The sequence below is a fragment of the Luteibacter sp. TLI7-4A genome (assembly GCF_056754745.1).
The window spans coordinates 112,960-1,025,828 of the sequence record NZ_JBPGWO010000001.1 but is presented as its reverse complement, the minus strand read 5'-3'; the positions used below and the strand labels follow the sequence as shown (position 1 = coordinate 1,025,828).

The following is a 912,869-nucleotide window of genomic DNA, read 5'->3' as shown; positions in this document are numbered from 1 at the left end:
GCAACTCCACGCCGGGCGCGATGCCCGCCTTTCCAGCGGCACGGAATACCTGGGCGAAATGCAGCGCCTGGCGCTGGTCGACCACATACACCACGCGCGCGAGGCCGCTCATGGCGGCGCGCGCTTCCAGGGTCGCCAGGTCGGTGGTCGCATAAAGAGCGGCGCCATCGCTCTTGGCCAACAGCAACGGCGGCACGTCATGGCTATCGCCCGGTTCCGCGACATCGACCACCAGGGCACCGTCGCTTTGGCGTGCCACGCCCGACGCGAGCAGGCGCTCGACCAAGGGCGCGATGGCATCGCGCACGTCGCTTTCCCCGTCCAGCGCGTCGAACACGATGCCCAGCTCCCGAAAGTCGGCGACCTGGGCTTCCAGGCTCAATGCGCGCAAGGCGTGCCACAACGCAAGCAGGCCCGGATCGCCCGCTTGCAGCGCCGCGGTATCCGCGCGCGCCTCGGCCATCCGCTCCGGGTCCGCCCGGCATGCCGCCGCGGCTTCCGGGTAGAGCCGCTCCAGCTCCGGCAGCGTCACGGGAGGATTCGCGGGGTATGGCTGGCCCGCCGCCGGGTGGAAATAAGCCAGTTCCGGCGCGCGGTGGCGGATCGCGGCGCTCAGCATGCCCATCTGCAAGCCCCAGTCGCCCAGGTGCGCATCCGCGTGCGTACGCCAACCCAATGCCGCGTGGATGCGGCGCAGGCTCTCGCCGAGCACCAGTGAACGCAGGTGGCCCACGTGCAAGGGCTTCGCCACGTTCGGCCCGCCGAAGTCCAGGATGACGAGACGGCCCCGCCCCTCGTCGACGATGCCCAGGCGCTCGTCGGCGACCATGTCGGCGCCGCAGGTGGCGAGGAAATCCATGGACAAGCGCAGGTTGACGAAGCCGGGGCCGGCGACCTCGACGGAAGCGAAGGCCGGATCGCCGCGAAGGCATGAAGCGATGTCCTCGGCGACGAGCCGGGGCGCCCGTCGGAGCTCCCGCGCGCCGCCAAGCGCGCCATTGCATTGCAAGTCGCCCAGTTCGGGGCGATCGGACGGCTGCGCGCGAGCGAGGTGCGCGGGCAAGCCAAGGGATTGAAAGACGACGGCGAGCTTGGCGTCGATCCGCGACACCGGTGACAGGCACATGGAATCTTCTCCGGGGTAGCTTGTTTATATGGCACGGCAGGTCTTCGCAAGCAACCAACGATTTGGCCGCTATGCTGTGTGCAACCATCAGGAGACTCGCTCATGACCGCTTCCAAGCAACCGGGCGCGCATACCGTGGTCATCGTCGGCGGCGGTGCGGCGGGCATCGAACTCGCCACCCGGCTCGGCAAGCGGGGCGACCTCGACGTGGCCCTGGTCGACCGCGATCCCAGCCACTTCTGGAAACCTCGCCTTCACGAACTCGCCGCCGGCCTGCTCGGCGACGGAGAGGAAGCCGTGCCCTTCCTTGCCCACGCGCAATCCCACGGTTATCGATACGAACCCGGTGCCCTCAAGCGGGTGGATACGGAGGCACGCACGATCGACCTGGCGGAAGTACGCCTGCCGCAGACCGACGAATTGATCCTGCCGCCCCGCACGCTTTCCTACGATACCCTCGTGCTCGCCTTTGGCAGCCGCGTGAACGACTTCGGCACGCCGGGCGTGCTCGACTATTGCGACATGCTCGACAGCCCGGCACAGGCCGTCGCGCTGCGCCGGAAGATCCTCGCGCTGGCCCTACGCGGCGCGGGCGATCCCACCCGGCGCATCTCCATCGGCATCGTCGGCGCGGGTGCCACGGGCGTCGAGCTGGCCGCGGAACTGCACCATGCCTTCAACGACATGCACCGCTACGGCGGCCTCGATTCCGCCTCCAAGCTCGATATCACCCTCATGGACATGGCTACGCGCGTACTCCCCGCCGTGGACCCGCGCACGTCCGCGTCGGCGCAGCGGATACTCGAGCACATGGGCGTGGTGGTACGCGTGGGCGTAGGCGTGAAATCCGTGGAGCGCGGCGCGTTCCACTTGTCCGACGGCAGCACGGTCGACTGCGACATCCAGGTATGGGCCGCTGGCGTCACCGGCCACGACATGGTCGCGGGCCTCGGGCCCTTCCAGTTGTCCAGGGACCGCCGGATCGTGGTCGATGACAGATTGGCCGCACAAGGCGTCGACCACGTCTATGCCATCGGCGACTGCGCCTTCGCCCCCGCCACGCCTGGCGGTCCCAGCGTGCCGCCCACCGCACAGGCGGCGCACCAGCAGGCCAACTACCTGTCCCGGGCACTGCCGCGCGCGATCCTCGGCGAACCGGTATCGCCGTTCACCTATCACGCCAAGGGCACCCTGGTGTCCCTGGGCGAGCGCCAGGCCACCGGCGAACTGCCGTCGGGACCCCGCGGCAAGGCGCTGATCCCCATGCGCGGTTGGCTGGCGAAGATGCTTTATGTCTCCCTCCAGCATATGCATCGCGCCACCCTGCACGGATGGCCACGAGCCACCGCGCTATGGCTGGCGGACTGGCTGCGCAACACGACGCTGCCCCCGGTCAAGCTGCATTAGGCGGGTCCGCCATGGACTCCGATGGGCTCGTGACGCGCATCACTCCCCACGGCCGGGATAAGCGGTACCGTCCATTACCATCTTCCCTCACGGCCCGCGCCACACGGAGCCCGCCTGGACAGCACGCGCCAGCCCTTGTTCGAAAGCCTCCTGCGGGCCGCCTCGCTCGTGGCGGGCGAGCCGATGACGCTGGCGGACCTGGTCGCCGCCGGCTCCCGGGTTCACTTCGATGTCCGGCAGAAGACGATCCTCGCGGAATTGGCCAAGGTGGCCGAACAGGTGCTCGAACAGCGTAGCCTCGATGTCGAACGCAATGCGGAACTGGCCCGGGAGATCACCGCCGAGAGGGATCTCCGGCGTGGCGCGCAGGAATGGCAGGACATCCTGCGCAATGCGGTCGCATCGGTGGAAGCGAGCGAGCGGCGCTTTCGCCAGCTGTTCCAGTTCAGCCTCGGCCTGATCTGCACGCACGACCTGGACGGCATCCTGCTCTCGATCAATCCCGCCGCGGCGAGGTCGCTCGGCTACCCGATCAACCAGCTGATGGGGCGCCCCCTTTCCGACTTCATGCGGCCGGAGAAGATGCCACTGTTCCAGCAGTACCTTCAGCGGATCGCCACCACGGGAAGCGACTCGGGGCGCCTGGAACTGTGCGCGGCAAACGGCGAGTTGCGCATCTGGGCCTACCACAACGTGCTCGACGACGATGGCGAAGAGCGCTATGTGCTCGGCCACGCGCAGGACATCACGGAACAACACCGGCAGGAACGGCAATTGCGCGAATGGTCGCTGAGCGATCCGCTCACGCAGTGCTTCAATCGCCGTTACCTGGCCTATCTGGCGGAATCCTCCGTGGATGAACCGCTGGGCTGCATCGCCGTCGACCTCGACCGTTTCAAGGCGGTCAACGATACCTACGGGCACCAACGCGGCGACGACGTACTGGTCGGTGTGGCGCAGTTCCTGCGCAAGCACGTCCGCGACGGCGACGCCGTGATCCGCCTGGGTGGCGATGAGTTCCTGGTCGTCATGCGCGAGGCCGACAACGATCGCCTCGCGGGCCTCGTGGAGCAATTGCGCGCGAACGCGGCGGAGGCGCCGATCGCCTTCACCCTCGGCGCGGCCCTGAAACCTCGTGGAGCGATCCTGTCGGACACGCTCGCCATGGCGGACCGCAAGTTGTACGAGGCACGCGCGGAACGTGCGGACCAGCCGTCGTTCCACGCGCGCTAGGCACTCCTCGCCCCACCCCGGTCACTTCTTCACCGCGTGCTCCAGTGCTTCGTAATCCTCCTGCGAGAGCTGCAGCGAAGCGCCCTTGACGTTTTCCTCGAGATGACCGGGACTGCCGGTGCCGGGGATCGGCAACATCACCGGCGTGCGCTTCAGCAACCACGCCAGCGCCACCTGGCCATCGGTCGCCCCTAGCTTCCTGGCGATGCCGGACAACACCGAACCGTCCTTCGCGAGATCGCCGGCGGCCAGCGGGTACCAGGGAATGAAGCCGATGCCGTGCTTGTCCGCGTAATCCACCACGGCCTCGCTCTGGCGATTGCCGAGGTTGTACAGGTTCTGCACCGTCGCCACCTTGAAGAACTTCGAGGCGGCTTCGATTTCCTCGACGTTGACCTCGGACAGGCCCACGTGGCGGATGAGGCCTTCGTTCTGCATGTCGCGGATCACGCCGAACTGCTCGTCACGCGGCACCTTGGCGTCGATGCGATGCAGCTGCCAGAGGTCGATCCGGTCGACGCCGAGGCGGCGCAGGCTCATCAGCACGCACTGGCGCAGGTACTCCGGACGGCCCAGCGGCGCCCAGATATCCGGGCCGTGCCGGGTGAGGCCGCCTTTCGTCGCGATGACCATGCCCTTGTACGGATGCAGTACCTCGCGAATCAGGTCCTCGCTGACATAGGGGCCGTAGCTGTCGGCGGTATCGATGAGGTTCACGCCGAGCGCGGGCAGCTTCGCCAGCGTGTCGCGCGCGGCCTTGGGGTCGGCGGGATCACCCCAGATGCCCTTGCCGGTGATACGCATGGCGCCGAAGCCGAGACGGTTGACCTCGAGATCGCCGCCTATCCTGAACGTGCCGCTTGCGGATGCGTTGATGCTTGTCATGCTGGACTCCGTTACTTGGGGGAGAAGGAAACCAGCATGACATGGGGGACGATGACGGAAATTGAAAGAATCGTTACAACCTGTCCGCGATTTCCTGCAGCAAGGCGTCGATGTCGCCGCGCGGTACCGGACGTGCCTGGAGCAGCGCCTCCACGCGCTCCACGTCTTCCACCAGGGCCAGCGCACCGAATACCAGGGCGGCTCCCTTGAGCCTGTGCGCCACGTGCAAGGCCGACTCCGGATCGGCCTCTTCCATCGCCCCGCGGATGGCGGCGACGTCGCGCAGGCTCTCGTCGTGGAAGGTCCGCTCGGCCAGCGTCGTTCCCGGGGCACCCGCCAGGGCGTCCCTCAGGCCGTCGAGCGACAGGGGTTTGCCCAGCACCGTGTCGATGCCGCTTTCCTCGCAACGCCGGATGTGGGCCTCGCCATCGTTCGCGGAAATGGCGATGAAGCGGGTACTCGATACACCGGCGGAAGCCTCGCGCGCGCGCAATTCCGCGGCGATGTCGTAGCCCTGCATGTCCGGCAGTTCGCAATCCAGCAATACCCCGGCGAAGTGGCCGGGCACGAAGGCATCGATCGCCGCCTGGCCATGGTCCACGGCATGGGTCTCGTAACCCAGGAACTTCAACTGTGCCGCGATGATCTGCCGGTTGGCCGGGTGATCCTCGACGAGCAATACGACGCCACTCACCGCGGGGGCCGTTTCGCCGCCGGCCGTTTCCGGCCCGTCGGCCGGAGTCGTCACGGGAACGCGACTGGTCGGCAGCTCGATCCGGACGGCCGTACCGACACTGACATCGCTGCTCAGGTCGAGACGCCCACCGAGGTGACGCACGATTTCCGCGCAGATGCCCAGGCCCAGCCCGCTGCCTCCCATGCGTGCGGAATGCACGCCATGCGCCTGTGAGAAAGGCCTGAAGAGCTGGCGCTGCCTTTCCGGCGGCACGCCGATCCCGGTATCGAACACCTCGACGATGAAGTGGCGCACGTCGTCCACCGCCTCGCCGGCCGATTGCCACATCGCGATGCCGACGTGCCCGCGTTCGGTGAATTTCACCGCGTTGGACAGCAGGTTTTCCATCAACTGGCGCAGACGGGTCTCGTCGAGCAACAACCAGGGCAACGGGCCCATGGGCAGGTCGAGGCGCACCGCCAACCCCTTCTGCTCGATCGTTCCCCGCTGGCCTTCGATCACCTGTCGCGCCACGGCGACGGCATCGCAGGCGGCAAGGTCGGCGGTGAAACCGACGCTTTCCGAGCGGCTGTAGTCCAGCGCACTCTTGAGGAGATTCTGAAGATTCCGGCTACTCGACTGCGCGATGGCCATCAGGTCGCGTTGAGGCCCCTCCAGCGACGTGCGCGAGAGGAGATCGATCGACGAGACCACCGCGTTCACCGCGTTGCGCACCTCATGGCTCATGACCGCCAGGAGCATCGTCTTTTGCTTCTCGCCCCTGCGCGACGCCAGTTGCGCGCGTCGCAACTGCCATAGGGCGAAGAACAGCACCAGCACGAGCGCCAGGCCCAGGCCGATCTCGACGCGGTAGGCGGAAGCCACCTGGGATAGCGTGGGAGCGCGCAGGTAGGCGGTTTCCAGCCAGCGCTCGATCACCGCCTGGTTCTCGCCCGCGCTGACGCCGCGCAGGCTGTCGTCGAGGATGCCCAGCAGCTCCGGCGCGTCCTTGCGTACCGCCACGCGGATCGTGACCGGCATTTCGCTGACATTGCCGGCGATACGCAGGCTCAACGTGTAGTCGCGCCGGACGATGGGATGGTAGGCCACGTCCACGCCCACGGCGGCATCCGCGATGCCCGTCTCCACCGCCGCGAGCACCTGGTGGACATCGGCCAGCGGAAGGCGGGTGATCGAGGGATGCTCCCGGCGTAGCCAGGATTCGTAGACACCGCCACCCTTGAAAGCGACCGTGCGGCCCTCAAGCGCACCCATGTCGAGCGTCGCCGGCCCCACCGTACGGCTGATGATGACGGTGCGGCCGACGTAGAACGGCGCGGAAATCAGCGCCCGGTCGCCCACGTCCGCCATGAGCAGGCGGTCGCTGAGCGAGGGCAGCATGTCGATGCGTCCGTCGAGGAAGGCGCGAACCGATTCCTCCCACGAGCGAGTGCGCACCGTCGTCACGCGCAGCCCGGTATGCCGCGCCACCAGTTCCAGGTACTGGCTGACCAGCGGATTGGACTGGCCATTGCTTATCTCGGATCCCTGTTGCGGATCGATCGCTATCCGTAGCACGGGGTGCGCGGCGATCCAGCGCTTGCGCGCCTCGGCATCCGGCGCCTCGCCCGCCACGATGCTCGATACGACGAGCAACGAAAGGATGAACGCGAAGGCCCGCCTCACGTCGGGCCAGCGCCCAGCGCGAGGATGTAATCCCGCAGGAGATAGAGCTCGTTGTCGGACGTGACGCGCAGTTTGCGGAACGCGGCGGACTTCTGCGTGCTGATCGTTTTCAGGCTGCGGCCCGACCGTGCCGCGATCTGGCCGACGGTCAACCCCTCGAGCAACTGCCGGATCACCTCCCATTCGCGCGGCGAAAGCGCCACCACCCCGGTCGGTTCGGCGACGTCCTGGTCGCGCGGCGGCAGGTACTCCCTGCCGGTCATGACCGCGTCGATGGCGCGGATCACTTCGTCGGGGTCCTGGCTCTTGGCGACGAATCCATCGGCACCGGCCTGGCGCAGGCTGTGGATCACCAGGTCCTGGTCATGCGCGGATACCACCAGGATCTTCATCCTCGGGTAGCCCGCCCGCAGCAATTTGATCAGGGCGATGCCGTCGATGTCGTCCAACGCGAGCGAATAGTCGATCAGGGCGACGTCCACCGGCATGGTGGCCAGCATGGCGCGGAAGCTGCGACTGCTCGCGTGACTGCCGACGACGACGATCGTGGGAGATTTCTCAAGATGTGCGATCAATCCTTTCAGGACGAGCGCATGGTCGTCCAGCAAGGCCACGCGCACAGAGCCAAAGTAGGATCGCGCGGACATGAGTGGACCAGGAAGCCATTATGTAGTCGTATGCCCACATCCGTGGGCGATTCCGGACGAACCATATCTCGGTGGGAACGCCTTGTAAACGCCGCCGTCTTGCCGATATCGGCCATTCGACCACCTCCGTAAGCCATACAGGCAAGTCCGGCCTGCATTGCTACGCTTTCGTCGCCCCCGCCAGAGGGGGATTTCCGACGTCATCGAAGGGGTAGGACTCCGGCATGGATACAACAAGCCTCAGAGGGGCCACCGGCCACGCCGATGTGGCTGAATCCGTGACGACCGGGCGCCCATGGGCGGCGGCGGGCGGCTTCGTCCCCCGGCCACTGGATACGGTACGTATCGGCATCGTGGGCCTGGGTTACGTCGGCCTGCCGCTCGCGGTGGAGTTCGGCAAGCGCTACACGACCCTGGGCTTCGATATCCGCCACGAGCGGATCGAGGAGCTCCGTGGAGGCCATGACGCCACCCTGGAAGTCGATGCCGACGAGCTTGGCGCGGCGGATCGCCTCCGCTTCTCCTCCCATGTCGACGAACTGGCGGAGTGCGACGTCTACATCGTCACGGTGCCCACGCCCATCGACGATGCCCGCCGCCCGGACCTGGCGCCCCTGGTCCGCGCGAGCGAAACCCTGGGCAAAGTTCTCAAACGCGGCGACGTCGTCGTCTACGAGTCCACCGTGTACCCGGGTTGCACCGAAGAAGTCTGCGTACCGATCCTCGAACGCGTCTCCGGGTTGGTCTTCAACGAGGACTTCTTCGCGGGATACAGCCCGGAGCGCATCAATCCAGGCGACAAGGCGCATCGAGTGACCGGGATTCTCAAGGTCACCTCGGGCTCGACGCCCGCCGTCGCCGACTTCGTCGACGCCATTTATCGCTCGATCATCACCGCGGGAACGCATCGCGCCAGTTCCATGAAGGTGGCCGAGGCGGCAAAGGTCATCGAGAACACGCAGCGCGACCTCAATATCGCCCTGGTCAACGACCTGGCGATCCTGTTCAACAAGCTCGGCATCGACACGCTCGAAGTGTTGGAGGCGGCCGGCACGAAATGGAACTTCCTGCCGTTCCGGCCCGGGCTGGTCGGAGGCCATTGCATCAGCGTCGACCCGTACTACCTCACGCACAAGGCCCAGCAAGTGGGCCACCACCCGGATGTGATCCTCGCCGGCCGCCGCACGAACGACGGCATGGGCTCGTACATCGCGGGAGAACTGGTGCGGCTGATGGTGCGCAAGGGCATCAACCCGGTGGCCGCCCGCGTACTGGTACTGGGCCTGGCCTTCAAGGAAAACTGCCCGGACCTGCGCAATACGCGGGTGGTCGACATCCTCCACGCCCTGGAAGGTTATGGCGTCGCGGCCGACGTCCACGATCCCTGGGTCCGCGCCAGCGAGGCGATGCACGAATACGGTATCGAGCCGGTCGCGGAACCCACGCATGGAGGCTACGACGCCGTGGTGGTCGCGGTGGGCCATCGCGAGTTCGTCGCGCTTGGCGCGGACGGCATCCGCGCGTTCGGGAAGCCGTTGTCCGTGGTCTACGACGTGAAGTACGTGCTGCCCCGCGACGCGGTGGACGGCAGGCTCTGACGATGCGGGAGCCCGTATGAAAGTACTCGTCACGGGCACCGCCGGCTTCATCGGATACCACGTCGCGACGCGCCTGCTGGAGCGTGGCGACGAAGTGGTCGGGCTGGACAATCTGTCCGACTACTACGACGTGACCCTGAAGAAAGCGCGGCTGGCCCACTTCGAGGGCCAGCCCGGTTATACCCACGTGCATGCCGACCTCGCCGATCGCGACGCGATCGAGGCCGTTTTCGCCACGCACAAGCCTCGCCGGGTGATCAACCTGGCGGCGCAGGCGGGCGTGCGTTACGCGGCGACGAACCCCCATGTCTATGTGTCGAGCAATGTGACCGGCTTCCTCCACGTGCTGGAAGGATGCCGCAGGCACGAGGTGGAACACCTCGTCTTCGCCTCGACCAGTTCGGTGTATGGCGCGAATACGCGCATGCCGTTTTCCGAGCACCAGCCCACCGAGCACCCGTTGACGCTGTATGCGGCCAGCAAGAAGGCGAACGAGCAGATGGCGCACAGCTATGCCCACCTCTACGGCCTCCCCTGCACCGGCCTGCGCTTCTTCACGGTCTATGGGCCGTGGGGCCGGCCCGACATGGCGTTGTTCCTGTTCACCCGGGCCATCCTCGCCGGCGAGCCCGTCCGGGTCTTCAATCACGGCAGGCACAAGCGCAGCTTCACCTACGTCGACGACATCGTCGAGGGCGTGCTGCGCACGCTGGACCGGGTACCCGCCGCCGACGCGAACTGGTCCGGGGACCGCCCCGACCCGGGCACGAGCGGGGTCGCGCCCTATCGCATCTTCAACATCGGCAACGAGAAGCCGGTGGAATTGCTGCGCTATATCGAAGTGCTGGAGAAATGCCTGGGACGCACGGCGCGGCTGGACATGCTGCCACTGCAGCCCGGCGATGTCCCCGACACCGAAGCGAACGTTTCCGCGCTCGTCCAGGCCACCGGCTATGCGCCGAAGATCGACGTGGCCGAGGGCGTGGCGCGTTTCGTCGCCTGGTATCGCGAATTTTACGGTGCGTAGGATGCGCGCGATAAGAACGGGAGGCGCATCTTGATCGTCGACTACCTCGATGGGTCGGCACCCGCCGACCTCCAGGCCGACCTGTGCATCGTCGGTGCCGGGCCTGCCGGCATCGCCATCGCCCGAGCCTTCGCCGGCAGTTCCACCACGGTCTGCCTCATCGAAGGGGGCGGCCTCGCCGGCGAGGACCGCAGCCAGTCCTTGTACGAAGGCGACTCCACCGGCGACCTCCCCTTCGATGCCGGTACGTCGCGCATGCGCGTGTTCGGCGGCAGCTGCACGCTGTGGGGCGGTGGCTGCATTCCCTTCGCCGACAGCGACCTCGAACCGCGTGACTGGGTGCCCGACAGTGGCTGGCCCCTGCGTTTCGCCGACCTCGCCCCCTGGTACGAGCGCGCCCGCGAATTCTGTCGCATCGATGCCTCGCACGGCTTCGGGCCAGGCGAGTTCGACGGCCCGCCGCCACGCCGCCCTCTCGACCTCGACGCCGGGGAACTGGTGAACTTCATCTTCGCCAGGAGCCCGATCACGTTCGGCGAAGCCTACCGCGAGGAGCTGCACCAGGCACCGAACATCACCGTGCTGCTGCACGCGAACGTCATGGAACTCGAAGCCAACGCCGATGCGACCGTGGTCACCGGCGCCCGGATCGGCACGCTCGACGGTCGCCGCGGCCGCGTGCGTGCGCGGCATTACGTGTTGGCGGCGGGCGGTATCGAGAACGCGCGCATCCTCCTTCTTTCCGACAGCGTCGCGTCCAGCGGCCTCGGCAACGACCGCGACCTGGTCGGCCGTTATTTCATGGATCATCCCCGGGGCACGATCGGCACGATCCGCGCAGGCGAGCCCGACCGCGTCACCCGTCCGTACGAGCGCACGATCGGCAAGGTACGTGCGCCGCTCGCGCCGGAGATCGGCCTTTCCATCGAGGCGCAGCGACGCCATCGCAGCCTCAATGCGCGCGTGCATCCCTTTCCCGTGGAAGGCGAGGTGCCCCAGGGCATCCGTGCCCTGCGCGGCCTGCGCGCCACCCTGCGCCCCACTGTGCGGACGGAAGCGACCCTGCTTGAGGCACGGCTCTGCGCCGCCCTGCAGAACGGGCCCGGCGGCGACGTGGCCACCATCCACCATGGCCTCGCCATCAACGCGGTCCGGCTCGGCCTGAACATCGGCGACGTGATCCGCGCGGTGGCGCACAAGGTCGCGGACCGGCCCGTGGTACGCAGCGACCGCGTCGAGCTGGTCGGTTTCTTCGAACAGGCGCCCCACCGCGACAGCCGGGTCACGCTCGGCATGGATGTCGACGGGCTGGGCCTGCGCCGCGTGCGGGTGGACTGGCGCGTCAACGAACTCGACCGGCACACCTGGCGCACCATGACCCGCCTCGCCGGCGGCGGCCTTGCCAGGGCCTGCGACGGACACTTCGAACCCGCGCCATGGACGTACGGCGAAGGCCCGCCCTCGCTTCGAGGTACCGCGCACCACATCGGCACGACGCGCATGGCCGAGGACCCATCGCGGGGCGTGGTCGATCCACAGGGCAAGGTGCATGGCATGGACAACCTGCACGTCGCCGGCAGTTCGGTCTTCCCGACCGGCGGCTGGGCGTTCCCGACCTTCACCATCGTCGCACTCAGCCTGCGGCTGGCCGAGCAGTTGCGCACGCTGCTGTAACGGCGGCGATACACCTCGCGCCGCACGCGCGCATCGGGCGGCCATTCGGCCTAGCCGTGCGCCGGCCGGAAGTGCAATCGACAGGAGCATGGCCGCTCCATAGCCTTGAAGTACCGGCACGCAGTCCATGCGTGCATCGAGGGGAACATCCGATGATCCGCCTGTTCAGACAGCCGATCGTGCGCTGGCTCACCTTGCTGGGCACCTGCGAACTCCTCTTGCTCGCGGCCTCGCTCAACGTGGCCGTATGGATTCGCTTCGCGACCTCGCCGGAGGACCTCGCGGCGTCCACGCATTCGCTGACGGCGCGCGCGGCGATGTTCGCCGCGGTCATCTTCCTGTGCATGGCCGCGCTCGGCGAATATCGCGCGACGCTGCGGATGAGCTGGCGCGGCCAGGTCGCGCGGCACGCCATCGCCTTCGTCCTGGGTGGCCTGGCGCTGGTCGTCGGTTACTACGTGATCCCGCAAGCCTACGTGGGCCGCGGCGTGCTGGGCATGGCCCTGGTCATCGGCTTCGTGTCGACGGCGGCCTTCCGCGCGGTATTCATGCGCCTGGTCGAGATGGAGTCGCTGAAGCGACGCGTGATCGTCCTGGGCGCCGGACAGCGCGCCGCGCAGATCCACAACCGCATGCGGCGTCGCTCGGATCGCCGCGGCTTCTGCCTGTTGGGCTATGTGCGCGGAGCCAACGAGGCTGTCGCGATCCCCGAATCCCTCTTGATCGAACCGGCGGGCTCGCTCGCCGCAATGGCGCGGCGCGAGAAGCTGCACGAGATCGTGGTGGGCGTGGACGACCGCAGGGGCAGCCTGCCCATGGACGACCTGCTGGCCTGTCGCCAGCTGGGCGTGCAGATCACCGACCTGACCACCTTCGTCGAACGTGAAGCCGGCCGCGTGCAACTGACCATGCTGGACCCGTCCTGGCTGGTGTTTTCCGGCGGCTTCAATACCACGCCACTGGCCTCGTTCGCCAAGCGTGGCTTCGACCTGGCGGCGTCGCTGCTGATCGCCCTGCTGTGCTGGCCGGTCATGCTCGGCGTCGCCCTCGCGATTCGCATCGAATCCGGCCGTGGACAACCCATCCTCTATCGCCAGGAGCGCGTCGGCGAACACGGCCGCACCTTCTGGCTGTACAAGTTCCGCAGCATGCGCACGGACGCGGAAATGGACGGCGTCGCACGCTGGGCGTCCAGCAACGACGATCGCGTGACGCGGGTGGGACGCATCTGCCGAAAGCTGCGTTTCGACGAGCTGCCGCAATTGTGGAACGTGATCCGCGGCGACATGAGTATCGTCGGGCCGCGTCCGGAGCGGCCGCAGTTCGTTTCCGACCTGCAGAACAAGATCCGCTACTACAGCCTTCGCCACAGCATCAAGCCAGGCCTGGCCGGATGGGCGCAACTGAGCTATCCGTACGGCGCTTCGGAAGAAGACGCCGCCGAGAAGCTCAAGTACGACCTGTTCTACGTGAAGAACCACAACCTCTTCCTCGATGTGGTCATCCTGATCGAGACGGTGGAGGTCGTGCTGTTCGGACGTGGTGCAAGGTGAATCCGGGCGGGACGGACGCGACGGGCGAACTACGGCCGCGGGCGTGGCGATTCCGTGCGAAGGCGGCGCAACGGCGAGCTGTACCAGTCGACGACCACGCCCCGCTCGAAACGTATCCAGGAAGGACCGTATTCCCAGCGATCCCCGGCACGCCGCGTGGGCTCCCCTTCGATGCCGATCACCTCGTCCGGCATCATGCCGAGGCCGAGTGCCTGCGGCGCGGAGGGTGCGCTGGCGCCCGCGGATATCGCCGCATCCTCCGTGTCTTCCCCATCCAGTTCCCGGCTCGCCTGGCTGGCAGGCCAGGTCGACCATGCCACGCCACCGATGACCACCACGGCGAACGCAAGCCACCAGCGGGTCGCCACCGCGCGCTGCGTTCCGCGCGGCGGCGCGACGGTTCGCGGCGTGGCCCCGTGCACGGGAACCATCGTTTCAGGCACGACCGGCACCGCATCGACGGCACGCGCCGCCTGCGACGCGCCGGGGAGGCGTCCGTGCCTGCGATGGAAATCCATCGCGGCACCGTACTGCGCCGTCAGTCGTTGCAGCCGGGCCGCCGCCAGCTGGTCGGCGCGCGAGCCACGGCGCCGGTCGGGATGCCACATCGCCACATGACGGCGGTAAGCCTGCTTGAATTCGTCCAGCGAGCAGCCGGGAGCCAGGCGCAACTTCGCGTACAGGTCGAGGAAGTCGGTTTCGTCCGTCACGGTGGAGCCCCCTTGGGCGGCGCGCGTGACGTATCGTCAGGCATGCGGTCCGCATGCCGAGCGTCGCTCACAGCCGTCGCGCTGACAAGTACAACCTTTGGAGAAGCGACATGCACCGTCTTCGTACCGCCGTGGCCGCCGCGGCCCTGCTCTCGATAGCACCGCAGGTGGCGGCAGGCGATCCACCGCTTCCTTCCCTCGGTGCACACGTGTTCCTCGGCCAGGGCGAGGGCCTGGGTACCAGTCCCGCCGTGACGCGTCCGGTGGACACCCGGTCCAGGGGCAGCGTGTTCGTCGTGTTCAACGCGGGATACGCAAGCAACGATGCGTCGCCGCGCGACACCTACGGCAACCGCTGGGACGCCTTGGGCCGTGCGATGACCTATGCGAACTACGGCGATCGCTTCGACGTGAAAGCCTATGTCGCGCTGGACGGCAAGGGCGGGGCCAAACACTCCGTTTCCATCGTCAAGCGGGGAGAACCGCGTGGCGAGCTATCCCTGCCCTTCATCGAGGTACGCGACGCCAGCCGCGTGCAGGCGCTTGCCCAGTCGTACGCCGAACCGTCGCTGGTGGTCGCCAGCGGCGAGATCCATGTCGACGGCCCCGCCACGCTGCTCGCCTTCTGGTGGGGCGACGGTGGCGTCAAGCGCATGAGTGTCGTCCCTGGCGATGGTTTCCAGCTGATCGACGCCTTCATCGAACTGCCCGACGAGAGCGGCGTGCAGGGTGCCGTGGCATGGCGGCAGGTGACCGCCGCGGGCACCTACCGCGTGCATTGGACAGCCGCCCCCGTGCAGGGCGCGGCGCTCTGGCTCATCGCCATACGCTAGGGGCTTGTCCGGATCCGGACAGGGCGCCGGCGTGGCTGGCTTGGGGAAGCGCAGCCGTGCGGGGCGTGCGTACGATAACGGACACCCCCGCCACGAAAACCGGTGCGAAAGTGTCCGGAAACGGACGTCGGCGCCTACAACCATAGGGCTATTTTCCTCGGTTCTACAAGGAGATAGCTTTGATCCCCGACACCACGAGGCCGCGGCGGGACGAGCAGGACGCCACGGACGATGCAGGACGCACGGGTGCGCAAGGGATGCGCCAGGAAGCGAGGGAGGAGGACCTCGCCCGCGGCCCCGCGGTGTCGACCGTTCAGAACGTGACGCGGATGCCCACGTTGCCAGCCCACCCGCGCATGCCGTAGCTGCCGACGAAGTGCTGGTAGGTGCCTTCGCCGTAGACCTGCACGTGCTCACTCAGTTGGCTCACCACGCCTGCCGAGGCGCGATAGGAGTTGCCCACGCGACCGGAGCCGAAGCGCTCGCTGATGTCCCACTCGTCACTGGAGACGTCCGCCTTGGGATCGCCATTGCTCGTATGGGTGAGATCGAGACTGGCATACGGCATGAACACGGGATTGGCCGTTCGGGAGATGCGACCGCCGAGGCTCGCGCTCGTCTGCTTCGCGGTGCCCAGCTTGACCTCCAGGCCATCGCTGTCGACAAAGTCGCGGAAGTTCAGCGACTGGTGCTTCAACTGGAAGCGCGGCTCGACCGTCCACTCGTTGCCGACGGCGAACGGCAGGCCCGCCTCCACGGACATCGTCCAGCCATGCGCGCGTACGCGGCCGACGTCGGCGCCGCGCAGGTCCGTGCCCACGTCGCCGCGGTAGCGGGTGCTGCCCAGTACACCGTCCACCCAGAATCCATTGCCGTGCTGCCAGGTGATCCAGCCGGAGAAGCCGTTGGCGCGGTACTTCGCTGAACTGGCGCCATCCACGGCCTTCGGCGTGACGCGCGTGGTGCCGTGATCGGCGGCCCAGCCCGCGCGCAGCGTGCCGTTGTCGCCGTCCAGGGCGATCAGGCTGCCACCCAGCTGCAATGCGTTGACCTGCTGATCGAAGTCGTAGCCGTAACGCTGGAACGAAAGGTTCGAGGTGTATCCGGGCATCGCCGACTTCGACACCGTCACCCTGGTCTGGGACGGCACCGACGGTAACGGCACGCCCGTGCGCTATACCGCCGACCGTCAGGTCAGCGACATCACCCGGCCACCGATCTTCTCCGTGGCGCACGCCGAGGTGCTGAAGTTCCTCGACGGCACCGCCGAGGTCTATTACCAGGTCACGCCCTTCAGTCGCAGCGCACGCCCGCGTCTCGTGCGCACGCTGCTCGGTCGGGAATCCGCGCACGTGAGCCTGAAGATTCGCCACGCCGGCGCCGAGCAGCCGCTGCCCGCGCCCACGGTCGACGATGTCGCCGGCGGCGTCCTCGATCCGGCCACCGAAGAAGCGGTGATCCGCGCGGCTTATCCCACCATCGCCAACGGCGATCTGGTCACTTACCGTTGGCTGGGCACCGTCTCCAGCTTTACCCAGAAGGTCAAGGTCGGCAGCGCCCTCCTCGTCCCGCCCGCGTACGTCCCGCGGGAGTACATCGCCGACAATACCGGCGGCGAGGTTATCGTCACTTACAGCGTGCAGCGCGGTGGCATCGATCCGGCCCTGCCCTCCGAGCCGCTGGTCTTTCGTATCGCCGAGGCGATGCCCTTCTCTATCGACGGCTCGCTTGTCGAACTCGTGGGCATGGACGAGGAATACACGCGCAACGCCAGTGGAGGCGCCCCGCCGTATACCTACAGTTCGAATAATTCCAGCTGCGTGATCGTTCCCGACCCGAATCAGGGGCTCATCCGTAGCGTGGCGGAAGGCACGGCCACGATCACCGCGCGCGACACGGCAGGTAGCTCGGGCACATACCCCGTCCATGTATCGGCCAACGAAGGGCCGATTTTCACCGAAGATTTCAAGAATTATCCGGCACAGGCTATTCCTGTGGGGAGCACCGCCAGCTTCACGTACCTGACGATCACGACATTGGCAGGCCCCGGACCGGTCGATCTGGTACCTGGCACAGAATATGACTACATACGGCTAAGGGTCGGTGACCAAGACGGTGGCAGGTACGGGGCGACCATCCGAGTCAACATGCGTCAGCCATGCCGGTACGCATACTTTTCGTGCGGTGGCGCCGTCCAAGGCTCGCTTGCATCCTTCTACAACGGAACAACGCCAGTTGGTGAGCAAGTAACAGCTGGGGGTCCTATTCAATTTAGTGGGGCCACGTTCACTCACTTCACCTTCGCCGTTCCCTACGCCACGCAGATAGTCACCATGAAGTTCCGGCACTCCACTTGATCGCCGTCGTTGATAGATGAGTTCGACTTCGTGGTCATACCACACAAGCCCCGCGCAAGGCGGGGCTTTTTTTTGCTTTTTCGCGGATTTGCGGGTTCCGCGGGATCGCCGCTGAAGCGGCTCCCACAAGGGGCCGAAAAAGGGGGTGAGCGCACGCGTCCCTGTTCTGCTCGCAACACGGGGCACCATCATGTCCGGAGGGAGGCGTCGGGTGCCGTTCTCTGAGCGATGGAGCATCTTTTTCACCGCCTCCGCCCCGTCGACCTCGGCCATTTGCCCACCCCGGCTAGCACGCCAGTTGTATATGCCGTCCCGAACCCGGGAGCTATAAAAGATTCCACAGACGCGAAAGGGGCAACCGGCCCCTCGCGCGTGAAGGGGGATCGCATGAAAGCCGATGGCACGGCGTGGACGAGGGAAAGCAGGGGCAACGCGAAAAGCCGCGGCGAAGCGCTCAGCGCTTCGCACGGCCTCACTGTCGCCGCCTCGACCTTTTGGCCTATGCCCTCGCGCGCTCCCAACGGGTACGAGGTCGCATGATGAACGAAGTCCTTTCCAGCGTCCGGCAAGACACCGGCACCGTCCACGGTCGTTTCAGTGCGGTGGCGAAAGCCTGCCCGGGCCGCACCGCCCTGGCATCGGACGCGTTGAACCTCACCTATGCCGAACTGGACGCGCGCAGCGATCGCGTCGCGGCCAGCCTGGTGGCAACAGGCGTGGAACCGGGCAGCTATGTGGCGCTGCTGATGGAACGTTCGGTCGAGGCGGTCGTGGCGGTGTTCGGCGTGTTGAAGGCCGGTGCGGCTTATCTGCCGATCGATACGCGCTGGCCTGCCGAGCGCGTCGCCTTTGCGCTGCGCGATGCGGATGTGGCCGCGATCGTCGCGGATGGGGGATTGGATATCTCCAGCGAGGAGATTCCCCTGTTCAGTGTCGCTGAGCTGGAAATAGCCGGCGAGGCTTGGGCCGGAACCGGCGAGCACCCCTCACCGCTGAAGCGGCTCCCACAGGGGGGGAGTGGGGACGATCTTGCTTATGCCATGTATACATCGGGGTCGACGGGTACGCCCAAGGGCGTCGAGATTCGTCATACCTCGATCCTGCGACTCGTCCTGCGTTCGGACTATATCGACTTCGACGCGCCGAAGGTGTTGCATGCCGCGCCGCTCGGTTTCGATGCCTCCACGTTCGAGATCTTCGCGCCGCTGCTCAATGGCGGTACCTGCGTGGTCTATCGCGAGCGCGTTCCGACCGGTTGCGGTATCGCCCGGACCGTCGAGCGCCACGGCGCCGAGATCGCCTGGCTGACTGCGGCATTGTTCAACGCGATCGTCGACGACGATGCGAGCAACCTCTCGGGCCTGCGCGTGGTGCTCACCGGTGGCGAAGCGCTCTCGGTACCGCATGTACGCAAGGCCTACGCCGCGCTTCCGGCCACGCAGCTGATCAACGGTTACGGTCCGACGGAATGCACCACCTTCGCAACGACGTATCCGATCCCACGTGAACTCCCCGATGGGCTTCACGCGATTCCCATCGGCATGCCGATCGGCGAAACCACGCTTCATGTTCTCGACCCGGAAGGCAACGACGTCGCCCCTGGCGATACCGGCGAACTATTCATCGGTGGCAGCGGCGTCGCGCGCGGCTACCTCAACCGTCCCGAACTCACCGCGGAGCGCTTCGTCGCCGGTGGCACGCGTTACCGCACCGGCGACCTGGTGCACTGGCTACCCGATGGCAACCTTGCCTTCGTCGGCCGTGCCGACGGTCAGGTAAAGATTCGTGGCTACCGCATCGAGACAGGCGAGATCGACATCGCGCTGCGCGCCTTGCCCGGTGTCACCGCCGCGGCAGTGATCGCCCGCGAAGACGCGCCCGGCGAGAAGCGCCTGGTCGCCTATTACGTCGGCCACGACGAGACCGTGACCGCACGCGGGCTTCGCGACGCGCTCGCCCTCACGCTGCCGGAGTACATGCTTCCCGTGGCGTGGATGCGTCTGGACGCGCTACCGATCAACGACAACGGCAAGCTCGACCGTCGCGCCCTGCCCTCGCCCAGCAGCGCCCGTCCCGAGTTGGCAGCGCCTTTCGTGGCACCGCACGGTGACATCGAAACGCGGCTATGCGCCATCTTTGCCGAGACGCTCGGCCTGGACACGGTCGGTCGCGACGACAACTTCTTCGACCTCGGCGGCAGCTCCCTTCTTGCGACGCGCGCCATGACTCGCGTGCACGAAGAGCTGTCGCCGACCCCTTCACTGGTCGGCTTCTTCGCGCAGCCGACCCCGGTCGCCGTCGCGGCCACCATCGAGGGGCGCGCCACCCGGCAGGCGTTGGCAGGACGCTTGTCGGGCGGCGCGCCGGCGGCGGGGGAGCCGGTGGCGATCATCGCCATGGCCGGCCGCTTCCCCGGTGCACCCGACGTCGAGACCTTCTGGGACAACCTCTGCGCCGGACGCGAATCGATCCGCTACTTCACACCCGGCGAACTCGATCCCGCCGTCAGCCAGGCGGATCGGGACGATCCGGCTTACGTCGCTGCCCGCGGTGTCATCGACGATGTCGAGCAGTTCGACGCCAGCTTCTTCGGCATGTCGCCGCGCGAGGCCGAGCTCACCGATCCTCAGCAACGCCTGTTCCTGGAGCTGTGCTGGGAGTGCCTTGAGCGCGGCGGCTACGTGCCAGATGCGCAAGACACGCCGGTGGGTGTCTTCGGTGGCATGCATAACGCGACGTACTACCAGAAGCACATCAGCGGGCGGCCCGACCTCATCGACAAGCTTGGCGCCTTCCAGGTCATGCTTGGGAACGAGAAGGATTACCTGGCCACGCGCGTCGCCCACAAGCTCAACCTGACAGGCCCGGCGATCAGCCTCAATACGGCATGCTCCACCTCGCTTGTCGCCATCACGCAGGCCTTCGACGCCTTGCGCGCGGGTCGCTGCGGCATGGCGCTGGCCGGCGGCTCGTCGATTTCCTGCCCGCCGAACAGTGGCTACGTCGCGCAGGAAGGCTCCATGCTTTCGCCCGACGGCCATACACGGACCTTCGACGCCGATGCGCAGGGCACGGTGTTCAGCGACGGCGCGGCCGTGGTCCTGCTGAAGCGCCTTTCCGATGCGCTACGCGATGGCGATCCCATCTATGCAGTGATTCGCGGCGCCGCGGTCAACAACGATGGCGGTGTCAAGGCGAGCTTCACCGCGCCGAATGCCGCCGGCCAGGCCGCGGTGATCACGATGGCCCTGGACGATGCCGGTGTGTCGCCACGTGACATCTCCTATGTCGAGGCGCATGGCACGGCCACGCCACTCGGCGATCCGATCGAACTGGAAGGACTGACGCAAGCGTTCCGCCAGGCAACGACCGACAAGGGCTTCTGCGCCCTGGGCTCGCTCAAGAGCAACGTCGGCCACCTCGTGATGGCCGCCGGTGCGGCCAGCGTCATCAAGACGTCGCTGGCACTGTGCGAGCGTCGCCTGCCCCCTTCGCTGCATTACACCGCGGCCAATCCGCGCCTCAACCTCACCGACTCCCCGTTCGTCGTGAACGACACGCTGCGTCCGTGGCAGACTGCTGGCGGCCCCCTGCGTGCAGGCGTCAGCTCGTTCGGCGTCGGCGGCACCAATGCCCATGTGATTCTCGAGGAGGCGCCGGAGCGCACTCCTTCCGATGCGGCCAGCGGCGCCCAGCTTCTGCTGATTTCCGCGCGAACGCCCACGGCGCTCGGCAACGCCGCGGCGCAACTCGCCGATCATCTCGCCGCGCACCCGGATGGCAACCTCGCCGACACTGCGTGGACCCTCGCGCGCGGCCGCAAAGCCTTCGTCCAGCGCAGCCACGTCGTTGCCTCGTCCACCGAGGATGCGGTGACAAAGCTGCGCGATATCGCCGCCGCGGCGATGTGCCGTGCATGTGCGACGCCATCGCCCGGCATGGTCTTCCTCTTTCCGGGACAGGGGTCGCAGTACGCCGGCATGGGTCGCGAACTTCACGCCACGGAGCCGGTGTTCCGCGCCGCGCTCGATGAAGTCGCCGGCGCCCTGCGCGGTGAACTCGGCTTCGACCTGCGCGACCGCATGTTCGCCGCGGATGCCGATGCGCTGAAGGCGACCGAACTGACCCAGCCCGCGACCTTCGCGCTTGAATATGCGCTTGCCCGCCTGTGGATGAACCTGGGTGTCGAACCCGTCGCCATGATCGGCCACAGCGTCGGCGAATTTGCCGCCGCCGCACTCGCCGGCGTCATGTCGTTGGCCGATGCCGCCCGGCTCGTCGCGCGCCGGGGCCGCATGATGCAGGCCCTTCCCGCCGGGTCCATGCTTTCCGTTCGCCTGGGAGCCGCGGAGCTGCGCGCCCGGCTCCCGGACGCTCTTTCCCTCGCCGCTGAAAACGCGCCGAACGCCAGCGTCGTCTCCGGCGATACCGAGACCGTCGAGGCTTTCCGCACGACGCTCGAAGCCGAAGGCGTCGCCTGCCGCGTGCTGCACACCTCGCACGGCTTCCACTCCGCGATGATGGATCCCGTGCTGGATGCGTTCCGTGCCGAAGTGGCCGCGGTCTCGCTCTCCGCACCGCGGATCCGAATCGTCTCCACGCTGACCGGCCTGCCGCTGACGGACGAGGAAGCAACCTCGCCGGACTACTGGACCCGGCACATGCGCCACACGGTGCGCTTCTCGCCGGCATTGCTGCACGCGCTGGACGACGGCACGCATGCCTTCCTCGAAGTCGGTCCACGGCCAAGTCTAGCCTTGCTCGCACGGCAGCACTCGCAGAGCCGCGGCCGCACGATCGTCGCTTCGCTGGGAGATGGTCCCGCCGACGAGCGTGCCGCATGGCTTGGCGCCGCGGGCGCCTTGTGGTCCGCCGGGGTCGGCATCGACACCGGTGCGCTTGACCATCGCGCGAATCGGCGCCGCGTGCGACTGCCTACCTATCCTTTCGAACGCAAGCGGCACTGGATCGACGCGCGCCTTCCCGCGTCCGTCACGCCGATCGCCAATGCGGCGCCCCATCTGCCGCTCGCCACCGTTTCTCCCGTCGTACCGGAGCCTGTTCTCATGCCGATGCCTTCCGCACATTCCACCGCCCGTCCCCAGCGTCTTGTCGGCGAACTCGCCGCCCTGTTCGAGGATGTGTCCGGCACCGAGCTCGAAGGCGTCGACCCATCGGCCAATTTCGTCGAACTGGGACTCGACTCGCTGTCGCTGACCCAGGTCGCCTTGCAATTGCAGAAGACCTACGCGCTCAAGATCACTTTTCGCGAACTGATGGACGGGTGCTCGTCGTTCGAACGACTCGCCGCTCATATCGATCGCCTGTTGCCGGCTGAAGCCCAGTCGGCTGCGCCCGTGGCCGCGGCTATCGCCGCGCCTGTCACGGCGGTGGCACCGGTGGCCCTGGCCACCGGCGGCGGACTGGTCCAGGACGTGATCGCACAACAAATGCAGATCATGCGGGAACAGCTGGCGTTGCTGGCGGGAGCCACCGCTTCCGCGGGAGCCGCGGCCCCTGTGGGAGCCTCAGCCTTTGTGGGAGCCTCAGCCCCTGTGGGAGCCGCTTCAGCGGCGATGGGTGCTCGCGACGACCTGGCGGCCGCTCCCGCGGCCATCGCCGCTGAAGCGGCTCCCACACACAGCACGGGCCCCACACAGGGCACGGCTTCGGCACAGGGCACGGCTTCGGCACAGGGCCAGGGCGCGGCCGCCAACGACGAGGAAGCGGCGCTCGCGCATACCACCTACGATGTGAAGAAGGCCTTCGGCGCGATCGCCCGCATCCATTCCACGAACACCAACCTCTCCGCGAGGCAGCGCGCGCGCCTCGACGCGTTCATGCGCCGCTACATCGAGCGCAGCAAGGCGTCCAAGGCCTATACGGAAGAGCACCGCCCGCACCTCGCCGACCCGCGCGTGGTGAACGGCTTCCGTCCCTTGCTGAAGGAAATCGTCTACCAGATCGTGATCGAGCGTTCCAAGGGCTCCAAGGTCTGGGACCTCGACGGCAACATGTACGTCGATGCGCTGAACGGCTTCGGCATGAACCTGTTCGGCTGGCAGCCCGACTTCGTACTCGACACCGTGCGCAAGCAGCTCGATGCCGGGTACGAAATCGGTCCGCAGCATCCACTCGCTGGCGTCGTCGCGAAGCAGGTCTGCGAGTTGACCGGCTTCGACCGTGCGGCTCTCTGCAACACCGGCTCCGAAGCCGTCATGGGTTGCGTTCGCGTGGCGCGTACGGTCACCGGCCGCGACACCCTGGTGATCTTCACCGGTTCATACCACGGGATCTTCGACGAGGTGATCGTCCGCGGCACGAAGAAGCTGAAGTCGGTGCCGGCCGCGCCGGGTATTCTCAAGAACACTTCCGAGCACGTCCTCGTACTCGACTACGGCACGCCCGAATCCCTGGCGATCATCCGCGAGCGCGCCTCGTCCATCGCCGCCGTGCTGGTCGAGCCGGTGCAGAGCCGCCGTCCCGATTTCCAGCCGGTCGAGTTCCTCCAGGAACTGCGCGCGATCACCGAGGAATCCGGCTCCTTGCTGATCTTCGATGAAGTGGTCACGGGCTTCCGCTCGCATCCGCGCGGAGCCCAGGCCATGCTCGGCATCGATGCCGACATGGCGTCGTATGGCAAGGTCGTCGGTGGCGGCTTCCCGATCGGCGTCATCGCCGGCAAGCGCCGCTTCATGGACGCGCTCGATGGCGGCCACTGGCGGTTCGGCGACGATTCCACGCCGACGGTCGGCGTCACGTACTTTGCCGGTACCTTCGTGCGCCACCCGCTGGCCCTGGCCGCGGCGCACGCGGTGCTGAATCATCTCGTGCAAGAGGGTCCCGAGCTCCAGGCATCGCTCAACGCGAAGGTCACGGCGATGGCCGAGGAACTCAACGCCTTCTGCGTCAGTGTCGGCGCGCCGGTTCACATCGTGCACTTCTCGTCCGTGTGGAAGACGATCTTCGACGAAGACCATCCGCTGCAGGATCTGCTCTTCGCGATGATGCGCAGCCGCGGCATTCACATCCTGGACAACTTCCCCTGCTTCTTCACGACAGCGCACAGCGAGGCGGATTTCGCCGCGATCGCGAATGCCTTCCGTGAATCCATCCTTGAAATGCAGGAAGCGGAATTCCTGCCGCGCCGCCGCGAGACGGCCACCTTCGATGCCGAGCATCCGCCCGTACCCGGCGCGCGGCTCGGCAAGGACCCCGAAGGACGTCCCGCGTGGTTCGTTCCCAACCCGGATGCGCCGGGCAAGTACCTGAGGGTGACCGCATGACGCACAATGAGCTGGCCGCCGCCACGGCGGTCGACTACGATCCGTTCGCAGGCGCGCCGCTCACGCGGCTCGTCCCGACGACGGCACCGCAGCGCGAGGTGTGGCTGGCATCCCGGCTGGAGCCGGAGGCCTCGCTGGCTTATAACGAAGCGGTTTCGCTCGACCTCAAGGGCTTGCTCGACGTGCCGGCTCTCGAATGGGCACTGCAGGCGATCGTCGATCGCCACGAGGCCTTGCGCGCGACGTTCAGCGGCGATGGCGAAGGCCTCTTCGTCACCGGCCATGCCACGCTGCCGATCGCCTTCCACGATCTTTCCCTGCTGGCTCCGTTCGAGAGCGACGCACGGATCACGGCCGCGTTCTCGCGCATCGTCACGACGCCGTTCGACCTCGAGAACGGCCCCCTGGTCCGCGCCGAATTGTTCCGTCTCGGTGCCGACCGCCACCTGCTGACCATCGCCGCGCACCATATCGTTTGCGACGGCTGGTCGTTCGGCGTGATCGTGAGCGATCTCGCCGCCCTTTACGCGCAACGGACAGGCCAGGGCCCCGGCCCGGCACCCGCGGGCGCGTTCTCGAACTTCGCGTTGGCCGAGGCTGCGCACGCCGGCAGCGAGACGGCCCGGGAGGACGAACAGTACTGGCTCGACCGGTTCGCCGGCCCGGTCCCCGTGCTGGACCTCCCAACGGACCGCTCCCGCCCCCGCCGGCGGACGTTCACCTCACGGCGCGAAGACCGCATGCTGGACCCGACGGAAGTCGCCGCGATCAAGCGCCTGGGCGCCGCCCACGGCGCGAGTTTCTACGCGACCCTGCTCGCCGCGTTCGCTGTCCTGCTCCGCCGGCTGGCGGGGCAGGACGACGTGGTGATCGGCATTCCCACGGCCGGCCAGGCGGCCGAAGGCCAGCAGACGCTGGTCGGCCACTGCGTGAACGTGTTGCCCCTGCGTGCGCGCATCGACGACGAAGCGAGTTTCGCCACGGTGCTCGGCACCGTGCGCAACGACCTGCTCGACGCCTTCGACCACCAGCGCTACACGCTCGGCAGCCTGCTCGCCCGGCTCTCGCTGGCACGCGATCCCTCGCGCCTGCCGCTGGTGGCGGTGCTGTTCAACCTCGACGCGCAACTGGACGAGACCACGGTACGGTTCCCGGGCCTTCGCTTCGCCGTGGAAGCGGTGCCACGTGAGTTCGAGAACTTCGAGATGTTCGTCAACGCGGTGCAGGTGGACGGCGGATTGCGCCTCGAATGCCAGTACAACGCCGACCTTTTCGAGGGCGCCACGGTGCAAGGCTGGCTCGACGCGTATGCGACGCTGCTGCGCCACGCCGCGCTGGACCCGGCGGGAGCCGCCGTCGCGCTGCCGTTGGTATCCGACGCCGTGTACCGCGAACTGGCCGCGTTGCAGCCTGCGCCCACCCCGTTCCCGGAACTCCGCCTGGCCCATGAATTCTTCGAGCATCAAGTGGACCGCGCGCCCGAGCGCGCCGCCGTCCGCCACGCCGACCGCTCGCTCAGCTATGCGGCGCTGGAATCGCGTGCCAACCGCATCGGCAACGCGTTGCGCGCGCGCGGCATCGGCCACGGCGCCCTGGTCGGCCTGTCGTTGGCCCGCGGCTTGGACATGGTCGCGGCCGTGCTTGGCGTACTGAAATCCGGCGCCGGCTACGTCCCGCTGGACCCTGCCTTTCCCGCCGAACGGCTCGCCTTCATGGCCGAGGATGCGTCGCTCGCCGCGCTGGTGGTGGACGACGATACGCCGCTGGCGTTCGATTTCGATGCCGCGCGCGTGATCGCGCTGAACAGCGAGGAAGTCATCGATGCATCCTTCGAACGGCCCGAGCGCGACCGCCGCGCCGCCACGCCCGACTCCGTCGCCTATGTGATCTTCACCTCCGGCTCCACCGGCCGGCCCAAGGGCGTGCGCGTGCCGCACCGCGCGGCGGCGAACTTCCTCACCAGCATGCAGCGCGTGCCGGGCATCGCCCCGGACGACCGGCTGGTCGCGGTCACCACGCTGTCGTTCGACATCGCCTTCATGGAACTGATGCTGCCGCTGACCAGCGGCGCGGAGATCGTCGTCGCCGGCCGTGACGACGTGCGCGATGGCGGACAGCTGCGCAGGCTGATCGAAGACTGCGACGCCACCATGATGCAGGCCACGCCCGCCGGCTGGCGCCTGCTCGTCGACGCAGGCTGGCAAGGCCGGCCCGCCTTCCGCGCGGTGTCCGGCGGCGAACCGTTGGCCGTCGACCTTGCGGAAGCCCTGCTCGACCGTTGTGGCGAGGTGTGGAACGGCTATGGCCCCACCGAGACCACCGTGTATTCGACCTATTGGCGTGTATCCGACCCGCGCGGCGGCATCTACATCGGCCGTCCGATCGCCAACACCACCGTGCACATCCTCGATGAACGCGGCAACCATTGCCCGCTGGGCGTGCCCGGCGAAATCCACATCGGTGGCGCCGGCGTCACGCTCGGCTATCTCGACCGTCCCGAGCTCACGGCCGAGAAGTTCGTCGCCGACCCCTGGTCGGAAGCGCCCGATTCGCGCATGTACAGGACCGGCGATCGTGGCCGCTGGCTCAGCAACGGCTTGCTCGAACACATGGGCCGTCTCGATTTCCAGGTGAAGGTACGCGGCTACCGCATCGAGCCGGGCGAAATCGAGTGCGTGCTGGCCGATGCGCCGGATGTCGCCCGCGCCGTGGTGATGGCACGCGAGGATCGCCCCGGGGACGTGCGCCTGGTCGCCTATGTCGTGGGCCGCGAGGGTGCCGCCGCACTCGACGAGGACGATCTGCGTGCGCGCTTGCGCGCGCGCCTGCCCGACTACATGGTTCCGCAGCATATCCTCGTGCTCGAAGCCATTCCGCTGCTGCCCAACGGCAAGACCGACCGCAAGTCCCTGCCGCCGCCGATCGCCCATTCCGTCTCCACGTCGGGCGAGCGCATCGCGCCGCGCAACGAGGACGAGCGCCGCGTCGCCGCGGCGATGGAAAGCGTGCTCTGCCTGCCCGACCTCGACATCCGCGACGACTTCTTCGCCCTCGGCGGTCACTCGTTGCTGGCCGCGCAGCTCACCGCCCGCCTCAACCGCGAGTTCGGCGTCACCTTGTCGTTCCGCACGTTGTTCGACGCGCCCACGATCGAACGGCTCGCCTCCGCGATCGGCGCGCAGGTGGCCAGCGGGAGCGCTCCGGCCACCGCGCCCGTGGGCCATCGCCCCGCCGCGGAACAAGACCATGCCCCGCTGTCGCTGATGCAGCGCCGGTTGTGGGCCTTGGAGCGGATGCATCCCGGCCGCGTCACCTACAACGCACCGTCCGCGCACCGCCTGCGTGGCCAGCTCGACGAGCACGCCTTCGACATGGCCTTCCAGGCCCTGATCCAGCGGCAACCGATCATGCGCACCGCCTTCCGCGACCACGGCAACGACATCGCGCAGGTCGTGGTGCCCCGGCTGGAGTATCCCCTCTTCCCCGCGGAGGACCTGAGCCACCTGCCGCAGGAGGAACGCGAAGCCCGCCTGATGCAGCGCCTGCAGGAACTGACCGACACGCCATTCGATCTCGGCACCGCGCCGCTGTTCAGCGCGCGCATGTTCCGCCTGGCCGACGACGAGCACGCGCTCTTCTTCATGCCGCACCACATCATCTGGGATGGCTGGTCGTTCGACATCCTCTACAACGAGTTGTCCGCGCTGTATCGCGCTTTCGCCGCCGGACAACCCTCGCCGTTGGCGCCGCTGCCCGTGACCTATGGCGATTTCGCCGAGTGGCATGCGCAGTGGCTCGAATCGCCCGCGTTCCAGGCCCAGCTCGGCTATTGGCGCGAGCGTCTCGCGCAGATGGGTGACGTGCGCGCCCTGCCCACCGATCATCCGCGGCGTCCCGGCATGTCCGGCCTCGGCCGGACCGAATGGATACGTGTGTCGCGCGAGGACACCGACGCCATGCACGAGGTGGCCCGCCAGGCGGACGCCACGCTCAACATGACCTTGCTCGCCCTGTACTTCGCGATGCTTTCCAGTTCGGCCGGCCAGCACGACCTCGTCGTCGGCACGCCGGTGCGCGGGCGCAACCAGACCGAACTGGAATCGGTCATGGGCTACTTCAACAACCTGTTGCCGCTGCACGTGAGCGTCGATCCGGCGCTGTCGTTCCTGGAGTTCGTCCGTCACGTGAAACGCACCGCCATCGAGGCCTTCGGTCATCCCGACGTTCCGCTGGAATACCTGCAACGCGAACTGAAGGTCGGCCATGGCGCGGGTGCCACGCTCTACCAGGCGTTGTTCTCGTTCCAGGATGCCCGTCAGCGCGTGGTGGACTGGGGTGGTCTCGCCCATGAACAGATCCTGCTGTTCCAGAGCGGTGCCACGGAGGACCTCGGGCTCTGGTTCCTGGAAGGCCACGCGGGCATGGTCGGCGGCGTCACCTATAACGCGGACCTGCTGCAGGCGGATACGGCGCGGCTGATGCGTGAGCGTTACCTCGGCATGATGCGCAAGGTCGCCATCGATCCCGCGATCGCGGTGGGTACGCTCACCGCGGCCACCGCGGCCGAACGCGAACGCATGCGCGACTGGAACGCGACCGGTGCGGACGCGCGCCTGCCCGCCGACCTCTACGCCCTGGTCGCCCGGGGCGCCGCGATCTCGCCCGATGCCGTCGCCATCGCGCAGGGGAACCGCGAAACGACCTACGCGTCGCTGCTGCGCCGTGTCGACCGCATGGCGGTGCTCTTGCGCGAACGCGGCGCGAAGAACGGAAGTGTCGTCGGCCTCTGCGTCGACCCCGGCAGCGAACGCCTCGCCGCCCTCCTGGCCATCGCCAGGACCGGAAGCACCGCCCTCCTGCTCGACCGCGCCGACCCCGCGGCGCGGCTGCGCGACATCCTCGCCGATGCGCGGATGACCGTGCTGGTCGGCGACGCCGCGCTCGAAACGACGTTGGACTGGCCGCGCGCATGCGCCCTCTGGCTCGATGCGGACCACGCGGAACTCGATGCCGCCGTCGTTGGCGAGGACGATTTCGCCACGCGTCCCGATGCCGATGGCGCCGCCATCGCCTTTCACACCCTGGGCCCCGATGGCAAGGCGCGAGGCACGGCGCTTTCGCACCGGGCCGTCGCCGCGGCCGTGGAAGGGCTCGCCGACGCGCTCGCCTTCGACGCCGGGCAGCGTGTTTCCGGGGATGCCTTGCCCGTCGACCCGATGTCGGTCATCGCACCCCTGCTCGCGCTGGCCCATGGCGCCACCTGGCGGATCGTGGACGCCCACGCCCTCGCGCATGGCGACCTTTGCGATCTCGATACCTTCATCGCCAGTCCCGAGACCTGGCACGCGCTCGTCGACACGAACTGGCCGGGCGATCGCCGCCTGCGTGCGGTCGTCGCCGGCGGTACGCCCACGCCGGACATGGCGGTTCGCATCGCCGCTTCCACGGCGGAGCTATGGACCCTGTTCGGCGACGCCGCATCGGCTCCCGTCGCGACGTGCGGCCGTGTCGAACACATCGCCGACGCCTTGCACGAAGGCCGTCCGGCCACCCATGCGGAAATCTGGATACTCGACGACGACGGCGAGCCCTGCCCGATCGGCGCGACCGGTGAACTCGGCATCGCCGGGCGCGCGCTCGCCATGCCTTTCGGCCAGCGCGCCAACGCGGAACGGCAGCCGGGTGACGGCGGGCTGCTGCGCACCGGCTACCGCGGACGCTGGCTGGCCGACGGCCAGTTGCAGGTGATCGGGCGCGACGACCGGCGCATCCGCCGCCGCGGCCTGGACGTCGAGCCGGCGGCGATCGAAGCCCTGCTCGTCGCCCAGCCAGGCATCGTGCGCGCCATGGCGGTGCCACGGACGGACCATGCCGGCCTCGTCCTCCTCGATGCCTATGCGGTCGGCGCACCGGGTAATCCGCCGGACGTCGAAAACCTGCGCGCCGCGCTGGCCACGTCGCTACCGGCCTGGTCCATGCCCGCGCACCTCGTCGTGCTCGATGCCTTGCCGCTGCTGGCAACGGGCGAAGTGGACGTCGCGGCCTTGCCGCTTCCCGCGGAACCCCGTGCGGGCGCGTCGGTGGAAAGCACCGAGCCGCGCAGCGAAAGCGAGCGGCTGCTGGCGTCGGTATGGACCGAACTGCTCGGCATGTCGCGCATCCGTACCAGCGACAACTTCTTCGACGTGGGCGGTCATTCCCTGCTCGCGGTGGACATGGCCGTCCGCGTCCAGAAGCTCACGGGGGTGCAACTCAACCTGCTAGACATCGCCAATGGCACGCTCGGCACGCTGGCCGCGGAACTGGCGGTCGCCATCCCGGCCGCCACGGCGCCCGCCACGAAACGTGGCCTGCTAAGCCGCCTTCTTGGACGCGGCTGACCTGGCGCCCGGGGGGAACGCCGACATGACACATATCGCCTGGTTCGTCTGCTGGAGTTCGGCGGCGCTGCTACTGCACGTCTTCGTCGGCTACCCGCTGCTGGTGTGGATGCAGGCCCGCCTGCGTCCATTGCCGGTGGCGCGACGCGCGATCCTTCCCACGGTCAGCATCGTGATGGCCGTGCACGACGGCGAGCGTTTCATCCGCGCGAAACTGGCCAGCCTGAGGCAGCTGGACTATCCCGCCGAACTGATCGACATCGTCATCGCCTGCGACGGTTGCCACGACACGACGGTGACGACGGCACGGCGTTCGACCGATCCCCGGGTGACCGTGCTGGACTTTCCCAACCGGCGCGGCAAGGCGGCCTGCCTGAACGATGCCGTGGCACTGACACGTGGCGAGGTCCTGCTCTTCACCGACGTCCGCCAGAAGCTCTCCCCGGTGGCCTTGAAGGAACTCGTGGCCAATCTCGGCGACCCGACCGTGGGCGCGGTGGGCGGAGAGCTGCACATGGAGAACGTGCGCAGCGGCTTCGCCCAGGGCGTCGACTTCTACTGGCGCTACGAGAAAGGCATCCGTCATGCGGAAAGCCTGTCCGGCTCGACGATCGGCGTCAGCGGCGCCTTGTACGCGATACGCCGTTCGCTGTTCCAGCCGTTGCCCGCGGGGACCGTGCTGGACGACGTGCTCGTGCCCATGCGCGTGGCGGCGCAAGGCAAGCGCGTGGTCTTCGAGCCCAAGGCGATGGCGTGGGACCAGCCGTCGCAACTGCCCGAGGAAGAGCGGCGGCGCAAGATCCGCACGCTCGCCGGAAACTATCAGTTGATCCAGCTCGCGCCATGGTTGCTCGCGCCGTGGCGCAATCCCCTCTGGTTCCGCTTCGTCAGCCACAAGCTCCTGCGCCTGTTCGCGCCGTGGCTGATCCTGGCCCTCACGGCCAGCACCGGCCTGTTGTTCACCCGTCACCCCATGTACGCCCTGGCCTTCGGCGGACTGATCGGAGGACTGCTGCTGGTCGGTCTCGCACGCCTGCAACCGCCACTGGGACGCCTGTTGCCCCTGCGCATCGCGGTCGCCTTCTTCTACCTCAACCTCTTCGCGGCGCAGGCGCTCGTGGCCTTCGCACGCAATCGAAGGCTGCACCTATGGTGACCCCCATGCCCCCGCGCGGAGCGCCCGGTATTCGTGGCCGGCTCGGCGAGTTGTGCTATTCCAGCGGCCTGCTGCATTCGCTGCAACGCGTGCGCGCGTGGTGGCAACGCGACTTGCGCATCCTCGCCTACCACCGCGTGATGCCGCTGCCGGACCCCGACACGTTCGGCTTCGACCTCGAACTCATCAGCACGCCGCCCGCCGAGTTCCGCGAGCAGATGTTGCGGATCAGGAAATACTTCCGGCCCATGCGTCTGACCGACGTCGTGGCCGCCCTCGACGCCGGCGAGGCCTTGCCGCCGGATACCGTGGCGGTGACCTTCGACGACGGATACGACGACAACTACCGGATCGCCGCCCCGATCCTGGACGAGGTCGGCGTGCCGGCGACGTTCTTCGTCTCCACCGGGCACATCGACACGGGCCGTCCGTATGCGTACGACTGGCTCGTGCACATGATCCTGCTCACGACGGCGGCGCGGCTGGTCCTTCCTGAACTGTCGATCGACATCGCGCTTCCGTCGGACCGGCCGGCGCGTCGCCGCATCGCCGGCAACGTGCTGCTGCGCATGAAATGGCTCGACGCGTTCGGGCAAAGCGCGATGATCGAGCGGCTGGAGGTGGAATGGAACATGCCTTCGGCGGCCGCCCGTCCCGTCGACTGCCGCCCCATGACCTGGGACCAGGCACGCGAGATGGAGGCGGCCGGGTTCGAATTCGGATCGCACGGCGTGCACCACCGCATGCTCGCACGCCTTCCGCGCGACGAGATGGAACGCGAGATCCGCGAATCCAAGGCCACGTTGGACCGTGAACTGCGCAACCCCGCCGTGCTGATGTCCTATCCGGTCGGTGGCGACCGCGCCTACAACGACGACGTGATCTCGGCCACCCGCCACGCGGGATTCCAACTCGCCTGCAGCTACGTCTGCGGTACCAACGCCGAGCCCAGCGAGAACCGTTACTCGCTCTACCGGCTGCCGGTGGAAAGCAACATGGGCCCCGGCTGGTTCGCCGCGATGCTCGCGTTGCCGCAGCTGATGAGCTATCCCACGCCCGCGCACCAGGCGGCCGGACCGGGGGAAAAAGCATGTTCCCCCTGATCCTCCTCTACGTCGTACTCACCATCATCCGGCCCCAGGACTACGTACCCGGCCTGGAGACCGTGCCCATCCTCCCGGTGGTGCTGCTCCTGGCCTTCGCCATGTGGCTGGCGTCGCGTTCGAAGACCTTCGAAGCACCGCAGTTCGTTATCCTGCCCGCGTTCCTGCTGATCCTGATGATCTCGCAGATGAGCAACGGCTGGGCGGGCGGCGCGCTCGACGAGCTGGCCCGCTTCGGTCCGGTGGTGATCGCCTTCTTCGTCTTCGGCGCCGCGTGCGGCACGCAGAAACGGGTACGCATCGCCATGGGCGTGTTCGTGGCCAGTGCGACGGTGCTCGCGCTGCATGGCGTCGAGCAGGCGAGCACCGGCGTGGGCTGGACGGGCACGCCGTTGAGCGAAGGCGGGCGCATCCAGTACGTGGGCATCTTCAACGATCCGAACGACCTGGGCCTCCTGTTCGCGGCGACCCTGCCCATGGCGGTGTTCCTCGGCAGGCGCGGCGCCGGCGCGATGCGCCCGGTGTGGATCGTGGCAGCCCTGCTCCTGCTCTACGGCACCTATCTCACCAATTCGCGCGGCGCCATGCTGGCGGTGCTGGTCGTCGCCGGGTGTTATGTCTGGTACCGCAAGGGAGCCCTGGTCGCGGGCGCGATCGGCGTCGTCGGCCTCGCCGCGATGAAGCTGCTCTCCTCGCGGATGGAAGAACTCGACGCCGGCGAGGAATCGGCCGCGGGCCGCGTGGACGCCTGGTACTCGGGCCTGGAGATGTTCCGCGAGCACCCCGCGTTCGGCGTCGGTCCCGGCAATTTCACCGAGTACAACGACCTGACCGCGCACAACTCGTTCGTGCTCGTGCTGGCGGAAACCGGCTTCATCGGCTTCGTGCTCTGGCTCGCCTTCGTCGGCTACGGCTTCTGGATGATGCTGACGATCGTGCGCCACCACGGCCCGGCCGGTTCCGATCCCGCGATCCAGGCCGAATGGGCCGCGGAGCGCCAGATGGCACTGACCCTGCTGCTTTCCCTGTGCGGCCTGTTCGCGGCGGCATTCTTCCTCAGCCGCAGCTACATGGTGGTGCTTTACCTGATCGCCGCCATGGTCGCCGGCTACTACGTGGGCGCGCGCCGCCGCTGGCCGGTCCTGCCGATGTTCCGCCTCTCCCATGGAGGATGGCGTTGGCTGCCCGCGGGGGCATGCAGCGTCTTCGCCTTGTTCGTCCTCGTCGCCGTGCTCCTGCGAACCGTATGAAACTCTACGAGACCACCTTGCGGCACATCGTCTGGCCCGCGTACGAAGGCGGCCTGCGCCGTCGCGACACGCCCAAGTACATGCGCCGCTACGAGCGCGACCAGTGGCTGGCACCCGAGGAAGTGCTGGCCCTGCGGTTCCAGCGGCTGAAACGCCTGCTCGACTGGTGCTATCGCGAGGTGCCGTACTACAAGCGCCGCTGGGACGCGCTGGGCATCGTGCCGCAGGACATCCGCGACATGGACGACTACGCGAAGCTTCCCGTGTTGACCAAGGCGGATATCCGCGACAACGCCGACGAGATCAAGGCCACGTCGCTGAAGGCATCGCTGGGCTACAAGGCCACCGGCGGCTCCACGGGCGAGCCGCTGCGTTTCGGTTTCACCCGCGAAAGCAACGACCGCCGCGTGGCCGTGATGTGGCGCGGCTATGGCTGGGCCGGTTCGCGGATGGGACGCCGGACGCTGTTCCTCTGGGGCGGCGCCGTCGGCAATCCCAGCGCGATGCACCGCATGAAGGACCGCGTCTACAACGCCGTGTTCGCACGCAAGCTGCTCGACAGCTTCCACATGAACGAGTCGAACATGGCCGGTTACGCCGACGCCATCGACGCCTACCGTCCGGAGGTCGTCGTCGGTTACGTCGGGCCGCTGGTGCGGCTGGCCGAATGGCTGCTGGCGAACGATCGCCGGGTGGCGCGTCCGGTCTCCGTCATCGGTGCCGCCGAAGCCCTGCATCCGTTCCAGCGCGACCTCATCGAGAGGGCTTTCGGTGCGCCCGCTTACAACACCTACGGCTGTCGTGAATTCATGCTGGTCGCTTCCGAGTGCGAGCACCGCCAGGGCCTGCATGTGAACGCGGACCACCTCGTGGTCGAGACGCTCGACCACGAAGGCATGCCGGCCTTCGGCGGAAGCGGCGAGGTCGCCATCACCGACCTGTTCAACTACGGCATGCCGTTCATCCGTTATGTCAACGGCGACATGGCCACGTACGCCACCTCCCCATGCGCCTGCGGCCGCGGCCTGCCCATGCTCGCCTCGGTCGACGGCCGCAAGCTCGACGCCATCCGGACTCCCGCCGGCCACATCCTTCCGGGCGAATTCTTCCCGCACATGCTCAAGGACGTCCCGGGGCTCGCACGCTTCCAGCTCGTCCAGCGGCGACTCGACCGGCTCGACCTGTCGATCGTGCGAGGCCGTGGATTCGACGATGCCTCGCTCGACTACATTCGCCGCGAAGTGGGCAAGGTGCTGGGCGACAGCGCCGAACTGCATTGCCACTTCGTCGACGACATCCCGCTGACCCGCAGTGGAAAGCTGCGTGTCACCGTTTCGGAGCTGGCCTCGTGAACATCACCCACTTCGTCGAGAACCTCAACCGTGGCGGCCTCGAACGCATGGTCCTGGACCTGGTCAAGGAACAGCATCGGCAAGGCCACAAGGTGCAGGTGGTGTGCCTGTTCGAGCGCGGTTCGCTGGCAAGCGAGCTGGACCCGCTGGGCATTCCCGTCACCGCCTGCCACAAGCGCACCGGTTTCGACCTGCGCGCCCTTGGCCGCGCGCGCCAACTGCTGGCCTCCCACTACACCGAGGTGCTGCACACGCATAATGCCGTGGCCCATTACCAGGCGGTGCTCGCCAGCGCGGGCATGGGTATCCGCCAGGTGGTGAACACCCGCCATGGCATGGGTGCGCAAAGGAAACCCGGCCGCCGCGAATGGCTTTTCCGCCGCGCGCTCAAGGCCACCGATGCCGTCGTCGCCGTCTGCGAAGCCGCGCGCGCGGATGCGGTGCGGCGCGGCATCGCACCGGCGGCGAAGACCTGCGTCGTGCCGAACGGCATCGTGCTCGAAGGCTTCGACGTCGCCTCCGACATCATGCACGAACGCCTCACCCGCTTGATCCGGGTACCGCGCGGCACCCGCATCATCGGAAGCGTGGGCCGGCTGAACTGGGCCAAGGACCAGATGAGCCTGATCCGCGCCTTCCGCATCGTCCGCCATACCCGGCCGGATACCGCGCTGGTCCTGGTCGGCGACGGGGAGTTGCGCGAGACCTTGCGCGCCGCCGCCTTCGACGAAGGCGTGGCCGGCTGCGTGCACTTCCTGGGAGATCGCAACGACGTGCGCGACCTGCTCCAGGGTTTCGACCTGTTCGCGCTTTCCTCGGTGACCGAAGGCTATTCCATGGCCCTGCTGGAAGCCTGCGCCGCCGGCCTGCCCATCGTCGCGACCGACGTGGGCGGCAATGCGGAGATCGTGCACGACGGGACCACCGGGCACCTCGTGCCGCCATGCGATCCGCCGGCGCTGGCCTCGGCCATCCTCGACCTGCTTCATGCGACGCAGCGTGCCTCCACGCTGGGCCTAGCGGCGCGCGCCTGGGTGGAGGCGCACGGATCGATGGAAGCCATGGCCGCGCGCTATGGCCGGCTCTACTTCGGCGACATGGAGCATGCCTCATGAAGATCCTGGTGCTCACCAATCTCTTTCCCACGCCATGGGATCCCCGCCGCGGCACGTTCAACCGGCAGCAGTTCCAGCGCCTGGCGGAGCGCCACGAGGTGGACGTGCTCACGGCCGTCGACTTCCGCGAGCGCATGGGCGGAGTGAAGGGCACGGTGGACGTCCCCGGCATCCGGCGCGACCACTTCACGTTCTACCACCCGCCCGGCATCGGCCGTTTCCTCAACGCGTTCTGCTTCTTCGCTTGCGTGATGTGGCAGCGTGGCCGCGACCTGCGTCGTGCCCGCTACGACGTGATCCTGGCGAGCTGGGCGTATCCGGACGCGGCAGGCGGGGCCTGGGTGGCGCGCCTGCTCGGCATTCCCTACGTCGTCAAGGCGCACGGCAGCGACCTCAACGTACAGGCCGCCGCGCGCCTGCGCCGGCCGCAGATCAAGTCCGCCCTGCGTGGCGCGGGCGCCGTGATCGCGGTGAGCAAGGCACTCGCGCGCAAGGCGATCGAACTCGGCGCGCGTCCCGAAGGCGTGGAGACGATTTACAACGGCGTCGACACGCGCATCTTCCACCGCGGCGACAGGGCCGCCGCACGGCGGCGCCTGGGCCTGCCGGCCGAGGTGCCGATCGTGCTCTACGTGGGCAATCTCAAGGCGACCAAAGGCTGTCACGACCTGATCGAGGCGTTTCCCGCCCTCGTGAAACGGCAGCATGACGCGCGCCTGGTCTACGTGGGCGAAGGAGCGAGCCGTGCCAACCTGGAGGACCGCGCGGCTTCCCTGTGCTGCGCACCGGCCGTGCATTTCGAAGGCGCGGTGGATCACGCCGCGCTGGCGGACTGGTTCCAGGCCGCGAATGTGCTCTGCCTGCCCAGCCACAACGAAGGCGTGCCGAACGTGATCCTGGAGGCCATGGCATGCGGCACACCGGTCGTCGCGACCTCGGTAGGCGGCATTCCTGAAGTGCTGCCCCACCAGGCGGGCATCCTCGTGCCACCACACCAGCCTCGTGAACTCGGAACCGCGCTCGTGGAGGCATTCGAACGTCATTTCGATCCCGCCACCATCGCGGCGCATGCCGCGACTTTCCGCTGGGACGAGAATATCGACCGGCTCGAACGCATGCTCGGCCGTGTCGCCGCCGGAGCCCCGGCCCACCTTGGCGCCAACGCATGAACTGGAAACCCAAAAAGCACGACCTGCTCGGATTGCTGCCCGAGAACCTCGTCCTGACGCGCACGCGCGATTCGGCGCTGCGCTACCTCAGCTTCGACGATGGTCCCGAGCCCGGCTACACGCCTCGGCTTCTCGACACCCTGGCGAAGCATGGCGTGAAGGCCAGCTTCTTCCTGGTGGGCGAAAAGATCGAACGGCATCCGGATATCGTCCAGCGGATCGTCGATGAAGGGCACATGGTCGGCAACCACTCCTATAGCCATTGGTCCTTCCGTAACATGACCCTGGCCAGGCAACTCGACGAGGTGCATCGCACCGATGCGCTGCTGCGCCTGTTCGACGACCGTCCGCATCACCGCATGCGCCCGCCACATGGCTACGTGGGTGCGCCGTTGCTCGCGTACTTCGTCCGGCACAAGCGCAGCTTCGTCTATTGGTCGTACGACAGCCTCGACTACCAGGACCGGCCGATGGAAGCACTGATCGCGCGCCTGCGCGGCGATCCACCGGCCGCGGGCGACATCGTGCTCATGCACGACGACAGCGACAAGGCGGCCCAGGCACTGGACGTGCTCCTGCCGGAGTGGCTCGACCAGGGCATGCGCTTCGCCGCCTTGCCGGGGACCGCGTCGTGAGGATCCTCTACCATCACCGCACGCGTGGCCGCCATGTCGAAGGCGTGCACATCCGCGGCATCGTGGGCGCGTTGCGCGAGCTGGGCCATCACGTGGACGTGATGTCGTTTCCCGGGGCCGACCCGGAAAGGGAAACCGATACCGCGGCCTCGTCCGGTCGCGGGACGATCGCCGGCCTGGTGACACGGCTTCCCGGGATCGTCTTCGAGGCGTTCGAACTGCTCTACAACGCGGCCACCCTCCTGCGCATGGGCTGGGCATGGCGCGGCGCCGCACCGGAACTCATCTACGAACGCTATTCGCTGTTCCTCTTCGCCACCGTATGGCTGGCGCGCCAACGTGGTATTCCACTGGTGCTGGAGATCAACGATTCCGCCCTGGTCGACCGCGTGCGCCCGCTGACGATGAAAGCGCTTGCGCGCCGTATCGAGGGCTGGTGCCTGCGCAACGCCACCGGCCTCGTCTTCATTTCCAGCTACTTTCGCGATATCGCGGAGCAGGCGTATGGCGACATCGCTCCCTCCGTCGTGTCGCCCAACGCCGTGGACCTGCCCCGTTTCGATCCCGCCCGTTTCGATCGTGACCGCCTGCGTGCCGAGCGCGGACTCACCGGCCGCACCGTGTGCGGCCACATCGGCGCATTTGCCCACTGGCACGGCATGGACAGCTTCGTCGAGGCCATCGCCAATCGCCTCGATGGCGTACCCGATCTCGCCCTGGTCTTCGTCGGCGACGGCAAGACCTTGCCGGCGGTACGCGAACTGATCGCGGCACGGGGACTTTCCGATCGCGTGCTCCTTCCCGGCCGCGTGCCACACGAGGAGGTGGCCAGCTGGATCGCTTGCATGGACTATGCCGTGCTGCCGAATTCCAATCACTATGGCTCCCCCATGAAACTGTTCGAGTTCATGGGCATGGGCGTGGCGGTGGTCGCGCCGGACTACGCGCCGGTGGCGGAAGTGATCGTCGACGGCCATACCGGCTGGCTGTTCCCACGCGGCGACGCGACGGCTTGCGTCGAGCGCGTGCTCGAACTGGCCCAGCGCGCCGACGAGCGCAAACGCGTCGGCCATGCCGCGCGAGCCTACATCGCCAGCGAACGGCAGTGGCGCAACAATGCCGAACAGTTGCTCACCCTGGTCCCGGCCGGAGCATCCGCGTGATCGCCATCATCCTTCTCGCCTTCATCCTGTTCGCCGCCATCGCGGTGACCGTGGCGATCCGCGCGCGCAACATGCAGTACTGGCTGTGGGGATACCTGACCCGGCGCGCGCCACCGAAGGTCGAGGGCCCCGTGCACGTGCTGTTCTGCTTCGTCGACCATTTCGAGCCGAACTGGGGCCGCGTCGACATGGACACCCAGCGCCGCCGCGTCGACCGCTGGTGCGAGGAGTACCGGGCCATGGCGTCGCGCCACCGCGATGCCGAAGGACGCGTGCCGCAGCACAGCTTCTTCTACCCCGAAGAGGAATACGTCGAGGAGCACCTGGACAAGATCGCCGCGCTCTGTGCCGATGGCTACGGTGAAATCGAGATCCACCTGCACCACGACAACGACACGCCGGAAAACTTCGTCGCCACGATGGATCGCTTCAACCGCCTGCTACACGAGAAGCACGGCGCGCTGCCACGCGATCCGGTCACCGGCCAGCTCCGCTTCGCCTTCATCCACGGCAACTGGTGCCTGGACAATTCGCGCGCCGACGGCCGCTGGTGCGGCATCGACAACGAACTGATCCTCCTGCGCGAACTGGGCTGCTACGCCGACTTCACCCTGCCCTCCGCGCCCAGTGACACGCAGACGCGCATGTCGAACGCGATCTATTACGCCACCGACGATCCGCATGAGTGCAAGTCGCACGATACCGGCGTCCCCATGCGGGTGGGCGGCAAGCCGTCGGGCGACCTCCTGATCATCCAGGGCGTGCTCGGCCTCAACTGGAAGAACCGTCGCTTCGGCATCATTCCACGCATCGAGAATTCGGATATCCGTCGCGGCTGCCCGCCCACGCCATCCCGCGTGGACCAGTGGGTTCGTACCGGCGTCCATGTCGAGGGACGGCCGGAATGGGTCTTCATCAAGATCCACACGCACGGCACGCAGGAAGGCGACATGGACACGTTGCTGGGCAAGCCGGTCGACGACATGCACGCCTACCTCGAATCCGCCTACAACGATGGCAAGCGACACGTGCTGCACTACGTGACGGCACGCGAGATGTACAACATCGCGAAGGCCGCCGAAGCCGGCATGACCGGCAACCCCGGCGCATACCGCGATTTCGAGCTCGCGAAGCCGCATGGAACCCCGGTGGAATTGTCTAACACCGCCGCCGTCCTTTAGGATCGCGGCCATGCGCCGCCACACGCCACGCCTGTTCACCCATCTGCGCCGCCATCGCGGCGTGTGGATGCTCGCGCTCGCGGTGTTGCTGTTCAAGGTCGCGATGTCGACCTTCTGCGTGCTCGACGGCCCGCGTGTCGCGTTCTCCGGCGACGCCATGGGCGCCGCCGCTTCGACCGCGACGCTCGACGACGCCGACTTCTGCGTGCTCGACGAAGGCAAGGGTTGCCATTGCACCTGCGCCCACGCCGTAGCGCTGCCGGCAAGCACCGCCAGCGTGATCGTCCCCTCGCTGGTCTCCCGCGTAAGGTCCGCCCCGCCGGTCACGGCGACGCCGGCCTTCGCGCGTTCTCCCCTGCGTCCTCCGATCGCCTGACATCCGATCGCCCGACACCGGCCGCTTGAGCGGCCGCGTCGATTCGTGCCCGATTCCAGGAGATCCACCCATGTTTTCCCCGCGTACCACGCCCTATGGCGTCGTGTGCCTGTGGCTGGCCGCCTGCGCGTTCGCTCCCCACGCGCTCGCCTCATCGCCGACCGGTTTTTCCGCCCCACCCGCCGTGCGCGACGCGCTGCATCGCGTGTGGACGAACCATCCACGCCTCCAATCCGCCGATGCCGCGAGGCGTGCCGGACAGGCGCGGGCCCGTGCCGCCGACCAGCCGGTATACAACCCTTCGCTGACCCTCGAAGGCGAGAACGCCGATGTCGATCGGCGCACCGCCGGAGCCAGTCTCGCGCTCGACCTCGGTGGCAAGCGCCGGGCCCGGGCGGCGGAGGGCGATGCCGCCGCACGCGCGAGCGAGGCGGCCTATGCGCTCGAACGGCGCGAGGTGACCGCGCAATGGCTGAAGGGCTGGTGCGCCACGCTGCTGGCCGCACGGCAGAACGAACTGGGGCGCCAGCGCGTGGACCTGATGCGGCGTTTCGACCATCTGGCCGCGCAGCGACTGGCCGTCGGCGACATCGGCAGCCCCGAACGCGACCTCGCCGCGCTGGCGCTGGGGGAAGCCGAAATCCAGCAAGCCTCGCTCGCCGGACAGGAAGCGGCGGCGCATGCCGCGCTCGCGACCGTCGACCCGGATATCGCCTGGCCGTTGCCACCGTTGCCCCTGGCACTGCCGCCCGCACCGGAAACGGTCGTGCCCCTCGCGACCGGGCAGCGGCCGGAAGTGGTCCAGGCACGTGCCGAACAGGAACGTGCGGAGGCCGGCATCGTCGTCGCCGAACGTGCCCGTCGGCCCGACCCGACCGTGAGCCTCACCGGCGGACGCGTGCGCGACGGCGCTCGCAGCGATCGCGTCGTCGGACTGAGCGTGTCGATTCCGCTACCGGTACTGAACACGGGACGCGCCGAGATCGCCGCGGCGCAAGCCGATGCGGACGCCGCCAGCGCCAACCGCCGTGCGGTGCTGCTGCGCTCGGACGCCGGCGTGCGACAGCAGCAGGCCACGTACGCGGCCTTGCTCGTCGCCGTGCGGGCCTTCCGGGGAAGCCGGGCGAGCGCGCTCGACGAGCGTACCGCCTTGCTGGAACGCCTGTGGCAAGCCGGGGAGATCGGCACCTCCGACTACCTCGTGCAATTGAAGCAAAGCCTCGATACCGCGCTGTCCGGTCTCGCCCTCGAAAGCCAGGCCTGGCAGGCCTGGTTCGACTACCTCGCCGCCGCCGGCCGTCTCGACGACTGGATCGACGGCGCTCCGCTGGATATCGCCCGATGAACACCCATCTCCACCGACTCATCTTCATGCTCGCCCTCCTGGCGATCGCACCCAGTCACGCCCAGGCGCCCGCCGAGAAGCGCGACGATCCGCTCGCCCTCGACGAGGCCGCCATCAAGGAAGCCGGCATCGTCGTCGACACCCTGCGGCCCCGCGCGATGCACGACCTGATCGTCGCGCCCGGCGAAGTGAAGGCGGACGCCTATTCCACGCTGCTGGTTTCCCCGCGCATCGCGGCGCAAGTGGTCGCGCGCCGGGCGAAACTCGGCGACGTGGTGGCCGCCGGCACGCCGTTGGTCGAGCTCTCCGGCGTCGAGGTGGCCGAGACGCAGGGACAACTGCTCGTCGCCAGCCAGGACTGGCAGCGCGTCTCCGCGCTCGGTCCCCAGGCCGTATCCGCACGGCGCTACAACGAAGCACGGGTGGCACGCGACCAGGCCCGGGCGAAATTGCGGGCGTACGGCTTGTCGGAAGGACAGATCGCGCGCTTGATCGCGCGTGGTTCGTCCGCCGCCGACGGCCGCTTCGAATTGCTGGCCCCGCACGCCGGACGGATCACCACGGACGACTTCCTCGTCGGCCAGCGCGTGGAACCCGGGCAGGCCTTGTTCACCCTGGTGACGGAGGACTCCGTCTGGGTCGAGGCGCGACTGCCTCCCGCCGCGGCGAAAGGCGTGAAGCAAGGCGACACGGTGATCGTGGGCGCGCACGGCACGGAACTTCCGGGCACGGTGCTCCAGCGTTCGCACCAGACCGACGAGACGACGCGCACGGTGGCCGTACGCATCCGGGTCGACAACCGAGACGACCTCCTGCATCCCGGTGAACTCGTCGAAAGCCGTATCGCCATCGGCCTTCCCAACCAGCGCCTGGCGGTACCGGCGGAAGCCGTGCTGCTCCTGCAAGACCAGCCCACCGTCTTCGTGCGCCGCGGCGCGGCCGATCGTTTCGACGCCGTCGCCGTGGAAACGGACGCGACCGTCAATGGCTGGACCCCGATCCGGCAAGGACTGCGTGCCGGCGACGTCTATGTGAGCAAGGGCGCCTTCGCACTGAAGGCAAGGCTCCTGCGCTCGCAACTGGGGGAAGAATGATGCTGCAACGCCTCGTCGCACTCTCGCTGCGATACAAGCCACTGGTGCTGATCGCGTTCACCGTCGTGGCCCTGCTCGGCATCCGGGCCGCCGGCGGCTTGCCCATCGACGCGTTTCCCGACGTGACGCCGGTACAGGTCAATGTCTACACCGAGGCCGCCGGCCTCGCCGCCGAGGATGTGGAGCGGCTGCTCAGCACGCCCGTCGAATCCGCGCTCGCCGGACTGCCCGGCGTCGAGGACATCCGGTCGGTGAGCCTGTTCGGCCTGTCGTACGTCTCGGTGTACTTCGACGACGGCACGGACATCTACTTCGCACGCCAACTCGTGAACGAGCGCCTGCAACAGGTGGGTGACCGGCTTCCCGCGGGCTATGGCAAGCCCGAGATGGGACCGAACACCTCGGGGCTCGGTCAGGTGTTCTGGTACACCGTGGAGCGCAAGGACGAAGCGACAGCCAAGGCGCCCTCCGACATGGACCTGCGCAGCCTGCAGGACTGGACATTGCGCCTGGTGCTACGCACCGCGCCCGGCGTGGACGACGTCACGTCCTGGGGTGGGCAGGAGAAGCAGTACCAGGTGCGCGTCGATCCGATCCGGCTCTTCGCCCACGGCCTCGGCATCAAGGACGTCATGCAGGCGGTGGAAGCGAACAACGCCCAGGTCGGTGGCAACGTCGTCGACGTCGGTCGCGAACAATACCTCGTGCGCGGCCTCGGCCTGGTGCGGAATGCCGCCGATATCGGCGGCATCGTCCTTAAATCCACGGATGGCACCCCGGTCTACCTGCGCGACGTGGCGACCGTCATCGAAGCCGGCGCACCCCGGACCGGCGCGGTGACCCGCGATGGCAAGGAGGTGGTCATGGGACAGGCGCTGGCCCGCATCGACGAAAACGCGCGCAACGTGGTCGACGCCGTGAAGGCCAAGCTGGCGACGCTCACGCGGGCCCTGCCGGAGGGCGTCGTCGTCCGTCCGGTCTACGAGCGCAGTGACCTCGTCGACGCCGCCGTCGGCACCGCGACGCGCGCCCTGGTGGAAGGATCGATCCTCGTCGCCGTGGTGTTGTTCCTCTTCCTCGGCGAGCTGCGCAGCGCCCTGATCGTCGTCGCGACCTTGCCGCTGGCCCTGCTGATCGCCGTGATCTGCATGGCGCAGGCCGGGCTTTCCGCGAACCTGATGTCGCTCGCCGGACTGGCGATCGGTATCGGCATGATGGTGGACGGCGCCGTGGTGATGGTCGAGAACGCGTTCCGCCTCATGGCCGAGCGCAAGGCCCGCGGCGAACCGGAGGACCGCACGGCGGCCGTGCGCGACGCGGCGCGCGAGGTCGCCACGCCGATCGCCTTCGCCATCCTCATCATCATCGTGGTGTTCCTGCCGCTCTTCGGCCTGCAAGGGCTGGAAGGCAAGATGTTCAGGCCCATGGCCTTCAACATCGGCTTCGCCATGGCGGGGTCCCTGGTCCTCGCGCTGACGCTCATTCCCGTCCTGGCGGCCCTGCTGCTCAAGCCTGGCGAGGAAAAGGACACCCGCCTGGTCGCCTGGCTGAAACGCGGCTATGCGCGCGTGCTGCGCTGGTCGCTCGCGCACCGGCCGATCGTGGTCGGCCTCGCGGGGACCGCCCTTCTGGCCGCACTGGTCCTGTTCCCCTTCCTGGGCAAGGAATTCATGCCCAACCTGCGCGAGGGCGCGATCATGTGGCGGATCACCTCGATTCCGTCGGCCTCGCTGGAAGAATCGATCGGCATATCGAAGCGCGTCGCCGAGCGGATAAAGAACCGCTTCCCCGAAGTGGAAACCACGCTGGCGATGATCGGTCGCGCGGAGAAAGGCGAAACGGCGGACGTGAACTACATGGAAGTCTATACGCCGCTGAAACCCAAATCGCAGTGGCGCGCCGGGCAGACCCTGGAGTCGATCGAACAAGCCATGCAGGACGACCTCGGCGCGCTCCTGCCCACGGCGGTGGTGAGCTACACCCAGCCGATCCAGATGCGCGTGGAGGAGTTGATCTCCGGCGTGCGTGCCACGCTGGCGCTGAAGATCTACGGTGACGACCTGGGCGAACTCGACAGGCTGGCTTCGCGCATGAAGGACGTGCTGGCTCGCATACCCGGCGTGGCGGACCTCGCGCTGGAGGCCAACATGGGCAAGCCGCAACTGCGCATCGAGGTGGACCGCGACGCCCTGGCCCGGTACGGCCTCGACGCGGACGACGTGCTCACCGTGGTGCGCAACGGCATCGGCGGCGAAGCGGTGGGCAACCTGCTCGAGGGCGTGCGCCGCTACGACATCGCGATACGCCTGGACGATGCCAGCAGGGCGTCGCCTGTCGCGATCGGGCGGATTCCGATCCGGACGCCGTCCGGCGCCCTGGTCCAACTCGGCCAGGTGGCGAAGGTGACCACGGCGGAAGGCTATTCATTCATCCGCCGGGAGGCCTTGCAGCGTTACGCCGTCATCGCCATGGACGTACGCGGGCGCGACATCGACGGCTTCGTCCGCGAGGCGAACGAACGCATCGGCGCGTCGGTCACCCTTCCCACCGGCTACTACACCGCATGGGGCGGCGCCTTCGAGAACCAGCAGCGGGCGCTCAAGCGCCTAGCCCTGATCGTCCCGGCGACCATCTTCCTCATCTTCGTGTTGCTCTACACCGCCTTCAATTCATTGCGCCGCGCGAGCCTGATCCTCGCCAACGTGCCCTTCGCGATCATCGGCGGGATCTTCGGCCTGTTCATCACCGGCCAGTACATCTCGGTGCCCTCGGCGATCGGCTTCATCGCCGTCTTCGGCGTGGCGATGTTGAACGGCATCGTCCTCGTGAGCTTCCTCGATGCGCAGCGCGCCGCGGGACTCGACGTGCGCGACGCCGTGCTGCGTGGCACGTCCCTGCGCTTGCGGCCGGTGTTGATGACCGCGAGCGTCGCTATCCTCGGACTCGTGCCCATGCTGCTGTCCAGCGGCGTGGGGGCGGAGACGCAACGCCCCCTGGCGACCGTGGTCGTGGGTGGCCTCATCACCTCCACCCTGCTGACCCTGGTGCTGCTGCCGGTCGTCTACGACTGGATGGAACGGAAAGCGAAGCCGAAGTAGCGATCCAGCGAACGCTCCGGGTGAAACGGAATCATGCAGGACCGTTGCGGATTCTCCCAACGGTCCTGCAGTTCGTAACCGAGCGACGAGAGCCCGCCGAGGAATTCGCGCTCGGCGGTCACCCGGTAAGGGCAGCAGGCGGTGCCGATGTTCTGCACGGTGAAGTACGACTCACGCATGTGGACGGGCACGGAGTTGAGCAGCAGGAAGCGTGGCCGCCCCTCCATCGCCTGCAACGCCTCCACCAGCGAGTAACGCAGGTACTGCAACGAGCCCGCCGCGAAAAGCACGTCCACCCCGGATGCCTTCGCCACCTCGTCGGCGAAATGCAGGCGTCCGGCCGGGTCGTGCTCCTTCGCCCAGCGCTCGCCCGCGGCATTCACGGCCGGTACGTCCATCACCGTCCAGCGCAGGCCCGTCGGATAGGCAAGGTATTTCTGGTAAGCGTAATAGGCGATGCCGATGTGTCCGCCGATGTCGAACACGGTACGCGCGCCGTCGGCGAAGAAGCGGCCGAGCCAGTACATCATCGGATAGTCGTTGATGAAGACCCGCCGGGTCCGCTCGCGGTAGAGTTCGGCCGACTCGGTGTTGTCGTAGCCGCTGGTGTTGGCCGCGGGAATGCTGGCCTGGGCCTCGTCGAACGTGGGGAACACGCCACGATACAGATGGTGGGTCAACGCCCGGTGCGCGAAGAACGTCCGTGTGTATCGCGCTTCGAGAAAGGAACGGATCAACGGCAGCCTTGCCGTCGCCTCCTGGTACGGCCGGGAGTCGACTTGCGTGTTCATGAGCACCTCTGGACGGATCCTGCGACCCTAAGCCTGCGCCTCGAAACCCGTCCTGCCCATCGTCCAGAGGCCTAGTCCATCCGGCCAAGGAGGCCGGGAAGATCAGCCCTGGCGGCGGGACTGCATGTCAGAACGCACGCGCCGCAGGCCGCGGTACAGCCAGCGAAGCGGCGCATACATATGGAATCCAGCGGTGGCGCGGGTGGCCCGCACCACGTAGAGCGATCCGCACGGCTCCGCTCGCGTCGACAGCAGCCGTTTGTACTGGTTGTCGCCGTAGCCGAAGCTGATTCGTTCGCCGGGGAAGCGGTCGAGCAGCCCACGTACCGCCTGGAACACGGCCACCGAGCCGATGCCGATCTTCGCGACCTCCTCGTCGTAGCCGAGATCGTCGACGAGATAGGTGCCCGCGATGCGATAGCCGTGTACATACGCCAGCGGCCGGCCGTCACGGACCACCACATGACCGATCATCTGGCCCGCCTCGGCGAGACGCTGGAACAAGGCGACACGTTCGGGAGCCTCCCAGTCGATGGGCAGGTCGGCGTGATGCCATGTCCGCGCGTACAACACGTTCATGAGGCGGCAGTACTCGGCCATGTGTTCCCCACGATCGAACACGCGCAGCTCGGCGTCACCGCCCAGCTTGCGATAGGCGCGCCCGACCCGTTGCACGAGGTCGGCGCGTTTCTTCTTGTCCATGGCGGCAAGCCATGCCTCGGAGGACGGCTGCGGGTCGATCGACCAGTGCACCTGGTCGAGCAGGTGCGCCACCACGGTGCGGAAATCGCCGCCATGCGACAAGGAGGCGGCGAAGCGATTGGGCAGGTCCGCCTCCTGGATGCGGACGACGCGGATATCCGGGTCGTGGGCGATCTGCCGGGACACCAGCAGTTCCACGGCGGAACGCTCCCCTTCGTTGGCGACGACACCGGCACCGAGCATGCGCAGGGCCGCGCCCCGGTACAGCTGCAACCGCCGCCCCGCGAGGTCGAGCCGCGCCGTGTGATCGATGGCCAGCAGCGGCGCGTAGCCCGCCACCCGGCCTTCCGCATCGCGAACGACGATCACGTGCGGCACGGTGCCATCGTGACGGCTGACCACCTCGTACTCGATCCAGTCCGGGTGCTGCACGATGCCGCTGGCCGCTCCCGGCTGTTCCGCGACGCGCGCCAGTTCGTCGCGCAGGCCGCGAAGGGTGTCCAGGGTATGCAAGGTGGAACAGACGTAACTCATGGGCTGGCCTTCGCCGCGGAAGGTTGGACGAACCGTAGCCCCCGGATCAGCAACCGTCCGGGCGGTCCGAGGCGACGGCTGATACCCGTCATCAGGTTGAGGTCGTCACCGGTCCAGTAGCGAACGAGCATGCTGCCTGGCAGGTACAGGGCCATGAACACGGCCGCGCCAACGAGGAAGCCGAGTCGCGAAGGCGTGGCGGCGGTGGCTCCCCATGCGGCGAGCGTGGCGACGAAACCCACCGCGAACAGGCGCGACATGGCCGCCACCGGCAGGGCACCGCTGGTCGCCTTGCGCAGGTAGTGGATCGCCAGCGCCATCTCGACGACGCGCGTCGCCGCATAGGTGATGACGGCGCCGGCCAGGCCGAGCGGCGGGATCAACGCGGCGCCGAGCACGGCATTGGCGGCCAGCGCGACGACGGCGATGCGGATGCGGTCGTCCTGGCGGTCGACGACGGTCTGGAACGCGGCGATGCCGTTGCCGATGAGCAACAGGCCGCCCAGCACCAGGGTCGCCTCGATGGCGGGAATCGCATCGACATAACGGTTGCCATACATCAGCCGGACGATCTCGGGCGTGGTGACGAGTCCCAGCCCCGCGATGGCGATACCGACGGCCCAGTAGAAGCGCGTGGCTTCGGAAAGGAAACGTGCGGCACGCGCCGTTCCGCTCTCGCCATAGGTCTTGGCCATGTACGGCAGCAAGGTGGACGTGAGCCCCACCGAGAACAACTGCACGGCGCCGCGGGTAAGCGTCCCGGCGATCGCGAAATAACCCACCGCGACCGACCCGGCGAAAGCATTGAGCAGGAACACCTCGATCGTGCCGACGCGGAACGATCCCATCAGGACCAGGGCCGCCGTGAGGCGGAGGTGGCGATTCACCCGCCTGTTCACGTCGGGCGGGATCGGCCCGGGCGCATAGGGGCGACAACAGCGACGATAACCGATGCGGTTGATCAGGTTCAGCAGCAGGCACGCCACCGCGAACAGGGCCACGAAGGACACGAGGTCCGCGTGCACGATCATCGCCCCGAGCACGAGCAGCATGCCGACGATACCGGCGGCCACGGTGGCCACGGCTTCCGGCTCGAAGCGTTCCTGTCCCTTGCCGATGGCGACGAGCATGGCGTAGTTGGCTTTCGCGACCACGGCCACGATCACCAGGGCCATGATCGGCAACAGGGAGTCGTCCCATTCGGAGGGGCGGAACAACCAGCCGATCAGGACGAACAGGAGGATGACCGCCAGCGAGCTGTAGGTCTGGATACGTGAGAAACGCGCGGCCAGATGCGAGGCGAGCGATGCCTCGCCCATGCCGTCGGCCTCGGCGATGAACTTGGTCGACGAGGTGGTCAGCGCGTGGTTGGAGCAGACGATCAGCCAGCCGCACAGCCATACGGTGAAGGCGTAACGGCCGAAATCGGACGGGCCCAGCGAGCGGGCGATCCACACGCTCATCAGCAAGCCGAGCGCGTACTCGATATACGTGGACACCGTGACGATGCCGATGCTGCGCAAGACGGCGACGCGGCGGTTCATGGCGATACCGTCCGTTGCCGCGTGCCGGCGCCCGCGGGCTGCGCCATCATCCACTGCGCCACGCCGGCACCGCGATTGTTCCAGTTGAAGCGGCGCAAGGTATCCGATATCGCCGCGCAGGCGGGGCTGTACGACGCGGCGATCGCCTGGAAACGTTTCTTCAACGCGGCGGCTTGCTCAGGATCGGTCTCGAAATACCATGCGGCCGCCACCGGCAAGCCGAGTTCGACCGTGTGGCCATCGCTGTACCAGCCTTCGGTGTCCTGTATCTTCATCAGCGCGTCGGTCGTGGCCTGCGACGACGACCAGTACCAGGCGATCTGTCCACGCGGGCCGGAGCACTCGTTGCGCCAGTCATGCGGCGACACGAGCCGTTGCGGATCGATCCAGCCGTATCGCTCCAGGTAGCGGCCGAAACCGGTGAGCATGCCGGGGATGCGCGGGTCGGCCGTGACCAGCCACGCGTGCCACAGGCCATCCACGATGTTCTCGCTCATCCACGGCGAGGCGCCGCGTACGTCCCCACCGCCGTGCGGATCGTTTTCATGCACGTTCCAGCTGTTGCGCCAGGAGCCGTCGTCGCCGAGACCGTCCGGATTCGTCCGCTGGTGATCGTGCAGCCAGCCCACGCGCGCATCGATGCGCTGCCGGTAGCGTGTGTCGCCGGTGAGTTCATAGGCCGCCACTGTCTCGACCAGTCCGAGGCCGGCGAGGCGCTCGGTGAAATAGTCATCCGGATGCCGGTACGGCCCCGGTGCGCCGTTCCAGCCACCGCTGTCCCACAACCCGGCCATCTTCGCCACGGTCGCCGCGTCGTGCATGGAGTCGTCGCCCGTGAGCGCCACGGCGAGCAGCACCGACTCGATATACACGTATTTCACGTCGCACGGCTTGCCGTCGGGTAGCCAGCCCCCGCCACAGGACGGGCTCACCGGCATGCCGTCGCGCTTGATCCCGGCCATGTACCAGCGATAGCTCATCTCGGCCGCTTCGAGGTAGTCCGCCCTGCCCGTACGCACATAGGCCTTGAACAGGGTCGACGGCCGGTCGAACAACCATGCCGTCGTATCCTGCGTGGGCAGCGCGGACGCCCAGCGGAACTGGCCGTCGACATAGCGGGCGTAGGGCTCGTCGTTCGCAGCCACGGACTGTGGCCCCGCGATGAGGGAGGCGGTGAGCCATTCCGGCGTCAACGTCGCGATGGCGGCGAGCCGGCCGTCGACCAGGCCGCTTGCATACGGCCAGCCGCCGATGTCCGCCGTGCGCGGGGTGTCGAGGGTGAAGTGGTAGATGCCGGGTGCCGCGTGGAATTGCACGCGAACGGCACGCACGCTGCCGTCGCGGAAATGCCAGGCCAGGGTGGAAGCGACGGCGGCGGGAACCTCGCGGCCGTGGCCGTCGACGATACGAACCTGCGTCGGATCGCGCAGCAGGCCCGGCGGGAACGGAATTCCCATGGTCACCGGCAAATCGTCGCCACGTCCCGCCAGCCGGTGCACCTCGATCTTGCGAACGGCTTCCGTGGAAGCGCCTGCCGGCGCTTTTGTGTGAGTTCTTGTGGGAGCCGCTTCAGCGGCGACGGGTGCTTGCCCCGACCTGGCCCGTTGCCGCGGGATCGCCGCTGAAGCGGCTCCCACATGAAAGCTGGTGGCTGCCACAGTGGTTGCCACAGGATTGGTGGTTGCCACAGAAGAGCTGGCCGCCCTCGCCGGGAGAACGGCGGCGGCCAGTCCCAGGAACACGCCGAGTATCCAGAGCACATGGCGCGGCAGCGCCGATGACGGTGGCAGCGATACATCGAGGCGGCGCGACGCGTGCCTGCGCCCCCGCAGCGACACGTGACAACGGACGCTCATGCCACGAACGCGGTGGGCAAGGCGCTGCCAGCCAACCGGTATTCCCATGACAACGCGGTACGGACGATGACGTCGAGGTCGTCGTAGCAGGGTTCCCAACCGAGTTCGCGGCGCAACTTGTCGCTGCGCGCGATCAGCTGCGGGATATCGCCTGGACGGCGCGGCAATTCCAGCACGTTTAGGGGATGGCCCGCCGCGCGGGCCACGGCCTGAATGACTTCCCGCACGCTGTAGCCATGGCCGTAGCCGCAGTTGAGGGTGAGCGACGCGCCACCTTCGCGCAGGTGGTCCAGTGCGCGCAGGTGCGCCGCCGCCAGGTCTTCCACATGGATGAAATCGCGCACGCCCGTGCCATCGGGCGTGTCGTAGTCCGTGCCATAGATCGCCACGCACGGCCGCTTCCCGACCGCGTGCTCGCAGGCCACCTTGATCAACAGCGTGGCTTCCGGCGTCGAGTGGCCGATCCGGCCCTGGGGATCGCAACCGGCCACGTTGAAGTAGCGGAGGATCACATGGCGCATCGCCCCGGTGTCGCACCAGTCGCGCAGCATCGTCTCGGACATCAGCTTGGACCGGCCATAGGGATTGATCGGCTGGGTGGGCGTGTCCTCGTCGGCGATGCCCGCCTCGGTCGTTCCGTAGACGGCGGCCGTGGACGAGAAGATGAACTTGTCCACGCGCGCCTGTGCGCAGCATGCGAGCAGGTTCCGCGTGTTGCCGGTGTTGTTGGCGTAATACTTGAGGGGGTCGCTCATCGATTCGGGAACGACCGTATGCGCGGCGAAGTGCAACACGGCATCCACGCGGTGCACCTCCAGCACGCGTGCCACCAGGTCGCCGTCGCCGACGTTGCCCTCGACGAAGGAAGCGCCGCGGACCGCCTCGCGGAACCCGGTCGAGAGGTTGTCGATCACCACGACGCGATCGCCGCGTTCGACCAGCTGTTGCACCGTGTGGCTGCCGATGTAACCGGCGCCGCCCGTGACCAGGACCGAATTCATGCGTGCCTCCCGGCCGCGGCCGGCGGGAAATTCTGCGTGAGCCAGCCACCGATGCCATCGAGCAGACGGGCACGGTCGCCGGTGAGGATGTAGGTATGGTCGGACTCGGCGGAATACCGCGTGGTGACCGCCGGGTGGCTCATCACCTTGCCGAAGCATTCGCGGAATTGCCGCGCATGGTTGAAGTAGTTGCTGATGCCGCCCGAATAGACCAGGTACAACTTCATGCCACGGCCCACCATGCCGGTGAAATCGGCGATGACTTCCTCGCGCGGCGCGGGTGCCACCGCGAATACCGGTTCGGAGGCCGGCTTGCCGCCGATGCCGTTCGCGCCACCGCGTCGCCGCAGCAGGCGTGCCCAACGGCCGGGATCGACGATGCGCGGCAGGTAATGGCGCAGCTTGTAGCCGAGCGTCCGGTAGGCGTAACCGTCGAGGAACACCGCGCCGGATACGCGCGAATCGGTGGCGGCGACGATATGCGCGTTCTGGGCACCCGAACACAACCCCACCAGCACGAAACGCTCGCAGCCCGCGCGGGCCTTGAGCAGCTTCATCGCGTCGTCCAGGTCCGCGCACACCTGCTGGGTTCGTGTCTGGCCACCGCCGGTGGCGGTGCTGTCGCCCAGCGTGGACAGGTCGAAGCGCAGCGTGGGATAGCCACTGGCATTGAGCTGCCGGGTCAGTTCCACATGCAGGCGGAAGGGACCGATGCGATGGACCAGCCCCGCGTTCACCACGATGACGCCGGTTTCGCCGGTCGCCGCCACGGGTACGCCGGCGATGCCGACGAGGTGGTTTCCACGGCCGAACCGGTGGGCTTCCTCGCGCATCACGCGGTCTCCTTCAGACGGCCGCTGACGGCCTGGATCAGCGGCTGCGAGAGGATCGCGCTTTCCAGCCGGCGCAGGTCGTCCCATGGGGTGGCAGGAGTGATCGGAACGACCGCGCCACGCGGCGAGAGGATGCGCTGCCAGCGTGACGATGGCGCCGCGGGCAGCGAATCGAGCACCAGGGTGGGCACGTTCACGGCATGCAGGTGCAACGCGCATAGCTGCTGGCGCAGGCGGTCGCCAACGTCGAAGCCCAGCCACTGCTCGGCGATGTCCGCGTCGCTGCGCGGACGGGTGAAGCGCTCCATGTCGTCACGCAGCGCCACCTGCAAGGCATCGAGCGCGGAAACGTGATCGCCGCCATCCAGCACGGGGTCCCAGGCGATCACTTCGGCGAAACGCGCGCGATCCGAGGCGGCGAGCGCCACGCTGGCGCCCAGGCGCGCACCGAAGGCCACCACGCGATCGGTGCCCGCACGCGCGCGCAGTTCGCTGGCGGCGGCCGCCGCATCGGCGACGCAACGTTCCCAATCCACCTCGGCGCTCCCTCCCGCGGAGTCACCCGTGCCGTAGTAGTCGAAGCGCAATACGGCAAGCCCCTGCGCGGCGAGCGCCTGCGCCAGCTGCCGATAGAGACGATGGCAGCGGATCAGGTCCTGTCCCAGCGGCGGACACATCAGCAACGCGCGGCGCGCCGGCAAGGCCGGTGCGTGGTACATGCCGAAAAGATCGCCGGCGGGACCGAAGAAGAATGGGATCTCGGCATCGGTTCGCATGGTCACCTCCGGTAGACCACGCCGACGAAGAACCGGGTCTCGCGATAATCCTGGCCCGCGGCATCGCTGCTACGCCTCTCCCGGGATGCGGAAACATGCCAGCTCCAGTGCCGGTTCACCTGCTGGCCGAGATCGAGGCCCAGGCGCACCGTGGTGTCCTTGCGCGCGAGGCTGTCGTAGGTCAGGCGGCTTCCCGTGGCGTAGCCGGTCAGGGTCAACGTCGGACGGATCCGGTAGCCCACGCCCACGCTGATGCCCTTGTCTGTCTGGTCGAAGGTGGGATCGCCGATGTAGCGCAGCTTGTTGAAGGACGGGGACACGGTCAGCACGATGCGTTCCGAGCGCCAGTTCCAGGTGGCCTCCAGCCGCTTCTCCTTGTAGACCTGCGAGCCGATCACCGCGCTGCCCACGCCCACGCCCGTGCCGTTGCCACGACCCAGGCCACCCGTGGCGGCGAACGGGTCGAATGCCTCGACGCGGTCGGCGACCGTGGCGTCGTACACGCCGGGCGTGGCGATGAGGTCCTGCGCCGCGTCCGCGTATTGATAGGCACCGGTGACGGACACGGTATTGCGCACGCTGGGCCGCCAGCCGAGGCTGAGGCGGGCCAGCGGCGCCGACTTGCTGGAACCATCGTCGAATTCGAGGCGCGTGCCGCCCGCCAGCACGTCGACGTCGAAACGCGCCAGCGTGCTGGTATAGCGGACGAAGGCTTCCTTCCGGTCGTAGTTCGCCTCGCTGGGCTGGTTGGTGAAGTCCACGCGCTGGAACTCGACATTGCCCGACAACTGGTCGGTGGGGCTGAGGTCGCGGTAGACACGGAACGCGGCGAGGCCGCGCGAGGAATCGAAATCGTCCACCTTCGACGCGTAGCTGTTGATGTAGCGCAGCTCGAACTGGCCGCGGGCGGCATCCCCGAAACGCATGCGCAGGGTCGGCCCCAGCACCAGCACGTTGGTCTGCTGCTGGTTGTCCGGCGAATTGCTCGACAGCTGGTCGACCGGCTGCACGCCGGCATAGTCCTCCACCGAGAAATCCAGGCGGTCCGGCGATATCGTCCAGTTGCCCTGCCCGGCCAGCTGGGTCTGCGCCTGCGAATCGAAATCGTTGCCCAGGTACTTGCGATACTCGAAGGTGCCGGCCACGTTGGCCTGGAAGGTCGAGCCCATCTGGGTGAACTGGAAGGTGCCGCCCGGGGTCAGCACGTTCCCGCTAACCGGCCGGCTCGACGACAAGGCGATGTTGTTGCTGTGCTCCAATCCTGCATAGAGCGTGTAATCGAGCGTGCCGGCCAGCACCACGCCGGGTGCCGACACGAGCGCGAGCACGATGGCGCGGGCGAGCCTGGACGGTGCCGGCATATTCCCTCCCTTTACCCCTGTCGGCGCACGACGCCTGCCGGCCGCGTGCCAGGGTGCCGCGCTCACGGCGATTGGTTGAACACCACGCCGGCGAGTTTCGCCGGGTCGAAGTTGGCGACGGCCTGGTTGATCGTCGCCGGCGTATCGCGGCCGTAACCGGCGACGATCACGACGAAATCCGCCAGGTCCGAAAGGATCCGGGCATCCGGCGAACCCTTGACCGGGGGGCCATCGAGGAACAGGTACCGGTCCGAATAGCGGCAGCGCAGCGAATCGAGCACCGCACGCATGCGGAACGAGGAGAAGTACTCGCCGCTGTTCTCGCGCGACTTGCCGGCCGGGATGAGGCGCAGGCGCGGAACCCCGGTGTGGTACATGATCGACGCGATGCCGCGCGAGGGATGCTCCAGGAAATCGATCAGCCCTCCGGTACGCGGTTCCACGCCGAAGGCTTTGTGCTGATTGGGGTAACGAAGGTTGCAATCCACCAGGAGGCTGGTCTTGGATTCGTCGAAGGCGAAGGCGGCGGCCAGGTTCCTCGCGACAAAGCTGCCACCCGAACGCGGACTCACGGAGACCACCAGGGTCACGAAGTTGTGCTCGCCAGCCATCTCCAGCAGCCGCGTGCGGATGCCACGGAAGGCATCGGACTGCTGGCGGACCGACTCCTCGCGATGGATCAGGCGCTTGCGCTCGCAGTCGATCGGCGCCAGGGCACCACCCTCTTCGCGCATCCGCGCGATGGAATGCCCGGGCGTCGCGCGGGTTTCGTCGTCGTGGTCGGCGACCATGTCGCCCATCTCGATATTGTCAGCGGCCATCTTGTTCATCGTCAGCCCTTCATCCTCAGCCAGAACACCACGAGGTACACCGCGGCGACGCCGACGACGGTCAGGGCCAGCATCATGTTGTGCAGATGCTCGCGGCGACGATCGCGCGGGGTCGGGTAGAACGGAATCGCCGCCAGCACCGGGAAGCCCGTCGCGCGTTCAAGCTGGGCCACCGAACGGATGCGCGGATCGAACCGCGCCACCGCGAACAGCAGGCCGAGCGGGATCGCCAGCGACAGCGCCAGCCCTGCGAGGCCGAAGTGCATGAAGCGCAGGCCGGACGGCACCAGGGGCATCATCGCGGGGTTCTGCACCATGAAGGTCAGGCCGCGCTGTTCGGCATCGAGGTTCATCGAGACACGCGCATTCTCGCGGCGCTTCAGCAGGTCCTGGTAGACGTCGCGGTTGACCGTGTAGTCACGGGTAAGCTCGGCGGTCACGTTCTCGGAATTGGCGATGCGCTTGCTGCGTTCCAGTTCGGCCTGGAGCATCGCCTCGCTGGCGCCGACCCGTGCGGCACTGGCCGCCGCGTCGCCGCGAACGGCGGCGAGCTGCAGGCGCATCTGCTGGTAGACGGGATTCATCGTGACGGCGTGATCGAGCGGGATGGCGCCACCGGAGGCGCGCTGCGCGTCCGCGGCCTGCGCTTGCCGGCGCACGTCTTCGATCTGGTGACGCAGGCGGATCACGTCCGGGTAATCCTCGGTGTAGTTCAAGCGCAGCTTGTCCAGCTGCCCTTGCAAGTCGGCCAGTTGGGTCTGGTAGATGCCCCCCACCGTCTGCACGGCGTTGACCTCGGACTCTCCATTGAGTTGCGCGGACAGCACGGCCGCCTGCGACTGCCTCTGCATGTAATCCATGCGGTTGTTTTCGATCTGCGTGCGCAGCTGGCTGATCCGCGTGTTGGTGTCGGTCTCGCTGCCGGGGCGCGCGTCCGCATTGGCGTCCCGGTACGCCTTCAATTTGTCTTCCGCGTCGGTGAGCTTCATCCGGTACGCTTCGACCTGGCTATTGATGAACTCGTAGGCTTCACGGCTCTCGCGCTGCTTCGAGGCCAGGCTTTCGCTGATGAAGAGTTGGCCGAACGCGCGGGTGACTTCGAAGGCGCGCTTCGGATCGGAATCGAAATAGCTGATCGTGATCAGGTTGTCGCGATTGTTGACCAGCTTCGTGCGCGACTTGATGCCGTCGACGATCTTGTCCCGCTCCAGCGGCGAGGGGTTCGTGGCGAGCCAGCCACCGGCCTCCAGCACTTCGTCGAGCACCTTCCTGCTGAAGATCACGTCGCGGGCGATGCCGGCACGGTTCTTGTTGCCGGTCGCGGTCGCCGCGCCTTCCATCAGGGGCGTGATGATGCTCGCCTCCTGGGCGAGGATCGTGGTCGATGCCTCGTACTTCTTCGGCCAGACGGAGCCGATGCCGAGGGCCGCCAGCGCGATGACCGCGAAGGCGAAGCCCATGACGACACGCCGCCTGCGCGCTTCGCCGATCAGTGCGGGCAGCATGCCCGTGAAAGGAACGAGTTCCCCGCTCATATGTACCCCTTGCACCCGCCGCGGCGGGCCGGTCAGAAAGTGCGTTGCGGAACAGTGATCACGTCACCGGGCTGCACCGGATAGTTGTTCGCCAGGTCGCCTTGCTGGAGGATCTTCTCCAGCCGCACGGCATAGGACTGGGTCGAGCCACCCTCGTTGCGGCGGTAGAGTTCGGTGCGATCGGCCGCGGCGAACTCCGTCGTGCCGCCGGCGGCGAGCACGGCGTCCAGCACGGTCATGCCCTGCCGGTACGGGATCGAGATCGGGCTGCGCACCGCGCCGGTGACGCGGATACGCGAAAGGTATTCGTGGCTGCGCAGCGCGGTGAGGATCACCGCCACCTGCGGATCGCGGATGTACTGGCCCAGCTTCTGCTGGATTTCCGTGGCGACCTGGTCGGTGGTACGGCCACCTGCCGGAATGTCGCCGACCAGGGGAACGGTGACCTTGCCATCCGGCCGCACGGGCACGCTGACGCTGAGATCAGGGTTGTGCCAGACGGTGACCTGCAACTGGTCGTCCACGCCGATCAGGTAGGCGTCCACCGCCTGCGTGGCGGCGTCCGGCTTCGGCGGTGGCGATGTGTTTCCGCTCGTGGCGCAGGCGGTCGACAACACGACGGCGACGAGTACGATTGCACGGTTCCACTGTTTCATGACGTCCACCCACCCCTGTGACTTCCTCGGTGGCTATCGTCATTTCAATGTGGTCACGCGTCTATTCAACAGCCCGCCTATGCCATTCGGCAGAAGGTATATGGAAGCGTTTCGGGTGATGCTTGGGCCGTGGCCGAGCTCATGGACATCGCCCCGCGCCTGCTGCACCCCGCCTTGCAGGCCTTGCTGCTGGGTGTCGTTTCGGTGCTGCTGGTGCTCCTGCGCAAGCAGGTGCCCGCACTGGTGACGGCGCTGGTCGCCGTGGCATGGATATGGTTCGCTTCCACGCCGGCCGTGGCCCTCGCCTTGCACGGTGCGCTGGCGACGCCGGCACCCGGCGCGACGCCGCGCGCGGATGCCATCGTGGTGCTTGGCGGCGACACGCTGCCCGTGAACGACTGGTCGCGCGCGACGACGCGGGCGGGCAAGGGCCTTGCGCTGTGGCGGGCCGGCCTCGCGCCCGTGCTGCTGGTGTCGGGCAGCGACCAGGCGCGGGCGCTGGCACAGGGTTATGAGGTGTCCGGCGTACCGGCCCGCGACCTGCGGATCGAGGACACGAGCAGCAACACCCACGAGAACGCGCACAATTCGGCGTCGCTGCTGCGAGCCAGCGGCTTGTCGGAGATCCTGCTGGTGACCTCGCCCATCCACATGCGTCGCGCCGCGGCCGCGTTTCGGCATGAAGGACTCGCGGTATCCGCCGTGCCCACCGCCGACACGCATGCCATGCTGGAACGGGCGCCGTCGTGGTTGCCGCGACGCGATGCGCTCACGCTGACCGCGCGCTGTTTGCGCGAATACGTGGCCATGTGGATCTACCGCGAACGCGGCTGGATCTGACGTTATGGTTTTTGTTTGGTCGCTCGGGAAGGCTCTGGTGGAAACCGGCTTTTCCGCAAAAGCCAGCTTTTCGGTGGGAGCCGACCCTGTCGGCGATGGGTGCTTGCCGCGAGCTGGCCCGCTGCCGCGGGATCGCCGACAAGGTCGGCTCCCACATGGACTATCTCTCCCACATGGACTATCCCTCGTGGACCCCAGGACGCTGCTCTTGTGGGAGCCGCTTCAGCGGCGATGGGTGCTTGCCGCAAGCTGGCCCGCTGCCGCGGGATCGCCGACAAGGTCGGCTCCCACCAGGTGACGGCTCACACCGACTTTTTTACGGGTCGTCGGTTTCGATCTGCAAGGAGGTCTTGCCATCGCGGCGGATGAGACCGGGGCCGAACTGGACGACCTTGCCGTCCTTCAGCACGACGGTGTAATCCTTATGGGAGAACGAAAACCTGCCCGGCCGACGGTCGAACCAGTTGAGCACCTCGTATCCGACGATGCTGCGGTCCGAATCGGGGCGGCCGAGGCGTTCGATCACCTCGTCGCGTTGCGTGCCCACGTCGAGCCTGGCGATTTTCGCCGCCATGCCCTGACATCCGGCGATTCCGGCCGCGACGACGGCCACGGCGATCGCTCGTTTCATCCTCACCCCCGTGCGGTACGGCATCCGCCCGATGGTAGCGCACCGGCGCAAGAGCGTGCGAACGGGGCACCGTACCGTGTGAAGCCGGGGCCGCCCTGCTAGGCTCGCGGCTTTCGCCCGTGGAGACGCCCATGCTGTTCGCCCTTGCCCTCGCACTCGCCGCCGGTGACGGCTTCGAAGCACGTGTCCAGGCCGCCAAGGCGCTGGAACGGAAAGCGGACGGCAAGGCGTGGCAGTCGGCCATGTGGGACCGCATCGGCGACCCCGCGACCGATGCATTGAAAGACTGCATCGCCAGCAACGCCCCGGCCGACAAGCGCCCGTTCACCCTGGTGGCGGAGGTGGCCGCCGATGGCCGTTCCAGCCAGGTGGAGGTGCGTCCGGCCACGCCGGTCGCCCGCTGCTTTGCTGGCCAGTTCAATGCCTGGGCACTGCCGGCGCCACCGAAGACGCCGGCGCCCTACCCGGTCGAGATCGACGTGACGATGGATCCCTGACTCAGTTGAGCTGGTCCGGATGCGGGCCCATGCGGTTACCCGCTTCCAGTCCGTCGATGGCCTTCATGTCCCCGGCGGACAGTTCGAAATCGAAAACGTCGATGTTCGCCGCGATGCGCTCGGGTGTGACGGACTTCGGGATCACCATGTAGCCGAGTTGCACATGCCAGCGCAGGACGACCTGGGCCGGGGTCTTGCCGTGCTTCCTGCCGATCTCGACCAGCATGGGCTGTTTCAGCAGGTCACCGCCCTGGCCTAGCGGGCTCCACGATTCGGTGACGATCTTGTGCCGCTGGTTGGCGGCCACCACGTCGCGCTGGCCGAAATCCGGGTGCAGCTCGATCTGGTTCACCACCGGCACCACGCCGGTTTCCTCGACGATGCGGTCGAGGTGGGCGGGCTGGAAGTTCGATACGCCGATGGAGCGGACGCGGCCTTCCTCGCGCAAGCGGATGAAGGCCCTCCACGTATCCACGTAGCGATCGCGTTTCGGCGTCGGCCAATGGATGAGGTACATGTCGACGTAATCGGTGCCGAGCTTTTCCAGGCTGGCGTCGAACGCGCGCAGCGTTTCATCGAAGCCCTGCTCGGCGTTCCATAGCTTGGTGGTGAGGAAGATCTCGCCGCGCGGTACGCCGGAACGTTCGATGCCCTTTCGAACGCCGGCCTCGTTACCGTAGATGGCGGCCGTGTCGATCGAGCGGTAGCCGGCGGAAAGCGCGTGCGCGACGGCATCCGCCGTCTCCGCATCGGGAATCTGGAACACGCCGAAACCGATCTGGGGCGCGCTGTTGCCGTCGTTGAGGGCGAGGTTCGGGATCGTGTATGCCATGCCTGTCTCCTGCGGGTCGGACCGCCCGTCATCATGACGGACGGCCCCGCATGCGAGGCGTGACGATCAGTCGCCGCGCGCGGCGTAGTGGGTTTCGACGTAGTTGTCGAGGATCGCGACGAACTCGTCGGCGATGTTGTCGCCACGCAGGGTCATGGCCTTTTCGCCATCGATGAATACCGGCGCAGACGGCGCTTCGCCGTTGCCGGGGAGCGAGATGCCGATGTTGGCATGCTTGGATTCGCCCGGACCGTTCACCACGCAACCCATGACGGCGAGCGTCAGGTTTTCCACGCCGTCGTATTTCACGCGCCACAGGGGCATCTGCTCGCGCACGTGGCCCTGCACCGTCTTCGCCAGTTCCTGGAAGAATTCGCTGGTGGTGCGGCCACACCCCGGGCACGCCGTGACCAGGGGGGTGAACGCACGCAGGCCCATCGTCTGCAACAGCTCCTGCGCGACGATCACCTCGGCCGTGCGCGACTGGCCCGGCTCGGGCGTGAGCGAGATGCGGATGGTGTCGCCGATGCCCTCTTGCAGCAGCACGCCCAGCGCGGCGCTGGACGCGGTGATGCCCTTGGAGCCCATGCCCGCCTCGGTGAGGCCGAGGTGCAGCGCGTAATCGGCACGGCGCGCGAGATCGCGATAGACCGCGATCAGCTCCTGCACGCCGGATACCTTGCACGACAGGATGATGCGGTCGCGCGGCAAGCCGAGGTCTTCCGCGCGGGCCGCTGAATCCAGCGCCGAACGGATCAGCGCTTCGCGGGCCACGTGGCCCGCGTCCCACGGTTGCGCGCGCCTGGCGTTCTCGTCCATCAGGGCGGCGACCATCGACTGGTCGAGCGAACCCCAGTTGGCGCCGATGCGCACCGGCTTGCCGTAGCGGATGGCCATCTCGATGATCGAGGCGAACTGCGAATCCTTCTTCTTGCCGAAGCCGACGTTGCCCGGGTTGATGCGGTACTTGGCCAGCGCCTCGGCACAGGCCGGCTCGCCTTCGAGCAGCTGGTGGCCGTTGTAGTGGAAATCGCCGATCAACGGCACGGAGACGCCCATCATGTCGAGGCGTTCGCGGATACGCGGCACCGCTGCGGCGGCAGCCGGCGTATTCACCGTGATGCGGACCAGTTCGGAACCGGCACGGGCCAGTTCGGCCACCTGCTTCGCCGTGGATGCCGGGTCCTCGGTGTCGGTGTTGGTCATCGACTGGACGACGATCGGGGCCCCACCACCGACGTGGACACGGTCGATCAGGACTCCCGTACTGGGGCGGCGGGCGCCGGCTTCCGCGGGACGCGGGCGGCTGGTGAGGTCTTCGGTCATAGCTGCCCATTTTAGCGCATCGTCATGACCGCTCGCCGACCGCCGAAGCGGGTCGAGGTTTTGGTCGAGACTTTGGTTGTGGCAGCCGTCGTGGGAGCTGGTTATGGGAGCTGTTGTGGGAGCCGCTTCAGCGGCGATGGGAGCTTGCCGCACCCTGGCCCGCTGCCGCGGGATCGCCGACAAGGTCGGCTCCCACCAGACTGAGGCCAGCTTCCCCACCAGACTGGCCAGCTTCCCCACCAGGCTGAGGCCAGCTTTCCTACCAGACTGAGGCCGGCTTCCTACCAGACTGGGGCCAGCCTCCCACCCAGGCGCGGCAACCCGGTGGGAGCCGACCCTGTCGGCGATTCAGGCTTGCCGCGGTGTCCGGACGGGTGGTGGCCGCACCTGCCGCCGCAGGGCCGCCTGGACCAATCGTCGCTCCACTCGCTCCACGACCGAGCCAGGCCGTCCCAACCCCAGCCGCTCCAACGCCTCGCCTTCACCGTCCACCGGCCGGCCCGGCGCCAGCAACGCCCGCAGCAACGTCCCCTTCCCCGCGTCGCGCAGCCAGCCCAGCGCGGGCAACAGCCGCCGCTCCACATCGGTGAAATCGCTACCGAAGGGGAAAGGGTCGAGCAACCCGCGCCGCCGCATCGGCTCCAGCGCCGCCGCCAGGCCCTCGGGCGTATGCCCCCGCCAGGCCTCGGGCACGACGAAATCCGGCCGGAGCTTCCCGGCCCTCTTGGCCTGTTCCACCAGCCCGTCCACGAAGCGCGCGTCGGCGATCGACAACATCGCTTCCACGCATGCCTCGTCCGACAGGCCACGCAGGTCGGCCACGCCATATTCGGTGACATAGACATCGCGCAAATGGCGCGGGATGGTTGTATGCCCATAGTTGAAGCGAATGTTCGACGCCACCTTGCGCCCCTTGCCGCGCGTGGCACGCAGCAGCAGGATCGAGCGCCCGCCGGGAAGTTCATGCGCCATCGCCACGAAGTTGAACTGTCCACCGACGCCGCTCACGACACGGCCGTCCTCCAACCCATCCGAGACGGCGGCTCCGGTCAATGTCGCCATCATGCAGGTGTTGAAGAAACGGGCGCCGCGACGCTGCAAGGCGGCCAGCGGCTGGTGATCGCCGTATAGGTGATTGACGTTGGACACGCGGCACATGTCGATCGCGTCGGGATCGTCGATTTCCGAGCGGTGCATCCAGGCATACAGCTCGCGCGAACCGAGCAGGAACGCCCCGCGCAGGTAATGACCTCCTGCCGCGCCGACGTCTTCCCCCGCCGCCGCGCGACGCTCGCGCTCCATATCGTCATAGGCGCGCCGGCGCAGGACGCCTGCGCGCTGCAGGTGCATGAAGCCGTCCATCACCATTTCGCTCGCGCCGTACAGGCCTGTCGTGAAGGCGGAGCCTCCGCCCCAGCCATCCATGCATCGGCGCGTGCCCCCCGTGGTATCGAGGGCACCGAGGCCTTCGCGCCAGGCGCCGTTCTGTTCGTGCCGCAGGAGGAGCCCGCGCACCAGCGCGTCCGACAAGGCGCCGATACCGATCTGCAGCGTGCCGCCATCCATCACCAGCGCGCTCGCATGCATGCCGAGCGCGAACTCCGCCGGTTCGATCGGCGAACGCGGCAAGGCGAACAGCGGCGGCGAGACCTCGGGCTCGACGAGCAGGTCGAAGAGGCCGTCTTCCGCTTCCGCATGGCCACTGACGTAAGGCATGTCAGGATGGGCGACGGCGACGCAGAACGGTTTCGGCTTGCCCGCCCGCGCCAGGTCGTCGAGGAAGTCGAAGGTCAGGTCCGGGTTCGACGAGAGGCTGATCCGGCCGTCGCGCAACGCCACCAGCTGGACCAGCACGTCGATATCGCGCCCCACCAGGTCGCGAGCCACGTGCGTGTAGTTCTGGCTGATGTAGTCACGCTGCGCCGAGCCGGACCCGAGCAGCGCGCCGGATTGCATGTAGAACTCATGCACATGGATGTTTGCCGGCAGCGCATCACGGGCCTGTGCGATCGCATGGTCGAGGTCCATGTAGCCCTCGCCGAAATGGCGGGCGAGGAAGGGCGCGGCGAAGCGAGCGGCCAGCCCCTTTCCCGGTGATGGCCGGGTCAACGACAGCGCCGTGAAAATCGTCAGCGAGCGGTCGTCGCGTCCCTGCACCGCGCGGTAGAGGGCATTGAGCAAGGCATGCGGCTTGCCCAGGCCCAGGGGCGCCGCCACCCGGGGATGGCCACCCGTGCGCTGCAGGATCGCCTCGACGGCGGCTTCGGTGTCTCGGTCACGCGGTATCGATGCCATGGCGGCGATGATGCCAGATGCCGATACACTCGACGCCATGAACGTCCGTCACCGCAGCACAGGGTTTTCCAGCCGCCTGTTCGCCGAACAGGCATTGAGCCGCAGCGCGGGAGCACCGCTGATCGGTGGCAACGCGGTCGAGTTGTTGATCGATGCGCAAGCCCACTTCGACGCGTGGCTGGCGGCGATCGCAGCCGCGCGCCGCCACGTGTTCTTCGAGAACTACATCATCCGCGACGACCGCATCGGCAAGGCCTTCCGCGACGCGCTGGTGGAGCGAGCCAGGGCCGGCGTCTTCGTGGCGGTGATCGGTGACTGGATCGGTTGCCTGGGCCAGTCGCGATCCTCCTTCTGGACGCCGCTGCGCGAGGCCGGCGGACAGGTCCGCATCTACAACCCGCCCAGGCTGGGCAGCTCCTTCGGGTGGGTGAGCCGCGATCATCGCAAGGTGCTGGTGGTGGACGGTGAGGTCGGTTTTCTTTCGGGCGTGTGCCTCAGCGAGAAATGGCTGGGCGATCCGTCGCGTAACGTTCCGCCATGGCGCGATACCGGCGTGAGGCTGCGTGGTCCGGCGATCGCCGAGATCGAACATGCCTTCGCCGACAGCTGGCGCGAAGCCGGAGAACCGCTGCCGGAAGACGACCGCCTGCTTCCCGCGACCGGCATCGCCGCCGGCGATGTCTCATTGCGCGTGATCGCCACCCAACCCAGCACGGCCGGCATGTATCGCCTGGACCAGATGGTCGCGGCCATGGCGCGGCAAACACTGTGGCTTACCGACGCCTATTTCGTCGGCGTGGCGCCTTACGTCCAGGCGTTGTGCGCCGCGGCCCGCGATGGCGTCGACGTGCGCCTGCTGGTACCGGGAAGCAGCGATATCCCGGTGGTGGCCGGCATGTCGCGTTCGGGTTACCGGCCGTTGCTGAAGGCGGGCATCCGTGTGTTCGAATGGAACGGTTCCATGCTGCATGCGAAAACGGCCGTGGCCGACGGACGTTGGGCACGGGTGGGATCGTCCAACCTCAATATCGCGAGCTGGTTGGGCAACCGCGAAATCGATGTCGCGGTCGAGGATGCGGGCTTCGCCACGCAACTGGCGCACCAGTACGAAGCGGACCTGGAGAACGCCACGGAAATCCTGCTGCACCGGCCGCGCTATCGTGCCGGCAACGAACGCCTGCGCAGCCGTTCACCACGCCCGCCACGCCCCCGGCGAAGCGGCGGAAGTTCCGGACGTGCGGCCGCCGGCGCGTTGCGCATCGCCAACACCGTGGGTGCGGCGATCACCCAGCACCGGGTGTTGGGAGACACCGAAACCGGGCCGCTGCTCGCCGGCGCGGCGGCGGCCTTGCTGCTGACGGTGGTCGGAGTGCTCTGGCCCGCGGTGATCGCATGGCCGCTGGCCCTTATCGGCGCATGGTTCACCGTGAACCTGGCCGTGAGCTGGTGGAGCCTGCGCCAGCGCAGGAAACGCGGGCCGTCGCCAGTCGACCAGGCGCCGCCTTCGGACTGAAGGCTCATATCGCCGCTGAAGCGGCTCCCACAGAAATAGCTCGCGTCTTTGTGGGAGCCGCTTCAGCGGCGATACGCGCGGCCTGTACTCCGCCCCGCTTCCAGCCGCAACCTCAGTTCCGCGGCTTGAAATGCAGCGGCTGGGCCTCGGGCTTCGGCGCCACGGGCCCGCAGCTTCCGCACGAACCGCAGCCGTCACCGCAACTGCCGGTGGCTGCCGCGGGTTGCAGGCGCCGACCGAGGGAACGCACGACACCCGCGCGTCCTGGCCGGTTCAGGCTGGCCGACACCCGCGCCATGATGCGCGTCGAGGTCTTCGGCAAGAGCTTGCGGAACGCCACGTACGCGCTCGTCGCGACGACGAGCACGATGATCGCAGCCTGGACCAGTTCGAACGTGCTCATGTGAGCGCCCTCGCGATCTGATAGGTGGCCAGCGACGCGAGGTAGGCGAGCCCGAACAGGTAACCGGCCGCCACGGCGACGTTGCGCCAGGAATTGGTTTCGCGGCGGATCACCGCCAGCGTGGACATGCACTGCGGCGCGAAGACATACCACGCCAGCAGCGAAAGCGCGGTGGCCAGCGACCACTGGTGGGCGATGACCGGGCCGAGTTGCGAGGCCACGGCGTCGTCGCTGCCCGACATCGCGTAGACGGTGCCGAGCGCTGCGACGGCCACTTCGCGCGCGGCCAGGCCGGGCACCAGGGCGACGCAGATCTGCCAGTTGAACCCGATCGGCGAGAACACGTATTCGAGCATGCGGCCGAGGCGCCCGGCGATGCTGTAATCGATCGCGGGCTGCGTGGCGCCCGGCGGCGGCCCCGGGAAGCTCGACAGGAACCACAACAGCACGGTGAGCGCCAGGATGATGCCGCCCACGCGCTTGAGGAAGATCATGGCGCGCTCCCACAGACCGAGGCCGATGTCGCGCACGTTGGGCAGGCGGTACGACGGAAGCTCCATGATCAGCGTGTGTTCGCTCTTGTCCTTGCGCATGCGCTTGATCACGAAGGCCACCGCCAGCGCGCTGAAGATACCCGCGAAATACAGCGTGAAGAGCACGATGCCCTGGAGGTTGAAGACGCCCCACACGGCGTGGTTCGGGATGAACGCCGCTATCAGCAGCGTGTAGACCGGCAGGCGCGCGGAGCAGGTCATCAGCGGCGCGACGAGGATCGTCGTCAGGCGGTCGCGCGGGTCCTGGATGCTGCGCGTGGCCATGATGCCGGGAATGGCGCAGGCGAAGCTCGACAGCAGCGGGATGAACGCCCTGCCCGTCAGGCCGACGCGGAACATCATCTTGTCGAGCAGGAAGGCCGCGCGCGGCAGGTACCCGGATTCCTCCAGCACGAGGATGAACAGGAACAGGATCAGGATCTGCGGCAGGAACACGAGCACCGCGCCCAGGCCGGCGAACACGCCGTCGTTGAGCAGGCTGTGCAACGCGCTGTCCGCCGGGAGGAACCCGGTGACCCAGTTGCCCAGCGCGGCGATGCCCGCCTCGATCCCGTCCATCACCGGCTGCGCCCACGAGAACACGGCCTGGAAGATGAAGAACATCAGCGTGGCGAGGATCGCCAGGCCAAATACCGGATGCAGCGCCCAGCGGTCGATGGCATCGTCGAGGGCCACCGTGTCGCGCGGCAACGTCACCGTATCGGCAAGGATGGAGCGCACTTCCGCGTGCAGTTGCTCGACGCCGGCCTCGTCGATCGGAGCCGGCGTCACCTCGGGCACGCTGGCGTCGATACGCTCCATCAGCGCCTTCGCGCCACCGCGCTTCACCGCGATCGTTTCGACCACCGGAACGCCGAGACGACGCGACAAACCATCGACGTCGATCGCGATACCGCGCCGGCGGGCCGCGTCCATCATGTTGAGCGCGAGCACCACCGGACGGCCCAGGCGGCGCACTTCCAGCACGAAGCGCAGGTGCAGGCGCAGGTTGGTGGCGTCGGCGACGCAGACGATGAGGTCGGGAGCGGCCTCGCCCGGATAGCGTCCGTGGCAGACGTCACGGGTGATGGCCTCGTCGGGGCTCGTGGCATCGAAGCTGTATGCACCGGGCAGGTCGAGGATGTGCAGCGTCCGTCCGGAGGGCGCGACGAAACGTCCCTCCTTGCGCTCGACCGTGACGCCCGCGTAGTTGGCGACCTTCTGCCGACCGCCGGTGAGCTGGTTGAACAGCGCCGTCTTGCCGCAGTTCGGATTGCCCACGAGCGCGATGCGCATCGCGATGGCGCTCATGCCGCACCGCCCACGTACACTTCCACCCGCGCGGCTTCCGTCTTGCGCAAGGCGAAACGCGTCGAGCCGATCTGGATCAACAGCGGGTCGCCGCCGAGCGGCCCGCGCGCCACCAGGCGAACCGGTTCGCCGGCGACGAAGCCGAGATCGCGCAGGCGCTGGGCGATCGGATCGGACGGATGGGCATCGGTGACGGACTGGACCACGGCTTGGGCACCTTTCGGCGCGTCTGAGAGGCGCACTGGGCTTACTCAAATAAGAACTGTTCGCATTATATGCCTTTGCCGGCAGGGCTGCATCCAACGCAAGAACTTGTGGATCGGCGGCCTGCCGTGGGGGCATCGGATACTGGACCGGGAAAGGGCCACCCGCCTTTCAACCCATCGCGCCGTTATGATCGGCGGCTCGAAACAGGAGTTCCGCCATGTCAGCCGTCGAACTGGTCCGCCAGGGCAGCATCGCCCACCTGGTCATGAATCGCCCGGAAGTGCACAACGCCTTCGACGACGGCCTGATCGCGGAACTCACCGCGGTCATCGAGGCCGTGGACGCCGACGACACGGTGCGCGCGGTGGTATTGACCGGTGCCGGCGCCAGTTTCTCGGCGGGCGCCGATCTGCGCTGGATGCGTGGCATGGCCCAGGCCTCCGAAGCCGATAACCGCGAGGATTCGCTACGCCTCGCCACGCTGATGCGCCGCCTCCAGTTCCTGTCGAAGCCGACGATCGCCCGGGTGAACGGCGCGGCATTCGGCGGCGGCGTGGGATTGATCGCCTGCTGCGATATCGCCATCGGGGCGCATGGCGCGAAGTTCGCCCTTTCCGAGGTGAAACTCGGCCTCGTGCCGGCGGTGATCTCGCCCTACGTCATCGCCGCCATCGGCTTGCGCAGGGCCCGCCGGCTCTTCGTCACCGGCGAGGTATTCGATACGGCGGCCGCCCTGTCGATGGGCCTGCTCCACGAGGTAGTCCATGGCGAGGAACTGGATGCCGCGGTCGAACGTGTCCTGGGCTTCCTGGCCAAGGGCGGGCCGATGGCGCAGCGGGAGGCGAAGCGTCTTGCATTGGGCATGGCGGGGATGGAACCCGCGGCCATGGAGACGACGGACGCGGCCAACGCTGCGTCGATCGCCCGTCTTCGCGTTTCGGCCGAGGGGCAGGACGGACTCTCGGCCTTCCTCGACAAGGGCCAACCGTCTTGGCTGGGGTGATGGCTTCGGGTCGGGGCGATAGGCGACACCGCAGCCTCGCCTGCCTCACTGCCCTCCTGCTATCGCTGAGCACCGTCACACAAGCCGAAACCCTCGCCCAGCGCATCGACCAACACCTGGCCGAGCCCCGCTTCGCCGCCGCGTCATGGGGCATCTCGGTGGTCTCGCTGGATGACGGCCGCACGGTCTACGCCCATGACGACGGCCGCCTGCTCCTGCCCGCATCCACCGCCAAGCTCTATACCGCCGCCTTCGCCCTCGACCGCCTCGGCGCGGACTACCGCACGCATACCGACCTCATCGCCGCCGGCGAACTACGACGCGGCCGGCTGCGCGGACCGCTCGTCCTGCGCGGTCGCGGCGATCCGACACTGGCCGGCAACGCCTGGGCCGATACGCTCGCCACGATCCTTCGCGAACAAGGCATCCACCGCATCGACGGCGGCATCGTCGGCGACGACACGGCGTTTCGTGGTCCGCCCATCGGCAGTGGCTGGGAAGCAGGCGATTTGCAGGCGTATTACGGCGCGCAGGCCGGTGGCCTCGATATCGACGAAAACACGATGACCGCGAGCGTGTCGCCGAATGGGATCGACGTGACGCCCGAGGACGCGGCCACGACGATCGCCGTCCAACCGGCGAAGGGCCTCGAACTCTACCGCGCACCGGGTACCGCCACGCTGCATGTGCTCGGTGGCGTGGCCGAAGGCGGAACGCCGAGCCGCTCGCGCTTGTCGATCCCGGACCCCGCACTCACCGCCGCCCGGCGCCTGCAAGCCGCGCTGGAGCGGCAGGGCCTGCGCGTGGATGGCGAAGCGCGCAGCGTGCAATGGCCGGTGTCGCCGCCCGACGGGCCGACCGTCGCCTCGTTCCCTTCGCCCACGCTCGCGGACATCCTCCGCATCGGCCTGAAGCGCTCGCAGAACCTCTACCTGCAAAGCGTCTTCCTTCTCTCCGGCCTGGAGTCATCGGGCGCCAGCGATACGCGCGCCGAGGACAGCGCCGCCGCCGCGATCGCGGCATGGCTGGCGGCACGCGGCATCGGTCCCTCGTCGACGGCACTGGACGAAGGCACCGGTCTTTCGCGCCACGACCTGACGACGGCGGCGTCGCTGACCCGGCTGCTGACGCTGATGGATACCTCGCCGATCGCCCAGACCTGGCGTGGGCTGCTTCCGGTGGCGGGTGTCGACGGCACGCTCGCCGGCCGCATGCGCGGCACGGCCGCCGAAGGCAACGTGGTGGCGAAGACGGGCAGCATGAGTTTCGTGAACGCGTTGGCCGGCTACGTCACCACGCGGAGCGGCCAACGCCTCGCTTTCGCGATCCTGCTGAACAATTACCGGCCGCCGGCGAAGAGCGCGGAGCCGGTGCCTTCGGCCTCGGCGGACGTCGATGCGATCGCCGTCATGCTGGCCGAGGTGGCGCAGCGGCTGTAGGGCGTCGCCGCTGAAGCGGCTCCCACAAGAACAGCCGGTTCAGCGCATCGCCGCACCAGCGGCGAGGGATACCCTCAGCCGAGCACCTTCGGCAGGTCCTTGCCGATCTTCTCCGGCGTGTCGGTCGGGGCATAGCGTTCCACCACCTGTCCTTCCCGGTCGACCAGGAACTTGGTGAAGTTCCACTTGATGCCCTCGGTGCCCAGCACGCCTTTCTTCTCCGCCTTCAGCCAGCGATACAGCGGATGCGCGCCGTCGCCGTTGACCTCGATCTTCGAGAACATGGGAAAGCTCACGTCGTAGGTCAGCGAGCAGAAGTCGCGGATTTCCGCTTCGTTGCCCGGTTCCTGGTGGCCGAACTGGTCGCACGGAAACCCGAGCACCTCGAAGCCGCGCTCGTGCCAGGCCTTCTGCAACTCTTCCAGGCCCTTGTACTGCGGCGTGAAGCCACACTTGGAAGCCACATTGACCACCAGCAACGCCTTGCCGCGAAACTCGGCGAGCGAGCGCTCGTTGCCGTCGATATCGACGGCGGAGAAATCGTAGATGCTGGCCATGCGCGCTCCCTTCGTTGGTGGATACGCGCAGTCTACGCCCCGCGCGGCGCCCTTGCCCCGGGTTCGGATACCATGGACGTCTTTCCGGCCGGAGAGCCAAAGCCCGTGATCCGTTTCGCCGCCGCGTCCAAGTCCTACCGTGTGGACGGAGCGCTCGTGCCCGCCCTGCAACCCGTGGACCTCACCATCGAGGCGGGCGAGGTGTTCGGCATCATCGGCCACTCCGGTGCCGGCAAGTCCACCCTGCTCCGGCTGGTCAACCTGCTGGAGCGTCCCACCGCGGGAAAGGTGTTCATCGACGGCCGCGACGTCACCGCCGCCCAGGGTGCCGAGTTGCGCAAGCTGCGCTCGGGCATCGGCATGATCTTCCAGCACTTCAACCTGCTTTCCTCGCGAACGGTGGCCGACAACGTCGCTTTCCCGCTGCGTCTCCAGGGCGGCGTGGACGATGCGGCGATCGTCGCGCGCGTGGATGAACTGCTGGACCTGGTCGGGCTGACCGCGCACGCACGCAAGTACCCGGCGCAGCTGTCCGGCGGGCAGAAGCAACGCGTCGGCATCGCGCGGGCGCTGGCGTGCCGCCCGTCGATCCTGCTTTGCGACGAGGCCACCAGCGCCCTGGACCCGCAGACCACGGCATCGGTGCTGGAACTGCTGGCCGACATCAACCGCCGGCTCGGACTGACGATCGTGCTTATCACCCACGAGATGGACGTGATCCGTCGTGTCTGCGACCGGGTCGCCGTGCTCGACGGCGGCAACGTCGTCGAACTCGGACCGGTGGCCGACGTGTTCCTGCATCCGCAACATCCCACGACGCGCCGCTTCGTGGCCGAGGCGGATCACCGCGAGGGACGCGGCGCGGAGTTTCCCGGCGTGCCGGGCAGGCTGTTCCGGCTCTCCTTCCGTGGCGAGGCCACGTACTCGCCGCTGCTCTCGCGCGTGGTCCGCGATACCGGCGTGGAATACAACCTCCTTTCCGGCCGTGTCGACCGGATCAAGGACGTGCCCTACGGCCAGCTGACGCTCGCCATGCATGGCGAGCGCCTGGACGATGCGCTCGTGCAGATTCGCGACGCGGGCGTCGACATCGAGGAGGTGGCGCGATGAGCCCCATGCAGGCCCTGTTTCCCAACATCGACTGGCCCGAGATCGGCCAGGCATGCATCGATACCCTGCTGATGCTCGGCGGATCGCTGCTGTTCACCATCGTGCTCGGCTTGCCGCTGGGCGTATGGCTGTTCCTCACCGCCAAGGGCCAGCTGCACGCCAGGCCGAAGCTCTATGCCGTCCTTTCTCTCGTGGTGAACGTGCTGCGGTCGATTCCCTTCATCATCCTCATGATCCTGTTGATCCCTGTCACACAGGCCATCACGGGCGTGAGCATCGGCATTCGCGGCGCGATCGTCCCGCTGGTGATCGGCGCGGCCCCCTTCTTCGCGCGACTGGTGGAGACGGCGCTGCGCGAAGTGGATCGCGGTGTCATCGAAGCAAGCCAGGCCATGGGCGCGACGACGACGCAGATCGTCACCCGGGTGCTACTGCCGGAGGCCCGCGCCGGCCTGGTCGCCAGCACCACCGTCACCGCCGTGGCCCTGGTCGGCTACACGGCGATGGGAGGCATCGTCGGGGCCGGAGGCCTCGGCGCCCTCGCCTACCAGTACGGTTACAACGGATACAAGCCCGACTACATGCTCGTCACCGTCGCGCTGCTCGTGGTGCTGGTACAGGTCCTGCAGTCGCTCGGCGATCGACTGGTAAGCCGTTACAGCCGGCGCTGACCATGCCGGGGCCGGCTTTGCATCCGGCGGTATGGACGTCTATGCTGTCGCACCGCAACATTCGCGATGGACGCCCCCCATGAAGAAGTACCTGCTCCCGCTCGCCGCCGCCCTCACGTTCATGGTCGCCGGCTGTTCGGGCGGCAGCGGTGCCGACAAGGAGACAGGTCCGGGCGAGGCGACCCTCACCGTCGCCGCCACGCCGGTGCCGCATGCGGAGATCCTCAAGGAGATCAAGCCCCTGCTGGCCCGCGAGGGGGTGAACCTGGAGATCCGCGTGTTCACCGACTACGTGCAGCCGAACATGCAGGTCGCGCAGAAGCAGCTCGACGTGAACTTCTTCCAGACCGAGCCCTACCTCGACGCCTTCAACCGCGAGCGCGGCACGAACCTGGTGAAGGTCGTGGGCGTGCATATCGAGCCGTTCGGCGCGTACTCGCGCAAGTACACCTCGATCGACCAGCTCCCCGATGGCGCGGACGTCGTCATTCCCAACGATCCCAGCAACAACAGCCGGGCGCTGTTGCTGTTGGCGAAGCATGGCCTGATCACGCTGAAGAACCCGGGCGACCGGCTGGCGACGCTCAAGGACATCGCCACCAACCCGAAAAACCTCAAGTTCCGTGAGCTCGAGGCGGCGATGCTGCCGCGCGTGCTGGGCGAGGTCGACCTGGCCCTCATCAACACCAACTACGCGCTCGCCGCCAAGCTCAACCCGGTGAAGGATGCCTTGCTGCTGGAAGACAAGGATTCACCGTACGTGAACTTCCTCGTCTCGCGACAGGACAACAAGGACGATCCGCGCGTGCAGAAGCTGGCCAAGGCGCTGACCTCGCCGGAGGTGAAGGCCTTCATCGAGAAGAACTACGGCGGTGCGGTGTTGCCGGCGTTCTGAGCCGGCATCTCGAAGACCCGGCGCAGATACGCGGTGTAGTCCGGGTCTTCGGTTCCCATGCTCTTGCCCGGCGAATCGGAAAGCTTGGCCACCGGCTGGCCGTTGCAACGGGTCATCTTGATCACGATGTTGATCGGCTCCGGGCCCACGTCGTTTGTGAGGTTGGTACCCACGCCGAATGACAACAGGCAGCGCCCGGCGAAGTGCCGGTAGAGCTCCATCACGCGCGGGATGTCCAGGCTGTCGCTGAATACCAGCGTCTTCGTCCGCGGGTCGACGCGGTTCGCCTCGTAGTGCGCCAGCACGCGGTCTCCCCACACGATAGGGTCGCCCGAATCGTGGCGCGCTCCGTCGAACAGCTTGCAGAAATACATGTCGAAGTCGCGCAGGAAGGCGTCGAGGCCGTAGACATCCGACAACGCGATGCCCAGGTCGCCACGATACTCGCGCGCCCATGCCTCCAGCGCCGCCGTCTGCGAATCGCGCAGGCGCGGCCCCAGCGACTGGAAAGCCTGAAGGTACTCGTGCGCCATGCTGCCGATCGGGACCAGCCCGAGCCGCATGGCCAGCCAGACGTTGCTCGTGCCCGCCAACTGCGCACCCAGGTCGTGTTTCATGACCCCTAGCATTTCCTCGTGCCAGGCCTGCGAAAAGCGCCGGCGCGTGCCGTAATCGGCGATGCGGGCACCTTCGTAACCGCGAGTATCGCGGAGCAGTTCGATCTTTGATCGCAGCCTTGCCCTGCCCTCGTCGAGTGCCAGGCCGGGGTAGGTGGCCCGGTAGTACAGTTCGTTGACGATGGCCAGTAGCGGCACCTCGAACATGATGGTGTGCAACCACGGTCCGGCGATCACGATCTCGATCTCGCCGTTGCCCTTCGCCGATGGCTCCACGGTGACGTATTTCGCGTTGAGCTGGAACAGGCCGAGGAAGTCCACGAAGTCGCTGTCGATGAAACGCAGGCTGCCCAGATAGGCCAGTTCTTCCTCGGTGAAGCGCAACGAACACAATCCATGCAGTTCGTCGCGGATACGCCCCACGAGCGGAGCCAGGTCGACGCCGGGCGTGCGGCAACGGAAGCGGTATTCCACCTGTGCGGCCGGGTACTGATGCAGCACCACCTGCATCATGGTGAACTTGTAGAGGTCGGTATCGAGCAGCGACCGGATGATCATGCGCTGGCACCCGTGGCGGCGATCTGCCGGTTCACCGCATCCACGAACGGCTGGGTGCCGGGCCACGAGGTGATGCGGCCGAGTTTCCTGCCACGATGGAAAAGGAAGAAAGCCGGGATGCCGTGCAGGCCGAAACGAGTGCCCATGCTCGGATCGTCGTAGACGTTGTCGTGCAACCAGCGTACCTCTGGCCAGACGAAACGGTCCGGCGTGAGCAGTATCTGTCGTTTCGCGATATCGCAATTGGGGCAATCACGCCCCCACAGGAACAGGATGGCGATGCGGTTGTCATCGGCCGCGAGATCCTCATCCAGCGCCACGTCGACGATGCGTCGCATGGGGAAGCGCTGGAAGAAGTCGGGAACGCTGGTATCGGCCATGGGGAAATCCGTGAACGGGTCGAATGCACGAGATGGGGTCGCCGGAGCGATAATCCGAGGGTACCGCGACACCTCGCCCCCTCGCCAAAACGCCTCAAGGATTCCGTGTGCGCCTCGTCATCGGCCTGATGCTCCTCGTTTACGCCCATCTCACCCTCGCCGCCACGCTTACCGTCGACACCGGAACCGGGGCGCGCCGGCTGAGCACGGAACAACTGCTCGCGCGGCCGGACGCCCGGGACATCCAGGTCGTCGGGGATGTCTCGTATCACGCCGCCATGCGTTATCGCGCGATACCGTTGAAAGCCCTGCTCGATGGGGTCCCGGCCGGCGGCCACCTGCAATTCGTGGCGCTGGACGGATTCACCGCCGAGATGCCCGCCTCGCTCGTCCTGGGCGCCGGCGGTGCCGAGGCATGGCTCGCCATCGAGCCGGCAGACAAGCCATGGCCGAAGCTCGGCGAGGGAAAGCCCAGCGCGGGACCCTTCTACCTCGTCTGGCTGCATCCCGAGGCAGGCCACGTGGGGCCCGAGCAGTGGCCTTACCAGGTGGCGTCGATCAAGGTGCTGGCCGATCCCGCGGCACGTTTCCCGGCGATGCAGCCGGCCGCTGGGCTACCCGCCCATGCGCCGGAGCGGCGTGGTTTCGCGGTCTTTCAACGCAACTGCATCAGTTGCCACACGCTCAATGGCCAGGGCGACGCGAAGCTGGGACCGGACCTCAACATCCCTCACAGCCCGACCGAATACCTTCGCGGGGACATGCTGCGCACGCTGGTGCGAAACCCGCAGAACCTGCGCCGCTGGCCGCAGGCGAAGATGCCCGGGTTCGACCCGAAGGTATTGTCGGATGCGGACCTGGACGACCTGGTGGCGTATCTGAAGCATATGGCGGGGCGGAAGGTCTCGCCCTGAGCCATCGCCGCTGAAGCGGCTCCCACAGGAAACCTCCCACACAAGCCCCTAGCCGCCACCCGCTAGCCGCCAGCTTGTGTGGGAGCCGCTTCAGCGGCGATATCGGCCCCTCAGGCCCGCTCCCCCTCGACCACAAGGTCGCTCGACGCACGGTTGTAGACCTCCATGTCGAGAATCCCCCGCTCCCGCGCGACCAGCACCGGGACCACCATCTGGCCGGTGACATTGGTCATCGTGCGCATCATGTCGAGGATGCGGTCGATCGCGACGAGGTAGCCGATGCCTTCCAAGGGCAAGCCGGCGGAACTGAGCACGAGCGCGACCATCACCATGGCCGTGCCGGGCACGCCGGCGGTGCCGAAAGAGCCGAGCACGGAGGCCAGCAGGATCACGATGTACTGCGCCGGCTGCAGGTCGAGGTGGAAATACTGGGCGATGAACACGGCGGAGATGGCCGGGTAGATCGCGCCACAGCCGTCCATCTTGATGCTCGCGCCCAGCGGTACCGCGAATGCCGCGTACTCCTCCTTCACCCCCATGTTGCCCACCACGCTGCGCAGCGCGATCGGCATCGCCGCGAAGCTCGACGACGAGGTGAAGGCCACCTGCATGGCGGGGAACGCGGCGCGGAAAAACTTGAGCGGATTGAGGCCGTGCGTGAGCAACAGGCCGCCGTACACCACGACGATCTGCAAGGCGCAGGCGAGATAGAGCGCGCCGACGAAGGTGGCCAGCGGCAACAGTTTCTCGAAGCCGTACGCGCCCACCAGCGCGGCGATGAGGCCGAACGTGCCCAGCGGCGTCACCTCGAGCACGAAGCGCGTGACCTGGATCATCCCATCGTTCGCCTCGGTGGCCAGCGCACGCAGGCGCGCCGATTTCTCGCCGATCTTCACCAGGGCCAGGCCGAGCAACCCCGCGAAGAAAATCACCTGCAGGATCTTGCCCTCGCTGAGGGCGCGGAAGGGATTGGCCGGTACGATGTCCAGCAAGACCTTGACCGGCTCCGGCACGGCCTTCGGTTTCCAGCCCGCCGGCGTGGTGAGTCCTTCCACGCCCAGGCCGGGCTGGGTGACGTGTGCGACGAGCAATCCCACCAGCACGGCGAGCGTCGCCGTCGCCGCGAACCAGGCGAAGGTACGCCCACCCAGCGCGGCGACATCCTTCACCCCGTGCAGGCTCGATACGCTATGCAAGACCGCGAAGAACACCAGCGGCACCGCGATCATCTTGATGAGGGTGACGTAGAGTTCCCCGAGGGGGCCGAACCATGTCGCGGCCGCCGGGCCCAACAGCCAGCCGGCGAATGCGCCGAGCACGAAACCGGCCGCCACGCGCTTCCAGAAGCGGATACGTAACCAGGAGGATATAAGCGGCATGGATGGCACCTGTTCACATGACGGCCCACCTTACACCGCCGACTGGCCGTCTGGACGTCCATCATCGGACACTGTGTTTCCCCTGGTGAACGCCGGCCTGCCCCCAAGGAGCCCGTAAGAACTCCTGTGGGAGCCGCTTCAGCGGCGATCAGCGCCCCTCAACCTTTCCAGTTCACCCGTCCGCTCCACCGGAGCCAGCCTCGCCAGGCCATCCACCCGCGCGAAGAACGCCCGCCAATCCCCGCCCACCTCCGCGAACAACGCGGCGAACGAAGCCACCCACGTGTCGTAGAGGCCGAACGGCAACAGGGTCGCGTTGTTCAGCGGCCGCCTCATCCAGCGGTCGTAACGGTGGTCGCCGCCCGCCTCGTCATCGCGCCAGGCGAGGTAGCGTCCGCGAAAGTCCTCGAACTCCTCCGCCTTGGCCACCCGCTTCGCTTCGTCCGTCCATGGCTGTGCATAGATCGCCGCGAGGCGATCGCGCAAGGCCAGCACCTGCGTGGTGAACGACCGCTCCAGTACGTCGCCCTTCTCGTCCGGTGCCGGCTGCTTCCTCGCATCCCGCCACTCGCGCAGGCCTTCACGCTCCACGAAGCTGGCGAACGACTCGTTGAAGGAGGAGTCGTTCTTCACGTAGATCTTCTGATGGGCCAGTTCGTGGAAGATGGTGCCGGCCAGTTCGTCGTCGTCCCAGCGCAGCATGCTGCTGAGGATGGGGTCGGCGAACCAGCCGAGGGTGGAATAGGCAGGCACCTCGCCGATGGCCACGTCGTTGCCCAGGGACCGCTCACGTGCCGCTTCGCGGTCGGCCAGGTCCTTGCGGAAGTAGCCCCGGTAGGCGACACAGCCGGCGACCGGGAAACAATGCGTCACGGCGGAAACCGACAGCTCGGGCGTCGCGAACACGTTCCATGCCACCCACGGACGATCCAGCTGCACGTAGTAGGTGTAGCTGCGATTGTCCGGCAGGTCCAGCGCGGTGGAAGCGAAGCGGCGCGCCTCACGCGCCAGCGTGAGGCGGCGGCGCGTGGTATCCGGCGTCTTCGGATCGGCCACCACCTTGTCGATGGAACGGCGCTCGGCGAGCAGCGCGGCCTGCCCGTGCGTCACATGGGCGTAATACCCGAGCGAGCGGCATCCGGTGAGCAGGATCAGCGTGGCGGCAAGCACATGGCGCATCGGGCCATTGTGCCGCATGGCGGCGTTCGTCGAGACGGTCAGGCGGATCGCTTCCCCCCGGTCATCGACTGGAGCACTCCGTCACGACGGATCAACCCGTGCATCAACGCCGCGCCGATATGCGCGAGGAAGGTCAGGAAGAACAGCCAGGCGAGATAGCGATGCGCCTCGCGCAGCCAGGCGAAGAGCGCGGCGTCGGAGGGCAGGATCGGTGGCAGGCGCAGGCCCGCGCCCAGGGTCACCGGATAATTTCCCGCCGACAACATGCCCCAGCCGATCAGCGGCATCGCGATCATCAACCCGTACAGCAACCAGTGCGACGCGTGCGCCGCCAGTTTCTGCCATTCGGGCATATCCGCGGGAAGCGGCGGTGCCGGATGGGTCAGGCGGAAGCCGAGGCGGATCAACGCGAGCACGAAGATGGTGATGCCCAGCGGCTTGTGAATCGCCAACAGCCACGCGTGCCTGGCTTCGACCGAGGTCACCATGCCCGCGCCGACGAACAGCATGGAAAGAATGGCCAGCGCCATCAACCAGTGCAACACGCGGGCGAACGGATGGAAGGTGTCTGCGTGGCTCATGGGTGGTTCTCCTTCGGGCTGGCCGTTCCGGGCAGGTGGCCTTCCTCACTGGTGCGGCGCAGGTACGAATCCGCATACGCCGCAGATCGGGCCACGAGCAACGGATCGTTCGACACCTCGATGCCACGCGGCAGGATGGTGGGATCGTAATTGACGTCGCGGCAGGGTCCATCGGACTGTGCCTCCATGTGGTCGATCACGATCGTGCCCGCGTCCACCGTTTGCCGGTCTTCCGGCCACGCCTTGGTCGCGTCGTCGATCGGATCGCCGTCGGCGGCGAACACCATGCGCAGGTGCCAGCGCAGCGGACCTTCACCGAGGCGCTTCGCGAGGTCCGCGGCCAGATAGTCCGGATCACCCGCGGCCGGACCGCCGTCGCCGCCCGGCGGTTGCTCGGGTACGACCTTCCAGCGCACGGCGTGGCGCTGCCCCGCCGCATCGCGCAGATAGAACGCGTTGATGCTTTCGTACGTTTCGGTCACGTAGCTCGCCGAAGGCTTGGCCGTTTTCACCCAGGCGAGGAAAGCCGCCGCCTCCGGATGCGCGGCGAAGAACGCCTTCGGCTTGGCCGGGTCCGGCTTGCCCGTGGCGGGATCGGGATGCGTCGCCACTTGCAGGTCGTAGAAGGCCTGGGCCGTGGCCACGGGGAAGACCGGCATGGCGTTCATGCCGGTGCGCCACTGCTCCCCGTCCGCAAGGTCGAAGCGCAAGGCGAAGCTGCGAATGGGAACGGAACTGTCCGCCGCATAGGGATTCCCGCCCGGAATCGCGAGACGGCCTACGACGGGGGTGTCGCCGGGGGCGAACAGGGGTGCCGTGGAATAGGCGGCTAGGGCGCCGCTCGACTCGAAACGGCCGGCCACGCAGATGCCCTTGGCATGGTTGCGGCGGTAACCGGGGTATTCGCCCCCATTGGCCTGCAACGCATCGATGATCCGCTTCGGGGTCAGGCGCCCCGACTCCAGCCATCCCCCCACATAGCCGAAGGCGGCGGCGAAGCCGGCCACGACCAGTCCGATCAGTGCCCATCGCCAGGCGGCGTGTGTCGGGGGGCGCCGCGTCTCGGGTTCTTGCATTGTCATCTCTCCGGCCGGTGAGTTATTCGGGGTGGCATTGCAGGGTGGGACGTACGTCAGGCTCTTTTATTCCCGATAGGGGAATAATTCGTTCCAGTGGACGTCCCACGTCCAGTCACCCCCGGTATGGGACCCGCATGTCCGATCCAGGAATCGATGAAGCCCTGCGTACGATGCTGCCGCGCCTGCGGCGCTTCGCGTTGTGGCTCGCCCGCGATTCGAGCGCGGCGGACGACCTGGTCCAGTCCACGATCGAACGGGCGTTGACCCGATGGCACACCAGGCGTGACGACCAGAGCCTGCGCGCCTGGCTGTTCTCGATCTTGTACCGGCTGTTCCTCGATGGGAAGCGCCGCGCCGGCCGCTATGCCAGGCTGCTCGGTTCGCTGGCCCACGAGGAAGCCAGCTGGCCCTCCGCCGAACGCGTCGCCACGGCCCACTCCACCCTGGCCGCGTTTGCCGGGCTGCCGGCGGAACAACGCAGCCTCCTGATCTGGATCACCGTCGAGGGCATGAGTTACCAGGAGGTCGCCGACATCCTGCAAGTCCCCATCGGCACGGTGATGTCCCGTCTATCCCGCGCCCGCCGCACCTTGCGCCGGCTGGGCGAAGGCGAGGTACGGCCCCCTTCCCTGCGGCTCTTGAAATGAACACCACACCCCCGAGCGAACACGACATCCACGCCTACGTGGACGGGCACCTGGACGGGCCGCGTCGCGGCGAGGTCGAGCGTTACCTCGCCCGGCACCCCGACGAAGCCGACGAGGTCCTGGGCTGGCGGCAGGACGCCCAGCAGCTGCGCACCCTGCTCGCTGGCGACCTTTCGGAGGCTCCGGCCGAGTTGGACCCTGCCGAGATCCGTGCCCGGGCGCGGCACCGCCATGCGGTCCGCTGGGCCACCGCCGCGAGCCTGCTGCTCTGCCTGATCGTGGGTGGCCTGGGTGGTTGGGCCGCGCGCGGCATGGGTACCGGAAACGCGCCCATGGCCGACGCCATGCAGGCTTATCGCCTCCTCGCGCTCGACCACGGCGTGGGCATGGACATCACCACCGGCAACGAAGGCGACCTGCGGGCCTGGCTTTCAGGCCGCGTAGGCTCGAACGTCCGCTTGCCGGACCTGGCCGACGCGGGTTTCCGCCCGATGGGCGGGCGGCTCTTCGCCACCGACCAGGGGCCGGCGGCGATGGTGCTCTACGACGATGGAAACGGTCACACGGTGAGCTTCTACGTGCGCCCGCCCGGCCCGGCCCGGCACCTGCTGCCGCGTGGCAGCCGCGAGGACAACGGCCTGCTGGCGAACTACTGGTCCGACAGGGGCCACAACTATGCCGTCGTCGCCACGGCCGACGATGCGGGCCGCTCGGCGGCCGAGCGGGTGGTGGGCAGGTCGATCTAGCGCTCGTGCAACTCGCCCGAGTGCAACTCCAGCGTGCGGTCCATGCGGCCCGCCAGGCGCGAATCGTGGGTGACCAGCACGAAGCTGGTCCCTATCTCGCGGTTGAGTTCGATCATCAACTCGTAGACGTGGGCCGCGTTGGCCTCGTCGAGGTTACCCGTGGGTTCGTCGCCGAGCACGCAGGCCGGGCGCGTGACCAGCGCACGCGCGACCGCGCAACGCTGGCGCTCGCCGCCCGACATCTCGGCCGGGCGATGACGCAGGCGCGCCCCCAGCCCCACGCGTTCGAGCAACGCGGTGGCCTCCTTCTGCGCCTGCCCGATCGACACGCCGCGGATCAACAGCGGCATGCACACGTTTTCCAGCGCCGTGAACTCGGGCAAGAGGTGATGGAACTGGTAGATGAAGCCCAGCGAACGATTGCGCTCACGGCCGCGCTCGGCATCCGACAGTTCGGAGAGGACGCGGCCGTTCACCTCGACCTTGCCCGCGCTCAACGTGTCCAGGCCGCCAATGATGTGCAGCAGGGTCGACTTTCCCGACCCCGACGCACCCACGATGGACATGGTCTCGCCCCGGCGCAGGGCGAAGTTCACGTTGGACAGGACGCCCGTGCGCAGGTCGCCCTCCTCGTAGACCTTGGCGACGCCGATGGCGCGCAGGACGATGTCGTCGTTCGGCTTATTCATAACGGAGTGCCTGGGCGGGCTGCGTGCGCGAGGCGCGCCACGCCGGATACAAGGTGGCCAGCAGCGAGAAGGCGAATGTCACCAGCACCACCCAGCCCACGTCGGACCAGAGCAACTGGCTCGGCAACTCGCTGATGTAATAGACGTCCGGCGAGAGGAAGGTCTGCCCGGTCACATGCTCGATCCATTTCACCAGGCCAGGCAGGTTGAACGACAGCAGGGAGCCGAGCAGCACGCCGAGCCCGATGCCCACGATGCCCACCAGCAAGCCCTGCACCATGAACATGCCCATGATGCTGCGCGGTGTCGAACCCAGCGTGCGCAGGATGGCGATGTCGGCCTGCTTGTCCGTCACCAGCATCATCAACATGGAAATGAGATTGATCACGGCGACGAGGATGATCAGCGAAAGGATGACGAACATCACCGTCTTCTCCATGTCGATCGCACGGAAGAAGTTGGCGTGGGTATCCATCCATGTCTCGACGCGGTACGCCTGGCCGAGCTTGTTGACCAGGTCCTGCGCCACCGGGAAGGCCGCGCGCATGTCGTCGAGCTTGAGCCGGATGCCCGTCGGGCCATCGAGCCCGTTGAGGCGCTGCGCGTCCTGGATGTCGATCAGCGCGAGGTTCGCGTCGTATTCCTGCATGCCCAGCTCGAAGATGCCGCTGACCGTGAAGCTGCGCAGCTTCGGCACCGCACCCATCGGAGTGGCCGTGAACTGGGGCACCACGACGGTGAGCTTGTCGCCGACACTCACGCCCAAGGCCAGGGCCAGTTCGCGGCCCACGATGATCTTCCAGCCGCGATCGGTGAGATCGCTCATCTTGCCTTCGACCATGTGCTTGTCGATGTCGGAGACCTTCGGCTCCATCGACGGCAGGATGCCGCGGATGATGGCGCCGCTGGGCCGCTTGGCCTGCAGGAAGGCCTGGATCTCCACGTACGGCGCGGCGCCGCGCACGTGCTTGGTGGCTTCGGCGGTCTTCACCGCCCTCTGCCAGTCCTGCACGGTTTCGTCGATGCCGGACACGGTCACGTGGGACACGGCGCCGAGGATGCGGTTGCGCAATTCGCTGTCGAAACCGTTCATCACCGACATCACGGTGATGAGGGCGGTCACGCTGATCGCGATGCAGACGATCGAGACCGTGGAAATGAAGGAAATGAACTGGTTGCGGCGCTTCGCGCGGGTGTAGCGCAAACCAATGAAGAGCTCGAGGGGTCTGAACATACCGGTCGACGACAGCCTTTGATGAGTGGGCCGCCACGAAAGGCATGCACCGCGCGGCAGAGTGCCCGATGCGGACGGTCGGGGCAAGCCAGGGGCTCTCGCCCAGACAGCGAGCCTTTGGGTTTCAGGGGGTTTGCCGGGTCGAAAGATGGACCCGCAGAAGGCGAAGATCGTCGGCCGGCGTGTTGTCGGGAAGCAAGGCCACCCGCCCTTCGCCATCGCGCCAACGAAGGCGCAGGAAAACCGATGTGCCGAATATCCGTGCGTCCTTCAGGTCCGCTGGCCGCTCGTATCCACCGTGCAAGCGCACCGACCAGGCATCGTCGGGGGTCCAGCGCAAGGAGACGATGGACGGTCGCCGGAACGCCACGAGCCGCCGGCATCCGTGCCATGCGATGCCGGCGGCGAACAACCAGGCGATCGTCTGGGGCAATCCGGTGAACAAGGGGGCCATCGTGGCCAGCGCCACGATGGCCGCGCCGAGACGGCTCAACGTGGCCGACGGCCGTATGTCAAAGCCGGTACCTGGAGCGGATGTCATCGATGATGGCCTGCCAGTCGTCGCGGGGAGCGCGGGCATGGCCCATCACCCAATCCCAGAGATCGGGATCCTGCACGTCCAGCAGTTCGTCGAAAGCCCGCCTCGTGGCTTCGTCCACGTCGGCGAAGCGCTCGTCGAGCCAGCCGCCGAACAGTCGATCGAGTTCACGCGTACCCCGGCGGGTGCGCCAGCGAAGGCGTTTGAGGCGGGCTTCTTCCATTACAGGTCACCGAAATCACTGTGGGAGCCGCTTCATGTGGGAGCCGCTTCAGCGGCGATCGGGAGCTCGCCTTGCCGCATCCCATCGCCGCTGAAGCGGCTCCCACACAAGGCGCGACCCCACCCTGGTGGGAGCTTCCATCGAGCGGAGCTCCATCGGGCCGGGGTCAGGCCGAGCGGCGCTGCACGATCAGCTTCTTGATCTCCGCGATCGCCTTCGCCGGGTTGAGGCCCTTCGGGCAGGTGCGCGCGCAGTTCATGATCGTGTGGCAGCGGTAGAGCTTGAACGGATCTTCCAGGTCGTCCAGGCGGGCGCCGGTGTCCTCGTCACGGCTGTCGACGATCCAGCGGTATGCCTGAAGGAGGATCGCCGGGCCGAGGTAACGATCGCCGTTCCACCAGTAGCTCGGGCACGAGGTCGAGCAGCAGGCGCAGAGGATGCATTCGTAGAGGCCGTCGAGCTTCTTGCGGTCTTCCGGCGACTGCAGGCGCTCCTTGTCGGCCGGTGCCGGGCTCTGCGTGCGCATCCACGGCTTGATCGAGGCGAACTGCGCGTAGAAATGGGTGAGATCGGGAACGAGATCCTTCACCACCGGCATGTGTGGCAACGGATAGATGTTGACCGTGCCACCGCCGCAATCCTCGATGGCCTTGGTGCATGCCAGCGTGTTGGTGCCATCGATGTTCATCGCGCACGAACCGCAGATGCCTTCGCGGCACGAGCGGCGCAGCGAGAGCGTCGAGTCGATTTCGTTCTTGATCTTCAGCAGGGCGTCGAGAACCATCGGGCCGCACGCGTCGAGATCGACTTCGTACGTGTCGGTGCGCGGGTTCTGGCCGTCGTCCGGCGTCCAGCGATAGACCTTGAAGGTGCGCACGTTCTTCGCGCCCTTCGCCGGGAAATGCTTGCCGGCCTGGATCTTGGAATTCTTGGGTAGCGTGAACTCTGCCACGATTGCCTCTCCGGTCCGGTATCAGTAAACGCGCTTTTTCGGCGGCACGACGTCGACGTCGTCCGTCAGGGTGTACATGTGCACCGGGCGGAAGTCGAAGCTGGACTGGCCGGCCTCGTCGATCCACACCAGCGTGTGCTTCTGCCAGTCGTGGTCGTCGCGATCGGGGAAGTCCTCGCGTGCATGGGCGCCACGGCTTTCCGGACGCTGCTCCGCCGAGTGCATGGTGGCCACCGCCTGCGCGAGCAGGTTGGACAATTCCAGCGTCTCGATGAGGTCGGAATTCCAGACCATCGAGCGGTCGCTGACCTTGACGTCCTTGAACGAGTCGTAGACGGCGGAGATCTTCGCCTTGCCTTCCCTCAGGGTCTCGCCCGTACGGAACACCGCGGCGTCGGACTGCATGGTCTTCTGCATCTCGGCGCGAATCTGCGCGGTCGGCGTACCGCCATCGGCGTGGCGAAGCGCGTCGAAGCGGCCCAGGATCTTGTCCAGCGCATTGGCCGGGAGATCCTTGTGCGGCGTGTCCGGCTTGATCAGCTCGGCGCAGCGGTGGGCGACGGCGCGGCCGAATACCACCAGGTCGAGCAGCGAGTTCGAGCCCAGGCGATTGGCACCGTGCACCGACACGCAAGCGGCTTCACCGATCGCGAACAGGCCCGGCACGATCGAATCCGGATCGTCGTCGCGCTTGGTGACCACTTCGCCGTGGTAGTTGGTCGGGATGCCGCCCATGTTGTAGTGGACGGTCGGCAGGACCGGGATCGGCTCCTTGGTGACGTCGACGCCGGCGAAGATGCGCGCGGATTCCGCGATGCCCGGCAGGCGCTCGCCGATCACCTCGGGGCCCAGGTGCATCAGGTTGAGGTGGATGTGGTCCTTGTTCGGGCCCACGCCACGACCTTCGCGGATCTCGATGGTCATCGCGCGACTGACGACGTCGCGCGAGGCGAGATCCTTCGCGTTCGGCGCGTAGCGCTCCATGAAGCGCTCGCCCTCGGAGTTGGTGAGATACCCACCTTCGCCACGGACGCCCTCGGTGATCAGGCAGCCGGCGCCATAGATGCCGGTCGGGTGGAACTGCACGAATTCCATGTCCTGCAACGGCAGGCCGGCGCGCAGCACCATGCCACCACCGTCGCCCGTGCAGGTATGCGCCGAAGTGGCGCTGAAGTAGGCGCGGCCGTAGCCACCGGTAGCCATCACCACCGCGTGGCCGCGGAAGAGGTGCAACGTGCCTTCGTTCATGTCGAGCGCGAGCACGCCCACGCATTTGCCGTCCTCGAAGACGAGGTCGATGGCGAAGTACTCGATGAAGAACGTGGCGTCGTGCGCGAGCGCCTGCTGATAAAGCGTGTGCAGGATGGCGTGGCCGGTGCGGTCGGCCGCGGCGCAGGTGCGCTGCGCGGTGCCCTGGCCGTAGTGCGTGGTCATGCCGCCGAACGGACGCTGGTAGATCTTGCCTTCCTCGGTACGCGAGAACGGCACGCCGTAGTGTTCCAGCTCGATGATGGCCGGGATGGCCTCACGACACATGTATTCGATCGCGTCCTGGTCGCCGAGCCAGTCGGAGCCCTTGATCGTGTCGTAGAAATGGAAACGCCAATCGTCTTCGCCCATGTTGCCGAGCGCGGCCGAGATGCCGCCCTGCGCCGCCACGGTGTGCGAGCGGGTCGGGAAGACCTTGGTGATGCAGGCGGCCTTGAGGCCCTTCTCGGCGAGGCCGAAGGTGGCGCGCAGGCCGGCGCCACCGGCACCGACCACGATCACGTCGTACTTGTGTTGTTGAACCTTGTAGGATTCCATCGATCAGCTTCCGAGCGCGACGCGCAACACGGCCAGTACGCCCGTGAGCGTGGCGAGTACGGCGATGAACTTGATGAGGACCAGCGAGGCCACTTCGAGCCAGCGGGTATGGACGTAGTCTTCGATCACGACCTGCAGGCCGAGGACGGCGTGCCGGAACATCGTGATGATGAGCGCGATGAGCAGCACCGCGTTCCACGGCTTCGCCAGCGTGGCGCGGGCCGTGTCGAAATCGGCGTGCGCCAGGCTCACCACGGTGAAGACGAACCAGAGCGTGAGGAAGACCAGGCCGAGCGCGGTGACGCGCTGGAGCATCCAGTGGCTGACGCCCTCTTTCGCCGATCCCAGGCCACGGGCGCGAGCGAGCGGGTTGCGAAGATCCTTGCTCATGCCTGGGCTCCCAGCAGTACGTAGCCCCAGACCAGGGCGGTCAGCACGATGGCGCCGACGATGGAAAGCCAGCTGGAACGAATGAAGGTTTCGACGGCATAACCGGCGCCGGCGTCCTGCGCCAGATGCCGGATGCCGTTGCACAGGTGGTAGAAGAAGTTCAGGGTCCAGCCGATCATGAGGACCGTGCCGAACGGACTGCCTGCCAGGCTGGTGAACGTCCCGAAGGCCTCCGGACCGGCGGCGATGGAGGCGAGCCCCCAGACGATGATGAGGCTACCGACGGCATTGAGGATGCCGGTGGCGCGATGCAGGATGGAGGAAACCATCTGCACTTGCCACTTGTAGACCTGGAGATGCGGTGAAAGCGGTCGTCCCGTTTGTGCCATGGCGGCTATCCTGGATTGGAATCGCTAGATGCCCGACAGCCTTCCCTCGCCTTCCGATCGGTCAGAAGTCGATGCAGCGTCCGTTTTTTTCCCAATCGCCGTAACGCGTAGGGTCCAATGGCGCTTTCTCGACCCTTGGTCCGCCGTTCGTGGGGGCGATCGGCGTGACGAGCGGCTTCGCCGGAGCGGAATCGTTCGCGTCCTGGGGTTCGGAGGGGTTGTCGGACATGGTTATAAAGCCCTAAAAGCGTAATACCTGTGCAACGGCAGCACAACCTTGACGAAAGCCGCGAGGCTTGGTTTGGCCAAGGCCGGACCGTATATCTTACCCCTCCACCCTGCCTTGCGCCTCCCCCATGCCGAGCCGTACCACTCGAACCATCACCCTCGCCGGCCCCGATGCCGGCGCGTTCGCCAACGCCCAGTTCAGCAGCGATGTCCTGGCGCTCGCGACCGGACGCTGGCAATGGAGCGGCTGGCTCGACCCGAAAGGACGGGTGCGCGCGCTGCTGCAGATCGCCCGCGTCGCGGACGATCGCTACGTCGTCATGCCGCGAGGTGGCGATGCGTCGTCGCTGGCCGTCGACCTGAAGCGCTTCGTGTTTCGCTCGAAGGTGAGGATCGATGTATCCGCCGAACTGCACGTGTCCGACGGCACGGCCGTTGCCGATGGCGATGCGCGCGAGGAAGACGACACGCTGGTACTGGGCGAAGGCGACGCGTCGTTGCGCATCGGCGCGCACGAGGGTGACGACACGTGGATCGCGCGACATGTCGACAAGGGCTTTGCATGGCTTCCCGAACAAGCGCTCGGCATCTTGCTTCCGCCCGCGTTGTCGATGGAACGTCTCGATGCCGTGGCGTTCGACAAGGGTTGCTTCCCCGGCCAGGAAATCGCCGCGAGGCTGCATTTTCTCGGCGGACACAAACGCCACCTGCGTATCGTGCGCAGCGATGCTGCATTGCAAGAAGGACATTCACTGCGCATTGACGGACGTGACGCAGGCATCGTGTTGATGCAGAACATGTACTCGACTTCGCCTACATCACTAGTTGTACTGGACGACACGATGTCGCAGGCGGAGACTCTTGAATCGCAGGGCATACAACTACATGTCTTGTCGACGTTTGCCGAATGAATGTGCGATGACGTCGTAAAAAAATGTTCCTGCATATGTGTGAGTCAAAGCTGAACCGCGCCACTCGCGCACTTGCGCAAATCGACACGCACCACTAGTCTCCGCCGATCCATTTGCGTGGCCGTGCTGTCACCACACGGTTACACCCGCGACGATCCGTCGACGATGACGGTTCTGGCGCGACCCGGCCCCCGCCGGAGCACAACGTAACGCGCCTCCCCATGGCGCGTCGTGAGCCGAACCCATTCGGCGACACCCCATGCCGGGCGGCTCCGGACAGCCGCCCAGTTAAGTCACAGTGTGTGACGCCCGAGTCATCCGTGTTTCCTGCATGTATCGGATGTCGTCGGTTGGTCCAGGTAGTAACGGCCTGCCCGCCCGTCTACCGCTCATACGTCTCCCATGGCTCTTCCAAGGCCGCAAGTGACGGAAAAGCTCGTTGGAGGCAGATACACATGAAACTTTCCGCTTTGCTCTGGATGGCGTCCGTCCTTCCAAGCCACCTCGCCGACCAGACCTGCCTGGCGACGACGGTGTATCTCGAAGCACGCAGTGAACCGACCATCGGCCAGTATGCCGTGGCGGAAGTCGCTCTCCGTCGCCGCGATCGCGGCATGGGTGGCAACAATGTCTGTGAAGTCGTGAAGGCTCCGCGCCAGTTCGCGATCACCACCACGCCGAAGGATTTCGAGATCAACGATCTCGTCGCGTGGAACAAGGCATGGAAAATCGCCGGCGATTCCATGAACAACTGGAACCTGCCCAAGAGCGAACGCCTCGTTTACGTACCACAGGCCGATCATTTCGCCACCGTGGCGGTGGCGCCGAGCTGGTCGAGCAGTCGAGTCGTTCGCAAGATAGGCGACCACGCGTTCTACGCCGTCAACTGACGCAAGAACGCGCGGGGAAAAGAGATCCAGGCGGGCAGCTTGGGATCTCCGGGAAAAGGGGCCCTCGGATGAGGGTCTTTTTTTGCCCGCGGAAAAGTACCCGGCGGCACGAGTGCGAGCCGAGCTTGCGGGTGGAAGTCGACCTCGTGGGAGCCGACCTTGTGGGCGATCCCGCGCCAGCGGGCACGCCGAGTCAAGCACCCATCGCCGACAGGGTCGGCCCCCACGAATGGCTGCCTTCATTACATCAGTGGTGGCTTCTTCGCAGGTGATTCCAATAAAAAGCCCGCCATGAGGCGGGCTTTTTATGGACGTCTTTACGGCTGAACGATCAACGCCTGTAAACGCGATCCCCACGGACCTCCACATAATCGCCGCGCCGCAGCTGTGGGTCCTCACGCTGCGTCACCGTGGCCCAGCGGCCGTCGTCTAGGCGGATCCGCACGCGGAACGCCACGTCGTCGGAGCCGTTGCGCTTGCCGACCTGGTTGCCGACGAGGCCACCCACGACGGCGCCACCCACCGTGGCGGCGGAACGACCGTCGCCCTTGCCGATGGTGTTGCCCAGCACGCCACCGGCGACGGCACCGATCACGGCGCCAAGCGGCGAAGAGTCCTTCTGCACGTACACCTGCTCGATGTCGTCCACGACACCGCATTGCGCACACCCTCGCTGCGCACCGGAGTACACCACGCGATCCTCACGATACACGCGACGCGGCTCTTCGTAACACGCGGACAGCGACAGCGTGGCCAGGGCCACCGCGACGATACCGATCTTGCGGACGATGCTATGCATGGCTTACGCCCTCATGGATGGTTCGTGGATCAACGCGCGTCGGAGACGACCGAAACGCCTTCCTGCACTTCCACGCGATCGCCCGGATCGTGGTCCATGCGCACCGTGCGGGTCACGCCCTTGTATTCGTAGCGCACGTCGTAGGCCACGATCTTGTCGCTGCTACCCGCCGAGACGGTGCTGCACTTGCGGACCGTGCTGGTCACCGTATTGGTTTCCTGGCGGCGCTCCTGGATCTCGTGGCCCGCGTAGCCGCCACCGACCGCGCCAGCCACCGTGGCCAACGTACGGCCCTTGCCGCCACCGATCTGGTTGCCGAGCAGGCCACCGGCCACCGCACCGATGGCGGTACCGGCGATCTGGTGCTGGTCTTTCACCGGCGCGCGCCGGGTCACCACCTCGTCATGGCACTCCCGCTGGGGCGCCGACGCCTGTGCACGAACGGGGTCCACACTGACGACACGCCCGTACTTCGGGCCCGGGGGCTCGGGTGCGGGTGCCGGGGCGGCCTCCGGAGCCGGAGCCGGGGCATTCGCGATGTCGGCATTCGCATCGCGGTTGCAGGCGGAAAGGCTCAATACCAGGGCCGCACCCAAACCAGCGTTCAGGACGGAAATCTTCAACCTGCTCATAACCCTAATCTCCTAACAAAGGTCAGCGACCTCGATGGCGCCAGAGCCCCATCACCCGGAAGTCGCCTCGGGCACATTTGACAGTCGGTAAACTGAACGACGCCTTAGACTCCCTCCACCCTTCATCCCGGCATCACACCGACATGCTCGATCTCGTAGACAGCCACGCCCATCTCGACGACGCCTCGTTCGACGGCGACCGGGGCAGGATGTTCGACCGCTCCGCCGAAGCCGGCGTTCGGCGCTGGATCGTGCCTGCGATCGATCGCGGAAACTGGGAAGGGGTCGAGCGGCTGGCTTCGTCACGCCCCGGCGTCTTCCCCGCCTACGGGCTGCATCCATTGTTCCTCGAACACCACCGCGATATCCATCTCGACGAATTGCAGGACTGGCTGGAGGGTCACGGCGCGGTGGCCGTCGGCGAAATCGGGCTCGATTTCTACGTCGATGGCCTCGACCCCGCGCGCCAGCGCGACCTGTTCGTCCGCCAGTTGCATATCGCGAAGGAACACGACCTGCCCGTCATCGTCCACGCACGCCGCGCCTTCGAGGAAACCATCCACACGCTGCGCCGCATCGGTGGCCTGCGCGGTGTCGTGCACAGTTTCTCCGGCAGCGAGGAACAGGCACGGCAGCTGTTCGACCTCGGCTTCCACATCGGCATCGGCGGTCCGGTTACATACGACCGCGCCAACCGCATCCGCCGTGTCGTCAGCGATATGCCGCTGCAGTGGTTGCTACTGGAAACCGATGCACCCGACCAACCGTGCGCGAACCATCGCGGCGAGCGGAACGAGCCCGCCTACATGCTCGACGTACTGAAAACGATAGCCGGGTTGCGCGGCGAATCCGAAGTGGGTGTCGCGACAGCAACCACGGCGAACGCGACGAGTCTGTTTGCGCTGTAAGAAGCTTGCCAACCTCCCGGCTCTTTACTGGTTCTTCGCGCATGTCCGGGGTGCGGGCTCGGCTTCGCCCTCGCGTTGGGCTTGTGCGGCGAGGGGAGCTGCCGGGCGCCACCCTCGGCGCGACGGTAGTCGCCGTCCCTTGGGCAAGGATGCCGCTGCGCGGCCGTGTCCGATGGCTGCGCCCCTTCGGGCTCGGACGGTCGGGCGGGGGGGGTCCGATTCGCCCTCCTGGCTCAGCGGAAACGGCCGGCCATCCCTGGCCGGCCCCCTTCGGGCCTTCTCCGCCCGCCCGTCCTCGGCTCCTAATGTCGCGCCGAGGGTGGCGCCCGGCAGCTCTCTCGATCCTGGGGTGGATTGGTGGGAAAGAGCACCGCCCGCCGCATGTCGCGTGCCGCACCGGGGTGTTTCACCCGGAAACCCCGTTGGTGGGAGCCGACCTTGTCGGCGATCCCGCGGCAGCGGGCCAGATTGAGGCAAGCACCCATCACCGACAGGGTCGGCTCCCACAGGCATCCTTTCCCGAGCGACGGTGCAACCGGAGCGACGAGGATGGCGGCCGACGGCTCTGCCTGCCGCGCTTCCCGGACTTCCGTGAAGAACCTCTTTATTTCGCCCTGGGCGCAAGTGTCTGGTAGACGAGATCGCCATGGGGCTCCCTGCCGTTACGACTGGCGCGAATGACGAAGCTGGCACCGGGTGCCCCGTCGCCCACGCGAACCAGGTGGGTGAACGCGGCTATCCCCTCTGAATTGACAGCTTCGCCTATCCAGGCTGCCGGGTATCCCGCATAGGTCAGTTGCGAGTGGGTTCCGTTGGGGTCTTCGATATGAAACCGCACTGTACCGAACGTTATCGGCTTACCCACCTCGTCCACCAACTGCACGGTCGCTGCGATGACAACGGCAGTTCCCGCCGTGAAGGACTCGTTACCACCGCTCAAGACGTTGATGGCGGTGGGAGTCGCGTCGGAAACCCGTATCGTGAAATCGACATTGACGTCATCGCCCGCACTTTCGGGCGCCGTTACCCGAACGACAGCGGTTCCCGGAGTCTTGCCGGATAACAGCGTGTCCGTCGGCATGACAGCGCCAGAACCGTCCGTCAATCCATAACTATCCTCAACAGGGATTCCCGCCACGATGAAAGCCGTTCCCGTCGGGTTCGCCGAGTCCTTCACGGCAAAACGAACGGCGTGCCCCGCGGCCGGCCGGCCCTGCGCGTCAAATGCCATGACAAAAAGCGGGAAGACCACGCTGTCGCAATCCACCGTCCTGTCGAGCTCGCCAAATGCTTGCAATCGCGCGACGGGTTCCCGGCGCTTGCTCCTTTCCCGGCGCAGTTTCTTGATGAGAGCCTGCGGGATGACAACGGGTTCATTCATCTGAAGTGTCCTTATTCAGAAGGTGACGGATGTGCAGCGCGGAATCGAGGCAAGTCGCCATCGACCCGCGCGATCCATGCGAGTAGGTAAGTAAAGGTCAGAGGTACGAAAGGTCAAGCCCGATCGCCTGCGATCGATGGCAGGCGTCACGTCGCCGGGATGGCAAGTGTCCTGTAGGTGAGATCGTGGTATGGCGCCCTGCCGTCGCGGCTCATGCGAATGGCGAAACTCTTGCCCGGCGCGCCGTCACCCACGCTCACGATGCTGTAAAAGCCGACCTTTCCTTCGGAATCGACGGAGAAGGCCGTCCAAGCAATCGGATTCTCTGGAGACTCCAGCTGGGATTGGGTGCCATCCGGATCCTCGATGTGAAAGCGTACCGTGCCGTAGGGAATCGGCTTTCCCGCCGCATCCAGCAGCTGAACGATTGCTTCTACGAGAACCACGGTGCCCATCTGGAACGATTCGTCGCCGCCGCTCAGAATCTTGAATTGCGCCGGTGTCGCATCGGAAACCCGAATCGTGTAGTCCGCATGGATGCCCTCTCCACCACTCAGGGGTGCGGTCGCCCGAACGAATACCACTCCCGGCGACATGCCCGCCCGTAGCGACTCGGTCGGCATGGCGGTGCCAGCGCTATCGGTCACGCCATAGCTGGCGATGGCAGATACACCATCCGCGAGGAACGTCGTGCCCGTGGGATTCTCCGGATCGTCCTCCAGCACGGCGAAGCGAATGACCTGACCCGCCGCGGGCTCGCCCTGTGCCTCAAACGCCTCGACGAAGAGAGGATAAATATCGATGCCAGGATCGACTGTCCTGTCGGGCGCGGCCAACGCTTCCAACCGTGCCACGGGCATACGGCCTTCGTGCGTCCGCCGCCACTGCGCCTCAATGAGTTCCTTGGGAATGAGCCGTGCCTTTTTCATCTGACAGTCCTTGTTCAGTAGTTGATGGATCGGGAGCGCGTCGCCGACCGCATTCCGGCGCTTTGCATCACGAAAGGGATCGCCCCAAGCCTTGCGGAGGTTGCCCTTGACTCAAGACGGCACCACCGTGCACTGGAGATCACGGACGGGCGCCCTGCCGTCGCGGCTCACCCGCACGTAAAACACCGAGCCAGGTGCACCGTCACCCACCCAGAGGTCACAGGAAAGTCCTGCCACTCCCTCCCCATCGACCAGCATGGCGTTGTAAGCAACCACGTAGCCGTTGAAGAGGAAGACGGAGCCAGTGCCATTGGGATCTTCAATACGAAAGCGCACGGTACCGTAGGTGACGGGCTCGCCGTCCTCATCCTTCAGCTGGACCACCGCGAAGAAACTAACCATGGTGCCCGCTTTAAACGTTTGGTTGTCGCCCTCCCGGACAATCATCTCGTAGGGAACAACGGAGGAAACCCGTATCGTGAAGTCCGCATGGATATCATCGGACGCACCGTTCGGCGCCGTGGCGCGAACGACGGCCGTACCTGGCGCTTCGCCCGTGCGCAACGTGTCGAAAGGCATGCAGTATCCAGTCGAATCCGTGAGGCCGAAACTGTTGTCCAGCGGAAATTCGATGCCTTCCGCGTGGAAAGCCGTGCCGGTCTGGTCCTCATCGAGCACCTGAAAGTGAATGACTTCCTGTGCCACTGGCTGACCTTGTTCGTCGAGTGCCCGGGCGAGAAGAGGATAAACGACCGCGTTGCGATCGACGGTGACGTCACTGGCGCCATGCGCTTCCAGGCGCGCAACGGATTCGGGAGCAGTTCCACGCTGTTTGCGTGCATTCTGACGCGACTTCTCCAGCAGAGCGGGTGGGATGTTGGTCGGCTTCTTCATCTGAATCTCCTTTTCAGTGTTGGCCCGTTCATGAGCCAGGCCGGCATGGCACGTGGCCTGGCTCGACCGGCATGACCAAGTAAGTCGGGAATGGGGGATTGGTCAAGTGCCGTCTGCGATGGATCGTCGAATTCGTCGCACCGTTTCGGCATGCGTCCCGATACCTGCTGAACATCCAAGACAATCATCGGAACACAAGAGCGACCTTCGCGCCCGGCCATGACAGGGCATGACCAAGGCATATTGCGATCGTCGACACATCCTTGCTAACCTGATAGTTCACCAGCGAACTATTATCCAGCGAAATGTCCAGCCTCAAACCTTGTGTCGATGCGCTCTACGAGGGGGTCGGCCGCGTCGCCGACCGTATCCCGGAGCTGCCGAAGTCCGAGGTGATCCTCGTGCGCCTGCTGATGTTGACGGCCGGCGCCCTGCTGCGTGAGTTCGAGAGCAAGCTCAAGCCCCACGGCCTCAACGACAGCGATTTCCGCACGCTGATGATGCTGTACAGCAGCGAGGACGGCAGCGCCACGCCGGGCGAGCTTTGCGTGCTCGCCGAGCAGAAGCCCACCAACATGACGCGCATCGCCAACGTGCTGGCCAAGCGAGACCTCATCTCCCGCTCGCACGCCACGCATGATCGGCGCCAGGTGTTGCTGCGGATCACGCCAGCCGGCCGGCGTTTCGTCGCCAAGCTGCTGCCACCCATGTTCCCGGCCGTGGCGGAGTCGTTCGCCTGCTTCAGCGCCGCGGAACGGAAGACCTTCGAAAAGCTGCTCAAGAAACTCGCCCTGCACATCGACCGCACGGTCGACACGGACGCCAGCCCATGATTCGTACCTCGCTCCGCCCCACCCTGCTCGCAGGCGCCGTGGCCGTGTTGCTCGCCGCCTGCCACGTGCCGGCGAAGATCGATCGGCCGGCACTACGCGAGGAGGCGCCCCTGGCGGGCCTCTCCACCGGCACCCGTGCCGGCTGGCCCGCGGCCGACTGGTGGCGCGTCTACAACGACCCGCAGCTCGACACCCTGATGGACCTCGCGCTGCGCGGCGCGCCGGACCTCGCCCAGGCCAGGACGCGCGTGGAGTCCGCCGAGCAGAACATCCGCGTGGCCGCCGCGCAGGCCGGCCTGCGCGTCGACGGCAGCGGCCAGGTCGCGCGCCAGCGGATGAGCGAGCACGGCCTCATTCCTTCGCAATTCCTCGGGTTCACCTGGTACAACCAGGCCGACCTCGGCATCCAGGTCCGCTACGACTTCGACTGGTGGGGCAAGAAGCGTTACACGATCGAATCCGCGATCGACAGCGCACGCGCCGCCGAAGCGGAACGCTCGGCCGCTTCGCTCGACATCCAGGCGGTGGTCGCGGACACCTATTTCGGATGGCTCGCCGACGAGTCCCGTGTCGCCCTCGCCGATCGCCTCGTCGCCGCGCGGGAGCGTGCCTTGCGCATCGCCGAATTGCGGGTGAAACAGGGCGTGGACGAACCCGACACGGCGCAGCAGGCGCGGGCCGAACTGGCCGGCGCACGGCAGCAACGCGTCGCGCTGCAGGGTTCGGCGGATATCCGCCGCGCCTCGCTCGCCACCCTGGTCGGCGTGTCGCCCGCCGAGCTTCCCGCGTTGACGCCACGGCCCCTGCCGGCGGTGACGCCCGGGCTGCCGACGGACGCCGGTACCGATCTCATGGCACGCCGGCCCGATATCGCCGCCAGCCGCTGGCAGGTGGAAGCCGCGCTGCGCCAGACCGACGCGGCGCGCGCGCAATTCTTTCCCGACGTGAGCCTGAGCGCCATGGCAGGCCTGTCGAGCATCGACATGGACAAGGTCTTCTCGGCCGACAGCCGCGTCTTCTCCCTCACGCCGGCCATCCATCTGCCGATCTTCGAGGGCGGCGCACTGGAAGCCAATCACGGTGTCAGCCGCGCGCAACTCGGCGCGGCGGTCGCCCAGTACAACGCCGCCGTGGCGAGCGCCGCGCGCGACGTGGCGACGCAGGCGCTCGGCGCCCAGCAGATCGCCGCGCGGCGCGCGCAGCAGGACGCCCAGGTCGAGGCCGCCAACGCCTTGCTCGCCAGCGCCCGTGCCCGCGCCGCGCGCGGCGTTCGCGACGATCGCGAATCGCTGGCGACCGAAGCCGCGCTGATCCAGCAACAGGACATGGAGGCCGACCTCCATGGCCAGGCCCTGGCCACCGACATCGCCCTGATCAAGGCACTCGGCGGCGGATACCGCGCCGAAACCATCACATCCCCTTCCACGCCTCGCACGAACGGAGCCACGAGCCCATGAGCGCCAATTCCACCGACACGCCGCGCGCACAGGACGATGGCGGCAACGCGCCGAAGGACAAGCGCAAGCGCGCCCGCGCGCTATTGATCGCGCTGACCGTCTTCGTCCTCGCCGCGATCACGTGGGTCCTGCTCTGGCTGTTCGTTTTCTCCACCAGGGAGACCACCGACGATGCGTATGTCGGCGGCAACCAGGTGGGTATCTCGGCCCAGGTGCCGGGCATCGTCGTCGGCGTCTATGCCGACGACACGCAGCGGGTGAATGCCGGGCAGGTGCTCGTCCGGCTCGACCCCACCGATGCCGACGTCGCCCTGCGCAAGGCCAGCAGCGCGCTCGCCCAGGCGGTGCGCCAGGTACGCCAGCAGACGCAGTCGGCGGCGGGCGCGGACGCCTCGCTCGTCGCCCGGCGGCAGGACCTCAAGCGCGCGCAGGACGACCTCAAGCGTCGCCTGCCGTTGCTCGCTGAAAAGGCCGTGGCGCCCGAGGAAGTGCAACACGCACGGGACGCGGTCACCAGCGCGCAGTCCGCGCTCGACGCCGCGCAGCGCCAGGCCGACGCCGCCCGCGCCCTGGTCGACGGCAGCGACGTGCAGGGCAACCCCGCCGTGGAACAGGCCCGCGCCAATTTCCGCCAGGCCTGGGTCGCCGCGCAGCGCAACGCGATCGTCGCCCCGATCGATGGCTATGTGGCCCAGCGCAGCGTGCAGGTCGGCAACAGCGTGCAGCCCGGCCAGCAACTGATGACCGTGGTGCCGCTGCACGACCTGTGGGTGGACGCGAACTTCAAGGAAAGCCAGCTGCGCCATGTGCGCATCGGCCAGCCGGCGAAGATCGAGGCGGATATCTACGGTGGCGGCGTGGAATACCACGGCAAGGTGGTGGGCCTGGGTGCCGGTACCGGCAGCGCGTTCTCGCTGCTCCCCGCGCAGAACGCCACCGGCAACTGGATCAAGGTCGTGCAGCGCGTGCCCGTGCGCATCGCGCTCGACCCGCAGGACCTCGACAAGCATCCGCTGCGCATCGGGCTGTCCACCGCCGTGACGGTGGACATCACCGACGACAAGGGTGACGTGCTGGCGAAGCAGCCGTCCACGACGCCGGTCGCCCAGACCCGGGTCTACGACGAGGTCGCCGCGAAGGCCGATGCCGCCGCCGACGCCATCGTTCGTGACAATCTCGGAGCCGACGTGCCTTGAGCGACGCCGCCGCCCTTCCCGACGCCTCCCCCGCCAACGGCCCCAAGCCACTGCATGGCGGGCCACTGGTCCTGCTGACGATCGCCGTCGCGTTCTCCACCTTCATGGAGATCCTCGACATGACGATCGTGAACGTCGCCGTGCCGCATATCGCGGGCAGCCTCGGCGTGAGCCCGAGCGAGGGCACGTGGGCCATCAGTTCCTACGCCCTGGCCAGCGCGATCATGCAGCCCCTGACGGGCTGGCTGGCGAAACGCTTCGGTGAAGTGCGCACGTTCTGTGTATCGGTGGCCCTGTTCGTCGCGTTCTCCATGCTCTGCGGCCTGGCGACGAGCATGCCGATGCTGGTGATCTTCCGTCTCCTGCAAGGCGCGGGCTCGGGCCCGATGGTGGCCTTGTCGCTGTCGCTGCTGCTGGCGAGTTATCCAAAAACCAAGCAAGGCATCGCGCTGGCGATGTGGGCGATGACGGTGGTGGTGGCGCCGATCTTCGGCCCGATCCTTGGTGGCTACCTCACCGACAATTTCTCCTGGCCGTGGATCTTCTACATCAACGTGCCCGTGGGGGCGGCGGCCGGCGTGGTGACCTGGAGCATCCTTCGCCACCGCGAGACGAAGATCGTGCGCGCGCCCATCGACACCGTCGGCCTGGCCTTGCTGGTGATCGGCGTAGGCTCGCTGCAGTTCATGCTCGACAACGGCAACGACCACGACTGGTTCGCTTCGCCGATGATCCTCACGCTGGGACTCGTCGCGCTCGTGGCCCTGGTCTTCCTGGTGATATGGGAACTCACCGCGAAGCATCCCGTGGTGGATCTCTCGCTGTTCACGCGGCGCAACTTCGCCGTGGGCGTCACCGCGCTGTCGCTGGGCATGCTCGCCTTCTTCGGCATCAACGTGGTGTTCCCGCTGTGGTTGCAGACCACGCTGGGCTACACCGCGACGTGGGCCGGCCTCGCCACCGCGCCGGTGGGCATCCTCGCCTTCCTGGTGTCACCGTTCATCGGCAAGAACATCCAGCGGCTCGAATTGCGCGCCGTGGTGACCTTTGCCTTCATCGTGTTCGCTTTCACCGCGTTCTGGTTCTCGGAGTTCAACAGCAGCGCATCGTTCGCCACGCTGGTGCTGCCACGCTTCATCATGGGCATCGCCATCGCGTGCTTCTTCATTCCGCTCAACCAGATCTTCCTCTCCGGCCTCAATCCGGACCAGGTCGCGGGTGCATCGGGACTGGCGAACTTCTGCCGTACCCTGGCGTCGAGCGTGTCCACCGCGGTGACGGTCACCCTGTGGCAGCACCGTACCGAGTCGCACCATGCCTCGCTCACCGAGTACGTGACGCATGCATCGCCCGCGACCACGACCTTCACCCAGCAACTCACGTCGCTCGGCATTCCGGGCAAGCCGGGGCTGGCGGTGGTCGACCAACTGGTGACCCGGGAAGCGGCGACGCTGGCGGTGAACGACGTGTTCTGGGGCTGTGCGCTGCTTTTCCTCGCCCTGATCCCGATCCTCTGGCTGGCGAAACCGCCGTTCGGCAACGCGGGTGGCGCGGCGGCACATTAAAACAAAGTTAGCTAAATCGATCCAAACTGCGAATGTGAAATCCGTAAACGATTACGGCCAGCTGCCGCAACTGGTGCGGCGCAATACCTCGTGGTAGCTTTCGCCGCATGGCACAAACCCTACGCATCATTAAGAAGTATCCGAACCGTCGTCTCTACGATACGGAAATCTCGAGCTATATCACGCTGGAGGAAGTCCGCCAGCTGGTGCTCGACGGGGAAACTTTCGAGGTCCGCGACGCCAAGTCCGGTGAAGACCTGACCCGCTCCGTCTTGCTGCAGATCATCGCGGAGCACGAGGAGCACGGCCAGCCCATGCTGTCGCCGCAGCTGCTCTCGCACATCATCCGCTTCTACGGCGACTCCCTGCAGGGCTTCATGGGGCCGTACCTGGAACGCAGCCTGCAGGTCTTCCTCGACCAGCAGCAGCAGTTCCGCAACCAGCTCAACAGCCTGATGGGCCAGACGCCCTGGTCCATGCTGAACGAGATGACCGAGCGCAACCTCGACGTCTGGAAGTCGATGCAGCGCGGCTTCCTCGACGCCGCCACGGCCAAGCCGGCGGAACCCGTCCGGCCCGCTGCCCGTACGGGCAAGAAACCCAGCTAAGAAGCCCCGCCGTCGCGGGCTTGCCCCCGGCGGCGCTGCGGCGCACGATGCGCTGCCCCGCAATATCTCGCGCCCGGATGCAGGCCTCCATGCCCCGTAACGACATCGCCGTGGTCGGCGCCGGACTGGTCGGCGCCCTGGTCGCCACCCTGCTTACCCAGCGCGGTTTCCGCGTCACCGTCTACGAGAAGCGCTCCGATCCCCGCCAGGCGGGTTTCCAGGGCGGTCGCTCGATCAATCTCGCCCTGGCCGAACGCGGCCTGCATGCCTTGCGTGCCACCGGCCTTGCCGATCGCGTGCTCGAACAGGCGGTGATGATGCGCGGGCGCATGGTCCACGATCCCGCCGGCCATAGCGGCCTGCAACGCTATGGCGTGGACGATTCCGAAGTGATCTGGTCGGTGTCGCGCGGCGGCCTCAATACGCTGATGCTCGACGCCGCCGAGGCGGCCGGCGCCACGGTGCATTTCGACCAGGGCCTGGCGGGCGCGGACCTCGACGCGGGCACGCTCTCCTTGCGCGATGCCCATGGCGTGGAACGCACGGTCGAGGCGCCCATCGTCATCGGCGCGGACGGCGCCGGCTCCGCGCTGCGCGCGGCCATGCACCTGCACTCGCCGTTGGGCGAGCGCGTCGAGGAGCTGGGCCACGGCTACAAGGAACTGGAGATCCCGCCAGGAAGCGATCCCGCCACTCCGTTCGCGATCGAGCGCAACGCGCTGCACATCTGGCCACGCGGACATTACATGTGCATCGCGCTGCCCAACCGCGAAGGCAGTTTCACCGTCACCCTCTTCCTGCCCAACGACGGCGAGCATCCCAGCTTCCGCACGATCGCGGGCGCGGGCGCCGCGGAAGCGTTTTTCCGCGCCGATTTTCCCGATGCGCTGGCCCTCATGCCCGAGTTCGCGGCCGACTGGGCGGCGCATCCCGTCGGTACCCTCGGCACGCTCTACCTCGACCGCTGGCATGTCGGCGGGCGTGCCTTGCTGATCGGCGACGCCGCGCACGCGATCGTGCCTTTCCATGGGCAGGGCATGAATTGCGGCTTCGAAGACGCGGCGGAACTGGCGGACCTGTTCGCCGCGCAGCCAGGCGATGCCGCGGCCGTGTTCGCGGAGTTCGAGCGCCGGCGCAAGCCCAATGCCGATGCCATCGCGCAGATGGCGTTGGAAAACTACGTGGAAATGCGCGATTCGGTCGCCGATCCGCATTACCTGCGCAAGCGCGAGCTTGGCGCGCTGCTGGCCGAGCGCTCGCCCACGCATTACCTCCCGCGTTACCGCATGGTCACCTTCACCCATCTCCCGTATGCGTACGCGCTGGAGCGCGGGCGTGCGCAGGACGTGCTGGTGGAGCAGCTGCTGCGAGGGCATGAGGCGGTGGCTTCGGTGGACATGGATGCCGCCGTGCGCACGCTGGAGGCGACGCTGCCGCCGCTGCCTGGGCAGGCGTTCGAGCGGGGGTGAAGTTCAGCTCCGTGGGAATCGCCGACAGGGTCGGCTCCCGCCAGATCCGCCAGCTTGGTGGGAGCCGACCCTGTCGGCGATGGGCATGCCGAAACATGGACATCCGCGCGGCCGCCCGCAACAATCGCGGGATGACCGTCGCCACCGAACCCCCGATCCTGCTCGAAGCCCGCGCGCTCGGCTTCCTGCGCCAGGACGAGCCGGTGTTCGGACCGTTGGATTTCAAGCTGCACGCGGGCGAGATCGCCCTCGTCGAAGGCGACAACGGCAGCGGCAAGACCACCCTCATGCGCGTGCTCACGGGCATGCTGCGGACCGGCGAAGGCGAGGTCCGTGTCGACGGTGCCACCTTCTCGCTCGACACCATGGCAGGCATGGTCGTGTTCCTGGGCCATCACCTCGGTCTCAAGTTCGACCTTTCGCCACGCGAGAACCTCGCCGTGAGCGCCGGCCTTTACGGCCTGCGCGAGGGCATGGACGCGGGCGCCGCGCTGGCCGAGGTCGGCCTGGCCGGTTTCGAGGACGAGCCCGTGCGGCGGCTCTCGGCGGGCCAGAAGAAACGCGCCGCGCTGGCCCGGCTCCTGCTCGTGCCCGCACGCATCTGGCTGCTCGACGAGCCGTATGCGAACCTCGACCGCGAAGGCATCGCCCTGGTCAATCGCCTGCTCGAGCGCCATACCGCACGCGGCGGCGCGGCCCTGGTCACCAGCCACGGCGCGGTCAGCTTCGCCGGCGGCGAGCCTCGACGTATCCGGCTGCACGCGTGAGGCCCGGCAGCACGCCCACCGCCTGCGCCGCGCTGCTGCGACGCGACCTCACCCTGGCCTGGCGCCGCCGCGGCGATATCGCCCTGCCCGTGCTGTACGCCGTCATCGTGGCCACCCTGTTCCCCTTCGCGCTGGGCCCCGATCCGGCGCTGCTGTCGCGGATCGCCGGTGGCGTGGTGTTCGTCACCGTGCTGCTCGCCATCCTGCTCTCGCTCGACCAGCTCTTCCGCGCCGACATCGAGGACGGCTCGATGGAGCAGCTGATGCTCGCGCCGCAGCCGCTCGCCCTGCTGGTGGCCATGAAGATCCTCGCCCACTGGATCACGTCCGCGCTGCCCCTGATCGTGGTGGCGCCGCTGCTGGCGGGCATGCTCAGGCTGCCGCCGGGGGCCATGCCCGTGCTCATCGCCGCATTGTCGCTCGCCACGCCGCTGCTGAGCCTCATGGGCGCGGTGCTGGTCGCCCTGACGGCGGGAACGAGGCGCTCTGGTATGCTTCTGGCGCTCATGTTGCTGCCGTTGTGCGTGCCGGTCGTGATCTTCGCCGCCGGAGCCGTGGCCGCCGCGCAGGAAGGGCTGCCCTGGATCGCGCCGATCGCCTGGCTGGGAGCCGGGCTCGCCCTGGCGCTCGTCCTCGCACCGCTGGCCTGCGCCGCCGCACTACGCATCGCCATGGACACATGAACGCACGCAACCACACGGTCCCATCGGGGGACTCACGGTGCTTGAACGAACCTGCGACGAGGATCGATGGCTAACTGGGTTCCGCTCTGGCTTCACCGCCTCGGCTCGCCGCCGGTGTTCTACCGCTTCGCCGGTGCCGTGCGCCCGTGGGCGCTCGGCCTCGCGCTCGTGCTGGGCGCGGTCGCCCTGTACGGTGGCCTGTTCATCGCGCCGGCGGACTACCAGCAAGGCGACGCCTACCGCATCATCTTCATCCACGTGCCCAGCGCGTGGATGAGCCTGTTCATCTACGGGGCGATGGCCGTGGCCGCCTTCATCGGCCTGGTCTGGCGGATCAAGATCGCCGAAACCGTGGCGATGGAATCCGCTCCCATCGGTGCCGCCTTCACCTTCATCACCCTCGTCACCGGTTCGCTCTGGGGCAAGCCGATGTGGGGAACGTGGTGGACCTGGGATGCGCGCCTCACCTCCGAACTGGTGCTGCTCTTCATCTATCTCGGCGTGATCGGCCTGTACCACTCGTTCGAGGACCGTCGCCAGGGTGCCCGCGCGGCGTCGTTCCTCGTGCTGGTGGGCGCGGTCAACGTGCCCATCGTGCACTTCTCGGTGAACTGGTGGAACACGCTGCACCAGGGGTCGACGGTGCGCCTGCTCGGCCCGTCGCACATCGAGGCGAGCATGCTCTGGCCGCTGTTGACCATGATGGCCGCCACCAAGCTCTATTACATCGCCAGCCTGTTCGCCCGCGTGCGCGCCGACCTCGTCGCCTCCGAAGGTGGCAAGGGCTGGGTGCGCGACCTGCTGGCCGGCCGCGCGGGAAACGATCCCGCATGAGCCAGGCCTTCGCCATGGGCGACTACGGCTTCTATGTCTGGTCCGCCGTCGCCGTCTTCTTCATCGTCCTCTTGATCGACACGCTGGCCCCGTTGGCCCGGCGCCGCCGCAACCTGCGCGAACTCCGCGCACGGCTCGCGCGCCAGGAAAACCGCCGCCGGCCGGGAAACCCTCCAAGCAATGAACCCGACGCGTAAACGCCGCCTCGCCATCGTGATCTCGGTCGTCGCCGCCGCCGCCGTGGCGATAGGCCTGACCGTGTTCGCCCTGCAGCGGAACATGAACTACCTGTTCACTCCGAGCCAGGTGCAGGAAGGACAGGCCACGCAGTACGCCACCTTTCGCCTCGGCGGCATGGTGAAATCCGGCTCCATCCAGCGTGCCGCCGACACCTTGAAGGTGAGCTTCATCGTCGTCGACGACGGTGGCGCGATGCCCGTGGAATACACCGGCATCCTGCCGGACCTGTTCCGCGACAACCAGTCCGTGATCGCCACCGGGCGCATGGACAGCGGCCGCTTCATCGCCAGCGAAGTGCTCGCCAAGCACGACGAGAACTACATGCCGAAGGAACTCAAGGACGCCATGACCAAGGCGCACGAGAACCGCAAGATCGACGACAAGAAGGACATGCCGCGGTGATCCCCGAACTCGGCCAGTTCGCGCTCGCGCTCGCGCTGCTGCTCGCCCTCGTGCAGGGCGTGTTGCCGATCCTCGGCGCATGGCGCGGCAACGCCGCCCTGATCGCCGTGGCGCGTCCGGCTGCCGCCGGCCAGGGGGTCTTCGTATTCGCCGCCATGGCGATCCTCATCCACGCCTTCCTGCACTACGACTTCTCGGTGGCCTACGTCGCCGACAACTCGAACCTCGCCCTGCCCTGGTACTACCGCATCACCGCGGTATGGGGCGCGCACGAGGGGTCGATGTTGCTGTGGGTCTTCATCCTCAACATCTGGTCGGTCGCGCTGGCCGCTTTCAGCCGGCACCTGCCGCCGGCGTTCGTCGCGCGCGTGCTCGGCGTGCTGGGCCTGATCGGCGTCGGCTTCCTCGCCTTCATCCTGTTCACCTCCAATCCCTTCGTGCGCGAGCTGCCGATGCCCGCGGATGGCGGCGACCTGAATCCCGTCCTGCAGGACCCGGGCATGACCTTCCACCCGCCCGTGCTGTACATGGGCTACGTGGGCTTCTCGGTCGCCTTCGCCTTCTCGATCGCCGCCCTGCTCGGCGGTGGGATGGAACAGGCCTGGGTGCGCTGGGCGCGGCCGTGGACGAACGTCGCCTGGGCCTTCCTGACCCTCGGCATCGTCGCCGGCAGCTGGTGGGCCTATGCGGAACTGGGCTGGGGCGGCTGGTGGTTCTGGGATCCTGTGGAAAACGCGTCGTTCATGCCCTGGCTGGTCGGCGTCGCGTTGATCCATGCGCAGGCGGTGACGGAAAAACGAGGTTCGCTCCCGGCGTGGACGGTGCTGCTTTCCCTGTTCGCCTTCTCGCTGTCGTTGCTGGGCACCTTCCTCGTCCGTTCCGGCGTGCTCACCTCGGTGCACGCGTTCGCCTCCGATCCACGCCGCGGCCTGTACATCCTGGGTTTTCTTATCGTCGTGATCGGCGGATCGCTGCTGCTGTACGCGATCCGTGCGCCCAAGGTCGCCACGGGCAAGCCCTTCGCGCCGCTGTCGCGCGAAACCGGGGTCATGGTCGCCAACCTGTTGTTCACCACGGCGGCGGCGATGGTCTTGCTCGGCACGCTGTTCCCGTTGATCGGCGATGCCTTGAACCTCGGGCGCATCTCGGTCGGACCGCCGTACTTCGGCTTCCTGTTCGTGATGCTGATGGCGCCCGCGGTGCTCCTCCTGCCGTTCGGCCCGTATCTCCGCTGGGGACGCGCCGAAGGGCGGCAACTCACGGCGATGGCCTTGCGTGCCGGCGTCGCCGCGCTGATCTGCGCGGTCGCCGCCGCCTTCTTCGCGCAAGGCCATCTCCGCGCGATCGCCGGCGTGGCCGGTGCGGTGTGGGTCGGCGCGGGCACGCTGTCCTACATCGTCAAGCGTTGGCGCGAGATGCCGCGCGGCCGCCGCTATCCCGCCGAGATGGCCGGCATGCTGGTCGCGCATGCCGGCGTGGCGATCTTCGTGATCGGCGTGATGCTTTCCGAGTCGCTCAGCGTGGAGCGCGACGTGCGCCTCGCGCCCGGACAATCCGAGTCCATCGGTGGCTACGACTTCCGTTTCGACGGCGTCGAGGAAACCGAGGGTCCGAACTGGCGCGCGGACGAAGGCGTCGTCACGATCCTCCGCGACGGCGCCACCGTGGGCACGATGCATCCGCAGAAACGCACCTATTCGCGCGGCCAGGTGCAAACCGAATCGGCCATCGATGCCGGCCTGTTCCGCGACATCTACGTGGCCCTGGGTGAACCGATGGACGCGAACGACGTGCAAGGCGCATGGGCCTTGCGCCTGTATCACAAGCCCTTCGTCCGCTGGATATGGCTCGGCGGCCTGTTCATGATGGCGGGCGGTTTCCTCGCCGCGTGCGAACGCCGCTTCCGGGCGAAGAAGATCGCCGCCGAGGGCACGCTCGAACCGAAGGCGACGCCGGCATGAGCCGCCTGCTTCCCCTGATCGGCTTTCTGCTGCTGGTGGGCCTGTTCGGCTTCGGCATCTGGTGGAACACACAGCACGACCAGCGCGAGATCGCCTCGCCGCTGATCGACAAGCCCGCGCCCGCGTTCGCGCTGCCGGTGCTCGGCGAACCGTCGCGCACCGTGGACAAGGCGTCCCTGCTCGGCAAGCCCTATTTCCTCAACGTGTTCGCCAGCTGGTGCATCGAGTGCGTGCACGAACACCCGATGCTGATGACCGACATGAAGCGGCTCGGCCTGCCCATCGTCGGCTTCAACTACAAGGACGAACCGGAAGCCGCCACGGCGTGGCTCGCCGAGCATGGCAACCCCTTCGATGTGATCGTGGCCGACCGCGACGGACGCGCCGGCATCGACTTCGGCGTATACGCGGCGCCGGAAACCTTCCTGATCGATGCGAAGGGCGTGATCCGGTACAAGCGCATCGGCCCGATCACCCCCGAGGTGATCGAGAAGGAAATCCGCCCCGCCCTCGCCGCGCTGGCGAAGGAAGCGCCGTGATCCGCCGCGTCCTCCTCTGGCTGGCGCTGTGCCTGTCGCCCGCGATGGTTTGCGCGCAAGCCATCCAGCCCCTGCCGTTCCACGACCGCGCGGAAGAGGTGCGTTTCCAGAAACTGACCTCCGAGCTGCGCTGCCCGATGTGCCAGAACGAAACACTGGCCGACTCCAACGCGCCGATCGCGCACGACTTGCGCCGGCAAGTGTTCGAGATGATCCAGGCGGGCAAGAGCGACGACGAGATCAAGACCTACCTCGTCGACCGTTACTCGCAGTTCGTGCTGTACAAGCCGCCCGTCGAGCCGTCCACCTGGCTGCTCTGGTTCGGCCCGCTCGCCCTGCTCGCCGCCGGCGCCGCCGTCGTCGCGGTGCAGGTGCGCCGTCGCGCACGACAGAACCCCACCGTCGGCACGCCGGCCAACGACACCGAGGACGACTGGTGACACTCGCGTTCTATCTCGTCGCGGCGGCGATGCTCGCCCTCGCGCTCGCCCTGCTGCTCGTTCCGCTCGTTCGCCAGGGCCGCCTGCATGGCCGCCCGCGCGGCGTGTTCGCATGGGTGGTGGCGATCGCCGTGCTCCTGCCCCTGGGCAGCGCCGGCATCTACATGCTCGTCGGCACGCCGGCGACCCTCGGTGGCGTCGAGCCGCCGAAGGAAATGACCGTCGGCGAAGCCATCGACAGCCTGCTGGCACGCCTCAAGGAGCATCCCGACGATGCCCAGGGATGGGTTCTCCTCGGACAGACCTACAGCATGCTCAAGCAAGCGCCGGATGCGCGCGACGCCTACGACCGCGCCTTGAAAGCCGATCCGAAGAATGTCGCCGCGATGGTCGGCTGGGCCGAGGCCGACTCGCTGGTGAGGCCGGACCACCGCATCGAGGGCCGCGCCATGGACCTGCTCACCGGTGCGCTGGCCATCGAGCCGCAGAGCCAGCGGGCCTTGTGGCTGCTCGGCATCGCGCAATTCCAGCAAGAGCGCTACACCGACGCCGCGGCCACCTGGCGTAAGCTGCAACCGCTGCTCGACCCGGATTCCAACGTGGCCCATGCCGTGGCCCAGCAGATCGCCCTTGCGGACAAGCGCGCCGACGAAGGGCACACCCCGTGAAGGAACACCCCATGGGCGACGCCCGCCGCTACCACACGCTGTCCTCGCCATTCCGCATGAAGCGCGGCGGAGAGCTGCACGGCGCGCGCGTGGCGTTCGAGACCTGGGGCACGCTCGCGGCCGGGCGTGACAACGCCATCCTGATCCTCACCGGCCTGTCGCCCAGCGCGCACGCGGCGGCCAACGCCGAGGACCCCAGCCCCGGCTGGTGGGAAGACATGATCGGCCCGGGACGCGCGTTCGATACGGATCGCTATTTCGTCATCTGCGTGAATTCGCTCGGCAGCGACAAGGGTTCCACCTGTGCCGCTTCCATCGATCCGGCCACCGGCGAACCGTACTGGCTGACCTTCCCCGAGTTGTCGCTCGAAGATGTCGCCAACGCCGCGTACGAAGCGGTGACGGGGCTCGGTATCGCTCAACTGGCCTGCCTGGTGGGTTGTTCCATGGGCGGCATGAGCGCGCTGGCCTACATGCTGCTGCATCCGGGCGCCACTCGGACCCACATCAGCGTCGACACCGCGCCGCAGGCGCAGCCTTTCGCCATCGCCATCCGCTCCTTGCAGCGTGAAGCGATCCGTCTCGATCCGCACTGGAACGAAGGTCGCTATGGCGGGGACGAGTGGCCGGAACACGGCATGAGCATCGCGCGCAAGCTCGGTGTCATCACCTACCGCTCGGCCATGGAATGGAACGGCCGTTTCGCCCGCATCCGCCTCGACCCGGAGCAACGCGACGACAACGAGCCGTTCGGCTTCGAATTCCAGGTGGAGTCGTACCTGGAAGGCCATGCGCGGCGCTTCAACCGCCAGTTCGACCCGAACAGTTACCTCTATCTCTCGCGCGCCAGCGACTGGTTCGACGTGGCCGAGTACGGCGAGGGCGACGTGATGCGCGGACTGGCCCGGATCCACGTCGACCGCGCCCTGGTCATCGGGGTGAGCACGGACATCCTGTTTCCCCTGGAGCAGCAGGAAACCATCGCCAAGGGCCTGGAGGCCGCCGGGGCGCAGGTGGAGTTCGTGGCGCTGGACTCGCCACAGGGCCACGACGCCTTCCTGGTGGACATCGAGAACTACAGCCGGGCGATTGGGGGCTTCCTCCGCTCCCTGCTATGATCGGTGGCGACCGGCGTCCCCACGCCATCGCATCCAGAGGTTCCACCCCATGATCACGGTCGACTTCCCGGGCAGCCGCAAGCTCATCGAGGCCATCGACGCCTCGGTCGCCCAGCCGAGCACCCCGGCGATCACCGACACCCTGCGCAACGCGCTGTGCCGGCTGATCCGCTCGCAGGAGGTGCAGCTCCCCCCGTGCGTGTTCGAGACCGCCGGCGACCACTACGCGCGCCGCGAGCTCTACCGCAGCGAGGAACACGGCTACAGCGTGGTCGCCATGACCTGGGGGCCCGGCCAGGGCACCCTGATCCACGACCATAGCGGCATGTGGTGCGTGGAGGGCGTCTGGAACGGGGCGCTGGAGATCGTCCAGTACGAACTGCTCGACCACGACGCCCAGCGCTACCACTTCCGCCCCGTCGGCTCGATCCAGGCCGGCCCCGGCTCCGCCGGCAGCTTGATCCCCCCGCACGAGTACCACACCATCCGCAATCCCAGCGAGGATTCGGTGGCCGTCAGCCTGCACATCTACTCGGGCCGCATGACCCAGTGCGCCGTGTTCAACCCCCAGGGCGACGACTGGTACCTGCGCGACGAACGCCAGTTGGGCCTCGACCGCGTCCACTGATTCCCGCATAATCGCGCTCATGCCCGAGTGGTGGAATTGGTAGACGCAGAGGACTCAAAATCCTCCGCCGCAAGGCTTGTCGGTTCGAGTCCGACCTCGGGCACCACACATGGAAACCGTCCTCTCCGGGGGGCGGTTTTTTTGTTTTTGCGGCGCGTGGGCTCGGCTTCGCCCTCGCGCTCGCCGTGTGCGTGGCGAGGGGAGCTGCCGGGCGCCACCCTCGGCGCGACGGTAGTCGCCGTCCCTTGGGGAAGGATGCCGCTGGCGCGGCCGTGTTTGATGGCTGCGCCCCGGCGGGCTCGGACGGTCGGGCGGGGGTTTCCGATTCGCCCTCCTGGCTCAGCGGAAACGATCGGCCGTCCTGGCCGATCCCCTTCGGGCCTTTTCCGCCCGACCCTCCTCGGCTCCTAATGTCGCGCCGAGGGTGGCGCCCGGCAGCTCTCTGGACCCTGGGGTGGGTTGGAAGGAAAGAGCAACGCTCGCCACGTGTCGCATGCCTCACCGGGTGGGAAGCGGGCTTCCGTCAATGGCCCTTACCGTGCCCCTTGGTCAATCCCTTGCCGTTTGCTCTATCACGCGCGACATCGCGGACGTCCGTACCGACTTTGGCGCCATCCAGCCTGGCGTCCTTGGTCTCCGCCGAAACGGCATCGCCGTGCGCGTCGTGATCCGTCATGGAGTTCTTGTCATGACCACCACCGTGACCATGCGCCGATTGCGGCGCCGCGGCGGCCGCGAGGGAGAAAATAGAAGATACAACGGCCACCAGAATGAGCTTGCGCATGGTCATGACTCCGCTAAAGAAGAAGGATGCCGTACCGCAATGGGATAACGGCGGCGCAAGGATGACCTACCCGGAGTGGGGATGGACGCACCGCCTCGGCGAGGGGTTCGCATGCGTTCAAAAACCTGAATACGGGGCCCATTCGACGAAAGTTCCGTGCAAGGTTTCGTGTGCAAGTGTACTAAACCCCCTGTGGGAACCGACTTGTCGGCGATCCCGCGGCAGCGGGCCAGGGTGAGGCAAGCACCCATCGCCGACAAGGCTCCCACAGACTCGAAGCGAGCCCCGAGCCATCGACTGGAGTCAACGCTCGGCCGTGACCATCATGCGGTAAGCGCTCGGCGTCATCCCCACCGTCGCCTTGAACTGCCGCGCGAAGGCGCTCTGGTCGACGAAACCGCATGCCATGCCGATGGCCGCGACACTGTCCTCGCCGCCGAGCAGGCGCATCGCGCTTTCGATGCGCACCTTGGTCAGCACCTGTTGCGGCGTGAGCTGGAAAACCCGGCGGAAATGCCGTTCCAGCTGCGCGACCGACAGGCCCGCGAGCGTCGCCAGCGTATGCACGCGCACGTTGTCGGCATAGTGTTCCTGCATGTGCGCAAGCACGCGGCGCAGCCGGTCGTAGGTGGGATGCTTGCCGTCCGGCTGGCCCAGGTCGCGAGAAATACCGATGACGCCACGCACCTCGCCGCGCGAGATCAACGGCCGCTTGCACGTCAGGCACCAGCCTGGCGCGCGATTGTTGAAGATATGCACCTCGAGCTGGTTCTCGATCAGCTCGCCGGCCAGCACGCGACGATCCTGCGCCGCGTAGGAACCACCCATCGTGGTCGGGAACAGCTCGGTCACGTCCTTGCCGATGATGTCGCTGCGATGCTTCAGGCCCAGGCGGCGGACCAGGGTCAGGTTGGCATGCGTGTAGCGCCCCAGGGTGTCCTTGACGAAGAACACCACATCGGGAAGCGCATCGAAGAGCGGCTCGAGTTCATCGGCGGAAATCTTCACGGGCGCGGGGCTCCTCCGGGGCGAGCGGCGACGGCATGGGCAACGGGGTATTTCACTGCCGCACCGCATCATAAGGCCGATGGGCGGTGGGATGGCAAGTACGGCAGCGGCGCCACGGCGGCCGGGCCGCCTTCGATGGGTATGCTGAATTCCGCATCTGAATCCGGCAAAGGTTTCTATCCCGCCGAGGCGGTCCCCGGCGAGCATGAAGCCATGCACACCCTCGACTTCATCGATTCGCATACCGGCGGCGAACCCACACGCGTCGTCCTCTCCGGCTTCCCCGACCTGGGCAGCGGTTCCCTCGCCGAACGGCGGCGGCTCATGCGCGCGGAGCACGACCGCTGGCGCCAGGCGATCGCCTGCGAGCCGCGCGGCTCGGACACCATGGTGGGCGCCCTGCTCGTACCGCCGGCCGATCCCGAGGCCTGCGCCGGGGTGATCTTCTTCAACAACGTCGGCTACCTCGGCATGTGCGGCCACGGCACCATCGGCACGATCCGGACGTTGCAACACCTGGGGCGCATCGGTCCGGGCCGGCACCGCCTCGAAACGCCGGTGGGTACCGTCGGCATCGAATTGCTGGACGACGGCCGGGTGTCGATCGACAACGTGGAAAGCTATCGCCACCGCAAGGACGTTCGCCTGGACGTCCCCGGCTACGGCAGCGTCGTCGGCGACGTCGCCTGGGGCGGCAACTGGTTCTTCATCACGGCGGACACGCCGCTGCCGCTGACCCTCGAAAATCAACGCGCGCTGACCGTCTATACGGAGGCGATCCGCGCGGCGCTGGAACGCGAAGGCATCACCGGCGCGGACGGCGCGGAAATCGACCATATCGAATTGAACGCGGCACCCGGGCAACCCGACGCCGATGGCCGCAACTTCGTGCTCTGCCCCGGCATGGCTTACGACCGCTCGCCTTGCGGCACCGGCACCAGCGCCAAGGTGGCCTGCCTGGCCGCCGACGGAAAACTGTCCGCGGGTGCCGTCTGGCGGCAGGCGGGCATCCTCGGCAGCGTGTTCGAGGTCACCTTCCAGCCCGGCGCGTCGGGCGTCCTGCCCCGCATCACCGGTAGCGCGCACGTCACCATGAAGGGACAGATCCTGATCGACGAGGCCGATCCGCTGGCCTGGGGTATCGGCGCGGGGTGAGCGGCCACGACCTGATCATCGTCGGTGCCGGCATCGTGGGCGCGGCATGCGCCGACTACGCCACGGCGCAGGGCATGCGCATCGCCATCGTTGAACCGGGTGTCGTCGGAGGCGGCGCGACCGCCGCGGCGATGGGTCATCTCGTGGCCATGGACGACGACCCCGCCGAGCTCGCGCTGGCGCATTACTCGCTAGGCCTCTGGGAAGCGTTCGCGCACCTGCCACGCGCGGAATTCAGCCGCTGCGGAACCCTGTGGGTAGCCAGCAACGACGAAGAGTTCGCGCGTATCCCGGAAAAGATCGCGCGGCTTGCCGCCTCCGGCCTGGCTGCGGAAAGGATCGACGCGCGGGAACTCTACCGCCTCGAACCCGCGCTCGCGCCCGGCCTCGCCGGCGGCATGCGCGTGGCGAACGAAGCGGTGGTGTTTCCCCCGGCCGTAGCCCGCCATGGGATCGATCAGGCGATCGCGCGGGGAGCCGTTTACCATCACGATGCCGTATTCCGCCTCGAGGACCACGGCGTCCTCCTGCGCGGGGGGCGGCGGCTCAGTGGCCGCGTGCTGCTCGCCAATGGCGGTGCGTTGCCGTCCCTCTTGCCCGGCCTGCCGGTACGCCTGCGCAAGGGGCACCTGGTGATCACCGACCGCTATCCCGGCGTGATTCGCCATCAGCTGCTCGAACTCGGTTACGCGGACAGCGCGCACGGCGGCGATGCCTCCAGTGTGGCCTTCAATGTGCAGCCGCGCCCCACCGGACAGATCCTGATCGGTTCGTCGCGCGAATACGACGCCGTCGACGCCGATGTTTCGATGGCGATGATCCGGCGCATGCTGGAACGGAGCTTCCGCTTTCTTCCACGGCTGCGTGAACTGGACGCGATTCGCCTGTGGACGGGGTTTCGCCCGGTAAGCGTGGACGGCCTGCCCTATCTCGGCCGTGCCCCTGGCCGCGACGATGTCTGGGTGGCCGCCGCGCACGAAGGGCTGGGGGTAACGACCTCCCTGGGTAGCGCGCGCGTGGTCATCGACCAGATCCTCGGTCGCGCACCCGCCATCGATCCCACGCCCTACGATCCCGCGCGGGTACGCCCATGACCACGAGCACCGTGCGACTCACCGTCAACGGACGCCGAGTGCACGTGCCCGCGGGCGTATCCGTCGCGGCGGCGATCGCGCTCGTCGGCGAGCCATTCCGCCGTTCCGTGACAGGCGAGCCGCGCGCACCGCTGTGCGGCATGGGCGTGTGTTTCGAATGCCGCGTGCGCATCGACGGCGTGGCCCAGCAGCGCGCCTGCCAGCGCGTCGTCGATCCTGGCATGCGGGTGGAAACCGATGGTTGACGCCTGCGACATCGTCGTCGTCGGCGCCGGACCGGCGGGCCTCGCCGCCGCGGAAGCCGCCGCGAGCCAGGGCAAGCGGGTGGTGCTGATCGACAGCCAGCCACGCGCGGGCGGCCAGGTATGGCGGCACGACAGGCTGCACGGCCAGCCGCGTGTGGCGATGGATGCGATCCGCGCCATCGCCGGGAACGCCAACATCACGTGCCTCGAAGGAACGCAGGTCGTCGCCGTCGAACCGGAACGGCTGCTCTTGCAGGACGCGCATCGCGGCTTCCATCTCGCCTATGGCGCGCTGGTACTCGCCACGGGCGGACGCGAACTCCTCTTGCCCTTTCCCGGTTGGACCCTGCCCGGCGTCACCGGTGCCGGCGGTTTACAGGCCCTGGCCAAGCAAGGCTGGCCCTTGCGTGGCAAGCGCGTGCTCATCGCCGGCAGCGGGCCGCTGCTGTTGGCGGCCGCGGCAACCGCGCGACGGCACGGCGCGCACGTCGTGGGCATCCACGAGCAGGCCAGCGCATCCGCCGTGCATCGCTTCGCCGCCGGCCTCTGGCGTTGGCCGGGCAAGCTCGCTCAAGCGGCACGGCTGCGACTCGAACTCGCGCGTATCCCTTATCGGACCGGCAGCATCGTGACCGCCGCCGAGGGCGATCACGGCGTCGGCGGCGCGCATGTACGCGCCGGCCGAGGCGACGAACACATCGAATGCGACCTGTTGGCGGTGGGCTACGGCCTGCTGCCGCAGGTGGAACTGGCCCAATTGCTCGGGTGCGCGCTGGAGCCGGAAGGCGCGCATGCGCGTGTGCAGGTAGGACCGTGGCAGGCCACGAGCCAACCGCGCGTATTCGCCGCCGGCGAAGCCTGCGGTATCGGCGGACTCGACTGCGCCAGGGTGGAGGGCCGCATCGCGGGCCTGGCCGCCGCAGGCGCGGACGTGCCACCCGCGCTATTGCACCGGCGCGATCGCGCGCGAGCCTTCGCCGCCTCGCTACGCGAACACTTCTCGCTCCGCGACGACGTGCGCGGCCTCGCGAACGACGACACGACGATCTGCCGGTGCGAGGACGTCACCCTCGGCGCCGTGCGCCCCCACGCCGACGCCCGCGAAGCGAAGCTCGCCACGCGCTGCGGCATGGGCGCGTGCCAGGGCCGCATCTGCGGCGGCGCGCTCGCCGAACTCGGGCATGGCCCGCGCGGCGGCGTGCGGCCGCCCCTCTTTCCCGCTCGCCTGGCCACCCTGGGCGAACCCCTTCTTTCTTCCGTCAGCGATACCAGAGGCTACACATCATGAGCAAGGCAACTTTCTGGCGCGGTGTCCTGCCCGCCGTCACCACGCCCTTCACCGCCGATGGCAAGGTCGACCACGCCTTCCTCGCCAGCCATGCGTCGCAGATGATCGACGCCGGCTGCAAAGGCATCGTGCCCCTCGGCTCCCTCGGCGAAGCGGCTACGCTGAGCTACGAGGAGAAGACCGACATCCTGCGTACCCTGGTCAAGGCGCTCGACGGCCGTGCGCCGGTGATTCCCGGCGTCGCCTCGCTCTCGACCGATGAGGCCGTGCGCCTCGCGAAGGAAGCCAAGGCCATCGGCTGCGCCGGCTTGATGGTGCTGCCGCCGTACGTGTATTCCACCGACTGGCGCGAAATGAGCGCGCATGTAAAGGCCGTCATCGCGGCCACCGACCTGCCCTGCATGCTTTACAACAATCCGGTCGCCTACAAGACCGATTTCGCGCCCGCGCAGATCGCCGAACTCGCCGCGCAGTTCCCGAACCTGCAAGCGGTGAAGGAATCTTCCGGTGACGTGCGCCGTTTCGCCGCCATTCGCGTCCTGCTCGGCGATCGCCTCGACCTCCTTGTCGGCATGGACGATGCCCTCGTCGAAGGCGTGAGCATGGGAGCGGTGGGCTGGATCGCCGGCCTCGTCAACGCGTACCCGAAGGAGTCGGTGAAGCTGTTCGAACTCGCGCGCGATGGCGGCCCCCGCGCCGCGGAGTCGCTGTACGCATGGTTCCTGCCGCTGCTCCGCCTCGACACGGTGCCCACCTTCGTGCAGCTGATCAAGCTCGTGCAGGCCAAGACCGGCATGGGCAGCGAAACCGTACGTGCTCCACGCTTGACGGTCACGGGTGCCGAACGCGAGGCCGCGCTGGCCGTGATCGACCACGCCATCGCCACGAAACCGGAGCTCTGAATCATGCAGGCCGATGCGAAACTGCTGCTCGGCGGCCGCTGGTGCGCATCGCTCGGTGCGGCCGGCGCATTCCGTGCCGAAGACCCGACGCGGGCCGAGCCGATCGGCCCCGCGTTTCCCATCAGTGGCGCGGCCGACCTGGAAGCCGCGCTCGCCGCCGCTTCCTCGGCGGCGGCGGAACTGGCGGCGACATCGCCAGCGCGCATCGCCGATTTCCTCGACCGCTACGCACAGGCGATCGAGGAGGACGCGGACACGCTGGTCGCGCTGGCCGCGGAGGAAACCGCGCTGCCCGCCGAGCCACGCCTGCGCTCGGTGGAACTGCCGCGCACGAGCGGACAACTGCGGCAGGCGGCGCGCGCCGTCCGCGACTACGCGTGGACCGATCCGATCATCGACACCGCCACCGGCTTGCGTGCGCACCGCGCACCGCTGGGCAAGCCGGTACTGGTGTTCGGGCCCAATAATTTCCCGTTCGCCTTCAACGCCATCGCCGGCAGCGACTTCGCATCGGCCATCGCCGCGCGCAACCCGGTGATCGCCAAGGCGCATCCGTCGCATCCGGCGACCAGCCGCCGCCTCGCCGAACTCGCACACACGGCGCTGCTCGACACCGGCCTGCCGGCCGCGTCGGTGCAGATGCTCTACCACTTCGACGACGCGCTGGGCGTGGCCCTGGCCGGTGACGCGAGGCTGGGCGCCATCGGCTTCACGGGCAGCCGCGCGGGTGGCCTCGCCCTGAAGGCCGCCGCCGATGCGGCCGGCGTGCCGATGTACGCGGAACTTTCCAGCGTCAATCCGGTGTTCCTGTTGCCCGGTGCGTTGGCGGAACGCGCGGAACCGCTCGCGCAGGAGTTCTTCGCCTCGTGCACCATGGGCAGCGGCCAGTTCTGCACCAATCCCGGCATCGTCGTGGTCGCGCAGGGCGAGGCCGGCGATACCTTCGTCGCCGCCGCCACGAAACAGTTCGCGTCGGCGACGCCGCGCCCGCTGTTCTCCCGTGGCGTGCAGGAAAACCTCGCGCGCGCCGTGCGGGCCCTCGTCGAGGCCGGTGCCGGCGTGCTGGCCGGCGGAAGCGAGGGCGCCGGCCAGGGCTACCGCTTCGAACCCACCTTGCTCCATGTCGACGCCGCGACCTTCCTCGCCCATCGCGATGCCCTGCAGGCGGAAGCGTTCGGTCCCGTGAGCCTGCTCGTCAGCGGCGCGGACGAGACCGCGATGGCGGCGATCGCCGAAGCCTTCGAGGGCAACCTCACGGCGACGCTGTACCGCGCCGCCGACGGCAGCGACGACGCGCTCTGGCAAGCAGTCGCTCCACCCTTGCGCAAGCGCGTGGGCCGTCTCATCGCCAACCGCATGCCCACCGGCGTGGCGGTCAGCCCGGCGATGAATCATGGCGGCCCCTACCCCGCGACGGGCCATCCCGGCTTCACCGCGGTGGGCATGCCCACCGCGATCCACCGCTTCGCCGCCCTGCACAGCTACGACAACGTGCCCGAGACGTTGCTGCCGCCGGAACTGCGCGATCGCAACCCAGGGCCGATCCAACGGCGCATCGACGGCCGATGGACCGAAGCCGACGTGGGGGCCTCCCGATGAACCAGATCGGCCACCTTTCACCGGCGGACGCGCGTGCGGCCCTGGCGCCATGGAACGCCGTCGCCGCACCCATCGCCCGCGAGGAATACCTCGCGCGCATCGAGCACGCCCGGACACTCCTCCACGATATCGGCGCCGATGCGTTGCTGGTCGGCGCCGGCAACTCGCTTCGCTATTTCACCGGGATTCCCTGGGGCGCCACCGAACGCCTGGTGGCCTTGCTGCTGCCGCGCCGTGGCGAGCCCGTGCTGGTCTGTCCCGCGTTCGAGGAGGGATCGCTGCGCGCCGTGATGGCCCATCCGGTCGAACTGTCCATGTGGGAAGAGCACGAGGACCCGCAGGCCTTGGTGGCGAACCGTCTGACAGCTGCCGGCGGGCGCATCCTGGCGCTCGATCCGGCGGCGCCTTTCGGTGTCTTCGAGGCGCTGCGCCGCGTATTCCCGTACGGCGAGATCGTCGACGGCACGGCTATCATCGACGGTTGCCGCATGTCGAAGTCCGACGCCGAGCTGGCCCTGATGAAGCAGGCCACGGCCATGACGCTGCAGGTGCAACGGCTGGCCGCCGGCATGCTCCACGAAGGCATCGGCACCGGTGAGGTGAAACGCTTCATCGACGAAGCCCATCGCGCGCTGGGCGCCGACAACGGCTCGACGTTCTGCATCGTCCAGTTCGGGCATGCCACGGCATTCCCTCACGGCATCCCTGGCGAGCAATACCTGGAGCGCGGCGACCTGGTGCTGATCGATACCGGATGCAGCGTGCAGGGCTACCAGTCCGACATCACCCGGAGCTACGTCTTCGGCACGCCCGACGCCGACCAGGCACGCATCTGGAAACTGGAGCGCGCCGCGCAGCAGGCCGCGTTCGACGCCGTGCGCCCCGGCGTGGCTTGTGCCGAGATCGACGCGGCGGCGCGGCGGGTGCTCGAAACGGGTGGACTGGGCCCGGACTACCGGCTTCCCGGCCTGCCCCACCGCACCGGGCACGGCTGCGGACTGGCCATTCACGAGGCGCCGTATCTCGTCCGCGGCAATCGCACCCTGCTCGGACCCGGCATGTGCTGTAGCAACGAGCCGATGATCGTCGTGCCCGGTCGCTTCGGTATTCGCCTGGAGGATCATTTTTACGTGACCGGGGATGGCGGCGCGTGGTTCACCCAGCCCTCGCCAGCGATCGACCAGCCGTTCGCCGATTGAGGCCTGCGCACCCATTGTGCCCAATTCCGCATGGTCGTCGGGCAATCGCTTCTAGCGCCCGGCGGCCACACGGGTGAGCATCGAGGTGTCATATTCGTGAAGGGGTGTTCGATGAAGCTTCGCCCGATCGTCCGGGGACTCTGCCTGTGCGGCCTGCTTGCCGGGCCCTTCATCGCCGCCCACGGTGCAACGACGGGGGCCGCCGCGTTCGACGCCCTGGTGGCGCAACGATGGGAATACCAGCTGAAGGAAAGTCCGGAACTCGCCACCACGATCGGCGACTACCGCTACAACGACCGCTGGACCGACTATTCACCGGCCCATGTGGCTGACGACCGCAAGGCCACCGAAGCCTTCCTGAAGCGTTTCGACGCGGTGGACCCGGCAGGCCTGGACGAGCAACGCCGGCTCAGCCGCGACATGGCGATCCGCGAACTGCAAGACCGCCTGGAAGCGATCCGCCTGAAAAACTACGAGATGCCGCTCGACCAGATCGGCGGCGCCCATCTCGCCCTACCCGGTTTCGTCTCCACCATTCCCTTCGACAGCACGGCGCATTACGAGGATTACCTCAAGCGTCTTGAAGCCGTGCCCACAGCCATCGACCAGATGATCGCCGCCTCGCGCCTGGGCATGGCCGATGGATTGATGCAGCCGCGTTACCTCCTGGAAAAGGTGGTCAAGCAGGCCCGGGACATCGCCGCCGCGAAAGACGAGGACAACGTCTTCGGCCAGCCCGTGGCGCAGTTTCCAAAGGGTGTCCCCGCCGCCGACCAGGCACGGTTGCGCAAGGCGATCCTCGCCGCCGTCGACGACAAGGTGCGTCCGGCGTACCGCAAGCTGGCCGACTTCGTCGCGAGGGAATACGCGCCGCATGGCCGCAGCCAGGAAGGCATCTGGTCGCTGCCCGACGGCGATGCGCGCTACCGCTTCGCCATCCATACGCAGACGACCACCGAGCTTTCCCCGCAGCGCATCCACCAGATCGGCCTGGACGAGGTGAAACGCATCGAAGGCGAGATGACCGCCATCGCGCACAAGCTCGGTTATGCGGACCTGCCCGCGTTGCGCAAGGCCGTGGCCAGCGATCGCAAGCTATACGCGAGTTCGCGTGAGCAGATCCTCGACGACTACCGGAAGTACATCGCAGGCATGCAACCGGAGCTGCCCAAGCTGTTCGGCACGCTGCCGAAGACGGCGTTGCGGGTGCAGGCGGTGGAGCGCTATCGCGAGAAAGACGCCGCAGGCGCGGAATACCACCAGGGCACGCCCGACGGATCACGTCCCGGCATCGTCTTCGTCAACACCGGCGACTACGAGCAGCGTGGCCTGTACACGATCGAAGACACCGCCTATCACGAAGGCGTGCCCGGTCATCACCTGCAGATCTCCATCGCACAGACCCTGCCCCTGCCTCCGTTCCGCCAGCAAGCCGGATACAACGCGTATATCGAGGGCTGGGCGCTCTATGCCGAGCGGCTGGCCAAGGACGTGGGTTTCTACAAGGATGCCTACGAGGATTACGGCCGGTTGAGCGGCGAGCTGCTGCGCGCCGACCGCCTCGTGCTGGACACGGGGACGCACGCGCTGCATTGGAACCGGCAACAGATGATCGACTTCTTCCATGCCCATCCGGCCGAGGACGAACCGAGCATGCAGGCGGAGACCGACCGTTATATCGCGTGGCCAGGCCAGGCGCTCGGTTACAAGCTGGGCCAGCTGAAATTCCTCGAACTCCGCCGGCGCGCGCAGAAGGAACTCGGCGACCGCTTCGATATACGCGCCTTCCACGACCAGATGCTCTCCGGCGGCGCCATGCCGCTGGACATGCTGGACGCGCGCACCAACGCATGGATCGCTGCCGTGAAAGCCGGAAAGACCCACCAACCCTGAGCGGAGATCGCCGTGCCCCTGTCCGTTGCCCGCGTGGCCTGCCTGCTTGGACTCATCCTCGGCGCCCTGCCCATCGCCCACGCCACGGAGGATGCGAACCAGCGGTTCGAGGCGATCCATGAACGCGAATGGACCTGGCGCCAGCAGCAGTTCGCCGGGGCCGATGACGAGGACGGTCCTGGCCGTGACTCGTCGAACCTGCCCAAGGTGGACGCCGCCACGCAGGAGGCACGCGAACGGTACTGGGCCGACGTGCTGAAGCAATTGCATGCGATCGACCCGAAACAGCTGCGCGGGGAAGGCCCTGTCGACTACGCGGTCTACCGGCAGCAGGTCGAGGTCTTGCTCGCCGATCAGCGCGACAAGACCTGGCAGATGCCGTTCAACGCGGACTCGGCGTTCTGGAGCAACCTCGGTTTCAGTGCGCGCGGCAGCTTCCTGCGTGAGGACGATTACCGGCATTACCTGGGCAAGCTGCGTGACATCCCGCGTTACTTCGACGAGCAGATCGCCAACATGCGCCTGGGCATGGCGCGGGGATTCACCCAGCCGAAGCTCATCGTTGAAAGCCAGTACGACGGCATCCAGCAGACCGCCGGGACGAAGGGAGAAGCCAACCTCTTCTATACGCCGTTCCAGAAGATGCCGGCCAGCGTGCCTGCCGCCGAACAGGCCAGGCTTCGCGCGGAAGCGCTCGCCATCATCGATGCGCAGGTGATCCCGTCTTACGCGAAGCTGCTGCGTTTCCTGCGCGAGGAATACGCGCCGAAGGCACGCGACAGCCTCGCCGCCGTGGACCTGCCCGATGGCGAGGCGTTCTATCGGTCGCAGATCCTGGAATACACCACGCTCGACATGAGTCCCGATGCGATCCATGCGGTCGGCCTGAAGGAGATGGCCTCGATCCACCAGCAGATGCTCGACATCATCAAGGAGGTGGGATTCAAGGGCAGCTTCGCCGATTTCCTCCAGTTCCTGCGTAGCGATCCGCGCTTCTACGCGAAGACACCGGACGAACTGCTCAAGGACGCGGCATGGATAGCGAAGGAAGTGGATGGCGTGGTCGGCGACTACATCGGCCGCCTGCCGCGCCGGCGTTTCGCGATCAAGCCCGTCCCCGCCGATCTCGCCCCTATCTACACCGGCGGGCGCGGTGGGCCGGGCATCTACCTCGTCAACACGTACAACCTCCCCGCCCGTCCGCTCTACTCGCTGCCTGCGCTGACCTTGCACGAATCCTCGCCGGGCCACGCGCTGCAAATGCCCCTGGCCGCGGAGATGGACGGTCTTCCGGACTTCCGCCGCTATACGTATATCTCCGCCTATGGCGAAGGCTGGGCGTTGTACTGCGAGTATCTGGGACAGGAGATGGGCATCTACCATACGCCGTACGAACGCTTCGGTTACCTCAGCTACCAGGCATGGCGCGCCGCACGGCTCGTCGTCGACACCGGCATCCACCAGATGCACTGGACACGCGAGCAGGCCCGCCAGTACCTGCGCGACAACACGGCCCTGGCCGAACACGAGATCGATACGGAAGTGGATCGCTACATCGCGTGGCCTGCCCAGGCGCTCTCGTATTACCTCGGGGAGATGGCGATCCGCGACGGACGCGCGAAGGCGGAGAAAGCGCTCGGCAAGCGCTTCGACATCCGCGCCTTCCACGACACCGTGCTGTCGACGGGTTCGGTGCCGCTTCCCGTGCTGGCGGCACGGATCGACGCCTTCATCGCCGGCGGCGGGAAGTCCCCTTATGCAGGAAAGGATCACTGACCATGGCCGACGCGTCCGCGCCCCCGCAGGGCAGGTTTCATAAGCAACTCAGCCTGGTGGACCTCACCTTCATCGGCCTCGGCGCCATCTTCGGTTCGGGCTGGCTCTTCGCCGCCAGCCACGTCAGCGCACTGGCGGGGCCGGCGGGCATCCTCTCGTGGGTGATCGGCGGCGTGGCCGTATTGCTGCTCGGGCTGGTGTACTGCGAACTCGGCGCCGCGCTTCCCCGCGCCGGTGGGGCCGTGCGCTATCCGGAGTATTCGCACGGTCCGTTGCTTGGCTCGTTGATGGGCTTCATCACGCTGATCGCGTTCTCCAGCCTGATCGCTATCGAGGTGGTGGCCTGCCGGCAGTATGCGGCGGCCTGGATGCCGGCGTTGAACGTGCCCGGCAGTTCGCATGCCAGCCTTCTCGGATGGATCGTGCAGTTCGCCCTGCTCGCGGCGTTCTTCGTGCTGAATTACTTCAGCGTGAAGGCGTTCGCCAAGGCGAACAACATCGTCAGCATCTTCAAGTTCGTCGTGCCCCTGCTGGTCATCGTGCTGCTGTTGACGCACTTCCATCCGGGCAACCTGACCATCCACGGCATCGCCCCGAACGGTCTCTCGGGCGTGGAGGCGGCGATCTCCGCAGGCGGCATCATCTTCGCCTACCTCGGCCTGACGCCGATCGTGTCGGTCGCCAGCGAGGTGCGCGATCCACAACGCACGATCCCCATCGCCCTGATCCTTTCCGTGGTGCTCTCCACGGTGATCTACGTGCTGCTCCAGCTCGCCTTCCTCGGCGGCATTCCCACTGAATTGCTGGGCGGCGGATGGGCCGGCGTGGACAAGGCCTTCGCCCTGCCGTACCACGACATCGCCATGGCCCTCGGCCTGGGCTGGCTGGCCACGCTGGTCGTGTGCGACGCGGTGATCTCGCCCAGCGGCACCGGCAACATCTACATGAATGCCACGCCGCGCATCGTCTACGGATGGGCGCGCAGTGGCTCCTTCCTCCCGGTGCTCACGCGCATCGATCGCAAGTCCGGTATCCCACGCCCGGCGCTCTGGCTGACCTTCGCACTATCGGTGTTCTGGACCCTGCCATTTCCGTCGTGGGAAGCCTTGATCCAGGTGGTTTCCGCCGCCCTCGTGCTCAGCTACGCCGTCGCGCCGGTGACCGTCGCCGCGTTGCGCCGGAGCGCGCCGGACCTCGTCCGCCCGTTCCGGGTCAAGGCCTTCGGCCTGATCGGACCGCTGTCCTTCGCCGTGGCGGCGCTGATCGTCTACTGGTCCACATGGGCCACGGTCTCGTGGCTGCTGGGTTTGCAGATCGTGATGTTCGCCATCTACGTCGTCTACAAGCTGGTGACAGGGGGTGACTGGGAGCGGCTGATGCGTAACGTGCGCTCGTCGCTGTGGCTCATCGGCTTCTACGCGCTGACGATGATCGTCTCGTGGCTGGGCACCTTCGGTGGTGTCGGCGCCATCGCGCATCCGTGGGATTCGCTCACCGTGCTGGTCATGGCGATCGGCATCTACTACTGGGGTGAGCGTACCGGCTTGCCGGCCCACGAACTGGCCCTGGACGACGACGATGAGTGAGCGCGACGACACGGCCATGGACCGGCGCGACTTCCTCCGCGTGCTGGCGGCAACGGGCGCCGCCGCTGGCCTGGGTCCGCTGACGGCGGAAGCGTTCGCGCCGCCACCGGCCTCCACCGGCAAGACGGCGGTTCGCGCGGCCATCGCGCCCGCGCGCGTTCCGCTTGCCGACGTTCCGCGCGAGCACCTCGTCGGCCTGCCCGGTTTTCGCCTGCAAGGGCGCGACTGGAAGGCGGGCGAGGACCTGTCCCACCCCGACGGCCCGATCGTGCTCCACGATGGCACGCAGGCCTGCGTGATCGACAAGCGCACCGAAGCGACCTACGACGAAGCCGCGCAACCCTACTTCGGCATGACACTGGCCGATGTCGCGCTAGCCGGAGCGGATCTCCTCGCGGAGCACCTCCTTGCGCAGGGCGAGCCGGACGAGGCACAGGTGCGCCTGGCCGCTCCGCCCGCGGCATCGTCGCTGGACCCCGAGAACTACTACGGCCGCTTGCCCTGGACCACGTTCGTCGGCACCCGCCAATGCGCGGACACGATGCCCGTCTATACCTCCGGCAGCACGCGCACCTATCACGCCGACCAGGTCTTCGCCGACCTGCACGAGCCGAAGAAAGTCGCGCGCCGGCGCGAAGGCTTGCTCGGTGGGTGGCTGCCGGCGGTGCACAAGGTGGTGCCGCTGGACGACGGCCGCTGGTACGACGTGCTCGTGTTCGCCGACGTGGATGCGAACGACCGCTTCGTCGTGCAGACCTGGCACCGGACCGCGCTGGTCGAGCATGGCCGGTTCACCCGCGTGGTCTACGGACACAGCTACCCCGCCTATTCCCCGCGCCGCGAACCGCCGCAGGCCGACGCCTTCTACGCGGCTCTGCTGCGCTTCCACGACTACTGGCGTGCCCAGCTGGCCGACCTCGCGCCCGTGCGCATCCCCTCGGCGGGATGGTCCGACATGGTCGCCCACGCATTCGCCCGCGAGCTGGTGGTTCGTCCGGACGGCACCTACCCCAAGTACGGCGCCGTCGACCGCGACTACTACGGCAACGAATACGACGGTTTCCAGGACACCTTCACCAGTTCGCTCTACGCCAACCTGGAATGGGGCCGCTTCGAACAGGCCGCCGCGGTACTGGACGGCTATTTCCGTGACTTCGTCCAGGACGACGGCATGATCAACATGCGCGGCGCCGAGACGGGGCAATTCGGCCTGACTCTTTCGCTTCTGGCACGTTACTTTCACTACACGAACGACGCGTCCCTCTTGCGCAAGCACCGCAAGAAGATCGAGGTCACGGTCGCGACGCTGCTGGAGTTGCATGACGAGAGCCTGCGGCTGCCCTCCAGCGCTCCTGGATACGGCCTGATCCACGGCTGGAACGAGTCGGATGCCTGCCTCTTTCCCGACCCGGCACTCTGGTGGAAACCCTACTACGCCAACAGCGCACTCGCCGCCCGTGGCCTGCTCGACCTCGCCGCCATCTGGCCCGCTGTCGAGGTGTCCGCCGCCGCCTCGATGTGGAAGACGCGTGCCGAGGCATTGGTCCGGCGCGTGGAGGAAAGCGTGCGTGCCAACATCCGCCACGACCTGAAACCAGCCTATGTTCCGCCGTTGCCCGGCGTCACGCTCACCTTCCGCGAATCGCTCGCGCAGGAAAAGCCCAGCGAGCAACAGTGGCCACATCGGGCCTATGCCGAGCTACTGCAAGCGGACGTACTGCCCGATGACCTCGCCAACGTGGTGATCGATGGCATGCGCGGCCATGGTGCCACCACCCTCGGCGTGGTCGCGAACATCGGGCCCGTCGACCCGAAAAGCCGCGATATCCTCGGTTTCATCTCCTATGGCTATGCACAACAACTGTTGCGCCTGGACCGCATCGACGAATACCTGCTGTTCCTTTATGCGCATCGCCACCATGCGCACACGCCCGGCAGCTGGACCGCTGGCGAGGTCGCCGACATCACCGGCGGCATGCCGTTGTTCTGCATGCCCGCGCAGATGACGATCCCCTTGCTGCTTCGCTGGGCCTTCGTCTTCGACGACAGCGCGGGCGAGACGCTGTGGCTGGCCCGTGCGATTCCCCACGCGTGGCTCGATACCGGCGAGCCGGTGAGCCTGGACGCCGCTCCCACGCGCTGGGGGCGCTGCGGCATCACGCTGAGGAAGGAAGGGTCGCAGCTGTCCGCGGCGGTCACCATGCCGGCTGACTCGAGCCCAAAGGCCGTCTGGGTCAGACTGCGCGGCGCGGGGCCCCGCGTTCACGTCGACGGCGAAGCCGTCGACGAAGCCGACCGGCGCGGCGATGCCATCCGCGTGCGCGGAAAACCGGGGCAGATCGTGCACATCGCGTCGACTATGCGGGATTCCGCATCGAGCATCCGGAAATGACACAAGACAGCACGGTCATGTGACCGCACGATGAAAGCGTGCATCGGGGGATGTGCGTCATCACGTTGGGGAGAAGCATGCAAGGTGTCGATCGAAGAAGGCGTTTCCTGAAGGCGAGCGCGTCCACGCTCGCCGGCGCCCTGCTGGCGACTCCATTGCGCGCCTTCGACATCGCCGATCCGGCCGGCACCGCGACCGCCGCCGTGCGCGACAAGCCCGTCAACCGGATGCAGGCCTTCGCACTCGACCGCGTGACCCTGCTGGACAGCGACTTCCGCCGCGCCGCCGCGATCAACCTGGATTACCTGCACAGCCTGCCGGTGGACCGGCTCGCGCGGGCCTTCCTCGTGCAAGCCGGCAAGCCCACCAACGCCGTCCCGCTCGGCGGCTGGGAGAAACCCGATTGCGAACTGCGCGGCCACTTCAGCGGTGGCCATTACCTTTCCGCCGCCGCGTTGGCCTGGGCCGCCCAGGGCGATGCCGTCCTGAAAGCGCGTGGCGATGAACTGGTCGGCATCCTCGCTTCCTGCCAGCGATCCAACGGTTACCTCAGCGCGTTCCCGGAAAGTTTCTTCGATCGGCTGAGCCGCGGCGAAAAGGTCTGGGCGCCGTTCTACACCATCCACAAGATCCAGGCCGGCATGCTCGACATGTACCGGCTCGCCGGCAACCGCCAGGCACTGGATGTCGCCACCGGCATCGGCAACTGGACCGTGCGCTGGCTGAACGGATTTTCCGATACGGAAATCGCGCATATCCTGAAAACCGAATACGGCGGCATGAACGAGTCGATGTACGACCTTTATGCCATCACCGGCAACAGCCGTTACCTGGACGCCGCGCATCGTTTCGACCAGGCGTCGCTTTTCGAGCCGCTGGCCGCGCACCGCGACGAGTTGAAGGGCCTGCACAGCAACACGCAGATTCCCAAGGTGCTAGGCGCCGCGCGCCGCTACGAGCTGATGGGTGAACCCCGTTACCGCCGCATCGCCGAGTATTTCTGGGAAACGGTGACGCAGAACCGATGTTACGCGACCGGTGGTTCCAGCAACGACGAGTTCTGGAAGACCGGCCCTGGTGACCTGAAGGGCCAACTCGGCCTGTATGCCGCCGAGTGCTGCGTCGCCTACAACCTGTTGAAGCTGACCCGCCATGTCTACGCGTGGAATGGCGACCCGCGCGCTTTCGACTATTACGAGCGCACCCTCTACAACGCGCGCCTGGGTACCCAGGATGCGCAGGGCATGAAGCTCTACTACTACTCGCTGCAACCGGGTGGCGCGAAGTTCTACAACTCGCCGACCGATTCGTTCTGGTGCTGCACCGGGTCCGGTGCCGAGGAATTCGCGCGCTTCAACGACGCCATCTACGCGCATGACGACGACGAGCTGCACGTGAACCTCTACATCGCCTCGGAGCTGCGCTGGCCCGAACGTGGCTTGCGCCTGGTCCAGCGCACCGGATTCCCGAAGGAACCCTCCAGCGCGTTCGAGTTCACGCTCGACCAGCCCCGCGAACTGGCGGTGAACCTGCGCATTCCTTCCTGGATCGCGCCGGGCGCCAGCGTCGCGTTGAATGGCACGCCACTGGATGTCTTCGCTTCGCCCGGAAGCTACCTGACCCTCAAGCGCCAATGGCAGACGGGGGATCGCCTCACCATCACCCTGCCGATGCGCCTGCACGCCATGCCGTTGCCCGGCGACGACAGCCTCCAGGCCGTGCTTTATGGTCCGCTGGTACTCGCCGCGCGGCTCGGCAGCAAGGGGCTGACGCACGACCAGCAGTACGGCAGGTACGACGCGGGCCCGTCGCCCGAACCGAAAGCCCAAGCCGCACCCCGCATCGCCATGGACGGACCGGACCGACTCGACTGGCTGACGCCGGCCGACGAACCGCTGACGTTCCGCGCGAACACGCGCGACGGCATGCTGTCCGTGATCCCGCTGCACCAGATCCAGGGCGAACGCTACGCCGTCTATTGGCAGGCGGACATGCCTGCCGACGGCGCGAACTGAGCCCCTGCGATCGCGCGGCCGCGCGATCGCATTCCAACTCCCGAGGTCGCGGTCCTGCCGCGCCCCTGAGCGATCGGTCCCATGCCGAGCGCCGAGCGAACTCGCCCGTCTTCCGTACGCCCACCGCCAACGAGGGAAGCCATGCACCAGCGCCATAGCGATTCGCCCGACCACACGCCCCGCCACGTGCTGGGCCAAGCCGTACGTGCGGCCCTCCTCATCGGTCTCATCGGCGGTGCCGGATCACTGCATGCGCAGGACGCCGCTGGTGGCGAGGCCGCCGAAACCAGCAAGGCCAAGGACCTGGAAGGCATCACCGTCACCGGTTCGCGCATCCGCCGCGTCGACGTCGAGACGGCCAACCCGGTGGTCACCCTCGATCGCGCCGCCATCGAGGCCACCGGCAAGGCCACCCTCGGCGACCTCGTACAGGAACTGCCCTCCATCGCGGGTAACGCCACCAACCCGAACACCAACAACGGCGGCGGCACGGGCGCCTCCACCGTCTCGCTGCGTGGCCTCGGCGAGAAGCGCACCCTCGTGCTCGTCAACGGCATCCGCCTCGCTTACAACGACGTGAACGCCATTCCGGCGAACATGATCGATCGCATCGAGGTGCTCAGCGACGGTGCGTCCGCGATCTACGGTTCGGATGCGATCGGTGGCGTGGTCAATTTCATCCTGCGCGACCATTTCGACGGGGTGCAAGTCTCCAGCGACTTCGGCACCAGCAAGCGCAGTGACGGCAATCGCCGCAACTTCTCGCTGACCGCCGGCCATACCGGCAAGGACTACGGCGTGATCGCCGGCCTGTCCTACAGCGACATCGACGCCGTCTCGGCCGATGCGCGCAATTACTCAAAGGATGCCTTGTACCTGATCGACGGCGCCTCGGTGAAACAGGGTTCGTCGGCCACGCCGACCGGCTCGGTCAACTTCAACGACGGTTCGGCCGCCTCGAAGGCGTTGGCCAGCTCGAACGGCTGCTCGCGCGTGACCCTCAACCCCGGCGTGACCGGCGCGACGGGACCAGGCGATTTCCATTGCTACACCGGCTCGGACTCATACAACTACCAGCCATACAACCTGCTGCAAACGCCGCAGAAGCGTACCAACGCTTTCCTGCTCGGCCACTACAAGTTCAACGACTACGTGCAGGCCTACGTCAACAGCTACTTCAGCAAGACGAAATCCTCGTCGGTGATCGCGCCGATACCGATCTTCGCCAACGGCGACAATTTCCTCGCCTCGGCCAACAGCTACTACAACCCGTTCGGCGTGGACTTCGGCACCGACCGCGCCACGGGCACGTCCACGAACGACTTGAACACGCGCCTCACCGTGCTCGGCAACCGGCGCTATCAGTACAACACCTATAACCTCCAGGTGAATCCCGGCCTGCGTGGAAGTTTCGGCGACAGTTCATGGCAGTGGGACACCTCGATCAACTATGGCCGCGTGCGCCAGGATTCGATCAACTACGGCTTCCTCGATTACGCGAAGTTCAACCAGGCGGTCGGCCCATCCTTCATGGATACGGATGGCACGGTACGCTGCGGCACGGCCGGCAACGCGATCGCCGGCTGTACGCCGCTGAACATCTTCAACATCAACGATCCCTCCGGCCTGTCCAACCTGCAATCGATGGTGGTGAATCCCTCGGTGGGCAGCGTCTATACCGTGAAGCAGCTGGAGGCGAACGCCAACGGTGACCTGTTCGACTTGCCGGCCGGCACGGTGAGCCTCGCCACCGGGCTGTCGTATCGCAAGGAAAGCACGTCCACGAGCGCCGATCCCTTGTGGACCGCCGACGAGAACGGCCTCTGCGGCGTGATCGAGTATTGCGCATCCACCCTGGCCGGCCGCTTCAATGTGAAGGAGGCCTACGCCGAAACCCTGATTCCCCTGTTGGCCAACCTGCCCGGCATACGTTCCCTCAACCTCACCGTGGGCACGCGCTGGTCCGACTACAGCACCGTGGGCAGCAGCACGAACAGCAAGGTATCGCTGGAGTGGCGTCCCGTGGAGGACCTGCTCCTGCGCGGTACCGTGTCGGAGGTGTTCCGCGCACCGAACACCAGTGAACTCTATGCGGGTGTGGCCGGCGACGCCGCCACGGTGAACGATCCCTGCAACGGCTACACCGGCGGTCACGATGCCGCCTGTGCCAACGTGCCCACCGACGGCAGCTATCGCCAGGCGGATGGCCAGATATCGGGCAAGGCATCCGGTTCGGAAGTAGCCGGCTACCAGCTGAAACCGGAAACGGGGCGCTCGTACGACATCGGCCTGGTCTACGATCCACACTGGCTGGAAGGCCTGTCGTTCAGCGTAGACAGCTGGAAGATCAACCTGAAGGACACGATCTCCACGGTTTCCGCGCAGACCGTGCTCAACCAGTGTTATGCCAATCCCGCCAGCGCCTTCTGCGCGCTGATCCATCGCAACGGCAATGGCACGATCAACTACGTGGCCGAGCCCACCGTGAACCTGGGCAAGCTCTGGGCCGCCGGTACCGATTTCGCCGCGACCTATCGCCTGCCCGAGACCCGCTACGGACGCTTCACCGCCAGCCTCAACGGCACCTACATGAAGCGTTACGACATCAATCCCGACACCACCGATCCCAGCTCGGTCGTGATCCACAACGCGGGCATCTTCACCTACAGCTACGGCAACTTCCCCCGTTGGCGCGCCCTGGGCACGTTGAACTGGTCGCAGGGCGACTGGAGCGCATCCTGGCGCCTGCGCTACGTGGGCCGCAGCCAGATCGGCAACGCGGATCTCCGCCAGGGTCTCTCCGCCGACTACGACCAGGCCGGTGTCGAGCGCAAGATCGGCGCGTACGTCTACCACAACGTGCAGGTGGGTTATAACGTCGAACCCTGGCACACGAAGCTGGAGCTGGGCGTGGACAACCTCACCGACAAGCAACCGCCGTTGTACTACGCGAACAACACAACCAATGCAAATACCGACGTCGCCACCTACGACCTGCTGGGGCGCTTCTACTGGATGCGCGCGACGGTGTCGTTTTGAGGCGTTTGCTCTTCCTGGTAGCGATGCTCTGGCTGGCCATCGCCGCGTCGTCGGCAGCGCGCGCCACGTCCATGCCGCGTGTCGTCCACGAACAGGGCCGCCACGCCCTGCTCGTGGACGGCCGGCCCTACACGGTGCTGGCGGCACAGCTGCATAACTCCAGCGCCTGGCCCGACATGCTGCCGGGCGTATGGAACGACGTGCTGGCCCTGCATCCGAACACACTGGAAGCGCCGGTCTACTGGGAACAGTTCGAGCCGGCCAGGGGTCGGTTCGACACCCGCCATGTCGATGCGTTGGTCGAAGGCGCGCGAGCGCACGGACTGCGCCTGGTCATCCTGTGGTTCGGCAGCTGGAAGAACGGGCAGATGCATTACGTTCCGGAATGGATCAAGTCCGATCCCGTGCGCTACCCACGCGTGCTGGACGAGCACGGCCAGCCGGTCGACGACCTTTCGACCCTGGCCACCTCCAACCTGGAAGCCGACAAGGCCGCGTTCGCCGCGTTGATGGCGCATATCGAACGCATCGATGGCGACCGCCATACGGTGATCATGGTGCAGGTGGAGAACGAGCCGGGCGCCATCGGCACGGTTCGCGACCACTCACCCGCCGCCGAAGAGGCCTTCCGTGGCAACGTGCCCGCCGACCTGGCGAAGGCACTCGGCAAGCCGGCCGGCAAGACATGGACGGAGGTATTCGGCGCGGACGCCGACGAGCAGTTCAACGCCTATGGCATCGCGCGATACATCGATCAGGTGGCGTCGGCCGGCAAGGCCGTCTACCCGCTGCCGATGTACGTCAACACCTGGCTTCGCTACAAGGGCAAGCACCTCCCCGGCAACGACTATCCCAGCGGAGGCGCCACGTGGAACGTCCTGGACCTGTGGAAAGCCAGCGCACCGCACATCGACCTCATCGGCACCGATCTCTACAGCACCGACTACAACGAGTTCACCAAGGTGGTCGGCCAGTACACGCGCACCGACAACCCGCCATGGATCTCCGAGACCGGCTACGACGCCGGCAACGCGCCCTACCTGTTCCACGTGCTGGCGAACGGTGGCATCGGCTTCTCCGTCTTCGGCGTCGACAACGATCCGGACACGCCCGAGCGCCGCAAGGCCACCCAGGCACATGCGCGCAACTTCGCGCTCGTGGACGCGATCAATGAACAGGTCGCGGCCGCCGCCTACAGGGGTACGTTGCGTGCTTCCGTGGAACAACGCGGGCAGCCGAAGCGAACCGTCGCACTGGATAACCACTGGCACGCCGATGTCTCCTACGGCGCACCCCGCTGGGGCGATGCGCCCGCCGAACTGCCGGGCACGCCCGACGCGACCGGGCACGTGCTCTTCGTGCCGCTCGGCGCGGACGAGTACCTGGTGGCCGGCTTCGACGCACGCGTCGAGTTCAGCCGCGACGACGCGGACGGGCGTCACGGCCAGTTGCTGCGCGTGGAGGAAGGCAGCTATGTCGAGGGTCGGTGGAAATCGATCCGCTGGTGGAATGGCGACGAAACCGACTACGGGCTCAACTTCACAGACAAGCCCGTGCTCCTCAAGGTCCGGCTCGGCAGCTACTGAGCCGGACCGCCTGCCTCAACTCAGGAAGCCACCGTCGATGCTGAGGCTGGCACCGTTGATGTAACGCGCTTGCGGACCGGCGAGATAGGCGACGAGCGCGCCCACTTCCATCGGCTCGCCAAGACGACCCACCGGGAGCATCGGGATCAGCATGTCCTCATGGCCGGTCACCATGTCGGTGGCGATCGGTCCGGGCTGCACGTTGTTCACCGTGATGCCGCGCGGACCCAGGTCGCGGGCCAGCCCACGCGTCATCGCCTGGATGGCGCCCTTCGAGGCGCCGTAGATCGACGTTCCCGGCAGGCCGGCGCGATCGGCCACGACGCTGCCGACGTTGACGATGCTGCCTCCGCTGCGCAAATGCGCCGCCGCCGCCTTCGAGGCGATGAAGACCGCACGCACGTTGATCGCGAACAGTCGATCGAAGTCAGCCAGCGAGGTGTCGTCGAGCGTGGCATACACGAGCACGCCCGCGCTGTTCACCAGGATGTCGAGGCCACCGGTCGTCCTGGCGGCATCGTCGATCGCGCTGACCAGCGACGCTTCGTCGGCGCTATCGGCACGAACGGATTCGGCCTTCCCACCCGCCGCGCGCACCTCGTCCACCAACGCCTGGGCGGCGCCGGGCGAATTGGCATAAGTGAACGTCACATGGGCACCTGCCGCCGCTAGCGAGCGGACGATGCCCGCCCCGATGCCGCGGGAACCGCCCGTGACGAACGCCGACTTGCCCTCGAGAAACTGGATGGTCATGACATGCCTTGTTATGGAATGATTGGTCAATAAATAGAGGGAAAAGAAGGGGCTTTTGCCCCTTCCCGGTCGCGCGATACGTGCCTTGAGAGGCACGTGCCGCATAGTCTATCAAATACTTGACTTATCAGTCCACTATTTTAGCGAGGCGCCAGCGCGCCCAGTGCCACCCTGACGACGCCGCGCAGGATCCCTGCCGATGCGCCACCCCGTGCCGCCACCTTGAGGCCTGACAAGGTCGCGAGAAGGAAGTGCGCCGCTTCCGCGGGGTCCAGTGTCTTTGCCAGCTCTCCACGGGCGACGCCATCGCGAATCCTGCTTTCGAACGCGAGCAGCGTTCGCGCCTTCACATCCGCCGTCACCGCCGCCACGTCGGGAGCGGTGGTGCCGAACTCGGTCACCGCATGGATGCCAAGACAGGCCTGCCCGGTACCCGTTGCCGCCTCTTCGCCGAAACGAAGCAGCGCATGCTCGATGCCGTCGAGCACCGATTCGCTGGCGAACATCGCCGAAAGCGTGGCCCCGACGCTGTCTTCCGAGTAACGGCGCAACGCCTCGAGATACAGCCTCCGCTTATCGCCGAAGGTGTCGTAGAGACTTTGACGCCCGATCTTCATCGCCGACAGCAACATGGGCGTGGTCGTGCCTTCGAAACCGTGCATGGCGAAGGTTTCGATGGCCCGTTGCAGGGCCGTATCCCGGTCGAATTCACGCGGACGCGCCATGCGAGGGCCTTTATGGAACGAAGAGTCCACAAAGAATACCATCCCGCCCCGGCGCCGGCACGCCGGGCTCAGAGTTCGCGGACGATCCTGAAACCGACGCGGGCGTTGCGCAGGTCGGCCGATGCTCCCTGGCGATACGCGGAGCGGACCATGTCCGGGGCACTGCCCCAGGAACCGCCACGAATCACGCGGCGACTGCAACCGGGGTTGACCCACGCCTCGGCCGTGCGTGGCGCGCGGATGTAGTTGTCATGCCAGCAGTCCGCCACCCATTCCGAGACGTTGCCGCCCATGTCGTAGAGACCGAAGGGATTGGGCGTGAAGCTCATCACCGGCGCCGGTCCCCAATAACCATCCTTGTAACCCTGGAACGCGTTGCTCCAGCGCCGGCCCGACCCGGAGCGATCGTTGCCACCGGTGAGGTTTTCGATACGCGAGCCGGGATTTCCATCGCCCCACCAATAGCGGGTGGTGCTGCCGGCGCGCAGCGCATATTCGAATTCCGCCTCGCTCGGCAGGCGGTACTTCTTGCCCGTGCGCTGCGAGAGCCAGTCGGCGTACGCCTTGGCGTCGTTCCACGACACGTTGATCACGGGCAAGCGTTCCTGTCCCGGCTTGCCCGCGTAGTCGTCCTGCCAGGTGACCGACGGCTCGTCGCGGAGTCCACCGCTCTGTTCGTCGTACACGCTGCCGCCGCCCATGGACTGCGACTGTGGCACGTAGCCGGACGAGCGCACGAAATCGCGGAACTGGCCGATGGTGACGCTGCTGCGCGCCATGGCGAAACCCTTGTCGACCTGCACCTCGTGCACGGGCGCCTCGTCGGCGTCGTGCCCTGCCTCGCCGTCGGGCGAACCCATGAGGAACTTGCCGGTGGGAACCACGACCATCGCCGGCGCCTGTCCCGTGGAGTCGACGAAGCGATCCGCGAACACCTGGCCCGGCTTGTAGCTGGAATACAGCTTCGCGTTGGTCACCCGCTCGTTGAAGTCGTCGATCCCGGCCAGGTCGGGGCTCACCTGTTGCGCCTTGGCCGCCAGCTGCTGGGCGAGGTCGATATTGCCGGCGTCGAGGGCCGAACGGGCCTGCGCGAGCATCGCCGTGGCGCTCTGCCGGCGCATGCCCTCGATGCGGCCACGCGTGTCCTGCAACGCCTGCGATTCCGGCGCGATGGTGGCGGCCTCCGCCAGTGCCGCGTCGGCGGCGGCGAAATCGTTCTGCGCGACGGCCGCGAGCGCCTTGTCCAGCACGCTGCGCTGCACGGTCGTGATGCCCTGCTCGGCCACGGCGTTCTCCGGATCGAGTTCGAGCACGTCGCGGTAGGTATCCAGCGCACTGTCGCCACGCGGTTGGCTGGCCTTGCCTGCCTGCAACTGCGCGGCGGCCTTGCCGAGCAACGGGCGGACCTTGTCGAGCACGGCCAGCTTCTGTTGCAACGGCGCGGCGTCCTTGGCGCTGGACGGAAGCGACTTGAGCGCCGCCAGCGATTCGCGCGCGGCGTCGGCGTCACCCAGGGCGATGTCCTGCTCGATCTCCGCGGCGAGGCGCGCACGTACCTCGTTCATGCCCTCCAAGGCGCGCTGGCTATCCGCTTTTTCCTTGAGCGCGCTGGTGAAGAGCACGGCGGCACTGTCCTTGCCGCCCACCAGCCGATCGACCGCCAACGCCTTGTCGGCTCGATCGAGCAAGGCCGTGAGTTCCGGCGAATCCGGCGTCTTCTGCGCGGGCAGCTCGATCTCGTTGGTCTTCTCGCGGCGGCGCGCGGCGATCACCGAGGCCGGGGCGAGCATGATCGGTGGCCCGGCGTCGATCTCGGACACCACCGCCGGCGGCGCGGCTTGCGGACGCTGGTCGAAGCCCATCACGGTGGGCTGCCCGCGCAGCGGCGAACGCGAGGTGTTCTGCGTGGGCTGGACGTGCAGGGCCTGCGGGAAGAAATGGTAGAACAGCGCGAACGCGAGCACGGCAACGCCCAACGCGCCGCCAATGGCGCGCTGTCGGCGGACGGTCTCGTTATTCGGCATGGTGGGCGGTTCCGTGCAGGCCTGCTATCGTGCGCTGCCACCTTAGGGAATCGCGCGCGGCAGGGCAACACGAACGTCGGCGCGCTCCCGAGTTCAACAAGGACGCCTGCATGACATCGAGCGAACTCGCTCCCGACGCCCCCTGGATCGACCGCCGCGAGGCGCTGGACGCCTGGATCGCCCCCATCGGCCCCGCCGCGGTCGTCGGGCTCGACACGGAATTCATGCGGCGCAATACCTTCTATCCCCAGCTGGCATTGCTCCAGCTCGCCCACGAAGGGCGATACGCGTTGATCGATCCCCTCGCCGTGCCCCTGGCCGATGCGCTGGCGCCGACCTTCGCCGCGCAGCCCGTGGTCACCGTGATGCACAGCGCGGGCGAAGACCTGGAAGCGATGTCGCCTTGCCTGCCGGACGGCCCGCATACGTTGTTCGACACGCAGATCGCGGCGGCCTTCGTCGGCATGGGCCTGGGCATCAGTTACCGCGCGCTGGTGGCCGAGCTGGTCGGCGCCGAACTCGACAAGGGCGAAACGCGCAGCGACTGGCTGCAGCGTCCGCTCACCGAATCGCAAAAGCTCTACGCCACGCTGGATGTCGTCCATCTGCATCCCGTGCACGCCATCCTGGCCCAACGCCTGGACGAGCGCGGCCGCGCCGGCTGGCATGCCGAGGATTGCGCGCGCATGAAGCGCCGTGCCAGCCATCGTGAAGGCGATCCGCAACCGCAACGCGGGTTCAAGGCGGCCAGCGAATGGCCGGCGGAGAAGCAGGCCCTGCTCCGCCGCGTTCTGCGCTGGCGCGAAACCACGGCGCGCGAACTGGACAAGCCACGCTCGTGGCTCCTGGAGGATATCCAGGCGCTGGACCTCGCCGGTAACATCCCCGGCACGCAAGCCCACCTCGACGAACGCACCCGTGGCACGCGTGCCCTGCGATCCGCGCAGCGGCAGGAACTCTTCGAGCTGCTGCGACGCCCCGTGGATAGCGACGAGGTCGCGGCCACGGCCCCGGTCGTCGGTCATCCCATGGGCGAAGCGAAGCGGACCATCAACGAGATGCGCAGCGCCATCGACACCCTCGCCACCCAGCTCGACCTCCCGCCGGGCCTGCTTTGCGCCCGACGCTCGATGGAGGAATTCGTCATGACCGGCGCATGGCCCGAAGCACTGGAAGGCTGGCGGCGCGAGGTCCTCTTCGAGCGCTTGTCGGCGCTCCTGCCGTAACGAAAGAACCGCCGGCGCCCTTCTCGAGGCGCCCGGCGGCCTTCCCTGCTCCAACCGTTCTCAGCGCTGCTTCAACAGGTCCTGCACCATCAGCGCGCCACCGAATTGCTGTAGCAATCCACCGTCGGCGATCTTGCCCAGGACGATCGGGCTGAATCCCAGCGAGGCGACAAGCTCGGCCACGGTGTCGTTCGCCTCGGCATGATCCCCCGAGACGAAGATCACGCGGTTACCACCGTCTCGCCGGGGGTCCTCGGCGAGTACGGGTGCCGGCAAGGTATTGAACGCCTTGACCACGTGTGCGCCGGGGAACGAAGCCTGCACGATAGCCGTGGATGGACGGCCGCCGAGGTTGCGCGGCCGGAACGCCGGAAACTCGATGGCGTTGGTGGCGTCGACCACGATCTTTCCCGACCAGTCGGGGCGCAGCGCCGCGACATCGGCCACCGCGTCGAAGGGCACGGCAAGGATCACGATGCCGGCATCGACCGCACGATCGATATCGACCGGCGTGACCCGCGTGGTGAAGTCTTCGTGGAACGAATCCGGGCCGCGGCGGTTGGCGATGACGGCGGCTATACCGCTGCGGGCGAACTGGGTGGCGAGGGCGCCGCCGATGGCGCCCGACCCGATGATGGCGTAGTTCATGGCTGTGCCTCCTGGATTCGCTTAGGAAAGACGACGCGTGCGGGCGTCGAGGCTGAACCGGCCGGCGCCGTTGGCGGCAAGCAGGAGGAAGGCACCCGCGATGGAGACGTTCTTCATGAACATGATCGTCTGGATCTGATCGGCGAAGTCGTGATGGAAGACGATGCCGGTGAGAAGGGTGAACCCGGCCAGGAGGACGGCGACGATGCGGGTCTTCCAACCCAGCAGGATGGCGATTCCGCCGAGAACCTCGGTCGCGATCACCAGGGGCAGCACAGCGGACGGTACGCCCATCGCGGTCATGTAGCCGGCCGTCGCCGCATAGGCCGCGATCTTGCCGAACCCGGAGAGCAGGAACAGGCCGACGAGAAGGAGGCGTCCCACCAGTTCGGTGGTGCTCTTGAGTACAGGGGTTTCGACATTGCCGCTCATAAATATCCTCGGTGGATACGTGTGTAGGTGGTATGGGAGAGAGGTTAGACGGTGGCGAAGTATCCGAATAGCCTTTATATTTCGATGGAATCCATCTTATTTAACGATACATATGCTTGACGGCGTCACCCTCGACCAACTCCGGACCTTCATCGCCGCCGCCGAGGAAGGCAGCTTCTCCGCGGCGGGGCGCAAGTTGCGTCGCGCGCAATCGGTCGTTAGCCAGACGCTTCTGAACCTGGAGGCCCAATTGGGCGTCCCTTTGTTCGATCGCAGCCAGCGCTACCCGCGACTGACGGAAGCCGGACACGCCCTGCTCCGCGACGCACGCGGCGTCGCCGACGGCATGGACAGCTTCAAGGCACGCGCACGCTCGATGAAGGAAGGCCTGGAGCCCGAGCTGTCGGTGGCGATCGACGTGATGTATCCCATGCACGGTGTCACCCGTGCCGCCGGTTATTGCCGTGAATTCTTCCCACACACGCCGCTGCGGCTCTACGTGGAAGCGCTGGGCGGCGTCATCCAGCCAGTCGTCGACGGTACTTGCCGGGTCGGCATCGTCGGCTCGCTGCCATTGATACCCGAGGAGGTGCGCGCCGAACCGCTGCTGGACCTTCCCTTCACCACTGTCGCGTCGCCGATGCATCCGCTGGCCGCGATCAAGGGTGAGGTCGACAAGGACACGGCCGGAAAACACGTGCAACTGGTCCTCACCGACCGCACCGCGCTATCGGATGGCCGCAGCTTCGGCGTCGTCTCGCCGCTGATCTGGCGCCTGGCCGACATGGGCGCCAAGCACGCCTTCCTCGTCGCCGGGCTGGGCTGGGGTCACATGCCGCTGCACATGGTGCGCAAGGAGCTCGACGAGGGCACGCTCGTCACCCTGGAAGTGGAGGGCTACAACACCCGCAACATGACGCTGCCGATGCACGTGGTCTACCGCAAGGACAGCCTTCCCGGCCCCATGGCACGCGCCTTCATCTCGCAATTGCGCGCCTGAAACCCCTCTTGGCGACCGCCGGAAGCCCTGCTAACATGCCCCGCTCGTGTGGGGCGGTAGCTCAGCTGGGAGAGCGTCGCGTTCGCAATGCGAAGGTCGGGAGTTCGATCCTCCTCCGCTCCACCAAGAATCAATGCCCGACTGTCATCAGCCGGGCATTTTGATTTGGGCTTCCACCAGCCGCACCTCCCAAGCCGCCCTGCCCATGCCGTTGCCCCAAACGTTCAGCGAACGCGGCATCATGAAGGCACCCTAACCCTCCCAGGTGAAAACATGGCCGAGCCCCTCACGATCAGGTACGTGACCGACCGGGACTTCGATGCCTGGAAACCCCTGTGGGACGGCTACAACGCGTTCTACGGCCGGGAAGGAGCGACAGCGCTACCGGAACCCATCACGCTGGCGACCTGGGCACGCTTCCTCGATACCGCCGAACCCATGCACGCCCTGGTCGCCGAGCGCTCGGGCCAGCTGCTCGGCCTGGCGCACTTCCTGTTCCATCGCACCACCACCAGCACGAGCGACAACTGCTACATGCAGGACCTGTACACGACGGAGGCCTCGCGTGGCACGGGCATCGGCCGCGCCTTGATCGAACGTGTGTACACCGAGGCCGGAAAGGCGGGTGCGGGACGTGTCTACTGGCAGACCCACGAGACGAACACGCACGCCATGCAGCTCTACGACAAGGTGGCGGAAAAGTCCGGCTTCATCGTGTACCGCAAGCTGCTTTGACGCCTTCAGCCCAACGCCACGCGCGCCACGGCCGCCGCCACGCATAGCGCGACCACCGGCAAGGCCGACCAACGCGCGATGAGCAAGCCGAAAGCCGCGGCGGCGATGGCGGCGTCCGGCACATCGTGCACCGCGCTGATCCACACCGGATCGTAAAACGCGTACGCCAGCATGCCGACCACCACCGCGTTCACGCCGGCGAGCATGCGCGCCGCGTCGTTACGCATGGCCAGCGCGCGCCAGAACGGCAAGGCGCCAGCCACCAGCAGCAGGCCCGGCAGGAAGATCGACATCAATCCCACGAGCGCCCCGGCGAATCCGCCCTGCTCTCCTTGCAAGCGATAGCCAAGGAATGCGGACAGGGAAAACATCGGGCCGGGTACCGCCTGCGCCGCTCCATAGCCCGCGAGGAAGGTGTCGTTGCCTATCCAGCCGGGATCGACGACGGCCTGCTTCAACAGCGGCAGCACGACATGCCCGCCGCCGAACACGAGCGCACCGACGCGATAGAACGCGCCAGCCACCCGCCCCAGCGGCGACAGGCCCGGTGCGACGATCAAGGCGAACAGGAGCAACGACGCGAACACGCAAAGCAAGGCGAAACCCATGGACCGGCCATAGGCCAGCGGGAACGTCTCGCCTTGCCGCGCCTGCACGCCACGGCACAACCATGGCCCGAGCACGGCACCACACACCACAACACCCAGCTGCATCGCGGGACCCGTGCCGAACGCGATCGCGCCCGCGGCAGCTGCGGCCATCAGGAGGCGCGTGCGATCCGGGGTCAGCGTACGGCCCATGCCCAGCACCGCATGGGCGACGACCGCCACGGCGACCAGCTTCAATCCATGGATCGCACCTTGCCCCAGCGGCCCGGCCAGATACGCGCTCAACGTGGCGAAGGCGAGCAGCAGAAGGACGGAGGGCAAGGTAAAGGCGACGAAAGCGGCGATGGCGCCCGTCCATCCCGCGCGAAGCAAGCCGATCGAAAAACCGAGCTGACTGCTGGCCGGCCCCGGCAGGAACTGGCAGAGCGCGAGCAACTGGCTGAAATGCTCCTCGTCGAGCCAGCGCCGCCGTTCGACGAATTCGCGACGAAAGTAACCCAGGTGCGCGACCGGGCCGCCGAACGAGGTGAGGCCGAGCTTGAGGAAGGCCGCGCCCACTTCCCATGCGCCGCCCTCGGCGCTCATGAGGAAAGCGCCGCTTCGAGAACGGGCTTCGCCCATTCCGGCGTGCGCCGCAACGCATCGATGTCGGTGGGGCCGATCAAGCGGCCATCGGCGATCTCGGCGATGAACAGCGGATCGGGAATCGCTTCGCCACGCGCGACATCCACGCTGTTGTCGTACACCTGCAGCAAGGTGATCGCCGGCAGCAGCGCGATGAGGTTCTCCAGCGCCGCGACGTAGCGTTCGCGGATCTTCGCTTCCGGAATGTCATGCCCGCCGGCGGCGACGCGCGCGGCGACACGGGCGATATGCCGCTCGGGCGACGACAGTCCACAAAACCACATGAGTACATCGTGCGTCCGCGCGGCGGCGGCGATCTTCGCGGGAACCGTGTTACCGCCCAGCGTGGTCTCGAAAGCGTAAGTCGTGCCACGTGCCATCGCATCGTCGAAGCGGCGCATGCCTTCGCTCCATGCGACGGCGTTCGCTTCCACCTGCGCGCATCCGGTGTCGGCGACCAACTCGCGTGCGAAGGTGTCCGGGTTGAACCAGTCGAGTCCGGCCTCTCGCAGGCGGTAACCGCCGATGGAACTCTTGCCCGCGCCGTTCACTCCCGCCAACACGTAGAGGACGGGGCGTTCCTTCAATGCGTGTCCCCGGCCTTGACCTTGCCAACCAACGTCGTCCGGCCGCGCATGAGGGAACGCAGGCGGTCGCCGGCATCGTCGGCCTGTAGCGAGGCGAGGCGTTCATCGAAGCGGTGGCGAAGCGCGTCGAGCGCGGACTCGTGCCGCGACCCCGCATCGTTGAGCGCGCGCATGATGATCTCGTATTCCCCCGCGGAGAGGATCACCGCCTCGGGCTCGCTGTGGTTCGTCACCACCACTTTCCCCGCGCGGCCGATCGCCCGCATCACGCCGCGCCAGCCGAGCTTCTTCACGTCGGAAGCGGCGGTATGCGGAAGGTCTTCGATGGCGTCGAGCTTGAGGGTCATGGCCATGGCGGCACTCCGGAGGGGCTTGAGGGCCAATATACCCTAATTTCCCTTTTTGGGCCGCCTACACCGGTCCCAGACAAAGCTGGCCACATGCTTGGGGCCCCTTCCAAGGAGTCCGATCCATGACCCCGCTGGATAAACCGCTCAAACGCGAACTCGAGGTCGATGGCCAGGCCTATACCCTCACCATCGACCCCGACGGCCTGAAACTGGTAGCCAAGGGCAAGCGAAACGGCGTCTCGCTTGCCTGGAAGGACGTACTGAGCGGCGACGCCGGCCTGGCCGCCGCATTGCAGGCCTCGGTCAACCCCTGACGCGTCAGAACCGGTAGGCGTAGCCGACCCGGACCATCGTCGAGTTCGACCGGTCGACGATGGGGCTGTCACGAATCTCGCTTCCGTAGCGCGTGCCGCTCACGTCCAGGAACAAGGCATGGCGCTGGGCGAACGGGTACTCAGCACGAACGCCGGCCGAGACGTTCACCGTCGCATCCGCCTCATAGGCGGGACGACCGGGACGCGCCTCGGACGAGCGGACGCCGAAATACCAGGTGGCATAGGTCCGATCGACCCATCCGGCGGCGACGTAGGGCGTGATTCGCAGCGGACCGGCGTGGAGCGGCACCCCCAAGCTCAGGCTGGCTTTCTTTCCCTTGGCGCTGCCCAGGCCTGCCAGCCAGTCGAGCGACATCTCCACCGGACCGGGTCGCCAGACCACGGCGGCACCCGCCCGGAATCCACCCTTGCGGTCGGCCATCCCGCGCAGGAACGAGGAATCGCCGGCATCGTAGCCATCGCCGAAGTCGTAGCGAGCGCGCAGGCGGAAAGAGAACGCGCCGACCGGGGCGAACTTGAAGTCGGCGCCGGTGCCGAGGATGTTGAGCCGTTGGCTTTCATAACGAATGAAAGGGAACGCCACGGTGTCGTTATCCATGCCCTTGTACGGCCGGCGCACCACGCCGAAACCCGCACCGAGCGCCCACGAGGAACCGGCATCCTCGGCGGCCAGTGCGACGGCCGGCACGGCAAGCAAGCCACCCATCGCCACGGAGAAGAAGCGACGCGTCATCGTCCGCGCCTCCCCGCTTCGATGGAGCGCAACAACCGCACCAGTTCGCCGGCCTTGCCCGAAGCGATGGCGCGTTCCGCGGTCAGGCCGCGAAGTTCGTGGATGGGATCATGGTGGAACCAATCGTCGCGGAGCGTGGGATCGGGCTCGAGGCGCGAGGCGATCGCGATCGCCTCGATGGAAGGGTCGCGTGGACGGCCGCGCAGGCGGGAACGAACGAGGACGGGCAGACGCATCGTGGCACCTGATGGGAAGAGGTGTGACAAGCGTGCCCATGGACGTTTGCTTCGATTTGTCTGTTTTCCTGCGGTGGCGACATATTGTTTCGACCGTGAAATAAATGACTTGGCGCACTCCAGCGGCTATAACGACGGTATTTTCGCAACGAGACCGACGGGCTTGAGACGCATCCTGGTAGTGGACGACGACGAGGAAATCGGTGCCCTTCTCCGGCGCTTCCTCGAACGCAATGGCTTCGAAGTGGACGTGGCCTCGTCCGGCGTGGCCATGGACGAACGACTGGCCCGTGGCACGTACGACCTGATGACACTGGACCTCATGCTCCCCGGCGAGGACGGCCTGTCGCTATGCCGGCGCGTGCGCGCGAAGTCATCGCTGCCGATCATCATGGTGACCGCCACCAGCGCCACCTCCGAGCGCATCGTCGGCCTGGAAGTCGGCGCCGACGATTACCTGGCGAAGCCGTTCGATCCGCGCGAATTGCTGGCGCGCGTGCGTGCCATCCTGCGTCGCGCGGACGCCGCGTTGCCAGGCCCGGCCACGGGCACGCGCGTGGCCGTGCGCTTCGCCGGCTGGCAACTCGACGTCGCGCGTCGCGAGCTTCGCGCGGGCGACGGCACCCTCGTCCCGTTGTCCGGCGGTGAATTCGATCTCCTGCTGGCCTTCGTCGAGCATCCGCAGCGCGTGCTCACGCGCGAGCAACTGATCGACCTGGCGCGCGGCAACCGCCACGAAGCCTTCGATCGCAGCATCGACGTGCAGGTGAGCCGCCTGCGCCGCAAACTCGGCTATGACAGCGCGGCACCGGAACTGATCCGCACCATCCGCAACGCCGGCTACATGTTCGCCGTGCCGGTGGAGAGCACATGAGCGTCTTCAACTGGCGCTTGAACACGCTCGCCGGCTGGCTGATGGTGAACATCGTCTTCGCCATCCTCATGGTGGCGCTGCTCAATGTCGCCGTCATCGCCTTCGCCAGCGTCTGGGCCCGACCGGATATCGTCCGGAGCGGACTCTTGAAGCAGATGGGCATCATGTTGAAGGCCGTGGACGCCACTCCCGTGGCCGACCGGCCACGCATGGCCGCCGCGATCTCGGATCACGAGGAATACGGCGTGCACTGGTATGCATCGCGTGACCAGGTGCCGATGCCGGCTTCGGACCAGGATGCGACATCGTTCAAGGAGCCACTGGTGGAGATACTCGGGCACCGGCGAATGGAAGCCTTCGACCCGCATGACGACGATCCCGAGGGGCGCTCCGGACAGACCCACTACATGCTCGCCGTGCAAATGGACGACGGCAGCTGGCTGACTTTCGACACCGCCACGCGCATCTGGGGCGTCCACCCTTACACGCGCTACCTGGTGATCGGGCTGTTCGTGATGTTCTCCAGCGTGGTCGTGGCCGCGGTGGCCAGCCGCCACCTCTCCCGGCCCATGCGTCGGCTCGCCGCGGCCGCCGAACGTTTCGGCGCCGACGTGAAGGCGCCGCCGATACGTCCCGAGGGTCCGATGGAGCTGCGAGTGGCCATGCGGGCCTTCAACGAGATGCAGGGGCGCATCCAGCGGTTCGTCCGCGACCGCACGGATATGCTGGCGGCGATCTCCCACGACCTGCGCGCGCCGCTCACGCGTATCCGCCTGCGCGGCGAATACATCGACGAGCCCGAACAACAGCGCAAGCTGTTCGCCGACGTGGACGAAATGCGCTCCATGATCGACGCCGCCCTCGCCTTCTTCCGGGGCGACGGCGAGGAAGAGGCTCCCACCCGTTTCGACCTCGCCGAGCTGGTCCAGACCGTGATCGATGACGGCCGCGACGAAGGTGGCGAGGTGACCTACGCCGGCCCTGCCCGGTTGATCTATGAAGGTCGCCCGATCGCGCTGAAGCGAGCCATCGCGAACCTGCTGGGGAACGCCATGCGCTATGGCGGCCAGACCCACGTCGAACTCGACACGGACATCGAGCACGTGCGACTGCGCATCCTCGACAACGGGCCGGGCATTCCCGAGCCGCTTCAGGAGACCGTGTTCCGTCCCTTCTTCCGCGGCGAGAGCTCGCGAAACCGGAACACCGGCGGCGTCGGCCTCGGCCTGCCCACCGCGCGCAGCATCGTGCGCGGCCACGGCGGTGATGTCGTGCTGGGCAATACGGCGCATGGCTTGGCGGCGACCCTGCTGCTGCCCATCGAGTCCGCCCGGACCTGAGCGCGCCGCGGGCGCACACGCCACGTCGACAGACGATGATGGAGTTTGCGTCGAGGCTATGCCTTTCGGCCTAGCCGCGATGGCCGGCATGCCTTTTCGCGGTGCCGGCTACCCTCGGCATGGTGCTTGCAGCGAAAATACCGTTCTTCTTTTCACCCCGTGCCGGTAATGACCATCCGGAACGGCCGTTAGGGATCATGTTTACAGGATGGGACGGAATTCGATGACAGCTCCGCGCAACAGGCGTGTGGCAAGGGGACGACTGTGCCTGGCATTGCTGCTGGCACTGCACGGACCGTTGGCCGTGGCCGCCGACAAGCCCGCGGAGCGCGATGCGCTGATGGCCAGGCTGCACCAGGAGCGGGATGCGGGCCACCGCGTGGACGCCCTCGCCCTCTGCCAGGCGATCCTCGACCGCTGGCCCGCGGATGGTGAGGCGCAGGCGCTCAACGTCACGTTATTGACGGAATTGGGCGCAACGACGCGCGCCAAGGAATTGGCGGAAAAACTGCGGCCGGCTCCGGATGCCGCCGCGACGCACCGCCGCGACGCCGACCACGTCGCCCAGGAAATACGCTGGGCCGACGGCGAACCCGCCGATCCCACCCATCCCTACGCCGAAGCCGATCGCGCGGTCGCCGACGCACGCCGCCTGGCCGACGACCCTGCGCTGCCCGCCGGCTTGCGCCAACGCGCGGAACTCGACCTGCTCGTCGCGCTGGATCGCGCCGGCCTCGCCGACGAGGCCGTCTCGCGTTACGACGCCCTGCGCAAGCAAGGCGTCGAGTTGCCTCCTTATGTCCAACGCGCCGCGGCCGACGCCCTGCTGGTGAAACGCCGGCCGGCCGAAGCCGCCACCCTCTACGAAGCGAGCATCGCGAAGGACCCCGGCCCCTACGGCGCCAACGAAAGCGAACCGCGGATCGGCCTGATGTACGCCTACCTCGAGGCGGGCGAGACGGCGAAGGCGTTCAGGACGATCGACGACCTGGCCGCGAAGGAACCGGCGTGGGAGCGCGTGCCCGGCATCCGCCTGCCGATCCAGAATGCGCGCAAGGTCGACGCCGACCTCAACGCCGCGACATTGCGCGAGTACGTGAACATGCCGGCGGAAGCGTATGCCCGGCTGGAACCGCTCAGCCGCGAAGCCCCGGCCAATTCGCAGATCCGCCGCGAACTGGGCATGGTGGAACTCGCCCGTGGCTGGCCCCGCCGCGCGCAGGACGATTTCAACATCGCCGGCACGCTCGACCGCCGCGATGTCGGTGCGTATATCGGCGAGGCCGACGCAAGCCGGGCGCTGAACGACTACGAGGGCGTGGACGAGAACCTCGCCCTCGCGCAGACCCTGGCCGACCGCAACGGCCGCGTCGAGCGCGCGCTGCGCTCATGGGATCGCGAACGCGGGTGGCAGTTCGACCTGGGCACCGAACAGGGCAAGGGCTCCAGCCCCGACTTCGGCGATCGCGACGGCACCACCCAGGCGACCATCGCCAGCCCGCTCATCGACGACCACTGGCGCGTGATCGCGCTCGGCCGCTATTCGACCGCGGACCTGCCCGAGGGCGACGTGCGGCGCAGTCGCGTGGGCTTCGGCATCCGTGGCTACGCCCGTGGCCTCGAAGCGTACGTGCAGGCGCTGCCCGCGACCGACAGCTACGTGGACAAGACGGCGATCGAAGCCGGCTTCGACTGGTCGCTGAGCGATCATTGGTCGTGGGCCGCCGATTTCAGCACCGCCGGCGAAGATACCCCGCTGCGTGCGCAGTACTACGGCATCTCGGCGAAGACGCTGGATACCGCCGTGACCTGGCGTGCCAGCGAACTCACCCAGGCCCGGCTCGGCCTGTCGCGCGACGATTTCAGCGACGGCAACAAACGCAGCGGCTGGCTCGCCACGCTGACGCAGCGCCTGCACACGGCGCCGAACCTCACCCTCGATGGCGGCCTGGAACTCGGCGGCTCGATGAACACGCGAACCGACCGTCCCTACTTCAATCCGCGCCGCGATCACAGCTATGCGGTCACCGGCCGGCTGGAAAACCTGCTCGGCCAGTTCTACGAGCGAAGCGTGACCCAGCGCATCGACGTGGCCGTGGGCCAGTACGCCGAACAAGGTTTCGCCACCGACTGGATGGCCACCGTACGTTATGGCCAGACGATCCAGACCGGCCCCGGCGTGCATTTCGGCTGGGGCATCGGCTGGCACAACCAACCTTACGACGGCCGTCGCGAACACCGCGTCGTCCTCGACCTGACGATGCACTGGGGAGAATGAGTACGATGCGCCCGCTGTTGATCCTGCTTGCCCTGCTCGGGCTCGCGCTTCCTGCGTTCGCGCAGCCGGCCGCATCCGTGCAGCCGCGCCTCATCGTGCTCGCCTACCATGACGTCCGCGACGACGTCGGCCTGACCGCCGATCGCGATCCCGACGCCACCAGCACCGACCATCTCGTCGCCCACTTCGACTGGCTCAAGGCCAACGGTTACCACGTCGTCAGTCTCGACCAGGTCGTGCAAGCCAGCCATGGCGGTGCTCCGCTGCCCGCCAACGCCGTCCTGCTGACCTTCGACGACGGGTTGGAAAGCTTCTACACGCGCGTCTATCCCCTGTTGCGGGCCTATAACTACCCCGCGGTGCAGGCACTGGTGGGCTCCTGGATGGACATGGCACCGGGGCAACGCATGCCCTACAACGGCGCCGATTGCGACCGCTCGTGCTTTCTGACCTGGGAGCAGGTCGCGGAAATGCATGCTTCCCACCTGGTCGAGTTCGCTTCGCACTCCTGGCAGATGCACCAGGGCCTGAACGCGAATCCGCAGGGCAACCTGCTGCCCACGGCGGCGGCTCTGGCCTACGACACGGCGAAGCGGCGTTACGAAACCGCCGGCGAATATGCGGATCGCATCCGCACCGACCTTACACACAGCGCGGACGAGATCGAGAAGCACATCGGCGTGCGGCCGCGAGCGATCGCGTGGCCGTACGGCGCGTATACCCAGGTAGGCCGCGATATCGCGGGCGAACTGGGCATGACGGTGACCTTCAGCCTCGGCGACACCCTGCCCAACCTGGTCCCGGGGCGCACGATTCCGCGACTGCTGGTCAGCGGCAACGTCACCGCCAACCGCCTCGGCTGGCTGATGCGCCACCAGACGCGAGTCGACCCGATACGTGCCGTGCAGGTCGATCTCGACTACGTCTACGATCCCGATCCCGCCCAGCAGGATCGCAACCTGTCCCACCTGCTCGACCGGATCAAGCGCATGCATCCGAGCGTGGTGTGGTTGCAGGCCTATGCGGACCCCGACGGCGACGGCGTGGCCGATGCCGTGTATTTTCCGAACCGCCACCTGCCGGTGCGCGCCGATCTCTTCTCGCGCGTGTCGTGGCAGTTGCGTACCCGCGCCGGCGTTCGCGTGTATGCATGGATGCCGGTGTTGGCCTTCCGTTTCCCGAACGGCAAGGACCTGCCCTCGCTAGCGGGCGAACCCAAGCCCGGCGGCGATCACTACCGCCTGGCGCCGTACGACGCCACGGTGCGTGGCCTGATCGGCGACGTCTACGAAGACCTGGCGATGCACACCGACGAAGCCGGCGTGTTGTTCTCCGACGACGCCTACCTGCGCGATACCGATAACCTCGGCCCCTGGGCCAGGAACACGCCGGCGCAGAACACGCAGGCGTTGATCGATTTCACCCTGGAACTGGCCCAGCGCATGAAACGCTGGCGCCCGCAGTTACTCACCGCGCGCAACATCTACGCACGGCCGATCCTGCAACCGAAGGCCGAAGCCTGGTTCGCGCAGGCGCTGCCGGCCTTCAACAACGCCTACGACATGACCGCGATCATGGCCATGCCTCAGCTCGACCGGCAAGCCGACCGGTTGGGCTGGTACCGCAAGCTCGTCGCGCAGGTGAACGCCACGCCGGGGGCCATGGAGCGCACGCTGTTCGAGTTCGCCACGCGAGACTGGCGAACGCACCAGCCGATCGCCGATCGCGACCTCGCCGCGCGCATGCGCGCGGTGCAGGCCGCGGGTGCGCGCCACATCGGCTACTACCCGGACGACTTCGTCCACGACCATCCCGCCCTGGAAGCGATGCGTCCCTATATCTCGGCGGCCGATTATCCTTACCGGGAGCCCGCGCGATGAACAGCGGCATCCTGCACGCGCTACTCGAGTTCGCCTTCTACTATCCCTTGGTGATGTCGCTCATCTGGATGAGCGGCGGCATCATCTATTTCGTGCGCTGGGAGCGCCGCGAGCCGGCACGCGTGCAACCGCACGTGCTGCCCTCTTATCCGATGGTCACCCTCGTCGTGCCTTGCCACAACGAGGGCGACCAGGTACGCGAGACCATCGCGCACCTCGCCACGCAGCAATACCCGAACTTCGAGATCATCGCGATCAACGACGGTTCCACCGACGACACCGGCGCGCAACTCGACCAGCTGATGGAGCAGTACCCCGCCCTGCGCGTGATCCACATGTCGAGCAACCAGGGCAAGGCCATGGGCCTGCGCGCGGCGGCGCTCGCCGCCCGCTCGGACTTCCTTGTCTGCGTCGACGGCGACGCCCTGCTCGACGACTACGCCACGCACTGGATGATGATGCACATGCTCGAAAGCCCGCGCGTCGCCGCGGTCACGGGCAACCCGCGCATCCGCAACCGCTCCACCTTGCTGGGCAAGCTGCAGGTCGGCGAGTTCTCCTCGATCATCGGCCTGATCAAGCGTGCGCAGCGCGTGTATGGGCGCATCTTCACGGTATCCGGCGTGATCGCCTGTTTCCGCAAGAGCGCGCTGCACGACGTGGGTTACTGGAACACCGACATGGTCACCGAGGACATCGACGTGAGCTGGCGGTTGCAGATGCGCCATTGGGAAATCCGCTATGAGCCGAACGCGCTGTGCTGGATCCTCATGCCGGAAACGCTTCGCGGCCTGTGGAAGCAGCGCCTGCGCTGGGCCCAGGGAGGGTCCGAGGTCCTCCTGCGCTACACGACGAAACTTTTCAAGTGGCGCCAGCGGCGCATGTGGCCTGTAGCGTTCGAATACGTGATGAGCCTGCTCTGGTCGTACACCATGGCCATCATCATCGTGCTCTGGTTGCTCGGTCGCTTTATCGAGCTGCCGCCGTCGCTGTACATCGACACGCTGCTGCCGCAATGGCATGGCGTGGTGCTCGGCGCGATCTGCCTGCTCCAGTTCCTCATCAGCCTGCTGGTGGACCGTCGCTACGAGACGCGCATCGGCCGCAACTACTACTGGATGATCTGGTACCCGCTGGTGTACTGGCTGCTCAACACGGCGACCTCGATCGTCGCGATGCCCAAGGCCTTGCTGAAACGCAAGGGCACGCGCGCGGTCTGGGTCAGCCCGGACAGGGGACTGCGATGAAAGCCGAAGCCATCCTCATCCAGCGGCCCGAACGTCAATCGAAGGCGCAAAAGGCGGTGTTCACCACCGTCACCATCTTCGCCTGGCTGTTCTGGGTCTTCCTGTGGCTGCCCTTGCTCACCCTGGGCGCGTGGGCGTTCGGCGTGCGCAGCGCCTGGTTGCAGTTGCACGTGCTCGGTCCGATCGGCGACGGCGGCGATATCAACGTCATCCTCATCGTGGCCATCGCCTGTGCCGTCGTATTCACCAGCTGGTCGGGCTACAACCACGCCCGCTTCGCGGGAAAGCAGAAGCGTCGCGGCAACAAGCCGGTGGGCGTGGCCGAGACCGCTTCTGCGATCGGCGCCTCGGTGGACGACGCGGTGAAGATGCAGGGCCACCGGCGCTCGGTGGTCAGCGTTTCGGATGGGGGTTACATGAAGGTGATCGAGGTTCGGTGAGCGATCGCGCCCCAGGGCGCTTCCCACCCTGCAAGCAGCTGCCCACCCCCTGCAAGCAGCCTCCCACCCTGCAAGCGGCACACAGGGTGGGAAGCGGCCTCGGCCGCGATGCTCGTAGCCGGTGGAACGCGGCCGGACCGCGATCCCCTACGAAGCCGCCACCAGGGAAAACACCCCGAACGTCGGCGCCGCCGACACCCATTCCTTCTCGATCCGCCACCCACCCGCTTCCGCCAGTAATGCGAACGACGCCGGCGTGAACTTGTGCGAGTTCTCCGTGTGGATCGACTCGCCGGCGGCGAAGGCGAACGACTGACCGGCGACCGTCACGCGCTGCGCCTCGCGGCTCACCAGGTGCATCTCGATGCGTTCGAGTTCCGAGTTCCACACCGCGCGGTGTTCGAACGCCTCGGGATCGAAATCGCCGTCGAGTTCACGGTTGATGCGAACGAGCACGTTGCGGTTGAACGCGGCGGTCACGCCGGCGGCATCGTCATAGGCGGCGAGCAGCACGTCCACGTCCTTGACCTGATCCGCCCCCACGATGAAGCGCGCACCCGGCCCGAGCCGTTCCCGCACCGAACGCAGCAAGGCGATGGCCTCCGCTGGCGTGAAATTGCCGATCGTGGAACCAGGGAAGAACGCCACGACGGGACGTCCCGCCAAGGCCTTCGGAACCTCGATCGCGTGGGTGAAATCACCCACCACCGGATGCACCGCGAGCGACGGATACGCCTCACGCAAACGAGTCACCGCGCCATCCAGCGCGGCGGCGCTGATATCCACCGGAACGTAGGCGGAAATCCAGGGCGCGGCGTCGAGCAGCATCCGCGTCTTGTCGCTGGCCCCACTGCCCAATTCGAGCAGCACGGCGCCTTGCGAAATACCTGCGGCGAGCGCAGGAGCGATCTCATGAAGCAAGGCCGTCTCCGTGCGCGTCGGATAATACTCCGGCGTGACGCATATCGCCTCGAACAGGTCGGACCCCGCCCCGTCGTAGAAGTACTTCGGCGAGAAGGTCTTCGGTGACGAGGACAGCCCGGCCAGCGTGTCGCGCAGGAAGGCCAGGCGGTCGCCATCCGGCGTGAACGCGGGATCGCGCGCGAGGCGCACGCCGCTGAACATCCAGCGCTGCCCGGGCCGGTAGAAATTACGGTACGAGATCCGTGCGTGCCCTGACGGCGTGACGCTGGCGCCACCACGCAAGACCATCTGGCCGATCATGAACTTCCCGTTGTACTCACCGACCGCATCGTCCGCCGCGCGAAACCCCGGATACGGCGAGTACGAACTGGCCGTCCACTGCCAGGCGACATCGTCGACCTGCTCCAGGTCGTCGCGTGTACGCATGGCGTGCTCCCACTCCGCTTCCGTCGGCAGACGTGCACCGGCCCAGCGCGCGAAAGCCTCCGCTTCGTAGTAACTGACATGGGTCACCGGCGCGTCGGGATCGACCGGCCGCCAGCCGCCGGGAGTCATGTGCGACCAGGCTTCGCCGTCGTGCTGCCAGTAGAGCGGCGATTCCCATCCTTCCTCCTGGCGCTGAGCCCATCCGTCGGAAAGCCACAGGTCGGCGCGGCGATAGCCGCCGAGCGCCATGAAGGCCAGCCATTGGCCGTTGGTGACCAGGCGGTCGGCGATCTCGAACGGCTCCAGCCAAACCGTGTGCCTGGGACCTTCGTTGTCGAAGGCGAAGGATTCGTCGACGGCACCGATGCGCACCGGCCCACCGCCCACCGGGCGGAACCGGCCTGTCGGACCGGGTGCCGGCGCGGACCATGCCGGATCGAAGGCCGGTTTCAGCGGCGACTGCGCGAACAGGTGCTGCACATCCATCACCAGCAGTTCCTGGTGCTGTTCCTCATGGGCGAAGCCGAGCCGCAGCAGCGCTTCCAGCTCGGGGCCTATCGCGCCAGCGAGAAAGGTCCGCATATGCGTGTCCACGTGATGGCGATAGGCGATCACGCGATCGGTCGACGGCCGGGTCAGCAAGCCGCGCAACGGTCGCGGATGACGCGGGCCGACGGCTTCGTAGTAGGAATTGAAGAGATACCCGAATTCGGCATCGAAGACGTCGTAGCCGGGCACGTTCGGTCCGAGCAGGAAGGTCTCGAAGAACCATGTCGTGTGCGCCAGATGCCATTTGGCGGGGCTCGCATCGGGCATCGACTGGACGACCATGTCCTCCGGGCCGAGCGACGCGACGAGCCCCTCGGTACGCGCCCGCACGGCGTCGTAACGTTCGCGGAGCGAGAGGCCGGGCTGACATCGGGCGGCGGTCGCGCTCGTGCCGGCGCGGGTCGCGCTCGTGCCGGCGCGGTGGGAGGCGGCGCCTGGCGCCCAGGTGGTGTCGACGAAAGCTTGCATGGATGGGCTCCGTGGCGGGGCGGTCAGCCGGGCGTGTGCTCGATGCGCACGCGGTCGGGATAGAAAGCGAGGTGACCGCGGATCGACGAGACCGCCTCGTGCGGCTCCTCGTAGGTCCAGATCGCATTGATCGCCCTTTCCTCGTTGCCCGGGAGGCTGTAATACGAGGCTTCACCCTTGTAAGGACAATGCGTATGGTGCTCGGTCCGGCGCAACGAGGCCATGTCGGCATCGGCACGGGGGATGTAGAACACGGGCGGGTAGCTGGCTTCCTTGAGCACGAGCGCGTCGCGGGTGTCGGCGACGACCCGGTCGCCGTCACGCACCACCACCCTGCCACCCGCCGGCGCGATCGTGATGGGATGGTCGGGGCCGGGGATCTTCACGGGATGTGAGGACATGGCACGCTCCTTCGGTGACGAAATCAGGCTGACATCCTGCGACCCCTACGCAGGGAATCCAAGACGACGACCCGGAACAGGTGAGATTACCGATAGGCAAAGATTGGGGTCTTGGACCGGAAAACCGCCGCCCCGGTCCGTCAGTACCTTCACATCTTGGTCCGCCCCAGGCTTAACATCCGTTCATGGACCTCAACTTCCCGCCGTCCCCGCCGATATGACTATTGCGTTGCAGGCAGGGGGAGGCACGCCATGAAAGCAGTCATCGTCGCGGTGGCCATCGTCCTGGTCCACGTGATCGCACTGGCGAACATGCCTTCCGGGGGCATGGAAGTCTCCTATGTGTGCTTCTTTACCGTCGCGGCGCTGGCGCTCGGCAGCGTGGTATCGGCCTGGCGCCGCTCGGGGCCGCCGCGTGACCGGCGCTGGTGGTTGCTGTTCGCCAGCCTCGCCCTGTGGACCGTGGGCATGTCGCTGTCCGCCCGGCAGAACTACGTGTTGGAAAACTCCAACCCGGCGCCCGGCGACAGCATGTTCTTCTACATCCTGTACGTGCTGCCCGTGCTGGTGGCCGTCTCGTCGGCTCCCGTGCCGGCGCGCAAGAAATGGGCCGTCACGATCGACCTGATCCTGGCCGCCCTGCTCGGGGTACTGTTCTACGTGCGCACGTTCTCCATCGTGTCGGTGCAGGGCGCGATGGCGACGCAGCAGGCGATCGACATCGCCTACATGCTCGACTTCGAGAACGCCTGCCTCGCGCTGGCCGCGTCGCTGCGCTACCTGGCGACCGACCGCGCGGACGATCATTTTTTCTTTCGTGGCGTGACGGCGTTCTTCGTCACCTATGCGCTTTCCGGTTACTTCTACAACCACTATGTGGCGCTGGGTGGACATCCGGAATTCGGCACGTCGCCCTGGGACGCGTTGCTGGACCTGCCCTTCCTCGCACTCTTCGTCACGGCGACAATGCGCCAGCCGAGGCGGCACTGGCATCCGCCGGTCTACCTCGTGCGCTTCGTGCTGAGCGCGAGCCCGACCTTCCTGGCCATGAGCGTGCTGGGTTTCGGGCTCATGGTGATCCCGGGCTATCCCACGCTGGGCATCGTGGGGGCCATCGCCGCCGTGATCGGCATCGGCCTGCGCGGCACGCTGGCCCAGGTCGGCCTGGTCGAGGAGGAATACCGGTTATCGCGCAGCCGCGACGAGCTGCAAGGACTGGTCTTCGTCGACAGCCTCACCGGCCTGGCCAACCGACGGGCGCTCGACGAGCGCCTCCTGCGCGAATGGCATCGCCCGGGCCAACAGGAACCGATCTCCCTGTTGATGATCGACGTCGACTTCTTCAAGGAATACAACGACCGCTACGGCCACCTGGCGGGCGACGACTGCCTGCGTTCCCTCGTCGGCGGACTTATCGGACGCGGCGTCCGCGCGGGAGATTTCGTCGCCCGGTTCGGTGGCGAGGAATTCGCCGTCATCGCTCCCGGCACCCGCCTTACCGACGCCCTGGCCCTGGCCGAGGACCTGCGGGCACAGGTCGAGGCGCTGGCGATCATCCATCCTTCGAGTCCCTTCGGCGTGGTCACCATCAGCATCGGCGTGGCCCACGTGCAGGTGAGTGCGCATGGCGGCCCGCTGGACCTGCTCAATGCGGCCGACCGCGCGCTCTACCGGGCCAAGCAGACCGGCCGGAACCGGGTGAGCGCGGGCGAGGAACCGCGGGCGGATCCGACCCGGCTGAACGAATCGCGTCACACCGGTTAACCCCGATCCATCCCTCCCTGCGTTTCACCGTCATGTCACCCACGAGGCCATGCACGATGAATACGCTCCGCGTCACGCTTTCCCTCCTGTTCGCCGGGTTGGTCGCCACCGCCGGGGTGGCCGCCTCGGGCGATGCCTTCGCCGCGCGGCACGACACGTCACCGCCGCCGGCCGATGAGAACGGCTGCCAGCCTGGCCAAGGCATGCCGGTTCGGCGGATGCTCGCGCACGCGATGGCCGCTCCGGCCGCCGCACCCACACCGCCGGCCATGACGAAGGCCGCACCACAGGCGCTGGTCGAATCCGTGGCGCAAACCGGTTACGCCACCGCGATCGCGCCACCCTACCTGCCCGTCGACCGCGAGAACTACGCGCATCGCACGCCGAATTCCGTCCATCTCGCCGCCAGCGACCCGGTGTCGACCTTCAGCATCGACGTCGACACCGGCTCGTATACGAACGTGCGGCACATGCTCGACGAAGGCCGCCTGCCGCCCGTCGACGCCGTCCGTACCGAGGAATTCATCAACTACTTCGACTACGGCTATACGGTGCCGACGAGTCGCGCGAAGCCGTTCGGCGTCACGACGGAATTCGCGCCCGCGCCATGGAATCCCGAGCGCCAGCTGCTGCTCATCGGCATCCAGGGATACAGCGTGCCCGCCAGCGAGATTCCCCCGGCCAACCTCGTCTTCCTCGTGGATGTGTCCGGTTCCATGGACGAGCCGGACAAGCTGCCCCTGCTCAAGGCCTCGCTGAAGCAGATCGTGCCGAAGCTGCGCGCGGCCGATCGTATCTCGCTGGTGACCTATGCCGGCGCGACCTGCGTCGCCTTGCCTTCCACGCCGGGCGACGAACACGCGAAGATCGCCGCGGCCATCGACGCGCTCGGCGCGGGCGGGTCCACCAACGGCGCCGCCGGCATCGACCTCGCCTATGCGCAGGCGGCGAAGGGCTTCATCAAGGGCGGCGTGAACCGCGTCATCCTCGCCACCGACGGCGACTTCAACGTCGGCACCGTCGGCGTGCAGGCCCTGAAAGACCGCATCGCGGAAAAGCGCAAGAGCGGCATCGCGCTGACCACGCTGGGTTTCGGCGAAGGCAACTATAACGACGAAATGGCCGTGGAACTGGCCGACGCCGGTAACGGCAGCCACCACTACATCGACAACCTCGGCGAAGGGCGTCGCGTGCTGGTGGACGAGATGTCGGCGACGCTGATGACGATCGCCAAGGACGTGAAGATCCAGGTGGAGTTCAACCCGGGAGTCGTCGCCGAGTACCGCTTGATCGGCTACGAGAAGCGCGTCCTCGCACGCGAAGACTTCAACAACGACGCCGTCGATGCGGGCGAGATCGGCGCGGGTGCCCGCGTCACCGCGCTGTACGAGATCACGTTGAAAGGTTCCAAGGGCGCACGCGTCGATCCGCTGCGTTACGCCTCCGCGAAAGACACGCCCGCATCCGGTGAACTCGGTTTCCTCCGCCTGCGCTACAAGGCGCCGGATGGCGGCGCGAGCCGGCTTGTCGAGCAGCCCTTGTCCGCCGACATCGCAGGGCGAGCGAGCGAGCGCTTGCGTTTCGCCGCGGCGGTGGCGGCGTTCGCGGAGAACCTGCGCGGCGGCAAGTACGTGGACGGCTTCGGCTACGACAAGGTCGCCGAGTTGGCGCGTGACGCGCAGGGCAAGGACGAAGGCGGCTACCGCGCGGAGATGTCGAGGCTGGCGAGCATGGCCGGCGGGATGTCGACCGAGCCTGTCGCGGAATCCCCGCGGCGATAAGGTAACCTCCCCGTCCATGGATGCTCCCCTTACCGACGACGGCGGGCTGATGCTCGCCTGGGCGGGCGGGAACGCGGCCGCGTTCGGGGAGCTTTACGCGAAGCACAAGGGCCCGTTGTATCGGTTCCTGCTGAAGACGGTGAAAGACCGGGCGGTCGCCGACGAGTTGTTCCAGGAGACCTGGAGCCGAGTGATCGTCGCGCGCCAGCGTTATCGCGCCGAGGCGAAGTTCAGCACCTGGTTGCTCCAGATCGCGCACAACCTGGCCGTGGACAGCTTCCGGCGGCAGCGTCCACGGGCCGGTGCCGAAGAGGCCGAGGCGGTCTTCGCCGCACAGGCCGCTCCGGAACGCGAGCAACCCGATCACGCCCTTTCGGATTTCGAACTGCGCCGGCGCATGCAACGCGCGATCGAAAGCCTTCCCGACGAACAACGAACGGCCTTCGTGCTACGCATGGAGAACGAACTATCCCTGGAGGACATCGCCGCCGTGACCGGAGTGGGCAAGGAAACCGCGAAATCGCGGCTCCGCTACGCCATGGCACGGATACGAGAACTCGTTGCCGAATGACATGAACCCGAACACGCCACCACCCCACGACGATGACCTGCCCGACGAGCGCGAACTCGCGGCGCTGTACGCGCGCCTGCCAAGGACCGAGCCCGACCCCGCGCTGGACGCGGCGGTGCTCGCGCAGGCCGATCGTGCGGTACCGGCCCGCCGACGCCGGGCACGCTGGCCCATCGCGCTGGGATCGGCGGCGGTGCTGGTGCTGGCCGCCGGCCTGGCGTGGCAACTGCGCGACAGCCGCCCCGACGTGGCGGCGACGCTTCCCACTCCCCCTCCCACGGCGCAGCACATCGAGTCCACCGCATACGTGCCCGTGCAAGCGAGCGCTCCTGTCGTCCTGCAAGAGGCGGCACCTGCGACGCCCCCGGCGAGGATGGCGCGGCGTTCGGCACCGGCACCCAAGTCATCGGCCGTGTCCAAACCGGCCCCTCGGGCCTTCGGCGCCGTGTCCGATCACGCGATGAAAACGGAACTCGATCCGGACGACCGCGTCGGCGAGATCCGGCAGTTGCTCGGCCGGGGAGAGCGCGAGGAAGCCTTACGGCGCCTGCGCGAGCTGCGCGAGCGCTATCCTCGCTACGACCTGCCACAAGACCTGCGCGACCTGACCCCTTGAGTGCACCGCTGGAAACCCTCGCCTCGCCCTGGCGCCACGAAGAAGAGATCAAGAAGAGCCGCTTCCTCGCCCAGGCCATGCCCGTCGAATCGCCGGCCGACGCCCTGGCATGGTTCGATTCGGTGGGCGATCCGGGTGCCACGCACAACTGCTGGGCGTATCGCATCGGCGAGGCCTACCGCTTCAACGACGACGGCGAGCCCGGCGGCACCGCCGGCCGGCCCATCCTGCAGGCCATCGACGGCCAGGGCTGCGACCGCGTGGCCGTGCTGGTCACGCGCTGGTACGGCGGAATCAAGCTCGGCGCGGGCGGGCTCGCGCGCGCCTATGGGGGACGGCCGCGGAGTGCCTGCGCCTCGCGCCGCGACTGCCGATCGTCGCCACCGGATGCCTGCGGCTGCGCTGCGAATTCGGCGAACTGGCCCTGGTCTCGGCACGATTGCGCGAGATGGAGGCCACCATCGAACAGGAGACCTTCGTCGCCGACGGCGCGGAACTGAGCGTACGGGCGCCGGTGGACCGGCTGGACGCCATCGCCGCGCGGATCGTCGACCTGACCCGGGGCAAGGTGCATCCCCGCCGCGTCGATCCATGTTGAATACTGCACCGGATGGCCCCATTCGTTGGCGAATGAATCCGGAAGCGAAGCGAGCATGAGCGACGAACGCAGGGAGAAATCACGCAAGATCGGGGCACTGCGCAATCTCTGGCCGTTCCTGAAGCCGCACAAGGGCCTCGCCATCGGCTGGCTCGTGTTCCTGGGCATATCGTCCGGTGCCTCGTTGCTCCTGCCCGTGGCGGTGCGGCACATCATCGATCATGGCTTCCTCGCGTCGAGCATCGCCACGATCAACGGCACGTTCCTGGGCCTGTTCGGCGTGGCCGTGGTCCTGGCCATCGCCACGGCCGCCCGGTATTACTGCATCGCCCTGCTCGGCGAGCGCTCGCTCGCCTCGTTGCGCACCACCCTTTACCAGCACGTGATCGGGCTGGACGTGGGTTTCTATGAAAGCACCCGCGTCGGCGAACTCACCTCCCGCCTGGGCACGGACACCGAAGTGGTGCAGACCCTGGTCGGCTCCGGCATCTCGGTGGCGCTGCGCAGCGTGGTGATGCTGATCGGCGCCGCGGCGGCCATGGCCTGGACCAGCCCGCGCCTCGCCGGGCTCACCGCACTGGTCATCCCGGCGGTGATGCTGCCCATCCTCGTCTTCGGCCGCCGCGTGCAAAAGCTCTCGCGGCACAGCCAGGACCGCATCGCCGATGCCGCCGCCGTCGCCAACGAGACCCTGAACGCCGCGCAGGCGGTCAAGGCCTACGCGCGCGAACCGATCGAAAGCCGCCGCTACGCCCGCGCCATCGACCTCGCCCTGGCGACGGCGCGCCGCCGGATCGGCATGCGTTCGCTGCTGACCGCCGCCGTGATCGTGCTGATCTTCGGCGCGATCACCCTGGTGCTTTGGGCGGGTGCGCGCGACGTCATCGCCGGCGACCTCGCACCGGGCGTGCTGAGCCAGTTCGTGCTTTACGCGATCTTCGCCGCCGGCTCGGTGGCCGGCCTGTCCGAAGTATGGGGCGACGTGCTGCGTGCCGCCGGTGCCATGGAACGCATCGGCGAACTCTTCGCCGAACGGCCCGGCATCTTCACGCCCGAAGCGCCGGAGCCCCTGCCCCGGCCGGTCACCGGATCGTTGCGCTTCGAGCATGTGGAATTCCGCTACCCGTCGCGCCCGGACGTGGCCGCTCTCTCCGATTTCAACCTGGACATCGCACCGGGAGAAACCGTGGCGCTCGTCGGTCCGTCGGGCGCCGGCAAGAGCACGGTCTTCAGCTTGCTGCTCCGCTTCCACGATCCTCGTTCCGGCTCCATTCGCTTCGACGGCATCGACCTGCGCGCACTCGCCCTGCCCGAACTACGCGGGGCGATCGCGCTGGTACCGCAAGAGACCGTGATCTTCGGCGGCACCGCCGCGGACAACATCCGCTTCGGCCGCGCCGACGCCTCCGACGACGAGGTGCGCGAAGCCGCGCGCCTCGCCGAAGCGGACGGCTTCATCGCCGCCCTGCCCGATGGCTACGAAGCGGCGCTGGGCGAACGTGGCGTGCGCCTGTCCGGCGGGCAGAAGCAACGCATCGCCATCGCCCGGGCGATCCTGCGCGATGCCCCATTGCTGCTGCTGGACGAAGCGACCTCGGCGCTCGACGCGCAATCGGAAGCGGCCATCCAGCACGCGCTGGAACGCCTGGAGAAGGGCCGCACCACGCTGGTGATCGCGCATCGCCTGGCCACCGTGCAGCGCGCCGACCGCATCGTCGTGATGGACGGCGGCCGGATCGTGGCGCAGGGCACGCACGAGAGCCTGCTGGCCGAGGGCGGCCTCTACGCCGAGTTGGCACGTTTGCAGTTCGTGGCCTGATCCCACGTCGGCACCGCGGCGTTTTCGCGCTGTTGACGATCCGCCACCTACCTTCGGCCGCATGGATGGCGACCTGCTGCTACCGCGCCCCGAAGGCCTCTACTGCCCGGCGGGCGACTTCTTCATCGACCCGATGCAGCCGGTCGCCCGCGCGGTCGTCACGCACGCGCACGGCGACCACGCACGCGCAGGCAGCGCGCTCTACCATGTAGCGCGTGCCGGTGGCGGACTGATGCGCGAGCGCCTGGGCGCCTCGGCCACGATCCGCGAATACGACTGGAACGAAGCCTTCACCCTCGGCGAGACCCGCGTGTCCCTGCATCCGTCGGGACACATCCTCGGCGCGGCACAGGTCCGCATCGAAGGATGCGGAAAGGTCGCGGTGGTTTCCGGCGACTACAAGCGCGAACCCGACCCCACTTGCGATCCCTTCCAACCGGTGCCGTGCGATATCTTCGTCACCGAATCCACCTTCGCCCTGCCGATCTACCGATGGCCGCCCATGAGCCGGGTGGTGGACGAGATCCTCGACTGGCTCGACGAGTGCGCGGCACGCGGCGTGCCGGCGGTACTGTTCTGTTACGCCCTGGGCAAGGCGCAACGGTTGCTCGCCGAACTGGCCACGCGCACCGACCGCACGGTGCACCTGCATGGCGCGATGCCGCGCCTGGTCGAGGCATACCGCGAAGCGGGCGTGCACATGCTACCCACGCAGGCCGTCAGCGACTCCGCCCGCGGCAAGGATTTCGCGGGCGAACTGGTGATGGCGCCACCCTCGGCGGCGGGATCGCCGTGGATGCGCCGCTTCGCCAAGGCCTCCACCGGCTTCGCTTCCGGATGGATGCAGGTGCGTGGCGCGCGCCGTCGTCGCGGCTACGACCGCGGATTCGTCGTGTCCGACCATGCCGACTGGCCGGGCCTCATCCGCAGCGTGGAAGACTGCGGCGCGAAGCGCATCTACGTCACGCACGGCGACGGCGAGGCCTTGATCCGCCACCTGCGCGAGAACGGCCACGACGCGCTCCCGCTGAGCGCGCTCGGCGGACGCATGCCGGAATTCCGCCGCAGCGAGGAAGGCGACTGATGCGCCGATTCGCCGCCCTTTTCGAGGTACTCGATCGCACCTCGTCCACGGCCGCCAAGCGCGACGCGATGGCGGCCTACTTTGCCGAGGCTCCGCCGGAAGACGCGGCATGGGCCGTCTACGTCCTCGGCGGCGGCAAGCTCAAGCGAACCGCCACGTCGACCGAACTGCGCACCGCGCTCGCCGCGGAGGCGGGCTACGCCGACTGGCTCATCGACGAAAGCTACCAGCATGTCGGCGATCTCGCGGAGACGATCGCACTCATGTTGCCCAGCGGCGGCGACGAGCAGGAAGACACGCCACTGCATGTATGGATGGAAGCGCGCCTGCCCTCGCTCAACGCGCTCGAATCGTCCGAACGCATCGATCTCCTGCGCGAATGGTGGCGCCCCTTGCCACGCGATCAGGTGTTCCTGGTCAACAAGCTGCTGACGGGATCGCTGCGGGTGGGCGTGTCGCACCGGCTCGTCGTGCAGGCGCTCGCGCAATGGGCGAACCTGCCGACGGACCTGATCGCGCATCGGCTCAGTGGTGCCTGGGCGCCCAGCGCCACGGCCTTCCAGGCATTGGCCGACGCCGAGCGCGCCGACGAGCATGCGGGAGAAAGGCCTTACCCCTTTTTCCTGGCCTCGCCGCTGGAACAGGAGGCCGCCTCGCTGGGCGATGCCGGCGAATGGCTGGCCGAATGGAAGTGGGACGGCATCCGCGCGCAATTGATGCGCCGCGCCGGCGATGCGCTGCTCTGGTCGCGCGGGGAGGAACGCCTCGACGGGCGATTCCCCGAGATCGAGCAGGCCGCCCTCGATCTTCCCGATGGCTGCGTGATCGACGGCGAGATCCTGGCCTGGGCACTGGATGAAGACCATCCGTTGCCCTTCACCGCGTTGCAGAAGCGCATCGGCAAGCTCAAGCCCGGGCCGAAACTGCTGGCCGATACGCCCGTGCGCCTGATGGCCTACGACCTGCTCGAACTGCACGGCCAGGACATGCGCGAACGTCCCCTTTCCGAACGCCGCGCGATGCTCGCCAGCCTTGTCGAGGAGCGGCGCCCCACGCTGATGCTCTCGCCCGCGATCACGGCGCCGGACTGGCAGGCGTTGGCGGCGGTGCGCACCGAATCGCGCGAGCGCCGTACGGAAGGGCTGATGCTCAAGCGGCTCGATTCGCCGTACCGCGTGGGCCGCAAACGCGGTGACTGGTGGAAATGGAAGGTCGACCCGTACACGATCGATGCCGTGCTGATCTACGCGCAACCTGGCCACGGCCGGCGTTCCGGTCTCTTCACCGACTACACGTTCGGTGTCTGGGACGGCGAAGCGCTCGTGCCCGTGGCCAAGGCCTACTCGGGCCTCGACGACGACGAGATCGGCCGGCTCGACCGCTGGATACGGGCGCACACCATCGACCGCTTCGGGCCCGTGCGATCAGTCGAGCCGACGCACGTGTTCGAACTCGCCTTCGAGGCGATCCAGGCTTCGGGGCGCCACAAGGCCGGCGTGGCGGTGCGCTTTCCGCGCATCCTGCGCTGGCGCACCGACCTCGCCATCCGCGATGCCGACAGGCTCGACGACCTCCGCCGCCTGGCGGCGGGCTGAGGCATCAAGCGAGGGCGGCGACCAGCGCACGGACGGTGTCGACATCCGTGCGGATCTCGCCCGCGCCCATGCCTAGCGCGTCGCCGGGCGCGCGGCGCATCGCCGAGGGAAGGCGTTTCTTCGCCGACGCGTGGAACTCGCGGGCGCGCGTGGCTTCGCGAAGCGCCAGGACATTGCCCGGCTCGATGCCCGCTCCCGGCATCACCACGATCCGTCCCCCCGCCTGCGCCACGAGCCGCGCGATGGACGAGGCACCGGCCACCGCGCTCTGCATGCCGCCGGAGGTGAGCACACGCTCGAACCCGAGATCGATCACTGTTTCCAGCGCGGAGGACTGGTCCTCGACCAGGTCGAACGCGCGATGGAAGGTGAGCCCCATGCCTTCGGCCGCGCGTACGAACAGGGCGCAGACGTCCACATCCACTTCGCCTTCGGAAGTGAGCGCGCCGACGACCACGCCATCGCAACCGAGCGCCCGGCAATGCGCGATGTCGTCGAGCATCGCCTCGACCTCCGCATTCTCGTAGACGAAGTCGCCCGCGCGCGGGCGGATCAACACATAGAGCGGAATGTCCAGGCCTTCGCGCGCCAGCGCGATCGTGCCGTGCGAAGGAGTGACGCCCCCCTCCTCCAGGCAGGCGCACAGTTCGACGCGTCCCGCACCGCCTTCCTGCGCGGCGAACGCCGATGCCACCGAATTGGCCGCGATCTCGAGCAGCGCCATGGTCAATAGCTGCTCTTGCCGGGAATCAACGCGTCCTGCTTCGCCGCGTCGCAAACCGCGTACGAGAAACCCTTCTGGATCGCCCAGGCGCCGACGTTGCCCTTCTTGTCCATCGCGAGAAAGCCGACCTGGAGATCCTTCGCGTTCGGCTTCTTGCGCAGGATGCGCTCCACTGCCTCGCGGCATGCGTCTTCGGGCGAGCGGCCCTGGCGCATCAGTTCCACGACGAGGAAGCTGCCGACGTTGCGGATCACTTCCTCGCCCACGCCGGTCGATGTCGCGCCACCCACGTCATTGTCGACATACAGGCCCGCGCCGATGATGGGACTGTCGCCCACGCGACCGTGCAGCTTCCACGCCATGCCACTGGTGGTGCACGCACCGGACAGGTTGCCCTTGGCGTCGATCGCGAGCATGCCAATCGTGTCGTGGTTGCTGGCATCGCCCGGCGTTCCACCGGGGCCCGCGTTGTAGCTCTTGACCTCGCTATTGGCGACGGGCTTGTACTTCGCCGTCTTCAGCCATTCGTGCCAGGCCTTTTCCGACTCTGGGGTGAGCAGTTCCTCGCGGGGAAAGCCCTGTTCGATCGCGAACTGCAACGCGCCGTCACCCACCAGCAGCACATGGGGCGTGCGCTCCATGACCCGCCGCGCGACGGAGATCGGATGGGCGATGTGCTCGATCGCCGCCACCGCGCCGCAGTTGCCGTTCTCGTCCATGATGCTGGCGTCGAGCGTGACCTTGCCATCGCGATCCGGATACCCGGCACGGCCGACGCTATGGTTGCGCAGGTCGGCTTCCGGTACGCGGGCTCCCTGCTCCACCGCATCCAGCGCGCGCCCGCCGGAGGCGAGCACCTTCCAGGCGGCCTGGTTGGCGGCCACGCCGAAGTCCCAGGTGGAACACACGCGCGGAACCATCCCCGTCGCGGTCGTGGCGGGAGCCGCCTTAGCGATGCCCTTGGCGGCCAGTGCCACGCCGGAGGCGATCGTCGCCCCCTGGAGGAATCGTCTGCGATCCATGGGTTGCCTCATTCGACGACGCGCCGACCGCGCCATCGCCGATGGTCGCACGGGCGTCGCCACCGTCGCCACCATGAAGGACGCGCCCGTGCCGGGCGTCCCTCTCCGCCTGGTGGAACTCCTGTGCGGCCAGCATCCGCGACCGCGCGGAGCGCGACAACGAGGCCGCGAGGATCGCCATCATCGCGAGCACCACCAGCACCACGAGCAGGATCGCGCCACGCTCAGCGGACCGGCGCACAACCACCCCGGTCCGTCGTGCGGCTATAACGGCGCCCATCCACCGTCCATAGCACCACCTCGAGCGCCTTCGCCCTTTTTTCATGGATCGGGGCGAAGGGCACGTGGCGGGGCGTGCCACCGTCGTCCTGTAACAAGGCGACGAACTCGATGCCGACGATGCCGTCGAGATACCTCCCGCACTCCGATCCTTCGCATCGCCAGAGTCCCCCGTCGGCGAACCACTCGGCATGGTCGAGCACCAGTGCCGGCGTGCCGCCATGCACCGTCTGCATCGTGCAGCCGCGTGCCTCGACGCAGCCCTTCCACCGGGCCGACGCGCACAGGTCGCGGGCGATCGCCGCATGCGCCAGCCACACCGCGTCCTCCGTCCTTGTCGCCGCACGCTGGCGAACGATGGCAAGCCCCATGATCGACAAGCCGGTCATGGCCACCACGGCGACGATCGCGGCCACCACCAGCCCGACGAGCAGTTCGACCAGCGTCATGCCACGAGCCGTCACGGATCGAACGGCCATGACAGGACCTCGCGCGTCGCCCAGGCGATCCGGATGGCGCACGCCGCCGGCTCGCAGATCACGGAACCGGTGGCGGCCGTTCCCATTCGTTCGATGAGCGCGGCATGAAACACGTGCAGGTCGCTCTCGGAAACGGTGCCGCCGCCGGCGCGGATGCGTGCCTCCAGGCTGACCGCGATCGTGGTCGCCGCGACGAGCCGAGACGCCCTCGCATCGACGGCCATCGACTGCGCGACCCACGTCGCGGTCGACGCACTGCCGATCGCGAACACCGCCAGCGCGACGAGCGATTCGATGAGGGACGAGCCGGAGACCTGTCGCATCCCCACAGGGTCCGATGCCAGCCATGCATACGCTGCCGGAAAACGGCAAAGGCTATCGTCGGAAACCATGCCGCCTGGCGTGGGCATGCGTGGCGAGGCAAGCCTGGTGGGAGCCGGCCCTGTCGGCGATGGGTGCTTGCCTCAGCCTGGCCCGCTGCCGCGGGATCGCCGACAAGGTCGGCTCCCACCACTGCAAGATCCCACCATTACAAAGGTCCTACCACCGCCAAAAAAAACCCCGCGCATTCGCGCGGGGTTTTCATGGCACCGATGTCGTGGCGTTCACGCCGCGATTTCGACGCCGGACGCCTGGGCACCCTTCGGCCCATTGGTCACTTCGAACTTCACACGCTGGCCTTCCTGAAGGCTACGGAACCCCTTGGAGTTGATCGCAGAAAAGTGGACGAACACGTCCTCCCCACCGTCCTCGGGCGCGATGAAACCGAAACCCTTGGCATCGTTGAACCACTTGACCGTACCGAAACGCATTGCGGAAACCTCTGGACATGGACTGGAAGCACCCGGATGGCGAGGCGTTCCCCATGGATCCCCTTTGCCTGCCCCCGCGGCGCGCACAAAGTATCATCATGTTTTAGACCAAAGCGCAACTGGCACGCTTTCCCCTCAGGCATCCGCCAGCAAGCGTCCGAGGATCGGCGGTACGTTCGCGGTCGCCGCCGCGAGGTGGGCGAAGATCTCCTCGATGCTTATTTCCGCTTCGTCACCGGCGCCCGCCGCATAGTTGGCGACCAGGGCCAGGCAGGCGAACTCCAGGTCGAGTTCGCGTGCGAGCGCCGCTTCCGGCATGCCGGTCATGCCGACCAGGTCACAACCGTCGCGTTTCATGCGCGCGATCTCCGCCCGGGTTTCCAGCCGCGGCCCCTGGGTGACGCCATGCACGCCACCGTCGAGGATCGCCAGCCCTTCCGCACGCGCGGCGGCCAGGATCGCCTGGCGCAGGCTTTCCGTGTACGGCTCGCTGAAGTCGATGTGGCGCACTTCCGCCCCGTCGACATCGTTGAAGCTGGTGTAGCGGCCGTGGGTGTAGTCGATGATCTGGTCCGGCACCACGAGGGTGCGCGGGCCCATGTCGTCGCGGATGCCGCCCACCGCGTTCACGGCCACGACGCGGCGTGCGCCGAGCGAATGCAACGCCCACAGGTTCGCCCGGTAGTTCACCCGATGCGGCGGCAGCGTGTGGCTCTCGCCGTGGCGAGCGAGGAAGGCGAGGCGCTTGCCACGGAAGTCGCCCGTCACGACATCGCCGGAGGCCGGGCCGAAGGGCGTTTCGACTCGTTGGCGTTCGACATTCTCCAGGCCCTCGAAGGCGTACAGGCCGCTACCGCCGATGACGGCGAGATCGATACTCATCGGCGTCAGTCCTTCAGCGCGTAGATGGCCGGCAGGTTGCGCGCCTGCTCGTGGTAGTCCATGCCATAACCGAACACGTAGCGATCGGGAAGGTCGACGCCGTTGAAGTCGGCCTCGATGCCATGCGCACGGCGGCCATGCAGCTTCGTGCAGAGCACGGCCAGCAATACGCGCGATGCGCCCATGTCGAGACATGCGTCGCGCACCGCCTTCAACGTGTGGCCTTCGTCGAGGATGTCGTCCACCAGCAACACGGTACGGCCGTTCAACGGCACCTCGGGGCGCCGCAGCCAGTGCAGGTCGCTGCCACTGGTCTCGCCGCGGTAACGGGTGGCGTGGACGTAATCGAACTCGAGGTCGGTCTTGACCGATAACGCGAGCTGGCCGGCGAAGACCAGCGCGCCGTGCATCACGGTGAGGAAGACGGGACGCTCGCCGGCGAGGGCGATGTCGATCTCCTTGCCCATGCGGGCGATTTCGATATCGAGCTGTTCTCGGGTGAACAGGATGTCCGAACGCGCGAGCGCGTCGTCGAGCGAAGCGGCGGTCATGGTCAGGTCAGGGCTCCAGGGCGGTCACGCGCGCGATGAACCGGTCGCGTTGGGGGTTGTCGACGAGGCCTTCCCAGGTCGAACCGATCGCACCGCGCAAGGGGGCGATGCGCTCGGCCGGCGACGGGCGGCGGCCTTCGACCGCTGCGATCGCCTCGGGAACGACGTCGGGAAAGCAGGCGAGCACGATGTCGCAGCCCGCATCGAGGTTCGCGGCCACGCGTGCGGCGATGCCGCCGACGCCGCCGGCCGCGGCCATGCTGATGTCGTCGCCGAACACGCAACCGCGAAAACCGAGTTCGCCGCGCAGGATTTCCTCGATCCAAATGCGCGAATAGCCGGCAGGATGGTCGTCCACGGCGGGGTACCGGACGTGCGCGGCCATGACGGCTTCCGCGCGCGCTTCCATGCCGGCCACGAAGGGCAGCAGGTCGTCGCGCAGGATCTCGTCCTTGCCGCGCGGATCGACGGCGATGGATTCGTGCGTGTCTTCCTTGACCGACCCGTGGCCGGGGAAATGTTTCAGCACGGCCGCCATGCCGCCCAGGTGCATGCCGCGCACGTAGGCCTGCACGAGTTCCGCGGCGATGGCCGGATCGGCGTGGAAGGCACGGTTACCGATGGCCGCGCTGCCGCGTTCGAGATCGGCCACCGGCGCGAAGCTGAAGTCGACGCCGATGGCGCGCATTTCGCTGGCCATGATCCACGCATGTTCCTCGGCGCGATTCACCGCCTCGACGGGATCGCTCTCGTACAACGTGCCGATCGCGGCGAGCGGCGGCAGTCGCGTGAACCCGTCGCGAAAGCGCTGCACGCGTCCTCCTTCCTGGTCGACGCAGACGAGGAAATCGTCACCGGCGACCTCGCGGATGGAGTCGATCAAGGCCGTGACCTGCTCGCGCGAACGGAAGTTGCGCGAGAACAGGATCGTCCCGACCACTCCTGGCGCGGTGAGCCGGCCGTGTTCGTGCGCGGCCAGTTCGGTACCGGCGAGGCCGATGATCAGCATGCGGTGTCCTCCTTCCCTTCCCGCTCGGCGGCCGACCATGCCGCATAGGGCCGGCCGATCAGGTTGACGTTGTAATAGCGGGTCTGTTCGCTCACTTCGACGCCGAGCCAGTCCGGTCGCGGATAGGCGGCGTCGACCGAGGGAAGCTCCACTTCCGCGACGAACAGCCCGGCGTTATCGCCCAGGAACTCGTCGATTTCGAAGTGGGCACCATCGAGCATGACATGGTGACGAATCTTCTCGAGCACGCCATCGGACAGCTCGTGGAGCAGATGCTCCGCATCGGCGAGCGGAATGGCGTATTCGAACTCGTGCCGTTCGATGCCGAGCGTGGCCGACTTGATGTTGAGCCATGCCGTGTCACCGGCGATGCGCACGCGCACCGAACACTTCGCCTGCCCTGCGACGATGGCGGCGGCATTGACGAGGTAACCCTGCGCCATGCGTTCGCTGCGCTCCACGAGGGAACGCCAGCCGTCGTTCGCGAGGAGGAACTTGCGTTCGATTTCGACGCCCATGGGCCTCCGCTCCGTCAGCCGCGCTCGAACAGCGCGATGGATTCGACATGCGCGGTGTGCGGGAACATGTCCATGACACCGGCCGACACGAGCCTGAAGCCGTGCTTCTGCACAAGGATACCCGCGTCGCGCGCCAGCGAGCCGGGATGGCACGAGACGTAGACGACGCGTGAGGTGTCCTTGCGGGGAAGGTATTCCAGCACCTTGTCGGCCCCCGCACGCGGCGGGTCGAGCAGGATCTTGTCCCACGACTGCGTCGCCCACGGCGCCGCGCGCTGGTCTTCGAAAAGGTTGGCGACGCGGAACGAGGCGTTACCCAGGCCGTTACGGGCGGCGTTGGCCGCCGCGCGCTCGACCAGGCCATGCTCGCCTTCCACGCCGACCACTTCCGCGGCGTGCCGGGCGATCGGCAAGGTGAAATTGCCGAGGCCACAGAACAGGTCGAGCACCCGGTCCGCTGGCCGCAGGTCGAGCAGTTCCAGCGTGCGCGCGAGCATGCGCTGGTTCATGCCGGCATTGACCTGCACGAAGTCCAGCGGGAGGAACTCCAGTTCGATGTCGTCGGCCGGCACGGCGAAGGCCAGCCGTGGCGATTCGGGCCAGATCGGATGCACGCTGCTCTGGTTGCCCGGCTGCAGGTAGATCGCCAGGCCATGCTCCTTGCCGAACGCGACCAGGGCCGCCCGGTCCCGCTCCGACAGCGGCACCAGGTGACGGAACACCAGGGCCACGGTGTCGTCACCCGCGGCGAATTCCACCTGCGGGATATCGCGGGCCGCGTCGAGGCCGCCGATCAGCGCGGCGAGCAATCCCACCTTCGGCCCAAGCGCCGGATGGATGACCTCGCAGGTATCGATGTCCGCCACGAAACGCGGATTGGCTTCTTCGCGGAAGCCCACCAGCACGCGCTCCTTCTTCGCGACATGGCGAACCGAGAAGCGCCCCTTGCGCCGATAGCCCCAGGGTTGATCGGTGAGTGGCGGCAACCACGAGGCGGGACTCACCTTGCCGATTCGCTCGAAGTTCTCCGCCAGCACGCGTTGCTTGGCGGCGATCTGCGCGGCCGGGTCCATGTGTTGCAGCGAGCAACCACTGCACTGGCCGAAATGCCGGCACTTCGGCACCACGCGCACCGGCGATGCCTCGAGCACCTGGACGATCTCGGCGTCGTCGTAGTTGCGGTGGCGCTTGCGGTACTTCAGCAGTACGCGCTCGCCCGGCAACGCGCCGGAAACGAAGGTGGCCTTGTTGTCGATGCGGGCGACGCCCCGGCCATCGTGGCTGAGGTCGGTGATGGTGGCTTCGAATTCGGTCATGCGCTCAAAACGTAAAGCCCGGACCGCCGACGGCCCGGGCTGGCTGGGAGGACGCGCCGTGAGGCGTGCGATCCTGGCGGAATGCCTACTTGCGCTTCCAGGCGCCGGAGGCATCGCGATAATACCAGCCCGGCGGCGCACGCTGGACCCACCCCTCGGCGAAGGTCTTGCGGATCTGCGGCTCCCACTCGGGGTGACCGTTCGCCGCCGCGATGGCGCGATAGAGCGTGTCGCGGTCGTTGTTTTCCTGCTTGACGAGGCCGTCCGCCTGCGACCGCTGGTCCAGGGGCAAGGCACCCGCATCACGCACGGCCACCAGGCCATCGGCGGTGAAGCCCACGGCGCCGCTGTCGAACAAGGCCTTCAGCTGGCCACCGAAACGGGCCTTCATGCGTGCCCGGATCGCGTCGGTCTCGGGCGTGCGGACCTGGATGTCCGGCGTTTCCGCCGCCTGCGCGGCGGGAACGACAAGATCGAGCAGCGACGCCGACGGTTGCTTGCCCGGCGCCGGGCGTGCCGGCGCGTCCTTCGCGGGCGAAGGCTTGTCGACCCCGCTTTCGTCGAGGACGTTGCCGATGAACTGGTCCGCGGCTTTCTGTGCCGCCGCCTCGGGGAAGTAGACGTTGATGGTGACGCAGCCGACGAGGGCTACCGCCGCAGCCACAATGAGGCCAATCAGGGATTTACGCATGATTTCCACTCCACTTCCTATCATTGGCTTGCCGGCTTCCGGAGTTATCGCACGACGGGTCCGTCACCTTCCGTGGCGGCTTGCAGGCGGCGGACGAGGGTATGCCAGTCGACTTCCCGCTGGTGTCCCACCACCGTCAATCGGGGCAAACCGCTGCCCTCGACGATAGTGTAGCCATCCTTCGCCGGACCCAGGCCGCCCATGCTGCAGACATCGCCCTTCAGTGTGCACGACAGGCCGATGCGCTTGTAGCCGAAGGTCTTGAACAGCTTCAGCACGGTGCCCTGGAGTCCACCGGCGATACCGCCCCCGCCCACGGAGGTGAGGTTGTTGACCGCTTTCTGGCTGATCCTGCCCCCTTCATCGGCGACGAGGCTGGCCTTGAACGACGCCGGGCTCCAGGCAACCAGGCGGAGGTCGTCGATCGCCCCGTGCAGGCGGCCGGTGATGTCGCCGAAGTCGAACACCGAGGTCAACAGGCCGAGGTCGAGGCCGCGCAGGGCGATGTCTCCGGTCAGCACGGGCGCATCGCCGAACGGACGCGACAGGGTCATGCCGGTGATATCGACGAAGCCGTCGAAGACATTCAGGGACAAGCCGCCAGCCAGTTCCACGCGGTCGTCGACATAGCGCAGCGAGGGCACGGCCCCACCGAGCGTGCCCTTGAACTGTGGCCAGCCGAGCGCGCGACAGAAGGCCGCCATGTCGATCTGGGTAAGCGCCAGCGAGGTTTGCAGCCGCTCGCCGCTGGCGGCGGCCGGGCGCAGGGAGAGCCCGAGGACACGCAACTGGCCGTCGAGGACGGGAATCGCGAACGGCCTGTCCAGCTTCAACGTTCCGCCGGCACTGCGCAAGGATGCCTCCGCCGCGCCATTCGGGATGCGGTAGATCCTCAAGGCGCGCCAGCCGAGCTTCGTCACCGGCCGCTCGTCGGCGGCGCTCCAGTCGACGGAACCGCGCAAGCCATCGATGCCGAGGCGCCCGTCGGACAGTGCCAGGTCGAGACCGCCGGTCTGCATGGCGAAGGCCTTGAGCGCACCGCCTTCCATCGTCATGTGACCGGCCACTTCACCGCTGGCCTGCAAGCCATCGAGGCCGGCATCGCGCAGCAGGCCCTTGCCATAGCGGGTGTAGGCGGCTGGAAAGCGGGCCGTGAACCGGTCGAACCGTAGCCGCGACAAGTCACCCTTGGCGGAGAAGCCGAGTTCGCCTTCGAGCTGCAAGGCGTCGGGATCGGTCAGGCGCAGGCGGGGGATCGCGAGTTCGCCTCTATGGGTACGGATGCCCACCGCCAGCTGCACGGCATGCGCCGGCAAGTCGGCATACAAGGGGCCGAGCAGCAGGTCGCCACCACGCAAGGTGGCGTCGAGGTCGATCGACTGGCCATCGGCGTGACTGTCGACACCGAGGCGGCCGCCCCCGGACAGCGACTGCCCGGCGAGCTTCCCGCCCGGACTGTCGAAGCCGACACCGTCCAGCGCGAACTGGCCCGCCGCCTGGACGCCGTCTTCCAGGATGTCGAGCGCAAGGTCGGCATCGACCCGCCCCGCCGTGGCGCGACCGGACCAGACGGTGGAGAGCAGGCCCTGCAACCATCCCGCGGGGAGGTCCTTCAGGGTGATCTGCGCATGGGTGGGCTGGTCCATCGGCAAGGCCACCTGGGCCGAGGCCTTGTCCTGGCGCAACGATACCTCGAGCGTATTCGCGGCGGCGTCGGCGACGATCCGCACGGTGGCGTTGCCGAGGGCGCCGCCCGGGGCCCCTTTCAATCGGATCGATCCATCGAACACCCAACGGCCGAGTTCATCGCGATCGAGCACGCCGTCCAGGCCCAGGCCGAGCTTGCGCCAGCCCATGGCGGGCATGTCCGCGCGAGCGGCGGTCAACTTCACGTCCAGGCCCTTGCCGCTCGCCGCCGGGTCGATATCGGCCTGCATGCCGGACATCTCCAGTCCTGGCACCTGGAGCGTATCGGCTCCCACCGACAGGCCCGCCTGCGCACCGTTCGCCCACCCCAGGGCGATCGAGACGACGAGCAGCATGATGAACGGGCGGGTTGATACGGGGAGCATGGTCGGCCATTCTGCCAAATCCAGATGAACGACACGGAACGTTGCATGTCGCATGACGCCCCTTTTCTTCACGCCACTTCCGGCGAGCGCCGCTTGCTGGTCGCCGACGACGACCCCTCCACGCGGCAGTTCCTCGCCGGCGCGCTCGGCGGGCACGGTTACAGGGTGACCCTCGCATGTGACGGCGCGGAGGCATTGTCGCTAGGGCGCGCCGAATGGTTCGATGCCCTCATTCTCGATTGCCGCATGCCCCACGCAGGCGCCATCGACGTGCTGTCCACGCTGCGTGCCGATGCCGGCTCGGCCTCGCGGGAGGCGACCGCGCTGGCGACCAGCGCGGAAGTGCCCTCCAGCCTGCGTGCGGAATTACTCAAGGCGGGATTCGCGGGGATCATCGAGAAACCCTGCCGCATCGCCTCGGTGGTCGATGCCCTGGCGGCCACGCTGGGTATCGATGGGCAGCTTCGGGTGCTGGACGACCAGGCGGGCCTCACCGCCGCGGGCGACACGGCGACCATGCAGGCACTGCGCATGCTGCTTCGCGCCGAACTCGTGGAACTGGCGGTGGAGCTGGACACCGTGGCGGCCGATCCGGGCGCCCTCGTGGAGCGCATGCACCGGCTGCGTTCCGCATGCGGTTTCTGTGGCGCCACGCGACTGGGGACGCAGGCCAAGGTACTGCAGGCACATGTGCGGGAAACGCGCGCGGTGGTGCCGGATGCACTGGCGCGGTTCCGGGAGGAACTCGATGCGACGCTGGCCGCGTTGCCGGGCTGAACGCAAGCCCCTCAGCGAAGCACCCGCCACGCGCGCAGTTCGCCACCGCCGAGGTGGAAGCCGATCACCTGGCGCATCATGCGCCGCAGTGATGCGAGCCCGGCGGCGTCGGGCGGCTGGTCGGCGGCCAGCGCCAGCAGGTCGACACCGCGGATCGCCTGTGGATCGCCGACGCGCCCCGGCATGACGCCGGATTCCGGGTCGTAGAAGTACGTCGCCGTGGGTTCCAGCGGCTCGCCCTGGACCGCGTCCACATCCAGCTGCAGCGCATACCCCAGCGAGTCGAGCATGTCGCGCTCGAAGCGCCTCAGGGTCCAGGCCAGGGGTTCGCCCGCCGCCATGCGCCGCAACGTGCGTTCGTAGAAGGCGAACAGTTCCACGTTGGGATCTTGTCGCCCGGTGAGCCGGACCACCAGTTCGTTGAGGTACAGGCCCGCGAGTCCTGCGTCGCCTGTCAGCCTCATCACCGCGCCGGAAGGTTCGGCGCCGCGAAGCGTGGCCAGTTCGCCCTTCAGGAGCATGTCAAGCTGGATACGCTGGAACGGCTCGAGCTGGGCGCGTTGCAGGCGCGCCCGCTCCTTGCGTACTCCCCGCGCGACGACGCCGATGCGGCCGTAGTCGGGGGTCAGGCACTCGACCAGCAACGAGGTTTCCCGGTAGGGCCGGGCGTGCAGGACGAAGGCGGGTTGTTGCTCGATGCGCATCGCGGCCGGCGGCCGGCCCTTTTATTCGTAGCCGAAACGCTTGAGCAGGTTTTCGTCGTCGGCCCAGCCCTCGCGCACCTTGACCCACAGCTTGAGGAAGACCTTGCGTTCGAACAGGTTCTCCATCTGTTTGCGCGCCGACGTGCCGATGGCCTTCAGCTGCGCGCCGCCCTCGCCGATGACGATGGCCTTCTGCCCGTCGCGCTCGACCCAGATCACGGCGTGCACTTCGGCGATGCCGTCGGGACGGTCCTGGAAGGCTTCGATTTCCACCGTGGTGGCGTACGGCAGTTCCTGGTCCAGCCGCAGCATCAGCTGCTCGCGGACCATCTCCGCGGCGAGAAAGCGTTCGCTGCGATCGGTGATCTCGTCTTCGCCGTAGATCGCGGCCTGTTCCGGCAGCCGCTTCAGGATGCCCTTCTCCAGGCCGGAAAGGCCCTTGGACTTCAACGCGCTGACGTAATAGACGTCGTCGAACGGATGCTTCTGCATCAGGTCGGCGACGAAGGGCAACATGACCGTCTTGTCCTTCTGCAGGTCGACCTTGTTGATAGCCAGCAGCTTCGGCATGTCCTTTTGTTCGGCGAGCGCCGCGTACATCGTCGCGTCCTCGTCGGTCCAGCGGCCTGCCTCGATCACCTGCACGGCCAGGTCGACCTCGGTGATCGCCGCGCGCGCGGCGCGATTGAGGCTGCGGTTCATCGCCCGCTTGCCGCCACGGTGCAAGCCCGGGGTGTCCACGTAGAGGATCTGCCCCTGGGGTTTGCTGGCGATACCGAGGATGCGATGGCGCGTGGTCTGCGGACGGTGGCTGACGATGCTCAGGCGCACGCCGATCAGGGCGTTGAGCAGCGTCGACTTGCCGACGTTGGGGCGGCCGACGAGGGCCACGTAACCGCAGCGGAAGTCGTCGTCGACGACGGAGTCGTGTTCAGTGATGTCGATGTCATTCATATCTTGGTTTCCAGCAGACGGCGAAGCACCGCTTCAGCGGCGTCCTGCTCGGCGGCGCGCCGGCTGCCACCGTGTCCTTCGACGCGGATGGGCTCGGGTTCGTCGATGGAACAGCTGACATCGAAGATCTTGGCATGGTCTTCGCCGTAGCTGTCGGTGAGTTCGTAAACGGGCAGCGCCAGGCCCCTGCCCTGCAACCACTCCTGCAGGCGCGTCTTCGCGTCCTTGCTGGAACGTTTGATTTCCGCCACGCGGGGCATGAACAGCCTGCGTACGACCTGACGGCAGGCATCGTATCCATCGTCGAGGTAGACAGCCGCCACCAGGGCTTCGAAGGCGTCGGCCAGGATCGAATCCCGCCGGTAGCCGCCGCTCTTGAGCTCGCCCGGCCCCAGCTTGAGGATATCTCCCAGTTCGAGTTCACGCGCGATCACCGCCAGGGCCTGGCCGTTGACCAGCTGCGCGCGCAACCGCGAGAGTTCGCCTTCACTCGCGTTAGGGTGGGCCTCGAAGAGCAATTCGGCCACCGTGACGCCCAGCAGGGCGTCACCGAGGAATTCCAGGCGCTCGTTGTTCGGCCGGCCGGCGCTTCGATGGGTCAGCGCGAGGGCCGCGAGGTCGGGGTTACGGAAGGAATGGGGAAACTGCACGATCGCTCGTTACATGGACGGATTCCTCAACTGCACGGCGTTGTCGAAGTGCAGGAGGAAGTCGATGTTGTAGATGAAATGGATTTGCTTCTCGTAGTTCACGTTCAGCGTGGCGCCGTTGCCGCTACGGTCGAGCGTGATGTCCTTGGGCTGGATCGTCGCGTCGTCGACGTACTGGAAGCCCATCTTGAAGATCAGGTCGCGGCGGATGCTGTCGAGATCCTGCGTGTTGCCGCTCGTCGCCAGCTGGCTCATCGCCTTCTTCACGCCGAAGAACTCGATGTAGGCCGGCACGAGCTTCATGGCCATGAAGGCGAAGAAGCCCAGCACGAGCAGCACGATGACGAAGCCGATGAGAGTAATACCCGATTGCCTGGATTTCATGATCGTGTCCCGCCGCCGCGGCGGCTCCCCTGTTCAAGACGGTGAATGCGTGCGGGGCGCGATACGCGCCCCGCAGCGGAGATTACCTCGTCCGGCGCCATCCGCAACGCCCGCCGGCGTGACGGGGGCCTCCGTTCGGTCAATGGATGACCTTGCCCATCTTGGAAAAATCGATCCAACCGTTGCCCGGGCCGCGCCAGGCGAGCCAGACGAAGAACGCCTTGCCGACCAGGTTCTGCTCGGGCATGCAGCCCCACCAGCGGCTGTCGGTGCTGTTCATGCGGTTGTCGCCCATGACGATATAGCAGCCCTTGGGCACCTCGGACGGTACGGCGGCGTTGGGGATGTCCTGGGGCATGTTGAACGCCGGGGTCAGCGCGATCGTATGGTTGATGCTGCCCAGGTGCTCCGTGTAGAGCTTCGACCCGTAGGTCATCAGCAGGCGGTCCTCGGGACGGTTCATGCTGCCCTTGAACGGGCCGATCTCGTCCGCCCCCACGCGCTCGCCATTGATGTACAGCTCGCTGCCACGGGTTTCGATGCGGTCGCCCGGCAGGCCGATCACCCGCTTGATCCAGTTCTCGCTGGCCACCGGGGCATGCGGGTCCTGGCAGGAGATGTCGCCGCTACGGACGGTCTTGCCATTTTCGTCCTTGCACACGTAGCCGGGGAAGCGGAAGACCACGACGTCGCCACGGCGGGGTTCGCCGTTCTCGACCAGCTTGTTGTTGAAGGCCGGCATGCGCAGGCCATAGGCGAACTTGTTGACCAGGATGAAGTCGCCGACGTCGAGCGTCGGCATCATCGAGCCGGAAGGGATACGGAAGGGCTCGGCCACGAACGAACGCAGGATGAGCACCACCAGGATCACCGGGAACAACGAGCGGGCCCAGTCGACCGGCCAGGGTTCCGGTTGCTCCGTACCGGCGGCCTCCGCCCGGGCGCGACGCGCCTTCACAAGGAACAGGCGATCGAACAGCCAGATCACTCCGAAGAGGACCGTGAGGCCGAGTAGGATCGCCGAAAAATCGAATGCCGCCATGCCAACTCCATCAGTCGTGTCGAGGGGCCGTGAGGCCCATTCCGGCGCATCCGGCGCCGGGGTTCCATAGGTGAAAGGTCATGCCGCGACGGCGGCGCTCACTTGTCCACCTTGAGCACGGCCAGGAACGCTTCCTGTGGGATCTCCACGCTGCCGACCTGCTTCATGCGCTTCTTGCCTTCCTTTTGTTTCTCAAGCAGCTTCTTCTTGCGCGATACGTCGCCGCCATAGCACTTGGCGAGGACGTTCTTGCGCAGCGCCTTCACCGTGGACCGGGCGATGACGGCAGCGCCGATCGCCGCCTGGATGGCCACGTCGAACTGCTGGCGCGGGATCAGATCCTTCATCCGCTCCACAAGTTCCCGGCCACGGCGGTCGGCGTGCGAGCGATGCACGATCAGGCTCAGCGCATCCACGCGATCGCCATTGATCAGGATGTCCACCCGCACGAACGGGCCCGCGTCGAAGCGTTCCAGGTGATAGTCCATGGACGCATAACCGCGCGAAACGGATTTCAGGCGATCGAAGAAGTCGAGGACGACCTCGGCCAGGGGCAATTCATAGGTGACCTGCACCTGGGTGGCCAGGTACTGGATGGTCCGCTGCACGCCGCGCTTCTCTTCGCACAGCTTGATCACGTTGCCGACATAGTCGCCCGGCGTGAGGATGGTCGCGACGATGATCGGTTCGCGAATCTCGGTGATCTGCTGCGGTGGTGGAAGCTTCGCCGGGTTGTCCATGGCGAGCACGGTGCCGTCGGTCTTCAGCACCTCGTAGACCACGGTCGGCGCGGTGGTGATGAGATCGAGGTCGTACTCGCGCTCCAGGCGCTCCTGCACGATTTCCATGTGCAGCATGCCGAGGAAGCCGCAACGGAAACCGAAGCCCATCGCCTCGGAGCTTTCAGGCTCGAAGAACATGGCGGCGTCGTTGAGGCGCAGTTTGTCCAGCGCCTCGCGCAACGCGGGGTAATCGTCGGCCGACACCGGGAAGAGACCGGCGAACACGCGCGGCTTCATGGTCTGGAAGCCCGGCAGCGGAGCCGCCGCCGGCTTGCCCGCGTGGGTGAGCGTATCGCCCACCGGCGCGCCGTGGACGTCCTTGATCGAGGCGTTGATCCAGCCGACCTCGCCGGCCGCGAGCCGTTCGAGCTTTTTCCGCTTCGGGGTGAACACGCCGACATCGTCGACGAGATGCGTACGGCCGGTGGACATGACCAGGATCTTGTCACCGGGGCGGATCTCGCCCTGCATGACGCGGACCAGCGAGACGACGCCGAGGTAGTTGTCGAACCAGGAGTCGATGATCAGCGCCTGCAGCTTGTCCGTATCGCCCGGCTTCGGTGCGGGAATGCGCTGGATGATGGCTTCCAGCACCTCGACCACGTTCTGGCCGGTCTTCGCGCTGACGGGAATCGCGTCGCTCGCATCCAGGCCGATGACGGCCTCGATCTCGGCCTTGGCCTTCTCGATGTCCGCCGTGGGCAGGTCGATCTTGTTGAGGACCGGGATCACTTCCAGGCCCTGCTCGATCGCCGTGTAGCAGTTGGCGACGGACTGCGCCTCGACGCCTTGTGCGGCATCGACGACCAGCAGCGCGCCTTCGCACGCGGACAACGAGCGGCTGACCTCGTACGAGAAGTCGACGTGCCCCGGGGTGTCGATGAAGTTCAGCTGATAGGTCTTGCCGTCGCGCGCCTTGTACGGCAGCGACACCGACTGGGCCTTGATGGTGATGCCACGCTCGCGCTCGATCGGATTGTTGTCGAGCACCTGCGCTTCCATTTCGCGCTCGGACAACCCGCCGCACAACTGGATGATGCGGTCGGCCAGGGTCGACTTGCCGTGGTCGATGTGGGCAATGATGGAGAAGTTGCGGATGAGTTCCATGGAGCGCCGTGGTCACGTTCACCATCGCTCGCGGCGCGAACGACGCGCGCCGGCCTTTTGGCCAGCGCGAATCCCGCATTATCGCATGGAAGGCCGACCGCCGCCGAGCGGCGGCCGGCCGGGCCTCAGCGCTCGCTGGGGACGGTGACCCCGACGAAGCGGGTGGAATCGTCGCGACGGACCAGCAGCATGGCCGTATCGCCGGGCTTGATGCCCTTCACGGCATCGCGGAAGGCGGTGGCGCTGCCGACACGCTTCTGGTTGACCATGAGGACCACGTCCCCCGGCTGCAGGCCGGCACTCGCCGCGGCGCGCCCGGTGATCCGGCTGACCACGACGCCCTCGCCCGCCTTCAGGCCGAGTTCCGCGCGGGCCGAAGCATCGATGTCCTGCACCGACATGCCCAGGGCCGCGGCCGAACCGCCGGCCGATCCTTCGTCGCCACCGCCCGCGGCGGCCAGGGCGCTCTTGTCGCGCGGCAGCTCGCCGACCTTGACGTCGAGCACCTGCTTCTTGTGGTCGCGCAGGATCTCCACCTTCGCCATGGAACCCGGCTTGGTGATGCCGACCAGGGGCGGCAGGTCAGGCGACTGCGTGATCGGCGTGCCGTTGAACGAGAGGATGACGTCGCCCTGCTTGATACCGGCCTTGTCGGCGCCGCTTCCAGGGGTGACCTGCGCCACGAGGGCGCCGTTGGCGTCGGGAAGGTCGAGATTCTTCACGAACTGGTCGACCGGCTGCACGGTGACGCCGAGCATGCCCCTCGACACATAACCCTTCTCCTTGATCTGCTGCACGACGTTCATCGCGACATCGATCGGGATCGAGAACGAAAGGCCCTGGTAACCGCCCGACGTGGAGTAGATCTGCGAGTTCACGCCGATGACCTGGCCCTGGAGGTTGAACAGCGGCCCACCCGAATTGCCGCGATTGATCGGCACGTCCGTCTGGATGAAGGAGGTATACGGCTGGTCGCCGCTGCCGAGGTTGCGGCCGACGGCACTGATGATGCCGTGGGTCACGGTGGCGTCCAGGCCGAACGGCGAGCCGATGGCGAGGGCCCACTGGCCCCGCTTCACGCTGCGCGAATCGCCGATGGCGACCGTAGGCAACGCACCGCCGTCCACTTTCAACAAGGCGATGTCGTACTGGGGATCCTTGCCGACGACCTTCGCGGTGAAGGTGCGGCGATCCTGCAGGCGGACCTTCACCTCGTCGGCGTCGTCGACGACATGATCGTTGGTGAGGATGTAGCCATCCGCGGAAATGATGAAGCCCGAACCCAGCGAGGTCTGCTCACGCGGCGGCATGGGCATGCCCGGCATGCCGAAGAAGCGCCGCAGCAGTTCTTCCTGGTCGTCGGGAGCCGCGTCGGGCCCGCGTGCCTTGCGGGCCGCGCCCGTGGTCTTCGCCTCCACGTGAACCACGGCGGGCGCGTTCTTTTCGACGATGCCAGTGAAATCCGGTAACGATTGCGCCTGCGCGCCCGCCGTTACCAAGAGCAGTGCGCCACCGAGTAGCGCGCGTGCATGCCAGAGAGCCATCGATTTCCTCCTTTTTACCTAACCACGGCTGCCCGTGCGAGGAATGACCCCGCACGTATCGTTACTGGAACCTCAGAGAGTAAGCGCGCCTGGGGACGTCAGGCGCGCGTGGAACATGCGGCCGCGGCTCAACGAGCCTGCGGCACGGCGACCGGCTGCACATACCGGGTACCGTCGGGACGGACCATCAGCATATAGCCATTGCCTTCCGGGGCTGTGGCGGCCCGGGCGCGTTGAATCTGATAAGGCGTCGAACGCGGCAGATAGGCCGCGGCTCCGCCGTCTTCCGAACTGTCGAAGGCGGCCTTCTGGGTGAACTGGGATGCCATGCTGCCACCGCTGAGCCACTGCGGCGCGACCGGTGCCGCGGCAGGCGCGGGCGTGGCATCGGCCACCGGGGAATCTCCGACCGTGGGTGCGTGCTGGGCGATATCCGCCGTGCCCGGGCGGTTGCCGGCGGGCTGGGAGATCATCAACGCGGCGACCGCGACACTGGCGGCGATGGCGCCACCCGCCGACCACTGCAACCAGCGGCGGCGCGGGGCGGCCGCGGCGACGGACTCCGCCTCGATGGCCGCCATGACCCGGCTGGCGAAATCGCCGGAGACCAGCGGCGCGCCCTGCTTGCGCAGACCGTCACGCGCCACGTGGAAGCGCGCCCACGTGTCGGCGAGGACCGGATCGGCCTCGAGACGACGTAGCAGGAAGCGGATTTCCTCCCGTGACAGCTCTCCATCCATACCGGCGGAGAGAATTTCCCGATTGGCTTCGCTCATGGGTTGTGGTCCTCGCGGTCGGACAACAGCGGCCGCAGTTTCTGGTCGATGGCTTCACGAGCCCTGAAAATACGCGAACGGACGGTTCCGATGGGACAGTCCATGATGACGGCAATCTCCTCGTAGCTCTTGCCATCCACCTCGCGCAGGGTAATCGCGGCCCGAAGCTCTTCGGGCAAGGCTTGGACAGTGGAAAACACCGTTTGTTCCACCTGTTCGCGCATCATTTCGCGCTCGGGTGTGGCGCTTTCATGCATGCGGGTGGCCCCCGGCACGTAGACGGCGTCCTCGATGTCGATATCGCCGGTGGGCGGGCGGCGGCCCATGGCCACCAGGTGGTTCTTGGCCGTGTTCACGGCGATCTTGTACAGCCAGGTATAGAAAGCGCTCTCGCCGCGGAAGGACTTCAGCGCGCGCCACGCGCGCACGAAGGCCTCCTGGGCGATGTCCTCGCACTCGGTCCGGTCGTGCACGTAGCGCGAGATCAGCGCGATGACCTTGTGCTGGTACTTGCGGACCAGCAGGTCGAAGGCGCGGCGATCCCCTTGCTGCACCCGTTCGACAAGTGCTTGATCCAATTCGTTTTCGCCCATCCGGGCCGTCTCCTCAACTCTATCGGGGCCAGTCGCGGGCGCAGCTGAGACATGCGGGCGCCGTGCAAGTTCATTGTGGACGGTCCGGAGTCGTCCCCACGGGGAGACATGCGGGCCCGAACCGGGACCTCAAGCGGAGCCCCACTCCCACAGGGTATCAGGCCGGGATGGCCTGCCCTTCGCTCACCAGGCGTTCGCGCTCGGCCAGCAGCTTCTCGAAGCTGGGCACGGGCAGCGGCCGGCAGAACAGGTAACCCTGCAATTCGTCGCAGCCGTTCGCACGCAGGAACTGCAGGTGCTGCTCGATCTCGACGCCCTCGGCCACCACCCCGCGCTTGAGCCGGTGGGCCATGTCGATGGTGGCGCGGACGATGGCTTCGTCGTCGGGGTCCACGCCGATATTGCGGACGAAGCTCTGGTCGATCTTGATCCGGTCGGCCGGCAGCCGGCGCAGGTAGTCGAGCGAGGCCGCGCCGGTGCCGAAATCGTCGATGGCGATGCCGCAACCCATCGCATGCAGCGCGTCGAGTGTCTCGACCAGGTGCGGCACGGTCTTCACGCTGATGCTTTCCGTGACCTCGAGCTCGAGTTGCCGAGGATCCAGCCCCGTGTCCTGGAGCGCGGAGGCCACGACGGCCGCGAGGTTCTGCTGCATGAGTTGCACTGCCGACAGGTTCACGCCGATCCGCAAGCCCAGCCCGTATCGCGCCTCCCATGCCCGGGCCTGCGCGCAGGCCGTGCGCAGGACCCACTCGCCGATCGGCACGATCAAGCCACTCGCCTCGGCCAGCGGGATGAAGAACGCCGGGCTGATCATGCCCAGTTCGGGATGTTCCCAGCGGACCAGCGCCTCCATGCCAATGATGTCCTCGGTGACGGCATCGACCTGCGGCTGGTAGAACACGCGCAGTTCGTCGTTGCGTACCGCGTGGCGCAGGCGAACCTTCAACTCGGCCTGCTGTTGCTGCGCGGCATCCACGTTGGCGGCGTAGATCTGGTAGTTGTTGCGGCCCAGGCTCTTCGCGCCGTACATCGCCTCGTCGGCATGGCGCAGGAGCAGTTCGCCCTCGACGGCGTCATCGGGAAAGAACGAAATGCCAACGGAGATGGTCGCCTGGAGTTCGGAACCGTCCTCCAGCGACAACGGCACCTCCATGGCCTGCACGATTTTTTCGGCGATGCGCAGCACGTCGTCGCGCTTGATGATATGGCGCAGGATCAGGGTGAACTCGTCTCCCGCATAGCGCGCGACGGTGTCTGAGGCACGCACGCTGGCGCGCAGGCGCTTGGCCAGGGCGGTGAGCACCTGGTCGCCCACGCCGTGGCCCAGCGCCTCGTTGATGCCCTTGAAGCGGTCGAGGTCGACCAGCAGCGTGGCGAAGCATTCGCCCGTACGTTCCGCTTCGCGGATCGTGGTCTCGAGCCGGTCGTTGAAGAGCAGCCGGTTCGGCAGTCCCGTGAGCATGTCGATGAGCCCACGCACCCGGCCTTGCTCACGCGCACGGCGTAACTCGAGTGCGGAGGCGAAGCGGGCGGTGGCCGCACGCAACGCGGGCCCGAGGACACGTGCATCGCCCCCCGGCCGCCGACGGCCGGCGAGCAAGGCGCCGAGCACGCTGCGGCGCTCGTCCAGGAGGGGCAGCAATACGTAGGAACGCAGGCCCAGCGCGTCGATGAGGGGATCGGTCGCCGGTGCGTCCTCGCCGGTACCGAGCCGCGACAGCGTCTCGCCGCCCAGGCATACCTTGAGCAACGGCAGGTCGGAGGCGTCGGGCCACTCGACGGGACCAGGCCCGTTCCATATCCGCGCCAGCACCTCGGGGCCGTATTCACTTTCGGGAAGTGCCGCCCACACGGCCACGACATCGAGTTCGAGGGCATCGGCGAGCATCGCCGCGGCCTCGCCCATCCCTTCGTCGTCACTGGAACAGGCGTCCAGCACGGCGAGCAGGGACAGTGCGCGCTCCGCCATGTCCACCGCGCGCATGTCGCGGAAACCGACGGCGACGCGGTGTTCGCCACGGTCGAGGATATGGCGAACGTCGACCTCGCCCCCTATCTCGCCGCCGTCACGACGGCGCAGGGTGCAAGCCAGGCCGTCGCCGTCGGGCACCGGCCATGCCGTGCCGTCCGCCATCGTGAACATCTCCGCCAGCAGGCGCCCTTGCACGGGCCCGTCGCCGGCGAAGAGCCGGTCCATCGCCGCACCGCTCTCGACGACGCATCCGCCGGGCGTCGAGGCGATCACCCAGGCCGCGCCGGCATCGAAGGCGAAGCGCCAGTCCGGCGGTTCGGGGCCGGTCACGGGTGCCGGCCCACGAACGGCCGCGCGCACCCGTTGCGCCAGCTCGACACCGATGGCGCCTTCGCGCAGCCAGTCCACGACGCCATCCGGCGCCACGCCCGGATGGTCGTCGACGACATGGACGACCGGTACCGAGGCATATCTCGGCGAGGCGCGCAGGATGCGCAGGCCCTGGGCCATGTCCGCGCTGCCATCCGCGCCGAACACGGCCACGTGCAAGGGCGGTGCGTCGGCGAGCAGCGCTTCCAGCTGGGAGGCATCGCGCGCGCTCAGCAGCACGAAGTCGCCGTCCATGTCGAGCGCATCGAAGACCGCACGGCGGATATCCCGCCGCGGCGTGAAGATGAGCACGCCGATGGATTCCTTCATGCCAGCCATCCGCTCAGACCACCCAGCGGCCGTCGCGCAACCGGGGTGCCGCCGAGCGCGCGTGCCAGTCGGCTTCCACGCGCACCACGTCGTTCTCGAAGGTGGCGAGCAGGCTGGGGCTCGCGCCGAGCAGCACGACCCGGCGCACGTGCCCGGTCTGCGCGCGCGAAAGTTGCCGTAAAAGTGCACCGTCGGTGGCGCTGGGCACGCCGGCGGGCATGTCGAGGAGGTACACGCCGAAGTGAAGGCTCTGCGAGATGTAGCGCAGGGCGTCACCCAGGCGCAGGCAGCCCGGCACGCGCATCTGCGCGTCGCGCAGGCTCACCAGCCCCTCGGCATGGCGCCACAGGTAGACGGCCTGCCCGGTGCGCCGGGCGACCAGGCGGAATTGCTCGACCAGCAGGGCCGGGTCGTTCGTCTTCAGGGCGACCAGCGGTCCCGAGGCCGACAGAATGCGGTCGAAGACATCGTTTCCTACGTTGGCATCCACGGACATCGGCGGTCGATCGGCTTGAGTGGCGCGAAGTATCCGCCCATCCCCGGCCCCGCGCCAGCCGTCTTCCCGCCCCTCCCGGGGGCACACCATACGGCGGGGTATCTCGCATTCGTCCCGGCGGAAAGGTATGGTGATGCGCTCATTCGCCACCGTACGACCCGCCATGTTCGAAGGACTTCGATTCAAGCACTGGAAGACCAGCGTGGGCGATGACGGCATCGTCGTCCTCACCCTCGACCGCGAGGGCGCCAGCGCCAATGCGCTGTCGCGCGAGGTGCTCGACGAACTGGACACCCTCGTCGAGCGCCTGGCCATCGAAAACCCCAAGGGAGTCGTCGTCCATTCGGCGAAACCGATGGGTTTCGCGGTGGGCGCCGATATCCGGGAATTCGTGGAGTATGCGCAGACCGGCACCGTGCTCGACAACATCGAGCACGGCCAGCGCGTCTTCGAAAGCCTCGCCCGCTTGCCCTGCCCGACCGTCGCCGCGATCCACGGCGCCTGCATGGGCGGCGGTACCGAACTCGCGCTGGCCTGCCGACTGCGCATCGCCGCCGATGACGACGCCACGAAGATCGGCTTGCCCGAGGTCATGCTCGGCATCCATCCGGGTTGGGGCGGCAGCGCCCGGCTGCCGCGCCTGATCGGCGCGCCGGACGCGTTGCCGGCGATGCTCACCGGAAAACCGTTCAACGCACGCCGCGCGAAGGCCGTCGGCCTGGTCGATCGACTCGCCCGTCCCGACGAACTGCTGGCCGAGGCCCGCGACCTGGCGAGGCGTCCGCAGGTGCGGCCGTTCGCGCAGCGGGCCAAGGCATGGGCCACGAACACCTTGCCGGCGCGCGCCATCCTCGCGCCCATGGTGCGCAAGCAGACGGCCGCCAAGGTGCGTCGGGAGCATTACCCCGCCCCCTTCGCGTTGATCGATGTCTGGGCGCGTGGCGGCGGCAATATCCAGCAACGCCTCAAGCTGGAAGCGAAGTCGGTGGCGAAGCTCGCCACGACGTCGACCGCGCGTAACCTCATCCGCGTCTTCTTCCTGCAGGAACGCCTCAAGGGGCTCGGCGGCGGGACGGATCACGGCATCGAGCACGTGCACGTGGTGGGTGCCGGCACGATGGGTGGCGATATCGCCGCCTGGGCCGCGCTCAAGGGCTTCGACGTGACACTGCAAGACCGAGAACTACGTTTCGTCGAACCCGCGATCAAGCGTGCCCGCGCGTTGTTCGAGAAGAAACTGAGGGCGCCGGCCAAGGTCGATGCCGCCGTCGCACGCCTGCGCGCCGACGTGGAGGGCAAGGGCGTCGCCGATGCCGACCTCGCCATCGAGGCCATCTTCGAGAACCCCGAAGCCAAGCACGCGCTCTATGCGGCGATCGAGCCGCAATTCCAGGCCGACGAGATCCTCGCCAGCAACACGTCGTCCATTCCGCTGGACGAACTCCGCCGGGGCCTGAAGGCGCCGCAACGTTTCCTCGGCCTGCATTTCTTCAACCCGGTGGCGCAGATGCCACTGGTGGAAGTGGTGCGCCACGATGCCCTCGATCCCGCGATCGAGAAGCGTGCCCTCGCCTTCTGCAAGGCGATCGGCAAGCTGCCCGTGCCGGTGAAGGGAACGCCGGGCTTCCTGGTCAACCGCATCCTCATGCCCTACCTGATGGAAGCGATGCGCCTGTACAACGAAGGCGTACCGGGGCCGGTGCTCGACCGCGAAGCGAAGAAGTTCGGCATGCCCATGGGGCCGATCGAACTGGCCGACACCGTCGGGCTCGACGTCTGCGCCTCGGTGGGCAAGGAACTCGCGCCGTTCCTCGGCCTGGAGATTCCCCAAGGGCTGGAAGACCGGCTCGCCGCGAACAAGCGCGGCAAGAAGGATGGCGAAGGCCTGTACGTGTGGAAGGACGGCAAGCCGGACAAACCGGAAGTCGATCCGGACTACGTCGCGCCAGCGGACATCCAGGACCGCATGATCCTGCCCATGATCAACGAAGCCATCGCCTGCCTGGCCGAGAACGTCGTCGACGATGCCGACCTGCTCGACGCGGGCGTCATCTTCGGCACGGGCTTCGCGCCCTTCCGTGGCGGCCCCATCCAGTACGTGCGCAGCGAAGGCGTGGCCGCGGTACGCGAGCGCCTGGCGAAGCTGGAGCAGAAGCACGGCGCGCGCTTCGCCCGGAAGGAAGGCTGGGAGAATCCGGAGTTGGCCACTCCGGCGGCTTAGCTCGCCGCCTGGCTACTCAAGGCTCCGAGCCATCGCCGACAAGGTCGGCTCCCACCCAAGACCTGCGCAGGCCCTGCTGGACCCAAGACCTGCGCAGGCCCTGCTGGACCCAAGACCTGCGCAGGCCGTGGTGGACCAAGACCAGCGCGGGCCGTGGTGGGAGCCGACCCTGTCGGCGATGCTGTTGCCTGGGTGGGAAGCCGCTTCAGCGGCGATCCGCGCGACAGCGCGGACTCACCTCACTCACCACATCAAATCGTCAGGCACCCCATCGTCCGACTCGTCCATCGCGTTCGGGTCGACCATCAGCGCGATGAACTCCGGCGCGATGCCACGCAGTTCCTCGATCACCGCCTTGTCCACCACCAGGTAACGCCCACCCTGCTGCACGACGCCGAGTTCTCCGGCATTCAAGGCGACCAGCTGCGCGGCGTCGACGTACACGCGCCGAATCTTCTCTCCATACGGAAAATGACGCACCTGGTCGGCATCGGGCAGGTTGAGCGCCTTGCCTTTCAGCAGTTCCTCGACCTTGCGCTTCTTCTCCTTGCGCAACCGGGCCTGCTCGGCCGCCTCCGCCTCCACCCTGCGACGCTCGGCGGCTTCATTCTGCGCGCGGATCGCGTAGGCCTTGGCGAGGTCGATCTCGCCGTCCTTGCGCGGCGGCCGTTGCACGGGCGCGCCCGGCTTGCCCCCATGGCGCGGCGGACGGCCTGCCTGATTCGGACCGCCCTTCCGTGCGTTGCCGCCGCCGTGCGGCTTGCCGCCCTGCTTGGGGCGGTCGCCGGCATACGGCTGGCCGCTGGCGGACGTGTTGCCACCCTGCCGCGTCGGAGGCGCCGGCTTCCGTTTTTCCTCGCGAATTTCCTTCACGAGGCCACTCTTCAACAACTGGTCGCGCAGGGACTCTGCCATGATCGGTAAGACTCGTTCGAATGCTTCAGTAGTGCGGCGGCGGAGGCTCGTTGGCAGGATCGCTGCCCAACCCCGCACGCATGTTCACGAGATCCGAGCGCAGGTCGCGCACGGCTCGTTCCAGTAGGTCCAGCCGGCGGGCGATTTCCGCGTCGGCCGACGAAAGCGCGTTAACCGTGTCGTCGATGAAGGCGAGGCGCACCTCGAGTTCGACCACCCGTTCATCCAGGTCAGCCATGCTCGCGCCCTGCCAGGCTACGGCCACGACCGATGCCGTAGTACGCGATGCCGGCTTCCTCGACCACGGCCGGATCGTAAAGATTGCGGCCGTCGAAAATCACCGGGGACACGAGCAGCGATTTCACGCGCCCGAAATCGGGGCTGCGGAATGCCTTCCACTCGGTGACGATGACCAGCGCATCGGCGCCTTCGAGCGCGGCGTAGGGACGCTCGACCAGCGTGAGGTCGTCGCGATCGCCGTAGATGCGACGGGTTTCTTCCGCGGCTTCCGGGTCGAATGCGCGAACGCGGGCACCGGCTTCCCACAACTGCTCCATGAGGCGGCGGCTGGAGGCTTCGCGCATGTCGTCGGTGTTCGGCTTGAAGGCCAGGCCCCATACGGCGATGGTGAGGCCTTTCAGCTTGCCATCGAAATGCTTCGAAAGCAGGGCGAACAGCCGCGACTTCTGCGCATCGTTCACCGCCTCCACCGCGTCGAGCAGGCGCGCTTCGTAGCCCACCGAATGCGCGGTACGCGCCAGCGCCTGCACATCCTTCGGGAAGCAGGAGCCACCGTAGCCGGCGCCGGGATAGATGAAGTGATAACCGATGCGGGGGTCCGCACCGATACCCTGGCGCACCAGTTCCACGTCGGCGCCGACATGCTCGGCGATATTGGCGATCTCGTTCATGAAACTGATCTTGGTCGCCAGCATCGCGTTCGCGGCGTACTTGGTCAGTTCGGCCGAACGCTCGTCCATCACCACCATGCGGTCGTGGTTGCGATTGAACGCCGCGTACAGTTTGCGCAGCACGCGGATGGCCTTCTGGCTCGACGCACCGACGATGATGCGATCCGGACGCAGGCAATCCTCGACGGCATCGCCTTCCTTCAGGAATTCAGGATTGGAAACGACATCGAACGGCACATCGACGCCGCGCTTCTCCAATCGCGCGGCCACCGCGGCGCGTACGCGATCGGCGGTGCCCACGGGCACGGTCGACTTGTTCACCACCACGGTATAGCGATCGATGTGGTCGCCGATAGTCTTCGCCACGGCCAGCACGTACTGCAGGTCGGCGCTGCCATCCTCGTCGGGCGGCGTGCCGACCGCGATGAACACGATGTCGGCATGGGCGATGGCGGGTGCGGCATCCGTGGTGAAATCGAGGCGCCCGTCCGCATGGTTGCGGATGACCATGGGCTCCAGGCCCGGCTCGTAGATCGGAACGTCGCCCTGCTTCAGCCGTTCGACCTTGCCGGCATCGACATCCACGCAGACGACATGGTTGCCCATCTCGGCGAGGCAGGCCCCCGTGACGAGACCCACATAGCCGGTTCCAAAGATCGTGACTTTCATGAAGCTCCCGGAGCTTTCGACAGGCTCGTCGTAACGGGCAATTGTAGTCCGGCACGCGCGGCAAACAAACCAAGCCGGCCCGTGGTGGAGCCGGGCCATGCAAGCAATCCCGCCGGGAGCCAACCCTGGCAAGGCAAGTTCCGCTCTTGTGGGAGCCGCTTCAGCGGCGATGGGTGCTTGCCATAGTCTGGCCCGCTGCCGCGGGATCGCCGACAAGTCGGCTCCCACCAAGGAATCGCCCCCTCGGGAATAGGCTCCCACCAACGAAAAAGGGCGCGGATCGCTCCGCGCCCTTTCGATGTTGCCGGTAAGCCTTTAAGGCTTACTTGCCACCCTGCGGTGCGGCACCCGGAGCACCCGGGCCCTGGCCAGCCGGGGTCGGGCCGGTCTTGAGCAGTTCGACGTCGAAGATGATCGTCGCGTTCGGCGGGAAGCCGTTTTCCGGCTTGGCACCGTAAGCGATGTTCGACGGGATGAACAGCTTGTACTTGCCGCCGGTCTGCATCAGCTGCAGGCCCTCGCGGAAGCCCGGGATCACCGCGGCGAGCGGGATCTGGGCCGGACCGGCCGGCTGGTGGTCGGCCGAGGAGTCGAACTTCTCGCCGTTCACGAAGGTGCCGGTGTAGTTGATGGTGACGGTATCGTTCGGACCCGGACGCTGGCCGGTACCGGCCTGGACGACCTGGTACTGCAGGCCCGAGGAAGTGACCTTCACGCCGGCGGCCGACTTGTTCTTGGCCAGGAACGCATCGCCTTCCTGCTTGTTCTGGGCGGCGACCTTGTTGTACTCGGCCTCGGCCTTGACCTTCAGCTGGGCGACGAACGCTTCGCGAACCGACTTGGCCTCGGCCTCCGACATGGTCGGCTTCTGGCCAGACAGCGCAGCCTGCAGTGCCTTGGCGACCGTGGCGGCATCGACTTCCTTCGCGACGAGCGGCGGAAGCGAGCTGGCGAGGTCCCAACCCACGACATAGCTGGCCTTCTGTTTATCGACCGGTGCCGCGGAGGCAGCCGGCTTGGCGGCCTGGGCGGATGCGCCCGCGGCCGTACCCAGCGCAACCGCCAGGGCGACGGCCGTCATCGTGGGACGCAAAAAGTGCTTCATTCGGTACTCCCTCTCTAGAAAGATCGGCGACGCCGCCGGTACACCTCCTTGTGGAGGCGGAAACGCCATTGTGCGGTGGTTCGCGCCCTGCTTGCAATGACGGGGCGAGAGACAAGGTTTCACATGAAAAGTTCAGGAACCTTTCATCGAAATGAGGACTGCGTCACTCGTGGCGATCCTGCCCCGGTTTTTCGAGGGTGTCACGGATGGCGGCCTGGAGCCGGGCGTGGACCTGGACCAGCACCCGCCAGAGCAGCCAGGTGAGGCCTATCCCGATCAGGACCAGGACCAGCGCGACCTCCCGCGGCGGCAGGATGGTCGATGCCAGCGCCGCGACCAGCAGCCCTATCACCAGCATGGCCACCAGGGGGATGATCCGGGCCAGCACCGAGCGGATCGTGTAGGTGCGGGCGCCGAACCGGTCCGGAATGGACAATTCCGCCAGCAGCATGCCCAGGGCCCCGGCCTTGCGGTAGGTGGCCACGACCATCGGCAGGGAGAGCAGCGCCGCCATCGACCAGGCCAGGCTACGCTGCACCGTCGGCCGGTCGCTGAACATGTCCAGGTGCAGGAAACCCCGGCGATAGACGAAGGCCACGATGATGAACACGGCGACCACCAGCGCCGTGTTGATGATCACGTGCCAGACCAGCCGGCGGATCATCTTCATCACGACGGCGCCCTGCCCTTGCAGGCCGAGGTTACCCATCCATTCCGTGTAGGCGGCGAACACCCCGGTGAACCGCGAAGGCAAGGTCCGGCCCATGAATCGCGCGAGCGGGTCCGACGAACGGATGAGATAAGGCGTGAGGAAGGTGGTGATGGCCGACACCGCCACGGCCACCGGATAGAGGAAGTCGCTGGTCACCTTGAGCGTCAGGCCGAGCGAGGCGATGACGAACGAGAATTCGCCGATCTGCGCCAGGCCCATGCCTACGCGGAGCGACGTGCGCCCGTCGTTGCCGGCAACGAAACTGCCGAAACTGCAGGTGATGACCTTGCCCAGCACCACCGCGATCGTCACCACGGTGATAGGCCAGGCGTATTTCAGCAGGAGATCCGGATCGATGAGCATGCCGATGGCGACGAAGAAGATCGCGCTGAACATGTCGCGCACGGGCATCACGATGCGCTCGATCCGGCCCACGCTTTCCGATTCCGCGACGATCGCGCCGATCATGAAGGCACCCAGCGCGACGCTGTAGCCCATTTCCGTCACCAGCAGGCAGAAGCCGAAGCAGATGCCGAGCACCGCCACCAGCAGCACGTCGTTGCGGCTTACCCGCGCGATGTAGTCGACGACGCGCGGCACGAGCAGCAGCCCCACCACCAGCGACACCGCCATGAACAGGCCGAGCCGGCCGACCGCCGCCAGCGCCTGGCCCGCCTCGACACCACCGGTACCGGCGATACCGGTCAACAGGGCCATCAGCACGATCGCCAGCAGGTCCTCGACGATGAGGATGCCGAACATCAGCTGGGCGAAACGCTCGCGCTTCAGGCCCAGGTCCTCGAGCGCCTTCATGATGATGGTGGTGGAGGAAATCGAAAGCATGGCGCCGAGGAACAGCGAATCCATGGCCGACCAGCCGAAGAAACGGCCGATCTCGTACCCGATCCAGACCATCAACACGATTTCGGCGAAGGCGGCGACCAGCGCGGCGCCACCCACCGCCCGCAACTTCTTCAGGCTGAACTCCAGGCCCAGCGCGAACAGCAGGAGGATCATGCCCAGCTCGGACAGGGTGCGGATCGTTTCCTCGTCGTGGATGAAGATCACCGGCAACGTATGCGGACCGATGAGCACGCCGGCGATGATGTAGCCGAGCACCACGGGCTGCCTGAGGCGCTGGAAAAGCACCGTCGTGAGTCCGGCGACGAGCATCACCGTGGCCAGGTCCTGGATGAAAACGATGCCGTGCATGCCTGTCCCTGTAGGTATGGAAGGACAGGTTAACCGGTGTGCCACGGCCGAAGCACACGCGGTGGGGAAAGCGGTGGAACGCACGTCACCGCAAGTACGTGCCAGGTCTCGGCATTCCCCTTTTTCCGAAAATAAATTCAAAAAAAATGTAACGAATGCTTGACGAAGTCACGGGTCGGACGTAATCTTTGCGGCTTCCAGCAGGGGGCCATAGCTCAGCTGGGAGAGCGCCTGCATGGCATGCAGGAGGTCGCCGGTTCGATCCCGGCTGGCTCCACCAACTTCTAGTACGTCCCCATCGTCTAGAGGCCTAGGACATCACCCTTTCACGGTGGCGACCGGGGTTCGAATCCCCGTGGGGACGCCACTTTTCGGTTCGCCGAAGAGTGTAAAGGACGAAGGAAGTTGGGTTGTTGTTGGAAGTGGAACGTAGTGTGGAGCGGTAGTTCAGTCGGTTAGAATGCTGGCCTGTCACGCCGGAGGTCGCGGGTTCGAGTCCCGTCCGCTCCGCCATTACCTCCAAAGAGAATCCCGCCTTCCGGCGGGTTTTTTTTGCCCTGAATTCAAGGCCCGATGGCTTGGTGGGGCCCGATGGATTAGCAGGAGCCGAGCCCGATGGATTGTGGGAGCCGACCTTGTCGGCGATCCCGCGGCAGCGGGCCGGGTTACGGCAAGCACCCATCGTCGACAGGGTCGGCTCCCACCTCGGGTGGGCTCCCACTTCAGGTGGCTCCCACCATCAAGTCAGCTCACTCGCTGGTCGGCTCACTCGGCCGGGACGTCACCCACGCGCTCCAGCGTGCCGATCGAATGGCCCTGCTCCGCCAGGTATTCCAGCCAGCGGCTGAGGAAGCCGTTCATGCGCAGCCTGTGTTGCAATACCGTACGGGCGGGCGGAAACGGTCCCAACACCTGCCACAGCTTGCGGCCCGGATGGCAATGCATGGCCTCGGCCACGTGCGCATCGGTGTACATGCGCAGCTGCGCCGAAGGTGAAGGCTGGCCCGTCGCCTCATCGACGAAGTCGTAGGTGAGTTCGAGTTCGAGCGTGTACGGATGCTTCTCCTGCACGTCCAGGCGCACCTTCAGTCCATCGTCCACGTCCGAGATATACCGGCCCGGTGCCAGCCGCTGCGGTGCGAACAGCCGTGCCAGCCGGTGGTAGTTCTCCGCATAGAGTCCCATCAGGAACTCGAAGCGTCCCGGGATGAGGGCGATGGGGCGTTCGATGACGGCGGTCATGGGGGCGGCGATACTCCGTGAAACGTTCTCGTCTAATACATATGGCGTTCGATACCGAGGTATTCGAAGATCTTGCTCGAAATCTCCTCGATCGAGGTGTGCGTCGTGTTGAGGACCGGAATGTTCTCCCGCCGCATCAGCCTGTCGGCCTGTTCGAGTTCCCAGCGACACTGCTTCAGCGTGGCGTAGCGGCTGCCGGGACGGCGCTGCTCGCGGATCTGCGCCAGGCGGATCGGGTCGATGGTGAGACCGAACAACCGGCTGCGATAAGGGCGTAGACGCGTCGGCAACTCCAGCTTGTCGAGGTCGTCGTCCGTGAGCGGATAGTTGGCGGCGCAGACACCGTAATGCAAGGCCATGTAGAGGCAGGTGGGCGTCTTGCCCGAGCGGGAGACCCCGACCAGCACCACGTCCGCCTGGTTGTAGTCCACGTCCAGCCCGTCGTCGTGGGCCAGGGCGTAGTTGGTGGCCTCGATGCGGGCCTCGTAGCGCTCGAAATCGACCAGGCCATGGGAGCGGTTGACCGCGCCGGACTGTTTCGCCCCCAGTTCCGCCTCCAGCGGCTCGATGAAGGGGGCGAAGACGTCGAGCATCAGCGCCCCGCTGCCGGCCACGATGTCGCATAACGTCCGCGAGGTCATCGTATTGACCACGATGGGGCGCTGGCCGTCCTGGGCGTACTTGGTCTTGATCCGCAGGCAGGCCGCCTCGGCCTTGGCCGCGTTATCGATGAAGGGTAGCCGGTGGGTATCGAACTGCACCCCCTCGAACTGGGCCAGCATGCTGTTGCCGATGGTCTCGGCCGTGATGCCGGTGGAGTCGGAGATGAAGAACACGGTGCGACGCATCGGTCAATTCCCTGCGGTGGTCCATGGATCCACCTTAGCTCAAGACGCCGCGATAACAATCCACCCCGCATCATCGCTGAACGTTTGTGCATCGCGCCTTGTTTCGGCGCCGACCGTCCCCCGACAATGTGTGGATTTTCTAGCGCGGCCCGCCGCAAAACCGACGAACCGATTGTGAGGATTTTCCCTTGAGCGACCTGGTACTTTGGCTCGACGCGCTACGCATGACCGACCTGGGCAAGGTGGGCGGCAAGAACGCCTCCCTTGGCGAGATGATCGGCAACCTGGCGAAACTGGGTGTCTCCGTGCCTGGCGGTTTCGCCACCACGGCCGACGCCTTCCAGACCTACCTCGAGAAGAGCGGCCTCGCGAAGCGTATCCAGGAACGCCTGGCCACGCTGGACGTGGACGACGTGGACGAACTGACCCGGGGCGGCAAGGAGATCCGCGGCTGGATCGTCGATACCGCCCTGCCCGCTGACCTCGAGCAGGCCATCCGCGATGCCTACATCAAGCTGTGCAAGGACGCCGGCGCCACCGATATCGCGGTGGCCGTGCGTTCCTCCGCCACGGCCGAGGACCTTCCGGACGCCTCCTTCGCGGGCCAGCAGGAAACCTTCCTCAACGTCGTCGGCATCGACGATGTGCTGCACAAGGTGAAGGAGGTTTTCGCCTCGCTCTACAACGACCGGGCCATCGCCTATCGCGTACACCAGGGCTTCAAGCACGAGGACGTGTTCCTTTCCGCCGGCGTGCAGCTGATGGTCCGTTCCGACGTCGGCGCGTCCGGCGTGCTGTTCACCCTGGACACCGAATCCGGCTTCCGCGACGTGGTCTTCGTCACCGGCTCGTATGGCCTCGGTGAGATGGTCGTCCAGGGCGCCGTCAACCCGGACGAGTTCTACGTCTTCAAGCCCACGTTGCGCGAAGGCAAGCCGGCGGTGCTCCGCCGCAGCCTCGGCGCCAAGCAGCAGCGCATGGTCTATTCCGACCAGCCCGGCGAGCGCGTGCGCATCGAGGAGACACCGGTCGAGGATCGTCATCGCTTCTGCATCACGGACGCCGACGTGGAAGAACTCTCGCGCCAGGCGCTCGTCATCGAGAAACACTACGGCCGCCCGATGGACATCGAGTGGGCGAAGGACGGTCACACCGGCAAGCTCTACATCGTGCAGGCGCGCCCGGAGACGGTGAAATCGCGTGACCACGCGACCACGCTGGAGCGCTTCCAGCTCAACGAAAAGGGCAAGGTGCTCACCGAAGGCCGCGCCATCGGCCAGAAGATCGGCGCCGGCAAGGCCCGCGTCATCCGCTCGCTCGCCGACATGAACAAGGTCCAGCCCGGCGACGTGCTCGTGGCCGACATGACCGATCCCGACTGGGAGCCGGTGATGAAGCGTGCCGCGGCGATCGTGACCAATCGCGGCGGCCGTACCTGCCACGCGGCGATCATCGCCCGCGAACTGGGCGTGCCCGCCGTGGTCGGCTGCGGCAACGCGCTGGAGACGATTCCCGACGGCGCGGAAGTCACCGTCTCCTGCGCCGAAGGCGACACCGGCACCATCTACGAAGGCACGCTGAAGTTCGACCGCATCACCGCCGACCTGGGCGCGATGCCGGAAGCGCCACTGAAGATCATGATGAACGTGGCCAACCCCGAACGCGCCTTCGATTTCGGCATGCTGCCCAATGCCGGCATCGGCCTGGCACGCCTGGAAATGATCATCGCCAGCCACATCGGCGTGCATCCGAAGGCCCTGCTGGAATACGCCAAGCAGGACGCGGAAACCAAGGCGCGCATCGATGCCCGCATCCAGGGCTACAAGGACCCGGTCTCCTTCTACGTCGATCGTCTCGCCGAAGGCATCGCCACCATCGCCGCCTCGGTGTACCCGAAGCCGGTGATCGTGCGCCTGTCCGACTTCAAGTCGAACGAGTACGCGGGCCTGATCGGCGGTTCGCGTTACGAGCCCCACGAGGAAAACCCGATGATCGGCTACCGCGGCGCCAGCCGTTATGTCGATCCGGGTTTCGCCGCGTCGTTCGCGCTGGAGTGCAAGGCGGCCAAGTACGTGCGCGAGACCATGGGCCTCACCAATGTGTGGGTGATGATTCCCTTCGTGCGCACGCTCGACGAAGGCCGCAAGGTGATCGAGGTACTTCGCCAGAACGGCCTCGTCCAGGGCGAGCACGACCTGAAGGTGATCATGATGTGCGAGGTACCGTCCAACGCCCTGCTGGCGGACGAATTCCTCGACATCTTCGACGGCTTCTCCATCGGTTCGAACGACCTGACCCAGCTCACCCTGGGCCTGGATCGCGATTCGAGCATCGTGGCCCACCTGTTCGACGAACGCGACGCGGCGGTGAAGAAGCTGCTCGCCATGGCGATCAAGACGGCACGCGACAAGGGCAAGTACGTGGGCATCTGCGGCCAGGGCCCCTCCGATCATCCGGACCTGGCGGAGTGGCTGATGGAACAGGGCATCGAATCGATGTCGCTCAATCCGGACACCGTGGTCGACACCTGGCTGCGGTTGGCCAAGAAAAAGGCCGGCTGAGGCAAGCAGGATGAGAAGGCGGTGGGGCGGTCCCGAGGGACCGCCCCACCCCGCTTTTGTGGGAGCCGCTTCAGCGGCGATCGACGACCTACCTATGCACCATCACCCCCGCCGCACGATACCGCTCCACCACCGCCGCATCCGTATCCGCCGCCACCACCAGGTGCGCGATACCGGCGATCGGCGCCGTATGATGCGTCGCCGAGGCCACCAGCTTGTCCGGCGTGGCGATCGCCACCGTCTCACCGCTGGCCTCGATGATCGCCTGCTTGAACACGGTCTCTTCCTCGTCGTAGGTCCATAACCCACGCTCGGGATCGATGGCGCACACCCCTGGAAAACAGAGGTCCGCACGAATGTCCTGTGCCTGGCGAACCGTACGGGAACCGATCGCACCACCGATCGCCGGATCGAGCTTTCCTCCCAGCACGATCACGTCGAAACCGGGACGACCGAGCACCGCCAACGCCACGTCCGGCGCATTCGTCACCACGGTGAGGTCGCTGTTTTCCGGCAACATCTTCGCCAACACGGTATTGGTCGAACCGGCGTCGATGAACAGTATCTGCCCGCGCCCGACGAGACCGATCGCCGTCCGCGCGAGTTCGCGCTTGAGTTCCGCCCGCTCGCCGTGACGCTCGCCCAGCGGGGGGATATTCACCGCGAGCAAGGCACCGCCATAGACGCGGCGGCATAGCCCTTGCGCGGCGAGATCGCGCAAGTCGCGACGGATCGAATCCTCCGATACGCGGAACTCCTGTGCGAGGTCGGCGGCGACGACCTTGCCCTCGCGGCGCAAGCGCTCGAGGATCAACTGTTCGCGCTCGCGGGGCAGCGTCGTGTCGAGCGGCGCATTCATGCCGGGAGGAAACCCAGTTCGATCAGTTCCGCACGCAGTTGCCGGGGCGTATGGAAATGGATGCCATGGATGCCCAGCGCCTCGGCGGCATCCACGTTGACCTTGTTGTCGTCGATGAACACCGCGCGCGAGGGATCGATGTCGTAGCGTTCGAGCAGGGTCTGGTAGAGCTTCGGGTCCGGCTTGATCATGCCCTCCTCGCCCGAGACGACGATGCCGTCGAAAAGGGTGAGGAAATCGAAGCGTTCGCGGGCGAATGGAAAGGTCTCGTGCGACCAGTTGGTGAGGCCATAGAGAGGATGCCCGGCCTCCTTCAGTTCGCGCAGGATATGCAGGCTGTCGTCGATCGCGCCACCGAGTGTTTCCTCCCAGCGGTGCTGGTAGGCCGCGATGAGTTCGGCCTTGGTGGGATGCTCCGCGGTGAGCAGGCGCACCGCCTCGTCCCAGGAGCGGCCGGCGTCCTGCTGCAGGTTCCATTCCGGCGTGGTCACCTCGGCCAGGAAGGCTTCCATCGCCTGCTCGTCGTCGCCGAACAGCTTGCGGTAGAGGTAGCGTGGATTCCAGTCGATCAGGACACCGCCGAAATCGAAGATGACGACATCGCGTTTGGTATGCATGGAACGATCCTTAGCGGCGCGCGATGGACGCGCAGATTGATACGACCACGAGCAACACGGCCACCCCGCAAAGGGCCAGTGACAGGCTGCTCAGGTGGGCGGCGAAGCCGATGGCCGCCGGGCCGGCGAGCATGCCCGCGTAGCCCAGCGACGTGACCGTGGCGATGGCGATCCCGGGGGACGTGCCCGGCTGGCGCCCGGCCGCGCTGAACAGCACGGGGACGATATTCGACGCGCCGATGCCTACCAGGATGAAGCCCAGCATCGCGGCCGGCCCCCAGGGCAAGGCGGTGGCGAGGAAGAAGCCGAGCGCGGCCAGGAGGGCACCCACGCGCACGATCGTCACCGGCCCCACCGAGGCCGTGATGCGATCGCCGAGCAAGCGGCCGCAGGCCATCGCGATGGAGAACGCGGCATAGCCCAGGCCAGCCAGCGAAGGATCGAATCCGCGCGAGAAACGCAGGAACACCGCGCTCCAGTCCAGCATCGCGCCTTCGGCGAGGAATACCACCAGGCAGAGGAAACCCAGCAGGAATACCGATGCCGAGGGCATGCGGAAGATGGAATGCGACTGGTCGGAATCGTCGAGTCGAACCAGGAAGTGCCTCCATTGCGTCACGACGATGACGAGCAAGGCGGCCGACACGGCCAACGCGCTGCCGGTCAGCGGCGCACCCGCCTTCAACAGTGCCGCCATGCCTGCCGAACCGGCGAGGCCGCCTACACTGAAAAGGCCATGGAAGCCCGACATCATCGGTTTGCCCGCATGCTTTTCCACGTCCACCGCGTGGGCATTCATGGCCACGTCGACCACGCCCAGCGCGGCACCGAAGAACAACAGAGCGGCACCGAGCCAATAGGCATTGGGAGTGATCGTCAGCAGGGGCAAAGCCACGCAAACCAGCAATCCGCTACCACCGATGACGTCGCGGTTCCCGTAACGATGGGTCAGGAACCCCGCCAGGGGCATGGCGGCGACCGCCCCGCAGCCCATGCACAGGAGCACCAGGCCGAGCGTCGCATCGTCGAGCCCGAGCCTCGCCTTGGCATACGGCACCATCGGGGCCCAGCTGGCCATGCCGATGCCGGAAAGAAGAAAGATCAATCGAGTGGCGCGCGCTGGCTTCATGCGAACTTCCATGGATGACGAATGCGCATCAATGTATGAAAACGTGCATAAACGTGCAAGTCCTTTTGGGCAGTTTTCTCGCGAAAAGTGGGCGGTGCACGGCTCGGCTTCGCCCTCGCGTTCGTCGTGTGCGGCGAGGGGAGCTGCCGGGCGCCACCCTCGGCGCGACGGTAGTCGCCGTCCCTTGGGCAAGGATGCCGCTGCGCGGCCGTGTTTGATGGCTGCGCCCCGGCGGGCTCGGACGGTCGGGCGGGGGTTTCCGATTCGCCCTCCTGGCTCAGCGGAAACGATCGGCCGTCCTGGCCGATCCCCTTCGGGCCTTCTCCGCCCGCCCCTCCTCGGCTCCTAATGTCGCGCCGAGGGTGGCGCCCGGCAGCTCTCTGGACCCTGCGGTGGGCTGGTGGGAAAGAGCGACGCTCGCCACATGCCACATGCCGCACCCGGGTGGGAGGCCACACGGAGAGGGCATCCACCCCGGTCGCGGGCGTTGGCTTTTGCCGCACAACACCTCAGTGCTCGGAAGAGCCGTCGGCCGCCACCCTCGTCGCGACGTGTGGAACCGAGGAGCAACGGGCGAAAAGGCCCGCAGGGGGCCGGCCTGGACGGCCGGCCGTTTCCGCCGAGCCATGGAAGGCGAGTCGGAAACCCCGCCCGGCGCGACGGGCGCGACGGGGCGCCAGCCATAAGACATGGCCGCGCAGCGGCTTCCCTTCCCGAGCGACGGTGCAACCGGAGCGACGAGGGTGGCGGCCGACGGCTCTGCCCCGCACACCCCAACCGCGAGGGCGAAGCCGAGCCGTGCATGCAACCGGCCCGCCGCCGCGGGATCGCCGGCAGGGTCGGCTCCCCACCCAGAAGGCGCCATACGATTTTCCCCTTGCGCCGCTCCGTCGACATCTGTACAAATGTACGCATGTCGACACCTACCCTTACCGAGCGCCAGCAAAAGACCCTCGCCTTCCTGCAGGAATACCTGCAGGCGCAAGGCCTGCCGCCGACGCTGCGGGAGATCGCCGATGCCCTCGGCTTCTCCAGCCATAGCTCCGCCCAGGCATGCGTGGAGTCCCTCGTACGCAAGGGCGTGCTGGAGCGCTCGCCACAACATCGGGGGCTGCGCCTCCCGGCCGGCAACGCCGCGCTGATGCGCATGGCCGCCGCAAACGACCTGCCGCTGGTCGGCCGGGTCGCCGCCGGTTCGCCGATCCTCGCCGAGGAAAACATCGAGGCGCAACTGGAAGTCGACCCCGCGTTGTTCCGGCCACGCGCCGATTACCTCCTGCGCGTCGTCGGCATGAGCATGCGCGATGTCGGCATCCTCGATGGCGACCTCCTGGCCGTGCACAAGACGGCCACCGCCAGCGACGGCCAGATCGTCGTGGCCCGCCTCGACGACGAAGTCACCGTGAAGCGGTTGAAGCATGAACGCGACCGTCTCCTGTTATTGCCCGAAAACCCCGACTTCGCGCCGATCGAAGTCGACCCTCGTCGCCACGCGTTCGCCATCGAAGGGCGTTACGTCGGCATCATCCGCAGGACCTGACCATGAACGCCATCGCCACTCCGACCCTCGCCCAGGTGCTCGACCATCCCGGTATCTGGCGCCGATCCGCCGACCGCCAGCCGCGCGTGCGCGCCCTGTCCACGGGCTGGACCTCGCTGGATGCCAAGCTCCCGGGTGGGGGCTGGCCGCAAGGCGCGCTCAGCGAGATCCTGTTCGAACACGATGGCCTCGGTGAACTGGACCTGGTGATGCCTGCCCTGGCGGCACTCACCCAGGAACACCGCCGGGTGATCTTCGTCGCTCCGCCTTACCTGCCTTATGCACCCGCTCTCGCCGCCGCGGGCGTGGACCTGCGTTTCCTGCACGAGATCCAGGCCGGCAGCACCGAAGCCGCCTGGAGCATGGAACAGTGCCTGCGTTCGGGTTGCTGTGGCGCCGTGGTCGGCTGGTTGCCGGATATCGATTACCGCAGCCTGCGGCGCTTGCAGCTGGCCGCCGAAAGCGGCGACGCCTGCGCCATGATCTTCCGTCCCGCCGCACATGCCGCTCAGAACAGCCCGGCCGCGCTGCGGCTCAAGGTCAGCAACAGCGACGAGGCCACCTACGTCGACGTGCTCAAGTCGCGTGGCCTGCTGACCACCACCGCTCCACTGCTGCGCATGCGGGCCTGATGGTTTCCCTCATGACGCCGCGTTTTCCACGCCGTCATGACGGACGCGCCATCGTCCCCTTTCCTACGCAGTCATGCTTTGGGCCTGTCTCCGCTTTCCCGGCCTGGCGTTCTCCGCCGCCTTCGCCGCGACACCGGAGGCAGGCCCCTCTGCCTTGCTCGACCATCGGGCCCGCCAACGCCTGATCGCCGCGGCTAACGCCGAAGCCAGCGCCTTCGGTGTCCGCCGTGGACAGAGTCTCGCCGCAGCCCGTGCCTTGTGTCCTTCGCTGGAAGTACGCCCGCGCGATCCCGATGCGGAAAGCCGCCTGCTCGCCGAACTGGCCGCCTGGTGCTACCAGTTCAGTGGTCACGTAAGCCTGGTGCCACCGCACGCGATCCTGATGGAAGTCGGCGCCAGCCTGCGCCTGTTCGATGGCTGGCCCGTGCTGGCCGAACGCTTGCGCAGCGGGCTCGCCGCGCAAGGACACAGGCATACGCTGGCGGCGACGCCGTTCGCCGCCGCTTCCTGGGTGTTCGCCGCCCATGCCGACGGCATGGTGCTGCCGGAACGCGAAGGCGTGCGGCGCATGCTGGGTGCCTTGCCGTTGAACCAGAGCGGGCTGCCCGTCGCCACGGTGACATCGCTGCATGCCATGGGCTTTCGCCGCCTGGAGGAAGTTTTCCGCCTGCCACGCCCGGAACTCACCCGGCGCATCGGCCGCGATGGCGTGAACTGGCTCGATCGCATCCGCGGGGAAGCCGCCGACGCCCTGCCCGCCTGGCAGCCACCAGCCAACTTCCGCCAGAAGATCGAGTTCGACGGCGAACTGGATGGCAGCCAGCCATTGCTGTTTCCCCTGCGCCGCCTCACCCGCGCACTGGCGAACCTGCTGGCCGCCCGCGACGGAGGTGTACAGCGTTTCACCCTCACCCTCGACCATGCACGCGGCGAATCCACCCGTGTCGTGGTCGCCATGGCCGCGCCGCAACGCGATGCCGATCGCCTGTTCGAACTGGCCCGTACACGGTTGGAGCGCGCCACGTTGCCAGCCCCGGCGCGCGCGATCGGACTGGATGCCGAGGAATTGCCGGTGTTCCGGCCACCGCTGCGCGACCTGTTCGAGCCGGTTCGCGGCGACGGCCTCGACTGGCCCATGCTCGACGAACGCCTGCGTGCACGCCTTGGCGAGGCGGCACTGCGCCAGATCGCGCTGGTGGCCGACCATCGTCCCGAACGTGCCTCGCGTTACGGCACCCCCGGCGCCACGGTCTCGCTGCCGCGCCGGCACCGGCCGCTCTGGTTGCTGCCGCGGCCGATGCCGATGCGCCCCGACCCGGCGGCCGTCCTCGCCGGCCCCGAGCGCATCGAAAGCGGCTGGTGGGATGGCGACGACGCACGGCGCGATTACTACATCGTGCGCACCGTGCACGGGCAGCAAGCCTGGGCCTACCTGCCCCCCGGCACCCTCGATGGCTGGATGCTGCACGGCTGGTTCGCCTGACTCCTTCTTCGCCATGAAGATCGACACATCCCACCTGACACCCGCCAACGACGAGGACACCGCCGTCCCCGCCTATGCCGAACTGCACGCGCTCAGCGACTTCAGTTTCCAGCGTGGCGCATCCAGTGCGCGCGAGTTGTTCGAGCGAGCGAGGAGCATCGGCTATACGGCGCTCGCCATCACCGACGAGTGCTCGCTGTCCGGCATCGTGCGCGGCCTGGAAGCGTCGCTGGAAACCGGCGTCCCCCTCATCGTCGGCAGCGAGTTCCGCCTCGCCGACGGCACCGTGATCGTCCTGCTCGTGGAGAACCAGGCGGGCTACGCCGAATTGTGCCGGATCATCACGCTCGGCCGCCGCCGTGCGGCGAAGGGACACTACGAGTTGAACCGTGCCGACTTCGAATCCCTCGGGCCGGGCCTCGGCGTGCTCTGGGCACCCGGCCCCCTCGCCGCCAACACGGCGGCCACGCATGAAGATCGCGCGGCCTGGGTGTCGGCCCACTTCCATGGGCGTGCCTGGCTCGCCGTGGAACTGCACCGCGGCCAGCACGACGATGCCGAACTGGCGACCCTGCGCGAGATGGGCGAACGTCACGGCCTGCCCTGCGTCGCCGCGGGGGACGTCCACATGCACCGTCGCCGCCGGCGCGCGTTGCAGGACATCATGACCGCCATCAGGCTGAACAAACCCGTATCCGAAGCCGGGCACGACCTGTTTCCCAACGGCGAGCGCCACCTGCGCCGACGCGAGACGATCGCCCGCATCTACCCACGCGACATCATCGATGAAACCCTCGTCGTCGCCGCGCGCTGCAGCGGCTTCGACCTGCGTGACATCCACTATGTCTACCCGCGCGAGCTGGTTCCGGAAGGCTTCGATCCACCGGCCTACCTGCGCCGGCTCGCCTATGAAGGTGCCGCCACGCGCTGGCCCGAGGGTGTCGCGCCCTCGATCGCCGAGCGCATCGAGAAGGAACTCGAACTCATCGCCCGCATGAAATACGAGGCCTTCTTCCTCACCGTGCAGGACATCGTCCGCTTCGCGCGCTCGAAGAACATCCTCTGCCAGGGCCGTGGCTCGGCGGCCAATTCGGTGGTCTGCTTCTGCCTGGGCATCACCGAGGTGAATCCCGCGCAGATATCCACCCTGTTCGAGCGCTTCATTTCGATCGAGCGCGACGAGCCGCCCGACATCGACGTGGACTTCGAACACGAGCGACGCGAGGAAGTCCTGCAGTACGTGTTCAACAAGTATGGCCGTGACCGCGCCGCGCTCGCCGCCACGGTCATCAGCTACCGGCACAAGAGCGCCGCACGTGACGTGGGCCGGGCACTGGGCCTTTCCGAAGACCAGCTCGACCAGTTGAGCCGGGCCTATTCGCATGCGCATGGCGAGGTATCCATCGCCCGGCGCCTGAGCGAACGAGGCTTCGATGTCACCAGCCGTACCATCCGCCAGCTCATGGTGCTGGTGGAAGCACTCAACGGCATGCCCCGCCACCTGTCGCAGCACGTGGGCGGCTTCGTCATCTCCGACACACCGCTGCACCACCTCGTGCCGGTGGAGAACGCCGCGATGGACGATCGCACGATCATCCAGTGGGACAAGGACGACCTGGAAACCATGAAGTTGCTCAAGGTCGACTGCCTCGCCCTGGGCATGCTCACGTGCATGCGCAAGGCGATCGACCTGTTGCGCGAGCACGAAGGCATCGACTACCGCCGCATCGCCGACATTCCCATGGACGATGGCCCGACCTACACGATGATCCAGGAAGCGGACACGGTGGGCGTGTTCCAGATCGAATCGCGCGCGCAGATGTCGATGCTGCCGCGCCTGTTGCCGAGGACATACTACGACCTGGTGATCCAGGTCGCGATCGTTCGCCCGGGGCCCATCCAGGGCGGCATGGTCCATCCCTTCCTGCAACGACGAAAGCTGTCCAAGGAGGACATCGTCTACGAACCGGGCGTGCGTGACGTGCTCGAACGCACGCTCGGTGTACCGATCTTCCAGGAGCAGGTGATGGCGCTCCTGCAAGTGGTGGCGGATTTCAAGGCCGGCGAATCGGACGAGTTGCGCCGTTCCATGGCGGCGTGGAAGCGCCGTGGCGGCCTGGAAAAATTCGAGCCGAAAATTCGCCGCAACATGGCGAAGAACAACTACTCCCCCGAGTTCACCCAGCAGATCATCGACCAGATCCAGGGCTTCGGCAGCTACGGCTTTCCCGAATCGCATGCGGCCGGTTTCGCCCTGATCGCCTACGCCTCGTCGTACCTGAAGTGCCACCACCCGGAAATCTTCACCTGCGCGCTGCTCAACAGCCAGCCGATGGGTTTCTACGCGCCCGCGCAGCTCGTCGCCGACGCACGCCGGCACGGCGTGGAAGTACGCCCGCCCGATGTCACCGCCAGTGACTGGGACTGCACGCTCGAATCCATCGAAAGGAAACCGGGCAAGCTCGCCTTGCGACTCGGCCTGCGCCTGATCAACGGGTTGTCCGCCGGGCTCGGCACGCGCATCGCGGCCGCACGCGCGGAAGCGCCCCTGCGCGACCTGGCCGATCTTTCCCGCCGCGCCGGCCTGACCCGCTTCGAACGCGAACGCCTCGCCGATGCCGGCGCACTGCGCCTGCTCAGCGGACATCGCCACCGCGCGCGCTGGGAGAGTTCCGGCATCGAACGCAGCCTGCCCTTAATCGACACGGTGGCCGAGGCGCGCCCCACGCTGCGCCCACCCACGCTCGCGGAAAACGTTTTCGCCGACTACGCCACGCATGGCCTTTCACTCGCCGCGCATCCGTTGGGCCTCATTCGCAAGAACTTGCTGGCCCGGCGCGCGCGTCGGGCCTGCGACCTCGAGCGGGAGCGCCATGGCGCCTGGCTGCGCCACGCAGGCCTGGTGACCGTTCGCCAGCGGCCGCAGACCGCCAGCGGAATCACCTTCGTCACGCTCGAGGATGAAACCGGCCAGGTCAATGTGATCGTAAGGCCGAAGGTCGCCGAAGCGTGCCGGCAGGCCTTGCTCGATGCCGTGCTGCTGGCTGTCGACGGACAATGGCAATCGATCGACGGCGTGCACCATCTCGTGGCGGGCCGGCTGCACGATTTCAGCGATCTGCTGCCGGCCATGGCCTCCGTGTCGCGCGACTTCCACTAAGTGATTCAACGCTCACATGGCACGACCCTTGCCGTCACTTAACCGTAGCTAATTTTCTCCTGAACGGTTCCCAGCGAATTGCTGCTTTGCAAGAGCAACATTCATCGAAAAAGGAATAGCGTCAGCAAACCCCGCACGGGCCGGTCTTAAGGTCTTACCGGGAGCGATGCTTTTTCGCGCCATGCATCGCGATGTTCCCCAGGCGCCACAAGTTCCAGGAGATTTCGTCATGCGCAACACGAAACTGATCCTCGCCATGCTGGCTGGTTGTATGACCGTGAGCGGCGCAGCCCTCGCACAAAGCGCCTCGCAGACGCCCTCGCCCACGCCGGCGTCGACGGCCGCCACGCCTACGCAGACGACCCACGACTCGATGAAGAAGACCGGCGACTCCATGAGCCAGGATTCGATGAGCCACGACTCGATGAAATCCGGCGCCAGCGATTCCATGAAGTCGACCCACAAGAAACACAAGAAGAGCGGCACCTCGACCGAACCGGCGAAGTCCTCCACGTCGGGCATGTGACCGAAAGCGCATGAACGAAAAAACCCGGCGCCGCGAGGCGCCGGGTTTTTTCATGTCCTGCGAACGCAGGGGCTCAATCGATCTCGGGAAGCACGCTGATCTCGTGATCGCCGATCGTCACGACCTGGCCGGCGCGGACCTTGTAGGTCTTGCGCAGTTCGACCTTGCCGTCGACCGTCACCAGGCCGTCGGCGACCATGTGCTTTCCTTCGCCGCCACTGGCGGCGATGCCGGTCAGCTTCAGCAGGAGGTTGAGCTCGACGTAATCGCCTTCGAGGCGGAATTCATGGAACGACATGGGGAGGCGGCTATGCGGCGGGAGGGCCGCCATTAGAGCGCAATTCGGCCGCCGATGTTGAGCAACATGAATTCATCCGTTCCCATCCCCGCCTCCGCCAGCGCCTCGCCCAGCAGGCGCGGTGGCTCGTCCAGTTGATCGTCGGCCAACTCGAACGCGCCCCAGTGGATCGCGATCGAGCGCTTGCAGCCGATCTCCCGGTGCAGGCGCAACGCCTCCGCCGGATCGACATGCTGGCCACGCATGAACCAGCGTGGCGCATATGCGCCGATCGGAATCGCGGCGAGGTCGATCGGGCCGGCGCGGCGCCCGATCTCGGCCAGCTTGTCCGAATAACCGGTGTCGCCCGCGAACCAGAAGCGGAAACCTTCCTGCGCCATCACCCAACCACCCCAGAGCGAACGGTTGCGGTCCCATAGTGTCCGTGCGCTCCAATGCCGGGCCGGTACGAAGGTGAACGTCGCGCCGCGCACCTCCGTGCTCGCCCACCAGTCCAGTTCGCGCACGTTGCCGATGCGCCCGCGGTCGAACCATGCCTTCAAGCCCAGCGGCACGAGGAACACCGCCTCGGGAAACCGTCGGGAAAGCGCTCGCACCGTGGCGGCATCGAGGTGGTCGTAGTGATTGTGCGAAATCAGCACGACATCGACCGATGGCAGCCCGGCGACATCCACGGGCGCCGGCGTCCGCCGGGCCGGCCCCGCGAACGATACGGGAGACGCGCGGTGACCGAGCACCGGATCGGTGAGCACGGTCAACCCGTGGTGACGGACGAGCACGCTCGCATGCCCCAGCCACCAGGCGGCATCGTCGGTACCCGCCAGGTCCGCGCGTTGCCACCAGCGGCGGGCGAACGCGTCATAACCCTCGGTGGGCGGCCGCGGCAGGCCCTGCTCCTTGCGCTCCTTGCGCCAGCGCTGCAGGCCACCCGGTTCGCGGGTATCGGGCTCGAGGTTGCGGAAGCCTTCCGGCGAATGATGCGCCTTGGAGCGGTCGTAATACGGATTGATCCAGGCCATGCGCAACCTTCCGGGATAGACGGGTCGCAGCAGACCTGCGGCCCGCCTTCCGGCACTTCAAGGTGTCAGTCGACTTCCACCCGGCGCACCTGGGCCAGCCAGTCTTCCAGGTTGTAGTAGTTGCTGATCCGGCTGATGCGGCCCTGGGACACTTCGAAGAACGCGCCACCCGGAAGGACATAACTCTGGCCCTGGGCCAGCGGCAGGCCTTCGTCCGTGGCCTTGTACACGCCATGGACCACGTATTCCGCGGCGGCACGCGTACCGGTCTCGTTGGCCATCACCACGATGTTCTTCAACTGTTCGCTGTAGCTCATGTTCATGCGCTGCAGGAAGGCGGCGAAGCGGTCGCGGCCGGTCTCGCGTCCACCCTGGTTGATGTCGTGCACGACATGTTCGTCGAGCAGGGCCAGCATCGAGGCCCAGTCGCCGCGGTTGAAGGCGTCGTAATAGCGGCGGATCAGATCGATCGTTTCGTTCATCGAGGGACTCAATAGAGGATGACGGAGCGGATGGCCTTGCCCTCGTGCATGAGGTCGAAGGCGCGATTGATGTCTTCCAGTCCCATCGTATACGTGATCATCGGGTCGATCTTGATTTCGCCGTCCATGTAGCGATCCACGTAGCCGGGTAGCTGGCTGCGGCCCTTCACCCCACCGAAGGCCGAGCCACGCCACACGCGCCCGGTCACCAGCTGGAAGGGGCGCGTGCGGATCTCCTGGCCCGCGCCGGCGACGCCGATGATGATCGATTCGCCCCAGCCCTTGTGGCAGCACTCCAGCGCGGCACGCATCACGTCGACGTTGCCGATGCACTCGAACGAATAGTCGACGCCGCCGTCGGTAAGGTCGACGATCACCTGCTGGATCGGCGTGCCCGGGTAGTCGCGCGGATTGATGAAGTCCGTGGCGCCGAGCATCTTCGCCATCTCGAACTTCGACGGGTTCGTGTCCACCACCACGATGCGGCTGGCCTTGGCCATGACCGCGCCCTGTACGACGGACAGGCCGATGCCGCCCATGCCGAACACGGCTACGGTGGAGCCCGGCTCCACCGTAGCGGTGTTGAGAACCGCTCCGATGCCGGTGGTGATGCCGCAGCCGAGGAGGCAGACCTTCTCCAGCGGGGCATCCTTGTTGATCTTCGCCAGGGAGATTTCCGGCAGGACGGTGTATTCGCTGAAGGTACTGGTGCCCATGTAGTGCAGCAGCGGCTTGCCGCCCAGCGAAAAGCGCGAGGTGCCGTCGGGCATCACGCCCTTGCCCTGGGTCACGCGGATCTTCTGGCAGAGGTTGGTCTTGCCCGAGCGGCAGAACTTGCACTCGCCACACTCCGGCGTATAGAGCGGGATGACGTGGTCGCCCGGCTTGAGCGAGGTGACGCCTTCGCCTACCTCCTCGACGATGCCGCCCCCTTCGTGGCCCAGGATCACCGGGAACGCGCCTTCGGGATCGTCGCCGGAAAGTGTGTACGCGTCCGTATGGCACACGCCGGTGGCGACGATGCGCACCAGCACCTCACCCGCCTTCGGGCCCTGGACGTCGATTTCTTCGATGGACAGGGGCTTCCCTGCTTCCCAGGCAACCGCGGCGCGAGACTTCATGATGGGCCTTCCTCTTACGATGACTGAACCGGCTTGCGACGCCGGGTGGACCGTGGATTCTAGCCACCCCGGACCCGATCCCGAAGCGGCATCGGGGAACCGTTCAGCCCCACGGGTAGCGACGGGCGCCCCCTTGAGTTAAACTAGGGTTAACGGATACGTCCGGAACGGCGAACGAAAGGGCACGGTAAGGATTCCGATAGGCATGACTTATGGCCCCCATCGGAAATTTCTTTGAACCTTTTCCTTACACCGGATGTCCAAGGTTTTAATGCTTGGAAGGCCTTGTAAAGCCGCAAGCCGCCCATAGAAAGGGCCCGTAGGAAACTCGTTAGTTCAGAAATTCGAACCGCTGGGTGCGTGACGAAAGACTAACGAACCGATTGTTCACCAAACGAAACGGACCAATCGCCCGGCGCTTCTTCTTTGGATCGCCCCGGCAGCGTAAGGTCCACGCCACGCCAGAGACCGGCGGCGTCGGCGCCAGAGGATTGAAACATCCGGTCCTTAACGACTGGGAGACAAGACCATGAACGAACTGCGCAATGAATACGGCATCACGACCTTCGAATACGCTGCTGGCAACCGCGCCGCGGACGCCCACGGCGGTCTCGACCTCTTCGGTGGCGAGTTGGACGGTTACGACTGGCTGGGCGAAGTGGCCAGCCGCCTGAGTGGCGATTCGGTCTAACGCGATTCGCCCCGGCCGGGCCACGCTCCGTACTGCAAAACCATAGAGAAGGCCCGCCTCGTGGCGGGCCTTCGGCTGTCAGGACGCCTTGCGCGCCCTCGTTCGAGCGGCTTTCTTGGCCGCCGACTTCCTTCCCGCGGCACCCTTCGTATGCGCCGCCTTCTTGGCCGCCGCCGACCGGCTGGACGAGGTGCGCTTCGCGGCGCTCTTGCGGCCCTGGGCCGATAACGCACGCTTGGACGCGGCGGAATGCCCTTCACGCTTCAACGCCTTGGTCGTCGCACGCGAGCGCGTGGCCGATTTCTTCGCCGTCGCCTTCCTGGCCGTGGACTTCCGGGCCGACGTGCCTGCCGCGCGCTTGCGCGCCGTGGACTTCTTCGCCGCCGTGCCCGCGGAACGCTTCCGGGTGGCCGCACGCGAATCCTGCGCCGCCTTCTTCTTGGTGGCCTTGCTCGCCGTCTTCGACGGCTTGTTCTTCACGCCGGCCCGCCGCGCCTTGGACAAGCCGATGGCGATCGCCTGTTTGGCCGACCGGGCGCCGTGCTTGCCTTCGCGCACGTGCTCGATTTCCTCGTGCACGAATTCCCCGGCCTGGGTCGAGGGCGACTTTCCTTCGCGCTTGTCCTTCCGTGCCTTCGCGATAGTCTTTTTCTCAGGCATGACTTGGTCTCCTCCGGGGAGTGTGGGTCAGGGATCGAGAGGGGGCCGTCGGTGGCGTCGACAACCGAGACTGCGCGACTACACGTGATGCATACGTATGTCCCGCGTCACGCGAGTCCCGACACCTGGGCCACGAGCCACGCGTTCGCGGCGGAGATCACGACGAAGAGGAACCACGCCGTGCAGGACACAAGGCGCGTGTTGACGAAGCCGCCCATCAAGGCTCGATCGTCGGTGAAACGGATCAGCGGGTACATGGCGAAGGGCAGCTGGATGCTGAGCACGACCTGGCTCGCTACCAGCAAGGCACCGATGGCACGGTCTCCCATGGTCACCACGCCGATGAAGGCCGGGACGATCGCCAGCCCTCGCGTGACCAGCCGGCGCTGCCAGCAAGGAATCTTCAGTTGAAGGAAACCATCCATGATCACCTGCCCCGCGATGGTGCCGGTGAAGGTGGAACTCTGTCCCGAGGCGAACAGGCCGATGGCGAAAGCCACGGCGGCGACGGTGGTTCCCGCGATGGGAGCGAGCAGCTGGTAGGCGTCGCCGATGTCGGCGACGTCCGTGCGCCCGCTGGCATGGAACGCGGTCGCCGACACGATCAGGATCGCCGCGTTGATGAGCAAGGCCAGGCTCAACGAGCAGATGGTGTCCACGCGGGTCAGGCGTATCGCCGCGCGCTTGCCCTCCTCGCCTGAAACCGCCCGCGTCTGCACGATCGACGAATGCAGGTAGAGGTTGTGCGGCATGATCGTCGCGCCGAGGATGCCGATCGCCAGGTAGAGCGGCTCCTGCGCCGACACCGCATGCCACGAAGGCACGAATCCCGCCGCGACCTCGGCCCAGTTCGGCCCGAGCAGGAACAGTTGCACCACGAAGCAGATACCGATGGTGCCGACCAGCCCGAGGATGATCGACTCGATCCGGCGGAAGCCCCTGCCCTGCAAGCCGAGGACGATGAAGGTATCCAGCGCCGTCAAGGCGACGCCCACGGGCAACGAGACCCCGAACAGCAGCTTGAACGCCAGGGCGCTCCCGAGCACCTCGGCGAGGTCGCAGGAAACGATCGATATCTCCGCGAATACCCATTGGATGCGCCCGATGGCCTTCGGGTAGCGCTCGCTCGACAGCCGGGCGAGATCCTTCTGGGTGGCGATGCCCAGCCGCGCCGCCAGGCACTGCAACACGATGGCGGCGAGGCTGGAAAGCAGCACGACGAACAGCAGTCGATAGCCGAACCGCGACCCCGCCTCGATGTCGGTGGCCCAGTTGCCCGGGTCCATGTATCCGACGGAAACCAGTAGCCCGGGGCCGGCGAAGCGCGCGGCCTTTTTCCACCAGGGCAGGTCGAAGGGAACGATGATGGACCCGGCGACTTCCGACGGGCAGAACGGCGCGGTGGCCGTCTTGGGCAAGGGAAACATGGGCCGCATCGTAACGGGATTCGCGGATGAAAACCGCCGCACGCCGGCTTCACGCGGTGCTAATCACGAAACGGCGTAAACCGGTGCCGCTGCGGACGACGCAGTGCAAGCGAGGAAACCGACGTGGACAAGAACCGTACCGAGGGCATGAAACACGAGGTCAAGGGTTCCATGAAGGAAGCCGTCGGCAAGATCACCGGCAACCCTGCGAAGGAAGCCGCGGGCCATATCGAGAAGAATGCAGGCAAGGTCCAGCGGGAGGCCGGCAAGGCTATCGATCGCGCACGCGACAACAACCGCCACCATTGATCCTGCCCCGCGCGGGAGCCGCCGGCTCCCGCGCAACGCCTCACGCCGGTTCGATGACGACTTCCCTGGCCTTGCGTGGCCGGAAGCGCGAGCGTAGCCAGCGATTGGCCGGCTCCGAAAAGCCCCGGGCGACAAACCAGCCCAGTGCCCACGAACCCATCACCGCCGGCGCGTACCAGATCCAGCCGTCCACCGTGTCCGTACCCGTGGCGCGCGCGCATCCCACCAGCGCAAACACGACGAACATGTGGGTGAGATAGATTTCGTAGCTCACCCTTCCCATGGCGCGGAGCCAGCCGAAGCCCGGCCACGCCCGGCCGCCTTCCGGCGAGACGAGCACGAGGCAGGCCGACGCGCCGATCAGCACGAGCATGTAGCCCTCATGGATCGCCTTCCACAGCCAGCCGCCGGAAAACATGACCAGGGCGAGGCCCGCGAGGCCGGCCAGCGCGAGCACTGTCCGCCCCCGTGGACCCGCGACGGAGCGAGCAGGCCGCGCACCCACCGCCAGTGCGGCGAGGACCCCGGCGGCGATCGCTCCCATGCCCGGCAGGTAGGCTTTCTCCTGCCAGATCTCGTTATCGACGATGGCGGCGCGGGTGAACGGCACCGATAGCACCAGCAACACGAGGACAGGCACCAGCCAGCGGGTCCGGCCCAGCGACAGGCAGACCAACGGGAACGCGAGGTAGAACACTTCTTCGATGGATAACGACCACAGCACGTCCCAGCCGCCCGGCAACCATCCGGTACGTCCTTCGTAGACATTGAGGGTGAAGGTCAGCGCCGAAAGAGTGGCACCCAGCGGCGACTGGCCCGGGCGGTCGATGGTGTAGTTCGGCATCTGTAGCGCGTGGCAGGCCAGCAGGATCGCGACGATGCCCAGCAGGCAAGGCGCGATGCGCGAGACACGGCGCACGTAGAAGGCCCGCCAGTCGATCTCGCGCAATGCGCCATCGCGTTCCAGCGCGTGCCGCGTGATCAGGAAGCCGGAGATGACGAAGAAAATGAAGACGGCTTCGTAACCGTTGTGGATCAGGCCCTTCAGGAGCGGAACCGGCAACCAGTTCGCCGCGTCCGTCTTGTGCAAGGGAAGGCGAAGGCCGAGGTGGTGTATCACCACCAGCAGGATGCTGGCGCCCCGCAGCGTGTCGATGCCCGGGCTGCGCGGTAGGCTCGCTGACGACATGGGGGCTTCCGTGGCTGGTCGCGGAAGCATACGCGACGCGGCGCCCACGGCGCACGTGTCATCAAGACATCGTCTTCGCGCCTCGTGCATTATTCCATGACGGTCATCGCTCCGAAGGACATTCCCATGCTCCGGCTTCGCCCGAGATGAACCGGCACGCCGATCCTTTCGCGTTCCTCCCCGTCGACTCGCCGACGGCCGGGGAAATCCGCGCCTTCGACTGGAGCGGTACGCCGTTGGGTTCCGTCGACCGCTGGCCGAACGCCCTGCGATCGATGCTCGCCACGATATTCGACACGCCGCAACCGATGTTCGTCTCCGCCGAGCCCGGCAAGATGTTCTTCTTCAACGATCCCTACCGCCCCATGCTCGGTGGACGCCTGGCCGGTGCGATCGGCCGCTCGTTCGAGACCTTGTGGAAGGACGTCTGGGACGATGTGTCCCCACATGTGGAACGGGCATTGGCCGGCGAAGGATCGATGCATCGCGACCTGCCCCTGCGCATGACCCGGCATGGCTATGACGAGGAAACATGGTGGACCTTCTCGTACGCGCCGCTGCGTGACGAGAACGGCGCCGTCATCGGCATGTACGCCGTCACCAACGAGACCACGCGTGGCGTTCGCTCCGCCCTCGCCTTGCGTGAACTGAACGCATCGCTGGAGCGGGAAATCGACGAGCGCACCCGCGAGCGCGACCAGATATGGGGCATCTCGCGCGACCTCTACGTGGTCATGGGCCGTGACGGCCATTACCGCAACGTCAATCCCGCGTGGGGCGTCGAACTGGGCTACGAGGTCAGCGACCTGGTCGGCCTGGGCTTCGAGGAACTCGTCCATCCGGACGACCTGGAACGTTCGCGCGACGCCGTCTCGCAACTGTTCGATGGAGACGTGGTGGAGGACCTGGAGGTACGCATGCGTACGCAGGACGGCGAATACCGCTGGTTCGCCTGGACCTGCGTACCGGACGGCGACATGGTCTACGGCATGGGCCGCGACATCCAGCGCCGGCGCGACATGGAGGACCAGTTGCGCCACGCGCAGAAACTGGAAGCGCTCGGTCGCCTCACGGGCGGCATCGCGCACGACTTCAACAACATCCTGGGCGGTATCGGCGGTGCCATCGAGGTGCTCACCGAACGTCTGGAGAACGGCCGGGTCGACGGAGCGCGACGCCTGCTCGATGCCGCGGGTGGCGCGGTGAAGCGGGCCGCGGGGCTCACCCACCGGCTGCTCGCCTACTCGCGCCAACAAGCCCTGTCCTTGTCGGACGTGGACGCCAACGCCATCGTGCGCGGACTCGACCTGCTCTTGCGTCCCCTGCTGGGCGAGCAAGTGGCCCTGGACCTGCACATGGAAGCGGGTCTCTGGCGCACGCTGTCCGACGCCAGCCAACTGGAAAGCGCCATCCTCAACCTCGCCATCAACGCGCGCGACGCGATGCCCGGTGGCGGCACGCTGAGGATCGCGACACGCAACGTCGAGCGAGCGGACATCGGCCAGGGCCTCGCCGACTACGTCGTCATCGCCGTATCCGATACCGGCACCGGCATGTCCCGGTCCGTGGTGGAAAAAGCCTTCGATCCATTCTTCACCACCAAGGCGATCGGCCAGGGCACCGGATTGGGCCTGTCGATGGTGGATGGATTCGCCCGGCAGACCGGCGGTCGCGCGATCATCGAATCGCAGCCGGGCCGGGGCAGCACCGTCAGCCTCTGGCTGCCACGCCATGTCGGCGACGCGGCGGCCTCGCACGCGCATATCGAACGTGGCGCGCGTCGCGGCGACGGCAGGCGCGTGCTGCTGGTGGAGGACGAACACATACTGCGCGCCCTGTCGCGCGAGGTGCTCGAAGAAGCGGGGTATTCGGTGAGCGAGTGCGGCGAAGGCGACGAGGCGCTGCGTCAACTGCGCGCGGGCAATCCCATGGATATCCTCGTGACCGATGTCGGCCTGCCCGGCATGGACGGCAGGCAACTGGCGGTGTCGGCGCGCGAGTTGCTGCCGGACCTGCCTGTCCTGTTCATCACCGGCTATGCGTGGGAGGCCTTCGCCGACGCGCCACGGCTACCCGAACGCAGCGCCATCCTCGGCAAGCCGTTTTCCCTTCACGCGCTGGCCGAAGCCGTGGCCGACCTGCTCGACGACACACGCCCCTGACGGAGCCGGCGCGGCGTCAGGCCGGTTCGGTCTCGGCCACCACCGGGCGCGACACGTCGTGAATCGCCGCGGCGCGCTGCATGGCCATCAGGAAATCCGTGCCGTAGCGCATCACGAAGGGCGCCACGGTACCGGGCACGAAGCCATCGGGTAGGGCCGCCACGACGGCGCCGGCATCTTCGGTGATCGGATTGAAAGGTGTGAATCGACTTGCCATGGCCTTGACGGCCCCCTGTTGACATTCCCCCAGGATGCGTAACTAAAGCAAAAATCCGGCCACGTCAATGGGGCACAGGACACCCGAGGGTGCATGCGGCATAAGCGCACATCCGTCTGACGGCGAAGGGAGCCGGCCGGCCGCGATCCTAGAATGGCCTTGCACGCACCAGGCAGAGAGAGCGAGGTTCCTCATGTACCAGGCTTGCGCACAGATCCAGCACGCCGCCCTCCCGGCCGCAACCCGGGCGGCCGTGCATTGCAGCGCCTCCTGCCGTCACGCCGGCGCATGTGAAGCGACCCGCGGCGGCGATGACAACCTGCTGGAGATGCGTGGCGTGGTGGAACGTGTCGGACCCTTCTTCGAAGGCGACCGTCTCGTCCAGCCCGAAGCGCCGCATCGCGCGGCGTTCGCCGTGCTGTCAGGCCTGGCCATGAGCGTCGGTGGCGGCCGCGTGCTCGCCTTCCACCTGCCCGGCGAATTGTTCGCCCTCGACGTCGCGCGCAGTCAAACCCATGGCGCGTCCGTGGTGGCCGTCGGCAAGACATGGTTCTGTCGTTTCCCCCGGGCGGCGACCGAAGCGCTATGCGAACACAACGAGGACATCGCCCGGCACCTGCGCATGTTGCGCAGGCGCGAGCGCGGAAAGACGCCCCATGCCGCGGAGGGTTCCGCCATCGAGCGCGTGCGCGCTTTCCTTGCCGACCTGCTCGAACGCCGGCGGCGTATCGAAGGGCCCTCGCCTTTCGTCCCCTTGCCGATGTCACGCGATGACATCGGTTCCTACCTGGGGATGAGCCCGGCGACCGTGACGCGGATGCTGGCGAAACTACGTGCCGAAGGCGTGCTTGCCATCCGCGTCGACGGCGTCGACGTGCTCGACGAAGCGTCCCTGCTTCACTGACGAAGCCCTCATAGTTTCACCCGCACCCCCAGCGTGAAGAACCGGCCGATCACGCCGTTCTGCGCGTAGGTCGGGTTGTAGTTGAGCGCCGCGTAGTTCAGCGGATCGAACGGCGCCTTCTTGTCGAACACGTTCATGATCGAGCCGGTGATCGCCACCTTGTCGCTGATGTCGTAGCGCCCGGTCAGGTCGAAGTCCGTGAACGAGGACATGCGGCAATCGGCGGGAACGTTCGCACCCGTGTCCGTGTTGGTCGAGAAACATCCCGTGGTGATGTCGGGCGCGGTCAACTTGATCCCGCTCGTGTAGTACAGCGTGCCGGTGATGGTGGCCTTTCCGAACTGGACGCTGTTCGCCCAGGAACCCCGGTAGCGCGGCGTGCCCGCGCCGGATGACAACCCATAAGGACCGTGCGTGCCCACGAACTGCAACTTGCTCCCATCCTCGAGGGTCAACTGCCAGCTGATGATCCTGGTCAGGTTCAATTCGCTGGTGAAGCGCACGTTCTCGCTGAAGTCGTGTCCCGCCTTGAGGTTCAGGTCCAGGCCCTTGGTCTCGAGCGCGTTCTGGTTGACGTAAGGCGCGGCGACCACGAGTGGGCGCGGCAAGGCATCCGGCGCGGCGGGATCGGGCACATCCTGCACGATCGCCGACCCCGGCGGTAACGGCAGGCCCGCGTAATACGCATCCAGCACCGCGCTCGCGCTCTGCTGCGCGATCACGCCGGTTTTCTTGATCCGATAGTAGTCCAGCGACGCACTGAGGTCCGCCGTGGGCTGGTACAGGATGCCGAAGGTCCAGCTCTTCGAGCGCTCCGGCTTGATGTCCGGATTGGCCCGCGTGAGGAAGCCGAGGGCATAGGGCTGCACGTAACCGCTGTTGCCGTGCGCCGCCTGAAAATCCTCCGGTGGCGTATAGGTGGCGAATCCTTCCGCTTCGCTCGAACCGTTCTCGGCGAAACTCGGCGCGCGGAATCCCTTGGAGAAGGTGCCACGGAACGCCAGTTCCTCGATCGGCTTCCACTTGATGCCGATCTTTGGCGAAAAGTTGTTGCCGAAATCGGAATAGTGATCGTAGCGGCCCGACACGTCGACCTCCAGCGACTCGAGGAACGGCGCATCCAGTTCGGCATAGAGGCCCGAGACGGTGCGATCGCCTTTCACGTGGGCGATGCCCAGGCCTTGCGCGGCCAGGTTCGGGTTGAGGTCCGGATCGTCCTGTTCCTCGTGGCGCACATCGAGGCCCGCGGCGAGGCCCAGCGAACCGCCGGCCAGGTCCATCAGCGGACGCGTCACGCGAAAATCGAATGACTGCAAGTCGCTGGTCGAGGTCTTCTTCAGCGGCGGCGATAGTGCGCCGAGGAACTCGCGCGAGTTCGCGCCGGGATCGATGAAGTTATACGTACCGTTGGTCACCGCATCGATCAGTCTGTCGTAGTTGAGGAGGCCCGAGAGGCGCGTGTCCAGCGACGAATGGTTGAAGACCAGGGCGGTGTCGTAGCTCCAGTCGCCCCACGACCCGGTCAGGCCGCCGACGAGGCGCAGGTTGTGGTTGTCGTTCTCGCCGCTTGCCAGCGCGCTCGGGAACCCGTAGTTGATGAGCGCCGCCTTGCCTTCGGCGGCGAACGGGTTGTTCGGATTGAGCGAGCCGTCGGGTAGGGTCGCCGGCAAGGCGATCGAGTTCGTGTTGCGCGGCGTGCCCGCCTGGATCTGCGCGGGCACGCCAGGGAAGGAGGTCTTCACCTCGTAGTAGCTGGCGGCGAGATAAGCCTTGCTCGTGTCGGACAGCTTGATGGTGAATCGTCCGTACAGGCCGCGGCGGTCCATCGTCGGCTGGATGGCGGTATAGCGCGCGAAGTTCTGCGCGCAGTAACTCCCGGGATTCGCCGGATCATCGGTGACCAGCGTGCCCCGCGATCCGCAGGGAACCAGCGGCTGTGCCACCGCATCCGGGTCCGGGACGCCCGATGTGACATCGCCCGGACGCGACAGCGTGCCAGGCGTCACCGTGCCATAGATCGATCCGGAGTTCTGCGAAGGCTGTCCTCCGATGAGGTTGTTGCCGCCACTGCGCCGGGTGTCGGCCGTGTTGTAGGGATATCCGCGCTGGCGCGTGAGTATCTCGTCGTCGTGTTGGTACTCGGCGCTGAAATACGCGTTCCAGCCATCCTTGTTGAGATCGCCGCCACCGAACAGCACCGTGGCACGCCGGGTCGTGCCGCCACCGTGTTGCGAGGTACCGACATCGGCGGTGAACTCGGTGCCCTGGTAGCCCGGCCGGAGGATGATGTTGACCACGCCGGCGATGGCGTCCGCGCCATATAACGACGATGCGCCGTCCTTCAGCACCTCGATGCGCTCGATGGCATTGGACGGGATGGTGTTGAGATCGACGAAGGAGCGCTGGCCATCATCGGCCAGGGGATAGTTCGCCGCGCGGCGGCCGTCTATCAGCACGAGGGTGGAGTTGACGGTCAGGCCACGCAGCGCCACGCCCGACGAGCCGGCGGCGAAGCCAGCGGTGAACGAGGCCGGTATCGAGCCACTATTGTCCGCCGACACGGCGCGGACCACATCGGATACCGTGGTGAGGCCGCTTTTCTGGATCTGCTCGGCCGTGATCGTCGTCACCGGCGAAGGCGTCTCCACATCGATGCGGGGTAGCGCCGACCCGGTGACGGTGATGGCCTGAAGTTCCGTCGTCTGCTGTTCCTGCTGGTTCGCCGGGGGCGCGGGGGGCGTATCTTGCGTGGCCCGCGCGGGTGCGTCCTGCGCAGCCGTGGCGCCACAGGCGCATGCCAATGCGGTGGCGATGGACAAAGCGAGGCCGTGACGCCGAAGCGCCTTCTGGGATGTCGTTTTCATTGTGAGTCTCCGGAGCCTTAGGGGAGTGGGGCTGGGACTTGGCGGCTCCGGGAATGAGTTCGCAACGCGGCATTCACAGGGACGCAAGGAAAACTTACGCCGTGTAAACAAGGCGCACCATCGGCCATTCGGAATATGTTGCGATGGGCGAAAACGGCAAGCGGTGGCACGGGCTATGCACGCGCCACCATCGGTTCACTCGTCGCCGGGATCGAATCCCTCGCGTTCGCGCATGAGCTTGCGGGCGGCGGCGATGCCGAGTGTCAGGCCTTCCGCGCAGGCTTCTTCTTCGTGCTCATGCAAGGTCGTGCACAATTTCTCCTGCAACTCCTCACCGTCTTCGCTGATGACGTACTTGCCGCGCCAACGGCCCGGCTTGGCCACGTAGCACGTGCCTTCCACGTCGAAGTAACCGATCTTTCGATGCGTCATGAGTGGGATGATCCTCCTTATCGCCCCCCATCGTAAGGATCGTGGATCAACACGACGTGCAGCGCTATTGCAGCCTGTCGACCGGACGCTTCGCGTTGGATTCGAATTCCCGCCAGATGCCGTCGGCGCCTTCCACCGAAACCAGTACCTGCAAGCCGTTTTGCGTGCCCAACAGCTTCGACTGCTGCACCGCATAGGCGATGGCGGCGATACGGGTCTCGAAGTTCTCGGTGGGCACGCCGTTCATCTGCACGTGCCACAGGCCCGCCATATCCGGATGGAACGGGATGTCGTAGATCACCAGGGCCATGGAGTAATGGGTAACCTCGCTAGGCGGAAGGCCGGCGGCCCCACGGTCCATGGGTGTCACGGCTGCATCGTCAGGTGCGCAAGATTATCCGTTCCCACATGCCCCCACAACGGAAGACCGCGTATGCCGTTCCTTCACGCGAAGGTCACGCCGGACGGCTAACGCGGCGTATCGAAATCGCCAGGACTGGCATCCGTCGCTCGCCATTCGGGCTGGCGTTCGCGCACCGCCGCGAGCAGCGCCCGCTGCACGCCTTCCAGGTCGCGATCGGTCGTATACACGGGTGAACCTGGCTGCTGGCGCCATGAATCGGCGAGCGTACCGGCATCGACGCCGTCGAAGCCGAGTTCCTCCACCAGTTTCAGGACCTTCGCCTTCGCGTTCGCATCGTCACCCGCTACCGGCAAGGCGATACGTCCCTCCGCCGTCGCCGGCTTGCCCCGCTTCAGGAGATGATCGGCGTAGATATTGTTGAACGCCTTGATAACCGGTCGGCCGAGCCTGTCCGATACCCATTGGCTTTCCGGTACGCCTTCCTCGATAGGATCGATGCGCCCGTCACGCTGCCGCGGATAGTAGTTGCCCGTATCGATCACCACGGTGTCGTCGGGAACGCCCGCGAACAGATCCGCTGGCAAGTCCGGGATCTTCGATTCGGGAATGGTGACGACCACGACCTCGCCGGCACGCGCCGCCTCGCGCGCGGTGACGGCCACCGCGCCCGTTTCGTTTTCGAGGGCGGTCAGCGTATGCGGTCCCCGGGAATTGGCGATGAACACCTCGTGCCCGAGTTCGCGAAAACGCCTCGCGAGGGTGCCGCCGATGTTGCCGGCCCCGATGATGCCAATCTTCATGGCTGTCTCCGCTTCGGCGAAAAAGGTCGATTCTCGTCATTCCGCGTGAATGCCGGGCGAGCGTTCGGTGAGCATGGTGCGCTGGGGGAGGCCGGGGGAGCTGCCGGGCGCCACCCTCGGCGCGACGGTAGTCGCCGTCCCTTGGGCAAGGATGCCGCTGCGCGGCCGTGTTTGATGGCTGCGCCCCTTCGGGCTCGGACGGTCGGGCGGGGGTTTCCGATTCGCCCTCCTGGCTCAGCGGAAACGGCCGGCCATCCCTGGCCGGCCCCCTGCGGGCCTTCTCCGCCCGCCCGTCCTCGGCTCCTAATGTCGCGCCGAGGGTGGCGCCCGGCAGCTCTCTGGACCCTGGGGGTGGGTTGAAGGAAAGAGCACCGCTCGCCATCCCGCTAGTTGCGTGCCACTTGCCCCTTATCGCTTGCCGTTTGCCGCACCGGGTGGGAAGCGGGCTGGCCCGGGATTCGCCACCCCATTTCGAGCGAATGAGGCCATGCATCACAACCTGGCGAGCGGTGACAAGCCTCGCCCAATCATCGCAAGGCCTCCTTCGCCAGCGGAGAGATCGAGGACTCGCTGGCCAGCCCGCTTCCCACCCGGGTGAGGGTGTTTCACACGTAGACGGCATCCACCCCGGTTGCGGGCGTTGCTTTTGTCGCACGCTACCTCAGTGCTCGGAAGAGCCGTCGGCCGCCACCCTCGTCGCGACGTGTGGAACCGAGGAGCGCCGGGCGAAAAGGCCCGCTAGGGGGCCGGCCAGGGATGGCCGGCCGTTTCCGCCGAGCCATGGAAGGCGAGTCGGAAACCCCGCCCGGCGCGACGGGCGCGACGGGGCGCCAGCCATAAGACATGGCCGCGCAGCGGCTTCCCTTCCCAAGCGACGGTGCAACCGGAGCGACGAGGGTGGCGGCCGACGGCTCTGCCCCGCACACCCCAACCGCGAGGGCGAAGCCGAGCCGTGCATGCAACCGGCCCGCTGCCGCGGGAGCGCCGACAGGGTCGGCTCCCACCAGGGTGCGGAGGACTTCTCTCACCGGGGCGCGGAGGACTTCTCGTCGGGTGTGGAGGATTTTTATGCCTGCTTCCCGCTCTTCCGTGAAGAAACTAGAATTTCGCCGATGCGCCATTTCCCTGTTCGCCTCCTCGCGTTCCCCGCCCTGCTCTGCTCCGTGTGGCTGGCGACCTCGGCCCGGGCGCAGACGCCTCCGCCCGATGCCCCCGTGCCGACGCTCGAAGCCGTGACGGTCAGTGGCGAGCAGCCCGGTCCCGGCCTTTGGCGCGCCACGCGAGACGGGCACACGCTGCTGATCCTGGGTACCCTCACGCCGCTGCCGCGGAAGATGACCTGGAAGACCGACGAGATCGACGAGGCGCTCACGCATGCGGGCGCGCTGCTCATGCCGCCCCACGTGGAAATCAAGCCGAACACCGGCTTTTTCGGCCGCCTCGCCCTGCTCCCGTCGCTCATAGGCGTGCGCAACGCGCCGGACGGAGCGACGCTGAAAGACAGCGTGCCCGCCGATGTCTACGCGCGCTGGCTGGCGGTGAAGGCACGCTATATCGGCAGCGATCGCGGCGTGGAACGCTACCGCCCGATCTTCGCCGCCATCGAACTCTACAAGGACGCGGTGAAGAAGAGCGGCCTCGCACGATCGGGAGATATCACCCGCACGGTCGCGGCGCTCGCGAAGAAGCACGGCGTCGCGCAGGTCGAAGTGACATACACCTTGCTGGTGGACGATCCACGCGCGGCGATCAAGGCGTTCAAGCGCTCCACGCTGGACGATGTCTCCTGCTTCACCCAGAGCATCGACAACATCGATGCGCAACTCGCCGACATGGCCACGCGCGCGAATGCCTGGGCCACCGGCGATGTCGCCGCGCTGCGCGATGACCGGCGGGCGAAACAACGCCTCGCGTGCCTCAATGCCGTCACCGAAGGCGGCGTGGCGCAACGCATCGGCCTAGCCGACGTGCCCGAGGCCATGAGGGCGCGCTGGCTCGCCGCGGTCGACGCGGCGGTCGCGGCCAACACGCAGTCGGTGGCGATCGTGTCCATCGACGACTTGTTCGGCGCGCACGGCTACCTCGAGGCCCTGAAGGAACGAGGCTACGCCGTGGAGTCCCCCGACGGTGGCGAGTAAGCCGGCGGGATGCCGACGCGGATCGCCGCCGAGAAATCGTCCTGCGGCCGGGTCGCCCTCGCCCGCTCCGTAATCCTTCCCAACCGACGCCATTCGTCCACGCCGAAGCGGGCGTCGAGTGTCCCGTTGTCGGCAAGGTATTCGGGCAGGTAGCCGGTCAGCAGCAGGCGCAGGTCGAACGGCAAGGCGCCGTCGATACGTTTCGCCATGCGATAGACGATCGTGGTGCAATTGGATGTCACCGTGTTGTAGAAGCGCGGCGTCCTGGCCAGTTCGTTGGCGGCGCCCACGTAGGAAAGAAACAGTGAGCGCATGGCCTCGCGCGGCATCCGCAACGGAAAGAGATAGTCGTCCTCGCCACGCACGTTGCTGCGGACCCGGACGATGTCGCGTTCGTCGGCGGCGATCAGGATCAATTCGAACTGCCTGAAGAAGCCCCCGATCTCGGAGAAAGCCTCGCCGCGCTTGCGCCGTATCTCGACGGAAAACACGACGTGGCGGCCGTCGTCGAAACCGAACGAGAGCATCGCGTGGGCAATGGCCTCGCCGGACCAATAGGAAAGGATCGCATCCACGCCGGCGAGGCGGTCCAGGCGATATTCCCGGGTGTCCCAGCGCACGTCGTAGTCGTCGTCGCTGCGCCACTCGAAGTCGCGCACGTTGTGCAGCACGACACGCGGGCCGTCGACCTCGCCATGCAGGAGGCACGCGACATCGTCCGCCCAGACGCGGTCGTTGCGCGGCCGAATGGTCGCCCACCAGGCGAGCAGCGTGGCGAAGGAGGCCAACAGTCCGGGGAGCGCCCACCAGGCGCGCCAACCGAACCAGGCGGCCCAGAGCGCCAGGCAGCCGAGGGCCCATACGGAGGCGGCCACCAGGCGCACCGCGCGGATGCCCGGGAAACGGAAGGCCAGCGCGAAGGCTCCCCAGGCACCCGAGAGGAACAACGCGACGGCGGCCAGGACGCCCACGGCACCGTGGACAAGCATGCGCCGATCTTTCTTCATCGCCGAAGCGTGGCGTGTGCTGAACGCGAACGCAAACACTTGCACCGCCCCTTGGCCTCCGAGCTATGGCACCGTGCGACAAACCGCGCTATTTTCGGGGTGAACCGGGCACTCCGCCCGGAAAGGCGGTTCGGGAGGTGGCATGGTCCGTTTTCCCGCGACACCACAGGCGATCGTGTTCGACCTCGACGGCGTCCTCTTCGATACCGAGGCGCTGTACCGCGACGCCCTGCTGGCCGCCGCCGCCGAGGCAGGCATCCACATGCCGCTGTCGCTTTGCCAACGCATGGTCGGATTGCACGGGCACGCCGCACGCATGCTCCTGCACGAGCACGTGGGCGACGATACCGACCTGGATACCGTCTGGACCGGCACCTCCGAGCGTTACCACGCGATGCTCGATACCGACCTTCGCTTGAAGCCGGGCGTGATCGCGCTGCTCGACACCCTCGACGAACTCGGCCTGCCACGTGCGATCGCCACCTCGTCCTCGCACGCCACCGCGATCCACCACCTCGAAGCCTTCGGCCTGCGCGACCGCTTCGATGCCCTCGTGGCGTCGGGCGACTGTGAACGCTGCAAGCCGTATCCGGACCCGTACCTGCGGGCCGCGCGCATCCTCAACAAGCCCACCGGCAGCTGCCTCGCCCTGGAGGATTCCCAGGCAGGAGTACGCTCCGCGGTGGCCGCGGGCCTGCCGACGATCATGGTGCCCGACCTGCAACAGCCCTCCGCCGAGCTGAGGCGGTTGTGCGCCGGTGTCGTGGATGGCCTGGACGAGGTGAACGCCTGGTTGCGTGGTGCGTGGGGCTCCACCAGCGAGGCACGGGCGCACTAGCGCCTCAAGCGGCGCCGGGACGCTCGATCGCATCGTGGACCAGCACCGAAGCCACCTGCTTTCCCCGGGCGTCGCATACCGGATAGGCCGAACCCTGCAAGGTCTGCCGCGATCCGTCCGGCCGGCGCACGACCCAACGCGCGTGCCGCGTGGTCTCGCCCTGGCGCACGGCGCGGGTCAAGGGAAGATCGGCTGAGGGGTACGGCCTGCCCTCTTCGGTGAACAGGCTGTACATCCGGCTGTAATCGTCCGGACCGACCGCCAGGCGCACCCATCCATGCAGTTCGGCCGCACGTTCGTTCACGTGGACGATCTCGCCCGTCCCATCGGCGACGATGACGCCGAAAGCCGTATCCTTCAGGCTCCTCCACGGATGGCCGCCGAACGTCCACGGCTCGTCGAAACTGATTCGCGACATCTCCTCCCCCGCTACCCTGCGCGTTAACCACGGCGAACGCGGCATGTTCGACGAGCCGTCGCTGGATTGAACGATCCGGGCGTCAACAGGCGGGTTGCCCGCTCGCCTCGCGGATGGCCTGTTCGAGCTGGTGCGCGCTGTAGGGCTTGTGCACCAAGGGCGCGCGGTAACGGCCGGGGATGTCGATCGGCATGGCGCCGGTGGCGAGCACATAGGGAATACCGCGGCGCTGGAGTTCGTCGAGCGCCGGATAGGCCATCACGCCCTGCAGATCGAGATCGACGACCGCGACATCGCAACGCTCGACATGGGCGACGCGGATCGCTTCCTCGATGCAACCCGCGCAAGCGGCCACGTCGTAGCCAAGCCGCTCCTCGAGCAGGTCGGTAAGCGCCGAAGCAAGTCCGGAATGATCCTCGAACACGATGACGCGAGGCGAGGCGGTGATGCTCATACGTTACCCGCGTAAGAGTTGCCCGACTCCAACCTACTACCGAATGAACGCCACCGCTATATATCGCTTGACAGATTTTTCATCGAAATACGACATGCGTCTTCACGGATGGGGGGCATGCATTTTTGTCACGATTTAAGCGCACGATTTCGGCAGGTTTTTCCTCACCAGAGGTCGTGCTTGCGCAAGGCATCCACGAGCCGGCGCGAAGCCAGGGCAAGCAGCTTCCGGCGGGCATAGGTATGCCATGCCAGCCAGGTCAGCAGCTTGTCCTTCCACTTGTCGGTGGCGACGGCATAGAGCGCATCCATGCGCTTTCCTATCGCCGGCATGAGGGTCGCGGGATCGAACGCGCCCTTGGGCCAGTCCGGCAGGCAATCCTCGCGCCGGGCCGGATCGCACTCCGCGACCAGCGGAATGACCGGCGCATGGAGAACACCGTCGCGCGTCCGCAGGTAACCGGCCATGGCGGGATCGGCGGTCCAGGAGGCGACGATGGGATTCCCGGCGGGAACCAGGAAATGCTCGGCGAGGAAACGTTGCGCATTGCGCCGGCCCAGCAGGAAGTCGTGGCGGCGATAGGCCTCGGCGAAGAACCCGGAGAAGCCTCCCAGCGCTCCCGCCGCCACCGCGCGCCCACCCAGCCAGCGCACGGAGCCGTCCGCCGACGAACGGGTCGGCGCGATGAGGAAGCGGCTATACACGGCGTCGTCCATCGCGAGGGCGATCTCCCGGGGCTTGAACCGGGCCTGCTGCTTCCAGGATGCGAAGAGGGCGGCGAGCGCACCGACGACGTTGAGCGGTGCCGCGTATTCGGGGCCGAGATCGTCCGGTTCGGGGAACGGGTCCACCATCAGCACGATGCGGTTCACCTGGTCGCCCCTGCGCGGATTGCGGCCGAGCATGCCCGCCAGCTCGGTCCTGGCCAGTTCGAACGGCTCGTTGTCCATCGCGCCGCCATCGACACCCACGAAGCGATAGGTGGCGGAGCCCCGGTCGAGCACGTCCCGCTTCGGCTGGATGGCCACCACGCGCGACATCCCTCGCTCGTCGGGAATCACGACGCTGCGTTGAAGGTAGTCGCTCCAGCGCCGCTCCACCTCGCGGTGGCGCAAGCCGCCGGGAAATGCCGCGGATGCGAGCGCGGCGGTCATCAAGGCGTTCCAGCCCCGGTCGGGAAGATGCTTGGGATGCGTCACGTAGAGGTCGTCGGGATACTGCCAGGCCCGGTCGTAGATGCCCTGGCCCGTGTCGACGGAAAAACGGAGATAGTCCTCATGCGCCACCATGCCGTGGCCCGCCTGCGCGCCATTGCCGGCGAAAGGCACCGCATAAGGCACTCCACGCAGGTTGGTGACCGTGAAGACGAACTTCAGCGGATTCGCGATGTACCGTCGCGCCCGCGGCTCACCCTGGAAGCGCAGCGCGTTCGCGGCGATCTCGTCCAGGCAGCGCGTATCCAGCAGCGAGGCGATCGGCTGGTCCTTGTCCGCGAGATCGTTCGTGCCGAGGAAGTGGCGGATGTCCACCCGCTTCACCCAGGCGTCGTAGAAGGGATTGGCCACCGCCGCCTCGCCTTCCGAGGCATGCACATGAGGAAAAGCGTAGGGCAGCGCCACCGCCGAGATCACGCCATTGATGCTGCCCGCCGATGCCCCGGAAACCACGCGCAACAACACGTCATGGTCCGGCACGGGCAAGCCGGCATCCTTCGCCGCGTACCAGCGGTCCAGCGCCTCATACAGGAAGTCGAGCACCCCGGCGGCGTAGGCCCCACCGGAGACCGCCCCGGCAAGGGCGAGGCCGAGTTCGAACGTGCGCTCGCGCGGCGGTGGCGTGATGTCCGGGTGCGCGAGGGGAAGATCGGTGTCGGGCATGCCCGCTCCCGTCGATGGGTCCTGCGGGATTATCCGCGAACGCCCTCGCTCAAACCCCGATCGTCGCCACGTTTCCGCGTATCAGCGGGCGAGCCATTGCGCTGCCAGCGCGAGGGCGGCGGGCAAGGCCTGCACGTAGAGGATGCGCCGGCTGGCGGTCAGCCCGCCCCATACGCCGGCCACTACCACGCAACCCAGGCCGTAGAACAGGAAGGCCGTGGCGAAGGGTTCGCGCAGGCTCAAGCCCAGCAGCAGCGCCACCACCAGGAACCCGTTGTACAGGCCCTGGTTGGAGGCCAGCGCGGCGCTGTCACGGGCGAACTGCTCGGTGATCCCGAAGACCTTCGGCCCGCGACTGCGCCACAGGACCATTTCCAGGATCACGATGTACACGTGGATCAGGAGCACCAGCACGGTGAGCACGGTGGCGGCGAGGGTCATGCGCTGTCCTGCGTCGATAGGTATGCCGCGCAGGATAGCCGTTAATGCGGCTGTCGCGCTCCCTCGGACGTTTCGCGTATTCCTTGAGTAGGCCAGATGGCGGATTGCGGCCGGACACGGGATTCGTCCTTAATCGCCGGATGCGTTACGTCATGGCAGCCCAGGAGATATCTCTGGAGGCCCTCGGGCTGCTCCAGGCTCTGCTGCACCACGATTACGACGAAGCCCAGTTCCGCGCCAACCACGTGGCCCGCCATGCCTTGCAGCACGAGCACCTGAGCGTGGCCAACGCGGCCGAGCGCATCGAATCCCTGCTGGCCTGCGGCTGTCCGAACGCGGTGGAACTGCGGATCGCCCTTCGTTCCCTGGCCAGTTCGGTGGATCGTATGCAGCACACGGCGATGCGCAGGGCCGGCCAACTCTTCTGAACATTCGTGACGGCATGCGGGGACAAGCGGGCGACCTCGTCGCCGGGGTAGGATCGACGCGAAATCCGCGGAGCATGCCCCATGACGACAGAAAGTGACGGAATCGACCCGAAGGCGCGGCCCAGCGGTACCGGCTGCGTCGAATGCGAACAGGCCGGCAGCTGGTGGTTCCACCTGCGCCGCTGCGCCCAATGCGGACACATCGGTTGCTGCGACGACTCGCTCAACAAGCACGCCAGCAAGCATGCCCAGGAAACGGGCCACCCGATCATCCAGAGCTTCGAGCCGGGCGAGGATTGGTTCTACGACTACCGTAACGACGACATGTTCGAAGGCCCGGCACTGGCACCGCCGCATAGCCACCCGATCGACCAGCCGGTGCCCGGCCCCGAGGGACGCGTCCCTCCACGCTGGCAGCGCCTGCTCGTCTGACGAGGAACCCGCCGTCAGACGTGCGCGATCGGCCGTGGCGAGCGAAAATCCTGCCACGCGGCGGATACGACATGGATGCCGGTGCGCGCGAACAGAAGCGCGAGGGCACCGCCGAACAGCAGGTCCAGCCATGGCCAATGCGTCCAGGCGATGAGGCCCGTGGTGACCAGTACGCCTGCATTGCCGATCACATCGTTGCGCGAGCACAACCAGACCGAGCGCATGTTGATGTCGTGGGAACGAAACCTCGTCAGCAGTGCGAGGCATGCGCCGTTACCCAGGAGTGCCAGGCTCGCCGCCACCGCCATCACCTCCGGCAGAGGTGCCGGTCCGACCATTATCTTGTGGACGACCTCGGCCAGCACCAGCCCCGCGAACAGTAATTGCACGAAGCCCTTCATCAGCGCCGCGCCCGCTCGCGAACGCAACGAGCGCCCCACGACGACGAGGCTGACCGCGTAAACCAGGGCATCGCCCAGGCTGTCCAGGGAATCACCCTGGAGCGCCGTCGAATCCGCCCATACACCCGCACCGAACTCGCCAGCGAAGATCACGACGTTGATGCAGAGCACCGCCCACAACACGCGTCGCTGCGCCCTGGAACGAGCCAGCGATTCGCCGGTGGATTCGCAATCGCAGCAAGGCATGCGCGTGCCGTCAGTGGGAAGGGAATGCCTAGACTACAAGCCTTCGCTGGCGGGAAGTCAACCGACCGTATGCGCCGTCGATGCCGTATTCATGTCGTCCGGCCAGGGCAGTCTGACCAACAACACCAACGGCAACCACGAGGTCTATCGCGGCAGCAAGGCCGCGCTCAACATGTTCATGCGTAGCTTCGCCGCGCGGCACGCCGGCGATCCACGCACCTTGCTCCTCATGGCGCCGGGATGGGTGCGAACGGACATGGGCGGTCCCGATGCGCGCTTGAGCATCGAGGAAAGCATTCCGAACCTGCTCGATACGATGGAGGCCCATGAGGGACGCGGTGGACTCCACTATGTGGATTATCTGGGCCGGACCGTACCCTGGTAGCGACGCCGACCCGTCATCGGACCGTCCCACCCATCCACGTCGGCGGCACCATAGCTAGCAACATGGGTTTTGAAGCCCGGATGGGATGACCTGAAACGCAGACACAAAAAACCCCGCGATCAAGCGGGGTTTTTTGTGGTTCCGAGATCAGGTGAGATTCCCTGAAACCGTTGTTGGTGCCCAAGGGGGGACTCGCAAGTGGCTTGGAGCCTAGGCTTTTCTCTATCTTGCGTTCTAGATACCCCCAACTATACCCCCACCTTCCTCGCGCAGTACTGCCGGTATGATGCTGGCTGTTCTAGGCCAAGGGCGCTCTATGAGTCTCCGCGATCTCCACAACCCCCAGGCTGCTGCTCGCGTCTTCGACGAATTCCGTAAGCGATATCAGCAGCGAACATGCCTTGCACCATTCGCCGACCATGGGCGAGGGGTAGTGGCGGCTCACACTCTTGCCGTCGGCAATGTACTTCGGCCGATTTCGAAAGAGTCGCATGTGTATGCCTTGAATATGAGGAGATTCGCACCTGGTCAAAGGCCCTTCCAGATTCAGCGCATGGGTATCGGTGATGTCTCTAGCATTCACGCCTTCTGCGCAGACCACGATAAATCGCTCTTTGCTTGTATCGAAGATCAGCCTTTCCGTTTCACGCCAGAGCAGCGATTTAAGCTCGCATACCGAGCAGCAAGCCGAGAGTGCTACCTAAAGCGAAAGCAACTGGAGTCTTACCCAAAGTTGGAGGACCTAGCCGCTATCCATGGGATTTCGGGGCCGATCGCCTATACCGAAGACGCATTGATTTATCAGGCCGGCATGATGAAAGGCACCGAGGAGGCGGAAGCATTCAAAGCGTCGTTTGATAAGCACCTTCTAACCGGCAGCTGGGACCGAGTGGTAACGGCTGCGGTCATCTTCCCGAAGCGTCCATCTGTGGTGGCCGCGTTTGCGTTTGAGCCTTTCTTCGACTTAGATGGCCGTCAACTCCAGTCAATAGAAGACTTAGAATCGGACGCATCTCAGCTAGCGTTTTCGCTCATTCCATTGGAGCACGGGGGAGCAGCGATTTTTAGCTGGCTTGACACTGCAAATGGCGCGCCGCGGGCGTACTACGATTCCGTCCTTCGTTCGAAGAACTTAACGTCAACTATTCTGCACGTGGTCTTCGATAACGGCGAAAACTTTGCCATATCGCCGGAGTGGTTTGAAGGACTCTCACCGATGCAGAAGTCATATATCGATGCTCGCCTTCCAATCCAAGAGGCCGGGTTTGACTACGAAGTGCAAGGCCGGCCTGAGAAAAATGCACCCTTTTTAGACGATTGGGGCGTTCCCTCAACGACATTTTTCTAGGGCACATGCGCCGGTGATAGCTGTGTCTTCGCGTGTTCCAAATGTTCCAAGTGTTCCACGCATGTAACGTCATGTTTTTGCATGGCTTAAACGCAGAAGGCGGTGTTCCGGACACCGCCCACTCCTGTTCCACCGGTGTTCCAGCTTACTCGGCCGAATGGACCGCACCACCGTCGAACACGTACAGACGCGTGCGCTTTCCCAGCCCATCGACGCGAAGTGACTGAGCCGCCTTCCCGTCCGTCGCCGGCTTCAGCCATCCCGCCTTGATCAATACGTCCGTGGCCCACGTCCGATTGTGACCGGCAATAACCGTCTTGAATGCTTCCGTCATCACCAAGTACTGGATCGAATCGTTCACTGTGCCGCCGCGTCGAAAGCCCGCACGGTCCCGGATTGGGATGCGATCGTCCTGACGCCCCTCCGGCTCAAAACGGCTTTCGCCATGAGCTTCGAAGAACGCCCTAACCTGGGACAGCAGCGCTTCGGGCTCGCTGTTGCCATCCGTGCCGCGGGAGCTCCGCCAAGCGGCAAAACACGTCTCGGCTGCCGCACGAGCCTCGCCTTTGGCCCACCCCGTGATCCCGAACGACGTAGCAAGCTCGCCAGCCGCCGCAAGTAACGCAAATCGCTGCGCGACGCGTCGTACCTGACCGTCAGCGTCACGACCCACGATAATGTCGACGAACGCCTTCTGTTCGTTCCGAAGTGTCATCCGGCACCCTTCAGGGTCATTGGTTAGACACTTCAGCAACACGGGAAGTGCGTGACCAAAGTGCGAAGCAGCCCCAGCTTTGAGCTGGTCGGCGAACTCTCCAGGGCTCGCGCTGTTGGGAAGAGATTCGAACATACCCATGCCGGCGCCGGCATCCGCGGCCAGATCAATCACACGCACCTCCTGGCCCGCGCGACGAGTCCCGCCGGACTCTGTAACCAGGTCGCCTAAGCTCACCTCACCGGAAGACAGGAACATGAGCTGGAATTTTGCAATTGCGCGCGCAGTTCCGTCGCGCCCCGCTCGCCCTTTCCCTTGTCCGTTCGCCAGGAGGTAGGCGATAGCGCCCGCCTTGGACGGATCGAGCTGACCAATTTCGTCAAGCGGAAGCATCAGGTCCGAATGTAGCGACGCAGTGCCTTCGAGCGCGTTGTCTGTCTGCCGCCATGACCGCATGAACGCTGGCGGTCCATACACCGAAGCTGCAACCAGTACCGCAGTCGTTTTGCCTAAGCTGGAACCACCGCGAAGGTGTAGGCCACCGCCTTCGCTACCGATCAGCCCGAGACAGGGGCCCGCGAACGCGGCAGACAGGGCCAGTACGAGGCGCGAGTTACCCGCGGCAGGAATACTGACGCGCTGCCTCCAGCCATCGAACGTGCCGCCTTGGCCGAGCGCAACCGAATCAGGCGAGCTAGTCTGAAAGATTATCGGCTCCGCCGATGAGTCTCCGAAGGTTTCCTTAGGTAGAACGAATGAATTCCCGTGCCATCCGGTCCTAGTAACGCACCTGGCGGTCACCGGAGGGTTAGCCTGCTGGATGTAATCGATAAGCAGCTTGCGAGCCTTCGCGTTACTGGAGATGTCTAACCCCTGCCGCAAAAGCTCGGCGCGCAGGTCTGCCCCATCCGTTGCGAGCATCGCGCATGGCATCGCCCATTGGTGCCGACGGCTATCCCGGTCGTTGAAGACCAGGAGTCGCCCCCAGTCTGAGCCAGCTTCGTCTCGCGTCAGCGCATCAATCGAGAGTGCCGAGCAAATCCAGAGAGGCGCCTGGTCGGTTTCCACCCCCTCATCATCCGTCTTACTGTCGATCCAGAACACGCCGGCCCTGTTACCGCCACGGCGGATGACCACAAAGCGTGGGCCTTTTTCCTGCATCTGCTCAGCGCCGTCGATTAGAGCCATCACGCTCGCAGCGGTCTTCTTCGGTACGTCGCCGTTCGCATCGTCGAGTAGGAAACCAGGAAGCATATCCGTCAGCCCAAAGGCCGGCGGTCCATCATGTAAAGCTTTCACTCGGTAGAACCTCAATCGGGTTGTCTAGGCCGCCATTTGCGGCGATGAAGTCATTGAAATCTCCGATTTTTGGGGGAATGGCTAAATGCCCGGCGACGGCCATGGCGGCTGCGGTTGCGGCTTTGACTCCTGGGTTGCTGCCATCCGGCTTGGCATCGTTATCCGCGCAGACGGTAATCCTCACAAACGGATACTTCCGTCGCAGCTCAACAGCCACCGAATAGAGGTTCCCCGACGAAAAGGCCACTGCGACGGGCAAAGCCGTCACCGCGTGTAGCGACTTACCGGTAGCCCAACCTTCGCAAAGAAGGATGTGCTCACCGGCGGTTCCGATCGATGCATATAGACCACTGACGCGACCACCACGAAGGAATCGCTTTTGCCCATCGGCGCGAATCCTTTGCACGTTCAGGATTGAACCTTTCGAATCACGCATCGGTACGAGGATGGCCCCATGATAGTCACGGACTCCCTTAGCATCGACGCCCTTCCTAGCCAGATACGGGTGATCCGCGCTCGCCTCACCGGCCTGCGACCACATCCGGCCTGCATCTACCGCGGCGAACGCGTGGCGACGGCGGAGTTCATATGCTCGGGTCGCCTTCGACTGCTCTACGGCGATACGTTGACGTTCTCGCTCCGCCGGACTTAACCGGGTTCCGCCGCCGATGACGATGCTCTCGGAAATACCTCGCGACCAGTCCCCAAACGCAACAACCGGCCGCGGCCCATCGGCAAAAATCACCGCCCACCCGTCGCGTCGACGGCGATATTTGTCATGAGCGTTCGTGCTAAAGCGGCAGAGCACGCCGTCAGTACGTAGCTGATCAGGCTCGGCGACAATCACGCCTGCCTTCGACATTTCCGCCGCCACTACGGCCAAATCGAGACCACTCACTCACGGCCCTCCCCGAACATTTCGGCGATGTCGGACAAATAGGAGCGCGCAAGATCGATGACCACGGGAATAGCCCGAGCTTCGAATTCGGTGTTTCCTGCGTCGCGAGCGACGCATACCAAGGCTTTGGCTCGCTGAAGTAGCCCGCAGAGAAGGGCAATTTCGCCGTCTCCGGAGTCGTCGCGGTAGACAAACGTCAATGCCACTACCGCTTGCTCGATAGCATCGACCGCCACGGCAAACACAGGAATGTTCGTGCTCGGATGGCGCGCCAGGGCCAAGACGGCAAACGCCTCAGCGATCTTCTGCTTCACGTCGCGGTCGAAGTTAGCAGCCTGAGCGGTCGGAGAGAGGCGGACAGTGAGGTGATTCATTTGATTAGGTTCCTTTGCGATGTGGAACCGCCATCCCCTGGTCTCACACAGAGGGTGACGGACGTGCAGGGGTGAGAAACCGGACACAAAGGAACCCGGCCAGGCCGAAGCCTGCCCTGCACGCCCATCATAAAAACTCGGGCGTGACGCAATAAAAAAGCGCCATTGCGGCGCGTTGCGCCTTCGTGGATTCAGGTTCTCACGCCTGGCTGCCGAATTTGCGGCTGCGGGCGTAGGTTCGCTCATCTCCCAGGCCATAGTCAAGAGCGTTTCTCCGTGGCGTTGCGTTCAATAGACCTGAGGTCGTCCTCAATGTGACGGAGCGAGGCCCGCACCGCCGTCTTGACCGCTTCAATCCGAACATGGAATGCATCTGCGTCGGCTTGCGTTAGATGCTCAGTGCGCGAGCGGAGCAATTCCGCTCCATAGCTGGTCATCCGCTCAAGCTCCTCGGCTAGCGAGCGACACTGGTTAAGCGGGCACTTCCTGCGACCACGAGAGACAAACTCAGTAGTCATGCGGACGCACCTTTTCCGCTATTCGCCATCCACTCGCGAACTGCCGATACCTTCCATACCACTACCTTGTCACCGAGCTTCAGAGGAGCGGGGAACCGTCCCGCTTTGACCCACCGCCAAATGGTTACACGGCTTACAGGAAGGATCGCCGGGACAATCTGTGACAACCTGAGGTAGGCGTCGTTTGTTTCTTCAGTGTGCATCATTAATTCCAGACGCGTGCGGGCGTCGCTGATCGCCCGCACGCCACAGTCGGTTATTCGGTCGCTTCGTTGAGGACTTTCAGCCCGGCTTGCACGGCTATAGTGGCAGCGCTGGCAAGCGAGACCTTAAGGCTCGTCGTGCTTTCGAGGTGCCGCTGGAAGCGAACTAGCGCCTGATAAACATCGTCGGGCAAAGGTGCCGCCACCCGCTTGGTCTCTCCACTCACCATTCCTTAGCACTCCATCGCTTGCGGGGCGCACTATCAAATTGATCGAGTTCAAAGCGCATTACCCGATTCGCAACCACGCGATTTTTGAGAAAACGCTCGGCCGTAGTGATCTGTTCACCGCAAAGGCTGGGGAACATCGACGAAAGTTGTTCCTTGAGATTCGACTTCATGGTCAGGGAACGGCCATCACTGAGCACCACGACAGGCGGACGCTCGTCACCGCGCACATGGATCGACGCTGCTCCGATTGCCGCGTACACGTCGAACGGCAGGACGTCACTAGCTGTCGCGGCTGCCTTCGCGACACGCCTGGAGAAGATGTTTCGTAGGAGCTTCATCACTCGGCCGCCACTGTCCAAAAAGCAGACGGATCGGGAACGATGGCCTGAATGCTCGCGAAAACAGTGATGTTGAGGTCACCGTAGGCGTTAAGACGCTCGATGTGAACGACCACCTCCGGGTGGATAGCGACGGCCGCGCGATCGAATGCGCCTACAATGGTCGCTTCGCAACCCGGCGTCAGCTCTGCTTTAATGCCGGCCACCCTAAGCGAGCCAGTCGCATCAACGTACGCACCATTCCCGCGCGTTCCGGCAAACCCCGCCAGGTCGGCAAACCGAAGACCACGCGCCGCTGCTTGTGCGAGCGTGAACGTAGGACGGGCTGCCAGTTCAATTGCGTTTAGTACGGTCCGGTCCGCCTCCACTGCCAACCCGCGAACAATGGCACCAAGGACGTTCTCGACGAGTTCTGCGCCGCCGACGTCCTTCTGCTCGCGGCGTGAAAACGTGGTCCGAAACGCCGCACTCGGGGCAGCATCCCACGAGATACGTGCCTGGCTCCATGGGGCCGGCTGCCTATCGGCCGAACTACCGTCGGCGATCAAACGGAAGGGCGCCGGCTCGACGACCCGGAACAAACCAGCGTCCCGGTAAAACACGGGAACGACTCCATTTTGCGCAGCGTTCCGTTCCGCCGCAATGATTACGGACGTGCCCGCACCGGCTACCAGCGATGCAGCAATCACCGCTGCATCAACAGACATCGACTTCGGGCGGTGCTCGACGACAGGCACTTCGGCGTATATGGTGGCATGCGCCGTGGAAACGGCTGAAGCGAGAACGTGCATTTCACGCAAGTTGATGCAAGTCGCTTCAACTGCCGGTTTCGGCGTAATCCGCGGCTCCGATTCGCCTGAGCGTGCGTGCAGCGCGTATGCGGACGCGCGGCCGGCGGCTTCGATCGCCGCTGCGAGGTTGTGTTGGGCCGATTGACTCATGCTTTGCTGCACCGTGTTGAGGTGACGCATTGTTGTTCGGCCGAACACTGGGTTCCTCTATGGGAATTTCCGGTTTTGGACTGCGCCTCCATGCGCTCATGAACTCGTGTCTTCGAGCTTTTTTATTACTGAGACATCGCATCACCCCTTCAGAAACGACGTGCACGCACATGTACGTAAACAAAAAAGTCACTTTCGAAGCCCACCCACACATGAAATCTCGCGGTGTCACGGACGCCGCAGGGGGTGGGGGTCGAGGGAGGACCCATTCTTGAAGGGGGTCAGATAAGACCGTCGTAACGACTAAGGTCAGGTAGCTGCCGTTTGCGTCGGCCTGACGGTCGCTGTCGCGGCAATAGGGGCATTGCCGCAACTCGCCGCGCTTCGGCCTGCTTTCGGCCTTCATCACGGACGAACGCGATTAGCTCGCTGCGCAGGAGCACCGTGTGCTTTTGGTTCAGTCGAACAGCGGGAATCACACCATCATCGATCAGGCGTTTCATAGATTCCACGCCAAGCCTGAGAAACGCGGCAGCTTCTTCTAAGCCGAGAGTGACATCTGCGGACTCGATCACCATGCAGGACTCTCCCGAAATGGAACACGGGAACAAGATAGCGGGACGCGCGGAACACCGAACGATTCTTGCCTAGATGCCTTAAATTGAGAGGTATTCCAAAAAGTGGAACACTGGAACATTTGGAACACCTACGTAGCGCGCTCGTTATGCAGCCTGTTGCAAACGCAGCCCATCAAGATAGTCAGCCCACGCCGCCATCATCCGTTTGCGGTCATCGAGGTACTGAGCGGCATGCGTGTACGCCTCCCGGACTTTATTCGATTCCGCGTGCGCGAGCTGACGCTCGATGGCATCTGCATTCCACCCCATTTCGTTTAGACGGGTGGCCGCCGTGCTGCGGAATCCGTGTCCGGTCATCTCGTCCCCGGAGTACCCCATCCTCCGGAGGGCAGCGGTAATCGTGTTCTCGGACATCGGACGTGACCCCGTGCGAAGCCCCGGAAAGACATACCTGCCCGCGCCGGTAAGCGGCTTAAGCCCCCGCAGAATCTCGATTGCCTGTCGCGAAAGCGGCACCAGATGAGCGGCCTTCATCTTCATTTTCTCAGCCGGAATGCGCCAAACGGCGCCGTCCAGGTCCAGTTCCGCCCACTCGGCGTGCCGAAGCTCCCCCGGCCTGACGAATACCAGTGGCGCGAGCCGCAACGCCGCCTGTGTCACTGGCTGACCTACAAATCCATCAATAGCCCTGAGAAGTTCCCCGATTCGTACCGGATCAGTTACCGCGGCGTGGTGCTTTGCTTTCGGCGGCTTGAGAGCACCACGCAGGCTCGTCGAGGGATCGGAATCCACAAGTCCTTCGATGATTGCGTATCGGAAGACCTGACCGGCCTTAATCTTGGCCCTCTTAGCCGTTTCCAGCTTGCCCGCCTCCTCAATCTTACGGAGCACGGCCAGCAACTCGCGCGCGGTGATGTCCCGAATTGGACGATGGCCCAAATCGGGGTACAGGAAGGTATCGAAAATCCACTGGGTCTTCATGGCTGTGACCGGGGCGACCGCTTGGCGGTTTGCCCAGGCATCCGCCACAACCCGGAAGGTAGGTAAAGCGTCAGCATCCGGCGCGGCGTCGGCCATCTTTGCAGCCTTCCGCTCGGCGCCAGGGTCCGCTCCTGCGGCTAGGCGACGCTTAGCGTCAATCATGCCGTCGCGGGCCGCAGCCAAGGAGACGCCCGGATAGGCGCCAAGGGCGAGAAGCTTCTCCTTGCCACCAAAGCGGTACTTCAACCGCCACAGTTTGGACCCATTCGGGTTCAACTGTAGGTAGAGCCCTCCACCGTCCGAGACCTTCTGAGTCTTTTCGGCAGGTTTAAGCTTTTTGATTGCTAGATCGGTAAGGGGCATTGGGGGTATCGAGCCGTCACTGGCGTGGGGGTACGCCGTCCTACCCCCAGATATACCCCCATCCCTGATGTAATTTCAAGAAACACCATGCAACCATGGGAAACCTTCGGGCACAAAAAAACCCGCTAAGTAGCGGGTTTTTCTGCGGTTTTGCAACATCATGCAACGTTGCGAAACCTTCCTATGGTGCCCAAGGGGGGACTCGAACCCCCACAGCCTAAGCCGCTACCACCTCAAGGTAGTGCGTCTACCAATTCCGCCACCTGGGCATAACTTTTACAGCGTGTCGCGTGTGTCGCTGCCTTACTTCTTGGCCGGTTCGGCGGGAGCCTTGGTGGCGTCCTGCGTCGGGGCCGGAACATCGTTGTTCGCTGCCGGAGCCGGCGCCGTGGCGGCCGGGGTGTCACCATTGGCGGCGGCGGGTGCGCGGGGCACGTCCGACGCGGCCGGGGTCACCGGAGCGTTATTGGCGGGAGCGGCCGGCGTGGTAACGCCGGACATCACGCCAAGATCCGCGGCCGGCTGGGGATTGCCCGAGCGACCGAGGTAGATGCCCATGCCGAGGCTGAGCAAGAAAAACAGGGCTGCGAGGACGGCCGTGGCGCGGGTCATGAAGCTCGACGAGCCACGCGCACCGAACACCGTGGCGGAAGCACCGCCACCGAAGCCGGAACCTGCCTCCGCGCCAGCACCGCGCTGCATGAGAATCAGCACGATCATCGCCGCGGCGATCAGGATATAGAAAACGCTGAAGAGAATGAACATGTCTTCTTGGTTTGCCGTGTCGCGATTATCGCGCCGCGGCGCATATATCCAGGAAATCGGGAGCCACCAGGGCGGCGCCACCGATGAGTCCCCCGTCCACGTCCGGTTGGGCGAAAAGTTCGGCCGCATTGGCCGGCTTGACGCTTCCGCCGTAAAGCACCCGGGTCAGGAGCGAGATATTAGCATCCTTTTTTGCCAGTTGGCTACGGATGAAGGCATGAATTTTTTGCACCTTCGCCGGGGTCGCCGTCAGCCCCGTACCGATGGCCCAGACCGGTTCGTAGGCGATCACCGCCTCGCGGAACGCGCCGATGCCGTTGTGCTCCAGCACCGCGGCCAGCTGGCGGCCGATCACCTCCTCGGCCCTGCCCTCCTCGTGCTCCTCACGGGTTTCCCCCACGCAGAGGATCGGCGTGAGCCCGGCCTTGCATGCCGCCTCGAACTTCTTCGCCAGCAACGCGTCGCTTTCGTGCTGGTACTGGCGCCGCTCGGAATGGCCCACCAGGACCCACCGGGCACCCACGTCGCGCAACATGTCGCCCGCTATCTCGCCGGTATAGGCGCCCTGCACGTGGTGCTCCGAAAGGTCCTGCGCACCGAAGCCCAGGCCACGGTCGCCGTACTCGCGCGCCAGGCCGTCCAGGTACACATCGGGCGGGAAGACGACGACGTCCACGCCGTCCGGCCGGTTCTCGACGATCTCCCTGACCAGGGCGTCGGCCATGGCGCGGGAGCCATGCATCTTCCAGTTACCGGCGACCAGCTTCTTGCGCATGGGACATTCCAGGCGTGGAGAAAGGGGCGGCAGGATAACGGCGGCACCTTCCGCGGCAAAGCTGCATTGCCGCATGGAAGGCGCCGCACGCGCCGTTCACCGAGGGTAACGCATGCATCGGGCATTTGACCTGGTCGACAGCGGCTCCGATGATCCCTTCATGCATATCCTGAGAATCCTCTTCATCGCCCTCCTCCTCGCCGGCTCCGGCGGCGCGTTCGCGCAGACGGACGATTCCGGTCCCTCGCAGCAGATCGACGGCCTGCGCGGCCGCCTCGACCAGATCGAGAAGGGGATGAAGGACGACAAGATCACCGATTCGATCATCGACGACCTGCGCGGCAAGTCCGGCGACGTCGCGGGCGACGCGCAGAAACTATCCGCGTCCCTGCAGCAGAGCCGGGACGCGGCGAAGGCCCGGCTCGACCAGTTGGGGCCGCCGCCAGCCGCCGGCACCAAGGAGGACCCGGAACTCGCCGCCACGAGGAAGGACGCGCAGAAGGCGTTCGACACCGTGGATGCGCAGGTCAAACAGGCTGACGGCATCGCGCTCGAAGCCCAGCAGACGGCGAACCAGCTTTCCGACCTGCGCCGCATCCGCTTCCAGGAACTCATCTCGCAACGCACGAACTCGCCGTTGTCGCGGCCGTTCTGGTCGGAGCCGGCGGCGGCCTTTCCTCGCGACGCCGCCAACCTGCGCGACTTCGCCGGCGCGGTGAAGACCGACGTCGCCGCCAGCTGGAACGTCGGCAACCGCACGGCCCTGATCACCTGCGCGCTGCTCGGCCTGCTGCTCATGACCGGTGTCCGCTTCTACATCGAACACCGGGTGCGCCACCTGACCGCCAACCGCATGCCGCCCGGAAGGCTGCGACGCTCGGCGCTGATCCTCGGCATCGCCCTCACCTCCACGCTCACCACCGGCCTGGGCACGCAACTGCTTTACCTGGGCCTGAACTGGAACGACACCTTCAGCCAGGAGACCGACGAGATCGCGCGCACGATCGTGCAACTCGTCTTCTTCGGCGCCTTCATCGCCGGCCTCGGCAGGTCGCTGATCTCGGCGAAGCGGCCGTCATGGCGCCTGCCGGCCATTCCCGACCAGACCGCCATCGACCTGCGCCGCTTCCCGATGCTGATCTCGCTGGCGGTCGTGCTGTTCTACTTCCTCAAACAGTTGAACCACACGATCGGTACCAGCCTCGCCGCCACGGTGCTCACCAGCAGCCTGCAGGCGATCGTCTTCACCGCGCTCAGCGCGCTGGCGCTGCTGCGGCTGGGACGCACGCACCATCACGACGAAGACGGCACGCCGCCCGCGCCCCGGCCCATCTGGGCCAGCGTGCTCATCGCGGCGGCATGGATCGCCATCGTCGCGTCGTGGATCGCCTTGCTGACCGGCTTCATCTCGTTCGCCTCCTTCATGGCCGGCCAGGTGGTCTGGACGGCGATCGTGATCGCCGCGACGTATCTCGCCATGCGCCTGGTCGACGACCTGTTCGAAACGCTGCTTTCCGAAAAGGGTCCGATGAGCGCCCGCGCGCAGGCGATCTTCGGCACCCACCCCAGGCTGCTCGACCAGGCCGGCGTATTGCTTTCGGGTGTGGTCCGCCTGGGCCTTTTCCTGTTCGGCATCACCGCCGTCATGTCCGGTTTCGGCACCGGCGCGACCGACCTCCTCACGCTCGGCAGCAAGCTGCAGTCACTGAAGATCTACGACGTCGAACTGAAGCCCAGCCAGATCATCACCTCGATCGCACTGTTCTTCCTCGGCCTGCTGGCCGTGCGAGTGGTGAAGAACTGGATGTCCGAACAATACCTGCCCAGGACGAACCTCGACCCGGGCATGCGCAGTTCGCTCACCACCCTCCTCGGCTACGTCGGCATCGTCATCGTGGTGGCGATCGCCCTGCTGGCGATGGGCCTCTCCGTGCAGAACGTGACCTGGGTGGCTTCCGCGCTCTCGGTGGGCATCGGTTTCGGCCTGCAGGCGATCGTGCAGAACTTCATCTCCGGCCTGATCCTGCTCGCGGAGCGGCCGGTGAAGGTCGGCGACTGGGTGGTACTGGACGATGCGGAAGGCGATATCCGCCGCATCAACGTGCGCGCCACCGAGATCCAGGTGGCCGACCGCTCGACCATCATCGTGCCGAACTCGTCGTTCATCACCAAGCCCGTGCGCAACATGACGATGGCCAACCCGCAAGGCCGCGTGCTGATCAAGCTGCCCATGCCGCTCGACAGCGATCCGGTGGACGTACGCGAGCACATGCTGGAGGCCATGCATGCGCACGCGTCGGTACAGGAGACGCCCGCGGCCTCCGTCACGCTCGACAACATCGACCGTACGGCGATGACGTTCGTCGCCACGTGCTACGTGGGAAGCCCACGCGATGTGGGCGCCGTGAAGAGCGACCTCCTGTTCGATGTCATCGCGCGGCTGCGCGGCGCCGAGATCCCCCTGCTGCGGCCACAGGATCTCGTGCTGCGCTCGGGCGGCAACATGGGCGACCTGCTCGGCCCCACCGGCGAGGGCGCGCCGAAGGCATCGACCGATCCGGACCCGGCGAGCTGACGGACCTTACTTCGAAGCCTCGACGGGGGCCAGGCGCAGGTCCTGGAAATCGAAGCTGAAGTCGGTGAGGGGCGACACCGGCTCCATCCGCACCTCGCGCACCTTGCCGTCCGGATCGAGCGCGAAGTTCACGAAGGCGTCTCCGTTGAGCGATCGGTCATTCCAGCGGGCGATGAAGGTATCGTGCTGCCACGGCTCCAGCGTGCCGGTGAGTTGCGCCGTCTTGGTGAAGGTCATCACCAGCTTGCCACCCTGCTTCGCCACGGTGACATCGCCATACCAGGGATCGCGGTAGGTGCCGGCATAGCCCTCCAGCGGCAACGAGGGCTTCGAGCCTTTCGCACGCGCCGCTTCGTGCTTCTTCATGCTGTCGTCGGCGTCGCCTTCCATCTTCTTGACGCTGGCCGCGTACGCCGCGATCCAATCCGTCTTCGGCGCGTCCATGTATGCATCGAGCGCGCGCATCGTCACCGCCTGGAACGCGGCGCCGCTTTCCTGATTGGTCAGCACGACGATGCCGAGCTTGAGGTCGGGCACGAGGGTCAGGCGCGACACCATGCCGGGCCAGCCGCCGGTATGCCAGACGAGCTTGTGCCCGCGGTAGTCGGAGACGAACCAGCCTTCGCCGTAACCGTAGAAGTTGGGCTTCGCCGCCTTGAGCTCGGGAACATTGGGTTCGGAGATGGCGATGGGAGTGATCAACGACCACATCTCGGCCTGGCGCTTCTCGCTGAAGAGGCGTTGCTCCTTGCCGGAGGCATCGGTGTACTTGCCACCGGCCAGCTGCATGTTCATCCACTTGGACAGGTCGTGCACGCTGGTGTAGATGCCGCCCGCCGTGGGGTTGTTGCTCCACGACATCGCCGCCACCGGCTTCAGGTCCTTGAAGTCGAACTTCGCGTGGCCCGTGGCGATGTCGTCGTTCGGGCCGATGCTGTCGGGTGCGTGCGACTGCGATTCGGTCATGCCGAGCGGCACGAAGATGCGCTCGCGCACGAAGTCGGCCCATGGCTTGCCCGACACCTGCTCGATCACCAGCCCCGCCACGGCGAAGAGGATGTTGTCGTAGGCGTAGCCGGCACGGAAACTGTTGGCCAGCGGCACGTAGCGCAACCGCTGCACGACTTCCTTCGTGGAATACGAGGTGGCCGGCCAGTACAGCAGGTCGCCCGCGCCCAGGCTGAGTCCGCTGCGATGGGCGAGCAGGTCGCGCACGCGCATTTCGCGCGTCACGTACGGATCGGACATCTGGAACCACGGCAGGCGATCGATCACGCGGTCGCTCATGTCGAGCTTGTGCTCGTCGGCGAGGATCGCCAGCGAGGCGGCGGTGAAGGCCTTGGTGTTCGATGCGATCGCGAACTGCGTATGCGCGTCCACCCTGGCCGGTTCGCCGAGCTTGCGCACGCCCGAGCCCATCTCCAGCACCACCCTGCCGTCCTTGACGATCGCCACCGCGATACCCGGCACGTCGAACTGCTTGCGCGTGGCGTCCACGTAAGCATCGAAGTCGGCCAGGGCGGTCGGACGCGCGTCAGCGCTACCGGCGCTGGGTGTCGTCGCCGCGTCTTGCGCGTGCGCGGCCAGGGCGAAGACGAAACTGGTGACGCCGAAGGCGAGGAGGTGGCGAAGACGCGGCATGTCATGTCCGGTGGCGGATGAGGTGCCGGGACTATTCCACGTCGCGAGCCCCGGCGGAAGGGCTCGCCGATCGCCGACTCACGCCGAGCGCTTCTGGCTCAGGATCACGCTGCCAAGGATGATCGCGCCCGCCAGCGCCATGGTCGGCGTGAGCGCTTCACCGAGGAACATCCACGCCCAGCCCACGCCGAACAAGGGCACGAGGTAGGTCGACGTGGCGGCACGGGGTGCGCCGATACGCTGGATGAGGCGGAAGTAGAAGGCATAGGCGAGTCCCGTGCAGACCACGCCCAGCGCGATGACCGAGAGCCACGAGTTCGTCGGAATGGGCGCGTCAGGCCATGTAAGCAGGGCCAGCGGAGCCATCAGGATGGTCGCGCCCAGCAGGCAACCCGCCGCCACGGCGGTGGGCGCGATATCCGACAGGTACTTCTTGATGAGGTTGGCCGCCAGGCCATAACAGAACGACGCGGCGGCACCGGCGAGCGCCGCGGGCGCGACGTTTTCCCCCGCGGTGCGGCCACTGGCCAACACCACGACACCGACGAAGCCCGCCACGAGCGCGATCGCCTTGCGTGTGCCGATCTTTTCACCAAAACCGATAAAGGCCACCAGGGCGGCGAACAGGACCGTCATGCTATTGGCGATGGCGCCGATGCCTGCCGGTGCCCGCTCGGCACCCCAGGCGAACAAGGTGAAGGGGATGGCCGCGCTGAGCGCGCCCAACACCAGCATCTTCCACAGGTGGGCGGCACGGATCGTCTTGCGGGCGCGCAACAGCAAGGGCAACAGGATCACCGAGCCGAACAGCAAGCGCGTGGCCACCATGGGAAACGGCCCGAAATCCTTGGCCGCCACTCGCATGAAGAGGAACGAACCACCCCAGATGGCGCCGAGGGCGACAAGCTCCACCGGCGTGCGCCAGTCCCTCTCGGCAGCGGAAACGATGGATTCGATGGGGCTATCGGCGGCGGACATACGAACCTCGCTTGTGGCTGAGTCTTATTGTCGCTGGAACCGGAGGCCGCACAAGCGCATCCTTTGCAAGCCAGCCTCTCATTTGATTCATCCCTACGATGCGCTCCGCCCTGCTCCCCGCCCTCGCCGCCTTCGCCTCCGCCGCCCGGCACCAGAACTTCGCCCATGCGGCCGAGGAACTGCACCTCACCGCCAGCGCGGTGAGCCATCACGTGCGCAAGCTGGAGACAGCGCTCGGGGTGAGCCTGTTCCAGCGCCATGCGCGTGGGGTGGCCCTGACTCCTGAAGGACGCTTGCTGGCCGACGCCGCAGGCTCGGCCCTGGCCGAGGTCGAGTCGGTGCTCGACAGCCTGCGTCAGCATCGTCGTGACAACGGGCTGCGCCTGAGCGTCTTGCCCTCGCTGGCGGCCAACTGGCTCACGCCTCGTCTGCGCCGGTTCGTCGATGCGCATCCCACGGTGCGGTTGTCGATCGATACCGATCGCTCCCTCGTGCGCTTCGACGAGGGCGGCCCGGACCTCGGGCTCCGCTATGGCCTCGGCCAATGGCCCGGCCTGACCTCGCGCTTCCTCATGGACGACTCGTTGCAACCCCTGGCGTCGCCGGAACTGGCATCGCGGGTGCGGTCCGCCGAGGATGTCGCCGACCTGCCCCTTCTCACCGATATCGCGCCCGAGGGCTGGCGCGAGTGGTTCCGCGCCGCCGGTGTCCGCTATCCGCGTGGCGGCACGATGCATACGATCAGCGATTCGGCCGACGGCTTGAACGCCGCGGCGGCGGGACTGGGCGCGGTGCTCGCGCGCACGCGGCTCGCCGCCGCGCATCTTGCCCACGGCCGGCTGGTTCGCCTGCCGGGGCCGGAATTGCCGACGCGATATGCGTACTACCTGGTCCATTCCGCGCACCGCCCGCCGTCGGCGGCGGCGCTGGCGTTCATCGGCTGGATCGAGCGGGAGGCGCAGGAACCGCGGGGCTGAAGAGCATCGCCGACAGGATCGGCTCCCACGCTATCGCCGCTGAAGCGGCTCCCACAAAAGGGCTTCCGAAGGTCTGAAACCTTCCTGACGTCCGCTTGGGAATGAGACGAGGCAATGTGGGAGCCACTTCAGCGGCGACAGCGGCAGCCGATACCTACTCGACGCCGACGAAACCGCCGGTCTGGTGGGCCCACAACCGCGCATACAAGCCGCCGCGCGCGATCAACTCCGCATGCGTGCCGGTCTCCACGATCGCGCCATGCTCCATCACCACCAGCCGGTCCATCTTCGCGATGGTCGAGAGACGATGCGCGATGGCGATCACCGTCTTGCCGCGCATCAAGGTCTCCAGGCTTTCCTGGATGGCCGCCTCGGCCTCGGAATCCAGTGCCGAGGTGGCTTCATCGAGCACGAGGATCGGCGCGTCCTTCAACAACACACGCGCGATCGCGATCCGCTGGCGCTGGCCGCCGGACAACTTGACGCCCCGCTCGCCCGCATGGGCGTCGTAGCCGGTGCGCCCCTCGCCGTCGGACAGGCCCGGGATGAATTCGTCGGCGCGCGCCTGGCGCACCGCCTCGGCCATCTCGGCGTCGCTGGCATCCGGCCGTCCATACAGCAGGTTGTCGCGGATGGACCGGTGCAACAGCGACGTGTCCTGCGTGACCACGCCGATGCTGGAACGCAGCGACTCCTGCGTGACCCTGGCGATGTCCTGGCCATCGATGAAGATGTGGCCGTCCTCGAGGTCGTACAGGCGCAGCAACACGTTGACCAGGGTGGACTTGCCCGCACCGGAAGGACCGACCAGGCCGATCTTCTCGCCGGGACGGACGATAAGGTCCAGGCCACCGATGATGCCGCCGGCCTTGCCGTAGTGGAAATGGATGTTGTCGAAACGGACCTCCCCCTTCGTCACGCGAAGGGGAAGCGCGTCGTCGCGGTCCACCACGGTGCGCTCCTGGGCCAGGGTGGTGATGCCGTCCTGCACCGTGCCCACGTTGTCGAAGATGCCGTTGACCACCCACATGATCCAGCCGGACATGTTGTTGATGCGGATCACCAGGCCCACGGCGAGGGCCACCTGCCCCGTGGAGACGGTGCCGCGCGACCAGAGCCACAGCGCCAGCAGGCTCGTGCCCGCGATGAGCAGCCCGTTGAGCGAGGTGATGGAGACATCCATCGACGTGATCATGCGACTGGAGGAACGCACCTTGTCGGTCTGCTCCTGCATCGCTTCCTTCGCATACGCTTCTTCACGATGCGTGTGCGCGAAGAGCTTCAACGTCATCACGTTGCTGTAGCCGTCGACGATGCGGCCCATCAGCTTGGAACGCGCTTCGGAAGCTTTCCACGAGCGTTCCTTCACCCTGGGGACGAAGAACACCAGCATGCCGATGTATCCCGCGATCCACAGCACCAGCGGCAGGGCCAGCCAGACGTCGGCCTTGGCGAACAGATAGATCGAGGTGCCCGCATAGACGCTCACGTACCACAAGGCGTCGACCACCTGCACCGCGGACTCGCGCAGTGCCGGCGCCGTCTGCATGATGCGGTTGGCGATGCGGCCGGCGAAATCGTTCTGGAAGAACGACAGGCTTTGCTTGAGCACGTAGCGGTGGTGTTGCCAGCGGACCATGTTGGTCATGCCGGGACTGAGCGTCTGGTTCACCAGGAGGTCGTGCAGGCCCATCGTCAGCGGCCGCAAGATCACCACGACGAACCCCATCCAGGCCAGCGTGCGCCAGTGGGTCTGGAAGAACACCGCCGCGGGCGTCTTCTGCGCCATGTCGACCACCCGGCCGAGGAAGTCGAACAGCGCCACCTCGATCAAGGCCACGGCCAACCCCACGACCAGGGCGGCGGCGAATACCTTCCACACCTGGCGCAGGTAATAGGCGTAGAAGCGCACGACGCCCTTGGGCGGGGCGCGGTCGGGCGCCTCGCGGAAGATGTCGATGAGGGATTCGAACCAGCGGAAGATCATCCGCCGATTGTAGTCCGAGTCGACGCGCACGGCATGTGCAGGGGAATGGAGCCGCCCGGATCAGCCCGCGGCGCGCGGCACCGGCGTGTTGAGCAACTGCTGCTCCCAGAGGTAGGCGATGCCGCTACCGGCGACATGCTGCTTGAGCACCTCGGTCAACTCGGCGGCATGCTCGGTCCGGGCCCAGTCACGCTGCCATTCGGACGCCAGCGCCAGCCAGGTCATCATGTTCGCACCGGCCGCGATCATGCGCTGGATGGCGACCTCGTGCGCTTCGACCGAGGTGCCTCCGGACGCATCGGTGATGACCGTCACGTCCCAGCCCTCGCCAAGCGCCTGGATCACCGGCATCGCGACGCAAACCTCGGTCCAGAGGCCGGCGATGATCAGCTGCTTGCGACCCGTCGCCTTGACCGCATCCACCACCTTCCGGTCTTCCCAGGTGTTGATGAACGTCCGGTCGATCACTTCCTGGCCAGGGAACACATCGGTGATGTGCGGAAAGATGAGACCACCCCGCTCCGCGATCACACTCGTCAGGATGGTGGGAACGCCGAAGGCCTTGGCGACCTTCGCCAACGCGGCCGAGTTGTTGACCACGGCATGCGGATCATGGCTGTTCAGGTTCGCCAATTGATAGGGCTGGTGATCGATCAGAACGAGTACCGAGTCTTCGGGACGAAGAAGCGAAGCGAGGCCGTTACGAAACGTCATGGATACATCCTTTGCTACCGTTACGGGTGAGGTGGGTGTGCACGGGCAAACCTTGCCACTCCCATGGGGGATGCGGTAGCGCCATCCTGCGTCGAGCTGTGTCGCAAGATGGGGAACGCCGAATTGGATATCTTTATGTCACGCTGTGTCGCGACATCGGGAAGGTCACGTTGGACATCGAAGAGCTGCGCACATTCGTGGAAGTCGCCGACGCCGGGGGCGTCTCACCCGCCGCGCGCCGGCTTGGCGTCTCCAAGTCGATCGTCAGTCGGCGGCTCGGCCGTCTTGAAGCCGAACTCGGCGTCCAGTTGCTTGCGCGAACCACCCGCGGCGCCGCCCTCACCGAAGCCGGGGTCACGTTTCGAGACCATGCAGCCAGGGCCTGCGCCGAGATCGACCTGGCCAGGGAAACGATGTTTCCCGAAGGGGATCTTCGCGGCCGCTTGCGCATCGCCGCGCCGCTTTCTTTCGGCCCGACCCACTTCGCTTCCGTGCTCGCGGCAATGGCACGACGCCATCCGAAGCTCCACATCCATACCTCCTATAGCGATCACTTCGTCGATATCGTCGCGGAGGGATTTGATTGCGCGATCCGGGTCGGCTACCTCGAGGACTCCAGCTTGATCGCAAGATGCGTCGGGCCGCTTTATGGAAAGCTCGTCGCTAGCCCGGACTATGTCAAAGCGCACGGCTCGCCGGAGACCCCGGCGGAACTCGCCGACCATGAAGCCCTCATGCAGGGAACGGAAGCCTGGCAGTTCATGGATGGCGACGAGGTCGTCACGGTCCAGCCACGGGGGCGCTTCAAGGCCGACAACGGTCCGGCGCTCATTGCCGCCACCATCGCGGGACTCGGCATCGCCTGGCTTCCCGATGGCCTCACCCATGAGCATGTGGCCTCGGGCGCCCTCGTACCGGTCATGACACGTTATCCACCACCTCCGGCGGGTATTTATGTCGTTCGCCCGCCAAGTCAGCACCCCGCAAGGAAGGTACGGGTGCTCACCGAGTTGTTGATCGAGTGTTTCGAACAAGCCCGTTTCAGGTGAACCCGCATACGGTCAGGGCAGCCGTCCGTCGCCGCTGAAGCGGCTCCCGGGGAGGGTGCGATCGAGCGCGACGAAGGCCGTGCCCAGTACAAGGAAGACGGCACCGACCAGCAAGACGTTCACCAGCGCCATCGCGTAGCCGAGGCGATCCACGTCCAGGAAGGGATACGGGTATTCGTGGACGATCGCGCCGCGGACGAAGGTCCACAGGGCGAACGACAGCGGGAACCACAGCCAGCGCAGGGCGTCACGCCACACCAGCGTCCCGTGCGGGAGCAACGCGATCCACCACACGAGGTACAGCACCGGCACCACGTAGTGCAATGCCCTGTCCGCCACGAGTTGCGGGCCCAGCGGCTCCCATGTCGACTGCAGCACGGTCGCATAGACCAGGCAGGTGACCATGATCGACACCGCGGCAAGCCCGCGAACCCGTGGACGGCGCCAGAACGCCAGAGGCCCCCAATTGCCTCCCATCGCCGCAGACGCGGCCACCAGTCCCACCAGCACGTTGGAAAGGATGGTGAAGAAGCTGAAGAAGCGAAGCAGCGCCAGCCCCTCGAAGCCGGACCACATCATCAGCCAGTACTGCAAGACGAGCGCCGGCCACGCCACCGCGGCGACAACGATGGCGAAGAGATTGGAGAACGCCGTGACGCGTGGGGACACCGGCGCGCCTCCGTCAACGTGGCCAGGTATCGTTCGAACGGTCGCGATCGGGGATCGCGTGATCCGGATCGATCTGGGCGCGCACCACCTTGCCCCCGCCAGGCACGCTCACCTCGAAGCTCTTGTGCTGCTGCCAGGTCTCCACGGGCACGCGGATATCGCGTGTCGTCTTGTCGTCGAAGGTGACGCGAAGCGTTGCCGGCATGACGAGCTGGTCGCGATTTTCCACGGTGACGTTCGACCCGTCGATCTTGGTGACGGCCATGTCCAGCTGCCAGTTGTTTTCGAACCAGCCGCGCCAGAACCAGCCCAGGTCCTCGCCCGTCTCGCTCTCCATCAGGCGGAAGAAATCCGAGGGCGAGGGATGCTTGTACGCCCAGGTGGCGATGTACTTGCGGAAGGCCGGATCGAAGCGTTCCGGACCCACGATCTGTTCGCGCAGCAGGACAAGGCCGAGCGCCGCCTTGAAGTAGGTCGCCGGGTGGCGGTACTTCTCCTTGACCATGTCGGCGCCCATCAGCAGCGGCGGCGCGTCCGCGTCGGCCAGCAGGGGCAGGATCTCGTCGACGGGATTGCCGCCCTTCGGGGCGTACTCGCCATCGCGCTTGGGCGCGAATTCCCCATGGTTGAAGGCGTCGGCTTCATATACGTCGATGAACGTGTTGAACCCTTCGTCCATCCACGCGTTGCGACGCTCGTCGCTGCCGACGATCATCGGAAACCAGGTATGGCCGATCTCGTGCGCGGTGACCATGTGCAGCGCCTTGGCCGGCGCCTTCATCGGGTCGAAGACGATGCCCGGATACTCCATGCCGCTCGCCGCCGAACCCGCTTCGTTGATCGCCACCGGATACGGATACGGGTACCACTTGCTGGAAAAATGCTCCACGGACGCCTTCAGGTATTCGGTGGAACGCCCCCAACTCGCGTCACCGACGCTTTCCACCGGGTAGACCGACATGGCCAGCGCTTTCTTGCCTTCCGGCAGGTTGATCCGTGCCGCATCCCATACATAAGCGGTCGACGCGCCGAAGGCCACGTCGCGGGTGTTCCGCATGCGGAACTTCCAGGTGAGCGTGCCGCCCTTCTTCGGCCGGCTGGCGGGGTCGGTCACGTCGGCGGGCGTCCGGATCATTACCGTCTTGTCGCTTTCGCGCGCCTTGGCCAGGCGCTCGCGCTGCGTGGCGGTGAGCACATCCTCAGCGTTCACCAGTTCGCCCGATCCGGCGACGATCATGTCCGAAGGCACGGTGACGGCGTAGTTGAAATCGCCGTACTCCAGGTAGAACTCGCTGTTGAGGTAGGGCGCCGTGTCCCAGCCGCGCAGGTCGTCGTAGACGCACATGCGCGGATACCACTGCGCCATCTCGTAGATGTTGCCGTTCTTCGACGGCGCGAAGCCCGTGCGGCCGCCGAAGTCGCCAGGAAGGTCGTAGGAATATGCGATCGTCAACGAGACCTTGCCACCATGCGCCGGCACGGCCACCGGCAGCCTCACCTGCATGCGCGTATCGCTGACGACGTGGTTCACGGCGACCTCCCGGCCACCCTGCTCCACCGTCACCGAGGCGATGCGATAGCCGTCGGTATGGCGCTTCTCCGCCTTGCCCGAGGTGAAATTGCCGCGGGCATCGGCCGTGAAGCGATTTTCGTCCAGTTGCAGCCACAGCACGTCCAGCGCGTCCGGGCTGTTGTTCGTGTAATGGATGGTCGCCTTGCCCGTCATGGTGTTCTTGACCGGGTCGAGCGTGGCGGCGAGATCGTAGTCCGCACGGTTCTGCCAGAACAGGGGGCCGGGCACGCCGCTACCCGAACGGTATGCATTCACGGGTTGCGGATAAGTGAACGGAGCGAAGGTCTCGCGCGGATCGAAGGTGGCGGCCGTGGCGCCCAGCGCCCCCGCGAGGGCGACGGCGGCAAGCGACAGGCGGGCAACGTTTTTCATCGGGGACACCCAAGGGACGACCCCTGAGCGTAACCGGCAAACGAAGCCCGGCTCTACCCTGCCGAAAGTCAGGCCGGCGAAGGACGGACGCGGCCACCGCATGACGAAAGCGGTCGACTTACGCGGCGTCAAAACGCACTATTGGCGGAGCCATCCTTGGCTGGACCTCCACGCGGGCCGTGCCAGCGGGCCAGGAAACGCACACATCCGGACCCTTCCGCCCGCTTACATCCCTAGGTATACCTTGCATCCCGCGTGGACATCCGCATATTCCCCACGTTCCATACATCGAGGACCCCACGCATGAAAATCGGTTTGATCGGACTGGGCCGCATGGGCGGCAATATCGCCCGCCGCCTGATGAGGGACGGTCACCAGACCGTGGTGTACGACAACAATCCCGACGCCCGCGCGGCGCTCGCGAAGGACGGCGGTGAAGCCGTCGAGTCGTTGGAAGCCCTTGTAAAGGCGTTGCCCTCGCCCCGCGTCGTGTGGGTCATGCTGCCCGCGGGTGAGATCACCGAGACCACCATCGCCAAGATCAGCGACCTGATGGGCAAGGACGACATCGTCATCGACGGTGGCAACACCTTCTACAAGGACGACGCCCGCCGCGCCGAGACCCTGGCCGCCAAGGGCCAGCATTATGTCGACGTCGGCACCTCCGGCGGCGTGTGGGGCCTTGAGCGTGGCTACTGCATGATGATCGGCGGCGACAAGCAGACCGTCGACTACCTCGACCCCATCTTCAAGACCCTCGCACCGGGCGCCGGCGACATCCCGCGTACCGAAGGCCGCGAAGGCCGCGATCCCCGCGTCGAGAACGGCTACATGCATGCCGGCCCGGCGGGTGCGGGCCACTTCGTCAAGATGATCCACAACGGCATCGAGTACGGCATGATGCAATCGTTCGCGGAAGGCTTCGACATCCTGAAGAACCGCAACGCCGAATACCTGCCCGAGCGCGAGCGCTACTCGCTCGACATGGCCGACATCGCCGAAGTCTGGCGCCGTGGCAGCGTGGTGTCCTCCTGGCTGCTCGACCTCACCGCCAGCGCCCTGGCCAAGGGTCCGGAGCTGGACAACTACTCCGGCTACGTCGACGACTCCGGTGAAGGCCGCTGGACGATCAACGCCGCCATCGAGGAAGCCGTCCCCGCCGAGGTGCTCACCTCCGCGCTGTTCGCCCGCTTCCGCTCGCGGCAGGACCACACCTATGCGGAGCGCCTGCTGTCGGCGATGCGCATGGGCTTCGGTGGCCATATCGAAGGTCGCGGCAAGCCGCCGAAGGAAGGCGAACACTCCTGAGCGGGCGATCGCATGAGTGAATGATCCTGGTGGGAGCTCCTTGTTTGTGGGAGCTCCTTCTTTGTGGGAGCCGCTTTAGCGGCGATGGGTGCTTGCCTCACCCTGGCCCGCTGCCGCGGGATCGCCGACAAGGTCGGCTCCCACCAGGTCTATTCCTAACCCACCAGGTCTATTCCTGACTGGTCTACCCGACGCTGTTGTGGGAGCCGCTTCAGCGGCGATGGGTGACAGTCAGGATTCGCCGTCCAGTTCGCGCAGGCGCTCGCGCCAGCTTTCCGGCGTCTGCGGCTTGATGAACAACGCCACGATCGGCAGCTTCGCTTCCTTCGTCCGCGCCTCGATCGTCCGCACGCACTGCTCGATCTCCACCGTGGTCAGGCGGTCGTCGAAGGCGGCCGACAGCGCCACCAGCACATGGTCGGGTCCCACCTGCACGGTGAGCACGCCGTTGACCGCTTCCACGCCTTCCACTTTTCCGGCGATGCCACACACGTCGGCGAGCAGGTGCGGCTGCGCGGGCTCGCCAATGAGCAGGGCCTTGCTCTCCCGCGCCAGCATCGCCGAGGCCAGCGCCAGCACCACCGCGATACCGATGGAAGCCCAGCCGTCGATGCGCGGATCGTTCAGTGCATGCGACAGGTACACGCCGATCGCCGCGATGGCGAGGCCGATCAGCGCGGCACTGTCCTCGAACAGCACGGAGAACGTCGTCGGGTCCTTCGTGCTGCGGAAGGCCTCGAAGTAGCCGAGCTTGCCCTTCTTCCGCTGCACGCTCTTGAGCGACAGCCACCAGGACGCGCCTTCGAAGAGCACACCGACCGCGAGCACAATGTAGTTCAGCGTGGGGTCGCGCAGCGGTTCCGGGGAAAGAATGTGATTGACACCCTCGTACAGCGAAAAGCCCGCGCCGAGCGCCAGCACCAGCAAGGCGACGATGAAGCTCCAGAAATACAGCTCCCTCCCGAAACCCAGCGGATGCTGCCGGTCGGGCCGCCGCTGCGAGCGGCGAAGTCCATATAGCAGCAGGACCTCGTTGACGCTGTCGACCAGCGAATGCACGCCTTCGGAGAGCATGGCGGAGCTGCCGCTGACCGCCGCCGCGACGAACTTCGCGATGGCGATGCCGACGTTGGCCGCGAGCGCGGCATGGACGACGAGTCGTGAACTGTGGGCCATGAAGCGGATTCCTCGCCAACTTCGGAATGCACCTCGAAGGTAGCAGCCCTCCTGGCCAAACAAAAAGGCCGCGCCTCGCGGCGCGGCCTTTTTGTCGGTGGGAGCCGACCCTGTCGGCGATGAGCGCTTGCCTCGACCTGGCCCGCTGCCGCGGGATCGCCGACAAGGTCAGCTCCCACCGGCCGGCAAGGTCGGCTCTCACCGATCTTCGCCGGCCAGGTCGGCTTCCACCCTTCCAGCCGTCAGCTGAAGAGGTGCTGCACGCCGGCACGCTCTTCGCGGAGTTCCTTGTCGGTGGCGTCGATGCGCGCCTGGGAGAACTCGTTGATCTTCAGGCCCTGGACGATGGCGTACTTGCCATCCTTGACCGTCACCGGATAGCCGAAGATCACGCCCGGCTCGATGCCGTAGGAACCGTCGGACGGAATGCCCATGGAAACCCAGTCGCCTTCGGCCGTGCCGAGCGCCCAGTCGCGCATGTGGTCGATCGCGGCCGAGGCGGCCGAGGCGGCCGACGAGGCGCCGCGGGCCTTGATGATCGCCGCGCCACGCTGCTGCACGGTCGGGATGAAGGTGTCGGCGTACCAAGCCTGGTCGACCAGTTCGAGCGCCGCCTTACCCTTCACGGTGGTCTCGTGGAGGTCCGGGTACTGCGTGGAGCTGTGGTTGCCCCAGATGGTGACCTTCTTGATGTCGGTCGTGTGCGCACCGGTCTTCTCGGCCAGCTGCGACAGCGCGCGGTTGTGGTCGAGACGGACCATCGCCGTGAAGCACTTCGGATCGAGATCCGGGGCGTTCTGCTGGGCGATCAGCGCGTTGGTGTTGGCCGGATTGCCGACGACGAGCACGCGCACGTCGCGCTTGGCGTGATCGTTGAGCGCCTTGCCCTGCGGACCGAAGATGGCGCCGTTGGCTTCCAGCAGATCCTTGCGCTCCATGCCCGGGCCACGCGGACGCGCGCCGACGAGCAGCGCATAGTCGACGTCCTTGAAGGCGACGTTCACGTCGTCGGTGGCGACCACGCCGGCCAGCGTCGGGAACGCGCAGTCGTTGAGCTCCATCACCACGCCCTGCAGGGCCGGCAAGGCCGGGGTGATCTCGAGCAGGTGCAGGATCACCGGCTGGTCCGGACCCAGCATGTCGCCGGCGGCGATACGGAACAGCAAGGCATAACCGATCTGGCCGGCTGCGCCGGTGACGGCAACGCGAACGGGTGCTTTCATCTTTCGACTCCTCGGGGATATCGCTTGGGACTGACGATCAGTTCAGTTCGGCGAAGAACTCGACGATACGGGCCATGCCCTTGTCGAGTGCCTCGTCGGGACAGGAATAGGAAATACGCAGCGCGCGTGGCTCGCCGAACGCGGAGCCGGGCACGCAGGCCACGCCCTTGGCTTCCAGCAGCGCGGCGCAGAAGTCCACGTCGGATTCGATGGACACGCCATGGTGCTTCTTGCCGAAGGCCACGGAGATGTCCGGGAACGCGTAGAACGCGCCCTGCGGACGCGGGCAGACCACGCCAGGAATGGAAACCAGTGCGTTGTACACGCGGTCGCGCTTGGCCGCGAACTCCACGCACTTCGCCGCCGGAACGTCCTGCGGACCGGAAAGCGCGGCGACGGCCGCGGCACCGACCACTTCCGGAAGGCTGGTGATGTGATTGGAGTTGAGCGTGGTGACGGCGAGCGCCACGGCTTCCGGCGCGGCGATGAAGCCTACCCGCCAGCCCGGCATGCCGTAGGTCTTCGACAGCGAGTCGACGAAGATCACGCGGTCCTTCAGTTCCGGACGCACGTGCACGAAATTGTGGTAGCCGACACCGTCGAACACCATCGTGTTGTAGATGTCGTCGGTGATGATCCAGGTATCCGGATACTTCGCGATCACATCGGCCAGCGCGACGATTTCGTCACGCGTGTAGACCATGCCCGTGGGATTGGACGGGTTGTTGAACAGGAACACGCGCGGCTTGCGTGCCAGCGCGGTATCGAGCTGGGCCGGCGTGAGCTTGTAGTGCTGCTCCGGCGGGCACGGCAGGATGTTGATCTTCGCGCCGACGATCTCGGCGATGTCGAGGTAGCTGGTCCAGTACGGCGCCGGGAAGGCGATCTCGTCGCCTTCGTCGAGCAGGGCCTCGGCGAGGTTGTAGAGCACCTGCTTCGCGCCCACGCCGGTCGTCACGTTGGCGCGGGTGTAGCCGGTGAGGCCAAGGGCCTCGATGTGCGCCAGGAAGGCGTCGATGAGCGCGTCGGCGCCACGATTGCTGCCGTACTGGCCCGAGTCCTTCGCCAATGCCTCGCGGGCGGCGGCGTAGACGTGCTCACCGGGGAGGAAATTGGGCACGCCGATCGAGAAGCTGACGATGTCGCGCCCCTCGGCTTTCAGGCGCTTGGCCTTCTCGGCAATGACCATGATCGCACTGGGCTTGGCGCGACCCATACGCTTGGCGAGCTGCGGCATCGTTTCCTCGGCGGGGGATGGGCAAAGGCGGGCATTTTAACACGGGGTGCGGAGGTCTGGCCGCGCTGCCGCGCGGATCGCCGCTGAAGCGGCTCCCACGCAAGACCTGCCGCACCCGTGAGGCCTGCCGCACCCGTGGGCGAAGTCTCGCTGCCCGTGGGAGCCGCTTCAGCGGCGATACCCGGACACGAAAACGCCGCCCACGGGCGGCGTTTTCCCCTCGATGCACCCTCGCCCGCCTCAGCGCGCGTCGAGCACCTCGTTCCATTCCTTCACCTTGGCCGCCTGCTTTTCCAGCAGCGCGTCCACGTCACCCTCGACCGTCACCTTCTGGATGGTGTCGTCGCCGACGATCTTGTTGACCACGGCCTGGTCTTCCGGACCCACGACCTCGCCGAACACGCTGTGCTTGCCGTCGAGCCACGGGGTCGGGCCGTGCGTGATGAAGAACTGCGAACCATTGGTGCCCGGGCCGGCATTGGCCATCGAGAGGATGCCCGGCTTGTCGTGCTTGAGGCTGGCGTCGAATTCGTCGCCGAAGCGGTAGCCCGGGCCGCCACGGCCCGAACCTTCCGGACAGCCGCCCTGGATCATGAAATCGGGGATCACGCGATGAAACGACAGGCCGTCGTAATAGCCGCGCTTGGCGAGGTTGACGAAGTTGGCCACCGTCATCGGGGTCTTCTCGTCATGCAGGCGCAGGTGAATGTCGCCCTTGTTCGTCTTCATGGTGACGTTGATGGTCATCGCGATTCCTGTAACTCGTTGAAAGTCGGCCCGGTCGCTTCGCGCGGCCGGGCCGGGGGGCTGCAAAGGCTACCGAAGATGGCGTCCCATTCCCAAGAGTTCAAGCAAGAAGGCGTGACGAAGGCCTCAAGGCAAGGGCAAGCCCAGGTTTTCCGCGGTCAACGCACCGGGACCGCGGGGACGTGCCTCGCGCACGGCCGCGTCCTCGGGCAGCGGCCGGCCCTCGGCCACGTGGGCCCAGGCCCGGTCCAGCGCGGCGTATCCGAACGGCAGCAACGGTACGTGACGGTCGCCGAAATCCGGGAACGCCAGGAAGGCGTCGAAATGCTGGGCATACGGCACCTTCCAGAACACCGGCAGGCGTCCCGACGCACGCAGCCACGCCACGTAGGGCTCGGAACTGAACGCCACCGGGATTAACCCGTCCTGCGCGCCATGGACGACGAGGATCGGCAGGCCCGCACGCGGAAGCCGGGCCAGCGTGGCCTCGACGCCCTGGCGCAAGCCCTGCGCATCCGGGCCCTGCCCGGTCCACAGCTCGCGCAGGCACAGGTTGCCGGGCAGGGTCGGATCGAGCGAGAGGTCGGTGCCCCCCGCGAGCGCCACGCCCGCGCCAGGAGGCACGCCCGAGCCATCGGCCCACCAGGCGGCGCGGACGATCGCGCTGGCCGGGTCCGCCAGCCCACCGCCCGGATACTGTGCGTGGTACGAGAATCCACAAGGCATGCGGCCCACGGGTCGTCTCAGGTATGCCGACGCGTAGGCGGCGGTCACCGCGCGCCAGAGATCGAGCGAGGTCGACGAGGCACCCACCGCCAGCGCATCGTCTTGCCATCCGGATGCACGCAGCATGGCCAGGGCCTCGGAGGCCTGCGCACCCGGCGTCGCCGCGGTGAGCTTGCCGTGGGCCCGCAATGACGCGCAGCGCAGCGCCCAGGCCGGCGGTGCGGCCGTGGCCACGCGGGCGAAGGGCACGCCATCGAACGTCGACGCGGCGAGCGCGCACGGAAGCAGCAGCGCGGCCTCAGTGGCGTAGTCGTAAAAGGCCCGGCCATGGCCGGGCACATGGATGTTCGGTTCCATCGCGACGACCGCGGCGAGCATGTCGTCCTCGTCGTCGCCCGCCGCACGCAACACCGCGCCGCCACCGTTGGACAAGCCCGTGGCGATGATGCGCGTGTTGCGCGCCGTGAACGGCGCCTCGTCGGGAAAGGCGCGATCGAGCATGGCCAGGCCGAATCGCGCGGCCTGCAACACGTGGTTGCCCCAGTCGGCTTCGGGGTTGTCGCCCGAGTGCGCATGCTTCACGGCGATGCCGGCGTCCGGCGCCGCTCCCACGGGTTCGAATTCCAGCGGAGCCTCGCCTGCCTTCGCCCGCGTGCCGTCCAGCGCGACGCCGGTGCCGTCCGCCGTATCGAAATAGCCGGCGCCCGTGCCCTTGTCGGTGTATGCCACGGCGCAGCCTCGCGGCAGGCCCCAGCCGCCGGCCAGCGCGATGGCGCCGTAGATGCCGCGCGATCCCGACGACGCCGTGACGACGAGGCAACGTTTCGTGCGATCGAAACCATCCGGCACCTGGACCAGCACGCGATGCGGAACGCCCGCACCCGGCAAGGTCGCGAACGCGGTGAACTCGCGGCCGGGCACGCTCGGCACCTGCCCATAGAGCGTACCGAAGCCACCGAGCGGACCGAGATCCGCGATGCCCTTCCAACTGGCCTGGATGGCTCGGCGGCGAAGTTCCGCCGGGGTCGGCGCGGCGGGCCGGGCAAAGGCCGCGGGCGTACCGGCGAGTCCGCGCAAGCCGAGTCCCGCGCTCAACAGATCGTCGCCGTCGCGATGCGTGGTGACACGTACGTCGCCGAAGCGGTCAGGTGTGGACATGGCCTCTTTCCTCGTGGCGGGCACCGTCGCGCAGGAGAGGACACCGAACGAAGCGGCGGCGATGACGGCCAGGGAGAAGATGCGTGACATCGGCGCACGATAGCAAGCGGCCCGCCACGCGCCATCGTACGAAAGGGCAACACGCACTCGACGGAGCCGCGTTACACCGCTACCGTCGGCGACGATGAACCGTATCCTCGTCGCCGACGACCATCCCCTCTTCCGTGCCGCGCTCCGGCAAGCGGCCGCCGCGGCCGTGCCCGATGCCGACGTGTCCGACGCGGCGGACCTGGCGGGATTGCTCGCCGCGCTGGCCGCCGCGCCCGACACCGACCTCGTGCTGCTGGACCTGCGCATGCCGGGAAGCCGCGGCCTCTCGGGGCTGGCCGCGTTACGCGGACAATACCCGGGCGTCGCCGTGCTGGTGGTGTCGGCTCACGACGAGCCGTCCGTGGTGCGCCGTGTCCTCGCGCACGGCGCCGCGGGCTTCATTCCCAAGAGCGCCGATCCGGCGACCATCGCCGAAGCGGTGCGCAACGTGCTGGACCACGGCCACTGGTTGCCCGCCGAGTTGGCGCGCGCGGTCGCCGCGCTCCCCGTGGATGCCCACGACACCGCCCTCGCCGCCCGCCTGTCACGGCTCACGGAACAACAATTCCGCGTGCTTTCGATGCTCGCCGAAGGCCTGCTTAACAAGCAGATCGCCGACCGGCTGAGCGTGCAGGAGCGCACCGTGAAAGCACACGTCACGGCGATCTTCGAAAAGCTCGAGGTGCGCAACCGCACGCAGGCGGGCGTGTTGCTGCGCTCGCTGGACCTGGGCGGGACGGAACCCTGACGGACGACCGAAGCGGCTACGCCCGTGCGACCAGGCGTTGCATCGCTTGCCGCATCGCCAGCGGCTTCAGCGGTTTGTAGAGGACACTTCCTCCCGCTTCCTGGAGTCGTGCGCGCAGGTCCACATCGCGGTCGGCGGTAACGAACACCGTGGGCACGTCGCCGAAGCGCGCGCGCAACACACGCAAGGCATCGAGCCCCGTACGTCCCGCGTCGAGGTGGTAATCGAGCACGAGCAGGTCCGGTCCGGTCGCCTGCCCTTCGGGCGTGCGCAAGGCGTCGACCGTCCAGCCGAGGCCTCGCAGCAACGTCGCGGTGGCGGCGAGTGCCGCCGGATCGTTGTCCACGACGATCGCGTGGCCGGTGACCGCCGCCACGAGCGCGGGCTGCGGCGGTGCCTCGTTCGCGCCACACGGGGCACCGGGCGCGACGACGTCGAAGACGCTGCCGCGCCCTGGCCAGGCGCGCAACGCCAGCGGGTGGCCCAACAGGGCCGCCGTGCGCTCGGCGATGGCGAGTCCCAGACCCAGGCCTTGTCCTGCCGCCGCGTCGCCCCGGCGGAACGCCTCGAAGATCACTTCGCGGTCGCCGGGCGCGATGCCCGGCCCGGTATCCCACACCTCGATGCGCATTCCACCACCCGCCCGGCGGCAACCCAACAGCACGCGCCCGCCTTCGGCATAACGCAATGCGTTGGCGAGGAAGTTCTGCACGACCCTGCGCAGCAGCTGCGGGTCGGTACGCACCCATGCGCGGGTCGGCACGCAATCGAAGCGGATACCCCGTTCCGCCGCGAGCGCACGACTTTCCGCCGCGAGTGGCCCGATGACGTCGGCGAGCGCCACGTCGACGACACGCGGCTCCAGCCTGCCCCCTTCGAGACGCGCGATATCGAGCAAGCCGGCAAGCAGGTTCTCCGTGGCGGCCAGCGCACCATCGAGGTGCCGTGCCGTTTCATCGTCGCCGTGCCCCGAACGCAAGGCATGGGCGAAGAGTTGCGCGGCATGCAGCGGTTGCAGCAGGTCGTGGCTCACCGCCGTGAGGAAGTGTCCCTTGGCCTCGTTCGCCTGATGGGCGGCAGCCATCGCCTGCTGCAGCTCGACCGTGCGTTCGGCCACCCGCAACTCGAGGGTCTCGTTGGCGCGGATCAGTTCGTCCTCGGCCTCGCGGAACGAGGTGACGTCGGTGAAGGTGGCGACGTACCCTCCGCCCGGCATCGGATTGCCGCGGATTTCCACCACCGTTCCATCGGGGAAGCGGCGCTCGGCCAGGTGCGGGGAACCACGGCGCATATGCGCCATGCGGCGCTCCACGCGCGAGTCGATGTCACCGGGGCCGATCAAGCCATTGGCGACGTTATGGCGGACGAGGTCGGAGGCCGGACGGCCGACCCGCAACATGTCCGGTGGGTAACCGAAGAGTTCCGCATAGGGCCTGTTCCACGCCACCAGCCGCAAGTCCGCATCCACCACGCAGATGCCCTGGCTCATCGTTTCCAGGGCGGCTTCGAGCACGCGCTGGTTGAAGCGCAGGTCCTGGGTCGCTTCGCCGACGATCGCGGCGACGGTATCCAGTTCGTCCTGGCGTTGACGGTGGACCACCTGCAACAGCAGGCGGGCCGAACCGGCGCCGATCACCGCCGCCAATTCGTGCTCCACGAGCGCCGCGAGCGCCCCGCCCGCGGCGCCGTGCGCGGGTGCCTCGGCGAATAAGGCATGCACGCGTTCGACCGGCAGGAAACGTGCGGCCAGCGCGCGCAGGTCGCCGACATCGACACCACCGAGTTCCGCCGAAGGCAAGGCCGCACGGCCGTAGCGCGATGGCGCGACCAGGACGATCGTGGCGATATTCGCGCCCAGCCCCAGCACCACGGCGCGGCCGAGGCGGCTCCAGTCGTCGAGCCCGAGCAGGCGATCCGGTGCCAGCCAACCGATGCCGAACGGGCCCGCCGTCACCCACGTGGGGCCCGGCGCGACCAGGGCCGGCAGCACGACGTACAGCCACACCACGGTGCCGGCGACCAGACCGGCACCCACCGCACGTGCGCCCGTACGCGGCCGGTACACGGCGATCAGCAAGGCGGGTGCGAGACCGGCCAACGCGGAGAACGAGATGCCGCCGATATCCGCCAGCGCGTCGTTGCCCGCGAGCATGCGGCTATACGCCCAGGCGAGCAGGATCACCACGACGATGGCCACGCGGCGCTGCGTGATGACCTGTCCGCGCAGGTCGCCACGCTCGTCGCGGCCCCAGCCGCCAAGCACGCGCAACGGAGCGATGAAGTGGTTCACCACCATCAGGCTGAGCGCCAGCGTGGCGACGACGACCATGCTGGTCGCCGCGGACAAACCACCGAGGAAGGCGAACAAGGCCAACCCACCCTGATGGCGTGACAGCGGCAAGGCCAGCACATAGAGATCGGAGGGCACGCCGAGCGGCGCGAGGGTGGCGTCACCCAGCTTCGCCAGGGGCAGGATCGGCAGCGAGATCAGCAGCATGTAGGCCGGAAAGAGCCATCGCGCGGTGCGCACGTGACGCACGTCGCGGCACTCCACCATGCCCGCATGGAACTGGTGCGGAAGCGTGAACATCGCCAGCGCGCCGAGCAGGATCAGGGCGGGGAAACCGCTGGCGTCGTGCGGCATGGCGGCGGCGCGCGCGACCGCGGCCGGGTCGGGCGCCGCATCGATCAGCAAGGTCCCCAGCGCGAGCATCGCGGCCAGCTTGAACAGCGACTCGAAGGCCATGGCGAGGACGAGGCCACGGTTATGCGCCATGGCCGAGGCGCGGCGCGTACCGAACAACATCGCGAACGCGGCCATCAGCAAGGCGACGTAGAGGGCGCTGTCCTGCCACGCCGGTGCCTCGGCGTCACGCCCGCGAGCGAGCAGGCCGTAGCTCATCGCCACGGCTTTCAGTTGCAGGGCGATGTACGGGACGATGCCGATCAGCATCACCACGGTGACCAGCGCGGCGAGCCCGCGATGCCGGCCCAGGCGCGCGGAAACGAGATCGGCGACCGATCCCGCGTTGTAGTCGCGTGCCATGACGACGAGCCGGCGCAACACGCCCACGGCGAACAGGTACATCAGGATCGCGCCGACGAAGGTCGGCGGCAGCCACCAGCCGGAACGCGAGGCCTGGGTCACCGTGCCGTAGAAGGTCCACGAGGTGCAGTGGATCGCCAACGACAGCGCATAGACGATCGCCCAGCGGCGTTCGAGGAAGGCGGGCTTGCGCTCGCCGAAGAGCGCCACGGCGAAGAGCATGCACAACCAGAGCGCCGCGGCGGTGGTGACGATCCAGGGGCTCATGGGTGGGGATGGCGGAGAGCATCGCCGCTGAAGCGGCTCCCACAGGGGGCTGCCGCGGCCGGGCTTCCAGAGGAAATCCCCACGATGGGGCTTCCAGAGTAAACCCACGCGATGGGGCTTCCGGAAGAGACTCCCGCGATAAGGCGATCTCCTGTGGGAGCCGCTTCAGCGGCGATTCCCCTCATTTCACGGCCGGAAGCCCCAACCCACGCAGCGCATCCACCAGCCAGCGCAACTGCACGCCGGCGCGTGTGTCGTAGTTCTCCCCCGAATAACCCCACCAGTCCCAGCATGCCTGCGGATTCAATGGCGCGAACACCGCGCGGGTCTGAGGATACAGGACCGCCACGTCGTAGACGTCCGCCCAGCGGTTGAGCCCGGCATCCTCCACGAAGGCCTTCCCGACCAGGTCCGCGTTCTGCTTGCAGCCGTGCAAGGCGACCATCACGCCACAGGGCTTCCCGGCAAGGCAATCCGGCGGCAGGTACACGTAGCCCGTCGAGGCCAGGAAGGCATCCTTGCCATCCTTCCTGTACGCATCCTGGTCGAACGCGCGAACTTCGCCGCGTGCCGTCGAGGCGGCACGTGAAGGCTTCCCGTAGAGCTTCGCGAAGATCTCCCCGGCGGCATCGAAGCCGCAATGGCCGAGGAAGGGCGAGACGGATTTGCCGCAGTCGTCGCCCTTGGCCGCGATCGGCAGGTTATGGGCGAACGCACGGTCGCCATCGTCGATGACGCTCATGCCGGCCAGGGACGGATCGGCCTTCTTCAACGCATCGTAGAAGCCGGCCGAGGCGTGTCCCACCACCGGTGCCACCAGCGCGTCCTGCGCGCCATGCAACGCGTAGATCTTCGCCGAGGCGAGCTTCGCCAGCGGGCCGATCTCTCCCTTGGCGGCGCGCACCTGCGCCTGCGCCGCGAGGGCGGCGACATCCGGCACGGGCGTTCCCTTCATGCAACTGCCCAAGGCCACGTCGAGCTTCCCCTGGGCGCAGCCGTAGGGGCCGCCGGCGACCAACGCCGCACCGTGGAAGACATCCGGATAGGCGACCTGGGCCTGGGTCGCCATGTAGGCGCCCGAAGACAGGCCCGCCACCGTGACGCGGGCCGTGTCGATTTTCAACGCGGGCAACGTGGCGGGAGCGTCGGCGGCGGAAGCGCCACCGGCGAGCAAGGCGAGGGCAAGCAACAGACGGCGCATCGTGTTCCCCTTGTCAGAAGTTGTAGCGTACCGACGCGTAGTAATTGCGCGGCATGCCGTAGTACGCCGTGCGGATGTTACCGACGCTCGAGAACTCCTGGCCATCGGTCTTGTAGACCTTGTTCGTCGCGTTGCGGACGCCGGCGCGGAACTGCCAGTGGCCATCGCCGGAATCGAAGATGCCGAACGCGCCGACCAGCGTGTACGCCTTCTGGCTCAAGGCCGCGTAGTTGTCCACGCTGAGCCAGGTCTCGGTGCGGTAGGAGGCGTCGGCGCCGACGGTCAGTGCGCCGCCTGCGAGGTTGAAGGTCTGCGTGGCGGCGACGCGTGCCGTCCATTTCGGTGAGAACGGTACGTGGTCGTGGATGGTCGGGTTGTACTGCGGGTTCGACGGATCGAGCCGCGCGTCGTCGAAGCGGTCGTACTTCGCCTTCAGGTAACCGATCTGCGTGCTCAGGCGCGTGCCCTCCCCCACCAGCGCGACGCCTTCCGCCTCGAAGCCGTCCATCTTCAGCTTCGCGGCGTTGATCACCGGAAAGGCGAAGGTCGGCGTCAGCGAACCGGGATTCTGGATCTCGGACACGCGCGCCTGGAAATCCTTGTAGTTGCTGTGGAAAGCCGCGAGGTTGGCTTGCAGGCGGTTATCCGCGCTGCGCAGCTTCAGGCCCGTCTCGAAGGTCCAGACGTATTCCGGATCGAACTCGGCCGTCTTCGCCTCGGCGGCCGAGTTGGCTCGGCCGTTGAAACCGCCCGACTTGAAGCCGCGGCTGGCGGAGACATACCACATCGTCTGCGGGTCGAACTGTTTTTGCAGGCTCACCGTCGGCGTCCACGCCGTCCAGTCCTTGTTGCGCGCGAGCGGCACGGTTTCGTTCAAGGCGGCCAGCGGCGCGCCCCAGAACGTGCTGGTCGTGCGGTCGTAATCCTTGCTTTCCCTGCTGTAGCGAATGCCGGCGGCAAGCGTCCAGCTCGGCACGAATTCCCAGTTCACATGGGCGAAACCCGCCCAGCTCTTCGTGGTGAGGTCGTCGCCGATGGTGCGCAGGAACGGCACCGTCCGGCCCGCGATGGCGAACAGGTCGTCGGCGAACGCATACTGCGTGGACGGCACGTTTTCCCGCAGGAAATACGCCCCGAACACCGACTGGACGTTACTACCGTTATCGAAGGCCAGTTGCAATTCCTGGCTGGCCTGCTTCTGGTGGAAGCCGACGAAGACGTCGCCCAGTTCGAACTGCGAGGCATCGATGTCGATATAGGATTCGCTGTCGAGCTTGCGGTACGCGGTGATGCTCTTCAGGTTCCACTGATCGGACAACTTCCAGTTCATGTTCAGCGCCACGCCCTTGTGCGTGAGCTCCTGGCCGTCGTTCGACGGGAACGAGGTCCGCGTATGGAAATTGTATTTTTCGTCGAGGTTCGGCCGCAGCAAGGTTACCGTGCCGAGGACGAGGTCGGTGCGGGTCAGCGGCGACACCGGCTGGCCGAGCGTGAGCGCCGTGTCCATCTTCGTGTAGTCGAGGGTCAGCACGCCGTCGAAGGTGTCCGAGGGATGGAAATGCAGCTTGCCGCGGATCGACTTGGTGTCGTCGTTGTTGAAGTCGTGGCCGCTGTAGTCGTGGACATAACCGTCGTTGCGCGTGATCGCCCCGGCCAGCGAGGCCGACCAGGCGCCATCCTTGCCCAGCGGCGTCGAACCGTAGAACCTGCCTTCCCGGCGGCCATAGTTACCGAAGGTGGCCTCGACGGACCCTTCCGGCGTGCTGCCCGGATTCTTCGTGACGACCTTGACCGCGCCGCCGGTGGAGTTCTTTCCATACAGCGTGCCCTGAGGTCCACGCAGCACTTCCACGTGGTCGACGTCGAACAGGCTGATGAGGGCACCCTGGATGCGCGAGTAGTAGACATCGTCCACATACATGCCCACGCCCGGGTCGAAGGTCTGCAACGCATCCGGCTGGCCGATGCCGCGGATGAAGATGTTCACCGACGACGACGAACCGCGCCCCTGCACGATGTTCATGTTCGGCACCGCGCCTTGCAGGCCGTCGATGCTCGTCGCCTGGAGGTCCTTCATGTCCTCTTCGGAAAAGGCGCTCACCGCGACCGGCACCTTCTCCAGCGACTCCTCGCGGCGCCGCGCGCTCACGGTGACCTCGGTGAGTTGCGTGGCCTCCTGCTGCTTCTTCTTCGCCTCCGTCGTCGGCGCGTTCGCCTGGCCGGCGTCCTGCGCCATGGCGGGAAGCGTGGCGGCGAAACCGATTGCCAGACCGATCGCCAGCGTCAGCGGTGCGTGCTTCATGGACATCCCCCGGATACCTGTGCGCGACGCCCCCTCGGCGCCGAATGACACGAAGCATAGGAACAGGCCGTGATGGCCACACTTGTACCTTGGTACAGTGCCGCGCCATCCCCCGCCTGCGGATACTCGCCGTCCGACGGACGCATTAGACCGACCTGGGGACGGATGTTTCGATGGCATTGCTGATCGTGCTGGCCGCGCTGGCCTTCCTGATGCTGGTCGCCTACCGCGGCTACAGCGTCATCCTGTTCGCGCCGGTGGCGGCGCTGGGCGCGGTCTTGCTGACCGATCCCGGCCTCGTCGCGCCGATGTTCACCGGCCTGTTCATGGACAAGATGGTCGGCTTCCTCAAGCTGTACTTTCCCGTGTTCATGCTCGGCGCGGTGTTCGGCAAGCTGATCGAACTCTCGGGTTTCTCGCGCTCCATCGTCGCGGGCACCATCGGCCTGCTCGGCGAGAAGCGCGCCATCCTGTCGATCGTGCTGGTCTGTGCACTGCTCACCTATGGCGGCGTGTCGCTGTTCGTCGTCGTGTTCGCGGTCTATCCCTTCGCCGCGGAACTGTTCCGCCAGGCGCGGATACCGAAGCGGCTGATCCCCGGAACGATCGCGCTGGGGGCCTTCACCTTCACCATGGACTCGCTGCCGGGCACGCCGCAGATCCAGAACATCATCCCCACCGCGTTCTTCGGCACGGATACCTGGGCCGCGCCGTGGCTCGGCACGCTGGGCTCGGTCTTCATCCTCGCCGCCGGCCTGCTCTACCTGGAGCGCCGCCGGCGCGCGGCGGCGATCGCAGGCGAAGGCTATGGCGATGGCCTGGCCAACGAGCCGGTCGCGTTCTCCGGCGAGCGTTTGCCGCATCCGCTGATCGCCCTCCTTCCGCTGATCGTCGTGGGCGTGGCGAACAAGCTGCTCACCGTGGCGATACCCCGCGTCTACGGTAGTACCCAGTCCTTCGTTCCCACCGTCGTCGGCGGCGCGCCGCCGGTCGTGCAGGAGGTTTCCAAGGTGGCCGCGATATGGGCGGTCGAAGGTGCGCTGCTGCTCGGCATCGCCTGCGTGCTGGCGTTCGCCTGGCGCCCCGTCGCCACCCGCTTCGCCGAAGGCAGCAAGGCCGCCGTGGGCGGCGCGCTGCTCGCGTCGATGAACACGGCGTCCGAGTACGGTTTCGGCGCCGTGATCGCCGCCCTGCCCGGTTTCCGCACGGTCGCGGACGCCCTGCACGCGATACCGAACCCGCTCGTCAACGAGGCCGTCTCCGTGACCGTGCTCGCCGGCATCACGGGATCGGCGTCGGGCGGGCTGAGCATCGCGCTGGGCGCGATGAGCCAGTCCTTCATCGAGAACGCGCACGCCGCCGGCATCCCGATGGAAGTGCTCCATCGCATCGCCGCGATGGCGTCCGGCGGCATGGACACGCTGCCGCACAACGGTGCCGTGATCACCTTGCTGGCCGTGACCGGCCTCACCCATCGCCAGTCGTACCGCGACATCTTCGCGATCACCGTCATCAAGACCCTCGCGGTCTTCGTGGCGATCGTCGCCTACTACGCGCTCGGGGTGGTCTGACCGCGCGCATCACACCACGGAGGCAAAGCCATGCGTTTCACCATGTCGCTGTTCGCCCTGCTGTTGTTCGCCTGCGGTTCCGCCCACGCGGCCTGTGTCGATTCCGTCGTGCTCGTGCACGGCAACACCGGCAGCCCGTCCGATTTCCAGGCCACCCACGACCTGCTGCGCCAGCGTGGCTACACGGAATCGCAGATCCTGGCGCCGAGCTGGGGCAATGCGTTCTGCGCCGCCTGCAACGACCATAACGGCAGCGAGGAAACACCGGTGGAGAACGCCATCGTCGACGCGCTGGCCTCTTCCTGCACAGGCAAGATCGACGTCATCGGCCACTCGATGGGCGCCACCCTCGCCGCCCGCGTGATCGATCGCATCGGCGCCGCTGGTTCGGTCAACACCTTCATCGGCATCGCGGGGGCCTTCCGCGGCCTCTACTCGTGCGGCATGTACCCCTTCAACGTCGCCACGACGACCTGCGGGGCCTGGGGCCTGTCGATCGGCAGCCCCTTCCTCAACGGCATCGCGGGACACCGCTTCGGCGCGAAGATGTATTCGTTCAAGTCGTACGCCGACGAGATCAACTGCTACGGCGGCGTGTGCCTGGTCTATGGCGTGCACACGTCGCAGATCCAAGGGGAAACGGCCAGCTACACGTTCCCCTATGGGCATTACGGCCTGCTCTGGTATACCGCCGCGCAGCAGGCCGATCTGCTCTGAGGCGTCAGCTGTAGCGGACGCCGATGATCTCGTAGCTCTTCACGCCATTGGGCGCGGTGAAATCGAACTCGTCGCCTTCGCTCTTGCCGATGAGGGCACGGGCGATGGGCGACGACACCGCGATGAGGTTCTGCTTGATGTCGGCCTCGAGGTCGCCCACGATCTGATAGGTGACCCTGGTGTCGGTGTCGACATCGACCAGGTCGACGATCGCGCCGAAGACGATGCGCTTGCCGACGCCGAGGCGCTCGGTGTCGATGATCTCGGAGTTCGACAAGGCGGCTTCGAGTTCGCTGATGCGGCCCTCGTTGAAGCCATGCATCTCGCGCGCGGCGTGATACTCGGCGTTCTCCTTGAGATCGCCATGCGCGCGCGCCTCGGCCACCGCCGCGATGATTTCCTGGCGCTTCGGGCCTTTCAGGTACTCCAGCTCCGCGCGCAGGCGCTCGGCGCCCTTCTGGGTCATGGGAGGACGGGTGCTGCTCATGCGTTGAGCTCCTTGTGCAGGTCCTGCAGGCTGTTCACTTCGCCGTTGGCGTGGAAGTCGAGCGAGTGCACGAGGGCACGCGCGCCTGCGACGGTCGTGGAATAGGTGACGCGCTGCTGCAGCGCCTCGCGACGGATCGAGAACGAATCGGAGATGGCCTGCTTGCCTTCCGTCGTGTTGACGATATAGACGACTTCGCCGTTCTTGATCAGGTCGACGATGTGCGGACGGCCCTCAAGCACCTTGTTGATGCGCTCGCACTTCACGCCGTTGTGCTCCAGGAAGGCGGCCGTACCGGTCGTGGCGACGATCACGTAACCGCGCGCGGCGACGTCCTGGGCGATCGGCAGCAGGCGGTCCTTGTCGGCGTCACGCACCGACATGAAGACCTTGCCCTTCGGCGGCGCCTTGATACCGGCGGCCTCGTGCCCGCGTGCGAAGGCGGCGCCGAAGCTGCGGCCGACACCCATCACCTCGCCCGTGGAACGCATCTCGGGACCGAGGATCGGGTCGACGTTCTGGAACTTCAGGAACGGGAAGATCGCTTCCTTCACCGAGTAATACGACGGAATGATCTCCTTCGTCGCGCCCTGGTCGGCGAGCGTGCGGCCGGCCATGGCGCGCGCGGCGATCTTCGCCAGCGACATGCCCGTGGCCTTGCAGACGAAAGGCACCGTGCGCGAGGCGCGCGGGTTCACTTCGAGGATGAAGACGTCGTCACCCTGGATGGCGAACTGCGTGTTCATCAGGCCGATGACCTTCAGTTCGCGGGCCAGCTCGGTGACCTGGCGACGCATCTCGTCCTGCACTTCCTGCGAGAGCGAATACGGCGGCAGCGAGCACGAGGAATCGCCCGAGTGCACGCCGGCTTCCTCGATGTGTTCCATGATGCCGCCGATCAGGACGTTGCCCTCGGCGTCGGCGACGATGTCCACGTCCACTTCCACCGCGTGGTCGAGGAAGCGGTCGAGCAACACCGGCGAATCGTTGGATACCTGCACGGCGTCGCGGATGTAACGCGACAGGTCGGCGTCGGCGTAGACGATTTCCATGGCGCGGCCGCCGAGCACGTAGCTCGGGCGCACGACCAGCGGGTAGCCGATCTCGCGAGCCAGGGCCAGCGCCTCGTCGGCGTTACGCGCGGTGCGGTTCGGCGGCTGCTTGAGGTCGAGCTTGGTGATCAGCTGCTGGAAACGCTCACGGTCTTCCGCCAGGTCGATCGACTCGGCGGAGGTACCGATCACGGGCACGCCGGCGGCTTCGAGCGCACGCGCGAGTTTCAGCGGCGTCTGCCCGCCGTACTGCACGATCACGCCCTTGGGTTTTTCGAGGTCGACGATCTCCAGCACGTCTTCCAGCGTCAGCGGCTCGAAGTACAGGCGGTCGGACGTGTCGTAGTCGGTGGACACGGTCTCCGGGTTGCAGTTGACCATGATGGTCTCGAAACCATCCTCGCGCAGGGCGAGCGCCGCGTGCACGCAGCAGTAGTCGAACTCGATGCCCTGGCCGATGCGGTTCGGGCCGCCGCCGAGGACGATGATCTTGTCCTTGTCGGTCGGGTTCGCTTCGCACTCTTCCTCGTACGTGGAATACATGTACGCGGTGGTGGTGGCGAATTCGGCGGCGCAGGAGTCGACGCGCTTGTACACCGGGCGCACGCCCAGGGTGCGGCGCACGTGGCGCACGGCGGCCTCGTCGGTGCCGACCAGTTCGGCCAGGCGCGCATCGGAGAAACCCATGCGCTTGAGTTCGCGCATGCGCGGCTCGTCGAGCGCGGTGAGGCCCTGGCGCTGCACCTCGCCCTCGGTCATCACGATGTCCTCGAACGCGGCGAGGAACCAGGGATCGATGCGCGTGAGGTTGTGCACTTCTTCCAGCGAGAGGCCCGCGCGGAAGGCGTCGGCCACGTGGAAGACGCGGTCCGGACGCGGCTCGCGCAGTTCGCGCTTGAGGATCTGGAAGCCTTCCTCGCTGCCGATGTCCAGTCCCGTCGGGTTCAGTCCGGTCTTGCCGATTTCCAGGCCACGCAAGGCCTTCTGCATCGACTCGTGGAAGGTGCGGCCCATCGCCATCACCTCGCCCACCGACTTCATCTGGGTGGTGAGGCGTGCGTCGGCGGCCGGGAACTTCTCGAAGGCGAAGCGCGGGATCTTGGTGACGACGTAATCGATCGACGGCTCGAACGAAGCCGGCGTGAGACCGCCGGTGATGTCGTTCTTGAGTTCGTCGAGCGTATAGCCGACGGCGAGCTTCGCGGCGACCTTGGCGATCGGGAAACCGGTGGCCTTGGAGGCCAGCGCCGAGGAACGCGATACGCGCGGGTTCATCTCGATGACCACGACGCGGCCATCCTCGGCGTTGATGCCGAACTGCACGTTGGAACCGCCGGTATCGACGCCGATCTTGCGCAGCACCGCGATGGAGGCGTTGCGCAGGCGCTGGTATTCCTTGTCCGTGAGGGTCTGCGCGGGGGCCACGGTGATGGAATCGCCGGTGTGCACGCCCATCGGATCGAAGTTCTCGATCGAGCAGACGATGATGCAGTTGTCCGCCTTGTCGCGGACCACTTCCATCTCGAATTCCTTCCAGCCCAGCACCGATTCCTCGACCAGCACCTCGTGCACGGGCGAGAGTTCGAGGCCGCGGCCGACGATCTCGACGAATTCTTCCTTGTTATAGGCGATACCGCCGCCCGAACCGCCGAGTGTGAAGCTCGGGCGGATGATGGTCGGGAAGCCGACGGTGGTCTGGATTTCCAGCGCCTGTTCCATCGAGCGGGCGACTTCCGCCTTCGGGCATTCCAGGCCGATCTCGGCCATGGCCTTGCGGAAGAGGTCGCGGTCTTCCGCCATGCGGATGGCGTCGCGCGACGCGCCGATCAGCTCGACGTTGTACTTCTCCAGCACGCCGTTGTCGGCGAGGTCGAGCGCGCAGTTGAGGCCGGTCTGGCCACCCATCGTGGGCAGCACGGCGTCCGGGCGCTCCTTGGCGATGATGCGCTCGACGGTCTGCCAGTTGATCGGCTCGATGTAGACGGCGTGGGCCGTCTCCGGGTCGGTCATGATCGTCGCCGGATTCGAATTGACCAGGACGACGCGGTAACCCTCTTCCTTCAGCGCCTTGCATGCCTGCGCGCCGGAGTAGTCGAATTCGCAGGCCTGGCCGATGACGATCGGGCCGGCGCCGATGACGAGGATGGTCTTGATGTCTGAACGCTTGGGCATGGTTTCTCTCGCGAATCGAAGGCTGATGGTCTAGCGGGCGGCGGTACGGCGTCAGGACGCCTTGGTCGCCTTGCCCTGCTCCATCGAGGCGATGAACTGGTCGAACAGGTAGCCGACGTCCTCCGGGCCCGGGCTGGCTTCCGGGTGGCCCTGGAAGCAGAACGCCGGGCGGTCCGTCAGGGCGAAGCCCTGCAAGGAGCCGTCGAACAGCGAGGTATGGGTGATGCGCACGTTGGCCGGCAGGGTATCCGGGTCCACCGCGAAGCCGTGGTTCTGGGAACTGATCAGCACGCGGCCCGAATCGTGGTCCTTCACCGGGTGGTTCGCGCCGTGGTGGCCGAACTTCATCTTCGAGGTCTTCGCGCCGATCGCCAGCGCCAGGATCTGGTGGCCCAGGCAGATACCGAACAAGGGAATCTTCGTTTCGAGGATCTCGCGCGTGGCGGCGATCGCGTAGTCGCACGCGGCCGGGTCGCCCGGGCCATTGGCGAGGAAGATGCCGTCGGGGTTCATCGCCAGCACTTCCGCGGCCGGCGTCTGCGCGGGAACCACGGTGATGTCGCAGCCGCGGCCGGCGAGCAGGCGCAGGATGTTCTGCTTCACGCCGTAATCGAAGGCCACCACGCGGTACTTCTTCGGCGCGTTGTAGAAGGCCTGCTTGTCGAGGTCGTAGACGCCCTCGCTCCACTGGTAGGTCCTGGTGGTGCTGACCACCTTGGCCAGGTCCATGCCGTTGAGGCCCGGGAAGGCCTTGGCCTTGGCGACCGCAGCGTCCACGTCGATGCCTTCGCCGGCGACGATGCAGCCGTTGAGCGCGCCCTTCTCGCGAAGGATGCGGGTGAGCCGGCGCGTGTCGATGCCCGCGATCGCGACCACGCCGTGGCGGGCGAGGTAATGCGGCAGCGGTTCGGTGCTGCGCCAGTTGCTGGCCAGGCGCGGCACGTCGCGCACGATCATGCCGGCCGCGTGGACGCGGTCGGCCTCGACGTCGACGTCGTTCGTGCCGGTATTGCCGATATGGGGATAGGTGAGCGTGACGATCTGGCGGGAGTACGACGGGTCGGTCAGGATTTCCTGATAACCGGTCATGGCGGTGTTGAACACCACCTCGCCAACCGTCTCACCGCGGGCACCGACCGCGTGGCCGTGAAAAACGCTGCCGTCTTCGAGAGCAAGCAGAGCAGGAGTACGCATGGGATGGCCGCCTTCAGGTGCAGCAAAGCCCGCAAGCCAGCAAAAAGCGGCTCGTGGGCCTTGGGGATAAGGAATCGTAGGGCGGGTAAGAATGATAGGTGTGAAAGGCCTTTCTGTCCACCGGCAAACGATGAACGGGCACGTGGCCGAATATCGCAGGGACGGCGGTCCGACACGATACAATGCCCGTGAGGTACCTACCCGAGACCCGCCCGCATGCTGCTCGACCCCGCCCGCCTGGAACGTCCCGACACCGACATCAGGCACGAGCCGTTTTCGTTCATGATCGCCCACGGACAACTCCCGGACGACGCGCGCAACGACCTGGAGCGCGACTTCCCGCAGTACAGCAGCGCCGGGTTCTTCCCCTACGACGCCAGCGACTGCGGCCCCTCGGTGAACGAATTGGTGGAACAGATGACCTCGCGGGCGTTCTCCGCCGCCATCGGCCGTCACCTGGGCATCGAAGGCCTGGAGAACTACCCCACCCTGGTCACCCTTTGCCGCCTGCTCAACCGACGCCACGGCACGATCCACACCGACAGCAAGTCGAAGATCGCCACGGCCCTGATCTATCTCAATCCCATGTGGCCGGACACCAGCGACGGCTGCCTGCGTTTCCTTCGTTCGATCAATAACATAGACGATATGGTCGCGCCGGAGTTGAAGCCGCTGTATGGAGAGTTCGCCGTGTTCCGCCGGGCCGAGAACTCCTTCCACGGCCACCTGCCCTACGAGGGCGAGCGCCGGGTGATCCAGGTGGCGTGGCTCACCTCGGAAGAGGAAAAGACCCGCAAGACCAAGCGGGGCAAGTTCTCGCGGGCGTTCAAGAAGATCTTCGGCAAGCTCGACCGCAAGATGGGCGCCGACCGCGACCGCAGCGCGTCGCATCCGGACTGAGGCGGCCCCATCGCCGACAGGGTCGGCTCCCACCAGGCTTCGACTGCACACCGCAGGACGGTACTTGTGGGAGCCGCTTCAGCGGCGACGGGCCTCGTGAAGACATGCCCGCTGCCGCGGGATCGCCGGCACAGCCGGCTCCCACAAGAGCCGGGCCTGTCGGCGATTCGGGCGCCCTCAACGCACCCCGAAATACCACCCCACGAACAGCGCGAACACCCCATAAAGCGCCCCGATCGGCATCAGCCAGCGCGCCTCCACCGCTCCCCGGCGGAACATCGCCCACAAGGCCACCACCGCCACGGCCGTGATCACGCCCGCCACGATCAGCGGCGTGTCGAACAGCCACGGCGTCGCGAACAGCGCCAACGAACTGGGAATCGTCGCCTGGATCATCATCGCCCCGGAGATGTTCGCCAGCGCCAGCCGCTCCTTGCCCTGGCGCACCCAGATCAGCGCATTCACCGTCTCGGGCAATTCGGTGGCGACCGGACTCAACACCAGCGCGACCAGATGCGGCGACAGGTGGAAGAACGCGCCCAGCGCTTCCAGCTGCCACACGAACGTGCGCGAGGCGATGGCGATCACCACCAGGGCCAGCCCCGTCTGCAACATCACCCAGCTCATGCCGGGGTTAGCCTCGTGCGGCCGGAAGGTCAGCGGCTCCAGCTCCTCGTCGTCCGGCCCGCTGGTGTCGTCGCGCATTTCACGCCACACGTAGAACGCGTACGACAGCAGGAACAGCACGCCCAGCCACGGCTTCCAGCTGAAGGCGACGAGGCCCAGGCCCACCTTGACGACGAAGATCGCGAGGAACCACGACTGGTCGCGCGCCAGCCGCCGGTTATCCACCCGGACCCGCGTATCCGGCCTTTTCAGGCGTTTACGGCCTGCGTATAAAGCGAATCCGACCACCGCATAGGCGATGGTCGCCAACACCAGGGGGCCACCGAGCGCCGCCCCGACGCCGATGTCGCGCGCCTCCGGCGTCTTGCCGAAAACCACGGCGACGAAGGTCACGGCGCTTTCCGGCAAGGCGGTACCGAAGGCGGCCAGCACGGTACCGGTCGTGGTCGAACCGAGGTTGAGCTTGCGCCCGAACCATTCGACGCCGTTGACGAAGTACTCGCAGGCGAAATAGATGGCCCCGGCGGAAACCAGGAACAGGAAGCACGTCAGCAGCATGTTTCGCTTATAGGCCGGGCGAGCGCGAGAAAACCGATGGCGCAACGACACCGCTCGCCCGGCCGGGTGAGCATGTCGATGGCCAAAGGTCTCGCCGGGCGGGCGACGCACTCTCCATGCGTCGCTGCCGTTCGCGCCATGGGGTCGCAAGGACCGCCAAGTCTGTTGACGCGAACTCCTCAGGGGGAACGAGGATGGCTACTCCCCAATGACATCGGCGCGGATGTTAACACGGCTTCGAGATCTCAAGCCCTTTTGGAGGCGATCACGTCTTCGATCGACCAGGCGCCGGGCGCACGGCCGGCGATCCATGCGGCGGCCTCGAGGGCCCCGCGCGCGAAGATCGAACGATCGGTCGCGCGGTGGCCGAGCTCGATGCGCTCGCCCTGCCCCATCAACAAGGCCTGGTGCTCGCCGACGATGTCGCCGCCGCGAACGACGGCGAAGCCGATCGTGCCGGCCTTGCGCGCCCCCGGCCGGCCTTCGCGCGAATAGACGGCCAGTTCTTCGAGGGTGGCGCCACGCCCCGCGGCGGCGGCATGGCCGAGCGCCAGCGCGGTGCCGGAGGGGGCGTCTTCCTTGCGGTTGTGGTGGGCTTCGACGATGTCGAGGTCCCATCCGGGCAAGGCTGCCGCGGCTTCCCGCAGGAGGCGCGTGAGCACGGCCACGCCGAGGCTGAAATTGGCGGCGCGAAGGACGGCGATGCGATCGGCCGCCTTCGCCAGGCGATCTTCCAGCGCGTCGGAAAGCCCGGTCGTGCCGGTGACCAGCGCAGCGCCGCTTTCCTCGCAATGATCGAGCGCCGCCGCGAGGCCTTCCGGTCCGCTGAAGTCGACGACGACGTCGACACCGGCGGCGTCGGTCCAGTCGGTGAAGCGCAACGCGGAAAGGTCGCCATGGACGGCCTTGCCGAGTCGCGGCGAGCCGGCAGAGACGATGGCCCGGGCGAGCTCGAACCGTTCGTCCTCACGCACGAGCCCGAGCAGCGCGAGCCCCATGCGGCCGGAAGCGCCGCTGATGGCGAGACGGACGGGACGGGTCATGCAGGCGGCCTTGGCTGGGAAGGAGGACGAATCGTAGCAGCCACCGCCACGGCCCGCGGGGCCAGGACAGAAGCTCGCATGCCATAATCCCGGGTCCCGCAGCTGACCCGATCCCCATGGCCCGTCGCATCCTCGTCACCAACGCGCTTCCCTATGCCAATGGCCCGCTCCACCTCGGCCACATGCTCGGCTACATCCAGGCCGATATCTGGGCGCGCGCGCAGCGAATGCAGGGCAACGAGGTCTGGTACGTCGCCGGCGAGGACGCCCACGGCACGCCGATCATGCTGGCCGCGGAAAAGGTCGGGAAGTCTCCGGAAGACTACATCGCCGGCATCCGCGCCGGCCATGAAGCCGACTTCACCGACTTTCACTTCAGCTACGACCAGTACCACACCACGCATTCGCCGGAGAACCAGGATCTCGCGACGGCCATCTACACGCGCCTGCGCGACGGCGGCTACATCGCCCGTCGCGACATCCAGCAGCTGTACGATCCCGAGCGCGACATGTTCCTGCCGGACCGCTACATCAAGGGCACCTGCCCCAACTGCGGCACGCCCGACCAGTACGGCGACAACTGCGAGAACTGCGGCGCCACCTACGCGCCCACGGACCTCATCTCCCCCTATTCCGTCATGTCCGGCGCGACGCCGATCCTGCGCGATTCGGAGCACTACTTCTTCGAGCTGGGCAAGTTCGAGACCCTGCTGCGCGACTGGTTCGACGGCAAGTTCACCGGTGGCAAGCCGGTGGCGAACAGTGGCGTGACGGCGAAACTCGCCGAATGGCTCGACGGCGGATTGCGCGATTGGGACATCTCGCGCGACGCGCCCTATTTCGGCTTTCCCATCCCCGACGCGCCGGGCAAGTTCTTCTATGTCTGGCTCGACGCCCCGGTCGGCTACCTCGCCTCGTTCAAGGCGCTTTGCGAGCGGACGGACCTGCGCTTCGACGATTTCCTCGGTGCCGACAGCACCGCCGAGATGCATCACTTCCTGGGCAAGGACATCATCAACTTCCACGGCCTGTTCTGGCCGGCGATGTTGCACGGTGCCGGCATGCGCACGCCCACGGCGTTGCACGTGAACGGATACCTGACGGTGAACGGCGCGAAGATGTCCAAGTCGCGCGGCACCTTCATCCAGGCCCGCACCTACCTCGACACGGGGCTCGACCCCGAGGCCCTGCGTTACTACTTCGCGACGATGCTCGGCCCGCAGCCGGTGGACGTCGACCTCGACCTGAAATCGTTCGAGGAACGGGTCAACTCGCACCTCGTCGGCAAGTGGGCGAACATCGCCAGCCGCACGGCCGGCTTCCTGCACACCCACTTCGGCGGCACGCTCGCCGATCGCTTCGACGATGAGGCCACGGCGCTGTGGCGCGACCTGCTCGCGCAGTACGACGGTATCGAAGCGGTCTACGAGGCGGATGAATTCGCGGAAGTATCGCGCCGCTTCGTCGCCATGGCCGACGCCGTGAATGGCTACATCGCCGCCAAGGCGCCCTGGGTCATCGCCCGCGACGAATCGCGTCGCGACGAACTGCAGCAGGTCTGCTCGTTCGCCATCAACGCGTTCCGCCTGCTGTCCGGCCTGCTCAAGCCGATCCTGCCGGTCACCGTCGGGGCGGCGGAAGTCTTCCTCGGCGCGCCCATCGCCAACTTCGCCGACGCGCGCCGCGAGTTGTCCGGCCATACCGTCAATGCCTTTTCGCCGCTGTTCGGCCGCCTCGATCCGAAGAAGATCGAGGCGATGATCGAGGCCTCGAAAGAATCCTTCTCGCCCGCGGAACAAGCCAAGGCCGTCACCGCGATCGCCAAATCCGCCAAGAAAACCACGGAAGCACCGAAACCGATGACCGACGCCGCCGCGAACGCCACCATTTCCATCGACGACTTCGCCAAGCTCGACCTGCGTGTCGGCAAGGTGCTGGCCTGCGAGTTCGTCGAAGGCTCGGACAAGTTGCTGCGTTTCGAGCTCGATGCCGGCCCGCTGGGCAAGCGCCAGATTTTCTCCGGCATCCGCGCCGCCTATGCCGAGCCCGAAAAACTCGTCGGCCGCAACGTGGTCTTCATCGCCAACCTGGCGCCGCGCAAGATGCGCTTCGGCTTGTCCGAGGGCATGATCCTCTCCGCCGGTGATGGCGGCGCGGACCTGTTCCTGCTCGATGCCGATCAGGGCGCGGCGCCGGGCGCCACCGTCCGCTGACGACCCTCCGCATCGGCACGCGCCAGCCATGACGCCATCGCTCGCCGACCGGATCGACGACCTGCTGCCGCAGACGCAGTGCGAGCAATGCGGTTTCCACGGCTGCCGCCCCTATGCGGAAGCGATCGCCGCCGGCGATGCCGGTATCGATCGCTGCCCGCCGGGTGGCACCGCCGGTATCGCGCGGCTCGCCGCCCTGCTCGACCGCCCGGTCGTTCCGCTCGATCCCACGCATGGCGTGGAGAAACCACGCACGCTGGCACGCATCGTCGAAGCCGACTGCATCGGTTGCACGAAATGCATCCAGGTGTGCCCCGTCGACGCCATCGTCGGATCGTCGAAAATGATGCACACGGTGATCGCCGATCTCTGCACCGGCTGCGAACTGTGCGTGCCCGCCTGCCCGGTGGACTGCATCACGCTCGACCCGATGCCACTGGCCCAGGTGGACGACCGCGCGCATGCGGACGCGGCGCGCTCGCGCTTCCAGCACCGCGAACGTCGGCTCGCCCGCGAACGCGATGCGCGCGAACGCAAGCTCGCCGCGAGCAAGGCGGACGTCGCCGCGGCCACGACGCGAAATCCCGTGCTGGAGGCCCTGGCCCGGGCCAAGGCGAAGAAAAAGGATCATCCGTGAAGAAGGCCGACGTGGTCGAGATGTTCAGCCGCCTGCGCGAGCTGAATCCACACCCCAAGACCGAACTGGAATACACCACCCCCTTCGAACTGCTGACGGCCGTGGCGTTGTCCGCCCAGGCCACCGATGTCGGCGTGAACAAGGCCACGCGCAAGCTGTTTCCCGTGGCGAACACGCCGCAGAAGATCCTCGACCTCGGCCTGGAGAAGTTGAAGGGCTACATCAGCACCATCGGCCTCTACAACAACAAGGCGAAGAACCTCATCGCCATGAGCCAGATCCTCGTCGACCGTTATGCGGGCGAGGTGCCGCGCTCACGCGAAGCGCTGGAGGAACTGCCCGGTGTCGGTCGGAAGACGGCCAATGTCGTGCTGAACACCGCCTTCGGCGAGCCGACCCTGGCGGTGGACACGCATATCTTCCGTGTCGCCAATCGCACGGGCCTCGCCCCGGGACCGGACGTGCGCAAGGTCGAGGACAAGCTGGTCAAGGTGATCCCGAAGGAGTTCATCCAGGACGCGCACCACTGGCTGATCCTGCATGGGCGCTACGTGTGCAAGGCGCGGAAACCGGAGTGCCCTGTCTGTCCGATCGTCGACTTGTGTGCTTACAAGCATAAGACGAAGGCGCTCGACTGAGAGCATCGCCGACAGGGTCGGCTCCCACCGGGTTGCGATAACCTGGTGGGAGCCGACTTGTCGGCGATTCGGCGATTCGGGCGCTAGGCAACCTGCCTGGAACCCTCCACCCGACGCCCGAGCTCCTGCCAGTCGACGATCAATTCACAACCGCGCTTCGACGCATTGCTGCCCCACTCGCGCAGCAGTTCCAGCGACGCCTGGTCCACGTGATGCAAGCGGTCCATCATCACCGACAGCCGCGTGTTCGGCGGGATGCGCTCGAGCGTGCGCGCCATCGACGGCACCTTGAGGAACGTAGCCGAACCCTCCAGGTGCAGCGTGGCCATGCCCGGCTCGTCGTGATGGGTCACGTCCATCTTCAACTTGGACGAGAGCAGCGCCAGACGCAGCAGCGACAGCCCGAACCCGACGATGACACCCGTCAGTAGGTCCGTGGCGACGATGGCCAGCGTGGTCGCGACATAGACCGCGGCCGTGCCCTTGCCATAGGCGGCGAGGCTCTTGATCTGCTTCGGATTGACCATCTTCACGCCGGTGAACACCAGGATGCCCGCGAGGCACGAGACCGGTGTCATCCGCATCAACCACGGCAACAGCATCACGAAGGCCAGCAGCCAGCCGCCATGCATGATCGCGGCCATGCGCGTGGCCGAACCGGCCTGCACATTGGCCGCGCTGCGCACGATCACGCCCGTCATCGGCAACGCGCCGAGGAAACCGCAGATGAGGTTGCCCACGCCCTGCGCCGTCAGCTCACGATCGTAGTTCGTGCGCTCGCCATCATGCATGCGATCCACGGCGGCAGCCGAGAGCAAGGTCTCCGCACTGGCGATGAAGGCGAAGGTCGCCGCGGCCACCAGCAAGGTCGCGTCGAACACGCCGAACAGGCTGCCCAGGCTCGGCAAGTTCACCGCCGAGAACAGGTTCGATGGCACGTCCACGCGCTTCACGTCGAACGCCCCGAACTGCGCCGCCGCGGTCATCGCCACGACAGCGAGCAGGGCACCCGGGACGAAACGCAGCCTCGCCGGGCGGAGCTTTTCCCACGCGAGCATGATCGCGATCGTGCCGAGACCGATCATCAGCGCGGCCGGCGCCTGTCCTTCGCCGGCCCCCGTCACCGATTCCCAGACGGCACCGGGCAGCGCGGCGAAGTTCTCCAGGCCGCGGGCCTTGGGAACCGCGTCGAGCAACACGTGCGACTGCGAAGCGACGATGAGGATGCCGATGCCCGAAAGCATGCCGGCGACCACCGCGGGCGAGGTCATGCGAAACCAGACGCCCACGCGGCAAAGGCCGGCGGCGATCTGGATCAGGCCGGCAAGAAGCACGACGGGGCCAAGGGCGGCCACGCCGTGCTCGCGCACCAGTTCGAACACCAGGACCGCGAGGCCCGCCGCCGGGCCGCTGACCTGCAGCGGCGAACCGGCGATGGCGCCCACGACGATACCGCCGACGATGCCGGTGATGAGTCCCGCGCTGGGCGGCATGCCCGACGCGATCGCGATACCCATGCATAGCGGCAATGCGACAAGAAAAACGACCACCGATCCTAGGAGGTCGCGGCCAAACAGGCCCTGGGAGAAATAAGCACGCATGGCGAACATTCCTTAAGCGGCGGACGCGACCGGCGGACGCGTGGAGAAACGAGCGTGCGGGGTAGCGTCCGGCACGTTCGTATCCCCGGCGACCAGCGGACGGAAGCGGCCTTCGACCGGGTCGAAAGCGGTGATCTCCGTCTTGGCGATGTCGTAGATCCAGCCGTGGATGCGCAGGCTTCCATTGGCCATGGCGGCGGCCACGGCGGGCAGCGTACGCAGGTGCTCCAGCTGGCCGACGACGTTTTCCTCCGTGAGGTAACGCAGGCCTTCCTCACCATGGATGGTGGGACGGTTTTCGGCCACCACGTATCGCGCCACGTCGGCATGCTTGAGCCACTGCTCGACCGACGGCTTGCCTTGCAGCAGGGCCGGATTCTGCAATGCCTTCATCGCGCCGCAGTCGGAATGGCCGCAGATGACGATGTGCTGCACCTTGAGCGCCGACACGGCGTATTCGATCGCCGCCATCACGCCACTGACGTGCTGCGCGTAAGGGGGAACGATGTTACCCACGTTGCGGTAGACGAAGATGTCGCCGGGCTGCGCCGCGAACATCAGTTCCGGCATCACGCGCGAATCGGCGCAGGTGATGAACATCGTGTGCGGAGTCTGTCCCGAAGCCAGCCGTGCGAAGAGCTCGCGCTGTTCGGCGGTCATATGGCGACGAAAGTGATGAAAACCCTGGATGAGACGTTCCATGGCGGTGTTCCTCTTTGGGGAGAATGGGGGCGAGCGCGCACTCTCGCTGGCGACCGGCTTGGCCGGCACGCACGGATCAACGGATTGCGGGGGTATGGCGAAGCCGGGCGCGCGGAACGGCGCCGGCGCGATCAGCCGATGGGAGGGCGCAGATCGAGGCTGGGATGGTGCGGTCGGGGCGCTGGCAGGATGCCTTGCGGACGGGCCTCGACCAGATGCGGCACGGTTACCGCATGCTGCGGCGGCACATCGAAGGTGTCGTCCAGGCCGCCACCGTTATCTTCGATCGAGGGCACGGGGTCCTGGTCGGCCAGGTCCACGGTATCGTCGAGGGCGTCGCCCGAGGGCGACGCGTATTGCTGTTCCATGACCGAAGAGGCGTGCCTCTCGCACGGCATCGCCTGCACGCCGGCACACACGACGAACAGCGCGAGAAGCACGAGAAACGTGCTCGCGATGCGACGCATGGTGGCGGTCGGAAGAAGGTTCATGCACCCGAACCTACCCAGCGAATGTGACGGATGCAAGTGCGGCGTCGCACCAAATTCAGGACGAGCCGTGTTTTTTCTTCGAAAACGTGATGCAGCAAGGGCTTTTTGGTGATTGCACGCTGGATGGAAGGACGCGACGTGCTGGATTTGGACGTCCGGATGGCTGTCACATTCCTGAGACGATTCGCAACTGCAAGAAAAATTCTTCGCGGAGCCCGGCCACGCCGCCGCTCGGGGAGGCTCCGTTGGAGGCTCTGTTGGGAGAGGTTTGGTGGGAGAGGTTTGGTGGGAGAGATTTGGTGGGAGAGATTTGGTGGGAGCCGACCTTGTCGGCGATCCCGCGGCAGCGGGCCAGGTTGCCGCAAGCACCCATCGCCGACAAGGTCGGCTCCCACAGAGGTCGGCTCCCACAAAGGCCGGCTGCCACAAAGGTCGGCTCTCACAACGGGTGGCTGTCATCAAGGCCGGCTGCCATCAAGGGTAGCTGCCATGGGAGTTTTCCTTTCCCAAAGGCAAAAAAACGGCGGGCTTGCGCCCGCCGTTCGTTCGTCCTTGAGCAGAACTCCTTTCCGATGCTCTTTAGAAGCTCAGCATGCCCCAGAAGCCCACTTCGTTCGTCTTGTAGTGGTACGGGGTGGCCAGCGGGCCGTCCAGCTGGTTGTGCTTGTAGACGAGGGCCAGCTTCAGGTTCTTCAACACGTCGTACGAGATACCGGCGTTGTAGTACTTGTCTTTCAGCTCGCGCTCGACGTCGGTCAGCGTCGTGTACTTGTAGCTCACGTGGTCGTAGCGAGCGAAGACGGCGAACTGGTCGTAGAAGTGCCAGTCGGCCCACACGGAGTAACCATCGGCCTTGTCCTTGACCGAGAGCGGAGTACCGGTGCCCTGATACTTCAGGATGTCGTCCCAGTTCTCGGAGTGGAAGTACTCCACGCCGGCGCCCCAGGTCTTGTCGCGCCAGGCCACCATGGCGTCGCCACGGCTGGCGGTACGGGTCGGCACGCCGTCCTCGACGTCGTTGCCGCGCTTGCCGGAGTAACCGCCCACGGCTATGACCATCTGCTCGATCGGCGAGTAACCGAAGCGCGCTTCCGTGTCCACGCTCTTCGAACGGCTCAGGTTGCGATAGCCGCGGCCGTTGACGACCGACACCTGGTAGTTGATCGAGTTGTCGCCGGTGGTCGCGCCCAGGGCATGGACACCCCAGTCGGACGAGTTGCCGAACGCGCCGACGCCGCCGGCGGTCGCGGTCGAGCCGCTGCGGCCACCCTCGAACGAGCGGTCGGTGATGGTGTTCTCGACATAGCGGTAGCCGTACCACTTCTCGACGAACGGAATCCACGGCATGTCGGCCGCGCCGAAGCGGACGGTGAACAGCTGGTCGAACTTGCCCTGCACATAGGCCTTCTTCACGAAGAGGCTGGTCTGTGACAGCGTCGACTGGTAGTTGAAGTCGGTGGTCAGGTTGGCCGACCAGACGTCGTCGAACTTGTGGTCGACGGTCAGGTAGAAGCGCTTCACATCGAAGCCAGTGCCGTTGACGGCGCCATGGCCGTCCTTGTGCTGGCTCGGCTGCGTGCCGAGCTTCTCGGTGTGGCTCATGTTCGACACGTCGAAGAACATCGTGCCGCCGACATGGGTGTTGTCGACCAGCTTGTTCAGCGCATCGAGCTTCTTGGAGAGGTCTTCGGTCGGCTTGGTGGCAGCGACCTGCACGTCGTTGACGGCCTTGGCCGTTTCGATCTGCGCGTCGGCCTGGGCTTCCTGCTTGCTCTCCAGCTCGGAGACCTTGGCCTGGAGCGCGGCGAGCTGCGCCTGCAGCTGCTGAAGGGTGGCGGCGTCGACCGTGACCCGGGCCGGCTGCTGCGACTTGGGCGTCGCGGCAAGGGCCGAGAAGCTGGTCACGCCCAGACCGGCAGCGATGGCCACCGTGAGCAACTTGGAACGCATGGGATTTCTCCGCTTAAGGATGGATGTGTGTGGAACCCCTGACCCCTCCTGAGACTTTTCTGTCCGAAAATCCTCAAAAGGGCCCAACGGCGCGAAGAATGAGCCGTCGCCTTTACCGTTCCATGCCTTTTTTGTTACAGATCCGAGACACGCGCACACTCCCTTAACGCCCGGGTCCGCCGGGGCGCGTGCCGGCGCGGGTCCCGGGCTGATATCCTTTAAGGATGGATACGACGAGTAACAGCACCGCTTCGAGCATGGCCGGGCGGTTCAGGGGATTCCTGCCGGTCATCGTCGATGTCGAGACCGGCGGTTTCGATGCCGAACGCGACGCCCTGCTGGAAATCGCGGTGGTGCCCATCGCCATGGAGTCCTCGGGCTTCCTGGTGCCGCAGGCGGCGGTCTCGGCGAACGTGGAACCGTTCCCCGGCGCCAACATCGACCCGCGTTCGTTGGAAATCACGGGGATCGACCCGGACCACCCCTTTCGTGGTGCCCTGCCCGAGCGCCAGGCACTCGATCATGTGTTCAATGCGATACGCGACGCGGTAAAGGCCGCCGAATGCCAGCGGGCGGTGCTGGTGGGCCATAACGCCGCCTTCGACCTGGCCTTCCTCAACGCGGCCGTGCGCCGCACGGGCCACAAGCGCAACCCGTTCCATCCCTTCAGCTGCTTCGACACCGCCACCCTCGGTGGCCTCGCCTACGGGCAGACGGTGCTGAGCAAGGCGGTGCTGGCCGCGGGTCTCTCTTTCGACACCCGGGAGGCGCACTCGGCCATCTACGATGCGGAGCGCACGGCGGAGCTTTTCTGCGAAATCGTCAACCGCTGGCGTCGACTGGAGCTTGCCGAGCGCGAAATGGCGGCTTCGATCGCGGTCTGAGACGTTTCGTAAGTTCCTGAATATGACACCAAAAAGGCGGGTGTCATACCGCTGCAACATTCGGTACGTCTCATTGCAACACGGCAGGGCTGGAATACAGCCCCGGGCGGGCCTCGCCCGACACTCATTCACCCGAGGAAAGCTCCGTGTTCACACACAAACTCCGTATTGCAGCGCTCGTCGCCGCGTCCCTTTTCGGCATGTCCGCCCAGGCTACCGACATCACGGGCGCCGGCTCGAGCTTCGTCTACCCGGTCCTGTCGAAGTGGTCGGCGACGTATGCTGAGAACACCGGCAACAAGCTGAACTACCAGTCGGTCGGCTCGGGTGCGGGCATCGCCCAGATCAAGGAAGGCACGATCGATTTCGGCGCCTCCGACGCCCCGATGAGCGCGGAAGACCTGACCAAGTTCGGCCTCGGCCAGTTCCCGGTCGTCGTCGGCGGCATCGTGCCCATCGTCAACTTGCAGGGCATCGCCCCCGGCCAGATCAAGATCGACGGCAAGCTGCTCGCCGACATCTACCTGGGCAAGATCGCCCGCTGGAACGACCCGGCCGTCGCCGCGCTGAACCCCGGCGTGAAGATTCCCGACGTCAAGATCACCGTGGTGCATCGCTCGGACGGCTCGGGCACCTCGTTCAACTTCACCAACTACCTGTCCAAGGTCAGCCCGGAGTGGGCGTCGAAGGTGAAGTTCGGCACGGCCGTCGAGTGGCCGGCGGGCGTGGGCGGCAAGGGTAACGAGGGCGTCGCGCAGTACGTGCGCCAGATCCCGGGCTCGATCGGCTACGTGGAATACGCCTACGCCACCAAGAACAAGCTCTCCTACGCGCAGATGCAGAACGCCGCCGGCCAGTGGGTACAGCCGAACGCCGACAGCTTCGCCGCCGCGGCCGCCACGGCCGACTGGAAGAGCGCCAAGGACTTCAACCTGATCATGACCAACGCCCCGGGCGCGCAGGCGTGGCCGATCACGGCGACGACCTGGGTGATCATGTACAAGAAGGCCAAGAACGCCTCGCACGCCAAGGTCGCCTTCGACTTCTTCAAGTGGTCGCTGGAAAAGGGCCAGGCGCAGGCCGCCTCGCTCGATTACGTCGCCCTGCCGGCGCCGCTGGTGCAGCAGATCGAAGCCTACTGGGCTTCCGAGTTCAAGAACTGACCCGATCTCGACAGTCCGGCTGACACATAGCGGGCCCAGAGTATCGTCCAAGGGGTCGCCGTTCCGACAGGGGCGGCGGCCCACACGTCTGCATAGGCCCGGGAACCCGAACCATCATGCATGCCACCGTCAGCAACGCCGTCCCGAACGCCGATCGCGCGATCGAGGCGGGCCGAAACGCAACCGACGCACGCAACGACCGGCTTTTCGGCTGGGTCCTGAAGGCCTGTGCGCTGCTCGTCCTGATCACCCTGATCGGCGCGGCACTGTCCACCCTCTGGCTCGGCCGCGATGCCTTCGCCACCTTCGGCTGGGGTTTCCTCACCAGCGACGCCTGGGATCCTGGCAACAACCAGTTCGGTGCCCTGGTGCCGGTGATCGGCACCATCACCACCGCCGTCATCGCCCTGGTGTTCGCCGTGCCGGTGAGTTTCGGCATCGCCCTCTTCCTTACCGAGATCGCGCCCGGCTGGTTGCGCGGTCCGGTCAGTTCGGCCATCGAACTGCTGGCCGGCATCCCTTCGATCATCTACGGCATGTGGGGCCTCTTCATCTTCGCCCCGTTCGTCGCCGAGCACATCAAGCCCTGGCTGATGAACAACTTCAGCGCCGATCCGCCGGACGGCCAGGTCTCGTGGCTGGTCCAGCACGTGCCATGGATCGCCAAGTTCTTCTCCAGCGAGTACCCGTTCTTCGGCGCGGGCGTGCTCACCGCGGGCCTGGTCCTGGCGGTGATGATCATCCCCTTCATCTCCTCCGTGATGCGCGAGGTATTCCAGACGGTGCCGACACGCCTGAAGGAGTCCGCTTATGCGCTGGGTTCGAGCACGTGGGAAGTGGTCTGGGACATCGTGGTGCCCTACACCCGCACCGCCGTGATCGGCGGCATCTTCCTCGGCCTGGGCCGTGCCCTCGGCGAGACCATGGCCGTGGCCTTCGTGCTCGGCAATACCTTCAAGTTCACCCCGTCGATCCTCGAGACCGGCAGTTCCATCGCCTCGACCATCGCCAACCAGTTCGGCGAAGCCGAGGGCCTGCAGAAGTCGGCCCTGATGGCGCTGGCCTTCCTGCTCTTCGTGGTGACCTTCATCGTGCTGCTCATCGCGCGCCTCATGCTCCGCCGGCTCGCCACGAAGGAGGGCAGGTAATGTCCGCCTCGCTCTACACGAAGCGTCGCATCAAGAACATAGCGGCGATGGCCTTCAGCATCGTCGCCACGGCCATCGGCCTGTTGTTCCTGGCCTGGATCCTGTGGGAAACCCTCAGCCAGGGCATCGCGGGCCTGAAACCACAGCTCTTCACGAAGATCACGGCCTACCGCGAGGAAGGCGGCCTGGCCAACGCCATGGTCGGCAGCCTGATCCTCAACGTGCTCGGCATCCTGATCGCCACCCCCATCGGTGTCGCCGCCGGCACGTGGCTGGCGGAATATTCGCTGCGCTCGCGGCTCGGCCCGACCATCCGCTTCCTCAACGACATCCTGCTTTCGGCGCCGTCGATCGTGCTGGGCCTGTTCGTCTACACCGTGATCGTGCTGCCGTCGAAGTGGCTGACCAACGGTGACGTGACGTTCTCGGGTATCGCGGGTGGCATCGCGCTGGCCTTGATCGCCCTGCCCGTCATCGTCCGCACCACCGACGAGATGCTGCGCCTGGTACCGGGCACGCTGCGCGAAGCCGCGCTGTCGCTCGGCGTGCCGCAGTGGAAGCTGACGATGCAGATCCTGATCCGCGCCGCGCGCTCGGGTATCGTCACCGGTGTGTTGCTGGCCCTGGCCCGCATCAGCGGCGAAACCGCGCCGCTGCTGTTCACGGCCTTCGGCAACAACTTCATGACCTTCAACCCGATCGACAAGATGCCGAGCCTGCCGCAGATCATCTACGAATACACCAAGGACCCCAGCCCGGACATCAATACCCTGGCCTGGGCCGGTGCCTTCGTGCTGACCATGTTCGTGCTGGCGCTCAGCCTGATCGCCCGCTTCATCTTCTCGCGCTCCAAGGTGTCCCATGACTAACATGAACGAAGTCGCCTCCCAGCCGGGCTTCGGCACGTCGCCGCACGCCTCGGGCGTCGACCTTGGCCAAGTGCCGGCGAAGATGACCGTACGCGACGTGAACTTCCACTACGGCGATTTCCACGCGATCAAGAACATCGCCATGGACGTGCCGGAGAAGAAGGTCACCGCGATCATCGGGCCTTCCGGCTGCGGCAAGTCCACCCTGCTGCGCATCTTCAACCGCATCTACGCGATCTACCCGAACCTGCGCGCCAGCGGCGAGATCGTCCTGGACGGCGAGAACATCCTCGATCCGAAGTACTCGCTGAACCGCCTGCGCAGCAAGGTGGGCATGGTGTTCCAGAAGCCGGTGCCGTTCCCGATGACCATCTTCGAGAACGTCGCCTATGGCATCCGTCACCATGAAAAGCTCTCGCGCTCGGAGATGGAAAGCCGCGTGGAACAGGCCTTGCGCGGCGCGGCGCTGTGGGATGAGGTGAAGGACAAGCTCAAGCAGAGCGCCCTCGGTCTTTCCGGCGGCCAGCAGCAGCGCCTGTGCATCGCCCGCGGCATCGCGCTGAAGCCCGAAGTGCTGCTGCTCGACGAACCGACCTCGGCGCTGGACCCGATCGCCACCAGCCGCATCGAGCAGCTGGTGGAAGAGCTCAAGAAGGATTTCACGATCGTCATCGTGACGCACAACATGCAGCAGGCGGCACGCTGCTCGGACATGACGGCGTTCATGTACATGGGCGAGCTGATCGAATTCGACCGGACGGAGAAGATCTTCACCAAGCCGGACAAGAAGCAGACCGAAGACTACATCACCGGCCGTTTCGGCTAAGCGCCCCCTACTCCGAGGTCCCGCGATGAACAATCCGCACGAACACATCATCAAGAGCTACGACAGCGAACTGAAGCGTCTCACCGGCGAGATCGTCAGGATGGGCGAACTGGCGCTTGCGCAGCTCGAAGCGGCCATCGACGTGGTCGAGCGCCGCGACGAGCGTGCCGCCCAGCGCGTGGTCGACAACGACGACGCCCTGGACGCGCTCGAGCAGGAAGTGAGCCAGGACGTGGTCCGCCTGCTCGCACTGCGTGCACCGATCGCCGGCGACCTGCGCAACGTCTTCGCGGCCCTGCGCATCGCCGCGGACATCGAGCGCATCGGCGACTATGCCGCCAACGTGGCCAAGCGCTCCATTCCACTCAGCCGCGTGGCGCCGATCACGGCGGCGGGCGGCCTGGCCAACCTCGCCGAACTCGCCGCCGACCAGCTGCGCAATGTGCTCAAGGCCTACGACGAGCAGGATGCCGAGGCGGCTTATGAGGTGTGGAAGTCGGATGCGGACCTCGACGAGGCCTACACGGTGGTGTTCCGCGCCCTTCTTACCTACATGATGGAAGACCCGCGCAACATCACGCCGTGCACGCATCTGTTGTTCATGGCCAAGAACATCGAGCGCATCGGCGACCACGCGACGAACATCGCCGAGAACGTCTGGTTCGTGGTCCACGGTGAACCGCTGGTGGCTCCGCGCACGAAGCGCGACACGACGGCGAGCCCGGATTTCGACAAGCCCTGAGGGCATCGCCGCTGAAGCGGCTCCCACATTAAGCGGCTCCCGCACAAAGACGGCCTGTAGCCTGTCTGGCCCGTGTGGGAGCCGCTTCAGCGGCGACAGGATAGCCCTCTCCCTCCAGCGATCCAGCGATTCAACCCGCCGAAGTCAGCTTGAGCCCGAGAATCCCCACCACGATCAACCCGACGCACAGCAGCCGCGACGGCTGCGCCGATTCACCGAAGAGCACGATCCCCATCGTGACCGCGCCGACCGCGCCGATGCCGGTCCACACCGCATAAGCCGTGCCCAGCGGCAGTTTCTTGGTGGCGAACGCCAGCAACACGATGCTTATCGTCATCGCCGTGCCGGTCAACACGCTTGGCACGAGGCGAGTGAAGCCTTCGGTGTATTTCAGGCCGACGGCCCAGGCGATCTCGAACAGACCGGCGAGTACAAGGATGGACCAATACATGGAAGCGACTCCGCACAGGCGGGGTCGTCCCCGCGGAGATGATGCGCATCGCGGGGCCGTCCCCGCATGCGGACCGGCATTGCGCCGATCCGACGAACATTCTACACAGCCCGTGTAACCCCCCGCTGACCCGAGTTAGCGACACACTTCGTGCAATCCTTTGCTGACCGAGCTAGCGATACACTTTGTATAACCCCTGACCCAGGCTAGCGACCACCGGGTGGGAGCCGACCTTGTCGGCGATCCCGCGGCAGCGGGCCAGTTCGAGGCAAGCACCCATCGCCGACAAAGTCGGCTCCCACATGGGCCTGAGGGAAACACCCGTCGCCGACAGGGTCGGCTCCCACCCGGATCCCTCCTACCCAGATTCCTCCGACCTAGATCTCTCCCACCCGGATCCCTACGAGGATCTTTTCACCGAGATCGCTACAGCATGGGTGCCGCGGCCGCTTTCTTCGCCTTCACGCCGCGCACGATGCCGTACACGCTGATCAGGAACCATGCCATCTCCTGCAGGAACGCGGAGAGATTGAACGTACCGAAGATCAGCGAAAGAAGAATGCCGAAGGCGCCCACCAGGTTCATCACCTGGTACGGGTAACCCTGGCCCGACAGCTTGTGCGCCTGGAGCAGGAAGAACGCCACCAACACCAGGGTGACACCGATCAGGCCAGCCCAGTCGTGCCAGAACAGATTCATCGCTTGCCTCCTCGCTGACGCAACGCTTCGAACAAGACGATACCCGTGGCCACCGAGACATTGAGGCTTTCCATGCCCCCGGGCATCGGGATCTTCGCGACGAAATCACAGGTGTCACGGGTGAGACGGCGCATGCCATCGCCCTCGCTGCCCATCACCAATGCCACCGGGCCCTTGAGGTCGATGTCGTAGATGGACTGGCTGGTATCGCCGTCCAGCCCCGTGATCCACACGCCGGCGTCCTTGAGCAGGCGCATCGCGCGGGCGAGATTGGTCGCGGCGATCACCGGCACGAGATCGGCGCCACCAGCCGACGCACGACGAACCGTCGGCGTGATGCCGACGGCGCGATCCTTCGGCACCACCACGGCGGTCACGTTCGCGGCCGCGGCGCTACGCAGGCAAGCACCGAGGTTATGCGGATCGGTGACCCCGTCGAGCACCAGCACCAAGGCTTCGGACCCTGCCGCGTCGAGCAACGCGGGGAGGTCGTTCTCCCCACGCAGCGGCGGCGTCTCATAACGGGCGATCACCCCCTGGTGGCGTGCTTCGCCACCGAGCTTCTCGAGTTGCTCCTTGCCCACCGGCTTCACCGGCAGGCCGAGCTTGCGCGCTTGCGCGGCGATCTCGTTCACGCGCGCGTTCTTCGAATTCTGCTCGATCAATACTTCACGGACACGATCCGGGTCGTTGGCTAGCGCGCCTTCGACCGGATTGATCCCGACGATCCACGACTCACTCATGCTTGCGGCTTGCTCCTGGGTCTACGTCGCGCGCTCTTGGCCGCGGTTTTCGCGGGTGCGCTCTTCACTGGCGCCACCTTGGCCGCCGTCCTGGTTCCGGATTGTTTCGTGGGCTGGGCGTTCTTCGGTCCACGACCCTTCGCCACGTCGTTGCGCGGCGCATCGCCCTTCCTGGATGCAGGCCCCTCGCTCCCCGCGCCCTGCCGCCCCCGATTACCACCGCTGGAACGAGCCCCATCCTTCGGCGGCGCGGCATCGCGACCCTGGTGGGAAGCGCGCTTGCGCCCGACACCCGCACCCTCCGTCTCGTCAGCCCCCTGACGAGCAGGCCGCGGATGATGCTCCGCCACCGGCTCGGCGACAACCGGCGCCTTGGTCTTCTTGCCGAAGATCCGCCCCACCGCCTTCTTCGCGGCACGACCGAACGCCTTCCCGGCCTCCGCCATACCCGAGCGAGACGCCGGCGCGGGTGCGGCAACGACCGGCGGAGGCGGCTTCGGCAATGCGGCCAGACGCGCCACGAGACGGAAATCGATCTTGCGATCTTCCAGGCTCGCGCGCAGCACCTGCACGCTCACGTAATCGCCGAGGCGATAGCTGGCTCCCGTCCGCTCGCCGGACAGCAAATGACGGACCGGGTCGAACTTGTAGTAGTCGTTCGGCAACTGCGAGACATGGACGAGACCGGATACGCGCGACGCCGCCAGTTCGACGAACAAGCCGAACGACGTGACCCCGGTGATCGTGCCGGCGAATTCCTCACCGACATGCTTCTCCATCCAGGCGCACTTGAAGCGCTCGTCGACATCGCGCTCGGCCTCTTCCGCACGACGCTCGCGCTGCGAGCAATGCACGGCCATCGAGGCCATCTGGCCCTCGCTGTACGTGTAGTCGGCCGGCTTGCCCTTGGTCAGCGCGTAACGGATGGCGCGATGCACGAGCAGGTCGGGATAGCGGCGGATCGGAGAAGTGAAATGCGCGTAGGCATCCAGCGCCAGGCCGAAGTGGCCCTGGTTCTCCGGGTGGTATACGGCCATGCTCTGCGCGCGCAGGAGCACCGACTGGATCAGTTCCGCTTCGGGACGATCGTGCACCTTCTTGAGCAAGGCGGAGAAGTCGGCGGGAGTGACCTCGTCGGCGGGCGGCATCTTCAGCTTGAACTCGCGCAGGAACTGCAGGAGATCGTCGTATTTCTCCGCCGGCGGCGACGCATGCACGCGATAGAGCGCCGGGATCTTCCGCTTCGAGAGATACCTCGCCGCCTGCACGTTCGCGGCGATCATGCATTCCTCGATCAGCTTGTGCGCGTCGTTGCGGTCGCTGGCACCCATGGAGACGACGTCACCCGACGGAGCCAGGCGGAACTTCACTTCGGGTGTCTCGAAGTCGATGGCGCCGCGGCGCTTGCGCGCCTTCGCCATCACCTTGTAGAGACGATGCAGGGTCTCCACCTGCGGAAGCACGTCCGCGATCTCGTCGCGCACATCGGCGTTGCGCTCGCCCACGGCCTGCCACACCTTGTTATAGGTGAGCCGAGCGTGCGAGTACATCACCGCGTCGTAGAACTTCGACCGGACGACCTCGCCTTCCTCGTCGATCTCCATGTCGCAGACCATGCACAGGCGGTCGACCTTGGGATTGAGCGAGCAGATGCCGTTGGACAATGTTTCCGGCAACATCGGCACGACGAAACCGGGGAAATAGGTGGACGTGCTGCGATCGTAGGCTTCGACGTCGAGCGGCGTACCCACGGGCACGTAATGCGACACGTCGGCGATGGCGACGATGAGGCGGAAGCCGCCGCCCTTCAGCGCTTCGGCATAGACGGCGTCGTCGAAGTCGCGGGCGTCCTCGCCGTCGATCGTGACCAGCGGCAGCTTGCGGATATCGACGCGGCCCTTGCGCTCCTCGGCGGTGACCTTGGGCTCCACTTCCTCCGCCTGGCGTACGACCTGGGCGGGCCATTCGTGCGGCAGGTCGTGGCTGGCGATCGCCATTTCCACCACCAGCGACGGCTCCAGGCGCTCGCCCAGCACGGCGCGGATCGTGCCCATGGGACCGCGGTGCGGTGTCGGCGGGTCGGTGATCTCGACCACCACGATCTCGCCGGAACGGGCACCGGCGTCGCGGCCAGCGGGGATCATGATGTTCTGGTGCAGGCGGCGGTCGTCGGGCTCCACCAGGGTCACGCCGTTCTCGACGACCACGCGGCCGACGAGGCGCGGCGAGCGCCGCTCCAGCACTTCCACGATAGCGCCCTGGCGGCGTCCACGGCGGTCGATACCGACCACGCTGGCGAGCACGCGGTCGCCGTGCAGCACGCTGCGCATCTGCGACGGAGAGAGATAGAGGTCTTCCCCGCCCTCGTCCGGACGCAGGAAGCCGTAGCCCTCGGCATTGGCGATGACCCGGCCGGGAATCAGGCTGAGCTTCTCCGCGGGGGCATAGCTTCCGCGGCGGTTCCGCAGGAGCTGGCCGTCGCGGACCATGGCGCCCAGGCGGCGGTCCAGCGCGTTGATCTCGTAATCGGTGAACAGGCGGAGGGAACGGGCGATATCTTCGGCCATCAGCAGTTCGCCGCGCTCCTCCAGCAGGGCCAGGATGGCCTCGCGGCTGGGGATCGGCTGGTCGTAACGCTGGGCCTCCCGGTCGGCATGGGGATCGACCACGGCCGGCCTGGCCTTGGGTTTACGGGGGCCGCGGTCGGCTCCCGAACCTTTCTGTTTCTTCGTCACGTAAGGACCTTTGAAGGGGGACGTGGAATAGTTTCACATCCGGGGGGCGAAATCGTTGACAAGTTTCCTCGACCTACCTAATCTACGCGGCTCACGGGACAGCGAAGCTGTTTCGAGACACCTGCCCAGGTGGCGGAATTGGTAGACGCACTAGTTTCAGGTACTAGCGGGTAAAACCGTGGAGGTTCGAGTCCTCTCTTGGGCACCAATTATAGACGAAGCCCCGCAGCGATGCGGGGCTTCGTTGTTTCCGGGGTTCAGAAAGACGCTACAACCCCGTCCGGAGAATCTCGACGCGCCAGCGCTGATCCTCACCGACCCGTTGGAACGAAGCCCATTCGGGCCCGATCTGCAGTGGCCGGCCGCCAAGCGGAGCGGGCTGCACATCGATGCCGGGACGGGGGGAATTGGGATAGTTCGTCCATGGCTCGAGCGGAGAGCCGTAAGGATTCACGGGATAATCCTCGAAGCGTCCCGCCGGTGCGTGATAGTGCACCGCGCCTCCTTCGACATAGAGGCGGTAGTTGCCGTGATCCACCAGCGAGTGGAGTCGATCCGCCCGCCACTGCCACTGTTTCTCATAGGTGATGTTCTCGCAGGTATCCGTGATCACGCTCCGGGTGGCGGGCTGCACGGAAAGGCAACGGAGCGAGCCGCGATTGACGTAGCGGCTGGACGCATCCAGCCCCCACATCTGTCGCCGGTCGGTCGCGTTGCAGGGAGCCAGGCCCACGCTACCCTGGTTGTCGCGCAGGCAAGCGCCCGAACCGGTGGCGCTACGGATCAGCACCGTGATCTCCGCGGAGAGGTACGGGTCGGACATGTCCAGTACGAAGTCGGCAAACACGGACCGTGTATCCACTCCCTTGTCGTGGCGCACGTTGGTGCGCTCCCACCACCACGTTTTCCTGTCGAGGTCGTAGCCCCCGGAGACGGTTACCTTGGCCATGCCTTCGTAGTCACCCGGGAGCTTCCACTGCGATAGCGTGTTGAACGCCGCGGCACGCATCATCGATGTCATCTTTTCCTCGGTCAGCTGGGGCAGGTCGGCACCCCAGCGCTTGACGAGGACATTCACCAGCTTTGGCGCGATCAAGGCCTCCCATGACACCGAACCGGGTCCACCGGGAGCGGACAGCACCGAATAATCCTTGAACGTCATGCTGAGGCTCGTTTGCCACTTGTGCTCATAACCGAAGGAAAGATTGAACGGGACCTTCGAAGCGAGCACGTCGTCGGGTTTGCCTGTCGAACTCAGCTCTGTCCCGGTGGAACCGCCGATGGTGAAACCGCGATTCTCGGTATCGACCTGCGTGTATTCGGTGCGGCCGTCCGTCACGGGAAAGTGATCCAGATAGGTCGGCGTGACACCCTCCGCCGCCAGGTTGTGCTGAAGGCGGTATTTCAATGGCAGGTAGGCGCCCCACAGGTTTTTCCTATCCCGGCCTCCATCGACAATGCCCGCGCGTCTCGGCTTCACCGAAACCTTCGATGTCAAGGTGACGAGCTTGAGATCGGTCGAGCGGGTACGGCTACGCACGATGTCGATGCCCGTACCGCCCGTTATCTCACCGGAGGGATCGACGAAGTTGACGTCGAAATGCCGGGCGGGCAGCACCGCCGCACCCTCGGCCACGTCCGGCTCTGCCGCCAGGCGGTACTGCCCGCCCTCAGCCGGATCAGGTTGCCGCCGCACACCGGCCATCATGGCCGAGAGAAGATTCGCCACGCCCGCCTCCTGCCCTTCCGGTGCGGCGAATACCTCCACCCCGCCATCCGCGTTCCGATGGAACAAGGCGTCGCCGGCCGTCGGCGCGATGCCGAACAGCGACGTGATCAGGGAAGGAGCCGCCGGCGCTTGCCCGTCGCTTCGCAACAGGACAGGAACGCCAGCATCGAACAATCGCTTCAACGACACGGCCTGGTCTTCGGCAAGTGGAAGAACGTCCGCGTCCAGGACCGCCAGCACGTCGCCGGGCGCCAGGGACGACAACCGGTCGATATCGTCCGATAGAAGGCTGGCGGCGGACATCGTCGCGGCGCCCCGGTTGTCCGGCCGCGAAGGGCCGACCGGCGAACCGAAAACCACCAGCGTCGCCGATGACGGCAGGGCGGGATTTCCGTTCGCGTCCTTGGTGGAGGCGGCAAGCCGGGTCGGGACCGCCGTCAGGTCGGACGCGGCCGAGTGAAAGGCCAGACCGAAACCGATGGCCAGCGTGAGGGAACGGATAGCAAGAGTGGGGATTCTCATGGGGGACCTCCTTGTGCGTAGTCCGGTTTCGACGTTAGTCCCGTCTGGCCGCTACCCAGTGAGAGCATTCTCACTCCAGCCCATCTGCCCAACGGGAAGAAACGCACATTTACCCGCCGTTCCCCACACGATGAGCGAAGATGTCGACACAGCTACTCCGCTACAGCAGGAACTTCCGTGCGAATCGCCGCCGACACCCACAGGGACGCGGGGCATCGCCTACGCGGGCCCTGGACATCTGCCCGTTTCCTCCCGGCCTCATCCATCGACGGCCCTCTTCCCTGCCCTCCACCCCTGTATAATCGGTCGGGTAATGCACGGTGGGAGAAGCGGAAGGACCCGCTGCCGAAGGCGCAACGCCCGTAATCGCTCAGGCCCCAAAACCACCGCGCGGTCATCACTCTGGAGAGACCGGTTCGATCCGGCGCCGAAGGTGCAAGAGGCTCCGCCTCCAAACTCTCAGGCAAAAGGACAGAGGGGCGCCCCACGTGCCGGCACGGCGCGTTATTTCGGATGCCTCCAAGCCCATGAGCCATAAAACCTCTCCTTCGCTGCGCGACCTCGAGAACCACGGCGCCTTCATCGAGCGCCACATCGGCCCCAACGACACCGAGATCGCCGAGATGCTGCGCGTGGTCGGCCACGACACGCTCGACGCGCTCACCGACGCCATCGTTCCCGGTTCGATCAAATCGCCTGCTCCGCTCGCCCTGCCCGCCGCGATCACCGAGGAAGAGGCGTTGGCGAAGATCCGCGCGATCGCCGACCGCAACACCGTCTTCCGCAGCTTCATCGGCCAGGGGTACTACGGCACGCTCACGCCGAACGTGATCCTGCGCAACGTGCTCGAGAACCCGGCGTGGTACACGGCGTACACGCCGTACCAGGCGGAGATCTCGCAGGGCCGCATGGAGGCCCTGATCAATTTCCAGACGATGGTCGCCGACCTCACCGGCATGGACATCTCCAACGCGTCGCTGCTCGACGAAGGCACCGCCGCGGCCGAGGCCATGGCGCTGGCCAAGCGCTCCGCCAAGTCGAAGTCGAACGTGTTCTTCGTCTCCCGGGACGTGCATCCGCAGACGCTCGAAGTGCTGCGCACCCGTGCCGATGGCATCGGCATCGAACTGCATGTGGGCGACGACGGCGAAGGCGCCACGGTGGACAGCTTCGGCGTGTTGCTGCAGTACCCGAACACCTTCGGCCGCATCAACGACTACAAGGCCCTGGCCGATGCGACGCACGCGCGTGGCGGCGTCGTCTGCGTCGCCACCGACCTGCTCGCGCTCACCCTGATCGCCGCGCCGGGCAGCTGGGGCGCGGACATCGTGGTGGGCAACACGCAGCGCTTCGGCGTGCCCTACGGCTTCGGTGGCCCCCACGCGGCCTACCTCGCCTGCCGTGACGCATACAAGCGCTCGATGCCGGGCCGCCTGATCGGCGTCTCCGTGGATACCGAGGGTAAGCCGGCCTATCGCCTCACCTTGCAGACGCGCGAGCAGCACATCCGTCGCGAGAAGGCCACGTCCAACATCTGCACCGCGCAGGTGCTGCTCGCCGTGATGGCCAGCATGTATGCCGTGTACCACGGTCCGGAAGGCCTGGTGCGCATCGCGCGCCGCACGCACCGCCTCGCGGCGATCCTCGCCACGGCGCTGCGCAACGCCGGTGTCGCCGTCGGCGGCGACTTCTTCGACACGCTGCATGTCACCGGTGTCGAGGCCGCGGCGATCCACGCCAAGGCCACCGCCGCTGGCATCAACCTGCGCGCCATCGACGCGTCCAGCGTCGGCATCAGCCTCGACGAGACCACCACCCGCGCGGATATCGTCTCGCTCGCCGGTGTCTTCGGCGCCAGCGTCGGCGACATCGACGCGCTCGACGCCGAGGTCCACGACGCCCTGCCGAAGGACCTGCTGCGCGAGGTCGACTTCCTCCAGCATCCGGTGTTCAACACGCATCACAGCGAGCACGAACTGCTGCGCTACCTGCGCGGCCTGGCCGACAAGGATCTCGCGCTCGACCGCACGATGATCCCGCTGGGCTCGTGCACCATGAAGCTCAACGCCACCGCCGAGATGATCCCGGTGACGTGGCCCGAGTTCGCGAACATCCATCCGCTGGCCCCGGCCGACCAGGCGCAGGGTTACAAGCAGCTGATCGACGAGCTGGAAGCGATGCTGGTGGAATGCACCGGCTACGATGCCGTCAGCCTGCAGCCGAACTCCGGCGCACAGGGTGAATACGCCGGCCTGCTCGCCATCCGCGCCTACCACCGCTCGCGCGGCGAAGGCCATCGCGACATCTGCCTCATCCCGGAATCGGCGCACGGTACCAATCCCGCGTCGGCGCAGATGTGCGGCATGACGGTCGTCGTCACCCGCTGCGACGCGAACGGCAACGTGGACGTCGACGACATCCGCGAGAAGGCCGAGAAGTACGCCGATCGTCTCGCCGCGATCATGATCACCTATCCCTCCACGCACGGCGTGTTCGAGGAAGACGTGGTCGCCATCTGCGAAGCGGTGCACAAGCACGGCGGCCAGGTCTACACCGACGGCGCCAACATGAACGCCCTGGTCGGCGTGGCCAAGCCGGGCAAGTGGGGCTCGGACGTCTCGCACCTCAACCTGCACAAGACCTTCTGCATTCCCCACGGCGGCGGCGGCCCGGGCGTCGGCCCGTGCGCGGTCAAGTCGCACCTCGCTCCCTTCCTGCCCCGCGCGTTCGGCGGCGAGGGTGAGGTCGGCATGGTCAGCGCGGCGACCTTCGGCTCCGCGTCGATCCTTCCGATCTCCTGGATGTACATCACGCTGATGGGCACGGAAGGCCTGCGCAAGGCGACCCAGGTCGCCCTGCTCAACGCCAACTACATCGCCAGGCGCCTCGCGCCGCACTTCAAGACGCTGTACACGGGCCGCAACGGCCTGGTGGCGCACGAGTGCATCCTCGACCTGCGTCCGCTCAAGGACGCCACCGGCGTGGGCGCGGAAGACGTCGCCAAGCGCCTGATCGACTTCGGCTTCCACGCCCCCACCCTGAGCTTCCCGGTCGCCGGCACGCTGATGGTGGAGCCGACCGAAAGCGAATCGCAGCACGAGCTCGACCGCTTCATCGACGCCATGATCCAGATCCGCGACGAGATCCGCGCGGTGGAGGACGGCCGCCTGGACCGCGAGGACAACCCGCTGCGCAACGCCCCGCACACGGCCACCATGGTCACGGGCAGCGAGTGGACCCACGCCTATCCGCGTGAACTTGCGGCCTTCCCGCTGCCGTCGCTGAAGCTGTCGAAGTACTGGCCGCCGGTGTCGCGCGTGGACAACGTCTATGGTGACAAGAACGTGATGTGCGCCTGCATCCCGATCGATGCGTACAAGGAAGACGTGGAGGCGTAAAACCGCCTCCTTGGGGAGCCGGCTTTGCCCTAAACTGCGCTCCTGGCGCCGCCCGGTTCGGGCGGCGCGATCTTCCAAGGTGACCACATGACCCAGGAAACGCCGCGCGACGATAGCCTGCTAGGCCTGCTGAGGGGTGTCGAGGACTTCAGCCACAAGGTCTTCCCCGAACGACAGCACCTGTTCGACGAGCTGGCCGAAGGCCAGAGCCCGCATACCCTGTTCATCACCTGCGCCGACTCCCGCGTGGTGCCGGAGATGATCACCCAGACCCAACCTGGCGAACTCTTCGTCTGCCGCAACATCGGCAACATCGTGCCCGGTTATGGCGAGATGCTCGGTGGCGTGTCCGCCGTGGTCGAATACGCGGTGATGGTGCTCGGCGTGCGCCACATCGTGATCTGCGGCCACACGGATTGCGGCGCCATGAAGGGCCTGCTCAATCCCGATTCCACCAAGGACCTGCCCACGGTCGAGGCATGGCTGCGCAATGCGCAGGCGGCCAAGAGCGCCGTGTTCGCGCGCAAGCTGGAAGGCGCCGAGGCCATGCAGGCGGTGATCGAGGAAAACGTGCGCCTGCAGCTCACCCACGTGCGCACGCACCCGGCGGTGGCCGCGGCCATGGCCAACGATGCGATCACGCTTCAAGGCTGGGTCTACGACATCGGCGACGGCACCATTTCGATACTCGACGAGGCGGCCAACCGTTTCCTCCCCCTGTCCGAAGCGATCAAGCGAGAGCACGGCGCGTGATCCTCCCGGGGCGAGCCCACCTCGGGCATATCCTGCGCTACGTCGGACGGCCGCTCATCTGGCTGCTGGCCTGGGATGTCGCTGTCACCGCCCTGTGGTATTTCATGCATCCTCGCTGGACGGCGGAATTCCCCGCCCTGCCCCTCACCCTCCTCGGTTCCGCCGTGGCGGTGTATCTCAGCTTCCGCAACACCACCGCCTATGCGCGTTGGTGGGAAGCGCGGACGCTGTGGGGCGCGATGGTCAACGCCTCGCGGACGCTGGGCCGCGAGGCGGTCACGCTGCTTGCCGACCGGACGGCCGCCGCGACGGTGGTGCACCGGCAGATCGCGTACGTGCACGCGCTACGCCTGCACCTGCGCCGGCAATCGCCATGGGATGAACTGGGCACACGCCTTCCCGCCGAGGAAATCGCCTCGTTGCGCGGTGTCGCCAACGTGCCGAACGCCATCCACGCGCGCACGGCGACATTGATCGGCGAAGCGCGTCCCGAGCCCATCCTGCTCGCGGCCATCGCACGCACCTTGTCCGACATTTCCAATGCGCAGGGCGGCATGGAACGGATCAAGAACACGCCACTGCCGCAGCAGTACGCCACGTATCCAGCCATCTTCACGCATGGATTCTGCCTGCTTCTTCCGCTGGGGCTGGTCGAGACACTGGGCCTGTACACGCCGCTCGGTTCCACCGTGGCCGGCTTCCTGTTCCTGGCCCTCCTGCAGATCGGCAACGACATGCAGAACCCCTTCGAGAACCTCGAGGACGACGTGCCGCTGACGACGCTCACCCGCGGCATCGAGATCGACCTGCGCGATTCCCTCGGCGAAGCGCATGGCCTGGAGCCGGTGAAGCCGGTCGACGGCATCCTCTGGTAAACCGTTCGAAGCATGACCGTTGGCACGGGACAACCGGTCGCCGAGCGATTTCAATCGAGATAAATCCCGGCTTCACGGAGGTCCACCCTTGCGCGCCTTTCGTCCGATCGTCCTCGCCTCCGCCCTCCTCCCCGCGTTGGCTGGCGCCGTTACCGGCCCAGCCGCCCTGGTGAACCCGCTGATAGGCACCACGAACGGAGGAAATGTCTTTCCGGGTGCGGTGGTTCCGTTCGGCATGCTCCAGTTCAGTCCGGAAGCCTCGCCCCTGCCGGGCAAGAAGGCGCCCATCGCGGCACCCGGCGGCTATGAGTACCGCGCCGATGCCATCCGTGGTTTCAGCCTCACCAATGTGGAAGGTTGGGGTTGCGCGGGTGGCTCGGGCGACGTGCCGATCATGCCGGTGACGGACGAGATCACCGTCTCGCCATCGACGGACTTCCGCCATGCGTACGCAGCGAAGTTCTCGCACGCGAACGAAACGGCGAAAGCGGGCCACTACCATGTGACGCTCGACAACGGCGTCGCCGTGGACCTTACCGCCGCGTTGCATTCGGGCGCGGCACGCTTCGCCTTCCCCGCCGGCAAGCCGGTGAATGTGCTCGTGCGCGCCTCCGATTCCGAGGCCGGCTCCGAGAAGGCGAGCATCACCGTCGACAAGGCCGGAAAGCGCATCATGGGCGAAGTGACCAGCGGCAACTTCTGCGGTTACATCAACGAAGCCGATCGGCGCAGCTACTACACGCTCTACTTCGTCACCGAATTCGACCAGCCGTTCGCTTCGACAGGCACATGGCAAGACACGAGCGTGCAGAAGGGCGGCATGCACGCGGAAGGCGGTACCGGCTACGGCGAGAAAGGGTTCCCGGCGACGGGCAAGGGCTCCGGTGCGTGGGTGGGGTTCGCCAAGGGAACCGGCACGGTGAATGTTCGCGTCGGCATCTCGTATGTCAGCCTCGCCAACGCGCAGGCCAACCTCGATGCCGAGAATCCGAAGGGCACGACGTTCGAAGCCCTCCGCGACAAGGCCGTCGACGCCTGGAACGCGCGGCTCTCGCATATCGACATCGAAGGCGGCACACCGGATCAGCGCACGGTGTTCTACACCGCGCTGTATCACGCCTTGATGCATCCCAACGTCTTCAGCGACGTCAACGGCGAGTACCGCGGCTTCGACAACGCGGTGCATCGCGTCGCAGGAAATCAGAAGGCGCAGTACGCCAATTTCTCCGGCTGGGATGTCTATCGCTCGCAGCTGCCACTGGTGGCGTGGCTGGAACCGAAGACCGCCAGCGACATCGCACAGAGCCTCTACAACCAGGCGCAGCAGAATAATGGCGTGTGGGATCGCTGGACGCACAACAACGGCGGCACGCATGTGATGAACGGCGATCCGTCCGCTGCCGCGATCGCCGGCATGCATGCCTTCGCTGCACGCGATTTCGACGTCAAGGGCGCTCTCGCCTCGCTGGTACACGCCGCCGACAATCCGACCGCTCTCGATATCTCGCACGATGGCTGCGAGGTCGAATGCGTGGGTCAGCGCCCCGGGCTCGACGCCTGGTTGAAGCTGCACTACATCCCCGTCGGCGCACCCGCCTGGGGGCCTGCCGCCGATACGCTGGAAACCGTCGCCGCCGAATTCGGCATCAGCGCGCTCGCGCAGCGCCTCGGCGACACCGCCACCTCAGCCCGCTTCCTCGAACGCGCGCAGTACTGGCGCAACCTCTTCGACCCGAAGGCGACGCCGGAAGGCGGCTATATCCGCAACCGCAACGCCGACGGCAGTTGGGCACTGGTAAAGGACGACGACAAGGAAACCCCGCACGCGTTCACACCGTCCACGGAAGACGGCTTCGTCGAAGGCAGTGCCGCGCAATACGTGTGGATGGTGCCGTTCAACGTTGGCGGCCTGTTCGACGCCATGGGTGGACGGGACAAGGCGCGCAAGCGGCTCGACGCCTTCTTCTACCAGCCGGACGGCAGCTTCGCCGTGACCAGATCGGGGCCATTGCACGCCGAGTTGGACAACGAACCTTCCATCGGCACGCCCTGGCTCTACAACTACGCCGGACAGCCGTGGAAGACGCAGGAACTCGTCCGCCGCGTGCTCGATACGATCTGGCTCAACGCACCCAACGGCATTCCCGGCAACGACGATCTTGGCGAAATGTCCTCCTGGTACGTGTTCGCCGCGCTCGGCGTATACCCCTCGATTCCGGGTCGTGCGGAACTGGTGATCGGCAGCCCGCTGTTCACCCGCGCCGTCGTGCATCGCGAGAACGGCGACGTGACGATCGAAGCGCCGAACGCGGGCATGGGCAAGCCCTATGTCACCGCGCTGAAGGTGGACGGCAAGGTGTCCACGCGCGCGTGGCTACCGGAGTCGTTCGCGCTGAAGGGCGGCAAGCTGGAATTCGACCTGTCGGACAAGCCGAACACCTCATGGGCGACGAAACCCGCGGACGCCCCACCCTCCTTCGACAAGCACTGACCGGCTGTTCGTGGAAGCCACTTCATTTGTAGAAGCCGCTTCATTTGTAGAAGCCACTTCATTTGTGGGAGCCACTTCATTTGTGGGAGCCGCTTCAGCGGCGATCCCGCGGTAGCGGGCAAGGTCGGCGCGAGCACCCATCGCCGCTGAAGCGGCTCCCACATAAAAGGGCCCCATAAGAAAGAGGCCCCACAAGAAAGAGGCCCCACAAGAGCCCGCACCTCGAGTCGAGGTGCGGGCTCTTCGTTTAGAGTGCACCGCGTCGCAGGCGCAACGCGTTACCCACTACTGATACGGAACTCAAGCTCATCGCCAGCGCGGCGATCATCGGTGACAACGTCACCCCCAGCAACGGATACAACACACCCGCCGCCACCGGCACGCCCACCGCGTTGTAGATGAACGCGAAGAACAGGTTCTGCCGGATGTTCTTCACGGTGGCTTCCGACAAGGCCCTCGCCCTTGCGATACCGGCGAGGTCGCCTTTGAGCAAGGTCACCGACGCGCTCTGGATCGCGATGTCGCTGCCGTTGCCCATGCCGATGCCGATGTCCGCGGCGGCCAGTGCCGGCGCGTCGTTCACGCCATCGCCCGCCATCGCCACCTTCAAGCCCTTCGCCTTGAACGAGGAAACGAGATGGGCCTTGTCTTCCGGTGACGCACCCGCATGCACCTCGTCAATCGGCAGTGACGCGGCCACGGCTTTCGCCGTGACTTCGTTGTCGCCGGTCAACATCACCAGCCGCACGCCCGCCGCGTGCAAGGCGTCCAATGCGGGCTTCGTCGAAGGCTTGACCGCGTCGGCAAGCGACAGCAGCGCTGCCAGGCGGCCATCGATGGCGAGGAACATCACCGTGGCACCTTTCGCGCGTGCTTTGCCAGCCGCTTCGTGCGCGGCACTGGCATCCACGCGCTCCTCTTCCATCAGCCGCGCATTGCCGATCGCGACATCGCGACCGTTCACACGTCCACTCACGCCGCGTCCCACCGCCACCTGGAACCCGGAAACCGCGGGGATCTCCAAGCCCTCGTCTTCGGCGGCGGCGACGATGGCGGCGGCCAGCGGATGTTCGCTCGGACGTTCCAGTGCCGCCGCAAGCGCCAGCACTTCCGCACGATCGGGACCGAAGCTGCGCAGCTCGGTCAGCACCGGCCTGCCCTCCGTCAGCGTGCCGGTCTTGTCGAACACCAGCGTGTCGATATCGCGCAAGGTCTCGATCGCCGCCGCATCGCGGAACAACACGCCCGCCTGCGCACCGCGGCCACTGGCCACCATGATCGACATCGGCGTCGCCAGGCCCAGGGCGCAAGGACACGCGATGATCAGCACCGACACCGCCGCCACCAGCGCATGCGCCAGCGAGGGCTGCGGGCCCACCGCCCACCAGGCGGCGAAGGCGAGTATCGCCACGATCACCACCACGGGCACGAACCACTCGGCGACCTTGTCGGCCACGCGCTGCAAGGGTGCGCGTGAACGCTGCGCCTCGGCCACCATCGCGACGATGCGCGAAAGCACCGTGTCCGCGCCCACGTGATCCACGCGGATCGTCAATGCACCGTGCTGGTTCTGCGTACCGGCGGTGACCTTGTCGTGCGCGCGTTTCGCCACCGGCATCGCTTCGCCGGTGAGCATGGATTCGTCGACATGGCTCTCGCCATCCAGCACGCTGCCGTCCGCCGGAACCTTTTCGCCCGGCCGCACCCGCACATGGTCGCCGACTCGCAGGCTGTCCAGCGGCACGTCTTCCTCGCGACCGTCGCCGGCCACCCGACGCGCGGTTTTCGGCACCAGCCCGAGCAAGCCGCGCAAGGCCTCGCCGGTCTGGCGGCGTGCGCGAAGTTCCAGGAAATCGCCCAGTGTCACCAGCGTGACGATCACCGCGGCCGATTCGAAATACACGTCGACGATGCCGTGCGCGTTGCGCATGGTGGGCGGGAACAACGACGGGAAGAGAAGTGCCACGGCGCTGTACAACCACGCCACGCCCGTACCCAGCGCGATCAACGTGTACATGTTCGGCGACCACGGCACGAGCGAACGCCAGCCACGAACAAAGAACGGTGCGCCGCCCCACAGCACCACCACGGTCGCCAGCAAGGCCTCGCCCCAGCGCGCCAGCGACGACCAGGGCTCGGGCCACATCGTGCCGAAGAGATGCGGCCCCATCGCCACGAGGACCACCGGGACCGTCAAAGCCGCCAGCAGTCCCAGGCGGCGGCCGAGAGAACGGACTTCACCGTCGTCGTCATCCAGTGTCGGCATTGCCGGTTCCAGCGCCATGCCGCACTTCGGGCAGGAACCCGGGCCGACCTGGCGTATCTCCGGATGCATCGGGCAGGTGTAAATGGTGCCCGGTGGCGATACCGGTTCGGGCTCCTTCGGGCCAAGGTACTTGCCCGGCTCGGCGACGAACCGCTCGCGGCAGCGCGCGCCGCAGAAGTGGTAATCGTGGCCTTCATGCGTGGCGTGGTGCGGCGTGGTCGCCGGGTCCACCGTCATGCCGCACACCGGGTCCTTCACCACGTCGGCCTGTGCGCCGGCGTCGTGTGCACAGCAAGCGCGGCTCACGCGTTCGGCTCCGCCAGCGCCTTGAGGATCGGGCAATCCTCCGGCGCGCCATGCCCCGGACAGGCGTCCACCAGCTCGGCCAGTCCGTCGCGCACGCGTTGCAATTCCGCGATGCGCCCGTCGATCGCCCGCAAGCGGGCCGAGGCGCGCTCGCGCACGCCTTCCACGCCGCCATGCCGGTCGGCCGACAGGGCCAGCAGTTCGCGGATTTCCTCCAGGGTGAAGCCCAGGTCCTTGGCCCGGCGGATGAAGCGCAACCGCGAAACGGCGCTCTGGTCGTATTCGCGGTATCCCGAGGGCCGGCGCCGGGGTTCGGGCAGGAGCCCTTCCCGCTCGTAGAACCGTATGGTGTCGATGGCGACGCCCGCGCTTTGCGCGATGCGGCCGATGGTGAGGGCGGTTTGAGTGTTCATGAGGCCAAGTCTAGACCCTTGATCTAGGTCTAGAGTCAAGAGACTGTAAGTGGCGACACTTCCGCGTTAACCAGGACCGTCGTGGCGCCGGCGACCTCCATCGTCGGGCGAGGCTCTGGCAGGGGTACGATTTCTTCAATCAGCCATCCCATCCCGACACTACAGTGAGAACGACCATCGCTGTCCTTCCAGGTGCGGACGTGAACACCATCGATCCAAACGATCCCTATGCGCGGACGGCGCAGATCTTTCCACGCCTCGACGAGTCCATGATCGACACGGCGCGTCAGTACGGCGTCGAGCAGGATTTCCAGGCGGATACGCTTCTGTACGCGCGTGGCGAGCGCGCAGTGTGCTTCTTCGTTGTCGTGGCGGGTACCGTCGAAGTGTTCGATCTCGACGCCTCCGGCCAGCCCGTCGTCTTCGCGACCCATACCCATGGGCAATTCACCGGCGAACTGGATCTCCTGAACCAGCGGGAAGTCCTGGTCTATGCGCGAGCCGGTGCCGGAACGCGCGTCATCAAGATCGAGCGCGACGCCCTGAAGCGCATGCTGGCGGCCGAGCCGGACATTGCCGAAATCGTCATGCGCGCACTGATCCTGCGCCGTGTCGGGTTGATCCAGAACGGTACCGGCGGTGTACTCATCGTGGGCGGTGCACATGAAGCCGCGACGCTCGCCCTGCAGCGCTTCCTCACTCGCAACGGCTATCCGCATCGCCTGATCGATACCTCCGATGCCGGCGCCGAAGACCAGGTGCTCGAAGGCATGGGAACCACGGCTGAGCAACTGCCGGTGGTGATCTTCCCCGATCAGAGCGCTCTCAGCCGGCCCTCCACCGCCGAACTGGCCGATCGTCTCGGCCTGACCGAGGCATTCGACGGCGCGCTGGTCTACGACGTGGTGGTGGTGGGCGCCGGTCCGTCGGGACTCGCCGCCGCCGTCTATGCGGCTTCCGAAGGCCTGAACACCATCGTCATCGAGGGCCTTGCCCCGGGTGGCCAGGCCGGCACGTCGTCACGTATCGAAAACTACCTGGGCTTCCCTACCGGCATCTCGGGACAGGCACTGGCGGGACGCGCCCACATCCAGGCGCAGAAATTCGGGGCGCGGCTCGCCATCTCTCGTTTCGTCCGTTCCCTCGAATGCGACGAGCATCCGTATCGCCTGAAGCTGGAGGGCGGCGAAGAGGTGCGCACACATGCCATCGTCGTGGCCACGGGGGCACGCTACCGCAAGCTTTCCGCCGTGGACTACGAACGATTCGAGGGCAGTGGCGTGCACTATGCCGCGACGCCGATGGAGGGGAAGTTGTGCCAGGGACAGGAGGTGATCGTCGTGGGCGGCGGCAACTCGGCGGGACAAGCGGCCGTCTTCCTCTCGCGCACGGCGTCGATGGTCCACCTACTCGTCCGTGCGGACGGCCTGGCGGCGACGATGTCCAACTACCTGATCGAACGGATCGCGCATTCCGCGCGAATCACCCTGCACGTCCGCAGCGAGATCGTCCGTTTCGAGGGCGACGAGCACCTCGAATCGGTGGCGTGCCGTCGCCGTGACACCGGCGAAGTCGTCGTTCATCCGGTCGGCAACGTGTTCGTGATGATCGGTGCCGATCCCAATACCGACTGGCTCGGTGATTGCGTGGGCATCGACGCGAAGGGCTTCGTGGAAACCGGCCGGGCCTGCGCCGGCGTACCCGCGGCCTCGCCCTATGCCACCAGCCGCCCCGGCATATTCGCCGTGGGCGACGTGCGCTCAGGATCGGTGAAACGCGTCGCATCCGGCGTCGGAGAGGGATCGGCCGTGATCCAGGCGGTGCACGAATACCTCGCGTCGATCCGCCACGACTCCTTGCCCACCGCCATACCCACCTCCCCTGCCGCCATGGCCTGAGCCATCGGCTGCAGCAACACTTTCTTCTGGAGACACCCATGTTCGTCATCCGCCACGCCTCCGAACGCGGCCACGCCAACCACGGCTGGCTCGATTCGCATCACAGCTTTTCGTTCGCCGACTACCATGACGAAGACCACGTCCACTTCGGTCCGCTGCGCGTCATCAACGAGGATCGCGTCGCCGCCGGAGCCGGTTTCGGCACACACTCCCATCGCGACATGGAAATCATCAGCTACGTCCTCGAAGGAGAACTGGCGCACAAGGATTCGATGGGCAATGCCGTCGTGATCCGGCCTGGCGAAGTACAGCGCATGAGCGCCGGCCATGGCGTGACCCATTCGGAGGAAAACAACGCGGTCACCGAAACGCATTTCCTGCAGATATGGATCATCCCCAACCAGCTGAACCTGGCGCCCGGCTATGAGCAGAAGTTCTTTCCGGATGCGGAAAAGCGCGGCAAGTTGCGCCTGGTCGCGAGCCAGTCCGGCGAACACGGATCGGTGACGGTTCACCAGGATGTCCGGATCTACGCGGGACTCTTCGGCCCCGACGAAACCGCGCATCACACGATCGATTTCGAGCGTCTTGTGTACGTGCATGTGGTCCGTGGCAGCGTGCATGTGAATGGCCATCCGCTGTCCGCGGGCGACGCTGCCAAGATCACCGGCGAGGAGCGCGTCGTGCTCTCCGATGGCGTGGACGGCGAGGTGCTGCTGTTCGACATGGGCGAGTTGCAGCCGCCTCGCTAAGTCACATCGCGCCGATCTGGCGCATGAAGGCGAGGTTGTCTTCGAGGTGCCAGTTGTCGGTGATCCGACCGCCACCGACACGCAGGATATCGGTGGCGATGAAGTCGATCGGCTGCCCTTCGCCCTTCCGCCCCATGAACTCACCGCTGAAGTGACCGGTAAAGCGAAGATGGCTGACCACCCGGTCGCCGACCACCAGGCGCTGTACCACGGCCACCTTCAAGTCGGGAACCGCGGCGAGGAACGCCTTCGAAGCGACCATGGGACCGGTCGGGCCCTGCGGCCTGCCGGGTGGCAACGTGTGGTCGACGAACGAAGGCGACAGCGCCTTGGAAAGTAGCTGCGCGCTACCGTTGTTCCAGAAGCCGTAGAACGCATCCACGGGAGCCAGCAAGGCGTCCACGGACGTGGATGAAAGGCTCTTGTCGACGATCAGCTCCTGGGGTTTCGCGATGGCGACCGCCGCGCGGTCGTCCACCTGCGCGGCGAAACAGGACGGGGCCGCAAGCGCCAGGGCAATGGCAAAAAGAGTACGCATGAATGGTCCTTCGTTCGAATCTCAGGGGGCTGCTCGACGCCCGGGGACCTTGCCGCCGGGGGCATGCCAACAACATAATCATTTCCTGAAAGACATGTAATTGCGCGACAACCTGAGTCAGTCTCAACTGTGAGGCAACATGCTCGACGATCTCAACGAACTTCGAACGTTGCAGCAGGTAATGGCATCGGGTTCGCTTACAGCCGCCGCGAACGCCATGGGCGTCAGCCTCGCCGTGGTGAGCAAGCGGCTCGCCACGCTGGAGCGGCGCACCGGGGTGCGCCTCGTCAACCGGACGACGCGCCGCCTCTCTCCGACGGAAGAAGGTGCGCGCCTGATGGTCGAGATAGATCGCGCCCTGGAAGCGATCCGCCAGGGCGAAGAACTGTTGGCGACCGGTCGCGACGAACCGGTTGGGACATTACGAGTATCCGCTCCGGTATCGTTCGGGCGCAGGCACGTGGTGCCCATCCTGGGGGAACTCACGCGCCGCTATCCGCAGCTCGCCATATCGCTGTCCCTCGACGACAAAGTAGTGGATGTCGTGGGTGGCGCGATGGACGTGGCCATCCGCATCGGCGGCGGACTCGTGGACAGCAGCGCCGCCATGCGCAGGATCGCCGACAACTCGCGTGTCCTCGTCGCCGCGCCCGCCTATCTCAATCGCCACGGACGCCCTTCGACGCCGTCGGATCTGCGCAACCACGACCTGCTGCGTTACGGCGATTCCGTCGCGCCGTGGCGCCTGCACGGCCCCGATGGCACGACGGAATCGATCCCGGCACCGGCCCGCATGCGTGTCGACAATGGCGATGCCTTGCACGACTGGTGTGTCGCCGGGCTCGGCATCATGTTGAAGTCGATCGTCGACGTCAGCCACGACCTTGCGTCGGGACGGTTGGAACGCGTGCTACCCGATTGGACTGGTGGCGACCTGCCCATCGTCGCGCTGTTCCCCGATCGGACGAACATGCCGCGAAAGGCGCGTGTATTCCTGGATGCGATGGTGAATACGTTCCAGGGCGACCTTCGGAAGTAACCGAGGCTGTGAACCCTCACCGTCGAGATTTGCCGGCAAGGTCCGGCTCTTCACGGTGGCAAGCAAGACATGGCACGTAGCGACGCGGTCGCGTTTCCCGTTCAGGCATCCAGGTGCGGCTGCATCAACGCTTCGAACCACTTCTGGAAAACCGCCAGCCGACGCGACCGCTGCCGTCGATGCGGGTACAGCAATGACACCGGCATCGGAGCCGCACGATAGCCTTGCATCACCTCGACCAGGTCGCCCGAATCCAACAGGTGCTGGACGTCGAAGCGCGGAACCTGGATGAGTCCAAGGCCGGCGAGGCAGCAGGCGATATAGCTTTCCGCATTGTTCACGACGACCCTGCTGGATATGTCGGCCAGCTGCTCGCTACCGTCGTCGGACAGGTACTCCCACGGTAATGCCCTGCCCGTCTTAGGCGACGCATAACCTACGGCCGAATGTCCGTGCTGGAGGTCGCCAGGCTGGGCCGGTTCGCCGTGCTCACGCAGGTAGGCCGGGCTCGCGCAGTTGACCAGGGCGATATGGCCCAGCGGACGAATGACGAGGCTGCTGTCATGCGGCGCGCCGATGCGTACCGCGCAGTCCACCCCTTCCTGCACGAGATCGATGACTCGGTCGGTCGAGCCCAGGACCAGTTGAAGCCGGGGATGGCGGCGCAACAAACCAGGCAATGCCGGGGCGATCAGGCGGCGGGCGATGCGACTCGGTGCATCGACGACGAGTCGTCCCGACACCTGCCGCCGACTGGCCTGGAACAACTGATCGATGTCTTCGACTTCGGCCAGCAACGGCCGCACGCGGTCCAGTAACTGTTCCCCATCGGCCGTCAGCCGCACCTGCCGCGTCGTCCGATGCAGCAAGCGCACGCCCAACTGGGCCTCCAACTGCTGGATGGCCGCGGACACCGACGCCCGCGGCACATCGAGGGCATGCGCCGCCTTGATGAAGCTGCCCATCTCCGCCACCTGGGCGAACACGCGGTACTGATCGAATCTGTCCATGCACCTGACCTGTCGAATACCCGTGCCCGACCCCGAAGTCAGCCCGCGAGCGAGGTCCCCGTGCAGCCGCCTTCACGCATGGCGAAACCACCACAAACCCCAGGCGAATAGTACTGGAACACCGAACAGGGCAAGGTGGATTGGCAGCTCCTCAGACAAGCTGTAGCCGTGGGCCAGGCCGATGCGCAGGTTCCACGCCGAGACGGCAAGCCATATCAAGGTGAACAGGCTGGCGGCCAAGGTGCGGTGCGATGCGGACATCAGCCGCACGAACAACGCAGCCAGCACCAGACCAATGGCGATGACAATCACTGTGCGCACGGTTTCCTCACTTGGTGGTATAGCCACCATTGATGAGAATAGTCTGGCCGGTGATCCACCATCCATCGCTGACCAAGTGGCGAATGAAGGGGACGACGTCCTCGATGTCCGTGAGGCCGGTCTTGCTGAACGGGGAAAGTGCCGCGGCCGTCTTGTGATACGCCACCGCGTCGGCACCTTCGGCCGGATAGAAGAACGGCGTATCCATCGGACCCGGGCCGACCGCGGTCACCGAGATGCCACGCGCGCCGAACTCCTTGGAAGCCGCGCGGGTGTAATGCTCCACGGGCGCCTTGGTTCCGGCATAGGCGGCATAGAACGGGGTGAATGCGCCCAGCAGCGAGGTCACCAGCGTGCAGACCTTGCCGTTGTCGTTGACGTGCTTGCCGGCTTCCTTGAGGAAAAAGAAGGCGGTCTTGGAATTGACCGCCGTCATCTCGTCGTACTCGGATTCACTGATCTCGGTGAACGGCTTTTTCAGCACCTTGCCCACCGTGTTGATGGCGATATCCGGCCGACCGACCGCGGCGATGGTGTCGGTGAAGAGCTTCTCGACAGCGGCGGCCGTCGTCAGGTCACCCTGCAAGGCCACGGCTTGCGCTCCGCTGGCCTGTATCGCCTTTACGGTCGCATCGGCGTCGGCCTTGGAAGCCGCGCTGTTGTAGTGGATCGCGACGGCCTTGGCCCCTTGTCCGGCCAGGTCGCGGGCGATCAGGCCGCCGAGGTTCTTGGCGCCTCCGGCGATGAGAACGACCTTGCCTTTGATGGAATGGTCTGCCATGGGAAATCTCCTTCATGAGCCGATGGAGGTTCGAGCTTAGGCCCCTTCATCCCGCCGATAAACGACCCACGGCTGGATGAATCATCCAGGAAAACCACCCAATCGGATGCTCATGAAGGACACGGCGCAGGAGACTCCCTCAGGCAGGAAGCCTCCCGTCATACTCCTCCTTCAACCGTAACCACCCATCCCAGAACGGCCCGGTCTGGGTACCTTCCATGCGCGCCGCCAACACGTCGAGGTGCATATGCCAGCCTGCGCTGACGTTCAGTCGCATCGTACGGTCGAGCACGCGGCTGTGGATCAGCGTCAGCAGGACCTGGTCACCTCTGGGCTCCAGTTCGAAGCTGACGCCACCCGTGCCTCCCCAGGTGATCGCCAGCTTGCGTGGCGGATCGACCTCCGTGATGGAACCCTCCATGCGGTGCTCGCTGGAAAATCCAGGTGGCCGCTGTCCGGGCGGATTCGTCAGTTCGTCGTTGCGCCAGACGAACTCGAAGGTCGATCCCACCTTCATTTCCATCTCGCCGCTCGCCAGCCACTGGCGACGCAGGTCTCCCTCGGTCAGGTAGGCCCAGACCCGCTCTATCGGTCCTGGCAGGACGCGTTGGATCTTCAACGTGGTGGGTTCGATCAGCGTGCCATAGGTATCGGGGGTGGCCAGGTCGTTCATGACTTGTCTCCTTTGGAGGTCGGGGGCTCGTGGGCGTCGGCTTGGCGCAGGAGCCTGTCGAGCACGCCCAGACGGTCGGTCCAGAAGCGCTCGTAGAAGGCCAGCCACTCGCTCACGCTGGCCAGGGGGCCAGGGTCGAGTCGGCAGATATGGACACGTCCGCGTACCTCGCGGCGGATCAGGCCCGCGTTTTCCAGCACCTTGATGTGCTTGGAGGCGGCCGCGAGCGACATCGCGAAGGGTTCGGCGAGCTGGCCCACGGTCCGCTCGCCAGCGGCAAGCTCACGCAGCATGTGCCGCCGCGTGCGATCGCCGAGGGCGTGGAAAACCGGGTCCAGTTGCGGGGCGTCTAATTCAACCATAAGGTTGAATGTACGCGTGGACCGCTCATTAGTCAACCACTTGGTTGAATTATTTTCAGGCGTCGTGCACGGGATGCGGTGCCGGCCGGTGCAGCATCCGCGAGACCAGCGCGACGACGGCGAGGCCTCCACCTAGCACGCATACGCCCAGCCATCCTGCCCGCCGCCACGCCTCGGCGGCGACGAAGGAACCCGCGGCACCACCGAGGAACATCGTCGTCATGAAAAGCGTATTGAGCCGGCTCTTGAACTCCGGGTGCAGGCCGTAGATGAGGTGCTGGTGCGAGACCAGCGCGATCTGCACGCCGAAGTCGAGCAGGATCACGCCGACGATGAGTCCGGCAAGGCTCGTCCACAGAGCGAAGACGGCCCAGGCGACCACGGTCGCCGCCGCGCCCATGGCGATCACCAGCCAGGGACCGCGACGGTCGGCGATGCGTCCCGCGACCGGCGCCATCGCGACACCCACCGCGCCGACGATGCCGAACAGACCCGCGGTCGCCGCGCCGAGATGCAGGGGTGGTTGTTCCAGGCGCAGCGCCAGGACGGTCCAGAACGCCGAGAACGATGCGAAGATCACGGCCTGGGTGAGCGCCGCACGGCGCAGCAACGGTTCGGCGCGCCACAGCCCCACCAGCGAGCCCAGAAGTTCGCGGTAGGGCACGCGGCGCGCGGGCCGATGCTCGGGCAGGCGCGTCGCCATCAGCACCGCGCCGATCAAGGCCACGGGAACGGCCAGCCAGAACATCGCCCGCCATCCAGCCATGCTGGAGACGAAGCCGGCGATCGTACGACTCAGCAAGATGCCGGTGAGCAAGCCGCTCATCACCGTGCCGACCGCGGCACCCCGTTTCTCCGGTGCGGAAAGGATCGTGGCGAAGGGCACGATCTGCTGCGCCACCGTCGCGGCCGCGCCCACGACCACCGAGGCCACCGCCAGCATGGCGAGCCCCGGGGCCATGGCAGCGAGTACCAGCGCAAGCGACAGCACGATGAACTGCACGGCGATGAGCCGGCGCCGTTCCAGCGCGTCGCCCAGCGGCAGGAGGAACAGAAGGCCCGCGGCGTAGCCCAGCTGGGTCAGCATCGGGATCCACCGCTCCACCGCGCCGTCGTGCAGATCCCTCGACATGATGCCGAGCATCGGCTGGTTGTAATAGATGTTGGCGACCGCCAGTCCCGCCGCCAACGCCATCGCATACAAGGTGGCGCGGGGAAGGCTTGCCGGCTCGGCGATGGATGGTGGCATGAGGGATTCCTGGCGATGGGGTTATGTGGAACACATGATCGTAGTGTCCGACAGGAAGGCCACGTGCGCTTGTGCAATTGGTCCCTCCTTGCACGCGCCGCGCCAGCCATCGTCTATGCTGGGCCGATGTCCACGGCATGCGCGGAGCAATGACTTGAAGACGATCGGCCTCATCGGCGGCATGAGCTGGGAATCCACCCTACCCTACTACCGGACCATCAACGAAACGATCAGGGACGCGTTGGGAGGCCTGCATTCCGCGCGGCTCCTGCTCCATAGCGTGGACTTCCATGACATCGAACGCCTCCAGCACGCCGGTGACTGGAACGGTGCCGGCGAAGCCATGGCGACGGCGGCGCGTTCGCTGGAAGCCGGCGGCGCGGACTTCCTCGTGCTGTGCACGAACACGATGCACCGGGTGGCGGACGCGATCGAGCGCGCCACCCCGTTGCCCTTGCTACACATCGCCGACGCCACCGCCGATGCCCTCTCCGATCACGCGATCCGCCGCGTGGGCCTTCTCGGCACGCGCTTCACCATGGAGCAAGCGTTCTATAGCGACCGCCTGTCCGCTCGGGGGTTCGACGTGGTCGTGCCGGACGACGCCGACCGCGACGACGTGCACCGGATCATCTACGACGAACTGTGCCAGGGCATCATCCGCGACGAGTCCCGCGACCGTTACCGGCAGGTGATGTCCCGGCTGGTGGACGACGGCGCCGAGGCGATCATCCTCGGTTGCACCGAGGTCGCCCTGCTGGTGGAGGGCGACGATGCCAGCGTGCCGCTGTTCGATACCGCCGCCATCCATGCGCGAGCCGCGGCACGCCACGCGCTCGGCTGAGCGGCCTCAACGCGTCGCGAGCCGGTCGAGCCGGAGCCGGCCCCGGTTATCGGTCAATCGCGCCGCCGCGAGGTATACCGCCACCATCGACGCGAGACAGCTGCCGCCAGCGAGCAGGAACATCAGCAGGATCTGGTATTTCACCGCCTCCATCGGATCGAGACCGGCGAGGATCTGGCCGGTCATGATGCCGGGCAGCGTCACGACACCGGCGGCGCTCATCTGGTTGACGATGGGAATCATGCTGCGGCGGATGGCGTCCCGGCCCAGTTCGGCCGTGGCGGCGCGGTAGGTATCGCCGAGCATCAGCCGCGCCTCGATCGCCGACGCTTGCACGCCGACGCCATCGAGCACGCCGCTGAAGGCGATGCTCGCCGAGTTGAGCACGTTGCCGAGGATGATGCCCGCCAATGGGATCGCGTACTGCGGTGAAAGCAGCGGGTGCGGACGAATGGCGGTCAGCAGCGCGAACAGGCACGTCAGCAAGGCCGGCGTGGCGACGCTGGCTAGACTGATGAGAAAGCCACCACGTCGAAGACGATGCACGGGCCGCGCCGCCGCTTCGCGCGCGGCCACCAGCACCATCGCGACGATCACCAGCAGGGTCAGCCATGCTTCGCCCACGGCGAATACGTAGCGGAGCACGAAACCCACCGCGACCAGCTGCACCACCATGCGCAACGCCGCCAGCAGCAACCCGCGATGCAGCCGCAGGCGGAAGACCAGCGAGAGCACCGCGTCGAGCAGGATCAGCGTCGACGCCATCGCGAGGTCGTAGGGATGCAACGAGATCACGTTCATGCCGGAGTGAGCCTTCCCTGGTTCATGGTGAACGTCCGGCCGGCCATGCGCCGGGCCTGCGTGGCGTCGTGCGTCACCATGACGATGCCGACGCCTTTCCCGCTGCACTCGACCAGAAAGGCTTCCACGGCCGCGGTCGCCGCGGGATCGAGCCCGCTGGTCGGCTCGTCGAGCAGGAGCACCTCGGGCCGCCTCACCCATGCCCTGACCAGGGCCAGGCGCTGCCGTTCGCCGGTGGATAGCACGCGGACCTCGCGTTTCATGATGTCCTGGGGAAGCAGGAGGCGCACGGCCATCGCCATCGCCGTATCCATCATCGAAGGCTCGAAATGCCCGTCCACCGTGGGAGCCCACCAACCCGCCTGCGCGGGTACCAGCATCACGCGTTGGCGCCAGTTCGGAGCCGCTATCGTCTCGCGTGGCTCCCCGGCGAGGACGACTCTTCCTTCGCCGGGGTCGAGATCCGCCAGCAAGCGCAGCAGCAGTGATTTTCCCGCACCGGACGCGCCCATGATCGCCACCCGTTCGCCCGTGGCAAGGGTGATGGACACCGGGCCGACGCCGAATCCGTTCAGTTCCTCGACAGAAAGTAATTGCGGTTGGGGCATCGCGGTGCGTCATGTTCCTGCGGATGAAGGTGTCGTGCCCAAGGCGCGACATGGTGGCGATGACCGCTTTCGCCAGCCAGTCGCGGCCATGTTGCCATGGTGTTACCAGCCGCTTAGCTCATGCTTTGGACCGGAATGCGCGCTGTAAGCACATCGTCATCAAACGGACAGCTGCATCTAAGCTGGCTTTGGCATCGTAGCGGGAACGCCCGGATCACGGGGCATGCACGAGACCCTTCATGTCGACGGTCGTTTCAGCCAAGCGAGTAGAACCGGTCGTGGCGCGCACACCGCTGCACGGTAGGGGCCACGCTTTCCGGCGAAGCGTCGTGGCATGGCTGCTGCGACACCTCCTGCCGGCACGGGACAACGTCGTGGGCCACGGGCAGCTGCCGCGCATCGGCATCCAGCGCATCCTGGTCTGCCGTCCGAATCACCGCCTTGGCAACACGGTGTTGCTCACATCCCTGATGGGCGAGATCGAACGCCACTTTCCGGGCGCGGAAGTCGACGTGCTCGGCTCCGGCGAGGCGACCCGCGGCATACTCGGCGGCTTCGCCACGATCGGTGAACTGTTCCTCATGGACCGTCGCGCGTTGCGGCGCCCGTTGGCCACCGTGCGGACGTTGCGCCGGCTCGCCAGCAAGCGCTACGACCTGGTCATAGACGCGGCTTCGGGATCGTCCTCCGGGCGTATCGCCGCCGGCATGGCGAAGGCGCGTTATCAGGTACGCGTCGAGGGAACCGGCGGCGACGCACCGGCACATTTCGCGGCACGGCCGGTGCATGCGCTTCGGCGGGCACTGGGTGAGGCAAGACTCGAACCCATCCCCACGCTCGACCTCCGGCTATCGGCGGCGGAACGCGAACGTGGCGCGGCCACGTTGGAACGCGTCCTGCAAGGCACGCCTGCCAACGGCGCTCCGACGCTGACGATCTTCCCGAACGCGACGGGCCGCAAGCGACTCGATGCCACGTGGTGGCAAGCCTTCGTCGATGAACTCGCCGGTCGTGCCGGGCCGTTCCGCATCGTCGAACTGGTGGCGGCCGATGGCCAATCGCGCACCGGCAATGCCTACCCGACCTATTTCACCAGCGATCCACGCAAGCTCGCCGCGTTCATCGATGCCGCCGACATCTACGTGAGCGCCGATTGCGGCGTGATGCACCTGGCGGCGGCGACCCGTGCCACCACGATCGGCATCTTCGGCGCCACCGATCCCGACCGCTATGCGCCCTTCGGCGGACGCAACATGGGTTTCCGCAGCGATGAAGGCTGTCCACTCGCCGCCGCGACACGCGTCGCCACCCACCTGCGTCAGAGTGGCGCCATGTAGCCGAAGCCACGCACGGTACGGATCGCGTCGGGCCCCACTTTCCTTCGCAAGCCATGCACGAGGACTTCGAGCGCGTTCGGGCCGACCTCCGCGTCGCAACCGTAGATCGATGTCTCGATCACCTCGCGGCGGACGATGCGTCCCGCCCGTTCCACCAGCATCTGCAACAGCGAGAACTCACGACGGGTGAGTTCGATTCGCCGCCCTCCGTAGGTGACTTCCAGGGAGCAAAGGTTCATCGACAGGTCTCCCAACTCGATAACGTTATCGGCGAACCCACGGGCACGGCGCGCAAGGCAGCGGACACGCGCCGTGAGTTCATCGAGGTCAAAGGGTTTGGTGAGGCAGTCGTCGGCACCGGCGTCGAGAATGGCGATGCGCCTTTCGACCACCTCGCATGCCGTCATGACCAGCAGCGGCGTACGAATGCCGAGGCGACGGACCTGACGCAGGATATCCAGACCATGGTCCCGTGCCATGTCGACGTCGAACAAGGCCAGGTCGACATGGCGCAGTCGAAGTGCTTCCAACAATTCCGCGCCGCACCGTAGCCACGTCACCGTATACGTCATCTGTCCGAGCACGCGCGCCATGGCGGCACCGAGCGCTGGATCACCTTCGACGACAATAATGTTTATGACAACCTCCACCTGCGTCCACGGGCGAATCCCGAGGCCGGATGATCGCAGGTTGGAGTGTCCGATACGCCTACCGTCCCGGCAAATCTCCAAGGCATCACGCCGATGCCCCGTCGATTCAACGTTCGAGCAGGTCTTCGTGCTGGTTCAATGTCGGCGCGGCGAAAGGTTCCGGTGCCGGCGTACGGCTGAAATGGATGGGATGATTGACCCCGCGATACTGGCCCACCACGGGATGTTCGAACGTGGCGACGAGGCCTTCGGCGGCCACCTGCGGGTGATCGAACATGTCCTCGATACGACGGGCCGCGGCGCTGGGCACGGCGTCGCCGAAGATCGTCTCCCATTCGAGCGCACTGTGCGCGGCGAGCGCGTCATGCAACCGTGGCACGATCTCGTTGTGGTGCTCGGCCCGCTTGCGCACGGTGTCGTAGCGCTCGTCATCGTGCAAGGCCTGCAAGCCGGTGCGCTCGCACAAGGCCTTCCAGAAGTGCGGCGTATTCGCGGATATATAGATGTAGCCATCACGGGTGGGATGGATGCCGGTGACGCCACCGGAACGCATGTCGCGGCCGATGTCCAACGACTCCCCTTCCGCCCATATCATCCGCGCGGATTGCATGGTGAGCGCGCTGCGCAGCAACGAGATGCCCACGTACTGGCCGAGGCCACTGCGCTCGCGCTCATACAGCGCCGACGATACGCCCGCCGCCAACAGCGCGGCCGCGTAGTAATCCACCACCGAGCCGTAGATCACTTCCGGCGGACCGTTGCGCTTGCCCTGCAAGGTGCACATGCCGGTCATCGTCTGCAAGACCTGGTCGTAGCCGGCCTTGTCCTTCATCGGGCCGGATTCACCGTAGCCGGTGACCGCGCAATAAATAAGGCGCGGGTTGATCAGGTTGAGCCGTTCGTGGTCGATCGCCAGCCGCTTCGGCACGCCCGGCCTGAAATTGTGCACGAGCACGTCCGCCTCGCGCACGAGGCGCAACAAGGCGGCATGATCGGATGGATTCTTCAGGTCGAGCACGATGCCGCGCTTGCTGCGGTTCACGCCGAGGAAGGCCCGGCTCTCGGCGGCCAGCGTCGAAGGATACTGGCGCAGGTTGTCACCGCCGGGCGGCTCGATCTTGATGACGTCCGCGCCCTGGTCGGCGAGCAGCGTGCAGCCGTAGGGGCCGGCGATATAGGCGCTCAGGTCCAGCACCTTCACGCCGGCGAGTGGGCCGGACGCCCGGCGGGGGGACGATGTCGACGTTTCCATGTTTGCCTCGGTATCCACAGTTGCCATGTCCCGTTTCCGCGAATCACTTTGCCGCAGGCGGGATGCCCGAAACAGCCCGCTCCGATATGTTCTGGCAGCAGAAAATATTGCTTGAAGGTGCAATCAGTCCGTCGGCGCCAGGCCTAGCCATGTGAGCCGCCAGGCCCTGTCGTGACGGCCTCCCGTGGCGAAATACGGGGTGAACCGCAGCGTCGGCCGGTACCCGGGATCGAAGCGCAGCGTGGGCATGCCGTCCTCCCCCCGCTCACATACGAGCCAATCCTCCACCGGCCCCTGCGGCAACTTCACCATCTCGCTGGTCTTGAAGCCGTCGACGCGTTCCGTGGCATAGACCAGCGGACCGCAGGTGAAACCGACGTAATCGAAGTGCAGCACTTCCTGCCGCACCGCGCCGCCGTCGGGAGCACGCGATTCCTGCACGTTGCGGTTCGTCGCGCGATGCACGATGGGTCGGGCGGGAAACCGCGCCAGGACGCGGTCGCCGGTGCGCCACTCGCGCTCGATCGTGGCGTAGCTACCCGGCACGACAGCCACGCCGATCCCCGCTCCGTTGACCAGCACGGTGGCGCCCGCCGCCCAGGAAGGCACGCGAATCCTCAGCCTGAAATGCGCCTCGCGTTCCACTTCGAGATCGATGCGCACGTCATCGGGATACGGCCAGGCCGTGGCCTGCCGAAGCGTGACGCGTCCCGGGGCTTCCAGCGTGGCCGTCGATTCGCCGGCACCAAAGAGGTTGACGTCGAGCGTCGCCGGATCGCGCATGCCCACGGCGATGTCTGGCAGCTCCTCGACGGCCATGGCGCCGCTGGACTTGCAGCAGCGCCAGTAGGTGGTATGCACGCGACGGCCGTTGGGAAACACGTAATAACACCAGTCCTCGCCATCGGGCGCCTGTGCGGCGAGGAGGTCGTTGTACGCGGAGCGTTCGATCTCCTCCGCGTAGCGCGCCTCGCCCGTGATCGCGAGCAGCTCCCGGTTGAGCTGGATCCAGGCCAGGGTCGAACAGGTCTCCACATAGCCTTCCGGGCTGAACGCGCCAGGGGCATTGAAGACCTCGCGCGAGCGGTGTGCCACGCCGCCCCAGGGTCCGCCACCGAGCGTGAGATGGTGGTCGCGGATACTGGTCCAGACATTCTCCACCGCGCGCAGCAGGTCGGTTTCGCCGGTGACGCGATGCAGCTTGGCCATGCCGACCATGTTCCAGGCCAGTTGATAGGCCTTGCCCGTGCCGATGAAGGCGGCATCGGTGCCGGCGAGGCTTTGCTTCAGCAGTGCGAGCGGCGGGTTCGCGTCCGCCTGGTCGAGCACGCGCCGGGCCAGTTCGAGATAGCGGGGATCACCCGTGGCGAGGTGCAGTTCCACGGCGGGATCGAGCAACACCGTCGCCGACATGCCGAAATGGTTGCCGAGATCCGTGATGTCGATGCCGCCTCCGGTCAGCGTGTGCAGGCACAGGTCGCCGATGCGTCGTGCGCTTTCGAGGTAGCGCTCGCCACCCAACTGACGGTGCACCTCGATGAGGCCGAGCATCAGGTAGGCATGCGTCCAGATATCCCACGTACGTACGCTCGGTGCGCCGTCCCAGCTCACCGGCTTCGGTGGTTGAGGGCGCATGAAGCGGCGAGACGGCGCGTAGGTACCCAGGTAACCGTCCTCTTCCTGCACGGAGACCAGATAATCGGCCACGCGAAGCACGCTGGCACGCAAGGCCGCGTCGCGCGCCGCGGCGCGCGACGCGGCCACCAGCCACTTGCCCGCATGCTCGCCATACCAGTCGCCTTCCTCGTTCGATGCACGGCGTTCCGGCGCGAACAAGGCGATCGCGGGGCTCGTTTCATCGACGATGAAATGCGACAGCCGGCCGCGAAGGTTCGCGGCCAGGGCATCGCCGAGAAGGCCATCCAGGCGGGTACTCACCTTCATGCGGCGTCGACCACGCAACGGAAGCCGATGCAGCCGGAGCGGTCCTTGCACGGGGCCATCAACAGGTACTTTCCATGCTGATCGAGGCGATACGCCTGCGGGAAGTACCAGTGCGACGTCTGTGGCTGATAGGAACTGCCACCGCGCAGGATCGCGCTCCTCGTATGTTCATCCTCGTATTCATCCGTCCACTGCCAGACGTTGCCGACGAGGTCGAGCACGCCGAACGGGCTGGCCGCCGCGGGAAACGCATCGACGTTCGCCGGCGCGCGCAACGTGCGCCCGCGGTTCGGCACGGGTACCCGGTCGTCGCGCCAGTCGTCGCCCCAGGGATAGCGCCGGCCATCGTCGCCCTGGGCGGCGTACTGCCACTCCCATTCGTGCGGCAGCCGCTTGCCGGCCCATGCGGCGTACGCGCGTGCATCCTCCAACGCCACCCAGGTGACGGGCTTGTTTTCCCAACCGGCGGGCGGCTTCCCGTTGCGCCAATGGCGGAGGAAATGGTGTTCGTCGGCCGGTGCCCAGCCACTTTCAGCGAGGAAGACGGCGAATTGCGCATTGGTGACCGGCGTGCGGTCGATGTGGAACGGCGCGATCGACATGCGGTGGCGGTGACCGCGGCGGGGGCTCGATTCCCAGGGATACTGGACATCGTTGCCTTCCCACGTTTGCCCTTCGATTTCGACGCCGCCGACGACGAAGTCGAACACGCCGCCCGGCACCGGCACCATGCCGTGCGGCGGGGAGGATTGCGGCAGTGTCCGGGCGATGGGGACCTGGCGTTGCGGCAGGCTGCGCCAGGTGGATGAGAGCGAGGCCAGTGGCGTGGCGGCAGCGGCATGCATGGCCGCGAGGAAGTCGTCGAGGCCATCCACGGAGGCGCCCGCGCGCAAGGCCAGCACGGCGCCGAAGCCGCGGCCTTCGAGGGCCATGCCCAACACCGCCCTTCCCCCGTCCATGCGCGGCGTCAATGCGACGCCATTCCACAGGTCGTAGTAGCGCGTTCCCTCGGCATGGGGAAGCGCGAGTTGCTCGCCGTCGACGATGTACTCGTTGCGATTGACGACCGTCCACACCGTATAGCCTTCCACCGGGAAGCGGCTGGCGAAGACACCCGCTTGCAGGGTCCGTTCGTAGGGCCGCCAGTCCATGCTCACCATCGCGGGGGCGAAGCGGCGTTCGATGCGGGCGATGCGTCGAAGCGATTCGGCGTCACGAGGCGTGAACTGGTTCCAGATGCCCCAGATGTTTTCCCAGGCGTTGTAACCGATGCCGTTGAAGAAGATGTATTGCAGGTCGTGGTTGCGGTCGCGGCCCCAGCGGTTCTCGTAGTTGATCATGTGCCGCGGTTCGAGCCACTTGAACTTGGCCACGGGAGGAATAGCCTCGTTGGGTGCCTTCTTGCCCCAACTCTGCACGTTCCAGATCAACTGTTCCTCGGCACTGATCGTCGATTCCGGCTGCAGTACGACAGGATGGCCCACGGCGTCGCAGGCATCGAAGAAAGCACGTGGTACGCCGTTGTAGGTATCGCCGTTGACGCCATCGGCACCCACCGCTTCGACCAGCCCGGCCATCGTCCGCCAATCGTTTTCTTCCGGCGGCCGCGTGCCGTGATCCCAGGGCATGGTGGGAAGGAATACGCGCACGCCCCGCCGGTGGAAGTCATCCACCGCGGAGCGCAGTCCCTCCAACCCACCGGGAAGGTCGAAGGCGAGATCGGTCTTGTTACGGTCGTCGATGCCGATGTTCGGATAGACGAACCAGATCAGCACGCTGTCGATGCCGCCGAAGCGTGCCTCGAGATCGTCCAGGTAGCGGTCGACGGTATAGCGCCCCGCCACCGGGTCGTAGAAATAGCGGTCCTCCACCATCATCTGCGCGTGGACGAAGTTGCGCTGTGCCCACTGCAATTCAGGACGTCGATAGTTGGTGTCGTCGTAACCGATACGCACCAGGTGCTCGCGGCGCCAGTCGGTCAGTTCGCGCACCCAGTCGTCCGCGCTGCCGTCGACATCCATCTTCCAGTGGCCGATCTCGGCGAACGGCCAACCAGGCGCCTTGCCCGGCGTGGGCAAGTAGCGGCCCGTGGTGACGTGGGAAAACTTGAACTCGTGCGTCACCCGGGGGGCGTCGTCGCGGTCGTCAGGCGGTGGATTCATGGGCGGTGGCGGCGTGGAGGTCATGGAAGGGCATGGTAGACGAGGTCGTAGAAAGGCCGCGCGAGGCGCGGGAGGTCCTTGCCGCCATCGTCGCGGGGAAGGTGCTGCAACAGGAGGATCGCCACGAGATGCTCGTGCGGGTCGATCGTGTAGGTGGTGGAGGCGGCGCCTGTCCAGCCATATTGGCCTACCGAGCCCAGCTGGCCACGCCGGGCCGGATCGATCACGACGTAACCGCCGATGCCGAAGCCCTCGCCTGCGTTGAACTGGGTGACCGGCGGATCGAGCATGCCCAGGTGGTTGCTCATCATCAGTTCCACCGTCTTCCTTCCCAGCAGGACACGATCGCCCGCACGGCCGCCATCGAGCAGCATGCCCGCGAAGCGGGCGAAATCGTCCACCGTGGAGTAAAGGCCACCCGCCCCGCTCGTGTAGCGGTTCAGTGGCTCGCCGGGATGGCGGGCGCTGTAGCTCGTGTCCAGTGCGAGCCGGCCGTCGTCGCCCATGCGGGTCAGGTCCACGATCCGGTCGCGCTTGGCGGGTACCGCGGAAAACGCGGTATCGCGCATCTCCAGTGGGCCGAAGATCCGCTCGCGCAGGAACTCGGCGAACGGCTTTTTCGCCACCACCTCGACCACCCGGGCGACGAGTTCCAGCGAAGCCCCGTCATAGCCGAAGCGCGTACCGGGATCGGCGGCGAGCGGTACCCGGCTCATCCGGTCGGCGAAGCCGGCCAGGTCGTTGGCGGCATGGGGGTCGATGCGTTCCATGGCCGCGACGGCGAGACGGTCGCCTGGCAATCCGGCGGGATACCCGGAGGTATGCGTCAGCAGGTCGTGCAGGGTGACACGGCGCGAGGCGTTCCTGAGCGCAGGTGCCTCGGCACTGCCGCCCGTCATCACCCTTGGCGTGTCGAATCCCGGCAGGAAATCCGACACCGGCTGGTCGAGCGATACCTTGCCCTCCTCCACCAACATCATCAGTGCGACCGACGTCACGGTCTTGGTCATCGAATAGATGCGGAAAATCGCGTCACGCCGCATCGGCCGGTGGCGGCCGAGATCTTCGTAACCGTAGACCCCGGCGTCCACCACCTGTCCGTCGTGGACGATGAGGCTCACACCGCCGGAATAACCGGCGTTCGACGTCGCGTCACGCAAGAAGGCGTGCAGCGTCTCCAGTCGTTCCGGCGACCACGCTTCGCCCGCCCATGCCGGAGCACCGGCGAGGAAACCAGCCAGCAGGGCCGCCCGAACGGCACGGCCCCCGTGGAAACGCCATCGCCTCACAAGGTGATCGTGTAGGTGAGCGAGGTGACCCGGCCGCGGCCGGCCCAGTAGTTCTGGTAACCCGCCAGCTGCGACCAGCTGAGGATGTACTGCTTGTCGAGCAGGTTCTCGACACCGAGCGAGAGCTTGCCGTAGCGCTCCAGGCTGTAGTTCACGCCCAGGTCCCACAAGGTATAGCCGTGTGTCCGTTCGTCATAGCTGAAGGTCGCGCCGTCATAGGCGCGAACGTCGTGACCGGATACATGGCGGCCGAACAGCGAAGTGGCGCCGAGAGTGGCGTCGCCGCGCGACGAGTAGTTCCATGTGACCGAATAGGCCAGCTTGTCCGGGTTGATGTCGAGCACGCCCAGGGGCTTGTTCAGGCTGCCCGCGCCGAATCGCCCTGCGGGGTCCGCCGACCAGAAGGCGGTGCGGCCGGAGATGTGCGAGTAGATCCCGTTCACTTTCCAGGCGTCGTTGAAGCGCCACTCGCCGGTCACCTCGGTGCCTTCGATACGCACCGGTGCTCGCGAGAGGATGAAGTCGGTGGTGTGCGGGTCCACCGCGAGCGAGGAACCGAACGGCGACTTCGAGATGTAGTGCGTCGCACCGAACGCGCCCTTGTCGCCGCGCCAGTTGAAGCCGAATTCGTTGTTCTTGTAGATGATCGGCTCGAGGTCGCGGATGCGGCTGACCGACTGGCCCGGCGTGCTGATGTTGCGCAGTGGGATACCGATGTTCGGCAGGGTGAACCCTTCGCTGTACGAGGCGAACACCGACCATTCGTCACCGATACGCCAGATGCCGCCGATGTTGCGCAGGTTTTCCTTGTAGTTGAGCTTGCCGCCCTGCACGAACACGCGGTTGCGGTAATAGGTGGTGGTATAGCTGTCGACCGTGAGGCGATCGCTTTCCCGGCGATAACCACCGCTGATCGTCAACGGCCCGATGTCGTAGGACAGCTGCGCATAAGGCGCCACGCTGTTGTAGATCATCGGCGGCACCCACAGGCGGCCGGTCAAGGCCAGGCGTTGCTGTGCCTCGTCACGCGCCACGTCGACACCGGCGTGCAGTTCGAGACCGGTCACCAGGAAATCCGGGCGCGTCCACGAGGTGCGGATGCCGCGCTTCTTCGCCGTGATCTCGGACTGGTCGTACAAGGTGTTCAGCGGCGCGATCAGCGGGTCCTGCTTGTCCTCGGTGTTCTCGGGCAGGTAGCGCATGGCCTGGTCGGCCTTGTACACGTTGATGTCCAGCGAGCCACCCAGGACGTTCTTGTTGGTGTATTCGAACGAGTACTGCTTGAAGTTGTTGAAGGCGTCCTTCGAACCGAAGATATGGCCCTTCTCGGAAGTGTTCGTCCGCGGCACGTCGCACGGTGGGTCGTCGGTCGGGCCACGGCAGCCCAGCACCTGCACGTAATCGCCCTTGCCCTGGATCTTGAACTTGCTGAAGGTGGCCTGGATGCGCTGGTCGTCGTTCTCGCCGAAGTTGTAGCCGAGCTTGGCGAACAGGTTGCTCGACGTGGAATCGGCGAGCGAGCCCGAGGTGTTCAGGCCGATGCGCCGTCCGTTGCCGTCGTAGGTGATGCCGCGATCGATATACGAGCCGGAAAGCAGCACGTCGTAGCTGCCCTGCTTGCGGGAGAAGGTCACGCCGGTCTTCCAGCCACCGCTGTCCGACTTTCCCTGGGTCTGGTAGCGCGTGGTGATCGTCGTCTCGTTGCCTTCCTTGGTCGGCGTCTTCGAGATGTAGTTGATGATGCCGCCCGCCGCACCGATGCCCTCCGAGGCGGACGGCCCGTTGATCACTTCCACGCGGCCGACGATGCCCATGTCGGTGAAGGTGCCGTTGCGCGTACCCTCGCGCAGCGGCGAACCCTGGGGCACGCCGTCGAACAGGCGCAGCGGAATGCGGCCACGCAAGGTCTCGCCCGTGTTGCTCATCGCCTGCGACGACTCGGCATAACCCGGCACCGAACGCGCCAGCACCGCCGTCGCGTCCTCTGTCACCAGCAGCGTATGCGCGATCTCTTCCTTGTTCACCACCGTGATCGCACCGGGAATCTCGTCGACCGCCTTCGGCGTGCGCGTGCCGGTGACGATCACCTGGTCGAGGTCGGTCGGCTCGGCGGGCTTATCGGATTTCTTCTTCGTGGCCTTCGGCGCCTCGCCAGCGGCCGGGGCCGTGGCATCCTGCGCAAGCACGCTGGTGGCGAACAGGGAGACCAGCAGGATGCTGCCGATCGCGGCGGAAAGTGGTTTGATCATGTCGGGTCCGTGGATGCCGTTGGAACGGATCGCCCAGGCGGGCGAGTGCGGCGCGAGCGCCGATGACGACGCGCCTGACGGTAGCTGCTGTTGCGGTTGGCGACGCCCTCCCCGGCGTCCCAATGACCTGGGTTTCGTTGATGGCGAATCTATGCGCTTCGCCCTTGCCGAGAAACCGACGGCGGGTATGTTCAGAGACTAGTTTTTGTTGCTTACGAACCAAGCAAAACTATGCGGCGGCGCAACATCGCCGACATCTTCATCGTGCAGGCGATGACGCCGACGCCATGGCCTTGCGGCCTTCCTGCAGCAACACCGTGACCAGCCGCACGCGCACGCTCGAACGCGACCACACGATGCCGATGCGCCGGGGCTCCGATGGTTTCGGCAATGGCAGGCGCACGAGGTCGAGTCCTTCCGGCCATGGCTGTGCCCAGTCGGGCACCAGCGACACGCCCAGGCCACGGTCGACCATCACCGCGATCGCGTTCAACGCGTTCAACTCGAAGCGCTCACGCGGCACGATGCCGTTCGCGCGCAGGTAGTCGTCCGCCTGGCGGCCGCCCCACTGGTTGCGGTCGTAGCGGATCAGGGGTTCGCTGGCGAGAAGGTCGTGCGGATCGCGCGCCGCCATGGAACGCGGCGCCAGCACCACGAGCGGTTCCTCGCGCAGCAACTGCCATTCACAGGTCTTGGGCAGCGGAAACGGCGCCTGCAAGACCACGGCCGCATCGAGGTCGCCCGCTTCCACGTCGCGGTACAGGTCCACCGAATACCCCGGCTTGATGAACACGTTGATCCGGGGAAAGGTCTCCACCATGCGCGCGAGGATGTCCGGCAGCATGCCCGCCAGCGCGGTCGGGCACGCACCCAGGCGCAGCTCGCCCGATACCCCGCTCTCGTTGGCGACGCTGCGCAGGTCGGCGACGTTGCGCAGCAGGTCGCGCGAGCGCTGGAGGATGCGCGAGCCTTCCTCGGTGACGCTCACCGTGCGGCCTACGCGGGCGATCAGGGTGGCGCCGATCTCGCGTTCCAGCGTGCGGATTTGCTGCGCCACGGCAGCGGGCGTGATGTTCAGCAGGCGCGCCGCCGCCGCCATGGAACCGTGGTCGGCCACGGTGATGAAGGTGTTGAGGAACTGGGTCTCCACGGGATCTCGCCGGCGCTGGTCAGGGTGGAGCCATGGTAGGTCATCCTTCCCGGGGTTCGCGATGGATCGTCAGGCCCTTGAGCGAGCGGGTCGGCGCGGGGAAGAACAGGCTGGCCACGTAGCCGATCACGATGCAGAGGAAGATCGAGATCGCCAGGTAGAAGTACGGATGCACGAGCCGGAACGCCCAGGCCACGAGGGTGAGCGCGGTGCTGCCGGCGATGCCGATCGCCACCCCCGGCGAGTTGGCGCGCCGGGTGAACATGCCCAGGGTGTACGCGCCTGCGAAGCCACCGCCCAGCAACCCGGCCAGTTCGATCGACACGTCGAACAGTGAATGCACATCGAAGCGCGACAGCAGCAAGGCCAGCCCGATGCCGACCAGGCCGACCGCGATCGTGCTCACTTCGGCGAAGACCACGCTCCGCTTGGGCGATGGGTTCTTCACCAGGCGCTCGTAGAAATCTACCGAGACCAGTGTCGCCACGCTGTTCATGATGCCCGATAGCGTCGCCATGGCCGCCGCGAAGATGCCCGCGACGATGAGGCCGGTGACGCCCATCGGCAACTCCGCGGCGATGAACAGCGGGAACGTTGCGTCGATCGGCAGCAGCGGGTTCATCCGCTCGGGGTGAGCCTTGTAGTAGACGAACAGCGCGGTACCGATCATGTAGAAGACGAAGCCACCCGGGATCATGATCGCCGCGAAGGCCCAGATCGATCGCCCCGCCTCCTTGTCCGATGGCGTGGACAGCGTGCGCTGCATCAGCACCTGGTCCTTCGGGAAGGTCAGCACGACGTCGAACAGCACGAGGAAGACGAAGCCCCACACCGTGGCCTTGGTCAGGTCGAAACTGAAGTCGAGCAGGCGGAACTTGTGGTCGGCCATGGCCGTGTGCACGAATTCGCCCATGCCACCATGCAGGTGCCAGATGATGAAGCCGATAGCGAAGATCGCGCCGCCCATCTTGACGATCACCTGCACCACGTCCGTCCAGATCACCGCCTTCATGCCGCCCATGGCGGTGTAGACGATCGTGAAACCGCCCATCAGGATCACGCTCAAGGTGGTGCTGATCCCCGTGATGGTGGCGATCGCGAGCGCCGGCAGGAAGAGGATCACGCTCATCCGGCTACCGAGCTGGGTGAGGATGCAGAGGGCGCTGGCGATCATGCGGATCGCCGGATGGAAGCGCGTTTCCAGATACGAGAAGACCGACATCAGGTCGAGCCTGCGCAGCAGCGGCACGATCCACACGGCGACGAACATCAGGCCGAACACGGCGATGAGGTTGTTCGTCATGTATTGCCAGTTGCTTTCGAAGGCCTTGGCGGGAATCGCGATGAAACTGATCGAGCTGGTGTTCGCCGCATAGAGGCTGATGCCAGCGGCCCAGAAGGGAATGCTGCGGCCGCCGACGAAGAAGCTGGAGGTGGAGTTGCGCTTCTCGCGCAGGTAGAAGTACAGGCCGATGCCGATCATCCCGGCCAGGTAGACCACGATCACCAGCCAGTCGAGCCAGCGCAGCAACAGCTTGCCCGACTGCACCTGGGCGGACGCCACCGCCGTGCGGCCATCGACAGGGCTGGCCCAGAGCACACCGTCTTGCCAGGGCGCCATGGCCACCGGCCGCACGAAGTCGACACCGGGCAGGCGCGCCCACGATTGCGTGACCACCTGGTAGGTCATCGCATGCGCGATGCCCGCCGCATCGGCGACGAGGTAAAGGATGTTGGCCTGGCCCAGCGCCCTCGCCATGCCCGGAAGCACCGTTCCCGGCACGTCGCCGCGATGTGTCCACTCGCCTTCCGGCGAGCGCCGCCACACGGAACCACCCGCCGTGACGAAGACACCCGCGCCCTGCACCGCCAGCGACGTCGCCGCCTCGCGGGACGGCCATCCTTCGATGGACGACCACGCGGGTTGCGCCGCATCGGCATCGAAGCGCCAGATCCGTGGCGCGCCATGGGCCATGCCGGCGATATAAACGGCGGCGCCCGCGAAAGCGGGCCTGGCTTCGTACAAGGGTTCGGGCGGCGCTGGCAACGGGCGAACCTCGAGACCGCCGACGCCCAGGGACAAGCGAACCACGCCGCTCACCCGCCCCGCGTCGAGCTGGGTCGCATAGGCGCGCGCACCGTCACCGAACACGACCGCCAGCCCGTTGGGCGGAGCGCCGGCCGACCATGGTAGCGGCGCCCACGCCGCCTTGCCCTGGTCCAGCAGCCACGCCTTGCCGTCGACGATCGCCAGCACGCGGCCATACAGCGTGGCGAGACCTTGCACCGCGCCGCTTGCGGGAATCGGCGGTAGCGCATCGCCACGCAAGGGAGTCAGGGCATCCGCGTGAGCAGGACCGGACATGCCGACCACGCACGCCACCACGAGCAGCGCGGCGCGAAGCCACATCGCAACGTAACGCGGGCCCCTCACCCGAGCGACGCCAGGAGGGCTTCGGCGCGTTTCACGAAGGGCAGATCGACCATCCGTCCATCGAGCGAGAAGGCGCCATGACCCGCGCGGGCGGCCTCCGTCGCCGCGGCCACGACACGGCGCGCGTACGCGACCTCCTCCGGCGACGGCGCGAACACCTCGTTGGCGAGCGCCACCTGGCGTGGATGGATGCAGCTCTTCCCGATGAAACCGAGACGCCGGGACATGCGTGCTTCCGCGCGGTAGCCGTCGGCATCGTCGATCGCCGCGAAGGCCGCATCGACCGCGAACACGCCCGCCGCGGCGGCGGCCATCTTCACGGCGAACATGGCGGCATGCACGGCCGCCGCGTCGCCACGATCGATACCGTGCGGCTCGAAAAGGTCCGCGAGTCCGAGTTGCAGGCCCGCGACGCGCGGATGCGCCGCGGCCATGGCGGCGGCTTGCTCCAGCCCCCTGGGCGTTTCCACGTTCACCAGCAAGCCGACCGGCGCATCGTGTCCGCCGCCGGATTCGACCCGCTCCATGGCGGCGGCCACCGCGCGCACCGCTTCGGCGGATTCGAGCTTGGGAACGTTGAGCAAGGCGAGCCCTGGCACCATCACCGCGCGGAGATCGTCCTCGAACCAGGTACTCTCCGGCGCGTTGACGCGTACGATGGCCAACTTGGCCGCGCGTCGCATCGCCGGCGATGCGACGAAGGCGGCCACGTCGTCACGGGCGCGGGTCTTCGCTTCCGCCGGAACGGAGTCCTCCAGGTCGAACGACAAGGCGTCGGCGGAACCCGCCAGGGCCTTGGTGAAGAGTTCCGGACGCCCGCCGGGCACGAACAACTTGCTGCGCATGGATTCCCCGCCGACGCCGACACTCCGATGACCCGGGATTCTGCGGCATCGGACGTGCGCCAATCGAGCCGGGTACGCACGTTCTAACGATAGGATTCCTATCTTGCTGCGAAGCACAAGACCATCAGAGGGCGTGATACTGCCGGTACCAGCGCACGAAAAGCTCGACGCCGTCTTCCACGGAAACCCGCGGCGCATAACCCGTGGCATCGCGCAGGTCGCCCACGTCCGCCGCCGTGTCCGGGACGTCGCCGGGCTGCAGCGGAAGCAGCTCCATCACGGCCTTGCGGCCGAGGCATTCCTCTAGCCGCTGGATGTAGGCGAGCAGTTCCACCGGCTGTTCGTTGCCGATGTTGAACAGGCGGTATGGCGCCACGCCACTGGAGGAAGGATCGGGCGACATGCCGTCCCAGTCCGCGTCGGTGGAAGGGGGGCGGTCGAGGCAACGGATCACGCCTTCGACGATGTCGTCGATATACGTGAAGCTGCGCTGGTGACGCCCGTGGTTGAACACCTTGATCGGCTCGCCCCGCAGGATGGCGCGGGTGAACAGGAACAGCGCCATGTCCGGCCTTCCCCATGGACCGTACACCGTGAAGAAGCGCAGGCCCGTGCACGGCGTGCCATACAGGTGGGCGTAGCTGTGCGCCATCTGCTCGTTGGCTTTCTTCGTCGCCGCATAGAGCGTCAGGGGATGTTCGGCGGAACGGTGCTCCGAAAAAGGCATGGCCCGGTTGGCGCCGTACACCGAGCTGGTGGAAGCGAACACCAGGTGCTCCACCGCATGCGCACGGCAGCCTTCGAGCACGTGCAGGAATCCGGTCACGTTGCTCGACACGTACACGTGGGGGTTCTCGGCCGCGTAGCGCACGCCGGCCTGTGCGGCGAGATGCACCACGCGCCGTGGACGGTGCTCCGCGAACAACGACTCCATGGCATCGCGATCGGCGATGTCGGCATGCACGTGCGTATAGCGCGGATCGTCGCGAAAACGATCCAGGCGCGCCTGCTTCAGCGTCACGTCGTAGTAGTCGTTGAGGTTGTCCACGCCGACCACCTCGTCGCCCCGCGCCAGCAGGCGCATCGCCACGTGCGAACCGATGAAGCCCGCCGTGCCTGTCACGAGTACCTTCATCGACGGTCCTCCATTCAGAGCCGGCCGTCCACCGCATCGCGCGGCAGCACGTATTTCACGTCGTAGATGACGGCACCGGGCTTGCCGAAGGCGCGGATGCCCGCCGCCGCCATCTCGTGGAACTGCCGATGAGCGACGGCGATGACGATCGCGTCGTACGTACCCTGCGCCGGTTCGGACACGGTCCGCACGCCGTAGATCCGTTCGGCTTCGTCCGCGTCCACCCAGGGGTCGTGCACGTCGATCGTGGCGTTGTACGACTTCAGCGAGGCGATGATGTCGACCACGCGCGTGTTGCGCAGATCCGGACAGTTTTCCTTGAAGGCCAGGCCCAGCATGAGAACGCGGGCGCCCACCGGGTTCAGGCCCTTGCACACCATCAGGCGGATCACTTCGCCGGCGATATAGGGGCCCATGCCATCGTTGGTGCGACGGCCGGCGAGGATCACGTCGGGATGGTGGCCGACTTCCTGCGCCTTGTGCGTGAGGTAATACGGGTCGACGCCGATGCAGTGGCCGCCCACCAGGCCGGGACGAAACGGCAGGAAGTTCCATTTCGTGCCGGCCGCCTCCAATACTTCGAGCGTGTCGATGCCGAGCTTGTTGAAGAGGATGGCGAGGTCGTTGACCAGGGCGATGTTGAGGTCGCGCTGCGTGTTCTCGATGACCTTGGCCGCCTCGGCCACCTTGATGCGGCTGGCCTTGTAGGTGCCCGCGTCGATGATGCTCGCGTACAGCGCGTCGACGAAGTCGGCCGCCTCAGGCGTGGAGCCCGAGGTGACCTTGCGGATGGTGTTGACCCGATGCTGCTTGTCGCCGGGATTGATCCGCTCGGGGCTGTAGCCGACGAAGAAATCCTCGTTGAAGACGAGCCCCGAGGTCCGCTCGAGGATGGGCACGCAGACTTCCTCGGTGCAACCGGGATAGACCGTGGACTCGTAGACCACGACATCGCCCTGCTCGAGCACCTTGCCCAGTGTTTCGCTCGCGCGGGTCAGGGGCGTGAGGTCCGGCCGCTTCGCGCTGTCGATCGGCGTGGGTACGGTCACGATGAACACGTTGCACGCGCGCAGGTCGTCGAGGTCGCCGCTATAGGACAGCCGTCCGGCCCCGGCCAGCGACGCCTCGTCCACCTCGAGCGTGCGGTCGATGCCGGCCCGCAGTTCGGCCACGCGCGAGGCGTCGATATCGAAACCGAGCGTGGTGTAGCGCTTGCCGAACTCGACCGCGAGGGGCAAGCCCACGTAGCCCAGCCCTATAACGCCGATCTTTACCGTGTCGAGTTGCTGCATCGGGCTTCCATCGAGGAGGTGCACGGCTTCCGCGGCATGGCGCCGTCGGGCCGTAAAGCATGGAAGCCTAGCGGATCGCGCACGCGAGGCGCCAGACGGCGGCCCGAGGCCGCCGTCTGGCTGGGCCGCGGGTCAGCCGCCCTCGGCCGCCGGAAGCTCGTTCACGTCGCGGACGCTGTACACGTCGATGGCGTAAGGCGCCTTCGCGTCACCCGTGGCCTTGAAGCGGCCGAAGACGGTCGCATCGGCACGAGCGCCCTTGCCGGTCACGGTGCGCCGGAACGCCGAGACGTCCCGCTTGCGGACGGAACCGTCGTCCATGCTCAGGCTCACCGTGCCCTTGCATTGCGCGTCGGACAGCATGGTCACCTTGCCCTCCGTGGCGGCCACGCCACGAACCGTGACGGTGGTGCCCACGTACCTCTCCGCCGTGCCCAGCACGGTGCAGATCGTATCCGGCGGCGTCTCGTCCGACCGGGCCGCCGCATTGCCCGCGGCACATACCAGAATGAGGGCGACTCCCGTCGCCCGAACGAAAGTTACCGCGTTCATAGGCTTTCCCCCTTGATGCCGGCCCTTGCGGACCGCGCCGAATGGACGGCTAAACCAAGAAGAACGCGTTTATCCCGCCCGGTCAATAAGAAAATTGGGCGGGTCCCGTGGGGACGACGGGGCGGTCAGCGGCCCTTCGAGAGGGCATCGGTCGCCTTCACCAGTGCCGCCGTCGCCCGGCGGGTGGCCTCGGCCGTGGCCGTGACCTCCGCCGACGCCTCGTCCCAGGCGCGCGCATCGATGGCATCGCCGATCGCGGGCAACGGCGCCACGTCCTCGCCTTCCCTGCGGCCGGGCGCCTGCAGGAGGTGCCGGTACCAGGGGCGCCGCGGAAGGCCGGATGCCTGCACGAACGCGGGCGCGACCTCGCGCAGGGCCCGGTTCACGGCATCCCGCCGTTTCGACGGAAGATCGCCCGTGGCACCCGCGGCGCCGTCGTAGGCGCGCGCGGCAGCGAGCAGCCCGCGCTGCGCGTCACGCAGCGGACCGAGATCGACCTCCTGCCAACGGTCGTCCACCCGCGCAGGTGGCCGCAAGCCACGATAAGCCACCTCCGCCAGCCGGTAGGCGCCGCTGTCGACGAGCGTGTTGTGGCGGACCGCGTCACGACGAGTCGTCGCCACGCTGGCCGCCAGCCGCTCGATGTCCCGGCCCAGCGATTCCGCGAACGCCGTGTAGCGCCAGGGCAGCACGTCGGCGTTGGCCACGCGCAGGGCCAGGCGCGTGTTGGTACGCGCCAGCAGGTTCACGTACTTCAGTCCAGGGTCGCCGAAGCGTTGGTAATGCGCATAGGTGTCGTACAGCGAGTGGTAGACCGGAACGCTCTCTTCATCGCCGTCGCGGTCGTAGCCATAGCGCACATGCAGGGACGGGACGCCGAGCCGGTGCGCGAAAGGCAGGTAATCCGAGCCAGTGCCGAGCCGCGGCGGCACGATCGGCCCCTCCACGTCCTTGCCCTTCTCCGCGGCATCCACCGCGCGTTTCGCCTCGCGGCGCTCCCGCACGCTGGCACCGGTTTCCGGATCGCGAAGATCCCCCGCCACCTCGTCGACCAGGGAGGCTAACGAAGGATCGCCGGCGGTGGAGAGAAAGCCACGGCCCGTGGTGTCGTTGTTGAGATAGAAGACCGCCTTGCGCGACAGCTCCGCCGCATGCCGTTCGGCCCACGCCTTCGACCCGAGGATGCCCAGCTCCTCACCGTCCCAACTGGCGAAAACCAGCGTCCGCTTCGGCCGGATGCCGGCCTTGGCGAGTTCGCCGATGGCCCGCGCCTCCGCAAGCAGGGCCGTGGTTCCGGCCAGCGGGTCCCATGCGCCATACACCCAGGCATCATGGTGCACCCCGCGGATCACCCACTCGTCCGGATACTCGCTGCCGGGCAGGCTCGCGATGACGTTGTAGAGCGTGCGCCACTCCCACGGCGAGCGGACTTCCAGGTGTACCTGCGCATTGCCGCCGACGTGATAGGTCAAGGGCAACCCGCCCTGCCAGCGATTCGGCACGACCGGCCCGCCCAGGGCACGAAGGAAATGCTCGGCATCGCCATAGCCGATCGTGACGACGGGAATCCCCAGGTCGCCGGTGCGTTTCTCGGCCTGGATGGTCTTCGCGGCCGACGCGTCCAGCACGCTGTCGATGCCGAGGGTGCCGCGCTGGACCGTGCGCGGCGTGCGCCATGCGCCGGTCGGATAGACATCGCCCTTGGCGAAACCATCCGCTTCGGGGTCGGAATAAATCACGACGCCGACCGCGCCATGTTGCTGCGCCAGCCTCGGCTTCACCCATCGCCCGGCACCGCTGGATTTCACCAGCACGACCTTGCCGCGCACCGATTGGCCGTTGCGCTCGAGATCGTCGTAGTCCTTCGACAGGCCTTCGTTGACGAAGATCAGCGGCGCATCCACCGTTCCATCCGGGCTGTACGACTCCATGCCGGGAAGCACGCCTTCCGTGCGTTTCGTGTCGGCGTCGCCGTCGACGGCGGGCTCGGTGAAATCGGCCACATAGCCACCGGCGCCCACCAAGGCAAGTTTTTGTACCGATGGATAGGCCACGAGGACCCGGACCGGTTCGACCGTCACCCGCCAGCCCCACTCGCGCAGGCTGGCGGCGATGAAGTCCGCGTTCTCCTTGTCGTGCGGCGAACCGACCTGGTTCGGCGCGGAGGCAAAGCGGCGCAGCCAGCCGTCGAGGTCGGCCGCGTCGATGGATGCATCGATTCGCCGCTCCACGTCGCGTTCCGCCGCTGACGACGCCGTGGTGAAACCGGTCAGTGGCGGCGCGGCCTGTGCCGCGACGGACCCGGATAGCGCCAGCAGGAGGACAGGCAGAAACACGCGCACGTCCATCAGTTCCACCGATAGGTCGCGCTAGCGTAGTAGTACCTGCCGTTCCAGCTCAAAGGCGAGAACAGGCTGTACTTGAAATTGCCGCCGGTGGAGTTGGCGAACTTGGTCTGCTCGGGTCGTGCGTTGAACGCGTTGTCCGCTCCAGCCGTGAAGGTCCACTGGTCGATGGTGTAGTCGGCCGAGAGGTCGAGGGTCCAGCGGTGGTCGAAGTTCTGGTCCAGCGCATTGCTGCTATTGCTGTACACGGTGTAGTCGCCGTAGCGCTGCACGTTCGCGTGTCCCGCCCAGCTGCCATGCAGGTAATCCAGGCCCACGTCCAGCTTCGTGCGCGGATTGGTATCACCGAGCAGGCCAAGCCGCTCGCGGCGCTCCACGCGCTGCACGGCTACACCCAGTTCGTCGAGGATCGCCGGATTCGGCTTGACCTTGGTCACCTCGTTCTCGTTGTATGCCCAGCCGACGGTGGTATTGAGGCGATCGCCGTTGGCGAAGTCGAAGGCGTATTGGCTCACGAAGTCGAGACCGCGCGTGCGCGTATCCACCGCGTTGGTGAAATAGCGGATCGACTGGTAGTTCACATCGACGCCGGCGGACGCGAGATAGGCGTTCACGGCGGGCGTGTTCACCGGGATGTTCGACGAGAGGTTGATGCGATTGGTGATCTTGATCCAGTACGCGTCGACGCTCACGTTCCAGCCACCGAGCGGCTCAAGCACGAGGCCCAGCGTGGCGCTGCGCGATTTTTCCGGCTTGAGTTTTTCAGCGCCGAGCAGGCTCGCCGCCTGCGCGTCGACCGGAAACGTACCCGACTGCACGAGCACCTGGCCCTGCCCGAGATCCTGCAACTGCGAGGAGATATCGGCGTAGTGCTGCTGGACCAGCGTCGGCGCACGGAATCCCGTGCCGACGCTGCCGCGCAACGCCACCCGCGGGTTGAAATCGAAGCGTCCGGACAAGGAACCCGAGGTGGTGCCGCCGAAATCGCTGTAATGCTCGTGGCGGCCCGCCAGCGACAACGCGAAGCGATCGGTGAGGTTCGTCTCCAGATCGATGTATTCCGACACGTCGTGCCGCTGCCAGTTGCCCTGCAGGTCGCCGGTGATGCCGCCGTTCGGACCGTACTGCGACACGGCGTCGCCCGGGCTGACCTTGTAGCCCTGCCGCAGGTATTCCAGGCCGAAGGACACGCTCACGGGGTTGGGCAGCCACGAAGGCGAGAATTCCTTGCCGATGTCGAGGTTGCCGGTCTGCTGGTTCGTCTTGTAATCGGCTCCCTGTATGAAGAACGGGGTGTAGCCGAAGGCGCGGTACCAGTCGGCGTTGATCGCGTGGCTGCGCTGGTCGTACTCGTTCGAACCATGGGTGGCCGAGAGGACGTAGTGCCAGCCCTCGCCAAGCTGGCCACGTATCCCCGCCGTGATGCTGGCGTCGTTGACGATGGGGATGCCGACAGGAAGGTAGCCGTTCGGATAGATCGCGGTGACATTGGTGGAGTCGCCACGATGGCGGTAGAGGCTGGCGGTCTCGTCGCGGTCGCGCCGGTAGAGCGCCTCGACATACACCTCGATCGCCTTGCTGAAGGCGTATTGCCCCACCAGCGATACCTTGTTCGACTGCACCGCCGGATCGCCCAGCCAGTACACCTTCTGGCCATACGTGCTACCCACCGAGGCGGCGGTGCGATCCCGGCCCGCGCGATTGGTGCCATCGTTGTTCTGCGTATCGATGGCGACATGGATCGAGCCCTTGTCGCCCAGCTTGAAACCGGTATCGGCGGTGAGCTGGCGTTGCAGACCATCGCCGGCGTCGTAACCGCCGAACTTGGCGGTGACCTGTCCACCCTGCCCCGATTTCTTGAGGATCACGTTGATCACCCCGCCGATGGCGTCCGAGCCATAGCGCGCGGACTGTCCGTCGCGGAGCACCTCGATGCGCTCGATGGCGGACACGGGAATGGCGTTGAGATCCACCGGATTCGAACCGCGGCCGATGGCGCCGCCGAGATTGAGGAACGCCCCGGTGTGCTGGCGCTTGCCGTCGATCAGCACGAGCACCTGGTCCGGGCTGAGGCCACGCAACGTCACCGGGCGAGCCACCTCGGCTCCGCTGATGGTGGTCGGCTGCGGAAAGTTCAGCGAAGGCACCAGCCGGGCCAGCGCCGCCGTGAGCTGGGTGGCACCGGTCTGTTGCAGCTGCTGCGGCGTGATGACGTCGATCGGCTGTAGCGAACTGGACACGGTGCGCTCGGTACTGCGCGTCCCGGTGACGATCACGGTATCGAGTTGGCTGGCGCGGGGGGCGTCCTGGGCCTGGAGCGCGGGCACTCCGAAGGCAACAACCAGGGCGAGGAACAAAGGGTGGCGACGGCGACGGACGAGCGAATGCATGGGTGGATGTCCCCTGGACGATGAGCATGGGCGGCCATGCGGCGGCGATGCGTGAACGCATGCCGGGCCCATGACGGCCGGAAAAACGGATGGAATGGAGCCGCGGTCAGGCCGCGGAACGCGCCAGCGCCTGTGGCGCTAGGTGCGAGGCGTGCGGATCAGCCCAGTCGACAACGACAACAGCACGCACGCATCGCCGGACATCGCGGTGCGGCCGCGAGGATCGTCGGGATGGTGGTCACGCGCTGCTGATGTGCGTTCACTGGGGGTGGGGTCGCCTTGGCGGGAATCTTGCGAAGCTTATTTGTTGCACCGCAACGAACGTTTGTCAACCGCCCGTTCGGACGTCCAATCCCCCGCCGTGCCGGATGGGCGATACTGTCGCCCTCCCCATCGAACGACACCGGCCCATGACTTCGTACGACGACGATTTCGAGAACGAGCGCGACCCCGACGATGCGGAGGACGGCGACGACTCCGTCGAATCCCAGGTCTGGCACCTGTTGCTGCTCATCAATCCCGGCGACGAGGACGGGGCGATGCAGCAGTTCTCCGCCTATCGCGATGAAGTCGAGGAAGAAGGCGACGAAGACCCGATACGCATCGTCGGCCGGGTGACGGACTGGCGCTCGGGCTTCGAAGTGGACGCGGACGATACCCGCGCCCTGGTGGATGCGATCAAGGAACTCGCAAGCCGGTGGAACATCGACATCGACTGGGATGGCGATCCGGACGACGACGAGTTCCACGAGGACATCGACGGCGCGGAGATCTTCTCGCGCGCTTTCGACCAGCTGAACCAGCACGGCTATACGCTGTGGGCGCGCGAAGCGGATGACGACGTCTATGCCGGCTGGATCACCAGTTCGCGCGACGACGAGCAGATGCGCCTGGTGGCGACGCAATTGGGCATCAACCTTCGCCTCGGCAGCCAGGTGACCTGACTATCGGCTATCCGGACGAGCCAGCCTCTCCTTCAGCAGGTCGATGAAGGCACGCACTTTCACCGGGGGCTGCTTGCCCGGATAGACCGCGTACACGCCGCCTTCCGGAAGACGAAAGCGGGGCAGCAAGGCCACGAGCCTGCCAGCCGAGATGTCCTCGTCGACGAGATAATCGGGAAGCACCGATACGCCGAGGCCCGCCGCGACGAAGGCGTGCACGCCGAGCGTGCTGTTGGCGCTGGCCACGGTGCGTGTTTGCACGGTGTGTTCCGTCTCGCCGCCCGAGCTGAAGAAGGTCCAGCGGTTGGGCGAAGAGAGCACGGTAAGCGCAATCCAGGCATGCGCGGCGAGGTCTTCGGGTACCCGTGGCGCGCCATGTTTCGCGACGTAAGCCGGCGAGGCGACGAGGCACTGGCGAAAGCTCGCCAGCTTCGCCGCCCGCAGGCTGGAATCGCGCAGCCAGCCGATACGGATCGACAGGTCGAAGCGCTCCGCGATGAGGTCGACGATGCTGTCGCTGGTCACCAGTTCCACCTTGACCTGCGGAAACCTGGCTGCGAAGTCGGCCAGCGCGGGCGCCACGATCGAGGGGCCGTGGTCTCCGGCGGCCGCGACACGAAGGCCGCCCATCGGCGTGTCGCGGCACTCGCCCAGCTGTGCGATGGCCGCCTCCGCATCGGCGAGGACGCGGGCACAGTCCTCGTGGAAGCGCTCGCCGGCATCGGTCAGCGACATCCGCCGGGTGCTGCGCACCACCAGTTGCACGCCGAGCTCTTCTTCCAGCTTCGCCAGGTGCTGGCTCACCATCGCCTTGGTGCTGCCCAGTTGCTGGGCGGCGGCGGTGAACGAGCCGGCCCGGACGAGCGTCACGAAGACGGCGAGGCGGTTGAGGTTGACGTCGGCCATGCGGGTTTCCGATTCATCGTAAAGTCTTACTTTACGATGAATCCATGGATTGCGCGTTTCCTGTGAACGATCAGGAGCGCATGCTAGCTACATCCCTTCCCACGGAAATTCCACCATGAAGATCGTCCTGTTCGGCGCCACCGGCAACATCGGCAAGGTCATCCTCGACGAAGCCCTGGCCCGCGGTCACGCGGTCACCGCCGTCGTCCGCGATCCCGCACGGGTCGCCGCGCGGCATGCCGCCCTGACCGTGGTCAAGGGCGATGTCTCCGACCCCACCTCGTTCGCGGCCGCCCTTCCCGGTGCCGACGCCGCCATCGCCAGCCTCAACGACCACGCCGACCCGGCCAATGTGCCGAAGCAGGCGGCCGTCCTGCTGGATGCGCTTTCGTCGGCGGGCGTGCGCCGCTTCGCCTGGGTCGGCGGCGCCGGCAGCCTGGAGGTCGCCCCCGGCGTCCGCGTGATCGATGACGCCCACTTCCCGGCGGAATGGAAGCCATCGGCGAATGCGCAGATCGAGGCGCTGGCGGTGTTCCGCGCCAGCAAGGCGGACATCGACTGGACCTATATCAGTCCGGCGGCCGTGATCGCGCCAGGGGAACGCACGGGCTCCTATCGCGTGGGCGCCGACCAGTTGCTGGTGGATGCCGAAGGGAATAGCCGGATCTCGATCGCCGACTTCGCCATCGGTGTGCTCGATCGTCTGGAAAAAGGGGACGCGGCGAAGAAGCGGGTGACCTTGGCGTACTGAGGACTCCCAATCGCCGACAGGGTCGGCTCCCACCAGAGCAGGGCACCGTGGGAGCCGCTCCCTGCCGGCGATCCGAGCCTGGTGGGGGGCCGCTCCCTGCCGGCGATCCGGGCCTGGTGGAGGCCGCTCCCTGCCGGCGATCTAGGCCTGGTGGGAGCCGACCTTGTCGGCGATCCCGCGGCAGCGGGCCAGGATACCGACCGCTATACTCCCCCGGATGAACTACCGCCACGCCTTCCATGCCGGCAATTTTGCCGATGTCCTCAAGCACATGGTGCTCGTGGCCCTGATCGACTCGCTGAAGCAGAAGAGTTCGCCCTTCTGCTACATCGACACCCACGCCGGCCGCGGCCGCTACGACCTGCGCGGCGCCGAGGCGCGCAAAACCGCCGAATCCGACGACGGTTTCGGCATCCTGAAGACCGCCAGCGGTCTGCCGCCGCTGTTGTGGAAATGGCTGGACGTGGTGCGCGCCTGCAACGCCGGCGACGAATCGATGCGCTATTACCCGGGTTCGCCCTGGATCGCCGCACACCTGATGCGCGAGGGCGATTCCGCCCAGCTATGCGAACTGCAGAGCGGCGAATCGGACCAGCTGCGCCAGCTGTTCCATGACGACCCGCGCGTGCACGTGCACCAGCGCGATGGCTACGAGGCCATGAAGGCCTTCGTGCCGCCCAAGGAGAAACGCGGGCTCGTACTCATCGACCCGCCCTTCGAGTCGCAGGAGATGGAGTTCCGGGTCATCGAGAAAGCGCTCAAGGCGGCGATGGAGAAATGGCCCGGCGGCATCTATGCCATCTGGTACCCGATCAAGCTGCGCAGCCAGGTGCAGCCCTTCCACCGCTGGCTCGGCAAGAGCGGGGCGAAGCGGGTGCTGGTCGCCGAAGTGCTGCTGCGCCCGGACGACTCCCCGCTGCGCCTCAACGGCACCGGCGTGGCCATCGTGAACGCGCCGTGGAAACTCGATGAAGTGCTGCGCGATTCATTGCGCGTGCTGCCCAAGCTGCTCGGCACCCCAGGCGAATCCGAATACCGGCTGACCTGGCTGGTCGAGGAAGGCAAAGATGAAGCAGCTGCCCACGGTCCGCAGTCACCTCATTCAGTCCGAAGGCGGTAAAGTCGTTCCACACGCCAGGAGTCGACCCATGCGCCCGACCATCGTCCGTCTCGCCGTCCCTGCCGCCTTGCTGACCCTCGCCCTCGCCCTCGCCGGCTGCGCGCCCGCGCCGATCTACAAGCCAACGGCGAGCAACGTCGCCGTGCCGCCTGCCCAGGTCGCCCGCGAACCGGAGCGCTATGGCAGCGCCGACGTGATCTGGGGCGGCCGCATCGTCAACGTGCGCAACTTCTCCGATCACAGCGAGATCGAAGTGCTCGCCTACCCACTCGACGGTTCGCAGCGCCCCAAGGCGAACGACACCGGCAACGGCCGCTTCATCGCCGCCATGCCCGGCTACGTCGAAAGCCTCGATTACCCGGCCGGGTCGCTGGTCACCATCGCCGGGCGCCTCAACGGCACCCGCACCGGCAATGTCGGCCAGGCGCAGTACACGTTCCCGCTCGTCTCCGTGAACCAGTCACACGTCTGGACGGCCAAGGAAATGTCCGGCGGACATCCCAACGTGAGCTTCGGCGTGGGTGTCGGCGTCATACGGTAAGATCCTGCGATTCACCACCGCGGGACAGTGACTCACATGTCGGGACACGCCGATTCGAAGCGCGCCATCTTCCTCGCGCTCGGGGCCAACTTCGCCATCTTCATCGCCAAGCTGGTCGCGGCGATCTTCACCGGCTCGGGCGCGATGCTCGCCGAGGCCGTGCATTCGCTCGCCGACTGCGGCAACCAGGGCCTGCTGCTCCTGGGCATGCGCCAGGCGAAGCGGCCGCCCTCGCCGGACTACCCGCTCGGCTGGGGTCGCGCCCTGTATTTCTGGTCGTTCCTCGTGGCGATCCTGCTCTTCAGCGTGGGCGGGATGTTCTCGATCTACGAGGGCATACACAAGCTGACCCATCCGGAACCCCTCAAATGGGCCTGGCTGGCCGTCGGCGTGCTGGCGTTCTCCATCGTTACCGAGGGCGTTTCCATGCATGGCTGCATGCAGGAAGTGAACAAGGCGCGTGAAGGCCGCTCGATCTGGCAATGGTTCCGGGAGACCCGCGCCAGCGAATTGCTGGTGATCTTCGGCGAAGACCTGGCCGCGCTGATCGGCCTCTGCCTGGCCCTGCTCGCCGTCGTGCTCACCATGGTCACCGGCAACCTGTTCTTCGACGCGCTCGGCACCATCGCCATCGGCGTCCTGCTGATCGTGGTCGCGGTGGCGGTCGCCATCGAGGTGAAGGCCTTGCTGATCGGCCAGGGCGTGGAGCCGAAACAGCGTGCCGCGATGGTCGCCTTCCTGGAGGGTCGCCCCGAGATCGACACCGTCTACAACGTGCTCACCCTGCAGATGGGCACCGACGTCATGGTGGCGATCAAGGCGAAAATGGCCGCCGCGCCGACCGCCCGGGCCATGATCGAGGCGATCAACATCGTCGAAGCCGACTTCAAGGCCGAGTTCAAGGACGTGCGCTGGAGCTTCTTCGAGCCCGACTACGCCGACTGAACCCAGGGCCGCCGCGCAAGGCGCCTTCACGGGCAGGTAGTACAATCGACGGCTTGTCCGCAAGGCTCCTGCCCGACTCCATGCCCGTAGCGCTCCCTCGCCCCCCGCTCCCCGTCAACGCCAAGACCCGCCGTTACTGGGCCGTCCCCCACGGCTCGTCCTGGGCGCTCGAGATCGCCGAGGCGGCCCGCGCCCACGACGGCCTGCTGGTCGTAGTGGCACGCGACACCCGCAGCGCCGACAACCTCGAAAGCGAACTGGCCGTGTTCGCCGGCGAGTTGCCGGTGTTGCACTTCCCGGATTGGGAGACCCTGCCCTACGACGTCTTCAGCCCGCATCCGGAAGTGGTGTCGCAGCGCGTCGCCACGCTGTATCGGCTGCCCAGCACGCGGCGTGGCGTGCTCGTGGTGCCCGTCGCGACACTGATGCAGCGGATCGCGCCGCGCACGCACATCACGGGCTCCGGCCTGGTGCTGCGCAAGGGACAGAAACTCGATCTCATCGCCGAGCAGCGCCGGCTCGAAGCCGCGGGCTACCGGAACGTGCCGCAGGTGAGCGAACCGGGCGACTTCGCGGTGCGCGGGGCGCTGATCGACATCTACGCCATGGGCGCGAGCGAGCCCTATCGCGTGGAACTGTTCGACGACGAAGTGGAATCGATCCGCACCTTCGACACCGAAACCCAGCGCTCCCAGCACCAGGTCGAAGGCGTGGACCTGCTGCCCGCGCGCGAATTCCCGCTGACCGAGGACGCCGCGAAGAACTTCCGCAGCAACCTGCGCGGGCGCTTCCCGATCGACATCCGGCGCTGCCCGCTGTATCAGGACATGAAGGAAGGCGTGACGCCTGGTGGCATCGAGTATTACCTGCCCCTGTTCTTCCCGGCCACTGAGACCTTGTTCGACTACATCGCCGGCGACGCGATGTTCGTGCTGGGTGAAGGCGCGCTGGAATCGTCCGAGCAGTTCTGGGCGCAGACCACCGAGCGCTACGACCAGCGTGCGCACGACATCGAGCGGCCCGTGCTACCGCCGAACGAGATCTACCTGCCGCCGGAGCAACTGCGCGAGCGCTTGAACAAGCAGGTCCGCGTGGACGTGGTCCCGAAGGACCATGAGCACGCCGTGGACCTGGGCACGCTGCCGGCCCCCGACGTACCGTTGAACCGCAAGGGCGAGGAACCGGGCACGGCGTTGCGCCATTTCCTCGCCAGCTATCCCGGCCGCGTCCTCATCGCCGCCGATTCGGCGGGCCGGCGCGAGGCACTGATCGAACAGTTGGCCGGCGCGGGCTTGAAGCCGGCGAACGTGGACGGCTGGAAGGACTTCCTCGCGCGCGGCGAATCGCTGGCGATCACCGCCGCTTCGCTGGAACAGGGTTTCGCGCTGGCCAAGCCGGCGCTCACGGTGCTCACCGAGCGTGAGTTGTTCGGCGAGCGCGTCCGCACGGACCGCAAGCGACGCGCGGGGGCGGCACGCGATCCCGAAAGCATCATCAAGGATCTCACCGAACTGTCGATCGGCTCGCCCATCGTGCACATCGACCATGGCGTGGGCCGCTACCAAGGGCTCGTCTCGCTCGATGTCGGCGACATGCCCGGCGAATTCCTGACCATCGAATACGCCAAGGGCGACAAGCTCTACGTGCCCGTGGCCCAGCTGGGCCTGGTCAGCCGCTACACGGGTACGGCGCCGGAACTGGCGCCGCTGCATTCGCTCGGCGGCGACGCCTGGGAGCGTGCGCGGAAGCGTGCCGCCGAGAAGGTGCGCGACGTGGCGGCGGAGTTGCTGGCGATCTATGCACAGCGCGAAGCCCGCCAGGGTGAGTCCCTGTCGGTCGACCGGCAGATGATCGAGGAATTCGCGGCGACCTTCCCGTTCGAGGAAACCGCCGACCAGCAGGCGGCGATCGACGCCGTCATCACCGATCTCGCCGCGCCACGTGCCATGGACCGCGTCGTCTGCGGCGACGTCGGTTTCGGCAAGACGGAGGTGGCGCTGCGCGCCGCGTTCGCCGCCGCGACCGCGGGCAAGCAGGTGGCCGTGTTGGTTCCGACCACCCTCCTCGCCCAGCAGCACTACCGCAACTTCGCCGACCGCTTCGCCGACTGGCCCGTGCGCGTGGACGTCCTTTCACGCTTCAAGTCGAAGAAGGAAGTGGATCTCGCCCTCGAACGGCTGGCGGATGGCCAGGTGGACGTGATGGTCGGCACGCACAAGCTGCTCCAGCCCGATATCCGTTTCAAGAACCTCGGGCTCGTCATCGTCGACGAAGAGCAACGCTTTGGCGTGCGCCAGAAGGAACAGTTGAAGAAGCTGCGCGCCGAGGTCGACCTGCTCACCCTCACGGCCACGCCGATCCCGCGCACCTTGAACATGGCGATGAGCGGCTTGCGCGATCTTTCCATCATCGCCACGCCGCCCGCCCATCGCACCGCCGTGCGCACGTTGATCTCCACGTATCAGCCGGCGCTCGTCCGCGAGGCGATCCAGCGCGAGTTGGCCCGTGGCGGCCAGGTGTATTTCCTGCACAACGAAGTGGAGTCGATCGAGCGCACCGCACGTGAACTGGCGGAACTCGTTCCCGAAGCGCGCATCCGCATCGCCCATGGACAGATGCCCGAACGCGAACTGGAGCAGGTGATGGCCGACTTCCATCGCCAGCGGTTCAACGTGCTGGTGTCCACCACCATCATCGAGTCGGGTATCGACATTCCCACGGCCAATACGATCGTCGTGAACCGCGCCGACCGCTTCGGCCTCGCCCAGCTGCATCAACTGCGTGGCCGCGTGGGCCGCTCGCACCACCGCGCCTATGCCTACCTCATCGTGCCCGACCGTCGCTCGATGACGGCGGACGCCGAGAAGCGCCTCGAGGCCCTGGCCTCGCTGGAGGAGCTGGGTGCGGGCTTCACCCTGGCCACGCACGACCTCGAGATCCGCGGCGCCGGCGAGATGCTCGGCGAGGAACAGTCGGGGCAGATCCAGGAAATCGGCTTCGGCCTGTATACCGAACTGCTCGACCGCGCGGTGCGCGCGCTGAAGTCCGGCAAGGTACCGGACTTCGACCTCACCTCCGAGCATGAGACCGAGGTGGAGCTACATCTGCCCGCACTGATCCCGGAAGACTACCTGCCCGACGTGCACACGCGCCTGACCCTGTACAAGCGTATCGCCAGCGCGCGGAACGATGACGGACTGCGTGAGTTGCAAGTGGAGATGATCGATCGTTTCGGCTTGCTGCCCGACCAGACGAAGTGCCTGTTCGCGGTGGCCCAGCTGAAGCTGATGGCGACGCCGCTGGGTATCCGCAAGCTCGACTTCGGCGCCAACGGCGGCCGTGTCACCTTCCGCGAGAAGCCGGACATCGACCCGATGGCCCTGATCAAGCTGATCCAGCAGCAGCCGAGGGTGTTCAAGATGGACGGCCAGGACAAGCTGCGCGTGATCCTGGAGCTTCCCGGATCGGCGGAGCGTATCCGCACGGCGCAGGATGTGCTGGTGGCGCTCGGGGCGCCGCGGCCCGGGTGACTGCGACCCGGTGGGGCGCGGCATGGCCGGATCGCCGACAAGGTCGGCTCCCACCGGGCCAGCAGCGATACCTCGACCTGGTGGGAGCCGACCCTGTCGGCGATGCTTTTAGCCCGGTGGAAGCCGACCCTGTCGGCGATTCAATCCGGCCTGGAGCCCCCGGCGGCCTCAAGCCGCCGGCGTAGCCCGCACCAGGTACTGCACGCTGAAGCGGCGCGCCTCGTCCATCCATACCTTTTCCACCGACAATCCCGCCTTGTGCGCCATCTGGGCGAAATCGTCCAGCGAATACTTGCAGCTGTACTCCACGCGCATCGCCTCGTCTTCGCGGAAGGCGAAGGTATCGTGGCCCACGTGCACGTCCTGGCGCTTCGTGCTCACCAGGTCGGTCTCGATGCGCCCGGCCATCGCGTTATAACGCGCACGATGCCTGAAGCCTTCGATGTCGAAGTCCGCGCCGATCTCGCGGTTCAACCGCACCAGCATGTTCAACGTGAAGTCGCGGGTGACACCCGCGGCATCGTTGTATGCCGCCTCGATCTCGGCGGGATCCTTCTTCAGGTCCACGCCGATGATGATGCCGCCACCGTCGCTCATCTCCGTGCGCATCTGGCGCAGGATACGAACGGCGTCCTTGGTTTCGAAATTGCCGATGGTGGAGCCGGGGAAATAGATCACCGTACGGCGGGGCGAACGCGTTGCGACGGGAAGACGCAATGGTTGGGTGAAATCGGCACAGACCGGCTGCATCGGCACGTCCGGAAAACGCGTCGCCAGGTCGGCCACGCTTTCCATCAAGGCGGTTCGGGAGATTTCCACCGGCACGTAGGCCACCGGGGTGTGCAGGTGCTCGAGCAGCATGCGTGTCTTGATGCCGCTGCCGCTGCCGTATTCCACGAGGCGGACGTCGGGGCCGAGGGTGTCCGCGATATCGCCCGCATGCTCGCGCATGATCGCGATCTCGGTACGGGTGAGGTAATACTCGGGTTGTTCGCAGATGGCTTCGAACAGGGCCGATCCGCGCTCGTCATAGAACAATCGCGATGGGAGTCTCTTTGGCTTCGCGGCGAGGCCGCGGCGAACGGTATCGAGGGTGTCTTCGACATCCGGGTGCCGGTCATCGACGCGGATGTCTTTCGGTTGAGCGCTCATCGATCGTTTCCAAGTCGTATCCCCGCGAACTGCCAACGGGCGTGGGGAGGAAAGAAATTTCGGTACGTCGCACGAATATGGTCGGCGGGAGTGGCGCAGGATCCGCCTCGTAACACCCATTGACCATTCATGAACTTCCCGTTGTATTCGCCCAGTGCGCCAGCCAGCGGCCGGAAGCCCGGGTAACTGACATAAGGGCTCATCGTCCATTCCCAAACGTCGCCGTACATCTGTCCGAGCGTCGTCTCGAACGATGTGGCACGGGGTTGGAACACATCGTTGTCCTGAAGGTTCCCACGTACGGGAAGCTCCGCGGCCATCGTTTCCCACTCCACTTCCGTGGGCAGGCGAGCACCGGCCCAGCGCGCGAATGCATCGGCCTCGAAGTAACTCAGGTGGCATACGGGCGCATGAGGATCGATCTCACGGCGGCCATGCAAGGTGAATTCGGTCTCCAGGGCGTCGTCCCAATACAAGGGCCGGAACCAGTGTTCCGCCTGCACCGTGGCCCAACCATCGGAAAGCCAGAGCAGCGGATCGCGATATCCGCCGTCGCGCACGAAGGCCATGTACTCGGCATTGGTCACGAGGCGATTGGCGATCGTCCCCGCCTGCCGATACGCCCGATGCCGTGGTCCTTCGTTGTCGAAGGCGAAGCCGGTCCCTTCATGACCGATCGTCACCACGCCTTCATCGAAAGGAACATGGCGCAGCGGCTGCGCGACGACGGGAACCGCATGCGCGACCTCCGCCGCATACGCGGGCTCCAACGGATTCTGTGCGAACGCGTGCTTGATATCGGTAAGCAGCAATTCCTGATGCTGCTGTTCGTGCTGCACACCCAGTTCGATCAACGAAGGAAGCATGGCGTCGTCGCCACGCACGATGCGCTCCGCGACCGCCTCGTCGACGCGGCGCCGATACGCCAACACCTCGTCGAGTCCCGGCCGGGTCAGCATGCCGCGATGCGGCCGGGCGTGCATCGGTCCCACCGACTGGTAGTAGGAATTGAACAGGTAATGCCATTCGGGATGGCGCGGTTCGTAATCAGCGTCGCGGCCCAGTACGAAATGTTCGAAGAACCAGGTCGTATGGGCCAGGTGCCACTTGGCCGGGCTGGCATCGGGCATGGACTGGATGACGGTGTCTTCCGGCGAGAGCCGCGCCGCCAATTCCGTGCTGCGCCGTCGAATCCGAAGGAAGCGATGGGCGAGGTCCGAGCCGGCCTGGGGCGCTATATCGAGGCCGAGCGTGGGCGTGCTCATGCATGGGGTCCTGTGCGAGGGACGGTCGCCACTGACATTCGCGAACGATGCCCGAGCAACCGTTCAACAAATGTGAGCGGACCCTGCCGGCGGCTTAACGGCAGGAGCGCCGGTCCCGCATAAACTCTCGCCTCCACGCCCATTCGGGCTTAACGTGGAAGCCCCACTCCGAGGGTATGGCCATGAACCTCCGTTACCTGCTCGCCGCCTCCCTGCTCGTCACCGTCGGCGTCCACGCCGAAGGCTCCGGTGCGCCTCCCCAGGCGCGGAAGGAACTCCCTTTCGCCGACTGCCTGCGCACCGACCGCATCAACGAATGGAACGTGATCGACGACAGCACCGTCACCGTCCGCAATGGACCCAACCACTTCCTGGTCAAGACGACCGTGGCCTGCCCGCGCATGGATCTTGGCGGCGGCATCCACTTCCGCGCCTCGGAGAGCGACAAGGCCATCGGCTCCATGCGCATCTGTGGCGGCATCAACGAGCAGATCGTCCGCCGCGACGATCCACCGTGCCAGATTCAGTCCGTACAGACGATCGACAAGGCCGAGTTCGACAAGCTCGCCAAGAAGGCGAAGCGGCACGGCTCGGGGGCGGAACCCAACGGCATGGTGCCGTGAACAGGGTGTAGCAAACGAAAGAGCCCGGCCATTGGCCGGGCTCTTCGTCTTCCTACCATGTGCCGGTTCGATCAATAACCGTCGTCGCGGATGTAGCGCGTGCCGCCGTAACCGTCGTCGACGTAGGTCGTCGTGGTGGTTACGCGGCGGGTGACGACCGGCGCATCTTCATAGACGACCGTGGCCGGACGGCTATAGTAGACCGGGCGATCGTAGTAGACCGGCCGATCATAGACGACCGTGCGCGGCGCCGTGGCGTTGGCAACCAGGCCGACGACCGCGCCGGCCACGATCGCGCCGGCGATCCAGCGGCCCGCGTTGTCGTAGTGGCCACGACCGTAATAACCACCGTGGTAGCCATAACCCCCGTGATAGCCGTAACCGCCATGGTAGCCGCCGCCGTAGTAGCCGTGTCCGCGGGCGAACGCGCTCGGCGCGAAAGCCATCAGACCCGCAGCGGCGATGGCGAGAGCCGACTTGACGAACGTACCTTTCATGACAGTTACCTCCGGGTGTTGGACGCAGATTCGCGCTCGGGCACTGAATCCGGACTGAAGTTTTTTCGACCGACCGTTCACGTTTGCCACGGATTCACGAAGGGCTTCCGAAGCAGCCAGCAGCCATGGATATCGTGGCGCCGGGCGAAGTCGAACGGAATGCTCGGTGCGCTCCAGTCCTCGATGGAGAAGTGGGGTTCCAGGGCCGCCCGATCAAGTTGGAAACGGCGGTAATTGTTCGAGAAAACAATGACTCCATCCGGCAACAGGCGCTCGGCGCACAACAGCAGCAGCTTCACGTGGTCGCGCTGGACGTCGAAGTCGTCGGCCTTCTTGGAGTTGGAGAAGGTCGGCGGGTCCACGTAGATCAGGCCGTACTGCATCGAGCGGCTCTGCAGGAAGGTCAGCGAGTCCTCCTGGACCAGACGGTGGCGGTTTCCGGTGAAGCCGTTCAGGGCCAGGTTGCGCGAGGCCCAGTCCAGGTAGGTGCCCGAGAGATCCACCGTGGTGGTGTCGCGGGCGTCGCCGGCGGCGGCGTAGACGCTGGCGGTGCCCGTGTACGCGAACAGGTTCAGGAAATGCTTGCCGGCCGCGAGTTCGCGGATTTTCGCCCGGACCAGCCGGTGATCGAGGAACAGGCCCGTGTCGAGGTAATCGGTCGGGTTGACCAGGAAGGACAGGCCGCCCTCGTGGACCTCGACGAACTCGCCCTTCTGGTCGAACTGGCCGTACTTCGAACCGCCCTTGCCACGCTCGCGTGTCTTCACCGCGATCCGTTCACGGGGAATGCCCAGGACCTCGCCCGCCACGCGCACGATCTCGCGCATGCGCAGGCGCGCGACGTCCACCGGAATGTCCTGCGGCGCCTTGTATTCCTGGATGTGCAGCCAATTCTCGTAGACGTCGATGGCCGCGGCGTATTCGGGAAGGTCCTGGTCGTAGGCGCGCCAGCAGGTGATGCCCTCGCGGGTGAGGCGCTTGCGCAGGTGGCGGACGTTCTTCTCCAGCCGGTTCTTCAGCATCTGCGCGCCGTCGGACAAAGGCTTCGCCTCGCGCGGCGCTTCGTCCCGGGCACGCAGGGCGAAGGTCAGCAGCGGGGTCTCCAGCGCACCGTTGAACAAGGTGTAGCGCTTGTCCGGACTCAGGCGCAACGCGCGCCCCAGTTCCTCGTCGCCGGACAGCACGGCGGCGCGCCAGCCGCCGAAGCGGTCTTTCAGCGCCTGGCCGAGGTCGCGGTAGAGGCCGGGCAGTTCGACGCGATCGCCGAGGCGCTCACCGTACGGAGGATTGGTGATGACCAGGCCCAGCGGCGTTTCCGGCGGCGGTTCCACGTGGGCGGCGTCACGGCGGTCGAGATGGATGAATCCCGCGACACCCGCGCTCTGCGCGTTGCGCTTGGCGGTCTGCACCATGTGCGGGTCCGAATCGCTGCCGAAGAACACCGGACGCAGCGCCCGCAAGCCCTCCTCGGCGCGCGCCTTGGCCTCGTCGTAGATGCCGCGCCACAGGGTGTAGTCGTGCTTACGCCAGCCCAGGAAGCCATAGTAGTCGCGGCGCAAGCCCGGTGCCACGTCGGCGGCCATCAGCGCACCCTCGATCAGCAAGGTGCCCGAGCCGCACATCGGATCGACCAGCGCGCCGCCCTCGGCGTAGATGCGTGGCCACTGGCCTCGCACCAACATGGCGGAGGCGAGGTTTTCCTTCAGCGGGGCCTCGCCCTGCTGCTCGCGCCAGCCACGGCGATGCAGGGGCAGCCCGGAGAGGTCGATCGACAGCGTGGCGCGGTCGCGGCGCAGGCGTACATTCACCCGCACGTCCGGTTCCTCCGGGTCCACGTCGGGCCGCGCGCCACTGGCGGCGCGGAACTGGTCGACGATGGCGTCCTTGGTCTTCAGCGCGATGAACTGGCTGTGGGTGAGCTTGCTCTGCGCGGTGTTGGCATCGACCGCCAGCGTTCCATGCGCGGCGAGGTGCTCGGCCCAGTCGATGGCCTGGACACCGGCGTAGAGGGCGTCCGGATCGGCGGCGTCGAATTCGGCCAACGGCAGAAGCACCCGGCTGGCCATGCGCGACCAGAGGCAGACCCGATAGGCCGTCTCGATCGTGCCGGTGAACGACACACCGGCCAGCGCCTCGCGCACGTCGCCGGCGCCCAGGGCGATGAGTTCGTCCTTGAGCAGGTATTCCAGCCCCTTGGGACAGGTGGCGAAGAAGGCGCTCATGCCAAACCGCCCAGGAAGCGGCGAAATTCTGCTTCGATGTCCGGCAGCGTCGCCGCCAGGCGGTGGTCGTCCTGGACCAGCAGGGCAGGCATGGCGTGGCCACGGGCGAAGGCGAGCGCCTCGTCGAGCGGGCATACGTCATCCGCATAGCCATGCACGAGGAACGACGGCACGCCCGGCCGGGCGGCGAACGTCCGGGAATAACCCGGGATGCGCGCAGGCAAGGCAAGCAGGAACAGCCCGGCGACGGGCGCGTCCAGCGAGGCCAGGCCCGAAACGAACGCGCCCATGCTCGAACCGACCAGCACCGGGGGCCGTGGGGAAGCGGCGATGGCGGCCGCCAGGCGGGCAAGGCGGGGGTCGATCGAACCGGCGTGGCCGAGTGCGTCGTCCTCACGGTAATCGGGCCGCGCCGTGGTCCAGCCCAGCGTTTCGGCCAGGGCGGCGAGCGCGCTGACCTTGGTGGCGTCGGGACCGGAATCGGAACCGTGGGAAAGGATGATGTGGCCGCGCATGGCGGTCTCCGTACGCGGAATGACCGCCTATGTTATCAAAGCGGCATGATCGACATCCTTCACGCCCCCCTGCCCTACGAGTCCATCCTCCCCCAGCGGGAACCCGGGTCCATCGACCTCGTGGTGATCCACTGCACGGAACTGCCCGACCTGGCCATGGCCCGCGAGTACGGCGAGCGCGTGCTCCACGACTCCGGGGCGGGCAACAGTGGCCACTACTACATCGACCGCGACGGCTCGGTGCTGTGCTACGTGGACCCGCTGCGCGTGGCCCACCACACCCGCGGCTACAATCCGCGGTCGATCGGCATCGAACTGGTGAACACCGGCCGCTATCCGGACTGGTTCCACTCCGCGCGGCAGACCATGACGGAGCCCTACCCGGAGCGCCAGATAGCCGCCTTGCGCGCCCTGCTCGACCACCTCGTGGAGCGCTTCCCCTCGCTGCGCCACATCGCCGGCCACGAGGACCTGGACACGGCCATGGTGCCCGCCAGCGACGACCCCGATAACGAAGTGCCACGCAAGCGAGACCCCGGTCCGCAGTTCCCCTGGGCCAGGGCGTACGACGCGGGACGATTGGGCCGGCTGGCCGGCTAGCCCCGTTATACTGGCCGCCCATCGCGCCACCGCTTACCAGGATCCCCATGTCGGACAACCATGTCGGCGAACTCGTCGAGCTGATCGAACTCGAACGCCTGGAAGACAACCTCTTCCGTGGACAGAGTCGCGACATCGGCACCCGCTTCGTCTTCGGCGGCCAGGTGCTCGGCCAGGCCTTGTCGGCGGCGCAACGCACGGTGGACCCGAAGCGCGAGGCGCATTCCCTGCATGCCTATTTCCTGCGCGCCGGCGACATCAACGCACCCATCGTCTACAGCGTGGAACGCACGCGCGACGGCGGCTCGTTTTCGTCGCGCCGCGTCGTCGCGATCCAGCATGGCCAGCCGATCCTCAACGGTTCCATCTCGTTCCAGGAACCGGAGGAAGGCTACGAACACCAGATGTCGATGCCGGAAGTCCCGGCGCCAGAGGACGTCGAGCCGATGCCGGCCATGTCGCTCGAACAGTTGAGCCGCCTGCCGGAGAAGACCCAGCGCTGGCTCGGTATCGACGGTCCGTTCGAGTTCCGCCACGTCTGGCCGCGCGACGAACTGCGCCCGGCCAAGCGGCCGCCCTACCAGCACATCTGGTTCCGTCTCACCGCGCCGATCAACGACACCTTGTCGTTGCACCAGGCCCTGCTCGCCTACGCGTCGGACTTCCACCTGATCGGCACGGCGACCTTGCCGCATGGCATCTCCTATCTCACCCGCAACATGCAGATGGCCAGCCTGGACCACGCGCTGTGGTTCCACCGTCCGTTCCGCATCGACGAATGGCTGCTGTACTCCTTCGACAGCCCGACTTCGCAGGGTGCGCGTGGCCTGGCACGCGGCATGATCTACACCCGCGACGGCATCCTCGTGGCGTCCACCGCGCAGGAAGGCCTGATCCGCGTCCGCCCGGACTGATCGCGTGAACATCGAGCTGCGGCACCTGCGCTATTTCATCGCCGTTGCCGACGAGCTCCATTTCAGCCGCGCCGCCGAGCGACTGGGCATCTCCCAGCCGCCGCTCAGCCAGCAGGTCCGCGACCTGGAAGGCATGCTCGGCGTGCGCCTGCTGCGCCGGACCAACCGGCGTGTCGAACTCACCGATGCGGGACGGGCCTACCTCGACGCCGCCAAAGACATCGTCGCGCGCGTGGACGATGCCGGAGACATGGCACGCCGCGCCGAACGCGGCGAGATCGGTGAATTGCAGGTGGGCTTCACGCGCAGCACGCCGTTGATCGAGCGCTTCCCGCGAGCGATCCGCGCGTTCCGCGAAACCTATCCCTCGGTACGGCTGGTACTGCAGGAACGCAACACGCTGCAGCAGATCGAGTGCCTGCTCGACGATCGCCAGCAGCTGGGACTGATTCGTGGCGCCGTGCTTCCCGCGCCCCTCGTGTCACGCAAGGTGATGGACGATCCGCTGGTCGCCGTGATTCGCGCCGACCATCCGCTGGCACGGCGCAAGCGTGCGAAGTTGCGCATGGAAGAACTCTCCGATGAACACTTCATCGTGTTCACCCGCGCGGCGGGCACCGGTATCCACGACCAGTTGTTGACGATGTGCCGCAATGCGGGCTTCTCGCCGCGCATCTCCCAGGAAGCGGGGGAATCGTCGACCATGATCGGCCTGGTCGCCGCGGGCATGGGCGTTGCCGTGCTGCCGCAATCGATGCGCCACGTGCAAGTGAACGGGGTGGCTTACGTCACCATCGATTCACCCGACGCGGCGAGCGCCTTGCACCTGGCGCATCGCCGCGACGACACATCGCCGCTGGTGAAAGCCTTCATGAAGCTGATGCTAAAGGCGTGAGCCCGCGCAGCTTCAATGCGATGCCGAGGCCGAGCAGGACGAGCACGGCGACATAGCCCGCGACGCCGGCCCAGCCACCATGGGTCCACGCGATGCCACCGAGCGAACCGGCGATGCTGGAACCCATGTAGTACGAGAACAGGTAGAACGACGAGGCGTGCGCCTTGGCGGAGGGCGCACGATTGCCAACCCAGCTGCTCGCGATGGAATGCCCACCGAAGAAGCCGAAGGTCATCACGGCGATGCCGGCCACGATGGCCCAGAGCGATCCGCTCGCCGTCAACGCCACGCCAGCCAGCATCATCAGCAGGGTGGCCCAGAGCACGCGACGGCGGCCGAGTCTCCCCGCGACCGATCCGATCCACGCCGAGCCGACGACGCCGACCAGGTAGACCATGAAGATCGCGCCGACGTGGGATTGCGAGAGCGAAAATGGCGGTGCGAGCAAGCGGTATCCCACGTAGTTGTAGATGGTGACGAAGGCCCCCATCAACAGGAATCCCTCCGCGAACAGCCACGGCAAGCCCTTGTCGCGCCACAACGAAACGAACGCGTCCGCCAGCACGCGCGGATGGGCGCGACGCTTCTGGAAATGCAGCGATGGCGGCAATCCACGCGCCACGAGGAACGCCGCGATCAGGCCCAAGGCACCGATCGTGCCGACAGCCACGCGCCACGACGCGTGATCCGCCGCGAAGCCGGAGAGGATGCGCCCGCTCATGCCGCCGATGGCGTTGCCGCCGATATAGAGTCCCATCGCATAGCCGATCGATTCGCCGTGGACTTCTTCGCTCAGGTAGGTCATCGCCACGGCGGGAAGGCCGGCCAGGGTGAGCCCCAACACGGCACGCAAGACCAGCAGCGATGTCCAGTTCGGTGCCATCGCGGTCAACAGCACGAGTATCGATGAGCCCAGCAGCGACGCCAGCATGATGGGTTTGCGACCCCACGCGTCCGAGAGCGCACCGGCGAACAACATCGCTACCGCCATCACGCCGGTGGTCAGCGAGAGCGACAGGCTGCTCGCCGCCGCGTCCACATGGAAGGCGCTGGAGAACGCGGGCATGAGGGGCTGCACGCAGTAGAGCAGCCCGAACGTCGCGAAGCCCGACGAAAACAAGGCGAGATTGGTACGCCGGAACGCCGACGTGCCATGACGAATGCGCCGATCCACGAGCACCGCCGGCGCGGCGGACGACGAGCCGTCCACGGGAACCTCCAGGGAAAGAGCCATGCGGAAAGGCTAATCCCTGAATTGAGTCGAATCGATATAGTGAAAGCTCCGCTTCGATATGTTTGAAGTATGGCCACCTCGGGTGACCGCCTATCGAAATCGCCTCACCCTGGTGGGAGCCGACCTTGTCGGCGATCCCGCGGCAGCGGGCCAGTTCGAGGCAAGCACCCATCGCCGACAAGGTCGGCTCCCACAAGAGCAATTCGATTCCCACGAGAGCGGGTGTCACTGACCCGGGGCCAGCGAGGGCCGCAGATCAGCGGGAGACGGTGCCGCTCGCTCCGCCATCCCACTGCACCGCCGACGCGAGTTCCTCGTTCGTCAGTGCCAGCTCGCCGCCGTCGTCCGCCATCTTCATCGCCACGACGTGATCCCCGTGCCGCGACAGCTCGGAACCACCCGCTGCGGTCAGCGCCTGCATCCGGCTCTCATCCGTGGCGAGCAAGACCAGCAGGGTTTTCGATCCCGCCATGAAGCGAACGCCGGTGGTCGCGCCCGACTGCGACAGTTCCGCCGACTCCAGCGGCACGGCTCGTACCTTGCCGGCCCAGCGCGGTGGCGCGACGAAGGTGTACCCCGCCGCCTCGTCGCGCCAGACGAAGCGCTTCATCGGCTCAGGAGCCGGCGCGGGCTGGCCGTGGGTGCCGGGCGGAGGCGTGGCGGCCGCGAGCGCGGGCAGACCAAGCATCAAGGCGAGAACGAGGGTTTTCATGGCCAGGTCTCCGTGAGGACCGCCCCAGCCTACGCCGTATCCGTCACCCCGGCGTCAAGCGCTCTCCTTTCCACTGACCCATGCGAACAGGCCGATACCGACGATGATGGCGATGGCTCCGGTCGCAGCGAGGGCACCAGGAATGGCTTCGCCCAGGAAAACCGCGCCGATCGCCGTGGCGAACAACAATTCGGCGGCCTGCATCGCCTCGACGGCGGCCAGGGCCGTCGGCTGCCGGCCGACGCGCTCCGTGGCGTGGAAGAACAAGACCGTGGCGATCACGCCCGACGACAGCGCCACGCCACTGGCCAGCAGCACTTCGCGCAACGTCGGCGGTCCGATGGTCGTCCAGGTCAGGACGAACAACACGAGCCATAGTGGCCAACTCGCCAGGGTCATGCCGAACACGCGCTGCACCGCCCCGAGCTTCGTACCGCTGCGTTCCAGGTGAAGCAGGATCTTCCGGTTGCCCAGGGGATAAGCGAAGGCGGCGAAGACCACCGCGGCCACCGCCATCCATGCGGAGGCATCGAGTGCGCCGTGGGCGTGACCGAACTGCAGGAGCATCACACCGATGACGATCAGCGCCCCGATCGCCAGCGCGCCCCCATGCCAGCGCGCCCGCTCGTCGCGATAGATGAAGGGAGCCATCAACGGGCCGGCGAGGACGGTCGTCTGGAAGCTTCCCGCCACGAGCCACGACGGGCCACTGCTCGCCGCCCAGGTCAACGGCACGCCGAACAACACGAAACCGACCGTGCTCCAGCCGAGCCATGTCCGCGCATGCGAGCGCAATTCGTGTGGCAGGCCGCCCAGCCCTCCCTGAAACGGCAATACGGCGGCCAGCAACGGCAAGGTGACGATGTAGCGAAGGATCACCGCCCATTGCCAGTGGCCGCCGCCACTGACGACGGCGCGATTCAGGACATAGGTCAGCGTGAAGAACAACGCCGAGAGCAGCGCGATCGCCACGGCGGCGGGCGCGTTGGAGCGCATCAGCCGATGGCTTCCATGTGCGTCAACAACAACCGGAGGCTTTCCCTGCCCTGCCAGTCATTGACGGAAAGCTCGTAGGCCACCCGCATCCGCGCCGGCGGTGGGGTTCCGTCGTAGCAGTTGAACATCACGGCATCGAGCGGCGCTCCGCCCTGCTCGTGATGCAGTTGCAGGCGAAGGTGGCGTCCTCCCATCGGCTTCCACGAGGCGCATTCGACACGCGCCTCGAAGAGGGGTGGCGGAAAGCCCTGCCCCCATGGCCCGGCATGGCGCAGTTGTTTCGCGAGATCGAGGGTATGGTCGCGGTAATCGAGTTCGCCATCGGTATGGACGAGCGCTTGCAGCCGCTCGTCGTCCAGGTGCGCGCGCGCCGTCGCGTCGAAGGCGGCGGCGAAGCGTTCGAAGTCGGCGGCCTGCAGGCTCAGGCCGGCAGCCATCGCGTGCCCGCCGAAACGAAGGATCAGTCCGGGATGTTTCGCGTCGATCTCGGCCAGGGCATCGCGAATGTGGAAGCCGGGAATCGAGCGGGCCGAGCCCCGGAGCTCATTCGTATCGTCTCCCGCCGGGGCGAACGCGAGCACGGGACGATGCAGCTTTTCCTTCAGCTTGGAAGCCACCAGGCCGACAATGCCCGCATGCCAGCCAGGGTCGAACAGGGCGACACCCACGGCGTCGACATGCGCCGCGCGCGCGACCATCGTCTCGGCATCGTCCACCATCCCTGCCTGCATTTCGCGGCGTTCCTGGTTGATCGCCGAAAGTTGTTCCGCATAGCGCCTTGCGATGCCGGGGTCGTCGGTGAGCAGGCAGGCGACTCCGAGGGACATGTCCTCGAGGCGACCGGCCGCATTGAGCCGCGGACCGATGGCGAAGGCCAGATCGGTCGCTCCCACGGTCGCCAGCGAGCGTCCGCTGGCTTCGATGAGGGCCGTGATACCCGCACACGCCTTGCCTGCGCGCATGCGCTTCAGGCCCGCGTCGACCAGCACGCGGTTGTTGAAATCCAGCGGCACGAGATCGGCGACCGTGCCGAGTGCGACCAGATCCAGCAGCGCGCCCAGGTCGGGCTCGCCATGCGGGAAATGTCCTGCGTCACGCATGGCCGCGCGAATGCCCAGCAGCAGGTAGAACATGACGCCGACGCCGGCGAGCGCCTTGCTGGGGAAATCGTCGCCGACGAGGTTGGGATTCACCATGGCGTCGGCGTCGGGCAACGTATCGCCCGGCAAGTGATGGTCGGTGATCACCACTGCGATACCACGGGCACGCGCAGCGGCCACGCCGGCGACACTGGCCACGCCGTTGTCGACGGTCACGATGATGTCCGGCGTCGGATCGAGCGACGCCACCAGCGCTTCGCTCAGGCCGTAGCCGTGCACGAAGCGATTCGGCACCACGTGGCTCACGTGGCGTGCGCCGAGCAAGCGAAGGCCGCGTTCGGCCACCGCCGTGCCGGTGGCACCGTCGCAGTCGTAGTCGCCTGCGATGACGATGCGCCTGTCCTCGGCGATGGCGCGCATGAGCAAGGCGACGGCGCGATCCAGGCCACCGAGCAGGTTGGGCGACAGCATGCGGGCCAGTCGATGTTCCGCGCCGTCCGGGGTGCACACGCCACGTGCGGCATAGATACGCTGGATCACGGGGTGGACATGCGCCGGCCAGCCGCTCGGCGCGGTGGCGACGGTGCGCTGGCGCCAGACCCTGGCGGTCATGCCTTGCGCCAGAAGCGAAGGCGGTGACGCTTGCGCAGCACCATGCGCACACCATCGGCGAAGGCGAGGCGAACCTCGGTGCCTGCCGTGAGGTGCGCTTCGATCGCCGGCCACCAATCGCGCTCGAAAGCGGTCGGCTGGACGTCCTGCAAGTCGAGCAGGCTGTATGTGGGAGCCGCTTCAGCGGCGATGGCTGGGTTGCCGCGAGCACCCTTCGCCGCTGAAGCGGCTCCCACAGGTGAAGCGGCTCCCACAGGAGTGGCTCTCGCTTGGGCGGCTTCTGCACGGATGGACGGTGCGAACATCGTGCGCGACTGGATGTCCACATTTGCGCGGTGGGCCAGGGCCCAGGCGAGCAGGTCGTCGCTGTAGATCCGTGAAAGGCCGCATTCCACCCAGTCGGGAAGCGCGCCGGGACCCCACAGCCACACGCTGTTCACGGGTGGAAGGCCCTGCGCCGCGCGTGTGCGGTTCACCGGGTGGTTGTGCAGGATCACTTGCGCTTCGTTGATCAAGGCGCGCCAGCGCCGCCCTTCCTCGCCCTTGGGCAACTGCTCGAAGAGATCGGCGCCAAGCGCGTCCTCCGGCTCGGGAAAGGAAGGCACCTGGACGTAGCCCGGCAGACGCAGCTGCCAGTGCTGCGCATCGCCGACCAGGAGATTCATTCCCTCCGCCTCGAAGGTTTCGGCGAGCGCGTCGACCAGGCTCTTCGAATCCTCCACGCTCAAGCCGAGGTTGCCGCAGGCAAGCAGGCGTGCGCCATTGAGTTCCGGCTGCACCCAGGCGGGATCGGCGGACAACCACAGTGCGTCGCCCGCGTCGCCGGCCACCGACTGGCGGATCAGCGCCGCGGCCGGCAGCGGCCCATGCGGCCATCGGAAGTGTTCCGACAGGGCGACGAGGTAACCCGGCATCGCCGCCGGCAGCGTCGTTCCGCGTGCGAGCCAAGCGGCGAAGGGGGCAACGCCGCCAACCTTGTCGCGTCCCGGCAACAGTACGTGGAGGACGGCGCTCACGCTCAGGCCTCGATCTGTTCGAGAAGTTCGAGCCATTCCGCTTCGAGCGTTTCCTTGTCGCCACGCAGCTCGGCCTGGCGCTGGCCGAGCTTCATCAGTTCGGCCGTGGGGCCGCCGTACACGGCGGGGTCGGCCAGCTTGCCTTCGATCATGCCGAGTTCCTTGTCCATGCTTTCGATCAACGCCTCGATCTTCTTCACCCGTGCGCGCAGCGGCTTTTCCTTCTCGCGGTCCTCCGCACTCAGCTTGCGCTTCTCCTTCGCCGACTCCTGCACGGGCGCATCGGCCGGCGCGGAGGCCACGGCCGCCGTCTTGCGCGTGGTGGCGCGGCTGCGCAACCACTTCGCGTAGTCGTCGAGGTCGCCGTCGAAGGGTTCCACCTTGCCGTCGGCCACGCGCCAGAACTCATCGCAAACCATGCCGAGAAGATGGCGGTCATGCGAGACCAGCACCAGTGCGCCGTCGAATGCCGCGAGCGCGTCGGCGAGTGCTTCGCGCATGTCGAGGTCGAGGTGGTTGGTCGGCTCGTCGAGCAGCAGGAGGTTCGGCTTGTCCCACGCGATCAGGGCGAGGGCCAGGCGCGCCCGTTCGCCACCGGAGAATGCGTCCACCGGCTCGAACGCACGATCCGCCGGGAAATTCCAGGTACCGAGGTAGTCGCGCAGCACCTGTGCGCCGGTGTTCGGCGCCTTTTCCTGCAAATGGTCGAAGGGACTCGCACCTTCGCGCAGGCTTTCGACCGTGTGCTGGGCGAAGTAACCGATCTTCGTGTCCTTGTGAAAACCGCGCTCGCCGACCAGCGGCGCGAGTTCGCCGACCAGCGACTTCACCATCGTCGACTTACCGGCACCGTTCGGACCGAGCAGGCCGATACGGTCGCCGGATTCCAGCCCGAAGGCGATGTCGTGCAGGACGACGTGGTCGCCGTAGCCCGCATCCACGTGATCCAGTTGCAACATCGAGGTCGGCAGCCGGTCGGGCGTCGGGAACGAGAAGCTGAAGGAGCGCTCGGCCCGCACCGCCTCGGTGCCGGCCATCTTTTCCAGCCGCTTCATGCGCGACTGCGCCTGCTTGGCCTTGCTGGCCTTGGCCTTGAAGCGGTCGATGAAGGATTGCAGGTGGGCCCGCTCGGCCTTCTCGCGCTCGTGCGCGATCTGCTGCTGGCGCAGGTGCTCGGCGCGCTGACGTTCGAACGCGCTGTAGTTGCCCGTGTAGAGCTTGGCCGTGCCGTCGTGCAGGTGCATCGTGTGCGAGATCACGCCGTCGAGGAATTCACGGTCGTGGGAGATGATCAGCAACGTGCCCGGATAGCGGCGCAACCATTCCTCCAGCCAGAGCACGGCGTCGAGGTCGAGATGGTTGGTGGGCTCGTCGAGGAGGAGCAGGTCGGAAGGCGCCATGAGGGCCCGGGCAAGGTTGAGGCGCACGCGCCAGCCGCCCGAGAACGAGGACACCGGCCGCTCGTGGGTTTCGGGCGCGAAGCCGAGGCCGTGCATCAGCCGGCCCGCACGGGCACGCGCGTCGTAGCCGTTCACTTCCTCGATGCGCATATGCGCGGCGGCCACGGCCTCGTGGTCCTCGGCGGCGAAGGCGTCCGCCTCGGCCTTGAGGGCGGCGGCCACTTCCACGTCGCCACCCAGCACGTATTCGATCGCCGGGTCGGGCAAGGCGGGGGTTTCCTGGGCCACGGAGGCGAGGCGCACCTTCGATGGCATGTCCAGGTCGCCGACTTCCGGTTCCAGCTCGCCCTTCAGCGCGGCGAACAAGGTGGACTTGCCACAGCCGTTGCGGCCGATGACGCCGAGGCTCCAGCCGGTCTGGATCGTGAGATCCATCTGCGACAACAAGGTGCGGCTGCCCCGGCGCAGGGCGAGGTTGCGGAACGAGATCATGGATAGGCATGCAGGCGAGAGACGACTGCGCATGATAGCCGTCCCGCTCCGTCCGCGTCGCCGAAACGCGACGCAGCACACAGGCGCGAAGTTCGCCGCGCGCCTCCCATGGCGCAGCCCCGGGCGATCTGTTACAACGGCGTCCTGCGCCGCATGGGGAGCGCGACGGAGCCATCATGAACACCTTCAAGCCTGTTTTCACCGCGATCGCGCTGGCGCTCGTGTCGGCCTCCGTGGCCCCGTCCGTCCATGCCGGCGACACCCTGCTCATGCAGCGCGTGCAGCAGGAGCAGGCGATGAACCTGCCCAAGAAAGGCATGAGCATGGCCGAGGTGGAGCGTCGCTACGGCCAGCCCACCGCCAAGCTCGACTCCCGCGGTGGCGGCAGCCGGAAGCAGCCGGTGATCAACCGCTGGATGTACCCGGGGTATATCGTTTATTTCGAGCGCAGCCATGTGATCCACGCGGTGCTGAATACGCCGGCGGGCAATAACCTCAATCCGGCAAATCCGAAGTAAAGCGGCGTCGGATCGCCGCTCAAGCGGCTTCCCACCAAAGCCTTCCTGCCAAGTCCGCGACAGCCTGGTGGGAGCCGACCCTGTCGGCGATCCCGCGGCAGCGGGCCAGGCTGAGGCAAGCACCCATCGCGGACAGGGTCGGCTCCCACCGGGCAGCGGTAACCGGGAACCCTTACAATAGCCGGCTTCCCTCGCTGCCCTGTCCTCGCCATGACCGACCGTTCTTCCTACCGCCTGCCCGCCGAATGGGAGCCGCAGGCCGGCGTGCTGATCGCGTGGCCGCACGCGGGCACGGACTGGGCCGATCGCCTGGACGGCGTCGAGACCACCTACGTCGCCCTGGCCACCGCGGTGACCCGTTTCGAACCGCTGCACATCGTGGTCGCCGATGCGGCCCTGCGCGAACGCGCCCGGCTGGCCATCGAAAAGGCCGGCGCCGACATGGCCCGCGTGCACTTCATCGAATTGCCTTACGACGACACCTGGCTGCGCGACTCCGGCCCGATCACGCTCACCGGCGCGGACGGCGTTCTGCTCAACGACTACCGCTTCACCGGTTGGGGTGGCAAGTTCGGTGCGGAGCGGGACGACGCGCTGATTTCCGGCTTGCTGGAGCGCGGCGTCCTCGCCGGCCTGCCGCACAAGCGCATCGACTGGGCCCTGGAGGGTGGCGGCATCGAGAGCGACGGCCGCGGCACCATCCTCACCACCTGGAAGTGCCTGCACCAGCGCCATCCGGACCTTTCCCGCGAAACGATGACGGATACCCTCGCCACCACCCTGCACGCGGATCGCGTGCTGTGGCTGGAGCACGGCTATCTTGAAGGCGACGACACCGACGCCCATATCGACACCTTGGCGCGTTTCTCCGAGGACGGCGGCATCGTGTACCAGGCGTGCGACGACGAGAGCGATCCGCATTTCGAGGAACTGGGCCAGATGGCCTCGGAACTGGCCGAGTTGCGGACACCGGAGGACAAGCCCTACCCGCTGCATCCGCTGCCGTGGGCCCGGCCGATCATCGACGAGGGCCGCCGCCTCGCGGCTTCCTACGCGAATTACCTGATCGTCAATGGCGCCGTGCTGGTCCCGGCCTACGGAGACCGTGTCGACGACGAGGCGGCGCGGATCATCGGATCGGCGCATCCGGGCCGCGAAGTGGTCCAGGTGCCGTGCCGTCCGCTGATCTGGCAGAACGGCAGCCTGCATTGCATCACCATGCAGCTGCCCGCGGCGATCAGCCGGTAATCCACCCATGCATGCGCGGCGGGTGCCGCGCGAGGAAAGACGTCCATGACCCGCAAGACCCTCAAGGTCGCCCTCCTCCAGGAAACCGACCGTGGCAGCCGTGACGCCAACCTCGATGCCATCGAGGCGGGACTGCGTGAGGCCGCGAAGGCCGGCGCGGAACTCGTGCTGTTGCAGGAACTGCACAACGGCCCGTACTTCTGCCAGCGCGAGAGCGTCGAGGTATTCGACCTCGCCGAGACCATTCCCGGTCCGGGCACCGATCGCATCGGCAAGCTCGCCGAGGAACTCAAGCTCGTGGTCGTCGCTTCGATCTTCGAGAAGCGCGCCACCGGCCTGTACCACAACACGGCCGTGGTCTTCGACCGTTCCCGCGAGATCGCCGGCAAGTACCGCAAGATGCACATTCCCGACGATCCGGCGTTCTACGAGAAGTTCTACTTCACGCCGGGCGATCTCGGTTTCGATCCCATCCAGACCTCGGTCGGCAAGCTCGGCGTGCTCGTATGCTGGGACCAGTGGTACCCCGAAGCCGCGCGCCTGATGGCGCTGGCCGGTGCCGACCTGCTGTTCTATCCCACCGCGATCGGCTGGGACCCGAACGACTCCGACGAGGAGAAGGCCCGCCAGCGCGAGGCCTGGATCACCGTGCAGCGCGGCCATGCCGTCGCCAACGGGCTTCCGCTGCTCTCGTGCAACCGCACCGGTTACGAGGCCGATCCCTCCAACGTCGGCAGCGGCATCCAGTTCTGGGGTTCGAGCTTCGTCGCCGGTCCGCAGGGTGAGTTCCTCGCCCAGGCCGGCACCGACGGGCGTGAGCTGCTGGTCTGCGATGTCGACATGGAACGCAGCGAGCATGTGCGCCGCATCTGGCCTTTCCTGCGCGACCGTCGCATCGACGCTTACGGCGACCTCACCAAGCGCTTCCGCGACTGATCTCACCCCCAAGGACCACCGAGCGAATGATTCCGGCCGAGAACGACGTCACCCTGCCCGCCGCCCTGGAAGGCCAACCCATCGAGCGCATGACGCGCGAAGGCGTCGAGTACGTCATCCTCGGCACGGCGCATGTGTCGCGCGCCAGCGTGCAGGCGGTGGATGCGCTGCTGGAAACCGAGCACTTCGACGCCGTGGCGGTGGAGTTGTGCCCGAGCCGCGCGCACGGCATCCGCGATCCGGAAACGTTCAAGCAGATGGACCTCTTCCAGGTCATCCGCCAGGGCAAGGCAGGCATGGTCGCGGCCAGCCTGGTGCTCGGCTCGTTCCAGAAGCGCCTGGCCGCGCAATACGGCATCGAGCCCGGCGCCGAGATGAAGGCCGCGATGGACGGCGCCGACGCGCGAGGCATTCCGGTGTGGCTGGTCGACCGCGAAGTGGGCACGACGCTCAAGCGAGCGTGGCGCAGCGTGGGTTTCTTCCAGCGTTTCGGCTTGATGGCCGGCATGCTCGGCAGCGTGTTCGAGCGCGAGGAGATCGCCGAGGCCGACATCGAGAAGCTGAAGCAGGCCGACTTGCTCGAAAGCGCGTTCAGCGAATTCGCCAGCGGCTCCGCGCCGCTCTACCACGCACTCATCGCCGAGCGCGACGAATTCATGGCGGCGAAGCTGCGCGAGAACGGCGCGGCGATGGACCCCTCGGCGCCCAGCCGCAAGGTACTCGTCGTCATCGGCGCCGGTCATCTCAAGGGCATGAGCGCCCAGCTGGCGGATCAGCACGGGGACGCACGGGCGCTCGCCGACGATCTCGCGGTCACGCCACCCGCGTCGAAATGGCCGAAAATTCTTGCCGTCGCGCTCGTGCTGGGGATCTTCGCCGCGATCGGCTATGCCTTCTATCGCAGTCCGAGCCTCGGCGTGGACGCGCTGAAGAACTGGATCCTGCTCACCGGCGGCCTCTCGGCGCTGGGCGCGCTGATCGCTGGAGCACACCCGTTGTCCATCGTCGCCGCCTTCGTCGCCGCGCCGCTGAAGCCTTTCCGCCCTGGCATTCCGTCCGGTGCGATCAGCGCCATGGCCGAAGCCTGGGTGCGCAAGCCGCGCGTGCTCGATTTCGAACGCCTGCGCGACGACATCACCCACTGGACCGGCTGGTGGAAGAACCGTGTGGCGCGCACCCTGCTCAACTTCTTCCTGGTGAGCATCGGCACCATCGCCGGCGAATACATCGCGGGAATCCACATCATCCGCAGCCTGTTCTGAGGACGCCCGCCCCTCCCGAGTTGTCCGCCGTCGCGACACGCCTCTATACTTCGACGGCTATTCAACCCCGGCCCCGCCCGGCACCCAGGGAACACTTAATGAAGCGTCTGCATCTGGTTGGACTGATCGCCGTAGCTCTGTGCGCCGCATCCGCCGCGCATGCCGAAGGGGACAAGGCCAAGGGTCGCACACTCGTCTATACCTGCAATGGCTGCCACGGCGTGCCGGGCTATGCCAACGCATACCCCGAGTACCACGTGCCGCACATCGCCGGCCAGAACGAGCAATACATCGTCAACGCCCTTAAGGCCTACAAGAGCGGCGAGCGCAAGCACCCGACGATGGGCGCCCAGGCGCAAAGCATGTCCGACCAGGAAATCGCGGATATCGCCGCCTACCTTTCCAGTCTCGCCAAGTAAGCCGCCGAGGACGAACGATGATCCGTGGGTTTTCCCTGATTGCCATCGGCGCGCTTCTCGCGCTTGCCGCCACCCAGACCTTCGCTGCCGGCGACCCCGCGCGCGGCAAGACCAAGATCGCCACCTGCGTGGCCTGCCACGGCCAGGACGGCAACGCGGTGGACCCGCAGTACCCGCGCCTTGCCGGCCAGTATGCCGATTACCTCGCGCAGGCCCTGCACGAGTACAAGGACGGCCGCCGCGACAACGCCATCATGAAGGGCTTCGCCGCCACGCTGTCCGACCAGGATATCGATGACGTCTCGGCCTACTTCGCCACGATGCCGACCAAGTTGCAGGGCCTCGAGCACCACATCCAGGGCGAATGACCGCCCTGGCGCCTTATCCGGCCGCGCGGGCGAAGTAGGGCTTCTCGCCCGTCTCGTGGTCGGTGGCGTCGCGTACTTCCGTGATCTCCGGAATACGCTCGCGCAGGGTCTTCTCCACGCCGTTCTTCAGCGTCACGTCGACCATGCCGCAACCGTGGCAACCGCCACCGAAGCGCAGCACGACCACGCCCTCGGCCGTCACCTCCACCAACGAGATACGGCCGCCGTGCGAGGCGATCTGCGGTGCGATTTCCGACTCGAGCACGAACTGCACGCGCTCGACGAGCCCGGCACCCTCGCCCGGCGCCTCGCCCTTGATCCGCGGTGCGCGAATGTTGAGCTGGCTGCCCGTGGGGGTGGTCTCGTAGTCGATGTTGGCGGGATCGAGCCAGCGCATGCTCTCGCCGTCGACGTACAGGTTGAAGCCCTCGCACTCGACCGTCCACTCGTCGCCGGTGAGTTCCGAGGCGCCGCAAAATTCCAGTTCGCACTGCGCGGAGGGCGTACCCGCCGCGACCACGCGCAAGCGTATGCCCAGGCCCTCGTCACCTTGCTGGGCCAGCAGGCGCTGGAAATGTGCCTGCGCGCGTTCGGAAATGTCGATCATGATGGCTCCGGGGTAATCAGCACCATTTTAGTACGCTTTCCAGTTGGGCGTCGTCTTTTGACAATTCAACCGCCAGCGCGGACGCTTCGCGCATTCTCAGGATGGATGGATACACCATGACCCTTTCCCCGCTCGCCACCCGGCACTGCCAACCGCGCAAGGGCGCGGAGCACGCGCTCGACAACGCCGCCATCGACGGTCACCTGGCCAGCCTGCCCGGCTGGACCGTCACCGCCGACGGCAAGGCCATCGTCAAGGATTTCCGTTTCCCCGACTTCCACCACACCCTTGGCTTCATCAACGCGGTGGGCTTCATGGCCAACCAGGAAGACCATCATCCGGACCTGGAAGCGGGCTACGGCCATTGCCAGGTGCTGTGGTCCACCCACGATGTCGGCGGCCTCTCCCTGAACGACTTCATCTGCGCCGCCCGGGTCGAGGCTCTGCTGGACCGCTGAGATGCGCTGGGGCAGCGCTCGTTGGGCGATCCTGGTGAGCGCGATCCTGACGATCGCCTCGCTCTTCGCCTTGCCGCGATTCGCGGCGACCGTGGTGCGTGCGGCGATCGAAAGCGAAAGCGCGACCGATCGAGCCGCCTTCGCCGCAGGTGGGTCGCCTTGGTCATGGCGCTTTCGCGAACGGGACGACGTGGTCGCCGGCCGCGCGTTCGGTGCCGGACGCCTGGAGCTCGCCTTGGACGGACTGGCGTTCAGCGCCACGGATGGTTCGGCCATGGAGATCGGCCTGCCCCTGGCCCGGCCCGCGGACCTGATGCGATTGGACCGGTTGCGGCTCCATGCGGAAGCCTCCGCACCGGGCGACTACGCCTGGGTGACCCGGGAAACACTGACCGGCCCGATCCGGCGCGCCAGGCTCGGCGCATTGGCCGCCGGTGAACTGCCTGCCTTCCTTCCACTGGATCGCCTGGACTGGACCGACGCAGCGGGACGACCGGTCACGCCGCCCGCCCGCGCGGCCATGCTGCGCCTGGAGGTGAGGCTCCCCACCGCGGCCACGTTCACCCTGCACGAGGCGTCGCTGATAGCCGGAAGCGGCCCGATCCAGCCGCCGGTCGGCGCCCTTCCCGCCCGGCTCTCGGCCGAAGGGTTGCTCGCATGGCGCGACCACGCCCGCGCGGCCGACCCGCTGGTGACATTCGGTTCGGGGACGGTGGCGGGCCCCGCACATGCGTGGCTACCCTGGTTGCCCCCCATCGCCTACCTGCTCCTGCTCTGCGCCTTCCTGGGATCGGCCCTGCGAGGGCATCGACAGCGGCCCGTTCTGGCCGCGGGCTCGCCTGTAGCGGTGACTCCTGCCGGGACTGCGTCGGCGCCGGCCATCCGCGCGGGCAGCGGCTTCCGTCCTACCACCCCTTTGCGCGACCTGATCGACGTCATGCTCGTCCTCATCGGTCCACTCTGGTTCATCGCGGGACTGGGGCTCTCGGACCGGCCGGACCCATCTGGCGTCGTGATGTTCGTGGCGGGCGCGGCCTACGCTTTCTACCTCGATGCCACTCGTGTCCTTCCGCGCTGGCAGTGGTTCGGCACGTGGCGCGCCGCCGGCTGGCCGCTGCTGGCGGTACCCGCGGCCCTCTGCGTCGTGGTGTTTTTCGGTCACGCCCCTTCGTGGCCGCCACTGGGGCGCGTGGCCGTATACGTCGGCTGGGCCCTGTTCCAGCAGTGGCTGATGCTGGCGGTCGTCGGGGCCTTGCTGGCACGGGCGCTGCCCCGCCCGCTGGCCGTGTCGCTCACCGCCCTGGCCTTCGCCCTGCTGCATACCCCCAACGGCCTGCTGATGCAGTTGTGCTTCGTGGCCGAATTCGGCTGGGCCTGGTGGTATTTCCACCGCCGCGCCCTGCTGCCCGTGGCGTTGGCGCACGCGCTCAGCGCGGTGCTCCTCCAGGCCGGCCTGGCCGGCGGCCTGCTCAGGTCGCTGGAAGTCAGCGCGAGATTCCTGGGCTAAGTTGGTGGGAGCCGACCCTGTCGGCGATGGGTGCTTGCGGTGACTTGGCCCGCTGCCGCGGGATCGCCGACAGGGTCGGCTCCCACCAGGCTTGGCTACCACCACACCAGGGCCTGGCTACCGCCGCACCAGGCCGGCTACCACGACAGGCGTCAGCCGCGCAGATTGTCCAGGAACGCCTTGAGATCGTCGGGCAACGGGGCTGAAAAATCGTAGTTCTTGCCGCCGAGGTCGAAGCTCATCCGCGCCGCGTGCAGGAACATCCGCTTGAGTCCCTTGGCGCGGAAGCGCTTGTTGGCCTCTTCGTCGCCGTACTTCGGGTCGCCAGCCAGCGGGTGGCCGGCATACTGGGCATGCACGCGGATCTGATGGGTGCGGCCGGTACCGAGCGTGGCCTGCATCAGCCGGGCCCCGGGGTACTGCTCCAGTTCCTGGAAGAAGGTGAGCGACGGCTTGCCGGCGTCATCCACACGGACCATGCGCTCACCGCCATGCATCACCGACTTGAGCAGGGGGGCGTTGACGTCGAATTTCGCCTTGCGCGGCGTGCCGGTCATGAGACAGAGGTATTGCTTGGTCACCTCGTTGTCCCGGATGAGCGCCTGCAAGCCGGTCAGGCCCGGACGGGAACGCGCCAGCACCAGCACGCCGCTGGTGTCGCGGTCCAGCCGGTGGACGAGTTCCAGGTGCTCGTTCGGCCGGGCCGCCCGCAGCAGTTCGATGGCGCCATGGCTCACCCCGCTGCCACCGTGGGCGGCGATGCCCACGGGCTTGTCGATCACCAGGAAGTGCTTGTCCTCGAAAATGACCGAATCGGCGACCGCCCGGACCATGCCCGAAGGAGCGACGCTTTCATCGCGCTCGGCCACGCGGACCGGCGGAATCCGCAGCATATCGCCGAGGGCTAGGCGGGTCTCGGGCTTGGCGCGCTTGCCGTTGATGCGCACCTGTCCCGTTCTCAGCAGGCGGTAGACCAGGCTGCGCGGCACTCCCTTGAGCAGGGTCATCAGGGCGTTGTCCACGCGCTGACCGTCCCTCTCGGGACCGATTTCGACCTGGCGCACACCTTGGCCGCCGTCGAGGGAAGTTACCGTCTGCATTGATAAAACTCGAAATTGATAGGATACTCGGCGGGCGCCAGGCTCCGCTGAAGACTCATCTCTCGCGGGGTGCCAGTACCGCCGCGTAAGGCGAGTGTCGCGCCATTCCGTCCGAGGGGTCGGAGGGCGAGGACACCCTACATCGTAGCGGTTCGGGTTGCGGTTGTCCGGCTAATCCGTAGGGACGCGGACCGGTTGCAAGGCGCTTATTCACGAATCACGCCGGGTCCAGGTATCGGTCCCGGATCCCATGCCGCTTGAAGCCTCACCGCTGCGGCGCGATCCCCGGCAGGCCGCCACTTGGGCGCCACCGCGGCGCGCGGCCGCGCGGCAAGGCCGAGGAACCCACAATGAAGCGTATGTTGATCAACGCGACTCAGCGCGAAGAGTTGCGTGTGGCCATCGTCGATGGTCAGAACCTGTACGACCTGGACATCGAGATCCCGTCCAGGGAGCAAAAAAAGGCCAACATCTACAAGGGCCGCATCACCCGCGTCGAACCCTCCCTGGAAGCCTGCTTCGTCGACTATGGCGCCGAACGCCACGGCTTCCTTCCCCTGAAGGAAATCGCCCGCGAGTATTTCAATCCGAACGCGGAAGGTAAGTCGAACATCCGCGAGCTCCTCAAGGAAGGCCAGGAGATCATCGTCCAGGTCGAGAAGGAAGAGCGCGGCAACAAGGGCGCCGCCCTCACCACCTTCATCAGCCTCGCCGGCCGCTACATGGTGCTGATGCCGAACAACCCCCGTGCCGGCGGCGTTTCGCGCCGCATCGAGGGTGAAGACCGGCAAGCGCTCAAGGAGGCCATGGAGCACCTGTCGGTACCCGACGACATGGGCCTCATCGTGCGCACCGCCGGCATGGGGCGCGACGCCGAGGAACTCCAGTGGGACCTGGACTACCTGCTGCAGCTGTGGAAGTCGATCTCGGCCGCCGCGAATTCCCAGAAGGCTCCCTTCCTGATCTACCAGGAATCGAAGCTGTTCATCCGAGCCCTTCGCGATTACCTGCGCAACGACATCGGCGAGATCCTCATCGACGAGGAGTCGCTGTTCAACGACGCCCGCGACTTCGTCCAGCAGGTGATGCCCAACAACCTGCGCAAGCTCAAGCTCTACCAGGATCCGACCCCGCTCTTCTCGCGGTACCAGATCGAGACCCAGATCGAGAGCATCTTCGAGCGCAATGTCCGCCTTCCCTCGGGCGGTTCCATCGTCATCGACCAGACTGAAGCCCTCACCGCCATCGACATCAACTCGTCGAAGGCGACCAAGGGCAGCGATATCGAGGAAACGGCGTTCAACACCAACCTCGAAGCCGCTACCGAGATCGCACGCCAGCTGCGTATCCGCGACGCCGGCGGCCTGATCGTCATCGACTTCATCGACATGGACAGCCCGCGCCACCAGCGCGAGGTCGAAGAGCGCCTCAAGGAGGCTCTCAAGGCCGACCGTGCGCGTGTCCAGATCGGCCGCATCTCGCGCTTCGGCCTCCTGGAGATGTCCCGCCAGCGCCTGCGTCCGAGCCTCGGCGAAGCGACCCAGATCGTCTGCCCGCGTTGCGAGGGCCACGGTCACATCCGCAGCGTGGAATCGCTGGCGCTGTCCACCCTGCGCCTGATCGAAGAACACGCGATGAAGGAGAACACCGGGCAGGTCCTCGTGCAGGCGCCGGCCACGGTCGCCAACTTCATGCTCAACGAGAAGCGCGCCAGCATCGTCGAGATCGAACTGCGCCACAGCGTGCACGTGGTCGTGGTCGCCGACGAAAAGCTGGAAACCCCGCACCTGGAGATCACCCGTATCCGCGAGGCGGATATGGGCGAGCACAGCAAGCCCAGCTACGAGCGGACCACGCCGATCGCGGCCGCGGCCCTGCCCAAGATGGGCCAGGCCCTCGGCAGCGGCGAGCAACCGCTGGTGACAGGCGTGGTTCCGAGCACGCCCGCTCCGCTGCGTGAAGAAGACACCGACGCGGTCGTGGCCGCACCGGTGGCGGCCAGCCGTGTGCCCGCTCCGGCGGCGCCTTCCGGTGGCTTCTTCTCCCGCCTGTTCGGCAGCCTCTTCGGCGGCGGCACGGCGGCGGCGCCCGCACCGGCGCCCGCACCCGCCCGTCGCGAGGATTCCCGCCAGGGCGGTCGCAGCGACCGCGGCCCGCGTCGCGACGATCGTCGCGGCAACGAAGGACGCGGCGGCCGTGGCGAGCCGCGCCAGTCGCAGGGTCAGCGCAAGGACGGCAATCCGCAGGCCAAGGGCCAGCAGCCCAAGGCGGGTAACAAGCCGCAGCAGGGACGCGGCGAACCACGCCAGGGCGAGGAGAAGCAGGCCCGGCAGAAAGATGCCCAACAGGGCCGCCAAGGCCGCCAAGAACAAGCCGCCCAGGGTGGCGAGAACAATCGCCGCCAGCAGCAACCGCGAGGCGAGCGGAAGCCACAGGGCGAGAACGCCGACAAGGCCGTAACGGCCGCCGTAGCCGCGACCGCGGCGACGCAGGCAGCGACGCCGCCCTCGCCGCGCGTTCCGGCGGACAGGTTCGCCCCGCCGGCGACGAAAGACGAAGACAAGCTGAGCCAGGTCGCTACCGATACGTCGGCGACGGACATCGAAGCGACGATCGCAACGGATGCCAACACGCCTCCGGGCGAAGGCACGAAGGAAACCGAGGGTGGCCAGCGCCGCCGTCGTGGCCGCCGCGGTGGCCGCCGTCGCCGTCGCCAGGAAGACGGTAGCCAGGCGGGTGCCATCGAAGGCGCCGGCAACGCCGAGGATATGGACGACGAAGACGGCGACGACGCGTCCCCGGCCGAATCCGGTCGGACCGAAGCCGCCCGTACCGAGACCGCGCGGTCGAGCGCCAGTGTCCCGCCGATGCTCGACACCGTCGAAGCCGCCGAGAACGCCTTCGCGGTGGAAGCTCCGGTCCATACGGGCTCGCACCCGGTCGAGGTCGACCTGGCCGATGAAGACAGCGTCCCGTCCGCGTTGACCCTGCCCTCCCTGCCGAAGCTCCCGCCCATTCCGGGGCATGCTCCCGCACCCGCACCGACCGCGCATGTCCCAACGGAAGCCGCCAGCCCGGCCGACTCGGCGCAGACCCGCACCACGGAACGTCGCCAGACCGAATCGGATGCTCCGCTCAAGAGCGCCCCGGTGACAGGCTCGGCGCCGGTCCCGGCCGCCGCGCCCATCCCCGCGTCAGCCACGTCCGTGGACGAGCCAGTCATCGAACCGGCCCCTCTTACCCGGCCGGCATCCGTGCTCGACGCACCCGCTCGCGGCATTCTTCCTGAAACAGAGGAAGTGACGCCGGTGCAGGCGCCTTCGAAGGCTGTCGTCAACGAAGACGCCCCCGCGGAAGAATCCGCGAGCAAGCCGGTAACGCCCCGGACCGAGGACGCATCCAAGGACGAGGAAACGCCGCCGAAGGAAAAGAGCGCGCCGCCGCCGGCTCCGCCCGTGACGCCCACGCCTAAGTCGGCCGAGGCATCGAACGTGTCGCCGGTGTCGCATACGCCTCCCGCCCCGACGCCCACGCCTGCCTGGACGCCGCCTGCGCAGGGCGACCTGCTGACCCGGCCGCGCCAGGAACCACAGGACGACAGTTCCCACGGCTGACAGTGAAAGAATAAAAAACGCCGGGCATTGCCCGGCGTTTTTTTGCGTCACGCCATGAACAACGTCAGCTGCCCACCTGGTGATTGTGCGTGTCCAGCAAGCCGTGCACCGTCATCAAGTGCGCCAGGCCGACGACATGTTCGACGTGCAACTTCTCCATGAGACGCTGCTTGTAGGTCGAGACGGTTTTCGGACTCAGGTTGAGCCTTTCCCCGATCGAGGTCAGCGGCATTCCGCGAACGAGCATCATCGACACCTCCATCTCGCGCGTCGATAGCGTGTCGAACGGCGAATCCGAGCCATCGAGCGTGGCGAGTGCCAACTGCTGGGCGACCGTGGGGGCGAGGTAGCGCCGACCCGAGGCGACCTGGCGCACGGCACTGAGCAATTCCTCGGACGAGCAGCCCTTGGTGAGATAACCGAGGGCCCCGGCGTCCAGCAGGCGCTTGGGGAAACGCGCGTCATCGACCACGGTGAGGATGACGATATTCGTGCGCAGCTTCGCGCGGATCACGCGCTCGGTCAGTTCCACGCCGCTCATGCCTGGCATGTGGACATCGACGAGCGCGATATCTGGTGATTGGGAGCGGATGAGGCGCAGGCCTTCCTCGGCCGAACCCGCTTCTCCCCTGATCCGGAGATCGGCCTGCTGCTGCAGGATCATCCGGAAACCGGTCCTGACCAACTCGTGGTCGTCGACCAAAACAACGTTAATCATGTAGTGCCCTCCCTGGGCCGACTGTACTTCTGTGCGCGCGTATCGGCCGCGCGCGCCTGCGAATGCATACAATGCCAGATGTGCAGGCGAGACAACCAGCGTGCAGGTATCATCCGGCCGCCGCTCCGCCGCCTGTAGCGGTATCCGCCTTGGCATGTGAGGTGACATGGCCTGATGATCGTGTCATCGTCAGGCGCAGCTGCTTGTAGGCGAAAGCCTCAGCACGATTTCGGCAGCGCTGCCCGACGACACCGGAAGGTGTGCCACATACGGAATCGCGGAGGCCACAGACGAGGCACTCCGTCCATCCAAGGACCCAGCAAGGACATCTTTATTCATGGAAGACCGGACTTACCTCCTCGGAAAACTCGCAGCCCTGGAATCCGCCCTGGAAGCGGCTATCTCGACCCATCCGGAACCCGCCGCACTGGTGGCCGCGCTGGCGGAAGCCATGTCCCGTTACACGCCGGAGCGGCGTCCGCGAAATGTCCGTTCCTTCGCCGAAGGATGGATGGCGATCGTGACACCTTTGTTGACCGAGCAGGCAAGCCGTTCGCACGCGTCGACCCGCGCCGGCCTCATGGCACCCCCCTGCCGTGGCCGCTAGGCCCAGGCGCAAGGCCCGCGGAGGACACTGACGCGTTGCTCACATCGTTCACACGTATCCGTCAGCACGAAGGCGCCAACGTCGAGCCTCCCGATGAAGGAGACGCCCATGGCCAATGAGAAAAATCGCCCGCCGCAACAACCGGGACAGGACCAGCCGCCGAAAGACCGGCGGGGCCCTACCGAACAGCCACGCACGGATTCCTCGGGCGATCCGGTGGATGACACCGGCGAGGATAATCACCAGAGGAAGTAGCCTTTCCCCTAGCGCGGGGCATCCCCAGGTCGCCGGCATCGACATCGGCGAATGAAGAAGGGGCTCGGGTCGCATGTACGGCACCGAAGGTGGCAGGCCGATCTATAATGGCCTGGTAAACGCCGTTACCGCCATGCCGAAGACACTCAACGACAGCCTTCCCTGGATCGCCATCGCGCTGGCGATCGCCGTGGGCACCGCCTATTTCGCCACGCGTCCACAGCCGGAAACCTTCGAAACCTGCATGGCCCGCCTTGCGCGGCCGAATGACGGAGAGCCGGATCGTGCGCTTACCCGCGCCGCTTGCGCGGGAAAACCGGGCGCACCATCGAAATCGCCCGCATCGCGTTGAACCCGGCGAAGCGCCCGGTCAGAAGTGCACGGGGATCCAGCTTCCCGAGATGCGCTCCTTCAGCACCTCCACCGCCCTGCCCCGTCCCTTCATGGCGGCGGCCTGGTTGAGGGCGAATTCCACGGCCAGCCCTTCCGTGCGGAACAGGTGCTTGTGCGCTCCCGGCAACAGCACGGTCCACGTCCTTTCGTTGATGGGCGGGAAGAACACGAAGATGCGCAGTGGCCGATCCGAGATGTCCATCATCGGCGGCGCCGGAGTTCGGCGCGTACGTCGCCCGGCACCTGGCCGACGCGCTTCACCGCATCGCGGAGCGACTGTTCCGACACCCCTAGCGAACGCACCCACCAGTTGACCTCGGTCCTCGACTCGAGGTCGATTTTCGTGGCATCGGCAGGCCGCGCGCCGCGTTTCATCATTTCCATTGCCGTTCCCCGCTAAAGGCCACCATTGACACCTCGCCCGTTACCCCCGCGTGACGAAAAGGGGGGCCGCCCGGCGATCCTCCTTACATGCGCATAACAATCCAAGGCGCATGGTGGGACACCCTCCCTCTTACGAGGGGCCTAATCACCCAACCGGACAAGTCATGCCCACGCAGAAGCCACCGGCGCGTTTTCCAAACGGCGCGCCCACCGACCGTTCGTCGGCAGCGTTCGTCTCTTACGTCTATTCCCATGAGCGTCGCGGCAAGCTTCCCGAGACACCGCGCGAGCCGGCCAAACGCCGGACGGGGAAACAGCCCTAACAGTAACAGGTAAGTGCATGAGCTTCGCCCCCCGTCGATCGCTGCCCGGACCTTGCCAGGTCACCGCGCATGCGGTCGACGAGGCATGCACGGAGCTGGGCTACGCGCTCGATATCCTCTACGCCGCCGAGGCGGAATGGAACGAGCGCATGCCACGATCGGCCGGCGACATGCGAATGGCCGACCTGAGGCACACCTGCCGTTATCTCGAGGATATCGCGCCGTATCGAGGCGTAGCCGAGTCGATCACCCTTCTCTGGCGGGCGCACCGTCGGCTCAGGGCGATGCGCGATGCCGACTATGTCGACATCGCGGAGGCTTGCACCCTGCTGCAGCGGATCTCGGACGCCTCGGAATGGTCGCGTCCGGCGGTCCTGTTCGCCGAACGGTGCCATTGCATGCTTCCCGCGTGGCCGGCCAGCTTGACCGACCACCCACTTACTGCTGACACGTAGTCGCGGAAGCCCCCAGCCATGCCGGCAAGACCCGGGGCGCCACGACGATGCGATCCAGGTCCGGCGCCGGTGCGTCGGCGTTGCCGAGCGCGATCGTATTGGCCCCGGCCTTGAGCGACACATCGAGCACCTTGGCCACGGGATCGTCGAAACTGCTGCCGTCGAGGTCCAGCCTGATCGGGGCCTGCCCGTTGATGACCAGGTAGAGCGTGCGCGGTCCCTTGGTAGCGTAGTCGATCTCCAGTTGGTAACTGCCCGACGTGGGCACCGTCACGGCCGGGAAGGTCACGGAGTTCGCGGATCCGACACCGATGTTGCCCGCCTTCGCCAGCCCCGAGAAGTAATTGCTGAAACCCGCGGTCACGGTACCGCCAAGGATCGCGGCCTCCGCCTCGTAGGTGGACGATGCGGGAAGCGCGGCGTCGCCGGTTCCGCCGACGACGATGCGATCCAGGTCGGGTGGATAGCTGGCCGCATTACCGAAACGAATGCGGTTGAATCCCTTGCGCAAGCATACCGGCAACGTGCTTTGCGACGGCAGTTGGAAGCTTCCACCGCCCGAATTGAAGGTCTGGAACGGCCCATCGTTGACCTGGTACAGATACGAGCGAAGGCCGAGCGTGAGCGAGTCGATCCGCATGAGATAGGCGCCGTCCCGCGGCGCATAGACACGATCGAAGCTGACCGTGTTGCCTGCACCGAGTCCCAGGCCGCCGACCTTCACACCGCCCGAGCAACCGGCACAAGCAGCCGGCGCCGCCGTACCGGCGAGCGTGGCCGCCTCGGCCTCGTAATCCGCGGACGGGCCTGGTGACACATGGCCAGGCGATGCTTCGACCAGCAGCAGTTGCGTGCCGTGCCCGGGCAGTTCAACACGGTAGCTGCCCGAGGACGGCCCTTGCTCCTGGTGACGCCAGAGATCGCGCACGCGCCGGGCCCCGGCCAGCCCCAACACGCGCCAAGGCAGTTCGACGACCGCGCGCGTCGCATTCATGTTGAACAAGGCGACATGGTAGCGGCCGCCGCCGAGGTCGCTCACCCACACGGGCAAGTCGCCACCGATGACTTGCATGGCGGGCTTGCCGGACTGGTTCACCGCGATGACCTCGTCGTTGCCCGCCAATCGCTTGCCGGTTTCATCGAGCTTCGTGAGGTCGCCGCCCAGGTACAGCGGTGCGTTCGCCATCGCCCAGAGGGTGACGGCCGAGCGTTTCTCGTCCACCGTCAACCCATCCTCGTCACCGTCGCCGATGTCGAGTGAATCGAGGTCGTTCCAGCCTTTTGACGGACCAGCCACATCCTGCCATCCCGGCAGGTCGCGAAAACGTTTCTCGATGCGAGGCCAATTGGTGAGCGTGGCGCAGCGGCTTTCGCATTCCACGTCGTCGTCGATGCGGCGCGCATTGGAATAGGCCTGCCACACGTCCTGGTAATCCTTGTCCACCGCCCAGGAGACGGTAAGCCAGATCGGGCGGCCGCTGCGTGAGATCGCCTTCGACCACGCAGCGACATCGTCGCGGTTGTCGATGCTCAGGTCGTCGCTATAGGAACCCGGCGTGACACCATCGAGCTTGATGAAATCCACGCCCCACGAGGCGAAAAGCGCCACCACCGAATCGATGTATTCCTGCGCGCCGGGTTTGCTGAAATCGATCTTGTAGTGGTACGGCGATTCGCCCGGCGCGCCGAACGCGTTACCGGCACGATGCGGCAACGCCAGGATGTCCTGGATGTGGTACGGCGTGCCGAGAATCGGCGAGTTGGCCTGTACCGCCGGCTCTTCCACGCCGGGAATCCAGTAGATGCCCGCCTTTTGTCCATGACCGTGGATGTGGTCGATCAATGCCTTGATGTCGGGGAAGGTCCGCGGATCAGGGATGGGACGGCCGTTGGTATCGAACCCACCCTGCCAACCGGAATCCAGGTTGATGTAGGTGTACCCGTGCGCCTGCAAACCGGACGCGGCCAGCGCATCCGATTGCGCGACCATGTTGGCCTGGGTGAGGAATGCCGGGTCGATGGTCTGCTGGCTGAAACTGCTCCATCCGAGGTAAGGCCTCTGCCCCACGCCATTGACCTGCGCCGAGGCCGCCCCGGCGAGCGTCATCAGTCCGCACACGAGCGCCAGACGGGAAAATGCAGGAACCGGACCATTCATCGCGTGACTCCTTGGTGGGAAGCTGTGCTTTCGCGCTCGAACACCACGCCGGCGGCCTGCAGGTCGCCCTTCATCACGAGGTCGATGCCGCGCCGCATCCAGTACGCGCCACTGGCCACGTCCGGCGTACCGGGGGCGACCTTGCCGTGCACGACGCGGAAGCGATAGCGCGCCTGCGCGTCGAGCCCCCGCAGGCGCAGGGTCGGGAAGGGACGGGCTTCTTCACCCTGGCGCTGGAAAGCGAACAGCACCGCCTGCGCACCGTGGTCAGCCACCGACTCCGTGGCCGACCACGGCGCGCGTTCCCGTGGCGACAACAGGCGGTATAGCGAACCCCGTTGCACCGTGGCGCGGATCTTCTTGTACTCGGCGACATAGTTCCTGGCCGTCGCCTCTTCCGCGGGCGTCCAGTCCAGCAGGTTCGCACCGATGCCGAGCCCGCCTTGCATCGACGACAGGAAACGGAAGTCGAGCGAGCTGACGCGATTGTTCACCCAGTTCGGCGAACCCGTGACCCACGCCATCATGGTCGCGGGTGCATAGGCGTAAGTGAAGCCATCCTGGATGGACAGGCGATCGGAGGGATCGGTGTTGTCCGAAGGCCACACTTCATCCGTCAGCGCCATGATGCCCAGGTCCACTCGCGCGCCACCTCCGGAACACGATTCGATCTCGACTTTCGGATGGCGTGCGCGCAGCTGGCGCAGGATGTCGTAAAGGTTGCGGACATAGGCCACATAGACCTTCTGCTGTTCGTCGGGCGACATCTGCGGCCAGCCGGGCTCGGACCAGTTGCGGTTGTAATCCCATTTCAGGAACTGGATATCGTTCTCGCTGAGCAGGCGATCGAGCACCTCCAGAAGGTACGCTTTCACATCGTCGCGGGCGAGATTGAGCACGAGTTGATGGCGCCCTTCGCTTCGCTCGCGGCCCGGGAAGTTGAGCACCCAATCGGGATGCGCGCGGTAGAGGTCGCTGTCGCGGTTGACCATCTCCGGCTCGACCCACAGGCCAAAACTCATGCCGAGCCCATGTACCTTGTCGATAAGCGGCTTCAGGCCATGGGGAAACTTGCGGCGATTGACCACCCAATCGCCGAGGCCGGCGTGGTCGTTGTCGCGCGCCCCGAACCAACCGTCATCCACGACGAAACGTTCCACGCCCAGCGCGGCGGCCTTCTCGGCGAGGCGCTCTTGCCCCGGCTCGTCCACCTTGAATTCGGTGGCCTCCCAGGAGTTGTACAGTACCGGGCGCAACGCCGCGTGGGCACCGCCAGGCAAGATGCGATCGCGCTCGAACCGGTGCAGGAGCCGCGACGCTTCGCCGATGCCGTCGCCGGTGTAACCCGCATAGAAGACCGGCGTATCCAGCACCTCGCCCGGCTTCAGCCGATAGGCGAAGTCGAACGGGTTGTAGCCACCGACGACACGGACCTGGCCGAGGATGTCCTCGTCGACACGGATGCTCCATGAGCCGCTCCAGGCGAGCGCACCGAACCACACGTCGCCGTGTTCCTCGTTCCATTCGCTGCCGCGACCGATCGCGAACCAGGGATTGTTCTCGTCGCCCGTACTGCCGCGGCGGCTCTCGAGGACGGTGGCACCTGGCGTGACGGACCGTGTCTGCAGGTGCCATTCCCCCGCCCATGTGCCGGTGAGATAGCGCAACGAATAGTCACCCGCGCGGGGCAGGTTCCACGTGGCCGACGCGGCGGCGTCGATCGTGAGCGCCTGCTTTCCCGCATTCTTGATGTGAGCCGAGCGGCCGACGATGCCGGTCGCGGCGTCGGCAGTGTAATCGAGGGTCACCGCCACGCCCGCCTGTGCGTCACGCAGCAGGATGGCCAGACGGTCGCCTTCGACGCGATAGCTGTCGTAGCGAAGCACTACGTCACGGTTGCCGTCGTCGAGACGGACCTTCAGCGCGGGGGTGGCCGTCATCGCACCACCCCAGCCGGCGTATTCCTGCGGCGTGAGCGCACCGGCAGGGTCGAACGACGAGCGTTCAGGCGCCGGGACGGCGGGCCCGAGCGGATCGTCCGCGGGCAGCCGTGCGCCCCAATAGATCGTCTGCAACATGCCATCGGCGTTCACACCCATCGCATAGGTGACGCCACCGGCGTCCAGTCTGAAGACGCGGTGCGCGGCATCGTAGCGTGGCGATGCAATGCGTTCCGGCGACCCCTTGGCGGTGACGCCGACCGGAGCGGCGAGCAGGCTTGCCACGAGCAACATGGCAAGGCGGATCGTGCGGGCTCGTAACTTCAACGGTGCGATCTCCCTTCCTTTCGACTATCCGAAGCCTCCGCACGAAAGGCGAAGGCACGTTCAAGGGTTTCACCCGGTGCCAGGTCGGTCATGCCGTTGGCGACGGGGCCGCCTGGCAGGTGCACGGCATTGATCGGATGATCCACGGGTTCCAGGCAAAAGAAGTCTTCGCCTGCCGGGACATACAGAACATAGCCATCGACTTCCGCCTCGACATGCAGACACAACGCAAGCGCCGGCCACTCGATGGTGGCTCGACCCGGCCATCCGACGAAAGCATGGTTCAGTCCACCGTCCGGCAGTTCACGGCCCGACGAGAAATCCCACTCAGGCGGCACCGGCACCCGCCGGGTCGGCAACGGATCGCGCCCGTCGTTAAGCCAGGCCGAACTGGCGGCCGCGCGCAACCGGACGCCGCCGTGCAGGGGAAAGAACGGATGCAGTCCGAGGCCGAACGGTAGCGCGAAGCTTCCCGTGTTGGTGACCCGCAGGCCCACCCTCAACGTGTCTTCCTGAAGCCGGTACTCAAGGTCCGCTCGATAGGCGTACGCATCGACAGAGACCTCGTCCAGCGTCAGCATGGCGCTGTCGGCCTCATGTCTCGCGACCGACCACGCTCTTTGCCAACCGCTTCCGTGGATCGGATAAGGATCGTCCTCGCGGTTGAGCGTCAACGCGACCCGCCGTCCTTCATGAAAAAAACCGCCGTGGGCAATGCGATTGCTCCACGGCAGGAGGGGGTAACAGGCGAGGCGATTCGGCTCGTAACGGCCGGGCGACACCTCCGGCGACCCCTCGCAAGGCCGCATCAACGGCAACTCCCGGTCTTGCCCGAGCCAATCGAAGCGGGCGATGGCGCCGCCTGCGGCCGGTAGCAGGCAGACGCTCAACCGGTCGTTGCATAGCTGCAACATGTCAGAGCGAGGCACGCACACCGAGGAAGAACGTGCGGCCATTGGCCTCGGCGTAGCTCTGGCGATCGTCGAAGACCTGGTACTGGTAGATCTTCTCGTTGTTGAGATTCGTGGCGTCCATGAAGAGCGACACGTGCTCGTTGAGTTTGTAGCTGGCGCTCAGGTCCACCTGCCCGTATGCCTTCACCGAGGTCGGCTGGCTCTGGTTGCCGGCGATCGAGGCGAGGTACTTCGCGCGCCAGTTATACGCCGCGCGGAACTCGACCGGACCCTTCTGGTAATAGAGGCTCACGTTCGACGAATTGCCGATGCCGGGAACGGCGAACTTGCCGGCGTTCGCAATCTTGTCCGCGCTGATCGAGGCGTCGCTGGTCACGTAGGTGTAGTTGGTCGCCACACCCAGGCCATCGAACGGTGCGGGCAGCTTCGTGAACTGGTAGTTGAAGGTGAGCTCGGCGCCCTTGATCGTCGCGGTGTTGAGGTTCACCGGCTCGGTCAACTGGAAGGGAAAGCCCAGCAGCGTCGTGTTGGTCGTGATAAGCGTGCTGAAATTGCTGACCTTCTTGTAGAAAAGGTTCATCGCGGCGTAACTGGTTTCGTTGAAATACCACTCCACGCCCGCATCGTAGTTCTTCGAGATGTAAGGCTTCAGCGCGGCATTGCCACGAGTGATGGTCTGGTCCTGCGGACGGAAGTTATACGACACGGACGCCGCGAGGTTGCTCAGGTCGGGGCGGGTCAAGGTCTTGTACGCGGCGGCACGGAACACGAGGTCGTCGCGCAGGTTGAGCTTGAAGTTCGCCGATGGCAACCACTCGTGGTACTTGCCATTCTGCGAAATGGGGCTCAGGGCGCCGTACGTCGGGATCGCGTTGGTCGGGTCGTTCGGATTCACGGCGATCCCGACGATCGGTACCGAGTACGCATAGGAGGTCGTGTTGGTCTTGGTGTAGCGGATACCGGCGTTCAGGGTCCACGGCATGTCGCCATCGCCTTCCAGTGTCGCCATGCCATAGGCCGAACTGATCCGCTCCTTGATCATGCTGTAGGTGTTCGGATCGGGGTGCGCCGTGAAGCCGCCGCCGTTCGCGTCGAGCTGTGCCTTGAACGCGTCGGCGTTGGGCAGCTGGTTATACGCGGCCGGGGTGGCCAGGTACGCGAACAGTTTGTTGACGTCGTAGACGACCCAATCCCTCGGGAACCCTGGAGCGGCGCCACCGACCAGGTTGCCCGCATGGTAGACGTGGGCACCGACGGCATCGGCAGGCACCGTGGCGACGTAGCCGCAATACTCGGCGCAACCGAAGCTGTTGGGAGTGTTGTAGGTGACTTCGGTCTTGGTGCGGTTGGAATTGGACAAGCCGAAATCCAGGCGCGAAAGCGTACCGTCGAGGAAGCTCTTTCCAAGGTGAAGCTGGTTCTCGAAGATCTTGTCGCTGACATTCGGGCTCTGCGTGCCCTGGTTGGTCACGTGGGCGTGGAGCGTGGAGGTATCCGTGGTCGGCAACAGCCCCGTATACGTCGGCAGGTGATCGTCACCGTTATTCGTCCAGACCGGGTTCACGCCGATGTTGCGCGTTCCCAGCACGACGAAATAGCCGTTCTGCGACTCCTTGTTCCAGGCCCGCGACACCGCGCTGTCCCAATCCAACTGCAGCGACGGATCGATCTGCCAGTTGATGTGGCCGCCGACCTGTTCGTTGAATGCATCGCGCGGATTGGACTGCATCGCATAATCGTTGGACATGCCACCGGACCGGTCGAGCACGAATTGCTGGGCCGTTCCATTGGCCCCCGGCGTGATCGACTGGATGATGCCCGTGTTGGTGAAGGCGCCGAACGCGTTGTACTTCGAATCGATCTTGTATTCGGAGAAAAGCCCATCCAGCTTCACGGTGACACCTTCGACCGGTGCCCAGTCGATCGCGCCATTGAAGGATTTGCGTGTCCGTGTCTCGTTGATCACCTGCCCTTGCAGCGTCTGCGGCAAGGCGACGCTGGTGTAAGCGGGGTTGATCCGCGAGAAGTTCTGGTTGGTCAGCCAGCCCAGGGTATCGATCGACTGCTCGACGTGGTCGCGCTTGTAGTAGACCACCGAAGCCAGCCAACCGAAGGTATGGTCTTTGTTGGTGTTGCCGATGAGTCCCGAAACCTTCGGCGTGGTCTTGCTCGCAAAGCCGCCATCGATGCTGTCGTTGACCCCCGCGGCGCTTCCCGCCGCATGGAAGCCGTTGAAGTCGAATGGCCGCGCGGTGATCACATTGACCGTACCGCCGATACCGCCCTCTTCCAGGTCCGGGGTGCTGGTTTTCTGCACGACCGCCTGCTGGATCACTTCGGATGGCAAGACATCGAAGTCGAACGCGCGATCGGTCGCGGCCGTCGCCATCGTGCGGCCATTGAGCAGAACGTTGACGAAGTTGGGGCCGAAGCCGCGCACGGTAATCTGGTTCGATTCACCGCCACTGCGGTTCACCGACACGCCGGGCACGCGCTGTAGCGCGTCGGCCACGTTCTGGTCGGGGAACTTGCCCGCTTCTTCGGCCGACACCGAATCCACGGTATTGACCGCATCGCGCTTGGTCGACTGCGAGAGGAACAGCGATTGCAACTGGCCCGTAACAGCGACGCCATTGAGTTCGGTGACCGCCTTGCCATCCTTCTGCCCCTTGCCGTCCTGTGCCTGGGCGGCCGCGGTGGGCGTCTGGCCCGGGGTGGAGGACGGTGCATCCTGTGCGTGTGCGATGGACCCGCCGATGGAACAGATGCCGAGCATGCCAGCCAATGCGTTGCGCACCGACAGCGCGAGTAACTTCCGCTGCATTCCTACTCCCCTCTCATGATGGATGGCTCGCGAAGGCCGCACGCTGCCTTCGAGGGCAAGCGGACTTGCACCCGTGCATCGATGGACTTCGGTGATCCCGACTCTTCCCCGCTGATGCGTAACGATCCGCACCCCGATGGGACGCTCATGACCTGCACCCGGCAGGCGGAACGTCCGTGGGTCAATTGTAGTATTTTATGATTATATGTCCGCAAGCTGCGGCGCAGCATGAGCGGATACGGCAGGCAAACGGCCTGGCTACGCCGTTTCCGTGCCCTTTCCGCTCAACAGGAGAGCGGAGGATGCAGCGGCACGAGTGCCAACCGCTTCACATTTCCGTGATCCTGGGTCGGTCGCGTCAAGCCTTCTTGCGGCCTTTGCCCCGGATATTGCTGCGCGACTCACTGACCATCCGGAGCATCGCCTGGCGCGCCACTTCAGGCTGGCGGCGACGCACCGCTTCGTAGACTTTCTCGTGGTGCGGCAAGGCGGCCTTGAAGTTCGCGGCGTTGCGCGCTGAAAGAAGGAAGAAGGTGCCCAGGGCGGTTTCGATGACCGAGAACAGCGAGACCATCAGTTCGTTGTTGGTCGCGCGCAGCAAGGTTTCATGGAACGCGAGATCGGCCTGGGCCCAGGCGTCGAGATCCTCGGAGGCGGCCATCGCGTCATAGGCCGCCTTGAGGGTAGCCAACTGCGCATCGGTGCGCCGCCTCGCCGCGGCGGCCGCGGCGCCCGGCTCGATCAACTCGCGCATTTCCACCAGCTTCTCGACAAAGCTTTCGGTGGGCATGGAGGCGCAACGCCAGGCCAGCACGTCGGCATCGAGCTGGTTCCAATGCACGGCCTCCCGCACCCGGGCGCCCGTGCGCTGCCGCGATTCGATCAGGCCCTTGGCCACGAGTACCTTCATCGCCTCGCGCAACGCGGTGCGGCTGACGTTCAAGCGCTCGGCCAGGACCTCCTCCCGTGGCAACCCCTCCCCCGGCGCCAGCTCCCCACTGACGATAAGCCGTCCCAGCTGCTGGACCACCAGGTTGTGGAGGCCGCGCGCGGTCACGGGCTTCACCATGCATTGCTCCTTGGGATGTCTGGATTCTTCGCCATACCATTACACAGGTGCCCGCATGAGAGGTCGATGTCCATGGAAAAGGCCGCGCATCGCTGCGCGGCCTTGGCTCGAACGAGGAAGGGAGGTTCGGCGGCTTGTCAGCCGTGGTCCTCGTTTTCGTGCGTCTGTTGGGGGGATTCCGGGTTCCTTGGTTTCTTTTCGATGCGGTCGCCGACGTCCTTGTCGTAGTCGCGTGGGTTTCTGGGTTTTGTGTCTGGTTTGTCTGGGATGGATTGGGCCAGAAACGTGCCGGTTTGGAGAAGGTGGGTAGGATGCATTTCAGACGTGGACATGACTTGTCTCCTTGGAACCAGGCACTAGATCTGAACTCACTCTCCGTTACGGTTGGTTATCCATTCTGTGAATCAATGGAACACCAAGCTGATGCACGGCTCCAGCCTCAGAATCGATATTCCACGTTTGCGCCCAACGTACGGACATGAATGGTTTCGTATGTGCGCCTATCGCCGCCGCTCTCGAGCGACTCCGGGTTAAATATGTCGTAGGCCACAGTTACACCAAGATGGGCAGTCACGTCGTAGCCGATACCCACACCGAAGTAATAGCTATCGTTGTCGTGTCCGAACTTGGCATGTACGGGCTCCGCGACGACTCCATTGATCGTGTCATAAAACGACCCCGCGTAAGTCGTTCTATAGCGGGCTGCGCCGCCATGTGCCGTAAGAACCCAATGATACGGAAGTTCCCACCGCACATTGATGCCAAGCATCCCTGCCCGGACCTTCTGCCGCCGATTTACCTGGTAGCTGTTGGTGTACGGAGGAACAATTGGTAGAACGATAGTTTCGGAGTCTTTCGCGGTAGCCGTCCCGAGGCTGGCGTAGCCACCTTCGACACCGAGATACAACGATGGCGCAACATTCCAGCGATATCCTGCAAGGACGTTGAAAGCATGGCTGTGGCGATCGTCGACGAGCGTATCAAACCGCGGGTCGAGGCCTCCTCTTGGAGGCGTGAGGTACTTGCTGGTATTGAAATTGCTGCGCCCACCGCCAAGCGAGATGAACGCCCCTTGGCTATCGGCCTGGGCGGATTGAGCGACGAAAGCGACACCCATGGCGAGCGTACCGACTTGGAGAAGCTTCTTCATGAAATTCCCTGTTCCTGTTCCCACTCATCGAGATGTGAGCGAGGCCATAAGGCGGTGAAATTTAACCATATAAGTCTACAACTATCACACCTTGGTCTAATGCAGGCACCACTCAGCCGGGTGGCAGGGGACTGTAGGATTTTTCCTACAAGAGGTTCAGCTATCACCTACAGCTATTGGATACCTTCTATCGTAGCTCCACCCTACCCGCCACCACACACACCCTGCCGGGTCACCACTTCGTGCTCGATGGAGTACCCCTAGAAAGCGACTTGGGGCAGTCTAATAACCGACGGCAGTCTTCGGTCACCCGATTGATTCTTTGATTTAATTCAGTTGGCAGTCTCGTGATGGGCTTCTATCTAGCTCTACTTTAGAAATCCCCTCAGACAGCCTAGAAGGTGGAAGCAGTGCAAGGTGACTGTTTGGTCCGGCCTGCATCTGATCCGGTTGAACACATCCTAGGAAAACGCCAGGAGGCGTCATGAACATCGAGGAAAGAATTGAAGCCCTTGAACGACGCAGCAGGCGTTACATGGTCGCGACACTGGTGCTCGGCACAGCCTTAGCAGCGTTGATGGTCAGCGGCTTCTCTGTACAACGGGAGGGGACAGACCACGTGCTACGAGCAAGGGGTTTGGTCATAGAGGATGCGCAGGGCCGGCCGCGCATATTGCTGGGCGCGCCATTTCCCGAAGTCACGCAGCGTGCCCGCGCCGATACGCGCAGCACTGCGATGATCTTTCTCGACGAAAAAGGGCATGACCGGCTTACGATCGGCGAAGCCCTGCCTGCGCAGCAGCACGGGAAAGTCCCCAAGGCAGATACACGCATCGGTTCATCGTTCGGAGTCATGATTCATGACCTGGAAGGCAATGAACGCGGCGGTCTGAGCTTCCTGAGCAATGGGCGAGCCACCCTAGCCCTCGACTACCCAGGACGCGACGCTATCGGCTTGTCCGTTGACGACAAGTTGAACCGCGCGGAGTTCATGCTCAACTACTCACCGAAGCTGACGGGCCCCGGAAGCTCGTTCGAGCTTTATCAACAAAATGACCAGACAGTCTTCTCGATCAACAACAAGGAAGGTGACCCAGCCATCGTTAAGACATTCAAGTTCGGAGTTGAGCAGAAGGCCGGAGAGTAACCGGAAGGCCAATACTGAGGACGACCATGGTGCGAGATATCAAAAACAACAAATGGCATATAGGTCGTGGATTAGCGTTCGCCGAGGCGGGGCTTTTCCTCGTACTTCTCGGTCTCGCCCTTGCCTACCGCGCCAATTGGATCGGTCATCTGCTGGCGTTTGCCCTGCTCGGCTTCTACGTCTTGGGTTCCATCCATTTCCTGTGGCGGCTCATCAAACGCCCGTCTGACCCAACGCCGGCCCTAGGACAACTGGCAGCCATGCCTCGCCGCGTGAAGCAATGGGTCCTCGGAGACTCTGATCGATCCTAAGGCATCTTGGAAGTAGGTCACTACAAGGCAACCATCATGCCCACTACCACCCTCCTCCAACGGATATCCCTCTGTAGGCGGCCCTGGACGCAAGATCAGTGCAACGCCTCGCACCCATCGATGGCGATAATTGCACCCTCGTCGGTATTGACGGAGTTCTCCCGGTCAACCTTATAGCCACCGACAAATACCTCTCCGTTTACGATACGCACGGTGATCGGCGTCTTGGCAAGGCTCGTAAGGTTCAGAGTCTCCCCCTCCTTAATGGTCTTCGAAAAGTCCATGGGGAAGAACAGTACGACGCCGACCGGCTTGCCTACCGATGGATCAGCGCTGCCACGAACCACGAAATGCCCCAGGACGGAATGCTCGTCCACGAAGCGCCGGGCGTCGCTCTTGTTCATGGCCGCAAGCTTGGCGGAAGTCTCCGCGCTGCATGCGCCGTCCACGGGTGCGAAGCGAGTGATTATCTGATCCCATTCCGGCGGATATGCGTACTTCGCGACCTTTTGGAACGACGTCAGGATCGGGCTCGCAGCGATGGCGTCTCTCAGGTACTTGAACTTGGAAACATCAGCCAAGGCGAGTGACGAAAAACCCAGGCATGCAACGAGAGACATTGTCGCGAGGCAGAGAGCGGACTTCATGCGGAACGGCTTCCTTGGCATTGGACCGGATGGCTGCATTGGTATTGGCTGCCCTTGGATACCATCGAACCACCAGTAGCACCGGCAACATGCCAACCAACGGGAGAGCCCATGACCACCAAGTCAAAATCGCTCATACTCTGATCCACTCGTTGTTATGTATCCAACCCTTCGATACGTATCTGACGAGCTGCATGCCTGTGCTCTTCCACCTTGACGACCTCGTAGTCGGTTCTGGCTCCCTGCTGCGTCTGCCACTGCTTGACTCGCACCGTGCACACAAGCACATCGCCCTTGGCGAAGGTCTCCACGCTTCTGTTCACATCGTCAAGGAATGACTGATCGGAGATGGTTGCACTGATCGTTGCCGCGCCATCCGACAACCTCCATTTGTTGTCCTCCTTGAACGCAAGGGAGATGATCGAGAACACCATGCGTCGCGTATCGTCGATAAGCAAATCCTCCTCGACGTCAGGCGCGTCGAAAGCCGCACGTTCATCCTTCTCCACAACGAGATTGAAACCAACACCTTGGCCTACAGCGAACGTGTTCACTCCGGCTCTATCAAGAGGCGCGAGAACCTTATCGAATGCCTTCCTTACGCCAACGTCCCGCAGCAAATCGACCGCTTCCTTTTCTACTTCGCAGAACGCTTCTCCGACGTAGATTCGAGCCTGCCTCGGCATTCCGTCGACCTCGGACAAAACCTCAACTCGCGTAATCGTCCTGCGATCGAGCCACACGAGGAGTTGTGCCAGGCCCTTTGCTCCAAAGAAGCCCAAAGGCGTGAGAATGGCCAATCCATTCGCCACCGCTGCAGCGTTTTCACCCGCAAACAGGTCGCGAATCGACCTCAGCCACTGCAACCCGGTGACAAAGTCGATATTGAAACTGCCCGTCTGGAACGAGCCTTTCACATTGATCTTGAGTTTGACGTTTTCGCCGAACAACACCTTGGCGGACGATTCAAGCAGCTCTGCCACCGCTAACAGTGCCGGCGCGAGCTCCCTCGGATCCATTTCATGGTTCGCGAGGGCGGGGCCATCGTAGGTGACGCGGAATTCAGTCATATCGTCCATGGTGCTTCCCTGCCAGGTCACGTTCTGAGATTTGATCTTTCTGATTCCAGCGAGGATATACGCAGAGCGACACCTCTTCGACCAGCCATCCGGCCGGCGCTCTTTCCGACTGTCCCGGCCATTGACCTGGCTGGCATTCGACCTTTTGCAAAAACAAAGCCGATACGCGCGGTCGAAGGCGGTATATCCCGACACGACTCGTCGGCAACTTCGCCTTCGTGTACGAGAGGCATACCCACATTCAAAACGATGGGAAAGCGAAATGGTGCCGGAGTGGGCGCCGAATACCTAGGACTGACGCGACTTGTAGGCCGTCCGTCGGGCGCTTACTCCCAAAGTTACTCATCTTCGCTTCCGCCTAGATCGGCCTAGAATGTGCCCAGGGGTGAGTCGATCAGGGGAAGGAATATGGGGAAGCTACTTTGCGTCCTGCTGGCTATAAGCCTGGCGGGCTGTGCCACCGGCTATAAGGCCAAGGGCTGGTCAGGCGGGTTCAGCGAAACCCAGCTGTCGCCGGACACGTTCATGGTCAACTTCGCAGCCAACGCCTACACCACGCCCGAACAGGCGGCCGACTTTGCCATCCTCCGGGCAGCGGATAAGTCAGAGGCCCTCGGCTGCGATCACTTCGCGATCCTCAACGGGGCGGACACGGCCACCACCGGAGCGGTTACCGTCAACACGGCCGCCTACGGGGAGAACACGGCCATATCCACGGGTGGCGTTTTCCCCATGGTGAAGCCCAACAGCAAGCTCATGGTCCGGTGCTTCAAGGGTCAGCCATCGGGAACCCAGGCCTTCGACGTGGTCTTTATCCAATCGAGCATTCGGGCTAAGTACAAGCTGAAGCCGTATCAGGTGAGCCGGTGAGCCGGTTTGGGTGGGTATTATTCGGTGTCGTCCTTTTGCCGTTGTCGGCCCAGGCGGATCTACCCAAGGTACAACCCAGGACCCATGCTGAATTCATGAAGGGGTGCAGGGAAGCTACCGAAATAGAAATGACATCGCCCCCGGCCGCGATGTTAAGGGCAGCATCGTGCTTTGAATATGTGAGGGGGATCATGGATGGACTCGGCGCTGCCGGTCCGCTGAGAGTTAAGGACTTCTCAATTTGTGAGACGGGAAAAACTCCAATCATCAAGGTAATCCGTCGGATGGTTTCCACCGAAATTGACAACCCTGACGTCGCTAAAGATATGACTGATCGGCTGGCGGTCATGATCGCGCTATCCCAGCTCTCGCCGTGCAAGAAGGGGGCGAGCGTCGATTGATATCCGTTGTTCTCAACAGTATTTCGCTGTTGTTTGCAGTGGCGGCTGATTTCTCTGATTCTTATTCAATCAGGCTAAACCGCCCTAACTTCCCTACAAGCCTGCCGCAAATCGTCTCACTGTGCCATGGGCCGCATCACTACTCATCACTACTTTAGTGATGGAGCCGCTTCAAACCGCCTGTGAGGTACCCTCCACCGTGTATACCCACCTACCCGCTACCACCCTACCGAGTCCCTCCTGCGTCCTCGATGCAGTACCCCCTAGAAAGCGATTTTGGGCCATTCCAGTACGCGACCGGCGATCTCGCAGGACAGTTTGATTCTTTGATTTAATTCAAACGGCGGCTGCTCGCCAGAAAGCTGGTGTCTACCCAGCTCTACTTTAGAAATGCCCAAGCCGCCTAGAAGGGGTCGCTACAAGGGATGCACGCTTGGGCGCTGCCCCTATGGCGAGACCATACATCGCCGTACAGACCCCTACGCAGGGGCATCTAGACCTATCTGACAGGAGGGTGGCCGTTTATGGCGACCGAAAGAGACGAGCCGCTCAACATCGCAGGCAAAGACTGGTTCAAGGAGGACGAGGCCGCGCACTACTGCGGGGTATCGCTACGCCAGTTCCAGACGCACTACCAAAGTCTGGGCATTGCACCCAAGCGATTCATGGGAAGGAAACTCTTTGCCCGTGAGGAACTGTACACGGTGATCAGCCGGTCCGACCCTTGGCACCAACATACGCAGTCAGCCAAGGACCGCCAATCGTTCATTGATGCAATCGTGCGAGGTCGGAATGAAGTGGAATCTGCTGCAAGGCTGGCAAAGAAGCTTGCACGGGACGCTGCCAGCAGCCCTAACCTGGCTCCGATTCCGATGCGGTCATACAAACCGAGAAAGAAGACGGCTGACTGACAATCTTCACTGTGTCAGAAAACTCCGGCCGCTCTTTTTATAGCGTCGGAAAACATGCGTTAGCACAGGGGTGGACCCAATTGAGGGATTAGCTTTATAACGATCAGCCGCCGATGCGGATGCCATCCCGGCTCGGCCCCGTGCCTAGGTAGAGGCCCGTCCGCAAGCGCTCCTTACCTGATGGATTATCGCCATCGCTAAGCACCTAACAATCCGGCTTACGCCGCTGGACAACGACTGACGAAGGTCTTTATAGCGTCGAGCCTCGACACCTGCATTTGGCAATCATTGTCGGTGACCGTGACCGCAAGATCATAGTCGGCGCACTCCCGAACTTCGATAGCCTTAAGAAGCGCGAGCGCAGCTACGCGAGCAGCGTGCCCCATGTTCTTCCTCACCGAGGCATCTGGATGATCCCACTTGTGAAGTCGGCGGTAGGCCTCTCGGTGTCCAATCAACCCGGGCCGGATCGTGGCCTTAACAGCTGGCAGCTTCTCCACGTGGGGCCGAATCGTGTGGTATGTCGAATAGTAGGTTCGACTTATAACCGCCCGAAGTGTCGCTTCAGTCGCTTGCGCCGTCGCGTCGAGCGGATAGAAGCAGCAGTCAGCGAGGATGGCCGAGGCAGATATCCCCATGGCTTAAGCTTCCATTCCAAAGACCACCCATCCATCTGTTACCGCGCGCAGTTCTTTTTCAGACACGTGTGAAAAGGCGTTTATTTCACACTTCGCCAATGTTTCCATATCCACACCACTTAGTGATGCAGAATAGGAAAGGGAAGGAATCTCGTCATCCATCACAAAACTAGCCCTCCATGTAAAATCTGCGCGACGCCGGGGCAACGCACTTCTGAACTCTTGAACGGCCGTCACTACTTCGGCCTGAGGCACCGTCGTCCGCTCGGACCAGTTAATGAAGAGCAGCGCTGTCGCGAACGCCTTCGCATCGGGTAGCTGTGTTGTACCCCAAAATGGGCGCAGCCCAAGGCGCGACAACGCATCATCGTCCGAGCGATCAACATTGTGGCACCAGGACGCGACCAAATCGGCAGCAGTTTCGACCGCCCCGACTTCGAGGAGCATCCGAAAAAAAGCCTTCTGGAAACCAACGTCCGAGCGATAAGCGTCCCAGTTATCTTTCGCCAGTTCGACCATGCCCTGATAGTCGCGCGCCATGATCAAGGCGAGCATGTAGTTGAGACTCACGCTGCTGTTAGGGTTATGCCAAAGCGCGCGATTGAAATTTTCTCGAACGGCTTCGATGTTCAGGAAAACGGATTCGACCATACCCACGAAGCTGTAATAAGCCTCGGGAAAATCCGTCTTTAGAGGTTCTGCTTTGCGCTTGAGCTTCTTCAACTCGAATTCAGGCAACGGATCACGCTCTTCGAGAGCGGTCAATTCGTCAACGAGGTCATTGAAGATTGAGGCTGGATTCGGAGCGGTCACGACCGTCCCTCTAAGGCGTAAAGGTGAGTCAAAGCATTCCAGCGTACCATCGTGCTGGCTGTTTTACCTGAACGCGCTACGCGGCTCGTGGCTCTTCGCATCCGTCTCCCCCCTGTCCTTTCGCGGAGAATGCCCGTGAATGGCTCCCCCCGCAATAGCTAAATCGGCAGACACGCCTCGCGGCGACTTGCTTAACAGTTGCGCTGCATTGGGCGGTCCTCCTTCTCGCCCACGGATTTTCGGGAGCCCAACCACCTCAGCAACGGCAGCCCGGGCGGGGGCGGTCATCTCCCGCTCGGGGAACGGGGGGATGGGGGTCACCTCCCCGTCCCGCACTTAGGGCCCGGTGGCCGTGGCTGCGGGAAGACCGTAAAGGTAGTAGTCCAGTAGCCCCTGACGCTGGGCCTTGGGCTGCTTGGAGAGCCACCGCTGGATGGCCTCGGCCGTAGCCCTGGCATCGGAGGCCGTCTGTCCTGTGCGCGCTGCTACGCGGGAGTTGGCAGCCCCAATGGCATCACTGACACCCAGACCGAGGCTGGAGCCCAGGAGGCCACCCTCGATGCCGCCCAGGCCGGAGCCCAGGAGGCCGCCAATGCCGCTACCAATGGATCGGCCTAGCCACCCGCCGTGGTTCCCCAGGTTCTTGCCGAAAATGGCTCCTGAGAGCAGCCCTTGGGCTTGAAGGTCAGCTGCCGTCCCCGGACCCGCCGCTGCGATCTTCTGATCGGAGATCCCGCGACGCTGGAGGCTGTCCCGTACGCTCTCCAACTGAGCCCGTGCCTGGTCACTCAGGCCGTAGTTGGCCTTGTCGTCCGACCGTAGGGCCTGCTTTACACGAGCGACTGCAAGCTGTGGATCGCCAGCAGTGTTAAGGCTACCCGGAGCGTTAGGGTCAAGTAGCCCTCGGATGGCCTGCATGTCGTTGATGGGCTGGGAGAGCTTGGCGTACGTCCCCAGGTTATTACGATAGCCCGGTATCGCTCGGTCGAGAGTAGAGACAATTTTGGCGGTGACCGGTCCATACAGGGCAGCCTCTTGAGAGCCGACAACGCCGTTAGTGGCGTTTGCGGACAGCATATTCCCTATGTTCTGCCGCATATCGTCAAGGGCCCGAGCAGGGACCATTCCGGTTTCGTCGGCGTTTCGGGCGATCAGGTCGAGGTGCTGGCGAGCGGCTCCGGCCACAGTGGGATTGCCGGACTTCGTAAGCTCCGCAAGCTGGCTAGCGATCCGGCTGGGGTCCACCATATTCTGGTTGATGGCGGTGATGGCCTGGTCGAGCACCTTCTGCGCCTTCTTAGTCTTCACCGTGATCTGGTTCAGAAGGTCGGCACCCTGCCCCTCGTCCAGCGTCCCACGAGCAACCTTGGAGGCGATGGACTTCGCTTGCTGAAGGGCCTCGTAGTCGGGCCGGAATACCTGCCCCTTCACGTCGCCCAACAGCCCCACTGCCGTCCTGTAACGCTGCTGCGGGTTGCTGGGCGACAGGTAGTCCTTGAAGAACGGGGACGTGGCGTCCCGACGTGCTTGCACCGCTGCCGCTAGGTCGTCGTCCGTACCCGCGATCTGCTGCAACAGCCCCATGCGCGCTGCGTTGTTGGAATTGTCCTGCGCGACGAAAGCCGGTGCCGATGCAGGGTTATTACGCAGCATCCTCTCAGCCTGCACGGCTTCAGGCGTTTGCAACACCTGGGCAGCCGAAGGAACCTCCCCAGGGACGAACGCTGGCGCATTAACCAATCGCTGCACCGTCGCATCATCGGCCCCATACAGGCGGGCAATGTTCGCGTCGGCGATGACCTGCGGGTTCGTGACGTGCTGGACAACGTTCCCGATGCCACGGCCAATAGCGGAGGCGCCAGCTGACGCACCGTAAAGGACCGGACCCGTCGCCGTTCCAATGGCGACCTGCTTGGCTTTATCGGTCCCGTAGTCCTGACCGCCGTTGGTGACGGGCTGGACAGCACTCATGACCGCACCTTCGCCCCCCAGCAAACCTAGCTTTCCTAGCGTCTTCGACGCGGTTGGCAAAAGGCCCAATGCACGAGCCTCTCCGATACCCGTCGCCCACGGCAGTACCTCACCAAGGGCCGCACCTGTGTAGCTGCCGACGGAGTCCGGCACCGCTTGCTGGTATGCCTGCTCGCGGTCCTGCACCCATTTGTCGTAAGCCGCGGTTTGCCGGTCGATCCAGTTCCCATCCTGCTTTCCAGTAATCAGGCCGGAGAGCGTCTTGTCGGCCGGGGCGATGACGTCACCGACGGCCTTTGCGCCATGCATGCCCAATTGCGCGATACCGACCGGGATACTCGCGACGTGATGGGCAAGAGCATCGCCCATGTCGTTGCCAAAGTCGTTTACATCCTTATAGCCGGATGTCAGCGCATCACCGACACCCTGCCAGAACGATGGTTCGGTCGCCTCCGGACCACTCATCATCGGGGACGGCGTCTGACCCTAGGGGTTGCCTAGGTTCGCCTGCGCGTACGCGATAGCGTCCTACTCAGAGGCTCCCTCAGGCGCATTTATCTCGTAGGTATGGCCGTCCGGGCCGGTAACGTGAAAAACAGGCATCAGTCGACCCTCCGTGCAGACCAGCCACCGTTCGCCGCAGCTTTGGGCTTCTCTCCGCCCTTGAACTTGGTGAATAACGCGTTGGCATCAGGGCTTACGAGTTGAATGCTCTTGGACCCGTACCCCAAACCCTGGTCAAGCTGTGCCTGAAGACCCGCGAGGCGACCCTCGATCAAGCTGGCCGCCGTGCGTCCAAAACCCTCCTGCTGTGTCGGTGACAGGCTGGCATCGAGGCGGGAGCGGATCTGTTCGCGGTCGGCAAGTGCACCGTTGCTACCCGCGAAGACCTTCGCCAATTCGTCGGCAACAGCGTCCGCATTGAGGTTGTAATTGTTCACTGCATCCTTGCCCACTTGCGTGCCTGCTGAGTTCGCAATGCTGTTCCAGAGCGGAAAACGACCATTGTTGAGTTGCTTTCCCTGCTCAAGCAGTTGGTCGAGATGGTGGGCTGCCGTGTTAAGTGCCGTGATGTTCTTCGCGGTAGCCCCTGACGTGAAATCCTTACGTGCCGCTGCGCGTGCCTGATAACTGCCCGCCTCAAACGTCGGGTCGACCTGTTGCGCATCCTGTATGACAGATTGCCACCACGGCGAGGTCGCAGCTTTGCCGGTGGGAACGGGGTAGCGGCCTTCCACCACTGCACGGACAACGCCCTGACGGTCAGCTGGGAGCGTCTTGAGGAAGTCCTCGCCGTTGGGAGTGCCGGGAGCGTAGCCCTGCGCATCGGCCGTAGCCCCAGGAAGCGGAAGACCGAGCGCCTGGAGTGCCTGCTCTCGGGAATAACCCTGCTTCATCAGGAAGCCCGCATTCCGCTCAATGGCCGTTTGCTCACCACCTCCGCCAGACGGCCCCTGCCAGCGCGGAGCCGTGCTTTCAGTCACCCACGGTGCGTCAGCACTGGGCCGCGTCTGATGGAGAACGTTGGAGCCCTGCGTGATGTCCCTCGTGTTCAATTCATCTTGCGTTTTCTGGGTCTGGAGTTCCGTCAGCTTGTTGCGCAGTTCGTTCTGATGAAGTTCCATCGCCGCCTGCGGGTCCAGCGTCGCCAGTTCGGCGGCATAGCCTTGCTGATCAAAGATCGGCTTTCCGTCAGGGCCCGGCGTGACGTGTTTCAGAGCCAAATCCTGAATTGCCCGACGACGCTGCATTTGTTCCTGCTGATCTGCCATTTGCGTTTGCTGAAACTGCATCCGCTGCTGTTGAGACTTGTCGTCCTGAAGCTGCCGCGCACCCTGTTGAGCGGAGTTGATGCCACCCAAAAGACCACCGGAGATCGCCTAGATTGGTGTCACGCCCGGTTGACTGTTAGCAGCCAGGATAGACAGACCAGCATTAAGCAGTCCGCTATTAGCAAGCTAGCGACGTTCGTCGTCCGTGATGCCTGGGGTGGGCCCGAGAAGCCCATCAAGAATTGCCATGTGTTGTCCGCCTTAGTGCACGAGTGTGGGCGCGTCAACGACGACGCTTGGATTATGGTTTGGCTCAAAGATGGTGACGACCTCATTTGTCGGCAACCACACAATGTTCCGGATGCCGTTGTGGTCCGGAAGCATTTCGACCCGCAGGAAGCTAGGAAGTGAACCGTCTATCCACGTGCACCGGAGGGTTGGGCAAATGATCCTGGTCTCGGCGTCGTCACTCGGAAGCCAGTACGGCATTCCGCCCGGCATCACGTGAGCCCTTGCGGCAACGCTCTCGGGGGTAAGCACAATCAGGTATTCCATATGGCCCCCTTAGAGGTAGTAGGACGCGAGGCCAGCGGCGGCACCGATGGCAGTGCCCCAACCTGGAGCGACGGAACCCGCTGAGCCACCCGCAATGGCGGCACCAATCGCGCCACCTGTCGCAGCACCACCCGCACCGGCAGCAACCGCACCGCCGACAGTGCGGGGCTTATATGCCGGGTTAAGTCCGGACGTAGCCGATCCCTGGAACTGGCCCGCAACGGAGTTGAGCGCGTTGCCGTAGTTCGCAAGCCGCTGCTGGTCGTAGCCGAACTTCTGCTGATACCAGTCATTGTAAGCCTGGTCGATATTGCCCTGAGCGTAGTCCTACTGGACTTGGCCGAGCCCTGCAAGCTGGCTGTTGTATTGCGCCTTTAGGGCGCTATATCCGTTAAGGGCACTCGATGCCCCGAGGATGTTCTGCGAGTTATTCTGCGAGACGGCCAGTTGATTTTGCACACCCTACTGCCAGCGATCCGCCGAGTTGTTGTAATCCTGATATCTGAGGTTCGTTGTGTTATCGGCAAGCGTACGTCCCAGCGTTTGCTGGCTGGCATCCTGAGCCTGCTGCATGGCTGATCCGCCGAAAGCGCCGCCCTGTGCAAACTGCGTCGGCAGGCCAACCCCCGCTCCACGCAGGTACGAATCCGTGATGTCGCGATTGGTGTAGTTGACCATCGCATCTAGATTCGGGTTGGACCCCATATAGGGATTCTGCCCTATGGAAACATTCTGCGATCCGCCGATGATTGCCTACAAGGCCGCCTGCTGCCCAGCGTTACCATTCGCCCCAGCTGAGGCATTGACGTAAGCCTCCTACTGGCCTTGTGATGGACCGGCGTTCAGCTGACCGCCATAGGACTGGTATGGCTTATTGTTGACATCATTCGTCTACTGGAAGAAGCCCTGATACGCGTTTGCAAGCCACGGCGGAAGCTCCGTCTTCGTCGTGGTCGTCGTGTTTTTTGGTTGAGAGCTTCCGCCGCCCATGATTTTGCCTCGATGATAGTTAGACCAGTTCCGCCCACTGGCAAAAGAAGAGCCGTGCATTACCCGGCACGGCGTCGGGTGAGGTAGGGGCCTTGAGGCGGCAAGGGGTCCCCACTCGTATAGCCGTTTTCAGGGTGCGTTTCCGTCCCGACCGCCGTTAGGGCGCGGTCCGCACCCAGCCGAGCGGCAAACCGCCATTTTCGATAACTTCGCCTTCGCACAAAGCATCAGAAGAAACGAAGTGGTCACCACTCGCTGTGGCACATCCAAATATCGCAGTTGGGGCATTAGCGTGGCCTGCTGAGGCATAAAGCCAGCCGACAATGCCCTCAGACTTCTGGCCTTCGCATCCGACATCGCGACTTAGCAGGTGATGTTTTGCGTCCAGAGTCGTACAAGCATAAAGAGGCTCCGTACCATCATTCTTGGCCATGAAGATGAATCCAAGAGTTTGCTCCAACTCGTAGCCTGGAGATACGAAGCCCGTAGTGACCCAATGCCCCTCGGGATACTTGGCGTACCTTTTCAGGGGCAACGTTGCGGGGGATGGACTCCACGTCACTAGCGTCAGGTCCCACGTAGAGGGTGATGCATCGCCACCTGCAAAGTACAAGGCGATGGAAGGAAGCCAAGGCGTTATGTCGCCGTAGCCATTCCGACGAAAGCCCGGGCTGTGATTTAGTTCGAATCCCGTCAAGGCCGAATTCACCACCCCCAGCGCATGCCACGTTCCTGTCCCGTCGCGGAACTTAGCTCCGTCCATCGAGTAAAGTCCGAATTGAAACTTGTCTTGCTCGCCCGCCCTCTGAAAGTTGCAATTGGCGATTGCTCCGTAGAAAACGTCGGAAGCGTAGTCGTAGCCGAGATCGGCATTCGTGCACAGAATGGTTCCATCTGAAGCCACGTTATTCAGAAGAACTGGACTACTGAAGCTGATGCCGTCGCTACTGGTGCGCTCCCACAGTCTGTCGCCGCTAGCCGTCGACGTATCGGTATGCATCATGACGATCGACGCATTTCCGTCCGCATTGTAAACGGCCGGCTGACCCGCTCCATATGATGTCGAGGTAGGATTTTGCGGTGAAATAACTGGATTGCCTGAGTACTTCCTCCAAGTCAATCCATCGTCGGAGAACGCAACACCTACGAAGTTCGGTCCATTAGGGTTGCTGGCTCCCGTATAGTAGAGCGCGTACGCATATTGGTGGCCGTCATCTGGGTTGTTGAATCTACCCTTCACGACGGATGGATCGCATGTAAACACCCCGTCCCAATGTGATGCATCGGGCGTCAGGACGATGGATGGAGTGGTCCAGGTAGCAGATGTCTTGTCAAAGACTGCGTGATAGATCACGTCGGTGTCGTTTGTTAGTCCAGGAGCCTTCCCCGATCCGCACCACCAGAAGTCCTCAGTAGTTCCGTTCACAATCATTGATGGGCCATAATCATAGCCGGAGTGCTGAAAAATCGTTGCTCGGTTCGGCAGCTGCTCGTCTGCCCACGAAGCCGGATAAACAGCCACACCCCACAGTAGGCTTGAGCACCAAGCTGCTCGCAATCGCATCTTCTTCATACGGCGACTCCCTTCCATTGACTCGACGCCCATCCTACAAACAATACAGGGCTCGTTGTACGATCAGCTCATGGAACCGACCGAAGAATCCGTACTGGCAGTCGCTGCGATCGTGCGGGACTCGGCAGCCATGAACGATGCAGCCCTTGCCCGCGACTTCGACGAAGCGCGGTTTCGTGCACAGCTAGTTATCGCCAAGGCTGACGCGGCGGGTCTGGAAGACGTCGTTCTGGCTGGCGCTAGGGTGCTGGACAGACTTGGCCCACCGGGCTCCGCCCCACGGCAGAATTATGGCGAGGCAATGCTCGGTTTAGCCCATGCGCTCGATGTCATAGGCTTTGATCCCTTGTGACCTGACAGTCATGACAAGTCTCTCCGAGATCAGGCGGGCTAACCTAGCCACGGTTTTGCGGGAGCTAGAGACCGATAGAGTCACGAGCCTTAGGGAGAAGGCGGAAATCCTCGGCGTATCCGAACCCACACTCGGTAAGCTGATTAGCGGCGTCCCGATGAACGACGCCCTTACCCGCGAGATTGAATGGGCCGTTCACAAGCCGATTTATTGGATGGATGAAGACCACCAAGGCGTCCCGCCCTAACGCCCTTAGTGGCGACGACGTAGATCGGCCCTGACATCATCAGCCACCGGCCCAACGCGCTTCACGGAAGCCCGAAGCTGTTCCTCTGACACTCCAAGCTCCTTCGTCCAGTATCGAAGCTCGTAGTCCTCGTTGATGTTGATCCGGGTGCGATCGGCAGGGCCACGGTTGGTTTTATCGTCGGACATTGTCGTCTCTCCTGGGGTTAGCTCGGTTGAGCATGCCTAAAGGCGTGTGGACCGTCCGCGAAAAACATCAATCACCGCCACCAGCCAGTAAACCTGACGTGTCAGGTTTTTCCTACATGGCCGCAGGAAAAGCCCTACAGACTTGCAAATAGGGGGCTTGCGAAACTCCGCGGGCCCAACAAGGGGCACTAAAGAACAGGGACCACCAATGATCGGAAAGATGAAAGCGTTGGCACTATCCGCCGCCGCGCTATGCGGCTTTGCCTCAATGCCGGCCTCCGCGGAATGGCTGAAAGCTGGTCAGACGCTTAATGCAGGCCAGGGACTCACAAGCCACGATGGTCGGTACACTGCCATCATGCAGGGCGACGGCAACTTCGTCGTCTATCGCAACTCAGATATGGCCGTGATCTGGCACACCGGCACCAACGGTTCGGGCGCGAATCGCATTGTCATGCAAGGTGACGGAAACCTAGTGATTTATACGCCAGATGGCCGCGCTGTCTGGTGGACTGGAACGGTGGCGAACGCTGGCTTGGCGAACGAATTCACCGTCGATGACACGGGTCGAGCAGTGGTCATCGCATATGCGCCAGTGTGGGCGACAAATACGGTTACTCCCGGCGGGGCGCCTCCGGCTGCACCCCTTGTCTTTCAATTCGGGTTCCATTTTCAGCCAGGCGTCGTCTACAACGGCCCCAATGGAAATCAGTGGACGTTCCAGACAGATGGAAACCTAGTCCTCTACCATAATGGCCGAGCAGTCTGGGCGAGCAACGTTACTCAGGCACATGGCGGTCGTGCCCTCTACGCCGTGTTCGAAGAGCACCTGACCACCTGGAACGACTCGGGATATGTATGGCAAGGAGCCGATAGCCAAGGCTATCCCCCGGGCTTCACTTACGAAACTGGTGCCGATAGAGCCGTGAGCCTCCATGCAGACAATTCATTACTCAATATCCAAGACGATGGCAACGCGGTTGTCTGGGTAGCCGCTCGCAAGTGGGGCGCGCCAAGTAATGACCCGCCAGCTTCCAATCTTCCACCGACGACCGGCCCACATTGCATCGGAGATCCCACTGCACCGTCGTGCACGGGGAGCGGGTCCGAATACGATTGGTCCTTCCCTTGGTGATAAAAGCGCCTTGATCTAAACGGATCAACTTTGCGACAAGGGCCCGACTATATCGGGCCCTTTTTAGAATCGGTATCGGAACGCGCTAAGGCGACACCCCGCGATCACCCGGGCATGTAACGTCGACGTTACAGCTTGTCGTTGCCTATCTACCAGCGTAGCGTCAGCTACCGAACCCCGGAAACAAACATGACCAATCGGAATGCCCCTGGCAGGGCTTCCCCAGTCGTCCTAGCGGCTGAGTACATCCGTATGTCCACGGATCTCCAGATATGTTCTCCGGTCAATCAATCCATCGCCATAGCGGCCTATGCGCACGAACACAGCATGCGTGTCGTCCGAAGCTACTTCGATCAGGGACGAAGCGGCCTGGATATTGGCGGTAGGGATGCCCTGCAACGGCTAATTACAGACGTGCAGTCAGGCTATGCAGAGTTCAAGGTAGTCCTTGTGTACGACGTCAGTAGGTGGGGTCGGTTCCAAAATTCGGACGAAGCTGCCTACTACGAATTCCTGTGTACCCAGGCTGGAATTAAGGTCTGCGACGTCGCCGAGCTATTCGACAATGACGGTTCGCCGTTGGCGATGATCCTCAAGGGTCTGAAACGCACCATGGCCGCCGAGTTCAGTCGCGAGTTGTCTGAAAAAGTATATGCAGGTCAGTACAGAGGGACGTGCCTAGGGTTCCGACAAGGAGGCTTCGCGGGTTATGGGATGAGGCGGATGCTGATTGATGCGGGAGGAATCCGAAAGGGAATACTCCAGTTCGGTCAGCGGAAAAGCATCTGCACCGACAGAATTATCCTCGTACCAGGCCCAGCAAACGAAGTGGCTGTCGTCAGGCGGATATTTCGTGAGTACGTCGGCGGGAGGTCTCTACGTCAGATAGCGATGAGGCTAAATGCCGATGAAATTCCTAATTATCTAGGTCGCCGATGGGCCTATGGTGCTATCAGACGGATGCTCATAAATGAGAAGTACATAGGCAACAATGTTTTCTCCCGCTGTAGCAAAAAGCTCAAACAACACACCGTTTACAACCCCCCATCGACTTGGGCTCGAAAAGATTCAGCCTTTGAGGGAATCGTCCCTCTTGGCCTGTTCTACAAAGCAGCAGAGCGCCTAGCACGGCAGCGGAAGGAACCGACCACGAGTGAGATGCTAGTTATCATTCGGAGGATCATGGCGAGGGACGGCTCGATCAGCATCAAGCAAATCAAAGATGAGCCAGGCGTGGTGTACTCGCAATACCGAAACCGTTTCGGGAGCATGCGGGAGCTTTACGAAATCGTGGGGTACGAAGGCCATAAGAGCCTCGACTTTGTCGTGCCAAGGCAACGCCTTAAGAGATGGCGGGAAAGCCTGACGTCATTTATCAGGGAGATCATCGACGAGGCGGGATCGCGTACCCGCAGAGACGGGTGGGTCGTACATGTGGACGACGCATGGACGATGAGCGTGATCGTTCTCCAGGCGTCGCAGTACAAGGGTCGCCCGCGGTGGGTTTCTCGCCGTACGCCCATGAATACTGACGTTGTGGTCTTCGCCAGGATGACCCCGGACGGCGGAGTACCCATTGATTATGTAGTTCTCCCCCGCCTCGCGTGCGGCCCTGGGCGGGTAAGCCTCCGGAATGAGAACGGCCCGTTCCTTGAGGCGCACACCTTCAACTCCCTGCATATTCTCCGCGATCTCGCAGTCACGTCCACTACGAGCCCAGCCCCGTGTGGCTGACCGAGCTAGCTACTGCGGCACGGCTCCGTAATGAGCAGATCGCTCTTTCGAACTTTGTCACGATGTGCGAGGCCTGCATCGTCAGTGCGGGGATCTCCCTTGAATACCTTAAAACCAACACTTCATACGCCGCCTTGCTTGCGCGACACGGGCTGGCCGCGAATGCGCTCGTTCATTCCGCTAGGGCAGCCCGCAGCGGAACGGACGAAGGGGTTCACATTCTGGAATTTGTCATTCTTAGGGGAAGCATCGCTAGGCTGCTGAGACAAGCAGAACTTGTGAACTGGCTTGCACGCCACGAGCCATGGCACCTGAGGACGCTACAAGGAATACTAGAGGTCGAATTGCGTCCTCTAGCTAACGATCGTAGCGAACCACAGTGTGATTAGGCTCCTTAGCCGAGGGCCACCAAGAGGCGCCTAGATGCCATGAGCAGCCAGGAGCGCAGACGGACCTCGGCGGCACGTGTAGCAGCACGATATCCACTCGCACGAATTCCCAGCGTCTTCGCCCTCGCATCCTGAGAAATGGACGCTCTCCGGAACATGATTCGTTCCATGGCGTCGTTAAGCGCTTCCGACGCAAACGCACCACTAACGCTTGCCAGCCCGAACCGTTCCACGTCCGGCCAGAACCGCCCCGCGTCACCGGTTACGTAGAGAAAAAGGACTGCTTCAAGGGGGCCGTCCAGCTTTGCCAGAGACAACGCTGCAAGGACGCTATGACTTGGCTTACAGACCGGTGTGGCTACTCGGTAGGCCGACTGACGCCATGCCCGCTGTCGCCTCACGTGCCGAGAGCCATCAACGCTCCATGCAGCCTGCTCCGTCACCAGCCCGGGACTGCACACCGTCAGTGCATGGTTCTTGGGATCATCGTCAGTCCCCGGCACATAAGGGGAGTCAATGGTCGTTGCAAACCACGGACTCCCGTAACCGAGCGCCCCTGCGAGAAGTCGCGCGGCTCGCTCGATTGTTTCCTCGTCCGTATCGGCCCGCCTGCCGATAGTCATTCAGGCTTCCCGGCGTCGCTGCTCGGCAATCCGAAGCTCATATCGTCGCCAAGCCCAACGACGGTACGGGACTGCCAACAAGGTGCAGGCACCAAGCCGCACTCGTTGGACGTCGGGTCTGCGGTTGTTCCAGCCCGGCGACCGTTGAGTAACGGCTAGGGCGTTACTAACGGCGTTACGCGTTACGTCACGACCTGCACTTGTCCGAATGTTGTCCGATTTCGATGCGGACACCGTCGGAAGGTTCTCGGAGGTCGTCGGGTCGTATCCGGGGAGATAGTGGATGCTCATAAATCACAACCCTTGGTAAATATCTATATAGGTGTCCGTTATCCGGAGAAGGAAATGACCCGGAAAACGGCCGCACATATCCGAGTTCCGGAGCAATCACGCCGCCTTATAAACGTCACTGCTCCGGATTCCGTATCTTGCTGCTCCGGATTGCGGACTTGACCTTGCGCCCTTGAGTGGGCGTTGAAACGGGCCTTTGGGCACCTTCCAATCGTCCGGGGGTCGCAAGGTGGGTGCATAGTCGTGTTTTCCTCCGCAGTCGTTGATTGGGCACCAAGTGATCGCGCAAAGACCGGTAGTGTTTTGGCCGCCCTTGCGCGTTACGACGATAAATCCGAAATGTTCCAACTCCTTCATCGCCCAATGTAGGGTATCGGCCGAGCGCCACCCCCTGTCCCTCATGAGACGGATCGAGGCGCTGAGATCGCCGTTGTTGTTTCCGTTGTACTGCCGGACGAGAGCGCATAAGAGCTTGATGGCAGTTCCCCCACAGTCCCGCCAGTTCTCAGAGTCTTGAAGCTCGTGAGGAATCATGCCAAACGGACGATAGCCGCCGTTGCCGCGCCCCTTATTGCGACCTCGCTTCTTCGCTTCCCTCATGTGCCGCTCCCGACGACGCCGGAACGCTCGCTAGCACCATCTGCACAAGGCGCGGAGACGGCGGGGGATACCGAGGCTAGGGTGGGTGCCTCCGTTTCTTGTAGCGCGGTACGGAAACGGGCCTTTGCGTTGGCAATACGGGAGCCGGTCTTAGCCGCAGCGCGGAGGCGATAGCGGATGTCAGACCAACGGGATTCGACTTTGGGCCACTCGCGGAGGAATGTATCTACCTGCTCTGCCGTAAGGACGCTGGCTATGCGAGCCGATCCACCCACCTTCACGACCTCAGACAGAAGTCCACACACCCGCTCGCCCGGTCTGTGCTGGGCGCGCGGCCACTGGGGATCGAGCGGGCAGATATTCGCGTTGCAGGAGTCGAAGCGGGGACAACGAAGCGCCTTGGAATTCATGCCGCACCCCGCGCCGCTTCCACGCGGCTCTCGCACCAGCCCTGCACCTCGGATTCGATCCAGGCCGACGCCAGGACGCCAAGCTTTACGCGGTGAGGAAATCGCCCCTCCGATTCGAGGCGGTAGATATATGACCGGCTAAGTCCCGTCTGTTTCTGTACTTCGGGAAGGCGGATAAAACGGATGGGGATGGGTTGCGAGGACATTCAACGGCTCCGTAGGCTGGTGGCCTATTGGAGCCGCTAGAGGACGCCACGCTAAGACGTCAAAATGTAGCAACATGCCGGTGTTCTTACCCGTGTGGTAATCCGCCAGAACTAGCCTATTACCACCCCTATACGTCGCTGCTTCCTGAGCGCCGACCTCATGAACTGCGCCACATCTGGATCGGTATAGCCGTGCCACGGAAGCACTATCTGACATGCCCGAATGAAGCGACCGGTTGGGCTGAGGCTCGGAATACCCAAACCGCAGCGCTCCCACAGCTCTTTGAGTGTCACCGCCAATAGTTGCTTCTTTCCCGCACTCAATGGGCGGCCAGAGCGCGCCTTGGGCCAGGTGGTTCGCGCTTCGGTCTCGTTAAGCCATAGGGATACCCGATGAATATCTCGCGGGAACCCTCGCATGAATACCCGCCCCTGAAACCCGAGAAGTCCCGACGCTATGTATTTGAACGCGTCATCGTTCCGTCGCTTCTCGATAATCTCGTCCAGTGCGGTCACTGCCTCTCGCAATTCGGTGAATACGCGATGTAGGTCGCGTGCGGTCGGGTTGGGCACATCTAGTAGGAGAGTAGTCGCTAGAGGCGAAGCAGCCGATCCGAAGAGAGCCACGCCAGTTCCTCCGCGGATCTCGTTCGCTAACCTCGTCGCATATCGATTGCTCAGTGCTTCAGAGAAGAACGATTCGGCTTCGGCAAGGGAATTGAACGGCTGGTACTCGGTGATATCACGAACGGTCTCGTGCTTCGCGTCCGCAAACAACAGTCGACAGTCCAAAACTCGCGGCAGACCCTCCCAAGGCTCGTTGCGTGCACGGACAGCCAGGATCGCCCCAGGATGAGTGGAAAGCTCGACAAACTGCTCCACCTTCTCGCTCTTCCGCTCCAAGTATCGGGACGCCTCATCCGCCAGATCCGCGAGTCCCAGCCCGCGAAGTTCTTGCCTCTTCTCAAACGCCAGGCGACGGATTCGTTCCCAGGCACGACCAATATCGTCGCCTGATGGGCCGGACTCGCTACAGGTGAGGAATTGCTGGTCCATCGCTAGCCCCTAGGGATGCCCGGTTTGAATTATCAAAGAATCAAAGAACGTACGTGAGTGCGGTCGCGAACTTGCTCACGGCATCGCACGTTCCGGTGGGGTGGGTCGGCCTGGCTGCTTCCGGCCAGGGCCGACCCATCGCTTCAGCAAGGTCCATCGAATTTGTCAGTTCTTCGATCACGCCCAGCGAAGCTAGGCCAATGACCAGGGCCTCTTGCACAGCGAAGGCCTGTTCGCGGCTGAGAACGACCTGATCGTGAGTGTTCATGGCGCGGCCTCGACGTCCGTGACGTGCAAGCGCGAATTGGCAGCATCTACCGTCCCCTGAGCCATCTGGAATAGGTGGTATGCCCCCCAGAGACGCTGACCTCGACCGAGGTCTCCGGCGCTTCGTGACAAGCTGTCGATGCTCTCTATCTCACCGAGGAATATCTCGATCGCGCTCGACAGGAAAATGGAGGCGTCGTTGAGCAGCTGACCCGGCCTGTTTTGATCGGGAATGGAATACTTGCCATTGAAGGAGAACAGTTCGGCGGCTTTCGTGGTTACAGCTTCATTACCCATGGCACACCTCGATGCTAAAGAGGGATGACCGACACGTAAGGTGGCGGACGCGCAGGGGTAGGAATGTCGGAATACGAGGTAACCGACCAGCCATAAGGCTGCCCTGCACGCCCACCAGAAAGCAGGCGTGTCGCAACGGACACAAAAAAAGCGCCATAGGCGCCGTTGCGCCTCGTAATTCACGGGTTCCTACGCCCGGTCGCCGAATTGGCGGCGACGAACCAAATCTGCTCCGATACGACACTCTTGTCAAGATGCAGCCCGTCCTGACAAGTCGTTTCGTATCGGCTAGCTACAAGCGTCGGCGCACGCAATGCCGTTTATCTGCCTTGCCATACACATTAACGCAGGAGTGGGCATGAACACCCGCGCTTGCATCCTGCAAGGTTGCCAGTGCTAGCGGATAGTGCCGCGCGAGCCATCCGGCAAGGTCGGCGTCAAGGAGAAGCCCGCGTGAGCGTCCACTTAGGACCACGAAGCGCAGCACGTCGTTAATGGAATGTCCGCCGTCAGTAATGGCACTACACGTTGCCTCAGCAGGCATTTGCATCAAGGCTTCTAGCCGGTACGTGTCCGCCGTTTTCAAAGCAGAGCCCAATGAACGGCATCGCTCACTGCACTCACACATCAACTCGTTGAACGTCGCGTCTTGAATAGCGTCTAGGGGCGGGCTATACGCCTCTAAGCGTTGCCCGCAACTGAGAATTCGGACTACATCCTTGAGCGACGAGAAGGTGTAGGCAGCAATCGCATTGGATTCACGGATCGAGACATCTTTCGGAAATCGTCTGTAGACCATCCACGGCCATAGTACGTAATCCTTCACAGTGGTGCCGTCACCCGACATCCGGACAAAGAGGATAAGATCAGTTTCCTCAGGAATTTGTCTGACGTACCAGCGATTCACATTGCGATAAAGTGATGTGCGAAGAGTGGTTACCGAAACGGTTAGTCCGCCGTAGACCGTCATCCTCCATCCGCTGCGAGCCGCTGCAATGTGGGTGGAGGTAAGGTCATCCATGAGGATCGCGCTCGTTTCTTCCCTCTTGTCCCTCAGGAAAAGGCGCGCATCGGCATAGAGCAAGCTCTTTCCCGGCTTAAAGCCGATGAGGTCGTAAACCTGACGTAAACCTCCGAATCTCCTGACGAGCGTCGGTATCGCTCGTGCTTCGGGGGAAGCCTGAATCAACCTCGTGCTGATACGACCTTCTCGGACGAGGATGTCCCGCAAGGGGGTGAGCATCTGTTCGTCGCTTAGATGGTGGTTGCGGAGCTTCATTCTTTCTTGGGCAGCCCTGAATATCCGCGTAGAGACGACCGGCTCGAATGCTCCTGGTGTTCGCACCCACTCCGACTCAGGCATGCGGAAACGACGTGCATGAAGCGTACCGCAGGTTCTCCCGTACACGTTGTTGCCAATGTATTTCTCATTGGTCAGGAGGCCTTTCACGATCTGGCCCGTCCAAGGCGTGCCAACCGCGTTGGTAATGCCTTTGTCGTTCAATTGTCTGGCTATCGATGCTGCGCTGGCCCCTGCGATGAAGTCCCGAAACATGTTGCGCACTGCTTGGACTTCCACATCGGGACCGGGCACGAGAACCACACGGTCTGTTGTCACCCCCTTGTATTGACCACGCGAGAGCAGGCCAAGAGGCGATCCGTTACTGTCGATGCGCATCCGACGCAGGCCGAATCCAGGCGTCCCACCTTGCCGGTATCCCAATCCGGTAAGTCGCTTTTGCCCGGCGTAGACCTTGGCGGACAACTCGCGGCTGTATTCCCCGGCCATCGCGCGCTTAAGGCCCTTCAGGACAGCGGAGAACGGAGTTCCATCGTTCGAAAATGGTTCCGCAACGTAGATCACGTTCACACCGCCGAGATGACAAACGAACTCGTGGTATGCCGCCTCGTCGGCATTTTGGAATCGGCCCCAGCGACTCACGTCAAAAACAAGGACTACCTCGTAATCAATCTGGCCCGAGCGAATATCCTTTAATAGTTGCTGGAGTGCGTGTCGGCCACGAAGCCGAAGGCCACTACGACCTTGGTCACAATAATGTTTGACGATCACCATACCGTGAGACGCGGCGTATGCCGCGATGGCGACAGACTGATTCTTGATCGAATACTGCTGTTGTTCGGTAGACATCCGCACGTACTCAGCCACTCTGATCATGGCTTCTGCCCTGCCAGGGGCACGAGTACGCGACATATCGACGACTCAGGTTGAGAAGACTAATCCAGCCACCGTACGCTGCCCAACGCCAGGGGGCAACCGAATTCCTCGCTCACGTGGCAGATCCCGCCCGCGACTTGAACGCGACAACCTTGGCACCGGCACGAAGACCGTCAAGATAATCCGCCCACGCCTGCATCATCCGCTTACGCTCATTGAGGTACTGAGCGGCATGGGTGTATGCATCGCGGACCTTGTTGGATTCGGCGTGGGCCAGCTGGCGCTCAATCGCGTCTGCGTTCCAGCCCATTTCGTTCAGGCGCGTCGCCGCGAGACTGCGGAACCCGTGGCCGGTCATTTCGTCGCCCGCGTAGCCCAAACGGCGTAACGCTGCGTTGATAGTGTTCTCGCTCATGGGCCGAGTGGCCGAGCGGATACTCGGGAATACGAAGCGGTCATGCCCGGTGAAGCCATGAAGCTCCCGCAGGATCTCAACTGCCTGTTTCGACAGCGGCACGATGTGAGCGGCCTTCATCTTCATGCGGGCACCAGGGATACGCCACACAGCCGCGTCGAGGTCGAATTCGGACCACTGGGCTTGACGCAGTTCACCTGGACGGACGAAGACCAGCGGGGCGAAACGCAGGGCACAAAGGGTTACGTACTGACCCGAGAAGCCATCAATGGCGCGCAGAAGCTCGCCGACCTTCTGTGGGTCCACGATAGCGGCGTGATGCTTCACCTTGGGTGCCTTTAGAGCGCCCCTGAGGCTGGTCGTGGGGTCTACGTCGGCGAAGCCTTCGATGATGGCGAAGCGGAATACCTGCCCTACCCTGATCTTCGCGCGGCGGGCGGATTCCAGTTTGTCTGCGCCCTCGATCTTGCGCAGCGTATCAAGCACGTCGCGGCTGGTGATCTCGCGGATGGGCCGACCACCCAAGTCCGGATACAGGTAGTTGGTGAACAACCACCGTGATTTGAGAGCCGTGGCCTCGGCGACATCCTGTCGAGCCATCCAGAGTTCGGCAACAGAGCTAAAGGTGTGAGCAGGTGCGAGGGCAAGCGCACGTTCGCGCTTTGCCTCTTGGCGGCTGGCGCTTGGGTCCACGCCATTCGCCAGCGACGCACGCGCAGCGTCACGACGTAGACGAGCCTGGGCGAGCGAAACAGAGGGATACGTACCGAGGCTGAGCATCTTCGCTTTGCCATCGAATCGATAGCGGAAGCGCCAGCGAGGTGCGCCAGTCACCGGGACCTCAACGGCCAGCCCAGCGGAATCCGTAACGCGATAAAGCGCATCGCGGTGTTTAAGGGCTCTTAGTTTGGCGTCGGTGAGCATGTGAGTAACTGATATTCGCTCGGTGAGTAGGTTCTACCTTACTCACAAAGTTACTCACATGCAAGTGGGGATGCATCGGGACACGATGGGACGCCTAGGGACACGGGAATGCCCTATTTACGGGGTTATCGGGAGAGGGCTTCTGAACGAGGGGACGGGTCGGGACGTCCCAGAGATGCGAAATGGTGCCCGGAGTGGGACTCGAACCCACATACCCTTTCGGATGAGGGATTTTAAGTCCCTTGCGTCTACCGGTTTCGCCATCCGGGCGGAAAGAAAAAAGGCGCCTCCGCGTGAGCGGGTGCGCCTTGGAATGCGATGGAGGCCGAGGTCGGAATCGAACCGGCGTACGCGGATTTGCAGTCCGCTGCATGACCACTCTGCCACCCGGCCATCGCTTGCGCAGCGCGAAGAGTATCCGCGTAGCGCTTAAAAAACAAAACCCCGGATGTCCGAGGTTTTGTGGAATTACTTGGAGCGGGAAACGAGACTCGAACTCGCGACCCCGACCTTGGCAAGGTCGTGCTCTACCAACTGAGCTATTCCCGCGTCGTTGTCCGGCTATTTTAGATCAGATGGGAAATGTGTCAACCACCTTGCACCGTATTTTTTTCACTTTTTTTCACCTCGTCTGAATCCCCGCGCAAACTGGGCCATGCGGCGCGCAGGTAGTCCAGGCCCGACCAGATGGTCAGTACGCCGGCGACCACCAGCAGGGCTTCGCCGATGTGGTACAGGCGCAGGGTCTCGGCGTCGTGCTGGAGCAGGAGCACCACCAGGGCGGCCATCTGCATGGCGGTCTTCAGCTTGCCCAGGAAGGCCACTTTCACCTTGGACCGGGCGCCGATCTGGGCCATCCACTCGCGCAGGGCCGAGACGCTGATCTCGCGGCCGACGATGACCGAGGCGGTCACCGCCATGAGGATGCCCTGCCAGCCACCAGGATGGGACTGCACCAGCAGGAACAGCGTGACCGCCACCATCAGCTTGTCCGCCACCGGGTCCAGGAAGGCGCCGAAGGCGGACGTGAGCTGGAGCCGCCGGGCCAGGTAGCCGTCGAGCCAGTCGGTGAAGGCGGCAAGGACGAAGACGAGGGCCGCGGTGAGGTTCGCGCCGCGGAACGGCAGGTAGTAGACGATGACCATCACCGGCAGCAGCAGCACGCGGAACAGGGTCAGCCAGGTCGGAAGGTTGATTCGCATAGGTCGGCCGGTACGGGAGGCGTGCCGCGTGGGCGCGTCTTGGTTCAATCAAGGATGCAGCATGGCATAGATGCGTTCGGCGAGGCCGCGATCAATCCCCTTCACGCTCATCAGTTCCTCGACGCCGGCGGCTTCCACGCCCGCCAATCCTCCAAAGGCCTTCAGGAGCGCCGCGCGACGGCGCGCGCCGACACCCGCCACATCCTCGAGGGTACTCCGCTCGCGCGCGGCTTCGCGACGGCGGCGGTGCCCGCTGATCGCGAAACGGTGCGCTTCATCACGTACCGCCGCCACGAGGTGCAGCGCGGGCGAGGACGTGCCGGGGTGAAGGGTCTTGCCGCTGTCGGCCAGCACCAGGGTCTCCTCGCCGGCACGCCGGCCCGGGCCCTTTGCGACGCCGACCACGCGGATGCCTTCGACGCCCAGCTCGCGAAGCACGTCCACCGCCTGCGCCACCTGCCCGGTTCCACCGTCGATCAGGAGGATATCGGGCTTCACCCCGCCCTCCACCACTTTCCTGAACCGGCGGGTCAGGGCCTGGTGCATGGCGGCGTAGTCGTCACCGGGAGTGATACCGGCGATGTTGAACCGGCGGTAGTGCGACTTCTCCGGTCCCTCGGGGCCGAAGACGACGCATGAGGCGACCGTCAGTTCGCCGCGTGTATGGCTGATGTCGAAGCACTCGATGCGACGCGGTGTCGCGTCGAGGTCCAACACCTTCTGCAGGTCGTCGAAACGGGCCAGCAGCGTATGCCGACTGGCGAGCCGCGAGGTCAAGGCCGCGCTGGCGTTGCGCTGGGCCATCTCGAGGAAACGCGCGCGCTCGCCACGGACGCTTGGCTTGAGCGAGACGGTATGGCCCGCATGGTCCGATAGCACCGATGCCAGCACGTCCGCGTCTTCCACCGGATCGCTCAATACCAGCTCACGGGGAACCTGACGCTCCAGGTAGTACTGGGCGATGAACTGCGAAAGCACGTCGGACATCGAGGCGTCGGTCGGCAGTCGCGGGAAGAAATCGCGCGAACCCAGGCTGACGCCGTTGCGGAAGAACATCACGCTCACACAGGCCATGCCTCCTTCCATGCAACAGGCGATCACGTCCATGTCCGCACTCGCGCCCTGCACGAAGTGCTGGGCTTGCAGGCGGCGCAGGGCGGCGACCTGGTCACGCAAGGTGGCGGCGCGCTCGAAATTCAATGCCTTCGAGGCATGTTCCATGGCGACGGCGAGTTCGTCGATCACCGCGCTACTGCGGCCTTCGAGGAACATCTCGGCGTGACGGACATCGTTCTTATAGTCCTCGACCTCGATCAGGCGCACACAGGGCGCGCTACAGCGGCCGATCTGGTGCTGCAGGCAGGGCCGCGAACGATTCCTGAAATAACTGTCCTCGCATTGCCGCACCTTGAATAGCTTCTGCATCAGGCCAAGGCTTTCACGCACGGCGAAGGTGCTCGGATAGGGGCCGAAGTAGCGCCCCGGGCCGGTCTTGGCCCCACGGTGGAAGGCCAGGCGCGGGTAGTCCTCGCCGCCCGACAGGTAGATGTAGGGGTAGCTCTTGTCGTCGCGCAGCACGATGTTGTAACGCGGCTTGAGCGACTTGATCAGCTGCGACTCGAGCAACAACGCCTCGCCGGCGGTGCGCGTGAGGGTGACCTCGGCACGGGCGATCTGCGACACCATCGAGGCGATGCGCGGGTCCATCGGCGGTTTCAGGAAGTAATTGCCGACACGCTTCTTGAGATTGGCCGCCTTGCCGACATAGAGCAGCTCGTCCTCCGCGTCGAAGTAGCGGTAGACGCCTGGCGAGGTGGTGAGATGGCGGACGAAGGCCTTGCCGTCGAACGGATGCGACTCGGTGTGCTCCATCCCGCCATTTTACCGCGTTGGCGAGCGGCGGACGCGAAAACGCCGGCATGGAGATGGGCCATGCCGGCGAGGACCTTCCGTGGGAGCGTCGCCTGTCCTTCAGGGGGTGAGTGTGGCGACAGGGATAGGTTACGTCGCCGCCCTCTCCGGCGCGCCCGGCGAAGCCCGGGAACCCGCGTCAGGCTTGCCCGATGGCAACTGTGAGGGAACCCCTACGGTCACTCCGGACCCTGCGCGGCGAGCCATCGTTCCGCCCGGACCAGGTCCTCCGCCGTGTCGATGCCCGGCGGGAAAGGTTCCGGCGTCGGCCGGACCGAAATGGCGTAGCCGTGCTCCAGGGCGCGCAACTGCTCCAGCGACTCCGCTTGCTCCAGGGGTGTGCGCGGCAACGCCGCGAGGCGGCGCAGGAAGCCCGCGCGGTAGGCATAGATGCCGATGTGCCGCAGGAACGGCACGTTGGGCGGCAAGACATTCCGGTTCGCGGCGAAGGCATCCCTGGCCCACGGGGCGGGGGCGCGGGTGAAATACAGCGCCCGTCCGTTCCCCCCGCGCACGACCTTGACGATATTCGGGTCGAACAGTTCATCGGCGTGCTCGATCGGCGTGGCCAGGGTCGCCATCGGCGCATCGTCGCCCGCCAGGGTCGCCACCACGGCACGGATACCGGCGGCCGGGGCGAACGGCTCGTCGCCCTGCAGGTTGACCACCACGGTGTCGTCCGGCCAGCCGAAATGAACGGCGGTCTCGGCGATGCGATCGCTGCCGGAGGCATGGTCCGGGCGGGTCATGCAGACGAGGATGTCGCCGCAGCCCCTGAGTTCGCGGGTGACGCGTTCGTCATCGGTGGCGACCACGACTTGTGCCGCCCCGGCCAGCCCCGCCCTCGCCGCCACGCGACGAATCATCGACTCGCCCGAGATCTTGAGCAGCGGCTTGCCCGGCAGCCGGGTGGAGCCGAAGCGCGCGGGCACCACGACGACGAACGGGGGAATCTTCTCGGCCATGACCATATCCGCTGACAGGAAAGCGAAGCGTAGCGCCTTCCCGCCAGCGGAGGAACGCGTCAGGCAGCGGGGCGCAGCCTGAAGCCCACGCCGTTGGCCAGTTCCATGAATCCCGGGAACGAGGTCGCGACGTTGGCGCAATCGCCGATCGCGATCGGTGCCGAGGCCACCAACCCCGCGATGGCGAAACTCATCGCGATACGGTGGTCGCCGTGGCTGTCGATGCTGCCACCGCCGATCGTGCCACCTCGGATGATCGCGCCATCGGGGAGTTCGTCGACGAGGACACCGCAAGCCTTCAGGCCGTGGGCCATGCTGGCGATCCGGTCCGATTCCTTCACGCGCAGTTCGGCCGCGCCGCGGATCGTGGTCATGCCCTCGGCCACCGCCGCGGCCACGAAAAGCGCCGGGAACTCATCGATCATGTCCGGCACGATCTCCAGCGGCAACGCCACCCCATGCAGCGGCGCATGGCGGACGACCAGGTCGCCGATGTCCTCGCCGCCGCTGCTGCGTTCGTTTTCCACGCGGATATCCGCGCCCATGAGTTCCAGCGCGGCGAGCAATCCGGTGCGGCGAGGATTGAGGCCGACGGCCTTCAGGCGCAATTCGGAGCCCGGCACGATGCACGCGGCGACGATGAAGAACGCAGCGGACGAGAAGTCCGCCGGCACGTCCACATCGACGGCGCGCAGGGCGTGGCCACCTTCCAGGCGCGCACGGCCGGGCGAATACTCGATCGGCCAACCGAAGGCCTTGAGCATGCTCTCGGTGTAATCGCGCGTCGGATGCGGCTCGACGACCTCGGTGAAGCCGTCGGCGTACAGGCCCGCCAGCAACAAGGCGGACTTGATCTGCGCACTGGCCACGGGCGGCTCATAAGAGATGCCCTTCAACCCCGCCCCGCCACGGATGCGTAACGGCGGCTTGCCATCGTTCGTTTCGATCGATGCACCCATCGCTTCCAGTGGATCGGTGACACGACGCATCGGCCGGCGCGACAGCGATTCGTCGCCTACCAGGACGGAATCGAAAGCCTGGCCCGCCAAGAGGCCCGCAAGCAGGCGCATGCCGGTACCGGCATTGCCACAGTCCAAGGCATCAGGACTGCCGCGCAAGCCATGCAGACCCACGCCATGGACGATCCGCTCACCCGGCGCGGGTGTCTCGAAGCGCACGCCCAGCTTGCCGAGAATGGCGGCCGTGGCGCGCGTGTCCTCGCCTTCGAGGAAGCCACGGATGTGCGACACACCTTCGGCGATGGCGCCGAACATGAGCGCGCGATGCGACACCGACTTGTCGCCCGGCACGGCGATGTCGCCGCGAAGCGGACCACCCGCCGTGCTCACCCAATCCACGCGGCTCATGGCAGGTTCTCCAGCAGGCGTTCCAGTTCGCCGCGGCTGCCGATGCTTATCCGCAACGTATGCGGCAAACGGTATCCCGCCATCGGCCGTACGATCACCCCGCGTTCGAACAGGTGCGCTTCGAACGTGGCCGCGTCGCGACCGAGGTCCAGGAGCAGGAAGTTGGTCTGCGACGGCAGCACGCGCAGGCCCCTTGCCGTCAGCTCGTCGGCGAGCCATGCGCGGTCGCGGCGGTTCGTATCGCGCACGCGGGCGCGGTGTTCGTGATCGCCGAGCGAAGCTTCCGCCGCGGCCAGGGCCACGGCGTTGACGTTGAACGACTCACGCAAGCGCTCGCATACCGCGGCCACGGAGGGATGGCTCAGCATGTAGCCGATACGCAGGCCCGCAAGCGCATAGGCCTTGGAAAAGGTGCGCGTGACGGCGAGGTTCGGGAAACGGCCGGACAGGTGCAGCGCGGTGCTCAGGCCCTCGGCGTCCACGTATTCGTGGTACGCCTCGTCGACCACCACGAGCGTCCGCGCCGGGATTTTTTCGAGGAACGCCTCGAGCGCGGCATCCGTGAACCATGTGCCCGTGGGATTATTCGGATTGGCGAGGTAGACCAGGCGCGTTTCGGGCGTGACCGCCGCCGCGATCGCGTCGAGATCGTGCCCGTATGGCGCGTGCGGATGGTCCGCCGGCAGCGCCGGTACGGTGATCGATGGCGCACCGGCCGCCGCCGCCGCGATCGGAAATACCGCGAAACCGTACTGCGAATACACCACGGGGTGTTCCGCATCGGCGAAGCACTGCGCCATCAGCATCAGCAATTCGTGCGAGCCGTTGCCCAGGGTGATGCCCTGGACCGGAACGCCCAGCTCGGACGAGAGTTTCTGCTTCAGTGACGCGCCCAGCGGATCGGGATAGCGCCAGATGTCCTCCAGCACACGCGTGGCGGCACGCATGGCGAGCTTGCTCGGCCCCAGCGGGTTTTCGTTGGAGCCAAGCTCGGAGAGCACGGCACCGAAACGCAGGCGCAGCGCGGGAAGGTCGTGACCGGGATCGTAGGCACGGAGTGCCGACGTCGCCCGGTTGGCGAGCGCGGCGGCATCGAAATGTGAAGTCATGGCAAGGCGACAGGGTAGGAGCCGAGAACGCGCACGTCGGCGGCGGCAGGTTTCATTTCTTCGAGCGCGGCCTGCAGGGCCGCGTCTTCCACATGGCCCGACACGTCGATGAAGAACGCGTACTGCCACTTGCCCGTATGTGCCGGGCGGGACTCGATCCGGTTCATGCTGATGCCGTGATGCGCGAGCGGGCTCAGCACGTCATACAACGCGCCGGGCTTGTCGCGCACCGATACCAGCAGCGACGTGCGGTCGTTGCCCGAGGGCGGAAAGATCGAGCGTCCGATGACGAGGAAACGCGTGGTGTTGTCCGAACGATCCTCGATCGGCCCCGCGACCGTCTTCAGCCCATAGACGCGGCCCGCCGTTTCGCCGGCGATGGCGGCGGATTCCGGCGACAACCGCGCGGTGCGCGCGGCTTCGGCGTTGCTCGACACCGGTACGCGCTCGACGTGCGGCAGGTTCACGCGCAACCAGCCCTGGCACTGCTGCAACGATTGCGGGTGCGAATAGACGCGCTTCACATCTTTCAGCTCGCCCGACAGCGACAGTAGGTTCTGGTGGACACGCAATTCCACCTCACCGCAGATCGTGGCCTTGGACACCAGGAACATGTCCAGGGTCATCTGGATCATGCCCTGCCCCGAGTTCTCGACGGGTACCACGCCGAAATCCGCGTTACCGGCGGCCACTTCCTGGAACACTTCCTCGATGCTTCCCAACGGAAGGCCATAGGCGGCATGGCCGAAGTGCTTGCGCACCGCCTGCTCGCTGAAGGTGCCCTCGGGACCGAGGAAACCGATCTTCAACGGCTGCTGCTGCGAAAGGCAGGACGACATGATCTCGCGGAACAGGCGCACCAGCTCCGCGTTCGGAAGCGGCCCGTCGTTACGGTCGATCACGCCACGAAGTACCTGGGCTTCCCGTTCGGGTCGGTAATACTCCACCGCCGCCTTCAACGGGCCCTTGGCCCGGCCGACCTGCTGTGCCCAGCGGGCACGCTCGCTGATGAGCGACTGCAGTTGCTGGTCGATGCTGTCGATACGCGTACGCGCCTCGGTCAGCGTGGCTTGTTTATCGGCCTTGTCGGCGGGGGTCTTGCTCATGGACGTCCAGGCGGCTAAGTGGTTGCAATTGAAACGGTTATCGCCGCGATGCGATGTTGCAGCGCGGCGACCTCCGACTTTAACCGTGCCGCGTGGCAAAGTCCCGCATGAATTGCACGAGGGCGTCCACGGCCGCCTGTGGCACGGCGTTGTACAACGACGCGCGCATGCCGCCCACGGCCTTGTGGCCTTTCAGCGCCAGCAGGCCTGCCGCTTCCGATTCCACAAGGAAAGCGGCATCCAGCGACGCGTCATGCAAGGTGAATGGCACGTTCATGCGCGAACGGGCGCGCACCGCGATGGGACTGCGATAGAACCCGCCCGAACCGTCGATGGCGTCGTACAAGGTCTCCGCCTTGCGCGTATTCCGCTCGCCCATCGCCACCAGGCCGCCCTGCTGCTCCAGCCATTCGAAGGTGAGGCCGGCCAGGTACCAGCCCCAGGTGTTGGGTGTGTTGAGCATGGAATCGTTCGCGGCGTGTTCGGCGTAGCGGAAGATCTTCGCCATCGGCCGCCCCTGACGCGCCAGCAACTCGTCGCGCACGATCATCACCACCAGGCCCGACGGCCCGATGTTTTTCTGCGCACCGGCATAGATCAGGCCGAAGCGGGACACATCCAGCGGGCCGGACAGGATGTTCGACGACATGTCGGCCACCAGCGGCACCTCGCCCACGTCCGGGATGTCGTGGAACTCGACACCCTGGATGGTTTCGTTCGGCGTGTAATGCACATAAGCCGCGTCGGGGTTCAACGTCCATGTGTCGCGCGGCGGCACGTCGACGAAATTCACCGATGCCGAACTGCCGGCTACGCGCGCCTCGATATAAGGCGAGGCCTCGCGCACGGCTTTCTCGCTCCAGTGCCCGGTCACGATGTAGTCCGCGCTGCCACCTTCGGGCGCGAGGTTCATCGGGATCTGCGCGAAGTGCTGGGTGGCGCCGCCTTGCAGGAACAGCACCTTGTATCCGGCGGGTATGGACAACAGTCCACGCAGTCGGTGCTCGGCGGCGGCGGCCAGTTCCATGAAGCGCTTGCCGCGGTGGGACAGCTCCATGACGGAGGCGCCCGATCCGTTCCAGTCGAGCATTTCCGCCTGTGCGCGTTGCAGTACCGCTTCAGGCAACGCCGCGGGACCCGCACTGAAATTCCAGACTCTGCTCACGTGATTCTCTCGGCCAGGGGGAACGGCCATTATGCCGTCCGCGGAGCCGCTCAGAACTGGACGAACAAGACCAGCGCGATGCCGAGCGCGAGCACCGCGGCGGTGAGGATCAGCCACCATACGTCGCCACGCGGGCCCGCGGCATCCTCAGGAAGCGGTTCGGGTTCCGGCTCCGGCATGACCACCTTCGGCTCCGCGGCCCAGCCGGGACCGTCGAGGACGAAGCGGTGCGAGGCGACGCCGAGCTGGTCGCCGGGCTGCAACGACGCGCGAACCACCTTCACCCCGTTCACCCGCACGGCATGCCGCGCAGGCACTCGGGATGCATCCAGAATGAGCTCGCCACCCTCCCACGCGAGGACCAGCAGGGCCGCGTCGTTGCCGGGCAACTCGAGCGGCATCGCACCATGGCTAGCGCCGAGTTCGAGGCGATCGCCCACGGGTATCACCCGGCCGGACAGCGGCCCGGCCACGGGCCGCAGCGCCACGGTGCAACGCGACTGGGTGGGTTCCCGTACCTCACGCGCCTCCAGGTCCGCGTCGTCGCGGATCAGCATGCGGCAGTCGCCCAACGACAGGCTGTCGCCCGGGCGCAGCAAGGCGCGCTCGCGCACGGGGCGCGCATTGACGTAGACGCGTCCGGTGTCGGGGGCGACTTCCAGCACCAGGCCGCGACGGTCGCGATGCAGGGTGACGTGGCGAGCGGCGACCTGCGCTTCGGACACGACGAGGTCGTTGTCGTCGGCACGGCCGATGGTCAGCACGGGCCGTGACCAGTGGAAATCACCGCGAGCCGAGCTGACGAATTCGATGCGCATGGAAGAACCGGGACGTTGACGACGCGACTTTAGCAGAGTGCGGTATCTGATTGAACGCAAAGGCGTCGCTGCCTTCAGGTAGGAACGCCTGTTAAACTCTCCGCTTTCACGCGCGAGGACCATCCACGATGGCGAAGATCGACATCCGCCGCCCCCACGGGACCACCATCGAGGGAGCCCGCGCCGTCGTCGACAAGGTGGCCGCGCGCATGAGCGAGAAGTTCGGTACCGAGGGCACGTGGCAGGGCGATACCCTCACCTTCGCCCGCTCGGGAGTGAAGGGCGCGATCGCGGTCACGGCCAGCGAGGTGCACGTCACCGCCGAGCTCGGCATGCTGCTCTCGCCGCTGCGCGGCACCATCGAGGACGAAATTCGCAGGAAGCTGGACGAGCAGTTCGGCTGAGGATTCCCCCACGCCTCCCCTTCGGCCCGGACGGCAGGTCAGCTTCGGGTGGCCTGGATCGGCCTGCTATGGCATACTAAGGGACTTATGCGGCCATTCCGGCCGTTCACGCCGACCCGGAACACATGGCAAAAGACGACGTCATCGAAATGGAAGGTACGGTCCAGGAGACCTTGCCCAACACCATGTTCCGCGTGCAGCTCGAGAACGGGCACGTCATTACCGCCCATATCTCCGGCCGCATGCGCAAGCATTACATCCGTATCCTCACAGGCGACAAGGTGAAGGTCGAAATGACCCCCTACGACCTGACCAAGGGACGCATCACGTACCGCATGAAGTAAGGGCGCCACGCGCCGGCCTCATCGGGACATGAAAAAGCCGCGGCATGGCCGCGGCTTTTTTGTTGATGCGGGGTCGCAAGACCCCGCCCTTCGTTTACGCGGGAACCGTCGCCGGCTCGGCCGACTCCGTCTCCACGTGCAGCTCGTCGCCCTCGACCGAAAGGGTGACCTTGCCGCCCTCGGCCAGCTTGCCGAAGAGCAGCTCGTCCGCCAGCGCGCGCTTGACCTTGTCCTGGATCACACGAGCCATCGGGCGTGCACCCATCTGCGGGTCGAAGCCGTGCTCCGCCAACCAGCGGCGGGCTTCCGGTGCGACGTCCACGCTCACCTTCTTCTCCGACAGCTGCGTTTCCAGTTCGATCAGGAACTTGTCCACCACGCGCAGGATGTGGTCGAAGTCCAGCGCGTTGAACTGGATGACCGCGTCCAGACGGTTGCGGAACTCCGGTGTGAACATGCGACGGATCGTCTCCATGGCGTCCAGGGAGTGGTTCTGCTTCACGAAGCCGATGCCACGGCGCGACGCCAGCTGAGCACCCGCGTTCGTGGTCATCACGATGATCACGTTCTTGAAGTTCGCCTCGCGGCCGTTGGTATCCGTCAGCACACCGCGATCCATGACCTGGAGCAGGATGTTGTAGACGTCCGGATGGGCCTTCTCGATCTCGTCCAGCAGCAGCACGCAATGCGGATGCTTGGTGATCTGCTCGGTGAGCAGGCCGCCCTGGTCGAAACCGACGTAGCCCGGAGGCGCACCGACCAGGCGCGACACCGAATGCGCTTCCATGTATTCCGACATGTCGAAGCGAACCATCTCGATACCCAACTGCATGGCGAGCTGACGAGTCACTTCCGTCTTGCCGACGCCAGTGGGACCGGCGAGCAGGAAGCTGCCGATCGGCTTGGACGGATCGCCCAGGCCCGAACGCGCCATCTTGATCGAGGATGCCAGCGCCTCGATGGCCGCATCCTGGCCGAAGACCACCATTTTCAGGTTGCGCTCGAGGTTACGCAGCACGTCGCGATCCGACGCCGAGACCTGCTTGGCCGGGATACGCGCCATCTTGGCGACGATGTACTCGATCTCGGGCACGTCGATCTTGCCGGTACGCTCTTCCTCCGGCAGCAGGCGCTGGCGGGCGCCGGCCTCGTCGATCACGTCGATGGCCTTGTCCGGCAGCAGGCGATCCGGGATGTGCTTGACCGACAGGTCCACGGCCGCGCGCAGGGCCTCACCGGTGTATTCCACCGAGTGGTGCTCTTCGAACCGGCTCTTCAGGCCGCGCAGGATCTCGATCGAATCGGCCACGGTCGGCTCGACCACGTCGATCTTCTGGAAGCGGCGGGCCAGGGCGCGATCCTTCTCGAACACGCCACGGAATTCCTGGAACGTGGTGGAGCCGATGCAGCGCAACTCACCCGACGCCAGCATGGGCTTGATCAGGTTCGAGGCGTCCATGGTGCCACCCGACGCCGAACCGGCACCGATGATGGTGTGGATCTCGTCGATGAACAGGATGGCGTTCGGCTGCTTCTTCAGCTGGGCGATGACCGCCTTCAGGCGCTTTTCGAAGTCGCCGCGGTACTTGGTGCCGGCCACCAGCGCACCGAGGTCCAACGACCAGATGGTGCAGTCTTCGAGCACTTCCGGCACCTGCCCCTCGACGATGCGCTTGGCCAGGCCCTCGGCCAGGGCCGTCTTGCCCACGCCAGCGTCGCCCACGTAGAGCGGATTGTTCTTGCGGCGGCGGCAAAGCACCTGGATGGTGCGCTCGACTTCGTCCTGGCGACCGATCAGGGGGTCGATCTTGCCCTGGATGGCCAGTTCGTTCAGGTTGGCGGCGTATTCGTTGAGCGGGTTGCCCTTGCCTTCGCCGCCCTCCTCGCCGTCACGCTCGGCATTCGGGGCCGCGGCGGCCGACTCGTCGCCGATCTTGGCGATGCCGTGCGAAATGTAATTGACCACGTCCAGGCGCGTAATTTCCTGCTGGTGCAGGAAATACACCGCATGGGAATCCTTCTCGCCAAAGATGGCCACCAGCACGTTGGCGCCGGTGACTTCCTTACGGCCGGAAGACTGCACGTGGTAGACCGCGCGCTGGAGGACGCGCTGGAAGCCCAGCGTGGGCTGGGTGTCGCGCTCGTCGCCGGCCGGAAGCACCGGTACCGTCTCGGCGATGATCCGCTGGAGATCCGCCGCCAGGCGCGGCAGATCGACGCCACAGGCGCGCAGGGCGGCCAGGGCGGAGGTGTTTTCCGTCAGGGCGAGCAGCAGGTGCTCCACGGTCATGAATTCGTGGCGCTGCTCACGGGCCTGCTTGTAGCAGTGCCCGATGGTGACTTCTAGATCCTTGCTGAACATACGGACCGTCTCCGATAGCTGTGGGCGGCGGGGAACCAGCCCCTTGTCAATGCCGCATGAACTCCAGATGGGGGATCGGCTACATCTTTTCCATAGTGCACAAGAGCGGGTGCTGATGAGACCGTGAGTATTCGTTGACCTGGGTCACCTTCGTTTCTGCCACCTCGCGGGTGAACACGCCGCAGACACCCTTCCCCCGCGTATGTACATGAAGCATCACCTGCACCGCCCGCTCCTGGTCCATGCCGAAGAAACTGCGCAATACCTCGATCACGAAATCCATCGGCGTGAAGTCGTCGTTCAGCAGGACGACCTGGAACAGCGGCGGCCTGGCGGTTTCGGGGCGGGAGGTCTCGATGGCGAGGCCGTGCCCGCGCTCACTTTCCTGGTCGTGTTCGTGTTCGTGGGACATTCAGTTCGGAGCCTTCGATACGCGAATTGTTTATACACCGGATTCCGTCCCGCTTTCCGGGTCGATTCCCACAGGTAATGGCACAATATGCCTTTTTCCAGAGCCACCTATCTCATTAAGCCGATGCCGCAGACGCCTTCTTCCGCCGAAAACGTGTGGTGCCCCCGGGTAACGGCGGCTTGCGTGGTCGCGCGCGGCGATCGATATCTCATCGTCGAGGAGGAAGTCGCCGGCGAACTCGCCTACAACCAGCCCGCTGGCCATCTCGATCCAGGCGAGACGCTGCAGGCGGCGGCCGTGCGCGAGACGCTCGAGGAAACCGGCTACGGCGTAGCCCTCGACAGTTTCATCGGTGCCTGGCAATGGGTGAACCCCGAGCACGGCGAGCAAGTGCTGCGGTTCGCCTTCGCCGGCCATGTCACCTCGCACGATGTCGCCCGGCCGCTCGATACGGGGGTGCGGCGCGCGCTGTGGCTGCGTCGCGACGAAATCGAGGCACTGGGCGCGCGCCTGCGTACCCCGTTGATCCTGCAGACGATCGATGCGTGGCTCGACGGCCGCCGGCTACCCCTGGATGCCGTGTCGAGCCTGTTGCCGGAGGTATCCGGATGAAGGTGATCCTCGGCGTCTCCGGCGGCGTGGACTCCTCGGTCGCGGCCCTCCTGCTCCAGCAGGCGGGGCACGAGGTCGAGGGCATGTTCATGCAGAACTGGGAGGAAGACGACCGCTCCGGCCCCTGCACCACCGACGACGACCGCAAGGACGCCGTCGCCGTTTGTGGCCGCCTCGGCATGCCATTCCACGCGCGGAACTTCGCAGGCGAGTATTGGGACGGCGTGTTCGAGTATTTCCTGGCCGAATATGCCGCCGGACGTACCCCCAACCCGGACGTCCTCTGCAACCGGGAGATCAAGTTCAAGACCTTCCTGGAGCACGCGCAGGCCCTCGGCGCGGAAAAGATCGCGACGGGCCACTACGCGCGCGTGGATTTCCGCGATGGCCGGTATCGCCTTCTCCGGGCCGTCGATGCCGCCAAGGACCAGAGCTATTTCCTGCACGCGCTCGGCCAGAAGCAGCTCGCCGCCACCTTGTTCCCGGTGGGCGAGATCGAAAAGCCGCGGGTACGAGAGATGGCCCGCGAGGCCGCCCTGCCGACGCATGCGAAGAAGGACTCCACCGGCATCTGCTTCATCGGCGAGCGCGACTTCCGCGCCTTTCTCGCCCAGTACCTGCCGGCCAGGCCCGGTCCGATGGTCGATCCCGAAGGCCGTGTCATCGGCGAGCACCAGGGGGTGATGTACTACACCCTCGGCCAGCGCAACGGCCTGGGCATCGGCGGACGCTCGGATGCGCCCAATGAGCCCTGGTACGTCGTGGGCAAGGATGTCGCCACGAATACGCTGGTCGTGGCGCAGGGTGGCGAGAACCGTTGGCTTCAATCGAACCGCCTGATCGCCACCGATGCCACCTGGGTGGCCGGTGAGCCCCCCGCCCTGTCGTTCCGCTGCACCGCGAAGACCCGTTATCGCCAGGCGGACCAGGACTGCCATGTGGAGGTCCGGGGCGACACCTTGCATGTATCGTTCGACGAACCGCAGCGCGCGGTGACACCCGGACAGTCTGTCGTCCTGTACGACGGCGAGGCATGCCTTGGCGGCGCGGTGATCGCCGCGACCGACGCGCCCTATGGCGGCCTGGCGTGAGCTTCACCCGGCCGCTCGATCATCGCTGCAAAAGCCCGGTGGGAGCGGACCCTGTCCGCGATTCCCGCGAAGCGAGCCGCAAAAATTACCGCGAGCCTGTATCGCCGACAGGGTCGGTTCCCACCAGGAACTCGCCAGACCGCGCTGCTTCGAGTCACTTCTTCTCCCCCCTACATTTCCCGAGCTTTCCGCATGAATGAAGAACGCGTCCTCGCCCTTGCCGGGGTCTTCCAGGGCGTCGCCCTCGCGCAGCAACTGGCTACCGACGGGCGGTGCGACGAGACCGCCTTCGAGGCCAGCCTTGCCAGCGTGTTCCGAATCGACGCCGATTCGGTGGCGTCCGTCTATGGCGGTGTCTCGGGAGTGAGGCGGGGATTGCGCACGTTGGTCGCGCAGTTCGAGGACCAGACCCGCGACGTGGCGGTGATGCGCATGGCGATCACCGTGCTACGCCTCGAACGCTCGCTGTCGCGCAACCGCGGCCTGCTTGAGCGCCTGCGCGAGGGCATCGTCGGCACGCAACGCCAGGTCGAGCATTTCGGCATCGGCCACCCCAATGTCGCGGCGAGGCTGGCCGAGGTGTACACCTCCACGCTATCCACGCTGAAGCCCCGCGTCATGGTCACGGGTACGCCATCGCACCTGCAGCAGAAAGCGAACGTGGACAAGGTACGGGCGGCCTTGCTGGCAGCCGTGCGCTCGGCGGTCCTGTGGAACCAGATCGGCGGCCGCCAATGGCACCTGCTGATCTACCGCAAGCAATGCGCGATGCTGGCCCGGGGCCTGCTGACCGGCTCGACCCTGGACGACGGCGGCTGATCGAGATCGAGCCCCGCGGCCCGGCCTGAGCGCCGCGCGCATCTGGTGGGAAGCCGCCTCGGCGGCGATAGCCTACGGAGCCGCCGCATCCAGCCCGGGGATCGCCTCGGCCAGCGCCCGCAGCAAATCGCCGAACTGCGCCAGATCCTCCCGCCACGGCGTGGCATTCCGCCAGTACAGCGAGATATGCCGCCCCGGCCTCGCGCCTTCCACCGCCGCCAACACCACGTTCGGTATGGAACCCAGCCGCTCGTGCGCGAGGATCGGCACCAGCGTGTAGCCACCCCGCAGCGCGACCAGCGTGGCAAGGCTTTCGATGCTCAGGTCCTGGATGCGCTCGGGCCGTGCCGAGCCGCTCATGCCGAGGTCGGACACGCCATTTCCGTGACTCTCGGCCATCAGCGTGGCGTCCGCCGCGTCCAGTTCGGTCAGCGCGATGGACATGCGTCCGGCCAGCGGGTGGCCCTTATGCAGCATCAACTCGTAAGGCTCGAAGAACAGCGGGATGGACTCCAGCCCGGTGACGATCGCGCTCGGCGGTGCCAGCACGGCGTCCAGCTCGCCCTCTTGCAAACGGCGCGACAGGCCTCGCGGCTTGCCTTCGGAAATCGTCAGGCGGGCACCCGGGAAACGCTGGGGAAACGGCTCGATGAAGTGGGGCAGCAGGTAGGGTCCCAGCGTGGAGGGCACCCCCAGCCGCAATTCGCCGCCAAAGGCGACATCCCCGGCCCGGGCCGCGTGTTCCAGATGCTCGGCCGAGGCCAGCACCTCTTCTATATAGCCGAGCAGGCGCTGCCCGCTGGCGGTGGGCACCACTCGCCGGCCACCGCGTTCGAACAGGGGCGTGCCAAGCGCCTGCTCCACCTTCTGCACCTGGTGCGACAGGCCGGAAGGGCTGATGTACATGGCCCGGGCGGCGCTGTTGAAGCTGCCCTCCCGGGCCACGGCCTGGACCAGGGCCAGGTCGCGCAACGACACCGACGACAAGGCCATCGATATCATCGAACGCTGCGTGCCATCAAATACGTTTGCGCTCACGTGCTCCGGCCCTCATCCTTCCGCCGCCCAGATTTCGCGCGGCCTGCGCCACCGAACGCCCATTCTAGCCGGAGGCCGGTCTCACGGCGGTCGCACACCAGCGGCAGACTGCGCGATAATCAACGCCTTTGGCGATCCGCAAGGGTCCGCCAGGCCTCCCCAGCTAAAGAACGTCACGCCAGGAGTACAGCATGAAAGACTCGTTCTCAGTCCGAGACAGTATCGAAGTCAACGGCAAGCGCCACACCATCGCCAGCCTGGCCAAGTTCGGCAAGACGTTCGACATCAAGCGCCTGCCCTACTCGATGAAGATCCTGCTGGAGAACCTGCTCCGCCAGGAAGACGGCGTGAACGTCACCGCCAAGGAAATCGAGGCCGTGGCCAAGTGGGATGCCAAGGCCGAACCGGACACCGAGATCTCCTTCATGCCCGCCCGCGTGGTCCTGCAGGATTTCACCGGCGTGCCCTGTGTGGTCGACCTGGCCGCCATGCGCGACGCCGTGACCAAGCTCGGCGGCGACCCGGACAAGATCAACCCGCTGGCGCCGGCCGAACTGGTCATCGACCACTCGGTGCAGGTCGACACGTTCGGCACGGAAAGCTCGCTCGAGCAGAACGTCGCCATCGAATTCGAGCGCAACCAGGAGCGCTACTCCTTCCTGCGCTGGGGCCAGAAGGCCTTCAACAACTTCAAGGTCGTGCCGCCGCGCACGGGCATCGTCCACCAGGTGAACCTGGAGAACCTCGCCCGCGTCGTCTTCACCAGCGAAGTGGACGGTGAATCGTTCGCCTATCCGGATACCGTCTTCGGCACCGACTCGCACACCACGATGATCAACGGCCTCGGCGTGCTGGGCTGGGGCGTGGGCGGCATCGAGGCCGAGGCCGCGATGCTCGGCCAGCCGTCGTCCATGCTGATCCCGCAGGTCGTCGGCTTCCGCCTCAAGGGCAAGCTCTCGGAAGGCGTCACCGCCACCGACCTCGTGCTCACCGTCACCCAGATGCTGCGCAAGCTCGGCGTCGTCGGCAAGTTCGTCGAGTTCTTCGGCCCGGGCCTGCAGAACCTGCCGCTGGCCGACCGCGCCACGATCGCCAACATGGCCCCGGAATACGGCGCCACCTGCGGCATCTTCCCGATCGACCAGGAAGCACTGAACTACATGCGCCTGTCCGGCCGCGACGAGGCGCTGATCGCCCTGGTCGAGACCTACGCCAAGGCGCAGGGCCTGTGGCACGACGCGAACACGCCGGAAGCCGAATTCACCACCACGCTCGAACTCGACCTCGCCGACGTTCGCCCGTCGCTGGCCGGCCCGAAGCGTCCACAGGACCGTGTGTTGCTGGAGTCGGTCAAGGACAGCTTCCTCGACGCCGTCGGCCCGCTCACCGCGAACCGCAAGCCTAAGAACGGCGACGTCGCCCGCTTCAACAATGAAGGCGGCGGTACCGCCGTCGGCAACGAAGCCAACGCCGTCGATGGCGAAGGCGTGCTCGTCGAGAAGAACGGCAAGTCCTTCCGCATCAATGACGGCTCGGTCGTGATCGCCGCGATCACCTCGTGCACCAACACCTCCAACCCGGCCGTGATGCTCGCCGCCGGCCTGCTGGCGAAGAAGGCCGCCGCGCGCGGCCTCACCTCGCAGCCGTGGGTGAAGCCCTCGCTCGGACCGGGCTCGCTGGTCGTGACCGAGTACCTGAAGAAGACCGGCCTGCTCGAGGAACTCGAGAAGGTGGGCTTCTACGTGGTCGGCTACGGCTGCACCACCTGCATCGGCAACTCCGGTCCGCTGCCGGTCGAGATCAGCAAGGGCATCGCCGATGGCGACCTCGCCGTGGCGTCGGTGCTTTCGGGCAACCGCAACTTCGAGGGCCGCGTGCATCCCGAAGTGAAGATGAACTACCTGGCCTCGCCGCCGCTGGTCGTCGCCTACGCGCTGGCCGGCACGCTGAACATCGACCTGACCAAGGACGCCATCGGCACCGGTAGCGACGGCAAGCCCGTCTACCTGAAGGACATCTGGCCGAGCAACCAGGAAGTTTCCGACGCCATCGCCGGCGCGATCAGCCCGCAGATGTTCAAGGACAGCTACGCCGACGTCTTCAAGGGCGACAGCCGCTGGAACGCCATCGCCTCGCCGGATGGCAAGACCTACGCCTGGGACGATTCCACCTACATCAAGAACCCGCCTTACTTCGACGGCATGACCGCCGAGGCCGGCACCATCGAGGACATCCACGGCGCGCGCGCCATGGGCATCTTCGGCGACTCGATCACCACCGACCACATCTCGCCGGCCGGCTCGATCAAGAAGGACAGCCCGGCGGGCCGCTTCCTGATCTCCAAGGGCGTGGAGCCGAAGGACTTCAACTCCTACGGTTCGCGTCGCGGCAACGACGACGTGATGGTGCGCGGCACCTTCGCCAACATCCGCATCAAGAACCTGATGCTCGACGGCGTCGAGGGTGGCTACACCAAGTACATCCCGACCGGCGAAGAAATGGCGATCTACGACGCCGCCATGAAGTACAAGGCCGACGGCACCCCGCTGGTCGTCCTCGCCGGCAAGGAATACGGCACGGGTTCGTCGCGTGACTGGGCTGCGAAGGGCACCCTGCTGCTGGGCGTCAAGGCGGTGATCACCGAGAGCTTCGAGCGCATCCACCGCTCGAACCTGGTCGGCATGGGCGTGCTGCCCTGCCAGTTCCAGGACGGCGAGAACGCGCAGACGCTGGGTCTGAAGGGCGACGAGGTGTTCGACATCACCGGCCTCAATGGCGGCGAGTCGAAGACGGCGACGGTCAAGGCCACGCGTCCGGACGGTTCGGTCAAGGAGTTCACCGTGAAGGTGCTGCTGCTGACCCCGAAGGAGCGCGAGTTCTTCCGCCACGGCGGCATCCTGCAGTACGTGCTTCGCCAGTTGGCGAAGGCGGCCTAAGAAAGCATCGCCGACAGGGTCGGCTCCCACCAGGTTTCGCACCTGGTGGGAGCCGGCCTTATCGGTGACTCGCCAAGCCTTGGTGGGAGCCGACCCTGTCGGTGGCCAGGCCTTGGTGGGAGCCGACCCTGTCGGCGATTCGGTCTACAACGCGCGCTTCCAGTTCGCCGTAAAGCAACGCCACTCGCGCCCTTCCTTCCGCCAGCCCGTCTCCACCACGTAGGCCCCGGCGTTATCGGGCAACACGCCCACCCCGGCGGTCAGGGTGACGGTGAACGTAGCCACCAGCCGATCGCCACGCTTCTCGACTTCCGTCGGCCCCATCAGCACGTGGACCTTCTGCCCGCGAAGCGCGTAGACCCGCACCAGGTTCGCCAGCGAGGCGCGATCGAGCTGTCCCGCATTGCCGTCGAAATCGTCCGTCAACGCAACGACGGTATCCCCCGCCTTGCCCGCTTCGGCACCTACCGAGGCAGCCGTTATCGCCGAGCGCACCTGCTCCTCGTCCGGTGTATGCCGGCAACCGGCGACACCCGCCAATGCGAGGACGACCAGCAACGTTCCCGCTTTCCACATCGTGCTTCCTCCCCATCAAAACGCGCTGCAATGCGGCTTGCCGCTATACGCGGGCGTATGCTCCAATGCCACGGCCTTATGACGATGCGCCGTGCATCCGTCACTTCCTGGAGTTCGTCCGATTCATGAGCATTGAGCGTCCGTGGCTCGACCACTACCCTGCCGGCATTCCCGCCGACATCGACGTCAACGCGTACCGCTCCGTGGCGGCCGTCTTCGAAGACTCCTTTAAGAAATTTCGTGACCGCCCGGCGTTCGCGAACTTCGGCAAGGTGCTGAACTACGGCCAGGTCGACGAACTCTCGCGCGCCTTCGCGGGCTACCTCTCCGGCGAACTCGGCCTGAAGAAGGGCGACCGCCTGGCGATCATGCTGCCGAACCTGCTGCAGTACCCGATCGCCCTGTTCGGCGCGCTGCGCCTCGGCCTCACCGTAGTAAACACGAATCCGCTATACACGGCGCGCGAACTGCATCACCAACTGGAAGACTCGGGTGCGCAGGCGCTGGTGGTCCTGGACAACTTCGCCGCCACGGCGCAACAGGCCGTGGAAGGTACCCAGGTACGCCATGTCATCACCACCGCCGTCGGCGACATGGTCGGCTTCCCGAAGGGCAACATCATCAACTTCGTGGTGAAGACGCTGCGCAAGGAAGTGCCGCCGTTCAAGCTGCCGCAGGCCGTGCGTTTCCGCGACGCGCTCGCCCGTGGCAAGGCGCACCCGCTGCCCACGGTGGAGATCGGCCACGACGACATCGCCTTCCTGCAGTACACCGGTGGCACCACCGGCGTGGCGAAGGGCGCGATGCTCACCCATCGCAACATGGTCGCGAACATGCTGCAGACCCGCCCGTGGGTCGCCGGCCACGCCACGCTGGGCGAGGAAACGGTCATCACGGCGCTACCGCTGTACCACATCTTCTCGCTGACGGTGAATTGCCTCATCTTCACCAGCCTTGGCGGCCTCAACCATCTCATCACCAATCCGCGCGACATGCGTGGCTTCGTGAAGGAGTTGCAGAAGACGAAGTTCACCGCCATCACCGGCGTCAACACGCTGTTCAACGGCCTGCTGAACACCCCCGGCTTCGACCAGGTCGACTTCTCGCACCTGCACCTTTCCATGGCCGGCGGCATGGCCCTGCAACGCGCCGTCGCCGAACGCTGGAAGAAGGTCACCGGCCATCCCATCATCGAGGGCTACGGTCTCACCGAGACCTCGCCCGTCGCGTTCGCCAATCGCGTCGACATCAAGGACTACACCGGTTCGATCGGCTATCCCATCCCGGACACCGACGCGCAGATCCGTGACGAGGACGGCAAGGTTCTTCCGCTCGGCGAAGTCGGCGAACTCTGCATTCGCGGCCCGCAGGTGATGAAGGGTTACTGGCGACAGCCGGAGGAAACGGCCAAGGTGCTCGACGCGGATGGCTGGTTGCGCACCGGCGACATCGCCCGCATGGACGAGACCGGCCAGGCCTTCATCGTCGACCGCAAGAAGGACATGATCCTGGTCTCCGGCTTCAACGTGTACCCGAACGAGATCGAGGACATCGTCATGCGCCATCCGGGCGTGGGTGAGGTCGCGGCGGTCGGCATCGACGACGAGCATTCGGGCGAGGTGGTGAAACTGTTCGTCGTGCGCAAGGACCCTTCGCTGACCGTCGAGGCGCTGAAGGAGTACTGCCGGGAGAACCTCACCGGCTATAAGCGCCCGAAGCAGATCGAGTTCCGCGATGCGCTGCCCAAGACCAACGTAGGCAAGATCCTCCGCCGCGAGCTTCGCGACGAGGAACGGAAGAAGAGCCGCCCGACCGCTGCTTAAAGGGTCTTGTCAAAGGGGCATGCGGGAGCCGCTTCACCTGTGGGAGCCGCTTCAGCGGCGATGGGTGCTTGCCTCGTCCTGGCCCGCTGCCGCGGGATCGCCGCTGAAGCGGCTCCCACAAGGCCAGCTCCCACAAGGTCGGCTCTCACACAAAGTCGGCTCCCACAAGGTCGGTGGCCATAAGGTCGGCTGCCTTCGGTCTTCAAGCCTTCAGGGTGGTTACCACACCCGATTCTCAATCGTCCTGCCAGGCCTCGAGCGTGTCCGCGTAGCCGCCCAGCAATTCCCAGAGCGACGCCTGCTTGTCCTCGGGGATAAGGGTGTATTCCATGCCGATCTGCCGCGCGGAGACGCGGGCCACCGAGGCTTCCAGGTGGATGTGCAGGTCGTGGCCGAAGATCATGTCCAGGATCCAGGTCTGCCCTGGCTCGCCGCGCCAGCCGGGCGGACGGCGCAGGAGGGCGCCCGTGGCCGATATGTCGACCAGGTCCGTCGGGTGCGCCTCGCCGCCACGGCTCATCAGTACCGCGGTCTGCACCCTCATGCGCGCATGGCGATAGCGCGTCTGCGGGTCTTCCTTGTCATTCGACATCAGATTCTCCACCCATCCCGATAGTGCCTCCTTGTCCGTGGTGACCGGCATGACCGCACCTCGTTCACTTACATTCCGTGTCACAAACGGACACATTAGCGCAGTCCGAGGTTCCTTCCGCCATCCTGCCGCACACTCACTCGCTGCCGCGGGTCTTGAGCACTCCCGCGCGAACCAGGGCCCCCGCGCCGAAGCGCCCATTGATCAGGTCCTGCACGCCGTCGGAACGCTTGTCCGGCGCCGGCGCCGCGAACATGTCCTGCTGCTCGTCGCCGTGCCGGGCATCGAAACCCGACAGCGTCACGCCAAGCAGGCGAAGCCGCGGCCGGGGGTGCTGACCCCACCAGACTTGAAGCAAGCGTCGTGCCACGGCATGGATGTCGGCCGTCGCGTTGCCGGGAACGGGCAACTGTGCCTGCCGGCTATGGGTCAGGAAAGGCGGTTCGCGCAATTTCACCGACACCGTACGTGCGTCCAGGCCGCGCGCCCTTGCCCGCGCACCCACGCGCTCACACTGGCGCAACAGCCAGGCCTCGGCGATGGACAGTTCCTCGACGTCGTACTCGAAGGTCCACTCCGAGCCGATCGAGACCTCGGGGGCGTCGGTGACCACCGGCCGGCGGTCCTCGCCGCGGCAAAGCTCGCGCAGCTGGGCCGCGTGGCGCTCCCCGACCGCCTTGTTCAGTCGCCAGGCGTCGGCCCGGACCAGGTCGCCGATGGTGCGTATGCCGACCTTCTGCAGGGACTCCTCGGCCACCTTCCCCACCGTCCACATGCGGCCGACAGGCAATGGATCGAGATAGCCGCGCACCTCGTCGGGCGCGATGCGCAGGAAGCCGTTCGGCTTGGACAGCTCGCTGGCCAGCTTGGCCAGGAGCTTGTTATGCGACATGCCCACGGAAGCGTTCAGTCCCGTGCGCTCGCGGATGCCCTCCTTCACCCGGCGACCGATGGCCTCGATGGAGGAAAAAAGGCGAAGGCTGCCCGTGACGTCGAGGAAGGCCTCGTCGAGCGACAGGCCTTCGATCATGGGCGTGACCTCGGCGAATACCCCGAAGACCACGTTCGAGATCTCCTGGTAGCGTGCATGGCGGGGGAAGATGTAGACACCGCCAGGGCAGCGCCGGCGGGCCTCCGAGGTGGCCATGGCCGAGCGGACCCCGTATTTGCGCGCTTCGTAGTTGGCCGTGGACACCACGCCGCGCCGGCCCAGTCCGGCCACGATGACGGGTTTCCCGACCAGGGAGGGGTCGTCCAGTTCCTCCACGGACGCGTAGAAAGCGTCCATGTCGACGTGGATGATCGCGCGCTGGCCCGGCTGCATGGCGCCTATTGTGCCGCAACGTCGAAGCGACCGGCGGCGGCCCGCTGGACTTGGGCGGGCACAGGCGATACCCTGTATCTCAATCGGGTGAACTTATTCGGGCGTCGCGCCCTCACCGGTCCGTGATCCAGGGACCGGCCGCGCTCTGCTCCCGACGTTCCTTCACAGACGGTGACCCTCCTGGGGTGTCCAGCGGCCTTGCCCTTCGCTCGTCGGCGACGATGCGTGGCAAGCCGGGCGAGGTGGCGGTGCAGCCGCCGGACGGCATCGATTGTTGCGTTCCCGGTCGCACTCGCGACCCTTCTGACGTGTGCCGATGACTAACGAGACAACCGAAGTCCAGGTGGTCGAAAAAGCCCAGGGTGCCTTCGCGGGCATCCCGCAGCAGCAGGAAATGCCTCTCGCGCTCGTGCGCGGGCAACCGGTGCTGCAAATGCCCCAGGACCTGTACATCCCGCCGGACGCGCTCGAAGTCATCCTCGAATCGTTCGAAGGTCCACTCGACCTGTTGCTGTACCTGATCCGCCGGCAAAACCTCGACATCCTCGACATCCCCGTGGCCGAGATCACCCGGCAGTACATGGACTACATCGACATGATGCGCGAGGTGATGCGCCTGGAGCTCGCGGCGGAGTACCTGCTGATGGCCGCGATCCTCGCGGAGATCAAGTCCAGGTTGCTGCTGCCGCGGCCGCCGGCCGAGGAAGGCGTCGAGGAGGATCCCCGCGCCGAGCTCGTCCGTCGCCTGCAGGAGTACGAACGCTTCAAGCGGGCCGCGGCGGATATCGACGAGCTGCCGCGCCTGGAACGCGACACCACCGTGGTCCACGCCTTCGTCGGTGAGCACAACGTGGTACGCGTGCCGCCACCGCTGGACCTCAAGGAGCTCCTGCTCGCGCTCAAGGACGTGCTCACCCGCGCCGATCTGTTCACGCACCATGCGATCCAGCGCGAACCGCTCAGTGTGCGCCAGCGCATGGGCGACCTGCTCCAGACCCTCAGCGAGGGTGGCGGCTTCCACCGCTTCGAAACATTGTTCGACATCAACGAGGGACGGCTGGGCGTCGTGGTCACCTTCCTCGCCATGCTGGAACTCGCGAAGGAAATGCTCGTGGAAATCGTCCAGGAAGAAGCCCTCGGGCCGATCTACCTGAAGACGAAGGTACAGATGGAGGCCGAGCCCGAGGAAGCGCTCGCCTGAAGGCCCTCCAAAGGGCCACGAACCGGGGGGCGTCGCACGAGCGACCGCTCCCGTGCACGAACCCATCCGCGCGTGAAAGGCGCGGTACACCCCAAGGCCTATGCAACCCGAACAACTCAAACCCATCGTGGAAGCGGCGCTCCTGGCGTCGACCCAGCCGATGACGATCGCGCAGCTGAAGGCGATTTTCGGCGAGGAAGAAGACGTCGGCACGGAGGAACTCACGGCCGCCCTGGCGTCGCTCGCCGGGGACTGCGAAGGACGCGGCGTGGAACTGGTCGAGGTGGCCTCCGGCTGGCGTTACCAGGTCCGTCGCGACGTGCATCCCTGGGTCTCGCGGATGTGGGCGGAAAAGCCGAGCCGCTATTCGCGCGCCCTGCTCGAGACGCTGGCCCTGATCGCCTACCGCCAGCCGATCACCCGTCCGGAGATCGAACAGATCCGCGGCGTGGTGGTCTCCTCGAACATCATCAAGACGCTCGAGGAACGCGAATGGATCCGCGTCGTCGGTCATCGCGACGTCCCGGGCAAGCCCGCCCTGTTCGGCACCACGCGCGGCTTTCTCGACTACTTCAACCTGAAGTCGCTGGATGCCCTGCCCCCGCTTTCCGAGATCCGCGACCTCGAGGAACTCAATCCGCAGATGCGCTTCGAAGGTGACGCGATACCCGCGTCCGCCCACCCCGCGACAGCGGACGATACGAACACCGCTACCGAGACCGCGCCCATCGAGGGCGACGAGGTCGAGGTCGCGAACCAGCTGCCTGCCGGCGACGACGTCGCCGCGGCTTCCCCCACTGCCGACGAGGCAGAGAACCCCGTAGGCGACGCCGAAGACGACGACGCCGAGAAAGATACCGAGGAGTCACGCGCATGAACGCGCCACAGCGATCCCTGCTCACCCTTAAGCGCGGCGGCGACAACCCCGCCGACAGCAACCAACAGCTCGAGGAGCGCCTGCACAAGGTCCTCGCCAACGCCGGACTCGGCTCGCGCCGGATGCTCGAACAGCGCATCCAGGCCGGCGAGGTCGAGGTCAACGGCACGGTCGCCACGATCGGCTCCAGCGTCCACGCCGGCGACCGCGTCGTACTGGACGGCAAGCAGTTCGTCGTCGCCACCGACAACCGCAACGATGCCGAAGTGCTGGTCTACCACAAGCCCGAAGGCGTGGTGACCACGCGCGAGGACACCGAAGGCCGTCCCACCGTGTTCGAACAGCTGCCGCGCCTGCGCGGCGCCCGCTGGGTCGCCGTGGGCCGCCTCGACATCAACACCACCGGCCTGCTCCTGCTCACCACCGATGGCGAACTCGCCAACGCACTGATGCATCCGAAGAGCGGCCTGGAGCGAGAATACCTTTGCCGCGTGCACGGCGAGGTGCCCGACGAGGTCATCGAGCGGCTCAAGGCCGGCGTGGAACTGGAAGACGGTCCCGCTCGCTTCGACGAGATCGCCACCATCAGCCGCGGCGGCAGCCATAGCTGGTTCCGCGTCACCATCCGCGAGGGTCGCAATCGCGAAGTCCGTCGCCTGTGGGATTCGCAGGGTTTCCTGGTCAGCCGCCTGAAGCGCATTCGCTACGGCACGGTCGAACTGCCGCGCGCGCTGCGCCGTGGCGATTGCGAATCACTGGACGACACCGCTATCAAGGAACTGCGCGAGCGCGCGGGCCTCGGTGCCCCGGCCCCCGTGCTGACGCTGAGCGCCGTGGTGCACCAGCGCCGCGCCCCGCGCCATATCACCGAATACAAGCCGGATACCCGCACCACGGGTGCGTGGAGTTCGGCACGTCACGACGAAGCCCGTGAACTCACCGCCTTCGACCGCCTGCGCGACGACAACCCGCGCGGTGGACGAGGCGGTGCCGGTGGCCGCGGTGGTCGCGGCGGCCAGGCGGGCGCTCCGCGTCGCGAGGTCAACGGAAACGTCGCGCGTCCCGAGCGCGGCGGTGCCGCCGGCGGCCCGCGCAAGTCGCGTCGCGTCGCGCCGGGCCAGGAACTTCCGTCGATCCGCACGTGGTTCGCGGGCGACAGCCGTACCGGTGGCGGCAACGCGGCCGGTAACGCCACGGGCAACCGCGGTCCGCGTCCGGGTGGACGTCCCGGCAACGCCGGTGGCGGCAATCGGCCCATGGGCCAAGGCCGTGCCGAAGGCAACCGTGCGGCAGGCCCGGGCCGTTCCGACGGCAATCGTGCGCCAGCGGGCGCGCGTTTCGATGGCGGTGGCAATCGTGGTCGCGGTCCCGCCGGTGGCGGCAATCGCACGGGCGGTGGCGGCCAGGGTGGCGGCAACCGTGCCGGCGGCGGTCCGCGTCCGGGTGGCAACCGTGGCGGTCGTCCGGGTGGCGGCGGTGGAAACCGTGGCGGTGGCGGCGGCAATCGCGGCGGCAACCGCTAAGCGGAAGCCCGCGGTCGCCTAGCGCGACCGCTTCATTTCGCGTGCCGCGAAGCCAGCTTCGCGGCCACGGCGTCGAAACCGATGCCGCGCGCGCGCAGGACCACCATCAGGTGGAAGACGAGATCGGCGGCTTCGCCGATCAGCGCGTCGTCGTCCTCGGCGATCGCGGCGAGCGCCGTCTCGACGCCCTCCTCTCCCACCTTCTGCGCCATGCGGCGGATGCCGCCTTCGAACAGCGTCGTCGTGTAGCTGCCTTGTGGCCGCTCCGCGTGTCGCGACGCGACCAGCGCATCCAGTTCCGCAAGGAATCCCAAGGCAGGCGCGACATCGTCGCCAAAGCAGCTCGTCGTGCCGGTATGACACGTGGGCCCGGCCGGCAAGGCGCGCACGAGGATCGTGTCCGCGTCGCAATCGAGTCGTGCATCGACCAGGGCCAGCGTGTCGCCCGATGTTTCGCCCTTGGTCCATAACCGCTGCTTGCTTCGGCTGAAGAAGGTGACCTGGCCGAACTCCCGCGTCTTCGCCAGCGCGGCCTCGTCCATGTAGCCCAGCATCAGTACCTCGCCCGTACGCGCATGTTGCACGATCGCCGGCAACAGGCCGCCACCCTTGGCGAAATCGGGGACCCTCTCGCTCATAACCTCACCTCGATGCCTTGCGCGCGCAAGTCGCTCTTGAGCGCGGGAATACCGATATCGCCCGAATGGAACACGCTCGCCGCGAGCGCCGCATCGACGTCCGCGTCACGGAACACCTCGGTGAAGTGCTCCGGCTTGCCCGCGCCACCGGAGGCGACCAGCGGCACTTGGCAGATCGCCCGCGCCGCCTTCAGCTGCTCGATGTCATAGCCACGACGCACGCCATCGGTGCCCATGCAATTGAGCACGATCTCACCCGCCCCCAACCGTTGGACCTCCTCGATCCAGTCCAGCGTGCGCTTGCGCAAGGCCCGCGTGCGCGAAGGGTCGCCCGTGTATTGGCGAACGCGCCATTGGCCATCATCGTCGCGCAAGCTGTCCACGCCGATGACGACGCACTGCACGCCGAACGCGTCGGCGATCTCGCCGACCAGGGCCGGCCGCTCCAGCGCGGGGGAATTGATGGAGACCTTGTCCGCGCCCGCATGCAAGACCTCGCGCGCATCCTCGACGCTGCGAATGCCACCGGCCACGCAGAACGGGATATCGATTTCGCGTGCCACCCGTTCCACCCAGTCGCGGTCGACCCGGCGGCCTTCCGGACTGGCGGTGATGTCATAGAACACCAGTTCGTCGGCCCCTTCGTCGCGGTAACGCAGGGCCAGCTCGACGATCTCGCCGACCACCACGTGGTCACGGAAGCGCACGCCTTTCACCACCTGGCCGTCGCGCACGTCGAGACAGGGAACGATGCGACGATTCAGCATGACGCGTTCGCCTTCTGTGCGACGGCGAGCGCGTCGGGTAGCGTGAAAGCGCCTTCCAGCAGGGCACGGCCGAGGATGACGCCCGCGACACCCTGCAGCGCGAGGCCTGCGACATCGTCGAGCGAACGCACACCACCCGAGGCCTGCACGTCCAGTGACGGCGCCAGTGCGGCGAGGTGGTGGTACAGCGCGACGTTCGGGCCGGTCATCGTGCCGTCACGGTCGATGTCGGTGCAAAGGACATGGCGTGCACCGGCGGCTTCGTACCAGGGAACGAGTTCATCCAGCGTACGCGCCTCATCGGCCGTCCAGCCGGCGCTCGGCAAGGTCCATGCGCCATCGCGGAAACGCGTGTCCAACGCCAGCACGATGCGCTCGGCGCCGTAGCGCCCGATCCACGCCGCCACCGTCTCGGGCGCGCGTATGGCCATGCTGCCGACCACCACGCGCTGCGCTCCCGCCGCCAACAGGCGGCGCACGCCGTCTTCATCGCGAATGCCCCCGCCGGCCTGCACGCGAAGCCGCCCCGCCGAGGCGATGCCGGCGATGGTCGCGAGGTTCTCGAAACGGCCGGTGCGTGCGCCGTCGAGGTCGACCACGTGCAACCACGTGGCCCCTTCGTCGGCGTAACGCGCGGCCAGCGCTTCGGGCTCGAAAGCGAAGGTGGTCTGCTGCGCGTAGTCGCCCTGGAAAAGGCGGACGACCTTGCCGTCACGCAGGTCGATGGCGGGAATGGGAAGTGTCATAGGGCAAGGAAGTTCCGCAGGAGCTGCGCGCCCACGCCCGCCGAACGCTCGGGGTGGAACTGCATGCCCATGAAGTTGCCAGCGGCGACGACGGCAGCGAAGGGCATGCCGTGCTCGCTCGCCGCGAGGGTGTAATCGCCGGTGGGCACCGCGTAACTGTGCACGAAGTAAGCGGTGTCTCCTTCACGCAAGCCCGCGACGAGCGGATGACTGGCGGTGACGTGCAGGCTGTTCCAACCCATGTGCGGCACACGCAAGCCTGGCGTATCGACGAAACGCCGTACCGTGGCGGGAACCACGCCGAGGCACTCGGTATCCGCTTCGTCGGAGCGCTCGCAGAGCAATTGCATGCCAAGGCAGACACCGAGCACCGGCTGGGTGAGCCCGCGTATCACATCCACCAGGCCGGCCTCGCGCAGCATGCGCATGCCAGGCCCCGCCGCGCCCACGCCCGGCAGGATCACATGGCTGGCGGCACGAATCGCCGCCGCACTGGAGGTCAGTTCGGCGTCGGTACCGAGGCGCTGCAAGGCATAGCGCACCGACCCGATATTGGTGCCACCGGCGTCTACGAGGACGACCCGCATCACAGGCTCCCTTTCGTGCTGGGCAACTCCTCGCCTTCGCGGCGGATCGCCTGGCGCAAGGTACGCGCGACCACCTTGAAGCAGCCTTCGACCATGTGGTGCGCGTTTTCCCCGTGCACGGTGAGGTGCAGGTTCGCGCCGAGCGTCTCGCACAACGAGCGGAAGAAATGCGGCACGAGTTCGGTCGGCACGTCGCCGACGCGTTCACGCGGGAACTCGCCTTCGAAGACGAAGTACGGGCGGCCGGAGAGATCCAGTTCGGCACGTGCGGCGCTCTCGTCCATGGGCAAGGCGAAGCCGTAGCGGCCGATGCCACGCTTGTCGCCCAGGGCCTGGCGCAAGGCCTGGCCGAGCGCCAGCGCCGAATCCTCGATGGTGTGGTGTTCGTCGATATGGGTGTCGCCATCGCAGCGCAGGTCGAGCGCGAAGCCGCCGTGCTTGCCGATCTGTTCGAGCATGTGGTCGAAGAAGCCCAGCCCCGTATGTACGACGGGGTCGGCGACACGGTCGAGGTCGACGGCGACGCGGATCGAGGTTTCCTTCGTCTTGCGCACCACTTCGGCGGTACGCGGCGCGTCGAGCAAGGCGTGCGCCACCTCGGCCCAGCTCGCACCGCGGGCGCCGACGAGGAAACCGCGCACGCCCATGTTCGCCGCGAACACGAGATCGGTGTCGCGATCGCCGACCATGGCCGATTGCGCACGGCTCCAGCTGTCGTCGGCAAGCCAGTGCCGGGCCAGGCCGGTGGCCGGCTTGCGTGTATCGCGTTTCTCGTGGGGAAGGCTCCGGTCGATCAGCTGTTCGCGGAACGTGACGCCTTGCGAGGCGAGGATACGCAGCAGGAGCTGATGCGGGCCATCGAAGGCTTCCTGCGGGAAGGCCGGCGTGCCCAGGCCATCCTGGTTGGTCACCATCACCAGTTCATATCCCGCACCGACGATGCGTTGCAGCGCGGCGACGACGCCCGGCATCAGCGCCAGCTTTTCGAAGCTGTCGATCTGCTCGTCCGCCGGCTCCTCGATAAGGCAACCGTCGCGGTCGACGAAGAGGATCTTCCGGCTCATGCGGTGGCTCCGGCGCGGAGGATCGCGAGCACGCGATCGTTCTCGTTACCCGTGCCCACGGTGATGCGCAGCGCGTCGCCGAGTCCCGGGTATCTCGTGATGTCGCGCACGACGATGCCGGCGGCGAGCAGGCGCCGGTAGGTACCGGCGGCATCGTCGAAACGCACGGCGAGGAAGTTCGCATGCGACGGCAACACTTCGCGAACCCCCGGCATGGCCGACAGCGCCGTGAACATGCGCGTGCGCTCGGCGAGGATCTCCTGCAGGTGGTGGCGCTGCACACGCCTGCCTTCGTACGAGAGCGCGCCCAACGCCGCGTCCACGCAGGGCGACGGCAACGGATACGGCGGGATGATCCGGCGCAACAAGGCGATCACGTCCGCGTGCGCCACCAGCGCTCCGACACGCGCGCCGGCCAGGGACCAGGCCTTGGACAACGTGCGCAGCACGGCCACGTTGTCATGATCGTCGATCAGCGACGTCGCGCTGGCCACCCCGCTGAACTCGGCGTAGGCCTCGTCGATCACCAGTACGGCACGCCCGTCGAGTTCGCGGGCCAGGCGCTCCAGCACATCGCGCCGCACGAGATTGCCGGTGGGATTGTTGGGCGTGCAGACAAAGACGAGCTTGGTCGCCGGCGTGACGGCGGCAAGCAGCTTATCGGCGTCGAGACCACCCGCAGGTTCGAGCGGCGCTTCGATCACGGTGGCGCCCTGGATGCGCGCGCAGACCGCGTACATGCCGAAGGTGGGCGGTGAGACGACGACGGCATCCTCCCTCGCGCGACAGAAGGCGCGTACGAGCAGGTCGATTGCCTCGTCGCTGCCGCGCGTCACGAGCACGCGGTCCGGCTGGCTGCCGTAGAGGTCGGCCAGTGCGTCCACCAGCGCCCGCGGCTGCGGGTCTGGATAGCGGTTCAGTCCATCGCCGCCGGGGATGTTCGGAGGACGCGAGGACTCGTTCGCGTTGAGCAGGACGGTGCCACCCTGCGCTTCCATGCGCGCGCTCGAGTAGGGTGACAGCGCACGGATATCGGGGCGGGCCAGGTCGAGGACGCTCATGCGGTCGCATCCATCGCGGCGAGGCGCAAGGTGACCGCTCGGCGGTGCGCCTCCAGTTGCTCCGCGGCGGCCAGCGTGGCCGCGCAAGGACCGATGACGCGCAGGCCGGCGGCGGTCACCTCCTGCACGGTGACCTGTTTCTGGAAGCTGGCGACCGAGACGCCGCTGTAGCTGCGCGCGTACCCGTAGGTCGGCAATACGTGGTTGCTGCCACTGCAGTAGTCGCCCACGGATTCAGGCGTCCATTCGCCGAGGAACACGGAACCGGCCGATTCGACGGCGTCGAGCAATGCCCGTGGTTCGGCGGTCTGGATGATGAGGTGCTCGGGCGCGTAGCGGTTGCTGACCGCGATCGCCTCGTCGAGATCGTCCACCTGCACGAGACGGCTTTCCGCCAGCGCCCTGGCGGCGATATCCGCCCGCGGCAAGGCGGCGCGCTGCCGCTCCACCTCGATCGCCACGCGATCGAGCAGGCCCGCCGACGGGCTGACCAACAACACCTGTGAATCCGGGCCGTGCTCGGCTTGCGAGAGCAGGTCGGCGGCGACGAAACGCGGGTCGGCGTCGGCGTCGGCGATCACAAGCACCTCGGATGGGCCGGCCGGCATGTCGATGGCCGCGCCGGCGGGATCGCCCGCCACCTGCAACTTCGCCTCGGTGACCCATGCGTTACCGGGCCCGAAAATCTTGTCGCAGCGTGGAACGGTTTCGGTGCCGTAAGCCATCGCGGCGATCGCCTGCGCGCCGCCAAGCTTGAATACGCGATGCACGCCCGTGGCTTTCGCGGCGAACAACACGGCATCGTCGCAATGGCCATCGGCCTGCACCGGCGTGCAAAGCACCACGTCGCGGCAGCCCGCGATGGCCGCCGGCACACCGAGCATGATCGCGGTGGACGGCAGGGGCGCACCACCGGCGGGGACGTACAGGCCTACCCGGCCGATGGGCCGCAATACCCGTTCCACCCGCACGCCCGGCGCGGTGTCGACCGCGATGGGCGTCGGCGCCGCCGCGCGATGGAAGGCCTCGATGCGGCCAGCGGCTTCGATCACCGCGGCTTTCAGTTCGGGCGCGAGGCGGGCCTCCGCCGCGGCGAACTCCTCGTCGCTGACCTCCAGCCCTTGCAGGCGGGTGCCGTCGTAGCGCGCCGTGAGTTCGGACAAGGCCTCGTCGCCACGCCGGCGCACCTCCGCCACGATGGCTTCCACGCCTTCGCGCAGTTCTACCGAGCGCGACTGCGCGGGCCGCGCCAACGCGGCCTCGCGGCCGTTTTCGTCCAGGGTCGTCCAGTCGATCCGTTTCATGCCAGCATCTTCTCCACCGGCAGCACCAGCATGTCGCGAGCACCGGCGCGTTTCATGTCTTCGAGTTGGCGCCAGCTCACCGAGCCGGCGCACAGGGCCTGCAACACGACCTGATCGGGTGCACCGTCCACCGGCGTGAGCGTCGGCACCGGGCTGCCAGGCAACAACCGCGTGATCGCGGCGAGCGCGTCGCGCGGTGCCTGCATCAGGATCAGGCGCGAGTCGCGCACCTGGATGACGCCGTCGAGCCGGCGCAGGAGCAGCTCGGCGATCTCGCCACGCTCATCGGGCGGAAGCTCGCGGTGCCCGGCCAGCACGGCCTCGCTCTCCACCACCACCGCCGCCTCCCTCAACTGGTTGGCGACCAGGGTGGCGCCGCTGGAGACGAGGTCGCAGATCGCATCGGCGGTGCCCAGGCGGGGGGCGATCTCCACGGAGCCGGCGAGCATCACGACCTTCGCGTCCACGCCGTTCGTCCGCAGCCATTCGCCAAGCAGCCCCGGATACGAGGTGGCGATACGCTGGCCGTCGAGCTGCGCAGGGCCGTCGTAGGCGTCTTCCTGGGGGACGGCGATGGACAGGCGACAGTGGCCGAAGCCCAACGACCGCAGTTCGTCGAGGCCCGCCCCGGCCTCGCTGCTGGAAAGCTGGAACTCCCGCAGGACGTTGCGGCCGACGATGCCGAGGTCGCATACGCCTTCGGCGATCAGGCCGGGGATGTCGTCGTCACGGACCAGCAGGAGGTCGACGGGCTCGCCCTCGCCGAAACAGAACAACTTGTCGCGGCTCTGGCGGAACTTGAGGCCGCAACGCGCCAGCAGCTCCTGGGCCGGCTCCGTGAGCCGCCCGGACTTCTGCATGGCGATCCGCAGGCGGTCGCGCGGCTTCATGCGGCACCTCCCGCGTTCCGCCGCGCCGCCGCGGCCATGTAGCCGCCGCTGCCCTGGTTGAGGTAACGGGCCACACGACCGATCGTGGTGATGCTCACCGCCGTCCGCTCGTGGATCTCCCGATAGGAACGCCCCTCCAGCAAGTGGGGGACCACCCGCCAACGGTCGACCATCACCTCGATTTCCGCGGGGGTGCAAAGGTCATGCAGGAAAGCCCGCATCTCATCGACGGTGGACAGGCCCAGCAGGGCCTCGCACAGGCTGGTCTCGGCCGAGTCGGCCGGGGTTTCGGGATCGAGCGAGCGACGCTTCATAGTGTACTAACGCGTTAATACGATAACGCATCCTACCTCTGCAACCCGGTCGTGGCAAGCGCCGACACGTGATTGCGCTTTTCTTCCATATATTTCGCGGCTTCGGCCCGCCAACATGACGAGATTCCATCGCCATGAGGCCTGACATGACGAGTACCGTGATCATCGCCGACGACCATCCGGTGGTCGTGGCGGGGGTCGAAACGATTCTCAAGGCGCACCGCTACGAAGTCGTCGCACGCGCCCACGATACGGACACGCTGTTCGACTCCCTCGCCGACCACCCCTGCGACGTCGTCGTCACCGACTATTCCATGCCCGAGGGCAGCCAGCCCGACGGCATGCCCATGATCCGGCGCATTCGCGCCGCCCGTCCGGATACGGGCATCGTGGTGCTCACGATGATGTCCAACCCGGCCATCCTGCGCAGCCTGCTCGACATGGGCGTCGCGGCCATTTTCGACAAGCGCACGAACCTGCGCGACATCCCCGTGGCGGTGCATGCCGCCGACGTGGGCCGTTCCTACCTCAGTCCCGCCATACGCCGGCTGTTCCATGAGGCGGATTGCGCGAACGGCCACGACGACGCCACCCGGCTTTCGCCGCGCGAGGTCGAGGTGCTGCGCGCCTTCGCGCAAGGACACGGCCTGGGTGACATCGCGATATTGATGGGTCGCAGTTTCAAGACCATCAGCCGGCAGAAGCGCTCGGCCATGAACAAGCTGGGCCTAGCCAACGACGCCCAGCTCTACCAGTACCTGGCGGGGTGCGCGCCGGCATGCTGGACGACTGGTCCCCCGCCGTGGAGGCCGCGGCCACCCTTCGCTTCTTCGGCTCGTGAGTGTCAGCCGCCGTCGACGAGGCGGCCGGAAGCCACCAGCTCGCATACCGCGCGCACATCGCCGTCCATCGCGCGATCGCGCTGCATGAAGGCGATGTGCTCACGCAGCTTGGCCAACGCGGCGCGCACCGCCACCCCACCATGGAAGTCATCCGCTGCGGCGAGTGCATCCATCAAGGCGCGTACTTCGCGTTCGAAACCTGCGTAATGCGGCGAATCCGGACGCGGTGCGCCGGAGATCTTCGCCGCCAGCGCCTGCCAGTCGCCACGGTGCGCCAGGGAGCGCGCGGCGTTGAGCATGTCCTGGCGGTACTCGAGGGCCTGGGCCGCCGTATAGAGCTCCATCGCCAGCACGTGACCGAGGTCTTCGGTCATCTCCAGCACATGGCGTGCCTCGTTGGCACCCATCGACACATGGTCCTCGGCGTTCGCGCTGGTCGGCACGGAATATACCGAGGCCGGATGCGCCCGCGTGGCCAGGTCGTTGACCAGGGCGGCGGCCGTGTACTGGACGATCATGAAACCCGAATCGGTCGCGTCCTCGTTGCCGATAAGAAAAGCCGGGAGGCCATCGTTGTTGGCCGGATCGACAAGCTTCGCCGTGCGTCGCTCGGAAATCGACGCCAGCACCGGAATGGACGCTTTCACGTAGCTCATCGCCAGCGCCAGCGGCATGCCGTGGAAATGGCCGGCGGAAATCACCTGGTCTTCGATGACTTCGGCGTTCTCGGCATCCGGGAACACCAACGGGTTGTCGGTGACGGCATTGAGCTCGACGTCGAAGACCCGGCAAGCCTGTTCCCATGCGTCACGTACCGCGCCGTGCACCTGCGGCGCGCAACGCAGGCAATAGGCATCCTGCGGCTGGTGCTTCTTCCCGCCCTTGAAGGGAAGGAATCGCGAATAGAAGGCTTCCTTGCCGTGACGCTGCGTGGCCGGCACCCAATCCCAGCCGATATCGAAACGATGGCCCTGGTCGGCCGGGTCGGACCATGCATCGGAAAGCCATGGGCGAAAACGCGGCACGAGGTGGTAAGGGATATCGGCAAGCGTCGAGCCCTGGAGCAGGCCGCGGATATTTCGCGCCGCGTCGACCTGGCCCGGATGGGGGCGCAGCGCATGCACTTGCTCGGCATAGGCGCCCGTGCGGCCGGCAAAGGCGTCCAGCGTCATCGCGGCGGCGAGATCCGCGGTACGGATCAGCATGTCCATCGTGTCGAGCGCGAGCACGCCGGTGGCGAGCATCTGCGTCGTACCGTTGTTCAGGGCCAGGCCTTCCTTGAAGGACAGGCGCACCGGTTCCAACCCCGCCGCGGCGAGGGCCTTGGCACCGGGCATGCGCTCGCCCTTGTAGAAGGCTTCGCCGCCACCGAGCAGCACGATCGCCAGATGGGAGAGCGGCGCGAGATCGCCACTGGCGCCGACCGAACCCTTTTCGGGAATGACCGGGATGACGTCGCGGTTGAGCAACTCGGCCAGCGCACGCAGGGTTTCCATGCGGATGCCGGAATGGCCACGCATCAAGGTGTTCACGCGGATCGCCAACATCGCGCGGACGACATCCGTGGAGAACGGCTTACCGACGCACACCGCATGCGTGATGATGAGATTGTGCTGCAGTTCTTCCAGCAAGCTGCCTTCGCGCGGCTCCGGATTGCCACCCGGCAGTTCGTCACGCACGCGATGCGCGCCGAGCAACTTGTCGGCATTGCTGCCGAAGCCCGTGGTGACACCGTAGATCGGCTCACCGCCACCCACCTTCTCGGCCAGGAAATCGGCGGCACGCTTCACCTTGACCAGTTGCGCCTCGTCCAGGCGGATCGTGGCGCCGCGGCGAGCGATGTCGGCGACCTGGGCACGCGTGAGGCTACGCCCGTCGAGAAGGATACTGCTGGTCATGGTAAAGGCCGTGATATGTCGGGAGGATGGATGGATCAGACGCCGATTTCGGCCTGGGCCAGTTCGACGCGCAGGGTCTTCACCAGGTCCGCGCGCGGCACTTCGAACTGGTCTTCGCGGCGAAGGTCCTTCACGGTGACGACGCCCTTGGCGATCTCGTCTTCGCCAAGCACCACCACGAAGCGGATGCCCGCACGGTCGGCATACTTGAACTGCTTGCCCAGCTTGCCGCCTTCGAGCACCACCTCGGTGGCGATGCCGGCAGTGCGCAGTTCATTGGCCACGGCCAGGTAGGTGGGCAACTGAGCCGGGTCCATTTGCGTGACGAGCACATCGACCGTGCTCCGCGCCGTCGAGATCAGGCCGGCATCGCGAAGCTGCCAGTAAAGGCGGGTAAGACCAATGGAAATGCCCACGCCCGGCAGGTGCGACTTGGTGTACTGGCCCGCGAGATTTTCATAGCGGCCGCCCGAGCAGATCGAACCGATGCCCGGGTGGTCGTCCAGCGTGGTCTCGTACACGGTGCCCGTGTAGTAGTCGAGGCCACGGGCAATCGAGAGGTTCAACGCGAAATGCGTTTCCGGCACGCCGAAATCGCGAATCAGGGAAAGCACTTCCTTCAGCTCGGCCCTGCCCTGCTCGAAGGTTTCCGAACCGCCGCCGAGCGCATCGAGCTTCGCGAACGCGTCGTCCACCGAGGTGGAGCGCACCTGCACGAAGGCGAGGATCTTCGCCGCCACTTCGGCGGAAAGACCGAATGCCTCTCCCGTGAGCGTATCGCGCACGTAGTCGGCGCCGCGCTTGTCGAGCTTGTCGACCTCGCGCAGCACGAGCATCTGCTGCTCGGCGTCGGCGATGCCGAGGTTCTCGAAATAGCCGCGCATCAACTTGCGGTTGTTGAGCTGGATGGTGAACGCGCCGATATCCAGTTCGCGGAACACGCTGTAGATCACCGCCGGGATTTCAGCGTCGTAGCGGACGGACAGGGAATCCTTGCCGACCACGTCGATGTCGCACTGGTAGAACTCACGGAAGCGGCCGCGCTGCGCTCGCTCGCCACGGTAGACGCGCTGCATCTGGTATCGGCGGAACGGGAAGCTCAGGTCGTGCTCGTGCTCGGCCACGTAACGCGCCAACGGCACGGTGAGGTCGAATCGCAGGGCCAGTTCGGGCACCCCACCCTTTTCCGCCGCCGCGCCCAGGGCGCCGGTCGACTGGACGAAGTACACCTGGCGCTCGGTTTCGCCACCCGTCTTGGTCAGCAACACGTCGCTATGCTCGATGACCGGCGTCTCGATCGGCAGGAAGCCGAATCGCTCGTAGTTGCGACGGATCGTATCCAACATGCGCTGGAAGGCGATCTGATCGAGCGGCAGGAGCTCGAGGACACCGGGCATGGTGCGGGCCGGGGTGAGTGCCATGCAATTCCTCTTCGGACAGGCTGTACGGGCGCCGCCATGCGGCAGCCGCATAGATTAGCAGATGGCTACCGATACCCCTGGCGCTGAAATGTAAAAAAGATGCGACGACCTGTTGCCAAGGGAACGCCCCGTGGCTAATATACGCGGCTCCCGTCGGGGTGTAGCTCAGCCTGGTAGAGCGCTACGTTCGGGACGTAGAAGTCGCAGGTTCGAATCCTGTCTCCCCGACCAATGTTTGATGAAAACACCGGCCATTGGCCGGTGTTTTCGTTTGTGCGCCTGGCGAACGTGTCCGTTCATCGACTCGTTGTGGGAGCCGACCCTGTCGGCGATGGGTGCTTGCCGTATCCTGGCCCGCTGCCGCGGGATCGCCGGCATAGCCGGCTCCCACGATGGGATCGGTTTCCCACGATGCGTTCGGCTCCCCATAACGCAAAACGCCCCACGAGGGGGCGTCTTGCGTAACTGGCGGAGAGTGAGGGATTCGAACCCTCGATAAGGCTTTTGACCCTATACTCCCTTAGCAGGGGAGCCCCTTCGGCCTCTCGGGCAACTCTCCGTGATCGTCGTCGAGGAACGAGCCTTAACGAGCCAGCAAGGATACTTTGCCTTGCTTCGGCCGTAAAGACTTTACTGGTCGTCCCCGGAATGGCCGGCCGGATCGTTCTCGTTCTTGATGCGCTGGTAAATTTCCTCGCGATGAACCGCGACATTCTTCGGCGCATTGATGCCGATGCGCACCTGGTTACCCTTCACACCCAGAACGGTGACGGTCACCTCGTCGCCGATCATCAGGGTTTCACCGACCCGGCGGGTCAGAATCAGCATGATTGATACTCCATAAAATCAGGTATTGGCTTCCCCACCAACGACAACCTCACCCCGAGTGCTTGCCGTCAATGGATCGACGTTCCGACCATCGAAGGCCGATTGCCTTCCCCGGCTCTTGTTGTGTGTGTGTCGCTGACCAGCTGTCCTGCCACTCTCGATCCGAAGGATCGATGCCGAAGGATGCATTCGACATTCGGATGATACTAGCCGAGCCAAACCGGGGGACGCAACGCACACGGCCGGCGATGCATGCGCCGAAGCACCTTTATGGCGTGTCGACGCATACCCCGGCCATCTCCCGTTCAGCGCAGGCGAGCTTCCACCCACGCCGGAATGCCCGCGAGCACAGCCGGCAAGGCCGGGCCGTCGAGGCCGCCGCCCTGGGCCATGTCCGGCCGACCGCCACCCTTGCCCTCGATGTGGGAGGCCACTTCGGCGACAAGATCACCGGCCTTGACCCGGCCCAGCGCCGTCCCGCCGACACCGGCCACCAACGACACGCGACCGTCCGCCGCACCCGCCAGGACAATGGCGCAGTCACCCAGCTTCTGTTTCAGGACATCCAGGCTGTCGCGAAGCGACTTGGCGTCCAGGCCCTCCAGGCGAGCGGCGACCACCTTGATCCCGGCCACGTCCACGGCCGACGCGGCGAGGTCGGCCGATGCCGAACTGGCCGCCTTGGCCTTGTAGGATTCGATTTCGCGCTCCAGCTTCTTTTGCCGGTCGAACAGTTGGCGCAGTTTCTCGATGACCTCGTCGCCATGGGCGCCGACCAGACCGGAAACCTCGCCCAGCACGCGCTCCTCATCGGCCACGCGGGCCAGGGCGCCCGCGCCCGTCACCGCCTCGATGCGGCGCACACCCGCGGCCACACCCGATTCGGAGACGATCTTGAACAGACCGATGTCGCCGGTGCGCGACACGTGCGTGCCGCCGCAGAGTTCGGTGGAAAAGTCGCCCATCTTCAGCACACGCACTTCCGAGCCGTACTTCTCACCGAACAAGGCGATGGCGCCGAAGTCGATCGCCTCGTCATAGCCCATGTGGTGGACTTCCGCCTGGGCGTTGCGACGGATCTCGTCGTTGACCATGCGTTCGATCTGGGCCAATTCCTCGGCGGTGACCGGCTTGAAGTGCGAGAAATCGAAGCGCAATCGCTCCGGTGCGACCAGCGAGCCCTTCTGGGCCACATGGTCACCCAGCACGGTACGCAACGCGGCGTGCAACAGGTGCGTGGCCGAATGATTCAGCACGGTGGCCTGGCGCTGAGCCGCGTCCACCGAGGCGGTGACGATGGCGCCCTTCGCGAGGGGCGCGGAGCCTTGCCAGGTACCGAAGTGCGCGAAGAAGGCGCCGGCGACCTTCTGCGTATCCGCCACTGCGAAGGCACCGGAGGGATTGCGCAGTATGCCGGTATCGCCGACCTGGCCGCCGGATTCGGCATAGAAAGGCGTGCGGTCGAGCAGCAGGAAGGCCTCCTCGCCATCGGCGAGACGATCGACGGCCTTGCCGTCGCGAACGATGGCCAGAACCGTCGCATCGGCGAGATCCAGAACGTCGTAGCCCGTGAACACTGTCGGCGCAAGCGCGCTGGCGACCTCGGCGGGGAGTTGGGCCTTGCTGCCGAAGTTGCTGGCGGCACGGGCGCGGGCACGTTGCTCGCCCATGGCGCGCTCGAAGCCCTCCATGTCGACGGTCATGCCGCGCTCGCGTGCGATATCGGCGGTGAGGTCGACGGGGAAACCGTAGGTGTCGTAGAGCCGGAAGGCATCGACGCCCGGGATGATCTGCCCCGATTTCGCGGCGATGTCGTCGAACAGGCGCATGCCATGCTCCAGGGTCTCACCGAACCGATCTTCCTCGGTCTTCAGGGCCTGCTCCACGAAGGATTGCTTCGCGGCGATCTCGGGATACGCCTCGCCCATCTCGGCAACCAGCGGCGCCACCATCTTCCAGAAGAAATCGCCACGCACGCCGAGCATCCAGCCATGCCGCAGCGCACGCCGGATGATGCGGCGGAGCACGTAACCGCGCCCTTCATTGGACGGCAGGACACCATCGACGATCAGGAAGGAACAGGCACGGATATGGTCGGCGATGACACGCAACGACTTGTTGGCGAGGTCGGCCGTGCCAGTCAGGCGTGAGGCTTCCGCGATCAGGTGCGCGAACAGGTCGATCTCGTAGTTCGAATGCACATGCTGCAGCACGGCCGCCAGGCGTTCCAGACCCATGCCGGTGTCGACGCAGGGTGCCGGCAACGGCGAGAGCGTGCCGTCCGGAGCACGGTCGAACTGCATGAACACGAGGTTCCAGATCTCGATATAACGATCGCCGTCCTCATCGGGCGAACCCGGGGGACCGCCGGCGACGTCGGGGCCGTGATCGTAGAAGATCTCGGTGCAGGGGCCGCAAGGGCCGGTATCGGCCATCTGCCAGAAGTTGTCCGACGCGAAGGGCGCACCCTTGTTGTCGCCGATACGGACGATACGATCCGCCGGCACGCCGACTTCCTTGTTCCAGATGTCATAGGCCTCGTCGTCGGTGTGATAGACGGTGACCCACAGCCGCTCGGGCGGAAGTTTGTAAACCGAGGTGAGCAATTCCCACGCGTAAAGGATGGCATCGCGCTTGAAATAGTCACCGAACGACCAGTTGCCCAGCATCTCGAAGAAGGTGTGATGCCTGGCGGTATAACCCACGGCGTCGAGATCGTTGTGCTTGCCACCGGCACGCAGGCAGCGCTGGACGTCGGCCGCCCGAACGTAGCCCGGCTTTTCACTGCCGAGGAACACGTTCTTGAACGGGACCATGCCCGAGTTGGTGAACAGCAACGTGGGGTCGTTCGACGGCACCAACGATGCCGACGGCACGATGGTGTGGTCCTTGGAGCGGAAGAAGTCGAGGAAGGTCGAACGGATTTGGGCGGTTTTCATGAGCGATCGTGGCGTGGGAGCTGCGAGACATGTCGCGGGGACGCTCCGTCCAGAATCAAGGCTCACTGCCTTCAGTCGTCGTCGGCGTCTTCCGCATCGGCATGGGTAAGAACACGTACTGTGGCGGCGGCGAAGCCGCGACGCAAGAGGAATTGCGCCCTCCGCGCCCGCTCGGCGGGGTCGGTGGATGGCTTGCCGTAGCGTCGGCGCAGCTGATTCGCGGCCAGATCGTGCCAATCGACGTCCGCCGCCTCGATCAATTCGCGGATACGAGCATCGGCGATTCCCTGGCTACGCAGTTCGGCACGAATGCGGGCCGGCCCATAGCCCTGCCCCACCCGGCTGCGTACCAGGGACCCGGCGAAGCGGTCGTCGTCCTGGTAGCCCTGGTCGCCCAGCCGCTCGAGCGCAGCCACGGACTCATCGCGCTCGAAACCGCCGCGTTCCAGTTTCTGCTTGAGTTCGCGGCGGGAATGCTCGCGCCGGGCCAGCAGCCCAAGCGCCTTGTCGTATGCGGTACGGGTGGGGCGGTCGGCCTTGCCACCGCCCTTCCCCGTTTCCTTATCAGACTTCCTCAAGCTCGTCGGCCTCGGTCGAGGCTTCGGCCTTCGGGCCCGCCTTGACCAGCAGGCGGGCGCGCAACTCGGCATCCACTTCGTTGGCGATGGCCGGATTGTCGCGCAGGAACTGGCGCACGTTTTCCTTGCCCTGGCCGATGCGGTCACCCTTGTAGCTGTACCAGGCACCGGATTTGTCGATCAGATTCTCGCGAACGCCCAACTCGATGATCTCGCCTTCGCGCGACGTACCTTCGCCGTAGAGGATCTCGAACTCCGCCTGGCGGAACGGCGGCGCCACCTTGTTCTTTACGACCTTGACGCGCGTCTCCGAACCGATGACCTCCTCGCCCTTCTTCACCGCGCCGATACGGCGGATGTCCAGGCGAACCGAGGCGTAGAACTTCAATGCGTTACCACCGGTGGTGGTTTCGGGGCTGCCGAACATCACGCCGATCTTCATGCGGATCTGGTTGATGAAGATGACCAGGCAATTGGTCTTCTTGATGTTGGCGGTGAGCTTGCGCAGGGCCTGGCTCATCAGGCGGGCATGCAGGCCCACGTGAGAATCGCCCATCTCGCCTTCGATTTCGGCTTTCGGCGTCAGCGCGGCGACCGAGTCGACCACCACCATGTCCACGGCGCCGGAACGCACCAGCATGTCGGCGATCTCAAGCGCCTGTTCGCCGGTATCCGGCTGACTGACCAGCAGATCGGCGACATTCACGCCCAGTTTTTCGGCGTAGCTAGGATCGAGCGCATGTTCCGCGTCGACGAACGCCGCCGTGCCGCCCGCACGCTGGCAGGAGGCGATGGCCTGCAGTGTCAGCGTGGTCTTGCCCGAGGACTCCGGGCCGTAGATCTCGACGACGCGGCCACGCGGAAGGCCACCGATGCCCAGGGCGATGTCCAGGCCGAGCGATCCCGTCGACACCGTGTCGATCTGGTCGTCGACGCGGTCGCCAAGACGCATCACGGCACCCTTGCCGAACTGCTTTTCAATCTGGCCGAGGGCACTCGCCAGCGCCTTGCGCTTATTGTCGTCCATCGTGGTTTCCAGTCTCTTTGTGTAGGTGAGTATCTTGCCCGACCGTGGTCTCAGGGACTGCGATCCGCAATCGCCAAGTTTGCCATAGGCGGCCTGGTTCAGCCCTTTAGTTCGTCGGTCATTCCAACAAGCGCGGCAGCCACCGTCTGTCGCCGGACCGCCTCGCGATCCCCCTCGAAATGGTAGAGCCGAGCGTGGGCATAGCCCCCACGCCGCTTCCAGCCGATCCACACCGTGCCAACGGGTTTTTCCGGCGTGCCGCCAGAGGGGCCCGCGATCCCGGTGACCGCCACGGCCATGCCCGCACCGTATCGGGCCAGTGCCCCGGACACCATCTCGAGCACCGTCTCCTCGCTCACGGCACCGGTCCGTTCCAGGGTGCGGGGATTGACGCCAAGAAGGGCCTCCTTGGCGCTGTAGCTGTAGCTGACGACGCCGGCCTCGAACCAGGCCGAACTTCCCGCCAGGTCGGTCAGCGTCTTGGCGATCCAGCCACCGGTACACGATTCGGCGGTGGCGACCATCACCCGCCGCTCGAGCGCGGCGGCAGCGACATCCTGCGCGAGCGCCATCAACTCGGCGTCGGAGGGAATGACTGCGGAATCCATGGAGGTCCTGTCGGTAAAAGGAGAGGTTCTACTACCGGCGCCTCGGGATGTCGACGCGGGGACAGCCAGGGAACCCGATTTTTGGAGAATTATTCTATTGTTTCGATTGAAATATACGCCTACGATGGCACGTATTCATTGACATAATTACGCTCATGTCGGTTGCCACTACGCCACCCGAAGACGGCCCGCAGCCGGCTTGGCAGGGGATATTCATTAAGAGGTCACCGCCATAGAAGCTCACGGGCATCACCGAACAGGCCGGATCGTTCGGGAGACGAAGTGCGGGCATTCGCGGGCGCGCCCGCATAGCGACCCCGACGGATGCCCACAACACACTCTGACATTCGTCCACTGACGTGACGTCCTCCGTTCAGTCAGCATTTCGCATACGTCCAGCAGCGCCGTTGGACCTGCGATCGACCGGCTCACGCAACGCCTTGAATGAGGAACGATGTCGCACGACTGACACGACGGGATGACAACTTATTGCCCAAGGAGAGGGGGTACGCGATGGTTTCAACCGCAACCTTCATGAGACATACACAAATCCGGCAGTTACGTGACGCAACGCGCACGTACGGAGCGATGCCCGTCAACACTTCAGCGCGTTTCACGCATATTACATGCCCGCAATGTGTGACAAGAGTCCCAAAAACATGCACATCGACCACTAGTCAGAAATTTGGCGTTGCGTTATCTTTACATCGCGGACAGGGGTCCGCATCAGGGGTGGGGAATCCAAGGTCGATAAGGCGCAACCCTGAGTGGGCGATCATCGTATCGTCGCTCGTGCGCATGACCATTCTTCGCTGGCACGTTATGCAAGGGCGCCTACGCGCTCGTACAGGATGTTGTATGGATGAATTGCATGTCGCTAGGAGCCGGTTGGCTCAAGGCTCCAGCTACTGCCGGGGGCACCACCTCCGCCAGCGCATTCAGCGCGGCGGCACATCGATGGATACAGAGGCAGGCGGTCCTCCCCGCCCGCCCCGCTGCCCCGCGCCCTTCGTAACGAAGTAACGCATTCCCGGCTTCGCGCCTGGCGATGAGCCGCGTGAAGTGCTGCCGACGTTTTCCTCTTTGGTCTTCCGATGAATGACGAGCCACGCGTGAATAGAACCCTGCACCCTGCCCTTGCCATCTGCTTCGTCTCCGCGCTCGCCGTGCTGCTCACCGCTTGTGGCACACCGGCCGCGAAGGATTTCGGGGGTCGTTGGAAGCCGGTGAACCGGTACGACGACAAGACGGTCGAGATCCCGCTCGCGGTTCCCTACACCTATTACGCCGCACCCATGGATGGCACGTTGAAGACGATGCTGACGCGGTGGTCGAGCGATACGGGAATGAAGCTTCAGTACAAGCTTCGTTCGGACTTCACTTTGACGAAAGCCGCGGCTGCCATTCACACCTCGGAACTACGAGACGCGGCGTCTCAGATCAGCACCATCTACGGTCCACAAGGTGTAGCCGTCACGGTCAACGGTCCAGACCTCACCGTTGAGGAAGTCAGCGTCATCACCCCACAGCAACCAACTTCGAAACCTGTGACAGCCGCCCCGAAACCTGTATCTACACCCGCGCCGCCTGCTCCTTCCGAGCAAGTCGTCACCACCGCGGAAACGAAGTAACCCGCCGCGTAAGCAACGACGAACAGGCAGCCAGTCCCCATGCTGAAGAAAAAGAACTCACCGAAGATCGACGAGACTGTCGCGCGGAGCGTCAACTTCGAAGTAACCATCGCCGATATCGCTCGCCGAAACGAAAAACGTGCGTGGATCGTAGCGACCTGCTCTCTCGTGGTTTCCTTGTGCCTCATCGGCGGCTACTTCTACATTCTTCCTTTGAAGGAGAAGGTGCCCTACCTCGTGCTCGCGGACCCCTATTCGGGGACTAGTTCTCTTGCGCGACTGACGGACGACGTCGTCAATAGACAAGTCACGACGAGCGAAGCAGTAAACCGTAGCAACATCGCTCACTTCGTGCTTGCCCGAGAATCTTACGACCTGGCACTCACGAACATGCGCGACTGGCCCACCGTGATGACCATGGCTGCGCCGAATGTATCGGGCCCGTACCGGAGCTTGCATTCGCCTGCCAACGAATACAGCCCATATAAGCTATATGGGACAAACAAGGCTATCAGGGTCAAGATCCTCAGCATCGTACTGATCGGTGGCGGCATAAACACGACGCCGAAGGGAGCCACCGTGCGCTTTCAGCGTAGCGTGTACGACAAGGCAAATGGGGGCACCACTCCGCTCGACAGCAAGATCGCCACCATGGAATTCGTGTACAAGCCAAACCTCCGTATGGACGACCAAAGCCGGATCGAGAATCCGCTGGGCTTTCAGGTCACGAGCTACCGCGTCGACAATGACTACGGAAATTCAGTGCCTGCGGAAGTTCCGCAGCCTGCTGCTGCAGGAATTGCACCTGCGGCTGCGTCGTCGGCGGCTCCCGAACAGTCCATGGATCCCGATGACATGCCCGCTCCAGCCGCGACACCACAGCCCGGCCAGGCGAACCCTGTGCCGCTCACACAGGACACGCTCCAGAGTGGAACCCTCCCAGCCTCGCCACTCCCGAACGCCCCCATATATCCCGCGGCCGCGCAAGGCGCTTCCGTGACTCCCACCGCTACCGCTCCGGCGGTCCGCTCCACTCCACGAAGCGCCGCCAATGGAGGGCGCCGTTGATGAATCCATCCAGCAAGCTGAGCCTGCGAAGTGCCGTAGGGGCCGCAGCCCTTTGCCTCGGCCATTTCGCTTTCGCAGAAAATTCGCACGCGCTCCCGCCGACGTCCAACGCGACCGCATCATCGGCGCTCACCTCCTATGAGTATTCCGCAGACGGCATCTATCAAGTGCGCACTGGACTGGGAATCACCACGCAGATCGAGCTGAGCCCGAGCGAAAAGATCCTCGACTACAGCACGGGCTTCAGTAGCGGTTGGGACCTCACTCGGCGCGACAACGTTTTCTACGTGAAGCCGAAGAACGTCGACGTCGACACGAACATGATGATTCGTACAGCCACGCATTCGTACATCTTCGAGCTCAAGGTAGTCGCCACCGACTGGAAGACTCTGGACCAGGCTCGCCGTGCGGGTGTGCAGTACAAGATTGTCTTCAATTATCCCGCCGACACGAGTTTCATGGCGGAAACGAAGAAGGTCGAAGCTGCGCCCATGCTCGATACGGAGCTCGTAAAGGGACGCGATTACAACTTCGACTACGACTATTCGAAGACAGGACGAACAGCCGTTTGGCTGGTCCCGACCAACGTGTACGACGACGGTCGCTTCACTTATATAAAGATGCCTGACCTCAAGCAGTTCCCGACGGGTAACTTCCCGACGGTGTACATGCGTGAGAAAGAACATGGAGAGGACTCGGTGGTCAACACGACCGTGGAGGGCAATACCCTCGTTGTCCACGGCACGTACCCCTACCTGGTTATTCGTCACGACAATAACGTCGTGGGTCTGCGAAGGAACACAAAGAAGTGAGCCCGAACACGCCACATCACCCCGAAGACGAGTCCGGTCGCGGCAATACGCCGCCCCAGGACAATTCCACCGATCAACGCGATCCGCTGGCAGGAAATCCGTACGTTTCGCAAACGCGCCATGCGCAGCCTGACCTTGACAGCGGAGCGCCCCAACTCACCACCAGCGATATGCGCCGGATGAATCGACGCGCGCTAGGACTGCTGGCAAGCATTGCCTTGCTCTTGGTGGTCATTGCCGTATGGGCCTTCGGAGGCCTTGGCGGTGAAAAACAGAAGCCCAAGCAACGCGAGGAAACCGTCACGGTTCCGGAAGCACCGATGGCGCCTACACCGACGCCACCACCCACATTGCCACCGCCGCGTCAGCCGGAACCGATTCCCCTGGCCACTCAGCTTCCTCGCGAACCCGCTCGCGAGGCAAACGATGCCGAGCGCCCGCGAGGCCCTACCTTGCTCGAACGCCGGATCGCGGCTGCGAGCCAGGGCACAACCGGTGTCGCCAACGGCATTACCGGTGGAGGTCCAGGTGGCGCAGGGAATCCCATGCAGGGCTACATGATGCCGGATGCCAATGGTGGCGTTCCTCCGGCCGCTCCGCGGTTGAGCAATAACAACAATCTCGCTTATACCGCGGGCGCGTTGCCCGATGTGTCGAGCGCTGCACCGCTCACGCATCCCGACACCTTGATGTTGCGCGGCACGTTCATTCGCTGCGTGCTCGAAACCCGCATCATTACGGATATCCCCGGATTCACATCCTGCGTAGTAACCGAGCCAGTCTACTCGTTCACTGGAAAGCGCCTGCTCCTACCCAAGGGATCCAAGGTACTCGGCAAGTACGATATGGAACCTGATGGCCCGCGCGTCGCGGTGATCTGGGATCGCATCGTCACACCGACTGGAATCGACGTGAATATGGCGAGCCCCGGTATCGATACGCTTGGCGGTGCGGGACATCCTGGCCATTACAATGCTCATTGGGGTAGCCGAATCGGTGCCGCATTGCTGATCAGTCTTCTCAGCGACGCATTCAAGTACGAAGCGGCGGAGCACGGCCCGCGGACGACCACCATCAGCAATGGCGTCGTCACGCAGACCCCGTTCGAGAGCAATACCGCCGCTACGATTCAGCAGCTTGCGAACCAAGCAGTCCGGCGCGCATCGAACCGGCCTGCGACCGTCACCATCAACCAAGGCACCGTTCTCGCCATCTACGTCGCCAAAGACGTGGATTTCGCGGGCGTGGTCGCACGGTATTGAGAACGGCATGAGCGAAAGCGCACTCGCGACAGTCAGCACGGATTTTCTCGATTACCAGTACGAGGTGCTGGGAGTCAGGGACTTCCTCGCCGCGCAGGACGTCACGGAGATCTGCATCAACCGTCCCGGGGAGCTCTATCTGGAGCGACGCGGGGGCTGGCAGCGAGTGGAAGTTCCTTCACTGACGTTCGAACGAGCCCGCCAGTTTTGCACCGCCGTCGTCAATGAGAGCAATACGGGCCAACGGATCACGGACACCGACCCGGTGGTATCACTGACGTTCCCGACTGGGCAACGCGCCCAGTTTGTCATTCCGCCGGCCTGCGAAGCCGGCCGGGTGTCCATCACGATCCGCCTTCCTTCAAAACAAACCCGCACGCTGGAACAGTATCGCGAAGATGGCTTCTTCGATGAGATTCTCGAAGGCGCCAACACGATATCGCAGGTCGATAAGGAATTGCTGGAACTGCGGGGAGAGCGGCGTTACGCGGACTTCTTCCGCCATGCCGTGCTCAATAAGAAGAATATCGTCGTCGCAGGCGCCACGGGCAGCGGCAAAACCACCTTCATGAAGTCGTTGGTAAATCACATTCCGGCTGACGAGCGCCTTGTAACGATCGAGGACGCCCGGGAATTGTTCATAGACCAGCCGAACGTGGTTCACCTGCTCTATTCGAAGGGCGGCCAAAGCGCAGCTAACGTTACCGCAAAAAGCTGTATGGAGGCCTGCCTTCGCATGAAACCCGACCGGATCATCCTTGCGGAATTGAGAGGCGACGAGTCGTTCTATTTCATCCGAAACTGTGCATCCGGCCACCCCGGGTCGATTACAAGCTGCCACGCAGGCAGTGTCGAGCAGACCTGGGATCAGTTGGCACTGATGGTGAAGGCCTCCACCGAAGGTGCTGGACTCGAGTTTTCAACGATCAAGCGTCTTTTGATGCTGACCATCGACATCGTCGTACATATCAAGGCACACGCCGGCAGGCGATATATCACAGGCATCGATTTCAATCCGGCTCGCGCGCTGGGCGCGGACGGGGGATAGAGCGATCAACCACTGGGTCATTAGACAGGAGTTGTAAGGTGCTACCAGGACTGGAAATGATGAGCTGCCAAAACCTCGCCGTCCCGGCCGAGGTGATGCAACACGTCGTCAACGTCGAGTCGAGCCGCAACCCATACGCCATCGGCGTGGTGGGCGGCCAACTTGTGCGCCAGCCTCAAAACCTGCCCGAGGCGGTCGCCACCGTACGGATGCTCGAGGAACGGGGCTACAACTACTCACTCGGTATCGCACAGGTAAACCGCGCCAACTTCGGAAAGTACGGTCTCGATACGTACGAAAAGGCCTTCGAATACTGTCCCAACCTCGTGGCCGGATCTCGGATCCTCGCACAATGCTATGCGAGCGCCGGCAAGGACTGGGGCAAGGCTTTCAGCTGCTATTACTCCGGAAACTTCACGACCGGATACCAGGACGGATACGTCCAGCGAGTATTCGAGTCCATGGCGCGCAGTGGCACATTCGCCGGTGCGAAACCCATACCGCTGACCGGCACGGCTCCCACCAGGGTCGCCAGCATCGGTAAAGGGATCGACGGAATCACCCCCGATAGCCCCTTGTACCGCGTGGCGATGCGGAGTGTTCTCGATTCCGCGACATCCGCGACCATCTCGCCAGCGCTCGCTGCCGCTACCGGCCTGCCGAGTGGTACCGGCCAAACCTTGCAGGACATGCAAGAAGGCAACACCGACCTTTCACTCCCCGGATCCGTGCCGATAACCAATCCGGCTCTCATCAATACCCCGGACCCTGCGCCTGGCCCGATTCCCACCGATCCGGCGACGGCTGCACTGATGAAGCAAATTGGTCCCCAGTTACCACAGAACACACAACTCCAGCCCGGGCAGATTCGCACCGACCCGGGAACAGCCGCAGTCATGTCCCAGATCGGCGTATCCGCCTCTTCGCCCGCCGGAAACGAAGCCGCGCCCGCGTCTTCCAACGACGTGTTCGTTCCCCAGGTTCGCGGCCCTAACGATCCCGTGCCGGGCGCGGCACCTCAGCCGTCACAGGTGCCTTCGCGGCCCGCGGTAGACAGCGCCGATCTACGTAACGGAGGCTCGGACGATGCCTTCGTGTTCTGACTCGGGGCAAATACCGGATGGAATGCCGGCCGCCCTAGCACCGTTGGCTGCGCGGAACGTGGCCTTTTCAGCACCGGCGGATCAATCAGGCCGCCTCATTTGATTCAACCGTAACGAAGGAACCCAACGATGTCCCTGTCAACCCTCAGCACCACTATCGCCAAGTCGAAGCACCCGCTCCTCCATACGGTTGCCCTGTTTGCCGTGATTGCCCTATTCGTCATGCCCGAGCTTGCGTTTGCCCAGGACACGAAGGACAAGGTCTGTGGCTTCTTCACGAGCATCAAGAGCATCTTGAATGCGGCCTCGATCGTCGTCGTGACCGTGGCCGTCATTTTCTCGGGCTACCAGATCGCGTTCGCCCACAAGCGAATCTCCGACGTCACCCCGGCGCTCATCGGCGGCGTACTGATCGGCGCCGCTGCACAGATCGCCAAGACCGTCGTTGGCGACGACACTACCGATACCAACCAGTGCCAGGGGCCGGGTACCAGCGGCGTAGGCATGATCATGAACGTCATGCAGGTGGCGATGCATTTCCTCCACTTCCATGCATAAAAACGTACTGTTCCGCGGCTGCACTCGCCCTCCCATGTTCATGGGCGTGCCCTACGTGCCCTTCTTCATGGGCGCCGGGTCGTGCTTGCTGCTGGCCATGTACTTCGACTACTGGTTCCTGCTTCTCATCCCGGTTGTCATCTTCATCATGCGGATGATGGCGAAGCGCGATGAGATGATTTTCCGTCTGCTTGGACTGCGCTTTCAGTTCAAGACCCGAATCAGGAATGTGCAGGAGCACGGCGGCATGTGGGTATTCACGCCCAACAGCTACCGCGATCCTGCAAGGGACAAGCGCAAGAAATAGGAATCCCGCCCTGGCAACTGGTGCCAGGGCCTTTTGAGCTCCTAACGGTATCGCCAACATGTTTACGCCCGACGCGCCCATATCCTCCCACATCACGCTCTCCAGCCACGTGTCACCCACGGTCGTAAAAACGACGGGTGGCGACTTCATGCTGGTGTGGCGCCTGGCGGGTCTACCATTCGTGGGGCGCGAAGAATGGGAGATCGAACACCGCCACAACACCTTCAACAGAATGTTGCAGACGTTGCGTGCGCCGGACTATCCGAACGTCGCATTTTGGGTTCATGACATTCGGCGCCGCCGCCCCATCCGCGATGGATCCAAGTTCAGCCAACCCTTCAACCAGGCCCTGTCGGACGACTATTACACTTCACTATCCAGCCAAAAGCTCATGCAGAACGAGCTTTACCTGACGATGATCTACCGTCCGGTCGTCGAGGGAAAACGATGGGTCGAAAAGAGCGCCAACGTCGAGCGCCTGGAACAGGAACAAGCCCAGGCGATAGGTACCATACTGGAGCTCGCGGGCAACGTTGAAGCCGTTTTGAAGGATTACGCGCCGTATCGACTGGGCCTTTACGAGGCACCCAACGGCATTGTCTTTTCCGAAATCCTCGAGCTCTACGGCTACATCCTCAATCGCCTCGACGAGCCCGTTCCCTCGCTAAGCGCGCCCATATACGAGTATCTACCGGTCAGTCGCCAGCGTTTCTCGGCAAAGACCGGTGACTTCGTCCTTACCACGCCCGATGGGCAAAATCACTTCGGCGCTATTCTGAACGTCAAGGAATATGTGGAAAGTACCTATCCAGGCATCTTGAACGGCCTCAAGTACCTCGATTTCGAGTATGTCATCACACATTCCTTCTCCCCCATGGGCAGACAGAACGCGCTTTCGGCGCTCGAACGCACGAAAGGAATGATGATCTCGTCCGGCGACAAGGCCGTCAGCCAGATCATTGAACTGGACCACGCCATGGACCAACTGGCCTCGGGCAACTTCGTCCTGGGCGAGTACCACTTCTCGATCGCCATTTATGCAGCTAGCCAGGAACTACTGTCGCAGCAGATCGCGTCCACTCGAGCCGAACTATCCAATGCCGGCTTCGTTTCCGTGAAGGAAGACCTGGCCGTCACCGCGGCTTTCTATGCGCAGTTTCCCGGCAACTGGAAGTACCGCACGCGCCTGGCCAACGTCAGTTCATTGAACTTCCTCGGACTTTCGCCGCTGCACAACTTCGCCACGGGTAAGAAGGAGAATAATCCATGGGGCAATTGTGTCACCACGTTGCAGACCACGAACGGGCAGCCTTATTACTTCAATTTTCACGCCACACATCCGGCGGAGAATTCCCTGGGTGAGAAGGCGATTGCCAACACGATGGTCATCGGCAAATCCGGCACAGGTAAGACGGCGCTTATCAATTTCCTGCTTAGCCAGGTACAGAAGCTCGATCCCTCACCGACCATCTTCTTCTTCGATAAGGATCGCGGCGCCGAAATATTCGTTCGCGCCTGCGGTGGAAATTACCTCGCCCTGGAGAACGGCAAGCCAACCGGCTTCAACCCATTCCATTGTGAACGCACGGAGGAGAACGTGCAGTTCCTCGCGGATCTCATCAAGGTCCTGATCGGCAAGAGCGTGTATAGCTCTCGCGAAGAAGAAGACATCTTCCGCGCCGTGGAGAACATGCTCGACACCCCGATGCACCTGCGAAATATGACGAATTTCCAGAAGAGCCTGCCGAACCTTGGCGACGATGGTCTCTTCATTCGTATGCGTAAGTGGACCGCAGGTAACTCGCTGGGATGGGTCTTCGACAACCCCAGGGATACGATCGATCTCAGCAAGGCCAACATCATTGGCTTCGATTATACCGACATCATCGACAACGCCGAGATCCGCGCTCCCGTTATCAATTACCTCCTCCACAAGTTGGAGGATCTTATCGATGGCCGGCGCCTCATCTATGTGATGGACGAGTTCTGGAAGATCCTCGACGGCAAGGGTGGCCTGAAAGAGTTCGCGAAGAACAAGCAAAAGACTATTCGAAAGCAGAACGGCATGGGCATCTTCGCCACCCAGAGCCCTGAAGATGCTCTGGCGAGCGACATCTCCGCCGCATTGATCGAGCAAACGGCGACGATGATTCTCCTGCCCAATCCCAATGCCAGCAGGGAAGACTACGTCGACGGCCTGAAGCTCACCGATGCTGAGTACCAGGTCGTCGTCAGCCTCGACGAAAGGTCGCGCTGCTTCCTTGTCAAACAAGGCCACGCGTCCGCTGTTTGCCAGTTGAACCTTCGTGGGCTCGACGATGCCTTGTCCGTCATTTCCGCATCCACCGACAACATCGAGATCATGCACGAGATCATCAAGGCCCGCGCGGAGAGCGAGGGTGTATCTCCTGACGATCTAAGACCCGAACAATGGCTGGAAACATTCTATGAGAATCGGAAAGGTAGCGGCAAAGGCAGGCCATCACCACGCCCCACTCCATCGTCGTCGAAGCGCGTCGCTTAATTCCCACTTATCGATTCAGGACAGGAAGACGCCATGAGCATCAAGACTCCTTTGAAGACCCTACACAACACTTTCCTCAAAGTGACGGCAGCAGCGGCACTCACGCTAGCCTGCGGAACCCATACCGACCCGGCCCGGGCTGGCGTCCCGGTGATCGATTACACCGCCATCGCCAACTCGCTCCAGAATTACTGGGATCAGTACGGTCGTTGGGTAGAAACAGCACAGCACTACCAGGAGGTCATGCAGCACTACACGCAACAGGCAGCCTTCTGGCAGACACAGCTCAACAAGCTTCAACATCTCAACTTCACGCTCTTCACTCTCAAGCATCAGTTCACGGAAGTGGCCGAGGACTTCGGTGTCGAAGTGGAGTGCCCCGGTCGTGTCGCTTCCGGTGGGCTCGCAGGCGTCCTCGACTCCGCACTGGACAAGCTCCTTCCGGACATGAACGGCGATGTCATCCAACAACAGCAAAACATCTGCGCCCTTATCGTCCAGGCCAAGAACCTCAAATATAACGACACCGTCCGCTACCTGAACTATGTGGCGGAGAAAGGTACCGAAATGGCGAATGTGCAGAGTAGTCTGATCGGCAAGATCGGCGAATCGGATGGCAATACGAATGCATTCAATGCACAGGTGGCGGAGTTTGGCCAGACCCTGAATACAGCCCGAGCCCAGTGGGAGTCGAACCAGAAGCAGGCGGATGCGCAGATCGATATGCTCCTCACCATGCAGGCAAACCTTTCCCGGCGAGCGATGAACGGCTCACCCAGCGTCCTTGGAACCGTCGTCGATGCCGCGGCCCTGAAAGCCGCATTCAACTGATCCATCTACACGGAAGGCACGGATCCGTTAAATACAACTGCGCTAGCCACGGCTCGCGCGACACAGGGACAAAGGCGACATGCCAAACATTACTGGTTATATATATTTTCGGCTGGTCTACGATTACCTGAACACGCAGATCAGCAAGTTCGGCATGGACCTGATGGGCCGCATGATGTCGTGGGCAAGCGCGATCGCACTGGTTCTGGTTACGATCTGGATCCTCGTGCAGGGATATCGCATTCTGACGGGCCAATCTCGTGAGCCGCTCATGGCTACCGTACTCAACATGGGACGTATCGTGGTCATCGTCGGAGCGGCGACCACGATGGCGGTAGCCGGCACAGGACTTCACCAGTTCCTGACCGTCGACCTGGACAAGGAGGTCCATGAACTCTTCACCGGTGACGGCAACAATACAACAGCAGAATCGATCGACCGCAATCTCGCCTGGACTCAGCTGGCATTGAGCACGATCAATTCGGTACAAGTCGTTCCGACCGACGCGGAAATGCTCGCGAGCAAGGAACGGGCATCGTGGATAGCCACTTTCGGATCGGCCAGCCCCCCGATGGCGGCCGGCGTGATGCTGCTCCTCTACCAATTCGCGATGGCGCTCTTTATCGGCCTCGGTCCACTCTTCATCCTCTGCCTGATCTTCGACCAGACAAAGTCGCTATTCCAACGGTGGCTCATGTACGGCATAGGTACCGTCTTCTCCATGGCCCTTCTCAGCGTGGTGTGCAGCATCGTGCTCACACTCACCATCAAGATCAGCGAGGCGATGTGGGGCGCGAAGATCGTCAACAAGCTACTGGGAAGCAGCAGTGAGGGTTTGAACAGCATCGCCATGCAACAAGGCGGCATCGGCCTGTTGCTGACTGCACTCATTGTCTCCGTGCCACCCATGGCGGCGATGTTCTTCCAGGGCACCCTGGGCAATTTCCTGACGTACTCTGCGTTTGGCGGAGCGGGGAGCAGTATAGGTCCAAGCGGACAGCCTCCTGGGTCTTGGTCGTCGCACAGAATCAGCGGTGGTGACGATCAAACCAGTTCAAGCAAAATGACAACTCAAAGTGCGGGTGGTTACAGCGCGCGGGCCATGGGAGTATCTGCAGCGCCCCAGCTTGATCAAGTGAAAACAACGCCCACCGAGAATCGAGCATAAGTCATGCATTCAATGAAACTTGCTATATTTCTTATTCTTAATATCGCGGCAACTCGATCTTTCGCAGAAGGCGGATGCCCACCCGGCCAGTATCCCCAGCAGGGCAACGGATGGCGTGCGTGCGTGCCAGCGGGTGGCACAACCGATCAAGTGCCCGGCGACAACTTTCAGGGACCCACCAAGGTCGCACGTTGGGTTGCATTGGCTTCCGATACGCCGAAAGGAATTTTAGGCAAAGGACTTAATGCCAGTTCAGAGGACGACGCGACATCTGCAGCTAAGGCAGATTGTTCTGCGCAGGGCGGCCAGGATTGCCAAATCATCGGTGTTGTAAAAAACCAATGCGTTTCAATGGCCGTAGGTAAGACGCAGCTTGCAACGTCTGAAGGACTTACACAATTGACCGCAGAGAGACTCGCAATAGAGAAGTGCCAAAAAGCAGGGTCCGAAGGATGCGCCACGTTCTACTCAGCTTGTGCGAAACCCGCCCTCGTTAACTGAATTTAAGCATATGTTTACCTTTCGCAACGGGGAGCGTTGCCGACTCGACAATCGGACGAAATGAAATAGCCTGTTCATAGAACTAGAAAGTAGCCATGCGAGCATACGTAAAAGCTCGCCCTATTAACCGCGCTCTTCCCCACAGCTTTCGTTTACGCAAAGGCCTCCCGGGATAGATTCCTCAGCAAGGCAACCGATGGAGCTCATGTATCCCGGCAAATGGAACATCGGCAACAGCAGGGTCCGTCAGACAACTCGTCGATTCACGGAGGACTGCTCGGTGAGTTTCGGTAGCGGTCGATACCGATAAGGCAATATTCGGTAAGTCAAAAGAAAGCAGGACAGAGCAAAGGGAGAGGAGGAAAGCAGTGTAATGGCCGCTTTCATGGCCAAGGGTGGAGAGAGAAACCTGTCACATCAACTGAAGAATGGATGTATCGCAGTGGCACTCAGCGGCGCCGTCTTTGCGACGGCGTCCGGCCCAATGACAGGAACTGCCAATTCTGCTGCGATCGTGAATTGCAAGAAGGCGAACAATCCTGATTGTTAGATCATTTACTCAAGGCGCGTACACCCCATATATCGATGATCCGCCAGGTACCCACGGTGAGGCCGGCGACGTCCTGATCGGCCAATCGCAATACTGATTTACGTAGGTGCTTCCATGAGATATCGCAGTCACATTGTCGTCATCGTAGCCGGGCTGTTCGCCATTTCGTCGGCAAACGCCCAGTCCTCCAACCCCTACGCCAAGCCCCACCCTGCCCCGATCGCCACGGCGCAAGACAAAGGAAGCCAGATGGACGACATCAAATCGTTTGCCACTGCTGGCACAAGGATCCTCGATTCGCAAACTGGAGACCTGACGGGAAGCGGCCGATCCGGTGTGCTGTTGATACTCGAGCCGATGCCCACCGGTAACGAGAAGCTGGGTGAAGGCCGCCGGCGCGATGTTGTATTGCTTACGCGAGATGCCTCCGGCCATCTGCAGAGGGCGGCGTCGAACGCCTTGGTCGTCCCTTGCGGCACCTGCGGCGGCACAGCGGGCGACCCATATGGCTACGCCCGGATTGCCCATGGAGAGTTTACGATCGCCAATGGCGGCGGCAGTCGTGAACGGTGGTCGGACGAATACACCTTCACCTATGCCGCGGACAAGAAGGATTGGTTCGTCACGAAGGTGACACGCTCCGTATCAGACACCGATACAGAGAAGCAAAAGCACGTCGAGCTGACAACAAAAGAACTGGGTGTCGTGTCGTTCAAGGATTTCGATCCCTCCAAACTGCCAGAGGTCACTCTGCCTTAATTACGTCAACTCCGCCCGGATCGGCGGGTTATATAAGGTGCGCAGGAGGCATGCCGAGCGTAAGTCAAACAGGAGTTACATATGGCGATTGACCGTGAAACGCAAATGCTGACGGACGCGACGGCGGCCGGCATCACATCCCCGAGGGAACTGGCCAATTTCATGGCTCAGGTTACCCATGAATCGAATGGCCTCAACCGCCTGGAAGAGAGCTTCCGCTATACCCGGAACATCTCGCAGATTCCCGTGCAATCGGCGTGGCGTGAAGGCCCCGAGGCACTTGAGTCTGCCCGCGTCCAGGCTCTGCAGGGCCACCCGGAGCGCTTGGCCGAACTCATGTACGGTGGGCGCAACGGCAACGACCAACCAGGAGACGGTTGGCGTTACCACGGCCGAGGCTATATCCAGCTCACCGGCAAGGATAACTATCGCGCCGCAGGCGAAGCGCTCGATCTCGACCTCGTCGGTCATCCCGAACTCGCCGCTGAACCGCAGAACGCGTCGCGCATCGCGGTCTGGTACTGGGAGAATCGGGTGCCGGAGGCCGCTCGCGAAAACGTGCGCGCGGCGACCCTTGCGGTCAATGGTAAATACAACGGCCTGGAAGATCGCGAAGCCCGTTTCGAGGACTGGCAGCGTCGTCTCACACCCGAAGTGATGCAGCGCCTCGGCGGGGGCTCCGTCAGCTATCCTTCACCCTCGCCCAGGCATGCCGAGCCAGAGCAGCGGGTAATGAAGGAAGGAATGCACGGCGAAGATGTACGCGTGCTCCAGGCGAACCTCGCCCGCCTCGGCTACACCGACAACCATCATCAGCCCTTGCATACCGACGGGCACCTTGGCCCGGGGACTCGGTCCGCGCTCGAGGCTTATCAACGCGATCATCACCTGGTGGTGGACGGGGTAGCGGGGCCAAAGACGTTGGCAGCCATCGAACAACAGATACATGCGCAAGCGACGCAAGAGACGGCACCTATCATACGGTTGGACAATCCGGCCCACCCCGATCACGCACTGTACGAACAGGCCCGTGTAGCCGTCCATCGTCTGGATGCCCAGCATCAACGAACACCAGATCAACAGAGCGACAACCTCGCCGCCTCGTTGACAGTCGCAGCAAAACGGGAAGGCCTGAGGTCGATCGATAACGTCGTGTTGAGTGAGGATGCCAGCCTCGCATATGCCGTGGCCGGTGACATGAACTCTCCGCACAAGCGCATCGCCGAGGTTCCAACGGCACCAGCCGTCAATACACCGGTCGCGCAGAGCACGGCGGAATTGGCCAAATCCTCGACCGCCGATCCAACGAACGATCAATCCCAACGGCAAGCCGGCCCGCAGCCGCACTTCTCGCAGCCTACATTCGGCGTGTAACCCGGGAGAGCCATATGATTACTTATGCTCGGCGCGTTCAGACTTACTCCAACTGTAAATCCGACTTCAGCTGCGATAAGGGGCCTGCTCCGGCCCCCTTGCTTCAAATCTTCACTCGGTCCATCAGGGACCGGGGGATCCCCTTTTCGCGCGATTCGTCCCTAGCGCACCTCCCCGCATGACCCACCTGGGCCTCATGCGGCGGATCGTGCAGGTCACCGTCCCTGGCCTGTTTCTTTCACTTACAGCATGTGGTGGAAACATGGACCCCAACATCGAACTGAACGCCAACCCGCAACGACGCTACGAGATCGTCGTGACAGTCAAAGATCCACCGGGTGCCTTCGATCGTATCGACGCACGGGCGGATTTCCAGGTAAAGAACGAATCCTGCGTTCCTCAGGCGCCGATTTCGGGTGCACGACGTGTGCCCCGAACTTCGGCGCCCGTGGATATTGAACAGGCTACCGACGGCACTTTTCGAGGAACTGTCTACCTCGACCTAATCAAGAATCAGGACTACTTCGGGCTCGGTACGTGCGAATGGTCTCTTGTTGCCGTTGGAATCGGGGCCCGGATCAAGGCGGGAACCTTTACTGCTTCATTATTCAACGATGACCTATTGGCCGGCAGGAAGGTCACTAGCTATTTCCCGAAGCAGGCGTACGAAATGTCTGCCAAAGAGTTCGATATCTCAGGAGACACGGACTCGACGAGATATGGCACCCCGGACAACTCCTTCTCTATCACCGTGCATGCGAGGGAGAGTGACCAGTGACGCTGCGGCATACGGATTACGCACTTCTGGCACAGGATGCATACACGACGACTCGATCCGGTGCTCGGGTCAAGCTGGACGGTGTCGAGTACGCGGTCATCGATAAGGTCGACGCGACTTCGTCGGGGTTCCAGGGCGTCGCTTATAGGAGATTAGACACGTTCGAAGTCGTCATCGCCTATCGTGGAACTGAGTTCGACAGGGAAGCGGCCCGCGATGGCTTGGTCGACGCAGGCATGGTTTTCGCCGGCATAAATGCACAGGCGGCGGACGCAGAAAAATTCACCCGACGGGTGATCGACAGGGCGGCTTATGACGCATTGGTTGCCCGTAGGCCGTTCAACGTCAGCGTAACGGGGCATTCCCTCGGCGGCACGCTGGCCGAAATGAACGCCTGCCGTTTCAATCTTCGAGGCGAGACTTTCAATGCATACGGCGCCGCAGGACTTGGTGGCATACCTCGGGGCGGCCATGACGTGATCAATCACGTGCGTGCGGGAGATCCAGTTAGTGCAGCCAGCAGCCATTTCGGTGAAGTGAGGGTATACGCCACCAAGGAAGATATCGATCGACTGGGTGATGCCGGGTACGGCAGGGACAGGGGACTGCAGATCTTCAGAACCGCCCAAGGCGTTGACTTCACATCACACTATATAGACAACTTCACACCTCGGAGCGCCGTCGGCAGAGGGTCGATCCTTACTCCAGACCATGAGCAGATCTATCGCGATAACCGCGTGCTTGTTGATCAGTACAGATCGGAGGTCTTTGAGATTCGAAAACATGCCGCGGTCATCTGGGAAACTCGCGACATGGTTATCGACGGCATGCAAACTGCCGGTCACGCCGTGGCAGATCAGGCCAAGCACGGCGCGCAGCTTGTTGGAACGGGGGCGCGCCATGCCGCATCGGGCACGATAGACGTCATGCGAGCGGCCGGACTGGTCGCGGAGCCAGCAGCAACCGCATTGTGGGGATCGAAATATGGTTCATTGGAGCTCGAGAAGCTGGTGAACCCGCCGCAACTGAACGACGCTGCGCATCCTGATAATAAACTGTTCGAGCAGGCGCGCCAGGCCGTCTATCAGCTGGATACGAAGCACGGCCGAGCGCCGGACATGCTGAGCGAAAACCTGGCTGCCTCCCTAACCGTCGTGGCGCGCCGCGAAGGCATGAACCGTATAGACCACGTAGCTCTGAGCGAAGACGCCCAACGGGCCTACGCTGTACAGGGTGAGTTGAATTCACCATTCAAGAAGGTCGCCGAGATATCTACCGAGGTCGGTATTTCCACGTCGGTCAAGGAGAATACATCGGTGCTCCATGACCTGGCGGCGCAACAGCAATCCAATCCCGAAGTGCCTTCGCAAGCACTTTCCATGCAGCAACAAAATCACACGCCGGCCGGGCCGGCCATGGGCAGGTAGGCCGATGAGACCAACGACCGCTCTACTCGCCACGCTCCTCCCCCTGACTTCCGCCGCATACGGTGCCACGATGAACAAGCCCGATATCAAGCTCAATCCTCATCCGCGGATGCGCTACGAGATCACCGTCAAGGTGGATGGCGCACCCGGCCCGTTCGATCGCGTCGAGGGAGTGGTGGACTACCGAGTGACCAACGAAGCATGCGTGCCGCTAACGCCGGTTACCGGAGCCACCGTGGCGCCCGAGAAACGCGTACCCATCACTCTTACGCCAGCCGGAAACAACGTCTACAAGGGTGAAGTGTTCGCCGATCTTCTCCAGGACGAAGATTACTATGGCAAGGGAGTCTGTCATTGGTCGGTGGTCGCGGCGAGCGCGAACCTTTTTGTGAAACAGGTCGATTTCAGCGCGCCGCTCTTCCGCGACGAACTCTTCAAGGGCAAGCCCGTCACTCGCTATTACTCGAATCGCTCCTATGCGACGACGCAGTTGGATCGTGTGGACGTCGGCGAGACGGATCGCGCGCAATACCAGGATGAGGCCAACGCCACGTTCTCCATCACCGTCCATGCCGAGGAGAAGCATCCATGAGCCTCTCGTCCACGGACTACGCCTTACTCGCCCAGGATTCGTACCACGACCCCGTTCTCAACAAGCCGAAAGAACTCGGTGGCGTTGCCTACGAAGCCATCGATGTTGCGAGCAATCCGCTAACAGGGTTCCAGGCCACGGCTTATCGCCGGCTGGATACGGGTGAAATCGTCATCGCGTATCGTGGTACAGAGTTCGATCGCGAGCCAGTGCAGGATGGCGGAGTGGATGCGGGCATGGTTCTCACCGGCCTGAACCTTCAGCGTTCCGATTCAGAAGCGTTCACGGAACGTGTGCTCGAACGCGCGAAGTTGGAAGCGGACCTGCATCATCGTCCGTTGCAGATCACGGTTACCGGTCATTCCCTTGGCGGCACCCTCGCCGAGTTGAACGCGTCCAAATATGGTTTGAAAGGCGAGACCTTCAACGCCTATGGAGCGGCCGGTTTGCGTGAAGGGGTGCCTGAGGGTGGAACACAGGTCATCGACCACGTACGGGCTGGTGATCTGGTCAGCGCGGCGAGTCCACATTTCGGCGAGGTCAGGATCTATGCCGCGCAGAAAGATATCGATACCCTGACGCACGCCGGTTATCGCGACGACAGTGGCATCCTGAGCCCCCGCAATCCGATCAAGGCAACGGATTTCGACGCGCACGCCATCGACAATTTCGTGCCGGATAGCAAACTTCTCGGCCAGTCGATCATCGCCCCCGAGAACCAGGCCCGCTATCGCGCGCACGAGGGCATGGTCGACCGGTATCGCAATGACGTAAGAGATATTCGTCTGGGCCTGTCGGCTTCCTGGGAAATTCCCAAGGCCATCGGGGAGTTCAAGGATGCCGTCGAGCATCGGGTTGCAGAGGCGGTCGAACACGGTGCCCGAGCCATCGAGAAGGGTGTCGCCCAGGTGGTCCACGAAGCGCGGGAGGGCCTCGACCATCTGAAGCAGGGTGCGCAGCACCTGGGCAACGGTATCGCCGACGGATGGAACACCCTCACCCATCCCGGGTCATGGTTCGAACACGATAAGCCTTCCGTGCCGTTGGACCACGTCGCCCATCCGGACCACGGGCTGTTCAAGCAGGCCCGCGAAGCCGTTCATCAACTCGATCGGGCGCATTCCCGCACCCCTGATGTCACGAGCGACAACGTCGCCGGAAAACTCGTCGTATCCGCCCGCAAGGACGGGCTCGACCGTATCGATCGTGCCGTTCTCAGCGACGACACGTTACGCATCTACGGCGTTCAGGGCGACCTGAACTCTCCCTTGAAGAAGTTGACCGAGGTGCAGACCCAACAAGCTGCACAGACGTCGGTAGCCGAAAGCAGCGCTGAATGGAAGCAAGTTGCAGCACACGCCCGGCAGCAGGCGCAAGCGACAGTCCAGCAGACGACCCAGGAAAGGACGCAGCCAGCACCTGGTCCGTGACATTGCAGAACGAAAGGAAGAGGTAAGAAACGCATGACAAGAACCAGGGGATATTGGGCGGCCGGACTGCTCGTTCTAGCGCTCATCGTCGGTGAATTGCTCGCCGGCTATCTGACGCTGTTGTTCCTCAGGCTCGGGCAGGTGCCGCTAAAGCTGGGCACGTACGTCGATTACCTGCGCGTGCTCGATCTGCCCCAGGTCCAATCGTACGCGTGGAAGATCAAGGCCGCGGGCGGTCTTGGCTTCGGACTTCCCCTGCTGACATGGTGCGCATGCTTCTTCCTTCTTCTGCGAAAGAAGAAGCCTTCCATGCACGGCGACGCCCGCTTCGCCACCGCCTCCGACCTGCGCAAGCAGAACATGCTCTCCCCCGCTCCGAACGGCATCCTCGTGGGCAAGTTCAAGGGCAACCTGGTCCGTCTTCCTGGCCAGCAGTTCGTGATTCTCGCCGCGCCCACCCGCTCGGGCAAGGGCGTCGGCGTGGTGATCCCGAACCTGCTCGATTACCAGGAATCGGTGGTGGTGCTGGATATCAAGCAGGAGAACTTCGACCTGACCAGTGGCTGGCGCAAATCGCAGGGGCAGGAAATCTATCTGTTCAACCCGTTCGCCGAAGACCGTCGCACGCACCGCTGGAATCCATTGAGTTATGTCTCCAAGGACCCCGCATTCCGCGTGTCGGACCTCATGAGCATCGCCTCGATGCTCTACCCCGACGTATCCGACGACCAGAAGTTCTGGGTGAGCCAGGCGCGCAACGCCTTCATGGCGTTCTCGCTATACCTCTGCGAGAAGTGGGAGGACGACGAGAAGAAAGGCCGGCCGACGATCGTGCGCAGCAAGCCTACCCTGGGCATGATCTATCGCCTGTCGTCGGGCGATGGCACCGACCTGCGCGAGCTGTACACGCGACTCTCGAAGGAACCCTTCCTGAGCGCCAACGCCCAATCGGCCTTCGCCAACCTCCTCTCGCAAGCCAACGAAACCTTCGCCTCCATCCTCGGTACCTTCAAGGAGCCGTTGAACGCCTGGATCAACCCCGTGCTGGACGCGGCCACCAGTGAGGACGATTTCCTGCTCACCGATGTACGCAAGAAGAAGATGACGATCTATATCGGTATCCAGCCGAACAAGCTGGCCGAGAGCAAGCTGATCGTGAACCTGTTCTTCAGCCAGCTGATCAACCTCAATACCAAGGTGCTGCCACAGAACGATCCGACCCTGAAGCACCAGTGCCTGCTGCTCATGGACGAGTTCACATCGATCGGCAGGGTGGAGATCATTGCCTCGGCGGTGTCGTACATGGCGGGCTACAACATCCGCCTCCTTCCCATCATCCAGAGCATGGCCCAGCTCGACGCCACTTACGGCAAGGATGTGTCACGCACGGTCATCACGAACCATGCGCTCCAAATCGTCTACGCCCCGCGCGAACAGCAGGACGCCAACGATTACTCCGACATGCTCGGCTATACGACGGTACGCCGCGAGAACATCACCAAGAGCAAGAAGGGCGACGTGTCGAAGAGTCACTCCGAGGAGAAACGTGCACTCATGCTTCCGCAGGAATTGAAAGCCATGGGCACCGAGAAGGAAGTGTTCCTCTACGAAGGCATTCCACACCCGGTGATGTGCGAAAAGATCCGCTACTACCAGGACAAATACTTCACGTCGCGATTGATGGAAAAGGCGAAGATCGAACCGCTCTCCATCTGACAAGACCACAGATACACGCAACTGTTGTTTTTCTTTCCCTGAACAGAGCCATCTCATGAATCCTGCCGCAAAAGCACTATTACTGACAGTCGCAACCGCCATCCTCCCGGCAACCGCCTTGGCAACCACCGCACCGGCCACCCTGTGCGGCAAGTCCGACCAGGTCGTGTTTTCCTGCCCCCTCGCCGGCAGCACCAAGACCGTTTCCATGTGCGCCGCAGGTGACGTGGCTCACGGTGACGGACGCTTCTACTACGCCTATGGCCGTGACGCAGCGAAACCCGAAATGACTTTTCCGGCCACTGGAAACGAGGGTGAGTTCACTCGCACGCACCTGACCTTCGCCGGCAATACCGGGGGCTACGCCTATGCCTTCACGAATGCCGGTTTCAAGTATGTCGTCTATTCCGTGTCGGGCTCCAACAACCTGCAGGACGGTGGATTGGTGGTCTTGAAGGATGGCCAGGCAAAACCGGTGAAGCAAAGCACTTGCCAGGCCGGCAAGGTCACCGACACGGATGAAGACGCACTCATCGACGCGACACTCAAATGGAAGAGTGACCCCGCGATCGAGAAAAACGGGATCCCCACGCGCTGATCGCTCGACGGATCCTTCCTTTCATTAATCAGGAGTTACACCATGTCCGCGAAAGAAAACGCCGACTATCTGATGGACGCCGCCATGAAGGCGGGTATTACAGACCCCAAGGAACTGAGCAATTTCATGGGCCAGATGCAGGTCGAGTCGGGTGGATATTCCCGCATGACCGAAGGCCTCGGTTACTCCGGTAGCCGTCTCCTCGAGGTGTTCCCCGGCCGCAACGGGATGAATACGCTCGCCGAGGCCAACAAGATCGCCGCGGGCGGTCCCGAGGCCATCGCCAACGAAATCTACGGTGGCGCCTGGGGCAAGAAGAATCTCGGCAATACCGAGCCCGGAGATGGCTGGACCTTCCACGGCCGTGGCTATGTCCAGCTCACCGGCCGCGCCGGCTACGAGAAGATGGGCAAGGAACTGGGGCTCGATCTCGTGAATCATCCCGAGCTCGCGGAAGACAAGGAAGTGGCTGCAAGGATCGCCATCCAGTACTGGAAGGATCGCGTTCAGGCCAATGGTCACCAGACCGACGTGGACGCCGCATGCAAGGACATCAACGGCGGACACAACGGCCTCGGCGAACGCAGGAACGCGGCCGAGGCATGGCAGAACGCCATCGAGAAGGGTTACAAGCCGGGCGGCCCCGAAGCGATGCCCACCGCGAAGGCCTCGCACGGCATGAGCAAGGAAAAAACAGAGCAGGTGCAGACGCTGCTCAATGCCCATGGCTACACCGATTCAGCGGGCCACCCGCTGAAAGTCGATGGTCATGCCGGCAAGGAAACCCGCCTCGCCATCGAGCGCTTCCAGACGGACCACCACTTGAAGCCGGACGGCGTAGTCGGCCCCGCGACGTTGAAAGCACTGGAACAGACACCGCAACGGCAAGATACCCCGCCCACCGCACCGGACACCGGCAAAACCGCGCAGCCTACCGCGCAGGAAAACGTGTCTCTGCGCGCAGGAGCAAGTGGACCGGCGGTCGAGGCGTTACAGCGCCAACTGCGCGACCAGGGTTATGTCGCGTCGAACGGTCGGCCACCCGCCGCCGATGCGGACTTCGGGCCGCAGACGAAGGAGGCTTTACAGGCTTTCCAGCGTGCTCATGGCCTGGAAGCCGATGGCATCGCGGGACCGAAGACCTTGCGCGCACTCGATGCCAATCGTCAGCACACCGACGTGCCCTCGCTCGACCATGCCAACCATCCATCGAACGACATGTATCGCCAGGCGCTCGAAGGCGTCCAGCGTCTCGATGCGCAGCATGGACGGGCGTCGGGTCCGCATACGAGCATGATCGCGGGCTCACTCACGGCCGCCGCCGTGACGAACGGCATGCAACGGATCGACCACGTGGCGCTCAGCGACGATGCCAGCAGGGCCTACGCGGTGCAGGGCGACGCCAAGTCGCCGTTCAAGCAGGTCGCCGAAGTCGACGTGCTCCAGGCCACGCGGACGCCGCTGGCACAGAGCAGCGCGGAAGCCATACCACACGGCCAGACGCAGGCTCAGGCGCAACAGCACGCGGAAGCGCAAGTGCAAAGCCAGCAACAGGGTCCGTTGCGGGCGTAAAGCCGGAGGAGCCGCCCCGCGAGGGGCGGCTCCTCACATCCCGTCAGCGTTGTCGGTCAATCCAGGCATGCTCTATCTCCTTCAGGGATGTCGTCAGTTCGAACCGGTCGGACAACGGGTATCCAGCGGCACCTTTTCGCCGTGGACCGTGCGATGCAATTCCACGTATTTTTGGAACTTGCCGTCGGCGGGGGAGCCCCACGTCCGGTACCAGGCGAGATCCTTGCCAACGGGCACGAAGTACGCGTCGTCACCCGTACCGTAGGCCGGGCATAGCGGGAAGCCGCCCCGGGTCTCTTCGTCGCTGCAAAAGCGAACGAAGAGCTTGCCCTCGCGCAGCTGGCCCTTGAACGAGCCCGACTCGCCTCCGGCTCGTGTACTGTCGGACCACGTCCCCTCGACATCGGCGCCCGCCGGTTTGGCGGAAAACTGCACGTAATGCCCCGAACCGCAGTCGCTGCGATAGCCCCACTGCCCCTCCACGGCCGTGGCCGACGCCGGGCCAAGGCCTCGCTCGCTCGCGAATACCGCGTGGCTCGCAATGAGGAAAGTCATACCCAGCGCGGCCGCGTGAGCCAGGTAACTACGTTCCCTCATCTTCCTGAATGTGCCGGACATCGACCCTCCTATAGTTCATGGTTTTAGCTCCAGACGGACAGTACCAGCCACGCCACCGGGAAACCGTGCATGTGTCAGCCTTCCGCCCTGCACGATGGCCGTTCCCGGCAAGCCCGCCCGACGTCGCTTATCATGTACGGCCAGCGTGCCGGCATCGGCCCACCTCCATCGATCGACCTCGGAAAATCATGGCTCTAGCAGAAGACACCTCGGTGGCCGCCGGGCATACGCCCTTCATGCGCCAGTACCTCGCGGCGAAAGCCGAGCATCCGGACATCCTCCTGTTCTTCCGGATGGGCGACTTCTACGAGCTTTTCTATGACGACGCGCGCAAGGCGGCGCGGTTGCTCGACATCACCCTGACCCAACGCGGCCAGTCGGCCGGCGCCCCCATTCCCATGGCCGGCGTGCCTTACCACGCCGTGGAAAATTACCTGGCTCGGCTGGTGAGGCTGGGCGAATCGGTGGCGCTGTGCGAGCAGATCGGCGACCCGGCCACGTCGAAGGGTCCGGTCAAGCGCGAGGTCGTGCGCATCGTCACGCCCGGCACCGTGACCGACGCCGCGCTGATGGAAGAGCGCCGCGACAACCTGCTGCTTTCCATCGCCGCTGGGCCGAAGGGCTATGGGCTGGCCTGGGTGGACCTCTCCACCGGTCGCTTCCTGCTCACCGAAGTGTCGTCGGCCGAAGGGTTGGCCGCCGAGCTGGCTCGCCTGCAGCCTGCCGAAACGCTGGTCGGCGAGGACGTGGCCTGGCCCAAGCTCGTGTCCTCCCTGCCGGGCCTGCGCAAGCGCCAACCATGGCACTTCGACGGAGATGCGGCCACGCGCGAGTTGTGCCGCTTCTTCAAGACACGTGACCTGCTCGGTTTCGGCGTGGATGGCATGCCCCTGGCCATCGCCGCGGCCGGCTGCCTGCTCGGTTACGTCGAGGAAACCCAGAAGAGCGCCCTGCCCCATCTCACCGGCATGGCGGTGGAGAACGCCGGCGAGACCATCGCCATGGATGCCGCCACGCGGCGCAACCTGGAAATCGATACCCACCAGAGCGGCAACGTCGAGAACACCTTGCTGGGCGTGCTCGACGAGACGGTGACGCCCATGGGCGCGCGCCTGCTGCGCCGCTGGCTCAACCGTCCGCTACGCGACCGCCACGTGCTGCGTGGCCGTCACCAGGCGATCGGCAGCCTCATCGATGCACGCCGTCACGCGAGCTTGCGCGAGCGCCTGCGCGGCATCGGCGACCTAGAGCGCATCCTGGCGCGCGTGGCCTTGCGCTCGGCGCGTCCGCGCGATCTTTCCACGTTGCGCGATGGCCTCGCCGCGGCCCCCGGGTTGCGCGACGACATCGCCGGCATCGACAGTCCCTTGTTGCACGGCCTCGTCGAACGCATCGGCGATCACGCGGAGACCGCCGCCCTGCTTGCCCGTGCCATCGTCGAACAGCCGCCCGTGCTGCTTCGCGACGGCGGCGTGCTCGCCGAAGGCTACGACGAGGAACTGGACGAACTGCGCCGCCTCTCCACCAACGCCGATCAGTTCCTGGTCGACATGGAGGAACGCGAGAAAGCCGCCAGCGGCATCCCGACGTTGAAGGTCGGCTACAACCGCGTCCACGGCTATTACATCGAAATCACCAAGGCGCAGGCGGAGAAAGCCCCACAGCACTACACGCGCCGGCAGACCACGAAGAACGCCGAGCGCTACATCACCGAGGAACTGAAACAGTTCGAGGACAAGGTGCTGTCCGCGAAGGAACGCTCGTTGATGCGCGAGCGGGCACTGTACGAACTGCTGCTCGACAAGCTGATCGAGCACTTGCCCGAACTGAAAACCGCCGCCGCGGCGATGGCCGAACTGGACGTGCTGGCCAACCTCGCCGAGCGTGCCGAGACGCTGGACTGGGCGGCACCGGCATTGACCGATGTACCGGGCATCCGCATCGATCGCGGCCGCCATCCCGTCGTCGAGAAGGTTCGCGACGAACCCTTCGAGCCGAACGACCTCGCCCTGGACAAGAGCCGCCGCATGCTGGTGATCACCGGCCCGAACATGGGCGGTAAGTCCACCTATATGCGCCAGAACGCGTTGATCGTGCTGCTCGCGCACGTGGGCAGCTACGTGCCCGCATCGGCCGCCACCATCGGGCCGATCGATCGCATCTTCACCCGCATCGGCGCCGGCGACGACCTGTCGCGCGGCCAATCCACCTTCATGGTGGAAATGAGCGAGACGGCGAACATCCTGCACAACGCCACCGAGTGCAGCCTCGTGTTGATGGATGAAGTCGGCCGCGGCACCAGCACCTACGATGGCCTCTCGCTGGCGCGCGCCGCGGCCGTCCATCTGGCCGCCACCAGCTGCGCGTTCACCTTGTTCGCGACGCACTACTTCGAACTCACGGAGCTGGCGGGCGAATTCCCGACCATCGCGAACGTCCACCTCGACGCCGTCGAGTACGGCGAACAGCTGGTTTTCATGCACACCGTCAAGGACGGTCCGGCGAACCGCAGTTTCGGGTTGCAGGTGGCCGCGTTGGCGGGATTGCCCAAGTCCGTGATCGCGGATGCGCGCCGTTATCTGTCCGCGCTGGAGCAGGGACACGAAGTCACGGCCGCGGTTGTGACACCGCCTGCGGCGGCGCCGCAGATGGGTCTGTTCGCACCGCCGCTGCCATCCCCTGTGGAGGAAGCGCTACGGGCGGTCGATCCGGACGACCTGTCGCCGCGCGAGGCGCTCGACCAGCTCTACAAGCTGAGGAAAATGCTGCGTTGAACCATAGGGCGGCACTATCGGTTCGATTCGAACAAACGAATTCCCTAAGCCGGCGGCGCTACCTATAGTTTCCAGGCCGCTTTCACGGGGCCTTATGACTCTCCATCTTCCGGCCCCGTGGCGTCCCCCTTCCCTATCCGAGTCAGCAGCCCGGGTAGGGATTCGGGGGGCGGTTTTTCTGGGGCTTGTGTCAGAGGGTCTTCTTCAAATCCTGGATCAGGCGCCGCGCATGTTTGTCCGGACGTGAGTCGGGGCGCAGCAAGGCGCCACCCGTGAGGCGGCGATCCTCTTTCCGGCGCGCGCGCTCAGCGATGCTTTCTTCCGTTTCCGTGTAGAGCTTCTGCGCTTCCGGCGCCGGTCCGCGCTTTTCCGAAAGCGCCAGGACAACGCAGGCCAGACGCTCCTCGCCCCGGTTGATCCGGAGCGTGTCGCCCACGTGCACCAGCTTGGCGGGCTTGCACGTCGCGTCGTTGAGTTCCACCTTGCCGCCATCGATCGCCTGCTTGGCCAGGCTACGGGTCTTGAAGAAGCGTGCGGCCCAGAGCCACACATCGGCGCGTACACCCGGGGAGGTCGTCGGATCGGTCATGCGCAGAGGGTATGGTCGTGCCCGTGCGTTACCAAGGCTCATCCTGCCGGCAGGAACAGATTGCCCACCGGAATCGTCACCAGGGAGAGCAGGATGCCCGCACCGAGCACGGTATTGGCCAGGCGCGGTTCCAGCCCGTACTGATCGGCAAGGATCGCCGCCGAGATCATCGGTGCCATGGCGGCCTGGAGAACTCCCACGGTAAGCGTCAGGCCCCCGACGCCCGCGGCCAGACCGATGCCCAACGTGGCAAGGGGCGCCAACAGCAGTTTCCAACCGAGCCCTGCGAGCAGCGGCCCGATCTGCTCACGGCGTAGATGCAGGTGGAATTGCAGACCCACGGAAAACAGAGCCAGTGGCGTCAGCGTCTGGCCAATCTGCAGCAACAGCTTCTCCACCGCTTCCGGCCAGCCCCCGGCCAGGCCCACGATCACGCCAGCCACCAGCGCAAGAAACGCCGGGAAGGTCAGCACGCGACGCGCGATCGCAGGAAGGCTCGCACCCCGTCCTGAATAGATCGACGCCACGACGATGCCCCCGGCAGCCAGCAGCGGAAAACATCCGAGCTGATCGGCGATCACGGCGATCGAAAGGCCTGCCTTGCCATGCAGGGCCTCCATCATCGGATAGCCCATGAACGAGGTATTGCCGAGTCCGCAGACGAGGGTCAGGCAGCCGATCCGGTGCGGCGACCACGAGAGCACCTTGCCGAGCGTGGCGAACACGGCCCACGCGCCGAAGAAGGTCACGTACATGCCCGCGACGGGAAACCATAGCTGCGCATCGACCGTCACCTTCGGCACGAGCGCCAGCACGAGCGCAGGCAGCGCGATATTCAGCACCCACCAGTTGATCCCGGGCACGATCCCTTCGGGAAGCGCGACGAAGCGCCGGCAGAGCATGCCGAGGGCGAGGCAGACGAAGAGGATCAGCAAGGCGGACATGGATGGCGACGATAGCAGCGGCCACTGCGAGCTGTCATTCGTGCGACGGCCAGCTCACGAAGAACCTACTTGCGAGGGGCCAGCTTGCGAGGGCCTGCTTGCTAGGGGCCTGTTTATCTGTGGGAGCCGCTTCAGCGGCGACGGGTGCTTGCTACGACCCGGCCCGCTGCCGCGGATCGCCGACAAGGTCGGCTCCCACCACACTGACGGCCCACTTACCCACTGGGGCCTGCTTGTCTGTGGGAGCCGCTTCAGCGGCGATGGGTGCTTGCTACGACCCGGCCCGCTGCCGCAGGATCGCCGACAAGGTCGGCTCCCACCAAGTTATCCTGGACTAGCTGAGCCATCCAAAACTGGCCTGGTGGGAGCCGACCCTGTCGGCGATTCGCTGTGACTAACCCAGCAACACCCGGTTCATCCGCTGCACGAACGCCGCCGGATCGGCGAGTTGCGCGCCAGCCGTGATCTCCGCCTGCTCGAGCAAGAGCCCCGCGATATCGCCAGCCTTCGCATCGTCGCTCTCGCCGGCCAGCCGCTTCACCAGCGGATGCTCCGGATTGAGTTCCAGCACGGCCTTCGACTCGGGCACGTCCTGGCCGGCTTCGCGCAACAGGCGTGCGAGGTGCGGGGCCAGGTCGAAATCCGCCAGCGCCAGGCACGATGGCGAATCGGTGAGGCGCGCCGAGACACGCACATCGCCCACGCGATCGCCGAGCAGCTTCTTCGTGCGTTCCAGCAACGGTGCGGCCTCGACCGCGGCGGCTTCCTGCTTCGCCTTGTCGGCTTCGTCCAGCGGGAACTCGCCCTTGGCGACGTTACGCAGGCGCTTGCCTTCGTATTCCGTCAGGTAGCCGAGCATCCACTCGTCCACGCGATCGGACATCAGGAGAACCTCGATGTCCTTGGCCTTCAGCGCTTCGAGCTGCGGACTACCGGCAGCGGCGGCGTAGCTATCGGCGGTGACGTACCAGATGGTGTCCTGTCCCACCGCCATGCGACCGATGTAGTCGTCGAACGAAACCGTCTTCGCCGCGCCGTCGCCCTTCGTGGAAGCGAAACGCAGCAGCTTGGCGATGCGTTCACGGTTCGCCGTGTCCTCGACGATGCCTTCCTTCAGCGTGTTGCCGAAGCCGGCGAGGAAGGTGGCGAACTTCTCCGGCTCGTCGCGCGAGATCTTCTCGAGCAGGTCGAGCACGCGCTTCACGCAGGCGGTCTTGATCCGCTCGAGCTGGCGATTCTGCTGGAGGATTTCACGGCTCACGTTGAGCGGCAGGTCGTCGGCGTCGACGACACCACGAACGAAGCGCAGGTAGTTCGGCAGGAGCTCCTCGGCCGCATCCATGATGAAGACGCGCTTGATGTAGAGCTTCAATCCCTTGCGCTCGTCACGGCCGCCCATCATCAGGTCGAATGGCGGTTGCTCCGGCACGTAGAGCAGCGTGGTGTAGCTCTGGTTGCCCTCGACACGGTTATGCGTCCAGGCGAGCGCATCGTTGAAGTCGTGGCCCAACGCCTTGTAGAAGTTCTGGTATTCCTCGTCCGTGATTTCGCTCTTCGGACGCGACCACAATGCGGAGGCCGAATTGATCGTCGTCCACTCGGTCGGGTCCGGCTTGCCGTCCTTTTCGGCGGGCATGCGGATCGGGAAGGCCACGTGGTCGGAATACTTGGTGATCGCGCTGCGCAACGTCCAGAACTTGAGGAACTCGTCCTCGTCGGCCTTCAGGTGCAACACCACCGTGGTGCCGCGCTCGGTGACGCTGGTGTCTTCGAGGCTGTACTCGCCCTTGCCGTCGCTTTCCCAGCGGACGCCCTCGACGGCGGGCAGGCCGGCACGACGGGTGATCACCGTGACCTTGTCGGCCACGACGAAGGCGGAGTAGAAGCCCACGCCGAACTGGCCGATCAGGCGGGCGTCGGCCTTCTGTTCGCCGGAAAGGGCTTCCAGGTAACGCCGGGTGCCGGAACTGGCGATCGTGCCGATATTGGCGACGACCTCGTCCCGGCTCATGCCGATGCCGTTGTCGCGGACGCTGATGGTTCGCGCCTCCGGATCCCAGCTGACCTGGATGCGCAGGTCGGCATCGCCATCGGTGAGGCTGGGATCGGCCAGCGCTTCGAACCGCAGCTTGTCGCAGGCGTCGGAGGCGTTGGAGATCAGCTCGCGAAGGAAGATTTCCTTGTGCGAGTAGAGGGAATGGGTGACCAGGTGCAGGACCTGGGCGACTTCGGCTTCGAACTTACGGGTTTCCTGGCTCACGGTGCCGTTCCTTCAGGGTGGGACAGACACCGGATTATGTGGGCGGGGCGGGGCCGAAAAAAGGGTGGGTTGTCGCTGGAATCGCCGACAGGGTCGGCTCCCACCAGGCAGGCCGCGGCTCCGTCCGGAATGCGGTATACCGTTCTGGTGGGAGCCGACCCTGTCGGCGAGTCAGCCAGCCTCAGCGCGCGTTCTGCAACGCCGCGATCCGCTCCTCGATGGGCGGATGGCTCATGAACAGGCGCTTCAGGCCCGTGGCGAGATGGCCCGAAATGCCGAAGGCCTGGATCGTCTGCGGCAGCGTCGTGTCGCCGTGGTTGGCCGACAGCCGCTGGAGGGCCGAGATCATCGAGGCCCGGCCGGCCAGGTTGGCACCCGCCGCGTCGGCGCGGAATTCGCGCCAGCGCGAGAACCACATGACGATGATCGAGGCAAACAGGCCGAACACGATCTGCAGGACCATCACCACCACGAAGTAGCCCATGCCGCCCTCGCCGTCGCGATCGCGGCCACCGCTAAGCCAGCTGTCGACGACGCGGCCGACCACGCGGGCCAGCACGATCACCAGGGTGTTGAGCACGCCCTGGATGAGGGTCAGGGTGACCATGTCGCCATTGGCGACGTGGCCGATCTCATGGCCGAGCACGGCCGAGACCTGCTCGCGGTCCATCTGCTGGAGCAGGCCCGTGCTCACCGCCACCAGGGCGTTGTTACGGCTCATGCCGGTGGCGAAGGCGTTCATTTCCGGGGCGTCGTACACCGCCACCTCGGGCATGCCGATACCCGCCTTCTCGGCGTGGCGGCGCACCGTCTCGAGCAGCCAGCGCTCGGACTCGTTGCGCGGCTCGGTGATGACCTTGGCGCCCGTGGACATCTTCGCCATCCACTTGGAGATGGCCAGCGACACGAAGGCACCGCCCATGCCGAACACGGACGCGAAGACGATCAACCCGCCGATACCCATGCCGCGCTGGGCGGCCCACTGGTCGATCCCCAGCACATGGCAGACGCTGGTGAGCAAGACGATGACCGCGAGGTTGGTCGCGACGAACAAAGCAATACGTTTGAACATGGCTAGTCTCTCTCATGGCGGCTGGCGTATGGCGCCGCCTGGTACAAGTTTTCGGGGCGAACGCTGAACATTCAATGCCGGAAGCCCCGGCTCCCAACGGAAAGCCGTCCCGATGCGGGCGGCCGGACACCGGCATCGCCTAAACTGAGCCCCCGGCGCCGCACGACCAATGAGAAACCTCTCAACCCGCTTCCCGATGACACACCAACGCTACCGCGGACGCTTCGCACCCTCCCCCACCGGCGCCCTGCATTTCGGCTCGCTCGTGGCCGCCGTGGGAAGTTGGCTGGTCGCTCGCCACGCCGGTGGGGAATGGCTCGTGCGCATCGAAGACATCGATCCCCCACGCGAGGTTCCCGGATCGGCTGCCGCGATCCTTTCCGCCCTGGATGCCTTCGGCATGCCGCCCGACCGGCCACCGGTCTACCAGTCGCTCAGAGGCGACCTGTATGAAGCGGCGTTCGAAAGGCTCCGCCGGGAGGGACACGTGTTTCCCTGCTGGTGCAGCCGGGCCGACCTCGCCGCCCATGGAGGCATCCACCGCGACGGCCATTGCGTCGCACCGGCCGATCCCTCGCGCCCCCCGGCATGGCGGCTGCGCACGCCCGACCTCACGATCCGATGGCGGGACGACCTGCAGGGCCCCCAGGAGGAAAACCTGCGCGAGGTGGCGGGGGATTTCGTGATCCGTCGCGTGGAAGGCTTCTGGGCGTATCAGCTGGCCTGCGTGGTCGACGACGGCGAGCAAGGCGTGACCCACGTGGTACGCGGCGCGGATTTGCTCGAGTCGACTGCCCGGCAAATCTACCTGCAACGCCTGCTCGGGCTGCCGCTTCCGGGTTACCTGCACCTGCCCCTGGTCCTCGACGCCGAGGGGCGGAAGCTGTCCAAGTCGACGGCCGCGCAGCCCGTGGACCCGGCCGATCCGCTGCCTGCGCTGCACGGGGCGCTTGGACGGCTAGGCGTCGAGGTGGCCGCCGGAGCGGCCGATCCGGCCACCCTCCTGCGCGAGGCTCTGAACGGATTCGAACCTGCGGCGCTACGCCGCAGTAGCCTTACCTCCAGCCCGACGCTATAAGAATCGTTTGCCCGGTCGACGGGCCATTACAGGAATCAGGCCAGGATGAAGCAAGGCATCACGCAGCGTACGGCACTGGTGACCGGCGGCACGGGCGGCATCGGTACGGCGATCGTGCGTTACCTTGCCCGGCAGGGTCACCGGGTCGCCACCAACTACCGCGACGAGGCCCGCGCCGCGGCCTGGCGCGAGGACATGATCCGCGACGGAATCGACGTGGTGATGGTGCCGGGCGACGTCTCCGATCCCGTCTCGGCGGAAGCCATGATCCGCGCGGTGGAAGACCTCGCCGGGCCGGTGGAAATCCTGGTCAACAATGCCGGCATCACGCGGGACACCACCTTCCACAAGATGGATTACCAGCAGTGGACCGAGGTGGTGAATACCAACCTCAATGCCTGCTTCAACGTGACACGTCCGGTGATCGAAGGCATGCGCTCCCGGCAGTGGGGCCGTATCGTCCAGATCAGTTCGATCAACGGGCAGAAGGGACAGTACGGCCAGGCCAACTACGCGGCGGCCAAGGCCGGCGTGCACGGATTCACCATCTCGCTCGCGCAGGAAAACGCCCGTTTCGGCATCACCGTGAACACCGTCTCGCCGGGCTATGTCGGCACCGACCTGGTGATGGCCGTGCCCGAGGACATCCGCGCGAAGATCGTGGCGCAGATTCCCGTCGGCAGGCTGGGCAGGCCCGAGGAGATCGCGCATGCCGTGGCCTTCCTCACCGCCGAGGAATCCAGCTGGATCACCGGGTCCAACCTCGCCATCAACGGCGGGCATTACATGGGCTGGTAAGCCCTAGATCCGCAGGTCGGCGATGGAACGCGGCTCGCGGATCGTCACCCCGTTGTGGTGCGCGCGGAACCTCGCCATCACCTTGTACGCCACGCGGCGCGCACGCATCACCGAACCGAGCGGACGGTGCGCGGCGATGCCGTGCCAGGGACTGAAGGCGAGGCCGTCGTCGATCGCCGCGCGCCGGACGGCGTTCCATGCCGGCTGGGGCGGCAGCACGATACGCGCCACGTCGATATAAGGACTCTTCTCCTCCGGCCACGCCACCGACGCATCCTCGATCGGCATGGTTTCCGGGTCCGTGCAGAACTGCACGCGCACCTCCCATTCGCCGCCCTGGCTCGCGAAATGCTCCACCATCGCTTCGCGCAAGCCGTTGCGCTTGCCGTCGAGGTCTAGCTCGGTGTCGGTCAGCGCGGTGAGGTTCGGCGAGTGCGGCGCGATGGACAGCTTCACCACGTAGTCGCCGAAACGCAGCGGCGCCTGACTGTAATACGTGTCGCCCAGCGGATGGGTCTCGGGTTGACCGCCCAGGTTGATCAAGATGGCACTCTTGCCGCCGAACGCCTCGATCACGCGTTCGGTGCCGCGAAGCACCGCCGACAACGCCTTCTTGGCCCCTTCCGCGCGGTCGGTCGTCGCCGCGACGAGTTTCAGCGAACTGGCGAAGCGTTTCGCGTTCGGCGCCGAAAAAACCGGTCCGTTGACCAGGACGAAGTCCTGGGTCGTGTCGCCATCGCTGCCGGGCAAGCGCTCGCCTTCCACCCCGATGATCTTCACCGCCATCCCACGAGGGGTGGAGACGCTGTCATCGAGGACGTCCCCCGGAACGGTGGACAGGCGCATGACCAGCGGATAACGCCCCTCTCGCGCGAAGATGCCCTGGGCCAGTTCCCGTGGCAGGTCACCGGGCACGATCAGCTCTCCGGTGAGCAAGGCATGGCTCTTCGCGTGCACGGAACGGTGCGCGTGCTTTTCGTGTTCCAGCGTGGTCCGGTTGATGCGGGTGAGGGTCTCGATCAACTGCTCGATGGTTTCGGCCTCGTCCGGCTCGACACGCTCCAGTGCCTCGTCGAAACGGATCGGCGGCGGGTGCAGGGAGAGCGGCATGGCGGGGCTCGCGCGGCTGGGTCGCACGATCTTCGCCCCGCTCTCGTGAAGGCTCGGTGGGGGGCGCTACATCAGCTTGTAACTGAAGGTGAGGTTCCAGCGCTTTTCGCGGTCGTTGCTCTCGGGCGGCTTGTCGCCGGTCGGCCATGCCAGCGCGAAATCGATCGAATAGTGCTTGCTGTCCGAGGCTCGCACGCCAACGGCCGCGGAATCCAGCCGGTCGATGAGCGGCCTGGCCCCGTTGAGGTAGACCCGGGCCGTCTGGTAAGCGACATAAGGAACGATGGACTTGATCCACTTCGAACCCGACACGAAACCGCGGTTGGCCTCCGCGGACACGGCCCAGCCACTGTCGCCCGCCGCGTCGCCCGGATCATAGGCATAGGCGAACGAGGGGCCACCGAAGTTGATCTGCTCCGTCGACGGCAGGGCGTCGTCGCTGTACTGGCCCGTGCCGCGCAGCACCGTGCCAAACCGGTGCGCCCACTCCTTCGACCAACCGAAATTCGCGGTGTAACGGGTGAAGCTCACATCGGGCATCGCGATGCCCAGCACGCCGATGTTGCTCACCGCGCGGGAATACGCCCCCATGCTGTCGAATCCATGCGCGACGGCGAAAGCGAACTGCCGCGAAGTCTTCTCGCCGACCTTGAGCCATGACAGTTCCGCATTGAGCACGCGGACACTCGACTGCAATGCCAGCATCACCCCGGTATCGACGTTGCGATAGCGGTCGTCCTGGCGCGACGCGTAGATGCCCATCGTGAGGTTGACCCGGCGCGTGTTGCTCAACACCAGGGGATAGATCGCTGAAAGCGCGAGCCGCTCCTGGGTCAAGCGGTGATCGAGGTAGGAGGGCAATTGTTCGTCGGTATCGGGCTGGCCCCAATAGCGGCTGGCATCCAGTTTGGCCTGCCAGCCACGCGAGCCGATCGGCTGGAGGTAGGCCGCCGAATACAGGCGCTGCCCTCCACCGTTGGGAAACAGTGTGGAAACACTCAGTTGTTCGCCGAGCGGCGTCGCGCCGTTTTCGAGAACGGACAGCACGCCCTGCACGCCAGGATGGTTGAAGTCCAGGCCGTAGGTCAGGTCGTAGCGTTGCCGCTTCACGTCGAGGTCGAGCTTGGTCGCACCATCGGTCGTCGTGGGCGGAGCCACGTTCGCCGCGACCTTCAGGCCAGGCAACTGGCCGAGCAACTGCGTGTAGCGCTCGAACGTTTCCTGGCGCAACGGGCGCTCACCGACGATATGCGCGGCCATGGCACGAATGCGCGGCTCCAGGTTACCCGAGTCGCCGCGCACGTCGACGTCGGCGACGTAGCCTTCCACGACCTGGATCTTCACCACGCCACCGGCGAACGTCTGGTTCGGCACGAAGGCGAACGACAAGGCGTAGCCACGGGTCTTGTACATGGCGGTGACGCGATCGGCGGCGGCGATCAGTTCGCCCACGGTCGTATCCTTGCCACGCATCGGCGCGAACACGGCGGCCACCTCGGCGAAGGGGATCGACGTCACCCCGGTCACGTCGAAGCGCGACGGCGTCAGGTGCCTGGCGAGCAAGGCTTCAAGCGCGCGGGTGGGCGCCTGTACGTTGACCTTCACCGACGGTGCCTGCTGCGGCGTCTCCGTGCGGGGAAGGGTCTGCAAGGGATTGGCGGGGGCGCGTACCTGCGCCTGCGAGGAACACACGACGGTCATGCCCAGAAGGCAGCCGAACCATCGATTCATGGACTCTCCCTGATAACTGACTCATGGCGCGGACAACCGTCTCGCGCACGTGACCCGGAAGCCGCGACGGGCGATGCCTTCGCACCGCCCGTCGCCGCTCTGCCGCCTTAGCGGCGCTTGCCGAACAGGCCCTTCAAGGCGCCGCCGTTATCGGCATCGGCCGTGCCTCCGATGGCACCACCCGTCAGACCGCCGACGAGGCCGCCGACGACACCGCCCACGGTGTTGGTCACGCCACCGACGACGCCACCAAGCCCAGCCGTGCCACCGGTGCTTCCGCCGCTGGTCGTGCCGGTACCCGTCACGCCGGCGACGCCATTGACGACCGTGCTGACAGCCCCGGTGACACCGGACAGCGCACCGCCCGAATTGACCGCCGCGGTCGCACCGTTGCCGATGGTCGTCACGGCACCGCCCAGCGTCGTGGTCAACGGCGCCAGCGGTGAGAGCGTGCCCGAACCGATACCGGACACCGTGCCGCCCAATGCGGCGACCGTGCCCGTCGCGCCCGCGAGCGTGGTGCCCACGGTGTTACCCGCACCCGGGGCGGCGGTACCCAGGCCCGAGGACAGGCCCGTGCTCAACGGAGCGAGTGCTCCGCCCGCACTTTCCACCGTGCCGCCAAGGGTCGAGGTGAGTCCGCCCAGCTGACCGGGAACCGGCGCGCTGGCCAGGCTCGCGCCCAGGCTCGAAATGCCCTCGCTCGTTCCACCGACCAGGCTACCCGAAGCATTGCCTACCGCGGCGACCAGGTTACCTGACGAGATCGGCGACGTGCTGTCGCCCAGGGCAGCCGCGATCGGCGTCACCGCATCGCTCAGGGCCTGCGTCAGCGAGTTCGCCGCCGACGAATCGAGCACGCCGTCGAGCTTCCCGCCGATCTGCTCGACGCCCGAGCCGACGAAGGACACCGTGGTGCCCAAGGCGCTCGTGATCGGGGTGATCGGCGTACCCGCACCCACGGTGCTCACGCCACCGCCAAGATCGTTCACCGCGCCACCCACCTGGACCACGACATTGCCGAGGCTGTCCGTGGTCGTACCGATGGGATCGGAGGTGTTGCCGATCTGACCGAGGCCATCGCTGATCCCGTCGCCCAACGTGGTCACGGCGCCACCGAGACCATCGACAGCGCCGCCGAGACCGTCGGCGAGGCCACTCGTGCCACCCAGGATGGTGGTCGAGGGCAACTGCGTGCCGACACCCGACACCGCACCGCCAATAGCGGAAATGATGTTGCCGGCGCCCGTCGCGATCGTCCCCACGGCGTTACTGGGCGGTGGCGTACCAGTGCCGCCACCTCCACCACCGCCGTCACCACCGCCACCACCACCGCCGCCGGTTCCACCACCGCCGCCGCCGGTACCGCCGCCACCCGTACCGCCACCACCACCGCCGGTACCGCCGCCACCGCCATCGGTGCCGCCACCACCGCCGCCCGTACCGCCGCCGTCAGTACCTCCCCCGGTACCGCCACCGCCGCCGTCCGTGCCAGCACCGCCCGGATTCACCGTGCCGCCCCCGCCTCCGCCCGACCGGGTGGACCCGTGGCCGCTACAAGCCGTGATCGAGACCGAGGCGGCGAGGATGCAGCTTGCCAGCAAGGTTCGGGTAAGGATCTTCGTGAATTTCTGCTCGCTCATGATCACTCCTTGGGCGCATGCGCCCTGGGTAGTGCCCCCTGCCATATGGGAGCCGAACATCGACTGTGACCCTCGTCACACCCGTACTCATGAGACGCCCAGACCGCTCCCCGAAGTGCGCAAAAGCGGCAATCTAGGGGTATTCCGCCATGAATTTTCGGCAAAAATCGGTGTTGGCGATGGTGGTGGGAGCCGACCCTGTCGGCGATCCCGCGGCAGCGGGCCCGGTTGCATGCACGGCTCGGCTTCGCCCTCGCATTGGGCTTGTGCGTGGCGGGGGATCTGCCGGGCGCCACCCTCGGCGCGACGGTAGTCGCCGTCCCTTGGGCAAGGATGCCGCTGCGCGGCCGTGTTTGATGGCTGCGCCCCGGCGGGCTCGGACGGTCGGGCGGGGGTTTCCGATTCGCCTTCCTGGCTCAGCGGAAACGATCGGCCGTCCTGGCCGATCCCCTACGGGCCTTGTCCGCCCGCCCGTCCTCGGCTCCTAATGTCGCGCCGAGGGTGGCGCCCGGCAGCTCTCTGGACACAGGGGTTGGGCTGGTGGGAAAGAGCGACGCTCGCCACGTGTCGCTTCCCACCCGCGTGGGGGGTCACACGGAGAGGGCATCCACCCCGGTCGCGGGCGTTGGCTTTTGCCGCACAACACCTCAGTGCTCGGAAGAGCCGTCGGCCGCCGCCCTCGTCGCGACTTGTGGAACCGAGGAGCGACGGGCGAAAAGGCCCGTCAGGGGGCCGGCCTGGATGGCCGGCCGTTTCCGCCGAGCCATGGAAGGCGAGTCGGAAACCCCGCCCGGCGCGACGGGCGCGACGGGGCGCCAGCCATAGAACATGGCCGCACAGCGGCATCCTTTCCCGAGCGACGGTGTAACCGGAGCGACGAGGGTGGCGGCCGACGGCTCTGCCCCACGCCGCCCGCCGCCGCGGGATCGCCGACAGGGTCGGCTCCCACCAGAAAAAAACGCCCCGACAAAGCGGGGCGTTCCGTGAAACCGTATCGGTCGAAATGCCGCTTCAGTGCACGGTGAAAAGCTTGTCGAAGCCCGCGATGCGCAAGGTGTTGCGCAGGTCGGCGCCGGCGTTGACGATGCGGATCTCGGCGCGGTCGCCGCCAGCATGCTCGCGCAGCAGCATGAGCATGCCTAGCGCCGAACTGTCCATGGCGGTGACCTGTTCCAGGTCCAGCACGTAGCTGCGCGCCGGGCTGACCTCGCCCAGACAGGCATCGTGAAAAGCGCGATGGATCGAGAAGTCGAAGCGCTCGCCCAGATGGAGGGTGAGGCAGCCCTGCTCGGTGTCGTGATGCACGTTGATGGCCATGGATGCTTTCCTCAGAACAGATCGATGTCGCCGGCAGCCATGGACTGCTGGAGGGCGGGACCGCGCGAGCGCAGGCGGGCACGCTCACGCTGCTCGGCCAGGCGGGAACGGACGCGCTGGGCGCGGGTGCCGAGCTCGCTGGCGTCGGCGGGCGCGCAAGCCAGTTCCTCGATGTCGCGGGTGCAGTCGGCGGTGATTTCCTGGAGCTCGACCAGGCGCGAACGGGTCTGGTGCAGCAACTGGCTGAGGATGTCCTCGAACTGCAGGGAGCGGATCGTCGTGGAGACGTCGTTGCCCAGGCCACGGTTGATCGTGGCGGCCTCGTCAGCCGCCGCACTGGTGCGGGCGTTGGACTCGGTGATGGTCGCCATCATCTCGTCGATGCCGCCCTTGGCGGACAGCGCCACGTTCATGTCCTGCGACGCCATGTTGCCGACGAGCTCACGCAGCTGTTCCATCGCGGTGCGCGAACGCTCCACGTGCGTGCCGATCTTCTCGTTGAACTGGTTGCTGTGCTGGGCGAGGTTGCGGATTTCGCCCGCCACCACCGCGAAACCGCGGCCGGACTCACCGGCGCGCGCAGCCTCGATCGCCGCGTTCAGCGCCAGCAGGTTGGTCTCTTCCGCGATCGTGTTGACGTTCTTCAGCAGCGCGAACACGGCGTCCATCTCCTTCGCCATGCCGTCGATGCGGTAGACGATGCGCAGGCTCTCGCGCGACAGCTGGACGATCAGGCCCACGAAGTGCTCAAGCAGGCCAGCCGTACGGTCGGCGAAGTCCTGCACCGAGATGCCCTTGCCACCGCCCTCGATGATTTCGCTGAGCAGTTTCTGCTGCTTGCCGGTCTTGTGAGAAAGGCCGTTGAAACCGCCGCCCAGTTCGGCGACGGCGTCGCGCAGCAGGTCGAGCGCCTGGTTGAGTTCGCGGCTGGCATGGCCGAGTTCGTCGACGATGGCGCTACGGACGTCTTCCATCGCTTCGCGCACCGACGCCTCGTCGCTGGCGTGGCTGCTCAGTACCACTTCCACTTCGGGCACCGGGGCGGAACGCAAGCTGATCGCGATCCAGGTCGCGGTCAGGAGGGCCACCACGACCGGGGCGACCCAGGCCGAATGGAACACCAGGACCAGTACCAGCGCGATCGCGCTGGCGGTGAAGCCGACGGAGTGTTCGTTCTTCGGGATCAACATGATGACGTCTCGTTGTTCAGGTGCCGACGCGGGCGGCGGCGGGCACGGGGGTATGGGCAAGCGCGAGCAGGCGCGCGGCGATGGCGTCTAGCGGCAATATCTCACTGGCGGCACCCGCCTTCCACGCGGCGCCGGGCATGCCCCAGACCACGGAACTGGCTTCGTCCTGGACCAGGGTCGGCGCGCCGATTTCCTTGAGTTCGCCAAGACCGCGCGCACCGTCGTCGCCCATGCCGGTAAGCAGGCAGCCGATGGTGGCGGCGCCGACACTGGCCGCCATGGAGCGAAACAGCACGTCGACGGCCGGCTTGTGCCGGTTCACGGGCGGACCGTCGTGCAGGCGACAAACGTGGCGCGCGCCATCCCACATCACCAGCAGGTGCTGGCTGCCGGGAGCGATGTACGCATGACCCGGCTGGATGGGCTGGCCATCGCGTGCCTCGCACACGCGCATCGCGGAGCAGGAATCCATGCGTGCGGCGAACGGGCCGCTGAAAGCCGCCGGGATGTGCTGGGTGATGACGATGGGCGGTGCCGTGGGCGGCATGGCTTCGAGCACGACACGAATGGCTTCCGTGCCGCCGGTGGACGCGCCGATGGCGATGATCCGCGTGCCGCCGCGGCTGCCCGCCGTCTGCGTGCGCGGCAACACCGCGTCGGCGGAGAATCGCGGTGCGACGTCCAGCCTGGCCACCGCGGTGCGCTCGCGCGGCTTCGCGCCGGCGGCGAGTCGCACCTTGGCGCAGATCTCGGGCGCATGCTCCATGAAAGTGTTGGCCAGGTCGGCGGCGGGCTTGGTGAAGAAGTCCACCGCTCCCAGCTCCAGCGCGCGAAGCGTGACGTCGGCACCTCGCTCGGTCAGCGTCGACACCATCACCACCGGCATCGGCCGAAGACGCATCAGGTTCTCGAGGAAGGTCAGGCCGTCCATGCGTGGCATCTCGACGTCGAGCGTGAGCACGTCGGGATTGAGTTGCTTGATCTTGTCGCGGGCGATCAGCGGGTCCGCGGCGGTGCCGACCACCTCGATGCCCGGGTCGGACTCGAGCATGGTCGACAGCACCTTACGCACCAGGGCCGAATCGTCGACGATGAGAACGCGTACTTTCTGCATGGGCACTTGCAACTCGGTGGTGGAACGATGATGAGGCGAGGCCCCCGACGACATGCGTCAGAACAACTCCACCTCTCCCTTTATCGGATCGTCGGCCAATCGCTTGAGGTATCGTCTCTCGCGATCGGCCAGGCTGTGGTCGTGGGTGGCGCGCAACTGGCGCACGCGGACCTTGCCGCTCACCGGGAAGAACTGCACCTGGCGCGGGTAGATGTCGCCCACATCGGCCGCGCACAGCTTCAATTTCTCCGTGGCGATATAGCGCTGCACGAACGCGATGTTGCGCTGGCCGATGTCGGTCATGGTGGCCAGCACGCGGCCACCGCCGAAAATCTTCACTTCGAGGTCGTCGCGTTTTCCGCCCGCCTTGAGGATGGCGTTGATCAGCTGTTCCATGGCGTCGTTGCCGTAGCGCGCGGCGCGGCCGACCGTGGAACTCCAGCTGTCGCGCTCACCCGCCGGCTCGGGCAGCATGAAATGGTTCATGCCGCCGATACGGCGCCGCACGTCGCGCACGCACGCCGACACGCAGGAACCCAGCACCGTGGAAATCATTTCTTCCTGCGTGCTGACGTAATACTCGCCCGGCAGGATCTTCACCGTGACCACTTCCTGCGCAGGGTCCCAGAACCGGCGCACGTGCTCGAAGCCCGGTAGCACGCTCTTCGGGTCGAAACCTACGAAGGTTCGTGGTTGTACGACGAACGTGTCGCTCATGTACGCTTCCGGTAGACCGTCCGGCCGATCAGGTCGAAGTCCTCGGACAGTCCGTACATGGATTCCGAGTGACCGAGGAACAGGTAGCCGCGGCTTTCCAGCATGCCGGCATAACGGGAAAACAGGCGCTGCTTCGTCGGCTTGTCGAAGTAGATGACGACGTTGCGGCAGAAGATCGCGTCGAACTTGCCCTGCATCGGCCACTCGTGCAGCAGGTTCAAGGGCTGGATGGCGACCAGTTCGCGCAGGCGCGGATGCACCAGTGCATAGCCGTCGTAGGCACCTTCGCCACGCAGGAACCAACGCTTGCGCCGGGCGTCGCTGACGCCGCCGAGGCGGTCGATCGCGTACATGCCCTTGCGCGCGGCCTCGAGGGCCTGCGGCGACAGGTCGGTGGCGAGGATCTTCGCATCCACGTTGGCACCGGTGCGTTCGAGCGCCTCGGCGAGCACCATCGCGATGGCATAGGGCTCTTCGCCCGTGGAACAACCCGCGGACCAGATGCGCAGGCGGCCGCCGCCACGCTTTTCTTCAAGCCAGCGTGGCAGTAGCTCGTCCACGAGCATGTCGTAGTGGTGCATCTCGCGGAAGAACGAGGTGACGTTCGTGCTGATGCAGCTGGCCAGTTCGCCGAGTTCGGACGCGGGATCGCGGCGCAGCAGGTCGCAGTAACCGGCGAAGCCGGAGAGACCCAGCGCGCGAAGACGACGGAGCAAGCGTCCCTGGACCAGTTGGCGCTTATGTTCGCCGAGCGAGATACCGCAGTGCTGCAGCACGAACTCACGAAGAAAGGTGAATTCGGCTTCGCCGAGGCTGGGCCCCGTCGCGCTCGCCAGCCCGACGGCATCGCCGTTGTTGACGAGCGCGCTCATCGATCAGAACTCCTTCCACGCACCGGCGTCGGCGGACTCCGCCGGGCGCGGCGCACGCGGGGCCGGCGCGCTGCGCACGGCGGCGAACACGGTTTCCATCTCTTCCTTGGCCACGTCCTTGCGGACGCCCTTGCCCGCCGCCTTGGCGGAGGCCTGGCCGGCGATCTGGAAGAAGGCGACCTGACGGCTGAGCTCGGTGGCCTGCTCGTGCATGGCACGCGCGGCGGCGGCCGATTCCTCGACCAGCGCGGCGTTCTGCTGGGTCATCTCGTCCATCTGCAGCACGGCGTGGTTCACCTGATCGATGCCGGCGGACTGCTCGGAGCTGGCGGCGGCGATCTCGGCGACGATGTCGGTCACCTTCTTCACGCTCTCGACGATCTCGGCCAGGGCCTTGCCCGACTGGTCGACCAGTTCGGAACCGGTCTTGACCTTGCTCGCGCTGTCGTTGATGAGGCCCTTGATCTCCTTGGCGGCGTTGGCCGAGCGGCCGGCGAGGTTGCGCACCTCGGTCGCCACGACGGCGAAGCCACGCCCCTGCTCGCCCGCACGCGCCGCTTCCACGGCGGCATTGAGTGCCAGCAGGTTGGTCTGGAAGGCGATCTCGTCGATCAGGCTGACGATGTCGGAAATTTTCTTGCTCGAACTGTTGATCTCGCGCATGGCGACGACCGTCTGCGCGACGACCTCGCCACCGCGCTCGGCCTGCTCGCGCGCGCCACGGGCCAGCTGGTTGGCGTGGCTGGCGTTCTCGGCGTTCTGCTTCACCGTGGAGGTCATCTCCTCCATCGACGAAGCGGTTTCCTCCAGGCTGGAGGCCTGCTCCTGGGTGCGCTGCGAGAGGTCGTCGTTGCCGCGCGAGATCTGCTGCGCGGCGGTGCTGACCGAACCGGACCCGTGGCGCACTTCCGAGACGATGGCGCTGAGGCGCTCGTCCATCGCGCGGAACGCGGCCTGCAGCTGGCCGAGTTCGTCGTTGCGGGTGACCTGGATGTCGTGGCCCAGCTTGCCTTCCGCGATCTGGTGCGCGACGTCCACCGTCTGTGCCAGGGTGCGGATGATCGAGCGGATCACCAGCACGGCGATCAGCAGGCAGACGAACAGGCCGATGGCCAGCGACGCGATGCTGACTGCGCGGACCGTCTTGTACTGTGCGCTCTCCCTGGCGTAGATGGCTGCCGCTTCGTCGCGCTTGGCTTCGACCAGCTTGGTCAGCTGGTTCTGGCGGTCCATCAACAAGGGGCGCACCTGGAGTTCGAGCACGTCGGAAGCGCCCTGGTCCCCCTGGTTAAGCGCATCGACCATGTCCGCCTTCGCCTGGTCGTAGTCCGCGTTCGTTGCCTGCCACTTGTCGTAGAGCTTCTTGACGTCGGCGGACATCGGAACCTTCAGGAACTCCACCTTGGTGGTATTCATGTCGGCCTGGTACTTCTGGAACTCGGCGACTTTCTGCTTCACCTGGTCGGGATTGCCGACCTTCGCCGCGGCCTCGCCCAGCACGATGAAGGACATCAGCGAGTTCGTGTTGATGCGGGTCAGCATCTCCGAAGGAACCAGTTCCTCCTGGTAGATCTGGCGCATGCCTTCGTTCTGGAAGTGCATCGCGCCCAGGCCGACGGCCGCGCCGCCCAGGAGCATGAGCGTGAGCAAACCGAGTACGCCGTAGAGACGACCGCGGACGGTCAGGGCGGGAACTTTGAACTTGAACTTCTTCATCACGATTCCAATCGGCAAAGTGCGGCAAAGGCAAACCGGGCATCACATGCCGGCTGGCTCGTGGCCGCCGGCGCGTTCGTAGGCTCAGGCGACGGCTTTCACTTCCGGCGAGGCCAGGGCGACCTCGAGCATCTGGGCGTCTTGCGGTTGCAACAGGCGGTCCACGTCGAGCAGCAGCACCATGCGCTCGCCGACGGAAGTCAGGCCCTTGAGGTATTCGGTGTCCACCGTGGTGCCCATGTCGGGGACCGGACGGACCGCGGCCGGCAGCACGTCGATCACATCGGAGACCGCGTCGACCACGACGCCGAACTGGCGCCCGGCGACCATCACGATCACGCAGACGGTGGTGGCGGTGTATTCCTCGGAGGCCAGGCCGAAGCGCAGGCGCAGGTCCAGCACGGGGACGATCGCGCCACGCAGGTTGAGCACGCCCAGCACATAGGACGGCGCCTGCGGAATGCGCGTGACAGGTGTCCAGCCACGGATCTCGCGAACGGCGAGGATATCGACGCCGTATTCCTCGCTGCCGAGGTTGACGGTGAGGTACTGCGCGGCCTCGTCGGACGCATCGGTAGCGGTGGCGTAGCTGGCTTGCTGGTTCATGTCGTTCCCACGGCGGATCGGATCGGCGGTTCGGGACCCCTTCCCCAGGGTATCGGCCGCGGCCGCGGGGACTTGAGGGCGAAGTACGCCGGATTTGGCCAAGAACCCAAGCCACCGGCAGGCGCCCAAGGGGCGAGCCGACTCCCGCAGGAAGCCTCGTTCTGGTGGGAACCTTGCTCTGGAAGAAACCTTGGCTCTGGTGGGAGCCGACTTTGTCGGCGATCCCGCGGCAGCGGGCCAGGTTGAGGCAAGCACCCATCGCCGACAAAGTCGGCTCCCACAAGGCCGGCTCCCACCTCAAGCAGCCAGCACAGCGACTCAGGCAGCCTTGCGCCGCCCCTGCATGCGAACCAGCCCCGTCACATCCGCGATCAAGGCGACCGAGCCGTCGGCCAGGATGGTCGCACCGGAAATCCCGGCCACCCGGCGGTAATTGGCCTCCAACGACTTCACCACCGCCTGCTGCTGCCCGATCAACTCGTCGACGAACAGGCCGATACGCGTGCCCTCGCCTTCCACCACGATGACGATGCCTTCGTCCAGAGGGCGCCGGCGCCCCGCGCAACCGAAGACGTCGAACAGGCGGACGATCGGCAGCCAGTGCTCGCGAAAACGGAACAGTTCGCCACCACCGGCCACGCTACGGACGGCATCCGGCTTCACTTGCACAGATTCGACGATCGAAACCAGCGGCACGATATAGGTCTCCTCGCCCACCACGGCGGTGAGGCCGTCGATGATCGCGAGGGTGAGCGGCAAGGTGATCGTGAACGTGGTGCCACTGCCCTGCACGCTGCGGATGCCGACGGTACCGCCGAGATCCATGACGTTGCGGCGGACCACGTCCATGCCCACGCCACGGCCGGAAAGGTCGGTGGTGGCGGCGGCGGTGGAGAAGCCCGCCTCGAAGATCAGGTCGGCCACGGCGTCGTCGGACATGCCCTCGCCCGAGGTGATGATGCCGCGCTGGATGGCCTTGGCCACGATGGCGTCGCGGTTCAGGCCCGCACCGTCGTCAGCCACTTCCACCACGATGGAGCCGCCGCGATGGAAGGCCTCCATGCGCAGCGTGCCGGTGTCGCCCTTGCCCGAGGCGAGGCGCTTCGAAGGCACTTCCAGGCCGTGATCGATGGCGTTCCGCACCAGGTGGACCAGCGGATCGCCGATCTTCTCCAGCACGGTCTTGTCCAGTTCGGTGGTCTCGCCACGGAGATCGAGCACGACCTTCTTGTCGAGCTTCTGCGCCAGATCGCGGACCAGACGCGGGAAGCGGTTGAACACCGTGCTGATCGGCAGCATGCGGATGCTCATGACGCTTTCCTGCAACTCGCGCGTATGGCGCCCGAGCTGGGCGAGGCCATGGCGGAGCATTTCCAGCTGCGATGCATCCACGCCGTCGTGGAACTGGCTCAGCATCGACTGCGTGATGACCAGCTCGCCGACGAGATTGATCAGGGTGTCGATCTTCTCGATGCCGACGCGGACCGAGCTGGATTCGCTGTTGGCGGCCGGCTCGCGCACGGCGCGTGGCGGCGCGGCCGCGGCCGGTGCGGCGACGACCGGTGCCGGCGCGGCGATGCGCGGCGTCAGCGTGAGGTCGCAGTCGCCGTCCACCCAGTCGAATACGCCCTCGACGGCCGTGCGCTTGGCACCGGCATCGAGGCGGAGCGTCCAGCCGAGGTAGGACGATGACGCGTCCATGTCGGCCAGCGGGGGAAGCTTGCTGGCGTCGCATTCGACGCTCAGCGGCCCCAGGGTGGCGAGTTCGCGGAACATGCGCGCCGGGTCATTGCCGGTCTTCAGCAGGTAATCGAACGGGCGGAAGGCGATATCCCAGCCTTCGATCGCTTCCGCCGGTGCGGCGGCCTTCACGGACGCCGGTGCGGCGGAGCCACCGGACACCATGGCCGACAATTCGGCCAGCAAGGCCTGGCTCTCGGCGGTGGCCGCCGGCTGGCCCGCCATCGACAGCGCCAGCATGTCGCGAACGGTGTCGCCCGAGCGGAGCAGCAGTTCCACCACGGCCTTTTCCATCGGACGGCGGCCACTGCGGACCTCGTCCATCAGGTTTTCCGCCACGTGGGTGAAGGCGGCCACATCGGTGAAGCCGAACGTCGCCGCACCGCCCTTGATCGAATGCGCGGCGCGGAACACGACGTTGATCAGTTCCGGATCGTCGGCGCCCTCGTCCAGCGCGAGGAGGGCCTGCTCCATGGCGTCGAGACCGTCGAGGCTCTCTTCGTGGAACGCCTTGTGGAATTGCGCCAGATCGACTTTGGACATGGGTGGACCCTGGATTGCCGGAACGTCTTGGAGCGGATTAACCGAGCACGCGGGCCACGGTGGCCAGCAGCTGGTCGGGATCGAACGGCTTCACCAGCCAGCCGGTGGCACCGGCGGCCTTGCCTTCCATCTTCTTCTCGGGATTGGATTCGGTGGTCAGCATGAGGATCGGCACGCCGCTGTAACCCGGACGCGTGCGGATCTCGCGAACCATCGTGATGCCGTCCATCACCGGCATGTTCACGTCGGCGAGGATCAGGTCGAACTTGTGGTTACCCGCCGAATCGAGCGCCGCCTGGCCGTTGTCGGCCTCTTCGACATCGTGGCCGGCGCCACGCAGGGTGAAGGCGACCATGCTGCGCATGGAAGCCGAATCGTCTACCGCGAGAATCTTTGCCATGGGAGCACCTTCAGTTCACGCCGGCTTGAGCCGGCAGTTCAATCAAAGCATCGAGGCCGAGCGTGGACACGCCACGGCGGAGGGTGTCGCTGACCCCGGTCCAGGCGACGGGGACGCCCGCGGCACGAGCATCGCGCGAGAAGGCCGCGAGTACCTGGAGGGCGGCGGTGTCCGTCTGGGCCACGGCGGCCGCGTCGATCTCGACCGCCTGTCCCGCCGACAGGGTGGCCAGCAGCGTCTCGCGCAAGGCCGGGGCGCTGCCGATGCGCAGGTCCGCATCCAGCGTGAGCGGGGCGCGGGGCGTGTCTTTGGAGGATTTCTTCGCCATCGTCCGTACCGTTGGGACCCTTGGCGCGCATCGCCCGAGGGGTCGTTCGATGGTCTTATCGGCTTGGTGGGGGAAAGCTTTAGGGGGATCTGCGCGGCGCCCCTGCTTTCACTGAACCATAGACTCCACCAACCAGGCAGAAAAGTCCGGAGCGTAGCCCCTCACTTCCCAACCTGGCGAGGCGAACGCGTGGACATAAACGATCTTTGGGGACTCAGAAAGGTCGGTGCCATCAAAGCAAGCAACGTCATCCGTGTCCTCCATCTTTGCAAACGGCACAAGCTGTCGCTCTGGATACTGCTCCCGGAGTGTAGCTATCCAGAAATCCGCGTGTAGCGGGTAGTCGCAAAGGAACCACCAGGATCCGACATCGGGCCTCTCATCCGCCAAAACAAAGGCACGGAATTCCGCGGGAATGGCGAAGCCGGAAGGAAGGTCGCCATCCGAAAAGAAGTAACAGTTTTTAGTCATTTGTACCTGGGCCCTCTCAGAGGTGACCCGAGCCGCAACGCATCCTGTCTACCCATGTACGCAGGTCCGAGGGAATCCTCGTCAAACTGTCGCTTCATCGTGTCATCCATCAGGATCTTCTTCTCCCCCATGCCCACACGCCCCCAATGAGTACGCACAAGAAAAGCCCTCAAATGATCGCGTACGCCTCGCCGTCCCGCTCCAGCACCATCCGGCTCAGGCCGGATAGCGATAGCGCACTCGCGCGGGTAGTCGCTTTGGCCAAAACACCCGTGACCTCAACCACGTCGGAGTATCGCGCCGGGCCACCCACCCAGCCACCGACCTTCGAGTCGAGGAGCTTTTCAAGTCCTGGGCAGTAAACTTCCACGGCGTGAGCTGTGTCGCCTACGCCGAAGGATTCGAGAGTGGGAACAAGAATTGCTCGTGCATCGCGTATGACGAGCACAGCACGTGCCGAGACAACTCTTCCCAGAGATGTCTCGGACATATCTGAGAAAATATCAAATGGATCTTCCGCATTCACTCGGTATAGACCTTTAGCATGCCGCCATCCCACCTTCACACCCCGCACTCGACCGGACGGTATCGCCCGCAGGATACCCACTCGAGTAGTCGCCACTCAGATATACGAGTTGCCAAGTCACCCGTGACACCTCGAGCCAGAGATCGTCCGACAGCTCTATCGGCGCCCCTCGAGAAACCTTTAGGAAGGTGAGCTACGCTTCTATCAGGTAAGATCAGCTGACTCTCATTTTGGTCTAGATTGTTTGAGAAGGACCGATTGATTTGTGATGCCTTACTGGAATCAGTCCACAAGAAGTCAACGGCCTTACCCTCGTATGGACCTGAGGTGAAGACAAAATCCGGCGCTTTGCTTCCAGGGCCGTCTGGACTGTTCTAGCGCATCAAGGTGCTGCCGAAGGTGTTCTCAAGTTCCGCAGCGGCATGCCCCTCGCGGATCACAAGCTTGTTTGTCGCCGGGTCCAGTTGCGATTTGAGACAAAGATAAATCTCCCCATCGTAGGAACTATCTTATTCTGCGAGAATCTCGGCCACATTAAGCGGATTGCCTTGGTCATCCTGGAATGAGTGAAAGCCTTCTTCCGCTTGTGCCGGCCACAGATCGTCTGTCAACGACAGTGCCTCAAGTTCGACTATCCTTCCGTCCTTTCCAACCCATACGACGAAACTTGCCAGCGCTGGCACAGGTAACTCGCGAATCGCATTGACAGTTGGAGGATAGCTACTTACTGGGAGACCGTTTCCTCCCCGCGGAACAACAACCGGAATAGCCCTTTCGTCACACGCAAGATGAGTTGTAACTCCACCAGCGAAGACATCGCGTCGTAGTACCGAAAGGTACGGAATCTGCTCTCTGAGCTGCCGAATCCAATCTTCGTCACCCCGTAACGCGAGCCGAATAACGCGGCACTCAAAGGCTGAAATAGTGTCCATCACTCTTCTCACGGATAAGGATACTTCGAGTTATTGACATCACCAGACAACGTTCCGATACGAAAGACGCCGTCCACAGTCGTCCCTCGCACCCAAACAGGTGTACCGCCAACATCCATCCAGGTGGTGACAATTGCTCCGGGTTTGCCAACGAATTGCTGAGCAGCCTCATGCACAGCCTCAAGAGCCTGCTCTGGACTTCCAAATTTTGCAACGATCGGCTCCAAACTGTGGGCCGGATTTTCGAACAGGTGGACCATTTTAGAGGTGTTCTGCCCGTAAACCGCGAGCGGGTTCGCGCCACTTTGTGGAGACGACCCCAGTGTTGGTACATTTGGCCAACTGCCGGCTTCAGCTTCAACAACGGTGGTTGTCGCCGGCACCTTGCCTTCATTTCCAGCGAGAAGCCAGGTGGTTTTTCCTAGAAGGTCTCCGACCCAAGTCCCCTGCGCGGCCGCTGCGGACATCCCATCCGTATACTGCGGGGACGCGCCACCGAGCTGCTTCGGAATGAACGGATTGGTTGGATTCGGCCCCTCATCATTTCCTACGAATGGCAGGAGAGAATTACCGTACTTTGCTCCCGCACCAGACAGGTAAGCGCCAGTCTCACCGTCTTGCGGAAGACTCGCATAGACCGAAGCTGCGACGCCGCCGAGGAACCCGATATTGCCAAAGTACCCGGATTGCTCGAGATGATGATCGGTCGTCTGATCTCCATGCATCTCGCGCGGAACAACTGGACTGTCAGTGTACGATTCCAGCGCACCAAGCCCTTGGTAACAGGCCGAAGATCCTCCAGCGTTACAAACGATCGCAAGCACCACGTCGTTCTGGACTGACTGCTTCTTGGCTTCAGCAATCGCGTCGGAACGACACGAGTCGGTCGTGCAAATATCTACACGCGACCGTCCTCATAACTAACGTAAACGGTCTTGATTAACACGTCGGGATGATCGCCTTTTTCAGGCACATAGAGAACCAATCGGCCATTCGCGATGGAGTAGCCTAGAACATCTTCGACGAACGATGAGTCCTCCAACCGAATCCAATCCGCAACCTCTCGCGCTATCTCGCCGAGCACGTTTCTGCCGAAACAAAGAAAGACGTTAGGCCGCGAAATTTCGATGCCCTCAATAATGTCATCTTTGTCGAAATGAACGTGGATCGACCTATTGTTGTACACATCGGTGGGGCTAGCACTAAAGGGTGACTTCATGAACTGATAAGGCTTTTCTCCAAACAAATCTGCAATCTCACTGCGTGTCTGGCCCGCATGAAAACCAATGAGACGCCCTTGGGTGAATTCGAAATTCATGACGCGCCCTCAATTCTTGAAATCATTCGGATTCAATGACTTAGCATAATCTAGCATCTGCTGAATATTGGCGTCGTACTTGCTGCCGAACTTAGCATGTATGTCATCGATGTCCATTTGCATAGCTTCAGCGAGTTTCCCCTCGTTGAGGAGTTGCTGCTGCTTTTCTCTGTAGGCTCTGGCCGATGCTCCCGGCCCGTAGCTTGCCGTTTCGCGGTGATCAGCAGGGTCCATTTTGATCGCTGGGCCGTCTTGACTGCTGATAAGCGAGCCTGCGTAGCAAGACTGCGCCGGACAATGGTGCGAATCAAGTCCATCATTTACAGGTTTGCTCGTATCCCTATGAGCGCCGCCAAGTGTATCGCCGGAAATCGCCCCTCAGCATCCTGCACTTTCTCCGAGAATCCATTCGACTGTTGGACAATCGACTTCGCCGTATCACGAATCGCGCCGCCAACAATCGCAAGACCCGCGTCTACGGCAACAGACGCGATGGTGTTCGAAGCAGGATGCACAAGGCCCAGCTGCTCGGGAGTTTGCGCATCGAAGCCATACGTGCCGATCCATTGAGCGGTCGGATCGATCAGGTACTCCTGTTTTACGGCTTGAATCTGACCGGTGATACCTGAGTTGCCTACTCATTCGTCAACGCGACATGGACTTTCGGCTCAGCCGAACAAGATGCTTCGAACATCATCTTGCACATCTCTATTCGATTCATCGACGAATGGCTTCTGGGAAACCACAACGCGGACGATACCGCGGGACAGCTCCTCCAACCTGTATCGACCGGAATCAAGCAATCTTTCCAGGCGATGGTGACCTACGCGATCCCAGAAGACGGAACCGAACCACATTGCGTAACCCACCACTTCGACATACCCGATCTTGATTTCGCGACGTCCGGGATTACGAGACGTATCGATGACCGACTGCTCCAACGGATAGGGCAACCCATTCGAAATCATGGGAAGGCCGCTATAACTTCTGCCCGCCGCCTGGTACTCAAGCGGATCGGCCGCATTCTGCCAGAACGTGTACTCTTGATCGAGAATGCATGCCTGCGTAAAGCCCTCGTGCTGAAGAAATGGCTGCAGCACATTCTCCCAGTCCGATAATGTAACTGCCGACTGCTTCCGTATCGAGAGCAACTGATGCCGATACGCTGTGACAGTTGCGAAACGAATAGAGATGAAGTCCGTCTCGATGGAGAAAGACGCTCTCCTGCTCTTAACGAGCGAATCTAGCGCAGCGTCTGCACTCATTAGCTCATCGTAAAGCTTCACTTGCAGCGAACAAAGGTTAAGTACATCAAAACATAGCCGAGCCGCCTCGCCTCCGGCCAAGGAATCAAGCTCAAAAATAATGTCGAGTCTTTCAGACCTTACCGCCATCACGGGTACTCCCGCACTAGAACAGTCACCCCAAGTGACTTACCGTATTGGATTAGCGACTCGGCAGACTGCGCGCTCCCAGAAGGAACCCTGATGTCGAGCACCATCTTGGCGGGCTGACCCGAAACAGTCGCACCGCTATGGCTCAAATCATCTATCGTACTCTCCATCCTTCCTTTCCATCCGGCGCCAGCTGTATCAATTGTCTTCAAGCTAACGAGAGTATTCCCTTGCTGGAAGTCTACTAATGGAAAGTAGCCATTCTTCTCAGCGCCAACTTGATACCACCCGTTTGAAGCACTGTATTCCGTCTTTGCAAGCTCGGCCTCAATCTTGTTGCCACGGGCAATTGGTGAGAGATTCCAGACACTGGTATTCGACGCAACCGCGCTCGCGACGGACTCCGAATCGATTGCATGGTCGGCAGATTGTATTTTATCTGAGAATCCGTTCGACTGCTCGACGATCGATTTCGCCGTGTCACGAATCGCGCCGCCAACAATCGCAAGACCCGCGTCTACAGCAACAGACGCGATGGTGTTCGAAGCAGGATGCACAAGGCCCAGCTGCTCAGGAGTTTGTGCATCGAAACCATACGTGCCGATCCATTGAGCGGTCGGATCGATCAGGTACTCCTGTTTTACGGCTTGAATCTGACCGGTGATACCTGACTTGTCCAAAGCAAGCCCGATACCAAACTTCGCAGGACCCGCCGTGGCAACGGCTACCGCATACCCCAGGGCTTCCGCATTCTCTGGACCAATCCAATTGACCACCTTCTCGACGCCCATTTCTCCGTTCGAAACGAGCCCAGTCAATGCCACGCCAGCGGATTGCCGGATGCTTCCCTGGATTGCATTCGAAGCCGTGTTCGGCGGAGGCGCGGAGCCAGAATCCGCGATCGCACCCGTAGCCGTGGTCGTGATGGGCCCGACGGTCACGGAACCGGCCACCTTCTCCATGACCTGGGCTTTCTGCGCGTCAGACAGGTCGTTGAACGATGCACCGTCGAACATGCGGTAGGAGGCCGCCTCCACCACCGCCAAACCATTCAGATTCTCATCCACTCCCGGCGTGGACAAAGCGGCGGCCAAGGCCACCGGATCAGCGCCGTTCTTGATGGCATCGTTGAGGATGCGTTCGCGCGCCGCCTTGACGGCCTCGTCGCCGCCCGCAGTGGATGCCTACCCGCCTGCGTAGTACTGCTCGAGTTCTTCGACTTGGGCCGTGCGCGATACACGCCAATCAACAATGCGGCGAGCGTAAACGTCGATGACGAAGGCCCCATAGACAAAGCCTTGCCAGGTTCAGACGTAGGTGAAGTCACTCACCCACAGTGCATTAGGACGATCGGCGCGGAACTGCCGGTTCACCCGATCCAGCGGCGACGCCGCGCTCTTGTCGCTGAAGGTGGTGCGCACCGGGCGACCGAGAACCACCCCACGGAGGCCAAGCCGCCGCATCAAGCGCTCAACCGTGCAGCGAGCCACGATGGTGCCTTCGCGCCGCAACTGGCGCCACACCTTGCGTACGCCATAGACCTTAAAATGCTCGACCCAGATCCGTTGAATCACCAGCGAAAGATCTTCATCCGGCGAGCGCGATGCGACCGCTGATCAGGGCGACCACGCTCTGCCACATGGCGATAGTACGTCGACGGAGCAATCGGCAATACGCGGCAGATCGGCTCGACTCCGTAGGTGGCACGGTGATCGTCGATGAAGGCGATCATGGCTTGAACCGGCGGTCGAGTTCCACCTGGGCAAAATACGCCGATGCCTTGCGCAGAATCTCGTTAGCCTGGCGCAGCTCGCGATTTTCGCGCTCCAAAGCCTTGAGTTGGTCGCTATCACTTGTGCTCAGACCGCCGCGCTTCCCCTCATCTACCTCGGCCTTTCGCAATCAGTTATGTAGCGTCTGCGGCGTGCAGCCCAGCTTGCCCGCAATCGACTGGATCGCCGCCCATTCCGAGGCGTGCTCAGGCAGGTGCTCCCGCACCATCCTGACCGCTCGCTCTCTCACTTCCGGGGAATATTTCGTCTTTGCCATGGCTCCATCCTTCCAAGATTGGGAGCCTCCGACAAAACCGGGGCGGTTCAGCCGAATTGCCACCCCTCAAATTACCACGTGTACATCCCCAACCCGCTCAAGTATCAATCGGCTCAGACCAGATAACGATAACGCACCGATCCGGGTAGTTGCCTCGGCCAGAATGCCAGTCACTTCAACCATATCGACGTACGATGCTGGTCCGCCTACCCAACCACCGACTTTCAAATCAAGAAGTTTTTCTAGGCCCGGAGAATAAATTTCCACCGTCGCACCTGCGTCAACTGACTCAACACTCGGGACAAGGACTGCCCGCGCACCGCGTATGAGAAGCGCAGCCCGCGTTGAAACGACTGTTCCTAGCAACAATCCAGCAGTATCTGAGAAAATATCAACTGAAGTTGGAATCATATCCACCTCGACGTATAAATAACGTCACCCGAGAACTTCTTAGCAATCTCATCAACAGGAATGAAGTACTGACGACCAGGCGCCGGATCACGAATCACAACCACCTGCTGACCACTACGCACAGCGCCTACAGCGCCTTAGGCAGCCGTGAAGGTACCTGGTTTGTTGTGCCAGTAATCTTCTCACCAGGAATGAAACGTTGACGAGTCAACTCTACGCTACGTTCGACAGCCAGAAAGATTGCCGAATCACCTGGAGTGCCTCTCCCTCGATTTGCAACCAATCACGAAGCTGCTCTAGCCTCCGCAGATAGCCATCGGGGCTCATGTAATCCAATGTAGCCGTTGTTGCAAATCCCGGAAGGGGAAGATCAAGGTCCATTGCACTCCAAATCATTACGAACTCATCTAGCCGAATTGAGCCGTACATGGGATCTTCTTCTGGGTCTTTCAGCAGTTCAGTTAGAACCCCAAATCTCCAACAACGAAGTCCGTGTACCTGATCGAGCCCGGTCCGCTCACAAATCTGCTGGACCATCGCCAACAGTTCACTCGTCGACAGACGAGGCTCAGTAGCCATCGCGACAATTTGCATCAGAAACGGACTGACTGACTCCACAACCTCCAATCTAACATTCGCAAAAATTGCGACGCAGCTAGGTGAGAGGATGTCGGACAGTCCTGGAACACCCGTCAACCCTCGACGGACGACTTCCCAGTTGACCAGTTGACGTTCCATCAAGCTATTGAAGACATTGTCAATCATGGTCTGATCGGCTTACCGTTAATTGTTCCGTTGGGAACAAACATGCGATGAGTAACACCGCCAATTTTTGATCGATAATCCATTCGAAGCGACCAGCAACACCATTCAGTGAACCGTTCACTTGGTATAGGGTCGAACCGCTCCCGAGTTTAAACTGCGTGGCTGACCCAGCATAGTTGTCAACGATATCGCTGAACCCGTGACTTAAAGGACTCGAGGGAAATTCCTGTTGGGCAAAGGGTGGCTTTATCGTGACTTCGCTACTCGCATCTACCGGCCCGCGAACTGGGATGGGATTGTCATCGGCACCGACTACGGTAATCGGCTTAAGCTGGCCTATCTTGTTCCCGCCCCCCCTCCCGGCTGCCCGTATCCTACACGCGGCTGATCAAGGATATCGTTGGAAATCTGCTCTAGGGTACCTCGGGATGAAGTTGAATTTGGTGGACCACTCGTGCCGCCCGGGGTGAGGCCCGTTTTCACGGTCACACCTTGGGCAATCAAATCCGTCAGCTGTTTGGCTGCGGCCGCGTTCTGAGCAGATAGACCCACGCTCCGCCAAGCAAGCTCCTCGGCGCTCGGTGTTGCACCACCTGTCCACCACTGGCTCGCGCCTGCAGCGAGTGTATCCGCCTCCTTCGCCACACTAATGGTCGCTGCGCTGCAGGCACCCGGTACTGACTGACAAACTTTTGCCGAAACGTAGGCGTTGATAAATCCTTGGGATGCCCTTTCGAGGCCTTCCATACGAGTTGTGCCATGCACATCTGACCACGCATCCGACCAGGCATCTCCGAAGTCATAACCGAACATGCCCGTTGCCTTGAGCTGGCCGGCTATCTCCTGCTTCTTCTCAGAGGAGGTTTTATCAGCGTCTGGGCATACTCGAACGAGTTATTCGTGAACGCGAGACGCCAGTAGGATTTTAGCAAAGGTACTCCAGCTCGGCACCATTACATCAACATCGCCGGTGTTTCGAGCGTAGCTGTCCATGGAATGTATCCACGCCGCCATTGCGGACAGGAACCTCTCCAGCGTGTCGTTCTCCCAACCATCCGGATTGGTCACAAGGTCTTCCACCAGCATGGTGACTAGAGCGGACAAATCGTCAACGGTCTGCACGTCTACCGTGTTCGCCATAATAATTCCCCATGCTTCTCTCGTACAAATTCAGGCGTGATCATGTGTCCACGACGTATATCAGCGCCACGACTTCGATCTCCAGATTGCAAACGTTCACCAGGATAACTACACGCGACCGTCCTCGTAGCTGACATAAACGGCTTTGACTAACACATCAGGATGATCGCCCTTGTCAGGTACGTAGAGAGCCAACCGACGATCGCAGAGCCAGTACCCCAGGTCATCCTCAGAAAATGAAGCGTCGTTTGACGACAAAAATTCCGTCACAGTTCTCGCTTTCTCACCGAGCACATTCCTTGCGAAACAAAGGAAAACGTTAGGCCGCATGATCTCGATGCCCTGCATGACATCGCTTTCATTAAAATAGACATGGACCGACTCATCGCAATACGCGTCGGTAAGGCCAATACTGAAAGGCGTCTTCATGAACTGCACTGGCAACTCTCCGAACAGTTCTGCGATTTCGCTGCGCGTCTGGCCTGCGTGAAAGCCGACGAGTTGTCCTTGTTTGAACTCAAAAACCATAACACGTCTCATTTCTTGAAATAATTCGAATTCAACGACTTTAGTCAATGCAGCAACATCTTCCGCCGTTTTACGTCCACGCTGTTATCATCGTCAGTTACGCGTTGCCGAGCCTTTCTCGCGCACATCCCCGGACCACAGATCTATATACGTGAATGGCCCAAGGATTCTTTCCATCGTCGACTCACCGACGACTTCGACGACACGAGTGGGAATTGATATCCCTAGCCTGCCATCCGGCATCGGAAACATCTCACAGGTCACTCCGTGACTGGCTAGCGTCTCGGCCAGTTTGCTCTCATCGCTCGCGTCGAAGACAAGTTGCATGCCCATCAGCGCTTGACCTCAATCGTGCAAATATCAGCGAGGGCAAGCTCTATGCGCTCGAATGCACCCAGCCAGAGCACCTGCCCACGTATGTCGTAAATAAGTCGGCAACGAGAAAGCACCGGCGGAAGTTGCCATCGCGCGTGGATTATGCGAGCCCGGTTGTAGTCGATGCTCCTGGCCACGTTCCACTCCGTCTCCAAATTGTGATTGGCAACAAAGACGAATTCCCCTTGATCTTCTCGTACAAACTCAGGTGTGATCATGCATCCCCGTCTTGGAGCAGTGCTGTGCGACAAAGCGACGTAACCGCGCGAAGTCAAGACCCTATCACGGGCCGCGGTATGATGATCCAGTCTTAGCTGGCAAATTTCTTCCAGAATGGTTCATCGCCAGCAGCTAATGAATCTACGAGGTCGAGTGATCTGGCCGTATCCTGAATGTAGGCAGGCATATCGATCCGCGCGACACGCACCGGCTTTAGTATTCCCCAATTGCTATAGAAGTCTCGGCACGACGTTGCACACTCCTCGAATGCATTGAAATAGGCCTCAAATCCGTCACTTGCGCCTGCGCTCACGGCATGCGCACCGACCTGGCCGACAGCCCGTTTCCGCAACTCGTTGCGGACGCACCTCATCAACGATACTGCGTCGTCAACATCGTCCAACTTTACGTAGGTACGAAATATTTGATCATGAAGCAGTTGTCCGCGTACGCTTCCAGCCGAGATATCTTTGACCACGACTGACAACCGATCCATCGACGCGACATCTCCTAGATCGAACATATAGCTGCCGCCAATAAAGCCCACTGTCATACGATCACCTCTTGAACTGAATGTCCTCGGGCTTTATCGCGCCGCCCGATTTTTCTACGATAGCCTTGATGATCCTCTGCGTCTGGCTCGAGTCAACGGTCTGGCCGCGAACATCGATAACGACCTTTTGTGTCATTCCTTGGGGAAGATTGTCGGCACGCTGCTTGGCTTGCGTAGCAACACTATTCACGAGCCCCTGCTCGTTATTCAGGAGATTGTAGTTTTTCACTTCGACGCTGCAGGTATTACCGACGCACCAGTCCGGCCTGACGCTTCCCGGCGTCCCGTACTTCACTTCTTCGCCGTCTTTATAGCTTACCTGCGGTCGCGCGTCGCCACCCAAGCCCTTCCCCACGTCAATTTCCGATTGCTTCGGGGTCGGACGACTTTCGATCGCAGCGATCCCGTCTTCGGCTAATATGACCTTGTCGGTGAAGCCGTCGGACTGCTGGACAATCGACTTAGCCGTGTCACGAATCGCGCCGCCAACAATCGCAAGACCCGCGTCTACAGCAACAGACGCGATGGTGTTCGAAGCAGGATGCACAAGGCCCAGCTGCTCAGGAGTTTGTGCATCGAAACCATACGTGCCGATCCATTGAGCGGTCGGATCGATCAGGTACTCCTGTTTTACGGCTTGAATCTGACCGGTGATACCTGACTTGTCCAAAGCAAGCCCGATACCAAACTTCGCAGGACCCGCCGTGGCAACGGCTACCGCATACCCCAGGGCTTCCGCATTCTCTGGACCAATCCAATTGACCACCTTCTCGACGCCCATTTCTCCGTTCGAAACGAGCCCAGTCAATGCCACGCCAGCGGATTGCCGGATGCTTCCCTGGATTGCATTCGAAGCCGTGTTCGGCGGAGGCGCGGAGCCAGAATCCGCGATCGCACCCGTAGCCGTGGTCGTGATGGGCCCGACGGTCACGGAACCGGCCACCTTCTCCATGACCTGGGCTTTCTGCGCGTCAGACAGGTCGTTGAACGATGCACCGTCGAACATGCGGTAGGAGGCCGCCTCCACCACCGCCAAACCATTCAGATTCTCATCCACTCCCGGCGTGGACAAAGCGGCGGCCAAGGCCACCGGATCAGCGCCGTTCTTGATGGCATCGTTGAGGATGCGTTCGCGCGCCGCCTTGACGGCCTCGTCGCCGCCCGTAGTGGATGCCAACCTGTCGTGGTCCCACTGAATGAGCTGGACGCGACCGTCACGATAGTCATAGTAGCCATAGGCCTGCGCATTCCCAGCGGTTGCAGCTGCGGTCGAGCCACCACCGACAAGCGAACCCACTCCATATCCGAGACCGATGGCCGCAAGATTCATCAGGCCACTCTTTTCGGCCACATCAGCATCAATACCGTTACGATGAAGTCCGGCGCTTATCGCTGACAGGAATTTGTCGTCGGACAACGCCCCTGCGGCTCCCCCGGCGACGCTGCCACCTCCCATGTAGGCCGACACGGTCCCGACCAGGACGTCAGTCGCAATCTTGTAGGAACCGCCATCACTCCAGTGACTCATGTCCGACATGGCGGCATCCCGCATCGCCAAGGCCGCCGCCCGCTCCTCGTCCGTGGAGGCAGACTGGTACGCGGCAGACGCCTGGTTCAACCGCTCGTTAGCCTTATCGCGCTGTTCCGTGACGACGCTCTTGGTTACGGAGTAACCGACCTGGGTCGCTACCTGGAAGAGCTCCTGCTGTTCCGCGAGCTTCTTCTCGTCGAACTGCTTCAGGCCTCCCGCATCGATATCGGGATGGCGATCAAGCCCGCTCAGGTCCACGCCCGGCTGGTTCCGAACGTCGATGAATCCTTCGGCGATACCCGCCTGCGTAGTACTGCTCGAGTTCTTCGACTGCGGAAGGCTCATGCTTCCCGAGAAACCACTCCCACTGCCGACCGAAATGCCTGCGCTGAAGGAGTGGTAGTCAGCCTTGTTCTCGACGTCGCTGTAGGTCAGCGAACCCGTACTCAGCGAATTCTTGGCCGCGTCGGCTGAGCTGGCGATTACGCCGCCCTTCAGGTCGGTATTGCCTCCAACGTAAATGTTGTAGCCGCCAGCGCCGGCGCCGATGCCGCTGACTTCGTCAACGCTTTTGTAGTTACTGGTAGTCTTGCCGACGGCGATATTGACCTGGCTGCCGTAGCCATACACATAGGTCCCACCCACCTGCCAGTACTGACTCGCGTAATCGTTCGTCGCTTGCTGACTGGCGACGTTGAGGTCACCGCCAATCGCCGCGACCACCGTTTCGCCCTTCGCCTGGGCGCCGCGAATATTGACGTCGTTACCAGAGACGATGCTTAGCGTGTCCGATGCATTGACCGAAGTATTCGCATTCGTGGTTCCGTTGCCGTGAGCAATGCCCTTGCCGACATTGGCCGTGACGTAGATACCGGTCTGGCTGCCGATGCTGAAGCCGATCTCGCCGCTGGCATTTGCACTGCTGCTCTTTTGGGTATGCGACTCGAGCTGGCTCAGCAGATTCAGGTCGCCGGTGGCAGCTAGGGCAACGTTCTTTCCGTCGATCTTGCTTCCGATAATGTTGAGGTCACCGTTCGTGGCGGCGATAGTGACGTCACCATCGCTACGGATCGTGCTTCCGGCCGTGGTGTCATCGTGCGTGGTCGAGTGACTGTTCGCTGTGCTCGCACCCAGACCGACACGGATGCTGACGCCGCTGGCCGCGGCGGAACCCTTGGCGTCATCCGCGTTGGCGGCTCCCATCCCCGTCTGTACGGTGTCATAGGCCCCCATCGCCGCCTGCGCCACATAGAGAGCCTTCAGGCGATCGTCATCCACCTGTCCAGCGCGATGTGCCGATGCGTACGCACTTTGGGCGGTGGTAACCATGCCGCCGGTCAAACCAACATTGATTCCGCCACTGTGGACCGACTGCGTCTGACGAGTGTCGACTATCCCAAGCCCAGCATCGATCGTGACGTTCTGGCCGATGATCGTCGTACCCGCGTGGCTGAGAACATCGGAACCGGTGATATGGACATCCTGGCCCGCTGCCAGCGTGACACGCCCATCGATGCTACCTATGAGGCTTCCGGTCGAATCGATCTGGGTGACGTCGAGCGTGTTCTTCTGCTTCTGATTTCCGATGGTGACCTGCAAACCGTTCTGGATGAAGCCCGAGGTCGATACGCTCTGTTCGTGCCCTTCGGCGTGCGTGCTGACCGCCGTTCCGATACTGAGGTTGTTACCCGCGGCCAGCATCACATCGTTGGTGCCGGCAACCTGTGCACCCTGCGTTGTAACGTCGTGCTTCGCACTAATTGAGACCGAGTCACCACTGATCGTCGTACCGACTGCGATGCGGTCTTGGCTCGTATCCGCATTCGCGCGGCTCTGCGTCTGGTAGTTCCAGTCGGCAGGCAGCAGGCCACGGGTCATGCCGGATCGCTTGGTGTTCTTGCTGTGGCTCTCGTCGTAGACATCCTCGCCGGCCAGAAGATTCACGTCGTGTCCCGCGGACAGCGCGATTGCATCAGCGGCCTTGACTTGCGCTGCCGTCGCCGTGAGGTCATTGCCTGCAACCAACTGGACGTTTTCGCCACTCAAGCGGGTGCCTACGGCATAGGTCTCTGACACCTCGTCATGAGTAGTCGTGGTCTTGCTGCTAAGCAGGCCACTCTTCTTTTTCTTGGTATCGGTAACGACCGTGTGCGTCTCTTCCCCCGCGGTGAGCGTCAGGTCGTGTCCCGCGGCCACGGTGAGATCGCCGGCCTTTGTACCTATCGTGGCGGCCTGCAGCGTTGCGTCGTGGCCAGCCACGAGTTGCACGCCGGTTCCAGCGTCCACCGTCACCCCACGCACTGTTTCGTCCGTCGTCGTTTGGGTGATGTGCGTCTTGCCTTCCTTCCAGCTTTGGCTGGTCGTTTGGCTGTCGGTGACGGCGGTGAATGTCAGGTCATTGCCGGCTTGGATTACTGCCGCGCCACCCGCCTTGAGCTGCGTACCTTCGAGCGTAGCGTCGTGCCCGGCGGCCACCGAGAGATCGCCGCCAGCGCCGAGGACCGAGACGTCATGAGTAAGCTTCGATGAACTGCCGTTGGTTGTCGCGGACAGCGAGAGATCGTTGCCCGCCAACAGCGCCATGTCTCCCCCGGCACTCAGCGCACTGGCCTGCACCCCAAGGTCGTGGCCGGCTTGCAGGACGAGAGAACCACCCGCCTCGACCGAGCTCTCCTGCGTCTGCGTCGTCCAGCGCGTCCCGCTCTGCACCGCACCCAGGGTCAGGTCGTTGCCCGCCTGAAGGGCTGCATTACCGCCAGCCTTGAGCGCGGTGGCGGATAGGCTCAGGTCGTTCCCAGCCACCAGCGACATATCCCTGCCGGCGCTTAGCGTGATGCCTTCTGCCTGGGTACCAGTGAGCGTGCTGCTCCAGGCGTACGGATGCGTCGTGGTGACGGTTGATTCCAGTGACAGGTTGTTACCTGCCGCCAGCGCGAGGCTGCCACCCGCCGATACCCCCTGCCCGCTCAACGTCAGGTCATGCCCCGCCGTAAGCAACGCGTCACCACCCGCCGTGACCTTCGTATGGTCGAGCGACAGATTGTTGCCCGCGCTGATCTGCAGGCCTTGCGTGGCGGTGATGCTCGCCCCATCCATGCCACGACCGACCAGCCCACCCACGTTCTCCGAACGAATATCACCGCCGGCGATCAGGCTGACGCCCGCGCCGTCGATGCGTCCGTTGATGTTCGTGATGTTTCCGGTGGTGTTGATCGCCGTAAGGCCGTCGCTGGAGATGCGGCCCGTATTGAGCAGGTCCTGCGCGGTGAGCAGCGTGCTGTTCTGGCCCTTGATCAGGCCGTCGTTCGACAGCTTGCCCGACGCCTCGATGCTCACGTCCTTGCCGGCGATCACCGCACCCTGCGCGGTCAGGCCAAGGCTTCCGCTGGCCAAGTACACCACGGGCACCAGCACTTCGTGTCCGTCCACGTTCTGCTGCACCATCCAGACGATGTCCTGGGTGAGTGCGCTGACCTGGGCGGCGGTGAGGGCCACGCCCACGCTCAGGCTCATGGCCTGGGCGACGTGCGTGGCGTTGTTCATCAGCGACTGGTATTCCTCCAGGCCACTGGAGTAATCGGCCAGGTAGGTGCGGCCGGTCAGCTGGGTCACCTGCTGGGTGACGAGCTGCTGCTCGTAGAAGCCATCGCCGAGGCGCATCATCGTGCGCGCCGGATCGACGCCCAGCTTGTCCAGCAGGTAATCGCTGCTGATGAACTGGCTGTAGTCGATGAAGCGGGAGTTGGTCTCGATCAGGTAGTTGCCGCTCGGCGGATGGCCGAGCAACGCCGTGAGATACGCATTGCCGAGCAAGCCGACGTTGCGTGCGGACGCGCCGTTGGCCAATGCCGAGAGCGAATCCGCGGCCACACCGTCCACCGCGCTACGCTCGCCTGCCGAGGCCGCGGTGATCTGGCCGCCCGTGGAAGGTCCATCCACCGCGACGCTTTCACCCGCACCGCCTCCGCGGACGCTATAGATGCCTCCTGTCGGCAAGGTCACGCCAGCCAGGGGCTGGCCCGCGCCGCCCAGCACCTGCGGGGCATGCCCGGTGGCCGGGTCGACCTGCGCGCCGACAGGCAGGCCCGCCGCGCCTTGTGCATTGCCCTTGTTCACGGATGCCAGGCCGATGGCCTGTGCGTTCGGATCGAGGCGCGTATTGCCGACCGGACGCCCGTCCGGCGTGACGCCGCCGTTGGATACATTCAGCCCGCCGATGGCGACACCCGCGGCACCCGACATCACCGCGCCCAGCGCGGTGTAGTTGTCGTGGATATAAGTCGAGGGATCGGTGTTCGGCCGCCGCGTATACGATTCCGTGTCGCCGCCCGCGTTGTCGCACAGGCTCTGGTCCGTACCGCAGCCGATATGATGGGTAACGGCGACCGTCTGAATGGTACGGCCCGCGGCCAGCGACTGGTTGGCGATGTTCTCGTTGCCGAACACCATGCCCGTACCGCCACCCGCCCCCTGCTGGTTCACGGCGAGGAAGCCATTCGCGGCGATGGTCGAGGTGCTGTTGGTCACCGAACCATACAGCGAGATATTGCCGCCCGCGACGATCTGCGATTGCGCACTGGCCGCATTCACCACCGTCTCGTCGATGGTGTGGTATTCGGTCCAGGTTTCGTACTCCTGCACCTTGTTGATCGCGTACTTGTAATCCGAGCGCGGCAACGGCTGCGACGCAGCCGATTCCTCGGCGGTCAACACGTGGCTGGTCGTGTTCAGTACGCGGCGCACGTTGTTGATCTGGTTCGCCGCCAGCAAGATGCTTCCCTGCGCCTGGATCGACCCGGAGAGGTTGTCGATCTGCCCCGCGCGCGTGTCGAACAGCCCTTGTCCATTGCGCGCCGCGCCAGCCACGTTGATGTTGCCGAGGCTGAAGATCTGCGCGTCGCGGTTGAGCAGGTAATTGGTGTAGATATCGACGTTGTTCGTCGCGGCGATCGTGCCGCTCTGGTAGGCCGCGTTGCCGGTGGCCTGGCCGAAGTCGGCGCCGTTGATCACGGTTCCGGCCTGGATGGTCACGTTGGTGCCCATGATGCTGCCGGTGTTGTTCACCGTACCGGCATGCAAACCGACCGTATTGCCCTGGATACTGCCCGCGTTGGTGATCGTCCCACCCGTGTTGAGCTGGGTGTTGGCCGAGTTGAGCAACGCGCCGGCACTGTTGGTGATGTTGGCCGCGCTGATGGTCAGGCCATTCACCGCCTGGATGCTGCCGTTATTGACGAACTGCCCATCCACGGCGAGGCTGAAGCCGCCATTGGCCTTGATGCTGGAACCCGCCGCCTGGACGTAATCACCCACGAGGTGCATGCCCAGCGTGTTGTTGGCGACGATGGAGCCCTGGCCGACGAGGTTGCGGATGTCGAGCACGACATTGCCGACACCGGCCACGCCGTCGATGCCCGCCTGCACGGTGCCGCCGCTGTTGTTCAGGCTGGCTAGGGTGAGGTTGAGCTGCCGCCCCGCCGTGATCTTGCCGCCAGCATTGATCGCCGACGCGCCGGCATTGACGAAGTTGAACGTGTTACCGGCATAGACCGTGCCGTTGCTGTTATCCAGCTGGCCGGTGCCGAGGGTCATGTTACCTGCGGCGACCAGCGTGCCACCCTGAGCATTCGAGATCGACGTACCCGAGAGGTTCACATCACCCTGCCCACCCAGCGTGCCGCCGCGGTTGTCGATACCGCCGCCCGATGTGACCTGGGTGAGCGCGGCGCTGGCATTGACGATGCGGCCACCGATGTTGGAGATCGACGCCGAGTTGAGCGTCGTGGCGCCGTTGGCCTCGATGCTGCCCGCGTTGTTATTGAGGTCGTTGGTGGCGCGCAAGTCGATGGCGCCACGGCTTTGCAGACGGCCGCCGGTGTTGGCCAGCGTATCCGTGGCCTGTATGTTGAGCTGGCCGCCGGAGATGACGCCGGCGTTGTTCACGCGCGCCGCATTGAGCTTGGCCAGCGTTCCCGCGGCGATCGTGCCGCTGCCGTTGTCGAGGGTGCCGCCGACGCCGAGCGTGACGGCGCCAGGAGTGGACTGGATGGTGCCACCCGCATTGGCGAGGCTCGCCGCGGTGAGTGAAAGATCGCCCGTCGTCGCCTGAAGCAATCCGCCCGCGTTGTTCACGCCATTGGCGACCGTTACGCCGAGCGTATTGCCCGAAATCGCGCCGTTCGCGGTATTGCTCAGTGAAGCGGCGCCAACAGTCGTGTTGCCATGCGCGTTGATCAGGCCGCCATCGTTGGCGATACCCGTCCCCGCCGTGACGCGCGTGGCGCCGTTTCCCGCAAGAGTGCCTTGGCGGTTGTCGATGTCCTGGTCGGCTTTCACGTCGAGCAGGCCATTGCCTGCCAACTGGATGCTGCCGCCGTTGTTGACCACCCATGCGCCGTGTACCGTCAGGTCGCTGCCATTGGTGGCGATGGTGCCGCCACTGTTGTCGAGCGTGCCTTGGGTGCCTAGCGTCCAGGCCGACGTCCCGGTCTGCAACAGCCGGCCGCGACCATTATCGATCGAAGCGGCGGTGAGCAGCAGCGCGTTCGCTTGCATGCGTGCATCGCGGCCATCCACGCCGCGATTCAACAGGGCGCCACTGGCCTGTGCTGTAAGCAGACCACCCACGGCGAGATCGCCAGCCGTGTGATCGATATTCCCCGCGCGGGCGACCAGCGTCGCGTCGCCGCCGGCACGCTGCGTGCCGTAGGACACGTCGATCGAGTTCGCCGCCGCATCCAGCGCGTGACCTGCGAGCAGGCTGCCATGCGCGGTCAGCGCCGAATCCGCCGACACATGCAAGTCGCCCACGGTGGCCAGCGTACCGTCGTCCTTCACGCCAGCCGCCAGCACGCCGGAGGCATCGACGCTGCCGCCATGCACGACCAAGTCGCCGGACGACAGCGTACGACCGTCGTTCTTCACGGCGGAGCCGTCGAGCGCGATGGTGCCGGCGGAGAGCGAACCCGCCTGGCTCAGGGTGGCACCGCTGGTCAGGGATGCGGTCTGTGCCGAAATGTCGCCCCTGGTTTCAAGGTCGCCGTCCGCATGCAAGGTGAGGTCGGTGGCGGCCAGTTGACCGCTTTGCCGGATAGCGCCCATGGCGGTCCCTTCGAGGCTCGCGGCCGACACCACGGTGCCACCCAGGACGAGATCGCCCTGCCGGGCCTGCAAGGTCATCTTGCCCTGCTGCGTGCCCAGGGTGCCGGTGCTGGCGATGCTGCCGCCTTTCACATCGAGCGACGTCGTCGCGACGACCTTGCCGGCGTTCGCGACCGCACCCGTCACGTCGATCGCCACGTCGGCCGCACCCGTGAACTCCGCGGAAGCGCCCTGCGTGAAGCTGGCGGCGCCGAGCGCCACCTTCCCACCCGCGTAAGCGGTGCCGCCGTTGCTCAGCGCGTTCGCGGCGTGCAGGTCGAGGTTGCCATCGGTCGAGATGGCCCCGGTATTGCCGATGCTGCCCGCCGTGACCGACAAGGCGCTCGATGCCAGCCATTGGCCCGCGTTGTTCACGGCACCCGCCGTGTCGATCCCGAGCACGCCACCTGCCTGGGTCGTGCCCGACAGGTCGATGTCTTCCTGCGTCGCCAGCGTCAGGTTCCGGGCGCTCGCCAACGTGCCCTTGCTGTCGATAGCCTTCGCCGTGACCGACAGGTCGCCGTTGGTCTGCAGCTTCCCGTTGGCATCTTGCGTCAACGCGCCGCCGCCCTGGACCGTGAGGTCTTGTTCGGATGCGAGGCTGCCGCGGTTGTCCAGGGTCCCGGCCGTGCGCACATCGAGCGCGCTCGTCGTGTAGACACTGCCCGTGTTGTGCAGGTCCCCGCCTGCATCGATGGCCAGCGCACCCGTCAGGGAGGTATCGCCGCCGAGTGTCATGTCGCCGACCGACACGAGCTTCGTGGCACCGGCGTTCATCGAACCGGACTGAACGAGGCCGGCTGCCGACACCGCGTCCAGCCGGCCCGCCGAGACGGTCTTGCCGGCCAGCGAGAGATCACCCTGGGTGGTGACGAGCGAGACATCGCCTGCGGTGCTGCCAAGCTGCCCCGTGCTGTTCAGGCTGCCCGCATGGATATCCAGGCCATGGCCGCCGACGATGGCACCGGCGCTGTCGAGCGCACCGGCGACAGCCAGCGTCAAGGCACCATCGGCATTGACCTGGCCGTCGCCAGTCTGGCTGAAACGTGCGGCGTCCAGGGCCAACACGTTGCCCGCATAGAGCAGCCCGGCACTGGCGATGTCCTGCGACGCGGTCAACGCGAGATCGTGTCCGGCACTGATCGCCGAGCCCTTCGCACTGTTGAAACGCGCGGCACGAACGACGCCGTCGCGAGCGGCGACGACCGTCGCGGCCTGCGACAACGTGCCGGCGATGTCCGCCCGCACGTCATGGGCTGCCTGCAAGCGGCCTGCAAGCGAAGCCGTACCGGCCTGGAGAATCAGGTCGTTACCGGCATCCAGCGTACCCACCGTCGTGACGTTCGCCGCGTCGAGCGAGAGGTCGCTACCGGCGTGCGTCGTACCGGCCTGATCGATGCTCGATGCAAGCAGGCTAAGCCCACCATCCGCGTAGACATCGCCACGGAGCACCATCGCCTGCGCGGCGTCGAACACCGCATTGCCCGAGGCGTGGATCGAACCGGCGAGCGTCATGGATTGCGCGGACGCCACGTCGATAGCGGCAGCGGTGAAGGCGCCATCGACCAGCAAATCGCCGGCCGAGCGCGCATGGAAGACGGATGCCGCCGATGCCACGCCGCCAAGATGCAGGTCACCGGCCGTGGTCAGCGTTGCCGAACCCGCCGTGCTCCCGAGCGAGCCTCGGGAGTCGATGCGCGCGGCATCGACGGTCAGAGCCTGGCCACCGACGACGCTTCCCGCGTTGTCGAGGGCATCGCGCAGATGCAGCGCCGCGGCACCGGCGGCACTGGCGGAACCCTCCGCGCCGACGGACACGGCGTTGGCCGTCAGGTCGAGCGTGCCGCCTGCATACAGCTTTCCTGTGTTGTCGACGTTCCCGTCCACGGATAGGTTCTGATTGCGGATAGCGGACAACTCGCCGGTGTTCGCCAAAGCACCACCGCGGACCATCGCATCGCGACCCGCGACCACCGTGGCGGCATTGACCAGCGTGCCCGGCGTGGACAGCGAAACGTCCCTGCCCGCCTGCAGGTTCCCCGCAAGACGGAGCGACTGCGCGTCGATGGCGACGTCGCCACCCGCATCGATCTGCTTAGAACTTTCCAGCGAAGCGGCGCGCAAACGGAAGTCGGTGCCTGCGTGCAACGTACCGGTGTTGCCCACGGCACCATCCGCATTGAGCGTGAGCCGGCCATCGGCGTAAAGCGAACCCGCATTGGCAAGATCGCGCACCGTATGCACCTGTGCATCGCCGCGCGCATAGGTTTCGCCGCTGTTATCGAATGAACCGATGTCGGCGTCGAGATTGCCCGTCGTGAGCTGCCCCTGTTGGCGAACCGCACCCGGCGTCCGCAGGCTCAGTGTGCCCCCCACGACCGTGTTACCCGCCAGGGTGACATCCGTGGCACCGGCCAGCGATGCATCGCCTTGCCGCGTGCCGAGTTCCCCGTGGCTGGTAATCGCATGTGCGGCCAAGGACAAACCGTCGCCACCGACAAGGCTGCCATCGTTGTCCACGTCGCCGGCCACGGCGATCCGTGCGCCGTGCACGCCATAAAGCTGGCCCGTCACGCCCTGTGCCAGCGATGCCGCATTCACGACCACGCCGCCGGCCGCGTACAGCGTGCCCTGGTTGAACAGCGTGCCCGCCGTATTCACCGCCAGGTCGGCGCCCGAGGAAACGATCGCCGCGGACCGGTTGGTGAGATTCGCCGCCAGCAGGTCGAGCCGGCCGCCCGAGACGATGACCGCGCTGTTGTTCAACTGGCCAGCCGCATGCACGGCTACGTCGCCGCCGCCTTGCACGGCACCTTGCAGACTGGCGTCGCCACGAGTCGACAGGGCCAACGCTCCACCGGCATCGACGATACCGCTGCTGTTCACCGCGCCCGTATCGAGGACTAGCCCATTCCCTGCATGAAGCGTACTCGCCGACGTGGTCTCAAGGAGGCCAGCCACCGTGACGTTACCGCCGCCCAGGCCATAGAGCGTGCCGGCGTTGCGCAGGTTGCCCGCGCGAATGTCGAACGACCCGTCGCTGTAGATCAATCCGGTATTGCGCAGTTCCTGCGCCGCATACACCGCCAGGTCACCGCCCGCGCTCAGCCGTCCCGACACGTCGGTATCGCCAGCGACGTTCACGCCCAGCCCACCGCCCGAGATGACACGGCCCGGCACGGCAAGGGGGCCGCGAGCGGTCAGCGAGACATTGCCATTCTGCGTACCGAACGTGCCTTCCACGGTCACCGGACCCGCGGCGTCGAGGGACGCGTTGCCCAGTGCCACCGTCGTGCCGCCGATTCGCACCTCGCCCGCGCTGCTCAGGGTGAGATCACCCGCCTGGGCCGCGATGGCGCCACTGCTGACCACGCCGACGCCCGCCTCGGTACCGACGAGGCGGATCTTTTCCGCATACATGCCGCCAAGCGCGGCCACGTCGATGGCGACGGCCGGACGCGCCGCGTCGGCCGCATTGGCGCGCACGCCTGCGTCGGCGTAGTTCACGTCGTTGCTACCGCTGACGACGTCGAGCTCCTTGGCCCAGAGGCTGCCATTCACCTGCACCGCGCGGGCGATGAGGTCGGTGCGATCCACCACCGAACCGTCCAGTCCGCCACTGCCGATGGCGATGCTGCCGCCGGTGACGTGGAAGGCATCGAGGCTGCCGCTGCCGCCGAACACGGGGGTGCCCGTGGTGAGCGTGAAGCGTTGGCTGTTGATCACGCCGCAGCCGTCGCAGGTGATGCCGTAAGGATTGGCGATCACCACCGGAGCCGCCTTGCCGCCCACTTCGATATAGCCGCGCAGGCTGCTCGGCAGCGTCGAGGTCACCTCGTTGAGGATCAGCGATGCTTCGCCGCCCTTGAGGTTGTCGTTGCCGGCGACGTAGCCACCAAGCTGGGTCCGCACGATGCCCGCGCTGTTATTGAGGATCACGCCACGCTGGTCGACGTCGAAGCGCTGGTATTTGTTGTGCGATACACCCTTCGCATTCGGGGCGACGATGTTCACCACGGGCACGCCGTTCGCCGCCGAATCCATCGTCGGCCGGTGTGCGCCCGCCGCTGCGTCCGGCACCTGCTGCGCCCACGACACGACGGGTATGCCCAATGTCGCCAGGGCGATCGCTAGCGCGAGCGCGCGCACCACGGAGATTGCCACTTCGCCCTGCTGGCGCATCATCGTTTCCTTGATCGTCTTCATGACCCATGCCCCTTGTCGGTGCCGGCTCCGGCACCCTGCCCGAATTCAGTACTGGTAGATCAGCTGGAAGCCCGTCGCCGGTTGTTCCGTGTCGAACCCACGCGGCGCGTGGATGCGCCGCCCGACGAAAAGATCCCAGCTCAAACCGCGATAGCTGCCGCGCAAACCGAGGACCGCGCCCGTCAGCTGGCGATGCCCCTCTTGCGTGGACGGTCCCGCGATACGGCCGATGTCCATCCCGAGGTACGGTGCGAGCGCCCCGAGCGGCAGCGTGAAGGTGTTGCGCAGGTACGCGCCGCGCTCGCCGGCCAGCGTCTGTTCGCCATCGAAGCCCCGCACCGAATAGCGACCGCCGATGGTGATCAGTTCGGCGGCGGGTAGATGGTCGGTGGAACGCTGCAATCGCAGGCTGCTATCCCAGATGACCTGCCGTCCGGCGAGATTCAGCGGCTGGCTCAACGAAAGGTCGAGCGTGGTCAGGCCGTAGCGGTTGGTGGGGAAGCCCACCTGTGGGTCGTAGCCGATCCACTGGCTGCCGAACCAAGGCGTGCCACGCTGGTAACCGAGGCGCGCGTCCAGTTGTGCCTGTCCGATGTAATGACGATGCACGAGGGCGAGTTCGGCGCTGGCGACGCGCTGGCGCTGGATGCCCACTTCGACACCCTGGATGTAGCTGTGCGCGTTGCGCGCGGCCAGCCGCATCTCCAGCGAGGTCTTGCTCGACGTGCCACGGGTGAGCAACCGCTGCACCGTGATGTCGCTCGACGTCGACGTGCCGGTGGATCGAAAGCGGCTATTGAACCCTTCGATCCATTGCCTGTAGCGATAGGTGGAGATTGAGCCGCTGAAGGTCCACCACCCCCAGGGAACGCTGTACGTCGCGTTCTCGCTGAAGGTGCTGCCGCCGTCCGCATGGGTGAACAACGCATGGCCTGCGCCGATCGAGAAAAGGTCGTTCAGGCCCAGCGGATTGTCGAGGGACACATTGAGGTTGCCCTGGTTCTTGCCCGTGCCCTTGAGCCCCGAATCGCCCGCATCGACCACGACGTGCCAGCGGCGCGTGGTGTGCACCGTGAGCACCACGTCGGACTCGCCCACCTTCTCGGCCGGCGCGATATCCATGGTCACGTCCTGCGAAGGAACCCGCTTGAGTTGTTCGAGGCCTTGCTCGATCGCATGCAGGTTGAGCAGGTCGCCTTCGCGGATCGGGAACGCAGTGTGCCAGTCGAGTTCCGGTGAGCCGGGCGCGAAACGGATGTGCCGCAAGGTGCCGGGCACGAGCAACATGCGCAGGTGGCCCTGCGAGAGGTCCTGGGCGGGCACGCCGACGCGGGTGGTCACGAAGCCACGCGCGATCATCAGATTGGAGAGCCGGCGTTGCAGCGCTTCCAGCCCGTCGCGCCCCACGCATTGGCCCACGAAGCGATCGAGGTAACGTTGCGCCCAGGCGAAATCCGCCACGCGCTCGCCTTCCAGGCGCAGGCTCTGCAGGGGAAAGCATGGCGTTTCCTTCGGCAAGGGCGCATCGAGCCGCTCGACATTCGTCGGCGGGCCTGCCTGGAACGGCGCGTCCTTACGCTCCGCCTCCTTCTGTTCGAGTTGCTGTGCGCGACGCAGCTGCTCTTGCTTGTCCAGCGTGGACTGCTGCGCCGGCACCGTACCGCTGGCACCGATCGCAAGCAGGGAAATCAGCCCGTATGTCGCCGTGCGCCGGCGACCTTCCCCTTTCAACCTCATGACCTACTGCTCCTACCGTCCTGGTATGAGGGACACGGGAACTCTCTCGAGTGGCCGTGCCCCGGCTCTTCGGGAACAGGTGATCGGCAGGAAGCGGGGGAACTTTAGGGCCCCTGTAAGGATGTGATGGGAGGCTATGGTGGGAGCCGACCCTGTCGGCGATGGGTGCTTGCCGTAATCTGGCCCGCTGTCGCGGGATCGCCGACAGGGTCGGCTCCCACCAGGGTGGTCGTGACCTGGCCCGCTGACGTGGGATCGTCGACGGGGTCGGCTTCCACGGGATGACGGTTCCCATCGCCAGGTTATGAAATCTGTTTTTATGATTGTGATATTTACATGTTTTCACCAGTAAACATTAAATTCATTGACAACGTTGTCATGCGCGGGAAAGACTCCATGGGTCTTTTCGCGCTACGACGGGGCCTCTCGTCCCCTGCGCGATCGCTTTCACGCACGGGGTAGTCGTCCATGGGGAAGGTGGTTAACCAGTCGGTGTTCGCGCATGCCGCGGTGTCGCGGCGGCCGGTGCTGGCGGCGGATGTCGGGGGGACCCATGCGCGTGTCGCGCTGGTCCTGGGCCGGGGAGATGCGCGGTCGCCCGTGCAGGTGCTGAGCCACCATCGTTATGTCGGCGCCGAATGGCCCAGCCTCGCGGCCATTCTCGATGACTTCCTGACCACCCATGCCGCTTTGGCTCCGCTCGGTATCGAGCGCTGCGCCATCGCCATCGCCGGCTACGTGCTGGGCGACCATGTCGCGAACAGCAACCTGCCCTGGCAGGTTTCGCTTCCGGAAATCCGGTCGGTACCGGGCATCGAGGCACTCGATGTGGTCAACGACTTCGAGGCCGTGGCCTACGCCAGCCAGTTCATCGACCATGCCGACACCACCACGATCCTTCCTGGCCTCGCGGACGGCGCTGGCGGCCCGGTACTCGTCATGGGCCCCGGTACCGGACTCGGCTCCGCCGTGCTCCTGCCCGGCGTGCCCTACGCGCAGGTCCTGCCGACCGAAGCGGGCCAGATCGCGCTCGCCCCGGGTAACGACCGGGAAATCGAGATCCTGCGGATCCTCGCGCGCACGCGCCCGTACGTCTCCTACGAATCGATCCTGTCCGGCCCCGGCCTGCTCGACACCTATCGCGCCATTGCGGAACTGTCGGGACGGGAAGCCACGCTCGCCACGCCCGATGCGGTGAGTGCGGCAGGCATTGCCCACGCCGATCCGACCGCGCACGCCGCGCTGGATGTGTTCTGCGGCGTGCTCGGCGGATTCGTCGGCGACCTGGTGATGCTGTACGGCGCACGCGGCGGCGCTTTCCTCGCCGGCGGATTCCTCCCGCAGATGCGCGATTTCCTCCTGGCCAGCCGTTTCCGCGAACGCTACTTCAACAAGGGCGTGATGCGTCCCTTCCTCGAACGGGTCCCGATACGCCTCGTCGAGCATGGGCAACTGGGCGTCGTGGGCGCCGCCACGCTGCACGCCGCGGCCCGCGTGGGCTCCAGTCACTGAACAAGCGCCGACCGGTGCCGCGCTACCCGTTCCAGTAAGGATGCGATCCGATGATCCAGGCTACGACGATCCGCACCGTGCGCCATTGGAGCTGCCTCTTCGCCATCGGGCTGGCATGCCTCGGTGGCGGCGCCGCCCACGCCACTGCTCCGCCCTTGATCCCGATACCGGCGGAAGTGCGCAAGGCCAGCGGGGCGTTCGATATCGACGCGCAGACGGCCATCGCCTTCGCGCCGGGCGACACGAAGGCCGAGGCGGCGGCCCGCTATCTCGCGGAGGAACTGCGCCGCAGCCGTGGCCTCACCCTGGCGGTGACGGCCACCGCACATCCCACCGCCCACGCCATCGTGTTGCGCAGCGATCCCAAGGCATCCGTGGAGCAACGCGAGGGATACTCGCTGGATATCGACGGCGACGGTGCCCGCATCGTCTCGCGCGACGCGGCGGGCCTGTTCTACGGAGCGGTGACGTTCTGGCAACTTGCGACCGCCGATGGCAAGCACGGATCGACCCACGTTCCTGGCGTATCGATCCGCGACTGGCCGCGCTTCGAATGGCGTGGCCTCATGCTCGACGTCGCCCGCCACTTCCACGACGTCGCGACGGTGAAGCAGGTGCTCGACGCGATGGCGGAACACAAGCTCAACGTCTTCCACTGGCACCTCAGCGACGACCAGGGCTGGCGCGTCGAGATCAAGCGCTATCCCCTGCTGACGAGCGTCGGTGGATGGCGGACTCCCCCGGGCGCGGGAACCCATGGCGAGCCGATGCGTTACGGTGGCTTCTATACGCAGGAACAGATCCGCGACGTGGTGGCCTACGCCGCCGCCCGCCACATCACCGTCGTACCCGAACTGGACATGCCCGGCCACGCGCAGGCGGCCGTGGCCTCGTATCCGGACATCGTCGGCGTCAACGGCGACCATCCCGCCGTGTCCGTGGACTGGGGAGTGAATCCCTATCTCTACAACGTCGATGAGAAGAGCTTCACCTTCATCGAGAACGTGCTCGACGAGGTGATGGCGCTGTTCCCGTCCACGTACATCCACCTTGGCGGCGACGAGGCCGTGAAGGACCAGTGGAAGAACTCACCGACCGTCCAGGCCAGGATGAAGTCGCTGGGCATCACCGACGAAAACGCCTTGCAGAGCTGGTTCACCGACCGCCTGGGCGACTACCTGGCGAAACATGGGCGCCGCCTGATCGGCTGGGACGAGATCCTCGAAGGCGGGCTCCCGCGCACGGCCTCCGTCATGTCATGGCGTGGCGTGCAGGGCGCCATCGACGCGGCCAGGAAGGACCACGACGTGGTGCTCGCACCGGCGGGCTGGATGTACTTCGACAACCTGCAAAGCGATCGTGCGGACGAACCCAATGGCCGCCTCTCGGTACTGGCGCTGGAGCGCGTCTATGGCTTCGAACCGGTGGACGCCTCGCTCACGCCGGAGCAGGCACGTCATGTGCTGGGTGCCGAGGCCACGCTGTGGAGCGAATTCATTCCGTCGGCGCGGCACATACAGCATGCCCTCTTCCCGCGCATGGATGCGATGGCCGAGATCGCCTGGTCGCCGCGCGAAACGCGCCATTGGCAAGGCTTCCTGCAACGCCTGCCCGCGCAGATGCGGCGTTACGCGGCGCTCGACATCGCCGCGTCCGACACCGCGTTCGCGCCGGCCATCCATGTGGACGGCGACGTCGCCCAGATCCTCCACGATGGGAAGGCGACCGTGCGCATCGATAACCAGGCCGCCTTCGGCACGCTGCGCTATACGACGGACGGAAGCGCGCCGGGGAAGGACGCCAGCACCTATACCGCGCCGTTCACGGTGAACCTTCCCACGACGGTGCGTGCCGTCACCTTCGCGCCCGATGGAACGGCCATCGCCGGCGTACGCATGCGAACGGTCGATCGCGACGATTTGCTGACGCGGCGCAATGGCGAGCTCATGAAGTGTCCCGACGGCAGCCTCGGCTTGCGCATGCCCCTGCTGCCGGACCTGGCCGCGATGGATACACCCGTGTACGACATCGACCTGTTCCATGCCTGCTGGGTCTACCCGGAGGCACCGCTGGACGGGATAACGGGGATCCGCATCGAGGCGGCGCGCCTGGCGCGCAATTATGGACTCGCGCACGAGCTGTCGAAGGTCGTGTCTTATCCCGCGAAAACGGCCAACGGCGAGCTGGAGGTCCATCAGGACAGCTGCACCGGCCCGATGTTGGCCAGCTTTCCGCTGCCGGAAGGCAACGCCTTGGGCGAGCCGATCGTGCTACACGGCAAGCTGCCTGCGCTGCACGGGGAACACGACCTCTGCCTGCGCGTGACCGCACCGACGGACGGGCCGCTGTATGGTCTGGGCTCGGTGAAGCTGACAGGAAGCCATCCACGATGATGTACGCACGCCTTGCCCGCCGCCTGTTTGCCTGTGCCGCCGCCGTCACGCTCGCCGGTGCCGTGCGCGCGGCGGAATCGGCCACGCCGGAACAAAAGGCGAGCGGCCTCGTCGCCCGCATGAGCCTGGACGAAAAGGTCGCCCAGTTGCAGAGCGCGGCGCCTGCGCTGCCGCGGCTCGGCATTCCCGCCTACGAATGGTGGAACGAAGGCCTTCATGGGGCGGCGCGCGCCGGCTACGCCACGGTGTTTCCCCAGGCCATCGGTCTCGCGGCGGGTTGGCATCCGGAGCTGATGCGGCAGGTGGGCGAGGTTGTCTCGCGCGAAGCCCGCGCACGGTTCGATGCCATCGGCGCGGGACACGATCACGGCCGCTACGAGGGCCTGACCATCTGGTCGCCGAACGTCAACATCTTCCGTGATCCTCGGTGGGGACGTGGCCAGGAGACCTACGGCGAGGATCCCTACCTCACGGGCAGGCTCGCCGTGGCATTCGTGCAGGGAATCCAGGGACCGGACCCGGCGCACCCACGCGCCATCGCCACGCCCAAGCACTTCGCCGTGCACAGCGGTCCCGAAGCGGGACGCCACGGCTTCGATGTCGATGTTTCCCCCTACGATCTCGAAGCCACCTTCCTGCCCGCGTTCCGCGCGGCGGTGACCGAAGGCCAGGCGGGCTCGGTCATGTGCGCGTACAACGCGCTGCACGGTACGCCGGTGTGCGCCGACAGCGGACTGCTGGGCGACATCCTGCGCAAGGGCTGGGGATTCAAGGGCTATGTCGTGTCCGACTGCGACGCCGTCGACGACATGACGAAGTTCCATTACTACAAGGCGGACAATGCCGCTTCGTCGGCCGCCGCGATCAGTGCGGGCACCGACCTCGATTGCGGATATGCCTATGCCGGGCTGGCCGAGGCCGTCAAACGCGGGGACGTCGGCGAGTCCGTCCTCGACGCCTCGCTCGTCCGGTTGTTCGCGGCGCGATATCGCCTTGGTGAACTCGGAGCCTCCACGGCGAAGCCCTCCACCATCGACGTAAAGGCGAACGCGGCGCTTGCCCTGCGCGCGGCGCTGGAATCGATGGTCCTGCTGAAGAACGACGGCGATACCCTGCCCTTGCGAGGCACGCCGCGCATCGCCGTGATCGGGCCGAACGCCGATACGGTGGAGACACTGGAAGCCAACTACCACGGCACGCCGCGTGCGCCGGTCACGCCCCTGCAAGGCCTCCGTGCACGATTCGGCGCCGACCGCGTGAGCTATGCGCAGGGATCGCCCGTCGCGGCCGGGGTGCCGGTGCCCGTGCCGGAGACGGCGCTGCGGACGAGCACCGCCGCCGATGCCGCCGTTGGCCTCACCGGCGAATATTTCGACAACGTGGCCTTCGACGGCGCACCCCGCACCATCCGCGTGGATCGCAGCGTCAATTTCGATTGGGACCACGTCTCCCCCGCGAACCTCCCCAAGGGCCGTTACGCCGTACGCTGGACCGGTGCGATCGTGCCGCCGGGCCCCGGCGACTACACGTTGGCCGTGCACGTCGAGCGTTGCTTCGATTGTGCCGGTCACGATGCCGTGCGGCTCTTCGTCGACGGCAAGCCGGTGATCGACGATAAGGGCGACGACAAGCACGCGCAGGCGACCCTGCATTTCGACGACACCCGCCCGCACGACGTGCGCCTTGAGTTTGTCCATGGCGGCGAAGACCAGGGCGTGCGCCTGCAATGGCTGGCGCCCGCCGCCGCGCAACTCGCCGAGGCCGGACATGCCGTCGCAGCGGCCGATGTCACGCTGGCCTTCGTCGGACTGTCTCCCGATGTGGAAGGCGAGGAGTTGCACGTCGATGTCCCCGGCTTCGACGGCGGCGACCGCACGGACATCGGTCTTCCCGCTCCCCAGCAGGCCTTGCTGGAGCGCGCGGCCGCGAGTGGCAAACCGTTGGTCGTCGTGCTCATGTCGGGAAGCGCGGTCGCGCTCGACTGGGCGAAGGAACATGCGTCGGCCATCGTCGCCGCCTGGTACCCCGGGGAAAGCGGCGGTACTGCCATCGCACAGGTACTGGCAGGCGACTACAACCCGGCCGGCCGCTTGCCCGTGACGTTCTACCGGTCGGTGCGCGACCTGCCTCCGTTCACCAATTACCAGATGAAGGGCCGCACCTACCGCTACTTCGAGGGAACGCCTCTGTATCCCTTCGGCCGTGGGCTCAGCTACACGCGTTTCTCCTACGCCAAGGCCAGCGCGTCTACTGCCGGTATCGACGCGGGACAATCCGTCACGGTGAGCGTCGAGGTGCGCAATAGCGGGCAGCGCGCGGGCGACGAAGTGGTGCAGGCATATCTCAGCTATCCGCCGGACGATGCGCTCGCGCCGAAACGGTCCCTTGTCGGCTTCCAGCGCGTGCATCTCGCGCCGGGCGAAAACCGCCGCGTGACCTTCGAGCTCGATCCGCGCCGCATGAGTTCGGTGGACTCTACCGGTCAGCGAGCGGTCCTGCCGGGCGACTACGGCGTCTTTCTCGGCGGAGGCCAGCCGGGCGACGCCGCCGGTGAGCGTGCCGGTTTCACGATACGCGGACGACAGGCGCTGCCGCGATGACAAGGCATCGCATAAAGTATCCGACCCTCGCGCGGCTTGCCATCGCCTTGGCGATGTTCGGCGGCACGGTTCCCTCCGCCTCCGCCAATCCGCCGGTCAGCGTCTCCGGCGCGCACTTCATGCGCGAGGGCAAGCCGTACCAGATCATCTCGGGCGACATGCATTTCCAGAGGGTACCGCGCGAGTACTGGGCCGACCGGCTGCGCAAGGCGCGTGCGATGGGCCTCAACACGGTCACCACGTACGTGTTCTGGAACCTGCTGGAGCCTTCGCCGGGCCGTTTCGATTTCAGTGGCGGCAACGATGTCGCCGCCTTCGTGAAGGCGGCCCAGGCCGAAGGCTTGAACGTGATCCTGCGACCCGGTCCGTACATCTGCGGCGAGTGGGACGCGGGCGGCTATCCCGCGTGGTTGTTCGCCGATCCCAGCCTGCGCGTGCGTTCGCGCGATCCGCGTTTCCTGGCTGCTTCCGATCGATACCTGCAACGTCTCGGCAAGGAGCTGGCACCGCTGATGGCGAGCCACGGTGGACCCATCATCGCCACCGAACTGGAGAACGAGTACGGCTCGTACGACGACGACAAGGTCTATCTCGTCGACATCCGCGCGATGCTCAAGCGCGCGGGGCTCGCCGATGATCTTCTGCTCACTTACGACGGTCCGGACCTGCTCGCCCACGGCACCTTGCCCGATGTCACCGCGGTGATCGATTTCTCGCCAGGCGAGGCGAAAAAGAGTTTCGAAATGCTCGAGCGGTTCCGTCCCGGATCGCCACGCATGGCGGGCGAGTACTGGGCCGGCTGGTTCGACCAGTGGGGCGGGAAGCACGCCGCGACGGACGCGAAGCAGCAGGGCGACGAACTGGCCTGGATGCTCGAACAGGGTTATTCGGTGAACGTGTACCTCGTGCACGGCGGCACCAGTTTCGGCTTCATGAACGGCGCGAACTTCCAGGGTGGCCCCGCGGATCACTACGCACCGCAGACCACCAGCTACGACTACGACGCCGCGCTCGACGAAGCCGGGCGGCCGACGCCGAAGTTCACGCGGTTCCGCGACATCATCGCCAAGGCCACGGGAGTGACACCGCCTTCCCTGCCCCCGTCGCCTCCCGTGCGCGCGCTTCCCGCATTCTCCCTGGGTGAATCCGCATCGCTGTGGGACAACCTGCCCGCCCCGCAAGCCTCCGACCTTCCCAAACCCATGGAAGCCTACGGTCAGGCCTATGGCTACACGCTCTACCGGACCACGGTACACGGCCCCTTCCACGGCTCGCTCTACCTCGGCGACGTCCGCGACTATGCAGCCGTCTATCTCGACCGCCAGCCGCGCGGCACGGTGGAGCGTCGGCTGAAGCAGGTGGCTGTCGACATCGACATGGCGGCGGGCGAGCACACGCTCGACATCCTGGTCGAGAACTCCGGGCGCGTGAACTACGGACCCCACCTGGAAGACGGCCGCGCCGGCCTCGTCGATCCCGTGATGCTCGGCGAAACGATCCTGCATGGCTGGCAGGTGTTCCCGCTGCCGATGTCTTCGCCTGACACCTTGCGCGCCTGGACCACCGGCGAGGTCGATGGCCCCGCCTTCCATCGTGGAACGGCCACGGTCGACACGCCGGCGGATACCTTTCTCGACGTTCGCGCCTTCGGCAAGGGCTTCGCCTGGCTCAACGGTGTCAACCTCGGCCGGATCTGGTCCATCGGGCCGCAACACGACTTGTACGCTCCCGCGCCATGGTTCCACCACGGCGTGAACCAGGTGGTGGTGTTCGATTTCGGTACCCGCCACCAGCCCGTCATGCGTGGCGTGGACCGGCGCCTGTGGTCCGACCCGCCGAAAACGACGCCCTGAATCCTTTCCCGCTCGCGCCGCCATCAAGGAGATCCGTTCGATGACGAAGCACCCCTCCCTCCGCCGCCTGGCCGCCTGCCTCGCTGTCGCCCTGATGGCATCCCTGCCCGGCGCCCCGCGCGCTGAATCGTTCACCGACGTGAAACCGTCGGCCCAGCAGGTCGCGTGGCAAGACCTCGAATTCGGCGTGATCGTCCATTTCGGCACGAACACGTTTCTCGATCGCGAATGGGGCGATGGCACCGCGCCGGCCTCCGTGTTCCATCCCGACAAGGTCGATCCGGACCAGTGGGCGCGCGCGGTGAAAGCCGCGGGGGTGCGCTACATGGTGCTGGTCGCCAAGCACCATGACGGCTTCGCGCTGTGGCCCACCGAACAGACCGACTACTCGGTGAAGGCCAGCCCCTGGAAGGGTGGCAAGGGTGACCTCGTGCGCATGGCCTCGGATGCGGCGAAGAAGAACGGCCTCGGCTTCGGCGTCTACCTTTCGCCGTGGGACCGGCACGATCCGCGCTACAAGGATTCGGCGGCCTACGACAAGTACTACCTCTCGCAGATGGAGGAGCTGGTCCAGCATTACGGCCCGCTGACCGAATGGTGGCTCGACGGTGCCGGTAGCGCGGGCCACGTCTACGACTTCGCGAAGTACGTGGAGACCCTGCGCACCTACCAGCCGAACACCATGGTCTTTGCGGACATGGCCTTGTTCGACTACGGCGACATCCGCTGGGTGGGTAACGAACAAGGCGTGGTGCAGGGTGAGAACTGGAACGTCATCGACCGGCACGGGCAACTTCGCTGGCGGCCGCTGGAAGTGGACACGCCGCTGCACAAGAACCATTGGTTCTTCAGTTCGAAGCCGGATTTCGCCACGTCGTTGAAGACGGTCGACGAACTCATGGACAACTGGGAGAACAGCGTCGGCAAGGGTGGCCAGTTCATGTTGGGCGTCGCGCCCGACACGCACGGCCTGCTACCGGACGCCGATGTGCGGCGACTGGCGGAGTTCGGCAAGGCGCTGAAGGCGCGTTATGGCGACGAGGCCAATCTGGCGGTGGAACATGGCGCGGTCGACGACAACGTCGCCGCGGCGCTGGACAACGACCCGGCCACGTTCTGGTCGGCCCCGGCCGGCTCGGCGAATGCCACGCTCGAGGTCGACCTCGGCCGCGATGTGACTTTCGACCACGCCATGAGCATGGAGTGGCTGGACGGTGGGCAGAACGTCCACGGCTATGCCGTGCAGGCGTGGGACGGCAAGGGATGGAAGACGGTCGCGCAGGCGCAAGCCATTGGCCACATGAAGATCGATGCCTTCGAGCCGGTGACCGCGCGGCGGGTGCGCTTGAACATCCTGTCAGCCGTGGGGACGGCGCGGATCCGTGAGTTCAAGCTGTTCAAGGTGGGGCGCTGAGGGGCGTCCCTGGTCGAATGACGAGGGGCCCGTTATCGCCGCTGAAGCGGCTCCCACATTTCACCAGCCCAGCCTTGTGTGGGAGACAGTTGCCATATTTCACTGTCCCAGCCATGTGCGGGAGACAGTTGCCATATTTCGCTGTCCCAGCTTCGTATGGGAGCCGGCTGCCACATCTCGCTGTCGCGGCTTCGTATGGGAGCCGGCTGCCACATCTCGCTGTCGCGGCTTTGTGTGGGAGCCGGCTATGCCGGCGATGGCGCGCCGTTACCGGCGCGCCCCACCCTCACCGCACCGCGTCAGGCAACTCATCCCAGATCTTCGGGTCCTCCGCACCGAGCACCCAGGCGCAGAATCCCTGCAACCCATACTGCTTCGCCACGTCGTACCGGTCGCGGAAGGCGCGCGCATCCGGAAGGAACACCCACTCGCGCATCTGGTCGCGATAGAAATAGAACCACGACTCGTGTTCCACCGGGTCCCACTGCATCGTCGCGCCGAACTGCTTGGCCAGCGGGAACGACGCGTCGGCATCGATATATTCCGCCGAGATGTTCGAATTCTCCTTGCCGTCCGCGCCCACCGGATTCCCGGCGAACCAGTGGTAACCGTAGAGGCCGATGCCCAGCGACAGCTTCTCCTTCGGCACCACCTTCATGGCGTACTCGAGGTGCTCCATCACCCATGGCATGCCTGCGACCGGCCCGGGCGTGGTCCAGCGCGTGTGCTGGTCGTAGGTCATCAGGCAGACAAGGTCGAGCACCTTGGCCAGCTCCTTCAGGTCGTACGCGCCGCGCCAGTACTCCCACATCCACTTGCCAAAGGCGCCGCGGCCGGCGTAACCCGGCGCGTTCGGTACGACCGCCATGCTCAACTGGAGGCCGTGCTTGTGCAGCGCCTCGTAGGTCTGTTTCGTCAACAAGGTGAGCGCATCGCGATCCGTCCAGGCGATGTTCTCGAAGTCGAACTGGAAGCCGCTGAAGCCGTGCAGCTTCGCCTGCTCGATCATGCTCGCGATCATCGCCTTTTTCGCGGTTTCATTGGTCAGCAGCGCATGGAACTTCGCGCGGTCGCCGCCGGCGGAGATGATCGGCATCACGGGCAACCTGTGCGCCTTGGCGATCTTCAACACGTAGGCGTCGGGCGCGCCCGAGACCAGGCCGTTCTCGTCGACGCCGTACCAGGTCGGCACCAGCACGTCGATCTTGTCGACGTGGGCCTCGAACGAAGCGATCGATTTCTGCGATTCCATCATGTAGAAGAGCGCCACCGGCGACTTGGCGAATGCGGCGAGCGGCATCCACAGAAGGCAGGCGAGCAGCGCGATGAGCGGTCGTTTCATGGAGTGGCCTTGGATGGGTTCGCCAGCGTGATGCGATACACGTACGCATCGCTGCCGACGGGATGGGAAGGAAGACGAAGGTGCAGGCCACCGGCATCCTGGGTGAACGGGACGTCGCTGCCGTCGGCGAGCAACTCCACGCGCGTCACGGTGTCGCCGGGCTGGATCGAACGCACCGTGGCCTTGCCCTTGGCGGGCCAGCCCAGTTCGATCGCATAGAGCTTGCCGTTACCCGTGGTGAAGCGGAAATCCTCGGCCGTATAGGGCTTGGTCTTGGTGTCCTGGAAGGTGCCGCCCACCACCTCGGTCGGACCCTCGCCGAACACACGCCACGGCTTGCTGCCGTAGATCGCCTCGCCGTTGACCTTCAGCCAGCGGCCGACGCTGCGCAAGGTGTCCTGCGCGCCCTGCGGGATGGTTCCATCCGCGCGCGGGCCGATGTTGAGCATCAGGTTGCCGTTCTTGCTGACCACGTCGGCGAGCAGGTGGATGATGAAGGCCGGCGACTTGTAGGTATCGTGCTCGATGTAGCCCCAGGAATCGTTGCTTATCGAGGTATCGGTCTGCCAGTGCGTGGCGTGGATGCCGGTGAGCTGGCCGCGCTCGATATCCAGCGTGCCCGCGCCTTCCGGAAAGTCGCCGAGCTTGTAGTTCACCACGACGCCGTCGCGTTTCGCACCGTCGTTGTAGTAGTACGAAAGCATCGTGGGCAGCGTATTGCGGAACGTCGGGTGGCCGATCCACCAGTCGAAATAGATCAGGTCCGGGTGGTAGTCGTCGATCAGTTCGGCCGTGCGCGCGAGCCAGTCGTCGAGCCAGGCCTGAGAGACATAGGTCCAGTCGTCCGCGAGGTTTTCGTCGTGCTTGCTGAGGTGGTCCACGGCCGGACCGTACAATTCCGCATTCGCCGGGTCGTTCACGTCGGAATCGAAGTGGCGGCCGCCGTCGAAGAACCAGTCGTGCTCGGCACGATGGGAGGAGACACCGAAACGCATGCCCTGCCCCCGCACGGCCTTCGCCAGCAAGCCGATGACGTCGCGTTTCGGTCCCTTCTTCACCGCCGTCCAGTCGGACAGCTTCGAGTCGTACATGGCGAAGCCATCGTGATGCTCGGCTACCGGCACGACGTAACGCGCGCCCGCCTCACGGAACAGCGCGGCCCATGCCTCGGGGTCGAAACGCTCCGCCTTGAACATCGGCACGAAGTCCTTGTAGCCGAAGCGCGACTGTGGCCCGTAGGTGGCCACGTGATGGGCGAACTCCTTCGTGCCCTGCTTGTACATGTTGCGCGAATACCATTCACTGCCGAACGCCGGCACCGAATAGACGCCCCAGTGGATGAAGATGCCGAACTTGGCGTCGTCGTACCACGCGGGCGAGCGATAGGCCTGCAAGGACGCCCAGTCGGGACGGAACGGCCCCTGGCCGGAGCCCTTCGCGACCCGATCCAGGATGGCCCGGCGTTCGGGAGCGAACTTCGCCGAGGCCTTCTGCCAGGCCAGGTCCTGGGCCTGTGGCGACACGCTGCCCGCCGTGGGCGCGGTCGCCCCGTCGGCGTGGGCAACGCCGGCCAGCAGGGCCACCACGAGGAACACCAATCGTCGTCGCATGCATGGACTCCTTCCGGCAAAAAAGAACCGGCGGCACCGCAGGGAGGCAGCCACCGCCGGTGCGCGCTAAAGCTTGAAGTTCAAGGTCATCGAGTACGTGCGTCCACTCTTGTACTCACCGATGGGAGCGTACTTGATATCGGCGTACTGGTAGTACGTCGAATCCAGCAGGTTCGTCGCGCTGAGCGTGATGCCGGCCCATGGCGTGATCTGGTACGACGCGCTCAGGTCGAGCTCCTTGTAGGCATCGGAAAACACGTTGGAGTTGAGTCGTCCCACCTGGGTGAAGTACGGCGAGCGACGGCTGTAGTTGATGCGCGCCGACCACGGCCCGTGCTCGTAGTACGGGATGATGTTGATCGTGTTTTTCGACAGGTACGGCAGGTTCAGCTTGTCGCCGTTGGTCTGGGTCTGCGTGGTGGCCTTGCTGTACGTGTAGTTGGTCTGGATGCCGAAGCCGTGGCCGAGGTCCTGCTGGTAGATCAGGGAGAGGCCGGACACCTTCGCGTTGGACGCGTTGATCGGCGAGGTCACCGAATACACGTTGGTCTGGCCGGTGGTCGGATCGGTCAATGCGCGTTCGGACGTCGTGGTGACGATGTAACTGTCGATCTTGCGCACGAAACCCTCGACCGACAGCAGGCTGGCCGGCGCGAAATACCACTCCGCCGACAGGTCGAAGTTGGTCGACTGGTAGGGCTTGAGGTCCGGATTGCCCGCGCTGGCCGTGAAGTTGCCCGTGGCCGCGCCGTTGAGCGACGTGGCGCCGGCCAGGTCGCTGTAGCGCGGACGGGCGATCACTTTCGCCACGGACAGGCGCAGGACCTTGTCCTCGTCGAGGTCATAGGCCACGTTCACCGACGGCAGCGGCTTGTAGTAATGCGTGCTGGTCGACACGCGGCTGTAGGTGCCGCCATCGCTGTTGACGTAGTAGTTCGACGTGTCCTTCGTATCGACGTAACGCACGCCGACATTGCCGCGCCAGCTGCCGGACTGGTAGTTCATCTGCACGTACGCGTCCTTGGTGACCTCGGACACGCCGAACATCGACGGGTAGTTCAGGGTGTACGGTCCCTGCGGCTGCGACTTCAGGTAATTGACGACGCTGCTCTGGCTGGCCGTCGGCCAGTCGGTGAGGTCGCCACTGGCGTGCAGGCCATCGAACAGGCCACCGGGGGTCGAACCCGGATCGAAATCCGTCAGCGAAATGGGGTCGGTGGTGTTGATGCGGTTGCCGCGCGATTGCGTGCCGTTGAAGTGGTTGGTGTACTTCACGCCCATCTGGATCTGGTTGATCGGGCCCCATTCCAGGTCGCGCGAGGCATCGAACTGCGCATAGCGCTCGCGATCCGTCGTCGTCTCGTAGTAGATGCCGCCGGCCTGGTTCTGGCCCGGCAGCGAGGTGTCGCCCGGGGGCGAACCCGCCGGTGAACCGACCAGCCCCCAGTTGGCCGCCGAACCGTTCTGGTAGCCCACGCTGGTGTTGCGCCCGTCGTATCCGAAGTTGTACCCGCCGTTCTGGAGTAGGTACTTCATGAGGTATTCGGGGTCCTTGCCGCCGCTGGCGCTGGTATAGCCGACCTGGCTGGTGAACACCCAGGCGTCGCCGTTGAAGTCGTGGCGCAGGTTGATGCTCTTGGTCGAGACCTCGGTCTTGCGGTAGTTCGCATCCAGTTCGGCGTACGGTTGCCCGTTCCCCGTGGTGGAGGACACCGTGCCGGAGGTGATGTAGCCGTTGGCGACGTTGATGTCGGTCAACTTGTTGAGGTCACCGCAGCCGGGACAGACGTAACGCGACTCGCTGAAGTTGTCGTACTTGCCCTTGACGTACAGGCCGGTCAGGTTGAATTCGTTGTGCTCGTCCGGGCGCCACTGCAAGGTCGACTGCAAGCCGTTGCGCTCGCGCGTCTGCTGGAAATAGGCGCTGTTGATGCCCACCGGGATCTTCGCGTTGGCGTAGTTCTGGTCGCCCGTGACGTTCGGGTTGCCGGTGATGTTCGCGCCGGTGGTATAGCCGAAGAACTCGATGCCCGCGCGGGACAGGTTCTCCTTGTCGTGGGTCACGCTGGTGAGGACACCGAACGTGCTGTCGGCGTTCTTCCAGCTCCACAGCGCCGAGGCCCGCGGATTACCCTCTGCCGAACGGTCGTTATAGTTGTAGCCGAGCGAGCCGCGCAGCGTGTTCGCCGGCAGGTCGAGGGGCTTTCGCGTATGGATGATGACCGTGCCACCGATGCTGCCCTCGTCGATGCGGGCCTCGGGCGACTTGTAGACCTCCATCAGGCCGATGATCTCGGGCGAAAGCAGCGAATAATTGAACGTGCGGCCGCTGGTATCCGTCGGGTTGCCGCCCCAGTCGCCCGAGGCGATGGTCTGGCCGTTCAACAGCACGCGGTTCAGCGCCGCGTCGGTGCCGTTGACGCTGATCTTCTCGCCTTCGCCGAACTGGCGATCCACCGTGATGCCAGGCAGGTGCGAGAGCGATTCGGCGGCATTCGTGTCCGGGAACTTGCCGATGTCGGTCGCGCTGATCGCGTCCACGACCGCATTGGCGTTGCGCTTGACGTCGATCGCCTTCTCCAGGCTGCCGCGATAACCGGTGACGGTCACCGCCTGCAATTCCTCCACGCGCTTGTCGGCGGCTTTCTGCTGCGCCGTCTTCGGAGGATCCGCCGGGGCGGGTGTGGCGTCCTGCGCGTGTGCGGCCGTTGCCAGTCCACAGAGGATGCTCGCGCACAACAGGGTCTTGCTGATGGTCATGGATGATCTCCCCGAACGCTGTATTCCGGATACACGCCTTCCGCCCTGCCCGGGCAGCGCATGCTTGTCTTGTGGAACCGCGCCGTTGGCGACGGCACGGGCGTTACCCCTCGCATCCAGCAATGAAACGGAACGGCCCCACGCCGACAACGTTGTCATTTTCCGGATGCAGAACTTCTTGCGATCCGTTCACTGGCGAACTCAGTATTCAGATATGTTTCAACCGATTCAAGTTGCACTGCAACATTTTCTTGAAATGGTTCAGGGCTCTAGACAAGTTCACATATAAACGTAGTATTTATACCTGCGCAGTCGCGCCAAGGAGCATTCATGCCATCGCAGCACGCGAGCCAGACTCCCGCCGCACCACCAGGACGCAGGCCAAGGCCGTTGTCCCGGCTGGCATTCGGCGGCGCTCCGGTAGGCAACCTCTACACCGAGGTGGACGAGGCAGCCGCGCGCCAGACGATCCTCCACGCCTGGACCGGCGGCATCCGCCACTTCGATACCGCGCCCTATTACGGCTTCGGGCTCAGCGAAACGCGGATCGGCGACGCGCTCGCCGGCGTTTCGCGAGAGAGCTACACGCTTTCCACGAAGGTGGGCCGCGTGATCGAAAACGCCGCGGGCCGGCGTGGCGAAGCCGACGGCTTCGCCGTGGACGGCCTCGCCGCACGCTTCGATTACAGCCGCGACGGCGTGCGCCGTGCCCTCGAAGCGAGCCTGCGCCGTCTGCGCACCGACCGCATCGACATCCTCTTCCTGCACGATATCGGCGCGCTCACGCACGGCGAGCGCCACCCCCTCGTACTGGCCCAGGCGCTGGACGAGGCGCTGCCTGAAATGGCGCGCATGCGCGAGGAAGGCCTTGTCGGCGCCATCGGCATCGGCGTGAACGAAGAAGCGGTATGCCTGGACGTGATGCCGCGCTTTCCCCTCGACGCGATCATGCTCGCCGGGCGCTACACGTTGTTCGAACAGGCGGGCAGCACGGCGGTGATGGCGCGGGCCCAGGCCGACGGCGTATCCGTCCTGGTCGCCGGTCCGTACAACTCCGGGCTGCTCGGTGGCACCCATGGCCCTGGCGCGACCTACGACTACGCCCCCGCCACGCCCGACGTGCTCGCACGCGCGCAGCGGTTCTACGACGCGTGCGCGCGCACCGGTGCCGATGTCGGCGCCGCCGCGCTGCAATTCCCCCTCGCCCACCCGGCGGTCGTCAGCGTCGTCTGCGGCCTGCGTTCCGTCGCGGAAGTCGATGCCGCGCTGCTCCGCCAGCGTGCCGAGATCCCCTCGGCCGCATGGAAGGCGCTGCGCGACGAAGGGTTGCTCGACGCCGGAGTACCCACGCCGTGATCGTCGACGCCCATCGCCACTACTGGGACCCTTCGCGGCTCGATTATGCATGGCTGGCACATGCGCCGGCGGCGCTGCGCCGCGCCTTCCTGCCGGGCGACCTGCCCCGGAACGCGGACGCTTGCATCCTCGTCCAGGCCGCGCCGGACGAAGCCGAGACGCGCTTCCTCTTCGAGCTTGCCCGCGACATGCCCGGTGTCATCGGCGTGGTCGGATGGGTCGACCTGGAAAGTCCCGATGTCGAAACCCGTCTCGACCAGTTGATCGCCGATGGCGGCGGCCTGCTCCGTGGCATCCGGCCCATGGTGCAGGACATTCCCGATACGAATTGGCTGGCATCGTCGTCACTCGACAGCGCGTTCGACCTCATCGCCGAACGCGGCCTCGTCTTCGACGCCCTGGTCGATAGCCGGCACCTGCGCGCGCTCTACGGGCGGCTCGGGAAACATACAGGCCTGCGGACCGTGATCGACCACGCCGCAAAGCCGGACATCGCCGCCGGCGAGTTCGCCGAATGGGCCGGCGCCATCGCGCGCCTTGCGCAGATGCCCGATGTCTACTGCAAGTTGTCGGGCTTGCTCACGCTCGCCGATCCGTCGACCGATCCCTCCGCACTGGAACGTTACGTCGCCCACCTGTTCGGGACGTTCGGCGCGGAACGCCTGGTCTGGGGTAGCGATTGGCCGGTGCTGACGACGCATGCCACCTACGACGCCTGGAAAACCCGCGCCGGCGAACTCGTCCGTCGCCACGCGCCCACCGCGGTGGGCGCGGTATTCGGCGGTAACGCGCTAACCCTCTACTCCGCATCGAGGAAACCAGCATGACGCGATCCTTCCTGTCCATCGCATCCATCCGTCGCGGGAAGCCGGCATGAGCGGCCGCCTGGCGGGCAAGCGTGCGCTGGTCACCGCGGCCGGTGCGGGCATCGGCCGCGCCACCGCCCTCGCCTTCGCCGCGGAAGGCGCGACGGTACTGGCGACCGACATCGACGAAGCACAACTGGCCAGCCTCGCCGCCGAACATCCGAACGTGACGACGCGAAGGCTCGACGTGACAGACGCGGCGGCGATCGCCGGCGTCGTCGCCGATGCGGGAGTGATCGACATCCTGTTCAACTGCGCGGGCTACGTGCATGCGGGCACCCTCCTCGACACCGACGACGACGCATGGCGCCGGTCCTTCGCGATCAACGTCGACGGCATGTTCCACACGTGCCGGGCCGTACTACCCGGCATGCTGGAACGTGGCATCGGCAGCATCGTGAACATGTCCTCGGTCGCCTCCAGCATCAAGGGCGTACCGAACCGCTTCGCTTATGGCAGCACCAAGGCCGCCGTCATCGGCCTCACCCGGTCCATCGCCGCCGATTACGTGGCGCGTGGCGTGCGCTGCAACGCCATCTGTCCCGGCACCGTGAAGACACCTTCCCTGGCGGCGCGCGTACGTGCGCTCGGCGGCGACGAAGAAGCCGCATGGCGGGGTTTCACCGATCGCCAGCCGATGGGCCGGCTGGGCGAGCCGCGCGAAATCGCCGCGCTGGCCGTCTACCTGGCCTCCGACGAATCGTCATTCACCACCGGCACCGTCCACGTCGTGGACGGTGGCTGGTCGAACTGAGGAACGCACCCGATGAAACTCGTCCGTTTCGGCGCGCCCGGCAAGGAAACACCCGGCCTCGTCGACGATAGCGGCCAACTGCGCGATCTCTCCGGCGTGGTCGCCGACATCGCCGGCGACGTGCTCGGCAACGCGGGCTTGCGCCGCCTTGCCGCCATCGACCCCGCGACCCTTCCCATCGTGCACGGCGAGCCGCGCCTGGGTACGCCGGTAAGCGGCATCGGCAAGATGATCTGCGTCGGCATGAACTACGCCGACCACGCCGCCGAGACCAACGCGCCGGTGCCCGAACAGCCCGTCCTCTTCATGAAGGCGACTTCCGCCATCGGCGGGCCCAACGACACCGTGGTGATCCCGCGCGGTTCGGTGAAGACCGACTGGGAAGTGGAGCTGGGCGTCATCATCGGCGAGGTGACCCGGGACGTGCGGATCGACGACGCGATGGCGCATGTCGCCGGCTATGCCGTCATCAACGACCTCTCCGAACGCGAGTTCCAGCTCGAGCACGGCGGCCAATGGGTGAAGGGCAAGAGCTGCGACACCTTCGGTCCCATCGGCCCCTGGCTGGTCACGCGCGACGAGGTGGCCGATCCACAGAACCTGTCGCTCTGGCTAGAAGTCAACGGCCACCGCTACCAGAACGGCAATACGCGAACGATGGTGTTCGGCGTGGCGCAGCTGGTGAGCTACATCAGCCGCTACATGACCCTGATGCCAGGCGACGTCATCAGCACGGGCACGCCGGCCGGCGTCGGGCTCGGACTCAAGCCCCCTACCTACCTGAAGCCCGGCGACGTCATCGAGCTGGGCATCGAAGGGCTCGGCCGCCAACGCCAGGATGTCGTGGCGCATTCCAGCCGCCAGTCCTGAATTCCATCGTTACGGATCGATACGTCGCCGGCTAAGGAGGCCGGATCGCATGGTGAAAATTACGGCGCTGGACACGTTCGATGTCCGCTTCCCGACCTCGCTCGACCACGACGGCTCAGACGCGATGAATCCGGACCCGGATTACTCGGCGGCCTATGTGATCCTCCGCACCGATAGCCCGGACGGCCTCTCCGGCTACGGGCTCGTGTTCACGATCGGGCGCGGCAACGACGTGCAGACCGCCGCCCTCGCGGCGCTGGAGCACATGGTGGTCGGCCGCCCCATCGAGGACATCGTCGACCGCCTCGGCGACTTCGCGCGCGAACTCAATGGCGACTCGCAACTACGCTGGCTCGGTCCCGAGAAGGGCGTGATGCACATGGCCATCGGCGCGGTCATCAATGCCGCCTGGGATCTCGCCTCGCGCCGCGCCGGCAAGCCGCTGTGGCGCTTCATCGCCGACATGACGCCCGAGCAACTGGTCGCGCAGATCGACTTCCGCTACCTGACCGATGCGCTGACACCCGCACAGGCGCTGGCCATCCTGCGTGAAGCCGAGCCACACAAGCAGGCGCGCATCGCGCAACTGGAAACGGAAGGGTATCCCGCCTACACCACCTCCCCCGGCTGGCTCGGCTATTCCGACGAAAAGATGCTTCGGCTTGCGCGACAGGCCGTGCAGGATGGCTTCCGCACCATCAAGCTCAAGGTCGGCCTTCGCCTGGAGGACGACATACGCCGCTGCAGGCTGGCACGTGCCACCGTGGGCCCGGACATCGCCATCGCCGTCGACGCCAACCAGCGCTGGGACGTGAACACGGCCATCGAATGGTTGAAACCACTGGAGAACGTGGGCCTCGCCTGGGTGGAGGAACCGACCAGCCCCGACGATGTGCTCGGCCACGCCGCCATCCGTCGCGCCGTCGCACCCACGCCCATCTCCACCGGCGAACACGGGCAGAACCGCGTGATGTTCAAGCAGTTCCTGCAAGCGGGCGCGGTCGATCTCATCCAGATCGACGCGGCACGCGTCGGTGGCGTGAACGAGAACCTCGCCATCCTGCTGTTGGCGGCGCATTTCGGCGTGCGCGTGTTCCCCCATGCCGGCGGCGTAGGGCTGTGTGAACTCGTGCAGCACCTGGCCATGGCCGACTTCGTGGCGATCACGGGCAAGAAGGAAGACCGCGCCATCGAGTACGTGGACCACCTGCACGAGCACTTCGTCGATCCCGTCCGGATCGTGCGTGGCCGGTACATGGCGCCGACCGCCCCGGGCTTTTCCGCCCAGATGCACCCGGCATCCGTCGACGACCACCTGTTTCCCGACGGACTCGTATGGCGCGAACTGTCGCTGACCGTGGACGGCTGAACACATGAGGAGGCCGGTCACCAACATCGCCGACTTGCGTGACCTCGCCAGGCGCCGCGTACCCCGGGCGTTCTTCGAGTACGCGGATCGCGGCGCCTACGACGAATCGACGCTTCGCGGGAACCGAAGCGCGTTCGAGCGCCTGCGCTTCCGCCAGCGCGTGATGCGCGACGTGGACAACCGCTCGCTCGCCACCACGGTGGTGGGCCAGCCACTGAGCATGCCGCTGGCCATCGCGCCGACCGGCCTCACCGGGTTGCAACACGGCAGCGGCGAGATCCACGGCGCCCGTGCCGCCGCGAAGGCCGGCATACCCTTCTGCCTCAGCACGATGTCGATCTGTTCCATCGAACAGGTGCGCGCCGCCACGGACGCGCCGTTCTGGTTCCAGGTCTACGTGATGCGCGACCGCGGCTTCACCCGCGAACTGATTCGCCGCGCGCGCGCCGCCGAGTGTTCGGCCTTGATGCTCACCGTCGACCTGACCGTGCAGGGCCAGCGCCACCGCGAGATCAAGAACGGCTTGTCCGTGCCGCCGAAGATCACCCTGCGCAACCTGTTCGACATCGCGAGCAAGCCGCGCTGGGCGTGGAACGTGTTGCGTGCGCCGAGCCGGTCGTTCGGCAACCTCGACGGGCACATCCAGGGCGCGGACAGCCTGACCACGCTGGCCCAATGGATCGCCAGCCAGTTCGATCCGACATTGAACTGGGACGACCTGAACTGGATTCGCGATCTCTGGCCCGGGAAACTCATCCTCAAGGGCATCCTCGACGCCGAGGACGCACGCCAGGCCGTCGCCCATGGCGTGGACGCCATCGTCGTGTCCAACCACGGCGGGCGCCAGCTGGACGGCGCACCGGCCAGCATCGACGTCCTGCCATCCATCGTGGAGGCGGCCGCTGGCGGCACCGAGGTCTTGCTCGACAGTGGCATCACGAGTGGACAGGACCTGCTCAAGGCGCTCGCCCTGGGCGCCCGCGCAGGACTGATCGGCAAGGCCTTCCTCTACGGGCTCGGCGCGGGCGGTGAAACCGGCGTCACCCAGGCGATCGAGCTGATTCGCAGGGAACTGAGCGTGACGATGGCGCTGACGGGAACGCTAGACGCGGCGAAGGTGTCGCCGGACATCCTCTGGCACGGGTGATCACCCGCAATCGGCCAGGTTGAAGATCTGCCGCATCGACACCCACTTCTGCCCCGCTTCCGCCCAGGGCAGCGGCTGCTGGAAGGTGGACATCAACGCCTCCCACGCCTGCACCCGTTCGCTCGCCGCGTCGGCCGCCGCCTTGGCCCCGGCATCGAACTCCGGCCCCACGCGCATCAGCATCGTCAAGCGGTTCCCGGTGCGGAAGATGCGCATGTCCTGGATACCCGCATCGCGGATCGAGCGAACCACTTCCGGCCAGATGAATTCCGCCTGGTGCCAACGCTCGTATTCGGCGATCGCCGCCGGGTCGTCGCGCAGGTCGAGCGCGAGGCATTGCCATGTCATGCGATGGCCTCCGCGTGTCCCCGCGAGCGCCGCCAGGCGAAGAGGAAGATCGCCACGAAGCAGAGCATCGGCACCAGCATCGCGTGGGCGATGCCGAAGCGGTCGGAGGTCGCGCCCATCGCCGCGGTGACCACCGCGCCGCCGACGATCGACATCACCAGCAGCGAGGCGCCGAACTTGCGCTCGGTGTCACCGCGCCCTTCGACGCCGAGGGCGAAGATGGTCGGATACATGATCGACATGAAGAAGCTCGACGCCACCAGCGCATAGATGCCGATGCTGCCGGGGACGAAGGCCGCGGTCGTCGCCAGGGCGATGTTGACCAGCGCGAAGGTACTCAGCACGCGCGCCGGACGCAGGTACTTCATCAACGCGGCGCCGGCGAAACGGCCGGCCATGAAACACAGCAAGCCCGCCGTGATGAAATTGGCGGCGGCCTTGTCCGCCGTCCCCGGCATCGTCGCCTGCGCATAGCGGATCATGTAGCTGAAGACGGCGACCTGGGCGCCCACGTAGAAGAACTGCGCCGCCACCGCCGACATGAACCGGCCGTCGCGCAGGAGACGGCCGAGCACGCCCCGCTCCACCAACGCGCCTCCATCCTCGGTCGATGCCGTGCGCGGAAAGCGCGTCACGGCGATGATGACGGCCCACGCGATCACGCCGAGGCCGATGACCAGGTACGGCATCTGTACCGCCGCCGCCTCGCTCTTCATGTAGGCCGTGCGCGCCACCGCGTCCATCGCCGCGAGTTCCGCGGGCGAACGCTCCACGCCGGTGAAGATGAAATGCTGGCCGATCAATACGCCGGTGATCGAGCCGAGGGGATTGAACGCCTGCGCCAGGTTCAGCCGCGACGCCGCCGACTCGCGCGGCCCCAGCAAGGTGACATACGGATTGGCCGAGGTCTCCAGGAAAGCCAGCCCCGCCGCGATCACGAACAGGCCGACGAGGAAGGTGGCATACGTCGCCGTGGCCGCGGCGGGCCAGAACAGCAAGGCGCCCGCGCCGTAGAGCAGCAGGCCGAACACCACTGCCGCCTTGTAGCCGTAGCGGCGCATGAAAACGCCCGCGGGTATGGCGACGAGGAAATATCCGAGGTAGAAAGCACTCTGGACGAGGCCGGCCTGGAAATCCGAGAGGGTGAACGCCTTCTTGAACTGCGCGACGAGCACGTCGTTGAGGTTGTTCGCCACGCCCCAGAGAAAGAACAGGCTGACGATCAACGCCAGCGGAAACCATGGAGCGCGAGAGGGCACGCGCATGGCGGGCACCTCCAACGGCGTGTGCAGTTGCATGCGTGTCTCCTCTACCGTGGCCGGCCCCATTGTGCAAATATGAACTTATAATTCACCTGCATAACAAGCTGCGCTGCAACATAGTCGTCGGCCGCCGTGTGTGCGCCGCCGCGCATGGGGCAAGCTAGACTCGTCCAGCCGTCTTCGTCACCGCCACGGAATGCCATGCCCACAGATTCGCCGAAGTATCGCGCCCCCGCCCTCGACAAGGGCCTCGACATCCTGGAGTTGCTCGCCAAGGCGACGCAGCCCCTTTCCATCGCCGAGATCTCCGACGGCGTCGGCCGTTCCCGCGGCGAGATTTTCCGCATGCTCCAGGTGCTCGAAGAGAGGGACTATATCTCCCGGCCCGATGGCGAAGGTTCCTATTCGCTCACGCCACGCCTGTTCCGCCTCGGCATGGAGCAGCCGCCGGTAAGGAACCTCGTGGAAACGGCCATGCCGGTGATGCACCGCCTCGCCGACGAGATCGACCAGTCCTGTCACCTCGTGGTGCCTTCGCAGGAACAGATCGTGGTGATCGCGCGCGTCGACCCGCCCGGCGAAACCGGCCTCGTGGTCCGCGTGGGACACCGCCGCCCGATATCGCATTCCGCGTCGGGCTATGTCCTCCTGGCCTGGCAGACCGACGACACCCGTGAGCGCTGGTTCCGCACGATGCTCGATCACGAGCCCGGCCTGAAGCGCGCGCGGATCGAGAACACCATCAAGGAAGTCCGCGGCGCCGGCCTCGCCACCATACCCAGCGAAGTGGTGGATGGCGTGACCGACCTTTCCGCCCCGATCATCGAAGGCAACCACGCCGTCTGCGCACTGACCGTGCCCTTCATCGAACGCCGCGGCGCGAAGATCGACATGAAGGCCACCGCGCGCTTGCTGGTGGCCGCGGCGGCCGATATCTCGATCGACCTGTCGCACGGGGCACCGGGCCAGCCGTGACGCGTCAGGCGGGCCTTGGCGGCATGATCAGCATGGCGTCGCCGTAGGAGAAGAACCGGTAACGCTGCAGCACCGCGTAGCGGTAGGCGTCCAGGATCACCTCCTTGCCCGCCAGCGCCGAGACCAGCATCAGCAGGGTCGATTGCGGCAGATGGAAGTTGGTGATCAACGCGTCGACGCTGGTGATCTTGTAGCCAGGGAAGATGAAGATCTGCGTCTCGCCGGCGAATGGGCGCAGCACGCCTTCGACGGTGGCGCTTTCCAGCGCGCGCACGACGGTGGTGCCCACGGCCACGACGCGATGGCCCGCGGCACGGGTCGCGCGGATCTTCTCGACGAGCCCCGCGCCCACGTTCAACCATTCGCGATGCATCACGTGGTCGCGAACGTCTTCCGCGCGCATCGGCTGGAACGTGCCCGCTCCCACGTGCAGGGTGACGTAGCCCATTTCCACGCCGCGCGCCCGCAGCTTTGCGAGCAGGTCTTCGTCGAAATGCAGGCCCGCGGTCGGTGCCGCCACGGCGCCCGGCTCGCGCGCGAACACGGTCTGGTAGCGCTCGGCGTCCACCTCGTCGGCCCCACGTTCGATGTAAGGCGGCAGGGGCATCTCTCCCAGGCGCGAGAGAAGGCGCTCCAGCGGTTCGTCGCTTTCGAAGCGCAGCAGGAAGAATTCACCGTCGCGACCGAGGACGGTCACCATGCTGCCGTCGGCGAGTTCGATGCGTCCCCCCTCCTTCGGCTTCTTGCTGACGCCCAGCTGCGCCCTCGCCTCGTGCGACCCGGTGACCCGTTCGATGAGGATCTCGACCGCGCCACCGGATTCCTTTCGTCCATAGAGGCGGGCCGGGAGGACGCGGGTGTCGTTGAACACCAGCAGGTCGCCGGGCTGGAGCATCTCCGGCAGCTCGGCGAACTTGCGGTCCTTCTTCGTGTGCGCCGCGACGTCGATCACCAGCAACCGGCTGCCCGAGCGCCGGACCAACGGGGCCTGCGCGATGAGTTCGGGCGGAAGATCGAAGTCGAAGTCGGATTTTTTCACGGAAACAACCGGGGCGGAGCGGCGGATGGGGGATTATCGCCCATCGGATGGCCGCCAGCGCCCCCTAGAGCCAGCCCTTCTGCCGGGCCAGGCGATATGCCTCGATCCGGTTGGCCGCGCCCAGCTTGCCGATCGCCTCGGACAGATAGTTGCGGATCGTGCCGTGCGACAGGTTCAACTGGGCGCCGATCTCGCTGGCGGACTGTCCTTCACCGGCCAGGCGGAGCACCTGCCGTTCGCGGTCGTTGAGCGGATCGGCATCCGACCATGCCTCCAGCGCCAGCTGCGGATCGATGGCGCGGCCGCCGCGATGCACGGTCCGCAAGGCCTCGGCCAGGTTCTCGGCGGGCGCGTCCTTCAACAGGTAGCCGCCCACGCCCGCATCCAGCGCACGGCGCAGGAAACCGGGCCGGGCGAAGGTGGTGACGATGATGACCTTTACCGGCAACTCGTGCCGGCGAACCCGCTGGGCGATCTCCAGGCCGGTGAGCCCCGGCATCTCGATATCCGTCACCAGGACGTCGGGCTTGAGCCGCTGGAGTTCGCGCCACGCGGATTCGCCATCGGCGGCGGAGCCAAGCACTTCGATGTCCGATTCCAGGCTGAGCAGCGCGGTCAACGCGCCGCGAACCATGGCCTGATCCTCGGCGAGCAGCACGCGGATCATGCGAAACCTCCCGCCTGCCGGGCATGTGCCGGGATGCCGATCTCAAGTGCCGTTCCCTGCTTCGCCGGCGAGTCGATGGCGAGGCGCCCGCCAATCTGGCGCACGCGCTCGCGCATGCCGGAAACGCCGTTGCCATGCGCGGCGAGGCCGCCGCAGCCGTTGTCCACGATACGCATCGAGAATTCCTGTCCGTTCCGGGTGATGATCACGCGTGCCTCGGTGGCACGCGAATGACGATGGATGTTGGTGATGGCCTCGCGTAATACGAGCGCCAGCGACGCCTCCGTCTGCTCGGGCAAATCGAGGCCGTCGGGCAATTCGACGCTCAAGGCGATGCCGGACGCCTCCAGCATGAGCCGCGCCGATACGAGCTCGCTGGCGAGATCGCCGGCGCGCAGGCCCGTGACCGCGCTACGCACCTCGGCAAGCGTATGCCGCGCCACCCGCTCCACTTCCTCCATCTCCTGCTGTGCTCGTGCGGGATCGGCCAGGGCCAGGCGCTTCGCCAGTTCCGACTTCAACGTGATGAGCGACAACGTATGGCCGAGGAGGTCGTGCAGGTCGCGGCCGATGCGCTCGCGCTCGGCCAGCGTCGCCAGCCGGCGCACTTCCGTTTGCGACAGGCGCAGCTCGGCGTCGCGCCGCGCGCCGCGTACGTAGAGATAGTTACTGAAACCGGCCATGAGGCCGACACCGAACACGACCAGCACATGCACCATCGGCACATGGAAAGCGTAGACCCAGCCCAGCGTGAGCAACGTCGCGATCGCCACGCCGAGCAGCCACACCCTCGCCCGCCGGGCATAGGCGAGCAAGGTCACGCCGATCACGACGTAGCCGAGCGATACCGGATTCACCGCCCACAGGACGAAGCCGAGCGCCACGATGGCGCCGGCATGGAACGGCAGGCGCGACAACGGCGCCACGAACACCGCCACGTAACAGACGAGATAGACCGGGATCGAGGCGATGGTCGGGCCGAACCAGGTCCAGTCGAAGCCCTTCACGGCGAGCGGTGCCTGGATCAGGGCGATGAGCCAGAACACCTGCAAGCCCGCCTGCCAGCGCAGGTACACCGGCGAGCGCAGGCCGCCGAGCAGGGAATCCGGACGCGGCGGGGGAATACGCATCACGAGGCCATCCTGCCCGGTCCCGCCAGGGGCAAGGCCACCGGCGCGCCGGCACTCGCATGCGACAGGAGACGGTCTGCCGGCGTCAACGGCACCTCGATCCGGAGGACGGTGCCCTTCTGGCGGCTCGACTCGAAGACAAGCGTGCCGCCCAGCACGCGCACGCGCTCGCGCATGCCGCAGATGCCATTGCCTTCGCCACCGTCCACGCCCCGCCCGTTGTCCTTGACGGTCATCGTGCAGGCGCGCGTGTCCATGGCCACCGTCACTTCCGCGCACGACGCGCCGGCATGACGATGGATGTTGGTCACGGCCTCACGCAGGACGAGGGCGAGTTCCGCGTCCACGCGCGCGGGAAGCACGGGCATCTCGCTGGTGTAGATGAAGTCGATCATGGCGGTGTTGAGCAGCAGCCGCGCCGCCGCCAGTTCGGCGACGACGCCCGAGGCGCGGATGCCGGTCACGGCCGAACGCACTTCCGCCAGCGCGTCGCGTGCCACCTGCTCGGCTTCCTCCATTTCACGTCGTGCCGCGGCGGCGTCGCGGTCGAGCAGGCGGCGCGACAACTCCAGCTTCAACGTGATCAACGACAGCGTATGGCCGAGCAGGTCGTGCAGGTCGCGTCCGATACGCTCGCGTTCCGCCGCCGCGGCCAGCCGGCGGACCTCGTCGTGCGACAGTTTCAGTTCGGCGTCGCGTTGCGCGTTGAAGCGATAGATGACGTTGACCGAACCGACCGACAAGGCGATGAACGACAGGGTCGCCATGACCGCGAACGGCCACGACAGCAGAAACCATGCCGTGGCCATGAAGCCGGCGATGACCGCCGCGATGCCCATGAAGCATCGCCTGGGCACCCCGTCGAAGCCCATCATCGCGCAGGCGTAGATCACATAGCAGGCGCCGCCGCTGGTGTTGAACTTGAGCGTGGCATATCCCATCAGGGCGACGGCGATCGCGTACAACCTCGCCTCGCGTACCGGACGCACGTAGCTCAGGCCGTAAAGGATCAGGAACAGGGGAAACGTGATGGCGGTCGCCGGGATCCAGTACGGACCGAGCTTTTCGGCGAAGACGAGATCGCCGAAGACGTACACGGTCCACACGAGGTGGAACAGGCTGCCGATGCGCAGCCTCGGCTTGTCGCGGTAGCGGTTCCAGAGCGAATCCGGCGTTGGCTGGAACCACGAGGGAACCATGGGAGTGTCCGTGGAAAGGCGTGCGCCCATGCTACTTCAACCGTGACGGCGCAAGCGACGCGCCGCGATGGCCACGAAGGCGATCGTGAAGCCGGCCAGGACGACCACGTGCACGGCGTCGCCGCCGTCGCCCAGGCCCACCGCCGAAAGCGCCAGCCGGTCCAGATGGTATGCCGGCCATAGCGGTGCGATGGACTGAAGGAAGGGCGGCATGACCGGCAGCGGAATCCACAGGCCGGAGAGGAAAGCCATCGGCAGGTAGATGAGATTGACCACGCCGGGCGCGCCCTGCCCTTTTACCAGCGTGCCCAGCAGCAGGCCCATCGCGGAGAACGGCAGGGAACCGAGCACTTCGACGCCGAAGAACCCGGCGGCGCGGGAAGGCGGCAACGCGGCACCGGCCACGAAAATCGCCAGGCACAGCAGGATCGAAGCGACGATCGCGGCCACGAGCAAGGCCATGCACATCTTGCCCAGCAGGTACGCGCCGGGTGGCATCGGCAAGGCGCGCTTCAGCGTAAGCAAGCCGCTGTCGCGTTCCAGCGCCAGCGACACCCCGAAGCCGAACAGGCCCGGCGCCATGACGCCAAAGGTGCCATACGAGGCCAGCAGGTAGCGCGGTGCATCCGCGCTATTGGCATGGCCGAGGAAGATGCCGAACATCACGTAGAACACCGATGGGAACAGCAAGGTCGGCAGCAGGAATCCCGGGTTGCGCAGATAGCGCAGGCACTCGGCTTTCGCCTCCTGCACGTATGCGCCGAGGAGACGTGCCGGCGTCATGGCAACCACGGTGCCGGCGGTGTCGATGGCGGTCATGCGGCCTCCTGTGCGGCATCGGCGTCGCGGGCGATTTCGGTAAAAGCTTCCGCGAGGCCGGCGCGCTGCACTTCCAGATCCGACAGCGAGGGATCGGCGTGCAGCAGGCGCCTTACGACCACCTCCGCGTGGGTGGTCGCGATCGCCAGGCGGTCCTGCCGTGCCTCGACCGACGCGACATCCGGCCATCCCGCCACGATGCCCGGATCGAGCGAGGTCAGGCAGCGAATTCGCCGCAACGCCACGCGCGCACGGAGCGCGTCCACGCTGCCTTCGGAAACGACCTTGCCCTTCGCGATCACGCAGACGCGGTCCGCGAGCGCCTCGGCTTCCTCCAGGTAATGTGTCGTCAGCACCACCGCGCAGCCGCCGGCCACGAGTTGCCGGATGCCCGTCCATAGCGACTGCCGCGCCGTGATATCCATGCCGACCGTCGGCTCGTCGAGGAAGAGTATTTCCGGACGCCCGGCCATCGCCATGGCGAACTGGACGCGTCGTTGCTGGCCGCCCGAGAGGGCGCCATAGCGCCGGCCGAGCAGGTCGGCCACCCCGGCAAGGGCCGCGCATTCGGCCAGCGGCCGCGGGTCGGGGTAATAGCTCGCCGTCAGGCGAAGCAGTTCGCCCACCTTCAACGTCGCCGGCAGGTTCGCGGCCTGCAACATCACGCCGATACGCCGGCGCGGACCGATATCCTGCGGATCTTCGCCGAACAGCGTCACGCTGCCACTGTCGGCGCGATGCAGACCCAGCAGCAGGCCGATGCATGTGCTCTTGCCGGCGCCGTTCGGGCCCAACAGGGCCAGCAGTTCGCCGCGGTGGATATCCAGGTCGATCCCGTCGAGCGCGACGACCGCGCCATAGCGTTTTCCAACGTGTTCGAGGCGTGCGATGCGAGTGTCGTTGTTCATGTGCCCTCCCTTGCGTCGCAACATAATCCCGCGCAAGTCCTTGGCGGCAGTCGCTTGCGTCATTGTGCGGATGTGACAACCGTCACCCGGGGGTTACACGGCCAAAACCCGCATGCTATGCTGGCCGAATAATCCCTTTACATATAGATACTTAGCGGCGCCTTAGGGATTGGATCGAAACCGGGCCGCGTCACCAGTCGAGGAGTGGGTTATGGGCGTCATCGATCTTCTGCGCGCGATGCGCGACTTCGGCGGCACGCCGCGCACGCGTGGCCTGCCGGATGAAACGATCGAGCGTTTCGCCGCGATCGACCCTTCCCTCGTTCGCGCCATCGAAGACGCCGTGGCCTATCACCAGGCCTTGCGCGCCGAGTTCGGCGACCTGCTCCGTCTGGACGAGGCCGAACAGATCCAGCGCGTGCAGTCGTCCCTGGTCAACTTCTATCCCGACGACGGCGTGAACCCCTATGTGCCGGCCGCCGCGCGCGGGCCATGGATCGTGACGCTGAAGGGCGCCGTGCTGCACGACAACGGCGGCTACGGCATGCTCGGCTTCGGCCACAATCCCGAGCACATCGTCGAGGCCATGTCGCGTCCGCAAGTGATGGCCAACGTCATGACGGCCAACGTCTCGCAATGGCGCTTGTCCAACGCCTTGTTCAAGGAGCTGGGCCGGACACGTGATGGCAGCCCTTATTCGCACTTCATGTACCTCAACTCCGGGTCGGAATCGGTCACGCTGGCGGCGCGCATCGCCGACGTCAACGCGCGCCTGATGACGGACCCGGGCGCACGCCATGCGGCACGCACGATCAAGCGGCTGGCCGTGAAGGGCGCCTTCCATGGCCGCACCGAACGCCCCGCCCTCTATTCGGATTCGTCACGCCGGAACTACCAGCAACACCTGGCGAGCTTCCGCAACGAGGACAGCCTGATCACGGTCGAGCCGTACAACGTGGCCCAGCTGAAGGCCGCGTTCGCCGAAGCGGACCGCCAGGGCTGGTTCATCGAAGCGATGTTCCTCGAGCCGGTGATGGGTGAAGGCGACCCGGGCCGCGCGCTCACGCCGGAGTTCTACGCCGCCGCGCGCGAACTCACGCGCGAACACGGCACCTTGCTGCTGGTCGATTCGATCCAGGCGGGTTTGCGCGCGCACGGCGTCTTGTCGATCGTGGACTATCCAGGCTTCGAGTCCCTGGAAGCGCCGGACATGGAGACCTTCTCCAAGGCGCTCAACGCCGGCCAATACCCCCTTTCCGTGCTCGCCGTGACCGATCGCGTGGCGGGCCTGTACCGCAAGGGCATCTACGGCAACACGATGACCGCGAATCCGCGCGCGCTCGACGTCGCGGTGGCGACGTTGCAGGAACTCACCGACGAGGTCCGCCGCAATATCCGCGAACGCGGCCAGGAATTCGTCCGCAAGGTCGAAGCGCTGAAGGGCGAGCTTGGCGGCCTGATCACCAAGGTGCAAGGTACGGGGCTGCTGTTCTCCTGCGAGCTGGCGTCGGAGTTCAAGTGCTATGGCGAGGGTTCCACCGAGGAATACATGCGCGAGCGCGGCATCGGCGTGATCCACGGCGGCGCGAACTCGCTGCGCTTCACCCCGCACTTCCGCGTGACGAGCGCCGAGGTCGACCTCATCGTGGACGAGATCCGCCACGCATTGAAGGAAGGCCCGCGCCGCTCGGCCTCGTCGACGAAGGCGGCCTGACCGGCGTAAGCTCCACCCGCCGGATTGCCGGCGTCACGTTGGGGTTCGCCATGCGTACGCAGATTCGTGTCTTCGCCGTAGCCTCCCTCCTCGCTTTCGCTGCCGGCGCGGTCGCCGCGCCGCAGCAAGCACCCGCCAAGAAGGACCTCACGCCGCAACAGCAGCGCATGAGTACGTGCAATTCGCAGGCCGCCGGCAAGAAGGGCGACGAGCGCAAGACGTTCATGAGCAGCTGCCTGAAAGGCGAAGCGCCGGCCAAGACCACGCAGCAGGACAAGATGAAATCCTGCAACAAGGACGCCTCCGCGAAGAGCCTGAAGGGCGATGAGCGCAAGGCGTACATGAGCACCTGCCTGAAGGGCTGAGCAGGCCGAGGCGGACTGGCCCGCTGCCGCGGGATCGCCGACAAGGTCGGCTCCCACCAGGGCACGGATGGGTGGGAGCCACTTCAACTGTGGGAGCCGCTTCAACTCTGGGGCCACTTCAACTGTGGGGCCACTTCAACTGTGGGGCCACTTCAACTGTGGGGACTACTTCATCTGTGGGAGCCGCTTCAGCGGCGATGGGTGCTTGCCTCGACCTGGCCCGCTGCCGCGGGATCGCCGACAAGGTCGGCTCCCACCAGGGCAGAAGTCTTACCAGGGCGGAGGTCCTACCAGGGCATGGGTTTCCACCAGAGTGTAGCAACCGGCTCTGGTGGGAGCCGACCCTGTCGGCGATGCTTCGAAGGCGCCCGGCACCGCCCATGCGACAATTCCCGCATCATCGCCGCCGAATCCGCGCCCCCATGAAAATCGTCGAAGTCCGCCATCCCCTCATCCAGCACAAGCTCGGCCTCATGCGCCGCGCCGGGATCAGCACGAAGGAATTCCGTGAGCTAGCCTCCGAGGTCGCGGCGCTGCTGACCTACGAGGCCACGGCGGACATGGAGACGGAGTGCAAGACCATTGAAGGCTGGGCGGGCCCGGTCGAGGTCACCCACATCAAGGGCAAGAAGGTCACCATCGTGCCCATCCTGCGTGCCGGCCTCGGCATGCTCACGGGTGTCCTGGAAATGATTCCCGCCGCGAAGGTCAGCGTGGTCGGCCTGCAGCGCGACGAGGAAACGCTGGAACCCGTCGCCTACTACGAGAAGCTCAGCGGGGGCATGGACGAACGTACCGCGATCATCGTCGATCCCATGCTCGCCACCGCGGGCACCCTGGTCGCGACCGTCGACATGTTGAAGGCCGCCGGCGCACGGAAGATCAAGGGCCTGTTCCTGGTCGCGGCGCCGGAAGGGCTGAAGCGCATCGAGGCCGCCCATCCCGACATCGAGATCTACGTGGCCTCGATCGACGAGCGCCTGAACGAACTGGGCTACATCCTCCCCGGGCTCGGCGATGCCGGCGACAAGATCTTCGGGACCAAGCAAAAACCGTCCTGAACCCCGGAGTCGCCGTTTCCGTCACATCCCGCTGTCATAAAACTGAGGCACACTCCGCGAGCGAACCGGCAGGGGAACGCCACGTCAGGGGATGGCGCGTGCTTTCGGGTCGCAATCATCAACGACTCGAGGGGACATCGAATGCGTTCGACCACGTCACGGCGCGCCATCTGGGCAGCGCTGGCAGGACTCACCGCCGTACTTCCGTTGCAGGCGGCCGATCTATCCATCACCCAGTTTCGCGTCCGCGGGCCATCCGGCGGCAACGATGAATTCGTGGAGCTGCAGAACACCGGCGCCACACCGCTGGACGTCTCGGGCTACAAGCTCAACGCCTCGAACGCGAGCGGCACCACGGGCACGCGCCTGACCCTTCCCGCCGGCACCACGGTGGCGCCGGGCTGCTTCCTGCTGCTGGCCAACGGCGCCAGCTCGGGTTACTCCGGCAGCGTCGTGCCGGACATCAAGTATTCGACCGGCGTCACCGACGACGGCGGCATCGCCCTGCTCGACGGATCGGGTGCGACGATCGACCAGGTCGGTCTCGGCGCCGGCTCGGCTTATAAGCTGGGTACGCCGTTGGCCAGCCTCGGCAGTTCGAACACCGACCAGGGCTACGCCCGCAAGACCACCGGCAACGGCTTGCCGCAATCCACCGGTGACAACTCGGCCGACTGGGTCAAGGTCGCCCCGACCGCACCCCGCGCCAGCACGTCTCCGTGCGCGGTGCTGGGACGGAGCCTGTCGATCGCCGACGCGACGATCAGCGTGCGCAACGGCGACGACCAGCGGATGCCGTTCACGGTATCGCTGAGCGAGCCGGCTCCGGCCGACGTCACCGTCCATGCCGCGACCGCCGACGACACCGCCACCGTCGCCGCGGGCGACTACGATGCCGTGGACACCACGCTGACCATTCCGGCCGGTGCCACCAGCGGCACCGTCGAGGTCACCGTGCACGGCGCCAAGGCGGCCGGTCCGGACAAGGCGTTCCGCGTGAACCTGTCGGACGTCTCCGGCGGCGACGTGACGATCGCCAAGGGCTCGGCCATCGGCGCCATCCTCAACGAGATCCCCATCGCCGCCGAGATCTGGCAGGTCACCGGCCGTGGCCAGGTGTCGCCGCTCGTCGGCAAGCGGGTTTCCACGCATGGCAATGTCGTCACCGCGGTGGGGCCGGCCGGCTTCACGATCCAGACGCCCGACGACCGCGCGGACGACGATCGCCTGACCTCGAACGGCATCTACGTCTTCACCAGCGGTGCGCCCGGTGTGAAGGCCGGCGACGTGGTCGACGTCGAGGCGACGGTCGACAACTATTTCAACCTGCCGGAACTGAAGAACGCCACGATCACCACCACGATGCACGGCGCCCGCCTGCCCAAGGCGGTGACGTTCGGCAACAACGTGCCGTCGTCGGACCCGAACGCCCTGTCCTGCGGCGAGACGAACTTCCAGTGCTATGTCGGCATGCGCGTCACGATCGACAACGGCATGATCACCACGGGCAACCTGCGCTTCAGCAATGAGCCGTTCGCCGAGGTCTACGTGACCGCCAACGGCAAGCGATCCCTGCGCGAGCCGGGCGTGCGCTACACCGTTCCCGTGCCGGATGGCGTGAACCTGCCGAACTGGTCGGGCAATCCGCAGGTGTTCAAGATGAACACCGCCGACTTCGGTGCCGTCGCGCCCGACACGCCGTTCAACGCGGGCACCACCTTCCGCGCGGAAGGCGTGATGTCGTACGCCTTCGGCATGTACACCTTCATCCCGACCAAGATCGACATCAAGAAGGCGGCGACGTTGCCGCGTGCCGTCGATTCGCGTCCGTTCTACGCCGTGCGTATCGGCGCGCTGAACACCGAGCGTTTCTGCGATACGGACTTCAACACGACCTTCACCTGCAGCGGCGGCGATACCGAGCCGACGGCGGACGAGGTGAAGCTGAAGACCCAGCGCCTGTCGGCCTATATCGGCGGCGTACTGAAGCTGCCGGACATCCTCTCGGTGGAGGAAGTGAAGAGCCTGCAGGTGTTGCAGGGCCTCGCCAAACAGCTGGGCGACGATTATCCGGCCCAGTATGAGGCGATCCTGCAGCCGGGCCACGACCCCAGCGGCATCAACGTGGGCTTCCTCGTCCGCACCGACCGCGTGCGCGTGCTCGACGTCCGTCAGCTCGGTGCCGACGAGACATGGCAGGACCAGGGCCAGACGGCCTTCGTCCACGACCACCCGCCGCTGCTGCTGACCGCGGAAGTGCCCTCGATCGTCGGCCGGATGCGCATCAACGTGATCTCGGTCCATCCGAAGGCACGGCAGAACGTGGACAAGACCGGCAGCACGGCCGATCGCGACCGCCAGAAGCGCTTCCTGCAAGCCCGATCGCTGGCGACCCAGGTGCAGGCGATCCAGACCGATCGGAAGAACCTGCTCGCTCCCCTGCTGGTGGTTGGCGACTTCAACGCCTACCAGTTCAGCGACGGCTTCACCGATGTCGTCGGCCTGATCTCCGGCCGTTACGACGACAGCCAGAACCTGCTGAAGCTCGGCACGAACCTGGTGAAGCCCGCGCTCTGGAACGCCGTGAATTCGGTGCCGCCGGATGACCGTTATTCGTTCCTGTTCACGGAGAACTTCGGCAACATCCAGGGCCAGAGCCCGCGCCAGGTACCGACCCACCAGGTGCTCGACCACGCGCTGCTCAACACGGTCGCGCAGGGCCTGTTCCTGCAGATGAAGTACGGCCGCGGCAACCTCGATGCGCCGGTACAGACGCTGGACGATTCGGCGTCGGCCACCGACGTGCACAAGGCTATCGGCTCGTCGGACCACGACGGTTTCGTGGTCGACATGATCGCGCTGCCGCTGAGCCTGTTCTGATGAAAAGGCGCCCGGCTTCGGCCGGGCGCCTTCTCGCCGCTTCAGCGGCGAAGCCAGGTGTCCTTCGCCCCTACAACCAAAGCGATATGGAACGGGTCACGCGTAACTGAAAGGATGATGCTTGCCGCCATGACGGCGAAAGCACTTTCTCGCAAGGACTGCGAACATGACGCCCTCTACGAAAGCCCTGCTGATCGCGCCTTCCGTGAAGGAGGCGGACGGTGCCTTTCTCCGGCCTGACATGATTCCGCTGGGTCCCAGCGTATACATCCCTGGCTACGACAGAACCGCGATCGGCGACACGATCACGTTGACCTGGACGGGCGGGCCAACGAGCGATGGTCGCTGGACGGAACAGAAGGTGATCGACACGATCGACGACGATATCGTCTTCCACGTTCCCGCCCTGGTGCTCGCAGCCGCCGAAGCGTACGAAGCCGTCACGGGTTATGTCCTGAGGCGACAGGGCAGCGATATCGATGAGCCGTCGGACACGGCTACTTACATGGTGCGGAATCATCCGCCCATACGTACCATCCAGGTGCGGGACCAGAACGGGTTGCCAACGTCCGTCATCGATCATGCGGCCGAATGGTTCGAGGCGGAACTCCCGGAAGAAGTGAGCATTTCCCTTCAGCAAGGCGACGAGATCGTCTTCTGGCTCCGCACCATGGACCTGTTCGCGTCGACGACCATCCTGGCCACCTCGGAAGCGGCGACTATCCGCTTTGACGAGGATAGTGCGCAGCACCCTGTCCGCCACCGGTTCGGCAGGCACATCGTCGTGGCCAATCATGGCAATACGCTGTTGCTGGACTGCGCGATCGTTCGCGCGAATGGATACGTCCAGCACGCGGAGACCAACGTCACACTGACGATCACGCAAGAACCCGTGTCCCTGGGCAAGGTACTGACGGCGCAACTGCATGAGGATGAAGTTTTCCTGGACCGACCGGGATTCGAAGAAGGCCTCGCCGTGTCCATTCCGTACCAGGCGGAAATGAAGGGTACGCACATCCGGTTCTGCCTGGGCGAATACAGAACAAGCCCCATCCCGGCAAGGGAAGGAAAGCTCGTGGAGGGGCTGATCCCCAACGACGAGTTGCATCGTCAGGCCAGCACCAACGGCTATCTCTACTGCCTTGCAGTGAAAGGGAGCGATGCCCAGGAGATTGTCATCGAACGCTCCCTGCGACGGCACATGACCATACGGCACAGCCGAACGGTTCCTCCCTTCCCCGAAGCCGATGTATCCCTGGAAGCACCGTCCATCGATGGATACATACAGGGTCCCATCGACCAGGCGCATTTCCCGGGCGGACCCTTCGCACGCATTCGCGCGCAGGCGGGAATTGCAACGGGAGACATCGTCACGTACCGATTTCACACGCCCGCTGGCTTGCTGACGTGGGAGAACTCGAGCACCATCGGGGACCCTGTCGGCATGGACGTCGTTCGCAGGATCCCCATGGCGAACGTGGCCTATTATCGATACGCGATGCCATCGCTCTACTATTCGGTCGAGAGCGTGGCAGGCGAGCGGCGATTCTCGCCGAGGCTTGAGGTCACGATCAGGGAATACGCTCCTCGCTCTTTGTACCACCTGGCTTGCTCGATGAGGGAAAGCCTGGAGGGCGAGGCGCTGATTCACTGCCCTCCCGATGCTACCCTGCTACTGGTCGTGGAAGGCAACTTCCTCGGACTCGCACTACATGATCGCCTCGTCGTCATGCTGCGGGGGGCCACCATTGAAGCGTCCACGGTCATCGAGAGCACGATCGATACGGAACCGGATTCCCGGTGGACGCTGCCGGTGCCAGCGGCCGTCATCCGGGACAATGCCGGCCACGACATTTTCTATCGCGTAACAAAGATCCGTGGGCGCTACATCGAACACACGCCATTCAGGGCGTTGCACGTCGACGCTCAGGCGTAGGCTTGGGCGACCACGGACGCGCGAACCCGACGTGCGCATCGCGCACCTACAGCGAAAGCCATATGGAAGCCGTCATGGCGGACGCGCACGATGGCACTCCCACCCGTCTGGAGACGGGTCTCGCCACGCATGGAGAGCGACGATGGTCATCTATACGGACGGAACCCTGGCTGCACCCACGGTGGATGAAGCGGACGGCGACTATCTGCGACCGGACATGATGCCGCTGGGCCCGACGGTGAGGATTCCCCTCCATGCGGACAGCGCGCCAGGCGACGAACTCACGCTGACCTGGACGGGCGGTCCATCGAACGACAGCCACTGGACGAGCCGGCGGACACTGGCGGCGGCTGGCGAAGCCTGCGTCTTTCGCGTTCCGTTCCTCGTGCTCGTCGCTGCCAATGCCTACGACATCACCACACACTACGTCCTCCGCCGCGCCGGCTCCGATGTCGACGAGATGTCGTACTCCGCCACATTCACGGTGCGAGACCATCCTGCCTTCTCGTTCTTGCAGGTCTACGACCAGGACGGCGGTCCGACCGACGTCATCGCCCACGATGCCCCATGGTTCGAGGCACGATTGCCGGATGACATCGCCATGTCACTGGTCGAGGGCGACGAGGTCGTCATTTCGCTGAGGGGTGTCGTCAGCCAGCTCGGTTCCTCGATGATCGAGGCCGCTTCCACGCTCTTTAGCCTTCCTGTCACGGCTGCCAACGCGGGATTGCCCGTGCGGGCACGGTTCGCCCACGAACTCATCGTGGCCAACTATGGCGATCGCATGCTGCTCCGCGCCGCGATCGTCCGCAAGAGCGGATATATCCAGTATCCGTTCGCCGACTACGAAGTGACGGTCACCCGGGCTACCGAACTGCTGACGCCGGTGCGCACCGACGAACTGAGCGGCGACGAAGTGATACTCGATCAGCTCGAACCCGGCCAAGGCCTCGCCGTCTCCGTGATCAATCAGGCACAGACCGAAGGGGCCGTCGTCAGGTTCTATCTGGCCGATTCCGGGACGGAGGCCTATCCGGCGGGCGACGGCTCCGTTGTCGATGGAACGATTTCCCGCGAGATCCTGGAACGCCACGGCGACAGCGACTGCCATCTTTATTGCCTGGCGATCAAGGAAGGGGATGACGGTTTCGAGACCATTGTCGGCCGTTCGCCGAGGCGGCGGATCACGATTCGACGCAAGGCCGCCACCGACCCACTGCCTCGCCCCGATCCCCTGCTCGCCATGCCGACGATCGACGGCGTGCCGTCCGGGCCGCTCGATCGGGCAAGGTTTCCCTCCGGTCCGTTCGCACGCATTCCCGCCAGCGCCGATATCATGGAAGGCGACCTCGTCACGTTCGTCCTTCGCGTCGCGGAAGGCGTGGTGGCCTGGAAAGAGAGCATCCTCGTCGATGCCGACCTCGAAGGGTTCGACCTGCTTCGCCGCATACCGCCATGGTTCCTGGACTACGCACAGGACAAGCATGGCTGGCTTTACTATTCCATCGAGCGAAACATCGAGGCGCCTCGCCATTCACCGTCGAGCGAGATCTCCATCAGTGCCTATGTTCCACGCATTTTCTATTCCTATGCGTGCTCGATGAAACGCAGGGAAGACAACGCCAACCTGATCGAATGCCCCGCCGACCAGCCACCCTGGCTCAGCGTGCAGAACGCCGTCTTGCGATTAGCTCCGGGCGAGCGGTTGGTCGTCACACTGCTCGGGAACACGTCCGCGACATCCGCCACGATCGAGGTCGTCATCGACGGCGGGATGGAACCGTGGCTCTTCGTGGATATCCCGGCCGACCTCATCTGGCGCAATGCGGGACGTGTCCTGCGTTACCGGACGACGAAGATTCGTCTTGGTCACATCGACCATTCGCCTTACCAGACACTCGGAGTCCTGCCCATCGAAGGCGGTCGTGCTGGGCCACGGTCGAGGCCCGCCGGCGTCGGTCGGCGCCTGCTGGGACTGTTTCGCCGGGACGTGCCCGGCGAAACGCCGCGGTAAGGTCTTCGTCAGGCGGCGAAACGATCGGTCGCGGCGACCAGTTCCCTGGTGATGCCAGGCTCGAACGCCGAATGCCCGGCATCCTGGACGATGCGCAGGTCCGCGTCCGGGAGGGTCCGGTGCAAGTCCCATGCGCTGCGCGCCGGGCAGACCACGTCGTAGCGGCCCTGCACGATGACCGTGGGGATGTGGCGGATCTTGTGTGCGTCACGCAACAACTGCCCATCGACCTCGAAGAAACCCGCGTTGACGAAGTAGTGACACTCGATGCGCGCGAAGGCGAGGGCGAATTCGTCCTCGCCACTGGAGGCGATATGGGCCGGGTCCTGATAGAGATAACTCGTCGCGCCTTCCCACACCGACCAGGCACGCGCCGCGGCGAGGCGCACCGCCGGGTCGGCACTTGTCAGGCGGCGGTGGTAGGCGCTGATGAGATCGCCGTGCTCCGCTTGGGGAATCGCGGCAAGGTAGGTTTCCCAGGCATCGGGGTATAGCTGGTTGCAACCCTCCTGGTAGAACCACTCCAGTTCGGAACGGCGAAGCATGAAGATGCCGCGCAGCACGAGTTCGGAGACGCGTTCGGGATGGGTCTCGGCATACGCCAGCGCCAGCGTCGATCCCCACGAGCCACCGAAGACCTGCCACTTTTCGATACCCAGGTGCTCACGGACGCGTTCAATGTCCGCGACCAGATCCCAGGTGGTGTTGTCGGTCAGTTCCGCGTGCGGCGTGGATTTGCCACACCCGCGCTGGTCGAACAGCACGATGCGGTATTTCGCCGGGTCGAAGAAGCGCCTGCAACGCGGGTTCGTGCCGCCGCCCGGGCCCCCATGGAGGAACACCACCGGCTTGCCCTTCGGGTTGCCGCTTTCCTCGTAGTAGAGGGTGTGCAGCGGCGACACCTTGAGCATGCCGCTGTTGTACGGCTCGATCGCCGGGTAGAGGGCGGGGGAATCCTGGGCCATGAGGCGGGGTCCTGCGGAGTTTGGGGAAGAAGGGAAGGCTAACCGGGCGCGACGCGGGATGCCACACGTCCATCGCCGCTGAAGCGGCTCCCACAAAGCCGCGCTCCGCCGGCTCCGGTGGGAGCCGACCCTGTCGGCGATCCCGCGACAACGGGCCAGCTCGATGCAACCTGGTGGGAGCCGACCTTGTCGGCGATCCCGCGACAACGGGCCAGCTCGATGCAACCTGGTGGGAGCCGACCCTGTCGGCGATCCCGCGGCAGCGGGCCAGTTCGATGCAACCTGGTGGGAGCCGACTTTGTCGGCGATCCCGCGGCAGCGGGCCAGGTTACGGCAAGCACCCATCGCCGACAGGGTCGGCTCCCACCACAAGGCCGGCTCCCACCACAGCGGATGCCGCCCTTACAAGAGCTTCCCGGGATTCATGATGCCGTTGGGGTCCCACACCGCCTTGATCCCGCGCATCAGGGCGATCTCGGCCTCGCTGCGGACGCTGCCGAGCCAGGGCTTCTTCACCAGCCCGATACCGTGCTCGGCGGAAATCGAGCCGCCGTGCCGTGCGAGGGTCTCCACCAGCATCGAGGTCACGTGCTCGCATTGTTCGACGAACGCCGCGTTGTCGAGATCCGCCGGCTTCAGCACATTGATATGCAGGTTTCCATCGCCGATGTGGCCGAACCAGACGACGTCGAAATGCGGGTACTCGGCGGACAGCAGGTCCTGCATTTCCGCCATGAACGCCGGCACGGCGGAGATCCGCACCGACACATCGTTCTTGTAAGGCTTGTGCGGCGCGAGGCTTTCCGTGATGCCTTCGCGCAAGCGCCACAAGGCGGCGGCCTGCCCTTCGCTCGAACTGATCGCGCCATCGACTACCCAGCCTTCACCGAGGCAGAACTCGAAGAAGGCCAGCGCATCGGCTTCGGCACGCTCGTCGGCCACGTCGAACTCGGTGACCACATAGAAAGGGTGTGCCTCGTCGAACGGCCGCTGCGCGCCGTGCGCGAGCACATGGTGCAACGCCCTGTCGGTGAAGAACTCGAAGGCTTCCAGGCGAAGGCGGTGCCGCGCTTCCGCAAAGACCTTCATCAGCGCATCCATCGCGGGCACCGCCAGCAGCATCACCTGCGAGGGCGGCGGCGGCGAGGTGAGCGACAAGGTGGCCTCGACCACGATGCCGAGGGTACCTTCCGAGCCGATGACGAGGTGGCGAAGGTCGTAGCCTGAAGCGTTCTTGACGAGGCCACGATTGAGGTCGAGCACATCGCCCGTGCCCGTCACCACCTTGAGCCCGGCGACCCACTGCCGGGTATTGCCATAGCGGATCACCCGGATGCCGCCGGCGTTTGTGGCGATATTGCCGCCGATCTGGCACGACCCACGGGCGGCGAAATCCACCGGGTAGAGCAGCCCCCGCTCACGCGCGGCATTGTGTACCGCTTCCAGTGCGATCCCCGGCTGCACCGTCAGCGTGCGGTCGATCGGGTCGAAACCGAGCACGCGGTTCATCCGGTCGAGGCTGAGCACCAGCTCCCCGCTCGCCGCCACGGCACCGCCCGACAGGCCGGTACGGCCCCCCGAAGGCACGACGGCGACTCCCTGCGCATTTGCCCAGCGCACGACGCCTTGCACCTCTTCGATGGACGAAGGCCAGGCGATCGCCAGCGGGACCGGCGTCCAGCGCCGGGTCCAGTCGCGACCGTGGTGCTCCAGGTCGCCTGGGTCGGTCGATATCTTCAGCTCGGGCAAAAAGCGGGCAAGCTCGGACAGGCGCGGATCGGTCATGGGGCGGTTCGCTCGGCAGGGCCCCCAGCGTGCCAGCAGAGACGGCGACCGTCCATGGTCCGCCCCGCCCCGGGTATCTGGCATAGTGGAGTCTTCCCCTCAGGATCGCCCCGGACCATGAAGCGCACGTCGTACCCGAAAGAAGACATCAAGGTGTTGCTGCTCGAAGGCGTCAGCCGGAGCGCCCTGGATACCTTCCGTCAGGCCGGCTACTCACAGATCGAATTCCACGAGAAGTCGCTGCCCGAGGACGAACTTCGCGAGCGCATCGCGGACGCGCACATCGTCGGCATCCGCTCACGCACCCACCTCACCGCCGGCGTCCTGGCCGAGGCACGGCGCCTGATCGCGGTGGGTTGCTTCTGCATCGGCACCAACCAGGTCGATACGGCCGAGGCCGAGCGATTGGGCGTACCGGTGTTCAACGCCCCCTACTCCAATACCCGCAGCGTCGCCGAACTGGTCATCGCCGAGACGATCATGCTGGTCCGTCGCATCCCCGAGAAGAACGCCGAATGCCATCGCGGTGGCTGGTCGAAGTCGGCGGCGGGCAGCTTCGAGGTACGCGACAAGGTGCTGGGCATCGTCGGTTACGGCCACATCGGTACCCAGGTGGGCGTACTGGCGGAATCGCTGGGCATGCGCGTGATCTTCCACGATGTCGAAGCGAAGCTTTCGCTCGGCAATGCCCGTCCGGCGGCGAGCCTCGACGACCTGCTCGAACGCGCCGACGTGGTGACGCTGCACGTGCCCGAAACGCCGCAGACGCGAAACCTCATCGGCGCGGCGGAAATCGCACGCATGCGCCCCGGCTCCATGCTGGTGAATGCCTCGCGAGGCACGGTCGTCGACATCGACGCGCTGGCCACCGCCTTGCGTTCGAAGCATCTCGCCGGCGCGGCGATCGACGTCTTCCCTGTCGAGCCCAAGGGCAACGACGATCCCTTCGTCTCCCCGCTGGTCGGCATGGACAATGTGATCCTGACCCCACACGTCGGCGGCAGCACGGCCGAGGCCCAGGAGAACATCGGCATCGAGGTCGCCTCCAAGCTGGTTCGCTACAGCGACAACGGCAGCACGCTGTCGGCCGTGAACTTCCCCGAGGTGTCGCTGCCGGGGCACCCGACCAGCCGCCGCCTGCTGCATATCCACCGCAACATCCCGGGCGTGCTCTCGCGGGTGAACGAGGTGTTCTCGCGTGCCGCGGTGAACATCGACGGCCAGTACCTGCAAACCTCGTCGCAGGTCGGCTACGTCGTGATCGATGTCACCACCACTGAAGAACATGCCGCCGCGTTGCGTAACGAACTGGCGGCGATCGAGGGCACTTTGCGGGCTCGCGCGCTTTACTGAGTGCGGCGCCGGGCTCGGCTTCGCCATCGGTTTTTCTGCGGCGAGGCAGGGGGAGCCGCTTCAGCGGCGATGGGTGCTTGCGAAAACCTGCCGCGTCGCCGCAACTGACCTCCGCTTTCACAGCCCCCCCACCTCGCGGCCAGGCAAAACACGAGGGCGAAGCCGAGCCTGAAATAGCTTTTAAAGGCCGCCATCGGCGACGACACGGGCGCGTCCACGTTCCTTCGCGAGGTACAGGCGACGGTCGGCTACCGTGATGAACGGCAGCACTTCGTCGCGTTCCGTGGGAACGGTGGTGTGCACGCCCGCGCTCAGGGTCAGGCGCTTTCCGGCTCCGACGCCCTCATGGGGGATCAGTGCCTTGTCGACGAGGTCGAGGCAACGCCAGGCCAACGCCATGGCGTTGGCTTCGTCCGTGCCCGGCAACAGCAACACGAATTCCTCGCCGCCGAACCGGCATAGCAGGTCGCGCGGGCCGCGCACGATGCCGGCAAGCGCCGCCGCCACGCGTTTAAGGCACTCGTCGCCTTCCAGGTGCCCGTAGTGATCGTTGTATTGCTTGAAGAAGTCGATGTCGAGCACGACGACCGAGACGGCCTGCCTGCTGGCCACCGCATCCCGCCATTCGCCTTCCACGATCATGTCGAAACGACGTCGATTGGCGACACCGGTAAGGCCGTCCTTGAACGACAATTCCTCGAGTTCGCGCTGCATGTCGAGCAGGCGCTCTTCTGTGCGCTTGCGTTCGCTGATGTCGAACATGAAGCCGATCAGCGCATTCGGACTTCCGTCCGGATTCCGCACCACGTGCACCACATCGCGTATCCAGACGTACTCGCCATCCTTGCGCAGCGCACGATAATCAGCCTCGTGGTCGACCCCGGCCTGCGACTGGGCAACGCAGAAGTCGAAGACCCATGCGCGATCTTCCGGGTGCATGCGGTCGGCCCAATCCTGCACCGTGACCCAGGACTGTGGCGCCCAACCCAGCAATTCCTCGATCTGCGGACCTATGTAGGCGAAGCGCAGGGTCTCCCAGTCGATCTTCCAGGGGATGGCACGCGTGGACTCCAGCAGGGTCTTGTACACCCCGATGTCCTCCTCGCGGATGATGTCTTCGATGCTCATGGCGCCCCCCGGGCTGGCCTTGCGGCTTCGCAAGTGTAGCGGCGAAGTAGACGAGAGCTTGAGGGCGAGGCCGGCCGTGCCGTCGGTACCGGTACGGGTATTGCGCGGACGGGGCCGCCGAGTTTACAGTGTAAACATGACCGCCACCGCCCGCCGGATTCTCGTGGCCGCACATGCGCTGCTGGACGCCGAAGGCGTCGAGGCCGTCACCATGCGAAGGCTGGGTGCCGAAGTGGGTCTTTCGGCCATGGCGATATACCGTCATTTCCCCAATCGCGAGGCCTTGCTCGCGCGGCTTTCCAGCGACAGCTTCGAGGCAGCCGCACGCCACTGGGCTACCCGTGCCGCGAGCCATCGCGAACCGCGACGACGCTTGCTGGCGATGCTGGACGCTTACCTCGAGTACGGATTGATCCATCCCCACCTTTTCGACCACGCTTTCGCGATGCGTCGCGACGACGCGCGACGTTTTCCCGAGGATTTCCGCGCACGTCGCTCCCCCACGCTTAACCTGATCGCCGACGCGGTCCTCGACCTCGTGGCGAAGGATGCGTTGCGCGATGGCGATGAATGGGATCTTGCGATGGACCTGTGGGCGCATGCGCAAGGTCTCATCGCGCTCTATCGGGCCGGGCGCTTCAGCTACGACGAAAAGAAATTCCGCACGTTCTACCTGGCCTCACTGGGGAGATTGATCGATGGCATCAGGGCCTGACCGCCTCGCATGGCGATCCTGGTTGGCGGCGACCGCGCTGAGCGCCACCGGCTGGTGGCTTGGAAGTGGCACGGAGCCGCGCTGGTGGGCGACATGGTTAGCAGCCGTACCCGTGCTATGGCTGGCGTCGCGCGTGCGCACGCGGTGGGGCATGTCCGCCGCCCTTCTCGCCTTCTCGGCGGGGTCGTCCAGCCTATGGCCGTACCTGCACGATCGCATCGGCCTTCCTCTCGGCATCGTCCTCTACGCCACGGTGCTGCCGGGCGTGCTCTTCGCACTGTGCGTGCTGCTCCATAAGCGACTCCTCCAGCGCGAACGTCCGTTCGCGGCGACGCTCGCGGTGCCTGTCCTCTGGGTGTGCCTCGCCTACATCAACAGCGTGCTCTCACCGCATGGCACGTTCTTCGATATCGGTTACACCCAGATGAACGCGCTGCCCGTCATCCAGATCGTTGCGATCACCGGCATCTGGGGCGTCGGATCGATCATCATGCTGGTCGCTTCCGCGGTCGCCGTCATGGGGGCGGCACACGTTTCACGCCCTGCCCGTGCCGCCATCGCCGCCACGGCGACACTGCTCCTGGCCAGCATTCTCATCTATGGATACCAGGGCCTCGGCACATCCGCCCTATCGACGTTGCGGGTGGGACTGGTGGCGTTGAACACGGATCAGGCCGTGTTGGACACGCCTGAGGGACGCACGCTCCAAGACCGTTATGGCACCGCTATCGCGCGTCTTGCCGATCAGGGCGCTCGTGCGGTCGTCATACCGGAAGCGTCCTTCATCACCGCCGACGCGACTATCCCGGCATTTGCCCAGCTCGCGCGGCAGCATGGCGTCATCTTGAACATCGCCGTCGATTTCAAGGGTGATCCACAGGGCGAACGCAACATGGCGATGGTCTTTCAGCCCGGGGCATCGGTTCCGTTTACCTATAACAAGCGTCACCTGATACCGGGTTTCGAAGACAAGTACATGCCAGGCAGCCACGAGCAGATGCTTCAAGGGGCGCCACGGATCGGCCTGGCCATCTGCAAGGACATGGATTTCCAGGATATCGGCATCGCCTACGCCTCGCGGGAAGCACAGCTGCTCCTGGTGCCCGCGTGGGACTTCGTCGCCGATGGATGGCTGCACAGCCGCATGGCGATCATGCGTGGCGTGGAAGGCGGCTTCGCGGTGGCACGCGTCGCTCGTTTCGGGCGGCTCACGCTCAGCGACGATCACGGGCGGGTCGTGGCCGAGGCGTCGAGCGAAGACCACGACGCGGAACTCGTTGGCGACGTTCCGCTGCGCCAGACGCGAACGCTGTATGCGCGCTGGGGGAACTGGTTCGCATGGCTGAACCTGTCCGTCCTGCTGGTGCTGGTCGTCCTGGCCATCGTTCCCGCAAAGGACGCCGTTTCGAACAATGGCCAGGGATAACGGGATTCATTACCTGCCGGGGCGGTTCTGCGTGTAGTTCAGCGGGACATAGACATAGCCCTTGCCGTCTTCCGCTTCCGCGATGTGCCCGAACGAGGGGAACGGCAGGTGCGCCGCCCCGATCAGATAACCGTTCTTCGCCGCATCGGCAAACGCCGCTTCGCGGGCGCGCTTTGCTTCGTGGTTGTCGCTGTCCCACGCGATACGCACGAAGGGATCGCGGAACTGCACCGCCGCGGAATGCACCAGGTCGCCCCACAACACCAGGGTGGCGCCCCTGCTTTCCACGACATAAAAGCTATGGCCCGGCGTATGGCCTGGCGCGACGACGGCACGTATGCCCGGGACGATCTCCGCGCCACCCTTGAAGACCTGCACCTTGCCGGCGGCGATGTACGGCGCGAAGACTTTCCGGGCGACGTCGAAGCTCACCCGTACGCCTTCGGGCGCCTTCGCGCGATTGGCCGGGTTCATCCAGAAGTCGTACTCGGTCTTGTCGAGACGGATGGTCGCGTTCGGAAAGGCGCGTTCGCCATTCCGCAACAGGCCGCCGATGTGGTCGGCGTGCATATGCGTGATAACGACCTCATCGACCTGGTCGGGCGAATAGCCCGAGGCCTTGAGATTATCGATCGTATTGCCGAGGGTCGGGCCGTAGAACGAGCCCGCGCCGGCGTCCACCAGCACGAGCTTGCTGCCGGTGTTGACGAGGAACTGGTTCATCGACGACTCGGCCGGCAGCGCCTGGAACGCCTTGCGATATGCCGACGCGATCTGCTCGGACGAAATGCCGATCAACAGCCGCTCCATCGGAAAGTCGATCGTGCCGTCGTTGAGGGCCGTTACCTCGACATCGCCGACCATCAGGCGGTAATAGCCCGGTGCCTGCGTGTGGACCATCGGCGCCGCGGCGAACGCGGCGTCGGTGACAAGGGCTGCGGCAATGCCACATGCCAGCGCGCCGGCGAGGCAGGCGCGCGCGAAACGGGAAGGCTGAGTCATCGGAAAATCCAGCGGGTACGGAAGCGAGACAGGGCAAGCCCCCGTCATGAGCGGGCTTGCCGACGACTCGCAGCCTAGTCGGGGCCGACTTGCCGGAGTAGCCATGTGAGGCGAACTACGACGGTGATCGCCTCGCACCAATGTCCAGCCACGCCAACGAAAAAAGGCGCCCCGAAGGACGCCTTTTCGAATAATGGTCGGGGTGGCGAGATTCGAACTCGCGACCACTACACCCCCAGCGTAGTGCGCTACCAGGCTGCGCTACACCCCGACGAGCGAACGATTGTAACAGCAACATCGCGATCTGCGGAAGGCGGATCAGCGACGAAGGAGGGACAGGACTTCCTCGAGCTCCAGGCGTACCTGGCGGACGATCTGATGCGACATGCTGGCTTCCATGCGGGCCTGCGGGCCTTCCAGGCGGGCGCGGGCGCCCGTGATGGTGAAGCCCTCGTCGTACAGCAGGGAACGGATCTGGCGGATCATCAGCACGTCGTGGCGCTGGTAGTAACGGCGGTTGCCGCGGCGCTTGACGGGCTTGAGGGCGGGAAACTCCTGCTCCCAGTAGCGAAGGACGTGCGGCTTGACGCCGCAAAGCTCGCTGACCTCACCGATGGTGAAGTAGCGCTTCGCCGGAATCGCCGGAAGTTCGGTGTTATTCCCTGGATCCAGCATAGCCCTCGACTCTTACCTTGAGTTTCTGGCCGGGACGGAAGGTGACCACCCGCCGGGCAGAGATGGGAATTTCCTCGCCGGTCTTCGGGTTCCGACCGGGCCGCTGATTCTTCTGCCGAAGGTCGAAATTGCCGAACCCCGACAACTTCACCTGCTCGCCCCGCTCCAGTGCCTCGCGCACGACCTCGAAATACGCGTCCACGAATTCCTTGGCCTCGCGCTTGTTGAGGCCCACGTCGAGGAAAAGCCGCTCGGCCATTTCCGCCTTGGTCAGCGCCATCTTATCCTCGCAGTCTTGCCTTGCATGTCTTCTCCAATGCCCCCACCGCATCTGCCACGCGAGCGTCGGCATCGTCGTCGGTAAGGGTGCGTGAAGCGTCCTGTAAAATCAAGCCCATAGCGAGACTCTTTCGCCCTTCATCGATCCCCTTTCCCGCATAACGGTCGAACAGGCGGATCTCCGTGAGCACCTCGCCCAGTGCGCCCCGCACGGCGGCCTCCACCGATGCCCAGGACACTTCTTCCGGCAATTCCACCGCGATATCGCGACGAACGGCGGGGAAACGGGCGACGCGGCTGGCGCTGGGCAGGCGCCGGGCCAGGATCGGCTCCAGCGCCAGTTCCATCACGTGGACGTCCGGACCGAGGTCGAGCGCCTTGGCCAGTGCCGGGTGCAGCGCCCCCAGAAAGCCGGCCTGACGTCCATCGCGGAGTACGCGGGCGCCACGCCCCGGGTGCAGCCACGACGGCAGGTCGGCGGTGTCCACCGACCAGCGTGCCGGCTCGCCCGTGTGGGCGATCAGCGCGTCGAGATCGCCCTTGAGGTCGAAGAAGTCGACGGTACGCGAGGCCTCGCCCCATTGCTCCGCCCGCGCGCCACCCGAGGCGACGACGGCGACGCGGCCGATCTCATCGGGTGCGCCGCCCGTGGCGTGGAAGCTGCGCGCGACTTCGAACAGGCGCACGCGGTCCTGCTGGCGCGCGCGGTTGTGCCGCAGCGCTTCGACCAGGCCCGGCAGGAGCGAGGTGCGCATGACGGCGAGATCGGCCGACAGCGGGTTGGCCAGGGGAACCTGGTCCTTGTCCACGCCCCAGGTCTTCAGAAGGTCGGCGCTCACGAAGGACAACGTCACGGCCTCGAAGTAGCCGCGGGCGGCCAGCTGGTCGCGCAAGGCCATTTCGGTGAGACGGGCTTCCGGCTCGGCGCGCAGGGCGATCTCGCCGGCGGGCGCGTGGGTGGGAATCCGCTCGTAACCGTGGATACGGGCGACCTCCTCGATGAGGTCCTCCTCACGCTCGATGTCGAAGCGGCTGCTCGGCGGCGTGATGCGCCAGCCGTCGGCGACCTCGACCACGCCCATGCCGAGCGCGGTGAAGATGCGGGCGACCTCGCTGGCCGCGACCTCGATACCGAGCACGCGGCGCAGACGCGCATGACGGAGCAGGACCGGCACGTGCTCGCGCAGGTCTTCCGGACGCTCGGCGACCGTCACCGGGCCGGCCTTCCCGCCTGCGACGCCCAGGATCAATTCGGTGGCCCGCTCCATCGCACGCTTCGGCAGCGCCGGATCGACGCCGCGCTCGTAGCGGTGCGAGGCGTCCGTGTGCAGTCCGAGCTTGCGGGCACGCCCCATGATCGCCGAGGGAGTGAAATGGGCGGCCTCCAGGAAGATGTTCCGGGTGGCGTCGGTCACGCGCGAATCGAGGCCGCCCATCACGCCGCCCACGGCGAGCGCATGCGCTTCGTCGGCGATGACGACGAAGGAGGGATCGAGTGTCGCCTCGCTGCCGTCGAGCAGTTTCAGGGTCTCGCCGACATCGGCGTGCCGAACCACCACGGACCCGGACAAGGTGTCGTTGTCGAAGGCGTGCATGGGGTGGCCCAGCTCCAGCATCACGTATTGGGTGATGTCGACGATGGCGCTGATCGGACGGATGCCAGAACGACGCAGGCGCTCGGCCAGCCACAGCGGCGACCGCGCGGTGGCGTCGACGCCCTCGATCACGCGGCCGAGGTAACGCGGCGCGTCGGCTCCGGCTTCGAGCCTGACGGGCCGGGAGGCCGTGGCCGTGACCGGCGCGTCCATCGTCCCGATCGCCTTCACATGGCTGCCGAAGAGCGCCGCCACGTCATGGGCGAGGCCATGCAGGCCGAGCACGTCGGGTCGGTTCGGCGTGATCTTCAGTTCGATGCTGGCGTCGGGCAGGCCCATGTATTCGGCCAGCGGCTTGCCGACCGGCGCATCGGACGGCAGTTCGAGCAGCCCGGAGGCATCGGCGTCGATGCCGAGTTCCTTGGCCGAGCAGAGCATGCCGTACGACTCGACGCCGCGCAGCTTCGCCGCCTTGATCTGGATGCCACCCGGCAGCGTCGCGCCAACGGTGGCCAGCGGCACGCGGATGCCGACACGGGCATTGGGTGCGCCGCAGACGATCTGCAGCGGTTCGCCCTGCCCCGCATCCACCTTGCAGACCTGCAACCGGTCGGCTTCGGGATGTTTCGTCGCCTCGACGATCTCGGCGACGACGACACCGTCGAGGCCTTCGCCCAGGGGCGTGACCTCTTCCACTTCCAGGCCGGACATCGTGAGCGCGTGGACCAGCGCCGCGCGATCCGCGTCGATGGCGACCAGTTCGCGCAGCCAGTTTTCAGAGAATTTCATGGGAGCGAGCTCGTTGAACGTGGAGTCGTGGCCGGCGCGGGAGCCGGCCTCGGTCGTTGCGGATCAGGCGAACTGGCGCAGGAATCGCAGGTCGTTCTCGAAGAACGCGCGCAGGTCGCCGACGCCATAGCGGAGCATGGCGAATCGCTCCACGCCCAGGCCGAAGGCGAAACCCGTATAGCGCTCCGGATCGATGCCGCAGTTCTTCAGCACGGTGGGATGCACCATGCCGCAGCCGAGCACTTCGAGCCAGCGCGTGCTGCCGTCCTCGGCATCCCAGCGGATGTCGACTTCGGCCGAGGGCTCGGTGAAGGGGAAATAGCTCGGCCGGAAGCGCATCTCGAAATCGCGCTCGAAGAACGCGCGCACGAATTCGGCCAGCGTGCCCTTCAGGTCGGCGAAGCTGGAGGTCTCGTCGACCAGCAGGCCTTCGATCTGGTGGAACATGGGCGAGTGTGTCTGGTCCGAATCGCTGCGATAGACCTTGCCCGGCGCGATGATGCGGATGGGCGGCTGGCGGCCCTGCATCGAACGGATCTGCACCGGCGAGGTATGCGTGCGCAGCAGGCGCCCGTCACCGAAATAGAAGGTGTCGTGCATGGCGCGCGCCGGATGGTACGGCGGGAAGTTCAGCGCCTCGAAGTTGTACCAGTCGTCCTCGATCTCGGGACCGTCGGCACGCTGGTAGCCGAGCCGGCCGAAGATATCGGCGATGCGCTCGAGCGCGCGGGTGATCGGATGGATGCCACCGTATTCCCCATCCCGGCCCGGCAAGGTCACGTCGACGCGCTCGGAGGCGAGGCGACGGTCCAGTTCGGCCTGTTCCAGCGCCTGCTTGCGCGCGGCGATGGCATCGGTCAGGCGCTCCTTGGCGCGATTGACCTCGGCGCCGCGCGCCTTGCGCTCGTCGCCGGAAAGCTGGCCCAGGGCCTTCAGGGCGGCGGTGACCGCGCCGTTCTTGCCTAGCAAGGCCACACGCACGGCATCCAGCGCCTCGAGCGAGGGGGCGGATTCGATGTCCCGTAGGGACGCGTCGATATGCTCGATCGATTCCATCGGTTTTCCTGCTTTTTCCGGGCACGCAAAAAAGTGTGGGGAGAAGGCAAGGCCTTCTCCCCACGTCATCCATCATCGCGCGATAAGACTACCGCGCGTGGTAAAGCGGATTACGCAGCCAGACTGGCCTTGGCCTTCTCTGCGATCGCACCAAACGCCTTGATGTCGTGCACGGCGAGGTCGGCGAGGACCTTGCGGTCGACCGTGATCTGCGCCTTGGCCAGGCCATTGATCAGGCGGCTGTACGACAGGCCGAACTGACGGGCGGCGGCATTGATACGGACGATCCACAGGGCGCGGAACTGACGCTTGCGCTGCTTGCGGCCGATGTACGCGTACTGACCAGCCTTGATGACGGCCTGGTTGGCTACGCGGAATACCTTGCGGCGGGCGTTGTAATAGCCCTTGGCACGGCCGATGATCTTCTTGTGACGACGACGGGCGGTAACGCCACGCTTAACACGAGCCATGGTTCAACCCTCCCTCAGAGATACGGCAACATGCGAGCCACACCCTTGGTGTCGCAAGCTTTGACGTGGTTGGGAGCGCGCAGGCCGCGCTTACGCTTGGTCGACTTCTTGGTCAGGATATGCGACTTGAAGGCGTGACCGGCCTTGAACTTGCCGGATGCGGTCTTGCGAAAACGCTTCGCGGCCGCCCGGTTGGTCTTGATCTTGGGCATCGGAATGCTCCGTATTCGGTTGCTGACTGATCCGGCGGCGAGCCTTGGGAGGCAACGCGCTTTCCTTCCTGCCGGGAACGGTGGTTCGGCCCATCCATACGGGCCGAGCCGACGATGATACCGAATCGCGAGGGCTTCCGCCAGAGGCAGCCTCCATCTCGGAAGCCGAAGAATGCGGCCAACAAAAAAGGCGCCGAAGCGCCTTTTCTGGATCAGACCTTCTTCTTCGGGCCGATCATCATGACCATCTGGCGGCCTTCCAGGCGGGGGAACTGCTCGACCACGCCTTCCTCGCCGATGTCGGCCTGGATCTTGCGGGCCAGGTTCTGGCCGAGGTCCTGGTGGGACATCTCGCGACCGCGGAAGCGGATCGTCACCTTGACCTTGTCGCCTTCCTCCAGGAACTCGCGCATCTTGCGCAGCTTGATGTCGTAGTCGCCCACGTCGGTGACGGGGCGGAACTTCACTTCCTTGATCTCGACCTGCTTCTGTTTCTTCTTGGCGGCCTGGGCCTTCTTCTGGGCTTCGAACTTGAACTTGCCGTAATCCATGATCTTGCAGACCGGCGGATCGCCGTTCGGCTGGATCTCGACGAGGTCCATGCCCAGCTCCTCGGCGGCACGAATGGCGTCACGGGTCTCCATGATGCCCAACTGCTCGCCCTCGGCGCCCAGCACGCGCACCCGCGGCACGCGGATGTCGTTGTTCTTGCGATTGCCCTTGTTATCGGTCGTAGCGATACCGCTATCCTCCAGAAGAATGATCCCAATACCGGACCCGCGGCCTAGCGGCGGGTCTCGGCTTCCAAACGTTCGACGAATTGTGCCACCGGCATGCTGCCGAGGTCTTCGCCGCCGCGGGTACGTACGGAAATGGTACCCGTTTCCTTCTCGCGATCACCGATCACGATGAGATAGGGCACCTTCTGCAACGTATGCTCGCGGATTTTATATCCGACTTTTTCGTTGCGCAAATCGGCTTCCACCCTGAACCCTTGTCCGACAAGGGCTTGCGTCACTTCACGCACATAATCGGCCTGTGCGTCGGTAATGCTGAAGGCAACTGCCTGAATGGGGGCGAGCCAGGTCGGAAGCAAGCCCGCGTGGTGCTCGATCAGGATGCCGATGAAGCGCTCCATGGAGCCCACGATGGCCCGGTGCAGCATGACCGGGTGCCGGCGCTGGCTGTTCTCGTCCACGTATTCGGCGCCCAGGCGCTCGGGCATCATGAAATCGACCTGCATGGTGCCGACCTGCCAGGCCCGGCCGATCGAATCCTTCATGTGGTATTCGATCTTGGGACCGTAGAAGGCGCCCTCGCCCGGCAGCTCCTCCCATTCCACCCCGGCCGCCGACAGGGCCCCGCGCAGGGCGTGCTCGGCCTTGTCCCAGACCTCGTCCGAACCGATCCGCTTGTCGGGGCGGAGGGCGATCTTCATGGCGATGTCGTTGAAGCCGAAATCCTCGTAGACCTTCATGGCCTGGCCATGGAAGGCCGCGACCTCCTCCTCGATCTGCGCCGGGGTGCAGAAGATGTGGCCGTCGTCCTGGGTGAACGCGCGCACGCGCATGATGCCGTGCAGCGCGCCCGAGGGCTCGTTGCGATGGCAGCCGCCGAACTCGCCATAGCGGACCGGCAGGTCGCGGTAGCTGTGCAGGTTGGTGTTGAAGATCTGCACGTGGCCCGGGCAATTCATGGGCTTCAGGGCGTAAGTGCGCTTCTCCGATTCGGTGAAGAACATGTTTTCCTGGTAGTTGTCCCAATGGCCGGACTTCTTCCACAGGCTCACGTCCATGATCTGCGGGCCACGGACCTCGCGGTAGCCGCTCTTCTTGTAGACGCCGCGGACGTACTGCTCCACCGCCTGCCAGATGGCCCAGCCCTTCGGATGCCAGAAGACCATGCCCGGGGCCTCTTCCTGCATGTGGAAGAGGTCCAGCTGCTTGCCGATGCGCCGATGGTCGCGCTTCTCGGCTTCCTCCAGCTGGTGCAGGTAGGCCTTGAGGTCCTTGTCGTTCAGCCACGCGGTGCCGTAGATGCGGGTCAGCATCTCGTTGTTGGAATCGCCGCGCCAGTAGGCGCCGGCCACCTTCATGAGCTTGAACGCACGCAGCTTGCCCGTGTTGGACACGTGCGGGCCGCGGCAGAGATCGGTGAACTCGCCCTGCGTGTAGAGCGAAAGCTCCTCGTTGGCGGGGATGCTTTCGATGATCTGGGCCTTGTATTCCTCGCCCATGCCACGGAAGAAGCGGATCGCCTCGTCGCGGCTCTTCACCGAACGGGTGACCGGGATCTGCTCCTTGACGATCTTCTCCATCTCCGCCTGGATGGCGTCGAGGTCGTCCGGCGTGAAGGGCCGTTCGTAGGCGAAATCGTAGTAGAAGCCGTTCTCGACCACGGGACCGATCGTGACCTGCGCGCCCGGGAACAGGCGCTGCACGGCCTGGCCGAGCAGGTGCGCCGTGGAGTGGCGCAGGATGTCCAGGGCCTCGGGGCTCTTCTCGGTGACGATCTCGAGGGCGGCGTCGTGGTCGATGGTGAAGCTGGCATCGACGAGCTTGCCGTCGACCTTGCCGGCGAGCGTGGCCTTGGCCAGGCCGGCACCGATCGAGGCGGCGACGTCCTGCACGGTGACGGGATGGTCGAACGGGCGCTGGCTGCCGTCGGGTAGCGTGATCTGGATCATGGATGGTGTTCCGGACAAACAAAAAGGGCGCCAGGCGCCCTTCGAAAGGTGACGAAGACGTGGCGGGGGCTCAGGTTGGGAAGCGAGTAGTCCGCATGTCGCACACTCGGCCGGCGTTGCCGCGGGCCACCTTCGTCTCGTGGATATCGCGCAAAAACTAGATCAGCGCCGCTGCCGTGTCAATCCGGGCGTCCGCTACACTGTGGGGCCGCCCAAACCGCAGGTCCCCACCATGCGCATCCTGGTCACCGGCAGCGCCGGTTTCGTCGGTTCGGCCCTCACCGAGCGCCTCCTCGCGCGCGGCGACACCGTGCTGGGCTTCGACAACCACAACGATTACTACGACCCGGCGCTGAAAGAAGCGCGCCTCGCCCGCTTCGCCACGCATCCGGCTTACACCCACCTGCGCGCGGACCTCGCCGAGCAGGCGGCGGTGGACAAGGCGTTCGCGGATTTCCAGCCGGAGCGCGTGGTGAATCTCGCCGCCCAGGCCGGCGTCCGTTACTCGCTCACCCACCCGCACGCCTACGTGCAGAGCAACCTGGTCGGCTTCGTGAACATCCTCGAGGCCTGCCGGCGGCACCAGGTGGGGCACCTGGTCTACGCCTCGTCCAGTTCCGTGTATGGCGCCAACCGCAAGATGCCCTTCGCGGTGGAGGACGCCGTGGACCATCCCGTCAGCCTCTACGCAGCGACGAAGAAGTCGAACGAGTTGATGGCGCATACATACAGCCACCTGTTCGGCCTGCCGACGACGGGCCTGCGCTTCTTCACCGTGTATGGCCCGTGGGGCCGGCCGGACATGTCGCCGATCCTGTTCGCCAACCGCATCGTCCGCGGCGAACCCATCGACGTATACAACCACGGCCAGCACAGCCGCGACTTCACCTTCATCGACGACATCGTCGAAGGCGTGATCCGCACGCTCGACCACCCTGCCGCGCCGGACCCGTCGTACGACCCGGTGGCGCCGAATCCGGGTAGCTCGGCCGCGCCTTACCGCGTGTACAACCTCGGTAACGATGAGCCGGTGCAATTGCTGGATTTCATCGGGCTGCTGGAGAAGCACCTCGGGCGCACGGTCGAGAAACGCCTGTTGCCGATGCAGCCGGGCGATGTCCCCGACACCTGGGCGGATGTGTCGGCGCTGCGGCGGGACGTGGGTTATGCGCCCGCGACATCGGTCGACGAAGGGCTGGCGAAGTTCGCTGCCTGGTACAAGGACTTTTACAAGGTGGGGTGATCGCGCCGCCGGTATCGCCGCTGAAGCGGCTCCCACAGGAGCTTGCATCCTCCCATCGTGAATCGACTGGTGGAAGACAAGCACTGGTCGGAGACGAGCTGCCGGTGCCGACTGGTAGGAGACTGGTAGGAGACTGGTAGGAGACTGGTGGCAGACTGGTGGGAGCCGACCTTGTCGGCGATCCCGCGGCAGCGGGCCAGGTTACGGCAAGCACCCATCGCCGACAGGGTCGGCTCCCACCAAGCCAAGCCAAGGCAAGGCAAGCAAGCCAGGCCAGACCAGACCAGCCCCTGTTTCCTGTGGGAGCCGCTTCAGCGGCGATGGACGTGCGGCATCGCGCGCCTTGCCGGTCGGGTCAGAGCAACCGGCGCAACAAGCCCGACGCCCGTTGTGTCTTCCGCTGCACCGCGTAGCCGAGGATGTCCGGCGCAGCCAGCGAGGTGAACCAGCGTCGCGCACGGGTCACGCCCGTATAGACCAGCTCGCGCGTCAGCACCGGAGACGGCTCGGCGGGCAGCGCGAGCGCGGTGTGCTCGAACTCCGATCCCTGCGACTTGTGCACGGTCATCGCATACACCGTTTCCACCGCCGCGAGGCGGCTCGGCACGACGAAGCGGATGCGTTCGCCACCCCGCTCGTCCATCACCGCGAATACCACGCGCAAGGCCATGCCGCCCTGCCCGTCCGGTACCCATAACGTGACGCCCACATCGCCGTTCATCAGTCCCAGCGCGTAATCGTTGCGCGTGACCATCACCGGCCGGCCTTCATACCAGCCGTCCATCGACTCGATGAGGCCGCGTTCGAGCAGGCCCTGTGCGATGCGTTCGTTCTGCCGCACGACACCGTTGTCGCCATGCCGCGTGGCGCAAAGCAACTGGAACCTCGCGTACGAACGCAACGCTTCCGCTCCCCAGGCCTCGAAATGCGCGAACGAGGCATCCGCCGCCGGACGCGCCGCCTCGATGCGATCCAGGTAATGCGCATAGCCGGGGGCTTCCCCCGTCCCTCGATCGCAAGGATCGCGACCGATTCGGGCGATGGCGGCAACGCGGCGACGTCGGTGTCACCGCGCTCGAACACCGAACGGACGCCCACCAGGTCGCCGGCATTGATCGCGGCGGCCAGCGCGCCGATACCGCTGTCGTCACCGAAGCGGCGGCTACGCCGGAGCATCGCGACATGCTGGTCGAGCGCACGCGCCTCCGAGGGCTTCGTCCACGGACCGACGTCGACATGGCAAACAGAGGCCAGCCACGCCTGCGTGTCGACGTCGTAATACCCCTGCTCCGCGCGTGCGCACAAGTCGCCGAGGACGGCGCCCGCCTCCACCGACGACAACTGGTCCTTGTCGCCAAGCAGGATGAGGCGCGCCCCGGCGGGCAAGGCGTCCAGCGTCGCCGCCATCATTTCCAGGTCGATCATCGACGCCTCGTCGATGACGAGGACGTCCACGTGCAAGGGGTTGTCGCGGTCGTGACGAAAGGCACGGCTGTCCGGCCGGCTGCCCAGGAGCCGGTGCAAGGTCGTGACTTCGGCGGGAATCGCCTGCTTGACGGCGTCCTCCACGTCGAGCCGCTCGATCTGCCCGGCGATGGAGGCGTTCAACCGCGCCGCGGCCTTTCCCGTCGGTGCCGCGAGGCGAATGCGCAGGCGTGGCAGGCCTTCGCGATGCGCCAACGCCTGCAGGAGTCCCAACACGCGGACCACGGTGGTGGTCTTGCCCGTGCCCGGCCCACCCGTCACCACGGCGAAGGCGCCACGTATGGCGATGGCGCAGGCGATCTTCTGCCAGTCGAGCCCGTCGCCGTCGCGCGGGAACAGGCGGTCGAGCTCGACGTCGAGATCGGCCGGCACGGGCAGGCTGCCGAAGCGGGAAACCACCGCGTCGGCGACACGGGCCTCGTCCCGCCAGAAGCGGCGCAGGTAGATCCAGCCGCTGTCCAGCACCAGGGGGGCGGCTGGATCGCCCGCGGGACCGGCCACGAGGGACGACGTGTCGATCCAGCGCTCCGGCTCTCCCAGCGACGCCTCCATCTCGACAAGGCGGCCGGCATCCACGCAGATATGCCCCTCGCCGAGTTCGCGACTGACCAGGGCCGCCATCGCCAGCACGCGCGCGTCCACGCCGGGTTCGAGCGTGGCGAGGAAGCGTGCGAACGCGCGGTCGATGGAACGCAGGCGCCCTTCGGCCACCGCCGTGTCGAGCCAGCGCGCGATGTCGGCGATCATGCGGCCACTCCTTCGAACAAGGCGTCGAGCGCGTCGATCATCGCCTTCGGCGGACGCTCCACATGGACGCCATGCCCCGTGCCGTCGATGCCGCGCAGATAGAGGTAGACGGCGCCGCCGATGTGCGTGTCGTAGTCGTATGCCGTACCGAGGCGCGCGCGCAGTTGTCGATGCAGGGCCAGCAGGTAGAGCGCGTATTGCAGTTCATAACGCGATTCGAGGATCGACCGGCGCATGGCGGCGGGCGTATAGGCCTGCTCGTCGACACCCAGCCAGTTCGACTTGTAGTCGGCCACGTACCAACGGCCCTCGTGTTCCACGATGAGGTCGATGAAGCCCTTGAGCATGCCATTGACCCGGTCCGCCGCCAGCGAGGGACGCGCCACGCCGCCGAGCGTGTACTCGCGGACGATGCGGTCAAGCGCCAGCGTATCCACGCCGCGCGCCTCGAACATGAACTCGAGTTCGGCGCGGTAACGGCGTGGATCGTCGAGCGCGGCCAGCACGAGGTGGCGGCCGTCCGGCAATGCCAGCGATGCATGCAGGAAGCCAAGCAACCAGTCGGTGAGCGGGTCGATCGCGCGTTCCCAGCCACGACGCTCGCACCGGCGTGCCACGGTATCGCGAAGACGCGCCGGATCGGCGGCGACCGCGGCGAAGCCCTCTTCCGCCGCCCATTCGAGCAGGTCGTGAAGGAAGGTGCCCGCTTCGGCGCCGCGCTCGAAACCATGGATGGTGGCGATATCGACGGGTGTCGCCACCGGTTCCGTGGCGTATTCCACGATGATGTCGTCCGCCGCGGTCTCCGGCGCGGCCACGGCGTCGTCGGTATAACGCAGCGCGCTATAACTGGCGATCCACCACGGCGCGGCACGAGCGACATGGGGTTCCCGCGCGGGCCGGGGCTGTTCGCCTTGCGTGGCGGGCTGGTAAGGCCGCTCATGAGGGGCCGGCATGTACTCGACGGCGATCGAGGGATGCCCCTCGGCAAGCTCGCGCAACAGGCCTTCGATCGCGCCGTTGTCGATCTCCCTGCCGCCGCCGAGCACGTGGCCGAAGGCACCCCGATGCAGTTGCGGCTTCTTCGCCGGGTTATGGCAGACAGGCGCCACACCGACCCAGCACGCATGGCGCGCACGCGTCATCGCGACATAGAGCAGGCGCAGATCCTCCTGCAGCGCCGCGCGCTCGGCCGCCTCCTTGGCCTCGCGCACGGCCTCGCCAGCGCTATCGTGACTGGCGGCGAGCAATTCCAGCTGCGCACCGCCGACATCGTGATAGCGATAACCCTGGCTCGCGCGCGCGCCACCCGAAGCACAGGCGAAGGGCAGGAACACCAACGGATATTCCAGGCCTTTCGACTTGTGGATCGTCACGACCTTGACCAGGTCGTCATCGCTTTCCAGGCGCACGATCTGGTCATCGCCATGATGACTGGCGGTATCGGCGATGCGTTCCGCGAGATGGCGGATCAGGGCCTGCTCGCCCTCGATCGTGGCGGCCGCCTGCTGGAGCAGTTCCGCCAGGTGCAACAGGTTGGTCAGCGCACGTTCGCCGCCTGGCGACTGGAGCAGGCGCGCCGGCAAGTCGAAGACGTGGAGGAAGCGGTGCAGCATCGCGAGCACCCCGCCCCGGCGCCAGGTCTCGCGCAACTCGAACAACTGCTGGCCACGCCGTTCCCAGTGCCGCTCGTCCACGTTGAGGCGTTCGAGTTCGGCATAGCCGAGGTCGAGGCTGCGCGTGGCGAGCGCGGCGCGCATCGCCGTATCCGACGAGGGTTCCGCCACCGCCCGCAACCAGAGCAGCACGTCGTGCGCCTCGACGCTGTCGAGCACGGAGTCGCGGTCGGACAGGAAGACGCTGCGCACATGGCGCCGTTCGAGCGCGGCGCGCATCTCGGCCGCCTCGGTGTGACTACGCACGAGGATGGCGATATCCGCCGGCTTGAGCGATGCGAACCTGCCGTCCACCGACAGGAACCCGCATTCGCCACGCTCCGCCGCTTGCAACAGGTCAACGATGCCCGCCGCGCACGCGCCAGCCATCTGCTCGCGGTACACACGAACCCCCACCGGCGCCTCGTCGTCGAGCAGCCAGAGGCGCAAGGCGGGTTGTGGCCGCCCCTCGATCACGAAGGCCTCGGGGCGGCCGCGCGCCTTCACGGGAAGGAAGGGCAACCCGCGATCGGCGAAATGGAACGCCCCCGTCGCGTGACGCTCCGCATGTTCGAAGACCGCGTTCACCGCGGCCACCATGCCTTCGCTGGATCGATGGTTCGTGTCGAGGCTGTAGTGCGGCGGCTGCGCCTCGCCGCGTGCGGCGAGGTAGGTATGGATGTCCGCGCCGCGAAACGCGTAGATCGCCTGCTTCGGATCGCCGATCAGCAACAGTCCCACCGCAGGCGCGCCGGCATACACGGCACGGAAGATCCGGTACTGGAGCGGGTCGGTGTCCTGGAATTCGTCGATCAGCGCCAGCGGGAACTGCTGGCGCAGGGTCGCCGCCAGGCCCGCTCCCGCCGGCGATGCCAAGGCGCGGTCCAGGCGCAACAGCAGGTCGTCGAAGCCGATCTGCGCCCGCCGGCGCTTCTGCGCGGCGAAACGTTCGCGTACCCATGGCAGGGCATCCGCGAGCACGGCGTGGCGAACGGGCACCTTTCCCGCCTGCCATTCCTGCCAACGATCGAGCGCCGTGAACGCCGGATGCGTCGGCGGGGTCTTGCCCTTGCCGGTGGCCTTGGCGAGGCGGCTCGCGGAATACCGTGCGATGTCGAAACCGCCCGCGTCCCCGCTCGACGCCCAGCGCCGCATCGCGGCCATATCCGCCGGCATCCGCTCAGGCTTGTACCAGCCGTTGTGCAGGACCTTGTCGCGCGCGGCGGCGAAAATCGTCACCTCGATCGCATCGGCATCCGCTGCCCACGCCGAGGCGGCGTCGGCGTTCCGCCGCGCGGCTTCCTCGTCCCAGGCCGCACGCCCGGCAAGGGTGGCGGCGATATCCACCACCTCGGGCAGCACTTCCCCGTTGACCCGCAAGGTGGTTTCGCCACCGGCCAGGAGCGGCCGCAGCGAACGCGACAAGGCATCGGGGGAAGTCCACTCCTCGACGATCGGCGCCAGCCGCGCCTCGTCGAGCGGATAGAAGGCCTGGCGCCAGTAGTCGCGCACGCACTCGGCGAGCAACTCGCTCTCGTCGGGCTCCAGCGTTTGCGCGAACGCATGGCCGCTGCCGAACGCGTGCTGGGTCAGCATGCGCTGGCTCCAGCCATGGATGGTGAAGATGGCCGCTTCGTCCATCCACTGCGCAGCCAGTTCCAACCGGCGCGCACACGCCGCATGGCGCTCCGCCGGCTGGGTATCCAGCAAGCCGGCGAGGAACGGCTCGTCGGAACGGCCTTCGCGGAACGCACGCGCCGCATCCACGAGGCGCGTACGGATGCGTTCGCGCAATTCCTGCGTCGCCGCCTCGGTAAACGTCACGACGAGGATCTGCGGCGGCAGCAGTGGTTCCGCGATGCCGTGGCCGAGCACGGCGCGCACGTAGAGCGCCGCGATGGTCCAGGTCTTTCCGGTACCGGCGCTCGCTTCGATCAGGCGCACGCCATCGAGTGGCATCGACAGGGGTTGCAGCGGCTGCACGTTCGCGCTCATGCGGACTCCACGCGCAGGCAACCGATGAAATCGCGGTACGGCTGTAGCCAGCGCTCGAAGCCCGCCTGTTCGAGCGCCGTGAAATCGGGATAGGCGCGAAGCAGGTAGGGATCGCCGTCGACTTCGCCGCGCGAACGCTCGTGCACGCCGTCGTAGGTCCTCCGCGCCGCGGCGGTGGCCTCGTCGGGCGAGGCGGTGGCGAGCGCCGCCAGCGCCGTTCGCACGGCGACCGGCAAAGGCGCGCGCATGCCTTCGAGCCAGGCGCGCACCAGGGTCTCCAGCATGCGCGTGGCATGGCCGGCATCGATGGGTGCGAGGACCACCGTGGCGTCCGGTCCGATGTAGCGCGTTTCCAGGGCGAGCCCGGCGGCCTGGGCCACGAGGTGATCGACCCACGGCATCACCAGGCGGTGCGCGCGCACCGCCCCTTCGTTATCCAGCACGTTCGACGGCGACAACAGGAAGGCGGCAAGCCTCCCGTCGCCATCGGCACGAAGATCCGCCAGCCAATCCTCGATGACGATACCGGCGGCATCGATACGAATCTCTCGCTTGCCGGCATCGACCGGCCATGCACGCCGTTCGGCGACGAAGCGCGCGAACACGGTCGTCGCGGTGGCCTCGATCTCGCGGCGAACGGGGCCGGCGAAGCCCCCCATCGGGAATACGCCGCTCCGTTGCAGGCGGGCGGCGGCGGCATCGATCGACGAGGCGGCATCGCCCTGCCCATGGATCGCCGCACGCAACACCGCGTCGGTCATGCTGAAACGGCCGAGCCCGTCGATGACGAATGGCTCGAGCTCATCCGTGGCGGCCTCGGCGGCGTCGAAGCGGACGCCCAGGCGCGACTGGAAGAATTCGCGCACGGGATGGCGCAGGAACCGGCGCAACACCGCCAGGCCGAGCGGCTGTTCGATGGAAACGGGCGGCAAGGCCTCGTCCATCGCCCGTTCGCCGCCGTCGTGGGCCTGCCGCCATTCGCGGGCATACGTGAAGAGCCGTTCGTCGCTGGTGCCGAAATAAGCACGGCTGAAAGGCTGCAACGGATGCTCCACCGTGATGCGCGGCAGCAACGGCCCGCCATCGCTCGCTTGCCAACCGGCCGCGAGATAATCGCGTAGCTGGCCCACCAGCACCGAAGGCGCGCGCTCGGCATTGTCCCGTGCGCTACGTCCCACCCATCCGATGTGCAGCGCATCTCGCGCGGAAAGCAGCGCTTCGAGGAACAGGTAGCGGTCGTCCTCGCGCCGCGAGCGATCGCCCGGACGCCAGGCGCCGGATCGCGACATCAGGTCGAAATCCATCGGCGGACGCGCACGAGGATAATCGCCGTCGTTCATGCCCAGCAGGCATACGAGGCGGAACGGGATGGCGCGCATCGGCATCAAGGTGCCGAAACTCACCGCACCGGCGAGGAAGCGTTTCGACAGGCCATCGTCGTCGAGTTGTCCCAGCCATGCTTCGCGTACCACGTCCACGGGAAGCGGCTCGTCGAACGCGGCTTCCGCGCAGGCGCGCTCCCAGGTGTCGAGGGCATCGTGCAGCCGCTGGATGCGCATGCTGTCATCGGGCTCCGCGGCCTCGAAGAACTCGCGAATCAGCGCGCGCAGGCGTGCACCCCACGCCGCGGGTGGCACGGGTTCGGCCATCGACCGCCAGTGCGTCCCAAGGCTGTCCAGCAGATCGGACAAGGGCCCGATCAGTTCGGCGTCGAGCCCGCCGACCTCGTCGTAGGGCTCGATGTCGCCCCACGCTTCGCCACGCCCGACCGCGTAGCCCAGCAGCATGCGCCGCAAACCGAAACGCCACGTGTTCTGTTCGAGCGCGGGCAATCCCAGCGACGCCCGCTGCGTGGCGTCCAGTCCCCAGCGGATACCGGCGCCCTCGATCCAGCGATGCACGAGGGAGAGGTCGTCCTCGCCAAGACCGAACCGCTTCCGTATCGCCGGCACGTCGAGCAGGTCGGCGAGGTCGCCCGCAGCGAAGCGCGACTCCGTCATGCCCAGCAACATGTCCAGCGCCATCACCAGCGGCACGCTGCCACGCGAAGCGCGGTCGGCCACGCTGAAAGGGATGTAGCGTGGATCGTCGCGCGGCACGCGGCCGAACACCGCGTCGATATGCGGGCCGTAGGTCTCGATGTCCGGCACCATCACGATCACGTCGCGCGGCAGGATCGGGTCGCCCTCGCGCGCCGAGGCCTCGAAGCGCGCCAGCAACTGGTCGTGGAGGATCTCCACCTCGCGCTGCGGGCCGTGGGCGACATGGAAGGCGATGCTGGTGTCGTCGGAACCGATCGCCACGGGAGTCGCGGGCACGGGCTCCAGGTCGAGGATCGCCGCCTGCACCTGCCCGAGCAGGCTCCGGGACGACGGCTCGGCGAACAGATCGATACGCTGGTCCCACGCGGTGAAGCGTTCGCGGTAACTCTCCGGATGATCGAACTCGTCGAGCATGCGGATGTAGTCGCGACCCTGCTTGCCCCATGCCGCCAGCAGCGGGTTCGCATGCAGGTGCATGTCGGCGTCGGAGGGCAAGGCAGGCATGCCCTGCTTCGGCGTTTGACGCCGCCGCTCGGCACGCAGCAATTCGCGATCGTCGACGATGTCGGCCCAGTAGTAGCGGCAGGGATTCATCACCACCAGCAGCACCTGCGACCAGCGGGAGATGGCGGACAGCGCCTCCAGCGTCTGTCGTGGCAACGACGACATGCCGAACACCACGATCCGCCTCGCCAGCCCCGCGGGCCGCGAGCCCGCCGACGCGATCTCTCGCAGGAACCGTTCGTGCACGGCGGCGCGATGGCCGTCGGCCTCCACGGGCCCGACATCGTCCAGCAGGCGCCGCCACAGCACCGCCTGCCAGCGGTCACCGGCGGCCATGGCGGGCGCACCGCCGCGCGCGTCGCGCAATACGTCGCGTCCCGACGCCCAATCGTCCAGCCAATCGGCCCGGTATACCTGGTACTGGTCGTAAAGGTCGGCCAGCCGCTCGGCGAGCTGGTGGCATTTACGCGGATCGTCCTCGTGGCCCAGGTAGGCGGCGAGCGATTCGAAATCCGGTTCCTGCGAGAGCGATGGCAACAGGCGCATCAGGCGCCAGACCAGCCGGGATTTGTCGAAGGGAGATTCCTGCGGCACCGCCTCGCGCCCGAGCACCGCGCGATAGGCCTTCCAGAGGAACCGGCCCGGGAGCTGCACGTTCACCGCCGCGGAAATGCCCAGCCCGCCCTCGTCGACCGCCCTTGCCAGCGCCATCTGGAACCACTGCGCGATGCCGTTGGACTGGACCAGCACCCACTCGTCCTCGAGCGGCGCCAGCGGCGCGCGCCGAAGCCACGCGACCAGGACGTCGCGCAATTCCTCCAGGCGGTTGCCGTGCAGGACCATCAGGCCCGGCGCGATGTCGTCCACGTCGTTCAACGGGCGGCTCCAGGGCGAAAAACGTCAGCGTGGATCATCGCCGATCCACGTCTCGCCGGGCGAGACTTCAGAACGGCTTGGCGACGACGAGGAAGACGATCGCGAGCAACACGAGCACCGGCAGTTCGTTGAAAAGGCGCAGCGTCTTCGTCGACGGCAGCGTACCGCCGGCGATGCTGCGCTTGAGCAGCCGGCCGGACCAGATGTAGTAGCCGAGCATGACGACGACGAGCGCCAGCTTCGCATGCAGCCAGCCACCGGAGATATGGAAGTACAGCCAGAGGACGAGCCCGAACAGGAAGGCCAGGCCGAACATGTTGTGGCCGAACTTGTACAGGCGGCGGCCCATGAGTTCGAGCCGCGCCTTCACCGCGGGCTCGCTGCCGGCCTCGGCGATGTTGACCAGGATGCGCGGGAGGTAGAACACCGTCGCCATCCAGGCGATCACGAAGACGATATGCAGGGACTTGATCAGCGGGTAGGCCAACACCGGCAACGCTCCGTCGGGAAAGGCCATAGTTTAGGCAATAAAAAAGGAGCCGAGGGCTCCTTTTTGCGATCTTCGTGCCACTCGCCTGAGGGAAAGTGGTGGGCGGTACAAGGATCGAACTTGTGACCCCTACCATGTCAAGGTAGTGCTCTACCGCTGAGCTAACCGCCCGAAGAGCTGCGCAGTTTACCGGCCGCCGCCCGGCTTCGCAAGGGTCCGGTCGGGATTTTTTACCCGGCCGGGACTTCAGCGCAATGCCCGCTCGCGCAGGCGGCGGATCTCGTCGCGGATCTTGCCCGCCTCCTCGAACTCCAGGTTCTGGGCGTGCTTGTACATGCGGGCCTCGAGCTTCTTGATGGCCACTCCGGCCTGCTCCGGACTGAGCGCCGCATAGTCGGCGGCCTCCTCGGCCACCTTCTTCGCCGCCTCGCGGGCCTTCTTGCCCTTGCCGCCGCGCGAACCCACGTCGGCGCGGGCGCCTTCCATGATGTCGGCGATGCGACGGACGACCGTCGTCGGCGTGATGCCGTGGGCGGCGTTGTATTCGATTTGTTTCTCGCGGCGACGGGCGGTCTCGTCGATCGCCTCCTTCATCGAACCGGTGATCTCGTCGCCGTAGAGGATCGCCTTGCCGCGCACGTTGCGCGCCGCGCGGCCGATCGTCTGGATGAGCGACCGGGTCGAACGCAGGAAGCCTTCCTTGTCCGCATCGAGGATCGCCACCAGCGAGACCTCGGGCATGTCGAGGCCCTCGCGCAGCAGGTTGATGCCCACCAGCACGTCGAACTCGCCCAGGCGCAGGTCGCGGATGATCTCGGTGCGCTCCACCGTGTCGATATCCGCATGGAGGTAACGCACCTTCACGTCCTGCTCGGACAGGTAGTCCGTGAGGTTCTCGGCCATCCGCTTGGTCAGCGTCGTCACCAGCACGCGATCGCCCAACGCGACCCGCTTGTGGATCTCGCCGAGCAGGTCGTCCACCTGGGTGCGCACCGGGCGCACCTCCACCTCGGGATCGATCAGGCCGGTCGGGCGCACCACCAGCTCCACCACGTTGTCGTCGGAACGTTCCAGCTCGTACTTGGCCGGCGTCGCGGACACGTAGATCGCGCGCGGTGCGCGACGTTCCCATTCCTCGAAACGCAGCGGGCGGTTGTCCATCGCCGAAGGCAGGCGGAAACCGAATTCCACCAGGGTCTCCTTGCGCGAACGGTCGCCCTTGTACATCGCGCCCAGCTGGGGCACGGTCACATGCGATTCGTCCACCACCATCAGCGCGTCCGGCGGCAGGTAATCGAACAGCGTCGGCGGCGGCTCGCCCGGACCGCGACGGGTCATGTGGCGCGAGTAGTTCTCGATACCCTGGCAGAAGCCCACCTCGGCCATCATCTCCAGGTCGAATCGCGTGCGCTGCTCCAGGCGCTGGGCCTCGACCAGCTTATTGTCGCGGTACAGCTGCTCCAGGCGCTCGGAAAGCTCGATCTTGATCGTCTCCATCGCGTTCAGCACGCTCTGCCGCGTGCTCGCGTAATGCGTCTTCGGATACACGGTGTAGCGCGGCACCTTGCGCAGCACCTCGCCGGTCAGCGGATCGAACAGCGAGAGGTTCTCCACGTCGCCGTCGAACAACTCGATGCGCAGTGCTTCGGATTCCGACTCCGCCGGAAACACGTCGATGACCTCGCCGCGCACGCGATAGGTACCGCGGCGCAATTCCATCTCGTTGCGCACGTATTGCAGTTCGGTGAGCTGGCGGATCAACGCGCGCTGTTCGATGTGTTCGCCGCGCGACAGGATCAGGCGGAGGCTCATGTAATCTTCGGGGTCACCCAGGCCGTAGATAGCCGACACCGTCGCGACAATCAGCGAATCGCGCCGCGACAAGAGGGCCTTGGTCGCGGCCAGGCGCATCTGTTCGATATGGTCGTTGATGCTCGAATCCTTCTCGATGAAGGTATCCGAGGCCACCACGTAGGCTTCCGGCTGGTAGTAGTCGTAATAGCTGACGAAGTACTCCACCGCGTTGTGCGGGAAGAACTCCTTGAACTCGCCGTACAGCTGCGCGGCAAGCGTCTTGTTGGGCGCCAGCACGATGGTCGGTTTCTGGATCTTCTCGACCACGTTGGCGATCGTGAAGGTCTTGCCCGAGCCGGTCACACCCAGGAGGGTTTGTGCGGCGAGTCCGGACTCGAAACCCTCGGTGAGGCGGCGGATGGCCTCGGGCTGGTCGCCGGCGGGCTTGTACGGGGAGACGAGCTGGAAGCGATCGGTCATGGCTGACGATATGCAGGTTTGGATGCCAAGTTTAAAGCGCCGGGGCCTACATGCCGTGACGCGCCGCACCGATGGGCACCCTTGGGAGCGGCGGGCAAGCTCAGGCGCCGCCTCGTGCCCTGCCCATGCCCCGCCATCGCCCCCATGGATTCACCTGGACCGAACTGCTGGCGGTCCTGGCCGTGACCGGCATCCTCGCCAGTTTGGCCTTGCCGGCCCTGGGGGGCGCCCTTGCCCGCCATCACCTCCGTGCCGCCACCGACAGCCTGATGGACGCCATGGCCACAACCCGCGCCACGGCGGTTCGCCGGAACCACCGGACGATCCTCTGCGCGAGTCGCGACGGCCGTGCCTGCTCGCCCTCGGCCGACTGGACCCAGGGCTGGATCGGGAGGGACGCGAAGCTACGGACGATCTTCGAGGCGATGGAGCCTCTCGACGACACGCTATCCGTCGCCCGCCGCCCCGGCCGCCACGAGCTCTCGTTCGATCCGGACGGCACATGCGCGTCAAGCAACCAGACGATCACCCTCTGCGTTCGCGGCCGTCCCGCCACCGCCGTCTCGATCGTCGTTGCCAAATCGGGCCGCGCCCGGCACAAAACCGCCACGCCCGAAGACGCCGCCGCGTGCGCCTCCCAGCTGTCACGAAAACGTTAAGAGCGCTTGACAGCCCCTCCCCACTTCCACAAAATACGTGGCTCCCCGCCCGAATAGCTCAGCCGGTTAGAGCACTTGACTGTTAATCAGGGGGTCGTTGGTTCGAGTCCAACTTCGGGCGCCAGGTTTTGAAAGGGTCTGCTGCGATGCAGGCCCTTTTTCTTGGCGAAGCCAGGCCCGGCCGCCCTATTCCGCCCGCACTGCCGCCAGCAAATCCGCGCGCCCGTATGGTTTCTGCAAACGCGCACGAACTCCAGGCGTGTCACCGGGCAATTCGGCATAGCCGCTGGCCAGGACCACGTGGATGTCCGGATGCGAATCCGCGAGATGCGATGCCAGTTCCGCGCCGGTCATGCCGGGCATGGCATGGTCGGTAACCACGATGGAGAACGGCGAGATGCCGTCGATCAGCTTCAGTGCCTGCAGCGCGGACGACGCGCCCACGGCATCGTAACCCTCGAAGGAAAGCATCTCGACCGTCGTCGACAGCACGAGGGGGTCGTCATCGACCACCAGGATGGATGTCGCACTGGACGGAACTGGCATGGCCGCTGCCGACGAAGATTCATGCGCCGATACATCCCCCTCGCGCACGGACGCCTGTTCGCTGGACCTCACCACCCGGTTGGCGATGGGAAGCCACATGTCGACGGTGGTCCCTTCGCCCGGTGAACTGCGGAGGCGCAGCGCGCCTCCGCACTGCTGCACGATGCCGTGGACCATGGACAGTCCCAGGCCGGTGCCCTTGCCCACGCCCTTGGTGGTGAAGAAGGGCTCGGTGGCCCGGGCCAGCGTCGCCGGCCCCATGCCCTCGCCGGTATCGGTGATGGAAAGACGCACGTAATCGCCTGGAACGATACCCAAGGCATCGGAGTCGCGCACGATTTCCGCGCGCCCCGAGATCGTGACCGTGCCGCCGTCCGGCATCGCATCGCGCGCGTTGACGCCCAGGTTCAACAGGCAGAGTTCGAACTGGTTCGGGTCGACGAGCACCGCCGGCAACGACAAGGGGAAACTCGCCTCGATCACGACCGAGGGACCCAGCGATGTGCGCATCAGGTCGGACATCCCGTAGACGAGGTCCGCCAGGTTCACCGGTTCCAGGTGCAGTTGCTGTCGCCGCGCGAAAGCGAGCATGCGCTGGGTGAGCGCGACACCGCGGCGGACACCGCTCAAGGCGTTCGTGACGAGGGTCCGGGCCTTCGCCGGAAGATCCTCGCGCTGCGTCAGCAGTTCGAGGTTGCCGTGGATCGCCATGAGCAGGTTGTTGAAATCGTGCGCCACGCCACCGGTGAGCTGGCCTACCGCTTCGAGCTTCTGCGACTGGAAGAGGGCTTCGCGGGCCTGTTCGAGGGCTCGGGCCGCGTTGCGCTGCTCGGTGACGTCACGCGTGACCTTGGCGAAACCCACGAACTTGCCCGACTCGTCGTCGATGCGGTCGAGCACCACGTGCGCCCAGAAACGGCTGCCGTCCTTGCGGACGCGCCAGCCTTCGGTTTCCAGCCGGCCCACGTCCTTCGCGGCCTCCAGGTTCGACCAGGGCTCGCGGCGGGCCACGTCTTCCGGCGAGAAAAAAGCCGAGTAATGCTTTCCGATGATCTCGTCGGGCAAGTAACCCTTGATCCGCTCGGCGCCGGAGTTCCAGCTGGAGACGTTGCCATCGGGATCGAGCATGTAGATGGCATAGTCCGCCACACCCTGGACCAGGAGGCGGAACTGTTCGTGACTGCGGCGGAGTTCGTCTATGTCGTCGTGCTTCATCGGTCGCCCCTTACCAAGGCGGGCAACCTACCGGCGCCGGTTTCACGAAAACGTGAAGACGCCTTCACGGCCGGGACGATCGGGGTCAGCTGTCGATCTGGGTGATGGATGCCACCCTGCCCTTGACCACCTCGAACTGGATCGACTTGCCGCGCTGGAAGTATTCCAGCCGATAGCCTTCCAACCCGCCGTGGCGGGTCTCGATAGGCGTCTCGCGATCCGGCTTGCCGGCCACCTGACGGAGGCGGCCTTCGCTGTCGCCCGTGGAAATGACCTGGGAACCGAAGCGGTAGGTATCCGCGGCGGCGGCACCGATGGAAAACACGGCGAGAATGAGGGTAGCGGCGACACGCTTCATGGCGGGTTCCTTGTCTGCGTTGGCACGGAGCGTATACCCCGGTGGCCGTCCGGCCAAGATGGCGGCACCCTCGTCCGTACCCCGGTCAGGCTTTCGACACGTGGGGATTGCCCGCGACGAACCAGCGCCAGAGCAGGTCCGTGCCTTCGCGGATACCGATGCGCGCCGATCCCGGCACGAATTCCGGCGGTGGCATTCCGTCGTCGACCACGGTGTAGCCATCGCGTGCCTTCACCAGATCGATGCCGTTCTGCGCGCCCGTGATGCCCAGTGCCTGGGTCAGCCGCGCCGGGCCGCTGCACAATTCGCGGTCGCGCCGGACCTTCGGTCGCGCCTCACGCATGAGTTCGATGCCAGCCAGCGGTTCCAGCGCGCGGATGAGCACGCCCGCGCCCTCGCCGTCATCGCCGCAGACGGTGTTGCAGCACCAGTGCATCCCATAGGTGAAATACACATACATGTGCCCGGGCGGGCCGAACATGACCGCGTTGCGTTTGGTCTTCCCGCGATAGGTATGCGCCGCCGGATCGATGGCGCCGCAATAGGCCTCCACTTCCACGATGCGTCCCGCGCGGCCATCGGCGCACGCGAGCACCTTGTTCAGCAACTGCGGGCCCACGACACGTGGGTCACGGTGGAAGAACGAGCGCGGAAGGATGTCACCCGGCCAGCGAGGTCGACGCGGTGCCATCAGGTCTCCGGTGTCTCGCCATCGGTATCCGGATCGGGCCCCGGCCGCTCCACCGGCTCGTGGTCGTAAGGCGGCGGCGAAGTGCCGGGCAGCGGTGTTTCGCTGTCCGGCACGGGACGGTGCGGTCGTGGCATGGGGCTCTCCTGTGGCGCGTGCGCCGATCAGAATACGCCAAGCAGCCAGCAGATCAGGACGATGGCCAGGATGACACCGATACCGCCGCTGGGACCGTAACCCCAGGAACTGGAATAGCCCCACGTCGGCAAGCCACCGATAAGGGCGATGATGAGGACGATGATGAGGATGGTGACGAGCATGACTGTCTCCCGGCAGTGAGGCTGCCAGCGCATCGTCGCGCGCGTCACCGTCTAGGGCGCGTGACGCGGAACCCCTTGTTCCGCGTCACGTTCAGCGAACGGACGGCCGGCGCCGACAGGCCACCGGCCGGTGTATCAGGTGCGAACCACGTAGCAGGGCTCGTACGCCGTGCCGCCGGGGAGCTTCATGCGATGCTGCTCCACGAAGGCCTTCAGCAGGTCGTCGAGGGCACGCATGATGTCGGTCTCGCCGTCGATCACGAAGGGGCCGCGTGCCTCGATGGCCTTGACGCCCTCTTCCTTCACGTTGCCGGCGACGATGCCCGAGAACGCGCGACGAAGATCCGCGGCCAGTTCGTGTCGCGGACGGTCACGATGCAGGGCGAGCCCGGCCATCGCTTCGTGCGTGGGCCGGAACGGCTGCTGGAAGGACAAGGGGATATCGAGCGCCCAGTTGAAGAAGAAGGCGTCCTTGTTGTCCAGCCGGTGGTTACGCACCTTGTCGATGCCCGAGACCATGGCATGCGCCACCGCGGCGGGATCGTCGATGATGATCTTGTAGTGCTTCGCCACGTCGTCGCCGAGCGCGAGGCGGAGGAAGCGGTCGATCTGCTCGAAGTACGCCGCCGAATTCTGCGGGCCGGTGAAGATCAGCGGGAACGGAATGCCCTTGTTCTGCGGCAACAGGAGGATGCCGAGCATGTAGAGGATTTCTTCCGCCGTGCCGACGCCGCCGGGGAACACGATGATGCCGTGGCCGAGGCGGACGAACGCTTCGAGGCGCTTCTCGATGTCCGGCATGATCACCAGGTTGTTGACGATCGGGTTCGGCGATTCGGCCGCGATGATGCCCGGCTCGGTCACGCCGATATAGCGATTGCCCTTGCGGCGTTGCTTCGCGTGCGCGATGGTCGCGCCCTTCATCGGGCCCTTCATCGCACCCGGGCCGCAACCCGTGCAGATGTCCAGGCTGCGCAGACCGAGCTGGTAGCCGACGCGCTTGGTGTACTCGTACTCGTCGCGCGAGATGGAGTGGCCACCCCAGCAGACCACCAGGTTCGGGTCCACCTGCGGACGCAGGATGCGCGAGTTACGAAGGATCTCGAATACGGCATGCGTGATGCCGACGGTGTCGTCCAGGTCGAACGCGCCGGTTTCCAGCTGCGTCGACACGTAGACGATATCGCGCACCACGGCCACGAGCAGTTCGTTGATGCCGCGGATGATGCGGCCATCGACGAAGGCCTGCTCGGGCGCGTTCTTCAGTTCGATCTTGATGCCGCGATCTTCTTGCAGCACCTGCACGTCGAAGTCCGGGTACTGCTCGAACATCGAGCCCGGATCGTCGGAAAGGTTGCCCGAGGTCAACACCGCCAGCGCGCAACGGCGCAGCAGCTGATGCAGCCCGGACCCGCTCGCATCGCGCAGGCGCGCGACCTCGTTGCGGGAGAGGATGTCGAGACCGCCGGCCGGCGAGACGCGCGCACTGACGGTCTTGCCGGAAACCGGATCCCCGAACTGGATGGCATTCATGGAGTTACTGTCCTTCTGACCGCGAATTAGCGGCGAACCCCGCCCCGGGGTGGGAGCGGACCGCCTAGGATCACGCGTCGGGCGCCAAGGGGTCAAGACCGGCGCCCGCCGCCACAAAAAGAAAGCCGGCACCCTCGCGGGTACCGGCCTTCGGGTCGTGCAGCGAATCCTTCGCTTAGAACGTGTAGCGCACGGTCAGCATGGCGGACCAACGCGAGACCGGGTTGACCTTGGTCGCGCTGTTGTCGGTCGGGGCGTCGTAGATGCCCTTCAGGCCCGGCTGGTAGTTACCGTTGGCATCGGTCGGCAGGTTGTAGATGTACTTGCCCGTGGTCGGGTCCACGCCACCGAAGTTGGCGAGGTTACGGGTGTACGGGAAGCCGATGTACGACTGCTGGCCCCAATCCTTGTTCACCAGGTTCAGGAAATTGTAGATGTCGAGACGGATCTCGCCCTTGTTGCCCTTGAAGATACCGGGCACTTCCTGGCTCAGGCTCAGGTCGATCTGGTTGACCCAGGCCGACGTGGCGCCGTTGCGCTTGGCAACCTTGCCCTGCTCCTTGCGCAGGTAGTTGTCGTTCTGGATGAAGTCGTAGAACTGGTTGACCAGCTGCTGCGAAGCCGCCGCCGTGCCGCCGGAGTTGCGGAAGATCGTGCCGTCGCCGCGGGTCGGGATGTACGCCAGATCCTTCGAATAGCTGTCGCCGTTCGAATCGTTGCCGAAGATCCAGCTATACGGAACGCCCGTGTGTCCGTCGTAGAACATGCTGACGGTGGTGGCGTAATCACCGAAGAAGTTGTGCTGCCACGTGATCGACGCGTTGAGGCGCTTCGAGATGTTCGTGTTCGCCGTGGAAGCGACGTCTTCGTTCGGGTTGTACCAGGCGCTGTTCGAGTAGTTCGACGTCGCCTGGCTGGAGGTGCCCGGATTGACCTCGGTCGAGTGACCGCCGGTCGCAGCGACGCTCCAGGACCAGCCATCGGCCATCGGCTTCGAGAACGAAAGCGTGACGGTGTCCGCGCCACCCTTCTTCGTGTTGGTCAGATAGGTGACACCCTGGGCGAAGCGGCCGTCAGCACGGGCGCGGGCAAAGGAGCCACCGGTGTTCGAGCCACTGAGGTTCGTCCGGCAGTTCGCGCCGGTCGGACCACCAACGGCAGTCGAACCACCAATGCAGCCGGCGTACGTGTAGCGTCCGTCCGGCATGACGCCGGTCGGGGCGCCGAGATTGAGGTTCTGGTACAGAATGCCATCACGGACATCGAGGTGCTGCCATTCGATGCTCGCGATGATGCCCTGCCAGGGCAACTCACGATCGAAAGCCAACGACGACTTCCAGACGCTCGGCAGGTTGAAGTTCTTGTCGACGGTATCGACAGCCATCTGCGGGATGGTGCCGTTGCCCGTGGTCGGCTGGTTGTGCGGATCGGGGCTGAACTGCGGGCACGGCAGGAGCTGGCGACCCAGGAGACACGTGACACCGTCGGCCTGACGATCGTACGAGTACGTGGCGATGTTGATGCCGTTGTTCTGGTACGGATTCGTCATCCACACGGTCGGCGGATCGGACTGGAACAGGCCAACGCCACCGCGCAGTTGCGTCTTGTATTCGCTGTCGAAGGTGTAGTTGAACGACAGGCGCGGCTCGACGAGCTGGCTGCCGTTGATCGTATTGGCGTTGCTGAAGCCGTACTTCTGCTCGAACGTGGCGTTGTAGAGCGGCTTGTCGTCCGTCAAGTACTTGTTGACGCGGAAACCATACTGCACGGACAGGTTGTCCGTGGCCTGCCAGGTATCCTGCAGGAAGAACGTGTGGCGGCGCAGTTCCCACTTGGCGGCGATGTCGTTGAGCGAGTAACCCCTAGCCGGCTGGTACAGCGAATAGTTGCTGTACAGGCCGTTGCCGAAGTTGGCGAGGCCGTTATTGCCGAAGGTGTACGCGCCGAACTCGGTGCGACCGAACAGGTTGTAGATACGGTTGCGTTCCCACTCGAAACCACCCTTGATGGTGTGGTCGCCGAGGTACAGCGTGCCTGCCCACATCGCGTTGAGGCTCTTCACCGACGCGGAGTTGTAATGGCTGAACTGGTCTTCGCCCAGGTTGATCGTCGGACCGGTGGCGCTGCTACCGAAGCCGGTGTTGTTCAGGCGAACCGTGACCTGCGGCTGCTGGTTGTCCACCGAGCGGTTGAGCTGGTAGTCGCTGTAGCCGACCTTGGTCTCCGACGAGAACACGTCGTTCCAGTCGTCGAACGACTGCAACGTATAGTTCTTGATATCGGTGTTGACCGTGTACCAGTAGCTCGACAGGCCGATCGACGAGGTGCCGTTGCCCTGCGGGTTGGGCTTGGTTTCCTTGGTACGCGAGTACGCAAGGTTCATGCGGTGACCGTCGGTGATGTTCCAGTCGATCTTCGCGATGTAGCGCTTGTCTTCCAGCGTACCGGCGTTGGCACCGGTCGAACCCGGAACGAGACCGAGGCCGTTGGCGGCGTTGATGATGCTCTGCAGGTCGCCCGGCGAGACCTTGTTGATCGTCGACCGGCTCAGCGTCGGATCGAGGCCATTGACGGCGCCCGAGCTCAGGCCGGTGACTTCTTCCTTCTCGTAGCCCGCGAAGAAGAACAGCTTGTCCTTGATGATCGGGCCGCCGACGGTGGCACCGGCCGTCCAGTTACGGTCGAACTCGGTGTAGTCGCGGTTGTCGTCGAGCCAGCCGGCCTTGCCGACCATGCTGCTTGCGTTCTTGAAGCCGTAGTAGACCGAGCCGTGGAAGTCGTTGGTACCCGACTTCGTCACCGCGTTGATTTCGGCACCGACGGTATCGGAAGCGACGTCGTAGTTGGCGGTCGAGATGTTGAACGAGTCGATCGTGTCGAGCGACACCGGCGAACCGACAGTCGGCATGCCGGTGGAGTTCAGGCCGAACGGGTCGCCCACGCCAAGGCCGTCGACCTTGATGTTGTTGAGACGGGTGTTCTGGCCGTTGGCCGAGATGGCGCCGGTGCCGTGGTCGACATTGACGCGCGGATCGCGGCGGGCGATGTCGGCGATGTTGCGGCTCGGCGACGGAGCGGCCTTCAGCTCGCGCTGCGAGATGTTGGTGCCCAGGCCCTTGTTCTCGGACGTGAACTGGCCGGACACGGCCGACACGGTGACCGCGCCCAGCGCGGTGGCATCGGCGGCGCTGGCCGCGCCGACGGTCAGGTTCACGGCGGTGTCGCTACCCAGCTGCAGGTACACGTTGTCCTGGCGAACCGACGGGCTGCCTTCCTTCGTCGCCGTCACGTCGAACGGACCGCCGACGCGCAGGCCCTGGGCCGAATAACGGCCGCTCGCGTCCGTGGTGGTGGTCTTCGTGGTGCCCGAGGGCTCGTGGACGATCACGACGGTGGCATTGGCCACCGGCTGGCCGGCGGCGTCCAGCACGCGGCCGCTGATCGTCGAGGACGTTTCCTGCGCGAACGCAGGCACCGCGAAGAGCGATGCGATCGCCAGCGGCAGGAGTTTGGCGCGGATTCGGCTATTCATCTAATGGTCGACCCTGTGGCTTGCAACGAAAAAAGTTTTGGCCAAACGAATGGCTACCTGGCAGTGGGCCGGGTGCTGCGTTCGTTTGAGCTTTCCCCAATCTTTGGCTGTGTCGTCTCGTGTGATCCCGGTCACATCCATGAGCCCGGTGGCGACAGTTGTTAAGCCAACTTTAACGGCATTGTATGACAGATTTGTAACGTTTTCACGCCGGTTTGATAAATACCACTTTTTCCTACGTGGACTGATTTTTCTTCTAACACTTTGTTATTTAAATATATTTATTTTCACCAGGGCGAGTTGATGGTGGGAGTCGAGAAGCCACCGGGTCGCGCTCGCAGCGTTTCACGGGAGCCGCCCTCGCAAGCTCCTCCGACATGCCTATGAGGTTTCGCGGAGATTCGCAGGCCTTGGCGGGCCGGGTGGGAGCCGACCCTGTCGGCGATGGGGCTGGCCGTAACCTGGCCCGCTGCCGCGGGATCGCCGACAAGGTCGGCTCCCACAGTTAGTCCCACAACCGGTCCCACAACTGGTCCCATAGTCGGTCCCGGAGTCGGTTCCATGGTCGGTTCCACAGCCGGTGCCATAGCCGGTTCCATCGTTCGGCGAGGTCCCAATTCGGCAAAAAAACGCCCCTCTTTCGGGGGGCGTCGGGGTCGCGGCCTTTCGGCCCTTCGCGCTGCGGTTTTCGTCAGAAGAACGAGGCGCCGAAGGTCACCATGAAGGTGCGTTCCTGCAGGATCGAGTAGTAGGGGGCCGCGGCGTAGAGCGTCGTTCCGTTCGCGTCCTTGGTCTTGGCCGGGTTGCTGGCCAGGAAGGCGGAAACGTTGCCTGCATAGGTGAGAGCCTTGCGGTCGGCCAGGTTGAACAGGTTGACCTTGATGTACGGCTTGCGGAACCACGGCGAGAAGTCGTCGAAGTTCCAGCCGGTGCCCAGGTCGATCGTGGCGTAGCCACCCACCCGCTCGGTGTTCGACCAGTCGCCCCAGATCGCGCCCTGGTATTTGGCGCTAAGCGAAGCCCAGAACGGACCATTGGCGTAGTCGACCGCGACATAGCCCGAATTCTTCGGCACGTTGAGCAAGGTCTTGCCCTTCGTGTTGTAGATGCCGTCGCCCAACGAGTCGAGGTTGTCCTGCATCAGGGCGCGCGCGTACGAATAGTTCGCGTACACCGTCCAATGGTCGTCCAGCTTGAAGCTGCTCTCGGCATTGAGGCCGCGCATGTGCACCTTCGGCAGCTGCGTATAGACCGTCAATGCGGTCGTCTGGTCGAAACCGGAGACCTGCTTGTTGTTGAGGTTGGACGCATAAGCGTCGACGTTCGCCGAGATGCGCTCGCCGTAGAAGCGCCAGCCCAGGTCGGCGGTGGTCGAGGTTTCCGGCTTGTTCGGCAGCGCGGCGGCGGCCGACGTGCCATAGCCGTACAGGGCGTTGCTCAGCAGCGCGCCGTTGATCGGTGCACGGAACGTCTTGCCGATGCCGAAGTAGAACTGATTCTCGTCGTTGAGCTGGTACTTCACTCCCGCCGTGGGCGTGAACTTGTGGAAGGTCGCCGTAGGCGACGCGTCGAACTGCGCATTCGTCGTGGTCACCTTCCCCGCCGCGCTGATCGAGCCGATCGAGTTCGGGTATTCGGCGATATAGCCATCACGCTTGGTCCACACGTACGCGAGGCTGCCGGAGAACGTCCACTGGTCGTTCGGCGTCCAGTTGTCGGTGACGAAGGCCTTCTCGTTCGTGGTGGTGGTGTACTGGTCGTACACCTTCTGCACCTTGCCATCCGGGTAGCGGATCAGCACGTCCCTGCCCCAGGTATCGACCGGTACGCCGGTCGACGGGTCCACCGGGACCAGCACCTGACCTTGCTGCTGGCGAGGACGCTCGTACCACACGCCGTATTCCAGGCTGTTGTTGTCACTCAGGTCCTGATTGAGCTTCGCGATCACACCGGGACGGTAGGTGTACGAATAGCTCAGCGAGTTGACCAGCTTCGTGCCGCCGATCTTGCCATCGCCATCGAGGTCGACGTTCACCGACTTGAAGTAGTTGTCGTTGGCCAGCGGATTCTCGGTGACCGTGCTGCCGCTGCCACCGCCGCCGTAGCCATACTGAAAATACGGGACGACAGACAGGCGCATGCTGTCGCTGAGGGTGAACTCGCCGTCGAGGCTGGCGAGGTAGTTGCGGAACGGGTTCTGGTGCAGCGCGTAATAGTTGCTGCTGGTGCTGCCCGGGGTATACGTGCCGAGGTAGCTCTGCTTGTAGTCGGCGGCGGCCTGGGCCTTCGTCAGCGACTCGTAGTTGGTCTTGACCTCGCGGTTGTATTGCAGCGAGAACGAGATGGAGTTCTTGTCGTCGATCTGCCAGACCGACTTGCCGTCGATCTTGGTCACCTTCGACTTGCCGCGGCCGCGCCACAGGTTCGTTTCGTTGTTGGAATACGACAACCACGAGCGCACGGGGCCGAGGTCGCCCGTATTGAGGCGCACGAACGTGCGGTGGTAGCTGTTGTCGCCCAGGGTCTGGCTGAAGTCCAGGCCGGCCTGGTGCGACGGATCGACCGTCACCCAGGCGATGGAGCCACCGGCCGCGCCGGCGATCGGGGAATCATTGTCCGGATAACCCTGCTGGACGGTGATGTCGCCCATGTTCTCGGTATCGCCGTATTCGGACGAGTAGATCTTGTAGTTACCGCTGTCGTTGATCGGCGCACCGTTGACCGTCACACCGATTTCGTCGAGCGGAAAACCCCGGACGCTGGCGTTGCCGTCGTTGAGGCCGGTGTAGTCGTCGGTGGACGACACCACGCCCGGGATCGAGTTGATCGCCTGCACGAAGGTCGCACCCGGCGCCGCCTTGACGATGGCCTCGCGGGACACCGTGGAAACGGCTTTCGGCGCGTCCTGGATGGACATCAGGCCGCCGCCGAGGGCCAGCGAGTTGGCCTTCACCTGCACCTCGCTCATCTGCTGGGTGGCGCGGCGCGTGGCGTTGTCGTTCGTCGTGTTCGAGCTGCTCGCCACGTTGGAACGTTGCGGCTGCGTGCCGGTGGCCTCGGCATTCTGCGCGTCCTGGGCCAACACGGCGCCTGCGGCCACGAAAAGCGTCACGGCGATCGCGGCCGAAAGGGAATTGCGGTTCATCGACTGGTTTCCTGAAGAGGATGTTTGTTTGGTGGGCCCTTCCCGAGGCCGCGCGAAATCATTCGATCCGTCACTGGAAATAATGGTTTTCGTAATTAATTGACGATTATCTCAGCGTCGATAGTTATTACGTTTGCGCAAGAAAAAATGTTTTCTCCAGACACGGCGAATCGCCCGGCAACATGGCCGGGACAAAAAAACACCGAATGATCCACTGAGCACCCAAGTCACTGACGTGGGCGACGTTTATCTCTTAGCGAGGCAATACCCTAACACTGCCGAATGACAGTTTAGCGATTATCTGACACTTCCCATCGGCGGGAAACAGGCTAGTTCTACACGAGCCAACGCGCCTCGAAAAACCGGCCGACCGGAATACCTTCCGGCCGGTCCGGACGAGTCAATCCTTGCCGAGGTAACGCGAGCGCTTCGCCGGCTTGAGCGACGCGAGGTCGAGCATCACGAGCCCGTCGACGCAACCGGCGAACTCGGGGTCCTCGCCGAACGCGAGGAACTGCACGCCCTGCGGCTCGACCAGGTCGACGTACTGGCGGTAAAGCACCGGCAAGGTCACGCCGAGGGCATCGAGGCGATGCTTCAGCTTGCCGAGGCCTTGGGCGGGATCGAGGCCTTCCAGTTCGCGGCGTACCGACTCGATGGTGGCTTCCGGAATCACGAACGGCTGGCGTGCGGCGGCCAGGCCCTGCACGCCGAAGAAATGCTGGTGCGCGGCGGCGATCCATTCGCGCGCCTCTCGCGGCATGCTCACCGACATGCTCACGGGCCCGAACAGGTAACGCAGTTCGCGATGCCGTTGCAGGTAGAGGCCGATGCCCTGCCAGAGTTGATCGAGCGCCCGTGAGCGCCAGTAAGCGGGTGCGATGAAGCTGCGCCCGAGTTCCAGGCCCTGGGCGAGGCGTGACTCCAGTGCCGGCGAATAATCGAACAGGCTGGAGGTATACAGCGCGCTCATGCCGTACTGGGTGATGAGGCGGCCGCCATGACCGAACCGGTACGCACCCACGATGCGCAAGGCCTTGGCGTCCCACAATACGAGGTGCTCGTAGAGCGGATCGTAGGCGTCGAGATCGCGGCGCTTGCCGGTACCCTCACCCACGCGTCGGAAGGTCAACTCACGCAGGCGTCCGATCTCGCGCATGGCGTAGCTGTCGCTGGAGCCTTGCAACAGCAGGATGCGCTTGCCATCGGGAAGCTCGGCCAGCAATTCGGCCTTGTCCAGTTCGGCGACCACGCGCTCCACGGGCTCGGGATGCGCCAGCGGGGTTTGTCCACCGAAAACGAGGCCGCGCTGGCGTGCGACGCGATACACGTGCCGGCGCATCAGCTTGGCCGCCCGCTCGGACGAACCGCCACTGGCCTGTTTCAATTCCTCGGAGTCGACGAGCTTGCCGATGCGGAAACCCACCCGCTGCTTGCCCGAGGTAGCCTCGCGCGGAAGCATCGCCGTGCTCAGCGGCTTGGCCAGCATCGACAGTCCGTAGAAGGCGACCGAATTGCGCGCGGCGATATGCACCGGAAGCACCGGCACGCCGGCGCGCATGGCGATGCGCGCGAAGCCGTCCGACCACTTGCCATCGCGCACGCCGCCGGGGCGCATGCGCGACACTTCGCCCGCCGGGAACATAATGAGCACCTCGCCCGCCTCGACCGCGCGGAACACGGCGCGCATCCTGGACGTGGCGCCTTTGCCGAAGACATCCACCTTCAGCAGCAACGATCCCAGCTGCGGCACCGCCGACAGCACGTCGTTACCGAGGATGCGGACATCGCGGCGGACCGAACCGATCAGCTGGATGAGGGCGATCGCGTCGACCATGCCCAGCGGATGGTTGGCCACGACGATCAACGGCCCTTCGACAGGGATGTTCTCGCGTTCGCGTTCGGTGACGCGACAGCTGACGCCGAGGTAATCCAGCGTCTTCTCGCAGAATTCGAAACCTTGCGCGGGGCCGGCAAACGCCAGCGTGCGATTGAAGCGGTCTTCGTGGGCCAGGGTTTCCAGCATGCCGACGAGCGGCTTGCGGAGACGAGGGTGCTGGGCCAGCCATGGCATGCGCTCCAGCAGGGTCTGATCGATGCTCAGCATGACTTGGGATCCCTTGACGTCGAACGATGGCTACCTTGCCGGGCCGGTGCGGAGTCGTGATTTCTCATAGTGCCTTCGAACATCCTCTTTGCCCCTGAGAGGGCTTTCGACCCATGCCCGGTGCCAGGAGCTTTCCTGGCCCCGGCCATGCTCGCGGGCAATTATGACAGTAACCCTACCGCCACGTATGTTCTTGCGGCAATCACCCTGACGTATCAAACCGCCAGGTGCAGATAGGCCGAAATGCCGGCGAGGAACATCTGCACCGACAAGGCGATGAGCAGCATGCCCATGAGCCGCTCCAGGGCCGTGAGGACGCTCTCGCCCAGCCAGCGGAACAGGAAGGTGGAACTGAGCAGGATGATCGCGGTGGTCAGCCAGGCCAGGAACAGGGCGATGCCCCATTCCGCCGTGCGGCCAGGCTGGGAATTGGTCAGCAGCAGGAGGGCGGCCATGGCCGAGGGGCCGGCGACGCCGGGGATGGCCATCGGCACGATGAAGGGTTCGCCCTCCCCCGTCTTGCCGAACACGCCGCCTTCCACCGGCGGGAAGACCATGCGGATGCCGATGAGGAACAGCACGATGCCACCGGCGATGCTCACCGATTCCTGGCGCAGCTGCAGCACCTTGAGGATGTACTGGCCGCCAAGCAGGAAGGCGACCAGGACGGCCAGGGCGATGAGCAACTCGCGCACCATCACCTTGCGCCGGCGCTGCGGCGGCACGTCCTTCAGCAGGGCGAGGAACAACGGGATATTGCCCAGCGGATCCATGATCAGGAACAGCAGGATGCCCGCGGACAACGTCGTCATCTGCGCTTCCATGGGGGAGAACTCCTGCGGCAGGTCAGTGGGTGGGGCGTAGATCGAGCACGGCGCCGCGCGCATCCGCGCCGGCACCGGAAAGCAGGTAGACGATGGCATCGGCCGCGGCGGTGGGCAGCGGTTTTTCCAGCGTGTTCTCGCCGTAATACGCCGCGCGACGCAAGGCGGTGCGCATCGGCATGGGCAACAGCGTATGCACGCGCATGGGGCCGCGGCCGTTCTCGGCGTGCAGCACCGCGGCCATGCGCTCCACCGCGGCCTTGGAGACGCCATAACCGCCCCAGTGGGCACGCGAAAGCAGTTCCGGATCGTCCAGCACGAAAACCACGGCGCTGTCCGGGGCCCGCGTGAGCAAGGGCATGCATGCCTGGGTCAATGCGAACGGCGCCGACACGTTCACCTGCATCGCGCGCAGCCAGTCGTCAGGCTTGTGCATCGCGATGGGAGTCAACTCGTTGAAGTGCGCGGCGGCATGCACGATGCCGTCGAGGCGGCCGAACTCGCCCTCGATGCCTTCGGCCAGCGCGGCGTAATCCGCGGGCGTGGCGCTTTCCAGGTCCAGCGGATGGATCACCGGTTCGCTGCCGCCGAGCGCGACGAGTTCGTCGTAGCGTTTCTCCAGCGCGCGTACCTTGCGCCCGGTGATCACCACCGTGGCTCCCGCGCGAATCGCCGCTTTCGCCGTTTCGCCGCCGAGGCCGCCGGTGGCACCGGTGACGATCACCACGCGGCCCGCGAGCGCTCCTGGCGCCACGGACCAGTCCTCGGGCAAGCGGGTGGAATGCAAGGCGTTCACGTCGCGGCCCCGGCCACGTCGGCCGCCATGCGCTTCAACTCGCCCGCGGCGTGCAGGTCTTCGACGATATCGCAGCCGCCGATGAATTCACCCAGAAGGAACAACTGCGGGAACGTCGGCCAGTTCGAATAGTGCGGCAAGCCCGCTCGGATGCGCGGATCGGCCAGCACGTTCACCGCGTGGAACGCCGCGCCGGCCGCCTGCAAGGCTTTCACGGCGCGATCGGAGAAGCCGCAGGTCGGGTATTCCGGCGTGCCTTTCATGAAAAGCACGATCGGGTGGGCCGCCACGATGGCCTTGATCTCGTCTACGACGTCCATAGCTCGGTTTTCATCATTAGAATGCGACTAGTTGCATAGTGTAGCAGCGCACGGCCTGACGCCCCCTGCCTACGCCCTTTCCCCCAGCCACCGCTAAGGAGTCCCGCAATGGCGTTCGAACTTCCCCCGCTCCCGTACGAAAAGAATGCCCTGGAGCCGCACATCTCCGCTGAGACCCTGGAATTCCACCACGGCAAGCACCACCAGACCTACGTCACGAACCTCAACAACCTGATCAAGGGGACGGAGTTCGAGGGCAAGAGCCTGGAAGACATCGTCAAGACCTCGTCCGGCGGCATCTTCAACAATGCGGCGCAGATCTGGAACCACACCTTCTACTGGCACTCGATGCGTGCCCCGGGCGGCGCCGAGCCGCCGGCGAAGCTGGCCGACGCACTGACCAAGGCCTTCGGTTCGGTCGACAAGTTCAAGGAAGAATTCGCCAAGCAGGCCGCCGCCAACTTCGGCTCGGGCTGGACCTGGCTGGTGCAGCGTCCGGACGGCTCCCTGGCGATCGTCAACACGTCGAACGCCGCCACCCCGATCACCGGCAGCGACAAGCCGCTGTTCACGGCCGACGTGTGGGAACACGCGTATTACATCGATTACCGCAACGCCCGTCCGAAGTACCTGGAAGCGTTCTGGAACATCGTGAACTGGGATTTCGCGGCGAAGAACCTCGCCTGAGTCCCAAAGGGCGGTTTCAGCGCCCTAGCTACGAAATGAGAAAGGCCGGGTCGCGAGACCTGGCCTTTTCGTTACCCGCCGAGCCCATGCCCCTGCGGTAATCCCTACGGAGCCCCTGAAGAAACCTCCGTGGGAGCCCGCACTCCGTGGGAGCCCGCCTCCGTGGGAGCCGCTTCAGCGGCGATCCCGCGCTAGCGGGCCAGTTCGAGGCAAGCAACCATCGCCGCTGAAGCGGCTCCCACAGGACCTTTTCGCAGGGGGTTTTTCCCCAGAAGAGGCCTTCTACAGAAGAGGCTTTCCACAGGGGCCCTCTCGGCCCCGTGCCTCGACCGCTTAGCCCAGCGCCTCGACAGCCGGGGCCACCTGTTCTTCCCGCCCCAGCGCGGCCCCCACCTCCACCAGCTTCGCCCGCAGGCTGCCGGCATCGGTGGCGCAGATCGTCGCGTGGCCTACCTTGCGACCGGGACGGGCTTCCTTGCCGTAGTCGTGCCAATGGCCGTCGACGGCGGACAGCACCGGCGCCGGGTCGGGCATCTCGCCGATCCAGTTGAGCATGGCGCTGGCCCCGCGCACGCCGGTGTCTCCCAGCGGAAGGCCGAGCACGGCGCGGATATGGTTCTCGAACTGGCTGGTATGCGCACCCTCGATGGTCCAGTGCCCCGAGTTGTGCACGCGTGGCGCCATCTCGTTGCCCAGCAACTCGTTACCGCGGACGAACAATTCCAGCGCGAACACGCCGACGTAATCCAGCCGTTCGGCGATGGCCCGCGCATGGGCGACGGCCTCGTGTTCCAGCGCATCGGAAGTACCCGGCGCGGGCGCCAGGCTCAGCGAGAGCACGCCGTCCACATGCCAGTTACGGGTGAGCGGCCAGGTGCGGAACGCGCCGTCGCGGCCGCGCACGGCCAGTACGGACAATTCGCGATCGAACGGGACGAAGGCCTCCAGGATCAGCCCATGCCTGGACGCGGCGTCGCCGAGCGCCGCCCAGGCGGCATCGATATCCGCCGGAACCTTCAACCGGAACTGCCCCTTGCCATCATAGCCGAGGCGGCGCGTCTTGAGGATCGCAGGGAGGCCGATGCGGCCGACCGCCGCGACCAGGTCGTCGCGGGTATCGACCACGGCGAATTCCGGCGTATTCAGGCCGGACTCGCGGAACAAGGTTTTCTCGGACAGCCTGTCCTGGGCCACGGCCAGGGCGCGCGGGTTCGGAAACACCTTGACCAACCCGGCGAGCCGTTCGGCCGTGGCCGCGGGCACGTTCTCGAAGTCGAAGGTGACCACGTCCACCTGCCTGGCGAATTCCGCCAATGCCGTTTCGTCGTCCCAGGGGGCGACCACCAGCCCGGACACCTGCCCGGCGCAGGCATCGGCGGCGCCGTCGACCGCGAGCGTACGGATGCCCAGCGGGGCCGCCGCCAGGGCCAGCATGCGGGCGAGCTGCCCGCCACCGAGGATACCGACGGTGGGGAGCGTGCGGCTCATGTGCGCGGGTCCGGATGGTCGAGGACGGACCGGGTCTGCGCGGCACGGAAGTTGTCCAGCGCTTCGGCCACGGCCGGATCGTGCAGTGCCAGCACGGACGCGGCGAGCAAGGCCGCGTTGGTGGCGCCGGCGCGCCCGATGGCCAGGGTGCCCACCGGCACGCCGGCCGGCATCTGGGCGATCGAAAGGAGGGAATCCATGCCGTTGAGGGCCTTGGACTGCACCGGCACGCCGAACACCGGCAGGGCCGTCTTCGCCGCGATCATGCCCGGCAGATGGGCCGCCCCGCCGGCACCGGCGATGATCACCTGGATGCCCCGCGCGCGGGCCGTTTCGGCGTAGTCGAAAAGCAGGTCGGGCGTGCGGTGCGCCGACACGACGCGGACCTCGTGGACGATGCCCATGCGGGTCAGCGTGGCGGAGGCGTGCTCCATGGTTTCCCAGTCCGAACGCGAACCCATCACCACGCCCACGCGCGGCGCGTTCGCTTCGTTACCCTCGTTGGAAGTCATGGCCCGAGCACCCAAAAGTCGCTATTGTAAAGGCATTCCCGTTTATCAGGTTGGCCCCCGGGGCCACTTCCCATGGACAAGCGTCTACTCGACATCCTCTGCTGCCCTGTCAGCAAACGCCCGCTGCGCCCCCTCACGGCGACCGAGCGCGACCAGCTCAACGGAGCGATCCGTGCCGGGGCGGTCGACACGGTCGCCGGCGAGAAAGTCGCCGACCCGATCAGCGAGGGGCTCATCACCACCGACGGCCAGCTGGTCTACCGGGTGGAAGACGGCATTCCCGTCATGTTGCCCGAGGCAGGCATCGGCACCCTCCAGTTGTCGGGCTTCGCGCCAGAAACGGGTCGCGCCTGAAATCCGTGACGCGAGTCACGCTATAAAGCATTGGTTCCCGCACAATGACGCTTCAGGCGGGGGCCAGAACATCCAGGATGCGCGATGAACAACGCGAGCGAGCCGTCCAACGTCGTCGATCTCAGTCAGCGCCTGGACCCGCGCAGTGAGAGCGTGGGCGCGTTGCTGGTGACGGTGCGCGGGCTGGCCACGAAGCGCCTGCACGCTCTGGCGTCGAACATGTTCGAGAACATCGACGACGCCCTGTTCGACCTCGCCGAGAAGGCCGAGAACAACGCGGCCCAGACCCAGTTCTTCGACGGCATGCGCGAGGTCCGCAAGAAGCGGGCGATCGTCGAGCGCACCTTCCTCGGCCAGGTCGCGCGCGACCTGGCCGATTTCTCCGCGGGCCGCACCCGGGCCCCGGACGCCGACGGCGCCGGCCGGCCACTCGCCAATATCGAACTCAGCCTCGTCGGCGAGAACGAACTGGAAGAATCCCTCGCGATCACCAGCATGATCGGCAAGAACGAGCAGCGCCTGGCGCGCGCCCTGTTCGCCGTGAACCAGCGGCTGTCGGTGATCTGCGGCGGCAACAAGATGGATGACGCATCCAACCCGGTCGGGCCGGCCTCGCTGGCCGGCGCGTTCCGCCAGGCCATGCGCGAGCTGATGGTCGAGGTCCGGGTCAAGCTGATCATCTACAAGCTGTTCGACCGCTACGTGCTCGCCGGCATCGACGAACTCTACGACGACATCAACAATGAACTGGCCAGCGCCGGTGTCCTACCGCAGCTGCGCCACGAGATATCCACCCGGCGTAGCGACGCGCCGGCACCGATCGGCCCGGTCTCCGCGGTCGCCGTGCCGCAGGCGTCCGCCACGCCGGTGACGGACGCCGCCGCCGCGGAATTCATGCAGTCGCTGCATGCGCTGTTCTCGGCGCGTCGCGACAGCGTGCCGGCGGTGGGCGGCCCCGTGGGCACCCCGCTGCCGACCGGCCCCCTGCCCAGCCCGGCGGAATTGCTCGGCGCGCTGACCCTGTTGCAGAGCCAGATCGCCACGCTGCCGAACACCGCCGCGCCGCTCGCCACCCAGGCCGACGTCAGTCGTGACGTGGCCCAGTTGAAGGAACAGCTTCTCGCCCAGATCGGGCAACTGCGTGGCCAGCAGACCGCGCATGTGTCGGGCATGGACGAGGACACCATCGATCTCGTCGGCATGCTTTTCGAGTTCATCCTCGAGGACGACAACCTGCCGACGGAAATGCAGGTGCTGCTCGCGCGCCTGCAGATTCCCTACCTCAAGGTGGCGCTGCTCGACCGCCGGATGTTCGCGCACAAGTCGCACCCCGCGCGCCAGCTGCTCGACGCGCTCGCCGACGCGGCGAAGGGATGGTCGGCCGAAGCGGACCGCGACGGACGTCTGTTCGACAAGATGAAGTCGATCGTCGAACGCCTGCTGCACGACTTCGACGACGACACGGCGATCTTCACCCGCCTTGCCGGCGAACTGCAGGATTTCCTCGACGTCAGCCGCAAGCGCGCCGAACTCGCCGAGCAACGCGTCGCCGAGTCCACGCGGGGCCGCGAGAAGCTCGAGCAAGCGCGCCGCCGGGCCGCGCAGGAAATCGTCGGCCGTATCGGCGGGGCTTCGCTGCCGCCGCTCGTCTACGGCATACTGACCCGTGCGTGGGCCAACTACATCGTGCTCACCCTGCTCCGCCAGGGCGAGGAATCCCAGGAATTCCGCGACTCGCTGCGCTTCATCGACGATTTCATCGCCAGCGCGCAGCCGGTGCACGACCTCAACGGCCGGCGCGACCTGCGCGCGATGCTTCCCGGCATCGAGCGCTCGTTGCGTCGCGGCCTCGCGGCCGTGGCCTTCCAGGAAACCGACACGGAACAGCTGCTGGGCCAGTTGCACGCGTTCTACCGCCAGCAACTCGGCGAGGCCGTGGGCGAGACCGTATCGGGGACCATCGTCGCCAGCGTGATGCCCCTGCCCGAGGCCATCCAGGCCATCGAGGAACCGGTAGCCGAATCGGAACCGGACGACGAAGTCGATTCCCTGCTCGACGAAGCCTTCGACGAGCGCAATCTCGCCCAGGCGCGCGAGTTGAAGGTGGGCCAGTGGCTGGAGTTCACCGCCGCCGATGGCACCACCGATCGCGCCAAGCTGTCGTGGATCAGCCCGATCAGCGGCCGCTACCTGTTCGTGAACCGTCGTGGCCTGAAGGTCGCCGACCACAGCCTCGCCGGCCTCGCGCAGGCCTTCGCCAGCGGCACGGCGCGCGTGCTCGATTCCACGCTGTTGTTCGACCGCGCGATGGACGCGATCGTGGAAAAGCTTCGCCAACCCGAATAAGGTAGCGGCCTCTTCCACGGAAGCCGCCTGCCGATGAGCCCTGACGATCCGCGACACCTGGCCGACGCGCTACCGTCGGCGAGCGAGATCCTTGCCGATGTCGAACGCGCCTTCGTCGAAGACGTGGGGCCGGGCGACGCCACGGCCGACCTGCTCGATGCGAAGGCGACCGCCACCGCCGTGCTGACCTGCCGCGAAGATGCCGTGCTGTGTGGCGCGGCGTGGTTCGAGGCGTGCTTCCGCAAGCTCGATCCAGACGTGCGGGTGGAATGGCTGGTCCACGACGGCGACCGCGTGGCGGCGGGAGCGACGGTATGCCGCCTGGCGGGCAAGGCGCGGGCGCTGGTCACGGCCGAACGGTCGGCGCTCAATTTCCTGCAACTGCTGTCGTCGACGGCCACCGTCACCGCGCGTTACGTGGATGCGCTGGCGGGCACCCGCACGCGCATCCTCGACACGCGGAAGACCATCCCAGGCCTGCGACGCGCGCAGAAGTACGCGGTGCGCTGCGGCGGCGGCACGAATCATCGCATCGGCCTGTTCGATGCGATGATGCTGAAGGAAAACCACATCATCGCCGCCGGCGGCATCCCGGCCGCCGTGCGTGCCGCGCGCATGATCCACCCGTCCCTCCCTCTGATCGTGGAAGTGGAAACCCTGGACGAACTGGCCGAGGCGATCGCCGCCGACGCCGATCGCGCCTTGCTGGACAATTTCACGCCAGCCATGCTCAAGGAAGCCGTGGAGTACACGGCGGGACGCATTCCGCTGGAGGTCTCCGGCAACGTGGAGCTCGACACCGTCCGCGCGATCGCGGAAACGGGGGTGGATTTCATCTCCAGCGGCGCGCTGACCAAGCATGTCCGGGCGATCGACCTGTCCCTGCGGCTGGACGTGAAGCACTGACGGCCGCCAGGGACTTGTGGTCGGCACAACCGGGCCACACACTGACCCCATGTCTTCCTTCACCGATCTCTTCTGGCTCTTCGCCCTCGCCGCCGGCATCGCAAGCTGGTACCGGCTGACCCGTGCACGCGAAGTCGCCGTGAAGGCGGCGACAGCCTTGTGCAAGCGGCACGGCCTGCAATTGCTCGACCAGAGCGTAGGCCTGCGGTCGATCCGCTTACAGGGTGTCGACGGCGTGCGCCGTCTGGAACGCTGCTACGGGTTCGAGGTGAGCGAGGATGGCCAATCGCGGCAGGCGGCACGCCTGTGGATGGCCGGGAACGAGGTGGCCAGCTTCTCGTTGCCGCTGTCGGGGTCGCCGGAACTGGAGACCGTGGTGGCGACCGACTCGGTGGTACACACCGGCAACGTCATCTCGCTGGCGGACCGTCGGCGGCTCCACTGAGCCGCCAGCGTATTACTTGACCACTCGAAGATGCGGCGCGCCCCGCTTCGGGCGATCGTCGTCGCCCCCGGCCTGCGGCGGGGCTTCATGGGCTTCGTCAGCCGCATCGGACGTATTCGCCGAGAGCGCTTCGTTCTCGTCGGCCGGGAACATCATGCCCTGGCCGTTTTCCTGCGCATAAAGGGCAAGCACGGCCTGCATCGGGATGACGATGGACTGGCTGACACCGGAGAACCGCGCCTGGAAGGTGATGCGGTCGTTGCCCAGGTCGAGGTTGGCCACCGCCCGCATCGCCAGGTTCAGCACGACCTGCCCGTTCTTCACGACATGGGCCGGCACCTGCACGCCGGGCTGGGCGGCATCGACCAGGACATACGGCGTGAAGCCGTTGTCACTGATCCAGTCGTAGATGGCGCGCAGCAGGTAGGGCCGGTTCGAAGTCATGCCCGCGTTTTCGTTCGTATCCATGGAAAGTGTCCTCGTCGTACCCGCCGGTCGGTCGGGAATCACCAGCCCCGGCAGGGCAAGGCCAAGAAGAGAGTTTACGGGATACGAGCCGCCTGGGAACTAACCGGCGCTGAAGTTGAAGTCCGGACGCATATCGCGTTCTTCCGGCGTGAGGCTGCGGGCGAAGCCCTGGCTGTGGAACAGGCGTTCGCCGTAGTCGACGATCGGCTTGCCCTCCTTGCCCAGGTCCACGCCCAGGTGGGGCAAGCGCCAGACCACCGGGGCGACCAGGCAGTCGATCAGGCTCATTTCCGGGTTGAGGAAGAATCGTGAAGCCCTGAACAGGGGCACGGACAGCAACAGGTGCTCGCGCAGGCGCTTGCGCGCGCCCTCGGCCGCCTTGCCGCCCTCGCCGATCGCCTCGATCTCGGGTAGCCAGTCGTTCTCGATCCGCCACGTGCCCAGGCGGAGACGGGCGCGGGACAAGGGATCGATCGGCATCAAGGGCGGATGCGGGTAGCGCTCATCGAGGTATTCGACGACCACGGCCGGGTCGTAGAGAGTGAGGTCTCGGTCGACCAGGGTCGGCAGCGTCCCATAGGGATTGAGTTCGAGCAGGTCCGGCGTGGGCTCGTCGGGCTTCAGGATGATCCGGTCGTAGGCGACGCCCTTGGCGGCCAACACGAGGCGCGTACGGTGGCAATGGATATCGTCGGCACTGGTATAGAGCGTCAGTGCCGAGCGCGAACGTGCGTTCTGGACCATGCTTTCGATCTCCCTCCCTGCTACCTGAACGAAAACGGGGCGACTGCGAGGCCGCCCCGTCGGGACATCAATCAGTGACTCTCGTGAACGTCCTTCCAGTACTCATGCTTCAAAAGGTACAGGAGGAAGGTCAGGCCGGCCAGGAACAGGATCACCCAGATGCCGACGGACTGGCGCTCAAGGGCCGCTGGCTCCGCCGCGTACTCGAGGAAGGTGGTCAGGTCGCGGGTGGCGCCGCGGAACTGTTCCGGCGTCATCCGGCCCGGCGTGGTGATTTCCAGCTTCTCCACCACCGCTTCCTCGCCGGGCTTGGCCTCGCCATGGACGGCCGACTGCAAGCCCTGCAACTCCCACAGGGGGTTGGGCATGGAGGCGTTCGGGAACACCGTGTTGTTCCAGCCGACCGGACGGCTCGGGTCGAGGTAGAACGAGTTGAGGTAATTGAAGATGAAGTCGACGCCCTTGGCGCGGGCTTCCAGCGAGAGATCCGGCGGGTCCTTGCCGAACCAGGCCTTGGCACTGTCGGCCGGCATGTGCGAGATCACCGGCTCGCCGAACTTCGCGCCGGTGAAGTTGAGGTTGGTCATCACCTCTTCTTCGGACAGGCCCAGGTCGGTGGCGAGACGCGAGTAGCGCACGTACTTCAGCGAGTGGCAGCCGACGCAGTAGTTGAAGAACAGCTTGGCGCCACGCTGCAGCGAGGCCCGGTCGGCCACGTTGGTCCCGGCGGGGGCCAGGCCCTCTTCGCCTTCGGCGGCGAGGGCGGGAATCGTGGCGGCCGCGAGGCCCAGCGCCAGGGCGAAGGAGTAGATATAGCGCTTAATCATGCAGCGTCACCCGTTCCGGAACCGGCTTGGTCTTCTCGAAGCCAAAGCGCGTGTAGATCCATACGAATACGAAGAACCCGAAGTAGCCAAGCACCATGAGCCGGCCGAAGGCGTTCTCCCAGGTGGTGACGTCCGCGCCCGGGAACCACTCGGGGATGACCTCGGCGGTGACGCCGGCGCCGACCAGGCCCAGGGCCAGGAAGGAGAACACCAGCACGCCCAGGGCGATGCGGAAGCCCAGGCCGCGATAGCGCACCGAGCGGACCTCGCCCTTGTCGATCCACGGCAGCAGGGCCAGCAGCAGGATCGCGCCGAACATGCCGATCACGCCCCAGATCGCCGTGCCGAAGAACGACGGGATCATGCGCAGGATCGCGTAGAACGGCGTGAAGTACCACGACGGCTTGATGTGGCTCGGCGTGACGAGGTTGTTCGCCGGGGTGAAGTTGTCGTGTTCGAGGAACCAGCCACCGAAGGTCGGCGCGAAGAAGATGATGAACGCGGCGATGATGAGGAAGAAGCCCACGCCCACCATGTCCTTCACCGTGTAATACGGATGGAACGGGATGCTGTCCTTCGGCTTTTCCGGGTTCCAGCGGTTGCCCTTCGGGCCGTGCTTGACGTCCACGCCGTCGGGGTTGTTCGAACCCACCTCGTGCAGCGCCGCCAGGTGCAGGACCACCAGGAGCAGCAGCACCAGCGGCAACGCGATCACGTGCAGCGCGAAGAAGCGGTTGAGCGTGGCGTCGGCGGGCAGGAAATCGCCCATGATCCACTCCACCAGCGAGTTGCCGATGTAGGGGATGGTGCCGAACAGCGAGATGATCACCTTGGCGCCCCAGAACGACATGTTGCCCCACGGCAGCACGTAGCCCATGAAGGCCTCGGCCATCAGCACCAGGAAGATCAGCATGCCGAGGATCCAGACCAGCTCGCGCGGACGCTTGAACGAGCCGTACATGATCCCGCGGAACATGTGCAGGAACACCACCACGAAGAACAGCGAGGCCCCGGTGGAGTGCATGTAGCGGATCAGCCAGCCCCATTCCACGTCGCGCATGATGTACTCGACGGAGTTGAACGCTTCCAGCGCACTCGTCTTGTAGTTCATGGTGAGGAAGATGCCGGTCACGATCTGGTTGACCAGGACCAGGAGCGCCAGCGAGCCGAAGTAGTACCAGAGGTTGAAGTTCTTCGGCGCGAAGTACTCCGTCATGTGCTTCCGGTACGTCGGCGCCAGGTTCGGCGCGCGCTCGTTGACCCAGTCGCCGATGCGGGTAAGGACATTAGCCATCAGCCTGCCTCCTGCGGGTCGACACCGATCTGGATATGCGTGTCGTCCACGAAGTGGTACGGCGGCACGGGCAGGTTCTTCGGCGCGGGCACGCCGCTGAAGACACGGCCGGACAAGTCGTAGCGCGACTTGTGGCAGGGGCAATAGAAGCCACCCTTCCAGTTCGCGTCGAACGGCTCCGGCTTGATGTCCGGCACGAAGTCGGGCACGCAGCCCAGGTGGGTGCACAGGCCGATCACCACCAGCCACTCGGGCTTGATGGAGCGGTTTTCATTGGTCGCGTACTTCGGCTGCTGTGCCGCATCGGACGACTGCGGGTCCAGCAAGCGGGGCTCGAGGCCCTTCAGCTGGGCCAGCTGGTCCTTGGTGCGATTGACGACGAAGACCGGAAGGCTGCGCCACGAAAAGGTGACTTTCTGGCCGGCCTCGATGGCACTGATATCGACCGTGACAGGCGCCCCCGCTGCCTTTGCCCTTGCGCTCGGTTCCCACGACTTGATGAAGGGCACGACCGCCGCGACCACTCCCGCCCCGCCGACAACTGCTGTCGTAACGGTTAGGAAGCGACGGCGCCCGTGATCGACGACTTCGTTCGCCATCAGGCTCTCCGGAACTTATGCCATTGAGAATGCGGACCCCAACGCCGGCTCTTTTCGGAAATCGGCTTCCGCAAATCGCGTCAGTGTAACGTCAGCACCAGCCACGTACAATAAACTGAACGCCACCCTGTCCCTTACGGGGGCCGGGGCCGCCACGGAACCGCCTGGATGCGGAAAATCAGGTTGCGCTTCGTGGGCAAGGCGATGCGACGACGACAGGACCCCTTCGCTCTTTCATGAAACACGCCGCCCGCACGCTCGCCTTCGTCGCCCGCTTCGTCGTGCTCGGCCTCGCCGTCGCCTTCGTGATCGGCTTGTTCTGGCCCGGTAGCGGCGCCTTCCTCCGTCAGCGTTTTTCCCCTGCCCCGGTGGGCGGGCAGGCCTCGACATCGACATCCACCATGGCGGGAGGGCCCGTCTCCTATGCCGACGCCGTGGCCAAGGCCGCCCCTTCCGTCGTAAATATCTACGCGAACAAGCTGGTGACCGAGCAGCCACGCGAGCTGTATTCGGACCCCGTGCTCCAGCGCATCTTCAGCGTCCCCACCGGTCCGGCGCGTACGCGACGGCAGCAGAACCTCGGCTCGGGCGTGATCGTGAGCGAGGATGGCTACGTCCTGACCAACAACCACGTCATCGCCAACGCCGACGACATCCAGCTGCTGCTCTACGACGGCCGCGTGGCCAAGGCCCGCGTGGTCGGCTCCGACGACGAGACCGACCTGGCCGTGCTCAAGGTGGATGCGGGCAACCTCCCGGCCATCCGGATGACCGACGCGGACAGCCGCCCCCGCGTGGGTGACGTGGTCCTGGCGATCGGCAACCCCTTCGGCATCGGGCAGACGGTGACGATGGGCATCGTCAGCGCCATCGGCCGCCAGCTCAACCTGTCGAGCCTGGAGAATTTCATCCAGACCGACGCGGCGATCAACTTCGGCAATTCCGGTGGCGCGCTGGTCAACGCCCATGGCGAACTGGTGGGAATCAACACCTCGCTGATCGGCCAGGCCGTGGGCGCGGAGGGCATCGGATTCGCCATTCCCGTGCAGAGCGCGCGCGACGTGCTCGACCAGATCGTGCAGACCGGCCACGTGGTACGCGGCTGGATCGGCGCGGACTACGGCGCCGTTCCCGTATCGGCGGACAGCGGCCTGCCCTCGGCGGCGCGCGGCGTGGTCGTCAACGAGGTCTCGCCCGGCGGCCCGGCCGCCCTCGCCGGCATCCAGCAGCGCGACGTGTTGCTGCGCCTGGGCGACGAGGACATCCTCGACCCGTCGGACCTGCGCCGGCACGAGGCTTCGCTGAAACCGGGTGTTCCGGTGCAGGTGTCGGGCTTGCGCTCCGGCGCGCCGTTCGCCACCACGGTCACCCCGACACAGCGGCCACCGAGCGCGCCGATGCAGGCCTTGCGGCAACCCTGATCGCGCCTTTTGTGGGAGCCGCTTCAGCGGCGATGCCAGGTGTCACAAGCTTGCCCGCTGCCGCGGGATCGCCGGCATAGCCGGCTCCCACAAGATAGCCGTGACCTGGTGGGAGCCGACCCTGTCGGCGATTGCCCTTGCCTCAAGCACCCCGCTCGGCCAACGGCACCCCGGCGCTCGGCCGATGCCGCAAGGTCTCCCCGTAGCGCTTCCTCAGCACGCCCACGCGCTCGACATAGACCTGGGTCTCGTCGTACGGCGGCACGCCGTTGTACTTCTGCACCGCACCCGGCCCGGCGTTATACGCCGCCGCGGCCAGACGCTCGTTGCCGTTGAAGTTGCGCAACAGCAAGGCGAGGTAACGCGCCCCGCCACGAATGTTCTGGTCGGCGTCGAAGGCGTCCAGCACGCCCATGTCGCGCGCGGTGCCCGGAATCAGCTGCATCAGCCCCTGCGCCCCCGCGACCGATAGCGCCCGTGGGTTGAACGCGCTCTCGGCATGGATCACGGCACGCAGCAGGGCCTCATCCACGCCGAACTCGTTGCTGGCCGCATGGATCGCGTCGCCATACGAGGTCAGGTTGAGCGCCACGCTGTTCCAGTCGATCTTCGAATGGACATCGCAGGCCGCGCAGGTGGCGATATAGGTAAAGAGCATCTTGATGCTCTGCCCCTTCGCGCCCCCGCCCGGCGGGATATTGGTGTATTCGACCCCGCCATCGGCGCGCGTGATCCGGTAGACGGCACCGCGCAGCACGCGAGACCCCTTCGGCGAAGCGGGCGCCGCCGCGGCGGTCAGGTCGCTGGTGGCCGATTCGCGGTAGTCCCAACTGCCCTTGGGTGCGGTAACCGGCGGCAGTGCGGGAACATCGTCCTCGGCACCCACGACCGCACCGGTCACCCCGGCGAGCGATGAAGTGGCCACGGGAGCCGACACGACGCTGCCGGAAACGCCCTTCAATGAAGGCGCCTCGGCCACCGGTTCGAAGACGGGAGCTTTCGCGGGCGCGGCCACGACGGCCGGTTTCGCCGGGCGTGCCGGCCCCGTGCTGCCAAGCCGCTTGCAGTCCTTGTAACCCGCCGTGCTGCCGGAGAACACGGTCTCGCCCGTGCTACCGACACATCTATAGAGGGAACCGGCCACGGCGGGCCCGGCCAGCAGGCCCAGCAGCAGGACACAGGCGCCCGCGGCCCTGCGCAGAGCGGGCCGGAATGTCAGGAAACGGCGGGCGGCATGGCCGGCGCTTTCCCCTGGCGTCGCGTCGTGAACCATGGGCGCGAGTGTGCCCGAGGGCCCCTCCCCTGCCAAGGGCCGCGAGCGTGACGATGTTCACGCAAGTCATTGATCCACGGCGGGCATCTGGCAAGGCGGGCGGGGGCGGCGTAAACTGCGCGGTTCGGTCAACTCCCACGAATCACGGTATCCCGGCCCATGAGCGGCAAGCTTTTCATCAAGACCCACGGCTGCCAGATGAACGAGTACGACTCGGCCAAGATGGCCGACGTGCTGCGTGCGTCGCATGGGCTGGAACTGACCCAGGACGAGGCCGAGGCCGACGTCATCCTGGTCAATACCTGCTCCATTCGCGAAAAGGCCCAGGAAAAGGTCTTCAGCCAGCTGGGCCGCTGGAAGGCGCACAAGCAGGGCGGCAAGCCCGTGCTGATCGGCGTCGGCGGCTGCGTGGCCTCGCAGGAAGGCGAAGCGATCCTCAAGCGCGCGCCCTACGTCGACCTCGTCTTCGGTCCGCAGACCCTGCACCGCCTGCCCGAGATGATCGAGGCGCAGCGCGCCAGCGGCAAGGCGCAGGTCGACATCAGTTTCCCGGAGATCGAGAAGTTCGATCGCCTGCCGGAACCGCGCGCCGAAGGCCCCACCGCCTTCGTCTCGATCATGGAAGGCTGCTCGAAGTACTGCTCCTATTGCGTGGTGCCCTATACCCGCGGGGAGGAGATCAGCCGTCCCTTCGACGACGTGATCGTGGAAGTGGCCCAGCTCGCCGAACAGGGCGTGCGCGAGGTCAACCTGCTGGGCCAGAACGTCAATGCGTACCGCGGCCCCATGCACGACGGCGACATCGCCGACCTCGCCGTACTGATCCACGCCATCGCGCAGATCGAGGGCATCGGCCGCATCCGCTTCACCACCTCGCATCCGCTGGAGTTCTCCGACTCGCTGATCGAGGCCTACGCCAACGTGCCGCAGCTGGCCAACTACCTGCACCTCCCGGTCCAGGCCGGCTCCGATCGCATCCTCGCGGCCATGAAGCGCGGCTACACGGCGATCGAGTTCAAGCAGCGCATCCGCAAGCTTCGCGCGGTGCGCCCTGATATCTGCATTTCGTCCGACTTCATCGTGGGCTTCCCCGGTGAAACCGACGAGGACTTCGAGAAGACGATGAAGCTGATCGACGATATCGGCTTCGACCAGAGCTTCTCCTTCATCTTCTCCTCGCGGCCGGGCACGCCGGCGGCGAACCTTGCCGACGAGACCCCGGCCGAGGTCAAGCATGCACGGCTGTCCCGCCTGCAGGCGGCGATCAACGAGAACGCGCGCAAGATCAACGAAGCGATGATCGGCACGGTGCAACGCGTGCTCGTCGAGAAACCCAGCCGGAAGAACCCGAACGAAATGACCGGACGCACTGAAAACATGCGCTACGTGAACTTCCCCGGCCATGCGCGGATGATCGGCCAGTTCGTCGACGTGGTGATCACCGAGGCGATGTCGAACTCGCTGCGCGGCCGGGTCCGCCTCGACGACGAGGTGGCGCTCGCCTCGTGAACGCCATGACCCTCTCCCAGCGCGATTTCGCCCTCGATCCCGAAGACAACACCCGCCTCGCCAATCTCTGTGGACCGCTCGACGAGCACATCCGGCAGATCGAGCTGCGCCTGGGCATCGAGATCGACCATCGCGGCAGCCTGTTCCGCGTGATCGGCGACGAGGCCTCGGCCAAGGCCGGCGAACAGGTATTGCGTGTGCTCTACGACGCCACCGAGACCGAGACCCTCACCGGACAGACGATCAACGTCCGCCTGGCCGAATCCGGCATCGATGCGCTGAACGAGCAAGCCGCCGAGTCCGCGCAAGACGTGGTCATCAAGGTCAAGCGTGGCGTGATCAAGGGCCGCGGCCCCAACCAGGCCCGTTACCTGCACGCGATCACCACGCACGACATCAACTTCGGCGTGGGCCCAGCCGGCACCGGCAAGACCTACCTCGCCGTGGCCAGCGCCGTCGAGGCACTGGAAGCCAACCGCGTGCAGCGCGTGCTCCTGGTGCGCCCGGCGGTGGAAGCGGGCGAGAAGCTCGGCTTCCTGCCCGGCGACCTCAGCCAGAAGATCGATCCGTACCTGCGCCCGCTCTACGACGCGCTCTACGAGATGATCGGCTTCGAGAAGGTATCCAAGCTGATCGAGCGCAACGTGATCGAGATCGCGCCGCTGGCCTACATGCGCGGCCGCACGCTCAACGATGCCTACGTGATCCTCGACGAAGCGCAGAACACCACCGTCGAACAGATGAAGATGTTCCTGACCCGTATCGGCTTCGGCTCGGTGGCGGTCATCACCGGCGACGTGTCCCAGGTGGACCTGCCGCGTCATGTCCGCTCCGGGTTGCGCCACGCCATCGAGGTGCTGCGCGGCGTCGAGGGCATCAGCTTCACCTTCTTCACCTCGCGTGACGTGGTTCGCCATCCGCTGGTGGCGAAGATCGTCCGCGCCTACGAGGCCTTCGAGCAGAAACAGGACGACGAGCGGTGAGTTCGACGGATGTGGCCGTGGGCTATGCCACGTCACGCCGGGGCGTGCCCGCCCCGGCCAGTTTCCGCCGCTGGGTGGAGGCCGCCCTCAAGGGCGCGCGCCGGCGCAAGGCCACCGAGGTGTCCATCCGCATCGTCGATGCCGATGAAGGCCGCGCGCTGAACCTGCAATATCGCGGGCGCGACTACGCCACCAACGTCCTCTCGTTTCCCGCGGACCTGCCGCCCGGCCTGAACCTGCCGCTGATCGGCGACCTGGTGATCTGTGCCCCGGTGGTCGCCCGCGAGGCCGCCGAACAGGGCAAGAAACCAGTCGATCATTGGGCCCACCTCACCATCCACGGCACGTTGCACCTGCTGGGTTACGACCACATCGAGGAAGCCGAGGCCGAGGCGATGGAGGGGCTGGAGACCCGGGTGCTGGCGGGGCTGGGCATCGCTGACCCTTATCTGGCTTGAGGCCGCCCCTCTTCCTGAACCGTCACACGAATTCCGTTAGACTGACCCTTCCGCCCCATAGGGCAGAACTCCAAAGAGTAATGAACGAGGACCCTGGTAGTACCAACGGCCCGGCTCACCGATCCTGGTGGGACCGCCTGGGCCATCTGTTTTCCGGCGAGCCGCGCAACCGCGACGAACTGATCGAAGAACTGCGCAACGCCCAGGTCAACGGCCTGCTCTCGAACGACACCCTGACCATGGTCGAGGGTGCGATCAAGGTGACCGAGCTCAGTGTCGACGACGTGATGGTGCCCCGCGCCCAGATCGTCAGCCTGCCGGTCGACGCCCCCCTCCCCGAAATCCTCGCCGCCGTGGTCGAATCCGGTCACTCGCGCTTCCCCGTGCATGGCGAAGACAAGGATGAGGTGCTTGGCATCCTCCTGGCCAAGGATCTCCTGAAGTATTTCGGCCAGAGCGAAGGCTGCGACGTGCGCGCCCTGCTCCGTCCCGCCGTGCTGATTCCCGAATCGATGCGCCTGAACGTGCTGCTGGCGGAATTCCGCCTCACGCGCAACCACATGGCGCTGGTGGTCGACGAGTACGGCGGTGTCGCTGGCCTCATCACCATCGAGGATGTCCTCGAACAGATCGTCGGCGAGATCGACGACGAGCATGACGACGAGGAAGATCCGGTGCTGGTGCAGCCCCTGGAGGAAGGCGGCTTCGCAGTGAGCGCGCTCACCCCCATCGCCGACTTCAACGAGGTGGCCGGTGCGCACTTCTCCGACGAGGAATTCGACACCATCGGCGGCATGATCACCTCGGAGTTCGGCCACCTTCCGGCCGCCGGGGAAGAAATCACCGTGGGCGGCTTCCAATTCCGTGTGACCGAAGCCGACGACCGCCGCGTGCAGCAGTTCCACGTCGCCCGCGCCAACGGAGAAGGCTGATCGCTACCGCCGCACCCGTGGAGGCCGCTTCGGTGGCCATCCCGCACAAGCCAACGCGTTACCTCCTGCTCTTGCTGCTGGTCCTGTGCCTCGCCCCTGTCGCCCGCGCGGGGATCGTCGACGCGCCTGCCGCCAACCTCGAGATATCGCTGATGACCTACGGTCCCGGCGATATCTACTGGGAGCGCTTCGGGCACGACGCGCTGGAAGTGCGGGACACGGTCAGTGGCGAGTCGGTCGCGTTCAACTATGGCGTGTTCGATTTCGACCAGAAGGGCTTCCTGCTCAATTTCGCGCGGGGAATCATGGCTTACCGCATGGATGCGGAAACCACGCAGTCAGACATCGACTTCTACGCGGGCGAAGGCCGCTACGTACGCCGCCAGCGCCTGGCGCTGGACGATGCGCAGAAGGAAAGACTGCGCCGCTTCCTGCTCTGGAACATTCGTCCGGAAAACGCCGGCTACCACTACGACTACTACGTCGACAACTGCACTACCCGCGTCCGCGACGCCCTGGACGACGCCCTCGATGGCGCGTTGAGCGACCAGCTGCGCGACAAGCCCGGCGGCATGACCTTCCGTGAACAGACCGCGCGGCTGATGAGCAACCAGCCCTTGCTGATGCTCGGCATGGACCTTGGCCTGGGGCCCTACGCCGACCAGCCGATGACGGCATGGAAGGAAGCCTTCCTGCCGATGACGCTCGAGGCGGAACTGCGCAACGTGCGCATCGGCGAAGGCGACGCGGCACGGCCGCTGGTAGTGGACGAGACCACCATCGCGCCTGCCCGCCTCGATCCACCACCGGAACAGGCGCCCGACCTGCGCTGGCCCCTGTTCGGCGCAGGGCTGCTCCTGGCGATTCCGCTCGCCCTGCCCTTCTTCACCAGGCACCGCGTGGCGCGCGGCATTTTCGTGGCCGCCGGTACGCTGTTCACCGTGTTCGCCGGCGTCGCGGGGTTGTTCATGCTGGGCCTGTGGGCCCTGACCCTGCACCGCTCCGCCTGGGGCAATTTCAACCTGCTCGCGTTCCAGCCACTCGCCTTCCTGCTGCTGCCGGCGATCTGGCGCCTGCGTCGCGCGGGCAGGCCCATGGGACGCCTCGCCCCCCGCATCGCCACGCTCTCCCTGGGCGCTTGCACGATCGGCCTGCTGCTCCATCTGTGGCCGGATTTCCCGCAACGGAACCTGCCCTGGATACTGTTCGCCCTGCCCTGCTGGGCCGCGCTTTTCGCAAGCTTCTGTCGTCGCCACGACTGAAAAACGCTCGCCACGACACAAATCGACTCACCCCGCTACCTTCTTTCGGGTAATTGACGGGCGCGCGCGCTTGGGTGCAAATGGACGTCCGAATTCCGAAGAAGAAATACGCTGGACGCCAGCCCGACAGCAGGCGCCAAGCTGGTGGAAATGCGGACCACGTCACGGAATACGTCCGCTTCCATCTTTCCGGCGCGCGGCAAAGGGAATAAACCCCCGCGCCAGACATCTGCACTTGTCCCCACAGGTGAACGGTGTACCGCAATCGATGAACCTGAAACCGAGTGACCTCCCCCTCCTCGTGTCCCTCGACATGCTCCTGGAAGAACGAAACGTGACGCGTGCCGCGTCGAAGCTGCATGTGAGCCAGCCGGCGCTTTCCGCCCAGTTGGCGCGGCTGCGCCGGCTGTTCAAGGACCCCTTGCTCGTGCCGTCCGAGACGGGACGAGGCATGGTGCCCACGCCGAAGGCGGAAGAAATGGCGGCCGCCCTGCGCGATGCGCTGTCCCAACTAGGCACGCTGGGCGATCCGAACGGCACGTTCGATCCCACGCGCGACGCGGCGACCTTCCGCATCGGCGGATCGTTCAGCGCCGTGAGCACCTTCGCCAAGCCATTGATCCAGGCGTTCCAGGAGCAGCGGAACCGCGAACTCAGGCTGGCTTTCCGCACGGGCTGGGAAGACGCGGACGTGTTGGCCCAGTTCGAAAGCGGCGAGATCGACATCCTCCTTGCTCCCAACGAACAGCTACCGTCCTCGCTGAAGATGCGTTCGCTGATGGCCGACGAATTCGTCATGCTGCAACGCACGGGGCACCCTCGCGGCACGCAGCCGCTGACCATCGGGGACTACTGCGCGCTCGGGCACCTGATCGTCTCCACGTCCGGGCGCATGTACGGCCTGATGGATGTCCGCCTGAAAGAGTTGGGGCTTGTACGCGACGTGCTGGTCTCGGCGCCGCATGGCGATACGGTCGGCCCGATCCTGCGCGCCACCGACCTCGTCTGCACTCTGCCGCAAAGCATGGTCGAAGCCGTCGGGCCCGGCGTGGAGGCCTACGCCATTCCCTTCGACATGCCGGACATGTCGCTGGCGATGGCATGGCACAGCCGCCTCGACAAACAACCCGCGCACCGCTGGCTGCGCGACGAGCTCATCCGCGTCAGCCACCGCCTGCACCCCACGCGACACGCGGAGCCACCCAAACCCCTGTTCCCGATCATCGAGCGAGTCCGCGATGGATATCACTGAGGCACTGCTTTCCCCGCTGGACGCCGATGCGCCTTGCGGTCCCAACCTCGAATACGACGCTCTTTTCCTCACGCTCGAATCGCTGGCCGCCGTGACGCCCGAACGCGCGGTGGGCAATACGGTGCGGCAAGCGGAGGAACCGGATTGGCGCGACGTGGCACAGCATGCGGAGACCGTGGCCCAGCGGACACGCGACGTGCGTGTCGCCATGCACCTGGCCAACGCGTGGCTGAAGACCGGCGGCCTTCCGGCCTGGTCCGATGGCATGGGCCTCGTCCGTGGCCTGCTCGAGCGCTACTGGGACGAGGTCCACCCACGGCTGGACGATGGCGATCCGCTCGAACGGATCAACGCGCTCGCCGCGTTGGCATCCACGGACGGCATGCTGCCCCACCTGCGTCGTGCACCGCTGCTCCACGCCGAGCGTATCGGCGGCTTCTCCCTGCGCGATCTGCGCGTGCTCAACGGCACGTTGAAGTCCGATGGCGGCGACAGCCCACCGGTGTCCCAAGAACACGTGGACCTCGTCGCGCAGCAGGCCGACGTGGAGGATCTGCGGCGTATCCACGACAGCGTCGTGGCCGCACTGGATCACGTGCAGGCGATCGGCAAGACGTTCGAGGAACGCACGCCCGGCATGGGACCCGACCTGGACGCCTTGTTGCGCGACCTGCGCGAGTTGCACGCCTTCCTGCAAGCCCTGGTGGCTTCGCGACTACCAGGGATGGACGTCGATGCGGGCGACGATGGGGCCACGCACGGTGACGACGCACCGGATACGACATCCGCCTCCTCCACCGCGACCCGTGGTCCTATTCGCGGAACGGCCGACGTGGTTCGTCTGCTCGACGAGATCTGCGCGTGGTACGCCGTCCACGAGCCGTCGAGTCCCGTCCCGCCGCTGTTGCGCCGGGCGAGCCAGCTGGTCGGCCTGAGTTTCGCCGATTTGCTCAAGGCCATCGCGCCCGGCGGGCTTCCCGAATTCCAGGTGTTGGCCGGCGACAGCGACGGCTGACCGGCCGCGACCTCCGGTCAAAGCGACGACGAACGGTACGCGATGGCCGCCAGGGCGCAAGCTAGCGCCGCGCCGGCAATCCACCACGGCCACAGGGCCGCCCGCCGCGACGTACGCGCGGCACCGGCGCGGCGCATCGGCAACGCTTGCGGGAACGCGGGCGCCGCCGGTGCCGGGCCGGCCGGGCGGCGCAAGGTGTGGATCGACGCGCCGCGCCGGCGCATGGCCGAACGCAGGAGCATGCGCCGGCGCAGCCGGTATTCGTGTGTATCGATGCGTGCATCGCTGTACGCGGCGTTCAGGGCCGCCAGTTCGCGGTTCACGATCACATCCCACTCCATCAGCGTATCTCCCTCACCAGGCGGAAACCGACATCGCGCTCGGCCGATCCGTCGCTCGGCCGCACCGTGTCGACCGAGCAGGCGTCCGGTCCGCTGCGGTAACTGCCGCCCCGCGTGGCGAACGCACCGCCCTTGGTCACCCACTCCCATACACCGCCGGTCATGTCGACGAGCCCCCATGGATTGGCGATGCCCTTCGTGCCGAAGTCGGGCGCCTTGAGCAAGCGACCGATACCCGAGGAAGGCGCGCCGCAGTTCCCTTCCTTGCTATCCCACGCGGCGTTGGCATGGGCTGCGAACGACCATTCGTCGTCGGTCGGCAAGCGATATGTGTGCCCGCTGACTTGCGACAGCCATGCTGCATAACGCTGCGCGAAAGCCAGGGGAATCGAGCGCGCGGGTTCGCCAGCGGCGATACCTCGCGAGATCGCGCAGGTGCGCGTCGCGCGGCAGAACTGATCGAGGTTGCCCACGGTGATCTCGGTGCGGGTCATGGCGAATGGCTTGCGACCGAACGGCACCACCACCATCGCGGGTCCATACGCGCCGACGGCGAAGGTATCGAAGCACTCGCGCGCGGTTCCGGCAAGTCCACGCCGTGCGCACGGATCGGGCGGGGTGACGACCGCGGGTGTCGAGCGCAGCTTTTTCACCACCGACTCCAGCGAGCCTTCCGGCAATGCCTTCGAAGCCACCATGGCCGTTTCCAGGTCCTTCAATCCATCCGGATCGGCTTCCTTCACCGCGGCAAGACGGCGACGCAGCTCGTCCTGATCGGCGGGTGATACCACCGGCGCCTTCGCCGCGGTCATCACGGCCGTGGCCAGGTCGTAACGCGTCAACGCCCTGCGCAGGTCGTCGCGTTCGCCGATGATCGCGAGGGCGCTGTCGATGCGTCCCGCGGCTTCTTTCCATCGCCCCCCGCGGCACGCCTCGCGCGCGGCTTCCAGGAACCCATGTGTCAGCAGGTTCGCCGCCTCGTCGTTGGTGTCGACGTTGCCACCGTCGATCTGGCGAAGCTGCTGGAAACTTTCGATCGCCTTGTCGAGATCGTTGGCCGCCGTCGCGCGGCGCAGCGATTCGAGGCGGGCCTCGTGCTCGGCGCGCGGCAGGTCCGGAGGCACCGCCGGGGCGGAGGATGCCGCGGCCGGCACCGACGAGGAGGCCGGAGCCAGCGCGATGCTGCGCGCAGCAAGCCGCGTGGACGAGGGATATAGCCGGCGCGCCGCCGCCAACCGATCGGCGGCCGCCTTCATATCGCCCGATGCGATCGCATCGCCAACGGCCGAGTCGAGCTTCAACTCGAGTTCGGGGTTCACCAGGAGACGGCTCTCCGGATCGATCTTGCGGATCTGGCCGAGAATCGCGGGAACATCATCGGCGCCATCGCCGAACAGGCGCCCCGCGAGGATCGCCTGGCTGAGCGATGTGTCCAGACGGTTCAACACGTCATCCCGCTCGTGCGCGACCTCCTCGCGCCGGCGGTCGAGCTTCGGCGCGAACGTCTTCAGGTCCGCGCGGAGGCGGAATGTCTCCATGGCCCCCGGGTAATCGAGACGGCCATGCGAAGGGTCCCAATGCGTGGCGAGCAGGCGCACGAGGAATCCGTCGATCGCCTCCGCGCCGTCCACCACGATGCGGCGGCGCTCGTCACCATCGAGCGCGGCCAGCGCGCCGCGAACCTGGTCTTCGTCACGAAAGCCATCCGCCTGGCCAGGGGCGAACCGGCGCAGCGTCTCGGCCACGTGCCTGCGTTCCACCTGCATCGCCGCCACCCACGCCCCAGCGACCGACAGGACCAGGACGAGGCCCGCCACGATCAGCCACGGCGTCGCCCGCTCACGCCAGCGCCGCTTGCGCAAGCCGGCCAGCACCACGTCGATGTCCGGGCTTCGCTTGTCCTTGGTGAACGCGACGCTGTCGCACAACGCCTTGTACTGGCGCTTGTCGAGGCCCGCTACCGGCGGTGGACGCTTGCCCGCGTTCATCGCTTCCTCGGCGTTGTCCTTGTCGAAGGGATGCCGGCCGGTGAGCAATTCGAAGACCACGCAACCGAACGCATAGATGTCGTCGCTGGCGGACGGTGGCTTGCCCTGGATCATTTCAAGGCTCGCATACGCCGGCGTCATCGCGCCGAGCGAACCGGCATCGAATACCGTGCGGTCGTCGCCGGCGTCGACACCTAGCTTGCCCGCACGCGCGATGCCGAAGTCGAAAACCTTGGCCACGCCGCTGGCGGTCACCATGACGTTGCCCGGCTTGAAATCCGAATGGACGATACCGGCGGCATGTGCACGCCGGAGCGCCTCGCCCATGCCTTCGATCAGGGGCCATGCCTCGTCGAAGCGCATGCCGTCACGCGCCTTGCCGCGGATGAGGGAGCGCAGGTCGCTGCCCTCCACGTACTCCATCGTCATGAAGACGTTGGTGCCGTCCTTGTCGAAATCGTAGACGCGTACGATATGGTCATTGGCCACCTGCTGTGCGCGACGGGCTTCGCGTTGCAGGGCGACCAGCGCGTCCGGATGCTTGCGGAATTCATCGTTGAGCACTTTCACCGCGACATAGGGATCGCGATCGCGCGCCTCCACCTTGCGCTCGTCGCGAGCGAGGTAGACCACGCCCATGCCGCCTCGCCCGAGTTCCCGCTCCATGAGGAAGCGCCCCTTCAACAGGCTGCCCACGGCGATCTTCTCGCCCTGGGCCAGGTCGGCGATGCGCCGCCAGCCCCCGTCTCCCGTGCCCAGCGAGGACGAGCCGGTGGCCGTTCCCTCGCCACCCGCCGCCGCATGTAGCGGCTTGACCACGGTCGCGTCGTCCTGCCCTGCCGTCGGCGTCACCGCACGCAGCGGAACCACTCGTGTCTCATCGTCGTCATGCTGGCTCATCAACAGGTTTCCTCGGTTTCTTCCAGCCGCACGACCACGGCCGATACGTTGTCGCGACCGGCGCGCCCGAGCGCACCGTCGACCAGGCTGGCGAGCAGCGCCGCGGGGTCCGCATGGCGCCGGCAACATGCCTCGATGTCTTCGTCGGTGAGTTCCTTGTTGATGCCGTCGGAGCACAACACGAAGCGCATGCCACTGCGCCGCTGGGTCAACGTCCAATCCACGTAGAGGCGATCCTCGGCACCGACGGCGCGGGTGAGCACGCCCGAAGCCACCGGCGTCGCCACGCCGAAGCGCGTCTCGTCGCCGCGATCGCCGTGCACGTGATCGCGCGTGAGGAGCCGCAGGCGTCCTCCTTCGTAGCAGTACGCCCGGCTGTCGCCCACCCAGCCACACAACACCATGTCGCGGGTGTGCACGAGTACCACCACCGTCGAGGCGATCGCATCGACACGGCGTTCGCGCGCGACCGAACGCAACGTCCGGTTCACACGCTGGAGTTCGTCCTCGATCGCATCGATGAAATCGGTGACATCGTCGATTCGCGGCAACCCGCGCAGCCTGTCGACGATCATGCCGCTGGCGACGTCGCCGGCGCTGTGGCCGCCGAGTCCATCGGCGACGACCCAGAGCCCGAGATCGTCGGCGACCAGGATCGCGTCTTCGTTGTGCCGCCGCACGTGGCCGGTTTCGGTGCGACCGGCGGAGAGATAGGGCAAGGTCACTCGGTTTCCTCGTGGCTTTCGGCAGCGCTGCCGTCGATAAGGCCCAGGTAATCGGCGGCGCCTGGCAACCCGCGTAGCGGTAAGCCTCCACGCGCGTCCTGGCCGCGCCACCAGACGCTGCGCACGGGGCTGCCGTCCGCCACCGTCCATGGCGGGGAAGCCATGCATGCCGGATGGGCGAGCGCGCGAGCCGCATGCTCGAAATCCGTCAACGATCCGCCCTCCCGGCCTTCGCTCACGGCCGCCTCGGCCGCGTCGAACCATGCCGGCACCGGCCATCGAGGCCATCCGTTCGCCGTCGGCGCGACCGATGCCGCAAGCACCAGGGGGAAGATGCGGCCGACCCGATCCGACGAGAGGGCGACGGCGCCCACCCAGGAGTTCGGCCCGCATACATGCGTCGCGAGTGCGAAGCGCCATACCGGTGTCGCCAGGCAGCGTTTCCGCCAACTCTCGCCCAGGTTGCCGGCGAGGCCGGCCATCGCCTCGCGGCATGCCCGGTCCCACGGTTCGACGAATTCCGGCGGAAGTCGACGCTGAACGAAGTCGCCGAGCAGCGGAAGCTTGCCGTGGAACCCACAGACCTCGTTGCCGATTCCCGCGCTCATGCGGGGCACCTGAAACGACGCACGCTGCTATCGCCGAACGGGTTATGCAAGCTCGCCGCCTCGATGTCCACGTTCGCATGTGTCGCGCCGAAGCCGAAGTCCGCGCCGAACCGGGTCTCCGTGCGCCGTTGCAGGGACGCCGCGTCGAGCGCATGGAACAAACCCCATTCGCCCGGATACTCCAGCACCGGGAGCGGCTTGCCGGACGTGTCCCAGGCGCTGATGCGTGTCAGGCCGGGCTTCGGACCAGGCCATTGCATCGCGACGGACACCGGCGCTTGGCCGGCCTTGTACTCGTAGGTCTGGCCATCCACTTCGATCGTCAGCCGATCGATGCCGACCGGTGGCGTCGCGATCGAAACGGTAAAACCGACCTGCGGTTGCGGCCCATCGCGGAAATACACTTGCCGGATCGTGTCCGCCAGCTGCGCCTCGGCGAGCACCCCGGCTCCAGCCTTCGCGCTGTCGGCATCACGGAAGGTCCATGACGACCCGCCGCTGTCCACGACGCGCGACAAGGTCTGCCGGAAGAACGTGTCGAAGCGGCCACCGTTGCCGAACAAGGCGGCGAAGTCCTGCAGAGGTATATCGTTGCCACGCGTCGCGGCGAAGGGGTAGCGCCCCTGCACAAAGCGTGTGCAATCGGCACCGGCGGCTTCGCGGAAGCCATCGGCCAACGCGCCGCTGGCACCCTTGCTTACCAGGGACTGGCTGCTGCCCACGAGGCTACCCACCCATCCGGATAGCGGCGGAGGCAACTGCGCCGCTTCGAGCCGCGCGGCGGCGAGCGTGGGATCGGGACGGCCGATCGCATCCGCAGCCGGATTCAGGCTCAGCAGGGTCTTGCTCAGTTGGTCGAGCGTGCCGAGGGTATGGTCCAGTGGGGTCGCGCCGACCGCGCCATCGGTCAACTGGTTGAGCGCGGCGAAGTGTTCGACGATCGGCGCGGACGCGCCATCGTCCGTACCGCCCGTGTTGTCGCGCACGAGCGCCAGCAGCGCCTTCAGCGGCGAACCCGGGCCAGCCAGTCTTGCGGCCACGCCGCTGGCTTCCTGCACGTTGCTCACGGGTTGCAGCTCGAGATCACCGAGCAGGTCATCCCACGCACGGATATAGTCGGCCACATAAAGCGCGCGCACCTGGGCGACGAGCGACACGCGCCGCAAGGGGTCCGCCGCCGTGGCGCCGAACACCCAGCCGTCGGCGACGAAGCGATCCACCGCGCTGGCGATCCCGCCACCCGGGCCGCCACCCGAGGCAGGTGCCGTCTGCACCATCGCGGTGAACACCGGCCGCGTGAACAACGCCGGTAACGGCCTGGACAGCGGCGCGCCACTGCGACGGCGGAATACATCGCCACGCAGCCCCAGGATGCGATCCAGCCGCACCGGCGCATCGCGACGCGACGCGCCGTCGATTTTCACTCCCCCGTAAACCAGCGTCGCCAGGTCCGCCGCGCGCAACGTGGCGCGGGCCGCTTCGACCAGGGAGTGATCGAGCGGCAAGGCCCGCATCTTGTCGTGCCCATCGAAGAGGATGCGGAAATGACCTTCCAAAGCCTGCACGAGGCTGTCCTCATCGGGAAACACCTCGCGCCATCGCTCGCCGGCCAGCAGAACGAGCTGGTCGCTATCGCGATGGCTGGTATCGCCGAGCATGAGGTAACCCTTGAGTACGTAGTAGAGCTGTTGCGGGTCGCCGGCAAGGCCACGCAAATCGTCACGGAACTGCAACGCGAGTCCCGGAACGACGCTGGCCTGGAACTCGCGCTCATGCGCTCCTCGTACTTCATCGAAAACCGCGTCACCCTGGAACAGTCCGAAGCGCATGGACCATGGCGTCCGATCGCGCACCTGCCCCGCCACCTGCTCGGCACGCTCCAGCGTGTCGAGGCGCTGCAACGCCTGCGCGTAGTACTGGCGCAACGATGCCGGCTTCGTACCCACGTCATCGCCGGGGAAGTCGTGCAAGGCCTGGTCGACACGCGCGACGTAATCGGCGTTACGGCCAAAACTCGTCGCCATGCCGACCACGAGAACGGCGCCCAGCACACCGATGCCACCGATCGCCGCCGCCTCGGCCAGGCGACGCCGACGCCATGCGGCCGGGTCGGCACCGACGAAGCCCGCCTCCGGCAGGATCGTTTCCTTCAACAACCGCTCGATGAAGTACGTTCGCCTCTGCGCGCGGACGGATACCGGCGCGGCGGCGTGCATACCGAAGGAACGTCCGACCGCCGAGAGCACGCGATCGATCGGTGTGCCTTCCTGCGTGCCCGACGTGAGGTACACACCGCGCAAGAGCGGCGGCCGTCCATAGGCATGGCTGCCGAAGACCGTCGAGACCAGCGGCAAGGCCGCTTCGCGGAATGCGCGCAACTGCTGCGGAAAGGTCAGTATCCGTGCCCGCCTGCGCACGTCGCGCTCGGCGTGCATCCGCTCGATCACGCGCTCGTCGATCCGCTCCAGCAAGACGTCGAATTCCGCACCCAGCAACGCCGGCGCGCCACCCTGCACGCTTTGCGCGGCGGTGAAGGTCGTGCCCCATACCTGGGCGCGCCCTGCCGGGTCGAGCGCATCGAAGAACTCCATGAAGCCCGCCACGAGATCGCACTTGGTGAACATCATGTACACCGGCACCACGACGCCGAGCTGGGTGCCGATCTCGTCGAGACGTCCGCGCAGCCTTTGCGCATGCTGCTGCCGCTCGGCATCCGTCATGGTCAGGACGTCGGCGACGCTCATCGTAAGCAGGATGCCGTTCACCGGTCGACGCCGGCGATGACGCTTCAAGAGGCCGAGGAAGCCCGTCCACGCCGAGGCATCGGCATGCGGATCGGAGTCCTGCGTCGTATAACGGCCCGCGGTGTCGAGGAACACCGCGCGATCGGTGAACCACCAATCGCAATCGCGCGTGCCACCGACGCCTCCGAGTGAACGCTGGCCCATGCCGCCGAGCAATGGGAACTCGAAGCCCGAGTGCTCGAGCAGGGTGCTCTTGCCCGAGCCCGGCGCGCCGATGAGCAGGTACCACGGCAGTTCCCGCAGGTCGCCACCGCCATCGCGACGCTTGCGCAGCACGGCCATGGCTTCGGCGAAGCGGTGGCGCAAGGCTTCACGCTCGGCACGCGCGCGCGCATCGGAATCCGCACGCGCCCCGTCGGGTTGCGAGGAGAGTTCTGCGCCGAGTTGCTCGCTGCGACGGGCAGCGAGCCAGCGACGTCCGATCAGGACACCGATCCACACGCCGGCCACCACGGCGATCGCCACGACCCGCGAGGTGACGCTGGCCAGTGGCTGTGTATCGCCGATGCCGAGATACGGGCCACCGAATCCGATCAACGATGCACACAGGGCGATGCCGAGCAGCGCACGTATCCAGGACGCATGGAACAGGTCGGCAAGGGTCTTCATCCGGCCTCCGGCATGAACAGGATCTCGACGCGACGGTTACGCGCGCGGTTGGCGGGCAGGTCGGGCGGTGTCGCGACCGGTTGCGAGGCACCGGCTCCGCTGGATTCCAGGCGACGTGGATCGCGCAGGTCGCGGCTTAGGATGGCGCTGACGTTGCGCGCGCGTGCCGCCGACAGTTCGAAGTTGTCCTTGAAGCGAAGCGACCGGATCGGCTGGTCATCCGTATGACCCACGACGACGATGCGGCCACGCAACTGGTCGAGCGCGCGGGCGACACGGGACAGCAGCGCCGCCTGCTCCGGTGCCACGTCCGCGCCGCCCGAGGGAAACATGTTCGTGGCGGCGAGGCGTAGCGTCGCCTGGCCGTCCGGCTTCTCGTCGATGGCCAGCGCCCCGCTGCGCTCGTCGCTGGCGAGCAACTGACGCAGGCTCGCGGCTGGGGGCCTGGCCGGTGTACCGGTCGCTGGCAGCGGCACGCCGTGCAGGCCGATGGCGGCAAGCCGCGAACTCACCGGATCGGTGATCCCGTTGAGGCGGCCGTGAAGGTAGACCCACGTACCGGCGACGATGCATAGCGCCACCAGCGCCGCCATCCACACCGGCATGCCACGCCTCGGCACGAGCGGCCGGTCCAGGCCACGCCATCGTGGCGACAACTCGGCGGGAGCGGCGGAACGATACGCCATGATCCGCCGGTAGAGATCCTCACGGCGATCCGCGAGCCGCGACATGCCGCCGGGCTCCACGAGGTATTTCCCGCCGAAACCGAGCGCGAGACACAGGTACATCATCTCGACGAGGTCGATGTGGCGAACCATGTCCTGGGCGAGGCGGTCGAGGATGGCGAAGAACTTCTCGCCGCCGTAGGTCTCGCCATGGAAGGTCACCAGCAGGGTCTGGCGCTGCCATCCGGTCTGGTCACCCCAGGGCGAATCCAGCACCGCCTCGTCCAGCATCGTGCACAGGACGTAACGCGCGGCCACGCCTGTCGGCGCGTCCACGCCGGCGCGCGCCGCCATGTCGTCGAAGCGGCGGATCGAAGTCATGGCGCGCTCGCGCAGGAACGCGGCGTCCGGTGGTTCGGCGCTGTTGCGCAATTGCGCGGCAAGCAGGAGCAACGGATTGGCCGCCCGCACCAGCGGGTTGCCGCCCGCCATGGGCAATTCCTGCGGCGCGGCGGCGGTTTGCCACCCTGGCTCGCGTTCACTCCGTAGCGGCGCGGGTGACGGTTCACGCGCGGCACTCGGACGCACGATGGTCGCGTCGTCCGGGCGATAGCCCGGCCTCTCGTCGGTCGTCATCGAATCAGTTCCTCACCGCCCACAGTTCGAGTTCGAGCCCATCGAAACCGTTACCGAAATGCAGCGCCACGCCGCCGGACGTGCGCAGGGTTTTCCACATCGGCGAGGCCTTGTCGAGTTCGAAATACTGGTAGCCCGCGTGGTACGGGATCTGGCGCGGCGCACTGGACATCGACGCCACGGCGATGCCGGGCAATTGCAGGTTGACGAGATCGCGGATCTTCTCGACCGGCCCGATCTTCGATTGCGAGGGCAGCCGGCGGCGCATGTCCGCCGCGGCGATGTCCGCCTTGGCGGCGAGCACGAAAGCGGCGCCATCGAACAGCGTCGTGTCCGCGACGGTGCCCACCCATACTCCGTACTTCCTCTGTTGCAGCGGTACCGGGATCGCCGTCTGCTCCAGGACGGCGCTGAGGCTCATGCGCAACGCATCGATCAAGGGCTCGAAACTCTCGCGCAGACGCTCATGGCGATACGACGGGAAGACGTCGCTGCGCTTGCCTGGCGTGGTGAAGGTCGCCAATTCCCCCGCCATGCCGAGCAACATCCGGTAGAGGTCTTCCGGATGCAGGAGCGGCGCCTCGGCCAGATGGGCCAGTTGGGGCTGGTAACGGTTGACCAGCTGGAGCATGAGGAAATCCGACAGCTCGGCGGTACTGGTGCGATCGTTGCCGGCCACGCGTGCGGCCAACGCCTCGCCGCGTTGATGCAGCAAGCCCAGCAACTCGGTGAGGAACAGGCTCAGGCTCGCCGAGGCACGACAGGACAAGGCGCTGGGAATGAAGCCGTCGTCGAGCACCACGCGGCGGTCGGCGCGGCATTCGACGAGGTGCGCCAGAGGCAGGTCGACCAGGCCCTCGCGCGGTTGGCTGGCGGCGACGAGCCGCGCGCTGAGCCCGCCGACCTCGAGCATCACCGTTCCGGTGGTGCTGCCCGACGCATCGGCCACCTCGGCCTCGCGAACGCGGAAGCGCGCCAATTGCCCTGGCGACGCGGTGTCGGGCCACACGCTTTCGGCCTGCGTCGCCGAACGCAAGGGCAAGGTGAGATGGATGACCTGGTCGCGCCAGTTCGGATCGATGTCGAGCGGTGGGGGCAAGGGATCGCGATCGGGCATGGAGAACGGCGTGCCGTCGGGAAAGACGCCGCGCGCGCGACGAATGCCGAGCTTGCCGATGGCCAGCAGGTCCCGCTCCAGTTCCAGTTCGTCGAAGCCCCATGGATGCGGGCGCAGCGTGGCCGCCCGCAATTCGATGTAGCGCTCCGTGTAACGGTCCTGCTGCTGCATGTGCTGCGGGCGAAGGAACAGTCCTTCGCTCCACACCACCTTGTTGAACGAGGTCATCGTGCGGCTCCGTCGCTCTTGAAGCGTGCCAGCTGGTCTTCATACGCCCGTGCGAACTCGTCGCCGAACAGGCGACGAAACCGTTCGTCGGGATCGGCGGCCAGGCCCTGGTAATGCGCGCGGTAGCGATCCCACGCGCCTTTCCCCGCACCGGGCAGGAAACGCGATCGGCGCGAACCTCCCTCGTCTTCGAAGCGTGCGGGGTCGAACTGGGCGATGAGGTCGTCGAAGGCGGCGCGTACGCCGGAAAGCAAGGCCACCTGATGGAGGCGGATATCGTCCATCGCGTCGACGATGGCCGCTTCGCCCGAGAGGAAGGCTTCGTTCGGCGCCGCGAGCAGGCGAGCCATGGCTTCCCCCGCCGTGGGCGCGAACTTCAACGGATTGTTTTCCGTCCGGCGGATCAGCGTGGCGGGCATGCGGAAACCGTTCTTCAATTCCGCGCGCGCACGAAGGACATCCATCACGCCCTCCAGGACGAGCAGGAAGAGCGGCTCGACAGCGGCATGTGTCGTGCCGGATGGCGATGGTGACGAAACGGGCGATGGCGGGGCCTCGACCTTCGCGTCCACGGCAACGGGTACCTCGGAGACTGGCATTTCGGCGACAGGTGCCTCGGTGGCTGTCGACACGGGGTCCGGCACCGGCTCGCGGAACAGGCTCCGTGTCCTGTCCCAGTTTTCCGGTAGCACCGCCGTCGGACGGGGCACGGCGTCGTGGTCCACACGCGGCACGACGAGATGTTCGTCCATCGGCGACACATGGCTCCAGGGTGTCGGGGAACCGACGGTCGACCGCGCTTCGTCCAGGCCCATGGGCGATACGGTCTGGAACCATGCAAGCGGGTCGAGTGACGCAGTCGCGCCTCCCTCGCCCGGAACCAGAGATAGTGACGGTGCCTGCGCGACGTCGATCGCCGGCGCCGGCGGCCGAACGGCAGGCGCGGTATCCGCGATGTCACGCGTTTCGCGCCGCGCCGTGGTTCGCGCCACCTGCTCGACAGGCGACTCGATGGCGACGAGGACTTCGAACGTATCGATCTGGACGAGGTCGCCGTCGCCAAGCAGCGCCGGCTCGCCGCCGCGAAGAGGCGTGCCGTTGAGCAACATGCCGTTGGTGCTGCGGTCCTCCAGGAAGTACAGGCCATTGAGATGGCGTACGACCGCATGCTGTCGCGAAACACCGTGGGCATGGAGCACCCAATCGCACTGCTCCGCACGACCGATGGTGAGGTCGCTCCCTTCCACGCGCACCGACGCCCGGTCGGCGATTTCCTCGGTACGTGCGCCGAGCACGGAGAGGACCAGGCTGGGTCCGGCATAACGGTTCATACGGAATCCTCCGATCGGAGCAGGCCAAGGGCCGATGTGACGAAGGCGCGGCAACGCGCGTCGAAGTCGTCGCCGGCCGCGGCAAGGGTCAACAAGGCGCCTGCGGCGACGACCGCCATCAGGTGTGCGGCGACGGGGGCGACTTCCTTGCCCGAGGCATCGAGCAGGAAGCCCTCGGACCATCCCGCGCTGGCGGCGATCAAGGCGCCCGCGCCGACGTAGTGGCGGCTGGCCGCATAGGCGAGCGCCTTGCGCCGGTTGGCCTCGTCACGATCGCGCAACCACGCCTCGGCGAGATGCAGCCCGGGGCGGTCTTCCTCGGCGATCGCCACGCCGGCGGCGCATTGGCACAACCAGGGCACCACGTAGCCACGCGGCAACAGGCGCATCTGCAAGCGCAACGCCGCGCCCGCGTGGTCACCGTCGAGCAAGGCCTGCACCGCGGCCCGCGGGGTCATTCCGTTGCTCAACCGCGCCATGGCGGCCGCGTCCAGGCCCATGTCCGTGGCGGCCCCGGTGATACTGGTCGTTGTCGTGGTCATAGCAGCAATGGCGGCGTGCCCTTGAGCACGGCCGGTCCAGCGGTGGAAGAAAGCATCAAGGCCGCGCCCGCGGTGACTGCGATGGCGGCGGTGGCGTTCACCGTCACCGTGGCACCCGCGGTCAGCGATACCGCCGCCCCCGACGTGATCGACGCCGCGCCTCCAGCCGTGAGGTTCAACGCGCCGGTGCCGGTCAGGCGCAACGTCGTGCCGGCGATCTCGATTTCGCCGGTCCGCCTCAGCACGATCCGGGCGAGGCCGGTGACGAGTTCGATCTCCTCCCCGGCTTCGATACGCAAGCGACGGCCCACGCGCAGGCTGTCGTCACGACCGATGTCGTGGCTGCGATCGCGCTTGATCGCGGTCGTTTCATCGCGGTCGATCGTGCTGATGTGATCGTTCTCCGCCTCGTGGCGGAGGTCTCGCTGGGCGTGCAGCAACAGTTCTTCCGCGCCCTTGCGGTCTTCGAAGCGAATCTCGTTCGCCTCGCCCGCCGAGCCCATCAGGCTGCGGCTGACGACACCGCTGCGGGTCTTCTGCTCCGGCAACGGATACGGCGGCTGGTGGTCCTGGTTGTAGACGCTGCCGATGATCAGTGGCCGGTCCGGGTCGCCATCGAGGAAGGCCACCACTACCTCTTGCCCCACGCGCGGAACGAACTGCGCGCCCCAGCGCTTGCCAGCCCACGACGAACCGATACGCACGGGGCAGGACTGGTCGGACTTCGGCTTGCCCGGCGTATTCCAGAAGAAGGTCACCTGCACGCGTCCGAGTGAATCCACCTGGATGTCTTCATCGGCCTGACCGTAAACGACGGCCGTCTGCACGCCCGCGATGGACGGACGCGGGGTGACCTGTGCCGAACGGAAAGGCTGCCGGCTACGGATGGCACGGAAGCGACAGGCGAAGGGCGCCTCGTCGGCATCCGGCTCCACGCCGCCCGCCTGGTAATCCACTTCGACCATGCGCGTCGTCGAACCGATCACCAGGTATTCCTGGTTCGCATCCGCCAGAGGGAAGTCCTTCAGGGTGAAGAGATCCCCGGTCGCCAGGCCGACCGCGTCCGTGGACCCTTCGCTGATCGCGTCGGCGACGTTGAGCGCATCGACACGGACCCTGGCGAAACGCTGGCCGTCCGCCATCTGCTGGGCATGGCCCACCGACCCGTATGGGTAATCGTAGATTTCCAGCCCCGGCACGGCATGGATATCGGGTCCGTCCGTCACCGGCTCGTTCGCAAGCAGCGAGGCCCTGGGTCTCTGGTAGTCATAGTCGTCCATGCGTACGCGCGTGGGATTCACGCTGCGGGCGACGTGCCAGTCACTGACCGATGCCTTCATCCGATGGCCGCGCTCGGTGGGAGGCGCATAGGGAAGCGTCTCGAACCCCGGCCGAGGCGCATGAGCGCCCAGCGCGTCGGCGAGCACCATCGTGTGGCTGGACGATGCGTGGGTGAAGAAGTAATAGATGCCTTCCTGCTCCATCAACCGGCTGATGAAATCGAAGTAGCTCTCGCGGTACTGCACGCAGTATTCGCGAGCCGTATAGCTCGCGCCCAGGGCGAGCCGCACGTCGCCGTACCCGAACTCCGCGAGAACCTCGCGCACGATCTGCGGCACCGTCTTGCCCTTGTAGATGCGGCAATCGGACGTTTGCCGGAGAAGCCAGGGCGTCGGCACGACGCGGAACGCATAGACCGCATAGCGAACGTTCTGGATGCTGATGAAGGCGCCCTGCTCCGCCTCGGCGACGATGCCGTTGAAGTAGCGGACGACGCCTTGCGGCGTGACCATCTTCACGGTCATCGGCGTACCCAGGAGTGCACGCAGGTCGGCCTGCGCGTTCTTGCTGATCGCTTCGATGCGCAGGTCGAACAACCGACCGAGCTCTTCCTTCGCCGTCATGTTGGCGAACAAAAGGGCATCTCCCATGCGGGACGAAAGGGTGATGGCATGCGCCATGGCCGGGTCAACGAGCCGACGGTTCGGCGGACCAGCCGGCGAGCCCGCGTCGCAGGACATTCCGCCAGGCGGTCTCGTCGCCGGCATACTCCACCGCCCCCGCGGTCGAGAGGTCCTGCCTGATCGCGACGAGCCACTTCGCCACCAGCCGCGTGAGGTCGCCACGGATGAACAGTTCCACCTGCCTGCACAGTTCCTTTCGCGCATCGCCGCTCTTCGGCGCCTGCGCCAGCGAGCTTCCCTCGATGAACCCCTTGCGCGCCGCCGGGTCCTGGCCCGCGTTCACCATGTCGCGCCAGGCCATCATGGGGTCGGCGGGCACGCCGCAAACCCACTTATAGAAAACGTCCTTGAAATCCTTCGCCTTCTTGCCGAACTCGATCGAATTGTGGTCGTTCGCCTCCACGCGCTCGTCATCCTGTATCCAGCTTCGTTCCCTCATGCGCGGATGCGCCCTTATCTCCAGCAGCAAGGGATACGAGGCGGCGAACTTCGAGTTCATGACACGGCGCCCTTCCGCCATGTCACCCCCGCTTCCATTCAACGCGTTGAAGTGACGCTCCAGTTTGTACTGCTCGAGGAGCAGGACGAAGCACGAGACGATGCAGCTCTCGAAGTCGTTGAAGACATGATTTCCGTTGGCCATGAGTACGTCCCCAACTACAGCGTGTAGATGTTGTTCAACATTTTCTGGCGATCGCCGCTGAAATCCTTGTGCGTGTAGTAGCGCAAGTAGTCGCTGGCATCGATGGGTCGCCACGTGGGCGAGTAACTGTTCGACGCCAACCGGTACCGGCAGAATGTCGCGACCTTGCTGTAGTCGTTGAACACCTTCTTGAGCGCGGGAAGATCGGCCATCTGGCGGTTGCCGACCACGCCGCGCATGATCTTCTCGACCAGCCGCGACCGGGCCGCCTCGGAGGTCAGCGCCACCACCTTCGCAAGGTCCGGATTCATCTGTGTTCCGCCACCAGCGCCACGTGCCAGCGCGTGCTTGAAATCGTCGCGCCCGGCCTTTCCGACCAGGTCCTTTTCCTTGTAGTTGTAGTCGGTGAGCACGATGCGCGAGCCATTTCCGTGGCTGTACGCGAACAATTCGAAATTCGGCGTGTGATAGAAATACGAGTGGCCCAGCCCCTCGTCGTCGACATACGAGACGTCGATCTCCGACCCGGCCGGAACGTTCGCGAAATTCGCCTGCCGGAAAGCGACCAGGAAGCGCGAGTAGGCCTCGGGCGTCAATGTCAGCGATATCGTCATATCAGTGCGCCCCGTCTTCGAACCGGTAGGTGAAACCGCCATCCGCGACGCCCACCTCCACTCGCTTCACCACTTCGCCTCGCATCGTTCGTTCGAGGAAGGCGCGACTGACATCGGGAAGCATCGTGTTGGTCAGGATGGCGTCGATCATGCGGCCGCCGGATTCGCCCTCGGTACAGCGCGAGACGACCCTGCCGACCACCTCGTCGTCGTACGCGAAGGGCACGCGATAGCGCGACTGCACGCGCTGCTTGATGCGCTCCAGTTGCAGGCGGACGATGCGTTCCAGCATGGACGCGCTCAAGGGGTAATAGGGAATGGTCACGAGGCGCCCAAGCAGGGCCGGCGGAAACACATCGAGCAGGGGCGCCCGCAGCGCGCTCGTCATTTCCTCCGGATCGGGTACGCGGCCCTCGCGGCCGCACAGCCTTGCGATCGTATCGGTACCGACGTTGCTGGTCAGGATGATCAGGGTGTTGCGGAAGTCGATGGTCCGCCCTTCCCCGTCCTCCATCACCCCCTTGTCGAAGACCTGGAAGAAGATCTCGTGCACATCGGGATGGGCCTTCTCCACTTCGTCGAGCAGCACCACCGAATAAGGCTTGCGGCGCACGGCCTCGGTCAGCACCCCGCCTTCGCCATAGCCCACGTAGCCCGGCGGCGCCCCCTTCAGCGTGGAGACCGTGTGCGCCTCCTGGAACTCGCTCATGTTGATGGTGATGAGGTTGTGCTCACCGCCATACAGGGTCTCGGCCAGCGCCAGCGCCGTCTCCGTCTTGCCCACGCCGGAGGTGCCCGCGAGCAGGAAGACGCCGATCGGTTTATCGGGATTGTCAAGGCCCGCGCGAGACGTCTGGATGCGCCGGGCGATCGTTTCCATCGCGTGGTCCTGGCCGATGACCCTACGCGCCATGAGGCTGCCGAGGTTCATCACCGTTTCCAGTTCGCTGCGCAACATGCGGCCGACGGGAATGCCGGTCCAGTCGGCGATCACGGTAGCCACCGCCTGCTGGTCCACGCTGGGCAGGACCAGCGGCGTCTCGCATTGCCGTTCGGCCAGGCTGGCTTGCAGGAGACGCAGTTCGTCCAGCGCGGCCACCCGGCCGGACTCATCGAGCGCGCCTTCCTCGTGCAGCCGGGCACGCAGGGCGAGCACCCGGCCGACGAGTTGCTTCTCCTCCGCCCAATCAGTTTCGAGGGCATCCAGGCGCATGCGCTCGTCGGACAGCTTCACCGTGACGGCGGACTCGCGGTCGGCCACGTCGATTCCCACCGTCTTTTCACGCACGATGATGGCCAGCTCCGTTTCGAGCGCCTGGATGCGCTTGCGGGAGTCATCCACCGCCGCCGGAATGGCATGCTGGCTCACGGCGACCCGCGCGCATGCCGTGTCCAGGAGGCTCACGGCCTTGTCGGGCAGCTGCCGCGCCGGGATGTAGCGATGCGAGAGCTTCACCGCCGCCTCGATCGCTTCGTCGAGCACCTGCACGCCATGGTGTGCCTCCATCACGCCCGCCACGGTGCGCAACATGAGCACGCCGCGCGCTTCGTCCGGCTCGCCGACATGCACCGTCTGGAAACGCCGGGTCAGCGCAGGGTCCTTTTCGATGTGTTTCTTGTATTCGGCCCAGGTGGTGGCGCCGATCGTGCGCAAGTTGCCGCGGGCGAGCGCGGGCTTCAGCAGGTTGGCGGCGTCGCCCGTGCCCGCCGCGCCACCCGCGCCGACCAGGGTGTGCGCTTCGTCGATGAACAGGATGATGGGGCGCTCCGAGGCGTTCACCTCGTCGATCACCTGGCGCAGCCGGCTCTCGAATTCGCCCTTCATGCTCGCGCCGGCTTGCAGCAGGCCGACATCGAGCACGCGCAATTCCACCTCGCGAAGCGCGGGTGGCACGTCGCCTTCGGCGATGCGCCGTGCGAAGCCTTCGACGACGGCTGTCTTGCCGACGCCGGCTTCACCGACCAGCATGGGATTGTTCTGCCGCCGGCGCATGAGAATGTCGACGACCTGACGGATCTCCTCCTCGCGGCCGACGACGGGGTCGATCTTGCCGGTACGCGCCTGCTCGGTGAGGTCGATCGTGTAACGCTGCAAACCCTCCCGTTTGCCGAGCGCGGCCGGGACCGGCTCGCTGGCGTCACCGCCTGGCCGCCCATCGATGCGGAACCCGTCGTTGGCGCCGAGGCGATCCTCCGGCGAGCCGGCGACGATGCGCGGCAGGTCGTCGATAAGGGCCTCGGCGCGCAGCTTTTCGAACTCGGTCGAGATACCGGTCAGCACATGCCGCAAGCGTCGCGTTCGCGCGATGGCGGCGATCAGGTAGCCCGTGCGCACGTGTGCTTCACCGAAACGCAAGGTCGCATACACCCAGGCGCGCTCGACGGCTTCCTCGATATCCGCCGACAGGTCGCTCACCGAGGAGGCGCCGCCGGGCAGGCGCTCGAGCGTGTCGGTGATGTCGCGGGCGAGACGCGAGGGCTCGATTCCCGCGTGGCGGACGATGCGGTGCAGGTCCGAGTCCGCCAGACCGAGGATCTGCTGCAACCAGTGCACGAGTTCCACCTCGCGGTGGCCACGCAGGCGGCACGCCACGGTGGCGCCTTCGATCGCCTTGTAGGCGATGGCGTTGAGCTTGCCGAACAGGGCGGCACGGCTGATGTCGGTCACGACGGCATCCTTGGGCGATTCGATGGGGAAAGGGGTTGCAGCACGAGGTCGTCGGCATCGCCGGGGCCAGGGAAGCGGCCCATCCAGGACGACAGGCCGAGCCGTCCCGAGCGACCCATGTGCGTGAGGGGCACCTCGTCGCGGCGGAGGATCACCTGGACGTCCCAGTCCTTCTCGTCGCCCGCATAGAAGCGGACCGCGGCGACGAGTTCACGCAGTGCCTCGCCACCCGGCTGGAAGCGACGGTAGTCGGACAGGCCTACCGGGCCGATGCGAATCCGGAACCGATGCTGCGCATCGCGCACGGCTGTACCCAGCACCGTCGCGGTACCCAGCGTCGCCATGCCGCCACCCATGCGCAGACGCCCGTCCTCCGGGAGGACGAGCCAGGCCACCGCGAATTCCTCGATTCTTACGGGCACGGCGAAGAAGGCGGCGAGGAAGGCGACAAGACCTTCGGCATTCCTCGCCTGGGACAGGACGCGCCCTGCCATGTACCGGCGGAAACGGTCAGGCAACGCATCACGTTCCGTCAGTGCGGGAATGCCGATGCCCGACAATGCGCCGAGGAAACCGGCGAAGGCGTCCTCGGTGGGGCGGTCCATCTGGACGGTGGGTTGTGCGTCGGCCCAGGCGCGATAGAAGAAGCTCAGCATGCGGTGGTGGAACACGTCCGCGAATGCCGTGAACGTGCGGTCCCGCGCCGTGCGCTCGCGCTCTAACACGTATTCGGTGAGATGCAAGGGCAAACCGCCGTTCGGTCCCCACAACCCGAGCATCAGGCTATGGACGCGCGGCTTCCCGCCTTCTGTTTCCACGCGATCGATGCTGCGCGGGTGGAAGGCGAGCGAAGGCGTGTGCGCCAGGCGCACGGGATCGTCCGCCGGCCGGATCGAATGGCCAAGCCTGGGGCGATCGTCGTATACGCACTCGATACGGCGCAACGCATCGAACCAGTCGAAGGAAGCCGGTTCGGCGCGTATCGCTTCGAGCAGCGCTACAGGATCGGGCGCGTGCCGGATCGAGCCGTCCACCGGGCTACCTCGTTGCGTTCCAGGGTATGCAGTACGGTTTCGGTGAACGAGTTCAGCGAGACGTACCTCGAGAAGAAGTGCTGCATGATGGAGCCGAACAGGAAGGTGCCGGTGCCTTCGAAGGCGCGCTCCTCGCAGGTGAGTCGAATCTCCAGGCCGCGTCCGTACGTGACCGGACCGGCGATCGGCAGGCGGCGGACGATCGGCGTGGAACGCACGTCACGCACGCCTTCGACGAGGCGACGCGATGCCGCATCGTTCTCGTCGCTGTAAAGCGAAAGCATCTCGCGCAGCGCCATCGCCCCCTGCTCGTGTTCCAGCAGTGACAGGTAATTGAGCTGCAGGTGGCTGATGAGCTTCCAGGCCGCCTGCCCTTCCGCGATCGCGGGCCGGGGGCGCGTGGGTCCGGCGAGGCAGCGCACGCTGCGCACCGGGGCGTCGCTGTCGAGCAGGAAATCCGTGCGTCCCTTTCCCACCGGCATGTGCAGCGGCAGATCGCGATTGCTGCAAAGCAGTCGCATGCCGACCTGGCGCAGGCTGCTGGCATAAGGCGCCTCGCGCCCGTCGACCAGGGAGAGGAACACTTCGCCGCCCGTGTAGCTCGACCTAGGGCCGTCACGACGTTGCCGCGTGGAGGCAAGACGTGGCTCGCGGCGCAGCGTGTAGAACGCGGCCGCGGGATCGTGCCACGTGCGATCCTGCCCGCCGTAGAAGGGGTGGAAGCTCTGCTCCGGCTCCTGGCTGTCGCCGAAACCCTGGACCTCGTCGACCTCGACGACCTCGAAATCCATGGGGCGCGCCCGATCCGCCAGTACGTGGTACTCGACAGCGCCGTCGCGAAGATGGATGCGATCGGCGCGTCGGGGGAACAGATTGATCGCCGGTGTACAGAACAGGCGCAGGTACGACGCATCGACCGCGTTGTCCAGCCGTGGTACCGAGCGATCCAGCCACACGACGATATCGAACTCACTCGCCGAAGACTGTTGCAGCACGCGATGCAGGCCGGTGAACGCCGCGAATTGGAAGCGTTGCGGACAGGCGAAGTATTCCTGCAACAAGCGATAGCCGCTGAACGAGCGATCGGAGACCGGCAGCAAGGCTTCGTCGTCCGCGAAGCCGCGTGCCTCGATGCGCACCTGCTCGACGAAGCGGTTCGTATCGCCGGCGATGACGGAGAAACCCAGGCCGTTGCCCAGCACCTGCTCATAGAGAAGCCCGGGCAGGTCCCCGCCGCCGGCGAAGAACAGGGGCAACTCGTCGAACGACAGCGCGTCCAGTCGCGCGCCTGCGCCGAGTTGGAAGCGCAGTCGCAAAGCGGCGCGGGGAGATGTGCCTGCGGGGGGCGACACCCCCACGGCCGCGATCGCCGCAGTACTCGCCAGGTAACGCGCTTCGCGAAGCTCCAGCGGCAGCAAGGTGACGGCGTGAGCGGTGCGGTATTCGCAGGCGGTCCGTTCGCCGAAACCGATCTGGCTGCGCAACGCGCTGCCACGCGGGACGAGGTGTCCGTCCACCGGAAGGCTCTCCGCGCTGTCAGGCGTCATCTCCACCACGGTCATGGAGGGGACCGGAGCGAGATAATGCGGGTAAAGCATGCGCAGCAGGTGCTGGGTGAACACGGGATGCTGTGCGTCCAGCTTCATCTGCACGCGCGCGGCCATGAATGCGAAGCCTTCCAGCAAACGCTCCACATAGGGGTCCGCGCACTCCATGCCCTCCATGCCCAGGCGGCCGGCGATCTTCGGATAGGCGCTCGCGAACTCCGCGCCCGTCTCGCGGACGTGCTGGAGTTCCTGGCTGTAGTAGTGAAGCAGTCGGGGGTCCATGATGCTCAGCCGAGGCCGTCGAAAACGCTGAAGCGTGCGGTTTCCAGATCGACCTCGGTCTTCAGGTAGAGATTCAGGGGCAACGGTTGCGCCCACATCGTCGACTCGATCCGGAAGGACAGCGTCAGGCGGTCCATCCGTGTCGTGTCCGCCTGCACGTCGACATGCAGCGTGGCCGGGTCGAGCCGTGGCTCGAAGGCGACGATCGCGGCGCGCAGGCGCTGGCTCAGCGATTCGATGTCCATGCCCGCGATGGCCGCACCGGTGAGATCGGGGACGCCGTAGTCGAGGACGGAGTCCTCCACGTACGGCAGCCCCACCAGGTCTTCGGGCGACCAGTGCCGCGTGCAGTTGAACAGCCAGCCCAGGTCGCGCACGACGTACTCGCGCAGGCGCGCCGCGGTCATGACGCGCTTCTCGCGGCTTTCCTCCGTCACATGCGGTTCGTCGTCGCGAAGGCGGTCCAGCAACGAAGGCTGGAGCCGCTCCTGGGTGGTCAGCTCGGCCATGGGTGGATCAGGCCTGACCCTTCACCTGTTGCATATCGTAGGTGAAGTCCTTGGTGCCGCCCTCCGCCTTGCCCTTGTCGTTCTGCGGCTGGAACGAGTATTTGAACTTGCCGAAATGCAGGGTGATGTTCTCGGTGAGGCGCTCGTCGCCACCGCTGCCACCCGTGGACACCGAGGTGACCATCACTCCCTCGCTCAACTCGATGGTGAGGAAGTCGGTCTGTTCGCCCGTGGCATTGGTCACGTATAGCGTGGCGCTGTCCACGCGCGCACCCGTGCAGCAGGCGTTGAGCAGCGCGTTGGAGCAGGAGTCGACGAATTTCGTGATCGTGATGTCCTGCACGTTGGCCTTGCCGCCCGAGGCATAACCAGCGCCGGTATGCAGGTTTCCGGAATTGCTGGCGCCCCACGCCCAGGCGATGATCGGCACCTGGCCCTTGTGCTTGGCGTGGTTGGACGCGCCCTCGATCGAGACCTGACCGGGGCCGAACTTGATGTGCATGTCGTATGCCATGGAACGCTTTCCTCAAAGGAATGTGGAATCAGGCGGCCTTGCCGGAAGGCAGGCGGGCGACCAGACGCAGCGATACGGTCAGGCCTTCCAGCTGGTAATGCGGCTTGAGGTAGAACTTCGAGGTGTAGTAACCCGGGTTGCCCTCCACTTCCTCCACGACCACCTGGGCCGCGGCGAGCGGCTTGCGCGCCTTGGTTTCCTCGCTGGAGTTCACGGGATCGCCGTCGACGTAGTTGAGGATCCAGCTGGTCAGCCAGTTCTCCATCTGCTCACGCGTGCTGAACGATCCGATCTTGTCCCGCACGATGCACTTCAGGTAATGCGCGAAGCGCGAGCAGGCGAACATGTAGGGAAGGCGCGCACTGAGCGCGGCGTTGGCCGTGGCATCCGGATCGTCGTACTCCTCGGGACGCGCGAGCGACTGCGCACCGATGAAGGCGGCCATGTCGGAGTTCTTCCGGTGCACGACCGGCATCAGGCCCATCTTGTCGAGTTCGGCCGAACGGCGGTCGGTGATGGCGATCTCGGTGGGACACTTCATGTCCACGCCGCCATCGTCGGTCGGGAAGACATGCGCCGGCAGGTTATCGATGATGCCGCCCGACTCGACGCCGCGGATGCGCGTGCACCAGCCGTACTGCTTGAACGAACGGTTGATGTTCACGCCCATCGCGTAGGCGGCGTTCTGCCAGGTGTATTTCGAGGAATCGGCACCACCGGTGTCTTCCTCGAAGTCGAAATCCTCGACCGGGTCGGTCTTCGCGCCGTAAGGCAGGCGGGCGAGCGTGCGCGGCATCGTGAGGGCGACGTATTTCGCATCTTCGCTGTCACGCAGCGAGCGCCAGGCGGCGTAGTCGGGCGTGGTGTAGATCTTCGCGAGATCGCGCGGATTGGCGAGTTCGTTCCAGCCATCCATGCCGAGAAGGCCCGGGGCGGCGGCGGCGATGAACGGCGCATGCGAGGCGGCGGCGACCTGCGACATGCCGCGAAGCAGCTCCACGTCCTGCGGGCTATGGTCGAAGTAGTAATCGCCGATCAGGCAGCCATAGGGCTCGCCACCCAACTGGCCGTATTCCTCTTCGTAGATCTTCTTGAAAACCGGGCTCTGGTCCCATGCCGTGCCCTTGTAGCGCTTCAGCGTGCGACCCAGCTCGTTCTTCGACAGGTTGATCACGCGGATCTTCAGCTGCGTGTCCGACTCGGTGTTGGTCACGAGGTGATGCAGGCCACGCCAGGTGCCTTCCAGCTTCTGGAATTCCGGGTGGTGCAGGATCAGGTTGATCTGCTCGGTGAGCTTGCGGTCGATCTCCGCGATATATGCGTTGATCGTCTGGGAGACGTCGTCGGAGACCATATCGGCATGGTCGAGCACCTGCTCGGCCAGCGTACGCACGGCGGACTCCACCTCGGCGCGGGCCCGCTCGCTCTTCGGACGGAATTCCTTGGTGAGCAGGGCCGCGAAGTCGCTGCCTTCGACGGTGTCGACGAGTGCCTCGGCGGCCTGGGTCTGTTGCGTGGCCATGGCTCAGCCCTCCTGCGAATCGGTGGGATGGCGCGCGGCGGCGAGGGCCGCCAGCAAGGCAGGGTCTTGTATCGCCTGGGCGATCAGCTTCTCCGCACCGGCCTTGCCGTCCAGGTAGGTACCGAGGTTGGCCAGTTGGGTGCGTGCCTCAAGCAGCTTCGCCAGCGGCTCCACGTTTCGGGCGATCGCCGCGGGGGAAAAGTCGTCGAGATGGGCGAAGGTCAACTCGACGTTCAGGCTGTTCTCGCCCGTCAGCGTGTTGGGCACGCCGATGGCGAGCGATGGCCGGGCCGATTCCAGGCGCTCGTTGAAGTTGTCCGCGTCGATCTCCAGCGCCTTGCGCTCTTCCACCGGAGGCAGGTCACCCGCGCTCGCTCCGGAGAGGTCGGCCATCACGCCCATGACGAAGGGGATGCTGACTTTCTTCTGGGCCCCGTAGAGCTCGACGTCGTACTCGATCTGGACCCGCGGCGCGCGGTTGCGGGCGATGAATTTCTGGCTGCTCTGCTTGGCCATCGTTTTTTCCTACGGCTGCAATAGATGCAATGAATCGGCTTGACAGTTTTATTTCATACCGTCAATCGAGCGGCCATTGTCGGCCAGTGCCGTCAGGAGCTGAAATCGTTCGTGGGTATATGAGGCATAAGGAGATGTGATGCCTCGCGATGCAACTTTCCGGTGCCGGGCCGCCACGGCTCCGCGCTGCAACGCATTGCCGCGTCACATGCCGACCGGCATCATGCCCGCCATGGCATCCGTCTCGATCCTCCCTGAAGTCGCATCCGCCCCTGTCTCGGGCGGCATGGTCGTCAACTGTGTCGCCTACCGGAACAACGGGCAACGCATCGGCGACATCACCATCGAAGCCATCAGCGACGTGCTGAAGGAGCCGGATACGTTCGTCTGGGTGGGCCTGCACGAACCCGACGAGGCCTTGCTGCTGAAGCTGCAGGAGGAATTCGACCTGCACGACCTGGCCATCGAAGATGCCCAGCACGCACACCAGCGCACCAAGATCGAGGCCTACGGCGACTCGCTGTTCATCGTGGCGCAGACGGCGCAGCTGGTCGGCGGCAACATCGCCTTCGGTGAAACGCAGATCTTCGTCGGGCAGCGCTACTTCGTGACGGTGCGCCACGGCGCCTCGTTATCGTATGCGCCGGCGCGACGCAGCTGCGAGCAAACGCCCGAGCTTCTGGCGATGGGGCCAAGTTATGCGCTCTACGCCGTGCTGGATTTCATCGTCGACAATTTCCTACCGATCGTTCGCGATTTCCGGGAAGAGTTGCACGAACTCGAAAACGATATATTCGCCGAAACGCTGAACCGCCAGACCATCAAGCGCCTCTACGACATGCAGCGTGAACTGATGACCCTGCGCCTGGCGGTCGTACCGCTGCAGGATCTCGTAGCGCAGCTGACACGACTGCATCCGCATCTTATCCACGATGAGTTGCGCGCCTATTTCCGTGATATCTACGACCATGTGTTTCGCGTCAACGAATCGATTTCGGCGATGCGCGAGATGCTGGGTGCGGCGATCAGCGTGAACCTCGCGCTTGTCACCTTCGGGCAGAACGAGGTGATGAAGAAGCTCGCCGGGTGGGCGGCCATGTTGGCGGCGCCTACGTTGATTACGAGTTGGTATGGAATGAACTTCGCGCACATGCCGGAGTTGGATAAGCCTTGGGCTTATCCGGCCATTACGTGTTTGGTGGCTTGTATTGTGGGTGGGATTTTTATTGCTTTGAAGCGGAATCGTTGGTTTTGACTGCACTGTTGTGAGGAGATGCTGGGACCCTGACAGCCCAAGCATCGACTAGGACTACAAATGATTGAACGGAATGCAGCTCTGGCTTGGCTATCTATCGCATTGGCGTAGCGACCATCCTATGGTCGCCCGAGTCAAAGAGGGCACTAGATACGTCTGACTTGAACCTTGTCATTTGGTCAAAGCCAACTCCTGCAAATCCTGTAAGGTTTCCCTTACAGACATTCCCCAGCGATGGATATTATGCTCTGCATAATCAATACCCGTCGTAATATCGATGGCGAACCAAGGGGAATTCATGACATCCGCGTTTTTCAACGGCGAGTCGACGCGCCGTTCGATTTTCATGGCACGAAGGTCGGTGTTAGGTCTGATTGCTACATGGATGCTCCTCTGGGGACATGAGGCACTAGCAAGCAGCCAATGGTGCTCCTCACCGCCGCCTAATGACTACCAGAGCGTGGCTGCTTGGTGTGTCCAGGAACAAGCCAAAACAATGAGCGAGCCTAATCCCGAATATCTGGTAAAGGCGTGTCATGCCACCGTAAACCCATATGCCCAAGTAGGTTCCAACGGCACTTTCTCTTTTACGTGGGCTCAATGGGGCGGCCTTCACAGCATGGTTAAGGATTGGCAGTGTGAGGCTACTCCTTCCCCCTCCCCGGCCAAGCCGTTGGGGCCGCCGCCCTGCGGAACCTGCGTGGGCGACCCCATTCATGCCGGCACCGGCAACGTATTTGTTAGAGAGGAAGACTTTCGTCTGAACAAAGCGCTCCATTTCCAGCGTTTTTATAACAGCAATGCTGCAACCGCAGGCCTTCGGATGGGCCCCCACTGGACTTATACTTATGCGCGGCGAATACGTTACACACCTGCATCTGGAGCAACCGCGCCTTTAGCCGTGGTGGTACGCGATGAAGGACAGGAATGGACGTACCAATACAACGGTGGAGTTTGGGGCGGCGAGTCAGACGTCTCTGATCAACTTAACTCAATCCGCGACGACAATGGCGCCATCACCGGATGGACGTTACGCAGGGTCCCCGACCACGCGACAGAAGTGTATGGCGCCGACGGCGCACTCATTCGCGTCGATGATTTCAATGGATCAAGTACTGTCCTCAGTTACGAGGCATTACCGGCAGACCCGAACACCGGCCGTAGACTTTCGATAGTCACAGATCAGCAGGGACGTACCATTCGATTCCAGTATGACAGTTTGAATCGCATCTCGTCGGTAACGACCACGAACGGTCTAGTCTATCAATATACATACGATGCAACCGGTTACTTGGCATCCATGTCTACCCCAGACGGATCGACCCGCGCCTTTCTTTATAACGAAGCGGCACACCTTGCTGCGCCACAGAACTACCCGCTTCTGACCGGCATTCTGGACGAACTATCGCAGCGATACGCCACGTATGACTACGACGCTGCTGGCCGGGGTATATCCACACGTCTCGGTGATGGCGTGAACCGTCACGACTTAACTTTTAATGATGACGGAACAACCACCGTCATCGATCCACTCAGAGGGGTGTCAAACCGCTCGTTCTGGCATGTAAGCGGCAGCGTCTACGCCAATACCCTAAGCGCTCCATGCGAAGACTGTGGTCCGATCCAAAGCCGAACTTACGACCTTCTGGGTGATCTCGTGCAAACGACAGACTTCAACGGAGGTACGACGACATACACCTACGATATCAACCATCTCCTCACTCAGAAGATCGAAGCCTCGGGAACGAGTGACCAAAGAGATACCCAGACCACCTGGAACGATCTCTATCAGCCAGTTGAAAGGCGTGTTTATAGCGGCGCCTCGCATGTCCTGTTCACGCGAACACTGTGGTTATACAACAGCAGAGGTCAACCCACTGCACAGTGTGACGTCGATTGGCGCAAGGCACCAGGATACGTGTGCACGAGCGGCGCAGACGCACCTGCGGGTGTTCGTAGACGTCTCAATACGTACTGTGAGGCAGTCGACATAGTAATCTGCCCCATTGTCGGACTTTTGCTAACTACCGATGGCCCCAGAGTGGACATCCAAGATGTTACCTCTTACAGCTATTATGTTGATGATGATGAGAGCAATTGCACGTCAACAGAGAGAGCCTGCCACCGCTTAGGTGACCTCAAGTCCACGACGGACGGTGCTGGCTTGGTCACTACCTATATCTCGTACGACAAGGCCGGAAGGCCCACCCGCGTTCGGAATCCGAACGGAACCCTGACCGATTACACCTACACCCCGCGCGGATGGATCGCGACAAAGACGATTCGGGTCGACCCAGCCGGCACTCCCTCGTCCGCCGATGCCATCACGACCATCGTGTACGACCCGACTGGCACGGTGCACTCAGTCCAGGATCCAGATGGTGTCGCCACGACCTACACCTACGATGCCGCCCATCGCCTCACCGACATCACAGATGCTAATGGAGCGCGGATTCACTACACACTCGACGCCGCCGGCAATCGCACCAGCGAGCAGGTATTGACTTCGACCGGAACGGTCACACGCTCCCTCGGTCGGACATTTAATCCGTTGGGCCAGCTCACCGCTCTGACCGACGGTCTGAATCGAACGGTATTCGTTGCGGGCTTTGCCGATAGCTATGACGGAAACGGCAACCTGGTGCACAGTCAGGATGGATTGTCTGTCCAACAGAAGCAGTCCTACGACGGTCTCAATCGCCTGGTGAGTACCATCCGCGATTACCAAGGTACCAACAGCGCCACCGCTAACGCGCAGTCGGTGACCAGCTTCGACGCCCTGGATAGGATTACCGGATTCAGCGACCCCGATGGTCTCAACACCACTTACGATATCGATGCGTTTGGCAATGTCACGGGTTTGCACAGCCCGGATACAGGGACGACAACGCAGACGTATGATGTGGCCGGTAATCTGGTGGGCACTGTGGACGCTTCCCAGGTAGCGACTGCCCTCACTTACGATGCTTTGGGGCGCCTTACGGGAACGACCTATCCTGATACGACCCTCAACGTCACCTATCACTACGACGAATCGGATTCCGTCACGGGGTGCACGGGAGGCTTCAGCAAAGGCCATCTGACCCGCGTGGTCGAAGGCAATGGCGGAATCGTGTACTGCTACGACGGCCACGGCAACGTGATCAAGAAGCAGCAGACGGTGGGAGCGGTAACCACGATGACCAGCTATACGTGGACCGTCGGGGATCGGCTTAAATCCATTACGACTGCCAACGGCACCACTATCGCTTACGGGCACGATGCCAATGGGCGCATCGCTACGGTGACAGCCACGCCGCTCGACGGGACGACGACGACCATTGCGTCGAACGTCACCTATCAACCCTTTGGCCCCATCGCGTCGTACATGCTAGGCAACGGCCAGGCGGTGACCCGCACCTATGACGCCAATGGCCAACTGACGGACATCGCCAGCACGGCCTTCTCGCTGCACCTGGCACGCGATGTTATGGGCAATGTGGCCGCCTTGGGCGACTCGGTGGGTGCTTCACCGGCGTCAGAAACCTATGGATACGACTCGCTATACCGTCTGACTGGAATAAACGACCCAAGCGGGAACGCGGTCGAGGCTTATACATACAACAAGACGGGAGATCGCCTATCCAAGGCGGCGCCAGGTTTGCTGACGGGAACCTACAGCTACCAGCCGGGCACTCATCGATTAGTAGCCGTAGGCACCACGACACGGCAGGTCGATGCAAGAGGCAATACGACCGCGAATGTCCTGCCGAGTGGGACATTCGGGTATGGCTACAACCAGCGCAATCGACTCACGGTCGTCCAGAAAGACGGGGTTACCGTGGGAACCTATGTGCTCAATGCACTGGGACAACGTGTACAAAAGACCGTTGGGAGCGTGTCTACCCGATTCGATTACGATGAAGCGAGCCAGCTGCTGTCCGAAATCGCCGATGGGGCTGCGCGAGACTATGTATGGCTGGACAACCTCCCTATCGGGATCGTTGATCGCAGTGGGTCTGCCGTGGCTATCAGGTTCGTCCACGCAGACGGCCTAGGCTCGCCGCGAGTCGTGACTGATGATGCCGGTGAGGTGCAATGGAAGTGGGCCTATCCCAGCAATCCCTTTGGTGAGCGCGCGCCTGTGTCGACAGCGGGATACGCTCTTAACTTGCGCTTTCCCGGACAATACTTCGATGCGGAGAGCGGGCTTAACTACAACGGCAATCGGGACTATGAAGCCACAACGGGTCGATATGTACAGAGCGACCCCGATGGTCTAGATGGAGGCATCAATACGTATGCATACGTTAGCGCGTCCCCATTGATGCTTATCGACACCTTAGGCCTTCAGGCGAATCCTGCGCCGATTCCTCCGCCTGGCTTTTTGCCGGGTCCCCCACCCGTGGGTGGTATGCCAGGTTTTGGGCCTCCCGCAAACGAACCATTCATTCCTCCAGGCACATTGGGCGCGGTATGTGGGCGCGTTATCGGAGTAGCAGGGTCTCTTTGGCCAAACCAAACTAGCGCCTGCGACCAGCCATACCCGCCAGAGGAGAACGGGTGTCCTGGCGGCCCTCAATGCAGCAAGGCTTCTGACTATCAAATTAGGCAAGCCGGCATCATGAGTGCGCACGAGTTTAAGTGGGACTACGTCGGTAAGAAACGGGCTAGCCAGTACGATATCTGCGCTTGTAAAGACGGTTCGATCATTTTGAAAGCTGTAGGACAATGCGGTCAGCCAGGGCCGTCTATCGAAACTCATGCAAGATGGCGATAGCATCTGCCCCGTTCAACATATGACGATGCCCGCTTTGAACCGAACCGTTGGCTTAGACCGCTCCGCGAGAGAACACTGTATGACGAACACCGATTCGATCTATTTCTGCGTGACCCTGAGCGGACACGAGTTTGACCCATATGCTTACGCTGAATCAAAAAACGCACCACCTGGTAAAGTGCATACGCGAAAGCATTCCGGTCCACCCTTGTTGGATGATCATCCTCCGACGTACTGGTCGAGCTTAGACCGCCTGTCATCACGCGACATGCTTACGATAGACATCGAAAATTTCTTGAAGTCCGTCAAGCAAACGGATCCTGCAAAATGGCACGGATTTGTTAGCGTCCAAGTTATCGATAATTCGCGCACCAACGACAAGCGTGGCGGTTACTACTTCTCTGCCTCACTGATTAAGCTTCTTGCAGAAATGGATGCCGAGATCGATATCGACGTTGCATATGGTGACTTGGCATAAAATCATTCCGCCAGAGTTGAGGGAATCAAATGCTTGGAAGAGAAACTTCGGCAATCTCGGATTGCGACCAATGCCGCGCAGAAATTGAAAAGTCCATTAATCTCTACTCGGACAGGCTACGTCGATATGCATATGCTGCGAAAAAATAGTAAATCGCTTACGTTGATTGCACTTCTTCTAAGTACTCAATGTGCAATCTCCCGCCAAGCACCGAACATTGTTGTTGACGCCATAGGGATCCAGCACGACTCTGGCCGAGTTGTACTCGTCATGGCCGTCACCAACTGCGGCCCGACTGCCTTGCATGCGGATGCTGGCAATATGCCCTGGGGCGAGAACACCGTAGGCCTTACATTGAGGCAGGTATCCGAGATGCCAGGAAGCGAGTTACGGCAGCTTATCCCTATCCGACATTCCGCCCCTGACGAAGTGGTCATTCCTCCCTGGGAGCGAATTAACGGGTCGATAGACCTCACGGAACGATTTCCCGATCTATCCCCTACAGATAAGTCCGAACGATTTGTACTTTTCTGGACATACAACACGTCCCTGCTTGCAAAAAATGGAGGCCACCAGGTTTCTGGCATCGTAAATTATCCTGACGATCCCGCATCCCGCAATCATGCGGGGAAGGACGGTTCCTCGGGATGTTCCAAGTCGTCATAGATATCTGACTCAAAACGTTGACGGCTCCGGCCTGATTCGAGATCACTGGGACGATCTGCAAAAAGCTGACTAATTTGTGCGCGCAACTTGAAGCATTGGGGATCGCCAGGCGCTCCATCCAGCGCGGCCGCAGAGTACCACCATCGGCAAGTTCCGTTCCGAAAGCACCACTTATTGCCCTCTAAACAGGAAGCTGCGATGTCTTTGGGAATAGGATAATGAACTATCCACAGGGAGACGCCGTCAAGCTCTTCGATATCGTAGATGGTGGCGATGGCGCCATGCTGGTTGTCGGAATTGCTGAATCGGCTGAATTTGCACCCGACTATCAGTTCGAGATGACGCCTAGTCGTGATGCCGGCGTTCTTGTGGTGGCCGAAGATGGGTCGCTTAAGTGGCGTCCGCTACCTAGGATGCCGCTCTTGTTTTGCAGCCGACCGCAAGGAGCGCAACGAAACATCGTTGAAGCGAATAAGTCTGTTCCACTTCCCTCAGCGGCGCTTCCTCCCTATCACGGGTTTTATGCGGACGGTCAGAGGATTGAACTTTTGGATGCCGTACAGTTCGCGCACGGTGAATTCGGGCGCGTTGTAGCGATAATTTCTGAAGACCTCTACTCGCCAGGCTTCCCAGCGGAAGAATGGGCTTACCTCAAGTTTGGATTTCTCATCGAATCACCGATAGCAGACATCCAATGGTACAAGGAGGCCGACGAGGACTTAGAACTGATGTCGCGAGCTTAAGTGTACTCAACTGTAAAAAGCGTCCCGCTTGTGCATGCGCATAATGCGCACCTTTCACACAGACAATTAGATCGGTTCAACGCATCGATGTCGTTACTAAGTGACTACATCAACATCTCAGGCAAGGGTCGACATGGTGATGAAAAGCACTGTACAGAACGCACTGATCCTAGCACTGGCCATGTCTTTGATCTCCTGTTCTGATCGAGTGACGCAGTTTGACGGGATGATACCGTCGGACGCGACAAATGTTTCTTATATACGTCAGTCTAAAGACGGTAGTACGTGGATCCAAAACTTCTCACTTGCACTTCAGATCGTGCCTCAGGGCAGGCAAAACATGGCTTCCATCAAGGAATTTTGCGATCTCGCTGTACCTGATCCGGCAGCTTTCGTACCGAACAACACTGCTCAGTCTTGGCGCAAGCAGATATGAAATATCCAGATGGACAAGTTGCACATCTTGGAGACGTAGTGACGCTCGGCGGACACGAAGGTCGGGTAGTCTGTTCTCTCGACGCGGAAGAATACGGAGATGAGCCAGATTACTCCGAAGCTCAGTGGGGATATCTTCGAAGGGGAATTATGGCTGAGTTTTCGGCCTTTGGATTGATCCACTTTGTGGAGCCCGAACATGACCTTCTGTTGGTTCGCAGGGCGGTCGTACCGGGGGCACGGTAGGAGCACGTGAGACGCGCCTACGACAGAATGAATATTCCCGAGGCGACATCCTCCCCTTAGTATGACGTTGGCCCAAGGACGGGATGACAAGTCATGCAAGTGGGACTTATCGCGAGTCGCGAGTATCTGGATGGCGAAAACTCCCCGCTCCATCGGCTGCTGCATCGATGCAGAGACGATATACGCAAGCTGAAGCTCACCTTGCGCGTTCCTGCTGATGCGTACGAAGCCGTCGGACGCATTTCTGGTTTCGCTGACTGCCCCACTTTGATTCCTTATCCAGGCGGTCGCCTTCACGACATCGTACGAATGGCCGCGTCCATCATCGATATCGCTGGAAGTGATGCCTTGGACGGAGTCATCCATCTGGCCGCACCCGGCGATGAGTCGATCCTTACCCCCGAAATACGGTCGTTGAAGCGCTTATGTCTCGTCCATGCCAAGCCTTATCTCATCACGACGGCTTCAGCCATTGGGTGGATCGAGGCGGAACGGATTCTTTGCGGACTGCCGCCAAACCCCTGCGACGGCTCACAGCACCCGTTCGCACACCAGACGATCGCGCTTATCGCGCACGATACATGGAAACCTTGCATGGTGGAATTTGTCGTCAAGCATTTCGCGCTTCTATCCAGCTTTTCTCGCCGAATTTGCACAGGCACCACAGGGCGTCGATTGAATGATCTCGCTCGACAACAGGGCTGGTCAGGAGATGAGGCGTGGGCCAAGTGCTACGAAAGCGGCCCCATGGGTGGCGATGCGCAGATTGCCGATCTCGTGCTTTCGGGGCAATGCCAGCATGTGATCTTCTTCCATGATGTGCGCGTGAGCCACCCGCATGAGGCGGATATGTTGCTTCTCGAGCGGGCTATCGCGGCAAGCACGGCCGACGTTGTTTATTTCAGTGGCGCTGCGGTGGCATACCGTTGGGCGGAGGCTTCCGAGCGAGGATTACGCTTACTTTAAGCGAAAGCACTTCGGGAACCAGGAGATATACAAGAACAACATGATTGCTCATCGTCAGCGTAAGATCATCTGGCGGCCACATTTAGCGATTCAGTTTGGGAGAGACAAGGCACATGTCCGATTCGTTACCAAATGTCATAACTGAGAGTGACGAGTACGAAACACTCACCACTGAAGAGCGCACGTCGTATTTACGTCGCCTGCAGAATATGAGCGATCTTGGACTTGGCTTGAGCACGGGCAGCCTGAGAAATGAATCGCCGGACTTTTTCCAGTTCGTGGAGAGTCTGGAACTTGATGTCAGCCTCCTTCAGGAGTTTAGCTCACCGCCAAGTGGTGGATTGAGTCGCTGGCTCATGCATTACTCCTGGACCTTCTACACATCACCGACCGCAATGCGCGACTCACTTGCACCAGAATTGATACGGCAAATAGACGCCCCCGCCCCCCTTAGCAACGCTCCTTTGCAAACTTTCGACGAGTGGTTCAGTGGATTGGGCCGCGCCTTGGTAGCTGCAACCGACGCCGTTTGGAGTGCAGCGACGTATGACGCGGCAATGTCCCGCCAAGTTGTATCGGACATCCTGCTCAGCCAGCTACTCACGGCCTGCTACAAGCTTCGGCTGAACAGGGCAGTTCCTCGGTAGGCGCATGAACGCTTCATTTATTGGATGCAGGGATGGCCGCCATGGGCGACCATCCCTCCCGTTCTTACTTCGCCCCCGGAGCCGTCCACTCCTTCAACCAAGCATTCACCGTCTCATGCCACTGCACGCTGTTCTGCGGCTTGAGCACCCAGTGGTTCTCGTCGGGGAAGTGCAATAGCTGGCTGGGGATGCCGCGACGCTGCAGCGCCGTGAATGCGCCCAGGCCCTGGGTGTCGGGAATACGGAAGTCCTTGCCGCTGTGGATGACGAGCATCGGCACGCGCCAGTCCTTCACATGGTTGACCGGGTTGAAGCGCTCGTAGTTCTCCGGATGGTCGAACTGCGTGCCGCCGTTTTCCTTTTCCTCGAACCAGAGTTCTTCGGTTTCGTAGTACATGGCGCGCGCGTCGAAGACACCGTCGTGGTCGACGAAGCACTTCCAAGGCTGGTTCCAGTTGCCAGCCATCCAGTAGACCATGTAGCCGCCGTAGCTGGCACCGAGGGCGCAGGCACGATTGCCATCGAGGAAGTTGTACTTCGACAGTGCCGCACTCCAGCCGGCTTTCAGGTCTTCGAGCGGCTTGCCGCCCCAATCGCCCGAGATGGATTCGGTGAAGGCCTGACCATAGCCGGTCGAACCATGGAAGTTGACGGTCACCACCGCGAAGCCCTGGCCCGCGTAGGTCTGGGCGTTCCAGCGGTAGCTCCAGCTGTTGGTCATCGCGCCCTGCGGACCGCCGTGAATGATGAAGGCTACCGGGTAGGTCTTGCCACGCTTGTAGCCGACCGGCTTCACCACGTAGCCCTGCACGGTTTCGTTGTTCCAGCCCTTGAAGGTGAAGAACTCGAAGTCGCCGGTCTGTGCACCCTTGATGCGCTTGGCGTTGAAGTGGGTGACCTGCTTGAGGCCCTTACCCTTCAGGTCCGCCGTGTAGAGATCCGCCGGGCGCTTGAGGTCATCGCGGGATAGCAGGATCTTCGAACCACCCGCCGAGAACGCACCCACGGAACCGTCGGTGACGAGAATGCTGGCCTTCCCGGTCGCCACGTCGATGGCGAACAGCGGGTGCTGGCCCTTGTCGTCGGTGGTGGTGTAGAGGGTCTTGCCATCGGCCGAGACCTGGAGGGCGCCGGCGGAGCTATCCCACGAAGGCGCCACCTCCCGCTTGCTGCCCGAGGCGAGGTCCAGGGCCATGATGCCGAAGCGGTCGGCCTCGGAGCCCGGCTCTTTCATCGCCGTATAGAACAAGGTCTTGCCATCGGGCGACACCAGGGGATTGGCGTCCCACGCCAGGTTCTCCGCGGTGAGGTTCACCGGTGCGGCAGAGCCGTCGGCCGGGACGCTATAGATGTCGAAGTTGGTCGACCAGGGTTCGGTCTTGCCGGCGATGCGGGCATCGAAGTAGACGGTCTTGCCGTCCGGCGAAAAGGAGAACTCATCGTCCCCACCGAAAGGCTTGCTGGGCACGTCGCCGTCGATGTCCCGGCTCAGTAACACCGGCTGCGAAGGAGCGTTGGCGTCGGCGATATAGAGCTGGGAGCGGCGACCGTCCGCCCAGGTGTCCCAATGGCGAACGAAGAGCTTGTTGTAGACGGTGCCGGTGGACTTGTCCTTCTCGCGGCCGTCCAGACGCTCCTTGGTGCAGGCCAGGTCGGGGCAGTCGGTGAATACGTCGTAGCTGAGGAGCAGCCTGGCGCCGTCCGGCGACAGCTTGAAGGCATTGACGTCCAGAGGGGCATCGGTGACCGCTTCACCGGCGCGGACCGTCAATGCCAGACCCTTGCCGGAAGTGTCGGCGTCGAACGAGCGGTGCCAGACCTGCGCCGTGCCGTCCTTCGGCGCTGTGTAATAGATGGACTTGCCGTCCGGCGCCCAGCGGGGAGATGAGCCTTTCTCCACGACCATGACCGGTTGCGGTGGTTTGTTGAGGTCGACGACATAGAGGGAGGTGACCCCCTTGTTGGCCGCGTAGTCCGTGGCTCGGACGGAGAAGAGCGCGTAGCGGCCGTCCGGGGACAGCTGGGGGTCCCCGACGCGGTCCATCATGACCAGGTCGCGGATGGAAAATGGGTGGGGGGTGGTGCTGTCGGCGTCTGCGGACAGGACGGGGCCGGACGCTAGGGCCAGGGCTAGCGCGGCTAGGAGGGGTTTCATGGTGGGGCTCCCTTGGGTTGTGCTTGGGTGGGGACGGTACGGGGGACAGGCCAGCTCCGCAAGCGAAGTTAGGTCCACCTAGAAAAGAACAGACGGCCAAACCGTGCGATACACATCACAGATCGCGCATGCCTGCGCAATTCGCCAATGCCTTGGTACGAAGCGTGCTATCTACTCCAGGATCAATCAGGGGCTCCATCATGAAATCCCACAATAAGAGAACATCGTCTGGCTTCACCCTTATCGAGCTAATGATTGTCGTGGCTATCATTGCGATTCTTTCTGCTATAGCCATCCCTGCATATCGCGACTACGTGGCGAGAACACAGGCTTCAGAAGGCTTCGAGATCGCCTCGGGTGCAAAAGCCGCCATATGGGAGTACATGACGAACAAGGGTGAGTTTCCCTCGTCAAACGAATCTGCCGGATTGCCATCGGCAACATCACTTTCAGGCAAATACGTTTCGTCGGTCGCCATTGGCCAAGGCGGAGTCGTAACCGTCCAATACGGCAGGCCGGATAGCAATGATTTGTTGCGGGATACGAACCTTCAGCTTTCGCCGGTGAACAATGGGGGGAGCATCTCCTGGGCGTGCAACGGCTCCATCAACCCCCGCTTCCTACCAAGCACTTGCAGAAAAAGCTGACTGAATACGTCAAGATGTGACCTTTTGCGTCACATGATTGAACCACAGCAACTGGCTGAATCCTCGAAATTTTCCTGTTGATCCACAAGCGTGACCGGATGCACAATCCCGGCACCGGCAAATATGAGGGAATATGCCGGTCGCGAACGCAATGGCATGTTCAATGCACGCTTTGCGGCGAGCTTCCTGGTCGGTTCCTGACCAAAGCAAGTGAGGGAGCATCCCTGCCCGGTAACAGGCAGGGTGCTAGGGCTCAGGGGGCGTCACTTTTTTTCGGTTAGTTCACACGTAACGAGGAAACTCCATGAAGAACGTCCAGAAGGGCTTCACGCTCATCGAACTGATGATCGTGGTCGCCATCATCGCGATCCTGGCTGCCATTGCCATCCCGCAGTACCAGAACTACATCATCCGCACCCAGGTGTCGGAAGGCATGAACCTGGCTGACGGCGCGAAGACCGCCGTTGCCGAGTTCTACAACAATACCGGTCACTACCCGACCAACAATACGTCAGCCGGCCTGCCCCCTGTCACCTCGATCAACGGCAAGTATGTATCGCAGGTCGACGTCAGCGGTGGCCAAATTGTAGCCACCTTCGACAAGGAATCGAACGACAAGATCAAGGGCTCCGGCAAAAATACGCTGGTGCTTTCGCCGTTCGACCAGGGCGGCTCGATCTCTTGGAACTGCAAAGCCACGAACGGCGGCACGAAGCAGACGACTGTTCCGGATCCTTACCTCCCGACCGCTTGCCGCCAGTAATCGACGATAACGCTGTCTCCGAAAAGGGCCGTTCTGCGGCCCTTTTCTTTTTGACCCGCCGACGTTCATCCATGAAGCCCATACCTCGCCCTTCCATCGCCTGGTGCTTCATGCTGCTCTCGCTGATTCTTGCGTGGTTTGCCTATGCCCCGGGACTTCACGGCGCATTCCTCTTCGATGACGCGGCCAACCTGCCCGCGCTCGGCGCGACCGGCCCCATCGACAATGTCCATGCACTGCTTCGCTACCTGACATCCGGAAGAGCCGACCCGACGGGCCGCCCCCTGTCGCTCGCCAGCTTCCTGATCGACGCGCGAGACTGGCCCGCGGCCCCATATCCGTTCAAACGGACCAATCTGCTTCTTCATCTGCTCAATGGGGCTTTGCTGTTCCTGACGCTTCATGGACTGGGCCTCGCCACGAAACTCGATCGCCGGACGGCGAGTATGGCCGCGGCGATTTCCTCCAGCCTATGGCTGCTGCATCCCTACTTCGTGTCCACCGTTTTGTATATCGTGCAACGCGAAGCGATGTTGCCTGCGACGTTCGCCCTCCTCGGCATCCTTTGCTCATTGCGATCCCGCTCGGCCTATCTTATGGAGCGTCGTCGTGCGGGCATCGCCTGGATCGCGGGTATCGGCATGTGTAGCGGGCTGGCCTTCCTTTGCAAAGCAAACGGCATCCTCGTTCCACTGCTGGTCTTGGTTGCACACGCCGTGCTACCTGCAGAAAAATCAACAGCCATCGCCGCGCATCGCCGCGCGTTATGGATCGCATTGGGTCCAATCGCGGCCGCCACCGTCGCATACCCCTTGTGGGCGGCGTTAGCCTCGATAGGTGCTCCACCCATTCCTATTCGTGGCTGGTCCGTGACGCAGCGCCTTCTGACCGAGCCCTCGATACTGTTCGATTACCTAGCGCAACTATGGCTTGTGAAGCCTACCGATAGTAGCTTGCTGCACGATGGCATCCAGATCGCGACCCGATTTACAAGCCCTTGGTACACGGGGTTGGCTGTGCTGGCCTGGTGCGCAATCAGCGTGATCGCCTGGCGCCAACGCCTGCGCCTTCCCTCCCTGGCACTCGCCGCTCTCTTCTTCCTGTGCGGTCACGTGCTGGAATCCAGTTCGCTCGCCTTGGAGCTGTACTTCGATCACCGTAATTATGTCCCAGCCATGATGATGTTCTGGCCAGTCGGCATCGGTCTGGCACGTTGGAAGTCCAACACGATCCCGTTGATCGGTGGCTTGGCCATGCTGGCTTTATTGGCGGCACTCACATACGCCAACGCAAGCCTATGGGGCCGCCCCCTCGATCAGGCGGTGAGCTGGGCCGAGGCACACCCGGAGTCAGCTCGCGCCCAGGCCTACGCCGCTCAGACTGAAGCGTCCGCCGGCCTCTGGACACGGGCTCGTCACCGCATAGATGCCGCCGAACGGCGATTCACCGACGAGCCCCAGATCGCACTCAACCTGCTCGATATCCATTGCGCCACGGGTGGCATATCTCTCACCGACCTCGCTTACGCAAGGCAATCCTTCGCAACCGCCCAGAGAGAACCCGGCCCCTTGTTGCTCAACTGGTTCGCCACGGCGGTCGACATAGCACGACGAGGCACGTGTCCCCATCTCGACCGGCAGGCCCTCAGCGATCTCCTCGACGCAGCCCAGACCAATCCCAGGATCGATGCCATTCCAGGGCGCCGCCAGGACATCTTGCATGTCCGTGGTCTGCTGGCCCTCGCATGGGAAGAAGCCGATGACGCCCGCGGCCTGTTCGACCGTGCCCTGGCCGAAGCGCCTACACCGGAAGCGGCACTGAGCCAGGCCGCGGCCTTGGGTAGCGCGGGCTTCCCCTCGCAAGGTCTTAGTCATCTGAGGTATTTTTCCACGTTGACTCCCCCGCGAGCCCACACCTGGCGAGATGGCATGCCCTGGATTCACGACCTGGTTCTCGAACAACAACGATACTGGCCGATCGAAATCGAACACCTGCGCGCCACGCTGGCCATGGATGCGCGGAGGCGTGGCACGTGAGGGCGATAACGACGCCCACCAAAGCATGGCTTATCGTCGCCGCCTTCCTCGTACTTACCGTGCTCGTCTACCGGCCGGGACTGGAGGGAGCGTTCCTCTTCGACGACTTCCCAAATATCGTCGACAACCCCGGCGTCAAGCCACCGGATGCTTCCATACCGAGCCTGGTTCGGGTGGCGATATCGTCCCCATCCAGCGAATTCAAACGGCCACTGGCGTCGCTGACATTCGCCGCCAACTACCTGGCTTCCGGAAGCAACCCCTTCTGGATGAAAGTAACGAATCTCCTCATTCACCTCCTGAATGGGTATCTGGTATTCCTTGTCGCAAGAAACATCCTGCGGATCGTGGCAGATCGTGGCGGCAGTACCGACATCAGCCGCAGCGACATCAGCGCCGCCTTGACCGCCGGCGCCTGGCTGCTCCTGCCGATCAACCTCACCGCCGTGCTCTATATCGTCCAGCGCATGGAGAGTCTTGCCAACCTCTTCGTCCTGCTGGGTTTGCTTGGCTACCTGAAATCCAGGTATGTCATGCAGACGCGGCGCACCGCTTCCCTGGTAATCGCAGCGGCGGCATCGCTCATCGTCCCGACCGTGCTAGGAGCGATGGCGAAGGAGACCGCCGTCATGCTGCCCTTGTATGCATTCGTCGCCGAGTGCGTGCTGTTCGGCTCGCAATCCGCCGCGTCCTCGGCGGGAACCGCACGCAAGCCTGACCGGGCTATACATATCCTCTTCGCGATCGTCCTGTGGCTACCCATGGTCCTTGGGCTCGCATGGCTGTTGCCGGGCCTGCTACGCCCTTCGGGATGGTCGACTCGCGACTTCACGATGTCGACGCGCTTGTTGACCGAGGCGCGCGTCATTCTCGACTACGTGGTGTGGACCATCCTTCCGACACCGGAGGGCTTGTCGTTCTATCACGACGACCTCGATGTATCGCGAAACCTCCTGTCGCCATGGACGACCCTGCCCTGCATCCTTGGCATATTGGTCATCGCTGTCGTGGCCTGGCTTGCCCGTCGAAAATTCCCGAACCTCACCCTAGGCTTGGGATTTTACCTCGCTGGCCATGTCCTCACCGGTACAATCCTACCGCTCGAGCTCGTGTACGAACACCGAAACTATTTCGCTAGCTTCGGACTGCTACTCGCCATCGTTCCGCTACTGGCCCAGCCAGCCTTCTTTGCGGCCGATACCGTTTGGGGTCGGCGCATAACGCTCATTGGACCCGCGACGCTATTCGCACTGTTCGCACTATGGATCGGCTTTACTTCGATAACGTCCTATGCTTGGAGCAACCCGCTCCGCCTCTCTCGCGAACTCGCGGAACGCGCGCCCGGATCGCCGCGCGCGCTGTACGAGCTTGGCCGGACCTATATCATCTTTTCCCAATACGACCCAGCATCGCCATTCACCGCTCTTGCCTACGCCCCGCTGGAGAACGCAGCCTCGCTTCCAGACGCTGGAATCCTGCCTGAACAGGCACTCATCTTTTTTAATGCACGCCTGCACCGACCCATCAAGAAAGCTTGGTGGGATTCCATGGAGCGCAAGCTCAAGAACAATAAGGTGACGGTCCAGGACGAGAGCGCGCTTTCCTCGCTGGTCCAATGCGATCGCGCTGGCCAATGCGACTTGCCTCCTGGCGAGCTCACACGTGTCTTCCTCGCCGCCTTGGCGCACCCCTTGCCTAGCGCTCGGCTCATGGCGGTCTATGGCGATTTCGCATGGAACGCCCTCAACGACCGGACATTGGGCAAACGCATGTTGGAAGGCGCTGTCCGCGCCAAGCCGGACGAGCCTGCCTATCGAATCACGCTCATACGCATGCTTATTGCGTCGGGTGAGTTGGAAACCGCTCGCACGGAACGCGCACAACTCGCGGCGCGGAACATCGGCGGCGCGTTGGACGACGAGATAGCCGCGGTAGACAAACTCCTGGACCACTGACGCCATGTCCCGTCGCCATATCGCGAGCAATCTGTTGGCACTGTATGTCGTGCAAGGCATGCAGTACATATTTCCGCTGCTGGTGCTGCCAATCCTTACGCGCGCGATAGGCCTGGAGCGGTACGGAGTACTGTCCTTCTGGCAATCGCTGGCCGCCGTGCTCGTCATGGTCATCGATTATGGATTCGGCTACTCATCGATCCGGGCCATCAACCAGTCGGATTCCCAAGCGCAACGGCAGAGAATTTTCTGGTCCACGACATGGGCGAAACTGATCCTCCTGATGCCCGCAACGGCGATCCTGATATGTATCGCCGTTGCCACTGGACGCGCGGAAGATCCGGACATCATCGTGGCGACGTGGCTCTCCTTGCTCGGTGCCTCACTGTCTCCGGCGTGGTACTTCGTGGCGGTTCGTCGCAACGTTCCCGTCGCCAGCCTCGGCGCGGCCGCTTCGCTGCTGTCGATCGTGGTGATGTTTCTTGCCGTACACGACACCAGCGATTTTCACATCGCGGCGTTCATCCAGTTAGGCATGCCCCTGGTTGCCTCGCTCATGATGCTGGCATACCTCGCGGCTCGCATCTCGCCGGGGCCGCCAGAGAGGGTCCCTGGCGCTGTGAGCCTCCGCTTCAAGGAAGGGCTCCCCCTCTTCATTATGACCATCGGCGCCGGGGCCTATTCGGCGTTCAACCCATTCTTGCTCGGACTGGTCGCTCCCTCCACCCAGGTGGCGGAGTACGCCCTGGGTGAGCGCCTGGCACGTGCAGCGAAGAACGGCGTGGGTCCCATCCTCTCGGCGATGTATCCCTACGCCGCCGAAGGAGAGCGCGGAACGAGCAAGACCCGCGCCTACCTGTTCCGGGCCGGAGTCGCAACCGTCGGGCTCAGTGCGCTGATCGCCGCCGTCCTGGCCCTCTTCGCGCCATTGGCTATCTGGCTCGTGGCCGGACCCGCCTTCCAAGGAGCGATCCTCACGACGCGCCTGCTGTCGATCAACGTCGCGGTGATCACGGCGGGTCACCTGGTCGGCGTACAATATCTGGTCGCCAGGGGAAAAGAGGCGCTAGTCACCACGATCACGGTGGTCTCCGCTCCCATACATATCGTTGCGTTTCTCCTGGCCGGCAGCCACTTCGGCGCCGTCGGCGGCGCTACCGCATACGTGGCGATTGAATGCGTCGTCACGCTTGCGTTTGTAGCCGTCGCTCTGAAGTCGAGGAATTCCCATTGAGACCGCTGTTCATCAAAGATGCGATTGACGAGGCAGCACCGGCATGAGCGTTAGGACATGGCCTACCCGGCTCATCAACAGCGTCCGCAAGTACGGAATGCATGGATTTATCCAGCGCGCGCTCGCTGGAGCGTGGAGAAAGGTTGTCGCATCTTGCCGCCACTGGCGCGACCACCGGGGTGCCTTCGTCCACCTCGGTACGCCAACGGGAGCCGATGTCGGCATCTTCGTCCTGGCGGGCTATAAGCCCGCATTATGGCCATTGACCCTTGAAAGGGTACGTCGGTATGCGCCGAAGGATGCGGACGTCTGCATTACGACTGCCGGAAAGCACCTGCCCGAACTTGCCGCGCTGTGCGCGAAAAACGGATGGACTTACCTGACCACATCCGCAAATAAGACGGGGCTGGTATTGAACAAGGCCATCGAAGCACACCCGAAAGCTTCGCGCTTGTTCAAACTAGACGAGGATATCTTCATAGCTGAAGGCTTCTTTGACGATCTAATGAAGGGATATGACGCCTTGTGCGAAACCGGCTCCTACAGGCCTGGTTTCTGTGCTCCCATGCTCAACGTCAATGGAATTTCATATGCAGGCTTTCTGGAACACCTGAATGCCACGGACGCATATCGCAAAGAATTCAGCGAGATTCGCCAGGCGTGCGATGGAGTACATGCGCACTACGATCCAAAAGCAGCCGAGTGGCTTTGGTTGCGCAGCCTTCCTTTCGACCAGGTAGCAGCCAACATTCGCACGCTGGCTGATCATCCTCCGGCATGTGCGCGACTTATCGGCTCGCGATTCAGTATAGGGGCCATTTATTTTGAACGTACGTTCTGGCAACAGATCGGTGGTTTCGCATCATCGTGGCGGCAGGGAATTCTTGGTGTCGATGAGTCCGATCTCTGCACGGCCTGCGTACTAGCTTCGCGCCCCATGTTCTACTTGAGCCACGTATTTGCTGGACATTTTTCCTTCTATCCGCAGGAGCGCGCGATGTTGGACTTGATACCTCGGCTCGCCTCGATCGATCCGGTTACCTTCGATGCAGCGCGGCAGGGCCAAGCATGAAGATTTGCGCCGTCATAGTGACGTTCAACCGCGCCGTACTCCTGGAAAGATGCATTGAAGCAATGCTTACGCAGACTCGTATACCCGATCGAGTCATGGTTATCGACAATGCGTCCACGGACGATACATCTATTCGCATGCAGGACTTCGCGGCGCGCGAACCGCGAATCGACTACCGCCGGCTCGTCACGAATACAGGAGGCGCGGGTGGATTCTCCGAAGGCATCCGCTTGGCATGTGCCGAAGACTTCGACTGGGTCTGGATTATGGACGACGACGCCGTGCCTCATCCCGACGCACTTAGGTTCCTTACCGAGCAAGCCCACGATCCCGCCCACCTCTACGGGTCGGTAGCAGTGAGGGAAGCGGACACTTCTTGGGTGCTCACACTCGTCGACGAGATCCCCGAACGTGATATCGCACGGGTGGTCGATATTCCAGAAAAAGCGGCCGTTCGCTTCCTCCCCTTTCTTGGCCTCATGGTGCATCGCGATCTCGTCGCCCGTATCGGCCTCCCCGACGCGGGGTATTTCATTGCCGCTGACGATGTCGAATACTGCATGCGCGCGCAACGAGCCGGAGCCAAGGTATATGTGATAGGGAACAGCCGGATCGAGCATCCGCGTGCGGAGATCTACCACGCGCAGATACCCGGACGGCGGCTGGCCTGCCTCCGCCTCTCTCCCTGGAAGCGCTATTACGATACGCGGAACCGCCTGCTGATTGCGCGGGAATACTATGGACTTCGTCTTTACACGCAGACGATTCCCGGCACATTGATTCGCTGGCTCGCTTGCCTGATACACGAGAAGCAGAGGCGACGCCAGACCTGGGCTTTTATCGCTGGGACGATCGACGGCCTACGTGGTCGCAAAGGCGCGCGGCATACTTCCTGGCACATCACGACCTAAATACCTATCGGGCAAGATACATGAACTTCCTCATTGCTGGCGCCGGCTTCGCCGGCTCCGTAGTCGCACGTGAACTAGCGGATGCGGGTCACCGCGTTCATATCATCGATCGACGCCCCCATATCGCCGGCAACGCCTTCGACGAGTACGATGCCCATGGCATCCTGGTCCATCGTTATGGGCCGCATATTTTCCATACCAATGGCGAGCGGATCTTCCAGTACCTCTCGCGCTTCACCGAATGGCGCCCTTACGAACACCGCGTCCTTGGCGTAGTGGACGGCGTGGCTTATCCGTTTCCAATCAATCGCGACACCCTAAACCGCCTATACGATCTTGATCTTGATGAGGAAGGCGCCGCAGCGTACTTCGAACGCGTTCGCGAGCCCCGCGAGCCAGTCGCTACCAGTGAGGACGTGGTACTCAACAGCGTCGGACGCGATCTGTACGAGAAATTCTTCCTTAACTACACGCGCAAGCAGTGGGGCATGGATCCCTCCGAACTGAAGGCGGGCGTTGCCGCTCGCATTCCCGTGCGAACGAACACCGATGATCGATATTTTACGGACACCTTCCAGGCGATGCCCGCCGAAGGCTATACCCGGATGTTCGAGCGCATGCTCGATCATCCATCCATCACGGTGGAACTCGGCGTCGAGTTCGATGAGGCACGCACCCGTATTGCAGCCGACCATATTGTATACACCGGGCCTATCGATGCCTACTTCGGCTATTGCTTTGGCCGTCTCCCTTATCGATCACTGCGTTTCGAACACGAATACCTGCCATCCAACGACCGCTTCCAACCGGTAGGTACCGTCAACTACCCCAATGACCACGCCTTTACCCGGATCACCGAATTCAAACACCTTACTGGCCAGAAAGCCGAAGGAACGTCGATCGTCCGCGAGTATCCACAGGCGGACGGCGATCCCTATTATCCTGTACCTAGCACCGACAACGAGGCGTTGTTCAAACGTTACGAAGTACTGGCCCGTGAGGAATCCAACGTGACATTCGTTGGCAGACTGGCCCAGTATCGTTACTACAACATGGACCAGGTCGTCGGCGCGGCGCTGGCCGCGGCGCGGACGCTGATTGGCTGACCCCCATGCGTATTGCCTTCCTCTGCAAGCGACGTTACATGGGCAAGGATGTCATCGACGACCGTTACGCTCGTCTCTATGAATTTCCGCGTCAGCTCGCACTGCTAGGCCATGACGTATTCGTTGGCAGCATCGGTTACCAGGGACAGGACGATGGCGAATGGGAGCACGATGCGCCGCCAGGACGCTTGCGCCTGTACTCCAGTGGAGTGCGTGCGCCCTGGTTGCCGGCTTTGCTTGCCTATCCAGGAAGGCTTCTGACCAGGCTACGGGCGTTCCAGCCCGACATAGTGATGGGTGCGTCGGATATCCCCAACATCGTCCTGGCGGCGCGGTTGGCTCGGAAACTCGGCGTTCCGTTGGCGGTCGATCTCTACGATAACTTTGAGTCTTTCGGGCAGGCAAAGCTTCCTGGCATGGTCTCCGCTTTACGCCACGCAACACGTTCAGCCGCTCTGGTCACCACCACCAGCCCGGCGCTCGCTGAGTTCGTGCGTGAGCGATATCGTGTTTCCGGAAAGATCATCGCCATGCCCAGCACCATCGACGGCGCGATTTTCCGTCGACGCGACAAGGCGCTCGCCCGAAAGGAACTAGGATTACCCACCAATGCTCGGCTCGTGGGCACGGCGGGAGGTCTTCACCTGAGCAAGGGCATCGGGGAATTGTTCGCCGCATGGGAGGTGCTAAAGGCGGATTCCCGCATTCACCTCGTACTAGCCGGTCCACTCGATGGCAGCGTGACCTTGCCCTCCGGCGACCGTGTACATTATTTGGGCCAGTTGCCGCACGAGCGTGTCGCCTCGCTCTTCAGCGCGCTGGACGTGGCAACCGTTTCCATCCTGGATACCGCTTTCGGTCGCTACTGCTTCCCACAGAAGGCCTACGAAATTCTTGCGACCGGAACGCCTATCGTGGCATCCGATATCGGCGCGATGCACGACTTGCTCGCGGCCTATCCTGCTTCGCTTTATCAACCTGGAAATCCGGCATCCCTGGCGAGTCATGTCGCTTCCTTGCTTGAGCACCCCGTGAAGGTCGATGTCGCCATAGACGACTGGACGACGCTCATTGCCAGGATCGAACCAGATCTGGCGGCCCTCGTCCATCGTTAGCGGCGGACCGCGCAGGCCACGATGCCGTCGCCCAGGTCGTAACGATAGAAGATGCGCTGCACCCAGGTGAACGGCACGAACATGTTTCCGCCAACGACACGCAACACCCGATCGATGATACGTGGCTGTGCCTGCGCGCTGCGAACGCTACGCTGCTCCGGCGACAATCCAGAGAATGTGTCCTCGCGGTCGACGATAAGACGATTGGAAATCCCACGGGTCAGTTCCGTCACAGGCCAACCATAGTTGACGATTCGGATGTCGCCGAAGCCCGTGCTTTCCAGCAGGGCACGCATCTGCGCACGTTCGTAACGCCGCACATGGCCGACCATGGCATCGGACCGGCCAAATTTCCGCTGATGCGCTGGAACCGAAACGATGATCCGCCCACCGGGGCGTAGTTTGCGAACCCACGTCGCAAGCACCGCGACATCGTCTTCGATATGTTCGAGAACCTCGAAAGCCAACAAGTAATCGAACGTCGCATCGGGTAACTCATCGATGGAATCCACGATTCGCATGCGCTCATCATCATGGACGAAGCGCTCGCGCATGATCCGCCGACTACTCTCACCCAAGTCGTGGGCCGTTCCAGAAAACCCCCGCCGGAGGAAGATCGATGACATATGACCGGTGCCGGCCCCCGCTTCCAGAAAGCGGCCAGGAGGCCAGTTCCGGGTCATGTCCGCAATGCAGGCTTCGCGCAATACCAGCTTGGGCTGTTTCTTGGCCATGAGCTCGTCTCAGTACTTACGGTTCAGGTGCCAGCCCCAGGCGGAGTCCACCAGGCTGTCGATATCACTGATTCGCGGACACCAGTCGAGTTCGGATTCCGCAAGCACGTGCCTTGCAACCAGTCGATCCGGATCTCCGGGGCGCCGGGGCAACAGATCGAAAGGTACCTCACGGCCCGTGATACGGCGAACGGCATCGACGATCTGCAATACCGAACAGCCGCGACCGGTGCCGAGATTGAACCGGTGCGCCCCTTCGTGTGATTCGAGATACCTGGCAGCAGCAAGGTGTGCCTGCGCCAGGTCGTTCACATGGACATAATCGCGAACGCAGGTGCCATCCGGCGTCGCATAGTCGTTACCGAATATCTGCAATCTTGTCGAACCTTCGGCGGCACGAAGCACGTTGGGAATGAGATGCGTCTCCGGCTCGTGCGACTCACCAATGCCCCCCGCCGGATCGGCCCCTGCGGCATTGAAATAGCGAAGACTGACGGAGCGCAGTCCGTATGCGTGCGCCGCCTGCTCAAGCAGTCGCTCGACGATCATCTTCGTGCTGCCATACGGATTGATAGGCCGAAGTGGTTGCGATTCATCGATAAGATCAGCGGTCGACATGCCATACACCGCGGCCGATGACGAAAATACGATACGCCCAACATCGCGCCGCCGCATGCTCTCAAGCAAGGCAACGGTTCCGGATACATTGTTTTTATAGTACGCAAGCGGGTTTGCCACGGAATCGCGAACGATCGAAAGCGCGGCAAAATGAAACACCGCGTCGGGATGGAATGACGCCATCGCCGCATCCAACCCGCTCTCGTCCAAAATATCGATGGCGGCAAACCGGGCATTGCCGATCGCCTGGCGATGCCCGGTCGAAAGATTATCGACGACCAGCACATCATGGCCTGCGCGCATCAGCGCCCTTACCATGTGCGAGCCAATGTATCCCGCCCCTCCGCAGACCAGTGCTTTCATCGGGACGTACCATCCATACAGTTCGAAATCAATCGCCCATAGCGCTCCGCCACCACATGCCAGTCGACATGTTCACGGGCCGCCTCACGGGCCCTGGCCGCCACAGCTTCCGCGGCGACAGGATCGGCGAGGCAGCGCAGTATAGACGTGGCCATGGCGCCTGAATCTCGCGGATCCACGCGGTAGGCAGCGGCCCAGGTACCGAGAAGATCGTCCAGACCTGGCACATCGCCAACAATGAATGGGCACCCTGTCGAGATAGCCTCCATCAGCGCGACTGGCAGGCCCTCCTGGTCTCCCGACGCATCTTGCACGAACGGCGCGACGAATACGGCTGCCCGACGGTACAGATCGGGTAACGCGCTTTGCTCCAGCGGGCCAGCGAAGACAACCTGCCCACGGATATTCAGTTCTTCCGCGTGTCTCTGCAAAGCCTCAAGCTCTGGACCGAATCCAACGATGCGCAGGCGGACGTCCGGACGGGCCGCGAGAATCGCGGGCATCGCGTCGAGCAAATGCACCAAGCCCTTCTTCGCAACCAGACGACCGACGAACAATAGTTCTGACGCGGAACGTTCCATGCCCGGGAGGGGCAAAAAACGTCCATCGAGATCGACTCCCATAGGAATCGTCTCCAGGCGGTTCACAGGAAGCTCCAACCGCATCACTTCGTCCCGCATCGCGCCGCTTACCACGCTCATGGCGGCCGCACGTCTTGCCACCCAGCGCTTGATCATCGTGAAGACAGGCTGACGGAAGCCGAACAAGTCGCCGCCATGTGAGGTCACGACATAGGGTATGCCCCGCCCAGCCATGGAGCGCGCCACGATACCGGGGGATATCAACCAGTGCGCATGGATGACATGGATTTCCCTGGTGCGTATCAAGCGACGCACAGCGACGTATTGCATGACGACAAAACTCGGAACGAGTAGCCATTTCCAGGCGGCACGGCGAAGATTGCTGGCTATGCCGCCATCGTTCACCAAGGTCTGGAGGCGCCTGGGCGCATAGCGATATCGGATCACTTCCACGCCGTCGAGCAATCCCGAAGGATCGGCATTGGGAGCATCGGGTACCACAGCCACCACATCGAACGTCGCCGCAAGGCGGCGGCAGAGTTCGTGCACGAAGCCAGGCTCGTGATCGTTGGCCCAACGCGGATACGTGGACGCCAATACCAAGACGGTACGCTTACCGTGCGACAGCAGCGAATCTTCCGAAGCCATATCGATCAATTGGTGTGCCGATAGGTCAACGCTGTGATCTGCTCGGAAATCAAGCCGATCAGAAACACGATGACACCAGCACTCCACAGGAGCGTACTTCCGTTGGTAAGACGTCCGTACGAAAAGAAAGTAAATGCGTAATTGAAGCAGCCAAGCACAAAGAACGCAGCACTGACCGGTACGAACAACTTCAGCGGCGAGTAGAGTGTAGCGATCTTGAATATGATCAACAGAAAGCGCAATCCATCCTTCAGGGGCTTGATGTGGCTTTTGCCAACACGCTGAGCAGCCTTGATGGGCTCGTATGCCACGCCATAGGCGCTGCGGAAGAACGCCATGGTGGAGGTTGTCGGATACGAGAATCCGTTCGGCAGCAAATGAAGGAATTCACGGAAGCGATCCGCGCGGACCACACGGAAGCCGGAAGTAAGGTCGGCCACCACCTGTCCGGTCATCTTGCTGGCCAGCCAATTGTAGAACGTGTTGGCAACGCCTCGCCCTACGCCCGCCTGGCTCTCCCAGTCGCGGGCTCCGACGACCATGTCATAACCTTGTTCGAGGCGGGCGATCAGGCGCTCGATGTCAGCGGGATCGTGCTGACCATCACCGTCCATGAAGACGAGTATGTCTCCTCCGGCTGCGCGCGCCCCGCGCTTGATGGCTGCGCCATTGCCCATCGAATAGGGTGAGGAAATGCAGGTCACGCCTATTTGCGCGCAGACCGTCCGGGTTTCGTCAGTCGATCCGTCATCCATGACGAGAACCTCCGCATGCGGATGCGATGCCCGTATGCGTGGCAGAAGCGTGCCCAGGGCTGAGGCTTCGTTTTTCGCTGGAATGATGATGCTTACACGGCTCAACAGAAACTCCCGGTCATGGTTGGCTCACGTCGTCATGGTGTCTTCTCCCAGCCCACCCACGCGCCAGCAACGCAGCCGCCAGAGCATGGGTGAACGAGAGGCGGTCTTTCACGTCAAGATGGGATCCGTCGGGACACTGGAATGCCGCTAACGCCGGCACATCCGAGAAATAAAGCCCTTTATGTCCCGCAAGGGACAATAGTCGATTCCAGAATAGACCCCGGGGGAAACGGATCTCGTCCGCCTCCTTCACCAGTCCCGTCTTTGGAAACATCACGAACACCACGCTACCGCCGCGGGCTTCGATCCTCGAAACCATTCGGCCGACAGCCCGTGCATTGTCCTCGAAATCGGTCAGCGGTGCCCGTGGCAAAGCTTTTATACGTGCTCCAAGCACCGCTTCGAAGGCAGCGGGATCGTTCCCGATGGGCTGTTCGTCAAGACCTGCGTTACGCATGGCACGACTGAAATAGAACGCGGGCATGGGTACAAGACTGTAATCCGCCTCACGCTCCCGGGACGGCAGTGTCACCAGGTATTGCGGCACCGCCCGGGGTGCGAGGGTGCGATGCGCCAGAGCCGCGAAGGGCCCCGCGCCATCCGCATACGACCTCATGAATCGTTGACGGATGGCGGCGAGTGCCGATTCCGAACTCGCAAACCCGAACGAGGTCGGGCGCCGGCTCGCCTGTATCCAGTGATCCACATATGACAATGCGGGCGCCTCGTGGTCGCGCCACACCAGATTAGCGTCCTGATAATCAACGAGTACGGTACCCGTTACTTGTTCGTCGGCGGCAAGATCAGCCAATACGGGAACGAAGGAGCTTCCGTCGATAGCGAGCTGTACCGGAGTCTTTCCAGTATCGCGACCCAAGGCGGCGAGGTCGATATCGAGTTGCGCTCTGGAAGCCCCCACGAGGATGAGCGCGCGCTGGCCGAGCGACCTGGCGCGATCACGCTCCTTTCCCCAACGTTCCGCGGAGTCCACGACGGTAGGCTTGAACCCGCGTCGTGCCAGCGTCCATTCCATACCGCCAACCACGAGGATCAGCAATCCAATAGAAACCACGAAAGGCAAGAGCCAACGCCCCTGCGGCGTATCTCTGCGCGTCAGATTGATATCAGAATTGGAAATAGATGAACGCACGGTCGTCTCCTCCGGAGGCGAGGAACACCCCGATCATGCAACATCCCGCAATCGCCGCACGAGCGCCTTCGGACCAGGTCGACGCTATTTGTTCCCACGTGGCATCGCGCACCCGCCACTGCCAGGCCACCGCCACCGCGACGATGACCAACGCCATCCATCCCTCCGCAGACGCGGCGCCGGGCCGCAAGACAGAGGACAGAAGCTGGACGCACGTCGCCGCATCGGGTGCCCTGAATGGTATCCACGCGAGACAGACACAGAGAAAGGTCACGACGGTGAGGACCGTGTCTGAACCTCGCGAGGCAAACCAGTTGGGCCACCTTGTCCTCGCGATGCGCTCCAGGACGAGGAACCCGCCATGAAGCGCCCCCCACGCGACAAACATCCAGGAAGCCCCATGCCAGAGACCACCCAGGAGCATGGTGACCATCAGGTTACGGCAAGTCGCCCATTCACCACCGCGATTCCCCCCCAAAGGGATATACAGATAATCGCGGAGCCAGGTCGACAGGGAGATGTGCCAGCGTCGCCAGAAATCAGAGAAGCCGCGGGCTGCGTAGGGAAATCGAAAGTTGTCGGGAAACGCGAATCCAAAACATAAGGCCAGGCCGATAGCGCACAGCGAGTAACCACCGAAGTCGAAATAGATCTGGCCAGCAAATCCGGCGATACCCGCAACGGCTTCCATCCCGGGATGGTTGAGCGGCGAACCGAATACTTCATCGACAACGGGCGCAAGCAATGCGTCCGCCAGTACGCTCTTGCAGAATAATCCGATCATCACAAGGGTGAGCCCCCATCCGATCTGATCCAGGCGTAGCTCCCTGGGCAAGGCGATCTGTGGCAGGAGCGCCTTTGCCCGCACGATCGGGCCAGCCACCAGATGCGGAAAAAAGGCCACGAAAAGCGCGTAATCCAGCAAAGGTGTATCTGCCTCGATCTCGCGCCGATACACGTCTATCGTGTAAGACAGCGACGCGAACGTATAGAACGAGATGCCGACCGGCAAAACGATGTCCCAACCAGGCGGTCGATAGGCGATTCCTGCGAGCGCGAGTAGTGCTTGAGAGTTCTGCAGGGCGAAGTCGCCATACTTGAAGAATCCAAGCAATGACAGGTTGGCAACCAGGCTGACGATCAGGAGTGTCCGCCGACGACCACCACGGCTCTCTCGCCAGATGAGGCGGGCCAGCCACCAATCCAGAGCCGTCGAGAACATCAGGATCAGCAGGTAGGGTGGGTTCCAGGCAGCGTAAAAGATATAACTCGCGACAAGCAGCATCGCCTTCCGAGCCGGCCATGACTTGAGCGACAGAAAAATGAGAAAAACGACCCCAAAGAACACGAGGAAGCTCAAGGAATTGAATAGCACGCAGGGTCCCCGGATTCAGCCCGCCGCCTCTGAAGGCCAGCTCTTCGCGGCCTCTTGGAAGGACTCGCGCCGCTGAATCCTACCGGAATTCACGCCCTTCACGAGAGTGCGGCTCTGTTTCCCCCGGCGCTGGCGTGACCAATGCCACATTCTGGAGTAGATTCAGCCGCGTATCTCGGGGAAACGGGTCCTTCATGGCTTCACAAATGCATACGCCGATCCTGGCGGGTCTTACCGGCATGGCACGCCGCCTCGTCACCGAGAACGTGCTGCCCGAAGCCGACGTGCGCAAGGCCGTGCAGGATGCCGCGGACAAGCGCGTCTCGCTCTCCGCCTGGTTGGTCGACCACAACCTCGTCGACAGCCCGAAGCTGTCCCAGGTGGCCTCGGCCGAATTCGGCATGCCCCTGATGGACATCGGCGGCATGGCCCCCGCCAACATGCCCCTGGACCTCGTCACCGAGGCCCTGATCACCAAGCACCAGGCCCTGCCCCTGTTCAAGCGCGGCAAGCGCCTGTTCGTGGGCATCGCCGATCCGATGCAGTCCCACGCGCTGGACGAGATCAAGTTCCACTCGAACCACATGGTCGAGCCGGTGCTGGTCGAGCGCGGCCAGCTGCGCCGGATCATCGATACCGCCCTTTCGGCCATGAGTGCCAATGTCCCCGGTTTCGCGGACGGAGGGCTGGACGAGCTGGTCCTGGAGTCCGGCGACGACGAGGGCGAGGGCACCACCGGCATCGATGCCAACGCCAATGACGACGCCCCCGTCGTCAAGTTCGTCAACAAGATCCTGGTCGACGCCATCAAGCGCGGCGCCTCCGACATCCACTTCGAGCCCTTCGAGGCGGTCTATCGCGTCCGCCTGCGCATGGACGGCATCCTGCGCGTGGTCGCCACCGCCCCGATCAAGTTGGGCAACCGTATCGCCTCGCGCCTGAAGGTCATGAGCGGCCTGGACATCGCCGAGCGCCGCGTCCCGCAGGACGGCCGCATCAAGCTCAACCTGACCAAGACCCGTGCCATCGACTTCCGCGTCAGCACCCTGCCGACCTTGTTCGGCGAGAAGATCGTGCTGCGTATCCTGGACGGCTCCTCGGCCAAGCTGGGCATCGACAAGCTCGGCTACGAGGACTTCCAGAAGAAGCTGTATCTGGACGCGATCGAAAAACCTTACGGCATGGTCCTGGTGACCGGTCCGACCGGCTCAGGTAAAACCGTATCGCTGTACACCGCCCTGAACATCCTCAACACCGAGGGCCGCAACATCTCCACGGTGGAAGACCCGGTGGAAATCCGCGTCGAAGGCATCAACCAGGTCCAGCAGAACACCAAGCGCGGCATGACCTTCGCCGCGGCGTTGCGCTCCTTCCTGCGCCAGGATCCGGACGTGATCATGGTCGGCGAAATCCGCGACCTGGAGACCGCCGAGATCGCGATCAAGGCGGCCCAGACCGGCCATATGGTGCTCTCCACCCTGCACACCAACGATGCCCCGCAGACGATCGCTCGCCTGATGAACATGGGCATCGCGCCCTACAACATCACCTCGTCGGTCACCCTGATCATCGCCCAGCGCCTGGCGCGGCGCCTTCACGACTGCAAGCGGGCCATCCAGCTGCCTGCCGCGGCCCTCCTGGCGGAAGGTTTCACGCAGGAAGAAGTCGACCAGGGCATCACCATCTACGAGGCCGTTGGCTGCGACAGCTGCAACGAGGGTTACAAAGGCCGCGTGGGCATTTACCAGGTCATGCCCATGGCCGAGGAAATCCAGAAAATCGTCCTGGAGGGCGGCAACGCCATGCAGATCGCCGAGGCTGCCCGTATGGCGGGCATCAACGACCTGCGCGCTTCGGCCCTGCTCAAGGTAAGGAACGGCGTCACCAGCCTGGCCGAGATCAACCGCGTCACCAAGGACTGATCCGGGTCTCGACACCGCCTGCGACACGTGAAGATGTGCGCCAGGCGGCAGAAAGGGACGCGGCCTAGCGGTCACACTAGAATAAGAACAGGGGCCGGCCCGGACGGGGCGGCCTACTGAAGCATCAATCCGGGGGGAACACCGCGTCATGGCTACCGCCACCGCCACGAAGAACGCACGCGCCATTGGCGTCGCGCGCGCCGAAGTCAACAAGCTGGTCATGTACGAATGGGTCGCCCTGGACAAGCGCGGCAAGCGCATGAAGGGGGAGATGCAGGCCAAGAATGCCGCCCTGGTCAAAGCGGAATTGCGCCGCCAGGGAATGAACCCGCAGACCGTACGCGAAAGGGCCAAGCCCCTGTTCGGAGCATCCGGAAGTTCGGTCAAGCCCCGGGACGTGGCGATCTTCAGCCGTCAGATCGCCACCATGATGGCCTCGGGCGTACCCATGGTGCAGGCCTTCGACATCATCGCGAACGGCCAGAAGAATGTCCGCTTCAAGAACATGCTGAACGATGTGAAGAACGGCATCGAAGGCGGCGCCTCCCTGCACGAAGCCCTCGCGCAGTACCCGGTGCAGTTCGACGAGCTGTACCGGAACCTGGTGCACGCCGGCGAATCGGCGGGTGTGCTCGACACGGTGCTCGATACGGTGGCGACCTACAAAGAGCGCATGGAAAGCATCAAGTCCAAGATCAAGAAGGCACTCTTCTACCCGATCATGGTGCTCGTGGTCGCGCTTCTGGTTTCGATGATCCTGTTGCTCTTCGTGGTGCCTGTCTTCCAGCAGACCTTCGCGGAAGCCAAGGCCGAACTGCCCGCCCCGACCCAGTTCGTCGTGGCCGCTTCGAAGTTCATGCAGTCGTACTGGTGGGTCGTGATCGGCAGCATCGTCGGCTCGGTCGCCGCATTGATCTTCTTCAAGAAACGATCGCAGAAATTCGCGCATTTTCTCGACCGCGTTTCACTGCGTATCCCCGTGATCGGCGACCTCCTGCATAAATCCGCCATAGCCCGCTTTGCCCGCACCCTCGGCGTGACCTTCCATGCAGGCGTCCCGCTGGTGGAGGCCCTGGACGCGGTTGCGGGGGCGACCGGCAGCATCGTCTACGGCGAGGCCGTGAAGCAGATGCGTGACGACATCGCCGTAGGCCATCAGCTTCAGTTGTCCATGCGACAGACCAACCTGTTCCCCAACATGGTGGTACAGATGACGGCCATCGGCGAGGAATCCGGCTCACTGGATTCCATGCTGTTCAAGGTGGCCGAGTTCTACGAGGAAGAGGTCAACACGGCGGTGGATACGCTGAGCAGCCTGCTCGAGCCGTTCATCATGATCATTCTCGGCGTACTCGTCGGCGGCATGGTCATCTCCCTCTACCTCCCCATCTTCAAGCTCGCCGGCACCGTCTGACCCCGATCGTTCAGGCAAGGCACAATACGAACCCTTCGTCCTCGCGGGCGAGGGGTTTTTCTTAACCCACGGCCGAGCCCATGCCCGACTTACCCATCGCCCTCTGGATCACCTTCGCCGCCGTCTTCGGCCTGCTCGTGGGCAGCTTCCTCAACGTGGTCATCCTGCGCACGCCGCCGCGCATGGAGTGGGAGTGGCGCAAGCAGGCGCGGGACGTCCTGGCGCTCGATCCAGTCGACGAACCCAAGCCGCCGGGCATCGCGCTCGAAGCCTCGCACTGCCCGCAGTGCAAGCATCGCCTCGCCGCCCACGACAACATCCCCCTGTTCGGCTGGTTGTTCCTGCGTGGGCGCTGCCGCTATTGCGGTACGAAGATCTCGGCGCAGTACCCGCTGGTGGAACTCTTCACGGGAGTCGCCAGCGCCCTGGTGGTCTGGCACTTCGGACCGACGCCGGCCGCCCTCGCCGGCCTGCTGTTCACCTTCTTCCTCATCGCCCTGTCCGGCATCGACGTCCGTACCCAACTGTTGCCGGACGAACTGACCTATCCCCTGCTCTGGATCGGCCTCGGGCTCACCCTGATCCCGGCGTGGCAGCCGCTGCCCGTGGAACCCTCGTCGGCGATCCTTGGCGCGTTGATCGGATACCTCAGCCTGTGGAGCGTGTACTGGCTGTTCAAGCTGCTCACCGGCAAGGAAGGCATGGGCCACGGCGATTTCAAGCTGCTGGCCGCGCTGGGCGCGTGGATGGGCCCGGTGTCGCTGCTACCGGTCATCATGCTGTCCTCGCTGATCGGCGCCCTGGTCGGCGGCGGCCTCATGCTGTTCCGCAACCATCAGCGCGACGTGCCGATCCCCTTCGGCCCGTATATCGCCGCGGCGGGCTGGGTCTGGTTCCTGGCGGGCGATCGGCTGCTCGCCGCCTACGTGCGCTTCACCGGCCTGCAATGAGCGGCTTCGTCGTCGCGCTGACCGGCGGTATCGCCTCGGGCAAGAGCGCCGTGGAACGGCGTTTCGAGGCACGCGGCATCCATGCCTACGACGCCGACGTGGCGGCGCGGGCGGTGGTCGAGCCCGGTTCCGAGGCGTTGGCCGAAGTGGCGCGGACGTTCGGTTCGGGGGCGCTGGACGCCGAAGGAAGACTCGACCGCGCGGCGATGCGCCAGCGCGTCTTCGACGATCCTTCCGCACGCGCGACGTTGGAAGGCATCCTTCACCCACGCATCCGCACCTGGCTGCGCGATGCCGTGGCGGCCGATCGCGGGCCGTACTGCATCCTCTCGATCCCCCTGCTCGTGGAGAACCGCGAGCACTACGCGTGGGTGGATCGCGTGCTGGTGGTGGATGCGCCCGAGGACGTGCAGGTCGAGCGGCTGACCCGCCGCGATGGCATCGACGCCAGCCTCGCCACGAAAATGATCCAGGCGCAGGCGTCCCGCGAGCGACGCCTGGCCATCGCCGACGACGTGATCGTCAACGATGGCGATGAAGCGGCGCTGGACGCGAAGGTGGCGGCGCTGGACCGGCGTTACCGCGAACTGGCCGCCTGACCCCGCGCCCCCGTCCGTTACACCAGCGAAGCCGCCGCCAGCCGTTCCGCGACGAAGTCGTCGGCCCGCACCGGCTGGCCGATGTGGTAGCCCTGCACCAGGTCGCAGTCCATCTCGACCAGTCGCAGCAGGGTCTCTTCGTTCTCCACGCCCTCGGCCACCGCCTCCATGCCCAGGCGGTGGGCCACGTCGACCATGGCCTGCACCAGCAGTTCGGTACGGCGGTCGGTGTTCATGGCGTCGACGAAGGTGCGGTCGATCTTCAGCTCGGTGGCCGGGAAGTGCCGCAGGTAGGCGAACGACGCATAGCCGGTGCCGAAATCGTCGATGGCCACGCGCACGCCGCGGTCGCGCAGGGAGCGCAATACACGCACGCTCATGTCCAGGTCGGTGAGCAGGGCCGTTTCCGTGATCTCGACGATCACCGCTTCCGGTGGCACGCCCCAGATGTCCATGGCGCCGATCATCTGTTCCGCGAAACCCTGCTCCGCGAACACGCGCGGCGACAGGTTGATCGCGACGTCCAGCGGACAGCCGCCACGGTGCAGCGCCGCGGCATGGCGCAGCGAGGCGTTGAGACTCCAACGGGTCAGCGGCACGATCAGGTCGCTGCGCTCGGCGAATTGCACGAAATCGGCAGGTGCCACGTGGATCTGGGCGGTCGTGGTCCAACGGGAAAGCGACTCCACCCGCACCACCTCGCCGGAGCGCAGGTCGCGAAGTGGCTGGAAGGCCACGTGCAGGCGATTGGCCTCGATGTCTTCGCGGAGTTCGCCGTAGAGGATCTCCACGGGCGTGGCGTCGGGCTGGTAAAGCGCGAACGGCTCGCCCACGCGCTGTGCTTCGTCATGGGCCAGTTCGGCGCGGCGATAGAGCAGCTCCGCGGAGGTGCCGTGTTCGGGATGCACCGCCACGCCGACCACGGGCCGTCCGTGCCAGGGGCGCTCGCCGCGCAACAGGGGCGTGTCGAAGGCACCTACGATGCGCGTGGCCGCCAGCAGCGCATGGGTGCGGTTGCGTACCGAGGGCAGCACCACCACGAAGCTGTCGTCACCGGCGACGAAGACCGTATCCACATGGCGAACCGCCTCCACCAGGCGCTCGCGGGCGGCCAGCATGATGGCATTGCCGAAGTCGTAGCCGAAGCGGAGCTGCGCCTCGCGCATGCCCTGCAACCGCACGACGAGCACGGCGCGCCATCCCGAATCGGGGACCACCCGGTCGAGGATGACCTGCACCGCAGGCAGGATGTCGGCACGCCGCTCGCTCATTGGACGAAATACTCCCGGGGGTCGATTCCATGGCTGCCCGCGGGCAAGGTACGCAGGATCTCACGGCGGATGCTGTCCGATTGGTTCATGAGATCGATGATAAGGAATTCCTCGAGCGCTGCCTTGTCCTTTCGCGTAAGGATAGCCACGCGGGGCTGCAGGCGGCGCGCCTGGTTCTGCATCATGACGATCGCGACCTCGCCCGTGTTCAACTCCACCAGCGAGCCTGTCGGATAGACCCCCATGCAGGCCTGGAACTGTTCCACCAGCTCGCCCTGGAACTCGCGGTCACGGCCTGCGTACAGCTGGCGGAGGGCGAGGTGCCGGGAGACGGCCGGGCGGTAGGGACGCGGCGTGGACATCGCGTGGTAGGTGTCGATGATCGCGGCCATCCGGCCGGACAGGGGGATGGCGGTGCCGGCGAGGCCCGCGGGATAACCGCTGCCATCGAAGCGTTCGTGGTGGGTCAGCACCATGTCGCGCACCTCGGGGTCGCTGACGCCGGCGTGGTCGAGGATGGCCATGCCCTCGCTCACGTGCTGGCGAGTCAGTTCCCATTCCTCGTCGCTCAACGGGCCGCCGCGTCCGAGCAGCTCATCGGGCAGCTGGGCCTTGCCCACGTCCATCAGCAGGCCTCCCGCGGCGAGACTGACGATGGCCTCGCCAGCGAATCCCATGTGCCTGCCGAACGCCGCCGCCAGCGTGCTGCAGGCGACGGCGTGCTGGTAGGTGTAGCTGTCGCGCTGGCGCAGGCTCTCGATCCAGAAGAAGGCGTCGCCACTGCGCAGTACGCTGGCGACCATCGGCCGTACGGCCTCTTCCACCGCGCCCGGCTCGATCGCCCGGCCGCCGTGGATGTCGTCCACCAATCGTTCGGCGAAGCGTGACATGCCGTCGAACGCCTCGCGGGCCCGCGGCAGTTCCTCGTCGAACGGCACCGTGTCCGTATAGCTGTGGCGAGCGACCAGGCGAGGGTTCAGTGCGGGCCGGGGCGCCACGACGGGCACGACGCGCGCGGGCGTGACACGCCGGTGCATGTCCACGAAGACGTACTTGCAGAACCGGCTCAGGCGGTCGATGTCGGCCCGCGAGGCGATCGGCAGGCCCTGCAACGGGAACGGCGTATCGGACCATTCGCAATCGAGACGGCTCACGTACATGCCGACCTCCAGATCGGCCACGAACACGCGTCTCTCCACCAGGTCGTACGCCACTCTCCTGCCCCCTTCCGAGCCACTGCGTTCCCATGCGGCGGCCGCCCACGCACGGTGATCCAACGGTTAGCGGCAGCTTCACGGAATCCTGTAGCCGCCTGTGAGGTAAAGGGTGTATCCCCGGTCCTATAGGCAGGCCCACACCTCCCTCGGAGATCGCCATGCGCCGTCCCTTGCTTCCCGTCCTGTTCCTCGCCCTCACCGCCTGTACGGCCGCCTCGGCCCGGGAGGAAGGTGTTCCCCTGCCCGCCCCCACCATCGATGCCTCGCCGGCCACCGGCGAGGCCACCGCCGTGTTCGCCGGTGGCTGTTTCTGGGGTGTCGAAGGGGTGTTCCAGCACGTGCGCGGCGTGAAGAGCGTGCGCGCCGGTTACGCCGGTGGCGACGCCGCCCACGCGAACTACGACGATGTCAGTGACGGGGACACCGGCCATGCGGAATCCGTGCGGGTGGTGTACGACCCCGCCCAGGTCACCTATGGCCAGTTATTGCAGGTGTTCTTCTCCGTGGCCCAGGACCCGACCCTGCTGAACCGCCAGGGGCCGGATGTGGGCACGCAGTATCGTTCGGCGGTCTTCTATGCCACGCCGGAGCAGAAGAAGGTGGCCGAGGCGTACGTGGCCCAGCTCACCGCGGCGCATGCGTTTGCGGCGCCGATCGTGACCGAGGTGACGCCGCTGAAGGCGTTCTATCTCGCCGAGGATTATCACCAGGACTACATGCGGCTGAACCCGGATGCGATGTACATCGTGGTGAACGACCGGCCGAAGGTGCTGGCGCTGCAGCGGCTGTATCCGCAGCGGTATGTGGCTGGCTGGGCTAACGGGCGCTGAGGCGAGACTGGCGGGCGTTGAGGCGGACCCGGATCGCCGCTGAAGCGGCTCCCACAAGGGCATCGCGGACAGGGTGGGTTCCGCAAGGTTGAATCGCCGACAGGGTCGGCTCCCACCAAAGCATGCAGCCTCGGCTTCGGTGGAAGCCGGCCAGTCGGCGATGCTCCTGGCCCTGGTGGGAGCCGACCCTGTCGGCGATGCTCTTGTGGGAGCCGCTTCAGCGGCGATGTCCTCACCCCATCGACGTCGACGCCCTCACCCCACCATCGGCAAGTTCAGCCCCTGCTCCCGCGCACAGCCGATCGCCTCCTCATACCCCGCATCCGCATGCCGCATCACGCCGGTCCCCGGATCGTTCCACAGCACCCGTGCGAGCCGCTTGTCCGCCGCCTCGCTACCGTCGCAGACGATCACCACGCCGCTGTGCTGGCTGTAACCCATGCCCACGCCACCGCCATGGTGCAGGCTCACCCAGGTCGCGCCGCCGGCCACGTTGAGCATGGCGTTGAGCAGCGGCCAGTCGCTGACGGCGTCGCTGCCATCGCGCATCGCCTCGGTCTCGCGGTTCGGGCTGGCCACCGATCCGGAATCCAGGTGATCGCGGCCGATGACCACCGGCGCCTTCAGCTCGCCGTTGCGGACCATCTCGTTGAAGGCCAGCCCGAGGCGGTGGCGCTGGCCCAGGCCTACCCAGCAAATGCGCGCCGGCAAGCCCTGGAAGCTGATCCGCTCGCGCGCCATGTCCAGCCAGCGGTGCAGGTGCGGGTCGTCAGGAATCAGTTCCTTCACCTTGGCGTCGGTCTTGTAGATGTCCTCCGGGTCGCCCGACAGCGCCACCCAGCGGAACGGGCCCACGCCGCGGCAGAACAACGGGCGGACGAACGCGGGCACGAAACCGGGGAAGGCGAATGCCTCGGCCAGGCCCTCGTCCTTGGCCATCTGGCGGATGTTGTTGCCGTAGTCGAACGTCGGCACGCCCATCGCATGGAACGCGAGCATCGCTTCCACGTGCTTGCGCATGGAGGCCTTCGCCGCCCGCGAGGTACCGGCGGGGTCGGACTTGCGCCGCTCGAACCACTCCTCCACCGTCCAACCGGAAGGCAGGTAGCCGTTGACCGGATCGTGCGCGCTGGTCTGGTCGGTGACGGCGTCCGGACGCACGCCGCGACGGACCAGCTCGGGAAGCACGTCGGCGGCATTGCCGAGCAGCGCCACGGAAACGGCGCGTCCTTCCTTCGCATATCGGGCGAGGCGCGCCAGGGCGTCGTCCAGGTCGGTGGCCTGCTCGTCGACATAGCGCGTCTTCAGCCGGAAATCGATGCGGCTCTGCTGGCACTCGATGGTGAGCGACGATGCCCCGGCCAAGCTCGCGGCCAGTGGCTGCGCGCCACCCATGCCACCCAGGCCGGCGGTGAGGATCCAGCGACCGGCGAGGCTGCCGCCGTAATGCTGGCGACCCATCTCCACGAAGGTCTCGTAGGTGCCTTGCACGATGCCCTGCGAACCGATGTAGATCCACGAGCCCGCGGTCATCTGGCCGTACATCATCAAGCCCTTGCGATCGAGCTCGTTGAAGTGCTCCCAGTTCGCCCATGCCGGCACGAGGTTGGAATTGGCGATGAGCACGCGCGGCGCATCCGGGTGCGAGGGGAACACGCCCACGGGCTTGCCCGACTGCACCAGCAGCGTCTCGTCGTCGCGCAGGTCGCGCAGGCTGCGCAGGATGGCGTCGAAGCATTCCCAGTTGCGCGCGGCGCGGCCGATGCCGCCGTACACCACCAGTTCCGCCGGATTCTCGGCGACCTCCGGATCGAGGTTGTTCTGCAGCATGCGGAACGGTGCCTCCGTCAGCCAGCTGCGGCAGGTCAGTTCGCTGCCGCGCGGGGCACGGACGGTGCGGGTGGTGTCGATGCGCGTGACTGCGGTCATCGGGGAGACTCCGTCGATCCAGGGAATCGCCGATTATGGTCCCGCGCCGCGACACCTCGCCATACGCGTCGCAGCAATGCCGCTCAGTGGCCGGCGGAACCGCTCCGCGCGGGCACGGTCTGCGTCGCCTCCGGCCGTTGCAGGGTCTGGTACCGGCGTACCGCGTCGTCCTGGCGCGCCCGGTACAGCTGTTGCTGGCTGCGGTCCGCGTTATCCAGCTGGTTGCGCAGGGCCGGATCGGTGGCGTTGGCGCGCTGCCGGTCCAGGTTCTCCTGGCGCAGCTGTTCGCGCAGCGCGTTCTGGTTCAGGCGGTTCTGCACCTGCTGCCGGTCGACTTGCCGCTGCCATTGCTGGTTGGGCGTGGGCGTGGTGATGACGACCGGTTTCGGACGCGGCGGCGGCGCCGCGGGCTTCGCCGGCTGGGTTTGCGCCATCGCGAACGCGGGCAGCATGGCGACCAGCCATGCCAGCAGGATATTGCGTGATGAATTGGTCATGGGACTCGTCCATCATAGAAGGATTGTTCTGTCACATAGCGTAAGTCCCCGCCCATGAACGTCACGTTGCCCCGCTGCGGCGCACTCGTCGTGCTGCTCCTGGTGGCCCTGTCCGGATGCGCCACGCGTCCCGCCAAGCCCGCTGTTTCGCCGCCGCCGTCGCAGGCCGTCCTGCTGGTTTCCATCGACGCCTTCCGCGCCGACTACATCGACCGTGGCCTCACCCCCAACCTCGCGGCGATGGCGCGCGATGGCGTGACCGCGCCGTACATGCTGCCGTCGTTTCCGTCGCTCACCTTCCCGAACCACTACACCCTGGTGACCGGTCGCGTTCCCGATCGCAACGGCATCGTCAACAACACGATGCGGGACGCGACGCTGGGCAATTTCAGTCTTTCCAACCACGCGGCCACGAGCGACGGGCGCTGGTGGGACCAGGCCGAGCCGATCTGGGTGACGGCACAGAAACACGGGCTGCACACGGCGACGATGTTCTGGCCCGGCACGGAAGCGGCCATCCACGGCGTGCGTCCGGACCACTGGATTCCGTTCGACGATTCTCTGACCTCGCGCCAGCACGTGGACAAGCTCATGTCGTGGATCGACGAGCCCGGCCCGAAGCCGGTGTTCGATACCTTGTACTTCGATGCGGTGGACCATGCCGGCCATGAATCCGGTCCGGATTCGGAGCCGTTGAACGCGGCGCTGCGCGAGGTCGACGACGCCATGGGTTACCTCGTCGCGCAGCTGCGCCAGCGCGGCCTCTACGACACGATGAACATCGTCGTGGTCTCCGATCACGGCATGGCCGACGTTCCGCGCGGCAACATCGTGTTCGCCGACCAGGAAACCGATCTCGACGCGCTCGACGCCGTGTCCTATGGCGTGGTGTCCACCTTCAACCCGAAACCCGGCGTCGATGGCTCCCGGGCGGTGACACGTCTCCTGGGCCCGCACGAGCACATGCGTTGCTACCGCAAGGAAGACCTGCCCGCACGTCTCGACTACGGCCGGAATCCGCGCGTACCGGCGTATATCTGTCTCGCCGATACCGGTTGGGCGATCATCAGCCACGACGTGCTGGCCAAGCGGACGATGCCCATGTCGCGTGGCGAGCACGGCTACGACAACCTCGACCCGACCATGCGCGCGCTGTTCATCGCCCACGGGCCGGCCTTCGGGCGGGGCGTGACGATCGCGCCCTTCCCGAACGTCGACGTCTACCCCTTGCTGGCCCATCTGCTCGGCATCGCGCCACTGGCCAACGACGGCCACCTGGAGCGGGTGGAGGGCGCATTGGTCCCGGCGGCGCATTGACATCGCCGGACGGGCAAATCCCGTAGAATCCGGCCATGCGCGAAATCTATACGTCACCCCGCCAGGACAACATCGACCGGATCGTCGCCCTGCTCACCGAGAACGGCATCGACACCTCGGTGACCAATCGATCGAGCTGGAACCGGCCCACCTACCAGCGCTTCAGCTATTCGCAGCGCCAGGACGACCGCGACTCCTGGCCGAAGGTCTGGGTGCAGAGCGCCGACGACTTCCCGAAGGCGCGTGCCCTGCTCAAGGAGATCGGCATCGAGCCGGTGGTCCGCTTCCAGGAGGAACTCCAGCTGCACCGCCAGCCGGATCGCCGGCCGGCCGCCCAGCGCACCGCCTCGCGCGTTCGCCTCATGGTGCTGGCCATCGTCGCGGGGGTGATGCTCGTCGTCGTGCTCAAGGCCACGCAGGTGCTCTAAATGGGCGGCGCGTGCGCAGACACCCCGCGGTGACGCGGCCTGCGCCATGGCGCTATAACATCGCTACATGACCGACCGTGTCCGCCTGTTCCAGACCCTGCCGCACACCTGCGGCTATTTCGCCGAGCGGACGGCGCAGAACCTCGTGGTCGATCCGGGCGCGCCGCACCTCGACAGGCTCTATGGCCCAGCCCTCGCGAAGGGTTTCCGCCGCGCCGGCGGCCACCTTTACCTGCCGCAGTGCGCCGCCTGCCAGGCCTGCGTGCCGTGTCGCATCGATGTCGACGGTTTCGTCGCCGATCGCGGCCAGCGACGCTGCCAGAAGCGTAACGCGGATCTCACGGTCACCGAACAGCTGCCCGGCTTCACCCACGAGCGGCATGCCTTGTATCAACGCTACCTGCACGCGCGGCACAGCGGCGGCGGCATGGATGCGGCGGATGCGGAAGACTTCCAGCGATTCCTCGCCGCGCCGTGGAGCCCCACCCTCTTCCTCGAGTTCCGCCTCGGCCAGCGCCTGCTCGGCGTCGCCGTGACGGATGTGGCACTGGCCGGCGTTTCGGCCGTCTATACGTTTTTCGACCCCGACGAAGACGCGCGCAGCCTGGGCACCTTCGGCATCCTGCAGCAGGTGGAGCTGGCCAAGCGCCGAGGGATACCGTACGTGTACCTGGGTTTCTGGATAGCCGGCCATCCCAAGATGGACTACAAGCGCCGCTTCCATCCACTGGAAATCCGCAAGCACGGCCGCTGGATCGCGATGCCCTAGCCGCGCGTCGCCCATCGCGCGATCACCGCGTGCAGGGCCTCGATCCCGTCGAACAGCGCGGCGGGTCCCGGTTGCAGGATGATCGGCGACTTGATCTCGTGCAGTTCACCATCACGCACGGCCGGCATATCGCTCCAACCCGGCCGCGAGGCGACATGCTCCGGCCGGAAGCGTTTGCCGCACCACGAACCGAACACGATATCCGGCGCGCGACGCACCACCTCGAGCGGATCGGCCAGGATGCGCTGTTTCGCCAGCGGCTCTTCGAGCAATTCGGGGAAGACATCGTCGCCACCCGCGATGCGCACGAGTTCTCCCACCCAGCGAATGCCCGTGATGAGGGGATCGTCCCATTCCTCGAAATACACCTTCGGCCGGCGCGGCAACGTCGCGGCAAGCGCGGCGATCCGGGCCAGGTTTTCCTCGGCGCGCACCGCCAGCGCCTCGGCCTTCGCCGTCGCGCCCACCATCGCGCCAAGGCGGCGGATGTACGCGACGATGCCGTCCACGCTGCGGTGGTTGCTGATCCACACTTCCACGCCGGCACGGATCAGTTCCCGGGCGATATCGGCCTGGAGGTCCGAGAAGCCGATGGCGAGGTCGGGCTTGAGGTCGAGGATCTGGCCGATCTTCGCACTGGTGAACGCCGATACCTTGGGCTTCTCCTTGCGCGCCCGCGGCGGCCGCACGGTGAAGCCGGAAATGCCGACGATGCGATGATCCTCGCCGATGGCGTAGAGGACTTCGGTCGGTTCTTCCGTGAGGCAGACGATGCGTTGCGGATAGGCGTCCGACATCAATGTCCCGAAACGGTCACGGTGATCTTGCGCTGGTGCGCCTCGTGGCGGTGCTCGTAGAGAAACACGCCCTGCCAGGTTCCCAGCAGCGGCTTGCCGTTGTGCACGGGAATCGAAAGCGACACGCCCGTGAGCACCGAGCGCACATGCGCCGGCATGTCGTCAGGGCCTTCGTCGCGGTGGCGGAACAGCGGATCGCCGTCGGGGACGAGCCGCGCGAAGAAACGTTCCAGGTCGGCGACGACGGTGGGATCGGCATTCTCGCCGATCAACAGCGATGCGCTGGTGTGTTGCACGAAGACGTGCGCGATGCCGGTCGATACGCCGCTGACCGAGACGACCTCGGCGATACGGTCGGTCACCTCGCTCAGCGAGCGCCCATGCGTATGCACGGTGAACGTGGTCTGCGCGACATGCTGGACGGGCTGGGCTCGGCTCATGGGAAGGCTCCGGTCACGGATAAAGCAGGTGGCTGGACCAGCTTGTACCGTCCCCGGCGTGCACGATCCGTTCGTGCAGACGGAACGTGGCGCCGTACCAGAACTCGATGCGGTCCGGCTCCACGAGGTACCCGCCCCAATGCGGCGGACGCGCCACCTCGCGACCTGCGAACTCCCTTTCGTAATGTGCCACGCGGTCTTCGAAGGTTTGCCGGTCCGGCAGTTCCTGGCTCTGCTTCGAGGCCCAGGCACCGATCTGGCTGCCGCGCGGGCGACTGGCGAAATAAGCGTCCGACTCGGCCTCGCCGACCTTGCTGGCACGGCCCTCGAAGCGAACCTGGATGCCCTCGCGGATCTGCTTCCAGTGGAAGCACAACGCCACCTGCGCGTTCTGCGCGATCTCGCCGGCCTTGGCGCTTTCGTAGTTGGTGAAGAAACGCAGGCCCTTCTCGTCGATCGCCTTGAGCAGGACGATGCGCGAATGCACGCGGCCGGTACGGTCGGCCGTGGCGAGGGTCATCGCCGTGGGTTCACGATCGCCGCTGGCCTTGGCCTCGTCGAGCAGGCCGCGAAAGGTGTCGAGTATCTCTGGGGTGAGCATGACGATGGACTATGCTGTCGGCCATGGAATCCACCGATGCTAGCACGCTGGCCGCCAGCGTCCTCGGACGTTTCGCCGCAGCGATCGAGCATGCGTCCCGGCCCTTCGTCCTGGGCATTTCCGGCTTGCAGGGCAGTGGCAAGAGCACCCTCGCCGCGGCGTTGATCGAGGTCGCGCGCGAGCGCGGCTGGGGGGCGGTGGCGATGTCGCTCGACGATGTCTACCTGACCCGCGCCGAGCGGGAAGCGCTGGCTGTCGAGGTGCATCCCTTGCTGCGTACCCGCGGCGTTCCGGGCACGCATGACCTGGCCTTGCTCGGCTCCACGCTCAGCGCCCTGGAGAAGGCGTCGCCCGAGCGCCCGGTACCGATACCTCGTTTCGACAAGGGGCGCGACGACCGCTACGAGGAGGCGCAGTGGCCCGCGATCGCGGAGCCGCCCCGGCTGGTGGTCCTGGAAGGATGGTGCTTGGGCGTGGAGCCGGCCGAACCGGACGAACTCGCCGAACCGTTGAATGCGCTGGAGCGCGAGGACGACGCGGATGGCCGGTGGCGGCGCTGGGTCGATGCGAGGCTCGCGGGTTACCGTTCGATATGGGAACGCCTCGATGCCCTGGTGGTGTTGCAAGCCCCCTCGTGGGAGGTGGTGGCGACATGGCGTGACGAAGCCGAACGCCCGTTGCGGGAACGCGGCGAACCGCGGGCGATGGACGAGGTGGAGCTTTCGAGGTTCCTGCAGCATTACGAGCGGATCAGCCGGCGGGCGTTACGGTCGCTGGAGGGGAAGGCCGATGTGGTGTTGCGGCTTGACGAGCACCGGCGCGTTTGTCGCCGCTGAAGCGGCTCCCACAAGGGGGCCTTCCTTCCATAAGGGCTTTGCTACCCACAAGAGACTTTCCTCCCACGGGGGCCTTCCACAGAGGGCTGATCTCTGCCGGCTGTGAGTGTGGGAGCCGCTTCAGCGGCGATGGGTGCTCGCCTCAACCTGGCCCGCTGCCGCGGGATCGCCGACAAGGTCGGCTCCCACCAAGTCGCACACCGGACCACTGCCCTCTTGTGGGAGCCTGCTCTTGTGGGAGCCGCTTCAGCGGCGATGGGTGCTTGCCTCAGGCTGGCCCGCTGCCGCGGGATCGCCGACAAGGTCGGCTCCCACCAGCTGCTTCCCATCAGGCTACCCGCGCGATGCTCGGTGGGAGCCGACCTTGTCGGCGATTCAGGTCAGCGCGGCGTAGCCGTCCCGTGCATCCGGCCACGCGCAGCGGAAGCCCGTCGCGCGAAGCCGCGCGTTCGACAGTCGCTTGTTGCCCACGCCCGCCGGCGCCGGACCATCCGCCGGCAGTGGCGCGCCGATCAGACGAGCCAGATGGTCGTAGAGTTCGTCGATGGGCAAGGGCGTGTCGTCCACACCGATATAGACCCGCTCCGGCGCGGCGATATCGAGCAGGCACGCGATCGCCGCCGCCGCGTCGTCGACATGGATACGGTTGGCATAGACCTGCCGCCCTCGGGGCACGGCCGCCTTGCCTTCGCGCAGCCGGTCGAACAATGGCGTGCGACCGGGCCCGTACAACCCCGCCAGTCGAAGCGATATCCCGCCCACCGGGCGGGCCGCCAGCCAGGCCTCGGCCTCGATCAACACCCGGCCATTGAAGCCCGGCGGCGACGGCGGCGTGTCTTCGTCGATCCACGCACCACCGTGTTCGCCATACACCGCCGACGAGGAGACGAACACTGTGCGCTTCGGCATGTCCGGCAAGGCCTCGATCACATGCCGCAGCCCATCCACGAAGACGGCGCGGTACGCGGCTTCCTCGCGGGCGTCCGGAGCGGGCGAGAAGACCAGGGCATCGATCCTCGGCAAGCCGGCCAGCGTCTCCGGACGGGTCAGGTCGCCGCGCAACCAGACGATGCCGTCGCCGGCGGGCATCTCGCCGCGGCGCAGGGCGAAGACGCGGCGTCCTTCCACGGCCAGCCGCCTCGCCAGGCGCGTGCCGACATCGCCGGCGCCAGCCACCAGGACGGTCTCGTATCTCTGCGCGGGGCTTGTTGCTAGCATGAGCGTGATGAATCCTTCGCCCAACCTGTTCCTGGTCGGCCCCACGGGCGCCGGCAAGACCTCGATCGGACAGCGCCTCGCGGCGCATTACGGCCTGCCCTTCGTCGACCTGGACGTGGAGATCGAGGCACGCTGTGGCGTGACGATCGCCGACATCTTCGAACGCGAAGGCGAGATGGGGTTTCGGGCGCGCGAATGTGCGCACCTGAACGAGTTTAGTCTGCGCGAGGGCATCGTGCTCGCCACCGGCGCCGGCGCCGTGCTCGACCCGGTGAACCGGCAAGCGCTGACGTCCCGCGGCACGGTGCTCATGCTCGGCGTCAGCGTGGAAGAACAACTCGCCCGGCTCGAACACGATACCGCGCGGCCGATGATCGCGGGCCCCGACCGCCTCGGCCGCCTGAAGGCGCTCGCCGAACACCGCAACTACCTCTACGAGGACATCGCCGACCTGATCTTCCACGGCCGCCATGAAAGCGTGGACGATGCGGTGCCGCGCGCGATCGCCCTCCTCGACCGCCACTGGAAGCGCAGCTGATGGAAACCGTCGACGTCGACCTTGCCGGGCGCGGCTACCCCGTCTGGATCGGACCGGGCCTCATCGCCGATAGCGCACGCTGGCGCGCGGCGATTCGCGGCAGGCACGTGTTGGTGGTGAGCAACACCACCGTGGCGCCGCTGTATCTGGACGCGCTGGCGAAAGGCCTCGACGGACTGCGCTGGTCGTCCTACCTGATCGGTGACGGCGAAACCCACAAGACCTTCGCCAACGTGGAGCGCGTGCTGGAAGCGCTGGGCGAACTCGGCGCCACGCGCGATGCCTGCGTGATCGCGCTCGGCGGTGGCGTGGTCGGCGATCTCGCCGGCTTCGCCGCCGCATGCTGGATGCGCGGCATCGATTTCATCCAGGTGCCGACGACGTTGCTCGCGATGGTCGACTCCTCCGTCGGCGGCAAGACCGGCGTGAACCTGCCGGTGGGGAAGAACCTGGCGGGCGCCTTCCACCAGCCGCGCGCGGTGGTCGCCGACGTCGACGTATTGCGCACGCTGCCGCAGCGGGAATACCGCGCGGGCCTGGCCGAGATCGTCAAGGGCGCGGCGATCGGCGATCCCGCGTTCTTCGCCTGGCTGGAAGCGCACGCGGACGAACTCGCCACCCGCGAGCCCGCGCCGCTGATCGAGGCGATCGCGCGCAAGTGCCGCTACAAGGCGGGCGTGGTGGCGCGCGACGAAACCGAGCAAGGCGAGCGCGCCCTGTTGAACCTCGGCCACACCTTCGGCCACGCGCTCGAAACCGCCGGCAACTACAGCGAGATCCTGCACGGGGAAGGCGTGGCCATCGGCATGGTGCTTGCCGCCCGTCTGTCGGAGCGCCTGGGCATGTCGCCCGGCGGGGATACCGCGCGCCTGGTCGCCCTGCTCCGACGGCTCGGCCTGCCGACCGAGCCTTCGCAGGCGCATGCCGCCAGCCGCTTGCTCGACCTGATGCGGCTGGACAAGAAGAACACCGCCGGCACCTTGCGCCTGATCCTCTGGCGCGGCATCGGCAAGGCCGAGATCGTCTCCGGCGTCCCCGACGCCGACGTGCTGGCCGTACTCCCCTGAAGCAGTCCGCAGGCAAACCGCCTACAATGATCGGCCCTGCGCCAGCCCGGATCGCTCGATGCGGATCTACCTGCAAACCATGCCCGAAGCGGGGACGGAAGCCCCACGCTACGTCCAGATAACGCTCGAACAGGACCTGCTCGGCGGCTGGACCCTGTACCGCGAAAGTGGCGTGCAAGGCGGCAAGGCGATGCTCAAGCGCGAAGTCTATGTCGACCGCGATGCCGCGTTGACCGCGTTCACCAAGGCGCGCGACGCCCAGATCAAGAAAGGGTTCAAGCTCATGTTCAGCCAGGGCCAGGAGTCGGCGCATGGCCGCTGACGCGCTTCGCAACGACCGCTTCCTGCGCGCCCTGCGCCGCGAACCCACCGACACCACGCCCATCTGGGTCATGCGACAGGCCGGCCGCTACCTGCCGGAATACCGCGCGACGCGCGCCCGTGCCGGCAGTTTCATGGGCCTGGCGACGAATCCGGAATACGCCTGCGAAGTCACGCTGCAACCGCTCGACCGGTTCGCGCTGGACGCGGCGATCCTGTTCTCCGACATCCTCACCATTCCCGACGCGATGGGCTTGGGCCTCTCGTTCGAGCAAGGCGAAGGCCCACGCTTCGCCAAGCCGGTGCGCGACGCCGCGGCGATCGACAAGCTCACCGTGCCGGATATGGATGGCGAGTTGCGCTATGTAATGGACGCGGTGCGCCTGATCCGCAAGGAACTCGGTGGACGCGTGCCCCTGATCGGTTTCTCCGGCAGCCCGTGGACACTCGCCTGCTACATGGTGGAAGGCGAAGGTTCGCGTGATTTCGCGCGGGTGAAGGCCCTGGCGTGGAACGATCCCGCCCTCGCCCACCGCCTGCTCGACACCGTGGCGCGCTCCGTGGCCGCCTATCTCGTCGCGCAGGCGCATGCCGGCGCGCAGGCGCTGATGATCTTCGACACCTGGGGCGGCCTGCTCGGCCCGGCGCCGTTCCGCGAATTCTCGCTGCGCTACATGGCGCAGGTGGTGGATGCGTTGAAATCCGACCCCGCCAGTCGCGATCTCCCGGTGATCCTGTTTTCCAAGGGCGCGGGCGGTCAGCTCGAGGCACTGGCCGATACCGGTTGCACCGGCCTCGGCGTCGACTGGACCCTGGACATCGGCGAGGCCCGCCGCCGCGTGGGCGGCCGGGTGGCGCTACAGGGCAATCTCGATCCGGCGGTGCTGCGCGCGTCGCCCGAGGTGGTCGTGCGCGAGGCGCGTGCGGTGCTGGATGCGTTCGGCAACTACCCGGGGCACGTGTTCAACCTCGGTCATGGCATCACGCCGGAAGTGGACCCGGAGAATGTGAAGGTGCTCGTGGATACGGTGCACGAGCATGGGCGGGTGATTCGGGCGGGCTGAGTCGAATTCAGGCGGACCGAGGCGGAGCCATCGCCGACAGGGTCGGCTCCCACCCGGTCACCTGACCACTCGGCGGCTCCGGTGGGAGCCGACCCTATCGGCGATTCGGGTACTAGAAGCGATTCGGCCCGGCGATATGGCACTTCGCCAGTTCGCCACGCGCCACGTTCGCCCCGTTCTGGTCGCCGGCCTGCAAGCGCATCTCCACCACCGTCTGCCAGTTGCGTGCGCAGAGGCTGCCCGACTTCGGGCCCATCTCGAACGACTGCTTCGCCAGCTTCTCCGCCAGCGGGTAGTCCTGCATGCGGATCGCGATCTCGGCGCGGTCCTGGATCAGCTCCGGTGCTTCCGGCGCCATCTTCAACGCCTGCACCAGCTTGGCGTCGGCATCGGCGTACTTGCCTGCGCGCTCGTCGGCCTGGGCGGCGTGCTCCAGGCCTTGCACGCCCGGATCGCGCAGCGGCGCGACTTCGATCGCCGACTTCTCGCGCTCACCCGCCGCGCGGACCTGGGCGACGATGTCATAGGTGGGTTTGCTGGGACGAGTGGCCTGCGGCGGAGCGGGCTGGCTGCAGGCGGCAACGAGGGTGACGGTGGCGATGGCACAGAAACGAAGGCGATGCATGGGTCAATCCGTAGGATTACTGGGAACGGCCGGCGTGGGCTGCTGCTCATCGCCGCCGCCGAACATACCCTTGAATCGCTGCCAGAAACAGCCCTCCTCCGCTTCCGGCACGTAACCGGCGACGAACGGGAACTGGCGGGCGCCTTCACACGAGGGATCGGTGCGCTTGCCGGTCTGCGTATTCACGTAGGCCATTTCCAGGCCTTCGCCGGGCGTGGCCGACAACGGGCGGGTCGGCAGCTTGCGGAAGAGTTCCTGCCACACCCGCATGCTGCCCGTGGCGCCGTACAGGCCGGTGGGCTTGTTATCGTCGCGACCCATCCAGACGATGGCGAGACGGTCTCCCGTGAAACCGGCGAACCAGCTGTCGCGCTGGCTGTCGCTGGTGCCGGTCTTGCCGGCCGCATGCAGCCACGAGAGCCCCGAATTGCCGATGGCGGCGGCGGTGCCTCCATTCACCACCTGCTGCATCGCCCAGGTGGTGAGACGCGCGGCGGTCTGGTATTCGCCGTCGCCACCCTTCACCTCGTAGCGCTTGATCGCCTGGCCCTTGTTGTCCATCACGCCGCGCACCGCCACCAGCGGCAAGGCGTGGCCGTCCGCCGCGATGTACTCGTACAGCTGCGCCACCTGCAACGGCGAGAGATCCACCGCGCCCAGCAGCAAGGACGGACTCGGGTTCACGTCTTCCAGCCCGAACGACTCCAGGAAACCCTTGATCCGCGGTACGCCCACCTGCATGCCCAGGTTCACGGTGGCGAGGTTCCACGAATGGACCAGGGCGTCGAGCATCGGCACCTGGCCGTGGATCTCGTGGTCGTCGTTCTGCGGTGTCCACGGCTTGCCGTCGGGCTGGCGCAGGTTGATCGGGGAATCGTCGACGATCGAGGCCAGCGACCACTTCGAGGGCTGCGCGAGCGCCACGAGATAGACCAGTGGCTTCACCAGCGAACCGATGGGACGACGCGCATCGAGTGCGCGGTTGAATCCCTGGTCGCCGGGATCGCGTGAGCCGACCACGGCGAGCACGCTGCCATTGGTGGTGTCGGTGACGACCGCGGCGGCCTGCGCGGCGGCACCGCGCTTGCCCAGCGATTTCATCGTGCCGAGGATCGCCTGCTCGGTGTACAACTGCGCCGATGGATCGAGCGTGGTGAAGATCGACAGGCTGCCGTCGCGCAACGCGGCTTCGTCGAAGTCGGCGGTGATCTGCGAGCGGACCAGCTGCATGAACGCCGGGAAGCGGTTGTGCGGCAGCTGGGCGTTCGCCGCGATGCCCAACGGCGTCGCCTGCGCGGCCTTGGTCTGCGCGTCGTCCAGCAGCCCGGTATCGTGGAACTGCTGGAGCACGAGGTTGCGCCGCGCCAGCGCACGGTCCGGATAACGGCGCGGGTCGTAGTAGCTCGGCCCCTTCACCAGGCCGATGAGCAAGGCGATCTCCTGCGGCCGCAGGTCTTCGAGACGGCGACCGAAGAAGAATTCGCCACCGGCGGCGAAACCATGCACGGCCTGGTTGCCCTGCTGGCCGAGGAAGACCTCGTTGACGTAAGCCTCGAGGATGCGGCCCTTGGAATAATGCGCCTCCATCAACAGCGACAGGATCGCTTCGTTCACCTTGCGCAGCATGTTCTGGCTGCGATCGAGGAACAGGTTGCGCACGAGCTGCTGGGTGAGCGTCGAGCCGCCCTGCACGGTGTGGCCCGCACGGAGGTTGGCGAACGACGCGCGCGCGATGGCGGAGAAATCGAGGCCGATGTGGTTCTTGAAGTCGCGGTCTTCCACGGCCTGCAAGCCCTGCACGAGCAGCGGCGGCACGTTCTCCAGGCGGACGATGCGGCGCTCTTCCTGCTGCGCGCCGTACAAGGTGGCGATGCGGGCGGGGTCCAGGTGGATCGACTTGACCGGCTTGTCGTTGGTGTCGTCGACCACCGAGGCGACCTGCCCGTCGGACAGCGCCACGCGGATACGATGCGGCAGTTCGCCACCGTCGGGCCCGGCGTAACCGTGCGAGGCGATCACGAAGCGCGAGCCATTCTTCGAATAGCTGCCCTGCACCTTGCCGCCGCCTTCGGTGGTGTAGCCGGCGAAGGTGAGTTCCAGTTCGAGCGCGGCGGGCGTCATCGGCACGCCCTGGGCCAGCGGCAACGGACGCGCGTAGACGCGCGTGGGCACGGCGAACACGAGGTCGTTGAAACGCTCCTGCAGGCGCGCGTTGAGGATCAGCGTGTACGGCAGGAGGAAGCCGAACACCAGGCCCATCACCAGCCAGAAGGGAATGCGCAGCCAGGGCCAGGCGGTACGCAGGAGGGAGCCGAGACGGGTCAAGAAAGCCAACGCGGGGAAATCCTGGGGAAGAAGACGTACCCGGATGATAGGGGCACACCCCCGGCGCCCATCTGAACGAACGCTGGCGGAGCCATGGCGACGCGCGTCAGCGCATCGGCCGCCAGGTCCCGGGGCCGGGCTGGAAGGGTCGCGGATGGACGTCCAGCACCCGCTCGAGCTCCCGATTGTCGGCGATCAGGTCGCTATCCAGCCGGCGGATCGGGCCACGCATGGCCGGCGAGACCAGGGCCGCGAGATCGAGGGCCAGGCGTGGGATCGGCGCGGGCAGCGTGGGTCCACCCGCGCTTCGTCGGACGCGGCGGAACATTTCCGCGGCGCTCATGCGCTCGCCTCCACCGATCGGGAACGTGTGGCCACGGGCGAAGGGCGAGCCGAGCGCGGCCATGATCGCGGTCGCGATGTCCTCGGCGTGCACCGGTTGCCGCTGGCCACGGCCGGCGGGAATCGGGAACACACGGCGGCGCAACGCCGCCTGGACGATCGGCGTGAGGCTCTTGTCGACGCCGGCGCCGTAGATCAGCGTCGGACGGAACAGTGTCCACGGCATCCCGCGGGACGCGCAGGTGGCGATCAGGGTCGTTTCCGCATCGCGCAGGCGGCGCGAGAGCTCCCTCTCTTCCGGTACGTCGGAATCGCGCTTGGTCTCGGCGCTCATCGACGAGGTGGCGATGACATGCGGCGTACCCGCCAGGCGGGTCGCGGAGAGCCATGGCGCGAGGTGGTCGAGCGGCCCGAGGCTGACCACGGCGTCGAGCGGCGGCAACTCGGGCATCGCGTCCGGCAACGCGCCCACGAGCCATCGGGAATCGGCCATTGGCTGCCTGCTGACCGCGAGGACATCCGCCCCCTCTTCGGCGAGCCGTGGAAGCAGGAACTGGCCGATCTGACCCGACCCGCCGATGACGAGAACCCTCATGCCGCCACTCAACGGCCGGTCGCGATGCGCTCGTACGCGCTCTGCAGACGCGGATCGTCGGGCGCGTAGCGGCGCGCATGGTCGAGCGCCTGGAAAGCACCCTGGCGGTCGCCCTGGCCGGCCCGCTGGAGGGCGTTGTCGATCCAGGCGCTACCCAGCCGGTGGCGCAGGTCGGCCTGCGAGGTGCCACCGGGCGCGAGATCGGACAGGGTGGCGTAGAGATTCTCGGCACGCTGGACGTTGCCGCTGGCCACCGCCTGCTGCATCTGCTTTTCCACCTGGGTGGGCAGGCCCTGCAACCCCGCACGTGCGGAGGCGTCGTTGCCGTCGATGGCCAGCGCGTTGCGGTAGAGGTCGTAGGCGCTGTCGCCCGGCGGGTCCATGATGTCGCCGCGCGACGCGGCGGCCTGGGCGCGACGAACGAGATCGGCGACCTTGGCCTTCTGCTCCGGCGTGACCGCCATGGAGGCTTCCGGCATCGTGTCGTCGCCCGTGGGCTGTCCGGCGACAGCGGGCGTTCCCGTCTTCGCTTCGCCGCCACCGATACGCGCCCGCGCCGCGGCCAGCTCCGCCGACTTCGGCGCGAGCTTCGCCGCCTGGTCGAGCAAGCGCGTCGCCTGGACGTCGTCCTCGCTGTCGAGCGCGGCATTGGCCTGGACGATCAGCGCCTGCGCCACCCGGCCGAGCCCCGCCTTGGCGTCGGCGTTGTCGGGGTCCGCGGCGAGGGCGGCACGGAACCGCGCCAGGGCGTTGTCGTCGCCTTCACCGATGAAGCGGCCCGCGCGCATCGCGTCGTTGCCCTGCTGGACCAGCGTGTTGACCGCCTGGTCGTCCTGTTTCCTGGTTTCCGCGAGCGCCGCCCGCAGCGACGGCAGGTCGCCGTAACCCGGCACCAGGAGGGCGATGCGATCCACCAGCGCGTTGGCCTTTGCCTTGTCGCCCGCCGCGATGGCCTGGCGCGCCTGCGCCGCGAGCGCGTCGCCCACCTTGTCGAGCCCGCGCGCCGCCACCGCATTGGTCTTGTCCGCGTCGAGCACGCGCCGGTACAACGCCCCGGCGCCGTCGTCGCCATCGAGCTTGCCGGCGGCGAACGCCTGCTGCGCCTGGTCGACCAGCGACTCGGTGCGCCCTTGCGGGTTGCGCGCCTGCGACAGACGCTGCGCGATACGCTCGACGTCGTTGCCGCCGCCGAGCAACTCACGGGCGACATTGAGCGCGGCTTCCGCGTCGTCCAGCTTGCCTGCGTTGAGGGCCGCGTCCGCCCGCGCCACTTCCGCCTGCCCCACGCGGCGCAGGCCATCGCGGGCCACGTCGCTGTCGGGTTGCTGGTCACGCGCCTTCTCGAAGAGTTCGCGGGCGCTGTCGCCGTTGGTACCGTCGAGGTGGCCCTCGTCCAGCGCATGATTGGCCTGGGCGAGCGTGTCGTTGAGTTCGGTGGCCGGCACCATGTTGCGCAGCCTGTCCTGTTGCAGCCACAACGCGGTGGCGGCACCGATCAGGACGAGCACCAGCACCGGAATCAGCCAACCGCGCTTGCGCGGCGGGCGGCGCTGGGGCGAAGGCGGCGGGGTGCCGCCACGCCGGCGCTCCACGTCGACGACGATGTGCGGCAAGCCATCGTCGGCCGGCGGAACCGGCGCGTCGAGGTCGTCCAGCCGGCCCAGCGTGGGTTCGGTGCGACCGCGCGATTCGCGGTCGTTATTGTCTCTGCGTCCGCTCATGGCAAGGCATCTTCCATAGGAGCGTCGCAGCTTAACATTCGGGCGTGAACGGCCGTTGTAGGCGGGATCGTCAGAGTTCCACGCGAATACGGCTGGCCGCCCGCTTGGCTTTCGCCAGGGCCTCTTCCACCGTGGCCGCGCGCGCCAGCGTCACCGCCATGCGCCGGCGGCCATGGACTTCCGGCTTGCCGAAGATGCGAAGCATCGTGCCCGTCTCGGCCAGGGCGTCGCCGACACCGTGGTACTTCGGCGCATTGCCCTCGCCTTCGACGAGCACCGCGCACGACGCCGCGGGAGCGAAGGCGTGGATCTCGGGCACCGGCAGGCCGAGGATGGCCCGCGCGTGAAGGGCGAATTCCGAGAGATCCTGCGAGATCAGCGTGACCAGCCCCGTATCGTGCGGACGCGGGCTCACCTCCGAGAAGATCACCTCGTCGCCGCGCACGAAGAATTCCACCCCGAAGACGCCCCAGCCGCCAAGGGCCGCCGTGACCGCGTCGGCCTGGCGTTCGGCGTCGGCACGGGCGGCATCGCTCATCGGCTGTGGCTGCCACGACTCGCGATAGTCGCCGTCTTCCTGGCGGTGGCCGATGGGTGCGCAGAACGACACGCCGTCGCGATGACGCACCGTCAACAGGGTGATCTCGTAGTCGAAGTCGACGAAGCCCTCGACGATGACGCGGCCACGCCCGGCGCGTCCGCCCGACTGCGCGTACTCCCACGCCCCCGGCGCATCGTCCGGCGAGCGCACCACGCTCTGCCCCTTGCCGGAAGAACTCATCACCGGCTTCACCACGCATGGCGTGCCCAGCTCCGCCACCGCGGCCAGGAATTCCTCGCGCGTGTCGCAGAAGCGATAGGGCGAGGTCGGCAGGCCGAGTTCCTCGGCGGCGAGCCGGCGGATGCCTTCGCGGTCCATGGTGAGCCACGCGGCTTTCGCCGTGGGCACGACGGTGAGTCCCTCCTTCTCCATCGCGACCAGCGTCGGTGTGTGGATGGCCTCGATCTCCGGCACCACCAGGTCCGGCTTCTCCTGTTCGATCACGGCCCGCAACGCCGCGCCATCGAGCATGTCGATCACATGGCTGCGGTGGGCCACCTGCATCGCCGGCGCGTTCGGATACCGGTCCACGGCCACCACCTCGACGGCGAAACGCTGCAACTCGATCGCCACTTCCTTGCCCAGTTCACCCGACCCGAGCAGGAGCACCTTGAGCGCGGTGTGGGAATGGGGGGTGCCGAAGGTCTTCATGCGGGAGGAATCCAGGGAAACGAAGCCGCCATTCTAGCCGCCCGGCCATCCGTCCAAAGGGGGGGATTGACTCGCGCCGCGAACGTGATGTGATGGAGCCGTCCCCGACAATCCGGAAGTACGCTCATGAGACGCTATCTTGCCGTCCTCGCCGTACTGTGCCTGGCCCCTTCGACCGTCCTGGCGGAGGAGCGCTGGATGACTGTCCTGCTGGACGGCAGGAAAGTGGGGAGCCTGCGTATCGACCGCCAGATCCAGGGCGATCGCGTGGTCACCTCCCAGGTGCTGGATTTCCGGCTGACGCGGGCGCGCACGCCGCTGGCCTTGCGCACCGAACTGCGCTCCACGGAATCGGAGAGCGGGTCCCCCCTCGCCTTCTACGCCAGTACCCGAATGTCGACCCAGGAAAACCTGGCGACCGGTGAGGCGCGTGACGACGGTACGTTCCAGGTGGCGAACACGGTCGGCGGGCAATCGAAGGTCAACCTGCTCGTCTGGCCGACCGGGGCGACGCTCGCGGAAGGCCAGCGTCTCACCATGGTGGCCCATGGATTCAAGCCCGGCACATCGTATCGCCTGCGCAACTTCGACTCGATCAGGCAGCAGGTGGCGAACGTCGACGTGGAGGTCATCGGCGACGAAGTCGTCGTCATGCCGGACGAGACCCGGCAGGCCCTCCACCACCTGCGCCAATCGATCGCCGGGGCCGGGAGCGATCGCAGCGTCGACATCTGGGTCGACGACAACGGCTTCATCCATCGCAGCCTCGCCCCGCTTCTCGGTTTCCGCCTGGAAATGGCGGCCTGCGACATCGCCTGCGCGCAGGCGCCCGACCAGGACATCGACCTGCTGCGCGCCGCGATGATCACGGCGCCCCGGCCTATCTTCGCCGCGATGCGCGTGGCTCCCATCCGCTACACGATCACCGTGCGCGGGGCGATCCCGAATCCGTTCATCGACACCGACGAGCAGCGGGTGAGGCCACTGGGCGACGGGGTGTATGTCGTCGACGTCGGGTTCGGCTCCCGGCACGGCGACGAGCCCGGCCCGCTGGCCGAGGACACGGCCGCCAACGCCTGGGTGCAATCGGACTCCGACGAGGTGCGCTCGCTGGCCAGGAGCGCGGTGGGCGACGCCACGACCGATCTGCAACGGATGCGCCGGCTGCGCTCCTTCCTATCCGACTACATCAACGTAAAGGGTCTCGACGTGGGATATGCCTCGGCCCTGGAGACGATCGCGACACGGCGCGGGGACTGCACCGAACACGCCGTCCTCCTCACCGCGATGGCGCGTGCACTCGGCATTCCGGCCCGCGTGGTGACCGGCGTCGTCTACGCCGATCGCATGGGCGGAGCCAGCCGCGTATTCGTTCCCCACGCGTGGGCACAGGCGTGGATCGACAATCGCTGGATCAGCTTCGATTCGGCGCAGCGCCGTTTCGATTCGAGCCACATCGCCCTGGGCACCGGCAACGGCGAACCGTGGCGTTTCTTCGCCGCGATGAACGCGCTGGGCAAGATCAGGATCGACCGCGCCATGCCCGGCGCGGCCCTTCTCGACCTGCCGCCGCCGAGCAACGCAAGCGGTCCGGTGGGGGGCGGACGCGGGGCGCCATGACGCAGGTCACCTTGACTTTGATATCACATTGATATCATATGATCTCACCATTCCAGGGGTCATTCCGTCATGAACGAACGTCCCGCCTCTTCCCTGCCGGGCATCCCGGCCGCCCTCGTACTGATCGTCATCGTCCTGCTCACGGGCTTGGGGACGTTGTCCCAGGTGACTCCCGGGGGTAACCCGGCGGTCGCGGGCGCCGTTGTCCTGATACCCATCTTCGCCTTCCTCGCCAAGGGGTTTTTCCAGGTCCAGCCGAACCAGGGCCAGGTGATGCAACTCTTCGGCAAGTACGCCGGCACGGAACGCCGCGAGGGCCTGCGCTGGACCAACCCGTTCTATTCCCGCCGCCCGGTGAGCCTGCGCGTGCGCAACTTCGAGAGCAGCCGCCTGAAGGTCAACGACAACGACGGCAACCCGATCGAGATCGCGGCGATCGTCGTATGGCAGGTGGTGGATACGGCCGAAGCGGTGTTCTGCGTCGACGACTACGAGAACTTCGTGCAGATCCAGAGCGAGTCGGCGTTGCGGCAGATGGCGCAGAGCTATGCCTACGATGCCCACGACGATTCGAAGCCTTCCTTGCGCAGCCACGGCGAGGAGATCAACAACCACCTGCGCCAGGAAGTGGAGGCGCGCCTCACGAAGGCGGGCGTCCAGGTGATCGAAGCCCGGATCAGCCACCTCGCCTATGCGCAGGAGATCGCGCAGGCGATGCTCCAGCGCCAGCAGGCGAGCGCCATCGTCGCCGCCCGCGAGCGCATCGTGGAAGGTGCCGTGGGCATGGTGGCCATGGCACTCGACCAGCTCCGGGCACAAGGTGTCGTGGAACTGGACGAGGAGCGCAAGGCGGCGATGGTCTCCAACCTGCTCGTCGTCCTCTGCGGCGACCGCTCGACGCAACCGGTGGTCAACGCCGGTTCGCTGTACAACTGAACGCATGGTGGGCGCTGAAGGAAAACGTTTCTCTTGGGGGGCCGGAGACCATCGCGGCTCGGCTTCGCCATCGTGTTGGCTTTCGCGTCGAGGAATGGGGAGCCGCCGGGCGCCGTTCTCTTCGCTAAGTCCTCGTCCGGCCTTCGCCTCCCTGCGGAATCGCTCTGAGAACGGCACCCGACGACTCCCCTCCGAACGGCGCGGTGGAGTGTTGGGCGAGCGGCGCGAGGGGGCCCTTGTGGGAGCCGCTTCAGCGGCGATGGGTGCTTGCGAAGGCCTGCCTCGAGGCCAACCACGCGATGAGTGAGAAAAAGGCTTACCCGTTGCGTGTGAGCGCCACCGTCCTCGAGGCCATGCAGGCATGGTCCGAGGACGAGTTGCGCTCGCTCAATGCGCAGATCGAATATGTGTTGCGCGATGCGTTGCGGCGCGCGGGACGCCTCAAACCGACGAAGATCCAGCCGGTGGACGATCCCGAGGATTGATGCGGCCGCGTTGGCGGAGCGAAACGCTCATGGCGACCCAGCCGGCGATGAAGGCGACGCCACCCACGGGCGTGATCGCGCCGACCACGCGCGGCGCACCGAGCGCCAGCGCGTAGAGGCTTCCCGAGAACAGCACGATGCCCACGGCGAACAAGCCCACCGCGGCGGCGCGCGCCCGTCCCTCGGGCAGACACGCCGCCGCCACGAGCAGGGCCAGCGCGTGCCAGAAGTGGTACTCCACGCCGGTGTGCCAGGTGGCCAGCGCCGATGCATCCAGGACACCGCGCAACGCATGCGCGCCGAAGGCGCCCAGGGCCACGGCGGATGCGCCCGCGAACCCGGCGAGCAGTGCGGCGGCGGTACTGACATGTTGTCGCATGAGCGTGGGTTCCTCGGTGGACGTGCCTGTTCGCCGGCGCGGGTGGCGTATCCTGCGCGGGATATCTCGCGGAGTGTCGCATGAAGTCGTCCACCTGCCGCCGGTTCGTACTGGCCCTGATCGCCTTGCTCGCCATGGTCGCGCTGAGCGCATGCCAGCGGGAACCGCAGCCCGAATGGCGGCTCACCGACGTATCGGGCCACCTGCCGGACCTGGATTTCAAGCTGACCGACGACAACGGCAAGCGCGTGACCGGCGCCGACTACAAGGGCAAGGTGGTGCTCATGTATTTCGGCTACACGCACTGCCCCGATGTCTGCCCGCTGACGTTGACCCAGTTGCACGTGGTGCTCGACCGCCTCGGCGCGCCCGCGGACAAGGTGCGCATCCTGTTCGTCAGCGTGGATCCCAAGCGCGACACGCCAGCGGTCATGCACGACTACGTGAACGCCTTCGACAAGCGCGCCGTGGGTCTGGTCGGCTCCGATGGCGACGTGGAGGCTCTGGCGAAGCGTTACCGCTCGGCCTTCACCCGTGAGCCCGATCGCGCCGACGGGAACTACGAGGTCAGCCACAGCTCCGCCATCTACCTGTTCGACGCCGCAGGCAAGGCGCGCTTGCTGGCCACGCCGTCCGCCTCGCAGGACGACATCGTCCACGACCTTCACCTGCTCACGTCGCTGGAGACCCGCCCATGAGGTATCGCCCGCTCGCTGCCGCCCTGCTCCTGCTCGCCGGAACCGCCGGCACCTCGCACGCCGCGGATACCGCCGGCGTGCAGGTGACCGGGGGTTGGTTGCGTGTCCTGCCGGGCAGCCTTCCCGCCGGTGGTTATGTCACCTTCGATAACACCACCGATCGCGCACTGACGATCGTCGGCGCGGAAAGCCCGGATTATGCCGAGGCGATGATCCACCGCAGCAGCACCGAAGGCGGCATGGGACGGATGGAGATGATGGACAGCGTGGCGCTGCCCCCGAAGGGCAAGCTCACCTTCGCTCCCGGCGGGTACCACGTGATGCTGATGCAGGCGAAACACCCGGTGAAACCCGGCGAGAAAGTGACGGTGACGTTCAAGCTGTCGGACGGCGGGACGATCCCCGCGACACTGATCGCACGACCGGCGAACGCCAGCGGTCCGACGGACTGAGGGCCGACCCACCGAGGGCCAACCCACTTCCGTGGAACAAGCTCTGGTGGCGTGCCTATTCCTGACCGGTCTATTCGATGCTCTTGTGGGAGCCGCTTCAGCGGCGATGGCCGCTTGCCGCCGCCCCGCCCGCTGCCGCGGGATCGCCGCTGAAGCGGCTCCCACACAAACCACGGGCCCGGCCCGACATCACTTGACCAGGAACTCCGACGGCGCGTCATGCGCACCGATCTCCTCGCGATAGAGCTGGTCGACCTCGGCCGCGTCGGGGCCGTCGCGCAGCCAGGTTTCCAGGCGGTCGATCGCGGAGGCGTCGCCGTACACGACCACCTCCACGCTGCCGTCGACGAGATTCCGCGCATGACCGGTGAGTTCCAGCGCGATCGCCTGCTCGCGCGCCGACGCGCGAAAAAACACGCCTTGCACCTTTCCCCCGACGACGAACCGCGCGGCTTTCATGTCACGACCCCTTGGCGATGGCCTCGTTGAGTTTTTCCGCCGTGACCGGGCCCACGAAACGCTGGGCGACATGGCCGTCCGGCGCGATCAGGTAGGTGGTGGGCAAGCCCTTGGGCGAATCGAAATCCTTCGGTGGCGCGGTGACGTCGACCTGAGCGATGGGATACACGACGGGATGCTTGCGCAGGAAGGCGACGATATCGCCGGCCTCGGTGTCCTCGAACGCGAGACCGATCGCGGAGACGTCCTTGCGGCTCTTCACGAAGTTGGAAATGTCCGGCATTTCCTTGATGCACGGCACGCACCAGGTGGCCCAGTAATTGACCACCACCCACTTGCCGCGCTGCGCGGCGAGATCGAACGCCTTGCCATCGAGCGTGGTGACCTTGAGTTCGGGTTTGGCCGCCGTGGCGGCGATCGCCGGCGTGACGATGGCGAGGGCCGCGATGGCGAACAGGCGGGGGATCATGCGGGGGTGTCCTCGGTGGGGGCGGGGATACGCGTGGAGGGGAACAACTGGTCGAGGCGCGCGCCAAGCGTGGCGTCGAGTGCCAGGGCCAGATTATCCAACAGGCTGAGCAGTTCCGGCGGCAGCTGGATGCCCAGGCGTTCCACCTGTTCACGCGGCCGCAAGGGAAGCCGGTACTGCGTGCAACGGTATACGCGCAGCAACTCGGTGGCGTCGAGGCTGCGGCTGAGCAACCAGCCGCCGGCTTCCCCACGCTGGATCATGTCGGCCCGTTGCAGGTCGTCGAAATAACCTGCGATCGCGCTCGACGGCAGGTAGGGTTCGCGCAGGCGGACCGTGGCGGGGTCCACGCTTTCGCCCGAACGCTGCGCATCGACGAAATGCTGCAACACGACCAGCAGCCCGATGAATTCGGCTCCTTCCGGCAAGGCCTCGTGGGGCACGGTGTATTCGAACGCGGAGATGGAGGCCGCGATGGAGGCGCCCAGGATCACGATGATCCACGACAGGTAGATCCACAGCAGGAAGATCGGGATCGCCGCGAGCGCGCCGTAGATCTCTTCGTAGTTGGGCGAGTTGCGGATGAACTCGGTGAACCCCCAGCGTGCGAACTCGAACAGGATCGCGCCCAGCATCGCGCCGATGGCCGCATGCCGCCACGAAACGCGGCGGTTCGGCACCATCGTGTACATGAGCACGAGCGTGACGAAGGTGATCACGAACGGAAGCAGGTTGAGCAGGCGGCTCTGCGTCGCGATCTGGTCCGCCGCTTCATGCAGCATCGGGAACGCGGTGATATACGAGGACAAGGCCAGCCCGCCGACGACCAGGATCGGGCCCAGGGTCAGCGCCGCCCAGTACAACAGCAGGCGCGAGGCCCAGCCACGCGGCTTGCGCACGCGCCATATCCGGTTCAGCCGGTCTTCGATGCTGATCATCATCGACACGGCGCTGAACAGCATCACCAGGATCGAGATGCCAGTGAGCTGGCTGGCCTTGTCGGCGAAGGCCAGCATGTATTCCTGCACCTTCATGCCGGTGGCCGGCACGAAATTCTGGAACGCGTAGTTCGCCAGCGAACCGCGCCATTCCGCGAACACGGGGAAGGCCGAGAGGATGGCGAAGATCGCCACCGTGAGCGGCACCAACGACACCAGGGTGGTATACGAGAGCGCGCCGGCGGTCTCGAAGCACTTGTCGTCGACGAAGCGCAGCCAGGTGAAGCGCGAGAAACTCAACGCGCGGTCGCGATCGATGCGCAGCGGCATGTCCATCCTCATCCAGTCCCAAACGATTGGGAACGCGTGGCAGTTCTGCGAGACTAGCGCCTTCGCAAAGGCGGCCATCCATGTCCCACGACGTCCTCGTACTCTACTACAGCCGTAGCGGCCACACGGCCCAGCTCGCCCGTTTCGTCGCCCGCGGGATCGAGGAAGTGCCGGGCATGCGGGCGCGTCTTCGCCAGGTACCCCCCGTGGCGCCGGTCACCGAAACGGCGATGCCGCCGGAACCCGAGGAAGGCGCCCCCTACGTGACACGCGCGGACCTGGTCGAATGCGTGGCCCTGGCGATGGGAAGCCCCACGCGCTTCGGCAACATGGCCGCCCCGCTGAAGCATTTCATCGATACCACCGGTGCGGAATGGGCCTCGGGCGTCCTCGCCGGCAAGCCCGCGGCACTGTTCACCTCGACCAGCACGATGCACGGCGGCCAGGAAGCCACCCTGCTGTCGATGGCCCTCCCGCTGCTCCATCACGGCATGCTCATCGTCGGCATTCCCTATACCGAGCCGGCATTGAGCAGCACGACGACCGGGGGCACGCCCTATGGGGCGAGCCATGTCTCCGGCAGCCGCGGCGACAACGGCATCAGCGAGCACGAACGCGAACTCGCGCGTGCGCTGGGCAAACGCCTCGCCGACGTCGCCCGGCGTCTGGGCACGCCCGCGTGAGCCAGGCGTCAAGTACCACGCAGAAGGTCGGGCTTGCGGCGTGGGCGGCCCTCCTGGCCTTGCAGTTGCTCTGGTACACCCTGTATCCGCCGGTATCGATCCCGACGTGGGTGGCGTTCGCGCTCACCGTGCCGCCCTTGATGCTGCCACTGCTCTCGCTGCCGAACGTGACCCGTGCCCTGCTCTGGGTCGGCATCCTCGCCCTGTTCTATTTCTGCCACGGTGTCTCCGAGGCATGGAGCTCCACGGCGGACCGCTGGCTGGCGGTCGTGGAGATCGTGCTCACCCTGCTGCTTATCGGCACGCTCGGCGCGGGCGTCCGCCGCCGGCGCTGATCCCCGCGCGGCGCATGTTGCGCAGCGTATCGACGGACGGACGAGGCCGGTGCAGGCTAGGCATCGAATCCGACGAGAGGACGCCACGATGGGTTTTGTGCAGGAAGCGCCGCGACTGGCGCATCCCTTCCGCGACGACCGCGTGCTCAACGCGTGGCTGGGCCACACGCTGCCAGCCGATCGCCTGGGGGCGATGCGCCCGGACCTGGAGGCGTTGGCCGATTACGCGGTCATGGCCTGGGATCGTCGTGGACGCACGCCACGCGGCGAACCCATCCTCACCCAGTGGGATGCGTGGGGCTCCCGCGTCGATCGCATCGCCCTGACGCCCGCCTGGGAGGAAGGCCCCGGCCTGACGACGAAGCACGCGGTATTGGCCGCGGGGCACGAACCCTCGCGCTGGGCACGCGTCGAGGAATTCGCCCGTGTCTACCTCTATCACGTGGCCAGCGAATTCTACTGCTGCCCGTTGGCGATGACCGATGGCGCGGCGACGGCGCTGCGCGCCTCGGGTAACGCACGCCTGATCGAACGGGCGCTGCCGCATTTCCTCAGCCGCGATCCGGCCACGTTCTGGCTGTCGGGCCAATGGATGACGGAAACGCCAGGCGGATCCGATGTCGGGCGTACCGAAACCACGGCCCGGCAGGACGCCGACGGCCAGTGGCGCCTGTATGGCCGCAAGTGGTTCAGCTCGGCCGTCGTGGGCGAGGCGGCGCTCGCGCTGGCGCGCCCGGAAGGGTCCGGCACGGGCACGGCGGCGTTGGCGCTCTTCTACGTGGAGACGAAGGACGAGCACGGCGCATGGCGTGGCATCACCATCGACCGGCTCAAGAAGAAACTCGGCACCCACGAACTGCCCACCGCCGAGATCCATCTCGATGGCCTGCCCGCGACGCCGGTGGGCCCGCTGGACCATGGCGTTCGCCAGATCGCCCCGATGCTCAACGTCACGCGCACCTGGAACGCCGTGTGCGCGGTGGCGAGCATGGCCAGGGCGATCGCGCTGGCGCGCGACTACGCCTTGCGACGCAGCGCCTTCGGTCACCGCCTCATCGACCATCCCCTGCATGCGCGCACCTTGGCGGACATGCAGGCGGAATACGAAGGCGCCTTCTCCCTCGCCTTCCATGTGGCGGAACTGTTGGGGCGTACCGAACAGGGCGAAGGCGGGGCCGACGACGCCGCCCTGCTGCGCCTGCTGACGCCCCTGGCGAAACTGTGGACGGCGAAGGTCTCGATCCGCGTGGTGTCCGAGGCCCTGGAATGTTTCGGCGGCGCGGGCTACATCGAGGACACCGGCCTTCCGCAACTGCTGCGGGACGCCCAGGTATATGCGATCTGGGAAGGCACCACGAACGTGCTCTCGCTGGACATGCTGCGTGCGCTGCCCAACGGTCTCGGGCCGCTCAGGCAGGCCATCCGGGAGCTCGTGCCGGAAGGGGTGCAGGAGCGCGGCATCATCGTCGGCACGATCGATGCGACGGAAGCCTTGCTGGGCGACATCGCGGCGGATCGCGCCGCCCTCGAAGCGTCGGCACGCGGGATCGCCTTTACCCTCGCGCGCACGATGGCCGCCGCCCTCCTCCTGCGGTCGGCGGCCTGGGCGGCCACCTCGGGCGATCCGCGTCCCGCCGCGGCGGCCCGCCGATTCATCGCGCACGGCCTGGACCGGTTGGCGCTGCCGGAAAACGAACAGGACATCGCGCTTGCCTCGGATGCGCCGGCGACGGGCCTTCACCGCTGAGGCGGCTCATCCGGGGCGCGCAATGTAGAATGATCGCCCCGCTCCACCCGGTTTCCAGGTCAATCATGCAGCAGCTCACCATCGTCACCACCGGCGGCACCATCGACAAGGTGTATTTCGACGACAAGTCGGACTACCAGATCGGCTCGCCGCAGATCGGCGACATCCTCCATCAGTTGGGCGTCGCCTTCCGGTTCGACGTGATCCCCATCCTGCGCAAGGACAGCCTGCACGTGACCGACGAGGATCGCGCGCTGATCCGCAGCACGATCGAGGCACAGCCGCATCGTCATGTGCTGGTGACGCACGGCACCGACACGATGGTCGAGACGGCCCGCGTGCTCGCAGGCATTCCCGGCAAGGTCATCGTGCTCACCGGCGCGCTCAACCCCGCGCGTTTCCAGGGGTCCGACGCGGTGTTCAACATCGGTTGCGCCGTCGGTGCGGTGCAGACACTGGCCGACGGCGTCTACATCGCCATGAACGGCCGTGTGTGGGATCCAGCCACGGTTCGCAAGAACCGCGACGCGAACCGTTTCGAGGCCGTCTGAACCCAGGCGGGCTCGACGCCGCCTCAACGCCGCGCGCGATCCTCGACCACCGCGTCGACGGTCGCACCGGCATCCATCAGGCCGGCCCCGCACCCCTTCGGGCAAGGTCCCGGCAGAGGCCGCGCATTGTCGACCAATTGCCGCGTGACGTCGTCGACGCCGATGGCGGGGTCGGCCGAACGCATCAGCGCGACGAGCGCCGCCACCTGCGGTGCCGCCATCGAGGTGCCTGCGTGGTACGCGAAGATGGAACGCTCGCGACCACGTTTGCCCGCGTCGACCGTGGACACGATGTCGTCCGCCCCGCGTTCGCGCAAGCTGCCGCCGGGCGCAGCGAGGGTGACGCGTTCGCCATGATTGGAGTACCACGCCATCGAGCCGTCACGCGCCAGGCCCGCGACCGTGACCACGCCGGGGCAGTTCGCGGGCACGTTGGTCGAGGCCTTCGCCTGGTCGTTGCCGGCGGCGGCGACCACCACCGTGCCGCGCCCGCGCGCTTGCTCGATGGCCCGCGCGATGGCGATGCCGCAGGCGCCCCGCCCACCGAGGCTCAGGTTGATCGCATCCGCACGGCGTTCGAGCGGGGGCACGCCCGGCACCGCGCCGCCACTGGCCCAGACCACCGCATCGGCGACATCCGAAAGCCGCCCACCGCAATGACCGAGCACGCGAACGGGTAACAGTTTCGCCTCGGGCGCCAGCCCCACGATGCCCGGCCGGTTGCCGGAACGCGCCACGATGAGGCCGGCCACGTGCGAGCCATGCCACGACGACGGAGCGACGCGCGACGAACCACAGTCCCCGGCGTCCCTCCAGTCACCTTCGTCGGTGGGATTCGCATCGCGGCCATCGCCGTCGCGCGCGGCGGCGGCGTCGCTCACGAAATCGTAGCCGGGCAGCAACTGGCCATCGAATTCGGGATGCGGGGTGATGCCGGTGTCGAGCACGGCGACCACCGCTCCCGTCCCACGCGTGTAGCGCCACGCCACTTCCGCATCCACGCCCACCTTGGGATCGTGCATGTACCACTGCCGTTTCCATAGCGGGTCGACGATGGCCGTGGCGGTGACGACGAGGTCCTCCTCGACGGCGGCGACGCCCGGAAGACCGGCGAGACGGGACACGTCACCGCCGTGCATCTCGAAGAGTTCGCCGCCCGCCGCGAGCGAACGCACATGCCGCGGCGCGTCGACTCGTGCGGTGCCGGCCATCGGACGGGGCGTGCGCGCGGCGCGTGCCGAATCCGCATCGACGAAGTGAACGATGTAGCGCGCTTCGTCCGCATGGGTGGACGGCGATAAAACGAGCGGGATGACAGCGGCGAGGAGAGCCAGGCGCATGGGGACGTTCCTTCGATGGCGCAGCGGGGGCTGCGGGGGTCGAACGAACGTAAGGCCCTGGCGATGGAGGGCCTATTCGACCCTGCCCACGTGGACACGTAGGAAAAACGACCGCGAACGAAAGAGGCCCGGGCGCTACCGCCCGGGCCTCGTCGAACGCACGTCGATGCCGTGGCTTACGGCGTCCAGGTCGCCTTTAGGGAGACGCCGGAGAACGTGGTATAGCCACGAACCTTGACGTAGTACGTGCCGGCCTGCGGTGCCGCGAACGTGCAGGTCTCGTTGTTGCCGTTGAGGTACGGACGGCAGTTGTAGCTCGAGGTCGTCGGCGCGGAGCCGAACTTCACGTAGAGATCCGCATCACCCGTGCCGCCGCTGGTGACGATGCTCAGGTTCGACGCACCGGCCGCGATGACCACCGTGTAGCTGAGTTCCGTACCCGAGCTTCCCGCCAGGCCGGTCTTGGCCACGCCGTTCTGCAACTGCGTGCCGCCACCGCCACCGCCGGTCGAGCAGGTCACGCCCACCGCCGTGAACGCCGCGGCGACGTCGGTCGCCGAATAGCCCAGGTCGGTCGCCGCGCTCGCCACGCCGCACGCACCGCTGTTGAAGGTGGAGCTGGCCGTCCAGTAGAGGGCATTGGCACGTGCGAAGGCCTTGAACGCCTTGACCGTATCCCAGCCGCTGGTCTTGGCCAGCACGCAGAACGCCTTGTTGTACACGCCCGAGGAGTAATGCACGTCGAGGCCGCTGTAGTAATCGGCCGCGTTGTCGATCGAACCGCCGTCCTGGGTCGGGTTGCACATGTAGCGCAAGGCGTCGCCGATGCCAGCGCTGGTCTTGACGATGTCCGAGCCGACCAGGAAATCGTTGCTGCCGCGGTCGTAGTATTCCGCCGCTTCGCCCGCGATGTCCGAATAGGCCTCGTTCATGCCGCCGGACTGGCCGCTGTAGGCGAGGTTCGAGTGCTGTTCCGTGTAGCCGTGGCTGATCTCGTGCGAGGTGACGTCGAGCGCGACCAGCGGATAGAACGTGCTGGCGCCATCGCCGAACGTCATCGAGCTGCCATCCCAGAAGGCGTTCTCGTAGTTGTTGCCGTAGTGCACCTTCATGACCAGCACCTGGTTCAACGGTGCCGCGCCGGTGTACGCGGTATACATGTCATGGACCACGCCGCCGAAGTGATGGGCATCGTTGATCGGGCCATAGGCACCGTTCACGGCGTCACCGCTGGAATTGAAGCAGGTGAAGCTCCACAGCGTGCCGCTGCCGGAGGTCGCCTTCTTCATGTTGTACGACTTCACGTAGGCGTTCTGCGCCGTACAGGTGGTTCCGGATTGCGTCACGCGCAGCGCGGGCAAGCCGTTCGCTCCCCATGTGTACTGGCCGACCTTCTGGTTGCCGCCCGGGCCCGTCGCGTCCACCTCGGCATTGGTGAGGCCTTCCCACTGCTCGATCACCTGCCCGGTGTTGGCATCGATGATCGCGGTCGGGCGAGTGGGATGATCGCCGCCGGAGAAGAACGAGGTCAGGTACACGAGGCGCGCCGGCGCGCCGTCCACCGGATACACGTAGAGGTCGGCCTTGGCGTTTTCAGGCTTGGCCGTCGCCGCGCCCAGCGTACGCGCCTGCTTCGTCAGCAAGGCGATCGCGCTGGCCTGGTCGATCTTCGGCGTCACCGAGGTGAGATCGACCTGCAGGTCCGAAGTGACGACACCGTTGGCGACCAGCGCATTGCCCTGGGCATCCTGCTCCACGGCGATGCTGCGTCCATACACCGGCACGCCCTTGAACGTCTGTTGCATGCGTACCGTCTGGGTTCCCTTCACCGTCGGCAGCGCATTCCTGGCCACGAACGAATTGTCCGCGGAAAGGCCGAGCTTTGCCGCCAGCTGATTGGCGGGGACGGCTCCGAGGTTCTGCGCACGGAGCGCCTGCTCGGTGCCGGCCGTGGCTACCGAGGTAGCCGCGATAGCCAGCGAAGCGACCAGGAGTTTCAAGCGAAAATGACTTGCCATTACGTTCCTCCTCCGGGAATGGGCCGCACGAAGCCATTGCGGTCGTGGGGACCACATTCCGAACGATATGAATTCGCGCCGCAGCGCGATGCCCGTTTTGTTCTGACTTGACGGCCTCCCCGCCGCAAGTCACGGTCAACCTAGCGCAAGATCTCGCGGTCGACTACCTAGGGATTTCCCTAGGCCGAAGGAAAATGCGACGCAGGCGGTGTCAGAGCATGCCGGTTTCGAGCTTCGCCGCGTCCGACATCATCGAATGGTTCCAGGGCGGGTCGAAGACGAGATCGACGTCCGCCTCGACCACCGTCGGGATGAGTTCGAGCTTGGTACGCACGTCGTCCACGAGGATGTCGCCCATGCCGCAACCGGGCGCGGTCAGGGTCATCTTCACGTAGGCGCGGCGGGCACCCTCGTCCGTGGTCTCGAGGGTCACGTCGTAGACGAGCCCCAGCTCGACCACGTTGATGGGGATCTCGGGATCGAAGCAGGTGCGGAGTTGCTGCCAGACCAGTTTCTCGACGTCCTCGTCGGAGGCGTCGTCGTCCAGCTCGATGGCCTTGGGCGGTTCCTTGCCCAGCGCGTCGGCGTCGTTCCCCGCGATCCGGAACAGGTTGCCTTCCACGTACACGGTGAAACTGCCACCCAGCGCCTGGGTGATGTAGCCGATCTGCCCGGCCGGAAGCGTCACCGTCTCTCCCTGCGGGACCATGACCGCCTGGCAGTCACGCTCGAGGGTGAAGGGTTCGCTGCTGAGGCTGAAACCGCTCATTGCTGTCCTGTGAAGGCCGCGCCGCGGCCGCAAAGTCGTCGATTATGCGCCCGCCGCGGGCCGGCGGTAAGCGTCTACCGGCTCTAACGTCGGGGCTGCGGCCTGCGCCCTCAAGAGCGCCGCGCCTTCCCGCCCGCTATCATGGCCGCTTTGCCCGATCCAGGATCCCATGCGCGACCTGACCGATACCCATGCCGGCTGAGCGTAGTCATCTCTCCGGCTTCCTTTTCGGCGCCCTCTGCGCCGTCATGTTCGGCTTCGCCGTGGGCGCCGTCTGGATGGTGCCGTCGATGATGTTCGGCCGCGCCCTGCCCGCCCTGGTGCTGCCTGCCGGCTGGATACTGGGCGTGGTGGTGCGCCGCTGGTTGCGTTTCCGCGGTGCCGCGGGTGCGTTGCTGGCCGCCGTGGCCACCTTGATCGCCGCCGCCTACACGGCTTGCCTGGTGGCTGCCGCGTCCATTTCGGGAATGATGGGCGTGGGCCTGGCACAGGCCATGAGCGACGCCGGGCCGGCCATGTTGATCGACCTGGCCCGCCTGGCCCAAGGTCCGGGTGACATCGCCCTGGTCCTGGCGGGCGCGGTACTGGCGGCCCTTGTCGCCTGGCCCCTGCGCGCCCGTGGTCGTCGCACCCATTGACTTCATAAACCGTAAATCCCTTGCCCCGGAAGATATTGCGCGAAACAAGCAGTCAACCGGCGGTCGCCGACCGCGTTAACCGGAGTAGACCAGGCCGTATGGAGCACGAGGATGCGAAGACCGACGACGCGGGGAAGGCCGTGAACGCCTCGATCGCGATCGACAGCGCATCGCTCGACGACCTGCGCGAGGTGCCCGCGAGCATGGATGCCTTCCTCGCATCCATCGAGCGCCGCGCGTGGCGCATGGCCGAGATCCATCTGGGCAACCGCGAGGACGCGCTGGACGCCGTGCAGGACGCGATGTTGCGGCTGGTCCGCCATTACGGCGAGAAGCCCGCGGAGGAATGGACCCCGTTGTTCTGGGGCATCCTGCGCAGGCGCATCGTCGACCTGCAACGGCGGCGCAAGGTGCGCTCGATCGTGGTGGGCTGGCTGGGCGGCGGCAAGGACGACGACGGCGACGAACTACCGAGTTGGGAACCGGCCGACGACAGCCCGGACCCCTCGGCCCGGTTGCAGGATTCACAGGCCTTCACGGATATCGTGGCGGCCGTGCGCAACCTGCCCCGGCGCCAGCGCGAAGCCTTCACGCTTCGCATCATGGAAGGCCTGGACGTGGCCGAGACGGCGGCAGCCATGGGCTGCTCCGACGGCAGTGTGAAGACCCACCTTTCGCGCGCGATGCATGCGCTGCGCGACCAACTGGAGGCATGGCGATGAGCCAGCACGATCGGGAACTCGAACGCCGCGCCAGGGATCTGTACCTGCGCGCCAGCCGTGACGTGGATCCGGCCGTGGCCGGCCGCCTGCGCGCCGCCCGTCGCACCGCGCTGGCCCAGCCACGCGAGTCGGCGATTCGCCGGCTGTTGCTGCCGGCGGGGGCGTTCGCGGTGCTCGCCCTGGCCACGTTGATGGTCTGGCAGCCCGGCGTGACGCCTTCGGCGCCGCCTGTTGCCAGCCAGGCGGCGGATGCGGATCCGAACGACCTGCCGCCGGATGCCGATGTCGCCGATCCGGCTTTGTACAAGGACCTCCAGTTCTATAGCTGGCTGGCCTACAACGACACCCCGTCTTCGTCTCGCAAGTGATTCCCATGCGCCGCGTTCCGCTCGTCCTCGCCCTGTTTCTCGCACTGGCGGCTCCCCTGGCCGTATCGGCGCAGGATCGCCCGCCACCCCCGCCCCCGGGCGAAGGGGAGCCACTTCCGCCGCCGCGCCCCTGGAGCGCGTTGACGGCCGACGAGAAAGACATCCTCGCGCCGCTCGCCAGCGAATGGGACGGTTTTCCTCCCCAACGCCAGTCGAGGATGCTCGACAAGGCGCAGCGCTGGCGCGGCCTGCCGCCGGAACGCCGTGCGGAAATCCGCGAACGCATCGAGCGGTGGCAACACATGACACCCGAGGAACGTGCCGAAGCGCGCAGGAACCGGCAGAAGTTCCAGGACCTTACGCCCGAGCAGCGTGCGAGGTTGCACGACGCCTTCGAGCGCTTCCGCAACCTCCCGCCGGAGCAACGCCGCCAGCTGATGGACAAGTGGCGGCAACAGTCGCCCGAGCAGCAGCGCGAAGCGATCGACCACCTGGGGCCGAACGACGCCTTGCCGCCGCCCCCGCCACCGCCCGACGGGCACAGGCCGCCTCCGGATGGCCCCAGGCCTCCGGACGGCTCACGCCCACCCCCCGGCGACTGAAAAGCCCCCTGGTAGCCCGGTGGAGGCCCGGTAGTCTGGTGGAGACCCCCGTAGCCCGGTGAGACCCCGTAACCTGGTGGGAGCCGACCCTGTCGGCGATGGGTGCTTGCCTCAATCTGGCCCGCTACCGCGGGATCGCCGGCAAAGCCGGCTCCCACAGGTTTGTTCCCATTTGTTCCCAAGCTCCCACCAGGTCTGTTCCTGACCGGTCTACTCGATTGGCTGTTGTGGGAGCCGCTTCAGCGGCGATGGGTGCTTGCCTCAATCTGGCCCGCTGCCGCGGGATCGCCGACAAGGTCGGCTCCCACCAAAGCACGAGGTCGGCTCCCACCAAGGCACAGGGTCGGCTCCCACCGGGGCGGCTGCCGGGTAAACTAGGGAGATGACCCAGACCGCCCTGGCTTTCCTCGACGCCCGCCGCTCCGTGCCTTCGCGCCAGCTCGGCGAACCCGCCCCCGATGACGCCACGCTACGCCGCCTGCTCGAGGCGGCGATGCGCGTGCCCGACCACGGCAAGCTCGAACCGTTCCGCATACGCATCCTGCGCGGCGAGGCGAAGTTGGCCTTCGGGCGCAAGCTGGCCAAGCGCGCCATCGAGGCAAATCCCGACCTGTCCGAGGCGAAGCGCGAGAAAGAACAGCGCCGTTACGAGCACGCGCCGCTGGTGCTGGTCGTTTCGGCCAGGATCGACGAAGACAGCACGGTTCCCGAACTCGAACAGAACCTCGCCGCCGGTTGTGTCGCCTATAACATCCTGCTGGGCGCGCAGTCCCTGGGCTACGGTGCGCAGTGGCTCACCGGCTGGGCCGCCTACGACCGCGACGTGGCGAAGCTGCTGGGCATGAAGAAGAACGAACACGTCATCGGGTTCATCCACGTCGGCACCCCCGTCATGGCGGCCCCCGAGCGCGATCGCCCCGCCTACGACGACATCGTGAGCACGTGGGAACCGTGAGCGGCGACTCACTCGTCCACCTGGTCGACGGCAGCCTCTACGTCTTCCGCGCCTGGCACTCGATGCCGGACGAATTCCACGACCACGAAGGCGAGCCGGTCAATGCCGTGCACGGCTTCACCCGGTTCCTTTGCGAATTGCTGGAGCGCAGCCGCGCGGAACACATCGCGGTGGCGTTCGACGCGTCGCTCACCACCTCCTTCCGCAATGCGATCTATCCCGCCTACAAGGCGAACCGCGAACTGCCGCCACCCCAGCTCGTGCGCCAGTTCGCGTTCTGCCGCGAGGTCGCCGCGGCGCTCGGGCTCACGGTGCTCAACGACCACCAGTACGAGGCCGACGACCTCATCGGCAGCGCCCTGTGGGGGCTGCGCTCGCACGGGTTCCGCGGCGTGATCGTTTCGGCGGACAAGGATTTCGGCCAGTTGCTCGGAGAGTTCGACGAGCAATGGGATTTCGCGAAGAACGTTCGCTGGGGCGCCTCCGGTGTCTTCGAACGCATGGGCGTGCATCCGCACCAGGTCGCCGACTATCTCGCGTTGTGTGGCGATGCCGTGGACAACATTCCCGGCGTGCCGGGGATCGGCGCCAAGACCGCCGCCGCGCTGCTCGGTCACTTCGGCAGCCTCGACGCCATCCTGGAGCGCATCGACGAAGTACCCTACCTGCGCATCCGCGGTGCCGCGGCCTGCGCCGTCCGCCTGCGCGAGCACGCCGACCAGGCGCTGCTATGCCGCCGCCTGACGCGCATCGCGCTGGACATCGCGGTGGCCGATACGGCCGACGCGCTCAGCCGGCGCGCCGGCGACGCTTCCGCCATCGACGACCTCTGCGAGCGCATCCGCTTCGGCCCCTTGACGCGCACGAGGCTGCGCGCGCTGATCTGATCCCCCGACGTCACACGGGCACGATACTCTTGTGCGGATACTTCGCCGTCCCTCAAGGAGCCCACCCATGCAGACCAGTCCCCTGCCTCACGCCTCGCCCGTGCCCGAAGACGCCGCCGCGCCCGAGGAAACGCTGTACCAGGGCAAATGGCTGACCATGAAGAAGCGCGGGCGCTGGGAATACGCCGTGCGCAACAACGCCGGTGGCGCGGTGATCATCCTCGCGGTGACACCGGACGACAAGGTCGTCTTCGTGGAGCAGTACCGCGTATCCATCCTCGCGAACACCATCGAGATGCCGGCCGGCCTGGTCGGCGACATCGCCGGCGCGGAGGACGAAGACGTCCTGATCGCGGCCCGGCGTGAACTCGAGGAGGAAACCGGCTATCGCTGCGGCCATCTCGAGTTCGTGCACGAAGGGCCCTCGTCGGCCGGCATGAGCACCGAGATGATCGCCTTCGTGCGGGCATGGGACCTGGTGCGCGTCGGTGCGGGCGGCGGCGACGAGACCGAGAACATCATCGTCCACGAGGTTCCGCGCGCCGAGGCCGGCAAATGGCTGTTCGACCGTGCCAAGGAGGGATTCTCCATCGACGCCAAGCTGTTCGCCGGGCTCTGGTTCATCGATCATCCCGAGGCCCACATGCGTTGATGTCAATTCTTGTCCTGCCGGGCTCCCACGGGTAGCCTTCCCTCTGCCTTGTCCGGCGTCGCCCATGTCCGTCCGTTTCGCTCATCTCCACCTGCACAGCGAGTATTCGCTGGTCGATTCGACCATCCGCATCAAGCAGCTGGTCGCCGCCTGCGTGCGTGCGGGGATGCCGGCGGTCGCACTGACCGACGAGAACAACCTGTTCGGCCTGGTGAAGTTCTACAAGCAGTGCACGGCGGCCGGCATCAAGCCGGTGGCCGGCTGCGACATCTGGGTATCCAGCCCCGACGACCCGCGCCCCTGGCGCCTCACCCTGCTCTGCCAGGACCGCGACGGTTACCTCAACCTGTCCCGGCTGGTCTCCCGCGCCTGGCGCGAAGGCCAGGGTACGGGCCGCGCGCTGGTCGACGCCGCCTGGATGCACCCGGAGAGCGTGCGTGGCCTGATCGCCATCGCCGGGCGCGAGAGCGAGGTGGCGCGAGTCGCGCTCGGCGCGGGCCTGACCACGGCGGGCCCGCGCCTCGAGTCGCTGCGCCGCCTTTTTCCCGATCGCCTCTACCTGGAGCTCACCCGCACCGGCCGGGAGAACGAGGAACACTGGGTACGCGCGGCCATGGCACTGGCCGGCGAGTACGAATTGCCCGTCATCGCCAGCAACGACGTGCGCTTCCTGGAGCGGGACGGTTTCGAGGCGCACGAAGCGCGCACCTGCATCAACCAGGGCCGCGTCCTCGCCGATCCGAAGCGCCCGCACGATTACAGCGAAGAGCAGTACTTCAAGTCGCCCGAGGAGATGGAGGCGCTGTTCGCCGACATTCCCGAAGCGCTCCAGAACACCGTCGAACTGGTGAAGCGTTGCAACCTGGAACTGAGCTTCGGCACGTATTACCTGCCGAACTTCCCGGTGCCCGAGGGGCATACCCTCGACACGTACATCCGCGAGCAGGCGCAACTGGGGCTAGAGGAGCGCCTGCGCAACCATCCGTTGGCACCGGGAAAGACCCTGGAGGATTACCAGGCCCGACTGGATCGCGAGGTCGACGTCATCATCCGGATGGGCTTTCCCGGCTACTTCCTGATCGTGGCGGACTTCATCAACTGGGGTAAGCAGAACGGCATCCCGGTGGGCCCGGGCCGCGGTTCCGGCGCCGGCTCGCTGGTGGCCTGGGTGCTGAAGATCACCGACCTGGACCCGCTCCAGTTCGAGTTGCTCTTCGAGCGATTCCTCAACCCGGAACGCGTGTCGATGCCCGACTTCGACATCGACTTCTGCATGGATCGCCGCGACGAGGTGATCGACTACGTCTCGCGCAAGTACGGACGCGACCACGTCAGCCAGATCATCACCTACGGCTCGATGGCCGCGAAGGCCGTGCTGCGCGACTCCGGTCGCGTGCTCGGCATGGGTTATGGCCAGGTCGACCGGCTCGCCAAGCTGATCCCCAACCGGCCGCTCGACCTCACCCTCGGCGACGCGCTCGGCCGCACGGAAAAGTCGAAGAAAGAACCCGATCGGATCGTCAAGGAATTCTGCGACGTCTACGAGCAGGAAGAGGAACCGCGCCAGCTCATCGACCTGGCGCTGAGCCTGGAAGGTCTCACCCGCAACGCCGGCAAGCACGCGGGCGGCGTGGTCATCGCGCCGACGCCGCTGACCGACTTCGCCCCGCTTTACTGCGAACCGGGCGGCGAAGGCGTCGTCACGCAATACGACAAGGACGACGTCGAAGCGGTCGGCCTGGTCAAGTTCGACTTCCTCGGCCTGCGCACGCTCACGATCATCGATTGGGCGGTCAAGGCGATCAACAGGCGCCGTGAACGGGAAGGCGTCGAGCCACTGGTGATCGAAGCGCTCCCGCTGGACGATCCCAAGGTCTACGACCTGCTGAAGAAGGCGCAGACCGTCGCCGTCTTCCAGCTCGAATCGCGCGGCATGCAGGGCATGCTCAAGGACGCGCAGGCCGACCGCTTCGAGGACATCATCGCGCTGGTGGCACTGTATCGCCCGGGCCCGATGGACCTCATTCCCAGCTTCTGCGCCCGCAAGCACGGTCGCGAGCCGGTGGAGTACCCGGATCCGCGCGTCGAGCCCATCCTGAAAGAGACCTACGGCATCATGGTCTATCAGGAACAGGTGATGCAGATGGCGCAGATCGTCGGCGGTTACACGCTCGGCGGCGCCGACCTGTTGCGTCGCGCGATGGGCAAGAAAAAACCCGAGGAAATGGTCAAGCACCGCGCGACATTCCGCGAAGGTGCCGCCAAGGACGGGATCGACGGCGAGAAAGCCGACGCGATCTTCGACCTCATGGAGAAGTTCGCCGGCTACGGCTTCAACAAGTCGCACGCGGCCGCCTATGCGCTGGTCTCCTACCAGACCGCGTGGCTGAAGGCGCACTACCCCGCCGAGTTCATGGCCGCGACGATCTCGTCGGACATGGACAACACCGAGAAGGTCGTCACCTTCCTCGACGAGACGCGCGCGATCGGCATCACGGTGCTGCCACCCGACGTGAACGCATCCGACTGGATGTTCGAAGCGGTGGAACCGCGCGTGGTCCGTTACGGGCTCGGTGCGATCAAGGGCGTGGGCCAGGGCATCTGCGAGGAGATCGTCGCCGAGCGCAAGGCGAAGGGGCCGTTCCGCGGCCTGGTCGATTTCTGCCAGCGCGTCGGTTCGAACAAGCTCAACAAGCGCACGATGGAAGCCCTCGTGCAGTCCGGCGCGCTCGATGCCCTCGGCGAAAACCGCGCCACGCTGCTGATGCACATCCCCGAAGCGATGCGCGCCGCCGACCAGGAGGCGAAGAACCGCGCGTCCGGGCAGGTCGACATCTTCGGCAACGCCTTCGGCGCCGCCGAGGCACCCAGCCTCATCGAATTGTCGGGAGCGGTGCCCGAGTGGCCGCTGGAGCAATTGCTGCAGGGCGAGCACGACACGCTCGGTCATTATCTCTCCGGCCATCCCACCGACCCGTGGAAAGCGGAGCTGGCACAGCTCTCCAGTTGCCCGATCGGCGAGATCCCGCAGCGCTACCAGCCACCGAAGCCGCGGCGCAACGATGACGACGAGAACGCCAGCCGCTTCCGCCGCGGCCCGGAGACGCCATGGACCGTCGCCGGCATGGTGGTCGGCATGCGCAAGCGCGGCGATAGCGACGCCTTCGTGCAGATCGAGGATGCCACCGGAGTGCTCGAAACGAGTTTCTTCCGCGAAGTGTTCACCGACGCCGCGCCATTGCTCACGCGGGGCAACCTGATCGTGGTGGAGGGCGGCCTGCGCATCGACGACTTCGCCGGGGGCTACCAGTTGCGCGCCCGCAAGGCTTACTCGCTCGCCGATGCGATGGAGCACTTCGGTCGCCTGCTCACACTGAAACTCAACGGCGTCGGCCCCGATTTCCCGCAACACCTGCGTCAGGCCCTCATGGGCTATCGCGGCGGCCGCACGCCTCTGCTGCTGGCCGGCTACCGCAACACCGTGGGTCAGGCCAGCGTCGAACTCGGTGAAGCCTGGCGCGTGCGCGCCCTCCCCGATCTCATGCGGACGCTACGCGCGCTTCCGGGCGTGCTCGGCACGGAATTGCGCCTGGTACGCCCAGCGGATTGAAAAGAAGGACCGGGTGCGCACACGCACCCGGTCCTCTTCCGGATCAACGACGCCGAAGCGACATCGCATCTCCGGACTCGACGAGGTAGACATCGTCCACTTGCACGGTGTCGTGATTGCCGCCTTCGTTGGCGATCTCTATCTGGACATGGGCCGGCGCACCGAACGGGACCCCGTTCACGATGAGTTCCACGATGCCCCACTCGTCTTTATGGGCGATCGTCGTGGTGGAACCGAGCGGCAGCGTATGTTCGCCCGTCGCGTCGCTCATCGACAACCGGGCCCTGACCTGGGTGTCGGCGTTATCGGCGCGAACGCGGAATCGCAGTGCGTAGGTGAGGCCTTGCGGCGACTTGCCGAAATGGGCATACACGTTCTGACGGATGCTCGCGCCGGTATAGAGCGAAGCGTACGGATTGCCGGATTCGTCATAGCCGATGCCCGGCAGCCCCGTGGCGCGTGTCCATCCATCGAGGGCGTGGATGAACTGCACGTTCTGCACCGGCAACCGACAGGCTTCGGTCCCGCCGAACTGATCGCAAGCGGGCAGATGGGAGGGATCGGCGCCGTCGCCTGCCCAGGCGATACCGGGCAAGGCGAATGGAGATAGCGCGAAGAGGAGCGTCGCGAAGCGCCGCTTGAGCAAAGGCATGGTCTTTCCCTGGACGATCGCCATCACCGACCCCACGGATGCGGCGACGTGCGCACGATGCGTACATCGTCGACCTGGAGCATCGTGGGGGTGTTCCTGTCCGTGCGCTCGATGCGCACGCCCATGAGCGCCGCTCCGTCAATGGCGATGCCGTCGACCTTGAGATCCAGAGGCTCCCAATCCCAGCCGACGGTGTGGGTCACCGTGGCGAGCTCGCTGCCACCCGACGAATCATCCGGTCCGGCGACAAGCAGGGTCACCGCCACATTCGCGGGCATGGGGCCGGAGCCCCGCGCACGCAGCCGCACCGTATACGTGTGCTTCGGCAAGTCCGCGCCGGCCTCGCCGGCCGGAATCGGCGCGTACGCCCACGCTGTGGCGCCCTGCCCCGGCAAGGCGAGCGTCCGCGAGTCGGGCGTGCTTCCGAGGTAGGGGGCAGGCATGCCTCGCGGTACGAGGAACTGCCAGCGGTACGGGTCCCGGGAATCGATCCGGGCCTCGAAATCGCCGTTGCGCAGGTCGACGAGACAACGGTCCGCACCCCCGGCCTCGGTGCAGACCGAATTCTTGATCGTGCCGGTGGAGGTGTCGGCCGTGGTCGCCTGCGCGGCGCCAGTTCCCGATGCGAAAGACAGCAGGGCTGCCAAAACCAACGTTTCGTTCTTCATGCGCGGATCTCCTTGAGTTTTTTTACCGCCACCATCCCGTGGCGGTGTGCATTCCAGCAAATCCAGCCTGCCGCGTGGGCGACCCTCACAGCCCGCGAGGTCGTCCCCCACACGCAATTCAGGGCGACCCTTCATTCCCGACCCGGGCGAGCCCCCACCCCACTCGGCACCTTCGAGGACTTGTCCGTCAATCACTTAGGATGCAGGAATCCATCCGTACCCTTACGCACGTCGGGGCCCTGCGCCACCCGGTATACTGTCGGGTCTTTCCGAACCACCGTTGCCCATGAATCCCAATTTCCTCGATTTCGAACAACCCATCGCCGAGCTGGAGGCGAAGATCGAAGAACTTCGCCACGCCAGCAGCGGCCAGGCGTTCAATATCGATGAGGAAGTCGGCCGGCTGCGCGAGAAGCTCAAGGTCAAGACGGCCGAGATCTTCCGCAACCTGACGCCCTGGCAGGTCAGCCAGGTGTCGCGTCATCCGGCACGTCCCTACACGCTGGATTACATCCAGGCGATGTGCGAGGAATTCCACGAGCTCAAGGGCGACCGCATGTTCGCCGACGACCAGGCCATCGTCGGCGGCCTGGCCCGGATCAACGGCCGCTCGATCATGATCGTCGGCCACCAGAAAGGACGCGACACCAAGTCCAAGGTGAAGCGTAACTTCGGCATGCCGCGTCCCGAGGGCTACCGGAAGGCACTGCGCCTGTTCAAGCTCGCGGAGCGCTTTCACATTCCCGTGTTCACCTTCATCGACACCGCGGGCGCATGGCCGGGCATCAACGCCGAGGAACGCGGCCAGTCGGAAGCCATCGCGCGCAACCTGCTCGAAATGGCCGACCTCCGCGTGCCGGTCATCTGCACGGTCACGGGTGAAGGCGGTTCCGGCGGCGCGCTGGCCATCGGCGTGGGCGATCGCACGCTGATGCTGCAGTACTCCACCTATTCGGTCATCACGCCGGAAGGCTGCGCTTCCATCCTCTGGAAGAGCGCCGACAAGGCCAAGGACGCCGCCGAGGTCATGGGCCTCACGGCCCCGCGCCTGCTAGAGAACGGCCTCATCGACAAGATCGTCCGTGAACCGCTCGGCGGCGCGCACCGCAACCCCCAGTCGATGGCGATCCGCCTGAAGGCCGTCCTGCTCAACGAACTCGACGAGCTGGAAACCCTGTCCACCGACGAACTGCTGGAAAGGCGCTACAAGCGCCTGCGTGCCTACGGCGCATTCAGCGAAGGCTGAAGCGGGCGGCGGAGCCGAAGGGGACGGGTTGCACGGCTAGCGCGTACCATCGGCTGACCGCCGACACCGGAGCCCGCCATGGCCAATGACGTCACCCAGAAGCTCGCCGTGTTGATCGACGCCGACAACGCGAGGCCGGCCATCGTCGACGGGTTGCTCGCCGAGGTAGCGAAATACGGTACGGCCCACGTCAAGCGCATCTACGGCGACTGGACGGGGCCCAACCTCAACGGCTGGAAAACCGCCCTGCTCGATCATTCGATCCAGCCGATCCAGCAGTTCGCCTATACCTCGGGCAAGAACGCGACCGACTCGGCGATGATCATCGACGCGATGGACCTGCTTTACGCGGAACGCTTCGACGGATTCTGCATCGTGTCCAGCGACAGCGATTTCACCCGGCTGGCGTCGCGCATCCGCGAGGCCGGCCTCATCGTCTATGGCTTCGGTGAGCAGAAAACCCCGAAGGCCTTCGTTTCCGCGTGCGACAAGTTCATCTACACGGAAGTCCTGGTCGGTACCGAGCAGAACGAGAACGAGGTCGTGTCCGCGCCCAGGAGCGCGCACGAACTTCGCGGCGACACGAAGTTGATGAACCTGCTGCGCAACGCCGTGGAAGCCGCATCCGATGAAAACGGCTGGGCCGCGCTCGGTGGCATCGGCAGCATCCTCAGCAAGCGCTCGCCCGACTTCGATTCGCGCAACTACGGTTACTCGAAGCTGAGCGGGCTCATCAACGGCATCGGCCTGTTCGACGTCGAGGAGCGCCAGTTCGGCAATGCCAAGCATCTCTACGTACGCATGCGCGGCAAGGCGAAATGAGCGTATCGCTGGCCGATCATCTCGATCGTTCGCTGCGCGAGGCGGAAGATGCGCCACTCGTCGTCGCCTACAGCGGCGGCCCCGATTCCACCGCGTTGCTGCATGCGCTCGCCGGCCGGATGCCCCGCCCGGCGCTGCGCGCCCTCCACATCGATCATGGGCTGCATGCGGAGAGTGGTGCCTGGGCGGTGCATTGCCGCCGGTTCTGCGAATCGCTGGAAGTGCCCTGCGAGGTGGTTCGCGTGGCGGTCGACCTGACACGAGGCGAAGGTATCGAAGCGGCGGCACGTCGTGCACGGCATGCCGCGTTCGCGACGTCGCTCCGGCCGGGCGAACGGCTGGTGCTGGCCCATCATCGCGACGACCAGGTGGAAACCGTCCTGCTGAAACTGCTGCGTGGCGCCGGTCCGGAAGGCCTCGCCGGCATGCGTGAACGACGCCCGCTGGGCGCCGGCATGTTGTGGCGCCCCTTGCTCGACCTGCCGCGCATCGCGCTGCTCGACCATGTCGCCGAACATGGCCTGGGCACCATCCACGATCCCTCCAACGACGATCCCCGCGTCGCCCGCGGTTACCTGCGCGCGACGATCGTTCCCGCGCTGGTCGCCCAGTGGCCCCAGGCCGCCATCAGCATCACGCATGCCGCGCGCCTGTGCCGGGAGGCCACCGACAGTCTCCGCGACGGCTGGATGGACGCCCTGTCCCGCTTGAACGGCCAGCACGACACACTGGATGCCATGGGCTGGCTCGCCCTGCCTCCCGCCTGGCGAGCGCCGCTGTTGGAATACTGGCTACACGCGGCGGGCCTCTCCGCGCCGACCATCGCGCAACGCGAGGCGCTCGAACGGCAGATCCGCGAAGCCGCGGCGGAACGCCTGCCGCTGGTCGGTTGGGGCGGGACCGAGGTGCGCGTCTGGAAGGGCCGGCTCTGGGCCATGCGGCGGCGTGACGCCTTCGACAGCGACTGGTCGGCGGCATGGCATGGCGAGCCGCTCGTGCTCCCCGGCGGCGGCACGCTTTCCCTGTCCAACGGCAGGCTCGCCCGCGCCGTGACGGTGCGTTACCGGCGCGGAGGCGAAACCCTGCGTCCCCACGGGGACAAGCACACGCGTGAACTGCGGGACCTGTTCCAACAAGCGGCCGTACCCCCCTGGGAACGCCCCCGCATCCCGCTGGTCGAGGTCGACGGCCGCCTCGTCGCGGTCGCCGACAAGTGGCTAACCGACGAAGGAAAAAACCTCTTCGATGCGGCTGGCGGACGGCCGGTGTGGCACCGCGACGATTGATCGAAACCGCCATGTGAGCTAGTTTTGCGGGCATGCCGAAGTCCCCCGCCACTCCCGTGCCCGCCTCCTCGATTGCCGAATTCGAGCACTCGCTGGACGAGCTCGAACAGCTGGTCACCCGCATGGAAGGCGGCGAACTCAGCCTCGACGAATCCCTGAAGTCGTTCGAGCGCGGCATCGGTCTCTACCGGCATTGCCAGACCGCGCTGGAACAGGCGGAACTGCGCGTGCGCCTGCTGCTCGATCCCGAATCCCCCGATACCGCCGAACCCTTTGACTCCCGCATCGACTGACCTGCCGGCACCCCTCAGGGCGCTGGTCGGCCGCGCCGACGACGCGCTCGCACGCGCCCTGCCCGCCGAAAACCTCCCGCCCAGCGACCTGCACCGGGCGATGCGTTACGCCGTGCTCGGCGGCGGCAAGCGCCTGCGCCCCTTGTTCGTCTACGCGGCGGGCCATGCGCTCGGGTGCGATGGCACGATCCTCGATGCACCGGCCTGCGCGGTGGAGATCATCCACGCCTATTCGCTGGTGCACGACGACCTTCCCGCGATGGACGACGACGCCTTGCGTCGTGGCCGGCCCACCTGCCACATCGTGTTCGGCGAGGCCATGGCGATCCTCGCCGGCGACGCCTTGCAAGCGCTGGCGTTCGAGATCCTCGCCACGCCACACGGCGGCGGTGACGCCGACCAACGTATCGCCATGCTGCGCGCGCTGGGCGCCGCCTGTGGCGCGGAGGGCATGGCGGGGGGGCAAGCCTTCGACCTCGCCGGCGTGGGCCAGCAACTGTCGCTCGACGAGCTGGAGCGCATGCATGCCTACAAGACCGGCGCGTTGATCAGGGCGTCGATCCGCCTTGGCGCACTCGCCGCCGGTTGCTCGGATGCCGGCATGCTCGCCCGCCTGGATCGCTACGGCCACGCCGTCGGACTGGCTTTCCAGGTCCGCGACGACATCCTCGATGTCGAGGGTGAGTCCGCCGTGATCGGCAAGACCGCGGGCAAGGACGCCGCCGCCGACAAACCCACCTTCCCGTCGATCATCGGCCTCGATGCCTCCCGCGCGCGCCTGGCCGGTCTTGTCGACGAAGCCCTCGAAGCCATCGAACCCTTGGGCGAACGTGGCGAATGGCTGGCCGAACTGGCACGTTATTCCGCACACCGCGGCCACTGATCCCGCTCCATCCGCTTCGTTGGATAACGCCTGACGTCGGGCAAGCGGAAGTCCGGAGCCACGGCTCGGCTGCGCCATCGCTTTTTTGCGTCGAGGCAGGGGAGCCGCCGGGCGTCACCCTGGGAGCGATTCCGCAGGGAGGCGTAGGCCGGACGAGGACTTAGCGACCAGGGTGACGCCCGGCGGCTTCCCTGCCTCGCGGCCAAAACCAATACGATGGCGAAGCCGAGCCTGACGGCGAAACATCACCGGAAAGGCGTGAAGAACCAAAAGAAAGCCCGCCGAAGCGGGCTTTCCGTCAAGGCACCCCAATCAGGCGATCAGGCGCAATGCGAACGGATACCGATAGGTGCCGGTCTGGCTCACCCGTATCGCCGCGATGATGCAGAACACGAGGTTGAACAACCACAGCAGCGGCGTCAGGAACGCGCCGATGACGACGAAGGCGAGCACCCAGCAGATCACGTAACCGATCAGCACGGTGATCTGGAAGTTCAGCGCCTCCTTGGCCTCGGTCACGAGGTAGCTCTTTTCGGCACGATCTTTATGGACCAGCCAGACGATGAGCGGCACGATGATGCTGAAGATGATCCCCGAGAGATGGGTGAGCATCGCGATGTTCTTGTCGTCGGTATTGGGTGCCGCGGAACCAGTGGGCTCGTAAGGCGGCGGGGACGGCGGGGGTGACGGCGGGACCTGATCGGACGGCGTACTCATGGCGGAACTCCGTGGGCGATGTCGCGCCCACTGTCCGATTCGCCCGGCCGCCTGTCAAGGCGACTTGCGGCACAGGGGCGGCCCGCACGTCCCGGCGATCACTCCCCGGCGATCGTCATCTTATCGACCAGCCAGGAGCCGGTGAGGATATGCGACCGGCGGTCGACGTCCGCGCCCACCGCCACCAGGTTCGCGTACATGTCGCGCAGGTTGGCGGCGATGGTGATCTCCTCCACCGGGTAGGCGATCTGGCCGTTCTCGACCCAGAAACCCGAGGCGCCGCGCGAATAGTCGCCGGTGACGATCGACACGCCCTGCCCCATCACCTCGGTCACCAGCAGGCCGGTGCCCAGCTTGCGCAGCATGCCGGCGAAGTCGTCGTCACCCGTTTTCACGAAGAGGTTGTGTACGCCGCCCGCGTTGCCGGTGGACGTCAGGCCCAACTTGCGCGCGGAGTAGCTGCCGAGGATGTAGCGCTGCAGCACGCCGTCGACCACCAGCGGCGCGTCGAGGGTGGCCACGCCCTCGGCGTCGAACACCGACGAGCCCAGGCCACGGGGAATCAAGGGCTTTTCGTCGATGCGGAACCACGAGGGCAGGATCTGCTTGCCCGCGTGGTCCACCAGGAAGCTGGAGCGGCGGTACAGGGAGCCGCCGCTCACGGCGCCCAGCAGATGGCCGAGCAGCGAGCGTGCCACTTCCGGCGCGAACAGTACCGGCGCCTGACGGGTACCGATGCGCCGTGAACCAAGACGCGACAGCGTGCGTTCGGCGGCCTTGCGGCCGATCGCGGCGGCGTCCATGAAATCGCCCGCGTGGCGCACGCTGTCGTACCAGTAATCGCGCTGCATGCCGTCGTCATCGCCGGCGATCAAGGCCACCGAGAGCGAATGCCGCGTGCCGCGCTCGCGGCCGAGGAAGCCGTGGGAATTGGCGTATACCGAGAGACTTTGTCCCGCATTCACGCTGGAACCATCGGAATTCGTGATGCCGGCGACGGCCCGGCCGGCCTCCTCGATCTCCTGGCCCAGGGCGATCGCCCCGTCCACGTCGATATCCCACGGATGCCAGAGGTCGAGGTCGGGGAACGACGTGGCCATGCGATCGGCGTCCGCAAGGCCCGAGGCAGGGTCTTCCTCGGTGAACCTGGCGATGGCGCAGGCCTGGTCGATGGTGGCCTGGATCGAGTCAGGGTTGAGGTCGGCGGTGCTGGCCGAGCCCTTGCGCCGGCCGAAGTACACGGTCAGGGCGAAGCCCCGGTCACGCGTGTGTTCCACCGTCTCCACTTCGCCCAGGCGCACGTTCACGTTCAGGCCCACGTCGACACTGGCGGAAACCTCGGCCTGGGTCGCCCCCGCGGCGCGGGCACGGCGGATCGTGTCCTCGGCCAGGCTGGCAAGGCGATCGAGGTCCTGGTGGCTGGTGTCGAGGGTGGCAACTTGGCTCACGTGGGCATCCCGGGGGCTGGCGGTTAGAATGGCAGGCCGCACGCGGCCGACCCGATACAGATGGGGTCGCGTCACCCGATCAAAAGCAACGCACCGCGCATGGTGCCATGGAAATACCGTATGAGCGTCCGTGTCGGCTACTACCGTCACTTCAAGGGCATGCCCTACCGGGTGCTGGGTACCGCCCTGCACAGTGAGTCGATGGAGGAAATGGTTCTCTACCAGGACCTCTACGACCAGCACCGCCTGTGGGTGCGTCCCGCCGCGATGTTCGCCGAGACGGTGGAGCGCGACGGCAAGACCTTCCCCCGTTTCACGTTCGAGCGCGAAGCGGATTTCAAACCCATCACGGATGCCCAGTCATGAAGCCTGTCGACGACCGTCCGCGCGATGGGGACGAAGAGGACTTCGGCCCGAGCCGCAGCGAGAAGCGCCGCAATGCCCTCGATATCCTGAAGCTGGCCGGTCAGCTCATGGAGTTACCGCCAAGCCGCATTCCTAAGCTGAACTTGCCGGACGACATCGTCGAGGAGATCGGCAGGACGCGGAAGATCACCGCGCATATCGCACGCAAGCGGCAGTTGGCCTTCCTCGCCAAGCAGATGCGCCGGCACGGCGATGAGGCCTTCACCGATGCGCGTGCCGCATTGGGCGAGGATCGCGACCGCCAGCGGCAGGAAGCCGCGCACATGCATCGCCTGGAAGCACGGCGCGAACGATTGATGGAAGGTGGCGACGTCGCCCTCGGTGAATTGTTCGACCAGTACCCGGATCTCGACCGCCAGCACCTGCGCTCGCTGGTTCGCCAGGCCAAGGCCGAGCGCGAGGCGAACAAGCCGCTGCATGCGTTTCGCGAGTTGTACCGGATATTGAAAGAGCTGGAAGCCGCTTCACCCGGGGAATGAGCCCGCGACGGGTGCCCGCTGGGAGAACCCCGGTGGAAGGACCTGGTGGAAAGACCTGGTGGGAGCCGACCCTGTCGGCGATGGGTGCTTGCCGTAACCTGGCCCGCTGTCGCGGGATCGCCGACAAGTCGGCTCCCACCAGGCTGCCGTAACCTGGCCCGCTGTCGCGGGATCGCCGACAAGGTCGGCTCCCACCAGGGTATGAAGGCTCTCGCCGAACCGCTGGCTCCATCGAGGCATGAAGGGCCATGAAAAAGGGCGGTGGATTTCTCCACCGCCCTTTCTTTCTGCCGGTTCTCGCCGGCTATCGCTTAGAAGCCGATCCCGAGTTCGAGATGCTCCGGCTGGGTCTCGATCAGCGTCGAACTCTGGTCGGAGACATCGTCGTACGCGAAGCCGTACGCCTTGCCGTTCACGCCGTGCAGATGCCAGAAGCGCGAATAGTAGTTCGCCGGCGACTGCTGGTAGAACGAGCCGGCATCCTTCCACAACGTCGTGTCTTCCATCACGTGACGATTGAACGCGGCGCAGATCTGCGCTTCGAGCTGGCCTTCCACGCCCCAGGGATCGCTCGACCGGGCCAGTGCGCCCTTGCCTTCGAGTACGTCCTGCGTGCTGGGCTTGGCCACCTTGAACAGCATGCCTTCCGGCTCGTCCTGTTCGTGCGTGTCCGCCCAATTGGTATGCGTGAAGGTCAATACGCCGTCGATCACGGTGCCTTCGAACCGCTTGTTGCCGATGGTCATCTGCAACACGTGGTCCTGGTAGTACGTCCACGACCGGTCGATGTAGTCGTCGAAGTAATGTCCCTGCGGCTGCCCGGCGTCGAACGCCGCCTTGCCCGGCGCGAGGATGCGGATCGGGTCGGCGTCGCTCAGCTGGAACTCCGCGGGCACCTCCTGGTTGTACTGGGCGAAGATCTGCGCGCGCGTCTGCGTGATGCCCGACGACTCGTGCCTCGTCTTGTCCCCACCATACACATCGAGCGACAACGGGATCGAGAACTGATCGACCTGCGTCGTGTTGATGAAGATGGCGTTGTCGTTCCAGGTGAACTCATACCAGTCGTAGTACACGCCGATGTTCGGGTCGGTCCCGTTGAGCGGGTTCGGTCCCGCGAAACCGATCGAACCGTCGGCCGCCTTCAGGATCTTGATGTACATCGGCTCGCCGATCGACACGAAGATCCGTCCGGAGTCCATCTTCGGCAACTTGAGCAGCTTGGCCTGCGCCAGGGTGAAGAAGTAGTTCGGGTAATTCTGGCCATTCTTGGTCAGATGCCCCGGACCATCGTTGTCTTCCACCGCGGCGGCGGTCAACGTGCCGTCCGGCTTGACCCACGAGAACACCTGCGAAGCCGGATCGCGGCCGATCACGGCGACGTAGATCTGGTCGTCGCGATACCTGCCGTTCGTCGTGTTGCGCAGCTGCGTACCGATGAAGCCCGGGTACGTCTCGTAGTTGAAGCCCTGCGACGGATCGTTGGCCTGCGGGTTCTCCGGCGGCGTGCCGGTGTCGCCGCCGCCATCGGCGGCATAGACGCCCATTTCCCACAGCGAGTACCCATAGGGGCTGGAACGCTTGAGACCTGTCATGCGCACGTACTGTGCCGACCTGGCCGGGAAGGTGACGGTTTCCACACCACCCTGGCTGTTCTCGTTGTCGTATGCCGGCGTCCAGGTCTTGCCGTCGATCGAGGTGTCGATGCGATAGGCGAGCGCATGCGCGTTCTCCCACGACAGCACCACCTTTCCGATCACCTGCACCGAACCGAGATCGACCTGGATCCATTGGTCGTCGGTGAAACCCGAAGACCAACGTGTCCCCGCATCGCCGTCGTTGACGTTCTCGGGCTTGAAGGCCACCGCGTTCTCGCTGTCGGAAGCGAGCACCGTCTTCTTCAGGGCGAGATTGCCCGTGGCGGGAACGCCCACGTCGGGCTGCTGCGGCTGGGTCTGCTGCGGCTGGTCACCCACCGGTTGTTGTGGCTGCGACGCGGTGGCGGCCTGGTAGACCTCGAACTCGAACAGCGAGTTGCCGTAGCCGGTGGCGCGCGCCGTGCTGTTGATGCGCACGTACTGGGCGGTCACCGCCGCGAACGTCTGCGTATCGACGCCACCCTTGCCGACGATCGGGTCCTTGAACACGGGCGTCCAGGTCTGCCCGTCGTTGGACGTATCGAGCGTGTACGAGCTCGAATAGGCGTTCTCCCAGCGCAGGATCACGTGGTCGAAGGTCTTCGGCGCACCGAGGTTCAGCACCAGGTCGGTCGGGTCGATGCCCGGTGCCGAACTCCAGCGGGTGGTGAAGTCGCCATCGACCGCCTTGGACGCATCCAGGTCGCCACGCTCGGGATCGACGTGCGACGAAGCGATGGCGCCGAGGGCGATGTTCACGCCGCCCTTGCCATCACCCGGCGTACCCGGGCTCGGCGGGTTGCTACCGCCGCCATCACCCGGCTGTTGCGGTTGCTGCGGAGCCGGGCCAGCCCACGTCGGCGGGTCGAAGCCGTCGGTGGAGTTGTCGACGGTCAGCGTCACATCGTCGCTCGCCGTCGTGATCCCCTGGGCGCTGACCACGTTCACGCGCAGCACGCTACCGTTCTGCGCGGCCGCGAGGGCCCGCGTCGCGTACGTACCGTCGGCCGTGCTCGACAGCAGGGACAGGACATCCTGGTCGTTGGCGTCCTTGGTCACGGTGTACCAGTCGTACGTCAGCGGACCCACGCCCGTCGCTGTCACCGCGAAGTGCGCCGAGCGGCCCACGCCCGCTTTCTGGGATGACGGCTGCCCGGTGATCACCGGGGCGACCGCCTTGGCTCCCTTCACGCACAACACGTGGCCAGGATTGTTTTCCGCCACTTCGCGGTGGACGTCGCCGGTCGAGTTCACCTGGAAGGCGAACGTCGAATCGTTCGGGTCCTTGCCTTCCGTCCAGGTGGTCCAGGCACCGGGGAACGCCGCCGTCGAGTAGTTCTGGCCGGCGATGGCCAGCGCTTCGGCGACGGTCGGCAAGCGCATGCTCGCCGCCGTGCAGGTCGAGATCGCCACGGATTGCGTGAACTGCGCGCCCTGGTCGGAGAAGCCGCGCTGGATGCGGTCCCACTGCAGGCCACTCAGGGTGTCGGTCACGAGGTTGGAACCGGTCGTCGTCGTGTAACGGTCGGTCAGGTTGCAGCAGGTGGGTGAGTTGTACACCTCGAACTCATACAGCGAGTAGCCGTAGTCCGTGGCGCGCGCTATGCCCTGCATGCGGACATAGCGTCCCGTGACGGGCTTGTCGAACGTCACATCCTCGGTGCCGCCGATGCTCGTGTCGGTGTGGTACGCGACATGCGTATCGAAACCGGTGTTCGGGTCATCCGAATACTGGATCTCGTACGAGGTGGCATGCGCGTTCTCCCACTTCAGCACCACGCGGTTGAACGTGCGCGATGCACCGAGGTCGACCGTGATGAACGCCTTGTCGTCGCCGATCTTCGAACCCCAGCGCGTGGTCTCGTCGCCATCGACGGCCTGCCATGCCGCGGTGCCCTGCGGGTTTTCCACTTCCGAGGCGAGCGTCGCCTTTTCGCGCGCCAGGTTCGCACCGGGCGGGGCCAGGGTGAGCTTGGCGGACGTGGTCGCCGCCGTGCCGGTGATGTTGCTCACCGAGACGGTGTACGTGCCGATATCACCCGGCTGCACCGACGGAATCGTCAGCGTCGGCAGGTCGTCGCCCACCGGCGTACCGTCGTGCGACCACTTGTAGTGGAACGGCGAGGTACCGGCCACCAGCGTGGATGCATCGAAGATGGCCGGCTGCCCGGGATTCGCACGAACGTCGGCCATCGTTCCGGTGATCACCGGCGGGCGCGCCGCGTTCACGGTGAGCGGAGCGGTGATCGACGGGGCGGAACTGCCGAAATTGCTGACGACCACGGAGTAACCCACGTTGTTGTCGGCCACGCTCAGCGTCGGCGTGTCATAGCTCGGGTTCGTCGCACCCGGAATGGGCGCGTTGTTCTTCATCCATTGATAGGTCAGCGTCGGCGACCCCGATGCCGCGACCTGGAAGTGGGCGCTCTGTCCCTCGTCCACGTTTTGCGGCTGCGGCTGGGCCGAGATCACGACCTGGCTGAACGGGAATACCTTCAGCGTGGCCGGCGCCGATGCCTGGTCCGGCCCCTGGCCGTGGACGACGACGGAATACGTGGAACCGTCGTCCGCCAGCGTCGTCGCAGGGGTGGTGTAGCTGGCACCCGTCGCACCCGGGATCTCGACGCCATTCTTCTTCCAGGTGAAGGTCAGCGGCGGAGCGCCCGAGGCCGTCACGGAGAAGCGGCCTACATCGCCGACGGTCACTTCCTGGCCGATCGGTTGCGCGATGATGGCCGGTGGACCGGAGACGGTGGGCGCGGCGGGCACGTCGACGATGTTGAACGTCGCGGAGCCCGTCAGCAGACCCGGTGCCGAGGCGGTCACCGTGACCTGGCCGGCCGCGAACTTCGAGCGCAGCGCGATCTTCTGCAGGCCGCCTTCGAATTGCAGCTCATGCGAGCCCGGCGAGTGATAGCCGTGCAGCGGCTCCGGAACGTAAACGCCCGGGTTGGCCGGCTGCTCTCCCGGCTGGAGACCGGCGCTGTAGTCGACGTACTGCTGCGTGCCGCCCTGGTAGGTGACGATGTCCGCACCCGACACCACGTCGAACGTCACCTTCTGCGACGCGTCCGGGACGACGACACCGTTCGCGTCGACCACCTTGGCGACGATGAAGGCGGCGTCCGACCCGTTCGCGGTGACCTGGAAGCGGGTGCCGTCGGGCCTGACCACCGCCGGCACCACATCGAGTTCGATATGGTCGGCCGTGCCCGCGGTCATCACCGTATCGGCCACCGGATTGCCGCTGTCGTCGGTACGTACGTTACCCAGCGCGTCGAGGCACTGGGCCGTCGCGCTGCCCTTCTGCCATGTCACGTTCCAGTGGACCTGGCCGGGCAGCTTCGTGGTCATCTGCGCCTTGTCGGAGCCGACGATCTTGCCGGTCAGTTCGTCCACCGCACCGTTCTCGGCGTTATAGGACGCATCGTCGATCGTGTCCCAGGTGTTGGGCGTCTGGTCGAGTCCCTGGGGCACGCCGTTGATCAGCAGGCGGACCTTCGGGCAGTTGCTGAACGCGTTGACCTGGATGTCGCCCGCGCGGTTCCAGTGGTGCGCCAGCTTGACGACCGGACGGAGTTCGTAGGGAACCCAGACCGATTCGTAGATGTAGTACAGCATGCGCGGGAAACGGTTCGCGTCGGTCATCGACGCGTTGTTGCCGCGGACGTTGTGACGGAAAGCCTTGATCGGATTTCCATCCGGATGGTTCGCGATGTTGCCGTTCGCGTCACGCTGGTAAACCCAGTGGGTATCGTCCTCGAGACCTTCCACCATCTCGATGACTTCGCCCGGGGTATCGGACATGTACCACTGCGCCATGCCGAAGGTGCCCACCTTGCGCGCCTGCGAGTACGGCACGAGGTAGTTCAAGGCGAAGGCCAGTTCGTGGTCGTACGAGTGGCGCAACGTACCCGGCCCCCAGTATTCCGCGCCCCATGCCGGCTTGTTCGGGAATTCCGTGGAGTGCAGGTAAGTCTCGCATCCCGCCTTCGAGCAGCTGAGGATGTCGCCATTGGCGGCATCGGGCGTGCGGTCGGCGGCGGCACGAGGGGCGATGTTGTCCCACGAGCGCGCGAGCGCACGCAGTTCCACCGCGAACGGCGTGAACATCGCGCCGTTGTCGTGTTCCCAGGCCAGGATCGACGGGTGGCTGCGATCGCGGATCACGATGTCGCGATGGACCTCGCGCTTGATCGTCCACATGTCGTTGCAGGCCTTGTCACCGGCGGCACAGGGATTGGCGAAACCGTTCTCGCCATCGCCGCTGGGCTGCACGATGAACACACCCAGCGCATCGGCGGCCTCGACGAACTCGGGGCTCGACGGCGAGTGGCCCGGACGCCAGAGGTTGCCACCACCGGCGGCAAGCTGCTGCAGGTCGCGCCACTGCTGCTCCTCGGGCACCGAGGAACCCAGTGCAGGATAGTCGTAGCGGCCCGAGCCGCCCCACATGTACTGCTTCTTGCCATTGACGTAGGGAAAATCCTTATCCCACGTGATGGTGCGGATACCGAGCGTGCTCTGCTTCGCATCCACCACGACGCCGTCGATGCTGACGGTGTGCAGCACCTTGTAGAGGTACGGCTTGCCGTCCAGGCTGTTGTTCGGATACCAGAGCGTGGGATGCGGGACCGTCAGCGTCTCGTCGAAGACCGGCGTCTGGTCGCTGGGAACGAAGTTCGGCGCCAGCGTCTTCTGCTGCTGGTCCGACACGACGACGTTGCCCTGGGCATCGACGATCTGCGTGGTCAGGATGACGGCCTTCGGGTCCTTCGTCTCGTTCACGACATTGGTCTGCACGCGAACGGTGGCGCTGCTGTGGTCGGCGGCGATGCTCTGCGTGCCGACGTACGTACCCCAAGTGTTCTGCCCCGCATACACATTCTCCGGAATATGCACGAAGTTCGTCACGTGCAGTTTTACCGGGCGGAACAAGCCGGCCTCGGCCTGGCCGAAGCGGAACGAGCCGGAGAATCCCGGGTCCTCGAAGAAACCGCCGCCGCTGCGGCTCACCTTGACCGCCAGCACGTCGGTGCCATCGAACTTCATCAGCGGCGTCAGGTCCACGATATGCGGCAGGAAGCCGATGACGTGGGTGGCGTTTTCATTTGGCTGGCCGGCCTGGTTGAGCACGCCGGTGCCATGGATGAACTGGCCGTTGAGGTAGACACGGTCGCCCGTGTGCGCACCCTCGAACTCGACCATCACCTTCTTGCCGGCGAACTTCGCCGAGTCGGTCAGCTTGACGCGATACCAGCTGGTCTCGCCGTCCAGGCTGCCCTGGCCGCCGCCGGACTCCTGGTTGATGAAGGTGGTGAAATCGTTGGCCGCGTGCGGGATGCCGACGGTCAGCCAGCTACTGTCATTGAAGGTCGGATTGGCCCCGTCGTCGCCGTTGGGCACCGGCGCGTACACCACCGGGTCGTTCGGATTGACGATGGCCTGCTTGGTGTACTTCCAGGGCCGTGCGCCGAGGTTGATGTCCTGCCGATCCGACGGCGCGAGCGTGACGGCCTGTGCCGTCGCGGTCACGCCGACGAACACGAAGGCGAGCAAGGCTGAGAGCCTCGCCCGCCTTTGCATGCTGCCGGGTGATGTGGGTTGTCGTTTCATTGGAGCGGGGTCCCCTGTTTGTGCCACGTGGGAACAGCGCGATGCTCGGCGCGCACGACGCCATCAGCCGGCGAACGAATCGCCGGCTGCCTGTGTCGTTCCGCGGTGAGTGGACTGTCAACCCTGATGCCGGTCTGTGCGAGCCCCTGCTGCTCTACCGGGTTTAGCCATCCATACGCTGTCTGCGCGGATCATCCGCCTGCGTAATGACAGTCACAATACCAAATAGGGGTAACGACCCGCGAAGGTCGACCATACGCTCGCGTTCCGTGACACGCGTCCGGTTTATCGCAAGTGGATAGGTTTGGACAAGACGGCTTTCGGTCAGGCGGCGGTGCCACCGACGGTCATGCCGTCGACACGCAGGGTCGGCTGACCGACGCCGACCGGTACGCTCTGGCCGTCCTTGCCGCACACGCCCACGCCTTCGTCGAGCGCCAGGTCGTTGCCGATCATCGACACGCGCGTGAGCACGTCCGGGCCCGAGCCGACCAGCGTGGCGCCCTTGACCGGACGCGTGACCTTGCCGTCCTCGATGAGGTACGCCTCGCTCGCGGAGAAGACGAACTTGCCGTTGGTGATATCCACCTGCCCGCCACCGAAATTCACCGCGTAGATGCCGCGCTTCACCGAGCGGATGATCTCCTCCGGCTCACGGTCGCCGGCGAGCATGTACGTGTTGGTCATGCGCGGCATCGGCAATTGCGCGAACGACTCGCGGCGGCCATTACCCGTGGACTTCACGCCCATGAGGCGCGCATTGAGTTTGTCCTGCATGTAACCCTTGAGGATGCCGTTCTCGATCAGCGTGGTGCATTCGGTGGGCGTGCCTTCGTCGTCGATGCTGAGCGAGCCGCGCCGGCCCGGCAGCGTGCCGTCGTCGACCACGGTGACGCCCTCGGCCGCCACGCGCTGGCCGATGCGGCCGGCGAAGGCGGAGCTGCCCTTGCGATTGAAATCGCCTTCGAGTCCGTGCCCGATGGCCTCGTGCAGGAGGATGCCCGGCCAGCCGGGACCGAGCACGACGGTCATGCTGCCCGCCGGAGCGTCCACGGCCTCGAGGTTGACCAGCGCCTGGCGCACGGCTTCGGCGGCGAACGCATGCGCGCGGCCTTTCTCGATCAGTTCCCGATAACCGTATCGACCACCTCCGCCGGCGTGTCCCTGCTCGCGACGGACGCCCTGCTCGGCGATCACCTGCACGTTCAGGCGTACCAGGGGGCGCACGTCGGCGGCCAGCGTACCGTCGGAACCGGCGACGAGGATCGTGTCCATCGTCGCCGCCAGGCTCACCACCACCTGTTTCACCCGCGGATCCAGCGAACGCGCGTAGGCGTCCACTTCACGCAGGAGCGCGATCTTCTCCTCGTTGGGCAGGCTCTCGACCGGATCGATCGCGGGATACAGCCCACGCCCGGTGGCGATCGCCAGCGGCTTGCCCGACCCCGCACCACCCTGGGCGATGGCACGCGCGGCACGCGACGCCTCCAGCAGCTGCGGCAGGACGATTTCATCCGAGTAGGAGAAGCCGGTCTTCTCGCCGGAGATCGCCCGTACACCGACGCCCTGCTCGATCGAATGGCTGCCGTCCTTCACGATGCCTTCCTCCAGCACCCAGGACTCGCTGCGCGAGTGCTGGAAATACAGGTCAGCGGCATCGATCGAGGGACCCATGAGCTGGGAAAACACCCGGTCCAGGTCGTTGGAGGCAAGGCCGCCGGGCGTGAGCAGGCGACGTTCGGCGAGGGAAATCAGGGAATCCATCAAGGCAGCCGGTAGCGAAAGCGGGAACCCCGATGATGGGGCCTGGAACCGTCAGGTTAAACCCTGGAGCCGTGTTTGGCAGGGCCCGCCGCGCCATTGCTTCGCCTCTTGAGGAGCTTCTCCTGCTTCTCCAGTACCGACCAGGGAACAATGGCATCCAGGGTGGCCGCCATGAGATCGCGTGTCATCTCGCGGTCGTAGGAGGCCTGGAGCCCCGTCCAGAATTCATCGGACATGCCGAAGAACCGGGACAGCCGCAACCCGGTATCCGCCGTGACCGCCCGCTTGCCGGCGACAATCTCACCGATGCGCGGAGCAGGCACGCCAATAGCCTTCGCCAGGCGGTACTGGGTGAGTCCGAGTGGCTTCAGGAATTCTTCCAGCAATATCTCGCCGGGGTGGGGATACGGAACCTCGCGCATACGGCGGTCCTCTTAGTGGTAATCGACGATGGTGACGTCATGGGCATGACCATCGCGCCAAACGAAACATACGCGGAACTGGTCATTGAAACGGATGCTGTACTGCCCGTCACGTGTCCCGCGCAGGGGCTTCAAACGATTTGCCGGTGGCCGTCTGAGGTCGTCCAGCGTCAGCGCGTCATGAATCGCCGCCAGCTTGCGAAGCACGATGCGCTCGATATTTATCCACCTTCGAACACGCTCGCCACCGAACAGTGCCTCGGCCTCCGAGTCGCCAAACGACTTGATCATGAGTAGTAACGCTGCTCGATAATAACGAGCAACGATACTATTCGCAATGATTTCCCCGATCAGCCCGCGTGCGACGCTGGCTGGCGTCAGCGCGCTTCGGGGGAGGTCGAGGGGCCGCCCTTGTCGATGGGTGTGAAGACAGGCTTATCCCAGCTGCCGGTGACGTGGTAACGCTTGCGCGCGGCCTGGTTGAGGCCCCTGCCGAGGATGCCCTGCACGGCGAGGCCCGCCGCCGCTCCCACCGGGCCACCCGCGAGGGCCCCCACTACCGGGAGGCTGCTACCGAGGTGAGGAACGACCAGCACTTCCTGGTCGTAGTCGCGCGCCTTGAGGCCGGCGCGGCCGGTGATCGTGATCTCCGCGGCGGGAGCGCGGATCTTCAGGTTCTGCGTGGTGGCATTGCCATCGGCGAAACGGAAATCTCCCGCGATCGAATCGAAGGCGAAGCCTTTGCCCAGGACATCGCCGAAATCCAGCGACAAGCGCCGCGGGAGTTCGGTCACCGAGACGAGACCGAACAGCCGGCCCACGCCGGGCTGTACTTCGAGGATGCGTCCGTTGGCGACGTCGACCCTCAGGGTGCCATCCATGTTCGCCAGTGCCAGCGCGGAAGGTCCGCCCGGCCACGCCGCGTCCAGCCGTGCCTCGGCGCGGCCACCCTGCAGGATGCCGGCGAAGCCGAGCGCATCGAACATGCGTGCCACGTCCTCGGAGGCGAAGTCCATCGACAGATGGGTGCGGCTGCGCTTCTCGTCACCGTTCCAGTCGCCCGTGGCGGTGATCTGGATGTTCTTCGACTGCGCCCGCAGCTGGTCGATGTGCATGCCCTCGTCGGTCGGCCAGGTTTCCAGCCGCGCCTCGCCGAGGCGCGCCTTGCCCAGGCGCATGTCCGTCACTTGCAGATGCAATGGCGGCAGGCTGGCGGGAGCCACGCCGGCTTCGTTCGCATCCGGCGGTTTCGGTGCCTGGGCAGGTGTTTCCCTGGCCTCTTCCGCCTTGGCCACCGTGGCGGCGACGGTCGTGGCGCCAGCGGCCACCGTCTTGCCCTTCTTCGCGGCGTCGGCCGCGTCATCGGCCGCGGGCCACCACAGGCGGTCCATGCGCGCGGTGATGCCGCGCCGACGCAGTTCCTCGTTAGGCACCGTCATCTGGCCAGCCATGGCGTCGCTGTCCACGCGCAAGGACAGTGCTTGCGCACCGGGACGGGCGACGAGATGCATGTTGGCGAAATGCTGGCCGAAGACTTCGCTGTCGTCCGCGCTCACGTCCAGCGCCGACAAGCCGGGCCCGCTGCCTCCGCTGGAAAGTCCGACCACGTATTGGACCCAGCCGGAAACATCGAGCCGGGCGGCGTGACCGCCGATCAGGTAACCCTGCGCGGGCATCGTCGCGGGTACCGTGCTGCCGAGATTGAACGCCGCGGCGATAGGAGCCGTGTCGGTCGGCAGGCGCAGGCGACCGCGCACGACATCGCCCAGCGCGACATCCAGGCGCGCGCCGTCCACGGGAAGTCCGACACGCACCGAAAGCGGCGTGGCGGCATTCGCCGGTTTCTTCACCGGCGTGGGCATCGTCAGCTCCACGCCACGCAGGTCGGAATCGACGCGCAGCGTCTGTGCGGTGGCATCGCCCTGCCCGGTCTTGCTCAGGTCGAAGCCGATGCGGAACGTGCCGCGTCCCTTCGCGATATCCGCCAGCCATTTCAGGTTTTCGAAATCGCCGATCATTTCGCCGACCGTGAAGGCGCCGGTGAGCGACGCATCGACGATCTTCGCCGGATCGCCGGTCGCACCCGCGATGGCGACGTCGAGGTCGGCGGGCTGGCCGCGGTACGCGGTCTTCAGGCCCTTGGCCGAGAAGCCCGTGCCATCGAACGTCATCGGCCCGGTGATCTTGTCGAGGCGCAGCTTCCACGCGTCGGCGACGAGGTCCGCGTCCTTGATGGTCGCCTTGCCTTGCAGCGTGAAGTCCTTCGCGCTCTTCAGGGGCATCAGCAGGTTGAAGCCGAATTCACCCGTGCCGCCGAGCTTCATCGCGTCGAGCGCCTCGCGGCTGCGACTGGCGACCGGGCTGTTCTTGATGAAGTCGAGATAGCTGCCACCGGTGCCCGCGCCGCTCACCTTGAGATCGAGGATGCCATCGGCGAAATCGGGGATGGCCGCCGACGCGGAACTCACGGCGTTGCCGAGCGAATGACCTTCGGTCGCCTCGACGTACATGCCGTTGCCGATGAAGTTGGCGACGGCGGCGACGCCCTCGGCACGCGGCCATCCCGTGCCGTAGTCGAGTACCAGGTCGGCGATCGCGGCACGTGCCTCGAAGCGCCCTTCCTGGTTCTTGAACGGAAACTCGCGCAGGTTGCCGCGAAGCAACGCCGAGCCGCCCTCGATGCGACCGGACACGAGTCCACGATTGAGCCAGTTCTGGGCGCCTTCCGACATCGAGTGAATCGGCCAGAACAGTTTGGCGGCGGGCACCTCGCCTTCGCCGAGCGCGACGTACATGTCCATGAAGGGACCGGTGTCGGCCGCCGGCAGGACGAGTTCGCCACGCACCTGGCCGCCGTAACCCTCGCCACGGAAATCCAGCGGGTCGACGCCGATGTGCCAGTCATCTTCGTCCTTGTACACCGCGATGTCGCCGCCAAGAGAGGCCATGACGAACGGTTTGCGGAACACACCCGTGGCGTCGATCGTGGTGGGCTGCTTCGGCAGGCTGAGCGCCAGTGCCTCGCCATCGCCGAACACCTCGCCTTTCAACGAAGACACGCCAGGCAAGCTGCCGCTGGCGTCGATGCCCACGCCGGAAAAGGTGGCATGCGCGAAGCTCACGCCGTCGACGGAGTTCCAATCCGCGCGAAGCTGGTCGAAACGTCCATGCGGATGCCCTTCGCCGAGCCAGCGCGCCAGCGATGGCGAGACTTGCGGCAAGACGCCCGCCCAGGGCAGCAGCGGCGCAAGATCGAGCGTGCGCCCGACCAGCGTGCCGTCGCTGCGATCCCCGGACTTGCGCAGCACGAGGGCGACGTCGCTGCCATCGTTCCCTGCCCAGTCGATACGCTGTCCGTCGGCGGTACGGTGGAAATCGACGACGCCATGCAGGCCCGCGGTGCGTACCGTGCGTGCCGGACCGCGAATGGCGAGGTTATCGAGGTCGAGCCGCGACGTCGCGCGCACCACGTGCGCATCGCGCCAGTCGAGCCAGGTTTCGAAACGTCCCTTGCCGCCCGCCAGGGCGTAGCCGCCGGCGTCGAAATCGCCGGTGAGCGCCGCGAAGTCGACATCGGCGCCCTTGACGTAAATGCGTCCGCTCGACCCGTCGTCGGCGAAGCGGCCGGCGGCGCTCAACAGTCCACTGACATGCTCGCGGCGCAAGGTCCCGCCGAAGCGGATCGTTCGGCCTTGCAGGCTGATCCGCAGCTGGTCGGCCACCAGGCCGTAGTGTCGCCGGGTGGTGTCGTCGGCGATGTCCAGGTGCAGGTTGCCCAGCCAGAGGTCGGCCGAAAGATTGCCCAGCGACACCTTCTGGGTGCCGCCGCCCGCACCGAAACCGTCGATGCTCCAACGCCCGTCGACGGCCCGGCGCAAGCCGAGGCGAAGATCGCTCAGGCGCAGGTTGATGAGGTGCCGCGACGGCAGCACGAACGCGCCGAAATCGAGCTTCACCGCCGCCTGCGGCAGGTGCAGCGGTTCACCGCCCTCCACCGGCGCGATGGTCACGTCGCGCATCACGAACAGCGGGCCCGATGGCCGCCAGAAGCCTTCCAGCGAGGCGAAACGCACCGGACGATGCAGGCGCTCGCTGAGCATGGCGGCCACGCGTTCCGGATAACGTGCGGCCAGCGGCAGCAACAGCTGGCCGAGCGCCATCACGATCGCGAGGGCGACCAACAGGCTCGCGACCAGACCCAGGAAGAAGAACCGCAGGCGTCGTGCGCGATGGCGCCAGTGCGGACTCACCGGCCCGGGTTCCGGCGGCGCGCGCCGGGTTCAGAGGAGGACGACATCGAACTGTTCCTGCGAGTAATGCTCTTCCGCCTGGAAGCGGATGCTCTTGGCGATGAATTCTTCCAGCTCCGCGACGGCCGCCGATTCCTCCTCGAGGATGCGGCCGACCACCTTGGGGCTGGCCATCACCAGGAGTTTCTGCGCGTTAAACTGGCGTACCGCCCGCGTGATCTCGCGGAATATCTCGTAGATCACCGTCTCGGCGGTCTTCAGCGTGCCGCGGCCGCTGCAAGCGGGACACGGTTCGCACAACTGGCGTTCGAGGCTTTCCGTGGTGCGCTTGCGGGTCATCTCGACCAGGCCCAGGGCCGACATCGGATAGACCGTGGTCTTCGCGTGATCCTTCGCCAGGCCCTTCTCGAGCATGCGCAATACCTGGCGCTTGTGCTCGTCGTCGATCATGTCGATGAAGTCGATGATGATGATGCCGCCGAGGTTGCGCAGCCGCAGTTGGCGAGCCGCCGCCTGCGCGGCCTCGAGGTTCGTGCGGTACACGGTTTCCTCGAGGTTGCGGGTACCGAGGTAACCGCCCGTGTTGACGTCGATGGTGGTCATCGCCTCGGTCTGGTCGACGATCAGGTAGCCGCCCGATTTCAGCGGCACTTCCTTGCGCAGCGCACGCTGGATCTCGTCCTCCACGCCATAGAGGTCGAAGATCGGCCGTTCGCCCGCGTAGTGCTCGATGCGGTCGGACAGCACCGGCATGAACTTGTGCACGAACTTGACCGTTTTCTCGTAGGTTTCGCGTGAATCCACGCGAACCTTCTCGATGCCGTCGTTGAGCGAATCGCGCAGGGAGCGCAGCGGCAGCGAGAGTTCCTCGTACACGCGCTCGCCGACCTTGGCCTTCTGGATGTTTTCCTGCACCACGCGCCAGACCTTGCCGAGGTAGGTCACGTCGAACGCGAGCGATTCCTCCGACTGGCCTTCCGCGTTGGTGCGCACGATGTAGCCCAGGTGGTTCTCGCCGATCAGCGGGTTGAGGATGTCCTTGAGCCGCTGGCGCTCGGTTTCTTCCTCGATGCGCACCGATACGCCCAGCGTGCGCGAATGCGGCAGGAGGACGAGGTAGCGCGACGGGATCGACAGGTGGGTGGAAAGCCGTGCGCCCTTGCTGCCGATCGGGTCCTTGACCACCTGCACGACGATTTCCTGTCCCTCGTGCACCAGCTCGGAGATCGACGGCACCGGCCCATGGCCGTTGCCCTTGCCTTCCACCGGCGCATCGGTCGGTGGCAACGGCGGGCGCACGATGTCGGAGGCGTGCAGGAACGCGGCACGCTCCAGCCCGATCTCCACGAACACGGCCTGCATGCCCGGCATCACGCGCTGTACGCGTCCCTTGTACACGTTGCCCACGTAGCCGCGCTTCTGCGCACGCTCCACGTGGACTTCCTGGAGCATGCCGTTCTCGACGATCGCCACCCGCGTCTCACGCGGCGTGACATTGATCAGTATTTCTTCGCTCACCGGCGCCCCTTTTCCTTGAGTCATCGTGCTTTATAGCCCGCGCGTCGACAGCCTGTCACTGACCGTGGAGGAGCTGGAAGGTTTCGAACAGGGGCAGGCCCATGACGCCGGAGTAACTGCCCGAGAGATGTTCCACGAAGGCCGCGGCGGCGCCCTGGATCGCATACGCGCCCGCCTTGCCGAAACACTCGCCGGTGGCCACGTAGGACGCGATGGCGCGCCCGGAGAGCGGCGCGAAGCGCACGGTCGATACCGATACCGCCTGCCGTTCCCCGCCGGCCTCCACCAGCCATACGGTCGAGAGCACCCGATGCTCGCGACCGGCAAGACGGCCGAGCATGGCCACGGCGTCCGCGGCGTCACGGGGTTTGCCGAAGACTTCGTCGCCGAGTACCACCTCGGTGTCGGCGCCCAGCACCCGTGCGCCCGGTTCGCCCATCACGCGTGCGAATCCCGCCCGCGCCTTGTCCCGCGCCACGCGTGACACATAGGCGTCCGCTGGCTCGCCAGGCTCGCGGATCTCCTCCACGTCCACTTCGAGGACCCGGTGGTCTTCGCCGATCTGGCTCAGGAGTTCGCGGCGGCGGGGCGATTGCGAGGCCAGGTACAGCACGGCGGTTCCTTCAGGCGCGGTGATAGGGGTGGCCTGCCACGAGGGTCGTGGCGCGGTAGAGCTGCTCGGCCAGCACGAGGCGAACAAGCATGTGCGGCAATGTCAGCGGCCCCAGCGACCAGGTCTGGTCCGCCCGGGCCAGCACCTCGGGCGCGTGGCCGTCGGGGCCCCCGATGAGGAAGGCGACATCGCGTCCACCCATGCGCCATTGCTCCAGCTGCCGGGCGAGGTCTTCGCTGGACCACGCCTTGCCGCGCCCGTCGAGGGCGACGACGTGGATGTCGCGTGGCAGCGTCGCCAGGATGGCGACGCCCTCGTCGAGCGTCGCCCGTGCGTCGTCGCGGCCCTTGCCGCGCGCACCGGGCTTTATCTCGACCAGTTCGAGGGGAAAATCGTGGGACAGCCGCTTCCGGTATTCGGCGAAGCCTTCGGCCACCCAGGCCGGCATGCGTTCGCCGACCGCGATGAGGCGAGCCCGCACGGCGGGCTCAGGCGTTCGCGGCTTCGGCGCCGTCGTCGCCGACGGTCCAGAGACGCTCCAGGCCGTAGAACTCGCGGATGCGCGGCATCATCACGTGGACGATGATGTCGCCGAGGTCGACGAGCACCCATTCGGCTTCGGTCTGTCCTTCGACGCCGAGCGGCATCACGCCCGCCTCCTTGGCGAACTTGATGACTTCGTCGGCGATCGACTTGACGTGACGGGCGGAGGTGCCCGATGCGATGAACAGGATGTCGGCGATGGAGGTCTTGCCGCGGACATCGATTTCACGGACGTCCTTGGCCTTGAGGTCTTCGAGGGCGGCAACCACGCGCTGACGCAGATGTTCGTTGGTGGCGGCGGACTTGGCCTTGCGGGATGCGGTCGAACTCAAGATACGGAAACCTCATGCGGCGGAATGCCGGGGTTGGGACGAGTATAACCCCGGGGGGTCTGGGGTGCGTCAAATGCCTGGGCAGGTAAAAGGCATCGCCGACAGGGTCGGCTCCCACCAGGGCGCCGCTGCCTGCCTGGTGGGAGCCGACCCTGTCGGCGATTAGCGCCCGAGGGCGCGATACGGCGCCAGCAAGGCCTCGTCCGCGAAGCACGCCGAGGGCATCAGGAAGCGCGGTTCGCCACCCGCCGCGAAGGACTCGCGGATCGCCGTGGCGGCGATGTCGAGCGGCGTGATCGCGATGTCGACCACCTGTCCGGATGGCCCGCTCAAACGTTCCACCCGGCGCCCGGCGATGAAAGCCGCCAGCTCACCCGACAACGGGTGGGTCGTCCCGGGCCGCGTCAGCACGCCCACGTGGGCGAACGCGAACAGTTCCCGCCAAAGGTGCCAGGACGCCAGTCCGGCGAACGCATCGGCGCCCACCAGGAGCACCAGCGACCGCTCCGGCCCGATGTCGGCACGCAGGGAGGCCAATGTGTCGACCGTGTAAGAGGGACCGTCGCGGTCCAGTTCGCGGGTATCGATGGCGAGGCGATCCTGTCCCCCGAGCGCCGCGCGCAGCAAGGCGACGCGGCCGCTGGCATCGGCGACCGGCGGCGGCCGGTGCGGCGGCGTGCGCGCGGGTACCAGGCGCACCTCCGCGTCGAGCGCCTCGGCCGCCTCCCAGGCGGCCCGCAAGTGGCCGTGATGGACCGGATCGAAGGTGCCACCGAGGATGGCGAGCGGGCGCGGCCGGCTCATGCGAACACGGTGGCCGCGCGCGGCTCGGCGATGGCGGCAACGAGCCTTTCGGCTTCCAGCCAGGGATCGCCTTGCTCGCGGCCCTTGGCCATGCGATCGATGCGCGCGGCACGGGCGAGGCAAGCCATCCAGTGCTCGCGCGGCGCGCGGCGCAGCGCCTTGCGGAAGAGTTGCTCACGCGCGGGCCAGAGACGTTCGGCCTTGGCCTGCGCGCCGAAATCACGGGCATTGGCCAGGCGCATGGCGAGTTGCAGCTGGTTGACCAGCCAACCCATGAGCGCGATGAGTTCGTCGCCTTCCGCGCGCAGGCCGGCGAGGATGCGCAAGGCGCGTCCTCCCTCACCCGCGAAGGCGGCGTCGGTGAGCTTGAATGCGTCGTAGCGGGCGCTATCGGCGACGAGACCTTCCAGTGTCGTGGCGTCGAGGCGCTGATCGCCGGCGAGGACGACGAGCTTGTCCACCTCCTGGGCAGCGGCCAACAGGTTGCCTTCCACGCGCTCGGCCAGCATCGCCACGGCGTCGGGGGTGGCCTTGACGCCGCGCGAGGCGAGTCGCGCGCCGATCCATTGTGTCCATTCATGCGGCCGCGGGGCGTTGAACACCACCTGGACGCCGCCCTGGTCGACCGTCTTGGTCCACACCGCCTCGTGCTTGCTGCTCCACTCGGTGGCGGTGATCAACAAGGTCGTGTCCGGCGGCGGATTGGCCACGAATTCAGAGATCGCCGCGCCGCCATCCTTGCCCGCGCGGCCGCCGGCGAGGCGCAGGTCGAGCAGGCGCCGGGTCGCGAACAGCGACAAGCCCGCCGAGGCACGGGCGAGATCGTCCCAGTCGAAGCGGCTGTCCGCCTCCAGCACCTCGCGCTCGGAGTAACCGAGCCGGCGCGCCATGGCGCGCACGGCATCGGCCGCTTCCAGCACGAGCAGTTCCTCGCCGGCCAGCAGGTAGACCGGCGCCATGCGGTCGCCGGCGAGATGCTTCTGCCACTGGCTGGGATTGAAGGGCACGCCGCCGGCTCAGTTCGAGGTGGCTGGCGCCTGCGCGGGCGCCGCCATGGCCGGATGCGCGCCAGCGGCCTGCAAGCGGAACAGGATCGCCTGGACCATGTCGCCGATGAGGCTGCGCTGCAGCTCTTCGGTCTGGCTCGCGGTACCGATGGTATTGGTCGCGTCGTAGCTGAATTCGCGGGACATATCGACCGCCTGCGACGGGATGATGATCGTGCCGTCGCCCGCCTTCGCGTTGAAGTCGACGTGGTAGCGCACCGCGTATTCCGTGACGCGGGCGGTGCCGCTGACGGTCAGCGAATCGGTGCGGAACGTGTTCGAGGTGACCGCCAGTTCGGCCGCGTCGATCGAGGGCTTGTCCACGATCGTCACGTCGGAATTCTCCAGCGCCCGGGTGAGCTCGCGTTCGAGCTTGCCGCCGCCGGATACCGTGAGATGGATCTTCTTCATCCCCGGTGGCAACGCCGCGCTCTGGCGCAGGTGGAAGCCGCAGGCACTGACCAGGGCCGCGATGGAGACCAGCGCGGCGATGCGAAGCGAACGAAGGAGGTTCGGGCTCATGGTTATCCTGCGACGATGTTGACGATCTTGCCGGGCACGACGATCACCTTGCGCACGGTCTGGCCTTCGAGCAAGCGGGCCACGTTGGGTTCGGCCCGCGCCATGGCTTCCGCCTCGTCCTTCGAGGCCGATGCCGGCACCTCGATGGTAGCGCGAAGTTTGCCGTTCACCTGCACCGCGTAGGTCAGCGAGTCGCGGACCAGCGCCGCCGGGTCCACTTGTGGCCAGCCGGCGTCCTCGACCAGGGTCTCTCCATGCCCGAGCACCTGCCACAGCGCATGGGAGACATGCGGGGTGAATGGGTTGATCAGCTGGACGATGGCCGTGAAGGCCTCCTGGCGCAGCGCCCTGCCCTGGGTGCTGGCGTCGTCGAACTTGCCCAGCGCGTTCAGCAGTTCCATCAGCGCGGCGATGGCCGTATTGAAGGACTGGCGGCGGCCGATGTCGTCGCCCACCTTCTGGATCGTCTCGTGCAACTGGCGGCGCAGCGTCTTGCGCGCGGCTTCGCCCGCGGCGTCCTCGCCCGAAGCGACGGACGAGGCATGCGTGTTGATATCGCGCCAGAGGCGGCGCAGGAACCGCGCCATGCCTTCCACGCCGGCTTCGTTCCACTCCAGCGACTGGTCCGCCGGTGCGGCGAACATCGAGAACAGGCGCACGGTGTCCGCGCCGTACTTCTCGACCATCGACTGCGGGTCCACGCCGTTGTTCTTCGACTTGGACATCTTCTCGACGCCACCGATTTCCACCGGCTTGCCGTCGGCCCGCAGCACCGCGCCGACGATGCGCGCGCGTTCGTCGCGCTGCACGTCGACATCGGCCGGGTTGAACCAGGTGCTGGAGCCGTCGGCTTCCTTACGGAAGTACGTCTCGGCGATCACCATGCCCTGGCAGAGCAGGTTCGTCGCCGGCTCGTCGCTGTCCACCAGCCCTTCGTCACGCATGAGCTTGTGGTAGAAGCGGAAATACAACAGGTGCAGGATCGCGTGCTCGATGCCGCCGATGTACTGGTCGACCGGGGTCCAGTAGTTGGCGCGTTCGTCCACCTGCCCGTTCGCACCGGGGCTCGTGTAGCGCGCGTAATACCAACTCGATTCCATGAAGGTATCGAAGGTGTCGGTTTCGCGTTCGGCGGCGCCGCCACAGGTGGGGCACGTGGTCTTGCGCCATGCCGGATCGGCCTTGATCGGCGATTGCACGCCGGAGAAGGCCACGTCTTCCGGCAGCACCACCGGCAACTGGTCTTCGGGCACCGGCACGGCGCCGCACGCAGGGCAATGGATCACCGGGATCGGGCAACCCCAGTAGCGCTGGCGGCTGACGCCCCAATCGCGGATGCGCCAGTTGACCCGGCGCTCGCCACGCCCGGCGGCCTCGAGTTTCGCGGCGATGGCATCGAACGCCGCCTTGAATTCCAGTCCGTCGAACTCGCCCGAGTTGATCAGCGTGCCGTAGTCGGTGTACGCGCCGGCGGTCTGGATGTCGTTCTCGAAGGTCTTGATCGTCTCGACCGCGGCGGACGACTGGTAAGCGTCCGAGGAGCCGCCATCCAGCGCGTTCTGCACCGTGTCGGTGCCGTCGGCGGCGAGATCGCGCTTCAGTTCCGCGACGGCGTCGACGACGCCACGGTCGACCACCACCATCTTGATCGGCAGGGAATACTTCTGCGCGAACTCCCAATCGCGCTGGTCATGCCCGGGCACGGCCATGACGGCACCGGTGCCGTAGCCCATCAGCACGAAGTTGGCGACCCATACCGGCACCTTTTCACCGGTGAGCGGATGCGTGGCGTCGATGCCGGTGTAGTAACCGCGCTTCTCCTGCGTTTCCAGTTCGGCCTCGGATACGCCGCCTGCCTTGCAGCTCTCGATGAATTCCGCGAGGCCCGGGTTACCCTCGGCCGCGCGCGTGGCGATCGGGTGCTCGGCGGCCACCGCCACGTAGGACACGCCCATGAGCGTGTCCGGCCGGGTGGTGAATACCGTGAGCGGCTCGTCCTGGCCATCCACGTCGAAGGTGATCTCCAGGCCCTCGGACCGGCCCAGCCAGTTGCGCTGCATGGTCTTGACCGCTTCGGGCCAGCCCGGCAGCGTGTCGAGGCCATCGAGCAGTTCCTGCGCGTAGGCGGTGATCTTCAGGAACCACTGCGGGATCTCGCGTTTCTCGACCACCGCGCCGGAGCGCCAGCCCCGGCCGTCGATGACCTGCTCGTTGGCCAGCACGGTCTGGTCGACCGGATCCCAGTTCACGACGCTGTTCTTGCGGTACACCAGGCCTTTCTTCATCAGCCGGGTGAACATCTGCTGTTCCCAGCGGTAGTACTCCGGCTTGCAGGTGGTGACCTCGCGGGTCCAGTCGTACGCGAAGCCCATGCGCTTCAACTGCTCGCGCATGTGCTCGATGTTCTTGTAGGTCCACTTCGCCGGCGCCGTGTTGTTCTTGATCGCGGCGTTCTCGGCGGGCAGGCCGAAGGCGTCCCAGCCCATCGGCTGGAGCACGTTCTTGCCCTGCTGGCGCTGGAAACGGCTGATCACGTCGCCGATGGTGTAGTTGCGCACGTGGCCCATATGCAGGGCGCCCGACGGGTACGGCAGCATCGAGAGGCAGTAATACTTCGGCCTGGACGTGTCTTCCGTGACCTCGAAGGCGCGGGTTTCGTTCCAGAAGCGCTGGGCGGCCGTCTCGACGACGTCCGGGGCGTAACCGCCCTGCTCGCGCGTGCCCTGATCGTGGGTGTCCTGCATGGAGTTCGGTACCAATGGAATGCTCGGTTGGCCGCAAGGAAAAACGCGGCGGTCAATCGCGGGAGACTATCCCACGGGGCCGTTCGGGCCAAGTGTTGAGGCCACTTGAGGTGGGAGCCGACCCTGTCGGCGATGGGTGCTTGTCGTAACCTGGCCCGCTGCGCGGGATCGCCGACAAGGTCGGCTCCCACCTTGAGCGGCTCACCGGCGCTCCCCCGGCTACTGGCAGGGAGGGTTCTGGCCGGCGGCCACGGCGCGCACGGCCGCGGCGACCTGGTCGGCCACCTTGCCAAGGGCGCGCTGGTGGGCCTCGACCAGGCTGCCGTACGTCGAGCCGGCAGGTTCGGCGACGCGCGACGCGCAGTTCGCGGCGACGCCCTCGGCGCCACGGACCGACCAGGAGGCTTCCAGCGTAGCGTTGCCGCCCACTTCCGAATCGAACCGGCGGACATCGAGCCGCACGCCGACGACCCGGGCGTCCTTTGCCCGTGGCAACCCGTGCACGTCGTGGGTCCCCAGCCGCGCCGCCAGATCGGCCGATAGCGCGCCGCGGATCTCGTCGCCCAACGGCGAGGCCCAACGTTCGCCATCGAGCACGGCGATGCCACTGGCGCCCTGGCGCAACACCAGCGCCGGCTGGTCGACCTGGGGCGGCACGGCCACCGGCTGCACGTCGATGACGAAGGCGGCGGAAGCCGCCGGCATCGGCGCAGACGGCGGAACCAGCGTGTGGAAGTGGGTCGGCGCGGAGGCGCAGGCGGCCAGCGAGCCGATCAGGATGGCGGCACCGGCGAGGCGGAGGGTATGCGTCATGGCTGTTCTTCCTTGCCCTGCTTCGTGGACGGCGGGGTATTGATCTTCGGCGGCGCGTCGGCGCCGCGACCGCGCAACAGCGCTTCCGGATGCCGTCCCAGGTAATCGGTGAAGGCGCGGACCGAACGCACGGTGCGTTGCAATTCCTCCAGCGTGTTGGCGATGTTCTGCTGCAAGGGCGAATTCTCGGACAAGGCGTCGTTGGCCGTGCCAACCGTCCGGTTCACGCCCTGCAAGGTCTTCTTCGCCTCGGGCAGGAGCTCGCCGTTGACCTGCTTCAAGGTGCCCTGGAGCTCCTTCAGGCTGCCGTCGAGGTTCTTGCCGATCGAGTCGAACGGAATCTTCTCGACCTTGTCGACGATGCTGGAAAGCTGTTCCTGCAAGTGGTCGAAATCGCCCGGCGTCGTCGGCACCTCCACCGGCTTGGCCTTTTCGTCGAACGCGACCTTGGGCGCCTTCGGGTCGAAGTCGAGCGCGATGTAGAGCTGGCCGGTGAGCAGGTTGCCGGTGCGCGCCTGCGCACGCAGTCCGTGCGCGACCAGCCCGCCCATGATCCGCGGGAACAGGCTGTCCTCGTCGCCGCCGACGGCCTTGGCCAGCTTCTCGTTGGCCTGGCCCAGGCGCTGCGGGTAGACCAGCGCACCGACGATGACCGGGAAGGTCTGTGTCTTCGGATCGTAGTCGAGGTTCACCGAGACCACGCGGCCCACCTTGACGCCCAGCAGTTCGACGGGAGCATCGACGGTCAGCCCGCGTAGCGAGTGTTCGAAACGCATGCGGATGTAACGCGGCTTGCCGTCGGGCGGTGCCAGTGCCGTGGTCTGGTCGCTGAAGAGGGTGTATTCCGCCATTTCCGGCGCGGGCGCTTCGTCATGCGGCCCCGGCGGATCCTGGAAGGCGACGCCGCCGGCGATCACCGTGGCCAGCGACTGCGTGTTCATCTTCAACCCGTCGGCACCGAGCGACACGTCGACGCCGCTGGCGTTCCAGAAGCGCGTGTCCTTTCCTACGAAGCGATCGTTGGGCCCGTCGATGAAGAGCTGCAACGAGACGCCCTTGCCGTCCTTGTCCAACTCGTACGAGACGATCCGGCCGACCTGGATGCGGCGGTAATAAACGGGCGAACCGATATCCAGCGAGCCGAGATCGGAGGAATGCAGGACGAACCGTCGGCCGGGCGCGCCATGGGTCACCGCCGGTGGTGTTTCCAGGCCCGTGAAGTCGCTTTGCTCCTCGTCCGAATCGCCGGCGTCCGCGCCGATGAAGGCGCCCGAGAGCAAGGTATCGATGCCGGATACACCGCTGGCCCCGATGCGCGGGCGCACCACCCAGTAACGGGTGCCCTTGGTGGCGAAGGCGCTGGCATCCTTCTCGAGGTCGATCATGACCGTGATGTGCGTGCGGTCGCGCGAGAGACGCATCGTCGTGACCTTGCCGATCACCACGTTCTTGAACTTGACCTGGGTCTTGCCCGCCTCGATGCCCTCGGCGGTGAGGAAGGTGACGGTGATCCGCGGGCCGGCCGACATGTAATGGTTGACCAGCAGCGAGATGCCGACAAGCGCGGCCACGATGGGCACCAGCCAGATCAGCGAGAAGCCCATCTTCGACCGGCGCACGACCGGTTGCGGCAGGTCCTCCGGCGGAGGCGTGTTTCCTACGTTGGTGTCGCTCATTGCGATTTCCTGTTGTCCCAGATCAGGCGGGGATCGAAGCTCATGGCCGATAGCATCGTCAGTACGACGACCACGCCGAAATAGACCACGCCGGGCAAGGGCTCGACGCGGCTGAGGATCTTGAAATGGACCAGGGCCGACAGGATCGCCACGACGAACACGTCGAGCATCGACCAGTAGCCGACCAGTTCCACGAAGCGGTACAACCGCGCACGCTGCTTCGCGACGAACCCGCTGGAACGCTGCACGGACACCAGCAGGTAACCCATGATGACGAACTTCAGCACGGGCACGATGATGCTCGCCGTGAAGACGATGACCGCGAGGCCGGGGGAGCCCGCCCGCCAGAGCTCCGCGATCCCGCTGAGGATCGTGTTGTCGTCCTTCGACGAGAGGCTCTGCGTGCGCATGATCGGGAACACGTTCGCCGGGATGTAGAAGATCGCCGCCGCCGCGAGCAAGGCCCAGGCGCGGGCGATGCTGCCGCGCTTGCGCGCGTGCAGGGCGTTGCCGCAGCGTGGGCAGTGCGCGTGCGGATCGTCCGTGTACGCCGTGACCAGCCGGCACACATGGCAGGACATCATGCCCAGCTCGCTGGCCCGCGGCGGCGCGTTCATGCCCTCGCCTCCCGCGTGATGTCCCAGAGCTGCCGCGGGTCGTGGCTGGAGAACAACGTGACCAGCAAGGTGAGGAAGCCGAAGGCCCAGATACCCGGCCCCGGCACCACGTCGAAATAGGTATGCGCCTTGACCACCGCGACGAGCGTGCCCAGCATGAACACCTCGATCATGCTCCATGGCTTCACCCTGACCAGGGTCGACATGGCCTGGGCGAAACCCGGTGCACGGCGCCCGTCGCGGGCGAACCAGAGCACCCAGCCGAAGATCAGTATCTGGCTGAGCGGGAAGAAGAACAGGGTCATCGCGCTGAGAAAGGCCACCACCTGGGCGCCATCGTTCCACATGGCGATCACCGCGCCCCACAGGGTGGTGGCCGCGGTCATCCCGGACAGGCCGAGCGTGACGATGGGCGAGACATTGGCGATGACGAAGACGATGAGCGCGGCGACGATCAGGGCGAACTGCGCTTCCACGCCGAGCCATTGGTGCCGTTCCAGCACGGCGCCGCAAACGACGCAGTCGGCGACCTCCCCACGGGCGAGCGGGCGCCTCCGGTAGACGGAGTCGCAGTGTTCGCAGACGATCAGTTCCTGGGCGTTATGCATGCCTTCCCGGCGCTTCGAGGCCGCACCGGCCCGCGCCATATGATCGCAAATCCGCGTAAACGGCGCATGACGCGGTGGATAGGAGTAGTCCTAAAAGGCCCCGGGGGCTTGATATGCTCCCGCCCTTCCCCGACTTACCGGGGCATCGACACCTTGTCCCAGGAGCCTTCCGTGAGCAGCGCCCAGACCCGCAATGAACATGTCTTCGACGCGACCACGGCCGGTTTCGAGAACGACGTCATCAACGCGTCGCTCCAGACCCCCGTCCTGGTCGACCTGTGGGCCGAATGGTGCGGCCCCTGCAAGTCGCTCGGGCCGATCCTGGAAAAGCTGGCCGCCGAGTACAACGGCGCCTTCCGCCTGGCCAAGATCGACGTGGATGCCGAACAGCAGCTGGCCGCCATGTTCGGTGTCCGCAGCATCCCCACCGTGGTCCTGATCAGCGGTGGCCAGGTGGTCGATGGCTTCGCCGGCGCACTGCCGGAGGGCCAGATCCGCGAGTTCCTCACCCGTCACGGCGTGCAACCGGCCGATGCGGCCAACGACGAAGACATCGCGCCGGCACCGGTTGAAACCGCCGAGGAAGCCATCAACCGCCTCCAGCAGGCCATCGCCGCCGAACCGGATCGCGCCGAACTGAAGCTCGACCTCGCCCTGGCCCTGATGCGCGCCGGCCAGGTCGAACCGGCCCAGGCCGAACTCGACGCCCTGCCCGCCAACCTCGCGACCGACGCCCGCGCGGTACGCCTGCGCAGTCAACTGGAACTGGCCCGCGCGCTGGCCGGTGCCCCGTCGCTGGCGGAGCTCCAGGCACGCGTGCAGGCCAACGATTCCGACTGGGAGGCACGCGACCTGCTTGGTGTGCGCCTGCTGATCGAAGGCGACGCCCCGGCGGGCCTCGACCAGTTCATCGATGTCCTCAAGCGCCAGCGCGACTGGAACGAAGGACAGGCGAAGAAGCGGCTGCTCGCGGCGTTCGCGACGATCGACGACGCGGAGCTGGTTGGCGCGTATCGCCGCAAGATGGCATCGCTGCTGTTCTGATCAGCGGCGCTTGCGCCGCACGTAGAGTTGCTTGCGCACCGTGGCCACGAGCTCGCCCGATGCCGTGCGGACATCGGTGTCGAACCAGCGAAGGCATTTCTCGCCGTTCGCGGTGGCGGCGCGCAGCTCGTCGAGCAAGGATTCCTCGACGCGGAACTCCGCATAGACATCCTCGCGACCTGGCGCGACGAAACGGATCTCCCCTGCCTGGTCCCATACGATGTAGTCGTTGCCGAGACTCTTGAGCACCATGATCATCCAGAACGGGTCGGTCATGGAAAAAAGGTTGCCGCCGAACTGCGTGCGCACGTAGTTGCGGTTGTACCAGGCGAGTTTCAGGCGCACCTTCGCGTACCGGTAATCGTCCATCCGCACCACCCGGATTCCGGTGAACAGGAAAGGTGGCCAGGCGTTGAGGATGCGCCGCAAGGTGGGTGCGTTCATGGCGCCCATGCTATCGGCCACCGCCCTCCGCGCAAGACCCCCGTTTCAAACGATAGCGGCGATTCAAGGCACGAGGACGGCCGCTCCGCTGAGACGTCCGGAACGCAGGTCGTCCAATGCATGGTTCGCTTCTTCGAGCTTGTAGGTACGGGTGGTGGCCCGCAAGCCGGCGCCAAGGGGGGATCCGAAGAACGACGTCGCGTCGTCACGAGTGAGGTTGGCGACGGAGACGATCTCGCGTTCCTCCCAAAGCCAGCGATAGGGAAAACCGGGGATATCGGACATATGAATGCCTGCGCACACCACCCTGCCGCCTTTTTTCACCTGCCGCAGGGCACGTACCACCAGGTCGCCGTCGGGCGCGAAGATGATCGCCGCATCCAGCGGAGTGGGAGCGCCGCCGAGCGACGAGCCCGCCCATGACACGCCGAGGGATCGTGCGAAATCCTGCGCGGCCACGTCTCCCTCGCGGGTGAAGGCATAAACCGTGCGTCCTTCCGCGAGCGCCATCTGGGCAACGAGATGAGCGGCCGCACCGAAACCGTATAACCCGAGGCATCGCCCACTGCCTGCACGGCGCAAGGATCGCCACCCGATCAGGCCCGCGCACAGCAGTGGCGCCAGGGCCACCGCGTCCCGATCCGTCGGCAGCGGTACGCAGTACGCCGCGTGGGCCACGACGTGGCTGGCGAAACCGCCCGGACGCGTGTATCCCGTGAATTCCGGTGCGTCGCACAGGTTCTCCCTGCCCTCGCGACAGAATTCGCAAACCTGGCAGGTGCCGCCCAGCCACGGAATGCCGACCCGGTCACCGATATGGAAAGCGTCGACCCCGGCACCCATCGCCACGACCCTGCCGACGACCTCGTGCCCGGGTATCACGGGCGGCCGCACTTCGGGCAACTCGCCATCCACCACGTGAAGATCGGTCCGGCAAACGCCGCATGCCTCCACGCGCACTTCGATGTCCCCCGGACCTGGCGCGGGAGAGTCGAGCCACACCAGCCGCAGGGGGGTTCCCACCGCTTCCAGCACCATGGCCCGCTTGCCCTGGCGAGCCGCCGCGCCGTCGCCATCGGTTGTCATCGCAGCCATCGACCGCCTCGTCCTCGTCGTCGTGGTCGCCAGCATGCGCCTGGCGGTCAGCGGGCAGGTTGACCTGCATCATCTGGGGCGCCGCCTTGCGAACGGCATCCCCATCGCTTCTAATGGATCGGCGACATCGACGAACTCCGGGGTTCTCCCGCGTACCGTCTCATCGAAGAGGATACCGCCGCGATGGCTTCGAACGAGCGGCCCGAGCACCGGCTACTGATTGTCGACGACGAGACGGAAGTCGCGACCATGCTCGCCCGCTATTTCGGCGGCCAGGGGTTCGAGGTGGTCACCGCGGCCGATGGCGAGCAGATGCGCCAGCGCCTCACCGAAGCGCGCATCGACCTGGTCATGCTCGACCTGGGCCTCCCAGGGGAAGATGGCTTTTCCATCACGCGCTATCTTCGGGAAACCTGGAAAGGACCGGTCGTGATCGTGACGGGCCGTGGCGATTCGGTCGACCGCATCGTTGGGCTCGAACTCGGTGCGGACGACTATGTGACGAAACCGTTCGACCTGCGTGAACTGCTCGCGCGGGTGCGCAGCGTGCTGCGAAGGACACACACATCCACCACCACCGTTTCCGAAACGCCGTGCGTCGGCGTGGACTATGCCTTCGGTGGGTTCATCCTCGACACACGTTCACGCACCCTGCGCTCGCCCGACGGAATTCCCGTCGACCTGACGACCGGCGAATTCGCTCTCTTGCGCGTCCTGGCCGAGAATGCCCACCGGGTGCTATCGCGCGACCAACTGATGACGCACCTCTATGGTCGCGCTGCCGGCCCGTACGACCGGGCCATCGACGTCCAGGTGGGCCGTCTCCGTCGGAAGATCGAGCCCGATCCGTCGCGCCCTGCGCTGATCAAGTCCGTGCGGGGTGCCGGTTACGTCTTCACCCCGTCGGTCACCCGGCCATGACACGGCCCAGCGCCTCGTTCGACGACAGCGGGCTGTTCCGCGTCCTTTTCGACATGGCCCCGGACGCCATGGTCGTCGTCGACCGGCTCGGTACGATCATGCTGACAAACCCCCAGGCGGATCGACTGTTCGGTTACCCGGCCCACGCACTCCACGGACGGCCCATCGAGGATCTTCTTCCCGCCGCGCTGCGCGACGTCCACGTGGCGCACCGCACCCAGTACATGGACAACCCTCGCGTGCGTCCGATGGGTGCGGGCTACGAACTCACGGGTGTGCGGGCGGACGGCACGGTCTTTCCCGTGGAGATCGGCTTGAGCCCGGCGCAGGTCGGAGGAAAACCCCTGTTCGCGGCGTCCATCCGCGACATCTCCGAAACGCAGCGAGCCCGGCAGGCCCTTGCACGGGCCCGCTACGACACCCGCGTCGCCGATATCAGCCGGCGCATCCTGCTGGCGGCAACCCACGACGCGGCCATGACGGAAATCCCCGCCCTCATCGCCGAAACGTTGTCCGTACCGACCGTCGCCGTGCTGCTGGTCGATCCGCATGGGGGCGGCCTCCGGATAGCCGCCGCTGTCGGTGTCGACGATCCCATGCGAATCCTGTTGACCGGCCTGCGCGGCTCGCAAGCCGGCGATCCCCTGCCCCGCGACGACCTGGATGGTGGACTGGTCACCCGAACCCCGCTGGGCGCGAACGCAGCGACCCATCCAGCCCTCGATGCGGTATTGGCCCTGTTACCCGACCGCGAGGCCCCCGCCGGCCATCTCGCCGTCGTGATTCCCCAAACCGAAACGTTCGACCGGGATCGCCAGCATTTCCTCCAGTCCGTGGCCAATGTGCTGTCCGCGTCGATCCAGCGCGGCCGCAGCGAAGAGCAACTGGCCCATGCGCAGCGACTGGACGCCCTCGGCCAATTGACCGGCGGCCTCGCCCATGACTTCAACAACCTGCTGACCATCGTCTCGGGCAACCTGCAGCTGCTCGAGTGGGACCTCGAGGCCGATGCCTCCACCCGCGAGACCATCGCCAGCGCGTCGCGCGCCGTGGAGCGTGGCTCGACGCTCACGCGCAAGCTGTTGAGCTTTTCACGGCGCCAGCGACTGAATCCCCAGCAGGTACGGACCGAACTGCTGCTGGCCGACCTCAGCGAGATGCTTGCCCGGACCCTCGGCGAACGCATCCGCGTCGTCGCCGACTGCCCCGTGGGACTGCCCGCCGTCTTCGCGGACCCGGGCGAACTGGAGGCCGCGCTGGTGAACCTCGCGCTCAATGCGCGCGATGCGATGCCACGCGGCGGCAAGATCAGTATCAATGCACGGTTGCATGAGCAGACCATGGATGGCGGCGACCTGCAGCCCGGCCCTTACGTCGTCTTCACCGTCGTCGATTCAGGCGAGGGCATGCTACCGGACGTGCTCTCGCGGGCGGTCGAGCCGTTTTTCACCACGAAGACGGGGGGCAAGGGCAGCGGACTGGGCCTGAGCATGGTCTACGGGTTCGTCAAGCAATCCAGCGGCAAGCTGTCCATCCATAGCGAACCCGGATCGGGCACGCGGGTGGAACTGTATCTGCCCTCGGTCGAGTACCGTGCCGCCGTCGCCCCCGCGGCGGATATCGTCGAAGGCGACGAGACCGTCCTCGTGGTGGAGGACGAAGAGGAAGTACGCCGGGTGGCGGCGTCCTTTCTACGCCGTCTCGGGTATACCGTGATAGAAGCCGGCACCGCCGAGACGGCACGCACCGCCTTCGACGGCCATCCCGAGATCGAGGTCGTGTTCACGGATGTGGTATTGGGCGGTACCGTAACGGGCCTGGATCTGGTGAACGAATTTCAACGCGAGCGGCCGGGCCTCAAGATACTGATGACTTCGGGCTACGAATATGGCGCGCCCGAGGATGACCGCCGTCGCCTGGGGGAACTCGAGTTGCTGCGCAAGCCTTATCGTCGTGAGCAACTCGCGACGTCGATGCGTCGCGTGATCGATGGCGGCTGATCACGCGGCCTGGGCGCAGCAGGCCATCGCACGCAGGCCATCGACATCCAGGACGCGTACTTCCCGGCGTTGCACCTCGATAAAGCGCAGATCGGCAAGATGGCTTAGCGCACGGCTGACGGTTTCGTGCTTGAGCGCAAGGAAACTGGCCATGTCCAGCCGGCTCATGCGCAGGATGAAGTGCTTCGCGCTATAGCCCAGCCGGGCGTGGCGCGCGGCGATGTCGATCAGGAAAGCGGCCACCCGCGGTTCGGCCGCCAGCGTGCCCAGCAACAGCATCCATGTACGGTCGCAACGGATTTCCGCCGCCAGCGCCGTGTGGATCTGCTCCTGGAGTTCGGGGATGCGTACCGCGGCCTTCATGACCGCCGGGTACGGCAGTTCCCAGGCTTCGCTGTCCTCCAACGCGATCACATCGCACGCATAGGCATCGAGGCCGATCGACTCCACGCCCGCCAGTTCACCGCGCATCTTGAAGGCGGTCACCTTTTCGCGGCCGTCGGTCGACGTGTCGCATATCTTGTAGGAACCGACGTGGACCAGATGAATGGCGCGGAACGGCTGACCCGCCCTGTACAGGTACTGGCCCGCGGCATGCTTGCGGCGTGTCACCGGCAACTCCCGCCGCAGCGCCTCCAGGTCGATGGCACTCAACGAGGGTGGCTGCACCGCCTGGCTCGTCCATGACGGATGGGTCGACGTACTCTGGCTGACGTTCGCGATCATGTCCTTTCCTCCCGGATGGTGGAGCCTTGCCATGCTTCGCAGCCTAGCCGCGCTCACTCATTCCCCGGTGTCAGGCGCGTATCCACGTGTAACGGTATGTAACAGCGGTCGTACCATGGCCCGGCCGCTCCAGCGGCGGACGCCGCGCTTGACGCCCATCAACACGCCGGGCCCCGAATTCACGTCAGATGATGTCGCCCTCATTGCGGAAGCCGCCGTGTTTCATCATCTTCTCGTTGCCACTGGGAGCCATCCACGGTCGTTCCGCGCCGTATGCGCGGGACTTCGCCTGGCCTGGTGCACCGGCATTCCGGTCACGATCCTGTTCGTCGTCGAAGTGTCGCCCCCGGGCGGGCGGGCCGAGCAGGGTTCGTCCCGCGACGCCATCGCGATGGGTGAACGCATGTTCGCCCGCGCACGAAGGATCGCCGCCTCGCTACGAGTCGATTGCACCTGCCGTTATGGATTCGGAAGCGACGTCGACAGCGTGATAGCAGAAGCCATGACGAGCCAGGGCTGCGACCTGCTGGTGCTTCCCCCGCCCCCGATCACGAAGCCAGCAGCAAGGGAAGCCGGCTGCGACGCATGAGGCTGAGGGTCGTTCCGCCGAATGCGAACGCAAGCGTGCGATGCCTGCCGGACGCGCCCGCGACGATCAGGTCGGCAGCCATGCTGTAAGCCTCCTCGAGGAGGATGTCCTCCGGCGGGCGCATCTGTGAATCGACGCAGGCGACCACCGCGGTAACGCCGTGGTGGGCGAGATGGGCACGCAGCCGCTCCGCACCGGCCACAGCCTGCCGCTGCGCGCGAGACGCACCGTAGCCCACCGCGATCACGATGCGTACGGTGGTGGCCTCGCGCAACCAGGGAAGCGCCTCGTGGAGCGCCCGGCACGCCTCCGGCCGGTCGTGCCACGCGATCAGTATCCGTCGCGGTGGCCCAGCTATCCGGGCGCAGCGCGGTACGACGAGTACCGGCCTGCCAGACATGGACACGACCTGGTCGAACCACCGAGGGCCGGCCACCATGGCCCGTTCGGGAGGCGCACCAAGCACGACCAGCCCCGCGGCGCGGACGCGCGCGACGATGTTCTTGGCGAGGGCGCGTTCCGGGAATTCCACCGCCGCGCAGGACAATGTCTGGCCCAGCCTCGCGGCGGTACGCCGCATCATGGCCAGGTGCGCCAATGCATCCTGCCGCCGTGCGAGGTGATCGGCGGCCAAGGCTTGCGCCATCGACACACCCCAGGGGCATTCCACCCGCGTTGGCATGGCGAGCGGGAGCCATGCCCGCCACGGCCGTCCCTCCCCGGCCACGGCCGCGGCGGCCTCTATGACGGTGCCATCGTGCGGCTCCATCGCCAACAAGCCAACGATGCCACCAAACCCAAGGGCGGCAGAGGCCAGGGAGTCGGCGGACGAGGCGGATGCGGGCGTAGCCATCGTGTGCCCTCAGTGAGAGAACAACACGGGGAGAGCCGCTTCCAGGAACAGGTCCCGGGTCGTACCGCCCAAGGCCCATTCGCGGAAGCGTCCGTGCCCATAGCCTCCTGCCACGATGAGGTCGGCATGGATGCGCGTGGCGCGGTCGATCAGCGCCATGCCGATAGAGCGACTCCCGGGGCTGATCGTGGTGCCGGTCACCTTCACGCCATGGCGCGCGAGATGCTCGACCAGCGATGCCATGCCGGCATCGTCATCGCCGGCCGCCTCGGTGGGAGATGCCGTAACGATTTCAACGCTATCGGCCGCGCGCAGGAAAGACATGGCGTCGTGCACCGCGCGCGCCGCCTCCGGCGTATCCGACCACGCCACCAGGACGCGTCGCGGCGGCAACGGATACGCCTTGCCAGAGGGCACCAATAGCACCGGCCGCCCGGATTCGAGCAACACGCCGGCGAAATAGGCGTGCACGACCGATGTGTCGAGCGGCTCCCGGTATGGCGTTGCCATCACGACGATGTCATTGCGCCGCACGGCCATGGCCGCAAGGCTGGCCGGCTCCACGCACAGCGCCTCCAGCAAGCGCGCGTCGCCGGGAACGGCAAGTTCGGCAAGTCGCGACCGCAACATCTCGACGCTCTTTCGTCCCGCCTCGCGCATGTCCGCGTACACCTCGCCGAAACCGGCATCCGGTATCAGGCCCCATGCATCGATAATGGGTGCGGGCATCACCAGCAACTGCAATACATCGAGACGACTGCCGTAGGCACGGGCCAGTGTCGCGGCGGCGTCCAGGGCCGCGGCGTCGCCGGGTGCGCCTGTCATGGCCACGGCGATATCCGCGTACGGCACGTGGGAGGCCACCCGTGACGAACCGGTGGCGCCGGCATGGATTGAAACGGACATGGGAACCTCGCGGCGACGTGACTGGCCTTCGTTATACGGCCGCCTACCCGTCGCGGGATTGACGCAGGTCAAGGCGCACTCCGCGTCCGGCACCACCATGTATCCGACACCTGCCGCGGATGTTCCTCTCACGATGGATCTTCTTATGGATCTCCTGGTCGCTGGCATGACGGCGATGCCGCCACTCCCGGGGCAATCCGACGATCCGTCGTGCGGGATCGGCGGCCTGGACGAGGACGAGGCGCGCCGGCGCCTGGAACGCGATGGGGCCAACACATGGTCGGCCGGACGCCAGCATCACTGGGTCCGGTTGCTTCGCGACATCGTGACGGAACCGATGTTCCTCATGTTGATCGTGGCCACTGCCATCTACGCCATGCTCGGCGACGGCGGCGAAGCGGCATTCCTGGGCGCATCCGTCCTTATCGTCATCGCCATCACGGTGACACAGGAGGTCCGGGCGCAAGGAGCGCTGGCGGCACTCCGCGAACTGGCGGCACCCCTCGCCCACGTACTCCGCTCGGGCAGGGAAAGGCGCATCCCCGCCACCGAGGTCGTGATGGGCGATACCCTCATGCTGCGTGAAGGCGACCGGGTCGCGGCGGACGGCGAATTGATCGACGGTACGGTCCTCGTGGACGAGTCGCTTCTCACCGGTGAATCGGTCCCCGTCGAACGCATATCCGGCGGTGCGGAGATCCTGGTGCATGCAGGCACGCTTGTGGTGGGGGGGCATGCGCGGATCCGCGTCACCGCGACGGGCGAACGCACCGCGTTGGGATCCATCGGCAAATCGATCGCGGAGGCCAGCTCGTTGCCGTCCGCCTTGCAGAAGGCGGCGGGACGCATCGTCAGGATCTTCGCGACGATCGCCATCGCCTTGGCCGTCATCCTGTGGCTGGTCAGCTGGTCATGGGCCGGAATGGCCCCCCTCGATGCCGCGCTGGCAGCCATTGCCCTGGCGATGGCCATCCTCCCCGAGGAAGTACCGGTGGTGCTTGCCGTGTTTTACGCACTCGGTGCCCGGCGCATCGCCAGGCACGAGGTGCTCACGCGCCGGCTCGCCGCCGTCGAAACCATGGGAACGATCTCCCTCCTCGCGGTAGACAAGACCGGTACGCTCACTCGCAACGAGATGGCCGTCACCGCGCTCGCCGACGTATCCGGAGGAGTCCGCATGGCCACCGAGCCCCTCGGGGAGGCGATGCGATCCCTGATGAGCGTCGCCGCGAATGCGTGCCCGCGTGGTTCCCTCGACCCGACCGACCGGGCCATCCTCACCTTCACGCGCACACACCTGCACGATCGTGCCGTGGGGGACGAACCCGTCGCATGGCACGAATACCCGGTGGCCCCGGGAAGGCCCTTCGTTTCGCGGGTGTTCGCGGGCACGGTTGCGGGTACATGGACCATGGCGACCAAAGGCGCGCCCGAAGCCATCGTCGATCTGTGCGGGCTGGACCAGGAGACGCTCAGCCGTGCCCTGGCCGAGGCGGCGGCGATGGCGGCGCGCGGCCTTCGCGTCCTTGCCGTGGCGCAAGCGGCTGTGCAGGGCGATGTCGCGCCGGAAGCGGTGCAGTCGATCCGTCATCGTTATGTCGGCCTGGTGGCGCTGGCCGATCCGCTCCGTTGCGACGTCCCGGCCGCCATGACCGAATGCCGTGGTGCGGGTATCCGGGTGGTGATGCTGACAGGCGACCACCCGGCCACGGCCGCGGCGATCGCCGCACAAGCCGGCCTGCGAAGCGATCACCTGCTTACAGGGGCGGAGATCGACCGTCTCGACGATGAGACATTGGCCATCCGCTTGCGGGAGACCGAGGTTTGCGCGCGCGTGCAGCCATCGCAGAAGCTGCGCCTCGTCGCGGCGTTCAGGCAGGCAGGGCATGTCGTGGGCATGACTGGCGATGGCGTCAACGACGCGCCGGCCTTGAGAGCGGCGGATGTGGGTGTCGCCATGGGGCGCCGCGGCAGTGACGTGGCGAGGGAAGCCGCCGACCTCGTCCTGCTGAGCGACCGTTTCGCCGCGTTGGTGAGCGCCATCCGGATCGGTCGCCGCGTCTACGATAACGTGCATCGTTCGATGCGCTTCATCTCCGCCGCCCACGTTCCCATCGTGATGCTCGCGATCGTGCCCGCGGTCATGCAATGGTCGCCCCTGCTGCTGCCTGTTCAGATCGCCCTGGTCGAGATGATCATCGATCCGGCCTGTTCCATCGTCTTCGAGGCGACGCCGGCCGCGAGGGACATCATGCGCCGCCCGCCCCGGCGACCGGACGAATCGCCCTTCGCCAGCCGCAATGTCGGCACCGGCCTGCTCGAAGGAGCGGGCATGGGTGCATTGCTGGTCGCAGCCTATGGACTGATGCTTTCCGCCGGCGTACCGGCCCCGTCGGCGCGGCTCGCCGCGTTCCTGGGTCTGCTGGCGACGACCGTCGTGCTCGTCCTGGCCGGTGGGGCCGACACGGCGGCGCCGGCGAAGCGGACACCCCTGGCGTCGGTGCTGGTCTTCGTCGCGCTGTCTGTCGCCGCCGGCGTGGCACTCATCCCCCCGTTACGGCACATCCTCGGATTTGCAGGCCCTTCGCTGCTCACCCTCGCCGTGCCTGTTTCATGTGCTGCCGGGGCCCTGCTTTGGCTGCGGTTCGTGAATTACCTGATCCACCGATACGCCCCTGCCCGCACGGGACAGGATCGGAAGCCGGCGCCACACCCTTATCGTGAGGAGAGCGAATCATGAAGATCCTGATACCCGTCGACGGCAGTGCGCACAGCACGCGTGCCGCGCGTTTCCTGCTACGCCGCTGGTCGGAGGCCAGCACGCCTCCGGACATCACCCTGGTCCATGTGGACGCGCCGCTGAACGCGCACATCAGCGGCTATCTCGATCCCGTCGCCGTGACGCAGTTCCATGCACACAACGGGACGATGGCGATGCGGCCCGTGCGCCGCCTGCTTGCCAGCGCCGGGCACATCCACGACGAACGGATGCTTGTCGGCGATGCGGCCGAAGAGATCGTGAGGCTGGCGGCGAAGGGGCGCTTCGACCTCGTGGCCATGGGCTCGCATGGGCGGGGTGCCGTGGGCAGCGTATTCCTGGGATCCGTGGTCCTGAAAGTACTGTCGCATTCGAAAATTCCCGTGCTCGTGGTCCGCTGAAAGCGACCCGACCACCCTCGTGAAATGGAGAAATCATCATGTTCAAGCACCTTCTCATCGCCACCGATGGCTCGGCCGTGGCAGCGCTCGCAACGCGCATGGCCGTGGATCTTGCGAAGACCTGTGGAGCGACGCTTACCGCCGTGCACGTGATCGAACCCTTCCGCGCCACCACCTACGGCGAAATGATGCTGCCGACGAGCGAGGCGGTGTATCTGGATAACGCGCGCACGCTTGCCACGCGTTACCTGCTCGAGGTGGAGCGGGTTGCCAAGGAGGAAGGCATACCGTGCACCACGGTGTGCGAGATCGGCGAACCCGTTCACCACGTGATCGAGGGTGTCGCCAAGGAAAGGGGATGCGATCTCATCGTGGTGGGTTCGCATGGCCGGCGTGGGCTCCAACGGCTCCTTCTCGGCAGCGAGACACAGAAGATCCTGCTGACGACACATCTTCCCGTGCTCGTATGCCATGCGTCGCATGCCGAGGGCTAGCCACTCCTTCCGGGGGGCGCTTCCGGAGGATTGACCTGCATCAACCGGCAGAACGCGCAGTCGCGCTATAACGCGTCATCGGTGCGCAAAACACGAGGGTTCCCATGGTGACGACCGCTTCCAACCCAGACCGCTCCACGCCCATGATGCAAACCTCCCTTCGCGCCGTGGGCGATGTGCTGGCTATCGTCGGTTCGCCCCGCGACGCCGCCTCTTACGTCAGCAGCCGCCTTGCGGCGCGTACCAACGGATCGGTGACCGGATGCTCCATGTCGGCGGCTTTCCTGGGACACGCTGCTCCCAGGGAGCCGACTGTCATGGCGCTCCTCGACCAGCCGCCCGCCGCACGGCGCCACGACGACCTCGCGCCGGGGGGCGATGGCGACCAGTTCATGCATCTCGCCCGGACCGCGGGGGTGCACGATCCACAATGGGCTGTCATCGAGAACGATGCCGCCGGACGACTCGCATCGCTCAGTACCTGGCACGATCTGGTCGTCGTCCAACGCCCCGCCGATCCGGATGCGAATCCGCTCGACGGTCTGAACCACCTGCTGCTCGGAACCGGCCTGCCCTGTCTTGTGCTTCCGGAGGTGTGCGCACCATGCGGGGTCTTCGACAACGTGATGCTCACGTGGGATGGCAGTGCGCCATCGACGCGTGCCATCCGTGCGGCATTGCCGCTGGTGGTGGCGGCACAACGGGTATGTGTCCTGGATGGCGCCGAACCCCACGCCGTCACGGACGGCATGCCGAGATTCGATCCGATGGCTTTCCTGGCCCGTCACGGTGTCGAGGTCACTCACAAGCGGTTGCATGCGATACCGTCCTCCGCCGGAGCGGCCATCCTCGACCGGGCACGCCGGTTCAAGGCCGAACTTCTCGTGATGGGCGCCTATGGACACACTCCGTTGCGCGAGCACCTGCTCGGAGGGGCGACGCGCCACGTACTGACCCACGGAACGATCGCCACGCTGCTTTGCCATTGACGGCTATGCCAGGCGGCATGGCACTCCGAACGCGGGACACGCCACGGAGACACCCCGTGCCTGCAGGATATCGCGCATGGCCGCCATCCCACCGTCCGGCTCGCCATGCACCAGGAATACCTGACGGCGGGGTTCCTCGCCCAGCCAGGCGAGCAGTTCGGGTTGACCCGCGTGGGCGGAAAAGCCATTGATGGTCCAGACACGCGCCCTCACGGGAACCTCGTGCCTGCCGATGCGCACGACCTTCTTGCCATCCACGATGTCCCTGGCCAAGGTGCCTTCGGCCGCGTAACCGACCAGGATCACCCCGGCACGTGAGCGGCCCAGGTTGTGCCTCAGGTGATGACGGACGCGTCCACCGGTGCACATGCCCGAACCCGCGAGGATGACGGCCCCTCCTTCGATCGCATTGATGGCCATCGACTCCTCCACGCCGTGGGTGAAGTGCAGGTGGGGCATCGCGAAGGGATCCTCATGCCGCAAGGCTTCCCGGAACCCTTCGCTGAAGCATTCGGGGTGGCGGCGAAAGATCGCGGTTGCGGATATCGCCATCGGCGAATCGAGGAAGACCCGGGTTCCCGGGGCTATCTTCCCTTCGCGCAAGCCTCCATGCAGGCAGTAGAGCACTTCCTGGGCGCGTTCCAACGCGAAGGTCGGGATGATGACATTGCCACGTGCCTTGAGCGTGTCCCCCACCGCGTCGAGGAATTCCTTCCGGGTAGCGTCGAACGACCGGTGTGGACGGTTGCCGTACGTGGTCTCCATGACGACGAAGTCGGCGGGAGGCGCCGGTACGGGGTCCCGCAGCATCCCGGACCCATGGTGCCCCAGGTCACCGGAGAACAACATGCGCCGGCGGTTCGTGCCGTCGTCCAGTTCCAGCAGCAGGAAGGCCGATCCGAGAATATGCCCTGCGTCGAGGAAAGTGGCGCGAATGCCGGGAGCGGCTTCGAATGCCTCACCGTATGCCGCGACCCGGTCGAACGCGTCGAGGGCACGAAACGCATCGTCCAGGCTGGAGACCGGCGTGGCATCGCGATCGCCCCGCGACCGGGCGCGCCTGGCCTCGTCTTCCTGGAGGGACGCGGCATCCAGGAGTACCACGCGGGCGAGATCGCGCGTCGCCGCCGTGGACACGATAGAACCGGCAAATCCGTCGCGCACGAGCTTGGGCAGCCTGCCGCAGTGATCCAGGTGGGCGTGGGTGAGGAGCACGATATCGATCGAGCGCGGGTCGAAAGCGAATCCACGCGTGTTGGCATCGAGTGCGCCATGCCCTCCCTGAAAAAGCCCGCAATCGACGAGTATCCTGCTGTCGCCGCATTCCACCAGGTGACAGGAACCCGTGACCTCCCGCGCGGCACCGTGACACGAATAAACGATCATGCGGCGGCATCCTGGCGGCAATCGATGGACAGCAGGTCATCCCTGGACGACGCGTACGCCACCGCGTGGTCGAGCATGGCCTCGCTCGTGGCGTGCACCTCGAACAGCGGCTGCCCCTTGTGCACATGATCCCCGACGCCCACCAGCAGGAACACACCGGCCTCGGGTATATCGGGAGCGCCAGCGAGCTTCGCCAATCGCGCCAGTTCACGGCATTTCATCGCCGTCACCCTCCCACCCGCCTTCGCCAGGACGGCGCGTGTATGACGAGCGATGGGAGGTTCGCGCATCCCGCCCTGAGCTTCGCAGATCGCTTCGAACCTCGCACCCGCGCGACCGCTGGCCAACGCCTCGGCGGCGAGCCGCCGCGCGCCGAGCTCGGTCATCCCGGGATCTGACAAGACAAGTACGGATGCCGCCAGGCGAATTGCCCGCTCGCGCAGTGCCACCGGTGCATCGGGCGCACGGCGAAGCACCGCCAGCACGTCGCGCGCCTCGAGCGCGGGACCGATGCCCCTGCCGATCGGCTGCGTTCCATCGGTGAATACCGCGCGAATCGCGATGCCCAGTTCGTTGGCAACGCAATAGAACATCTCCGCCAGCACTTCGGCATCTTCACGCGTACGCAACTTCGCGCTTGGCCCGACCGGGATGTCCACCAGCACGCTTGAAGCGCCGGAAGCCATTTTCTTCGCCAGGACCGACGCGACGATATGCACCGGCATGTTGATATCGAGCTGGCGCTCGATGCGCACCAGCCTGTCATCCGCGGGGGCCATGCCGATGGCTCCGCCCCATACGACACAGCCGTTCGTGCGCTCGACAACCTGCCGCATCCTTGCCTCATCCAGGTCCACCGGCGCCATGGTCTCCATGACATCCGCCGTTCCCGCTGCCGACGTGATCGCACGCGATGAGGTCTTGGGCATGATGACACCGAGGGATGCCGCGATCGCGACGATGATCGGGGTCGTGCGATTACCCGGCAGCCCGCCGACGCAATGCTTGTCGACGGGATGGCGGCCCGGCCAGGCCATGGTCCTGCCGGTGGACGCCAACGCCCGGGTCAACGCAACGACCTCGCGCATCGACAGGTTGCGATGCGCGGTGGCCACCAGAAATGCGGCCGTTTCCACGTCGGTATAGCGGCCGGCGGCCAGGTCGCTCACGATACCCCCGATCTGCTCTTCAGTGAGTGGCCGTCCATACATCTTGGCGCGGACCGATGCCAGCGAAGCTGGACGCACTGCAATGATGGAGGCGCCCTGGGTGTTACCGGCATGCATCGACACGGCACCCTCAAAGCTTGAGCGTGTGCACGACAAGGGTTTGATCGGAAGGATCGGGCGCCCTCGTGAAACCGAGGAAATGGGCGAGTTGGCGCATCTCGTCGTTCTCGGCCAGGTCGAGCGAGAACATGGTCTTGAACCCATTCCGCCGGGCAACCTCGATGAGGTGGCGCATGAGTGTGACTGCCAAGCCTCGATGACGCCAGTCGTCGGCGACCGTCACGGCGCATTCGCAGCGGGCGCGGTCATCGGTTGCGCTGTAGCGGCTGATGCCGACTTCACGCAGTTCACCGTTGTCGTGCGCCAGAGCCACGAAGGCCATCGTGTTGACATAGTCGACGTCCATCAGGCCGGCGAGCAGCGCGGGCGACGCTTCGCGCATCTCTCCCAGGAACCGCCACCGGCGGGACTCCGGGGACAGGCGCCGGATGAATGCCTGCTCGCGCTCCTTGTCGTCAGGCCGCAGGGGGCGGATCAGAACGCGCGTACCGTCTCCGAGCGACTCGATCCAATGATCGCCTTCGGTCGGCGGGAAACCGGGATGATCGGTTGAAGGTGTAGCGGTCTTGCTGGACATGACGGACTCCGGCATGGCGGGATGTGTGAAGTTCCCGTATAGGTATAGTCGAGGTGCCGGCGACACGACTTGACCGTCGTCAAGCGTTCGCGTCACGGGGGCCGCCGATGCTCGGTCTGTGCCGTCACCATTCCTCGCAAGGCAAGAATGTCCGGGCCCTCGCCGGGTCCACCGACCTCCACCGCGCGCATCGCGCCCTCGATCGTCGGCGGTTCCTCAATGCGCGAACAGGACGGGAATGGCCGACTCGAGGAACAGTTCCCGCGTGGTGCCGCCGAGTGCCCACTCACGCAAGCGGCTGTGGCCATAACCACCGGCGACGATCAACTGCGCGCGCGCCCGGCTGGCGCGATCGAGGATGACCCGGCTCACGGGCCGCCCGCGCGACTTGTCGGTCACGATCCGCGTCGCCACGCCGTGGCGTGACAGGTGGGCGGCGAGGCTCGTCCCGAATGCGTCGGCGCCCTCGAACCCCGTCGGCACCGGGTCGACCATGACGATATCGACGGCCTCGGCTGCTTCCAGAAGCGGCAGGGCATCGTGCACCGCACGCGCGCACTCCCGCGTTTCCGACCACGCCACCACCGCGTGCCGGGGAGGGAGCGAGACATCGCACGTGGCCGGCACGGCCAGCACCGGCCGCCCGGATTCGAGCAGCAGTCCAGCGAAATAGCGATGAACCAGCGCGGCGTCGGCGGGCGCATTGGCGGGCCTCGATATCACCGCCAGGTCGGTGCGGCGCGCGCCGGCCGCGGCAACATCCGGCGGAGTGTCGAACAAGGTTTCCAGCACGTGCACGCGGCCCGTGACACCGAGCGATTTCATCCGGTTGTCCAGGTCGATGGTCCGTTTCGCCGCCTCTTCCCGTATCCGGGCATAACGCTCCATGAGGTCGGGGTCGGGCATGAGCGCCCATGCGTCCGTCACCGGAGCGGGCATGGCCAGCACCTGCAGAACCTCGAGCTCTCCACCAAAACGACGAGCCAGCGACGCGGCGACGTTCAGAGACGTGTCCTCGCCGGGCGTTTGCGTCAGGACGACGGCGATATCGCGATAGACCGGCTCGTCATGGCCGGTCCGGTCGTGAACGGGTTTGAGGACGGGAGGGGAAGACATGGCGACCTCGTCTGGGTTGGCGTGAGAGTCGTTGTATCGCCGATCGCGACACCGAGGCTTGACGCATATCAAGCTGGCGCGGGATGCGGCGGTGCACGCTCGCCCTCATGGGTTACGGCAGCCGGTGGAGGAAAAATGATCAAGACCATTCTTCTCGTGATCGATAGCGCGGACGGGGCGGGGCGGGCGACGGATCAGTGCATGGCGCTGGCCGTCGCGCTGGGCAGCCAGGTCAGGGTGCTCTACGTGATGTCCCCCTTGCCGGCAGTGGAGCGGGCCGCGGACGCCCTGGGTGGCACATGCCGCGACCGCTGGGCCGCGCGTGCAGGCGAGGCGCTCGACGAAGCCGCCGCGGCCGCCCAGCGTCATGGCATCGCCGTGTCCACCACGATCGTCGTGGACAGCCGCCACGACATGGCCATCCTCGACCAGGCGGCGCGGCACCAGTGCGATCTCATCGTGCTGCAAGGCCATCAACAGGACGCCTGGGCGTCCAGGGCCATTGCCCGCAAGGTGATCCTGGACAGCAACGTGCCGGTCCTGGTGATGCCCTGATATTCCCCGGCCATGACCTATGGCACAGGTCGCCCCGCCCCCCGGCCCCGACCATCGGTCGATACATCCGCCAGGGGATCCGAGCCATGCGCCAATCGCTCCGCCGCGCCACCCTCGCCGCCGCCGTCGCTTCCGCGATGGCCTTTTCCGTGTCCCAGGCCATCGCCGGGGATCTCCCCGTGGCCGCCGACCAGCCCTACCCCGGCAACCTGACGCTGCACGTCGATCTCTCCGACGCGTCGAGGCACCTCTACCACGTACGCGAGACCATCCCGGTCAGCGCGGGCCATGCCATCCTCTACTACCCGAAGTGGATCCCCGGCGTGCACGGACCCTCCGGTCCGCTCTCCAACGTGGCGGGCTTCGTCATCACGGCGAACGGCAAGCGCATCCCCTGGCGCCGCGACCTGAAGGAGATGTACGCCTTCCACGTGGATGTTCCCGCCGGCGTGGACAAGCTCGAACTCGCCTTCGAGTACCTCGCTCCCGCCACGCCGAACTACATACCGCTCTCGTTCAACGAAGTGGCCTTCTATCCGGCCGGACACTACACCAGCCGGATCACGGTCGAGCCCAGCGTGAAACTTCCCCAGGGTTGGAAGTTCGCCTCGGCGCTGGAAACCTCGTCGCAATCCGGTGACGAGGTGAGTTTCAAGCCGGTGAGTTTCGAGAACCTCGTGGACTCGCCGCTGATGACGGGCAAGCACTTCACCCGCATCGACCTCGCGCCCGGCCAGGCCACCCAGGTCCACCTCAATATCACCGGCGATACGGCCGCCGGCGTCAAGGCCACCGAAGAACAGATCGCGAAGCAGCGTGCGCTCGTGGTGCAGGCGAACAAGCTCTTCGGCGCGCACCACTACGCGCACTACGACTTCCTGCTGGTGACCTCGGACCACACGAACCACTTCGGCCTCGAACACCACCAGTCCAGCGACGATCGCCTCTACGCGAACTTCCTCACCGATCCCGACGTGAACGTGGCGGCGGGGACCCTCCTGCCGCACGAGTACATTCATTCGTGGAACGGCAAGTTCCGCCGCCCCGCCGACCTGTGGACACCGACCTTCACCGAACCGATGCAGGACGACCTGCTCTGGGTCTACGAAGGGCTCACCGACTACTGGGCCGGTGTGCTCACCGCACGCTCGGGCATCTGGACCACCGACCAGTGGCGCGATTCGCTGGCCGCGATCGCCGCCGACATGTCGGCGCGCACGGGCCGCTCGTGGCGTTCGTTGCAGGACACGGCGGACGGTATTCCGCTGTCGTCGCGCGGTGGCAGCCAGGGCTGGGGCAACCTGCGCCGCGGCTCGGATTATTACCCGGAAGGCCAGATGCTCTGGCTCGACGTCGATACGAAGATCCGCGACCTGTCCGGTGGAAAACACACGCTGGACGAGTTCGCCCGCGCCTTCTACGGCATGGACAACGGCAGCTACGTTCCCAAGACCTATACCTTCGACGACGTGGTCTCCACCCTCAACGGTATCCAGCCTTACGACTGGGCGAGCTTCCTGCGCCAACGCCTGGACTACACGGGCGACACAATGCCCGAGCATGGCATCGAGGGAGGCGGCTGGAAGCTGGTGTACGACGACAAGCCCACGGCATTCGCGAAGACGGCGGAGAAGCTCCGCAAGACGGTCAACCTCGCCTATTCGTTGGGCATCCAGGTATCGGACAAGGGCGTGGTGACGGATTCGCAGTGGGATGGTGTCGCCGCGAAGGCGGGCATCGTTCCCGGTGTCACGCTGGTCGCGGTGAACGGCAAGGATTATTCGGCCCAGGTATTGAAGGACGCGGTGGCAGAGGCCAAGTCGGGCACCACGCCCATCCAGTTCCTGATCAAGGATATCGACGACTACCGCACTGTCGGCGTCGACTATCACGGCGGCCTGAAATATCCGCACCTGGTGCGCGGCGAAGGCAAGGACCTGATCGGGGCTATCGCCACGCCGAGGAAATAAGCCCCCCGGATACTTTCCGGACCTGGTGGGAGCCGACCTCGTCGGCGACAGGGTCGGCTCCCACCCGGACTAGTGGATGGCCGGTGCGGCGTGACATGCCGCGCCGGCCGTCACCTCAGTCGGTTTCGCGTGCCGTCTCGAACAGGAACCACACGCGACGCTCGGTCTCGTCGATCCAGTTCTCGATCAGGCTCGCCGTCGCGACGTCGGAGTACTCGTCGCACACCCCATGCGTCTCCCGCAGGGAGGCGGCCATGCGGAGGTTGTCGTCGCGCAGCTCCGCGAGCATGTCCTGCGGCGTGACGAAGTCGGCGTCATTGTCGGAAATGCGCTGCAGGCGCGCGATGTGCCCGATCGAACGGATCGTGGTTCCGCCGATCTTGCGCACGCGCTCCGCGATGTCGTCGGTGGTGGCGAAGATCTGCGATGCCTGCTCGTCGAGCAGCAGGTGGAGGTCGCGGAAACGCGGACCGGACATGTGCCAGTGGAAATTCTTCGTCTTCAGGTACAGCGCGAACGTGTCGGCGAGCAACGCATTCAGCGCGCCCGAGATGTCGCGCGTCGCGTCGGCACCCAGGCCGGTGCGCGTATTCAAGGCTGCCTTGCGCAGCTTCTTGGTCGCTTCGGGGTTTTTCATCGTGGCTGACTCCGCGTGATTGGACCCTCCAAGGATGCTCCGATTGCGTCCGTCGCGCTTGAATGAAACGCGCTCGCGATTCAGGCCAGAGGCAGGGTCACCACCACCCTCAGCCCCGGGCCGCCTTCACGGTCCAGGAGCTCGATAACCGCCCCGTGCAACTCGACGGCCCGTTTGACGATCGACAACCCCAGGCCGTAGCCCTCTCCCTGCGTGTCCACGCCGCGCTGGAACCGGGTGAACATGGCGGTGCGGCGCTCCACCGGAATGCCGGGGCCGTCGTCGGTCACCTCGATGACGGCACCTCGTTCGCCATGCCGAATCGACAATTCGACATGGCCGCCGTGTGGTACATGGCGAAAAGCGTTTTCCAGCAGGTTGCGGATCAGCGCGCCGAGGGCGACCCCATATCCGTTCACGAAAAGGTGGTCGGGCAACTCGATGCTCAATTCCACGCCACCGGTGCCGATCACCGGCGACATTTCCTCGACCACTTCCAGCGCGAGTTCCCTGAGATCCACGCGGCTTCGCGGCCCCGAAGCCGCGCCGGCCTCGAGCCGGGCCAGCGCCAGCAATTGCTCGGTGCGCCGTGCCAGGGAGACCAGGCATTCGCGAGCCGCTTCCAGCGCGGCCTGCGACTCGTCCGGTTGCGCCGAGGCCATCGCGTCCTCGAGGTTGATCATGGTCGAGGCCAGGGGCGTGCGCAGCTCATGGGCCACGTCCGCGCTGAACTGCCGTTCGCGTTCCAGCGCCCCTTCCAGCCGTCCGATCTGGTCGTTCAACGCCAGCAGCACGGGCCTCAGCTCGAGGGGCGCATCCGGCAGGTGGATCGGTTCGCGGCTTCCCGGCTCGCGCCGGGCCAGCGCCCCGGCCAGCGATTCGAGCGGCCCCAGGCCGCGGCGGATCGCCCAACCGACCAGGAGCGCCAGCAAGGGCAGGCCGAGAAAGGTCGGCAGGCCGTGTTCGAGCCACAGCGCACGGGTTATCTCGTGCCGGCTGTCATAGCGCTCACCGGCCCGGATGGTCACCCCTTCCTGCTCCATGATCAGGGTGAACATGCGCCATTTGTACTTGCCCTTGTGGATGTCCTCGAAGGCGCCGTCGGACGCGCGCGTGTTCGGTACCGCCGCCAGGTTTTCCGTGGCGAGCAGCAACGTGCCGTCCCGGTCGAACACCTGGAATCCCACTTCCGACTCGAAGGTGCGTCCCTGCACGGTCAGTTCCTGCGGGTGGTTGGACACGCTCGGGACGAGCATGCGGGCCGAACGTTGTTCGCGCAGCTGCTCGACGCCGATGCGGCCGACAAGGACTTCCAGCGTGCGCGCGGCCTGGGCGAGCCTGCCGTCGGACAGCTCGTCCACTTCTTCGAGCGTGTGCTTCGCGCTGAGGATGCCCAGCGGCAACAAGACCGCCGCCAGCACCAGGACGATCAACACCAGCAGGCGCGAGCGCAGGCTCGGCAGGGTCATTGCGGCTCCCGCGGCACCATGTAGCCGAAACCGCGCACCGTCTGGATCGCGCCATGGCTCAGCTTGCGCCGCAGCGAGTGCACCAGCACCTCCAGCGCGCTGGTGCTCATCACGTTGTCCGGGCCGTAGAGCGAATTCTCCAGCGATTCGCGGCGGACGATTCGTCCGGCCCGTTCCATCAAGGCTTGCAGCAGGGCGAACTCGCGCCGGGTGAGGTCCACGCGTTCGCCATGCCAGGTGACGTCGAACGTGCCCAGGTCGAGGCTCAGCGCGCCGGCCTCGAGCCGGTTCACCGCCTCGCCACGCACCCGGCGCGCCAGCGAGCGGATGCGCGCGGCCAGTTCGTCCAGGTGGAATGGCTTGATCAGGTAATCGTCGGCCCCCGCGTCGAGCACGCGGATGCGCGAATCCAGGGCGTCCCGCGCGGACATCACGATGACCGGCGTCTTCACCCGCAGGCGCCGCGCCTCGGTCAGCACGTCCATGCCATCCTTGCCGGGCAGGCCCAGGTCGAGCAGGACAAGGTCGGCGTCGTGGTCGCGCAAGGCCCGCAGCGCCTCGTTGCCCTCGCGGAACCAGCTGACCGAATAGGCTAGCCGCTCCAGGGCCCGGCGGATGGCCTCGCCAAGCTGGACGTCGTCTTCGACAAGGATGATGTGCAAGGCGAAGCCCCGGTATCCGATAGGTGCCGATTATCCTTTCGTCGAGCTTAGCGGGTCCTTAGGCATCGCCGCTGGAAAAGTCGACAAGACCCTTGGCGGGAGCCGAGACCCGTGGTGGGACCCACCCCCAGGGCAGACCTTCCGTGAGGAAGCGAAAAGACCACACAATGGGGAATTCCCCCGCCGGACGGTTCCATGCTCGCGATGCCCGCACGCCTCCTCCTCGCCCTGATCGCGGTGACCCCGATGACGATCCACGCGAAAGACACCTGGACCACGCCCGCCGAAGCCTCAGCGTTCCGCACCACGCCGTCCTACGCGGAGACCCAGGCCTTCCTGCGCCGCCTCGCCCGCGCCGCCCCGGACACCATCCGGCTGGAGACCTTCGGCACGACGCCCGAGGGCCGGCCGATGACGGTGGTGATCGCGGCGAAGGACGGCGACTTCACCCCGGAGCGGGCACGCGCGGCGGGCAAGCCCATCGTGCTGCTCCAGGCGGGCATCCATCCTGGCGAGATCGAAGGCAAGGATGCCGGGCTGATGCTGCTGCGCGACTTCGCCACGATGAACCGCCTGCCCCACCTGCTCGACCACGCGGTGCTGGTCTATATCCCCGTGTACAGCGTGGACGGCCACGAGAATTCCGGCCCGTACTTCCGCATCAACCAGAACGGCCCGGCCGAGATGGGCTTCCGCGGCCAGTCGCAATACCTCAACCTCAACCGCGACTACGTCAAGGCCGACGCCCCCGAAACGCGCGCCTGGCTTGCCTTGTGGAATACCTGGCGGCCCGACCTGCTGATCGATATCCACACCACCGACGGTGCCGACTACCAGTACGACCTCACCTGGTACGCCGAGGACCCGCACAAGCTCCCGCCATCGATCGCCGCGTGGCAGAAAGCCGCCTACGAAGAAGGCGCCATCCCCGCCTACGAACGGCTCGGCCACCTCGCCGCGCCGTACCTCGAATTCCGCGACGGCCGCGACATCACCAAGGGCATCGGGAATTTCGGCTCCGGTCCGCGCTTCTCCACCGGCTATGCCGCGATCCGCAATCGCGCCGGGTTGTTGATCGAGACGCACATGTTGAAGTCCTACGAGGTGCGTGTCCGCGCCGTTTACGATGTCGTGCGCAGCGTGCTCGATCAGGTAAACAAGGATCCCGCCACCTTGCTCAAGGCCTCGAGAGAGGCCGACACCTGGGCGGCATCGCTTTCGGCGAAACCCGGCGCGACGCTGCCGGTGACCTTCAAGGAAGATCCGGCCCCGAAGCCGTTCACGCTGAAGGGCTATGCCTTCACGCAGACCCCGAGCGATATCTCCGGCGATCTCTGGGTGCGATACGACCCGTCGACGAAGAAGAACTACGCCATCCAGAGCTGGAACGACCTCCTGCCCGACGTGGCCGCGCCGCTGCCCGCCGCGTGGGCGATTCCCGCCCAGTGGACCGACGTGATCGAACGCCTGGACGCCCACGGCATTCCCTACACCCGCACCGCCACGGCCGTCCGCGTGAGCGTCGACGCCGACCGGCTCTCCCAGCCGAAGTGGGCGGACAAGCCCTTCGAAGGCCATCACATGCTCCGCGATGCCACCATCGCGGCCGTGAGGGAAGACATCGAACTACCCGCCGGCACCGTCATCGTCCGCTCCGACAACGCCGACGCGGTGCTCGCGCTCAACCTGCTCGACGCCCGCGCACCCGATTCCATGCTGCGCTGGGGTTACCTCAATGCGATCTTCGAACCGAAGGAATACGGCGAGCCACGTGTCGTGGAAGCGCTGGCGCGAAAGATGATCGAGGAAGACCCGTCACTGAAGACGGCCTTCGAAGCCAGGCTCAAGAGCGACCCGGCCTTCGCGGCGAGCCCGCGCGCGCGCCTCGCCTTCTTCTTCGAGCGCAGCCCCTGGTACACAGCGCAGAAGGTTGGGGCGTATCCCGTGCTGCGCCTCGATGAGGCCACGTTGAAGACGCTGGATGCCGCACCCGCGAAGGCCGGAACTTAGCACCTCCGCGAGCGGCCGCTTCGGTCAGGCCACCACCTCGAAGGGCCGCATCATCTCGTTGGCCTCGTGCTCGGCGAGATGGCAATGCCACGCGTAACGGCCGGCGTATCCGTCGAAGGTGGCGACGATGCGGGTGACCATGCCCGGATAGACCTGCACCACGTCCTTCCAACCGCGCTCGTGCAGGGGTGGCTCCTGCGCCGGGCCCACGTAGCGTAGGGTCTTCTTCGCCACGTATTCGTCCACGTCGAAGGGCCGGCGGTCGAGGATCTGGAAGCGCACCATGTGCAGGTGGATCGGATGGGTGTCCTCGGTGAGGTTCACCAGGTTCCACGACTCCGTCGCACCCAGCTTCACCGATTCCGTCACCGGGTCGTGCCACCGCTTGCCGTTGAGCAACATCAGCATCGGGGTGGCCACGCAATCGCTGTATTCGTCCAGCGTGAGTTCGCGGGATTTCGACGCGGATGCTCCGGTCACGCGTGGCAAATCGCGGAGTACGTCGGGAACACGGCTGTCGTCACGCACCTGCCCTTGTCCCACGGCGAAGCGCATCAGCGGCAGGGCATCGTTCATCAGCTCCACCGCGCCACCGCGCAGCGCGGAGAAATCCACGACCACATCCAGGCGCTCCCCGGGCGCCATGAAGACCGATGTCATGGTCGCCGGCGCGGCGAGCAAGCCCTGGTCGGAACCGATGACCTGGAATGGACGTCCATCGCGGAAGCGCAGGTGATAGAAGCGCCCGTTCGCCGCATTCAGCACGCGCAGGCGATAACGGCGCGGCTGCACATCCGCGCGGGGCAGGATGGCGCCGTTGACCAGCGTGAGGTTGCCGAATACCTCAGGCACCCACGGGGCCTTCGCATCGCCGGAATCGGGGTAGTAGAGACGGCCGTCGGTGCGCAGCAGGCGATCCGCGATCACCAGCGGCAACTCCTGTTCACCCGATGGCAATCCCAGCGAGAGCTCGTGCTCGTCGCGTAACAGGTACAAGCCCATCAATCCGGCATACATGTTGAGCCGATTGATGCCCATCGCATGGTCGTGATACCAGAGCGTGGCCGCGTCCTGCGCGTTGGGGTAATGGTGCCGGCGCGACTTCCCGGGCACGTACCAGTCTTCCGGGTAACCGTCGTCCTTGCGCGGCACCTTGGCGCCGTGGAGATGCACGATGGCGCGTACTTCGGGCTTGTCCGCCTCCGCGCCGCAGATCGCGTGATCCACGGGCAGGAAGTGACGCGCCGGCAGCGCGTTCTCCCAGACCACGTCGAAAGCCTGCCCGCTGCGTGCTTCGATGGTGGGCCCGGGATAGTGCCCTCCATAGGTCCACAACGTCGTCGGCGGCAGGTCGCGATGCAGCGTCTGCGTGGTCTCGGCCATGCGCATCCGCAGCGGCTTGCCGCGGGTCGGACGCAACATGGGAGGGATCGGCAATTCGTCGACGAAGGGTGCGAGCCGGGAGGGATCGACCAGGCCCGGCATGCGGGTGGCATCGCCCATGGCATGCATGCACAGGCTGTTGCCCACCTGCCCCGCCGCGGCCTGCATCGCGTGCATGTCGTGCGCGAACAGCCGCGACGGGATCCACCCCGCCGCGGCCATCCATCCCGCCGTCGTCAGGAAACGACGGCGATCAACCATGCCCACCGTTCCCGAACGGCCAGAACGGCCAGCCACCCGGATGCTTCGGCTGACCGGTCGATTCGTCGAGGATCAGCTTGCGTTCGAACAGGCGCGGCAGGAAGAAGTCGAACATGCCGTCGAGACGGCCGGCCTGCGCGTCGGTCGAGCCGCCGCCGATGCGCTGGCTATCGAGCCAGTTGTCCTCGATGAAGCGGGTGATCGAGCTCTGGTCGGTCACCGAATGGTCGACCATGTTCTCGCGTGCCCACGGGGAGACCACGACCAGCGGCAGGCGCGGGCCGAAGCCGCAACGGCCCTGCGCCGGCGTCGTGCCGTCGAGACCGGGCAAGGTGCCACGGCCGTTGCATACGCCCGCGCCGTCCAGCGCGTCGGCACTTCCCGTCGAGGCAATCATGCGCGGCGGTTGCTGGTGGTCATACCAGCCGTCCGAATCGTCGTATGCGATGACGACGGCCGTATCGCGCCACTCGCCGCTTTGCTGAAGGGCGTTCAACACGTGGACGAGGAAGGCCTGTTCGTCGATTGGATCGGAATAACCCGCGTGACCGTCCTGGTAGGCCGGCGCCTTGAGGAAGCTCACCGCCGGCAGGTTGCCCGCATCGAGGGCGTCGTAGAAGTCCTCGATGTCGTACTGGTGGTTGGCCTGGTCGGTCTTGCCGATGGCCGCGATGGAGGAAGGACGCACGTGCGTCGGGTTGGCCGTCGAGGGGTAGTACTGGAACGGCGCATGGTGCGGGCTGTAGTCGTTGGAACTGGCGTTGGTCACCTTCGACAAGGTGCGGCGCGTGCACCCCGTGCTGCCGTCGGGATTGGTGCGTGTGAGGTCGAAACCGCCCTGGAACCAACCCCAGGTGATGTTGCGGTCGTTGAGCAGGTCGCCGATGTTGCGGCCACCCATGGTCGCCTGGTTGGCCGTGGGTGAAGAGCAGACGTCGCCGATCGGATCGGGGTCGCCGATCATCGTGAGGCCGCCATGGCCGTCATCGGTCTCGGCGCCCGTGCCGTTGAGCGTGGCGACGACACCGGCGGTCTGGCCGGCGATCAGGTTGAGCGCTCCCGGCGTGGACGGACCGAAACCCGTGCCATAGCTGTTGTCGCTCATGGCGAAGTTCTGCGCATAGTTCCACAGCGCGGTGACGGTGTTGCCATCGTAGTAGCCCATCACCTGGCCCTTGCCTTCCTGCGTGGGATCGCCACCGGGCAAGGCCTCGCCACGGCCGGTGTACAGCGGGAACAGGTCCATCTTGCCGCCGTCGAAGGCGCGTTGTTCGGAGGTGTAGCCGTGATCCTGGTCGGCGGTGGCGGCTTGCGCGCGGGCGAGGCGGAACGGGTTGATCGCGGCGTCGCCGTTGCCGGTGTTTCCGGCATTTGGGTTGGCGGTAAGCAGGGCATGCGTGAGGCCGTTCACCGGCGGCGTGAACGGCCGCGCGTAGAAGGCCGGTTCGCCGCTGGGATTGGCCGCGAAGGGATAGGTACCGAAGTAATGATCGAAGGAGACGTTCTCCTGGAAGATCACCACCAGGTGCTTGATCGGCGTGGCGGTACGCGGATCCTTGTTGCCGTGACCGCCATGACCGAAGCCAAGGGCGCTGGACGCGGCCCCGGCGGGCGCGTTGACGGCCTGCTGCGCCGCGACGATCGACGCGGCGGAAAGGGTGAGCACGCAGGCGATGCCCGCGGCCAGTAACTTGCGCATGACAGATGCTCCTCGGAGGTGGATCGACCGATTGCCGTGGGCCGCATCCCCTGCCATGCGGTCGCCGCAGCGTAGGAAGCCGGTATGACAATCCGGGGACATTCGCCGCGAGTTATTGCGAAATGCGAGGAACCATGACTTTCGTCACAGTCGGCCCTGCATGGGGGCCGCAGCGGATATGCTGGGGAGCAACGGTGCCGGGGGCACCGTCATCGACACCATGAAAGAGGGAAATCCATGACCAAGCAGTATCTGAAGCCGCTCGCGCTGGCGCTGGCCGTCGCGCTCGCCGGCACGGCGTGCAGCAAGCACAACGATGCCGACACGGCGGTGCCCGGTGGCAACCAGCCCGCCACGCCCAGCAGCGCGGCCCCTGCCACCTCCGGCACGGCCGCGGCGGCCAAGCCTGCCGGTCCGACGTTCAATATCGCCGACCTGGACACCGGCATCGATGCGTGCGGCGACTTCAACGGCTTCGTCAACGCCAAGTGGGTCGCGGCCAATCCGATTCCCGAAGACCGCACCCGCTGGGGCGCCTTCGACCAGCTGGCCGAGAACAGCCTCAACACGCAGCACGACATCGTCGACGCCATGGACAAGGGCGCGGCGAGCGCCAAGCCCGGGTCGATCGAACAAAAAATCGGCCTGCTCTACCGCTCGGGCATGAACGAAGACGCCATCGAGAAGGCCGGCGTCGAACCGCTGAAGCCCGAACTGGCCAAGATCGACGCCCTGAAGACCTCGCAGGACATCGTCGATTTCCTCGACACCAGCTTCAACGACGGCAATGGCTACGTGTTCGGCTTCGGCTCGGGTGCCGACTTCCAGAACGCGAAGATGCAGATCGGCTACGCCCAGCAGGACGGCCTCGGCCTCCCCACGAAGGATTACTACACCGATCCGAAGCAGGCCGAAAACCGCAAGGCCTACGTCGCGTACATCGCCAAGACCCTGACCCTCGCCGGCGTGCCGGAAGACCAGGCGAAGAAGCAGGCCGACGAGGTCATGAAGTTCGAGACCCAGCTCGCCGCCGCGTCGCTCGCGCCGGTGGAGCTGCGCGCTCCGGAAAACCAGTACCACTTCGTCACCGTCGCCGAAGCCAACAAGGCCACGCCGCATTTCGACTGGCAGAAGTTCTTCGCCGCCCAGGGTGTCAATGTCGACAAGGGCTTCTCGCTGTCGCAGCCGAAGTTCTTCAAGGAGTTCGACAAGATGCTGGCCACCACGCCGGTATCGACCTGGCAGGCCTACCTGCGCTTCCACGCCATCGACAGCGCGTCGCCGTACCTGTCCAAGGCGTTCCAGGACAACAAGTTCGATTTCTACAACAAGACCCTTTCCGGACAGCCGCAGCAGAAGCCGCGCTGGAAGCGCGTGCTGGCCACGGTCAACTCGTCGATGGGCGAGGCGCTGGGCCAGCTGTACGTGGCCAAGGTGTTCCAGCCGGAAGCCAAGCAGCGCGCCAACGAATTGGTCGACAACGTGCGCAACGCCCTCAAGGCGCGTATCGAAAAGCTCGACTGGATGAGCGACGAGACCAAGCAGAAGGCGATCCAGAAGTGGAACACCTTCCTGCCCAAGATCGGCTACCCGGACAAGTGGCGCGACTGGTCGGGCCTCGACGTGAACGGTGAGAACTACTACGGCAACATGCTGGCCGCGAGCAAGTTCAACTATCACTACGACATCGCCAAGATCGGCCAGCCGACCGATCGCCTCGAGTGGGGCATGACCCCGCAGACGGTCAACGCTTATTACAACCCGACCGACAACACGATCAACTTCCCGGCCGCCATCCTGCAGCCGCCGTTCTTCGACGCCCATGGCGACGACGCGATCAACTACGGCGGTATCGGCGCGGTGATCGGCCACGAGGCCAGCCACGGCTTCGACGACGAGGGCAGCCAGTTCGACGGCGACGGCAACAACAAGAACTGGTGGACCAAGGAAGATCGTGCGAAGTTCGACGAGCGGACCGCCAAACTGGTGGCCCAGTTCAACGAGTACGCGCCGATCAAGGACCACCCGGACCTGCACGTCAACGGCAAGCTCACCCTGGGCGAGAACATCGCCGACCTGGGTGGCCTGAACGTGGCCTACGACGCGCTCCAGGAAGCCCTGAAAAAGAATCCGCAGGAAGCCCAGGAGAAGATCGACGGCTACACGCAGGACCAGCGCTTCTTCCTCAACTGGGCGCGCGTGTGGCGCAGCAACGTCCGCGAGAAGCAGGCGATGCTCTACCTCAACGTCGATCCGCACGCACCCGCTTCGCTGCGCGCCATCGGCGCACCGTCGAACATGGAAGCCTTCGCCTCGGCGTTCCAGTGCAAGCCCGACGCGAAGATGGTCCGTGCCGCCGACAAGCAGGTGAAGATCTGGTAACGGCGACACCCCATCGCTGATGGTGCCCAAGGCGCCGCACGCAAGTGCGGCGCTTTTTTGTTTGGAGCCGAATCGCTCGGCCGGGAGCCGACTGCAACCTTTTTGCTGGAAGCCTTCTTTTGTGGGGGCCGACTTTGGAGACCGACTTTTGTGGGAGCCGACTTTTGTGGGAGCCGACTTGTCGGCGATCCCGCGGCAGCGGGCCAGGTCGAGGCAAGCACCCATCGCCGACAAGTCGGCTCCCACAAGTTAGGGCAAGCACCCATCGCCGACAGGGTCGGCTCCCACCCGGTTGGGGCAAGCACCCATCGTCGACGGGGTCGGTGCTACCAGAGGTCGGCCTCCTCATATAGAAAGCCCCCCTGCCGCCAGAGCATCCACCGGGCCCCGTCTTCATGTAATTGCAAATCGTTCTCATTAAATTTACGATATGCGTCCAGACGGGTCCCGTACCCGCGTGCGTCTCGTTCCAGGGAACGACCAGAACCCAGCCCAGCGCGTCCTGAAAAAGGCCGTGCGACGTTGGCGCGTGCGCGGACGAAGGCCGTTCCTCATTCGTCTTCAGACACGCAAGGAAATCTCCATGGCCTTCATCAAGAGCCGCAAGCACGCCGCTCCCGCGGTGCGTACGGTCGGTGCCGCCGTCCTGCTCAGCCTCGCCCACGGTGCCGCCGCCAGCGACGTGCCCGCCGATATCGCGGCGCCGCCCCAGCAGGCCAAGGTCAATGATGCGCAGGCCCTGCCCGGCATGCAGGTGGATGCCGACCGTGGAAGCGACTACCGCGTCGACAAGGTTTCCTCGCCGAAATTCACCCAATCACTGCTCGACACCACGCAGACCATCCAGGTGATCGGCAAGCAGCTCATCCAGCAGCAAGGCGCCACCACGCTTACCGAGGCACTGCGCAACAGTCCGGGCGTGGGCACCTTCTTCGTCGGCGAGAACGGCTCGACCAATACCGGCGATTCGATCTACATGCGCGGCTTCGACACCTCCGGCAGCATCTTCGTCGACGGCGTGCGCGACATCGGCACCGTGTCGCGCGACGTGTTCAACATCGAGCAGGTGGAAGTGACCAAGGGTCCCGACGGTACCGAATACGGCCGCACCGCGCCCACCGGCGCCGTGAACCTGGTGACCAAGCAGCCACTGCTGGGCAACGGCATTTCCGGGTCCGTGCAGGTCGGCAGCGGCCAGCGCCGCCGCGCCACCGCCGACTGGAACCAGTCGATGGGCAACGACGCCGCGTTCCGGCTCAACGTGATGGGCCAGGACAGCGGCGTCTACGGCCGCGACCAGGTCGAGACCAACCGTTGGGGCATCGCGCCCTCGCTGGCCTTCGGCCTGGGTACGCCAACCCGGGTGTACCTGAATTACCTGCACATCAAGCAGAACAACGTGCCCGACGGCGGCGTGCCGACCATCGGCCTTCCCGGCTATAGCAGCCCCGATGCGCGCGCCTTCCTCAACGACGCGGGCAAGGTCGATCCCGATAACTTCTATGGCACCGGCCAGGATCACGACCATGTCACCCAGGACATGTTCACGGTCATCGTCGAGCACGACTTCAACGAGAACCTGGCGCTGCACAACACCGCGCGCTGGGGCCGTACCACGCAGGATTACCTGCTCACGTCCTTCATGGGCTCCGCCGCGAACCTGCGCACGCCCGATCCCGCCAATCCCTCGACGTGGACCATCGCGCGCAGCACGCCGACCTTCAAGCACCAGTCCAACCGCATCGCCACCAACCAGACCAACCTCACGGCGACGATCGAATCCGGTGCGGTCACGCAGAACATCAGCACCGGCATCGAGCTGACGCAGGAACAGGCGCGCACGATCGGCCTGGGCGCGCTCGGCGGCAGCACCTGGCCGGCCGCCAACCTCTATCATCCGTACTCCGACGTCGGCGGCCTGCGATATGGCGAGACGGGAGCCACGAGCGAAGGCAAGACCAACACCGCCGCGGCTTATTTCTTCGACACGCTGAAGTTCGGTGAGCATTGGCAGGTGAATGCCGGCGTTCGCCTCGACCACTACAAGACCGACTTCAACAGCCTCGTGGTCTGCGGCGCCCGCAACGGCCCCGCCTGCGGACGCCTTCCCGCCGGAAGCATCGTTCCCGGCGTCGATACGAGCATCAGCGACAACCTGGTCAACTACAAGATCGGCGTGCTGTACAAGCCGGCGGCGAACGGCAGCATCTACGTCAACTTCGCGCAGTCGCAGGAACCGCCGGGCGGCAACACCCTCACGCTATCGTCCTCCGCAAGCAGCGCCGACAATCCTAACTTCGATCCGCAGAAGGCCCGCACCGCCGAGATCGGCACGAAATGGGACCTGCTCGGCGAGAAGCTGCTCCTTACCGCCGCGCTGTACCGCACGACGGTCACCAACGAGCTGACCCAGGACCCGACCGACCTCCTGTACTACCAGGTCGGCAAGAAGCGCGTGCAGGGCATCGAGATCTCGGCGCTGGGCAAACTGACCGAGGATTGGGCCGTCAGCGCCGGCTTCACCACGATGGATGCCACGGTCGAGAAGGGTGCGGGCGTCACGGCCAACGGTTCCGACGACCTGGCTTATACGCCGAAGAAGGCCTTCACCGCCTGGACCACCTACCACCTGCCCTTCAACCTGACCATCGGTGGCGGTGCGCGTTATTCCGGCGAATTGCAGCGCGGTACCGATGGCGCGATCGGCACGCCGGCCTACACCAGGGCCTATTGGGTGTTCGACGCGATGGCGAGCTATCCGGTGAACCGGCACCTGGACATCCAGCTCAACATCTACAACCTGTTCGACAAGGAATACGTCGCCGCCATCAACAAGAGCGGCTACCGCTACACTCCGGGTACGCCGCGATCGGCCATGCTGACCGCCAACATGCGTTTCTGATCGACCGGAGGAAGGCCACCATGCTGATGCACATCCCCGACGTCCTGGACAAGGAGCAGGTCGCCGGGATACGCGCTGCACTGGAGGGCGCCGAGTGGACCGACGGGCGGCAGACCGTCGGTCCACAGGGTGCGAAGGTCAAGCGCAACCTGCAACTGCCCGACGCGTCGCCGTTACGGCGCGAGCTGGGCGACAGGGTGGTGGCCGCGTTGAATCGCCATCCGCTCTACCATGCCGCCGCGCTGCCGCTGCGCACGCTGTCGCCACGTTTCAACCGCTACGAAGGTGGTGGCGAATACGGCTTCCACATCGATGGCGCCGTCATGTCGACCGGTCAGGGCGACACGCATGTCCGCAGCGATATCTCCTGCACGCTCTTCCTCAGCGAGCCGGAGGAATACGATGGCGGTGAGTTGATCGTCAGCGACACCTATGGCGAGCACGAGGTGAAGCTGCCGGCCGGCGACGCGATCGTCTATCCATCCTCCAGCCTGCATCGGGTCACCCCTGTCACCCGCGGCGCACGCATCGCCTCCTTCTTCTGGGTGCAGAGCATGGTGCGCGACGATGGTGCGCGACGTCTCCTGCTGGAGATGGACACCGCCATCCGCGCGCTTTCGGCCAGCGGTGCCGACCAGGCATCGATCCTGCAATTGACGGGCGTCTACCACAACCTGTTGCGGCGCTGGGCGGAGACCTGAGCCCCGGTTTCACGAAAGGTAGGCATGGGGGCCTCGCGGGCGGATAATTGGCGCCCCTCGATGTCTTGGCTTCCCAAACGCATGTTCCAACCCGGTCAACGCTGGATATCCACCGCCGAGCCTGAGCTCGGTCTCGGCACCATTCTCCGCGTCGAAGGACGCAGCGTGCAGGTGCTCTTCGCCAAGTCGGGCGTCCTGCGTCCTTATGCGGCGGACAGTGCTCCCCTGATCCGCGCGGAGTTCCGGGCCGGCCAGCGCGTGTCCGGCAAGGGCATCGCCTTTCTCGTCGAGCGCATCGAGGAACGCGAGGGCCTGTTCGTCTATCGCGGCGAAGGCCGCGAACTGGAGGAAGGCCAGCTCGACGACGAACAAGCGTTGTCCCAGGCCGACGATCGCCTGATCGGCGGCCGCACCGATCCCAACGACCGCTTCGACCTGCGCCTGGAAGCCTTGCGCCGGCGCGCCGATGCGCGCCGTTCCGCCGCATGGGGCCTGGAGTCCGCCCGCATCGGCCTGGTCCCGCACCAGCTGCGCGTGGCCGGCATCGCCTCCGCGCGACGTCCGCCCCGCGTCCTGCTTGCCGACGAGGTGGGCCTGGGCAAGACGATCGAGGCCGGCATGATCCTGGCCCGGCAACTCGCCGCCGGACGTGCCGGGCGCGTACTCGTCCTGTTACCGGAAACCCTGGTCTACCAGTGGTTCGTGGAACTGCTACGCCGCTTCAACCTGTCGTTCTCGATCTTCGACGAAGAACGTTGCGAAGCCATCGAGCAGGCCAGCGACGGCCGCAATCCGTTCGAGGACGAACAGCTGGTCATCTCCGATTTCGCCTTCCTCGAATCGTCGCCGCGCCGTGCCACCCAACTCGTGGAAGCGGGATGGGACCTCGTCGTGGTCGACGAGGCGCACCACCTCGAATGGACGCCGGAAGGCGCCAGCCCGCGCTACCGCCTGGTGGAGGAACTGGCCTCGGCGACGCCGGGAGTGATCCTGCTCACCGCCACGCCGGAACAGCTGGGCCGCGCCGGACATTTCGCCCGCTTGCGCCTGCTCGATCCGCAGCGCTACGCCAACCTCGAGGCCTACCTCGCCGAGTCGGCGGGTTATGGTCCCTTGTCCGATGCGGCCAGCGCGCTGGCGGAAGACAAGCCGTTGAACGACGAACGGCGCGCCTTGCTCGCCGACCGCTTCAAAGGCGACCGCGAACTGCTTGCCCTGCTCGATCGCGCCGACGCGACTGGCGAGCTTCTCGCCGCCCTCATCGACCGCCATGGCACCGGCCGTGCGATGTTCCGCAACCGGCGAGCCGGCATCGGCGGCTTTCCCCGTCGCACGCCCGAATTGCTGATCATCGACCCGGACACGCTCGACGCGGGCCGTCGCGATGCCCTGCTGGCGGAATTCCGTTCGGATATCCAGCAACCGCCCGCGGCGCTGGAGTTCGACTATGCCGACGACCCGCGCCTCACGGCGCTGATCGCCCTGCTCGAATCGCATCCTGCGGACAAGTTCCTGCTCATCTGCCGCAGCCAGGCAAAGGTGATGGCGATCGAGGACGCGTTGCGCACCCGGAGTGGCGTCGGCGTGGCCCGGTTCCACGAGGGCCTGGGTATCGTCCAGCGCGACCGCAATGCCGCGTTCTTCGCCCAACCCGATGGCGCGCGCCTGCTGCTCTGCTCGGAAATCGGTTCGGAAGGGCGCAATTTCCAGTTCGCCCATCGCCTGGTCATGTGGGACCTGCCGCTGGACCCGGACCTGCTCGAGCAACGCATCGGCCGCCTGGACCGCATCGGCCAGAAACACGACATCGTCGTCCATGTCCCCGTCGTGGAACAGAGCGCGCAGCATGTGCTCGCACGCTGGTACGACGAAGGCCTCGACGCGTTCCGCAGCAGCCCCGCCGACGGCCGTGAACTGCTGCGCCGCTTCGGCGCCCTGCTCGCCACCCTCGCCGACGAACATGCCCGCGAAGACGACGACCGCGACCAGGAACTGGATGCGCTGATCGCCGAGACGCGCGGTGCGCACGAAGAACTTTCCGCCTTGATCCACGCGGGACGCGACCACCTGCTCGAACTCGCCGCCAGCCGCGATCCGCATGCCGATGACCTCGCGACCAGCTTCGCCGCCGAAGACAAGGACCCGGCACGCGACGCATTCATCCAGCGCCTGTTCGAAACCTATGGCGTGCACGCCGAGGAACTGGCAACCGATATCGTGCTGCTCGATCCGCAATACCTCTCCACCGACGGTCTTCCCGGCTTCGCCGACGGTCCGGTCTCGGTCACCTTCTCCCGCGAGCTGGCGCTCGCGCGCGAAGAACTCCCCCTGCTACGCCTGGACCACCCGATGGTGCTGGCCGCGGTCGACCTGCTCGTCTCCGGCGAGGACGGCAACGCCGCCTTCCTCGTCGACGATGCCCTTCCCGTGCGAACCGCGTTGCTGCAAACGGTGTTCGTGCTGGAGATCGTGGCCGAACGCACGCTCGATGCCGGTCGCTTCCTGCCGGCGACGCCGCTGATGCTCACCGTGGACACCAAGCTGGGGGAACGTGCGTCCTTCCGTCCCAGCGACGTCGCATTGCGTCGCGCCTCGGACCGGAACATCGAGGTGCCGCGCTATCGCAAGTTCCTGTCCAAACTCGTCCCGCCGATGCTCGAACGCGCGCAGGACCTCGCCGAGGCACGTGCGGAAGTACTCAAGGCCGAGGCGCTCGAAGCCGCGCGGCACGAACTGGATGCGGAACACGCCCGCCTGGTCGCGTTGCACGCGGTGAATCCGTCGATCAAGGACGAAGAGGTCGACGCCATCGCCGCCGAACGCGACGCCCTGCTCGCCGCCATACCCGAAGCGAGGTTGCGCCTGGACGCCGTCCGCTTCGTGGTCAGCCCGGACTTCCTCGCCCTGCGCTGAGCCTAGAACCGCTGGCGTGGCGGCGGCCTGACGCCCCACGCCCAGAGCAGCACGAGGCCGGCCGCCAGGCCACCCAGGTGGGCGAAATGGGCGACACCGGACAGCGTGCCGGTGACGCCGAAGACCAGCTCGGCGACGCCGTAAAGGGTGACGAAGAGCCAGGCCGGAATGCCGATCGGGATCGGGATCAACATCAGCTTCTCGCGCGGGAACAGCATCGCGAACGCACCGAGCAAGCCGAACACGGCACCCGACGCACCCACCGTCGGGTACATGCGATCGGGCTCGAACAGGTACACCACCGCCAGTTGCGCCACCGCGGCGGCGACCAGGCATACGAAGTAATAGATCGTGAAACGCCGCGTGCCCATCACCCGCTCGATCAGGCCGCCGAACATGTACAACGCGTACATGTTCAACACGATGTGCATCACGTTGCCGTGCATGAAGCCGTAGGTGATCAGCTGCCACGGCCGGAAACCGATACCCGCCACGCCACCCGCGCCGAGGTCGACGGCGATGTCGTGACCGAACGGCCACAAGGCGAACCAGCGCGTCAGCGCCAGGGTGTCCTGGTCTTGCAAGAGATACTGCAGGGCGAACACCAGCACGTTCGCGATCAGCAGGTTCCGGGTCACCGGAGGCAGGTTGGTCGGCATCGGCGCGGCGTCAGGCGGCGAACGGCGTGGGTTGGAGGATCTCGATCCAGTACTGGTCGGGATCGCGGATGAAGGCGATATGGCGCATGCGTCCATCGCTCAGCCGCTTCTGGAAGGTGACGCCGAGAGCCTCGAAGCGCGCGCACGCGGCTTCGACGTCGGGCACGCTCACGCAGAGGTGGCCGAATCCGCGCGGCTCGCTGTTTCCGTTGTGGTACGCGAAGGACGGGTCGTTTTCCGTGCCATGGTTGTGCGTCAACTCGAGCACGCCCGGTTGTCGCAGCACCCATTCCTTTCGCGCATCGTCGTCATCGGGAATCACCCCCTGGTCGCCGACCAGCACGAGATAGACGATGGTGAACGCCGCCTCCGCGAACACGCTCTTGTACACGGGAGTGAAGCCCAGCACGCGCGTGTAGAAATCCAGCGAGACGTCGAGGTCGCGCACGCGGATCATCGTGTGGTTGAACACATAGCCATGGGTCGCCGCGTCGGGCGTGGCGGTGACGCCGGGGAGCGACGTGAGGTCGGAGAGCGGCATGGGGCGATTCCTTGGGACAGGTCCCAAGGGTGGCTGCGCCGGCGCCGCAATTCAAGCGGCGGCGCGGGCGGCATCAGGCGCTCCGCAGGTTCCGGCGGTCCAGCGACAGCAAAAGCAGCACCGTCGCGAGCGCCGCATAGGCCGCGACGAACTGCCACACCAACGATCGCGACGCCGCATCCAGCGTCCACGGCAGGTAGACCGACCCGATCGGCTGCACCGAATGGATCAATCCGCACGCGGTGAGCAAGCCACCCAGTGCCACGATGCCTGCTGCCTTGCGCACATGCCCGTCGATCATCGCCACCACGAAGCTGGCCCAGATCATCGAGGTGATGATGAAGCCATTGCCGAGGATCACGATCACCGCCATGGCCGAGACGCCATGCGTACCGTCGGCATACAAGGCGGCGAAATGCGCCGGATCGACGATCGAGGGATCGCCGAGCTTGATCGCGACCATCCGTGCGATCGCCGGAAAGAAGCTGAAGACCACGGCACCGGCATAGCGCAACGGCGTCGCTTCGAAGGCCTGCGTGGTGATGCCGATCGAGACGAAGACGAGGATCGGCGCCAGCACGGCCACCGGCAGCAGTTCGACGAGATTGGAGAGGTAACCGAACACCCCGCCCAACCCGATGACCAGGCCGGTGACCAAGGTGTATCCGGTGCGTGCGCCCATCGCCTTGTACGCGGGCTGCCCGATGTACGGCGTGGTTTGCGCCACGCCACCGCAGATGCCCGCCACGAGCGTGGCGAGCGCCTCGACCAGCAGGATGTCGCGCGTGGGATAGTCGTCACCCGCCGCGCGGGCGCTTTCGGTGACGTTGATGCCACCGACCACCATCAACAGACCGAACGGCAGGATCAACGGCAGGTACGGCAGCGTCGCCGGCAAGCCCTGCACGAAACCGAGGTTCGGCCACGGGAAGCCCAGGCGCCACTGCCATCCCGCGGGCGCATGGTAGCCGGTTCCAAGCAACCCCGCCGGGCCAAGCCCGTAGTAGAGGATCACGCCGACAAGGAAGGCACCCAGCACGCCGGGCATGCCGAACGGCAACCGTCGTTTCGCGATCAGTGCATAGAGCACGATGCCAAGGCCGGCGAAACCCACCACCGGCACGCGCAGGATCTCCACCAGCGGCAGGAAGCCCATCAGCACGAGGGCGATACCGGCGATCGATCCGAGCAAGCCGGCCCTCGGCACCGTGCGCTGGACCCAGGCACCGAAGAACGAGAGGACGAACTTGAGCACGCCCATCACGACCAGCGAGGCCATGCCCAGGCGCCAGGTGGCCTCTTCCGCCGCCATGGCATCCATGCCCGCCTGGCGGTAACCGGCGAATGCCGGGCCCAACACGAGCAGGGCCATGCCGATCGTGGTGGGCGCGTCGATACCCAGCGGCATGGCGGTGACATCCTGCCGGCCCGTGCGCGCGGCCAGGCGATGCGCCATCCACGTATAGGCCAGGTTGCCGAGCAGCACGCCCAGCGCCGTGCCGGGAAACATGCGGCGGAAGACGAGGTCGGCCGGCATGCCGAAGATGCCGATCAGCGCCGTGGCCATGAACGCCAGCAAGGAAAGATTGTCGACGACCAGGCCGAGGACACCGTTGAGATCGCCACCGCCGAAGCGGCGTCGCGAAACCGTGGACGCGGCCATCAGAACGACACGTCCGCGGGCTGGGTCACGCGAAGCACCGACTGGTCGCCGGTCTTCGCCTTCCAGGCGGCGCGGATCGCATCCACGGCGGCGCGCTGCGCGGGGGCATCGGCGTAGAGGAGGACGACGAGCTTGGACCGCAGGCGCTCAGGCTGCGACTCGTTCGCACCCTGCCATTGCCCATAGGCGTCGATGACGGTCAATCCACTCGGAAAGCGCGGCGTCACCTCCTTGTCGAGAAAGGCCCGCCAGGCTGCTTCGTCCACGCCGCCCTGGCCGCCTGCCGGCCCGAGACCGAAATAAAGCTCGGTACGCACCCATCCTTGTGCGCTTCCCGGGTGTGCCGTGTCACCGCTGAGCGTGGCGCTGGCCGCGCTTCGATGCACCGGCGCGGAACAACCCGCCGACGCGAGCAACGAGGTGGCCAGGAACAAACCGGCGAGCAGCTTCATGCGAACCCCTAGGAATGACATCGAACGGACGTCCATACGGCCAGGCGTCCAGCAATCGGCACAGCGTACACCGCAACGCAACAAATGGGCGAGGTGGGCTCGGCTTCGCCCTCGCGGTTGGGGTGTGCGGGGCAGAGCCGTCGGCCGCCACCCTCGTCGCTCCGGTTGCACCGTCGCTCGGGAAGGGAAGCCGCTGCGCGGCCATGTTCTATGGCTGGCGCCCCGTCGCGCCCGTCGCGCCGGGCGGGGTTTCCGACTCGCCTTCCATGGCTCGGCGGAAACGGCCGGCCATCCAGGCCGGCCCCCTGACGGGCCTTTTCGCCCGTCGCTCCTCGGTTCCACACGTCGCGACGAGGGTGGCGGCCGACGGCTCTTCCGAGCACTGAGGTGTTGTGTGGCACAAGCAACGCCCGCGACCGGGGGATGCCCTCTCCGTGTGCCCCCCCACGCGGGTGGGAAGCGGGCTGGCCCGCGATTCGCCACCCTGTTTCGAGCGAATGAGGCCGTGCATCGCCACCGAGCCAGCGGTGACAAGCCTCGCTCGATCATCGCAAGGCCTCCTTCGCCACCGGAGGGATTGAGGAATCGCGGGCCAGCCCGCTTCCCACCCGGGCGCGGCAAACGGCAAGCGATTAGGGGCAAGTGGCACGCAACTAGCGGGATGGCGAGCGTTGCTCTTTCAACCCACCCCCGTGTCGAGAGAGCTGCCGGGCGCCACCCTCGGCGCGACATTAGGAGCCGAGGACGGGCGGGCGGAAAAGGCCCGCCAGGGGGCCGGCCAGGGATGGCCGGCCGTTTCCGCTGAGCCAGGAGGGCGAATCGGAAACCCCCGCCCGACCGTCCGAGCCCGAAGGGGCGCAGCCATCAAACACGGCCGCGCAGCGGCATCCCTTCCCAAGGGACGGCGACTACCGTCGCGCCGAGGGTGGCGCCCGGCAGCTCCCCCGCCACGCAACGAACGCGAGGGCGAAGCCGAGCCGTACATGCAACCAGCCCACTGCCGCGGGATCGCCGACAAGGTCGGCTCCCACCGGGAGCACAAAAAAGAGCCCGGCTTTCGCCGGGCTCCTTTCTTACAGCTACTACCGATCTTGCAAGGATTACTGCTGAACCTGCAGTTCCGTGCGACGGTTGCGAGCGCGGCCTTCGGCCGTGTCGTTCGTGTCGATCGGGTTGTTCTCGCCGTGGCCGATCGGGCCTTCCAGACGATCCGCACCGATGCCGTGCGAGGTCAGGTAGTCGAACACGATCTTCGCGCGACGCTCGGACAGGCCCTGGTTGTACGCGTCCTTACCGACGCTATCTGTGTAACCGGCAACCGTGACCTTGACCTGCGGGTAACGCTGCAGGGTGTCGACAGCCTGGTCGAGGACGCCCAGCGATTCGCTGGTCGGCTCCTGCAGGGTCGGACCGATGTTCGTCTCGCCCTTCTTCGGACGGTCGAACTTGAAGTTGACGCCGCGCAGGTCGATGACGACCTTCTGCGGGCAACCATCCGGACCGACGATCGTGCCAGCCGGGGTGGCTGGGCACTTGTCGTCGCAATCGTTCACACCGTCGCCATCGCTGTCGAGGGTCGAGCAGTCCGGAGCAGCCGGAGCCGGTGCGGCGGCGGGAGCCGGGGCAGCCGGCGGCTCGCCGAAGCGCGAGACGATCGAGAAGCCGAGGAACCAGTCACCGTAGCCGTTCTCGCTGTCGGTGGTCTTGTCGTCCCAGTCGTAGCGATAGCCGGCTTCCACGCGGAAGTCGGAGCTGTCGGTGATGGTCTTGGACACGCCGACGCCGAGCTCGGCGGCCGGGGACCAGCCATTGTCCGACGGGTTGTGGTGGTACGAGCCCATCACGCCGGCCAGCAGGTACGGACGCCAGCTGTCCCACGCACCAGCGTAGAAGCGGGCGGCAACGCCGTAGCTGTTGTTCGACCAATGGCCAACGCCATCGTTATCGCGCTTGGTGCGATCGGCGAAGATGTCGATCGACGCGTTGTTCGAGATGAACTTGCCGAAACCCAGGCCGTAGTAAACCTGGCGGCTGTTGGTGTTGCGATCGGTGTCGTTGTAGTAACCGCCAACCGTCGGGGCGATGTACCAGCGGCCGTCATAGCCGTTACCCGCCGTGTCGGCGGATTCCTGCGCGTGAACGGCACCCACGCCGCCCAGGGCCAAGCCGATCAGCAAAAACAAGCCCTTACGTTTCATCGGTGTCTCCTCATTATTGGTATTCGCGTCCGCGCTCCACCCCAGACGGAAATCGCGCGTAGAACTCTTGTCGAATCCGGGGACTTCGGCCGTCCCTCGCTTTCATACCCCTTCAACGGGCGGCGGCAGTTTAGCAAAAATCAAACAATTGAGCACCTGCTAAAAACCGCCGTTCATACTTGAGTCACAGCCATTATCAAGCCGTGAAGAGCGTCATGAACTCGTGAATGGGCATGGCGTCGAGTTTTTCCGGCGAGGAAGTGACCGCGAGGATGCGCTCGACCCGCTCTGCCGGCAGCTCCGCACGCAGGGCGGCCTCGAACTTCTTCAACAGCACGGGAATGCCCTCGGCACGACGCTTGCGGTGGCCGATCGGGAAATCGATCGAGACTTTCTCGGTGGACGAGCCGTCCCTGAAGAACACCTGGACCGAATTGCCGATATAGCGCTTTTCCGGATCGAAGTAATCCTTGGTGAATTGCGGATTCTCCACCACGGTCATTTTGTCGCGCAGTGCGTCGATACGGGGGTCCGCGGCGACGGCGTCGTTGTAATCATCCGCCGTGAGACGGCCAAAGATGAGTGGCACGGCCACCATGTACTGGATGCAATGGTCGCGGTCGGCGTAGTTCGCCAGGGGGCCGGTCTTGTCGATGATCCGGCAGCCCGCCTCCTGGGTCTCGATCACCACCTTTTCCACCTCGTCCAGGCGGCCGGCCACCTGGGCATGCAGCGCCATGGCGCACTCGACGGCGGTCTGCGCGTGGAACTCGGCGGGGAAGCTGATCTTGAACAGTACGTTTTCCATCACGTAGCTGCCGAAGGGACGCTCGAACTCGAAGGCCTTGCCCTTGAAGGCCACGTCGTAGAAACCCCAGGTCTTCGCCGTCAGCGCGGAGGGGTAACCCACCACGTCGCGGTAAACGGCGTTGATCGCATGGGTCACCGCGCGACGGCAGGCGTCACCGGCGGCCCAGCTCTTGCGCGGGCCCGTGTTCGGCGCGTGGCGATAGGTGCGCAGGGCGCCGTTGTCGATCCAGCTGTGCGAGACCGCCGTGGTGATCCGTTCCTTGTCGCCGCCGAGCATGGCCGTGGCGACCGCGGTGGAAGCGAGGCGAACCAGGATCACGTGGTCCTGGCCAACGCGGTTGAAGCTGTTCCTGAGCGCGTAGCAGCCCTGGATCTCATGCGCCTTGATGGCATAGCCGAGCACGTCGCGCACGGTGAGGGGCTTGCCGCCCTCCTTCACCGCCTTGCGGGAAAGGTAGTCGGCCACCGACAGGATGGCGCCCAGATTGTCCGAGGGATGGCCCCATTCGGCGGCCAGCCACGTGTCGTTGAAATCGAGGTAGCGGATCTGGGTGCCGATGGCGAAAGCCGCCTGGACCGGGTCCAGTTCGTGCGAGGTGAACGGTACGCGCGTGCCACCGGGCAATTCGGCGCCCGGGACGACCGGGCCCAGGTGCTTGACGCAATCGGGGAACTTCATCGCGAGGGCCGAGCACGCCAGGGAGTCCAGGAGCATGTAGCGCGCGGTGTCGTAGGCCTCCTGCGAGTCGACCGTGTAGTCGGCCACGTAGTTGGCGATGTCCACCAGCGGCTGGTCCGGATCGGGACGCGTGGCGGAACGGATGTCGTGTGCGCTCATGGACTTCACTCGCGATGGGTTGGGAAAGCCGGCGATTTTAACCGGTGAGCCCCCATGCATGTCTTGCCGCGCTGCATCCCAACCGCCACAATGCGCCCCACTACAACCCAAAGGGGAGTAGTTCCGCGGGGGCATCTGTCGCTCCCGTGCGCGACGATCGTCAGTACGGGCGCCCCACGCGCCCCGGTCATCGCGGCGGCTTCGCGCCGGGAACGAGACTTTTGCGGTGACGGCGGGCGCGCGTACCCGTCGCTGCCGCATTGGTCCACACAGCGCGCGAAGGGTCTCACCGCATGGATTTCCTCACTCCCGAATTCTTTTCCGGCCTCGCCGCCATCATCCTGCTAGACCTCGTTCTGGCCGGCGACAACGCGATCGTGATCGCGCTGGCGGCGCGCAACCTGCCTCGCCACCTGCAGAAGAAAGCCGTCTTCTGGGGCACGTTCGGCGCCATCGCCTTGCGCATCGCCCTCACCTTCGCGGTGATCTGGCTGCTGAAGCTCCCGGGCCTGATGCTGGCGGGCGGCATCCTGCTGTTGCCCATCGCCTGGAAGCTGCTCAAGCACGAGGAGCACGACCCGAACATCACGCCAGCCTCCAGTTTCTGGGCCGCGATACGCACCATCGTCATCGCCGATGCCCTGATGGGCCTGGACAACGTGCTCGCGATCGCCGGCGCGGCCAAGGGCCACATGGGCCTGGTGGTGCTGGGCCTCGCCATCAGCGTGCCGCTGGTGGTCTGGGGTTCGACGCTCATCCTGAAGTTGATCGAGCGCTTCCCGGTCGTCGTCTATATCGGCGCCGGCGCCATCGCCTGGACCGCCGCACGAATGATCGCCCACGACCATCTGGTGGCGCCTTGGTTCGACGCCCGTCCCTGGGCGCCGTGGCTGCTCGACGTGATCCTGGTCGTGGGCATCTGCGGCGGCGGCTGGTTGTGGGCGCGCCGCGCGCAGCGGAAGGCGCTGGCCTGAGCGGATGCTGAAAATCGCCACGGGGCAAGGAGTGCCCTGGTGGGAAGCCGCCTAGGCGGCGATGGCGCTTGCCATGACCCGGCCCGCTGCCGCGGGATCGCCGACAAGGTCGGCTCCCACCACAAGCGACAGGGCCGGCTCCCACCACGAGAAAGAGGCCGCCTCGCGGCGGCCTCGGGATTCCCCCCGGCAAGGCGGCCGGCATCACGCCGGCTCGCCATCCGGATGGTCAGAAGCGGAAACGGACGTACGCGGCCGGTCCGTTGAGCTTCATGTCGAGATCGAGGTCGTAATTGCGCTTGTCCTGGTGCAGCTTGATCTTCGTATAGGCGTACTCCGCGCCAAAACCGACGTTCTGCCATGGGAACCATTCCACGCCGAGCGCCGCATCCCAGATGTGGCCATTGAGCGAACCGCCGTTCCGCTTCACCCCGGACGCGTTGAAATACATGCGCCATTGATCGTTGAACGCATGCCGCCAGCCCAGTTGCAGGTTGGGCGCCCACGCATTGGTGTCGCTGGCCGAGCCGTCCTGGAAGGTCTGACCGTTCACCGTGGCCGTGCCATAGATGCTCGCCTGCACTTTGTAGTACGCGGCGCCCAGGCCGACGCCGAACACGTCGTCGCCCGTACCGAACCACCACTTGTACGCGGCGCTGCCGAAGGTGAACTTGAGATCGCCCTTCACGCGCGCGCTCGCGGCGATGGGATTGCCGAGGAAGTTGATCTGCTCGGACAGCGTCTTGGAATGCGAGCGGTCGACCTCGTAATAGTCGAAGGAAAAGCCCTGGTGCTCGCCGATCAGGAAATCCAGGCGGACACGAGGCACGGTCTTGTGCTTCTTGAAGTCCAGGTCGTCCTCGAGGTTCACGTCGCCGCTGGTGTTGAAGATGCCCGTGTTCGCACCGATCGTCGTGTCGTTGTTGGTGTAGTAGCCACCCACCCATACACTAATGTTGTCCAGCGCCGGCGACTGCGACTTCTTGTTGCTGTCCTGCGCATGCGCAGTGGCACCCAGGATGGCTAGCGAAGCGATGGCCAGGCCCGCGGTGGCCTTGGCGTAACGATGTGGACGTGTGCGCATGTGGAACTCCCTGCAAAGTGTGTGTGTTCTAACCCCCCTGAAATCTTAACGATCCATGATGTGTGCGGCGCGTGCACGGGAACCCGAACGCGTTCGAAACGCGTTCAGGTGGGAATGAGTGAAACCCATGTGAACCTACAAGGTGATGGGGACGCGCACCGTGATCGTCGTGTCGGGTGTGTCACCCGTCACACCTACGCCGAGCGTCACGTTCAACGTTTCCTTGTCGTTGAAGCGGTAGGAACCGCCCACCAACAGGGAGCCCAGCGTCACTCGCGCGGAACCCGGCAACGGATGGTCGTTTTGCGTGGTCCGCGCGACGAAGGCCTGGTCGTAGCCGATGCTGATCGATGCCTTCTCGTTCAACGACAGGCCCATGCCGATGCTGATATCGGCGATGTCGCCGGCCTTCACGTCACCCAGGAACTGCTTGCCGGCGAGAAGTACGTTACGGCTGACGTTCTTCCGCTCGAAATTATGCAGATAGCTAAGGTTGCCGAAGAACACCACCGGATCGGATGGATACAGCCAGGTAACGCCCAGCTGTGCCGAATAGAAGCCCGATCCCGTCGGGTTGCGCAGTGGCAGCCCCGTGCCGGTGAAGTTCTCCACGCAGCGCGTCACGCAGTCGCTGGTGACTTCGAAGGGGTCGCGGCCCGTTCGCGACTTGGCGCGGAACCAGCCGACGTAGTACGGCTTGTCCGCGCCGCCGTCGTTGATCTGGTAACGCAAGGTGGCCTCGATGTCGCCAAGACCCTTGCCGCTCGTGGTGAACAGGCGATCCTGTGCCGTACCGGTGAATATCTCGCGGCTGATCGTGTCCGTATGCGTGTCGACGTAGGGAATGCGTACTTCGACCTCCATGCGGTTGGTGAGGCCGTAGCGGAACGCCACCGCGCCTGTCTGGGTGGTGGTCTTCACCTGGCGCACGTCGACCAGGCCGATCAGGATGGCCGGAATCACCGTGTAACCGACCAGCGCGACACGATCGCTCGACGAGTAGCCGTACTGGTAGGAAGGTTCGACGATCAGCTTGCCCTTGGGCGTGAGCACGCCGGGCTGGTCGAAGATCGGAGCGACCTCGGGAGGGCGATCGTCCGTTTCCGGCCGTCGTCCCACCGGCTGCGTGGCGACCACCTGCCCGGACGTCGCCGCCGGGGGCGCGCCGGGCGGCGGCGCGCCCGGGACCTCCTGCCCCGGCGTGGCCTGCGCGCGCGGATCGGCGAGCGCGGCGGAGCCGCCGCGCGCCTCTTCCAGCGCATTGAGCCCGACCGCCTTGCGCAGGTCGTTGTAGTTCATTTCCTGCACGGCCAGCTCGCGCTTCATCTGCTCGAGTTCGGCGAGTTGCTCCGCCATGCGGCTGCGCATCGCATCTATGCGCCTTCCTTGCGCGTCGATCTTCTCGCGCAGGACCGGATCGATGGTGGCCTCTTGCGCCAGGCATGCGCCGATCCACATCGGAAGCACCGCGAATGCCAGGGCACCCGCGCACGTCTTTGCCTGCATCACCCTGCCATTGCGATACATGCGTCAATTCCCCCGGAACTTGATCACCGCGTCGTTGACCGACTCCGCCATGCGGATGTTTTCGAGCATCCGCGCACTGTTGACCGACGCGTCGATGGTGGTGGTGGCCGTGATGGCCTGGTTGTCGAGCGAGTTCTGCACGATGAGGCCTGGCAGCGCCGAATTCGGCAGCGCGGCCGAGACGGTCGCCAGGGTTGTCGCCGCACTGCCGGATGCCGCCGCCGGAACCGTGGCGGCCGGCGTGGAGGCTGCGCCCGTATCCTGCACCGGGGACGTCGGCACCGCGCCCGCCACGCCTCCGGCACCGTTGGTGACGACCGTGGTGCGCAAGGCATCCTGCAAGGCCGCCGCCTGGTCCCGGGTGATGTTCGCGATGTCCGGAACGGTGATGGTCGTGCGCATCGCTTCCATGCCGTTGATCAACACGGTGCGCTGCAGCGCGAAGGAAGCGCGAAGGTTGTCGCCGAAGTCGAAACCGCCGCGGATACGGTCCAACCGCACGTCGGATACGCTGCGGTTCGCGGGAAACTCGGCGGCGCAGACGGTGGCGCAGGCACCACCAAGGATGGCGGCGGTGATCAGTGTTCGGGTTTTCATATATCCCCCGGTCCGCGCTTGGGCATCACCAATGGCTCCAGCCCGTTGCGCTGTATGCCGTCTCCGATGGGTGCCGCGGGAGCGACCGCCCAGTCGCGTGGACTGTTGAAGATGGCGCGGTCGCGCTGGTTGTGGATGACGAAGACGACACCGTTGTTCCACATGGCGTCGAACCGCCGCTTGGACATGGCGCGTGTGCCACGGGCCGGATCGCCCACCAGCACGCGGCCGTTCTTGTAGCCCTTCACCACGACGAAGTGGTGATAGCCGCGCTCGTTGATGAGCACGATCGCGGGAACGCCTTCGTTGTCGAGCTTCTCCAGCGGCACCTCGAAGCCATCGGCCTCGAAACCGCGCGAGGCGAGGAACCGCTTGATATCCAGCAACGAGAATCCCTCCTTGCCGATCTTCGCGCGATCGCCGTGGGTGTACATCACGTCGAAGGCGGACTGCTCGTCGACCGGATAGCCATATTGATAGGTCAACAGCGTGGCGACGGCGGCGGAGCCGCAACTGAAGTCGTACTTCTGCCGGATCGTGTTGCGGAAGCGCGCCTCTTTCAGGCTCGTCATCCGCACCGGGTACGAGGTACCCGGGCTGGTCTGCACCTCCGCCTTCATCGCCGGCGCGGCGGGCGCCACGACGACGAGCAAGAGTGCGAGGGCACAGGCGGCCTTCATGGATTCATCCGCACGTTGACGATGGTGGAGTTCTGGATCAGCACGTTGTTGCCGGAGTTCTGGATCACCGTCGGCAAGCCGGCCGAGTTGTCGAACGCGCTACCCGAGACGACATTGCCGCCGCTGATGGTGTTCTTCGCCTCGGTGTCGCTCATCGTGCCGTTGAGCGTCTGCTGGTTGATGTTGTTCGTGGTCCCGCTGCCACCGGTCATGGCTTGCAGCTGTTCGACGGGAGTGGCCTTGCCGAACGCGGCCGGTGGCGGTTCATTGGCGGGAGGCGTGGCGAACGCGGTTCCGCCGACGCAAGCCAGGGCTACCAGGGCCCACGCCCGTCGCGCCCGATGTTCGTGTTGCTGCCGCATGGGTGTTCTCCTGAAGGTGCTGGTGCTTCCCTTCGGATGACCACGGAGCGCCGGAACGCTCCGTGGTTCCCTTTGCTACCGGTCCAGCCGTTACGGAGCCGAGCCCACGCTGAGGTTGGCCTGGACATTCACGCCCTGCTGGATCAACGACGCCGCGCCGCTGTTCTGCGCGAAGTTGGAGATGCCGGCGGCCGCCGCGCCCGCGCTGCCCATGTTGTTGGACATGTCGAACGCACCCGCGTCGGCATAGGCCGTGCCACCCGCGCCACCGGCGCCACCGTCGGCACCCGCGCCTGCGCCACCCGTGCCCGACGCGCCCGCGCCACCGGCACCGCCTTCGCCGCCGGCCGCCATCGCCGTGCCACCGGCACCGCCTGTGCCGGTTCCGCCCGTGGCCGTTCCGGTCGCGTCGCCGGAGGTTCCCGCGCCGCCCGTACTGGCGCTTGCGCCACCGGTGCTGGCCGTGGAGCCGCCGGTCGCCGTGTCGGCACCCGCACCGCGCGCGTTGGCCCGGCCACCGTCGCCGTTGGCGTTACCGCCATCGCCGGAGCCGTCGCCGCCCGCGGAGGCGGTCAACGCACCCGCGTCGCCACTCGACGCGGAGCCGTCGCCACCGACCGCGCCGCGCGCACGCGCGTTGCCGCCATCTCCGCCCGATCCGCCCGTGCCGCCGTAACCGACGGCGCCGTAGCCGTCGCCGCCACTGCCACCGCGTCCGCCATTGGCGTTACCGAGGTTGCGGGCGATATTGCCGATGCCGCTCACGCCCACGTTGCTGACGCTTCCGTTGAGCACGGTGTAAGAGATGGCATTGGTGGTGTTGAACGATCCGGACGTGGTGTCGGTCCGGCTGTGTGTCGAGCTGTCCGTATAGGTGGAGCTATCGGAATACTGCACGGCAATCGATCTGCGCTGCGCGCTGGCACCCGAGGATCCGGTCTGGGTGTCGTCGGCCATGGCCGGCAAGGCAAATCCGATGGCGAGGCAGATCGCCGTGGCAATAAGAGTCTTACGCATGGGAGAGTCTCCTGTGAGCGACGCGAAACCCCTGTTTTTTCGGGATGACCGGACGTCCTGCCAACGCACCGGGTGAAAGAACGGAGCAAATTGCGTGCCTTCGTCAATCCGCCTCGCAAGAACGTGCTGCCATGCGGATTTAGCGTTTTTCGCGGACCGGCCGTAGGGCCCCGCGTGTAAACGCGGCGATACACGCCGTAACGCCGCTGGGGCGCCTGGCCCACTGCTGCGCCCGCCCTTGCCGTCGGCGCCGGTTGCGACGATCATTCGAACGATCGTTTGAACCGGAGCCTCCCGTGGCCTACCCGCACCTGCTCGCCCCGCTCGACCTGGGTTTCACCACCTTGCGCAATCGCGTCCTCATGGGCTCGATGCATACGGGACTGGAAGACAAGGCGGCGGATTACGACAAGCTCGCCGCGTTCTTCGCCGAACGTGCGCGTGGCGGCGTGGGCCTGATCGTCACCGGTGGCATCGCGCCGAACATCCAGGGTTGGCTGAAGCCGATGTCGGGGACGATGTCGATGCCCTGGCATGTCGGCCGGCATCGCAAGGTCACCCGCGCGGTGCATGCCGAGGGCGGGAAGATCTGCATGCAGATCCTGCACGCGGGACGCTATGCCTACCAGCCGTTTTCCGTGGCACCGTCGCGGATCAAGTCGCCGATCACCCCCTTCACGCCGCGCGCGCTGTCCGCACGAGGGGTGGAGCGCAGCATCGATGCCTTCGTGCGCAGCGCGAAGCTGGCGCGCGATGCCGGCTACGACGGCGTCGAGGTCATGGGTTCGGAAGGTTACCTGATCAACCAGTTCCTCACTCCGCGCACCAACAAGCGCACGGACCGCTGGGGTGGCCCGGCCGAAAACCGCATGCGTTTTCCCATCGAGATCGTGCGCCGCATGCGTGAGGCGCTGGGCGGGGATTTCATCATCGTCTACCGGCTGTCCATGCTCGACCTGGTCGACGAATCGCAGTCCTGGACCGATATCGTCACGCTCGGCAAGGCCATCGAAGCAGCGGGCGCGACCATCATCAACACGGGTATCGGCTGGCACGAGGCGCGCATCCCCACCATCGTGACCAGCGTCCCGCGCGGCGCGTTCACCTGGGTGACGCGGCGCATGAAGGGCGAAGTGGGCATTCCGCTGGTGACCACCAACCGGATCAACATGCCGGACGTCGCCGAACGCATCCTGGCCAACGGCGACGCCGACATGGTCTCCATGGCGCGCCCTCTGCTGGCCGATCCCGAATGGGTGAACAAGGCGCGCGCGGCGCGGCCCGAGGCGATCAACACCTGCATCGCCTGCAACCAGGCGTGCCTCGACCATGTATTCGAGAACCGACGCGCGTCGTGCCTGGTGAATCCACGCGCGTGCCACGAGACCGAGCTGAAGATCCTGCCCACCGCGACGAAGAAGCGCGTGGCTGTCGTCGGCGCGGGCCCTGCCGGCCTCGCCGCCGCGACCACGCTCGCGGAGCGCGGTCATGCGGTGACACTGTTCGATCGCGCCACGGTCATCGGCGGACAGTTCAACATGGCCAGGCGCATTCCCGGCAAGGAGGAATTCAGCGAGACGCTGCGCTACTTCGACCATCGCCTCGACGCCACCGGCGTGCAACGCCGGCTGGGCACGCCGGCGACCGTGGAGGTCCTCGCCGATGGCGGCTTCGATACCGTCATCCTCGCCACGGGCGTGCTGCCGCGTGCGCTGGATCTTCCCGGGGCCGACCACGGAACAGTGCTGAGCTACCTCGACGTCCTGCAGGCCGATGCGCCCGTAGGCAAGAAGGTGGCGATCATCGGCGCCGGCGGCATCGGTTTCGACGTGGCGGAGTTCCTCAGCGAAGCGGCGCCCTCCCCCACCACGGATATCGGCCGGTGGACGAAGGAATGGGGCGTCGACATGAGCATGGCGACACCGGGCGGCCTGATGCCCGCACAGCCGGAAAAGCCGGAGCGGCAGATCTGGCTGCTACAGCGAAGCGCCGGCCGCCCGGGCGGCCGGCTCAACAAGACGTCCGGCTGGGTGCATCGCGCCACGCTGAAGAACAAGCGGGTGCAGATGATCGGTGGCGTCGCCTACGAACGCATCGACGACCATGGGCTGCATGTCGTGATCGACGGGCAGCCACGGGTGCTGGACGTGGACAACGTGATCGTCTGCGCGGGCCAGGAACCGAACCGCGACTTGCACGACGCGTTGGTCGCGCGCGGCGTGGACGTGCGCCTGGTCGGCGGTGCGGATGTCGCCGCCGAACTGGACGCGAAACGGGCGATCGACAAGGCCACCCGCCTGGCGGCGGCGTTGTAACTCTTGTGGGGGCCGGCTATGCCGGCGATTCCTGCGGAGCGGCATATCCATCGCCGCTGAAGCGGCTCCCACAAGAGAAGCGTGTCCCCAATCCCTGGTGGGAGCCGACCCTGTCGGCGATGGGTGCTTGCCATAAGCTGGCCCGCTGCCGCGGGATCGCCGACAGGGTCGGCTCCCACCAGGTTCTTGGGGCTTAACGCTTCTCGATCGGCGTATACGCCAGGTCTTCCGGCCCCGTGTAGTTCGCGCTCGGACGGATGATCTTGCCGTCCTGTCGTTGCTCGATCACATGCGCGCTCCAGCCGGAGGTGCGTGCGATGACGAACAACGGCGTGAACATCGCCGTCGGCACGCCCATCATGTGATATGCCGAGGCCGAGTACCAATCGAGGTTCGGGAACATCTTCTTCAGTTCCCACATCAGCTTCTCGATCTTCTCCGATACCTCGAACAGGCGCGGATTGCCACCATCGGTGCAGAGCTTGCGCGCCACTTCCTTGATGATCTCGTTGCGCGGATCGGACACGGTATACACCGGGTGCCCGAAGCCGATGATGATCTCCTTGCGCTCGACGCGCGCGCGGATATCCGCTTCCGCCTCGGCCGCGTCGCGATAACGCGCGATGATTTCCATCGCCACTTCGTTGGCGCCACCATGCTTGGGACCGCGCAACGCACCGATCGCGCCGGTGATCGCCGAGTAGATGTCCGATCCGGTGCCCGCGATGACACGCGCGGCGAACGTGCTGGCATTGAACTCATGCTCGGCGTAAAGGACCAGCGAACGGTCGAGTGCGTGCGAATGCAGGTCGCTCGGCTTGCGCCCGTGCAGCAGGTGCAGGAAGTGCGCCGCGATCGATTCGTCCTCGGTCTCGGTTTCGATCCGCTTGCCGTTATGGCTGAAGTGGTACCAGTACAGCAGCATCGAGCCGAAGCTGGCCATCAGGCGATCGGCGATGTCGCGCGCGCCGGTGAGGTTATGGTCGTCCTTCTCCGGCAGCACCGTGCCGAGCACCGAGGCGCCCGTGCGCATGACGTCCATCGGGTGCGTCGACGCGGGCAGGAGTTCGAGCGCGCTCTTGACCGGGGCCGGCAAGCCCCGCAGCCGCTTGAGCTTGGCGCGGTAGGCGTTCAACTCCATCCAGTTCGGCAGAACCCCGTGCACCAGCAGGTAGGCCACTTCCTCGAACGAGCCCTTCGCCGCGAGATCGTGGATGTCGTAGCCGCGGTAATGCAGGTCGTTGCCGCTGCGGCCGACCGTGCACAGCGCGGTGTTGCCGGCCGGCACGCCGGAGAGGGCGACCGATTTCTTCGCCTTGGGCTGGGTGGTGGTGTCGCTCATTGCGTAACTCCTTAACCCTTCTTGGAGAACAGTTCGTCGAGGTGACGTTCGTAAGCGTGGTAACCGATGCGGTCGTAGAGTTCCTCGCGCGTCTGCATCGTGTCGATGACGTTGCGCTGGTGACCGTCGCGGCGGATGGCGTTGTAGACGTTCTCGGCGGCCTTGTTCATGGCGCGGAACGCGGATAGCGGATAGAGCACGATGCCCACGCCGACGCTACCCAGCTCCTGCGTGCTGAACAGCGGCGTCTGGCCGAACTCGGTGATGTTGGCAAGGATGGGCACCTTCACCGCGTCGACGAAACGCTTGTACGTCGGCAGGTCGTAGGCGGCCTCGGCGAAGATCGCATCGGCACCGGCCTCGACGCAGGCGATGGCACGCTCGATGGCGGCATCCACGCCAAGCACGGCGATGGCATCGGTGCGGGCGATCAGGAAGAAGTCGGGATCCGTCCTGGCATCGGCGGCGGCCTTGACGCGATCGGCCATTTCCTCGGTGGTGACGATTTCCTTGCCCGGACGATGACCGCAGCGCTTCGCGCCGACCTGATCCTCGATATGGCAAGCGGCGGCGCCGAACTTGACCAGGCTTTTCACCGTGCGGGCGATATTGAAGGCACTGGGACCGAAGCCGGTATCGATGTCGACCATCAGCGGCAGGTCGCAGACATCCGTGATGCGGCGGACATCGGTGAGCACGTCGTCGAGCGTATTGATGCCCAGGTCCGGCAGGCCCAGCGAACCCGCGGCGACACCGCCTCCGGACAGGTAGATGGCACGGAACCCGGCACGCTTGGCCAGCAGCGCATGATTGGCGTTGATCGCACCGATCACTTGCAGCGGCTGTTCGGCCGCGAGCGCGGCGCGGAAGCGGGCACCGGCCGAGGGTTGCTGTGCCATGGAACTCTCCGAAGCAAAGAGAGCCATTTTAGCGCACCGCCGCGACGAGGCCTTGCTGCGTCGCGGGAGAATGCCACTTCACGCGGGCACCGCTTCGCGGAGCCGCGTCCCTGTGGGAGCCGCTTCAGCGGCGATGGGTGCTTGCCTCGGCCTGGCCGCTGCCGCGGGATCGCCGCTGAAGCGGCTCCCACAGCGGGGCGGGGCACGGCCCTCTCAGGTCCGTCTTTGCCCGCAGTGCGGGCCGCGGGCAATGGCCTGGCGAATTTCCTCCAGGGCGCCCGGATCGTCCAGGGTGGACAAGTCGCCGGGGTCGGTGTCCTGCATCAGCGCCTGCAGGGCACGGCGCAGCAGCTTGCCCGAGCGGGTCTTTGGCAGTGCGCCCACCACGTAGACGCAGGCGGGACGCGCCACGCCCCCCAGCAACTCCACCACGCGCCGCTCCATCGCCTGCGCCACGTCGCGCGGATCGTCCGTGACGCCTTGCTTCAGCGTGGCGAAGACGGCGGGTACCTGCCCTTTCAGCTCGTCGGCGATACCGACCACCGCCACCTCGGCCACCGCGCCGAGCGTCGCCACCGATTCCTCGATCTCGCGCGTGCCCAGGCGATGCCCGGCCACGTTGATCACGTCGTCGGTACGTCCCAGGATGAAGAAGTAGCCATCGGCGTCGCGTACCGCCCAGTCCAGCGAGCTATACAGCAGTTCCTTGAAGTGGCCGAAGTAATTGCGCCGATAGCGCTCGTCGTCACGCCATATCGTCGTGAGGCAACCCGGCGGCAAGGGCGGCTCGATCACCAGCACGCCTTTTTCCCCTGCCGGTTTTTCCTCGCCGGTCGCCTCGTCGATCACGCGCATGCGATATCCGAACGTCGGAAAGCCGGGCGAACCCGGCTTCACCGGCTTGAGGTCCAGTCCCGGCATGAGGGACAAGGCCGGCCAGCCTGTTTCGGTCTGCCAGTAATTGTCCACCACGGTCTTGCCGGTACCGGTGGTGAGCCAGTCGTAGGTCGGCTGGTCGAGCGGCTCGCCCGCGAGGAAGATCCACTTCAGCGACGAGAGATCGTACTTCCCCAACCACGCCGCATCCTGCTTCTTCAGCACGCGGATGCCAGTGGGCGAGGAAAACATGGTGCGTGCCTTGTACTTCTCGCAAAGGCGCCACCAGATGCCGGGGTCGGGACCGGTGGGAAGCCCTTCGTACAGGATGGCGGTGCATCCACCGATGAGTGGGCCGTACACGTTGTACGAGTGCCCCACGGCCCAGCCGACGTCCGATGTGCACAGGATGGTCTGGCCCGGCTGCAGGTCGAAGATCGCCGTCATCGAAACAGCGAGCGCCACCGCATAGCCGCCTACATCGCGCTGTACACCCTTCGGCCTGCCCGTGGTACCCGAGGTGTAGAGCAGATAGCTCGGCTCGTTCGATTCCAGCCACTCGACGGGAACCCTCGCATCGAGGTGCTTCTCACGCAGCGGCGCGTGGTCGACGTCGCGGTCCGTCACCCATGCCATGTCGGGATCGAGTCCACGCCGGACGACGAGCACATGCGCCGGTGGCGCCTTCGCCTCGCGCAGCGCCGCGTCCACCAGGGGTTTGTACGGAATGATCTTGCCGCCGCGCATGCCCGCATCGGCGCAGACCAGCAGCTTCGGCTCCGCATCGTCGATGCGCAGGGCCAGGTTGTGCGCGGCGAAGCCGCCGAAGACGACGGAATGGATCGCGCCGATGCGTGCGCAGGCCAGCATGGCGAACACCGCCTCGGCGATGTTGGGCATGTAGATGACGACTCGATCGCCCTTGCCCACGCCGAGTTCGACGAGGATGGCCGCGAAGGCGTTCACCTCGCGATGCAGTTCGCGGTAACTGATCTCTCGGGTGACGCCTGTTTCGGTGGACACCGCGACGATGGCGAGCTGGTCGCCGCGTGCATCGAGATGGCGATCCACCGCGTTATGGCAGAGGTTGGTGGTTCCACCGACGAACCAGCGGCGGAAAGGCGGGTTGGACTGGTCGAGGATGCGCCGCGGTGGCGTTTGCCAGTCGATCAACCGCGCTTGCTCGCCCCAGAACGCCTCCGGTTCATCGACCGAGCGTCGCCAGGATGCCTCGTAGTCCATGAATGCGCCTCCGGGATGGATTCGTCCTTGAGGGTAGGACAGTGGTTACCAGGGTGCCTCTGGACCTTGGTCGAAGAGCATCGCCGACAGGGTCGGCTCCCACCAGGCATCGCCGACAAAGCCGGCTCCCACCAGGGCATGCATGGCCCGTAGCTCAGGAGGGAAAGCATGCATGGCTCCGGCTGTGGTGGGAGCCGACCCTGTCGGCGATTCGAGTCCGCGAGGCGTCCCCTACCTGCCCTGCCCCGGCCGCGCCACGCCGTACATCTCCCAGGCGATCTTCTTCAACAGCGCCTGCCGGTCGTCACCCTCGGTGTAGAGGTCGAAATGGGTCTTGTCGGGAAGGAAGCGGATATCGCTCTTCGCGTGCAGGCCGTCGAGGGTTTCCTTGAGCAATTTCGCAGCGCCGTCAAGGTAGAAGGTATCGGCCGTGCCGACGATGACGTGGATCTTGCCATCGAGGTCCGGCTTCAGCGCCGGCCACTGCGTGCGCAGGCGCTGGGCGATGTCGTAGTGGTCGCGCCAGTACGCCGCGACGGCGGGGTCCACCGCACCGGTGACGCGGTTGAACAGCTGCTGGGGCCGGCCGTCCTTGCCACGTGGCGAGAACACCCATTCGAACGAGGCGAACTGGCCGCCGTAAGCGCCCAGTACGTCTTCCAGCTTGACGAAGGTTTCAAGGGAAGCGATGACCTTCCCCTTGTCGCGCACCAGCGGAATGGGCGTGCCGTCCGGCTTCTTGTAGGCGTTGCCATTCACGGCATAGATGTCGACGCCGGTGAAATCGCGGAAATCGCTGGCATCGGGCGAGGTCGACCAGGTGCCGCCGAACTCCTTGGGGTAACGCGTCTGCAACCACAGCGTCGCCCAGCCGCCGGACGAGTGTCCGGTGAGGAAGCGGCCGCCGGGCTTGCCGTCCATGCGGTAGCGCCCTTCGAGCCACGGGATGTATTCCGTGGTGAGTGCCTGGCCCCACGGCCCGTTGTTCACCGAGTCGGCGAACTCGTGCGTGCCGGTCGGGCCCGATTCGTCGAGCAGCACCCAGATCATCGGCGGCATCTCTTTTTTGGACATCGCCAGCCACAGGTAGGCGATCGTCCCCGCGTAACGGTCGAAGCCGCCCGTGAAACCATGGGTGAGGAAGACGGTGGGATAACGCGTCGTGCCCTTGGGATCGTAGCCGGGCGGCGTGACCACCCAGGCGCGGACCGACACGGGATGGCCCGCGAAGGCGGTCAGCAGCGGGCTTTGCAGTATCTCCGCGTGAGCATGCTGGCGCGCCTCCGGCAGGGCGTCGCGAACCGCCTGCGGCGCCATCGGCGGCAGGACCCAGGGATCCCGCGGCGGCACGGCCTTGCTCAGTTTCAGCACCGGCAGGCTGCCACCCGGCGTGAGCTTCACCGGCGTCACGTCGCTGATGAGGTCGCCGGCATGGCGGCCGCCATAGTTGTAGTCGTTATCCACATCGAGCACGGCCTGGAAGAAGTAATCCCCCGGTGGCAGCGTCGAGAACCCTGCCGGGAACGCCTCCCCGTCGGTGTCCAGGTCGACCGACTGGCCCGGCGCGATCCATGCCACCTCGCGAGCGGCCACGGACACGGCCTTGGGCTGGAACGGATTGGTATCGACAGCCTCGAGCTTGCCGTCCTTCGCCGCCGAGGCGGGCGCGGCGAACAGGATCAGGCGTCCCGAGGTGCCCTTGTCGCTGGCACCGTCGAGCGTGACGCGGACGATGCGGTGCGCCAATGGCGCGTCGTCGGCATGGGCGGCAAAGCCCGCCGTGGCAAGCGCCAGGGCAAGGATGGCGCGGGCGGATAGAGCTTTCATCAGACGACCCCTTCTCGAGCCGCGGGCGCGCGGCGTGGCAACATCGCCGATCCTGACACGAGACGAGGAGCGAACGGAATGGATACCGAGTGGATCAGCCGACATGCCTTGTCGCTCTGGGCCGCACTGCTCGTTCTTGCGCTGGGCGGTGCGGACGTGGCGTGGCGTCGCGCCATGCGCCGCCGCGAAGGCCACGACGCGGCCGCCCGCGCGTTCCTGCGGCCCGCCACCGCCGTGGCCGTGGTGGTGGCGATGCTGGTGATCGCCACCGCGATCGCGGTCGAGGTGCGTGAGGCGGCCGGCCTGACCGTGTTCGATGCGGATCTCGCGGCGGCCCTGCGCGAGAACATGCCCACGGCCGTGCTGCGCGCCGTGGCCCTGGTCACTCACGCCGGCGATCCCCTCGTGGTCGGCATCGCCACGTTCGTCATCTTCCTCGCGCTGCTGTGGCGCCGTCATTTCCGCCTCGCGGCCAGCTGGATCACCACCCTGGTGGGAACCGCCGTCATCAACAGCGCGTTGAAGGCATGGTTCCAGCGCGAGCGGCCCCTGCACGACCATGGCTTCATCGTCGAACACAGCTATAGCTTCCCGAGCGGCCACGCCTCGGGGTCGATGGTGTTCTACGGCATGCTCGCCTACGTGGCGCTCGTGCTCTGCCCGCCACGCTGGCACCGGGCCATCGTGGTGGCCGCGGTGAGCATGATCACTATCGTCGGGATCAGCCGCATCCTCCTGCAAGTGCATTACTTCAGCGACGTGATGGCGGGGTATGCGACCGGGCTGGCATGGTTGACGCTGTGCGCAGGCGGCGCGGAGTATTTCCGGCTCCGCGAGGGGCGCAAGAGCCTGGCGTGATTTCATGCGGTCGTGACACCGCGAATGGTTGTTTTGGCGAATGAACCCATGCCCTTGCTTCGCCATCGTCATGAACGCCGGATCGGGCAAGCAGGACGCCGAGGCCGCGCGCGCCGAGATCGCCTCGATCCTCGACGCGGCGGGCCGCCCGCATCGCTTCTTCCTCATCGACGGAACCCGCGACATCAAGGACCTCGTCCGCGATGCCGCCGCGCACGCGAAGCGGGAAGGCGGAGCCATCGTGGCCGCCGGCGGCGATGGAACGATCAACTGCGTGGCGGGAACGGCCTGGGCCGAGTCGCTGCCCATGGGTGTGCTGCCGCAAGGCACGTTCAACTTCGTCGGCCGTACGCACGGCATTCCCACGGACACCCGCGGCGCCACGGAAGCCCTGCTAAGGGCGACGCCCTCCGATACCCAGATCGGCATGGTCAACGATCGGGTGTTCCTCGTGAACGCCAGCCTCGGTCTCTATCCGCAGGTGCTGGAAGACAGGGAAACGTGGAAACAGCGTTTCGGCAGGCATCGCATCGTGGCGCTGTGGTCGGGACTGGCGACGATGATGCGCGGCTACCGCCCCCTGCGCATCGAGGTCAGCGACGGCGAGCGCACGCGCCAGTTGCGCACGCCCACGCTGTTCGTGGGCAATAACGCGCTGCAACTCGAAAAGATCGGCCTGCGCGAAGCCGCCGACGTGATGCGTAACGATGGCACGCTTGCCGGCCTCGTGTTGAAACCGATCGGCAGGCTCACCATGCTCGGCCTGATCCTGCATGGCGCGCTGGGCAAGCTCGGTGAAGCGGAGAACGCCGTGAGTTTCGGCTTCCGCGAAATCACCGTGACACCGAAACACCATCGCCATGCGATCAAGGTGGCCGTCGATGGAGAGATCGTCAGGCTCATGCCGCCACTGGTCTTCCGCGCCGCGCCACGACCGCTGTCCCTGCTCACCGACCGCACGCGCAAGCCGGGCGAGGATCCGGGATGAGCGTGATCGTCCAGATATCCGATCCGCACTTCGGCACGGAGCGGCCCGAGGCGGTAGCGGCGCTCCACGAAGCCATCGTCGCGTTGCGGCCGGACCTGGTGATCCTCTCGGGCGACGTGACCCAACGCGCGCGCCGCGCGCAGTTCGCGGCGGCGAAACGCTTCGTCGATGGCTACGACCGTCCCACGCTGGCGATCCCCGGCAACCACGACGTGCCCTTGTTCAATCTCTTCGCGCGCATCGTCGACCCCTTCGGCGCGTTCCGCCATGCCTTCGGCCATGACCTGGAACCGGAGTTCGAGAACGACGACGTCCTGGCGATCGGCGTGAATACCGTTCGTCCGTCACGGCACAAGGACGGCGCGGTGTCCGATGGCCAGATCGATCGCGTGTGCCGGCGGCTGGCGCGGGCCCGCGTGGATCAGCTGCGTATCGTGGTCACGCACCAGCCCGTGCATGTGATCCGCGAGAAGGACGTCGCCAACCTGCTCATCAACCACGAACGGGCGATCGCCGCCTGGGCCGCCGCGGGTGCCGATCTCATCCTTGGCGGCCATATCCATCTGCCCTACGTGCGCCCGCTCGATACGCAGGCACGCCATCTGGCCAGCGAGTTGTGGTCGGTGCAGGCGGGCACGGCGGTATCCCGGCGCACCCGTGAAGGAATCAGCAATTCGTTCCATGTGATCCGCCACGAGGCATCGCGGGATCGCGGTGCCTGCGTGGTGGAGCAGTGGGATTATGACGAGGGAGAACGACGCTTCGCCGCCGGGGTGACGACGCCGATCCGGCTGGGGCGATCTAGCTAGCATCCATCGCCGGCAGGGTCGGCGATGCTCTTACACGTACTGCATCTTTCGCGACACGCCCCCGTCGACAGTGAAGTTCTCTCCCGTGATGAACCCCGCCTGCGACGACAGCAGAAACACCGCGAGCGCCGCGACATCGGGCGGCACGCCCGCCCTGCCCACCGGGTGCTGCGCATGGTCCGCGGCGGACAACGTCGGTTGACGTCGCTGCGACGGTTTCTTCCAGTCGTCCACGACGATCCATCCCGGATTGATCGCGTTCACGCGTACCGGTCCCGCGCTGATCGCCAGCGCATGGGTGAAGGCCACGATCCCGCCCTTGCTCGCGGCATAGGCTTCGGTGTCGGACTCGGACTGATGCGCACGCGACGAGGCGATGTTGACGATCGCTCCGTTGCTCTTCTTCAACGCCGGCAACGCATGCTTGCTGCACAGGAAGACGCCGCCGAGATTGGTGTCGATGCGGCGTTTCCATTCGTGCCACGCAAGGCCTTCGACAGGCCCCGTATGCGCATCGGCGATGCCGGCGTTGTTCACGAGCCCGTCGATGCGGCCGAAACGACGCAACGCGCTGCCGACGAAGCGCTTCACGCTGGCTTCCCGGGAGACGTCCAGGACCAGGAACGCGGCGCGGTCGCCCGCGTTCCACTCGTCCAGGCAGGCCTTGCCGGCTTCCGCGTCGAGGTCGCCGATGATGACGCTGCCGCCGGCCGCCAGCACCGCCTCGGCGATGCCCTTGCCGATGCCTTGCGCGCCACCGGTGACGAGGACCACCTTGCCCGGCCACTCGACGGCGGCGGAGGCGGGCAGCGGTGAGGACGGTCTGTGATGGGGCATCGCGTTTCTCCTTCACGGTCCACGCGGATCGTCCACGTTTTCCCGTGCAGGCGGCGTCATGCGCGCCGGTAGTAATCCATCTCGCGGTATCGCCTCGCATACAGGCCGAAAGCCAGCGCGGCCACGGCGGCGAACACGGCGAAAAAGAACATCTGGAACGCGGCGGTACCCATGCCGGTACCGGCGATGCCGGCGAGGACCGTCTCGTTGCGCACACCCGCGTTAGCCAGCAGCACCCAGAGGTTGCCCACGGTGACGCTGAGCGTCCAGAAGCTCATCAACGTGCCCTTCATCGAGGGCGGCGCCTGGCTATAGGCGAATTCCAGTCCGGTCGCGGACACGAGCACCTCACCCATCGTGAGAAACACATAGGGGAGGATCTGCCAGGCGACGAAGACCGGATCGCCACCGTCGATCGCGAGCTGGATCGCGCCGACGATCATCCATGCGACGGCCGAGAGCGCGATACCCGTGGTCATGCGGCGCAAGGCGGTCGGTTCGATTCCCGCGCGCCGCAACAAGGGGAACAGCACGAGGTTGTTGAACGGGATCAGCAACAGGACCAGGGCGGGATTGATCGCCTGCATCTGCGCGGGATGCAGCCATTCCGGCATGGTCATCGCGTTCGCCTGGAGTACCCAGGTGGATGCCTTCTGGTCGAACAACGACCAGAACGGGGTGACCAGCGCGAACACCAGGAGCACGCGCAATACCGCGCCGACACCGTCGACCGCTTCGTCCGGATGCGTGCCCCGCGCGCGTTCCAGCTGCATGCGCGTGCCGATGCCGACGCCTCCGAGCAGGCAGACGAAGGCGAGGCACAGGGCGGCGACGATACCCAGCATCGGTGCGAGCGCCAGCGACGCGAGGGCGAGACAAGCGGCGAGGACCGCCACCGTCAATCCCGGCCTTCCCTGCCCCGGTGCACGCGCTAGCAACGCCGTAAGGACGATCTTGGTGAATCCATGGGGATCGTTGCCAGCCGGCGGCAGCATCACGTAGTGCCGTCGGCCACTCCAGAACACCAGCGTCGCGACGAACATCAAGGCGCCGGGAATGCCGAACGCCACCGCGGCGCCGTACCGGTGCAGGAAGAAGGGCATCAGCAGCGAGGCCAGGAAGGAACCGACGTTGATCATCCAGTAGAAGGCGTCGAACACCACCTTGGCCAGGTGCCGGTTGCCCTCGTCGAACTGGTCGCCGACGAAGGCCGCGACGCAAGGCTTGATTCCGCCCGCACCCAGGGCGATCAATGCCAGCCCCGTATAGAAGCCGGTGACGCTGTGCTCGAACAGCGCCAGGCACAGGTGGCCCACGCAGTACACGAGGCTGAGCCACAACACGGTCCGGTACTTGCCGAACCAGCGATCGGCCAGCCAGCCGCCGAGCAGCGGAAAGAAGTACACGCCGATCACGAAGGTATGGAATACATCTTTCGCCGCCCCCGGCCGCTCCGTCTCCGGCAGGTACATGAGCAGCGAGGTGACGAGGAACGGGGTGAGGATGTTGCGCATCCCGTAGAAGCTGAAGCGCTCGCAGCCTTCGTTGCCGACGATGTACGGAATCTGTCGGGGCAGGCGCGCGCGCTGGGCGGCGTCGATGTCTAACGTGGTCATGGCCTGGCCCGAAAGCGGTAAAAACGGTGGAATCCTAAACGAAACGATCAGGCCACTCGCGCTAACCTTGCCGCCATGCCCCCTACCCGAACCCTCACCCAACCGATCCCCACCGGCCTCATCGGCTATGGCACGGCGGGCGCCTTCTTCCACGCCCCCCTGATCGCGGCCGCCGAAGGCCTGCGCCTGGCAGCCATCGGCAGCCGGCGTTGCGACGACATCCTGCGCGACTTTCCCGAGGCGAAGGCATACGAAAACCCTCAAGACCTGCTCGCCGACCCGGCGATCGAGCTGGTGGTGATCGCCACGCCCAACGAGAGCCATGCTTCGCTCGCCCGTGCCGCGCTGGAGGCGGGCAAGCACGTGGTCGTGGATAAACCGTTCACCTTGAACGCCGCCGAGGCCGAGGCGCTGATCGCCCTGGCGTCGGAACGCGGTCGCAAGCTCTCGGTCTTCCAGAACCGGCGCTGGGACAACGATTTCCTCACCGTGCGCCGTCTCGTCGAAGACGGCCGGCTGGGCGAGGTCGCGTACTACGAAGCGCATTTCGACCGGTTCAGGCCGGAGATCAAGCAAGGGTGGCGCGAAACGGAGGCACCGGGTTCCGGCCTGCTTTACGACCTGGGCGCGCACCTTATCGACCAGGCTCTGGTGTTGTTCGGCCTGCCGCTGGCGGTCACGGCCGACGTGACCCGGCAACGTGCCGCCGCGCGGGCCGACGATTACTTCCACCTCGTGCTCGATTACGGCCGCCGCCGCGCGGTGCTGCACGCCTCGGTGCTCGTGCGCGACCCCGGCCCGCGCTATCTCGTGCATGGCGACGGCGGCAGCTTCGTCAAGTACGGCATCGACGGGCAGGAGGCGGCGCTGCGCGAGGGGCGGCGTCCCGGCGGCGACGGCTGGGGCGAGGACGACGCGGCCCTGTTCGGCCGATTCACCGACGCCGACGGCAGCGTGACCACGATCGAGACCCTGCCCGGCCGCTACACCGCCTTCTACGACGGCGTGGCCGCGGCGATCCGCGATGGCACGGCGCTACCGGTGGAGGCGCGCGAGGCGCGCGACGTGATCCGCGTGATCGAGGCGGCGCAGGTGAGCGCGCGGGAGCGGCGTACGGTTCCGCTCTGAAGGGCGTTCAGCCCTCGCCCGTCGCCACCGCACGCGAGGGATCGCTCACCCAACCGCTCCACGACGGTGCATACAGCCGCGAGCCGCACAGGCCCGCGTACTCCATCGCCAACAGGTTGTGGCAGGCGGTGACACCGGACCCGCACATGTGCACGACATCCTCCGCCGGGTGTGGGGCGATCATCGCGTTGAATGCCCGCGCCAGTTCCTCCGGCGAACGGAACCGGCCTTCCGCGTCCAGGTTGTCGGAGAAGGGACGATTGCGCGCACCGGGCACATGACCCGCCACCGGGTCCAGCGGCTCCACCTCGCCCCGGTAACGCGGCGCCGCACGCGCATCGAGCAGGAGCAGGCGGCCACTGGCGACCCCTTCGGCCAACGCTTCCGCGTTCACGGTGCCCGCCTCGTCGAAGACGGCATGCACCGTCGTCGGCTCGCGCAGCGGCAGCACGTTGTCCGTGGGCAGGCCCTCCGCCAGCCACGCCGGCCAGCCACCATCCAGCACCGCCACGTTGTCGATGCCGGCCAACCGCGCCAGCCACCAGAAGCGCGCGGCGGCGAGCGATCCGCCGGCCGCGTCGTAGACGACCACCTGCACGTCGGGCCGCCACCCGGCGCGGGAAAGCCATGCCGAGAAGGATGCGGCCGATGGCAGCGGATGGCGACCGCGCCCCTGCGAAGGCGTCGCCATGTCGGCGAGGTCGCGGTCGAGGTCGGCACGCACCGCTCCCGGTACATGCGACAACGCATAGTCCTGGTCACCCTTGCCCGGATCGCGTCCTCCCGGCTGGTTGAGGTCGAAGCGCGCGTCGACGAAGAGTACGTCGTGCGCCGGCAAGTGGGCGGCCGTGGCCGCGTCGATCAGCGTGCGCGAGATCAGCATGGGTGACCCATCCGTTTCAGCAGGTTCAACAGGATGGCCGCCGTCACACCCCAGATGCGATAGCCCGCATGGAGGAACTCGACCATGTCGCGGCGGTGACCACGGAATTCCATCGTGTAGCGGCGCAGGTTCGCCGGTTCGAGGAAGAACGCGAAAGGTACTTCGAACACTTCGGCCACCTCGCCCGGGTCCGGCTTGAGTTCCGCGTTGGCGGCAACGCGCGCGACCACGGGCGTGACCGAGTAGCCACTGATGGTCTCGAACGATTCGAGGAAGCCCAGCGGCGTCACCATCGCCGCGTCCAGGCCGATTTCTTCCTGGCTTTCGCGCAGCGCGGCAGCCACCACGCCGGCATCGTCGGGTTCGACGCGGCCACCGGGGAAAGCCACCTGCCCCGCATGCTGTTGCAAGGTGTCGGTGCGCACGGTGAGCAGCACGTTCTGCTCGCGGTCGTCGCGGATGCCGATCAAAACCGCGGCCGGACGCCTCGGCGCATCGCCGATCAATTCGGCCATGTCATCGTGGTTCCACCCGCGCGGGCCAGGGGGTGCCTCCAGGGGAAGCAGCGCGCCGCGAAGCCTCTCCAGCATGTCGTCCATCAGCCAGCCTGCCGGCGGGGCAGGATCTCATCCATGATCCACAGCTTCTGCGCATCGTTCAGGGTCGACCACCGGGCGATCTCGTCGCCCGTGCGCAGGCAGCCCATGCACAGGCCGCGCGCGTCGAGCCGGCAGACGCCCGTGCAGGGCGTCAAGGGAAGCGTGGAGGAGGTAGCGATGGCCATACCGTCGGCCATTCTAGCGCGAGCGGAGGCGGCGCGGCGGCGCCGGCCCTACTGGCGGATATCGACCAGTTCGATCTCGAACACCAGGGCTTCGTTGGGGCCGATGCGCGGCAGTTCGCCGCGTTCGCCATACGCCAGCGCCGGCGGGATCACGACCTTCCAACGATCGCCGACCCGCATGCGCGGGATCACGTCCTGCCAGCCGGGGATGACACGGTTCACCGTGAACGTCACCGGCTTGCCATGCGCATAGGAGCTGTCGAATTCCGTACCGTCGATCAATGCGCCACGATAGTTGACCACCACCGTGCTGGTGACCTGGGCCTGCGGACCGCGACCCTTGGCGAGCACGGCGTACTGGATACCGGACGGCAAGGTGACCACGCCGGGACGCGTGCGGTTGCGCGCGAGGAAATCGGCGCTGCGCTTCGCGTTGGCCAGGGCCACGCGGCGGAATTCCACCGCCGAATCGCGTTGCACCTTGGCGTCGAAATTCACCAGTTGCTGCTGCATCACGTCGATTGACACGCCGGGCGGCCGCTTCGCGTAGCCGTCCTGCAAGGCCTTCACGAGGACGGCGATATCGACGTCGGGTTGCGCGCTGTTCGCGAACTGGGTGCCGATCTGGTAACCGATGGCGTACGACAGCTTGGTCTTGTCGATCGCCGGGGCACCCGAGGCCGGTGCCGTGGGCGCCGACTGCGCGCACGCCGCTCCGGCGGACAGCGACAGCGCGACGAACATGACCAGGAAACGCAAGGGTGACATCCCGTTCTCCGTGAACCCGGAACCGTGGGCGTGCGTGGAGGATAGTCCATCGGCATCCGGCCCGCCCGTTCGCCATGAGACGCCAAGCCGGGGGCAAAGGTTCCCCTGCCTGCTACCATCCGCCTCCTTGTCCCGCCGCCAGGAACCCGACATGGCCTTCCGCACCCTCACTACCGCCGACCGCGGCGCCGTCCGCACGATCACCGTCAATCGCCCCGACAAGCTCAACGCGTTGAACCGCGAAACCATCGGCGAACTGACCCTGGCCTTCCGCCAGGCGGCCCAGGACGACGCGGTGCGCGTGGTGGTGTTGTCGGGTGCCGGTGAGAAAGCCTTCGTGGCCGGCGCGGACATTTCCGAGATGACCGCCTGGTCGCCCGTGAAGGCGCAGGCCGCATCCCGCGCGGGACAGGACCTGATGCTCACGATCGAGCGCCTCGGCAAGCCCGTGATAGCCCGCATCCAGGGCTATGCGCTGGGCGGCGGCATGGAGCTGGCGATGGCCTGCCACCTGCGCGTGGCCAGCGAGAAGGCCCGTTTCGGCCAGCCCGAGATCGGTCTCGGCCTGATCCCCGGATTCGGCGGAACGCAGCGGCTGACCCGCCTCGCAGGGCGCGGCGCGGCGTTGGAGTTGTGCCTGCTCGGCCAGCAGGTGGACGCGGCGCGGGCCGAACGGCTGGGCATCGTCACCCGTGTCGTCGCCGCCGAGGAACTGGACGCGACGGTGGACGCGATGGCCGATCAGCTGGCGACCGCGGCGCCGCTGGCACTGAAGGGCATCCTCGACGCCGTGATCGAAGGTGGCGAATGCGCCATCGACCAGGGCCTGGCGTTTGAAACGCAGGGCTTCGCCATCGCCTTCTCCACCGAGGACATGCGCGAGGGCACCTCGGCTTTCCTCGAACGGCGCAAGGCTTCGTTCAAGGGCGTGTAACCACCGGCCTCAGTGCGACGCGCCGCGGTAGTTCAGTTCCCCGGCCGTCACGCGCACGTCGAGACGATTCTCCGGCGGAGCCAGCTGGCAGGTCGCGTACGGCGTGAACACGCAAGGCGGATTGCGCGCCTCGTTGAAATCGATCACCAGCTTGCCGTCCTTCGCCAGCGGGGTGTCGAGGAAGCGCGCCGCGCCATAGGTCTCCTTGCCGCTGGTGAGGTCGGCGAAGACGAAGAACAACGCGTCCGGTGTTTCCTGGACCGGATACAACTCGAACGTCCTGCCCTCGTGCACGAACACGGCCTTGCCCGGAACCTTCTCCTTCTCGATCGTGCCCAGCACCGTGCCCATCTCCAGTTCCATCGGTGGATCGAACGGCACCCAGTCGGCGACGATCCGCCAGGCCGGATCGATCGGGAAATAGTCCAGCCCCCGGAATCCCGTGCGCGTTTCCGCGTTCTCGTCTTTCACGCGCAAGGCCTTCCGGCCGTCACGCGCGATCACGAAAAAATGCGCCGAGCCGAAACGTACCTCGGTAGCGGCCTGAGTCGGCGACGCATCGTCCACCAGGACCGCGCGTTCCACCGTCCTGCCGTCGACGAGGACGCCGCTACCCTTGGCCGGTTCGAACACGACGGTGCCCCGCTCGTCGAGCGTGGCGACGCCCAACCGCTCCGGGCCCACCTTCAACACGATGTCGTTGTCCGGCGCACTGCCCAGGCGGTTGGGGCCGGGCTGCAGCCATTCGAGCCCGACAAGGCTCAACCATCCGCCTGGCGCCGTGAGCAAGGCGAGGCGTTCGGCGCGCGCTCGTTCGACGGATGCGGTTTCGGAGGGGGAAAGCATGGGTAAACCTCGGCATATGGACGGCTGGCCGTCCGATTCTTGGAAACCTATCGGCCGCGCAGGAAAAGGCGGTCCAACTCACCCAGCGACAACTGCACCCAGGTCGGACGGCCGTGGTTGCACTGGCCGGAGCGTTCCGTGGCTTCCATCTCGCGCAGCAACGCGTTCATTTCAGGAATGCCGAGGCGGCGTCCGGCGCGCACGGAGCCGTGGCAGGCCATGGTGGAAAGCAATTCGTTTTCCAGTTCCTCGAGACGGCGCGAGCTACCGTGCTGGGCGAGCTCGGCCAGTACGTCGCGAGTGAGCTGGCTGACGTCGGCGCCTTCCAGCAGCGACGGAATGCGGCGAACCACCACGCCAGCCGGACCGCTGCGCGACAACTCAAGGCCCCACTCGCCGAGTGCGTCGGCGTGCTCCTCGGCCGCCGCCGCTTCCTTCGCGCTGACCGCGATCGTCAGCGGCACGAGCAACATCTGCGAACGCAGGTTGGCGGTGATCCGGCCGCTCTTGAGCTTTTCGTAGGTGATGCGTTCGTGCGCGGCGTGCATATCGACCAGCACGAGGCCGTGTTCGTTCTCGGCCAGCACGTAGATGTTCTTCAACTGCGCGATGGCGTAACCCAGCGGCGGGACATCCCCACCCTGCTCCGCCTCGCTGCCGGACGGCGGCGTCCACGAGGTCGCGGGTCGTGGCGGCGCGATCGATCCGAACAGCGTGGCGTAGTCGGCCAGCGGCTCGTCGCGCACGCCGAGGCTCAATCGCGACTGGCTCGATGCCTGCGGCCATGCCGGCATCGCCGGCGACGACGGCAGGCGGTTTTCGTAGGACGTGCCACCGGCTGCCGCCATCAGCGGGACGGAAGGCTCGGCTATCGGCGCGGACACCCCGGCGCGGGTCTGTGCCAGGGCCTCGTGCAAGGTACGGAAGAGGAAATCGTGGATCAGGCGCTGCTCGCGGAAACGGACCTCGTTCTTGGCGGGATGCACGTTGACGTCGACGCCTGCGGGATCGAGTTCCAGGAACAGCACGAAGACGGGGTGGCGCCCATGGAACAGCACGTCCGCATAGGCCTGGCGCACCGCATGCGCGACCACACGATCGCGCACGAGGCGGCCGTTCACGTAGAAATACTGCTGGTCGGCCTGCGAGCGGGACGCGGTCGGCAGGCCGACCCAACCGGACAGCCGCATCCCGGCGGCGGCATGTTCCACGCGCAGCGCCTGCCCCGGGAATTCCGGGCCGAGCACTTCGGCCACGCGTGCCAGCGCGGCGTTTTCGTCGCGCGCGGGCTTGAGCAGGCGTACCGGCTTGCCGTTGTGGCTGAGGCGGATATCCACGCCTTCGCGCGCCAGCGCCAGCGACTTCAGGAGATCGTCGATATGCGCGAACTCCGTGCGTTCGGCGCGGAGGAACTTGCGCCGCGCGGGCACGTTGTAGAAGAGGTCGCGCACTTCGATGGTCGTGCCGGGCGGATGCTGGGCGGGACGCGCCTCCTGCAGGCGGCCGCCGTCGACATCGATGCGCCATGCGGAGTCTTCGCCCTGCTGGCGGGAAGTCAGGGAGAAACGTGCCACCGACGACACCGACGCCAGCGCTTCACCGCGAAAGCCCATGCTGGCCACGCGCTCGAGGTCGTCGAAGCTGCCGATCTTGCTGGTCGCGTGCGATGCCACCGCCAGCGCCAGTTCCTCGCGCGGGATACCGCCGCCGTCGTCGCGCACGCGGATGAGCCGCACCCCGCCCTGCTCGATGTCGACCTCGATGCGACGCGCACCGGCGTCGATGCTGTTCTCGACGAGCTCCTTCACCACCGAGGCGGGACGCTCGATCACTTCTCCGGCCGCGATCTGGTTGATCAGTTCAGGTGGAAGGGGACGAATGGGCATGGGACACGACCTGACGGGCATTCAGGTCGAAAGAATAGCCCAAGCGGGTGCGGCCCCGCTTCAGCCCGACGGAATCACCATCACCGTGCCGATGCGCACATTGTTGTCCGTCATCTTGTTGGCCAGCTTCAGCGCGCCGACCGATACCCCGTACTGCTGGGCGATGCCGGTCAGCGTCTCGCCGCGGTTGACGCGATGGACGTCGCGGACGTTTTCGTCGGCGCGCGCGGTGGATTTCTTCACCGGCGCGGGCGTATCGGCGGATGCGAGCTGCCTGTCGTCCGGCTTCGTGGCCTGCTTCTTCGGCGGCGGCGTGCGCGCCGCCGACTTCACCGCGCCGGAGGCGACGGCATCGGCGTCGGCGCCTGCCGCCGGCGTGGCCGGGGTAGACGCCGCCGTCGAGGCGACCGACGTGCCGTTCCGGCGTGCCGCCTGGGCGGCGAACCAGGTACCCGGCGGGGGCATCGACTCGAAGTAGTTGCGCACGCCGCCCAGGACGGCGGTGGCGAGTTCACGGCGGTGGCCGTCGTCGCGCAGGCGTCGTTCCTCGGAAGGATTGGTGATGAAGGCGGTCTCGACCAAGATCGAGGGCACGTCCGGCGAACGCAGCACCACGAAGTTGGCCCGCTCCACGTAGCCACGATGGGTGGGACCAAGGCGGCCCAGCGCTTTCAGGACGTTGCCGGCGATCGATTCGCTGGCCTGCATCGCGTAGCCCTGCTGCAGGTCGAGCAGCACGGCGGCGAGCGTGTCGTCCTTGTCGTCCAGCGACACGCCGCCGACAAGGTCGGCCCGGTTTTCGCGGTCGGCCAGCCAGCGCGCGGCTTCGGAGGTCTTGCCACGAGGGGACAGCACCCAGACCGACGAGCCCTTGGCGTCGCTGTTCTTGAACGCGTCCGCGTGGATCGAGACGAACATGTCCGCGTTGTGCTCGCGCGCGATCTGGTAGCGCCGCTTCAGCGGAATGAAGTAATCGCCATTGCGCGTGAGGACCGCCTGCATCCCTGGCTGGCGATTGATCTGGTCGGCGAGTTCGCGCGCCACCTGCAAGGTGACATCCTTCTCGCGCAGGCCGGTCGCGCCGCGCGCGCCCGGGTCCTCACCCCCGTGGCCAGCGTCGATGGCGACCACCACCTTGCGCTCGGCGGCCAGCATCGGCGGCTTGCCCGCGGGAACCGACTTGCCGCGTGAGCCGCGCGGCGCGGTCGCGGCAGTCGCCTCGGCCGGCGCATCCGCCACGGAAGGGGCGTCGTCGGTGACCGGGTTGTCGCCAGGATCGCTCTGCCCGCCGGGATAGAGATCCAGCACGAGGCGATAGCCGTAGTCGCCGGCGGGCTTGAGCAGGAAGCTCTTCGGCTTGGCCTTCGGGTCGACCGTGGCGACCATGCGAGCGCTGCCACCCTGCTTGCCGGCCGTCATCGACTTGAACAGGCCTTGCCCACCCGGTGCGGCGAAGTCACCCGACACGGCGCTCCCGGCGATGTCGAGGACGACACTGCCCGGGGTATCGCCCTGGGACATCTTGTAGGTCGCCGGACCGGACAAATCGAACACCACCCGGGTGTATTCCGGGCCAGCCCAGACCCGTGCGGCCTTGATGTCGGCCGCTGTCGAGACGGCAGGGGCAAGCGTCGCGACGGCGGTCACGCACGCAAGGAGGCCAAGTTTGATAGTGATTCCCCTCATACGGCCAGGATTGAACTGCAAGCGCCCGCTGAATGCAAGACGTTTTCCCTTGTTAATCCATGACCTGCGAAACCTTCGTCAACGGGCGTACAGGAATGCCTCGCAACCGACGACCGGGGATGCCGGTGGGAACCGCCTTGTGTGTCGATGCAGAACCTGTTGAAACACAAGGCCTTGTACGCGCGTCAGGTGCGCCAGACACCCAGCGATCGGAGGATGTGTTCTCCCACCGGAGACCGCGCCTCGAAAAGGACGGCACGTCCCTGCCCTTCGTGGCGGAAGCTCAATTCGAGGTCGGCCGCCGGCAACGCACCGGTACCGCGCTCGGGCCACTCCACCAGCACGATGGCCCCCGGTTCGGCCAGGCTGTCCAGCCCCAGCCATTCCAGTTCACCCGGATCGGCGATGCGATAGAGGTCGAGGTGGAAGGCCCGGCGCTCGCCGATGTCGTAGCCCTCCACCAGGCTGTACGTGGGGCTCTTCACACGTTCGCCGACGCCCAGGGCCCGGAGGAACGCCCGTGCGAAGGTGGTCTTTCCCGCGCCGAGGTCGCCGTGAAGGTAGGCGACGAGGCCGGCGGGCACCTGCTGCGCGAGGCGGCGTCCCAACGCCATGGTGGCTTCCTCGTCGGCGAGGTTCCATTCCAGGGCGCTCATGCGTCGAGTCCGTTGACGAGTCGACGGAGTGGGTCGAGCAGGTCGCCTGCCAGCAGTCCTCGCTCACCTGCCCGTGCCGCGACGTCGGCCGCGCGCGCGTGCAGGCCGACGCCAAGGCAGGCCGCCTCGAAAGGTTCGCAGCCCTGGCCCATGAGGCCGGCGACGATGCCGGTGAGGGTGTCGCCCATGCCGCCGCTGGCCATGCCGGGGTTGCCCCAGGGGCACACCGCCACCTGTCCGTCGGGCGAAACGATCAGGCTGCCGTTGCCCTTGAGGACGACCACCGCGCGATATCTCCTCGCCATCTCGCGCCCGGCGGCGAAGCGATCCGCCTGCACGTCCGCCGTCGCGACACCGAGCAAGCGTCCCGCCTCGCCCGGATGGGGCGTCAGAACGATGCGCGCCGGGAGTGGGCGTGGCTCCGCATGCAGCAGGTTGAGGCCATCGGCATCGAGGACCGTGGGCAGGCCCGCGTCGAGCGCCGTCGTCCACAAGGCATGGCCCCAGGCGGACTGGCCGAGGCCCGGACCGAGCGCGACGACGGAAGCCTTTTCCAGCATCGGCTGCAAGGCCTGCGGCCCATTGACCCCATGCGCCATCAGTTCCGGGCGTGCCGCGTTCATCGCCAGCACGTTTTCCTCGCGGGTAGCCACGCTGACGAGGCCGGCGCCGGTACGCAATGCCGCCTCCGCGGCCATCCTCACGGCGCCGCCCATGCCATGGTCGCCGCCGATGGCGAGGACATGGCCGTTCCCGCCCTTGTGCGAGTCGCGTGGACGCCGAGGCAGCCCGGCCGGTTCGAGCAGGCGCGCATCCGGCGCCTCGAGGATGCTCCCCGGCAGGCCGAGGTCGAACAGTTCCACTTCGCCAGCCACCTCCGCGCGATAGGTATGCAGGCCGCGCTTGTGCACGATGAAGCTCGCGGTGGCGGCGGCATGGACGGCGACACCCGGGCATGCGCCCGTGTCCGCCGAGAGGCCGGAAGGTACGTCCAGCGCGAGCACCGGCAGGCCCGATGCGTTGACCGCTTCGATGGCGCTGGCCGCCTGACCTTCGGGAGCGCGGTTCAGGCCCGTGCCGTAGATGCCATCCACGATCACGTCGGCGGGCGGTAGCAGGTTCCAGTCGGTGAGAGGATGGACGGCGCCCCCCAGCGCCTCGAAGGCTTCGCGGGCACGGGCGGCATCCCCTCCCTTCGGCGGATCGAGCGCCACGAGATCCACGGATAGTCCCGAGGCCAGCGCGTCCCGGGCGACGAGATAGCCGTCGCCACCGTTGTTTCCCGCGCCGCATACCACGCGCAGCCGCCGTGCGGCGGGCCAGCGCCGCAGCAGCATGGCGAAGGCGGCAGCCGCCGCACGCGTCATCAGTTCGAAGCCGGGAATGCCGAGCTCGTCGATCGCGCGTCGGTCGATCGCGCGGGACTGCCCGGATGTGAAGAGGGCGATACCGAGATGGGGTGCGGTCATCGGACGATTATAGGAGCCCCCGGTAGAATGGACGCATGTCCGCTTCCTCTTCCATCGACTACGCCGCCCTCGCCGCCCAGATCAAGCAATGGGCTCGCGAGCTCGGTTTCGCGGACGTGGGCGTCGCGGGCATCGAGCTGGGCGACGACGAGGCGTACCTGGAACGCTGGCTGGCCGAAGGACACCACGGCGAAATGGACTACATGGCTCGCCATGGCAGGCGGCGTAGCCGTCCCGCGGAACTGGAGCCGGGCACGCTTCGCGTGATCTCCGTTCGCATGGATTATGTACCGCCGGGCACGCCGAATGCCTGGGATGTCATCCACGACCGCGAGCAGGCCTATATCGCCCGCTACGCCCTCGGCCGCGATTACCACAAGGTGATGCGCAACCGCCTGCAGAAGCTCGCCGCGAAAATCGAAGAGCGTGTCGGCGACTTTCGCTATCGTGCGTACGTCGATTCCGCACCGGTGCTGGAAAAGGCGATCGCGCGCAACGCAGGGCTCGGCTGGATCGGCAAGCACACGGTACTGATCAACAAGCGCGCGGGTTCCTACTTCTTCCTCGGCGAACTCTATACCGACTTGCCGTTACCCGTGGACGAGCCGGCCAGCGCCCACTGCGGCAGTTGCCGGCGCTGCATCGACGTCTGCCCCACGCAGGCGATCGTAGGGCCGTACCGGCTGGATGCACGCAAGTGCATTTCCTACCTCACCATCGAACTCAAGGGCAGCATTCCCATCGAGTTGCGCGAACCGATGGGCAACCGCGTCTTCGGTTGTGACGATTGCCAGCTGGTTTGCCCCTGGAACAAGTTCGCGCAAGAGGCGACCGAGCCCGACTTCGCACAGCGGCATAGCCTTGATGGACCCAGGCTGGTCGACCTGTTCGCCTGGAGCGAGCAGGAGTTCCTCTCGCGCACGGAAGGCATGGCGATACGCCGCGCCGGCTATGAAGGTTGGCTGCGCAATATCGCCGTGGGCCTGGGCAATGCGCCCACAAGCGACGAAGTCATCGCCGCGCTCGACGCGCGCGCCGGCGATCCGTCACCGGTCGTGCGCGAGCATGTGGCGTGGGCCCGGGAACGGCACGACCGCTAAGGAGTCAGGCCATCCCGCCGGATTTGCGCACGATCAGCATCGCCATTTCCAGCGACTGCTCATAGTTGAGTCGCGGATCGACCATGGAGCGGTAGGCACGATCGAGGTCACCTTCGACGAGGTCGCGGGCACCGCCAAGGCATTCCGTGACATCTTCGCCCGTGAGTTCGAGATGCACGCCGCCGAGACGTGTACCGGCCGCGGCGTGGATGTCGAAAGCCTGGTCGAGTTCGCCGGCGATGTTGGCGAAGCGCCGGGTCTTGTAGCCGTTGCTGGTGCTCTCGGTGTTGCCGTGCATCGGATCGGCCACCCACAGCACGCGACGTCCCTCGCGCTTCACCGCCTCGAGCAACGGCTGCAGGTGCGTACCGATCTTGTCGTTACCCATGCGATGGATGAGGGTCAGGCGGCCCGGCTCCTCGTTCGGGTTGAGGACATCGATCAGGCGCAGCAGATCGTCCGCCTGGACCGTCGGGCCAACCTTCACCGCGATGGGATTGCGGATGCCACGGAAGTACTCCGTGTGCGCGCCGTCGAGCGCGGCGGTGCGCATGCCGATCCAGGGAAAGTGCGTGGACAGGTTGAACCAGCCGTCCTGTCGCGGCACCCGCCGGGTGAGGGCTTCCTCGTAGTGCAACAGGAGCGCCTCGTGCGAGGTGTAGAAGTCCACGCGCGAGTAGCTGGAGATCGATTGCCCGGCGAGAGTCTCCATGAAACGCAGCGAATCGCCGATGCTGGCGACCATGCGCTTGTATTCCGCGGCGAGCGGCGAATGCTCCACCCAGGCGAGATCCCAGTATTCGGGATGGTGCAGGTCGGCGAAGCCACCGTCGATCAATGCGCGAACGAAGTTCATCGTCATCGCCGAGCGTGCATGCGCCTTGATGAAACGCTGTGGATCGGCGCGGCGCGCCTCGGGCGTGAACTCGGGGCTGTTGACCAGATCGCCCCGGAAGGCCGGCAACGTCACGCCATCGCGGGTTTCCGTGTCGGCCGATCGCGGCTTCGCGTACTGGCCGGCGAAACGACCGACGCGCAACACCGGTTTCTTCAGGCCGTGCACGAGCACGAGGCTCATCTGCAACAGCACCTTGAGCCGATTCGAAATGATCGGGCTGTTGCAGTCCGCGAAGCTCTCCGCGCAATCGCCGCCCTGGAGCAGGAAGCGTTCGCCGTCCTGCGCTTCGGCGATGCGCTCCTTCAGCGCCAGGATCTCCCACGAGGTGACCAGCGGCGGCAGTTCACCGAGCTGCGCCAGCGCGCGGTTGAGCTCGTCGGCGTCTTCGTACGTCGGCTGCTGGAGGGCGGTCCTCGACCGCCACGAGCCCGGCGTCCAGTCGATGGACGGGGGAACTACGGCTTTGAGGGAGTGCTGCATGGGGTAATGCCTACGTGGAAGCGCCTCGCGAGGCGCGGAAAGTCAACGAACGCTGCGGCGCAGGGACAGGAGAGCCCACACGACGAGAACGACGAACCAGAACAGGGTCCATCCCGGCATCGGCACGCCGAGGATCGGCTCGATCTTCGCGCACTCGCCAGAGCCAGTGAACGCCAGTTTCAGCATCTTCATGAACGGAAACGCGTCGAACAGGTAGCCCAGTCCAGGGCCGCAGGCAGGAACCTCGCTGGCAGGAAGAGACTGCAGCCACAGGTGACGCCCTGCCGTGCCGATGCCCCACAGTCCACCTAGCGTGATGAGGATCGCGTAGGTGGCGCGAGCGCCGCGCTTCACCGGCGCATGCAACCCACCGATGAGAAAGAACAGGCCCATGAAGCACACAGCGATGCGCTGGAAGATGCACAGCGGACACGGGTCCAGGTGCATCACGTACTGCGAGTACAACGCAAAGCCCATGAGGGCCGCGCAGACAACGAAAGCAGCGAGATAGCGTGTGCGGAAGGACCAGTTACGAGGGTTCATGTGGGGATGGTGCGATGCGGGACACCCACGTTAACTCTTTGTGTAGGCACTTGTCAGCAGGCGCACGCAGTTTCATTGGTAACCATGTCAATCACTTGTGAGGTGCGCAGAGAGCACGGAGGTGTTGTGTGCACAAGCAACGCCCGCCATCTGAGCGGACACTGCCCCCGTGTGGATGCCGTCCCTGGAGGGGAGCCGTCTTCGTGCGAGATCCCCTCACCGTGGTGGGAGCGGACCGTGTCCGCGAACCCTCATCCCGGGATGAGCGAACGAGGCGATGCATCGCAACCGAGCGAGCGGTGACAAGCCTCGCCCGATCAGTGCAAGCCTCCTTCGCCACCGGAGAGATCGAGGATTCGCGGGCCAGCCCGCTTCCCACCCGGGTGCGGCAAGTGGCAAGCGACACGGAGAGCGACACGCGACACGTGGCTAGCGGTGCTCTGCCAACCAATCCACCCCAGGGTCGAAAGAGCTGCCGGGCGCCACCCTCGGCGCGACATTAGGAGCCGAGGACGGGCGGGCGGAGAAGGCCCGCAGGGGGCCGGCCAGGGATGGCCGGCCGTTTCCGCTGAGCCAGGAAGGCGAATCGGAAACCCCCGCCCGACCGTCCGAGCCCGCCGGGGCGCAGCCATCAAACACGGCCGCGCAGCGGCATCCCTTCCCAAGGGACGGCGACTACCGTCGCGCCGAGGGTGGCGCCCGGCAGCTCCCCTCGCCGCACACGACGAGCGCGATGGCGAAGCCGAGCCGCAAGCTCCCCCCATCCCACGACACAAAGCAAAAAAAACCCCGGCAGGTTTCCCGGCCGGGGTTCTTTCGATCAAGCCTGGAAGGGCTTAGTCGGCGTCGACTGCTTCGCCCGCGGTCGGGCGGTCCACCAGCTCGACATACGCCATCGGGGCGTTGTCACCCGGGCGGAAGCCGCACTTGAGGATGCGCAGGTAGCCGCCGGGACGCTCGCGGTAGCGAGGACCCAGCTCGACGAAGAGCTTGCCGACAGCCTGCTTGTCGCGCAGGCGCGAGAAAGCGAGACGACGGTTGGCGACGCCATCGGTCTTGGCGAGCGTGATGAGCGGCTCGGCGACGCGACGGAGTTCCTTCGCCTTGGGAAGGGTGGTTCGGATAAGCTCGTGCTTGATCAGCGACGAAGCCATGTTCTTGAACATCGCTTCGCGGTGGCTGCTCGTGCGGTTGAGCTTGCGACCGGATTTCTGGTGGCGCATGGCGTTTACTCTCTAAGTCTATTGTTATGAAAAGCCGGTCAGGATGAGCCGACTTCCCGCGGTTACCCGCTGATGCAGGGCACTAAGAACGCCCCGCTATAAGAGCACGGCCTCTTTGGACCGCTTTGGAATCCCGGTGGAAGTGCGCGAGGCATCCGCCGGGTGGTGCAAAGGATCGGGGCGATCGAATGCCGATCGCCCCGTGAAACATCAGCCCAGCTGCATGCCGTGGGAAAGACCCGGCGGCGGCCAGTTTTCGAGCTTCATGCCAAGGGCGAGACCACGTCCGCCCAGCACATCCTTGATTTCCGTCAGCGACTTCTTGCCAAGGTTCGGCGTCTTCAGCAGCTCGACCTCGGTCTTCTGGACCAGGTCGCCGATGTAGTAGATGCTCTCGGCCTTGAGGCAGTTCGCCGAACGGACCGTCAGTTCGAGATCGTCGATCGGACGCAGCAGGAGCGGATCGAACCCACCCTTCTCCGCCTTGGTCGAATCGCTCTCGCGGCGCGAGAAATCGCCGAAAACCGACAGCTGATCGTTGATGATTTCAGCAGCCTTGCGGACTGCGTCTTCAGCACCGATCGTGCCGTTCGTCTCGATGTCGAGCACGAGCTTGTCGAGGTTGGTGCGCTGCTCGACACGAGCCGCGTCCACTTCGTAAGCCACGCGCAGGACCGGCGCGAACGACGCGTCGAGCTGCAGACGGCCGATCGGCCGCGTCTCGTCATCCGGGTGCTGGCGCGCGCTGGCCGGCTGGTAGCCGACGCCACGACGCACCTTCAGGCGCATGTTCAGTGCCACATCCTTGGTGAGGTGGCAGATCACGTGCTCCGGGTTGACGATTTCAACGGAATGATCGACCGCGATATCGCCCGCGGTGACCACGCCCTTGCCCTTCTTCGACAGCGTCAGGGTGACTTCATCACCGCTGTGCTGACGGATGGCGACATCCTTGAGGTTCAGCAGGACTTCGATCACGTCCTCCTGCAGGCCTTCCAGGGTGGTGTACTCGTGCAGCACGCCGTCGATTTCGACCTCGACGATCGCGCTGCCCGGAATCGAAGAGAGCAGCACGCGGCGCAGCGCGTTGCCCAGGGTGTGACCAAAGCCACGCTCGAGCGGCTCGACCACCACCTTAGCGCGGTTCGCTCCAAGCTGCTCGACGCTGAGGCCACGAGGCCGCAGCACACTAGTTGACGAAACTGCCATGCAAGGCTCCGGTGGATTACTTCGAGTAAAGCTCGACGATCAGGGCTTCGTTGATATCGGCCGGCAGATCACCGCGATCCGGAACGGCCTTGAACGTGCCTGCGAACTTCTTGCTGTCGACCTCGACCCACGACGGACGAAGATCCATCGTGTCGTAGATCGTCGCCGCTTCCTGCACGCGCAACTGCGTGCGGGCCTTCTCCGTCAGCGAGACCTCATCGCCCGGGCGGACATGATAGGAAGGCACGTTGACCTTCTTACCGTTGACCGTGACGGACTTGTGGGCCACGAGCTGGCGAGCCTGGGCGCGGGTGACCGCGAAACCCATGCGGTAGACGACATTGTCGAGACGGCTTTCCAGGAGGCGAAGCAGGTTTTCACCCGTATTGCCCTTCTGGGTCGAAGCCTTGGTGTAGTAGTTGCTGAACTGACGCTCAAGCACGCCGTAGATGCGCTTGACCTTCTGCTTCTCACGCAACTGAACAGCGTAGTCGGACAGGCGGGCGCGCTTGTTTGCGCCATGCTGGCCGGGCTTGTTTTCGAGCTTGCACTTGGAATCGAGCGCGCGGGCGGGGCTCTTCAGACCGAGGTCGGCACCCTCACGACGCGCAAGTTTGCAGGTAGCTCCACGATAACGGGCCATGGGTATGCTCCTTAGACGCGACGCTTCTTGGGGGGACGGCAGCCGTTATGCGGAATCGGCGTGACGTCGATGATGTTGAGCACCTTGTAGCCCAACGCGTTCAGAGAGCGCACGGCCGACTCGCGGCCCGGGCCGGGGCCCTTGATGCGCACTTCCACGGTCTTCACACCGTAGTCGCCAGCGGCGCGGCCGGCCTTTTCGGCGGCGACCTGCGCTGCGAACGGGGTCGACTTACGGGAACCGCGGAAACCCGCGCCGCCCGCCGTCGCCCACGACAGGGCGTTGCCCTGGCGATCGGTGATCGTGACGATGGTGTTGTTGAAAGAAGCCTGCACGTGGGCCACGGCATCCGTGACGACGCGCTTGATCTTCTTCTTGGTTTTAACCGGCTTAGCCATGATCGGTATCCGTTACTTCTTGATCGGACGACGCGGACCCTTGCGGGTACGGGCGTTGGTACGCGTGCGCTGGCCGCGCACCGGCAGGCCGCGACGGTGGCGCAGGCCACGGTAGCAACCAAGATCCATGAGGCGCTTGACCGCCATGCCGATTTCGCGACGAAGGTCGCCCTCGACCGTGTACTTGGCGATCTCCGCGCGGATCTTCTCGACCTCGCCTTCGCTGAGCGACTTGATGGGGGTGGTCGCAACCACGCCCGCGTCGACGCAAACCTGCTTCGCCCGCGAACGGCCGATTCCGTAAATGCTCTGCAAACCAACCCAGACATGCTTCTGGACCGGCAAATTGACACCCGCGATGCGCGCCATGATGTACTGTCTCCGATGCGTTTCGTGCGCGGTAAACGCGCAATTCTAACCGTAATTAACCTAAACGGGAAGTCCTGCGGCGCTGGGCGCCAAGGCCTCCCCTACTTGGGGCCTCCGTCGCGTCTCAGCTGCGACGGAGATTGGACTTCTTAAGCAGACTCTCGTACTGGTGGCTGACGAGATGGGCCTGGACCTGAGCCGTAAAGTCCATCACCACCACCACCACGATCAGCAGCGAAGTGCCGCCGAAATAGAACGGGACGTGCCAGGCGTTCTGCATGAACGTGGGCACCAGGCAGACCAGTACGATGTAGAGCGCGCCAACACCGGTAAGCCGGGTCATGACGCCATCGATGTAGTCCGCCGTGGCACGACCCGGGCGGATGCCCGGAATCAACGCGCCCGAACGCTTGAGGTTATCGGCCGTTTCCTGCGAATTGAACACGATCGCCGTATAGAAGAAGGCGAAACCGATCACCAGCACCGCGAACACGATGTCGTGGACCGGCTCACCCGGGCTCAGCGCCGTGGTCAGCCATTGCAGCCAACGGGACTGGTGGGCAGAGCCGAACCAGGTCGCCGCGGTCGCGGGGAAAAGCAGCAGGCTGGTCGCGAAGATCGGCGGAATGACGCCCGCCATGTTGATCTTCAGCGGCAGGTGCGAGGTCTGGCGCTGGAACTGACGCTGGCTGCCCTGCTTCGCGTAATTCACGGTGATACGCCGCTGGGCGCGCTCCATGAACACCACGAAGGCCGTGACCGCCAGGATCACCACGGTGACCATCAGCAGCTTCAGGACCGACAGCTCGCCGTTGTTCGCCATGGACAGCGTGTGCACGATGGCACCCGGCAAGCCCGCGACGATACCGGCGAAGATCAGCATCGAGATACCGTTGCCGATTCCGCGCTCCGTGATCTGCTCACCCAGCCACATCAGGAACATCGTGCCGGCGGTGAGGCCGACGACCGACGCCATGACGAAGCCGGCACCCGGCATGTAGACCACCGGTGCGCCGCCCGTGGCGACCTGCTTCTGCAGGGCCACCGCGATGCCGAACGCCTGGAAGGCCGCGAGGCCCACCGTGCCAAAGCGCGTGTAGGTGGTCATCTTGCGACGACCCGCCTCGCCTTCCTTGCGCAATGCCATGAGCGACGGAATGACCGAGCCCATCATCTGCACCACGATCGACGCCGAGATGTACGGCACCACACCGAGAGCGAACACCGAGAAGCGGGACAGCGAACCACCCGAGAACATGTTGACCATGTTCAACAGGCCGCCACCACCCTCGACCAGGCTCGTCATCGCCTCGGGGTTCACGCCCGGAACGGGAATGAACGAGCCGAGACGGAAGACGATCAGCGCACCGATAAGGAAAAAGATGCGCTGACGCAGTTCCGTCAGTTTGCCCAGCGAGCCGAGCGTTGTGCCCTGCGCTGCAGCCACCTGATTACTCCACGCTGCCGCCGGCGGCTTCGATGGCCGCCTTGGCGCCGGCCGTCGCAAGCACACCGGAGAGCTTCACCGCACGGGTGATTTCGCCCTTCAGGACGATCTTGACCTTCTTCGCGCGGCTGGTCACGAGACCGGCGGCGTGCAGGGCGATCAGATCGATGGTGTCGGACTTGACCGACGCCAGCTGGTACAGCATGACCTGTTCCGTATCGGCCTTCTTCAGCGAACGGAAGCCGACCTTCGGCAAACGACGCTGCAGCGGCATCTGGCCGCCTTCGAAACCGACGCGGTGCGTATTGCCGGCACGGGCGTGCTGACCCTTGTGACCACGGCCGGCGGTCTTGCCGAGGCCGGAGCCGATACCGCGCGCGACGCGGGTACGGGTCTTGCGGGCGCCCTTGCCGGGCCTGAGTTCATTAAGACGCATGACGTTTACTCCTCGACCCGGACCAGGTAGTAGACCGTGTTGATAAGGCCACGGACCTGGGGGCTATCCTTCAGTTCGCGCACATCGTTGAGCTTGTTCAGGCCCAGGGCCTTCACGCTCAGACGATGACGACCCTGTACACCGCGAAGGCCCTTGACGAGGCGGACGCGGACGGTGCCGGTGTTTTCGTTGTTCTTAGCCATTGCCGAGGACCTCTTCGATCGTCTTGCCACGCTTGGCGGCAATGCGCTTCGGCGATGCAACGGCCTGGAGGCCCTTGATCGTGGCGCGGACGAGGTTGATCGGGTTGCGCGAGCCGACGGCCTTCGCAAGCACGTCCTTCACGCCGACCACTTCGAGGACGGCGCGCATGGCACCGCCGGCGATGACGCCAGTACCCTGCGAGGCGGGCTGCATGTAGACGCGGGCCGCACCGTGGTTCGCCTTGATCGCGTACCAGAGCGTGCCATTGTTCAGTTCGATCGACACCATGTTGCGGCGGGCGCGTTCCATCGCCTTGGAAATGGCGACCGGCACTTCGCGCGCCTTGCCATAACCAAAGCCGACGCGACCCTCGCCATCGCCGACAACGGTCAGCGCGGTGAAGCTCATCTGGCGGCCACCCTTGACGGTCTTGGCCACGCGGTTGACGGCGATCAGCTTTTCAAGCATGCCGTCCGAATTTTCGCGATCTGTCGAGGACATCTCTCTTTCCTGTCTGCCCGGACGTACCGGGACTTCTGTTTACGGCTTGGTCGCCGCTTGGAGTTGTAGTTACAGCGGGCGGCACCGGTCCCTGGGGACCGATGCCGTGGCCTGACGCCTCTTAGAACTTGAGGCCGGCCTCACGCGCCGCGTCGGCAAGAGCCTTGATGCGACCGTGATAACGAAAACCCGAGCGATCGAAGGCAACGGCTTCGATACCGGCGGCCTTGGCGCGCTCGGCAACGACGCGACCGACCGTGCTGGCGGCCTCGATGTTCTTCTTGCTCTTGAGGCCTTCGGCCACCGACTTCTGCACGGTCGAGGCGGCTGCCACGACGGTGCCGTTCGGTGCGAAGACCTGGGCGTAGATGTGCTGACCGGTGCGGTGCACGCTCAGGCGGGCGACGGCGAGCTCACGGATGTGGGCACGGGTCGACTTGGCGCGGCGCAGGCGGGAATCGTTCTTGTTCATCGTCTCGTCTCCAGAAAGCGGATAGGCCGATTAGGCCTTCTTGGCTTCCTTCAGGATGATCGTCTCGCCGGCGTAGCGGACACCCTTGCCCTTGTAGGGCTCCGGCGAACGGAACGCGCGGATCTTCGCGGCCACCTGGCCCACGAGCTGCTTGTCGGCACCCTTCACCAGGACTTCCGTCTGCGACGGAACTTCGATGGTGATGCCTTCCGGCGCCTCGAAGATCACCGGGTGCGAATAACCCAGCGAGAGGTTGACCGACTTACCGGTGAGCTGGGCGCGGTAACCCACGCCGACGAGCTCGAGCTTCTTCTCGAAGCCGTTGGCCACGCCATGGATCATGTTGGCGACGATCGCGCGGGCGGTACCGCCGAACTTGTCGTCGGCACCCTCGGCGAGAACGACGTTCGCGACGCCATTCTCCTGCTGGAACGAAACGCCCGGCAGTTCGTGGGTGGTCAGGGTGCCCTTCGGGCCCTTGACGGTGACGGTGCCGTTGGCGATCGAGAGTTCGACGCCCTTCGGCAAGGTGATGGGCTGCTTGGCTACACGTGACATGTCGGGACTCCTTACGCCACCTGGCCGATGACTTCGCCGCCCAGACCCTTCGCACGGGCCTGCGCGTCGGTCAGGAGACCGGCGGAAGTCGAGATGATCGAGATACCCAGGCCACCGAGGACCTTCGGCAGCTCGTCCTTGCCGCGGTAGACGCGGAGACCGGAACGGCTGACACGGGAGATGGTTTCGATGGCCGGACGGCCTTCAAAGTACTTCAGCTTGATCTCGAGGACCGGCTTGCCAGCTTCGTCAGCGGCACGGGCGTCGAGAATATAGCCTTCGTTCTGCAGAAGCTTGGCCAGGGCCAGCTTCATCTTCGACGACGGCATACGGACAACCGACTTGCCAGAGGCCTGGCCATTACGGATGCGCGTAAACAGATCGGCGATGGGATCAGTCATGCTCATAAGAAAACCCTTGAGAGTGCACCGATATCCGAATTACCGGAAATCTTAAATTGTAAAGCCGACAATCGTCGGTCTGCGTTGCGCAGACCGACGACTATAACAGCTTGCCCCGCCGTTGGCGAGTTTTTTACCAGCTAGCCTTGCGCAAGCCCGGCACGTCGCCACGCATGGTGGCTTCGCGGAGCTTGTTGCGGCCCAGGCCGAACTTGCTGTAGACGCCACGCGGGCGGCCGGTCAGGGCGCAGCGATTACGCTGGCGCACCGGGCTGGCATCGCGCGGAAGCTTCTGCAGCTTGGTCTGGGCTTCCATCTTTTCGTCGTACGACGCAGTGGCGCTCAGGACGATCGCCTTCAGTTCGGCGCGCTTGGCGGCGAACTTCTTCACGATCTTGGTGCGCTTGAGGTCGCGCTCGACCATCGAGGTCTTGGCCATGTTCTACCTGTGATCAGTTGCGGAACGGGAAGCTGAAGGCTTCCAGCAACGCCTTGGCTTCTTCGTCGGTCTTGGCGGTGGTGGTGATGGAGATATCCATGCCACGCAGCGCGTCGACCTGATCGAAGTCGATTTCCGGGAAAATGATCTGTTCCTTGATGCCGAAGTTGTAGTTACCACGGCCATCGAAGGCACGACCCGAGACACCACGGAAGTCGCGCGTACGCGGCAGCGAGATGTTGATCAGGCGGTCCAGGAATTCCCACATCTGGGCACGACGGAGCGTGACCTTGCAACCGATCGGCCAACCGTCGCGGATCTTGAACGAAGCGACCGACACGCGGGCCTTCGTCGTGATCGGCTTCTGGCCGGCGATCTTGGTCATATCGGCCACGGCGTTCTCGAGGATCTTCTTGTTACCGGCGGCTTCGCCGACGCCCATGTTGAGCGTGATCTTCGTGATGCGGGGCACTTCCATGACGTTCTGGTAACCGAAGCGCTCAGTGAGCTTCTGCATTACCGACTCTTTGTAAAACGATTCAAGGCGGGTCATGACTTCGATTCCTTACGCGTCGACCACTTCGCCCGAACGGAACACGCGCACCTTGCGCCCGTCCTCGAGCGTCTTGGTGCCCACGCGCTCGCCCTTGTTCGTGGCGGAGTTGAAGAGCTGTACGTTGGAGATATGGATCGAGGCCTCACGTTCGACGATTCCGCCCGGCTGGTTGGCCTGCGGGTTCGGCTTGGTGTGGCGCTTGACCAGGTTCACGTTCGAGACGACCACGCGGTCGCCATCGACGCGCAGCACGTCGCCGCGCTGTCCCTTGTTCTTGCCGGTGATGACGACGACGTTATCACCCTTGCGGATACGGTTCATGGTCTGGCCTCCGCTCAGAGCACTTCGGGCGCGAGCGAGACGATCTTCATGAACTTCTCGCTGCGCAGCTCGCGGGTAACCGGCCCGAAGATACGGGTTCCGATCGGCTCGAGCTTGTTGTTGAGGATGACGGCCGCGTTGCCGTCGAAACGGATCACGGAACCATCAGCGCGGCGCACACCCTTGGCGGTACGAACCACCACGGCGTTGTACACCTCGCCCTTCTTGACCTTGCCGCGGGGAATGGCGTCCTTGACGGTCACCTTGATGACATCACCGACGCTGGCATAACGGCGCTTCGAGCCGCCCAGCACCTTGATGCACATCAGTTCCTTCGCGCCGCTGTTATCGGCCGCGGAAAGCATGCTCTGTACCTGAATCATGGCAGCTCTCCTTAGACTTCAGCGCGCGTGACGATTTCGACCACGCGGTGATGTTTGGTCTTCGACAGCGGACGGCATTCCGCGATGCGGACGAGGTCACCCTCGTTCGCGCCGGTTTCGTCGTGCGCATGGAGCTTCGTGGAACGGCGGATGATCTTGCCGAGCAGCGGGTGCTGCACCTGGCGCTCGATCAACACCGTCACCGTGTTAGCCATCTTGTTGCTGATGACACGACCCGTGAGGGTACGCGCCGTCTTCGTGTTATCGCTCATGTCCGCCGTCCTTACTTCTTCACGCCGAGCACGAACTTCGTGCGGGCGATGTCACGCCGAACGCGGCGCAGCTGGTGCGGCTGGGTGAGCTGTCCGGAGCCCTTCTGCATGCGCAGGTTGAACTGCTCCTTGCGAAGGTCCAGCAGGTGCTGCTTCAGCTCTTCCGCCGACTTCTCTTTGATTTCTTTGCTGGCCATTACATCACCGCCCTGGAGACGAACTGGGTCTGGACGGAGAGCTTGGCTGCCGCCAGACGGAACGCTTCGCGTGCCGTCGTCTCGTCGACACCTTCGATTTCATAAAGCATGCGACCCGGCTGGATCAGAGCGACCCAGAACTCGACGCCACCCTTACCTGCACCCATTCGGACTTCGATGGGCTTGCGGGTGATCGGCTTGTCCGGGAACACGCGGATCCAGAGCTTGCCGCCACGCTTCACGTAGCGCGTGATGCAACGACGGGCCGCTTCGATCTGACGCGCGGTCAGCTGACCGTGCGTCGTCGCCTTGAGGCCGTACTCGCCAAAGCTCACGAGGTTGGAATTGAATGCCAGGCCATCGTTACGGCCCTTATGCATCTTGCGGTACTTGGTACGCTTCGGTTGCAACATGGCAACGCTCCTTACTTGGCAGCGCGCTCACGCTCGCGGCGGTTTTCACCACCCTCGCGGCGCGACGACTGCTGAGGCTGCTGTTCTTCCTTCGACTCGGCCGTGGCGGCCGCCAGATCGAAGATCTCGCCCTTGTAGACCCAAACCTTGACACCGATGATGCCGTACTGGGTCTTGGCCTCGGCGGTGCCGTAGTCGATGTCCGCGCGCAGGGTATGCAGCGGAACACGACCTTCGCGGGCCCACTCGGAGCGCGCGATCTCGGCACCGTTCAAACGGCCGGAGACGTTGATCTTGATGCCGAGGGCACCGAGGCGCATCGCGTTGCCGACCGAACGCTTCATCGCGCGGCGGAACATGATGCGACGCTCGAGCTGCTGGGCGATCGATTCAGCGACGAGCTGGGCGTCGAGTTCCGGCTTGCGGACTTCACTGACGTTGATGTGCGTCGGAACGCCCATCATGTCCGTGACTTCCTTGCGCAGCTTCTCGATGTCCTCACCCTTCTTGCCGATCACCACGCCCGGGCGGGCGGTGAAGATCGTCACGCGGGCGGTCTTGGCCGGGCGCTCGATCTGAATCTTCGAGATACCGGCGGCGGCGAGCTTCTTGCGCAGCATCTCGCGGACCTTGAGGTCGGCCGCGAGGTACTGGGCGTACTCACCCTTGTTTGCGTACCACTTCGAGTTCCAATCCTTGGCAATGCCGAGGCGGATACCGGTGGGATGAACTTTATGACCCATCGTGTCTTACCCCAGTCAGTTGCCGACAACCACAGTGATGTGGCTGGTGCGCTTCAGGATGCGCGAACCGCGACCTTTGGCGCGGGCGTACATACGCTTCATCGCCGGACCTTCGTCGACGAAGATGCGGGCCACCTTGAGCTCGTCCACGTCGGCGCCGAGATTGTTTTCGGCGTTGGCGACGGCGGAGAGCAGCACCTTGCGGACAAGGTGGGCGGCTTTCTTGTTGGTGAAGGCGAGCACGTCGCTGGCTCGGCCCACGGGCATGCCGCGGACTAGGTCAGCCACCAGGCGTGCCTTCTGCGCCGAGATGCGGGCGCTGCGCAGGATCGCTTTGGCTTCGGTGCTCATCACTTGCCCTTCTTATCGCCTGCGTGGCCCTTGTACGTACGGGTCACCGCGAACTCGCCGAGCTTGTGCCCGACCATGTTCTCGTTGATCAGGACGGGCACGTGCTGGCGGCCGTTGTGGATGGCGATGGTCAGACCGACCATCTCCGGCAGAATCATCGAACGACGCGACCAGGTCTTGATCGGACGCTTGTTGTTGGCGGAAACGGCGGCTTCCACCTTCTTTACGAGGTGCAGGTCAACGAACGGACCTTTCTTTAGAGAGCGCGGCATGATCGTTTCCTATTACTTGCGACGACGCACGATGAACTGCTGGGTGCGCTTGTTGTTGCGCGTCTTGTAACCCTTGGTCGGCGTACCCCACGGGCTGACCGGATGACGGCCGCCGGAGGTCTTGCCTTCACCACCGCCATGCGGATGGTCGACCGGGTTCATCACGACACCGCGAACGGTCGGACGGATACCCGCCCAGCGCTTCTTACCGGCCTTGCCAAGCTTGCGCAGGCTATGCTCGGAGTTACCGACTTCGCCGATGGTGGCGCGGCATTCGACCGGCACGCGACGCATTTCGCCGGAGCGAAGACGCAGCGTGGCGTAACCCTGCTCGCGAGCGACCAGCTGGACCGAGGCACCGGCCGAACGCGCGATCTGCGCACCCTTGCCCGGCTTCATCTCGATGCAATGGACGGTGGAACCGACCGGGATCGACCGAAGCGGCAGGCAGTTGCCCGGCTTGATCGGGGAGTCGGAACCCGACACGAGACGGTCGCCCACCGCCACGCCCTTCGGCGCGATGATGTAGCGGCGCTCGCCATCGGCGTAGCACAGCAGCGCGATGTGCGCGGTGCGGTTCGGATCGTATTCCAGACGCTCGACAACGGCGGCGATGCCTTCCTTGTCACGCTTGAAATCGATGATGCGGTAAGCCTGCTTATGACCGCCGCCACGATGACGCGTGGTGATGCGACCGTAGTGGTTGCGGCCACCCGTCTTCGACTGCGATTCGGTCAGGGGCGCGTAAGGTGCGCCCTTGTGCAGACCTTCGGTCCGCACGCTGACTGCGTCGCGGCGGCCCGGGGAGGTCGGCTTGTGAGTGATCAGTGCCATCTCAATTCAACTCCTGGCTCAGGCCTTGGCCGACACGTCGATCGTGTGACCGTCGGCGAGGCGCACGTAGGCCTTGCGCTTGCCCTGGCGGTTGCCAGTGCGGAAGCGGAACGACTTGACCTTGCCCTTGGTGTTCACGAGGTTCACGTCCACGACCTTGACGTCGAAGAGGTGTTCCACGGCTGCACGGACATCGGCCTTGGTCGCCTCGGGCGCCACGACGAAAACGTACTGGTTGTTCTCAGCAAGGCGAGCCGACTTCTCGGAGATGTGCGGCGCGCGAAGCGTGTTGAGCGTGCGTTCGGTGCTCATGCGAGCCACTCCTCGACCTTCTTGACCGCGTCCACCGTCATGACGACGAAGTCGCTGCCGACCAGGCTGACCGGATTAAGGGCCAACACGTCGACGACGTGGATGTACGGAATGTTGCGGGCGGACAGGTACAGCGCCTCGGTGGCGTCTTCCGACACCAGCAGCACGCGACCCTTGACTTCGAGCTCGGCCAGCTTCGCGATCATGCCCTTGGTGCTCGGGGCTTCCATCGACAGCTCGGAGACGACCTTCAGGCGACCCTGACGGTTCAGCTCGGCGACGATCGAACGGATCGCGACGCGGTAGGCCTTGCGGTTGACCTTCTGCTCGAAGCTGCGCGGCTTGGCCGCGAACGTCACACCACCACCGACGAAGATCGGAGCGCGGTAGTCACCGTGGCGAGCGCCGCCACCCTTCTGCTTCTTGAACTTCTTGGTCGTACCGGACATCTGGCCACGAGACAGCTGGGCCTTCGTACCGGCACGGCCAGCCGCCTGATAGGCGGTGACGACCTGGTGGACGAGGGCCTTCTTGTACTCGCCGCCGAACACGTCGTCCGACACGGTGAGCGCCTTGGCGCCAATAACGTTGAGTTCCATGGCGTCTCTCCTCAGCCCTTGGTCGTCGGACGGATCACGACGTCACCGCCCGGCGCGCCGGGGACTGCGCCCTTGACCGCGATCAGGTGACGCTCGGAATCGACCGTGACAACTTCGAGACCCTGCTGGGTGCGGTTGACCGCGCCCATGTGGCCCGACATCTTCTTGCCAGGGAACACGCGGCCCGGCGTCTGGCGCTGGCCGATCGAGCCCGGGGCGCGATGCGACAGCGAGTTACCGTGCGTGGCGTCGCCCATCTTGAAGTGGTGACGCTTGATGGTGCCCTGGAAACCCTTACCCTTCGACACGCCGGAAACGTCGACCGTCTGACCGACGGTGAAGACGTCACCCGCCGAGATCTCGGTGCCGATCGCGTACTTGCCTGCGTCTTCCGCGCTCACGCGGAACTCCCACAGACCGCGGCCCGGCTCGACCTTGGCGTTGGCGTAATGGCCCTTCAGCGGAGCCGTCAGGAGCGAGGCGCGCTTGGCACCCGTCGTGACCTGCACGGCGCTGTAGCCGTCGTTTTCTTCGGTCTTCACCTGCGTCACGCGATTCGGGGTCGCTTCAATCAGCGTCACCGGAATCGAGCGGCCGTCTTCGGTGAAGAGCCGGCTCATGCCGCACTTGCGGCCAACCAGTCCGATACTCATCTTCGTATCCTTTTATCCGCTCAGCCGAGCTTGATCTGCACGTCAACGCCAGCCGCGAGATCGAGCTTCATGAGCGCGTCCACGGTTTTGTCGTTGGGGTCGACGATGTCCAGAACGCGCTTGTGGGTACGGGTCTCGTACTGGTCGCGGGCATCTTTGTCGACGTGCGGCGACACCAGAATGGTGTAGCGCTCAATCTTGGTCGGCAGCGGGATCGGGCCGAGGACCGTAGCGCCGGTGCGCTTGGCCGTCTCGACGATTTCGCTGGCCGAACGGTCGATCAGACGATGATCGAACGCCTTGAGCCGAATGCGAATCTTTTGGTTCGCCATAAAACCGTGTCCTGTTATCGAAAGAACGTTCTTGTGATTCGGAGGGGCTTCTCGCCACCCCGCACAACCCTGGTGCTACTTACGGGTACCGCAACGGGCCGCCCTGGAACGGTGTGAAACCGTCCGGAACGACCCGAAAAAGTCAGGCAGGCCGAGCTATCGGCCTGCCTAGACAGAAAAGTATAGAATACGCAACGAGATAGGTCAACAGAGCTTACGCCCCGTGGCCCGTTGGCACCCTACTCGGCATCCATGCCTGCGAACTCGAAGCACATTCCGTGCGCCTCATTTCGCGGTGTCCGGTCGCCCACACATGGGGACCGGGAGGTATAGCCCAGCGAATATAACCTATCGCCGGGCCGATGGGAAGCCCTCGGGAGGAACGATATCGGGTGGCCGCGCCTTCCCCGGCTGGATCATTCACGACCTGCGTCGGCACCCTATCGTTGCCGGAGGGGAACGTAATCCCCATAGCGCTTGTCCGCGCGGCCCACGCGAGCGCACAGCTGCTGGCCGCACAATCGAACATCGGCCTGGTTATAGGCCCGGAGCAGATCGGCCTCGATCTGCTGCTGCGCGATGACCTGCTTGTAATGCCACCCGAGATAACTTCCCACCGCGAGCACCGCCAGAAGGGTCGCCAGCACCCCTGTCACCAGCCAGGCCGCCTTGTTCACGAAGGTCGCCAGCTTGCGCTGCGTCCCAACCATCGCATCCGTGCTCGCCTGCATGAGGCGCCGATGCTCGGCCGCTGCCCGGGCCACTTCCGCGAGCGGTTCGTTCAAGCCCATTCGCACGGTCCGCGTGGCATCCGCCGAGATCGCACCCAAGCCCGCATCCGCGGCCTGGCGCATGATGCCGGGTAGAGCCCGCACGGTCCGCTCTTGTTGCTCGGTGGCCTGACGGTGGCGCGTATCCATCGACTCGCTCATGCGCGACAGCCGCTCCACCATCATCGCCACCTGCACGGTGGCGTTCCTTGTACCTTCCTCGCGCATCGCCACTCCTTACAGGCGCATCACCGGACCGCCGATCTCCCGGACCTGCGACACCTGCTGTTCTTGCGCCTGTTGCAGCTGCGCTTCCAGTGCCGCGATGCGGTCTTCCCTGTCCACCTGCTGCGCCGCTTGCATGTGGAATTCCTGGGCGGCATGGGTCTGGCCGACCTGTCGAAGCGCTTCCATGAAGCCCTGGTCGTCCTGCTCCATGGCCTTGCACAGGTAGTCGAACATCTCGTCCATGCCCGCGGTCGCCGCCAGTGGCGGCATGCCGGTACACTCCTGCTCCTGACCCAGCATGTGCCAGGGCGCCGACAGGTCCAGCGGAACACCACGAGGCAAGTCGTCCAGCCGGCGATGATGCAGGTCGGGCATATAGTTGCGCGCGAATACCGCCGCCGGCTGGTTGCCTTCCTTGTCCCAGAAGTTGCCGATGCCGTGTGCGGCGGCGATGGCGCCCACCTCGCCGACCGGCGACAGGCCACCCTGCTTGTGGCGCTGGTAATCGGCATGATCCATGTAATCGACCGTGCGGCCGATCGGCTCGGCCATGCTCGACACCGGGTCGTGGTACATGCGGTGGTTGACGACGCGGTCCTGGGCGGATGGCACATCCAGGCCCAGCCCCTCGGCCATGGACCGCGCCCCATAGGTATTGAAGGTTTCCGCGTGTATGCCGGCCGATTCGGGCATGGCGGCTTGCAGTTGCGCGAGGGCGCCGCCCAGGGAGTGACCGGTGATGCTGATGTCGCTTACGGGGATATGACTCTTCTCGGCATGATCCAAAGCCCAGCGCATCGTGCGGGCAGCCTCCGGCCATTGGGTGGGCGCACCCATCATGCCCATACCTAGATCAGCGGTGATGTCATGGATGCTGGAAGGGTCGGTGCCTTTGTTCGTGACGATAAGCTGGCGAGTCGTCTCGTCCTGCATCACAGCACCGCGATAGTTGGTGGCGGAAGGGGGAGAGACGTAAATCACGTTGTAACGACGAGTATCGCTTTCTATTTCTTCGCCGACAGTCAGCGGCTCATAAACTTTCTCAGCAAGAAAGGCATATTGTTCGGAGGGAAGAGACATATCCAGTTCCTTGGATAGAAGTTACTGCTAGTCGCCGTCAGAAGCAGGCGGGCTTGGCGCAACATTCGTCTTCACGGGCTCGACGAAATTGCTGCGTCTGAAGTAGCTGGGTATGCGCGGATGCAGCGGTGCCGAGTCCTCGGAGACATGGACCGTAATGGGAACGCGACTGTAATGAGGCTTGTCCGGCACCGGCCATCTGCCATAGCAACTTTGCGGATGGTCATCTGCCCGGAACTGGCAAATGGTCTTGTACGTAGAACCAGGAGCCAGCATTTCCCTAGGAAACCCCCAGTCGCTCGAAGCCCTCCTTCCCGTGTAGGTGTCATGAATCCGGAAATAGGGCGAAGCAAGCTCCCAGTTGCAATTGCCTTCGTTGTACCGGTCCAGATAGATATTGAACCGCGCCTGTTTCGGGTTCCGGCTTTCATTGGGAATGTCGAACGTCCCGTGGGGATAGACAAAGCTGCCGCCGCCCCTGAGGGGATCGAAGTAGCCACATTCGCGTTGCTGGTTCTGGTACAGCGCACTCATGACGACAACGTAGCGCTTGGCATCCTCAGGATGGTCGAACGTCACCGTGACGTGCAGCGCCTCCTTCGGATGCGGATTCAGGGGCGGCGGGCTGAGGTCTTTTTTCTCGGCGCACGCAGCCAAGGCAGGAAACAGCAACAGCGAAAGCCATACCCAAGTGCGGAGGTTCATGAGGACAGCTTAGCGATACGGCATGAGGACATCTTTAGAAGAATCCTCAAAATCGCGTGCTTTTGTTATGCGTGCCGATCGGGGCAGCAACAAACACCTATCACTCATGACACCGCGCTCGGCCCGACTTCGCGTCAAGGTACGAAAGAGCCGGCGAGTGCCGCCCTCGGGGCCGTTAGCGCAGGCGAGTGATCCAGACGGATCAGGCCCGCAGGGGGCCAACCATGGATGGTTGGCCTTCTTCGCGAGACAGGATGTCGAGTCGAAGAACCCCGGCGGGTTCACGACCCGGCCGCAGGCCATTGATACACGGCCGCGCCAGCGGCCCTTCCTTGAGGGGTCGCCGGAGGCGTGGCCCCGAGGGCGGCGCTCGCCGGCTCTTGCCGCGACGCGCACGCCGCGATGCCGAAGGCGAGCCCAAGCCACCAAAACACTTACCGAAGAACAAAAAAAAAGCGGAGGCTTTCGCCTCCGCTCTTCGATAACCGGACGGGTCACCCCGCCCCGGCAATCCTTCTTACTTGTTGATCTTGGAGACGACGCCGGCGCCGACGGTACGACCGCCTTCGCGGATCGCGAAACGCAGGCCTTCGTCCATCGCGATCGGGAAGCCCAGCGTGACGCTGATCTTCACGTTGTCACCCGGCATCACCATCTCCACGCCTTCCGGCAGCGTGATCGAGCCGGTCACGTCCGTCGTGCGGAAGTAGAACTGCGGACGGTAGTTGCTGAAGAACGGCGTGTGACGGCCACCCTCGTCCTTCGACAGGATGTACACCTCACCCTCGAACTCCGTGTGCGGCGTCACCGAACCCGGCTTGGCCAGCACCTGGCCACGCTCGACGTCTTCACGCTTCAGACCGCGAACCAGCACGCCGACGTTGTCACCGGCCTGACCTTGGTCCAGCAGCTTGCGGAACATCTCCACGCCCGTCACCGTCGTGGTCTGGGTGTCCTTCAGACCGACCACTTCGGCCGGGTCACCCACCTTCACGATGCCGCGCTCGACGCGACCGGTCAGCACCGTGCCGCGACCCGAGATCGAGAACACGTCTTCCACCGGCAGCAGGAACGGCTTGTCGATGTCGCGCTCCGGCTCCGGAATCCAGCTGTCCAGCGCATCGACCAGCTTGATGATCGACGGCACGCCGATCTCCGACTGGTCGCCGTCCAGCGCCAGACGCGCCGAACCGTGAATGATCGGCGTGTCGTCGCCCGGGAACTCGTACTTCGACAGCAGCTCGCGCACTTCCATCTCGACCAGCTCGAGCAGCTCGGCGTCGTCCACCATGTCGGCCTTGTTCAGGAACACGACGATGTACGGCACGCCCACCTGGCGCGACAGCAGGATGTGCTCACGCGTCTGCGGCATCGGGCCGTCAGCGGCCGAGCACACCAGGATCGCGCCGTCCATCTGCGCCGCACCCGTGATCATGTTCTTCACATAATCCGCGTGACCCGGGCAATCGACGTGGCCGTAGTGGCGCAGCGGCGATTCGTATTCCACGTGCGCGGTCGAGATCGTGATGCCGCGCGCCTTCTCTTCCGGCGCCGCGTCGATCGAACCGTAGTCCTTGAACTCGCCGCCAAAGCGCTCGGCGCCGATCTTCGTCAGCGCAGCCGTCAGCGTGGTCTTGCCGTGATCGACGTGACCGATGGTGCCGACGTTGACGTGCGGCTTCTTACGCTCGAACTTACCCTTTGCCATGACTCTAAACCTCTAAAAGAACGTTGTATGTTTAAAGAAGAAGCCCTTATCAGGACTTCTTCATGACCTCGTCGGCGACATTCTTCGGCGCCGGATCGTAATGATCGAATTCCATCGTGAACATCGCACGACCCTGGCTCAACGAGCGGATCGTGGTGGCGTAGCCGAACATCTCACCGAGCGGAACCATCGCGTTGATGGTCTTGCCCGACGGCGTGTCGTCCTGGCCGGTCAGCATGCCGCGACGGCGGCTCAGATCGCCCATGATGTCACCGACGTAATCTTCCGGCGTCACGACCTCGACCTTCATGATCGGCTCGAGCAGAACCGGGTTCGCCTTGGCGAAGCCCTGCTTGAACGCCATCGAGGCAGCGAGCTTGAACGCCATTTCGGACGAGTCGACATCATGGTAGGAACCGAAGACCAGCTTGACCTTCGTGTTCACGACCGGGAAGCCAGCCAGCGGACCCGACGTGATCGTCTCGCGCAGGCCCTTCTCGACCGACGGGATGAATTCCTTCGGAATCACACCACCCGTGATGTCGTTGATGAAGAGGAAGTCGTCCTTGATCTGGGCGGCAATCTTCTCGTCCGCACGGTCGGCCGCGGTGATCGGCGACAGTTCGATCACGACGTGACCGTACTGACCCTTACCACCCGACTGCTTGGCGTGCTTGTAGTCCGACTTGACGTCCGACGCCTGGATCGTTTCGCGATAAGCCACCTGCGGCTTGCCGACGTTGGCTTCGACGTTGAACTCGCGACGCATGCGGTCCACCAGGATGTCCAGGTGAAGCTCGCCCATGCCCGAGATGATCGTCTGGCCGGACTCTTCATCCGTACGGACGCGGAACGACGGATCTTCCGCAGCCAGGCGGCTGAGGGCGATACCCATCTTTTCCTGGTCCGACTTGGTCTTCGGCTCGACCGCCATCGAGATCACCGGCTCGGGGAACGACATGCGCTCGAGCGTGATGATGTGATCCTGCGCGCACAGCGTGTCACCGGTCGTGACGTCCTTCAGGCCGACCGCCGCGGCGATATCGCCAGCGCGGACCTCCTTCAGTTCGTGACGCTCGTTGGCGTGCATCTGCAGGATGCGGCCGATGCGCTCCTTCTTCGACTTGACCGGGTTGTACACCTGGTCGCCGGCGTTCAGCGTGCCCGAGTAGACACGGAAGAACGTCAGCGCGCCGACGAACGGATCGGTCATGATCTTGAACGCGAGGGCGGAGAACGGTGCATCGTCCTTGGCTTCACGGGTGTCCGGCTTCTCGTCTTCGTCGATGCCTTCGACCGGCGGACGGTCGAGCGGCGACGGCAGGAGATTGACGACCGCGTCGAGCATCGCCTGGACGCCCTTGTTCTTGAACGCCGTACCGCAGAAGACCGGGATGATCTCGCTCTTCAGCGTGCGCAGGCGCAGGCCTTCGATGATCTCGGCTTCGGTCAGCTCTTCGCCACCGAGGTACTTGTCCATCATCTCTTCCGTGGCTTCCGCCGCGGCCTCGATCATGGCCGTACGATCGGCCTCGGCCTTGGCCTGGAGCTCGGCGGGAATCTCGACGTATTCGAACTTCATGCCCTGGGACTCCATGTCCCACTTGATGGCCTTCATCTTGAGGAGGTCGACGACGCCCTCGAAGTTGTCCTCGGCACCGATCGGCACCTGCATCGGCACCGGGTTGGCGGCAAGGCGGCTCTTCAGCTGGTCGATGACCTTGTAGAAGTTCGCGCCGGTGCGGTCCATCTTGTTGACGAACGCAAGGCGCGGCACCTTGTACCGGTTGGCCTGACGCCACACGGTTTCCGACTGCGGCTGCACGCCACCCACGGCACAGAGAACGAACACCGCACCGTCGAGAACGCGGAGCGAACGCTCCACTTCGATGGTGAAGTCGACGTGTCCCGGGGTGTCGATGATGTTGAAGCGATGCTCGGGCAGCGAACGATCCATGCCCTTCCAGAACGCCGTGGTGGCGGCGGAAGTGATGGTGATGCCGCGCTCCTGCTCCTGCTCCATCCAGTCCATCGTAGCGGCACCGTCGTGCACCTCGCCAATCTTATGACTGACACCGGTGTAGAACAGGATGCGCTCCGTGGTCGTGGTCTTGCCGGCATCGATGTGAGCCATGATGCCGAAGTTGCGGTAGCGCTCGATGGGCGTAGTGCGTGCCACGGTCTTTCCTCAATCTGGAGCTGTAATTACCAGCGGTAATGCGAGAAGGCCTTGTTGGCCTCAGCCATGCGATGCGTCTCTTCGCGCTTCTTGACGGCGCCGCCACGGGATTCCGAGGCTTCGAGCAGTTCGGCGGCCAGCTTGCGCGGCATGGACGTCTCGCCGCGCTTGCGCGCCGCGTCGATCACCCAACGCATGGCGAGAGCCATGCGACGGCCCGGACGGACTTCGACCGGCACCTGGTACGTGGCACCGCCGACTCGGCGGGACTTCACCTCGACGGCCGGGGCGATATTGCCCAGGGCCTTCTCGACGAGCTGCACCGGCTCGGCGTTCTTCTCGCCGATGTGCTGCAGGGCGCCGTAGACGATGGCTTCAGCGACGGACTTCTTGCCGGACTTCATCACCATGTTGATGAAACGGGCAATCAGCTGGCTTCCGTGCTTCGGGTCCGGGAGGACCACACGGGCGGGATGGGAACCTTTACGCGACATAATTCTTGTCCTCTACTCAGCTCTTCGGGCGCTTGGCGCCGTACTTCGAGCGCGACTTGCGACGCTTGGTCACGCCGGCGCAGTCGAGACTGCCGCGAACCGTGTGGTAACGCACACCGGGGAGATCCTTGACGCGACCGCCGCGGATCAGGACCACCGAGTGCTCCTGCAGATTGTGACCTTCGCCACCGATGTAGCTGATGACTTCGAAACCGTTGGTCAGGCGCACCTTGGCAACCTTACGCAGCGCCGAGTTCGGCTTCTTCGGAGTGGTCGTATAAACGCGCGTGCACACCCCGCGGCGCTGCGGGCTGCTCTGCAGGGCCGGCGAGGCGCTCTTGTACGCCTTCGGGCTGCGGGATTTGCGCACCAACTGGTTGACTGTCGTCATGCGAAGCTATTCCTGAGAAACATAAAGGCAGACCGATAGATCGGCCCGCCAGAGAAGCGTTGTTGACGTGCGCCGCCCGCGAAGCGGGCCAGCGCCCATCGTCCTTGATTCCGAACACGAGGCGCATCCTTGCGCCTCATTTCGTATGTACGAGCAAAACCCGGGTACGGGCCTTACTCGGCGCTATCGTTGGACCCGGCGGGAGCCTCTTCGAACGTGACAGCCGGTGCCGAAGAACCCGAGAGGGTTTCCAGCTCCGAGGCCGTCAGTCCGCCCTGGCTACGACGCGAAGCGTGGTATGCCAGACCCGTACCCGCAGGGATTAGCCGCCCAACAATAACATTTTCCTTCAGGCCACGCAACGTATCCCGGGTGCCACGGACCGCCGCCTCGGTGAGGACGCGAGTGGTTTCCTGGAACGAAGCCGCCGAGATGAACGACTCGGTGGCCAGCGAGGCCTTGGTGATGCCCAGCAGGACCGACTCGAACTCGGCCCGACGCTCGCCCCGCTTCTCGGCGCGCTCGTTTTCCTCGTTGATCCGGACGCGCTCGACCTGCTCACCGCGCAGGTAGGTGCTGTCACCCGGCTCGGTGATCTCGACCTTGCGCAGCATCTGGCGAATGATCGCTTCGATGTGCTTGTCGTTGATCTTCACGCCCTGCAGGCGGTAGACGTCCTGGATCTCCTTGACCAGGTACGAGGCCAGCGGCTCGACACCCAGCAGGCGCAGGATGTCATGCGGATTCGGCTCGCCGTCGACGACGGTTTCGCCCTTCTCCACGTGCTCGCCCTCGAACACGATGACCTGGCGCCACTTGGGAATCAGCTCCTCGTGCTCGTTGCCGTCCACGTCCTTGATGATCAGGCGCTGCTTACCCTTGGTGTCCTTGCCGAAGCTGACGATACCCGAGCGCTCCGCGAGGATCGCCGGCTCCTTCGGCTTGCGGGCTTCGAACAGGTCGGCGACGCGCGGCAGACCACCCGTGATGTCGCGGGTCTTCGAGGTTTCCTGCGGGATACGGGCGACGACGTCGCCCACGCCCACTTCGGCACCGTTCTGGATCGAGACGATCGCACCGGCCGGCAGGAAGTACTGGGCCGCGATGTCGGTGCCCGGCAGCTTGAGCTCACGGCCCTTGCTGTCTTCCAGGCGGACGATCGGGCGCAGGTCCTTCGCCTGCGTGCCGCGACGCTTCGGATCCGTGACCACCGCCGACTCGAGGCCGGTCAGTTCGTCGGTCTGCGACTGCACGGTCACGCCATCGATGAAGTCGATGAAGCGGACCACGCCGGCCACTTCCGTGACGATCGGGTGGGTATGCGGATCCCAGTTCGCGACGGTCTGGCCAGCCTTGACCGGGTCGCCGTCCTTCACCGCGATGGTCGCGCCGTAAGGCACCTTGTAACGCTCGCGCTCGCGGCCGTTGGCGTCGATGACGCTCACTTCACCCGAACGCGAGACGGCGACCAGGTGACCCTGCGAATGCTCGACCGACTTCAGGTTGTTGAACTTCAGCGCGCCGGTCGTGCGGACCGTCACGTTGTCCACCGCGGCGGCACGGGACGCCGCGCCACCGATGTGGAACGTACGCATCGTCAGCTGGGTACCCGGCTCACCGATCGACTGCGCGGCGACCACACCCACGGCCTCGCCCATGTTGACCAGGTGACCACGAGCGAGGTCGCGGCCGTAGCACAGGGCGCACACACCGTGGCTGGCACGGCAGGTGATCGGCGAACGGACCTTGATCAGCTGCACGCCGGCCTTGTCGAGCTGGTCGACCAGGTACTCGTCGAGCAGCGTGTCGCGGGTCACGATCGGTTGGTCGTCATCGCCCGGGGCGTAGACGTCCTCGACCACGACGCGACCGAGCACGCGCTCGCGCAACGGCTCGACCACGTCACCGCCTTCGACGATCGGCGACATCAGCACACCGTCTTCCGTGCCGCAATCGTGCTCGGTGATGACGACGTCCTGTGCCACGTCGACGAGGCGACGGGTCAGGTAACCGGAGTTCGCGGTCTTCAGCGCGGTATCCGCGAGACCCTTACGGGCACCGTGGGTCGAGTTGAAGTACTGCAGGACGTTCAGGCCTTCGCGGAAGTTCGCCTTGATGGGCGTCTCGATGATCGAGCCGTCCGGACGGGCCATCAGGCCGCGCATGCCCGCCAGCTGACGAATCTGCGCCGCGCTACCACGCGCGCCGGAGTCCGCCATGATGTACAGCGAGTTCATCGACTTCTGGTTGACCGTGTTGCCGTCGGCGTCCTGCACCTTCTCGGTGCCGATACCGTCGATCATCGCCTTGGCGACGAGTTCGTTGGTACGCGACCAGATGTCGACCACCTTGTTGTAGCGCTCGCCGGCGGTCACCAGGCCCGACTGGTACTGCTCCTGGATCTCGACGACTTCCTTCTCGGCTTCCTCGAGGATGCCCTTCTTCTCGGCCGGGATCTTCATGTCGTCGATACCGATGGAGATACCGGCGCGCGTCGCGAAACGGAAGCCGGTGTACATCAGCTTGTCGGCGAACACGACCGATTCCTTCAGGCCGAGCAGGCGGTAGCTCTGGTTGATCAGGCGCGAGATGTTCTTCTTGGTCAGCTCGGTGTTGACCAGCGCGAAGGGCAGGCCCTCCGGGATGATCTCGGCGAGCAGGGCGCGACCCACCGTGGTATCGACCAGGACGAGGCGCTCGACGCGCTCGCCATCGACGGTTTCCACGCTGCGCACGCGCACCTTCACCTTCGCGTGCAGCTCGACCGCACGGTTGTCGTACGCGCGACGCACTTCGCCGACGTTCGCGAACACCATGCCGGTGCCCTTCGCGTTGATCAGCTCGCGGGTCATGTAGTACAGGCCGAGCACGACGTCCTGCGACGGCACGATGATCGGCTCGCCGTTCGCCGGCGACAGGATGTTGTTCGAGGACATCATCAGGGCGCGGGCTTCGAGCTGCGCCTCGATCGACAGCGGCACGTGCACGGCCATCTGGTCACCGTCGAAGTCGGCGTTGAACGCCGTACACACGAGCGGATGCAGCTGGATCGCCTTGCCTTCGATGAGGACCGGCTCGAACGCCTGGATACCCAGGCGATGCAGGGTCGGCGCACGGTTGAGCATGACCGGATGTTCGCGGATCACGTCTTCCAGGATGTCCCACACCTGCGCTTCCTCGCGCTCGACGAGCTTCTTCGCGGCCTTGATCGTGGTGGCTTCACCACGGGCCTGCAGCTTGGCGAAGATGAAGGGCTTGAACAGCTCGAGCGCCATCTTCTTCGGCAGGCCGCACTGGTGCAGGCGCAACGTCGGGCCGACCACGATGACCGAACGGCCCGAGTAGTCGACGCGCTTGCCGAGCAGGTTCTGGCGGAAGCGGCCCTGCTTGCCCTTGATCATGTCCGCGAGCGACTTCAGCGCGCGCTTGTTCGTGCCGGTGATGGCACGGCCTCGACGGCCGTTGTCGAGCAGCGCATCGACCGATTCCTGCAGCATGCGCTTCTCGTTGCGCACGATGATGTCGGGCGCGGCGAGTTCGAGCAGGCGCTTCAGGCGGTTGTTGCGGTTGATGACGCGACGGTACAGGTCGTTGAGGTCGGAGGTCGCGAAGCGGCCGCCGTCCAGCGGAACGAGCGGACGCAGGTCGGGCGGCAGCACCGGCAGGACGGTCATGACCATCCATTCCGGCTTGTTGCCCGACTCGAGGAACGCCTCGATCAGCTTCACGCGCTTGGTGAGGCGCTTCAGCTTGGTCTCGGAATTCGTCGACGAGATCTCTTCCTTCAGGCGAATGACCTCGCCCGGCAGGTCGAGGCTCTTCAGCAGCTCGTAGACGGCCTCGGCACCCATGCGGGCGTCGAATTCGTCACCGTGCTCTTCGGTGGCTTCCAGGTACTGGTCTTCGCTGAGCAGCTGGCCGCGCTCGAGCGCGGTCAAGCCCGGATCGATCACCACGAAGGCTTCGAAGTACAGGATGCGCTCGATGTCACGCAGGGTCATGTCCAGCATGAGGCCGATGCGCGAAGGCAGCGACTTCAGGAACCAGATGTGCGCGGTCGGGCTGGCCAGTTCGATGTGGCCCATGCGCTCGCGACGGACCTTGGCCAGGGTGACCTCGGTACCGCACTTCTCGCAGACCACGCCGCGATGCTTCATGCGCTTGTACTTGCCGCACAGGCATTCGTAGTCCTTGATGGGACCGAAAATGGCCGCGCAGAACAGGCCGTCACGCTCAGGCTTGAACGTGCGGTAGTTGATGGTTTCCGGCTTCTTCACTTCGCCGTACGACCACGAGCGGATCAACTCCGGCGAAGCCAGAGCGATCTTGATCGCGTCGAAATCCAGCGTCTGTCGCTGCTGGTTGAACAGATTGAGCAGGTCTTTCATGCGTAATCTCCGGTAGCCGCGACGATCACTTGATCTCTTCGAGTTCGATGTCGATGCCGAGCGAGCGGATTTCCTTCACGAGTACGTTGAAGGATTCCGGCATGCCCGCGGCCATTTCGTGGTTGCCGTCCACAATGTTCTTGTACATCTGGTTGCGGCCCTGGACGTCGTCCGACTTGACGGTCAGCATTTCCTGCAGGGTGTACGCGGCGCCATACGCTTCCAGCGCCCAGACTTCCATTTCGCCGAAGCGCTGGCCACCGAACTGCGCCTTGCCGCCCAGCGGCTGCTGGGTAACGAGCGAGTACGGTCCCGTCGAACGCGCGTGCATCTTGTCGTCGACGAGGTGGTTCAGCTTCAGCATGTGCATGTAGCCGACGGTGACCGGGCGATCGAACGCCTCGCCGGTACGGCCGTCGAAGAGCACCGTCTGCCCGGATTCCGGCAGGTCGGCGAGCTTGAGCATGTGCTTGATCTCGGACTCCTCGGCACCGTCGAACACCGGCGTCGCCATCGGCACGCCGTCGCAGAGGTTGTTCGCCAGGGAGACGATCTCGTGGTCGGACATCGACTTGAGGTCGACGTGACGCACCGCGCCTTCCGCACCGGCGTTGCCGTGGTTGTAGACCTCGTCGAGGAACTCGCGCAGCTTGGCGGGCTTCTCGTTGGCCTGGATCATCGCCTCGATCTTGTGGCCGAGACCCTTCGCCGCCCAGCCGAGGTGAACCTCGAGGATCTGGCCGATGTTCATACGCGAAGGCACGCCCAGCGGGTTCAGCACGATGTCGACCGGACGGCCGTCGGCGGAGAACGGCATGTCCTCGACCGGAACGATCATCGACACGACACCCTTGTTACCGTGGCGGCCGGCCATCTTGTCGCCCGGCTGGATGCGGCGCTTGACGGCCAGGTAGACCTTGACCATCTTGAGCACGCCCGGCGCGAGGTCGTCGCCCTGGGTGATCTTGCCCTGCTTCTCCTTGAAGCGCTTGTCGAAGTTCTCCTTGTGGCGCTTGACCTGTTCGGCCGCACGCTCGAGGAACTCGGACACTTCCTCTTCCTTGACGTTGATCTTGAACCAGTCGTCCTTCTTCAGGCCGTCCAGGTAGGCGTCGTCGATCGTGGTGCCGCGCTTGAGGCCACCCGGGCCGCTCATCGCCGTCTTGCCGACCAGCTGCGAGCGCATGCGGGCGTAGATCGCGCCCTCGAGGATGCGGAACTGGTCGTCGAGATCCTTGCGGATCCGCTTCAGTTCGGTCTCTTCGATCTGCTTGGCGCGCTTGTCCTTCTCGATGCCGTCGCGGGTGAAGACCTGCACGTCGATGACATTGCCGTCCATGCCCGGGGGCACGCGCAGCGAGCTGTCCTTAACGTCCGAGGCCTTCTCGCCGAAGATCGCGCGGAGCAGCTTCTCTTCCGGCGTGAGCTGGCTTTCGCCCTTCGGCGTGACCTTGCCGACGAGGATGTCGCCCGCCTTCACTTCCGCGCCGATGTACACGATGCCGGACTCGTCCAGGCGCGCGAGCGCCTGCTCGCCGACATTCGGGATGTCCGCGGTGATTTCCTCGGCGCCGAGCTTGGTGTCGCGGGCGATGCAGGTCAGTTCCTCGATGTGGATCGAGGTGTAGCGGTCTTCCTGCACCACGCGTTCGGAGATCAGGATCGAGTCTTCGAAGTTGTAGCCGTTCCACGGCATGAACGCGACGAGCATGTTCTGGCCGAGCGCGAGCTCGCCGAGGTCGGTCGAGGAACCGTCCGCCAGCGTGTCGCCCACCGCCACCACGTCACCCACGTTCACCAGCGGACGCTGGTTGAGGTTGGTGTTCTGGTTGGAGCGGGTGTACTTGGTCAGCGTGTAGATATCGACGCCGGCATCGTCGTCGCCGACTTCGGCTTCGTTGACGCGCACGACGATACGGGCCGCGTCGACCTGGTCGATCACGCCGCCACGACGGGCCGACACGGTCACGCCCGAGTCACGCGCCACGGCGCGCTCGATACCCGTGCCGACGAGCGGCTTCTGGCTGCGCAGGGTCGGAACGGCCTGGCGCTGCATGTTCGCGCCCATCAGCGCGCGGTTGGCGTCGTCGTGCTCGAGGAACGGGACGAGCGCCGCGGCGACCGACACGGTCTGCATCGGCGAGACGTCCATATAGTTGATCTCGGCCGACGGACGCAGCTCGGATTCACCACGGAAACGGCAGGAGACGAAGTCCTCGATGAACTTGCCTTCCTTCGTCAGCGGCGAGTTCGCCTGCGCGATGACGTGATCGCCTTCCTCGATCGCGGAAAGGTAGTCGACCTTGTCGGTGACCTTGCCGTTCTCGACCTTGCGGTACGGCGTCTCGAGGAAGCCGTAGGCGTTGGTGCGGGCGTACACGGCCAGCGAGTTGATCAGGCCGATGTTCGGGCCTTCCGGCGTTTCGATGGTGCAGACGCGGCCGTAATGGGTCGGGTGCACGTCGCGCACTTCGAAACCGGCGCGCTCACGGGTCAGGCCGCCCGGTCCGAGCGCCGACACGCGGCGCTTGTGGGTCACTTCGGACAGCGGGTTGTTCTGGTCCATGAACTGCGAGAGCTGCGACGAGCCGAAGAACTCCTTCACCGCCGCCGCGACCGGCTTGGCGTTGATCAGTTCCTGCGGGGTCAGGCCCTCGGATTCGGCCAGCGACAGGCGCTCGCGAACCGCGCGCTCGACGCGGACGAGACCGATGCGGAAGGTGTTCTCCGCCATTTCGCCGACCGAACGCACGCGACGGTTACCCAGGTGATCGATGTCGTCGACCGTGCCGGTACCGTTGCGGATGTCGATCAGCACGCGCAGCACGTCGAGGATGTCGGAGGTTTCACCCTGCTCCGCGACCAGGCGCTGGCACTCGTCTTCCTTGCGCTCGGCGAAGTACTTGTGGTCGTACAGCACGCCCGGGCCGATGACGTCCTTGCGGCCGACGCGACGGTTGAACTTCATGCGGCCGACGGCCGAGAGGTCGTAGCGGTCGAAGGTGAAGAACAGGTTGAAGAACAGGTTCTGCGCGGCGTCCTTGGTCGGCGGCTCACCCGGGCGCATCATCCGGTAGATTTCGACCAGGGCCTCGAGCTGCGTGCGCGTGTTGTCGATGCGCAGCGTGTTCGAGATGTACGCGCCACGATCGAGATCGTTCACGTACAGCGTCGGCACCGTCTCGATGCCGGCCTTGCGGAAGCGTTCCAGGTGCTCGGCCGTCAGTTCGTCGTTGGCCGCGGCGATGATCTCGCCGGTGTCCTTGTCGACCATGTCGATCGCGACGATGCGGCCGACCGGGTAGTCGTCCGGCACTTCGAGCGTGGTGATCTTCTCGCTGGCGAGCTGGCGAACATGGCGCGCGGTGATGCGCTTGCCGGCTTCGACCAGCACCTTGCCGTCGATCACGAGATCGAACGAGAGCGTTTCACCGCGCAGGCGCTCGGCGACGAGGTCGAGGGTGACGCCGCCCTTCTTGCCCAGGTGGAACACGTTGTGTTCGAAGAAGATCTGAAGCATCTCTTCGTTCGTGTAGCCGAGCGCGCGCAGCAGCACGGTCACCGGCAGCTTGCGGCGACGATCGATACGGGTGAACAGCGCATCCTTCGGGTCGAACTCGAAGTCGAGCCAGGAGCCACGGTAGGGAATCACGCGGGCGGAGAACAGCAGCTTGCCCGAGCTGTGCGTCTTGCCGCGGTCGTGATCGAAGAACACGCCCGGCGAACGATGCAGCTGCGAGACGATGACGCGCTCGGTGCCGTTGATGATGAAGGTGCCGGTCTCGGTCATGAGCGGGATCTCGCCCATGTAGACCTCCTGCTCCTTCACGTACTTCACGGCCTTCTTGGACGCCGGGCTGTCCTTGTCGTAGATGACCAGGCGGACGGTCGTGCGCAGCGGCGCGCCGAACGTCATGCCGCGGTTGCGGCACTCGCGCTCGTCGAACGCCGGCTCGCCGAGCCGGTAGTCCACGTATTCGAGGGCTGCGTTGCCGGAATAGCTGGAAATCGGGAACACTGACTTCAGCGCGGCATGCAGGCCCTTGTCTTCACGCTGCTTGGGGTTGACCTGCTCCTGCAGGAATTCCTTGTACGAGTCGGTCTGGATCGTCAGCAGGTTGGGCACGCCCAGCACGGGCGGACGCTTGCCGAAATCCTTACGGATGCGCTTCTTCTCGGTAAACGAGTAGGTCATGGTGGGTACCGCCTCGGTTCAGTAATGGGTCGATCAAAATCGGATGAATCGAAAATCGGAGATCGAGATTCGTACCGCAGGGCATCGCTGCCCTCGACTCCCGATGTCCCATTTCCGACGGAGCAACAACGGACATGGAACGTGGAACCCGGCCTGGAACGGCCAAAGCCCGGGGGCTTACGCCCCCAGGCTCACTTGACGCTATGTCGAACAGCTGGCGCGCAAGGCGCCGATTACTTGAGTTCGACCGTGGCGCCGGCAGCTTCGAGATCCTTCTTGAACTTATCGGCATCTTCCTTCGAAGCCGCTTCCTTCACGACGCCGCCGGCCTCGGTGAGGTCCTTGGCTTCCTTCAGGCCCAGGCCCGTGATGGCGCGGACGGCCTTGATCACGTCGACCTTCTTGTCGCCGGCGGACTTCAGGATCACGTCGAACTCGGTCTGCGCTTCGGCAGCCGGGCCGGCAGCGGCCGGGCCAGCGACGGCAACCGGGGCGGCAGCCGAGACGCCGAAGGTGTCTTCGATCGACTTCACCAGCTCCATGATTTCCATCAGGGACTTGGCCTTGATGGCTTCGACGATCTGTTCGGTGGTCAGGGTGGACATTGTTTCTTACCTTCTGAAATGGGGTCTTATGGAAATAAGTCGACGAATCAGGCTTCGGCCGGGGCTTCGGCGGCGACTTCGCCACCACCCTGCTTCTCGCCAACGGCCTTGACGGCGCGCGCGAACATCGTGACCGGCTCGTTGAGGACGCGAGCCAGCATGGCCAGCGCTTCCTGACGGGTCGGCAGCGAGGCAAGCACGTCGACGTGGGCGGCGGGAAGGAGCTTGCCTTCCACGGACACGACCTTCGTCTTGAGCTTGTCGTTGGTCTTCGCGAATTCCTTGATCAGGCGGCCTGCGGCGCCCGGTTCCTCAGTGGAGAACGCATAGAGCAGCGGACCGACGAGAGCGTCCTTGACGACCTCGAATTCGGTACCGGCCACGGCGCGTGCGGCGAGGGTGTTCTTGACAACTTTCAGGAACACGCCCGTTTCACGAGCCTTCTTGCGCATCTCGGTCATCTGGGAGACCGTGGTGCCCGCGTATTCGGCGGCGACCAAGGAGTGAGCCTTCGCGGCGACTTCTGCCAGCTCGGCGACTACTTCTTGCTTCTGAGACAGATTGAGAGCCATTGCACTCCTCCAATTGAACTCCGCTCACGACTCCTGCCGCTTGCGGTCCTGGGCGACATCGTCCTGACGTCGGGGACGCGGGGTCCCGGGTGGTGGCCTTTCCAGATTCGAAACGAATGCCAGAAGGGGCTGCACCATCTACGCAGGCCGGATCCGAAGAGGCATCCGATTAAGCGAACCCGCTACCGACGACGGCGTTTCCTTGCCAACACGAGCTCCCTGCTCGTCGCCGTCGCGCGCTGCTCGCGCCTACGGTCTTTGACGGCTGCCCCGGTATTGCAACCGGAGCTGCCCTCAAAAACGTGCCCCCGCCGGCCTGGCCGGCGAGGGTCGTAACTCTTGCTTACTTGGTCGAGGTGTTCACGGTCGAGGTATCGACCGGCACGCCCACGCCCATGGTGCTCGACAGCGACACCTTCTGGATGTACTGGCCCTTCGCCGCAGCCGGCTTGGCCTTCAGCAGATCGGCGATCAGCGCGTTCAGGTTGTCCGCCAGCTGGGCGGCTTCGAAGCTCGCCTTGCCGATGGTGGCGTGGATGATGCCGCCCTTGTCGTTGCGGAACTTGACCTGGCCGGCCTTGGCGTTCTTGACGGCCGTGGCGACGTCGGCGGTGACCGAGCCGTCCTTCGGGTTCGGCATCAGGCCACGGGGACCGAGCACCTGGCCGAGCTTGCCGACGACGCGCATCGCGTCCGGCGTGGCGATGACGCGGCCGTAGTTGAGATCGCCCGCCTGCATCTTCTCGGCGAGGTCGTCCATACCGACGGCGTCGGCGCCAGCCGCGAGGGCGGCGTCGGCCTTCTCACCGGCCGGGACGAACACGGCGACGCGAACGGTCTTGCCGGTGCCGTGCGGCAGCAGCGACGAGCCGCGCACGCCCTGGTCCGACTTCTTCGCATCGATACCCAGGCGGACCGAGACGTCGACCGACTCGGCGAACTTCGCCTTGGCGTTGTCCTTGACGATCTTCAGTGCCTCGTCGAGACCGTAGGTCTTGCCGGGCTGAACGGCGGCCGTGGCGGCCTTCATACGCTTCGTGAGCTTTGCCATGTCTTAACCCTCCACCACCAGACCCATGGAACGCGCGCTGCCGGCGATCGTACGCACGGCGGCATCCAGATCGGCCGCCGTGAGATCCGGCTCCTTCTGCTTCGCGATGTCCTCGAGCTGGGCACGGGTGACCTTGCCCACCTTGTCGGTGTTCGGCTTCGGCGAGCCCTTCGCCACGCCCGTGATCTTCTTGAGAAGGATCGAGGCCGGCGGGGTCTTCGTGATGAAGGTGAAGGTACGGTCCGAATAAGCCGTGATCACGACCGGGATCGGGAGACCCGGCTCGAGCTTCTGCGTGGCGGCATTGAACGCCTTGCAGAACTCCATGATGTTCAGGCCGCGCTGACCGAGCGCCGGACCGACCGGCGGCGACGGGTTCGCCTGGCCGGCCTTCACCTGCAACTTGATGTAACCAATGACTTTCTTTGCCATTTATCTTTCCTCGCGAGTGCTGGCGCCTTGCGGCTCCTCGCTGTAGACCGTCCGTGGAAGTGGTAGGGCCGCGCCTGCGAACCCCTGAAACACGGACACGCCGGAGCACAAGACTCCAGCGTGAACCGGGCATTATAGGCGTCCGGCCCGGGTTAAGCAAACCCCATGCCGAATGGGCTGGCCGGGGCCAGCCAGAAGACCGTCAGGCCTTCTCCACCTGGCCGAACTCGAGCTCGACCGGGGTAGAACGACCGAAAATGAGCACCGCGACGCGCAGGCGGCTCTTTTCGTAGTTGACTTCCTCGACCACGCCGTTGAAGTCGTTGAACGGGCCGTCAGTGACGCGAACCATCTCGCCCGGCTCGAAGAGAACCTTCGGACGGGGCTTTTCGACACCCTCGCGGACGCGGCTCAGGATGGCCTCCGCCTCGCTGTCGCGGATCGGGTGCGGACGGTCGGCGGTACCGCCGATGAAACCCATGACCTTCGGGGTCTCCTTGACCAGGTGCCAGCATTCGTCGTCGATACGAGGCGTCTTGCCGCTGGTATCGGTCTCGATCTGGACCAGGACATAACCGGGGAAGAACTTGCGCTCGCTGCGACGCTTCTGGCCACCGCGCATCTCGATGACTTCCTCGGTCGGAACCAGGATCTCACCGAACTTCTCTTCCATGCCCTCGCGCTTGACGCGCTCGTCGAGGGCCTTGCGAACCTGCTGCTCGAACCCCGAATAGGCGTGAACCACGTACCAGCGCTTGCTCATGCCTTACCTCAATGTCCGAGTTTCAACAGCCAATCGAGCACGAGCGACTTCAGCAACCAGTCGATCAGCCCCATCAACAGCGAAAGAATGACGACGACCACCATGATGATGCCGGTGGTCTTCAACGTTTCGTCGCGCGACGGCCAGACGACCTTGCGCAACTCGAACTGCGATTCGGCGACAAAGCCGCGCAGCTTGCGACCCGGGGCCGTGAAGGCGCCGATCGCCAGGGCGGCCGCGACAGCGACGAGCACACCGGCAACGCGCGCAAACGACGGCACGTTCGGGTTATCGCTGAAATAGTAGAAACCGACGATGCCTGCGGCAAGCACGACCAGCGCAAGCGCCAGCTTGCCGATGTCGGCCGGGCCCAAACCCTTGGCTTCTTGTGCCTTCGTATTCATGCGCACTCAAGAGTGGCACGCCAGGAGGGACTCGAACCCCCAACCTGCGGTTTTGGAGACCGCTGCTCTGCCAATTGAGCTACTGGCGTACAAATAAAACAGTGGAACCGCGAAAGCGGGCGGTCTACGACCCACCCGCCCCGCGACCGGGTGCCGGCCCCGAAGGACCGGCATCGCTTGTCTTCTTACTTGTTGATCTTCGAGACGACGCCGGCGCCGACGGTACGACCGCCTTCGCGGATCGCGAAACGCAGGCCTTCGTCCATCGCGATCGGGAAGCCCAGCGTGACGCTGATCTTCACGTTGTCGCCCGGCATCACCATCTCCACGCCTTCCGGCAGCGTGATCGAGCCGGTCACGTCCGTCGTGCGGAAGTAGAACTGCGGACGGTAGTTGCTGAAGAACGGCGTGTGACGGCCACCCTCGTCCTTCGACAGGATGTACACCTCACCCTCGAACTCCGTGTGCGGCGTCACCGAACCCGGCTTGGCCAGCACCTGGCCACGCTCGACGTCTTCACGCTTCAGACCGCGAACCAGCACGCCGACGTTGTCACCGGCCTGACCCTGGTCCAGCAGCTTGCGGAACATCTCCACGCCCGTCACCGTCGTGGTCTGGGTGTCCTTCAGACCGACCACTTCGGCCGGGTCACCCACCTTCACGATGCCGCGCTCGACGCGACCGGTCAGCACCGTGCCGCGACCCGAGATCGAGAACACGTCTTCCACCGGCAGCAGGAACGGCTTGTCGATGTCGCGCTCCGGCTCCGGAATCCAGCTGTCCAGCGCATCGACCAGCTTGATGATCGACGGCACGCCGATTTCCGACTGGTCGCCGTCCAGCGCCAGACGCGCCGAACCGTGAATGATCGGCGTATCGTCGCCCGGGAACTCGTACTTCGACAGCAGCTCGCGCACTTCCATCTCGACCAGCTCGAGCAGCTCGGCGTCGTCCACCATGTCGGCCTTGTTCAGGAACACGACGATGTACGGCACGCCCACCTGGCGCGACAGCAGGATGTGCTCACGCGTCTGCGGCATCGGGCCGTCAGCGGCCGAGCACACCAGGATCGCGCCGTCCATCTGCGCCGCACCCGTGATCATGTTCTTCACATAATCCGCGTGACCCGGGCAATCGACGTGGCCGTAGTGGCGCAGCGGCGATTCGTATTCCACGTGCGCGGTCGAGATCGTGATACCGCGCGCCTTCTCTTCCGGCGCCGCGTCGATCGAACCGTAGTCCTTGAACTCGCCGCCAAAGCGCTCGGCGCCGATCTTCGTCAGCGCAGCCGTCAGCGTGGTCTTGCCGTGATCGACGTGACCGATGGTGCCGACGTTGACGTGCGGCTTCTTACGTTCGAACTTACCCTTTGCCATGAGCGCTAAACTCCGCTGGAGCCAATGAGATAGTAAAAAAGGAACCGCCGCGGACGACGAAGATGGTGCTCATGACTGGAATCGAACCAGCGACCTCTTCCTTACCAAGGAAGTGCTCTACCGACTGAGCTACATGAGCACGTGACGCAGCACGCGTGAGAACAATGGAGCGGGAGACGGGAATCGAACCCGCACAATCAGCTTGGAAGGCTGAAGTTCTACCATTGAACTACTCCCGCACTACGCGGAACTCGTCTGGTGGAGGAAGGTGGATTCGAACCACCGAAGGCGTAAGCCAGCAGATTTACAGTCTGCCCCCGTTGGCCGCTTGGGTATTCCTCCAACAAAGAACGCCTATTGTCGCGAGCGTCCCGGAAACTGTCAACAACTTCCGCACGCTGAAATCACATGCGGCAGCGGCTTCCGAACGCCGTGACACCCCGCCGGACGGGTACCTGGCGAGGGGGCCGCGCAGTGTAGCGGCGGGCTCGGGGGAAGTGAAGCGTTTGTGCGGAACGAATCGCCGACAGGTCGGCGAATCAGGCCTCGCGGGTGGCGCGGACCAGCGGCTCCATCGCGCGCGACATTTCCATCAGCCTGAGCGCGTATTCCTGGAGGCGCCGATCCTTCTCTTCCACGGGCGTCCACGGCGGCACCGCCGTGGGCTTGCCGCCGTCGGGCTTGTCCAGTGCCACGAAGACCATCACGCAGCTGGTGGCCAGGCGTTCTTCGCCGCTGCGCAGGTCGCGCGCAAGCACGTCCACCGAGAGGTGCATGCTCGAGGTGCCGGTATGGATCAGCCGTGCCCGCACCGTGACCAGGTCGCCGATCAGGATGGGGGCGAGGAACTGGATGCCGCTGACCGACGCGGTGACGCAATAGGCGCCACTCCAGCCCACCGCACAGGCGTAACCTGCCTGGTCGAGCCATTTCATCGCCATGCCACCATGGACCTTGCCACCGAAGTTCACATCGGTCGGTTGGGCCAGGAAACGGAATTCGACCTCGCGCTGGGTACCGGACATGCCCTTACCTGTCTGGGAAAAGATCACATTATGACGCTCCGGCGGCTTGTGGGGCCGCCCGGGGCAGCATAGATTCCGAGGCATAGCCCACTGGAGCCCTCTATGGTCCTTCGCAGCGTCGCCTCGCGGCTCGCCCTGGGCGTTCTCCTGGGGTCGGCGATCGTCCTGGTGGTCACAGGCGGGCTGATGCTGTCGCATACCCGGGAACAGATACTCAAGCAGACGGAGCGCGAGGCCGCGGCCGTCTCAGGCTGGGCTGCGACTCGCATAAAAGGCCGCATCGACGGTGTCGCCAAGGTGTCCCAGGTTCTCGCCGGCATCCTGGGCACGCGAAGGGACGAAGCCCCCGCCCTGATCAGGGACACCCTCGCGGTCAATCCGGAGCTGGTCGACATCACCGCCGCGTTCATCCCGCTCAACACGGATGCGCCCCGCGACGAGGACGCACCGGTGGCCCGCCGCGCGATCGATGGCAAGCTGGGCATGGGAAGCCGCCTGGCCGATCCCGAGTTGTACTGGCGGGCACCCTGGTTCGTCCGCGGACTGAACTGCGAGCGTGGGTGCTGGCAGGCACCCTTCCATTCGGTGGACCGCAGCGACCCCCTGGTGGGTTATTCCGTCGCCATCCCCGGCAAGGCCGGGTCCGTCATCGGCGTGGCCGACGCCACCATCAGCCTCGGCTGGTTGCAGCAACTGCTGGGGGAGCTGAACAAGCCGGACCACGCCTCGGCCTTCGTGATCGACGCCAGCGGCGAATTCCTCGCCCATGACTGGACGTCGTACATCGGCACGCGCGGCAGCAAGCCGCTGCTCGCGGCCATCGCCGAGCGGCGCAATCCCGCCAGGATCACGCCCGAGATGGGCGGTCGCGTGAGCGAGCCGGTGTGGGTCTATTTCGTGCCGATCCCCGGCACGACCTGGACGTTCGGCCTGACCATGCCCGAGCGGCAAGTCCTGGCGGACCTTCGCCAGACTTACTCGGTCGATATTCTCCTCGGCGTGCTCGCCCTGGCCGGCGTGTCCCTCATCGCGTTGGTCATCACACGGCGCCTGATGGCTCCGCTCGTGGTGCTTTCCGATCGCGTCGAGGACGTCGCGCGCGGCGAACTCGATTTCGCCCTGCCCCAGCTAAGGCGCAACGACGAGGTGGGCCGCCTCACGCGAGCCTTCGACCAGATGCGCCATCAGCTAGCCGGCCATATCGACTCCGCCAAGCGCATCGCCCGCGAGCAGGAACGCATGACCAGCGAGCTGGAGATCGCCCGGCAGATCCAGCTGGCCCTGATCCCCGAGCCGCACTGGCTGGCGGCGGACGGCAGGATCGAGTTGCATGCCGCGCTGCGCCCGGCGAGCGCGGTGGGCGGCGACCTGTACACCTATTTCACCCTCGGCGCGCGGCACGTCTGCGTCATGGTGGGCGATGTCTCGGACAAGGGCATCCCCGCCGCGCTGTTCATGGCGCGCACGATCACCCTCGCGCGCACCCTCGCCACCCACGCCCGCTCGCCCAGCGACATCCTGGGTGCGCTGAACCGGGAGCTTTGCAAGGGCAACGACACCTGCATGTTCGTCACCCTGCTTTGTGGTGTCGTCGAAACCGAGACCGGACTGCTCACGCTGGCCAGCGCCGGCCACGAACAACCAGTGCTGCACGCCGGGGGCAGCGCCATCCTGGTGGATGTCGAAACCGGGCCGGCGCTCGGCCTGGACCGCGAAGCGCGCTACCCTGTACGCGTACTTACGCTGCTAGGGGGCGATACCTTGCTCATGTACACCGATGGCGTCAGCGAGGCGCATGCGGGAAACCAGCGCCTTTACGGCACCCACGCGATCCTGGACAGTGTCGCGCGCATCGAGGAAGGCGCCGCGCCGGAAGCCTACGTGGAACGCATCCTCGGCGACATCGATGCTTATGTGGACGGGGCTCCCGCCTACGACGACATCGCACTGCTCGCGCTCACCTGGCACGACAGCGGCGCCGAGGGAGTCCGCCTCGATGCGGTTGCGCATTCCTAACCGGCTCGAGGACGTGTTCCTCGCGCTGGACCGTGCCGAAGGCACGCTGGACCGTGCCGAGGTCGATCCCGCCTGCCGTGCGGACGTGCGCCTGGTACTCGAGGAACTTCTGGTGAACACGGTGCGCCATGGCTACCCGGACGGGCGCGATGGCAGCATCGAGATCACGCTCCGGATCGAGGCCGATGCGGTCCACCTGGAATTGCGCGACGATGCCATGGCGTTCGACCCGCTTCAGCACGATCTCCCCCATCTCCCGGGGGACATCGCCCGCCGCGATATCGGCGGCCTCGGGCTGCACCTGGCCCGCAGCATCGCCAGCGACTTCCACTATGCACGCGATGCACACGGCAATCGTGTCGTCATCCGCTTCGACCCTTTCGACGAGCCCGCCACATGACCCTGATCGTCCGCAGCGAAAGCCCGACCACCGACCGCAGCACCGTGTGGCTCGAAGGGCGGCTCGATGCCGCGACGTTCGCCGCGTTCGACGAGGCGATGCACGACATCACGCCCCTGGTCGACAACGGTGGCACCCTGGTCATCGACCTGTCGGCGCTGGAATACATCAGCAGCGCCGGGCTGCGCAGCCTCGCGCAGCTGCGCAAGCAGATGCACGATCGCGAGGGCCGCACGCTGCTGCTCAACCCGCAGCCGCAGGTCAAGAAGGTCTTCGACATCGTGAAGGCGGTGCCCGTCGCCGAGGTCTTCGCCAACGTGGCGGAACTCGACCTGTATCTCGACCACATGCAGCGGCAGATGACCGCGCCGGAAGGTTGAAGGCGCCGCGTCAGTTCCTGTTGCCGTCGATCAGGCTCGACCGCAACGTCTCCAGTTGGCGCTTGAGTCCGACCAACTCGTCGACCTCGCAGCCGGTCGCGCAGAACACCTCTTCCGGCACGTGGCCTGCCCTCGCGCGCAGTGCCTTGCCTTCGTCCGTCAGGGTGACGATGACCTGTCGCTCGTCCTGCGTGCCGCGCGTGCGCTGCACCAGCCCCGCCGATTGCAGGCGCTTGAGCAAGGGAGTGAGCGTGGCGGAGTCGAGGTACAGGCGCTCACCCAGTTCGGAGACGGTGATCCCGTCGCCTTCCCACAGCACCAGCATGACCAGGTACTGGGGGTAGGTGAGATCCAGCTTCGCCAGCAGCTGGCGGTAGAGCTTGCCCATGGCCAGGTTCGCCGAATACAGCGCGAAGCACAACTGCCCGTCGAGGGTACGCGGGGGGTCGAGGCCTTCTGGCAGGGACTTCTTGCTCATAGAGCGAAGATAGGGTTGTCGATATTAGATTGCAAGCGATTTAATTGCGCTTGCCAAGCAAGGGCGAGGGGCGGATATGATCCGTTCCATCCATGGGGAGGGGCCGCGATGATTCAGGATGTCTGGAGCGCTCTGTGGAACCCCGTGCTGGATGTCATCTTCATCATCGACGACATCATCAAGCTCATTCCCTATCCCTTGCTGTTCCTGATCGGCGTCCTCTCGGTACAGGCTTGCTTCGCGATCGATGTCGCGTTCGCTACCGATGCCGCGAATGCCACGCGCCAGTTGCTCCACGGCGCGTTTCTCGACCTTCACGGCATCCTGTGGACCCTGGGCATCGCCAGCGGCCTCGTCGCCTGGGCCGCCATTAGCAAGGCACTCGACGCTCGCTCGGAGCGCCGGTCTCGTCGCCGCCCGTACCGTGGCCCGCTGCCGCGGGATCGCCGCTGAAGCGGCTCCCACAAGGGCTCTCACAAGGGCTCCCACAGGGGTTCCCACAGCGGCTCCCACAGGGCTTCCTCCTCGCAGGGATTCCGCTCAGACGTTGAAGCGGAAGTGCAGGATGTCGCCTTCCTTGACGAGGTATTCCTTGCCTTCCAGGCGCAGGCGGCCGGCTTCCTTCGCGCCCTGCTCGCCCTTGAACTTGATGAAGTCGTCGTAGGCGACCGTTTCGGCACGGATGAAGCCGCGCTCGAAGTCGGTGTGGATGACCGCGGCGGCCTGCGGGGCGGTGGAGCCGGCGCGGACCTGCCAGGCGCGGACTTCCTTTTCGCCGGCGGTGAAATAGGTCTGTAGGCCGAGCAGCTTGTAGCCCGCACGGATCACGCGGTTGAGGCCCGGTTCGTCGAGACCGAGGTCCTTGAGGAACTCGTCGCGGTCGGCGTCTTCCAGTTGGGACAGCTCTTCCTCGATGGCCGCGCAGACCGGCACCACTTCGGCACCCTCTTCCACGGCACGGGCGCGCACGGCGTCCAGGTGCGGGTTGTTCTCGAAGCCGTCTTCCGCGACGTTCGCGATGTACATCAGCGGCTTCATCGTGATCAGGAACATGTCGCGGACGAGCGCCTTTTCCTCGGCGTCGAGGCCGGCGGCGCGCGCCGACCTGCCCTGGTCCAGGGCCTTGGCGAGCTTCTCGAGCACCGGCTTCCTCGCCAGGGCGTCCTTGTCGTTCGCCTTGGCCGAGCGGGTGGCGCGGTCGAGGGCCTTCAGCACGGCCTCCAGATCGGCCAGCGCCAGTTCCGTGTCGATGGTCTCGATGTCGGCGATCGGGTCGACCTTGTTCGCCACGTGGATCACGTTGCCGTCTTCGAAGCAGCGCACCACGTGGGCGATGGCGTCGGTCTCGCGGATATGCGCGAGGAACTTGTTACCCAGGCCCTCGCCCTTCGACGCGCCGGCGACCAGGCCTGCGATGTCGACGAACTCCATCGTGGTCGGGATCACGCGCTGCGGCTTCACGATGGCGGCCAGTTCGTCCAGGCGCGGATCGGGCACGGGAACGATGCCGGTGTTCGGCTCGATCGTGCAGAACGGGAAGTTGGCCGCGGCGATGCCGGCCTTGGTCAGCGCGTTGAACAGGGTGGACTTGCCGACGTTGGGAAGGCCGACGATGCCGCATTTGATGCCCATGGCGAATCTTGTGTCCGGTAGGTGTAGGGGGCGGTCAGGCGACCGTGTGCAGGCGCTTCATCGCCTCGTCGAACTTGCCGTCGAGCGCCAGCGGCAGCACGTCGAACGCGCGCCCGATGCCGTGCATGATGGCGTCCTCGTCGGCCGCGTTCGGGCGGCCGAGCACCCACGGGGTAACCTTGTCCTTGTGCCCCGGATGGCCGATGCCGATCCGCAGGCGATGGAACTTGCCATGGCCCAGGTGGGCCACGATGTCGCGCAATCCGTTCTGGCCGCCGTGGCCGCCATCGAACTTCATGCGGACGGTGCCGGGCGGGAGGTCCAGTTCGTCGTGGGCGACGAGGCACTCCTCCGGCGCGATCTTGTAGTAACGCAGCGCCGAGGCGACGGCGATGCCACTCTTGTTCATGAACGTCGCGGGCTTGAGCAGCCAGACGGTTTCGCCCCCGATGCGCAGCTTGCAGGTCTCGCCATGCAGCTTGCCGTCGAAGGCCCAACGTTCCCCCTGGTCCATGGCCAGGGCATCGACACACCAGAACCCGGCGTTGTGCCGGGTCCTGACGTATTCGGCCCCGGGGTTACCGAGGCCGACAATAAGACGAAGTGTCGCCATGGATTAAGGCGGGGCTTTGTGTGGGAGCCGCTTCAGCGGCGATGAACGCCATGGCGTCACCGCTCCGTTGGCTTTTCGCCGATGAATCGGCTCCCACATGGCGCCGATTACTTCTTCTCTTCGGTCGGGGCTTCGCCGCCCTCGGCGGCCGTCGCCGGGTCGACTTCTTCCTGGATCGAGGCCACGGTGACGACGGCGACGTCGTGCTCCTTGCCAAGGCCCAGTTCCGGGATTTCCACGCCGGCCGGCAGCTTGAGGTCGGACAGGTGGATGATGTCGCCGGCCTTCAGGTCGGCCAGGTCGAGTTCGATGAACTCCGGCAGGTTCTTCGGCAGGCACGAGACGGTCACTTCCGTCAGGTTGTGCGAGATCACCAGACCGGCGGTCTTGCCGGCCGGGGACTTCTCCTGGTTCAGGAAGTGCACCGGAACGGCGACCTTGATGGCCTCGTTCTCGTTCACGCGCTGGAAGTCCATGTGCAGCATGAGCTGCTTGAACGGATGCTTCTGCCAGTCCTTGATCAGGACCTTCTGCTTCTTGCCGTCGACGGTCAGTTCGATCACCGACGAGTAGAACGACTCGAAACGCGAGCCGAGCAGCACGTCGTTGTGAAGGACCTGGATCGCCTGCGGGGCTTCGCCCGCGCCGTACACGATCGCCGGCACGTAGCCCGCGATGCGAAGGCGGCGGCTCGCACCCTTCCCTTCCACACTGCGGCTCGTGGCCGTGAGCTGATGATTGGTAGCCATGGTGTTGCCTCAAGTAAACCGCCTCGCGGCGGTGGGTAAAGGGCTCCCCCGCGACCAGGGGAGCCCGAAAAACGGTCTATCAGTCGATGTAGAGCGAGCTCACCGACTCGCCGAAGGCGATGCGGCGGATCGTCTCCGCAAGCAGTTCCGCGACCGACAACTGGCGGATTTTCGCACAGTTACGGGCGTTGTCGCGCAACGGCAGCGTATTGGTCACCACCAGCTGGTCGAGCTGGGAGTGCTCCAGGTTGTCGATCGCGGCACCCGAGAGCACCGGATGCACGCAGTAGGCGACGACCTTGCGGGCGCCCTTTTCCTTCAGCGCCGCCGCGGCGGCGCAGAGCGTGCCGGCGGTGTCGACGATGTCGTCCACCAGCACGCAGGTCTTGCCTTCCACGTCGCCGATGATGTTCATGACCGTGGCCACGTTCGCCTTCGGGCGGCGCTTGTCGATGATCGCGAGGTCGGCGTCGTCGAGGCGCTTGGCGAGCGCACGCGCACGCACCACGCCGCCGACGTCCGGGCTGACCACGATCAGGTCGTCCATGCTGTGGTGACGCCAGATGTCGGCCAGGAGCACCGGCGAGGCGTACACGTTGTCGACCGGGATATCGAAGAATCCCTGGATCTGGTCCGCGTGCAGGTCGATCGTGAGCACGCGGTCCGCACCGGCCGTGGCGATCATCTTCGCGGCCAGCTTCGCCGTGATCGGCACGCGCGCCGAACGCGGGCGGCGATCCTGGCGGGCGTAGCCGAAATACGGCATCACCGCGGTGACACTGCCGGCCGAGGCGCGCTTGAGCGCGTCCACCAAGACCAGCAGGTCGAACAGGTTCTCCGCGCTGGGCGCACCCGTCGGCTGGATGACGAAGACTTCCTGCTTGCGCACGTTCTCTTCGATCTCGACCTGCGCCTCGCCATCGCTGAACCGGCCGACGAGGGCCTTGCCGAGCGGAATGCCGAGACGGGCGGCGACATCGTCGGCAAGCGCGCGGTGCGCATTGCCGCTGAACAGCATCGGGGTGGACGTATCCACGGAGGAACTCCTGGCGTGAGAGTGGGTTGGTTCGTCTTTGCCACCGCGAACGGTGGCTGGGGCGGCAGGATTCGAACCTGCGCATGCGGGAATCAAAATCCCGTGCCTTAACCAGCTTGGCGACGCCCCAACAATTCGTTCCAGCGAGCCGACCCGCTCGCCATGGTTTTGCCGCAGCCCGCGGCCCTACCCGTCCTTACGACACGATTCCCCTCGCCTCGACCCGGCTCCGCGCCAAAAGCAGCGGCGAAGGATCGACGCCCGCCGCCACATGGGCGGTGAAGCCCCCGGGACAGCGCGAGGCGACGCCAAGCGCCGCCTCGTGGGTTCTCGTTTCCAGGAAAACGCAGCCGCCGCTGCCGGACAGGCGTGCATGGCCGAAGCCTGCCAGCCAGTCGAGCGCCGCGGCCACCCGCGGATGGCGCGCACGGACCACCGGTTCGAAGGCGTTTTCCGCCGAATCCCCGGAAACAAAGGATGAAATTGTCGCCCGCGGGGCGTTACGTGTCAATTCGGGAGCGGCGAACAGGGCCGCCGTGGGAACGTGTTCATGGGGGTCGACCACCACGTACCAGCGCCGTGGCAGCGGCGTGGGGACGAGCCGTTCGCCCACGCCTTCGGCCCAGGCCGAGCGGCCACGGACGAAGACCGGCACGTCGGCGCCAAGCCTCAGGCCCAACGCCGCCAGGGTGTCTTCGTCCA

790 protein-coding genes, 20 tRNA genes, 5 pseudogenes, 2 riboswitches and 1 other annotated feature (2 of these 818 only partly in view) are annotated in these 912,869 nt (G+C 65.5%); of the genes and pseudogenes, 317 read left to right on the top strand and 498 right to left on the bottom strand.

Translation table 11 applies throughout. The features are described from left to right. Positions 1 to 1,126 carry the 5' portion of an arginine--tRNA ligase gene (argS, locus tag ACR9Y6_RS04570; protein WP_481280196.1) on the bottom strand. 635 nt of this gene lie to the left of the window's left edge, so 1,126 of the gene's 1,761 nt are visible here — the first part of the coding sequence; the start codon lies at positions 1,124 to 1,126; its stop codon lies beyond the left edge, outside the window. A gap of 102 nt (positions 1,127 to 1,228) precedes the next feature. Here argS and ACR9Y6_RS04565 point away from each other — a divergent pair, with 102 nt between their 5' ends. Both ACR9Y6_RS04565 and ACR9Y6_RS04560 read left to right on the top strand, forming a co-directional pair. Then, positions 1,229 to 2,533, top strand: coding sequence for an NAD(P)/FAD-dependent oxidoreductase (locus ACR9Y6_RS04565; RefSeq protein WP_481280195.1), 1,305 nt, complete (start codon positions 1,229 to 1,231; stop codon positions 2,531 to 2,533). A gap of 135 nt (positions 2,534 to 2,668) precedes the next feature. Then, the gene (locus ACR9Y6_RS04560) at positions 2,669 to 3,766 is read left to right on the top strand and encodes a sensor domain-containing diguanylate cyclase (RefSeq protein WP_481280194.1); all 1,098 of its coding nucleotides are present in this window, start codon (positions 2,669 to 2,671) and stop codon (positions 3,764 to 3,766) included. Positions 3,767 to 3,787: 21 nt separating this feature from the next. Here ACR9Y6_RS04560 and ACR9Y6_RS04555 read toward each other — a convergent pair whose 3' ends face one another. The 3 genes from ACR9Y6_RS04555 to ACR9Y6_RS04545 all read right to left on the bottom strand — a co-directional run bounded on the left by ACR9Y6_RS04555 (position 3,788) and on the right by ACR9Y6_RS04545 (position 7,660). Next, positions 3,788 to 4,651 carry an aldo/keto reductase gene (locus ACR9Y6_RS04555; protein WP_481280193.1) on the bottom strand — a complete coding sequence of 288 codons (864 nt, stop codon included), beginning with the start codon at positions 4,649 to 4,651 and terminating at the stop codon, positions 3,788 to 3,790. Positions 4,652 to 4,724: 73 nt separating this feature from the next. Further along, positions 4,725 to 7,013 (bottom strand): ATP-binding protein, encoded by a 2,289-nt coding sequence (locus tag ACR9Y6_RS04550; RefSeq protein ID WP_481280192.1) that lies wholly within the window; start codon positions 7,011 to 7,013, stop codon positions 4,725 to 4,727. Beyond that, a complete protein-coding gene (locus tag ACR9Y6_RS04545) occupies positions 7,010 to 7,660 on the bottom strand; it encodes a response regulator (RefSeq protein ID WP_481280191.1) in 651 nt (216 codons plus the stop codon). The genes ACR9Y6_RS04550 and ACR9Y6_RS04545 overlap by 4 nt, the downstream gene beginning before the upstream one ends. Before the next feature lie 329 nt (positions 7,661 to 7,989). Between ACR9Y6_RS04545 and tviB (ACR9Y6_RS04540) the strand changes: the two genes are divergently transcribed. The 4 genes from tviB (ACR9Y6_RS04540) (at position 7,990) to ACR9Y6_RS04525 (ending at position 13,512) form a co-directional block, all read left to right on the top strand. Continuing rightward, positions 7,990 to 9,258: a Vi polysaccharide biosynthesis UDP-N-acetylglucosamine C-6 dehydrogenase TviB gene (gene tviB, locus ACR9Y6_RS04540; RefSeq protein WP_481282691.1), complete on the top strand. Its 1,269-nt coding sequence runs from the start codon at positions 7,990 to 7,992 to the stop codon at positions 9,256 to 9,258. Positions 9,259 to 9,274: 16 nt separating this feature from the next. Further along, on the top strand, positions 9,275 to 10,285 hold the full coding sequence (locus ACR9Y6_RS04535; RefSeq protein WP_481280190.1) for an NAD-dependent epimerase: 1,011 nt from the start codon (positions 9,275 to 9,277) through the stop codon (positions 10,283 to 10,285). A gap of 30 nt (positions 10,286 to 10,315) precedes the next feature. Continuing rightward, on the top strand, positions 10,316 to 11,959 hold the full coding sequence (locus tag ACR9Y6_RS04530) for a GMC oxidoreductase (RefSeq protein WP_481280189.1): 1,644 nt from the start codon (positions 10,316 to 10,318) through the stop codon (positions 11,957 to 11,959). Positions 11,960 to 12,111: 152 nt separating this feature from the next. Beyond that, entirely contained in the window at positions 12,112 to 13,512 is a 1,401-nt protein-coding gene (locus ACR9Y6_RS04525) for a TIGR03013 family XrtA/PEP-CTERM system glycosyltransferase (RefSeq protein WP_481280188.1), read from the top strand. A gap of 29 nt (positions 13,513 to 13,541) precedes the next feature. Here ACR9Y6_RS04525 and ACR9Y6_RS04520 read toward each other — a convergent pair whose 3' ends face one another. Then, entirely contained in the window at positions 13,542 to 14,222 is a 681-nt protein-coding gene (locus tag ACR9Y6_RS04520; RefSeq protein WP_481280187.1) for a J domain-containing protein, read from the bottom strand. Between the two features lie 110 nt (positions 14,223 to 14,332). On the opposite strand from ACR9Y6_RS04520, the gene ACR9Y6_RS04515 reads away from it, so the two are divergent. Further along, positions 14,333 to 15,055 carry a hypothetical protein gene (locus ACR9Y6_RS04515; RefSeq protein WP_481280186.1) on the top strand — a complete coding sequence of 241 codons (723 nt, stop codon included), beginning with the start codon at positions 14,333 to 14,335 and terminating at the stop codon, positions 15,053 to 15,055. 313 nt (positions 15,056 to 15,368) lie between these two features. Here ACR9Y6_RS04515 and ACR9Y6_RS04510 read toward each other — a convergent pair whose 3' ends face one another. Next, positions 15,369 to 16,166, bottom strand: coding sequence for an autotransporter outer membrane beta-barrel domain-containing protein (locus tag ACR9Y6_RS04510; RefSeq protein ID WP_481280185.1), 798 nt, complete (start codon positions 16,164 to 16,166; stop codon positions 15,369 to 15,371). Here ACR9Y6_RS04510 and ACR9Y6_RS04505 point away from each other — a divergent pair. The 16 genes from ACR9Y6_RS04505 to ACR9Y6_RS04430 all read left to right on the top strand — a co-directional run bounded on the left by ACR9Y6_RS04505 (position 16,153) and on the right by ACR9Y6_RS04430 (position 47,115). Further along, positions 16,153 to 17,412 (top strand): hypothetical protein, encoded by a 1,260-nt coding sequence (locus tag ACR9Y6_RS04505; RefSeq protein ID WP_481280184.1) that lies wholly within the window; start codon positions 16,153 to 16,155, stop codon positions 17,410 to 17,412. The two genes, ACR9Y6_RS04510 and ACR9Y6_RS04505, sit on opposite strands and share 14 nt — an antisense overlap. Positions 17,413 to 17,948: 536 nt before the next feature. Further along, positions 17,949 to 24,698, top strand: coding sequence for an amino acid adenylation domain-containing protein (locus ACR9Y6_RS04500; RefSeq protein ID WP_481280183.1), 6,750 nt, complete (start codon positions 17,949 to 17,951; stop codon positions 24,696 to 24,698). Further along, positions 24,695 to 31,078, top strand: coding sequence for an amino acid adenylation domain-containing protein (locus ACR9Y6_RS04495; RefSeq protein ID WP_481280182.1), 6,384 nt, complete (start codon positions 24,695 to 24,697; stop codon positions 31,076 to 31,078). Before ACR9Y6_RS04500 ends, ACR9Y6_RS04495 begins: the two co-directional genes overlap by 4 nt. Before the next feature lie 25 nt (positions 31,079 to 31,103). After that, the gene (locus ACR9Y6_RS04490; protein ID WP_481280181.1) at positions 31,104 to 32,234 is read left to right on the top strand and encodes a glycosyltransferase family 2 protein; all 1,131 of its coding nucleotides are present in this window, start codon (positions 31,104 to 31,106) and stop codon (positions 32,232 to 32,234) included. A 5-nt stretch (positions 32,235 to 32,239) separates the two neighbouring features. Beyond that, complete coding sequence (locus ACR9Y6_RS04485; RefSeq protein WP_481280180.1) at positions 32,240 to 33,337, top strand: polysaccharide deacetylase family protein; 1,098 nt, start codon at positions 32,240 to 32,242, stop codon at positions 33,335 to 33,337. After that, complete coding sequence (locus tag ACR9Y6_RS04480; protein ID WP_481280179.1) at positions 33,325 to 34,587, top strand: O-antigen ligase family protein; 1,263 nt, start codon at positions 33,325 to 33,327, stop codon at positions 34,585 to 34,587. Before ACR9Y6_RS04485 ends, ACR9Y6_RS04480 begins: the two co-directional genes overlap by 13 nt. Continuing rightward, complete coding sequence (locus tag ACR9Y6_RS04475) at positions 34,584 to 35,939, top strand: phenylacetate--CoA ligase family protein (RefSeq protein WP_481280178.1); 1,356 nt, start codon at positions 34,584 to 34,586, stop codon at positions 35,937 to 35,939. The genes ACR9Y6_RS04480 and ACR9Y6_RS04475 overlap by 4 nt, the downstream gene beginning before the upstream one ends. Then, entirely contained in the window at positions 35,936 to 37,054 is a 1,119-nt protein-coding gene (locus ACR9Y6_RS04470) for a glycosyltransferase (RefSeq protein WP_481280177.1), read from the top strand. The genes ACR9Y6_RS04475 and ACR9Y6_RS04470 overlap by 4 nt, the downstream gene beginning before the upstream one ends. Then, entirely contained in the window at positions 37,051 to 38,223 is a 1,173-nt protein-coding gene (locus ACR9Y6_RS04465) for a glycosyltransferase family 4 protein (protein ID WP_481280176.1), read from the top strand. Before ACR9Y6_RS04470 ends, ACR9Y6_RS04465 begins: the two co-directional genes overlap by 4 nt. After that, positions 38,220 to 38,858: a polysaccharide deacetylase family protein gene (locus tag ACR9Y6_RS04460; RefSeq protein ID WP_481280175.1), complete on the top strand. Its 639-nt coding sequence runs from the start codon at positions 38,220 to 38,222 to the stop codon at positions 38,856 to 38,858. Before ACR9Y6_RS04465 ends, ACR9Y6_RS04460 begins: the two co-directional genes overlap by 4 nt. After that, positions 38,855 to 40,021 carry a glycosyltransferase family 4 protein gene (locus ACR9Y6_RS04455; protein ID WP_481280174.1) on the top strand — a complete coding sequence of 389 codons (1,167 nt, stop codon included), beginning with the start codon at positions 38,855 to 38,857 and terminating at the stop codon, positions 40,019 to 40,021. The genes ACR9Y6_RS04460 and ACR9Y6_RS04455 overlap by 4 nt, the downstream gene beginning before the upstream one ends. Further along, positions 40,018 to 41,202 carry a hypothetical protein gene (locus ACR9Y6_RS04450; RefSeq protein WP_481280173.1) on the top strand — a complete coding sequence of 395 codons (1,185 nt, stop codon included), beginning with the start codon at positions 40,018 to 40,020 and terminating at the stop codon, positions 41,200 to 41,202. Before ACR9Y6_RS04455 ends, ACR9Y6_RS04450 begins: the two co-directional genes overlap by 4 nt. A 10-nt stretch (positions 41,203 to 41,212) precedes the next feature. Then, positions 41,213 to 41,578 (top strand): hypothetical protein, encoded by a 366-nt coding sequence (locus ACR9Y6_RS04445; RefSeq protein ID WP_481280172.1) that lies wholly within the window; start codon positions 41,213 to 41,215, stop codon positions 41,576 to 41,578. Between the two features lie 70 nt (positions 41,579 to 41,648). Next, positions 41,649 to 42,923: a TolC family protein gene (locus ACR9Y6_RS04440; RefSeq protein ID WP_481280171.1), complete on the top strand. Its 1,275-nt coding sequence runs from the start codon at positions 41,649 to 41,651 to the stop codon at positions 42,921 to 42,923. Next, the gene (locus tag ACR9Y6_RS04435) at positions 42,920 to 44,017 is read left to right on the top strand and encodes an efflux RND transporter periplasmic adaptor subunit (protein WP_481280170.1); all 1,098 of its coding nucleotides are present in this window, start codon (positions 42,920 to 42,922) and stop codon (positions 44,015 to 44,017) included. Before ACR9Y6_RS04440 ends, ACR9Y6_RS04435 begins: the two co-directional genes overlap by 4 nt. Beyond that, positions 44,017 to 47,115: an efflux RND transporter permease subunit gene (locus ACR9Y6_RS04430; protein ID WP_481282690.1), complete on the top strand. Its 3,099-nt coding sequence runs from the start codon at positions 44,017 to 44,019 to the stop codon at positions 47,113 to 47,115. The genes ACR9Y6_RS04435 and ACR9Y6_RS04430 overlap by 1 nt, the downstream gene beginning before the upstream one ends. On the opposite strand, the gene ACR9Y6_RS04425 is transcribed toward ACR9Y6_RS04430, so the two are convergent. The 11 genes from ACR9Y6_RS04425 to ACR9Y6_RS04375 form a co-directional block, all read right to left on the bottom strand. Beyond that, a complete protein-coding gene (locus tag ACR9Y6_RS04425; protein WP_481280169.1) occupies positions 47,079 to 47,906 on the bottom strand; it encodes a TIGR04325 family methyltransferase in 828 nt (275 codons plus the stop codon). The two genes, ACR9Y6_RS04430 and ACR9Y6_RS04425, sit on opposite strands and share 37 nt — an antisense overlap. Before the next feature lie 102 nt (positions 47,907 to 48,008). After that, positions 48,009 to 49,142, bottom strand: coding sequence for a GNAT family N-acetyltransferase (locus ACR9Y6_RS04420; RefSeq protein ID WP_481280168.1), 1,134 nt, complete (start codon positions 49,140 to 49,142; stop codon positions 48,009 to 48,011). Beyond that, positions 49,139 to 50,686 (bottom strand): oligosaccharide flippase family protein, encoded by a 1,548-nt coding sequence (locus ACR9Y6_RS04415; protein WP_481280167.1) that lies wholly within the window; start codon positions 50,684 to 50,686, stop codon positions 49,139 to 49,141. The genes ACR9Y6_RS04420 and ACR9Y6_RS04415 overlap by 4 nt, the downstream gene beginning before the upstream one ends. Beyond that, complete coding sequence (locus ACR9Y6_RS04410; RefSeq protein ID WP_481280166.1) at positions 50,683 to 52,143, bottom strand: hypothetical protein; 1,461 nt, start codon at positions 52,141 to 52,143, stop codon at positions 50,683 to 50,685. Before ACR9Y6_RS04410 ends, ACR9Y6_RS04415 begins: the two co-directional genes overlap by 4 nt. A gap of 395 nt (positions 52,144 to 52,538) precedes the next feature. Beyond that, entirely contained in the window at positions 52,539 to 53,543 is a 1,005-nt protein-coding gene (gene galE, locus ACR9Y6_RS04405) for a UDP-glucose 4-epimerase GalE (RefSeq protein WP_481280165.1), read from the bottom strand. Continuing rightward, positions 53,540 to 54,376, bottom strand: coding sequence for an alpha/beta fold hydrolase (locus ACR9Y6_RS04400; RefSeq protein ID WP_481280164.1), 837 nt, complete (start codon positions 54,374 to 54,376; stop codon positions 53,540 to 53,542). Before ACR9Y6_RS04400 ends, galE (ACR9Y6_RS04405) begins: the two co-directional genes overlap by 4 nt. Continuing rightward, positions 54,376 to 55,152 carry an alpha/beta fold hydrolase gene (locus tag ACR9Y6_RS04395; protein ID WP_481280163.1) on the bottom strand — a complete coding sequence of 259 codons (777 nt, stop codon included), beginning with the start codon at positions 55,150 to 55,152 and terminating at the stop codon, positions 54,376 to 54,378. Before ACR9Y6_RS04395 ends, ACR9Y6_RS04400 begins: the two co-directional genes overlap by 1 nt. Positions 55,153 to 55,154: 2 nt before the next feature. Beyond that, a complete protein-coding gene (locus ACR9Y6_RS04390; RefSeq protein WP_481280162.1) occupies positions 55,155 to 56,513 on the bottom strand; it encodes an outer membrane beta-barrel protein in 1,359 nt (452 codons plus the stop codon). A 62-nt stretch (positions 56,514 to 56,575) separates the two neighbouring features. After that, complete coding sequence (locus ACR9Y6_RS04385; RefSeq protein WP_481280161.1) at positions 56,576 to 57,343, bottom strand: P-loop NTPase family protein; 768 nt, start codon at positions 57,341 to 57,343, stop codon at positions 56,576 to 56,578. A gap of 2 nt (positions 57,344 to 57,345) precedes the next feature. Next, positions 57,346 to 58,878: an XrtA system polysaccharide chain length determinant gene (locus ACR9Y6_RS04380; RefSeq protein WP_481280160.1), complete on the bottom strand. Its 1,533-nt coding sequence runs from the start codon at positions 58,876 to 58,878 to the stop codon at positions 57,346 to 57,348. A 32-nt stretch (positions 58,879 to 58,910) separates the two neighbouring features. Then, positions 58,911 to 59,534: an XrtA/PEP-CTERM system exopolysaccharide export protein gene (locus tag ACR9Y6_RS04375; RefSeq protein WP_481280159.1), complete on the bottom strand. Its 624-nt coding sequence runs from the start codon at positions 59,532 to 59,534 to the stop codon at positions 58,911 to 58,913. Positions 59,535 to 59,675: 141 nt separating this feature from the next. Between ACR9Y6_RS04375 and ACR9Y6_RS04370 the strand changes: the two genes are divergently transcribed. Further along, on the top strand, positions 59,676 to 60,374 hold the full coding sequence (locus tag ACR9Y6_RS04370; protein WP_481280158.1) for a YdcF family protein: 699 nt from the start codon (positions 59,676 to 59,678) through the stop codon (positions 60,372 to 60,374). Between the two features lie 316 nt (positions 60,375 to 60,690). Here ACR9Y6_RS04370 and ACR9Y6_RS04365 read toward each other — a convergent pair whose 3' ends face one another. Beyond that, positions 60,691 to 61,005 carry a hypothetical protein gene (locus tag ACR9Y6_RS04365; RefSeq protein WP_481280157.1) on the bottom strand — a complete coding sequence of 105 codons (315 nt, stop codon included), beginning with the start codon at positions 61,003 to 61,005 and terminating at the stop codon, positions 60,691 to 60,693. Between the two features lie 131 nt (positions 61,006 to 61,136). On the opposite strand from ACR9Y6_RS04365, the gene ACR9Y6_RS04360 reads away from it, so the two are divergent. Continuing rightward, on the top strand, positions 61,137 to 61,502 hold the full coding sequence (locus ACR9Y6_RS04360; RefSeq protein ID WP_481280156.1) for a peptidase C13: 366 nt from the start codon (positions 61,137 to 61,139) through the stop codon (positions 61,500 to 61,502). Between the two features lies 1 nt (position 61,503). On the opposite strand, the gene ACR9Y6_RS04355 is transcribed toward ACR9Y6_RS04360, so the two are convergent. The 3 genes from ACR9Y6_RS04355 to ACR9Y6_RS04345 form a co-directional block, all read right to left on the bottom strand. Continuing rightward, on the bottom strand, positions 61,504 to 62,334 hold the full coding sequence (locus ACR9Y6_RS04355; protein WP_481280155.1) for an aldo/keto reductase: 831 nt from the start codon (positions 62,332 to 62,334) through the stop codon (positions 61,504 to 61,506). 66 nt (positions 62,335 to 62,400) lie between these two features. After that, positions 62,401 to 63,660, bottom strand: coding sequence for a flavodoxin-dependent (E)-4-hydroxy-3-methylbut-2-enyl-diphosphate synthase (gene ispG, locus ACR9Y6_RS04350; RefSeq protein WP_371024107.1), 1,260 nt, complete (start codon positions 63,658 to 63,660; stop codon positions 62,401 to 62,403). Positions 63,661 to 64,008: 348 nt separating this feature from the next. Continuing rightward, entirely contained in the window at positions 64,009 to 65,955 is a 1,947-nt protein-coding gene (locus ACR9Y6_RS04345) for an acetyl-CoA hydrolase/transferase C-terminal domain-containing protein (RefSeq protein ID WP_481280154.1), read from the bottom strand. 37 nt (positions 65,956 to 65,992) lie between these two features. Here ACR9Y6_RS04345 and ACR9Y6_RS04340 point away from each other — a divergent pair, with 37 nt between their 5' ends. Further along, the gene (locus ACR9Y6_RS04340) at positions 65,993 to 67,468 is read left to right on the top strand and encodes a phospholipase D-like domain-containing protein (protein ID WP_481282689.1); all 1,476 of its coding nucleotides are present in this window, start codon (positions 65,993 to 65,995) and stop codon (positions 67,466 to 67,468) included. A gap of 112 nt (positions 67,469 to 67,580) precedes the next feature. On the opposite strand, the gene ACR9Y6_RS04335 is transcribed toward ACR9Y6_RS04340, so the two are convergent. The 3 genes from ACR9Y6_RS04335 to ACR9Y6_RS04325 are packed head-to-tail and all read right to left on the bottom strand — an operon-like array spanning position 67,581 to position 69,957. After that, positions 67,581 to 67,871 carry a DUF6587 family protein gene (locus ACR9Y6_RS04335; RefSeq protein WP_481280153.1) on the bottom strand — a complete coding sequence of 97 codons (291 nt, stop codon included), beginning with the start codon at positions 67,869 to 67,871 and terminating at the stop codon, positions 67,581 to 67,583. Then, positions 67,868 to 69,715 (bottom strand): ferrous iron transport protein B, encoded by a 1,848-nt coding sequence (gene feoB / locus ACR9Y6_RS04330; protein ID WP_481280152.1) that lies wholly within the window; start codon positions 69,713 to 69,715, stop codon positions 67,868 to 67,870. The genes ACR9Y6_RS04335 and feoB overlap by 4 nt, the downstream gene beginning before the upstream one ends. Further along, the gene (locus ACR9Y6_RS04325; RefSeq protein WP_481280151.1) at positions 69,712 to 69,957 is read right to left on the bottom strand and encodes a FeoA family protein; all 246 of its coding nucleotides are present in this window, start codon (positions 69,955 to 69,957) and stop codon (positions 69,712 to 69,714) included. Before ACR9Y6_RS04325 ends, feoB begins: the two co-directional genes overlap by 4 nt. A gap of 182 nt (positions 69,958 to 70,139) precedes the next feature. On the opposite strand from ACR9Y6_RS04325, the gene ACR9Y6_RS04320 reads away from it, so the two are divergent. Together ACR9Y6_RS04320 and dacB are read left to right on the top strand one after the other, a co-directional pair. Next, positions 70,140 to 70,925 (top strand): enoyl-CoA hydratase-related protein, encoded by a 786-nt coding sequence (locus ACR9Y6_RS04320; protein ID WP_481280150.1) that lies wholly within the window; start codon positions 70,140 to 70,142, stop codon positions 70,923 to 70,925. Continuing rightward, positions 70,925 to 72,364, top strand: a complete 1,440-nt coding sequence (gene dacB, locus ACR9Y6_RS04315; RefSeq protein ID WP_481280149.1) for a D-alanyl-D-alanine carboxypeptidase/D-alanyl-D-alanine endopeptidase — start codon at positions 70,925 to 70,927, stop codon at positions 72,362 to 72,364. Before ACR9Y6_RS04320 ends, dacB begins: the two co-directional genes overlap by 1 nt. A 74-nt stretch (positions 72,365 to 72,438) precedes the next feature. On the opposite strand, the gene ACR9Y6_RS04310 is transcribed toward dacB, so the two are convergent. Then, entirely contained in the window at positions 72,439 to 72,921 is a 483-nt protein-coding gene (locus tag ACR9Y6_RS04310; protein WP_481280148.1) for a glutathione peroxidase, read from the bottom strand. Positions 72,922 to 73,026: 105 nt separating this feature from the next. Between ACR9Y6_RS04310 and ACR9Y6_RS04305 the strand changes: the two genes are divergently transcribed. The 3 genes from ACR9Y6_RS04305 to ACR9Y6_RS04295 all read left to right on the top strand — a co-directional run bounded on the left by ACR9Y6_RS04305 (position 73,027) and on the right by ACR9Y6_RS04295 (position 75,597). After that, positions 73,027 to 74,031 (top strand): methionine ABC transporter ATP-binding protein, encoded by a 1,005-nt coding sequence (locus ACR9Y6_RS04305; protein ID WP_481280147.1) that lies wholly within the window; start codon positions 73,027 to 73,029, stop codon positions 74,029 to 74,031. Beyond that, positions 74,028 to 74,702 (top strand): methionine ABC transporter permease, encoded by a 675-nt coding sequence (locus ACR9Y6_RS04300; protein WP_481280146.1) that lies wholly within the window; start codon positions 74,028 to 74,030, stop codon positions 74,700 to 74,702. Before ACR9Y6_RS04305 ends, ACR9Y6_RS04300 begins: the two co-directional genes overlap by 4 nt. A gap of 79 nt (positions 74,703 to 74,781) precedes the next feature. After that, positions 74,782 to 75,597: a MetQ/NlpA family ABC transporter substrate-binding protein gene (locus ACR9Y6_RS04295; protein WP_481280145.1), complete on the top strand. Its 816-nt coding sequence runs from the start codon at positions 74,782 to 74,784 to the stop codon at positions 75,595 to 75,597. Here the strand turns inward: ACR9Y6_RS04295 and pncB are convergent. Beyond that, a complete protein-coding gene (gene pncB, locus ACR9Y6_RS04290; RefSeq protein WP_481280144.1) occupies positions 75,567 to 76,772 on the bottom strand; it encodes a nicotinate phosphoribosyltransferase in 1,206 nt (401 codons plus the stop codon). The genes ACR9Y6_RS04295 and pncB overlap by 31 nt on opposite strands. After that, a complete protein-coding gene (locus ACR9Y6_RS04285; RefSeq protein ID WP_481280143.1) occupies positions 76,769 to 77,152 on the bottom strand; it encodes a thioredoxin domain-containing protein in 384 nt (127 codons plus the stop codon). Before ACR9Y6_RS04285 ends, pncB begins: the two co-directional genes overlap by 4 nt. 107 nt (positions 77,153 to 77,259) lie before the next feature. Here ACR9Y6_RS04285 and ACR9Y6_RS04280 point away from each other — a divergent pair, with 107 nt between their 5' ends. After that, on the top strand, positions 77,260 to 78,066 hold the full coding sequence (locus tag ACR9Y6_RS04280) for a cytochrome c (RefSeq protein WP_481280142.1): 807 nt from the start codon (positions 77,260 to 77,262) through the stop codon (positions 78,064 to 78,066). A 110-nt stretch (positions 78,067 to 78,176) separates the two neighbouring features. On the opposite strand, the gene ACR9Y6_RS04275 is transcribed toward ACR9Y6_RS04280, so the two are convergent. From ACR9Y6_RS04275 to ACR9Y6_RS04260, 4 genes are all read right to left on the bottom strand, one after another. Beyond that, positions 78,177 to 79,445, bottom strand: coding sequence for a dicarboxylate/amino acid:cation symporter (locus ACR9Y6_RS04275; RefSeq protein WP_481280141.1), 1,269 nt, complete (start codon positions 79,443 to 79,445; stop codon positions 78,177 to 78,179). A gap of 138 nt (positions 79,446 to 79,583) precedes the next feature. Beyond that, a complete protein-coding gene (locus ACR9Y6_RS04270) occupies positions 79,584 to 80,642 on the bottom strand; it encodes an aminopeptidase (RefSeq protein WP_481280140.1) in 1,059 nt (352 codons plus the stop codon). A gap of 20 nt (positions 80,643 to 80,662) precedes the next feature. Continuing rightward, a complete protein-coding gene (locus ACR9Y6_RS04265; RefSeq protein ID WP_481280139.1) occupies positions 80,663 to 81,205 on the bottom strand; it encodes a cytochrome b in 543 nt (180 codons plus the stop codon). Continuing rightward, positions 81,202 to 82,281, bottom strand: a complete 1,080-nt coding sequence (locus tag ACR9Y6_RS04260) for a catalase family peroxidase (RefSeq protein ID WP_481280138.1) — start codon at positions 82,279 to 82,281, stop codon at positions 81,202 to 81,204. Before ACR9Y6_RS04260 ends, ACR9Y6_RS04265 begins: the two co-directional genes overlap by 4 nt. A 137-nt stretch (positions 82,282 to 82,418) precedes the next feature. Here ACR9Y6_RS04260 and ACR9Y6_RS04255 point away from each other — a divergent pair, with 137 nt between their 5' ends. Further along, complete coding sequence (locus tag ACR9Y6_RS04255) at positions 82,419 to 82,931, top strand: sigma-70 family RNA polymerase sigma factor (protein ID WP_426284827.1); 513 nt, start codon at positions 82,419 to 82,421, stop codon at positions 82,929 to 82,931. Continuing rightward, positions 82,928 to 83,677, top strand: coding sequence for an anti-sigma factor family protein (locus ACR9Y6_RS04250; RefSeq protein WP_481280137.1), 750 nt, complete (start codon positions 82,928 to 82,930; stop codon positions 83,675 to 83,677). The genes ACR9Y6_RS04255 and ACR9Y6_RS04250 overlap by 4 nt, the downstream gene beginning before the upstream one ends. Here ACR9Y6_RS04250 and lolD read toward each other — a convergent pair. The 9 genes from lolD to ACR9Y6_RS04205 all read right to left on the bottom strand — a co-directional run bounded on the left by lolD (position 83,674) and on the right by ACR9Y6_RS04205 (position 90,127). Then, positions 83,674 to 84,366 carry a lipoprotein-releasing ABC transporter ATP-binding protein LolD gene (gene lolD / locus ACR9Y6_RS04245; protein WP_426284829.1) on the bottom strand — a complete coding sequence of 231 codons (693 nt, stop codon included), beginning with the start codon at positions 84,364 to 84,366 and terminating at the stop codon, positions 83,674 to 83,676. The two genes, ACR9Y6_RS04250 and lolD, sit on opposite strands and share 4 nt — an antisense overlap. Continuing rightward, positions 84,359 to 85,600 carry a lipoprotein-releasing ABC transporter permease subunit gene (locus tag ACR9Y6_RS04240; protein WP_481280136.1) on the bottom strand — a complete coding sequence of 414 codons (1,242 nt, stop codon included), beginning with the start codon at positions 85,598 to 85,600 and terminating at the stop codon, positions 84,359 to 84,361. The genes lolD and ACR9Y6_RS04240 overlap by 8 nt, the downstream gene beginning before the upstream one ends. 124 nt (positions 85,601 to 85,724) lie before the next feature. After that, positions 85,725 to 86,093: a hypothetical protein gene (locus tag ACR9Y6_RS04235; protein WP_481280135.1), complete on the bottom strand. Its 369-nt coding sequence runs from the start codon at positions 86,091 to 86,093 to the stop codon at positions 85,725 to 85,727. 19 nt (positions 86,094 to 86,112) lie between these two features. Then, positions 86,113 to 86,361: an FAD assembly factor SdhE gene (locus ACR9Y6_RS04230; protein WP_481280134.1), complete on the bottom strand. Its 249-nt coding sequence runs from the start codon at positions 86,359 to 86,361 to the stop codon at positions 86,113 to 86,115. Between the two features lie 166 nt (positions 86,362 to 86,527). Then, positions 86,528 to 87,313, bottom strand: coding sequence for a succinate dehydrogenase iron-sulfur subunit (locus ACR9Y6_RS04225; RefSeq protein WP_306846499.1), 786 nt, complete (start codon positions 87,311 to 87,313; stop codon positions 86,528 to 86,530). A gap of 21 nt (positions 87,314 to 87,334) precedes the next feature. Continuing rightward, positions 87,335 to 89,119, bottom strand: coding sequence for a succinate dehydrogenase flavoprotein subunit (gene sdhA / locus ACR9Y6_RS04220; protein ID WP_481280133.1), 1,785 nt, complete (start codon positions 89,117 to 89,119; stop codon positions 87,335 to 87,337). Between the two features lie 3 nt (positions 89,120 to 89,122). Then, positions 89,123 to 89,509: a succinate dehydrogenase, hydrophobic membrane anchor protein gene (gene sdhD / locus ACR9Y6_RS04215; protein WP_481280132.1), complete on the bottom strand. Its 387-nt coding sequence runs from the start codon at positions 89,507 to 89,509 to the stop codon at positions 89,123 to 89,125. Beyond that, on the bottom strand, positions 89,506 to 89,898 hold the full coding sequence (gene sdhC, locus ACR9Y6_RS04210; RefSeq protein WP_481280131.1) for a succinate dehydrogenase, cytochrome b556 subunit: 393 nt from the start codon (positions 89,896 to 89,898) through the stop codon (positions 89,506 to 89,508). The genes sdhD and sdhC overlap by 4 nt, the downstream gene beginning before the upstream one ends. Before the next feature lie 61 nt (positions 89,899 to 89,959). After that, positions 89,960 to 90,127 (bottom strand): DUF1674 domain-containing protein, encoded by a 168-nt coding sequence (locus ACR9Y6_RS04205; protein WP_371024080.1) that lies wholly within the window; start codon positions 90,125 to 90,127, stop codon positions 89,960 to 89,962. 127 nt (positions 90,128 to 90,254) lie between these two features. Between ACR9Y6_RS04205 and ygfZ the strand changes: the two genes are divergently transcribed. Together ygfZ and ACR9Y6_RS04195 are read left to right on the top strand one after the other, a co-directional pair. Continuing rightward, positions 90,255 to 91,037: a CAF17-like 4Fe-4S cluster assembly/insertion protein YgfZ gene (gene ygfZ / locus ACR9Y6_RS04200; RefSeq protein ID WP_481280130.1), complete on the top strand. Its 783-nt coding sequence runs from the start codon at positions 90,255 to 90,257 to the stop codon at positions 91,035 to 91,037. A gap of 455 nt (positions 91,038 to 91,492) precedes the next feature. Next, positions 91,493 to 91,927, top strand: a complete 435-nt coding sequence (locus ACR9Y6_RS04195) for a cell wall hydrolase (RefSeq protein WP_306846487.1) — start codon at positions 91,493 to 91,495, stop codon at positions 91,925 to 91,927. A 331-nt stretch (positions 91,928 to 92,258) separates the two neighbouring features. Here the strand turns inward: ACR9Y6_RS04195 and ACR9Y6_RS04190 are convergent, their stop codons facing one another. Continuing rightward, positions 92,259 to 92,726 (bottom strand): outer membrane lipoprotein, encoded by a 468-nt coding sequence (locus tag ACR9Y6_RS04190; protein ID WP_481280129.1) that lies wholly within the window; start codon positions 92,724 to 92,726, stop codon positions 92,259 to 92,261. 29 nt (positions 92,727 to 92,755) lie between these two features. Further along, positions 92,756 to 93,358 (bottom strand): glycine zipper 2TM domain-containing protein, encoded by a 603-nt coding sequence (locus ACR9Y6_RS04185; protein WP_481280128.1) that lies wholly within the window; start codon positions 93,356 to 93,358, stop codon positions 92,756 to 92,758. Positions 93,359 to 93,501: 143 nt separating this feature from the next. Between ACR9Y6_RS04185 and ACR9Y6_RS04180 the strand changes: the two genes are divergently transcribed. After that, complete coding sequence (locus ACR9Y6_RS04180) at positions 93,502 to 94,266, top strand: TatD family hydrolase (RefSeq protein WP_481280127.1); 765 nt, start codon at positions 93,502 to 93,504, stop codon at positions 94,264 to 94,266. 604 nt (positions 94,267 to 94,870) lie between these two features. On the opposite strand, the gene ACR9Y6_RS04175 is transcribed toward ACR9Y6_RS04180, so the two are convergent. From ACR9Y6_RS04175 to ACR9Y6_RS04165, 3 genes are all read right to left on the bottom strand, one after another. Then, positions 94,871 to 95,647 carry a hypothetical protein gene (locus tag ACR9Y6_RS04175; protein ID WP_481280126.1) on the bottom strand — a complete coding sequence of 259 codons (777 nt, stop codon included), beginning with the start codon at positions 95,645 to 95,647 and terminating at the stop codon, positions 94,871 to 94,873. Positions 95,648 to 95,793: 146 nt separating this feature from the next. After that, positions 95,794 to 96,576 carry a hypothetical protein gene (locus ACR9Y6_RS04170; RefSeq protein WP_481280125.1) on the bottom strand — a complete coding sequence of 261 codons (783 nt, stop codon included), beginning with the start codon at positions 96,574 to 96,576 and terminating at the stop codon, positions 95,794 to 95,796. 111 nt (positions 96,577 to 96,687) lie between these two features. Beyond that, the gene (locus ACR9Y6_RS04165) at positions 96,688 to 97,470 is read right to left on the bottom strand and encodes a hypothetical protein (protein ID WP_481280124.1); all 783 of its coding nucleotides are present in this window, start codon (positions 97,468 to 97,470) and stop codon (positions 96,688 to 96,690) included. A 305-nt stretch (positions 97,471 to 97,775) separates the two neighbouring features. On the opposite strand from ACR9Y6_RS04165, the gene ACR9Y6_RS04160 reads away from it, so the two are divergent. The 18 genes from ACR9Y6_RS04160 (at position 97,776) to ACR9Y6_RS04075 (ending at position 112,984) form a co-directional block, all read left to right on the top strand. Beyond that, entirely contained in the window at positions 97,776 to 98,303 is a 528-nt protein-coding gene (locus tag ACR9Y6_RS04160; protein ID WP_481280123.1) for a MarR family winged helix-turn-helix transcriptional regulator, read from the top strand. Further along, positions 98,300 to 99,760 carry an efflux transporter outer membrane subunit gene (locus ACR9Y6_RS04155; protein ID WP_481280122.1) on the top strand — a complete coding sequence of 487 codons (1,461 nt, stop codon included), beginning with the start codon at positions 98,300 to 98,302 and terminating at the stop codon, positions 99,758 to 99,760. The genes ACR9Y6_RS04160 and ACR9Y6_RS04155 overlap by 4 nt, the downstream gene beginning before the upstream one ends. Beyond that, positions 99,757 to 100,956 (top strand): EmrA/EmrK family multidrug efflux transporter periplasmic adaptor subunit, encoded by a 1,200-nt coding sequence (locus ACR9Y6_RS04150; protein ID WP_481280121.1) that lies wholly within the window; start codon positions 99,757 to 99,759, stop codon positions 100,954 to 100,956. Before ACR9Y6_RS04155 ends, ACR9Y6_RS04150 begins: the two co-directional genes overlap by 4 nt. Beyond that, positions 100,953 to 102,521 (top strand): DHA2 family efflux MFS transporter permease subunit, encoded by a 1,569-nt coding sequence (locus ACR9Y6_RS04145; protein WP_481280120.1) that lies wholly within the window; start codon positions 100,953 to 100,955, stop codon positions 102,519 to 102,521. Before ACR9Y6_RS04150 ends, ACR9Y6_RS04145 begins: the two co-directional genes overlap by 4 nt. A gap of 107 nt (positions 102,522 to 102,628) precedes the next feature. Further along, entirely contained in the window at positions 102,629 to 103,129 is a 501-nt protein-coding gene (gene phaR / locus ACR9Y6_RS04140) for a polyhydroxyalkanoate synthesis repressor PhaR (RefSeq protein ID WP_426284845.1), read from the top strand. A gap of 89 nt (positions 103,130 to 103,218) precedes the next feature. Further along, entirely contained in the window at positions 103,219 to 104,598 is a 1,380-nt protein-coding gene (locus ACR9Y6_RS04135) for an FAD-dependent oxidoreductase (protein ID WP_481280119.1), read from the top strand. Between the two features lie 131 nt (positions 104,599 to 104,729). Then, positions 104,730 to 105,365 (top strand): heme ABC exporter ATP-binding protein CcmA, encoded by a 636-nt coding sequence (gene ccmA, locus ACR9Y6_RS04130; RefSeq protein ID WP_481282688.1) that lies wholly within the window; start codon positions 104,730 to 104,732, stop codon positions 105,363 to 105,365. Then, entirely contained in the window at positions 105,362 to 106,048 is a 687-nt protein-coding gene (gene ccmB / locus ACR9Y6_RS04125) for a heme exporter protein CcmB (RefSeq protein ID WP_481280118.1), read from the top strand. The genes ccmA and ccmB overlap by 4 nt, the downstream gene beginning before the upstream one ends. A 66-nt stretch (positions 106,049 to 106,114) precedes the next feature. Then, positions 106,115 to 106,882, top strand: a complete 768-nt coding sequence (locus ACR9Y6_RS04120) for a heme ABC transporter permease (RefSeq protein WP_481280117.1) — start codon at positions 106,115 to 106,117, stop codon at positions 106,880 to 106,882. Further along, on the top strand, positions 106,879 to 107,079 hold the full coding sequence (ccmD, locus tag ACR9Y6_RS04115) for a heme exporter protein CcmD (protein WP_481280116.1): 201 nt from the start codon (positions 106,879 to 106,881) through the stop codon (positions 107,077 to 107,079). Before ACR9Y6_RS04120 ends, ccmD begins: the two co-directional genes overlap by 4 nt. Continuing rightward, on the top strand, positions 107,063 to 107,524 hold the full coding sequence (ccmE, locus tag ACR9Y6_RS04110; protein WP_481280115.1) for a cytochrome c maturation protein CcmE: 462 nt from the start codon (positions 107,063 to 107,065) through the stop codon (positions 107,522 to 107,524). Before ccmD ends, ccmE begins: the two co-directional genes overlap by 17 nt. Then, complete coding sequence (locus ACR9Y6_RS04105) at positions 107,521 to 109,485, top strand: heme lyase CcmF/NrfE family subunit (RefSeq protein WP_481280114.1); 1,965 nt, start codon at positions 107,521 to 107,523, stop codon at positions 109,483 to 109,485. Before ccmE ends, ACR9Y6_RS04105 begins: the two co-directional genes overlap by 4 nt. Further along, entirely contained in the window at positions 109,482 to 110,024 is a 543-nt protein-coding gene (locus ACR9Y6_RS04100) for a DsbE family thiol:disulfide interchange protein (protein WP_481280113.1), read from the top strand. The genes ACR9Y6_RS04105 and ACR9Y6_RS04100 overlap by 4 nt, the downstream gene beginning before the upstream one ends. After that, on the top strand, positions 110,024 to 110,464 hold the full coding sequence (locus ACR9Y6_RS04095) for a cytochrome c-type biogenesis protein (RefSeq protein ID WP_481282687.1): 441 nt from the start codon (positions 110,024 to 110,026) through the stop codon (positions 110,462 to 110,464). The genes ACR9Y6_RS04100 and ACR9Y6_RS04095 overlap by 1 nt, the downstream gene beginning before the upstream one ends. Then, on the top strand, positions 110,461 to 111,132 hold the full coding sequence (locus ACR9Y6_RS04090) for a tetratricopeptide repeat protein (protein ID WP_481280112.1): 672 nt from the start codon (positions 110,461 to 110,463) through the stop codon (positions 111,130 to 111,132). Before ACR9Y6_RS04095 ends, ACR9Y6_RS04090 begins: the two co-directional genes overlap by 4 nt. Before the next feature lie 11 nt (positions 111,133 to 111,143). After that, complete coding sequence (gene metX / locus ACR9Y6_RS04085) at positions 111,144 to 112,250, top strand: homoserine O-acetyltransferase MetX (protein WP_481280111.1); 1,107 nt, start codon at positions 111,144 to 111,146, stop codon at positions 112,248 to 112,250. Positions 112,251 to 112,299: 49 nt separating this feature from the next. Beyond that, positions 112,300 to 112,878 carry a cysteine dioxygenase family protein gene (locus ACR9Y6_RS04080; protein WP_481280110.1) on the top strand — a complete coding sequence of 193 codons (579 nt, stop codon included), beginning with the start codon at positions 112,300 to 112,302 and terminating at the stop codon, positions 112,876 to 112,878. Between the two features lie 21 nt (positions 112,879 to 112,899). After that, a tRNA-Leu gene (locus tag ACR9Y6_RS04075) sits at positions 112,900 to 112,984 on the top strand. Positions 112,985 to 113,401: 417 nt separating this feature from the next. Here the strand turns inward: ACR9Y6_RS04075 and ACR9Y6_RS04070 are convergent. After that, on the bottom strand, positions 113,402 to 113,662 hold the full coding sequence (locus ACR9Y6_RS04070) for a hypothetical protein (protein WP_481280109.1): 261 nt from the start codon (positions 113,660 to 113,662) through the stop codon (positions 113,402 to 113,404). A gap of 303 nt (positions 113,663 to 113,965) precedes the next feature. Next, complete coding sequence (locus ACR9Y6_RS04065; protein ID WP_481280108.1) at positions 113,966 to 114,670, bottom strand: AraC family transcriptional regulator; 705 nt, start codon at positions 114,668 to 114,670, stop codon at positions 113,966 to 113,968. A 213-nt stretch (positions 114,671 to 114,883) separates the two neighbouring features. On the opposite strand from ACR9Y6_RS04065, the gene ACR9Y6_RS04060 reads away from it, so the two are divergent. From ACR9Y6_RS04060 to ACR9Y6_RS03995, 14 genes are all read left to right on the top strand, one after another. Continuing rightward, positions 114,884 to 115,825: a 4-hydroxyproline epimerase gene (locus ACR9Y6_RS04060; RefSeq protein WP_481280107.1), complete on the top strand. Its 942-nt coding sequence runs from the start codon at positions 114,884 to 114,886 to the stop codon at positions 115,823 to 115,825. Further along, positions 115,822 to 116,919 carry an NAD(P)/FAD-dependent oxidoreductase gene (locus tag ACR9Y6_RS04055; RefSeq protein ID WP_481280106.1) on the top strand — a complete coding sequence of 366 codons (1,098 nt, stop codon included), beginning with the start codon at positions 115,822 to 115,824 and terminating at the stop codon, positions 116,917 to 116,919. Before ACR9Y6_RS04060 ends, ACR9Y6_RS04055 begins: the two co-directional genes overlap by 4 nt. After that, on the top strand, positions 116,916 to 117,164 hold the full coding sequence (locus ACR9Y6_RS04050) for a (2Fe-2S)-binding protein (protein ID WP_481280105.1): 249 nt from the start codon (positions 116,916 to 116,918) through the stop codon (positions 117,162 to 117,164). Before ACR9Y6_RS04055 ends, ACR9Y6_RS04050 begins: the two co-directional genes overlap by 4 nt. Next, positions 117,157 to 118,452, top strand: coding sequence for an FAD-dependent oxidoreductase (locus ACR9Y6_RS04045; RefSeq protein ID WP_481280104.1), 1,296 nt, complete (start codon positions 117,157 to 117,159; stop codon positions 118,450 to 118,452). Before ACR9Y6_RS04050 ends, ACR9Y6_RS04045 begins: the two co-directional genes overlap by 8 nt. After that, on the top strand, positions 118,449 to 119,354 hold the full coding sequence (locus ACR9Y6_RS04040; protein ID WP_481280103.1) for a dihydrodipicolinate synthase family protein: 906 nt from the start codon (positions 118,449 to 118,451) through the stop codon (positions 119,352 to 119,354). The genes ACR9Y6_RS04045 and ACR9Y6_RS04040 overlap by 4 nt, the downstream gene beginning before the upstream one ends. A 3-nt stretch (positions 119,355 to 119,357) precedes the next feature. Continuing rightward, positions 119,358 to 120,953 carry an aldehyde dehydrogenase family protein gene (locus tag ACR9Y6_RS04035; protein WP_481280102.1) on the top strand — a complete coding sequence of 532 codons (1,596 nt, stop codon included), beginning with the start codon at positions 119,358 to 119,360 and terminating at the stop codon, positions 120,951 to 120,953. Continuing rightward, on the top strand, positions 120,950 to 122,152 hold the full coding sequence (locus ACR9Y6_RS04030; RefSeq protein ID WP_481280101.1) for a M24 family metallopeptidase: 1,203 nt from the start codon (positions 120,950 to 120,952) through the stop codon (positions 122,150 to 122,152). Before ACR9Y6_RS04035 ends, ACR9Y6_RS04030 begins: the two co-directional genes overlap by 4 nt. A 111-nt stretch (positions 122,153 to 122,263) precedes the next feature. Then, complete coding sequence (locus tag ACR9Y6_RS04025; protein WP_481280100.1) at positions 122,264 to 124,045, top strand: DUF885 domain-containing protein; 1,782 nt, start codon at positions 122,264 to 122,266, stop codon at positions 124,043 to 124,045. Positions 124,046 to 124,057: 12 nt separating this feature from the next. After that, positions 124,058 to 125,821, top strand: a complete 1,764-nt coding sequence (locus ACR9Y6_RS04020) for a DUF885 domain-containing protein (RefSeq protein WP_481280099.1) — start codon at positions 124,058 to 124,060, stop codon at positions 125,819 to 125,821. A 2-nt stretch (positions 125,822 to 125,823) separates the two neighbouring features. Beyond that, on the top strand, positions 125,824 to 127,407 hold the full coding sequence (locus tag ACR9Y6_RS04015) for an APC family permease (RefSeq protein WP_481280098.1): 1,584 nt from the start codon (positions 125,824 to 125,826) through the stop codon (positions 127,405 to 127,407). 16 nt (positions 127,408 to 127,423) lie between these two features. Continuing rightward, on the top strand, positions 127,424 to 129,799 hold the full coding sequence (locus tag ACR9Y6_RS04010) for a twin-arginine translocation signal domain-containing protein (RefSeq protein WP_481282686.1): 2,376 nt from the start codon (positions 127,424 to 127,426) through the stop codon (positions 129,797 to 129,799). 77 nt (positions 129,800 to 129,876) lie between these two features. After that, on the top strand, positions 129,877 to 131,814 hold the full coding sequence (locus ACR9Y6_RS04005; RefSeq protein WP_481280097.1) for a glycoside hydrolase family 127 protein: 1,938 nt from the start codon (positions 129,877 to 129,879) through the stop codon (positions 131,812 to 131,814). A 141-nt stretch (positions 131,815 to 131,955) separates the two neighbouring features. After that, on the top strand, positions 131,956 to 134,853 hold the full coding sequence (locus tag ACR9Y6_RS04000) for a TonB-dependent receptor domain-containing protein (protein WP_481280096.1): 2,898 nt from the start codon (positions 131,956 to 131,958) through the stop codon (positions 134,851 to 134,853). A 23-nt stretch (positions 134,854 to 134,876) separates the two neighbouring features. Continuing rightward, positions 134,877 to 136,439, top strand: coding sequence for a DUF5597 domain-containing protein (locus tag ACR9Y6_RS03995; RefSeq protein WP_481282685.1), 1,563 nt, complete (start codon positions 134,877 to 134,879; stop codon positions 136,437 to 136,439). Positions 136,440 to 136,454: 15 nt separating this feature from the next. On the opposite strand, the gene ACR9Y6_RS03990 is transcribed toward ACR9Y6_RS03995, so the two are convergent. The 3 genes from ACR9Y6_RS03990 to ACR9Y6_RS03980 all read right to left on the bottom strand — a co-directional run bounded on the left by ACR9Y6_RS03990 (position 136,455) and on the right by ACR9Y6_RS03980 (position 139,941). After that, entirely contained in the window at positions 136,455 to 137,192 is a 738-nt protein-coding gene (locus tag ACR9Y6_RS03990; protein WP_481280095.1) for a 3-oxoacyl-ACP reductase family protein, read from the bottom strand. A gap of 140 nt (positions 137,193 to 137,332) precedes the next feature. Then, entirely contained in the window at positions 137,333 to 137,917 is a 585-nt protein-coding gene (locus ACR9Y6_RS03985; RefSeq protein ID WP_481280094.1) for a TetR/AcrR family transcriptional regulator, read from the bottom strand. A 68-nt stretch (positions 137,918 to 137,985) separates the two neighbouring features. Continuing rightward, the gene (locus tag ACR9Y6_RS03980; protein ID WP_481280093.1) at positions 137,986 to 139,941 is read right to left on the bottom strand and encodes a formylglycine-generating enzyme family protein; all 1,956 of its coding nucleotides are present in this window, start codon (positions 139,939 to 139,941) and stop codon (positions 137,986 to 137,988) included. 110 nt (positions 139,942 to 140,051) lie between these two features. Here ACR9Y6_RS03980 and ACR9Y6_RS03975 point away from each other — a divergent pair, with 110 nt between their 5' ends. After that, positions 140,052 to 141,167, top strand: a complete 1,116-nt coding sequence (locus tag ACR9Y6_RS03975; RefSeq protein WP_481280092.1) for a ribonuclease D — start codon at positions 140,052 to 140,054, stop codon at positions 141,165 to 141,167. 60 nt (positions 141,168 to 141,227) lie between these two features. Here ACR9Y6_RS03975 and ACR9Y6_RS03970 read toward each other — a convergent pair whose 3' ends face one another. Together ACR9Y6_RS03970 and ACR9Y6_RS03965 are read right to left on the bottom strand one after the other, a co-directional pair. Next, positions 141,228 to 141,815 (bottom strand): NADPH-dependent F420 reductase, encoded by a 588-nt coding sequence (locus ACR9Y6_RS03970; RefSeq protein ID WP_481280091.1) that lies wholly within the window; start codon positions 141,813 to 141,815, stop codon positions 141,228 to 141,230. 21 nt (positions 141,816 to 141,836) lie between these two features. Then, complete coding sequence (locus ACR9Y6_RS03965) at positions 141,837 to 142,247, bottom strand: DoxX family protein (protein ID WP_481280090.1); 411 nt, start codon at positions 142,245 to 142,247, stop codon at positions 141,837 to 141,839. A 112-nt stretch (positions 142,248 to 142,359) separates the two neighbouring features. Between ACR9Y6_RS03965 and ACR9Y6_RS03960 the strand changes: the two genes are divergently transcribed. From ACR9Y6_RS03960 to ACR9Y6_RS03950, 3 genes are all read left to right on the top strand, one after another. Beyond that, entirely contained in the window at positions 142,360 to 143,247 is an 888-nt protein-coding gene (locus ACR9Y6_RS03960) for a LysR family transcriptional regulator (RefSeq protein WP_481280089.1), read from the top strand. Between the two features lie 50 nt (positions 143,248 to 143,297). Next, positions 143,298 to 143,373 (top strand) — tRNA-Ala (locus ACR9Y6_RS03955). A gap of 147 nt (positions 143,374 to 143,520) precedes the next feature. Further along, a complete protein-coding gene (locus ACR9Y6_RS03950) occupies positions 143,521 to 143,982 on the top strand; it encodes an N-acetyltransferase family protein (RefSeq protein ID WP_481280088.1) in 462 nt (153 codons plus the stop codon). Positions 143,983 to 143,987: 5 nt separating this feature from the next. Here the strand turns inward: ACR9Y6_RS03950 and chrA are convergent, their stop codons facing one another. The 3 genes from chrA to ACR9Y6_RS03935 are packed head-to-tail and all read right to left on the bottom strand — an operon-like array spanning position 143,988 to position 146,154. Further along, complete coding sequence (chrA, locus tag ACR9Y6_RS03945; protein ID WP_481280087.1) at positions 143,988 to 145,175, bottom strand: chromate efflux transporter; 1,188 nt, start codon at positions 145,173 to 145,175, stop codon at positions 143,988 to 143,990. Next, on the bottom strand, positions 145,172 to 145,801 hold the full coding sequence (locus tag ACR9Y6_RS03940) for an ATPase (RefSeq protein WP_481280086.1): 630 nt from the start codon (positions 145,799 to 145,801) through the stop codon (positions 145,172 to 145,174). The genes chrA and ACR9Y6_RS03940 overlap by 4 nt, the downstream gene beginning before the upstream one ends. Further along, the gene (locus ACR9Y6_RS03935; protein WP_481280085.1) at positions 145,798 to 146,154 is read right to left on the bottom strand and encodes a hypothetical protein; all 357 of its coding nucleotides are present in this window, start codon (positions 146,152 to 146,154) and stop codon (positions 145,798 to 145,800) included. Before ACR9Y6_RS03935 ends, ACR9Y6_RS03940 begins: the two co-directional genes overlap by 4 nt. Before the next feature lie 119 nt (positions 146,155 to 146,273). Between ACR9Y6_RS03935 and ACR9Y6_RS03930 the strand changes: the two genes are divergently transcribed. After that, positions 146,274 to 146,465, top strand: coding sequence for a hypothetical protein (locus tag ACR9Y6_RS03930; RefSeq protein ID WP_371024038.1), 192 nt, complete (start codon positions 146,274 to 146,276; stop codon positions 146,463 to 146,465). Between the two features lie 4 nt (positions 146,466 to 146,469). Here ACR9Y6_RS03930 and ACR9Y6_RS03925 read toward each other — a convergent pair whose 3' ends face one another. Further along, a complete protein-coding gene (locus ACR9Y6_RS03925) occupies positions 146,470 to 147,219 on the bottom strand; it encodes a MipA/OmpV family protein (RefSeq protein ID WP_481280084.1) in 750 nt (249 codons plus the stop codon). Further along, positions 147,216 to 147,455: a hypothetical protein gene (locus tag ACR9Y6_RS03920; protein ID WP_481280083.1), complete on the bottom strand. Its 240-nt coding sequence runs from the start codon at positions 147,453 to 147,455 to the stop codon at positions 147,216 to 147,218. The genes ACR9Y6_RS03925 and ACR9Y6_RS03920 overlap by 4 nt, the downstream gene beginning before the upstream one ends. Positions 147,456 to 147,618: 163 nt before the next feature. On the opposite strand from ACR9Y6_RS03920, the gene ACR9Y6_RS03915 reads away from it, so the two are divergent. The 6 genes from ACR9Y6_RS03915 (at position 147,619) to pgaD (ending at position 155,514) form a co-directional block, all read left to right on the top strand. Then, on the top strand, positions 147,619 to 148,329 hold the full coding sequence (locus tag ACR9Y6_RS03915) for a response regulator (RefSeq protein WP_481280082.1): 711 nt from the start codon (positions 147,619 to 147,621) through the stop codon (positions 148,327 to 148,329). Continuing rightward, positions 148,326 to 149,669 (top strand): ATP-binding protein, encoded by a 1,344-nt coding sequence (locus ACR9Y6_RS03910; RefSeq protein WP_481280081.1) that lies wholly within the window; start codon positions 148,326 to 148,328, stop codon positions 149,667 to 149,669. The genes ACR9Y6_RS03915 and ACR9Y6_RS03910 overlap by 4 nt, the downstream gene beginning before the upstream one ends. A gap of 223 nt (positions 149,670 to 149,892) precedes the next feature. Continuing rightward, positions 149,893 to 151,947 carry a poly-beta-1,6 N-acetyl-D-glucosamine export porin PgaA gene (pgaA, locus tag ACR9Y6_RS03905; protein WP_481280080.1) on the top strand — a complete coding sequence of 685 codons (2,055 nt, stop codon included), beginning with the start codon at positions 149,893 to 149,895 and terminating at the stop codon, positions 151,945 to 151,947. Further along, a complete protein-coding gene (gene pgaB / locus ACR9Y6_RS03900; protein ID WP_481280079.1) occupies positions 151,944 to 153,827 on the top strand; it encodes a poly-beta-1,6-N-acetyl-D-glucosamine N-deacetylase PgaB in 1,884 nt (627 codons plus the stop codon). The genes pgaA and pgaB overlap by 4 nt, the downstream gene beginning before the upstream one ends. Continuing rightward, positions 153,824 to 155,074 carry a poly-beta-1,6-N-acetyl-D-glucosamine synthase gene (gene pgaC / locus ACR9Y6_RS03895; RefSeq protein ID WP_481280078.1) on the top strand — a complete coding sequence of 417 codons (1,251 nt, stop codon included), beginning with the start codon at positions 153,824 to 153,826 and terminating at the stop codon, positions 155,072 to 155,074. Before pgaB ends, pgaC begins: the two co-directional genes overlap by 4 nt. Beyond that, a complete protein-coding gene (gene pgaD / locus ACR9Y6_RS03890; RefSeq protein ID WP_481280077.1) occupies positions 155,071 to 155,514 on the top strand; it encodes a poly-beta-1,6-N-acetyl-D-glucosamine biosynthesis protein PgaD in 444 nt (147 codons plus the stop codon). The genes pgaC and pgaD overlap by 4 nt, the downstream gene beginning before the upstream one ends. 147 nt (positions 155,515 to 155,661) lie before the next feature. Here the strand turns inward: pgaD and egtB (ACR9Y6_RS03885) are convergent, their stop codons facing one another. Continuing rightward, positions 155,662 to 157,881, bottom strand: a complete 2,220-nt coding sequence (egtB, locus tag ACR9Y6_RS03885) for an ergothioneine biosynthesis protein EgtB (protein WP_481280076.1) — start codon at positions 157,879 to 157,881, stop codon at positions 155,662 to 155,664. Positions 157,882 to 157,904: 23 nt separating this feature from the next. Beyond that, on the bottom strand, positions 157,905 to 158,282 hold the full coding sequence (locus tag ACR9Y6_RS03880; protein ID WP_481280075.1) for a DUF427 domain-containing protein: 378 nt from the start codon (positions 158,280 to 158,282) through the stop codon (positions 157,905 to 157,907). Between the two features lie 252 nt (positions 158,283 to 158,534). Here ACR9Y6_RS03880 and ACR9Y6_RS03875 point away from each other — a divergent pair, with 252 nt between their 5' ends. The 8 genes and pseudogenes from ACR9Y6_RS03875 to ACR9Y6_RS03840 all read left to right on the top strand — a co-directional run bounded on the left by ACR9Y6_RS03875 (position 158,535) and on the right by ACR9Y6_RS03840 (position 168,110). Next, positions 158,535 to 160,046: a GGDEF domain-containing protein gene (locus ACR9Y6_RS03875; protein ID WP_481280074.1), complete on the top strand. Its 1,512-nt coding sequence runs from the start codon at positions 158,535 to 158,537 to the stop codon at positions 160,044 to 160,046. 56 nt (positions 160,047 to 160,102) lie between these two features. Further along, on the top strand, positions 160,103 to 161,827 hold the full coding sequence (locus tag ACR9Y6_RS03870; RefSeq protein ID WP_481280073.1) for a vWA domain-containing protein: 1,725 nt from the start codon (positions 160,103 to 160,105) through the stop codon (positions 161,825 to 161,827). Positions 161,828 to 161,843: 16 nt separating this feature from the next. Further along, positions 161,844 to 162,398 (top strand): RNA polymerase sigma factor, encoded by a 555-nt coding sequence (locus tag ACR9Y6_RS03865; RefSeq protein ID WP_481280072.1) that lies wholly within the window; start codon positions 161,844 to 161,846, stop codon positions 162,396 to 162,398. A 1-nt stretch (position 162,399) separates the two neighbouring features. Then, a complete protein-coding gene (locus ACR9Y6_RS03860) occupies positions 162,400 to 163,014 on the top strand; it encodes a hypothetical protein (RefSeq protein WP_481280071.1) in 615 nt (204 codons plus the stop codon). Continuing rightward, positions 163,011 to 163,612, top strand: a pseudogene (locus ACR9Y6_RS03855) (IMPACT family protein). The gene ACR9Y6_RS03860 and the pseudogene ACR9Y6_RS03855 overlap by 4 nt, the downstream one beginning before the upstream one ends. A gap of 55 nt (positions 163,613 to 163,667) precedes the next feature. Further along, a complete protein-coding gene (locus tag ACR9Y6_RS03850; protein ID WP_481280070.1) occupies positions 163,668 to 165,431 on the top strand; it encodes an ABC transporter transmembrane domain-containing protein in 1,764 nt (587 codons plus the stop codon). A gap of 61 nt (positions 165,432 to 165,492) precedes the next feature. Further along, the gene (locus ACR9Y6_RS03845) at positions 165,493 to 166,515 is read left to right on the top strand and encodes a ligase-associated DNA damage response exonuclease (RefSeq protein ID WP_481280069.1); all 1,023 of its coding nucleotides are present in this window, start codon (positions 165,493 to 165,495) and stop codon (positions 166,513 to 166,515) included. Continuing rightward, positions 166,515 to 168,110 (top strand): ATP-dependent DNA ligase, encoded by a 1,596-nt coding sequence (locus tag ACR9Y6_RS03840; protein ID WP_481280068.1) that lies wholly within the window; start codon positions 166,515 to 166,517, stop codon positions 168,108 to 168,110. The genes ACR9Y6_RS03845 and ACR9Y6_RS03840 overlap by 1 nt, the downstream gene beginning before the upstream one ends. A gap of 4 nt (positions 168,111 to 168,114) precedes the next feature. On the opposite strand, the gene ACR9Y6_RS03835 is transcribed toward ACR9Y6_RS03840, so the two are convergent. The 13 genes from ACR9Y6_RS03835 to ACR9Y6_RS03775 form a co-directional block, all read right to left on the bottom strand. Then, positions 168,115 to 168,834, bottom strand: a complete 720-nt coding sequence (locus ACR9Y6_RS03835; RefSeq protein WP_481280067.1) for a copper homeostasis protein CutC — start codon at positions 168,832 to 168,834, stop codon at positions 168,115 to 168,117. A 2-nt stretch (positions 168,835 to 168,836) separates the two neighbouring features. Further along, positions 168,837 to 169,856: a glycosylasparaginase gene (locus ACR9Y6_RS03830; protein ID WP_481280066.1), complete on the bottom strand. Its 1,020-nt coding sequence runs from the start codon at positions 169,854 to 169,856 to the stop codon at positions 168,837 to 168,839. Then, positions 169,783 to 170,097 carry a hypothetical protein gene (locus ACR9Y6_RS03825; RefSeq protein WP_481280065.1) on the bottom strand — a complete coding sequence of 105 codons (315 nt, stop codon included), beginning with the start codon at positions 170,095 to 170,097 and terminating at the stop codon, positions 169,783 to 169,785. The genes ACR9Y6_RS03830 and ACR9Y6_RS03825 overlap by 74 nt, the downstream gene beginning before the upstream one ends. After that, positions 170,081 to 170,614 (bottom strand): prepilin-type N-terminal cleavage/methylation domain-containing protein, encoded by a 534-nt coding sequence (locus tag ACR9Y6_RS03820; protein ID WP_481280064.1) that lies wholly within the window; start codon positions 170,612 to 170,614, stop codon positions 170,081 to 170,083. The genes ACR9Y6_RS03825 and ACR9Y6_RS03820 overlap by 17 nt, the downstream gene beginning before the upstream one ends. Beyond that, a complete protein-coding gene (locus ACR9Y6_RS03815; RefSeq protein WP_481280063.1) occupies positions 170,596 to 170,937 on the bottom strand; it encodes a type IV pilus modification PilV family protein in 342 nt (113 codons plus the stop codon). Before ACR9Y6_RS03815 ends, ACR9Y6_RS03820 begins: the two co-directional genes overlap by 19 nt. 282 nt (positions 170,938 to 171,219) lie before the next feature. Continuing rightward, positions 171,220 to 171,426 carry a cold-shock protein gene (locus tag ACR9Y6_RS03810; RefSeq protein WP_306846354.1) on the bottom strand — a complete coding sequence of 69 codons (207 nt, stop codon included), beginning with the start codon at positions 171,424 to 171,426 and terminating at the stop codon, positions 171,220 to 171,222. A 135-nt stretch (positions 171,427 to 171,561) separates the two neighbouring features. After that, a complete protein-coding gene (locus ACR9Y6_RS03805; RefSeq protein ID WP_481280062.1) occupies positions 171,562 to 172,308 on the bottom strand; it encodes an S-methyl-5'-thioinosine phosphorylase in 747 nt (248 codons plus the stop codon). 5 nt (positions 172,309 to 172,313) lie between these two features. Next, positions 172,314 to 172,859, bottom strand: a complete 546-nt coding sequence (locus tag ACR9Y6_RS03800) for a hypoxanthine-guanine phosphoribosyltransferase (protein ID WP_426284899.1) — start codon at positions 172,857 to 172,859, stop codon at positions 172,314 to 172,316. A gap of 7 nt (positions 172,860 to 172,866) precedes the next feature. Next, complete coding sequence (gene nagZ / locus ACR9Y6_RS03795) at positions 172,867 to 173,868, bottom strand: beta-N-acetylhexosaminidase (protein ID WP_481280061.1); 1,002 nt, start codon at positions 173,866 to 173,868, stop codon at positions 172,867 to 172,869. Continuing rightward, positions 173,862 to 174,386 (bottom strand): CYTH domain-containing protein, encoded by a 525-nt coding sequence (locus tag ACR9Y6_RS03790; protein WP_481280060.1) that lies wholly within the window; start codon positions 174,384 to 174,386, stop codon positions 173,862 to 173,864. Before ACR9Y6_RS03790 ends, nagZ begins: the two co-directional genes overlap by 7 nt. A gap of 14 nt (positions 174,387 to 174,400) precedes the next feature. Then, a complete protein-coding gene (gene rlmD / locus ACR9Y6_RS03785; RefSeq protein WP_481280059.1) occupies positions 174,401 to 175,702 on the bottom strand; it encodes a 23S rRNA (uracil(1939)-C(5))-methyltransferase RlmD in 1,302 nt (433 codons plus the stop codon). 85 nt (positions 175,703 to 175,787) lie between these two features. Then, entirely contained in the window at positions 175,788 to 176,393 is a 606-nt protein-coding gene (locus tag ACR9Y6_RS03780) for a YdbL family probable chaperone protein (RefSeq protein ID WP_481280058.1), read from the bottom strand. 44 nt (positions 176,394 to 176,437) lie between these two features. Further along, positions 176,438 to 178,465, bottom strand: coding sequence for a translocation/assembly module TamB domain-containing protein (locus ACR9Y6_RS03775; protein WP_481280057.1), 2,028 nt, complete (start codon positions 178,463 to 178,465; stop codon positions 176,438 to 176,440). Between the two features lie 45 nt (positions 178,466 to 178,510). Here ACR9Y6_RS03775 and ACR9Y6_RS03770 point away from each other — a divergent pair, with 45 nt between their 5' ends. Beyond that, entirely contained in the window at positions 178,511 to 179,242 is a 732-nt protein-coding gene (locus tag ACR9Y6_RS03770) for a response regulator (protein WP_481280056.1), read from the top strand. 11 nt (positions 179,243 to 179,253) lie between these two features. Here ACR9Y6_RS03770 and recO read toward each other — a convergent pair whose 3' ends face one another. The 11 genes from recO to ACR9Y6_RS03715 all read right to left on the bottom strand — a co-directional run bounded on the left by recO (position 179,254) and on the right by ACR9Y6_RS03715 (position 190,948). Further along, positions 179,254 to 179,946 (bottom strand): DNA repair protein RecO, encoded by a 693-nt coding sequence (gene recO, locus ACR9Y6_RS03765; protein WP_481280055.1) that lies wholly within the window; start codon positions 179,944 to 179,946, stop codon positions 179,254 to 179,256. Positions 179,947 to 179,967: 21 nt separating this feature from the next. Then, positions 179,968 to 180,900: a GTPase Era gene (era, locus tag ACR9Y6_RS03760; protein WP_371025037.1), complete on the bottom strand. Its 933-nt coding sequence runs from the start codon at positions 180,898 to 180,900 to the stop codon at positions 179,968 to 179,970. Further along, complete coding sequence (gene rnc, locus ACR9Y6_RS03755) at positions 180,897 to 181,553, bottom strand: ribonuclease III (protein WP_481282684.1); 657 nt, start codon at positions 181,551 to 181,553, stop codon at positions 180,897 to 180,899. The genes era and rnc overlap by 4 nt, the downstream gene beginning before the upstream one ends. Positions 181,554 to 181,559: 6 nt before the next feature. Beyond that, positions 181,560 to 181,934, bottom strand: a complete 375-nt coding sequence (locus ACR9Y6_RS03750) for a DUF4845 domain-containing protein (RefSeq protein WP_306846329.1) — start codon at positions 181,932 to 181,934, stop codon at positions 181,560 to 181,562. Between the two features lie 139 nt (positions 181,935 to 182,073). Further along, positions 182,074 to 182,976, bottom strand: a complete 903-nt coding sequence (gene lepB, locus ACR9Y6_RS03745; RefSeq protein WP_481280054.1) for a signal peptidase I — start codon at positions 182,974 to 182,976, stop codon at positions 182,074 to 182,076. A 98-nt stretch (positions 182,977 to 183,074) separates the two neighbouring features. Then, complete coding sequence (gene lepA / locus ACR9Y6_RS03740) at positions 183,075 to 184,865, bottom strand: translation elongation factor 4 (RefSeq protein WP_481280053.1); 1,791 nt, start codon at positions 184,863 to 184,865, stop codon at positions 183,075 to 183,077. 125 nt (positions 184,866 to 184,990) lie between these two features. Next, complete coding sequence (locus ACR9Y6_RS03735) at positions 184,991 to 186,409, bottom strand: DegQ family serine endoprotease (protein WP_481280052.1); 1,419 nt, start codon at positions 186,407 to 186,409, stop codon at positions 184,991 to 184,993. A 128-nt stretch (positions 186,410 to 186,537) separates the two neighbouring features. Then, positions 186,538 to 187,185, bottom strand: a complete 648-nt coding sequence (locus tag ACR9Y6_RS03730; RefSeq protein ID WP_481280051.1) for a sigma-E factor negative regulatory protein — start codon at positions 187,183 to 187,185, stop codon at positions 186,538 to 186,540. Then, entirely contained in the window at positions 187,182 to 187,778 is a 597-nt protein-coding gene (rpoE, locus tag ACR9Y6_RS03725; protein WP_306846319.1) for an RNA polymerase sigma factor RpoE, read from the bottom strand. Before rpoE ends, ACR9Y6_RS03730 begins: the two co-directional genes overlap by 4 nt. Positions 187,779 to 187,935: 157 nt before the next feature. Then, positions 187,936 to 190,452: a putative bifunctional diguanylate cyclase/phosphodiesterase gene (locus ACR9Y6_RS03720; protein ID WP_481280050.1), complete on the bottom strand. Its 2,517-nt coding sequence runs from the start codon at positions 190,450 to 190,452 to the stop codon at positions 187,936 to 187,938. A 13-nt stretch (positions 190,453 to 190,465) separates the two neighbouring features. After that, complete coding sequence (locus ACR9Y6_RS03715; RefSeq protein ID WP_481280049.1) at positions 190,466 to 190,948, bottom strand: hypothetical protein; 483 nt, start codon at positions 190,946 to 190,948, stop codon at positions 190,466 to 190,468. A gap of 163 nt (positions 190,949 to 191,111) precedes the next feature. On the opposite strand from ACR9Y6_RS03715, the gene ACR9Y6_RS03710 reads away from it, so the two are divergent. Continuing rightward, complete coding sequence (locus ACR9Y6_RS03710) at positions 191,112 to 193,169, top strand: 3-hydroxyacyl-CoA dehydrogenase NAD-binding domain-containing protein (RefSeq protein WP_481282683.1); 2,058 nt, start codon at positions 191,112 to 191,114, stop codon at positions 193,167 to 193,169. Between the two features lie 243 nt (positions 193,170 to 193,412). Here the strand turns inward: ACR9Y6_RS03710 and ACR9Y6_RS03705 are convergent, their stop codons facing one another. The 5 genes from ACR9Y6_RS03705 to ACR9Y6_RS03685 all read right to left on the bottom strand — a co-directional run bounded on the left by ACR9Y6_RS03705 (position 193,413) and on the right by ACR9Y6_RS03685 (position 198,693). Continuing rightward, a complete protein-coding gene (locus tag ACR9Y6_RS03705) occupies positions 193,413 to 194,084 on the bottom strand; it encodes a DUF2058 domain-containing protein (RefSeq protein WP_481280048.1) in 672 nt (223 codons plus the stop codon). A 25-nt stretch (positions 194,085 to 194,109) separates the two neighbouring features. Further along, entirely contained in the window at positions 194,110 to 194,322 is a 213-nt protein-coding gene (locus tag ACR9Y6_RS03700) for a SlyX family protein (RefSeq protein ID WP_426284915.1), read from the bottom strand. Beyond that, positions 194,315 to 195,664 (bottom strand): UDP-glucose dehydrogenase family protein, encoded by a 1,350-nt coding sequence (locus ACR9Y6_RS03695; RefSeq protein ID WP_481280047.1) that lies wholly within the window; start codon positions 195,662 to 195,664, stop codon positions 194,315 to 194,317. Before ACR9Y6_RS03695 ends, ACR9Y6_RS03700 begins: the two co-directional genes overlap by 8 nt. A gap of 322 nt (positions 195,665 to 195,986) precedes the next feature. Then, positions 195,987 to 196,769 carry an FKBP-type peptidyl-prolyl cis-trans isomerase gene (locus tag ACR9Y6_RS03690; RefSeq protein ID WP_306846304.1) on the bottom strand — a complete coding sequence of 261 codons (783 nt, stop codon included), beginning with the start codon at positions 196,767 to 196,769 and terminating at the stop codon, positions 195,987 to 195,989. 163 nt (positions 196,770 to 196,932) lie between these two features. Continuing rightward, a complete protein-coding gene (locus tag ACR9Y6_RS03685) occupies positions 196,933 to 198,693 on the bottom strand; it encodes a cation:proton antiporter (protein WP_481280046.1) in 1,761 nt (586 codons plus the stop codon). A gap of 204 nt (positions 198,694 to 198,897) precedes the next feature. On the opposite strand from ACR9Y6_RS03685, the gene ACR9Y6_RS03680 reads away from it, so the two are divergent. From ACR9Y6_RS03680 to ACR9Y6_RS03670, 3 genes are all read left to right on the top strand, one after another. Next, positions 198,898 to 198,973, top strand: a tRNA-Ala gene (locus tag ACR9Y6_RS03680). A gap of 11 nt (positions 198,974 to 198,984) precedes the next feature. Continuing rightward, positions 198,985 to 199,060 (top strand) — tRNA-Glu (locus ACR9Y6_RS03675). Between the two features lie 69 nt (positions 199,061 to 199,129). Next, positions 199,130 to 199,206 (top strand) — tRNA-Asp (locus tag ACR9Y6_RS03670). 252 nt (positions 199,207 to 199,458) lie between these two features. Here ACR9Y6_RS03670 and ACR9Y6_RS03665 read toward each other — a convergent pair. Together ACR9Y6_RS03665 and ppsR are read right to left on the bottom strand one after the other, a co-directional pair. Next, the gene (locus ACR9Y6_RS03665; RefSeq protein WP_306846300.1) at positions 199,459 to 199,935 is read right to left on the bottom strand and encodes a DUF1249 domain-containing protein; all 477 of its coding nucleotides are present in this window, start codon (positions 199,933 to 199,935) and stop codon (positions 199,459 to 199,461) included. Positions 199,936 to 199,967: 32 nt separating this feature from the next. Next, a complete protein-coding gene (gene ppsR, locus ACR9Y6_RS03660) occupies positions 199,968 to 200,783 on the bottom strand; it encodes a posphoenolpyruvate synthetase regulatory kinase/phosphorylase PpsR (protein ID WP_481280045.1) in 816 nt (271 codons plus the stop codon). A 188-nt stretch (positions 200,784 to 200,971) separates the two neighbouring features. Here ppsR and ppsA point away from each other — a divergent pair, with 188 nt between their 5' ends. Next, positions 200,972 to 203,344 carry a phosphoenolpyruvate synthase gene (gene ppsA, locus ACR9Y6_RS03655; RefSeq protein ID WP_481280044.1) on the top strand — a complete coding sequence of 791 codons (2,373 nt, stop codon included), beginning with the start codon at positions 200,972 to 200,974 and terminating at the stop codon, positions 203,342 to 203,344. 88 nt (positions 203,345 to 203,432) lie between these two features. Here the strand turns inward: ppsA and ACR9Y6_RS03650 are convergent, their stop codons facing one another. The 3 genes from ACR9Y6_RS03650 to ACR9Y6_RS03640 are packed head-to-tail and all read right to left on the bottom strand — an operon-like array spanning position 203,433 to position 205,949. Beyond that, a complete protein-coding gene (locus ACR9Y6_RS03650) occupies positions 203,433 to 204,203 on the bottom strand; it encodes a DeoR/GlpR family DNA-binding transcription regulator (RefSeq protein WP_481280043.1) in 771 nt (256 codons plus the stop codon). Then, a complete protein-coding gene (locus tag ACR9Y6_RS03645; RefSeq protein WP_481280042.1) occupies positions 204,200 to 204,820 on the bottom strand; it encodes an HAD family hydrolase in 621 nt (206 codons plus the stop codon). Before ACR9Y6_RS03645 ends, ACR9Y6_RS03650 begins: the two co-directional genes overlap by 4 nt. 10 nt (positions 204,821 to 204,830) lie before the next feature. Then, positions 204,831 to 205,949, bottom strand: a complete 1,119-nt coding sequence (locus ACR9Y6_RS03640) for an MFS transporter (RefSeq protein ID WP_481280041.1) — start codon at positions 205,947 to 205,949, stop codon at positions 204,831 to 204,833. A gap of 913 nt (positions 205,950 to 206,862) precedes the next feature. On the opposite strand from ACR9Y6_RS03640, the gene lexA reads away from it, so the two are divergent. The 5 genes from lexA to ACR9Y6_RS03615 all read left to right on the top strand — a co-directional run bounded on the left by lexA (position 206,863) and on the right by ACR9Y6_RS03615 (position 213,290). Then, entirely contained in the window at positions 206,863 to 207,489 is a 627-nt protein-coding gene (gene lexA / locus ACR9Y6_RS03635; protein ID WP_481280040.1) for a transcriptional repressor LexA, read from the top strand. 2 nt (positions 207,490 to 207,491) lie between these two features. Next, the gene (gene imuA, locus ACR9Y6_RS03630) at positions 207,492 to 208,121 is read left to right on the top strand and encodes a translesion DNA synthesis-associated protein ImuA (protein WP_306850665.1); all 630 of its coding nucleotides are present in this window, start codon (positions 207,492 to 207,494) and stop codon (positions 208,119 to 208,121) included. A gap of 73 nt (positions 208,122 to 208,194) precedes the next feature. After that, complete coding sequence (locus tag ACR9Y6_RS03625) at positions 208,195 to 209,604, top strand: Y-family DNA polymerase (protein ID WP_481280039.1); 1,410 nt, start codon at positions 208,195 to 208,197, stop codon at positions 209,602 to 209,604. 13 nt (positions 209,605 to 209,617) lie between these two features. Further along, on the top strand, positions 209,618 to 212,764 hold the full coding sequence (locus ACR9Y6_RS03620; protein ID WP_481280038.1) for an error-prone DNA polymerase: 3,147 nt from the start codon (positions 209,618 to 209,620) through the stop codon (positions 212,762 to 212,764). Positions 212,765 to 212,993: 229 nt separating this feature from the next. Next, positions 212,994 to 213,290, top strand: a complete 297-nt coding sequence (locus ACR9Y6_RS03615; protein WP_481280037.1) for a hypothetical protein — start codon at positions 212,994 to 212,996, stop codon at positions 213,288 to 213,290. Between the two features lie 73 nt (positions 213,291 to 213,363). Here ACR9Y6_RS03615 and ACR9Y6_RS03610 read toward each other — a convergent pair whose 3' ends face one another. The 4 genes from ACR9Y6_RS03610 to ACR9Y6_RS03595 form a co-directional block, all read right to left on the bottom strand. Next, entirely contained in the window at positions 213,364 to 213,588 is a 225-nt protein-coding gene (locus ACR9Y6_RS03610) for an RNA-binding S4 domain-containing protein (protein ID WP_481280036.1), read from the bottom strand. 32 nt (positions 213,589 to 213,620) lie between these two features. Continuing rightward, complete coding sequence (locus ACR9Y6_RS03605; RefSeq protein WP_481280035.1) at positions 213,621 to 214,607, bottom strand: MBL fold metallo-hydrolase; 987 nt, start codon at positions 214,605 to 214,607, stop codon at positions 213,621 to 213,623. A gap of 65 nt (positions 214,608 to 214,672) precedes the next feature. Continuing rightward, positions 214,673 to 215,089, bottom strand: coding sequence for a ketosteroid isomerase-related protein (locus ACR9Y6_RS03600; protein WP_481280034.1), 417 nt, complete (start codon positions 215,087 to 215,089; stop codon positions 214,673 to 214,675). 8 nt (positions 215,090 to 215,097) lie between these two features. After that, positions 215,098 to 216,210 (bottom strand): S-(hydroxymethyl)glutathione dehydrogenase/class III alcohol dehydrogenase, encoded by a 1,113-nt coding sequence (locus ACR9Y6_RS03595; RefSeq protein ID WP_481280033.1) that lies wholly within the window; start codon positions 216,208 to 216,210, stop codon positions 215,098 to 215,100. A gap of 529 nt (positions 216,211 to 216,739) precedes the next feature. Between ACR9Y6_RS03595 and ACR9Y6_RS03590 the strand changes: the two genes are divergently transcribed. After that, positions 216,740 to 216,901: a hypothetical protein gene (locus tag ACR9Y6_RS03590; protein ID WP_481280032.1), complete on the top strand. Its 162-nt coding sequence runs from the start codon at positions 216,740 to 216,742 to the stop codon at positions 216,899 to 216,901. Positions 216,902 to 216,979: 78 nt separating this feature from the next. On the opposite strand, the gene ACR9Y6_RS03585 is transcribed toward ACR9Y6_RS03590, so the two are convergent. Together ACR9Y6_RS03585 and ACR9Y6_RS03580 are read right to left on the bottom strand one after the other, a co-directional pair. Further along, positions 216,980 to 217,561, bottom strand: coding sequence for a hypothetical protein (locus tag ACR9Y6_RS03585; RefSeq protein ID WP_481280031.1), 582 nt, complete (start codon positions 217,559 to 217,561; stop codon positions 216,980 to 216,982). A gap of 107 nt (positions 217,562 to 217,668) precedes the next feature. Further along, complete coding sequence (locus ACR9Y6_RS03580; protein WP_481280030.1) at positions 217,669 to 218,988, bottom strand: Nramp family divalent metal transporter; 1,320 nt, start codon at positions 218,986 to 218,988, stop codon at positions 217,669 to 217,671. A 123-nt stretch (positions 218,989 to 219,111) separates the two neighbouring features. Here ACR9Y6_RS03580 and ACR9Y6_RS03575 point away from each other — a divergent pair, with 123 nt between their 5' ends. Continuing rightward, positions 219,112 to 219,297 carry a CsbD family protein gene (locus tag ACR9Y6_RS03575; RefSeq protein ID WP_481280029.1) on the top strand — a complete coding sequence of 62 codons (186 nt, stop codon included), beginning with the start codon at positions 219,112 to 219,114 and terminating at the stop codon, positions 219,295 to 219,297. 40 nt (positions 219,298 to 219,337) lie between these two features. On the opposite strand, the gene ACR9Y6_RS03570 is transcribed toward ACR9Y6_RS03575, so the two are convergent. Then, complete coding sequence (locus ACR9Y6_RS03570; protein ID WP_481280028.1) at positions 219,338 to 220,486, bottom strand: acyltransferase family protein; 1,149 nt, start codon at positions 220,484 to 220,486, stop codon at positions 219,338 to 219,340. Between the two features lie 146 nt (positions 220,487 to 220,632). Between ACR9Y6_RS03570 and ACR9Y6_RS03565 the strand changes: the two genes are divergently transcribed. Further along, positions 220,633 to 222,648 (top strand): hybrid sensor histidine kinase/response regulator, encoded by a 2,016-nt coding sequence (locus ACR9Y6_RS03565; protein WP_481280027.1) that lies wholly within the window; start codon positions 220,633 to 220,635, stop codon positions 222,646 to 222,648. 16 nt (positions 222,649 to 222,664) lie between these two features. Here the strand turns inward: ACR9Y6_RS03565 and ACR9Y6_RS03560 are convergent, their stop codons facing one another. Next, positions 222,665 to 222,865 (bottom strand): hypothetical protein, encoded by a 201-nt coding sequence (locus tag ACR9Y6_RS03560; RefSeq protein WP_481280026.1) that lies wholly within the window; start codon positions 222,863 to 222,865, stop codon positions 222,665 to 222,667. Positions 222,866 to 223,058: 193 nt separating this feature from the next. Here ACR9Y6_RS03560 and ACR9Y6_RS03555 point away from each other — a divergent pair, with 193 nt between their 5' ends. Next, positions 223,059 to 223,769, top strand: coding sequence for a Crp/Fnr family transcriptional regulator (locus tag ACR9Y6_RS03555; RefSeq protein WP_481280025.1), 711 nt, complete (start codon positions 223,059 to 223,061; stop codon positions 223,767 to 223,769). An 8-nt stretch (positions 223,770 to 223,777) separates the two neighbouring features. Here the strand turns inward: ACR9Y6_RS03555 and ACR9Y6_RS03550 are convergent, their stop codons facing one another. The 4 genes from ACR9Y6_RS03550 to ACR9Y6_RS03535 form a co-directional block, all read right to left on the bottom strand. After that, a complete protein-coding gene (locus ACR9Y6_RS03550; protein ID WP_481280024.1) occupies positions 223,778 to 226,633 on the bottom strand; it encodes a TonB-dependent receptor plug domain-containing protein in 2,856 nt (951 codons plus the stop codon). A 195-nt stretch (positions 226,634 to 226,828) separates the two neighbouring features. Beyond that, positions 226,829 to 227,065, bottom strand: coding sequence for a hypothetical protein (locus ACR9Y6_RS03545; RefSeq protein WP_481280023.1), 237 nt, complete (start codon positions 227,063 to 227,065; stop codon positions 226,829 to 226,831). A 64-nt stretch (positions 227,066 to 227,129) separates the two neighbouring features. Further along, positions 227,130 to 227,435 (bottom strand): DUF2188 domain-containing protein, encoded by a 306-nt coding sequence (locus tag ACR9Y6_RS03540; protein WP_481280022.1) that lies wholly within the window; start codon positions 227,433 to 227,435, stop codon positions 227,130 to 227,132. Positions 227,436 to 227,533: 98 nt separating this feature from the next. Further along, on the bottom strand, positions 227,534 to 228,229 hold the full coding sequence (locus ACR9Y6_RS03535) for an NADPH-dependent F420 reductase (RefSeq protein WP_481280021.1): 696 nt from the start codon (positions 228,227 to 228,229) through the stop codon (positions 227,534 to 227,536). 1,112 nt (positions 228,230 to 229,341) lie between these two features. On the opposite strand from ACR9Y6_RS03535, the gene ACR9Y6_RS03530 reads away from it, so the two are divergent. Then, the gene (locus tag ACR9Y6_RS03530) at positions 229,342 to 230,367 is read left to right on the top strand and encodes a TraB/GumN family protein (protein ID WP_481280020.1); all 1,026 of its coding nucleotides are present in this window, start codon (positions 229,342 to 229,344) and stop codon (positions 230,365 to 230,367) included. Here the strand turns inward: ACR9Y6_RS03530 and ACR9Y6_RS03525 are convergent. Further along, complete coding sequence (locus ACR9Y6_RS03525) at positions 230,334 to 231,356, bottom strand: Lnb N-terminal periplasmic domain-containing protein (protein ID WP_481280019.1); 1,023 nt, start codon at positions 231,354 to 231,356, stop codon at positions 230,334 to 230,336. The two genes, ACR9Y6_RS03530 and ACR9Y6_RS03525, sit on opposite strands and share 34 nt — an antisense overlap. A gap of 160 nt (positions 231,357 to 231,516) precedes the next feature. Here ACR9Y6_RS03525 and ACR9Y6_RS03520 point away from each other — a divergent pair, with 160 nt between their 5' ends. Then, positions 231,517 to 232,212, top strand: coding sequence for an HAD family hydrolase (locus tag ACR9Y6_RS03520; RefSeq protein ID WP_481280018.1), 696 nt, complete (start codon positions 231,517 to 231,519; stop codon positions 232,210 to 232,212). A gap of 4 nt (positions 232,213 to 232,216) precedes the next feature. On the opposite strand, the gene ACR9Y6_RS03515 is transcribed toward ACR9Y6_RS03520, so the two are convergent. The 4 genes from ACR9Y6_RS03515 to ACR9Y6_RS03500 all read right to left on the bottom strand — a co-directional run bounded on the left by ACR9Y6_RS03515 (position 232,217) and on the right by ACR9Y6_RS03500 (position 235,402). Further along, positions 232,217 to 232,630, bottom strand: coding sequence for a PAS domain S-box protein (locus ACR9Y6_RS03515; protein ID WP_481280017.1), 414 nt, complete (start codon positions 232,628 to 232,630; stop codon positions 232,217 to 232,219). 82 nt (positions 232,631 to 232,712) lie between these two features. Then, positions 232,713 to 233,084: a response regulator gene (locus tag ACR9Y6_RS03510; protein ID WP_481280016.1), complete on the bottom strand. Its 372-nt coding sequence runs from the start codon at positions 233,082 to 233,084 to the stop codon at positions 232,713 to 232,715. A gap of 164 nt (positions 233,085 to 233,248) precedes the next feature. Continuing rightward, complete coding sequence (locus ACR9Y6_RS03505) at positions 233,249 to 234,961, bottom strand: patatin-like phospholipase family protein (RefSeq protein WP_481280015.1); 1,713 nt, start codon at positions 234,959 to 234,961, stop codon at positions 233,249 to 233,251. An 81-nt stretch (positions 234,962 to 235,042) separates the two neighbouring features. Next, entirely contained in the window at positions 235,043 to 235,402 is a 360-nt protein-coding gene (locus ACR9Y6_RS03500; protein WP_481280014.1) for a DUF1304 domain-containing protein, read from the bottom strand. Between the two features lie 152 nt (positions 235,403 to 235,554). Here ACR9Y6_RS03500 and ACR9Y6_RS03495 point away from each other — a divergent pair, with 152 nt between their 5' ends. Together ACR9Y6_RS03495 and ACR9Y6_RS03490 are read left to right on the top strand one after the other, a co-directional pair. Next, positions 235,555 to 235,830: a hypothetical protein gene (locus tag ACR9Y6_RS03495; RefSeq protein ID WP_481280013.1), complete on the top strand. Its 276-nt coding sequence runs from the start codon at positions 235,555 to 235,557 to the stop codon at positions 235,828 to 235,830. Between the two features lie 81 nt (positions 235,831 to 235,911). Then, complete coding sequence (locus ACR9Y6_RS03490) at positions 235,912 to 236,262, top strand: UBP-type zinc finger domain-containing protein (protein ID WP_481280012.1); 351 nt, start codon at positions 235,912 to 235,914, stop codon at positions 236,260 to 236,262. 14 nt (positions 236,263 to 236,276) lie between these two features. On the opposite strand, the gene ACR9Y6_RS03485 is transcribed toward ACR9Y6_RS03490, so the two are convergent. Beyond that, a complete protein-coding gene (locus ACR9Y6_RS03485) occupies positions 236,277 to 236,909 on the bottom strand; it encodes a cation efflux transmembrane domain-containing protein (RefSeq protein WP_481280011.1) in 633 nt (210 codons plus the stop codon). On the opposite strand from ACR9Y6_RS03485, the gene ACR9Y6_RS03480 reads away from it, so the two are divergent. After that, positions 236,908 to 237,294, top strand: coding sequence for a Rossmann-fold NAD(P)-binding domain-containing protein (locus ACR9Y6_RS03480; protein ID WP_481280010.1), 387 nt, complete (start codon positions 236,908 to 236,910; stop codon positions 237,292 to 237,294). The genes ACR9Y6_RS03485 and ACR9Y6_RS03480 overlap by 2 nt on opposite strands. 553 nt (positions 237,295 to 237,847) lie before the next feature. After that, a complete protein-coding gene (locus ACR9Y6_RS03475) occupies positions 237,848 to 238,642 on the top strand; it encodes a hypothetical protein (RefSeq protein ID WP_481280009.1) in 795 nt (264 codons plus the stop codon). A gap of 145 nt (positions 238,643 to 238,787) precedes the next feature. Here ACR9Y6_RS03475 and ACR9Y6_RS03470 read toward each other — a convergent pair whose 3' ends face one another. From ACR9Y6_RS03470 to tpiA, 11 genes are all read right to left on the bottom strand, one after another. After that, entirely contained in the window at positions 238,788 to 240,656 is a 1,869-nt protein-coding gene (locus tag ACR9Y6_RS03470; protein WP_481280008.1) for a DUF927 domain-containing protein, read from the bottom strand. Beyond that, positions 240,640 to 241,554, bottom strand: coding sequence for a toprim domain-containing protein (locus tag ACR9Y6_RS03465; RefSeq protein ID WP_481280007.1), 915 nt, complete (start codon positions 241,552 to 241,554; stop codon positions 240,640 to 240,642). Before ACR9Y6_RS03465 ends, ACR9Y6_RS03470 begins: the two co-directional genes overlap by 17 nt. Beyond that, a complete protein-coding gene (locus ACR9Y6_RS03460; protein WP_481280006.1) occupies positions 241,551 to 241,928 on the bottom strand; it encodes a hypothetical protein in 378 nt (125 codons plus the stop codon). The genes ACR9Y6_RS03465 and ACR9Y6_RS03460 overlap by 4 nt, the downstream gene beginning before the upstream one ends. Positions 241,929 to 242,442: 514 nt before the next feature. Beyond that, positions 242,443 to 242,649: a helix-turn-helix transcriptional regulator gene (locus tag ACR9Y6_RS03455; protein WP_481282682.1), complete on the bottom strand. Its 207-nt coding sequence runs from the start codon at positions 242,647 to 242,649 to the stop codon at positions 242,443 to 242,445. A 223-nt stretch (positions 242,650 to 242,872) separates the two neighbouring features. Then, a complete protein-coding gene (locus ACR9Y6_RS03450; RefSeq protein ID WP_481280005.1) occupies positions 242,873 to 243,217 on the bottom strand; it encodes a hypothetical protein in 345 nt (114 codons plus the stop codon). Continuing rightward, positions 243,217 to 244,188: a hypothetical protein gene (locus ACR9Y6_RS03445; protein WP_481280004.1), complete on the bottom strand. Its 972-nt coding sequence runs from the start codon at positions 244,186 to 244,188 to the stop codon at positions 243,217 to 243,219. The genes ACR9Y6_RS03450 and ACR9Y6_RS03445 overlap by 1 nt, the downstream gene beginning before the upstream one ends. A 251-nt stretch (positions 244,189 to 244,439) precedes the next feature. Beyond that, positions 244,440 to 244,736 carry a helix-turn-helix domain-containing protein gene (locus ACR9Y6_RS03440; RefSeq protein ID WP_481280003.1) on the bottom strand — a complete coding sequence of 99 codons (297 nt, stop codon included), beginning with the start codon at positions 244,734 to 244,736 and terminating at the stop codon, positions 244,440 to 244,442. Between the two features lie 144 nt (positions 244,737 to 244,880). After that, the gene (locus tag ACR9Y6_RS03435) at positions 244,881 to 246,080 is read right to left on the bottom strand and encodes a tyrosine-type recombinase/integrase (RefSeq protein ID WP_481280002.1); all 1,200 of its coding nucleotides are present in this window, start codon (positions 246,078 to 246,080) and stop codon (positions 244,881 to 244,883) included. Between the two features lie 184 nt (positions 246,081 to 246,264). Continuing rightward, a tRNA-Leu gene (locus ACR9Y6_RS03430) sits at positions 246,265 to 246,349 on the bottom strand. A gap of 34 nt (positions 246,350 to 246,383) precedes the next feature. After that, positions 246,384 to 246,845 carry a preprotein translocase subunit SecG gene (secG, locus tag ACR9Y6_RS03425; protein WP_481280001.1) on the bottom strand — a complete coding sequence of 154 codons (462 nt, stop codon included), beginning with the start codon at positions 246,843 to 246,845 and terminating at the stop codon, positions 246,384 to 246,386. Between the two features lie 25 nt (positions 246,846 to 246,870). After that, a complete protein-coding gene (tpiA, locus tag ACR9Y6_RS03420; RefSeq protein ID WP_481280000.1) occupies positions 246,871 to 247,620 on the bottom strand; it encodes a triose-phosphate isomerase in 750 nt (249 codons plus the stop codon). Positions 247,621 to 247,780: 160 nt separating this feature from the next. Between tpiA and ACR9Y6_RS03415 the strand changes: the two genes are divergently transcribed. Further along, the gene (locus tag ACR9Y6_RS03415) at positions 247,781 to 250,195 is read left to right on the top strand and encodes a DUF3772 domain-containing protein (protein WP_481279999.1); all 2,415 of its coding nucleotides are present in this window, start codon (positions 247,781 to 247,783) and stop codon (positions 250,193 to 250,195) included. 6 nt (positions 250,196 to 250,201) lie between these two features. Here the strand turns inward: ACR9Y6_RS03415 and ACR9Y6_RS03410 are convergent, their stop codons facing one another. Both ACR9Y6_RS03410 and ACR9Y6_RS03405 read right to left on the bottom strand, forming a co-directional pair. Continuing rightward, entirely contained in the window at positions 250,202 to 251,836 is a 1,635-nt protein-coding gene (locus ACR9Y6_RS03410) for a serine hydrolase (protein WP_481279998.1), read from the bottom strand. 78 nt (positions 251,837 to 251,914) lie between these two features. Beyond that, entirely contained in the window at positions 251,915 to 252,814 is a 900-nt protein-coding gene (locus ACR9Y6_RS03405) for a DMT family transporter (protein ID WP_481279997.1), read from the bottom strand. A gap of 98 nt (positions 252,815 to 252,912) precedes the next feature. Between ACR9Y6_RS03405 and ACR9Y6_RS03400 the strand changes: the two genes are divergently transcribed. Then, positions 252,913 to 253,791, top strand: coding sequence for a LysR substrate-binding domain-containing protein (locus tag ACR9Y6_RS03400; RefSeq protein ID WP_481279996.1), 879 nt, complete (start codon positions 252,913 to 252,915; stop codon positions 253,789 to 253,791). 154 nt (positions 253,792 to 253,945) lie between these two features. On the opposite strand, the gene ACR9Y6_RS03395 is transcribed toward ACR9Y6_RS03400, so the two are convergent. Both ACR9Y6_RS03395 and ACR9Y6_RS03390 read right to left on the bottom strand, forming a co-directional pair. Continuing rightward, the gene (locus tag ACR9Y6_RS03395) at positions 253,946 to 255,778 is read right to left on the bottom strand and encodes an ABC transporter ATP-binding protein (protein ID WP_481282681.1); all 1,833 of its coding nucleotides are present in this window, start codon (positions 255,776 to 255,778) and stop codon (positions 253,946 to 253,948) included. Positions 255,779 to 255,838: 60 nt separating this feature from the next. After that, positions 255,839 to 256,492 (bottom strand): hydrolase, encoded by a 654-nt coding sequence (locus ACR9Y6_RS03390; protein ID WP_481279995.1) that lies wholly within the window; start codon positions 256,490 to 256,492, stop codon positions 255,839 to 255,841. Between the two features lie 35 nt (positions 256,493 to 256,527). On the opposite strand from ACR9Y6_RS03390, the gene ACR9Y6_RS03385 reads away from it, so the two are divergent. Further along, positions 256,528 to 257,541, top strand: coding sequence for a LysR family transcriptional regulator (locus tag ACR9Y6_RS03385; protein WP_481279994.1), 1,014 nt, complete (start codon positions 256,528 to 256,530; stop codon positions 257,539 to 257,541). A gap of 12 nt (positions 257,542 to 257,553) precedes the next feature. On the opposite strand, the gene ACR9Y6_RS03380 is transcribed toward ACR9Y6_RS03385, so the two are convergent. Further along, complete coding sequence (locus tag ACR9Y6_RS03380; RefSeq protein ID WP_481279993.1) at positions 257,554 to 258,210, bottom strand: Pr6Pr family membrane protein; 657 nt, start codon at positions 258,208 to 258,210, stop codon at positions 257,554 to 257,556. A 13-nt stretch (positions 258,211 to 258,223) separates the two neighbouring features. Continuing rightward, on the bottom strand, positions 258,224 to 260,155 hold the full coding sequence (locus tag ACR9Y6_RS03375; protein WP_481279992.1) for a M1 family metallopeptidase: 1,932 nt from the start codon (positions 260,153 to 260,155) through the stop codon (positions 258,224 to 258,226). A 267-nt stretch (positions 260,156 to 260,422) separates the two neighbouring features. On the opposite strand from ACR9Y6_RS03375, the gene gnd reads away from it, so the two are divergent. Further along, a complete protein-coding gene (gnd, locus tag ACR9Y6_RS03370; protein ID WP_481282680.1) occupies positions 260,423 to 261,463 on the top strand; it encodes a phosphogluconate dehydrogenase (NAD(+)-dependent, decarboxylating) in 1,041 nt (346 codons plus the stop codon). Between the two features lie 231 nt (positions 261,464 to 261,694). Here the strand turns inward: gnd and ACR9Y6_RS03365 are convergent, their stop codons facing one another. The 5 genes from ACR9Y6_RS03365 to ACR9Y6_RS03345 all read right to left on the bottom strand — a co-directional run bounded on the left by ACR9Y6_RS03365 (position 261,695) and on the right by ACR9Y6_RS03345 (position 267,730). Next, positions 261,695 to 262,639, bottom strand: coding sequence for a cation diffusion facilitator family transporter (locus ACR9Y6_RS03365; protein WP_481279991.1), 945 nt, complete (start codon positions 262,637 to 262,639; stop codon positions 261,695 to 261,697). A gap of 242 nt (positions 262,640 to 262,881) precedes the next feature. Beyond that, positions 262,882 to 263,862 (bottom strand): malate dehydrogenase, encoded by a 981-nt coding sequence (locus ACR9Y6_RS03360; RefSeq protein WP_481279990.1) that lies wholly within the window; start codon positions 263,860 to 263,862, stop codon positions 262,882 to 262,884. 37 nt (positions 263,863 to 263,899) lie between these two features. Then, entirely contained in the window at positions 263,900 to 265,099 is a 1,200-nt protein-coding gene (locus tag ACR9Y6_RS03355) for an aminotransferase class I/II-fold pyridoxal phosphate-dependent enzyme (protein WP_481279989.1), read from the bottom strand. Positions 265,100 to 265,339: 240 nt separating this feature from the next. Beyond that, entirely contained in the window at positions 265,340 to 265,846 is a 507-nt protein-coding gene (locus tag ACR9Y6_RS03350; protein WP_481279988.1) for a peptidylprolyl isomerase, read from the bottom strand. Between the two features lie 126 nt (positions 265,847 to 265,972). After that, positions 265,973 to 267,730 carry a 3-hydroxybutyrate oligomer hydrolase family protein gene (locus ACR9Y6_RS03345; protein ID WP_481279987.1) on the bottom strand — a complete coding sequence of 586 codons (1,758 nt, stop codon included), beginning with the start codon at positions 267,728 to 267,730 and terminating at the stop codon, positions 265,973 to 265,975. Between the two features lie 184 nt (positions 267,731 to 267,914). Here ACR9Y6_RS03345 and ACR9Y6_RS03340 point away from each other — a divergent pair, with 184 nt between their 5' ends. Next, positions 267,915 to 268,568 carry a response regulator transcription factor gene (locus ACR9Y6_RS03340; RefSeq protein WP_481279986.1) on the top strand — a complete coding sequence of 218 codons (654 nt, stop codon included), beginning with the start codon at positions 267,915 to 267,917 and terminating at the stop codon, positions 268,566 to 268,568. A gap of 16 nt (positions 268,569 to 268,584) precedes the next feature. On the opposite strand, the gene ACR9Y6_RS03335 is transcribed toward ACR9Y6_RS03340, so the two are convergent. From ACR9Y6_RS03335 to ACR9Y6_RS03325, 3 genes are all read right to left on the bottom strand, one after another. After that, entirely contained in the window at positions 268,585 to 271,881 is a 3,297-nt protein-coding gene (locus ACR9Y6_RS03335; protein ID WP_481279985.1) for a hybrid sensor histidine kinase/response regulator, read from the bottom strand. Between the two features lie 181 nt (positions 271,882 to 272,062). Beyond that, a complete protein-coding gene (locus tag ACR9Y6_RS03330; protein WP_481279984.1) occupies positions 272,063 to 273,082 on the bottom strand; it encodes an extracellular catalytic domain type 2 short-chain-length polyhydroxyalkanoate depolymerase in 1,020 nt (339 codons plus the stop codon). Positions 273,083 to 273,095: 13 nt separating this feature from the next. After that, the gene (locus ACR9Y6_RS03325; protein ID WP_481279983.1) at positions 273,096 to 275,384 is read right to left on the bottom strand and encodes a TonB-dependent receptor; all 2,289 of its coding nucleotides are present in this window, start codon (positions 275,382 to 275,384) and stop codon (positions 273,096 to 273,098) included. Positions 275,385 to 275,557: 173 nt separating this feature from the next. On the opposite strand from ACR9Y6_RS03325, the gene ACR9Y6_RS03320 reads away from it, so the two are divergent. After that, the gene (locus ACR9Y6_RS03320) at positions 275,558 to 276,955 is read left to right on the top strand and encodes a GntP family permease (RefSeq protein ID WP_481279982.1); all 1,398 of its coding nucleotides are present in this window, start codon (positions 275,558 to 275,560) and stop codon (positions 276,953 to 276,955) included. A 30-nt stretch (positions 276,956 to 276,985) separates the two neighbouring features. Continuing rightward, positions 276,986 to 277,672, top strand: coding sequence for an alpha/beta fold hydrolase (locus ACR9Y6_RS03315; protein ID WP_481279981.1), 687 nt, complete (start codon positions 276,986 to 276,988; stop codon positions 277,670 to 277,672). A gap of 4 nt (positions 277,673 to 277,676) precedes the next feature. Here ACR9Y6_RS03315 and greA read toward each other — a convergent pair whose 3' ends face one another. The 3 genes from greA to carA are packed head-to-tail and all read right to left on the bottom strand — an operon-like array spanning position 277,677 to position 282,577. Next, positions 277,677 to 278,159, bottom strand: a complete 483-nt coding sequence (greA, locus tag ACR9Y6_RS03310; RefSeq protein WP_481279980.1) for a transcription elongation factor GreA — start codon at positions 278,157 to 278,159, stop codon at positions 277,677 to 277,679. Continuing rightward, a complete protein-coding gene (carB, locus tag ACR9Y6_RS03305) occupies positions 278,156 to 281,383 on the bottom strand; it encodes a carbamoyl-phosphate synthase large subunit (protein WP_481279979.1) in 3,228 nt (1,075 codons plus the stop codon). The genes greA and carB overlap by 4 nt, the downstream gene beginning before the upstream one ends. A gap of 51 nt (positions 281,384 to 281,434) precedes the next feature. Next, entirely contained in the window at positions 281,435 to 282,577 is a 1,143-nt protein-coding gene (gene carA / locus ACR9Y6_RS03300) for a glutamine-hydrolyzing carbamoyl-phosphate synthase small subunit (protein ID WP_481279978.1), read from the bottom strand. Between the two features lie 216 nt (positions 282,578 to 282,793). Here carA and ACR9Y6_RS03295 point away from each other — a divergent pair, with 216 nt between their 5' ends. Then, on the top strand, positions 282,794 to 283,477 hold the full coding sequence (locus ACR9Y6_RS03295; protein WP_429199780.1) for a 2OG-Fe(II) oxygenase family protein: 684 nt from the start codon (positions 282,794 to 282,796) through the stop codon (positions 283,475 to 283,477). Positions 283,478 to 283,654: 177 nt separating this feature from the next. On the opposite strand, the gene ACR9Y6_RS03290 is transcribed toward ACR9Y6_RS03295, so the two are convergent. Further along, entirely contained in the window at positions 283,655 to 284,662 is a 1,008-nt protein-coding gene (locus ACR9Y6_RS03290) for a sodium:calcium antiporter (protein WP_481279977.1), read from the bottom strand. 16 nt (positions 284,663 to 284,678) lie between these two features. Beyond that, positions 284,679 to 284,881, bottom strand: a riboswitch (yybP-ykoY riboswitch). Positions 284,882 to 284,907: 26 nt separating this feature from the next. Beyond that, positions 284,908 to 285,705, bottom strand: coding sequence for a 4-hydroxy-tetrahydrodipicolinate reductase (gene dapB / locus ACR9Y6_RS03285; protein ID WP_481279976.1), 798 nt, complete (start codon positions 285,703 to 285,705; stop codon positions 284,908 to 284,910). 116 nt (positions 285,706 to 285,821) lie between these two features. On the opposite strand from dapB, the gene metG reads away from it, so the two are divergent. Genes metG through nth form a run of 3 tightly spaced genes read left to right on the top strand, consistent with a single transcriptional unit; the run spans position 285,822 to position 289,193 of the window. Beyond that, positions 285,822 to 287,918, top strand: coding sequence for a methionine--tRNA ligase (gene metG, locus ACR9Y6_RS03280; RefSeq protein WP_481279975.1), 2,097 nt, complete (start codon positions 285,822 to 285,824; stop codon positions 287,916 to 287,918). A 28-nt stretch (positions 287,919 to 287,946) separates the two neighbouring features. Next, positions 287,947 to 288,555: an electron transport complex subunit RsxB gene (rsxB, locus tag ACR9Y6_RS03275; protein ID WP_481279974.1), complete on the top strand. Its 609-nt coding sequence runs from the start codon at positions 287,947 to 287,949 to the stop codon at positions 288,553 to 288,555. Positions 288,556 to 288,575: 20 nt separating this feature from the next. Next, positions 288,576 to 289,193, top strand: a complete 618-nt coding sequence (gene nth, locus ACR9Y6_RS03270) for an endonuclease III (protein WP_481282679.1) — start codon at positions 288,576 to 288,578, stop codon at positions 289,191 to 289,193. A gap of 83 nt (positions 289,194 to 289,276) precedes the next feature. Here the strand turns inward: nth and ACR9Y6_RS03265 are convergent, their stop codons facing one another. The 4 genes from ACR9Y6_RS03265 to ACR9Y6_RS03250 all read right to left on the bottom strand — a co-directional run bounded on the left by ACR9Y6_RS03265 (position 289,277) and on the right by ACR9Y6_RS03250 (position 293,937). Further along, positions 289,277 to 290,794 (bottom strand): SulP family inorganic anion transporter, encoded by a 1,518-nt coding sequence (locus ACR9Y6_RS03265; protein ID WP_481279973.1) that lies wholly within the window; start codon positions 290,792 to 290,794, stop codon positions 289,277 to 289,279. Between the two features lie 12 nt (positions 290,795 to 290,806). Continuing rightward, the gene (locus tag ACR9Y6_RS03260; RefSeq protein ID WP_481279972.1) at positions 290,807 to 291,496 is read right to left on the bottom strand and encodes a carbonic anhydrase; all 690 of its coding nucleotides are present in this window, start codon (positions 291,494 to 291,496) and stop codon (positions 290,807 to 290,809) included. A gap of 131 nt (positions 291,497 to 291,627) precedes the next feature. Then, complete coding sequence (locus tag ACR9Y6_RS03255) at positions 291,628 to 291,987, bottom strand: hypothetical protein (protein ID WP_481279971.1); 360 nt, start codon at positions 291,985 to 291,987, stop codon at positions 291,628 to 291,630. Positions 291,988 to 292,566: 579 nt separating this feature from the next. Then, positions 292,567 to 293,937, bottom strand: a complete 1,371-nt coding sequence (locus ACR9Y6_RS03250) for a porin (protein WP_481279970.1) — start codon at positions 293,935 to 293,937, stop codon at positions 292,567 to 292,569. Positions 293,938 to 294,161: 224 nt separating this feature from the next. On the opposite strand from ACR9Y6_RS03250, the gene rnt reads away from it, so the two are divergent. The 6 genes from rnt (at position 294,162) to phoU (ending at position 299,569) form a co-directional block, all read left to right on the top strand. Further along, positions 294,162 to 294,821, top strand: coding sequence for a ribonuclease T (gene rnt, locus ACR9Y6_RS03245; protein ID WP_481279969.1), 660 nt, complete (start codon positions 294,162 to 294,164; stop codon positions 294,819 to 294,821). A 146-nt stretch (positions 294,822 to 294,967) separates the two neighbouring features. Continuing rightward, positions 294,968 to 295,984, top strand: coding sequence for a phosphate ABC transporter substrate-binding protein PstS (gene pstS, locus ACR9Y6_RS03240; RefSeq protein ID WP_481279968.1), 1,017 nt, complete (start codon positions 294,968 to 294,970; stop codon positions 295,982 to 295,984). 116 nt (positions 295,985 to 296,100) lie between these two features. Continuing rightward, the gene (gene pstC, locus ACR9Y6_RS03235; RefSeq protein ID WP_481279967.1) at positions 296,101 to 297,132 is read left to right on the top strand and encodes a phosphate ABC transporter permease subunit PstC; all 1,032 of its coding nucleotides are present in this window, start codon (positions 296,101 to 296,103) and stop codon (positions 297,130 to 297,132) included. Next, positions 297,132 to 298,001, top strand: a complete 870-nt coding sequence (pstA, locus tag ACR9Y6_RS03230) for a phosphate ABC transporter permease PstA (protein WP_481279966.1) — start codon at positions 297,132 to 297,134, stop codon at positions 297,999 to 298,001. Before pstC ends, pstA begins: the two co-directional genes overlap by 1 nt. Position 298,002: 1 nt before the next feature. Beyond that, entirely contained in the window at positions 298,003 to 298,827 is an 825-nt protein-coding gene (gene pstB, locus ACR9Y6_RS03225; protein ID WP_426287916.1) for a phosphate ABC transporter ATP-binding protein PstB, read from the top strand. A 25-nt stretch (positions 298,828 to 298,852) separates the two neighbouring features. Continuing rightward, positions 298,853 to 299,569 (top strand): phosphate signaling complex protein PhoU, encoded by a 717-nt coding sequence (phoU, locus tag ACR9Y6_RS03220; protein ID WP_306850567.1) that lies wholly within the window; start codon positions 298,853 to 298,855, stop codon positions 299,567 to 299,569. A gap of 130 nt (positions 299,570 to 299,699) precedes the next feature. Here the strand turns inward: phoU and sugE are convergent, their stop codons facing one another. The 4 genes from sugE to rnr all read right to left on the bottom strand — a co-directional run bounded on the left by sugE (position 299,700) and on the right by rnr (position 304,197). After that, positions 299,700 to 300,020, bottom strand: a complete 321-nt coding sequence (gene sugE, locus ACR9Y6_RS03215; protein ID WP_481279965.1) for a quaternary ammonium compound efflux SMR transporter SugE — start codon at positions 300,018 to 300,020, stop codon at positions 299,700 to 299,702. Positions 300,021 to 300,446: 426 nt separating this feature from the next. Beyond that, on the bottom strand, positions 300,447 to 300,719 hold the full coding sequence (locus tag ACR9Y6_RS03210) for a CBU_0592 family membrane protein (RefSeq protein WP_481279964.1): 273 nt from the start codon (positions 300,717 to 300,719) through the stop codon (positions 300,447 to 300,449). Beyond that, positions 300,716 to 301,462 (bottom strand): 23S rRNA (guanosine(2251)-2'-O)-methyltransferase RlmB, encoded by a 747-nt coding sequence (gene rlmB / locus ACR9Y6_RS03205; RefSeq protein WP_481279963.1) that lies wholly within the window; start codon positions 301,460 to 301,462, stop codon positions 300,716 to 300,718. Before rlmB ends, ACR9Y6_RS03210 begins: the two co-directional genes overlap by 4 nt. Further along, entirely contained in the window at positions 301,459 to 304,197 is a 2,739-nt protein-coding gene (gene rnr, locus ACR9Y6_RS03200; protein ID WP_481279962.1) for a ribonuclease R, read from the bottom strand. The genes rlmB and rnr overlap by 4 nt, the downstream gene beginning before the upstream one ends. Positions 304,198 to 304,320: 123 nt before the next feature. Here rnr and ACR9Y6_RS03195 point away from each other — a divergent pair. Further along, a tRNA-Leu gene (locus ACR9Y6_RS03195) sits at positions 304,321 to 304,405 on the top strand. 60 nt (positions 304,406 to 304,465) lie between these two features. Here ACR9Y6_RS03195 and ACR9Y6_RS03190 read toward each other — a convergent pair. Further along, a complete protein-coding gene (locus ACR9Y6_RS03190; RefSeq protein ID WP_481279961.1) occupies positions 304,466 to 306,448 on the bottom strand; it encodes a ricin-type beta-trefoil lectin domain protein in 1,983 nt (660 codons plus the stop codon). Between the two features lie 392 nt (positions 306,449 to 306,840). After that, positions 306,841 to 306,933, top strand: a riboswitch (glycine riboswitch). A gap of 42 nt (positions 306,934 to 306,975) precedes the next feature. Between ACR9Y6_RS03190 and gcvP the strand changes: the two genes are divergently transcribed. The 4 genes from gcvP to ACR9Y6_RS03170 all read left to right on the top strand — a co-directional run bounded on the left by gcvP (position 306,976) and on the right by ACR9Y6_RS03170 (position 313,965). Further along, on the top strand, positions 306,976 to 309,846 hold the full coding sequence (gene gcvP, locus ACR9Y6_RS03185; RefSeq protein ID WP_481279960.1) for an aminomethyl-transferring glycine dehydrogenase: 2,871 nt from the start codon (positions 306,976 to 306,978) through the stop codon (positions 309,844 to 309,846). A gap of 87 nt (positions 309,847 to 309,933) precedes the next feature. Continuing rightward, positions 309,934 to 310,599, top strand: a complete 666-nt coding sequence (locus ACR9Y6_RS03180) for a carbonic anhydrase (RefSeq protein ID WP_448098206.1) — start codon at positions 309,934 to 309,936, stop codon at positions 310,597 to 310,599. Then, positions 310,596 to 311,474 carry a bestrophin family protein gene (locus tag ACR9Y6_RS03175; RefSeq protein WP_481279959.1) on the top strand — a complete coding sequence of 293 codons (879 nt, stop codon included), beginning with the start codon at positions 310,596 to 310,598 and terminating at the stop codon, positions 311,472 to 311,474. Before ACR9Y6_RS03180 ends, ACR9Y6_RS03175 begins: the two co-directional genes overlap by 4 nt. Positions 311,475 to 311,562: 88 nt before the next feature. Continuing rightward, positions 311,563 to 313,965, top strand: coding sequence for a GH92 family glycosyl hydrolase (locus ACR9Y6_RS03170; protein WP_481279958.1), 2,403 nt, complete (start codon positions 311,563 to 311,565; stop codon positions 313,963 to 313,965). A gap of 247 nt (positions 313,966 to 314,212) precedes the next feature. On the opposite strand, the gene ACR9Y6_RS03165 is transcribed toward ACR9Y6_RS03170, so the two are convergent. Both ACR9Y6_RS03165 and ACR9Y6_RS03160 read right to left on the bottom strand, forming a co-directional pair. Beyond that, a complete protein-coding gene (locus ACR9Y6_RS03165) occupies positions 314,213 to 316,537 on the bottom strand; it encodes a heavy metal translocating P-type ATPase (protein ID WP_481279957.1) in 2,325 nt (774 codons plus the stop codon). Further along, positions 316,534 to 316,950, bottom strand: coding sequence for a heavy metal-responsive transcriptional regulator (locus ACR9Y6_RS03160; RefSeq protein ID WP_481279956.1), 417 nt, complete (start codon positions 316,948 to 316,950; stop codon positions 316,534 to 316,536). Before ACR9Y6_RS03160 ends, ACR9Y6_RS03165 begins: the two co-directional genes overlap by 4 nt. A gap of 200 nt (positions 316,951 to 317,150) precedes the next feature. On the opposite strand from ACR9Y6_RS03160, the gene ACR9Y6_RS03155 reads away from it, so the two are divergent. Then, entirely contained in the window at positions 317,151 to 318,848 is a 1,698-nt protein-coding gene (locus ACR9Y6_RS03155) for an FAD-dependent oxidoreductase (RefSeq protein ID WP_481279955.1), read from the top strand. Positions 318,849 to 318,886: 38 nt separating this feature from the next. Continuing rightward, positions 318,887 to 319,600: a pirin family protein gene (locus ACR9Y6_RS03150; protein WP_481279954.1), complete on the top strand. Its 714-nt coding sequence runs from the start codon at positions 318,887 to 318,889 to the stop codon at positions 319,598 to 319,600. Position 319,601: 1 nt separating this feature from the next. On the opposite strand, the gene ACR9Y6_RS03145 is transcribed toward ACR9Y6_RS03150, so the two are convergent. Continuing rightward, a complete protein-coding gene (locus ACR9Y6_RS03145; protein WP_481279953.1) occupies positions 319,602 to 320,138 on the bottom strand; it encodes an ester cyclase in 537 nt (178 codons plus the stop codon). Positions 320,139 to 320,277: 139 nt separating this feature from the next. Between ACR9Y6_RS03145 and ACR9Y6_RS03140 the strand changes: the two genes are divergently transcribed. Beyond that, positions 320,278 to 321,177: a LysR family transcriptional regulator gene (locus tag ACR9Y6_RS03140; RefSeq protein WP_481279952.1), complete on the top strand. Its 900-nt coding sequence runs from the start codon at positions 320,278 to 320,280 to the stop codon at positions 321,175 to 321,177. Between the two features lie 101 nt (positions 321,178 to 321,278). On the opposite strand, the gene ACR9Y6_RS03135 is transcribed toward ACR9Y6_RS03140, so the two are convergent. The 6 genes from ACR9Y6_RS03135 to ACR9Y6_RS03110 all read right to left on the bottom strand — a co-directional run bounded on the left by ACR9Y6_RS03135 (position 321,279) and on the right by ACR9Y6_RS03110 (position 325,573). After that, the gene (locus ACR9Y6_RS03135) at positions 321,279 to 322,187 is read right to left on the bottom strand and encodes a LysR family transcriptional regulator (RefSeq protein WP_481279951.1); all 909 of its coding nucleotides are present in this window, start codon (positions 322,185 to 322,187) and stop codon (positions 321,279 to 321,281) included. Positions 322,188 to 322,259: 72 nt separating this feature from the next. Further along, positions 322,260 to 322,508 carry a hypothetical protein gene (locus ACR9Y6_RS03130; protein ID WP_481279950.1) on the bottom strand — a complete coding sequence of 83 codons (249 nt, stop codon included), beginning with the start codon at positions 322,506 to 322,508 and terminating at the stop codon, positions 322,260 to 322,262. A gap of 7 nt (positions 322,509 to 322,515) precedes the next feature. Continuing rightward, positions 322,516 to 323,289, bottom strand: coding sequence for an SDR family oxidoreductase (locus ACR9Y6_RS03125; RefSeq protein WP_306850547.1), 774 nt, complete (start codon positions 323,287 to 323,289; stop codon positions 322,516 to 322,518). Positions 323,290 to 323,428: 139 nt separating this feature from the next. Further along, the gene (locus ACR9Y6_RS03120; protein ID WP_481279949.1) at positions 323,429 to 323,962 is read right to left on the bottom strand and encodes an SRPBCC family protein; all 534 of its coding nucleotides are present in this window, start codon (positions 323,960 to 323,962) and stop codon (positions 323,429 to 323,431) included. After that, positions 323,959 to 324,324, bottom strand: a complete 366-nt coding sequence (locus tag ACR9Y6_RS03115) for an ArsR/SmtB family transcription factor (protein ID WP_481279948.1) — start codon at positions 324,322 to 324,324, stop codon at positions 323,959 to 323,961. The genes ACR9Y6_RS03120 and ACR9Y6_RS03115 overlap by 4 nt, the downstream gene beginning before the upstream one ends. A gap of 55 nt (positions 324,325 to 324,379) precedes the next feature. Then, entirely contained in the window at positions 324,380 to 325,573 is a 1,194-nt protein-coding gene (locus ACR9Y6_RS03110) for an MFS transporter (protein ID WP_481279947.1), read from the bottom strand. Between the two features lie 115 nt (positions 325,574 to 325,688). Between ACR9Y6_RS03110 and ACR9Y6_RS03105 the strand changes: the two genes are divergently transcribed. After that, entirely contained in the window at positions 325,689 to 326,417 is a 729-nt protein-coding gene (locus ACR9Y6_RS03105; protein WP_481279946.1) for an aspartate/glutamate racemase family protein, read from the top strand. A 6-nt stretch (positions 326,418 to 326,423) separates the two neighbouring features. Here the strand turns inward: ACR9Y6_RS03105 and ACR9Y6_RS03100 are convergent, their stop codons facing one another. Next, complete coding sequence (locus tag ACR9Y6_RS03100) at positions 326,424 to 327,218, bottom strand: ABC transporter permease (protein ID WP_481279945.1); 795 nt, start codon at positions 327,216 to 327,218, stop codon at positions 326,424 to 326,426. Further along, positions 327,215 to 327,826: an ABC transporter ATP-binding protein gene (locus ACR9Y6_RS03095; protein ID WP_481279944.1), complete on the bottom strand. Its 612-nt coding sequence runs from the start codon at positions 327,824 to 327,826 to the stop codon at positions 327,215 to 327,217. Before ACR9Y6_RS03095 ends, ACR9Y6_RS03100 begins: the two co-directional genes overlap by 4 nt. Positions 327,827 to 328,155: 329 nt before the next feature. Between ACR9Y6_RS03095 and ACR9Y6_RS03090 the strand changes: the two genes are divergently transcribed. Next, a complete protein-coding gene (locus tag ACR9Y6_RS03090; RefSeq protein WP_481279943.1) occupies positions 328,156 to 329,163 on the top strand; it encodes a glycosyltransferase family 9 protein in 1,008 nt (335 codons plus the stop codon). Here ACR9Y6_RS03090 and ACR9Y6_RS03085 read toward each other — a convergent pair. The 14 genes from ACR9Y6_RS03085 to ACR9Y6_RS03020 all read right to left on the bottom strand — a co-directional run bounded on the left by ACR9Y6_RS03085 (position 329,145) and on the right by ACR9Y6_RS03020 (position 350,852). Then, the gene (locus ACR9Y6_RS03085; RefSeq protein ID WP_481279942.1) at positions 329,145 to 329,813 is read right to left on the bottom strand and encodes a response regulator; all 669 of its coding nucleotides are present in this window, start codon (positions 329,811 to 329,813) and stop codon (positions 329,145 to 329,147) included. The two genes, ACR9Y6_RS03090 and ACR9Y6_RS03085, sit on opposite strands and share 19 nt — an antisense overlap. Before the next feature lie 106 nt (positions 329,814 to 329,919). Further along, positions 329,920 to 331,092, bottom strand: coding sequence for a CaiB/BaiF CoA transferase family protein (locus ACR9Y6_RS03080; protein WP_481279941.1), 1,173 nt, complete (start codon positions 331,090 to 331,092; stop codon positions 329,920 to 329,922). A 96-nt stretch (positions 331,093 to 331,188) separates the two neighbouring features. Next, positions 331,189 to 333,009, bottom strand: coding sequence for a glycoside hydrolase family 127 protein (locus tag ACR9Y6_RS03075; protein WP_481279940.1), 1,821 nt, complete (start codon positions 333,007 to 333,009; stop codon positions 331,189 to 331,191). Beyond that, positions 333,006 to 335,171, bottom strand: coding sequence for a formylglycine-generating enzyme family protein (locus ACR9Y6_RS03070; protein ID WP_481279939.1), 2,166 nt, complete (start codon positions 335,169 to 335,171; stop codon positions 333,006 to 333,008). Before ACR9Y6_RS03070 ends, ACR9Y6_RS03075 begins: the two co-directional genes overlap by 4 nt. 20 nt (positions 335,172 to 335,191) lie before the next feature. After that, positions 335,192 to 336,460: a serine hydrolase domain-containing protein gene (locus ACR9Y6_RS03065; RefSeq protein WP_481279938.1), complete on the bottom strand. Its 1,269-nt coding sequence runs from the start codon at positions 336,458 to 336,460 to the stop codon at positions 335,192 to 335,194. Then, a complete protein-coding gene (locus tag ACR9Y6_RS03060; protein ID WP_481279937.1) occupies positions 336,457 to 338,709 on the bottom strand; it encodes a TonB-dependent receptor in 2,253 nt (750 codons plus the stop codon). Before ACR9Y6_RS03060 ends, ACR9Y6_RS03065 begins: the two co-directional genes overlap by 4 nt. 259 nt (positions 338,710 to 338,968) lie before the next feature. Next, positions 338,969 to 339,859 (bottom strand): LysR family transcriptional regulator, encoded by an 891-nt coding sequence (locus ACR9Y6_RS03055; protein ID WP_481279936.1) that lies wholly within the window; start codon positions 339,857 to 339,859, stop codon positions 338,969 to 338,971. A gap of 40 nt (positions 339,860 to 339,899) precedes the next feature. Further along, positions 339,900 to 342,269, bottom strand: coding sequence for a sodium:solute symporter family transporter (locus ACR9Y6_RS03050; RefSeq protein ID WP_481279935.1), 2,370 nt, complete (start codon positions 342,267 to 342,269; stop codon positions 339,900 to 339,902). Positions 342,270 to 342,289: 20 nt separating this feature from the next. Continuing rightward, positions 342,290 to 343,138 (bottom strand): HpcH/HpaI aldolase/citrate lyase family protein, encoded by an 849-nt coding sequence (locus ACR9Y6_RS03045; protein WP_481279934.1) that lies wholly within the window; start codon positions 343,136 to 343,138, stop codon positions 342,290 to 342,292. A gap of 124 nt (positions 343,139 to 343,262) precedes the next feature. Continuing rightward, complete coding sequence (locus ACR9Y6_RS03040; RefSeq protein WP_481279933.1) at positions 343,263 to 344,273, bottom strand: NAD-dependent epimerase; 1,011 nt, start codon at positions 344,271 to 344,273, stop codon at positions 343,263 to 343,265. 14 nt (positions 344,274 to 344,287) lie between these two features. Next, positions 344,288 to 345,565, bottom strand: coding sequence for a Vi polysaccharide biosynthesis UDP-N-acetylglucosamine C-6 dehydrogenase TviB (gene tviB / locus ACR9Y6_RS03035; protein ID WP_481279932.1), 1,278 nt, complete (start codon positions 345,563 to 345,565; stop codon positions 344,288 to 344,290). A gap of 132 nt (positions 345,566 to 345,697) precedes the next feature. After that, positions 345,698 to 346,117 (bottom strand): hypothetical protein, encoded by a 420-nt coding sequence (locus tag ACR9Y6_RS03030; protein WP_481279931.1) that lies wholly within the window; start codon positions 346,115 to 346,117, stop codon positions 345,698 to 345,700. Between the two features lie 125 nt (positions 346,118 to 346,242). Next, on the bottom strand, positions 346,243 to 348,453 hold the full coding sequence (locus ACR9Y6_RS03025; protein WP_481279930.1) for a M28 family peptidase: 2,211 nt from the start codon (positions 348,451 to 348,453) through the stop codon (positions 346,243 to 346,245). A gap of 11 nt (positions 348,454 to 348,464) precedes the next feature. Further along, positions 348,465 to 350,852, bottom strand: coding sequence for a TonB-dependent receptor plug domain-containing protein (locus ACR9Y6_RS03020; protein WP_481279929.1), 2,388 nt, complete (start codon positions 350,850 to 350,852; stop codon positions 348,465 to 348,467). A gap of 410 nt (positions 350,853 to 351,262) precedes the next feature. Here ACR9Y6_RS03020 and ACR9Y6_RS03015 point away from each other — a divergent pair, with 410 nt between their 5' ends. Then, complete coding sequence (locus ACR9Y6_RS03015; protein ID WP_429199730.1) at positions 351,263 to 351,796, top strand: DUF6630 family protein; 534 nt, start codon at positions 351,263 to 351,265, stop codon at positions 351,794 to 351,796. Here the strand turns inward: ACR9Y6_RS03015 and ACR9Y6_RS03010 are convergent, their stop codons facing one another. Next, positions 351,797 to 352,702 (bottom strand): LysR family transcriptional regulator, encoded by a 906-nt coding sequence (locus ACR9Y6_RS03010; protein ID WP_481279928.1) that lies wholly within the window; start codon positions 352,700 to 352,702, stop codon positions 351,797 to 351,799. A 115-nt stretch (positions 352,703 to 352,817) separates the two neighbouring features. On the opposite strand from ACR9Y6_RS03010, the gene ACR9Y6_RS03005 reads away from it, so the two are divergent. The 5 genes from ACR9Y6_RS03005 to mfd all read left to right on the top strand — a co-directional run bounded on the left by ACR9Y6_RS03005 (position 352,818) and on the right by mfd (position 359,589). Beyond that, complete coding sequence (locus ACR9Y6_RS03005) at positions 352,818 to 353,453, top strand: NAD(P)-dependent oxidoreductase (RefSeq protein ID WP_481279927.1); 636 nt, start codon at positions 352,818 to 352,820, stop codon at positions 353,451 to 353,453. A 217-nt stretch (positions 353,454 to 353,670) separates the two neighbouring features. Beyond that, positions 353,671 to 354,573, top strand: coding sequence for a 23S rRNA (adenine(2030)-N(6))-methyltransferase RlmJ (locus ACR9Y6_RS03000; RefSeq protein ID WP_481279926.1), 903 nt, complete (start codon positions 353,671 to 353,673; stop codon positions 354,571 to 354,573). A 28-nt stretch (positions 354,574 to 354,601) separates the two neighbouring features. Next, positions 354,602 to 355,114, top strand: coding sequence for a Slp family lipoprotein (locus ACR9Y6_RS02995; RefSeq protein WP_481279925.1), 513 nt, complete (start codon positions 354,602 to 354,604; stop codon positions 355,112 to 355,114). Between the two features lie 36 nt (positions 355,115 to 355,150). Beyond that, on the top strand, positions 355,151 to 356,059 hold the full coding sequence (locus tag ACR9Y6_RS02990) for a cation diffusion facilitator family transporter (RefSeq protein WP_481279924.1): 909 nt from the start codon (positions 355,151 to 355,153) through the stop codon (positions 356,057 to 356,059). 80 nt (positions 356,060 to 356,139) lie between these two features. Next, complete coding sequence (gene mfd / locus ACR9Y6_RS02985) at positions 356,140 to 359,589, top strand: transcription-repair coupling factor (protein ID WP_481279923.1); 3,450 nt, start codon at positions 356,140 to 356,142, stop codon at positions 359,587 to 359,589. Positions 359,590 to 359,757: 168 nt separating this feature from the next. Here mfd and egtD read toward each other — a convergent pair whose 3' ends face one another. Both egtD and egtB (ACR9Y6_RS02975) read right to left on the bottom strand, forming a co-directional pair. Next, complete coding sequence (gene egtD, locus ACR9Y6_RS02980) at positions 359,758 to 360,741, bottom strand: L-histidine N(alpha)-methyltransferase (RefSeq protein ID WP_481279922.1); 984 nt, start codon at positions 360,739 to 360,741, stop codon at positions 359,758 to 359,760. After that, the gene (egtB, locus tag ACR9Y6_RS02975) at positions 360,738 to 362,006 is read right to left on the bottom strand and encodes an ergothioneine biosynthesis protein EgtB (RefSeq protein ID WP_481279921.1); all 1,269 of its coding nucleotides are present in this window, start codon (positions 362,004 to 362,006) and stop codon (positions 360,738 to 360,740) included. The genes egtD and egtB (ACR9Y6_RS02975) overlap by 4 nt, the downstream gene beginning before the upstream one ends. A 182-nt stretch (positions 362,007 to 362,188) precedes the next feature. Here egtB (ACR9Y6_RS02975) and ACR9Y6_RS02970 point away from each other — a divergent pair, with 182 nt between their 5' ends. Next, positions 362,189 to 362,629, top strand: coding sequence for a DUF6491 family protein (locus ACR9Y6_RS02970; protein ID WP_481279920.1), 441 nt, complete (start codon positions 362,189 to 362,191; stop codon positions 362,627 to 362,629). Between the two features lie 71 nt (positions 362,630 to 362,700). Here ACR9Y6_RS02970 and ACR9Y6_RS02965 read toward each other — a convergent pair whose 3' ends face one another. The 3 genes from ACR9Y6_RS02965 to ACR9Y6_RS02955 all read right to left on the bottom strand — a co-directional run bounded on the left by ACR9Y6_RS02965 (position 362,701) and on the right by ACR9Y6_RS02955 (position 365,863). Further along, the gene (locus tag ACR9Y6_RS02965) at positions 362,701 to 363,126 is read right to left on the bottom strand and encodes a hypothetical protein (RefSeq protein WP_481279919.1); all 426 of its coding nucleotides are present in this window, start codon (positions 363,124 to 363,126) and stop codon (positions 362,701 to 362,703) included. Positions 363,127 to 363,203: 77 nt separating this feature from the next. After that, entirely contained in the window at positions 363,204 to 365,348 is a 2,145-nt protein-coding gene (rlmKL, locus tag ACR9Y6_RS02960) for a bifunctional 23S rRNA (guanine(2069)-N(7))-methyltransferase RlmK/23S rRNA (guanine(2445)-N(2))-methyltransferase RlmL (RefSeq protein WP_481279918.1), read from the bottom strand. After that, the gene (locus tag ACR9Y6_RS02955) at positions 365,345 to 365,863 is read right to left on the bottom strand and encodes an alpha/beta hydrolase (protein ID WP_481279917.1); all 519 of its coding nucleotides are present in this window, start codon (positions 365,861 to 365,863) and stop codon (positions 365,345 to 365,347) included. The genes rlmKL and ACR9Y6_RS02955 overlap by 4 nt, the downstream gene beginning before the upstream one ends. A gap of 45 nt (positions 365,864 to 365,908) precedes the next feature. Between ACR9Y6_RS02955 and ACR9Y6_RS02950 the strand changes: the two genes are divergently transcribed. Genes ACR9Y6_RS02950 through ACR9Y6_RS02940 form a run of 3 tightly spaced genes read left to right on the top strand, consistent with a single transcriptional unit; the run spans position 365,909 to position 368,272 of the window. Next, a complete protein-coding gene (locus tag ACR9Y6_RS02950) occupies positions 365,909 to 366,463 on the top strand; it encodes an N-acetylmuramoyl-L-alanine amidase (protein WP_481279916.1) in 555 nt (184 codons plus the stop codon). A 47-nt stretch (positions 366,464 to 366,510) separates the two neighbouring features. Beyond that, positions 366,511 to 367,377: an acyl-CoA thioesterase gene (locus ACR9Y6_RS02945; RefSeq protein WP_481279915.1), complete on the top strand. Its 867-nt coding sequence runs from the start codon at positions 366,511 to 366,513 to the stop codon at positions 367,375 to 367,377. A 4-nt stretch (positions 367,378 to 367,381) separates the two neighbouring features. After that, positions 367,382 to 368,272: a LysR family transcriptional regulator gene (locus ACR9Y6_RS02940; RefSeq protein ID WP_481279914.1), complete on the top strand. Its 891-nt coding sequence runs from the start codon at positions 367,382 to 367,384 to the stop codon at positions 368,270 to 368,272. On the opposite strand, the gene ACR9Y6_RS02935 is transcribed toward ACR9Y6_RS02940, so the two are convergent. From ACR9Y6_RS02935 to ACR9Y6_RS02910, 6 genes are all read right to left on the bottom strand, one after another. Further along, positions 368,247 to 369,506 carry an MFS transporter gene (locus ACR9Y6_RS02935; protein WP_481279913.1) on the bottom strand — a complete coding sequence of 420 codons (1,260 nt, stop codon included), beginning with the start codon at positions 369,504 to 369,506 and terminating at the stop codon, positions 368,247 to 368,249. The two genes, ACR9Y6_RS02940 and ACR9Y6_RS02935, sit on opposite strands and share 26 nt — an antisense overlap. Before the next feature lie 256 nt (positions 369,507 to 369,762). Beyond that, a complete protein-coding gene (locus ACR9Y6_RS02930) occupies positions 369,763 to 370,218 on the bottom strand; it encodes a hypothetical protein (RefSeq protein WP_481279912.1) in 456 nt (151 codons plus the stop codon). A gap of 54 nt (positions 370,219 to 370,272) precedes the next feature. Next, the gene (locus ACR9Y6_RS02925; RefSeq protein WP_481279911.1) at positions 370,273 to 371,214 is read right to left on the bottom strand and encodes a multidrug resistance efflux transporter family protein; all 942 of its coding nucleotides are present in this window, start codon (positions 371,212 to 371,214) and stop codon (positions 370,273 to 370,275) included. Beyond that, positions 371,214 to 372,926 carry a single-stranded-DNA-specific exonuclease RecJ gene (recJ, locus tag ACR9Y6_RS02920; protein WP_481279910.1) on the bottom strand — a complete coding sequence of 571 codons (1,713 nt, stop codon included), beginning with the start codon at positions 372,924 to 372,926 and terminating at the stop codon, positions 371,214 to 371,216. Before recJ ends, ACR9Y6_RS02925 begins: the two co-directional genes overlap by 1 nt. After that, positions 372,923 to 373,942 carry a phosphoglycerate mutase gene (locus ACR9Y6_RS02915; RefSeq protein ID WP_481279909.1) on the bottom strand — a complete coding sequence of 340 codons (1,020 nt, stop codon included), beginning with the start codon at positions 373,940 to 373,942 and terminating at the stop codon, positions 372,923 to 372,925. Before ACR9Y6_RS02915 ends, recJ begins: the two co-directional genes overlap by 4 nt. A gap of 2 nt (positions 373,943 to 373,944) precedes the next feature. Next, the gene (locus ACR9Y6_RS02910; RefSeq protein ID WP_481282678.1) at positions 373,945 to 375,834 is read right to left on the bottom strand and encodes an ABC-F family ATP-binding cassette domain-containing protein; all 1,890 of its coding nucleotides are present in this window, start codon (positions 375,832 to 375,834) and stop codon (positions 373,945 to 373,947) included. 176 nt (positions 375,835 to 376,010) lie between these two features. Here ACR9Y6_RS02910 and ACR9Y6_RS02905 point away from each other — a divergent pair, with 176 nt between their 5' ends. The 6 genes from ACR9Y6_RS02905 to ACR9Y6_RS02880 all read left to right on the top strand — a co-directional run bounded on the left by ACR9Y6_RS02905 (position 376,011) and on the right by ACR9Y6_RS02880 (position 380,585). Beyond that, positions 376,011 to 376,352, top strand: a complete 342-nt coding sequence (locus tag ACR9Y6_RS02905) for a hypothetical protein (protein ID WP_429199712.1) — start codon at positions 376,011 to 376,013, stop codon at positions 376,350 to 376,352. Positions 376,353 to 376,562: 210 nt separating this feature from the next. Next, positions 376,563 to 377,600: an agmatine deiminase family protein gene (locus ACR9Y6_RS02900; RefSeq protein ID WP_481279908.1), complete on the top strand. Its 1,038-nt coding sequence runs from the start codon at positions 376,563 to 376,565 to the stop codon at positions 377,598 to 377,600. A 45-nt stretch (positions 377,601 to 377,645) separates the two neighbouring features. After that, entirely contained in the window at positions 377,646 to 378,536 is an 891-nt protein-coding gene (locus ACR9Y6_RS02895) for a carbon-nitrogen hydrolase (RefSeq protein WP_481279907.1), read from the top strand. A 26-nt stretch (positions 378,537 to 378,562) separates the two neighbouring features. Further along, the gene (locus ACR9Y6_RS02890; RefSeq protein WP_481279906.1) at positions 378,563 to 379,798 is read left to right on the top strand and encodes a TraB/GumN family protein; all 1,236 of its coding nucleotides are present in this window, start codon (positions 378,563 to 378,565) and stop codon (positions 379,796 to 379,798) included. A gap of 98 nt (positions 379,799 to 379,896) precedes the next feature. Beyond that, positions 379,897 to 380,217: a c-type cytochrome gene (locus tag ACR9Y6_RS02885; protein WP_306850501.1), complete on the top strand. Its 321-nt coding sequence runs from the start codon at positions 379,897 to 379,899 to the stop codon at positions 380,215 to 380,217. A gap of 17 nt (positions 380,218 to 380,234) precedes the next feature. Next, entirely contained in the window at positions 380,235 to 380,585 is a 351-nt protein-coding gene (locus tag ACR9Y6_RS02880; RefSeq protein ID WP_371023219.1) for a c-type cytochrome, read from the top strand. Positions 380,586 to 380,598: 13 nt separating this feature from the next. Here the strand turns inward: ACR9Y6_RS02880 and ACR9Y6_RS02875 are convergent, their stop codons facing one another. Beyond that, positions 380,599 to 381,192: an NfuA family Fe-S biogenesis protein gene (locus ACR9Y6_RS02875; RefSeq protein WP_481279905.1), complete on the bottom strand. Its 594-nt coding sequence runs from the start codon at positions 381,190 to 381,192 to the stop codon at positions 380,599 to 380,601. 116 nt (positions 381,193 to 381,308) lie between these two features. Here ACR9Y6_RS02875 and ACR9Y6_RS02870 point away from each other — a divergent pair, with 116 nt between their 5' ends. Together ACR9Y6_RS02870 and ACR9Y6_RS02865 are read left to right on the top strand one after the other, a co-directional pair. After that, the gene (locus ACR9Y6_RS02870) at positions 381,309 to 381,650 is read left to right on the top strand and encodes a 4a-hydroxytetrahydrobiopterin dehydratase (protein ID WP_481279904.1); all 342 of its coding nucleotides are present in this window, start codon (positions 381,309 to 381,311) and stop codon (positions 381,648 to 381,650) included. 1 nt (position 381,651) lies between these two features. After that, on the top strand, positions 381,652 to 383,157 hold the full coding sequence (locus ACR9Y6_RS02865) for a CPBP family glutamic-type intramembrane protease (RefSeq protein ID WP_481279903.1): 1,506 nt from the start codon (positions 381,652 to 381,654) through the stop codon (positions 383,155 to 383,157). Positions 383,158 to 383,309: 152 nt separating this feature from the next. On the opposite strand, the gene ACR9Y6_RS02860 is transcribed toward ACR9Y6_RS02865, so the two are convergent. After that, positions 383,310 to 384,257 (bottom strand): RluA family pseudouridine synthase, encoded by a 948-nt coding sequence (locus ACR9Y6_RS02860; protein ID WP_306850496.1) that lies wholly within the window; start codon positions 384,255 to 384,257, stop codon positions 383,310 to 383,312. A gap of 350 nt (positions 384,258 to 384,607) precedes the next feature. Here ACR9Y6_RS02860 and ACR9Y6_RS02855 point away from each other — a divergent pair, with 350 nt between their 5' ends. Then, positions 384,608 to 387,871: an Rne/Rng family ribonuclease gene (locus tag ACR9Y6_RS02855; protein ID WP_481279902.1), complete on the top strand. Its 3,264-nt coding sequence runs from the start codon at positions 384,608 to 384,610 to the stop codon at positions 387,869 to 387,871. A gap of 64 nt (positions 387,872 to 387,935) precedes the next feature. Here ACR9Y6_RS02855 and ACR9Y6_RS02850 read toward each other — a convergent pair whose 3' ends face one another. Then, on the bottom strand, positions 387,936 to 388,589 hold the full coding sequence (locus tag ACR9Y6_RS02850; RefSeq protein WP_306850494.1) for a response regulator: 654 nt from the start codon (positions 388,587 to 388,589) through the stop codon (positions 387,936 to 387,938). Positions 388,590 to 388,926: 337 nt separating this feature from the next. Here ACR9Y6_RS02850 and ACR9Y6_RS02845 point away from each other — a divergent pair, with 337 nt between their 5' ends. Then, positions 388,927 to 389,196: a hypothetical protein gene (locus ACR9Y6_RS02845; protein ID WP_481279901.1), complete on the top strand. Its 270-nt coding sequence runs from the start codon at positions 388,927 to 388,929 to the stop codon at positions 389,194 to 389,196. A 328-nt stretch (positions 389,197 to 389,524) separates the two neighbouring features. After that, positions 389,525 to 389,803: a hypothetical protein gene (locus ACR9Y6_RS02840; RefSeq protein ID WP_481279900.1), complete on the top strand. Its 279-nt coding sequence runs from the start codon at positions 389,525 to 389,527 to the stop codon at positions 389,801 to 389,803. An 18-nt stretch (positions 389,804 to 389,821) separates the two neighbouring features. Here ACR9Y6_RS02840 and ACR9Y6_RS02835 read toward each other — a convergent pair whose 3' ends face one another. Together ACR9Y6_RS02835 and ACR9Y6_RS02830 are read right to left on the bottom strand one after the other, a co-directional pair. After that, on the bottom strand, positions 389,822 to 390,049 hold the full coding sequence (locus tag ACR9Y6_RS02835; RefSeq protein WP_481279899.1) for a hypothetical protein: 228 nt from the start codon (positions 390,047 to 390,049) through the stop codon (positions 389,822 to 389,824). Beyond that, entirely contained in the window at positions 390,046 to 390,228 is a 183-nt protein-coding gene (locus ACR9Y6_RS02830; protein WP_481279898.1) for a DUF3606 domain-containing protein, read from the bottom strand. The genes ACR9Y6_RS02835 and ACR9Y6_RS02830 overlap by 4 nt, the downstream gene beginning before the upstream one ends. 340 nt (positions 390,229 to 390,568) lie before the next feature. Here ACR9Y6_RS02830 and ACR9Y6_RS02825 point away from each other — a divergent pair, with 340 nt between their 5' ends. Then, on the top strand, positions 390,569 to 391,006 hold the full coding sequence (locus ACR9Y6_RS02825; protein ID WP_481279897.1) for a hypothetical protein: 438 nt from the start codon (positions 390,569 to 390,571) through the stop codon (positions 391,004 to 391,006). On the opposite strand, the gene ACR9Y6_RS02820 is transcribed toward ACR9Y6_RS02825, so the two are convergent. From ACR9Y6_RS02820 to ACR9Y6_RS02790, 7 genes are all read right to left on the bottom strand, one after another. Then, a complete protein-coding gene (locus tag ACR9Y6_RS02820; protein ID WP_481279896.1) occupies positions 390,990 to 393,164 on the bottom strand; it encodes a CBM35 domain-containing protein in 2,175 nt (724 codons plus the stop codon). The genes ACR9Y6_RS02825 and ACR9Y6_RS02820 overlap by 17 nt on opposite strands. Then, the gene (locus ACR9Y6_RS02815; RefSeq protein ID WP_481279895.1) at positions 393,161 to 395,431 is read right to left on the bottom strand and encodes an alpha-galactosidase; all 2,271 of its coding nucleotides are present in this window, start codon (positions 395,429 to 395,431) and stop codon (positions 393,161 to 393,163) included. Before ACR9Y6_RS02815 ends, ACR9Y6_RS02820 begins: the two co-directional genes overlap by 4 nt. Continuing rightward, positions 395,428 to 396,345 (bottom strand): aldose 1-epimerase, encoded by a 918-nt coding sequence (locus ACR9Y6_RS02810; RefSeq protein ID WP_481282677.1) that lies wholly within the window; start codon positions 396,343 to 396,345, stop codon positions 395,428 to 395,430. Before ACR9Y6_RS02810 ends, ACR9Y6_RS02815 begins: the two co-directional genes overlap by 4 nt. 1 nt (position 396,346) lies before the next feature. Further along, positions 396,347 to 399,169: a TonB-dependent receptor gene (locus tag ACR9Y6_RS02805; RefSeq protein WP_481279894.1), complete on the bottom strand. Its 2,823-nt coding sequence runs from the start codon at positions 399,167 to 399,169 to the stop codon at positions 396,347 to 396,349. A gap of 358 nt (positions 399,170 to 399,527) precedes the next feature. Then, on the bottom strand, positions 399,528 to 400,226 hold the full coding sequence (locus ACR9Y6_RS02800; protein ID WP_481279893.1) for a FadR/GntR family transcriptional regulator: 699 nt from the start codon (positions 400,224 to 400,226) through the stop codon (positions 399,528 to 399,530). Positions 400,227 to 400,375: 149 nt separating this feature from the next. Next, the gene (locus ACR9Y6_RS02795) at positions 400,376 to 400,570 is read right to left on the bottom strand and encodes a hypothetical protein (RefSeq protein WP_481279892.1); all 195 of its coding nucleotides are present in this window, start codon (positions 400,568 to 400,570) and stop codon (positions 400,376 to 400,378) included. 107 nt (positions 400,571 to 400,677) lie between these two features. After that, complete coding sequence (locus ACR9Y6_RS02790) at positions 400,678 to 401,388, bottom strand: outer membrane beta-barrel protein (protein ID WP_481279891.1); 711 nt, start codon at positions 401,386 to 401,388, stop codon at positions 400,678 to 400,680. A 484-nt stretch (positions 401,389 to 401,872) separates the two neighbouring features. Between ACR9Y6_RS02790 and ACR9Y6_RS02785 the strand changes: the two genes are divergently transcribed. Then, a complete protein-coding gene (locus ACR9Y6_RS02785; protein ID WP_481279890.1) occupies positions 401,873 to 402,535 on the top strand; it encodes a hypothetical protein in 663 nt (220 codons plus the stop codon). A gap of 71 nt (positions 402,536 to 402,606) precedes the next feature. On the opposite strand, the gene ACR9Y6_RS02780 is transcribed toward ACR9Y6_RS02785, so the two are convergent. The 3 genes from ACR9Y6_RS02780 to ACR9Y6_RS02770 all read right to left on the bottom strand — a co-directional run bounded on the left by ACR9Y6_RS02780 (position 402,607) and on the right by ACR9Y6_RS02770 (position 404,572). Then, on the bottom strand, positions 402,607 to 402,732 hold the full coding sequence (locus ACR9Y6_RS02780) for a hypothetical protein (protein ID WP_481279889.1): 126 nt from the start codon (positions 402,730 to 402,732) through the stop codon (positions 402,607 to 402,609). 209 nt (positions 402,733 to 402,941) lie between these two features. Further along, on the bottom strand, positions 402,942 to 403,493 hold the full coding sequence (locus ACR9Y6_RS02775; protein ID WP_481279888.1) for a hypothetical protein: 552 nt from the start codon (positions 403,491 to 403,493) through the stop codon (positions 402,942 to 402,944). Between the two features lie 155 nt (positions 403,494 to 403,648). After that, entirely contained in the window at positions 403,649 to 404,572 is a 924-nt protein-coding gene (locus tag ACR9Y6_RS02770; RefSeq protein WP_481279887.1) for an LAPAL motif-containing putative phage structural protein, read from the bottom strand. Positions 404,573 to 404,980: 408 nt separating this feature from the next. Between ACR9Y6_RS02770 and ACR9Y6_RS02765 the strand changes: the two genes are divergently transcribed. The 3 genes from ACR9Y6_RS02765 to ACR9Y6_RS02755 all read left to right on the top strand — a co-directional run bounded on the left by ACR9Y6_RS02765 (position 404,981) and on the right by ACR9Y6_RS02755 (position 406,754). After that, positions 404,981 to 405,442 carry a CC0125/CC1285 family lipoprotein gene (locus ACR9Y6_RS02765; RefSeq protein ID WP_481279886.1) on the top strand — a complete coding sequence of 154 codons (462 nt, stop codon included), beginning with the start codon at positions 404,981 to 404,983 and terminating at the stop codon, positions 405,440 to 405,442. A gap of 191 nt (positions 405,443 to 405,633) precedes the next feature. Beyond that, a complete protein-coding gene (locus ACR9Y6_RS02760; protein WP_481279885.1) occupies positions 405,634 to 405,843 on the top strand; it encodes a hypothetical protein in 210 nt (69 codons plus the stop codon). Between the two features lie 524 nt (positions 405,844 to 406,367). Further along, positions 406,368 to 406,754, top strand: coding sequence for a hypothetical protein (locus ACR9Y6_RS02755; RefSeq protein WP_481279884.1), 387 nt, complete (start codon positions 406,368 to 406,370; stop codon positions 406,752 to 406,754). Between the two features lie 641 nt (positions 406,755 to 407,395). Here the strand turns inward: ACR9Y6_RS02755 and ACR9Y6_RS02750 are convergent. The 5 genes from ACR9Y6_RS02750 to ACR9Y6_RS02730 form a co-directional block, all read right to left on the bottom strand. Next, complete coding sequence (locus tag ACR9Y6_RS02750; RefSeq protein ID WP_481279883.1) at positions 407,396 to 408,205, bottom strand: hypothetical protein; 810 nt, start codon at positions 408,203 to 408,205, stop codon at positions 407,396 to 407,398. 336 nt (positions 408,206 to 408,541) lie between these two features. After that, the gene (locus ACR9Y6_RS02745) at positions 408,542 to 410,644 is read right to left on the bottom strand and encodes a hypothetical protein (RefSeq protein WP_481279882.1); all 2,103 of its coding nucleotides are present in this window, start codon (positions 410,642 to 410,644) and stop codon (positions 408,542 to 408,544) included. A 134-nt stretch (positions 410,645 to 410,778) separates the two neighbouring features. Continuing rightward, positions 410,779 to 412,038, bottom strand: coding sequence for a hypothetical protein (locus ACR9Y6_RS02740; RefSeq protein ID WP_481279881.1), 1,260 nt, complete (start codon positions 412,036 to 412,038; stop codon positions 410,779 to 410,781). A gap of 927 nt (positions 412,039 to 412,965) precedes the next feature. Next, positions 412,966 to 413,181, bottom strand: coding sequence for a hypothetical protein (locus tag ACR9Y6_RS02735; RefSeq protein ID WP_481279880.1), 216 nt, complete (start codon positions 413,179 to 413,181; stop codon positions 412,966 to 412,968). Between the two features lie 469 nt (positions 413,182 to 413,650). Next, positions 413,651 to 415,066 (bottom strand): hypothetical protein, encoded by a 1,416-nt coding sequence (locus ACR9Y6_RS02730; protein WP_481279879.1) that lies wholly within the window; start codon positions 415,064 to 415,066, stop codon positions 413,651 to 413,653. A gap of 70 nt (positions 415,067 to 415,136) precedes the next feature. Between ACR9Y6_RS02730 and ACR9Y6_RS02725 the strand changes: the two genes are divergently transcribed. Then, entirely contained in the window at positions 415,137 to 415,418 is a 282-nt protein-coding gene (locus tag ACR9Y6_RS02725) for a hypothetical protein (RefSeq protein ID WP_481279878.1), read from the top strand. A gap of 252 nt (positions 415,419 to 415,670) precedes the next feature. On the opposite strand, the gene ACR9Y6_RS02720 is transcribed toward ACR9Y6_RS02725, so the two are convergent. After that, on the bottom strand, positions 415,671 to 415,853 hold the full coding sequence (locus ACR9Y6_RS02720) for a DUF3606 domain-containing protein (protein ID WP_481279877.1): 183 nt from the start codon (positions 415,851 to 415,853) through the stop codon (positions 415,671 to 415,673). Between the two features lie 208 nt (positions 415,854 to 416,061). Between ACR9Y6_RS02720 and ACR9Y6_RS02715 the strand changes: the two genes are divergently transcribed. Beyond that, positions 416,062 to 416,988, top strand: coding sequence for a hypothetical protein (locus tag ACR9Y6_RS02715; protein ID WP_481279876.1), 927 nt, complete (start codon positions 416,062 to 416,064; stop codon positions 416,986 to 416,988). 189 nt (positions 416,989 to 417,177) lie between these two features. Next, a complete protein-coding gene (locus tag ACR9Y6_RS02710; RefSeq protein WP_481279875.1) occupies positions 417,178 to 418,722 on the top strand; it encodes a recombinase family protein in 1,545 nt (514 codons plus the stop codon). A gap of 2,309 nt (positions 418,723 to 421,031) precedes the next feature. Here the strand turns inward: ACR9Y6_RS02710 and ACR9Y6_RS02705 are convergent. The 17 genes from ACR9Y6_RS02705 to ACR9Y6_RS02625 all read right to left on the bottom strand — a co-directional run bounded on the left by ACR9Y6_RS02705 (position 421,032) and on the right by ACR9Y6_RS02625 (position 436,019). Then, positions 421,032 to 421,241 (bottom strand): helix-turn-helix transcriptional regulator, encoded by a 210-nt coding sequence (locus ACR9Y6_RS02705; protein ID WP_481279874.1) that lies wholly within the window; start codon positions 421,239 to 421,241, stop codon positions 421,032 to 421,034. A gap of 111 nt (positions 421,242 to 421,352) precedes the next feature. Further along, complete coding sequence (locus ACR9Y6_RS02700; RefSeq protein ID WP_481279873.1) at positions 421,353 to 422,297, bottom strand: hypothetical protein; 945 nt, start codon at positions 422,295 to 422,297, stop codon at positions 421,353 to 421,355. A gap of 40 nt (positions 422,298 to 422,337) precedes the next feature. After that, positions 422,338 to 422,565 (bottom strand): hypothetical protein, encoded by a 228-nt coding sequence (locus tag ACR9Y6_RS02695; protein WP_481279872.1) that lies wholly within the window; start codon positions 422,563 to 422,565, stop codon positions 422,338 to 422,340. Then, positions 422,562 to 422,861 carry a hypothetical protein gene (locus ACR9Y6_RS02690; protein ID WP_481279871.1) on the bottom strand — a complete coding sequence of 100 codons (300 nt, stop codon included), beginning with the start codon at positions 422,859 to 422,861 and terminating at the stop codon, positions 422,562 to 422,564. Before ACR9Y6_RS02690 ends, ACR9Y6_RS02695 begins: the two co-directional genes overlap by 4 nt. Before the next feature lie 292 nt (positions 422,862 to 423,153). After that, entirely contained in the window at positions 423,154 to 425,037 is a 1,884-nt protein-coding gene (locus tag ACR9Y6_RS02685) for a recombinase family protein (RefSeq protein ID WP_481279870.1), read from the bottom strand. 112 nt (positions 425,038 to 425,149) lie between these two features. Beyond that, entirely contained in the window at positions 425,150 to 426,376 is a 1,227-nt protein-coding gene (locus ACR9Y6_RS02680; protein ID WP_481279869.1) for a tyrosine-type recombinase/integrase, read from the bottom strand. Positions 426,377 to 426,559: 183 nt separating this feature from the next. Next, positions 426,560 to 426,646: transfer RNA gene (locus tag ACR9Y6_RS02675), tRNA-Leu, on the bottom strand. Positions 426,647 to 426,695: 49 nt separating this feature from the next. Next, a tRNA-Cys gene (locus ACR9Y6_RS02670) sits at positions 426,696 to 426,769 on the bottom strand. A gap of 80 nt (positions 426,770 to 426,849) precedes the next feature. After that, positions 426,850 to 426,925 (bottom strand) — tRNA-Gly (locus ACR9Y6_RS02665). A 38-nt stretch (positions 426,926 to 426,963) separates the two neighbouring features. Beyond that, on the bottom strand, positions 426,964 to 427,578 hold the full coding sequence (gene pgsA / locus ACR9Y6_RS02660) for a CDP-diacylglycerol--glycerol-3-phosphate 3-phosphatidyltransferase (RefSeq protein ID WP_481279868.1): 615 nt from the start codon (positions 427,576 to 427,578) through the stop codon (positions 426,964 to 426,966). 48 nt (positions 427,579 to 427,626) lie between these two features. Next, on the bottom strand, positions 427,627 to 429,450 hold the full coding sequence (gene uvrC / locus ACR9Y6_RS02655; RefSeq protein ID WP_481279867.1) for an excinuclease ABC subunit UvrC: 1,824 nt from the start codon (positions 429,448 to 429,450) through the stop codon (positions 427,627 to 427,629). Between the two features lie 218 nt (positions 429,451 to 429,668). Continuing rightward, complete coding sequence (gene kdsB, locus ACR9Y6_RS02650; protein WP_481279866.1) at positions 429,669 to 430,454, bottom strand: 3-deoxy-manno-octulosonate cytidylyltransferase; 786 nt, start codon at positions 430,452 to 430,454, stop codon at positions 429,669 to 429,671. A 59-nt stretch (positions 430,455 to 430,513) separates the two neighbouring features. Further along, positions 430,514 to 431,821, bottom strand: a complete 1,308-nt coding sequence (gene aroA, locus ACR9Y6_RS02645; protein WP_481279865.1) for a 3-phosphoshikimate 1-carboxyvinyltransferase — start codon at positions 431,819 to 431,821, stop codon at positions 430,514 to 430,516. Next, the gene (gene hisC / locus ACR9Y6_RS02640) at positions 431,818 to 432,930 is read right to left on the bottom strand and encodes a histidinol-phosphate transaminase (protein WP_481279864.1); all 1,113 of its coding nucleotides are present in this window, start codon (positions 432,928 to 432,930) and stop codon (positions 431,818 to 431,820) included. The genes aroA and hisC (ACR9Y6_RS02640) overlap by 4 nt, the downstream gene beginning before the upstream one ends. Further along, positions 432,927 to 434,036: a prephenate dehydratase gene (gene pheA / locus ACR9Y6_RS02635; protein ID WP_481279863.1), complete on the bottom strand. Its 1,110-nt coding sequence runs from the start codon at positions 434,034 to 434,036 to the stop codon at positions 432,927 to 432,929. Before pheA ends, hisC (ACR9Y6_RS02640) begins: the two co-directional genes overlap by 4 nt. 79 nt (positions 434,037 to 434,115) lie before the next feature. After that, positions 434,116 to 435,201 carry a 3-phosphoserine/phosphohydroxythreonine transaminase gene (gene serC / locus ACR9Y6_RS02630; RefSeq protein ID WP_481279862.1) on the bottom strand — a complete coding sequence of 362 codons (1,086 nt, stop codon included), beginning with the start codon at positions 435,199 to 435,201 and terminating at the stop codon, positions 434,116 to 434,118. Positions 435,202 to 435,251: 50 nt separating this feature from the next. Continuing rightward, a complete protein-coding gene (locus ACR9Y6_RS02625; RefSeq protein WP_481279861.1) occupies positions 435,252 to 436,019 on the bottom strand; it encodes an FHA domain-containing protein in 768 nt (255 codons plus the stop codon). A gap of 128 nt (positions 436,020 to 436,147) precedes the next feature. Here ACR9Y6_RS02625 and ACR9Y6_RS02620 point away from each other — a divergent pair, with 128 nt between their 5' ends. Together ACR9Y6_RS02620 and infA are read left to right on the top strand one after the other, a co-directional pair. Further along, positions 436,148 to 436,423 carry a polyhydroxyalkanoic acid system family protein gene (locus ACR9Y6_RS02620; RefSeq protein ID WP_306850469.1) on the top strand — a complete coding sequence of 92 codons (276 nt, stop codon included), beginning with the start codon at positions 436,148 to 436,150 and terminating at the stop codon, positions 436,421 to 436,423. A 125-nt stretch (positions 436,424 to 436,548) separates the two neighbouring features. After that, complete coding sequence (gene infA / locus ACR9Y6_RS02615) at positions 436,549 to 436,767, top strand: translation initiation factor IF-1 (protein ID WP_019466733.1); 219 nt, start codon at positions 436,549 to 436,551, stop codon at positions 436,765 to 436,767. Positions 436,768 to 436,861: 94 nt separating this feature from the next. Here infA and clpA read toward each other — a convergent pair whose 3' ends face one another. Both clpA and clpS read right to left on the bottom strand, forming a co-directional pair. Then, positions 436,862 to 439,129, bottom strand: coding sequence for an ATP-dependent Clp protease ATP-binding subunit ClpA (gene clpA, locus ACR9Y6_RS02610; protein WP_481279860.1), 2,268 nt, complete (start codon positions 439,127 to 439,129; stop codon positions 436,862 to 436,864). Positions 439,130 to 439,208: 79 nt separating this feature from the next. Continuing rightward, the gene (gene clpS / locus ACR9Y6_RS02605) at positions 439,209 to 439,541 is read right to left on the bottom strand and encodes an ATP-dependent Clp protease adapter ClpS (protein ID WP_306850467.1); all 333 of its coding nucleotides are present in this window, start codon (positions 439,539 to 439,541) and stop codon (positions 439,209 to 439,211) included. Between the two features lie 87 nt (positions 439,542 to 439,628). On the opposite strand from clpS, the gene ACR9Y6_RS02600 reads away from it, so the two are divergent. The 3 genes from ACR9Y6_RS02600 (at position 439,629) to hflD (ending at position 442,063) form a co-directional block, all read left to right on the top strand. Next, positions 439,629 to 440,153: an NUDIX hydrolase gene (locus tag ACR9Y6_RS02600; RefSeq protein ID WP_481279859.1), complete on the top strand. Its 525-nt coding sequence runs from the start codon at positions 439,629 to 439,631 to the stop codon at positions 440,151 to 440,153. After that, positions 440,150 to 441,244 carry a tRNA 2-thiouridine(34) synthase MnmA gene (gene mnmA / locus ACR9Y6_RS02595; RefSeq protein ID WP_481279858.1) on the top strand — a complete coding sequence of 365 codons (1,095 nt, stop codon included), beginning with the start codon at positions 440,150 to 440,152 and terminating at the stop codon, positions 441,242 to 441,244. The genes ACR9Y6_RS02600 and mnmA overlap by 4 nt, the downstream gene beginning before the upstream one ends. Positions 441,245 to 441,436: 192 nt before the next feature. Beyond that, complete coding sequence (hflD, locus tag ACR9Y6_RS02590; protein WP_481279857.1) at positions 441,437 to 442,063, top strand: high frequency lysogenization protein HflD; 627 nt, start codon at positions 441,437 to 441,439, stop codon at positions 442,061 to 442,063. 72 nt (positions 442,064 to 442,135) lie between these two features. Here hflD and ACR9Y6_RS02585 read toward each other — a convergent pair whose 3' ends face one another. Continuing rightward, positions 442,136 to 443,065, bottom strand: a complete 930-nt coding sequence (locus ACR9Y6_RS02585) for a LysR family transcriptional regulator (RefSeq protein ID WP_481282676.1) — start codon at positions 443,063 to 443,065, stop codon at positions 442,136 to 442,138. A 227-nt stretch (positions 443,066 to 443,292) separates the two neighbouring features. Between ACR9Y6_RS02585 and acnA the strand changes: the two genes are divergently transcribed. Next, positions 443,293 to 446,037, top strand: a complete 2,745-nt coding sequence (gene acnA / locus ACR9Y6_RS02580; RefSeq protein WP_481279856.1) for an aconitate hydratase AcnA — start codon at positions 443,293 to 443,295, stop codon at positions 446,035 to 446,037. A gap of 144 nt (positions 446,038 to 446,181) precedes the next feature. Here acnA and ACR9Y6_RS02575 read toward each other — a convergent pair whose 3' ends face one another. Beyond that, positions 446,182 to 446,613 (bottom strand): hypothetical protein, encoded by a 432-nt coding sequence (locus tag ACR9Y6_RS02575; RefSeq protein WP_481279855.1) that lies wholly within the window; start codon positions 446,611 to 446,613, stop codon positions 446,182 to 446,184. A 125-nt stretch (positions 446,614 to 446,738) separates the two neighbouring features. On the opposite strand from ACR9Y6_RS02575, the gene ACR9Y6_RS02570 reads away from it, so the two are divergent. Further along, on the top strand, positions 446,739 to 448,436 hold the full coding sequence (locus ACR9Y6_RS02570; protein WP_481279854.1) for an AMP-binding protein: 1,698 nt from the start codon (positions 446,739 to 446,741) through the stop codon (positions 448,434 to 448,436). A 235-nt stretch (positions 448,437 to 448,671) separates the two neighbouring features. Here the strand turns inward: ACR9Y6_RS02570 and ACR9Y6_RS02565 are convergent, their stop codons facing one another. Both ACR9Y6_RS02565 and dinB read right to left on the bottom strand, forming a co-directional pair. Then, positions 448,672 to 449,028, bottom strand: a complete 357-nt coding sequence (locus ACR9Y6_RS02565) for a PilZ domain-containing protein (RefSeq protein ID WP_448099457.1) — start codon at positions 449,026 to 449,028, stop codon at positions 448,672 to 448,674. A gap of 136 nt (positions 449,029 to 449,164) precedes the next feature. Continuing rightward, positions 449,165 to 450,352, bottom strand: coding sequence for a DNA polymerase IV (dinB, locus tag ACR9Y6_RS02560; RefSeq protein ID WP_481279853.1), 1,188 nt, complete (start codon positions 450,350 to 450,352; stop codon positions 449,165 to 449,167). A 394-nt stretch (positions 450,353 to 450,746) separates the two neighbouring features. Here dinB and ACR9Y6_RS02555 point away from each other — a divergent pair, with 394 nt between their 5' ends. The 3 genes from ACR9Y6_RS02555 (at position 450,747) to ACR9Y6_RS02545 (ending at position 453,953) form a co-directional block, all read left to right on the top strand. Beyond that, the gene (locus tag ACR9Y6_RS02555) at positions 450,747 to 451,553 is read left to right on the top strand and encodes a segregation and condensation protein A (protein WP_306850689.1); all 807 of its coding nucleotides are present in this window, start codon (positions 450,747 to 450,749) and stop codon (positions 451,551 to 451,553) included. Between the two features lie 100 nt (positions 451,554 to 451,653). Then, positions 451,654 to 452,430, top strand: coding sequence for an SMC-Scp complex subunit ScpB (scpB, locus tag ACR9Y6_RS02550; RefSeq protein ID WP_481279852.1), 777 nt, complete (start codon positions 451,654 to 451,656; stop codon positions 452,428 to 452,430). Next, positions 452,427 to 453,953 carry a pseudouridine synthase gene (locus tag ACR9Y6_RS02545; protein WP_481279851.1) on the top strand — a complete coding sequence of 509 codons (1,527 nt, stop codon included), beginning with the start codon at positions 452,427 to 452,429 and terminating at the stop codon, positions 453,951 to 453,953. The genes scpB and ACR9Y6_RS02545 overlap by 4 nt, the downstream gene beginning before the upstream one ends. A 32-nt stretch (positions 453,954 to 453,985) precedes the next feature. Here ACR9Y6_RS02545 and hisIE read toward each other — a convergent pair whose 3' ends face one another. From hisIE to ACR9Y6_RS02500, 9 genes are read right to left on the bottom strand one after another with little or no spacing between them, the layout of a single operon-like run. Continuing rightward, positions 453,986 to 454,591 (bottom strand): bifunctional phosphoribosyl-AMP cyclohydrolase/phosphoribosyl-ATP diphosphatase HisIE, encoded by a 606-nt coding sequence (hisIE, locus tag ACR9Y6_RS02540; RefSeq protein ID WP_481279850.1) that lies wholly within the window; start codon positions 454,589 to 454,591, stop codon positions 453,986 to 453,988. Next, on the bottom strand, positions 454,588 to 455,358 hold the full coding sequence (hisF, locus tag ACR9Y6_RS02535; RefSeq protein WP_481279849.1) for an imidazole glycerol phosphate synthase subunit HisF: 771 nt from the start codon (positions 455,356 to 455,358) through the stop codon (positions 454,588 to 454,590). Before hisF ends, hisIE begins: the two co-directional genes overlap by 4 nt. Beyond that, positions 455,352 to 456,104 carry a 1-(5-phosphoribosyl)-5-[(5-phosphoribosylamino)methylideneamino]imidazole-4-carboxamide isomerase gene (hisA, locus tag ACR9Y6_RS02530; RefSeq protein WP_481279848.1) on the bottom strand — a complete coding sequence of 251 codons (753 nt, stop codon included), beginning with the start codon at positions 456,102 to 456,104 and terminating at the stop codon, positions 455,352 to 455,354. Before hisA ends, hisF begins: the two co-directional genes overlap by 7 nt. Next, positions 456,101 to 456,691 carry an imidazole glycerol phosphate synthase subunit HisH gene (gene hisH / locus ACR9Y6_RS02525; protein ID WP_481279847.1) on the bottom strand — a complete coding sequence of 197 codons (591 nt, stop codon included), beginning with the start codon at positions 456,689 to 456,691 and terminating at the stop codon, positions 456,101 to 456,103. Before hisH ends, hisA begins: the two co-directional genes overlap by 4 nt. Further along, positions 456,691 to 457,755 carry a bifunctional histidinol-phosphatase/imidazoleglycerol-phosphate dehydratase HisB gene (hisB, locus tag ACR9Y6_RS02520; protein ID WP_481279846.1) on the bottom strand — a complete coding sequence of 355 codons (1,065 nt, stop codon included), beginning with the start codon at positions 457,753 to 457,755 and terminating at the stop codon, positions 456,691 to 456,693. Before hisB ends, hisH begins: the two co-directional genes overlap by 1 nt. After that, complete coding sequence (gene hisC, locus ACR9Y6_RS02515) at positions 457,752 to 458,816, bottom strand: histidinol-phosphate transaminase (RefSeq protein ID WP_481279845.1); 1,065 nt, start codon at positions 458,814 to 458,816, stop codon at positions 457,752 to 457,754. Before hisC (ACR9Y6_RS02515) ends, hisB begins: the two co-directional genes overlap by 4 nt. Further along, positions 458,813 to 460,120 carry a histidinol dehydrogenase gene (gene hisD / locus ACR9Y6_RS02510; RefSeq protein ID WP_481279844.1) on the bottom strand — a complete coding sequence of 436 codons (1,308 nt, stop codon included), beginning with the start codon at positions 460,118 to 460,120 and terminating at the stop codon, positions 458,813 to 458,815. The genes hisC (ACR9Y6_RS02515) and hisD overlap by 4 nt, the downstream gene beginning before the upstream one ends. Beyond that, positions 460,117 to 461,010, bottom strand: coding sequence for an ATP phosphoribosyltransferase (gene hisG, locus ACR9Y6_RS02505; RefSeq protein ID WP_481279843.1), 894 nt, complete (start codon positions 461,008 to 461,010; stop codon positions 460,117 to 460,119). The genes hisD and hisG overlap by 4 nt, the downstream gene beginning before the upstream one ends. Beyond that, positions 461,007 to 461,324 carry a YerC/YecD family TrpR-related protein gene (locus ACR9Y6_RS02500; RefSeq protein ID WP_306850450.1) on the bottom strand — a complete coding sequence of 106 codons (318 nt, stop codon included), beginning with the start codon at positions 461,322 to 461,324 and terminating at the stop codon, positions 461,007 to 461,009. The genes hisG and ACR9Y6_RS02500 overlap by 4 nt, the downstream gene beginning before the upstream one ends. 134 nt (positions 461,325 to 461,458) lie before the next feature. On the opposite strand from ACR9Y6_RS02500, the pseudogene ACR9Y6_RS02495 reads away from it, so the two are divergent. Then, positions 461,459 to 462,070: pseudogene (locus ACR9Y6_RS02495) on the top strand (response regulator); the annotation flags it as partial. Between the two features lie 98 nt (positions 462,071 to 462,168). Here the strand turns inward: ACR9Y6_RS02495 and ACR9Y6_RS02490 are convergent. Both ACR9Y6_RS02490 and hisS read right to left on the bottom strand, forming a co-directional pair. Then, positions 462,169 to 464,064 carry an HAL/PAL/TAL family ammonia-lyase gene (locus ACR9Y6_RS02490; protein WP_481279842.1) on the bottom strand — a complete coding sequence of 632 codons (1,896 nt, stop codon included), beginning with the start codon at positions 464,062 to 464,064 and terminating at the stop codon, positions 462,169 to 462,171. Positions 464,065 to 464,099: 35 nt separating this feature from the next. Then, the gene (gene hisS / locus ACR9Y6_RS02485) at positions 464,100 to 465,485 is read right to left on the bottom strand and encodes a histidine--tRNA ligase (protein ID WP_481279841.1); all 1,386 of its coding nucleotides are present in this window, start codon (positions 465,483 to 465,485) and stop codon (positions 464,100 to 464,102) included. Positions 465,486 to 465,639: 154 nt separating this feature from the next. On the opposite strand from hisS, the gene ACR9Y6_RS02480 reads away from it, so the two are divergent. Further along, positions 465,640 to 465,716, top strand: a tRNA-Pro gene (locus ACR9Y6_RS02480). Between the two features lie 235 nt (positions 465,717 to 465,951). On the opposite strand, the gene ACR9Y6_RS02475 is transcribed toward ACR9Y6_RS02480, so the two are convergent. The 6 genes from ACR9Y6_RS02475 to ACR9Y6_RS02450 all read right to left on the bottom strand — a co-directional run bounded on the left by ACR9Y6_RS02475 (position 465,952) and on the right by ACR9Y6_RS02450 (position 471,465). Then, positions 465,952 to 466,044, bottom strand: a tRNA-Ser gene (locus ACR9Y6_RS02475). A 71-nt stretch (positions 466,045 to 466,115) separates the two neighbouring features. Then, positions 466,116 to 466,313, bottom strand: a complete 198-nt coding sequence (gene csrA / locus ACR9Y6_RS02470; RefSeq protein WP_072323041.1) for a carbon storage regulator CsrA — start codon at positions 466,311 to 466,313, stop codon at positions 466,116 to 466,118. A 305-nt stretch (positions 466,314 to 466,618) separates the two neighbouring features. Further along, the gene (gene alaS / locus ACR9Y6_RS02465) at positions 466,619 to 469,252 is read right to left on the bottom strand and encodes an alanine--tRNA ligase (protein WP_481279840.1); all 2,634 of its coding nucleotides are present in this window, start codon (positions 469,250 to 469,252) and stop codon (positions 466,619 to 466,621) included. Between the two features lie 71 nt (positions 469,253 to 469,323). Then, positions 469,324 to 469,830: a regulatory protein RecX gene (locus ACR9Y6_RS02460; RefSeq protein ID WP_481279839.1), complete on the bottom strand. Its 507-nt coding sequence runs from the start codon at positions 469,828 to 469,830 to the stop codon at positions 469,324 to 469,326. Next, positions 469,817 to 470,857, bottom strand: coding sequence for a recombinase RecA (recA, locus tag ACR9Y6_RS02455; protein WP_371023277.1), 1,041 nt, complete (start codon positions 470,855 to 470,857; stop codon positions 469,817 to 469,819). Before recA ends, ACR9Y6_RS02460 begins: the two co-directional genes overlap by 14 nt. A gap of 98 nt (positions 470,858 to 470,955) precedes the next feature. Beyond that, complete coding sequence (locus tag ACR9Y6_RS02450) at positions 470,956 to 471,465, bottom strand: CinA family protein (RefSeq protein WP_481279838.1); 510 nt, start codon at positions 471,463 to 471,465, stop codon at positions 470,956 to 470,958. A gap of 1,112 nt (positions 471,466 to 472,577) precedes the next feature. Between ACR9Y6_RS02450 and ACR9Y6_RS02445 the strand changes: the two genes are divergently transcribed. The 21 genes from ACR9Y6_RS02445 to ACR9Y6_RS02345 all read left to right on the top strand — a co-directional run bounded on the left by ACR9Y6_RS02445 (position 472,578) and on the right by ACR9Y6_RS02345 (position 495,074). Continuing rightward, positions 472,578 to 473,096 carry a hypothetical protein gene (locus ACR9Y6_RS02445; protein WP_481279837.1) on the top strand — a complete coding sequence of 173 codons (519 nt, stop codon included), beginning with the start codon at positions 472,578 to 472,580 and terminating at the stop codon, positions 473,094 to 473,096. Positions 473,097 to 473,135: 39 nt separating this feature from the next. Next, positions 473,136 to 474,164, top strand: a complete 1,029-nt coding sequence (locus ACR9Y6_RS02440) for a VirB8 family type IV secretion system protein (RefSeq protein WP_481279836.1) — start codon at positions 473,136 to 473,138, stop codon at positions 474,162 to 474,164. Beyond that, the gene (locus tag ACR9Y6_RS02435; RefSeq protein ID WP_481279835.1) at positions 474,164 to 474,976 is read left to right on the top strand and encodes a TrbG/VirB9 family P-type conjugative transfer protein; all 813 of its coding nucleotides are present in this window, start codon (positions 474,164 to 474,166) and stop codon (positions 474,974 to 474,976) included. The genes ACR9Y6_RS02440 and ACR9Y6_RS02435 overlap by 1 nt, the downstream gene beginning before the upstream one ends. Next, the gene (locus ACR9Y6_RS02430) at positions 474,973 to 476,238 is read left to right on the top strand and encodes a TrbI/VirB10 family protein (RefSeq protein ID WP_481279834.1); all 1,266 of its coding nucleotides are present in this window, start codon (positions 474,973 to 474,975) and stop codon (positions 476,236 to 476,238) included. Before ACR9Y6_RS02435 ends, ACR9Y6_RS02430 begins: the two co-directional genes overlap by 4 nt. A gap of 7 nt (positions 476,239 to 476,245) precedes the next feature. Further along, complete coding sequence (gene virB11 / locus ACR9Y6_RS02425; protein ID WP_481279833.1) at positions 476,246 to 477,286, top strand: P-type DNA transfer ATPase VirB11; 1,041 nt, start codon at positions 476,246 to 476,248, stop codon at positions 477,284 to 477,286. Between the two features lie 56 nt (positions 477,287 to 477,342). After that, the gene (locus tag ACR9Y6_RS02420; RefSeq protein WP_481279832.1) at positions 477,343 to 478,389 is read left to right on the top strand and encodes a lytic transglycosylase domain-containing protein; all 1,047 of its coding nucleotides are present in this window, start codon (positions 477,343 to 477,345) and stop codon (positions 478,387 to 478,389) included. A gap of 129 nt (positions 478,390 to 478,518) precedes the next feature. After that, on the top strand, positions 478,519 to 478,947 hold the full coding sequence (locus ACR9Y6_RS02415) for a TrbC/VirB2 family protein (RefSeq protein ID WP_481279831.1): 429 nt from the start codon (positions 478,519 to 478,521) through the stop codon (positions 478,945 to 478,947). Next, the gene (locus tag ACR9Y6_RS02410) at positions 478,940 to 479,254 is read left to right on the top strand and encodes a VirB3 family type IV secretion system protein (RefSeq protein WP_481279830.1); all 315 of its coding nucleotides are present in this window, start codon (positions 478,940 to 478,942) and stop codon (positions 479,252 to 479,254) included. Before ACR9Y6_RS02415 ends, ACR9Y6_RS02410 begins: the two co-directional genes overlap by 8 nt. Before the next feature lie 58 nt (positions 479,255 to 479,312). After that, on the top strand, positions 479,313 to 481,778 hold the full coding sequence (locus ACR9Y6_RS02405; protein WP_481279829.1) for a VirB4 family type IV secretion/conjugal transfer ATPase: 2,466 nt from the start codon (positions 479,313 to 479,315) through the stop codon (positions 481,776 to 481,778). 33 nt (positions 481,779 to 481,811) lie between these two features. After that, on the top strand, positions 481,812 to 482,609 hold the full coding sequence (locus ACR9Y6_RS02400; RefSeq protein WP_481279828.1) for a hypothetical protein: 798 nt from the start codon (positions 481,812 to 481,814) through the stop codon (positions 482,607 to 482,609). Between the two features lie 79 nt (positions 482,610 to 482,688). Next, on the top strand, positions 482,689 to 483,777 hold the full coding sequence (locus ACR9Y6_RS02395) for a TrbL/VirB6 family protein (protein WP_481279827.1): 1,089 nt from the start codon (positions 482,689 to 482,691) through the stop codon (positions 483,775 to 483,777). Between the two features lie 3 nt (positions 483,778 to 483,780). Beyond that, positions 483,781 to 484,278: a DUF4189 domain-containing protein gene (locus tag ACR9Y6_RS02390; RefSeq protein ID WP_481279826.1), complete on the top strand. Its 498-nt coding sequence runs from the start codon at positions 483,781 to 483,783 to the stop codon at positions 484,276 to 484,278. A gap of 664 nt (positions 484,279 to 484,942) precedes the next feature. After that, complete coding sequence (locus ACR9Y6_RS02385; RefSeq protein WP_481279825.1) at positions 484,943 to 485,587, top strand: hypothetical protein; 645 nt, start codon at positions 484,943 to 484,945, stop codon at positions 485,585 to 485,587. 81 nt (positions 485,588 to 485,668) lie between these two features. Continuing rightward, complete coding sequence (locus ACR9Y6_RS02380; protein ID WP_481279824.1) at positions 485,669 to 486,961, top strand: XVIPCD domain-containing protein; 1,293 nt, start codon at positions 485,669 to 485,671, stop codon at positions 486,959 to 486,961. 178 nt (positions 486,962 to 487,139) lie between these two features. Beyond that, positions 487,140 to 487,739 (top strand): hypothetical protein, encoded by a 600-nt coding sequence (locus ACR9Y6_RS02375; protein WP_481279823.1) that lies wholly within the window; start codon positions 487,140 to 487,142, stop codon positions 487,737 to 487,739. Continuing rightward, positions 487,736 to 489,166 (top strand): XVIPCD domain-containing protein, encoded by a 1,431-nt coding sequence (locus tag ACR9Y6_RS02370; RefSeq protein ID WP_481279822.1) that lies wholly within the window; start codon positions 487,736 to 487,738, stop codon positions 489,164 to 489,166. Before ACR9Y6_RS02375 ends, ACR9Y6_RS02370 begins: the two co-directional genes overlap by 4 nt. Before the next feature lie 70 nt (positions 489,167 to 489,236). Next, positions 489,237 to 489,758: a hypothetical protein gene (locus ACR9Y6_RS02365; protein WP_481279821.1), complete on the top strand. Its 522-nt coding sequence runs from the start codon at positions 489,237 to 489,239 to the stop codon at positions 489,756 to 489,758. Continuing rightward, positions 489,755 to 491,188 (top strand): XVIPCD domain-containing protein, encoded by a 1,434-nt coding sequence (locus ACR9Y6_RS02360; RefSeq protein WP_481279820.1) that lies wholly within the window; start codon positions 489,755 to 489,757, stop codon positions 491,186 to 491,188. Before ACR9Y6_RS02365 ends, ACR9Y6_RS02360 begins: the two co-directional genes overlap by 4 nt. A gap of 33 nt (positions 491,189 to 491,221) precedes the next feature. Next, a complete protein-coding gene (locus ACR9Y6_RS02355; protein ID WP_481279819.1) occupies positions 491,222 to 492,904 on the top strand; it encodes a type IV secretory system conjugative DNA transfer family protein in 1,683 nt (560 codons plus the stop codon). Between the two features lie 55 nt (positions 492,905 to 492,959). Next, positions 492,960 to 493,502 carry a hypothetical protein gene (locus tag ACR9Y6_RS02350; protein ID WP_481279818.1) on the top strand — a complete coding sequence of 181 codons (543 nt, stop codon included), beginning with the start codon at positions 492,960 to 492,962 and terminating at the stop codon, positions 493,500 to 493,502. A 42-nt stretch (positions 493,503 to 493,544) separates the two neighbouring features. Beyond that, the gene (locus tag ACR9Y6_RS02345) at positions 493,545 to 495,074 is read left to right on the top strand and encodes a peptidoglycan-binding protein (RefSeq protein WP_481279817.1); all 1,530 of its coding nucleotides are present in this window, start codon (positions 493,545 to 493,547) and stop codon (positions 495,072 to 495,074) included. A 93-nt stretch (positions 495,075 to 495,167) separates the two neighbouring features. Here the strand turns inward: ACR9Y6_RS02345 and ACR9Y6_RS02340 are convergent, their stop codons facing one another. Continuing rightward, positions 495,168 to 495,629, bottom strand: coding sequence for a hypothetical protein (locus tag ACR9Y6_RS02340; protein ID WP_481279816.1), 462 nt, complete (start codon positions 495,627 to 495,629; stop codon positions 495,168 to 495,170). A 251-nt stretch (positions 495,630 to 495,880) separates the two neighbouring features. Between ACR9Y6_RS02340 and mutS the strand changes: the two genes are divergently transcribed. After that, positions 495,881 to 498,466 carry a DNA mismatch repair protein MutS gene (gene mutS, locus ACR9Y6_RS02335; RefSeq protein ID WP_481279815.1) on the top strand — a complete coding sequence of 862 codons (2,586 nt, stop codon included), beginning with the start codon at positions 495,881 to 495,883 and terminating at the stop codon, positions 498,464 to 498,466. Positions 498,467 to 498,656: 190 nt separating this feature from the next. On the opposite strand, the gene ACR9Y6_RS02330 is transcribed toward mutS, so the two are convergent. The 4 genes from ACR9Y6_RS02330 to htpX all read right to left on the bottom strand — a co-directional run bounded on the left by ACR9Y6_RS02330 (position 498,657) and on the right by htpX (position 503,331). Next, entirely contained in the window at positions 498,657 to 499,055 is a 399-nt protein-coding gene (locus ACR9Y6_RS02330; protein WP_481279814.1) for an RNA-binding S4 domain-containing protein, read from the bottom strand. A gap of 38 nt (positions 499,056 to 499,093) precedes the next feature. Beyond that, positions 499,094 to 499,999, bottom strand: a complete 906-nt coding sequence (locus tag ACR9Y6_RS02325; protein ID WP_481279813.1) for an AEC family transporter — start codon at positions 499,997 to 499,999, stop codon at positions 499,094 to 499,096. A gap of 394 nt (positions 500,000 to 500,393) precedes the next feature. Continuing rightward, positions 500,394 to 502,259, bottom strand: coding sequence for a molecular chaperone HtpG (gene htpG / locus ACR9Y6_RS02320; RefSeq protein WP_481279812.1), 1,866 nt, complete (start codon positions 502,257 to 502,259; stop codon positions 500,394 to 500,396). A 181-nt stretch (positions 502,260 to 502,440) separates the two neighbouring features. After that, complete coding sequence (gene htpX / locus ACR9Y6_RS02315) at positions 502,441 to 503,331, bottom strand: protease HtpX (protein ID WP_426285154.1); 891 nt, start codon at positions 503,329 to 503,331, stop codon at positions 502,441 to 502,443. A 196-nt stretch (positions 503,332 to 503,527) separates the two neighbouring features. On the opposite strand from htpX, the gene gluQRS reads away from it, so the two are divergent. Then, positions 503,528 to 504,409, top strand: coding sequence for a tRNA glutamyl-Q(34) synthetase GluQRS (gluQRS, locus tag ACR9Y6_RS02310; RefSeq protein ID WP_481279811.1), 882 nt, complete (start codon positions 503,528 to 503,530; stop codon positions 504,407 to 504,409). Between the two features lie 57 nt (positions 504,410 to 504,466). Then, positions 504,467 to 505,207 carry an acetoacetyl-CoA reductase gene (gene phbB, locus ACR9Y6_RS02305; RefSeq protein ID WP_306850686.1) on the top strand — a complete coding sequence of 247 codons (741 nt, stop codon included), beginning with the start codon at positions 504,467 to 504,469 and terminating at the stop codon, positions 505,205 to 505,207. Between the two features lie 3 nt (positions 505,208 to 505,210). Here the strand turns inward: phbB and ACR9Y6_RS02300 are convergent, their stop codons facing one another. The 29 genes and pseudogenes from ACR9Y6_RS02300 to ACR9Y6_RS02160 all read right to left on the bottom strand — a co-directional run bounded on the left by ACR9Y6_RS02300 (position 505,211) and on the right by ACR9Y6_RS02160 (position 545,529). Next, the gene (locus ACR9Y6_RS02300; RefSeq protein WP_481279810.1) at positions 505,211 to 506,317 is read right to left on the bottom strand and encodes a catalase family protein; all 1,107 of its coding nucleotides are present in this window, start codon (positions 506,315 to 506,317) and stop codon (positions 505,211 to 505,213) included. Positions 506,318 to 506,383: 66 nt separating this feature from the next. Beyond that, positions 506,384 to 508,048 carry a ShlB/FhaC/HecB family hemolysin secretion/activation protein gene (locus ACR9Y6_RS02295; RefSeq protein WP_481279809.1) on the bottom strand — a complete coding sequence of 555 codons (1,665 nt, stop codon included), beginning with the start codon at positions 508,046 to 508,048 and terminating at the stop codon, positions 506,384 to 506,386. Positions 508,049 to 508,155: 107 nt separating this feature from the next. Beyond that, on the bottom strand, positions 508,156 to 509,691 hold the full coding sequence (locus ACR9Y6_RS02290) for a collagen-like triple helix repeat-containing protein (RefSeq protein WP_481279808.1): 1,536 nt from the start codon (positions 509,689 to 509,691) through the stop codon (positions 508,156 to 508,158). Between the two features lie 1,011 nt (positions 509,692 to 510,702). Then, complete coding sequence (locus ACR9Y6_RS02285) at positions 510,703 to 511,008, bottom strand: STAS domain-containing protein (RefSeq protein ID WP_481279807.1); 306 nt, start codon at positions 511,006 to 511,008, stop codon at positions 510,703 to 510,705. An 11-nt stretch (positions 511,009 to 511,019) separates the two neighbouring features. Next, the gene (locus ACR9Y6_RS02280) at positions 511,020 to 512,198 is read right to left on the bottom strand and encodes a methyl-accepting chemotaxis protein (RefSeq protein ID WP_481279806.1); all 1,179 of its coding nucleotides are present in this window, start codon (positions 512,196 to 512,198) and stop codon (positions 511,020 to 511,022) included. 16 nt (positions 512,199 to 512,214) lie between these two features. Further along, positions 512,215 to 513,312, bottom strand: coding sequence for a protein-glutamate methylesterase/protein-glutamine glutaminase (locus ACR9Y6_RS02275; protein WP_481279805.1), 1,098 nt, complete (start codon positions 513,310 to 513,312; stop codon positions 512,215 to 512,217). 57 nt (positions 513,313 to 513,369) lie between these two features. Further along, positions 513,370 to 514,029 (bottom strand): chemoreceptor glutamine deamidase CheD, encoded by a 660-nt coding sequence (cheD, locus tag ACR9Y6_RS02270; RefSeq protein ID WP_481279804.1) that lies wholly within the window; start codon positions 514,027 to 514,029, stop codon positions 513,370 to 513,372. Next, on the bottom strand, positions 514,026 to 514,901 hold the full coding sequence (locus tag ACR9Y6_RS02265; RefSeq protein ID WP_481279803.1) for a CheR family methyltransferase: 876 nt from the start codon (positions 514,899 to 514,901) through the stop codon (positions 514,026 to 514,028). Before ACR9Y6_RS02265 ends, cheD begins: the two co-directional genes overlap by 4 nt. 3 nt (positions 514,902 to 514,904) lie before the next feature. Next, positions 514,905 to 516,617: a methyl-accepting chemotaxis protein gene (locus ACR9Y6_RS02260; RefSeq protein ID WP_481279802.1), complete on the bottom strand. Its 1,713-nt coding sequence runs from the start codon at positions 516,615 to 516,617 to the stop codon at positions 514,905 to 514,907. Positions 516,618 to 516,701: 84 nt separating this feature from the next. Further along, positions 516,702 to 517,223, bottom strand: coding sequence for a chemotaxis protein CheW (locus tag ACR9Y6_RS02255; RefSeq protein ID WP_371025104.1), 522 nt, complete (start codon positions 517,221 to 517,223; stop codon positions 516,702 to 516,704). Positions 517,224 to 517,541: 318 nt separating this feature from the next. Further along, positions 517,542 to 519,506: a chemotaxis protein CheA gene (locus ACR9Y6_RS02250; protein ID WP_481279801.1), complete on the bottom strand. Its 1,965-nt coding sequence runs from the start codon at positions 519,504 to 519,506 to the stop codon at positions 517,542 to 517,544. A gap of 37 nt (positions 519,507 to 519,543) precedes the next feature. Beyond that, on the bottom strand, positions 519,544 to 519,906 hold the full coding sequence (locus tag ACR9Y6_RS02245; protein ID WP_306850379.1) for a response regulator: 363 nt from the start codon (positions 519,904 to 519,906) through the stop codon (positions 519,544 to 519,546). A 10-nt stretch (positions 519,907 to 519,916) separates the two neighbouring features. Beyond that, positions 519,917 to 520,234, bottom strand: a complete 318-nt coding sequence (locus tag ACR9Y6_RS02240) for an STAS domain-containing protein (protein WP_481279800.1) — start codon at positions 520,232 to 520,234, stop codon at positions 519,917 to 519,919. A gap of 640 nt (positions 520,235 to 520,874) precedes the next feature. Beyond that, on the bottom strand, positions 520,875 to 521,231 hold the full coding sequence (locus ACR9Y6_RS02235; protein ID WP_481279799.1) for a hypothetical protein: 357 nt from the start codon (positions 521,229 to 521,231) through the stop codon (positions 520,875 to 520,877). 35 nt (positions 521,232 to 521,266) lie between these two features. After that, a pseudogene (locus ACR9Y6_RS02230) lies at positions 521,267 to 521,578 on the bottom strand (hypothetical protein); the annotation flags it as partial. Positions 521,579 to 522,171: 593 nt separating this feature from the next. Next, a complete protein-coding gene (locus tag ACR9Y6_RS02225; RefSeq protein ID WP_481279798.1) occupies positions 522,172 to 522,987 on the bottom strand; it encodes a hypothetical protein in 816 nt (271 codons plus the stop codon). Between the two features lie 74 nt (positions 522,988 to 523,061). Beyond that, a complete protein-coding gene (locus ACR9Y6_RS02220; protein ID WP_481279797.1) occupies positions 523,062 to 523,481 on the bottom strand; it encodes a hypothetical protein in 420 nt (139 codons plus the stop codon). A gap of 9 nt (positions 523,482 to 523,490) precedes the next feature. Further along, on the bottom strand, positions 523,491 to 523,715 hold the full coding sequence (locus tag ACR9Y6_RS02215) for a hypothetical protein (RefSeq protein WP_481279796.1): 225 nt from the start codon (positions 523,713 to 523,715) through the stop codon (positions 523,491 to 523,493). Between the two features lie 434 nt (positions 523,716 to 524,149). Beyond that, positions 524,150 to 524,878 (bottom strand): hypothetical protein, encoded by a 729-nt coding sequence (locus ACR9Y6_RS02210; RefSeq protein ID WP_481279795.1) that lies wholly within the window; start codon positions 524,876 to 524,878, stop codon positions 524,150 to 524,152. Then, on the bottom strand, positions 524,875 to 525,975 hold the full coding sequence (locus ACR9Y6_RS02205) for a hypothetical protein (RefSeq protein WP_481279794.1): 1,101 nt from the start codon (positions 525,973 to 525,975) through the stop codon (positions 524,875 to 524,877). The genes ACR9Y6_RS02210 and ACR9Y6_RS02205 overlap by 4 nt, the downstream gene beginning before the upstream one ends. Positions 525,976 to 526,089: 114 nt before the next feature. Next, positions 526,090 to 526,924, bottom strand: a pseudogene (locus ACR9Y6_RS02200) (IS3 family transposase); the annotation flags it as partial. Continuing rightward, positions 526,533 to 526,649: a sequence feature (AL1L pseudoknot), on the bottom strand. It overlaps the preceding pseudogene by 117 nt. Before the next feature lie 66 nt (positions 526,925 to 526,990). Beyond that, on the bottom strand, positions 526,991 to 527,335 hold the full coding sequence (locus tag ACR9Y6_RS02195) for a hypothetical protein (RefSeq protein ID WP_481279793.1): 345 nt from the start codon (positions 527,333 to 527,335) through the stop codon (positions 526,991 to 526,993). 213 nt (positions 527,336 to 527,548) lie between these two features. Beyond that, positions 527,549 to 528,100 (bottom strand): hypothetical protein, encoded by a 552-nt coding sequence (locus tag ACR9Y6_RS02190; protein WP_481279792.1) that lies wholly within the window; start codon positions 528,098 to 528,100, stop codon positions 527,549 to 527,551. A gap of 336 nt (positions 528,101 to 528,436) precedes the next feature. Next, the gene (locus ACR9Y6_RS02185) at positions 528,437 to 528,913 is read right to left on the bottom strand and encodes a hypothetical protein (protein ID WP_481279791.1); all 477 of its coding nucleotides are present in this window, start codon (positions 528,911 to 528,913) and stop codon (positions 528,437 to 528,439) included. Between the two features lie 81 nt (positions 528,914 to 528,994). Beyond that, positions 528,995 to 529,240 (bottom strand): DUF7660 family protein, encoded by a 246-nt coding sequence (locus tag ACR9Y6_RS02180; protein WP_481279790.1) that lies wholly within the window; start codon positions 529,238 to 529,240, stop codon positions 528,995 to 528,997. 108 nt (positions 529,241 to 529,348) lie between these two features. Beyond that, a complete protein-coding gene (locus ACR9Y6_RS02175) occupies positions 529,349 to 529,768 on the bottom strand; it encodes a hypothetical protein (protein ID WP_481279789.1) in 420 nt (139 codons plus the stop codon). A 685-nt stretch (positions 529,769 to 530,453) separates the two neighbouring features. Continuing rightward, positions 530,454 to 530,915, bottom strand: a complete 462-nt coding sequence (locus tag ACR9Y6_RS02170; RefSeq protein WP_481279788.1) for a hypothetical protein — start codon at positions 530,913 to 530,915, stop codon at positions 530,454 to 530,456. A 4-nt stretch (positions 530,916 to 530,919) separates the two neighbouring features. Further along, a complete protein-coding gene (locus tag ACR9Y6_RS02165; RefSeq protein WP_481279787.1) occupies positions 530,920 to 543,792 on the bottom strand; it encodes a hemagglutinin repeat-containing protein in 12,873 nt (4,290 codons plus the stop codon). A gap of 45 nt (positions 543,793 to 543,837) precedes the next feature. After that, the gene (locus tag ACR9Y6_RS02160) at positions 543,838 to 545,529 is read right to left on the bottom strand and encodes a ShlB/FhaC/HecB family hemolysin secretion/activation protein (protein ID WP_481279786.1); all 1,692 of its coding nucleotides are present in this window, start codon (positions 545,527 to 545,529) and stop codon (positions 543,838 to 543,840) included. A gap of 468 nt (positions 545,530 to 545,997) precedes the next feature. Here ACR9Y6_RS02160 and ACR9Y6_RS02155 point away from each other — a divergent pair, with 468 nt between their 5' ends. From ACR9Y6_RS02155 to ACR9Y6_RS02135, 5 genes are read left to right on the top strand one after another with little or no spacing between them, the layout of a single operon-like run. After that, positions 545,998 to 547,041, top strand: a complete 1,044-nt coding sequence (locus ACR9Y6_RS02155) for a glucokinase (protein WP_481279785.1) — start codon at positions 545,998 to 546,000, stop codon at positions 547,039 to 547,041. 50 nt (positions 547,042 to 547,091) lie between these two features. Beyond that, on the top strand, positions 547,092 to 549,434 hold the full coding sequence (locus ACR9Y6_RS02150; RefSeq protein WP_481279784.1) for a beta-N-acetylhexosaminidase: 2,343 nt from the start codon (positions 547,092 to 547,094) through the stop codon (positions 549,432 to 549,434). Then, positions 549,431 to 552,034 (top strand): glycoside hydrolase family 3 protein, encoded by a 2,604-nt coding sequence (locus ACR9Y6_RS02145; protein WP_481279783.1) that lies wholly within the window; start codon positions 549,431 to 549,433, stop codon positions 552,032 to 552,034. Before ACR9Y6_RS02150 ends, ACR9Y6_RS02145 begins: the two co-directional genes overlap by 4 nt. Then, entirely contained in the window at positions 552,031 to 553,887 is a 1,857-nt protein-coding gene (locus tag ACR9Y6_RS02140; protein WP_481279782.1) for a glycoside hydrolase family 35 protein, read from the top strand. Before ACR9Y6_RS02145 ends, ACR9Y6_RS02140 begins: the two co-directional genes overlap by 4 nt. Before the next feature lie 40 nt (positions 553,888 to 553,927). Beyond that, a complete protein-coding gene (locus ACR9Y6_RS02135) occupies positions 553,928 to 555,301 on the top strand; it encodes an alpha-L-fucosidase (RefSeq protein ID WP_481279781.1) in 1,374 nt (457 codons plus the stop codon). Between the two features lie 286 nt (positions 555,302 to 555,587). On the opposite strand, the gene ACR9Y6_RS02130 is transcribed toward ACR9Y6_RS02135, so the two are convergent. From ACR9Y6_RS02130 to ACR9Y6_RS02120, 3 genes are all read right to left on the bottom strand, one after another. Further along, entirely contained in the window at positions 555,588 to 556,643 is a 1,056-nt protein-coding gene (locus tag ACR9Y6_RS02130; protein ID WP_481279780.1) for a glycosyl hydrolase family 18 protein, read from the bottom strand. After that, a complete protein-coding gene (locus ACR9Y6_RS02125) occupies positions 556,640 to 558,253 on the bottom strand; it encodes an alpha-L-fucosidase (RefSeq protein ID WP_481279779.1) in 1,614 nt (537 codons plus the stop codon). The genes ACR9Y6_RS02130 and ACR9Y6_RS02125 overlap by 4 nt, the downstream gene beginning before the upstream one ends. A 66-nt stretch (positions 558,254 to 558,319) precedes the next feature. Then, on the bottom strand, positions 558,320 to 561,013 hold the full coding sequence (locus ACR9Y6_RS02120; protein ID WP_481279778.1) for a TonB-dependent receptor: 2,694 nt from the start codon (positions 561,011 to 561,013) through the stop codon (positions 558,320 to 558,322). A gap of 330 nt (positions 561,014 to 561,343) precedes the next feature. On the opposite strand from ACR9Y6_RS02120, the gene ACR9Y6_RS02115 reads away from it, so the two are divergent. From ACR9Y6_RS02115 to ACR9Y6_RS02090, 6 genes are read left to right on the top strand one after another with little or no spacing between them, the layout of a single operon-like run. Next, positions 561,344 to 562,369 carry an aldo/keto reductase gene (locus tag ACR9Y6_RS02115; protein ID WP_481279777.1) on the top strand — a complete coding sequence of 342 codons (1,026 nt, stop codon included), beginning with the start codon at positions 561,344 to 561,346 and terminating at the stop codon, positions 562,367 to 562,369. Then, a complete protein-coding gene (locus tag ACR9Y6_RS02110; RefSeq protein ID WP_481279776.1) occupies positions 562,366 to 563,196 on the top strand; it encodes an amidohydrolase family protein in 831 nt (276 codons plus the stop codon). The genes ACR9Y6_RS02115 and ACR9Y6_RS02110 overlap by 4 nt, the downstream gene beginning before the upstream one ends. Positions 563,197 to 563,242: 46 nt before the next feature. Then, entirely contained in the window at positions 563,243 to 563,989 is a 747-nt protein-coding gene (locus ACR9Y6_RS02105; protein ID WP_481279775.1) for an SDR family oxidoreductase, read from the top strand. Positions 563,990 to 564,001: 12 nt separating this feature from the next. Next, positions 564,002 to 564,859, top strand: a complete 858-nt coding sequence (locus ACR9Y6_RS02100) for a fumarylacetoacetate hydrolase family protein (RefSeq protein ID WP_481279774.1) — start codon at positions 564,002 to 564,004, stop codon at positions 564,857 to 564,859. 49 nt (positions 564,860 to 564,908) lie between these two features. Next, entirely contained in the window at positions 564,909 to 566,228 is a 1,320-nt protein-coding gene (locus ACR9Y6_RS02095; protein WP_481279773.1) for an L-fuconate dehydratase, read from the top strand. Between the two features lie 4 nt (positions 566,229 to 566,232). After that, positions 566,233 to 567,375, top strand: coding sequence for an alpha-hydroxy acid oxidase (locus tag ACR9Y6_RS02090; protein ID WP_481279772.1), 1,143 nt, complete (start codon positions 566,233 to 566,235; stop codon positions 567,373 to 567,375). On the opposite strand, the gene ACR9Y6_RS02085 is transcribed toward ACR9Y6_RS02090, so the two are convergent. Then, positions 567,376 to 567,723 carry an L-rhamnose mutarotase gene (locus ACR9Y6_RS02085; RefSeq protein ID WP_481279771.1) on the bottom strand — a complete coding sequence of 116 codons (348 nt, stop codon included), beginning with the start codon at positions 567,721 to 567,723 and terminating at the stop codon, positions 567,376 to 567,378. It abuts the gene before it with no gap. Next, positions 567,720 to 569,021: an L-fucose:H+ symporter permease gene (gene fucP, locus ACR9Y6_RS02080; protein WP_481279770.1), complete on the bottom strand. Its 1,302-nt coding sequence runs from the start codon at positions 569,019 to 569,021 to the stop codon at positions 567,720 to 567,722. The genes ACR9Y6_RS02085 and fucP overlap by 4 nt, the downstream gene beginning before the upstream one ends. A gap of 165 nt (positions 569,022 to 569,186) precedes the next feature. On the opposite strand from fucP, the gene ACR9Y6_RS02075 reads away from it, so the two are divergent. Beyond that, positions 569,187 to 569,960: an IclR family transcriptional regulator gene (locus ACR9Y6_RS02075; RefSeq protein ID WP_481279769.1), complete on the top strand. Its 774-nt coding sequence runs from the start codon at positions 569,187 to 569,189 to the stop codon at positions 569,958 to 569,960. 4 nt (positions 569,961 to 569,964) lie between these two features. Here the strand turns inward: ACR9Y6_RS02075 and queA are convergent, their stop codons facing one another. The 6 genes from queA to ACR9Y6_RS02045 all read right to left on the bottom strand — a co-directional run bounded on the left by queA (position 569,965) and on the right by ACR9Y6_RS02045 (position 575,722). Continuing rightward, positions 569,965 to 570,999 carry a tRNA preQ1(34) S-adenosylmethionine ribosyltransferase-isomerase QueA gene (gene queA / locus ACR9Y6_RS02070; RefSeq protein WP_481279768.1) on the bottom strand — a complete coding sequence of 345 codons (1,035 nt, stop codon included), beginning with the start codon at positions 570,997 to 570,999 and terminating at the stop codon, positions 569,965 to 569,967. A 64-nt stretch (positions 571,000 to 571,063) separates the two neighbouring features. Next, positions 571,064 to 571,666 carry a response regulator transcription factor gene (locus ACR9Y6_RS02065; protein WP_306850354.1) on the bottom strand — a complete coding sequence of 201 codons (603 nt, stop codon included), beginning with the start codon at positions 571,664 to 571,666 and terminating at the stop codon, positions 571,064 to 571,066. Beyond that, entirely contained in the window at positions 571,663 to 572,796 is a 1,134-nt protein-coding gene (locus ACR9Y6_RS02060) for a sensor histidine kinase (protein WP_481282675.1), read from the bottom strand. The genes ACR9Y6_RS02065 and ACR9Y6_RS02060 overlap by 4 nt, the downstream gene beginning before the upstream one ends. Then, positions 572,796 to 573,995 (bottom strand): sensor histidine kinase, encoded by a 1,200-nt coding sequence (locus ACR9Y6_RS02055; RefSeq protein WP_481279767.1) that lies wholly within the window; start codon positions 573,993 to 573,995, stop codon positions 572,796 to 572,798. The genes ACR9Y6_RS02060 and ACR9Y6_RS02055 overlap by 1 nt, the downstream gene beginning before the upstream one ends. A 36-nt stretch (positions 573,996 to 574,031) precedes the next feature. Further along, positions 574,032 to 574,814 carry an ABC transporter permease gene (locus tag ACR9Y6_RS02050; RefSeq protein ID WP_481279766.1) on the bottom strand — a complete coding sequence of 261 codons (783 nt, stop codon included), beginning with the start codon at positions 574,812 to 574,814 and terminating at the stop codon, positions 574,032 to 574,034. Then, entirely contained in the window at positions 574,811 to 575,722 is a 912-nt protein-coding gene (locus ACR9Y6_RS02045) for an ABC transporter ATP-binding protein (protein WP_481279765.1), read from the bottom strand. Before ACR9Y6_RS02045 ends, ACR9Y6_RS02050 begins: the two co-directional genes overlap by 4 nt. Before the next feature lie 211 nt (positions 575,723 to 575,933). Here ACR9Y6_RS02045 and ACR9Y6_RS02040 point away from each other — a divergent pair, with 211 nt between their 5' ends. The 6 genes from ACR9Y6_RS02040 to ACR9Y6_RS02015 all read left to right on the top strand — a co-directional run bounded on the left by ACR9Y6_RS02040 (position 575,934) and on the right by ACR9Y6_RS02015 (position 585,692). Beyond that, positions 575,934 to 577,436 carry an aminotransferase class III-fold pyridoxal phosphate-dependent enzyme gene (locus tag ACR9Y6_RS02040; RefSeq protein ID WP_481279764.1) on the top strand — a complete coding sequence of 501 codons (1,503 nt, stop codon included), beginning with the start codon at positions 575,934 to 575,936 and terminating at the stop codon, positions 577,434 to 577,436. A gap of 50 nt (positions 577,437 to 577,486) precedes the next feature. After that, positions 577,487 to 577,801 (top strand): PsiF family protein, encoded by a 315-nt coding sequence (locus ACR9Y6_RS02035; protein WP_481279763.1) that lies wholly within the window; start codon positions 577,487 to 577,489, stop codon positions 577,799 to 577,801. Positions 577,802 to 578,223: 422 nt separating this feature from the next. Beyond that, positions 578,224 to 578,862: a uracil phosphoribosyltransferase gene (gene upp, locus ACR9Y6_RS02030; RefSeq protein WP_481279762.1), complete on the top strand. Its 639-nt coding sequence runs from the start codon at positions 578,224 to 578,226 to the stop codon at positions 578,860 to 578,862. A 141-nt stretch (positions 578,863 to 579,003) separates the two neighbouring features. Beyond that, positions 579,004 to 581,742, top strand: a complete 2,739-nt coding sequence (locus ACR9Y6_RS02025; RefSeq protein WP_481279761.1) for a lamin tail domain-containing protein — start codon at positions 579,004 to 579,006, stop codon at positions 581,740 to 581,742. A gap of 166 nt (positions 581,743 to 581,908) precedes the next feature. Then, positions 581,909 to 583,678 carry a hypothetical protein gene (locus ACR9Y6_RS02020; protein WP_481279760.1) on the top strand — a complete coding sequence of 590 codons (1,770 nt, stop codon included), beginning with the start codon at positions 581,909 to 581,911 and terminating at the stop codon, positions 583,676 to 583,678. A gap of 142 nt (positions 583,679 to 583,820) precedes the next feature. Then, positions 583,821 to 585,692: a hypothetical protein gene (locus ACR9Y6_RS02015; RefSeq protein ID WP_481279759.1), complete on the top strand. Its 1,872-nt coding sequence runs from the start codon at positions 583,821 to 583,823 to the stop codon at positions 585,690 to 585,692. A gap of 8 nt (positions 585,693 to 585,700) precedes the next feature. On the opposite strand, the gene pip is transcribed toward ACR9Y6_RS02015, so the two are convergent. Together pip and ACR9Y6_RS02005 are read right to left on the bottom strand one after the other, a co-directional pair. Further along, the gene (pip, locus tag ACR9Y6_RS02010; protein WP_481279758.1) at positions 585,701 to 586,657 is read right to left on the bottom strand and encodes a prolyl aminopeptidase; all 957 of its coding nucleotides are present in this window, start codon (positions 586,655 to 586,657) and stop codon (positions 585,701 to 585,703) included. A gap of 402 nt (positions 586,658 to 587,059) precedes the next feature. Then, on the bottom strand, positions 587,060 to 588,442 hold the full coding sequence (locus tag ACR9Y6_RS02005; protein ID WP_481279757.1) for an FAD-binding oxidoreductase: 1,383 nt from the start codon (positions 588,440 to 588,442) through the stop codon (positions 587,060 to 587,062). Positions 588,443 to 588,559: 117 nt separating this feature from the next. Between ACR9Y6_RS02005 and serA the strand changes: the two genes are divergently transcribed. Next, positions 588,560 to 589,795 carry a phosphoglycerate dehydrogenase gene (gene serA / locus ACR9Y6_RS02000; RefSeq protein WP_481279756.1) on the top strand — a complete coding sequence of 412 codons (1,236 nt, stop codon included), beginning with the start codon at positions 588,560 to 588,562 and terminating at the stop codon, positions 589,793 to 589,795. A 180-nt stretch (positions 589,796 to 589,975) separates the two neighbouring features. Here serA and ACR9Y6_RS01995 read toward each other — a convergent pair whose 3' ends face one another. After that, positions 589,976 to 590,923 (bottom strand): GGDEF domain-containing protein, encoded by a 948-nt coding sequence (locus ACR9Y6_RS01995; protein WP_481279755.1) that lies wholly within the window; start codon positions 590,921 to 590,923, stop codon positions 589,976 to 589,978. Between the two features lie 136 nt (positions 590,924 to 591,059). On the opposite strand from ACR9Y6_RS01995, the gene ACR9Y6_RS01990 reads away from it, so the two are divergent. Both ACR9Y6_RS01990 and ACR9Y6_RS01985 read left to right on the top strand, forming a co-directional pair. After that, positions 591,060 to 591,638: a TetR/AcrR family transcriptional regulator gene (locus ACR9Y6_RS01990; protein ID WP_481279754.1), complete on the top strand. Its 579-nt coding sequence runs from the start codon at positions 591,060 to 591,062 to the stop codon at positions 591,636 to 591,638. Next, the gene (locus ACR9Y6_RS01985) at positions 591,622 to 593,064 is read left to right on the top strand and encodes a nitrilase-related carbon-nitrogen hydrolase (protein ID WP_481279753.1); all 1,443 of its coding nucleotides are present in this window, start codon (positions 591,622 to 591,624) and stop codon (positions 593,062 to 593,064) included. Before ACR9Y6_RS01990 ends, ACR9Y6_RS01985 begins: the two co-directional genes overlap by 17 nt. A 9-nt stretch (positions 593,065 to 593,073) precedes the next feature. On the opposite strand, the gene ACR9Y6_RS01980 is transcribed toward ACR9Y6_RS01985, so the two are convergent. From ACR9Y6_RS01980 to thrS, 10 genes are all read right to left on the bottom strand, one after another. Continuing rightward, positions 593,074 to 594,066, bottom strand: coding sequence for an MBL fold metallo-hydrolase (locus ACR9Y6_RS01980; RefSeq protein WP_481279752.1), 993 nt, complete (start codon positions 594,064 to 594,066; stop codon positions 593,074 to 593,076). A 194-nt stretch (positions 594,067 to 594,260) separates the two neighbouring features. Then, positions 594,261 to 594,337: transfer RNA gene (locus tag ACR9Y6_RS01975), tRNA-Pro, on the bottom strand. A gap of 47 nt (positions 594,338 to 594,384) precedes the next feature. Then, a complete protein-coding gene (locus tag ACR9Y6_RS01970) occupies positions 594,385 to 594,741 on the bottom strand; it encodes a MerR family transcriptional regulator (protein ID WP_306850338.1) in 357 nt (118 codons plus the stop codon). Continuing rightward, positions 594,722 to 595,021 carry an integration host factor subunit alpha gene (ihfA, locus tag ACR9Y6_RS01965; protein WP_036114917.1) on the bottom strand — a complete coding sequence of 100 codons (300 nt, stop codon included), beginning with the start codon at positions 595,019 to 595,021 and terminating at the stop codon, positions 594,722 to 594,724. The genes ACR9Y6_RS01970 and ihfA overlap by 20 nt, the downstream gene beginning before the upstream one ends. A 1-nt stretch (position 595,022) precedes the next feature. Further along, positions 595,023 to 597,404: a phenylalanine--tRNA ligase subunit beta gene (gene pheT, locus ACR9Y6_RS01960; protein ID WP_481279751.1), complete on the bottom strand. Its 2,382-nt coding sequence runs from the start codon at positions 597,402 to 597,404 to the stop codon at positions 595,023 to 595,025. A 63-nt stretch (positions 597,405 to 597,467) separates the two neighbouring features. Further along, positions 597,468 to 598,460, bottom strand: coding sequence for a phenylalanine--tRNA ligase subunit alpha (pheS, locus tag ACR9Y6_RS01955; RefSeq protein WP_481279750.1), 993 nt, complete (start codon positions 598,458 to 598,460; stop codon positions 597,468 to 597,470). 110 nt (positions 598,461 to 598,570) lie between these two features. Continuing rightward, on the bottom strand, positions 598,571 to 598,930 hold the full coding sequence (gene rplT / locus ACR9Y6_RS01950; protein WP_306850326.1) for a 50S ribosomal protein L20: 360 nt from the start codon (positions 598,928 to 598,930) through the stop codon (positions 598,571 to 598,573). Between the two features lie 14 nt (positions 598,931 to 598,944). Beyond that, on the bottom strand, positions 598,945 to 599,142 hold the full coding sequence (rpmI, locus tag ACR9Y6_RS01945; protein ID WP_036114929.1) for a 50S ribosomal protein L35: 198 nt from the start codon (positions 599,140 to 599,142) through the stop codon (positions 598,945 to 598,947). A 212-nt stretch (positions 599,143 to 599,354) separates the two neighbouring features. After that, positions 599,355 to 599,882 carry a translation initiation factor IF-3 gene (infC, locus tag ACR9Y6_RS01940; RefSeq protein WP_430539362.1) on the bottom strand — a complete coding sequence of 176 codons (528 nt, stop codon included), beginning with the start codon at positions 599,880 to 599,882 and terminating at the stop codon, positions 599,355 to 599,357. Between the two features lie 44 nt (positions 599,883 to 599,926). After that, the gene (gene thrS / locus ACR9Y6_RS01935; protein WP_481279749.1) at positions 599,927 to 601,828 is read right to left on the bottom strand and encodes a threonine--tRNA ligase; all 1,902 of its coding nucleotides are present in this window, start codon (positions 601,826 to 601,828) and stop codon (positions 599,927 to 599,929) included. Positions 601,829 to 602,060: 232 nt separating this feature from the next. Here thrS and ACR9Y6_RS01930 point away from each other — a divergent pair, with 232 nt between their 5' ends. Next, positions 602,061 to 603,071, top strand: coding sequence for an NAD-dependent epimerase (locus tag ACR9Y6_RS01930; protein ID WP_481279748.1), 1,011 nt, complete (start codon positions 602,061 to 602,063; stop codon positions 603,069 to 603,071). A gap of 355 nt (positions 603,072 to 603,426) precedes the next feature. On the opposite strand, the gene ACR9Y6_RS01925 is transcribed toward ACR9Y6_RS01930, so the two are convergent. The 7 genes from ACR9Y6_RS01925 to uvrB form a co-directional block, all read right to left on the bottom strand. Further along, positions 603,427 to 603,912 carry an ATP-binding domain-containing protein gene (locus ACR9Y6_RS01925; protein ID WP_481279747.1) on the bottom strand — a complete coding sequence of 162 codons (486 nt, stop codon included), beginning with the start codon at positions 603,910 to 603,912 and terminating at the stop codon, positions 603,427 to 603,429. Then, complete coding sequence (gene recD / locus ACR9Y6_RS01920; protein WP_481279746.1) at positions 603,825 to 605,303, bottom strand: exodeoxyribonuclease V subunit alpha; 1,479 nt, start codon at positions 605,301 to 605,303, stop codon at positions 603,825 to 603,827. The genes ACR9Y6_RS01925 and recD overlap by 88 nt, the downstream gene beginning before the upstream one ends. Continuing rightward, positions 605,300 to 608,953: an exodeoxyribonuclease V subunit beta gene (gene recB, locus ACR9Y6_RS01915; RefSeq protein WP_481279745.1), complete on the bottom strand. Its 3,654-nt coding sequence runs from the start codon at positions 608,951 to 608,953 to the stop codon at positions 605,300 to 605,302. The genes recD and recB overlap by 4 nt, the downstream gene beginning before the upstream one ends. Next, positions 608,950 to 612,366, bottom strand: coding sequence for an exodeoxyribonuclease V subunit gamma (gene recC / locus ACR9Y6_RS01910; protein WP_481282674.1), 3,417 nt, complete (start codon positions 612,364 to 612,366; stop codon positions 608,950 to 608,952). The genes recB and recC overlap by 4 nt, the downstream gene beginning before the upstream one ends. Positions 612,367 to 612,442: 76 nt before the next feature. Continuing rightward, entirely contained in the window at positions 612,443 to 612,865 is a 423-nt protein-coding gene (locus ACR9Y6_RS01905) for a CopD family protein (RefSeq protein WP_481279744.1), read from the bottom strand. Between the two features lie 96 nt (positions 612,866 to 612,961). Beyond that, positions 612,962 to 613,036 (bottom strand) — tRNA-Val (locus ACR9Y6_RS01900). Between the two features lie 75 nt (positions 613,037 to 613,111). Next, entirely contained in the window at positions 613,112 to 615,139 is a 2,028-nt protein-coding gene (uvrB, locus tag ACR9Y6_RS01895) for an excinuclease ABC subunit UvrB (protein WP_481279743.1), read from the bottom strand. A gap of 125 nt (positions 615,140 to 615,264) precedes the next feature. Here uvrB and ACR9Y6_RS01890 point away from each other — a divergent pair, with 125 nt between their 5' ends. Both ACR9Y6_RS01890 and ACR9Y6_RS01885 read left to right on the top strand, forming a co-directional pair. Then, positions 615,265 to 615,798 carry a GspH/FimT family pseudopilin gene (locus ACR9Y6_RS01890; protein WP_481279742.1) on the top strand — a complete coding sequence of 178 codons (534 nt, stop codon included), beginning with the start codon at positions 615,265 to 615,267 and terminating at the stop codon, positions 615,796 to 615,798. 47 nt (positions 615,799 to 615,845) lie between these two features. Continuing rightward, positions 615,846 to 615,922: transfer RNA gene (locus tag ACR9Y6_RS01885), tRNA-Asn, on the top strand. Between the two features lie 62 nt (positions 615,923 to 615,984). Here the strand turns inward: ACR9Y6_RS01885 and ACR9Y6_RS01880 are convergent. From ACR9Y6_RS01880 to grxD, 12 genes are all read right to left on the bottom strand, one after another. Further along, positions 615,985 to 617,559, bottom strand: coding sequence for an ATP-binding protein (locus tag ACR9Y6_RS01880; protein ID WP_481279741.1), 1,575 nt, complete (start codon positions 617,557 to 617,559; stop codon positions 615,985 to 615,987). Positions 617,560 to 617,644: 85 nt separating this feature from the next. Continuing rightward, entirely contained in the window at positions 617,645 to 617,917 is a 273-nt protein-coding gene (locus tag ACR9Y6_RS01875; protein ID WP_481279740.1) for a DUF2845 domain-containing protein, read from the bottom strand. 85 nt (positions 617,918 to 618,002) lie between these two features. Continuing rightward, positions 618,003 to 618,608, bottom strand: coding sequence for a DNA-3-methyladenine glycosylase (locus ACR9Y6_RS01870; protein WP_481279739.1), 606 nt, complete (start codon positions 618,606 to 618,608; stop codon positions 618,003 to 618,005). Beyond that, complete coding sequence (locus ACR9Y6_RS01865; protein ID WP_426285223.1) at positions 618,608 to 618,742, bottom strand: hypothetical protein; 135 nt, start codon at positions 618,740 to 618,742, stop codon at positions 618,608 to 618,610. The genes ACR9Y6_RS01870 and ACR9Y6_RS01865 overlap by 1 nt, the downstream gene beginning before the upstream one ends. A gap of 27 nt (positions 618,743 to 618,769) precedes the next feature. Further along, positions 618,770 to 618,925: a DUF3309 family protein gene (locus ACR9Y6_RS01860; RefSeq protein WP_429199564.1), complete on the bottom strand. Its 156-nt coding sequence runs from the start codon at positions 618,923 to 618,925 to the stop codon at positions 618,770 to 618,772. A 135-nt stretch (positions 618,926 to 619,060) separates the two neighbouring features. Then, on the bottom strand, positions 619,061 to 620,458 hold the full coding sequence (gene ppnN / locus ACR9Y6_RS01855; RefSeq protein WP_426285224.1) for a nucleotide 5'-monophosphate nucleosidase PpnN: 1,398 nt from the start codon (positions 620,456 to 620,458) through the stop codon (positions 619,061 to 619,063). A gap of 175 nt (positions 620,459 to 620,633) precedes the next feature. After that, positions 620,634 to 623,990: a TonB-dependent receptor gene (locus tag ACR9Y6_RS01850; protein ID WP_481279738.1), complete on the bottom strand. Its 3,357-nt coding sequence runs from the start codon at positions 623,988 to 623,990 to the stop codon at positions 620,634 to 620,636. Positions 623,991 to 624,681: 691 nt separating this feature from the next. Beyond that, positions 624,682 to 627,135, bottom strand: a complete 2,454-nt coding sequence (locus ACR9Y6_RS01845) for a TonB-dependent receptor (protein ID WP_481279737.1) — start codon at positions 627,133 to 627,135, stop codon at positions 624,682 to 624,684. Between the two features lie 400 nt (positions 627,136 to 627,535). Continuing rightward, positions 627,536 to 629,242 carry a bifunctional ornithine lipid synthase OlsF gene (gene olsF, locus ACR9Y6_RS01840; protein WP_481279736.1) on the bottom strand — a complete coding sequence of 569 codons (1,707 nt, stop codon included), beginning with the start codon at positions 629,240 to 629,242 and terminating at the stop codon, positions 627,536 to 627,538. Positions 629,243 to 629,457: 215 nt separating this feature from the next. Further along, on the bottom strand, positions 629,458 to 630,054 hold the full coding sequence (locus ACR9Y6_RS01835) for a YhgN family NAAT transporter (RefSeq protein WP_481282673.1): 597 nt from the start codon (positions 630,052 to 630,054) through the stop codon (positions 629,458 to 629,460). A 34-nt stretch (positions 630,055 to 630,088) separates the two neighbouring features. Next, the gene (locus ACR9Y6_RS01830) at positions 630,089 to 630,862 is read right to left on the bottom strand and encodes an SDR family NAD(P)-dependent oxidoreductase (RefSeq protein ID WP_481279735.1); all 774 of its coding nucleotides are present in this window, start codon (positions 630,860 to 630,862) and stop codon (positions 630,089 to 630,091) included. Beyond that, complete coding sequence (gene grxD / locus ACR9Y6_RS01825; protein WP_481279734.1) at positions 630,859 to 631,182, bottom strand: Grx4 family monothiol glutaredoxin; 324 nt, start codon at positions 631,180 to 631,182, stop codon at positions 630,859 to 630,861. The genes ACR9Y6_RS01830 and grxD overlap by 4 nt, the downstream gene beginning before the upstream one ends. 108 nt (positions 631,183 to 631,290) lie before the next feature. Between grxD and ACR9Y6_RS01820 the strand changes: the two genes are divergently transcribed. Then, positions 631,291 to 631,869 (top strand): superoxide dismutase, encoded by a 579-nt coding sequence (locus ACR9Y6_RS01820; RefSeq protein ID WP_481279733.1) that lies wholly within the window; start codon positions 631,291 to 631,293, stop codon positions 631,867 to 631,869. Between the two features lie 333 nt (positions 631,870 to 632,202). Here the strand turns inward: ACR9Y6_RS01820 and ACR9Y6_RS01815 are convergent, their stop codons facing one another. Both ACR9Y6_RS01815 and purE read right to left on the bottom strand, forming a co-directional pair. Further along, a complete protein-coding gene (locus ACR9Y6_RS01815; RefSeq protein WP_481279732.1) occupies positions 632,203 to 633,357 on the bottom strand; it encodes a 5-(carboxyamino)imidazole ribonucleotide synthase in 1,155 nt (384 codons plus the stop codon). After that, positions 633,354 to 633,869, bottom strand: coding sequence for a 5-(carboxyamino)imidazole ribonucleotide mutase (gene purE, locus ACR9Y6_RS01810; protein WP_481279731.1), 516 nt, complete (start codon positions 633,867 to 633,869; stop codon positions 633,354 to 633,356). Before purE ends, ACR9Y6_RS01815 begins: the two co-directional genes overlap by 4 nt. A gap of 72 nt (positions 633,870 to 633,941) precedes the next feature. Here purE and ACR9Y6_RS01805 point away from each other — a divergent pair, with 72 nt between their 5' ends. The 4 genes from ACR9Y6_RS01805 to ACR9Y6_RS01790 all read left to right on the top strand — a co-directional run bounded on the left by ACR9Y6_RS01805 (position 633,942) and on the right by ACR9Y6_RS01790 (position 637,920). Continuing rightward, positions 633,942 to 634,223, top strand: a complete 282-nt coding sequence (locus ACR9Y6_RS01805) for a Trm112 family protein (RefSeq protein ID WP_481279730.1) — start codon at positions 633,942 to 633,944, stop codon at positions 634,221 to 634,223. A gap of 84 nt (positions 634,224 to 634,307) precedes the next feature. Beyond that, positions 634,308 to 636,569, top strand: a complete 2,262-nt coding sequence (locus ACR9Y6_RS01800; protein ID WP_481279729.1) for a DUF1631 domain-containing protein — start codon at positions 634,308 to 634,310, stop codon at positions 636,567 to 636,569. A 33-nt stretch (positions 636,570 to 636,602) separates the two neighbouring features. Then, entirely contained in the window at positions 636,603 to 637,475 is an 873-nt protein-coding gene (nadC, locus tag ACR9Y6_RS01795) for a carboxylating nicotinate-nucleotide diphosphorylase (RefSeq protein WP_481279728.1), read from the top strand. Positions 637,476 to 637,524: 49 nt separating this feature from the next. Further along, a complete protein-coding gene (locus ACR9Y6_RS01790; protein ID WP_426285235.1) occupies positions 637,525 to 637,920 on the top strand; it encodes a DUF3301 domain-containing protein in 396 nt (131 codons plus the stop codon). Positions 637,921 to 637,932: 12 nt separating this feature from the next. Here the strand turns inward: ACR9Y6_RS01790 and ACR9Y6_RS01785 are convergent, their stop codons facing one another. The 5 genes from ACR9Y6_RS01785 to petA form a co-directional block, all read right to left on the bottom strand. After that, complete coding sequence (locus ACR9Y6_RS01785) at positions 637,933 to 638,364, bottom strand: ClpXP protease specificity-enhancing factor (RefSeq protein ID WP_481282672.1); 432 nt, start codon at positions 638,362 to 638,364, stop codon at positions 637,933 to 637,935. A gap of 123 nt (positions 638,365 to 638,487) precedes the next feature. Next, entirely contained in the window at positions 638,488 to 639,132 is a 645-nt protein-coding gene (locus ACR9Y6_RS01780; protein WP_306850284.1) for a glutathione S-transferase N-terminal domain-containing protein, read from the bottom strand. A 71-nt stretch (positions 639,133 to 639,203) separates the two neighbouring features. Further along, positions 639,204 to 639,959, bottom strand: a complete 756-nt coding sequence (locus ACR9Y6_RS01775) for a cytochrome c1 (RefSeq protein ID WP_481279727.1) — start codon at positions 639,957 to 639,959, stop codon at positions 639,204 to 639,206. Then, positions 639,952 to 641,253, bottom strand: coding sequence for a cytochrome b (locus ACR9Y6_RS01770; protein ID WP_481279726.1), 1,302 nt, complete (start codon positions 641,251 to 641,253; stop codon positions 639,952 to 639,954). Before ACR9Y6_RS01770 ends, ACR9Y6_RS01775 begins: the two co-directional genes overlap by 8 nt. Next, the gene (gene petA / locus ACR9Y6_RS01765) at positions 641,253 to 641,852 is read right to left on the bottom strand and encodes a ubiquinol-cytochrome c reductase iron-sulfur subunit (RefSeq protein WP_426285239.1); all 600 of its coding nucleotides are present in this window, start codon (positions 641,850 to 641,852) and stop codon (positions 641,253 to 641,255) included. The genes ACR9Y6_RS01770 and petA overlap by 1 nt, the downstream gene beginning before the upstream one ends. 236 nt (positions 641,853 to 642,088) lie before the next feature. On the opposite strand from petA, the gene ACR9Y6_RS01760 reads away from it, so the two are divergent. Beyond that, on the top strand, positions 642,089 to 643,273 hold the full coding sequence (locus ACR9Y6_RS01760; RefSeq protein WP_481279725.1) for a S1C family serine protease: 1,185 nt from the start codon (positions 642,089 to 642,091) through the stop codon (positions 643,271 to 643,273). A gap of 142 nt (positions 643,274 to 643,415) precedes the next feature. On the opposite strand, the gene ACR9Y6_RS01755 is transcribed toward ACR9Y6_RS01760, so the two are convergent. After that, positions 643,416 to 644,546 (bottom strand): lytic transglycosylase domain-containing protein, encoded by a 1,131-nt coding sequence (locus tag ACR9Y6_RS01755; RefSeq protein ID WP_481279724.1) that lies wholly within the window; start codon positions 644,544 to 644,546, stop codon positions 643,416 to 643,418. A 159-nt stretch (positions 644,547 to 644,705) separates the two neighbouring features. Between ACR9Y6_RS01755 and miaB the strand changes: the two genes are divergently transcribed. The 7 genes from miaB to tssA all read left to right on the top strand — a co-directional run bounded on the left by miaB (position 644,706) and on the right by tssA (position 651,957). Beyond that, a complete protein-coding gene (gene miaB / locus ACR9Y6_RS01750; RefSeq protein ID WP_481279723.1) occupies positions 644,706 to 646,055 on the top strand; it encodes a tRNA (N6-isopentenyl adenosine(37)-C2)-methylthiotransferase MiaB in 1,350 nt (449 codons plus the stop codon). Between the two features lie 5 nt (positions 646,056 to 646,060). Continuing rightward, entirely contained in the window at positions 646,061 to 647,038 is a 978-nt protein-coding gene (locus tag ACR9Y6_RS01745) for a PhoH family protein (protein ID WP_481282671.1), read from the top strand. After that, positions 647,035 to 647,496: an rRNA maturation RNase YbeY gene (ybeY, locus tag ACR9Y6_RS01740; RefSeq protein WP_481279722.1), complete on the top strand. Its 462-nt coding sequence runs from the start codon at positions 647,035 to 647,037 to the stop codon at positions 647,494 to 647,496. Before ACR9Y6_RS01745 ends, ybeY begins: the two co-directional genes overlap by 4 nt. 80 nt (positions 647,497 to 647,576) lie before the next feature. Beyond that, positions 647,577 to 648,428, top strand: coding sequence for an HlyC/CorC family transporter (locus ACR9Y6_RS01735; protein WP_481279721.1), 852 nt, complete (start codon positions 647,577 to 647,579; stop codon positions 648,426 to 648,428). A gap of 32 nt (positions 648,429 to 648,460) precedes the next feature. Next, positions 648,461 to 649,690 (top strand): lipoprotein N-acyltransferase Lnb domain-containing protein, encoded by a 1,230-nt coding sequence (locus ACR9Y6_RS01730; RefSeq protein ID WP_481279720.1) that lies wholly within the window; start codon positions 648,461 to 648,463, stop codon positions 649,688 to 649,690. Positions 649,691 to 649,958: 268 nt separating this feature from the next. Further along, entirely contained in the window at positions 649,959 to 650,942 is a 984-nt protein-coding gene (locus ACR9Y6_RS01725) for a LysR family transcriptional regulator (protein ID WP_481279719.1), read from the top strand. Further along, positions 650,929 to 651,957: a type VI secretion system protein TssA gene (gene tssA, locus ACR9Y6_RS01720; protein ID WP_481279718.1), complete on the top strand. Its 1,029-nt coding sequence runs from the start codon at positions 650,929 to 650,931 to the stop codon at positions 651,955 to 651,957. Before ACR9Y6_RS01725 ends, tssA begins: the two co-directional genes overlap by 14 nt. Before the next feature lie 17 nt (positions 651,958 to 651,974). Here the strand turns inward: tssA and ACR9Y6_RS01715 are convergent, their stop codons facing one another. From ACR9Y6_RS01715 to tssB, 19 genes are read right to left on the bottom strand one after another with little or no spacing between them, the layout of a single operon-like run. After that, the gene (locus tag ACR9Y6_RS01715) at positions 651,975 to 652,298 is read right to left on the bottom strand and encodes a hypothetical protein (RefSeq protein WP_481279717.1); all 324 of its coding nucleotides are present in this window, start codon (positions 652,296 to 652,298) and stop codon (positions 651,975 to 651,977) included. Continuing rightward, a complete protein-coding gene (locus ACR9Y6_RS01710; protein ID WP_481279716.1) occupies positions 652,298 to 655,186 on the bottom strand; it encodes a bifunctional serine/threonine-protein kinase/formylglycine-generating enzyme family protein in 2,889 nt (962 codons plus the stop codon). Before ACR9Y6_RS01710 ends, ACR9Y6_RS01715 begins: the two co-directional genes overlap by 1 nt. Continuing rightward, the gene (locus ACR9Y6_RS01705) at positions 655,186 to 655,911 is read right to left on the bottom strand and encodes a PP2C family protein-serine/threonine phosphatase (RefSeq protein ID WP_481279715.1); all 726 of its coding nucleotides are present in this window, start codon (positions 655,909 to 655,911) and stop codon (positions 655,186 to 655,188) included. The genes ACR9Y6_RS01710 and ACR9Y6_RS01705 overlap by 1 nt, the downstream gene beginning before the upstream one ends. Further along, positions 655,908 to 656,519 (bottom strand): type VI secretion system-associated protein TagF, encoded by a 612-nt coding sequence (gene tagF / locus ACR9Y6_RS01700; protein ID WP_481279714.1) that lies wholly within the window; start codon positions 656,517 to 656,519, stop codon positions 655,908 to 655,910. The genes ACR9Y6_RS01705 and tagF overlap by 4 nt, the downstream gene beginning before the upstream one ends. Then, positions 656,516 to 659,932 (bottom strand): type VI secretion system membrane subunit TssM, encoded by a 3,417-nt coding sequence (tssM, locus tag ACR9Y6_RS01695; RefSeq protein ID WP_481279713.1) that lies wholly within the window; start codon positions 659,930 to 659,932, stop codon positions 656,516 to 656,518. Before tssM ends, tagF begins: the two co-directional genes overlap by 4 nt. Continuing rightward, positions 659,929 to 661,233 (bottom strand): type IVB secretion system protein IcmH/DotU, encoded by a 1,305-nt coding sequence (gene icmH / locus ACR9Y6_RS01690; protein WP_481279712.1) that lies wholly within the window; start codon positions 661,231 to 661,233, stop codon positions 659,929 to 659,931. Before icmH ends, tssM begins: the two co-directional genes overlap by 4 nt. Positions 661,234 to 661,237: 4 nt before the next feature. Beyond that, positions 661,238 to 662,578 carry a type VI secretion system baseplate subunit TssK gene (gene tssK, locus ACR9Y6_RS01685; protein WP_481279711.1) on the bottom strand — a complete coding sequence of 447 codons (1,341 nt, stop codon included), beginning with the start codon at positions 662,576 to 662,578 and terminating at the stop codon, positions 661,238 to 661,240. Further along, positions 662,575 to 663,909 carry a type VI secretion system-associated FHA domain protein TagH gene (gene tagH / locus ACR9Y6_RS01680; protein WP_481279710.1) on the bottom strand — a complete coding sequence of 445 codons (1,335 nt, stop codon included), beginning with the start codon at positions 663,907 to 663,909 and terminating at the stop codon, positions 662,575 to 662,577. Before tagH ends, tssK begins: the two co-directional genes overlap by 4 nt. Next, a complete protein-coding gene (locus ACR9Y6_RS01675; protein ID WP_481279709.1) occupies positions 663,906 to 664,451 on the bottom strand; it encodes a DUF6931 family protein in 546 nt (181 codons plus the stop codon). Before ACR9Y6_RS01675 ends, tagH begins: the two co-directional genes overlap by 4 nt. Continuing rightward, positions 664,448 to 666,412 carry a type VI secretion system Vgr family protein gene (locus ACR9Y6_RS01670; RefSeq protein ID WP_481279708.1) on the bottom strand — a complete coding sequence of 655 codons (1,965 nt, stop codon included), beginning with the start codon at positions 666,410 to 666,412 and terminating at the stop codon, positions 664,448 to 664,450. Before ACR9Y6_RS01670 ends, ACR9Y6_RS01675 begins: the two co-directional genes overlap by 4 nt. A 7-nt stretch (positions 666,413 to 666,419) precedes the next feature. After that, positions 666,420 to 667,058: a hypothetical protein gene (locus ACR9Y6_RS01665; protein ID WP_481279707.1), complete on the bottom strand. Its 639-nt coding sequence runs from the start codon at positions 667,056 to 667,058 to the stop codon at positions 666,420 to 666,422. 14 nt (positions 667,059 to 667,072) lie between these two features. Next, entirely contained in the window at positions 667,073 to 667,672 is a 600-nt protein-coding gene (locus ACR9Y6_RS01660; protein ID WP_481279706.1) for a hypothetical protein, read from the bottom strand. A 1-nt stretch (position 667,673) separates the two neighbouring features. Further along, on the bottom strand, positions 667,674 to 670,340 hold the full coding sequence (gene tssH / locus ACR9Y6_RS01655; RefSeq protein ID WP_481279705.1) for a type VI secretion system ATPase TssH: 2,667 nt from the start codon (positions 670,338 to 670,340) through the stop codon (positions 667,674 to 667,676). Continuing rightward, entirely contained in the window at positions 670,337 to 671,374 is a 1,038-nt protein-coding gene (tssG, locus tag ACR9Y6_RS01650) for a type VI secretion system baseplate subunit TssG (RefSeq protein WP_481279704.1), read from the bottom strand. Before tssG ends, tssH begins: the two co-directional genes overlap by 4 nt. Then, positions 671,338 to 673,203, bottom strand: coding sequence for a type VI secretion system baseplate subunit TssF (tssF, locus tag ACR9Y6_RS01645; RefSeq protein ID WP_481279703.1), 1,866 nt, complete (start codon positions 673,201 to 673,203; stop codon positions 671,338 to 671,340). The genes tssG and tssF overlap by 37 nt, the downstream gene beginning before the upstream one ends. A 5-nt stretch (positions 673,204 to 673,208) precedes the next feature. Beyond that, on the bottom strand, positions 673,209 to 673,712 hold the full coding sequence (tssE, locus tag ACR9Y6_RS01640; protein WP_481279702.1) for a type VI secretion system baseplate subunit TssE: 504 nt from the start codon (positions 673,710 to 673,712) through the stop codon (positions 673,209 to 673,211). A gap of 7 nt (positions 673,713 to 673,719) precedes the next feature. Continuing rightward, positions 673,720 to 674,226 carry an Hcp family type VI secretion system effector gene (locus ACR9Y6_RS01635; protein WP_429199525.1) on the bottom strand — a complete coding sequence of 169 codons (507 nt, stop codon included), beginning with the start codon at positions 674,224 to 674,226 and terminating at the stop codon, positions 673,720 to 673,722. Between the two features lie 28 nt (positions 674,227 to 674,254). Then, positions 674,255 to 675,748 carry a type VI secretion system contractile sheath large subunit gene (gene tssC, locus ACR9Y6_RS01630; RefSeq protein ID WP_481279701.1) on the bottom strand — a complete coding sequence of 498 codons (1,494 nt, stop codon included), beginning with the start codon at positions 675,746 to 675,748 and terminating at the stop codon, positions 674,255 to 674,257. Positions 675,749 to 675,751: 3 nt separating this feature from the next. Further along, entirely contained in the window at positions 675,752 to 676,264 is a 513-nt protein-coding gene (tssB, locus tag ACR9Y6_RS01625) for a type VI secretion system contractile sheath small subunit (protein WP_429199523.1), read from the bottom strand. A 232-nt stretch (positions 676,265 to 676,496) separates the two neighbouring features. On the opposite strand from tssB, the gene ACR9Y6_RS01620 reads away from it, so the two are divergent. Next, positions 676,497 to 677,519 carry a magnesium and cobalt transport protein CorA gene (locus ACR9Y6_RS01620; RefSeq protein ID WP_481282670.1) on the top strand — a complete coding sequence of 341 codons (1,023 nt, stop codon included), beginning with the start codon at positions 676,497 to 676,499 and terminating at the stop codon, positions 677,517 to 677,519. Positions 677,520 to 677,690: 171 nt separating this feature from the next. On the opposite strand, the gene ACR9Y6_RS01615 is transcribed toward ACR9Y6_RS01620, so the two are convergent. Beyond that, positions 677,691 to 677,867 carry a hypothetical protein gene (locus ACR9Y6_RS01615; protein ID WP_481279700.1) on the bottom strand — a complete coding sequence of 59 codons (177 nt, stop codon included), beginning with the start codon at positions 677,865 to 677,867 and terminating at the stop codon, positions 677,691 to 677,693. A 352-nt stretch (positions 677,868 to 678,219) separates the two neighbouring features. On the opposite strand from ACR9Y6_RS01615, the gene ACR9Y6_RS01610 reads away from it, so the two are divergent. The 5 genes from ACR9Y6_RS01610 (at position 678,220) to ACR9Y6_RS01590 (ending at position 686,459) form a co-directional block, all read left to right on the top strand. Beyond that, positions 678,220 to 682,278, top strand: a complete 4,059-nt coding sequence (locus tag ACR9Y6_RS01610; RefSeq protein ID WP_481279699.1) for an RHS repeat-associated core domain-containing protein — start codon at positions 678,220 to 678,222, stop codon at positions 682,276 to 682,278. A gap of 79 nt (positions 682,279 to 682,357) precedes the next feature. Further along, positions 682,358 to 682,756: a hypothetical protein gene (locus tag ACR9Y6_RS01605; protein WP_481279698.1), complete on the top strand. Its 399-nt coding sequence runs from the start codon at positions 682,358 to 682,360 to the stop codon at positions 682,754 to 682,756. An 884-nt stretch (positions 682,757 to 683,640) separates the two neighbouring features. After that, positions 683,641 to 684,165, top strand: coding sequence for a hypothetical protein (locus tag ACR9Y6_RS01600; protein WP_481279697.1), 525 nt, complete (start codon positions 683,641 to 683,643; stop codon positions 684,163 to 684,165). A gap of 774 nt (positions 684,166 to 684,939) precedes the next feature. After that, the gene (locus tag ACR9Y6_RS01595) at positions 684,940 to 685,812 is read left to right on the top strand and encodes a methylglyoxal synthase (RefSeq protein ID WP_481279696.1); all 873 of its coding nucleotides are present in this window, start codon (positions 684,940 to 684,942) and stop codon (positions 685,810 to 685,812) included. A gap of 113 nt (positions 685,813 to 685,925) precedes the next feature. Beyond that, positions 685,926 to 686,459: a hypothetical protein gene (locus ACR9Y6_RS01590; RefSeq protein ID WP_481279695.1), complete on the top strand. Its 534-nt coding sequence runs from the start codon at positions 685,926 to 685,928 to the stop codon at positions 686,457 to 686,459. A 64-nt stretch (positions 686,460 to 686,523) separates the two neighbouring features. On the opposite strand, the gene ACR9Y6_RS01585 is transcribed toward ACR9Y6_RS01590, so the two are convergent. Beyond that, entirely contained in the window at positions 686,524 to 688,614 is a 2,091-nt protein-coding gene (locus ACR9Y6_RS01585; RefSeq protein ID WP_481279694.1) for a prolyl oligopeptidase family serine peptidase, read from the bottom strand. Positions 688,615 to 688,814: 200 nt separating this feature from the next. Here ACR9Y6_RS01585 and ACR9Y6_RS01580 point away from each other — a divergent pair, with 200 nt between their 5' ends. From ACR9Y6_RS01580 to ACR9Y6_RS01540, 9 genes are all read left to right on the top strand, one after another. Continuing rightward, on the top strand, positions 688,815 to 689,261 hold the full coding sequence (locus tag ACR9Y6_RS01580) for a pilin (protein ID WP_481279693.1): 447 nt from the start codon (positions 688,815 to 688,817) through the stop codon (positions 689,259 to 689,261). Between the two features lie 304 nt (positions 689,262 to 689,565). Continuing rightward, positions 689,566 to 690,024 (top strand): pilin, encoded by a 459-nt coding sequence (locus ACR9Y6_RS01575; protein ID WP_481279692.1) that lies wholly within the window; start codon positions 689,566 to 689,568, stop codon positions 690,022 to 690,024. A 110-nt stretch (positions 690,025 to 690,134) separates the two neighbouring features. Further along, complete coding sequence (locus ACR9Y6_RS01570; protein WP_481279691.1) at positions 690,135 to 692,060, top strand: tetratricopeptide repeat protein; 1,926 nt, start codon at positions 690,135 to 690,137, stop codon at positions 692,058 to 692,060. After that, positions 692,057 to 694,015 (top strand): hypothetical protein, encoded by a 1,959-nt coding sequence (locus tag ACR9Y6_RS01565; RefSeq protein WP_481279690.1) that lies wholly within the window; start codon positions 692,057 to 692,059, stop codon positions 694,013 to 694,015. The genes ACR9Y6_RS01570 and ACR9Y6_RS01565 overlap by 4 nt, the downstream gene beginning before the upstream one ends. Positions 694,016 to 694,019: 4 nt before the next feature. Then, the gene (locus ACR9Y6_RS01560; protein WP_481279689.1) at positions 694,020 to 695,249 is read left to right on the top strand and encodes an oligosaccharide flippase family protein; all 1,230 of its coding nucleotides are present in this window, start codon (positions 694,020 to 694,022) and stop codon (positions 695,247 to 695,249) included. A gap of 97 nt (positions 695,250 to 695,346) precedes the next feature. Further along, positions 695,347 to 696,321, top strand: a complete 975-nt coding sequence (locus tag ACR9Y6_RS01555; protein ID WP_481279688.1) for a hypothetical protein — start codon at positions 695,347 to 695,349, stop codon at positions 696,319 to 696,321. Beyond that, the gene (locus tag ACR9Y6_RS01550) at positions 696,318 to 697,232 is read left to right on the top strand and encodes a glycosyltransferase family 2 protein (RefSeq protein WP_481279687.1); all 915 of its coding nucleotides are present in this window, start codon (positions 696,318 to 696,320) and stop codon (positions 697,230 to 697,232) included. Before ACR9Y6_RS01555 ends, ACR9Y6_RS01550 begins: the two co-directional genes overlap by 4 nt. A 20-nt stretch (positions 697,233 to 697,252) precedes the next feature. Further along, positions 697,253 to 698,338, top strand: a complete 1,086-nt coding sequence (glf, locus tag ACR9Y6_RS01545; protein ID WP_481279686.1) for a UDP-galactopyranose mutase — start codon at positions 697,253 to 697,255, stop codon at positions 698,336 to 698,338. A gap of 5 nt (positions 698,339 to 698,343) precedes the next feature. Further along, the gene (locus tag ACR9Y6_RS01540; RefSeq protein ID WP_481279685.1) at positions 698,344 to 699,453 is read left to right on the top strand and encodes a glycosyltransferase; all 1,110 of its coding nucleotides are present in this window, start codon (positions 698,344 to 698,346) and stop codon (positions 699,451 to 699,453) included. Here the strand turns inward: ACR9Y6_RS01540 and ACR9Y6_RS01535 are convergent. Genes ACR9Y6_RS01535 through ACR9Y6_RS01510 form a run of 6 tightly spaced genes read right to left on the bottom strand, consistent with a single transcriptional unit; the run spans position 699,450 to position 705,782 of the window. Then, positions 699,450 to 700,187, bottom strand: coding sequence for a class I SAM-dependent methyltransferase (locus ACR9Y6_RS01535; RefSeq protein WP_481279684.1), 738 nt, complete (start codon positions 700,185 to 700,187; stop codon positions 699,450 to 699,452). The genes ACR9Y6_RS01540 and ACR9Y6_RS01535 overlap by 4 nt on opposite strands. A gap of 9 nt (positions 700,188 to 700,196) precedes the next feature. Then, on the bottom strand, positions 700,197 to 701,168 hold the full coding sequence (gene galE, locus ACR9Y6_RS01530) for a UDP-glucose 4-epimerase GalE (RefSeq protein ID WP_481279683.1): 972 nt from the start codon (positions 701,166 to 701,168) through the stop codon (positions 700,197 to 700,199). Beyond that, a complete protein-coding gene (locus ACR9Y6_RS01525) occupies positions 701,165 to 702,397 on the bottom strand; it encodes a glycosyltransferase (protein WP_481279682.1) in 1,233 nt (410 codons plus the stop codon). The genes galE (ACR9Y6_RS01530) and ACR9Y6_RS01525 overlap by 4 nt, the downstream gene beginning before the upstream one ends. A 5-nt stretch (positions 702,398 to 702,402) precedes the next feature. Continuing rightward, positions 702,403 to 703,257, bottom strand: coding sequence for a glycosyltransferase family 2 protein (locus ACR9Y6_RS01520; RefSeq protein WP_481279681.1), 855 nt, complete (start codon positions 703,255 to 703,257; stop codon positions 702,403 to 702,405). Between the two features lie 13 nt (positions 703,258 to 703,270). Beyond that, on the bottom strand, positions 703,271 to 704,407 hold the full coding sequence (locus ACR9Y6_RS01515; RefSeq protein ID WP_481279680.1) for a hypothetical protein: 1,137 nt from the start codon (positions 704,405 to 704,407) through the stop codon (positions 703,271 to 703,273). Next, positions 704,382 to 705,782, bottom strand: a complete 1,401-nt coding sequence (locus ACR9Y6_RS01510) for an MBOAT family O-acyltransferase (protein WP_481279679.1) — start codon at positions 705,780 to 705,782, stop codon at positions 704,382 to 704,384. Before ACR9Y6_RS01510 ends, ACR9Y6_RS01515 begins: the two co-directional genes overlap by 26 nt. A 194-nt stretch (positions 705,783 to 705,976) precedes the next feature. On the opposite strand from ACR9Y6_RS01510, the gene pilB reads away from it, so the two are divergent. From pilB to coaE, 4 genes are all read left to right on the top strand, one after another. Beyond that, positions 705,977 to 707,704, top strand: coding sequence for a type IV-A pilus assembly ATPase PilB (pilB, locus tag ACR9Y6_RS01505; protein ID WP_481279678.1), 1,728 nt, complete (start codon positions 705,977 to 705,979; stop codon positions 707,702 to 707,704). Positions 707,705 to 707,852: 148 nt separating this feature from the next. Then, positions 707,853 to 709,118, top strand: coding sequence for a type II secretion system F family protein (locus ACR9Y6_RS01500; RefSeq protein ID WP_306850204.1), 1,266 nt, complete (start codon positions 707,853 to 707,855; stop codon positions 709,116 to 709,118). An 80-nt stretch (positions 709,119 to 709,198) separates the two neighbouring features. After that, positions 709,199 to 710,068, top strand: coding sequence for a prepilin peptidase (locus tag ACR9Y6_RS01495; protein WP_481279677.1), 870 nt, complete (start codon positions 709,199 to 709,201; stop codon positions 710,066 to 710,068). After that, complete coding sequence (gene coaE / locus ACR9Y6_RS01490) at positions 710,065 to 710,667, top strand: dephospho-CoA kinase (protein ID WP_481279676.1); 603 nt, start codon at positions 710,065 to 710,067, stop codon at positions 710,665 to 710,667. The genes ACR9Y6_RS01495 and coaE overlap by 4 nt, the downstream gene beginning before the upstream one ends. 17 nt (positions 710,668 to 710,684) lie before the next feature. Here the strand turns inward: coaE and ACR9Y6_RS01485 are convergent, their stop codons facing one another. Together ACR9Y6_RS01485 and ACR9Y6_RS01480 are read right to left on the bottom strand one after the other, a co-directional pair. Beyond that, the gene (locus tag ACR9Y6_RS01485; protein ID WP_481279675.1) at positions 710,685 to 711,938 is read right to left on the bottom strand and encodes a putative bifunctional diguanylate cyclase/phosphodiesterase; all 1,254 of its coding nucleotides are present in this window, start codon (positions 711,936 to 711,938) and stop codon (positions 710,685 to 710,687) included. Beyond that, complete coding sequence (locus ACR9Y6_RS01480; protein WP_481279674.1) at positions 711,935 to 713,152, bottom strand: HD-GYP domain-containing protein; 1,218 nt, start codon at positions 713,150 to 713,152, stop codon at positions 711,935 to 711,937. The genes ACR9Y6_RS01485 and ACR9Y6_RS01480 overlap by 4 nt, the downstream gene beginning before the upstream one ends. A 161-nt stretch (positions 713,153 to 713,313) precedes the next feature. Between ACR9Y6_RS01480 and msrA the strand changes: the two genes are divergently transcribed. Beyond that, complete coding sequence (msrA, locus tag ACR9Y6_RS01475; protein WP_481279673.1) at positions 713,314 to 713,985, top strand: peptide-methionine (S)-S-oxide reductase MsrA; 672 nt, start codon at positions 713,314 to 713,316, stop codon at positions 713,983 to 713,985. 255 nt (positions 713,986 to 714,240) lie between these two features. Here the strand turns inward: msrA and hutU are convergent, their stop codons facing one another. Continuing rightward, positions 714,241 to 715,914 (bottom strand): urocanate hydratase, encoded by a 1,674-nt coding sequence (gene hutU / locus ACR9Y6_RS01470; protein WP_481279672.1) that lies wholly within the window; start codon positions 715,912 to 715,914, stop codon positions 714,241 to 714,243. An 83-nt stretch (positions 715,915 to 715,997) separates the two neighbouring features. After that, positions 715,998 to 716,411: a hypothetical protein gene (locus tag ACR9Y6_RS01465; protein ID WP_481279671.1), complete on the bottom strand. Its 414-nt coding sequence runs from the start codon at positions 716,409 to 716,411 to the stop codon at positions 715,998 to 716,000. Positions 716,412 to 716,465: 54 nt separating this feature from the next. On the opposite strand from ACR9Y6_RS01465, the gene ACR9Y6_RS01460 reads away from it, so the two are divergent. The 3 genes from ACR9Y6_RS01460 (at position 716,466) to ACR9Y6_RS01450 (ending at position 718,925) form a co-directional block, all read left to right on the top strand. Then, entirely contained in the window at positions 716,466 to 717,728 is a 1,263-nt protein-coding gene (locus ACR9Y6_RS01460) for an alkaline phosphatase family protein (protein WP_481279670.1), read from the top strand. Between the two features lie 35 nt (positions 717,729 to 717,763). Further along, positions 717,764 to 718,156: a putative signal transducing protein gene (locus ACR9Y6_RS01455; protein WP_426285291.1), complete on the top strand. Its 393-nt coding sequence runs from the start codon at positions 717,764 to 717,766 to the stop codon at positions 718,154 to 718,156. Positions 718,157 to 718,223: 67 nt separating this feature from the next. Further along, on the top strand, positions 718,224 to 718,925 hold the full coding sequence (locus ACR9Y6_RS01450; RefSeq protein ID WP_481279669.1) for an arginyltransferase: 702 nt from the start codon (positions 718,224 to 718,226) through the stop codon (positions 718,923 to 718,925). Here the strand turns inward: ACR9Y6_RS01450 and ACR9Y6_RS01445 are convergent. Genes ACR9Y6_RS01445 through pdxH form a run of 3 tightly spaced genes read right to left on the bottom strand, consistent with a single transcriptional unit; the run spans position 718,922 to position 720,763 of the window. Then, a complete protein-coding gene (locus tag ACR9Y6_RS01445; protein WP_481279668.1) occupies positions 718,922 to 719,722 on the bottom strand; it encodes a cobalamin-binding protein in 801 nt (266 codons plus the stop codon). The genes ACR9Y6_RS01450 and ACR9Y6_RS01445 overlap by 4 nt on opposite strands. Then, entirely contained in the window at positions 719,722 to 720,162 is a 441-nt protein-coding gene (locus tag ACR9Y6_RS01440; RefSeq protein WP_481279667.1) for a secondary thiamine-phosphate synthase enzyme YjbQ, read from the bottom strand. The genes ACR9Y6_RS01445 and ACR9Y6_RS01440 overlap by 1 nt, the downstream gene beginning before the upstream one ends. A 13-nt stretch (positions 720,163 to 720,175) precedes the next feature. Then, entirely contained in the window at positions 720,176 to 720,763 is a 588-nt protein-coding gene (gene pdxH, locus ACR9Y6_RS01435) for a pyridoxamine 5'-phosphate oxidase (RefSeq protein WP_481279666.1), read from the bottom strand. Between the two features lie 23 nt (positions 720,764 to 720,786). On the opposite strand from pdxH, the gene ACR9Y6_RS01430 reads away from it, so the two are divergent. Further along, positions 720,787 to 721,599, top strand: a complete 813-nt coding sequence (locus ACR9Y6_RS01430) for a kinase (RefSeq protein ID WP_481279665.1) — start codon at positions 720,787 to 720,789, stop codon at positions 721,597 to 721,599. A 375-nt stretch (positions 721,600 to 721,974) separates the two neighbouring features. Here ACR9Y6_RS01430 and ACR9Y6_RS01425 read toward each other — a convergent pair whose 3' ends face one another. Next, the gene (locus tag ACR9Y6_RS01425; protein WP_481279664.1) at positions 721,975 to 722,817 is read right to left on the bottom strand and encodes an SDR family oxidoreductase; all 843 of its coding nucleotides are present in this window, start codon (positions 722,815 to 722,817) and stop codon (positions 721,975 to 721,977) included. A gap of 7 nt (positions 722,818 to 722,824) precedes the next feature. Here ACR9Y6_RS01425 and ACR9Y6_RS01420 point away from each other — a divergent pair, with 7 nt between their 5' ends. Genes ACR9Y6_RS01420 through hemE form a run of 4 tightly spaced genes read left to right on the top strand, consistent with a single transcriptional unit; the run spans position 722,825 to position 725,807 of the window. Continuing rightward, positions 722,825 to 723,355 (top strand): shikimate kinase, encoded by a 531-nt coding sequence (locus ACR9Y6_RS01420; protein WP_481279663.1) that lies wholly within the window; start codon positions 722,825 to 722,827, stop codon positions 723,353 to 723,355. Then, complete coding sequence (gene aroB / locus ACR9Y6_RS01415; protein WP_481279662.1) at positions 723,355 to 724,422, top strand: 3-dehydroquinate synthase; 1,068 nt, start codon at positions 723,355 to 723,357, stop codon at positions 724,420 to 724,422. Before ACR9Y6_RS01420 ends, aroB begins: the two co-directional genes overlap by 1 nt. Before the next feature lie 58 nt (positions 724,423 to 724,480). Next, entirely contained in the window at positions 724,481 to 724,744 is a 264-nt protein-coding gene (locus ACR9Y6_RS01410; RefSeq protein ID WP_481279661.1) for a WGR domain-containing protein, read from the top strand. Further along, positions 724,734 to 725,807: a uroporphyrinogen decarboxylase gene (gene hemE, locus ACR9Y6_RS01405; RefSeq protein WP_481279660.1), complete on the top strand. Its 1,074-nt coding sequence runs from the start codon at positions 724,734 to 724,736 to the stop codon at positions 725,805 to 725,807. The genes ACR9Y6_RS01410 and hemE overlap by 11 nt, the downstream gene beginning before the upstream one ends. 112 nt (positions 725,808 to 725,919) lie before the next feature. On the opposite strand, the gene ACR9Y6_RS01400 is transcribed toward hemE, so the two are convergent. From ACR9Y6_RS01400 to purT, 5 genes are all read right to left on the bottom strand, one after another. Then, positions 725,920 to 726,432 (bottom strand): tetratricopeptide repeat protein, encoded by a 513-nt coding sequence (locus tag ACR9Y6_RS01400; RefSeq protein WP_481279659.1) that lies wholly within the window; start codon positions 726,430 to 726,432, stop codon positions 725,920 to 725,922. 3 nt (positions 726,433 to 726,435) lie between these two features. After that, positions 726,436 to 728,766 (bottom strand): penicillin-binding protein 1B, encoded by a 2,331-nt coding sequence (gene mrcB / locus ACR9Y6_RS01395; protein WP_481279658.1) that lies wholly within the window; start codon positions 728,764 to 728,766, stop codon positions 726,436 to 726,438. A 97-nt stretch (positions 728,767 to 728,863) separates the two neighbouring features. After that, positions 728,864 to 729,694, bottom strand: a complete 831-nt coding sequence (locus tag ACR9Y6_RS01390; RefSeq protein ID WP_481279657.1) for an SDR family oxidoreductase — start codon at positions 729,692 to 729,694, stop codon at positions 728,864 to 728,866. Between the two features lie 8 nt (positions 729,695 to 729,702). Beyond that, complete coding sequence (locus ACR9Y6_RS01385) at positions 729,703 to 731,415, bottom strand: hypothetical protein (RefSeq protein ID WP_481279656.1); 1,713 nt, start codon at positions 731,413 to 731,415, stop codon at positions 729,703 to 729,705. Between the two features lie 70 nt (positions 731,416 to 731,485). Beyond that, positions 731,486 to 732,667 carry a formate-dependent phosphoribosylglycinamide formyltransferase gene (gene purT / locus ACR9Y6_RS01380; RefSeq protein WP_481279655.1) on the bottom strand — a complete coding sequence of 394 codons (1,182 nt, stop codon included), beginning with the start codon at positions 732,665 to 732,667 and terminating at the stop codon, positions 731,486 to 731,488. Positions 732,668 to 732,793: 126 nt separating this feature from the next. Between purT and ACR9Y6_RS01375 the strand changes: the two genes are divergently transcribed. The 3 genes from ACR9Y6_RS01375 to ACR9Y6_RS01365 all read left to right on the top strand — a co-directional run bounded on the left by ACR9Y6_RS01375 (position 732,794) and on the right by ACR9Y6_RS01365 (position 735,708). Next, on the top strand, positions 732,794 to 734,287 hold the full coding sequence (locus ACR9Y6_RS01375; protein ID WP_481279654.1) for a transglutaminase domain-containing protein: 1,494 nt from the start codon (positions 732,794 to 732,796) through the stop codon (positions 734,285 to 734,287). Positions 734,288 to 734,356: 69 nt separating this feature from the next. Next, positions 734,357 to 735,223 (top strand): SPFH domain-containing protein, encoded by an 867-nt coding sequence (locus ACR9Y6_RS01370; RefSeq protein ID WP_481279653.1) that lies wholly within the window; start codon positions 734,357 to 734,359, stop codon positions 735,221 to 735,223. 299 nt (positions 735,224 to 735,522) lie between these two features. Continuing rightward, entirely contained in the window at positions 735,523 to 735,708 is a 186-nt protein-coding gene (locus ACR9Y6_RS01365; RefSeq protein ID WP_481279652.1) for a type II toxin-antitoxin system antitoxin, read from the top strand. On the opposite strand, the gene ACR9Y6_RS01360 is transcribed toward ACR9Y6_RS01365, so the two are convergent. Further along, positions 735,665 to 736,087, bottom strand: a complete 423-nt coding sequence (locus ACR9Y6_RS01360; protein ID WP_481279651.1) for a DUF423 domain-containing protein — start codon at positions 736,085 to 736,087, stop codon at positions 735,665 to 735,667. The genes ACR9Y6_RS01365 and ACR9Y6_RS01360 overlap by 44 nt on opposite strands. Before the next feature lie 80 nt (positions 736,088 to 736,167). On the opposite strand from ACR9Y6_RS01360, the gene ACR9Y6_RS01355 reads away from it, so the two are divergent. Together ACR9Y6_RS01355 and ACR9Y6_RS01350 are read left to right on the top strand one after the other, a co-directional pair. Then, positions 736,168 to 736,785: an SCO family protein gene (locus ACR9Y6_RS01355; protein ID WP_481279650.1), complete on the top strand. Its 618-nt coding sequence runs from the start codon at positions 736,168 to 736,170 to the stop codon at positions 736,783 to 736,785. After that, positions 736,782 to 737,237, top strand: a complete 456-nt coding sequence (locus ACR9Y6_RS01350) for a copper chaperone PCu(A)C (protein WP_481279649.1) — start codon at positions 736,782 to 736,784, stop codon at positions 737,235 to 737,237. The genes ACR9Y6_RS01355 and ACR9Y6_RS01350 overlap by 4 nt, the downstream gene beginning before the upstream one ends. Before the next feature lie 189 nt (positions 737,238 to 737,426). Here ACR9Y6_RS01350 and ACR9Y6_RS01345 read toward each other — a convergent pair whose 3' ends face one another. The 3 genes from ACR9Y6_RS01345 to ACR9Y6_RS01335 are packed head-to-tail and all read right to left on the bottom strand — an operon-like array spanning position 737,427 to position 739,433. Then, on the bottom strand, positions 737,427 to 737,696 hold the full coding sequence (locus ACR9Y6_RS01345; RefSeq protein ID WP_481279648.1) for an acylphosphatase: 270 nt from the start codon (positions 737,694 to 737,696) through the stop codon (positions 737,427 to 737,429). A 1-nt stretch (position 737,697) separates the two neighbouring features. Then, positions 737,698 to 738,165, bottom strand: coding sequence for a TlpA family protein disulfide reductase (locus ACR9Y6_RS01340; RefSeq protein ID WP_481279647.1), 468 nt, complete (start codon positions 738,163 to 738,165; stop codon positions 737,698 to 737,700). Then, positions 738,162 to 739,433, bottom strand: coding sequence for a YihY family inner membrane protein (locus tag ACR9Y6_RS01335; RefSeq protein WP_481279646.1), 1,272 nt, complete (start codon positions 739,431 to 739,433; stop codon positions 738,162 to 738,164). Before ACR9Y6_RS01335 ends, ACR9Y6_RS01340 begins: the two co-directional genes overlap by 4 nt. Before the next feature lie 80 nt (positions 739,434 to 739,513). On the opposite strand from ACR9Y6_RS01335, the gene wrbA reads away from it, so the two are divergent. From wrbA to ACR9Y6_RS01315, 4 genes are all read left to right on the top strand, one after another. Further along, entirely contained in the window at positions 739,514 to 740,116 is a 603-nt protein-coding gene (gene wrbA, locus ACR9Y6_RS01330; RefSeq protein ID WP_481279645.1) for an NAD(P)H:quinone oxidoreductase, read from the top strand. Beyond that, the gene (locus ACR9Y6_RS01325; protein WP_481279644.1) at positions 740,113 to 740,451 is read left to right on the top strand and encodes a DUF2069 domain-containing protein; all 339 of its coding nucleotides are present in this window, start codon (positions 740,113 to 740,115) and stop codon (positions 740,449 to 740,451) included. The genes wrbA and ACR9Y6_RS01325 overlap by 4 nt, the downstream gene beginning before the upstream one ends. An 88-nt stretch (positions 740,452 to 740,539) precedes the next feature. Then, positions 740,540 to 742,198, top strand: coding sequence for an acyl-CoA dehydrogenase family protein (locus tag ACR9Y6_RS01320; protein ID WP_481279643.1), 1,659 nt, complete (start codon positions 740,540 to 740,542; stop codon positions 742,196 to 742,198). Positions 742,199 to 742,263: 65 nt separating this feature from the next. After that, complete coding sequence (locus ACR9Y6_RS01315) at positions 742,264 to 742,749, top strand: asparaginase domain-containing protein (protein ID WP_427459441.1); 486 nt, start codon at positions 742,264 to 742,266, stop codon at positions 742,747 to 742,749. Positions 742,750 to 742,772: 23 nt separating this feature from the next. On the opposite strand, the gene ACR9Y6_RS01310 is transcribed toward ACR9Y6_RS01315, so the two are convergent. The 3 genes from ACR9Y6_RS01310 to sufT form a co-directional block, all read right to left on the bottom strand. Next, positions 742,773 to 744,089, bottom strand: coding sequence for a S8 family peptidase (locus ACR9Y6_RS01310; protein ID WP_481279642.1), 1,317 nt, complete (start codon positions 744,087 to 744,089; stop codon positions 742,773 to 742,775). A 176-nt stretch (positions 744,090 to 744,265) separates the two neighbouring features. Continuing rightward, positions 744,266 to 746,107, bottom strand: coding sequence for a M4 family metallopeptidase (locus tag ACR9Y6_RS01305; protein ID WP_481279641.1), 1,842 nt, complete (start codon positions 746,105 to 746,107; stop codon positions 744,266 to 744,268). Between the two features lie 211 nt (positions 746,108 to 746,318). Beyond that, positions 746,319 to 746,876: a putative Fe-S cluster assembly protein SufT gene (gene sufT, locus ACR9Y6_RS01300; protein WP_371024835.1), complete on the bottom strand. Its 558-nt coding sequence runs from the start codon at positions 746,874 to 746,876 to the stop codon at positions 746,319 to 746,321. Positions 746,877 to 747,067: 191 nt separating this feature from the next. Here sufT and ACR9Y6_RS01295 point away from each other — a divergent pair, with 191 nt between their 5' ends. The 8 genes from ACR9Y6_RS01295 (at position 747,068) to dnaE (ending at position 755,310) form a co-directional block, all read left to right on the top strand. Next, positions 747,068 to 747,514, top strand: a complete 447-nt coding sequence (locus ACR9Y6_RS01295; protein WP_481279640.1) for a hypothetical protein — start codon at positions 747,068 to 747,070, stop codon at positions 747,512 to 747,514. A 98-nt stretch (positions 747,515 to 747,612) separates the two neighbouring features. After that, positions 747,613 to 748,236: an RNA polymerase sigma factor gene (locus ACR9Y6_RS01290; protein WP_481279639.1), complete on the top strand. Its 624-nt coding sequence runs from the start codon at positions 747,613 to 747,615 to the stop codon at positions 748,234 to 748,236. Continuing rightward, a complete protein-coding gene (locus ACR9Y6_RS01285) occupies positions 748,233 to 748,604 on the top strand; it encodes a hypothetical protein (protein ID WP_481279638.1) in 372 nt (123 codons plus the stop codon). The genes ACR9Y6_RS01290 and ACR9Y6_RS01285 overlap by 4 nt, the downstream gene beginning before the upstream one ends. Before the next feature lie 5 nt (positions 748,605 to 748,609). Next, positions 748,610 to 749,206, top strand: coding sequence for a DUF3106 domain-containing protein (locus ACR9Y6_RS01280; protein ID WP_481279637.1), 597 nt, complete (start codon positions 748,610 to 748,612; stop codon positions 749,204 to 749,206). 382 nt (positions 749,207 to 749,588) lie between these two features. Beyond that, positions 749,589 to 750,161, top strand: a complete 573-nt coding sequence (locus ACR9Y6_RS01275) for a nitroreductase family protein (protein WP_481279636.1) — start codon at positions 749,589 to 749,591, stop codon at positions 750,159 to 750,161. A gap of 62 nt (positions 750,162 to 750,223) precedes the next feature. Continuing rightward, complete coding sequence (locus tag ACR9Y6_RS01270; RefSeq protein WP_481282669.1) at positions 750,224 to 751,048, top strand: 5'-3' exonuclease; 825 nt, start codon at positions 750,224 to 750,226, stop codon at positions 751,046 to 751,048. Positions 751,049 to 751,115: 67 nt separating this feature from the next. Then, a complete protein-coding gene (locus tag ACR9Y6_RS01265) occupies positions 751,116 to 751,700 on the top strand; it encodes an NUDIX hydrolase (protein WP_481279635.1) in 585 nt (194 codons plus the stop codon). Positions 751,701 to 751,764: 64 nt separating this feature from the next. Continuing rightward, positions 751,765 to 755,310, top strand: a complete 3,546-nt coding sequence (gene dnaE / locus ACR9Y6_RS01260; protein ID WP_481279634.1) for a DNA polymerase III subunit alpha — start codon at positions 751,765 to 751,767, stop codon at positions 755,308 to 755,310. 43 nt (positions 755,311 to 755,353) lie between these two features. Here the strand turns inward: dnaE and ACR9Y6_RS01255 are convergent, their stop codons facing one another. After that, positions 755,354 to 755,962, bottom strand: a complete 609-nt coding sequence (locus tag ACR9Y6_RS01255) for a hypothetical protein (RefSeq protein WP_481279633.1) — start codon at positions 755,960 to 755,962, stop codon at positions 755,354 to 755,356. Between the two features lie 23 nt (positions 755,963 to 755,985). Beyond that, complete coding sequence (locus ACR9Y6_RS01250; RefSeq protein ID WP_481279632.1) at positions 755,986 to 756,630, bottom strand: hypothetical protein; 645 nt, start codon at positions 756,628 to 756,630, stop codon at positions 755,986 to 755,988. A gap of 286 nt (positions 756,631 to 756,916) precedes the next feature. Between ACR9Y6_RS01250 and ACR9Y6_RS01245 the strand changes: the two genes are divergently transcribed. From ACR9Y6_RS01245 to ispA, 5 genes are all read left to right on the top strand, one after another. Beyond that, a complete protein-coding gene (locus ACR9Y6_RS01245; protein ID WP_426285330.1) occupies positions 756,917 to 757,876 on the top strand; it encodes an acetyl-CoA carboxylase carboxyltransferase subunit alpha in 960 nt (319 codons plus the stop codon). 78 nt (positions 757,877 to 757,954) lie between these two features. Then, the gene (locus ACR9Y6_RS01240; protein WP_448098521.1) at positions 757,955 to 758,698 is read left to right on the top strand and encodes an NYN domain-containing protein; all 744 of its coding nucleotides are present in this window, start codon (positions 757,955 to 757,957) and stop codon (positions 758,696 to 758,698) included. Beyond that, on the top strand, positions 758,695 to 759,984 hold the full coding sequence (gene tilS / locus ACR9Y6_RS01235) for a tRNA lysidine(34) synthetase TilS (protein ID WP_481279631.1): 1,290 nt from the start codon (positions 758,695 to 758,697) through the stop codon (positions 759,982 to 759,984). Before ACR9Y6_RS01240 ends, tilS begins: the two co-directional genes overlap by 4 nt. A 32-nt stretch (positions 759,985 to 760,016) precedes the next feature. Continuing rightward, complete coding sequence (locus tag ACR9Y6_RS01230) at positions 760,017 to 760,277, top strand: exodeoxyribonuclease VII small subunit (protein WP_481279630.1); 261 nt, start codon at positions 760,017 to 760,019, stop codon at positions 760,275 to 760,277. Beyond that, positions 760,258 to 761,160 (top strand): (2E,6E)-farnesyl diphosphate synthase, encoded by a 903-nt coding sequence (ispA, locus tag ACR9Y6_RS01225; RefSeq protein ID WP_481279629.1) that lies wholly within the window; start codon positions 760,258 to 760,260, stop codon positions 761,158 to 761,160. Before ACR9Y6_RS01230 ends, ispA begins: the two co-directional genes overlap by 20 nt. Positions 761,161 to 761,472: 312 nt before the next feature. On the opposite strand, the gene ACR9Y6_RS01220 is transcribed toward ispA, so the two are convergent. Both ACR9Y6_RS01220 and pmbA read right to left on the bottom strand, forming a co-directional pair. Continuing rightward, positions 761,473 to 761,877, bottom strand: a complete 405-nt coding sequence (locus ACR9Y6_RS01220; RefSeq protein WP_481279628.1) for a DUF4870 domain-containing protein — start codon at positions 761,875 to 761,877, stop codon at positions 761,473 to 761,475. A 98-nt stretch (positions 761,878 to 761,975) separates the two neighbouring features. Beyond that, positions 761,976 to 763,325 carry a metalloprotease PmbA gene (gene pmbA, locus ACR9Y6_RS01215; RefSeq protein WP_481279627.1) on the bottom strand — a complete coding sequence of 450 codons (1,350 nt, stop codon included), beginning with the start codon at positions 763,323 to 763,325 and terminating at the stop codon, positions 761,976 to 761,978. 120 nt (positions 763,326 to 763,445) lie between these two features. Between pmbA and ACR9Y6_RS01210 the strand changes: the two genes are divergently transcribed. Then, positions 763,446 to 763,691 carry a DUF1653 domain-containing protein gene (locus ACR9Y6_RS01210; RefSeq protein WP_481279626.1) on the top strand — a complete coding sequence of 82 codons (246 nt, stop codon included), beginning with the start codon at positions 763,446 to 763,448 and terminating at the stop codon, positions 763,689 to 763,691. Continuing rightward, entirely contained in the window at positions 763,688 to 764,230 is a 543-nt protein-coding gene (gene yjgA, locus ACR9Y6_RS01205) for a ribosome biogenesis factor YjgA (RefSeq protein WP_481279625.1), read from the top strand. The genes ACR9Y6_RS01210 and yjgA overlap by 4 nt, the downstream gene beginning before the upstream one ends. A gap of 311 nt (positions 764,231 to 764,541) precedes the next feature. On the opposite strand, the gene ACR9Y6_RS01200 is transcribed toward yjgA, so the two are convergent. The 17 genes from ACR9Y6_RS01200 to ACR9Y6_RS01120 all read right to left on the bottom strand — a co-directional run bounded on the left by ACR9Y6_RS01200 (position 764,542) and on the right by ACR9Y6_RS01120 (position 789,755). Then, positions 764,542 to 771,426, bottom strand: coding sequence for a beta-1,3-glucanase family protein (locus tag ACR9Y6_RS01200; protein WP_481279624.1), 6,885 nt, complete (start codon positions 771,424 to 771,426; stop codon positions 764,542 to 764,544). 381 nt (positions 771,427 to 771,807) lie between these two features. After that, complete coding sequence (gene tldD, locus ACR9Y6_RS01195; RefSeq protein WP_481279623.1) at positions 771,808 to 773,247, bottom strand: metalloprotease TldD; 1,440 nt, start codon at positions 773,245 to 773,247, stop codon at positions 771,808 to 771,810. A gap of 56 nt (positions 773,248 to 773,303) precedes the next feature. Beyond that, positions 773,304 to 773,669 carry a HigA family addiction module antitoxin gene (locus tag ACR9Y6_RS01190; RefSeq protein WP_481279622.1) on the bottom strand — a complete coding sequence of 122 codons (366 nt, stop codon included), beginning with the start codon at positions 773,667 to 773,669 and terminating at the stop codon, positions 773,304 to 773,306. A gap of 12 nt (positions 773,670 to 773,681) precedes the next feature. Continuing rightward, positions 773,682 to 773,960 carry a type II toxin-antitoxin system RelE/ParE family toxin gene (locus tag ACR9Y6_RS01185; protein ID WP_481279621.1) on the bottom strand — a complete coding sequence of 93 codons (279 nt, stop codon included), beginning with the start codon at positions 773,958 to 773,960 and terminating at the stop codon, positions 773,682 to 773,684. Positions 773,961 to 774,046: 86 nt separating this feature from the next. Next, on the bottom strand, positions 774,047 to 777,919 hold the full coding sequence (locus ACR9Y6_RS01180) for a YhdP family protein (protein ID WP_481279620.1): 3,873 nt from the start codon (positions 777,917 to 777,919) through the stop codon (positions 774,047 to 774,049). A 30-nt stretch (positions 777,920 to 777,949) separates the two neighbouring features. Beyond that, positions 777,950 to 779,437 carry a ribonuclease G gene (gene rng / locus ACR9Y6_RS01175; protein ID WP_481279619.1) on the bottom strand — a complete coding sequence of 496 codons (1,488 nt, stop codon included), beginning with the start codon at positions 779,435 to 779,437 and terminating at the stop codon, positions 777,950 to 777,952. A 55-nt stretch (positions 779,438 to 779,492) separates the two neighbouring features. Then, on the bottom strand, positions 779,493 to 780,050 hold the full coding sequence (locus ACR9Y6_RS01170; RefSeq protein WP_481279618.1) for a Maf family protein: 558 nt from the start codon (positions 780,048 to 780,050) through the stop codon (positions 779,493 to 779,495). 10 nt (positions 780,051 to 780,060) lie between these two features. Beyond that, on the bottom strand, positions 780,061 to 780,531 hold the full coding sequence (gene rlmH, locus ACR9Y6_RS01165) for a 23S rRNA (pseudouridine(1915)-N(3))-methyltransferase RlmH (protein ID WP_306850077.1): 471 nt from the start codon (positions 780,529 to 780,531) through the stop codon (positions 780,061 to 780,063). Between the two features lie 7 nt (positions 780,532 to 780,538). Continuing rightward, positions 780,539 to 780,925 carry a ribosome silencing factor gene (gene rsfS / locus ACR9Y6_RS01160; protein WP_371024808.1) on the bottom strand — a complete coding sequence of 129 codons (387 nt, stop codon included), beginning with the start codon at positions 780,923 to 780,925 and terminating at the stop codon, positions 780,539 to 780,541. 162 nt (positions 780,926 to 781,087) lie between these two features. Further along, a complete protein-coding gene (nadD, locus tag ACR9Y6_RS01155; protein WP_481279617.1) occupies positions 781,088 to 781,729 on the bottom strand; it encodes a nicotinate-nucleotide adenylyltransferase in 642 nt (213 codons plus the stop codon). Next, positions 781,726 to 782,736 (bottom strand): DNA polymerase III subunit delta, encoded by a 1,011-nt coding sequence (holA, locus tag ACR9Y6_RS01150; protein WP_481279616.1) that lies wholly within the window; start codon positions 782,734 to 782,736, stop codon positions 781,726 to 781,728. The genes nadD and holA overlap by 4 nt, the downstream gene beginning before the upstream one ends. A gap of 9 nt (positions 782,737 to 782,745) precedes the next feature. Beyond that, positions 782,746 to 783,297 carry an LPS-assembly lipoprotein LptE gene (locus ACR9Y6_RS01145; RefSeq protein WP_481279615.1) on the bottom strand — a complete coding sequence of 184 codons (552 nt, stop codon included), beginning with the start codon at positions 783,295 to 783,297 and terminating at the stop codon, positions 782,746 to 782,748. Between the two features lie 2 nt (positions 783,298 to 783,299). Then, a complete protein-coding gene (leuS, locus tag ACR9Y6_RS01140) occupies positions 783,300 to 786,041 on the bottom strand; it encodes a leucine--tRNA ligase (RefSeq protein WP_481279614.1) in 2,742 nt (913 codons plus the stop codon). 219 nt (positions 786,042 to 786,260) lie between these two features. Next, positions 786,261 to 786,854 carry a PqiC family protein gene (locus ACR9Y6_RS01135; protein ID WP_481279613.1) on the bottom strand — a complete coding sequence of 198 codons (594 nt, stop codon included), beginning with the start codon at positions 786,852 to 786,854 and terminating at the stop codon, positions 786,261 to 786,263. Further along, entirely contained in the window at positions 786,851 to 788,530 is a 1,680-nt protein-coding gene (locus tag ACR9Y6_RS01130; RefSeq protein ID WP_481279612.1) for a PqiB family protein, read from the bottom strand. The genes ACR9Y6_RS01135 and ACR9Y6_RS01130 overlap by 4 nt, the downstream gene beginning before the upstream one ends. After that, on the bottom strand, positions 788,527 to 789,147 hold the full coding sequence (locus ACR9Y6_RS01125; RefSeq protein ID WP_481279611.1) for a paraquat-inducible protein A: 621 nt from the start codon (positions 789,145 to 789,147) through the stop codon (positions 788,527 to 788,529). The genes ACR9Y6_RS01130 and ACR9Y6_RS01125 overlap by 4 nt, the downstream gene beginning before the upstream one ends. Next, on the bottom strand, positions 789,144 to 789,755 hold the full coding sequence (locus tag ACR9Y6_RS01120) for a paraquat-inducible protein A (RefSeq protein ID WP_481279610.1): 612 nt from the start codon (positions 789,753 to 789,755) through the stop codon (positions 789,144 to 789,146). Before ACR9Y6_RS01120 ends, ACR9Y6_RS01125 begins: the two co-directional genes overlap by 4 nt. A 171-nt stretch (positions 789,756 to 789,926) precedes the next feature. On the opposite strand from ACR9Y6_RS01120, the gene trxA reads away from it, so the two are divergent. After that, on the top strand, positions 789,927 to 790,799 hold the full coding sequence (trxA, locus tag ACR9Y6_RS01115; protein ID WP_481279609.1) for a thioredoxin: 873 nt from the start codon (positions 789,927 to 789,929) through the stop codon (positions 790,797 to 790,799). Here the strand turns inward: trxA and ACR9Y6_RS01110 are convergent, their stop codons facing one another. Both ACR9Y6_RS01110 and ACR9Y6_RS01105 read right to left on the bottom strand, forming a co-directional pair. Continuing rightward, positions 790,800 to 791,243 (bottom strand): DUF4442 domain-containing protein, encoded by a 444-nt coding sequence (locus ACR9Y6_RS01110; RefSeq protein WP_481279608.1) that lies wholly within the window; start codon positions 791,241 to 791,243, stop codon positions 790,800 to 790,802. Positions 791,244 to 791,306: 63 nt separating this feature from the next. Continuing rightward, a complete protein-coding gene (locus ACR9Y6_RS01105; RefSeq protein ID WP_481279607.1) occupies positions 791,307 to 792,338 on the bottom strand; it encodes a zinc-dependent alcohol dehydrogenase family protein in 1,032 nt (343 codons plus the stop codon). A gap of 183 nt (positions 792,339 to 792,521) precedes the next feature. Between ACR9Y6_RS01105 and ACR9Y6_RS01100 the strand changes: the two genes are divergently transcribed. Next, entirely contained in the window at positions 792,522 to 793,259 is a 738-nt protein-coding gene (locus tag ACR9Y6_RS01100; protein ID WP_481279606.1) for a response regulator, read from the top strand. Continuing rightward, positions 793,256 to 795,259, top strand: coding sequence for a PAS domain S-box protein (locus ACR9Y6_RS01095; protein WP_481279605.1), 2,004 nt, complete (start codon positions 793,256 to 793,258; stop codon positions 795,257 to 795,259). The genes ACR9Y6_RS01100 and ACR9Y6_RS01095 overlap by 4 nt, the downstream gene beginning before the upstream one ends. Here ACR9Y6_RS01095 and ACR9Y6_RS01090 read toward each other — a convergent pair whose 3' ends face one another. Then, positions 795,260 to 795,985: a Crp/Fnr family transcriptional regulator gene (locus ACR9Y6_RS01090; RefSeq protein ID WP_481279604.1), complete on the bottom strand. Its 726-nt coding sequence runs from the start codon at positions 795,983 to 795,985 to the stop codon at positions 795,260 to 795,262. It abuts the gene before it with no gap. Positions 795,986 to 796,133: 148 nt separating this feature from the next. On the opposite strand from ACR9Y6_RS01090, the gene ACR9Y6_RS01085 reads away from it, so the two are divergent. After that, the gene (locus tag ACR9Y6_RS01085; RefSeq protein ID WP_481279603.1) at positions 796,134 to 796,574 is read left to right on the top strand and encodes a universal stress protein; all 441 of its coding nucleotides are present in this window, start codon (positions 796,134 to 796,136) and stop codon (positions 796,572 to 796,574) included. Here the strand turns inward: ACR9Y6_RS01085 and ACR9Y6_RS01080 are convergent. Next, a complete protein-coding gene (locus ACR9Y6_RS01080) occupies positions 796,534 to 797,427 on the bottom strand; it encodes a universal stress protein (RefSeq protein WP_481279602.1) in 894 nt (297 codons plus the stop codon). The genes ACR9Y6_RS01085 and ACR9Y6_RS01080 overlap by 41 nt on opposite strands. Before the next feature lie 9 nt (positions 797,428 to 797,436). After that, complete coding sequence (locus ACR9Y6_RS01075; RefSeq protein ID WP_481279601.1) at positions 797,437 to 798,333, bottom strand: universal stress protein; 897 nt, start codon at positions 798,331 to 798,333, stop codon at positions 797,437 to 797,439. Between the two features lie 145 nt (positions 798,334 to 798,478). Between ACR9Y6_RS01075 and ACR9Y6_RS01070 the strand changes: the two genes are divergently transcribed. The 4 genes from ACR9Y6_RS01070 (at position 798,479) to ACR9Y6_RS01055 (ending at position 802,975) form a co-directional block, all read left to right on the top strand. After that, a complete protein-coding gene (locus ACR9Y6_RS01070) occupies positions 798,479 to 801,073 on the top strand; it encodes a cation-translocating P-type ATPase (protein WP_481279600.1) in 2,595 nt (864 codons plus the stop codon). Next, positions 801,070 to 801,492 (top strand): universal stress protein, encoded by a 423-nt coding sequence (locus ACR9Y6_RS01065; RefSeq protein WP_306850038.1) that lies wholly within the window; start codon positions 801,070 to 801,072, stop codon positions 801,490 to 801,492. Before ACR9Y6_RS01070 ends, ACR9Y6_RS01065 begins: the two co-directional genes overlap by 4 nt. A 38-nt stretch (positions 801,493 to 801,530) precedes the next feature. Further along, a complete protein-coding gene (locus ACR9Y6_RS01060) occupies positions 801,531 to 801,986 on the top strand; it encodes a universal stress protein (RefSeq protein WP_481279599.1) in 456 nt (151 codons plus the stop codon). 317 nt (positions 801,987 to 802,303) lie between these two features. Further along, positions 802,304 to 802,975 (top strand): universal stress protein, encoded by a 672-nt coding sequence (locus tag ACR9Y6_RS01055; RefSeq protein WP_481279598.1) that lies wholly within the window; start codon positions 802,304 to 802,306, stop codon positions 802,973 to 802,975. Between the two features lie 3 nt (positions 802,976 to 802,978). Here the strand turns inward: ACR9Y6_RS01055 and ACR9Y6_RS01050 are convergent, their stop codons facing one another. The 4 genes from ACR9Y6_RS01050 to ACR9Y6_RS01035 all read right to left on the bottom strand — a co-directional run bounded on the left by ACR9Y6_RS01050 (position 802,979) and on the right by ACR9Y6_RS01035 (position 807,343). Beyond that, positions 802,979 to 804,361, bottom strand: coding sequence for an MBL fold metallo-hydrolase (locus ACR9Y6_RS01050; protein WP_481279597.1), 1,383 nt, complete (start codon positions 804,359 to 804,361; stop codon positions 802,979 to 802,981). After that, positions 804,358 to 805,647, bottom strand: coding sequence for a thymidine phosphorylase (locus ACR9Y6_RS01045; RefSeq protein WP_481279596.1), 1,290 nt, complete (start codon positions 805,645 to 805,647; stop codon positions 804,358 to 804,360). Before ACR9Y6_RS01045 ends, ACR9Y6_RS01050 begins: the two co-directional genes overlap by 4 nt. Before the next feature lie 13 nt (positions 805,648 to 805,660). Further along, positions 805,661 to 806,227 carry an N-acetyltransferase family protein gene (locus ACR9Y6_RS01040; protein WP_481279595.1) on the bottom strand — a complete coding sequence of 189 codons (567 nt, stop codon included), beginning with the start codon at positions 806,225 to 806,227 and terminating at the stop codon, positions 805,661 to 805,663. A gap of 216 nt (positions 806,228 to 806,443) precedes the next feature. Then, a complete protein-coding gene (locus ACR9Y6_RS01035) occupies positions 806,444 to 807,343 on the bottom strand; it encodes a universal stress protein (protein WP_481279594.1) in 900 nt (299 codons plus the stop codon). 135 nt (positions 807,344 to 807,478) lie between these two features. Here ACR9Y6_RS01035 and ACR9Y6_RS01030 point away from each other — a divergent pair, with 135 nt between their 5' ends. Continuing rightward, positions 807,479 to 807,898 carry a universal stress protein gene (locus ACR9Y6_RS01030; RefSeq protein WP_481279593.1) on the top strand — a complete coding sequence of 140 codons (420 nt, stop codon included), beginning with the start codon at positions 807,479 to 807,481 and terminating at the stop codon, positions 807,896 to 807,898. 86 nt (positions 807,899 to 807,984) lie between these two features. After that, positions 807,985 to 809,868 carry a M61 family metallopeptidase gene (locus ACR9Y6_RS01025; RefSeq protein WP_481279592.1) on the top strand — a complete coding sequence of 628 codons (1,884 nt, stop codon included), beginning with the start codon at positions 807,985 to 807,987 and terminating at the stop codon, positions 809,866 to 809,868. Between the two features lie 115 nt (positions 809,869 to 809,983). Here ACR9Y6_RS01025 and ACR9Y6_RS01020 read toward each other — a convergent pair whose 3' ends face one another. From ACR9Y6_RS01020 to ACR9Y6_RS01010, 3 genes are all read right to left on the bottom strand, one after another. Further along, positions 809,984 to 810,505, bottom strand: a complete 522-nt coding sequence (locus tag ACR9Y6_RS01020) for a Dps family protein (RefSeq protein ID WP_306850020.1) — start codon at positions 810,503 to 810,505, stop codon at positions 809,984 to 809,986. An 80-nt stretch (positions 810,506 to 810,585) separates the two neighbouring features. Continuing rightward, positions 810,586 to 811,974: a sensor histidine kinase gene (locus ACR9Y6_RS01015; RefSeq protein WP_481279591.1), complete on the bottom strand. Its 1,389-nt coding sequence runs from the start codon at positions 811,972 to 811,974 to the stop codon at positions 810,586 to 810,588. Then, positions 811,971 to 812,636 (bottom strand): response regulator, encoded by a 666-nt coding sequence (locus tag ACR9Y6_RS01010; protein WP_371024794.1) that lies wholly within the window; start codon positions 812,634 to 812,636, stop codon positions 811,971 to 811,973. Before ACR9Y6_RS01010 ends, ACR9Y6_RS01015 begins: the two co-directional genes overlap by 4 nt. Positions 812,637 to 812,831: 195 nt before the next feature. On the opposite strand from ACR9Y6_RS01010, the gene ACR9Y6_RS01005 reads away from it, so the two are divergent. Beyond that, positions 812,832 to 814,646 (top strand): M14 family metallopeptidase, encoded by a 1,815-nt coding sequence (locus ACR9Y6_RS01005; protein ID WP_481279590.1) that lies wholly within the window; start codon positions 812,832 to 812,834, stop codon positions 814,644 to 814,646. 24 nt (positions 814,647 to 814,670) lie between these two features. Here the strand turns inward: ACR9Y6_RS01005 and ACR9Y6_RS01000 are convergent, their stop codons facing one another. Together ACR9Y6_RS01000 and ACR9Y6_RS00995 are read right to left on the bottom strand one after the other, a co-directional pair. Next, positions 814,671 to 816,290 (bottom strand): multicopper oxidase family protein, encoded by a 1,620-nt coding sequence (locus tag ACR9Y6_RS01000; RefSeq protein ID WP_481279589.1) that lies wholly within the window; start codon positions 816,288 to 816,290, stop codon positions 814,671 to 814,673. Beyond that, entirely contained in the window at positions 816,283 to 817,989 is a 1,707-nt protein-coding gene (locus tag ACR9Y6_RS00995) for a phospholipase C (protein ID WP_481279588.1), read from the bottom strand. Before ACR9Y6_RS00995 ends, ACR9Y6_RS01000 begins: the two co-directional genes overlap by 8 nt. A 237-nt stretch (positions 817,990 to 818,226) precedes the next feature. Between ACR9Y6_RS00995 and ACR9Y6_RS00990 the strand changes: the two genes are divergently transcribed. The 4 genes from ACR9Y6_RS00990 (at position 818,227) to rapA (ending at position 826,887) form a co-directional block, all read left to right on the top strand. After that, on the top strand, positions 818,227 to 820,371 hold the full coding sequence (locus tag ACR9Y6_RS00990; RefSeq protein ID WP_481279587.1) for a M13 family metallopeptidase: 2,145 nt from the start codon (positions 818,227 to 818,229) through the stop codon (positions 820,369 to 820,371). A 583-nt stretch (positions 820,372 to 820,954) separates the two neighbouring features. After that, positions 820,955 to 823,273 (top strand): catecholate siderophore receptor Fiu, encoded by a 2,319-nt coding sequence (locus ACR9Y6_RS00985; protein WP_481279586.1) that lies wholly within the window; start codon positions 820,955 to 820,957, stop codon positions 823,271 to 823,273. 20 nt (positions 823,274 to 823,293) lie between these two features. Continuing rightward, positions 823,294 to 823,974, top strand: a complete 681-nt coding sequence (locus tag ACR9Y6_RS00980) for a Fe2+-dependent dioxygenase (protein ID WP_481279585.1) — start codon at positions 823,294 to 823,296, stop codon at positions 823,972 to 823,974. 81 nt (positions 823,975 to 824,055) lie between these two features. Continuing rightward, complete coding sequence (gene rapA, locus ACR9Y6_RS00975; RefSeq protein WP_481279584.1) at positions 824,056 to 826,887, top strand: RNA polymerase-associated protein RapA; 2,832 nt, start codon at positions 824,056 to 824,058, stop codon at positions 826,885 to 826,887. A 2-nt stretch (positions 826,888 to 826,889) separates the two neighbouring features. Here the strand turns inward: rapA and ACR9Y6_RS00970 are convergent, their stop codons facing one another. From ACR9Y6_RS00970 to ACR9Y6_RS00945, 6 genes are all read right to left on the bottom strand, one after another. Then, positions 826,890 to 827,546 (bottom strand): rhomboid family intramembrane serine protease, encoded by a 657-nt coding sequence (locus ACR9Y6_RS00970; RefSeq protein ID WP_481279583.1) that lies wholly within the window; start codon positions 827,544 to 827,546, stop codon positions 826,890 to 826,892. 10 nt (positions 827,547 to 827,556) lie between these two features. Then, on the bottom strand, positions 827,557 to 828,087 hold the full coding sequence (gloA, locus tag ACR9Y6_RS00965) for a lactoylglutathione lyase (protein WP_481279582.1): 531 nt from the start codon (positions 828,085 to 828,087) through the stop codon (positions 827,557 to 827,559). 73 nt (positions 828,088 to 828,160) lie between these two features. Beyond that, positions 828,161 to 829,750: a hypothetical protein gene (locus ACR9Y6_RS00960; protein ID WP_481279581.1), complete on the bottom strand. Its 1,590-nt coding sequence runs from the start codon at positions 829,748 to 829,750 to the stop codon at positions 828,161 to 828,163. Then, complete coding sequence (locus ACR9Y6_RS00955; RefSeq protein ID WP_481279580.1) at positions 829,750 to 830,202, bottom strand: DUF3574 domain-containing protein; 453 nt, start codon at positions 830,200 to 830,202, stop codon at positions 829,750 to 829,752. The genes ACR9Y6_RS00960 and ACR9Y6_RS00955 overlap by 1 nt, the downstream gene beginning before the upstream one ends. Positions 830,203 to 831,302: 1,100 nt before the next feature. Further along, positions 831,303 to 832,400, bottom strand: a complete 1,098-nt coding sequence (locus ACR9Y6_RS00950; protein ID WP_306849990.1) for an OmpA family protein — start codon at positions 832,398 to 832,400, stop codon at positions 831,303 to 831,305. 196 nt (positions 832,401 to 832,596) lie between these two features. Beyond that, positions 832,597 to 834,048, bottom strand: coding sequence for a bifunctional 2-methylcitrate dehydratase/aconitate hydratase (locus ACR9Y6_RS00945; protein ID WP_481279579.1), 1,452 nt, complete (start codon positions 834,046 to 834,048; stop codon positions 832,597 to 832,599). 293 nt (positions 834,049 to 834,341) lie between these two features. On the opposite strand from ACR9Y6_RS00945, the gene ACR9Y6_RS00940 reads away from it, so the two are divergent. Continuing rightward, positions 834,342 to 835,022 (top strand): TerC family protein, encoded by a 681-nt coding sequence (locus ACR9Y6_RS00940; RefSeq protein WP_481279578.1) that lies wholly within the window; start codon positions 834,342 to 834,344, stop codon positions 835,020 to 835,022. A 229-nt stretch (positions 835,023 to 835,251) separates the two neighbouring features. On the opposite strand, the gene ACR9Y6_RS00935 is transcribed toward ACR9Y6_RS00940, so the two are convergent. From ACR9Y6_RS00935 to ACR9Y6_RS00910, 6 genes are all read right to left on the bottom strand, one after another. Continuing rightward, positions 835,252 to 836,106, bottom strand: coding sequence for a hypothetical protein (locus ACR9Y6_RS00935; protein ID WP_481279577.1), 855 nt, complete (start codon positions 836,104 to 836,106; stop codon positions 835,252 to 835,254). Positions 836,107 to 836,241: 135 nt separating this feature from the next. Beyond that, positions 836,242 to 837,633: an acetate kinase gene (locus ACR9Y6_RS00930; RefSeq protein WP_481279576.1), complete on the bottom strand. Its 1,392-nt coding sequence runs from the start codon at positions 837,631 to 837,633 to the stop codon at positions 836,242 to 836,244. A 3-nt stretch (positions 837,634 to 837,636) separates the two neighbouring features. After that, positions 837,637 to 838,230 (bottom strand): hypothetical protein, encoded by a 594-nt coding sequence (locus ACR9Y6_RS00925; protein WP_481279575.1) that lies wholly within the window; start codon positions 838,228 to 838,230, stop codon positions 837,637 to 837,639. Beyond that, positions 838,227 to 838,910, bottom strand: coding sequence for a C39 family peptidase (locus ACR9Y6_RS00920; RefSeq protein WP_481279574.1), 684 nt, complete (start codon positions 838,908 to 838,910; stop codon positions 838,227 to 838,229). The genes ACR9Y6_RS00925 and ACR9Y6_RS00920 overlap by 4 nt, the downstream gene beginning before the upstream one ends. Further along, complete coding sequence (locus ACR9Y6_RS00915; RefSeq protein ID WP_481279573.1) at positions 838,907 to 839,272, bottom strand: hypothetical protein; 366 nt, start codon at positions 839,270 to 839,272, stop codon at positions 838,907 to 838,909. Before ACR9Y6_RS00915 ends, ACR9Y6_RS00920 begins: the two co-directional genes overlap by 4 nt. A gap of 90 nt (positions 839,273 to 839,362) precedes the next feature. Continuing rightward, on the bottom strand, positions 839,363 to 840,289 hold the full coding sequence (locus tag ACR9Y6_RS00910; RefSeq protein ID WP_481279572.1) for a hypothetical protein: 927 nt from the start codon (positions 840,287 to 840,289) through the stop codon (positions 839,363 to 839,365). A gap of 296 nt (positions 840,290 to 840,585) precedes the next feature. On the opposite strand from ACR9Y6_RS00910, the gene ACR9Y6_RS00905 reads away from it, so the two are divergent. Next, positions 840,586 to 842,604 (top strand): oxidoreductase, encoded by a 2,019-nt coding sequence (locus ACR9Y6_RS00905; protein WP_481279571.1) that lies wholly within the window; start codon positions 840,586 to 840,588, stop codon positions 842,602 to 842,604. A gap of 193 nt (positions 842,605 to 842,797) precedes the next feature. On the opposite strand, the gene prpC is transcribed toward ACR9Y6_RS00905, so the two are convergent. From prpC to ACR9Y6_RS00885, 4 genes are all read right to left on the bottom strand, one after another. Next, positions 842,798 to 843,946 (bottom strand): bifunctional 2-methylcitrate synthase/citrate synthase, encoded by a 1,149-nt coding sequence (prpC, locus tag ACR9Y6_RS00900; RefSeq protein ID WP_371023330.1) that lies wholly within the window; start codon positions 843,944 to 843,946, stop codon positions 842,798 to 842,800. Positions 843,947 to 843,957: 11 nt separating this feature from the next. Continuing rightward, positions 843,958 to 844,845 carry a methylisocitrate lyase gene (gene prpB / locus ACR9Y6_RS00895; protein WP_429199404.1) on the bottom strand — a complete coding sequence of 296 codons (888 nt, stop codon included), beginning with the start codon at positions 844,843 to 844,845 and terminating at the stop codon, positions 843,958 to 843,960. 213 nt (positions 844,846 to 845,058) lie between these two features. After that, positions 845,059 to 846,963, bottom strand: coding sequence for a propionate--CoA ligase (prpE, locus tag ACR9Y6_RS00890; protein ID WP_481279570.1), 1,905 nt, complete (start codon positions 846,961 to 846,963; stop codon positions 845,059 to 845,061). Positions 846,964 to 847,194: 231 nt separating this feature from the next. Beyond that, positions 847,195 to 848,790, bottom strand: a complete 1,596-nt coding sequence (locus ACR9Y6_RS00885; protein WP_481279569.1) for an alpha/beta hydrolase — start codon at positions 848,788 to 848,790, stop codon at positions 847,195 to 847,197. 78 nt (positions 848,791 to 848,868) lie between these two features. Between ACR9Y6_RS00885 and ACR9Y6_RS00880 the strand changes: the two genes are divergently transcribed. The 3 genes from ACR9Y6_RS00880 to ACR9Y6_RS00870 are packed head-to-tail and all read left to right on the top strand — an operon-like array spanning position 848,869 to position 851,445. Continuing rightward, complete coding sequence (locus tag ACR9Y6_RS00880) at positions 848,869 to 849,648, top strand: phosphatase PAP2 family protein (RefSeq protein ID WP_481279568.1); 780 nt, start codon at positions 848,869 to 848,871, stop codon at positions 849,646 to 849,648. Between the two features lie 40 nt (positions 849,649 to 849,688). Further along, positions 849,689 to 850,636 (top strand): diacylglycerol/lipid kinase family protein, encoded by a 948-nt coding sequence (locus ACR9Y6_RS00875; RefSeq protein WP_481279567.1) that lies wholly within the window; start codon positions 849,689 to 849,691, stop codon positions 850,634 to 850,636. Further along, on the top strand, positions 850,633 to 851,445 hold the full coding sequence (locus ACR9Y6_RS00870) for a metallophosphoesterase family protein (RefSeq protein WP_481279566.1): 813 nt from the start codon (positions 850,633 to 850,635) through the stop codon (positions 851,443 to 851,445). The genes ACR9Y6_RS00875 and ACR9Y6_RS00870 overlap by 4 nt, the downstream gene beginning before the upstream one ends. Positions 851,446 to 851,475: 30 nt before the next feature. Here ACR9Y6_RS00870 and ACR9Y6_RS00865 read toward each other — a convergent pair whose 3' ends face one another. Further along, entirely contained in the window at positions 851,476 to 852,282 is an 807-nt protein-coding gene (locus ACR9Y6_RS00865) for an SDR family oxidoreductase (RefSeq protein ID WP_481279565.1), read from the bottom strand. A gap of 56 nt (positions 852,283 to 852,338) precedes the next feature. Continuing rightward, positions 852,339 to 853,898 carry a POT-type proton-dependent oligopeptide transporter gene (locus ACR9Y6_RS00860; RefSeq protein ID WP_481279564.1) on the bottom strand — a complete coding sequence of 520 codons (1,560 nt, stop codon included), beginning with the start codon at positions 853,896 to 853,898 and terminating at the stop codon, positions 852,339 to 852,341. Positions 853,899 to 853,973: 75 nt separating this feature from the next. Here ACR9Y6_RS00860 and ACR9Y6_RS00855 point away from each other — a divergent pair, with 75 nt between their 5' ends. Next, positions 853,974 to 855,026 (top strand): oxidoreductase, encoded by a 1,053-nt coding sequence (locus ACR9Y6_RS00855; protein ID WP_481279563.1) that lies wholly within the window; start codon positions 853,974 to 853,976, stop codon positions 855,024 to 855,026. Positions 855,027 to 855,033: 7 nt separating this feature from the next. On the opposite strand, the gene ACR9Y6_RS00850 is transcribed toward ACR9Y6_RS00855, so the two are convergent. The 3 genes and pseudogenes from ACR9Y6_RS00850 to ACR9Y6_RS00840 form a co-directional block, all read right to left on the bottom strand. Further along, a complete protein-coding gene (locus ACR9Y6_RS00850; protein WP_481279562.1) occupies positions 855,034 to 855,909 on the bottom strand; it encodes a sulfurtransferase in 876 nt (291 codons plus the stop codon). After that, a pseudogene (locus ACR9Y6_RS00845) lies at positions 855,903 to 856,705 on the bottom strand (CoA pyrophosphatase). The gene ACR9Y6_RS00850 and the pseudogene ACR9Y6_RS00845 overlap by 7 nt, the downstream one beginning before the upstream one ends. A 36-nt stretch (positions 856,706 to 856,741) precedes the next feature. Continuing rightward, entirely contained in the window at positions 856,742 to 857,461 is a 720-nt protein-coding gene (locus ACR9Y6_RS00840) for an FKBP-type peptidyl-prolyl cis-trans isomerase (RefSeq protein ID WP_481279561.1), read from the bottom strand. Positions 857,462 to 857,612: 151 nt separating this feature from the next. On the opposite strand from ACR9Y6_RS00840, the gene ACR9Y6_RS00835 reads away from it, so the two are divergent. Continuing rightward, positions 857,613 to 858,395, top strand: coding sequence for an enoyl-CoA hydratase/isomerase family protein (locus ACR9Y6_RS00835; RefSeq protein WP_481279560.1), 783 nt, complete (start codon positions 857,613 to 857,615; stop codon positions 858,393 to 858,395). Positions 858,396 to 858,404: 9 nt separating this feature from the next. On the opposite strand, the gene ACR9Y6_RS00830 is transcribed toward ACR9Y6_RS00835, so the two are convergent. From ACR9Y6_RS00830 to ACR9Y6_RS00810, 5 genes are all read right to left on the bottom strand, one after another. Beyond that, positions 858,405 to 859,241, bottom strand: coding sequence for a DUF1684 domain-containing protein (locus ACR9Y6_RS00830; RefSeq protein ID WP_481279559.1), 837 nt, complete (start codon positions 859,239 to 859,241; stop codon positions 858,405 to 858,407). Positions 859,242 to 859,288: 47 nt separating this feature from the next. Beyond that, positions 859,289 to 861,127, bottom strand: coding sequence for a DNA mismatch repair endonuclease MutL (gene mutL, locus ACR9Y6_RS00825; RefSeq protein WP_481279558.1), 1,839 nt, complete (start codon positions 861,125 to 861,127; stop codon positions 859,289 to 859,291). A 60-nt stretch (positions 861,128 to 861,187) separates the two neighbouring features. Then, positions 861,188 to 862,813, bottom strand: coding sequence for an N-acetylmuramoyl-L-alanine amidase (locus tag ACR9Y6_RS00820; RefSeq protein WP_481279557.1), 1,626 nt, complete (start codon positions 862,811 to 862,813; stop codon positions 861,188 to 861,190). A gap of 185 nt (positions 862,814 to 862,998) precedes the next feature. Next, the gene (gene tsaE / locus ACR9Y6_RS00815) at positions 862,999 to 863,469 is read right to left on the bottom strand and encodes a tRNA (adenosine(37)-N6)-threonylcarbamoyltransferase complex ATPase subunit type 1 TsaE (RefSeq protein ID WP_481279556.1); all 471 of its coding nucleotides are present in this window, start codon (positions 863,467 to 863,469) and stop codon (positions 862,999 to 863,001) included. Continuing rightward, positions 863,466 to 864,938, bottom strand: coding sequence for an NAD(P)H-hydrate dehydratase (locus ACR9Y6_RS00810; protein ID WP_481279555.1), 1,473 nt, complete (start codon positions 864,936 to 864,938; stop codon positions 863,466 to 863,468). Before ACR9Y6_RS00810 ends, tsaE begins: the two co-directional genes overlap by 4 nt. Positions 864,939 to 864,973: 35 nt before the next feature. On the opposite strand from ACR9Y6_RS00810, the gene queG reads away from it, so the two are divergent. After that, positions 864,974 to 866,038: a tRNA epoxyqueuosine(34) reductase QueG gene (gene queG / locus ACR9Y6_RS00805; protein WP_481279554.1), complete on the top strand. Its 1,065-nt coding sequence runs from the start codon at positions 864,974 to 864,976 to the stop codon at positions 866,036 to 866,038. A 4-nt stretch (positions 866,039 to 866,042) separates the two neighbouring features. Here the strand turns inward: queG and ACR9Y6_RS00800 are convergent, their stop codons facing one another. From ACR9Y6_RS00800 to ACR9Y6_RS00555, 50 genes are all read right to left on the bottom strand, one after another. Continuing rightward, a complete protein-coding gene (locus ACR9Y6_RS00800) occupies positions 866,043 to 867,416 on the bottom strand; it encodes a class II 3-deoxy-7-phosphoheptulonate synthase (protein WP_481279553.1) in 1,374 nt (457 codons plus the stop codon). Between the two features lie 42 nt (positions 867,417 to 867,458). Next, entirely contained in the window at positions 867,459 to 867,959 is a 501-nt protein-coding gene (locus ACR9Y6_RS00795) for a disulfide bond formation protein B (RefSeq protein ID WP_481279552.1), read from the bottom strand. Positions 867,960 to 868,795: 836 nt separating this feature from the next. Continuing rightward, a complete protein-coding gene (gene rplQ, locus ACR9Y6_RS00790) occupies positions 868,796 to 869,182 on the bottom strand; it encodes a 50S ribosomal protein L17 (protein WP_306849943.1) in 387 nt (128 codons plus the stop codon). A 210-nt stretch (positions 869,183 to 869,392) separates the two neighbouring features. After that, positions 869,393 to 870,391: a DNA-directed RNA polymerase subunit alpha gene (locus tag ACR9Y6_RS00785; protein WP_046967234.1), complete on the bottom strand. Its 999-nt coding sequence runs from the start codon at positions 870,389 to 870,391 to the stop codon at positions 869,393 to 869,395. 16 nt (positions 870,392 to 870,407) lie between these two features. After that, positions 870,408 to 871,034 (bottom strand): 30S ribosomal protein S4, encoded by a 627-nt coding sequence (gene rpsD, locus ACR9Y6_RS00780; protein WP_029213873.1) that lies wholly within the window; start codon positions 871,032 to 871,034, stop codon positions 870,408 to 870,410. Positions 871,035 to 871,045: 11 nt separating this feature from the next. Next, positions 871,046 to 871,432: a 30S ribosomal protein S11 gene (gene rpsK, locus ACR9Y6_RS00775; protein WP_007513384.1), complete on the bottom strand. Its 387-nt coding sequence runs from the start codon at positions 871,430 to 871,432 to the stop codon at positions 871,046 to 871,048. 12 nt (positions 871,433 to 871,444) lie between these two features. Continuing rightward, positions 871,445 to 871,801, bottom strand: a complete 357-nt coding sequence (gene rpsM, locus ACR9Y6_RS00770; RefSeq protein WP_029213875.1) for a 30S ribosomal protein S13 — start codon at positions 871,799 to 871,801, stop codon at positions 871,445 to 871,447. 124 nt (positions 871,802 to 871,925) lie between these two features. Beyond that, a complete protein-coding gene (gene secY / locus ACR9Y6_RS00765; RefSeq protein ID WP_481279551.1) occupies positions 871,926 to 873,248 on the bottom strand; it encodes a preprotein translocase subunit SecY in 1,323 nt (440 codons plus the stop codon). Between the two features lie 4 nt (positions 873,249 to 873,252). Beyond that, entirely contained in the window at positions 873,253 to 873,684 is a 432-nt protein-coding gene (gene rplO / locus ACR9Y6_RS00760) for a 50S ribosomal protein L15 (protein ID WP_306849898.1), read from the bottom strand. Between the two features lie 5 nt (positions 873,685 to 873,689). After that, positions 873,690 to 873,887, bottom strand: a complete 198-nt coding sequence (gene rpmD / locus ACR9Y6_RS00755; protein WP_371023350.1) for a 50S ribosomal protein L30 — start codon at positions 873,885 to 873,887, stop codon at positions 873,690 to 873,692. Next, on the bottom strand, positions 873,880 to 874,389 hold the full coding sequence (rpsE, locus tag ACR9Y6_RS00750) for a 30S ribosomal protein S5 (RefSeq protein WP_029213879.1): 510 nt from the start codon (positions 874,387 to 874,389) through the stop codon (positions 873,880 to 873,882). Before rpsE ends, rpmD begins: the two co-directional genes overlap by 8 nt. A gap of 121 nt (positions 874,390 to 874,510) precedes the next feature. Continuing rightward, positions 874,511 to 874,861: a 50S ribosomal protein L18 gene (gene rplR / locus ACR9Y6_RS00745; protein ID WP_306849892.1), complete on the bottom strand. Its 351-nt coding sequence runs from the start codon at positions 874,859 to 874,861 to the stop codon at positions 874,511 to 874,513. A 30-nt stretch (positions 874,862 to 874,891) separates the two neighbouring features. Next, complete coding sequence (gene rplF / locus ACR9Y6_RS00740) at positions 874,892 to 875,419, bottom strand: 50S ribosomal protein L6 (protein ID WP_481279550.1); 528 nt, start codon at positions 875,417 to 875,419, stop codon at positions 874,892 to 874,894. 11 nt (positions 875,420 to 875,430) lie between these two features. Continuing rightward, a complete protein-coding gene (rpsH, locus tag ACR9Y6_RS00735; RefSeq protein WP_072322781.1) occupies positions 875,431 to 875,826 on the bottom strand; it encodes a 30S ribosomal protein S8 in 396 nt (131 codons plus the stop codon). Positions 875,827 to 875,953: 127 nt separating this feature from the next. Beyond that, on the bottom strand, positions 875,954 to 876,259 hold the full coding sequence (gene rpsN, locus ACR9Y6_RS00730; protein ID WP_306849888.1) for a 30S ribosomal protein S14: 306 nt from the start codon (positions 876,257 to 876,259) through the stop codon (positions 875,954 to 875,956). 13 nt (positions 876,260 to 876,272) lie between these two features. Beyond that, a complete protein-coding gene (rplE, locus tag ACR9Y6_RS00725) occupies positions 876,273 to 876,812 on the bottom strand; it encodes a 50S ribosomal protein L5 (protein ID WP_306849886.1) in 540 nt (179 codons plus the stop codon). 12 nt (positions 876,813 to 876,824) lie between these two features. Beyond that, positions 876,825 to 877,136 carry a 50S ribosomal protein L24 gene (gene rplX / locus ACR9Y6_RS00720; RefSeq protein ID WP_090054986.1) on the bottom strand — a complete coding sequence of 104 codons (312 nt, stop codon included), beginning with the start codon at positions 877,134 to 877,136 and terminating at the stop codon, positions 876,825 to 876,827. A 14-nt stretch (positions 877,137 to 877,150) separates the two neighbouring features. Beyond that, the gene (rplN, locus tag ACR9Y6_RS00715; RefSeq protein ID WP_306849882.1) at positions 877,151 to 877,519 is read right to left on the bottom strand and encodes a 50S ribosomal protein L14; all 369 of its coding nucleotides are present in this window, start codon (positions 877,517 to 877,519) and stop codon (positions 877,151 to 877,153) included. Positions 877,520 to 877,530: 11 nt separating this feature from the next. Then, positions 877,531 to 877,791, bottom strand: a complete 261-nt coding sequence (gene rpsQ, locus ACR9Y6_RS00710) for a 30S ribosomal protein S17 (RefSeq protein WP_029213887.1) — start codon at positions 877,789 to 877,791, stop codon at positions 877,531 to 877,533. Positions 877,792 to 877,802: 11 nt separating this feature from the next. Next, the gene (gene rpmC, locus ACR9Y6_RS00705) at positions 877,803 to 877,988 is read right to left on the bottom strand and encodes a 50S ribosomal protein L29 (protein WP_029213888.1); all 186 of its coding nucleotides are present in this window, start codon (positions 877,986 to 877,988) and stop codon (positions 877,803 to 877,805) included. Further along, a complete protein-coding gene (rplP, locus tag ACR9Y6_RS00700; RefSeq protein WP_306849879.1) occupies positions 877,988 to 878,401 on the bottom strand; it encodes a 50S ribosomal protein L16 in 414 nt (137 codons plus the stop codon). Before rplP ends, rpmC begins: the two co-directional genes overlap by 1 nt. 11 nt (positions 878,402 to 878,412) lie before the next feature. Next, on the bottom strand, positions 878,413 to 879,144 hold the full coding sequence (rpsC, locus tag ACR9Y6_RS00695; RefSeq protein WP_306849877.1) for a 30S ribosomal protein S3: 732 nt from the start codon (positions 879,142 to 879,144) through the stop codon (positions 878,413 to 878,415). Positions 879,145 to 879,159: 15 nt separating this feature from the next. Next, entirely contained in the window at positions 879,160 to 879,495 is a 336-nt protein-coding gene (gene rplV, locus ACR9Y6_RS00690) for a 50S ribosomal protein L22 (RefSeq protein WP_029213891.1), read from the bottom strand. Next, complete coding sequence (gene rpsS, locus ACR9Y6_RS00685) at positions 879,495 to 879,767, bottom strand: 30S ribosomal protein S19 (protein WP_029213892.1); 273 nt, start codon at positions 879,765 to 879,767, stop codon at positions 879,495 to 879,497. The genes rplV and rpsS overlap by 1 nt, the downstream gene beginning before the upstream one ends. 12 nt (positions 879,768 to 879,779) lie before the next feature. Further along, positions 879,780 to 880,601: a 50S ribosomal protein L2 gene (rplB, locus tag ACR9Y6_RS00680; RefSeq protein WP_306849874.1), complete on the bottom strand. Its 822-nt coding sequence runs from the start codon at positions 880,599 to 880,601 to the stop codon at positions 879,780 to 879,782. An 18-nt stretch (positions 880,602 to 880,619) separates the two neighbouring features. Continuing rightward, a complete protein-coding gene (gene rplW / locus ACR9Y6_RS00675; RefSeq protein ID WP_046967254.1) occupies positions 880,620 to 880,913 on the bottom strand; it encodes a 50S ribosomal protein L23 in 294 nt (97 codons plus the stop codon). Then, positions 880,910 to 881,512, bottom strand: coding sequence for a 50S ribosomal protein L4 (gene rplD, locus ACR9Y6_RS00670; protein ID WP_306849867.1), 603 nt, complete (start codon positions 881,510 to 881,512; stop codon positions 880,910 to 880,912). The genes rplW and rplD overlap by 4 nt, the downstream gene beginning before the upstream one ends. Before the next feature lie 11 nt (positions 881,513 to 881,523). Next, a complete protein-coding gene (rplC, locus tag ACR9Y6_RS00665) occupies positions 881,524 to 882,165 on the bottom strand; it encodes a 50S ribosomal protein L3 (RefSeq protein ID WP_371023353.1) in 642 nt (213 codons plus the stop codon). 20 nt (positions 882,166 to 882,185) lie between these two features. Next, positions 882,186 to 882,497, bottom strand: a complete 312-nt coding sequence (gene rpsJ / locus ACR9Y6_RS00660) for a 30S ribosomal protein S10 (RefSeq protein ID WP_014402136.1) — start codon at positions 882,495 to 882,497, stop codon at positions 882,186 to 882,188. Between the two features lie 440 nt (positions 882,498 to 882,937). Then, positions 882,938 to 883,495, bottom strand: coding sequence for a hypothetical protein (locus ACR9Y6_RS00655; protein WP_481279549.1), 558 nt, complete (start codon positions 883,493 to 883,495; stop codon positions 882,938 to 882,940). Between the two features lie 9 nt (positions 883,496 to 883,504). Further along, a complete protein-coding gene (locus ACR9Y6_RS00650; RefSeq protein ID WP_481279548.1) occupies positions 883,505 to 884,575 on the bottom strand; it encodes a Tle-like phospholipase domain-containing protein in 1,071 nt (356 codons plus the stop codon). 27 nt (positions 884,576 to 884,602) lie between these two features. After that, positions 884,603 to 885,280 (bottom strand): hypothetical protein, encoded by a 678-nt coding sequence (locus tag ACR9Y6_RS00645; RefSeq protein WP_481279547.1) that lies wholly within the window; start codon positions 885,278 to 885,280, stop codon positions 884,603 to 884,605. A gap of 517 nt (positions 885,281 to 885,797) precedes the next feature. Further along, positions 885,798 to 886,988, bottom strand: coding sequence for an elongation factor Tu (gene tuf, locus ACR9Y6_RS00640; RefSeq protein WP_481279544.1), 1,191 nt, complete (start codon positions 886,986 to 886,988; stop codon positions 885,798 to 885,800). Positions 886,989 to 887,037: 49 nt separating this feature from the next. Further along, a complete protein-coding gene (gene fusA / locus ACR9Y6_RS00635; protein ID WP_481279546.1) occupies positions 887,038 to 889,167 on the bottom strand; it encodes an elongation factor G in 2,130 nt (709 codons plus the stop codon). 26 nt (positions 889,168 to 889,193) lie between these two features. Further along, positions 889,194 to 889,661 (bottom strand): 30S ribosomal protein S7, encoded by a 468-nt coding sequence (gene rpsG, locus ACR9Y6_RS00630; protein WP_090059100.1) that lies wholly within the window; start codon positions 889,659 to 889,661, stop codon positions 889,194 to 889,196. Between the two features lie 16 nt (positions 889,662 to 889,677). Further along, positions 889,678 to 890,052: a 30S ribosomal protein S12 gene (gene rpsL, locus ACR9Y6_RS00625; protein WP_036115505.1), complete on the bottom strand. Its 375-nt coding sequence runs from the start codon at positions 890,050 to 890,052 to the stop codon at positions 889,678 to 889,680. A 173-nt stretch (positions 890,053 to 890,225) separates the two neighbouring features. Beyond that, the gene (gene rpoC / locus ACR9Y6_RS00620; RefSeq protein WP_371023359.1) at positions 890,226 to 894,440 is read right to left on the bottom strand and encodes a DNA-directed RNA polymerase subunit beta'; all 4,215 of its coding nucleotides are present in this window, start codon (positions 894,438 to 894,440) and stop codon (positions 890,226 to 890,228) included. 25 nt (positions 894,441 to 894,465) lie between these two features. Continuing rightward, positions 894,466 to 898,635 carry a DNA-directed RNA polymerase subunit beta gene (gene rpoB, locus ACR9Y6_RS00615; protein WP_426285404.1) on the bottom strand — a complete coding sequence of 1,390 codons (4,170 nt, stop codon included), beginning with the start codon at positions 898,633 to 898,635 and terminating at the stop codon, positions 894,466 to 894,468. A 233-nt stretch (positions 898,636 to 898,868) separates the two neighbouring features. After that, positions 898,869 to 899,240 carry a 50S ribosomal protein L7/L12 gene (gene rplL, locus ACR9Y6_RS00610; protein ID WP_090059106.1) on the bottom strand — a complete coding sequence of 124 codons (372 nt, stop codon included), beginning with the start codon at positions 899,238 to 899,240 and terminating at the stop codon, positions 898,869 to 898,871. A 47-nt stretch (positions 899,241 to 899,287) separates the two neighbouring features. After that, entirely contained in the window at positions 899,288 to 899,812 is a 525-nt protein-coding gene (gene rplJ, locus ACR9Y6_RS00605) for a 50S ribosomal protein L10 (RefSeq protein WP_306849834.1), read from the bottom strand. 343 nt (positions 899,813 to 900,155) lie between these two features. Further along, positions 900,156 to 900,863 carry a 50S ribosomal protein L1 gene (rplA, locus tag ACR9Y6_RS00600; protein WP_306849831.1) on the bottom strand — a complete coding sequence of 236 codons (708 nt, stop codon included), beginning with the start codon at positions 900,861 to 900,863 and terminating at the stop codon, positions 900,156 to 900,158. Between the two features lie 3 nt (positions 900,864 to 900,866). Next, positions 900,867 to 901,295 carry a 50S ribosomal protein L11 gene (gene rplK / locus ACR9Y6_RS00595; protein WP_306849829.1) on the bottom strand — a complete coding sequence of 143 codons (429 nt, stop codon included), beginning with the start codon at positions 901,293 to 901,295 and terminating at the stop codon, positions 900,867 to 900,869. Between the two features lie 202 nt (positions 901,296 to 901,497). Then, entirely contained in the window at positions 901,498 to 902,058 is a 561-nt protein-coding gene (gene nusG, locus ACR9Y6_RS00590) for a transcription termination/antitermination protein NusG (RefSeq protein ID WP_306849827.1), read from the bottom strand. An 8-nt stretch (positions 902,059 to 902,066) separates the two neighbouring features. Beyond that, positions 902,067 to 902,462: a preprotein translocase subunit SecE gene (gene secE, locus ACR9Y6_RS00585; RefSeq protein ID WP_481279545.1), complete on the bottom strand. Its 396-nt coding sequence runs from the start codon at positions 902,460 to 902,462 to the stop codon at positions 902,067 to 902,069. 13 nt (positions 902,463 to 902,475) lie between these two features. Continuing rightward, positions 902,476 to 902,551, bottom strand: a tRNA-Trp gene (locus ACR9Y6_RS00580). Positions 902,552 to 902,647: 96 nt separating this feature from the next. Next, a complete protein-coding gene (gene tuf / locus ACR9Y6_RS00575; RefSeq protein ID WP_481279544.1) occupies positions 902,648 to 903,838 on the bottom strand; it encodes an elongation factor Tu in 1,191 nt (396 codons plus the stop codon). 63 nt (positions 903,839 to 903,901) lie between these two features. Further along, positions 903,902 to 903,977: transfer RNA gene (locus ACR9Y6_RS00570), tRNA-Thr, on the bottom strand. A gap of 26 nt (positions 903,978 to 904,003) precedes the next feature. Continuing rightward, positions 904,004 to 904,077, bottom strand: a tRNA-Gly gene (locus ACR9Y6_RS00565). 17 nt (positions 904,078 to 904,094) lie between these two features. Continuing rightward, positions 904,095 to 904,180, bottom strand: a tRNA-Tyr gene (locus ACR9Y6_RS00560). Between the two features lie 197 nt (positions 904,181 to 904,377). Then, positions 904,378 to 904,863 carry an acyl-CoA thioesterase gene (locus ACR9Y6_RS00555; protein ID WP_481279543.1) on the bottom strand — a complete coding sequence of 162 codons (486 nt, stop codon included), beginning with the start codon at positions 904,861 to 904,863 and terminating at the stop codon, positions 904,378 to 904,380. Between the two features lie 102 nt (positions 904,864 to 904,965). On the opposite strand from ACR9Y6_RS00555, the gene ACR9Y6_RS00550 reads away from it, so the two are divergent. Genes ACR9Y6_RS00550 through ACR9Y6_RS00540 form a run of 3 tightly spaced genes read left to right on the top strand, consistent with a single transcriptional unit; the run spans position 904,966 to position 907,659 of the window. Then, positions 904,966 to 906,879, top strand: coding sequence for a SpoIIE family protein phosphatase (locus tag ACR9Y6_RS00550; RefSeq protein ID WP_481279542.1), 1,914 nt, complete (start codon positions 904,966 to 904,968; stop codon positions 906,877 to 906,879). Next, positions 906,860 to 907,279, top strand: coding sequence for an ATP-binding protein (locus tag ACR9Y6_RS00545; protein ID WP_481279541.1), 420 nt, complete (start codon positions 906,860 to 906,862; stop codon positions 907,277 to 907,279). The genes ACR9Y6_RS00550 and ACR9Y6_RS00545 overlap by 20 nt, the downstream gene beginning before the upstream one ends. After that, a complete protein-coding gene (locus tag ACR9Y6_RS00540) occupies positions 907,276 to 907,659 on the top strand; it encodes an STAS domain-containing protein (RefSeq protein ID WP_481279540.1) in 384 nt (127 codons plus the stop codon). Before ACR9Y6_RS00545 ends, ACR9Y6_RS00540 begins: the two co-directional genes overlap by 4 nt. A 10-nt stretch (positions 907,660 to 907,669) precedes the next feature. Here ACR9Y6_RS00540 and ACR9Y6_RS00535 read toward each other — a convergent pair whose 3' ends face one another. Continuing rightward, entirely contained in the window at positions 907,670 to 908,137 is a 468-nt protein-coding gene (locus ACR9Y6_RS00535) for a MarR family winged helix-turn-helix transcriptional regulator (protein ID WP_481279539.1), read from the bottom strand. A 108-nt stretch (positions 908,138 to 908,245) separates the two neighbouring features. Here ACR9Y6_RS00535 and ACR9Y6_RS00530 point away from each other — a divergent pair, with 108 nt between their 5' ends. Then, positions 908,246 to 908,590 carry a hypothetical protein gene (locus ACR9Y6_RS00530; RefSeq protein ID WP_481279538.1) on the top strand — a complete coding sequence of 115 codons (345 nt, stop codon included), beginning with the start codon at positions 908,246 to 908,248 and terminating at the stop codon, positions 908,588 to 908,590. Between the two features lie 87 nt (positions 908,591 to 908,677). Here the strand turns inward: ACR9Y6_RS00530 and ychF are convergent, their stop codons facing one another. The 6 genes from ychF to ispE all read right to left on the bottom strand — a co-directional run. Then, the gene (gene ychF / locus ACR9Y6_RS00525; RefSeq protein ID WP_481279537.1) at positions 908,678 to 909,769 is read right to left on the bottom strand and encodes a redox-regulated ATPase YchF; all 1,092 of its coding nucleotides are present in this window, start codon (positions 909,767 to 909,769) and stop codon (positions 908,678 to 908,680) included. A gap of 34 nt (positions 909,770 to 909,803) precedes the next feature. Further along, complete coding sequence (pth, locus tag ACR9Y6_RS00520; RefSeq protein ID WP_306849807.1) at positions 909,804 to 910,382, bottom strand: aminoacyl-tRNA hydrolase; 579 nt, start codon at positions 910,380 to 910,382, stop codon at positions 909,804 to 909,806. A gap of 107 nt (positions 910,383 to 910,489) precedes the next feature. Then, positions 910,490 to 911,131, bottom strand: a complete 642-nt coding sequence (locus ACR9Y6_RS00515) for a 50S ribosomal protein L25/general stress protein Ctc (RefSeq protein WP_481279536.1) — start codon at positions 911,129 to 911,131, stop codon at positions 910,490 to 910,492. A 79-nt stretch (positions 911,132 to 911,210) separates the two neighbouring features. After that, positions 911,211 to 912,149 carry a ribose-phosphate diphosphokinase gene (locus ACR9Y6_RS00510; protein WP_306850676.1) on the bottom strand — a complete coding sequence of 313 codons (939 nt, stop codon included), beginning with the start codon at positions 912,147 to 912,149 and terminating at the stop codon, positions 911,211 to 911,213. Between the two features lie 71 nt (positions 912,150 to 912,220). Next, positions 912,221 to 912,297: transfer RNA gene (locus tag ACR9Y6_RS00505), tRNA-Gln, on the bottom strand. A 66-nt stretch (positions 912,298 to 912,363) separates the two neighbouring features. Continuing rightward, positions 912,364 to 912,869, bottom strand: partial view of a 4-(cytidine 5'-diphospho)-2-C-methyl-D-erythritol kinase gene (gene ispE, locus ACR9Y6_RS00500; protein WP_481279535.1) — the final stretch only. The gene runs 883 nt beyond the window's last position; 506 of the gene's 1,389 nt are visible here — the last part of the coding sequence; the start codon falls outside the window, past its right edge — the gene reads right to left on this strand; the stop codon is at positions 912,364 to 912,366.

Excerpts from the sequence above, each read along its gene's own strand:
- ACR9Y6_RS01785 (WP_481282672.1), bottom strand. The coding sequence starts at position 638,364 with ATGACTTCGAACCGGCCCTACCTGCTGCGCGCCATCTACGACTGGATC.
- olsF (WP_481279736.1), bottom strand. The coding sequence starts at position 629,242 with ATGCTGAGCATCGATCAGACCCTGCTGGAGCGCATGCCATGGCTGGCC.
- ACR9Y6_RS00935 (WP_481279577.1), bottom strand. The coding sequence starts at position 836,106 with ATGCGCACACGTCCACATCGTTACGCCAAGGCCACCGCGGGCCTGGCC.
- ACR9Y6_RS01080 (WP_481279602.1), bottom strand. The coding sequence starts at position 797,427 with ATGGCTACGCCCGCATCCGCCTCGTCCGCCGACTCCCTGGCCTCTGCC.
- ACR9Y6_RS02400 (WP_481279828.1), top strand. The coding sequence starts at position 481,812 with ATGAGCATCAAGACTCCTTTGAAGACCCTACACAACACTTTCCTCAAA.
- ACR9Y6_RS03770 (WP_481280056.1), top strand. The coding sequence starts at position 178,511 with ATGTCGCATGACGCCCCTTTTCTTCACGCCACTTCCGGCGAGCGCCGC.
- rplF (WP_481279550.1), bottom strand. The coding sequence starts at position 875,419 with ATGTCACGTGTAGCCAAGCAGCCCATCACCTTGCCGAAGGGCGTCGAA.
- ACR9Y6_RS02765 (WP_481279886.1), top strand. The coding sequence starts at position 404,981 with ATGGGGAAGCTACTTTGCGTCCTGCTGGCTATAAGCCTGGCGGGCTGT.
- ACR9Y6_RS02105 (WP_481279775.1), top strand. The coding sequence starts at position 563,243 with ATGAGCGGCCGCCTGGCGGGCAAGCGTGCGCTGGTCACCGCGGCCGGT.
- ACR9Y6_RS01285 (WP_481279638.1), top strand. The coding sequence starts at position 748,233 with ATGAGCCAGCACGATCGGGAACTCGAACGCCGCGCCAGGGATCTGTAC.
- ACR9Y6_RS02715 (WP_481279876.1), top strand. The coding sequence starts at position 416,062 with ATGATCGGAAAGATGAAAGCGTTGGCACTATCCGCCGCCGCGCTATGC.
- ACR9Y6_RS01230 (WP_481279630.1), top strand. The coding sequence starts at position 760,017 with ATGCCGAAGTCCCCCGCCACTCCCGTGCCCGCCTCCTCGATTGCCGAA.
- tpiA (WP_481280000.1), bottom strand. The coding sequence starts at position 247,620 with ATGCGCAAGAAGCTGGTCGCCGGTAACTGGAAGATGCATGGCTCCCGC.
- tssM (WP_481279713.1), bottom strand. The coding sequence starts at position 659,932 with ATGAAGACCCTTGCCGACCTGTTCCATGCGTCCTGGATACGTGCGCTG.
- ccmE (WP_481280115.1), top strand. The coding sequence starts at position 107,063 with ATGAACCCGACGCGTAAACGCCGCCTCGCCATCGTGATCTCGGTCGTC.
- ACR9Y6_RS03315 (WP_481279981.1), top strand. The coding sequence starts at position 276,986 with ATGCGTTTCACCATGTCGCTGTTCGCCCTGCTGTTGTTCGCCTGCGGT.
- ACR9Y6_RS02895 (WP_481279907.1), top strand. The coding sequence starts at position 377,646 with ATGACCCGCAAGACCCTCAAGGTCGCCCTCCTCCAGGAAACCGACCGT.
- ACR9Y6_RS01535 (WP_481279684.1), bottom strand. The coding sequence starts at position 700,187 with ATGGCCAAGAAACAGCCCAAGCTGGTATTGCGCGAAGCCTGCATTGCG.
- ACR9Y6_RS03125 (WP_306850547.1), bottom strand. The coding sequence starts at position 323,289 with ATGGCAGACCATTCCATCAAAGGCAAGGTCGTTCTCATCGCCGGAGGC.
- ACR9Y6_RS03860 (WP_481280071.1), top strand. The coding sequence starts at position 162,400 with ATGAACCCGAACACGCCACCACCCCACGACGATGACCTGCCCGACGAG.
- ACR9Y6_RS02365 (WP_481279821.1), top strand. The coding sequence starts at position 489,237 with ATGAACAAGCCCGATATCAAGCTCAATCCTCATCCGCGGATGCGCTAC.
- ACR9Y6_RS02275 (WP_481279805.1), bottom strand. The coding sequence starts at position 513,312 with ATGCAGAAAGTACGCGTTCTCATCGTCGACGATTCGGCCCTGGTGCGT.
- ACR9Y6_RS01070 (WP_481279600.1), top strand. The coding sequence starts at position 798,479 with ATGGATCTCCTGGTCGCTGGCATGACGGCGATGCCGCCACTCCCGGGG.
- ACR9Y6_RS01100 (WP_481279606.1), top strand. The coding sequence starts at position 792,522 with ATGGCTTCGAACGAGCGGCCCGAGCACCGGCTACTGATTGTCGACGAC.
- ACR9Y6_RS01495 (WP_481279677.1), top strand. The coding sequence starts at position 709,199 with ATGCCCGACTTACCCATCGCCCTCTGGATCACCTTCGCCGCCGTCTTC.
- ACR9Y6_RS02245 (WP_306850379.1), bottom strand. The coding sequence starts at position 519,906 with ATGGCAAAGATTCTCGCGGTAGACGATTCGGCTTCCATGCGCAGCATG.
- ACR9Y6_RS03780 (WP_481280058.1), bottom strand. The coding sequence starts at position 176,393 with ATGCGTAAATCCCTGATTGGCCTCATTGTGGCTGCGGCGGTAGCCCTC.
- ACR9Y6_RS01270 (WP_481282669.1), top strand. The coding sequence starts at position 750,224 with ATGCCGGACGAATTCCACGACCACGAAGGCGAGCCGGTCAATGCCGTG.
- ACR9Y6_RS03440 (WP_481280003.1), bottom strand. The coding sequence starts at position 244,736 with ATGGTGATCGAGTCCGCAGATGTCACTCTCGGCTTAGAAGAAGCTGCC.
- ACR9Y6_RS02860 (WP_306850496.1), bottom strand. The coding sequence starts at position 384,257 with ATGCAGACGGTAACTTCCCTCGACGGCGGCCAAGGTGTGCGCCAGGTC.
- ACR9Y6_RS02825 (WP_481279897.1), top strand. The coding sequence starts at position 390,569 with ATGAGCTTCGCCCCCCGTCGATCGCTGCCCGGACCTTGCCAGGTCACC.
- ACR9Y6_RS04285 (WP_481280143.1), bottom strand. The coding sequence starts at position 77,152 with ATGGCCGATACCAGCGTTCCCGACTTCTTCCAGCGCTTCCCCATGCGA.
- ACR9Y6_RS04435 (WP_481280170.1), top strand. The coding sequence starts at position 42,920 with ATGAACACCCATCTCCACCGACTCATCTTCATGCTCGCCCTCCTGGCG.
- tuf (WP_481279544.1), bottom strand. The coding sequence starts at position 903,838 with ATGGCAAAGGGTAAGTTCGAACGTAAGAAGCCGCACGTCAACGTCGGC.
- ACR9Y6_RS01265 (WP_481279635.1), top strand. The coding sequence starts at position 751,116 with ATGCAGACCAGTCCCCTGCCTCACGCCTCGCCCGTGCCCGAAGACGCC.
- ACR9Y6_RS02950 (WP_481279916.1), top strand. The coding sequence starts at position 365,909 with ATGATCGACATCCTTCACGCCCCCCTGCCCTACGAGTCCATCCTCCCC.
- feoB (WP_481280152.1), bottom strand. The coding sequence starts at position 69,715 with ATGAGCGCCATCGCGATGCGCATCGCGCTCGTGGGCAATCCGAACTGC.
- ACR9Y6_RS02565 (WP_448099457.1), bottom strand. The coding sequence starts at position 449,028 with ATGTCGAATGACAAGGAAGACCCGCAGACGCGCTATCGCCATGCGCGC.
- ACR9Y6_RS02705 (WP_481279874.1), bottom strand. The coding sequence starts at position 421,241 with ATGTCCTCGCAACCCATCCCCATCCGTTTTATCCGCCTTCCCGAAGTA.
- ACR9Y6_RS03045 (WP_481279934.1), bottom strand. The coding sequence starts at position 343,138 with ATGCGCAGCAAGTTGTTCGTGCCCGGCGGGCGTCCGGAACTCTTCACC.
- ACR9Y6_RS04165 (WP_481280124.1), bottom strand. The coding sequence starts at position 97,470 with ATGAAGAAGCCGACCAACATCCCACCCGCTCTGCTGGAGAAGTCGCGT.
- ACR9Y6_RS02360 (WP_481279820.1), top strand. The coding sequence starts at position 489,755 with ATGAGCCTCTCGTCCACGGACTACGCCTTACTCGCCCAGGATTCGTAC.
- dnaE (WP_481279634.1), top strand. The coding sequence starts at position 751,765 with ATGTCCGTCCGTTTCGCTCATCTCCACCTGCACAGCGAGTATTCGCTG.
- ppnN (WP_426285224.1), bottom strand. The coding sequence starts at position 620,458 with ATGAATGCCATCCAGTTCGGGGATCCGGTTTCCGGCAAGACCGTCAGT.
- prpC (WP_371023330.1), bottom strand. The coding sequence starts at position 843,946 with ATGAGCGACACCACCACCCAGCCCAAGGCGAAGAAATCGGTCGCCCTC.
- tagF (WP_481279714.1), bottom strand. The coding sequence starts at position 656,519 with ATGAGCGCGGGAATCGGCAACGAGGTCTGTGGGTTCCACGGCAAGCTT.
- rplN (WP_306849882.1), bottom strand. The coding sequence starts at position 877,519 with ATGATTCAGGTACAGAGCATGCTTTCCGCGGCCGATAACAGCGGCGCG.
- rpsE (WP_029213879.1), bottom strand. The coding sequence starts at position 874,389 with ATGTCCTCGACAGATCGCGAAAATTCGGACGGCATGCTTGAAAAGCTG.
- ACR9Y6_RS01360 (WP_481279651.1), bottom strand. The coding sequence starts at position 736,087 with ATGCGACAACATGTCAGTACCGCCGCCGCACTGCTCGCCGGGTTCGCG.
- nadD (WP_481279617.1), bottom strand. The coding sequence starts at position 781,729 with ATGAGCCGGCCGCGCCCGCTCGCCATCCTCGGTGGCACCTTCGATCCG.
- ACR9Y6_RS01555 (WP_481279688.1), top strand. The coding sequence starts at position 695,347 with ATGCATGGATTTATCCAGCGCGCGCTCGCTGGAGCGTGGAGAAAGGTT.
- ACR9Y6_RS03135 (WP_481279951.1), bottom strand. The coding sequence starts at position 322,187 with ATGGACAGATTCGATCAGTACCGCGTGTTCGCCCAGGTGGCGGAGATG.
- pip (WP_481279758.1), bottom strand. The coding sequence starts at position 586,657 with ATGGCCCAGGATTCCCCCGCCCTCTACCCGGCGATCGAGCCGTACAAC.
- ACR9Y6_RS02570 (WP_481279854.1), top strand. The coding sequence starts at position 446,739 with ATGAGCATTGAGCGTCCGTGGCTCGACCACTACCCTGCCGGCATTCCC.
- tssF (WP_481279703.1), bottom strand. The coding sequence starts at position 673,203 with ATGGACCCCCGACTGCTTCACTACTACAGCCAGGAACTCCAGCACGTC.
- ACR9Y6_RS01870 (WP_481279739.1), bottom strand. The coding sequence starts at position 618,608 with ATGGCACCGCGTCGACCTCGCTGGCCGGGTGACATCCTTCCGCGCTCG.
- ACR9Y6_RS04340 (WP_481282689.1), top strand. The coding sequence starts at position 65,993 with ATGAACGTCCGTCACCGCAGCACAGGGTTTTCCAGCCGCCTGTTCGCC.
- ACR9Y6_RS01250 (WP_481279632.1), bottom strand. The coding sequence starts at position 756,630 with ATGAAGAACGAAACGTTGGTTTTGGCAGCCCTGCTGTCTTTCGCATCG.
- ACR9Y6_RS00970 (WP_481279583.1), bottom strand. The coding sequence starts at position 827,546 with ATGCCGACCAACCTGCCTCCGGTGACCCGGAACCTGCTGATCGCGAAC.
- pheA (WP_481279863.1), bottom strand. The coding sequence starts at position 434,036 with ATGAGCAAGACCCCCGCCGACAAGGCCGATAAACAAGCCACGCTGACC.
- ACR9Y6_RS01420 (WP_481279663.1), top strand. The coding sequence starts at position 722,825 with ATGAATCCTTCGCCCAACCTGTTCCTGGTCGGCCCCACGGGCGCCGGC.
- ACR9Y6_RS03930 (WP_371024038.1), top strand. The coding sequence starts at position 146,274 with ATGACCCCGCTGGATAAACCGCTCAAACGCGAACTCGAGGTCGATGGC.
- ACR9Y6_RS03645 (WP_481280042.1), bottom strand. The coding sequence starts at position 204,820 with ATGCATACCAAACGCGATGTCGTCATCTTCGATTTCGGCGGTGTCCTG.
- ACR9Y6_RS02450 (WP_481279838.1), bottom strand. The coding sequence starts at position 471,465 with ATGGATTCCGCAGTCATTCCCTCCGACGCCGAGTTGATGGCGCTCGCG.
- ACR9Y6_RS01570 (WP_481279691.1), top strand. The coding sequence starts at position 690,135 with ATGCTGCTCTCGCTGATTCTTGCGTGGTTTGCCTATGCCCCGGGACTT.
- ACR9Y6_RS02040 (WP_481279764.1), top strand. The coding sequence starts at position 575,934 with ATGGGCGTCATCGATCTTCTGCGCGCGATGCGCGACTTCGGCGGCACG.
- ACR9Y6_RS03475 (WP_481280009.1), top strand. The coding sequence starts at position 237,848 with ATGGGTATCGGTGATGTCTCTAGCATTCACGCCTTCTGCGCAGACCAC.
- ACR9Y6_RS01340 (WP_481279647.1), bottom strand. The coding sequence starts at position 738,165 with ATGATCCCCCGCCTGTTCGCCATCGCGGCCCTCGCCATCGTCACGCCG.
- ACR9Y6_RS03665 (WP_306846300.1), bottom strand. The coding sequence starts at position 199,935 with ATGACCGCCGTCATCGAACGCCCCATCGCCCTCATCCCGGGACGCTTC.
- ACR9Y6_RS03880 (WP_481280075.1), bottom strand. The coding sequence starts at position 158,282 with ATGTCCTCACATCCCGTGAAGATCCCCGGCCCCGACCATCCCATCACG.
- ACR9Y6_RS01050 (WP_481279597.1), bottom strand. The coding sequence starts at position 804,361 with ATGATCGTTTATTCGTGTCACGGTGCCGCGCGGGAGGTCACGGGTTCC.
- rplC (WP_371023353.1), bottom strand. The coding sequence starts at position 882,165 with ATGAGTATCGGACTGGTTGGCCGCAAGTGCGGCATGAGCCGGCTCTTC.
- ACR9Y6_RS03460 (WP_481280006.1), bottom strand. The coding sequence starts at position 241,928 with ATGAATCACCTCACTGTCCGCCTCTCTCCGACCGCTCAGGCTGCTAAC.
- ACR9Y6_RS02790 (WP_481279891.1), bottom strand. The coding sequence starts at position 401,388 with ATGAAGAAGCTTCTCCAAGTCGGTACGCTCGCCATGGGTGTCGCTTTC.
- ACR9Y6_RS01305 (WP_481279641.1), bottom strand. The coding sequence starts at position 746,107 with ATGGCAAGTCATTTTCGCTTGAAACTCCTGGTCGCTTCGCTGGCTATC.
- ACR9Y6_RS01315 (WP_427459441.1), top strand. The coding sequence starts at position 742,264 with ATGCAGCAGCTCACCATCGTCACCACCGGCGGCACCATCGACAAGGTG.
- ACR9Y6_RS01775 (WP_481279727.1), bottom strand. The coding sequence starts at position 639,959 with ATGATTAAGCGCTATATCTACTCCTTCGCCCTGGCGCTGGGCCTCGCG.
- ACR9Y6_RS02035 (WP_481279763.1), top strand. The coding sequence starts at position 577,487 with ATGCGTACGCAGATTCGTGTCTTCGCCGTAGCCTCCCTCCTCGCTTTC.
- ACR9Y6_RS02545 (WP_481279851.1), top strand. The coding sequence starts at position 452,427 with ATGAACGCGCCACAGCGATCCCTGCTCACCCTTAAGCGCGGCGGCGAC.
- ACR9Y6_RS03720 (WP_481280050.1), bottom strand. The coding sequence starts at position 190,452 with ATGAAGGAATCCATCGGCGTGCTCATCTTCACGCCGCGGCGGGATATC.
- ACR9Y6_RS01290 (WP_481279639.1), top strand. The coding sequence starts at position 747,613 with ATGGAGCACGAGGATGCGAAGACCGACGACGCGGGGAAGGCCGTGAAC.
- ACR9Y6_RS01145 (WP_481279615.1), bottom strand. The coding sequence starts at position 783,297 with ATGAGCCCGAACCTCCTTCGTTCGCTTCGCATCGCCGCGCTGGTCTCC.
- ACR9Y6_RS00950 (WP_306849990.1), bottom strand. The coding sequence starts at position 832,400 with ATGAAACGTAAGGGCTTGTTTTTGCTGATCGGCTTGGCCCTGGGCGGC.
- ACR9Y6_RS03750 (WP_306846329.1), bottom strand. The coding sequence starts at position 181,934 with ATGAAATCCAGGCAATCGGGTATTACTCTCATCGGCTTCGTCATCGTG.
- ACR9Y6_RS02680 (WP_481279869.1), bottom strand. The coding sequence starts at position 426,376 with ATGCTCACCGACGCCAAACTAAGAGCCCTTAAACACCGCGATGCGCTT.
- grxD (WP_481279734.1), bottom strand. The coding sequence starts at position 631,182 with ATGGACGTCGTAGACGAGATCAAGGCCATCGTGGCGGCCCACCCGATC.
- ACR9Y6_RS02155 (WP_481279785.1), top strand. The coding sequence starts at position 545,998 with ATGGGGAAGGTGGTTAACCAGTCGGTGTTCGCGCATGCCGCGGTGTCG.
- ACR9Y6_RS02300 (WP_481279810.1), bottom strand. The coding sequence starts at position 506,317 with ATGCCGCTCTCCCTGCACCCGCCGCCGATCCGTTTCGACGAGGCACTG.
- ACR9Y6_RS02165 (WP_481279787.1), bottom strand. The coding sequence starts at position 543,792 with ATGAAGACGATCAAGGAAACGATGATGCGCCAGCAGGGCGAAGTGGCA.
- mutL (WP_481279558.1), bottom strand. The coding sequence starts at position 861,127 with ATGCCCATTCGTCCCCTTCCACCTGAACTGATCAACCAGATCGCGGCC.
- rpsK (WP_007513384.1), bottom strand. The coding sequence starts at position 871,432 with ATGGCTAAGCCGGTTAAAACCAAGAAGAAGATCAAGCGCGTCGTCACG.
- ACR9Y6_RS03210 (WP_481279964.1), bottom strand. The coding sequence starts at position 300,719 with ATGAATCTGTTCTGGCACGACTGGGCTGGCCTGATCGGTGTCACCCTG.
- ACR9Y6_RS03995 (WP_481282685.1), top strand. The coding sequence starts at position 134,877 with ATGCTCTGGCTGGCCATCGCCGCGTCGTCGGCAGCGCGCGCCACGTCC.
- ACR9Y6_RS01860 (WP_429199564.1), bottom strand. The coding sequence starts at position 618,925 with ATGCTCGTCACCATCCTCATCATCGTCCTCATCATCGCCCTTATCGGT.
- ACR9Y6_RS04395 (WP_481280163.1), bottom strand. The coding sequence starts at position 55,152 with ATGCGAACCGATGCCGAGATCCCATTCTTCTTCGGTCCCGCCGGCGAT.
- ACR9Y6_RS03190 (WP_481279961.1), bottom strand. The coding sequence starts at position 306,448 with ATGAGAATCCCCACTCTTGCTATCCGTTCCCTCACGCTGGCCATCGGT.
- ACR9Y6_RS03815 (WP_481280063.1), bottom strand. The coding sequence starts at position 170,937 with ATGCGACAGGTCTCCGGCTCGTCCCTCATCGAATCGCTCGTCGCGCTG.
- ACR9Y6_RS00810 (WP_481279555.1), bottom strand. The coding sequence starts at position 864,938 with ATGACCGCACCCCATCTCGGTATCGCCCTCTTCACATCCGGGCAGTCC.
- rpmI (WP_036114929.1), bottom strand. The coding sequence starts at position 599,142 with ATGCCCAAGATCAAGACCAACCGGGCGGCCGCGAAGCGTTTTCGCAAG.
- ACR9Y6_RS01800 (WP_481279729.1), top strand. The coding sequence starts at position 634,308 with ATGAACAACGCGAGCGAGCCGTCCAACGTCGTCGATCTCAGTCAGCGC.
- wrbA (WP_481279645.1), top strand. The coding sequence starts at position 739,514 with ATGTCCCACGACGTCCTCGTACTCTACTACAGCCGTAGCGGCCACACG.
- rpmC (WP_029213888.1), bottom strand. The coding sequence starts at position 877,988 with ATGGCCAGCAAAGAAATCAAAGAGAAGTCGGCGGAAGAGCTGAAGCAG.
- ACR9Y6_RS02130 (WP_481279780.1), bottom strand. The coding sequence starts at position 556,643 with ATGAAACGACCGCTCATCGCGCTGCTCGCCTGCCTTCTGTGGATGCCG.
- ACR9Y6_RS02090 (WP_481279772.1), top strand. The coding sequence starts at position 566,233 with ATGAGGAGGCCGGTCACCAACATCGCCGACTTGCGTGACCTCGCCAGG.
- ACR9Y6_RS04025 (WP_481280100.1), top strand. The coding sequence starts at position 122,264 with ATGAAGCTTCGCCCGATCGTCCGGGGACTCTGCCTGTGCGGCCTGCTT.
- ACR9Y6_RS01660 (WP_481279706.1), bottom strand. The coding sequence starts at position 667,672 with ATGACGATATCGCTGACATTGACGCCCGAGGCCTACTCGCGCTTCCTG.
- ACR9Y6_RS01710 (WP_481279716.1), bottom strand. The coding sequence starts at position 655,186 with ATGAGCCAGCATGACGACGATGAGACACGAGTGGTTCCGCTGCGTGCG.
- ACR9Y6_RS03455 (WP_481282682.1), bottom strand. The coding sequence starts at position 242,649 with ATGCACACTGAAGAAACAAACGACGCCTACCTCAGGTTGTCACAGATT.
- recJ (WP_481279910.1), bottom strand. The coding sequence starts at position 372,926 with ATGACCGCCAGGGTCTGGCGCCAGCGCACCGTCGCCACCGCGCCGAGC.
- lexA (WP_481280040.1), top strand. The coding sequence starts at position 206,863 with ATGTCGACACCTACCCTTACCGAGCGCCAGCAAAAGACCCTCGCCTTC.
- ACR9Y6_RS01980 (WP_481279752.1), bottom strand. The coding sequence starts at position 594,066 with ATGACTCAGCCTTCCCGTTTCGCGCGCGCCTGCCTCGCCGGCGCGCTG.
- ACR9Y6_RS01635 (WP_429199525.1), bottom strand. The coding sequence starts at position 674,226 with ATGGCATACGACATGCACATCAAGTTCGGCCCCGGTCAGGTCTCGATC.
- phoU (WP_306850567.1), top strand. The coding sequence starts at position 298,853 with ATGAACAATCCGCACGAACACATCATCAAGAGCTACGACAGCGAACTG.
- ACR9Y6_RS03775 (WP_481280057.1), bottom strand. The coding sequence starts at position 178,465 with ATGCTCCCCGTATCAACCCGCCCGTTCATCATGCTGCTCGTCGTCTCG.
- ACR9Y6_RS04430 (WP_481282690.1), top strand. The coding sequence starts at position 44,017 with ATGCTGCAACGCCTCGTCGCACTCTCGCTGCGATACAAGCCACTGGTG.
- ACR9Y6_RS01930 (WP_481279748.1), top strand. The coding sequence starts at position 602,061 with ATGCGCATCCTGGTCACCGGCAGCGCCGGTTTCGTCGGTTCGGCCCTC.
- ACR9Y6_RS02830 (WP_481279898.1), bottom strand. The coding sequence starts at position 390,228 with ATGGAAATGATGAAACGCGGCGCGCGGCCTGCCGATGCCACGAAAATC.
- ACR9Y6_RS03030 (WP_481279931.1), bottom strand. The coding sequence starts at position 346,117 with ATGAACGCGGTAACTTTCGTTCGGGCGACGGGAGTCGCCCTCATTCTG.
- ACR9Y6_RS02265 (WP_481279803.1), bottom strand. The coding sequence starts at position 514,901 with ATGAGCGCGCTCGTCAACAACGGCGATGCCGTCGGGCTGGCGAGCGCG.
- tssB (WP_429199523.1), bottom strand. The coding sequence starts at position 676,264 with ATGGCCAAGCAGAGCAGCCAGAAATTCATCGCCCGCAACCGCGCGCCG.
- ACR9Y6_RS03830 (WP_481280066.1), bottom strand. The coding sequence starts at position 169,856 with ATGGATCGCAGACGATTCCTCCAGGGGGCGACGATCGCCTCCGGCGTG.
- ACR9Y6_RS02440 (WP_481279836.1), top strand. The coding sequence starts at position 473,136 with ATGCTGAAGAAAAAGAACTCACCGAAGATCGACGAGACTGTCGCGCGG.
- ACR9Y6_RS01240 (WP_448098521.1), top strand. The coding sequence starts at position 757,955 with ATGGCCAATGACGTCACCCAGAAGCTCGCCGTGTTGATCGACGCCGAC.
- era (WP_371025037.1), bottom strand. The coding sequence starts at position 180,900 with ATGAATGACATCGACATCACTGAACACGACTCCGTCGTCGACGACGAC.
- ACR9Y6_RS03075 (WP_481279940.1), bottom strand. The coding sequence starts at position 333,009 with ATGAAGGTGAGTACCCGCCTGGATGGCCTTCTCGGCGATGCCCTGGCC.
- ACR9Y6_RS02025 (WP_481279761.1), top strand. The coding sequence starts at position 579,004 with ATGCGTTCGACCACGTCACGGCGCGCCATCTGGGCAGCGCTGGCAGGA.
- ACR9Y6_RS03410 (WP_481279998.1), bottom strand. The coding sequence starts at position 251,836 with ATGCCGCGTCTTCGCCACCTCCTCGCCTTCGGCGTCACCAGTTTCGTC.
- ACR9Y6_RS00910 (WP_481279572.1), bottom strand. The coding sequence starts at position 840,289 with ATGCGTAAGACTCTTATTGCCACGGCGATCTGCCTCGCCATCGGATTT.
- ACR9Y6_RS02725 (WP_481279878.1), top strand. The coding sequence starts at position 415,137 with ATGGAACCGACCGAAGAATCCGTACTGGCAGTCGCTGCGATCGTGCGG.
- rplV (WP_029213891.1), bottom strand. The coding sequence starts at position 879,495 with ATGAGCACCGAAGCCAAAGCGATCCTGCGCAGCGCCCGCATCTCGGCG.
- ACR9Y6_RS03080 (WP_481279941.1), bottom strand. The coding sequence starts at position 331,092 with ATGGCAACTGTGGATACCGAGGCAAACATGGAAACGTCGACATCGTCC.
- rpsS (WP_029213892.1), bottom strand. The coding sequence starts at position 879,767 with ATGCCGCGCTCTCTAAAGAAAGGTCCGTTCGTTGACCTGCACCTCGTA.
- ACR9Y6_RS02380 (WP_481279824.1), top strand. The coding sequence starts at position 485,669 with ATGGCGATTGACCGTGAAACGCAAATGCTGACGGACGCGACGGCGGCC.
- ACR9Y6_RS04380 (WP_481280160.1), bottom strand. The coding sequence starts at position 58,878 with ATGAGCGGGGAACTCGTTCCTTTCACGGGCATGCTGCCCGCACTGATC.
- ACR9Y6_RS00985 (WP_481279586.1), top strand. The coding sequence starts at position 820,955 with ATGGCCTTCATCAAGAGCCGCAAGCACGCCGCTCCCGCGGTGCGTACG.
- pgaD (WP_481280077.1), top strand. The coding sequence starts at position 155,071 with ATGAAAGCCGAAGCCATCCTCATCCAGCGGCCCGAACGTCAATCGAAG.
- ACR9Y6_RS02250 (WP_481279801.1), bottom strand. The coding sequence starts at position 519,506 with ATGTCCAAAGTCGATCTGGCGCAATTCCACAAGGCGTTCCACGAAGAG.
- ACR9Y6_RS02690 (WP_481279871.1), bottom strand. The coding sequence starts at position 422,861 with ATGGGTAATGAAGCTGTAACCACGAAAGCCGCCGAACTGTTCTCCTTC.
- ACR9Y6_RS02395 (WP_481279827.1), top strand. The coding sequence starts at position 482,689 with ATGCCAAACATTACTGGTTATATATATTTTCGGCTGGTCTACGATTAC.
- ACR9Y6_RS02735 (WP_481279880.1), bottom strand. The coding sequence starts at position 413,181 with ATGGTCAACTACACCAATCGCGACATCACGGATTCGTACCTGCGTGGA.
- hisG (WP_481279843.1), bottom strand. The coding sequence starts at position 461,010 with ATGAAGCCGCGCGACCGCCTGCGGATCGCCATGCAGAAGTCCGGGCGG.
- ACR9Y6_RS04310 (WP_481280148.1), bottom strand. The coding sequence starts at position 72,921 with ATGGCCAGCATCTACGATTTCTCCGCCGTCGATATCGACGGCAACGAG.
- ACR9Y6_RS01580 (WP_481279693.1), top strand. The coding sequence starts at position 688,815 with ATGAAATCCCACAATAAGAGAACATCGTCTGGCTTCACCCTTATCGAG.
- ACR9Y6_RS01890 (WP_481279742.1), top strand. The coding sequence starts at position 615,265 with ATGCCCCGCCATCGCCCCCATGGATTCACCTGGACCGAACTGCTGGCG.
- ACR9Y6_RS02555 (WP_306850689.1), top strand. The coding sequence starts at position 450,747 with ATGCCTCTCGCGCTCGTGCGCGGGCAACCGGTGCTGCAAATGCCCCAG.
- ACR9Y6_RS02995 (WP_481279925.1), top strand. The coding sequence starts at position 354,602 with ATGCGCCCGACCATCGTCCGTCTCGCCGTCCCTGCCGCCTTGCTGACC.
- egtB (WP_481279921.1), bottom strand. The coding sequence starts at position 362,006 with ATGAGCACGCCCACGCTCGGCCTCGATATAGCGCCCCAGGCCGGCTCG.
- ACR9Y6_RS03555 (WP_481280025.1), top strand. The coding sequence starts at position 223,059 with ATGTACCAGGCTTGCGCACAGATCCAGCACGCCGCCCTCCCGGCCGCA.
- csrA (WP_072323041.1), bottom strand. The coding sequence starts at position 466,313 with ATGCTGATTCTGACCCGCCGGGTCGGTGAAACCCTGATGATCGGCGAC.
- ACR9Y6_RS01760 (WP_481279725.1), top strand. The coding sequence starts at position 642,089 with ATGAAACACGCCGCCCGCACGCTCGCCTTCGTCGCCCGCTTCGTCGTG.
- ACR9Y6_RS02065 (WP_306850354.1), bottom strand. The coding sequence starts at position 571,666 with ATGATCCGCGTGCTGCTCGCCGAGGATCAGGCCATGGTTCGCGGCGCG.
- ACR9Y6_RS03180 (WP_448098206.1), top strand. The coding sequence starts at position 309,934 with ATGACCCAGGAAACGCCGCGCGACGATAGCCTGCTAGGCCTGCTGAGG.
- ACR9Y6_RS01675 (WP_481279709.1), bottom strand. The coding sequence starts at position 664,451 with ATGACCACGACAACGACCAGTATCACCGGGGCCGCCACGGACATGGGC.
- ACR9Y6_RS02625 (WP_481279861.1), bottom strand. The coding sequence starts at position 436,019 with ATGCGCATCGAATTCGTCAGCTCGGCTCGCGGTGATTTCCACTGGTCA.
- ACR9Y6_RS00510 (WP_306850676.1), bottom strand. The coding sequence starts at position 912,149 with ATGCTGTTCAGCGGCAATGCGCACCGCGCGCTTGCCGACGATGTCGCC.
- ACR9Y6_RS02340 (WP_481279816.1), bottom strand. The coding sequence starts at position 495,629 with ATGACTTTCCTCATTGCGAGCCACGCGGTATTCGCGAGCGAGCGAGGC.
- ACR9Y6_RS02490 (WP_481279842.1), bottom strand. The coding sequence starts at position 464,064 with ATGACCAGCAGTATCCTTCTCGACGGGCGTAGCCTCACGCGTGCCCAG.
- ACR9Y6_RS02075 (WP_481279769.1), top strand. The coding sequence starts at position 569,187 with ATGCCCACAGATTCGCCGAAGTATCGCGCCCCCGCCCTCGACAAGGGC.
- ACR9Y6_RS03530 (WP_481280020.1), top strand. The coding sequence starts at position 229,342 with ATGCGCCATTTCCCTGTTCGCCTCCTCGCGTTCCCCGCCCTGCTCTGC.
- ACR9Y6_RS03560 (WP_481280026.1), bottom strand. The coding sequence starts at position 222,865 with ATGGCAAGTCGATTCACACCTTTCAATCCGATCACCGAAGATGCCGGC.
- ACR9Y6_RS03975 (WP_481280092.1), top strand. The coding sequence starts at position 140,052 with ATGACATCGAGCGAACTCGCTCCCGACGCCCCCTGGATCGACCGCCGC.
- ACR9Y6_RS01275 (WP_481279636.1), top strand. The coding sequence starts at position 749,589 with ATGACCCAGACCGCCCTGGCTTTCCTCGACGCCCGCCGCTCCGTGCCT.
- nth (WP_481282679.1), top strand. The coding sequence starts at position 288,576 with ATGTTCAGCCGCCTGCGCGAGCTGAATCCACACCCCAAGACCGAACTG.
- tldD (WP_481279623.1), bottom strand. The coding sequence starts at position 773,247 with ATGGATTCCCTGATTTCCCTCGCCGAACGTCGCCTGCTCACGCCCGGC.
- ACR9Y6_RS02280 (WP_481279806.1), bottom strand. The coding sequence starts at position 512,198 with ATGTTGATCCCGAAGAACGAACACTCCGTCGGCTTCACCGCCAGCGCG.
- ACR9Y6_RS02240 (WP_481279800.1), bottom strand. The coding sequence starts at position 520,234 with ATGGCGAAGAAATCCTCCAAAGACACGCCCCGCGCCCCGCTCACGCTG.
- ACR9Y6_RS02115 (WP_481279777.1), top strand. The coding sequence starts at position 561,344 with ATGCCATCGCAGCACGCGAGCCAGACTCCCGCCGCACCACCAGGACGC.
- ACR9Y6_RS03580 (WP_481280030.1), bottom strand. The coding sequence starts at position 218,988 with ATGTTTCCCTTGCCCAAGACGGCCACCGCGCCGTTCTGCCCGTCGGAA.
- ACR9Y6_RS04345 (WP_481280154.1), bottom strand. The coding sequence starts at position 65,955 with ATGGCATCGATACCGCGTGACCGAGACACCGAAGCCGCCGTCGAGGCG.
- ACR9Y6_RS03515 (WP_481280017.1), bottom strand. The coding sequence starts at position 232,630 with ATGTCGCGAATCAGTTTCGACGAGCCGTGGACGTTCGGCGGCCATCCG.
- ACR9Y6_RS03590 (WP_481280032.1), top strand. The coding sequence starts at position 216,740 with ATGAACGAACTGCGCAATGAATACGGCATCACGACCTTCGAATACGCT.
- ACR9Y6_RS02745 (WP_481279882.1), bottom strand. The coding sequence starts at position 410,644 with ATGATGAGTGGTCCGGAGGCGACCGAACCATCGTTCTGGCAGGGTGTC.
- hisIE (WP_481279850.1), bottom strand. The coding sequence starts at position 454,591 with ATGAGCGAGAGGGTCCCCGATTTCGCCAAGGGTGGCGGCCTGTTGCCG.
- ACR9Y6_RS01990 (WP_481279754.1), top strand. The coding sequence starts at position 591,060 with ATGACCGCCACCGCCCGCCGGATTCTCGTGGCCGCACATGCGCTGCTG.
- ACR9Y6_RS03095 (WP_481279944.1), bottom strand. The coding sequence starts at position 327,826 with ATGCCCCAACCGCAATTACTTTCTGTCGAGGAACTGAACGGATTCGGC.
- ACR9Y6_RS03715 (WP_481280049.1), bottom strand. The coding sequence starts at position 190,948 with ATGTCCGTGGATGCCAACGTAGGAAACGATGTCTTCGACCGCATTCTG.
- ACR9Y6_RS00655 (WP_481279549.1), bottom strand. The coding sequence starts at position 883,495 with ATGCGCGAGGAAGGTACAAGGAACGCCACCGTGCAGGTGGCGATGATG.
- ACR9Y6_RS02285 (WP_481279807.1), bottom strand. The coding sequence starts at position 511,008 with ATGGCCATCAACGTGCATCACGACACCGAGCAGGGCTGCCTCACCCTC.
- rpsJ (WP_014402136.1), bottom strand. The coding sequence starts at position 882,497 with ATGGCGAACCAAAAGATTCGCATTCGGCTCAAGGCGTTCGATCATCGT.
- ACR9Y6_RS01015 (WP_481279591.1), bottom strand. The coding sequence starts at position 811,974 with ATGACCCTGCCGAGCCTGCGCTCGCGCCTGCTGGTGTTGATCGTCCTG.
- ACR9Y6_RS03490 (WP_481280012.1), top strand. The coding sequence starts at position 235,912 with ATGACGACAGAAAGTGACGGAATCGACCCGAAGGCGCGGCCCAGCGGT.
- ACR9Y6_RS04510 (WP_481280185.1), bottom strand. The coding sequence starts at position 16,166 with ATGCCCGGATACACCTCGAACCTTTCGTTCCAGCGTTACGGCTACGAC.
- ACR9Y6_RS01255 (WP_481279633.1), bottom strand. The coding sequence starts at position 755,962 with ATGCCTTTGCTCAAGCGGCGCTTCGCGACGCTCCTCTTCGCGCTATCT.
- ACR9Y6_RS02020 (WP_481279760.1), top strand. The coding sequence starts at position 581,909 with ATGACGCCCTCTACGAAAGCCCTGCTGATCGCGCCTTCCGTGAAGGAG.
- galE (WP_481280165.1), bottom strand. The coding sequence starts at position 53,543 with ATGAATTCGGTCCTGGTCACGGGCGGCGCCGGTTACATCGGCAGCCAC.
- ACR9Y6_RS02720 (WP_481279877.1), bottom strand. The coding sequence starts at position 415,853 with ATGTCCGACGATAAAACCAACCGTGGCCCTGCCGATCGCACCCGGATC.
- glf (WP_481279686.1), top strand. The coding sequence starts at position 697,253 with ATGAACTTCCTCATTGCTGGCGCCGGCTTCGCCGGCTCCGTAGTCGCA.
- ACR9Y6_RS02900 (WP_481279908.1), top strand. The coding sequence starts at position 376,563 with ATGACCGACCGTTCTTCCTACCGCCTGCCCGCCGAATGGGAGCCGCAG.
- ACR9Y6_RS01350 (WP_481279649.1), top strand. The coding sequence starts at position 736,782 with ATGAGGTATCGCCCGCTCGCTGCCGCCCTGCTCCTGCTCGCCGGAACC.
- ACR9Y6_RS04120 (WP_481280117.1), top strand. The coding sequence starts at position 106,115 with ATGGCTAACTGGGTTCCGCTCTGGCTTCACCGCCTCGGCTCGCCGCCG.
- ACR9Y6_RS01120 (WP_481279610.1), bottom strand. The coding sequence starts at position 789,755 with ATGCATAACGCCCAGGAACTGATCGTCTGCGAACACTGCGACTCCGTC.
- rplB (WP_306849874.1), bottom strand. The coding sequence starts at position 880,601 with ATGGCACTGATCACTCACAAGCCGACCTCCCCGGGCCGCCGCGACGCA.
- ACR9Y6_RS04295 (WP_481280145.1), top strand. The coding sequence starts at position 74,782 with ATGAAGAAGTACCTGCTCCCGCTCGCCGCCGCCCTCACGTTCATGGTC.
- ACR9Y6_RS02160 (WP_481279786.1), bottom strand. The coding sequence starts at position 545,529 with ATGAGGTTGAAAGGGGAAGGTCGCCGGCGCACGGCGACATACGGGCTG.
- ACR9Y6_RS02390 (WP_481279826.1), top strand. The coding sequence starts at position 483,781 with ATGCATTCAATGAAACTTGCTATATTTCTTATTCTTAATATCGCGGCA.
- ACR9Y6_RS04155 (WP_481280122.1), top strand. The coding sequence starts at position 98,300 with ATGATTCGTACCTCGCTCCGCCCCACCCTGCTCGCAGGCGCCGTGGCC.
- ACR9Y6_RS01110 (WP_481279608.1), bottom strand. The coding sequence starts at position 791,243 with ATGAACGCACCCACCTTGCGGCGCATCCTCAACGCCTGGCCACCTTTC.
- ACR9Y6_RS01865 (WP_426285223.1), bottom strand. The coding sequence starts at position 618,742 with ATGCCACGACCGCACCGTCCCGTGCCGGACAGCGAAACACCGCTGCCC.
- ACR9Y6_RS04060 (WP_481280107.1), top strand. The coding sequence starts at position 114,884 with ATGCACACCCTCGACTTCATCGATTCGCATACCGGCGGCGAACCCACA.
- ACR9Y6_RS00885 (WP_481279569.1), bottom strand. The coding sequence starts at position 848,790 with ATGAAAGCTCTATCCGCCCGCGCCATCCTTGCCCTGGCGCTTGCCACG.
- ACR9Y6_RS00785 (WP_046967234.1), bottom strand. The coding sequence starts at position 870,391 with ATGGCAGTTTCGTCAACTAGTGTGCTGCGGCCTCGTGGCCTCAGCGTC.
- ACR9Y6_RS03935 (WP_481280085.1), bottom strand. The coding sequence starts at position 146,154 with ATGGCCATGACCCTCAAGCTCGACGCCATCGAAGACCTTCCGCATACC.
- hisB (WP_481279846.1), bottom strand. The coding sequence starts at position 457,755 with ATGAGCCGGAAGATCCTCTTCGTCGACCGCGACGGTTGCCTTATCGAG.
- rnt (WP_481279969.1), top strand. The coding sequence starts at position 294,162 with ATGGATACGACGAGTAACAGCACCGCTTCGAGCATGGCCGGGCGGTTC.
- gloA (WP_481279582.1), bottom strand. The coding sequence starts at position 828,087 with ATGCCGCTCTCCGACCTCACGTCGCTCCCCGGCGTCACCGCCACGCCC.
- ACR9Y6_RS01805 (WP_481279730.1), top strand. The coding sequence starts at position 633,942 with ATGGACAAGCGTCTACTCGACATCCTCTGCTGCCCTGTCAGCAAACGC.
- ACR9Y6_RS00800 (WP_481279553.1), bottom strand. The coding sequence starts at position 867,416 with ATGCAGCACTCCCTCAAAGCCGTAGTTCCCCCGTCCATCGACTGGACG.
- ACR9Y6_RS02890 (WP_481279906.1), top strand. The coding sequence starts at position 378,563 with ATGATTCCGGCCGAGAACGACGTCACCCTGCCCGCCGCCCTGGAAGGC.
- ACR9Y6_RS02795 (WP_481279892.1), bottom strand. The coding sequence starts at position 400,570 with ATGTCCACGTCTGAAATGCATCCTACCCACCTTCTCCAAACCGGCACG.
- ACR9Y6_RS03970 (WP_481280091.1), bottom strand. The coding sequence starts at position 141,815 with ATGAACTACGCCATCATCGGGTCGGGCGCCATCGGCGGCGCCCTCGCC.
- ACR9Y6_RS03050 (WP_481279935.1), bottom strand. The coding sequence starts at position 342,269 with ATGTGGCTTCGCGCCGCGCTGCTCGTGGTGGCGTGCGTGGTCGGCATG.
- ACR9Y6_RS01575 (WP_481279692.1), top strand. The coding sequence starts at position 689,566 with ATGAAGAACGTCCAGAAGGGCTTCACGCTCATCGAACTGATGATCGTG.
- pstB (WP_426287916.1), top strand. The coding sequence starts at position 298,003 with ATGAACGAAGTCGCCTCCCAGCCGGGCTTCGGCACGTCGCCGCACGCC.
- ACR9Y6_RS03355 (WP_481279989.1), bottom strand. The coding sequence starts at position 265,099 with ATGCCGCAGCTCGCCAAGCGTATGGGTCGCGCCAAGCCCAGTGCGATC.
- ACR9Y6_RS02190 (WP_481279792.1), bottom strand. The coding sequence starts at position 528,100 with ATGATTGACAATGTCTTCAATAGCTTGATGGAACGTCAACTGGTCAAC.
- nagZ (WP_481280061.1), bottom strand. The coding sequence starts at position 173,868 with ATGCTGATCATCGGCCTCGCCGGTACCGAACTGGCCGCGCACGAACAC.
- ACR9Y6_RS01615 (WP_481279700.1), bottom strand. The coding sequence starts at position 677,867 with ATGAAAATCGAACGGCGCGTCGACTCGCCGTTGAAAAACGCGGATGTC.
- ACR9Y6_RS04390 (WP_481280162.1), bottom strand. The coding sequence starts at position 56,513 with ATGCCGGCACCGTCCAGGCTCGCCCGCGCCATCGTGCTCGCGCTCGTG.
- ACR9Y6_RS00960 (WP_481279581.1), bottom strand. The coding sequence starts at position 829,750 with ATGGCCGCGTCCACGGTTTCGCGACGCCGCTTCGGCGGTGGCGATCTC.
- nusG (WP_306849827.1), bottom strand. The coding sequence starts at position 902,058 with ATGAGCAAGCGCTGGTACGTGGTTCACGCCTATTCGGGGTTCGAGCAG.
- ACR9Y6_RS01450 (WP_481279669.1), top strand. The coding sequence starts at position 718,224 with ATGACCGACCGTGTCCGCCTGTTCCAGACCCTGCCGCACACCTGCGGC.
- pilB (WP_481279678.1), top strand. The coding sequence starts at position 705,977 with ATGGCTTCACAAATGCATACGCCGATCCTGGCGGGTCTTACCGGCATG.
- ACR9Y6_RS02910 (WP_481282678.1), bottom strand. The coding sequence starts at position 375,834 with ATGATCTCGTTCCGCAACCTCGCCCTGCGCCGGGGCAGCCGCACCTTG.
- ACR9Y6_RS02620 (WP_306850469.1), top strand. The coding sequence starts at position 436,148 with ATGGCGAAGATCGACATCCGCCGCCCCCACGGGACCACCATCGAGGGA.
- rpsD (WP_029213873.1), bottom strand. The coding sequence starts at position 871,034 with ATGGCCCGTTATCGTGGAGCTACCTGCAAACTTGCGCGTCGTGAGGGT.
- rlmKL (WP_481279918.1), bottom strand. The coding sequence starts at position 365,348 with ATGAGCGCCTTCTTCGCCACCTGTCCCAAGGGGCTGGAATACCTGCTC.
- ACR9Y6_RS02850 (WP_306850494.1), bottom strand. The coding sequence starts at position 388,589 with ATGATTAACGTTGTTTTGGTCGACGACCACGAGTTGGTCAGGACCGGT.
- ACR9Y6_RS02935 (WP_481279913.1), bottom strand. The coding sequence starts at position 369,506 with ATGGCTCTTTCCCTGGAGGTTCCCGTGGACGGCTCGTCGTCCGCCGCG.
- ACR9Y6_RS03700 (WP_426284915.1), bottom strand. The coding sequence starts at position 194,322 with ATGGCTGACCTGGATGAACGGGTGGTCGAACTCGAGGTGCGCCTCGCC.
- ACR9Y6_RS03405 (WP_481279997.1), bottom strand. The coding sequence starts at position 252,814 with ATGTCCGCCGCCGATAGCCCCATCGAATCCATCGTTTCCGCTGCCGAG.
- ACR9Y6_RS00795 (WP_481279552.1), bottom strand. The coding sequence starts at position 867,959 with ATGAACCCTCGTAACTGGTCCTTCCGCACACGCTATCTCGCTGCTTTC.
- ccmA (WP_481282688.1), top strand. The coding sequence starts at position 104,730 with ATGACCGTCGCCACCGAACCCCCGATCCTGCTCGAAGCCCGCGCGCTC.
- aroA (WP_481279865.1), bottom strand. The coding sequence starts at position 431,821 with ATGAGCCGCGTGGATTGGGTGAGCACGGCGGGTGGTCCGCTTCGCGGC.
- ACR9Y6_RS01440 (WP_481279667.1), bottom strand. The coding sequence starts at position 720,162 with ATGAGCCGAGCCCAGCCCGTCCAGCATGTCGCGCAGACCACGTTCACC.
- ACR9Y6_RS04565 (WP_481280195.1), top strand. The coding sequence starts at position 1,229 with ATGACCGCTTCCAAGCAACCGGGCGCGCATACCGTGGTCATCGTCGGC.
- ACR9Y6_RS00535 (WP_481279539.1), bottom strand. The coding sequence starts at position 908,137 with ATGAGCAAGAAGTCCCTGCCAGAAGGCCTCGACCCCCCGCGTACCCTC.
- ACR9Y6_RS01735 (WP_481279721.1), top strand. The coding sequence starts at position 647,577 with ATGAACGAGGACCCTGGTAGTACCAACGGCCCGGCTCACCGATCCTGG.
- ACR9Y6_RS02085 (WP_481279771.1), bottom strand. The coding sequence starts at position 567,723 with ATGACATGGCAATGCCTCGCGCTCGACCTGCGCGACGACCCGGCGGCG.
- ACR9Y6_RS03865 (WP_481280072.1), top strand. The coding sequence starts at position 161,844 with ATGGATGCTCCCCTTACCGACGACGGCGGGCTGATGCTCGCCTGGGCG.
- ACR9Y6_RS02295 (WP_481279809.1), bottom strand. The coding sequence starts at position 508,048 with ATGAATCGATGGTTCGGCTGCCTTCTGGGCATGACCGTCGTGTGTTCC.
- ACR9Y6_RS03610 (WP_481280036.1), bottom strand. The coding sequence starts at position 213,588 with ATGTCGTTCCATGAATTCCGCCTCGAAGGCGATTACGTCGAGCTCAAC.
- ACR9Y6_RS03040 (WP_481279933.1), bottom strand. The coding sequence starts at position 344,273 with ATGAAGGTACTCGTGACAGGCACGGCGGGCTTCATCGGTTCGCACGTG.
- ACR9Y6_RS03110 (WP_481279947.1), bottom strand. The coding sequence starts at position 325,573 with ATGCCACCATCCATCGCCGAGCCGGCAAGCCTTCCCCGCGCCACCTTG.
- ACR9Y6_RS02700 (WP_481279873.1), bottom strand. The coding sequence starts at position 422,297 with ATGGACCAGCAATTCCTCACCTGTAGCGAGTCCGGCCCATCAGGCGAC.
- clpS (WP_306850467.1), bottom strand. The coding sequence starts at position 439,541 with ATGTCCCACGAACACGAACACGACCAGGAAAGTGAGCGCGGGCACGGC.
- ACR9Y6_RS01525 (WP_481279682.1), bottom strand. The coding sequence starts at position 702,397 with ATGGCTTCGGAAGATTCGCTGCTGTCGCACGGTAAGCGTACCGTCTTG.
- ACR9Y6_RS02150 (WP_481279784.1), top strand. The coding sequence starts at position 547,092 with ATGATCCAGGCTACGACGATCCGCACCGTGCGCCATTGGAGCTGCCTC.
- rpoB (WP_426285404.1), bottom strand. The coding sequence starts at position 898,635 with ATGACCTACTCGTTTACCGAGAAGAAGCGCATCCGTAAGGATTTCGGC.
- ACR9Y6_RS03810 (WP_306846354.1), bottom strand. The coding sequence starts at position 171,426 with ATGCGTTTCGGTACGGTCAAGTGGTTCAACGATGCCAAGGGTTTCGGT.
- ACR9Y6_RS01590 (WP_481279695.1), top strand. The coding sequence starts at position 685,926 with ATGTCCGATTCGTTACCAAATGTCATAACTGAGAGTGACGAGTACGAA.
- ACR9Y6_RS02955 (WP_481279917.1), bottom strand. The coding sequence starts at position 365,863 with ATGCGCGGCCACATCATCCTTTCCCACGGTTCCGATTCCGGTCCCGAC.
- ACR9Y6_RS00855 (WP_481279563.1), top strand. The coding sequence starts at position 853,974 with ATGCCCCCTACCCGAACCCTCACCCAACCGATCCCCACCGGCCTCATC.
- ACR9Y6_RS04500 (WP_481280183.1), top strand. The coding sequence starts at position 17,949 with ATGATGAACGAAGTCCTTTCCAGCGTCCGGCAAGACACCGGCACCGTC.
- ACR9Y6_RS01820 (WP_481279733.1), top strand. The coding sequence starts at position 631,291 with ATGGCGTTCGAACTTCCCCCGCTCCCGTACGAAAAGAATGCCCTGGAG.
- ACR9Y6_RS00945 (WP_481279579.1), bottom strand. The coding sequence starts at position 834,048 with ATGAGCGCACACGACATCCGTTCCGCCACGCGTCCCGATCCGGACCAG.
- ACR9Y6_RS01130 (WP_481279612.1), bottom strand. The coding sequence starts at position 788,530 with ATGAGCGACACCAACGTAGGAAACACGCCTCCGCCGGAGGACCTGCCG.
- ACR9Y6_RS03145 (WP_481279953.1), bottom strand. The coding sequence starts at position 320,138 with ATGCGTACTCTTTTTGCCATTGCCCTGGCGCTTGCGGCCCCGTCCTGT.
- ACR9Y6_RS01040 (WP_481279595.1), bottom strand. The coding sequence starts at position 806,227 with ATGTCCAGCAAGACCGCTACACCTTCAACCGATCATCCCGGTTTCCCG.
- greA (WP_481279980.1), bottom strand. The coding sequence starts at position 278,159 with ATGAGCAGCACCCGTCCTCCCATGACCCAGAAGGGCGCCGAGCGCCTG.
- ACR9Y6_RS04420 (WP_481280168.1), bottom strand. The coding sequence starts at position 49,142 with ATGAGTTACGTCTGTTCCACCTTGCATACCCTGGACACCCTTCGCGGC.
- ACR9Y6_RS03345 (WP_481279987.1), bottom strand. The coding sequence starts at position 267,730 with ATGTCCACACCTGACCGCTTCGGCGACGTACGTGTCACCACGCATCGC.
- hemE (WP_481279660.1), top strand. The coding sequence starts at position 724,734 with ATGGCCGCTGACGCGCTTCGCAACGACCGCTTCCTGCGCGCCCTGCGC.
- ACR9Y6_RS03650 (WP_481280043.1), bottom strand. The coding sequence starts at position 204,203 with ATGAATGCGCCGCTCGACACGACGCTGCCCCGCGAGCGCGAACAGTTG.
- ACR9Y6_RS03705 (WP_481280048.1), bottom strand. The coding sequence starts at position 194,084 with ATGGCAGAGTCCCTGCGCGACCAGTTGTTGAAGAGTGGCCTCGTGAAG.
- infA (WP_019466733.1), top strand. The coding sequence starts at position 436,549 with ATGGCAAAAGACGACGTCATCGAAATGGAAGGTACGGTCCAGGAGACC.
- recD (WP_481279746.1), bottom strand. The coding sequence starts at position 605,303 with ATGATCGCCGACATCGCGCGCTGGCTCGACACGGCGGTGGCCGAAGGG.
- ACR9Y6_RS03060 (WP_481279937.1), bottom strand. The coding sequence starts at position 338,709 with ATGATCAAACCACTTTCCGCCGCGATCGGCAGCATCCTGCTGGTCTCC.
- yjgA (WP_481279625.1), top strand. The coding sequence starts at position 763,688 with ATGAAGCCTGTCGACGACCGTCCGCGCGATGGGGACGAAGAGGACTTC.
- ACR9Y6_RS00925 (WP_481279575.1), bottom strand. The coding sequence starts at position 838,230 with ATGAAAACCCGAACACTGATCACCGCCGCCATCCTTGGTGGTGCCTGC.
- ACR9Y6_RS04440 (WP_481280171.1), top strand. The coding sequence starts at position 41,649 with ATGTTTTCCCCGCGTACCACGCCCTATGGCGTCGTGTGCCTGTGGCTG.
- ACR9Y6_RS04465 (WP_481280176.1), top strand. The coding sequence starts at position 37,051 with ATGAAGATCCTGGTGCTCACCAATCTCTTTCCCACGCCATGGGATCCC.
- ACR9Y6_RS03615 (WP_481280037.1), top strand. The coding sequence starts at position 212,994 with ATGCGCAACACGAAACTGATCCTCGCCATGCTGGCTGGTTGTATGACC.
- hisD (WP_481279844.1), bottom strand. The coding sequence starts at position 460,120 with ATGAAACGGATCGACTGGACGACCCTGGACGAAAACGGCCGCGAGGCC.
- ACR9Y6_RS01465 (WP_481279671.1), bottom strand. The coding sequence starts at position 716,411 with ATGACCAATTCATCACGCAATATCCTGCTGGCATGGCTGGTCGCCATG.
- purE (WP_481279731.1), bottom strand. The coding sequence starts at position 633,869 with ATGACTTCCAACGAGGGTAACGAAGCGAACGCGCCGCGCGTGGGCGTG.
- pgaC (WP_481280078.1), top strand. The coding sequence starts at position 153,824 with ATGAACAGCGGCATCCTGCACGCGCTACTCGAGTTCGCCTTCTACTAT.
- ACR9Y6_RS04400 (WP_481280164.1), bottom strand. The coding sequence starts at position 54,376 with ATGCGCGAGGAAGCCCACCGGTTCGGCCGTGGAAACCACCTCGTCGGC.
- ACR9Y6_RS03990 (WP_481280095.1), bottom strand. The coding sequence starts at position 137,192 with ATGACCATCCAGTTTCTCGAGGGCAAGTCGGCGTTCGTCACGGGCGGT.
- secE (WP_481279545.1), bottom strand. The coding sequence starts at position 902,462 with ATGAATACGAAGGCACAAGAAGCCAAGGGTTTGGGCCCGGCCGACATC.
- ACR9Y6_RS01835 (WP_481282673.1), bottom strand. The coding sequence starts at position 630,054 with ATGACGACGTTGTCCGCGGGCATCCTGCTGTTCCTGATCATGGATCCG.
- ACR9Y6_RS01035 (WP_481279594.1), bottom strand. The coding sequence starts at position 807,343 with ATGTCTTCCCCTCCCGTCCTCAAACCCGTTCACGACCGGACCGGCCAT.
- ACR9Y6_RS03120 (WP_481279949.1), bottom strand. The coding sequence starts at position 323,962 with ATGAACGACCTGGCCACCCCCGATACCTATGGCACGCTGATCGAACCC.
- sdhA (WP_481280133.1), bottom strand. The coding sequence starts at position 89,119 with ATGGAATCCTACAAGGTTCAACAACACAAGTACGACGTGATCGTGGTC.
- ACR9Y6_RS02140 (WP_481279782.1), top strand. The coding sequence starts at position 552,031 with ATGACAAGGCATCGCATAAAGTATCCGACCCTCGCGCGGCTTGCCATC.
- ACR9Y6_RS02770 (WP_481279887.1), bottom strand. The coding sequence starts at position 404,572 with ATGGACGATATGACTGAATTCCGCGTCACCTACGATGGCCCCGCCCTC.
- rlmD (WP_481280059.1), bottom strand. The coding sequence starts at position 175,702 with ATGACCGAATTCGAAGCCACCATCACCGACCTCAGCCACGATGGCCGG.
- ACR9Y6_RS04050 (WP_481280105.1), top strand. The coding sequence starts at position 116,916 with ATGACCACGAGCACCGTGCGACTCACCGTCAACGGACGCCGAGTGCAC.
- acnA (WP_481279856.1), top strand. The coding sequence starts at position 443,293 with ATGAAAGACTCGTTCTCAGTCCGAGACAGTATCGAAGTCAACGGCAAG.
- ACR9Y6_RS04045 (WP_481280104.1), top strand. The coding sequence starts at position 117,157 with ATGGTTGACGCCTGCGACATCGTCGTCGTCGGCGCCGGACCGGCGGGC.
- ACR9Y6_RS04005 (WP_481280097.1), top strand. The coding sequence starts at position 129,877 with ATGCAAGGTGTCGATCGAAGAAGGCGTTTCCTGAAGGCGAGCGCGTCC.
- rplE (WP_306849886.1), bottom strand. The coding sequence starts at position 876,812 with ATGACCCGCCTTGAATCGTTTTACAAAGAGTCGGTAATGCAGAAGCTC.
- ACR9Y6_RS03640 (WP_481280041.1), bottom strand. The coding sequence starts at position 205,949 with ATGAAGCCAGCGCGCGCCACTCGATTGATCTTTCTTCTTTCCGGCATC.
- dacB (WP_481280149.1), top strand. The coding sequence starts at position 70,925 with ATGGCTTCGGGTCGGGGCGATAGGCGACACCGCAGCCTCGCCTGCCTC.
- ACR9Y6_RS04355 (WP_481280155.1), bottom strand. The coding sequence starts at position 62,334 with ATGGCATACACGATCCCGAACCTCGCCCTCAACGACGGCAACAGCGCG.
- ACR9Y6_RS03835 (WP_481280067.1), bottom strand. The coding sequence starts at position 168,834 with ATGGCGCTGCTCGAGATCGCGGCCAATTCGGTGGCATCGGCGTTCGCC.
- ACR9Y6_RS02195 (WP_481279793.1), bottom strand. The coding sequence starts at position 527,335 with ATGATTCCAACTTCAGTTGATATTTTCTCAGATACTGCTGGATTGTTG.
- rplA (WP_306849831.1), bottom strand. The coding sequence starts at position 900,863 with ATGGCAAAGCTCACGAAGCGTATGAAGGCCGCCACGGCCGCCGTTCAG.
- recO (WP_481280055.1), bottom strand. The coding sequence starts at position 179,946 with ATGCGCATCGAGCAACAACCCGCCTTCGTCCTGCACGCCCGGCCCTAC.
- petA (WP_426285239.1), bottom strand. The coding sequence starts at position 641,852 with ATGGCGAACGAAGTCGTCGATCACGGGCGCCGTCGCTTCCTAACCGTT.
- ACR9Y6_RS04015 (WP_481280098.1), top strand. The coding sequence starts at position 125,824 with ATGGCCGACGCGTCCGCGCCCCCGCAGGGCAGGTTTCATAAGCAACTC.
- ACR9Y6_RS04070 (WP_481280109.1), bottom strand. The coding sequence starts at position 113,662 with ATGCGCAAGCTCATTCTGGTGGCCGTTGTATCTTCTATTTTCTCCCTC.
- ACR9Y6_RS03160 (WP_481279956.1), bottom strand. The coding sequence starts at position 316,950 with ATGAACACTCAAACCGCCCTCACCATCGGCCGCATCGCGCAAAGCGCG.
- rpoE (WP_306846319.1), bottom strand. The coding sequence starts at position 187,778 with ATGGGCGAAAACGAATTGGATCAAGCACTTGTCGAACGGGTGCAGCAA.
- ACR9Y6_RS04460 (WP_481280175.1), top strand. The coding sequence starts at position 38,220 with ATGAACTGGAAACCCAAAAAGCACGACCTGCTCGGATTGCTGCCCGAG.
- ACR9Y6_RS03840 (WP_481280068.1), top strand. The coding sequence starts at position 166,515 with ATGCGCCGATTCGCCGCCCTTTTCGAGGTACTCGATCGCACCTCGTCC.
- ACR9Y6_RS00875 (WP_481279567.1), top strand. The coding sequence starts at position 849,689 with ATGAACCCATGCCCTTGCTTCGCCATCGTCATGAACGCCGGATCGGGC.
- ACR9Y6_RS03485 (WP_481280011.1), bottom strand. The coding sequence starts at position 236,909 with ATGCCTTGCTGCGATTGCGAATCCACCGGCGAATCGCTGGCTCGTTCC.
- ACR9Y6_RS02345 (WP_481279817.1), top strand. The coding sequence starts at position 493,545 with ATGTCCGCGAAAGAAAACGCCGACTATCTGATGGACGCCGCCATGAAG.
- recA (WP_371023277.1), bottom strand. The coding sequence starts at position 470,857 with ATGGACGACAATAAGCGCAAGGCGCTGGCGAGTGCCCTCGGCCAGATT.
- ACR9Y6_RS01725 (WP_481279719.1), top strand. The coding sequence starts at position 649,959 with ATGAACCTGAAACCGAGTGACCTCCCCCTCCTCGTGTCCCTCGACATG.
- ACR9Y6_RS04185 (WP_481280128.1), bottom strand. The coding sequence starts at position 93,358 with ATGAGCAGGTTGAAGATTTCCGTCCTGAACGCTGGTTTGGGTGCGGCC.
- ACR9Y6_RS02290 (WP_481279808.1), bottom strand. The coding sequence starts at position 509,691 with ATGAGCGAGCAGAAATTCACGAAGATCCTTACCCGAACCTTGCTGGCA.
- thrS (WP_481279749.1), bottom strand. The coding sequence starts at position 601,828 with ATGATCCAGATCACGCTACCCGACGGCAGCCAGCGCCCGTTCGACCAT.
- lolD (WP_426284829.1), bottom strand. The coding sequence starts at position 84,366 with ATGAATAAGCCGAACGACGACATCGTCCTGCGCGCCATCGGCGTCGCC.
- ACR9Y6_RS03875 (WP_481280074.1), top strand. The coding sequence starts at position 158,535 with ATGAAAGCAGTCATCGTCGCGGTGGCCATCGTCCTGGTCCACGTGATC.
- cheD (WP_481279804.1), bottom strand. The coding sequence starts at position 514,029 with ATGAGCGACACGTTCGTCGTACAACCACGAACCTTCGTAGGTTTCGAC.
- ACR9Y6_RS01540 (WP_481279685.1), top strand. The coding sequence starts at position 698,344 with ATGCGTATTGCCTTCCTCTGCAAGCGACGTTACATGGGCAAGGATGTC.
- egtD (WP_481279922.1), bottom strand. The coding sequence starts at position 360,741 with ATGAGCGCTCAACCGAAAGACATCCGCGTCGATGACCGGCACCCGGAT.
- ACR9Y6_RS03500 (WP_481280014.1), bottom strand. The coding sequence starts at position 235,402 with ATGACCCTCGCCGCCACCGTGCTCACCGTGCTGGTGCTCCTGATCCAC.
- ACR9Y6_RS03505 (WP_481280015.1), bottom strand. The coding sequence starts at position 234,961 with ATGCCCGACACCGATCTTCCCCTCGCGCACCCGGACATCACGCCACCG.
- ACR9Y6_RS01715 (WP_481279717.1), bottom strand. The coding sequence starts at position 652,298 with ATGGAGTGGGATGTGATCGTGAACCGCGAACTGGCGGCCCTGAACGCC.
- ACR9Y6_RS01055 (WP_481279598.1), top strand. The coding sequence starts at position 802,304 with ATGGCGCTCCTCGACCAGCCGCCCGCCGCACGGCGCCACGACGACCTC.
- ACR9Y6_RS01875 (WP_481279740.1), bottom strand. The coding sequence starts at position 617,917 with ATGAAGCGTGTCGCCGCTACCCTCATTCTCGCCGTGTTTTCCATCGGT.
- ACR9Y6_RS02120 (WP_481279778.1), bottom strand. The coding sequence starts at position 561,013 with ATGACCATCAGCAAGACCCTGTTGTGCGCGAGCATCCTCTGTGGACTG.
- ACR9Y6_RS04150 (WP_481280121.1), top strand. The coding sequence starts at position 99,757 with ATGAGCGCCAATTCCACCGACACGCCGCGCGCACAGGACGATGGCGGC.
- imuA (WP_306850665.1), top strand. The coding sequence starts at position 207,492 with ATGAACGCCATCGCCACTCCGACCCTCGCCCAGGTGCTCGACCATCCC.
- ACR9Y6_RS01770 (WP_481279726.1), bottom strand. The coding sequence starts at position 641,253 with ATGGCTAATGTCCTTACCCGCATCGGCGACTGGGTCAACGAGCGCGCG.
- ACR9Y6_RS04170 (WP_481280125.1), bottom strand. The coding sequence starts at position 96,576 with ATGAAAAAGGCACGGCTCATTCCCAAGGAACTCATTGAGGCGCAGTGG.
- ACR9Y6_RS03020 (WP_481279929.1), bottom strand. The coding sequence starts at position 350,852 with ATGCATTCGCTCGTCCGTCGCCGTCGCCACCCTTTGTTCCTCGCCCTG.
- ACR9Y6_RS04545 (WP_481280191.1), bottom strand. The coding sequence starts at position 7,660 with ATGTCCGCGCGATCCTACTTTGGCTCTGTGCGCGTGGCCTTGCTGGAC.
- ACR9Y6_RS02135 (WP_481279781.1), top strand. The coding sequence starts at position 553,928 with ATGACGAAGCACCCCTCCCTCCGCCGCCTGGCCGCCTGCCTCGCTGTC.
- ACR9Y6_RS04525 (WP_481280188.1), top strand. The coding sequence starts at position 12,112 with ATGATCCGCCTGTTCAGACAGCCGATCGTGCGCTGGCTCACCTTGCTG.
- ACR9Y6_RS03255 (WP_481279971.1), bottom strand. The coding sequence starts at position 291,987 with ATGAACCTTCTTCCGACCGCCACCATGCGTCGCATCGCGAGCACGTTT.
- ACR9Y6_RS00830 (WP_481279559.1), bottom strand. The coding sequence starts at position 859,241 with ATGCTTTCCCCCTCCGAAACCGCATCCGTCGAACGAGCGCGCGCCGAA.
- ACR9Y6_RS00555 (WP_481279543.1), bottom strand. The coding sequence starts at position 904,863 with ATGTCCGGTACCCAGCGCGAGGTCGAATTCCGTTTCCTGGCCCAACCG.
- ACR9Y6_RS02220 (WP_481279797.1), bottom strand. The coding sequence starts at position 523,481 with ATGAATTTCGAATTCACCCAAGGGCGTCTCATTGGTTTTCATGCGGGC.
- ACR9Y6_RS00540 (WP_481279540.1), top strand. The coding sequence starts at position 907,276 with ATGACCCTGATCGTCCGCAGCGAAAGCCCGACCACCGACCGCAGCACC.
- ACR9Y6_RS02435 (WP_481279835.1), top strand. The coding sequence starts at position 474,164 with ATGAATCCATCCAGCAAGCTGAGCCTGCGAAGTGCCGTAGGGGCCGCA.
- ACR9Y6_RS01320 (WP_481279643.1), top strand. The coding sequence starts at position 740,540 with ATGGGTTTTGTGCAGGAAGCGCCGCGACTGGCGCATCCCTTCCGCGAC.
- pth (WP_306849807.1), bottom strand. The coding sequence starts at position 910,382 with ATGGCGACACTTCGTCTTATTGTCGGCCTCGGTAACCCCGGGGCCGAA.
- ACR9Y6_RS01385 (WP_481279656.1), bottom strand. The coding sequence starts at position 731,415 with ATGAGCGGACGCAGAGACAATAACGACCGCGAATCGCGCGGTCGCACC.
- ACR9Y6_RS04160 (WP_481280123.1), top strand. The coding sequence starts at position 97,776 with ATGTCCAGCCTCAAACCTTGTGTCGATGCGCTCTACGAGGGGGTCGGC.
- ACR9Y6_RS03965 (WP_481280090.1), bottom strand. The coding sequence starts at position 142,247 with ATGAGCGGCAATGTCGAAACCCCTGTACTCAAGAGCACCACCGAACTG.
- ychF (WP_481279537.1), bottom strand. The coding sequence starts at position 909,769 with ATGGGCATCAAATGCGGCATCGTCGGCCTTCCCAACGTCGGCAAGTCC.
- secG (WP_481280001.1), bottom strand. The coding sequence starts at position 246,845 with ATGTTCATTCTCTTCAGCGTTTTCTATATCCTGATCGCCGCGGCGATG.
- ACR9Y6_RS01670 (WP_481279708.1), bottom strand. The coding sequence starts at position 666,412 with ATGGCGCATGCCATCACCCTTTCGTCCCGCATGGGAGATGCCCTTTTG.
- ACR9Y6_RS03395 (WP_481282681.1), bottom strand. The coding sequence starts at position 255,778 with ATGATCTTCCGCTGGTTCGAATCCCTCATCGACATCTTCCGCGAGGCG.
- ACR9Y6_RS01460 (WP_481279670.1), top strand. The coding sequence starts at position 716,466 with ATGAACGTCACGTTGCCCCGCTGCGGCGCACTCGTCGTGCTGCTCCTG.
- ACR9Y6_RS01600 (WP_481279697.1), top strand. The coding sequence starts at position 683,641 with ATGAACTATCCACAGGGAGACGCCGTCAAGCTCTTCGATATCGTAGAT.
- htpX (WP_426285154.1), bottom strand. The coding sequence starts at position 503,331 with ATGTTCAAACGTATTGCTTTGTTCGTCGCGACCAACCTCGCGGTCATC.
- upp (WP_481279762.1), top strand. The coding sequence starts at position 578,224 with ATGAAAATCGTCGAAGTCCGCCATCCCCTCATCCAGCACAAGCTCGGC.
- ACR9Y6_RS03695 (WP_481280047.1), bottom strand. The coding sequence starts at position 195,664 with ATGAAAGTCACGATCTTTGGAACCGGCTATGTGGGTCTCGTCACGGGG.
- scpB (WP_481279852.1), top strand. The coding sequence starts at position 451,654 with ATGCAACCCGAACAACTCAAACCCATCGTGGAAGCGGCGCTCCTGGCG.
- rplK (WP_306849829.1), bottom strand. The coding sequence starts at position 901,295 with ATGGCAAAGAAAGTCATTGGTTACATCAAGTTGCAGGTGAAGGCCGGC.
- ACR9Y6_RS04010 (WP_481282686.1), top strand. The coding sequence starts at position 127,424 with ATGGACCGGCGCGACTTCCTCCGCGTGCTGGCGGCAACGGGCGCCGCC.
- ACR9Y6_RS04205 (WP_371024080.1), bottom strand. The coding sequence starts at position 90,127 with ATGTCCGACAACCCCTCCGAACCCCAGGACGCGAACGATTCCGCTCCG.
- ACR9Y6_RS01310 (WP_481279642.1), bottom strand. The coding sequence starts at position 744,089 with ATGCGCCTGGCTCTCCTCGCCGCTGTCATCCCGCTCGTTTTATCGCCG.
- rplQ (WP_306849943.1), bottom strand. The coding sequence starts at position 869,182 with ATGCGCCACCAGAAATCCGGTCGCAAGCTCAACCGCACGAGCAGCCAC.
- ppsR (WP_481280045.1), bottom strand. The coding sequence starts at position 200,783 with ATGCGTCGCACCGTGTTCTTCATCTCCGACTCCACCGGCATCACGGCC.
- ACR9Y6_RS00645 (WP_481279547.1), bottom strand. The coding sequence starts at position 885,280 with ATGAACCTCCGCACTTGGGTATGGCTTTCGCTGTTGCTGTTTCCTGCC.
- ACR9Y6_RS02685 (WP_481279870.1), bottom strand. The coding sequence starts at position 425,037 with ATGATCAGAGTGGCTGAGTACGTGCGGATGTCTACCGAACAACAGCAG.
- rplD (WP_306849867.1), bottom strand. The coding sequence starts at position 881,512 with ATGGAACTCAACGTTATTGGCGCCAAGGCGCTCACCGTGTCGGACGAC.
- ACR9Y6_RS04480 (WP_481280179.1), top strand. The coding sequence starts at position 33,325 with ATGTTCCCCCTGATCCTCCTCTACGTCGTACTCACCATCATCCGGCCC.
- hflD (WP_481279857.1), top strand. The coding sequence starts at position 441,437 with ATGAATGAAGAACGCGTCCTCGCCCTTGCCGGGGTCTTCCAGGGCGTC.
- ACR9Y6_RS00515 (WP_481279536.1), bottom strand. The coding sequence starts at position 911,131 with ATGGCTACCAATCATCAGCTCACGGCCACGAGCCGCAGTGTGGAAGGG.
- ACR9Y6_RS02500 (WP_306850450.1), bottom strand. The coding sequence starts at position 461,324 with ATGAAGCGTCGCTCGCTCGATCCCGAAACCCCGGCCGACTCGGCCGAG.
- ACR9Y6_RS01365 (WP_481279652.1), top strand. The coding sequence starts at position 735,523 with ATGAGTGAGAAAAAGGCTTACCCGTTGCGTGTGAGCGCCACCGTCCTC.
- ACR9Y6_RS01500 (WP_306850204.1), top strand. The coding sequence starts at position 707,853 with ATGGCTACCGCCACCGCCACGAAGAACGCACGCGCCATTGGCGTCGCG.
- prpE (WP_481279570.1), bottom strand. The coding sequence starts at position 846,963 with ATGGACTACGAGGCATCCTGGCGACGCTCGGTCGATGAACCGGAGGCG.
- ACR9Y6_RS03070 (WP_481279939.1), bottom strand. The coding sequence starts at position 335,171 with ATGAATCCACCGCCTGACGACCGCGACGACGCCCCCCGGGTGACGCAC.
- ACR9Y6_RS01210 (WP_481279626.1), top strand. The coding sequence starts at position 763,446 with ATGAGCGTCCGTGTCGGCTACTACCGTCACTTCAAGGGCATGCCCTAC.
- tviB (WP_481279932.1), bottom strand. The coding sequence starts at position 345,565 with ATGCAGCAACTCGACACGGTAAAGATCGGCGTTATAGGGCTGGGCTAC.
- pheS (WP_481279750.1), bottom strand. The coding sequence starts at position 598,460 with ATGGAATCGATCGAGCATATCGACGCGTCCCTACGGGACATCGAATCC.
- tuf (WP_481279544.1), bottom strand. The coding sequence starts at position 886,988 with ATGGCAAAGGGTAAGTTCGAGCGTAAGAAGCCGCACGTCAACGTCGGC.
- aroB (WP_481279662.1), top strand. The coding sequence starts at position 723,355 with ATGGAAACCGTCGACGTCGACCTTGCCGGGCGCGGCTACCCCGTCTGG.
- ACR9Y6_RS04300 (WP_481280146.1), top strand. The coding sequence starts at position 74,028 with ATGAGCCCCATGCAGGCCCTGTTTCCCAACATCGACTGGCCCGAGATC.
- ACR9Y6_RS03105 (WP_481279946.1), top strand. The coding sequence starts at position 325,689 with ATGCTGGGCCGATGTCCACGGCATGCGCGGAGCAATGACTTGAAGACG.
- sdhC (WP_481280131.1), bottom strand. The coding sequence starts at position 89,898 with ATGGCACAAACGGGACGACCGCTTTCACCGCATCTCCAGGTCTACAAG.
- ACR9Y6_RS02050 (WP_481279766.1), bottom strand. The coding sequence starts at position 574,814 with ATGACCGCCATCGACACCGCCGGCACCGTGGTTGCCATGACGCCGGCA.
- lepA (WP_481280053.1), bottom strand. The coding sequence starts at position 184,865 with ATGGAACTCATCCGCAACTTCTCCATCATTGCCCACATCGACCACGGC.
- ACR9Y6_RS03000 (WP_481279926.1), top strand. The coding sequence starts at position 353,671 with ATGAACTACCGCCACGCCTTCCATGCCGGCAATTTTGCCGATGTCCTC.
- ACR9Y6_RS04335 (WP_481280153.1), bottom strand. The coding sequence starts at position 67,871 with ATGAGCACGTTCGAACTGGTCCAGGCTGCGATCATCGTGCTCGTCGTC.
- ACR9Y6_RS02415 (WP_481279831.1), top strand. The coding sequence starts at position 478,519 with ATGTCCCTGTCAACCCTCAGCACCACTATCGCCAAGTCGAAGCACCCG.
- ACR9Y6_RS03710 (WP_481282683.1), top strand. The coding sequence starts at position 191,112 with ATGTTCGAAGGACTTCGATTCAAGCACTGGAAGACCAGCGTGGGCGAT.
- ACR9Y6_RS01485 (WP_481279675.1), bottom strand. The coding sequence starts at position 711,938 with ATGAGCGAGCGGCGTGCCGACATCCTGCCTGCGGTGCAGGTCATCCTC.
- ACR9Y6_RS04495 (WP_481280182.1), top strand. The coding sequence starts at position 24,695 with ATGACGCACAATGAGCTGGCCGCCGCCACGGCGGTCGACTACGATCCG.
- ACR9Y6_RS03585 (WP_481280031.1), bottom strand. The coding sequence starts at position 217,561 with ATGCCTGAGAAAAAGACTATCGCGAAGGCACGGAAGGACAAGCGCGAA.
- ACR9Y6_RS03360 (WP_481279990.1), bottom strand. The coding sequence starts at position 263,862 with ATGAAAGCACCCGTTCGCGTTGCCGTCACCGGCGCAGCCGGCCAGATC.
- ACR9Y6_RS02810 (WP_481282677.1), bottom strand. The coding sequence starts at position 396,345 with ATGTTGCAGCTATGCAACGACCGGTTGAGCGTCTGCCTGCTACCGGCC.
- ACR9Y6_RS04265 (WP_481280139.1), bottom strand. The coding sequence starts at position 81,205 with ATGAGCCACGCAGACACCTTCCATCCGTTCGCCCGCGTGTTGCACTGG.
- ACR9Y6_RS02835 (WP_481279899.1), bottom strand. The coding sequence starts at position 390,049 with ATGATGGACATCTCGGATCGGCCACTGCGCATCTTCGTGTTCTTCCCG.
- ACR9Y6_RS03525 (WP_481280019.1), bottom strand. The coding sequence starts at position 231,356 with ATGCTTGTCCACGGTGCCGTGGGCGTCCTGGCCGCCGTCGCGTTGTTC.
- ACR9Y6_RS03550 (WP_481280024.1), bottom strand. The coding sequence starts at position 226,633 with ATGAAAACGACATCCCAGAAGGCGCTTCGGCGTCACGGCCTCGCTTTG.
- ACR9Y6_RS03980 (WP_481280093.1), bottom strand. The coding sequence starts at position 139,941 with ATGCCGAATAACGAGACCGTCCGCCGACAGCGCGCCATTGGCGGCGCG.
- pstA (WP_481279966.1), top strand. The coding sequence starts at position 297,132 with ATGTCCGCCTCGCTCTACACGAAGCGTCGCATCAAGAACATAGCGGCG.
- ACR9Y6_RS00940 (WP_481279578.1), top strand. The coding sequence starts at position 834,342 with ATGGATTTCCTCACTCCCGAATTCTTTTCCGGCCTCGCCGCCATCATC.
- uvrB (WP_481279743.1), bottom strand. The coding sequence starts at position 615,139 with ATGACCGATCGCTTCCAGCTCGTCTCCCCGTACAAGCCCGCCGGCGAC.
- ACR9Y6_RS03335 (WP_481279985.1), bottom strand. The coding sequence starts at position 271,881 with ATGAGCCCCTGGATCGTCACCACCGCCGCGGCGCTCTGGTTGTGCATG.
- ACR9Y6_RS00850 (WP_481279562.1), bottom strand. The coding sequence starts at position 855,909 with ATGCTGATCTCGCGCACGCTGATCGACGCGGCCACGGCCGCCCACTTG.
- ACR9Y6_RS02055 (WP_481279767.1), bottom strand. The coding sequence starts at position 573,995 with ATGGTTCCCTCGTGGTTCCAGCCAACGCCGGATTCGCTCTGGAACCGC.
- ACR9Y6_RS02780 (WP_481279889.1), bottom strand. The coding sequence starts at position 402,732 with ATGGATGGAACCCAAGACGTAGAAGCCGAGCAGGGCAAACGCCAGCAG.
- rpsH (WP_072322781.1), bottom strand. The coding sequence starts at position 875,826 with ATGAGCATGACTGATCCCATCGCCGATCTGTTTACGCGCATCCGTAAT.
- ACR9Y6_RS01375 (WP_481279654.1), top strand. The coding sequence starts at position 732,794 with ATGAGACGCTATCTTGCCGTCCTCGCCGTACTGTGCCTGGCCCCTTCG.
- ACR9Y6_RS04385 (WP_481280161.1), bottom strand. The coding sequence starts at position 57,343 with ATGAACAAGATGGCCGCTGACAATATCGAGATGGGCGACATGGTCGCC.
- ACR9Y6_RS01030 (WP_481279593.1), top strand. The coding sequence starts at position 807,479 with ATGATCAAGACCATTCTTCTCGTGATCGATAGCGCGGACGGGGCGGGG.
- ACR9Y6_RS02970 (WP_481279920.1), top strand. The coding sequence starts at position 362,189 with ATGAACCTCCGTTACCTGCTCGCCGCCTCCCTGCTCGTCACCGTCGGC.
- ACR9Y6_RS03325 (WP_481279983.1), bottom strand. The coding sequence starts at position 275,384 with ATGAAGCACGCACCGCTGACGCTGGCGATCGGTCTGGCAATCGGTTTC.
- dapB (WP_481279976.1), bottom strand. The coding sequence starts at position 285,705 with ATGACCCGTCCCGTCCGTCTCGCCATCAGCGGCGCTTCCGGCCGCATG.
- ACR9Y6_RS04250 (WP_481280137.1), top strand. The coding sequence starts at position 82,928 with ATGAACACCACACCCCCGAGCGAACACGACATCCACGCCTACGTGGAC.
- gluQRS (WP_481279811.1), top strand. The coding sequence starts at position 503,528 with ATGACACACCAACGCTACCGCGGACGCTTCGCACCCTCCCCCACCGGC.
- tilS (WP_481279631.1), top strand. The coding sequence starts at position 758,695 with ATGAGCGTATCGCTGGCCGATCATCTCGATCGTTCGCTGCGCGAGGCG.
- ACR9Y6_RS02885 (WP_306850501.1), top strand. The coding sequence starts at position 379,897 with ATGAAGCGTCTGCATCTGGTTGGACTGATCGCCGTAGCTCTGTGCGCC.
- ACR9Y6_RS03365 (WP_481279991.1), bottom strand. The coding sequence starts at position 262,639 with ATGGCCCACAGTTCACGACTCGTCGTCCATGCCGCGCTCGCGGCCAAC.
- ACR9Y6_RS02755 (WP_481279884.1), top strand. The coding sequence starts at position 406,368 with ATGGCGACCGAAAGAGACGAGCCGCTCAACATCGCAGGCAAAGACTGG.
- ACR9Y6_RS01005 (WP_481279590.1), top strand. The coding sequence starts at position 812,832 with ATGCTCGCGATGCCCGCACGCCTCCTCCTCGCCCTGATCGCGGTGACC.
- fucP (WP_481279770.1), bottom strand. The coding sequence starts at position 569,021 with ATGCAACTGCACACGCCGTTGGAGGTGCCCGCCATGCGCGTGCCCTCT.
- chrA (WP_481280087.1), bottom strand. The coding sequence starts at position 145,175 with ATGAGCGCCGAGGGCGGCGCATGGGAAGTGGGCGCGGCCTTCCTCAAG.
- ccmD (WP_481280116.1), top strand. The coding sequence starts at position 106,879 with ATGAGCCAGGCCTTCGCCATGGGCGACTACGGCTTCTATGTCTGGTCC.
- ACR9Y6_RS04175 (WP_481280126.1), bottom strand. The coding sequence starts at position 95,647 with ATGAATGAACCCGTTGTCATCCCGCAGGCTCTCATCAAGAAACTGCGC.
- ACR9Y6_RS04370 (WP_481280158.1), top strand. The coding sequence starts at position 59,676 with ATGGACATCGCCCCGCGCCTGCTGCACCCCGCCTTGCAGGCCTTGCTG.
- ACR9Y6_RS01335 (WP_481279646.1), bottom strand. The coding sequence starts at position 739,433 with ATGCCGCTGCGCATCGATCGCGACCGCGCGTTGAGTTTCTCGCGCTTC.
- ACR9Y6_RS04490 (WP_481280181.1), top strand. The coding sequence starts at position 31,104 with ATGACACATATCGCCTGGTTCGTCTGCTGGAGTTCGGCGGCGCTGCTA.
- rpsM (WP_029213875.1), bottom strand. The coding sequence starts at position 871,801 with ATGGCGCGCATCGCGGGTGTCAATTTGCCGGTCCAGAAGCATGTCTGG.
- ACR9Y6_RS00835 (WP_481279560.1), top strand. The coding sequence starts at position 857,613 with ATGGCCTTCCGCACCCTCACTACCGCCGACCGCGGCGCCGTCCGCACG.
- ACR9Y6_RS00840 (WP_481279561.1), bottom strand. The coding sequence starts at position 857,461 with ATGTCACCCTTGCGTTTCCTGGTCATGTTCGTCGCGCTGTCGCTGTCC.
- ACR9Y6_RS02095 (WP_481279773.1), top strand. The coding sequence starts at position 564,909 with ATGGTGAAAATTACGGCGCTGGACACGTTCGATGTCCGCTTCCCGACC.
- ACR9Y6_RS03985 (WP_481280094.1), bottom strand. The coding sequence starts at position 137,917 with ATGGCGCGTCCGCGTGAATTCGACCGGGATACGGCCCTGCAACGGGCC.
- ACR9Y6_RS03565 (WP_481280027.1), top strand. The coding sequence starts at position 220,633 with ATGAACCGGCACGCCGATCCTTTCGCGTTCCTCCCCGTCGACTCGCCG.
- rplX (WP_090054986.1), bottom strand. The coding sequence starts at position 877,136 with ATGAACCGTATCCGCAAGGGTGATAACGTCGTCGTCATCACCGGCAAG.
- ACR9Y6_RS03600 (WP_481280034.1), bottom strand. The coding sequence starts at position 215,089 with ATGAACGAAACGATCGATCTGATCCGCCGCTATTACGACGCCTTCAAC.
- virB11 (WP_481279833.1), top strand. The coding sequence starts at position 476,246 with ATGAGCGAAAGCGCACTCGCGACAGTCAGCACGGATTTTCTCGATTAC.
- ACR9Y6_RS00820 (WP_481279557.1), bottom strand. The coding sequence starts at position 862,813 with ATGAGGGGAATCACTATCAAACTTGGCCTCCTTGCGTGCGTGACCGCC.
- rpsG (WP_090059100.1), bottom strand. The coding sequence starts at position 889,661 with ATGTCGCGTAAAGGTTCCCATCCCGCCCGTGTGGTCCTCCCGGACCCG.
- ACR9Y6_RS02965 (WP_481279919.1), bottom strand. The coding sequence starts at position 363,126 with ATGAAAGGTACGTTCGTCAAGTCGGCTCTCGCCATCGCCGCTGCGGGT.
- ACR9Y6_RS01095 (WP_481279605.1), top strand. The coding sequence starts at position 793,256 with ATGACACGGCCCAGCGCCTCGTTCGACGACAGCGGGCTGTTCCGCGTC.
- ACR9Y6_RS01190 (WP_481279622.1), bottom strand. The coding sequence starts at position 773,669 with ATGCGCGAGGTTCCGTATCCCCACCCCGGCGAGATATTGCTGGAAGAA.
- ACR9Y6_RS03415 (WP_481279999.1), top strand. The coding sequence starts at position 247,781 with ATGCATATCCTGAGAATCCTCTTCATCGCCCTCCTCCTCGCCGGCTCC.
- ACR9Y6_RS01985 (WP_481279753.1), top strand. The coding sequence starts at position 591,622 with ATGGCATCAGGGCCTGACCGCCTCGCATGGCGATCCTGGTTGGCGGCG.
- ACR9Y6_RS02600 (WP_481279859.1), top strand. The coding sequence starts at position 439,629 with ATGCCTTTTTCCAGAGCCACCTATCTCATTAAGCCGATGCCGCAGACG.
- tssK (WP_481279711.1), bottom strand. The coding sequence starts at position 662,578 with ATGACCTCGTTCAACAAGGTGGTGTGGAGCGAAGGACTGTTCCTTCGC.
- ACR9Y6_RS03390 (WP_481279995.1), bottom strand. The coding sequence starts at position 256,492 with ATGACGTTTCGTAACGGCCTCGCTTCGCTTCTTCGTCCCGAAGACTCG.
- ACR9Y6_RS04445 (WP_481280172.1), top strand. The coding sequence starts at position 41,213 with ATGCGCCGCCACACGCCACGCCTGTTCACCCATCTGCGCCGCCATCGC.
- ACR9Y6_RS02375 (WP_481279823.1), top strand. The coding sequence starts at position 487,140 with ATGACCCACCTGGGCCTCATGCGGCGGATCGTGCAGGTCACCGTCCCT.
- ACR9Y6_RS02045 (WP_481279765.1), bottom strand. The coding sequence starts at position 575,722 with ATGAACAACGACACTCGCATCGCACGCCTCGAACACGTTGGAAAACGC.
- ACR9Y6_RS00955 (WP_481279580.1), bottom strand. The coding sequence starts at position 830,202 with ATGAAGCTGCTCGCCGGTTTGTTCCTGGCCACCTCGTTGCTCGCGTCG.
- ACR9Y6_RS01970 (WP_306850338.1), bottom strand. The coding sequence starts at position 594,741 with ATGCTGGATCCAGGGAATAACACCGAACTTCCGGCGATTCCGGCGAAG.
- rpsL (WP_036115505.1), bottom strand. The coding sequence starts at position 890,052 with ATGACGACAGTCAACCAGTTGGTGCGCAAATCCCGCAGCCCGAAGGCG.
- ACR9Y6_RS02420 (WP_481279832.1), top strand. The coding sequence starts at position 477,343 with ATGATGAGCTGCCAAAACCTCGCCGTCCCGGCCGAGGTGATGCAACAC.
- ACR9Y6_RS00650 (WP_481279548.1), bottom strand. The coding sequence starts at position 884,575 with ATGTCTCTTCCCTCCGAACAATATGCCTTTCTTGCTGAGAAAGTTTAT.
- ACR9Y6_RS04275 (WP_481280141.1), bottom strand. The coding sequence starts at position 79,445 with ATGCCGCTTATATCCTCCTGGTTACGTATCCGCTTCTGGAAGCGCGTG.
- ACR9Y6_RS00550 (WP_481279542.1), top strand. The coding sequence starts at position 904,966 with ATGGTCCTTCGCAGCGTCGCCTCGCGGCTCGCCCTGGGCGTTCTCCTG.
- gcvP (WP_481279960.1), top strand. The coding sequence starts at position 306,976 with ATGAGCCATAAAACCTCTCCTTCGCTGCGCGACCTCGAGAACCACGGC.
- ACR9Y6_RS02215 (WP_481279796.1), bottom strand. The coding sequence starts at position 523,715 with ATGGACCCTGCTGATCACCGCGAAACGGCAAGCTACGGGCCGGGAGCA.
- ACR9Y6_RS02015 (WP_481279759.1), top strand. The coding sequence starts at position 583,821 with ATGGTCATCTATACGGACGGAACCCTGGCTGCACCCACGGTGGATGAA.
- rpsQ (WP_029213887.1), bottom strand. The coding sequence starts at position 877,791 with ATGAGCGATAACACGAAGACGGCGCGTACCCTCACGGGTCGTGTCATC.
- ACR9Y6_RS00920 (WP_481279574.1), bottom strand. The coding sequence starts at position 838,910 with ATGAAGGCCGCCTGTGCCCTCGCACTCTTGCTCGTCGTCGTGGCGCCC.
- ACR9Y6_RS03340 (WP_481279986.1), top strand. The coding sequence starts at position 267,915 with ATGAACCGTATCCTCGTCGCCGACGACCATCCCCTCTTCCGTGCCGCG.
- ACR9Y6_RS03910 (WP_481280081.1), top strand. The coding sequence starts at position 148,326 with ATGAGCGTCTTCAACTGGCGCTTGAACACGCTCGCCGGCTGGCTGATG.
- ACR9Y6_RS01245 (WP_426285330.1), top strand. The coding sequence starts at position 756,917 with ATGAATCCCAATTTCCTCGATTTCGAACAACCCATCGCCGAGCTGGAG.
- ACR9Y6_RS01430 (WP_481279665.1), top strand. The coding sequence starts at position 720,787 with ATGGAATCCACCGATGCTAGCACGCTGGCCGCCAGCGTCCTCGGACGT.
- ACR9Y6_RS03605 (WP_481280035.1), bottom strand. The coding sequence starts at position 214,607 with ATGGCCTGGATCAATCCGTATTACGACCGCTCCAAGGCGCATCATTCG.
- ACR9Y6_RS03920 (WP_481280083.1), bottom strand. The coding sequence starts at position 147,455 with ATGCGTCTGCCCGTCCTCGTTCGTTCCCGCCTGCGCGGCCGTCCACGC.
- hisS (WP_481279841.1), bottom strand. The coding sequence starts at position 465,485 with ATGGCACTCACCCCGGCCCGCACCATGCCCGGTGTCCTCGAGCTCCTG.
- ACR9Y6_RS00860 (WP_481279564.1), bottom strand. The coding sequence starts at position 853,898 with ATGACCACGTTAGACATCGACGCCGCCCAGCGCGCGCGCCTGCCCCGA.
- ACR9Y6_RS03690 (WP_306846304.1), bottom strand. The coding sequence starts at position 196,769 with ATGAAGCACTTTTTGCGTCCCACGATGACGGCCGTCGCCCTGGCGGTT.
- hisC (WP_481279845.1), bottom strand. The coding sequence starts at position 458,816 with ATGAGCGTCCTCGACCTGGCCCGCCCCGATATCCGTGCGCTGTCACCC.
- ACR9Y6_RS03495 (WP_481280013.1), top strand. The coding sequence starts at position 235,555 with ATGGCAGCCCAGGAGATATCTCTGGAGGCCCTCGGGCTGCTCCAGGCT.
- ACR9Y6_RS02185 (WP_481279791.1), bottom strand. The coding sequence starts at position 528,913 with ATGTTCGGTTATGACTTCGGAGATGCCTGGTCGGATGCGTGGTCAGAT.
- uvrC (WP_481279867.1), bottom strand. The coding sequence starts at position 429,450 with ATGGAGCACACCGAGTCGCATCCGTTCGACGGCAAGGCCTTCGTCCGC.
- ACR9Y6_RS01410 (WP_481279661.1), top strand. The coding sequence starts at position 724,481 with ATGCGGATCTACCTGCAAACCATGCCCGAAGCGGGGACGGAAGCCCCA.
- ACR9Y6_RS02945 (WP_481279915.1), top strand. The coding sequence starts at position 366,511 with ATGTCGGACAACCATGTCGGCGAACTCGTCGAGCTGATCGAACTCGAA.
- egtB (WP_481280076.1), bottom strand. The coding sequence starts at position 157,881 with ATGCAAGCTTTCGTCGACACCACCTGGGCGCCAGGCGCCGCCTCCCAC.
- ACR9Y6_RS03735 (WP_481280052.1), bottom strand. The coding sequence starts at position 186,409 with ATGGCTCTCTGGCATGCACGCGCGCTACTCGGTGGCGCACTGCTCTTG.
- ACR9Y6_RS03330 (WP_481279984.1), bottom strand. The coding sequence starts at position 273,082 with ATGCGCCGTCTGTTGCTTGCCCTCGCCTTGCTCGCCGGTGGCGCTTCC.
- ACR9Y6_RS04230 (WP_481280134.1), bottom strand. The coding sequence starts at position 86,361 with ATGGAAGAAGCCCGCCTCAAACGCCTTCGCTGGCGCACCCGCCGGGGT.
- dinB (WP_481279853.1), bottom strand. The coding sequence starts at position 450,352 with ATGCAGCCGGGCCAGCGCGCGATCATCCACGTCGACATGGACGCTTTC.
- ACR9Y6_RS04415 (WP_481280167.1), bottom strand. The coding sequence starts at position 50,686 with ATGAACCGCCGCGTCGCCGTCTTGCGCAGCATCGGCATCGTCACGGTG.
- pheT (WP_481279751.1), bottom strand. The coding sequence starts at position 597,404 with ATGAAATTCTCTGAAAACTGGCTGCGCGAACTGGTCGCCATCGACGCG.
- metX (WP_481280111.1), top strand. The coding sequence starts at position 111,144 with ATGGGCGACGCCCGCCGCTACCACACGCTGTCCTCGCCATTCCGCATG.
- ACR9Y6_RS01790 (WP_426285235.1), top strand. The coding sequence starts at position 637,525 with ATGTCTTCCTTCACCGATCTCTTCTGGCTCTTCGCCCTCGCCGCCGGC.
- ACR9Y6_RS00865 (WP_481279565.1), bottom strand. The coding sequence starts at position 852,282 with ATGCCCCATCACAGACCGTCCTCACCGCTGCCCGCCTCCGCCGCCGTC.
- ACR9Y6_RS01425 (WP_481279664.1), bottom strand. The coding sequence starts at position 722,817 with ATGCTAGCAACAAGCCCCGCGCAGAGATACGAGACCGTCCTGGTGGCT.
- kdsB (WP_481279866.1), bottom strand. The coding sequence starts at position 430,454 with ATGGCCGAGAAGATTCCCCCGTTCGTCGTCGTGGTGCCCGCGCGCTTC.
- ACR9Y6_RS04180 (WP_481280127.1), top strand. The coding sequence starts at position 93,502 with ATGCTCGATCTCGTAGACAGCCACGCCCATCTCGACGACGCCTCGTTC.
- ACR9Y6_RS01025 (WP_481279592.1), top strand. The coding sequence starts at position 807,985 with ATGCGCCAATCGCTCCGCCGCGCCACCCTCGCCGCCGCCGTCGCTTCC.
- ispG (WP_371024107.1), bottom strand. The coding sequence starts at position 63,660 with ATGACCGAAGACCTCACCAGCCGCCCGCGTCCCGCGGAAGCCGGCGCC.
- ACR9Y6_RS01390 (WP_481279657.1), bottom strand. The coding sequence starts at position 729,694 with ATGAGGGTTCTCGTCATCGGCGGGTCGGGTCAGATCGGCCAGTTCCTG.
- pstC (WP_481279967.1), top strand. The coding sequence starts at position 296,101 with ATGCATGCCACCGTCAGCAACGCCGTCCCGAACGCCGATCGCGCGATC.
- serA (WP_481279756.1), top strand. The coding sequence starts at position 588,560 with ATGAAGCGCACGTCGTACCCGAAAGAAGACATCAAGGTGTTGCTGCTC.
- rplO (WP_306849898.1), bottom strand. The coding sequence starts at position 873,684 with ATGCGTCTTAATGAACTCAGGCCCGGCAAGGGCGCCCGCAAGACCCGT.
- ACR9Y6_RS02695 (WP_481279872.1), bottom strand. The coding sequence starts at position 422,565 with ATGAACACTCACGATCAGGTCGTTCTCAGCCGCGAACAGGCCTTCGCT.
- leuS (WP_481279614.1), bottom strand. The coding sequence starts at position 786,041 with ATGCAGGACACCCACGATCAGGGCACGCGCGAGCAGGGCGGTTACGCC.
- ACR9Y6_RS02930 (WP_481279912.1), bottom strand. The coding sequence starts at position 370,218 with ATGAAAACCCTCGTTCTCGCCTTGATGCTTGGTCTGCCCGCGCTCGCG.
- ACR9Y6_RS04260 (WP_481280138.1), bottom strand. The coding sequence starts at position 82,281 with ATGCAAGAACCCGAGACGCGGCGCCCCCCGACACACGCCGCCTGGCGA.
- ACR9Y6_RS03730 (WP_481280051.1), bottom strand. The coding sequence starts at position 187,185 with ATGAGCGAAGCCAATCGGGAAATTCTCTCCGCCGGTATGGATGGAGAG.
- ACR9Y6_RS01815 (WP_481279732.1), bottom strand. The coding sequence starts at position 633,357 with ATGAGCCGCACGCTCCCCACCGTCGGTATCCTCGGTGGCGGGCAGCTC.
- ACR9Y6_RS02145 (WP_481279783.1), top strand. The coding sequence starts at position 549,431 with ATGATGTACGCACGCCTTGCCCGCCGCCTGTTTGCCTGTGCCGCCGCC.
- ACR9Y6_RS03960 (WP_481280089.1), top strand. The coding sequence starts at position 142,360 with ATGCTTGACGGCGTCACCCTCGACCAACTCCGGACCTTCATCGCCGCC.
- ACR9Y6_RS03450 (WP_481280005.1), bottom strand. The coding sequence starts at position 243,217 with ATGAAGCTCCTACGAAACATCTTCTCCAGGCGTGTCGCGAAGGCAGCC.
- ACR9Y6_RS02710 (WP_481279875.1), top strand. The coding sequence starts at position 417,178 with ATGACCAATCGGAATGCCCCTGGCAGGGCTTCCCCAGTCGTCCTAGCG.
- ACR9Y6_RS03805 (WP_481280062.1), bottom strand. The coding sequence starts at position 172,308 with ATGAGTATCGATCTCGCCGTCATCGGCGGTAGCGGCCTGTACGCCTTC.
- ACR9Y6_RS02855 (WP_481279902.1), top strand. The coding sequence starts at position 384,608 with ATGAAGCGTATGTTGATCAACGCGACTCAGCGCGAAGAGTTGCGTGTG.
- ACR9Y6_RS01185 (WP_481279621.1), bottom strand. The coding sequence starts at position 773,960 with ATGATCAAGTCGTTTGGCGACTCGGAGGCCGAGGCACTGTTCGGTGGC.
- ACR9Y6_RS03010 (WP_481279928.1), bottom strand. The coding sequence starts at position 352,702 with ATGGCCGACGTCAACCTCAACCGCCTCGCCGTCTTCGTGACGCTCGTC.
- tssA (WP_481279718.1), top strand. The coding sequence starts at position 650,929 with ATGGATATCACTGAGGCACTGCTTTCCCCGCTGGACGCCGATGCGCCT.
- ACR9Y6_RS01780 (WP_306850284.1), bottom strand. The coding sequence starts at position 639,132 with ATGGTCCAGAACGCACGTTCGCGCTCGGCACTGACGCTCTATACCAGT.
- ACR9Y6_RS01585 (WP_481279694.1), bottom strand. The coding sequence starts at position 688,614 with ATGAAACCCCTCCTAGCCGCGCTAGCCCTGGCCCTAGCGTCCGGCCCC.
- pgsA (WP_481279868.1), bottom strand. The coding sequence starts at position 427,578 with ATGCGAATCAACCTTCCGACCTGGCTGACCCTGTTCCGCGTGCTGCTG.
- ACR9Y6_RS02350 (WP_481279818.1), top strand. The coding sequence starts at position 492,960 with ATGAATCCTGCCGCAAAAGCACTATTACTGACAGTCGCAACCGCCATC.
- ACR9Y6_RS02385 (WP_481279825.1), top strand. The coding sequence starts at position 484,943 with ATGAGATATCGCAGTCACATTGTCGTCATCGTAGCCGGGCTGTTCGCC.
- rpsC (WP_306849877.1), bottom strand. The coding sequence starts at position 879,144 with ATGGGTCATAAAGTTCATCCCACCGGTATCCGCCTCGGCATTGCCAAG.
- msrA (WP_481279673.1), top strand. The coding sequence starts at position 713,314 with ATGCGCCGTCCCTTGCTTCCCGTCCTGTTCCTCGCCCTCACCGCCTGT.
- rplP (WP_306849879.1), bottom strand. The coding sequence starts at position 878,401 with ATGTTGCAACCGAAGCGTACCAAGTACCGCAAGATGCATAAGGGCCGT.
- ACR9Y6_RS02575 (WP_481279855.1), bottom strand. The coding sequence starts at position 446,613 with ATGTGGAAAGCGGGAACGTTGCTGGTCGTCCTCGCATTGGCGGGTGTC.
- sufT (WP_371024835.1), bottom strand. The coding sequence starts at position 746,876 with ATGAGCGGTTTCAGCCTCAGCAGCGAACCCTTCACCCTCGAGCGTGAC.
- ACR9Y6_RS04240 (WP_481280136.1), bottom strand. The coding sequence starts at position 85,600 with ATGTTCAGACCCCTCGAGCTCTTCATTGGTTTGCGCTACACCCGCGCG.
- ACR9Y6_RS01370 (WP_481279653.1), top strand. The coding sequence starts at position 734,357 with ATGAACGAACGTCCCGCCTCTTCCCTGCCGGGCATCCCGGCCGCCCTC.
- hisH (WP_481279847.1), bottom strand. The coding sequence starts at position 456,691 with ATGCGGGTCGTCCTCGTAGACGCCGGTGGCACCAATATCGGGTCGGTG.
- ACR9Y6_RS03005 (WP_481279927.1), top strand. The coding sequence starts at position 352,818 with ATGAAGATCGTCCTGTTCGGCGCCACCGGCAACATCGGCAAGGTCATC.
- ACR9Y6_RS04135 (WP_481280119.1), top strand. The coding sequence starts at position 103,219 with ATGCCCCGTAACGACATCGCCGTGGTCGGCGCCGGACTGGTCGGCGCC.
- ACR9Y6_RS03850 (WP_481280070.1), top strand. The coding sequence starts at position 163,668 with ATGAGCGACGAACGCAGGGAGAAATCACGCAAGATCGGGGCACTGCGC.
- tagH (WP_481279710.1), bottom strand. The coding sequence starts at position 663,909 with ATGAACCGTTATGCCGGACCCAGCCTGGTCCTCTCCGTGCTCGGCGCA.
- ACR9Y6_RS03535 (WP_481280021.1), bottom strand. The coding sequence starts at position 228,229 with ATGAAGATTGGCATCATCGGGGCCGGCAACATCGGCGGCACCCTCGCG.
- tssC (WP_481279701.1), bottom strand. The coding sequence starts at position 675,748 with ATGGCCACGCAACAGACCCAGGCCGCCGAGGCACTCGTCGACACCGTC.
- ACR9Y6_RS01845 (WP_481279737.1), bottom strand. The coding sequence starts at position 627,135 with ATGAACCGCAATTCCCTTTCGGCCGCGATCGCCGTGACGCTTTTCGTG.
- ACR9Y6_RS02925 (WP_481279911.1), bottom strand. The coding sequence starts at position 371,214 with ATGCGCTCCAACGCGCCCGCCGCCGTGGCGATCGCGCTGCTCTCGGCG.
- mnmA (WP_481279858.1), top strand. The coding sequence starts at position 440,150 with ATGAAGGTGATCCTCGGCGTCTCCGGCGGCGTGGACTCCTCGGTCGCG.
- rplJ (WP_306849834.1), bottom strand. The coding sequence starts at position 899,812 with ATGGCTCTCAATCTGTCTCAGAAGCAAGAAGTAGTCGCCGAGCTGGCA.
- ACR9Y6_RS01445 (WP_481279668.1), bottom strand. The coding sequence starts at position 719,722 with ATGTCGGACGCCTATCCGCAACGCATCGTCTGCCTCACGGAAGAACCG.
- ACR9Y6_RS02905 (WP_429199712.1), top strand. The coding sequence starts at position 376,011 with ATGAACACCTTCAAGCCTGTTTTCACCGCGATCGCGCTGGCGCTCGTG.
- ACR9Y6_RS04425 (WP_481280169.1), bottom strand. The coding sequence starts at position 47,906 with ATGAACACGCAAGTCGACTCCCGGCCGTACCAGGAGGCGACGGCAAGG.
- rpoC (WP_371023359.1), bottom strand. The coding sequence starts at position 894,440 with ATGAAAGACCTGCTCAATCTGTTCAACCAGCAGCGACAGACGCTGGAT.
- ACR9Y6_RS02760 (WP_481279885.1), top strand. The coding sequence starts at position 405,634 with ATGGATGGACTCGGCGCTGCCGGTCCGCTGAGAGTTAAGGACTTCTCA.
- ACR9Y6_RS01455 (WP_426285291.1), top strand. The coding sequence starts at position 717,764 with ATGCGCGAAATCTATACGTCACCCCGCCAGGACAACATCGACCGGATC.
- ACR9Y6_RS00870 (WP_481279566.1), top strand. The coding sequence starts at position 850,633 with ATGAGCGTGATCGTCCAGATATCCGATCCGCACTTCGGCACGGAGCGG.
- ACR9Y6_RS01020 (WP_306850020.1), bottom strand. The coding sequence starts at position 810,505 with ATGAAAAACCCCGAAGCGACCAAGAAGCTGCGCAAGGCAGCCTTGAAT.
- rplR (WP_306849892.1), bottom strand. The coding sequence starts at position 874,861 with ATGAACAAGAACGATTCCCGCCTGCGCCGCGCCAAGTCGACCCGTGCC.
- ACR9Y6_RS02260 (WP_481279802.1), bottom strand. The coding sequence starts at position 516,617 with ATGAAGAAGTTCAAGTTCAAAGTTCCCGCCCTGACCGTCCGCGGTCGT.
- queG (WP_481279554.1), top strand. The coding sequence starts at position 864,974 with ATGTCCGCTTCCTCTTCCATCGACTACGCCGCCCTCGCCGCCCAGATC.
- ACR9Y6_RS03545 (WP_481280023.1), bottom strand. The coding sequence starts at position 227,065 with ATGACGCATCGAAAGATCGGTTACTTCGACGTGGAAGGCACGTGCTAC.
- ACR9Y6_RS03595 (WP_481280033.1), bottom strand. The coding sequence starts at position 216,210 with ATGAAGTCTCGCGCCGCGGTTGCCTGGGAAGCAGGGAAGCCCCTGTCC.
- ACR9Y6_RS01075 (WP_481279601.1), bottom strand. The coding sequence starts at position 798,333 with ATGTCCGTTTCAATCCATGCCGGCGCCACCGGTTCGTCACGGGTGGCC.
- clpA (WP_481279860.1), bottom strand. The coding sequence starts at position 439,129 with ATGTTCAGCAAGGATCTAGAAGTCACCATCGGGCACTGCTACAAGCAG.
- ACR9Y6_RS04555 (WP_481280193.1), bottom strand. The coding sequence starts at position 4,651 with ATGACAAGCATCAACGCATCCGCAAGCGGCACGTTCAGGATAGGCGGC.
- ACR9Y6_RS03800 (WP_426284899.1), bottom strand. The coding sequence starts at position 172,859 with ATGACCGCCGCTTCGCTCGACGACGCGCTCGCGCGTTCGGACATCCTG.
- prpB (WP_429199404.1), bottom strand. The coding sequence starts at position 844,845 with ATGGCACAGCAACCCTCGGCCGGTGCCCGCTTCCGCGCCGCGCTCGCG.
- recB (WP_481279745.1), bottom strand. The coding sequence starts at position 608,953 with ATGAGCGCGAACGTGCAGCCGCTGCAACCCCTGTCGATGCCACTCGAT.
- ACR9Y6_RS02255 (WP_371025104.1), bottom strand. The coding sequence starts at position 517,223 with ATGAACCAGCAAGCCAGCTACGCCACCGCTACCGATGCGTCCGACGAG.
- ACR9Y6_RS03295 (WP_429199780.1), top strand. The coding sequence starts at position 282,794 with ATGCTGCTCGACCCCGCCCGCCTGGAACGTCCCGACACCGACATCAGG.
- ihfA (WP_036114917.1), bottom strand. The coding sequence starts at position 595,021 with ATGGCGCTGACCAAGGCGGAAATGGCCGAGCGGCTTTTCCTCGACGTG.
- ACR9Y6_RS02170 (WP_481279788.1), bottom strand. The coding sequence starts at position 530,915 with ATGACAGTGGGCTTTATTGGCGGCAGCTATATGTTCGATCTAGGAGAT.
- ACR9Y6_RS01065 (WP_306850038.1), top strand. The coding sequence starts at position 801,070 with ATGAAGATCCTGATACCCGTCGACGGCAGTGCGCACAGCACGCGTGCC.
- ACR9Y6_RS00990 (WP_481279587.1), top strand. The coding sequence starts at position 818,227 with ATGACCAAGCAGTATCTGAAGCCGCTCGCGCTGGCGCTGGCCGTCGCG.
- ACR9Y6_RS04365 (WP_481280157.1), bottom strand. The coding sequence starts at position 61,005 with ATGAAACGAGCGATCGCCGTGGCCGTCGTCGCGGCCGGAATCGCCGGA.
- carB (WP_481279979.1), bottom strand. The coding sequence starts at position 281,383 with ATGCCCAAGCGTTCAGACATCAAGACCATCCTCGTCATCGGCGCCGGC.
- ACR9Y6_RS04000 (WP_481280096.1), top strand. The coding sequence starts at position 131,956 with ATGCACCAGCGCCATAGCGATTCGCCCGACCACACGCCCCGCCACGTG.
- pgaA (WP_481280080.1), top strand. The coding sequence starts at position 149,893 with ATGACAGCTCCGCGCAACAGGCGTGTGGCAAGGGGACGACTGTGCCTG.
- ACR9Y6_RS04475 (WP_481280178.1), top strand. The coding sequence starts at position 34,584 with ATGAAACTCTACGAGACCACCTTGCGGCACATCGTCTGGCCCGCGTAC.
- sugE (WP_481279965.1), bottom strand. The coding sequence starts at position 300,020 with ATGTATTGGTCCATCCTTGTACTCGCCGGTCTGTTCGAGATCGCCTGG.
- ACR9Y6_RS04190 (WP_481280129.1), bottom strand. The coding sequence starts at position 92,726 with ATGCATAGCATCGTCCGCAAGATCGGTATCGTCGCGGTGGCCCTGGCC.
- ACR9Y6_RS02870 (WP_481279904.1), top strand. The coding sequence starts at position 381,309 with ATGACCCTTTCCCCGCTCGCCACCCGGCACTGCCAACCGCGCAAGGGC.
- ACR9Y6_RS02355 (WP_481279819.1), top strand. The coding sequence starts at position 491,222 with ATGACAAGAACCAGGGGATATTGGGCGGCCGGACTGCTCGTTCTAGCG.
- ACR9Y6_RS02805 (WP_481279894.1), bottom strand. The coding sequence starts at position 399,169 with ATGCAGCGGAAGTTACTCGCGCTGTCGGTGCGCAACGCATTGGCTGGC.
- ACR9Y6_RS03290 (WP_481279977.1), bottom strand. The coding sequence starts at position 284,662 with ATGCTGCTGACGTGCTTCCTGTTCCTGGTTTCCGCCGGGGCCATCTAT.
- ACR9Y6_RS03570 (WP_481280028.1), bottom strand. The coding sequence starts at position 220,486 with ATGTCGTCAGCGAGCCTACCGCGCAGCCCGGGCATCGACACGCTGCGG.
- hutU (WP_481279672.1), bottom strand. The coding sequence starts at position 715,914 with ATGACCGCAGTCACGCGCATCGACACCACCCGCACCGTCCGTGCCCCG.
- galE (WP_481279683.1), bottom strand. The coding sequence starts at position 701,168 with ATGAAAGCACTGGTCTGCGGAGGGGCGGGATACATTGGCTCGCACATG.
- ACR9Y6_RS03320 (WP_481279982.1), top strand. The coding sequence starts at position 275,558 with ATGGCATTGCTGATCGTGCTGGCCGCGCTGGCCTTCCTGATGCTGGTC.
- ACR9Y6_RS01295 (WP_481279640.1), top strand. The coding sequence starts at position 747,068 with ATGCCGGCTGAGCGTAGTCATCTCTCCGGCTTCCTTTTCGGCGCCCTC.
- pncB (WP_481280144.1), bottom strand. The coding sequence starts at position 76,772 with ATGATCATCCGGTCGCTGCTCGATACCGACCTCTACAAGTTCACCATG.
- sdhD (WP_481280132.1), bottom strand. The coding sequence starts at position 89,509 with ATGAGCAAGGATCTTCGCAACCCGCTCGCTCGCGCCCGTGGCCTGGGA.
- pgaB (WP_481280079.1), top strand. The coding sequence starts at position 151,944 with ATGAGTACGATGCGCCCGCTGTTGATCCTGCTTGCCCTGCTCGGGCTC.
- ACR9Y6_RS03820 (WP_481280064.1), bottom strand. The coding sequence starts at position 170,614 with ATGGCCGTTCGATCCGTGACGGCTCGTGGCATGACGCTGGTCGAACTG.
- ACR9Y6_RS02175 (WP_481279789.1), bottom strand. The coding sequence starts at position 529,768 with ATGGTTTTTGAGTTCAAACAAGGACAACTCGTCGGCTTTCACGCAGGC.
- icmH (WP_481279712.1), bottom strand. The coding sequence starts at position 661,233 with ATGACGACCGACGAGAGGCCGGGCTATCGCCCGGACGACGCGACCATC.
- ACR9Y6_RS04410 (WP_481280166.1), bottom strand. The coding sequence starts at position 52,143 with ATGGGAATTCCGTTCCCGCCGGGCCTGCTGCGCGATCCGACGCAGGTT.
- coaE (WP_481279676.1), top strand. The coding sequence starts at position 710,065 with ATGAGCGGCTTCGTCGTCGCGCTGACCGGCGGTATCGCCTCGGGCAAG.
- ACR9Y6_RS01620 (WP_481282670.1), top strand. The coding sequence starts at position 676,497 with ATGGCATCCGTCTCGATCCTCCCTGAAGTCGCATCCGCCCCTGTCTCG.
- ACR9Y6_RS01045 (WP_481279596.1), bottom strand. The coding sequence starts at position 805,647 with ATGCATGCCGGTAACACCCAGGGCGCCTCCATCATTGCAGTGCGTCCA.
- ACR9Y6_RS03260 (WP_481279972.1), bottom strand. The coding sequence starts at position 291,496 with ATGGAACGTCTCATCCAGGGTTTTCATCACTTTCGTCGCCATATGACC.
- ACR9Y6_RS02060 (WP_481282675.1), bottom strand. The coding sequence starts at position 572,796 with ATGCGTATTCCCCCGCCGCGTCCGGATTCCCTGCTCGGCGGCCTGCGC.
- ACR9Y6_RS01605 (WP_481279698.1), top strand. The coding sequence starts at position 682,358 with ATGACGAACACCGATTCGATCTATTTCTGCGTGACCCTGAGCGGACAC.
- ACR9Y6_RS03845 (WP_481280069.1), top strand. The coding sequence starts at position 165,493 with ATGGATGGCGACCTGCTGCTACCGCGCCCCGAAGGCCTCTACTGCCCG.
- ACR9Y6_RS01665 (WP_481279707.1), bottom strand. The coding sequence starts at position 667,058 with ATGGCCAACGGAAATCATGTCTTCAACGACTTCGAGAGCTGCATCGTC.
- ACR9Y6_RS00995 (WP_481279588.1), bottom strand. The coding sequence starts at position 817,989 with ATGCGCAAGTTACTGGCCGCGGGCATCGCCTGCGTGCTCACCCTTTCC.
- ACR9Y6_RS04535 (WP_481280190.1), top strand. The coding sequence starts at position 9,275 with ATGAAAGTACTCGTCACGGGCACCGCCGGCTTCATCGGATACCACGTC.
- ACR9Y6_RS01595 (WP_481279696.1), top strand. The coding sequence starts at position 684,940 with ATGCAAGTGGGACTTATCGCGAGTCGCGAGTATCTGGATGGCGAAAAC.
- ACR9Y6_RS01745 (WP_481282671.1), top strand. The coding sequence starts at position 646,061 with ATGACCCTCTCCCAGCGCGATTTCGCCCTCGATCCCGAAGACAACACC.
- ACR9Y6_RS04195 (WP_306846487.1), top strand. The coding sequence starts at position 91,493 with ATGAAACTTTCCGCTTTGCTCTGGATGGCGTCCGTCCTTCCAAGCCAC.
- lepB (WP_481280054.1), bottom strand. The coding sequence starts at position 182,976 with ATGGCGGCATTCGATTTTTCGGCGATCCTACTCGGCCTCACGGTCCTC.
- rsxB (WP_481279974.1), top strand. The coding sequence starts at position 287,947 with ATGACGCCATCGCTCGCCGACCGGATCGACGACCTGCTGCCGCAGACG.
- ACR9Y6_RS02865 (WP_481279903.1), top strand. The coding sequence starts at position 381,652 with ATGCGCTGGGGCAGCGCTCGTTGGGCGATCCTGGTGAGCGCGATCCTG.
- carA (WP_481279978.1), bottom strand. The coding sequence starts at position 282,577 with ATGCGTACTCCTGCTCTGCTTGCTCTCGAAGACGGCAGCGTTTTTCAC.
- ACR9Y6_RS03480 (WP_481280010.1), top strand. The coding sequence starts at position 236,908 with ATGCGCGTGCCGTCAGTGGGAAGGGAATGCCTAGACTACAAGCCTTCG.
- ACR9Y6_RS04320 (WP_481280150.1), top strand. The coding sequence starts at position 70,140 with ATGTCAGCCGTCGAACTGGTCCGCCAGGGCAGCATCGCCCACCTGGTC.
- ACR9Y6_RS01355 (WP_481279650.1), top strand. The coding sequence starts at position 736,168 with ATGAAGTCGTCCACCTGCCGCCGGTTCGTACTGGCCCTGATCGCCTTG.
- ACR9Y6_RS04375 (WP_481280159.1), bottom strand. The coding sequence starts at position 59,534 with ATGAAACAGTGGAACCGTGCAATCGTACTCGTCGCCGTCGTGTTGTCG.
- ACR9Y6_RS00930 (WP_481279576.1), bottom strand. The coding sequence starts at position 837,633 with ATGTATCGCAATGGCAGGGTGATGCAGGCAAAGACGTGCGCGGGTGCC.
- ACR9Y6_RS01755 (WP_481279724.1), bottom strand. The coding sequence starts at position 644,546 with ATGGTTCACGACGCGACGCCAGGGGAAAGCGCCGGCCATGCCGCCCGC.
- ACR9Y6_RS01280 (WP_481279637.1), top strand. The coding sequence starts at position 748,610 with ATGCGCCGCGTTCCGCTCGTCCTCGCCCTGTTTCTCGCACTGGCGGCT.
- ACR9Y6_RS00530 (WP_481279538.1), top strand. The coding sequence starts at position 908,246 with ATGATTCAGGATGTCTGGAGCGCTCTGTGGAACCCCGTGCTGGATGTC.
- miaB (WP_481279723.1), top strand. The coding sequence starts at position 644,706 with ATGAGCGGCAAGCTTTTCATCAAGACCCACGGCTGCCAGATGAACGAG.
- ACR9Y6_RS02325 (WP_481279813.1), bottom strand. The coding sequence starts at position 499,999 with ATGTCCGCCTTGCTGATCCTCTTCGTCTGCCTCGCCCTCGGCATGCTC.
- ACR9Y6_RS04080 (WP_481280110.1), top strand. The coding sequence starts at position 112,300 with ATGATCACGGTCGACTTCCCGGGCAGCCGCAAGCTCATCGAGGCCATC.
- ACR9Y6_RS03115 (WP_481279948.1), bottom strand. The coding sequence starts at position 324,324 with ATGGTTGAATTAGACGCCCCGCAACTGGACCCGGTTTTCCACGCCCTC.
- ACR9Y6_RS02410 (WP_481279830.1), top strand. The coding sequence starts at position 478,940 with ATGCATAAAAACGTACTGTTCCGCGGCTGCACTCGCCCTCCCATGTTC.
- ACR9Y6_RS00545 (WP_481279541.1), top strand. The coding sequence starts at position 906,860 with ATGCGGTTGCGCATTCCTAACCGGCTCGAGGACGTGTTCCTCGCGCTG.
- nadC (WP_481279728.1), top strand. The coding sequence starts at position 636,603 with ATGAGCCCTGACGATCCGCGACACCTGGCCGACGCGCTACCGTCGGCG.
- ACR9Y6_RS01125 (WP_481279611.1), bottom strand. The coding sequence starts at position 789,147 with ATGAACGCGCCGCCGCGGGCCAGCGAGCTGGGCATGATGTCCTGCCAT.
- ACR9Y6_RS03685 (WP_481280046.1), bottom strand. The coding sequence starts at position 198,693 with ATGCACGGCATCGTTTTCATCCAGGACCTGGCCACGGTGATGCTCGTC.
- ACR9Y6_RS04485 (WP_481280180.1), top strand. The coding sequence starts at position 32,240 with ATGCCCCCGCGCGGAGCGCCCGGTATTCGTGGCCGGCTCGGCGAGTTG.
- ACR9Y6_RS02100 (WP_481279774.1), top strand. The coding sequence starts at position 564,002 with ATGAAACTCGTCCGTTTCGGCGCGCCCGGCAAGGAAACACCCGGCCTC.
- tsaE (WP_481279556.1), bottom strand. The coding sequence starts at position 863,469 with ATGAGCGCCCTGGAATGGAACCTCGCCGACGAGGAAGCCACCATGGCG.
- ACR9Y6_RS00915 (WP_481279573.1), bottom strand. The coding sequence starts at position 839,272 with ATGCGGCAGCAACACGAACATCGGGCGCGACGGGCGTGGGCCCTGGTA.
- ACR9Y6_RS03100 (WP_481279945.1), bottom strand. The coding sequence starts at position 327,218 with ATGAACGTGATCTCGTTGCATCCCTACGACCTCGCGATGGCGTCGACG.
- ACR9Y6_RS03400 (WP_481279996.1), top strand. The coding sequence starts at position 252,913 with ATGCGCTCCGCCCTGCTCCCCGCCCTCGCCGCCTTCGCCTCCGCCGCC.
- ACR9Y6_RS03790 (WP_481280060.1), bottom strand. The coding sequence starts at position 174,386 with ATGGGCGTCGAAATCGAACGCAAGTTCCTCCTCGCGAACGACGGCTGG.
- hisF (WP_481279849.1), bottom strand. The coding sequence starts at position 455,358 with ATGCTGAATCGTCGCATCGTTCCCTGTCTCGACGTGCGCGACGGCCAG.
- ACR9Y6_RS03520 (WP_481280018.1), top strand. The coding sequence starts at position 231,517 with ATGGTCCGTTTTCCCGCGACACCACAGGCGATCGTGTTCGACCTCGAC.
- ACR9Y6_RS03620 (WP_481280038.1), top strand. The coding sequence starts at position 209,618 with ATGAAGATCGACACATCCCACCTGACACCCGCCAACGACGAGGACACC.
- ACR9Y6_RS03870 (WP_481280073.1), top strand. The coding sequence starts at position 160,103 with ATGAATACGCTCCGCGTCACGCTTTCCCTCCTGTTCGCCGGGTTGGTC.
- ACR9Y6_RS02730 (WP_481279879.1), bottom strand. The coding sequence starts at position 415,066 with ATGAAGAAGATGCGATTGCGAGCAGCTTGGTGCTCAAGCCTACTGTGG.
- ACR9Y6_RS03925 (WP_481280084.1), bottom strand. The coding sequence starts at position 147,219 with ATGACGCGTCGCTTCTTCTCCGTGGCGATGGGTGGCTTGCTTGCCGTG.
- ACR9Y6_RS03265 (WP_481279973.1), bottom strand. The coding sequence starts at position 290,794 with ATGCGTGCTTATTTCTCCCAGGGCCTGTTTGGCCGCGACCTCCTAGGA.
- ACR9Y6_RS03150 (WP_481279954.1), top strand. The coding sequence starts at position 318,887 with ATGTTCGTCATCCGCCACGCCTCCGAACGCGGCCACGCCAACCACGGC.
- ACR9Y6_RS02785 (WP_481279890.1), top strand. The coding sequence starts at position 401,873 with ATGAACATCGAGGAAAGAATTGAAGCCCTTGAACGACGCAGCAGGCGT.
- rplL (WP_090059106.1), bottom strand. The coding sequence starts at position 899,240 with ATGTCCACCCTGACCACCGAACAGATCGTCGAAGCCATCAAGGCCAAG.
- ACR9Y6_RS01345 (WP_481279648.1), bottom strand. The coding sequence starts at position 737,696 with ATGAAAGCCGCGCGGTTCGTCGTCGGGGGAAAGGTGCAAGGCGTGTTT.
- rapA (WP_481279584.1), top strand. The coding sequence starts at position 824,056 with ATGTTCCAACCCGGTCAACGCTGGATATCCACCGCCGAGCCTGAGCTC.
- metG (WP_481279975.1), top strand. The coding sequence starts at position 285,822 with ATGGCCCGTCGCATCCTCGTCACCAACGCGCTTCCCTATGCCAATGGC.
- ACR9Y6_RS04515 (WP_481280186.1), top strand. The coding sequence starts at position 14,333 with ATGCACCGTCTTCGTACCGCCGTGGCCGCCGCGGCCCTGCTCTCGATA.
- ACR9Y6_RS01400 (WP_481279659.1), bottom strand. The coding sequence starts at position 726,432 with ATGCATCGCCTTCGTTTCTGTGCCATCGCCACCGTCACCCTCGTTGCC.
- ACR9Y6_RS00880 (WP_481279568.1), top strand. The coding sequence starts at position 848,869 with ATGGATACCGAGTGGATCAGCCGACATGCCTTGTCGCTCTGGGCCGCA.
- ACR9Y6_RS04100 (WP_481280113.1), top strand. The coding sequence starts at position 109,482 with ATGAGCCGCCTGCTTCCCCTGATCGGCTTTCTGCTGCTGGTGGGCCTG.
- ACR9Y6_RS02820 (WP_481279896.1), bottom strand. The coding sequence starts at position 393,164 with ATGAATGGTCCGGTTCCTGCATTTTCCCGTCTGGCGCTCGTGTGCGGA.
- ACR9Y6_RS03510 (WP_481280016.1), bottom strand. The coding sequence starts at position 233,084 with ATGAGCATCACCGCCTCGCCTCGCGTCATCGTGTTCGAGGATCATTCC.
- ACR9Y6_RS02405 (WP_481279829.1), top strand. The coding sequence starts at position 479,313 with ATGTTTACGCCCGACGCGCCCATATCCTCCCACATCACGCTCTCCAGC.
- ACR9Y6_RS04270 (WP_481280140.1), bottom strand. The coding sequence starts at position 80,642 with ATGCGGCACAATGGCCCGATGCGCCATGTGCTTGCCGCCACGCTGATC.
- ACR9Y6_RS02125 (WP_481279779.1), bottom strand. The coding sequence starts at position 558,253 with ATGCGACGACGATTGGTGTTCCTCGTGGTGGCCCTGCTGGCCGGCGTT.
- rplW (WP_046967254.1), bottom strand. The coding sequence starts at position 880,913 with ATGAGCACCGAACGCACGCTCAACACGCTTCGCGCGCCGCACATCTCC.
- hisC (WP_481279864.1), bottom strand. The coding sequence starts at position 432,930 with ATGACTTCACATTTCGATGCCGCCGCGCTCGCCAACCGGGCGACGTCG.
- pdxH (WP_481279666.1), bottom strand. The coding sequence starts at position 720,763 with ATGCTCACCCCAGAGATACTCGACACCTTTCGCGGCCTGCTCGACGAG.
- ACR9Y6_RS01135 (WP_481279613.1), bottom strand. The coding sequence starts at position 786,854 with ATGACGCATACCCTCCGCCTCGCCGGTGCCGCCATCCTGATCGGCTCG.
- ACR9Y6_RS03435 (WP_481280002.1), bottom strand. The coding sequence starts at position 246,080 with ATGCCCCTTACCGATCTAGCAATCAAAAAGCTTAAACCTGCCGAAAAG.
- ACR9Y6_RS02585 (WP_481282676.1), bottom strand. The coding sequence starts at position 443,065 with ATGATATCGATGGCCTTGTCGTCGGTGTCGTTGCGCGACCTGGCCCTG.
- ACR9Y6_RS03350 (WP_481279988.1), bottom strand. The coding sequence starts at position 265,846 with ATGACCATCAACGTCACCATGAAGACGAACAAGGGCGACATTCACCTG.
- rlmB (WP_481279963.1), bottom strand. The coding sequence starts at position 301,462 with ATGAGTGAGTCGTGGATCGTCGGGATCAATCCGGTCGAAGGCGCGCTA.
- ACR9Y6_RS02845 (WP_481279901.1), top strand. The coding sequence starts at position 388,927 with ATGGAAGACCGGACTTACCTCCTCGGAAAACTCGCAGCCCTGGAATCC.
- ACR9Y6_RS03015 (WP_429199730.1), top strand. The coding sequence starts at position 351,263 with ATGACTTCGTACGACGACGATTTCGAGAACGAGCGCGACCCCGACGAT.
- ACR9Y6_RS04255 (WP_426284827.1), top strand. The coding sequence starts at position 82,419 with ATGTCCGATCCAGGAATCGATGAAGCCCTGCGTACGATGCTGCCGCGC.
- ACR9Y6_RS01550 (WP_481279687.1), top strand. The coding sequence starts at position 696,318 with ATGAAGATTTGCGCCGTCATAGTGACGTTCAACCGCGCCGTACTCCTG.
- ACR9Y6_RS02990 (WP_481279924.1), top strand. The coding sequence starts at position 355,151 with ATGTCGGGACACGCCGATTCGAAGCGCGCCATCTTCCTCGCGCTCGGG.
- ACR9Y6_RS02875 (WP_481279905.1), bottom strand. The coding sequence starts at position 381,192 with ATGATCGACATTTCCGAACGCGCGCAGGCACATTTCCAGCGCCTGCTG.
- mutS (WP_481279815.1), top strand. The coding sequence starts at position 495,881 with ATGGCTCTAGCAGAAGACACCTCGGTGGCCGCCGGGCATACGCCCTTC.
- ACR9Y6_RS01850 (WP_481279738.1), bottom strand. The coding sequence starts at position 623,990 with ATGAATAGCCGAATCCGCGCCAAACTCCTGCCGCTGGCGATCGCATCG.
- ACR9Y6_RS01220 (WP_481279628.1), bottom strand. The coding sequence starts at position 761,877 with ATGAGTACGCCGTCCGATCAGGTCCCGCCGTCACCCCCGCCGTCCCCG.
- ACR9Y6_RS04030 (WP_481280101.1), top strand. The coding sequence starts at position 120,950 with ATGAACCAGATCGGCCACCTTTCACCGGCGGACGCGCGTGCGGCCCTG.
- purT (WP_481279655.1), bottom strand. The coding sequence starts at position 732,667 with ATGAAGACCTTCGGCACCCCCCATTCCCACACCGCGCTCAAGGTGCTC.
- ACR9Y6_RS00980 (WP_481279585.1), top strand. The coding sequence starts at position 823,294 with ATGCTGATGCACATCCCCGACGTCCTGGACAAGGAGCAGGTCGCCGGG.
- rplT (WP_306850326.1), bottom strand. The coding sequence starts at position 598,930 with ATGGCTCGTGTTAAGCGTGGCGTTACCGCCCGTCGTCGTCACAAGAAG.
- ACR9Y6_RS02840 (WP_481279900.1), top strand. The coding sequence starts at position 389,525 with ATGTACGGCACCGAAGGTGGCAGGCCGATCTATAATGGCCTGGTAAAC.
- ACR9Y6_RS02775 (WP_481279888.1), bottom strand. The coding sequence starts at position 403,493 with ATGAAGTCCGCTCTCTGCCTCGCGACAATGTCTCTCGTTGCATGCCTG.
- mfd (WP_481279923.1), top strand. The coding sequence starts at position 356,140 with ATGCCCGTAGCGCTCCCTCGCCCCCCGCTCCCCGTCAACGCCAAGACC.
- ACR9Y6_RS01060 (WP_481279599.1), top strand. The coding sequence starts at position 801,531 with ATGTTCAAGCACCTTCTCATCGCCACCGATGGCTCGGCCGTGGCAGCG.
- rpmD (WP_371023350.1), bottom strand. The coding sequence starts at position 873,887 with ATGGCTAAGAACAACGAAAACACCGGCACCGTCCGCGTCCGCCTCGTC.
- ACR9Y6_RS03445 (WP_481280004.1), bottom strand. The coding sequence starts at position 244,188 with ATGCGTCACCTCAACACGGTGCAGCAAAGCATGAGTCAATCGGCCCAA.
- ACR9Y6_RS03140 (WP_481279952.1), top strand. The coding sequence starts at position 320,278 with ATGCTCGACGATCTCAACGAACTTCGAACGTTGCAGCAGGTAATGGCA.
- ACR9Y6_RS03625 (WP_481280039.1), top strand. The coding sequence starts at position 208,195 with ATGCTTTGGGCCTGTCTCCGCTTTCCCGGCCTGGCGTTCTCCGCCGCC.
- tssE (WP_481279702.1), bottom strand. The coding sequence starts at position 673,712 with ATGGCCGAGCTGACCACCCAGGAGCGGCTCCAGCCTTCGTTGCTGGAC.
- ACR9Y6_RS03375 (WP_481279992.1), bottom strand. The coding sequence starts at position 260,155 with ATGAAAAACGTTGCCCGCCTGTCGCTTGCCGCCGTCGCCCTCGCGGGG.
- ACR9Y6_RS02180 (WP_481279790.1), bottom strand. The coding sequence starts at position 529,240 with ATGGCGAACACGGTAGACGTGCAGACCGTTGACGATTTGTCCGCTCTA.
- phaR (WP_426284845.1), top strand. The coding sequence starts at position 102,629 with ATGGCACAAACCCTACGCATCATTAAGAAGTATCCGAACCGTCGTCTC.
- ACR9Y6_RS04035 (WP_481280102.1), top strand. The coding sequence starts at position 119,358 with ATGCAGGCCGATGCGAAACTGCTGCTCGGCGGCCGCTGGTGCGCATCG.
- ACR9Y6_RS02005 (WP_481279757.1), bottom strand. The coding sequence starts at position 588,442 with ATGACCGATCCGCGCCTGTCCGAGCTTGCCCGCTTTTTGCCCGAGCTG.
- alaS (WP_481279840.1), bottom strand. The coding sequence starts at position 469,252 with ATGAAAACCGCCCAAATCCGTTCGACCTTCCTCGACTTCTTCCGCTCC.
- ACR9Y6_RS02330 (WP_481279814.1), bottom strand. The coding sequence starts at position 499,055 with ATGACCGATCCGACGACCTCCCCGGGTGTACGCGCCGATGTGTGGCTC.
- rpsN (WP_306849888.1), bottom strand. The coding sequence starts at position 876,259 with ATGGCCAAGACCTCGATGGTCGAGCGCGACCTCAAGCGCACCAAGATC.
- ygfZ (WP_481280130.1), top strand. The coding sequence starts at position 90,255 with ATGCCGAGCCGTACCACTCGAACCATCACCCTCGCCGGCCCCGATGCC.
- ACR9Y6_RS03950 (WP_481280088.1), top strand. The coding sequence starts at position 143,521 with ATGGCCGAGCCCCTCACGATCAGGTACGTGACCGACCGGGACTTCGAT.
- ACR9Y6_RS01560 (WP_481279689.1), top strand. The coding sequence starts at position 694,020 with ATGTCCCGTCGCCATATCGCGAGCAATCTGTTGGCACTGTATGTCGTG.
- ACR9Y6_RS01105 (WP_481279607.1), bottom strand. The coding sequence starts at position 792,338 with ATGGCTGCGATGACAACCGATGGCGACGGCGCGGCGGCTCGCCAGGGC.
- ACR9Y6_RS02880 (WP_371023219.1), top strand. The coding sequence starts at position 380,235 with ATGATCCGTGGGTTTTCCCTGATTGCCATCGGCGCGCTTCTCGCGCTT.
- ACR9Y6_RS03250 (WP_481279970.1), bottom strand. The coding sequence starts at position 293,937 with ATGCGTTCCAAGTTGCTCACGGTGGCCATCGCTGCCGGTCTGGGCGTG.
- ACR9Y6_RS01000 (WP_481279589.1), bottom strand. The coding sequence starts at position 816,290 with ATGGTTGATCGCCGTCGTTTCCTGACGACGGCGGGATGGATGGCCGCG.
- ACR9Y6_RS01090 (WP_481279604.1), bottom strand. The coding sequence starts at position 795,985 with ATGATCGCGAACGTCAGCCAGAGTACGTCGACCCATCCGTCATGGACG.
- hisA (WP_481279848.1), bottom strand. The coding sequence starts at position 456,104 with ATGACACTTCCCATTCCCGCCATCGACCTGCGTGACGGCAAGGTCGTC.
- ACR9Y6_RS04040 (WP_481280103.1), top strand. The coding sequence starts at position 118,449 with ATGAGCAAGGCAACTTTCTGGCGCGGTGTCCTGCCCGCCGTCACCACG.
- ACR9Y6_RS04360 (WP_481280156.1), top strand. The coding sequence starts at position 61,137 with ATGCTGTTCGCCCTTGCCCTCGCACTCGCCGCCGGTGACGGCTTCGAA.
- ACR9Y6_RS01880 (WP_481279741.1), bottom strand. The coding sequence starts at position 617,559 with ATGAAGCACGACGACATAGACGAACTCCGCCGCAGTCACGAACAGTTC.
- ACR9Y6_RS01995 (WP_481279755.1), bottom strand. The coding sequence starts at position 590,923 with ATGAGCATCGAAGACATCATCCGCGAGGAGGACATCGGGGTGTACAAG.